Source organism: Micromonospora maris AB-18-032 (genome assembly GCF_000204155.1).
Lineage (GTDB): Bacteria > Actinomycetota > Actinomycetes > Mycobacteriales > Micromonosporaceae > Micromonospora > Micromonospora gifhornensis.
The window spans coordinates 169,427-1,087,504 of record NC_015434.1 but is presented as its reverse complement, the minus strand read 5'-3'; the positions used below and the strand labels follow the sequence as shown (position 1 = coordinate 1,087,504).

The following is a 918,078-nucleotide window of genomic DNA, read 5'->3' as shown; positions in this document are numbered from 1 at the left end:
AGGTGGCGATCCGTTGTGCCGCGAAGGTGAGGTCCTCGTCGGCGGACCAGTCTTCGCAGATCAGGGCCGCCGCGTTGCCGCCGAGTTCCAGCGTCACGTGCTTGTCCGGTACGGATCGGCGGATGCTCGCGCCGACCGGCCCGGAGCCGGTGAACGAGACGACCGGCAGGCGGGGGTCGGTGACGAGTTCGGCGGCGCGGTCGTTGGGCAGCGGCAGCACCGAGAACATCCCCGCGGGCAACTCGGTCTCGGCCAGGATCTCGCCGAGCAGCAGCGCCGAGAGCGGGGTGGCCGGGGCCGGCTTCACGATGATGGGTGCGCCGACCGCCAGCGCCGGGGCGACCTTGTGGGCCACCAGGTTGAGCGGGAAGTTGAACGGGGTGATGCCCAGCACCGGCCCCTTCGGCACCCGCCGAACCAGCGCGATGCGGCCGGTGGCCGCCGGGTCGGTGTCGAGTCGTTGCAGCTCGCCGGAGTAGCGCCGGGCCTCCTCGGCCGCCCACCGGAAGGTCGACACCGCTCGGCCCACCTCGGCCCGGGCCCACTTGACCGGCTTGCCGTTCTCGGCGGTGATCAGGGCGGCGATCTCCTCGGCCCGTTCGGCGAGCCGGCGCGAGACGTGGTCCAGCGCCGCCGCGCGGGCGTGCGCGGGCAGTGCGGCAGCGCTCGCCGCCACCTCGGCCGCCGCCGCCACGGCCGCCTCGACCTGGTCGGCGGTGGCGAGGCTGGTACGCCCCACCGGCCGCCCGTCGTACGGATGGTGGACGGTCACCTCGTCGGTGCCGTGGCTGGGTCGACCGGCGACGAAGAACGGTGTGAGCTCCACGTTCCGCAGCCTAATCCAGAGCCGCGCCGACGGATACGGTCGCCCAGGCCCTTGTCTGCCGCGAATTCAGTAGCGAAGATGGCACGAAGGTTGCGATAACCGCCGCAGCGCGCCCCCGGACCCTTCGGAGTGATCCTGTCATGAGTGACCAGCAGAAGCTGCGCAACTTCGTCAACGGCGAGTACGTCGAGCCGGTCGACGGTGGCTACGCCGACCTGATCGACCCCTGCACCGGGGAGGTCTTCGCCCAGGCCCCGGTCTCCGGGGCCGCCGATGTCGACGCGGCGATGCGGGCCGCCGCCACCGCCTTCGAGAGCTGGCGGGACAGTACCCCGGCGGAGCGGCAGAAGGCTCTGCTCAAGCTCGCCGACGCGGTCGAGGCCCGGGCCGCCGACCTGGTCGACGCCGAGGTCCGCAACACCGGCAAGCCCCGCCAGCTCACCGCCGACGAGGAGTTGCCCCCCGCGGTGGACGAGTTCCGCTTCTTCGCCGGTGCCGCCCGGCTGCTGGAGGGCCGTTCGGCGGGCGAGTACATGGCCGGGCACACCTCGTACGTGCGGCGCGAGCCGATCGGCGTCTGCGCCCAGGTCACCCCGTGGAACTACCCGCTGATGATGGCGGTCTGGAAGATCGCGCCCGCGCTGGCGGCCGGCAACACGGTGGTGCTCAAGCCGTCGGACACCACGCCGGTGTCGACGCTGCTGCTGGCCGAGATCGCCGCCGAGGTCCTGCCGCCGGGCGTGTTCAACGTCGTCTGCGGTGACCGGGACACCGGTCGTGCCCTGGTCGCGCACCCCACCCCGCAACTGGTGTCGATCACCGGCTCCACCCGGGCCGGCATGGAGGTCGCCGCCGCCGCTGCGCCCGACCTCAAGCGCACCCACCTGGAACTGGGTGGCAAGGCCCCGGTGGTGATCTTCGACGACGCCGACATCGCGGCGGCGGCCGAGGCCATCGCGATGGGCGGCTACTTCAACGCCGGCCAGGACTGCACCGCCGCCACCCGGGTGCTGACCGCGCCCGGCGTCCACGAGGACTTCGTCGCCGCCCTCACCGAGCAGGCCCGCAACACCAGGACCGGCGCGCCGGACGACGCCGACGTGCTCTACGGCCCGCTGAACAACGCCAACCAACTGGCCCGGGTACGCGGCTTCGTGGACCGGCTGCCCGACCACGCGAACCTGCAGACCGGCGGTGCGCAGGTGGGCGAGCGCGGCTACTTCTACGCCCCGACCGTCGTCTCCGGTCTGCAGCAGGCCGACGAGATCATCCAGCAGGAGGTCTTCGGCCCGGTCATCACCGTGCAGCGCTTCTCCGACGAGGACGAGGCGGTGCGCTGGGCAAACGGCGTCGACTACGGCCTGTCCGCCTCGGTCTGGACCCGCGACCACGGCCGCGCCATGCGGATGACCCGCCGGCTCGACTTCGGCTGTGTCTGGGTGAACACCCACATCCCGTTCATCTCCGAGATGCCGCACGGCGGCTTCAAGCACTCCGGGCACGGCAAGGACCTCTCGATCTACAGCCTGGAGGACTACACCCGGATCAAGCACGTCATGCACAACATCGAGGGCTGACCAGTCTCATGACCTCTTCAGCGGAGCTGCACAAGCGGCGGGGTTCGGCCGTCGCCCGGGGTGTCGGCAGCGTCATTTCCTCCTATGTCGACACCGCCTCGGGCGGTACCCTCACTGACGTCGAGGGCCGCCAGTGGATCGACTTCGCCGCCGGCATCGCCGTCACCAACGTGGGCAACTCTGCCCCGAAGGTGGTCGAGGCGGTACGCGCCCAGGTCGAACGCTTCACCCACACCTGCTTCATGGTCGCCCCGTACGAGTCGTACGTGGCGGTCTGCGAGCAGCTCAACGAGCTGACTCCGGGCGGCTTCGAGAAGCGCTCTGCGTTGTTCAACTCCGGTGCCGAGGCGGTGGAGAACGCGGTAAAGATCGCCCGACACGCCACCGGTCGACCGGCCGTGGTGGTCTTCGACCACGCGTACCACGGCCGGACCAACCTGACCATGGCGCTGACCGCGAAGAACATGCCGTACAAGCACCGGTTCGGGCCGTTCGCCGGGGAGATCTACCGGGTGCCGATGTCGTACCCGCTGCGCGACGGTGGCCTGGACGGCGCCACCGCCGCGGCTCGGGCGATCGAGCTGGTGGAGAAGCAGGTCGGTGCGGAGAACGTGGCGGCGCTGCTGATCGAACCGATCCAGGGCGAGGGCGGTTTCGTCGTACCGGCGGCGGGTTTTCTGCCGGCGCTGCGCGAGTGGGCGACGGCGGCCGGGGTGGTCTTCATCGCCGACGAGATCCAGACCGGCTTCTGCCGCACCGGCGACTGGTTCGCCTGCCAGCACGAGGGCGTCGAACCTGATCTGATCACCCTGGCCAAGGGCATCGCCGGTGGGTTGCCGCTGGCCGCGGTGACCGGCCGGGCGGAGCTGATGGACGCGGTGCACGTCGGCGGGCTCGGTGGCACCTACGGGGGCAACCCGATCGCCTGCGCCGCCGCACTCGCCTCGATCGACACCATGCACGAGCTGGACCTTGCCGGTGCGGCCCGGCGGATCGAGGCCGTACTGGGTGCCCGGCTGCGGGCGATCGCCGAACGGGATCCGGCGATCGCCGAGGTACGCGGTCGCGGCGCGATGCTGGCCGTGGAGATCGTGCAGCCGGGCACCCTCACTCCCGACCCGGCCGCCACGGCGGCGATCTCGGCGGCCTGCCACGCCGCCGGCCTGCTCACCCTCACCTGCGGCACGTACGGCAATGTGCTGCGTTTCCTGCCCCCACTGGTCATCGCCGACGACGAGCTGTCCCGTGCGATGGAGATCCTCGACGCCGCCTTCGGGTGACCCTGGACGGCCGGGTGACTGCCGCGTCCGCACCGCGCGACAGCCACCCGGCCCGGTCTCAGCGCAGCAGTTCGACTGTGTTGTTGCGGACCAGGTTCTTGCCGGGTTCCCGGATCTGTTCCATCGCTGCGGAGTTGAGCAGCACGCAACTGCCCGACGGACCGGTCACCGTCACCGTTGTCGACCGGTTGTTGTCCAGGTTCGTCACCCGCAGCCGGGTGCCGACCGGGAACCGGTCGCTGGTGGCGGCCGGGGCGGCGGCTTCCTCGAAGAAGGTGATCGCGCCCTGACAGGCCGACCCGTCGACCGGGCGGACCGCGGGCGGTGACGCGACGCCGGGCCGGTCGGCGACCTGGCCCGGCTGCCTGGGCGGTACGGCGACACCGCCCAGCCGCTCGACCACGTTACGTCGGATGACGTTCTTCCCCGGTTCGCGGACCAGGTCCATCGCGGCGGAGTTGAGCAGTACGCAACTGCCCGACGGCCCGACCACTGTCACCTCCGCCGTCCTGGCGTTGTCCAGGTTTGTCACCCGCAGTCGGGTCCCGACCGGGAACTGGTTGCTGGTGGCGGCCGGGGCACCCCCTTCGGCCGAGAAGGTGATCGAGCCGGGGCAGACGCTCTGGGCGGTCGGCGTGCTGTCGGCGAAGCCGAGCCCGGTGCTCACCGCCAAGGCCCCGGCGGCCATCACCGCCACCCCCGCCGCCAGCATGTGCTTGCGCTGCACCTTCACCTGTCGCCTCCCGTACCTCGGCATCTGCTTCGGATGCTGGTACGGCCTGGGAGCGCTGTCGGGTTCAGGTGGATCGGAAACAAACTTCACATCGACTCTCCGACACCGTGCCCGCACAGGATGACGCCGCCCCTCACTCTCACAGCGGGCCGTAGCGGGTGTGCGGTGCCCCGGTCATCAGTGCCCAGTACCGGTCGCCGTAAGACCAGTGCCACCACTCGGTGGGGTAGTTGACAAGTCCCGCGCAGGCCAGCGCGGCACCCATGATCCGCCGGTGCCGGCGGGCCGGCGCGCCGATCGACGTGGCGGCCGTGAAGCAGGCGTTTCCGCTCGCCTCGGGGGTGGCGTCCACCGCGGTGCCCATGTCCACCTCGATCCCATCGGCGGTGCACAGGGTCAGGTCCACCGCCCCGCCGGTGCTGTGCGGCGCCACCTCCACCGGGGAGACGAACTTGGTGGTCTCCTCGTACACCCGCTGCGGCGACCAGTCCGGATGGTTGCGGCGCAACTCGTCGCGGTAGGCGGTGAAGATGTTCAGCTGCGCCTCGTACGGCCGGTATCCCTCGATGACCAGCAGGCGCAGGCCGTCGGGCAGGGTGCGCTGCGCGGCCAGCAGACGCTCCACCACACCTTGACGCAACCGGGCGTACGCCCCGGCCGGATCGGCGGCCCGACCGTCGAGCCGCAGTTCGGGTACGTCCCGCAGGTCGACCAGGGGGTCACCGTCGTCCACGCCGGGCACCGCCGCCACCCGGGGATCGCAGAGCAGGATCACGCCTGACCCTCCTGGCTGGTGGGACGGCTCGCCCGCCGTTCGACGGCGAGCGCGACCAGCCGGTCGACGATCTGCTGGTAGCCGACCCCGGCAGCCGCCCACACCTTCGGGTACATCGAGTGCGCGGTGAAGCCGGGCATCGTGTTCAACTCGTTGACGTACAACTCGCCGGCCGACTCGTCGTAGAGGAAGTCGACGCGGGCCAGCCCCCAGCCGCCGATCGCGGCGAACGCCCGCAGCGACAGGTCCCGGATCCGTTCGGTCACCTCGTCGGGCAGCACCGCCGGCACCACCATCGGATCGGCGTCGCCGAAGTACTTCTGCTGGTAGTCGAACCAGCCTCCGGTGACCCGTACCTCGCCCACGGTGGATGCCTCGGGACGGGTCCCGCCGAGCACCCCGCACTCCAACTCGCGGCCGGTGACACCCTGCTCCACCACCACCAGGTTGTCGTGCCGCAGCGCCTCTTCCACCGCCGCGGCCAGGTCGTCGTCCTCGGTCACCCGGGAGATGCCGATCGACGAACCCATCCGCGCCGGCTTGACGAACAGCGGCCGGCGCAGCCCCACCACCAGCTTCTCCACGTCCTCGGTGGTGCGGTAGGTGTGCTCGTCGAACCAGACGTGCGGGGTGATCGGCACTCCCTCGGCCCGCAGCGCCCGCTTCATCGCCACCTTGTCCATCCCGACGGCGGAGGCGAGGATCCCGCATCCCACGTACGGCACGCCCAGCGATTCGAGCAGCCCCTGCACCACACCGTCCTCGCCGTACGGGCCGTGCAGGACCGGGAAGACCACGTCGAGTACGGCGTGCACCTCGCCGGGCGATTCCGCCCCGGTGACCAGTGCGGTGCCGGGCCGCTCGCCGGCCCGCAACTCCACGGCCGACCCGGTCACCGACAGCCGGTCGTCGATGGCCCGCGCCGCCGCCGTACCGTCGATGTGGGCGGCCAGTGTCTCCTCGGGGACGAGCCGCAGCCGGCCTTGACGGGTGACGCCGAGCGCCACGACCTGGTACCCGCCGCCGACAAGCGCCCGCGCCACCCCGAGCGCCGAGGCGCAGGAGACCTCGTGCTCCGCGGACGGCCCACCGAACAGCACCCCGATCACCTGCGGCCTGCCGCCGCCGTCCCGTCGCGCTCCCCCGCTGTGACGCTCGCTCATGCTGCCGCCCCTTCCTCGATCCGATGCGGGGTCGCCAGTCGGGCGACCAGGTCCGCTTCCACATTTCCGCCGGTCAGCACCACACCGACCGTGTGCAGCCGCCGCGTACCACTCCCGCCGACGCCATCTACCCCGGCCTGACGCTCCGCGTCCCGGCCGCCGGGCTGCTCGGCGTTGCTGCCGGACAGCCGTCCGCCGGGCTGCTCGGCATTGCTGCCGGACAGCCGGAGTACGCCGGCCAGGCCGGCCGCGCCCGACGGCTCGGCCAGCACCTTCAGTTCCAGCAGGAGCAGCCGGAACGCCTCGGCTATCTGCTCGTCGTCCACCCGGATCACCCCGCGCAGGCGGTCCCGGACGATGGCGAACGGCAGCGCACCCACGCAGGACGGCCGAAGACCGTCGGCGATCGTCGGTGCGGGCGTGACCGGGACCGGTCGACCGGCGTCCAGGCTGCGGGCCAGCGAATCGCAGCCGTACGGCTCCACGCCGTACACCTCGATCGGCCGCCCGGCGGCGGCCAGGCACGCCCCGGCCACGCCGCCGCCCCCACCGACGGGCAGCACCAGCGCGTCCAGCGGAGCGCCGGACCGCTCGGCCTCCTCGATCAGTTCGAGGCTTGCGGTGCCCTGCCCGGCCACCACGTCCGGATGGTCGTACGCGTCGACGATCGGATGGCCGGTCTCGTCGCTGAGCTGCCGGACCACCGCCAGCCGCTGCGCGACGTCGGTACCGGCGAGCACCACCCGCGCACCCGCCGCCCGGGCCCGCTCGACCTTCGTCGCGGGCGCGTCGACCGGAAGCACCACCGTGGCGGCCACCCCGTGTCGCCGCGCCGCCAGCGCCACCGCGACGGCGTGGTTACCGGTGCTCTGCGCGACCACCCCGCGGTGCCCGGCCGCCACCAGCCGACCGACCGCGAACAGTCCGCCCCGCATCTTGTACGAGCCGCCACGCTGCAGGTTCTCCGCCTTCATCAGCACCCGCACGCCGGCCAGCCGGTCGATCGCCGGGGACCGCAACAACGGAGTACGCAGCACCCGGCCGTCGAGCCAGCGGGCGGCCTCCGCCACGTCGACCCGGGCTGGGTCGACCTCCGGGGAAGCTGAGCGGGACATGTCGTCTCCTTCTGGTTCAGCCGGCGAAACGCCGGTCAGGTGGGTGGCAGGCCAGGTGGTGATCACGTCGACGCGGCCTTCCGCCGAGCGGGCAGGTCGAACAGCCACCACGCGCGGGCCGCGAGCAGGGTGCGGTGCACGCCCAGGCTCAGCGCCAGCACGGCGACGGTGAGCGAGAACGGAAAGCCGAAGGCCAGCGCCAGCCGGGCGGGCTCGTCCAGGTCGGCGACCCGGTCGGCGATCAGCAGGTGCAGCAGGGCGAGCACCGGCATGTGGATCACGTAGATCGGCAGTGTGTGCCGGCCGAGGGCCGCCAACGGTTCGGCGACCACCGGCCACCGGCTGAGGCGTACCGCCCCGGCGATGCCGAACAGCACCGCGACGGTGGACACCAGCACCGCCACGCCGGGCAGCCGGCCGACGTCGGTGGCGAGCAGGACCGCAGACCCGATGCCGTACGCCGCCGCCGCGAGCAGCAGCCGTCGGCCGGTCACCGCCTGCGCCCACCTCAGCACGTACGGCCGCAGGTGCAGACCGGCGAGGAAGAACACCAGATTCTGGTAGAGCCCGCCCCGGTTGCCCGGGGTGTCCAGCAACCCGGTAGCCGCGACGGCGGCAAGCGTGCCCGCTGCGCCCAGCAGCACCGCCGGGTGGACCCGACGCAACGCCTTGGCCAGCACGAAGTAGAGCGCCAGCGCGTACAGGTACCAGAGGTTGGACGGGGTGATGGTGAGCTGGGCCAGCAGTTGGCCCACGCTGCTCGCCCGGTCGGTGGGGAAGTCCGGGGCGAAGGCCAGCACGGCGGTGTGGATCAGCAGCCAGAGGGCGTACAGGTAGAGGAACTTGGCGACCCGGGAGCGGGCCACCGCCCGCCACGGCCGGTGCACGGCGGCGGCCGCGAACATGCCGGAGATGGTGAAGAACAGTGGCATCCGCATCGGCAGCAACAGCTCACCGAAGGTGCCCCAGGCACCCGGCACCGGCACCGTGAGCCGCCAGTCGATCTGCAGGTAATCCTTCATGATCACGTGCCAGAGCAGGACCAGGACGATGCAGCCACCCTTGGCGACGTCCGCCCAGGCCAGCCGCCCACCGGCCGCCCCGCCGTGCCGGTCGTACGCCGGCCCGGAAAGCCCGCCGTGCGCCGACCCGGACTCCCCGACCGGCACCGACCCGTACTTCCCGCCGTGGGCTGACCCGGACTGCTCGTCGTGGGCCGACCCGGTCGGAGCCGGGGCAGCGCTGGTGGGCGGTGCCGGATGCTCTCGGGTGGTCACGATGTTGCTCCTCTCTGCCGGGCAGCGCCCGATTCCGGGCACGCCGAAGGCCGAGTTGCCGCGCTCGGCGGTCGATGTGGGGTGCGGTGCTGTCGGGGCGGGTGCGGTGCGTGGTCGGCTGGACCGGGTCAGGGCACCTTGGGTAGCTGGACGTCGACCCGTAGACCGCCGTACTCAGCCGGTCGGGCGGCGATCAGGCCGTCGTGCGCCTGGGTGATCGAGCGGGCGATGGCCAGGCCGAGGCCCGCCCCGCCGCTGTGGTTCGTCCGGTCCCGGGCAAGTCGGCGGAACGGCTCGAAGAGCCCGGCCACCGCCTCGGCCGGCACCACCTGACCGCTGTTGACCACGGTCAGCGCCGGTTCCCGGCCGACCGTCACGGTAAGCGTCCCGCCCGGCCGGTTGTACTTGATCGCGTTCTCCACCAGGTTGCTGACCAGGCGTTCCAGCAGCACCCGTTCGCCCATGACCACCCGGGGTGACAGGTGGCTCTGCACGGTCACCCCGGCCTCCTCGGCCCGTTCCTGGTATCCGGCGAGGACCGTGCCGACGATCTCGTCCAGCCGCTGCGGAAGCCGTGCCCGCAGTCCCTGGTCGCTCTCGCTGAGCGCCAGCAGACCCTCGATCAACCGCTCGTTGCGCTCGTTGGTCTCCAACAGTTGGCTGGTCAACAGTTCGAGTTGCTCGCCGGTGAGCGAACGGGCCATCCCGACCTCGATCAGCGTCCGCTGCACCGCCAACGGCGTACGCAGTTCGTGCGAGGCGTTCGCGGCGAACCTGCGCTGGCCCTCGTAGCCGGCCGCGATGCGTTCCATCATGTCGTCGATGGCACGGGCCAGCCGGGCCATCTCGTCGTTGCCGCGCGGCCGGATCCGGTGGCCGAGATTCTGCGGCCCGACGTGCGCGATCGGCCCGGCGAGATCACTCACCGGACGCAGACACCACGCCCCGGCGACCCAGATCCCGACCAGCGCGATCACCAGGACCACGAGGCCGGTCAACATGCTGAGCTGACCGACGACGCTCCCGGCCGCCCCGCACGCCGTGCGCACCCCGGGCAGCCCAGCGTCGCAGAGCCGCTGGCCGAAGACCCACACCAGGTTCAGCACCCTCTTGACCACGAGGGGCATGGCGATCCCGACGATCAGGGCGGCCGCGCCGACCACCAGGATCCGCCGACGCGGCGTCATGCTTTCGCACCGCCGATCCGGTACCCGGCCCGCGGCACGGTGTGGATGATCTGCGGGGTGCCGAGCTTCTTACGCAACGTCATCACGGTGACCCGGACGGCGTTGGTGAACGGGTCGGCGAACTCGTCCCAGGCCTGTTCCAGCAGTTCCTCCGCGCTGACCACCCGCCCCTCCGCGCGCATCAGCACGTGCAACACGGCGAACTCCTTCGGACTCAGGTTGACCTCGCGGTCGTCCCGGGTCACCGTGTGCCGGGCCACGTCCAGCGCCACACCGTGCTGGCGCAACACCGGCGGCACCGCCGGTGCCGAACGCCGCCCGAGCGCCTGCACCCGCGCCACCAACTCGGCGAAGGCGAACGGCTTGGTCAGGTAGTCGTCCGCACCGAGACCGAGCCCCTCCACCCGGTCCCGGATGCCGGCGGCGGCGGTGAGCAGCAGCACCCGCGTGGTGGCCCCGGATTCGGCGAGGCTGCGGCACACCTCGTCACCTGTGTGTACCGGCATGTCCCGGTCCAGCACGGCAACGTCGTAACGGTTCACCCCGATCCGCTCCAGGGCACCGCCGCCGTCGTAACAGACGTCGACCGCCATCGAAAACTGGCGCAACCCCTCGGCGACCGTGTCCGCCAGCAAACGCTCGTCGTCCGCCACCAACACCCGCACGTGCACTCCCCCGTGATCCGCAACTGTCCGGCACACGTTCGCAGGCCGGAGTTAAGGGTTCTGTAAGCGCCTGCCGCCGCAATCCTCCACGCCCCCGCCCCGACCACAAGTCCAGGCCCTCCAACCCCCTCCAGCAACCCCAACCACCCCCCAAACACCCCCTCCCCACCCCCTCAAAGTGACCCACCTCACGCCCCCACCCCACCCACCCCACCCCGACCTCGCCCACCCCACCCCGACCTCGCCCAGCCCACCCCGACCTCGCCCAGCCCACCCCGACCTCGCCCAGCCCACCCCGACCTCGCCCAGCCCCGCGATCTTGCACTTGCGGTCGCACATTTGACTAGTTACATCCCTTTTGTGACGACAAAAAGTGCAAGATCGCGGGGCCGGAGCGGGCGGGAGGGGCGGGAGGGGGCGGGAGGGGGCGGGAGGGGCGGGAGGGGCGGGAGGGGATGACGCGGTGGGAGGCGGGGTCGGTCAGGAGAGGGCGGCTCGGATGGTGGCGACGATGTGGGCGGGGCGGCGGTAGAGGTCGCGGTCCGTGAAGTAGCGCATCCGCCAGCCCTGCGCGTCGAGCCAGTTGACGCGCTCCCGGTCGTACCGCAGGGCATCGCGATCCAGGTGGGTGAGGCCGTCGTACTCGATGCCGACCCTGCGCTCCCGGTAGCCGAGGTCAAGGCGGTAACGCAGCGCGCCGTAGCGGTCCGGAACCCACAGTTGCGGCTCGGGTGGAGGCAGCCGGCCGTCCAGCAGCACCAGCCGCAGTTGGCTCTCCTGACGGCATTCCGCCCGGCCGTCCGCGAGCGGCACCAGTTCGCGCGCCTGCCGCACCCCGCGTAGCCCGCGATGTGCGGACACCTCGGCCAGCAGATCGTCCGGCGTCACCGCCTCGGCGCGCAGCGCGGAATCCAGGACGGGAAGGGCATCGAACCGCGACACGGTACGCGCGAGGTCGATCGCACAGCGCGCCGCCGGTACGCATGGCAGCCCCTGCACGAGGACCGGCTGCACCGGCAGCACGCAGTGATGCACCACCAGCCCGGGCAGCCGGGGCTTCGGCACGCTGGGCGGCACCTGGACGTGCACGAGATCGTCGCGCAGTACGCCGAATCCGTGCCGCCGGGCCGCCGTCTGCCGGGCCAGCATGGTCCCCGCCGGCAGGCACAGCAGGAGCGCCCGTAATTCATCCTCGTCGTCAACGGGCTGATCGGAGTAGACACCTCGCCGCACCCGGCGCAGTTCCTCCCGGCTGAGCCGGGTACGAAGCCGACGGGCGGTCAGTGTGCGCATCAGGGTTTCCACCCGCCACAGTTGAGCAGTCATCCCGGCACCCTGCCCCGCACTCCGCCCACCCCTCCACCCCGCACCCGCCCCCTGTGGACAACCACCCGCCCTGTGGATAACCCCCACCCACCCCCTCCCTCGTGCTAAACACCCCCACCCCCACCCCACCCCCACCCCCACCCCACCTCGTCGATCTTGCACTTACCGTCGCCGATTCACGTCTTATGTCCCGTATTCCCCGACCAAAAGTGCAAGATCGACGGGGCTGGAGCGCGGGGCGCGGGCGCGGGCGTGAGAGGGCGCGGGCGTGAGGGTGGGGAGGGCGGGGCGGGGAGGTGGGGTCAGCGGGAGTCGAGGAGGGGTTGGGTGGGGGTCCAGGGTGGGGTGCCGGTGGCGTCGTGGCGGCGGCGGGCGATGGCGGAGAGGGCTTCCAGGACGATGCGGTTGCCCAGGTAGGCGGTGATGTCGGCGTGGTCGTACGGTGGGGCGACCTCGACCACGTCGACTCCGACGATCGGGAGTTCGTAGCAGGCCCGGCGGACCGCGTCGAGCAGTTGGCGGGAGGTGAAGCCACCGGGCTCGGGGGTGCCGGTGCCGGGTGCCATGCCCGGGTCGACCACGTCCACGTCGACGGAGAGGAAGACTCCCTCGCACTCGTCGGTGGCGATGTCGAACGCCTCGGACAGGCAGTCGTCCAGGCCCCGGGCCACGATCTCGGTCATCTCGTACGAGCGCATCCGCTGCTCGGCCATCCACCGCAGCGTCTCCGGGCCCGGCCAGTAGCCGCGCAGTCCGATCTGGAGGAAGCGGTCGCCGCGTACCGCGCCGGACTCGATGAGTCGACGCATCGGTTGGCCGTGCCCGTGCAGGGAGCCGAACTCGATGTCCCCGGTGTCGGCGTGGGCGTCGAAGTGCAGCAGCGACACCCGGCCGAGCCCGTGGTGGCGGGCCACTCCGGTGGCGTCGGGCAGGGCGATGGAGTGGTCGCCGCCGAGGATCACCGGGATCGCGCCGGCCGACGTCACCGCGTACACGGCGGTTTCCAGGGCGGCCAGGGAGCGGTCGATGTCGCCGGAGAACATCTCCACGTCACCGGCGTCGTACACGCACAGGTCCTTGAGGGCGTCGACGCGCAGGGCCAGGGAGGGGCGGGAGCCGTCGTGCGGCAGGTAGCAGGCCTGGCGGATGGCCGACGGGCCGAACCGGGTGCCGGGGCGGTGTGAGGTGCCGCCGTCGAAGGGCGCGCCGATGATGACCACGTCGGCGTCGGCGTACGTCACCGGTTCCTCGATGGTGCAGGGTGGCACGCCGAGGAATGTGACGTCGGGGCCGAACATCGGGCCGTAGCGGGTCATCGTTCCTCCATGCCCCAGGGTGAGCCGTAGTCGGTGAGCAGGTCGAGGAAGGGTTTCGGGGGCAACGCCTCGGGGCCGAGCACTCCGACACCCGACCAGGCGCCACCGGCCAGCAGTTCCAGGGCGACGACCGGGTTGATGGCGGTCTGCCAGACCACCGCCTGGTGGCCGTACTCGCGCATCGACCACTCGTTGTCGACCACGTGGTAGAGGTAGACCTCGCGGGGTCGGCCGTCGACACCGGTGCCGCGTACCCAGGTGCCGGCGCAGGTCCTGCCGCGCATCCGGTCGCCGAGGGTGGCCGGGTCGGGCAGGCAGGCGGCCACCACGTCGCGCGGCGACACCGACACCCCGCCCACCTGTACCGGCGACGTCGCGGAAAGGCCGAGCTTGTGCAGCGTCTTGAGCACCTCGATGAACTCGTCGCCGAGGCCGTACTTGAAGGTGACCCGCTTCGCCGGCACCCAACGCGGGATCAGCAGCACCTCCTCGTGTTCCACGTTGACGCACTCGACCGGCCCGATGCCTGCGGGGAAGTGGAACACCTCCGGTTCGCTGAACGGCTCGGTGGTGAACCAGCCGCGCCCGTCCTCCCAGATCACCGGCGGGTTGAGGCATTCCTCGATGGTGGTCCAGATGGAGAACGACGGCGCGAAGTCGTAGCCGTCGACTGTCAGGTTCGCCCCGTCGCGTACCCCGATCTCGTCGATGTCGGCGAAGAGTTCGTCGGCGGCGTAGCGGGCGAAGACGTCGGACAGGCCCGGTTCCACGCCGATGCCGCACAGCGCCAGCCGACCCGCGTCGGCCCAGCGCTGCGCCACCGCGAACTGCTCGTCGCCGAGCTTGACGCCGGTCTCCCGGTAGGGCCGGTCCGGGTGCGGCTTCGACAGCGACATCGCCATGTCCAGGTAGTCGGCGCCGGCCGCGTACGCCCCCTCGAAGATCGGCATGACGAACCGCGGGTCGACCGCGTTGAGCACGTGGGTGATCCGATGCTCGCGGCAGGCCGCGGCGACCGCCTCGGCGGAGCCGGCGTCAAGCGTCGCGGCGACGAAGCGGGCGTCGCGGCCGTCGACCGCCCGCGCCGCGCGGGCGGGGTCGTAGTCGGCGACCACCATGGCCTCGAAGAAGGCGCGCCGCGCCGCGATGGCGACCACGGCGGCACCGACCCCACCAGCGCCGACAAGCAGAACACGCATCAGGAATCAAACCCCAAACCAACCCGATCGAGCGTACGGAGCCAGAGGTTGCGCCGCCCTTCATGCGCATCGGCGCGGGCCAGGGACCAGCGGGTGAACCCGATGCCGACCGCGCGGGCCGGTTCGGGCGGGAACGGCAGCGGCTTGTCGCGCACCAGGGCGAGCCGGGTCAGCGGGGTGTCCGCCCCGGCGACCAGGTCGAGCAGGACGCGGGCACCGAACCGGGTCGCCCCGACCCCCAGCCCGGTGTAGCCGCCCGCGTACGCCAGTCGCCCGTCGTACGCGGTGCCGAAGAACGCGCAGAACCGGGTGCAGGTGTCGATCACCCCGCCCCACCGGTGGCTGAACCGCAGGTCGGCCAGTTGCGGAAAGGTGGTGAAGAAGTGCGTGGCCAGGGCCGTGAAGGTGGCGTCGCGCTGTTCCAGGGCGGGGGCCATCCGGTTGCCGTAGTGGTAGACCGCGTCGTAGCCGCCGAACAGGATCCGACCGTCGCCGGTGATCCGGTAGTAGTGGAACTGGTTGCCGGTGTCCGCCAATCCCTGCCGGTTGCGCCAGCCGATGGCGTCGCGCTGCGCGGGCGTCAACGGTTCGGTCATCAGCGCGTAGTCGTACACCGGCACCACCCAGGCGCGCAGCCGGCGCAGCAGCGGCGGGAACGCGTTGGTGGCCAGCACCACCCGGTCGGCGCGTACCGCCCCGGGCACGCCGTCGGCGCCTGTGGTCTCGGCGAGCAGCGCCGCACCGGCCCGGCGCAGCCCGGTCACCCGGGTGTGCTCGTGGATGCGTACGCCGAGGTCGAGGCAGGCCCGACGCAGCCCCCAGACCAGTCGCGCCGGGTCGAGCATCGCCACCCGGTCGCGGTCCCACAACCCGCCGAGGTACGTCGGTGAGTCCACCTCGGCCCGCACCTCGTCGGCGTCGAGCAGGCTGACGTCGTGGCCGTACCGGCGGGCCAACGCGACGTCCTCGGCCAACCCGTCGAGCTGGTACGGCTCGACCGCCACCGCCAACTCGCCGGTGCGTTCGAAGTCGCAGTCGATGCCGTACGCGGCCACGGTCGCCGCGATGGCGTCCAGGTTCTCCCGGCCGAGCCGCTCCAACTCGTCGATCTCGTCGGGGAAGCGTTGCACCCCGTTGGCCAGCCCGTGGGTCAGCGAGGCGGCGCAGAACCCGCCGTTGCGTCCGGACGCCGCCCAGCCGCAGCTGCCCGCCTCCACCAGCAGCACGTCCCGTCCCGGGTCGGCCTGCTTGGCCAGCAGGGCGGCCCACAACCCGCCGTACCCGCCACCGATCACCAGCAGGTCGGCGCTTGTCGGCCCGGCCAGCGGCGGCACCGGGTCGGGGCGCTCCGGCCGGTCGAGCCAGTACGGTGCGCGTACCGCGTCGGTGAGGGCCCGGCCGGGCGGCGGGAGGTTCATGACCGGCTGGCCGCCCGGGGCGCCGGAACGGCCGCCGTGATCGCCGACCGGCGGACCCGCCGCCCCCGCAGCATGGTGGCCAGCACCAGCAGCAACGCGATCGCGAACATGGCCGTGCCGATGACGTTTACCTGCGGCGGGATGCCCCGCTGGGCGGCACCCCAGACGTACATCGGGAACGTGACGGTCGTGCCGGAGTTGAAGTTCGTGATGATGAAGTCGTCGAAGCTCAGCGAGAAGGCCAGCAGGGCGGCGGCGACGATGCCGGGCAGCACCAGCGGCAGGGTGATCCGGCGGAACGTCTGCCATTCGCTGGCGTACAGGTCCATCGCGGCCTCCTCCAGCCGCCGGTCCATCCCGGCCAGCCGCGCCTTGACCGTCACCACCACGAACGACAGGCAGAACATCACGTGCGCGATGACGATGGTCCAGAAGCCCAGCGGCACCCCACCGGCGACGAAGAGGGCGAGCAGCGAGGTGCCCATCACCAGTTCCGGGGTGGCCATCGGCAGGAAGATCAGCACGTTGAGCCCGGAACGGCCCCGGAACCGGTGCCGGACCAGCGCGAACGCCATAAGCGTGCCGAGCGCGGTGGCGGCCACGGTGGCGAGGAAGCCGATCTGCGCACTGCGCAGCACCGCGTCGCACATGTCGGAGGTGGCGCACGGGTTGCGCCAGTTGTCGAGGGTGAACTCGTTGAAGTCGTACGACAGTCGGCTCGACGGGCGGTTGAACGACAGCGCGGCGACCACGGCGATCGGCAGGAACAGGTAGCCGAGCACCAGCAGCGCGACCCCCATCACCCAGTGCTGGGCGAACCAGCGAGAGACCCGGCTCATAGGACTTCCTCCGTACCGGCCCGGCGCAGGTAGACGAAGACCACCGCGAGGATCGCCGACATCAGCAGGAACGACAGGGCCGCGCCCTGCGGGTAGTCCAGCCGGACCAGGAAGGCCGAGTCGATGACGTTGCCGATCATGTACTGGTTCGGGGTGCCCAGCAGTTCGGCGTTGATGTAGTCACCTGTCGCCGGGATGAAGAAGAGCAGGGTGCCGGCGATCAGACCGGGCATCGACAGCGGCAGGGTGACCCGACGGAAGGTCTTCAGCGGACTGGCGTACAGGTCGCTGGAGGCCTCCAGCAGCCGGTAGTCGAGCCGCTCCAGGCTCGCGTACAGCGGCAGCACCAGGAACGGCAGGAAGTTGTACGTCAGGCCGAGCACCACGGCGATCGGGGTGGCCAGCAGCCGCCCGTCCGGCCCGAGCAGGTGCACGTCGCGCAGCAGCCCGACCAGCCAACCGTTGTCCGACAGAATGGTCTTCCAGGCCAGGGTGCGCACCAGGAAGCTGGTGAACATGGGCGCCACCACGCAGACCAGCAGCAGGTTCTTCCAGCGGCCGGCCTTCTGCGCGATCGCGTACGCCAGCGGGTAGCCCATCAGCAGCGCCAGCACCAGCGCCATGCCGGCGTACAGGAACGACCGGCTGAACTGCGGCCAGTACTGCTGCAGCGCCGTCGGATAGTTACCGAAGGCCCAGGTCAGCGCGTACCCGGTGGAGAGTGAGCCCTCCGGGTCGTAGAGGCTGGCCGAGGCGAGCTGCACCAGCGGCACGGCGAAGAACAGCAGCAGCCAGGCCGCGCCGGGCAACAACAGCAGGTACGGCAGGAACCGGTACCGCGCCGATCGGGCAGCTTGCGGCGGCGACGCCGGCTGCCCGGATCCGGTGGGTACGTGCGCCAGGATGCTCATGAGGAAGCGCCCACCGGCTGGTCGAGCACCGGTGTGGTGCGGTCGTCCTCGTCGGCGCGGCGGCCGAGCAGGAAGGCGTGCCGGGGGTCCCAGTACGCCACGGCCCGCTCCCCGACGGCGAAGCGCTGCTGGGTCCCGCTGTTGGCGACGAACACGCTCAGCTCCGTGCCCCAACTGGTGCGCAGCAGATACTGGGTGCTCACCCCGACGTACGAGGCGTCGGAGATGGTCCCTTCGAGATGCTGACTGCCGGCGGGCACCTGCACGGCGGCCCCGGCCAGGTGCAGCTTCTCCGGGCGTACGCCCAGGTAGACCGGGCCCTGGTCGGTGCGGGCCCGGGCCGACGGCACGGAGAACCGCGCCCCTCGCGCGGTGACCAGGGTGTCGTCGCCGTTGCTGCCGGAGACCTCACCGGCGATCAGGTTGGACTGGCCGAGGAAGTTGGCCACGAACGCGGTGGCCGGGAACTCGTAGATGTCGGCAGGTGCGCCGAGTTGCTCGATCCGCCCGGCGTTCATCACCGCGACCGTGTCGGCCATCGTCATAGCCTCCTCCTGGTCGTGGGTGACGTGCACGAAGGTGATGCCGACCTCGGTCTGGATCCGCTTGAGTTCGATCTGCATCTGACGACGCAGTTTGAGGTCCAGCGCGCCCAGCGGCTCGTCGAGCAGCAGCACCTGCGGGTGGTTGATCAGCGCCCGGGCCAGCGCGACCCGCTGCTGCTGCCCGCCGGAGAGCTGGGTCGGGCGACGTCGCTCGTACCCGTCGAGTTGCACCAGCGACAGCATCTCGCGCACCTGGCTGTCCACCGACCGGATGCCGCGTCGACGCAGCCCGAATGCCACGTTCTCGAAGATGTCCAGGTGCGGAAAGAGGGCGTAGCTCTGGAACACCGTGTTGACCGGCCGCTTGTACGGGCGCAGCCCGGCGATGTCCCGGTCACCGAGCAGCACCTGCCCGCTGGTCGGCTCCTCCAGCCCGGCGATCATCCGCAACGTGGTCGTCTTGCCGCAGCCGGAGGCACCGAGCAGGGCGAAGAACGAGCCCTGGCCGATCGTCAGGCTGAGATCGTCGACGGCGGTGAACGCGCCGAACGTCTTGGTGAGGTTGGCCAGGCGCAGGTCGCCCGCCGGTGTCTCCCGCGCCATCGTCACGCTCCGATAACCTGCTGGAACTTGGTCTCGTACTCGCGCTCCTGCTTCTCGTCCAACGCCATGAAGACCCGCGCCTTGGAGAGGATGGCCTCGTCGGGGAAGATCAACGGGTTGGCGGCCAGCTCCGGGTCGATCTTCTCCATCTCCGCCTGCGCGCCCTGCACCGGGCAGATGTAGTTGACGTAGGCGGCGAGTTGGGCGGCGACCGCAGGGTCGTAGTAGTAGTTGATCAGCGCTTCGGCGTTGGCCTTGTGGGTCGCCTTGTTCGGCACCAGCATGTTGTCCGACCAGAGCATCACCCCGGAATCGGGCACCACGAACTTGATCTGCTCGTCGTCGAAGCCGAGTTGGATGATGTCACCGGACCAGCCGATGCACGCCGCGATGTCCCCCTTGGCCAGGTCGGGCGCGTAGTCGTTACCGGTGAACCGGCGGATCTGCCCGGAGTCGACGGCCCGCTTGAGCTTGTTGAGCGCGTCGTCGAACTGGTTGCTGGTGAAGTCGGACGGGTTGTGCCCGTTGGACATCAACATCAGCCCCATGGTGTCACGCATTTCGGTCAACGCGGTCACCTTGCCCTTGAGATCCGGGCGGGTGAGCAGTTCGTCGAGCGTACGCAGCTCACCGGTGACCCGGCCGTTGTAGGCCAGCCCGGCCAGACCGGACTGCCACGGTACGGCGAGATGGTTGTCCACGTCGAAGGGGCGGTTGCGCAGCGACGGCAGCAGGTTCGCCTCGACGTTCGGCAGGTTCGCCTTGTCCAGCTTCTGGATCCAGCCCAGCCGGATCATCCGGGCGGCCATCCAGTCGGTGAGCACCATGATGTCCCGCCCGGTGCCCTGGCACGCGGCAAGCTGGTTCTGCACCTTGCCGAAGAACTCGTTGTTGTCGTTGACATCCTCGGTGTAGGCCACCTGAATGCCGGTCTTGCTGACGAATCCGTCCAACGAGGGTCGCTTGGCGTTGTCGTCATCGTCGACGTCCATGTACTGCGGCCAGTTGGAGAAGGCGAGCTTCTTCTCCGTACCGGAAAGGTCCTCGCTGACGCAGCCGGCCTCGGTCTGTTGGGCGGCCGGGGTGCCACAGCCGGCGAGGGAGCCACCCGCAGCGAGCAGCGCAGCCGAACCGAGGGTGCCGGTGAGCAGACCACGCCGGGTGAGGGGCCGGAAGGCACTACGCATGTGACGACTCCTATTGATCGGTCGGCGGCGGGACGGGGGTGGCGCGCCGACGGGAGGATCAATGGCGATGGACGACTGATCCTGACATGAGGAACCCTCTCGTACAAGGGATTCCGTTGCCGCATTAGCTTCCGACGACGAATTACGCCAAACTCACCGATGGCATTAGGCTCAGCCCGGTGACGGACATGGGGAGCGGTCGATGACGAACCGGCAGCACGACAACGGCAACGGCAACGGGGGCCGCCGGGTCAGTGTGCGCGAGGGCGCGAGCCACGCCCTGCTCGACGACGTGGCCAAGCAGATCATCGAGCAGTTGCAGCAGGACGGACGCCGACCGTACGCCACCATCGGCAAGGCGGTCGGGCTCTCCGAAGCAGCCGTACGCCAACGGGTGCAGCGCCTGCTCGACGCCGGGGTGATGCAGATCGTCGCGGTGACCGACCCGCTCCAACTCGGCTTCCCCCGACAGGCCATGATCGGCCTGCGTACCGATGGTGACCTGGAGTCGGTCGCCGACCGGATCGCCGAGTTCGACGAGGTCGACTACGTGGTGATCACCGCCGGCTCGTTCGACCTGCTGGCCGAGGTGGTCTGCCGCAACGACGAGCACCTGCTGGAGATCCTGCAACGCCTGCGCGCTGTCACCGGCGTCGTCTCCACCGAGGCGTTCGTCTACCTCAAACTCCGCAAGCAGACCTACACCTGGGGCACCGCCTGACCCACCCTGCTTGATCGGCTCCGTTTCGCCGTATCGGCGGTATCAGGGCGGCGTCGACCCCGCCGTTACGGCGAAACGGAGTCGATCAGCCAGCCCGGCGCGGCGAACCGCGACAGTCAGCGGCCGGGTCGGCGCCCGGTGGCGGCGACGAAGGCGCGCCAGACGTCGGGGGTGAAGGTCAGGACGCCACCGGCCCGGTCCTTGCTGTCGCGCACCAGGATCCGGCCGGGCAGGTTGTCGGCCACCTCGACACAGTTGCCGCCGTTGTTGCTGCTGCGGGTGGCGGTGCGCCAACGGGCGCCGGTCATCTCCATGTCGTCGCCACTTCCCTGATCAGCTCGATGGATTGGCGACGGGGCAGCGCCTCACCGGTGACGCTCTCCCATCTCGCGCTCAGGCTAGCAAGGTCGGCACGCTCGGTCACCACCTGACCGCGCAGCTGATTGTCCAGATAGGCCGCCTCGCCGCTGTCCGGCGTGCGGGCCAGCACGAACGGCCCGGCCAGCCCGGTGTGCCAAGGGTTCTCCGCCGGAATCACCCGCACCTGCACGTGCTCCCGCTCGCTCAACTCCGCCAGGTGGCCGAGTTGCCCGACCATCACCGCCCGATCGCCGCCCACCTGCCGACGCAGCACCACCTCGTCGATCACCGCCACCAGCTGGAGCGGACTCTCCCGCTCCAACACCCGCTGCCGCGCCATCCGCCCCGCGACGATCTCCTCGACCTCCGTCGGCGACAACAGGCCGCCGGTGGCCAGCACCCCCCGGGCGTACGCCTCGGTCTGCAGCAACCCCGGCACCAACAGCGGCTCATATGATCGGAGTGAGCTGGCCTTCTGCTCCAGATCCGCCCACTCCCGGAACCACGGCAGATCGCGGCGGCGAAACGGCTCGGGCCACAGCTCCTCGGCCTGCCGCCCGAGCACCGTGGCCACCGCGACCCTGGTCCGAGGATGCGGAACCCGCCCGTCCGCGATCCACCGACCCGCCGTCTTCGGGTCGACGCCAACCTTCCCGGCCAACGACTCAGCCGTCTCCCCCTTGTTCGCCATCGCCAGCCGCAGCACCTCGTTCATCTCCCGACCTCCACCCCAACCCGTGACGTTGCGCAGCACGCTAGCCACCCTGGGTGGCCCTGTCCGCCCGGTCCCGGCGTGTCGCGTAAGGACTGTTTCGCGCACTTCAAACGTCCCCGAAACGCCCCCCAATCGCCCTCGACATGCCCCCACCCACCCGGCCCGGCCCCACCAGCGACCCCGGAGCCGACATGCGTCACACTCCGGTACGGATTCCGTTGCCCGCAAGGCCCGGACTTGCTAAATCCGTCGCCAATGGCCGCCTGGTCAACCGATTGCACTTGCCATTCGTCGCTTGACTGTGGGATAACCGTGGGCAGAGCGGCCGGTGACCCCTGACCGGCCCGAGACCGATGGGGCTGACATGGCCAACGCCACCGACCACCTCTGGATGCACTTCACCCGGATGGCGAGCTACTCCGCAGGCGAGGTGCCGACCATCGTGCGCGGCGAAGGAGCGTACGTCTGGGACGCGCAGGGTCGCCGCTACCTGGACGGGCTCGCCGGGCTCTTCGTCGTCAACGCCGGCCACGGGCGCACCGAGTTGGCGGAGGCCGCCGCCAAGCAGGCCGGCGAGCTGGCCTACTTCCCGCTCTGGTCGTACGCCCACCCGACCGCCGTCGAGCTGGCCGAACGGATCTCCAGCCTCACCCCCGGCGACCTGAACCGGGTCTTCTTCACCACCGGCGGCTCCGAGGCGGTGGAGGCGGCCTGGAAGCTGGCCCGGGCGTACTTCAAGCGGGTCGGCAAGCCGACCAAGCACAAGGTGGTCAGCCGGTACATCGCCTACCACGGCACCTCGATGGGTGCCCTGTCGATCACCGGCCTGCCCGGCATCAAGACCGACTTCGAGCCGCTGGTCCCGGGCGGCATCAAGGTGCCGAACACCAACTTCTACCGGGCGCCGGAGCACGGCGACGACCCGGTGGCGTTCGGCCGGTGGGCCGCCGACGAGATCGGCCGCGCCATCGAGCGGGAGGGGCCGGACACCGTCGCGGCGGTCTTCCTGGAGCCGGTGCAGAACTCCGGCGGCTGCTTCCCGCCGCCGCCCGGCTACTTCGAGCGGGTCCGTGAAATCTGCGACGCGTACGACGTGTTGCTGGTCAGCGACGAGGTGATCTGCTCGTGGGGGCGGCTCGGCGAGTACTTCGGCGCGGTCCGCTACGGCTACCAGCCCGACATCATCACCACCGCCAAGGGCATCACCTCGGGGTACGCCCCACTCGGCGCGATGATCGCCAGCGACCGGCTGATGGAGCCGTTCCTGACCGAGACCGGCATGTTCGCCCACGGGGTGACCTTCGGTGGTCACCCGGTCTCCTGCGCGGTGGCCCTGGCCAACCTGGAGGTCTTCGCCCGGGAGGACCTCGTCGGGCACGTACGGGCCAACGAGGGCGCGTTCCGGTCGACCCTGGAGAAGCTGCACGACCTGCCGATCGTCGGCGACGTGCGGGGCGACGGCTACTTCTACGGCATCGAACTGGTCAAGGACAAGACCACCCGGGAGACCTTCGACGAGGCCGAGTCGGAGCGGCTGCTGCGCGGCTTCCTCTCCACCGCACTCTTCGACGCCGGGCTCTACTGCCGGGCCGACGACCGGGGTGACCCGGTGGTGCAGCTCGCTCCGCCGCTGATCGCCGGGCAGCAGCAGTTCGACGAGATCGAGCAGATCCTGCGCACCGTACTCACCGAGGCCTGGTCCCGCCTCTGACACAAGCCGGGCCGCGCCAGCGTCCATCCTGGTCGGGCCGGGCTGTCAGGTCCGGTCCGACCAGCAGCGTCGGGAGTCGCCGTGTCCTACCACGACCTGTCGTACTGGCTGTCCACCGTCGACGAGCCGCTGACTCCGCGTCCGACGCTGGGCGGTGACGCCGACGCCGACGTGGTGATCGTCGGTGCCGGCTACACCGGCCTCTGGACGGCGTACTACCTGGCGCAGGCCGACCCGACGTTGCGCATCGTGGTGCTGGAGCGCCAGGTGGCCGGGTTCGGCGCGTCCGGGCGCAACGGCGGCTGGTGTTCCGCGCTGCTGCCCACCTCGCTGACCGGGCTGGCCCGTCGGCACGGTCGGGACGCCGCGATCGCCATGCAGCGCACCATGCACGACACGGTGCGCGAGGTCGGCCGGGTGGTCGCGGCCGAGGGCATCGACTGCCATTGGGCGTACGCCGGCACTGTCGTGCTCGCCCGCAGCGCACCGCAACTGCAGCGGGCCCGCGCGAGCGTCCTGGAGGCGCGGGAGTTCGGTTTCGGCGCCGAGGATCTCGCCCTGCTCGGTCCCGACGAGGCCGAGGCCCGGTGCGCCGCCGAGGGGGTACGGGGTGGCACGTACACCCCGCACTGCGCGACCGTGCATCCGGCCCGGCTGGTCCGCGGGCTGGCCCGGGCGGTCGAGCGACGAGGGGTGACCCTCCACGAACGGACCCCGGTCACCCAGATCCGTCGAGGCGCGGCGGTGACCCCGCACGGGACGGTACGCGCGCCGGTGGTGGTGCGGGCGACCGAGGGGTACACCCCGGGGCTGCCCGGGCAGCGGCGGGCCATCGCTCCGGTCTACTCGCTGATGCTCGCCACCGAGCCGCTCCCACCGGCCACCTGGGCCCACATCGGCCTGGTCGAGCGGGAGACGTTCACGGATCTTCGGCACGTCATCATCTACGGCCAACGCACCGCCGATGGTCGGCTCGCCTTCGGCGGGCGGGGTGCGCCGTACCATTTCGGCTCGCGGGTGCGGGCCGCGTACGACCGGGAGCCGCGGGTCTTCGCGGCGCTGCGTCGCACGCTCACCGAACTCTTCCCGGTGCTGGGCGCCGACGTGCCCGTGTCACACACCTGGGGTGGGCCGCTCGGGGTGACCCGGGACTGGACCGCCTCGGTCGGCTACCACCCGAGCGAGGGGCTGGCCTGGGCCGGCGGGTACGTGGGTGACGGTGTCGGCACCAGCAACCTGGCCGGACGCACCCTGGCCGACCTGATCCGGGGTGAGCGGACCGAACTGACCGCACTGCCCTGGGTCAACCACCGGTCTCCGCGCTGGGAGCCGGAGCCGCTGCGCTGGCTGGCCGTCAACGCCGGCCTACGGGTCATGTACTCCGCCGACGACGCCGAAAGTCGCACCGGCCGCCCTTCCCGCCGAGCCGAGACCTTCTCCCGCCTGCTCGACAGCTGAGCCCTTCCGTCCGCACCTCTGGAATCGGGCGGGACGCCCGCGCGGGTCAGTGGGACGGGGGGATCACGCGGAGGTGGCCGCGGCGGGAGGTCGCGGAGCTGGGGGGTGTGCTCGCCTGGGCGTTGGGGTTCTGGTCGTCCTGGGGCGGACGGGGGGCGGGGCGGGCGGCCTCACGTACCGCCTCGGCGAGGGCGACCAGGTCGTCGGTGGTGGGCGGCGGGGGCTCGAACTCGCCCTCGTGCCGGACCACCTCCCAACCCCGAGGGGCGGTGAGGCTGCGGGCGTGCGGCTCGCAGAGGTCGTACGTGTGCGGTTCGGCGAAGGCGGCCAGTGGGCCGACCACGGCTGTCGACTCGTTGTAGACATAGGTCAGCGTGGCGACTGCTTGCCGGGGGCAGCCGTTGCGGGAGCAGCGCCGTGGTGACCTCACGGGCGCAGGGTATCTCCATTACCGGGTCCGGCGCACCGCTTCGCGTTACGACACGCCCGTCTTGGTGATCACATTTCCCACACGACGGTCCGACGCGCCACGTGCCGACGCAGCTGTGACCTGCCCCGGGCGGCGGCTACCCTTTGGCTCATGACGAGCCCGGAGAGCCGCCGCCCCGGCGGCAGCCGGCGCGGCCACCGCGACCGGCATGGCCGTGGCCTGCGCGGACGGCTCGTGCCGGCCACCGTGCCGCTGGCGCGCACCAAGGCCGAGATCTTCGACGACCTCGTGCTGGACACCGTCGAGACGCTGGAGCGCCGGTTCGCCAAGGAGCTGGCCGGCGTGGAGTTCGCGGTGGAGGACGTCCCGCCGGAACTCAACGTCTACGACTCCGACGTGCTGGAGGACGGCGAGGTCCCGCTGGCCCGGTTGCTGCCGGGTCGGCCCGGCCGCCAGGAGGTGCCGCCCCGGATCGTGCTGTACCGCCGCCCGCTGGAGTTCCGGGCGATGGACCGGGAGGACCTGGCCGACCTGGTGCACGACGTGATCATCGAGCAGGTGGCGAACCTGCTCGGCGTCGACCCGGACGAGCTGGCCTGACCCTCGGGTCCGAACGACTGTCGCGGCCCCCACCGCGACACGCCGTCCCAGTCTGGGCGGGGCGGTCCCCCACCGCCCCCACCCGACGACGGATCAGGCGGCGCGCCGCTTGAGCTTGCGACGCTCCCGCTCGGAGAGCCCGCCCCAGATCCCGAACCGCTCGTCGTGTCCGAGAGCGTATTCGAGGCACTCCGTCTTGACCTCACACCGCGAGCAGATCCGCTTCGCCTCGCGGGTCGAGCCGCCCTTCTCGGGGAAGAACGCCTCCGGGTCGGTCTGCGAGCACAACGCCCGCTCCTGCCACTCCGGCGCGTTTCCGAGCAGGTCGGCCGCCTCGAGTTGGCCGTCCATCAGTTGCCTCCTTGTCGCGCACCGGCGTCATCGCCGCTGCAACCCCCCACGCGAAAGGCGTGTTTGTCCGTCCGGCCCCGTTTTGTTGCGTTCCGTGCGAACAACCCCATTCAAATTACACGCGTGTAATGCGTGCGCCGTCAAGCCAAACTTGATAATGGAGTCGCCCTCCCGACACGCCCCCGGACGGCCGTCCGGACCACCCGGCCTCGCCCTGCCCTATCGATTCAGACCCCGGCCGAGTAACGCCCCTCCCGGCGAGTTGCGCGAGTTTTCTCCCGTGGCGCTCGCTCCTCGGCCGGCCCCGTCGGGCCGCGCGCAAGCGCTTCCGGCAGACTCCCCGGCAAACCTTTGATCTTGATCCGCAAGGTTATCCCGACTTCGCCGGCGCCGCCCGTCGGCGACAAAAGCGACGGCCGCACCTCGTCCACAATGTGGACTGGGCGCGGCCGTCGGCAGAGCGAGCAGAGTCAGTCGGTGGGTGGAGAATCGCTGGTGGGCCAGACGAACTCGGCCACACCGCCACCGGTCACGGCGACCGTCCCGGCCGGCCGCTTTTCGTCCCACCAGATGGTATACGATCCAGCGGGGAGATCCGGATACACGGCACTGTGGAACGTCCCGTCCTGGACCGGGCGTTCCCGCACAGCAGCATGGGTACGCGGTCGACCGTCCTCGCCCAGCGGGCTGATCTCAATTTCCCGGCCGAGCAGTTGACGCCCGGTGTAAATGATCAGAGCACCGGTGTCGCCACCCAGGTTGAGCAGGACGGTTCCGCTGCCCGTCGGCCCGTACGCGTGCACGTGATCGGTCATCCGACACCCCGGCTCAGGTCTGCACCGACGGGTTGTTGAACCCGTCGTACGGCGTACCGAGGAATGGGAAATTGCGCAGGAACGGCGCGGTCACGTCGGCCTCGGTCAGGCCCGGCGTCACCGCGGCGGCGGCATCGTCCGGAGTGAACTTCCGGTCCACCAGCGGCACGGTGAGCCCGGCGATCGCCCGCAGCGCGATTGTCACCACGTCGTCGGTGACCCGCCGGCCGTTGGGGTAACCCGCCAGGTCACCGCCGAGCACACCGAGCCGGTTCGGTCGGCGGGCCGGCGCGATCGCGGTGTTCAGGCGCAGCATGTCGGCCTGGGTGTCCCCGGTGGTGTTGGTGAAGCCCCTGATCAGCCCCTCCGGGATGCCGGTGAGCAGGATGGCGACGAGGTCCGCCCGCGCCTTCTTCGACTTGTTCAGGTTCTCCAGGTTGGGGAAGACGCCCGGGTAGAGCACCGGCAGCAGCGCGGCCAACTCCGGTTGCTCGACGAACTGCGCGAACCGCTTGTCCTCCGACGGCGGCAGGGTGTTCCACAGATCCTTCTGCGCCATCGGCACGATTACCTCATTGAACAACGGGTTACCCAGCCGGGAAACCTGGGTGAACGGGCCGGTGCTGGTGTCGGCGGCGACCTTGTCACCAAGCACCCGCACCTGACGCCGGGAGGCCGACGTCCACACCCCGATCACCGACGCCGGCTCCTGCCAGTGGTACCGGTCGGCACGCCGGCGCAGCTTACCGACGGGCACCTGGAGGGCGATGCTGTGCACGTTCATCCGGTCGAGCGCGTTGACCGGCTCACCGGCGGCCTTGAAGATTTTCTTGCCCGCCACGTGCAGCTGCTGGAACGGACGCAACGTGCCGAGGTCGAAGATCGCCCCCAGGTCGACGTAGAAGCCGTCCGCCCGCTGGCCGGCGAAGACCTTCTCACCCGTGGAGAGGTTGAAGGTGGCCTGGCGCACCAGGTCGCCGTACTTCGGAGTGGACAGTGGGCCCACGTTGCTCGGCGGGCAGGGCAGCTTGCGGGCCAGCACCTGTTCCTTGCCACCGGCGATCCGGGTCAACCGGTAGAACTGCCGCCGGTTCCAGTTCTTGCTGTCGAGCGCCTCGATCGGGCCGGTGTTGTAAAGGAAGCTGTTCGGGTTCGTGATCTCGGTGCTGAACTCGAAACGGTAGGTGACGTCCGGCCGACCGTCCCCATTGTTGTCAATATGGATGTCGTACCGCACATCGTCGCCGAACTCGAAGAAGTTCGGGCCGCCAGAGGGCAGTTGCAGCGGCACGTAGTTGGCGATCAGCGTCACGGTGTCCGGGCGGTCCGGGGTGACGAACGCGTACAGGTCGGAGGAATCGGCGACCGGATCCTTGGCGATCTCCGGTGCCTCACGGTGGGAAGACATGGCGCAGCCACCTCACTGAGCGAGAAGAAAGGGGATTTCGACGACCGGTGGGGATCAGCGCCGAGCGGCGCGCCGCAACCGATCGGCCAGGCCACGGTCCCGCACCTCGATGCGGGACTCACCGACGAACACGTCCATCGCGTCGGAGCGACCGTCCCGCAGGTGCACCACGATCGTCTCGTCGACACCGGCGGCAGCGCCCTTGTCGTCACCGGCGGACGACAGACCCGGCACGGCGAGAGCAGCCGCGCCGAGGGTGGCGCTGGCCGCCGCTGTCAACGTCTGCCGGCGGGTCAAGCGCGGCCAACGCCGCTTGCGCGTCTCAGTTCTCATGGCAACCTTTCCGGCAGCGGCGCACACGGCCCGCGATGGCGGACGGACCGACACGACGACGCGCGCCGGCTCCGTGAGGGAGTTGCCGGCGGCGATCCTCGCCGCTACCGCCGCCGGCATCGACAGGTACGGCCGACGGCTGACGAAGGTTCGACGTCAGGCTTGAACGTGACCGTACGCAGTCGTACGCCTACGGGCCGGTCGGCCCGCTGCCGCCGCGATCGCCCGCAACTGCTCCTCGGTACGCGCCGACCCGTTGCCCGAGCCCGCCATCCGGGAGATGGTCTCCTCCATCAACGTGCCGCCCAGGTCGTTGCAGCCACTGCGCAGCAACTCCGCGCTGCCCTCGTCGCCGAGCTTCACCCAGGAGCACTGGATGCTGTCGATGCGGCCGTGCAGCAGCACCCGCGCCATCGCGTGCACCGCCCGGTTGTCCCGCCAGGTCGGCCCCGGCCGGGCGATGCCGGCGAGGTAGATCGGCGCGTTGGTGTGCACGAACGGCAGCGCCACGAACTCGGTGAACCCACCCGTACGATCCTGGATCCCGGCCAGCACCCGGAAGTGGGTCAGCCACTGGCCCGGATGATCCACGTGTCCGTACATCATCGTGGAGCTGGACCGGATGCCCAGCTCGTGGGCGGTGCTGACCACCTCGACCCAGGCGGCGGTCGGCAGTTTGCCCTTGGTCAGCACCCAGCGCACCTCGTCGTCGAGGATCTCCGCGGCGGTGCCCGGGATGGTGTCCAGCCCCGCTTCGCGCAGCCCGCTGAGCCACTCACGCACGGACACGCCGGCCTTGGCGGCGGCGGTGGCGATCTCCATCGGCGAGAAGGCGTGCACGTGCAGCTGCGGCACCCGCGCCTTGATCGCCCGGATCAGGTCGGCGTAGCCGGTCACCGGCAGCTTCGGATCGATGCCGCCCTGGAGGCAGACCTCGCTGGCACCGGCCTGCCACGCCTCCTCGGCCCGGTCGGCGACCTGCTCCACCGACAGCCGGTACGCGTCGGCGTCGCGCTCACGCTGGGCGAACGCGCAGAAGCGGCAGCCCACGTAGCAGACGTTCGTGAAGTTGATGTTGCGGTTGACGACGTAGGTGACGTCGTCCCCCACCGCGTCGCGGCGCAGGTCGTCGGCGGTACGGCAGAGTTCGTCGAGCGCTTCGCCGTCGGCGGCGAACAACGCCAGCGCCGCGTCGGCGTGCCGGGGCTCCAGCAGGGCCGCCGGATCCTGCGCGGCCAACCGCAGCCCGGCGCGCAGGTCGGCGTCGCCGACGCCCACGGTGGCCGACCGGCCGGCCGCCCCCGCCGGGCCGTCCTCCGCCGCCCGGGTCGAAGGTACGACGGCCTTGGCGGCCACCTCCGACCAGTCGCCGTAGACGTGGTCGAAGTCGCCTCGCCGGTCGCCCGTACGTCCCGTGGTGTCGATGGTGACGTGCAGGTCGGTACGCCCGCCGTACGCCTCGTCGGGCTCCTGCCACGGCCGACCCACCGGCCGGGCCGACTCCACGGCCAGCCCGGTCGCCGGATCGGCCAACGCACCGACGTGCGGCAGCAGCCGCGGATCCAGCCACGGGTCGCCGGCCCGCACGTACTCCGGGTAGATGGTCAGCCTTTCCCGCAGCGTGAACCCGGCCCCGGCAGTACGCGCCGCCAACTCGTCGAGCTGCGGCCAGGGGCGCTCCGGGTTGACGTGGTCCGGGGTCACCGGGGAGACCCCGCCCCAGTCGTCGATGCCGGCCCGCAGCAGCAGGTCGTACTCGCCGGCGATCAGGTTGGGCGGGGCCTGGATGCGCGCCTTCGGCCCGAGCAGCACCCGGGCCACCGCCACGGTCGCGGCGAGGTCGTGCAGCTCCGCGTCGGGCATCGACCGCATGGCGGTGTCCGGCTTGGCGCGGAAGTTCTGCACGATCACCTCCTGGAGGTGGCCGTACTCCCGGTGCGCCCGGCGGATCGCAAAGATCGCCTCCACCCGCTCGGCGAGGGTTTCGCCGATGCCGATCAGGATGCCTGTGGTGAACGGGACGCCGACCCGGCCGGCGTCGTCGAGCACCCGCAGCCGTACCGCCGGTTCCTTGTCCGGTGAGCCGTAGTGCGGGCCACCCGGCTCCGACCAGAGCCGGGGCGCGGTGGTCTCCAGCATCATGCCCATGCTCGGCGCGACCGGCTTGAGCCGCTGCAACTCCGACCAGGAGAGCACGCCCGGATTCAGGTGCGGCAGCAGGCCGGTCTCCTCCAGCACCGCCACCGCGCAGGCCCGCAGGTAGTCCAGGGTCGACTCGTAGCCCCGCTCGTCCAGCCACTGCCGGGCCGCCGGCCAGCGCTCCTCCGGCCGGTCGCCCAGCGTGAACAGCGCCTCCTTGCACCCCTGCGCGGCACCCGCCCGGGCGATCGCCAACACCTCGTCGCGATCGAGGAACGCGGCCGGCAACCGGTGCGGCACGGTGGCGAAGGTGCAGTAGTGGCAGCGGTCCCGGCACAGCCGGGTCAGCGGGATGAAGACCTTCTTGGAGTACGTCACCACACCCGGCCGACCGGCGTCACGCAGACCGGCGTCGCGGATCGCCCCGGCGATGTCGAGCAACTCGTCAAGCGCCGCGCCGCGCGCGGTCAGCAGTGTCGACGCCTCCTCGACGTCGAGCGCCCGCCCGGCCGCAGCCCGGCGCACCGCCCGGCGCACGCCGGCCTCGCTCGACACGGGCCCGCTCCCGTCAACCATCCGCTCAGCCTATTCGCTGCGGCCCGTCCCTTTGCGCCGGCGTGGGCAACCACACCGTTGCGTCACACGTCAGGTCGATTGCCCGCCCAGATCGATGCGCCGGGTACGGTCATCGTCACCGTCCGGCCGGGGCAGCGCCTGGGTCGGTTCGGCGCTGGACGTCGCCTCGCTCGGACGAGCGATGGCTTCGGTCGGCTCGGCGCTGGACCTGGCTTCGGTCGGGCGCGCGATGGCCTCGGTCGGGTCGGCGCTCTGGCGCGCGATGGTCTGGGTGGCGTCGGCCGACGCGGGCTGACCGAACGGCGGCGCGGAGGGCTGCGGCGCGGACGGTGGCGACTGCGGGGGGACGGCCGGCTGACCGTGCGGCGGCCAGGTGTGCGGGGACGCGGACGACTCCGACGACGGCGCCTGCCCGGCCATCGGCCACCCGGCGGAGGCACCGGTCTGCTGACCCGCACCGGCGCTGCTCGGCTGGTCACCAGCAGACCACCCGCCGCTCGACCACCCCTCGGCCGGATAACCGGACTGCCCGCCCGCACCGGAACCAGGCTGACCCGGATAGCCGGACTGGCCGGCCCCGCCGGGACCGGGCTGGCCCGGGTACCAGGGCTGCCCCGCGCCGCCGCCGGGCTGGCCCGGGTTGCCCGGCCAGCCGGGCTGCGGAGTGCCGTACACGCCGGGCTCGGCCTTTGGCCGGGGCACGTGGTAGAGCCGCCGCCAGATGCTCCACACCACGTACGCGGCCAGCCCGAACAGCGCCACCCAGGCGGTCCGGGCGAGCATGCCGGTGAGGGCGTCGAAGATCTGCGCCTCGGCCAGCCGACCGACCATCCAGATCAACAGGGTCAGCCCGCCGAGCACGGCGCTGACCGCGTACTCCACGAGCGCGACCTGTGTGATCAGCTTCGCCTTCGGGACCGCCGGGGCGATGTGCGTGGCCAGCAGCACGGCCAACAGCGGCAGCACGACCGCCTCCAGCCCGATGAAGGCGAAGAAGGCACTGCCCGCACGGCCGGTCACCGTGCTGTAGGCGCCCTGGGGGGTCACCAGCCGGATCAGACCGACGAAGAGGAATACGGCGTTCGCGGCCAGGAGCACGAGGGCGGCGAGTTCCCGCAGCGGCCGGGTCACCTGACCGGCCGGCGGCGGGGTGTGGGGCGAGGGCTCGGCGGGGCTGGTCACGAACTCTCCCTGGGGGCGAAAGCGGACAGATGCCGACGTGAGCCTAGTCTCCCCGGGCGACTCTCCGCCGCAGGCGTCAGGTAGGCGAGGATGGTCGGATGCGCATCGTGGTTCTGACCGGGGGAATCGGCGGAGCCCGCTTCCTGCTCGGGGTGCGGGCCTACGCCCGGGAGGTGGGCGCGGAGGTTACCGCAGTGGTCAACGTCGGCGACGACCTTCGCCTGCACGGGCTACGCGTCTGCCCGGATCTGGACAGCGTCATGTACACCCTCGGCGGGGGTGCCGACCCGGAGCGGGGCTGGGGCCGGACCGGGGAAAGCTGGACGGTCAAGGACGAGTTGGCCGCGTACGGTGCCGAGCCGAGCTGGTTCGGGCTGGGCGACAAGGACCTCGCCACCCACCTGGTTCGCACCCAGATGCTGGACGCGGGCTATCCCCTGCACGAGGTGACCGAGGCGTTGGCGACCCGCTGGCAGCCGGGCATCCGTCTGCTCCCGGCCACCAACGACCGCCTCGAAACCCACGCCATCGTGAGTGCGAGGAGTGAGCTTGCGAGCCCCGCAGTCACGAACGACGCCCATGGTGTCGAGTTCGGCGGTACCCAGCGGGCGATTCACTTCCAGGAGTGGTGGGTGCGGCATCGGGCGCAGTTGCCGACGCACCGGTTCGTGTTCGTCGGGGCGGACGCGGCGAAGCCGGCTCCCGGCGTGACCGAGGCGATCGCCGAGGCGGACGTGGTGCTGATCGCGCCGAGCAATCCGGTGGTCAGCATCACGCCGATTCTGGCCGTGGCGGGCCTGCGGGACGCGGTGGCGAACGGGCCGGCGCCGGTGGTGGGCGTGTCGCCGATCATCGGTGGCGCGCCGGTGCGGGGGATGGCGGACCGGTGCCTGGCGGTGGTCGGGGTGGAGTGCAGCGCGGCCGGTGTCGGCCAGTTGTACGGCGCACGGTCGGCCGGTGGCCTGCTCGACGGCTGGCTGGTGGCGGAGGAGGATGCGCAGACGCTGGTGCCGCAGGTGTCTGTGCGGGCGGCACCGCTGCGGATGAGCGACGAGGCGGCGACGGTGGCGATGGTCCGCGCCGCGGTGGGGATGGCATGAAACTGGAGATCCTGCCGGTGCCCGGCATCGGCCACGTGACTGAGGGCGACGACCTGGCCGCACTGATCGCGACGGCTGCGCCCTGGCTGCGCGACGGCGACGTGCTCGTGGTGACCAGCAAGATCGTGTCCAAGGCGGAGGGCCGGTTGGTGGACGTCCCGGCCGACGGCCCGGAACGGCAGGCCGCTCGGGACGAGATTCTCGCGGCCGAGACCGCCCGGGTGGTGGCCACCCGGGGCGCGACCCGGATCGTGCAGACCCGGCACGGCTTCGTGATGGCCTCGGCCGGCATCGACGCCTCCAACGTCGACAAGACGCGGCTGGTCCTGCTCCCCGAGGACCCGGACGCCTCGGCCCGCGCGCTCCGTGCCGACCTGCGCGACCGGTACGGCGTGGAGGTGGCCGTCATCATCAGCGACACCATGGGGCGGCCCTGGCGTAACGGGCTGACCGATGTGGCCCTCGGCGTGGCCGGGATGAGCGCCATCCGCGATCACCGGGGCGAGGTCGATCCGTACGGCAACGAGTTGGTGCTGACGCAGATGGCGGTGGCCGACGAGTTGGCCGGGGCGGGCGAACTGATCAAGGGTAAGTGCGACCAGATGCCGGTGGCGGTGATCCGTGGCTACCTGAGCGCGACCCCGCCCGACGACGGCGAGGGAGCCCGGGCCCTGGTCCGGGACGCCTCGATGGACCTGTTCGCGCTCGGTACCGCCGAGGCGACGGCTACCGGGCTGGCCGCTGCCGCCACCATCGCCGACCGCCCCGGTGACACCGCCCCCGATCCGGTGGCTGTCGATCGGGCGATCGCCGCGGTGGCGGACGTGGTCACTCCCGGCACGGTCTTCACCCAGGTCACCGACAGCGACGTACGCAATGGTCTGGTCGCCACCGTGGCCGGTTGGCCGGCCGAGGCGACCGCTCTGGTGCTCTGCTCCCCACCCACCCCGGTCGGCCCGGTGCAGCTGGTGCGTTTCGGTGCCGACGTGCAGCGCCTGCGCACCGCCCTCGCGGCGCACGGCGTCCCCTCTCAACTCCTCCCACCGCCCGCCCACACCACCGCCGTCGCCGCCCTGGCCCTCTGATCCGCAAGGTCGACGACACGTGGCCGATCTGCACGAAGTGGTCAGGTGTTCAGGATGGCGCGGCCCAGGGGGGTGAGGGTGTGCAGGACGGTGTTGCGGTCGCGGTGACTGGCCAGCAGACCGGCATTGCGCAGGACGGTGGTGTGCTGGCTGACGGCGGCCGGTGAGATGTACAGCCGGCGAGCCAGTTCACCGGTGCTGCAGCCGTCGTCACTGGCGGCGAGCACCGCCGCGCGGGTCCGTCCGAGCAGTGCGGCCAACGCTGTGGTGGATTTCTCCGGTTTGTCCGACGCCAGGCCACCCAGCCGGTCCACCGGGTAGACCAGCACCGGCGGCAGTTCCGGATCGAGCAACGCGACAGGCATGTCCGCGCAGAAGAACGACGGCACCAGCAGCAGGCCGCGTCCTTCCAGGTGCAACTCGCGGCTGTTCGGATAACCGGGGATCTCCAGGATGCCCGAGTCCCACCGCACCCCCGGCCGCAGACCGGTCAGCAGCCCTTTGACGCCACCGTCGAGCAGGGTCCGCGCCCGCCGAGCCCGGTCGGCCTCCACCGCCGCCTGGACGTGCGTCCAGTACGGCCCGAGGGCCAGCTCACGGTAGCGGCCCATCGCGGTCGTCAGTTGCTCCAGGGCATCCGGCTCGCCCCGCGCCAGCGCGCCGGCGTCGGCGGGCAGGCTTCGGGTATTGGCCACCAGGGTGAGGTCGCGGTGCAGCAGCGACACCGGGGTACGCCGGACGGCCTCCATCCCCGCCTCGAACCCGTCCATGCTCTCGTACGGAGTGAGGAAGTCCGGGAAATATCCACGTGGCGGATTCAGCGCCAGCAACAGCCGCAGGCCGTCGATGTTCTCCTCGCGGTACAGATCACGCAGGACGTCGCGACGCCACCCGGACAGCAGCGGATCCCCGGTACGTTTCGGCAGCAGGTGCAGACTCAGCACCGCTTCCCAGACCGGATTCGCCGCCGGAGCCACCCGGGTCCGGAGGATGTCCTCGCCGGAGAAGTGGATCTTCAGCATGGAACGTCTCCCCGTCGCCTGGTTAGGGACGCCTGGCGACCTTCCGCACTTTACCTGGAGCGTGTCCGACAAGGGATGTTAAGCCTGGGCTAAAAGACCTCGACGGGCTCCGATCGAGTACGCCATAGTTCCCCATGTCGCACGGGTGCGACGCTCCTCGGACGTGCCGCAGGCACGACCGAGGTCGGGGGAAGGGTTGAACGGGCGGCGCCGTACGAGGGTCTGCGGCGGATATATTCCGCAGGGGTGCCGCCCGTTCGCCAACCCCGTGAAGGAAGGGCTCGATGTCAACGCCTCCAGTACTGACCGGGCCCTCGCTACAGCACGACGACGGCTGGGCGGCGCTGCACGCCGACGCCCTGGCGGTGCTCACCGACTGGCAGCCGACCTCCGCGGAGGCCGCGACGGCCCGCGACCGTACGCTCGACCTGCTGGCCGCCGGCACGACCGCGATGAGCCGTACGCACCGGGCCGGCCACGTCACCGCGAGCGCCCTGGTCTTCGACGCGACCGGCACCGAGGTGCTGCTCTGCCTGCACGGCAAGATGGGCATGTGGGTGCAGCTCGGCGGGCACTGCGAGCCGGGCGACCGGACCCTGGCCGGGGTCGCGTTGCGCGAGGCCACCGAGGAGTCCGGCATCACCGGGCTGTGGATGGACCCGGTGCCGATCGACGTGGACGTGCACTCGGTCGCCTGCCAGGGCGGATCACTGCACTACGACGTACGCTTCGCTGTTTTCGCCCCGCCGGCGGCGGTGGCGCAGGTCAGCGCGGAGTCCGAGGAGCTCGGCTGGTTCCCGCCGGACCAGCTGCCACATCCGCTGGCCGGCGGGACGGCCCGGCTGGTCGCACCGGGCCGGGCCGCGTTCAGACGAGCTTGTCCTCGCCCCGCTCCTTGAGTTCGTCCACGATCGCCTTGACGTCCTGAGCGCGGTCACGCGGGCAGACCAGCAGCGCGTCGGAGGTGTCGACCACGATCAGGTCGCGCACCCCGACGGTGGCCACCAGCCGGCCGGACTGCGGCACCACCACCATGCCGCTGCTGTCGCGCAGCAGCACCTCGGCCTTGTCGTCCATCCCGAGCACCACGTTGCCGTCGGCGTCGGCCGGCAGCACCTCACCGAGGGTGTGGAAGTCACCCACGTCGTTCCACCGGAAGTCACCCGGTACGGTCGCCACCCGGCCCGCGCTGGCCGCCCCCTCCATCACCGCGTAGTCGACGGAGATCTTCGGCAACGTCGGCCAGACCGCGCCGAGGACGTCGTCCTGCTCGTCGCTGCCCCAGGCCGCCGCGATGCTTGTCACCCCGGCGTGCAGGGCGGGCTGCTGTCGGGCCAGTTCGGCGAGGAACGCCGACACCCGCCAGACGAACATGCCGGCGTTCCACAGGTAACGGCCCGAACGGACGTACGCCTCGGCCACCTCGGCGTTCGGCTTCTCCTTGAACTCGGTGACCGGTCGCATCGGACCGTCACCGACCGGGTCGCCGGTCTGCAGGTAGCCGTAACCGGTCTCCGGCCGGGTCGGCGTGATCCCGACGGTCATCAACAGCCCCTGCTCGGCGCCCCGGATCGCCGCCTGCACGGTCTCCACCCAGCTCTGCGGGTCACCGATCAGGTGGTCGGCGGCGAACGAGCCCATGACCGCGTCCGGATCCCGTACGGCGATCACCGCCGCGGCCAGCGCGATGGCCGCGCAGGAATCCCGGGGCGAGGGCTCGACCAGGATGTTCTCCTCCGGTAGGCCGGTCAGTTGGCGGGCCACGGCCGCGGCGTGGGCCGCGCCGGTGACCACCATGGTCCGCTCCGGTGTGGTCAGCGGCGCCGCCCGCTGCACCGTCGCCTGGAGCAGCGAAGCGGACGTGCCGGTGAACGGATGGAGAAACTTGGGATGGCCGGCCCGGGACAGCGGCCACAACCTTGTGCCGCTGCCACCCGCCGGAATGACGACATAGATCACCAGGACATCATGCCCGAACCGCCCGGAGTGAGCGCCCGGGTTGCCCCGGGTTGCCGGCGTCAGGGCCGGGCCCGGGACCAGGCGGCGATGTGCACCTCGGCACTGGACTCCCAGGTGAACTCCTTCGCCCGATCGAAGCCGGCCTTGGCCAGCGACAGACGACGAGGCTCGTCGTCGAGCAGGGCCGCCAGGTCCGTGGCGATCTGGTCCGGGTCCTCGCTGGTGTACGCCACCGCATCGCCCCCGACCTCGGGCAACGACAGCCGGGGCGTGGTGAGCACCGGAGCGGCGCACGCCATCGCCTCCAGGATCGGCAACCCGAAACCCTCGCCGTACGACGGGTAGGCGGCCACCAGGGCACCGCCGAGGAAGCCGGGCAGGTCGGCGTAGCGCAGATAGCCGGGACGCAGCAGCCGCAGATGCGAGGGCACCTCCGCCACCGCGCGGTCGATGTCGTCGTCGTGCCCCTGACCCCCGGCTACCACCAGAGCCGGCGGGTCCTGCCGGTCGGCCACCGCACGGGCCCAGCCCCGGATCAGATTCGGTACGTTCTTGCGCGGCTCCTTGGCACCGAGGAACGCGACGTAACTGCTGCTGCCGAGGCCGAGTCGAGCCCGTACCCGGGCCTTCTCCTCGTCGCCCGGGGCGTGGAAGGCGGAGGGATCGACGCCGTGGTACGCGACGTCGATACGGGTCGGGTCGGCGTCCAGCAGCCGGATCAGCTCGTCGCGAGTGGCCTTGCTGGGCACGATCACCCGGTCGGCGCGGCGCAGCGAGGTCTTGATCGCACTCCGGAAGAACGTCCGGCGGGACTTGTCGTAGTGCTCCGGCTCGGTGAAGAAGGTCGCGTCGTGCACGGTGACGGTGACCGGACAACCGGCCCGCAACGGACAGGTGTAGAAGGGCGCGTGCAGCACCTCCGCGCCGACCTGCTGGGCCAGCAGCGGCAGGCCGGTCTGCTCCCAGGCCAGCCGGGCGGGGCGGTGCGCGACGGCGGCCGGCGCAGGGACGATCTCTGCGCCCGGCAGCATCCTGCGATAGCGCTCCAGGTCGGTGCGGAGACTGACGACGACCAGGTCCACCGCCGACCCGCACACCTTGCCGAGGGCGCCGAGCAGGCCATCGACGTATCTGCCGACGCCGCCACGGTCGGCGGGGACACTCGTGGCGTCGATGAGCACGCGGGGCGGGCGGCCGGCGGTCACGGGGCGACTCCTTGCGAAGGCGGGACTGTGGGGAACAACACTTCCGGCAAGCCTACGCCGGAGCCGGGTACGGACGCTGACTGCGACCCGACCGTACGCCGACTTGTCGTTGCCATCGAGTACGGCTGTCGGCCGCGTATCGTTCGCGTCGATGGCCGACAACATTGCCCGGGTGTTCGCCGACGCGATCGCGACCGACCCGAACCGACCCCTGCTGACCTGGTACGACGACGCCACCGGAGAACGCACCGAGCTTTCCGGCGCGACGCTGGCGAACTGGGTGGCCAAGACGGCCAACCTGCTCACCGACGAGTTGGCGCTGGGACCGGGTGGCACCGCCGCCGTACTGCTTCCGCCGCACTGGCAGACCGCCGCCGTCCTACTGGGCTGCTGGGCAGCCGGGCTGACCGTGGCCGAGCAGCCGGGTGACGTGGACGTGCTCTTCGCCGCCGCGGACCGGGTCGCCGAGGCGGATGCCTGGTCGGCCGACGAGCGGTACGCCCTCGCGCTGCACCCCTTCGCGCTGCCGCTGCGGGAGGTCCCGGCCGGCTTCGCCGACTACGTCACCGAGGTACGGGTGCACGGCGACCACTTCGGCGCGTACCCGCCGGGCGGCCCGGCGCACACCGCGCTGATCGAGCGGGCGAGAGCACGCGCCGCCGAGTTGGGCATCTCCCCGGCCGACCGGGTCCTGATCGACGTGGACCGCCACCCGGACCCCCTCGACTGGCTACTGGCCCCCCTGACCGCCAACGCCACAGTGGTCCTCTGCGCCCACCCCGACCCCACCCTCCTCCCCACCCGCCAATCCACCGAACACACCACCCACACCCTCCCCTAACCCCAACCCCCTCCACGCCCCCGCGCCACGCCCCCGCGCCGCGCCGCGCCCCGCGCCGCGCCGCGCCCCGCGCCGCGCCGCGCCCCCGCGCCGCGCCGCGCCGCGCCCCCGCGATCTTGCAGTTTCGGTCGCCGATATGCCCTTTGCGCGACTTATGCCGCGACCAAAAGTGCAAGATCGCGGGGGCGTGGGCGGGCGAGGGGCGGGAGGGAGGGGCGTGGGGCGGGGTGAGGGTGAGGGCAGGGGGGTGGGTTAGGGGGTGCGGTGGTGGGCGAGGGTGGCGAAGGCGGTCAGGGACTCGGGGTTGGCCAGGGCGCCCTTGGCGGCGGCCTGGTCCACCGGGGTGCCGGTGAGGATCTTCTTGACCGGGACTTCGAGCTTCTTCGCCGACAGGGTGCGGGGGACGGCGCGTACCTGGTGAATCTCGTCGGGCACGTGCCGGGGTGACAGGGCGGTACGCAGTTCCCGGCAGATTTTCTTGCGCAGCTCGTCGTCGAGGGTCAGGTCGTCGGCGAGCACCACGAACAGCAGCAGCTCACCCGCGCCGCCCTCGTCGTCCTCCAGGTGCACCACCACCGAGTCGACGACCTCGTCCAGCGCCTCCACCACCGAGTAGAACTCGGCGGTGCCCAGCCGTACGCCGCCGCGGTTGAGAGTGGCGTCGGAGCGGCCGGTGATCACACACCCGCCACGCGAGTTGACGGTGATCCAGTCGCCGTGCCGCCACACGCCCGGGTACACGTCGAAGTACGCCTCCCGGTAGCGGATCCCGTCCGGGTCGTTCCAGAAGCCCACCGGCATGCTCGGCATCGGCTCGGTGATCACCAGCTCGCCGAGTTCACCGAGGACCGGGGTGCCGTCGGCGGAGCGGGCCTCGACCTTGGCGCCCAACGCGCGGCAGGTGATCTCGCCGGCGTACACCGGCAGCAGCGGCACCCCGCCGACGAAGCCGGTGCACACGTCGGTGCCGCCGGACAGTGACTGGAGTTGCAGGTCGCGGCCGACGGTGTCGTACACCCAGGTGAAGCCCTCGGCGGGCAGCGGCGCACCGGTGGAACCGACCCCGCGCAGCGCGGACAGGTCGGCGATCTCGCGCGGCACCAGGCCGGCCTTGCGGCAGGCCAGCAGGAACGGCGCGGAGGTGCCGAAGTAGGTGGTGCCGGACTCCTGCGCGAGCCGCCACAGCGCGCCCAGGTCGGGGTGGCCCGGGTTGCCGTCGAACAGCACGATCGCCGCGCCCACCGCCGGGGTTGAGACCAGGAAGTTCCACATCATCCAGCCGGTGGTGGTGAACCAGAAGAACCGGTCGGTCGGGCCCAGGTCGTGGTGCAGGGCGAGCATCTTCAGGTGTTCCAGCAGGATGCCGCCGTGGCCGTGCACGATCGGCTTGGGCAGGCCGGTGGTGCCGGAGGAGTAGAGCACGTAGAGCGGATGGTCGAAGGGCACCGGCGTGAACGTCAACGGCTCGTCGTTCGCCGCCGCGAGGTCGGCCCAGGACAACGCGCCATCCGGTGCGGGTGCCGCCGGGTCGAGGTAGGAGATGCCGACGGTGTGCCGCAGCGACGGCAGCGCGGCCCGGATCGCGGTCACCTCCGCCGAGCGGTCCACCGGCTTGTCGCCGTAGCGGTAGCCGTCCACCGCCACCAGCACCTTCGGCTCGATCTGCTGCCAGCGGTCGGTGACGCTGCGGGTGCCGAACTCCGGCGCGCAGGAGGAGAAGATCGCGCCGAGGCTCGCGGTGGCAAGCATCAGCACGTACGTCTCGGGGATGTTCGGCGCGTACGCGGCCACCCGGTCGCCGGTGGTGACGCCGAGCCGGCGCAGCCCGGCGGCCACCCGGCGGACCTGGTCGCGTAGCTGCGCGACGGTCAGCACCTCGGGCTCGCGGGTCTGCCCGTACGCGAGCACCACCGGGTCGTCGTCGGCCCGACCGGGCATCCGCAGCACGTTCTGCGCGTAGTTGAGGGTGGCGCCGGGAAACCATCGCGTCTCCGGCATGTCCCGCCCGGACAGGGTGGCGGTCGGCGGGGTGTGCGCGATCACCTCGAAGTGGTCCCAGATGGAACGCCAGAAGGCGTCCAGATCGGTGACCGACCACTGCCACAGCGCGTCGTAGTCGGCGAACTCCAACCCCCGGTGCTCGGCCAGCCAGCGCAGGTAAGCCCCGATCCGCGACCGCTGGAGCACGTCCGCCGGCGGCGTCCACAGCACGTCAGTCACTGCTCACTCCTCCCCTGGCCCGGCACGACGCTGTGCGGTGGGCCGTGGCGCCATCTTGCCCTACCCCGAAGCGCCATTCTCCGCAGCCGAACCCTGCGGGCGCATGTGCCCGGCCCACACGAGCGGGCCCGGTGCGGTGGGTGCGGGCGAGGGATCAGCCTGCCCGGTGGGCCTGGATGGCACGGCGGCGGGCCAGTCGGTGCTCGCGACGGATCTCCGCCTCCCGCCAGCGTCGTTCGTCCTCAGCGGTTTCCGGCAGCACCGGTCGCACCGGCCGTGGCGCGCCGCCGACCTCGACGCCGACGAAGACGAGGTACGCGGTGGCCACCCGTACCGGCTCCTGCTCGGCCGAGTCCCAGCGCTCGGCCATCACCCGTACGCCGATCTCCATCGAGGTCTGCCCGGTCCAGTTCACCTGGGCGTACGCGTGCACCAGGTCACCCACCCGGACCGCCTCGGAGAAGACGATCTCGTCGATGGCGGCGGTGACCGCCGTACCGCCGCTGTGCCGGGCCGCCGCCGCGCCGGCCACGTCGTCGACGAACTTCATCAGCACGCCGCCGTGCACGGTTCCGTAGAGGTTCACGTCGATCGCGGTCATGATCCGACTGAGCGTGACGCGGGAGTACGACGTGGGTTTACCTGGCATGGCGGAGAGGTGCTCGGTCATGTCGAAAACGGTACGGTGCGCGGATGCGACATCTGTGGAGCTTCCTCGCCGGTTTGGTGGTGGCGCCGGTCACCTGGGTGCTGGTCACTCTCGGGCAGGACGGGTCGGCCAGCACGGTGAACCGGTGGGTGGAGATCGGCACCTCGAACACGGCCAATCTCATCGAGCCGGCCGTCTACCTCGCGGTCGGCGGCATCGTGCTGGGCCTGCTCGGCACACTGCGCATCTCACCGCTCGGCCCGCTGGTGGCCGGGCTACTGCTGGTCACCCCGTACATCGGGATGTTCGTCACACCGTTCGGGGTGCGCGACCGCATCCCGGCGGACTGGGGGTTCCTCGGTGATCCGCTGCCGCTACGCCTGCCAATGGAGAACGGCACCCTGTTCCTGATCGGCATGATGCTGCTGGTGGCGACGTTCAGCGGTCAACGCTGGCGCCGCTGGCCACAGCCGGTGGCCGCACCGATGCCGGCCTCGGCCGCGGCGCCGACCCCGGCCGCAGCCACGGAGCAGACCCTGACGGACTGGCCGCCGGTCGAGTCGAACGAGCAGGACACCGCGCCGCTCAGCCTCGGTTATCCGGACCCGACCCCGACCGAGCCGCTGCCCCGCCGGACCGGCCACACCTCACCCTGGTCGGCCCCACCCGGCAACCTCCCGCGCCACGACGACACCCCCCACTGACCCAGCTCATGAGGTTGGCGGCGATCCGGAGATCCATCCGCCGCCAACCTCATGATCAGCAGGGGGCCGACGTGGGCCTGGGGTCAGTCCTTGAGGAGCTGGCGGGCCATGACGATGCGCTGGACCTGGTTGGTGCCCTCGTAGATTTGGGTGATCTTGGCGTCGCGCATCATCCGCTCCACCGGGTAGTCCCGGGTGTAGCCGTAGCCGCCGAGCAGTTGCACCGCGTCGGTGGTGATCTCCATGGCGGCGTCCGAGGCGAAACACTTGGCCGCCGCACCGAAGTAGGTCAGGTCGGCGTCGCCACGCTCGGAGCGGCCGGCAGCGGCGTACGTGAGCTGCCGGGCGGCCTCCAGCTTCATGCCCATGTCGGCGAGCATGAACTGCACACCCTGGAACTCGGCGACCGCCTTGCCGAACTGCTTGCGCTCGGCGACGTACCCCTTGGCGTAGTCGAGCGCGCCCTGGGCGATGCCGACGGCCTGGGCGGCGATGGTGACCCGGGTGTGGTCCAGGGTCTGCATCGCGGTGGCGAAACCGGTGCCCTCGGCACCGATCATCCGGTCCGCCGGAATCCGCACGTTGTCCAGGTAGACCTCGCGGGTCGGGGAACCCTTGATGCCGAGCTTCTTCTCGGGTGCGCCGAAGCTCACCCCGGGATCGGACTTCTCGACCACGAAGGCGGAGATGCCGCGCGACCGGGCAGCGGGGTCGGTGACCGCGAAGACGGTGTAGAACTCGGAGACACCGGCGTTGGTGATCCACCGCTTCACGCCGTTGAGCACCCAGTGATCACCATCACGTACCGCGCGGGTGGTCATCGAGGCCGCGTCGCTGCCGGCCTCCGGCTCGGACAGGCAGTACGAGAACATCGCCTCGCCGGACGCGACCGGGGGCAGGTAGCGGCGCTTCAACTCCTCCGAACCGGCCAGCAGCAGCGGCATGGTGCCCAGCTTGTTCACCGCCGGGATGAGCGAGGACGAGGCGCAGGCCCGCGCCACCTCCTCGATCACGATGGCGGTGGCCAGCGCGTCCGCCCCGGCGCCGCCGTACTCGACGGGGATGTGCGGGGCGTGGAAGTCCGCGGCGCGCAGCGCGTCGTACGACGCCTTGGGGAACTCTCCGGTCTCGTCCGCCTCAGCGGCGTGCGGCGCAACTTTCGCCGCACAGACTTCACGAACCGCCTCTCGGATTGCTTCATGTTCCTCGGGCAACCGATATGCGTCGAACGACTGTTCTGCGGCCATGTCGGCCCCTCCCCTTCACGGCTATCATGCGCAGTCTGTAGCGTCACGTGGACGCCCCCCGCGCAGACTGAAGGATAGCGACCACAGTTCAGCCGATGTTACCGGCGCGTAGGCTTGGCCATCACGGTGTACGCCGCCGCTCGGCGATGATGGATGACAGAACCACCAAAAATGACCCCTCCGGCGCCGGCCCGGCGCCGCTGCGGAACGCGACGCGATTGCGCGCCGCCAGTGCGAGCGGAGAGACAGGCGTGACCATCCCGTACCCGAACACCCAGCCGATGCCCGTCATCGCCGCGGTGACACCCCCCTCGGGTGCCTCCCGCCCTCGGGTGACCTTCCTCGGCACCGGTTATCTCGGCGCGACGTACGCCATCTGCTACGCCGAACTCGGCTACGAGGTGCTCGGGTACGACGTCGACCCGGACAAGATCGCCAAGCTGAACGCCGGCGAGGTGCCGATCCACGAGCCCGGCCTCGACGAACTGCTACGGCGCAACCTCGCCGCCGGCCGGCTGCGGTTCAGCACCGACATCGCCGAGACCGCCGACTTCGGTGACGTGCACTTCATCTGCGTGGGCACCCCCCAGCGCGCCGACGGCATGGGCGCCGACCTGTCGTACGTCGAGGCGTCAGTGACCAGCCTGGCCCAGCACCTGACCCGCAAAGCGTTGATCGTCGGCAAGTCCACCGTCCCGGTCGGCACCGCCGACTGGGTCGAGCAGCTGGTCAGCAAGCACTCCCCCGCCGATCTCGGGGTCGAGGTGGCCTGGAGCCCCGAGTTCCTCCAGGAGGGCTTCGCCGTCGACGACGTGCTGCGACCGAACCGGATCGTGGTCGGCGTCAAGAGCGAGTGGGCCAACGGCATGCTCTACGCGGCGCACAAAGGCGTGTTCGACCTGGCCGCCACCGAGGACCGCGAGGTGCCCCTGGTGGTCACCGACTTCGCCACCGCCGAACTGGTAAAGGTCGCCGCGAACGCCTTCCTCGCCACCAAGATCTCCTTCATCAACGCGATGGCCGAGGTCTGCGAGGTCGCCGGCGGCGACGTCACCCAACTGGCCCGGGCCATCGGGTACGACCCCCGCATCGGCAACCGGTTCCTCCAGGCCGGTCTCGGCTTCGGCGGCGCCTGCCTGCCCAAGGACATCCGCGCCTTCCAGGCCCGCGCCCAGGAACTCGGCGCCGGTGAGGCGCTGCGCTTCCTGCACGAGGTCGACCTGATCAACCTGCGTCGCCGCACCCGCGTCCTCCACCTCGCCGCCGAACTGCTCAACCGCCGCTACGGGCCCGCGGGCCCCGACCTGTCCGGCACCCGCATCGCCGTGCTGGGCGCGACCTTCAAACCCAACACCGACGACGTACGCGACGCCCCCGCCCTCGCCGTCGCCGCACTCCTGCGCAAAGCCGGCGCGGACGTGCACGTCTACGACCCGCAGGGCATCGACAACGCCCGCCGGGCGGTACCGGAGCTGACCTACGAGCCGGGCATGGCCGAGGCGGTGACCGACGCCGACCTGGTCTGCGTACTCACCGAATGGGCCGACTTCCGCAACGCCGACCCGACCGTCCTCGGCGAACTCGTCGCCGGACGGCGGGTGGTCGACGCCCGCAACTGCCTCGACTCGACGCTGTGGACGCAGGCGGGGTGGGAATACCGGGGGTTGGGTCGTCCCTGACCTTCTGGTTTGGCGGGGTGGGTTCTCGGGGTGGGTTTTCCGGGGGAGCCCACCCGTGGGGGTGACCCGCCGACAAGTGTCGAATTCCGGGGCCGCATTGGGCATGCTGCGACAGTGGGAATCCACAGTGTGGGTGGAGGGGTGTCGTGGCGACCTTTCAGTGCTCCTCGTGCGAGCAGGAGATCAAGCCGGCGGTCCGTTGCCCGCGCTGCGGCGCGCACCAGCCACAGTGGGCCGAGCACCTGGCGGAGATCGAGCGGTCCATCGCGGAGATGAAGGCGCGCGAGGCCGCGATCGCCAGCGAACAACGGCAGCTCGCGTCCAAGATGCAGGCCGCCATCTTCCAGCGGGACACCCTGGCACACGCCGGTAACGTCGGTGACGGTCGGACCCGGCAGGCCGGTCGGCCCCGCCGGGTGCTGCGCCGCCGACCGGCCTACAAGTCGCCGGGTGCCGGCACCGTCCCACCGACCCGGCACAAGCCGAGCGACGGTGCTCCACCGCCACCACGGGTGCCCCGGCAGGGCGCCTCCGACGGTGCCGAGGAACTGCCGCCGACCACGCCGATCTGGCTGGACGCCGACAACCCGGAGCATCCGCCGGAGGCCTCCTCGCGGGAGGTCCAGAACATCCCCCTCGGCCTCGGCGCGCTGCTGCTCGGCGTGGCCGCCGTGGTCTTCGCCGTCCTCGCGACCAGCTCGATGGATGCGCTGACCCGCCTCGGCATCCTGTTGCTCGCCACCGTGCTCATGCTGCTCGCCCCGCCGGTGCTCACCAAACGCGGGCTGACCTCGACCGCCGAGACCATCGCCGCGGTGGGACTGCTGCTGGTGCCGCTCGCCGGGTACGCGCTGTGGGCGGTGGACCGGATCGGCGGCGGCTCCGGAGCCCTCTTCGCCGGTGTCATCTTCGCGGTGACCGCCGCCGTCTCCGTCGGGTACGCCGGGCTGACCCGGCTCCGCGCTCCCCGCTTCGCCGCCGTGCTGGCCGCCCAGCCGGTGGTGCCACTGCTGGCGTACGAGCGGATCAGCGGTCCCGCCGGTTGGGCGCTGGTGTTGACAGTGGTGGCTGTGCTCGACCTCTGGCTGGCACGCTCTCCGGTCACCGTGCAACGACCGGCCGTCGACGGGTCGACCGATGCCGCACCGGCTCGGGCGGCCACCCCGCGCCAGCGCACCGCCGACGGGCGGCCCGAGGGCGCGCCGGAGGAGGCCGGTGAGCTGATCGACCCCGTCGTCGGCACCCCGGCCGTTGCACCCGCGCAGCCGGTGCCGGGGCTCCGGGAGCTGACCTGGGCGCTGCACGGCGTCGCCGTCGTACTCGCCCTCGGCCACGCGGTGACCGCCCTGCTGCGCACCGACACCGTGTCGGGCGCGATCGGCGCCGGGCTGGTGCTGCTGCTCGCCGCCACCGTCTGCCTGGCCGGCACGCTGCTGCTGCGCCGCCCGCCGCTGCCCGACATCGGCGCGGGGGTGCTCACCCTCGCCGTCATCGGCGCCCTCGGCCGGGTCGCCTCGGTGGCGTTGCCCGGTCGCTCGCTGCTGCTGATCGCGGCCGTCATCGCGGTGACCGGTCTGGTGGTGCGGGCGGTGCCCGAGTCCGCCCGGCGCGGCCCACAACTGGCCTCCGCGATAGCGCTCACGGTCAGCGGAGTGGTGGTGGCCGGCAGTGCCCTGCGCGCCGGGATCGCACCCGTCGAGGCCGCGCTGCCGGCCTGGGCCGCCAACCTCGACCGGTACCCGGCCGAACTGGCCGCCGCCGCGGGGCCCGCCGGCTGGCAGCTCGCCGCCAGCGCCTTTCTGCTGACCGTGGCGGCGGTGGTGGCGCTGCCCGCCGAGATCCGCCGCGAATTCGCGGTGACCGGTGCCGCGTTGACCGCCCTCGCCGTACCCGCCTCGTTCGGGTTGAGCTGGTCGGTCGCGCCGTGGCCGATGGTGCTGACCGCGATCGGCATCGGTGCGATCGGGTTGTCCGCCCGTACGACCCGGGCCGCCCGGGCGCACGCGGTGGCGGCTGCCGTCGTCGGTCTGGCCGGTGCCGGAGCGGCGTTGGCCCGGCCCGCGCTGACCGCCGCCGTGCTGCTCACCTTCGTCGTGGCCGGCGTGCTGATCGCCGTCGCCCCCCGGATCCGGCTCGCGCCGGCCGCCGCCGACGAGATCTCCGCCTGGGCGGCCGGCGGTGCGGCCTTCGCCCTGCCCGGGGCGGTGGCCGCGTTCGTCGCCGCCCTCCGGTACGGCGAACCGACGTTGACTCCGGCGAGCCTGCGCGAGGCGACCGTGCCGGTGCTGGCCGCCAGCTTCCTCGCCGTCTGCGTGACGCTCGGCTACGCCGCGATCGTCCAGGTGTCCCAACGGCACATTCCGATGCCACTGTCAGTGGGGGCCGGCCTCGGTGCGCTGGTGGTCGCGGCTGCCGGATTCGGGGCACCCGGTGCCACCGTGGCTGACGCCTGGGTCAGCGCGTTGCTGCTGGTCGCCGCCGTACTCCTCTTCCTGGCCCCGTCGATCGACGCCGGACGTCGCTCCGATCTGACGATGGACGGCTCCGACCTGGCCGCCGCGGCGGTGACCGCGGCCCTGGTCGCCACGCTGCTGAGGATCGGCACGGTGCTCGCCCCCGGCGGACAACTCGCCGTCGCCGCGGCGCTGGTCCTGGTGGTCGCCGTCGCCGCGCGGGCGATGCCGGAACAGTGGCGACGCGGTCCGGTGCTCGGCCTCGCGGTCGGCGGCGTGCTGATCGGTCTGCTGGCCGGCTGGATGGCGCTGCGCGGTGGCGTCGGCGTCCTGGCCACCTCCGGTCCGATCTGGAACGGTGACCTCAGCGGGTGGCCGGCCGCACCGACCGGTGGCACCACCTGGCAGGCCCCCATCGCGTTGGCCCTGCTGGCGCTCTCCGCCGCCATCCTGCTGCCGCCACCGTGGCGCTACGACGTGGCCGGCGTGGCGGTGGTCCTGGCCACCATCGGTGCCCCGGCTGCGTTCGACCTGGCCTGGTGGTCGCCGGTCGTGATCGGCGGCATGGTCGCCGCCGTGGTCGCGATGACGGCCGTCGCCTCCGTCGACCCCCGCGCCGCCCTGTCCAGAATCACCGTCGCCGGGGTGATCGCCCTGCACGCCGCCGGTGCCGGCCTGGTCCGCCCGTGGACCACCGCGCTGGCGCTGACCAGCGTCGTGGTGATCGGTACGGTGGTGGCGGCGCTGGCCCGTTCGATGTCGGCTTCCCTCGTCGAGGACATCCAGGCCGAGGGGATGCCGCCGCACCTGGCGCAGATCGGCGGAGCGGCCGTGGGAGCCGCGTTGCTGGCGTTGCCGGGTGCCACGGCCGCGCTGGCCGCCGAGTTCGGCCACCCCCCGCAGGCCATCCTCACCGCCGGTCTGGCCGCCACCAGCCTCGGCCTGGCCGTGGTCGCCGGGGTCCGCGGGCAGATCCCGCAGTACCTGCCCTGGGCGAGCGCCGGTGTGGTCGGCGGCGCGGTGGTGACCGCGCTGGCCGCCGTACCGCTGGGTCTGCAGGTCGGGGTGTACGCGGCCGCGGCCGCCCTGCTCGGGGTGCTCGCCGAACTGGTCCGCGAGGCGACCGAGCCTCCCGCCGATCCGATCCAGCCGCCGCGCCGCTGGACGGTGCTGCTGGACGGGGCGATCCGGCGGACGCCCGACGATGGTCTGCGTCCCCGTTGGCGGGTGAGCCCGGCCGCGGGTGCGCTGGGCGCCGCCGCCCTGCCGACCCTGCTGGCGGTGATCTCCATCGCGCCGGCGTTGTCGGCCGCCCTGGTCGACCCGATCCGTACGCTCCGCCGGGTCTGGCAGGGGCCCCCACCGGAGTTGCTCGACCCACCGGCGGCGGCAGTCAACCCGACGCACGTGCTGGCCGCGTTGCTGCTGACCGCGACGGCGGCGCTGGCGGCCACCGGATTCAGCGCCGGTCGACGCTCCCGGGCGGTGCCGGTGGTGCTGCCGGGCGCCGCGATCACCCTGTTGATCGCCCCGATCGCGTTGGGCAGCGGCTGGCCGATGAGCACCCGGGCGGCCCTCGTGGTGTTCACCATCTCGATGCTGGGGCTGGCGCTGACGCCACCACCGTCCCTCGTGGAGCGGGCGCGTTCGCTGCGGCTGGCCCGGGTACTCGTCTTCCTGATCGGCCTGGCGGCCGGCGGGGCGGGCCTGGCCGGCAGCCTCGCCACCCGGGAGCTGACCCTGCTCAGCCTCGGCGGCGCGGTCGGGGTCGGCGTGGTGGCGGCGTTGTTCGGCACCACTTCGCGGGCCCGCATTCTCGGCTGGCTGTTCGCCTCGCTGATGGCGCAGCTGTTCGTGCTCACGGTGGGACTGGTGGCCGGGCTCGCTGCGGTGTGGTCCGCCTTCGGGGTGCTCGCGGTCGGTGCCGCGTTGCAGGTCTTCGCCGCCCGGCTGCCTCGGCTGCGTCGCCCCGAGGCACGGGTGGAGGCCGCCACCGTGGAATGGAGCGGCCACGCCGCCGCCCTGATCGCGCTGGCCCTGGCCTTCGACTCGCCGCGGCACATCGCCGCGCTGCTGGCCGGCTGGGGTGCGGTGCTCGGCGTGGCGGCGATGCGGCCGGGGCGTCGACCGGTGGAGCGGCGGATCCTGTTCTGGGCGGTGGTGATCTGCGAGATCACCGCCTGGTGGATCCTGATGTGGGTGGCCGACGTGGCGCTGCCCGAGGCGTACACGCTGCCGTTCGCCGCGTTGGCCCTGCTGGTCGGCGTCCTGGAACTGCGGCAGCGGGCCGACATGAGCAGTTGGGTGGCGTACGGTCCGGCCCTGGTGGCCGCCTTCGTACCGACCCTGGCGATCGTGCTGGCCACGGATTCGAGCACGCTGCGTCAGGTGCTGCTGCTGCTCGGTGCGGTGGCCGTGCTGGTCTTCGGGTCGATGAGCCAGCAGCAGGCGCCGGTCATCGTGGGTGCGGTGGTGACCGCCATCGCGGCGGTGCACGCCCTGTTCAGCCTCGGCCCCTGGCTGGCGTTGATCCCGGTCGGCTTCCTGCTGCTGATTCTCGGCGCGAGCAACGAGCGTCGCCGACGCGCCCAGGAACGCCTCCAGACCGCGCTGCGGGGCATGCGCTGATGCCGTTACCGCGCCGCGCGTAGTCGGAGGAGGTGCGCGGCGGTGTGCGCGACGACCGGATCGGCGTCCGCCGACAGGTCGGCGAGGGCCTGCGCGGCGGTGTTGCCCGGGATGTCCGCCAGCGCCCCCACCAGCCGTCGACGGGTGGCCGCGTCGCCGGCGGCATCGAGGCGTCCGACCAGGCGGACGGCGATCTGCTCCGCCAGGGCGGCCTCCCCGGCGAGCACGCTCAGCGCGTCGGCCGCGTCGACGTCGCCGGCCTCCTCGACGACCATGTCGACGAGGGTGGGAACCGCGTCGGCGACGCCACGGGCCCCGAGCGCCAGGGCCGCGTACCGGCCGACCGCGAGGTCCGCGTTGGCGAGGGCGTCCCGCAACAGTACGGTCGCAGCGTCGCTCGGGATCTCGGCGATGGCTTCGACGGCCCGTCTGCGTACCTCGGCCGTCGGTGCGTCGAGGCCCTCCGCCAGCAGCGCCAGCCCACCGTCGCCCGACTGCGCCAACGCCCAGCGCAGGGCGCCGGCGACGTTCGGGTCCTCTTCGCTCAGCACCGCCTCGACCAGCGCCTCCACCGGCATCACGGCCGCTCGCGGCAACGCCAGGGCCGCGCGTTGGCGTTCACCGGCGCGGTCCGACCGCAAGCCCTGCAGGAGCGCCACGATCTGGAGCACCTCCGACCAGTCGGCGGGTTCCGCGGCACCGACGCGGCGGAGTCGGGTGAGCAGGTCCGTCTCGGCCGCGATGCGGTCCCGGGTCTGTCGGATGAGGTCGTCCACGAGCGCCGCGGGCGTGAAACCGGGGTCGTCGAGGGCCCGCCGGACCTCCCGCAGCGACAGCCCCAACGATCGCAGGCTCTCGATGTGGAAGATCCGCCGGATGTCCTCGTTCGCGTACTCCCGATAGCCGGACCCGGTCCGACCCGTCGGCCGCACCAGCCCGAGCGCCTCGTAGTGCCGCAGCATCCGGGCACTGACCCCGGACCTGCGGGCCACCTCACCGATCAACACCGCCCGTCCCCCATCCCGCCCGTCGCCCTTCCTGGCCGTGACCCTTCCCGGCCGTCAGCCTCCTGGGCCGAGGGCGACGATCCGTTTCGCCTCCTCGACGGCGAAGTCGAAGCCGGTGTCCGGGTCGCGCCAGAGTTGCTCGGTGGCGATCGCGTGCTGGCGTACCCGCGGGTCGGGGTGGGTCGTCGCGGCGCGCAGCACCGGCATGATCACCTCGCCGAGCCCGACCAGCGCTCGGCTGAGGCTCAACTGCGTCTCCCGCTCGCCGCGCCCGAGCTGCGTCGCCAACACCGCGACCAACCCGGATTCCGCACCTTCCGGCACGAGTACGACCGCAGCCCGCCAGGCGCTGCGCGCCACCTCGTCGTCGGCGTCGGTCAGCAGCTCATGCGTGATCGCCGGCCAGGCCCGCCGGTCCCCGATCTTGGACAGCGTGTGCAACGCCTGGCTGCGCGCCTGCCCGGACGCCGAACGCAGTTCCTCGATCAGCCTGGGAACCGTCACCGATGCCGGCTGTCGGGTGAGCGCCCAGGTGAGCATCTCGCGCACGAAGAACTCCGGCTCGACCGCACACCGCTCGACAAGCACGTCCACCACCTGCGGATCCGGGGTCGTCCCGGCCGCCAACGCCATCCGCAACCGCACCGACGAACTACCGTGCGCCAACCCCACCCGCACCCGCTCCGCCTGCGTGCCCTGTGCGGCCTGCGTACCCCGCTCCGACTCGGCCACCGCAATCACCCCCGCGCCCAGTCCACCCCTTCTCACGATGTCAAGGTCAACCCCACACGGGTCATCACCGCCGCACCATTACGCCGAAACAGCGGGATACACAACAGCAGAAAACCGCCATTACGGCGAAACGGCGACGGGGGGGGGACGGTCGCCCCCCAGCCCCCACCGCAACCAGCGGAAAACCTAAGCCAGAGAAGCCCGCAGAGCCGCATCCTTCTCCGCGACCAACTGCTCCAGATCAGCCTGGTACGCCGACATCCGATCGAGCAGCGCCGGGTCGGACGCACCCAGGATGCGGACCGCGAGCAGCCCGGCGTTGCGGGCGTTGCCGATCGACACGGTGGCCACCGGCACACCGGCCGGCATCTGCACGATGGACAGCAGCGAGTCCATGCCGTCGAGGTGCTTCAGCGGCACCGGTACCCCGATCACCGGCAGCGGCGTGACCGAGGCGATCATCCCGGGCAGGTGGGCCGCCCCACCCGCGCCCGCGATGACGACCTTGAGGCCCCGTCCGGCGGCGGCCCGTCCGTAGTCGATCATCTTGACCGGGGTGCGGTGCGCGGAGACGACCTCGACCTCGTACGGCACCTCGAACTCGGCGAGCACCTCGGCGGCGGCCTTCATGGTCGGCCAGTCCGAGTCGCTGCCCATGATCAAACCAACGGTGCTCACGCCGTTCCCTCCGTGCCGTCGCGCAGCCAGCGCATCGCCCGTGCGGCGCGGGCGCGTACCTCGTCCAGGTTGTCGCCGAGCACGGTGACGTGCCCGATCTTGCGGCCGGGGCGGACCTGCTTGCCGTAGAGGTGCACCCGGGCGGTCGGTTCGGCGGCGAAGAGGTGGTGCAGCCGTTCGTCGATCGGCATGCCGCCGGGCTCACCACCGAGCACATTCGCCATCACCACCACCGGGGCGGCCAGCGAGGTGTCGCCCATCGGGTAGTCCAGCACCGCCCGCAGGTGCTGCTCGAACTGCGAGGTGCGGGCGCCTTCGATGGTCCAGTGCCCGGAGTTGTGCGGGCGCATCGCCAGTTCGTTGACCAGCAGTCGGCTGCCGCTGGGCGTCGAGGGGTCGGCGACCTCGAACAGCTCCACCGCCAGCAACCCCACCACGCCGAGCGCGGTGGCCAGGTCGATGCCGAGCTGCTGAGCGGCCACCGCCAGCTCCTCGGGCAGGTCCGGCGCGGGCGCGAGCACCTCGACGCAGATCCCGTCGCGCTGCACCGTCTCCACCACGGGATAGACGGCGACCTGCCCGAACGGGGACCGGGCCACCTGCACGGCCAGTTCGCGGCGCAGCGCCACCCGTTCCTCGACGATCAGCTTGGTGCCGCCGGCGAGCAGCGTCTCGGCCAGCTCGGTGGCCTGCGCGGCGTCGCCGACCGGCCAGACTCCCCGCCCGTCGTATCCACCCCGGGCGGCCTTGACCATCACCGGCCAGCCCACCTCGTCGCCGAAGGCCACCAGGTCGGCCGTCGACTCGACGGGCCGCCAGGCCGGGTTCGGCGCGGCCATCGCGTCGAGCCGTTCCCGCATCACCCGCTTGTCCTGTGCGTGCACCAGAGCGTCCGCCGGCGGGTAGAGCTTCACCCCCTCGCCGGCCAGGGCGCGGATGTGCTCGGTCGGGACGTGCTCGTGGTCGAAGGTGACCACGTCACACGCCTTGGCGAAGGTGCGCAGCGCGGCCAGGTCGGTGTGGTCGCCGTACTGGACGTCGGCGGCGACCAGGGCCGCCCCGTCGTCCGGCGTGAGCGCGAGAACGCGCAGCGACTGGCCGAGGGCGATCGCGGCCTGGTGGGTCATCCGGGCCAGCTGGCCACCACCCACCATGCCGACAACAGGCAGACCGGTACGGGAATCCATAGCCGCGCCAGCCTATCGGGGCCGGTCGGGACGCTGCCCGGCGGATCCGGCTCAGGTCAGCTGCGCCACCAGGTCCTCGACCGTGTCGACCGGCCGCTGGCAGACGAAACCCCGGCAGACGTACGCGGCGGACTCGCCGTCGAGCAACGGCCGGTCGGCCAGCAGCGGTACGCCTGCCTGGTCCGGCTGCCCGGCCACGATCACCGCGCCGGGCGGGGCGTGCCGGTGCGCCGCCGCGACCAGCGGGTCACCGGCGGGGTCGGCGGTGACCACCGCGATCTCGTACGGCCCGGAGAGCAGTGCCTCGCCCACCGTCGCCGCGTAGCCGGTGAACCGGGCGTGCCGCCCGACGATCGGCGCGACGGTGGACAGGGCCGCCTCGGCGACCTCCCGGTAGTGGGTCTGCCCGGTCAACGCCGAGTACGCCACAAGCGCGGCGGCGATCGCGGAGCGCCCCGAGGGGGTGGCGTTGTCGGTCGGATCGGCGGGGCGGGCCACCAGTTGCTCGGCGTCGTCGGCGGTGTCGTAGAACGCCCCACCAGGGGCGGCGAAGTGCGCCAGCGCGGTGTCCAGCAGCTGCCCGGCCCACTCCAGCCAACGTCCCTCACCGGTGACCTGATGCATGGCGCAGAACGCCTCGGCCACGCAGCCGTAGTCCTCCAGCACACCGGCCGGCTCGCCGACCCGGCCGTCGCGCGAGGCGCGCCGCAGCCGCCCGTCCACCATGTGCACCCGGGCGAGGTACTCGGCGGTGTCGCGCATCGCACCGTCGGCGACGATGGTGACCCCCTCCAGCAGGTTGGCCTCCCCCTCGGTGCCGATCCGACCGGAGGTCTCGACCAGCCGGACGAACTCGGCGAGCGCGGTGACGGCCAGACCGTTCCAGGCGGCCACCACCTTGTCGTCGCGGGCCGGCTGCGGGCGGGTGTCCCGGGCGGCGAGCAGCCGGCGTACGACATCCTGCCAGCGCTCCCGTACGGCCGGGTCGGCGTCGTCGACGTCGCGGGCCAGCTTCAGCACGCTGGTGCCGTGCTCGAAGGTGCCGCTCTCGGTGACGGCGAACAGGTCGGCGGCCCACCGGCCGTCCTCGTCACCCAGCACCTCGACGAGTTGGGCCGGCGTCCAGACGTAGGTGAGCCCTTCGACGCCTTCGGTGTCGGCGTCCAGCGCGGAGGCGAACCCCTGGCCGGGCCGGTGCAGCTCGTCGGCGAGGAACCGGGCGATGTCCCGGGCCACCCGCAGCGCCAGCGCGTCGCCGGTGAGCCGCCACAGCTGCGTGTAGACCCGCAGCAGCAGGGCGTTGTCGTAGAGCATCTTCTCGAAGTGCGGCACGGTCCAGTGCCCGTCCACGGAGTACCGGGCGAAGCCGCCGGCGAGCTGGTCGTGGATGCCGCCCCGGGCCATCGCCTCGCAGGTGTGCCGGACCATCTCCAGGCTCTGCGGCGAGCCGGTGCGCTGGTGGTGGCGGAGCAGGAAGAGCAGGTTCAGGTGCGGCGGGAACTTCGGTGCGCCGCCGAATCCGCCGTTGGTCTCGTCGTACTCACCGGCCAGTTGGGTGGCGGCGGCGTCGAGCAGGTCGGCGGTGAGCGGGGCGGTGGGGCCGCCGACGGCCTGGGCCCCACCAACCGCCTCGACCACCGCGGCGCCCTGCCGCAGTACGGCGTCGCGCTGCTCGCGCCACGCGGTGCCGACCGACTCCAGCAGCCGGACGAAGTTCTGCCGGGGGAAGTACGTTCCGCAGTAGAACGGGGTGCCGTCCGGGGTCGCGAAGACCGTCATCGGCCAGCCGCCCTGGCCGGTCATCGCCTGGGTGGCGGTCATGTACACGGCGTCGACGTCGGGCCGCTCCTCCCGATCCACCTTGATCGACACGAACCCCTCGTTGAGCAGCCGACCGACGCCCTCGTTCTCGAACGACTCGTGCGCCATGACGTGACACCAGTGGCACGCGGAGTAACCGACCGAGATCAACACTGGCACGTCGCGCCGCTTGGCCTCGGCGAACGCCTCGTCGCACCAGGGCCACCAGTCCACCGGATTGTCCGCGTGCTGGAGCAGGTAGGGGCTTGTGGCGTGGGCGAGTCGATTCACCCCCCGACCCTACCCATCCGCCACCCGCAGGTTGCGTTGATCATGAGGTTGGCGGCACACGGTGAAACGCAGGAGTCAGGAGGCACCATCTGCGCGCAGGGGGAGAACGTTGGTGGGGGTCTGGCGGGCCAGGGAGTTGAGCACGGCCGCGATCTTGTCGGCGGGCATCGGCTTGAAGAAGTGGTAGCCCTGGGCGGCGGTGCAGCCCAGCTCGGTCAGGGCCGAACGTTGGGCGGCGGTCTCCACGCCCTCGGCCACCACGCGCAGCCCCAGCTCGTGTGCCATCCCGACGGTGTAGCGCACGATCGCGGCGGCCTGCGGCGAATCCCCCATCCGCAGGACGAACGAACGGTCGACCTTGAGCTCGTCCACGGCGACCCGGGCGAGGAAGCTGAGCGAGGAGAAGCCGGTGCCGAAGTCGTCGACCGCCAGTTGGACGCCCATCGCCCGCAGGGCGGAAAGCACCTGGTCGATGACCTCCAGCTCGCTCATCACCACCGTCTCGGTGATCTCCAGAACCAGCCGGTCCGCCGGCACCTGATGCCGGCACAACGCCTCGGCGATCTCGCTGGGCAACCGTGGGTCCAGCAGGCTACGGGCGGAGAGGTTGACGGAGATGGGGATGTCCAGACCCTCGCCGGCCCAACCGGCGGCCACCGTCAACGCCTTGTCCAGTACGTACCGGGTGAAGCTGCCCAGCTGGTCGCTGTTCTCCACCGCCCGGATGAAGTCAGCAGGGCTGAGCAGGCCCCGGCGTGGATGTCGCCAGCGGATCAACGCTTCCACGCCGGTCGGCGCCCCGGTGGCCAGGTCGACTGCCGGCTGCAACACCAGGACCAGCTGGTCGTCGGTCTGCAACGCCTCACGCAGCTCGGCGAGCAGGGCCAGCTGATCGGTGCTTGCCGCATCCCGCGTGCTGTCGTACGTGGCCACGCTGTCGCCACCCGACTTGGCCTGGTACATCGCGATGTCGGCCCGGCGCAGCAGCTCGGTCAGGTCGGCGGTGCCGGCGGCGGCCACCACCACCCCGACGGACACCTCGACGGACATCCGCACCCCGGCCACCTCGGCCGGCGCGGCCAGCCGCTCGGCGACCTCCCGCGCCTGACGCAGGGCGTACGCCAGCGCAGCGGTGTGGTCCCCCAGCACCGGCACCGACGTCAGCAGCAGCGCGAACTCGTCTCCGCCGAGCCGGGCCAGCAGGTCACCGGGGCGGGTCAGGGCGGTGAGCCGGTTGGCGGTCAGCCGCAACAACTGGTCGCCGGCCGCGTGCCCGAGCGTGTCGTTGACCTCTTTGAACTGGTCGACGTCCAGCAGCAGCAGCGCGACCGGATGATCGTGGGCGAGCTGCCGCAGCGCCTGATCACCCTGGCTGAGCAGGGCGGCCCGGTTGACCAGCCCGGTCAACGGATCGTGCACCGCCTCGTACGACGAACGCGCGGTGACCAGTCGCAGCTCCCGGTGCGTCGCCGCATCGTGCAGCGCGGCGGCCAGCGCGTCGGCGTAGGCGGCGAGGGCGTCGCGTTCCCGCCCAGTGGACGGGGCGGTACGCGGCAGCCGCACCCGCAGCCGTCCCACCCGGGTGTCGCCCACCGACAGGTCACGGACCAGTTCTTCCGATTCGGTCACGTCCCTGGGCGGCGGTATCTCGCGGTCGACCAGGCGCCCACCGGGGTCGCCCCGGTAGCGCCACCAGCGCCCGTCGGCCCGGGCCACCTCCACGTCGACGATCTCCGCCTCGAACAGCGCCAGCGCGCCGGTGACCCCCGCCACCGCCACCCCGCGCTCGTCGAGTTGGTTGAGCGCTGCCGTGGCCTCGGCGAACGACCGCCACGTGCGTCGCTCGCGGTCGTCGCGCAGCCGCTGCCGGTACGTCTGCTGCAGCAGCCAGAGCAGGACGGGCAGCAGCAACAACCACCGCAGGTCGATCTCGATGAGCACCACGACGAGTACGCCGACCACCAGGTTGCCGACGAACATCAGCAGCTTGCCGCGCAGTGCGGCGAGCAGCGGGCGGCCGATCGACATGCCGTGGCGCACCGACAGCATGAACCCGCCCAGCGCCGCGCCCGCCAGCAGATAGGTGACCGCCCCGGCGGTGACCGCGAGCGCGAGTGCCGGCGTCAGGGGGGCCAGCAGCGGCTGACCGATGGCGGTGGTGACTGCCACCGCCAGCGCGACGGCGGCCGTCTGGGCCCCGGCGATGCGGGCGACCTCCCAGGTGGTCCGGCCTTCGTCCACGATGGTCATGGCCGTCCAGGCCAGGGCGACACCGAGCATGGCCGCGGCGGGCAGCCAACCGGGCGGCACCAGGTAGAGGCAGACGATCAGCGCCGCCTCGGCCCAGGTGACGCTGACGACGCCGGCGGCGGCCCGGAACCGCAACCGGGCCAGCTGTGACAGGGCGAAGGCGGCCACCGCGATGCCGAACCGGGCCGGCCCACCGAGCGGATCGTCGACCGGTAGCCGCGCGGGGAGGCTCAGCCCGACGACGGCGGCGACGAGTGCGGTGCACAGGACTGCGGCGGTGAGCAGATGCAACCCGAGGGGGGTGCCACGGCCCTCGGGCCGATCGATCGAGTGACCGGCCCTGCCGGAGGTCACCGACCTCCTCCTGCCGGCCGACGGAAGGACACGTGAGCGGCGGACACGATCGCGATGCTCATCGACGCCCCCTCCCGCGCAGCTTGAGGACTTCCGGTCCCCCGGCGGAAGGCTAAGCCAAACGCGGTGGTCGCAACAGGGGGCGACCATCCGGTTCGACGTGAATCATGCCCCGCTCAACCGTCCCGGTGCTGCTGGTGCCGGTTGGCGGCGTCCGCGGATGAATCCGCCGTGACGGTCCCATCTGTCGGATCACTGACCATCCGGCCCGCGGCGTCCCGGCGGGCTTCGGGCTGCTGGGCGGGGAACTCGTCGGGCAGCCGGCGCAGGCGGGCGTTCATGTTACGGATCAACAGCACGGTCGCGGCGCCCAGCACCAGGATGAGGAACAGGCCCATCGGACCGGCCAGACCACCCGTCCGGGTGTCCCCGAAGTTGTTCTGCGCGAGCACCTGGACAGCGGTCAGCATGGAATTCCTCCGAAATGCGGTATCCGACCAGGATAACCGGCCGACAGATCAGCGCGCATGGGCCGTCTGCCGTACGCCCGCGAACAGGTCGGACTCGGGCAGCGGGCTGTCGACCAGCGACCGGGCCAGCTGGAAGTCCTCCGTCGGCCAGGCCTGCTGCTGAAGCTCCATCGGCACCTGGAACCAGAAGCCGTCCGGGTCGACCTGGGTGGCGTGGGCCCGCAGCGCGTCGTCGCGGACCGGGAAGTATTCGGCGCACTCCACCCGGGTGGTGATCCGGGGACCCTTGTCGATGCGGTCCTCCCAGCGGATCAGCCACTCCTCGTACGGGGACTCGGCCCCGGTGGCCAGGATGGCCTCGTGCAACGCCAGGATCTTGCCCTTGGAGAACCCGATGTCGTAGTAGAGCTTCAGCGGCTGCCACGGCTCGCCCAGCTCGGGGTAGCGCTCCGCGTCACCGGCCGCCTCGAAGGCCGCCACGCTGATCTTGTGGCACATGATGTGGTCGGGGTGCGGGTAGCCGCCCTCCTCGTCGTACGTGGTGACGACGTGCGGACGGAACTCACGCATCAGGCGCACCAGCGGACCGGCGGCCACCTCGACATCCTGCAGGGCGAAACAGCCCTCGGGCAGCGGCGGCAGCGGATCGCCCTCGGGCAGGCCCGAGTCGACGAAGCCCAGCCAGGCCTGCTCGACGCCGAGGATGGCGCGAGCCGCGTCCATCTCGGCCCGGCGGATGTCGCCGATGTTGGCCCACACCTCCGGCCGATCGAGCTTCGGGTTGAGCACACTGCCGCGCTCGCCGCCGGTACACGTCACGACCAGCACGTCCACACCCTCGGCGACGTACTTCGCCGTGGTCGCGGCGCCCTTGCTCGACTCGTCGTCGGGATGTGCGTGGACGGCCATGAGTCGAAGTTGCTCTGCCAACGTCGGCGCTCCTCGTCTCTGCCCAGTGATCGCCCATCCGTCGGGCCACCGTGGCCTGCCGGATTCCTGCCCGTCGCGGTGCCGGCCCGCGCCAGCCTGTCATATTTGACGTCAGCCATCATTGGCACCAGGCACTCTTGACGCCACGGACCGAAGAAGAACCGGGCAGCCACGAGAAACCGAGCAGCCATGAAAGACCGAGCCGGGCAGAAGGACGAACCTTCGCCATTCTTGCCCATACCGCCGACAACAACGCCAGGAGATACCCGCCGGTGACCGAGACGCACGCCACAATCCCACCGGGCGCGCCCGTGTTCCCGCCCGGCCGGTACGGACGCCGCCGGCAGCCCGGCCGCCGCCGGCCCCTGCTGACCGTCCTCCTGGTGGTCGTCTCGGTGGCCGCGCTCACCGCCGTCTCCGTCCGGCTCTACCGGCAGTACGGTGACCCGGCGTACGACGCCCAGGTGATCACCTACACCGACATCACGGACAACCAGGTGGTTGTCGACTTCCGGGTGAACCTGCCGGAGGGTGGGTCGGCGGTGTGTCTGCTGCGCGCCCGCGACAACGCCGGCGCGGAGGTCGCCCGCGAGGAGGTCCCGGTGACTGCGGCCGAAGGACAACGCCAGGTCACCGTCCGGCACCGGCTGACCACCACCGCACGCCCCTTCATCGGCGAAGTGGTCCGCTGCCGCCCGCCGGCCTGAGGCCACCGGGTCCGTCCGGCCGACCCCGTAGGTCCGTCCGGTGGCCAGGCCGGGCGACGTGATCACCGACACTCCTTGTCGTACGACACTGGTAACTTAAAGGTTCACCTGTCAGCCAGCACGCACAACCGAGGAGGACCGCCTGTGTCCAATGGCAACGAGGCGCCCGCCACCTGGCTGTCCCAGGACGCGTACGACCGCCTGAAGGCCGAGCTCGACGAGTTGATCGCCAACCGGCCGATCATCGCCGCCGAGATCAACGCCCGGCGCGAGGAAGGCGACCTGCGCGAGAACGGCGGCTACCACGCCGCCCGTGAGGAGCAGGGCAAGGCCGAGGGACGCATTCTCTACCTGAAGGAGCTGCTCCGTACGGCCCAGGTCGGCGAGGCGCCGACCGCCGACGCGGTGGCCCCCGGGATGGTCGTGACGATCTACTTCGACGACGACGCCGACGACACGGAGACATTCCTGCTCGGCTCCCGCGAGATCGCCTCGACCACCGACCTCACGGTCTACAGCCCCGAGTCGGCGCTCGGCAAGGCGATCCTGGGCGGCAAGGCCGGCCAGACCTGCACCTACACCGCGCCCAGCGGCGCGGACATCAAGGTGACAGTGGTCAGCTTCGAGCCGTTCTCCGGCTGAGTCCCACCCGGCGTCGCGACCGCCGGCACCCGCATTACGGAGGCGTGACACCCCACGGTGTCACGCCTCCGGTGCGATGGTCACCTGATAGCCGCTGGCCCGCAGGGCACCGATCAGCTTCCCGGAGTGCTCCGCCCCCCGGGTTTCCACCGACAGGGCCACCTCGACCTCGCCGAGGCTCAGGCGCGGGTTGGCCCGCTGGTGCACGACGTCAACCACGTTGGCCCGGTGCTCGGCGATCTCACTCAGCAGCGAGGCCAACTGCCCCGGCCGGTCCGAGCAGCGCACCGTGACCCGCAGATAACGCCCGGCCGCCGCCAGACCGTGCTCGATGACCCGCAGCATCAGCAGCGGATCGATGTTGCCGCCGGAGAGCACGGCCACCACCGGGGCCTGCACCTCGACCACACCGGCCAGCAGGGCGGCCACCCCCACCGCACCGGCCGGCTCCACCACCTGCTTGCCGCGCTCCAGCAGCATCAGCAGCGCCCGGGAGATGTCCTCCTCGGTCACCGTGACGACCTCGTCAACGAGCTTGCGGACGTGGGCGAAGGTGATCTCGCCGGGGCAGCCCACCGCGATGCCGTCGGCGATCGTCGCGAAGGCGGGCAGGCGTAGCGGCTCGCCGGCCTCCAGTGACGGCGGGAAGGCGGCGGCCCCGGCCGCCTGCACCCCGATCACCCGCACGTCCGGGCGCAGCGCCTTGACCGCCACCGCCATCCCGGAGATCAGTCCACCGCCGCCGACGCCGGTGACGATCGTCTTCACCTCCGGGCACTGCTCCAGGATCTCCAACGCCACCGTGCCCTGCCCGGCGATGACGTCCGGGTGGTCGAACGGATGGATCAGCACCGCCCCGGTCCGCTCGGCGTACGCCTGGGCGGCGATCAGGGACTCGTCGACGTTGGCGCCGACCAGTTCGATCTGGGCGCCGTACCCCTTGGTGGCGGCGACCTTCGGCAGTGGCGCGTTCACCGGCATGAAGACCGTGGCCCGGGTGCCGACCAGCCCGGCGGCCAGGGCCACACCCTGGGCGTGGTTGCCGGCGCTCGCGGCGACCACCCCTCGCTCCCGTTCCGCCGTCGACAGCCGCGAGATCCGCACGTACGCGCCTCGCACCTTGTACGATCCCGCCCGCTGGAGGTTCTCGCACTTGAGCCAGGCCGGTCCGCCAAGCGCGGCGCTCAGCGGACGCGACGGCTCCAGCGGGGTGGTACGGGTGACGCCGGCGATCAGTTCCCGCGCTGCTCGCACGTCGTCCAGGCTGACCAGTTCCGTCATGCCCCGATCGTGCCACCCGGTGGGTGGACTGCCGGCAGCGCCCGGGGCCGGACGGGGTTGATCGACTCCGTTACGCCGTACCGGCGGTTTCCCGCCCCCGCGCATCCCTCCGTTACGGCGAAACGGCGCCCGGCAACCCCGTGCCGACCCGGGGGTAGCCGGGGGCGTGCCGGGACCAGGGGGCTTCCATCTCGAACTGGCCGGCGACGCCGAGCAGGAGCAGCTCCGAGCCGGGTGGCCCGACCAGTTGCACGGCCAGCGGCAGCCCGTCCGGGCGGCGGCCCACCGGCACCACCAGGGCGGGCAGCCCGGCCACGTTCCAGGGCGCGGCGTACGGGGCGTACCGGATGCTGGCCAGCATGTTCGCCTGCCAGGACCGGGCCGACCAGCTGGCGGCCGGCGGCGGTGCGGCGGCCAGCGCCGGGGTGAGCAGCAGGTCCACCGAGTGGTCGGTGAAGAAGCCGACGGAACGCTCACGCCAGGCGAGCCGGTCGGCCTCCCGGACGTACCCCCGTCGCAGGGCCCATTCGCCGAGTGCGACGTGCCGCCGGCTGCGCGGTTGCAGGCTGCGTCGCTCGATTCCGGCGGCCCGTACGTCCGCAGCGGCGGCGGCGAACCAGGTGGCGATGCCCTGAAGGCCTAGCGCGGTCGGATAGACCGGGTCGGCGGGCACGGTGTCGTGCCCGGCCGCGGCGAGCAGCCGGCCGGCGGCGGCCACCGCGTCCCGGTTCGGAGCGTCGGCCGAGACGCCCCGCACCGGCGAGCGCAGCGAGACACCGACGCGCAGCCGCTGCGGCGGGACCAGCTTCTGCTGGGCGCGTCCGGCGAGCACCTGGAAGCCGACCGCCGCGTCGGCGACTGTGGTGCTGAGCATGCCGTGCTCGGTCAGCCCGAACCAGTCCTCCGCGCCGAGTTGACAGGGCACCACGCCACGGCCGGGCTTCAGGCCGACCAGACCACAGCAGGCCGCCGGGATCCGGATCGAACCGAGCCCGTCGTTGCCGTGCGCGATCGGCACCAGCCCGGCCGCCACGGCCGCCGCCGCGCCACCGGACGAGCCGCCGGGGGTACGCGTCAGGTCCCACGGGTTGCGGGTGACCGCCGTGTCGTCGTCGGTCACCGCCCACAGGCCCAGTTCGGGCATCCGGGTCACCCCGAGGATCACCGCGCCGGCACCACGCAGTCGGCGGACCACCTCGTGGTCGGCCTCGGCCACGGTGGTACGCACCGTCGCGGAGCCGTTCCAGGTGGGCACACCGGCGACCGGAGTGTTCTCCTTGACCGCCACCGGCACCCCGGCCAGCGGCAGGTTCGCCAGGTCCTCCTGCTCGTCGACCTTTTCCGCCTCGGTGACCGCCTCCCCGCCACGCACCGTACGGAACGCGGCGAGGTCGGCGTCGGCCTTCGCGATGTGGTCGAGGTGGTCGGCCAGCACCTGGGTGGCCGAGACATCTCCTCGGCGTACCCCTCGGGCGATCTGTTTGGCGGTCGCCCCCACCCAGGTCGGCATGATGTCCTGCACGGCCACCCTCCCAGCCAGCGGTCAGCCCAGCGCCTGCTCCAGATCGGCGAGCAGGTCTTCGACCGTCTCGATGCCGACAGACAGTCGCACGAGATCGCCGGGAACTTCAAGCGGCGAGCCGGCAGCACTCGCGTGTGTCATCCGGCCCGGGTGCTCGATCAGGGATTCCACCCCGCCGAGCGACTCGGCGAGCACGAAAAGCTTGGCCCGGTTGCATATCTCGACGGCGTGCTCCTCGCCGCCGGCGGCCCGGAACGAGATCATCCCGCCGAACCGGCGCATCTGCTTGGCCGCGACCTCGTGTCCAGGGTGGCTGGGCAGCCCCGGGTAGAGCACCTGGGCCACCTTGGCGTGCCCGTCCAGGTACCCGGCGATCCGCTCGGCGTTGTCGCAGTGCCGGTCCATCCGTACGCCGAGGGTCTTGATCCCGCGCAGGGTCAGCCAGGCGTCGAACGGGCCGTTGACCGCGCCCATCGCGTTCTGGTGGTAGCGCAGTTCCTCGCCGAGCGCGGCGTCGGCCGCCACCAGGGCACCGCCGACCACATCGGAGTGTCCGCCGATGTACTTGGTGGTGGAGTGGACCACCACGTCGGCACCGAGGGCGATCGGCTGCTGCAGGTACGGCGAGGCGAAGGTGTTGTCGACCACCAGCAGCGCGCCCGCGTCGTGCGCCACCGAGGCGAGGGTGGCGATGTCGGCGATGCCGAGCAGCGGGTTGGTCGGCGTCTCCAACCAGACGATCTTGGTGCTGCCGGGCCGGATCGCGGCCCGCACGGCGTCCGGGTCGGAGACCTTCGCCGGGGTGTACGACAGGCCCCACCGCTCGGCCACCTTGGCGAAGAGCCGGTAGGTGCCGCCGTACGCGTCGTCGGGGATGACCACGTGGTCACCGGGGACGCAGACGGTACGCAGCAGGGCGTCCTCGGCGGCCAGGCCACTGGCGAAGGCCAGCCCGACCGGCCCGCCCTCCAGCGCGGCCAGGCACTCCTGGAGCGCGTCGCGGGTCGGGTTGCCGGAACGGCTGTATTCGTAGCCCTGCCGGGGCGCACCGACGGCGTCCTGGGCGTACGTGCTGGTCTGGTAAATAGGTGGGATCACCGCGCCGGTGCGGGCCTCCGGGTCCTGGCCGGCGTGGATGGCGAGCGTGTCGAAGCCGTGACTCATGCCCGGAACGTTAGTCGTCCGGTCCGTCCCAACGGACGGAACCCGCCACCCTGGCGGTCATATCGATCATGGTGTGGCTTTGCCACCATGCGGGGAGACGCCGCCCGGATCTTGGCCCGGCCGGCGGCCGTACCCCGAGGAGAACCCATGGCTCGTGTCCCGCGCCGCCGTTTCCTGGCGGCGGCGGCCGTCTGCCTCCTGGCCGCAACCGGTGGGCTGCTGGCACCGCCGGCACCCGCGTTCGCGGCCGAGAAGTTCGCCCCGGCACCCGGTGCCGCAGTCGCCGACAGTTGGATCGTGGTGCTGCGCGGCGACGCCACCCGCGACGTCGACGGCAGCGCCCGCTCGCTGCTACGCCGCCACCCCGGCGCGCTGGCCGCCAGCTACCGGTCCGCGCTGCCGGGCTTCGCGGTACGGATGTCCACCGCGGACGCCCGCCGACTCAGCCAGGAGCCGCAGGTGGCGTACGTGGCCCAGAACTCGTTGCTGCTCCCGCAGGCCACCCAGACCAACCCGCCGTGGCACCTCGACGCCCTCGATCAGCACGGCGGCGCGTTCGACGGCTCGTACGCCTACGACACCACCGGCCAGGGCGTGCACGTCTACGTCATGGACAGCGGGATGCGGCACACCCACACCGACTTCGGCGGCCGGGCAACCGGGGACGTGAACTTCGTGCCGCAGGGCATCGACCAGTGGGGCACCGGCGACTGCTCCGGGCACGGCACGCAGGTGGCCGGCCTGATCGGCGGCACGGTGCACGGGGTGGCCAAGGGCGTACGCCTGCACACCGTCCGGGTGGGTGGCTGCACCCCCGGCCAGGTCGTCTGGGCCATCTCCGCGCTCGACTGGATCGTCGCCAACGCGGCCCGGCCGGCGGTGGTGAACATGAGCCTGGCGACGACCGCGAACCAGGCCCTCGACGACGCTGTCAACGCGGTGCTCACCGCCGGCATCCCGGTGGTCGCCTCCGCCGGTAACCACGGACAGAACGCCTGCGGCTACTCCCCCGCCCGGGTGCCCGACGTGATCACCGTGGGTATGGTGCACGCCCTGCGGGACCGGCTGCCCAACTCGAACTTCGGCCCGTGCGTCGACCTGTTCTCCTTCGGTGAACAGGTCCCCACCGTCACCGCTACCAGCGACACCTCCACCACCACCGGTTTCGGCGGCACCTCGGCGGCGGCGCCCATCGTCACCGGCGCGGTGGCCCGCTACCTGCAACGCTTCCCCACCGCCTCGCCCCGGACCGTCGCCACGCGGCTGGCCGACGAGGCCACCCGGGACCGGATCACCAACCCGGCCGGCTCGCCCAACCTGGTGCTGCACGTCGACCCGGGTGGGCCGGGCAACGACGGCTTCTCGGGGCGGTACGCCGATGTCAACGGCGACGGCCGCGACGACATCGTCAGCTTCACCCGGGGCGCTCAGCCCGAGGTGTACGTGGCGCTGTCCAACGGGGCCAGCTTCGGCGCGGTCACCCGCTGGCACACGTACTTCGCCGCCGGGCAGGAGTTCCCGATGCTCGCCGACGTCAACGGCGACGGCCGCGACGACCTGATCACCTTCACCCGGGGCACCACGGCGGACGTCTACGTCGCGCTCTCCACCGGCACCTCCTTCGCGCCCTCCCAGCTCTGGCACACCTGGTTCGCCGCCTTCAAGGAGACCCCGGTGGTCGGCGACTTCAACGGTGACGGGCGGGCCGACATCGCGACCTTCGTCCGGGAGAACGTCCGGGACGTCTACGTCGCCCTCTCCAACGGCACCCAGTTCGTCGGCACCAGCGTGCGCTGGCACGACAACTTCGTCGGCGACGACGACGTCCCGCTGGTCGGGGACGTCAACGGGGACGGCCGGGACGACATCATCGCGGTCGACCGGTTCACCGGTACGGCGGCGAGCGTCGGCCTCTCCACCGGCAGCGGTTTCGTGCTGGCGTACCAGTGGCTCGACTACTTCCTCAACCTGGGCAGCAGCGAGGTGCCGCTGGTCGGCGACTTCGACGGCGACGGGCGCGACGATCTCGCCGCGGTCAACCTCAACGGGCAGTACGCCGACGTGGCCCTCTCCGCCGGCAACCACTTCCTGCCGCGTACCCGCTGGGCCTGGACCATCCCCGGCGGCGGCGCGATCCCGGGTGCCGGCGACTTCACCGGCGACGGGCGGGCCGACCTGGTCGCCTTCAGCCGGGGGACGGTGGCCCACGTGCACGTCGTACGCTCGACCGGGTCGCACTTCACCGACCTGCGCCGCTGGCACGACAACTTCGCCGGTGGCACCGCCATCCCGATGCCCGCCAGCCTGTGGTGAGCCACCGGATCGGAAGTTGCCCTAGCCTGGGGCGATGGCGGGCTGCGTGTTCTGCGGGATCGTAGCGGGCGAGGTGCCCGCGTTCCGGGTCGTGGACGAGCCGGCCGGGGTGGCGTTCCTCGACACCCGGCCGGTGTTCAAGGGACACGTGCTGGTGGTGCCCCACACCCACCTGGTCGCCCTGGCTGACCTGCCGCCCGAGTCGTTGGCCGACTACTTCGGGCTGGTCCGGCGGCTGGCCGTCGCGATCGAGGCCGGGTTGGGCGCGGGCGGCACCTTCGTGGCGATGAACAACAAGGTGTCCCAGTCCGTCCCGCACCTGCACACCCACGTGGTGCCCCGCACCAAGGGGGACGGCCTGCGCGGCTTCTTCTGGCCACGGACCCGCTACGCCGACGACGCCGAAGCCACCTCGTACGCCGACCGGATCCGCACCGCCCTGCCCACCGACCCGGCCTGACGCCCACACCCGAAATTGTTCGTTCAGGTTATTTCGCCGCTGCCGAACAAATTCGGTTCGAGAGGTACGCGCAGACACGTTGGCGGCGGGAGCGGGTCTGACCGGCGGCGGGGCGGGTAAGGAAGTACGGTCCGCCGGTGTTGCACGCGGGGAAGGGTACGAAAGGAGTCCCATCGTGTTCCTCCGCCGCATGAAGGCCGAGATGATCTCCCCTGACCGGGCGCTGCCCGGCCGTCCGATAGCCATGCCGGTCGCCGACCGGCACGAGGTGCTCGGCACCCCGCTGAAGGGCCCGTTCCCCGAGGGGTCGCAGGTCGCGGTCTTCGGTATGGGGTGTTTCTGGGGCGCCGAGCGGTTGTTCTGGACCCTGCCGGGCGTGTTCACCACGTCGGCCGGTTACGCGGGTGGCTACACCCCGAACCCGACCTACGAGGAGGTCTGCTCCGGGATGACCGGGCACGCCGAGGTGGTCCAGGTCGTCTACGACTCGGCTCGGATCAGCTACGAGGACCTGCTCAAGGTCTTCTGGGAGAACCACGACCCGACCCAGGGCATGCGCCAGGGCAACGACGTGGGCACCCAGTACCGGTCGACGATCTACGCCACCACCGACGACCAGTTGGCGACGGCCGAGGCGTCCCGCGACGCGTTCGCGCCGATCGTGGCGCGCGCCGGCAAGGGCGAGATCACCACGGAGATCGGCCGGCTCGGTGACTACTACCTGGCCGAGGACTATCACCAGCAGTACCTTGCCCCGACCAAGAACCCGAACGGCTACTGCAACCACGGCCCGAACGGGATGAGCTGCCCGGTGGGCGTGGCCCGCACCGCCGGCTGAGCACGACAAGCAAGCGAAAAGAGGCCCGGTCTTACCGACCGGGCCTCTCGCTACGCGCCGGGTATTAGGGCGTACGTCACAGGGCGGAGCGCCGGCCGACTCGGGCATCCGGGCACGATGCGGCAGCCGACGCCCGAGGTCACGAACGAGGGCGCAGGCAGGTTACGCGGGGCGCGGATTCTAGCAAGTCTGTTACATGACTGTCATTGTCTCAACAGGCAGACTGCAACATCCTCTGGCAGCATGTTCTGACATGTGCGGACTGGCTGGAGAATTCCGAACGGACGCGACGCGCGCAGATGTCATCGCGGTGGAACGGATGGCCGCCACGATGTGCGACCGCGGGCCCGACGGCAGCGGAGTGTGGTCGAACGGTCCGGTCGCGCTCGGTCACCGACGCCTGAAGATCATCGACCTTTCGGCGGCCAGCGGTCAGCCCATCGTGGATTCGACGACCGGGCTGTCGGCCGTCTTCAACGGCTGCATCTACAACTACCGTGAGCTGCGCGCCGAACTGTCGGCCAAGGGCCACACGTTCTTCTCGACCGGCGACAGCGAGGTCGTGGTCAAGGCGTACGCCGAGTGGGGGCTCGACTTCGTCGACCACCTGATCGGGATGTTCGCCGTGGCGATCAGCGAGCGGGACAGCGGTCGCCTGGTGCTGGCCCGGGACCGGCTCGGCATCAAGCCGCTCTACCTCGCCGAATCAGCAGGTGTGCTGCGGTTCGCCAGCACCCTTCCCGCCCTGCTGGCCGGCGGCGGCGTGGACACCACGATCGACCCGGTCGCGCTGGCGCACTTTCTGAGCTTCCACAGCATCGTGCCGCCGCCGCGCACCATCCTGCGCGGCGTCAGCAAGCTGCCACCGGCCACCGTCCGGGTCTACGAGCCCGACGGCCGCAGCCACGAGCGGATCTACTGGAACCCGCCGTTCCTGCGCCGCGACGAGCACGCCGACTGGTCCGAGAAGGACTGGCAGGACGCCCTGCTCGAATCCCTGACCACCGCCGTACGCCGACGGATGGTGGCCGACGTGCCGGTCGGCGTGCTGCTCTCCGGTGGCCTGGACTCCAGCCTGGTGGTCGCGCTGCTGGCCGGCGAGGGACAGCGGGGACTGTCCACCTTCTCCATCGGCTTCGACGCGGTCGGCGGCCGGGAGGGTGACGAGTTCCGTTACTCCGATGTGGTCGCCAAGACCTTCGACACCGACCACCACCAGATCCGGGTCGCCGCCCAGGATCTCGTGCCGCCGCTGGAGGCCGCCGTCGCGGCCATGAGCGAGCCGATGGTCAGCCACGACTGCGTGGCGTTCTACCTGCTCAGTCAGGAGGTGTCCCGGCACGTCAAGGTGGTGCAGTCCGGCCAGGGTGCCGACGAGATCCTCGGCGGGTACCACTGGTATCCGCCGCTGCACCGGATCGACCGCGAGCAGGCCCTCGACACGTACGCCCGGGCGTTCTTCGACCGGGACGCGGCCGGGCTGGCCCAGGTGCTCAACCCGGACTGGCTGGCCGAGGGGGACCCGGCGCGGGAGTTCGTCGCCGCCCACCTGGCCGCCCCCGGCGCGCAGACCGCCGTCGACGCCGGCCTGCGTATCGACACCCAGATCATGCTGACCGACGACCCGGTCAAGCGGGTCGACAACATGACCATGGCGCACGGGCTGGAGGCCCGGGTGCCTTTCCTGGATCACGAGTTCGTGGAACTGGCCGCCGCCTGCCCGCCCGAGCTGAAGCTCGCCCAGGGCGGCAAGGGCGTCCTCAAGGAGATCGGCCGCCGGGTGCTGCCGCACGAGGTGATCGACCGGCCGAAGGGTTACTTCCCGGTGCCGGGCCTCACCCACCTGGAGGGCAAGCTCCTCGACCGGGTACGGGACGCGCTGTACGCGCCCGAGGCCCGTCGCCGCGACCTTTTCCGCCCCGATTACGTCAACGCCCTGCTCGACGCACCCAACGCCGAACTGACCCCGTTGAACGGAAACAAACTGTGGCAACTCGGACTCCTGGAAATGTGGCTCCAGAGCCACGGAATCGACTGACCGTGACCGACACCCTGGCCACCGGGGTAGCTCGGACCGACCGGGGCCGCGGACGGCGGTACGAGCGGGTCGGCCCGGGCGGTGATCCGATCGCCGCAGGCGGCAGCGCCGACCCCGGCGAGGACGCCGAACGCCCGCGCGACGACGCAGGTGTCGTGCTCGACTGCGGCTGGGGGCGGCTGGTCTTCGGCCAGACCTTCCACGACCAGGCTGCGGTCGCCGACATCCTGCGCTCCGAGGCGGCCGGCGCCCGCGACATCTGCATCTACCTGCGGGACCCGCACGTGCTGGTGTCCCGCCTGCCCGACGAGTTGTTCATCGACCCGTCGCTGACCTACCGGCTGCCGCTGTACGGCCCCCGGGCCGACACCGGCACCGGCGAGCAGACCGGCAGCGCCGGCACCCCGGCGCTCACCGGCGGCCCGCCGGAGCTGCCCGGGGTGCGCATCCGTCGGCTGCGCGACGCCGCCGACGCGGACGCGGTCAACCGGATCTACGCGTCCAACGGCATGGTCACCGCACCGGTCGAGGTGCTCGTGGACAACGCCGCCACCGACCGCTTCCTGCACCTGGTGGCGGAGGTGACGACCGGCGAGATCGTCGGCACCATCACCGGCATCGACCACGTCGCGGTCTTCGACGACCCGGACAACGGCGCCAGCCTCTGGTGTCTGACCGTCGACTTCAACCAGGCACCGCCGGGCACCGGCCAGGCGCTGATCACCGAGCTGGCCGCCCGGCTGGTCGCCCGGGGTCGGGCGTACGTCGACCTGTCGGTGCTCGCCGAGAACGTCGGCGCGATCCGGCTCTACGAGCGGCTCGGCTTCTACCGCACCGCGACGCTCTGCGTGAAACGCAAGAACCCGATCAACGAACGACTGTTCCTGCCCGCCATGCCCGAGGGGTACGACCAGCTCAACCCGTACGCAAAGATCGTCGCCGACGAGGCGATGCGGCGCGGCATCCGGGTGGAGGTGACCGACCCGCAGTGGGGTGAGCTGCGGCTGTCCACCGGTGGCCGGACGATCCTCACCCGCGAGTCGCTGTCCGAGCTGACCTCGGCGGTGGCGATGAGCCGCTGCGACGACAAGCGGGTCACCCGCCGGATCCTGGCCGATGCCGGGCTGTCCGTGCCGCGCGGACGCACCGCCACCGGGGACGCCGCCGACGCCGAGTTCCTGGCCGAGGTGGGCGAGTTGGTCGTCAAGCCGGCCCGCGGCGAGCAGGGCAACGGCATCACCGTCGGGGTCAGGACGCCCGAGGCGCTGGCCACCGCGGTCGAGCTGGCCGCACGGTACTGCCATGAGGTGCTGCTGGAGGAGTTGTGCGCCGGCGAGGACCTGCGGGTGGTCATGATCGATCACGAGGTGGTGGCCGCCGCGGTCCGCCGTCCCGCGTCCGTCACCGGTGACGGGGTGCACGACATCGCCGAGCTGATCGAGCGGCAGAGCCGTCGTCGGGCCGCCGCCACCGGTGGCGAGTCCCGCATCCCGCTTGACGACATGACCCGTGACGTGGTCGCCGAGGCCGGGTACGCACTGCACGACGTCCTGCCCGAGGGGCAGGTGCTGGCCGTACGGCGCACCGCGAACCTGCACACCGGCGGCACCATCCACGACGTCACCGGCGAGCTGCATCCGGTGATCGCCGAGGCGTGCGTGGCCGCCAGCCGGGCCCTGGACATCCCGGTCACCGGTCTTGACCTGCTGGTACCGGCACCGGACCAGCCCGAGCACGTCTTCATCGAGGCCAACGAACGGCCCGGGTTGGCCAACCATGAGCCGCAACCCACCGCGGAACGGTTCGTGGATCTCCTCTTTCCCGGGACGCGGGCACCGCAACGGCTCTGGACCCCGGCGGGTGCGGCACCATCTGGGGCATGACCGTACGCAAGACCATTCCGCTGCCGCTCGACCTGGAGTACCTGCGCCAGGTGCTTATCGAACTGCTGGACATTCCCAGCCCGTCCGGGCGTACCGACCACGTGCAGCAGTACGTCGGCGAGCGGTTGTCCGCGCTCGGCATCCCGTCGACGTTGACCCGCCGGGGGGCGCTGAGCGCCTGCCTGCCCGGCCCTCGGGAGCACGGGGCGGACCGGGCAATCGTGGTGCACACCGACACCATCGGCGGAATGGTCAAACGGCTCAAGGAGAACGGCCGGCTCGAACTCAAGCCGATCGGTACGCACAGCGCCCGGTTCGCCGAAGGAGCCCACGTCCGGATCTTCACCGACGACCTGGAGCGGGTGATCACCGGCCAGGTGCTGCCGCTCAAGGCCAGCGGCCACCGCTACAACGAGGCGGTCGACTTGCAGGGCATCGGCTGGGAGCAGGTCGAGGTACGCGTCGACGAGCCGGTGGAGGACATCGACGGCCTGCGGGCGCTCGGCATCGACGCGGGCGACTTCGTGGCGTTCCTGCCCAACCCGACGGTCACGCCCAGCGGGTACGTCAAGTCCCGCCACCTGGACGACAAGGCCGGGGTGGCCGCGGTGCTCACCGCGATCAAGGCGATGGTCGACGCGGGGGTGCAGCCGGCCGTCACCGCGCACCTGCTGATCACCGTGACCGAGGAGATCGGCCACGGTGCCTCGCACGGTCTCGACCCGGACGTCGCGGAGATCGTCTCGGTCGACGCCGCGGTGGTCGCCCCCGGTCAGCAGTCCCGGGAGGACGCCGCCACCCTGGCCATGGGCGACGGGGTGGGCCCGTTCGACTACCACCTCACCCGCAACCTGGCCGCCATCGCCCGGGAGCACGGCGTGGATCTGGTCCGCGACGTCTTCGACTACTACCGCTCGGACGTGGCGGCGGCGGTGGAGGCCGGCGCGCACGCCCGGGTGGCGCTGCTCGGTTTCGGCGTCGACGCCACCCACGGCCACGAACGCACCCACCTGGAGGGGCTGCGGCAGCTGGCCCAACTGCTCTGCCTCTACCTGCAGAGCGATCTGGTCTTCCCGGAGTGGGACGCCGAGCCCGAGGGTGACCTGGCGAACTTCCCGTCCCTGTCGGTGCAGCCGGCCAGCGAGGACGGCCCCCGCGAGGGTCCGATCGGTATCGCCCCCGGCTCGTGACCCGCCGGCCCCGGCATTCCCGGGGCGGCTGTGATCGAAATCCGTTGCCGCCGGCTTCGGCGCTGGATAGCGTGGCGGTACACGGGAAAGGAGGTGGTCCAGACTTGTATAGCAATCGGACTCGTGAGGTGGCTGTCCGCTAGCCGCTGTCCTCGACAGTGACCGTCTGATCCCAGGCGGGCAGTAAGAAGTCGTCGAGACCGTGTGGCAGCGGTGCGGCGAAACCACGACAAGCCACCCGACCCCCGGGGTGCCGACCCAGTCCAGTCGGCCCGCGTTCGCGCGGAAGCCCCGGGGGTCGCTTCATTCCACGGGAGGCCGCCGTGTCGATGCGTGAGCTGGTGGTGCTCGGTACGGCCAGCCAGGCCCCGACCCGGGCCCGCAACCACAACGGGTACGTGCTGCGCTGGGACGACGAGGTGATCCTCTTCGACCCGGGTGAGGGCAGCCAGCGGCAACTGCTGCACACCACGGTCACCGCCACCGACCTGACCCGGATCTGCATCACCCACTTCCACGGCGACCACTGCCTCGGCCTGCCCGGCACCATCCAGCGGCTCTCCCTGGACCGGGTCTCCCGCCCGGTGGCGGTGCACTTCCCGGCCGAGGGCGCCGAGTACTTCGCCCGACTGCGGCACGCCAGCTCCTTCTACGAGACCGCCGAGCTGGCGGTGACGCCGATCGAGGCGGACGGGCAGCGCATCGCGTTGCGCTGCGGCACGCTGGAGGCCCGTCGACTGCGGCACCCGATCGACACGTACGGCTATCGGCTGGTGGAGCCGGACGGCTGCCGGATGCTGCCGGAGCGGCTGGCCGCGTACGGCATCGAGGGGCCGGCGGTCGGTGAGCTGCAGCGCGTCGGCCACCTCGACCTCGACGGGCATCGCGTCACCCGCGACGAGGTGAGCGTGCCGCGACCCGGGCAGCGGTTCGCCTTCGTGATGGACACCGGCCTCTGCGACGGGGTGTACGCGCTGGCCGAGCAGGCCGACCTGCTGGTGATCGAGTCGACCTTCCTGGAGTCGGAGGCGGCGCTCGCCGCCGAGGTCGGCCACCTGACCGCCGGCCAGGCCGCGCGGGTGGCGGCCGAATCGGGGGTACGCCGTCTCGTGCTCACCCACTTCTCCCAGCGGTACGCCGACCCGCGCCGCTTCGCCGACGAGGCCCGCGCCCACTTCGACGGTGACCTGGTGATCGCCGAGGACCTCACCACCGTGCAGGTCCCACCCCGGCGGGTACCCTCGGCTGGGTGACTGTCACGCTGCGTGCCGCGACCGCTGACGATATCGCGGCGGTGGGCCGGCTCCACCAGCGTTCGCGGGTCGCCGCGTACTCGTCGATCCTGCCGCCCGAGGCACTGGCCGACCCGACACCGGAGGCGATGGCCGAGTACTGGACGCTCCGGTGGAGCTATGAGCAGGCCGACCACCGGATGACCGTGGCCGAGCGGGACGGCACCCTGGTCGGCTTCAGCTACCTGGGGCCGGACGACGAGGACGACCCGGACACCGGCCTGCTCAACGCCATCCACCTGGAGCCGGCCGAGCGTGGTCGCGGCGTCGGTCGGGCCTTGATGATCGACGCGCTGGCCGCGATGGGGCGGCGCGGCTGGCGCCGCGCGGTGCTCTGGGTGCTGCGCGACAACGCACACGCCCGCCGCTTCTACGAGCGCGGCGGCTGGCGACGGACCGGGCTGGAACGCGACGAGACGGTCGGCCCGTTCCCCGTCCGCCAACTCCGCTACACCCGCGACCTGATGCAAGGAAGGGCACCCTGTTAACGCCTGCAGTAGAGGAAGGGCCCCCTGTTAACACTCGATCCCGCAACGGGCGGCCGGGTGTTAACAAGGGGCCCTTGCTATGCATGGGGCGTTAAAAGGGGGCCCTTCCTTACACCTCAGCGAGCGCCGAGGTGGGCGAGCAGGTCCTGGCGGGTGAGAACGCCCTTGGGCTTGCCGTCGATCAACACCAGGGCGGCGTCGGACTTCTCCAGCAGGTTGACCGCCTCGCTGACCGGCTGGCCACCACCGACCATCGGCAGCGGCGGTGCCATGTGTCGCTCGATGGTGTCGTGCAGCTGGGCCTGACCGGTGAACAGCGCGTCGAGCAGGTCCCGCTCGGCGATCGAGCCGGCCACCTCGCCGGTCACCACCGGCGGCTCGGCCTTGAGCACCGGCAGCTGCGAGACGCCGTACTCGCGCATGTAGTCGACCGCGTCCCGGACCGTCTCGGTCGGGTGGACGTGCACCAGTTCGGGCAGGCCACCCGGCTTACCGGCCAGCGCCTCGGCCACGGTCGGCTCGGAGCCGGAGTTGTCGAGGAAGCCGTACCGGGCCATCCAGGTGTCGTTGAAGATCTTGGAGAGGTAGCCCCGGCCGCCGTCCGGCAGCAGCACCACGACCACGTCGTCCGGGCCGGCGGAACGGGCCACCTCCAGCGCGGCCACCGCCGCCATCCCGCAGGAGCCGCCGACCAGCAGCCCCTCCTCGCGGGCCAGGCGCCGGGTCATCTCGAAGGACTGCTTGTCCGAGACCTCGATGATCTCGTCGGCCACGCTGCGGTCGTACGTCTCCGGCCAGAAGTCCTCGCCGACCCCCTCGACCAGGTACGGCCGACCGGTGCCGCCGGAGTAGACCGAGCCCTCCGGGTCCGCGCCGATGACCTTCACCGTCCCGCCGGACGCCTCCTTGAGGTACCTGCCGATGCCGGAGATGGTGCCGCCGGTACCGACGCCGGCCACGAAGTGGGTGATCCGCCCCTCGGTCTGCTTCCACAGCTCCGGGCCGGTCACCTCGTAGTGCGAACGCGGGTTGGCCGGGTTGGCGTACTGGTTGGGTTTCCAGGCGCCGGGGATCTCCCGGGCCAGCCGGTCGGAGACGTTGTAGTACGAGCGGGGGTCCTCCGGCGCGACGGCGGTCGGGCAGACCACCACCTCGGCGCCGTACGCCCGCAGCACATCCTGCTTGTCCTGGCTGACCTTGTCCGGGCAGACGAAGACGCACTTGTAGCCCTTGAGCTGGGCCACCAGGGCCAGCCCGACACCGGTGTTGCCGCTGGTCGGTTCGACGATCGTGCCACCGGGCTTGAGGATGCCCGCGGCCTCGGCGTCCTCCACCATGCGCAGCGCGATCCGGTCCTTCACCGACCCGCCGGGGTTGAGGTACTCCACCTTCGCCAACACGGTGGCCTGGATGCCCTCGGCCACGTTGCGCAGCCGCACCAGCGGGGTGTTGCCGATCAACTCGACGACGTTGTCGTAGTACTGCACCTCGGTGTGCCCTTTCCTTCGACGCCGGCGCCGCAGGCCTGGCGGGGGTGTCTGGCGTGAAATTCCCGCGCCAAGGGTACGTCGATCAGGGCACGACGTGGCCAGGGACCACGGTGCTGGTGCGGGCCTCCCACTCCAGGAACCGCTCGGTCTCGGCAAGGACGGCCCCGGCCAGCCAGGTGACCATCACCGCGTCGTCGATCAACCCGAACACCGTCAGGAACAACTCCGGGACCGCGTCGACCGGGGAGACGATGTACGCCGTCGCCGCCGTCATCATGGCCAGTCGAAGGCCCCCGTCGTACCGGCCGCGGGCCGTGGCGGCGATCATCCTGGGCAGCGCGCCGATCCGCGCGCCGAGCGACGGTCCGCCCCGCGCACCGGCAGTCAATGCCCTGCCCAGAGCCACGAAGGCGGCACCCCGCTTCAACGTCCTAGCCATCGTCTTGCTCCTCTCCACGTGCAGCGTGACGACCCGACGCAACACCCTGCAATCAAATACCCAGAGCTGTCAGTTTCCAGGCCCACCGGTGCAGTTGGCGAGCACCGCGGAACGTCGTACCGGCGCGCTAATGTCGCCCTATGGGGGCCGTTGGTTCTGTCGTACCGGACCGTCCGCGTTTGCAGCGCGCCTGGCGGGTGGCCCGACTGGCCGCGTTCGGCACCGGCGCCACCGCGGCGGCTGCGGCCGCCGCCACCGGCATTCTGCTCGGTCAGGCCCGTCAGGCCCGCCGCACCATTCCGATGGCCGAGGCACCGCCACCGCGCTGCGACGGGGTCTACGGGGCCAAGTTCCCCGGCCCGGCGCTCAACCTGGTCGTGCTCGGCGACTCCTCCGCCGCAGGCTACGGCGTGCACCGCCGCCGGGAGACACCCGGTTCCCTGCTGGCCACCGGGCTGTCCCGGCGGCTTCAACGCCCGGTGCGGCTGCGCTGCTTCGCGGTGGTCGGTGCCATCTCCGCCGGCCTCAAGTTCCAGGTCGAGGCGGCCCTGGAGGGCGACCCGGACGTCGCGGTCATCCTGATCGGCGGCAACGACGTGACGAACCGTGCCCCCCTCGGTCTGGCCGTGCGACACCTCGTCGAAGGGGTCCGGGCGCTGCGTGCGGCCGGGGCCGAGGTGGTCGTCGGCACCTGCCCTGACCTGGGCACGATCCGCCCCATCCAGCCACCGCTGCGCTGGCTGGCCCGCCGGTGGAGCCGCCAGCTCGCCGCCGCCCAGACCGTGGCCGTGGTCTCGGCCGGCGGCTGGACGGTCTCCCTCGGTGACCTGCTGGGGCCACGTTTCACCGCCGAGCCGGGGCGAATGTTCGCCTGGGACCGGTTCCATCCCTCCGCTGAGGGGTACGCGGTGGCAGCCGCCGCCATTCTGCCCACCGCGCTCGCCGCACTCGGCCACGGAGCGGAACGCAGGCCTTCGCCAACCCGCGTCGAAGGCGTACGGTCGTTGCCGAAGGCCGCTCACGAAGCGGCGAGGCATCCGGGGACGGAGGTCAGCGGCACGCAGGTCCGTGGCAGCGAGAGCGGTCCGGGCGGCCGCTGGGCGCAACTGCGTCGCCGAGGGCTGTTCGGTGTCGGTGCGGTGTCACAACCGGCCGGTGCCGACTCACCCGCAGTGGAGGAACTCAGATGACCGAGCGGACGATGCTCCCGTTCACCCGCGCTACCCGGGCCGGGGCAGCACGATGAACAGCACCGGCGGCCGGCTCGCCGGCTGGCTGGCCCGTACGGCCGCAGCCTCCCTGCTCGCCGGCACGATCGGCGGTGCGGCGGTGCTCGCCGGGCAGGCCGTGGTGGCCCGCAGCCGCCGCTACGCCCAGCCCGAGCTGGGTCTGGCGCTGCGCGCCACGGTCGGCCGCACCGGGGCCCCGCAGCTACGTCTGGTGCTGCTCGGTGATTCGTCCGCCCTCGGGGTCGGCGTCGACCGGCTCGGCGACACCATCGGCGGGCAGTTGGCCGAGCTTCTCGCGGAGGGCCCGGCCGGGCGTCAGGTGCGGCTGTCAAGCGTCGGTGTCTCCGGGTCACGCTCCACCGACCTGGCGACCCAGGTGGCCCGGGCGCTGCTCGGCGAACAGCCGGACGTGGCGGTCATCCTGATCGGGGCGAACGACGCCACCACCCTGCGCCGCCCGGCCGACGCCGCCGCCTATCTCGGCGCGGCCGTGCACCGGCTCCGCCAGGCCGGCGTCGAGGTCGTCGTCGGCACCTGCCCGGACCTCGGCGCGGTACGCGCCATCGCCCCACCGCTGCGGCAGGTCGTCGGCTGGGTCGGCCGTCAGGTCGGCCGCGCCCAGACCAAGGCGGTTCTCGACGCCGGCGGGACGGTGGTCGATCTGGCCGCCGAGACCGGCCAGGTGTTCCGGGCCGACCCCGGCACGTTCTGCCACGACGGCTACCACCCCTCCGCGGACGGCTACCGCGTCTGGGCGCACGCGCTCCTGCCGGCGGTGGCCGCCGCAGCGGCCGTCTCTCCTCGCCGCTGACCGCTTCCCTCACAAGTTACTGGCGCGTTAACGTTGGGTCATGCCGATTGAGTCGCCACGCGATGCCGTGATCGTCGCCACCGCCCGCTCGCCCATCGGTCGGGCACACAAGGGCTCCCTCCGTGACCTCCGCCCCGACGACCTCGCCGCCACCATCGTGCAGGCCGCCCTGGACAAGGTCCCCCAGCTCGACCGGCAGGAGATCGACGACCTCTACCTGGGATGCGGTCTGCCCGGCGGCGAGCAGGGCTTCAACATGGCCCGTGTGGTCACCATCCTGATGGGCCTGGACCAGGTGCCCGGCGCGACCCTCACCCGCTACTGCGCCTCGTCGCTGCAGACCACCCGGATGGCGATGCACGCGATCCGGGCCGGCGAGGGCGACGTGTTCATCTCCGCCGGGGTCGAGGCCGTCTCCCGGTACGCCCGGGGCAGCTCCGACGGCCTGCCACCGGAGGCGCAGGCCCTCGTGGGCCGCTGGGAGAACCCGCGCTTCGCCGAGGCGCGCAAGCGCTCCAAGGCCCGCTCCGAGGGCGAGGCACCGGTCTGGACCGACCCGCGCGACGAGGGCGCGCTCCCCGACGTCTACCTCGCCATGGGGCAGACCGCGGAAAACCTGGCCCAGGTGTACGACATCTCCCGCGCGGACATGGACGAGTTCGGCGTACGCAGCCAGAACCTGGCCGAGAAGGCGATCGCGGACGGCTTCTGGGCCCGCGAGATCACCCCGGTGACCACCCCGGACGGCACGGTGGTCAGCACCGACGACGGCCCGCGTGCCGGAGTGACCCTGGAGGCCGTCTCCGCCCTCAAGCCGGTCTTCCGGCCGGACGGCCGGATCACCGCCGGCAACTGCTGCCCGCTCAACGACGGGGCCGCCGCCGTGGTCATCATGAGCGCCCAGCGGGCGCAGGAGTTGGGCGTCACCCCGCTGGCCCGGATCATCTCCACCGGCGTCACCGCGCTGTCCCCGGAGATCATGGGACTCGGCCCGGTCGAGGCGAGCCGGCAGGCCCTCCAGCGGGCCGGCATGACCATCGACGACGTCGACCTCGTCGAGATCAACGAGGCGTTCGCCGCCCAGGTCATCCCGTCGTACCGTCAGCTCGGCATCCCCGAGGAGAAGCTGAACGTGATGGGCGGGGCGATCGCCGTCGGCCACCCGTTCGGGATGACCGGCGCGCGGATCACCGGAACCCTGCTCAACGCCCTGCAGTGGCACGACAAGACCATCGGTCTGGAGACCATGTGCGTCGGCGGCGGTCAGGGCATGGCCATGGTGCTGGAACGCCTCAGCTGAGCAGTACGCGGCTCGCCCGCCTGCTCGGCGGCGTTCCGTCAGAGCGCGGCTCGGGTCGCGGCCACCTCGGCCGTGGCCCGGGCCAGAACGTCGTCGGCGGGACCGGCGGCGAGCAGATCGGCCGCGACCACCCGGAGCTGGTCGGCCAGAGCCAGGTCGTTGTCGAGCCGAGGGACGACCCGCCGTGGTTGCCCCTCCGCATCGGCCGACAGATCAGCGATGTCCTGAATCAGCCGATACACCAGATCGGCCCGTGGCAATTCGCTGGCCGAGGCGACACCAGACCACCGCCCCTGCTGCCAGTGTCCCACCTGCCGCACCAGCAACTCCACGCCCCGCTCCAACTCCACATCCCCCACCCCCAAAACCCTACCCACCCCCACCCTCCCCTCCCCACCCTCCGGAACCCGTCGATCTTGCACTTCCGGTCGCCGAATAGCCCCTTGTGCACCTTTTGCCGGGACAGAAAGTGCATGATCGCCGGCAGCGAGGGCGGGTGGGGCGGGGCGGGTGGGGACGGGTGGGGACGGGGGCGGGGTGGGGTGGGATGACGACGGCGCCCGTTCCCTGGCGGGAGCGGGCGCCGGTCGGTCGTGGGGCGGTGAGGTCAGTCGTCGCCCTGGAAGTAGCTCAGCAGTCGCAGGATCTCGATGTAGAGCCAGATCAGGCTGACCAGGATGCCGAACGCGGCGACCCAGGAGTAGCGCTGCGGCAGGCCCATCCGGACGCCGTCCTCGACCTCCTTGAAGCTGAGCACGAAGCTCAGCGAGGCCACCACGATGCAGACCAGGCTGAAGCCGATGGCGAGCGCACCACCGTCGCGCAGACCGGTGTTGACACCGAACAGCGACAGCACCAGGTTGATCAGCATGACCGCGAAGAGGCCGGCCATCACCGCGATCAGACCCTTGGTGAACTTCGGCGTGGCCCGGATGACCCGCGCCTTGTAGAGCATGGTCATCACGAAGAAGACACCGAAGGTGGCGACGACCGCCTGGATGACGATGCCCGGGTAACGCGCCTCGAAGAACTTGCTGATCGCGCCGACCAGGACACCCTCGACGACGGCGTACGCGACGACCAGCGCCGGGTTCGCCATCTTCGAGAACGAGATGACCAGGCCGAGCACCAGGCCGACGATGGCCGCACCGATCCAGGCGACACCGAGCAGTGCGTCCGGTACCAGGATCCAGGCCGCTGCGGCGGAGACGCCGACGATGGCCAGGAGCATGACCGTCTTGACCACCACGTCGTCGATCGACATGGGGGTGACCGCCTGCGGCGCCGCCGGGAAGCCCGGCGCGCCGGGGTAGCCCGCCTGCGGCGGGTACTGCTGGGGGTAACCGGGCTGCTGGGGGTAACCGGCCTGCGGGTACTGCTGGGGGTAACCGGGCTGTCCGTACGGCCCGGTGGGGGCGTACCCGGCGGCACGCTCCCGCTCGGCCGCCTGGCCGAGCCGAGCGAGTACCGGGTTCGAAGTCTTCACTGTCTGGCCTCCCTAAGGGGGTCGTGGCACGTCAACGCGCCCTATAAGAGTAAACGGCCGGAACAGGGGGTTGGACGTCGGAAGGCTGAGGGAACGCTGAGAGTGCCCGGGGCGGGGGTCGAACCCGCACGCCTTGCGGCAGCCGCTTTTAAGGCGGCCGTGTCTGCCGTTCCACCACCCGGGCGGGTGACCCCGACGCGCCGACACGCGGCGGTGCAGTGCCACGGTAGCGGTTTCCCGGCCGATACGACGTCCCGTGCGCCGACCACTCCAGCGCCAATCCGAAACGACACACGTCAACGCACCCCGGCCCCAATCGGACGACAACCGGGCGGACGCAGCTAGATGCGGCATAGGCGCAGGTGTTAAAAGGGGGCCCCTGCTCTACGCGAGGCGTTAAGAAGGGGCCCTTCCTTACTTGCGTCCCCTACTTGCGGGAGGCTTCGGCAAACTCCTCGCGGGGGTCGTGCAGCTGGCCGAGGGCGACCACCTCACGCTTGAGGAAGAACGCCAGCGTCCAGTCGACCACCACTCGGATCTTCCGGTTGAACGACGGAATCCGGCTCATGTGGTACGTGCGGTGCATGAACCAGGCCGGCCAGCCGGTCATCTTGATGCCGTACACCTGGGCCACGCCCTTGTGCAGGCCGAGGCTTGCCACGCTGCCGGCGTGCTTGTGCTTGTAGGCGACCGGCTCGCGGCCCCGGATCACCGCGACGATGTTGTCGGCCATCCGCTGGGCCTGGCGCACCGCGTGCTGTGCGCTCGGCGAGCAGAAGTTGCCCGGCGCCTTGGTCAGGTCCGGTACGGCGGCACAGTCGCCGGCGCTCCACGCGCCCTCGACCACCCGGTCGCCGTCGACCACCTGAAGCGTCGGCAGGCAGGTGACCCGCCGCCGGTCGTCACGGGGGAAGTCCGTCGCGTCCAGCATCGGCGAGGGCTTCACCCCGGCGGTCCAGACGATGGTGTCGGAGGCGAAGCTGTCGCCGTCGGAGAGTTTGACCACCCCGTCGACGCAGGACTCCAGGCGGGTGTCCAGCCGGATGTCCATGTCCCGCTTCAGCAACTGCTGCACCGTGTAGGCGCCCATGTCCCGGTCGACCTCGGGCAGTACCCGCTGGGTGGCTTCGACAAGCACCCACCGCATGTCCGACGCCTTCAGCTCCGGGTAGTACCGCAGCGCGTCGCGGGCCATGTCCTCCATCTCGGCGAGCGCCTCGATGCCGGCGTACCCGCCACCGACGAAGACGAAGGTCAGCGCCCGGCGGCGCACCTGCGGGTCGGTGGTCGCGGCGGCCACGTCCAACTGCTCCAACACGTGGTTGCGCAGATAGATGGCCTCACCGATGGTCTTGAAGCCGATGCCGTGCTCGTGCAGACCGGGGATCGGCAGCGTACGGGAGACCGAACCGGGCGCGACCACCACATGGTCGTACGCGATCTCCCGGGGCGGGCCGACGATCGGCTGCACGGTGGCGGTCTTGCGGTGGTGATCGATGCGGGTCACCGCACCGGACACGACGGTGCACCGGCGCAACTCCCGCCGCAGCGGCACCACGGAGTGCCGCGGGGAGATGTTGCCGCCGGACGCCTCCGGCAGGAACGGTTGGTACGTCATGTGCGGCTGGGGGTCGACGACGATGACCTCAGCCTCACGGGAACTCAGCTTCTTCGACAGGCGCAGCGCCGCGTAGAGACCGACGTGCCCGGCACCCACCACAAGGATCCGCTTCGGATTCACGCCTACCATCTTTCCCCCAGCGACGGCGCTAATCCCGTTCCCGGCCCCCTTCTGTGACCGAGCACAACCTCTGTGTGACCTGGACTACTCAGGCCACTCGCGGCACTTCGGGCACCCGGGCAGGACCGCCCCAAACGTCGCTCGTCCCCGCCGTCAGCGGCGTTTCAGCAGCCAGGCCAGCGTCGCAGTCACCGCCAGCGCGACGAGGAGACCGGCGATCGTGACGAACTGCCAGCCGGCCGTGCCCGCCCCCAGGCGGCCCAGTTCCAGCAGCAGCACCCCGAGCACGGCAGTGGCGAGCAACACCCCGCCGGTACGCGTGAGCCAACGCACGATCAGATCCGGGTCCACCACCGCGTCGTACGGCAGCACCGCCACCAGGGCGCAGAGGGTGTGGGTGAGGTAGAGCAGCACCGCCACGGCCGTCAACCGCCACAGGGCGACCGGCCGGTCGTACCCGTCGGTGGCCATCAGCCAGCCGCCGACGGTGACCAGCGCGGCGAAGGTCGGCCAGAACCGGCGCGGCGCCAGCGCGGGCAGCGCCGCGACCCCGAGCAACGCCGGCAGGGCCTGCCCCGCGACGACCTCGGCCGGGTACGCGAGCAGCAGGCCCGCCAGCGAGCTGACGAAGATCCCGAGGCGGATCAGCACCGGGGCCAGCGCGACCCGGCTCGCCACCGTCTGCAACCCCCTGACCCGGCCGGTGAGGTTTCCGATCACTGAGCTGGCTCTCCGTTCGCGACTGCGGGACTCCGCTGCGCTGCGTTCCTCGCGCTCACCGGGCCCACCTTACGTTCGCGACTGCGGGACTCCGCTGCGCTGCGTTCCTCGCGCTCACCGGGCCCACCTTACGTTCGCGACTGCGGGACTCCGCTGCGCTGCGTTCCTCGCGCTCACCGGCCACCGACCCGGGGGGCGGTGGCGAGGCGGGCCACGTCGCGCAGGACCTGGTCGAGGCTGCCGGCGCCGGCCCACGGTACGACCGGCACGCCGTGCTCGCGCAGTTGCGCGATCATCGTGTCCCGGTCCAGCCGCCACAGCCGGTACGCCACCTCGGCCCAGCCCCGGTCCTTGGGGGGCGACAGGTCGGCCGGCAGGGTGTCCACGGCGACCACGAACCGTCCCGAGCGGGCCAGCCGGGCCAGCATCTGCGCCGACCGCTCCTCCAGCAGCGGGGTGAGCACCACCACCAGCGCGTCCGCGGAGAGCAGCTGCGAGCCGAAGACCTGGTCGTACGGCTCGTGCGGGGAATGCTGCGCCTTGACGTCCAACAGCCATTCCAGGACGGTCAGGTACTGCCGCCGGCCGGTCGCCGGGCGCAGTCGCCGGGCGTTCGGGCCGTACTCCAGCAGGGCCACCCGGTCGCCCCGGTGCAGGTAGTGCTCGGCGATGGCGGCGGCAGCCCGGACGGTGGTGTCCAGCACCGTGGCCGCGCCCGCGATGCCGCCGGAGCGGCCCGCCTCGGCCAGCACGTCCAGCAGGACGACCACCTCGGCGTCCCGGTCGGAGAGGGTGGCGGCCACGTGCAGTTGCCGGGCCCGCAGCGACACCCGCCAGTCGATGCGGCGGAGCCGGTCGCCGGGGGCGAAGACCCGTACCCCGGCCAGTTCTCCCCCTTCTCCGGCCCGCCGCGAATGGTGGGCGCCGACCAGCCCGGCCGCCCGCGGCATCGCGTTGACCGCCTCGAAAGGCTCGGTTTTCGGGTACACCCGATTGACGACCGGTTCGGCGATCACCGCGCGGGAGACCAGCAGGCCCTGCGCGGCGGCGACCCGGGCCCCGGCCGGTCCGAACGGGTGCCGCCCCCAGCGCAGGGCGGTGCCGGTCAGTTCCAGATCCACCGCGGTGTCCGGGTCCACCGAGGTGACGAACGGCCGGTCGGTCACCGAACGGCGGTCGCCACTGCGCCCGCTGACCGCGCCACCGGCCAGGGTGGCCTGCTCGATGCGCAACCAGGGCGAGACCCGGGTACGCAGCACGGCCACGTCGTACGGGGTCGCGTCCGGGTTGCCGACGCTGACCCGGCCGACCAGTTCACCGCCCTCCACCAGGTGCCCCTCGTCGACACTGACCCACACCCGGGGCAGCTCGGTGGGGCGATTGCGCAGCGCGTACGCCGTGCCGAGGGCGAAGGGGGCGGCCAGCACGATCAGGTCCACCCGGCCCAGCAGCACCGCCGCGACCAGCAGCAGCCCGGTGAGCAGCACCGCCCGACCGAGCGCCGAGGTGGGCGCCCAGTTGGCCGGTGCCGATCGATCCGCGAGCCTCACGTCGGGTCAGATCCCCTGCCGCCCGGCGGCGTAGCTGGGCAGTGCCCCGCTGGCCGGTGCCGGGGTCTGGTCGAGGACCTCACCGACCACGAAGGACGGATCGACCCGACGCAGCCACATCTCCGGTCGCAGGGTGATCCGGTGGGCCAGGGCCGGCACCGCCACCTCCTTGACGTCCTCCGGTACCACGAAGTCCCGCCCGGAGAGCACCGCCCGTACCCGGGCCAGCAGCAGCAACGCCAACGAGCCACGCGGCGAGGCGCCGACCAGCACCGAGGGATGTTCGCGGGTGGCCGCGGTCAAGGCCACCATGTAGCGGCCCACCGAATCCTCCACCGTGACGTCCTCCAACGCGGCCTGCATGGCCCGCAGGGTCGCCGCATCGACCACCGGCTTGATGTCGGCCTCCTCGCGGCGGCGGGCCATCCGGCGGCGCAACACCTCCCACTCCTCGTCCTGCGGCGGATAGCCGAAGGACACCCGCAGCAGGAACCGGTCCAGCTGCGCCTCCGGAAGCGGATAGGTGCCCTCGTACTCGATGGGGTTCGCGGTGGCCAGCACGTGGAAGGGCTCGTCGAGCCGGTAGGTCACGCCTTCCACCGAGACCTGCTTCTCCTGCATCGCCTCCAGCAGGGCCGACTGGGTCTTCGGCGGCGTCCGGTTGATCTCGTCGGCCAGCAGCAGGTTGGTGAAGACCGGCCCGGCCCGGAAGGTGAAGTCCCCGCTGCGCTGGTCGTACAGGAAGGAGCCGGTGACATCGGCCGGCAACAGATCCGGGGTGAACTGCAGGCGCCGGAAGTCCAACCCGAGCGCCTGGGCGAAGCACCGGGCGGTGAGGGTCTTGCCCAGGCCGGGCAGGTCCTCCAGCAGCACGTGGCCACCGGCGAGGATGCCGGCGAGCACCAGTTCCAGGGCGTCCCGCTTGCCGACCACGACCTGGCCCACCGCGTCCAGTACCGCCCGGGCGAGGTGACCGACCTCGGTGGGGGGCATGGTCCGGGCGGTGTCGTTCATCAGATCTTCTCCAGTTCGGCGACGATCACCGCGAGGTCGCGCGGTGAGGGGGTACGACGAGGCGGGGTTTCCAGGAACATCCACAGGCGGTCACCCAGCAGAACACGAGCCCGGGTCGGGTCCGACTCACGGGTCACGCCGTGCTTGAGGCGGAGCCGCTCGTCGGCCAGTTCCGCCAGCCGAGGCAGGACCACCTCGCCGAACCGCTCCGGGCGGGACTTCGACCACTCCAGCGGCACTTCCCAACGCTTGACCGCGGTACGCAACGCGTCCCGGGCATCCCAGTTGTACATGCCGTCCTCCTCGCCACCGGCACCTGAGGTGGACCGCGTGGGCCTCGACGGCGGGGCCAGCAGGACGACGATGCGACGCACCAGCAGCAGGGTGACCACCGCAGCCACCAGCACCAGCAACGACACCCGCAGGCCGACAGCGCGGAGCCCGGCGACGAGCACCACAGTGCTGGCGGCGGCGACACCGAGGAAGGTGGCGACCGACCGTAACCACCCGGCCGGGCGCTGCTCGGGCTGGACCGGCCGGTCCTCGGAGAAGCTGAGCAGGTCGTCGATGCTGGTGCTGCTCACGTCGTCACCTGCTCGACCGTGGCGGCGAGTTCACCGCGCAACCGGCGCAGGGCGGCCCGCGCCTGGTCGCGGGTGTGTTCGTCGACCGGCCGGGTGGCGTAGCGGGCCTCCCGGTAGACGTTCGCGAACTCGGCAAGCACATCGGCGCTGACGATGGCCGGCACACCGGCGGAGGGGTCGCCGCGCAGCAGCCGGGTGACCAGGTCGGTCGGGGTGTCGCCGGTCAGCCGGGGCACCCCGGCCGCGGCGGCGGCCTCTTCGAGGCGTACCCAGCAGGCGATCACCGCGGTCCGGGGGTCGGTGGAGCGGTCGTCCAGTTCGACCAGACCGGCGTCGACCGCGGCGACGACCTCCCGGGCGGTGCCTTCGGCGTTGCGTCGGGTGACGCCGACCGGCAGCCGCCGGGTGACCCGCCGGGCCACCGACCGCATCACGCTCCACCCCAGATAGCTGAGGGCGGCCAGCAGCGCCATCCCGAGCAGCACCACGGCCACCGTGCCGAGCCAGGCGGGGAGAGCCGTGCTGGCCTGCTCGGCGGCTTGCCGCGGCTCGGCCGGGATGGAGGGTCTGGGGTCGCCGGTCGGGTATTCCAGCACGAAGGGAGCGTCCTGCACGGCGGGCGGGATCCGGCTGGCCCCGATGGAGGAATGGGTGGCGGCCAACGCCACGGCAGCCAGCAACGCGGCCACCACCGCGACCGACCACCACCTGCGGACGAAGTCCATTCGGTCTGCCTCCGGGGCACCGGGGCGTACGCCGGGCAGGTCAGGGGTCCTGTCCGTCATCGCCACCACCCCGCAGCCTCAGTCCACCCCGGCCAACCGTTTCGCCTCGGTGAACACGTCGTCCAGCATCCCTGGTGTCAGTCGTCCCGTGAAGGTGTTCTGCTGGCTGACGTGGTAACAGCCGAGCAGTTCCGGTACGGCCGTGCCGGACCAGTGTGCCCCATGGCCGAACGACGGTCGCGGGCTGGGCGCGGCGACGCCATAGACGTCCCGCGACACCGGCCACCACGCGGCCCAGGCGAAGGCACCCAGGGCGACCACCACCCGCAGCGTCGGTCGGATCAGAGCGACCTCTCGATGCAGCCAGGGCGCGCAGGTGTCCCGCTCGACGGGGGTGGGCTTGTTGTCCGGTGGGGCGCAGCGGACGGCGGCGAAGATCCGGGTGTGCCGCAGGGTCAGCCCGTCGTCGGCGGCCACGCTTGTCGGCTGGTTGGCCAGCCCGGCGCGGTGCAGGGCGGCGAAGAGGACGTCGCCGGAACGGTCACCGGTGAAGATCCGCCCGGTGCGGTTGCCGCCGTGCGCCGCCGGGGCCAGCCCGAGAATGCCGATCCGCGCCGCCGGGTCGCCGAAGCCGGGCACCGGCCGGCCCCAGTACTCCTGGTCCCGGAAGGCGGCCCGCTTGGTGCGCGCCACCTCCTCCCGCCACTGGACCAACCTCGGGCAGGCGAAACAGTCGCTCACCGCTGCGTCGAGGTCGGCCAGGTCGGTCGCCCGCGCGGCGCGGGCGACCACCTCGGCGGGGGTACGCGACTCAGCCAAGCTTCGCCCGGAAGAGTTCGAGGCTGCGGGCCCAGGCGCTGGTGGCGGCGCGCTGGTCGAAGTGCTCCGGCCGGTCCTCGTTGAAGAAGGCGTGCGCGGTGCCCGGGTAGTCGTGCAGGTGGCAGGTGCCACCGGCGTTCTCGATGGCCCGGCGTACGGTCTGCACGCCCGGGTCGGCCGAGGTGCCGTCCGCCTCGGAGCAGTGCACGAGGGCGTCCTTCCCGGCGTACTCCGTCCACTCCGACCGCATGCCCTCCCAGGGCAGGCGGGGGTAGAACGCGGTGGTGGCGACGATCCGCTCGGAGAAGTTCCCGGCCCACAGGGCCAGGCTGGCCCCGGCGCAGAACCCGGCACAGCCGATCTTGCCGGTGACCTCGTGTCGGCCGGCGAGGTACTCGGCGGCCGCGGCGATCTCCCGCGCCGCCTCGTCCATCTGCGGCCCGTTCAACATCTGCTGCGGCTCGCTCGGTTTGCCGGCCGGCTCACCGTGCCGGAAGTCCGGGGCGAGGGCGACGAAGCCCGCCTCGGCGAACCGGTCCACCACCGACCGGATGTGCGGCGCGAGCCCCCACCAGTCCTGGATGACGATCACCGCGGGACTTGCCGTACCGGTGGCCGGTATCGCGAGGTATCCCTCACCCGTACCGCCACCGCCACGGTAGGTCACCATTTCGCCCATCGGCCCGTCCTCCTAGCGGTCAGTCATCGTTGGCTGGTCGCCCAGTGGTCCTACGTGCCGGTAGCCTGCCACGCGGTGACCTCCCGCCGGAAGATGCCGAAACAGTGGCATTCACCTCCTGTTCGCATCCGTGCTGGCCGCTGCGGAAGACGTCTCAATCGGCGAGATTCCAGGAAATACCGTCCGGCATCTGCGACAGCGTTTCTGTCGAAGGCTCAGACATAGAGCTTGCGGAGCTCGCGGGCGATGTCCGAAACCTCGGTCAGGGTGCCGCTGGCCACCGACATCACGAGAGCCTCGGCCTGATCAACGTCGACATCCTGGATCGGCACCTCGTTGAGGGCCAGAAACACCCGCGCCGCCGCCCAGGCGAGACGCTTGTTCCCGTCTATCAGCGCGTGGTTCATGCAGACCGAGTGCAGCAGCGCGGCGGTCTTGGCCCAGAGGTCGGGATAAGCCTCCTGGCCGAACGCCACGGTGGCCGGGCGGACCACCGCCGAAGAGAGCAGACCGAAATCACGGACCTGCGGCGTCTCACCCAACACGATCGAGGCGATCTCCACGAGGTCGTCGACCTCGAGATAGTTGATCACTCCGCCAACCGCCGCAGCAGCTCGGCGTCACGCTCGGCAACCTCCCGCGCAAGATCCCGCACGCGGGCACGATGATTGCGCGCCGAGACGTACTCCTCGACGGCCACAACGATGGTGGCGTTCATCGACCGGTGCTCCTGCTCGGCAAGCTGCTTGAGCCGTTCGTGCAGTCCGTCAGGGAGATTGACCGTGGTGACCATATGGAAATCATACCGGCCACACGCAGGGGAAGCACCTATCTCGAGGTCGCCGCCAGGCTCCAGGCGATGCCGTCGAGGATGTCGTGCTCGGAGGCGACCACCGAATCCATGCCGGCCCGCTCCATGATCACGCGGAGGACGAGGGCCCCGGCACCGATCACGTCGGCCCGACCGGGGTGCATCACCGGGATGGCCAGCCGCTGCTCACGGGTCAGGGTCAGCAGCCGCGCGGTCACCTCGGCCACCCGGTCGTACGACACGCGGGCGTGGTGGATGCGGGTCGGGTCGTACTCGGTGAGTTCCTGGGCGATCGCGACCACGGTGGTGACCGAACCGGCGAGCCCGACCAGGGTGGCCGCCTCGCGTCCCGGCACGGCGGTCAGCGCCCGGTCCACCGCGACCGCGACGTCCGCCTGCGCGGCGGCGACCTCGTCGAGGCTGGGCGGGTCGCCGTGCAGGTGCCGCTCGGTCATCCGGACGCAGCCAATGTCCATCGAGATCGCGGCGTGCACGCCCGCGTCGCGGCTGCCGACGACGAACTCCGTCGAACCGCCACCGATGTCCACCACCAGGTACGGCGACTGCGCGTCGGCGGGCAGCCCCCGCACCGCGCCGGTGAAGGAGAGCCGGGCCTCCTCGTCGCCGCTTACCACCTCGGGCGGTACGCCGAGGGTCTGCTCCACCATGGCCCGGAAGTCGGCGGCGTTCTCCGCGTCCCGGGTGGCCGAGGTGGCGCACATCCGCACCCGCTCGGCGCCCAGCTTCGCGATGTCGGCGGCGTAGTCGGTCAACGCGACCCGGGTCCGCTCGATCGCCTCCGGCGCCAGCCGGCCGGTCGCGTCGACCCCCTGACCGAGCCGCACGATCTCCATTCGCCGGGTCAGGTCGACCAGGGGTGCGGTCGAGCCCGCCGACGGGTCGGGCAGGTCGGCGACCAGCAACCGGATGGAATTGGTTCCGCAGTCGATGGCGGCCACACGCGTCGTCACGTCGGTCACCCTATATAGCCCCGCAGCGCCGCGAACGCCTACTCGCCGTCGCCGTCCTGCCGGGCGTTCCGCCCCCGTCCCGCCCAACCGACGAACCGGTCGAACAACGCCGTCGGCTCGGGTCCGTCATGTGGGTTGAGGTGGTAGAGATCGCGCATGGCCTCGTACATCAGGCCGGCGAGGTAGATCGTCAGGCCGACGGCGTTGCGGTCGAACTCGGCGCGGAGCAGGAGCCGCGCCTCGGCGCAGGGCCAGGGCTGCCCGTCGACCCGACAGCACCACATCGGCCGCAGCGGGGTGTGTGGGGCGTTCACCCCGCTGGCGTACGGGCGCACAGGGTGCGGACCCCGGCCCGGCACGAGTTGAGTGGTGATCATCGTTGCCCGCCGTCCGCCCGCCACTGCTGGCCGGGGGTGAGCCAGCCGGGGCGGCCGGGGCGTTGCAGCGGCAGCGGCTGGGTGGGCTCGCGCAGCCATTCGGGCAGGTGGGTGCCGCGTCGGCGACGTGGCAGGACGGCGAGGGCCACCGTCGGGCAAAGAAACGGTCGGGTACGCACATCGGCCTCCGGCACATCGGTGATCGGGATAGGGGCCACCCCCGGTACGGGGGAAGTCCAGGGGCGGCCCCGACACGAAATCCACCCCGTCCCTTCTTGGATAGGAGCGAATCCGTATGTGTGGGAGTCTGCATAGGACCGCAGGGACATCGATAGGTGCTCGCGGCATCTGCGCAGGTGGAAGCGGCTACAGAGCCGGTTTGACGAGACGTCGAGCGGAATTGGGCAGAGGTGAGGAATCGATGGGCAACGCGATCGACTACGTACGTGAGGAACTGCGGCTGCTCCGGGCTCACCTCGGGTTGAGTCAGGACGATTTCGGCCGTGCCATCGGCTATTCCGGCTCGCACGTCAGCTCGGTCGAGACCGGCGGCCGACCGCCCACGAAGGACTACATGCTGGCCGTCGACCGCGCCCACGACCCGACCTTCGACGCGGAGGCGGCGGAAGGGCGGTTCGGTCGAATGCTGCGGGAGTTGTCGAAGCTGGAGCAGACCCCGTCGTGGCTGCGGGAGTGGATCGAGCTGGAACGCGAGGCGGCGCTGCTGCGGTGGTACGAGCCGGCGTACCTGCCCGGCGTCTTCCAGACCGAGGCATATGCCCGCGCGACCATGAGCGACGGCCTGCTCCTACCCGACCAGGTCGACCAGCGGGTCGCGTCCCGGCTGGACCGCCAGGCGATCCTCACCCGGGACGTGCCGGTGCCGGTGGTGGCGGTACTCGACGCGATGGTGCTCCGACGGGGCATCAACGGGCGTACCGACATCATGCGGGAGCAGCTCGAACAGTTGGTCAAGATCACCGAGCTGCCGCACGTGCAGATCCTCGTGGTGCCGGAGGAGACCGGGCTCTACTCTGGGTTGCAGGGAGGGTTCATCCTCGCCACGCTGAGCGACGGCTCAGAGGTGGCCCACCTCGACCACCAGGTCCGGGCGCAGATCGTCAACCACACCGACGACCTGGCCGCCCTGCAACGGACCTGGGAGGCGGTCCGGGGTGAGGCGCTCCCCCGCAGGCAGTCCCTCCAGCTAATCAAGGAAGCGGCGCAGACATGGACATGACAGATGCCAGGTGGCGCAAGTCGAGCTACTCCGGCAGCAACGGCGGGTCGTGCGTGGAGGTGGCCGACAACCTGACCGGGGTCGTGCTCGTCCGCGACACGAAGGACCGAGACGGCGGCACCCTCGCCTTCACCCCCACCGCCTGGGCGAGCTTCGTCACCCTGGCGAAGACGGTCAGCCCAACCGCCTGACCGCCGCCTGACGCCGAAGCCCCCACCGGGGCTTCGGCGTATGCCGGCTGGCCCAGCAGTCAGAGCCGCAGCAGCATCCGGGTGTTGCCCAGGGTGTTCGGCTTGACCCGCTCCAGGTCGAGGAACTCGGCGACACCCTCGTCGTAGGAGCGCAGCAGCTGCTCGTAGACCGCGTGCGGGACCGGCGCACCGTCGATCTCGGTGAAGCCGAACGAGGCGAAGAAGCTGGTCTCGAAGGTCAGTACGAAGATCCGGGCCACGCCCAGCTCGCGGGCCGCGTCGATCAGCTCGGCGACGATCCGGTGCCCGATCCGCCGTCCCCGGCAGGACGGGTCGACGGCGACGGTACGGATCTCGGCCAGGTCCTCCCACATCACGTGCAGCGCGCCGCAGCCCACCACCCGGCCGTCGCCGACCCGGGTGGCCACCCGGAACTCCTGCACGTCCTCGTAGAGGGTCACGGTGGCCTTGCTGAGCAGCCGTCGGTCGTCGGTGTAGGTGTCCACCAGCCGCCGGATGGCCCGCACGTCGGCGGTGCGGGCCCGCCGGATCACGATGTCGTCGGGCACCGCCTGCGTCGCCTCGGCGGTCACTCGCTCTCCGGCACGTCGACGCAGCGCCCGGCCGTCCACCAGGGCTCGACCAGGTCGAGGGTCTCGTCACCGAACGGGTTGACTCCGGGCCCGGCGCCGAGCGCGTGACCGAGGTGCACGTGCAGGCACTTCACCCGGCCCGGCATGCCGCCGGCCGAGATGCCGGCGATCTCCGGCACCTCGGCGATGGCGTCCCGGCGGGCCAGGTAGTCCTCGTGCGCGGCGCGGTAGCGGGCGGCCAGTTCCGGGTCGGTGGCCAGCCGGTCCGCCATCTCCCGCATCAGCCCGGCCGACTCCAGTCGGCTGCACGCGGCGGTCGCCCGAGGGCAGGTCAGGTAGTACAGCGTCGGGAACGGGGTGCCGTCGGCCAGCCGGGGGGTCGTCTCCACCACGTCGGGCAGGCCGCAGGGGCAGCGGTGGGCCACCGCACGGGTCCCCCGGGGCGGGCGGCCGAGCTGCGCGGCCACCGCGGCCAGGTCGGCGTCGGTGGCCGGCTCACGCTCGGGCGGGGGTACGGAAGCCGCCGCCGGCTCCGGCGGTGGTACGACAGTCACGGTGCCATCTCTCGTTCGGTGCTCATTCGTCCAGCTGCGGGGCGGTCTCGGCGTCGGTCTGCGCGGCGTCCGCGGCCCGCACACTCGACCAGAGGGTCTCGTACCAGGCGTCCGGTTCGACCGGTGCCGTCGGTTGCCCGCTCTCGCCCGCGTCCCGGGCCGCCCCGGCCGGATCCTCCAGCAGGATCACCATCTTCTCGCCGGGCCGACGCATGAAGAACCGCTCCCGGGCCTTCGTCTCGATGTACGCATCGTCCTGCCACTTCTCGGCCTGGCTGGTCAGCTCGGCGATCAACTCGCGCTGGGCCGCCTGCGCGGCCTCCATCCGTTCGATGTCGGCCTGCTGATCCAGGTAGACCCGGACCGGATAGGTGTAGGCCAACGCCAACGCGATCAACACCGCGATGAGGACGGTGGCGCGTCCGGTGAGACCTCGGGGTCGGGGGGCGGCCATCCGGGTCACCCCGCCGGCCGCCGCCCGCCTGGCGGCAGGCCGTTTGGCGGAGCGTACGCCCTCGGCACCGCGAGCGGCCGACGGCGCGCGACCGGCGGCCCGCGACTGCGCGCGCACCCCGCCGTCGCGAACCGTGCCCCGGCCGGTGCCGGGGCGAGCCGGCCGGCGGGCCGGTCGCTGACCACCCGGCGTGCGGCGCTGGTGCATCACACCCCTCCCCCGAGGTCTCGCATCGGCTCAGGCGGAACGGTAGCGCGGGAAAGCGCCCGCGCCGGCGTACCGCGCCGCGTCGGCCAGCTCCTCCTCGATCCGCAGCAGCTGGTTGTACTTCGCCACCCGGTCCGAGCGGGCCGGGGCACCGGTCTTGATCTGGCCGCAGCCGGTGGCCACCGCGAGGTCGGCGATGGTGGTGTCCTCGGTCTCGCCGGAACGATGGCTCATCATGCACTTGAAGCCGGCCCGGTGGGCCAGGTCGACCGCGTCCAGCGTCTCGGTCAGCGAGCCAATCTGGTTGACCTTCACCAGGACGGCGTTCGCGGCCTTCTCGGCGATGCCCCGGGCGATGCGCTGCGGGTTGGTGACGAACAGGTCGTCGCCGACGATCTGGATCCGGTCGCCGACCGCGGCGGTAAGCGTCTGCCAGCCGGTCCAGTCGTCCTCGGCCAGCGGGTCCTCGATCGACACGATCGGGTACGCGTCGGCGAGCTTGGTGTAGTACTCGCTCATCTCCTCGGCGGTCTTGGCGACACCCTCGAAGGTGTACGTCCCGTCGGAGAAGAACTCGGTGGCCGCCACGTCGAGGGCGAAGACGATGTCGGTGCCGAGCCGGTAGCCGGCCTTCTCCACCGCCTCGGCGATCAGGTCCAGCGCGGCGGCGTTGGTGGGCAGGTTCGGGGCGAAGCCGCCCTCGTCACCGAGCCCGGTCGACAGGTCCTTCTTCTTCAGCACCGACTTCAGCGCGTGGTAGACCTCGGCACCGGAACGCAGCGCCTCCCGGAAGCTCGGCGCGCCGATCGGCGCGATCATGAACTCCTGGATGTCGACGTTGCTGTCGGCGTGCGCCCCACCGTTGAGGATGTTCATCATCGGCACCGGCAGCAGGTGCGCGTTCGGCCCACCGAGGTAGCGGAACAGGCTCAGCTCGGCGCTGCCGGCCGCGGCCTTGGCCACCGCCAGCGAGACCCCGAGGATGGCGTTGGCGCCCAGCTCGGCCTTGTTGTCGGTGCCGTCGATGTCGAGCATCTTCTGGTCGATGACCCGCTGCTCGCTGGCCTCGTAGCCGATCAGCTGGTCGACGATCCGGTCCTCGATGTTGGCGACCGCCTTCTCCACTCCCTTGCCCAGGTAGCGGCCCTTGTCACCGTCGCGCAGCTCGATCGCCTCGAAGGCGCCGGTCGAGGCGCCGGAAGGCACGGCCGCCCGGGAGATCGTCCCGTCGTCGAGCCCGACCTCGACCTCGACGGTCGGGTTACCCCGCGAGTCCAGGATCTCCCGAGCCTCGATTACCTCGATGGTTGCCACTGAGTCGCTCCTCTTGTGTGGTCTCGTCCGGTATCGGCCGCGACGGTGCGGCTGAGGCAGGTGTTGAACGCAGCGTATCGGTCCCCGCCTGCCCACACCGCGACCGGGCCGCACTGGTCCGTAGGGACGGGTCGGACATTCCCGGATTCTCGTGCGTCAACCGACAACGGGTTTGCACGAGCGGGATCCGATCGATCAGGCTGGTCACCATGCCCGCCCCCTCGGCCACCCTTCGTGCGCTGACCGCGTCAGCCGTCATGTTGCTCACCGTCACCGGCTGTCAGGCCCTGGACGACGCCGGGCGGGCCATGGGGCGGACCGACATCGTCAACGATCTGGCCGCCCGGATGGATCGGGCGCTGGAACTGACCTACTCGGCGGAGTACCAGCTCGGCGGAGGACAGACCGCCCTCATCGCCCAGGACCCGGCCCGGTCGGCGTACGAGTGGCCGGGTGGGAAGTTGACGGTCACCGCCGAGGCGACCGCCCGCTGCGACACCGAGGGCAAACGTACGGTCTGCACCCTGCACGCCCCGCCCGCCGCGGACAGCAACCCCTCGACGGTCGTCTACGCCGCCGCCGAGCGGGAAGGTCTGGTCACCCCGCCGATGGTGATGGGGCTGCTGACCGCCGCCGGCCTCGACCCGGGCGCGGTGATCACCCAGAGCGGCACCACCGTCGCCGGTCTCCTCGCCACCTGCGTCGAGGTGCAGCAGGCCGTCGAGAACTTCTCCGCCTGCGTGACCGGTGAGGGGGCGCTGGGCAGCTTCACCGGTCGGGTCGACGGCGAGCCGGTGGAGCTGGCGCTGAGCCGATTCCAGGAGCAGGTCGACGGGGCGACCTTCGAGCTGCCGCAGGGCGCCGGGATCGTGGACCGCCGTCGGGCCGGTTCCTGATCCTCACCACCCCAGCAGGGTGCGCAGGTGGCGCGGCGGTGGGCAGTTGTGCGCCAACATCGCGTCGTGCCAGTCGCGGATCGACACCTCGGCCGGGCGGTCTGCGGCGATCTCCGCCACCTCGCTGTAGCCGACGAAGTAGGTGGACAGCTGGGTGGAGGTGAGCAGGGCACGTCGCCACTTGCCCGCCGCCTCGCCCTCCTCCTGGAATCCGCGTCCGGTCAGCAGCGCCATCGCCTCGGCCTCGGGCAGCTCCTCGGCGTGCACCAACTGATCGAGCAGCGCGTTGAGGGTCATCCGCAGCTGCATCTTGAGCTGCTGCAGACGCACCGGCAGGCCACCGAAGCCGTGCTCGGCCATCACCTGCTCGGCGTAGACCGCCCAGCCCTCCACGAACGGACCGGAACGGGTGAGCGCCCGGACCCGGGTGGAGCCGACGTGACGGCGGGCGTGGGCGAGCTGGAGGAAGTGTCCCGGCATCGCCTCGTGCACGGTCAGGTTGCGGATCATGTGGTCGTTGTACTCGCGGTAGAACGAGTCCACCCGGTGCGCCGGCCAGTCCGCCGGGGTGGGCGCGATGCAGTAGAACGTGGGCACCTCGGCCGTCTCCAGCGCACCGGGCGCGTCGCAGTAGGCCACCGCCACGCCCCGGGCGAACTCCGGCATCACCTGGATCACACACCTGTCGTCCGGCACCGTCACCAGGTCGTGGGCGCGGACGAAGTCACTCGCCTCGTCCATGGTGATCGAGGCCAGGTCGACGATGGTGTGGTCGTCCGGGTGCTCGGCGGCGAGCAGGTCCAGGGCTCGGCGTACCGTCTCGTCGTCGGCCGGGCCGCCGACCAGCTCGACCGCCGCCGCGCGGATCTCCTCGCCGACCCGGTCCAGGTTCGCCCAGGCCCGGCGCTGGATCTCGGCGGCGCTCAGCTCGGTGTCGAGGGCGTACCACAGCCGCGCCTCCCACCGGCGTCGGCCCAGTCGCGGGTCACGGCCGGGCCCCGTGTCGGCGGCCAGGCCGGCGCGCAGCCAGGCGACGAACTCCTCCAGCGCGGCGATCGCGCCGGTGGCCGCCGGTTCGACCTGGTCCAGCAACGCCGGTGCCTGTTCGAGCAGCGCCGGCACCTCGTCGCGGATCAGCGCGGCCGTGCCGGTGAACTGCCCAACTGCCGTCTCGGCGTGCACGCGGGGCATGTCACGCAGCGTCGCGCGCGCGGTGGCCAGCGCATCCGGTACGGCGGTCAGCCGGCCGACCAGTGCGGCCAGCCGTTGCTCGGCCGGCGCGTACGGCCTGACGAACAGCCCGTTCAGCAGTGGCCCGGGGTTGTGCACGAGCGGATTCCACTCGTGTTCGCGGATCTCGGTCAGCTCGAACAGTTGCCGGTCGACGAGCGTGGACAGCAGCGCATGATCCACCCGCTCCTCGACATCGAGGGAATCCGCATCGATCTCACACAACACGCTCGCCGCGTCAACGAGCATCGCCCGATCCCCCGCGACAGCGTCAGCACTCAGATCCGGCAACCGATCATCAAACCGATGATCCCCCGCCACCGCGGCCAACCCCGGCCGACTGACCAGCAGCGCCTCGACGATCCGCTCCGCCACCACCTCGAACCGCTCCATCCCCCGACCCTACCCACCAGGGCCGACGCCCCACCGCCAGCTTGTTGATCAACTCGACGGGGTGGGGGTGGGGAGGGTTTTTGCGTAGGTGAGGGTGGTGTGGCGGAGGGCGGATTCGGGGTTCAGGCCGGCCTGGTGGGCTTCGGCCACTGTGGAGAGGAGGGTGGCGCCCAGGGTCTGTTCGGGGGTTGGTTGGGATTCGGGGGTGGGGAGGGGGGCGGTGAGGTTGGCGCGGGTGGCGCGGTCCAGGATCTGCGTGGCCAGGGCGAGGGCGGGTTGGCTCAGGGCGATGCCGTCCAGCACCGATTTACGAGCCTTTTCGGCCTGCTTGATCCGCTCCCAGTTGGCGGTGATCTCCTCCAGGCTGCCTGCCTCGGCACCGGCGAAGACGTGCGGGTTACGGCGGATCATCTTGTCGACCAGGCCGCCGGCCACGTCGTCGATGGTCCACCGCTCGCCCTCGGGCAGTTCCTCGGCCAGCCGGGCGTGCAGCACCACCTGGAGCAGCACGTCGCCCAACTCCTCGCGGAGCGAGTCGGTGTCCGAGGCCACGATCGCGTCGTACGCCTCGTAGCACTCCTCCAGCAGGAAGCCGGCCAGGCTCTGGTGGGTCTGCGCCCGCTTCCAGGGGTCGCCGCCGGGCGAGAGCAGCCGGTCCAGCACCGCCACCGCGTCGAGCAGCCGGGCACCGGGTGGATCCCAGGAGCCGTACATCAGCTCCATCTCGGCCAGGCCCGGCTCCCGGGCCAGCCGCAGGCCGAGTTCCCGGGCCAGCGCCTCGTCACCGGCCGGGCCGGCCAACCAGACCACCGTGTCGTGGGCCACCGCGGCGTCCAGCAGCGCCGGCACCGCCGGGCCGTCCGGCACCCGCACCTGCCCGCCCGCCGACCGGATCGCCGTGGCCAGCTCGCTCTCCGCCCCGGCCAACACCACAGCCGTGCGTACGACATCCCAGGCGGCTGCCGTCAGCAGACCGGCCGGCAACCGGGGCGAGGTCACCAGCAGGACGATCCGGGGCATGCTCAGCCGTGCCCGTGACCCGCGTGGTCCCCTTCGTCCGCCTGGTCCGCCGGCTGCGGCTTCGGGGTGGAGACGTCGGTGACCGCCGTGGAGGCCGGCTCACCGAGCGGCACACCCACCGCGACGATCGGAGTCGCGCCCGAGAAGCTCAACACCGGGAACACCAGCGGACGGTAGCGGGGGTTGACCGTCACGTCGTACGCCTCGACCGCCTCGGCAAGCGAGTTGCGGTTGGCCAGCGCGTAGCGCAACTGCTCACCGTCGAGCTGGCTGGCGGCCTCCTCCACGGTCACCTCGGCCGGCACCGCGCCGGCCCGCTTGCCGGCGTTCACCAGCTCGGTCAGCTCCTGCTGGGTCGGGGCCACCGGCTCGCCGACCGGGATGCCGGACAGGCAGCTGTAGAGCTCGGCGGTGCGCCGCACGTACTCGGTCTCGGGGTTCATGCCGACGCCCTGGGCGATCTGCGCCGGGTCGACGACGTTCTGGGGCCGGTAGTTCTCGGCGGCGGAGACCCGCTCGCACACCTCGCTGAGCACCAGAACGCTCACCACCTCGCTGCGCCCGGGCAGCCGAGGCTGCTGCCCCGGCATGGCCGCGTCCTCCTCGGTCGGCGCCGGGTTCTTCGCCCGCGCGTCGTCGATGAGCGCGGTGACCGCGTCCTCGGTGACCGAGTGATCACCGATGTAGGCGGCGACACCGGGTTCGGAACGACAGCCGGAGAGGGCAACCAGGCCGACCGCCACGCTGGCGACGGCGACAAGACGGCGAGCACGCATTCCGTCACTCTCTCATGACCGGTTCCCGCCCTGGCTGGGAGGGTTCCGCCGAGCCGACTGGTGGGTCAGCGGGCTCCGGCGGTGGCGGGCTGGGCGGCGGTGGGGGCACCGAGGACGTCGGAGAGCAACTGGGCACACCAGTCCAGCAGGGCCTGGTCGCGCAGCGGCTCGCCGCCGATCCGGCGGGTCGTCGGACGCGGGACGCTCACCTGGTCCAACGCGGTCTTGTAGACCGAGTCGGGGTGGTAACGCTTGAGCCGCATCTGCTTCGAGTCGGGCAGCGGCAGCGGGCTGAAGCGCAGGTGTTTGCCCTGCACGCTGACGTCGGTCAGGCCGTAACGGCGGGCCAGCAGCCGGAACCGCGCCACCGCGATCAGGTTCTGCACCGGGGCGGGCGGTTCGCCGTACCGGTCGGTCATCTCGACGGCCACCTCGCGCAGCCGCTCCTCGTCGCGCGCCTCGGCGAGTTTGCGGTACATCTCCAGGCGGAGCCGTTCCACACCCACGTAGTCGTGCGGCAGGTGGGCGTCCACCGGCAGGTCGATCTTGACGTCGGTCTCCTCCTCGGGCTGCTCGCCCTTGAACGCCGACACCGCCTCGCCGACCATCCGGACGTACAGGTCGAAGCCGACGCCCTCGATGTGCCCGGACTGCTCACCGCCGAGCAGGTTGCCGGCGCCCCGGATCTCCAGGTCCTTCATCGCCACGTACATGCCGGCGCCCAGCTCGGTGTGCTGGGCGATGGTGGCCAGCCGCTCGTGCGCGTGCTCGGTGAGCGGCTTGTCCGGCGGGTAGAGGAAGTACGCGTACGCCCGCTCCCGACCCCGGCCCACCCGGCCCCGGATCTGGTGCAGCTGGGCCAGGCCGAGCAGGTCGGCCCGCTCCACGATCAGGGTGTTGGCGTTCGGGATGTCGATGCCGGACTCGACGATCGTGGTGCAGACCAGGACGTCGAACTCCTTCTCCCAGAAGCCGACCATGACCTTCTCCAGGGCTTCCTCGCCCATCTGGCCGTGGGCCACCGCGACCCGGGCCTCGGGCACCAGTTCCCGCAGCTTGCGGGCGGTCCGCTCGATCGACTCGACCCGGTTGTGCAGGTAGAAGACCTGGCCGTCGCGGAGCAGCTCACGGTGGATCGCGGCGGCCACCTGCCGGTCGTCGTACGCCCCGACAGCGGTGAGCACCGGATGCCGCTCCTCCGGCGGAGTGGCGATTGTCGACATCTCCCGGATGCCGGTGATCGCCATCTCCAGGGTTCGCGGGATCGGGGTGGCCGACATGCTCAACACGTCGACCGCGGCCCGCATCGACTTGAGGTGTTCCTTGTGTTCGACCCCGAAGCGCTGCTCCTCGTCGACGATGACCAGCCCCAACGACTTGAATCGGGTGGACGCCGCCAGCAGCCGGTGGGTGCCGATGACGATGTCGGCGCTGCCGTTGGCCACCATCTCCAGCGTCTGCTCGGCCTCCTTCGGCGTCTGGAACCGGGACAGCTGCCGGATGGTCACCGGGAACTGGCTCATCCGCTCGGCGAAGGTGTTGTAGTGCTGCTGCACCAGCAGGGTGGTCGGCACCAGCACTGCCACCTGCTTGCCGTCCTGCACCGCCTTGAACGCCGCGCGCACCGCGATCTCGGTCTTGCCGTAGCCGACGTCGCCGCAGATCAGCCGGTCCATCGGGACGCTCTGCTCCATGTCCCGCTTGACCTCGTCGATGGCGGCGAGCTGGTCGGGTGTCTCCTGCCAGGGGAAGGCGTCCTCCAACTCCCGCTGCCACGGCGTGTCCGGCCCGAAGTTGTGGCCCTTGGACGCCTTACGAGCGGCGTAGAGCTGGATCAGCTGGGCGGCGATCTCCTTGACCGCCTTGCGGGCCCGGGCCTTGGACTTCTGCCAGTCCGAGCCACCCATCTTGTGCAGGGTGGGCTGCTCGCCGCCGACGTACCGGCTGAGCTGGTCGAGCTGGTCGGTGGGGACGAAGAGGCGGTCGCCCGGCTGGCCGCGCTTGCTCGGGGCGTACTCGATGACCAGGTATTCGCGGGACGCGCCGTTGACCGTGCGCTGCACCAGTTCCACGTACCGGCCGATGCCGTGCTGCTCGTGCACCACGTGGTCACCCGCGCGCAGTTCCAGCGGGTCGATGGTGTTGCGCCGCCGGCTCGGCATCTTGCGCATGTCCCGGGTCGATGCGCCCCGACCACCGGTGACGTCGTTGCCGGTGAGCAGCACGAACCGGGCCGCCTCGTCGACGAAGCCACCGGTCAGGCTGCCGCAGGTGACCAGCAGCTCGCCGGCGGCGGGGGCCGCCGGCACCTGCTCGGTCAGCCGGGCACCCAGGCCGCCGTCGCGCAGCACCTCCACGGCCCGCTGGGCGGGACCGTGCCCCTCGAAGACCAGCGCGATCGACAAGCCTTCGCCGGCCCACCGCTTCAGGTCGTCGACCACCCGGGCGGTCTCACCGTGGTAGAGCGGTGCCGGCTGGGCGGCAAGCGTCACCGCGATCGCGTCGTCGGGGGTGATGTCGACCGTGTCCGGTTCGTCCTCCCACGGTTGCCGGGCAGCCGCGACACCCGGCTCGGCCAGCCCGAACGGGGACAGCGTCCACCAGGGCTGGCGCAGGGTCGCGGCGTGTGCGCGTACGTCGGCCAGGGTCCGGAAGGCGGCGGCGCCGAGGTCGATCGGGGCCTGGCCGCCGACTGCGGCCGCAGCCCAGCTGGCCGCCAGGAACTCGTCCGAGGTACGCACCAGGTCGTGCGCGCGGGTGCGGATCCGCTCCGGATCGCAGAGCAGGACGTGGGTGCCGGCGGGCATGCAGTCCAGCAGCAACTCCATCGAGTCCGCGCCGATCAGCGCCGGGGCCAGGGACTCCATCCCCTCCACCGGTACGCCGCCCGCCAGCTTGTCCAGGATCTCGGCCAGCTCCGGGTGCTGCTGCGCCAGCGCGGCGGCCCGCTCGCGGACCGCCGGGGTGAGCAGCAGTTCCCGGCAGGGCGGTGCCCAGAGCTGAGGAACCTGCTCGATGGTGCGTTGGTCGGCGACGGCGAAGGTGCGGATCTCCTCCACCTCGTCGCCCCAGAACTCGACCCGGGACGGGTGCTCGTCGGTGGGCGGGAAGACGTCCAGGATGCCGCCGCGCACGGCGAACTCGCCCCGCTTGGTGACCAGGTCGACCCGCGCGTACGCCATGTCGGTCAACCGGCGGGCGACCTGCTCCAGGTCGGCCTCGTCCCCGGCGGACAGCCGCACCGGCTCCAGGTCACCGAGCCCCTTGAGCTGCGGTTGCAGCAGCGACCGCACCGGCGCTACGACCACCCGCAACGGCCCGGTGCGCCCGTGCGCGTCGGTGGCGTCCGGATGCGCGAGCCGGCGCAGCACCGCCAGCCGCCGGCCCACGGTGTCCGAGCGCGGCGAGAGCCGCTCGTGCGGCAGCGTCTCCCAGCTCGGGAAGATCGCCACCTGCTCGGCCGGCAGCAGCGAGCCCAACGCGGCGACCAGATCCTCGGCCTCGCGACTGGTCGCCGTCACCGCCAGCACCGGCCGCCCCGCACCGCCGCCCTGCTTGCCACCGCCCTGCTTGTCGCCGCCCTGCTTGTCGGTTCTGGTGGTGGGGTCGGCCGCGACGGCGGCTACCGCGAACGGGCGCAGGGCCGGCGGGGCGGTCAGGTCGAGCCCGTCGACCTGGGCCGCACCGGAGCGCGCCAGGTCACGGACCCGCGCCAGACCCGGGTCGGCAAGGGCGGCGGCGAACAGTCCGGTGAGCGCAGTCATGATCACTTCCGAGACGCGAGGACACGACGAGCACCCCGCGTCCGACCGGACGGGGGGTCATACCGGTCGACACTATCTCTCCGGGCCGACGATCCCGCGCCGTCCACGGCTGTTGCCGTGCTCCGGCTCACCCACGCGCACCGGTGAACATTGACGCTGCCGCCTGCCTGTGATCGGCTTCCCACGCTGGATGTCCGTATCCGTCTGACACCGGAGTACCGTGACCAACCCGCCACCCGGCTATCCACCGCAACCGCCGTACGGCGGCCAGCCGCCAGCCGCACCCCGAGCGCCGTACCACAGGGGCTCTCTTGATCGACTCCGTTACGCCGAAACGGCGGCTCCCCACCGCTGCGTACCCCGCCGTTTCGGCGAAACGGCGGGCCTCCCGGCCTTTTCAGTAGCGGACGGAGATGCGGCGGGCGAGGGGGTCGACGCGGGCCAGGCCGCCGTAGGGGATGATCAACTGGGGGTCGGTGTGGCCGAAGTCCACGTCGAAGACCAGCACCGCGTCCGGGGCGTACTCGGCGAAGGCCCGGCTGACCGCGGCCCGCTGCTGCTGGGCGTACGCCGCCTTCTCGGGCGGGGTGAGCCGGCGGCCGAACTCCCACGCCTTGGCGCGGCCGATCAGCGCAGCGGGGAAGCCGGCGAGCAGGCCACGCTCGCCGAGGTTGCGCAGCATCCGGTAGACCTCGACGGCCGGCGGCAACTCCTCGGAGGTCTCGATCAGCAGGACCGAGCCGTGCAGCGACTCCGCCGGGGCGACCCGGTCGGCGGCGAGCAGCCAGTGCAGCACCTCCAGGTTGCCGCCCCAGGTGCGTCCCTCGACCACCCTCGCCGGGCCCTGCCAGTGCCAACCGGTGCCGGGGAACATCACCGGCTCGTCCGCCAGGCAGTCGGGGTCGTTCCAGTCGTTCGGCTCGTCGCCCCACTGCGGAGCCGGTGACAGGTCGTACCAGTCGGAGCCGAACAGGGCCGCGCGCAGCGAGTCGGCGGTGAGCGGGTGCAGGGTGCCGGGCCGCCCGAGGTGCACCAGCACCGAGCCGCCGTGGTAGCTCACCATCCCCAGCCGGTGCAGGTGGTTGAGCACGTTCGTGTTGTCCGAGTACCCGAAGTAGGGCTTCGGGTTGGCCTGCAGCACCTCGTCGTCCAGGTACGGGGTGACGGTGATCAGGTCGTCGCCACCGACAGTGGCCAGGACGGCGGTGATGCTCGGGTCGGCGAAGGCGGCGGTCAGGTCGCGGGCGCGCTCACGCGGGTCGGCGCCCATGATCCGGGTGGTCGGGTACTCCACCGGTTGCAGGCCGAACTCCTCGCGCAGCCGACGCAACCCCAACTCGTACACGTGGGGGAAGATGGCCGGCAGACCGGCCGAGGGTGAGACGACCGCGACGCGGTCGCCGGGCCGGGGTTTGGGCGGGTAGATCAACGCTGCCACGCCCCGACGGTACCGACGTGGGATTGATCACCGCAGCTCGGTTTCGGCGGCCCGCACACCGGCACCCGCTCGGGGCGGCCCTACCCGCCCCGACCAGCACTGATATCCGCCGATCGACAGCCCGTGACGTTAAGAAGGGGCCCTTCCTATACAGAAAGCGATAACAAGGGTCCCCTCCTTTCCGCCGGGCTGACGCGGATACGATCGGGGGAAGTCGGACAGCGCTGTCCTTCGCACTACCGTGAGGAGCGCATGGTGACCGACCAGCACGATCACGACGGCCCCGACGCCGCCCTGCGCGCCGACATCCGCAGGCTGGGCACCCTGCTCGGGCAGACCCTGGCGCGCCAGGAGGGTCGGCCGCTGCTCGACCTCGTGGAGGAGATCCGCGCCCAGGTCCGTACCGACGCCCCGGCCGCCGCGCGCCGCCTCGGCGGGTTGGACGTGACCACCGGCACGAAGCTGGCTCGCGCCTTCTCCACCTACTTCCACCTGGCCAACATCACCGAGCAGGTGCATCGGGCCCGCGACCTGCGTCGACGTCGGGCCGTGCAGGGTGGCTGGCTGGACCAGGCGGCCAAGATGATCTCCGAGCGGGGAGTGCCGGCGGAAGAGATCGCCGCGGTGGCCCGCCGGTTGGCGATCCGGCCGGTCTTCACCGCGCACCCGACCGAGGCGGCCCGCCGGTCGATCCTGTCGAAGCTGCGCGCCATCGCCGACGAGCTCGACACCGAGACCGCGAACGCGATCCTCTACGGTGCCAGTGACGAGGGCCCGGCGAACCGTCGGCTGGCCGAGCTGCTCGACCTGATGTGGCAGACCGACGAGCTGCGGCTGGATCGGCCCGACCCGACCGACGAGGCCCGCAACGCCATCTACTACCTGCGCGACCTGTACGCCGAGGCCGCCCCGCAGGTGCTCGACGACCTCGCCGAGACGCTGCGCACGCTCGGCGTGGAGACCTCACCGACGGCCCGACCGTTGACCTTCGGCACCTGGATCGGCGGCGACCGCGACGGCAACCCGTTCGTCACCCCGACGGTCACCCGCGAGGTGCTGGCCATCCAGCACGAGCACGGGCTGACCGCCACCGAGGCGGCGATGGAAGAACTGATCAACGAGGTGTCGGTGTCCCGCCGGCTGCGCGGGGTGTCGCTGGACCTGTCCGCCAGCCTCGCCGCCGACCTGGACGCGCTGCCCGAGGTGGCCCCCCGGTTCCGCCGGGTCAACGCCGAGGAGCCGTACCGGCTCAAGGCCCGGTGCGTACGCGCCAAGCTGGCCAACACCCGCGCCCGGCTGCGCCAGGGCACCCCGCACGTGCCGGGACGGGACTACCGGGGCTCGGCCGAGCTGATCGCCGACCTGGAGCTGCTGCGCGCCTCGCTGGCCCGCAACTCCGGTCAGCTGACCGCCGTCGGGCGGCTCGCCTCGACCATCCGTACGGTCTCCGCGTTCGGCCTGCACCTGGCGACCATGGACGTGCGGGAGCACGCCGAGAAGCACCACGAGGTGCTGGCCCAGCTGTACGCGGCGGTCGGCGAGGTCGACGACTACCCGTCGTTGAGCCGGCTGGAGCGCACCAAGCTGCTCGCCGACGAGCTGACCGGCCGCCGACCGCTGTCGGCTGCGGACACTCCGCTGTCCGAGTCCGCCCGCAAGACGTTCGACGTGTTCAGCACCATTCGCGAGGCGCAGGACCGGTTCGGCAGCGAGGTCATCGAGTCGTACATCATCTCGATGACCCTCGGGGTCGATGACGTGCTCGCCGCCGTGGTGCTGGCCCGCGAGGCGGGCCTTGTCGACGTGCACAGCGGGCGGGCACGCATCGGCATCGTGCCGCTGCTGGAGACCCCCGCCGAGCTGAACGCCGGTGGTGAGCTGCTCGACGAGTTGCTGTCGCTGCCCGCGTACCGGGCGCTGGTGGCGGCCCGGGGCGACGTGCAGGAGGTGATGCTGGGTTACTCCGACTCCAACAAGGAGGCCGGCATCACCACCAGCCAGTGGTCCATCCACCGGGCGCAGCGGGCGCTGCGGGACGTGGCCGCCCGGCACGGTGTGCACCTGCGGCTGTTCCACGGCCGGGGCGGCACGGTGGGTCGTGGCGGTGGCCCCACCCACGACGCGATCCTGGCCCAGCCGTACGGCACCCTCGACGGCGCGATCAAGGTGACCGAGCAGGGCGAGGTGATCTCCGACAAGTACACCCTGCCGGCACTGGCCCGGGAGAACCTGGAGCTGACCGTGGCCGCCGTGCTCCAGGCCACCCTGCTGCACACCGCGCCCCGGCAGCCCGCCGAGATGCTGGAGCGCTGGGACGCCACGATGGATGTGGTCTCCGAGTCGGCATACCGGTCGTACCGCTCGCTCGTGGAGGATCCGGATCTGCCGGCGTACTTCTGGGCGTCCACGCCCACCGAGTTGCTCGGCGCGTTGAACATCGGCTCCCGGCCGGCGAAGCGCCCGAACACCGGGGCCGGGCTGTCCGGTCTGCGGGCCATCCCGTGGGTGTTCGGCTGGACCCAGACCCGGCAGATCGTGCCCGGCTGGTACGGCGTGGGCTCCGGCCTGGCCGCCGCACGCGAGGCCGGGCTGGCCGACGTGCTGGCCGAGATGCACCGCAACTGGCACTTCTTCCGCACGTTCCTGTCGAACGTGGAGATGATGCTGACCAAGACCGACCTCGGCATCGCCCGGCGGTACGTGGAGACCCTGGTCCCGAAGAAGCTGCACCCGATCTTCGACAAGATCGAGGCGGAGTACGAGCTGACCCGGCGCGAGGTGCTGGCCGTCACCGACTCACCGGACCTGCTGGAGAACTCCCCCGTGCTGCAACGCACCCTCGCGGTGCGCGACACCTACCTGGAGCCGCTGCACCACCTCCAGGTCGCGCTGCTGCGGCAGTACCGCGACTCCGGTGCGGCCGGTCGGGCGGTGGTCACCGCACCGGGCGGCCGGCGGGCCCCCAACGACGGTACGGCGCTGGAACGCGCCCTGCTCACCACCGTCAACGGCATCGCCGCCGGCATGCGCAACACCGGCTGACGCCGACGTCATCGAGCGAAACAGCGAACCGGCCCGAGCAACAGCTTGGGCCGGTTCGCCGTTCACGAGCTCTCAGACGGCCGCCGGTAGCGCCTCCATGGCCATGGCGAGCGAGCCGAGCAGGGCGGCGTCCTGCGCGAACGCCGACAGGACGATCTCCGGCCGGTACGGCAGCGCGTGGGTGAGCCGCTCGATGAGCAACTCCCGGACCACCTCGTTGCCGGCGACGCTGCCGACCAGCACGATCCGGTGCGGGTCGAGCAGCAGACAGCAGGTGACGAGGTGGCGGGCCAGCTCGTCGACGCGCAGCCGCAGCTCGTCCCGGAACCGGCCAGGTTGGGCCGCGGCGGCGCAGAGCGCGGCGGCCTGCCCGGTCAGTCCGAGGCGCTGTGCCAACTCGTCCAGGGCCCGACCGGAGAAGGTCGCCTCCAGCATCGGCTCCAGACCGGCGGGCCAGCTGTGGTCGGTCAGACCGTAGGCGATCTCGCCGGCCGCACCGTGGTGTCCGGCGATCACCTCGCCGCCGATCGTCACCGCTGCGGCCACGCCGGTGCCGAGCCCGATCACCAGGCCCGGATCGACGCCCCGCAACGCGCCGAGGCGCAGCTCGGCGTACGCGGCCGCGTTGAGATCGTTCGCCACCCGTACGGAGGCCACTCCGAGGTGGGCGCGGACCTCCTCGGCGAGGCGCAACTGCTCCCATCCGGGGACGTTCGGGGCCAGTTCGATGGAGTGGTCGTGGACCACCCCGGGAGAAGCGATGCCGGCGGCCACGATCGTGCCGCCCGTACTGTCGGCGAGTTCCCGCGCCCGGTCGAGCGCCCGGGTCAGAGCCTGCTGCGCGCCCTGCTCGGCGTTTGTCGGCAGGCGCTCGGAGACGAGCAGCCGACCATCGACGTCACCCACGCCGATCGCCATCTTCGTGCCGCCGAAGTCGATCCCGAGCAGTCGCGGGTTTGCCGGTTGTTCCATGGTGATGTCAAATCGCCCTTCGGGCCGTCGGTCCGGGTGGTTCTGTGGTCGCGGTGACACAACTGCCGCTGTCACACGATGCTGGGTCTGCTGCCCGGTCACGGGCTCACCCTCGCCGCGACCGCCTCGGCCAGAGCCGCGTCGGCACGGTGCAGCCGTTCCCGCAGGGCATCCGCCCGCGCTGCCACATCGTCCATTATCGACCGCAGCTGCGCCACCTGCTCCCGAACTGCGATCTCGCCCGGGCCGTCGGCCTGGGCACGGCGGAGCACGAATTCGGGGCGGACGGCGGCGGCCAGCAGGTCACTGATCGCGACCTCGTCGAGCTGGTCGGCGATGCCGAGGTCGACCGCCGCGGTACGGACGTCCTCGACGGTCCAGGTGGCGGGCGCGCCGGCCCGTACCAGCCGGCCGAGCAGCGAGTGGGCGCCCCGGAACGGTACGCCGTGGCGGGCCAGCGCGTCGGCGGCGGCGGTCGTGGTGGCACCGGAGGCGACGATCTCCTCGCTGGTCGGCGGACGCAGCGGATCCAGCTCCGCGATCAGCCCGCCGAGCAGGGAGAAGAACCGGTACGCCCGGTCGTCGCTGTCCCAGAGCCGGGCCTGCACGTCGGTGGTGGCGTTGTTGGAGTCCTCCCACCAGGCGGCACCGACGTTGTTGAGCACGCTGGCGGCGTCGCCCGCGGCAGCGCCGGCCATCGACACCAGGTGTTCCAGGACGACCGGGTTGCGCTTCTGCGGCATGATGCTGCTGCCCTGGGTGAACGAGCCGGGGGTGACCACCCAGCCCCAGGTCAGCCAGTCCATCAGGGTACGGGCCAGCCGGGCCCCGGTGGCCAGTGACTGCGCGTTGAGGGTGGCGACCCGCACCAGGTGATCGGCACCGGCCACCGCCTCGTAGGAGTTGACGATGAGCCGCTCGAAGCCGAGCAGGTCCGCCAACCTGCGGGGCGAGATGTCCAGGTCGGTGCCGGCGAACGCGCAGGAGCCCAGGGGCGAACGGTTCATCTCGTCGAGCAGGTCGGCGTAGGCGACGCCCTCACCGGCCAGCGCCTCGGCGTAGCCGGCGAAGACGTGCCCGATGCTTGTCGGCTGGGCCGGACGTCGGTGGGTGTAGCCGGTGACCACCACGTCGGCGTGCCGATCGGCCCGGTCCAGCACGGTCCGACCGGTCGCCAGGACCGCGTCGAGCACTGCGAGCAGTTGGTCGCGCAGCACCATCCGGAAGACCCCGGCGTCGAGGTCGTTCCGGCTGCGGGCGAGTTGCACGCTGAGCTGGGAGGGCTCGACCCCGCAGGCGGCGGCGAGACGCTTCTCCAGTGTGTAGTAGACGTCCTCGACGCTGCCGTCGTAGTCGAGGTCCTCAGGTCGGTCCTGGGCAAGGACGAGCAGGCCACGCAGCATCATTGCGGCGGATTCGGCGGGGATCAGCCCCTGCTCGGCGAGCATGACGACGTGGGCCTGGCTGGCCTTGACCATGGCCGGGTACAGGTTTGCGGCGTGATGCTCGAACACGACGCGCAGATGGTGCTGTTGGTACGTGGTCAGTGACGGGGTCATCGTGGCCTCCCAATGTGGTCCGTTGTCCTGCGCAGCCGACGAGTGGGTCACCCGACCGCCTGGTCCGACCTACCGCTCCCGTCAGGTCGGTCGGACCAGGTCGGCCGGCCGGACCAGCCGGGCTGGTCCGTCCCTGGCGGGCTGGGTAACGGTGCTGCCAGCCACGCCTCGATCACCTCCCGCAGCCGCGCGCCGGCCAGGTGGCGGATCTGTTGCCCGGCCGCCTCGCTGGCCAGCGAGACATGACCCGACCAGCCCTGCCAGGGGTCGGGCCGCGACTCGATGAGCACGTACGGGTACGGGGTGGGCAGCTTCGGTTTCGGCGGCAGGTCCGGGGTGGCGGACAGGTGCACCGCCTCGGGGTCGAAGGCGAGCACTGCCGAACTCTCGTACGCCCCGCCGTGTCCCCGGGCCGGCAGGGCGCCGAAGATCTCGCCCGTCTCGTCCGGGCCGACCAGCTGGAACCAGTTGACAAGCAGCAGGCTCGCCAGGTGCCGGCCGGACACCCATTCCATCGCGGCACGGACCGTGGAGAGGTTGGCGTCGTGCCCGTTGACCACGAGCAGCCGGGGGAAGCCCGCCTCGACGATGCCGGTGAGCACGTCACTGAGGTAGCCCACGGCGATCTCGGGTCGCAGCGCCACCGTCCCCGGCCAGGGCCGGGTCTGACCGGGGCAGGCGGCGTACGGTGCGGCCGGAAAGAGCACGGCGCGGGCCGTGCCGGTGGCCAGTTCCCCGGCGAACCCCTCGGCGAGCAGCAGGTCGGTGCCGAGCGGCAGGTGTGGACCGTGCCACTCGACGGCACCGACCGGCAGCACCGCCAGGTCGGCCGACTCGGCCACGGCGGCCAGTGCGTGGCCGGGCACCCGGGTGATCGGGAGCAGTCCTCCCTCGGCCTTCCAGCGTTCGATCAGTTCGTCCACTGCTCGGCCCTCCGGGTCGCGGTGCGGCTGCTCTCCAGTCGGCCCGAGAACCACATCACCACGAAGATCAGCGCCACCTGGAGCATGCCGTAGGCCGCGGCGGTGCCGAGTTCGAACGAGTACATCCGGTTGTTGATCGCCACCGAGATCGGCACCGTCGAGGAGGTGTAGATCAGCACCGAGGCGACGAACTCGCCGACACCGTGCACGAAGGCCAGCAACGCGCCGGCCAGCACGCCGGGCAGCATCAGCCGTACGGTGATGGTGTAGAAGGCCCGCAGCCAGGAGGCGCCGAGGTTACGGGCGGCCTCCTCCAGCGACGGGTCGATCAGCGCCAGCGCCGCGGAGCTGGACCGGAAGACGATCGGCAGGAACCGCACGAAGTAGGCAAGCGGCAGGATCCAGAAGGTGCCGATCAGCACCTGGCCGAAGCTGAACGCGTTGCCGGTGCTGAAGGCCGAGATCAGGTTGATCGCGACGACAGTGCCCGGCAGCGCCCAGGCGATCATGACTGCCACGTCGAGCAGCCCCCGGCCGATGAACTTCAAACGCCGCACCGCGTACGCGACGAGCACACCGATCACCACACAACCGACGGCCGCGAGCAGGCTCATCTGCAGCGAGTTGAGGATCGGCTCGAACGCCTTCGGGTCGGAGAAGATGGTGACGAAGTTGTCCAGGGTGTACGTCTCCGGCAGCACCTGGGTCGTCCAGGTCCGGTTCTCGGAGAAGGCGACGAGCGCGATCGTGGCGACCGGGGCGAGCAGCACCATGGTGGCCAGCACCGAGGCGACCGGGGCCAGCCACCTGCCGATCGGGTTGGTCAGCTCCCGACGGTTCGCCGAGATGCCCTTCGACTGCGACTGGTAGCTGCGCCGACCCTCGTACCACCGCATCGCCAGCAGGAAGATGATGGAGACGATGCCCAGCACGGAGGCGTACGCCGAGGCCATCGGCAGGTCGCCGTTGGTGCGGTTGATGTAGATCTGCATCGTCATGGTCTGGCTGACGTTGAACAGCAGTGGCGCGGTGTACGACGCCAGCGAGGTCATGAAGACCAGCAGCGACGCCGAGACCATCGCCGGGGTGAGCATCGGCAGCAGGACGGTGCGCCAGACCCGTACCCGGCCGGCGCCGAGGTTGTACGCCGCCTCCTCGACCGACGGGTCCATCCCGGCGAGCGCCGCGGCGGCGGCCAGGTAGAAGAAGGGGTACATGGTGAACGTGTGCACCACCAGGACCCCGGCGATCCCGTCGAAGGCCATGATCGGCCGTTCGGTGCCGAAGAGTGCCTGCAACCCTCGGGGCACGATGCCGATGTTGCTGTAGAGCAACTGGAACGACACGGCGCCGATCAGCGGCGGCAGGGCGGCCGGCACCAGGATGATCGCCTCGATGAGCCGACGGCCCCGGAAGCTGAACCGCTTGAGCAGGAACGCCATCGTCACGCCGACGATGCCGCAGAGCAGCACGCTCGCCGCGGAGATGAACAGCGAGGTGAACAGTGACTCGCGGGCGACCCCGGAGGAGGTGAAGAACTGCAGGTAGTTGCGGGTGCCGTTCTCGCTGACGCTCTCCGAGAAGGTGGCGAACATCGGGTGCACGACGTAGCCGTAGAGCACCAGGACCAGCGGCAGCACGAGCAGGTACGGGAACCACTGTGAGTTGGTGCCGCCGGCCAGACGTCGGCGCAGCGCGGCCATCCGGGGTGGGGCGGTTTCGGGCAGAGCGGTCACGGCTTGACCACCCAGAGACGTTCGCGTACGAGCCGCAGGCCCACCAGGTCGCCGACGTTGATGGTCGCCGGTGCGTCGATGACGGCGGCCATCACCTCGGTACCGTCGCAGTCGACGGTGAGGTTTGTCGCCATTCCGGTGAACTCGACGTGGGTGACCCGGCCGCGCAGGGCGGACTCCTCGTCGCCACCGGCGAGGGTGATGTGCTCGGGACGGGCCGACACCAGCGCGGTGTCGCCCTCGGTGAGACCGTGTCCGGTGGCAGCGCCGACCTCGATTGTCGCGCCGCTGGACAGGCGCACCTCGACCCGGTTCTCGCCCGCGCCGACCACCGGCAGGCTGAGGACATTACTGCGCCCGATGAAGCGGGCCACGAACGCGTTGGTGGGCCGGTAGTAGATCTCCTGCGGGGAGCCGACCTGCTGAACCTTGCCGGACTGCATGACGGCGATCCGGTCCGACATGGCCATCGCCTCGGCCTGGTCGTGCGTCACGTAGATGGCGGTGTTGCCGCTCTCCCGCTGGATGCGCCGGATCTCGGTGCGGGTCTCCTCGCGCAGCTTGGCGTCCAGGTTGGACAGCGGCTCGTCGAGCAGCAGGGTGCGGGGCCGGATGACCAGGGCTCGGGCCAGGGCCACCCGCTGCTGCTGACCACCGGAGAGGGCGTCGATGCGTCGGGCCCCGTACCCGGAGAGGTGGACCTGGGCGAGCGCCTCGGAGACCCGGCGGTCCCGCTCGGTGCGGGAGACCCGGCGGACCCGGAGGCCGTACGCGACATTCTGCGCCACCGTCATGTGCGGAAAGAGCGCGTAGTTCTGGAACACCATGCCGGTGTCCCGCTTGTTCGGCGACCAGTGCGTCACATCGTCGTCGCCGAAGTGGATCTGCCCGGAGGTCGGGAAGTAGAAGCCTGCCACCATCCGAAGGGTCGTCGTCTTGCCGCAACCACTGGGTCCGAGCAGAGTGAAGAACTCGCCGGCGCCGATGGTGACGGTGACCTCGTCGACCGCCGCGGCATCGCTCGACTTGTCGAAGCGCTTACTGACGGCAGTCAGCCGGACATCGATCATTTCTGGGTCCTTCCAGGACGGAGCCGGGTCGTGCCGAGGCACGACCCGGACCCCAGTCAACTCAGCCCTTGTCCTTGATCTCGGCGTTCCAGTGGGTGATCCACGCCGTCTCGTTCTTGCCGATCACGTCCCAGTCGACGTCCATCGGCTTGAGGTTGAGGTTGGCCAGCCACTCCGGCTTCTCGCCGATCTCCACCGCGGGGATCTGGAAGTAGTCCTTGGCGAGCGTGGCGCGCAGCGAGTCGTCGAAGAGGAACTCCAGGAACTTCTGCGCGGCGGCGGTGTTGCCACCCTTGACCGCCGCGACACCGTCGACGAGCACCGGAGCGCCGGAGGCCGGCATGATGTAGTCGAACGGCATGCCCTCGTTGGCCTGCAGCAGCACGTCCTGCAGGTTCCAGGCGCTCACCACGCCCTGCTCACGCGACATCTTCAGGTAGAGGTCGGCCGGGTTGGCGGCGTACTCGACGGTGTTGGCGTCGAGCTTGAGCAGCCACTCGTAGCCCGGCTGCGGGTTGGAGCCGTCCGGCGAGAGCCGCTGGATCATCGACGAGTAGATCGAGCGCATGGTGCCGGAGGCAGCCACGTCCCGGATGATGATCTTGTCTTTCCACTTCGGGTCGATCAGGTCGTCCCAGTCCTGCGGCGCGGTCTGCGGGGTCAGCGCCTTGTTGTTGTACATGATGATCTCGGGCAGCAGGATCTCGCCGAACCAACGGCCCTGCTCGTCCTTGTAGCGCGCGTCCATCTTGGCCGCGAACGAGGGCTGCCACGACTCCAGCAGGTCCTCCGAGGCGCCGGCGGCAAGACCCTGCTGGGTGCCGCCCCACCAGACGGACGCCTGCGGGTTGGCCTTCTCGGCCCGGACCCGCTCCAGGACCTCCTGGGCGCCCATGTTGAGCACCTCGACCTTGCCCTTGTACTCGGGGTTCTTGGTCGTGAACTGCTCGACGACGTAGTCGGTGACCGACTTGTCACGGGCGCTGTAGATGACGAACTTCTCGGCCGTCGGTGTGCCGGACGAGCCGGTGTCCGCGTCGTCACTGCCGCCGCAGCCTGCGGTGACAGCCAGCATTGCGCCGATCGCGATGGCAATGGCCAAAGGACGACGTCTCATTGGTACCTCCACTTGACGGGGGGATCTATTGGAGATTTCCGATAGATAGCTGCAAATCGGACTCCGGGGCATGCCGGAGTGTGTGGGCCGCCGGTTGCGGCACGGATCAAAGATCGAGGCCGACGGAGCGGGCCACGTCGTGGCCGGCCGCGCCGACGCGTACGGGGTCGCGAGGGTGCGGCGGAGGTGGCCGTGGGATCGGGGTGTGCGGGGGTGGCGGTTCTTCGGGGGCAGGGGACAGGTGGTGGTGGTTGCAGGGGTGCGGGGTCGGGTTACGCGGCTGTGGTCAGGGCAGTGAGGGCAGCGGGACCGCGGCCGAGAGCGCGTAGCTGATCGCTCCGTGCAGTACGGCCTGGTCCCCGAGGGTGGCTCGACGCACCTCGGTGGGTGCGGGGGTCTTGGCGGCGAGAAGGCTCTGGATCTGTTCGAGCGCGGCGTCGTCGAGTTCGGCGGCGGCACCGCTGAGCAGCACCATCCCCGGGTCGATCACGCAGACACAGGAGAGGATGAGCCGTGCCCAGGCGTCGAGGACCTCGTCGAGATACTCGCGGGCCGGCTTCGACGTGGCGGCGAGTTGAATCAGCTCGCGTACCGGCGACTCGGGTCGGCGGCCCGGGTGCAGCGCGACCAGCCGCTCCGTGATCGCGTTCACCGACCAGCGGGCCTCGAACTCGCCGACACCGCTGTAGCTGCGCGCCGGCGCGGCGTCCAGCGGCATGAAGCCCACCTCGCCCGCCGCTCCGCTGGCTCCGCGCCGGACCTTGCCGTCGAGCACGAGCCCGGCGCCGATGCCGTCGGCGACGTGGATCAGCAGCAGGTTGGCGACGTCGGCACCGGCACCGGCCACGCACTCGCCGGCGGCCATCAGGTTGACGTCGTTGTCGACGACGACCGGTACGCCGAGTCGCTGCTGAACCGACTCGCCGATCGGCCACGCCTCGACCAGCCCGACCGACGGCGCGAGGCGTACCGCGCCGTTGGTGGAGACGCCCGGCACCGCGATCGCCACGCCGCGCAGTGACGGCAGGTTGTCGCCGACCAGGTCCAGGACGAACGTGCAGACGGTCTCCACCACGTCGCCGCCGAACCGGGCGGTGCGGTGCGCGATGATCGCGCCCTCGCTGTCGGCGATCTCGCAGCTGATCCGGGGCGGTTCGAGCGAGACTGCCGCGACGAGCTCGGCACGCGGGTTGAACTTGAGCATCTCGCGCGGTCGCCCGGTGGTGGGTGCGCCCGGCCCGCGCTCGATGAGGTAGCCCTCGGCGATGAGTTCCCGCACGAGTGCGGTCACCGTGGCCGCCGGAAGGCCTGTCATCTCGGCCAGATCCACTCGGGACAACAGCCGCGCCTGCCGGGCGGCCAGGATCACCGAGAGACGCTTGATCTCGCGGGACCGCTCACGGCTGACCGGGCTGGTCGATGCTCTGTCAGACACAGTTTCTTCCTACTGAGAAAAAAGTGGGCCGTCAAGTAACGAGATGATCTCAGCTCCGACCTGCGCAAACGATGCATCGACAGAAAATCATCGGCCAGCGACCGCGCCTTAGCGCACAGATCGGGCGGCAGCGGAGAAGTTGATCGCCTTAAATCACCACAAACGGGGCTAGTGGTGTCCGATGTGGTGGCCACCCACCGGCCCTGAACAGGACGATCGTTTTTTCGAAGAAGTAAGAAAGTCGCTTGGGCCTATTGACTACGCGAGTCCAAGATTCCTAGCGTTACGGCCCGAAGGCCTTCACGGTGGACCTACCCCCACCACCGTCCGCACCGCTCACGCCGTGACGGTGCGCGTGCACGAACGAACCGTCTAGCAACCATCACTCGTGGAGACCGCCCTGGTCTCCAGTGGACAGCTGTCCGTCGTCAGGGCCGGCACGAGCCAGGTGTCAGGGGGCCTCGGCCGGGCCTGCATCCGTCCCAGACGCAGCAAGCGCTCCCATACGAAGAGGTATGCCCATGAGATGGCGCACCCCGGCGACAATCGCCATGTGCGGTCTGCTCTCGCTGGGCCTGGCCGCACCGGTTCAGGCTCACGGCAAGGGCTCGTCGCCCAAGCACCCGTCACCCCCCAAGGCCCAGCCGAAGGGTCCGGACAAGAAGTCCGACAAGCCGATCGACCTGGACATCATGTTCATCGGCGCGCACCCCGACGACGAGGCCGGTCAGCTCGGCATGCTGGGATACTGGAACGAGTATCACGGCATGAAGGCCGGCGTCATCACCACCACTCGTGGCGAGGGTGGCGGCAACGCCACCGGCTTCGAGGAGGGCCCGGAGCTCGGCATCCTCCGGGAGGCCGAGGAGCGCAGGGCGGTCGGCTACGCCGGCATCGAACACATCTACAACCTCGACGCCCTCGACTTCTGGTACACCGCCAGCGCTCCCCTGACCGCCGAGGTCTGGGGTTACGACGAGACGCTGTCCCGCATCGTGCGGGTGCTGCGGACCACCAAGCCCGAGGTCATCCTCACGATGAACCCCTCGGCCACCCAGGGCAACCACGGTAACCACCAGGAAGCCGCGATGCTGGCCGTCGACGCCTTCTACGCCGCGGCCGACCCGAAGAAGTTCCCGGAGCAGATCACCAAGGAGGGCCTCGAGCCCTGGCGGGTCTCCCGGATCTTCCAGACCGGTGGCAGCGGTTCCGGCAACATGGGTCCCTCCTGCGAGACCAGCTTCACCCCGGCTGAGGCCAGCAACGTCATCTTCGGCACCTGGCAGGGTTACGAGTCGGCGCGTCACGACGGCAACCGGTGGAACACGGTCACGACCTGGGCCCGCCGGGAGTACGTGTCGCAGGGCTGGGGCAACAGCGCCTTCCCGACGACCAACCCCGACAACATCGGCTGCAACCGGCTGACCCTGATCGACACCCGCACTCCGTACCCGGACCCGAACGTGGGGGCCGGCACCGGTGCGCTCCAGGGCGCCACGCTCCGTGCTCCGGGCGGTCTGCCGCTCGGCACCGAGATCCACGTGCGTCCGCAGAAGTGGGAGGTGCTCGCCGGCAAGTCCATCAAGGTCGACACCGTCCTCTACGCCACCCAGGACATCAAGGGTGCCAACGTCTCGCTCCAGGTTCCGGCCGGCTGGCGGGTCAGCGGCAACGGCAACGTCGGCACGCTCAAGAAGGGCAAGGCGGTCGTGAAGAGCTTCACGGTCACCCCGCCCGCGCAGCTTCCGGTGGGCACCCGCTTCAAGATCGAAGCCACGATGACCAGCAGCAAGGACGGCAGCGGCACCAGCAGTGCGCGGGTGCAGGCGACCGCTCCGGTTCGGGGCACCCTCGAGCCGCTGGAGGAGATCGCGGACTTCCGGGCGTGGACCGAGCAGAAGAAGGTCAAGCAGCTCGATGCCCTCATCGAGTCGCTGCTCAACATCCCGAGCGGTAAGAGCCGTAGCGTCCGAGTGGACCTGACCAACCACAGCGACACCGTCCAGTCCGGCACCGTCCGGCTGAACCTGCCGGCCGGGTTCTCGGCGAACCCGCAGCAGCTGCCGTACAGCGGGCTCCAGCCCGGTGCCCGCAGCTCGGTGACCTTCACGGTGACCAACACCGACGCCACGCTGCCGACCGCCAACCGGGCGCCGGACAACGGTGCGTACCGGCTGGAGATCGAGACCAGCTACAACGGTGGCAGCGCCACCGAGCCGGGTGCCTTCAACCTGGTGCCGACCACGGTGATCCCGAAGGCCACCACCGCGCCGGCCGTCGACGGCCACGGCCACTCCCACGAGTACACCGGCGAGGTGATCGACATCTCGACGCGCTGGGAGGGTACCGCCACCACGGCGGCGGACATCTCCGGCACCGCCCAGCTCACCCACACCGACGACGCCCTGTACGCCATCTTCAACATCACCGATGACGTGCTCGGCCGGTTCCTCCTGCCGGAGGACTGCAAGCGTCCGCGTCGTGCCGACGCCGTCGAGTTCGGAATCGACCCGCGGGGCAACTCGGCGAACACCTCCACGGTGTTCAACGTGGCGCTCTTCCCGGCCACCGATGACCCGGCCAACGGCAACCCGCCGTGCTTCGCCCGGGAGCGGGACAACCACCAGGGTGGCCCGGAGACCGCACCGGGTCTCGAGGTCGCGTCGGTTCTCACCGGCACCGGGTACCAGATCGAGGTCAAGGTTCCGTTCAGCGTGCTGCCGGACACCATCGACCCGACCAACATGGGCATGAACATCCTGGTCAACGACTCGGACACGCAGGACCTGTCCACGCAGACCCGGATCGGCTGGTCGACCTGGAGCGGCGTACGGGCCGACCCGTGGCGCTGGGGTGTCGCCACCCTGCCGGGCCTGCCGGCGCGGCCGGCGGCGCCGAAGGCTCCGATCATGCCCGACACCGCGGCGCAGAGCGTCAAGTCTCCGCAGACCATCCTCCAGTCCGCCTCGGACGGGGTGGCACCGGGTGGCTACGCGGCTCTTGACGAGAAGATCCTCAAGATCAAGAAGGTCACCAAGTCCTCCTCGAAGGTCTCGGTGGAGTTGAAGGTGAAGAAGTCCGGCGTCGCCCGGGTCTTCATCTGGGACGGCGAGCGGGTCGTGGCGCAGACCGAGGTCTCGCTGAACAAGGACCGCACCCTGGTCCTGCCGCTCAACGGCGCCCTGCCGGCCGGCTCCTCGCTGCTCGTCTCGTACGAGCGCGACGGTGCCACCCTCGGTCTCGCTCACACGCTGAAGTGACCGAACCCGGTCACCGCGTCGACCTGATGCGGTGACCGGCGATGGGCCGGGCCTTGTGCCCGGCCCATCGGCATTTCCGGCCCCAACGCGGCACCGCCCGCTCATCTTTGGCAAGCTCCGGGGATGGAGCTTGCGACCCTGGCGGTGGTGGTCGTCTGCCTCGGCGCGGGCGGCGCGGTGGGCTGGTTCGCGGCCCGGACTCGCGCGGCCACCGAGATCGCCCGGCTGGACGCCACCCTGCGCGCCACCCGGGAGGGCGAAGGGCGGCTGGAACAGTCGATGCGGGCGCTGAGCTACGAGGCGACCGCCCAGTCCCAGGAGGCGGTCGCCCGGGCTGTGGCCCCGCTGCACGACACGCTGCGCCGATACGAGCAGCGGGTGGCCGAACTGGAACGTGACCGCATCGACGCGTACGCCGAACTGCGCGAGCAGGTCAGGGCGATGAGCAGCGTCTCCGGCGAGCTACGCACCGAGACCAAACAGCTGGTCGCGGCGCTGCGGGCACCGCAGGTACGCGGCCGGTGGGGCGAGCACCAGTTGCGCCGCATCGTCGAGGCGGCCGGCATGCTGGAACACTGCGACTTCTCCGAGCAGGTCACCGCCGCCACCGACCAGCAGACCGTACGCCCCGACCTGGTGGTCCGCCTGCACGGCGGCCGTACGGTCGTGGTGGACGCCAAGGCGCCGTTCGACGCGTACCTGACCGCGATGGAGGCCCGGGACGAGCGCAGCCGCGACACCCAGCTGGACAACCACGCCAAGCACCTGCGGGCCCATGTGGACGCGCTGGCGGCGAAGTCGTACTGGACGGCATTCGAGTCGACGCCGGAGTTCGTGGTGCTGTTCGTGCCGGCCGATCCGTTCCTCGACGTGGCTTTGCAGCGTGATCCCACACTTCTGGAGCACGCATTCGCCCGCAACGTGGTGCTGGCCACCCCGGCCACTTTGATCGCAATGCTGCGCACCGTGGCCTGGTCGTGGCGGCAGGAGCAGCTGGCCCGCAACGCCGTGGCGGTGCATTCCCTGGCCCGTGAACTGTACGGTCGTCTTTCCACGCTCGGCGATCATGTCGGCAAGCTCGGTGCCTCGCTCGGCGGCGCGGTGACCGCGTACAACCGGGCGGTGGGGTCGCTGGAGGCGCGGGTGTTGGTAAGCGCCCGCAAGCTGGCTGAGCTGGGCGTGTCTGATCAGGAGCTGGCGACGCCGGCGCAGGTGGAGCTGGCCCCCCGCCAGCCCCAGGCACCTGAGTTGCTGGTCGAGGAATCCATCTCGGATGGTCGAAGTCGGTCAACCTAATCGGGCCTTTACCACCTTCGATGTGACATTGCGCGTCTCACTTATCACGAGATGGTCACAACGTACCTGTCGGTAGTGACATTGACGGTCGACACCGCGAAGGATTTCGCTCACGCGTGCCCTGCATCTGAGGGCGCCTGAGTTCTCTGGAGGAAAGAGAACGTGAGTAGACCCCGAAACCTGAGCCGGCGTACCTCCGCCGCGCTCTTCGCCTCGGTCATGGCGGCTGGTGCCGTGTCCGTGGTGGGCGGTACCGCCACCGCGAGCGCCGCTCCTGCCGGAACCGACCCGGCCCAGGTCACCCCCGCCGAGGCCCTGGGCGAGCACGACGCCAAGTTGCTCGCCGAGGCGGAGGCCAAGAAGGCCCCGACCGTCACGATGATCGTCGCCACCGACAAGGGCAAGGCGAAGGACGTCGCCGACGACCTCAAGGATCTGGGCGCTGCGGTCACCGAGCGCTACGACACCATCGGTTACGTGCTGGCCAAGGTGCCGACCAGCAAGGCCGTCAAGGCCGCCACCCTGCCCGGCGTCGCCGCCGTCGACCTGGACGAGAAGATCCAGCTGCCCGACCCCAAGCCGGAGGTCGTCCAGGGCGGCAAGAAGGGCGACAAGCAGGGCAGCACCCTCAGCGGCCCGGGTGCCAACACCCCCGCCGACAACCCCTACATGCCGACCGGCGAGACCGGCGCGGTCAAGTTCGTCAAGTCCAACAAGAAGTGGGACGGCCGGGGCGTCACCATCGGCATCATGGACTCCGGTGTGGACCTGGAGCACCCCGCGCTCCAGCAGACCACCACCGGCGAGCGGAAGATCGTCGACTGGGTCACCGCCACCGACCCGCTCGAGGACGCCAGCTGGCGTCCGATGCTCAACCAGGTGACCGGCCCGTCGTTCACTCTCGCCGGACGCACCTGGACCGCACCGGCGGGCACCTACCGGTTCAACCTGTTCAGTGAGTCGATCACGAACAACAGCGAGCCGGCCGGTGACGTCAACCGCGACGGCGACCGCACCGACCAGTGGGGCGTCCTGTACGACCCGGTGACCAACAACATCTGGGTCGACACCGACCAGGACGGCGACTTCACCGACGAGGCCCTGATGCGGCCGTACAAGGAGAAGTTCGACGTCGGCTACTTCGGCACCGACGACCCGGCGACTCCGGTCAAGGAGCGCATGTCGTTCGTGGTCGAGTACCGCAAGAACGTCGACACCACGCCGGCCGGTGGCCCGGGCCTGGTCGACTACGTCAACATCGGCATCATCGAGAGCGCGCACGGCACCCACGTGGCCGGCATCACCGCCGCCAACAGCATGATGGGCAACAGCGCGTTCAACGGTGCCGCCCCCGGTGCCAAGATCGTTTCCTCCCGTGCCTGCTCCTGGGGCGGCGGCTGCACCTACGCCGCACTCACCACCGGCATGGCCGATCTGGTGATCAACCGTGGGGTCGACGTCATCAACATGTCGATCGGTGGTCTGCCGGCGCTCAACGACGGCAACAACGCCCGCGCCACCCTCTACAACAACCTGATCACCACGTACGGGGTGCAGATGTTCATCTCGGCCGGCAACTCCGGCCCGGGCGTGAACACCATCGGCGACCCGTCGGCGTCGAGCAACGTGGTGAGCGTGGCCGCGAGCGTCAGCAAGGACACCTGGCTGGCCAACTACGGCTCGGTGGTCAAGAAGAAGAACGCGCTGTTCAACTTCTCCTCGCGCGGCCCGCGTGAGGACGGCGGCGCCAAGCCGAACATCGCCGCGCCGGGTTCGGCCATCTCCACCACCCCGGTCTGGCAGGCCGGCGGCCCGGTCGCCGAGGCCGGCTACGCGCTGCCGCCGGGCTACAGCATGTTCAACGGTACGTCGATGGCCTCCCCGCAGGCCGCCGGCGCCGCCGCGCTGCTGCTCTCGGCCGCCAAGGCGAACCACCTGGGTGTCACGCCCGAGGCGCTGCGTCGGGCGATCTACACCTCGGCCAAGCCGATCGCCGACACCCCCACCTACGGTCAGGGCTACGGCATGTTCGACGTGCCGGGTGCCTGGAAGCTGCTCCGCAAGGGCGTCCAGACCCGCTCGTACACCGCTGACGCGCCGGTCTGCACCCCGCTGTCCGGCCAGCTGGCCACCCCGAACCAGGGCACCGGCATCTACAACCGCTGCGACTCCGCCAACGGTGGTCACAAGATCAACCAGTCGAAGTCGTACCAGGTGAAGCTGACCCGGACCAGCGGTCCGGCCGGCAACATCAAGCACTCCATCGGCCTGCGTGGCAACAACGGCACCTTCTCCGCGCCGAAGGACGTCACCCTGCCGCTGAACCAGACCGTCACCATCACGGTCACCGCCAAGCCGAAGACGGCCGGTGCGCACAGCACCATCGTCACCGTGGACGACAAGGCCACCAACACGATCGACTTCGAGTTCTCCGCCGTCGTGGTGGCCTCGAACGACGTCGCGAAGCCCAACTTCGCCTACTCGGCGCAGGGCTCGGTGGACCGCAACCACACCACGTCGTACTTCGTGACGGTGCCGCCGGGTGCCGGTGCGTTGCAGGTGAACCTCTCCGGCATCGCCACCGCGTCGCAGACCCGCTTCATCGCGATCAACCCGTACGGCGTTCCGGTGGAGAGCACCTCCAGTCTGGCGTGCTTCACCAACCACGTCAGCACGGTCGTCTGCAACCCGTTCGAGCGTGACTACGCCAACCCGATGCCCGGCATCTGGGAGATCGAGGTGGAGTCCCGTCGTACCTCGCCGTCGCTGAACAACCCGTTCCAGATCCAGGCGCGGGTGCAGGGCGTCGCGGTCGAGCCGGCCGTGGTCGAACTGCCGTCGGTCACCACCGGTACCCCGACCCCGGTGACCTGGTCGCTGAAGAACACCTTCGGCCCGGTCACGGTCACCGGTCAGGGCGGTTCGCTGTCCAGCACGCACACCGAGCGCCCGACCATCGTGGAGCTCGCCGTGCAGGAGTTCACTGTCGAGGTTCCGGCGGGCGCCACCAGCTTCACCGCCCGCATCGGCAACGTCTCCAACGCCAGCGCCGACCTCGACCTGTTCGTCTACCGGGGCGGCGCCCTGGTGGCGTACAACGCCGACGGCGACTCGGAGGAGTTCGTCACCCTCAACAACCCGGCGGCCGGCACCTACACGGTCGTCGTCGAGGCGTACTCGGTCGACGGCGCGGGCGGCAGCACCGCGTACGACTACCGGGACTCGTACTCCTCCCCGGCGCTCGGCACCCTGACGGCGTCGAGCAGCAGCCTCACCCTGGCGCACGGCGCCACCGGCACCCTCACGGGTACGGTTACCGCCCAGTCCGCCCCGCCCGCGGGCCGGACGCTCTCCGGTGAGCTGGCCGTGGTGACCAGCGAAGGCGCGGTCGTCGGCCGCGGCGCGGTCAACATCGGCGCGGTGAACTGACGCACCACCACCGCACCAGGGAGCCCGCCTCCGGATCCACCGGAGGCGGGCTCCCTGCCCGTTCACCCCCGGGCATGGCGCGTTCCCCGGCTCCGGGACGACGGCAGCGTTGTGTACGGGGCGAGAGCCGCGTCGATCTGGCGCAGCGCGGCCACCACCAGCCGCCCGATCACGACAGGGGGGGCCGCCGGCCACCACGGGCTCCGGCAGTCGCCGGGCGGCTACCTCAGGCGGGCTTGGCGGACGCCACCTGGAACGGGGTGCCCTGCTGGCAGGTGGTCATCAGGCCGGGTGCGGGTCGACCGGTGACCGTCACCGACGCGCCGGCGGTGAGCACCTCGCGCGGGCCGCCCAGCAGCAGATAGCCGTCGAGCAGCAGGCAACCTGGCTCGACGCCGGACTCGACCCGTCCGGTCAGGGTCATCTCGCTTGTGGACGTCGGCTGCGGCGGGCCGCCCGGCCGCGTGCCGGGCTTGGTGAGTGGGGCGGTCGGGTCCACCGGGTCGACCGGCGGGGGCACCGCGCCGGTCGGGTCCGGGGTGGGCAGATCGGTCACGGATGGCGCTCCCGTCGGGGCGGCGGAGCCGTCCCCGGCGTCCTGACCGGCGCAGGCGACGAGCGCGGTGCAGACGATCAGCGCCGCGGCGGCGATCCGAAGGGTCCTCATGCCTGACTCTGACGCGGCAGCAGGGTGATTCGTTCCATCATCTCGGGTCGGTCCGCTCAGCTGCGGGCCGCCGCGGCGGCGGCCTTCATGTCGCGCTTGAGTTCCTGTGGCAGCGAGAAGGTGAGTCGCTCGTTGGCGGTCACCACCTCCTCCACGTCGGTGTAGCCGCGCTCGGCGAGATGGGTCAGCACCTCCTGGACCAACTCGTCGGGCACGCTGGCTCCCGAGGTCAGACCCACCGTCTGCGCACCGACCAGCCAGGCGTCGTCGATCTCGTGGGCGAAGTCGACCAGGTGCCCGGCGCGGGCGCCCGCGTCGAGGGCCACCTCGACCAGGCGTACGGAGTTCGACGAGTTGCGCGAGCCGACCACGATCACCACGTCACACTCGGCGGCGATCTCCTTGACCACGTGCTGGCGGTTGCTTGTCGCGTAGCAGATGTCGTCGCTGGGCGGCGACTGGAGCATCGGCAGCCGCTTCTTGAGCCGGGCCACGGTCTCCATCGTCTCGTCCACCGACAGGGTGGTCTGCGACAGCCAGACGACCTTGTTCGGGTCGCGCACAGTGATCCGGTCGGCATCCTCCGGACCGTCCACCAGTTGGATGTGCTCCGGGGCCTCGCCGGCGGTGCCGATGACCTCTTCGTGGCCCTCGTGACCGATGAGCAGGATGTCGTAGTCCTCGGCGGCGAACCGCTTCGCCTCCTGGTGCACCTTGGTCACCAGCGGGCAGGTCGCGTCGATGGCCTTGAGCGACCGCTCCTTCGCCTGCTCGTAGACCTCGGGTGCCACGCCGTGGGCCGAGAAGATCACGGTGGCGCCCTCGGGCACCTCCTCGTTCTCCTCCACGAAGATCGCGCCCTTGGCCTCCAGCGTCCGCACCACGTGCTTGTTGTGCACGATCTGCTTACGCACGTAGATCGGCGCACCGTAGAGCTTGAGTGCCTCCTCGACGGTCTGCACCGCCCGGTCGACGCCCGCGCAGTAACCGCGGGGCTTGGCCAAAAGCACGCGCTTACCGGTCCCAGCCTCAGTCACCCACCCATCCTACGCGTCCCTGCTCTCCCCCGCCCCCGACCTGTTGATCATGAGTTTGGCGGTGGTTGTCGATCTTCGAACCGCCACCGACCTCACGATCGAACGAGACGGGTGGGGCGGGAGTGAGGGGTGGGGAACTAGGGTGAGGGGGTGGGGGACGGTGGGGTGGCGGTGAGCAGTTCGGAAGAGCCGTGGCCGGTGCGGGTGGTGAGCCAGAAGATCGCCGCCTGGGTCGCCCGGCTGGGTTGGGTGTGGGTCGACGGGCAGGTGGCGCAGATCAGCCGGCGGCCCGGTGCCAGCACGGTCTTCCTGACTCTGCGTGACCCGTCGGCCGAGTTGAGCCTCACCGTCACGACCGACCGCGACGTGCTCGACTCCGGCGCACCCGAGCTGCGGGAGGGCGCCCGGATCGTGGTGCACGCCAAGCCGGAGTTCTACGCCGCCCGAGGCACCCTGAGCCTGCGGGCCGACGAGATCCGGCAGGTGGGCCTGGGCGAGCTGCTGGCCCGGCTGGAGAAGCTCAAGAAGCTGCTCGCCGCCGAGGGGTTGTTCGACCGGGCCCGCAAGCGTCGCCCCCCGTTCCTGCCGCAGCGCGTCGGGCTGATCACCGGCCGGGCCAGCGCCGCCGAGCGGGACGTGCTCACCAACGCCCGCCGCCGCTGGCCGGCGGTGGAGTTCCGCACCGTGAACGTTGCCGTGCAGGGCCCCGGCGCCGTACCGCAGATCATCGACGCGCTCAAGGTGCTGGACAGCGACCCGAGCGTCGACGTGATCATCCTGGCTCGGGGCGGCGGCGGCATCGAGGACCTGCTGCCCTTCTCCGACGAAGCGTTGTGCCGGGCCGTGTTCGCCTGCCGTACGCCGGTGGTCAGCGCGATCGGCCACGAGACGGACGCGCCGCTTGTCGACTACGTGGCAGACATACGCGCCTCGACGCCCACCGACGCCGCCAAGCGGGTGGTGCCCGACCTGGCCGAGGAGATCCGGCTGATCAATCAGGCCCGCCACCGGCTGCACCGAGCGGTACACAACCTCGTCGACCGGGAGACCCACCGCATCGACGCGCTCCGGTCCCGGCCGGTGCTGGCCCGCCCACAGGTGATGGTCGAGCAGCGGGCCGCCGATCTGGCCGCCCTGCGTCAGCGCGCCGAACGCAACCTGCGCCACCGACTCGCCGCCGCCGACGACGACCTGCGGCACACCCTGGCCCGGCTGCGGGCGCTCTCCCCCGCCGCCACCCTCGACCGCGGGTACGCCATCGTGCAGCGCGCCGACGGTCACGTCGTACGCGCGGCCGACGAGGTGGCGAAGGGCGACGCCCTGCGCGTACGCCTCGCCGACGGTGACCTCGCCGTGACGGTGACCGGCTCCTGACCGCGGCCCGCGACGCCGGCTGCGCAGCCCGACCTCGGGTCCCGACGCGAACGGCCCATGACCGAGCACACCGCGCGAGGTAGTTAAGCTTCGTCCCCATGACCAACCAGCCGTACGACACCACGGAGGCGGAGGCAGCGGATACCTCGACGGGGCACGGTGCGCAACCTCGCCGCCCGGGTCGACGGATCACCCTCACCCGCAGTCGTGCGGTCGCGGCATGGGCGGTCCTGCTGGTGGCCGCCTGTCTCGCGTTCGGCCTGCCGACCGATCCGGGGTACGCCTTCCTCTGGTTGTGGGCGCTCGCGGTGGCCTGGCGCATCGACCAGCCCGTACGGTCGCACCTGGCCTTCGCGCGGGACTGGCTGCCGGTGATCGCCCTGCTCACCGTCTACAACCTCTCCCGTGGTTTCGCGGACAACATCCGGGAGCCGCACGTCACCGAGCTCATCAACGCTGACCTGCGGATGTTCGGGTGGCTGACCGACGGCAAGGTCCCGACGGTCTGGCTGCAGCAGGAGCTGTACGACCCGAGTCGGGTCCAGTGGTGGGAGGTGCTCGTCTCGTACGTGTACTTCTCGCACTTCGTGGTCGCGCTCGGTGTCGCCATCGCGCTCTGGCTCACCGCACGGCCTCGGTGGGCGGCGTTCATGCGGCGGTGGTTCGTGCTCAGCCTGGCCGGCTTGATCACGTACTTCCTGTATCCGGCCGCGCCCCCGTGGTGGGCGGCGGTCCACGGATACCTGGAGCCGGTGGAGCGCCTCAGCCTGCGCGGCGGGGCCGAGTTCGGCATGCACGGCGCGTTCAGTCTGATCCGGCTGGGCCAGCTCGCCTCGAACCCGGTGGCGGCCATCCCTTCGCTGCACACCGCGTTCGCCCTGTTCGTGGTGCTCTTCTTCGTCGGGCGCATCCGGAAGCGCTACGTCGCCATCCTGCTGCTCTATCCCCTGGCGATGACGTTCACCCTCGTCTACTCGGGCGAGCACTACGTCATCGACGTGCTGATCGGCTGGGCGTACGTGCTGGGCACCTTCGCGATCGTCAGCTTCGGCGAGCGGTGGTGGCGACGGCGACGGCTGCGGCAACGCGCCGCGACCCCCACACCCACGCCGGACGACGGTGACGCCGCCGCCGACCAGAGAGAGCACAGCGAGCCGAAACAGTCCGCCGCCTCCTGACCCGCCCCGCGCCCAGGCCCCACCCTCCGAAGGGAGTTGCTGTGCTCGACAGGATGGCCAAGCTCTCCGGCGGGCCGGCCACGGGCTTCGGTCGAATTCTCGTGCCGCTGATGTGGGTGGCGGTCTTCGTCGCGGCGGCCGCACAGGCGTGGGCGGGCCTGAGCCGGCCCTGGGCGGACCGGCTCAGCGACCTGCAGGTCTACATCGGCGGTGTCAGGACCTGGCTGGCGGGCGACAGCCTCTACGATTTCGCCGCAGCCGGCACCGGTGCCCCCTTCACCTACCCGCCGCTTGCCGGGCTCCTCTTCCTGCCGCTCGGCCACCTGAACACCACGGCGGTGATGGTCGGGTGGACGATCCTCACGGTTGCCGCGGTGGTGGCCATCGCAAAGATCACAGCAGGCGCCGCCGCCCGCACCTGGGGGCTCCGCAAGAACGTGGCCGTGCCGGCTGTCGCCCTGCTCCTCTTCCTCTCCGCGCCCGTCAGCAGCAACCTGCGATTCGGGCAGATCAGCATCTTCCTGGTCCTGTTCGTGCTGGTCGACGCGTTGAAGGTGGTTCCCGAGCGGTACCGGGGGGTGGCCACCGGGCTCGCCGCCGCGCTGAAGCTGACACCACTGATCTTCATCCCGTACCTCTGGCTGGCCGGACAACGGGCGGCCGCCGTGAAGGCGCTCGGCACGTTCGTGGTCGCCACCCTGCTCGGCTGGCTGGCTCTGTTCGACGAGTCGGTGCGCTACTGGACGAAGGAACTGCTGGACATCGAGCGGGTCGGCAACATCGCCACCGGCGGGAACCAGTCACTCAACGGAGCGCTGCTCCGGCTGGACCTGCCCGACTCGATCCGCTCCGGCACCGTCCTCCTGCTCGGCGGCGTCATCGTCGTGATCGCCCTGGTGCGGGCCACCCGACTGTCCCGGCGGGAGAACCTGCTGGCCGCGACGCTGATCGTCGGCGCCGCAGGTCTGGTCTTCTCTCCGGTCTCCTGGACCCATCACCAGGTCTGGCTGGTGCTGGCCGCCGTCCTGCCGATCAGTGTCGCGGTCTGGAAGCGTCGGGCGTGGGCCGTGCTGGTGGCGATCGTGATGATCGCTCCGGTGACCTCGATCGGCGCCGGGCTGCCGGGCGGCGTGGTGTGGGGTAACGCCCGGCTTGTCCTGGCCGTGACGATCGCGTGCCTCGTGCCGTTCATCGGGCGCGAGCGCGGCGACGACGCGCAGCCCGGCGGGGAAACGAATCCGACGGACGAGTCGGGCGCCGTTCCCGGTCAGCGCCCCGTAGGCTCCCAGACGCTCTCTCGGTGATCACCGACAGAGGCACCGCGGGTCAGGAAGCCGACGGTGTCGGCCACGGTCAAGGAGATGCTCCGATGAGCGAGCAGACGAAGGACGTACCGCTCAACTACGAACAGGCCCGCGCCGAACTCGCGTCGGTGGTGGAACGGCTGGAGGCCGGCGGCACCTCGCTGGAGGAGTCGCTGGCGCTCTGGGAGCGGGGTGAGGAACTCGCGGTTATCTGCCAGCGTTGGCTCGACGGGGCCCGCGCCCGCATCGACGCCACCCGGCAGGACCCCACCGGCTGAACGCCGCACACGCACGACGCGGCGGGGGCACCTGACCCCCGCCGCGCGATCTGGCTCAGCTGAACAGGTTGTACAGCTCCGGCGGGGCCTCGACGACCTGGTCGGCCGGAGGCTTCTGCGCGGCGGTCGCGTTGCCGTAGTCGCTGTACGTCACCCGGATCTCCTGGGCCGCCGTTTCACCCGTGCCGGGAACCTGGAGGATCAACTCGGTGAGCCGGCCCTGCGCGTCGGTGGTGGCGGTGAACGGCACCGAGTTCGCCTGCGCGCCGAGTGCCGTGATCATGCTCTGGTCGAGCGATCCGGCCTCGGCGGCCTTCGACAGGTCGATGGTGCCGGCGTACGCCCCGTCGCCGGTACGGCGTACCTCGGTGACGGCCTGGGTGAGCACCGCGCTGCCGGCCGGGTCGACCTTCTCGAAGTCGAAGCCGAGGTTGCGGTTGCCCTGGATGCGGGTCTGGTCGAGGTGCTGGTACTTGCCGAGGCTGAGCTTGTCCCGCCCCGGGACGCTGGACGCGGCCGCGCCCTGAAGATCCAGCTTGACCCAGCTGTCCGGCTTGGCGTGAATGAGGTCGAGGGTCATCGCGAGGTCGTCGGTCGGTTCGCCGATGTTCACCCGCATCTGGGCGCTCTGGCTCGGCTGGTGCACCTGCCCCTCGGCGGTGGAGCCGACACCGGACATCCGGAACCGGAAGTTGCCGTTGCTGATCTCCCGGGTCGAGTCCAGCAACGCCTGCTTGGCTTCGGCGTCACCTGCCGCACCGCTCGCGGTGGCGCTGGCGGTGGCGGACGGCGTACCGGTGGGCCCGGCCGTGCTGTCGCCGGTGCAGGCGGCGACTCCGGGCGTAAGCAACGCGGCGGCCATCAGGCCGGCGCTCAGTCGTCGTACGGTCATCGGTGTCTCCCAGCAGGGTCACCCGACGCATCTCGCGCGCCGGAGGCTGTCTTCCTCTGTTCCCTGCCGGCCCGTCGGGCAATCACCTCGGCTGCCGCCACCCGCCGGTGGGCGGAGAACGCCGAACGGGGGCGGAACGAATCCGCCCCCGTTCGGGTGATGACCGGTCAGACCTACTTGAACATCTCGTACGTCTGCTCGTTGGCCTCGACGACCTGGTCCGCCGGCGGCTTCTGGGCGGCCTTGGCCGCGCCGTAGTCGGCGTACTTGATCGTGACGTCCTGCGCCTTGGTGTCACCGGCGGCGGGGACGGAGATGACCAGCTCGATCAGCCGCCCCTGATCGTCGAGCTTCGCGGTGAACGGGATCTGCTTGGCCTGGTCGCCCAGCGCCTTGATCACGTCCTCGTCGGCGGCGACCGAGTCCGTCGCCGCGGTCATGTCGACCTTGCCGCTGTACGTGCCCGGCCCGGTCTCCTGCACATCCGACAGCCCCTTGAACATCTCGGCGGCGTTGGCCGGGTCGCTGCCGTCCTTGAGCATGTCGAGGTTCTTGGCGTCGCCGGCCTTGGCGGCGTCGATGTACTGGTACTTGTCCTTCATCTCCGCCATGCCCGGCAGCCCGGCGAGCAGCTCGCCCAGGTCCATCTTCACCCAGGTCTCGGAGTCGATCTGGATGACGTCGAACTCCATGGTGAAGGTCTCGTCACCGGCCTTCATGGCCATCTGAGCGCTGTTGCTCGGCTTGTGGATGCTGCCACTGCCGTTGATCGACTCGGAGGCGACGGTGAAGGAGAAGTTGCCCTCGGCCAGCCCCTTGGTGGAGGCGACAAGCGCCTCCTTCGGGTCCTTCGGGACGGCAGCAGCGGAGGAGCCCGACGCGGTGGACGAGTCGGTGGCGCCGGAGTTGCAGGCGGCCACGCCGGGAACGAGCAGCGCGGCAGCGACAACGCCCACGCTCCAGCGTCGAATGTTCACAGACAATCTCTTCTCAAACTCGGAAAACCGGACGGGTCAGATCCGTCCGACAAACGAACGACCGGGAGCGTAACGGATCGGAGGGACATTTCGGGGACCATAAATTCAGTCCACCGCGCTGGCCATCTCCCGCAGCTCGTTGTCCCGGGCGTCGCCGATCACGATCACGGTGCGTTCCGGCTGGAGCAGCACCAGTGCCTGCTCGTTGCCCCGCGCGGTGTACCGCTGCCAGGTGCCGCCGCCGAGATCGGCCTGCCCCTGCGGCTGTCCCCGTTCGGTCAGCTCGGTGGGGAGCAACTGCTCCGGCGGCACGTTGCTCTGCACCAACTGCAGGCCGCGCCCTTCCGGAGTGACATATCCCACCCGTAGGGTGGCCCCGCCCTCGACCGCGCGGTACGAGGCCCGCACGGTCCGCCAGCCCTCGCCCAGCCCGGACGGCTCGCTCACCGGGAACTCCGCAGCCGCCCGCGCCTGTTCGAAAGCGGGTGTCGGGTCGACGGAGGTCGGCTGGTCACCACCGAGGAAACCCCGGTAGAAGGCGAGCAGCAGGGCGATCGGGACCAGCAGCACCAGCAGCGAAATCGCCATGTCACGCGGCGAGCGGGTGGAGGCCGGCTTCGCGGCACCAGCCGACGGGCCCGGCAAGGGCTGCCCGATGCCCGGGCCACCGCTGCGATCGGCGGTCGGCCGGTCATCACCCGGTGTCTGGTCTGCGGGTTCGCGGTCGGCATGCTGTGCGGGTTCCACCCCGCCATTCTGGCAGTTGCCCGACCGGCGGTATCCGGCCCATCACCGCCCCGCCCCGGCTCCGCGTCCGCCATCGTGTGAGGATCAGGAACGAAGCCGGCAGCTGCCCACCGTCGGCCCGGTCAACCCCGCACCGCCGCGAGGAGGAGCCGTTCAGATGACGACCACCAGGACCCGTACCCCACAAGACCTCGACCGCAACCTCGCTCTCGACCTCGTCCGGGTCACCGAGGCCGCAGCGATGGCTGCCGGCCGGTGGGTCGGTCGGGGCGACAAGGAGGGCGGCGACGGCGCCGCCGTCGACGCGATGCGCAAGCTGATCAACTCGATCCCGATGCGCGGGATCGTGGTGATCGGCGAAGGCGAGAAGGACAACGCGCCGATGCTCTTCAACGGGGAAGAGGTCGGTGACGGCACCGGACCCGAGGTGGACGTCGCAGTCGACCCGATCGACGGCACCACGCTGATGAGCAAGGGGATGCCGAACGCCCTGGCGGTGCTCGCGGTCGCCGAGCGGGGTGCGATGTTCGACCCGAGTGCGGTCTTCTACATGGAGAAACTCGCCGTCGGGCCGGCCTACGCCGACGTCGTCGACATCAACGCCGGTGTCGCCGAGAACCTGCGCCGGATCGCCAAGGTCAAGGGCACCAGCGTCTCCGAGGTGACGGTCTGTGTCCTCGACCGGTCCCGCCACGACGGCCTGGTCGACGACATCCGCCGGGCGGGTGCCGGCATTCGCTTCATCTCCGACGGCGACATCGCCGGCGCCATCGCCGCCGCCCGTGGGGAGTCCGACGTCGACGTCCTGATGGGCATCGGCGGCACCCCCGAGGGGATCACCGCCGCCTGCGCGCTGAAGTGCATGGGCGGGATGATGCAGGCCAAGCTCTGGCCCCAGGACGAGGCCGAACGGGAGAAGGCGCTGGCTGCCGGGCACGACCTGGACCGGGTGCTCACCACCGACGACCTGGTCACCGGCGACAACTGCTTCTTCGTGGCCACCGGCGTCACCTCCGGCGACCTGCTGCGCGGGGTGCGCTACCGGGCCGGCGGGGCGTACACCCAGTCGATCGTCATGCGCTCGAAGAGCGGCACGATCCGGGTGATCGACTCGTACCACCGGTTGGAGAAGTTGGCGCTCTACTCGGCTGTCGACTTCGACGGCCGGCCGCTGGCCGAGCAGGCGTGAGCGGGTACGGCGAGCGGACCTTCAGGCACGGTGGCCGGCCGCCTCGTACCGCTGTCGGGCGGAGCGAGGCGGCGGCGTGAGCATGGCCGGTACGGCGCCCCGGACGGCGAGGTCGGCGGGACGCCGGGTCGGCGCGGTGGCACTGGCGGCCGTCGCCGGCATGGCGGTGGCCGTCCAGTCGCGCATCAACGGCGAGTTGGGCGTACGCCTCGACGACGGCCTCGCCGCGGCGACCATCTCCTTCGGGGTGGGCCTGCTGCTGCTGTTGGTGCTGGTGCCCGCCACCCGTAGCGGGCGGCAGGGGCTCAACGCGCTGCGCACCGCCCTGAGCACGGGCACCATCCGCCCGTGGCAGTGCATCGGCGGGGCGTGTGGCGCGCTGCTGGTGTTCACGCAGGGAGCCACCGTCGGCACCCTCGGCGTGGCCGTGTTCACGGTGGCGGTGGTCGCCGGCCAGTCGGCGAGCAGTCTCGTGGTCGACCGGGCGGGCGTCGGCCCGGGCGGTCGCCAGCCGGTGACCGGTGCCCGCCTTGCGGGCGCGCTGCTGACCGTGGCGGCGGTGCTGCTGGCCGTCGGTGGCCGGGGACTGGAGCCGGCTGCCCTCGGACTGACCCTGCTGCCGCTGGTCGCCGGGGTCGCGGTCGCCTGGCAGCAGGCGGTGAACGGTTGGGTCCGGGTGGTCTCCGGCAGCACGTTGACCGCGACGGGGGTGAACTTCGCCGCCGGAACGAGTGTCCTGCTTGTCGCGTTCGCCGTCAGCGTCGTGGTGCGCGGGGCACCCTCCGGTGCCCTGCCGACGGAACCGTGGCTCTACCTGGGCGGGCTGGTCGGCGTGATGTTCATCGCGATCGCCGCGTCGGTGGTCCGCCTCATCGGCGTACTCGTGCTCGGGCTGGCGACCATCGCCGGTCAGGTCATCGGTGCGGTACTGCTCGACGTGCTGCTTCCGACGGCCGCGTCGCAGCCGGGCCTGAGAACCGTCCTCGGCGCGCTGCTCACCCTGGTCGCCGTCGCCGTGGCCACGCTGGGCAGCCGACTCCGCGTGCCGCCCAGCCGCCGACGGCCGTCCTGAGGCGTACGACTCAGGGCATGGTCATCGGCGACGTCGAGCCGTACGGATCGTCCAACTCGGGCCGGCGGCGACGGAAGATGATCGCCGCCACGATGCCGCCCAGCAGGCCGAACAGATGGCCCTGCCAGGAGATCCGTTCGTCGGTCGGCAGGACGAGCGCCAGTTGGCCGCCGTAGAGGAGGCCGACCAGCAGGAAGACGGCGAAGTTCCACCAGCTCCGCTCGAAGATGCCCCGGGTCAGCAGGATGCCGAGATAACCGAAGATGACCCCGCTCGCCCCGACGACGATCGTGTTGGGCGACCCGGTGAACCAGACGCCCAGGCCACTGGCCAGCACGATCACCAGCGTGGACCAGAGGAACCGTCGGGCACCGGCGGCCAGCACGAAGGTGCCGAGGAGGATCAGCGGGATGCTGTTGCTGTAGAGATGCTCGAAGCCGTGATGCAGGAACGGTGAGAAGAAGACACCGTCCAGCCCCTCGATGCGCTGCGGGATGATGCCGGCCGCGGCGTCGAAGCCGGCGCCGAGCCACTGGTCGAGGCCCTCGATCAGGAAGAGCACCGGCACCACGGCGCACATGGCGACGAAGGCACGGCCGATGGACGAGTAGAAGGCCTCGGTGCCGAACCGGTGCGGGTCGCCGTTGACAGGGTGCAGGCTCACCCGTCAACAGCTATCAGCAAACGCCGGCAGCCGCCACTTCCGGTCGCCCCGGATCCACGCCGGCAGCGCGTCCACCTGGTCGGTGACGCTGCCTGAGACGGTGAGGAAGTGCGCCACGGGTAGCCGGCCGCAGCGGCTACCCGCGCTCTCACCGGGGCTGGACCTGGTGGTACGGGTGCGTGGTCATGGTGAGCTGGCCGCCGATGACGGCCGGATCGGTCGCGGTCAGATCGGCCGCCTTGCCTGGCGGCAGGGCGAGGACCAGGGCACCGACGAGATCACCGGTCAGTCGCTCGTCATGCCGCCAGATCGGACCGGCGACCACGGCCGTGCCGGCGTCGACCTGGCGCCTGATCCAGGCGAAGTGGCCTGCCGCATTGCGCTGGGCTGCCAACGGCTGGGAGTGGTCCCAGCCCGGACCGGGGTGCACCAGGACGAGACTGGTGGTGGGAAGTTGATCCATCAGGTCAGGATGACAGCACCGGCAGGCGGCCACCCACAGCGTACGGCGCTCGTCGGTCCGACGCGGCCCGGACAGATCCGCATCGGGCCCAACTCCCGGGGGTACGCCCCATCCCCCTGGCTCGATCAACGCACATCGGCGGGAACCAGGAGTCCGTCATCGTTCCCGCCGATGCGTTGACCGGTCAGTACCAGCCGGTGTTCTGCGAGTGGTTCCAGGCGCTGCACGGGGTGCCGTAGCGACCCTTGATGTAGCCCAGTCCCCACTTGATCTGCGTGACGGGGTTGGTCTCCCAGTCCGAGCCGACCGTGGCCATCTTGTTGCCCGGGCGCGCCTGCGGGATGCCGTGTGCCCCGGAGGAGTTGTTGTGCGCCCGGGGGTTCCAGCCGCTCTCCTTGGTCCAGAGCTTGTCCAGACAGGGGAACTGATCGATCTTGAAGCCAGCGTCGATCATGAGGGCGCAGCCGGTCTTCCGGTTCCCGCTGTACTCCGCGCAGGACGCCGGGATCGGCCCGTCGTACGGCTTGAGGGCCCGGGCCCGAGCGGCGGCCTCCTTGGCGGCCTTTTCCTCGGCGGCCTTCTTGCGTGCCGCCTCTTCGGCCTTGCGGGCCTTCTCGGCGGCGGCGCGGGCCCGCTTCCGGGTCTCGACGGCCTGCTGGCGAGCGGCCCGCACCTGGCGGGAGACCTGCTGCTCCTGCCGGTAGTCGACGTCGATCTGGGTGACACTGCCGGCCACCTGCGCGCCCGGATCCGGGCGCGGCGTCTGGCGGTCATCGCTGAGGTAGAAGCCGCCGGCAACGCCCCCGGAGAGCAGCACGACAGCAACGCCACGGGCGGCGAACCGGCTCCACAGCCGACTCACGTGGTGATCCCTTCGTCGGGGTCAGGGACGCGGAGCGACCGACCCACTGGGCCGAAGCACACCGCGAGCGCCCGCGACCGGCTCTGCCGGTCGCCGTAGCCACACCGCGTCGTGTCTGGTGACTGTCCGCTCCCTGGTGGGAGTGGCGGACCGCCACCATTGATACCCGCGGTGCGTGGGCGCCCGTTGGACACCATCGCGCACAGTGAGGCCGATGGGAAACGACCAGCCTCAATTGTGACGTGCGTCACTCAAAAAATGGGTGGGAACACGCCCTAAAGGCTCATCATTGCGGGATGTCCTCCAGCAGATCGGTCACCATCGCCGCGATCGGAGATCGCTCCGAACGGCTGAGCGTGACATGCGCGAAGAGCTGATGACCCTTCAGCGCCTCGATCACAGCGGTGACGCCGTCGTGCCGACCGACCCGCAGGTTGTCCCGCTGCGCGACGTCGTGGGTGAGCACCACCCGGGATCCCTGACCGATCCGGGAGAGCACCGTCAGCAGGACGCCACGCTCCAGTGACTGCGCCTCGTCGACGATGACGAAGGCGTCGTGCAGGCTCCGCCCGCGGATGTGGGTCAGCGGCAGCACCTCCAGTAGACCCCGCGAGGTGACCTCCTCCAGCACGTTCTCGTGCACCACCGCGCCGAGCGTGTCGAAGACCGCCTGTGCCCAGGGCGACATCTTCTCCGACTCGGAGCCCGGCAGGTAGCCGAGTTCCTGGCCGCCGACGGCGTACAGCGGGCGGAAGACGATCACCTTCTTGTGCCGGCGGCGTTCCATCACCGCCTCCAGCCCGGCGCAGAGCGCCAGGGCCGACTTGCCGGTGCCGGCCCGGCCACCGAGCGAGACGATGCCGATCGACTCGTCGAGCAGCAGATCGAGTGCGATCCGCTGCTCGGCGGAGCGGCCGTGCACGCCGAACGCCTCCCGGTCACCACGGACCAGTCGGACGGTCTTGTCCGGCAGCACCCGACCGAGGGCCGACCCCCGGGTGGAGTGCAACACCAGCCCGGTGTGACACGGCAGGCCGGCAGCGGCGTCCACGTCGATGCTCTCCCCGCCGTAGAGCCGGCCGATGTCCTCCTCGGCCAGATCCAGTTCGGCCATCCCCGTCCAGGTCGGATCGCTCGCCTGGCCGTGCCGGTACTCGTCGGCCCGTAGCCCGACCGAGGCGGCCTTGACCCGCAGCGGCATGTCCTTGCTGACAAGCGTCACCTGCCGCCCTTCGGCGGCGAGATTCAGCGCGACGGAGAGGATCCGGGCATCGTTTGACTCGTTGCGGAAGCCCGGTGGCAGCACGCCGTCGTCGGTGTGGTTGAGCTCCACCCGCAGCGTGCCACCGTCGTCGTTGGCGGGCACCGGACGGTCCAGCCGCCCGTGACGTACGCGCAGCTCGTCCAACATGCGCAGCGATTTCCGGGCGAACCAGCCCAGCTCGGGATGGTGTCGCTTGCCCTCCAATTCGGAGATCACCACCAGCGGCAGAACCACCTCGTGCTCGGCGAAGCGGTGGAACGCCGCCGGGTCGCTGAGCAGGACGGAGGTGTCCAGGACGAAGGATTGCCCCGCTGGTCGGGGCTCCCTGGTGTCGGCCGACGCGGTAGCCGCGGTGCGGCGGCTCCGGGTGGTGCGGCGGGTCGTGGCAGTCGCGGCCGGGCTCTGGTCGGCCCCGGCGGTCGTACGGCGAGTGGTCACAGGCCTGCTCCGGCGGATGGGCACCCGGCCACCCGCGGTCCGCCTCCTCCGGTGCCCGACGGACACGGGGTCGGATGCGGGCCCCGTGCGCGAGGTCGCAGGCCGGGCGGGCCGGCTGGCTCGGGACAATCCCGCGCCATGCCTAGACGCTAGCTCCCCGCACCCGTCCCGGCTAGAGCATGATTCAGAACGTCCACCGGCGACGAGCCTGCGCCGGGCGGGGTGAACCGGCCGGGATGCATGCCCCCTGCGCGCACCCCGGCCGGTGGGACCACCGCCACCGGTCTGGCCGTGATCCCGCGCGGCACCCGCCCGATCGAGCGGTACGCCGCGTTTCTGGACGGGCCCGCGAGCCCGTCGACCGGTCTCAGCCGGTTCGTCGCACGAGGGTGCCGGTCGGGTGCCGCCCGGTTACCGAGGCGGTCGGCGTCGTGAACGACGATCCGGTGTACGTGGTGCCGGGCTGAGCCACGGCGGCCGGCACCCGGGCGTTGGCCGGCCCGGTGACCGCCAGGGCGGTGGCGATCGCGGCCTGGGCGTCGCGCCGCCGGCGGTTCCAGGCGCCACGATCACCGTCGAAGTAGCCCTGCCGATAGCCGAAGCGGTAGCCGATGCGGTAGCTGAGCTGCCCGTGCAGCCGTCCGGCCGCGTAGCTCGTCGCCGCGAGCACGAGCACCAGGAAGATCGCGAGGAAGGGACTCATCCGGCCGCTCCGGTGCCTCGCACGTTGCTCATCGTTCCTCCGGCTCGACGGTGGTCGGGTCGGTCATCAGCAGGCGGTCGAGGTCGTCGGTGCCGACCTCCTCGACCAGCTCGACGCTGATCCGGCAGCCGTCCAGGACCACTTCGGCCACCGACGACCGGCGGATCTCGCCACCGGCGTCGTAGACCCGGACGCTCAGTTCCGGGCAGCCGAGGTGGGTCCGCCAGGCGTTCCACTCGGTCCGGTCGCCGACACTGAGCGAGAGGTAGCGACAGCCCCGGGCCAGGTAAAGACGCCAGGGCGCGCTGAGCCCTGCGGCGACACCCTCCGCGATCAGGCCGAAGGCCTGCGCACGGGTTGCGAGTTCGGTCACCGCACCTCCCGCGCATCGGGCGCGTGACGCAGGTGAGCACTTATCGTCTCATGCACGTGACACACCGTAGGTTGTCCCATGGGCGTGACAGTATCAGCTTTTCGTGCGTTTGCCCCCGCACCTACGTACATCTATCCTGCCCAGGTGACACCCCTCAGGAAGAATGTCGGCACCCTGATTGACCAGTCAGCATCGGCGTCACGTAAGCGTGACAAAGGCGTGCCGAGGACGCCTACTCAGGTCCAACGGTCGTACGGTCACGAGGTGACCGAGACCGCCAATGCACGGAAGATCGCTTTCGCCACCTTCGTCCGACGGGCCCTCGACGAGGCCCGTGCCACCCGGGCATGGAGCGGCACCGAGGTCTCCCGGCGTACCGGCGTCTCACGGCAGACGATCAACCGCTGGGTACGCGGCGACTGGGCCAGCGACCCCGAGGCCGAGCGGGTGGTGGCGTTCTGCGAAGGCCTCGGCCTCGACCCGACGCCGGCCTTCGCGGCACTCGGCTGGGATCGGACCTCCGCCCGACACCGGTCCACCTCGACGCCCCCGCCGATGGACCCCGACGTCGAGGCGCTGCTCCGCCGACTGGTCGACCCCGACGTCTCGGACGCGGAGAAGTTCCACATCAGAGAAACCATCCGCTACCTCGCATACCGGCCGACCCTGCCGACAGGTGTCCGAAAGCGAGGGGAAGCTGCCAGCTAGTTCTCAGATGGCGAAAGAACAGCAGGTCAGCCTCATTCGTTTCGCTTCGGGGCGGGATCGGGCACGCTAGCGTCCGTATCTGTACTGCTTGGGCTCGTCGTCGGCGGGGGGACGGGACAAGGCCGAACCCAGCCCTGCGGGACAGAAGGAGGGTCTTTCATGACCCTGAAATGGTCGGCAGTCGTGGTCGCGACAGTCTCGGTGACACTCTGCGTCACCGGCAACGCGGTGACCCTGGCCCTCGACGGCGGGCAGCTTCCGCTGCTCGTCAACCTCGTCGCGCTCGTCGCCGCGAGCACCGCGATCGTCCTGGCTGTGATCGCTGAGCTGCACGAGCGGCTCAACGACCGGGTCACCGCGCTCACCGAGTTCCTGGTCGAGCGGCTCCGGGAGATCGAGGCGCACACCGGCGACCGCAACGCCGGATTCGTGGAGGGTTACCTGCTCAGTCACGGTCAGGAGGCGGCCGTATTGCCGTTCGGTCGCCGAGGACGGGGAGCCGCCGAACGCTGAGCGCAAGGGCCGAACGAGCCGACTCGGGCCAGGATTGATCGCCAGAAGCCGGGGTACGCTGTGGCGCGTGCCACCGTTGAATCTGGGCGACCAACAGCCGAAGATCCCGTTGAATGCCGACCAGGCCTGGCGAATCACCGCCGACCGGGCCGGCGAGACCGTGCTCTTCTTCGACTTCGACGGCACACTCGCGCCGGTCGCCGACGACCCGACAAAAGTGCAGCCCGCGCCGAAGGTGCTGGCCGCTATCGAGGCGCTGGCCCCGGTGGTACGGCGGATCGCGATCGTCTCCGCCCGGCCCGTCGAGTTCCTGCGGGAGCACTTCGACGGGCTGAGCGGCGTGGACCTCTACGGCCTGTACGGCCTGGAGCACAGCCACTCCGGCGGCGAGACGGTCACCGAGCCGGCCGCCCTGCCCTTCGTGCCCACCATGAGCGAGCTGGCCGACCTGGCCCGGGCCGAGCTACCCGCACAGGCCCTGGTGGAGTACAAGCGGCTGTCGGTGGCCCTGCACTGGCGTACCGCGCCGCAGCTGGCGGACACGGTCGAACAGTGGGGTCGGGCCCAGGCCGAACGCCTCGGGCTGCGGGTGCAGATCGGCCGGATGGTGCTGGAGGTCAAGCCGCCGGTCGACCGGGACAAGGGCATGGTCATCGACGAACTGGTGCAGGACGCGGGTGGTGCCTGGTACTTCGGCGACGACGTCTCCGACATCAAGGCGTTCGCCGCGCTGCGGGCCCGTGCCGCCGCCGATGCCGACTTCATGGGAGTCTGCGTCGCCGTCGCCAACCCGGAGACCGGTGCCGAGGTCGCCGAGGCCGCCGACCTGACCATCGACTCGCCGGCCGCCCTGGGTGACTTCCTCACCGAGGCCACCCACCACCTGACCTGACGGCCCGCGAAGGGCCGACCCGCTCAGGCCCCGAAGCGGCGCTGACGGGTGGCGTACGAGCGCAGTGCGCGGAGGAAGTCGACCCGGCGGAAGTCCGGCCAGTTGAGTTCGCAGAAGTAGAACTCCGAGTGTGCCGACTGCCAGAGCATGAAGCCGGACAGCCGCTGCTCCCCGCTGGTCCGGATGATCAGATCCGGGTCCGGCAGGCCTCGGGTGTAGAGGTGCTCCGAAATGTCGTCGACGTCGAGGGAACCGGCCAGTTCCTCAAGCGTGCCGCCGTTGGCCGCGTGCTCCAGCAGCAGCGAGCGGACCGCATCGGCGATCTCCCGGCGGCCCCCGTACCCGACGGCGATGTTGACCTGAGCGCCGCCGCTGCGGTCCCGGGTCCGCTCCTCGGCGGCCTTGAGCGCGGCGGCGTGGTGCGCCGGCAGCACGTCGAGCGCGCCCACCATCCGCAGCCGCCAGGGGTTGCCCGCCTCGGCCAGCTCGGTGGTCAGATCTTCGATGATCTGGAGCAGCGGGTCCAGTTCCGCCGCGGGGCGGGAGAGATTGTCGGTGGAGAGCAGCCAGAGCGTCACGTGGCCCACCCCGGCGGCGTCACACCACCGCAGCAGCTCCTTGATCCGCTCGGCACCCATCCGATGCCCGTCGTTCGGGTCGACGAACCCCATCTCCCGGGCCCACCTGCGGTTACCGTCGCACATCACGCCCACGTGGCGGGGCACCGGACGGCCCGCGAGCTTGGCCGTCAGCCGCCGCTCGTAGACGGAGTAGAGAAGTTTCCGCAGAGTCATCACTTGCAGAGTAGCGAGCCCGCGCGCAGGAGAGCGTGCCGGTGGCAGATACCGCACCGAGCGGCCGAGACCCGGTCGAATCGCCCCAGCTCAGGACGCGGGCGCGGCGGTGGAGGCACGGCGTACGCCGTAGAGGGCGAGGATCGCCGCAGCGACAAGCGGCGTGCCGTCGCGGATCAGGCCATCCACTCCGAGTAACCACCAGCACAGCGGAAGGTCCACCGCGAGCACGATCACGGTGATCACCACGAGCAGGATGCCCGCCCAGCGCTTGCCGCGCATCAGGAACGCGGTGCAGAACAGCACCAGGTAGCTGGTCGCGATCCCCGCCGCCAACCAGAACAGCACCGCAGGCAGGGCGAACGGCCGGCCGTCGAGGATCTCCGCGACGGCCACCAGCGCCGGTACGAGCATCAGCGGGCTGTAGGTGAACGCGGCGACCCGGCTGGTCAGCAGCCAGGCGTTGGCCTCCGGTCGACGTGGTGGCGTTTCCCGCCAGAAGATGCCGGAGCGCTCGATGACCAGGCGGGGCCGGTGCCGCACCAGATGGCCGGCGATGGCCGGGGAGCGGTACAGCAGCCAGACCACGGCGACGCACAGCGCGGTGAGCAGGGCGAACCCGAGCAGACCGGGCAGCGGTGGCACGCCGTGCCGGGGCACGATCAGCCGCCCGACCGCGATGACGGTCGTGACGGCGAGGATCAGGCCGAGCGGTCGGGCCACCGTACGCCCTCGTCGTACGTGACCGATCAGCAGCAGGAAGCCGATCGACCGCAGCATCGCCCAGCCGGTGCGTACCGCCAGCCCGAATCCCTGCTCCGGGGCGTACCACCAGTTGAGCACCTCGACCACGACGGTGGCCGCAGCGGTCACGGCGAGCAGCACGGTCATGGCCCGGACGGCGGACGGCCGCCGGACCTCGGTCTCGGCGGCCGTCCTCATGGGATCCGATGATGCCTCGGATCCGGCGTCGATCACACCCCGCGCGGCGACTGTTCCGCGTCGAGTCGGGCCCGCAGGGCGTCCAGCTCGGCCCAGAGCACACCGGGCAGCTTGTCACCGAACTTCTCGAACCACTCGGTGACCATCGGCAGCTCGTTGCGCCACTCGTCCGGGTCGACCTTGAGGGCGATCCGGACGTCCTCCGGAGTCATGTCCAGGCCCTCGACGTCGAGGGAGTCCAGCGTCGGGACCATGCCGATCGGCGTCTCGACGGCCTCCGCCCGACCCTCGATCCGCTCGATGACCCACTTGAGCACCCGGGAGTTCTCGCCGAATCCGGGCCACAGGAAGTTGCCGTCGGGGTCCTTGCGGAACCAGTTGACGTAGTAGACCTTGGGCAGCTTCGACTCGTCGCCGTTGGCGCCCTTGCCCATCTCGATCCAGTGCCGGAAGTAGTCGCCACCGTGGTAGCCGATGAACGGCAGCATCGCCATCGGGTCACGACGGACCACACCGACCGCGCCGGAGGCGGCGGCGGTGGTCTCCGAAGAGAGGGTGGCGCCCATGTAGACACCGTGCACCCAGTCCCGGGCCTCGGTCACCAGCGGTACGGTGTCCCGCCGCCGGCCACCGAACAGGATCGCGTCGATCGGTACGCCGTTGGGGTCGTAGTAGTCCTCGGCGAGAATCGGGCACTGGGCGATCGGGGTGCAGAACCGGCTGTTCGCGTGCGAGGAGAGGCCCTCGCTCTCCGGCGTCCAGTCGTTGCCCTTCCAGTCGATCAGGTGCGCCGGCGGCTCGCCCATGCCCTCCCACCAGATGTCACCGTCGTCGGTCAGCGCGACGTTGGTGAAGATGGAGTTGCCCTTGTCCAGGGTCCGCATGGCGTTGGCGTTGGTCTTCCAGTCGGTGCCGGGTGCCACGCCGAACAGGCCGAACTCCGGGTTGACCGCGTAGAGGCGACCGTCCGGGCCGAACCGCATCCAGGCGATGTCGTCACCGATGGTCTCGACCTTCCAGCCCGGGATGGTCGGCTCCAGCATGGCCAGGTTGGTCTTGCCGCAGGCCGACGGGAAGGCACCGGCGATGTGGTAGACCTTGCCCTCCGGCGAGGTGATCTTGAGGATCAGCATGTGCTCGGCCAGCCAGCCCTCGTCGCGCCCCATCACGCTGGCGATCCGCAGCGAGTAGCACTTCTTGCCGAGCAGCGAGTTGCCGCCGTAGCCGGAGCCGTAGGACCAGATCTCCCGGGTCTCCGGGAAGTGCGAGATGTACTTGGTCTCGTTGCACGGCCAGGCCACGTCCTGCTGACCGGGGGCCAGCGGGGCGCCGATGGAGTGCAGAGCGCGGACGAAGTCCGCGTCGTCACCCATCGCCTCCAGGATCTTGGCACCCATCCGGGTCATGATCCGCATGGAGGCGACCACGTACGGGCTGTCGGTGATCTCGACACCGAACATGGGCTTCTCGGCCTCGACCGGACCCATCACGAACGGAATGACGTACATCGTGCGACCGCGCATCGAACCGCGGTACAGATCGGTCATCGTCCGCTTCATCTCGGCCGGCGCCATCCAGTTGTTGGTCGGGCCGGCGTCCGCTTCGTCCACGGAGCAGATGAACGTCCGCTCCTCGACCCGGGCGACGTCCGTCGGGTCGGTCCGGGCATAGAACGAGTTCGGTTTCTTCTCGGGATTGAGCCGGATGAGGGTGCCGGCCTCGACCAGTTCATCGGTGAGGCGACGCCATTCCTGATCGGACCCGTCAACCCAGACCACCTGGTCAGGGGTGGTCAGTTCAGCGACCTCACGGACCCAGGCGAGCAGTTTGGGGTGGGACGTCGGGGCCTGATCGATACCCCGAACGGTGGCCGGAGCAACCATGACACTTCTCCTTGTGGTCGACGCTGACCGGTCTATTGGAGTGCACGAGTCTTGGCGCGCGATGTGCGTCGCCTTCGTGGAAACCTGGGATTGGGCTCAGCGTAAACCGACGGACCTCCACAGTCAGTGGGACTGGTTGTGAAGAACTGCACAAGGTACGGGCACGCTGCCGCTTCACGGCCCTTTACCCGCTTTCGCGCGCAGTTTCACGCAAATCTTGCGGTGAACCTCTATCAGGGCCACCCGGCGTAGCCGCTTTGGCACCTGCTGGGAGGTAGCGGGAATCAACTCCGGATTGAACTGGTCCGGTTACGCTCCGTTCGTGCCCGTCCGCACCGCCGCGCCACTGGACACCGCAAGCCGCCGCTGCCCGCCTGCGGGGCCGCCAACCGGTACGCTCGCACGGTGGCCGCCACGATGACCGGAGAGCCAGGCTCCCGGCAGACCCGACGGGGTCTGATCCACTCCCTGCGGGACCGTTTCGGTCACCTCGTGCGCGAGATGAGCAAGTTCGCCACCGTGGGCGGAGTGGCCTTTCTCATCGACTTCGCCCTGTTCAACTACCTGATCGGCCCCGCCCGGGTGGAACAGATCACGGCGAAGACGATCGCCACGGTGATCGCGGCCACGTTCGCGTTCCTGGGCAACCGGTTCTGGACGTGGCGGCACCGCAAGCGCTCCCACCCGGCCCGCGAGTACGCGCTGTTCTTCTTCTTCAACGCGGTGGGCCTGGGCATCGCGGTGGCCTGCCTGGCCATCAGCCGCTACGGCCTGGGCGGCATCTGGCCGGAGGTCTTCCAGACCCGACTGGCCGACAACATCGCCAGCTTCGTGGTGGGCACCGGCCTCGGGACGCTGTTCCGATTCTGGTCGTACCGACGGTTCGTCTTCGTGGATACGGGAACTCCTGTCGCCGCGGAAGTTGACCGGGACCGCGGGGCGTGACCTCCCGCCCACCCGTACGGCCGGAGCCTGCCGGCCCGAGCCCACTGCCCTAAGGTGTTACGCATGCCTCTTGTCCGTCTGCTGCCTGAGCGCTGGCAGAAGTTCATCCATGAGGCGCTCAAATTCGGCCTGGTCGGTGGCATCAACACCGTCATCAATTATGCGGTGTTCAACGCCCTCGCCCTGACGATTTTTGTCGATGGTCAGCTGAAAGCGACGGTGATCGCCACGGTGGTGGCGACAATCACGTCATATCTGATGAATCGGCACTGGACGTACCGAGATCGCCCTAAATCGGCCATGCAGCGGGAATACGCCCTTTTCTTCCTGTTCAACGGGGCGGGCCTGCTGATCGAACTCGGTGTCCTCGCCGCCGCGAAGTACGGCCTGGGCATGACCAGCCTGTTGGCGCTGAATGTGGCCAAGACCGGTGGTGTGGTGTTGGCGACGCTGTTCCGCTTCTGGTCGTACCGCACCTTCGTCTTCCAACCTGCCGCGCCCGCCGAGGCCAAGCCGGCCTGGCAGGGTCTGCCCCGCGACGAGTGGGACACGATGGCCGGAATGGACCCGGTGGCCGAACTCGCCGAGTCCGTCACCGAGTTGGAGGAAGAGGAACCACCCGCCACCCGGCCGCCGAGCCTGACGCCTCGGCCGCTCCAACCCCGCGCCGCGGCCCTGAGCAACGAGGCCGAGCTCACCGCCGCGCTGGACAAGGAGCTGGAGGCCGAGCTGGCGGCAGAACTCCAGCCCGCCCCGGCGCACCGCCGCTTCCGGCGCCGCTGATCCTCTTGTACGCCCGAGAGCGCCCGCCAGGCATGGCGGGCGCTCTCGCTGCGTCAGCTCAGAGGCCGGACTTGTTGTCGCGTTCGGCGAGGATCTCGCGCAGTTCCCCGTCGCCCAACGAGTGCTTGTCGTGGAACGCCTCGACCAGCTCGTAGAGCTTGGTCTGGACTCGGTCGACCTTCGGCACGTCGGGCAGCACCGACTGGCCCCGCTCGCCTGCCGACTCGATGGTGAGCGTGCCGTAGCCCAGCAGCCGCCCGACGAACTGCTGGTTCATCGAATGGTCGTTGACCCGGCTGAGCGGGATGTCCCGCCTCTCCCGGGAGAAGACCCCGTGCTGGAGCACCACCCGCTCGTTGGTGAACAGATAGTGCGTGGTGCGCCAGACGATGTACGGCCACACACCCAGCACCAGTACGGCCAGCACCGCCAGCCCGCCGATCACGGCGAGGGTGATGGAGCCACCTCCACCGGAGGGTAGGAACACCAGACCGACCACCACCGCGGCGATGGCGAGCACCAGCACCGCCACCGGCCGGATCAGAGCCTTCCAGTGCGGACGCAGGTGCAGCACGACGTGCTCGTCCTCGGTGAGCACGTCTTCGGGGAACGCCACGGATACCTCCTCGCAGAACCGGACGCGCAGACGTTAACCCCCCACCCCCACTCCGCCACATCCACCACGCGGCCACCCTCCCCACCCCGTCCACCCACACCTCGCCGATCTCGCACTTCCGGTCACCCTTACACCCCGCTATGCACCTTTCGCCCCGACCAGAACCGCAAGATCGCCGGGCCGAGAGAGGGGCGCGCGAGGGGCGGGGGTTAGCGGAGGTGGAGGAGGTCGGCGGCGGGGAGGGAGTGGGTGGTGGGGGTGGGGTGGGGGGTGGTGAGGAGGAGGTGGCCTTCGCCGGTGATGGTGGTGGCGGTGCCGGTGAGTTCGGTGCCGTCGGGGAGGAGGGCGCGGACCTCGCGGCCGACCGTGGCGCAGACCTTCAGGTACGCCTCGCGCAGGCCACTGGCGGTCGCGTCGCCGCCGGCAGCCCGCCAGCGGGCGTACCAGTCGGCGAGTGAGCGGAGCAGGGCGCGCAGGAGTGGGTCCCGGTCGGTGGCCGTCGCGCCGGCCAGTTGCAGCGAGGTGGCCCGCAGGCCGGTCGGGTTCTCCGGCAGCTCGTCGGCGCGCAGTGTGACGTTCAGTCCGATGCCCAGCACGACGGCGGGCGGGTCACCGAACTCGGGGCCGGGCACTGCCTCGGCGAGGATGCCGGCGCACTTCGCCCCGTCGATCAGCAGGTCGTTCGGCCACTTCAGGCTGGCGTCCAGCTCGGCCAGCCGACCGACCGCCTCCACCAGCGCCACTCCGGCCAGCAACGGCAGCCAGCCGTACCCCGACGGTGGTGCGGGTTGCCAGTCGCGGTCCGGCACCGCCTCCCCGGGCCGCAGCAGCACGCTCGTCGCGATGCCGGCGCGCGGCGGCGACTGCCAGGTCCGGCCGCGCCGCCCCCGGCCGGCGGTCTGCCGCTCGGCCACCACGACCAGGCCCTCCGGCTCGCCGTCGCGGGCCGCCTCGGCGACATCGGCGTTGGTCGAGCCCGTTTCGGCGCGCAACTCCAACCGCGCCCACGGACCGTACGGCGCGACCAACGCCCGGCGCAGCCGCGCCGCCGACAGCGGCGGACGGTCCAGATCGGTGTACGGCGAGCCCGGCATCCCGTCAGCCTACGGTTTACCCCTCCTGCCGAGCGCCGCTGACCTGAACCATCGTTATATTCCCTGGGTGACTACCGAGACCGGCAGCAACCTGCACAGCACCGCCGGCAAGCTGGCGGACCTGGCGCGACGGGTCGACGAGGCGGTGCACGCCGGGTCGACCCGAGCCGTGGAGAAGCAGCACGCCAGGGGCAAGAAGACCGCCCGTGAGCGGATCGACCTCCTGCTCGACGAGGGTTCCTTCGTCGAGTTGGACGAGTTCGCCCGGCACCGCTCCACCAACTTCGGCCTCGACCGCACCCGCCCGTACGGCGACGGTGTGATCACCGGCTACGGCACCATCGACGGCCGGCAGGTCTGCGTCTTCGCGCAGGACTTCACGGTCTTCGGTGGCTCCCTGGGCGAGGTCTTCGGCGAGAAGATCGTCAAGGTGATGGACCTCGCCATGAAGATCGGCTGCCCGGTCATCGGCATCAACGACTCCGGTGGCGCCCGCATCCAGGAGGGCGTCGTCTCCCTCGGCCTCTACGGCGAGATCTTCTTCCGCAACGTACGCGCCAGCGGCGTCATCCCGCAGATCTCGCTGATCATGGGTCCGTGCGCGGGCGGCGCGGTCTACTCCCCCGCGGTCACCGACTTCACCGTGATGGTCGACCAGACCTCGCACATGTTCATCACCGGCCCCGACGTCATCAAGACGGTCACCGGTGAGGACGTCGGCATGGAGGAGCTGGGCGGGGCCCGCACCCACAACAGCCGCAGCGGCAACGCGCACTACCTCGCCACCGACGAGGACGACGCCATCGACTACGTCAAGGCGCTGCTGTCCCACCTGCCGTCCAACAACCTGGACGAGCCGCCGGTCTTCCCCGTCGACGCGGACCTGGCCGTCACCGACGCCGACCGGGAACTGGACACCCTGATCCCGGACTCGGCCAACCAGCCGTACGACATGCACCGGGTGCTCGAACACGTGCTCGACGACGGGGAGTTCCTGGAGGTCCAGCCGCTCTACGCACAGAACATGGTGGTCGGCTTCGGTCGGGTCGAGGGTCGGCCGGTCGGTGTGGTGGCCAACCAGCCGATGCACTTCGCCGGCACGCTGGACATCGCGGCCAGCGAGAAGGCGGCCCGGTTCGTGCGTACCTGCGACGCCTTCAACATCCCCGTGCTGACCTTCGTGGACGTGCCCGGCTTCCTGCCCGGCACCGGCCAGGAGTGGGACGGCATCATCCGCCGGGGCGCCAAGCTCATCTACGCGTACGCCGAGGCCACCGTGCCGAAGGTCACCGTGATCACCCGCAAGGCGTACGGCGGGGCGTACGACGTGATGGGCTCCAAGCACCTGGGGGCCGACCTCAACTTCGCCTGGCCGACCGCGCAGATCGCGGTGATGGGCGCCCAGGGCGCGGTGAACATCCTCTACCGGCAGGAGTTGGCCGCCGCCGAGGACCCGGCCGCCGTCCGCGCCGAGAAGATCGCCGAGTACGAGGACACTCTCGCCAACCCGTACGTGGCCGCCGAACGCGGGTACGTCGACGCGGTCATCCCGCCGCACGAGACCCGTACCCAGATCGTCCGGGCCCTGCGCGTACTCCGCACCAAGCGAGAGACCCTCCCCCCGAAAAAGCACGGCAACATCCCCCTCTGACAGCCCTCCCCCTCCCCCCGCCCCCGCCCACGCCCGCGCCCGCGCCCACGCCCACGCCCACGCCCACGCCCGCGATCTTGCAGTTTGGGTCGCCGTTCTGCGGCTTCTGCCCCTTATGCGGCGACCAAAAGTGCAAGATCGCGGGCCGAGTGGGGTGGGGGGTGGGGTGGGGGGGTCAGCAGGTGGGGTTGGAGGCTAGGCAGAGGCGTTGGGCGGCGATGGTGGCGACGCGGCGTAGTTCCGGGTCGGGGGCGTCGCGGTTGAGGGTCAGCACCGTGATGAGGTCGCCGACGCGCAGGACGGCGGTGGTGTCGGGGGGTGCGGGTTCCCGGGTCGCGCCGGTGTCCAGGTTGCGGGTTGCCGTGATGGTGTGCCGAATCAGCATCGCCTCGTCGCCGGCGAAGTCACGGTCGGTCACCTCCCATCGGTGGTCCGCCTCGGCTCGCGCCATGCGGTCCCCCCACAGGACATCGCCGGCCGATCGCCAGTTCGCGCATGGTGCGAGCATCTCGTCGAGTCGGCTGAAGAAGCCGGCGACCCGCTCCGGTGCGATCCGGTAGACGTCCTGACTGAGCAGCACGTCGGCCGGCTGCCGGGCACCGTCCGCGCTCGCCCGCAGCAGGGTCTGCGAACGCGAGTACCGCGACGGCTCCCAGTAAGCCGCCCGCCCCTGCTCCTCCAGGCAGACCGGCAGCAACTTGTCGATCTGCACCAGCTCGCCGACGCCCGCCTGACCGAGCGGCGGATCGGCCATCGCGGTCAGATCCGTCGGCTGCACCAGTACCTCGTGGGGAATCTCCACGTGTGCCGACTGCGAGCTCTGCGGCGGCGCGACGGCCGGCGGCCCCCCGAGACGCAGCCCCGCGATCACCGGCCCAGCGGCCAGGACCAGCACTGCGGTCGCCGTACCGACCATGGCCCGGCGTCGCCGTCGGCGGGCCCGCTCACGCAGCACCGCAGGTTCCGGCCAGCGTACGTCCCGCAGGTCGTTCTGGAGTCGCTCGACGAACGTCATCTCGTCACGCACCGGGTGCCTCCTCCAGGTCAGAGACGGCGAGCAGTCCGGCGAGCGCGGTACGCCCCCGGGAAAGGCGGGCCTTGACCGTGCCGACCGGGGCCGAGGTCTGCCGCGCCACCTCGGCGACAGGCAGGCCGACCAGGTAGTACAGCGCGATCGCGACCCGCTGCTCCTCGGGCAGACGACGCAGGGCGGCGACCACCTCGACGGTTTCCGTGCCCGGCGCGGGGACGCTCTCCACCGCGCCGTGCCGCAGGTACGCCCGAGCCCGGCTACGCAGACTGCGCCACCGGCTCACCGCGAGCCGGCTCGCCACCACCCGTACCCACGCCTCCGGGTCGTCGTAGTGCCGCACCGTGGACCACCGTTGCCAGGCTCGGACGTACGCCTCCTGAACGGCGTCCTGGGCTTCGGCGAGGTCACCGGTGAGCACGTAGACGAAGCCGAGCAACCGTTGTCGGCTGCCCCGGTAGAAATCGTCGAACCCGTCGACGTCCGGCACCTGCCACCTCCCTGCGGGTCGTAGAGGACACGCACCAGGGGGTGGGTGCGGTTGCCGCCGGACCCGAACCGGTCGGGCCGGAGGTCGGGTCACCAGGTGATGCCGGCCTCCGCGAGCAACGGGCCGGCCAGCATCAGACCGCCGACGACCAGCACCGCCAGGTTGACCAGACCGAAGAGGACGACCCAGAAGAACGCCGGAAGCCCGGTGATCCCGGCCAACTGGTCGGCGTCGGAGGCGGGCATCCCCCGCCGGGTACGCAGCCGTTGCAGCTCGATCACCGGTCGTACGCCGCCGAGCAGCAGGAACCACACACTCGTCCAGGCGAAGGCGGCCTGCACCTGCGGGCTGGCGTACCACGAGACGGCGAGCACCACTCCGCCGGTGACCAGCAGCGACAGCACCCCGAACAGGTTGCGGATCATGACCAGCATGGCGAGCAGGAGGATCACCGCGAGCCAGAGCAGCAGCGTGATCCGGTTACCGGCCAACAGCCACGCCCCACCCAGGCCGACCAGCGGTGGCGCGATATAGCCGGCGAGCAGGGTGAGCACCATTCCCGGACCGGTGGGCCGCCCCGCGGACAGCGTCAGTCCCGAGGTGTCCGAGTGCAGCCGGATGCCGCGCAGCTTACGGCCGGTGAGCAGCGCGGCCAGGGCATGGCCGCCCTCGTGCGCGATGGTGATCGCGTTGCGGGCGACCCGCCACGGCAGCCGGGTGCTGACCACCAGCAGCGCGACCACGCCGGTGAGCAGCACCAGCAGCGGGGGCGGGTCGGGCTGCGCGCCGACCAGGCGGTCCCAGAACTCCGTCATGCCCTCGATCGACACCATGGGGCGCGAGCCTACCGCCCGTGTTCCGGTGTCATTGCCGGGCCAACCGCCCGTAAGGTGTGAGACTGACCGGGTGGCGATCGGATCGGGAGGTGTACGCCGGTGAGCGCAGCCCCTCTGGAACCCCACGTCGGCCTCTGGACGGAGGACGACTACTTCGCCATGGGCGAGACCCATCACCGGATCGAGTTGCTCGACGGGAGCCTGATCGTGAGCCCTGCTCCGAGCCGACGGCATCAGCGAGTCGCCAGGCGACTGGCGAACAGCATCGAGGCTACGGCGGAGGTCAACGACCTCTCGGTCTACGACGCGATCAACGTCCGGCTCGGCGTCGATCGCGTGGTGATTCCGGATCTCGTGGTCACCGACGCCGATGACGAGGGGACGGTGCTGGACGCGTCAGAGGTGGTACTCGTGGGCGAGATCGTCTCGCCGGGCAACGCGGCCGCCGATCGGGTGCTCAAGATGCAGCTCTACGCGATCGCCCAAATCCCCTGGTACCTGCTGGTCGAGCAGGACGGTGACACCCACTCGCTGCGGCTGTACCGGCTCGACGGAGGGCACTACGTCGAGGATCAGGTGGCCAAGGCCGGGGAGACGTTGACCCTCGCCGAGCCGTTCCGCTGGCAGATCGATCCGGCCACCCTGCGCTGATCACCAGGTGGGCTCGCACCACAAGCCTGACATCGAAAATTATCTCTACCTCTATTGCCTGGCCGAGCAGGCTCACCCAAAGATGACTGTCAATTGACTGTCGTCTCAGGAGGACGCCATGAGTCAGGTCAGGTCTTCGCTGCGTCGGCTGACCGCCGCCGCACTCACCGTGCTCGCCACCGCCGCCGCCGGGCTCGTCGCCACCGCGACCCCCGCCGCGGCGGCCACCGTGCCCGGCATCGACGTCTCGCGCTACCAGGGCACCATCAACTGGACCAGCGTGCGCAACGCCGGCATTCAGTTCGCCTTCATCAAGGCCACCGAGGGTACGAGCTACAAGGACCCGAACTTCAACACCAACTACGTCAACGCGTACAACGCCGGGGTGATCCGGGGGGCGTACCACTTCGCCCGGCCCAACATCTCCTCCGGCGCGGTCCAGGCCAACTACCTGGCCTCCAACGGCGGCGCCTGGTCGGCCGACAGCCGTACCCTGCCCGCCGCTCTGGATCTGGAGGCGAACCCGTACAGCGGCGGCTACTGCTACGGCCTGAGCACCACCGCGATGCGCAACTGGGTGCAGGACTTCCTCAACACCTACCGCTCCCGCACCGGCCGCTACGCGGTCATCTACACCACCACCAGCTTCTGGAACCAGTGCACCGGCAGCTGGAGCGGCCCGTGGAACAACCACCCGCTCTGGATCGCCCGCTGGTCGTCCTCCGTGGGTGCCCTGCCGGCCGGCGCGCCCTTCTGGAGCTTCTGGCAGTACACCGACTCCGGCAGCGTCCCCGGCATCAGCGGCGCGGTGGACCGCAACTACTGGAACGGCGACCGCAGCCGGCTGATCGCGCTGGCCAACAACACCTGACGTACGCCACGACGACCGGCCGGCGTCCCGTGACATCCCGGACGTCGGCCGATCGTCGGCGTAGGTGTCGTCGCGCGGCGCTCAGGCCGGGCGTCGCTGTCGGTGCGTAAGGGGTCAGGCGCGGCGTCGCGAGGCGAGCGCGACCGGCACGCTCATGCCACCCCGGCGGGTGACGCTGCCTCGGCGGGTGAGGTGCCAGCCGGCGAGCGCGGCACCGGCCAGCGTCACCAGGCTCAACAGGGTCGCCAGCACCGCGACTCCGGCGGCGGCGACCAGCAGTACGACGTTGCCGAGCACCACGAGCGTCCACAGTGCCAGCCGCGGTCGGGCATCCCTTCCTCGGTAACCCATCTCGGGCCTCCCTTCCGTCGTCGGAGATCAGATACCCGAACGACGGAGGGTCATGCCTGTCGATCAGTCCTGGCGGTCGGGCACGAACTCCCGGAAGGCCGTCTCGAAGTTCGGCAGCTGCGCTTCCCACTCACTGTTCGGCACTTCCCAGCGCAGCGCGAAACCGCGGTTGCTGGCGGTGACGAAGCCCCGGTTGCGGACTCGGATCTCCACCCCGTTACGGGTCTGCTTCCAGTCCCAGTCGCCGCAGGTCCGCCACTTGCAGTCGAACGACCAGATGTCGATCAGCCGGTAGTTCTGCACGCCACGGACGTTCTTGCGGCCCGGCTCCAGCTGCCGCCAGGTGGCGGCAGCGTCCCGTCCCGGGCTGTCCGTGCGGTCGATGGTCAACTCGCTGACGCCGTTCGGGTCCCGGTACTTCACCCAGGTCCCGCCGGCGCTGCGCCGCCAGCCCTCCGGCACGGCCACCTTGAAGCCGACCGGATCGTTTCGCAGCGTCCAGCCCTCCGGCAGCGCACCGTTGGTCGGCGGTGCCGTGCTGGGCGTTGCCGACGGGCTGGGCGGGGCCGCGCTGGTCGGCGGGGCTGCGCTGGTGGGCGGCGGTGCGGCCGGTTCGCTTGTCGCTGCCGTGGGTGTCCCGGAACTGCTGGCCGCACCCGGCGACGTGCCGTCGTCACCGCCGTCGTCACCGGTCAGCAGCGGCACCGCCACCACCAGACCAACAAGCAGCAGCGCGACCAGGGCACCGACGAGCAGACCGCGGCGGTTGCGCTCCGAACGCAGGAAGCCCGAGGTGAAGACGGAGCCGCGAGCCGGGGTCGGATCATCCGGCACCGACGGCATCAGCGAGGTCCGCTGCGGTACGACCCGGGTGTGTTCCCCGGCCGGCGCGGGATCCACCCGGCGGGTCGCATCCGTGTCCGGGTGAGCGGTCGCCCGGTCCATCGTGGACGTCGAGCGGTCGACCTTCGCCGTCGGCTCCGCACCGGTGTCCGCCGCTGCGCCACCGGGAACAGCCGCGCCCGACTGGTCCGTCTCCCCCGCTCCGGCGGTAGCACCCGAGTCGGCATCGAGACCGGACTCCGCCCCGCCACCAGCGGTCACGGACGCCGCGTCGGCGCTCCGGGACGCGCCGGCATCGTTGTTCGTACCGGCCGCTTCGCCCCCGTCCACCGGGCTGTCCGCACCGGACACCAGGACGGTGGGTGCCGCGTCCGAGCCTGCCGGTTGCGCCGCGTCGGAACCGACCGCAGCATCCGCCCTGCTCGTCGGAGCGGCGTCGGCGGGGACCTTCGCCGTCGGCGCGGCGTCCGAGCTGAGCGAGGACCCGACGGCGCCGGCGGCGGCGAGCGGGCCGGAAACCGGCGGCGTACGCGGGGCAGGCGGGCTGACCGGCGCGGACGGGGTCGTCGGTCGTTCCCCGGACGGCCGCGGCGCCGGCACCAACGGCGGGCGTGGCTCACGCGGCCCGTTGGGCCCCGGTCGGCGTGCGCCGCCCAGCAGTGAGATGCTCCGGGCCCGCCGGCCGCTGGCCTTGCGGAGCATGCGCTCGGCGGACTCGGCGGTGATGCGTTCCTGGGGGTCCTTGCGGAGCAGCCCGGTGAGCACCGACTTGAGTGGGCCGGCGTTACGCGGCGGCGGCACCGGCTCGGTGGCCAGCGCGGCCAGGGTCGCGATCGCCGACGGCCGGGCGAACGGGGACTTGCCCTCCACCGCGGCGTAGAGCGTGGCACCCAGCGACCACAGGTCGGCCTCCGGCCCGGCGGTGCCGTCGCGGGCCCGTTCCGGGGCAATGTACGCCGGTGAGCCGAGCACCATGCCGGTACGCGTGACGTTCGGGTCGCCGGGGATGGTGGCCAGCCCGAAGTCGGTCAACACCACCCGCCCGTCGGTGCCGAGCAGGACGTTGCCGGGCTTGACGTCGCGGTGCATGATGCCGGCCTTGTGCGCGGCCTTCAGGGCGTTCAGCACGCCCAGGCCGATCTCGACCGCCTGGGCCGACGACACCGGCCCGTCCTCCGCGAGCGTGTCCTGCAACGAACGCGACGCAACGTACTCCATCACGATCCACGGGTCACCATCGGTACGGAGCACGTCGAAGATGCGTACCACGTTGACGTTGTTGAGCCGGGCGATGGCCCGCGCCTCGCGCAGCGAGCGTTCCCGCATCTCGCGGCGCTCGTCGTTGGTCAGACCCGGCGGCGGTACGAGTTCCTTGATGGCGACGTCGCGGTGCAGCACCTCGTCGCGCGCCTTCCACACCCGACCCATGCCACCCTGACCGAGCGGCGAGATGAGCCGGTACCGGTCGGCGACGAGTTGGGAGGCGGAAGCGTCTGACATCGCTGAGACGGTACCCGGCAGCGCTGACACCTACACCGTCGGCACGCCATTCTGCGACCAAGATCAAGGTGGCCACGTACCCTGAGCGGCATGTGTGGGGAAGAGCCGCTGTTGCGGATCGTGCGCGGTGTGCCGACCGCGGAGGAACTGGCCGCGCTGGTGGGCGCTGTCGTCACCCGCCCCCGGGCCGCCGGCCCTGCCCCGGCACCGACCTCGACGTGGGCTCGCAGCGGCCGACCGGGAAGCAACGGTCACCTGCCCGGTCCCGGCGCCTGGCGCGCGTCCGCACTGCCCCGCTGACCGGCCCGTCGCTCCTCGCCGAGCCGCTTCTCGGCTGTCGTAGGGACTGTGACGGGGCAGCCGTGGGCGACGTCACCCATTAACCTCACTCTGGGGAACCGGACCGTGACGGTTGGGAGGGGCGATGATCCCTGAAGAGGATCGACAAGCGTCCTGGTTGGGCGGTTACCGCACGATCGAGGCGGACATCCGGCAGATGCGAGAATTCGCTGACCGGCTACGTGCCGAGGTCGAGAGCAACTACACCCCGCACCTGCGCTACATCGCCAGCGACATGCTCACCCAGGTGTCCAACCCTGCCGATGCCTTCATCGAGCTGGTGCAGTTCATGCGCGCACACTGGGAGACCCAGCAGGCCGCCACCAACGCCGTCTGGGGCGTCGGCCACACCACCGGTCACCTCGCGGAAGCCGCCCACCAGGTGGCGCTGCGCTACGGCGACGCCGACGCCTTCTCCGCAGCCCGGGTCGCCGACATCGAACGCGCCCTCGCCCGGCCCGGCATCACCACCGCCCCGCCGGCGCCGTCGCCGTCGTTCGCCGACCCCACCGGCCCCGACCAGCCCGGACCAGTGGTGCTGCCATGAGAGACGTGGGCGTCGGCCGCAGCGGCGGCCTCACCAACTGGTACCTGATGAACGTCGCCGACATGTGGGCCTGCGTGCAGGACCACCAGACCGAACAGCACTGGCGGCACGTCGCCGGCTGGCGCAAGGTCTGTGACCTGGCAGGCCAGCACCTCACCCGCCTCAGGGCGTACCGCGACGGCCTGGCCCGAGCCTGGCCGCCGGAGACCAACGCCGCCGCCAAGGCGTACGTCGCCGAACTCGACGACCTCATCGACCAGGTGCAACGCACGCACGACGCCGCCTCCGCCAACCAGACCGCGCTGTCCGCCGCCACCCAGGCCATCACCAGCACCCGCACCGAGTTGAGCAAGATCTACGAGGAGTACGCCCGCAAACTCCAGCAGAAGCGGACCTGGGAGACGATCGCCGCCGACCCCAAAGCCGCCGCCGGCAGTCGGGCCAGCGAACCCCCGGTAACCGATGCCGAACTCGAACGCCTCAACGTCCGAGCGCGCGGCATCATGTACGGCCTCAGCAGCGAACTCCAACAAGCCCAAGCAATGCTCCGCCAACCCCCTCCCCCGCCTTCCGCGGGCCGCGGCATCAACCAAAATGAACCGAACGTGTACGGCACAATAGTCGAACCCGCCCCGATTCTTCCGCCTATTGTTCCTATTCCAACGCCAAAGGCTCGCGCAGTCTCAGGCGTACAGCTACCGGGCGGGCGAGTTGCTGCACCCAAGGCCCCGGGAATTGGACCAGTTCTTGGTGGAAATCGACCCAGCCCAGTATCACCACCAGCAACGTCAGGCAAGGCGGCCCCGTCGACGTCCTCTCCCCCCACGAGCCCCGGCTTTCATATTGAGCCATCAGTCGGCCCCGGTTATCAGCCAGGGCGCCCCGGAACAGGCCAATCATCTTCCGGTTCCATCGGCCGGCCAACTCCCGCACCCCATTCGTCGACAGCACCTCGACCTGCAGCCAATAACGGCCTAATCGGCGGGGTTCCTGGAATGATAACCGGCCCGTCCTCAGGAAGCGCCGCGCAGCCTCGGCGCGTTAACCCAGTCGGAGGATTAATCGGAGGCGGTGCAGCCGGCACTGCTCCTACGGGTGCGGCCGGTTCGCGACCCCGAGGAGGCCGTGGACTTCCCAATACCAACTCCTCATTCGGCGGCATGCCAGCAGTCGGCTTGCCCAACTCAGGCGGAATGATGAGTTCGCGGAGATCTGGTAACCAAGACGACAAGACAAGGCGATGGGATCCAGATCAACCCTGGCAAGTAGACCGAGGAGTCCTTCCGGTTGTTAAGTCCGACAACGACGACGAGCCGATCGACCCTGGACCCGCAATCGGACTCAGATAGATGGGCCTTATTAGTTATTTAGTCCCCATCAGCAAAATTATCCTAGTAGCCGCCATCCTCACTCCTTCCACAACAGGCACAATCGGAACATCAAGGACAGCCACAGACGGTGCTGATCGAATCCGCAGCGATCAATGGCATCTCACATATCTGAAAACCGCCAAAGCGCACACGATAAGCCAAGGTGAAGGTGTGACGGTCGCGGTGCCAGACACTGGGATCGACCCACACCCCGACCTGGCAGGTAATTTGCTTCCGGGAATCGACATTACACCAGACAAAGGTGGCGATGGCCGACGCGACAATGACGGCCATGGAACAACGGTTGCAGGTCTTATCGCCGCCCATGGACAAGGCACTACCAAAGGCGCTCTCGGCATCGCCCCCAAGGCGAAGATCATCCCGATAAGGGTCAACCTAGACAGTCGACACGCAAACGTAGACGACTTGGCTAGTGGGATTGATTACGCTATTGAGCGAGGCGCGCAGGTCATCAGCGTTTCCATGGCGGCCGAGCCGAGCATTAAGCTACAACAGGCCATTGAGTCGGCGGTACGTGCGAACATTGTTGTGGTTGCCGGGTCCGGCAACCACCCGCAGGAAGCCACGGTGGCGTTCCCTGCCGCGTATCCAGGCGTCATAGCCGTGGGCGGGATCGATCGGTCAGGAAGAATCGCACCCATATCCGTTACAGGCCCTGAAGTCGATGTTGTAGCTCCAGCCGAGGACATATATAGCACAAGCATGGGCGAGAACTACAGCCGCAGTAATGGCACCTCCGACGCTACGGCGATTGTGGCGGGGGCGGCGGCGTTGGTGCGGGCCAAGTATCCGTATCTGCCGGCGGATGAGGTGGCGCACCGGTTGACCGCTACCGCGATCGACAAGGGGCCGCCGGGGCGCGACGACCAGTACGGCTACGGCGTCATCGACCTGGTGGCAGCGCTGACGGCAGACGTACCGCCGAGGGGTTTTGAGTCGGTGCCGGCGACCTCGCCGGATGTGGCTGGCCCGACCACGGCGGCGGCCGATGGGCCGCCGGCCGGTGTTGGGGGTGCGGCGACCGTGCGGGGGCTTGTCACGTTGGGGTTGCTGGTGGCGGGGGGTGTGGCCTGGGCATTGGTGGTGCGGCACCGCCGCAGGTCCGATGATCCGCCACCGCGGGTCAGTCGCTGACTCCGCGGCGACCGGACGGGCGGCTGCGACACGACGACGTGCGTCTGGGCGCAGAGGCGGGGGCGGACGGGCAACCGGTAACGTCGGCGAGGTGCCTGATGTGATGCCTGTTCGGCTGGTGCTTGCTTCCGCGAGCCCGGCCCGCCGTAAGACGCTGCAAGCTGCTGGCATCGAGCCGGATGTGCTGGTCAGTGGGGTCGATGAGTCACTTGTGGTGACCGAGCGGGCGGAGGATCTCTGCCTTGAGTTGGCCCGGCTGAAGGCGCAGGCGGTAGTGGCCCGGCTGCGGCCCGCCGACGATCAGCGCACGCTCGTGTTGGGCTGTGACTCCGTGCTCGCCTTCGAAGGGCAGATCCTCGGCAAGCCGGCGGATCCCGACGATGCCACTGCGCGGTGGGAACGGATGCGGGGACGCAGCGGGGTGCTGCACAGTGGGCATTGTCTGGTCGATGTCGAGGCGGGGCGTCAGGCGGAGGCGGTGGCCTCGACGGTGGTGCATTTTGCCGACATCAGTGACCACGAGATCGCCACGTACGTCGGGACCGGTGAGCCGCTCGCGGTGGCGGGCGCGTTCACCATCGATGGTCTGGGCGGGCCGTTCGTGGAACGGATCGAGGGTGATCCGAGCACGGTGATCGGGTTGTCCCTACCACTGCTGCGGCGGCTGCTGGCCGAGTTGGACCTGCGGATCACTGATCTGTGGACGAAGGTCGCGCCGGGTAACCAGTCGGTCGAGTCACTCGGATAACGTCCCGGCATGACGCTGAAGTCGATTCCGCTCACCGACGAACTGCACGGCTACCTGGTGGCCCACGGTGCCCCGCCCGACGAGGTGATCCGTGACCTGGCCGAGGAGACGCTGGCCCTGCTGCCGGAGCACGCGTCCATGCAGGTGGCACCCGAGCAGGCTGCCTTCCTGACCTTCCTGACCCGGCTGCTCGGTGCCCGGCAGGCCGTGGAGGTGGGCACCTTCACCGGGCTCTCCGCGCTGGCGATCGCCCGTGGGCTTGTCGACGGTGGGCGGTTGACCTGCTTCGACATCTCCGAGGAGTACACGAGTGTCGCCCGCCGGTACTGGGCGCGTGCCGGTGTGGCCGACCTGATCGACCTGCGGATCGGCCCGGCCGGGGACACGCTGCGGCAGTTGCCGAACGAGCGGTACCTGGATTTTGCCTTCATCGACGCCGACAAGACCGGCTACCCGATCTACTGGGCCGAGTTGGTGCCCCGGATGCGGCCCGGCGGGGTGATCGCCGTCGACAACGTGCTGCGGCACGGTCGGGTCATCGCACCGCAGAACGCCGACGACCGGGCCATCGCCGCCTTCAACGACGATGTCCTGGCCGACGTACGGGTGGACGCGGTGATGCTGCCGATCGCTGACGGTCTGACCCTCGCCCGGGTGCACTGAGCCAGGGCGAGAGCCAGGGGCAGGGCCACGGCCAGGGCGAGCGCCAGGAGCGGGCCACCGGGTCGGGCTATACCTGCACTTTGCGTCGTGCTCGGGCCAGGTTGAGGGTCAACTCTTCGCGGTTCTGGTGGGCGTGGCGCAACCAGGCAGGTTGGCCGGGTTCGGTACGCCAGGACTCGCTGAGCGGGCTGTTGTCCACGGTGTCGAAGCCGAACTGGTCGTACAGTCTCGTCACGAGTTCGACGGCGTCGGGGTGGTTGCTCGACACCGACAGCGCCAACCGGTCGGGGGTACCGGCTGGTCGAGCGGAGGTGAGCAGCCGGGGTGCCTGGATGTGGGTGAACGCCTTGGCGACCTTCGACGTCGGAAGCTGCTCCTGGCGGAGCTCGTGGACCGTCTTCTCGCCGGAGTCGACGACCGGGAAGTTGCCGTCGCGCCAGGGCATGTAGTTGTTCGTGTCCAGCACGATCTTGCCGGCAAGTTCGTCGACCGGCATGTCGTTGACGAGCTTGAGGGGCACCGCCACGACGGCGAAGTCGCCGGCCGCGGCGGCGTCGGCGGCGTACGCCGCCCGGGCCGACGGGCCCAGTTCGGCGACCAGGCGGTCCAGCGTCCCGGGTGCCCGGGAGTTGGCGATGACGACGCGATATCCGGTGGCGATTGCCGCACGCGCGATCTGGCTGCCGACTTCGCCGGCACCGATGATTCCGATCGCTGTCATTGACTGTTCCGTTCTGTTGCGAGTCCTGGACGGATCGAGCAGCGGCGTCTGCCGGTGCCGACCGCTGGTTCGGACGCCCGCTCCGGTGGGCGGGCGTCCGGACCAGGGTCGTTGCTCAGGCGGTGAGCTGGCGGAGCAGTTCGGCGGAGTCGTGCAGCGCGGTCATCTGCACGAACCGGCCGTCCCTGACCTCATAGATGGCGTACTCGACGATTCGAAGGAGGTGCCGGACGGTGCGACACCGAGCCACTTCTTCACCGGAGTGCCGGTGTTGATCGCGCGTACGGCGATGCGGTTGCGGTCGAACAGCAGTTCCTTGACCTCCCAGTGGAGGTCCGGAACGGCATCGATGTCCTGTCGCTGGACGGTGAGCACGTCGTCCCGGGTGCCCATCCTGCCGTTGAGCAGGACCTGGTCGTTTATGAACTCGTCCATCCCGTCGAATTCGTGGGCGTTGAGTGCCGCGACGTAGCGCAGGTACCAGTTGCGGAGATCCTCTTGCGTCGTCATGTCGCCCTACCAGCTCAGGGTGCCGTGGTCGTCGGTGAGGGTTCCGGTCGGAGCGTCCACGCCGAGCGTGGCGAGGCGTACGACCGTCTTGGCGCTCTCCTCGACCGGCCGTCCGATCCCGAGGTCGGCGGTCATGTCGGTGGCTGTGGTGCCGGGCTCGAGTGCGTTGAACTTGATGCCCGGGTGCAACTTGGCGTACTGGACGGTGAGCATGGTGGCCGCTGACTTGGACGCCGCATAGAGCGCCATCGGGATGCCGAACTCCGGCCGTTCGGGGTTGTTCACCGCCCAGAACGATCCCATGCTGCTGGAGACGTTGACGACAGTCGGGTTCGACGACTTCCTCAGCAGTGGCAACGCGGCCTCGGTGACCCGGACGATGCCCACCGCGTTGGTGTCGAACACCCGCAGCGCCTTCGGTCCGTCGATGTCTCCGGAGCCGAGGATGCCGGCATTGTTGATCAGGACGTCGAGGCGGCCCTCGGCCGCATCGATCGTCGCGAGGGCGTCGCTCACCGACGCGTCGTCGGTGACGTCGAGTTGGACGAATGGTGCGCCCAGTGCTGCTGCGGCGGCCTTGCCCCGCTCGATGTCGCGGGCGCCGAGGTAGACGGCATGGCCCAGTTCGAGAAGCTGTCGGGCGGTTTCGAAGCCGATGCCTTTGTTGGCGCCGGTAACCAGTGTGACGGTCATGCTTCTCCTTTTGTACCGATCAGTTGCGAGTCAGCGTAACAGGGTTTTGTACCGATCGGTTGGTGGCTTGGGTCACTTCTGTACCGAGCGGTAGACTGCTGTCATGAGCACGATCGGACGTCCCCGCGCCTTCGACGAGGAGGCTGTCCTCGATCGCGCCACCGAGGTCTTCTGGCAGCACGGCTACGAAGGCGCGTCGCTGAGCGCCCTCACCAGCGCGATGGGCATCAACCGGCCGAGCCTGTACGCCACGTTCGGCAGCAAGGAACAGCTGTTCCAACGCGCCTTCGCCCGGTACCACGAGACCCAGGTGGCCGCCGCCCGCGCCGCCCTCGACAAACCCAGCGCGTACGCCGCCATCGAGGCGTTCCTGCGCGCCAGCGCCGACGGCCTCACCGCCGCCGATCACCCCGCCGGCTGCCTCTCCATCCAGGGAGGCCTGGCCTGCTCACCGGAGAACGCCGGGATCTCCGAGATCCTGGCCGCCGGTCGGGCCGCCACCGAGGCGGCTCTTGCGGAACGGCTGACCCGTGCCGTGGACGAGGGCGACCTGTCGGACGACACGGATGTCCCGGCGCTCGCCCGGTTCGTGATGGCGCTGAGCGAGGGCCACGCGGTGCACGCCGCAGCCGGCGCGAGCCGCGAAGAACTCCAGGCCTCCGTCGACATCGCCCTGCGCGCCGTCGGCGCACTCCAGCGGCGCTGAACAGCACGTCGCGCGGGGACCCGTCCGGTCAGACGGAGGCGGGCGTCGGCCGCTCGGCGGGCGTCGGAGTCGGCAGGGCCCGGCCGAGTCGTACCGCGAGCAGCGCGGCCACCGCGATGAAGCCGGGCAGCAGCAGGAACGCCAGGTGGGCACCGACGCCGTCGGCCACCCAGCCGAGCGCGACCGGCGCGATCCCGAAACCCACAGCCATCGAGTACGCCGACCAGCCCGCCGCCTGATCCGTGGCGTCACCGGCGACGGCGAGGGCGAGCGAGATGGCCAGCGGGTAGTGCAGGGCGTTGCCCAGCCCCAGCACCACCAGGCCGACGACCGCCAGCCAGCCGACCGAGGCGACCCAGAAGAGGGCGAATCCCGCCAGCGACACTCCCAGTGCGGCGAGCAGGAGGGGTACCGGGCGGAGCCGGAGGGCCACCCGGCCGCCGAAGATCCGTCCGACGAACATGCCGGCGACGATTGCGGCCACCGCCGCGGAGGCGGCACCGGGCGCCATTCCGGCGTGCACCCGCAGCACGTCGGCGGTCCACAGGGACAGGCAGACCTCGATCGAGCCGGTGACCGCCATCAACACCCAGGCGATCCAGTACGCCTTCGGCAGTCGACGCGTACCAGCGGGAACCGGTGTCCTGTGCGGGTGGACGACGGCGACCCGCGGTCCGCGTACGCGTCGAGTCAGGGTGGCGACGGCGACCAGCGCGATAAGCGCCACCACGATGGACATGCCGGGCCGCCAACCCCAGCCGGCGTTCACGCTGAGCCCGATCACCAGCGGGGCCAGGATGCCCATGCCGGCGCAGGCGGCGTTCGCCTCGGCCAGGGCCGCCGGAGCGGCAGATCCGTGCCGGGTGGTCAGCACCACGTTCACGCCGCTGACGATCAGCGTCCCGGCGGTGGCGATCATCATGACGACGGCGAGGGTGGCGGGCAGCGGGCGCAGCAGGGCCAGCCCGCTCACCCCGGCGGCGACGCCGGCCAGCCCGAACCAGATCGTCGGCGCCCGGCCGAACCGGCGGGCGACCGGGGCGAACAGCGCGCCGCCGGCCAGGGCACCGACCGCGAGGGCGGTGCTGTGCAGCCCGGCGACGGCGGCGCTGGTGCCCTGCTCGTCGCGCAGCAACGGCACCACCGGACCGAAGCCGTAGAGGAAGAAACCCCACAGACCGAGTTGGGCGTAGGCCAACCAGGTGATCCGGTCGCGGAGAAGGCGAGGCACGCGCCCACGCTACAAGCGCATGCCGCTGCCCGACCCGCGCTGAGAGCGAACTCTCCGCACGCTGCGCTTGGATGTTAAGAAGGGGCCCGTGCTCTACCGCAGGCGTTAATAAGGTGCCCTTCCTTTCACCCGGTCAGCGGACGCTGCGGGCGAACTGGCGGGCGGCCCAGTAGACGCCGGCGGCGGCCAGGATCGCGATGATGGTCAGCCCCTGCCAGACCTTGTCGTTGCCGATGTCGCCGCTGAACAGGGCCCGGGTGCCGTCGACCGCCCAGGAGAACGGGTTCCACTTGGCGATGCCCTGCAGCCAGCCGGGTGCGAAGGCGAGCGGCAGCAGGATGCCGGAGAGCAGCAGCACCGGCTGGGCGACCGTGTTCATCAGCGGGGCGAGCGCGTCCTCGCTCTTGACCTTCAACGCGACGCCGTAGGAGACCGCCGAGGTCATCAGCGCGATCAGGGCGAGCATCAGGTACGCCAGCAGCAGGTCGCCGATGAACACGCGCAGGTCGAACAGGAGCGCCAGCAGGGTGATGATGACCGCCTGGACCAGCAGCGACACCACGTCGCGCAGGGAGCGGCCGAGCAGCAGGGCGAGCCGGCTCACCGGGGTGACCCGGGATCGCTCGATCACCCCGGCGCGCAGCTCGGCGATCAGGCCGAAGCCCTGGAACAGGCCGCCGAAGATGGCAAGCAGCACCAGCAGACCCGGCACGAAGATCTTGTACGCCTCGGCCTGGGTGGGTGCGTTCAACGCCGGCTTGAGCAGCGGGGCGAACAGCAGCAGGTACATCACCGGCTGGAAGACGCCGACGAATACCCACACCGGGTTGCGCAGCAGCAGGTGCAGTTGGCGCTGGAAGATCAGCCAGGTGTCGCGGGCGAGTTTCATGAGTTCTCCTGGTCGGGTCAGGACTCGCGCAGCGAGCGCCCGGTCTTGGTGAGGAAGACGTCGTCGAGGCTCGGGCGGTGCAGCTCGATCGACTTGAGGTCGAGCCCGGCACCGTCGACACGACGCAGGATGCGCGGGATGGCGGTGGCCCCGTCGTCGACGAAGAGCCGCAGCCCGCCTTCGTCGAGCGCCTCCAGTCGGCTGACGTACTCCTCGACGGCGAGCAGCTTCTCCGCCTCGGTGGTGGCGTTGATGCTGAGGCCGAGTTGCACCACGTCACCGGAGATTTCGCGCTTGAGCCCGGCCGGCGTGCCTTCGGCGACCACCTCACCGTGATCCATGATCGCGATGCGGTCGCAGAGGGCATCGGCCTCGTCGAGGTAGTGGGTGGTGATGAAGACGGTCATCCCGTCGGTGCGCAGTCGCCGGATCTCGTCCCACATGTGCGCCCGGCTCTGCGGGTCGAGGCCGGTGGTCGGCTCGTCCAGGAAGACGATCTTCGGCTCGTGGATGATGCCGAGCGCGATCTCGACCCGACGCCGCTGACCCCCGGAGTACGTCTTGCACTTGCGGTCGGCGAACTCGGTGAGCTGGAACGCCTCCAGCGCGCGGACGGCCCGACGCTGCGCCTCGGCCTTCGAGATGCCGTACAGCCGGGCCTGGAGGACCAGCTCCTCCCGGGCGGTGGACTCGTCCCAGGTGCTGCCGCCCTGGGCGACGTAGCCGATGCGGCGGCGCACCTCACCCGGATCGGTGCGCAGGTCGGCACCGGCGATGGTGGCCTGGCCGCCGTCCGGCTCGATCAGCGTCGCCAGCATCCGCAGGGTGGTGGTCTTGCCGGCGCCGTTCGGGCCGAGGAACCCGAAGATCTCGCCCGCCGCCACGTCCAGGTCGACGCCGCGGACCGCGTCGACGGTCTTCGTCTCCCGACCGGCCCGGCTACGGTACGACTTGCGCAGCCCTCTGGTCTCGATCATTGCTTCTCCCCGTTCATGGCCGCTGTCGGCCACCATCGTGATCGATAGCCGATCACATCGGTGTGACACCACGCCGGATCGACGCCGGACCAATCCGTGCGCCATCCCACACTGATCGTTCGTTAGGGCCTGCCTGTCGGTCGCTAAACTCCCGGTCAGTAACCTCGGGGAGGAGCCACCAGGTGCGCAAGGTACTCATCGCCAACCGGGGCGAGATCGCCGTCCGGGTGATCCGCGCCTGCCAGGACTCCGGCCTGGGCAGTGTCGCGGTGTACGCGGACTCCGACCGCGACGCCCTGCACGTCACGCTCGCCGACGAGGCGTACGCCCTGGGTGGTGACACCGCCGCGGAGAGCTACCTGCGTATCGACAAGCTCATCGACTCCGCGGCCCGGTCCGGTGCCGACGCGGTGCATCCCGGCTACGGCTTCCTCTCCGAGAACGCCGACTTCGCGCAGGCGGTCATCGACGCCGGCCTGACCTGGATCGGCCCCACCCCGCAGGCGATCCGCGACCTCGGTGACAAGGTCACCGCCCGGCACATCGCCCAGCGGGCCGGTGCGCCGCTGGTGCCCGGCACCGCAGACCCGGTCGGCAGCGCCGACGAGGTGATGGCCTTCGCTGTCGACCACGGGCTGCCGGTGGCGATCAAGGCCGCCTTCGGTGGTGGCGGGCGTGGCCTGAAGGTGGCCCGCACGATGGAGGAGATTCCGCAGCTGTTCGAGTCGGCCACCCGGGAGGCGGTCGCCGCGTTCGGTCGGGGCGAGTGCTTCGTCGAGCGGTACCTCGACCGGCCGCGCCACGTCGAGGCGCAGGTCCTGGCCGACCAGCACGGCAACGTGATCGTGGTGGGCACCCGGGACTGCTCGTTGCAGCGCCGGCACCAGAAGCTCGTCGAGGAGGCACCTGCGCCGTTCCTGACGGCGGAGCAGCGGGCCCAGATCCACGACAGCGCCAAGGCGATCTGCCGGGAGGCCGGCTACCACGGCGCCGGCACCGTCGAGTACTTGGTCGGCAACGACGGCACCATCTCCTTCCTGGAGGTCAACACCCGGTTGCAGGTGGAACACCCGGTCACCGAGGAGACCGCCGGCATCGACCTGGTCCGCGAGCAGTTCCGCATCGCCGACGGCGAGAAGCTGCGCTTCACCGAGGACCCGACGCCGCGTGGGCACTCCATCGAGTTCCGGATCAACGGTGAGGACCCGGGGCGCAGCTTCCTGCCCGCCCCCGGCACGGTCACCGCGCTGCGGCTGCCCACCGGGCCGGGTGTCCGGGTGGACACCGGTATCTCGGCCGGCGACGTGATCGGTGGGAACTTCGACTCGCTGCTGGCCAAGCTGATCGTCACCGGGGAGACCCGTACCGAGGCGTTGGAGCGGGCCCGCCGGGCGCTCGCCGAGATGGTGATCGAGGGGATGGCCACCGCACTGCCGTTCCACCGCCTGGTGGTCCGCGATCCCGCGTTCACCGCCGAGCCGTTCGCCGTGCACACCCGCTGGATCGAGACCGAGTTCGACAACACCGTGCCGCCGTTCACCGGAGCGGCCGACGCTTCCGCCGGCCCGGCCGAGCGCGAGACGGTCGTGGTCGAGGTGGGTGGCAAGCGGCTGGAGGTGAGCCTGCCGGCGGGCCTGACCGCCGGTTCGGCGTCCGCCGCGCCGGCCGCGCGTAAGCCCGCCCGCCGTGGTGGCGGCGCCACGGTCGGCGCGACGGCCGGCGGCGACGCGTTGACCTCCCCCATGCAGGGCACCATCGTCAAGATCGCGGTGGCCGACGGGGACACCGTCGCCGAGGGCGACCTGGTGGTGGTGCTGGAGGCGATGAAGATGGAGCAGCCGCTGCACGCCCACAAGGCGGGTACGGTCAGCGGCCTGTCGGCCGAGGTCGGCGCGGTGATCACCGCCGGTGCCGCCATCTGCACCATCGCCTGAGGTGTAAGGAAGGGCCCCTTGTTAACGCCTGGGGTAGTAAAGGGGCCCCCTCTTAACACGGCACGCCGCGCACGCGCGGCTCAGCGGCGAGCGGGCGCGCGAGCAAGCGGGCGCGCGAGCCGGTCAGCGCAGGGTTTCGGCGGCGACGGCGCACACGGCTGTGGTGAGCGCGGTCAGCACCGCCGAGTCGAGTCGCCAGTGCTGCCAGTAGAGCGGGATGTCCACCACCCGGCCCGGCGCGAGGTCCACGCAGCGGCCGGAGTCCAGGTCGTCGGCGGCGATCTGCTCCGGCACCATCCCCCACCCCAGGCCCAGTCGGATCGCGGCGCTGAACGCGGGCACCGACGGCACGTAGTGCACCGGCGGGTCGACGGTACGGCCGGTCAGCGTACGCAGGAAGCGGTGCTGGATGCGGTCCCTGCGGTCGAAGAGCACCACCGGTGCGGCGGCGAGGGCCGAACGGGTGAGACCGTCGGCGAACCACCGTCGCAGGGCCGACGGGGCGGCCAGCGCCCGGTACCGCATCGCGCCGAGGGGGCGTACCCGGCAGCCCTGCACCGCCTCCCGCTGGGCGGTCACCGCGGCCATCACCGCTCCGGCGCGCAGCAGTTCGGCGCTGTGGTCCTGGTCGTCCTGCCGGATGTCGAAGGAGAGTTCCGGTGGGGCGGGCAGCCGGGCCAGGGCGGCGGGAAACCAGGTGGCGAGCGAGTCGGCGTTGACCACGACGGCGACCCGGGTCCGGCCGGGGTCACCGCCGAGCGGGCCGCGCGCGTCGGCCAACGCCTCCCGTTCCAGCAGCGCCAACTGCCCGGCGAGGCGGAGCAGCGGGCGCCCGGCCTCGGTGGCATCGCAGGGTCGCTGACGTCGGACGAGCACCTGCCCGACGGCTTCCTCCAGCGCCTTGATCCGCTGGCTGACCGCCGACGGGGTCACGTGCAGCAGCCGGCCCGCCGCCTCGAAGCTGCCCTCACTGACGACGGCGGCGAGCGTACGGAGCTGGGCGGAATCCAGACCGCTCATGAAGCTGTCCTTAACCATCTGAAGAATCTTTAGTTGGACTGATGATCAGGATCGACCCTACCGTCGACCCATGCTCACCTCGGCCGTCGCCGGTTTCTCGTTGTCCATCGCCCTGATCGTCGCCATCGGCGCGCAGAACGCCTTCGTGCTCCGCCAGGGCCTGCGCCGGGAACACCTGGTGCCGGTCGTCCTGACCTGCGCGGTGTCGGACGCGCTGCTGATCGGCGTCGGGATCGCCGGGGTCGGTTCGGTGGTGGCCGCCCGACCGGACCTGCTCACCGCCATCCGTTGGGGCGGTGCCGCCTTCCTGCTCGGGTACGCGGTCCTCGCCGCCCGCCGCGCGCTGCGCCCCGGCGCCCTCACCCCCGCCCAACGGCCACCGGCCCGGCTCGGCGCGACGCTGGCGGCCTGCCTGGCGTTCACCTACCTCAACCCGCACGTGTACCTGGACACCGTGCTGCTGCTCGGTGGCATCGCCCAGCAGCACCAGCACCGCTGGTGGTTCGGTGTCGGGGCCGCGCTGGCCAGTGTGTGCTGGTTCACCGCGCTCGGCGCGGGCGCCTACCGGCTCGCCCCGCTGCTCGCGCGTACCCGCGTCTGGCAGGTGCTCGACGGCCTGATCGCGGTGGTGATGGTCGGGGTGGCGGCGGCGTTGGTGCTGGGCTGAGTGGGGTGGTTTCGCCCACCACGGGCGGCGCGGTGGCGCATCGGCAGCAATGATGGCCGGGTGCGTTTCCTCAACGGCACGACCCCGGCGTACGACCTGACCTACAACGACGTCTTCATGGCCCCGGCCCGCTCCGAGGTGGCGTCGCGGCTCGACGTCGACCTGGCCACCGGCGACGGTACAGGCACCACGATCCCGCTGGTCGTGGCGAACATGACGGCGGTCGCCGGCCGGCGGATGGCCGAAACGGTGGCCCGCCGTGGCGGCATCGTGGTAATCCCGCAGGACATCCCGATCGGCGTGGTGGCCGAGGTGGTCGCCTGGGTCAAGCAGCGGCACCTGGTGCACGAGACCGCCGTCGCGCTCGGCCCGACGGACACCGTCGGCGACGCGATCCACCTGCTGCCGAAGCGGGCGTACGGCGCGGTCATCGTGGTCGACGAGGCGGGCCGGCCGATGGGCGTGGTGACCGAGGCGGACACGGTCGGTGTGGACCGCTTCGCCCAACTGCAGGACGTGATGTCGGCCGACCTGCACACCGTGCCGGCGAGCGCGGACCCGCGTACCGGATTCGACCGGCTCTCCGAGGGGCGGCGGCGGTTGGCCCCGGTGGTCGACGACGACGGGCGGCTGGTCGGGGTGCTCACCCGCCAGGGCGCGCTGCGGGCGACGTTGTACCGGCCGGCCGTGGACGACCAGGGGCGGCTGCGGATCGCGGCGGCGGTGGGGATCAACGGCGACGTGGCGGGCAAGGCGGCGGCGTTGCTGGCGGCCGGGGTGGACACCCTGGTGGTGGACACCGCGCACGGCCACCAGGAGCGGATGATCGCCGCGCTGCGGACCGTGCGCCGGCTCGAACCGGCCGTCCCGGTCGCGGCCGGCAACGTGGTCACCGCCGACGGCGTACGCGACCTGGTCGAGGCGGGCGCGGACATCGTCAAGGTCGGAGTCGGCCCGGGTGCGATGTGCACCACCCGGATGATGACCGGGGTGGGTCGGCCGCAGTTCTCGGCGGTGCTCGACTGCGCGGCCGCCGCTCGCGAGCTGGGTCGGCACGTCTGGGCCGACGGCGGGGTGCGCCATCCCCGGGACGTGGCGTTGGCCCTGGCCGCCGGGGCGTCCAACGTGATGATCGGCTCGTGGTTCGCCGGCACCTACGAGTCCCCCGGTGACCTCTACACAGACGAGGACGGTCGCCGTTACAAGGAGAGCTTCGGGATGGCCTCGGCGCGGGCGGTAAGCGCGCGTACCGGCGAGGACAGCCCGTACGACCGGGCCCGCAAGGCGATCTTCGAGGAGGGCATCTCGTCCGCCCGGATGTACCTGGACCCGGTCCGGCCCGGCGTGGAGGACCTGATCGACGAGATCATCTCCGGGGTACGCAGTGCGTTCACCTATGCCGGTGCCCGTACCCTGCCGGAGTTCCACGAGCGGGCGCTGGTCGGCGTGCAGAGCACGGCCGGCTACACCGAGGGGATGCCACTGCCGACAAGTTGGTGAAACGGCATGTCGAAAAATAGTTTGGCCCCTGACTGTCAGGGTTCTAATCTGCCGATATGAAACTGGTCCAACTCGGGGACGTACCGCTCGGTCGGCTGCTGGTGGTCGCCGGGCACCTCACCGGCCAGCGATGGAACCGCTACCTCGCCGACGAGCACGGCCTCACCCAGGCCGGGATGGTCACCCTGATGGCCCTCGCCGAGCACGGGGAGCTGCCGCACCGCGCGGTGGCCGAGCTGTGTTTCGTCCGCCCGGCCACCCTCACCGGCATCGTTGACACCCTCGAACGCGACGGCCTGGTGCAACGACGCCGCGACGGCGCCGACCGGCGCAGCATCAAACTCACCCTGACCCCGGACGGCCGGGACCGGGTCGACGCGCTCACCGCGATGATCCGGGCTCGGCGCCCCCTCACCTCGGTCGACGCCGACCCGGCGAAGGCGGCCGTGATCCGGCAGTTCCTCCTGGAGGTCATCGGCCAGGACGAGTCGGCCGGCAAGCCCGAGGGAGGCCCGACATGCTGATCCGGTTGCTGCTGGCCAACCTGCGCCCGTACCGGCGGCCGCTGGCCGTGGTCGTGCTGCTGCAGTTCGTCAGCACGATGGCCTCGCTCTCGCTGCCGAGCCTCAACGCCGACATCATCGACCTCGGCGTGGCCCGGGGAGACACCGACTACATCCTGCGTACCGGCGGATGGATGCTCGCCCTCACGGTGGTGCACATCGTCTGCCTGATCGCGGCGGTCTACCTGGGCGCCCGCATCGCCATGGGCTTCGGCCGGGACCTGCGGGCGACGCTGTTCGGACACGTCAACCGTTTCTCCGCCCGGGAGGTCGCCCGCTTCGGTGCGCCGTCGCTGATCACGCGCAACACCAACGACGTGCAGCAGGTGCAGATGCTGGTGCTGATGAGCTGCACCATGCTGGTCTCCGCGCCGATCATGAGCATCGGCGGCGTGGTGATGGCCCTGCGCGAAGACGTCGGGCTCTCCTGGCTGATGCTGGTCTGCGTACCGGTGCTGGCGATCGTGCTGGGCCTGATCATCCGGCGGATGGTGCCGAGCTTCCGGTTGATGCAGACCCGGATCGACACCATCAACCGGGTGCTCCGCGAGCAGATCACCGGCATCCGGGTGGTCCGGGCGTTCGTCCGCGAGCCGTACGAGACGCGACGCTTCGCCACCGCGAACGCCGACCTGACCGCCACCGCCCTGCGTACCGGCCGGCTGATGGCGTTGATCTTCCCCGTGGTGATGCTGGTACTCAACGTCTCCAGCGTGGCGGTGCTCTGGTTCGGTGGTCAGCGGGTCGACGAGGGTGCCATCCAGGTCGGCGCGCTGACCGCATTCCTGCAGTACCTGATGCAGATCCTGATGGCCGTCATGATGGCCACCTTCATGCTGATGATGGTGCCCCGCGCGGCGGTCTGCGCCGAGCGGATCACCGAGGTGCTGGACACCGACTCCTCCGTGGTGCCCGCCCCGGACCCGGTCGTCGAGGTGGCCGGCCGGGCCGAGTTGGAACTGCGCGACGTGCGCTTCCAGTACCCGGGCGCCGCCGAGCCGGTGTTGCGGGACATCTCCTTCCGGGTCACACCGGGCAGCACCACGGCGATCATCGGCAGTACGGGTGCGGGCAAGAGCACCCTGCTCTCCCTCATCCCCCGGCTGGTCGACGTGACCGCCGGTGCCGTACTCGTCGACGGGGTCGACGTGCGGCAACTGGCACCGGAGCAGCTGTGGAACCGGATCGGCCTGGTGCCGCAGCGGCCGTACCTGTTCACCGGCACGGTGGCGAGCAATCTGCGCTACGGCAACCCGGACGCCACCGACGAGGAACTCTGGACGGCACTGGAGATCGCCCAGGCCCGGGACTTCGTCGAGGCGATGCCCGAAGGACTGGCGGCACCGATCGCACAGGGCGGCACCAACGTCTCCGGTGGTCAGCGCCAGCGGCTGGCCATCGCCCGCGCCCTGGTCCGCCGGCCGGAGATCTACCTGTTCGACGACTCGTTCTCCGCGCTCGACCTCGGCACCGACGCACGACTGCGGGCGGCCCTGCGGCCGGTCACCGCCGACGCCGCCGTGGTCATCGTCGCGCAACGGGTGTCGACGATCATCGACGCGGACCAGATCATCGTGCTGGAGGACGGCGGCGTGGTCGGGATGGGCCGCCACGAGGAGCTGCTGACGAGTTGTCCCACGTACGCCGAGATCGTGGCGTCCCAACGCACCACGGAGGTGCCGGCATGAGCGAGCGCGAGCGTGGATCTCAGGCCGCCATTCCGGCGCAGCAGTCGGGCAGCGAGAGCGCGCCGAAACGGCTGCCCGGCGGCCAGCGGGGCGGTCCGCACGGCGGCATGGGCATGGGCATGCCCGCCGAGCGTTCCCTGAACTTCCTGCCCAGCGCGCGACGCCTGATGGGCCGGTTGCGTCCGCACCGGCTGCACCTGACCGCCATCATCGCGCTGGCGGTGGTCAGCGTCGGGCTGACCGTGATCGGGCCGAAGGTGCTCGGGTACGCCACCGACCTGATCTTCACCGGGGTGATCGGCCAGCAACTGCCGGCGGGCACCACCGCCGAGCAGGCGGTTGCCGCCGCCCGGGCGGCCGGCAACCACAACTTCGCCGACATGCTCGCCCGGATGGACGTGGTGCCCGGGGTGGGCATCGACTTCGCCGCGCTGGGCCGGGTGCTGCTGCTCGCGCTGGGCCTGTACGTGGTGGCCAGCCTGCTGCTGTGGTGGCAGGGCTGGCTGCTCAACGGCGTCGTCCAGCGGACCGTGTTCCAGTTGCGGGCCGAGGTCGAGGAGAAGCTGAACCGGTTGCCGCTGCCCTACTTCGACAGGCAGCCGCGCGGGGAACTGCTCAGCCGGGTCACCAACGACATCGACAACATCTCGCAGACCCTCCAGCAGACGTTGAGTCAACTGCTGACCGCGCTGCTCACCGTGGTCGGCGTACTCGGCATGATGTTCTGGATCTCGCCGCTGCTGGCCCTGGTGGCGCTTGTCGCGGTGCCGCTGTCGGTGGTGGTGACCGGACAGATCGCCAAGCGGTCGCAGCGCAAGTTCATCGCGCAGTGGACCCACACGGGCGAGCTGAACGGGCAGATCGAGGAGGCGTTCACCGGGCACGAACTGGTGAAGGTCTTCGGTCGGCAGCGTGAGGTGGAGGCGGCCTTCCGCGCCAAGAACGACGAACTGTTCGCGGCCAGCTTCGGGGCGCAGTTCATCTCCGGCATCATCATGCCGGCGATGTTCTTCATCGGGAACGTCAGCTACGTGGCGATCGCGGTGGTCGGCGGGTTGCAGGTCGCCTCCGGCTCGATGAGCCTCGGCGACGTGCAGGCGTTCATCCAGTACTCCCGCCAGTTCACTCAGCCGCTCACCCAGGTCGCGTCGATGGCGAACCTGCTCCAGTCGGGGGTGGCCTCGGCCGAGCGGGTCTTCGCGGTGCTCGACGCCGAGGAACAGCAGCCGGATCCGGCGGTGCCGGCCCGGGTGAGCGACCCGCACGGCCGGGTCGAGTTCGAACACGTCTCGTTCCGGTACGACCCGGACAAGCCACTGATCACCGACCTGTCCCTGGTCGCCGAGCCGGGGCACACCGTGGCCATTGTCGGGCCCACCGGCGCCGGCAAGACCACCCTGGTCAACCTGATCATGCGCTTCTACGAGTTGGATGCCGGCCGCATCACGCTCGACGGGGTGGACATCACCGCGCTGCGCCGCGATGACCTGCGGGGCCGCATCGGCATGGTCCTGCAGGACACCTGGCTGTTCGGCGGCACCATCCGGGACAACATCGCCTACGGTCGGCCGGACGCGACCGAGGAGGAGATCCTCGCCGCCGCCCAGGCCACCTTCGTGGACCGGTTCGTCCGCAGCCTTCCCGACGGCTACGACACGGTGATCGACGAGGAGGGCAGCAACGTCAGCACGGGCGAGCGGCAGCTGATCACCATCGCCCGGGCCTTCCTCGCCGAACCCTCGCTGTTGATCCTCGACGAGGCGACCAGCTCGGTGGACACCCGTACCGAGGTGCTGCTCCAGCGGGCGATGGCGGCGCTGCGGTCGGAGCGGACCAGCTTCGTCATCGCGCACCGGCTCTCCACCATCCGCGACGCCGACCTGATCCTGATGATGGAGGACGGTCGCATCGTCGAACAGGGCACCCACACCGAACTGCTCGCGGCGGGCGGGGCCTACCACCGGCTCTACCAGTCGCAGTTCCAGCAGCCGGTCAGCGGCGACGACCCGGTCGCCGTGCCTGCCTGAGGGTGGTGGCCGGGCCGCTGACACGGGACCTGTCAGCGGCCCGGCTGCGGGCCCGGGCATCAGGAACGGGGGACCCGACGCACGCGCGGGCCGCGCGCCGACAACGGTACGCCGCCCAGCGACGTTTCGGCGACCCTCACCCCACACCGGTCGATTTCGATATTCGCCGGTCGAAAGCAGTCACATGCCCCACCGCCCGGGCAGTGTCGCTGGTCACGAGAGGGCAGGGCCGTCGTCGGTGATGCCGGACACACCGTCAGGCTCGGTACGTATCCGGATCGGCCGCACTGCGAGGGGACAGGGGTGCCCGAACTACTCACCCAGGTGGCATCACCTGACTGGGCATACCTCCTCCTGTTCGGTCTGCTGGTGCTGGACGCCTTCGTGCCGGTGGTGCCCACGCAGCTGTTGATGATCACCGGCGGTGCGCTCACCGTCTACGGCGGGCTGGACCTGCCGTTGGCCATCGCCGTCGGCGCGCTCGGCGTGTTCACCGGGGACCTGGCCTGTTACCTGCTCGGCCGCAGCACGTCACGGCGTCAGCCACCACGCCCCGAGGTGACCGGTCGGGCCCGACGGCTGACCGGTCGGCTCGCTGCCGGCCTGCGCCGGCCCGGCCCGGCAGGGCTGCTGCTCTGCCGGTTCGTGCCGGGCGGCCGGATGACTGTCTGCTTCGCCTCCGGCCGTGGCCGCTATCCGCTGCGCCTGTTCCTGCCCTACGCCGGTACGGCGGCGGTGGGTTGGGCGTCGTACGGCGGCCTGGTCGGGCACCTCGGCGGCGCGGCGCTCACCGGGTCGGCGTGGCGGATGGTGCTGATCGCGGCGGTGGCCGCCGCCGGCTTCGCGTTGACCGGCTGGGTGCTGGCGTTGATCGCCGCCCGGCTGACCCCGGCCCCCGCCGAACTGCCCGCCGACTGAGGTCAGCCCGTACGGCGCGGGGAAGGCCGACCGGCCGCCCTGGGGGGAACACCTGATGACCCGGTCCGGGTGCACCCCGGGTCGGATTTCGGTGCTCGTCCCGGATCCGTCTGGGGTGGGTTCGGCGACAGGCTGAGGCATGCCTGGAATCCGGAACAACGGTGCACTGGCCCTCGGCGGGATCGCCCTCGCCGCGCTGCTCGGCGTCATCGGTCACCTCGGCGTGCGGGACCTGGACCCGGTGAGCCTCACCGTCAGCGACTACGCCGTCTCCGAATCCGGCGGAGTCATCCACCTGGCGATGCTGACGCTGGGCGTGGCGTCGGCTCTGCTCGTACCGGCGCTGGGTCGCCTCGCCGGGCCGGGGGTCCGCGCCGGTCGGCTGGGCGCGGCCCGACTGCTGCTCGCGATGTGGGCCGGTGGGCTGCTGCTGGCCGGTCTGGTGCCGACCAACCCGCCCGGTACCGAGATGGGCACCGCCGCGTACGTGCACCGGTACGCCTCGGTGGTGGCGTTCCTCGCCCTGCCGGTCGTCGGCTGGCTGCTCGCCGCCCACCTGCCCACCGGGGCCCGTACCCGCCACTGGTTGCGCGTCCTCGCGGTGGCCAGCCTGCTGCTGGCCGCCGCCCAGATCTGGTCCGCCTATCCCGGTGACCGCGCCTTCTACGGCCTGATCGAACGGGTGCTCATCCTCAGCGAGGTCACCCTGCTCGCCCTGCTCGCCGTCGCCCTGCCCGCGCATTCTCACGCGCGGACCGGGCGACGGGAGGTCACTCCAGTTCGTGCAGCATCAGTTGCCGGGCGGCCTCGGTGACCGAGCCGGAGAGGCTGGGGTAGATCGTGATGGTCTGCGCCAGCTCGTTGACGGTCAGGTTGTTCTCCACCGCCATGGTGATCGGCAGGATCAGCTCGCTGGCCTTCGGGGCGACCACCACGCCGCCGATCACCTGGCCGCTGGCCGGGCGGCAGAACAGCTTGACGAAACCGTCGGCCACCTCGTCCATCTTCGCCCGGGCGTTGCCGTCCAGCGTCAGCATCACCTGCCGGGCCGGCACCTTGCCCGCGTCCACCTCGTCCTGCGAGACGCCGACGGTGGCCAACTCGGGGTCGGTGAAGACGTTCGCCGCGACGGTCCGCAGCCGCAGTGGCCGGACCGCCTCGCCGAGCGCGTGCCACATGGCGATCCGGCCCTGCATGGCGGCGACGCTGGCCAACGGCAGCACCCCGGTGCAGTCGCCGGCGGCGTAGATGCCGGGCACGTTGGTACGGGAGACCCGGTCGACTGTCACGTAGCCGCCCCGGGCCAGTTCGACGCCGTACTCGGCCAGGCCCAGCGCCTCGGTGTTGGGGATCGAGCCGACCGCGATCAGCGCGTGTGAGCCGTACACCTTGCGGCCGTCGGAGAGCTCGACCTCGACGCCGTCGTCGGTACGGCGCACCCCCTCGGCGCGGGAGTTGTTCAGGATGCTCATGCCCCGGGCTCGGAACACCCGCTCGATGGCCTGCGCGGCGTCGGCGTCCTCGTGCGGCATCACCCGGTCCCGGCTGGAGACCAGGGTGACCTGCACCCCCATGGCCAGGTACGCGCTGGCGAACTCGGCACCGGTCACCCCGGAACCGACCACGATCAGGTGCTCCGGCAGCTCCGGCAGGTCGTACACCTGTCGCCAGGTCAGGATGCGCTCGCCGTCGGGCACGGCGGTGGGCAGCTGCCGGGGGGTGGCCCCGGTGGCGATCAGCACCGTCGAGGCGCCGATCGCGTACGCGGCCTCCTCGCCGTGCGGGGTGACGATCACCCGGTGGGTGTGACCGAGGGTGTCCTCGCCCAGCCGGGCTCGCCCGGAGACGAAGGTGACCCCGGCCTTGACCAGCTTGGCGTGGATGTCGCTGGACTGCGCCAGCGCGAGCCGCTTGACCCGCTCGTTGACCGCCGTGGCGTCGACGGTGACCGCCTCCAGGCCGTCGGAGTGCACCCCGAAGACCTCGGTGTCGCGGTACCCGGTCACCACCTCGGAGCTGGCGATGAACGTCTTCGACGGCACGCAGTCGGACAGTACGCAGGCACCGCCGGCACCTTCGTCCTCCACGACTGTGACATCGGCGTCCAGTTGGGCCGCCACCAGCGCCGCCTCGTAGCCCGCCGGCCCGCCGCCGATGATCACGATCCGGCTCACCACGACCGCCCCTCGTTCATGCTCACAGTGACTTTCTTCTCCCCGGCGCGTGCGACACGCACCGTCGTATTCTCCCCCGAGCGCCCGTCGGGCTATCGTCATCGCCGTGCGTCATTACGCCGCCTACGGCTCGAACCTGGACCCTGCTCGGATGCGTGCCTACTGCCCGCATTCGCCGATGGTGGGCATCGGCTGGCTGGAGGGCTGGCGGCTCACCTTCGCCGGTGAGGACGTCATCGGCTGGGAGGGTGCGGTCAGCACCGTGGTCGAGTCGCCCGGCGACCGGGTCTTCGTGGCCCTCTACGACATCCACCCGTACGACGCCGCCCAACTCGACGAGATCGAGGGCGTCACCTCCGGCACGTACCGGAAGCTGACCGTCCGGGTGTCGACGCTGGACGGCGATGTGACGGCCTGGGTCTACGTCTTCGACGGCTACGAGGGCGGGTTGCCCACCTCGTGGTACCTGTCCGAGATCGCGAACGCCGCCGAGAAGGCGGGCGCGCCGGACGACTACGTCCTCGAACTGCGGTCCCGCCCCACCGGCACCGCGTCGGCGTAGCGCGTCTCCCACGCCCTCAGTCTGCTACCGGCCGTCAGCGCGGCGGGCGTCGACCCCGGAACCCGGGCGATCTGTCCCGGTCAGCCCGCTTTCGTCCCCCTGGCTCGGCCGAGGGGTCAGCTTTCGGTGTGCGCCCGGGTCGCGGCCAGCAGTTCCACAAGTTCCGCGCCGCCGGTCGGCCCCAGCGCCACGAACGCGGGTGCGACGAGGCGGTTGGTCACCGCTTCGGCCCACAGCCGCCGCCGCACCAGCGGCCCGACCGGCGGGTACGGCGGCGGCCATCCGCACGCGATCGCACCGCTCTCCCCCTCCGGCCCGGCCAGCACCGCTTCCAGCGGTGACATCCCGCTGGCGCGTACCGCCACCAGATGGGCACCGGTGAAGTGCTCCCGCAGCAGGCGCAGCCCGGCGGCCAGTCGCGCGCCCGCGGACGTGGCGGGCGGCGGCATGGCCCGCCACGCCGCGAACAACGGCATCGCGCTGGCGTCGGCCGCCGCCACGACCCGCTCCACCAGGTCGACCAGGCGGTCCAGGTGCGGCAGGTCGGCCAGGCGTTCCTCGCCCCAACGGCAGCACTCGACCAGGCTGGCGGCGGCCACCTCCAGCGGCCGTACCGTGCGGGCGGCGGCGTCCCAGCCGTCGGCCACCGCGTCGGGGGCGATGAAGCCGAGCGCGGCGGCCACCGTCTCGGCCCGTACGTCACCCAGGGCACCGGCCCGCCCGGTGATGTAGAAGGCCCAGCCCGAGATGCCGAGCAGCCGGGCCCGACGCAGTGTGGTGGGACAACGGCTGTACGCGTCACCGAGCGCGAGCACCGCCGGCTTGCTGGCCGCGGCCACCTGTTCCGGAGTCATCCCCGACCACCGGAAGGGGCATGCGACCGGCGACCGGCCGAAGGTCCGTCCGGGTGAATACTGGCCGAAGGTCCGTCCGGGTGAATACTGGCCGAAGGTCCGTCCATGGGAAGTCAGTCTGCCGTGCCGCCGCCAGAGCCGGCATCCTCCTCGGCTTCCAGCGCCTCGACCGCGGCCTCGACCTCGCCGGTGCGCCGCCGGGCGGCACCGGCCGCCCGTTCGGCCGCCCGACGGGCCAGCCGGGCTCGGCTGAGCTCCTGCTCGGCCACGGCCCGTCGGCGTTCCAACTCGGCCAGTTCCGCTTCGAGCCGGTCCAGGGCGGCGGCACCGTCGCGCTCGGCCGCCGCCGCGCCCGCCAGCTCGTCCTCGGCCCGGTCCTGATCGGTACGGGCCCGGGTCAGCTCCTTGTCCAGCGCCCGACGGCGGCGCTCCCGTTCGGCGCGGGCCGCCCGCTGGGCCTGCTCGGCGCGCAATGCACCCCGCTGGGTCGGCTGCTGCCGGGCCGGTGCGGCCGACGGCGGCTCCTCTGCCCCGGTCACCAGGCGCAATTGCGGCCGGGGCACCTCGCCGAACCCGGCGTAGTGGATGGCGCGCAGCAGGCGTCCGGAGCGGACCTGCTCGGCGACCTGCACGTCGGACAGGGCCGCGTTCAGGGTCGCCTCCACCTCGGCCAGCGGCAGCTTCCCGCTCGACGGCGCCCCCTCGACGTCGGCCGCCAACCGGCGTACCTCGGCGACGAGCGCACCCACCACGGCGCGCCGCTGCGCGGACAGTTCGCGTAGGCGTGGGCCACGTAGTTCACGCTGCGCGGTCCGCAGTGCGTCGGCCAACTGCACCAGGTCGGCCACCAGCTCAGGGCGGTCCAACGCGAGCAGGTTGACCAACCAGGCGGCGACGGTCGGCCGACGCAACCGGGCGATCTCCCGGGCGGTACGCGGATCTCCGGCTTGACGCGCCTGCGCGACGGCGGCGTCCCGGGCCGCGACGAACCGGTCCGGCGGCGTGCGGTAGAGCTCCTCGACGAGATCAGGCGCCGGTTCGGGCATCGGCTCAGCCGTCGATCCGGCTGCCCGGCTCCAGCCGTTGGTACTCGCTGCCCGACAGGGCCGTGTACTGCCGGTCGAGCACCGTGAGGCCGTTCGTGTTGAGCAGCGCGTCGTGCAGGGCGAAGACCCGACGCGGCGCGACCGCCCGGATGAAGTCGACCACCTCCGAGAACTTCGACCAGGGCGCGTGGATCGGCGCGAAGAGGGTGTCGACCGGTACGTCCTGCGGCACGAAGAGCGCGTCGCCGGGGTGGTAGACGACGTCGTTGAACAGGTAACCGATGTTGTCCACCACCGGGATGTCGGGGTGGATCACCGCGTGTCGACCGCCGTAGGCGCGTACCGGCACCCCGGCGGCGGTGAACGACTCGCCGGGGCTGACCGGGCGCAGCGCCTCGGCCGCGTCGCCCAGCACCTTGGACACCGACGTCGGGCCGTGGATCACGAACGGCCGTCGCGCCAACTGTCGGTTGATCGCCTCGGCATCGACGTGGTCGGGATGCTCGTGGGTGATCAGCACCGCGTCGGCGCCGTCCAACGCCACCGCCGCTTCGCTGAACATGCCCGGATCGACGACCAGCACCCCACCGTCGTGCTCGATCCGTACGCACGAGTGGGCGTACTTGGTGAGCCGCATCGTGATGCCTCCCATATCGAATCGTGACTTCTCCAGCGCAGTCTGCCGGAACCCGTGAGGTGGCGCGGGGCGTCCGAGTTATCACCACGCAGCGGGGCCGGAAGAGGGGTACGGGGATGAGACTACGAAGAGTCGGTCGGCATCGGACGGCGGCGGTGGGTGCGCTGCTCGCGTTGTTGATGCTCGCGGGTTGTGGCAGTGGCAGTGGCAGTGACGAGGCGACCAGCTCGGACGCGGGTGCCGCCGCGCCGCCGATGGCGGACCGGGGGGCCGGTGAGCCGGCGCAGGGCGGGTCCGGCACGGCGACGGACACCCGGGTCGACCAACGCTCGATCATCTACACCGGATCCCTGGAGATCAAGGTGGACGATGTGGAGGCGAAGGCCCGCGAGGCCGTCTCGGCAGCGACCCGGGCCGGTGGCTTCGTCGGCGGCGACCAGCGGCGCAGCGCTGCGGCGGACGCGGTCGCGGAGTTGCAGTTGCGGGTACCGGCCGACCGGTTCTACCCGGTGGTGGAGGAGCTCGCCCGGCTGGGCAGCCAGCAGCGTCGACAGATCGACACCCAGGACGTCACCGAGGAGACCATCGACCTGGACGCGCGGATCGCCACCCAGCGGGCCCGGGTGGACAGCGCCCGACGGTTGCTGGCCCAGGCCGACTCGATAAGCGATCTGATCAGCCTGGAGAACGAACTGGGCCGCAGGGAGGCCGACCTCGCCTCGCTGGAGGCGAAGAAGCGGCGGCTGGGCGACCTGACCGCACTGTCCACGATCACCGTCACGCTTGTCGGCCCGAACGCGAGCACCACCGAGGACGAGGATCAGCTCGGCTTCCTGGTCGGACTCAGCGGCGGCTGGAAGGTCTTCCTGGCCTCGATGACCGTACTGGTCACCGTGCTCGGCGCGGTCCTGCCGTGGCTGCTGGTGTTCGGCGTACCGCTGGGGTTGCTCTGGTGGTGGCATCGGCGACGCCGGCGCGGCCGGGACACCGGGCCGGCGCTGGTCGCGCCGGTCGGCGCGCCGCCACCGTCGGGGCTGGCGGTGCCGGGTGAGGTCAGCGGTGCGCCGCCAGTGCCTGGAGCGCGGTCTGCACCATGAGTCGCACGCCGGCCGGGATGGCGCGCTCGTCCACGTCGAACGACGGCCGGTGCAGGTCCACGTTGGGCCCGGCGCGGCCGACGCCGAGCCGGGCCAGCGCACCTGGGACGTACTCCAGGTACCAGGAGAAGTCCTCGCCGCCCATGCTCTGCGGGGTCTCCGCGACACCCTGCGGGCCGAGCGCAGCGATGGTCGCCGCGGTCAGCACGCTGATGGCCTGGCTGTCGTTGCTGACCGGCGGACGACCGCGCAGGTATTCGATGTCGACAGTGGCACCGGTCGGGGCGAGGACGTCGCGGACCACCTGGGTGACGATGTCCGGGGCGCTGTGCCAGGTGTCGCGGTCCATGACCCGCAGCGTGCCGGAGGCGGACGCCTCGGACGGGATGACGTTGTACTGGGTGCCGGCGGAGGCGTGACCGAAGACCAGCAGCAGGCCGCTGTTCGCCGGCACCCGGCGGCTGACCAGGGCGGGAACCTCGGTGACGAGCCGCCCGAGGGCGTCGACCAGGTCGACGGTCAGGTGCGGACGGGCGGTGTGGCCACCCGGCCCGGTGAGCCGTACGGTGACGTTGTCGGCGGCGGCGGTGATCGGACCGACCCGCAGCCCGATCCGGCCGACCGGCAGGCTCGGGTCGCAGTGCAGCGCGAAGATCTGCACCACCCCGTCGAGACCGCCGGCCTCGATCACCTCCAGCGAACCGCAGGGCAGGATCTCCTCGGCAGGCTGGAAGATCAGCCGCACCCGGCCCGGCAGCTCGCCCAGGTCGGCGAGCTGGGCCAGCATCATGCCGACACCGAGCATGACTGTGGTGTGCACGTCGTGACCGCAGGCGTGGCAGACCCCGTCCACCGTGGAGCGGTACGGCACGTCCTTGGCGTCGGTCAGCGGCAGCGCGTCGATGTCGGCGCGCAGCGCGATCACCGGGCCGTCCGGGCGGCCGTCGATGTCGCAGATGACCCCGTTGCCCTTGGGCAGCATGCGTGGGCTGAGCCCGGCCAGGGAGAGTTCCCGGGCGATCAGGGCCGCGGTCTCGAACTCCTGTCCGGACAGTTCCGGATGCGAGTGGATGTGACGGCGGGTGGCGATCAGGCCCGGTACCCGCAGGGCGAGCAGGTGGTCCAGCTCGGCCGGCAGGGGTTGGCCGCCCGGCGGCGGCGCTTCGGACCAGGACGCCACCAGCTGCTCGCCGGTGGGCATCGTCAACGCAGTCGTCACGTCGAATTCTCGATCACTAGGAATGGATGGATCATCGGGGACAGCAGACAGGGTAGACCCCTGGTGGTAACTCTGCGCAACCTCGTTCCGGTGATGGTCGGACCGCGCAGCGTCACGTATGCCCTGCTGAGAGCCACCGGAGCGGAGCGAGACAGCAGGTAGATCGCCGTTGAACGTCGTCATCCGCCCCCCACCTCCTACAACGCGTAATCGGGCACCCGGACCGAAAATCCTTCGGAGGACTTTCGGCACCGTTTCCGAATTGTCGCATTAGTCGCTCGATCAACTGACCCTACGACAATTACCCGACCACACCCGGCGACGAGCGCACCGTGGCACGTTCACACGCACGGTCGCCCTCCGGCCGGACACCGTGTGCGTCAGAGATCAGCCGGAAACGGTCCACCGGTGCACTCGAACCGCAATACCCAGGACGGGCGCACCGACACGCAGCGCGACGGCCAGTCAGAACCGGTCGGTCGGACGGTAGAGCCCCCACACCTCGCGCAGCGCCCCGCACACCTCACCGACGGTGGCCCGCAGACGCAGCGCCTCCTTCATCGGGTAGAGCACGTTGGCGCTGCCCGTGGCGGCCTCCCGCAGGTCGGCCAGGGCCCGCTGCACGGCGGCGCCGTCGCGCTCGGCGCGCAGCTTGGCCAGCCGTTCGGCCTGCGCCGCCTCGATCGTCGGGTCCACCCGCAGCGGCTCGTACGGCTCCTCGGCGTCGATGGCGAACCGGTTGAGCCCGACCACCACCCGCTCCGCCGAGTCGATCTCCTGGGCGATCCGGTACGCCGACTGCTCGATCTCCCGCTTCTGGAAGCCCGCCTCGATCGCCTCCACCGCCGAGCCGTGCTCGAAGACCCGGGCCATCAGCGCGTCCGCCGCCGCCTCGATCTCCGAGGTCATCGCCTCCACCACGTACGACCCGGCGAACGGGTCGACGGTGGCGGTGAGGTCCGTCTCGTACGCCAGCACCTGCTGGGTCCGCAGCGCCAGCCGGGCCGCCTTCTCGGTCGGCAGCGCGATCGCCTCGTCGAAGCTGTTGGTGTGCAGCGACTGGGTGCCGCCGAGCACCGCGCCGAGCCCCTGCACGGCGACCCGGACCAGGTTCACCTCAGGCTGCTGGGCGGTCAGCTGCACCCCTGCGGTCTGGGTGTGGAACCGCAGCATCATCGACTTCGGGTTCTTCGCCCCGAACTCGTCGCGCATCAGTCGGGCCCAGATCCGCCGGGCCGCCCGGAACTTGGCGACCTCCTCCAGCAGGGTGGTACGCGCGACGAAGAAGAACGACAGCCGGGGGGCGAAGTCGTCCACGGCCAGCCCGGCGGCGATCGCGGCCCGGACGTACTCGACGCCGTTGGCCAACGTGAAGGCGATCTCCTGCACGGGCGACGCACCGGCCTCGGCCATGTGGTAGCCCGAGATGGAGATCGTGTTCCACTTCGGCACCTCGGCCCGGCAGTAGCCGAACGTGTCGGCGACCAGGCGCAACGAGGGCTTCGGCGGGAAGATGTAGGTCCCCCGGGCGATGTACTCCTTGAGGATGTCGTTCTGGATGGTGCCGTTGAGCGCGGCGCCCGGCACCCCGTTCTCCTCGGCGACGAGTTGGTAGAGCAGCAGCAGCACCGAACCGGGCGCGTTGATCGTCATCGAGGTGGAGACCTGGTCCAGCGGGATGCCGTCGAAGAGCAGCCGCATGTCCTCGATCGAGTCGATGGCCACGCCGACCTTGCCCACCTCGCCGGAGGCGATCGGGTCGTCGGAGTCGTACCCCATCTGGGTCGGCAGGTCGAAGGCGACCGACAGACCCATCGTGCCGGCCCGCAACAGTTGGTGGTACCGCGCGTTGGATTCGGTGGCGGTGCCGAAACCGGCATACTGGCGCATGGTCCACGGGCGCGACGTGTACATCGTGGGATAGACCCCACGGGTGTACGGGTACTCGCCCGGCGAGCCCAGTTGGGCATCCAGGTCACCGGGGACGTCTTCCGCCGTGTAGACGTCCTTGATCGGGAAACCGGACTCGCTCAGCCGCCGCTCGCTCATCACCGGATGGTAGGACGGAGCAACAGGTCAGCCGGTTCGGGGTGGCACGCGAGTGACCTCGACGGCCGCCACGACGAGAGGTGAGGGGGCGCACACGTACCGTTCAGTACGGTAAACGTCCGTCGCGCCGGCTTTCGCATCGGGCGTCTGAACCAGCAAGATAGGGGGGTTGTGTCCCAGCCCCCTCGACTTCCCCGGTGGCTTTTCTGTGACTCAGATCCCGACGTGGAGCGGCGGACCAGTCAGCACTCCCACCAATGGACGCGCAACACCCGGCACCGTCATCGGTGACCGCTACTCGTTGCGCTCGGCGGTGGGCAACGGCGGCATGGGCACGGTCTGGCGAGCCACAGACACGCTGCTGCGCCGCGACGTGGCGGTCAAGGAGGTCATCCTCCCGCCGGGGCTGGCCCCGAGCGACCGCGACGCGATGTACGAACGCACCCTGCGCGAGGCCCGCGCCGCCGCCGCCATCGCCCACCCGGCCGTGGTGCAGGTGTACGACGTGGTCACCGAGGCCGGTCGACCGTGGATCGTGATGGAGCTGCTGGACGCCCGCAGCCTCGCCGACATGGTGATCGAGGACGGGCCGATCGCCCAGCGGGTGGTCGCCAAGATCGGCATCGCGCTGCTCGGCGCCCTGGAGGTGGCCCACGCGATCGGTGTGCTGCACCGCGACGTCAAGCCGGCAAACGTGCTGATCTGCTCCGACGGGCGCTGCGTGCTCACCGACTTCGGGGTGGCTCGGATGCCCACCGACGTGCAGCTCACCACGCCGGGCATGGTGCTCGGCTCACCGCACTTCATCTCGCCCGAGCGGGCCATGGGGCAGGAGTTCGGCCCGCCCAGCGACCTGTTCTCCCTCGGCGTGACGCTCTACACGGCGGTGGAGGGTCGACCCCCGTTCGACCGGGGCGACCCGATCGAGACCATGCACGCCGTGGTCGAGGACCCGCCGGCCCCGCCGCAGCGCAGCGGCCCGCTGACCCGGGTGCTGATGGGCCTGCTGGAGAAGGACCCGGCCCGCCGACTCGACGTGCACACCGCCCGCGCCATGCTGCGCGAACTGCTCGCCGGCCCGCTGAGCAGCAACGCCGCCGCGGTCAACTCGATGACCGACCCGTACTCGGTGATGCAGGTGCCGCAGCCCGCGCCGATCAGCGCGCCAGCCGCCCCGGCCAAGGCCAAGCCGTCCGGCCAGATCGGCGGCTCGGCAATGCTCGCTCCCGGCGAGTCGCTCACCGACCGGCTGGCCGCGCTGCGCCGCGGTGAGCGCCCCGGCCAGGCCACCCCGGTCAGCCCCGCCGCGATGGAGGAGACCAGCGCCGACGCCCTGGCCCGACCGGGTCAGCACGGCGCGATGTCCCCGCCACCGGTCGGCCGCACCTACGGCACCGCCGCGGACGCGACCCAGCACATCGGCGGGGCGGACGCGACGCAACGGTTCGGCGGAGCCGACGCCACCCAGCGGATCGGCGGGGCGGATGCCACCCAGCGGATCGGCGGGGCGGACGCGACCCAGCGGGTCGGGCCGGCGGCGTTCGGCTACGGCGGCGGGCAGCCGGAGGCCACCCAGCACATCGGTGGTGACTACGGCGGTCAGTGGCCGGCAGCGCCCAGCCAGCCGTACGGTGCCCGGCCGACGCCCACCGGCGGCAGCCCGCTGGACAAGGCGAAGGCGGCCGGCAGCCAGCTGGTCGACACCGTCAAGGGCTGGCCGCGCAAGATGCAGCTCGCCGCGGCCGGCGGCCTGGCGCTGATCCTGCTGATCGGCATCGTGGCGCTCTCCGGCGGCGACGACTCGTCACCGACCACCCCGGTCGCCGACCCCTCCTCGTCCGCCGACGCCGGTCCCGGCATCGAGATGCAGGAGTACTCGGGGCGCGGGGTGCAGGTGCTGGTGCCCAAGGGCTGGAAGAAGGCCGCCCCCTCCGGTGCCGTCTACGTCGACTACACCGACCCGGAGGACAGCGGCCGTCGGGTGCGCATCCTGAACGAGCCGTGGCGTGGCGACTCGGCCCGCTGGGCGGAGGTCGCCGCGAACGGTCTGAAGAGCAAGTCGACATCCTGCGCCAAGCCGTACAACCAGATCTCGATGGAGCAGAAGGAACTGGCCGGCAAGCCGTCGGCAGAGTTCGAGTACACCTGCGGTCAGGGCGAGGCCATGCGGCACGGTGTCTGGCACGGGGTGGCCCACGACGGCCGGATGTACTCCTTCTACCTCACCGCCAACGACTCCCGCTTCGAGGAGAGCAAGCCGATCTACGAGGAGATGGTGAAGTCGTTCCAGCTCACCAACGCCGGCTGAGTCGGGGCGAGCGCCCGCGGTGATCCGCCGTCGTGCTATCAAGACCCAATGGCGGCGGACACCGAAGACCTTGACAGCATTCGCGAGCGGGCCGAGCGTTGGCTCGCCGACGATCCGGACCCGGCCGACCGGGCGGAACTGCGGGCGGTGCTCGACGGTCTTCCCGCCACCGCGCCGGAGTTGGCCGACCGGTTCGCCGGGCCGCTGACCTTCGGCACCGCCGGGCTGCGTGGCCCGCTGCGCGCCGGCCCGAACGGCATGAACCTCGCCGTGGTCACCCAGGCCGCCGCCGGGCTGGTCGCCTGGCTCGCGGCCCAGGGCGGCACCGGCCCACTGGTGATCGGGTACGACGCCCGGCGCGGCTCCCGGCAGTTCGCCGAGCGGACCGCCCAGGTGGCCACCGGGGCGGGACGCGCCGCCCTGCTGCTCCCCCGACCGCTGCCCACCCCGGTGCTCGCCTACGCGGTGCGGCAACTCGGGGCGGTGGCCGGGGTGATGGTCACGGCCAGCCACAACCCGCCGCAGGACAACGGCTACAAGGTCTACCTCGGCGCGGAACTGGGCGGTGCCCTGGGTGCCGGGGCACAGATCGTGCCGCCGGCCGACGCCGGCATCGAGGCCGCCATCCGGGCGGTCGGCCCGCTCGCCGAGGTGCCGCTCGGCCCGGCCGGTCAGGTGCTCGGTGACGAGATGGTCGCCGGTTACGTGGCCCGCGCGGTCGAGGTGCTACCGGCGGGTGGTCCGCGCGAGCTGAACGTGGCGTACACCCCGCTGCACGGCGTCGGCGCGGCCGTGCTCACCGCCGCCTTCACCGCCGCCGGGTTCCCGGTGCCCGGGGTGGTGCCCGACCAGGCCGAACCGGACCCGGACTTCCCCACCGTCAGCTTCCCCAACCCGGAGGAGCCGGGTGCGGTGGACCGGCTCGTCGCGCTCGCCGAGTCGACCGGCGCCGACCTGGCCATCGCCAACGACCCCGACGCCGACCGCTGTGCCGTGGCTGTGCGGGGCGAGCAGGGTTGGCGGATGTTGCGCGGCGACGAGGTGGGGGTGCTGCTCGCCGACCACCTGATGCGGCGCGGGGTGACCGGCCTGTACGCCACCACCATCGTCTCGTCGTCGCTGCTGCGGGCCATGTGCACCGCCCGGGGCCTGCCGTACGACGAGACGTTGACCGGGTTCAAATGGATCGTCCGGGCCGGTGGCGGAGCCGAACCGCTGGTGTTCGGCTACGAGGAGGCGCTCGGCTACTGCGTCGCCCCCGAGCACGTCCGGGACAAGGACGGCATCACCGCCGCGCTGACCGTCGCCGAGTTGGCCGCCGGGCTCAAGGCACAGGGTCGTACGCTCACCGACCGGCTGGACGAGTTGGCCGCCGAGTTCGGCGTGCACCACACCGACCAACTCTCCGTACGCGTCGACGACCTGCGGCTGATCGCCGACGCGATGGCCCGGATCCGCGCCGCCACCCCGGCCACCCTGCTCGGCCAGCCGGTCACCGAGGCACAGGATCTGCTCCCCGAAGCTGACGTGGTGATCCTGCGTACCGACGCCGCCCGGGTGGTGATCCGCCCCTCCGGCACCGAACCGAAGCTCAAGGCGTACCTGGAGGTGGTGGAACCGGTCGCGGACGGCGACGTCGCGGCGGCCCGCTCCCGCGCGGCGCTCGCCGTTGCCGCCCTCCGCACCCAAACAGCGCACGCCTTGGGCGTGTAAGGAAGGGCCCCTTGTTAACGCCTGCGGTATAGGAAGGGCCCCCTGTTAACACCAGCAGGAGGGGTCAGTGGCGGGGGCCGAGGGCGGCTTGGACCGCACGGCCGAGGGCGGCCACCACCAGGCCCACCGAGGGGCGGACCACCGACCCCTCGATGCTGACCTCGCCGGTGAAGCCGGCCCCGCTGGCGATCTTCTCCAGCCGGTGATGGGTCTCCTCGGCGGCCTCGCCGCTCAGCCCGAGGGCGGACTCCATGCGGAGCACGGCGACCAGGGTCGCCAGCGCTGCGGTCCGCTCGTCCGGTGGCGCTCCGGTCAGCGCGGCGGTGAGCCGTTGCCGGGTGTCCGCCTCCACCGAGCGGTCCAGCACCGGATAGCGGTGTACGTGGATGAAGCCCAGCTCCGTCTCGTCGACATCGCGGACGACGCCGTGCTCACACAGGTCACCGAGGATCCGGTCGCGCAGGCCGTGGCGCAGCCGTTGCACCCAGGACGACGGGCTGTGCGGGGTGTCGGCGGCGATCCGGGCGAGCACGTCGTCGATGACCGGCTCACCGGTCGGCGTCGGGTCGACCACGGTCAGCGCGCCGTCGTCGTACGCGATCCGTCCGGCCAGGGACAACTCGATCAGTGCCGCCGCAGCCATGCCCAGGTCGAGGCTGATCCGCGGCATGGTCGCCTTGCCGGTCTCGTCGTCGTACGCGAGCAGGAGCAGTTCCTCAGCAAGCGGAACACCCGTCATGCCTCAGAACGCTATCCCTACCCCCGCCCCCGACACCCCGCCTCGCCCTGTTGATCACGAGGTTGGCGGCACGGGTCAGAAGCGGGGCATGCCGCCGAACTGGCGGTCGCCGGCGTCGCCCAGGCCCGGAACGATGAACTTGCTGCCGTTGAGACCCTGGTCGATGGCGGCGGTGACCAGGCGCAGCGGCAGGTTGGAGCGTTTGAGGCGCTCGATGCCTTCGGGAGCCGCGAGCACGCAGAGCACGGTGATGTCGGTGCAGCCGCGCTCGGCGAGCAGCCGGCAGCAGTGCTCCAGCGAGCCCCCGGTGGCCAGCATCGGGTCGAGAACGAGCACCGGCAGGCCGGCCAGGTCCCGGGGCAGCGACTCCATGTAGGCGCGCGGCTCGAACGTCTCCTCGTCACGGGCCAGCCCGACGAAGCCCATGGACGACTCCGGCAGCAGGCCCAGCGCGGCGTCGGCCATGCCGAGGCCGGCCCGCAGCACCGGCACCAGCAGCGGCGGGTTGGCCAGCCGGGTGCCTTCGGTGGCGGTCACCGGCGTCTGCACCGGGTACCGCTCGATCGGGAAGGAGCGCGCGGCCTCGTACACCAGCATGGTGGTGAGTTCGTGCAGTGCTGCCCGAAACGAGGATGAGTCGGTGCGTTCGTCCCGCATGGCGGTCAGCCGGGACTGGGCGAGCGGGTGGTCAATGACGATTACGTCCACGATCGCTCAACCTACCCGCCGCCGACTGTGGCCCGCGGCCCCCGGTCCGACCAGCGACCCTGCTCACCACCGGAGCGCATTGGTCAAGATCACTCGTCGTCGGTCTGCGTAGACTTCGGGACATGACGGCGACAGCGACGTCGGCCCACTCGGAACTCACCGAGCTGGGACGATCCGAGACCGCTCTGCGGACCTTCCTGCACGGCCTACCGGGCGTGGACCAGGTCGGCGCCGAGCAGCGGGCGGCCCAACTCGGCACCCGCTCCATCAAGACCACCGCCAAGGCCCAGGCCATCGACCTCGCAATCCGAATGGTCGACCTGACGACGCTGGAAGGCGCGGACACCCCGGGCAAGGTGCGGGCGCTCGCCGCCAAGGCGCTGCGGCCCGACCCGGCAGACCCGTCCTGCCCGCACGTCGGCGCGGTCTGCGTCTACCCCTCGATGGTCCCGTACGCGGCCGAGGTGCTGCGCGGTTCCGGGCGGCCGTCGGGCGGCGCCGCACCGGCCGGGGTGCACCTGGCCAGCGTGGCGACGGCGTTTCCGTCCGGTCAGGCGCCGCTGGAGGTCAAGCTCGCCGACACCCGCGCCGCCGTCGAGGCCGGTGCCGACGAGATCGACATGGTGATCAACCGGGGGGCCTTCCTGGCCGGCCGCTACCGCGAGGTCTACGACGAGATCGTCGCGATCAAGGAAGCCTGCGGCGGTGATGATGCCGGTCGCCAGGGGCGACCGCGAGCCCACCTCAAGGTGATCCTGGAGACCGGCGAACTGGGCACGTACGACAACGTCCGTCGTGCCTCCTGGCTGGCGATGCTGGCCGGCGGCGACTTCATCAAGACCTCCACCGGCAAGGTTCCGGTCGCCGCCACTCTGCCGGTGACCCTGGTGATGCTGGAGGCGGTCCGGGACTTCCGCGCCGCCACCGGGCGGCAGGTAGGCGTGAAGCCGGCCGGCGGCATCAAGACCACCAAGGACGCCATCAAGTACCTGGTCATGGTCAACGAGACCGTCGGGCCGGACTGGCTGGACCCGGACTGGTTCCGCTTCGGCGCGTCCAGCCTGCTCAACGACCTGCTGATGCAGCGCACCAAGCTGACGACCGGCGTCTACGCCGGCCCCGACTACTTCACCCTGGACTGACCGCGATGTTCGAATACGCTCCCGCCCCCGAGTCCCGCTCGGTGGTGGACATCAAACCGTCCTACGGCCTGTTCATCGACGGCGCGTTCGTCGATCCGGCCGACGGCGGCAGCTTCAAGTCGATCAACCCGGCCTCCGAGGAGGTGCTCAGCGAGGTCGCCGAGGGCGGACCGCAGGACGTGGACCGCGCGGTCCGTGCCGCCCGGAAGGTGTACGAGAAGGTCTGGGGTCCGATGCCGGGCCGGGACCGGGCCAAGTACCTGTACCGGATCGCCCGGATCATCCAGGAACGCTCCCGCGAGCTGGCCGTGCTGGAGTCCCTGGACAACGGCAAGCCGATCAAGGAGTCCCGGGACGTCGACCTGCCGTTGGTCGCCGCGCACTTCTTCTACTACGCCGGTTGGGCCGACAAGCTGAACCACGCCGGCTTCGGTGCCAACCCGCAGCCGCTCGGGGTGGCCGCCCAGGTCATCCCGTGGAACTTCCCGCTGCTGATGCTGGCCTGGAAGATCGCCCCGGCGCTGGCCGCCGGTAACACCGTGGTGCTCAAGCCGGCGGAGACCACCCCGCTTACCGCGCTGCTGTTCGCCGAGATCTGCCAGCAGGCCGACCTGCCGCCCGGCGTGGTCAACATCGTCACCGGTGCCGGCGAGACCGGACGCGCGTTGGTCGAGCACGACGGCGTGGACAAGGTCGCCTTCACCGGCTCCACCGACGTCGGTCGGGCCATCGCCCGCGCGGTCGCCGGCAGCCGCAAGAAGCTCACCCTGGAACTCGGCGGCAAGGCGGCCAACATCGTCTTCGACGACGCCCCGGTCGACCAGGCCGTCGAGGGCATCGTCAACGGCATCTTCTTCAACCAGGGGCACGTCTGCTGCGCCGGTTCCCGGCTGCTGATTCAGGAGTCCGTCGCCGACCAGGTGCTGGAGTCACTCAAGCGTCGGATGGCCCAGCTGCGGGTCGGGGACCCGCTGGACAAGAACACCGACATCGGGGCGATCAACTCGGCCGCCCAGCTGGCCCGGATCCGGGAACTGACCGAGGCCGGGGCCGCCGAGGGCGCGCAGCAGTGGTCGCCGCCGTGCGAGCTGCCCGAACGGGGCTTCTGGTTCGCGCCGACCATCTTCACCGGGGTCACCCAGGCACACCGGATCGCCCGCGAGGAGATCTTCGGTCCGGTGCTGTCCGTGCTGACCTTCCGCACCCCGGCCGAGGCCGTGGAAAAGGCAAACAACACGCCGTACGGGCTGTCGGCCGGGATCTGGACCGAGAAGGGTTCCCGGATCCTGTGGACGGCCGACCGGCTGCGCGCCGGAGTGGTCTGGGCCAACACGTTCAACAAGTTCGACCCGACCTCGCCGTTCGGTGGCTACAAGGAGTCGGGCTACGGCCGCGAGGGCGGTCGGCACGGGCTGGAGGCGTACCTCAATGTCTGAGCGGGTCGCGGTACGCAAGACGTACAAGCTCTTCATCGGCGGGAAGTTCCCGCGTAGCGAGTCGGGACGGTCGTATCTCGTGCAATCCGCGAACGTTTCCCTGGCCTCCCGCAAGGACGCGCGGGACGCCGTGGTCGCCGCCCGCTCCGCCGTGAAGGGCTGGGCCGGGGCGACCGCGTACAACCGGGGTCAGATCCTCTACCGCATCGCCGAGATGCTGGAGGGCCGCCGCGACCAGTTCGTGGCCCTGGGCGTACCGGCCGACGAGGTCGACGCCGCGACGGACCGCTGGGTCTGGTACGCGGGCTGGTCGGACAAACTGCCCCAGGTGTACGGCGGCGCCAACCCGGTCGCCGGGCCCTACTTCAACCTGTCCGCCCCCGAGCCCACCGGCGTGGTGGCGGTGGTGGCCCCGGAGACACCCGCCCTGCTGGGTCTGGTCAGCGTGATCGCCCCGGCGATCGTCACCGGCAACACCGTGGTGGTGGCCGCCTCCCCGGCCGCCCCACTGGCCGCGGTGACCCTGGCCGAGGTGCTGGCCACCTCCGACCTGCCGGGCGGCGTGGTCAACATCCTCACCGGCCGGCTGTCGGAGACCGTGCCGACGCTTGCCGCGCACATGGACGTCAACGCGATCGACCTGACCGGGGTCACCGACGCCGAACTGGCCGCTGAGCTGGAGGTGAAGGCGGCGGAGAACCTCAAGCGGGTACTCCGGCCGGTGCCGGTTGATCACGACTGGTCGGCCGACCCTGGGCTGGGGCGGATGACGACGCTGCTGGAGACGAAGACCGTGTGGCACCCGAAGGGCGTCTGAGGTCTTCGGATTTGCTCCAGCTGTCCCTGGGTGGGGTTTCCGGTCTGCGTGGCCACGCGCGACAACGCCGAAATTGCTGGGTGCGGACCCTGTTGATACCGCAACATCGCCGTACTTGCTGGGCCTGCTCCGGGGCAGCGCCGCAACGGGGCGGGCGGGAGGTCTACTACGGGGGGTAGGATTGGCGGGTGACTCGGCTGGGTGATCTTGAGCGTGCGGTGATGGACGTGTTGTGGGACACGGTGCCCGCCAGGTCGGACGGGGTCACGGTACGCGAGGTGGCCGACGCGCTGGCCGGGCGCGAGTTGGCGTACACGACTGTGATGACGGTGCTCGATCGCCTCGCCGGCAAGGGCATGGTGCAGCGCGAACGGGAGGGCCGGGCCTGGCGTTATCGCGCGGCGGCCAGCCGGGAGGCGCACATCGCCCAGCTCATGCTCGACGCACTCGACCTCGGTGGCAGCCGGGATGCGGCGCTGGTCCGGTTCGCCCGATCGGTCACCGGCACCGAGGCGGACGTGCTGCGCGCTGCCCTGGCAGCGGAGGCCACGTTGACGCCGGGCACGAACGGCGCAGAAGTCACCGGAGTCGCAGAAGGCACGGGAGTCACGAACAGCACCGCAGGCACGGCAGACGCGGGCGCTGAGGGGGTCGGCAGTTTGACCGATCGGATCGAGGTGCCGCCGGCAGACCGGGCAAGCCGCCCGGACCGGGCGGGCGAGACCGCGGAACGGTAGGGGCGACACCGTGGCGTACGCCCTGCATTTCACTGGCGCGATGCTTGCCTGTTGGCTGCTCGCGCAGGTCCTGGCCCGTTCCACCTGGACGTGGCGGAGCCCGGGGGTGGCGATCCTCTGCTGGCAGGCGATCGGTCTGGGGGCCGGCCTGTCCGCGATGGGCATGCCGATCGCGCTCGGGCTGGCACCGTACGAGATGGGTACCGGCAGTGCCCTGCTCGCGCTGGTCAGGGATCTGTGGCACAGCACCTTGCCGGCCGGGCTGGGCGTGGCTCACCTGGGGCTGGTCGGCATCGGCCTGGGCATCGGCGCGGTGCTGCTCACCACGACGGTGCGCAGCATCCACGGCACGGTACGCGCCCAGCGTCGGCACCGGGAGTTGCTGACCCTGGTGGCGCGGCGGGATCCCGCGGTGCCCGGGGCACTGGTGCTCGACCATCCGAGCGCGGCCGCGTACTGCCTGCCCGGCGTACGGCCTCGGGTGGTGGTCAGTGCCGGCGCGCTGGATCTGCTCGACCCGGCCGAGTTGGAGGCGGTGCTCGCCCACGAACGGGCACACGCCCAGGAACGGCACGACCTGGTGCTGCTGCCGTTCACCGCGTTGTGCCGGGCGTTGCCCTGGCTGCGCTGGGTGCGTCAGGCGCACGAACGGGTCGGGCTGCTTGTCGAGATGCGTGCCGACGACAAGGCCCGGGAGCTGCACGCGGACGCGCCGCTGGCCGGTGCGTTGCGCCGGTTCGCCGCCGCCGGTGACCGGATCAGCCCGGCCGGCACGCTCGGTCTCGGGCATCGGGACCTGGACGTACGCATGCAGCGGCTGCTGATTGCGGGGCGACCGCCCCGGTTGATCGGCGCTGCCGCGCTCGCGGTGACCAGCACCGCCGCCTACCTGCCGATCGGCCTCTTCCTGAGCTGACCGCCCGCACCGACCGGGCGCGTCGACCACCAGCAGTCGGGCACCCTGAACTGACCCTGATCCTGCCCGCGCAGGCCTCTCGCGATCGAATGTGTAGCTTCTCTACCTGTAGGCTCCCTGAGGTAAAGCGTCGACCCCAGGAGAGTCATGGATGCCCTGCTCCTCGCCCGGCTCCAGTTCGCCGCGACCGCCTCGGTCCACTTCCTCTTCGTGGCGGTCACCCTCGGCCTGGTCACCCTGCTGGTGGGGTTGCAGACGGCCTGGTTGATCACCGGCAACCCGCGCTTCGAGCGGCTCACCCGGTTCTGGGGCCAGCTGTACGTGATCAACTACGTGCTCGGCATCGCCACCGGCATCGTGATGGAGTTCCAGTTCGGGCTGAACTGGAGCGGGCTGTCGCGGTACGTCGGCAACGTCTTCGGTGCCCCGCTGGCGATCGAGACCCTTGTCGCCTTCTTCCTGGAGTCGACCTTCCTCGGCATGTGGATCTTCGGTTGGCACCGGCTGCGTCGAGGCGTACACCTGGCGTTGCTGTACGGGGTGGCGCTCACCGCGTACGCCTCGGCTTTCTGGATTCTGGTGGCGAACTCCTGGCTGCAGAACCCGGTCGGTTACGAGGTACGCGACGGGGTCGCCCATCTGACCGACTTCTCCGCGCTGCTGACCAACCCGGCGTTGTGGATGGCGTTCGGGCACGTCGTGTCGGCAGCCCTGCTCACCGGCGGGATGCTGATGGCCGCGGTCAGCGCCTGGCACCTGACCCGCGGCACCGGTGACTTCGACCTGTTCCGTACCTCGCTGCGGATCGGCGTGGTCACCGCCACCCTGGCGATCGGCCTCGTCCAGAGCTTCGGCTTCGCCCAGTTCGGCGCGGTCGGCGCGATCCAGCCGACCAAGTTCAACGGCACCGGCCCGGACGCCGAGGCGCTGGTCGCCGACTGGACCGCCCGGTTCGGCCCCGGCGACTACCTGCCGCCCGTGCTGGCCAACGCCGGACTCGGCTTCATGATCCTCATCGGCTTCGGCCTCGGTCTGCTCTGGCTGATCCTCCCGCTGCTCTGGCGGGACTGGATCATCCGGCTCCGCTTCCCGCTCTGGCTGCTCATGATCGCCCTACCGCTGCCGTTCGTGGCCGTGATCCTCGGCTGGATCGCCCGCGAGGTGGGCCGGCAGCCCTGGGTGGCGTACGGCCTGCTGCGGGTGGACCAGGCGGTCTCCCCGATCGACCCGTGGCTGATGGCCACCTCGTTGATCGGTTTCACCCTGCTGCTCGGCGGCCTCGCCGTGACCAACTGGGTGCTGCTGGCCCGGCACGCGGCCGCTGGCGCGGCCGATCCCGCCCTCGGCCGACCGCCGACGCAACCGCCGGCCGACGACAGCCGCACCGAGCCCGCCTTCGTCTGAGGAGAGCCTGATGGAACTCGCCTGGTACGCCCTGCTCGGTCTCTTCTTCGCCGGCTACCTGGTGCTCGGTGGCTACGACTACGGCGTCGGCCTGCTGCTGGCCCGGCGCACCGACCCGGCGCGACGGCGGGCGGCCCTGAACGCCGTCGGACCGTTCTTCCTCGGCAACGAGGTGTGGTTGGTCGCGGCAGTCGGCATCCTGTTCGGCGCCTTCCCCGTCCTGGAGGGGGAACTGCTCGCCGGCAGCTATCCGGCGGTGCTGGGGGCACTGGTCGGGGTGATCCTGGTCACCGTCGGGGTGCAGTTGCGCAGCCGGCCGGCCAGCGGGTGGGCGCGGGCCGGCTGGGACCGGGTGATCGTGGTGGGCAGCCTGCTGGCCGCGCTCGGCTGGGGGGTCGTGCTGGCCGGGCTGCTCCAGGGCGTACCGCGGCATCTCGACGGCCATGTCGTCGGCGTGACGCACCTGTTCACCCCGTTCGCCGCCGCTGCCGCGCTGGCGCTGGTCGCGCTGGTCGCGGCGCACGGGGCCACCTTCCTCACCCTGCGACTGCCGGCCGCCGAGGCCGACCGGCTCCGGCCGCTGGCCCGCCGGCTGGTCCTCACCGCGGCCGGCGCGGTCGGCACGGCCGCCGTCGTGGGCCTGTCCTCCGACCGGGTACGCGTCGCCGCGCAGCGACCGGCGGTCGGCGTACTGCTGGCGGTGGGGCTGGTCGCGGCGCTGCTGGTGGCGCGGACGGCGCTGGGCCGGCGACGGGACGGCGTCGCCTTCACCGCCACCGCCACCGCGCTGGCCCTTCCGGTGCTGCTGGTCGGGGCGACCCTCTGGCCGTATGCGCTGGTCTCGACCGTCGACCCCGCGGCGTCACTGACCGTGACGGAGGCCGCAGCCAGCGCCCCGACCCTGCGCCTGTTGGGCTGGCTCGCAGTACCGTTGCTGCCGGCACTACTAGGCTTTCAGGCGATGTGCTTGTGGATTTTCCGAGGACGAACCGAGGGTAGGGCGCTGGTGTACTGGTGAACCGCCGGCCCTTCGACCCGCGTCTGCTGCGCCGGGTTCCCGCCGCTCGGGGTGACCTCGCCCTGCTGGGCTTGCTCGGGGTACTCGCCGCCGGGTTGGTCGTGGCGCAGGCCACCGCCCTGGCCACCCTGCTGGCCTCCGCGTTCACCGGTGAACTGAACCGCCCCGCCCTGGCCGGCTTCGTCGCCGCAGTGGCGGCCCGCTCGGTGCTGGTCTGGGCGCAGGGCACGGTGTCGGCGCGACTGGCCGCCACGGTCAAGGCGGCGCTGCGGGCCGACCTGCTCGGCGCGGTCGCCCGGCACGGGCCCGGCTGGGTCGCCGGCCAGCGGGCCGGTCAACTGGCCACTCTCGCCGGTCGCGGGCTGGACGCCCTGGACGCCTACTTCACCGGTTATCTCCCCCAGCTGGTGCTCAGCGTCACCGTGCCGGTCGCCGTGCTCGGCCGGATCGTCTTCGCCGACTGGAGTTCGGCGCTGATCATCGCGTTGACCCTGCCGCTCATTCCGATCTTCGGGGCCCTGCTCGGCTGGCAGGCCCAGGCCGCCACCGAACGCCAGTGGCGTCGGCTGTCCCGGCTCGGCGGGCACTTCCTGGACATGGTGGCCGGGCTGCCGACATTGCGCGCGTTCGGTCGGGCAAAGGCCCAGACCGACGCGGTACGCCGGATGGCCGACAGCCACCGGGTCGCCACCATGAAGACCCTGCGGATCGCCTTCCTCTCCGCCCTGGTGCTCGAACTGGTCGCCACCCTGTCCGTGGCGCTTGTCGCGGTGCCGGTGGGCATCCGACTGCTCGGCGGCGGGCTGACCCTCCAGGTCGCGCTGCTGGTGCTGCTGCTCACCCCGGAGGCGTACCTGCCGCTGCGCGCGGCCGGCAGCCGGTTCCACGCGAGCATGGAGGGGCTCACCGCGCTGGACGAGGCCTTCACCCTGACCGGTGCCGCGCCGGCACCGCAGACCCGCGCCGGCGCGCTGCCGGACGGGCGCGGTGAGATCAGGTTCGAGTCGGTCACCGTCGCCTACCAGCGCACCGTGGCGTTGCGGGACGTCTCGCTGACCATCCGGCCGGGCGAGCGGATCGCGATCATCGGGCCCAGCGGTGCCGGCAAGAGCACCCTGCTCGGCCTGCTGCTCGGCTTCGTCACGCCGACCCGCGGCCGGGTCACCGTGGGTGGGGTCGACCTCGCCGAGGCCGACCTCGACGGCTGGCGTCGGCAGGTGGCCTGGGTGCCGCAGCGCGCCCACCTGTTCGCCGCCTCGCTTGCCGACAACATCCGCCTCGGCGTCCCCGAGGCCGCCCCGACCGCTGTCGAGAAGGCGGTTCAGGACGCCGCCCTCGACGACGTGATCGCCGCCCTGCCCGACGGCCTGGACACCATGCTCGGTGAGCGCGGGCACGGCCTGTCCAGCGGGCAGCGGCAGCGGGTCGCGCTGGCCCGGGCGTTCCTGCGGGACGCCCCCGTGGTCCTGCTCGACGAGCCCACCGCCCGCCTCGACACCGCCGCCGAGGCCGCGGTGCTGACGGCCACCCACCGCCTGGTGGCGGGCCGTACCGCCCTGCTGGTCGCGCACCGGCCCGCCCTGCTCGCCGACGCCGACCGCATCCTGCGGGTCGACGACGGCCGGGTGACCGAGTTGACCCCGCAGCCGACCGGGGAGGGCCGATGAGCGAAGAACGATCCGCCCAGGCCGGCCCGGCGACCGGCTCGACCCAGGCTGGTCTCCGAACGGCCGACGGGGCACCGGAACTAGTGGTGCTGCGGCTGGCCCGGCCGTACCTGAATCGGCTGATCGGGGCCGGTCTGCTCGCGGCGGTCACCGAGTTCGCCGCGCTGGCCCTGATGGCCACCGCGACCTGGCTGCTGATGGCGGCTGCCGGCCAGCCTCCGCTGGACCGGCTCACCGTGGCGATCGTCGCGGTACGGGCCCTGGCCGTCAGCCGTGGCGTGTTGCGCTACACCGAACGGCTCGCCGGCCACGACGCGGTGCTGCGTCTGGTCACCGATGTCCGGACCCGGGTCTTCGCCACCCTGGCCGCCCGACGCGGCGCGCCACCACGCACCGGCGACGCGCTGAGCCGGCTGGTCTCCGACGTGGAGGCGGTGCAGGACCTGCTGTTGCGGGTCGTCGTACCGGGCGCGGCGGCCGGTCTGGTGAGCGTGCTGGCGGTCGGGCTGACCGCGCTGGTCTCGCCGTCGGCCGCGCTGGTGCTCGCCGCCGGGCTGCTGGTGGCCGGGGTGGCGCTGCCGGCGCTGGCCACCGCGTTGACCCGGCGGGCCGCTGCCGAGGTGGCACCGCTGCGGGGTGCGCTCGCCGCCGACGCGGTCGACCTGACCCACGGCGCAGCCGACCTCGCCGCCTTCGGTACGACAGGCGTCGCCCTCGACGCGGCGCAGCGCCGCGCCCGCCGGCTGGCCCGGTTGGAACGTCGGCTCGCCGTACGCGGTTTCGCCGTGGACGCCGCCGGGGTGCTGGTGGCCGGGCTGACCGCCGGTGCCGTGGTCTTCGTCGCGCTCCGTGCCGGGGTGGGCGGGGTCCTCGTCGGTGTGCTGGCGGTCGGCACCCTGTCCGCCGTGGAGATCGCCCTGGCCCTGGTCGGTGCCGCCCGGCAGTGGACAGCGCTCCGCGCCGGCCTGGCCCGGGTCGCCCCGCTCATCACCGACAGTGCCACGACCGGGGCGGGCCCGACGGGAGTCGAGCGCACATCGCCCGAACCAGCTCCGGCAGCCCTCACAGCCCTGTCCGGCAACCGGGGCAGTGCTCCTGACCTGCGCTTCGACCAGGTGACGGTGCAGTACCGCAGCGGCGCGCCCGCCGCCCTGGACACCTTCGATCTCGACCTGCCGGCGGGGCGACGGGTGGCGGTGGTCGGTCCGAGTGGCGCGGGCAAGAGCACTCTCGCCGCAGTGCTGACCGGTGCGGTACGCCCGGACGGCGGTCGGGTCACCCTCGACGGGCGTGACCTCGGCACGTACTCGCCCGAGGAGTTGCCGACGGTGGTCGGCGGGCTGCTCGCCGAGGCGTACGTCTTCCACGCCACGGTCCGGGAGAACCTGCTGCTGGGCCGACCCGGCGCCGACGAGCTGGCGCTCTTCGCCGCGGCCGAGGCGGCCGGTCTGGCCGACTGGGTACGGGACCAGCCGGACGGTTGGGACACCGTCGTCGGTGAGGAGGGTGCGCAGCTCTCCGGCGGTCAGCGGCAGCGCCTCGCACTGGCCCGGGCGCTGCTCGCCGCCCCCGCCGTGCTGGTGCTCGACGAGCCGACCGAAGGCCTCGACCCGGTCGCCGCGGACGAGGTGCTCGCCGGTGCCCTGGCCGCCGTTCCCGCCGGACGCTCGGTGTTGCTGATCTCCCATCGGCTCAGCGGTCTCGCCGGGCTGGACGAGATCGTGGTGCTGGACGCGGGACGGATCATCCAGCGCGGTCGGCACGAGGACCTGATCGCGACCCCGGGCTGGTACCGGGACCAGTGGACGTTGCAACAGGCCGCCGAGCACGGCTACCTGGCGGTTTCCGGCTGACCCCTCAGGGATCTCCCGGACGGCGGGACGGCCGTCCGGCTGGCAGCATGGGGGACATGCCGGTCGGTGATGACGTGTTGGTCGAGGAGCACCTGCGGCAGTTGGCCGCCCGGCTGCACGGGCCACGCCGGCTACGCGCGGATCTGCTGACCGAGGCCCGGCACGGCCTGCTGGACACTGTCGAGGCGTACCGGGACGGTGGTCTGACGGGCGACGAGGCGGCCCGACGGGCGGTGGCCGAGTTCGGTACGCCCGAGCAGCTTGCGCCGGCCTACCAGGCCGAACTGGCGGTGGCCGCGCTGCGCCGGCTGGCGCTGTGGATTGTCGCCTTCGCCGGGGTCGCCGCGATCGCCGGTGATCTGACCTGGCACGGGTCGAGTTGGAGCGGGGGTCCGCCGCCGCCGACCGGCTACCTGCTGCTGTCCCGGTCGGTCGACGTGATCTGGACTGCGGCGTTCCTGTTCGGGGCGGCCGGTCTGGTGCTGGTGGCGATGACCGCGCGGTCGTCCCGGCCCGGGTTCACCGTCGCGGCGCACACCACGGGCATCCTGCTGACCGGCACCACCCTGCTGGGCGCGATGGCCGGGGTGGCACTCTTCGGCTGGTCGATCGCACTGTGGGACGCGGCGCTCAGCTGGCCACCGATGATCGTCGGGATGCTGGTCGCGGGTGCGGCGCATCTCTGGCTGGGCCGGACCGCGCACACCTGGCTGCTCGCCGCCCGGCCGTTGGTCACCCGGTAGCGTGCCTCACCCTCGCGCCACGAGGTCACCCGCAGTGATCAGCCCGATGTCGCCGAGGGTGGGTCGGCGTCCAGGACACGCCCGACGGTCGCGGTGAACTCGCGCCACCCCGCCCGCTGCTCGGCCAGCGTGCGTCGGCCGGCGTCGGTCAGCTCGTACGTCCGCCGCTCTCGACCGTTGACGGTGCTCCAGACGCTGGCCACGTGCCCGGCCCGCTCCAGCCGACGCAACGCCGGGTAGACGGTGCCGGTGGGCAGATCGAGCCGCCCGTCGCTGCGGGCGCGCAGTGCCTCGATGATGGCGTAGCCGTGCAGGGCGCCCCGCTCCAGCACGGCGAGCAGCAGGGAGTCGAGGTGGCCGTGCAGCGCCTGGGCGTTCATGCGTAGAAACGCTACTTGTCGAACCACGGCCCCGCCACCGGGGCGGGCACCGGTCACCCAGCGCAGCCAACTAGGGTATGTGCCCAGAGTCACTCGTCGGCACCACGCCGGCGGGTGGGCAGCCCGACGCACACGGAGGTCACCGTGGCCCGCCAGTCGCCTCAACGGCCGGACGCCGACGAGCCCGAGCTCGATGACACGACCGGCCCCACCGAGCCGGACGCCACCGACGAGTCGGAGGCCGTCGCCGACGCGGATCCCGGCGCGTCCCGCGCGCTCTGGGAAGAGTTGCGGATCGACCCGGTGGAGATCGCCCTGCCCGCCGGCACCGGCTACACGCTGCGGGCGTACCGCCCGGCCAGCGAGCTGACCCCGACCGACGTGGCCGAGCGCGACGCCGACGATCCGTTCCTGGCCCGTCGCCAGGTCGTCGAGGCCGAGGACGACGAGGACGGAGACGTCGTCATCCTGGACGAGGAGATCGCCCGGGAGTTCGCCGAGAGCGACGACGAGGAGAAGCGGTCCAAGGACGGCGACACCGACGCCAAGGGCGACAAGGACGACACCGACGAGAAGGCGGCCGAGGAGGCCGGCGACGAGGAGGTGCCGATCTTCCTGAGCCACCGGGGGCGGCTGCTGCTGTTCAAGACCCCCGAGGCGCTTGTGAGTTTCGTCCGCTCCGGCGCACCGAACGATCTGTCTCAGCTGGACAGTTGGAATGAATTGTCCGAACGGGTGGAGCCGGCCGACATCGCGCCCCTCGACGAGGACATCTACGAGCTCGACCTGGTCGTGGAGAACCTGCGCGGCGGGCACGACACCTGGGACCCGACGCTGCTCATCGAGGCCGGTGAGGTCGCCCGGGACCTGTCGTACGCGCTGCGTCTGCCGGCCGTGCTCGACATGCTCTCCGCCGGCTCCAGCCTCGACGACCTGGACGAGGCGCTACGGGCCTCGGTCAACGGCGGCATCGGTGGTTTCCTGGGTCGTCGGCGGTTGAAGAAAATCGGGGCACAAACCGCAAGTCTCGGTTGGCGGACCATTGTCGGAAAGATCTCTGCGGTCGTGGACTGGCGCGACTGACCCACAACAGGGAGCATCAGTCTCTGGCAGAGCTAAGCCCTGTGTCCCGGGAGGAGGACGACGCCGTGGCGCTCGTGCGCGTGTACTGCGGTCTGGCCTCGGCGGATCCGGCCGACCGACCGGCCTCGGCCGGATCGACGCTGACGTCCGCTGTGGTCGACGACGCAGGCCGGCTGCTGCATGTCTGCGAGGTCGACGACGACCCGGCGGGCTACGCCCGGCTGGTCACGTTGCTCGTGGACCGCTCGGGCGGGCCGAGCGGAGCGGCGATCGCGGCCGACACCGACGACCACACCGTCACCTCACTGCTCAGCGCTGCCGGCCGCCCCTTGGCGATCGCGGACGACGACTCGGTCGACGACTTCGCCGAACGGTTCGCCGATGACGACTCGGTCGAGGAGATGCAGTCCCCGCCGGCCGTCCGGCGGGCCGTCGGCCTGGCTCGCGCCCTGCAGGCCGGCGCCCTGTCGGCCGTGACCCTGCCGGCGCCCCGGGATCTCGCCGGTTACAAGCAGATCCTCGCCGCGCACGCGGCGCTGACCAGCGGGCGGCACTCCGCCGCGGTGGCGCTGCGTGAGGTGCTGCGCGAGCTGTACCCGGCCGCCCTGCGCGCCTTCCCCGACCCGGCGGAGTCGATCCCGCTGGCGGTGCTGGATGCGCTGCCCGAGCCGAGCATGCTCACCGACGCCGGCCGTGGCCGGGACGCCGCGGTCACCGCCGACGCCGTCGCCGCGCAACTCACGGCCGACGGGTTGGGCGACCCGGACGCGATCGACGAGGCGGTCACCGCGCTGCGGGTGGCCATCTCCGAGACGCCTCGACGGTCCACGGTCAACCGCGCCCTGACCTCGGCCGCCGCCGAGACCATCCGGCAGACCGTCGCCTCGGTACGCGCCTGCGACGCCGGCTGCGAGGCACTTGTCGGCGCGCTGCAGGCGCGTACGCCCGGCCCGGCCCAGGCCACCGGCCGTCGAGCCGCCGCCCGACGGGGCGAGCCGGTCGGCGAACTGCCCACCGTCAACAGCGCCGCCGGCCTGCGAGCCGTACGCCCGACCGGCCCGGAACCGGCCGCCGGACGCCGTTCCCGTCCCGAGCCGGTGTCGGGCACCACCGCACCGCCGGCACCCCGCCCGACGAATCCGCCGCCGGTGGCACCGGCCCCGGTCGCCCCGCCGCCGGTCGCCCCGGCCCCGATCGCACCGGCTGCGGTCGCCGGCCCGCCCGTGTCGGCGCCGCCGTCACGTCCCGACTCCGCCGGATCGCGGATCGACGGGCCGACGAACCGGCCGATCTCCACGCCACCGCCTCCGCCCGGGATCACCCCGATCGCACCGGCACCGCGTGGCTCGATCCCACCGGCCGAGGCCGGCGAGCCGTTCCGGCCGACGCTGACCACCGCAGCGATCAACAGTGCTCGCGCCGAACGGCAGCGCACCATCATCCCGCCCCGGCCGAAGACCAACGGTGCGCCGCCGACGCCGACGGGTGGCTTCAGCGCCACCGACCTCAGCGTTCCGGTGCCGACGCCCCGCCCCGGGCAGGAACCGGCCGCACCGGGCTCGCGTGCCAACTGGCCGCTGGTGAACAACCCGGAGAATCCCGCCGACAGTTCGGCGCGCAACCCGGTCGCCGGCGCGTACGACGACCACAACCGGGGCGTAGGCCCCGCCACCGGTCCCGAGGTGCCCGCCGAGCTGACCACCGAGCGTCGGGTGACCCCGCCGTGGCTCGCCGACGACCTGCCGCCGGAGCCTCCGGTGCTGCGGCTCGTCGAGCCGCCGCCGCTGGCCGACCGGGCGCTGCGCAACGGGCCGGAGTCGCACCTGGAGAACCCTCCACTGCGTCTGGTGGACCGGGCTCACGACGAGCAGCGTGGGCATGCCGCCGAGCGGCTGGATCCCCCACTGCTGCCGCGTCGACCGGCGCCGCCCGTCGAGCACCGGCCGTCGCCGATCTCCGACGAGGGCGACGGCGACCTGCTGATCTTCGCGCAGGCCAAGTCGGCCTGGTTCGTCGGGCACGGCGAGGACGCCGCCCTGGACTGGTCGAGCACGGCCGACACCGGATGGCAGGCCGCCGAGCAGGCCGCCCGCCCCGCGGTGGGTGCCGAGACGAACGCCGGCCTGCCCAAGCGCGTACCGCAGGCCAATCTCGTGCCCGGTTCGCCGCTGCGCGAGGAGCGTCCACTGCGGATCGTGCGCGACGCGGCCAGCCTGGCCGAAAACACCACCGGTTACTTCCGCGGCTGGCGTCGCGGCCAGGAGATCGGCGGGTTCGCCGTCGGTGGCCGCCCGGGCCGGGAGGCGGCCGGCGGCTGGGACTTCAGCCGGGACACCGGCGACCGTGACGACGACCGGGAGTACGAGTACCGCTCCGCCGGCTACCGTTCCTGAAACCGGCCTGGTCGGCCTGTCGCTTCCGGTGCACCACCCGACGAGGTGACACCGTGTGGACGCCTTGCGGCGTCCACACGGTACGTCCTGACCGGACTCACCGAAGGCGTCAGGCACGCCGCCAGACGGCCGTAGCCGCTCCATCCGGTGTTAATGCCGACTCGGGGTCGCGTAGAGACTCCCCGAGCCGCCACACACGCACTCGGCGACCGGGCGCGGACGCCCGCGCGATCCGCACGCGGACAGCAACCAGCGCCCGGTGTCGACGTCAGATCGTCACCGGGCGCTGCGGCGGCGCTCAGGCCGGGGCGACAGCCCGCGAGCGACGCATGGTGAGCACATACTCGACAAGCGAGATCAGCACGTGCTTCGTCGACTCCCGGTTCCGGGCGTCGCAGGCCACCACCGGCACGTCGTTGGAGATCGCGAGGGCCTCCCGGACGTCCTGCGGGTCGTGGTACTGCATCCCGTCGAAGCAGTTGATGGCCACCAGGTACGGCAGCCGCCGGTGCTCGAAGAAGTCGATCGCCGCGAAGCAGTCGGCCAGCCGGCGGGTGTCCACCAGCACGACCGCGCCGATCGCACCCCGGACCAGTTCATCCCACATGAACCAGAAGCGGGTCTGACCCGGCGTACCGAACAGGTACAGGATCAGGTCGCGGTCGATCGAGATGCGGCCGAAGTCCATGGCGACCGTGGTGGTCGTCTTTCCCGGCACCTGCCGGGTGTCGTCGACGCCCACCCCGGCGGAAGTCATGATGGCCTCGGTGGTCAGCGGCGTGATCTCCGAGACCGAGCCGACGAGCGTCGTCTTGCCGACGCCGAATCCGCCGGCGATCACGATCTTCGCCGACGTCACGCGCCCGCTCGGGGCCGGCGGCCGGTGCGACATGTCAGAGCCTGCGAAGTCCACTCAGCACCCTCTCCAGCAGTTCAGTGCCCACCGCGTCGTCCGAGTCGTCCAGGATGGTCGGCTCGTGGACCGCGACCAGGCCGTCCGTCGCCATGTCGGCGATGAGCACCCGGGCCACGCCGAGCGGAAGCTGCATCCGCGCCGCGATCTCGGCGAGCGACTGCACGCGTCCGTCACACAGCGCGGCGATGTACTGGTGTTCACGGCCTTGACCGCCGTTGCCAGTGGCAACGGCACGACCGCGCACCGTCGTCTCGACCAACGCCTCCAAGGCGATGTCGAGGCGGGGTCGGGTACGACCGCGGGTAACGGCGTATGGACGGACCAACGCACCGGTCGGCTCGTCACGATCCATGTCGCCGCTCACCTCCTTCGTACCCGGCACCGGAACCCACCGGTGCTACCCGTCGTATGCAGTGTTGTCGCCCCGCCCGCCCCACCGGCTGGCGCGACGATCAGCCCATCATCCCCACAGCCGTACGTGGCTGCGGGGTCAGGGCGTCACCCACCCGGTCTACGAGCAGGGCCATTTCGTAGCCCACCTGTCCCACGTCGCAGCTGCGTGCGGCGAGCACCGCGAACGACGAACCGTCGGAGATCGACATCAGGAACAGGAAGCCATTGTCCATCTCGACAACGGTCTGCAACACGGCACCGCCCTCGAAACACCGGGCCGCACCCTGGGTCAGGCTGACCAGGCCGGAGGCGATCGCCGCCAGCTGGTCCGCCCGGTCCCGCGGAAGGTCTCGTGACGACGCCAGGAGCAGACCGTCCGCGGAGACGGCGACCGCGTGCGCGACACCGGGTACCCGATCGGCGAAGTTGGCCAGCAGCCAACCGAGGTCCTGCGTACTAGTCATCCTTCTTGCTCCTTCTGCCTGCTCCCGGCCACCGGGCCTGAGCCAGACTGCGAGGATTGCTGCCCGCCCGGAGTCCCCTCCGGGCCGGTCGGGTTGCCGTCCGACGGGTGGCTGCGCCCCCGCTGGACACCCCGGTGGTAGGCGGAAAGCAGTCCGCGCACCGACTCCGGGTTACGTCGCTGCACCGAGTTGGTGGGCTTCTCCACCGCGCCCGGAACGAGCTGCGCCATCGGCGTGCGCTTGGGCAGCCCGGTCTGGGTGGTGCCGGCGGGCGGCGCCTGACTGGCGGCGGAGGCCGCCCGCCAGCCGTCGTCGGCCGCAGTCTGCCACACACTCTCCGGCGACGGCGGACGGTAGGTGGGCCGGCTCTCAGCACTGCCCGGGCGAGGGCCGCCGTTCGCCGCAGCGCCGTTCCCGCCCGCAGCTGTCGGAGTCTCTGCCATCGGTGCGTTACCTGTCGTTCCGGTCTGGTTCTGCGTACTGGGCCGACCGACCGGGTCGACCGAGGAGAACTGCTGGGTAGGTGCCCCGTTCGCCGCCGGTTGGCGGGCACCTGCGGACTCCTCCGGGCCGGGACGGCGGGTACGGAACCACGCCGACTCGAGCTCCCGGAAGATCGGCAGCTCCATCGTCTCATCCGCGTACCGCTGTCGGTTCTGCGCCTGCGCCGGCGTGGGCACGGTCGGCTGCGCCGGCCTGGTCGGCTGTGCGGCCGGACGTGGCACCCGAGGCAGCTCGGTGGTCATGTCCAGCGCGGCGGCCAGCCGCTCGGGCACCGCCGGAGCCGCCTGCTCTGCGGCGACCGGGGGCCAGGCGGGGGGTGCCGGGGTCGCGGGGCCGGCCGGTCCCGCGGACACCGGCCGCTGCGGCAGCGGGCTGCCCGGCGGCGTCGAGATCGGCGCGGCCGAGACCGGCTGCCCGGAAACCGGGGCGGCGGAGACCGGCGGGGCCGAGTACGGAGTGCCCGAGACCGGCGGCGACGAGACCGGCGGAATCGGTGGTGCCGACACCGCGGGCGGCGCGTACGGCGCGACCTCGGGGCTGCTCGACAGCTGACGGGGAACGGACGGCTGACCACCGGTCTGCTCGTCGGCGACCCGCCGCTGCGGCAGTGGATCGGTCGACTGGCCACCCGTAGGGCGCGGGGTGAAGCTGTTGCCGCCGGTGACGCCGCTCGCCCCGGTCAGGTCCGACCAGGCGGGCAGGTTGCCCGCACCCGCCGGAGTGCCCGAACCGTTGCGGTTGGCCGGCTCGAAGGGCCGACCGCCGAGGGTCACCTGGTTACCCGAGCCGCCGGATCGTTGCGTCGGCACCGAGGGCGCGGCCGGCGCGGCCGGCGCGCTCGGGCCGTTGCCGAGGGCGGGCAGGGCACCGAAGGCCGGGCTCGGCCCGGGCAGCGGTGCGGCCGGGGCGGGCAGGGCGGCGGGATGCGGACCCCGACCGGAGAGCGCCCGGGGCACCAGCACCGTCGGCGGCAGCGTGACATCGGCCACCGTGCCCCGATCGGTGCCGGGGCGCAGCTCGACCTTGACCGCGTGCCGGGACGCCAGCCGGGCGACCACGACCAGCCCCATCATCCGGGACACGGCCACGTCCACCTGCGGCGGCGTGGCCAGCCGCTCGTTCAGGTCGGTCAATTGCTCGGGGCTGATCCCGATGCCGCGGTCCTCCACGTACAGCGAGGCGCGGTCGCCGACCCGGCGGGCCTCGACCAGCACCTGCGAGTCCGGCGGTGAGAATGCGGTGGCGTTGTCGAACAGCTCGGCGACGAGGTGCACGAGGTCGTTGACCGCGTGCGCGGCGACCTCGATGTCCCGGTCGATCACCCCGAACTCGATCCGGGTGTAGTGCTCGACCTCGGACTGCGCGGCGCGCAGCACGTCGATCAGTGCGGCCGGCTCGCGCTGCACCCGGGTCGAGTCGGCACCGGCGAGGACCAGCAGGTTCTCGTCGTTGCGGCGCATCCGGGTGGCGAGGTGGTCCAGCTGGAACAGCTCGGCCAGCCGGTCCGGGTCCTCCTCGCCGCGCTCCAGCCGGTCGAGGTGCCCGATCAGCCGGTCGACCAGGATCTGGGACCGGCGGGCCAGGTTGACGAACATGGTGGCGACCGAGGCCCGCAGGGCGGCCTGTTCGGCGGCGGTACGGACGGCCTCCAGGTGGACCGCGTTGAACGCCTCGGTCACCTGGCCGAACTCGTCGCGGCTGCGTACCGGCAGCGGCTCGGCGATCTGGTTGGCCAGCTGCACCGGGGAGAGCTGCCCGGTGACCTGCGGGTCGCGCAGCCGGGCGACCGCCTGGGGCAGCCCGTACTGGGCGATGGAGAGCGCACCCTGGCGCAGCTCGCGCAGGGAGCGAGCCATCGAGCGGGCCACCAGGTACGCCAGGATGACGGCCAGCAGCAGCATGGTCAGCAGCAGGCCGGTCTCCAGGAACACCTGACGCTGCACGTCGGAGCGGAGTTCGGCGGCCTGGTCCTGCACGTCGGCGTCGAACTTCGCCTCGACCGTACGGATCAGCTTGCCGTTGGCGACCAGCGCCGCGTCCCACTGGTCGGCGTTGAAGGAGACTCCGGAGAGGTCCGCCGAGGTGTCGGCGTTGACCTGGCTGATGTAGATGGTCGCCTGCCGGCGGTCACCACCGCCGATGGTCTGGGCGTGGAACTCCGCCTCCTCCTCGGTGGCGACGGAGGTGAAGCTCTGCTGCGCCTGCTGCTGACCGGTCTCGCTGGCGATGTAGTCAGTGCGCAGCGCGGAGCTCATGCCGCGCTGGAGCGCCCGGTGCACCACCACCCGGCGTACGGAGAGCCACTCCTTCTCGCGGGCCACGGCGGCTGCCGCCCGCATCCGGTCGCTGAGCTCGTTGTCGCCGGCGAGCTGGCTGGCCGAGTCGCGGATGGTGAGCAGCTGGTTGATCAGCTCGTCGTACGACTGGAGCGCATCAGTGATCTTGAACTTGCCGTTGAACACCTGACTGCGGGTGCCCGGCAGGTCGGCCAGCCGCCCGTCGATCTGGTCGAGCAGCCCGGCGAGGCTGACAGGCAGGTCGGTCAGCTCGGAGCGCTGCTGCGAATAGGGGCCCTTGTCGTCGTCGACCCGCTTCGCAACCTCGTTGTAGAGGGCGGAGTACTTCTTCTTCGCCTCCGGCTCGGGCTGCCCCGCCTGCTGCGGCGGCACCCCCAGGAGCAGCACCGCAGCGGTCCGCTCGTCCTGCAGGCCGTCCACCAGCTCGCCGGAGTAGCCGATGAGCTCGGCGAGGTCACCGGCCCGGTTGGCGTCGTTGAGCGAGTCCAGGTGGTCGAACAGGCCGCTGGTGCCCACGACGACCGTGGCGATGGTCGGCACGATCATGATGAGACCGAGCTTTGACCAGATCGGCATGTCGCGGAGCCGACCGACCGGCCGGCGCAGGCGCGACAGGAAGGAGCCTGCCGTCTTCGGCCGTTTGCTCACGTCACCGCCCTCGTGATTGCTGCGTCGGCGTTGCTCCCGGGCAACGCCCAGCGGCCGACCCGGCGGGTCGGACCATCCGAGATTCCATCACGCTCGTCGGCAAAGAGAAAGCCCAGGTTGGCCCCAGCTGGCGGTGTGATGAGATGTTGATGCAATTTGATCGCAGTCCGTCTGTCCGGAGTCACTCAGAGTAATGATCACCCAGCGCCGAGTCATCCTACTTGCTGGCCCTTCTGGCTCCGGAAAGTCGTACATAGCGCGACGAACCGGACTTCCCGTCCTCTGCTTGGACGACTTCTACAAGGACGGCGATGACCCTACGTTACCTCGACGGAACGGGCAGATCGACTGGGAGTCACCCGCTTCCTGGGACGCGGACAACGCTGTCGAGGTCATTGCGCGACTCGTCCGGGACGGCAAGGCAGACGTACCCGTCTATGCCATAAATGAGGATCGTCGGGTGGCCACCCGACGATTTGATCTGGCCGATGCGCCACTTTTCGTAGCCGAAGGGATTTTCGCTGCGGAGATCGTCGAGGAATGCCGCCGACGCGATCTACTCGCCGGGGCGTACGCCCTGCGGCGGCCCCGGAGCGCGACCTTCCTCCGGCGGTTGAGCCGGGATCTCGCCGAGCAGCGCAAGGGCCCCCGGGTGCTGTTGAGTCGCGGCGTGGCGCTGCTCCGCGCCGAGCCGGCGGTGCTGCGCCGGCAGACCGGACTCGGCGCGGAGGCCGCCCGCGGCCGGGAGGTGCTGCGTCGGGTGGCCCACCTGCTCGCCGGTCATCCGCCCGCGCGGTGATCCCCGCCCGGCCCGGCCGTCACGCCAGCAGCTTCGCGTACGCCGGCTTGATCACCTCGTCGATGATCTGCAGCCGCTCGTCGAACGGGATGAAAGCGCTCTTCATCGCGTTGATGGTGAACCACTGCACCTCGCGCCAGCCGTAGCCGAAGGCGTCGCAGAGCAGGGCCATCTCCCGGGAGACCGAGGTGCCGCTCATCAGCCGGTTGTCGGTGTTGACGGTGACCCGGAACCGCAGGTCACGCAGCAGCCCGATGGGGTGCTCGGCGATCGAGGGGGCGGCACCGGTCTGCACGTTGGACGACGGGCACAGCTCCAGCGGGATCCGCTTGTCCCGCACGTACGCGGCCAGCCGACCGAGCACCGGCTCGGGACCCGGCGTGATGTCGTCGACGATGCGTACGCCGTGACCGAGGCGGTCCGCCCCGCACCACTGGATGGCCTGCCAGATCGACGGCAGCCCGAAGGCCTCACCGGCGTGGATGGTGAAGTGGAAGTTCTCCCGCTGGAGGTACTCGAAGGCGTCCAGGTGCCGGGTGGGCGGGAAGCCGGCCTCCGCACCGGCGATGTCGAAACCCACCACACCGTGGTCGCGGTGCCGCACGGCCAACTCGGCGATCTCCTGCGACCGGGCCGCGTGCCGCATCGCGGTGAGCAGTGTGCCGACCCGGATCGGCGTACCGGCCTCGGCGGCCAGGGCGCTGCCCTCGACGAATCCGGCCAGCACCGCCTCGACCACCTCGTCCAGGCTCAGATCCCGTTCCAGGTGCTGCTCCGGGGCGAACCGCACCTCGGCGTAGACCACCCCGTCGGCGGCCAGGTCCAGCGCACACTCCCGGGCGACCCGACGCAGCGACGAGGCGGTCTGCATGACGGCGACGGTGTGCGCGAAGGTCTCCAGGTAGCGCTCCAGCGACCCGGAGTCGGCCGCCGCCACGAACCAGCGCGCCAACTCCTGCGGGTCGGTGGTGGGCAGCGGATGCCCGACCTCGGCGGCCAACTCGATGATCGTCGCAGGTCGCAGGCCGCCGTCCAGGTGGTCGTGCAGCAGCGCCTTCGGTGCCTTGACAATGTCCTCGTAGCGCAGAGTCGTCGCCATGGTCTGACCCTAGTCCCCGCCGCCGTCCGTCCCCACCCGACGCCGGGGACAATGGCCTGGTGACCGCACCTGGACCGGACCCCCGGGTCGTCGACCGTCTGCGTTGCCCGGTCTGCGGCGAAGGGCTGACCACCGCCACCGCCGGCACGGCCGATGCGCTGCGCTGCCCCCGCCGGCACAGCTTCGACATCGCCCGGCAGGGCTACGTCAACCTGCTCACCGGTCGTTCCCCGCACGGCGGCGACACGGCGGAGATGGTCGCCGCCCGGACGCAGTTCCTGGAGGCGGGCCACTACGACACCATCTCCACCGCCCTGGCCGAGGCCGCCGCGCACCACCTGACCACCTCGCACGCCCCTTGCTCTGCTTCAACGGACGCAATGGACAGCGGGCGGAAGCGTTGCGTGGAGGTAAGCAGAGCAAAGGGGGCGGACCACCGTGTCCCGGCCGTCGACGGTACGGCGACTGAGGCGTACCCGCTGGTGGTGGAGGCGGGTGCCGGCACCGGCCGGCACCTTGCGGCGGTGCTGGCGGCGGTGCCTGCGGCGGTCGGCCTGGCGCTGGACATCGCCAAGCCCGCGGTGCGTCGGGCCGCGCGGGTGCACCCGCGCGTGACCGCGGCGCTGGCCGACACCTGGCAGCGGCTGCCGCTGGCGGACGCCTCGGCGGCGCTGCTGCTCAATGTCTTCGCGCCCCGCAACGGAAAGGAGTTCCACCGGGTCCTCGCCCCGTCCGGGCGGCTGCTGGTGGTGACCCCGGCCGCCGACCACCTCACCGAACTGGTCGACGCGCTCGGTCTGCTGCGGGTCGATCCGGCCAAGGCGGACCGGGTGGCGACCAGCCTCGGCGAGCACTTCACCGAGGAGTCGACCACCCTGCACCGGCAGGAGCTGACGTTGTCCGGCCCGGAGGTGACCACCCTGGTCGGCATGGGTCCGAGCGCCTGGCACACCGATCCCGCGGGGTTGGCCGCCCGGATCACCGCCCTCGGCGAACCGGTCCGGGTGACCGTGGCGGTCCGACTCGGGGTGTACCGGCCCCGCTAGGTCCGACTCGGGGTGTACCGGCCTGCTAGGTGGAGAGGTCGACCTCTTCCCAGCCCGGCGGTTCGTCGTGGTACGGCCCGCGCAGGATCACCGCCCACTCCAGGGCCCACCGCCGCTGGCCGATCGCGTTGGCGTCGACCAGGCCGGGCAGCCGTCCGCCGGAGCGATCCACCTCCAGGTACGCCCAGTCCAGGCAGTAGTGCAGGTCGAGCAGGGCCGCCGCGTCCGCCGGGTGCTGCGGGGCAGCCAGGATGCGGGAGCGCCACTGCGGGAAGGTCTCCCCCTCGGCGATGTTCGGCAGCCGTTCCACCAGCCGCTCGTCCACGGCCATGGTGGGGTCGAGCTGTTTGGTCAGGCCGAGCACCCAGGCCAGTGAGAACAGCGCGTCGTGGTGCAGGACGAACGAGCGGTGGTCGCCCTTGGCGCCGGTGACGAATTGGAACTCCGGCGGGGTCACCATCTCCACCAGGTGCGAGGCGAGCAGCCAGCTCATCGCCGCCTGCGGCGGCATGCCGAAGCAGCGGGCCAGGATCAGGTGCAGCACCGCGATCCGCGCCTCGATCTCCGCGGTGGGACGCAGCTCGATCCGGTCGCCCGGCTCCCAGACCAGCGGGAACTGCGGAGGTGGCAGCGGTAGCCGCAACCGGGCCAGCTCCTCCAGGCTCGCCTCACGCACTTCCCGGGGGTCCGGGGCAGGAACGATCACAGCAACATCCCTGTCTGCTCACGGCGTCTCACGCCGATGGTCCCCCCTGGCCTGCGACAATAGCCGCCCGGATGGTCGGGCACCATGGGGCCGACGGACCCGGTTGAGTCACTCGACGCGTTCGATCACCAAAGGCGTCGCCGCCGGTGGCCGCGCCTCGATGGTCACCGCCGACGCCGCCTCCGCCAACGCCGCCGGGATCGTCTCGGCCCGCTCGGCCCGCAGCTCGTACAGAGGCTCGCCGGCCCGCACCGGATCACCGGGACGTTTGTGCAGCACCACACCGGCAGGGACACTCACCGGGTCCTCCTTGCGGGCCCGCCCCGCGCCGAGCCGCCAGGCGGCAACCCCCATGGCGTACGCGTCGACTCCCGCCACGTAGCCGTCGGCGTCCGCCCGGACCACCTCGACCTCGGGCGCCTGCGGCATCGGCGCGTCCGGGTCACCGCCCTGCGCGCGGATCATCGACCGCCACACGTCCATCGCCCGCCCGTCGCGCAGCGCGGCAGCCGGGTCGGCGTCGGTCAGCCCGGCCGCGTCGAGCATCTCCCGGGCCAGGGCCAGGGTCAGCTCCACCACGTCGGCGGGGCCGCCACCGGCGAGCACCTCGACGGACTCGGTCACCTCGACGCCGTTGCCGATGGTCAGGCCGAGCGGGGTGGACATGTCGGTGAGCAGGGCCACGGTCTTCACGCCGTGCGCGCCACCCAGCTCCACCATGGTCCGGGCCAGCTGCCGGGCGTCATCGACGGACTTCATGAACGCGCCGGAGCCGACCTTCACGTCGAGCACCAGCGCGCCGGTCCCCTCAGCGATCTTCTTGCTCATGATCGAACTGGCGATCAGCGGAATCGCCTCGACGGTGCCGGTGACGTCGCGCAGCGCGTACAGCTTGCGGTCGGCCGGGGCCAGTCCGGACCCGGCGGCGCAGATCACCGCGCCGATGTCGCGCAGCTGCGCGATGAACTCCTGGTTGCTCAGCGCGGCCCGCCACCCGGGGATGGACTCCAGCTTGTCCAGCGTGCCGCCGGTGTGCCCGAGCCCGCGCCCGGACAGCTGCGGCACCGCCGCGCCGCACGCCGCCACCAGCGGCGTCAACGGCAGAGTGATCTTGTCGCCGACCCCGCCGGTCGAGTGCTTGTCGACTGTCGGCCGAGCCACCGACGACAGGTCCAGCCGCTCACCGCTGGCGATCATCGCGGCCGTCCACCGGGCGATCTCCGGCGCCGTCATCCCGTTGAGCAGGATCGCCATGGCCAGCGCCGACATCTGCTCGTCGGCCACCGCCCCCCGGGTGTACGCATCCACCACCCAGTCGATCTGCGAGTCGGAGAGCACCCCCCCGTCCCGCTTCACCCGAATAACATCAACCGCCGCAAAACCACTCACCATTGAGTCCAATCCCTATTCACCCCGCCAGCAGTCACACACCATCGGCAGCGAGCACAAGTCGATCATCGGTCCGACACCGACGGACGGCCCGTACCGCGCACGGGTCGGGGGCCTGCCGTGCCCGGCGGAGGGATCAAGCCTGACCGCCCGGAGCCGGGTACGGCAGGCCCCCGACCCCCACCGCAACCATGAACTCAACCCCAGCGAACCGGAATCTCCGCCGGCGGCTCACCCTCACCGGCCCAGAAGATGGTGCCGGACGCGTCCACCACCACGACCCGGGGCGTCCGCGCCAGACCCCAGCTGATCGCCTCAGCCGGATCGTCCCAGCTCGGCCCCTCCTCCAGCACCCCGGTCTCGGCGCCCGCGTCGTCGCCGGACGACCGCTCCCAGTACGCCGTCCAGACCTGCTGCCCGGCGGAGAGGTCCGGGTGCACGAAGACCGATCCCCGGCCACGCCAGGCGGCCAGCCGGGCGGGTACGACCGGCACCGGATCTTCACCGGTCACCGCTTCGAGGTCGGCGACGTCGAAGGCGTGCGGCAGCAACTCGGCCATCCGCAGCGGGCCGCCCTTGGCCTCGATCAGGCATTCCGGGCCGCCCTGCTCCCAGAGCAGCTGCCGGCAACGCCCGCACGGCATCAGCGGCTCACCGGTGGCGTCGACGCAGGACAGCGCGACGATCCGGCCGCCGCCGGTGGCGTGCAGCGAGGAGACCACGCCGCACTCGGCGCAGAGCACGACACCGTACGCGGCGTTCTCGACGTTGCAGCCGACCACCACCCGGCCGTCGTCGACGAGTGCCGCCGCCCCCACCGGGAACTTCGAGTACGGCACGTACGCGTGCCGCATCACCTCGGTGGCCGCGGCCCGTAGCCGCCCCCAGTCGATCTCCATGGTCTGCTCCCCTGGCTCAGCCCTTGATGTACGGCTTACCATCGGCGGCCGGTGCCCGCACCCGGCCGACCAGCCCGGCCACGGCAAGGATCGTCGCCAGGTACGGCAGCATGGCCAGGAACTGGCCGGGGATCACACTGTTGATCGCGCCCAGGTAGGTGGCCAGCTGGTCGGCGAAGCCGAAGAAGAGCGCGGCGAGCAGCGCTCCGGTGGGGCTCCAGCGCCCGAAGATCAGCGCGGCCAGGGCGATGAAGCCCTTACCGCCGATCATGTTCTTGGTGAACGAGAAGAGCGCCAGCGTGTACGACGCACCACCGATACCGGCGATCGCGCCCGCCATGATCACGTTGCGGTAGCGCAGCCCGAGCACCTTCACGCCGAGGGTGTCCGCCGCCGTCGGGTGCTCGCCGACGGACCGGGTCCGCAGCCCCCACCGGGTCCGGAACAGCGCGATGTGGATCACGAGCACCAGCACCAGGGCGAGGTAGAGGAAGATGTTGCCCCGGAACAACGCCGGGCCCAGCACCGGGATGTCCGACAGCAGCGGAATCTCCCAGTTGCTGAACCGGGGGGCGCTGTTGTAGCGGGCCGCGTCGGTCTGCATCAGCCGCTCGTAGAGGAAGCCGGTGATGCCGAGCGCCAGCAGGTTCAGCACGATGCCCATGACCACCTGGTCGACCAGGTACTTGATGGAGAACACGGCCAGCAGCAGCGAGATGAACGAGCCGCCGATCGCGGCGGCGACCAGCCCCACCCAGACGCTGCCGCTGATGCTGCCGAACAGCGCGCCGCTGAACGCGCCCATCAGCAACTGCCCCTCGATGGCCACGTTGACCACGCCGGAGCGTTCGCAGAGCACACCGGCCAGCGACCCGAAGATCAGCGGCAGGGCGAGCAGGAAGGTGCCGCGCACGATGTTGACGAGCGGCATGAAATTCTGCCCGGTCGGTGCGGCGGAGACCTGCCAGCACAGGAACGACAGCACGAACGCGACCAGACCCACCGCGAGCACCGGGATGAACCAGCGCTTCGGCAGCCGGGCCAGCATCGCCGCACCCGCGGCGAGCGTGATCAGCCCGAAGAGAACCGCCCCGACCGTGCCGTTGATCTCCAGCGCGGCCCCGGCGGCGTCCTCGCTGAGCGTGAAGCGGGCCTGCTCGCCGGTGGCGAGCGCGCCGAACAGCACCGTGGCCAGCAGGCCGAGCGCCAGCAGCACCAGGCCCACCTTGCGGGTACGGGTCCAGTAGCCCTCGTCGACCGCGGCGACGGCGACGTCGGGAACAGCCATGGTGGACATGCCTCACCAGCCCTTCGCGAGGCTCGTCTGCAACCGGGCGGCCCGCGCGGCCCGGAGCTGGAAGATCGCCTTCACCAGGGCCGGTGCGGCGATGAAGATGACGATCAGCGCCTGCAGCACGGTGACCAGTTCCAGCGAGATCCCCGAGTACGACTGCATCCGGTTGCCGCCGGCCTGCAACGCGCCGAACAGCAGCGCGGCCAGGGCGACACCCCACGGTTTCACCCGGCCGAGCAGGGCGACCAGGATGCCGTCGAAGCCGATCTGGGCGATCACCAGCGGGGTCAGCGCGGCGGCGGTGGTGCCGAGCACCATCTGCGAGCCGCCGAGCCCGGCCAGCGCCCCGGCGAAGACCATGACCAGGACGTACGTCCGGGTGACGCTGATGCCCGCGGTACGGGCCGCGTCCGGGTTGGCACCCACCGCCCGCAGCTCGAACCCGAGGGTGGAGCGGTTGAGCAGCCAGGCGACCGCCCAGGTGGCCAGTACGGCGAGGAGGATGCCGCCGTGCGCCCGCAGCGGCTCGTCGAACAGGCGCGGCAACTGGGCCGAGGCGTCGACCGGCCGGCTGATCGCGTCGGTACGGTTCGGGTCCTGCACGCCCTTCTGCACGATGAGCCAGGTCAGGAAGTAGACCGCGATGTAGTTGAGCATGATCGTGTTGATCACCTCGTGGGCGCCGGTGCGCGCCTTGAGGATGCCCGGGATGAAGCCCCAGACGGCGCCACCGAGGGCCCCGGCCAGCACCGCGACCAGCAGGTGCACCACGGGGGGCAGCGGCAGCAGGAAGCCGGCCAGCGCCGCCAGGACGACGCCCATGATGGCCTGCCCCTGGGCGCCGATGTTGAACAGACCGCCCCGGAAGGCAAGCGCCACCGACAGGCCGGTGAAGACCAGCGGCGCGGTGTACGTGAGCGTCTCCGAGATCGGGTTCAGCGCGGCGGTGAGGGTGGTCGCGCCCGGGTCGAAGACCGAGCCCTTGAACAGGTTCGCGTACGCCTCACTGACCAGCGTCCAGCTGGCGTTTATCGCGTCCGACGGGCGGGCCGTGATGTAGGCGTAGGTGGCCAGCACGTCCGGATCGGAGATGATCATCAGGACGGCGCCGACGACCATCGCCAGCACCAGCGACAACAGGGTCACCGTGAAGGTGTTGGCGGCCCACAGGTTCTCCAGGAACAGCCGTCCCAGGGTGGGGCGCTGCTCCGGTGCGGTCGGCGTGGTGGCGGCTTCGGCCTGCTCGGTGTTGCCGAGCGTGACCTGGGCGGCCTGCTCCTCGCTCGCCGGCTCCTTGTCCGGGGAGCCCGGCTGAAGGTTGTCGGTCATGCCTTCTCGTCCTTGCTGCCTGGCCCCTCGGGACCTGACGCCACGCCGTCGGTGGTCGCCGGGGCGTCGCCCGTCGAATCGGGGGTGATGCCCGCCATCAGCAGGCCGATCTCCTCGCGGGGGGTGTCCGGGCCGACGATGCCGATGATCTGGCCGCGGTACATCACCGCGATCCGGTCGGCCAGCCCGATCACCTCGTCGAGTTCGCTGGAGACCACCAGCACGGCGGTGCCGACGTCGCGCTCGCGGATGATCCGGCTGTGGATGAACTCGATCGAGCCGACGTCCACACCCCGGGTGGGCTGGGCGGCGATGAAGAGCTTCAGCGGCCGGGACAGCTCCCGGGCCACGATCACCTTCTGCTGGTTACCGCCGGAGAGGGTGCCCACCGGCGCCTGTGCCGAGGAGGTGCGTACGTCGAACTGCTCGATGCGTTCCCGCGCCGACCTGGCGATCGCGTCCGGCTTGATCGACAGGCCCCGGCCGAACGGCGGCCGGTCGTAGATGTCCAGCACCAGGTTCTCCGCCACGGAGAACTCCTTGACCAGCCCGTCCACGCTGCGGTCCTCCGGGACGTAGCCGACGCCGGCCCGGAGGACCTTCTTGGTCGACCAGCCGTCGATGCGCTGCCCGTCGAGGGTCACCGTGCCGGCGAGCAACGGGCGCAGACCCATGATCGCCTCGATCAGCTCGGTCTGGCCGTTGCCCTGTACGCCCGCGATGCCGAGCACCTCGCCCGCGCGTACGGTCAGGTCGACGCCGTCCACCGCGCGGACCTGCCGGTCGTCGTCGACGACCAGCCCCGCGACCTCCAGGACCGGCTCGCCGGGGGTGGCGGGGGTCTTGTCCACGGTGAGCCGGACGGTACGGCCGACCATCAGCGCGGCCAGTTCGTCGCGGCTGGCCTGCGGCGAGGCCGTGCCCACGGTCCTGCCCCGCCGGATCACGGTGATCCGGTCGGCGATCGCCTTGACCTCGCCGAGCTTGTGGGTGATGAAGACGATCGACTTGCCGGCGGCCTTGAGCGACCGCATCACCGCGAGCAGGTCCTCGGTCTCCTGCGGGGTGAGCACCGCCGTCGGCTCGTCCAGGATGAGCAGGTCGACGTCCCGGGTGAGGGCCTTGACGATCTCCACCCGCTGCTGGACGCCGACCGGCAGGTCCTCGATCATCGCGTCCGGGTCGACTCGCAGGTTGTACCGCTGCGACACCTCGGCGACCTCGCGGCGGGCCCGCCGCCGGTCCAAAAACCCGGCGATGCCGCCGCGCACCTGCTCGGCACCGAGCATGATGTTCTCGGTGACGGTGAAGACCGGTACGAGCATGAAGTGCTGGTGCACCATGCCGATGCCGGCCGCGATGGCGTCGGACGGCCCGCGCAACTTCAGCGGCTCGCCGTCGACCAGGATCTCGCCCTCGTCGGGCTGGTAGAGCCCGTAGAGCACGTTCATCAGAGTCGACTTGCCAGCACCGTTCTCGCCGAGCAGGGCGTGAATCTCTCCAGGCTCCACCGTCAGGTCGATGTGGTCGTTGGCGACCAGATCACCGAACCGCTTGGTGATGCCGCGCAGTTCGAGTCTCAGCGCAACCTCCTGGGAGTGCGAAGCGATGGTGCAGCGTAGCCGCTGGCGAACGGGGCACGGCGCCGACCCGGCCGGGGTGCGCCACCGCCCCGCAGCGGGACTCCCCGCTGCGGGGCGGTCGGATCATGATGTGGCGTACCCACCGCCCGCCTACGGTGATCGTCGCACCGCAGGCGGGCGGCGCAGGGCTCAACTCTTCGGCTGGGCGGCCGACTCGACCTTGACGGTGCCGGCGGCGATGTCCGCCTTCAGCTTGTCGACCTCGGCCTTGAGCTCAGCCGGGACCTTGCTGTCGAACTCGTGGTACGGGGCGAGCGAGACGCCGTCGTTGGCCAGGGTGCCGACGAAGCCCTGCTCGGCGCTGAGCTTCTCGCCACCGGCGGCCTTCAGCACGGCCTCCTTGACCGCACCCGGGATGTTCTTCACCACGGTGGTGATGATCGCCGAGCAGTCCGGCGTGCTCTCGCAGCCGTCGACGTCCACCCAGATGGTGTTGTACTTGCCACCGGAGGCCTTGGCCGCACCGGTGGTGCCGAGGCCGGCGCCGCCGGCGACCGGCATGACGATGTCCGCGCCCTGGGCGACCAGCGCGTCGCTGACCTTCTTGCCCTCGTCCTGCTTGACGAAGTCGTTGGTGAAGGAGCCGTTCTGGGTCTCCTTGTTCCAGCCGAGGGCCTGGACCTTGGCGCCCTTGGCCTGGTTGTAGTGGGCCACGCCGTCGACGAAACCGTCCATGAAGATGGTCACCGGCGGGATCTTCATGCCGCCGTAGGTGCCGACCTTGCCGCTCTGGCTCATGCCGGCGGCCACGTAACCGGCGAGGAAGCCGGCCTGCGCGGTGTCGAACTCCATCGGGTAGACGTTGGCCACGCCGGGGTTGGCGTCGACGATGGCGAACTGCTGGTTCGGGTTCGCCTCGGCGATCTTCTTGGTGGCCTCGCCCATCAGGCCGCCGACGGCCAGGATGAAGTCGCAGTCCTGGTTGACGTACGCGGAAAGGTTGGGCTCGTAGTCGGCCTCGGCCCGCGACGCGACGTACTTGATGTCGACGTTGCTGTTCTCGGCCTTGGCAGCCTCAAGGCCCTTCCAGGCCGAGGCGTTGAACGACTTGTCGTCGATGCCGCCGACGTCGGTGACCATACAGGCGCTGTACTTCTCGCCGCCTGAACCGGCGTTGTTGTCCTCATCCGGAGCCTCGCCACAGGCGGCGGCGCTCAGCACGAGCCCACCCGCCGCGATCATCGAGGCAATCCGCATCCCACGCACCGAGCGCAAGACGTCTCCCTTCCCATTGCACACCGCGTGGTTGCGGTGGCTGCCCTTGAACCGGCCTGCGCCTTGCCGCCGGTCTCCCACGTTACGGACGCCGAGCGTACGCCCGCGTCCATCTGACCAACGACAAGCGTGCAGGACTGTTGGAGGCCTGTTACCCGTACGTAATGCTTGTGGTGGGGAAGCTCACGCTCTCGTAACGCTTTGTCTGGTTTGATCACCTACCGGATCGGGCCACCCCGATTACGGATCCGGCATTTTGTCGAATACCGGTCATCGCGCTGACGGTCGCCCCCATACCGCTCATCGTCGACCACATTTTCGATCTTGCATTCCCGCACGCCGGGACCGGCGGAAATGACTTCCCCCGCAGCCCGGGGTCGCGGTCCCGGACAAACCGGATTTCGCAATCAGCTGCGGCGCGGTCAGCGGATACCCACTCCACCCTGCCGAGCAGCACACGAGGTCAGGCGGGGCCTTTCGCGGCCCCGCCTGACCCACCGAACCATGAAATAAACCGGATTCACACAACCATCGCGTGAATTCGCCCGCTCACCGCCAGAAAACCGCCACCGCCGCATTGACAAGCGTCAGCCCGACAATAGCGAGGAAGTGACCCCGGTTGACCTCGTCCCGCTTCCGGGAGAAGAAGACCATCACAAAGATCGCCAGGGCGATCAGGAACTTGACGACGAGCTTCGCCGGATCCGGCTCGTCACCGTCCCGCAGCGGGGCCGCCAGGCCGGTGCCGCTCAACAGCTGGATCACCGCGCCCCAGAGCATGGCCGCGTTGATCCGGAGCTTGCCGCTGATGTATTGCGCGATCGCACCGCCCAGCAACAGCGCGAACCCGATGAGGTGGACGTAGAGGAGGATGAGTCGGAGTGCTTCCATCCACCTATCCTGCCCCATCAACGACGGATCGTAGTAGAGCCACTCGGTCAGCCCTTCGTGCCACCGGCCGTCAGGCCGGACACCAGGTGCTTCTGGGCGAAGAAGAAGACCAGCCCGGCCGGGATCGTCACCAGGACGGCGGCGGCCGTCAGGTACTCCCACTGCGGGTTGAACTGCGGCACGAACTGCTGGAGCCCGTACGCCAGGGTGAACTTGTTGTCGGTCTGGATGAACGCCGAGGCGTACGCCACCTCACCCCAGGCGGTGAGGAAGGTGTAGAAGGCGGTGACCGCCACGGCCGGGCGGGCCAGCGGCAGCACCACCCGCCAGAAGATGGCGAACGGCCCGCAGCCGTCCAGCGCCGCCGCCTCGTCCAGCGAGGTCGGGATGGAGTCGAAGTAGCCCTTCAACATCCAGGCGCAGAACGGCACCGCGATGGTCAGGTACGCGACGATCAGCGCCGGCATGGTGTTGATCAGGCCGAGCCGGGCCAGGATCGTGTAGATCGGCACGATCAGGATGGCCACCGGGAACATCTGGGTGATCAGGAAGACCATCATCAGCGGTCGGCGGCCCGGGAAGTTGAACCGGGACACCGCGTAGCCGGTGGTGGCGGACAGGAAGATGCCGATGGTCATGGTGAAGGCCGCGACGATCACCGAGTTGAGGAACCAGCGCGGGAAGTTCGTCTCGGTGAGCACGTAGCGGTAGTTGGCAAGCGTGGTGTCCCGGAACAGGGTCAGCTCGCTGCTCTGGATCGCGTACCCGGGCTTGAGCGAGGAGAGCAGCACCCAGACGATCGGGCCGATCGCGATCAGCGAGGCCAGGATCAGCGTGCCGTGCAGCAGGACGGACATCGCCGGGCTGCGTCGCCGATGCCCGCGGCGCGTCACCTTGCTCATCACCACACCTCGCCTTGCTTGCGCAGCACCCGCCGGTAGAACACCGAGAAGACCAGCAGGATCGACAGGATCAGTACGCCGTACGTCGACGCCAGCGAGTAGTTGCGGATGCCTTCGAAGGCGGCCCGGTACGCACCGGTCACCAGGATCTCGCTCTGCCCGGCCGGCTGCCCCTCGGTCACCAGGAAGATGATCGGGAACATGTTGAAGGTCCAGATGGTGCCGAGCAGCACCACCGTCATGCTGACCGGACGCAGCCCGGGCAGGGTGATGTTCTTGAACCGCTGCCAGGCCGACGCGCCGTCGATCTCGGCCGCCTCGTACAGCTCACTCGGGATGGTCTGCATGCCGCCGAGCAGGGCCACCATCATGAACGGCACACCCAGCCAGACGTTTGTGACGATGGCGGTGAGCAGGGCCGTCCACCGGTCGGCGAACCACGAGACCGGGTCGATGCCGAGGGCGGTGAGCAGCGCGTTGGCCAGGCCGAAGCGCTCGTTGAAGATGAACTTCCAGGCGAACGCGCTGACGAAGGCCGGCACCGCCCAGGGCAGCACCAGCACCACCCGGTAGAACCCGCGCGCCCGCATCGGGCGGTTGAGCATGTTGGCCAGGCCCAGGCCCAGGCCGAAGTGACAGGCCACGCAGACGAACGTCCAGATCAGCGTGACACCGGTCCACTGCCAGAACTCGCCGACCTCGCCGGTGAGCACCCGCACGTAGTTGTCCAGCCCGACGAACTCCCACTTGTTGGGGTTGTCGGTGCAGACCTCGCCGCCGGTGATCGACCTGGTGCAGATCTCGGCGACCTGGTTGGCCTCGGTGAGGTTGGTGAAGGAGAGCCAGACCCCGCGGAACAGCGGGTAGAAGATCAGAACTGCCAGGACGATGACGACGGGCAGCACCATCGCCCAGGCGTACCAGTGCTTTTCCCAGCTGCGGCGCAGCCGGGAGGGACGAGCAGGTCGGCCGGGCGGCGTCGACGGCGGCGCCGGGTCGGCAGTCACGGTGGTCATCCAGCTGCGCTCCAGAGCAGAGGGTCCGGCCGGGTCGGCGACCGTGACGGTCGCCGACCCGCTGCCGGGTGCCGAAGGTTCACCGGCGTGTCACCGGTGTACGGAGGCGGGCCTACCGCGCCGGCCCGCCGACGGTGGGGCTCAGAGCCCGTAGCCGGGAACGACCTCGGCCTTGTACTTCTTGGCGACGCCGTCCAGCGCGGCCTTGGGGTCCTTGTTCTGGATCAGGACCTCGGTGGCCATCTGGTCGAGCGGGCCGAAGAACTGGCCGGCCTCGGGGATCCACGGGCGGCCCACGGCCGCCTCGTTCACCGCCTGGAAGGCAGCCACCACGGGGTTGTTCTTGACCGCGTCCACCTGGTACGCGGAGGTGCGGGTGGGCAGCAGGCCGAGCTTCTCCGACAGGAACGCCTGCGACTCGGCGGAGGCCATGAACTTCACGAACGCGACGGCGGCGTCGATCTTCTCCTGCGGCATGCCGGACCAGATCACGTAGTTGTGGCCGCCGACCGGGCCACCGGCACGGGCCGAGCCGGCCGGCACTGGGGCGATGCCCAGGTTCTCCAGACCGCCGAAGTCCGGCGCCGAGGAGACGTTGTTGACCTCCCACGGCCCGTTGATGATCATGGCGACCTTCTGCTCCTTGAACAGGGTCATCATGGTGCCGTACGCGTCGTTGGCGGACGGCTTGGCGGCGGCGCCACTGTCGATCAGGTCCTTCGCGATCGCCAGCCCGGCGGCGTTCTGCTCGGAGTTGACGATGATCTTCTTGGCCTCGGGGTCGACCAGGTCACCGCCCTCGCCGTACATGAAGGGCAGCATGAAATAGCCGGCCGGGTTGACGTACACGCCCTCGGCGCCGGTTGAGTCCTTGATGGTCTGCGAGGCGGACTTCAGCTCGGCCCAGGTCTTCGGCGGCGCGCTGATACCGGCCTTGGTCAGCAGTTCCTTGTTGTACATCAGCGCGAGGCTGTCGGTGACCTGCGGGACACCGTAGGTCTTGCCGTCGTACTTGTTGGAGGCGAGCGGGGTCGCCAGGAAGTCGGACGCGTCGCTGAGCAGCTCCGAGCCGTCGAGCGCGTAGAGGTAGCCGAGCGAGGCGAACTCGGGCACCCAGGCCACCTCGGCCCGCAGGATGTCCGGCGCACCGCTCTTGGCCTGGGCGGCGGTCTTGAACTTGTTCTGGGCCTCACCAAACGGGACCGACTGGTAGTTGATCTTCACGTTCGGGTAGGTCTGGTTGAACTTGGCGATCAACTCCTTGAACGCCGGGCCCTCGTTCTGCGGGTCGGAGGTGTCCCACCAGGTCAGTTCCGCGGTGAGGGAGGCGGGGTCGGCCTTCGGCTGCTCCTCGGCCGCCTTGTCCTCGCCGCCGCACGCGGCGACGGTGAGGGCGAGACTGGCGGAGGCGAGTACGGCGATCCCCCTGGCTGTGCGACGCATGTTCGCTCCTAAATTGCCTGCCGGGTAACGGCGGGGACAGTAGCAAGAGTTTTCGTAACTCGAAACCCCTTGCGAACCTCCCTGCAACAACCGTGCCCCATCCGCAACGTCAATCGTCGACAAGTGTCGCCAACTGGGCATTTCCCCGCCCGCCAGGGCGGGCCCACCTCACCCAAGGTGAGCAGGAGTCCACGTACAGCCCACGCTCACGGGGGGATACGCAAGCGTGGCGGGCACCTTTTTCGGCACCCGCTGCTCGATTGTGCAAGTTCTTGCTGGCTACTGCGCAAGAACTTGGCCGTGAGCTACAGTGCCGCCATGCGCGCTCGCTTGTCCGACATCGCCCAGCAGGCCGACGTCAGTGAGGCCACGGTGTCGCGGGTGCTCAACGACCGCCCCGGCGTGGCGCCCGAGACCCGGCAGGCCGTCCTGACCGCCCTCGACGTGCTCGGCTACGAACGCCCCGCCCGGCTGCGCAAACGCAGCGCCGGGCTGGTCGGGCTGGTGGTGCCGGAGCTGGACAACCCGATCTTCCCGGCCTTCGCCCAGATCATCGAGTCGGCCCTGGCGCCCACCGGCTACACCCCGGTGCTGTGCACCCAGACTCCCGGCGGCGTCCGCGAGGACGAGTACGTCGAGATGCTGCTCGACCGGCAGGTCTCCGGCATCGTCTTCGTCTCCGGCCTGCACGCCGACACCGCCGCCGACCACGACCGGTACCGGACCCTGATCGCCCGGCCACTGCCCATCGTCATGATCAACGGGTACGCCCCCGGGCTCGGCGCGCCGTTCGTCTCGTGCGACGACCGGGAGGCGGCGGAGTTGGCGGTCGCGCACCTGGTGGCCCTGGGCCACCGCCGGATCGGCCTGATCACCGGCCCGGACCGGTTCGTGCCGGTGCTGCGCAAGGTCAGCGGATACAAGACGGCCATGCAGCGCCTCACCGACATCCCCGAGGACGAGTTGACCGACCTGACCGAACTGTCGCTGTTCGGTGTGGAGGGCGGCGAGGCGGCAGCCGGACGGCTGATCGAGCGCGGCGTCACCGGCATCGTCTGCGGCTCCGACCTGATGGCGCTCGGCGCGATCCGGGCCGCCCGGCAGCGCGGGCTCTCCGTACCGGGTGACCTCTCCGTGGTCGGATACGACGACTCACCGCTGATGGCCTTCACCGACCCACCGCTGACCACCATGCGGCAGCCGGTGGCCGCGATGGCGGTCGCCGCCGTCCGGGCGCTGGTCGACGAGATCAACGGCCACGGCGCCCCGCACTCGGAGTACCTGTTCCGGCCCGAACTGGTGGTACGCGGCTCGACGGCGGTGGCCCGGACGGACACCCCGCCCGCGCAGGGCGGTTCGCAGCGCCCCACGCCACCGGCGTTCGCGGTTCCGGCGTGACACCTGCCGCGCTCCGGCGGTCGTAGGCATTTCTTGCGCAAGGTCTGCTTGACTCTTGCAGCGCTGGCCCGGCATCCTTCTCAGACACCCGCGTCCCACCGTTGCCACGCCGGGTGCCGCCGTCCCGCGCCACAGAACGGGGAACACCCGATGACCGTCAGCAACCCCTCGCCGCTGACCTCCGACGCCGACTGGTGGCGATCCGCCGTCGTCTACCAGGTCTACGTCCGCAGCTTCGCCGACGCCAACGGTGACGGCATCGGCGACCTGCCGGGCATCCGGGCACGCCTGCCGTACCTGCGCGAACTGGGTGTGGATGCGCTCTGGCTGACCCCCTTCTACACCTCCCCGATGGTCGACGGTGGCTACGACGTCGCCGACTACCGGGACGTCGACCCGATGTTCGGCACGCTCGGCGACTTCGAGGCGATGATCACCGACGCCCACGCCCTCGGCCTGCGGATCATCGTCGACATCGTGCCCAACCACACCTCCGACCGGCACCCCTGGTTCCAGGCGGCGTTGGCGGCCGGCCCCGGCTCACCCGAACGCGAGCGTTACCTGTTCGCCGACGGCAAGGGCACCGACGGCGAGCTGCCGCCAAACGACTGGGAGAGCATCTTCGGTGGCCCGGCCTGGACCCGGGTGCCGGACGGCCAGTGGTACCTGCACCTGTTCGACCCCGCCCAGCCCGACCTGAACTGGCGCAACCGGCAGGTACGCGCCGAGTTCGAGGACATCCTGCGGTTCTGGCTGGACCGTGGGGTCGACGGGTTCCGCATCGACGTGGCCCACGGCATGATCAAGGCCGAAGGGCTGCCGGACGTCGGCTTCAACTCGATGACCACCGGCCGCCGTCAGTCCGAACTGCTCGGCAAGGGCCGGCTGCCCTACTTCGACCAGGACGAGGTGCACGACATCTACCGCGCCTGGCGGCCCATCCTGGACAGCTACCCCGGCGGCCGGATGGCGGTGGCCGAGGCCTGGGCCGAGACCCCGCAACGGCTGGCCCGCTACATCGGACCGGACGAACTGCACCAGGCGTTCAGCTTCGACTTCCTCGACGCCACCTGGTCGGCCGACTCGTTCCGCAAGGTGGTCGACACCGCGCTGGCCGAGTCGACGATCGTCGGCGCCCCGACCACCTGGGTGCTGTCCAACCACGACCGTCAGCGGCACGTCACCCGCTACGGCGACGGTGAGGTCGGCCTGCGCCGGGCTCGCGCCGCCGCGCTGATGATGCTCGCCCTGCCCGGCTGCGCCTACCTCTACCAGGGTGAGGAACTGGGGCTGCCGGAGGTGCTCGACCTGCCCGACGAGCTGCGCCAGGACCCGGCCTTCCTACGTACCGGCGAGAGCCGGGACGGCTGCCGGGTGCCCATCCCGTGGAGCGGCGAGGTGGCCCCGTACGGCTTCGGGCCGGTCGGCAGTGAGCTGAGCTGGCTGCCGGCCCCGGCCACCTGGCGTGCGCTGTCGGTGGCCGCCCAGACCGGCGTGCCCGGTTCGACCCTGGAGCTGTACCGGGCGGCGCTGCGGATCCGCCACACCCACCCCGCCCTCGCCGGCACCGGCGGCATCACCTGGCAGGAGACCGCACCCGGCGTGCTCGCCTTCAGCCGGTCCACCGGCGACACGGTGCTGACCTGCGTGGTCAACACCGGCGACACCCCGGCACGGATCGACGGGTACGGCACTCCGCTGGTGGCCAGCGAGGCACTCATTGAGCAGCACGATGGCCACGTGCTCCCCGTCGACGCGGCCGCCTGGTTCGAACGGCACTGAACGGGTAGTCCATCAGCAACCTGGTCGTCCGGCGTGCTGCGCGCCGCCGGACGACTGGGGCTGACCGCCGACCAACACCCGGCTCGCTGGCGCACCACGTCAACCGCCGGTCAACTGGGCGGCGATCCGGGCAAACCCGGCACGCAGCTCGGCCACGTCCGGCACCGGCAGCGGGCCGGTCGCGTGGTCGTCCTCGGCCGCCAACTCCTCCTCGTCGATGGTGTCCTCGTAGTCGCCGTAGAGGTCGGCCCGCTCCACCTGGACCGTCTCGTCCGCGGCGGCGAGTTGAGCGGCGGCGATCTCGCCCCGGATCTGGTCCACCGAGACCGCAGGTATCAGCGGCTCGACCACCGCCATCAGCTCGTCGTCGGCGACCAGCGCCTCGGCCAGGGCCAGCGCGTGCGGTCGCTCGTACGGACCACAGACCACCGGCTCCCACTCGTCGTCACCGAGCGGGCCGAACGTGATGATCCACGGCAGCTCGCTCAGCGGCGAGTCGCTGGGCAGGTCCAACGTCACGAGTGCCCCCACCGGCCCATCATCGCCGCTGCCCGAACCTCCCGCGGCAGGTTCGGCACATCACCGGATCAACCAGCCCCGCCCGGGGTACCCGGATCGGTGTCCGAGCCGAGATCGGAGCGCCGGCCACCCGCCAGGTCCACCACCCGCCCGCGTCGGCTGGTCGCCGCCAACGCCGCACCGAAGAGCACCAACTGGTTGAGCAGGTACAGGTAGACCAGCAGGCCCACGGCGGTGGCCACCACGGTGTACGCCGGGTTGTGCTCGACCCGCCCCACCCAGAACCGACCGACCGTGTTGAGCAGGGTGATGCCGACCGCGACCAGCAGCACGATCGGCCGCAGCCGCGCCCGACTCATCTGCACCCGAGGCACCACGATCAGCATCAGGGTGGCCAGCACCGCGTTGACAAGCACGCTGAGCACCGCGCTGATCGTGGTCAACCCGACCGATCCGGTGCTGCGCAGCAGGAAGCGCAGCAGCGACTCCAGCGCGTCCACCGCCGCCACCGAGGCGCCGAGGAGCACGAAGACCACGAGCAGCACCCCGAGATCGACGAGCCGGCGGACGACCAGGTTGCCCGGATGCTGGTGGAGACCGTGGATCAGCCGCTGCGAGGAACGGATCGCCTCGACCCAGCCGATCCCGGTCAGGATCAGGATCAGCAGACCCACCACCCCGACCGTGCCACTGCTGTCGGCCACCTGGGCCGGATCGAGGAACGGCAGATTCTCCCCGAGGAACTCCTCCGCCGCCGCGCGTACCTCGTCGTTGTCGTCGAGGACCGCGCCGAACGCCGCGTACGCCACAAGCGCGAGCGCGAAGACCGCGAAGAAGCCGTAGTACGCGATCGCGGCGGCCAGCCGACCACCCTGAAGATCGGTGTAGCGCACCCCGGCCCGCCACAGATGCCCGAAGGCCGGCCAGCGGTGCCGGGCGGCGCTGAGTCGGCGGTCGATGCCCGCCTCGACCCGCCCCAGGAGGTTCACCTCGTCATCCTCGCCGCTTCCTCGTCACCGCGCTCGCTCCTCGGCACGGCCGGAGGATCAACCGCCCAGCCGGAAGTCCCGGCGGGGCTGGAACCGGGCCTCACCACTGTGCGAGAAGAGCGTGAAATGCTCCACCTCGAACATCGCCGAGAAGTCCGCCAGATCCTCGTACGCCCGATCCAGGGCCTCCGGCGCGACATCCTGCGCCACCGTCACGTGCGGGTGGTAGGGGAAGCGCAGTTCCCGCTGCAACTCGGGAGCGGCGTTGATCGCCGCGGCCAGCAGCTCGCACTCGCTGATGCCGGCGGCGACCGCGACGAAAACCACCTGGGTCACCGGCCGGAACGTGCCGGTACCCCGCAGGTGCAGGGTGAACGGCAGGTGAGCGGCGGCGACCTGGACGAGATGCCGCTCCACCGCGGGCAGCGCGGACATCGGAATCTCGGTCGGCCCGAGCAGGGTGACATGTGCCGGCACCGTGTTCGGGTCGCCGGACGCCAACCGACGCCGGGTCAGCGTGCCGCCCCACGGCTCGGGGATGTCCACCGCGATGCCGATCTGGATGGTGTCGCCGGCATCCGGCGACCCGCTCCCGTGATCCACGTTCCGCGCCACTCCTTGCCACCGACCTGTCCGGACCGCCCGCGCTGCCGCGAACGGCTACTCGCCGCGTACCGGCGGGAAGAAGCCCACCCGTTCGTACACCTTGAGCAGCGTCGGCACCGCCAGCCGCCGCGCCTTCTCCGCCCCGGCGGCGAGCAGCTTGTCCAACTGGGCCGGGTCCTCCAGGTACGAGCGGGTCCGCGCCTGGATCGGCGTGACGAACTCCCGGACCACCTCGGCGAGGTCCTTCTTCAGATCGCCGTAGCCCTTGCCGTCGTACGCCGCAACCAGATCGTCGATCTCGCGCCCGCTCAGCGCCGAGTAGATGGTCAGCAGGTTGGAAATGCCCGGCTTGGTCTCCTCGTCGAAGACGATCTCGCGACCGGTGTCGGTGACCGCCGAGCGGATCTTCTTGGCCGAGCGGGCCGGATCCTCCAGCAGGTCGACGATGCCCGCGGGCGACGAGGACGACTTCGACATCTTCGCCGTCGGGTCCTGAAGATCAGTGATCTTCGCGGTGGCCTTGACGATGTGCGGGACGGGCACGGTGAACGTCGGCCCGAAGTGCGTGTTGAACCGCTGCGCCAGGTCGCGGGACAGCTCCAGGTGCTGACGCTGGTCCTCACCCACCGGCACCGCGTTGGCCTGGTAGAGCAGGATGTCGGCGGCCTGCAGGATCGGGTACGTGAACAGGCCCACGCTGGCCCGCTCGTTGCCCTGCTTCTGCGACTTGTCCTTGAACTGCGTCATCCGGCTGGCCTCACCGAACCCGGTGAGGCAACCCAGCACCCAGGCCAGCTGGGCGTGCTCGGGCACCTGCGACTGCACGAACAGCGTGCACCGCTCCGGGTCCAACCCGACGGCGAGCAGCTGCGCGGCGGCCACCCGACTGCGCTGGTGCAGCACCTTCGGGTCGTGCCCGGCGGTGATGGCGTGCAGGTCGACCACGCAGTAGACGGCGTCATGCGACTCCTGCAACGCCACCCAGTGCCGCACCGCACCCAGGTAGTTGCCGAGGTGGAACGAGTCGGCCGTCGGCTGGATGCCGGAGAAGACGCGCGGGCGGGCAGGTACGTCGGACATGCCGGCAATTCTGTCAGCATCACCCCGCGTACGTCATGACGGGCTGGCCGGTCCGGTCCGGCTGGCGGATCGACCCACCGTCCGCCGTTGTTCGGGCAGGCGGCCGGCGGTGACCGCGAGCCGGGCCACCCGACGCCCGTCGAGCGTCAGCACCCGCAGCAGCCAACCCCCGCCGCTCCCGGACGGATCGGGCACCGGAACCTCGTCACCCGGCCTGGGCAGCCGCCCGAGCGCGGCCATCACGAACCCACCCACCGTCTCGTACGGCCCGACGGGCAGCACCACAGCGGTGCGTTCGGCGAAATCGGCGAGATTCAGTCGCCCCTCCACCACGGCCGGCAGCCCGGCCAGCTCCGGTTCCGGCACCTCGGCGTACTCGTCGTGGATCTCACCGACCAGTTCCTCGATCAGATCCTCGCAGGTCACGATGCCCGCCGTTCCGCCGTACTCGTCGATCACCACGGCCAGGTGGTGTCCCTCCCGCCGCATCTCGGTCAACGCGGCGAGCACCCGCTTGCTGGCCGGCAGCCGCTTGACCTCCCGGACCAGCGCACCGACCGTGGTGTCCGGATCGCGGTCCGGATGCCACAGCACGTCGCGCAGGTGCACGAAGCCGACCACGTCGTCGTGGGTGCCGTCGACCACCGGATAGCGGGTGTGCATGCCGGCCCGGACCAGCGGCTCGGCCTCGGCGAGGGTCAACGCCGCCGACAGGAACACCACCTCGGTGCGGGGCATCATCACCTCACGCACCAGACTCGCCCCGGCCACCAGCACCTCGTCGATGATGCGCCGGCCCACCGGATCGAGCACCGTGTTCGCGGCGACCAGATCGCGTAGCTCCGCCTCGCTGATCCGCTCCCGACCGGCGGCCGGGCCCGTGCCCAGCAACGCCGTGACCAGCCGCAACCCACCGTCGACGGCCCGGACCACCACCCGGGCCACCGCCCGGGCGAGCCGCCCAGGCTCGCGGCGGGGCTGGGATGGCCACCGCCGCCGGGATCCGCGCCGACGCGCTGCCCGCATGACAGTGATGGTAGTCAGCACAGCCGCCGTAGGCTGTCCTCACCACATGGCCACACCGAACGGGCCAGGCAGGAGGACCCAGGTGAAACTGCTCGTCACCGGCGGCGCCGGCTTCATCGGCAGCGTGGTGACCCGGATGTTGCTCGACGCGGGTCACCAGGTCGTCGTCCTGGACGATCTACGGACCGGTCACCGGGAAGCCCTCGCCCCCGACGCCACATTCGTCGAGGCGGGCATCCACGACGCGGCGCGGGTGCTCACCCCAGAGGCCGGCTTCGACGGCGTGTTGCACTTCGCCGCGCTGATCGCCGCCGGTGAGTCGATGGTCGCCCCGGAGCGGTACTGGCACAACAACACAGTCGGTTCGCTGGCCCTGCTCGATGCGGTCCGCGCCGCCGGCGTACCCCGGCTGGTCTTCTCCTCCACCGCCGCCGTCTACGGCAACCCGGTCGAGCTGCCCATCGTCGAGACGGCCATCAAGGCCCCCACCAACACGTACGGGGCGACCAAACTCGCCGTCGACATGGCGCTCACCTCCGAGGCGATCGGGCACGGCCTGGCCGCCGTCTCGCTGCGCTACTTCAACGTCGCCGGGGCGTACCTCGACGGTGACACCGCCCTCGGCGAACGCCACGACCCGGAGACCCACCTCATCCCGATCGCGCTGGAGGTGGCCGCCGACCGGCGGGACAAGCTGCAACTGTTCGGCGACGACTACCCCACGATCGACGGCACCTGCGTACGCGACTACATCCACGTCGCCGACCTGGCCCGGGCCCACCTGCTCGCCCTCGACGCGGCCGTGCCCGGGCAGCACCGCATCTACAACCTCGGCAACGGCAACGGCTTCACCAACCGGCAGGTGGTCGAGGTGGTCCGCGAGATCACCGGCCACCCGCTTCCGGTCGAGATGGCGCCCCGCCGCGAAGGTGACCCGGCCGAGTTGGTCGCCTCCGCCGCGCTGGCCCGCGCCGAACTGGGCTGGGAACCGCAGAAGCCGACCTTGCACGACATGATCAGCGACGCCTGGTTCTTCTACCGCACGCACCGACTGGCCCAGCCGTGACCGGCGCCGCCCGCACCGTCGCCGACCGCGCCGCCGCCGGCTTCCACCAGGTGTACGCCGAGCCGCCCGCCGGCCGCTGGGCGGCTCCCGGCCGGGTCAACCTGATCGGCGAGCACACCGACTACAACGACGGCTTCGTGCTGCCCTTCGCTCTCCCCCTGCGTACCGTCGCCGCCGCCGCGCCACAGCCCGGCGAGACCTGGACGGTCTGGTCCGAGCTCACCGGCGAGACGGTCGACTTCGGTGCCGCCGAGGTGACCGCCGCCGGTCGGGTCACCGGTTGGGCCGGCTACGTGGCGGGCATCGTCTGGGCGCTGCGCGAGGCCGGTTACCCGGTGCCCGGTGCCCGGCTGGCGATCGCCTCCGACGTGCCGCTCGGCGCCGGCCTGTCCTCCTCCGCCGCGCTGGAGGCCGCCGTGCTCGCCGCCCTGGCCGACCTCGGTGGCCTCGACCTGCCCGCCGAGGCCCAGCCCCGGCTGGCCCAGCGCGCCGAGAACCGCTACGTCGGCGCACCCACCGGAATCATGGACCAGTCGGCGGCGATCCGCTGCCGCGCCGGGCACGCCCTCTTCCTCGACTGCCGCACCGAGCAGGTGGAACACATCCCGTTCGACCTGGCCGCCGCCGGCCTCGCCATCCTCGTGATCGACAGCAACGCCCCGCACCGCCACGTCGACGGCGAGTACGCGGCCCGCCGCAACAGCTGCGAGAAGGCCGCCGCCCTGCTCGACGTACCCGCGCTGCGCGACGTCCCGACCGACAACCTCGACGACGCGCTGGCCCGGCTCCCCGACGACGAGACCCGCCGCCGGGTCCGACACGTCGTCACCGAGAACCAGCGGGTGTACGACACCGTCGACCTGCTGCGCGCCCGCCAGATCCAGCAGATCGGCCCGCTGCTCGTCGCCTCACACACCTCCATGCGCGACGACTTCGCCATCACCGTTCCCGAGATCGACACCGCCGTCGAGGCCGCTCTCGCCGCCGGGGCACTCGGTGCCCGGATGACCGGTGGCGGCTTCGGTGGCTGCGTACTCGCCCTGGTCGAGGCCAACCACTCCGACACGGTCGCGAACGCCGTCACCGACGCGTACGCCCGACGGGGTTTCACCGCCCCCACCCACACCACCGTCACCCCCGCCGCCGGCGCCACCCGCCTCGACTGACCCGCTCCCCGCCCGCGCTCTCCCCCACACTGCCTCCGCTCAGCGCGCTGCCCACGCCCCCGCCCCGCGCCTTGCACGCTGCCCACGCTCAGCGTGCTGCCCACGCCCCCGCCCCGCGCCTTGCACGCTGCCCACGCTCAGCGCTCTGCCCCGCGCGCCGCGCCTCCGGGCGACATGTCGCCTCGATCTGGGATCGAGTGGCTTCCGAGCACACGGATAGCCACTCGATCCCAGATCAAGCACGATCTTGGTGTGATGGCGGCAAGACGTGGTCGCGGTCGACGTGGTGCGCCTCCGGAACGCCAGGGCAACCGCACTCTGGACGCTCGAACGTGCGCCCACGCACCTTCGCCAACTCCGCTTTGCTCTGCTTCAACCCACGCAACGGAAACCGGCGATACCTGTTGCGTGGGTTGAAGCAGAGCAAAGGGGTCCAGGAAGACATCCGCTCCCCTGGGTACGGCGCGGACCGGAAGCAGGCCAGTGTGTCCGGAAGCAGGTGCTTTGGCCCGGAAGCGGATGCGGCCCGCGCGGCACGGGTGCGGCGCGGGCCGTCACGGCGCGTCGAGTTGACGAGCGAGGTCGGGCAAGAAGCGGGACAACGGGGCCGGCCGGAGGGGCCGGCCGACGCAGCTCAGCCCGCTTCGACGATCATGCCTGCGCCGACCGTACGGTTGGTGCTCTCGTCGATGATGACGAAGCCGCCGGTGGTGCGGTTGCGGCGGTACTCGTCGGCGAGCAGCGGGACGGTGGTCCGCAGGCGGACCCGGCCGATCTCGTTGAGCCGCAGTTCGCTCGCCGACTCGTCCCGGTGCAGCGAGTTGATGTCCAGGCGGTAGTGCAGGCCACGGACGATCGCCCGGGCCGCGCGGGTGGTGTGCTTGATCGCGTACTTGCCGCCGACCTGCAACGGACGGGTCTCGTCCATCCAGCAGACCATCGCCTCGATGTCCTGCGCGACGGCGGGCGCGTTGTTCGGGCGGCAGATCATGTCGCCCCGGGAGATGTCGATCTCGTCTTCCAGCCGTACCGTCACCGACATCGGCGGGAACGCCTCCGTGACCGGGCCGTCGGCGGTCTCCACCGAGGAGATGCGGCTGGTGAAGCCGGACGGCAGCACCATCACCTCGTCGCCCGGCTTGAGCACCCCGGAGGCCACCTGGCCGGCGTAACCCCGGTAGTCGGTGACCGTGGTCGACTGCGGGCGGATGACGTACTGCACCGGGAAACGGACGTCGACCAGGTTCCGGTCGCTGGCGATGTGCACCCGCTCCAGGTGGTGCAGCAGCGCCGGGCCTTCGTACCAGGGCATGCTCTCCGAGCGGGTGACGATGTTGTCACCCTTGAGCGCGGAGATCGGCACCACGGTCAGGTCCGGCACGTCCAGCTTCGCCGCGAACGCGGTGAACTCGTCGGCGATCCGGTCGAAGACCTCCTGCGAGTAGTCGACCAGATCCATCTTGTTGACGCAGAGCACCAGGTGCGGCACCCGCAGCAGAGAGCAGAGGAAGGCGTGCCGGCGGGACTGCTCCACCAGGCCCTTACGGGCGTCCACCAGGATCAACGCCAGGTCGGCGGTCGAGGCGCCGGTGACCATGTTCCGGGTGTACTGAATGTGCCCGGGGGTGTCGGCGATGATGAACTTGCGCCGTGGCGTGGCGAAGTAGCGGTACGCCACGTCGATGGTGATGCCCTGCTCCCGCTCTGCCCGCAGGCCGTCGGTGAGCAAGGCCAGGTTTGTGTACTCGTCGCCCCGGGCCGCGCTGACCGCCTCCACCGCGGCCAACTGGTCGGTGAACAGCGACTTGGTGTCGTACAGCAGCCGACCGATCAGGGTCGACTTGCCGTCGTCCACACTGCCGGCCGTGGCGAACCGCAGCAGATCCATCGGGCGGGCCTCCGCCGCGGCGCGGGTCGGGTCCGCCGCGTCGCCCGGCGCGAGCGTCTCGGTGGTCATCAGAAGTAGCCCTCTCGCTTGCGGTCCTCCATCGCGGCCTCACTGACCCGGTCATCGCCCCGGGTGGCCCCGCGCTCGGTGATCCGGGTCGCGGCGACCTCCTCGATGACCTTCTCGACGGTGTCCGCGTCCGAGCGGACCGCCGCCGTGCAGGAGGCGTCGCCCACCGTCCGGTACCGCACCCGGGCCTTGAACCGGTCCTCGCCGGCACGGGCCGGCAGGAACTCGTTGACCGCGTAGAGCATCCCGTCGCGCTCGACCACCTCACGCTCGTGCGCGTAGTAGATCGACGGAAGCTCGATCCGCTCCCGGGCGATGTAGTGCCACACGTCCAGCTCGGTCCAGTTGGACAGCGGGAACACCCGGATCGACTCGCCCGGGTGGTGCCGCCCGTTGTACAGCGACCACAGCTCCGGTCGCTGGTTCTTCGGGTCCCACTGGCCGAACTCGTCGCGGAAGCTGAACACCCGCTCCTTGGCGCGGGCCTTCTCCTCGTCCCGGCGGGCCCCGCCGAAGAGCGCGTCGAAGCGGTGCTTCTCCACCGCGTCCAGCAGCACCGGCGTCTGGATCCGGTTACGCATCCCGTCCGCCGACTCCCGGACCAGCCCGCTGGCCAGGGCCTCCGGCACGCTGGCCACCACCAGTTGCAGGCTCAACTCGGCGACCCGACGGTCGCGGTAGTCCAGCACCTCGGGGAAGTTGTGTCCGGTGTCCACGTGCATCACCGGGAACGGGATCTGCGCCGGCGCGAACGCCTTCTGCGCCAGCCGGAGCATGACGATCGAGTCCTTGCCGCCGGAGAAGAGCAGCACCGGTCGCTCCATCTCGGCGACCACCTCACGCATCACGAAGATGCTCTCCGCCTCCAGGGCGTCGAGGTGGGTGACCTGGTAGGCCGCGGTCGCGGTCATGACACCGACTCGATTCGCTCGCTCATCCGCTTTCCAGACCTTTCCGGTCGGGGATGTCAGAAAGTAGGGCCAGGCTACCCGCCATGCCGGCGCAGCGCTGCAAGTAACCGGCTGGCGAGATCCTCACGGCACACCAACAGATCAGGCAGACGGGGGTCCGCCTCGTTGTATTTCAGCGCAGAACCGTCGATCCGGGAAGCGTGCAGTCCGGTGGCCGTCGCCACAGCCACCGGCGCCGCCGAGTCCCACTCGTACTGCCCGCCCGCGTGGATGTACGCGTCCACCTCACCGGTCACCACCGCGGCGATCTTCGCCCCGGCCGATCCCATCGGCACCAACTGCGCCCCGACCTCCTCGGCCAGGTCGGTCAGGAACGCCGGCGGTCGGCTCCGACTGGCCGCCAGGCGCAACCGGCCCGCACCACCGACCGACACCGACGGGTACGCGGGCGGCTGGTCGGTCGCCAACACCCGCTGCTGTGCCGGCAACCCGACAGCACCCGCGACCAGACCGTGGGAAGCCGAGGCGTCCCGCGCCCACAACGCCACGTGCACCGCCCAGTCCGTACGCCCCTGCTCGCTGAATTCCCGCGTACCGTCCAACGGGTCGATGATCCACACCCGGTCGGCGGTCAACCGGGACCCGACCCCCGCCTCGCCCTGCGCCGCGGACGCCTGACGGGAACCCTCGTCCTCCTCGGAGAGAACCGCGTCACCCGGACGCCACCTCGCCAACTCGGCCCGGATCAGATCATGCGAGACCTTGTCCCCGGCCGCCTTCAACGCGGCGGGATCGTCGAACCCCAACTCGGCCCGCAGGCCCACCAGCGCCTCACCCGCCCGGGCCGCCAACCAGCGGGCGAACTCCCCGTCGACCATCGGAGGACTGCTGCTCATGCCCCGCGCTCCCGTCGCAATCCGTCTACGCCGAGCAGCCGCCCCGCTCGGCCGCAAACCCGCACCCTATCGACCAGCCGCCCGGCCGGCCGTCCTCAGGTGCCGTGGTACAGATTCTGCGTCGGCTCCACACCCCGGATGATCACCGACTCCACCACATCGGCGGCCCGGTCCACCAGGAAGTCCAACTCCTTGCGCTCCGCCGCGCCGAAATCCGACAGCACGTAATCCGCCGGATCCTGCCGCCCCGGCGGACGACCGATGCCGAACCGCACCCGCACATAGTCCTTTGTGGCAAGCGACTTGGACATCGAGCGCAGCCCGTTGTGCCCGCCCTCACCACCGCCGAACTTCACCCGCACCTGGCCGTACTCGATGTCCAACTCGTCGTGCACCGCGACCACCTGAGCCGCCGGCACCTTGAAGAACTGCGCCAGGCTGGCCACCGGGCCACCCGAAAGGTTCATGTACGTCAACGGCTTGAGCAGCACCAGCTTCGGCCCGCCGAAACCCAGCCGCGCCTCGGCCACATCCGCCATCGCCCGCTTGTACCGGCCGAACTTCACACCCAACCGGTCAGCCAGCAGATCGGCCACCATGAACCCGACATTGTGCCGGTTGCCCGCGTACTCCCGACCCGGATTGCCCAGCCCGACCACCAGCCACGGCCCGGTCTCGTCCGTCACCGCCCGTTCCCTCCGTCATCGTCGCCCGTGGCGAAGCCGCAGGCGAGCCCGGTACGCCGACAGGCGCCCCCGGAGAACCGGGGACGCCTGTCGCACAGCCTACGAACCGATCAGGCCTCGGTCTTGGCCTCGGCGGTCTCCTCGCCACCCGCAGCCGCCGGCTCACCGGCCTCGGCACCCTCGGACGACTCGGCACCCTCCTCGCCGACCCCGGCCTCGACCTCGGCCTCGGCCACCTCGACCTCGGGCAGCGTCGCCTCAAGCTGCTCGGCGGTCGGCGCGGCGGTCACCGTGGCGACCGTCTGCTCCGGGTCACCGGCCAGCTCCACACCCGCCGGCAGGTCGACGTCCGCGGCGGTGACCTGGACGCCCGGCTCGGCACCCTCGATCGAGGCCTCCAGGTGATCCGGCACCTTGGTCGCCTCGGCGGTCACCGACACCGTGTCGTGGTCGTGCACGATCAGCGTGTCCTTCGCGGCCTCACCGGTCAGCTCGACCGGCACCTCGACGGTGACCTTCTCGCCCCGACGCACCAACAGCAGGTCGACGTGCTCGAAGGTGTCCTTGATCGGGTCACGCTGAATCGCCTTCGGCAGCGCCAGCGCCTGGGTGCCGTCGCTCACCTCGATCGCGAACAGCTGGTTCGCGCCGCCCTTGCGGATGGCCGCCGCGAACTCACGCGCCGGCAGCGCGATGTGCTTGGGCTTCTCACCGTGCCCGTACAGCACGGCGGGCACCTTGCCGGCCCGGCGGGTACGACGGGCACCACCCTTGCCGAACTCGGTACGGGGCTCGGCGCTGATCTTTACCTCGGACACGGGAAAACTCCTGATGCTTCGCTGCGGCAGCTTGTCGTCTGGCGGTGCTGGGCGGGGGGCTCGCAGGGGCTCATGCGTCAGCAGACTGCCCGGAGCACCGCGTCGATCACGGTGCCTCCGTGCGGCGCTTTTCAGCGGCCCGCAGGGCACCCTCGCCGTGGCAACCGCACCAGTCTACCCGAGCGGAATCCCGAAGTTCCGGCAGTCCCCGTACCACCGCCACCGACCGGCCCGCAGCCCTTTTCCGCCAGCACCGGCCCGGGACGAATCCGGACGAGTCGACCGACCCGTCCGGATCCTTGTGATCAGATCAGCTCAGACCACCGAACAGGGTGGTCACCGAACCGTCGTCGAACACCTCGCGGATGGCCCGCGCCAGCAGCGGCGCGATGGACAGCACGGTGAGCTTGTCGAGCTGCTTCTCCGGCGGCAACGGCAGCGTGTTGGTCACCACCACCTCGCTGATCGGGCTGTTCTTCAACCGCTCCGTCGCCGGGTCGGAGAGCAACGCGTGGGTGGACGCCACGATCACATCCGCCGCACCGGACTCCTTCAGGATGTCCGCCGCCTTGCAGATCGTGCCACCGGTGTCGATCATGTCGTCGACGATCAGGCAGACCCGACCCTCGACCTCACCGACCACCCGGTTCGCCACCACCTGGTTCGGCTTCAACGGATCCCGGGTCTTGTGGATGAACGCCAGCGGGCAGCCACCCAACCGGTCGGTCCACCGCTCGGCCACCCGTACCCGACCCGAATCCGGGGCGACCACCGTCATCGGCCGACCCGCGTACCTGCGCTCCACGTACTCGGCCAGAATGTCCATCGCGAAGAGGTGATCCACCGGCCCGTCGAAGAAGCCCTGGATCTGCGCGGTGTGCAGATCCACGGTGAGGATCCGGTTGGCCCCCGCCGTCTTCAACAGATCGGCCACCAGCCGCGCCGAGATCGGCTCCCGGCCACGGTGCTTCTTGTCCTGCCGCGAGTACGGATAGAACGGCAGAACCACGGTGATGCGCTTGGCGGAACCCCGCTTCAACGCGTCCACCATGATCAGGGTCTCCATGACCCACGTGTTCACCCCGTGCGTGACGGACTGCACCACGAAGGCGTCCGAACCACGTACCGAGTCCTTGAACCGTACGAAAATCTCGCCATTGGCGAACTCGTACGCGTCGGCCGGCGTCGGCGCGACGCCGAGCACCTCACCGATCTCCTTGGCCAGCTCCGGAAAGCCACGTCCGGAAAAGAGCATCAGGCTCTTGCGGTTTTCGGCGACGATGCTGCCCATGGGCCCGTCTGCTCCCGTTTTTGGTCGGTGGTACCCGGCCTGGAGGTGGTAGCTGGCCGGGGACTAGTCGGTTGCAGTATCTCCCGCCTCGGTCGCCGCGCCCACCGACTCGGCAGTGCCGTGGATTGCCTCACCTTCACTTGCGGCCGGCACCTGGGACGACCCACCCTGCAACGCCCGCTCAGCCGCCTCCGCCGACACCGTCCCCGGCCGCTTACGCGCCACCCATCCCTCGATGTTGCGCTGCGGCGCCCGGGTCACCCCGAGGGCACCCGGCGGCACATCCGTGCTGATCGCGCTGCCCGCCGCCACATAAGCCCCCGCACCCACCTCGACCGGCGCGATCAGATTCGTGTCACAGCCCACGAACGCACCCTCGCCGACCACGGTACGGCTCTTGTTGACCCCGTCGTAGTTCACGAAGATCGTCGCCGCGCCGATGTTCGCCCGCGCCCCGATCGTCGCGTCACCCACGTACGACAGGTGCGGCACCTTGGCACCCGCACCCAACTCGGAGTTCTTCACCTCGACGAACGTGCCGACCTTCGACTTCTCCGCCAACCGGGCGTCCGGCCGCAGATAGGCGTACGGCCCGACGCTGGCCCCCGGGCCGACCTCCGCACCGATCGCGTGGCTACGCAGCACCGTCGCACCGGCGTGCACCACCGTGTCGATCAACGTCACGTCCGGGCCGACCACCGCGCCACTACCCACCACCGAACCGCCGCGCAGCTGGGTGTTCTGGTCCACCACCGCGTCCCGGTCCAGCGCCACCGTCACATCGATCCAGGTCGTGGCCGGGTCGAGCAGGCTCACTCCGGCGCGCATCCAGCGCTCGTTCACCCGGTCCCGCAGCAGTCGCCGCAGCCCCGCCAGCTCCACCCGGTCGTTGCAGCCGAGCGTCTCGGTGTGGTCGGCGGCCAGGTGCACCACCACCGGCTCCCCGGCCGAGCCCAGCAGCCCGAACACGTCGGTCAGGTACTCCTCGCCCTGGTCGTTGTCGGTGGAGAGCTTGCCCAGCACGTCCCGCAGGCGGGCCGCGTCGAACGCGTAGATCCCGGCGTTGATCTCCCGGATCGCCAACTGGTCCGCGGTGGCGTCGCGTTGCTCGACGATCTGCTCCAGCCGGCCCGCCGCGTCACGCACGACCCGGCCCAGCCCGGTCGGATCGGGCACCTCGGCGGCCAGCACGGTTGCCGCCGCCCGTTCGCCCTCGTGCGCCGCCACCAGCGCGGCGACCGTCTCCGGACGCAGCAGCGGCACGTCGCCGTTGAGGACGACCACCGTGCCGGTGGCCTCCGGCGCCGCCTCCAACGCGATCCGCACCGCGTGGCCGGTGCCGAGCTGCTCGGCCTGGTGCACCGCGACGGCCTCCGGCGCGACCTCGGCCAGATGCGCCCGGACCTGGTCCGCGCCGTGCCCCACCACCACCATCGTCCGCTGCGCGGCCAGCGGCTCGGCAGCGCTCAGCACGTGCCCGAGCAGGGTGCGACCCAGCAGCGGGTGCAACACCTTGGGCAGGGAGGACTTCATCCGTTTGCCCTCACCGGCGGCGAGCACGACGACGGTACGGAGGTGGGGCTCGGGCACGACGTGGCTCCCGTCGGACGCGGACAGTCTCGCGGCCATGCTAACCAGACAATCCGTTGCGATTGGCATGGCCACGAGGATCGGCAGCACTTCCGCCCGTGCTGGGGTGCCTGGATTCGAACCAGGAGCTCAAGGCTCCAAAGGCCTGCGGGTTGCCGTTACCCCACACCCCATTGACATGTCAACCCGTAACGCCACGTCAACCAATGCTCAAACGTGCCGCACGGACTGGAACAGCCCGGCGATCATACCTTCAATCCGCCAGTAGAGCTCGCGGCTGCCCGGCACGTTGATCACAAGGCATCCCCGATAAGCATCGCCCACGTTTCGACGGGCCGTGTTGACCTTGTGTTTCTTCAGCGTCGAACGCTGAAACCGGTCACGTGGCAACGCCAACTCCTCCGCCCACCAGTCAGCGGCCGCCTCGGCGTCGGCGGTCTCGTGGATGCTCACCCGGTAGCTCGGCGCGGCGCGGTCAACTCCGCAGACCTCAAGGAATCGAAGGAAAAGCAACAGGAGCCCTGGGTCACTGTTGACGAACTGCACATGGTCGTCGCGACGCCAAGGCTTGGATTTGGTGCCCTCGCACCAGTAGCTGACCGCTCCGAGCAACAACACGTCCCGGTCGTCGAGATCGCCGACAACACGGGCAGCCAGGTCGTGCACCGCTGCCTGGGCTTCATCGCGCTCCCGGCGGTGCGTCGCCCACCGCCCTTCGGTCATGGTCTTCGAGTGGGCTCGGCGGCGTTGCTGTTCCTGCTCCGGGTCTCGCTGCAGCGGCAGGTGGCGCACCCAGAGGTACGCCGTCGACCGGCTGACGCCCAGCCGCTGCGCGATCTCCGGGACGGAGTGCCCGGTCGAGCGCAGTGCGACCGCCTCGGCCCGCAGGCTGTCCTTGGCGTTGGGGCGCCGGGTCCGCTCCGGCGGCGGCACACCGCGCAGCAAGTCGTACACCCGGTTGCGGCCGAGGCCGGTGCGGGCCCGGATCTCGCGGACGGAGAGCTGTTCCACGGTGCGCAGGCGGCGCACCTCGTCGCCGCGCGGGTCGGTCATGCGACTCAGGTTAGGACCGCTGTACGACAACTTTGTCATCGATTCACTTCGCTGTCTGATGCGATCTACCGGACCCGTAAGTTACGGTGACGTAGCCGTAGATTCGCATTACCGCTGTGTGAGGTGCCATGTCCACCGCCCTACTCGATCCCGGCCCGAAACCACTCACTCAGGGCGCCCAGTCGCGCGGAATCCTCGTCGCGTTGTGGGCCTTCGTGGTGATCCCGTTCGCCGCACTTGTCGCCGCCGTGCCGGTGGCCTGGGGTGGCTGGCTCGGCTGGGTCGACGTGGGCGTCGCCGCGTTCTGGTACGTGGTCTCCGGTCTGGGCATCACGGTGGGCTACCACCGCTACTTCACCCACGGCTCGTTCAAGGCGAAGCGAGGGCTGCGGGTGGGCCTGGCCGTCTCCGGTTCACTCGCCGTGCAGGGCGACATCATCCAGTGGGTGGCGGATCATCGTCGGCACCACGCATTCTCCGATCTGGAGGGTGACCCGCACTCCCCGTGGCGGTTCGGTCCCACCCTCTGGGGCCTGACCAAGGGGCTGTTCCACGCGCACGTCGGCTGGCTGTTCGGCCGCGAACTGTCCAACCGGGAGCGTTTCGCCCCGGATCTGCTCAACGATCGGGACATCCGGCGGGTGAGCGGGCTCTTCCCCGTACTGGTGATCGTCTCGGTGCTCGGCCCGGCGTTGATGGGTGGGCTGCTGACCTGGTCGTGGCAGGGTGCGTTGACCGCGTTGTTCTGGGGCGGCCTGGTCCGCATCTCGCTGCTGCACCACGTCACCTGGTCGATCAACTCGGTGTGCCACGTGTACGGCGAGCGGCCGTTCATGATGCGTCACGGTGACCGGGCGTCGAACTTCTGGCCGTTGGCGCTGCTGTCGTTCGGCGAGAGCTGGCACAACCTGCATCACGCCGACCCGACGAGTGCCCGGCACGGGGTTCTGCGGGGTCAGATCGATATTTCGGCCCGGGTGATCTGGCTGTTCGAGAAGGTCGGCGCGGCGTGGGACGTGCGCTGGCCGAAGCCGGAACGGCTCGCGGCGAAGCTGGTCAAGCCGACGGACCAGCCGGCGTAACGAGAAAGCCGACAGTCCACCGGCAAGTTACCTGGCAGTATGTTCGGGATGACCGGGCAAAAGACAGGCAGCATTCCCCAACAGGGCGTCACCGAGCGCCAACGAGGTGACGCGATGGCCGAGGTTGCCAGCGAGGGAAGCGACAAGCGGCGGCGTACCGTGCGCACCGCGTCGGCCAAGCCGACCTCACGGGTACGCATGTCGGCTGCTCAACGTCGCGAACAGCTGATCTCGATCGGTCGGCAGATCTTCGCCGAGCGGGGCTTCGATGCCACCTCCATCGAGGAGGTGGCATCGCGCGCCAAGGTCTCCAAGCCGGTGGTCTACGAGCACTTCGGCGGCAAGGAAGGGCTCTACGCGGTGGTGGTGGACCGGGAGGTCCGGGCCCTGCTGGACCGGATCACCACCGCGTTGACCGCCGGTCATCCGCGCGAGTTGCTGGAGCAGGCGGCGTTGGCGCTGCTCGGCTACATCGAGGAGGAGACGAGCGGGTTCCGGGTGCTGGTGCGCGAGTCGCCGGTGCTCTCCGCGACAGGCAATTTCAGCAGTGTGATGAACGACGTGGCGCACCAGGTGGAGCACATCCTGGGCGCGGAGTTCTCCAGCCGGGGGTACGACCCGAAGCTTGCCGAGTTGTACGCGCAGGCGCTGGTGGGGATGGTCGCGTTGACCGGCCGCTGGTGGTTGGAGGTACGCAAGCCGCGCAAGGAGACGGTGGCGGCGCACCTGGTGAACCTCTCCTGGAACGGCCTGTCGCACCTGGAGGCGAAGCCGGGGCTGATCACCGCCGGCCGCTGATCACCGCACGCCGGTCGATGGTGGCAGGACGGCTGGTCGTGGCGAGGCGGTTGCTCGGCCGGGTCAGCGGCGGCGGTGGATCTCGGCGACGGGGTGGTAGCGGCGCTCCCGCTCAGCCTCGGCGTGCTCTGGCTCGCCCACCTTGCCGTAGAGGCCGGTGCCGAGCAGGATCAGCCCGAACAGCATCGACACGATCACCGTCGACATCGAGAAGTTCAGGAAGTTGGCGCGGGTCTGCAGGAACGACATCATCAGGATGCTGGTGACCAGGAAGACGACTCCGGCGGTCAGGTTCATGTAGTGGCCCAGGTTGCCGCGCCGGGACGCGCCGACGATGAGCACGGCTCCGAAGATCACCGAGGCCAGCGAGAAGGCCAGGTTGGTGCGGAGTCCGAGGGCCCAGCTCCCGTCGCGGGAGAACAGCGGGTCACCCCAGGTCGACACGGTGCCCCAGACGCCGAATGCCAGGATGTAGAGCCCGATCAGGCCGGACAGCACCCGGTAGATCGGCCGCGCCGGATGGTTGATGGGAAAGTGCGGCATCGACCCCTCCACGCCACCGGGAACAATCCGGACAATTGTCCCCCACCATCCCCACCCGCGTCAGCCATTCCCCCAAGGATCGCCCACGCTTCCGGCCGCGCAGCCAGAACTATGCGCAACCACGAAGGGTTTCGCCGGAGCCCGACCCGCGCAGGGATCAAGCCTGACCGCCCGGAGCAGGTCGGGCTCCGGCGAAACCCCACCGCAGCCAGTTCAGAGCACGAGCCGAGCCTTCTGCCAAGCCTCGTGCTCCTCGTCCGTGCCGACCTTGCTGTACATGCCGGACATCAGCAGCGCGAGGCTGAGGAGCATGAGCACGATGACGGTGGCCACGCTGAGGTTGAAGATGTTGGCGTCGGTACGCAGGAAGGCGAGCCCGCCCAGGCTCACCACCATGATCAGGTACGCGCTCCACTGGTTGATCAGCACGTCCAGGTTGCGGCCGATGACCGTGCCGGCCAGCACGACGGCACCGATCACGATGCTCACCAGCGAGAAGCCGAGGTTGGTCCCCTGCCCGAGCACCTGGGTGTCGCCCTGACCGAAGAACGGGTCGCCGGTGCTGGCGAAGAAGCCGAGCAGACCGAAGAGCACCAGGTACAGACCGATCAGCCCGCCGATCGCCCGGTAGATCGGCCGCGCGGGGTGGTTGACGGGGGTGTGGGCCATTTCTGTGTCTCCAACGCCGTTGGGTCAGGGTCTTCCGGGGATTGTCCCGTACCCCACGGTGTGACGCCGCACACGGGGTCCCCGGCAGGTCGGGACGTCGCTGCCGGTCGTCGGCGCGTCACCGAGGACCGGTGACCGACTCAGCCGGCCGGGATCTCGTCGGCCAGGGCGAGCCAGGTCTCCTCGATCTGTTCCCGTTCTGCCCGTACCTGGTTGAGCTGGGCGTCCAGCTCGGCGACCTTGTTGTAGTCGGTGGCATTGGCGGCGAGTTGGTCGAGCAGCGTGGCTTCCTTCTGCTCCAGCTTGCTGACCTGCCGCTCCAACCGGGTCAGTTCCTTGCGGGCCTGTCGGGCCTCGGCGGCGCTCATCCCGCTGGTGGTCGCGGCGGTGGTGGTCGGTGCGGCCGGTTCGCCGGGTGCGGCGTTGAGGCCGGGCCGGTTGGCGGCTCGGCTGAGGTATTCCTCCACGCCGCCGGGCAGGTGCACCAGCCGACCGTCGCCGAACATCCCGTACGCCGTGTCGGCCACCCGCTCGATGAGGTAGCGGTCGTGGCTGGCCACCACGATGGTGCCGGGCCAGGAGTCGAGCAGGTCCTCCAGCGCGGCGAGGGTGTCGGTGTCGAGGTCGTTGGTGGGCTCGTCGAGCAGCAGCACGTTCGGCTCGCCGGCGAGCAGGCGCAGCATCTGCAACCGGCGGCGCTCACCGCCGGAGAGGTCCCCGACGGGGGTCCAGAGCCGCCGGTCGTCGAAGCCGAAGACCTCGGCGAGTTGGGCGGCGGAGATCTCCCGGTCGCCGAGGCGTACCCGCCGGGCGACCTCCTCGACGGCTTCGAGGACGCGCAGTTCGCTGGGGAGTTCGCGCAGTTCCTGGGAGAGGAACGCGGGTCGCACGGTGGAGCCGGTGATCAGCCGACCGCCGTCGGGGTGGGTGATGCCGGCGAGCATCCGCAGCAGCGTGGTCTTGCCTGCGCCGTTGGCGCCGAGGATGGCGACCCGGTCGCCGGGGCCGACCTGCCAGGTGGCGTCTTCGAGGATGGTCTTGGGGCCGGCGTGCAGTCGGACGTGCTCCAGGTCGTACACCTGCTTGCCGAGCCGGGCGGTGGCCAGCCGTTGCAGGGAGGTGGTGTCGCGCGGGGGTGGCACGTCGGCGATGAGCGCGTTGGCCGCGTCGATGCGGAACTTGGGCTTGGAGGTGCGGGCCGGTGCGCCTCGGCGCAGCCAGGCGATCTCCTTGCGGAGCAGGTTCTGTCGGCGGGCCTCGGTGGCGGCGGCGACCCGTTCGCGTTCGACGCGGGCCAGGGTCCAGGCCGCGTAGCCGCCCTCGTAGGCGCGGACGGTCTGGTCGGCCACCTCCCAGGTGGTGGTGCAGACCGCGTCGAGGAACCAGCGGTCGTGGGTGACCACGACGAGGGCGCCCTTGCGGCCGAGCAGGTGGCGGGCCAGCCAGTCGACGCCGCCGACGTCGAGGTGGTTGGTGGGCTCGTCGAGGATGAGCAGGTCGGCTTCGCGGACCAGCAGGGCGGCCAGCGCGACGCGGCGGCGTTCGCCGCCGGACATCGGTCCGACGGGGGTGTCGAGGCCCAGGTAGGGCATGCCGAGCCCGTCGAGGATGGCGCGTACGCCGGCGTCGCCGGCCCATTCGTGCTCGGCGCCCATGCTCTCGGCGAGCCATTCGGTGCCGAGCACGACGTCGCGGACGGTGGCGTCGGGGCTGAGGGTGAGGTTCTGGGGCAGCCAGGCGACCCGCAGGTCACGACGGTGGGTGACGCGGCCGTCGTCGGGTTCCTCGGCGCGGGTGAGCAGCCGCAGCAGCGTCGACTTGCCGGCGCCGTTGAGCCCGACCACGCCGATCCGGTCGGCGTCGTCCAGGCCGAGCGAGACGTCGGTGAGCAGCGGCCCGGCGGCGCCGTAGCCCTTGGACACCCGGTCCAGGTTGACGATGTTGGCCACGAACCCACCTCTCATGATCAAGGCGTCCCGGTGCCGGCGGGCACCTGGGGACGCCTGGCTTTCAGGGTACGCGGAGCGGTGCTCCGCCTGCCGGCAGCGCCCCGTCGCCCGCGCAGCCAGGGAACACTGCCTGCGCAGCCAGGGAACAACAGCCAAGGTCACGCTCGATCTGGGATCAAGTGGCTCAGCGGCCCCGATGAGGCCACTCGATCCCGGATCGAGCGCGATCTTGCCGACAGCGGCGCGGTGGTCGGGGCGGTCTGGGCGGCCAGCGGGCGTGGTGGTCAGGTGATGCGGGCGCCGTGGACCGGGCCGTGGGCGGTGCGGACGTGGCGGCACACCTCGGCGGCGGTCAACTCGGCGGCGACCCGCTCGGCGTCGGCCGCGTCGGCGGCGAGGAAGACGCAGGTGGGGCCGGAGCCGGAGACGATGCCGGCCAGGGCGCCGGCCGCCTCCCCGGCCTTCAGCGTGGCCGCCAGGGAGGGGCGCAGGGACAGGGCGGCGTCCTGCAGGTCGTTGCCGAGGGTCCGGGCCAGCACCCGAGGGTCGCGCTGGCGCAACGCGCCAAGCAGGGCGTCGGTGCTGCCGAGCGCCGGCCCCGCGGCGCCGGCCTCGCGAAGCCGGTCGAGTTCGCGGTACGCCTGGGGGGTGGACAGGCCGCCGTCGGCGATGGCCACCACCCAGTGCCAGGAGGTGGGGCGGGCCAGGACGGGGCTGATCGCCTCGCCCCGGCCGGTGCCGAGGGCGGTACCGCCGTGGATCAGGAACGGCACGTCCGAGCCGAGGTCGGCGGCGATGTCGGCCAGTTCGTCGCGGGACAGGCCGGTGCCCCAGAGCGCGTCGCAGGCCACCAGCGTGGCGGCCGCGTCCGCGCTGCCCCCGGCGAGGCCGCCGGCGAGGGGGATCTGCTTGCGCAGGTGCAGGCGGGCGTGCGGCATCACACCGGCGTAACCGGCGAGCGCGTGGGCGGCCCGGATGACCAGGTTCGAGTCGTCGAGGGCGAGTTCCCCGGTGCCTTCGCCCTCCATGGTGAGGGTGAGGGTGTCGCCCCGCCGCGCGGTCAGCTCGTCGTAGATCGAGATCGCGTGGTAGACGGTGTTCAGCTCGTGGTAGCCGTCCCGCCGCAACGGTCCGACCCCCAGATGCAGGTTGACCTTGGCGGGCACCCGGACCCGGACCGGTCCGGTGGCCCCGCGCCGTTCGTCGTCGTCCCCCGGTCGCCAGGCCTCGGTCACCGGATGCCACCCCGTCCGCACGACGCGATGTCGAACGACTTCTCCACGATCAGCTCCTCGGCGGTGTCAGGCGGCCGGTCCCGCGTCCGCGTCAGCCTACTGCGCTGCGGACGTACCGCCTCGGGCCGACGCGGCCACCGCGGCGAACTGCTCGACGGTGAGTGACTCCCCCCGTGCGCCGGGGTCGACCCCGGCTGCGGTGAGCGCCGCGGCGGCCCGGTCGGCGCCGCCGGCCCAGCCGGCCAGGGCGGCCCGCAGTGTCTTGCGGCGCTGCGCGAATGCCGCGTCCACCACGGCGAAGACCTGTTCCCGGGGTACGTCGGCGCGGGGTGGTTCGCGGCGGGTGAAGGCGACCAGGCCGGAGTCGACGTTGGGCACCGGCCAGAACACGTTAGGTGGCACCTTGCCGGCGGCGCGGGCGTGGGCGTACCAGGCGAGTTTGACCGACGGGATGCCGTACACCTTGGAGCCGGGACCGGCGACGAGCCGGTCGGCGACCTCCTTCTGCACCATGACCAGGCCGTGGCGGAGGCTGGGCAGTACGGCCAGCAGGTGCAGCACCACCGGCACGGCGACGTTGTAGGGCAGGTTCGCCACCAGCGCGGTGGGTGCCGGGTCGGTCAGTTCGGCACCGGTGATCCGCAGCGCGTCGGCGTGGTGCACGGTGAGCCGCGCGGCGTGCGGGCCGGCGTGCCGGGCGGCGGTGTCGGGCAACGCCGCGGCCAGCGTCGGATCGATCTCCACGGCGTGTACGTGGGCGGCGACGGGCAGCAGGGCGAGGGTCAGCGAGCCGAGCCCCGGTCCCACCTCCAGCGCGACGTCGTCTCCGGTGAGCCCGGCGGTGGTGACGATCCGGCGCACGGTGTTCGGGTCGTGCACGAAGTTCTGCCCGAGCCGCTTGGTGGGGGCGACACCGAGCCGGGCGGCGAGGTCCCGGATCTCCGCCGGTCCGAGCAGGTCTGCGGCCATAGCCCGACAGCCTACGGGTAAGGAAGGGCCCCTTATTAACGCCTCGTGTATAGCAAGGGCCCCTTCTTAACGTGCGGGATCAGTACCAGGGGCCGAAGGCCCGCTCGCCGGTGGTGGAGATCGCGGCGCAGAGGTCGTCGAGGTCGGCGCCGGTGGCGTCGGCCAGGGCCCGCACGGTCAGCGGGATGAGGTACGACGCGTTCGGCCGCCCCCGGTACGGCATCGGGGTGAGGTACGGCGCGTCGGTTTCGACGAGGATCTGGTCCAGCGGGGTCAGCGCGGCGGCCTCGCGCAGCGATCCGGCGCTGGCGAAGGTGACCGTCCCGGCGAAGCTGAGCAGGTATCCGCGGCGGACGCACTCGGCGGCGAACTGTGCGTCGCCGGAGAAGCAGTGCATCACCACCGTGTCGGGTGCGCCCTCGTCGTCGAGGATGCGCAGCACGTCGGCGTGGGCGTCGCGGTCGTGGATGACCAGGGTCTTGCCGTACCGCTTGGCGATGGCGATGTGGGCCCGGAAGCTCTCCTCCTGGGCGGCGCGGCCGTCGTCGCCGGTGCGGAAGAAGTCCATGCCGGTCTCGCCGACGCCGCGTACCCGGTCCCGGGCGGCCAGCGACTCGATCTCCCGCAGCGCGGCGTCGAGGTCGGCCAGCCGGGGCGCCTCGTTGGGGTGCAGCGCCACGGTGGCCAGCACGGCGGGATGCCGGTCGGCCACGTCGGCGCCCCAGCGGGAGGATTCCACGTCGACGCCGACCTGGACCAGCCGGTCGACGCCGACGGCGGTGGCCACGTCGATCGCCGCGGTGACCGGGTCGGTGGCGTCACCGGCACCCGGCACCCCGACCTCGCTGACGGTGATGTCCAGGTGGGTGTGGCTGTCGAGCACCGGCCGGGGCAACGGTTCGGGGGCGGGCGGGAACTCACCGGCGCGGCGCGCGGCGCGCTGGCTGCGGGACTCGGTCGGCTGGCTCATCAGCGACAGCATCACACATCGGGTCGCTCCACCCGTCCGCCACCCGGTGTTCACCTCGACTACGCCGGGCGGTCCTACCGTCGCGGGGGTGACCGCAGGAAGCGAGGTGAGGCCGTGAGCATCACCCCTCGCGCCGAGGGCGCGGCGCCGGAGCAGACCGGGCTGCGGGTGGCGTACGGCGGTGCCGTCTATCCCGCCGAGGAGATCGCCCGCGGTGCGGCGTACGAGTTGTTCAGCCCACACGAGGTGCCGGGTTTCCAGTGGGCGCCCCGACCGAACTCGGCGCTGCCGTGGCGGCGGTTCGTGCACGTCACCGAGGTCGGTGCGGTGCACTGCCCGACCGAGCCGGCGGAGGAGCCGGAGGCGCCGTTGCTGGTGCCGCTACACCGCGAGCGGGGTTGGTCGGAGGTGCACCGGCTCAGCCAGCAGCCGAACGCGGCGGATGATCCCCTGGTCCGGGCGGTTCGCGCGTCGGCGATCATCCGCCGGGGCACCCGGATGGTGAAGATCCTTTCCGCCCGGCAACTCGCCGGTCATGTCCGGGGCTGGTTGCCGCACGGGTTCTGTTACCGGGAGCACGATGTGGCGCACCTGCGTACTCCGGCGGCCACCTCGGTGTTGCGTACCGATGGCGGGGGTGGTGGGGACGCGGCGGAGGTGACGTACGCGCTGCGGTGGCGGGCGGCCGATCCGGGTGACTACGACGTGCCGGCCGGTGTGGCGTACCGGGGGTTGACCGCGCTGGGCGCCCGGGACCGGTTGGGGCCGGCGGTGCTCGGTACCGGTTTCGCGCCGAGCAGCAGTCAACTCGTTCCCGAGTTCGTCACCCGGGACTTCGCCGACCTGCCGATGCCGGCCAACGCGACCCTGTTGGCCTATCCGGCCGAGGGCATCGAGGTGGTGCTCTACGTCTACCAGGCCGAGCAGCGCGGCTGGCTGCGGATGGTGGGTCCGCAGTGGCGGCATCTGCTCGCCGCGGTGCCGGGGCTGTCGCCGGATCAGGAGTACGTGCCGACCGGTGCGGCGCCCTGGTCCACGCGGCTGGTCGGCACGTACGCCGGCGGGGAGTACGAGGCGGTGGCGGATCTGCCGGGCGGGTTCCGGGTGTTGGCGCTGACCCGGGCCGCCCGCTACCCGGTCGACGGGGTGTCCCGCCGGCTGCGGCAGGCGACCTGGCGCGGCGTGCCCTGTCTGGTGCTCAGCGAGGAGGCGGACTGGCTGCGGTTGCGGCTGCGGCATCCGAATCCGGACGCGGTGGCCGTGACCGGCGCGCAGTGCCACGAACGGGGTGTCTACGAGACCTGGGCGCCCGGCAGCGAGGTCACCGACGACCGGGTGATCGATCATCCGTACGTCCTCTGACGCACCGGACACCGTCGTGTGCGGCCGAGGCACGCATATCGGCCGGTGGCACGGGAATGCGCGGGCGACCATGTCGTCCGACCGCAGGAGAGTGAGATGCCCTTCATCACCGTCGGTACGGAGAACTCCGCGCCCATCGACCTGTACTACGAGGATCACGGTTCCGGTCAGCCGATCGTGCTGATCCACGGGTTCCCGTTCAACGGGGCGACCTGGGAGAAAATCTCCGGGCCGCTGCTCGCGGCCGGGTACCGGGTGATCACGTACGACCGACGTGGTTTCGGCAATTCGGCGCAGCCGGCCCTCGGGTACGACTACGACACCTTCACCGCCGATCTCGACGTGCTGATGACCGAACTCGACCTGCGTAACGCGATCCTGGTCGGCCATTCGATGGGCACCGGCGAGGTGACCCGCTACCTGGGCGCGTACGGCTCGGACCGGGTGGACCGGGCGGTGCTGCTGGCGCCCCTGGCGCCGTACCTGAAGCAGGCGCCGGACAACCCGGAGGGGGTCGACCCGAGCCTCTTCGAAGGCTTCAAGCAGGCGATCATCGACGACCGGTTCGCCTACCTCACCCAGTTCTGCACCAACTTCTTCAATTACGACGAGAACCGGGGCAAGCTGGTCAGCGAGGAGGCGTACCGGGCGCACTGGGAGATCGGCGCACGGGCCTCGGCGATCGGCACGCACGACTCCGTGGACGCCTGGGGCACCGATTTCCGCGGCGACGTGTCCCGCATCGACGTGCCGGTGCTGATCGTGCAGGGCGACAAGGACATGGTGTTGCCGTACCCGAAGACCGGCCAGCGGTTGCAGCCGATGCTGTCGGACAGCCGGCTGGTCACCCTCAAGGGCGCGCCGCACGGCACCCCGTGGACCAACGCCGACGACGTACTCCAGGCGATCATGGAGTTCATCGGAGCGCCGGCGATGGCCCGAGCCTGACCGCCCACGGACGCGGGCGCGACCCCGGTGCGGGGGTCGCGCCCGTCGCGCCCTTCAGCTCTCGAGCCGGGCCAGTTCCTCGTCCACGATCGAGGGGTCGAGCTTGCGGAAGATCGGCTTGGGCGCCGCGAGCGGTCGCCCCACCTCCAGGGGTACGGACTCCCACCGCGCGCCCTGCGTGTAGTCCCCGGTCAGCACCGGGTACGCCGGCCCGCCGTCGAGGTCCTCGACCTGCTCGATGACCGGCATCGGGGCGTGCACCCCGGTGCCGCCGAGCAGTTCGTGGACCTTCTGCGCAGAGTGCGGCAGGAACGGGGTGAGCAGCGTGTTGGCATCGCTGACCACCTGCAGGGCGACGTGCAGGATGGTGCCCATCCGGGGCTTGTCCGCCTCGTCCTTGAGCTTCCACGGCGCCTGGTCGGAGAGGTACTTGTTGGCCTCGGCGACCACCTTCATCGCCTCGCCGATGGCCTGCTTCTGCCGGTGCCGGGCGATCAGGTCACCGACCGTGGTGAAGCCGGCGCGGGCCACCGCGAGCAGCGCCTCGTCAGCCTCGGTGAGCCCGTTCGGGTCGACCGCCGGGATCTGGCCGAAGTTCTTCGCCGCCATCGAGATCGACCGGTTGACCAGGTTGCCCCACCCGGCGACCAGTTCGTCGTTGTTGCGGCGGAGGAACTCGGCCCAGGTGAAGTCGGTGTCGTTGCTCTCCGGCCCGGCGACGGCGATGAAGTAGCGCAGCGCGTCGGCGTCGTAGCGTTCGAGGAAGTCCCGGACGTAGATGACCACCCGGCGGGAGGAGGAGAACTTGCGCCCCTCCATGGTCAGGAACTCGCTGGAGACCACCTCGGTGGGCAGGTTGAGCCGCCCGAGCTGGCCCGGCTCGCCGTCCCTGCTGCCCTCGCCGGAGTAGCCGGCGAGCAGGGCGGGCCAGATGACCGAGTGGAAGACGATGTTGTCCTTGCCCATGAAGTAGTAGGCCTGGGCGTCCTTCCCGGCCCCGTCGGTGGACCACCACCTGCGCCAGGCTTCCGGGTCGCCGCTGCGGCGGGCCCACTCGATGGAGGCGGAGAGGTAGCCGATCACCGCGTCGAACCAGACGTAGATCCGCTTGTCGGTGCGCTCCCGCCAGTCGTCGAGCGGGATCGGTACGCCCCATTCCAGGTCGCGGGTGATGGCCCGGGGCTGGAGGTCGTCCAGCAGGTTCTTGGAGAACCGCAGCACGTTGGGACGCCAGCCTTCCCGGGTGTCCAGCCACTGCCGGAGCACGTCGGCCAGGGCCGGCAGGTCGAGGAAGAAGTGCTCGGTCTCGACGAACTTGGGCGTCTCGCCGTTGATCTTCGACTTGGGGTCGATCAGGTCGATCGGGTCGAGCTGGTTGCCGCAGTTGTCGCACTGGTCGCCGCGGGCGCTGCCGTAGCCGCAGATCGGGCAGGTGCCCTCGATGTACCGGTCGGGCAGGGTCCGGCCGGTGGACGGCGAGATCGCCCCCATCGTGGTCTTCGGCACGATGTAGCCGTTGCGGTACATCCCCTCGAACAACTCCTGCACCACGGCGTAGTGGTTGCGGGTGGTGGTGCGGGTGAACAGGTCGTAGGAGAGGCCGAGGCCGTGCAGGTCCTCCACGATCACCCGGTTGTACCGGTCGGCCAGTTCCCGCGGGGTCAGCCCCTCGGCGTCGGCCTGCACCTGGATCGGCGTGCCGTGCTCGTCGGTGCCGGAGACCATGAGCACGTCGTGGCCGGCCATCCGCATGTACCGGGAGAAGACGTCGGAGGGAACGCCGAAACCGGAGACGTGGCCGATATGGCGCGGGCCGTTGGCGTACGGCCAGGCCACTGCCGCGAGAACGTGACTCATGACGAGCAAGCCTAGTGACCCGTCGAGGGTGGCCGCGAACCAATAGGGGTGCCGGGTCGATGAAGCGGACCACTTCGACCCGGCCACTCATCCGATTTGTCGCCGACACGCTGCCTGAGCTGCCCTCTGTGACTGTTCTGCCGGTGTCAAATGAACCGCGTGACTGGCAGCAGAGCCGCCCGCGACCACGACGACGGCCTTCCCACGGACGCCCGGCCCGATCCGGGCACGGCCCCGCGTACTCCGTGGTCGGAGGTGGCGGCGGCCGCGCGTACGTCTGCGGTGGCACCGCAACCCCGGACGGTGCCGCCCGACGGCGCGACGTCCACCGACCCCGCGCCGCCCGGGGTGGAGGTGGAACCCACCACCGGGGCACCTGTCGACGCGCTGCCGCGTCGGGTGCCGTTGCGGGCCGCCGGGCGCCGGGGCCGCCGGACCGACGACGGTACGGAGGAGGTGTTCTGGGCGCCGATCGAGCAGGTGCACTGGGACGGCACCCCGGTACGGCAGGACGCGTCGGGTGCCACCCGCGCCTGGTGGCGACCCACCTGGCGGCTGCGGCGTGACCGGAAGCGGTCCAGCCGTCCGCCGGACCCGCTGGCCGGGTTGGCCGCGCTTGTCGGGTTGAGTCTGGCCACGGCCTTCTTCGCCTGGGTCAGCGCCGGCCCGCTCTGGCTCGCGGTCGGGCATGCCACCTCGGGCAGCGTGGTGGTGACCGACTGCACCGGCGGCGGCCTGTCCCAGCGGTGCCGGGGCAACTTCGCCGCTGCCGAGGATCGGTTCCGCAGCTACGGCATCCGGGTCAGCGGGGTGCCCGAGCGGCGGGCCACCGCGGGCGCGGTGCTGCCCGCCCGGGTCACCGGCCCGAACGCCGACATCGCGTACGCCGACCGGGGGATCGGTGCCCACCTGCGCTGGCTGCTCGGCCTGCTGGGGGTGCTGGGCTGCGCCGCCGGCATCGCCCGATGGACCGGTGCCACCCGGTTCTCCGATCCGGGTGACCGACGCTGGGCGGTCGCCGCCGCGTTCGCCGGCCCACTGGTGATCACCCTCGGCTTCCTCGTCGCCGCCTGGTGAAATTTCGCCCCGTTAACAGGGGGCCCTTCCTATACCTGAGGCGTTAACAGGGGGCCCTTCCTTACACCTGGTGCACGACTGTGTAGACGTCGCGCCGGCGCAGGCCGAAGGTGCTCGCCACCTCGGTGATCGCATCGCGGCGGGTCAGGCCGGCGGCTTCCCGGTCGGCCACCGCGGCGCGCAGCGTGTCGTCGTCGGGGCGGGTCGCGGGTGTCGTTGGGGCACCGGCCACCACGAGGGTGATCTCGCCACGCGGGTCGCCGTCGGCCGCCCACCGGGCCAGCTCCCCCAGCGGGCGGCGCACCACCTCCTCGTACGTCTTGGTCAGCTCCCGGCACAGCGCGGCGGGCCGGTCGGCGCCGAACGTGTCGGCCAGGTCGGCGAGGGCGGCGGTGATCCGGTGCGGTGCCTCGAAGATGACAAGGGTCCGTTCCTCGTCGGCCAGGGCACGCAGCCGGGACCGACGACCGCTCGGACTGCGGGGCAGGAACCCTTCGAAGCAGAACCGGTCGGAGGGCAGCCCGGACAGCGCCAGCGCGGTCGTCACCGCGCTCGGTCCGGGTGCGGCGGTGACCGGGATCCCGGCCTCCAGGGCGGCCCGGACCAGCCGGTAACCGGGATCGGAGACGCTCGGCATCCCACCGTCGGTGACCAGGGCGACGACCCTTCCGGCGGTCAGTTCGTCGACCAGTTCGGGGGTACGGCGCTCCTCGTTGCCCTCGAAGTAGGAGATGATCCGCCCGGCGACCGTCACGTCCAGGTCGCGGGCCAGTCGGCCCAGTCGGCGGGTGTCCTCGGCGGCGACCACGTCGGCGGTGGCGAGCACGTCGCGCAGGCGGGCGGAGGCGTCGGCGGGGTTGCCGAGGGGTGCCCCGAGCAGAATCAGGCGCCCCAGGTCGGACATTTCACCCACGTTTACGCGCTCCTTCATCGACGGTCGTACCGGATTCGGGGACGATGTACGCCACCGACCCCGTTGGCAGCCTACGATCGCCGGGTGACGAGTGCGTCGACAGCACACAGTGCGAGCGCCGACCAGCCGCAGCCGGATGCCGGATCCGCCACGACCGGTTCGACCGATCGGACCGACAGCGGCGTACCGGCGATGGTCCGTCGCCGGCTGGCCACCGTCGAGACCCGGTTGGACAGCCGGTCATGGCTGGCCACGGCGGTGGTGGTGGCGATCGCGGCGATCCTCAGGTTCGCCAACCTCAGCCACCCGCCGGGCAAGATCTTCGACGAGATCTACTACGCGCGGGACGCCTGGGCCCTGGTCGACAAGGGCGTGGAGTGGAACTACAAGGACGGCGGACCGTCGTACGTGGTCCACCCACCGCTCGGCAAGTGGTTGATCGGCCTGGGCGAGTGGGCCTTCGGCTACTCCGACGCCGAGCACGGCATCTCGGTGCCCGGCCAGCTGTTCACCACCGCGCCCGAGTTCGGCTGGCGCTTCTCGGCGGCGCTCATCGGCACCCTGTCGGTGCTGCTGCTGATCCGCATCGGCCGCCGCCTGTTCGGCTCCACGGTGCTCGGCTGCGCCGCCGGTCTGCTGCTCGCGGTCGACGGGTACCACCTGGTGTTGTCGCGTACCGCGTTGCTCGACATCTTCCTGCTCTTCTTCGTGCTCGCCGCGTTCGGCGCACTGGTGCTGGACCGGGACGCCACCCGCCGACGGTGGGCCCGGGCGCTGGAGGCCGGGCTCGACCCGACCCTGCGGGGCCGCGCCGGCCGACCGCCGGGTGGCTGGCGGAACTGGCCCTGGTGGCGGCTGGCGACCGGGGTGCTGCTCGGCTGCGCCTTCGCGGTGAAGTGGAGCGCGCTGTTCTTCGTGCCGGTGTTCGCCCTGCTGATGCTGCTCTGGGATGTCGGTGCCCGCCGCTCGGCCGGGGTGCCGCGGCCCTGGCGGGCCACCATGCTCGACGGTTTTCCCTGGATGGTGCTAGCCGGTGTGCTGATGGCGGTCACCTACGTGGTCAGCTGGTCGGGCTGGCTGCTCAGCAATGAGGGCTACTACCGGCTCGCCGAGCGCTATCCGCAGGCCGGGCTCAGCGACACCCCGATCATCGGCCCGCTGTGGAACCTGGTGCAGTACCACCAGGCCGCGCTGGGCTTCCACAGCCAGCTCGACGACCCGCACAAGTACCAGTCCTGGCCGTGGCAGTGGCTGCTGCTGGGCCGGCCGGTGGCGTTCCACTGGGTGCAGCCCCAGGGCGGCTGCGGGGCAGCAGCGGGTTGCGCCGAGGAGATCCTGCTGCTCGGTACGCCGCTGCTGTGGTGGTCGTTCCTACCGGCGCTGGTGGCGCTGATCTGGCTGGGTCTGGCCCGGCGGGACTGGCGGGCCGGGGCGATCCTGCTCCTCGTGGCCGCCGCGCTGCTGCCCTGGTTCTGGTTCGCCCTCGACGGGCGGACGATGTTCTTCTTCTACGCCGCGCCGGCCGTGCCGTTCCTCGTGCTGGCGGTGGTCTACGTGCTGGGTGCGATCGCGTCGCCGGCCGGAATGAGCGGGACTCTGCCTGTCGACGGCGCGGACGCCGAGGCGAGCCGAGATCGCCGGATGATCGGCGCGGTGATCGCCGGGGCCTACGTGGCACTGGTGGTGATCTGCTTCGCGTACTTCTATCCGATCTTCGTGGGCCTGAACATCCCGTACGCCGAGTGGTCGGCGCGAATGTGGCTGGGCGATCGCTGGATCTGACCGCGTGAGCGGAGTCCCGGCCCGTCTCCGGGACTCCCGGCGTGGACCCCGTCCGCCGCCACCGACACGAAAGGCCCTACGCAAAAGGCCTACACGTCTGTCGTGTAGGCCTTTTGCAGTCGTCCGATGCCCTCAGGGCTTGAGGAGGCAGGTTTGCCCTGAGCAGGAAATAGGACGCGCCCCGATCGCCTGCCACGGGGGAAGCGGGCGATTGGGGCGCGCACCAGCAGCTTAACCACCCATGACCAGCGGCACAACGGGGCGGCACGGGTCAGTTTTCCGACGAGACGGCGATGGCGCCCCAAACTCCCCGCGGTGACCGGTGCCTTACTGATCACACCGGCGTGGCGATCAACTCTCAGAACCGTCTGGGGCGGCGGGGCAACCAACCGAGGAACCGGTCCTGCAGGGAGGTCGACCCGGACAGGTGCAGGTCCTCGGCGGCGGCGGCCAGACAGGCACCCAGGTAGACGCTGAGCATCGCGCGATCGGTCAGGTACTCGGAGAGCAGCCGGTCCCGCTTCTGCTCACACGGCCATTGCGCGCCACAGGTGCCGCACGTCCAGTCGGGTGTCAGTGGAGCGTGCTCGTCCGGCACCACCGCAACCGCGCCGGTGTCCGCCTGCGTCACCCCGACATCCGAGCGATCCGCAACACCCGTCATCGCGCTCCCTTCCGCCTCGCCTCGGACAGCAGGCGAACCCGCTGTCGATCATCGACCGCAACCGTGATCCCCACGCAGAACCAACAGCGCCCGGGAACGCTGCGGCGTTACATCGTTGCGGTACGTTCACGAGCCATGGCCGTCACCACCCACCACAACCGCTGCCCGCACCCGATCGACGAATCAGCGCCCGCCGATGCTACCGGGCTCACGGGTCGGACTCTGCGATCGGGAGTCAATGGTGCGTGACCTGTTGCCCCCGACCGTCGCGGTGGCGGTCGCCGAGCCTGCTGACTGGACCGGCGAGCTGTACGCCGTCGAGGCGGCCTGCCTCGGCGAACGGGCGGTGGACAGCCGCCGCCGCGACTTCACCGCCGGCCGGGTCTGTGCCCGTCGGGCCATGGCCATGCTGGGCCTGCCCGCCGTCGCCGTCCCCGCCGGCCCGGACCGGTCGCCGGTCTGGCCGCCGGGCACCGTCGGCACCATCACCCACACCAAGGGCTACTGCGCCGCCGCGGTGGGACGCACCAGTGAGATTCGGGCGGTCGGCATGGACGCCGAGCAGCACCGAGTGCTCGGTGCGGAGGTGAGCCGGCTGATCTGCCTGCCCGAGGAGGAGGAGCAACACGACAGGTTGCCCTCCGGCGTCGCCTGGTCGACTGTGGTGTTCAGCGCCAAGGAGACCGTCTACAAGATCTGGCATCCGATCGTCGGCGACTGGCTCGGCTTTCACGACGCGCTGGTGGAGTTGGACCCGGCCACCGCGACGTTCATCGCCCGAATCGCACCGGCCCGGATCGACGCCGCCGGGTCCGCCGACCCGCCCTCGGTGATCACCGGACGCTTCGCGGTGGACGCGAATCTGGTCCGCACCGCTGCCGTCCTGGCGCCACGGTAGGGCTCCGCCCGGCAACACCGATCGGACGATGACGCTGGCCGATCGGTGTTGCCGGTACGCGGTAGCGTCAGGCGGTTCACGTCCGGTATCAGGTGCCCGAGGAGTACGGTGAGCTACCCCCAGCCCCCAGGTGGACCGCAGGACCCCTACCAACCCCAGCCCAGCGACCCGTGGGCACCACCGCCTGCGGCCGGGTCGACGGACGGCGCGCCGCAGGACGGCACCTGGTCGCCTCCCCCACCGGCCGAGCCGGGCGGCTCGTGGTCGGCTCCGCAGCCGCCGAGCAGCGCCCCGCCGGCCCCGCCGGTGTCCGGCACGCCGCATCCCACGTCGGGCGCCCCGCAGCCCACCTCGGGTACGCCGCATCCCGCCTCCGGCGCCCCGCAGCCCACCTCGGGTACGCCGTACCCGCCGGCCGGCCCGCTCCCGCCCAGCGGTCCCTTCCCGCCGGGCCCCGGCTACCCGGCCGGACCGTACGCGCCGGGCGGCGCCTATCCGCCGGCCGACCCGAAGCAGGCCGGCGGCGGCTACCCGCCGCCCGGTGGTTATCCGCCGCCCGGTGGTTATCCGCCGCCCGGTGGCTATCCGCCCGGTGGCGCCTACCCGGCCGGTGGTTATCCGCCGGGCTCCGCTGCGCCGATGCCCACCAGCGGCGGCAGCGGCAGCAGGACCACGCTGATCGTGGTGATCACGGTGGTGGTCCTCGCGCTGCTCTGCTGCGCCGGCGGCGTCGTCGCACTGATCGCCGGGATGAACCGGACCGCCGATGAGATCGCCGAGGCGATACCGACTCCCCCGGTCACCGCCCCGAGGACTCCGGACGCCCCGCCCCCGGACGGTGGGATCCCACCGGTCTTCTCGGAGGAGGAGGGCGAGACGTTCAACATGCGGCCCGGCGACACGCTGGTCGCGAGCGACAACAGCGGCACGATCGAGATCACCGTGACGCGGTTCCGTACCGTGACCGAAAGTTGCCGTTCCTTCGCGCCCGCCCCGCAGAAGGGACGATTCCTGATCGCCGAGGTGAACGCCAGGGTCACCAAGGGCACCGCGTCGATCAACCCGTTCTACTTCCAGTGGCGGGCCGCCGACGGCAGCACCGTCAACGGGCTGGTGGGCGCGATCTACGGCTGCGGCGATCCGCTCAACGCCGGCAACGGTCTGCCCGCCGGCACCACGCGTTCCGGCCGGGTCGTCTTCGACGTCACCGACACCAATGGCGTCCTGGAGTACCTCCACCAGTTCGAGATCGCCGGCTCCTGGAAGCCGTAGTCGGGAGACCACCGAGGGAAACCGGGCGCACCGGGGCGTTTGTCCTCAATGGACGTCGCTACACTCCGGCCAGTGATCAACAAAAAATGGTCGTCAGTGGTCCTTTTGGGACTGCTGACGACAACCACGCTGGCCGGCGCATTGCCGGCATCCGCCGACGACACGGCAGAACCCGTCACCGAGCCGCCTCGCGTCCAACTCGTGCTGGACGTGAGCGGCTCGATGCGGGCCACCGACATCGACGGGCGCAGCCGCATCTCAGTGGCCCAGCAGGCGTTCGGCGAGGTGGTGGACGCGCTGCCGGACGAGACCCAGCTGGGCATCCGGGTGCTCGGGGCCACCTACCGGGGTGAGGACAAGCAGCAGGGCTGCCTGGACACCCAACAGATCGTGCCGGTCGGGCCGGTGAACCGGGAACGCGCCAAGGCTGCCGTGGCCACGTTGCGTCCGACCGGCTTCACCCCGGTCGGGCTCGCCCTGCGGGAGGCCGCCAAGGACCTGGGCGGAGGCACCACCGCCCGACGCATCGTGCTGATCACCGACGGCGAGGACACCTGCGCCCCGCCGGACCCGTGCCAGGTGGCGCGGGAACTGGCGGCCCAGGGCACCACGTTGGTGGTGGACACGCTCGGGTTGGCACCCGACGAGAAGGTCCGCCGGCAACTGCTCTGCATCGCCGCCGCCACCGGCGGGACCTACACGGCCGCGACCAGCGCCGAGGATCTCACCGGCCGGCTCAAGCAACTGGTGGATCGGGCCCGCGACACGTACGCGACCACGCCGGCGAAGGTGGCCGGGGCGGATGTCTGCCAGGGGGCGCCGCTGTTGGCGCCGGGCGTCTACACCGACCGGGAGACCTTCTCCGAGCACCGGTGGTACCGGGTGCCGGTCCGGCCGGACCAGGAGCTACGCGCCTCGGTCAGCGTGGCGATGGACCGCCCGGTCAACCCGGACTACGGCGTACTGCTGCGGGCCACCGCGTCCGACGGCCGGGAACTGGTCCGTGGCGTGGACGCGGGCAGTGGGCGTACCGACGTGGTGTCGGCCGGACTGCGCTGGTCGGCCGGGGCGGACGACGACGAGCAGTCGCGCGCCGAGGACGCCACCCCGACGCCGACGGCCGCGGCGACTGCCGTCACCACGGTCTGCCTGGTGGTCAGCAACATGTTCTCGCCCAGGGCCGGGACCGAGAAGGAACCCGGCATGCCTGTCGAGTTGACAGTCGACGTGGTGGCCGCCTCTCCCACCCCGGACGGGCCCGATCTGGGCCGGGGTTGGGTGCTGCTGCTCCTGCTGACCCTGGCCGGTCTGCTCACCGGGCTCGTCACCGGTCTGCTCACCCGCTGGTGGGTGGCCACCTGGAGGGAGAAGTGATGCGTACCCGATCGGCGATCCTGACCGCCCTGGTGGCCGGCGGTGTCGCGCTGACACCGGCCACGGTGCTGGCCGCGCCCACCCCGACCCCCTCGCCCGGCTCCACCACCCTGACCAAGGCCGGCACCTCGTTCCTGAGCGCCACGCCGGTCGCGGCCGGTCAGCCGGTCCGGGTCGGTGCCTCCACCGGCGAATACCTCTACTGGTCGTTCACGGCGGGCGCGGGCGAGATCCACGAGATCAACGCCACCGTGTCGCTGGCCGAGGACCGGCGCGGCAGCTCGACCTGGGCGGTGGAGGTCTTCGACGGGCTGCGTCGCCGGCAGGCGTGCACGGCCGGTGCGCAGACGCCGACGGCCGACGCCTCGGTGTCCACCGTGGCCATCGGCTGCACGCTGCGCCGGGTACGGCCGTGGGCGGAGCCGTGGTCCGTCGACCCGCTGCCCGGCACCTACTACGTCCGGTTGACCGTGGTCGACGTCCCCGAACGCGACCTCGGCCTGCCGATCGACGTGGACCTGCTGATCTCCGCCAGCGGGGACGCGGGCAGCGCGCCCGAGGACGGCAGGCTGGAAGCGCCGCTGGTGCCACCGGCCAACGCCGGCAAGCTGCTGGAGGCCGTGCCGACGGCACCCACGCAGGACGAGGAGAGCGACGGCTGGAATCTCGACCTCACCGGCTGGCTGCCGGAGGCCGGCTCCCGGTGGATCTGGACCACGGCCGGCGGGGTGTTGGCCGCCGTCGCCGGGGTGGTCGGCTTCGCGCTGACCCGCCGTCCCGCCACCCGGTGAACCACCTGGCCTCCAGGTGAGCCGCACATCCAGGTGAGCCGCACCTCCGGGTGAGCCGCCGCCGGCAGGTCGCGTCGGGTGCCGAGACGTGACCTGCCGGCGGTTCACGCCGAGTCCGTTCCGGACAGCGGGAAGCGCCGCAGGACGGTGCAGGTGTCCCTGTCGATGATCGACCTCTGTGGAACTGCCAGTGAATGGCCCCGCACGCTGCGCAGCTGGCCGGGAGCCGCGCGCCGGGTCGCCTCTTGTTCAGGCGCATGGACGTCTATTAGTTTGTTTACCATCCAGACGAACTCTCACCCGAGCGAGCCTGCTCGCCCTCAGCCCTTCTCGAAGGGAGACCGATGACCCGGCACAACCCCGGCGTGCCGACCTCGCGCCGTAGCTTTCTCAGTCTGTTCGGCCTCGGCGCGGTCGCCGTCGCCGGTGGTCCCCTGCTCAGCGGTTGTTCCGAGGCACCCGCCGGCAGCGGTGCCGCGCAGAACCTCGGCGCCTTCGGCCACCTGTTGCCCGCGCACAAGGGCCTGACGGGAAGCATCGCTCCCGACATCGCCGGAATCCGGCCGGTCCCCGACGGCTACGTCAAGTACCCGAGCAGCCTGGTCGACCTGATCACCGAGAAGCCGGGCACCAGCGGCAAGGAGATCACCGCGATGACCCCGGCGTGGGGTCCCGCGCCGCCCGGGATCGGCCAGAGCGCCTACCTGCAGGCGGTCAACGACGAGCTGGGCGTACCGGTGAACTTCACCATCCAGGACGGCAACACGTACGCCGACAAGCTCAACGCCATGCTCGGCGCCCGGGACGTGCCGGATCTGCTCTGCGTGCCGAGCTGGGAGGTGGACAAGATCCCGCGGTTCGCCGAGGCGATCAGCGTGCTGTTCGAGGATCTGACCGACCACCTCAAGGGCAACGCCGTCGAGGCGTACCCGATGTTGGCCACCTTCCCGACCGAAGCCTGGCGGCACTCCGTCTGGAACGAGCGGCTGGCCGCCGTGCCGAACCCGACCGACGGGCCGTTCGCCTGGGTCATGTTCACCCGCAAGGACGTGCTGGACGCCCGCGGCCTGGCCATCCCCACCTCGCTGGACGACCTGCTCGCCATCGCCAAGCAGGTCACCGACCCGGCGCGGAAGGTGTGGGCGTTCAACGACGTCTTCCCGATGATCCAGATGTACCACAAGGTGCCGGGCGCCAAGCAGGGCTGGCGGTTGCGCTCCGACGGCACGCCCGAGTTCAAGTACGAGACCCCGGAGTTCCGCCAGGCCCTGGAGGTCATGGCGAAGGTCTACCAGGACGGCCTGGTCCACCCGGACATCGTGGCCAGCCGGGGCGCCGACGCCAAGCAACTGTTCGCCAAGGGCGGCAACATCGTCTTCATGCAGGACGGTTTCGGTTTCTGGCAGGGCGGTCAGGCCGAGCACCAGAAGGCCAACAAGGCGCTGAACATCCAGCCGGTGCCGAACTTCTCCGCCACCGGTGGCGACCCGCTGGTCTGGGGTAGCGACCAGCCGATCTCCTACACCTTCGTCAAGAAGGGCCTCGGCGAGGAGCGCGTCAAGGAACTGCTGCGGGTGATCAACTGGTGCTCCGCGCCGCTGGGCAGCCAGGAGGCCCAGCTGCGTGACTTCGGCGTCGAGGGCAGGCACCACACCCGTACGCCGAACGGGCCGGTCAAGACCGACCTGGCCTTCAAGGAGATCAACAACCAGTACTTCTTCATCAGTGGTCGCAACCCGACCATCGGCCCGTTCGCGGACACCCCGAACTACGTGCGGGACGCGCTGGCCTACTCCAACGCCACGGTCGGATACCTGGAGAAGGACCCGTGGGCCGGCGTGAAACTGGAGATGCCGGCCGCCTTCAAGGCCAACCAGGTGCCGACGGAGGACAAGTTCACCGACGTGCTGCGCGGCCGTCGGCCGCTGTCCGACGTGGACTCCATCCTGCAGGAGTGGAAGGCCGCCGGCGGGGAGGCGGCGCGGCAGCTGCTCGCCGACTCACTGCCCAAGGCTGACTGATGACCGTCCGCGAGGTCACCGCCGAGGCCGGGTCCGACCAGACCCGGCCCGGCGGGGCCGCCCCTCGGCGCAGACGCCTCCCGTTGCGCACCCGCCTGCGCCGGGACTGGCAGCTGCTCGCCATGGTCGCGCCGGGCTTCGTCATCCTGCTGATCTTCAGCTATCTGCCGATCCTCGGTAACGTCATCGCCTTCCAGGACTACAACCCGTACGTCGGCAGCAATCCGCTGGACGCCTTCGTGCAGAGCAACTGGATCGGCTTCGGGCAGTTCCAGCTCCTGTTCGCCGATCCGGCGTTCTGGCACGCGTTCCGCAACACCCTGGCGATCACCGCGTTCCAGCTGGTCTTCTTCTTCCCGCTGCCGATCCTGCTGGCGATCGTGCTGCACAGCCTGCTCTCCAGCCGACTGCGCGGCTTCATCCAGACCGTCGTCTACCTGCCGCACTTCTTCAGCTGGGTGCTGGTGGTCAGCTTCTTCGTCGCCATGTTCGGCGGTGCCGGCCTGCTCGCCCAGACCATGCGCGAGGCCGGGATGGAACCGTGGAACGTGATGACCAACCCGGACACGTTCATCATCCTGGTCACCGCCGAGGCGGTCTGGAAGGACGTCGGCTGGGGCACGATCGTCTTCCTCGCCGCCCTGTCCACCATCGACCAGAACCTGTACGAGGCGGCAGCAGCCGACGGTGCGGGCCGGTGGCGACGGCTGTGGCACATCACCCTGCCCGGCCTACGTCCGGTGATCGTGTTGCTGCTCATCCTGCGCCTCGGTGACGCGCTCTCGGTCGGCTTCGAGCAGTTCCTGCTGCAACGCGACGCCGTCGGCCGGCAGGCCTCCGAGGTGCTGGACACCTTCGTCTACCACTTCTCCATCGCCACCGGGAACTACGGCTACGGCGCAGCCGCTGGTCTGTTCAAGGCCGCTGTCGGGCTCTGCCTGATCCTGGCCGCCAACAAGGTCGCACACATGCTCGGCGAACGAGGGATCTACTCACGGTCATGACCGCCACCTTCCTCCGGAAGTCACCCGGAACCCGCCCCCGACGCCCACCGTGGGAGGAGCCGCCCAGCCCGCTCGGTCAGGGCGCCAAGGCCGTGCTGCTCAGCCTGCTGGTGCTCAGCGTGCTGTTCCCGCTCTGGGTGATCCTGGTGACCAGCCTGTCGTCTCGGGAGACGATCGCCCGGGCCGGTGGCCTCGTGGTCGTGCCCAGGGGAATCGACACCTCCGCCTACGAGACGATCTTCGCGGGCGGCGCGGTCACCCGGGCGTTGTGGATCAGCACCCTGGTCACCGTCATCGGCACCGCCTTGGCGTTGACGGTGACCGTGCTCGCCGCGTACGGGCTGTCCCGGCCCCGCTCGCTCGGCTACCGCTGGCTGCTCGCGTACTTCCTGTTGCCGTTCTTGATCTATCCGCCGCTGGTGCCGAAGTATCTGGTGGTGACCGGGCTTGGGCTCAAGGACACCATCTGGGCGCTGATCCTGCCGCCCGCGATCAGCGTCTTCAACCTGGTCGTCGTCCGGGGCTTCTTCCAGGGCATTCCGTCCGAGCTCGTGGACAGCGCCCGCATCGACGGAGCCAGCGACTTCCGCACCCTGACCCAGATCGTGCTGCCACTGGCCCGGGCGGTCATCGCCGTGGTGGGGCTGTTCTACGCGGTCAGCTACTGGAACGTCTGGTTCGACGCGCTGTTGTTCATCGACCGCAACGACATGTACCCGATCCAGCGGGTGTTGCAGAGCTACCTGCTGGCCGGGCAGGCACCGAACACCTCCGGTGCGGCAGTCGGTGCCACGATGCCACCTACCGAGGCCATCAAGATGGCCGTAGTCGTGCTCACCGTGGCACCGATCGTCGCGGTCTACCCGTTCATCCAGCGGCACTTCGTCAAGGGCGTCCTGATCGGCGCCATCAAGGGCTGACCGCCGGGGTGCCGCGGCCAGTCTGCCGGAGATGGTGCCCGGGCGGGCGAGCGCCCGGGCACCGGTTCACCGTCACAGCCGGGCGAGGATCTTCTTCATGGTGTCGATCTCGGTCTGCTGCGTGATGATGATCTGTTGCGCCAGCGCCTTGGCATCCGGATTGGCACCCTGAGCGATCTCTTCCTCGCTCATGGTGATCGCCCCCTCGTGGTGGGCGATCATCATGGTGAGGAACTGCCGGTCGAACTCCGGGCCCGTGGCAGCCTTCAGCCGGGCCATCTCGGCGTCGGACATCATGCCCGGCATCTCGTGATCCATCTCGGGCATCCCGTGGTCGGTGCCGTGTCCGTCGCCGCTGGCGGTGGGCATCGGTACACCCCACCGGGTGAGCCAGTCCCGCATCTGGGTGATCTCGGGCGCCTGCGCCTCCTTGATCTCGGCGGCCAACTGCTTGACCTCCGGGTCGGCCGCCCGAGTAGCGGCCAGGTCGGACATCTCCACGGCCTGCTCGTGGTGCGGGATCATCATCTGGGCGAACATCCGATCCGCCGCGTTGTTGGCAGCGGCCTCCCCGCGGAATGCGCTGCCCGACGGGGTGACCGTCTTGTCGTGGCCGGCTCCGGGCCGGTGATCCGAGCCGCAGGCCGCGAGGCCGACGGCGACGACGAGACTCACGCCGGACAACAGGGCCCGGCGCAGGTAGGTGCGGTTCATGGTGGACAAAGCCTTTCGGTGCAATGGGCAGGAGTCATCGGCGCGGGTCACCCGTTGCGGGTCACCCGCTGGCCGCTCCTATATCCGCAGCACCGACACCACGGCCGTGGTCAAACCGATCGGGACGAACACCGGTGGGGCCCGACCGCCGGCCGGCGGGGTCGGCGTACGACCCCGTGGTCGTACGCCACGCGTACCCCGCAGGAGGAGAGCGGCGAGCACGACGGTCAGGGCGAAGCCGGCGGTGATGGCCAGGCAGACCGCCCAGCCTCCACCGCCACCGTGCCCCGGCGCCTCGGAGGCCGGGGCGGCCAGTGGGGTGCAGTGCCCGTCGGCGCAGGCGGCTGCGGTCTCGGCGTAGCTGCCGTGCCCAGCCGCCCCGATCATCGGGTCGTGGCCAAGGCTGTGCATGGTGGCCAACCCGAACAGGGTGCAGGCCAGCATCACGAACCGGAGCCATCGCCCGGTAGTCGCCGCTTGGCCCAGCACCCGATCACGGTATCGCCCGGCCGACCACCATCCACGCCGAACCTCGGCATCCGGCCCTTCGCCTTCGGTTAACCACCGGATCCGATCTGCCGGGTGATCGTCGGATCGGTGATCTCTGTGTCCCTGGCCAGCAGCATCGCCTTGCTGAGGATGACGGCGAGCATGCCGTCACCCTCGAAGGGCAGGAACTGCTGCTCGCCGAGCCGACCCGCGGCACGGTCGGGCACAATGCACAGGTAGGTGTCGTTCGGGCTCATCAGGATGTTGCCCGACCCCAGGTGGATCCGGTACGTGCGCAGGTCACCGTCGACCACCAGGAACCGGCCGTCGATCCGAGCCCGCTGCCCCACCGCGAGCCGGGGCAGCAGCCGAGCCAGCAGGTCGCGGCGGGTCTCGGCCGTCGCGGACAACTCCCCGAAGCTGTACGACGACCAGTAGTCCCGGAATCGGCCCTGCGGGCCGCCGTCGGACCAGGTCGGATCGTTGCCGACGCTGGCCACCCCGACGAACAGGTCGACGTCGCGCATGATCTCGCTGAACACCAGCGGCGGGATCTGGTCGAGCGGCAACGGGTCACCGGGCCGGGCGTCCGTCCACTGCGCCGACGAGTAGCCGCCACCGGAGGCGTGTGACCAGTTCTGTGCGGCGGCGATCGGGTAGAAGCGCACCTGATCGGTGACGAGACGCAGGTACGACCCGCTCTCGGTGGTGTCGACGTCGTAGTCGTCGCCGATCCCCTCCACCCAGTACTCGGCGCGCAGGCCCCAGCCGGGCAGTTCCCGGGAGGTCGGCGGGTACGAGTCGTCGACCATCAGCCGGAGCCGGTCGGTCCAGCCCCGGATCGCAGCCAGCGCGTGGAACTGATGCTGTCGCAGGATGTGCCCGGCGAACCGGTTGGAGTAGGTGCCGGTGGCCTCCTCGGCCGGGGTGAGCAGGTAGACCTCCCGGTGTGCCTGCTTGAACGGCTGGACGACCCGATGCCGTTCCAGCCACTCCCGCCAGCCGACCACCTCCGGCACCGGCCGACCGATCGGATGCCAGATCCGCACCTGCGCCTCGTCGGCGGCACTGACCGGGGTGTCGTCCACCGTGCGCAGCGCGCCGTCGGCCCACCCGCACGGCACCCCGTCGACAAGCCAGAGCAACCGGCGAGCCAGCACGCCGACCAGCGGATGATCCAGGTAACGCTGCCGCCACCCGCCGAAGGTCCAGGTGCGTTGGGCCAGGAACAACCCGTCCAGCCGGGCCGTCTGCGCGGCCAGCATCCCGCTGATCTCCTTGGCCAGGCCCTTCAGCTGCGCCAGTTGCGCCGGGTGGTCCCGGCGTACCGTGGCCGGTGGGCTCTTCACCTGCCGGCCGGACGCGTTGAACCAGGCCAGGGTGACGCTGGTGCCGGCGATCAGCAGCTCGGCTCGGCAGCCGCCGAGGGTCACCTCGTGCCGACCCACTCCGGTCAGGCCGTAATCCGGAACGGCCAACTCCTCGATCTCGTCCCGCCCGATGCCCATCGCCGCCGCTCGGGCGTCGAGCGCCTTGTCGATCTCGTTGCGGGTGCCCTTGTAGGTGACCCGGGTCGACAGCCGGGCGAGCTGTGCCAGGGCCGCCTCCCCGTCGAGGCGGCCGAGCACCCCGACCGCCGCGTTTGCCACCTTCGGGCAGGCCGGGCCGATGCCGGGCAGCCGCCGCAGCATCGCCTCGACCAGGCCGCCGACCAGGCGTACCTGCTCGGGGGCCGGGCCGGTGCGCTCGACCAGCCAGAGCAGCCCCCGCAGCAGGTCCGCGTTGATGAAGGCCGGCTGGCGCTGCGGCGTCCGTGCGGCGGCGGTCAGCCACCGGTCGAGAACCTGCCGGGCCTCGGTCGGGTCGACCGCGGTGAGCAGTCGGGTCGCCGCCGTCGACCAGCTGGCAGCGGGTCGGGGCGTCGTCGCGGTGCTGGCATGGGCGACCAGCCGCTGCCAGACCGGGTCGAGGGTCGGCAGCTCGGTGAGGATCTGCTCGGCCCACGGGTCGGCCGGGTCGAGCTGCGGCCCGGCCAGCTCGGCGATCAACTGCCGCAGCCGTTGACTCTCGTCGGACCGGTCGACGAGCACCGCCACCAACTCGCCGGAGAGCGGACCGGTGGCGAGCAGGCTCCGGGCCACCGTCTCCAGCGCGGTCGGCGACAACGAGTACGGCTCCTGCACGGCGTACGCGGCAAGATCCTCTAGCTGCTCGGGTGCCAGGTCGGTGGGGAGCCTGCGGGACAACTGCCCGATCAGGTCCCGCACCGGCCAGGTCCGGACCGGGTCGTGTCTCACCAGGGCGGCCATGGCCTGCACCAGCCGGGCCACGTCTGCGCGGGACAGTAACCGCAGCGCAGCGCGTACCTCCGGGTCGTCCCGGCAGAACCGGGCATGCGTGTAGAGGTGGTCGGCCAGCGCGGTCAGGTCGTTCGCGGCGACCAGGTCACGGGCGCGGGTGGCGAGCCCGACGGTGTCGGTGGTGGTGGTCATCGGCTCAGCCACCGACCAGCGCGACGAGCTTGAGGAAGGTGACCTCGGTGTCGCGGCGCAGGTCGACCTCCTCGTCCAACTCCTCCACCTGACGGTCCCCGACCAGCACCACGAAACCGTTACGCCCGAAGGCCTCCTCGGCCAGGGCAACCTGCCGCGCGGCGTCGACCCGGCGACGCTCCCCCTGCTCCCGGCCGCCGTTGAGCACCCGTTCCGTCGAGGTGGGCTGCACCAGCAGCCGCCGCGGTGCCGGGGTGGCCGCGTTGTACTCGGCCACCTCCTGGTGGATCCGCCGGCGGATGAGCTCGCGCAGCGTCAGCCGCTCCTCGAAGATCTGCAAGGCCCAAGCCGGGGTACGAGCACCAGCCGTGCTCTCATCCACAAAGGTCACCGTCGCCATGCCGCGGGAGTTTAGGCACGGCCCCCGACAACTCCGGTCAGTCCAACGCGAAGGTGGCCGAGGCCCGCCCGGCCGCGTCCGGTACGGCCTCCAGGTAGAGCAGCCCGTCGCGGTGTCGCACGTACTGGCCGGGGAAGTTCACCGATTCCAGCGACACCTTCGCCACATCCGCCAGTCCGGCTCGACGGGTGAAGGTGGCGTCCTGCCGGAACAGGTTGGAGCCGTCGTTGCGCTCCACCCAGAGTTGGTGGTTGCGGTGCCGCAGGTAGTAGCCGGGATAGTTGGTCGACTCCAGCGAGATCGCCCCGGAGTTGGACAGGCCGGTGACGATCCGGAACTGCGAGTCGGCCAGGTTCGTCACGTTCGGCTCCAACCGGACCCGGAACTCCCAGTGCCGCAGGTAGCGGTCCGGCTGGTCGTGGGCGCGCAGCCGGACCGGGGTGGCGCCGTCGGGCACCGGCACCCCGAAGTTCGGCGTACCGTCGGTGTTCCAGTAGACCCGCTGGATCCGGGTACGCCGGTTCGGGTCGCTCAGCGGGTCGTAGCCGTTGCCGAGGTACCGCTCGTAGTTGCGGGAGTGGTAGACGATCACGTCGCTGCCGTCCTCGGCGACGGTGAAGGAGTTGTGGCCGGGCCCCCACTGGCCGGTCCGGGCGTCGCTGGCCAGCACCGGCGTGGCCCGTTTGCTCCAGGACGCCGGGTTGAGCAGGTCGCTGCCGGCCGAGGCGGTGAGCAGTCCGACGGCGTAGCTGGCGTCGGTGGCGCTCGCCGAATAGGTCATGAAGACCCGGCCGTTGCGGATCAGCACCGCCGGTCCCTCGTTCACCCGGTAGCCCCGGGTCTCCCAGGCGTACGTGGGGGTGGCGATCAGGGTCGGGGTGCCTGCGTACGTCCACGGGTTGACCGCGCGGGCCAGGTAGATGTTCGAGTTGCTGCCGGCGTACTCGGCCCAGGCCAGATAGCGCTGTCCGTTGTGGACGAAAGTGGTCGCGTCGAGGGAGAAGCTGCTGCGTGCCGGCTGGAGTTGCCCCCGCTCGACCCACGGCCCGTCAAGCGGATTCGCCGCACTGCTCTCCAGCACGTACGGCCGGATGGCCCAGATGTCGTCGGTCCGCCCGGCGGCGAAGTAGACGTACCACCGGCCGTCGATGTAGTGGATCTCCGGCGCCCAGATGTGCGCGCCCATCTCGCCACTGCCGTGCTTACGCCAGATCACCCGCTCGGGTGCGGTGGCCAGCCCCTGCAACGTGCTGGCCCGACGCAACACGATCCGGTCGTACTCGGGCACCGTCGCGGTGAAGTAGTAGTAACCGTCGGTGTGCCGGTAGATGTGCGGGTCGGCCCGCTGCTCGGCCAGCGGATTGCTGAACACGACGGCGGCAGCCCGCGCCGGCCCCACCACCACCCCCACCACCGCACCAACACCCGCCACCATCACGGCGGCGACCACGGCAGCCACCCTCCCCCCGAGCAACCCCACTCGCATGCCCGCCTCCCCATTACCCGCCCGACACCACTACCGAATTGATAGCGTTCACATCCATCACCGTCAACATACTGCCGCCCGCATCGCCCCGGCGATCAAGGGGTTCTGGTCTCCGACGGCGCGATCGGAGACCAAAACCTCTTGATCAACCAAAGGGTGGGATTACCAGGGGATGGGGCCGGTGTCGTTGAAGAACCTGCCGGTGGGGCCGTTGTCGGGGAGGGTGGCCAGGCGGATGGGGGTTGCTGCGGCCTCCTGGGGCGGTCGGCCGTGGAAGCCGGTGAAGTCGGTCGCGACCAGGCCGGGGCAGGCGGCGTTGATGAGGATTTTCGTACCGGCGAACTGCCGCGCGTAGTGCACGGTGATGGCATTGAGGAACGACTTCGTCGGCGAGTAGGCGGCCATGATCGGGCCGACGTCGATCGTCGGGTCCGACTGCCAGGTCAAGGAGCCGACGCTGCTGGAGATGTTGACGATTCGCGGGGAGGCGGAGCGGCGCAGGAGCGGCAGCATCGCGTTCGTCACCCGGATCACGCCGTAGACGTTCGTGTCCACCACCGCGCGGACGACATCGAGGTCGAGCATCGTCGGGTCCTGCACCCATCCCGGTCCCGTCTCCCCGGAGATGCCGGCGTTGTTGACCAGGACGTCGAGGCGGTCGATCAGTGCCGCCGCCTCGGCAACGCTCCGGTCGCTCGTCACGTCCAGCGGTACGGCGAACGCGTCCACTCCGGCGGCGAGCAACTTCGCCACCGCCGCCTCGCCCCGGGCGCGGTCCCGGGCCCCCACCACCACCCGGTAGCCGCGTGCGCCCAGCCCTGCCGCGATCTCGTATCCGAGTCCCTTGTTCGCGCCGGTGACCAGCGCGGTCTTCGTGTCGCTCATGACGCCGATGGTGGCTCGGCGGTCGGTGGCTCCGTTACACCGAAGCGGTGCGCTGTCATACCCGGCCGGTATCACCGCAGTATCGTCGGATGGTGGATACGCTGGAGACCCGCGAGCTGAGGTACTTCGTCGCGGTCGCCGAGGAACTGCACTTCAGCCGGGCGGCCCAGCGCCTCGGCATCGCTCAGCCGCCCCTGTCCCGGGCGATCGCACAACTCGAACGGCGTCTCGGTGTGACCCTGTTCGAACGCGACCGTCGGGGTGTCACCCTCACCGGCGCGGGTCAGGTGCTGCTCGACGAGGCCCGTGCCATCCTCGACGCGACCACCGCCGCCGCGCGCCGTACCCGACGGGCTGCCTCCGCCCCGGACCGGCTGGCGCTGGCGACGAAGGCCGGCGCGAATCACGAGCTGTTGCGGAAGCTTCTTGACGCCCACGCGGCCCAGCCGGGCGCGGCCGAGGTCGACGTGCTGTTGTGCGGCATGGGCGACCAGGCGCGGATGCTACGTGACGGCCGCGCCGACGCCGCCCTCATGCAGCGCCCCTTCGACGACCTCGCCGGATTCGACACCGAGGACCTGCTCACCGAGCAACAGGTCGCCATCCTGCCCGCCGGGCATCCCCTCGCCGCGCGTACGTCGCTGACCATGGCCGAGATCGGTGACGTACCGGATCTTCCGGTCGCCCGCTGGCCTCGACAGGACGGCAGCTACGAGCCCGGCCCCGGCCCCGAGATCCACGATCAGGCGCAACTGGCCCAGCTGATCGCCCTCGGTCGCACCATGGCCGTCCTCTGCGCGTCGTCCCGGTCGTGGCTGTGGAACGCGCACGCCGCCGTCCCCCTGACCGACTCGCCGCACGTCACCACCGTGCTCGCCTGGCCGTCGCACAGCCGTTCCCGGGCCGTCGCCGGGCTCGTCCGCACGGCAGCCCGACAGGTTCCGCCGGCCGGTTGATCAGATTGCCGGCGCCGGGAGGTTCTTCGCCAGGTGGTCGACCACGGCGCAAGCGTCGTCCTCGATGCCACTGATGAAGGTGGATCGGCGTCGCCGCAGCAGCGGCAGGCCCAGGGCGTACAGGCCGGGGCTGTCGAGCACGCCCCCTTCGTGGCGCAGCCGCCCCTTCTCGTCGACCACCGGCACGTCGAGCCACCGGTAGTCGGGGCGGAACCCGGTCGCCCAGACGATCGTGCCCACCTCACCGCCGCGCAGGTCCAGACGCAGCCGGGTCGAGGCGGCGACCGCCGTCGGCGCGAACTCCTCCGGCGGCCCGACCTCGGCGTCGTGGCCGGTGGTCCGGGCCCACTCGTCGAAGCCGGCCAGCAGGCGTCGCATCTTGAGGTCGGCGAGCGAACAGACGTTGCGCAGCCCGCCGGAGAACAGCGCCGTGCCGTCGCGTACGGCGGCCAGCCGGCCGACAAGTTCGACGCCGAGCGCGGTGAGCGCGTTGAGGTCGAGGGTGCTGCGCTCCGGGGTGCCGACGAGTTGCGGCGACGGCAGGCGGCGGGCCCGAGTGAGGTCGTCGACCTCGTCGTACCGCTGGTCCCACACGCCCGAGGCGTCCATCCACCACAGCACGTCGCGTCCCCGGTACACGCGTGGCAGCCGCACGTGCTCGCCCGTCGCCAGGATCACCTGCCGGCCGGAGCGTTGCAGCTCGGCCGCGAGTTGCACACCGGTCGCCGACCCGCCCACCACCAGTACGCCGCCCTCGGCGACCTGATCCGGGCCCCGGTAGTCGAAGGGTGTCAGCTGCGCGACGGTGGTCGGCACCTGGGCGCTGATCGCGGGCACCGTCGGCACGTTGCAGGCGCCGCTGGCGAGGACCACCGCCTGGCAGCGCAGGTCACCCCGGCTGGTGGCGAGCAGATACCCGTCGCCGTCGCGCCGCAACGACTCGACGTTCGTGCCGGTACGCACCGGCGCGGCCGAGACGGCGGCGTACTGCTCGATGAACTCGACCACCTCGCCCATCGTCAGGTACCCGTCCGGGTCCGGCCCCTGGTAGCGGTGGCCGGGCAGCCGGTTCAGCCAGTTGGGGGTGAGCAGTCTCAGGGAGTCCCACCGCTCGTGCCGCCACGAGTTGGCGATCTCCCCGCGTTCGAGCACGACATGGTCGATCGCCCGGTCGCTGAGGAAGTGGCTCGCCGCCAGGCCGGCGTGCCCGGCCCCGACGACGACCGTGGTGACGTGCTCGATCGCTCGGCCCGCCTCAGGCCACTTCGACCGTGACGTCGGTCGGGTTGGTGAGCGCGTCGAAAACGGCCGATCGCTTCTGCGACTGGGCCACCAGCGCCTGGATATCCTCCTTGGAGGCGTCCGCGTCGATGTTGAAGGTGACCTTGATGTCGTTGAAGCCGTTCCGGACGTCGCCGTCGACGCCGAGGATGCCCCGGATGTCGTGGCTGCCCTCGACCGTCGAGGAGACCGACCGCAGCTGGATGCCCCGGTTCTGGGCGACGGACGCCACGCCGGCGGTCAGGCAGCTGGCCAGGCCGACGAGGAGGTACTCGATCGGGGTGATGCCGTTGTCCTCGGCGGCGAAGACCTCGGGGTGGTCGGCGGAGAACTCCGCCCTGGTCTTGTGGGACTGCTCCTGGCCGAGCCCGAAGAACTTCTCGATCGTGGTGGTGCTGTGCACGCCCTTCTCCCACCTGGACGACGCGCGCCAGGTGAACTGGGCGGCCTCGGGGGCGCCCTTGAGCGCCTCCCGCGCGTCAAGCAGTGCCTGCACGTTCACCCCGTTGTCGACAGTCGACATGCGAAGAATCTCCCGTTCTGCCCGAATTTCCTAGAAGACCTATCGAGATAATCGACAATACACTGGCCCGGCCGGAGTTTGGCTAGCTATCATCGCCCGCATGGCTGCAGCGACCCTGTCGGCCGGCTCGGTCGGCAGCGTCGAGACGCAGCACCTGGACCTGCCGGCCCCACTACCCCTCGATTGTGGACGCGAGCTGTACCCGGTCCGGGTGGCCTACGAGACGTACGGCACCCTCTCGCCGCAGCGCGACAACGTCATCCTCGTCTGCCACGCGCTCAGCGGCGACGCGCACGCGGCCGGCTTCGCCAAGACCCCACCGGCGGCCAGCACGCGCGACGGGTTCGGGGCCGAGGGCCGTGACCGCCCGGCCGACAAAGGCCTCGGCTGGTGGGACGGCATGATCGGCCCCGGCAAGGCCTTCGACACCGACCGCTACTTCGTCGTCGCCACGAATTTGATCGGCGGCTGCCGCGGCACGACCGGCCCCTCCTCGACCGACCCGGCCACCGGCCGCCCGTACGGCTCGGATTTTCCGGTCCTCACCGTGGCCGACATGGTGCGCTGCCAGCGGGCTTTCCTCGACGTGCTCGGCATCGAACGGCTCGCGGCCGTGGCCGGCGGATCGCTCGGCGGCATGCAGGCGCTGGAATGGGCCGTCCGCTACCCCGACCAGGTCGACGCCATCGTGGTGATCGCCTCCACGCACGCCCTGCACCCGCAGGGCGTCGCCTGGAACGCGATCGCCCGGGAATCGATCATGCGCGACCCCGCCTGGCAGGACGGCCACTACTACGGCACCGGCCGGGCACCCGAGGCCGGCATGGGCGTGGCCCGGATGCTCGGGCACATCACCTACCTGTCCGCGCCCGCGCTGACCGACCGGTTCGGCCGGCGGTTGCAGTTCGCCGACAACATCCGCTACACCTTCCGGGACCCGGAATTCGAGGTCGAGAGCTACCTGCAACACCAGGCGGCGTCGTTCGTCCGGCGTTTCGACGCCAACACCTACCTCTACCTGTCCCGCGCGTTGACCTACTTCGACCTCGCTCGGGAACACGGCGCGGGGTCCCTTCGGCGGGCGCTGGCCGGTGTGTCGGCCCGGACGCTGCTGATCGCCTTCAGCTCCGACTGGCTCTACCCACCGGCCGCCTCCGCCGAGATCGAGGAAGCCCTGCACTCCCTCGGTAAGCCGGTCGAGTTCCACCTGATCGAAGCACCCTACGGCCATGACAGCTTCCTGCTCGAGGAAGCCCAGCAGACCCCCATCGTCCGTCGCTTCCTGGCCGAGCAGTGCGCCGGCGAGCGTCGGAGAGCAACGAGGAATCCGTGACAGAACAGCCGAACCGCATCGAGGAAGCCCACGAGTTCGGGTTCGAGACCCGGCAACTGCACGCCGGGCAACGCCCGGACCCGAACACGGGCGCACGGGCGGTGCCGATCTTCCAGACCACCAGCTACGTCTTCGAGGACCCGGAGTCGGCCGCCGCCTACTTCAACCTCCAGGAGTACGGCAACACCTACTCACGGATCATGAATCCGACCGTCGCGGTGTTCGAGGAGCGGATCGCCAACCTCGAAGGCGGTGCTGGTGGGGTGGCCTTCTCCAGCGGGATCGCCGCCCAGGCGGCGGCGTTGTTCACCCTGCTGGAGCCGGGCGACCACGTCGTCGCCTCCGCAGCCCTGTACGGCGGCACGGTCAACCAGCTCAAGCACCTGCTGCGCAAGATGAACGTGGAGCTGAGCTGGGTCGATCCCGACGACCCGGAGGCCTGGCGCAAGGCGGTACGCCCGAACACGAAGGCGTTCTTCGGCGAGACGATCGGCAACCCCGGCGGGAACGTGCTGGACATCGAGACGGTGGCGGGCATCGCCCACGAACACGAACTGCCGATGGTCGTGGACAACACCTTCGCCACGCCGTACCTCTGCCGACCCATCGAGTGGGGCGCCGACATCGTGGTCCACTCGGCGACCAAGTTCATCGGCGGACACGGCACCAGCATCGGTGGCGTGGTCGTGGAAGCGGGCACCTTCAACTGGTCGAACGGCCGGTTCCCGGTCATCGCCGACCCGTCACCGGCCTACCACGGCCTCCAGTTCCACGAGACGTTCGGCACGTACGGCTATCTGATGAAGCTGCGCGCCGAGACGCTGCGTGATCTCGGCGGCGCACTCGCACCGTTCAACGCGTTCCTGTTCCTTCAGGGTCTGGAGACGCTGTCGCTGCGGATGGAACGGCACGTCGCCAACGCTCGGCGCGTGGCGTCCTTCCTCGAATCGCACCCGCTGGCCTCCAACGTCACCTATCCGGGTCTGCCTGGCAGCAGATACCAGCCACTGGTGGCCAAGTACCTACCACGTGGCCCGGGGGCGGTGTTCTCGTTCGACTGTGCCGGTGGGCGCGACGGTGGGCAGAATCTGATCCGGGGCGTGACGCTCTGGTCCCACCTCGCCAACGTCGGCGATGCCAAGAGCCTGATCATCCACCCGGCGAGCACCACCCACCGGCAGTTGAGCGACGACGAGTTGCGGGCGGCCGGAGTCGGGCCGGGGACCGTACGCCTGTCGGTCGGCACCGAATCCGTCGAGGATCTGATCTGGGACCTCGAACAGGCCTTCGAGCACGTCGCCGCGGCCGGAGAGAGGTGACGAGCGCATGTTCGAAATCGGGCGATACCAGGACGTGTCAACCATTCAGCGCGCCCTGCACACCACGCGGACGATCGCGGTCGTCGGCCTGTCCGCCAACCAACTGCGGGCCAGCAACTTCGTCGGCTACTACCTGAAGCGACACGGCTATCGGATGATCCCGGTCAATCCCCGAGAGACCGAGATCCTCGGCGAGCGCAGCTACCCGAGCCTGGCCGACGTACCGGTGCCGGTGGACATCGTGAACGTCTTCCGGGCACCGGGCGCCCTGCCGCAGATCGCCCGCGAGGCGGTCGCGATCAAGGCCAAGACGCTGTGGACCCAGTTCGGCGTGATCAACGAGGAGGGCGCCCGGATCGCCGAGGAGGGCGGCCTCACGGTCATCCTGGATCGGTGTCTCAAGGTCGAGCATGCCCGCTACGTGGGCCGGATGCACTGGCTCGGCTTCAACACCCAGCGTGTCACCTCCGTGCGGGGCGGGCTTCAGTAGCCCACCCCGTCAGGCCGTGGCACCGCCGTCGACGGCGATCGACGCGCCGCTGATGTGCCGCCCGCCGTCGCCGACGAGGTGGCTGACCGTGGCCGCCACGTCGGCCGGGGAGGCGTACCGGCCAAGGGCGATCTGGGCGCGCTGGGCGTCGGCAGCGGCGCTGTCCGCCGGATTCATGTCGGTGTCGGTGGAACCGGGCAGGATCAGGTTGACGGTGATGCCACGCGGGCCGAGTTCCCGGGCCAACGCCCGGGTCAGCCCGTTGACCGCGCTCTTGGTCATCGCGTACGCGCTCACCCCGGGCGCCGCCACCCGGCTGGAAAAGCTGCTGCCGATGTTGACGATCCGCCCACCGGCGCCCATGTGGCGGACCGCCGCCTGGGTGGCCAGGTACACCCCGCGCACGTTCACCGCGACCGCCCGGTCGAGGTCTTCGAAGCTGACCGACTCGATCGGCCCGCCGGCGAACACCCCGGCGTTGTTGACCAGGATGTCCAGCCGCCCGAACTCGGCGACGGTCCGCTCGACCGCACCCACGATCGCCACCGGGTCGGCACTGTCCGCGCTTATCGACAAACCTCGCCGACCGTACGCCTCGATGTCGGCGACCACGGCCTTCGCGCTCGCCTCGGCGGCGCGGTAGGTGAACGCGACGTGGATGCCGTCCTCGGCCAGCCGGCGCGCGACGGCGGCGCCGATGCCCCGGCTTCCGCCCGTGACAAGTGCAACCCTGTGCCCAGATCGAACCGTCATGACTGCAATCCTGACAGTCGACTCAGGACGCGAGTCGACCGGGTCGCTGGTTGACTGACCCCGCGATCAGCCGGCGCTTCAGCGGGACAGGCTGGTGTTGAGGCGTGCCGCCTGGCGGGTCAGGTGATCCCGCTCGGCGAGGTTGGGGGCCTTGCGGGCGGCCTCGGCGTACAGGCGCGCCGCCGTCACCGGGTTGCCGTCGCGCTCGTGCAGGTACGCCGCGACCGCCGTGTGCCGGGGCAGCGACTCGTCCAGCACCGCGAGCGCCGCCAGACCGGCACGCGGACCGTCGGCCTCCCCGACGGCGACCGCCCGGTTGAGTCGTACGACCGGGCTGTCGGTCAGGTGCGCGAGTTCGTCGTACCACTCGACGATCTGCACCCAGTCGGTCTCCTCGGCGGCGCGGGCGTCGGCGTGCAGTGCCGCGATGGCGGCCTGGGCCTGGAACTCGCCCAGTCGGTCCCGCGCGAGCGCCGCCTGGAGGATCGCGATGCCCTCGGCGATCGCGGTGGTGTCCCAGCGACCCCGGTCCTGCTCGGCGAGCGGCACCAGGCTGCCGTCCGGCGCGGTCCGGCTCGCACGGCGGGCATGGTGCAGCAGCATGAGGGCGAGCAGCCCCGCCACCTCGGGATGGTCGATCACCGCTGCGAGTTGCCTGGTCAGCCGGATCGCCTCGGCGGCCAGGTCGACGTCACCCGAGTAGCCCTCGTTGAAGACCAGGTACAGCACCCGCAGCACGGTGGCGACGTCGCCCGGCTGGTCGAACCGCACCACCGAGACGGTGCGCTTGGCCCGGCTGATGCGCTGCGCCATGGTCGCCTCGGGCACCAGGTACGCCTGGGCGATCTGGCGGGTGGTCAGCCCGCCGACCGCGCGCAGCGTGAGCGCGACGGCCGACGACGGCGTCAGCGACGGATGGGCGCAGAGGAAGTACAGCGCCAGCGTGTCGTCCACCGAGGGTGCGGGCCCGGGTGCCGGTTCCTCGTCGAGGAGGTCCTCCCGCCGGCGGCGTGCGGCGTCCGCCCGGGCCACGTCGAGAAACCGACGCCAGGCCACGGTGATCAGCCAGCGTTGCGGATCCCGTGGCGGCTCGGTGGGCCACGTCCGGATCGCCTCGACCAGCGCGTCCTGGACGGCGTCCTCGGCCGCCGCGAAGTCGGCTCCGCGGCGGACGAGGGCCCCGAGCACGCCCGGGATGAGGCTCCGGAGCAGTGCCTCGTCCATCAGGTCACTGCGTGATGGTGGGCGGCGCGGCCAGGAATGGGCGCACCTCCAGCCACTCGTGGATCGGCTTGCCGCCCGCCCCCGGCGCGGCCGACAACTCCCCGGCCAACTCGATGGCCCGCTGGTAGCTGTCGACGTCGATGATCATCCACCCGGCGATGAGATCCTTGGTCTCGGCGAACGGACCGTCCGTGACCGGTGGACGACCCTCCCCGTCGTACCGTACGAAGGTCCCCTCCGGGGCGAGCGCCTGGCCGTCAACGAACTCGCCCGTCGCCTCCAGCCGGGCCGCGAAGTCGCTCATGTACTGCATGTGCGCCGAGATCTCCTCCGGCGTCCACTGGTCCATGGGCACGTCGTTGACCGCAGCCGGCGCACCGCGGTAGTGCTTGAGCAGCAGATACTTCGCCATGGTGGTTCTCCTCGATGCCTGTGCGACCCATTCTGGCCGCTTCCACCCAGGGGACGGAGCCAACCACCGGATCTCGACATCCCCGCTACCAGCGATTGCGCGCTTCCTCGGCCCAACCGACCAGACCGTCCAGGTCGACCCGCTCACCATCATCGGTCGTCGCCCAGCCGGTGAAGTGCCCGAAACACTGGTGTGTCTCGTTGGCGAGCACACCGAGGTTCGTCCGGGCCACCTTCTCGTGGAACGGGTGGAACCGTACGTCCACCCGCTCGCCGTTGATCCGCCACGGCCGCAGCCAGTCGGCGCGGTCGTACTCCCAGCGCAACTCGTCGCCGATCTTGTGCAGGCGGCCGTCGACGAAGAGGCCGTTCTCGGTCGAGCCGGTGCCGTCGGTCCACCGGCCGCCGAGTTGGATGGCCCGGCCCGGGCCGCTGCCGGCGGCCCAGTTCCAGCGGATCGAGTACGGCCACCGCCCGCGCCCATGATCCAGTACGGCGAAGGAGTCGGCGTCGTCGACCACGTGCGGCACCCCGTCGACCCGCAGGGTGCCGTGCACCGGGCGACCGACGTCCTTGACCGTGTACTGGAACCGGCGACTGCTCCAGGGCACCACCACGCCGAGCGACTCGTGCCCCGGCGGCAGCGGCACCACCAGATCGACCTCGATGCCTGCGGCGCTGGCCCGGATCGTGGTCCCCGTCGCCGACTGGTCGATGTCGATCGAGATCCCGCCGCCACGGGCCCGCACCTCACCCGCCCCGCTGACCGGCGGGAAGGCGGTGCCGCGCGCGAACGGCACCACCGCGCCGCGGTCGATCTCGACCTTCGTCGTACGGTCGAGCACGTAGAGGCTGTGCACCCCGGCGTAGTCCAGCGACGAGGCGACCAGGCCGACGATGTGCTGCGGGGTGACGATCCCCCAGTACTCCCACCGCTTGTTGCGGCCCCAGCCACGCAGGTTCGCCCGGTGTACGGGACGACGACTCCACCCCACCGCGTCGGGCCAGAGCCGTCCGTCGGCCAGACACAGGTCAACCGGCTCGGTGATCTCCTTCTCGTGCGTCACGACGCGAGCGTAGCCACTGCTCATCGCCTTGCCGCTGCATGGTTTCGCCTGGGGTGCTGCCCCCAGTCTCGGAGGGCAACTGGTCGTGGATGAGACGCATGACGCGCCGTTGGGCCTGGTTCATGTTCTCGGCCGCGACCGCGCCGACGACATCGGCGTTCGCCCGACCGCTGCCGATGTCCGGGAACGTCTCGTAGTTGGCGGCGATGAATGTCTTGAGCGCGGTGGCCGCGCGACCGGCGAGGGTGACGATCTCGTCCTCCGACGCCTCGGCGGGTAGTTCGAGGATCGCCGTGTTGATGCGTCTCAACTCCTCGGGTACGCCTTCGAGGACCGCGACGAGAGCGGCCATGTCCTCCCGCGGGATCAGGTGGGACAAGATGATCGCGACGTCACGTGATGCGGGGTCGCGTCCCAGTGTCTCCATGGCAACCAGCGCTTCCGGTGACAGGTCGGGCGAGACACCGAGGCGGATCAGCTCGTCGATCTCGGCGCGGATGCGTTCGAGTCTGCCGATCGTGGTGTCGAGTTCCGCACGTAGCCCGTGCAACGACTCCTGGCCGTACTCCTCCGATTTGAGCATGCGCGCCACGTCGTCCAGAGCGAACCCGAGACCGCTGAGCCGGCTGATGCGCAGCGCGAGAATGAGATGCCGCGCGCCGTACTGTTTGTAACCGTTCGTCAGGCGCTCCGGTTCGGGAAGCAGCCCGATGTCATGCCAGTGGCGGATCGACCGCAGGGTGACCCCTGCCAGGTCCGCGAGTTGCCGAGTGCTCCACGCCACGATCAGCCCTCTGCTTCCGCTGCCGGATTCAGCCTGTCCAACGACCGGAAGGCGGGGGCGCAGAGCGCGACGATGACGGTCAGCACGATGACGACCGCGAGCCCGATGCCGGCCATCTCCAGCCCGCGACCCGAAGCGATCGCGGCGATGGGGGCCGCGGTGAGCGCGGGGGCGGCGAGCATGAGCGCATTCTGTACGCCGAGCACCCGTCCGCGCAGCTGGTCAGGGGTCGCCTCGATGGTTGCCACGCCCAACACCGCCGACATGGGACCGTTCGTCAATCCGATGAACACGGCTGCGGCGAGCACCAGCCACGGCGCTGCCAGCAGACCGATCACGGTGAACCCGATGCCGACGCCGACCATCCCGACCACGAACCAGGTACGACGCGACACCTTGCCCACTGTCGCCGCGTAGATGACGGCGCTGACCAGGCTGCCGGCCGCGATCCCCATCGCGGCGAAACCGCTGAACTCGGGCAGATTCTCGCCCGTGAAGTAGGCAGGCATGATCGTGGTCTGCAACGCCACGATCACCGCGATGAGCACCGCCGACAGCATGCTCACCCCCAGCACCAGCCGATGCCCGAGCAGGAACCGCCACCCGGCCACCAGATCAGCGACCACGGTACGCACACCCGCCCGCGCGGCAGCCCCGTCCCGCCGGTTGACTTCTCCCGCCCTCGGCGACATCGCGAACGACAGCAACGCCGCGGCAACACTCATCCCAGCCGTGATGAACAAGGTGGCGGAGTTCACCCCGACCAGCCACACCAGCAACCCGCCCAGACCGGGCCCGACCAGCACCAGCGCACCCGCCAACGCCTCGCGCACACCGACCAGCCGGTCCAACGCGCCCGGCTTACCCCCGTCGAGTTCAACAAGCCGGGGCAGCAACGTCTCCCGCGCCGTCATCCCCGGCATGTCACCGAACGAGCCGAGCACGCCCAGCACAATGAACCACGTCAGGTTCAACCCCCACAGGGCGTCCACGACCGGCAATGCCGCGACCGACACCGCCGACAGCACATCGCTGACAATCGACACGGTCCGCCGGTTGACCAGGTCCACGATCACCCCGGCCAGCACGCCGACGACCGCAGCGACAGCGGCGGTCACCGAGGCAAGAATCCCGGCCGCGAGAATGTCACCCGTCTGCGCAAGCACCAGCAGCGGAAACAGGACCGACGCGACCCCGTTCCCCAGCAGAGACAGGCTGTACGACCCCAGATAAGCCCACGTGCTTCGACCCATGCGCCAAGGACACACCATGCCGCCACGGCACAGTCAAACCCTGACCACCGTCCCGGCCGCCACACAGCCACCAGCAGCGCAGCGCTGGCCACCTCTTTCGAGGCCTCGCCGGAAGGATCAGAAGCGGCACCAGAAGCAAGCCGGCCGCGCTACTGCCTCATTGCCGCACAAGATCGAAAAAGGCCGTCTCCGACGAGCGGAAACGGCCTTTGAACTGGGTGGAGCTGAGGGGATTTGAACCCCTGACCCCCTCGATGCGAACGAGGTGCGCTACCGGTCTGCGCCACAGCCCCTCCGCCGGTAAACCGGCGTCGGTCCCACCCGGCTGTCACCGGGCGGGCCGGTGCCAAGGCTAACAGGTCGACCACCTCCACCGCGAACCGCCCCGCCCAGCCGCCCCGCCTCCGCTTCAGGGTGGTCGCGCAAGTTCGGCGATGTTGCGGTGTCTGCGCCAGTCGTATACCGCAACATCGGCGAAATGAAGTCGATCACGCGCCGCCGCGAGCCGCGAGGGCCGGGATACGACGGCCAGGCGCGGGAGGCCGTCCGCACGGAGGGCCAGGCGCGCCGGCCGACCGGACGCGAGCCGACCGGACGCGAGCCGACCAGGCGTGGGGAGACCCGGCGTGGGGAGACCCGGCGTGGGGAGACCCGGCGTGGGGAGACCCGGCGTGGGGAGACCCGGCGTGGGGAGACCCGGCGTGGGGAGACCGCGCGTGGAGGGCCGTGCGTGGAGGCCGCGCGTGGGGGCGAGGCGGTCAGGCGGAGTGGGAGCCTCGGCCGGCTTCGTAGGGGCGGCCGCGGAGACCGCCGGTGCGGCGGTAGGAGACCGAGCCGCCGTTGGCGGCGGGTGGTAGGTCGGCAGGGCGGTCGAGGCCCATGGCGGCGCGCCGGACGGCTTCCCGCTGGGCGGCCAGGCGACGTTGGGCCTCGCGGCGGGCGGCGGCACGGCGGGCCTGCTCGCGGCGTACCTCGGCTTGGCGGGCGGCGAGCCAGGCGGCTTCGCGGGCGCGGGCGCGGCGGCGACGCTGGTCGGCAAGCGCGCGGGCGCGCAGGTGTACGACGTACACCAGCAGGAGGGTGGCGGTGACCGCGAAGCTGATCCAGAAGCCGGGGCCGACCACCGCGACGCCGACCATCTCGACGGCGTTGAGCAGGAACAACGCGGCGAGCACCCGACGGCGACGGTAGATCGCCGGGGTGTGCGGGCGACGGCGGTCGGGACGGCGACGACCCCGACCTGCTGCGGGCGGCACGGACCGCAGCCGGCTCGGCCGCCCGGACCGACGCGACAGCGCCCCGCCGGACTCCCCGGAGCGGCCAGAACGCGCTCCACCGGACCGACCAGAAGGAGATCCACCGGACCGACCGGACGAAGGGCCACCGGAGCGGCCGGACGGTGAATCCGCCGGCTCGTCGGAGCGGCGGCGCTGAGCGGGTACGCCGGAGACCGGAGGGGCGAGTTCACCCGAGGCGGCATCCTCGCTGAGCGTGACGACGAGGGCGCGGGGCGCGTTGACGGGGCGGCGTCCGGGGACAGTACGGCGTCGTCGGCGGCGCTGGAGCACCCGCGCCGTCGACTGCGCCCGCTCCGCCACCAGCCGCTCGGCGGCGTCGTACCGGCGAACCAACGCCGGAGCGAGGGCGAGCAGACCGGCGGCGGCGAGGACGGCGAGGAGCACCGAGGTCGGCACCCTCACCCCTCCCGTCACCAGATTCGAAGCAACCGCCGACCGGCCGCAGAATCTTTCACCGAACGGCGTCGGCGACGTGAAACATGCGGAGCGGGCAGCGCCTGCCGCAGCTTGCAGTTACTTGAGGTTACGGGTCAGGGTCGCCGGAACCACCGCGCCGCGCCGATCCTGCACGTGGGACGCCTCACGGCGTGATCATGGCGTACGGGCACGTAGCCGGTGCCAGCGGGCCAGCAGCCCACCCTCGGCGGCGACTTCCTCACTGGTCATCGCGTATCCGATGTGGTCGCGCCAGGCGCCGTCGATGTGCATGTAGCGCGGGTGGTACGCCTCCTCGCGGAAGCCCAGCTTCTCCACCACCCGGCGCGACGGCCGGTTCTCCGGCCGGATGTTGACCTCCACCCGGTGCAGCCCACCCGGGCCGAAGGCGTGGTCGACGACGAGGGCCAACGCGGTCGGGATCACGCCCCGGCCGGCGACCCGGCGGTCCACCCAGTAGCCGACGTAGCCGGAGCAGAACGCGCGGCGCACGATGTTGCCCACGTTGATGTGCCCGACCAGACGCTCCTCGCCGTCGGCGTAGAGGCAGACCGCGAACGGCATGCCCTCACCGGTACGTGCCGATCGCCGCTGGTCGCGGTACACCCACCGGAAGGTGGCCGGCGAGTTCAGCTGGTCCCAGTCACCGCCCAGCGACGACTCCCAGGGGGCCAGCCACTCACGGTTGGCGCAGCGCACCTCCGACCAGGCCATCGCGTCGGAGCGCCGGTACGGCCGCAGGGTCACCGGACCGTCGGTGAGTACCGCCGGCCAGCCGGGTGCCTGTCGGAACCGCACCTGTCCTCCACGTTCCAGCGTCAGCGTCGGCGGTCGAGCAGCAGCACGTCCACCGTGGAGCCGGCGGCGGCGGCGGTCACCCGCTCGCCAAGTACGAGAAGTCCATTCGCCTCTGCCAGGCCGGAGAGGGTGAACGGGCCGCCATTGAGCGGTTGGACAGTGTAACCCCCGCCTCGCCGCTCGGCGACGTGCGCGGGCCGGAACTCGCGCAGACCGGCGGGTGAGGAGACGGTCTCCAGCAGGTGTGCCCGCACGCTGGGCCGGAAGACCGGTTCGGCGCCGGCGAGCAGGTTGATCGCCGGACGGGCCAGCACCTCGAAACCGATCATCGCGGCACCCGGGTCGCCGGGCAGGCAGACCACCGGCACCTCCTCGGCGCCGACCGTGCCGAAGCCGAGCGCGGTTCCGGGGTAGAGCGCCACGTCGGTGAAGGTGACCGGGCCGGCCCGGTTGCCCTCGCGGCGGGACAGGATGCGACGGACCATGTCACCCGGTCCGGTGCCGGTGCCGCCGGTGGTGATGATCAGGTCGGCCCGCAGCGTCTGGTCCTCCAGCAGGCCGCGCAGCCCTTCCGGGTCGTCGTCGCAGATGCCCACCCGGTACGCCAGCGCGCCCGCCTCCGCCGCGGCGGCGGTCAACGCGTGCGAGTTGGCGTCCACCACCTGACCGGGCTGGCTGCCCCGGCCCACGTCGACAAGTTCGTCGCCGGTGGCCACGATCACCACCCGCGGGCTGGGGCGGACCACCACGTGCCCGATGCCGGTGGCGGCGAGCACCGCCACCAGCGCCGGCGAGACGTACGTGCCGGAGCGGGCCAGCACCGCACCGGCGGCCACCTCCTCGCCGGTGCGGCGTACCCCGTATCCCCGCTTGGGGACGCGGAAGATCTCCACCGCCGCCATGCCCTGGTCGGTCCACTCCACCGGCACCACCACGTCGGCGGCGATCGGCAGCGGCGCACCGGCGGCGACCGAGAAGCACGAGCCCGGGGTGAGACGCACCGGACGCCAACTGGCCGCGCCCAGGTCACCGACCACATTGAGCCGTACGGTGCGGCCGGCGGCCCCGCCCGACTGGGCCGGGACGTAGATCGCGCCCCGGCCCCCGCCGGCGATGTCCTCCCAGCGCGCGGCGTACCCGTCCACGGCCGCCTGGTCGAAGGCCGGGAACGAGTGCGGCGCGACGACGTCCTCGGCGAGGACGTTGCCGTGCGCCTGGGTGAGGTCGAGGTCGAGTGGAGGCAGCGCGCGTAACCTGCGCAGCACACTGCCCAGGTAGTCGGCGAGCGGCGTCAACCCGTTTTCGGCCGCCTCGGCGTCGGCCGTCGCGGTCATGTATCCCGACCGCCCGACGCGTCGGAGTTGACGAATTCGGCAAGCCACTTGCGGAACTCGCTGCCCAGGTCCTCGCGCTCGGCGGCGATCTGCACCACGGTCTGGAGGTAGCCCAGCGGCATGCCGGTGTCGTAGCGGGTGCCCCGGTAGACGATCGCGTGCACCGGGGTGCCCTCGGTCCGCAGCAGTTCCATCGCGTCGGTCAGCTGGATCTCACCGCCACTGCCCGGCCGGGTGCGACGGATGGCATCGAAGATCTTGCCGGGCAGGACGTAGCGGCCCAGCACGGCGAGGTTGCTCGGCGCCTCTTCCGGCGTCGGCTTCTCGACCATGCCGGTGACCTTCACGACCTCGCCGATGTCGGTCAGCTCGGCCTCCGCCGGCTCGACCGAGGCGATGCCGTACCGCTTGGTCTCGGCCGGGTCGACCTCGAAGAATGCCAGCACCACGCCGCCGGTACGGGCCTGAAGCTCCAGCATGGCCGGCAGCAGCGGCTCGGAGGGCTTGACGAACTCGTCGCCGAGCAGCACCGCGAAGGGCTCGTCACCGACGTGCGACTCGGCGTACCCGACGGCGTGGCCGAGACCCAGCTGCTCGGGCTGCCGGCAGGTGTAGATGGCCGCCAGTTCTTCGGTCCGCTTGACGGCGGCCAGCAGGTCAGGTTTCTCCGCGAGCCGCTCCTCCAGGTCGGGCCGGCGGTCGAAGTGGTCGACCATCGATGTCTTGCCGCGGCCGGTGATCAGCAGAATGTCGCCGATGCCGGCCTGCGCGGCCTCCTCGACGATGTACTGCAACACCGGCCGGTCCACGACCGGCAACAGTTCCTTGGGAACCGCCTTGGTGGCCGGCAGGAACCGGGTCGCCAGGCCCGCAGCCGGGATCACGGCCTTGACGGCACGGGGGCGGCCGGTGGCGGCGGCCGCTGAGGGGTTCGCTGAGTGCTCCGACATGTCGCGAGACTATCGGCCACGGCCGCACCTCGGCGGGTGAGGACCGGAAGACGCGCCGCCCACCCGACCGGTTCAGCCGGTGCGGGGCACAACCGTCTCAGGCGGACTCGTCGCGTTCGGCCAAGGCACCGGTGGCGTCGACAGGACCAGCCCGGGGCAGGCCGTCGATCGGGCTGCTCGTCACGGCCGACACCGACATCTCCCGGGTGGGAGGCGCCGCGTGGGCGGCCCGTACACCGGTGCCGCCGTCGCCCGGGTCGGTGATCCGACTCGTGTCCTGCGCCACCCGCCAGGTGTCCCGGCCGGCCGCCTTGGCGGCGTAGAGCGCCTCGTCCGCCGCTTCCAGCACCCGCAGTCCGGTCTCGGCGTGATCGGGATAGACGGCGATGCCGATGGAGACGGTGAACCCGATGGACTCCTGCACGCCCGCGTGCCCCAACACGGTGACCGGTGTGTTGCGGGTCGCCGCGCCGAGCCGCTCGGCGACGATCGTGGCACCTCGGGCGTCGGTCTCCGGCAGCAGCACCACGAACTCCTCCCCACCCTGGCGGAAGGCGAGGTCCACCTCGCGGATCTCGCCGCGAACCCGGCGGGCGAACTCGGCCAGCACGGTGTCGCCGGCCGCATGCCCGTACGTGTCGTTGATCTTCTTGAACCGGTCGAGGTCGAGGACGAGGACACTGACCATCCGACCGAACCGGTTGGCCCGCTCCACCTCACGACGCAGCGACTCACGCAGGTAGCGGTAGTTCCACAGGCCGGTCAGCGGGTCGGTGAGCGACAGCCGTTGCGCCTCCTCGTGGACGCGTACGTTGTCCACCGCCACCGCCACGTGCCCGGCGAAGGTTTGCAGGGTTGCCAGGTCGTCGTCGTCGAACTCCTCCCCGCCGAGTCGGTCGTAGAGAGCGAGCACCCCCAACGGCCGGGCCGACGCCGCGGCGTGCGCCGGTTCCTCCCCGGCGCGGCTGTCCGCGGTTCTGCCGGCCTCCGGCGCGGCGAACGGCACCGCGATGTACGTCCCGCACCGCGGCTCGCCGGGGGCGGCGGCCTCCATCCGTCCCCGGCAGGGCTGGCCGGTGGCCGCGACCGCACCCACCACGCTGCCGCCCAGCGGCACCTGTGGTGTCCCGGTGCCGGCCCAGTGCTCGTCGAGGCCCTCGGTGCACTGCGCGACGAGCATCCCGCCCGGCTCGGTGAGCAGGACGGCGCCGGCCCGGGCTCCGGTCGCCGCGAGTGCGCTGTGCAGGATCACCCGCAGGATCCGTTGCAGGTCGTGCGTACTGGCCAGGGTGTCGCCGAGCACGGCGAGGTGGCCTCTCAGCTGGTCCCGGCTGCTGGCGAGCGCCGCCAGGTAGCCGCCGGCCTCCCGGGTCATCCGGTTGAACGCCTCGGCCAACCGGCCGATCTCGTCGCCGCTGCGTACCGGCACCCGGGCGGTCAGGTCCCCGGCGGCGACCCGGTCCACCGCGCCGGCCAGTTCCACGAGCGGCCGGGTGGTCACCCGGGCCAACCGCCACGCCACCGCCACGCCCAGCAGGGCCGCCAGCAGCACGACGGCGATCAGCACCGGGTAGAGCCCGGCTGGCTGGTCACTGGGCACCGACAGCACCAGTGGGAGGGGTTGCCCCGGGGTGGGGCCGACCCGCCGCAGGTAGCGCCCGTCGGGGGTGCTGGTCACGCCTTCCTCGTGCAGCGCAGAGGCGGCGGCCAGGACGGCCTCCGCGCCGCCGTCGGACTCGGTGGAGTGGGCCACCGTGAGGGTGGGGGCAGCACCGTCGAGCAGGGTCACCGCGACCCCGGTCACCGCCGCCAGTCGGGCGACGAGCATCGGGTCGACCGGCTGCGCCGCGGTGACCGTACCCAGCACCGCGCCGCCGATGTCGTGCAACTCGACCCGAACCGCGAGCGCGGCGACCGGCCCGGTCGGCCGGGCATGGTCGCCGCAGTCCCGCCAGGGGGCCGGCGGAGCGTTCGGGGTGGCCACGACGATCTGTCCGGTCACGTCGGTGACCTGCACGGCTGCGGCGAGTCCCCGCCCGACCACCTGGGTGGCGGCACCCCGGTGGTCGGCGGTCAGGGCGACAGCGTCCGCAGCGGCCCGTAACTGCTGGCAGAGAGCGTCGATCGAGGTACGCGCGGCAGCGGCGGCCACCGCCAGCCGTTCCGTGGCGCGGCTACGGTCCACCGCCGTCACGGTCGAGGCGACGAAGACGGCCCCGAACAGGATCGGGCCGAACGCCACGGCCAGGAAGGCTGCTGTCAACCGCCCGCGTAGCGTCAACACTTCCCCCCGGAAGTTGCGCGACCGTTGCCTGCGATGCTGACACAGAGCAACCACAGGACGAGCGTTGCGTGAGGAGTGTTGCGTGCCGGAATTTGCGGAAGACGCGGAAGTGACACATGACGCGAAGCGAGCGGTGCGGGTCGAGCTGCTCGCCCGCCGTCGGGCCCTGACCGAAACCGAGCGCCACGCAGCTGCGGCGCGCGTCCAGGACGAGCTGGCTGCCCTGGTACGCCGACTGCGGCCGGCCCGGGTCGCCGCGTACGTGCCGGTCGGCAGCGAACCCGGCGGAGCGCAACTGCCGGCGGTGCTCGCCGCCGCGCTGCCGCCCGGGGCGCAGTTGCTGCTGCCGGTCCTGCGCGACGATCTGGATCTGGACTGGGCCGCCTGGGCCGGGCCGCAGGCGCTCGTGGCCGCCGGCCGGGGCATCCGGGAACCGGCCACGCCCCGGCTGGGGCTGACCGCGATCGCCACCGCCGACCTGGTCGTCGTACCCGCCCTCGCGGTGGACCGCCGAGGCGTACGCCTGGGCCGGGGTGGCGGCTCGTACGACCGGGCGCTGGCCCGGGTACCGGCGAACGTCCTGACGGTGACGCCGTTGTACGACGGGGAACTGCTCGACACCCTCCCCGCCGAACGCCACGACCGGCCGGTACGCGCGGTCGTCACCCCGGCCAGTGGTCTGCTCTCGCTCGACACCCTCTCGGGTGTCGTGACCCACACGTCCGCTGGACGAATCGGGCCCCGATGACGCACCATTGGCACTCGAACACGTCGAGTGCCAACCCGGCCGTATCAGATCCGGAGGAGAACGTGCCCACCTACCAGTACGCCTGCACCGCGTGCGGTCACCAGCTCGAGGCGGTGCAGTCCTTCTCCGACGAGCCGCTGACCGAGTGCCCCGCGTGCGAGGGGCGACTGCGGAAGATGTTCAACTCCGTCGGCATCGTCTTCAAGGGCTCCGGCTTCTACCGCACCGACTCCCGCTCGTCCGGCTCGGAGAGCACGTCGAGCAGCACCACGAGCAAGTCCAGCGGATCCGACTCGTCCTCCTCCGGCACGAGTACGCCGTCGAGCCCGTCGAGCAGCTCGTCGTCCGGTTCGACAGGCGGTTCGTCGAGCGGTTCCTCCGGCGGTGGCAAGGCACCGGCTGCCGCCAGCACCTCCTGAGTCGGCCGGTCGCCGGCGCGTCAGTCCCAGTGCGGCGGGCGTTCGGCCAGCAACCGGTCGTCGTTGTCGCCGGTCCGCTCGCCCCACCCCTGGTCGGTGTCGTCGGCGGTCTGCTCGGGCAGCACCGTGAAGTCGTCGCCCAGGTCGACCACCCGGTCGTCGTCGCCCCGGCTGCGGGGTTCCTGCGTCATCACGAGGCGCAAGGTTAGCCTGCGCCGTGACCGGCGCGCTGATCGAGCTGCGCCCACCGGCACGGCGGGGCGGCCTGACCGTCTCCAGGCGGTGCGGTTGGTAGCGTCGGACGGCGTGACGACCTCCCGACCCGGCCCGACCTCCGACGAGCCGTGGCGTCGACCCGAGACCGACGACGGGGCCGCTTCCGGCGAGCCGACGCCGCCGCGACCGACGCCGGGTGGCGGGCCGGTCGGCTATTCCGGGCCGCCACCGACCGTCGCGCCGCCGACCGGCTGGCGGCCACCGGTGCACCTGCAGGCCAACCCGCCCCGACAGTTGCCGCCGCAGGACATGATCGCCCTCGACGCGCAGGAACAGCGGGCTCAGCGGGTGACCTGGGGGGCGGGCGCGGTCGCCGGCGTGGTCCTCGTGGCGTTGGTCTGCCTGCTCTGCACCCGGGCGCTGTTCTGACGCGAACCCGGATGCCGCACCGGGGCACTGCTACTCGAAGGTGTTGCCCCAGACCATCTCGGCACCGGAGTGCCCGGTGAGCCAGACGTAGACCAGCGCGGCCACCCCGAGCCCCAGCACCAGCACCGACAGCACCGGGGCAGCCCAGTTGGGCAGCTTCGGCAGCCGGTCGTGACGGCCGGTCGCCACCAGCAACAGCACGACCGCCACGGCCAGTCCCAGGGTGATCCAGAACAGCACGTCGCCGTACTCGGCATGCTCGTTGATCTTGTCGAGGATCTCGCCGGAGAAGCCGCGCGCGATCTGCCGCTCCTGCAACGCCTCGCCGGACTGCACGCTGACCCACGCGGTGATCGGGGCCACCACCGCCAGGGCCGCCACCGCCCAGTCCAGGCGGGCCCGGAACCGGGGCAGCGCGACGTACGCGAGGGCGAGCAGCACCAGCAGCGGTACGAAGACCACGACCGCGTGCACCACCAGCACGTGCAGGGGTAGGCCCAGCGCCTTCTCGAACATCGACACCTCCGGCTTGATGATCGTGGCTGTCAGCGTACGGCGCGCCGGATCGCCCGCCCATCGCCCTGCTGGTTCACACGCCGGGCCGATCCGCACGGTTCAACCGTCGGGCTGATCAAACCGCCGGCGCCGGGGCCCGCGTCTGGTTGTCGCCAAGAGTTCGGCGTGTTGTCATTGACGCATGCCAACCGGCGAGGAGCTGCTCCGGTCGAAGGGCCTGCGGGTCACCCGGCCCCGCCTCGCCGTGCTCGACGTCCTGGCCGGCGGTGGCCACCTCGAAGTGGACGAGATCACCCGCCAGGTGCGGGAACGCCTCGACTCGGTCTCCACCCAGGCGATCTACGACGTGCTGGGGGCGCTCTCCCGCGCCGGCCTGTCCCGCCGGATCGAGCCGGCCGGCAGCCCGGCCCGGTACGAGGCCCGGGTCGGCGACAACCACCATCACGTGGTGTGCCGTGGCTGCGGCGAGATCGCCGACATCGACTGTGCGGTCGGCGACGCCCCCTGCCTCGACTCCGGGACCGCCCACGGCTTCCAGGTCGACGAGGCGGAGGTCACCTTCTGGGGTCTCTGCCCGGCCTGCCAGACCCGCCGTGCCATTGATCACTGACCGTGCGCTGAAGCGGTGACCGGGGGCCGTGGCAGGCTTGGATGATGGAGTCTGCCGACGCCGGCCTGTTCGGCCCTGGATCCGTGTCGTGGAAGCTGCACGCCGAGCCGATTCTGTTCGTCGCCGGTCTGCGTTCGCTCTACCTTCAGGCGCTGCACCCTCGGGCGATGGCCGGGGTGGCGCAGAACAGCAACTACCGCCAGGACGCCTGGGGACGCCTGATCCGCACCGCCAACTACGTCGGGACCGCCCTCTACGGCACCACCGCCGAGGCGGAGGAGGCCGGTCGGCGGCTGCGCCGGCTGCACGCCCGGATGACCGCGGTCGACCCGGCCACCGGTGAGCGGTTCCGCATCGACGAGCCGGACCTGCTCCGCTGGGTGCACGTCACCGAGGTGGAGTCGTTCCTCGACACCGGACGCCGTGCCGGTGTGCCGCTGGACGCCGCCGAGGTGGACGCCTACTACACCGAGCAGCGTCGGGTCGCCGCCCTGGTGGGGCTGGACCCGCAGACGGTGCCCGGCACCGCCGCCGAGGTTGCCGAGTACTACCGGCAGGTCCGACCCGAGCTGCGGATGACCCGGGAGGCCGCCGAGACCGCGCTGTTCCTGACCGCTCCGCCGCTGCCGTGGAAGCTCAGTCTGCCCGCCCGGATCGGGCTCAACCTGAGCCCGGCACGGTGGGCGTACCTGGGGATCGCCGGCACCGCGCTGGCCCTGCTGCCCGCCTGGGCCCGGCGGCTCTACGGCGGGCTGGGCCTGCCGACCACCGCGCTCTCGGCCGACGTGACGGTACGCACGCTGCGGCTCGCCCTCACCGCGCTGCCCCGCGACTGGCGGGAAGGCCCGATGCGCCGCGCCGCCGAGGAGCGGTACGCCAACCTGGCCAGCACCGCCCCCACCGCCTGACCCGCCGGCACCGGTTGAGCAGCCTCCGGACGGCTCAGTCCTGCTCGGTGGGGGGTGCGGCGGGGCGGTCGACCGCGGCCCACGGTTCCTTGCCCGGCACCGTCGCGCCCGCGGGGCAGGTGCGGCGGTAGTCGCACCAGGCGCAGCGCGGGCCCGGTGTGGTGGGAAAGGCCTCGTCCGGGTCGCCGCCGTCGGCGACGGTCCGCTCGGCGGCCATGATGTCGCGGGCGGTCTCCTCCGCCCGGGACACCTGCCGGGCCAGCGACTCGACGGTGTGGTCGTGCGCCGCGACGGTGCCGCTGGGCAGATGGTGCAGCTCGACCCGTCGGCACGGCCGGCGGAAGACCCGCTCGGCCGCGTACGCGTAGAGGGCCAACGCCTGCGAGCCTCGCGCGTCGTCGGAGTCCAGCCCGGTGCGGCCGGTCTTGTAGTCGACGATGACCAGTTCGGGACCGTCGCTGCCGGCCCGCCCGTCGATCCGGTCGGCGCGGCCGTTGAAGGCCAGCACCCCGGTCTTGACCGCCACCACCCGCTCCACGCCTACCGGCTCGTCGGCCGGGTCGAGCCCGTCGACGTACGCCTCCAGCCAGCCCAGGGCCCGGCGGTAGACCTCGCGTTCCTGCTCGTCGTCACGGTAGCCGTCGCGCACCCAGGTGCCCTTGAGCAGGGTGGGCAGCACCTCGGGGCGGCGACGGTCGGTGGGCAGCGCGTACCAGTTCTTCAGGGCGGTGTGCACGCTGGCGCCGAGGGAGTTGTGCGCCCACGGCGGGCCCTTCGGCGGGGCGGGCCGGTCGACGTACGTGTAGCGGTAACGACGGGGGCAGTCCGCGTACGCGCCGAGCTTGCTCGGGGTGCAGACGAACAGCCGCTCCGGCATGCCGTCGAAGCCGAGCTGCTCCGGCTGCGCGTCGCGCGGCCGGGGCGTACGCCCACCGGCGGCGGGTCGTCCGGCGGGTCGTCCGGTCGGGGAGGGTCGTCGCACGTCTGCGATCCTGCCATCCACCCCCGACACTGCGCCCGACCGGTCAGCGCGTGGCGGTGAAGTCGGCCACGAACGCGAAGATCGCGTCCGCGATGAGCTGCACGGCGATCGCCGCCAGCAACAGGCCGGCGATGCGGGTGAGCACCTCGATGCCGCCGGGCCGCAGCACCTTGACGATGCCGCCGGAGAAGCGCAGCACGATCCAGACGGTAAGCATCACCGCGACGATGGCGGTGGCGATGGCCACGTAGTCCGCCGCCACGTCGGCCTGCTGGACGAAGAGCATGGTGGCCACGATCGCGCCGGGGCCGGCCAGCAGCGGCGTACCCAGTGGCACCAGGGCGATGTTGGAGGTGGCCTGCTTGGTCGGATCGTCGGTCTTGCCGGTCAGCAGCTCCAGCGCGACCAGCACCAGCAGCAGTCCGCCCGCCGCCTGCAACGCCGGCAGGTCGACGTGCAGGTACGCGAGCAGGGTCTGCCCCGCGACCGCGAAGACCACGATCACGCCGAGGGCGAGCGCGACCGCCTGCCAGGCGGCCCGGTTGCGCTCCCGCGCCGCCAGCGGGCTGGTCAGGGCGAGGAAGATCGGCATCATGCCCGGCGGGTCGACGATGACCAGCAGGGTCACGAAGACCTCGCCGAAGAGCTTGAGATCCACCTGGTCACCGTAGCGGTGCGGCCGGAACCGAGATCAGCCGGACGCGACCTCGACCACACCGGACGACTCGGCGACAATCCGTTCGTACGCCTCGGGGGCGGTGGTGAACGCCCCCAGCTGAACCGTCTTGTGCGTGCCGTGGAAGTCCGACGCGCCCGTCACCAGCAGACCCAGGTCGGCGGCGAGGCCACGCACGTGCGCCCGCTCGGCGGGCGAATGGTCCTCGTGATCGGCTTCCAGGCCGGCCAGACCCGCCGCCGCCAGCTCGGCGATCAGCTCGTCCGGCACGATCCGGCCACGCCGGGTGGCCCTCGGGTGGGCGAAGACCGGCACCCCGCCGGCCGCCCGGATCAGCCGGACGGCCTGAAAGACATCGATGTCCTCCTTGGGCAGCCGGTACCGCTCCCCCAACCAGTCGGGGCCGAACGCCTCGGTGGTGGTGACGACCAGGCCGGCCCGGATCAGCGCCTGCGCGATGTGCGGCCGGCCGACCGTCCCGCCACCCGCCCCGGCCAGGATCTCCGGCCAGCTGACGTCGATGCCGTCGGCCCACAGCAGGGCCACGATGCGCTCCCCTCGCTGCAGCCGGGCCGCACGCACCCGGGCCAGTTCCGCGACCAGTTCCGGCGCGTCCGGATCGAAGAGGTACGCCAACAGGTGCAGCGGCAGCGACGGCTCGACACCGTTCCAGCGGCAGGACAGCTCGGCGCCTCGGACCAAACGCAGCCCGCCCGGCAGAGCCTGCAGCGCCGGCTCCCATCCGGCGGTGGTGTCGTGGTCGGTGATGGCCACGACATCGAGCCCCGCCTCGGCGGCGGCACGAACCAACTGCGGCGGGCTGAGCGTGCCGTCGCTGGCGGTGGAGTGGGTGTGCAGGTCGATCCGGGGCAGCATCGCCCGAGGCTACCGGCTTCAGCCGCCGTGGCTGACCACCACGGGCGGCTGGTCGGGGGGCCAGCCGGTGAGGGCGATCAGGGTCGGGGAGGCACCCTTGGTCGCCCGATCGACGTCCACCCGGGCCAGGCGGTCGACGGTGTCGGCGTGGTAGTAGGCGGTGCTCGGGGTACTCCACGCCACGGCACCGCTGATCGCCGGGCCGGCGACCACGGGCTTGACGGACCGGTCCAGCCGGGCCAGGTCCACCAACAGCGCCTTGTCCCCGTCGTCGGAGCGTCCGTTGGCCAGCAGCCAACGCCCGTCCGGCGACACCGAACCCAGCCCGTCCCCGTCCAGTCTCGGCCCACATTCCGGGCCGGTCGGGGCGAGGCCGCCAGCCGGGTCGAGCAATGTCAGGCAGGTCGCCGTGCCGGTGACGACCTCGCCGACCAGCCGGCCGTCGGGCAGGGCACCGAAGATGCGACTGGTCGACCGGTCGGTGCCCGGTTCGAACACCCCGGGATGCAGGCGCCACAGCGCATGCCCCGGGCGGTCGGGTGCCAGCCGTACCAGCACGGCACCCTCGACGATCCGCAGCGGCATCGCCTCGGCCGGCACCTCGGCGCGGGCGGCGGGGGACAACTCGCCGTTGATGATCCGCGCGCTGGCCAGCACCGAACCCTGCTTCCAGGCGACCTGGTGGCCTTCCGCGTCCACGACGATCTCGTCGGCACCGGCGAGCAGCACCTGCACCGCACCGGTGGGCGACACCGCCCAGAGGAAACGGCCGGCCAGTCCCGGCGCGCTGACGACCAGCCAGCCGCGACCGTCGGCGAGGCGGTGGGCCCGCTCGATCCGGCCGACACCGGCAATACTCACTCGGCGGCCCTGCGCGGTGGCGATCGCCTCGCCCAGCACGAGGTCGACCTCGGCGAGCGGGGTGCCATTGGCCGGGCTGGGTGCCGGGGCGGTCGGCGTCCAGGTCACCTCGGGCGGCTGCTCACGCTCGCCGATCACCACCCTGGTGCCGTTCGGTGGGGGCTCCTGACCGAGCTGCGTCGCGCCGGCACTGACCATGACCATCGCCACTGCGGCGAAGCTCATTCCGGTCACGGCGCGGCGACGCTGGATCCGCTTCGCTCGCCGGATCACGGCGTCCGCCGGATCGGGGACGGTCGCGTGCGGCATCGCGGCCCGCCGGGACAACTCCTCCCGGACGGCCCGTTCCAGCCCGTCCTGCTCCACGTTCATTTGACGATCCGGAGCCCCGCTCGGGTTGTCACGATCTCGGGGAACGGCGTTCACCGCCGTTCCCCCGCCAGGGCACTGTCCGGCTTCGCGACGGCGGCCGGGGCCTGCGCGGACCCTTCGACGGCCGTCCGCTGCGCTGCCATGTCCGGCGCGACCTCGGACCGGTCCTGCCGGTGCGCGGCCATCGCCGGGTCGGGCTGACCGGCCGCTTCCGGGACACCGGTCGGAGTCGCCGGTGCCGGGGTCGCGGGCACCGAGGTGTCGGGACGGGTCTGCCGGGTCGGAAGCGGCTGGCCGGTCCGCGTCGCGGTGCCGGCCCGCCGGGGCGGGTCCACGCTCGACGAGGCCGCGCCGGGCAGCGCGAAGGCTTCGTCCGCGCCGATCCGGCGGCGCAGGGTGGCCAGCGCACGGGAGGTCTGGCTCTTGACCGTGCCCGTCGAGATGTTGAGCAGGGCGGCGGTCTGCGACTCCGACAGGTCCTCGTAGAAGCGCAGCACCAGGACGGCACGCTGGCGGGCGGGCAGCGCCCGCAGGTGCCGCCAGAGCACGTCCCGGTCCAGTTGCTGCTCGATCTCGTCGACGCCGGGCCGTTCAGGCAGCACCTCGGTGGGTCGCTCGCCGTGCCAGCGACGCCGCCACCAACTCGTCGACGTGTTGACCATCACACGCCGGGCGTACGGCTCGATCGCCTCGATGCCGCCGAGGCGCTTCCAGGCCAGGTACGTCTTGGTCAGCGCGGTCTGTAACAGGTCCTCCGCGGTGCCCCAGTCTCCGGTCAGCAGGTACGCGGTCCGCAGCAGGGCGCTGGAACGGGCGGTGACGAAGTCACGGAACTCGTCCTCCAGCGGATCACTGCTGGCCACGCGCCACCTCCCCGTACCGGGCTCTGCGGGCAGCCTGCCACGGCCGGACCAGCAGGTCGAGGGCGGAAGATGCGCATTGGCTCCGATTTTCGGTCAGGAACCGTCAGGCACCATCGTCAGCCTTGGCCTCGTCCTGCTCCTTGCCCAACCGCGCCTCGACCGCCTGCGGCTCGTACATCTCCTCGACCACGCGGAGATAGAGCTCATTGGGGTTGGGCAGGTTCTTGACCTCGCGCAGCGCCTGCTCCTGACCGGCCGACTCCAGCACGAACGTGCCGTAGTTGAGCGCACGACCGGCCGGCGACTGCTCGTACTTCATATCGGTGACGCGGGTCAGCGGCATCATGGCCACCTTGCGGGTGATGATGCCGTTGACCACCATGACCCGTTTGTTGGTCAGGATGAACCGGTCGTACCACCAGTCGGCGACCTTCCAGGCCACCCAACCCATCACCGCGAACCAGAGCAGCACGGCGACCGTGGTGAGCGCCCCGACGTCCTGCCCGGCGAGGAAGCCGGAGAGGTAGCCGAGCACGAAGGTCGCGGCGACACCGACGACGATCGGCGTGGCGAGGTGGACCCAGTGCCGCTTCCATTCGCCCCGGTAGCGCTCGGTGGGGAAGAGGTAGCGGGCGACCAGCGAGCTGGGCTCGTCTTCCAGTGGCAGGACCCGGCGTGGGGTCATGCCACTGGCGTCGGCGCGCAGCCCTGCCAGTTCGTCCTCGGAGATCTGAGGCGGCTGGTAGCCCGCCTCCGGGTCCCTTACCCAGGCCCGCCCCGACCGGTCGTCGTCGACGTAGTCGGGGCCTGGGCCGTAGCCGGCGTCGTCCGAGAAGAACGGACCGTCGGAGGAGTAGGGGTCGGGGCGTGAACCGGGGCCGCGACCCGGACCGTCATCGGGGTCGATCCGGGGAATCGGCTCGGTGTCCTGTTCCCGACGAGCCCGATCGGGATCGTCGGGGTCGAAGGGCGGGCCGGAGGGGCTTCCCATCGGCGGCTAGGCGACCAGGCTGGTGAAGAAGTCGCCGAAGCCCTGTGCGATGTCCATGATGCCGCCACCGAGCGACTTGAACACGTCCGCAGCAGAATTTGGCCGGTAGGCGACAAAGAAGATCAAGAATGCGATTCCGGCCCAGGTGAGGACCTTCTTGACCATGGCGGGCCATCCTCTCGCGCGGCGCCGGGTCCCATTACCGCAGCGGCACCCAGAGTATCAGCGTGGTGTCTTACCGTGAATATCTGCGTCCGTTCTCCGACATTCCGGGGGGCTTGTCAAGCCTTCCCGTGCAGGTAAGGAGACGGTGCGCCGTACACGAGCTCGGTTGGCATCCACTCCACCAGGTCGTGCAACACCACGTCCTCGGCAAGCAGATGTCCCGCGCTCGCGGGCCAGGCTATCGCATACAGCCACAATCCCCGAGCCTCGCCGGCGTACGCGCTTCGATCCGTCAGGGAATTGATCAACCACAGTGGAGTAGGGTGACCGGCCACCTTGATGCCGGCGCGTCCGACATGGCCCGGATGCCCTGGACCGGGCTCGGTCAACGCCTCGGCGAGTTCCGGGCCCGCATCGGGACCCGGCACACCGGCGTAGCGGGCACCCAACCCCACCCCCGGCTCCTCGGCCACGAACACCAGGTCGGCGGGCCCACCGCCGAGCGGTTCCGGCCCGGCGCAGGCGACTGCGGTGGCCCGTACGCCGAGCCGGTCGTCACCGGCCCATGCCACGCCGGTGGTGGTCCAGCCCGGCGGCAACGGCCACGGGCACCAGAGCGGCACCGCCGGTTGCCCTGGCTGCGCGGCCTGGATCCGGTCGACCACGCTCGCCACGATCTCGGCACCGATGTTCTCGGGTACGTGCAGCGGAGCGACCGGGCCGCAGTCGGGGCAACGCGACTCCGCGTGCATCAGGTCCGGCGGCCGCACCGACCCACCGCATCTCGGGCAACTCACCGCAACAGTCACGTCTCCACCGTCACCCGCCTGCCGCCCGCCGTCAAGCGGAGCGGCGCCATTGCCGGTTGCGATGTCGCCACCCGGCGCGGCGCGGCGGTCAGTCCGGTGGCGGGCCGGCGTGGGCTCGGATCCACGCGTGCATGGCGATCCCGCTCGCCACGCCGGCGTTGATGGAGCGGGTGGAGCCGTACTGGGCGATGGAGAAGAGTTGGTCGCAGGCGGCACGGGCCGCGTCCGACAGGCCCGGTCCCTCCTGACCGAACAGCAGGACGCACCGGCGCGGCAACGTGCTGCTCTCCAGCGGACGAGAGCCGGGCAGGTTGTCGATCCCGACCAGCGGCAGGTCGTGCTGCCCCGCCCAGGCGACGAAGTCGTCGATCGACTCGTGATGGCGTACGTGTTGATAGCGATCGGTCACCATGGCGCCTCGCCGGTTCCACCGCCGCCGGCCCACGATGTGCACCTCGGCGGCGAGGAAGGCGTTGGCGTTGCGCACCACCGTGCCGATGTTCATGTCGTGCTGCCAGTTCTCGATCGCCACGTGGAAGTCGTGCCGACGCAGATCGAGATCGGCGACCACCGCCTCGCGCCGCCAGTAGCGGTAGCGGTCGACCACGTTGCGCCGGTCGCCCTCGGCGAGCAGCTGCGGGTCGTAGCGGGGGTCGTCCGGCGGATCCCCCGGCCAGGGACCCACGCCGACCTCGTACTGCTCATCGGTCACGGTCAGGCAGGGTACGCCCCGTGCCGACCGGCACCGACGGGCACACGAGGTCAGCGAAGTGCGAGGGCGCCACCGATCCGGTCCAGGAGTCGACGATCGACCGGAGCCAGCGTGCCGTCCGGCGGTACGGCGGACCCGGCGCGGCACACCCGGGCCGCCACCGACTGCACCCACTGCCGGTAGGCCGCCGAGTCGGCGCGGTCGGCCCGACGGTCGAGGATCCGGACGACCGCCCGGCAGGCCGCGAGCACGTCCACCAGGTCGGCGGGTCGCGGTTGCGGTTGCGGTGCGGTCGCCTCTTCGTGGCGGGTGTAGATCGCGGCCACCACGGCACGGACCAGGTCGCTGTCGAAGGCGCGTCCAGCCGCCACCGCCTCCAGGCCGGCGAGCCCGGCCGCCACGCCCGGGTACGGCCGCCCGGGCCCAGGTTGGGTGGCGACCGCGATCACCCGGCCGGGTAGACCGGTGATCAGATCCCACTCGGTGGCGGAGTAGCCCGTGGCGGCGGGGGACACGTTCGGGTGGTCGGCCTGCGGCGGCCCGCCTGGGGCCGGTCGGCTCATGCCCGTACTCCGCATTGCGTCGTGCCGCCCGGCGGCAGCGCCGCGCTGGACCCACGATCCGCCGGCTCTCCGCCGCGTCTGCCGCCGACCCGAGGCACCCCGGCGCCGCGTCTGCTGATCCGCTCGCTGCGCTCGCTCATGGCGCGACCTCCGGCGTCAGCATATGCGGCGCGTCGCTGGTCAGGGGCGGTCAACCGGGAATCTGCGCGGGTGGCGAAACCGCCCGGTGCCGCTGGACGAGACCAAGCGCGGCAGGTGAATCGGAGGAGAAGGCATCCGGGCCCGGTGGCCGCCAACAGGCTTGCGGCAACTGGTCCGCCGCGGCGAAGAAGGCCATCAACCGGGGCCGGACGCAATGAGCGGCGGGGCCCTCCCCGGCACCCGCCGCCCACGCTCTGATGGCTCAAGATTCTGCCGTACGCCCATCCGACTGCACAGAGACCGAGGTCACATTTATATTTTTGTTACATTACCCTGCGTCACCAAACCTCCCCTTCCAGGCGATCTCTGCAGGTCGCATAGGTGCCCGTCAACGCCCAAGTTACTGTTCCGTAGCACGATTGAAGCCGGTCCTAATTGGAAACGCTCCCATCACCGGCCGTCACGCAAATGCGACATGCATTTGCGCGCCGGTAGCGCCGACGCAAACCGAAGATGATCGATGTGTGCTAAAGCCGCAGCCCTGCCGCCCGCGGCCCGGTTTCGGGGATGCTCCGACGGGAATGCGACAGGGTGGCGCGAAGTTCCACCAGACGTAGCTGTTCCGCGTGATCGGAGAGATTCAGATGGCAACCGTCGAGCTGACCACCGCTAACTTCGACCAGGTAACCGAGAGCGATGGCATCGTCCTGGTCGACTTCTGGGCCGACTGGTGTGGCCCCTGCAAGCGGTTCGCTCCGGTGTTCGAGCGCTCGTCCGAAAAGCACTCCGACATCACCTTCGGCAAGGTCGACACCGAGGCGCAGCAGGAGATCGCGGCCAAGTTCGACATCCGCTCCATCCCCACGATCATGGCGATCCGCGACGGCGTGATCGTCTTCGCCCAGCCGGGCGCGCTGCCCGAGTCGGCGCTGGAGAACCTGATCGATCAGGTCCGGGCGCTGGACATGGACGACGTCCGCAAGAAGCTCGCCGAGCACAACCACTGACCGCGCAGGCCGCATGAGCGGTGGCCGGGGCTCAACAGCCCCGGCCACCGCCATCTCCGGCCGCCGACCGGCGCGCCACTTGCAGCCCGGTCGTACGTGTGTTCGAATGATGGCCATGCGCTGGGAGAACCTCACCGCTCCCCCGGTCGAGGGAGTCCCCGGACGGGCAGCGCCAGCGACTCCACCCCTGCCGCTGGCGCTGCCCGGCGCCGTCGTCCGCACCTTCGACACCCCGGGTTTCGCCGGCATGACCTTCTACGAGGTGCACGCCAGATCGATCCTGAACAAGGTCCCGGGCACCTCCCGCGTTCCGTTCGAGTGGACTGTCAATCCGTACCGGGGTTGCAGCCACGCGTGTTTGTACTGCTTCGCCAGGAAGACCCACACATATCTGGATTTCGACGCGGGAGCGGACTTCGATCGGCAGGTGATCGTCAAGGTCAACGCGGGTGAGCTGCTGCGCCGCGAGTTGGCCGCACCGCGATGGCGTGGCGCGCACGTGGCGATGGGCACCAACGTCGACTGCTACCAGCGGGCCGAGGGGCGATACCGGCTGATGCCGTCGATCATCGAGGCGCTGCGCGACTTCGCCAACCCGTTCTCGATTCTGACCAAGGGCACTCTGATCGTGCGTGACCTGCCGCTGCTCCGGCAGGCGGCGCAGGCGACCCGGGTCGGGGTGTCGTTCTCGGTGGGCTTCGTCGACGAGCGACTGTGGCGCTCGGTCGAGCCGGGCACCCCGAGTCCCCAGCGACGGCTCGACGCCGTACGCCAGTTCACCGACGCCGGCTTCGAGGTCGGGGTGCTGATGGCGCCGATCCTGCCCGGCCTCAGCGACGACGACGAGTCCATCGAGTCCACCGTCGCGGCGATCGCCGCCGCCGGGGCGGCCAGCGTGACGCCGCTGCCGCTGCACCTGCGACCCGGCGCCCGCGAGTGGTACGCGCAGTGGCTCGCTCGGGAACATCCCCACCTGGTCCCCCGCTACCGGGAGCTGTACCGGTCCGGCGCCTACGCGCCGCAGCCCTACCAGCGGGAGTTGACCGCCCGGGTACGCGTCGCCGCCCGGCGACACGGCCTGTACCGGCCCGACCGGAGCGAGCACCGCCAGGTGCCGGCCGCCCCGGCCCCGGCACCCGAACAGCTCAGCCTGCTCTAGCGAGGCGTCCGCCCAGACGTTCGACCAGCCCAGGCACCCCACCGCGCAGACGTCACACCGCGCAGACGTCACACCGCCAGGCGGCCGACCGCATCCGCCGGTGCGACTACAGTCGGCATGTGCGCTCCCCCAGCCAGATCCTCGCCGAATCCGCCGTGATCGCCGTCGTCGGTGCCTCCCGTGACCCGGACAAGACGGCCCACAGCGTGCCGGCGGCGATGCAACGGCAGGGCTGGCGGATCATTCCGGTCAACCCGTTCGCCGACGAACTGTTCGGCGAGCCGGCGTACCGCACGCTCGCCGACATTCCGCACCCGGTCGACCTGGTGAACGTGTTCCGGCCGGCGGAGGACGCCGTGGAGGTGGTCCGGCAGGCGGTGGCGATCAATGCCCCGGCAGTCTGGTTGCAGCTGGACATCGTCTCCCCGCAGGCCCGCCAGATCGCGGAGCAGGCCGGGATCGACTACGTCGAGAACCGCTGCATCGCCGTCGAGCGGGCGGTGGCGGGCCTGACCCGGCTGGGCTGAACCGAACCGCTGTGAAACACCTCCGGTGCAGGTAGCGTCCCGACTGGGAGCGTCATCCGACGGCTACCGGCAGCGAGTGGCGGACGGAGGAGATCAGCGTGAGTCAACCGCCAGAGCCGGATCAGCCGCCATCGCCGTACGAGCCGCCGCCGTCACCGTACGGGCAGCCGCAGCACGGGCCACCCGGCGAGACCGGGCAGCCGCAGCACGGACAGCCCGGCGAGCCGTACCCGGGTCAACCGGCGTACGGGCAGCCGTCGTACGAGCAGCCGGGCCAGCCGCCGCACGGCCAGCAGTGGGGACAGCAACCCCCGTACACCCCGCAGGTGCCGTACGGGCAGTACGGCCCACCGTCGCCGCCGGGGGGCGGTGGGGGCACCAACGTGCTCGCCATCCTGTCGCTGGTCTTCGCGTTCGTCTTCGCGCCCGCCGGCATCGTCCTCGGCCATCTGGCCAAGCGGCAGCTACGCACCAGCGGTGAGCAGGGCGAGCAACTGGCCAACTGGGGACTGATCCTCAGCTACGTCTTCACCGGTCTCTACCTGCTGGCCTGCTGCGGCTGGTTGGCGCTGGCGCTCTGGGCCGGCTCGGACAGTCAGTACACCTGACCCGACTCAGCGGAACTCGGCCTCGCGCACAGAGTTGCCGCCATCCACCACCAGCATCTGCCCGGTGATGTACGACGCCGCCGGCGAGCAGAGGAAGGTGATCGCGGCGGCCACCTCGTCCGGCGTACCGGGTCGTCCCACCGGTGTGCCCAGACCCTGCTTGATCTCGGCCATCGTCGACGCTGCGGTGTGGATGGTGCCCGGTGCCACCGCGTTCACCGTCACCCCGTCGGCGATCATCTCCATCGCCAGCGCCCGGGTAAGCCCCACCACACCCGCCTTGGCGGCCGCGTACGCCGCCTCGGTGGGCAGCGCGTTGACCGGCCCGGCGGTCGCGGCCAGATTCACGATCCGGCCCCAGCCCCGCTCGGCCATCCCGCCGATGAAGGCCCGGCTGCACAGGAAGGCGGTGGTGAGATTGCGGTCGATCTCGCCCTGCCACTCCTCGTAGCTGAGCTGAGAGACCGGGCGCAGCACCTCGGGGGAGGCGCGGCTGGCCAACCCCGCGTTGTTGACCAGGACCTCCACGTCACCGAGCTGCTCTGCCACGGCGTCGGCCAACGCACCGACCTCCGACTCGTCGGTGAGGTCGGCGACGAATCCGGTCACCCCGAGCTCACCGGCCCGGTCGTGGATGCGCCGGGTGGTGGAGACGATGGCCACCCGGGCACCCAGGTCGGTCAGCCGCCGGGCGGTGGCGTACCCGATGCCGTCGGGGCTGCCGGCACCGGTGACCAGGGCCACCTTGCCGTCCAACCGCATGGTCACCGGCTCGGGCAGCACGGCTGGTGCGTCGGTTCCCTCCATGCCGGCCGTCACGGCGGCGCGGGTCCGTCGGACCACACCTGGTCGGCTGTTGTCCCGCCGCGGCCTGCTGCCGGACCGGTCCGCCGCTCGCGCGTCAATCCCCATGCCGAGATCCTGCCCTGCGGCACCGCCTCGGGCAACGCGGCACCCGGGGACACTGTCCGGCGAGTCCTCGCCGGGGGTGGCTACGCTGACTGCCCGATACTGCGATGGAAGTGAGCCGATGACACAGCCCGCGTCCGGCGGCTGGCCCGACCCCTCGGCCGGCCAGCCCTCCAGTCCGCCGGTCGACTCCACTCTGCCGACGAGTCCGCCGCCCGTACCGTCCCAGCCCGCCGGGTACGACCCCTACCAACCCGCCGACCCGTACGGTGGCATGAAATTCGACCTCGGCACGCCGGCGGCGCCCGCGCCGTACCCGCCGGCCGGTTACCCGCCCCAGCCCGGATACGGCTATCCGCAGCCGGGGTACGGCTATCCACCGCCGCAGCCGACGAACTCGTTGGCCATCGTCGCCCTGGTGCTCTCCCTGATCGGCATCGGCTCGTGCATCACCGCGCCGATCGGCGCGATCATGGGGCACGTCGCCATGCGCCAGATCCGTGAGCGGGGCGAGGGCGGCGAGGGCATGGCGAAGGCCGCCATCATCGTCGGCTGGATCCTCACCGCTCTCCTCGTGCTGGCGATCGCCGTCTACGTGGTCCTGATCATCTTCGCGATCTCCAGTTCGTCCACGGTCTAGTAGGCGCGGGCCCGCCGGGCGGCAAGGTCGAGGCGGGCCCCGACCCGCGGGCGTCACGGTAATCTCATCCGGTGACCGGCGTGAATGGATCTCTGCGGGACACCGACCGTCGGCTGGTGGTGGTCACCGGGGCCAGTGCCGGCATCGGGCTGGCCGCCGCCGTCGAGCTGGCGCGCCGCGGCGACCAGGTGGTGCTGGTCGGCCGCGATCCGTCCCGGCTACGCACCGCCGCCGACGAGGTACGCGAGTCCTCCGGCGAACGCCCTGCGGTGTTCCGCGCGGACTTCGCCGTGCTCGACGACGTCCGACAGTTGGCCGAGCAGTTGCGTGCCGCGTACGACCGGATCGACGTGCTGGCCAACAACGCCGGCGCGATCGTGCTCGCTCCGGTCACCACCGTCGACGGCTTCGAACTGTCCGTCCAGGCCAACCATCTGGCCCCGTTCCTGCTCACCAACCTGCTGGCCGACCGGGTCCGCCGGATGGTGGTGACCGCCTCCGGTGCCCATCGCAGTGGCGTACTCGATCCGGACGATCTCAACGCCCCGCTGCGCCGATACCGCCCGCTGACCGCGTACGGCACCAGCAAGCAGGCGAACATCCTGTTCACCGCGGAGGCGGCCCGGCGGTGGCCGCAAATCGGCTCGTACTGCTTCCATCCCGGCGTGGTGCGGACCAGGTTCGGCAACGAGAGCCGGTTGGTCGCCGTGGGCATGCGCCTGCTTCCGCTGCGCAGCCCGGGCAAGGGCGCGCAGACCCTGGTGTGGCTGGCCAACCAGGACCGGTCCCGCCTGCGCGACGGCGGCTACTACTTCGACTGCCGGCCCCGCCGACCGCTGCGCAAGGCGGCCGACCCGCAGCTCGCCGCCCGGCTCTGGACGGCCAGCGCCGCCGCGGTCGGCCTGCCCGCCTGAGCACTGCCGCGCCGGGCGGGGACAGCCGGGTTGCCGCCGACGGGGTCGCGGGAATGGCGGGACGTTGGAATACTCCGCCCGTGGTGACCACGGGGGACGTGAGTATCGAAGTACTCGACAACGACGAGAAGCTGACCGAGCGGCTGGACGCGGAGTTGACCGCGTACAACCGGCGGGCGACCGGTGCCGACGACGAGGCGGGGCTCTCCGTCCGGGTCACCGGGTCCGACGGCGAACTGGTGGCCGGGCTGACCGGGTGGACCTGGGGCGGCTGCGCCGGGATCGACATGGTGTGGGTCCGCGAGGACCGCCGGGGCGAAGGCCTGGGTGCGCAGCTGCTGGCGGCAGCCGAGCAGGAGGCCCGACGGCGCGGTTGCACCCAGCTCTCGGTCGCCTCGTTCTCGTTCCAGGCCCCGGATTTCTACCGACGGCACGGTTACCTCGACACCGGGCGACGGGAGGGCATCCCGGGCGGCCACGTCGACCACCAGTTCTGGAAGTCGCTGGTCACCGAGTCCGCCGACGCCGTACGCCTGGTCGCGCTTGTGGAACTGGCCGGCACAGCGGTCGAGGCCGGGCAACGGTACGAGGATCACGTGCTCGCCCTGCTGAATCGACACGGTGGCCGGGTGGAACGGCGGCTGCGCACCGGCGACGGGCGCACCGAGGTGCACGTGATCCGGTTCGATACCCGGGCCGGTTACACGGCGTTCCTGGCCGACCCGCAGCGGCTCGCGCTGCGGGCCGAGTTGGGCGACGCCGCGCCGCAGACCCGGGTGCTGGAGGTCGACGAGGTCTGAACCGTCAGTCGCGTATCGGTGCCGCGTCCGCCGGCACGGCGGTGCTCACCCGGGTCGCCCGGCGGGCGGTACGGGCGCTGCTCAGCACCACCACCGCGACCCCGACCAGCAGCAGCGCCAGGCCGGGCAGGGTCACCGGGTCGGGCAGCTGCCCCAGCCAGGCCCAGCCGAGCAGGGCCGCGCCGGGCGCCTCCAGCAGGATCAACACGCTGACCGTGGTGGCCGAGACCCGCCGCAGCGCATAACTGAACATCGAGTGGCCGAGCAGTTGGGCGCCGGCCACCAGGGCCAGCACCGCCAGCCAGGTCCCGGTGTCGAAGCCGCCGAGCGGCACCCCGGCGACCAGGCAGATCACCAGCAGGATCAGCGCGCAGACCCCGTAACAGATGGTGGTGTAGGTGGCGGTGCTGACGGTGACCCGGGCCCGCTCCCCCAGCGCCGTGTAGATCGCCGCGAACAGTCCGCCGACCACCGCCAGCAGATCACCGGTGAAGGCCTGCGCAGAGACCGTGAAGTCGGCGCCGGTGGCCAGCACAGCGCCGACGACCGCCACGCCGATCCCGGCCCACACCCCGGCCGGGAGCCGGCGGCCCTGGGCCCGGGCGATCAGCCCCTGCCAGACCGGTTGGGTGGCGACCAGCGCCGTCGCCGCAGCCACCGAGGTGAGTTTCGCGCTCGGCATCCAGGTGGCGAAGTGCGCCGCCAGCGCCACCCCGGACAGCACGCAGAACATGCCCTCGCGCCGCCCCGCGCCGGTGACCAACGAGCGGAACTCGGCCCGCCGCCGCAGCACCGCGAACGGGCTCAGCACGCCCACCGCGATCATGTTGCGCCAGAACGCGACAGCCAGTGCCGGCGCGGCGGCGAAGGCGATCAGCGGGGCGGACGACGACACGGCGACGACGGCGAGCGCCAGCGCGCCGGTGGTGAGCAGCTCACGCGGTGGACGATGCGGTTCGAGGGGCACGAGGGGTAATCCTCACACGCCGACGATCACCACGGACCGTCATCATTCGGTTACGATCATGCGCGTCCCCGTCGGGACCCTCTTCTCGCGCCGGAGGCGCCCCTTCCCATGCCCAGATTCCAGGCAGTGCTATTCGATTTCTTCGGCACGCTGACCGGTCCGATCCGACGCGGCAGCGGCCACCGTGCCACTGCCGAGTTGCTCGGTTGCCCACCGGACGCCTACATCGACGTGCTCGACCGCACCTTCTACGAACGCGCCAGCGGACGCTTCGGCGACGCCGAGGCGACCCTGCGTTGGGTCTGCGACCAGGTCGGCGTACGCCCGTCGCCGGAGGCGCTGCGCGCGGCGGTGGCCTGCCGACGGCAGGCGGTACGCGCCGACACCCGACTGCGGGCGGACGCCGTGCCGACCCTGCGGGCGCTACGCGAACGAGGCATGCGCACCGGGGTGATCAGCGACTGCACCCACGAGCTACCGGCGATCCTGCCCGAGCTGGCCGTCGCACCCCTGCTCGACGTGCGGATCTTCTCCATCCAGGCGAAACGCTGCAAGCCGGACCCGGCGCTCTACCTGGCCGCGTGCACCTGGCTCGGCCTGCCGCCGGCGGACTGCCTCTATGTCGGCGACGGGGGCAGCCAGGAGTTGACCGGCGCGCAGCAGGCCGGACTGAGCGCCGTCCGGCTGGCCGCTCCCGATCTGGTCGACCACCTGGCCTTCAACGTCGACAACGACTGGGGCGGCCCGGCCCTGGGCACGCTCGGTGAGGTGGTCCACCTGGTCGACGGCACACCGGTGGCGGTGCCGTCCTGACCGGGTGAGGTCAACGGCGGCGCACCCGGTGCAACCGGAACGGCTTCCGCGCGGCCCGGACCGCCGATGTCGGCCGGGGTGGCTCGGCGAGCGAGTCGGCCGGCAACTGCCCGCCGTGCACCACGTCGCCGGCGGGCCTCAGCCGCACCAGCGCACAGTCGTCGGCCGCCCAGCGGGCCACCAGGTCGGCCGTCGAGCCGGGCGCGTTGAGTCGCTTCGCCCCCACCAGCGGGGCCAGCGTGTCCCACTCGTCGGTCCCGGGCAGCACCCGGGACACCCGCGCCCGCCAGGTCACGATCCGGCCGCCGTGGTCACCGCGGAGCGTCACCTGCGCCTCGTCGGCCTCGGCCAGCCCCGGTGCGGCCTGCTCGCCGGGACCACTTACCACGCAGAGCGCACCCTCCAGCGGGACGCACCACAACGCGAGGGCCGGGCCGTCGGCCACCGTCACCCAGGCCACCGAGGCCTTCTTCATCGCCTCGTCGACCAGCGGAGTGCTGTTGTGCTCGTCGGTCACCACGGCATCCTCTCGCACCCGGCCCGTCCCGCGCCGCCCGGTCAACCGACGAAGGGCGGAACCAGGATCTCGCCCTTGGCCACCGCCATCACCTGGCCGGAGACGGTCGCGCCCAGCACCGTACCCCCGGCCGCGGTGACCGTGCAGGCCAACGACGACGGCCGTCCCATCTCGACGCCCTGCCGGACGGTGTACGACGACCGTTCGTCAGCCGGCAACAGGCCACTGGCGACCAACCACACCCCGAGCCCGAGCGCCGCCGAGCCGGTCGCCGGATCCTCCGGCACGCCGAGGCCGGGCACGAAGACCCGGGCGTACGCGGTTTGCGTCGCCGCGTCCCAGGAGAAGACGCTGACATGCTCGATTCCGTACCGTCGCGCCGCGAGCGGGTCCACCTGTGCCCGGGCCAACGCCTCGGGGCGTACGGGCAGGAAGGGGAACTCCAGGCCACAGCCGGCCACCCGGGGTGCCGGACCGACGTGGTCGCCGGCCGCCAGGCCCGCCATCTCCAGCAGCGGCTCGGGATCCAGTTCCGGGCCGAGGGTGGGCATGCCACCGGTAAGCGTCGCGCCGCTCTCGGTCACCTCGATCGGCAACACACCGGCACCGCACTCCTGGGTGACCTGGCCCGGCTCGAACAGACCGCGTCGGCTCGCGGTGACCGCCGCGCCCACACTGGGGTGCCCGGCGAACGGCAACTCCTCGACCGGCGTGAAGATCCGGGCCCGGTACGTGACGCCGACCTGCGTGGCGGGCAGCACGAAGACGGTCTCCGAAAGGTTGAACTCCCGGGCCAACGCCTGCATCTGCTCGGTGGCCAGCCCTTCGGCACCGAACACCACCGCGAGCGGGTTTCCCGCGTACGGACGAGCGGTGAACACGTCCACGATCTCGTAAGCCAAGGTCGACATGTTGATAAACCCTAGGCGCTTAGGCTGGTGCCCGTGAGCACGCCGACCCGGGTGTACATCGCCCGCCTCGCCGGAGTCGCCGTCTTCGACCCCAACGGTGACCAGGTGGGACGGGTTCGTGACGCGGTGGCACGGCTGCGGGCGGGCCAGCGCCCACCCGAGGTGGTGGGCCTGGTCGCCGAGATGCCGATGCGGCGGCGCATCTTCCTGTCCATCAACCGGATCACCTCCATCGACGCCGAAGCCGTCGTGCTGGGCAGCGGGACGCTCAACCTGCGCCGGTTCGAGAAGCGCCCCAACGAGCTGCTGGTGCTTCAGGAACTGCTGGATCGCCGGGTGCAGGTCCAGCCGGAGGGCCGGGCGGCGACGGTGGTCGACGTGGCGATGGAGTGCAGCCGAAGCGGCGAATGGTCGCTGGCCCGGGTGGCCGTACGGGAGCAGACCGGCCGCCTCGCCCGCCGGGGCAACCTGCACCAGGTCGAGTGGGACAACGTACGCGGGCTCAGTGGCGTCGCCGACACCCGTGGCACCGCCAACCTGCTGGCCGTGCTGGAGGACATGCGCCCGGCCGATCTGGCCAACGCGTTGCAGGACCTGCCCGACCGCCGGCGCAACGAGGTCGCGGCAGCCCTGGACGACCAACTGCTCGCCGACGTGCTCAGCGAGCTGCCGGAGCACGACCAGGTCGAGATCCTCGCCGCGCTGGACCGCGAACGGGCGGCCGACGTCCTGGAGGAGATGGACCCGGATGACGCCGCCGACCTGCTCGGCGAGCTGTCGCCGCCGGATCAGGACGTGCTGCTGGACCTGATGGAGCCGGACGAGGCCGATTCGGTGCGGCAGCTGTTGAAGTACACGCCGGGCACCGCCGGCAGCGTGATGACCTCCGAACCGGTCATCCTGCCCCCGGACGCCACGGTCGCGGAGGCCCTCGCCCGGATCCGGGAGCCGCAGCTCTCCCCGGCGGTGGCCGCCCAGGTCTTCGTGACCCGCGCGCCGATGACCACGCCGACCGGCCGCTACCTGGGGATGGTGCATTTCCAGCGGTTGCTGCGTGAGCCGCCCGCCGACATCCTCGGCGGGGTGGTGGTCAACGACATCGACCCGTTGCGTCCGACCACGCCCCTGCCGGAGATCACCCGCCGGATGGCCACCTACGATCTGGTGGCCATGCCGGTGATCGATCGGAACAATCGACTGGTGGGCGCGGTCACCGTGGACGACGTGCTGGACCATTCGCTGCCTCGGGACTGGCGGGACCGGGACGCGGTCATGAGCACCAACGGCGACCCGGCGACGGAGGACACGGATGTCTGAACAGCGCCGGGCGGAACGGCTCGACCTGCCCCGGGAGCCCCGTGGGCTGAAGCTGCCCCGGGTCGACCAGGAGACCTTCGGCCGCTGGGCCGAGGGCATCGCCCGCGGCATGGGTACGGCGAACTTCATCGTCTACATGACGCTTGTCATCTGCGCCTGGTTCGCCTGGAACACGCTCGCCCCGGCGGGCCTGCGCTTCGACCCGTACACCTTCACCTTCCTGACCCTGGTGCTGTCCATCCAGGCCTCGTACGCCGCACCGCTGATCCTGCTCGCCCAGAACCGGCAGGCCGACCGCGACCGGGTGGCGTTCGACGAGGACCGCCGCCGGGCCACGTTGCAGAAGGCCGACACGGAGTACCTGGCCCGGGAGATCGCCGCGCTGCGGATCGCGCTGGGTGAGGTGGCGACCCGGGACTTCGTCCGCTCGGAGCTGTCCCGGTTGGCCGAGGAGTTGGACGAGGCCGCGCAGCGCCGGCAACGGTTGGAGCGCCGGCAGCGGGAGGGTACGACCGGACGGGCCGGCGGGGACGGTCTCGACGAGCCGCGTGACGACCTGGACGGTGATCATCCGAAAGACGGCCGGCGGGACACCGATACCCCGCACCGCCCGAAAACCTGATCGAATCGCTCACAACCACCGCCGCTGGCACCGGTGACGCTGAGCCACCGACGTAACATTGCCGCCATGTCAGCTCCCGTCAGCACCGTCAACGACGCTGTTCAGGCCGCTCTGGCCACCGTCAACGACCCGGAGATCCGCCGGCCGATCACCGAACTCGGCATGGTCCGCTCCGCCGAGGTCGACCAGGACGGTGTGGTCCGGGTCGAGCTGCTGCTCACCGTGGCCGGCTGCCCGCTGAAGGACAAGCTGCGCTCGGACATCACCGCCGCGGTGAGCGCGGTGAGCGGGGTCACCGGTGTCGAGATCGAATTCGGCGTGATGAGCCCGGAGCAGCGCCAGGGTCTTCAGGCCAAGCTGCGGGGCGGCAGCGCCGGCGAGGAACCGGTCATCCCCTTCGCCCAGCCCGGCTCCCGCACCCGGGTGTACGCGGTGGCCAGCGGCAAGGGCGGCGTGGGGAAGTCCAGCGTGACGGTGAACCTGGCTGCCGCGCTGGCCGCCCGGGGCCTGTCGGTCGGCGTGGTCGACGCGGACATCTATGGACACTCCGTGCCGCGGATGCTCGGCGCGGACGGCCGTCCCACCCGGGTCGAAGACATGATCATGCCGCCGCAGTCGCACGGCGTGAAGGTCATCTCGATCGGCATGTTCACCTCCGGCAACGCCGCCGTGGTCTGGCGCGGGCCGATGCTGCACCGGGCGTTGCAGCAGTTCCTCGCCGACGTCTACTGGGGCGACCTCGACGTGCTCCTGCTCGACCTGCCGCCGGGCACCGGTGACGTGGCCATCTCCCTGGCCCAGTTGCTGCCCAACGCGGAGATCCTGGTGGTCACCACGCCCCAGGCCGCCGCCGCCGAGGTGGCCGAGCGGGCCGGCGCGATCGCGCTGCAGACCCACCAGCGGGTGGTCGGTGTGATCGAGAACATGTCCTGGCTGGAGCTGCCGGACGGCTCCCGGATGGAGGTCTTCGGCGCCGGTGGCGGCCAGACCGTGGCCGACTCGCTGACCCAGACCATCGGCGCGCAGGTGCCGCTGCTGGGCCAGGTGCCGCTGGACACCCGGGTACGCGAGGCCGGCGACGAGGGAAACCCGATCGTGCTCGCCGCACCGGACTCCCCGGCGGCGCAGGCGTTGAACAAGGTCGCCGACCGGCTCGCGGTGCGCCGCGAGTCGCTGCTCGGCAAGCCGCTCGGCCTCAAGCCGTCCGGTCGCTGACCCGCTCCGCTCGCAGCAAACCACGACCGCCGGCCACCCGAGAGGGTGACCGGCGGTTCGGCGTGGGGAGGCATCCGCAGGCGCGGGCTCAGGTGACCTCGTCGTAGCTGGCGCTGCGCGGTGCCGGCGCGGTCGCGGGTGGCGAGGCGGTCGCGGAGGAGCCGGGGGTACGCGGGTCCGCCGCGGTAGCCACGTCCTTGATGTCCTTCTGCACCTTTGTGACATCCGACCGCAGATCGTCGTACATGCCCTGGAGGGGTTTACGGATCGCCTGCTCGTCTTCCTCGCTGAGCAGGTGCTTGCGGATGAACGCCTTCGGGTGCAGGTCCTCCAACTGGATGTCGGTGCCGAGTTCCTTGCTCAGGTCGGTGGTCGCGTTACGGGCCATGTTGCGCAGGTTCCGCACCATGCGCAGGCCGTCGCCGATCACCGCCGGCAGCCGGTCACCGAAGATCAGCAGCGCCAGCAACAGCAGCGCGCCGACCTCCCACACGTTCAGGTTCTCGAACACCCCTGGGGCCTCCTCACCGGGCTACGCAGCAAGACTACGCACGTCACGGGCCGGTCAGAAGGGGGGACGAGCTCACTTCGCGTCGGCCGCGAGGGTCACCGAGGTGTTTTGCCGGGTGGCGCCTCGGCGGTACTCGACCGTCACCACCGAGCCGGGCGCGTACTTGCGGACCAGGGCGATCAGGTCGGTCGGCTCGGTCATCGGCCGGCCGTTGAGGCGCAGGATCACGTCACCGGCCCGCAGACCCGCACCGGCCGCCGGGCCGGACGGCTCCACGGCCGCCAGGCGTACGCCGGAGCCGTTGGTGTTCGACCCGGGTCCACCCACCTGGGCGCCGATCACCGTACGGCGGGCCTTGCCGGTGCCGATGATCTCCTGGGTGATCCGCTTCGCCTGGTTGATCGGAATGGCGAAGGCGAGCCCGATGTTGCCGGCCTCCTGCCCCTCCGACACCAGCGACTTGATCGTGGAGTTGACGCCGATCACCCGCCCGGCCGCGTCGACCAGCGGCCCGCCCGAGTTGCCGTGGTTGACGGCGGCGTCGGTCTGGATCGCGGCGTAGTAGCGCGTCGGGCCGCCCGGCTCGCCGGCCTGCATCGTCCGGTCCAGGGCGCTGACGATGCCCGCCGTCACCGTGTTGGCCAGGGACAGCGGCGAACCGATGGCCAGCACCGGGTCGCCGACCGCGAGTGCGTCGGAGTCACCGAACTCGACCGGACGCAGCCCGCTACGAGTGACTTTGATCACCGCGATGTCGGACTCCTCGTCCTGCCCCACCACGGTCGCCGGGGCCGTACTGCCGTCGTTGAAGACCACGGACGCCTTGCCGGTGCCACCGGCGACCACGTGATCGTTCGTGATCACGTGCCCGTCGGCGCTGACGATGAACCCGGAGCCCTCGCTGATGCCGGCCACCCCCGCCATCCGGACGGTGACGACGCTGGGCAGGACCCGTTCGGCGACCCCGGCCAGTGAGTCCGGTGGACGCTGGGCGAGCGCGGGCGCCGGACCCGGCGCGGCACCGAGCACCGGCCCGGCGGCACCTCCGCGTACGGCGAACGCGTAGCCGAGCGCACCGCCCAGGGTGCCCGCGAGCAACGCCGTGATCAGGGGAATGAGCAGCATCTGGCGCAGTTTCGGGTGCCGGGGCGCATCCGGATCGGTCACCGGCTCCGGCTCGGTTCCCGGCATCGGTGCGGCCGGTACCACCACCGCCGCCGGGGCGTACGGATCACGCCACGGGTCGGCGAGCGCATCGGACCACCACGGCGAGGCAGCCGACTGCCCGCCGTACGGCGGTGTCGTCGGTGCGCCTCCCGGCGGGTGTCCGGGCCCCGGCGTGCCTGCCGGTGCGCCGCTCGCGCCGGGCTGGCGCCAGTCCCAGCCGTCGGTCACTCGGTGCCTCCCAGTCCGTCCCCGGTATCCGCGATCCGCGATGGATGCCGCCGGACGTGCGGTCGACGGGATACCGCTTCCAGGATTGCACGGATGTGCCGCATGGGGTCAGCGGTTGTCACCGCGGGTGGGTGCCCGGCTGCGCCCGTGGCGGGCCGCCTCTAGAGTCACAGTGCCCACCCGCCCCCCGCTTCACGCTCGCTGCCCGGAGGTGTCCCATCGCCACGGTCGCTGGTTCCGGCAGTTCGGCGAACCCGGCGTTGCACTTCGCCGAGTCGTACGTGCCCGAGGACCTCGTGCTACGGACCGCGCGCAGTCTGGCCAACGAGGTCGGCCTCGACGCGGTCACCCCCGGGGCCGGTGCCGCGTTGCGCCTGCTCGCCGCAGCCGGTAACGCCCGCGCGGTGGTCGAGATCGGCACCGGCACCGGGGTCAGCGGGGTCTGGCTGTTGCGCGGCATGCGCCCCGACGGTGTGCTCACCACCATCGACGTGGAGGTCGAGCACCAGCGCATCGCCCGACGCATCTTCACCGAGGCGGGCTTCGTCGCCGGCCGGACCCGGATCATCACCGGGCGGGCGCTTGACGTCCTGCCCCGGCTCGCGGACGGCGCGTACGACCTGGTCTTCGTCGACGCCGAGGCGACCGGCTTCACCGCCTGCGTGGACGCCGCGCTGCGGCTGCTGCGGCCCGGCGGTGTGCTGGTGCTCAACGGCGCGCTGGCCGGCGGCCGGATCGGTGACCCGGCCGCCCGCGACGCGGAGACGGTGACGGTGCGCGAGGCGGTCAAGGCCATCCGGGAGTCGGAGCACTGGATCCCGGCGCTGCTGCCGGTCGGGCACGGCCTGCTGGCCGCGGTCCGCTGCTGACCTGCCGCGTTCCGCGCTGACCTGGCCGCAGGGCGATCTCAGCGGAGCGTGGCCAGCCACCGCAGCAGGCCGCGTACGCCCCACCCGGTCGCACCCCGGGTCAGCTCCGCGTCGTCCCGCTCGCACCAGGAGGGTGCCGACATGTCGATGTGCAGCCACTTCTCGCGCAGCTCGCCGGTGAACTCGCGCAGGTAGAGCGCGGCCAGCACGGAACCCCCGCCCTGGGTCGGCGCGCTGTGCAGGTCGGCCAGTTCGCTGCCGAGGTGCTCGACGTAGTCGGTCGGCAACGGCATCCGCCAGGCGGCCTCGCCGGCCTCCGCGACCGCGGCCAGCACATCGTCGGCGAGCTGGTCGTTGTCGCTGTAGAGGGCACCGGTACGGGTGCCGAGCGCGATGGCGTTCGCCCCGGTCAGGGTGGCCAGGTCGATCAGCAGGTCGGGCTTGAGCTCCGCGACGGCGTACGCCAGGGCGTCGGCGAGCACCAGCCGCCCCTCCGCGTCGGAGTTCGTCGTCTCGCTGGTCAGCCCGCCGTAGTGCCGGATGATGTCGCCGGGGCGGAACGCCGCGCCGCTGACCATGTTCTCGGCCAGCGGGGCCAGCGCGGTGATGCGCACCGGCAGTTGCAGCGCCGCCGCACCGAGGGTCGCCGCCACGACGGCAGCCGCACCGGCCATGTCCTTGCGCATCAGCTTCATGGCCGGCACCGGCTTGATCGAGATGCCGCCGGTGTCGAAGGTGATGCCCTTACCCACAAGCACCACATGGGTGCTCGCCTCGGCCGGTTGCCAGTCCAGCTCGACCAGCCGGGGACCGCTCGCCGAGCCACCGCCGACGGCGAGGATTCCGCCGAAGCCCTCGGCGGCCAACTCCTCGGGCTCACGCACCCGCAGCCGCAGTCCGGGCAGGTCAGTGGCGGCGGCAGCGACCTGGTCGGCGAACCACTGCGGGTTCTTCACCGAGGAGGGCGTGTTGGTGAGGTCGCGGGCCAGCCGGGTCATCGTGGCGGTGGTGCGGGCCACCTCCAGCGCCTGCTGGTAGGCCTCCGGCTCGGCGACCGCCAGGTCCACGCCGGTCAGCGCGGGCGCCTCGGCGTCGGCACCCAGCCGGTAGCGGTAGGAGGCCAGCAACAGCCCTTCGACCAGACCACGGACCGCCTCGGCCGACACACCGACCGGCAACGCCACTGTGATATGGGTCTCATCTTTGCCCGCTCGGGCCAGTGCCGCCCCTGCGGAGCGCCAACCCGGCTCGTCGCCGTCCCCGATGCCGACCAGCAGCAGTCGAGCCGGAGCAGCGCCCGGGCGAAGCTGCCGATGCGCTTCGCCGGCCCGGCCGGTCAGCCTGATCATCGAAGCCAACGCAGCAGCCTCGTCGGCGACCTCTGCGGGCAGTGCCACGGCGGTGGGAACCGGTGCGGCCGACGCGTCGGCGGCGGCGCCCGGTCGCAGGGGCAGTGCTACGGCGTCGAGCTGGTCCGGCTCGGCGATCAGACGAATGGCGAGCACGCGGAGCCGTACCTCCTGAAGAAGATCGCGGGTCGAATTGCCCACGAAATGGTATGAAGGCCCTGAGCCACCGGTCGAGCCGGTGCCTCAGGGCCTGGGTACGGCTGCGGGAGCCGTACCCGAAACGAACCGTCCGCGGCGGCGAACATCGCCGACCAGACCGACCTTCGTATCAGCCGGCCGCCGCCTTCAGCGCGTCACCGAGCGCGGTCGCCTCGTCGGGAGTCATCTCGACGACGAGCCGGCCACCACCCTCCAGCGGGACCCGCATGACGATGCCCCGGCCCTCCTTGGTGACTTCCAGCGGACCGTCGCCCGTCCGCGGCTTCATCGCCGCCATGTTGTCTCCCCTCAGACCTACACCAGGGTCGGTGGGTTGCCCCACAGCCACTTCGCCATGACCTCCCGCAACTTGCACGGGGGCGTCGACCAACGATTTTCCCTGATGAACACCGCCGGACCCAAACCGAAGCAGCATTGATGTAACAGCATCTAGCTTATCCCGAGATGGCCTGTCACAATGTGCGGTCATGCAGGCACGGTCGGCACTATTCGACCTGTACGGCGACCACCTCCGGCCCCGGGGTGGCCGGGCACCGGTTGCTGCCCTGGTCAAACTCCTGGCTCCGCTCGGGATCGCGCCGCCGGCCGTTCGTACCGCGGTGTCCCGCATGGTGCGACAAGGCTGGTTGGAACCGGTCAAACTGATGTCCGGCCCCGGATATTCGATCACACCCAAGGCGGGCCGCCGACTCGACGACGCCGCCTCCCGGATCTACCGCACCGGCCGGGTCACCTGGGACGGACGGTTCGACCTGCTGGTGCTCGACGCCCCGTCCGCCCGGCGGGACCGGCAACGCCTCGCCGCTAACCTCCGCTACCTCGGCTACGGCACGCTCGACGAGCAGGTCTGGGTGGCCACCCGGCCCGGCGAGGACGTCGACCTGATGCTTGACGAGGCGGGCGTACGCTTCGAGCGGTTCAGCGCCGCGCACGCCGCCGGCACCCCCGGCGCGATGGGCCTGGTCCGCCGGGCCTGGGACCTGGCCGAGATCGGCCGGGCCTACGAACAGTTCGTCGCCGAGCAGCGCGCCCTGCTGAGCGGAATCACCGCGCGCAGCGGCGACGAGGAGGCGTACGCGGCCCGATTCCGGTTGGTGCACGCGTGGCGTACCTTCCTCTTCCGAGACCCGCAGCTGCCCCCGGCGCTGCTGCCCGAGCGCTGGCCCGGCACCGCCGCGGCCAGCTTCTTCGACCGGCACGCGGCCCGGCTCCGGCCGGCGGCGGACCGGTACGTCGAGCAGTGCCTCGACGGTGGTAACCGGATGATCCGACAGAAGGAACGCCAGACGTGACCGAACTGCTCGTCGACCGCACCGATGCCGTCGTCACCCTCACCCTGAACCGCCCGTCGGCGATGAACTCGCTGAACGTGGCGCTCAAGGAGGCCCTGCGGGACACTCTCGCCGAACTGGAAGCCGACCGCAGTTGCCGGGCGGTCGTGCTGGCCGGCGCCGGCGGCTCGTTCTGTGCGGGACAGGATCTGCGCGAGCACGTGGCCACCCTCGAATCGGGTGCCGGGAAGACCCTGGACACGGTCCAGGCGCACTACAACCCGATCGCCGCCCGGCTGTCCAGCCTGCCCAAGCCGGTGGTGGCCGCCGTCCGTGGCATGGCCGCCGGGGCTGGCGCCTCGCTGGCGTTCCTGGCCGACATCCGCGTCGGTGGGCCGTCGACCAAGTTCCTGATGGCGTTCGCCAAGGTCGGTCTCGCCGCCGACACCGGCGCGTCGTGGACGCTGCCCCGGCTGGTCGGCCACGCCAAGGCCATCGAGCTGCTGATGCTCGCCGAGCCGGTGGGCGCCGACGAGGCGTGCCAGCTCGGCCTGCTCAACCGGATGGTGGACGACGACGAGGGCGTGCTGCCGGCCGCTCAGGAACTCGCCGCCCGGCTCGCCGCCGGCCCGACCGTGGCGTACGGCGCGATCAAGCGTCAGCTCTCCGTCGCCGACGCCGGCACGCTTGCCGACGCGCTGGCCGCCGAGGCGCAGGCACAGGCGATCTGCGGCGGCACCAACGACCACCGGGCGGCCACCATGGCCTTCGTCAACAAGCAGCGGACCGTCTTCGAGGGCCGCTGAGAACGTCAGTCGTCCTCTTCCGGATCCTGGTTCGCCTCCGCGCCGAGCACGAACGCCTGCATCGACAACTCGTCGCCGGAGGGTGAGACGAAGGCGGGAAGCTCCTGCGGGCCGAGTTCCTGCACGTACGCCCAGAACAGCCGGACCGCCTCCGCCGGCGAGTCGGCCTCGATCGGCAGATCCAGGCTGACCAGCCAGGACTGTCGCTGCGGCGGGGGTCCGAGCCGCTCCACCAGGTCGCGGAAGGCCCCCGCGTCGAGGGCAGTCACCGGGCCGCCGAGGGCGAGCGTGTCGGCCGGCACCGGTTCGTCGAAGGCCCGCCGGGTGTACGTCACCACAAGCGCCTGCGGCCCACGGTCGGACTGCGGGTCGTCCGGATCCTCCGGAAGCCAGCTGGTCGGCGCGGCCACCCGGCCCACCGCCACCAGCCGCAACGGCTCGTCGGCCAGCACCGCGACCTGGTCACCGACGCGCGGCAGGGCGGCGACGTCCGCCAGGCCGGTCAACTCCAGCGTGTCGTGGTGCACGAGGCGCTCGGCGTCGTACCGGCCGGCGGGCAGGAGCACCGCCCAGGTGCCCGTACCGTCGGCCTGGCTCGCCCCGTCCACCCGGGGTGCGGTGTCGGTCGTCATGCCTCTATCCCATCACGGCCGCACCGGGCGGCACGACGTGACAGCCCGCGACGTGATCGTCGACCATCCCGGTGGCCTGCATCAGCGCGTACGCCGTGGTCGGGCCGACGAACCGGAAGCCACGCCGCTTGAGTGCCTTGGCCATCGCCGTGGAGGCGTCGGTCAGGGCCGGCACCTCGGCGAAGCTGGCCGGCCGGGGCCGATTCGGCGGCGCGAAGGACCAGAGCAGCTCGGACAGGCCCTCGGGCAACTCCAGAGCGGCCCGGGCGTTCGCGATCGCTGCTTCGATCTTGGCGCGGTTGCGGACGATGCCGGTGTCGGCGAGCAGCCTTGCCACGTCGGCCTCGCCGTAGCCGGCGACCGCGCTGATCCGGAAGTCGTCGAAGGCCCGCCGGAACGCCTGCCGCTTGCGCAGAATCGTCAGCCAGGACAACCCGGACTGGAACGCCTCCAACGTCATTCGTTCGTAGAGGGCGTCGTCTCCGCGCACCGGGCGGCCCCACTCCTCGTCGTGGTAGACCACGTAGTCGGCAGTGCCCGCGCCCCAGGGGCAGCGCGGTAGCCCGTCGTCCCCGATCACCAGGTCAGTCACGGCATCCAGGCTAGGACCACCCACCGACAGGCCGGCGGCGCGCCGTGGTGCCGGGCCGAGCGACGGTGGGACGAACTCAGGGCAGGCGACCCTGCTCGACCTGACGGGCGAAGCGTCGTAGCGCCTGGGTCAGACCGAACTTCGAGCCGGGCCAGAGCACCGGCCAGGCCACCCGGCCGGCCGGGCCACCCGGCAGATGGAACCACTCGTGCCAGACCACCTGGCTGCGCCCGCTCGCCAACGGGGTGCAGCGCAGCACCCCCGGCCCACGCAGCAGCGTGCCGCAGTGCACCACGCCGATCTCGTACGGCGCGTCCACCCGTACCACCCGCATCCGGTCCCGCAGCACGGTCGGGCCGAGCGTGGTGACCGCCTCGACCAGGCTGCCCTCGCCGCCGTCCCCCTCGACCACGCGCACCGTGGTGAACGGGATCCACTCGGACTGTCGCTCCCAGGCGAGCAGCGCCGCGAAGACCTGCTCCGCCGGGGCGTTGACGATCACGGTGGCGGTGACCTCACCGGCACCCCGTTGGGCCGCCTCGCGAAGCTCGTCCGCCGCGTCGGGGTCGGTCACGGCGACTCCGCGCGCACCGCCGACGCGCGCGGCTCCTCCTCCGCGACCCCGTCGCCCTCCTCCGCCCTGGTCGCCAGGTCCGTCTTGGCCGCTGCGTCCGCCTTGGTCGCCGGGTCCGCCTTGGTCGCCGGGTCGGTCGGCTTCGTCGTCGTGTCGTCCGGCTCGGCGTCGTGCTTGTCGAGGTCGATGTCGACCGCGCCGTCGCTGTCGCGCGTCGCCTCGGGTGCCGGGCCGCGGGCCAGGCTCGCGGACTGCTCACGGGCGCTGCGCAAGGCGTCGGCCTCGGCCGTCCGTCCCTCCCGCAGCGCGGTCACCTCGGCCTCCAGTACGCCGATCAGCTCGGTCTTGTACCCGATGTCGTACGCCGCCCGACGCATCGCCTGGTCGACCTGGGCCATCCGGTACCCGCGCAACGCGGTGTCGAAGCGCACCTCGCCGACGTCCGACTCGCGCAGTGGCCGGTCGCCGGGCAACGGCACCGCACGGCCGTCCGCCTCGGCCGGCACCAGGCCGGGATCCTGGCCGTTGACCAGGACCGTCACGCCGAACACCACCGCCGCGACGGTGACCGCCACGACCACCAGGAGCAGAAGCTGACCCATGTACTGATCGTGGCATGTCCGGCGGTGCAGAGCGACCCCTCCCGGCGTGCCGTACCGGACGGGCCCCGCCACCTGCGACCGGATAGCGTCACGGTGTCCGGCGGTGGGTCGCCGGGCGGCGTACGGCGTGAAGGAGGCGGGGTGTCCGGGGTGCTGCGGCTCGGTGGACGCACGTTCGACCCCGACGAGCTGGTGGTGATGGCGATCGTCAACCGCACTCCGGACTCGTTCTTCGACCGGGGCGCGACGTTCGCCGCCGACAGCGCTCTGCGGGCCGTGGAACGGGCCGTGGACGAGGGCGCGGAGATCGTCGACATCGGCGGGGTGAAGGCCGGCCCCGGTGCCGAGGTCGACGTGGCCGAGGAGATCCGCCGTACCGTCGACACCATCGCCGCCGTCCGGGCCGCCTTTCCCGACGTGGTGATCTCGATCGACACCTGGCGGGCCGAGGTCGCGGTGGAGGCGGTCGCGGCCGGCGCGGACCTGCTCAACGACACCTGGTCGGGGGCGGATCCGGCGCTGGCCCAGGTCGCCGCCCGCACCGGTGCCGGCCTGGTCTGCTCGCACGCCGGCGGGCTCAGTCCGCGTACCCGCCCGCACCGGGCCGCCTTCGCCGACGTGGTGACCGACGTGGTGACGACGGTGACCGGGCTCGCCGAACGTGCGGTGTCACTCGGCGTACGCCGGGACGGGATCCTCATCGACCCGGCGCACGACTTCGGCAAGAACACCCGGCACTCGCTGGAGATCACCCGGCGGCTCGGCGAACTGACCGCCACCGGTTGGCCGCTGCTGGTCGCCCTGTCGAACAAGGACTTCGTCGGCGAGACGTTGGACCTGCCGGTCGACGAGCGGCTGGAGGGCACGCTGGCCGCCACCGCGGTCTCCGCCTGGCTGGGTGCCCGGGTCTTCCGCGCCCACCAGGTACGCCCGACCCGACGCGTCCTGGACATGGTCGCCAGCATCCGGGGCAACCGTCCACCGGCGGTCAGCCGACGAGGACTCGCCTGAGAGCCAGGGGCTCGTCTGAGCCGACAGGGCTCGTTTGAGCCCGGCGGGTCAGGTCCAGTGCAGGATCCGGCGCCGCCACGCGTAGAGCAGCCCGAGGGCGAGCACGGCCACGAAGATCGCCATCTCCACGACGGTGACCAGGCCGAAGTCCGGACGGTCGAAGATCAGCGCCCACGGGAAGAGGAAGACCGCCTCGACGGCGAAGAGAACGTACAGGTAGGCGTAGACGTAGTAGCGGATCTGCATCTGCGCCCAGTCGCCACCGACCGGGTCGACGCCGCACTCGTAACTTGCCCGTTTTCCGGGTGGATCGGCTGGTCGAGCGGGCCGCAGCACCCGGTTCGCCGAGAACGCAACTACCAAGAAGAGGACGCTGACGAGCAGCAGCAGCCCGAGCGTCGCGTACGAGCCCAGATAGCCGGTCACAGCAGGTCAGCCTACCGTCCGGTGGTCGGGGCCACGACCGGCAGCGCGGCGGTGATCTGGATTACCCGGACGGCACGAAACAGCGCAACACGCCACATAAACCTCCACATTTCGGTCCCAGGGAACGGACCTCCGGCAAAGGTGCGAGGTCGATTCGACGTAGGCTCTCGGGTGAGGACGACGCGCCGCACCGCGGCGCGCAGCGAAGCGAGGTGCGGGCGTGACCAAGCAGATCCGCCAACTGGACCGAGTGGTCATCCGATTCGCCGGTGACTCCGGCGACGGCATGCAGCTCACCGGTGACCGGTTCACCTCGGAGACAGCCCAGTTGGGCAACGACATCTCCACGCTGCCCAACTTCCCCGCCGAGATCCGGGCGCCCGCCGGCACCCTGCCGGGCGTGTCGAGCTTCCAGGTGCACTTCGCCGACTACGACATCCTGACGCCGGGCGACGCACCGAACGTGCTGGTGGCGATGAACCCGGCGGCGCTCAAGGCGAACCTCACCGACCTGCCCCGCGGCGCGGACATCATCGTCAACACCGACGAGTTCACCAAGCGCAACCTGGCCAAGGTCGGGTACGCGAGCAGCCCGCTGGACGACGACACGCTCGACGGATACGCCGTGCACCCGGTGGCGCTGACCTCGATGACCATCGGCGCGCTGGCCGAGCTCGACGTGTCCAAGAAGGACGCCGAACGGGCCAAGAACATGTTCGCCCTCGGTTTGCTCAGCTGGATGTACTCCCGGCCGTACGAATCGACCCTGCGTTTCCTGGAGCGCAAGTTCGCCAAGCGCCCGGAACTGGTCGCGGCGAACGTGGCAGCCTTCAAGGCCGGCTGGAACTTCGGCGAGACCACCGAGGACTTCGCCGTCCGCTACGAGGTCAAGCCCGCGAAGATGCCGGCGGGCACCTACCGCAACATCACCGGCAACGCGGCGCTGTCGCTGGGCATCGTCGCCGCCGGGGTCCGTTCCGGTCTGCCGGTCTTCCTCGGGGCGTACCCGATCACTCCGGCCTCGGACATCCTGCACGAGTTGAGCAAGCACAAGCGCCTCGGCGTGACCACCATGCAGGCCGAGGACGAGATCGCCGCGATCGGTGCCGCGCTGGGAGCGTCGTACGGTGGTGCGCTCGGTGTGACCACGACCAGCGGTCCGGGGGTGGCTCTCAAGAGCGAGACGATCTCGCTGGCGGTGGCCCTGGAGTTGCCGCTGCTCATCGTCGACGTGCAGCGGGCCGGACCGTCCACCGGCATGCCGACCAAGACCGAGCAGGCCGACCTGAACATCGCGCTGTTCGGTCGGCACGGCGAGGCCCCGGTGGCGGTGATCGCCCCGAAGTCGCCCTCCGACTGCTTCTACGCCGCGCTGGAGGCGGCCCGGATCGCGCTGACGTACCGCACTCCGGTGATCCTGCTGTCGGACAACTACGTCGCCAACGGCTCCGAGCCGTGGCTGTTGCCGGACGTGGAGTCGCTGCCCGACCTGCGGGTCGAGTTCGCCACCGCGCCCAACGGCGAGGACGGCACCACCTTCCTGCCGTACCTGCGTGACCCGCAGACCCTGGCCCGGCCGTGGGCCATCCCGGGCACGCCCGGCCTTGAGCACCGCATCGGCGGTCTGGAGAAGGCCGACAAGACCGGCGACATCTCGTACGACCCGGCCAACCACGACTTCATGGTGCGTACCCGGGCCGCCCGGATCGAGACCATCCCGGTGCCGGACGTCGAGGTGGAGGATCCCGACGGCGACGCCCGGGTGCTGGTGCTCGGCTGGGGCTCGACGTACGGCCCGATCGGCGCGGCCTGCCGGGGCCTGCGCCAGCGCGGACTGCCGGTCGCGCAGGCGCACCTGCGACACCTCGCGCCGATGCCGGCGAACCTGGGCGCGGTGCTGCGCTCCTACGACCGGGTGGTCATCCCCGAGATGAACCTCGGCCAGCTCGCCCACGTGATCCGGGCGCGCTACCTGGTCGACGCGATCGGCTACAACCAGGTCCGCGGCCTGCCGTTCACCGCCGCCGAGCTGGAGACGATGCTGGAAGAGGTCCTGAAGAATGTCTGAGCCCGTCGCCCTCAAGCTCACCGCCAAGGACTTCAAGTCCGACCAGGAGGTGCGCTGGTGCCCCGGCTGCGGTGACTACGCGATCCTCGCGGCCGTCCAGCAGTTCATGCCGGAGCTGAACATCCCCCGGGAGAACATCGTCTTCGTCTCGGGCATCGGCTGCTCGTCGCGGTTCCCGTACTACATGAACACGTACGGCATGCACTCGATCCACGGCCGGGCCCCGGCGATCGCCACCGGCCTGTCGGTCTCCCGTCCGGACCTGTCGGTCTGGGTGGTGACCGGTGACGGTGACGCGCTCTCCATCGGCGGCAACCACCTGATCCACGCGCTGCGCCGCAACGTCAACCTCAAGATCCTGCTGTTCAACAACCGGATCTACGGCCTGACCAAGGGGCAGTACAGCCCGACCTCCGAGGTCGGCAAGATCACCAAGTCGACCCCGGTCGGCTCGGCGGACGCGCCGTTCAACCCGATCTCGCTGGCGCTGGGTGCGGAGGCCACCTTCGTCGGCCGGACCATCGACTCCGACCGCAAGCACCTCCAGTCGGTGCTGCGCGCCGCCGCCGAGCACGAGGGCTCGGCGTTCGTGGAGATCTACCAGAACTGCAACATCTTCAACGACGGGGCTTTCGACCAGCTCAAGGACCCGGGCATCCGGGACGATCACCTGATCCGCCTGGAGCACGGCCAGCCGATCACCTTCGGCAAGGACGGGCAGTTCTGCGTCGTACACCCGCCTGGTGGGTTCGGTCTGGAGGTCCGCGAGACCGCGAGCACCCCGGCCGAGGAGATCGTCGTGCACGACGCGGGCGTCGCCGACCCGGCGTACGCGTTCGCGCTGTCCCGGCTGCCCGGCTTCGACCTGCGGAACACCCCGATCGGGGTGTTCCGCTCGGTGGCCCGGCCGTCCTACGACAGTGTGGTGCAGGCGCAGGTCGCCGAGGCGAAGGCGAGCGTCACCGAGACCCCCGAGCAGCAGCTCGCCGGCCTGTTGGGCAGCGGCGACACCTGGACCATCGTCGGCTGACGACCGCAGCGAAGGGCGGGGCGTTCCATCGCGGAACGCCCCGCCCCTGCGTTCGGCCGCCCTGCCGGGGTCAGGGCAGGGTGTTGGCGGTGGGCCGGTCGTCGCGTACATGGACCAGCATGTCGCCGGTCTCGACGACCGCGCCCGCCTGGTCCGCCAGGGTGACCACCTTGCCACGCCGGACCAGTGCGATCACCAACGATTCCAGCTCGCGGGGATTCCGGCCGACCTCGTGCCGCTCGGCCGACCGCATGGCCAACGCCATGCCCTGACCGGGAGTCAGCAGATCCTCCACCACGTCGATCAGCGGTGGCGCGGAGGTGGACAGCCCGAGCAGCCGACCGGCGGTGGCCGAGGAGACGATCACGTGGTGTGCGCCGCTCTGCTTGAGCAGCGGAGCGTTCTCCGCCTCCCGGGCGGCGGCGATGATCCGCACCTGACCGGCGGTGAGCTGGCGTACGGTCAACGCCACAAGCACGGAGGCGTCATCGCTGTCGGTCGCGATGATCACCGCTTTGGCGGTCCGCACATGGGCCTGGTTGAGCACCGAGGACCGGGTCGCCGAGCCTTCGATCGCCACCAACCCGTTCGAGGTGGCCTGCCGCAACGCCGCCCCGCTGCGCTCCACCACGACGATCCGGGACTTGTCGAGCCCGTTCTCCTGGAGCGCCGAGATGGCGCTGCGACCCTTGGTGCCGTAGCCGCAGATGATGACGTGGTCCTTCAATTTCCTCTCCCACCGGTGCAGGCGACGTCCGGTCCGGTACTGCTCGGTCAGCACCTCCAGGGTGGTGCCGACCAGGATGATCAGGAACAGCACCCGGGCCGGGGTGATCAGCAGGACGTTCACCAGCCGAGCGCTCTGGGAGGCCGGCACGATGTCGCCGTAGCCGGTGGTCGACAACGAGACCACCGCGTAGTAGAAGCAGTCCAGCAGGGTCAGGCCGTCGTCGTTGATGTCGCGGTACTGGTCCCGTTCGAGATAGACCGCCGCGACCACGATCAACACCAGCCCGACGGCGGCGGCCAACCGTAGGCTCAACGCGCTCAGCGGGCCACGCCGCTGCGCGGGAAAATGGATCACCGCGGGACCTGCCCCGCCTCCGTCGCCTGCACGAGCACAACATAGCCCTTGGTCGGCAATCCGCACGCCGAGGTGCCCAAGCACCTGCTCTGCGGGTACGCAGTGCAGTTGGGTGGGCGGTGCAGGCGGGCGAGCGGGACGGCGTCGGCGACGCCGGCCGGGCATGATGGGTGGGTCAGCGCAGGACCGGCGAGAGTGAGGCCCGCATGTCGTTACTGCGACGGGTGATCGGCGTAGTGCTGCGCCGGGAACGCCAACGCCAAGGCCTGACGCTACGTGAGGTCGCCCGGGCCGCCGGAGTCTCCGTGCCCTACCTGTCCGAGGTGGAACGGGGGCGCAAGGAGGCGTCGTCCGAGGTGCTCGCGGCCGTCTGCCGCGCGCTCGGCCTCTACCTCTCCGACCTTCTCGAAGCGGTACGCGACGACCTGCGCCGGGTCGAACGCCGGATGCCCTCCACCCCGCTGGGTACGGCACCGCTCGGCAGCCAACCGCCTCCCGGCCGGCACGCCGGCGGCTCGGTGATCTCGTCCACCCGGTCCGCCTCCGGCGGCACCCCGAGCCCGGTCGCCCGACTCGGCGCGGTCGGATCCCATGCATCCTCGGGTTGGCTCAACGCCACCGGTGGGCTGGCGGGCTCCAGCAGTGGGCTTGCCGGCACCAGCGGTGGGCTTGCCGGCACCGTCGGGAACGAACTCGCCGGGTTGCCGTTCGGCGGGTTCGCACCCGTGGGCGGCGTCAGTGGAGGCCTGCGGATCACGGTGTTCACCGACCGACTCGACACCGAGGCGGACCAGCATGGTCGAGTGGTCGCCCGTGGTGCGCTGCGTCGCCCGGCAACGGTCACCAGGCCCAGCGGCAGCGCGCTGCGCCGAGCCCGACGGATGCGGTCCGCCGCGCTGACGGTCCGGTTGCTGGGTACGCCCTTCCGCTCCGACAGCCGCCCCCGGAACACCTCCCGGCGTGGGGGACGACCCGCAGGTCACCTCGTTCCCGGCGTACTCACCCCACTGCTCCGCTCGTCGCGCGACCTCGCCCACCACTAGACGTTCTGCCGAAGGCGGCGCCCCAGGGCCGTTCTGCCGAGGGCGAATCTGCCCCGGGCAGAACCACTGGGAGCCGGGTCCTGGTCCGGTCCAGCCTTGTGAAGGTGCCGGTTCCCGGGCGGTCGTCTCGCCCACCGGCGACGGGAGAGGTGGACGAGATGATCACCATGCTGGACGACGGGCAGCGGACCTTCGGCGACCAGGTGTTCGAGCGGCTGTTGCGGGAACGGATCGTCTTCCTCGGCAGCGAGGTGACCGACGAGGCCGCCAACCGGATCACCGCGCAGATCCTGCTGCTCGCGGCCGAGGACTCGACCCGCGACATCCGCCTCTACATCAACTCCCCCGGCGGCTCGGTCAGTGCCGGCATGGCCGTCTACGACACCATGCGCTTCGTGCCCAACGACGTGTCGACCCTGGCGCTCGGGCTGGCCGGCTCGATGGGCCAGTTCCTGCTCTGCGCGGGTACCGCCGGCAAGCGGTACGCCCTGCCACACACCCGGATCCTGATGCACCAGCCCTCGGGCGGCATGGGTGGCACCGCCTCCGACATCACCATCCAGGCAGAGAACATGCTGCACGTGAAGCGGACCATGCAGGAACTGATCGCCCGCCACAGCGGGCGCGACCTGACCGAGATCCAGCAAGACTGGGACCGCGACCGCTGGTTCACCGCCGAACAGGCCCGCACCTACGGCCTGATCGACCACGTCCTCACCACCACCACCCAAATCCCCACCCCCTAACCCCCTAGCCCCCCTCCCCACCCGCCCTCGCCGCGCCGCGCCGCGCCGCGCCGCGGCCGCGCCGCCCGCCCGACCGCCGCTTCGCTTCGTCGATCTTGCACTTCTGGTCGTCGAAATGCCCGAGTTGACACCACTTGCCGCGACAGTAAGTGCAAGATCGACGAGGTCGGTCAGCGTTGGGGTGGGGTGGGGTGGGGTGGGGTGGGGTCTGGGCGGGGCGGGCAGGGAGGGGCGGGCGGGGCGGGGAGGGCGGTCGGCTAGGGGCGCCGGAGGGCGCGTACCACGACGTCGTTCAGGGTGATCTCCCCGCGCGGGCCGGTGAGGGTGCGCTGACCCTCCTCTGCGGTGAGGATCTCCCATTCCGTCTCGTTCAGACGCGCCGTGATGGCTGCGGTGGTCGCCGACGCCTCGGCGGGGGGACGCTCTCCGACCTGGTGGCCATGCCCGTGCCCCCGGTCATGGCCATGACCTTGCTCATGGCTGTCACCCCGCTCATGACCAGGGTCTACGTGGCCCCGGCCCTGGTCGGGGTCGGGGTCGGGGTCGGGGTCGGCGGAGGGGTGCAGGTGGCCGACGATCAGCAGGGTGCCGGCCGGCGCCACCCATTCCGCGAGTCGGTCGTAGAACTCCAGTTGCGGCATCGCCGGATGGGCGTAGTGGGTGGTGACCAGATCGAAGCGTGTCTGCGGCACCCAGCGACTCAGGTCCGCCTCGATCCACGTCAGGCGTTCGGAAACCCCACTCGCCGCTGCGCGTTCGGCGGCGCGGGTGAGTGCCTCGGAGGAGATGTCAGCGGCGGTCACCTGCCAGCCCTGCGAGGCGAGCCAGATCGCCTCGGCACCGGCCCCGCATCCGGCGTCCAACGCCGCACCCGGTGCCAGGGTGCCGATCTCACGCACCAGATAGGGGTTCGGCGGCTTGCCGCTCATGGAGCCGGGACGGTCGACAGCGCCCTGCCGCCAGCGCTGCTCCCAGTACGCCTTGTCGAAGTCGTGCGCCACAGCCAATCCCCCGCTCCTGTCGTCAGGTTCGACGATGGTGGCAGCCACGGCACCGTTCGCCAAGTTTTCTTGCCAGTTCAGCAAAGACTGACCGAGTCGCGCTGCTCACGGGACACCGACTGCCTAACCTTTTTGTGCTGTTTGTCGGTCGCCTGACGGTGCATTGGCAGAGGATTTTCTCAACTGCTCAGGCTGAAGTGCGGTGCTCCCGGCCACGATGACCCGGCCCGGGTGCGCCTGAGCCGACGTCGGATTGCGAGGTGGCGGTGGGTTCTGAAGAGCCGGCCGAGTCACCGCGCCAGAACGGGCACCACGCCATGTCCTCCCACGAGGTGGTGCTCCTGCTCGAAACGGACCCGCGCCGTGGGTTGAGCACGGACGAGGCCGCGCGACGCCTGGAACGGTACGGGCGCAACCTGCTGCCTGCCGCCGGGGGCGGCGGCTTCCTGCGCCGGGCGCTGCGGCAGTTCCACAATCCGCTCATCTACGTGTTGATGGCGGCTGCGGTGATCACCGCGTTCCTCCACGAGTACGTGGACGCCAGCGTCATCTTCGGCGTCGTGCTGGTCAACGCCGTGGTCGGGTATGTGCAGGAGTCCAAGGCTGAGGCGGCGCTGGACAGCTTGCGGTCGATGGTGCGTACCGAGGCGCGGGTGGTGCGGGCGGGGCAGGAGCGGATGATCGCCTCAGAGGAACTGGTTCCCGGGGATCTGATCGTCCTGGAGGCGGGCGACAAGGTGCCGGCGGATCTGCGCCTGGTCCGCCTGGCCGAACTTCGGGTGGACGAGTCGGCGCTGACCGGCGAGTCGGTTCCGGTCACCAAGGACGAGGCGGAACTGCCCGAGGTGACCGCCGTGTCGGACCGGCGCAACATGGTCTACTCGGGCACGCTGGTCACGGCGGGCGGTGGTGCCGGCATCGCGGTGGCCACCGGCACCGAGACCGAGTTGGGGCAGATCCACCGGCTGGTCGGCGCGGCCGACAACCTGGCGACCCCGCTGACCAGCAAGCTTGCCTGGTTCAGCAAGGTGCTGACGGTGGCCATCCTCGTCCTGGCGGCGATGACCTTCGGTGTCGGTGTGCTGCGCGGCCAGGACGCGACCGAAACCTTCACCGCGGCCATCGCGCTGGCGGTGGGGGCGATTCCGGAAGGACTGCCGGCGGCCGTCACCGTCACGTTGGCCATCGGCGTGACGCGGATGGCGCGGCGGCGGGCGGTGATTCGCCGCCTGCCGGCGATCGAGACGCTGGGAAGCACCACGGTCATCTGTTCCGACAAGACGGGCACTCTGACCGAGAACCAGATGACGGTACGGGGGCTCTGGACGCCGGACGGCGAGTTCACCGTGAGCGGCTCGGGCTACCGCCCCGAGGGAGAGATCTGTGGCCCCTCCGGTGCGGTGGCCGACGAGGCGACGAGCGAGTCCCTGCGCTGGACTCTGCTGGCGGGCGCTGGCTGCAACGACGCCCGGGTACGCGAGGAGAACGGCGAGTGGGTCATCACCGGCGATCCGACCGAGGGGGCGATGCTTGTGGTCGCCGGGAAGGGCGGGATCGACCGCGCCCGGCTCGACAACACCTTGCCGCGTACCGCCACGATCCCGTTCAGCTCTGAGCGGCAGTACATGGCCACCCTGCACCGCGAACCCGACTCCGGGCGCGAGGTCGTGCTGGCCAAAGGCAGCGTGGAGCAGATCGTGTCGATGTGCCGTACGGAGATGAGCGGCGACGGGACGACCCGCCCGCTCGACACCGAGGCGGCCCTGCGCTGCGCAGAAGGGCTGTCCAGCCAGGGGCTCCGGGTGCTCGCGACAGCCGTACGTCGGGACGGGCGGTCCGGCGACTTCAACGAAGATCACCTGCCCGGCACGCTGACCCTGACGGGCCTGCAGGCGATGCTGGATCCGCCCAGGAGTGCCGCCGTGCCCGCGGTGCGCGCCTGTCACGACGCCGGGATCGGCGTGAAGATGATTACCGGGGATCATGCGGCGACGGCCACTGCCATCGCCACGAACCTCGCCATTCTCGGTGACGACCAGCAGGGAAGGGTGCTCACCGGCAGAGACCTGCAGACACTGCCGGCCGAGCGGTTCGCGGAGACGGTGGACCGCGCCACGGTGTTCGCGCGCGTGTCCCCGGAGCAGAAGCTGCGGCTGGTCGAGACGCTCCAGCGGCGCGGGCACGTGGTCGCGGTGACCGGCGACGGGGTGAACGACGCCCCGGCGTTGCGTCAGGCCAACATCGGCATCGCCATGGCGCGTACCGGAACCGAGGTGGCCAAGGATGCCGCCGACATGGTGCTGACCGACGACGACTTCGCCACCATCGAGGCCGCGGTCGAGGAGGGCCGCGGGGTCTTCGACAACCTCATCAAGTTCATCGTCTGGACGCTGCCGACGAACCTCGGTGAAGGGTTGGTCATCTTCGTGGCCATCATTCTGGGCGCGACCCTTCCGCTGCTACCGACCCAGATCCTGTGGATCAACATGACCACCGCCGTTCTGCTCGGCCTGATGCTCGCCTTCGAGCCGAAGGAGAGCGGCATCATGCGACGGCCGCCCCGCGACCCCCGACGACCACTGTTGACCGGCGCTCTCGTGGCCCGGATCGCCCTGGTGGCCGCGCTGCTCGTGGCCGGCGCCTGGCTGCTGTTCGAGTGGGAGCAGCGTCGGGGCGCCGGTGTGGCCGAAGCACGGACGGCAGCGCTCAACCTCTTCGTCGTGGTGGAGATGCTCTACCTGTTCAGCTGCCGTTCGCTCGTGCGTTCCGCCTGGCGCATCGGCTTCTTCACCAACCGCTGGGTCCTCGGCGGCGTACTGCTGCAGGCCCTGGCCCAGCTCGCCATCACCTACCTGCCGGCGATGAACAGCATCTTCGACACCGCGCCGATCGGCGGTGACGTCTGGCTGCGCATCTTCGCGGTCGGGGCCGCCGCCGCAGCCGTGGCCGCGCTCGACAAGCGACTCCGAAGGCACCTCGTCTGAGCCGTGGGATGGCAGTTCCGGTCGCTGTTCGATGTCGGCGCGCTTCCAGCCCTTACGGGCGGTCACGATGGCCCGATGCCGACGTCCCGGGCGAGCAACGCCGCCTGCACGCGGTCGGCGACACCGAGCTTTCCGAGGATCGCCGAGACCTGGTTCCGGATGGTCTTCGTGCTCAGCCCGAACCGGCGGGCGATCTGGGCATTGTCCTCACCAGCGGCCAGGTGCGCCAGGATGTCCCGTTCGCGCGGGGTGAGCCGGTCGAACGGCGGCGGCAGGCTGACCGTTGCCGGCTGTGCCCGACCCAACGCGGCGGCGGTGATCCCCGGCCCCAGCACCACGCCCCCACCGGCCACGGTCCGCAGCGCATCGACCACCAGATCGGGGTCGGTGTCCTTGAGCAGGTAGCCCCGGGCACCGACCCGCAGGGCACGGGCGACCAGTTCGTCCTCGTCGGCCATGGTCAGCATCACGACTGCGGTCTCCGGGCGGTGCCGCAGGATCTGACCGACCGCCTGCACGCCGTCGCCGTCCGGCAGGGCGATGTCCATCGCCACGACGGTGACCTGTTCGTGCGCGACCGCGGCGATCGCCTCGGCGCAGGAGGCCGCTTCCAGCACCTCCGCCACCCAGGACTCGCCCTCCAGCATCGTGCGCAAGCCACGGCGTACCACCGGATGGTCGTCGACGATGAGCACGCGGGCCTGTTCCGACATGCCTACCCCTCTCCCGCGCTTCGGCGGCTATTCGTCCTCGACCCAGGGCAGCCGGACCCGCACCAGGGTCCCACCCTGCGCCCCGGCGGTGATCTCGCAGCTGCCGCCGAGTTCCGCCGCCCGGTGGTGGAACGAGTCCAGACCCACCCCGCCGGGCCGCGGACCGGCCAGTCCGACCCCGTCGTCGGCCACCTCCACCAGCAGGGCGTCGCCGCGACTGACCCGGACCTCGCATCGGCTGGCGTGGGCATGGCGTACCACGTTGGACAGCGCCTCGGCCACTATCCGGTACGCCGCCACCTCCACCGCCGCGGGCAGGGTCCGCAGGTCACCGTCGACCGTGAGGTCTATCCCGAGCTGCGGGCCGTCGAAGCGCCGGCACTCCGCCCGCAGCGCCGACTCCAGACCCTGGTCCAGCGCGGCCGGCCGCAACTGGTCCACCAGCCGACGTACCTCGGCGGTGCAGGTACGCAGGTCGTCGGCGAGCCGGTCGAGGATCAGCTCCAGCCGCGGCGTCCCGGTGGCGAGCTTGCTCGCCGCGCGTACCTGCATCGACATGCCGGCGAAGGTGGGACCGAGCCCGTCGTGCAGGTCCCGACGTAGCCGGCGGCGTTCCTCCTCCCGCGCCAGCACCAGTCCCTCCCGCGCCTGGCGGAGCTGACGGATCAGCCGGGCGGTCGCCACCGCCGCGGTGGCCTGCCGGGCCACGTCGGTGAGGATCCGACGCTCCATCGGGGTGAACCGGTCACCGGTACGGCGGTGGGCCACCACCAGCTGACCGACCCGGTCGCCGTGGATGAGCATGTCGAAACGCTCCACCGAGGTGGTCGGCGTGCCGTGCGCCGCGCCGCCGTCCGGCAGGTCACCTCCGTCGGCGTCGTCCACCTCGACCGACACGTACGGCACCCGCAGTGACCTGGCGATGGTGTCGGCAAGCAGCGCCGGCACCGCGTGCGGCTGTCCGGTCCGTTCCAGCAGGCTGCCGAGCCGGGTCAGCATCGCGTACGGATCGTCGCGGTCGCCGTAGAGCAGCCGGTTGACGCCTCGCTGCACCCGACCGCGCAGCGGCTCGAAGGTGATCGCGATCAGGCCGGTGGCGACCAGGGAGGCGTTCGAGGTGTCCGGGCCGACGACCAGGTCCCGCAGCAGCGCGACGATGGCCACGAAGCCGGCGATCACCAGCAGGCTCATCACCAGCCAGACCAACGTCCGGTTGATCACGCGTTCCAGCTGGTAGAGCCGGTAACGCAGCACGGCGAGGGTCATCGCGCCCGGAATCGCGACCACCATCAGCGCCCAGGCCCCGGCCAGGTTGAGCGCGTCGAGCACGCCGCCCAGCAGGAACAGGGCACCCGCCACCAGCAGGCAGGCCAGCTGCTGACGGGTCTGGCCCGTCGCGCGGTGCCAGCGTCCGGCCAGCGACACCAGGACCGCCACCACCAGCAGCACCTGTACGACGATCGCCAGCAGGGCGACGCGTACCCACAGTTGCGCCCGCCCGGTCGCCGCCAGCTCACCGGTGAGCAGCAGGCCGCGCGGGTCGTCGAGAGCGGCGACGGCGAATGCGCCGGTGGTCAGGCCACCGGCTCCGATGAGGCCGGCCGCCACCACGCGCCAGCGCGGGCCGGGTAGCTTGCCGTCGGGGAAGACCAGCAGGGCCAGGATGACCAGGGTGTACGGCGGCCACCAGAGCCACTGGCCCAGCCAGGCCAGCGGCAGCCACGACGACCAGCTCAGCGCCAGCACCGCGACCGTGGCGACCAGGCCGGCGGCGAGCATCAGCCGGCCCACCGGGTGACCCGGCACCCCGGCGAGCACCAGGGCACCGAGTGCGGTGAACGCGGCGGCGAAGACCGCGGTCAGCGTGCTGGGGCCGAACAGCAGCGGGTCCCGCTGAAGAAGTTGGCCGACCAGGACGAGCAGCGCCACCGCCACCGCCGCACCGGCCAGCAGGCCGCGTCGAGTCGTTGTGGATCCCTCAGCGGGCGTCACGGGTCGGCCTCCTGGTCGACGATGCCGGTCAGTGCGCCCAACCGGCGGCGTGCATGGCGTTGTGCAGGAAGTTGCCGGCAGTTCCCTTCCCCGGCTCGTGCCAGGGCATCTTCTCGATGGCGTCGGCCAGCGTGCCGTCCAGCGCCGGCAGTTCGCGCACCGTCGCAGCACCGTCGACGCGGGAGCCGCCCCCCGACTCCGAGTCGGACTTGAGGAACCGTTCGAGGTGATCGAGCACCGCCTGAAGGCGGCGCTGCACCGCCGCCGGATCGGCGGGTTCACTGCTCGGCTGCAGGTCGGTCAGGCACCACTGCCGGTCGAAACCGGGGACCAGCCGCCGACCGGTGAAGTCGAAGAACTCCACCGCGCCGCGCAGCGGGTCGCCCTCGGCCTGCTCCTCCAGCAGTCGCCGCAGGTCGGGGTAGGTGTGTGCGAAGGTGTCGTCGTTGGCGATCAGCAGGATGCCGCCGTCCGTCTCGCCCGTGACCAGGCTCATCTCACTCTCCTTTGTGTACACCTGGAAGCAAGGAATCAGTCAATACGATGTCGGGGCGGGTCGGGACCTCCCCCCGGTCGCCCCGACCCACCCCGGCGGCCAGTCCTTACGATCGTTGGCCGCGAGATCTTCGTACTTGTGGACACGCCCGCTGGCTGCCGTCGCGCCGTGCGCGGCCGGTGCAACCAGCTCGCCCGACTAGCTGATCTTGAGCATTGTGGCCTGCGGCTGCTTCGCCGGCGCCACGGCGGGTGAGCCGTCCAGGTTGTACTGCTTGAGGTTGACCTGCACGTTCTCGCTGTTGCCGCCGGCGAACATGCCGCCCACGGTGCCAGCGGCGCGTGCGCCGCTGCGGTAGATGAACTCGCCGCTCAGCGAGTACGGCACCCGGATGTTCGCATGGGTGACGGTGACCGTGGCCTCCACGATCGATCGCGCCGGCACCAGCACAGGCTGCCGCCAGGAGACCGTACGGCTACGCGAGGTGGAACCGTTCTGGGTGTAGCTGAAGGACCCCTCGGCCGAGACCGTCACCTTGCCGTCGGCGAAGATCGGGAAGCCGGCCTTGATGGAGGTCGACACCGAGACCTTGACCCCGGCCGTGTCCGACCACCCCTCGGTCTCCGTCACCGTCTTCGAACCGCTGATCTCGGTGGACTGCTGCAACGTCGTGTCGTTGCGGTTCGTCACCTTGTCCAACTGCTGAAGTGACGTCCCGACCAGCTGCGCCCGGGCGATGTCGTAGTTGATGCCGTACGCCATGAACTCGACGATGTCGTCCATCTGACGGCAGACGGACTTGTTCGCTCCCCCGCCGACGCTGATCGCCGTCACACAGACGTTGTGTCCTGCGGCCGACGCGGGCAGCACCACCTCGAAGCCGTGCGCCGCACCATAGTTCGGGTAGGCGGCAGCGACGTCGGGACGGTGCTGGTTGGCGACCATGGATCGGACCTGCGTGCCGTCGATGCTGATGTTCACGTTCAGCGCCGTGGTCGGCGCGTCGTTGTCCGCCGTCCAGCCCCAGACGTGCACCCCGTCGCGGGACACCGTCTGCCGTGCCCCGTCGAAGGCGAGCACCGGGACGAAGCCCGACGGCGGCGGCGGGTCCTCCGGCGGCTCGTAACCACACGCCGGCGGCGGGATCGGGACGTTGCAGTTGGGTGCCGCCGACGCCGGCTGCGCCGCCACCAGGACCATGACCCATCCGGTCACGACGGTACTCAGGACCGCCGCACTCTTTCGTACTCGCATCGAACTCGACTCCTCGTCACGCTTCGGCAGAAGGCCGGTTGTCTGCCGGCAGGGCGGCAGCGGCCGTTTCGCTTGGGAAGTCTGTTGGTCCGACAGACCCGGTCACCAGGGACGCCCGTCCCCGGCTGCCGGGAGGTTGTCCCGACCGTCCAGAGGCGATGCCACGGCTTTAGGACACCGCCATCTCGCGGATGAAAGGCGAGGCCAGCCGGAGGATGTGGTCATGTTGGCGGCAGCCGATAGCCTCTGGCCAACTGATCTGAGAGGGATGGCGATGGATCTTCGTGGCGTGGGGCTTGGGCGGCTGAAGGGCGTCGCCGACGCCGCGGGGCGAATGGTCGTCGACAGCACCAGCGTCGCGAGGCAACGTGTCGCTGATGTCGCAGGCGATGCTCAGGACAAGGTGAAGCAGTCCGCCGAGCAGGTCATGGCGAAGGTTGTAGAGGTGAAGGACGGCCTGTCGGCACGTACCTCCCGCGACCGCGCTGATGTCGGCGACCTGTCCGCGCTCACTGCCGACGGGAAGTTGTTGTATTGCCGGGTGTTGGTGAGCCTGGCGCTCGTCGACGGCCTTCTCGATCCTCGCGAGATCGCGAATCTGTACCTGTTCGCATCGATGATCGGCCTCGACGACGAGGCGCGGTCGCAGTTGCGTAGCGATATCACCGGGGCGCAACGCGACACGGCGAGCCGCGCAGGGATCCCCGATGCCACTGTGGAACTGGCCAGGGAATTGCGCGACCTCCTCGACGAGGACCAACGCGAGCCGGTGTTCACCGTCCTGGTACGCGATCTGGTGCGCATCTCGCGGGCCGACAGGCATGCCGCAGACGCCGAGCGTGAGCGAATCGTGCTCGTCGCCGAACTCGTCTTCACCGAGTCGGCGGGCCAGGTCGTGGAGGCGACCGAACGTTTCGTGGTCACCGAGGAGGACTTCGCCTCCGGCCGGATCACGACGAGCCAATTGGAGGCCGCCACCAAGGACATCGCCGTCAAGGCTGCTGCGTTCGGGGCCCCGATCGCCGCCATCAGTCTTGCCGGCAGTGTCTCCGGCCTCAGCGGAGCGGGAATCACTTCGGGTCTGGCGGCCCTGGGGTTCGGTGGCCTGCTGGGACTGAGTGCGATGGCCACCGGGATCGGCACCGTGGTGATCCTCGGCGTCGTGGTCCATCAGGGAGCCCGTTACGTGCTGGCCACCAACGAGCGGGAGCGGGAGAAGCGGCGCGAGCATCTGATTCAGCAGGTCATCAAGAACCACCAGCAGGCAATGGCCGAGCTCACCGACGACATCGCCGGGCTCGCTCGCCGGATGGATGCCTACCTCACCCAGACCACGCGCAACGAAGAGCGACTCGCCACGCTCAGGGCCGAGTTGGCCGCCTTCCAGTCGGCCCTGGTGAACCTGCAGACCAGCCAGGAACTCTTCGAACAGCGGGAGCCACTGCGTGTCGGGTGATCAGCTCTCGGCTGCCGCCGCGGTCGTGGCGTACCAGGCCGTCACGCTTACCGAACTGCGGAGCTTGTTCGACCAGGTGGACTTTGACCTGAAGGAAGTCCTCGAACGCGAAGGCCGGATCAGCGACACCCTGGACTCGGTCACCTCCGAGTTCGATGCGGTGCGCGCCCGTCTCCAGGCGATGGGCGTCCTCGTACCGGCCCCACCGTCCCAGCCGGTCGCAGCGGCCACGGTGAGCGTCGAGGCATCGCACCATTCCCGCTACGCGGTGCCCATCGTCCCGACCGAGGACGATTTCGATCAGCTCGTCAGGCTTGCCGAAGCCCAGTTGGATCTGCTGGGCATCGATCTGACCCGGGACCCGCTCCAGCAGATTCTTCCCCCTGGTCAGATAGCTGGCAGCCTGCGCAGCTACACCGAGGAACACGGCGACATCAGCTGGGACGAGGCCGACTGGACGGTCGTCCTGGTCGCCGGAGCCCTCGCGACCATCCTGGACATCGTCCTCGTCCGCATCCCCCAGGATTCCACCTTCCTCGGCACGAAGCAGGCGGGTTCACCCCTCACGAACTGGCTCAAGGACAAGGATCGAGCTGACGGCATCCACGCCCGATTCTTCAAGGGTTTCGAGAAGCTCGCCAAAGTGCCATATGACGCCCCCACCACGAAAGCCACCGGAGGCCTGGTCAGCGGGATGCGGCCGGCAACTCACCGGCTCCAGAGCCTCGGCCACGATCCGCTCCTGGGCTTCTTCTACGGCGTGGCGGACCTCATGCGCGGCACCGGCACCTACATCGACAAGGCGGGCCAACTGGTCCAGGTCGCCACCACACACGATTCGGTCGACCTGATCACCGCCCTCATCACGCAGGTACGCCATCTGCTCTCGGACGTATACACCCCTGCCGGCCTGCAGCCGCCGTTCTTCAGCCTGCTCCAACTCGGTCAGATCAATTCGCCGTTCGCACTGACCTCCTCCGGCGTCAAGGTGCCCTGGACCGACGTCGCCCGCTACATGTATACGAACGGCTACGACCTGCGCCATTTCTTCACGATGGGCATCACTCCGGGAATCGTGTCCGCGATCATCCGCGGGTACTGGCTCCTCAAGAGCTACGCCACCGGCGGTACGGCCGCGCAACGGAAGTTGGAGCACGCCAAGCTCACCTCCATGCTGCTGCTCGGGCACACCATCGCGACCTCAGGCACCCTGCTCAAGACTGGTCTGGTGTTCGGCATGAACCCGGCTGCCCTCAACTACAGCCAGATTCTCGCCATGGCGCCCGCCACCATCGCCTGGCTCAAGGAAGCCATCGCCCGCGACCGTCGAATCAATCGAGCCTTGGCGCAGGAATGGGAATTGCTCCTCACCACATCCGAGCGGCACCCGCGATGAGAAGCCGGGTCACCAGGTTGCGGAAGTCACGCCACTACTTGGATTCGACAGAGCCGGAATCGAAGGCGGCGACCGCGCGGTCCCAGGCCGGGTCGGTCGGGTAGAGCTGGGAGCGCAGGTACGCCCAGATCATCGCGCGGAGCACGGCGACTCGGGCCGGGTTCTCGTCGGAAGTCTCCGCCGCGTCGTAGCCGGAGATGCCGCCGAAGAGGTGCTCCGCGTCGTGCAACATCAGCAGAGTCTTCGGGGCTGGGGCCGCGGTGTACGCGTCCCAGCGGTAGCTGAGCCGGTCGGAGAACATCGGGTTGAAGTCCCTGTCCCCAGCCACCACCAGCGCCGGCGTGGTCATCGTGCTGAAATCGGTGTGCCCCATGACCGGGTAGCGTTCGAGCATCGCCTGGTTGACCTGCTCGTCGGCGAGGCCGGGCGCGCCGATGATGACACCTGCCTTGATCCGGGCGTCAGGCAGGCGTACGGGGCTGCCGTCGGCCGGGTCGGTGGTCCCCGTACCGAGCAGCATCGCGGCGGTGTGGCCGCCCAGCGAATGCCCGGCGACCGCGACCCGCTCCCGGTCGAGGCGCCCGGCGAGGCCGGGAACGGTGGCCTCGATCTCGTCGAGGTGGTCGAGGATGAAGCTCATGTCCTGGACCCGGAGTTACTGCGGCCCGCCCGGCTGAGGACCCAGGGGATGCCTTGCGGGAAGACGAACTGCGGAACTTGGTTCGGCGCAGCCCCTGGCTGATCTGGGCGCTGGCATCGATCGCCGCGCCCGAGACCTCGGCGTCGTCCACGATTATCGAGATCGACCGGTCGAGTCAGCCCCGAGACCTCCCGGCAACGACTCGCCCGCCACCGCCCACCCAACGCTGGCCTCGCGTCCGTGTCATCACCTGAGCCACCCACGCCGATATCGCCGCCACGGCCACCACCTCGTCCGCCGGCGAACCTGTTGGCCGGTCGGCGCCTGGTGTTGCGAAGGAAACGCACGTTCGGCCTTCCGGGAATCGGCCGGACAACCGGTCGTCCACTCAGTGTGGTCACCGTAGGCGTCAGTCCGGGGATCCCCGCCCAGCCAGAGGAGAACCAGTCATGCTGAGAAGAAGGTGGGCGGCGGTGGCTCTTGCCGCCGTGGCGTTCGGTGCGGCCGCACCTCCAGCAGGACCGGCGGTTGCCGCGTCGAATCGGGACCGGGTAGCCAGCGGCGACGCCGCGTCGTCCGGTCATCGGGCTGTCAGCATCATGGTGACGCCGAGCGGGGACACCGCCGCCGGAACGACTCCCACCGCCGGAGTCACCGCGATCTTCGGGCCCGACAACCGGGTGCCAGTCCGCACGACCACGACGTATCCGGCCAGCGCCACCGTCCTGCTGACCTTCAACGACGGCCAGTGCACGGGCTTCATGATCAGCGAACGTACCGTCGCGACCGCCGGACATTGCCTGCACACCGGCGGTCGGACCGGTACCTGGCGGACCAATATCGTCGCCTACCCCGGCCACGACGGTGCGACCGCCCCCTTCGGTTCATGCACGGCGGTCCAGCTGACCGTCCCGCAGAACTGGATCATCGGCCCCGTCAACACCCCCGGTCCGCCCGACCCGGCCTACGACTACGGGGCCGTACGACTGAACTGCACGATCGGCACCAGGACCGGCTGGCTTGGCCTCGGATACACCACACAACGCCTGACCGGATCCTGCACCACCACGCATGGCTACCCGGCCGGCCGACCCGGGCAGTGGGCAAGCAAAGACTTCATCCGTGCCGAGGACGCGAACGCACTCTACGTCCAACACGCCATGACCGGTGGGCAAGAGGGCAGCCCGATCTACTACACGCCCAATCCGGACGACTGGTGTCCGACGCTCCCGCCGCTGGTGAATCCGTGTCCGTGCCCGCCGCCGCCGCCAGATCCCTGTATGTGCCCCGACCCCTATGCGACGGCACTGGGGATTCTCACCAACGGCCCGTACGGCAGCGGGCCCGGCGGCACCAACAACATTGCCCTGCGGATCACGCAGCCGGTCATCAACAACTTGATGCAGTGGCGTTGAGCCCTTCGTGCCAGTTCGCTTCCGGGGCAGGCGGTCGACCGCCTGCCCCGGGAGCGACACGTCAGGCCCGGGAGCGAACGGCTACGGTCCGGCCCCCGGGAGGGAGATTCGGTCACACCAATCGGGTCGGCGCGGACTGGGTGGGCTCGGAGCCCAGTCTGGTGCGTACCTCTTCGGCGTCCAGATGGCCGAGTTCCTCCAGGATCTCCAGTGCGCGCTGCCAGACGTCGCGGGCGAGGTCAGGCGCACCGGCGGCGTGCCGGCTGTCGCCGAGATGGGTGAGCGTCGTCGCCTCGTAGTAGCGCTCGGCCGCCTCCCGCCACAGGACCAGCGCATTCTCGTAGCAGCGGATCGCCTCCGCCTGGTGGTCCAGCCGGAAGTGCACATAGCCGAGGCTGTCCCAGGTGTGTGCCTGCCAGTACCGGTTGCCGACCTGCTGTTGCAGGAGCAGCGCCTGCGTACAGCGGTCGAGTGCCTGCTGGAAGTTCCCCAGTTGGCTGTGGTACCAACCGATGTTGTTCAGCGCGTTCGCCGCCCCGCTCGTGTTTCCCGCAGCCGTGAACAGGTCGCGCGCCTGCTCAGCAGAGTAGAGCGCCTGCTGGTACCGACCCTGGCGCTCGGCCAGGATGCCGAGATTGAGGTGCGCCCGCGCGCTGCCGATCGCATCGCCGAGGGTGGTGTAGAGCGCGAGGGACCGGTCCAGGTGGGCATGGGCCTGGTCGTAGTCTTCCAGCCGCAGGCAGGCCACCGCCCGGTTGCGATGGGCGCGCGCCTGGCCGTCCCGGTCACCGGCCCGCGACGCGGCGACCAGCGCGCGCTCCTGGACCACCAGTTGGTCCTGCCACGCCCCGAGCCGATCGAGGTACGTGTTGACGGTCCAGGCCAACTGCCACGCGTGCGTGTCGAACCGGGCATCCACGGCGATGCCCACGGCGGCCAGCAGCACCTGATGCTCCCGGGCGAGCCAACGCCATGCCTGCGCCCGATCGGTGAGCGGGGTGGCCGCTGTGCCCTTACGGACCGGGGTCAGGCTGATCGGGTCCCGTTGGTCGTAGAGGAGCAGATCCGCGGCGTACGCGGTGTGCAGGTAATAGTCGAGAAGCCGGCCGAGCGCCTCCCGGCGTACCGTTTCGGGCTCATGCCCGCTGACCAGCTCGGCCGCGTAGGCGCGCAGCAGATCGTGCAGGACGAACCTCCCCGGAAGCTGCTCCGCCGCCAGGTTCGCACGGACCAACACGGCCAGGGTTCGGCCCGCCTGTGCCTCGGACACGCTGGCGAGACTCGCCAGCGCCGGCACGCAGACGTCCGGCCCCGGGTGGAGTCCGAGCAACCGGAAGGTCCGCGCCGAGGTTGGGTCCAGATTCCGGTACGACCACGAGAAGACCGTCCGGATGTCAGCGCGCGGGTCGACGTGGCTGAAGCTGTCGAGAACCCCCGGCTCGGTCAGCTCGTCGGCGAGCCGGCCGAGACTGAAGTCAGCCTGGATGGCGGCCCGACTCGCCACGATGGCCAGCGCGAGTGGAAGTCCCGCCGCAGCGGCGATGATCCGGTTCGCTGCCTCCGGCTCGTTCTCCACACGAGCCATGCCGAGCCGCTGGGCCAGCAGCTCGTACGCCTCCATCCGAGACAGTGGGTCGAGGATGAGCGGGTGTGCCTCTTCGATGGTGACCAGCCCGGGCAGGTGACCCCGGCTGGTGATCAACGCCAGGCACCCCGGCGAGCTGGGCAGCAGCGGGCGGACCTGGTCGGCATCGCCGGCGCTGTCGAGCAGTACCAGCACCCGTCGCCCCGCCAGCACGCTGCGGAACAGTCCGGATCGGGCGTCCAGGCCCACCGGTACGCGTTGTGCCGGCACCCCGAGGGCCTCGAGGAACTCGCGAAGCACCTCCGCCGGGTTCGCCGCCGGCCCGGTCGCGTCGAACCCGCGAAGGTTTACGTAGAGTTGCCCGTCGGGGAAGCGGTCGGCGACCTGATGGGCGTAGCGGACCGCCAGGGTCGTCTTACCGACCCCAGCCATACCGCTGATCAGCACGATCGGCACGGTAGCCGCACGTCCGCCGGTCGGCAGCAGGGCGGCCAGTCTGGCAAGCGCCGCCCGCCGACCCACGAACGAGGGGACGGCCGCCGGCAGTTGCCGAGGTGTCACCTGATCAAGAAGACCCGCTGGTCCGGTCCGGGTCGCCGGTAAGGTGCCGCTGGCGCGCTGGCCGAGCTGCATATGGGCGGCGGCCCGCAGTCGATCCTCCACACGGGCGGCATCGACGATTCTGAGTAGCCGCAGGTGCTCCGCATCCCACCGGCCCAGATCCGCGAGCTCGGCCGGCAGCCGAATGCCGAGTTGATCGGCGTGGCCCAGGCAGGCGTTGACGAAGGAGGCGACGAAGGACCAGTCAGGCAATGACTTGGCGGTGAGCTTGTCACTCAACGTCGAGCGGGCCAGCGGCTGTCCCAGCGATGCCGAGATGGCCACCAGCGTGTTCAACGACGGGGCTCCGGCGAGTTGCCGGAGGCGTTTGAGTTCACCGACGAACCGGGCCAACGCCTCCTGCGCCTCCCGGCCTGATCCGCTCATGCGTCTGCTTTCCCCTCGCACAGGGCAAGCCGTCCAGTCCATCGATACTATCCGATGCCGAACCTTCAAGATCATCAGTCGGCACTCGCTCTCGCTGGTCGGCCTCGGGGCTGTCCAGGCCGAGTGCCGGCCGGCAAGGCGTACAACAGCCAGGCCTGAGAGGAGCCACCAGCTTCACCGGCCCGTCCCACGATCACGATCACGCGCCTCGCGCGGAGGAACACGTACAGCGGCCGCCGGGGTCCAACTGCCAGCCCCGCGTGGTCAGGTTTCCCGCGAGGGAGCGTCCGCCCGGTCCTGCACCGCACCGGCAGGTCGGCGGCGGCGAAGCTCAGGCGGCGCGGTCAGTGGATGGCCGCAATGGCGCGCACCTTGGTCGCCGGCCTCGCCTGTACGGCGAGCACTTCACGGGGTCCGGCTCGCTGGCGAGATCCGGACCCGGCAAGCCAACCAGGATCATGAACGATGTGTGTGCGGCGTGTGCTCTCCAGCAGGTGTCACCGCGGGTCAACCGGTGCCACACCAGGTCAAAGCAGGCCAACGATCACGACCGCAGACGTGGTTGGTGTGATCGACGTGTGGTCATCCGCCGCCCCGACCAGCCGGGACAACCCAGGTCAACGCAGGCCACTCCCTGCCACCCCGGGTCAACCCGCAGGCCGTTAGACTGGGCCCTCGCGCCCTCGTAGCTCAGGGGATAGAGCATCGGTTTCCTAAGACTGGTCTATGCCCGATTACGCAGGCTGACTACCTGCAGCTTTCAGCGTTTCCCGATGCGTGCCGGTCGCTTCGCGGGCTCGCTGCGATCGCTTGGCGAAGATCAGCTGGAACGTTGTGGGTCCTGCGGGTGCAGGCTTGACGCTGCCGCGAGTCGGGGCCGAGTCATCCTTCCTCGTCGTCGAGCAGTTCGCGGCGCCATTCCGCGAATCGGCTGCAGAGTTGGTCCAGCGCTCGGCCGCTGACGCCGTACTGGGCGAAGTCGTCGGGATCGAGCTGGGCGGCTTGTCCGAGGGCGTCGGCGAAGACGCGTCGGTCGAAACCACGGTCGGCGCGCTGCGCGAGGGTGAGGAGGGCGATTTGCGAGAAGGCACCCTTTCGATGTGCGGCGGCTTCCATGTTCGACACGCGGGCCCGCGGCGTTCAACCTGGGCGAAGTCGTCGGGTCGGGGCGCCTGCCGGCCGCCAGCAACGTCATGATGGGCCGGCGCGGTGACGGAGGTCAGTTTGGCGCTGGTGGGCTGACCGGCGCGCAGGCGGCCAGCGCCTCCTTCGCCTTGGCGTCCGACGGGTCGAGACTGTCCGGACTGACGCCACGCCCGTTGAGGCAGGTGCGGTAGGCACTGTCCCGCCCGTCGCCCTGCCCGGCGTCCGGCGCGTCCGGTGCATTCGACCCGCCGGGCCCACCTCGCCCGCCGGGTCGCCCGGCCGGCATCAGCGAGGAGCACGCCTCCTGCGCCTTCTGCCAGGTGGCCTCATCGACATCTGCCGCGCTCGTGGTCGGTCGGATCCTGGCGTTCGACCTGGGGCACGCCGCGCTGGCGGTCGCGGCTCCGTTCGCCGCGGTGGCGATGCTGGTGATGCTCGGACCGCTGCCTCGCCGGGCCTCCGCGGCCCGGGCCGCCCACCGATCCCCGCCCGGGGCCGCGCCACCAACCGCGCCGGCGCCTCTGCTGCTCGCCCTGGTAGCGGCGGTGACCGCCCTCGCGGGGCTGGTGGGGGCGGTCACCGTGCTACTGGCCTGAACGATCCGGACGCACGGGGAACGGCCACTGCCGGCCGCCCGCAGGTCCAGCCCAGCGGAGACCTGCCCTTGCAGGCTGCCGGCTGTATCGCGGGCCCCCGGGGATGTTCCGGTCAGGTCATCGAATGAGGCTGTGGAACAAGTCCGTGGTGGTCCGAATCCGCTTCCGCCGCCGCGCATGCTTCGACGGCAGGCCAGCGTCGAGTCGCGAAGGCGTGCGGGGTTGTGCCCATGACCCGCCGGAAGTCGGCGCCCATGTGTGACTGGTCGTAGTAGCCCGCCTCGGTGGCCAGCTCAGGCAGCGTCTGATCGATACGGGCGAGCACCGTACGAACACGATCGATGCGTACGAATCGGCTCGGTGTCAGGCCCACACCGTCGACGAAGACAGTTCGGAGGTGCCGTTCGCTGACGTTCAGGTGTCGGGCGACGAGGCCGACGGGCGTGGGTGGCGAGCCGTCTCCGGCGGCCAGCATGGCCATCGCCTCCGCGACGATGCGCCTGCGCAGACCCTCGCGGTCGGGACGCGCCGGCAGGGCGGCCGGCACTGCTCGGGCCAGTGATCGCAGTCGCGCCCGGGGAGACTCCGGGCCCGGCGACGAGTCGCCGTCGGTGATCAGCCGGGCGAAGGTTCGCAACGGCTCGCTGTCCAACTCCGCGACGGCGACAGCACGGTCGGCAAGATCCCGCAGGGGAAGACCGAGGAACTCGGCGGCCCGTCCGGGCCGGAAACGCAGCTGGAGGCAGTCTCGGCCGGGCCGGCCGACGTAGTACCTGGCCCGCGTCCGCGGCCCCATGACCACGACGTCGTACGGATCGGCGGACCCCGTCCGCCAGGCCAGCGTGGTGCCGTGATCGGGCTGTTCCAGTACGGCCGGAGCGTCGGGCAGCACCGGCCGCGCCCCGAGCGTGATTCCCGAGAACCAGGGCCGAAGCGCCCGCGCCACCTCCGGGCTGACCAACTCATCGCGCTCCATGGTCAGACCGTACGTCGCGGCCCGGAGCCGAACCCAGCAGCCCGATCGAGCTGTGCCGAAAGTTCCTAGATCCGGCCACGGTGCCCCTGGAACCGTGACAGCCATGATCCTTGTTACCGGCGCCACCGGCACTGTCGGCCGACACGTCGTGCAGCTCCTCCAACAGGGTGGGCATCGCGCTCGAGCGATGACGCGAGGCCGACCGGGACACCCGCTGCCACCCGACACGGACGTGGTACGAGCTGACTTCGACGACCCCGACTCCCTGCGCCGCGCGCTGACCGGCGTGCACTCCGTGTTCCTGCTCACCGCTCCGGCGGCACCGACGCCGGATCATGATCTGGCGCTGCTGGCGGCAGCCCGGTCGGCGCACGTCACCTCGGTGGTGAAGCTCTCCGCGATCGGCACCGGCGAACGATTCGGCACCGTGACCGTCGGCGCCTGGCACCAGGCGGCTGAGGACGCCGTCCGCGCCAGCGGCATGGCGTGGACGGTCTTGCGGCCGTCGAGCTTCGCCTCCAACTTCCTCCACTGGGCGAGCCTCATCCGCGCCGGTCAACCCGTACCCAACCTGACCGGCGAGGGCAAGCAGGGGATCATCGACCCCCGCGACATCGCGGCGGTCGCGGTCGCCGCGCTCACCGACCCCGCGCACGCCGGCATGACGTACACCCTCACCGGGCCGGAACCACTCCACGTGCCCGACCAGGCGACCCGACTCGCACAGGTCATCGGCCGCCCGGTCGACACCACGGACCTTCCCCCGGCCGTCGCGCGTCAGCAACTGCTCGCCTCGGGGATGCCCTCGGCCGCCGTCGAAGCCACCATCATCGGCTCCGCCTGGGCCCGCGCCGGGCACAACGCTGTCGTCACCGACGACGTGGAGAAGGTGCTCGGACGTGCTCCGGCAACCTTCCTGAGTTGGGCGCAGCGTCATCGAGAAGCCTTCATCGGTACCCGGTGACGACAACGCGGCCGGTTGACGGCGTACGGCTGACCCCCAGCCCGAGGTCACCGCCGCCGGGCAGGCGTTGCGGTGTCCGGTGCGTCGGTCGACGGGTCGACGCCGAACAGGCCCAGTCGCAGTAGGCGTTGGTTGGCGGCGCTGCGGTGGGCCAGCACCTGCGCGTCGAACATGGGCCGGTCCAGGTTGGGTTGCATGACCGGTTCCAGCAGCAGCGGGCCTACGATCAGGCACAGCATCTGGAACGGTGCCCACTCGAGGTCCGCGTCCGTGCGGCCGCCCTCGGCCGCGATCAGCCGCTCCAGCTCGGTACGCGCACCCTCCAGAAGGCGGCCGAACAGCGCCGCGCTGGCCGGGCTGTCCTCCTGTAGCACCCGGCGCAGATAGCCGCGGAGCACCGGGTCAGCGCCGAACATCCGCGCGGACACCTCACCCAGTGCCCCCATCAGATCCCCGCCGCTCGGATCCCGCTCCCGGAGGGCAGCGCCGATCCGGGCCAAGACCTCCTCGTCGACGGCGGCGCGCAGCCCTTCCTTGGAGCCGAAATGGTGCATCACCAGGGCCGGTGACAGGCCAGCCTCGGCAGCAACCGCGCGGGCCGAGGTGGCGGCGAAGCCACGCTGCGCGAACAGGCGCAGGGCCGCCTCGCGCAGCCGCGCCCGCCCGGTCAGGTCCGACGGCGACGCTCGCATGCCAGCACCGTATGCCACCGCACCGGCACCGCCCTCGGGGGACATCCCCCAGGGGTGATTTTCGGGGTTCCACCCGATCCGACGCTAAACATCTGTTCAGTACGTTGAACACATGACCAGTGTCGTTGACAAGCCTCCCGCACCCCGCACCCAACACCTGCATCACCTGGACAACCTGCGGGTCGCGATGATCCTCATGGTGGTGATCCACCACGCCGCTCAGGCCTACGGGCCGGCCGACTGGTGGTACTTCAAAGGCGGTCAGGAGGCCCCCGGCCTGGCCACCCTCTCCGCAGTGGGCGGGGCGTTCCGGATGAGCCTGCTGTTCTTCGTCGCCGCGTTCTTCGTGCCCCGCGCCACCGACCGCAAGGGCAACTGGAGATTCCTGCGCGGCCGGCTCAAGCGCCTCGGCATCCCGTTCCTGGTCGGCTCGGCCACGATCATTCCGGCGCTGATGTACGTCTACTACCGCGAGTACCGCGGCTACCCGCCGATCTCGTTTCCGCGCTACTACCTGGACGTGTTCCTCGGCCTCGGCCCGCAGCCGGCCGACTGGACCGGGCCGATCTGGCCCGACCTGCAGTTTGGGCACCTGTGGTTCATCCAGAACCTGCTCGCCTTCAGCGCCCTCTACGTGCTGTTCCGCTGGCTCGGCGGGCTACTGCGCCGCGTCCGCCCGATCACCCCGTCGACCCGGTTGACCCGGATACCCGACAACCGCAGCCTGGTCATCTTCACCCTCACCCTGGCCGCGGTCGTGTTCCTCGTCCGAATCCGGTACCCGCTCGACCAGTGGGTGCCGCTCTTCGAGTTCATCCAGGCCGAACCAGCCCGCCTCGCCCAGTACTTGGCGTTCTTCACCGCCGGCGTCATCGCCTACCGACGCGACTGGCTCACCCGGCTGCCCCGCTCCATCGGGTACACCTGGCTGGCCATCGGCGCGGCACTCGCCGCCGTACTGTTCTGGACCGGCACCGACACCCCGTTCTTCGCCCCCGGCGGCGCCTCCTGGGCCTCGGCCTGCTGGACCCTGACCGAGACCTTCCTGTGTGTCGGCCTCAGCATCGGCCTGCTCACCCTGTTCCGGGACGTCTTCGCCGGCCACAACCGGCTCACCCGTGCCATGGCCGCCAGCTCCTACACGATCTACATCGTCCACCTGCCGATCGTCGTCGCCCTACAGTTCGCGTTCGCCCGCGCCGCCCTACCCGCCCTGGTCACCTTCGCCGCCGTCGCCACTGTCGGCATGGCCATCAGCGTCGCCGCCGCCGTGGCGATCCGCCGCCTGCCCGGCCTCCGCACGATCCTGTGAATCACTGGCCAGCGCCCTCTGCCTGGTGTTGCGAGACATCCGGCAGAGGCCGCCGAGCCCGTGCTGAAGCAGCCGACGCGCCGCGGAAGGCGCTGACGCAGGCGGATCGAGGCGATCTGCCCGGTGCCGAGACGACTCTGCGCGGGGCTGCTCAGCCGGTGAGGGGCGAGGGAATCCTCGTCGACCGGTAGGAGGACCCGTCCCGGGTCAGGCGCCAGCGACGCCAGTGCTTGGCCGACATACGGACCGCAAGGTGCGCCTGGATGCGTCGTGCCGCCTCCGCCAGGCGCTCGTCCCCGGGCAGGCTGAGCCAGAGCGACAGCGACGACGCGGTCGTGCCGACCGACGCCCGCACCCCCGATGCCCCGAGCAACCGGCCGTAGCCGTCGACGGCGAACCCGCCGCACATCTGCGGAGAGACCCCGTCGTACGGCTGGCCCGTCCGCGCATCGAGGAGGCGGACCTCGGCATCCCAGACCAGCGACGCCAGCGGATGCCCGTGCTCGGTCACCGCTGCGACGCCTGCGTCCTCGATCGCGCCGAGCACGTGGTCGACCGCGTCGGGGCGCACCCGCCACGCGGTGCTCGTCCGGTCCTGCGTGCGCGGGCCACCCAGGGTCGCCGCCGCGAACTGCCGCAGCGGCTCCGACACGTCGGGCGGACCGCCCTTCCAGAGGCGCAGCGCCAGCGCCGGGTCCCCGACCGGGTCGACGCAGGCGTCCACGAACGACTGCACGGCCTGCCAGGCCAGGCGGGGTTTCCTCACACGCAGGCCGTGCGCGCCGCCGGACGCAGCGGGCAGGCCGTCGTAGGTGACCACTTCCACCCTGGGGCGCTGGACGCTCATGCCCACCTCCGGTCCGTCATGTGTCGGCGTCGGGCTGCCATCCGGATGGCACGCTGTCCGGTGTCTGCCCGGCACGCAGGCGGTCGATGTGGTAGATGGCCCATGACGTGACCATTCGTTCCGGTGTCGCGTGGTAGAGCTCCGAAAGAGCGCTCAGAGCCTGCGCTCGCTCGGGATCGAGCTCGATGGTCAGCGTCTGCGGACGTGTTCCGGCGGCCACGGCGCGAGTCTAGCGACGAGGATGCGCCGATGCTCTCCGTGAAGCAGTGAGTTCAACGATGAGGAGGCGGCCTCCTCGCGGGATCGTCAGGCCGGTGGCAGGGTCACCGTGACGGTCAGACCGCCGCCGGAGCGCGGTTCGGCCTCGGCGGTGCCGCCGTGCGCCCGGGCCACCGCCCGCACGATCGACAGCCCCAGCCCGAAGCCCCGCCCGCCGGCCACCCGCTCCCGGCTCAGCCGCCGGAACGGCTGGAACATCGTCTCCACGTCGTAGCCGGGCACCGCCGGGCCGGTGTTGATCACCACCAGTGTCGGGCGCCCGGCCACCACACCAGTCCGTACCTCCACCCAGCCGTCGACCGGCACGTTGTGCCGCAAGGCGTTCTCGACCAGGTTGAACGTCAGGCGCTCCAGCAGCACCGGGTCGCCCACCGTCCGGGCCGGATCCAGCGACCGGCGCACCGGGATGCCGGGCGACGCCGTCCCGGCCTGGTCGAGCACGTACGCGGCGATCTCGGCCAGATCCACCCCGGCGCGTTCGGTCAGCTCGTTCTCCGAGTCGGCGAGCGTGAGCAGGCCGTCGATCAGGCGCTCGTGGCGCTCGTTCACCGACAGCAGCGCCTCGCCGAGGCGGCGTACCTCGGCCGGGGCGTCCGGCCGGCTCACCGCCAGTTCCACCAGCGCCCGGTTCAGCGTCAGCGGGGTCCGCAGCTCGTGAGAGGCGTTCGCCACGAACCGCCGTTGCCCGTCGAAGGAGCGGTCCAGCCGCTCCAGCATCTGGTCGAAGGTGTCGGCGAGTTCGCGTACCTCGTCGCGGGGGCCGGTCAGCGCGATCCGCTCGTGCAGCCCACGCCCGGCGGAGTCCGCGCCGGCGATCCGGCGGGCGGTGCCGGTGATCTGGTGCAGCGGTTGCAGCGCCCGACCGGCGATCAACCAGCCGATCGCGACGGCCGCCGCCGAGACCACCACCAACGCGAGGCCGCCCTGGGTAAGCAGGGACTCCAACGCGTCCCGTTTCGCCTCCCTCTGCACGTTCTGGACCAACAACCGGACCCGCTCGAAGTCCTGCTCGGTGGGCAGGGCGCGGGGGGTGGTCACGGTGCGCAGGTCGGAGAAGTCGGTCTGTAGCGACTGCGACGTCCGCTGTTCCACCAGCACGTACGTGACGCCGAGCAGGACGATGCCGGCGAGCAGGAAGAGGCCGCCGTAGACCAGGGTGAGCCGGGCGCGGAGGGTGAGGCGCTTCACCGGATCTGGTACCCCACTCCCGGCACGGTCTCCACCACCGGCGGGTCGCCGAGCTTCCGCCGCAGCTTCATCACGGTGACCCGCACGACGTTGGTGAACGGGTCGATGTGCTCGTCCCAGGCCCGCTCCAGCAGTTCCTCGGCGGAGACCACCGCGCCGTCCGCGCGCAGCAGCTCGGCCAGCACGGCGAACTCCTTGCGGGTCAGCGGCACGTACCGGCCGTCGCGGTACACCTCGCGGCGCCCCGGATCGAGCACGATCCCGGCCCGGTGCAGCGTCGGCGGCGCGGCCGGGCGGGCCCGCCGGGTCAGCGCGTGCACCCGGGCGGCCAGTTCCACCAACGCGAACGGCTTCACCAGGTAGTCGTCGGCGCCGAGGGCGAGGCCGGCCACCCGCTCGCGTACCGCCGCCGCGGCGGTGAGCATCAGTACCCGGGTCTCGCCGCCGGAGTCGACGATCGCCCGGCACACGTCGTCGCCGTGCACGACCGGCAGGTCCCGGTCGAGCACCACCACCTCGTACGTGTTCACGCCCAGCCGCTCCAGCGCGGCGTCCCCGTCGTACGCGACGTCGACCGCGAACGCCTCCCGGCGCAGCCACTCCGCGATGGCGTCCGCCAGCACGTCCTCGTCCTCCACCACCAGCACTCGCACCCGCCAATAGTGCCGCGAGCGGGGATAACGCCGCCGTAAACGTCTTCGGTTACGCCCGCGATACGCGGCGTCGGTTGGACTGGCTTGGTCGTCCGGCGGCTGTCGTCGGACGCACCGTCCGGCGAGGGTCGCCGGACGCCGGAAAGGACAACGACGATGCGACGCAGGAGTCTTCTACTCCCGGTGCTGCTGGCGCTCACCCTGGCCGGATGCGCCGGCCAGGACGACGGGACCGGGGTGGCCACGGCCGGCGGTGCCGGCGCGGCACCCGCTGCCTCCGCGAGCGACGGGACCGACGGCAGTGACGCCGAGAAGCGACTCGCGTTCGCCCGCTGTATGCGGGAGAACGGTGTGGAGATGCCCGACCCCGTGGAGGGCGGCGGGGCGGTGACGTTCGACGGCAGTGTGGATCGGAGCAAGGTCGAGCCCGCCATGGAGAAGTGCCGCAAGCTGCTGCCCAACGGCGGCGAGGCGCCCCGGCTCAACGCGGAACAGCTCGAACAGATGCGGGCGATGGCCAAGTGCTTGCGGGAGAACGGCGTACCGGAATTCCCGGACCCGGCCCCGGACGGCCGCATTCAGATCGATCGAAGTCAATTCTCTGACCTGGAGACGTTCCAGGCGGCGACGGAGAAGTGCCGGCAGTACGTTCCCCAGCTCGGCGGCGGCCGGTGAGCCGGTCCGCCCGCCGTGGCCGGATCAGCGCCGTCGCCGGTGGGGTGATGCTGCTGGTGGTCGCCGCAGCCGGCGTGGCCGCCTCGGCCGGTGTCGGTGGCGGCGCGGGCGGCGACGTCGCCGAGGCCGATACGGCGCCGGCCGCCAGCGCCACCGTCACCCGGCAGACCCTCGCCGACGCGGAGACCGTCGACGGCGAGCTCGGGTACGGCCCGAACCGGACCGCCGCCAGCCGGCTGGCCGGCACGATCACCGCCCTGCCGGACACCAGCGCCACGGTACGGCGGGGTAAGGCACTCTACGCCGTCGACGGCGACCCGGTGACGCTGCTGTACGGGAAGGTGCCGGCGTACCGGACGCTCCAGCCCGGCGTCGAGGGGCCGGACGTCGAGCAGTTGGAGCGGAACCTGAAGGCGCTCGGCTACACCGGCTTCACCGTCGACGACGAGTACACCTGGGCCACCGCCGACGCGGTCCGCGCCTGGCAGGACGATCTCGGCGTGCCCGAGACGGGCCGCGTCGAGCTGGGGCGCGTCGCGTACGCCGACGGTCCGGTCCGGGTCGAGGGCCACGAGGTCGAGATCGGGGCGGCCGTCCAACCGGGGCAGTCGGTACTCACCTACACCGGCACGGATCGGCTGGTCACCGCCGAGCTCGACGTCGACGACCAGCGCTTGGCCAAGCGGGGCGAGCCGGTCGAGGTCACCCTGCCCGACGGCCGGCAGGTGGCGGGAAAGATCAGCACGGTCAGGACCGTCGTCAAGAGCGGAGCGGCGAACGACACAAGCACCGAGACGAAGATCGAGGTGGTCGTCGCGGTCGCCGACCAGAAGGCGCTTGCCGGCTTCGACCGGGCCTCCGCCGAGGTGACCTTCACCGTCAGCGAACGACCCGACGTGCTGACCGTCCCGGTGGCCGCGCTGCTGGCGCTGGCCGAGGGCGGCTACGGCCTGGAGATCCTCGACGGGGGGTCGAGCCGGATCGTCGCCGTAACCACCGGGCTGTTCGCCAGGGGCCGGGTCGAGGTCAGCGGCGACGGCCTCACCGAGGGCATGACCGTCGGGATGCCGCGATGACCGGGGACGTGATCGTGCTCGACCAGGTCGGCAGGAGGTACGCCGGCGGAGTGGTCGCCCTCGCCGACGTGTCGCTGCGGATCGGTCACGGCGAGCTGGTGGCGATCGTCGGGCCGTCCGGCTCCGGCAAGTCGACCATGCTGAACGTGATCGGCACGCTGGACCGGCCGACCTCGGGCACGGTGCTGATCGACGGACACGACGTTGCTCGGCTCTCCGACCGGCAGCTCTCGGCGCTGCGGGCCACCCGGATCGGCTTCGTGTTCCAGCAGTTCCACCTGGCCCCCGGCGTACCGGTGCTCGACAACGTGGCGGACGGGCTGCTCTATGCCGGCGTACCCCGGCGGGAGCGGCGACGGCGGGCGGAGGCCGCGTTGCACCGCGTCGGCCTCGGGCACCGGCTCGGGCACCGGCCGCACGAGCTTTCCGGCGGCGAGCGGCAGCGGGTCGCGGTGGCCCGCGCGGTCGTCGGCGAGCCGGCGGTGCTGCTGGCCGACGAACCGACCGGCAACCTGGACACCAGTTCCGGGACGGCCGTGCTCGACCTGCTGCACGGGCTGCACCGGGCCGGGACCACGGTCGTGGTGATCACGCACGACCGGGAGATCGCCGCCGGCCTGCCCCGCCAGGTGCAGATGCGTGACGGGCGGCTGCGCGCCGACTCGCGGCCGGTGCCGAGCGGGGTGAGCTGAGATGGCGGTGCTCTCCCCGGAACGGGCGCCCCGACTCGCCCCGGCCCGGATGCCACCGGCCGACGTCGTCCGGGTCGGCGCGGTCGGATTACGGACCCGGCCGCTGCGGGCGTTCCTCTCGGCACTGGGCATCGCCATCGGCATCGCCGCGATGATCGCCGTGGTCGGGATCTCGTCGTCGTCCCGCGCCGAACTGGACCGCACCCTGGCCGCGCTCGGCACCAACCTGCTGACCGTGTCACCGGGGCGGACCCTCTTCGGCGGGGACGCCCAGCTTCCACCCGAGGCGGTGGCGATGATCGGCCGGATCGGGCCGGTGACCCAGGCGACGGCCACCGGTCAGGTCGCCGGCAACGTCTACCGGACCGACCGTATCCCGGCGGCGGAGACCGGCGGCATCGCCGTCCGGGCGGCGCAGCTCGGACTGCTGGAGACCGTCGGGGCCGAGGTGGCGAGCGGCACTTGGCTCAACGAGGCCACCTCCCGGTACCCGGCCGTGGTGCTCGGCGCGGCCGCCGCCGAACGGCTCGGGCTCCCGGCCGCCGGCCCGGATGTGCAGGTGTGGCTGGGTGGACGCTGGTTCACCGTGGTCGGTGTCCTCGCTCCGGTGCCACTCGCGCCGGAACTGGACAGCTCGGCGCTGATCGGCTGGGCGGTCGCGGGCAGCCACCTGGATTTCGACGGTCACCCCACCACCGTCTACACCCGTACCGAGGCCGACCAGGTCGAGGCGGTCCGCGCGGTGCTCGGGGCGACCGCCAACCCGGAGGCGCCCAACGAGGTCGACGTCTCCCGTCCGTCGGACGCCCTGGCCGCCGCCCAGGCCACCGACGAGACCTTCACCGCGCTGCTGCTCGGCCTGGGCGCGGTGGCCCTGCTCGTCGGCGGGGTCGGGGTGGCCAACACGATGGTCATCTCGGTGCTGGAACGCCGCGCCGAGATCGGCCTGCGCCGCTCGCTCGGCGCCACCCGGGGGCAGATCCGCACCCAGTTTCTCGCCGAGTCGCTGCTGCTGTCGGCGCTCGGCGGGACCGGCGGGGTGCTGCTCGGCATCCTGGTCACCTCCGGGTACGCACTCTCCCAGGGCTGGCCGACCGTGGTGCCGGCATGGGCGACGCTCGGCGGCGTCGCCGCCACACTGGTGATCGGCGGCTTCGCCGGCCTCTACCCGGCGATCCGCGCCTCCCGCCTGGCACCCACCGAAGCCCTCGCCGGGGTGTGACAGCGGCCCCCTGGTGCCGGGCTCGGCACCGGGGGGCCGTCGTCGGTCAGGCCGGTGAGAGGCTGGTCGGTGTCGCCGGGTGCCCTGGCTCGTCGCGGTGGAAGATCCCGAGGAGGGCGAACCATGCCAGGATCAGAATGCCGGCCGGGCGTAGGAACTCCTCGGCGAGCACGGTGCCGACGAAGGAGTATCCGGCGAGCCAGAGGCCGGTGAGGACGCCGACCACGCGGACCGGCCAGGAGTGGCTGACCAGGGAACTGGCGACGATCCAGACGCCGGCGAGGACGTGGCCGCCGAGACGGACCGCCCAGGCGGTGTCGTACTCGACCGCGTTGATCATCAGGATGCCGGCCAGTACGTCGAGGGTCACCCAGCCGTAGCCGGCGGCCTTGGCCCACGGTGCCGCCGGCAGGCGTGATACGAGAAACAAGATCGAGAGGTGGAAGAATACGCCCAAGTACTCCCCCCACGCGACGTCCGGGTCCACGAAGAAGGCGATCACCGCTGGCAGGAACAGCACAAGGGGAAGCAGGGCCACCAGGCGCAGACTGGCGTAGTGCCGCCGGGGGTCGAGCATCGCAGAGTCCTCACGGTCGAGCCTTCTGCTCGGGACGAACACTAGAGAGGCAGTGTTGACATGTCAACAGCCGGGGTGGGTGAGGCGACCGAGCTGTGGCTACTGTGGAAGCGCGCCCACGAGACGGTCCGCGCTGCGGTCATCGCCGAAACCACTGCGGCGTCCGGCCTTTCCGAGCCCGAGCTGAGCATCCTGGTCCGGCTGCACGAATCCGGCGGAAGTCAACGGCAGAACGCCCTCGCCGCCGCCCTCGGCTGGGACCGGACGCGGCTGTCGCATCTGCTGACCCGGATGGCAAACCGCGACTACGTGACCCGCGACAAGGTCTCGAATGGAGTGCAGGTCGCGCTGCGACCGGAGGGCAGGCGGATGATCGACGCAACGCTGCCGGCGCTGGATGCGGCCACCCGACGTCACCTCGTCGACCGGCTGGGCCCGGACGGCGCCGAGACGCTCAAGGCCCTCATCGACCGCCTCCTGCTCGGCGAGACGAATAGCTGAGAGCTGAGCCGGCCCAGACGACCAACGGCCACACCAAGCGGAACGGCCGGTGGGAGTACGAGCAGGACTGTGTCGCTCAGGTCAGCACGTCGCGGACGCGGTCGCGTTCCGGCTGGAAGAGGTTCCAGAGGTGGTCCTCGTCGGCGTCCGGCAGGTTCTCGACGCGGCCGTAGTCGAAAGGCGGCTGCGGGTCGTACTCCAGGAATGCCTGGCCCCGGCCGGCGGCCCGCTCGCCCCACAGGCGTGCGGCGACCACGAGGGCGGCGTCCATTCCGGCGCTGACGCCGGCGCTGGTGACGATCCGGCCGTCGACGACCCAGCGTCGCCGCTTGAAGCGTGCGCCGGACAGCGGCAGTTCGTCGGCGAACGCCCAGTAGGTGGTCGCCGCGCGGCCCCGCAGGATGCCGGCGGCGGCCATCAGCAGCACGCCGGTGCAGATCCCGAACGTGATGCGGGTGTGTCGGTGCGCGGTCCGGATGTAGTCCAGGATGGCGGGATCCTGCATGAGGATGCTGGGCTGGCCCGGCCCGGGCACGACGAGTACGTCGGGCCGGGGGAGGGTGTCGTAAGTGGCGGTCGGCACCCACTGCAGGCCCGCGCCGCCGGGGATCGGTGCCAGGTCCGGGCCGACGAAGTGCAGCCGGGCCGGTGGCCCGCCCGCGCGTCCGGTGGCGCCGAGGACGCTCAGCGGGCCGATCAGGTCGAGCGGGACGAGCCCGTCGAAGACCAGGAACGCGATGTCGAGCGGTTCCCCGCCGCCCGCCGACCGTGTGCGGGCGGCGGCTGGGGCGGTGCTGCCGACGGTGAGGCCGGCTGCGGCCAGCGCGGCGCCGATGGTCAGGAGTTGGCGTCGGTTCGGGTGGTCAGGCATGGGGTGCACCTTTCTGGAACTGGTGGCGGTAGGTGGTCGGGGCCATTCCGATGACTCGGTGGAAGGCCTGTCGCATGGTCTCGACGCTGCGGAAGCCGCACTGCTTGGCCACCACCTCGACGGTGTCGTCACCGCCTTCGAGGAGCTGTTGGGCGGCCTCGACACGGATCTGTTGGACGTACTGGCCGGGCGTGGTGCCCAGCACCTCGATGAACAGGCGGGACAGGTGACGAGGGCTCACCGCCGCGCGGGCGGCCATCGCCTCCAGCGAGTGGTCGGCGTGTGGTTGCTCGACGACCGCGTCGAGCACTGCCCGCAGTGCCGGCTGGCATGACGGACGGGCGCGGCCCCGGACCGACCGTTGCGACTGTCCGGCCGGTCGTTGCAGGAAGACCACCAGCCACTGGGCGACCTGTCGGGCCAGCGCGCCGCCGTGGTCGCGTTCGAGCAGGGCCAGTGCGAGGTCGATGCCGGCGGTGACCCCGGCTGCGGTGTAGACGTCGCCGTCGTGCACGTACATGCCGTCGGACTCGACGGTGACCTGCGGGTACCGGTCGGCCAGTTCCCGGCAGAAGGCCCAGTGGGTGGTCGCCCGCCGGCCGTCGAGCAGGCCGGCCTCGGCGAGTACGAACGCGCCGATGCACACCGAGGCGACGACCGTGCACCGGTCGCGTACTCGACGGACCGCCTGCGCCAGCGGCACCAACGTGGTGCCGGTCGGGGCGGGGTCGCAGCCGGCGACCAGCAGGATGTGCACCGGCCCGGTCACCGCGTCCAGGCTGGTGTCGACGCCGAGTCGGACACCCTCGCGGGTGTGGACCGGGTGACCGTCGGGCGAGGCCAGGCGGACCCGGTAGTCTCCGCCGCACTTCGCCGCGAGGGCGAACACCTGCAACGGCCCGGCGACGTCGAGCAGGACGGCGCCGTCCGCCGCCGCGATGACCACGTCCCGAGAGCCGTCAGCGCGCGAAGGCGAAGCTCTCATGCGTCGAGTATTCGAAGTAGACATCGACCACGGCAACGACGGCCGTCCCACGGATCCGGCCATGGTGGTCCGGAACCGCAGCCGCTCTCCGAACGGCCACCGGGCCTTCGTCCGGGTAGGGGGCCGGTCGTCGGGCGGCACCTGGCAGGGCGTCGACCGCGCCGTACTGCGGCCGTGCCGGGTCAGTCGATCGTCTTGACCATCCGCGCCGGCACGCCCGCGACCAGCGTGCGGGCAGGCACGTCACGGGTGACGACAGCGCCGGCAGCGACCACCGAGCCCGCACCGATGGTCACGCCCTGGGTGACCACGGCGGCCGCGCCGATCCAGACGTCGTCCTCGATCACGATCGGGGCGCTGGCGACGTACTCGCGCCGCTGCACCAGGGGCAGCGGGTGCCCGCCGGTGATGAGGCTGACCTTCGGGGCGATCATCACGTTGTCGCCGATGCGGATGCCGCCGTGGTCCATGAACGTGCAGCCCTGGTTGACGAAGACGTTCTTGCCGAACCGCGTGTTCAGGCCGTACTCGGTGAAGAAGGGCGGGTAGATCGTCACCGACTCCGGCAGCGGAGCGCCGAAGACAACCGCCAGTAGTTCCGCACGCGCCTCGGTGTCGCTGAACGGCAGCGCGTTCAACCGCGAAGTCACGTCGGTCACCTGTGCGATCCGCTCCGCATAGCGCGCGAACTCGGGCGTCTGGACGTACATAACCTGGTCTGCGGTGGTGGGCATGCAGTCATCCCAGCACCTCCGGGAAGGCGCGATCAAACAACTCCGACACACCCGGGAACAACCACTGGTTGTGGCCGTAGAGTGGGGCGTGGACGTCGAAGCGCTGCGCACGTTCGTGGCCGTGGCCGAGGCCGGCCAGTTCCAGGCCGCGGCCGACGAGCTCGGAATCAGCCAGCAGGCGGCCTCCAAGCGGATCGCGGTCCTGGAGAAGTCCCTGGGGGTCGCGCTGCTGGTACGCACCTCCCGCGGCTCCCGGCTGAGCCTGGACGGGCAGGTCTTCCTGCCGTACGCCAAGAAGGTCCTGACCGCCGTCGAGCAGGCCGAACAGGCCGTGCGCCCCGGGGTACGCCCGCTGCGCGTGGACGTCCTCAACCGACGCATCGCTCCGGCCCAGGCCGTCTACCGCTTCTACCGGTCCCGTCCGGAGGCCGACCTGGACGCGGTCACCCTGGCCGAGGAGAACGCCGAACAGGCCGCTCGGGCCGTGCTCGAAGGAACCATCGACGCCTCGTTCCGTGCCCTGCCGGCGGACCAGGTCCCGGCCGGGATCAGCGCCGAACGACTCCTGGACTCGCCCCTGGAACTCCTGGTCGGGCCCAGTCATCCGCTGGCCGGCACGGCCTGGGTCAGGCCCACCGATCTGGCCGGACACCGCATCTGGATCCCCGGGATCAGGCCGGGCACCGAGTGGGCCCAGTTCTACCGGTCGCTGTCGCAGGCCTTCGGCCTGAGCATCGACGCGCTCGGCCCCAACTTCGGCGACGAGGCCCTGATGGACGCCCTGGCGGACTCGGCCTCGCTGGCGACCCTGGTCGGCAGCGAGGACCGCTACCTGTGGCCCCAAAGCTACTACCTGCGGCGCATCCCTCTGCGCAAACCGACCCCGCTCTACCCGCACGTGCTGCTCACCCGCACCGGGGACCAGCACCCCGTGCTGACCGCGCTGCGGGACCATCTGCGAGCCGCAAGACCGCGAACCACCGATGACGTGTGGGTCCCGGACTGGGTGGCCCACTGACCGGCCGCCACCCAGGCATGTCGGTTCCGGGACCTCGTCGGTGCCGGATGTCGCTCTACCCTGGATCGATGCGGTCGATCACGGTTCTTGACGCCCCGTCCAATCTCGGGTTGCGTGCCCCAGCCCCTGGTCTCGTCCCCGGGTGTTACAAGCTGGCCGGTGCGCTTCGAGATCAGCGCCTGCTCGACCGGCTCGGAGCGCACGACGGCGGTGTGGTCGTCCCGCCGCGCTACGACATCCGTGGCTGGCGGCCGGGGGACGGTGTACTCAACGCCGACGCCCTCGCGACGTACACGCGCCGACTCGCGGAGCGGGTGAACGTGGTCCTCGACAACGCAGGCTTCCTGATGCTGTTGGGCGGTGACTGTTCGATCCTTTTCGGGGCCGCGCTCGCGCTACGCCGACGTGGCCGCTACGGCATCGCCTACCTTGACGGTTCGATTGACTTCCGTCATACCGGCAACAGCACGTATGTGGGGGCGTCCGCAGGCGAGGGTACCGCCATCGTCACCGGCCGGGGTCAGCCGGACATTGCCGACATCGACGGGCTTGCGCCGTACTGCCGTGAGGACGATCTGGTTGTCCTGGGCGTCCGCGACTACGACGACCATCTCCACGAGGTGCGTGGTCTGGGCATCACGGTGCATACCGCGCCCGAGATCATCGCCGAGGGCCCTGTCCTGGTCGGCGATCGTGTGGCACAGGGACTTGCCCGCTGCGACGGCTACTTCGTACACCTCGACGCCGATGTGCTCGACCCTGCGGTGATGCCGGCCGCCGACGCGCCCGACCCCGGCGGCTTGGACCATCCGCATCTGGTGGAACTGCTCCGTCCGCTGCTCGCGAACCCGGCCTGTGTCGGCCTTGAGGTGACGATCTACGACCCGGACCTCGACCCGGACGGCCGCTACGCCGCCGCGCTCGTCGAAACCCTGGTCGACGCCCTGCGAAGCTGATCGATCACGCGCTAAACACTGTGGACGGCGGTGGTAGGAAGAAGACGTCTGTCTACCTATCAGGAGATCACGTGAACCCTTCCCCTCTCTCCCGCCGGTCCCTGCTCGCGACCGGTGGCGCCGTCGTCGTCGCCGCCACGGCCACCGCCGCTGCCCGGCCCGCCGTCGCCGCCGAGACCAAGCGGCCTCCCGTCACACCGGACGAGGCGCTGCGCCGCCTCCTGCACGGCAACCACCGGTTCGTCACCGGGCACAGCCGGCACCCGCACCAGAGCCTCAACGACCTACGCCGGCTGGCCGCGGGCCAGCACCCGTTCGCCATCCTTCTCGGCTGCGCCGACTCCCGGGTGACGCCGGAACTGCTGTTCGACCAGGGTTTGGGCGACCTGTTCGACAACCGGGTGGCCGGGAACATCGTCGACGACCTGGTCCTCGGCAGCGTGGAGTTCGCGGTGGAGGAGTTCCACAGCCCACTGATCGTCGTCCTCGGACACGAGCGGTGCGGGGCGATCACGGCCACCATCGACGCCATCCGCTCCGGCGGCACCGCACCCGGCCACATCGGCACGATCGTGGACAGCCTGCGCCCCATCGTCCAGCCTGTGCTCGGCCAGCCCGGCGACCCGGTCGACAACTCCGTACGGGCCAACGTCCGGGCGCAGGTCCGGAACATGATCGAACGCAGCCCGATCATCGCCGAGCGGGTACACGAACGGGCGTTGCGGGTGGTCGGGGCCCGGTACGACCTCGACACCGGCCACGTCACGCTGGTGAACTGACCGCCCATCCCACATCGGTGACGTCCGGAGGAGTCCTCGACCACACGAGGTGCGCCTCCGGGCGTCGGGATTCGTGCTGCCGGTCGACTCGCCGGCACGATGAGGATCATCAGCTATCCGGGTATCGCCGACGCCAGCGCACATCGCAGAGGTTGCCGTCCGGTTGGCCGATGAAGAGCAGGTCGCTCGCGGTGGTGAGAAATGCCGTTGCCGTGGGCCAGCGAGTACGGCATTCGCTGCTTCCACGTCACTTTGTTGGTACTCACGTCGACGGCGACCACGCCAGCTGGGCGACGCGAGGCCGGGTGGTCAGCGCACTGTGTCGGAGTAGACCTCTACGTCGTAAAGCAGCTGTACGTTACGACGACCGTTGGTGATGCCGACGAAGATCGGGTCACCGGCCGGGGTGCGACCCTGACGCCACACCTGCTCCCGGGCCGCTTCCCGCGACTCGTGATGGATCTTGCCCTCCTGATGCAGATGCATGACGCGACGAGCGGTGATCCGGTCGCTGTCGAGGTGGACTCGCAGCAGAGGCATGACGAGACCTCCTTGCCCGCCTGTCCTGGCCTACCTTCGCATGTTCACTTAGCTTACCGCTGTTAAGTTACCTGTCCACGGTACTAGAGTGGATCCATGACCACCGCAGAGCCGGGTGAGCCGAGGATGCCTTCGACCGGGCGGCGGGATAACCGGGCCTCGTCGCCGGTATGGCTGCGTGCGGAGCCGTCGCGCGTACGACGGAAACCGCCGCTGACGCTCGAACGCATAGTCGACGCAGGGGTGACGCTGCTGGACGAGCACGGCATCGAGGGCCTGACGATGCGCTGCCTCGCCCAGCAGCTCGACGTGACGGCTACCGCGTTGTACTGGCACGTGAAGACGAAGGATGACGTCCTGGACCTGGCCGCCGACCACATCTTCGGCGACGTACCGATTCCGGACGTGAGCGACGACTGGCTGGAGGACATCCGCGTCCTCGCCCGGGCCTGGCGCAGCGCCATGCTGCGCCACCCCTGGGCACCAAGGTTGATCGGACGTCCGATGCTCGGACCCAACGTCCTAGCCCGTACCGAGTTCCTGCAATCGGCGCTCGTGCGCGGCGGCTGTCGCGGACTTCAACTCGCGGTGGCCACGCGAATGCTGGCCAACTACGTCATCGGCGCCTCGCTGACCGAGGCCACCTGGCACCAGACCGCAGACCCTCGGACGAGGACCGCAGCCCGCGACCACATCGCCGCGAACGCCGATGCCTATCCGACCCTCAACGCCTCTGGCCACCTCGACGACAGCCGGTGGAACGACGACCTGCTGTTCGAGGAGGGCCTTGACGGCATTCTCCTGGCAGCAGCACGGGCAGGAACGCCGCAATGACCGCGTGCACCCGTCGGCGGCGCGGGTCATGAATCCCGCGTAGTCACGGAAGGACTGGCCTCGGTCTATACCCGCCCAATCTCGACGGTGACCATGGCCATCGACCGTCTGTTCGGCACTACTGTTGGCGGTAGATCTCTGGGATGGATTCCGTGATCCAGCGCACCGTCTCGACGATACTGAGATTGGTCGTGTCGACGCCGATGTATCGGTAGTCGGTGTTGGCGGCCTCCCGGATGGTTCGGTCTTCCGGAATCAGGTCGACCCTGTCGCGCCACCGCTGTGTCGTCTGCTTCGCTCTGCTGAGCCGTCGGTCGTCACGCACGTCGCTGTCGACCAGTAGCTCCACCAGGAACACCGCTGTCGGCTTCGGCAGCAACTGCCGGAACGCGAGGTAGTCGCGGTAGTCGCGGAGAAAGCTCCCGGCGATCACGTTGACATAGCCGGCGGAACAGAACCTCTCCACGAGGCCCGCGACGTTGCCTCGGAGCAGGTCGAAGAACTCGTCGTCCATCGGGCATGGGTTGGTCTGGCCGATGTCTTCCGCGTCGATGCGGGCGCTGTAGGGCGTACAGGGCAGCAGCGCACGGATAATGGTCGACTTGCCGGCGCCCTCCTGCCCGCACACGAGGACGAGGCGACCCTCCGGGACCGGGGACACCACTCGCTCCACTGTAGACCTCCGTCAGGATGCCAACCGCCGCGCGCCGGGCCGAACGCCTGGTCAGGTCAGCGCGGCGACGGCCGCGTGCAGCCAGGTGGACGCCGGGGCCCGCACGACGGGTTGCGGTGTGCCGTTGATGGTGGCGGTCAGCGAGTGGTACCTGCCGAGCAGCGCCACATGCCGGGCCACCTGGGGCTCCGGGTCGGCGGCGACGACCTGCCGCCGTACCTCGGTCAGATCCCGCTCACCGCAGCGACTGCCGGCCAGCGCCACCCACCGCGTCGCAAGCTGCCGGGCCTCGCGGGAGTCGACCGGTACGCCGGCCTCGGACGCGGCCCTGGCCTGCGCGAGGATCTCGACCTGTTCCGCGACCTCTGCCTCCGTCGACGGGTCGTCCCGGCCGTGGTCCGCCGCGTCGGCGAAGGTCTCGCCGAAGTACTGGCGGACCGCCCGCCGGAACCCGGCGTCGCGCACCATGTCGGCCAGCTCGATCCACGCGTCGAGCTGCTCGCCGGTGGGGTCCTCCGGCAGCCGGGGCCGCCACGGGCGCAGGTAGTCGACGAACTCCCGCACGTCGAGGCCGTCGGTGACCTCGGTCCAGAACTCCTCCACGAGTTGCTCACGGTCGTCGTCGGACATCGACGCCAGCCGGTGCACGAGACTCACCTGCCCGGCCTCGCTGTCCTGCCGCACCACCGCCCGCAGCACGGCGCGCCGGGTACGCAGCTGCCCCATCTGCCGCTCGACGAGCGCCAGATGAGCGGCCGCGAGATCCCGCACCGTGATCTCGTCGGCCAGCAACCGGCGGATCTCCTCCAGCCCCGCGCCCAGGTCCCGCAGCGTACGCACCAGTTCGAGGGCCGCCACACCGCGCGCGTCGTAGCACCGGTACCCGGCCCCGGTGTACCCGGCCGGCGCGACGATGCCCTCGTCGGCATAGAACCGGATGGCGCTGACACTCAGACCCGTACGCCGGGCCACATCCCCGATCGACAACCACTCGTCCATGGCCACCACCCTGACGTCTCAAGCCGCTGGAGAGTCAACAGCGAAGCCGGACAGCCGGTGGCGTCGACGACGGCGGCGATCCGCTCGGGCACGAGCCACCGAATTCGGCGGCCCGGACGGTCACATCGAGAAGCGGTTCACCCGCTCGGGACGCAGCACGATGCGCACCACTCCCCCGCTGCGCCACTCGTCGACCAGGATCTGACGCTTCGGGTCGCTCATGTCGTAGTACCGCTCGGCGAGCCGGGTCGCCAACTCCACGCCGCCGTCGTCGTGCAGCGTGACCGGGCCCTCCACCGACACCCAGTGCTCGGGCTCACCGGTCGGCGCGGCCACGACCACGGAGGCCCGTGGCCGCTCACGGAGACGCTCCAGCTTCGGCGCGTCCGGCAGCGAGAACATCTGGAGGTCACCGTCGTCGGTGACCTCGAACCACACCGGGCGCGGCGCCGGCCAGCGGTCCCCCCGGGGCGCCACGGTGAGGAAGGCGTACAGCGGCCGGGCGAGCAGGGCGAGATCCTCGTCGCGGAACATGACATCCAGCTTAAGACGTGGGTTGGCGTCGGTCGCGTCGATGTAGCCTGGCGGTGATGAGCGGTGCCGGAGATCCCGGGAACGGTTTGCGTCGGGTGCGCGAGTCTGCCGTGTCGCAGTTGTTGGTGGCGGCGCGGGCGGGTGACGGTGACTCCTTCGGCCGTTTGGTGGGGCCGCTGCGGGACGAGTTGCGCGCGTACTGCTACCGGATGCTGGGGTCGGTCCATGACGCGGAGGACGTGGTTCAGGACACCCTGGACCGGGCGTGGCGCAGCCTGGACCGGTTCGAGGATCACGGATCGATCCGGCCGTGGCTGTACAAGATCGCGACGAACCGGGTACTGACGGTCATTGAACGTCGGGGACGGCGGCGGGAGTTGCCCACCGACATGAGCCCGGAAGGTGTGCCGCCGGCCGAGGCGGCGTGGCTGGAGCCGTACCCGGACCGGCTGATGGGTTGGACGGAGCGACTGAGCCCGGAAGCCCGCGTCGTCGCGCGGGAGAGCGTGGAGTTGGCGTTCGTGGCCGCCTTGCAGCATCTGTCGGCGTCGCAGCGAGCGGTGCTGTTGCTACGCGACGTGCTCGGCTATTCGGCCAGCGAGGTCGCCGACGTGTTGGACACCACGGTGGCCGCGGTCAACAGCGCTCTCCAGCGGGCCCGCAGGGTCGTCGTCGAACGGCGTGCGGAACCCAGCCAGCAGCAGACCCTCAGGATGCTCGGCGACGCGGCACAACGGGAGGTGGCTCAGCGGTACATGACCGCCTGGGAGGCCGGTGATGTCGACGCCATCGTGGCGATGCTCACGGAGGACGCACGGTACTCGATGCCGCCGCTGGCGACCTGGTACGTCGGCCGGGTCGGCATCCGCGGGTTCCTGGTCGACACGGTACTGCGGCATCGCTGGCGGTTCCTGCCGGTGCGGGCGAATGGGCAGCTCGCGTTCGGCACGTACCTGTGGAGCGACGAGCGGGGCGGGTACGTCCCGGCGGGTCTGGATCTGCTGGCGCTGCGCGGCCGGCAGGTGGCCGAGGTGGTCTCGTTCCTCGATGCCGACTTCCCGACCTTCGGGTTGCCAGACCAACTGGCTGGAAGTGACACGCGGGCGCGCGATGAGTTTGCCGACCGGCCGGGGTTGTACTCCTGACGGACGTATCAACCCGGAAGGACCCGAGCCCGCCATGGCTACCAACGAGGAGCAGATCCGCACCCTGATCGAGCGCTGGGCCGACGCGGTCCATCACGGCGATCTCACCGGCGTCCTCGCCGACCACACCGACGACATCGTCATGTTCGACGTGCCGCCACCGCATCAGGGAGTGCGTGGCCTCGACGCCTACCGCGAGACGTGGCCACCATTCTTCCAGTGGCAGGCCCAAGGCGCCTCGTTCGAGATCGAGTCCTTGGAGATCACCGCCGGCGACGACGTCGCCTTCGCGTACGCCCTGCTGCGCTGAGGCACCGAGCACGACTTCGCCGACGATCCGCACAACCGTCTACGGCTGACGATCGGTCTGCGCAAGCAGGCCGGGCGGTGGGTCGTCGCCCACGAGCACCACTCCTTCCCGCTCACCGACGCGCCCACCGCGGCGGACCCGATCCCCGAGCGGGACCACGCCGCCGAACGGGAGCTGCGCCGGCTGCACCAGCGCTGGTTCGGCAGCACAGCCAGCAAGGACCTCGACGGCCTGATGGCGCCCATCGCCGACGACGTCGTCTCGTACGAACACGACCAGCCGCTGCAACATGTCGGAGTCGAAGCCGTCCGCGCGGTATGCAAGGCCGGACTCGACGCGGCCGGCGACAGCACCGTCACATGGAACGTTCCCGACCTGAGAATCGTGGTCGACGGCGACCTCGCCGTCGCCTGGGGCCTCAACCATGTGCAGGTGACACCCGCGGACGGCCAGGCCGTAGACAGCTGGTCCCGCGGGACCCGCATCTTCCAGCGCAGGAACGGCGCCTGGCTGATGACCCACCAGCACCTCTCCTACCCCTACGATCCAGCCACCGGCACCGCCAGGACCGACCTACGCCCGCAACTGGACCAGTGCGACCAGCACGGTGCGACGGACCTCAGTCGACCCTGACCACGTACTTGCCTCGCACTCCGCCCGCCTCCAGCGCCCGGTGTGCCGCCGCTGTCTCCTCCAACGAGAAGTACCTGTCCACCACCGGGCGCAGTCCACCCTCTGCCACCTGGCGGGCGAGGTCGTCGAAGAGTGCCCGCGTGGGGTTGCCGCTGAAGAAGCGCACCCGGCCGCCTCCGTGTACGGCGCTGGCGGCGATGTAGCTGAGTGAGGCGGCGGGCCGTGCCAGGTCGAAGGCGATAGTGACCATGCGTCCGCCGGGTGTCAGCAGGCGCCGGAAGGCCCGCAGGTCGGTGCCCGCGGTGTCGAGGACCACGTCGAACAGGCCCAGTTCCCTCGGCGGGACGGTCCGGTGGTCGATGGCGTGGTGGGCGCCGAGCGTGCGGACGAAGTCGAGGTTGGCGGCGCGGGCCAGGGCCGTCACCTCGGCGCCATATGCCCGTCCGAGCTGCACGGCGGCGTTGCCGACGCCGCCGGCAGCGCCGCATACGAGCAGTCGTTCGCCGGGGCGCAGCCGGGCCTTGTCACGCAGCGCCGTGATGGCCGTGGTTGCCACCGGCAGTGCGGCGGCTGCCGCCAGATCCAGTCCGTCCGGGACCCGGCCGAGCCGCTCGGCGCGGACTGTCACGTACTCGGCGGCGCTGCCGAATCCGGTACGGCCCACGATGCCCCACACACGGTCGCCGACCGCGAAGTCCGTCACGCCGGCGCCGAGTGCGGCGACCTCGCCGGTGAGGTCCAACCCGACCCGCTGCGGGAACTTCCGGCCGGTGAAGAGACGGAGGCTGCCGGAACGGGCCGCCAGTTCGCCGCCGTTGATGCTGAACGCGCGCACCCGCACGAGTACCTCGCCGGGCGCCGGTTCGGGGCGTGGTATCCGGCCCACGTACAGCACCTCGGGGCCGCCGAAGCGGTCGAAAAGCACTGCTCTCATCATGCGGTCGTCCATCGTTCTCACCTTCGCCACCAGTGGCCCTGCGGGGAGCCCGGCGCCGAGCGCAGGCTAATAAGTGGACGACATCGTCCGGTTGGCCGGAGGTGAGAAACAGTGGTGGAGGAATCCTCTCGGATCGCGGGTCCGGCCAGCCTGCGGGCCGACGCCCGGCGCAACCAGGAGCGCATCCTCGTCTCCGCCCGCGCGGTCTTCGCCGAGCACGGGATCGACGCGCCCATGGCGACCGTGGCCCGCCGGGCCGGGGTCGGCGTAGCGACGCTGTACCGGCGTTTTCCGACCCGGGATGCCCTGGTGCGGGCCGCGTTCGCGCAGCAGATGGAGACCTGTGCCCGAGCGCTCACCGAGGCGCTGGCCGACCCCGACCCCTGGCGGGGCTTCCAGCGCCTGGTCGAGACCGCCTGCGAGCTTCAGCGGGAGGAGCAGGGGTTTTCGGCCGCGTTCGTCGCGGCGTTCCCGGACAGCAGGGTGGAACACGCGCAGGCCCGAGAACAGGCCGAGCGGGACCTCCTGACCCTGGTCCGCAGAGCCCAGGCAGCGGGCGCGTTACGGGCCGACTTCCACCCTTCTGACCTCGCCGTGGCCCTGTTGGCCCACTGCGGTCTGGTCACCGCGCTGCCGCGTGACAGCGCCGCCTCCCGCCGCCTGGTGGCGTACCTGCTCCAGTCGTTCCGCGCTGAGGCGGCTCACGGGGCCCTACCTCCACCGAGCACTCTGTCGCTGCGCAGTCTCCCGCTCGCGGCGGACAACGCCCCGAGACAGCGGCCCTTCAGAACCTGACGCAAAGCGGCGCCCGCCGCACGGCACGCCCTTCGGACGGCGACAGTCCACCACCGACACTGATACCCACGCCGTCAACATCCGTGCGCAGAATGTGGCGAGGCAGCATCGCCGTGACTCGCTGCCTGGGCACTCCAGGACCGATCGGTCCTGGTGATGCCGGTCTGTCGGCAGGCTCAATGATCTCTCAATTTCTGTCGCGGGGTCCTATCCCCACACCGGAGTCGGCCTAGGTTCGGCTCACTTCGCCGGAAAGCGGTGACCCGCCTGCCCGAGAGGAGCACCATGGCCCCCACTCCGCCAACCGATGCTGAACTGAACGTCCTGATCCGGGCACGGCTGGCCGCCCTCGGCATAGATCTCGACCAGCTCTCGCCTGGCACCACCCCCGATCCCGAGACCGGCTCCCCCGGCCGGGACTCGGTACTCGCCTCGCTCCGCTCGTTCATGCGGGGCACCGTCGCCGGGCTCGCCGCCTACCAGTTGCCCGCCGCCGGCAACACCGATCCCCGGCTCGCGGCGGCGTTGTCACAGCAACGTGTGCCGATCCTGTACCCGGCGACCAGCACGGAATGGCGGAAGTGATGACTGTCGAACCCCTCGACCGTTCGGTCGATCGTCGGGCCTTCCTGGCCCGCGCTGCCGCGCTGGCTGTCGTCTCCACCGCTGGCGCGACTGTCGCCGTCCCCTCGGTGGCGGTGGCCAGCGGGCCGTCGGCCACCCGGCGTCCGGTGAAGAACGGAGCGCTGGACCAGCCCAACGCCTATGTCCAGCCTCGCCCGGAGGCGATCGCTGATCCGACCGAGCTGACCATCGCCGAGGCGGCCTGGCTCATCCGGGCCAACAAGCTCACTCCCGAGCGTCTGGTCGAGGCGTACCTGGCGCGCATCTCCGCGTACGACGGCGTCTATCGGGCCTTCAACCTGGTCCTCGCCGACGCGGCCATCGCGGCGGCACGCGCCGCGGCCCGTGGGCCTCGACGCGGGGCGCTGCACGGGATTCCCCTCGCGATCAAGGACAACTTCTACACCGAGGGGGTCCGCACCACCGCGAACTCCTTCCTGTTCCAGGACTTCGTGCCGCCGTACGACGCGACCGCCCTGGCCCGGCTCAAGGCGGGCGGCGCGATCGTCCTCGGCAAGACACAGATGGGACCGCTGGCGACCACCCGGGCCACCACGCCGGCGGGGGTGGTCACCACGGTGAACGCCTGGACGCCGACCAACCGCAACACTGACCCGGGCGGGTCGTCCACCGGCACCGCGACCGCGGTGGCGGGCCGCATGGCGACCTCCGGCATCGGCACCCAGACCGGTGGCTCCATCACCTCGCCGTCGAACGCTCAGGCCCTGACCGGGCTCAAGCCGACCATGGGCCGCGTCTCGGCGGCCGGCGTCATCCCGCTCTCCTACACCCGGGACCATCCGGGGCCGCTGGCCCGCGACGCCAAGGATGCCGCCATCATGCTGACCGCGATGGCGGGCGAGGACCCGGCCGACCCGCGTAGTCAGGGGCTGCCCGAGGTGCCCAACCTGATCGACGCGGCTACCCCGGTGTACCGGCGCAACCGGGTCAGGCTGCGCTGGAACACCAGGATCGGGGTGTTGCCCGGCTTCGCCAACGGCACCTCGGCCACCGCGCTGGCCCGCCAGGCGTATCTGGCCCAGCTCGCCGAGATCCCCGGCGCGGCGCTGGTGGACGTGCCGTTGCCGGAGGGCTGGAGCCAACTCACCGCCAGCATGTTCAACAACATCCGGTTGCCGGAGCGCAGCGAGCCGTTCATGCCCTACCTGCGTGACAACCTGCGCGGCTTCGGCGTGTCAGTGACGAGCTGGCTGCAGGGCGCGTTGCTGGGCGGCAACGAGTTCCTCACCGGTCAGCGGGCCAAGCTGTTGCTGCTGGAGCGGGTGCTCGACGAGCTGTTCGACGCCTGTGACGTCGTGGTGCAGACCGACCCGGTGCCCTTCGACATCCTCGGTCTGCCGGAGATCGCCTTCCCGATCGGGTTCACCAGCGCCGGAGTGCCGATCGGCACCATCCTCGGTGGACTGCCGTACGCCGAGGACCGGCTGCTGTCCGTGGTGGCCGCGTACCAGGCGACGACGGACTGGCATCGTCGCCGGCCCACCGACCCACCCGCCGCCGCCCGGGCAGGGACCGATTCCGCGCCCGAGGAGCTGCGTCTGACGGCCGAGCAAGTCGCCGAACTCACCCAGTGACCACGGCGGAGGGCGGGAGGTTCCCGTCCTCCGCCGCTTCGCCGACGCACATGGCCGCCCGGTGACCTGATCCAACCCCGGGCGTGCCCAACCAGAGTTGGTGAGCAGAACAGCGTCGCACCCTATCGTGCGGAGAGACCAGGTCCATCCGCTGGGCCGCTTGCCGCCGTGTGACCTGGCGCGGCTCGCGATGACACACGCATGTCCCGCCCGAACAGCACGAGGTCGCGCCCGTCACCGCGCCGCTCGCCGTCCGGGACGAGGTGGCTGAAGGTCTCCCGTCCACGAGCATGCAGATCCTCCATGCCATGGCCTCCCTTCGCGCGCCGGTGACCCGAGTCAGCCTTGCATCGACAGGGATGATTCTCCGGCGGTAGCCCTCGGCGGCGGGCTCCACCACGATTCCGTCGACGGGTCGACCGAACCCCGGCTACGGCTTCGGCGTGGGTCCGACCCCGAACCTGTCGCTTGACGAGCACACCGAATGCCGGGTGAGCGTTGCAGCACCCGGAGCATCAGGCTTCGTCAGCGCCGTACGAGGTATGAGCGCACCGATCATGGTGTCCCGCTGGGGGTGCGGCGGGCGGCGGTCCCGCGCGTTTGGGAGGGGTGCTTGTTGCCGAGCGCTGAGCGGGTCGCGTGCAACGATGCCAGCAGTTGCAGCCGGTCCGCGTCGGCGCTGCCCGGTTCGGCGGTGAAGACGAGCATGACGGAGCCGGGATTGCCCGGCAGGGGGTACGTGTCCCAGTCCAGGGCGATGTCGCCTACCTCAGGAACCCGGAAGGTCTTGGTGCCGCTGACCGAGTCGCGTACGTCGTGCTGAGCCCACAGCCGCCGGAACTGGTCGCTGCGGATGCTCAACTCGCCAACGATCGCGGTGGCGCGTGGGTGGGTGGGGTCGGTAGCGACGGCGGCGCGCATCATGCCGATGTAGTCCAGGGCCTGCTGCTCCCAGTCCGGGCAGCTCCGCTCGCCGGTCAGCGTGTCGTCGAACAGCAGCAGGAGCATGTTGAGCCGGTCGGTCGGGTAGGCGTCCGGGTCGCCGAGCAGCGCCTGCGCCATCGGGTTCCAGTCGAGTAGGTCGAGATGCCGGCTGAGGATGACCGCCGGGGTGTCCATGACCCGCAACAGGCGCCGGGTGCTGTCCGGGACCCGCTCCGGATCGCGGTTCACCGGGGCGGGTGCCGACCGGCGGGCGGCATGGGCCAGGGTGAACAGGTGCCGGCGTTCCTTGTCATCGAGGCTGAGCGCGCCGGCCAGCGCGTCCAGGACGTCGTCGGACGGGCGTACCTCCCGGCCCTGCTCGATCCGCTGGTAGTAGTCGGTGCTCAGCCCGGCCAGCAGGGCCAGCTCCTCGCGCCGCAGCCCGGTGACCTTGCGCCGGCCGCCCGGCTCCAGGCCGACGTCGCGGGGACGCAGCCGGCCACGCCGGGCGCGTAGGAAGTCGCCGAGTTCCCGAGCGTACGGATGAACGCTGCTCATGCCGCAACTGTGCAGCGGCCCGGACCACCGAAGGTAGGTCCGGCAGACCTAGGCAACCGAGCACGACCGAACCCGCCCGAACCGCTCCTAACGTCGGTGGGCCAACGTACCGACACCTCCAGGAGCAGCAGATGACCGGATGGACCGCCGATCTCATCCCCGACCAGCGTGGCCGGGTAGCCGTCGTGACCGGCGCGAACTCGGGCCTCGGCCTGGTCACCGCCACCGAACTGGCCCGCCACGGCGCCCACGTCGTGCTCGCCGTTCGCAACACCACCGCCAGCGAGGAGGCCGCCCGCCGGATCGGCGGCGACGTGGAGGTGCGCGAGCTGGACCTGGCCTCCCTCTCCTCCGTGCGGGCCTTCGCGGCGAAGCTGGCCGGCGACCACCCGGCGATCGATTTGCTGGTCAACAACGCCGGCATGGTGCTGCTTGGCCCACGCCGCACCTCCCCCGACGGATTCGAGCTGCATCTCGCCACCAACATGCTGGGCCACTTCGCGCTGACCGGCCTGCTGCTCGGAAACCTGGCCGCGGCGGGGGAAGCCCGCGTGGTCAGTCTCAGCTCGATCACCCACAAGAACGCGCACCTGGACTTCGAAGACCTGATGTTCGAACGCAACTACCGGGCAGCCTCCGCCTACGGCCGGTCCAAGCTCGCCACCACGATCTTCGGCATCGAACTGGACCGCCGCCTGCGCGCCGCCGGAGCGCCGATCGTCAGCGCACTGGCCCACCCCGGTCTCACCCGCACCAACCTGACTCCGCGTGCCTGGGAGCACCGTGGCCGGTTCGGGCGGCTGATCGCGTGGGCCGGGCTGCCGATAACCCAGCCGGTGGAGCAGGGCGCGCTGCCGCAGCTGCGGGCCGCGACCGAGCCCGGTGTGCGGGGCGGCCAGTTCTTCGGCCCGTCCAGGCTCTGGGAGACGCGGGGCAGGGTCACCGAGGCCCGACTCAGCCGGGAGGCCGCCAACCCGGCTGCCGGCAGGCGGCTGTGGGCGGCAGCCGCGGAACTGACCGGCGTCAGCTACCTCTGACCTCCGACGGTCACCGGTCGGCGGCATTCCGCAGCGTCGCGAGCAGCACCGCACCTGCTCGGATGGCTGCCGGCCACGATCGCGCGTCCGCCCGTAGCAGAAGGCACGATGAGAGACCCGGGCCCGGATCACGTCCGCCACAACCTGTCGCTCGGCACACCGGCGGCGAAAACCCCGACCACGAAGAGTCCGAATCGCCACCAAACGTACGCGGGCCTGCGGGGTGGCCACCGCCGGGACCAAGTGCTGGGCGGTCTGGCACATGATGCCGTAGTTGCTGTGGAGGACGTCGATCGAGGTGGACAGGATGACGGACAAAGCGTGGCATCGCTCCACGGAAACCGCTCGTGGTCTGCTCGCGTGGTTCGCTGGTGGAGTTAGCCGCTGTGCTACCGGCGTCCGGCAGATTCGTGGTCGCCCGCCTTGACGGCACGAGGATGGTGGATGCCGACCAGGTTTCCTACGACTTCTCGGACGCCTTGCTCTTTCCCAGCTACTTCGGCTGGAACTGGAACGCACTGTCCGACTGCCTCAGAGATCTGCACTGGCTGCCGGCGGACGGCTACCTGGTGATCATCGACAACGCGCCCCAGCTGCTGCCGGACAGCTCCCACGACCGGCACACACTCTTCCGTATCCTCGCCAAGGCAGTTCACCACTGGGCCAGCCCCCTCGGGCAACCGGAGGGAAAGGTCGTCCCGTTCAAGGTCCTACTGCTGTGTGACCGGGACGAAGAAGGGCGCCGGGAGCGGCCATAACCGTCGGGCTCTGCGGTCACTGGGACCATCAACCGCCATGCCCGCTGGCGGCACACCACACCCAGACCGAGCGGGTCGGCGACCTGGTCCACCTCCGGACACTGTTCGCCGCCGAGCCGGACGCCGAGGACCTGGTACGCCAGCGCATCAACGACACCCTGTCCCGCGGAGAGTTGCTAGGCCCGGACGAGACGGTCACCCGTTGGCGGCTTCGGTCCAGCGGGCCCAGCGAGGTGACCCCCGAAGAGGCAGACCACGCCGAACGCCTGACACACACCTGACCGATATCCGTCTGGCCTGAGACACCTCAAGGCCAGCCCAATCCGATCGGGCAGCAGCAGGTTAGAAGCCGCCCGCGCCAGGCGCTGGGCTGGTGCGGTACCGGCGACCGGCTATCCGGCAAGACCGTGTTTCGAGCTTCACTTGACGAGCGTCACGCAGGGTGATGCCCGGTCGGGGCACGGCCGATCAGTTCGGATGCCTAGGGGGTGGCGGACCTAAGCATCGATCTCGTAGCGGTACCAACGCCGGCGATCGCCGGCGACCTGAAGCCACAGCATCTCGTCACGGCCGACCTTTCCACGCGCCCAACCTGACGGTCGCCGGCCGTCTGGCAGCAGCAGCTGCTCGCGTTCCTTTTCGACCACGACCCTGCTGTCTCGGCGGGCTCGACGAATGTCCCAGCGGTACCGTCCACCCTCCCGGTGCTGGTCGAGGAAGGCGACATCGGCGCCGGAGACGGCCAGGCCGGAGCAGCTTCTGGGCTTGACCAGTTTCGACGGACAGGGTCGATAAGTTGATCTTTAGGCTACCTTGAGAGCAGGTAGCAGGCTGATGGTGGTGCCGCCTTCATAAGCGGCGGGGCTGAGGTAGCCGAGGCTGGAGTGCCGGCGACGGGTGTTGTACCAGCCTTCGATGTACTCGAATGTTGCCTGCTGGGCGGCTTTGTGGGTGGGCCATGCCTGCCGGTGGATCAGTTCCGTTTTCAGGGTTGAGAAGAACGATTCGGCGACGGCGTTGTCCCAGCACTGCCCGCGCCGGCCCACGCTCAGGCGTACGCCGTGCCGCTTGGCGAGGCGGGCGTGCTGGGCGCTGGTGTATTGACAGCCGCGGTCGGAGTGAAAGACGAGACCGTCGGCGGGTCGGCGCCGTTGCAGGGCGTCGGACAGAGCGGCGTCGACCAGGTCGGTCTTGAGGTGGTCGGCCACCGCCCAGCCCACGACGCGGCGGGAGGCCAGGTCGATGACGGTGGCCAGGTAGAGCCAGCCCTCCCATGTGTTGATGTAGGTGATGTCGCCGCACCAGCGGGTGTCTACCGCGGTCGCATCGACGGTGAAGTCCCGCTCTACGAGATCCGGCCGCTGCCAGGCGTTCGGATCGGCGATGGTGGTGGTCTTCCAGCGGCGTGGGCTCCTGCCGCGTACGCCGGCCTCACGCATCCGGCGGGCGATGCGTTTGCGGCCGTGCCGCCGTCCGACGGCGGCCAGTTCGGCGTGGATGCGGGGAGCGCCGTAGGTGCCGTTCGAGGCCGCGTGCACGGCAATGATCTGCTCGGTGAGCTGCGCGTCGACGCGGGCGCGGGTGGACTGCTCGCCGGGCGTGCTGGTAGTAGGCGGACCGGGAGACCTTCAACAGCTCACACGCGCGCTTGACGTTGTGCTTGCCGGCCTGCTCCGCCTCGATGAACGGATACACGTTCACCGGGTCTCCCTCGCGAAGAAAGCCGTGGCCCGCTTGAGGATGTCGACGTCCTGCTGCAGCCGCTGGTTCTCCGCTCGTAGCCGGGCCAACTCGGTCCGCTCATCCGACGTCAGCCCGTCGGATCGGGTCCCGGCGTCGAGTTCGGCCTGCTTGACCCACGCCCGTACCGCGGTCTCGGTCAGATCGAAATCCCTGGCCACCTGCCCGACCGTGCGGTCACCACGCTGACACAACTCCACGATTTCAGCCTTAAAGTCCGGCGTGAACGCCCGCCGCGGCCTCGATCGCTTCTTTCCCACGTTCTCCATGATGCTGGACATCCTCCCGGAGACCCCAGGTCCCCTGATCTCGGATGTCCGTCAAAACGGGGCAGGCCCACGCGACATCTCGTTCAGGACGACATCGCACGCCACGCGCACAGCAGCCGCAGCACCGTCGCCATGGTCGAGCGCGGGCGGCAGGTCGTGGACCGGATCTGCTGGCTGCAGTGCGAGTCGCTCCTCGACTGTCAACGGTCTTTGGGGTCTCCCCGTAGGCGGCCTGCGGATGTCCCCGCTGGTGGTCATGGAGTTCACTGGCCGCCGACAGGGCACTGCCGCGCGATGACCGACAACGAGGCTGACGACCAGATAGCCTGTTCCGCCCCGGGTTTGATGGAGACATCAAAAGGCGGGAATACCTGGCTGTTCTCGGGCGCGGTCCCCGGCCAGCCGTTCAGCGCCGAGCAACTCACCCACAGACTCAACGCCCTCGGCATCCGGATCCGGGCGGCTCGCAACACCACCCTGATCGACCTTGCCAGCGAGGTACCAGCCGTCGTACTCAGCCAACTGCTCGGCCTCCACGTCCGCACCACCACCGACTGGGCACGGTAGGTCGGCGCACCGGGAGTCGAGTACGCCGCCGATGTCTCCGAGCGGAAGACGCCCGGCTACTGATACCCGGACCGCCCCGATGACGGCCGAGCCGATGTCGACCGCTCCCGGCCAAGTTCTTTGTCTTCCAGCTATGCGATGACCACCAGTGACCCGAGAAGACAGAAACCCGACGCTTGCCGCCCGTTATCCCGGACAGCGGGTCAGGACGGCGATCGGTAGGGTCGCGCCGTGGCGTACTACCTTGAGGTGCCTCTGACTGACGGCGGGACGATCCTCTTCGATATCACGAGCCGGGTAGAAGGTGTCGTGCCCGCAGGGAAGCAAGAGGTGGTCGAGCGCATGGGGGAATCCCTCGAACGCGTTCTCGACAGGCTGCAGCCCGTTACCGAGGCCCTGGTAGGCAGACTCACCCGTTTGCGTGACTCGCCGGACCGAGTCGCCGTTGAGTTCGGGGTCTCGCTCTCCGGCAAGACCGGCGTAGTGATCGCCGAGGCATCGACCCAAGCCCACTTCACGGTTACCGTCGAGTGGAACCGTGGTAGGGGCCAGCAGCCTACCGCAGGCGAGTGAACGCCTCGATGAGTAGCTAATCGGGGTGGACGGCGACCATATGACGACGATCGGAGATGTTCCTTCGGCGGGCGCAACGATGACACCCGCGCTGGTGCGGCTCTTGGAGGGCGACGGCACCGCATGCGGGCTCGGCCTCTTGGTGACAGGGCGGCAGGTCGTGACCTGCGCGCACGTCGTTAACCTCGCGCTTGGGTTACCTCACGAGGCAACCGACCAGCCGGGAACCCCGGTGCAACTGGATTTTCCGTTCATCGCACCTGGTCAGCGTTACACAGCTGAGGTGGTGGCTTGGCAGCCCTCGTATCCAGATGGATCTGGAGACATCGCGGGACTCCGACTTCACGTCGATCCTCCGGAAGGGGTTAAGCCCTGCCCACCAGCGAACGTGGATAATCTACAGGGTCATGGTTACCAGGTCTTCGGTTTCACGCCCGCGCACCCTACTGGGGTATGGGTCAAAGGCGAGATCCGCGGACCCGACGTGTCCGGGTACGTCCAGCTGGGCGGAGACCCAACTGGTGGCCCACGGTTAGCACCAGGTTTCAGCGGCGCTCCCGTGTGGGATGAGGAACTGCAGGCTGTGGTGGGTATTGCCGGCCGCGCGACCATTGGACGAACGCCGTCGGGCGGCTACTGCCTGCCGACAAGGCTGCTGGTCAGGGCGTGGCCAGAGCTTGAGGAACAGATCCGTCCGCCGAACCCGTACCGTGGTCTACTTCCCATGCGTGAGAATGACGCTAGGAACTTTTTCGGCCGTGCGCAGGCATCGCGGCGGCTGGCTTCTCAGCTCCCGCACGGACGGCTGAGCCTGGTCATGGGCCCAAGCGGCTCTGGGAAGTCCTCTGTGATCCGTGCTGGCGTGTTGCCTCTGCTGCGGGTTCGGGACGATCTGCTGATCGCCCTATGTCGACCAGGCATGGCTCCCGTCCCATCGTTGACTCGGACATTGGCCGAGGCTGCAGGCGTCGGGCTACCGCAAGAGCCGGGATCGGGGCAGGAGGTGGTGAGCCGTGCGGCTGACGGCTCCGCCTCGAGACAGGCTGACGCCGGTGGGGCGCACTGGGCAGGGGAGCTCGAAGGTGCGCTGAAGCGGACCGGCCGAGAGCGCCTGTTCTTGATCATCGATCAGTTTGAAGAGCTGTTCTCACACCCGAGACAGACCAGATCTGATTTCGCCCGCCTGATCGGAGTCCTGGCTGGCGCGACTCGGCCGGACGGGAGACCGTTGTGCTGTCTAGTCTTGGTCGCCCGCAGTGATTTCGCCGACGAGATAACCGAGACAGGCTCTCTGGCTGATGCGCTGGCGCTCGGCCGTGACGACCCAACCACAGGCGTACATTACCTCCTGCCTATGACGGACGTTGAGTTGCGGGAGGCGATTGAGGGACCGCTCGAGCAACTGCGGGTGACCCGGTATGAGCATGGTCTCGTCGACCGGCTGATGCGTGACGTACGGCGCCTGGACAATCCATTAGCGCCGCTGGCGTTCACCCTTACCAGATTGTGGGAGCTGCAGCAGGGTGGCCGCGTCTCGCTAGCTGCATACGAGGCCCTAGGCGGGGTTGCTGGAGCGATGCGGGAGCATTTCGACCGTGTCATGGACGAAGAGCTAGATTCAGCCGACCGGGAGACGGCACGACTGTTGCTGCTCAGGCTAACGGCACCCGACGGTCGCGGTGGTCACATCCGTAGGTCGGTTGCCCGTGACGAGCTCGATCAACGAGATTGGACGATCGCCCGGCGGCTCGCCGGTCGCCGGATCATCACGATCATGAACAGCCCTGGCGGTGGCGAGGCGGTCGAACTGGCCCATGAGGCGCTCCTCGCTGAATGGCCTCGACTACGTGCTTGGCTCGATGAGGAAAAGGACTATCTGGGCTGGCGCAACACGCTGAGTGGTGCGATGGAGATGTGGGTGACATCGGGCTGCCGCTCCAACAAGCTGCTTGACCGTGCCGACCTCACGGTCTCATTGGCCGCCATTGAGCGGTGGGAGGAGCGGCTGACCTCCTCCGAGCGTGCCTTCATCAAACGCAGTCAGCTCCACCAACGGCGGACCCGGTTACTACTGATCGCTGGCTCCACCGTCGCAACGATGGTCGTCGCCGCCTTGGTGTTCGTCGTCGGCTCCTTCCGCGGGATCGTGGACTCAGTCGACACTGATGTGGCCAGCCGTGCCTCTCGCAGCATGGTCAGTTGGAATACAAATATCGTCCAGGCTCTACCTTCCAATCTGGCCGCGTACCGGAGGTATCCGACGCTAGAGGCTCGACAGGCACTCGCCCGCTGGGATGAGCGGGCAGCGCTGGTGGAGAAGATCAGGCCGGGAGAGGTGGCAGCGCCCTACCACAATGCGATTTTGAGCCCAGACAAGCGGCATGTGTTGGGACGTTGGGCCCCCGGCTGGCGTGAGATGCTCTGGGATATAGAACGGCCGGGGCCACCGGACATCACCATCGGCGAGCCGGACGAGCCGGCAAGCGGCCATACCTTCACAAGTGATGGCGCGCAGGTGATCTATGCCAGCGACGACCAGATTGTCTTCTGGGAGGTACAGCGTCGCAGCGCAGCGCGTAGCGTCCCGATTCGGGCCCCACGTGACGGAGCGATCTTGGGAATCGCGATCTCGGCTGACGGCAGGACGATCGCCTACTACGACGGGAGTTCCGCCTACGTCGCCGACGCCAGAACTGGCCGGCTCCTCTCCGGCCCCTTCCGCGCACGTCCTAACGCACACTCGAAGGTCACGCCCACCCTGTCATTCGACAAGGAGGACCGTCACCTATCGTACTCCAGTGACCAGGACGATTGGACGATCGATTGGCGTTCCGGAAAAGAAGTCAACGACGCCAATTCAGCCATGGCGGTCGACGATACCAAGGGTGTTGACGAACCATACTGTGTCGATGGGCGCGACAGCGTGAAGAGCCACATCGTCATGGGCGGCAGTCAGATTGTGGAATTACCCCGCGAATGCCGCGGCTACAATATCAAGGTCGATCGAGCCACCGGCGATCTGTTGCTGTTCTACAACGCGGCCGATCCATCTCTGCGATCAGCCCCGGCCGACGAGGTGCTGGAAATTTACGACCTTGGCAACGGTGCGCGGCGCGGCAAGTTCCGCATTCCAGACGGCGCGGTGGTGGCCGTGGAGCCGTCACCGGAGGGCGCACGGGTAATCCTGGCCCCAGGAGACGGCTACGTTCTGCTACGTATCCCGCCTCCGGATACGTTAGCGCGCGAGTTGAGTGTTGCGACTTCGGCCGCCCTCACCCCTGACGGTCGGCACGTCGCGACTCTCAGCGTAGAGGGGACACTGGGGCTCTGGGACGTAGACACCGGCCAGCGACTGCAGGCGGTGAACGATCCTCGACTGCGCGCCGCGACCCCGCGTAGGGCATCCGTGGTGATATCCCCGGATGGGGGTCGTGTTGCCGCGATCGGCGATGGCCATGTCCGGACAATCGGCGTGACGGCCCCAAACACGGTAGCCGCTTGGAACATCAGTGAGCAAGACGGCTGGAAGCCTCAAGAGACTGATAATGAAAGCTACCGGAGATTGACTGCCAGCTTCACCGACGCCGGGAACCTGCTGATCAGATCCGGCGATCTGATCAGCAGGTGGGACGCGATAGCCGGCCTTCGGATCGGCGAACCCCTGACCCTTCCGATCCAAACTTACGCCCAAGGCTGGTCCGCGCGACCGGCAACCACTCAGTTCGCGATCACCCAGCACAAGACGAACGTGATCGAGCTGTGGGATATCGAGCGCCACGCATTGGTGACCAGCTACCATCTCCCGGCAGACGGAAGCCCTCATCACCAGCCCACAGTTGTCTTCGACGATGCGGGTCGGCTAGCGGCTATACACCGGGCGCCCCGCAACCCGATCGTCATTGACGCCGACAGCGGGGACGAGGTGGCACGCTTGCCGCTCTTTGGTAAAGGCATCGGACTAAGCGCCGAACCCCAATGGGAGTCCGGGTTTTCCTCACCACTCTCCTTCGCTGGAGACCGGACTCTCATCCTGAGCTATCGGAACGTCCTACACGCTTGGACCTGGCCGCGCTGGTACGACCCCTTCACGGCTGATGAAGTCGCAACCTGGCCCTCGGTTGAGTGGCCCGGTACGGGCATCGACCGTCATGCCCGCACCGTACTGCTCCCCAACCCCACTGGAGGGTGGTGGATACGGTCTACAGACCCGGAACAATGGCGAGCAGTATTGTGCGAGTTATTCATCGAAGGCAACCTGATCGATCACGAATACACCAAGGCAAATGTAACAGAGGCCACAAGACTAGCCGGCCGGTCACTCTGCGGCAAAGAGTGACCGAAGGATGCAAGAACTGTGCTCGGGAAGCCGGACCCGAAACCCCCTACGGCCTTCGGGTCCGGTTGCTCGACATCGCCGGCCCAGCCGCCCTATCTAGCAGCGGCTGGATGTCAGCAAACGGTTTCCAACCGCAATCATACGCCCGGCTTCAGCTCAAGCTCTCGTGCAGGCCGTCGCGCTTGTTGACTGGCCATGCAGTTCGCGATGCCCCTGCCCCCTGACGTTTGGGCGAGATGAACCATGCCTCGAGACGGTGGCGCGGCCGAGACCGAGCAAGTCGCCGACGTCGGCTGGCAGTTCGCCGGACGAAGAGGAGTGCGCCGCCGAACGGTGCACTCAGTTGGCCTCCAAACTGGACAGTCGCAACATTACAGACTACGCGTAGCTCTTGCGACCGATCCCCAAGCGCGCCGATGAGGCTTCCCCAGGGGTCATTCCGCAAGTTCGGATTGAGCTTCCCCCGGTTTTACGGACACCTGAGGTGAGTTGGTCGACGGCTTCCAGGCGTCCAAGGCCAGCACAGCGTGCGCCAGGGGCGGGTCGCTGAAGAGTGCTTCGTTGATCTGACGAACTCGCACGTCGAGCGACTCAACCTTGGTCTCACCGTAGTACGTATTCAGTTCGTCGAGTAGCGTTGCGACCGCATCGACATGGACGGGACTGGCTCAGCCGACACTACGTCTATCAAGACGCCTGCACCGTGCCATGTCGGGCCGAGGCGATCCGTTCACTGTGGTGGGCGCCGGACCCGTGCTCGCCGCTTTGGTCGTTCGTCAGAGCGCGTGAAGCCTGCGCCACAGCCGTCTGTCGGTGCGTTTCCACAGGGCTTTGGGTGTGATGGTCGTACCCGTCGCCGAGCCCGAGGGTAAGAGCTCCTAACGAAATGGTGTTGGGCGTGTCCTCGGGACGCGAGGATCGTTCTGTCTGGATGTGAGGAGGGGCGAGCAGCCGCCGTGGATCGTCTCGGACGATCTGTGGGCCGAGATCGCGCCGCTGCTGCCGCCTCGTCCGCCTCGGCGGCATCGGTTCCCGGGCCGTAAGCCTCTCGATGACCGCAAGGTGTTGTGCGGGATCTTGTTCGTTCTCTACACCGCGATCCCGTGGGAGTACCTGCCCCAGGAACTCGGCTTCGGCTCAGGCATGACCTGCTGGCGCAGGTTGCGGGACTGGAACGACGCCGGCGTGTGGCAACGACTACATGAGGTGCTGCTGGGCAGACTCCGGGCCGCCGGGCAGTTGGACATGTCGCGGGCGGTGATCGACGGCTCCCACGTCCGGGCGCTCAAGGGCGGCCCAAAACCGGTCCGAGCCCGGTCGACCGCCGCAAGCCAAGCTCGAAACACCACGTCATCACCGACGCGGGCGGTATCCCCCTCGCCACGGCGCTGACCGGCGGCAACCGCCACGACGTCACCCAACTGCTGCCCCTGGTCGACAAGATCCCACCCATCAAGGGCATCCGAGGCCGGCCCCGGCACAGGCCCGACCGGATCTACGCCGACCGTGGCTACGACTTCGACAAGTACCGACGCCAGCTACGCGCCAAGGGCATCACCCCGGTCATCGCCCGACGCGGTGTCCCACACGGCTCCGGACTGGGCACCCGACGCTGGGTCGTCGAGCAGACCATCGCCCTGCTGCACTGGTTCCGCCGCCTACGGATCCGCTGGGAGATCCGAGACGACATCCACGAAGCATTCCTGACCCTCGCCTGCGCCATCATCTGCTGGCGCAGGCTTCAACACTCAAAGAGTTAGGACCTCTTAGATAGTATCCGGTTCACGGCGATCCAGCGGGGACCAACGAACGTCAGTGAGTCGGACGGCTACGGCGGCCGAGGAGATTGGCAACGATGGTGGAGGCAGATTGGCGCAAGGTCGTGACTGCGCTTCATCGCCAGGCCACGCGTCCGACCGAAGACCAACGGTCGATTGCCGCGGCGCTTGGTCTTCGCTTGAGCAGCCGTACGCCGGAACCCGTCGCAGCAGCTTTGCTGAAGCGTCGATTGCAGCCTGCATTGCGCCTTGCCGCGCCGCGACACTTCAGCGAGGCCGAGTACGAGTATCTCGCGGGCCTGGCCGACAGTGTCGGACTGTCCGTACCGAACCCTGACGGCTTGGCTGATAGGGATGAACTCGACGCGTGGATCTGGGTGGCACGGGCCAGGCAGTCGATCACCCACCTGAGGCGCCTGAAACCTCGAGCGGACGACGTCGTGGTCGCCGTCGACCGACGCACCGGCGGTGACCGGCATGGCGTGGTCACCTCGCTCGGTGCGACAGGAAGGTTGAACTTCAAAGGTGGCCGCGGCGGTCACACGTGGCCCCAGTTCGTAACCGAAATCCTCCGACCTGGTGAGACCGAGTATGCGGAGAAGTGCCGGCTGGCCCGTGAGGAGGTGGCCGCCCGCATCACGCGACCTCACCTCGTCTCCCAAGGCGATCTGAAACGGCTTGCCCCGTGGAAGGTGGAAGCACCACCCGGATTGGCCGCGCTTGAGGCGCTCACTGATGCACTTAACGCGGCCACGGAGGAGCGACCAATGCAGGTAGTCGTGGAGAAGCACCCTGCCTTGCTGGCCAACATGACGTCCGGCCATCACGGCACTTGGGTGATCCCGCAGGTACGGTTCAGTGACCATTACGTGGCCGATTTTCTCGTCGCCAGCGACACATCGGCGGGCTTGAGGGGGGTCTGCTGCACCGATAGGTGACAGTCGTAGTCACGCGGCCTGACTGGCCGGTGGGGTCATGATGGTCTCGTACTCGATAGGGGTCAACCGGGACAGGGATCGTTGGCGTCGACGGCGGTGGTAAGTCCGTTCGACCCAGGTCACGATCGCGGTCCTCAACTGCTGCCGGGTCGTCCAGGTTCGGCGGTCGAGGACGTTGTTCTGCAGCAGGCCGAAGAACGACTCCATGGCAGCGTTGTCACCGGCGGCGCCGACCCTGCCCATCGACCCGATCATGTGGTGCTGGTGGAGGGCACGGACGAATTTCCGGCTTCGAAATTGCGACCCGCGGTCGGTGTGCAGCACGCAGCCGGCCACGTCACCACGGCGGGCTACGGCGTTGTGCAGGGCGTTGACGGCCAGCCTCGACTTCATCCGTGAGTCGATGGAGTAGCCGACGATCCGGTGGGACCACACGTCCTTGATCGCGCACAGGTAGAGCTTGCCCTCACCGGTTCGGTGTTCGGTGATGTCGGCCAGCCACAACCGGTTCGGGCCGTCGGCGGTGAAGTCCCGCTGGACCAGGTCATCGTGCACTGGCGGACCGACCTTGCCGCCCTTGCCCCGACGCTTGCGCTTGCTGAACGCGCTCCACCAGCCCATGCCCGAGCAGATCCTCCAGGCGGTGCGCTCGACCATCGGCTGGCCGGCATCGCGGGCCTCATCGGCCAGGAACCGGTATCCGAACTCCGGGTCGTCGCGATGCGCGTCGAACAACGCGTCCGCCCGGTACGCCTGCGCCAGTTCAGCGTCGGTGACACGGCGGGCAAGCCACCGGTAGTAGGGCTGACGAGCGATGTTCAACACCCGGCACGTCACCGCCACGGGGATCCCGTCGGCGGCCAGCTCGCTCACGAGCGGGTAGAGCCTTTTCCCGGCAGATGCGCCTGCGACAAATACGCAGCGGCCCGACGCAGGACCTCGTTCTCCTGCTCCAACAACCTGATCCGCTTACGCGCCTCCCGCAGCTCGGCCGACTCGCTGCTGGACGTCCCAGGGGTGGCACCGGCGTCGATGTCGGCCTGGCGCAACCACTTGAACAAGGTCATCGGGTGCACCCCGAAGTCCTTGGCGATCTGCTCAACCGTCACGCCTGGATCACGGTCACGAGCGACACGCACGACATCATCACGGAACTCTCGGGGATAGGGCTTGGGCACAGCGACATCCTTCCAGCCTGCCCACAAGGCAAGCCATCTCAGATGTCACCTATCGGTGCAGCAGACCCGATCTCGTCCCATGCCCAGGGCGGGTTACGGTGAGTCCGGGTGACGAAGCCAAGTCGTCGAAGGTGGTGGACGACGCTCGCTTCTCCGCCGGTGAAGTCACCGGAGCGTAGGAACTCGCCCTGGCTGACCCCATGGGCGTAGCCCATGATCGCCTTTGAGTCGTACTGACGGCCGTTCACCTCCAGAAAGTACGTCCGGGCGGTCCCGAAACCGTACTTGTCCAGAAACGCGTCCCGGCCAAGCTTGTCGAACTCCTTGACCGCGGCGAGGACATCGGACCGTGTCACGTCAGCAAGGCGCACAGACGAGATCGTAAGCGACAAGTACAGTACCCCGAAGCCCCGCTGACCGCAGATCCCCAGGTTAGAACGGGCGCGTCTCGGCTGCATCAGTCGACCGGGCTCGGACCAATTTGGTCCGACTTCGAGCGCCCGAAGTGGGAGCCGTCGTTCACAACCCGGGACATGTCCAACTGCCCAGCACCGCTTGTGCCGTTCTCACCCGCAGGTCGCTCCTCGTAAGATGCTCAAGTTGCTGGCAGGGTGGGGGTGCATCATGGACTCAGACCAGGCGACCGCCAAGCCGATTGCGGACGACCTGATCGCTTCGCTCGAGCACTGGCGGGAGACCAAGCGCGGCAAGAAGGGCACCATAAGCGCCAACGTGTTCTGCGCTGGCCTGTACGTAACGGAGTATCTCGGGGGCAAATACCCTTTGCAGCGGTCCGACTACCTGGCCGACTCGCAGGTAAGGGGGGCCAGCGGAGCGACCGCGAAGAACATCCTGAGCCGCCATGGCGAGGATCGCGACTTCCTGAAGGAGGGCGGGCGTACGTCCCGCATGACCAAGGAAGTCGCCGTCGAGATTGTCGATCTGCTCGACAAACACCCTCGTTCGGATGACCTCCGTCGGCTGCCTCTCGATGAGCTAGCCGCCGTCGCGCGAACGCTGCAGGCTTGGTTCGTCGACCAGATCAAGGTCGAGTACTTCGGCAAGCAGCGGATCAAGGCGGAGTTCTCGCCGACGACTCCCATGAAGTTGGTCGTCTCCGCGCTGCTCAAGTCAGCACAGGAGCGGGGCGGCAACACCGCGGGCGCGGTGGCGCAGCATCTCGTGGGCGCAAAACTCGCACTTCGGTTCCCTAAGCTGGAGATCAGCAACGACAGCTACACCACCGCTGACGTCCAGACGTCCCGCCCCGGCGACTTCCTGGTGGGCGACACGGCGTTTCACGTGACGATGAGTCCGAGTCAGCCCTTGTTCGAGGGCCGGTGCAAGTCGAACCGGAAAGCCGGATTTCGGTCCCGAGTGCTCGTGCCCGAGAGCAGACTCGCCGCCGCCGCGCAGCTGGCGGATCTGGCGCGACTCGGCGACTACGTGGCCGTGCAGTCCGTGGAGGACTTCGTGGGCACCAACGTCGAGGAGATGGCCGGCTTCCGCGAGCAGGAGATTCGGTCGCACCTGCGACTGCTGCTGGATACCTACAACCACCGAGTTGCAGGGGTGGAGAGCGATCCATCGCTCTTGATCGAGCTGCCCGAGAACTTGTAGCCGCCGCCGGGCGGGGCATGGCCGACATCCCCTGATCTTCCCCGGTGCCAGATGGTTCGGTGCTGAGGGCCGTGGACGATGCGGCGCGACCCGCCGCAGCCCGCCGGCCGGTGGATCAAGCTTAGGTTTGTAATGTTAGGCCCGTGACCCAGCTAGCGTTGATCCGTTCCGATGCCGGCACTGCCAAGCCCACCGCTGCCGAGTTCTTCGCTGGCATAGGCCTCGTCCGACTGGGTCTGGAGGACGCCGGCTTCAAGGTCATCTGGTCGAACGACATCGAACCGGACAAGAAGGAGATGTACGTCCGCCACTTCAACGACCCCGAAGGCACACACACCTACAAGCGCGGTGACATCGCAGACGTCAGAGGCCCGCAAATGGTCGACGAATTGAGCCTGGCCTGGGCGTCGTTTCCCTGCACCGACCTGTCCCTGGCTGGGGCGCGACGCGGCCTCGCCGGCAGCGAATCGGGCACTTTCTGGCATTTCGTGCGAGTGCTGAGGGAGATGGGCGACCGCAAGCCGCCCGTCGTGGCTTTGGAGAATGTCGTGGGCTTGGCCACCAGCCACGGCGGAGAGGACTTGGCCGCCGCGATCCGCGCCCTCAACGATCTCGACTACTCGGTGGACGTCCTTACGCTCGACGCCCGCCGCTTCGTGCCGCAGTCACGCCCACGGCTGTTCCTCGTCGGCGCGCTCGAGCCCCCAGCCGACGAGCCCGTGCCCAACAGCGAGCTGCGGCCGGACTGGCTACAGGCGCCGTTCGGCGATCCAGGCTTGCGCACCCACCGCGCCTTGCTGCCGGCGCCCCCACCGCCGAAGACCACCGGCTTGACCGAGCTCGCGGACAAGCTCCCGCCCGACAGCGAGCTCTGGTGGGACGACCAGCGCCAAGCGGCCTTCGTCAGCTCTCTGTCGCCGATCCAGGCCGAGCGGCTGGAGACCCTGCGCAAGGGCCGCAAGATCTCCCGCCGGACTGCGTACCGGCGCACCCGCGCCGGGAAGCCGACCTGGGAGATCCGCCCCGATGACATCTCCGGCTGCCTGCGCACCGCTCGAGGCGGGTCCTCGAAGCAAGCAGTGGTCGAGGCCGGACAGGGCAAGGTCCGGGTGAGGTGGATGACCCCACGGGAGTACGCGAAGCTGATGGGCGCCGCCGATTACCGCCTCGACGGACTGCGCACGAATCAGGCCCTCTTCGGTTTCGGCGACGCGGTGTGCGTGCCGGTGGTGGCGTGGCTCGGCCGCGAGTACCTGATGCCGCTCGTGCGCGGCGAGCTGCGCTCCGCCGAGTCGCCGCGCCTGGCGGTGGTGGGTGCCTAGCATTCCTCGGCCGGCCCGCAACTCGCTGCCAGCTCCAGCGGTCCGCGACTTCCGGGGAATGCTGGACGCGGCGCTCAACGCACGGGACGAGCACGGCCGGCAGTGGTCAGATGCCCGCTGGGGCTGCTACGCGTTCTACGACTACGACGGTGAGCCGATCTATGTTGGGCAGACCAACGAACGGCTGCGCGCGCGGGTGCGACGGCACCTGACCAACCAGCGCACCGACGCGGTGGCCATGCGCATCCTCGACGTCTTCGAAGTCGCCGAGATGGAACTGTGGCCGCTGTGGGAGTTTGAAGACGTCGCGGGTAAACGACACCCGGACTACGCGGCAGCCCAGCAGAGACTCAACGCGGTCGAGTACACCGCGTACCTCAAAGCGATCCGGGAGAGCCGCTTCAAAGCCATCCTCAACGAGAAGATCCCACCAGTCTCCCCGACCATCGACCTGCCCACCTCCGGCCGGTTTTCCCTCATCAGCGACGCCACCCGCCGCGAGAGGGGACATCCGGACATCCGCATCGCCCGCCGCGCCGAGACGATCTCCCGGCTCGCCGCGGTCGCCCATGAGCGGGGCGAGGTCTCCGACGGCCTGCGACGGGTGCTGGTCATCCAAGGCGTCCGGCTGGCCTACATCGCCGCTGTCCGCCTCGCCTACGCCGAAGGACGACCGCCCCCCGACCCCTCCGCCATCGACGTCACCGGTCTCGTCGGCAGCGTGCTGTTCGAGCACGAAGACAACCCCGGCCTCTTCGACGCGAACGGGTAGCGGGCCGGGCGCGACGAGCACCAGACGGCAGGACCGTCTTGATAGAGGTGAACGACATGCCAGAACAGTCGTGGGCCTCCAGCCCCGCGACTCGGCGCGCCATGCAGGGCAACCGCAGCCGCGACACTACCCCCGAAGTGGCGCTGCGCCGGGCGCTGCACGCTAGAGGTTTGCGCTACCGCGTCTGCGCCCAACCGCTTCCGAACCTGCGACGCAAGATCGACGTCGTCTTCCGCACAGCCCGCGTCGCGGTCGAAGTCTACGGCTGCTTCTGGCATGGCTGCCCCCAGCACCACCGACAGCCAACAGCGAACAACGAGTACTGGCGCGAAAAGATCACCAGAAATATGGACCGCGATCGACGAACCTGCCAGGCACTCGAGGACGCTGGCTGGCTGCTTATCGTCGTGTGGGAGCACGAGGACGTGAACCTAGCGGCACAACGCATCGTAGAGGCGGTGCGAACCCGCCGATGATTCACTCCGCTTGAAGGATGAGCGTCGATGGGCACGGCACCGTTTCGAGCACCAGCTTGGCCCCCATTTGTGACTGGATCCGGTTGACCCGGTCGTAGACGGGGATGAGCTGGGGATGCTTGTGGACCATGACCTTGCCGGCGATCACGAAGTCGATGCCTGTCTGCGAGTCCAGCAGGCGCAGGCCCGGTCGGCAGCGTGCCCGTCGGCTACCCGGTCCGCCGCGCGATCGGCCCAGTTCGACGTCGGTGGGGATCTGGGCGAGCAGGCCGATGGCGGTCTCGGCCGGCACGGTCACCGACAACAGCTGCACCGCGACGAGGTCGTCGTCGGTAATACCGCCACCGGCGAGGGCCTTCGAACCTGGGACCGCTATACGGGTGGGGCCGGCATAGTTCTGAACCTGCCCTGGCTCGCCAATCGGCTCACTGAACTGTGGCAGCAGTAGACGTCCAGCTCTGGCACCGCCGTCGTGGCCACAGCCACGCCGCTGGCCGTCGAAGGTCTAGCTGGAGTCGCCGCCGCAGCTGCTGAAGGCGGCGGGACCGGCTATGGACCATCCGGGGCTCCCAGAAATGGCTGGATACCCGCCACAGGATGGCCCAGGCCAGTCGGCAGGGACATAAGCCGCAACCTCCGCGCCGGCACCTGCACGGTCAAGCATTCGTAATCGGGGAACGCTTTCGACTCACCGGCGCAGGCGTCGCGGCGCAGTACGGACTATCCGTCACCGCAGGCCACAGAGGTTGAAAGGCTGACGTCCGTCGGCGTGTCTGCGTGAGCTGGGTCGATCGGTTCGGTAAGCCGGAGGTATGAGGTATCCGGCTGGTGGTGGCATGAACGCGGCAGCCCCCGTCCGGCGTGAGAAGGTCCGGATCCAGGCCGCAACGATGTTCGAGAAGCCCGCACCGACCGCGCATATCGCCGCTGAGCTGCGGGTCTCTGGGAAAGTCGGTGCGTCTGTGGCGGCGGCAGTGGACTGCTGGCGAAACGGAGGCGCTGGCGTCAGCCGGGCCGGGTGGCTCGGACTGCAAACTCTCCGCTGAGCAGCTCCGCCATCCGGATTACCTGCAAGAAAGAAAGACGAAGCGCTAGTCAAGTACCTCCACCTGCTGCAAGAAAAGACGGCGACGCGTAACAGACGAGGTCTCGTCATCCACATGCGAGCGCATGTCGTCTACAAAGCTGCGCGTTCGGCTCACCAGGGAGCCGCTCTTGTCCCGAAGAAGCGTCAGTTCTCGGACCACCCCCACAGTCTTCGGATGCTTTGGTCCTAGAGTTTCTTCAAGGACTCGAACCAAGCGCTCAAAGAGCTCTGTCGCATGTCGCGGGTCGCCGGAACGACGCGTTATCGAGGCAAGATTGTACAACGCCTCTATGGTAGATGGATGGTCTACACCAACGGCATCTCTTCTGCGGCCGTAAGCTCGCTCAGCAAACACGAAAGATGCGGGCAATTCATCGTTGTCATCGCTAAGTGCGGCCAGCAGGTCGAGGGCGCTCAGCGTCAAAGGATGGTACTCTCCTAATACTCGCTCTGCGCAGTTAAACGCATTCTCGGCCAGCGCCAGGGCCCCTTGGAAATCACCTCTTTTCCGTAGAATTTGCGCCAGCCCAAGAAGACTAACCACTGTTTCCGGATGCGCTGAGCCGTACTCGATGATCTTGTCGTTGAGGACCTCTCGATAGCCTGACTCTGCGGCCGCCACGTCCCCTAGCTCGCCACGAACGCTAGCCCAATTGTGCCGCGCAGCGACCAAGGCCGAGAACAACTCGAGCTCCATTGACGGCGCAACTTTAATGCTATTCGAGTGCAGCCAGCGGTAGATCTCATCGGCATCGATGAGGCGACCTGAGTCGGCTAAAGCCGCAGCGACGTTGCTGGCGAAAGCTACGAGCGGTCCGTCTACAGCAGCTTCAGGCACACGAGCCAATCTCCGCTGAAAAATTTCGACGCCAACCTCAACAGCTCGCGCCCAATCGCCTTCATCTGCCCATACGACAGCAAGATCATTCAGAATTACATCGCTAACATCAGCCGGCGATGTCGCAGAGCGCAGAATGGCGGACGCTGCTCGTTGTAAGTACAGCAAGGACGAGCGACTGTCACCACGAGAGTATAAGTACTTCCCGAGGCGATGCAGCAATAGCTGCGCCGACAGTTCTTCGTACCTTGCCGTGTTGTCCAGCACTGAGGCAACGTGTGGCGCTAAGGCACCGCAGATTCGCCACGATCTTCTGTCATCCGCTTGCTCGGGGAAAGCAACTTCCAGCCACTGAATTAGACGCTGCCTAACGACATTTTGCCTAACAGCATCCATCCGAGAGCGCATAATCTGCTGGACTGATGGATGAATGACCGCACTCTCGTCGGCCGCGAACTCGATCAACGCGTAGCGAGACAGCGTCCGCAGCGGACGCACCGATATCTTTAGTGACGGCTCCAGCTCTCGCAATAGCCTAAGTTCGATTGGGCTGCTGTCCAGAAATGACAAGTACTCGAGGATACTTCTTGACCAGGGCTCGGCTTCTGTGACCGTGTCCATAGAGAGCATGCAGGAGGCTTCGAGGACATCCATGACACGGTCCTCAGCCGAGGGCTTGCGCAGACGACCAAGCCGGAAGTTGTTGCCCTTTGACCGTCGACGGTATCTACCTATTCGACGAAGGTATTCTCCAAATCCTACGCCAGTTGCCGCGATATACGCCGATGCTTGCTCCAGTGCGAGCGCCAGGCCCCCGAGCTCACGGGCTACTTTCTCGGCGCCGTCATCGTCGGTTGCCCCGGTCCTGGTAAGCAGGAAATGTACTGCTGATTCAACCGGGAGCACATCGACGGAGACAGGGCGAACGTTAGCTGGAACCTTCGAGGGATTCCGTGCGGTTATAAGGACATGCCCGCGCCCTTTTGAGGGAAGCGCGCGCTGAAGGGCTTCCGGTTCCTCGACATCGTCAAAAACCAAAAGCCACTTACTGTCCGTCGCTTCTAACCACTCTCGAACCTTGGCGCCAGCTTCTCTCCACCTACTACTCGATGGAGCCCAAACTCCAAGCTCTTCACCTAACCGCGCGAGATCCTCATTCATTGCCGACTGCGCTGATGAGCGAACCCACCAGATCAAATCGTAATCCTTGCGATGCCGATGGGCGTACTCTGCAGCTAGACGACTCTTACCAACACCACCCTGACCGGTCAAGCCATGCGTCAGGATAGCTCGCCCACTACTTGTTGCCTCCTGGTAAAGAAGATTGAGTAAGTCGTTTCGGCCGGTGAAATAGGCCCTGGAATCAATGGGAACATGCCAAACAGGGGCGGCGGTTCCTCTATCGCTACCTTGAGAACCATCGGAGGAATCTACGTTTTGCTCCGAGATCAAGACATCGATTCTCCCTGCCGCTCGTGGTTCCGGCAGGGGGAGGCGCTTGATCACATGATTGATCAGCGACGGCGATAGCATTTCCGGCAGAAGGACTTCGAAAGGCCCGAGGTAAAATGTAGTGTCAACACTATCCAACACAATCGGCACAATCGGTACAGACCTGCCAATAGTGCAAGTTATCCAGTCGTTTCGATTAAACCCAGCCGTATCCACGTAACGTCGGCTTAGCAGGACAACCACGGCGTCGGAGGTTGAGGATGCATGGTCGAAAATCTCTACAAAGTCGTGGCCGGGCCGAACGTGCAACGCATCAAGCCACACGTCACATCCCGCAGCTTGGAGCCTCTGTCTGACTTCAGCTGCACCTTTGGCATCTTCAGAGGCATAGCTCACGAAGACCTTGGTGGGTCCGCCGCCCTCGTTGCGAGTCATACACCACCCTCGATCCGCTGCCTGTCCGCTAGCGTAACTTGCGCTAGGCGTGAGCGCGATAGCGTTGTCGGCTTCTGGCTTATCAGACGTTCGGCTGGAAACCTCGGCGCCGGCAGTCTGGGGCGCTCGGTCGCAACCAGGCCCGCTATCAGAGCCTCCCGAACCTCGTCCTCCGTCTTGTATCCTCGAAGATCGATCGGCTCGATATCATATAGAAAGTTGGGCATCTTCGCGGAACCGACGCGCACAGGAAGGACTATTCCCGGAATCTCACCGCCTTTCATCCAATCCATCTCCATCATGTGCGAAGGGGAATCGCATTTGAGAGTGGAGCTTGAGAGGACTAAGAGAGTATCCGGGTACTTCTCATGCGCAGCCCTGAGTAGCGGCACGTAATTCATTCCAGGGAGAATGTATTCGCCGCGAACACGCGCGCCGATACGCTCACCTCGTAGAACCCCACCCACCCATCGCGCAATCTCCAAATCGACATTACTATGGCTGATACAGTATCCATCACGGGGTTCGCCTCCGGCAGCTATCGTCAGCTGGCTTTCGCTGAGCGACTGGAGGTGATTGGAACGCATCAGTATCGCAGAAATGGGAGTGGCGTAGACGGTGCCGCCAGCAGCGAGATCAGGAGCGTCTGGCCTCTGCGGATTCCACCGGATTACTCCTGCGGCAGCCTGTCGACCATCGCCCACGAGGACTGGCGCGCCGCTGTATCCATGAAGGGATAAGGTCGCAGCCTCAACACAATATAACTGCAGCGCAGGAGCATTGTTGAATATTTTGCTATTAGTGTCTACAATGTGACCCGAGATTGCCCTCCAATGCTCCCCGAAGTCCCGGCTTCGCGGCCAACCGATGCTTGTAAATTTAGCTTGAACAGATACCTCAGATATCAACTGAAGTGGCTCTAAGTCTTCCGGAAGCCCTTTTTCTAACTCCAGTACCGCAACGTCGATATCGGGCATTGAATCGACAACACAAGCACCGACAAAGCGTCCGCGAAACCAGATACTAACCCGCTCATGTCGGACCGCTCCGATTTCTCGGTCCCCGACACAGTGGAATGCTGTCAGGGCAGTTGTAGAGGAAACCGCAAACGCGCTTCCCACCAGATCATCTGCTGAAGGATTTTCTACGTCCAGGCAAATTCCACCTATTGCCGGGTGCGCTTCGGCCATCAGCTACTCGCGGCTCCAGCTCAGTGAGACCTCAAAGCTCGCACCAGCCGTAGTTCGGGAAACGATTACACCCGCCTCAGCCTCTAGATCGAGAGAGAACGAGATTTGGGCCTCGGTGAGGCGCCAAGTGTCCTCCGGGCTTCCCGCTCCGGCCGCCGCGAGCCTCTCTTGCAGGCGCCCGGATACCTCGATGATCGAATCACCTAGATCATTGATGCGATCTTTGAGATTCTCAATCAGCCTTCCCCCAGCAAGATCACCGCGCGCTCCGCCTTTCGGCACTACTTGCACATGAAGCTCAGTCATGTTCGCTCGGACCCCCAGCGCCTCAGCCGCAGCAACGGAGTTTACCAATGGCTTTCATGCGCGCAAGATACTAGTCCTGAGGCTTGAGCCCTGCTTGGCCCCAGCCAGAAAGGCTACTGGTGCGGTTTGATCCGATTTGGCATACTCGGTCGCCCTCGGGACATAACTCGAAGCTGATCAGTCGTTAATCCGACAGTCGATGTGACTATTTGACAATGACACCCCGGGTCACGTCCGTAAGAGACGGCCATCACGGGATCCGGTCTGATGTTATGCGGCGATCGGGGCTGGGTCGGTGTGGTCGGCGTCGTGTTGGCTGGTGTCGATCGTGATCAGGCGGGCTTTGGTGAGGCAGACCCATGTAGCGGCGGCCTTCGGTCAATTCGTCGGTCTGCTCGGCGAGGACCGCGCCTACGAGATGGATGATCGCCGGGCGGTTGGGGAAGATCCCGACGACGTCGGTGTGGCGTCGGATCTCTTTGTTCAGGCGTTCCGATCGAAAATCGCACCTGGACCCTTCACATCCCGCTACCTGATAGCGCGCGGATTCATCCAAGCGCGCCCCACAACCGACACATCGATATGCGGTCGGTGGTACAGCCAAAGCAGCAAGCGACCACTGCCTCCCCAGCCGAGTGTCAGTGATCACGCTTCCGCCACGCTCGGCGATCAGCCGGACCAGCCTGCGGAACTGGGTGGCTGCAGCCCGTGCACGGGAAGATCCACTCCGGGTGGGCCGCCGAGATCACCTACACGTCGACATCCTCCACCACGGACATCCGACCGAGTTGCGAGACGTCCCTTAGCTAGATTCCCGCGTAGTACGCCCTGGTTTCGGATTTCCGCCAGTGCAGCTGGAGCCGCACTTGGTCTGGCGAATAGACATGCGATGACCTGGTCGTAGACGGGGGCGAGTACGACACTCTCCGGGTGATCGGGCGTGCATTCACCGGGGTAGCCATGGTTTGCGACCCCCGTTCGAGCATTGGCCTTACAACTCAGCGCGACCTTGTCAGTGTCAAGGGCACCTGAGAACTGGCACGTCGATCCGAGCGGACGATGGCCGGGGCGGATGCCGACGGGCAATATCTTTGTATGGCGGCGGTGGAGTCCTGGTTCATCGGGGGACCGGTAGACGGACGAATGATGCCGGTGGAGACGACCGCAGCGGGCGTCCTCCCGGCGGTGGTGAGGATGCCGCAGGCTGGCATGTACGTCGGTGCATCTGAGTCCGCAGCGCCAGTGCTGGAGCATCTGTACGCCCAGAGCGACCGCTGGGATGACGTCCAGGTGTACTCGTACCAGGGAATCGCCGAGGCGTAGACGATGGGATCCGACGAACTCCTCGACGCGGAGCAAGTAGCCCTTATGTGGCTGAGGCACGCTCTCGGCGACTTGTACGTGCACGACTGGGCCCTGCTTCGTCACCGAGTCGGCGAGCGAGCGCTGACCGCTCGCCTCGCCCATCACCTTGTGTCGCACGTGGATCCCTCGTGGCACGTGGACGCCGAGTACGACCGACAAGGCACCGATGGAGCCATGAAGGTTCGGGACAAGGCCAGGAGGACGCGAATGCAGCCGGACCTTGTCGTCCACCGACGAGGTCTGCGGGGTAGCGAGAACAACCGGCTGTTCGTTGAGGTCAAGCGCCGGTGGCAGCAGCCGGGTGGGGATGCCGATGACATCGACAAGGTGCGTCAGGCCGTGACCGAACATCGGTATCAGGTAGCGGCAGCTGTCGGTATAGGCACGACGGGAAGAGGGTTTTCGCCGGTCTGGACCGTGTACATCCCCTCGCGGAGGCCGCAAAGCGGTACCCGCAGGAAGGCTACATTGGTGACGTGGACGGAGGCGGTATTCGATGAGGCGGAGCTCGTAGCTCTCGAGGTAGCTGCCCGACAAGCCGGAGCGTATTAGGGGATCTGCGAGATGGGATCAAAGGGTACCCCTTGCCCGGGTCGCTCCGCGCATGGCAGCAATGCACATACTCGGCACACTCGCCCGCGCCGATTACCTCGCCCGCGCACTTGTGTCGATCGCGCTCACTCCGCGAGCCGCCGGTCGAACCGCAGCCGGCCTGCCGCGTCACGGTCCGCTCGCTGCCGACCTGGTGTCGGCGGTGAGGCCGGACAATGACCGACGGACCGTACGACAAAGTGCCCAGTCAGCTCGGCTGCTGACGCCTGGAGGGTCTGGAGGGTGAGGTTAGGCCCTCCGGCGGCTGGGGCGTGGGAAAGCGCTAGGCAGTGTCTCGAAGTGCGTGTAGCCACTCGTTGATCACGGTGACGTGGATGGTGGCTTCGTAGCGGACGGCCAGCTTTTCGTATCGGGTGGCCAGCCCGCGGTGGCGCTTGAGGCGGTTGATGCCGCACTCGACGGCGTGCCGCTGCCGGTAGACCTCGGGGTCGAAGGCAGGTGGCCGGCCGCCGGCGGAGCCCTTGGCCCGCCGGTGGGCGTCCTGGTCGACCTTGCTCGGGATGCAGGCCCTGATCCCTCGGCGGCGCAGGTAGGTCCGGTTGGCGCGAAAGGTGTAGGCCCGGTCGGCGATGACCCGGTCAGGTCGCACGCGAGGACGGCCGACACCGGGTCGGGGCACGCGGATGCCGGCCAGCACGGCGGTGAACTGGGGACTGTCACCGCGATGCCCGGCGGTCAGCAGCATCGACAGCGGTTTGCCGCCCTGCTCGCAGGCCAGGTGCAGCTTGGTGGTCCAGCCGCCACGGGAACGGCCGAGAGCATGGTCGCCTGGTTCGGTGCCGACTCCGCCGGGCGGCTCGATCTGCTGGTGCGGGCGACGACGTGCGCCCGCGGCGTGCTGATGGGCCCGAGCGATGGTGGAATCGACGCTGACGTCCCACGTGATCAACCCGGCCGCGTCGGCGCGAGCCTGCAACTCGGTGACGATGTGCTGCCAGACCCCGGCCCGCTGCCAGCGTCGGAACAGCGCGTAGATCGCTTGCCAGGATCCGTAGCATGCCGGCACGTCCCGCCACGGCGCACCGACGCGCACCCGCCACCGGATGCCGTCGATGAGTTGCCGCTTGCTCCACTGCGACGGTCGGCCTGGCCGCTTACCCGCAGGCAGCAGCGACTCCAACACCCTCCACTGGGCGTCGGTCAGGTCGTGCCGCCTCGTCACCGCTATGGTGGCCACGAGGTTTCCGGTATTCAGGTTCTTCTTGGTCGATGAACCCTCTACCGGAGACCTCGCTATCTATCGATCACCGACACGCCGCACCCGACTTCGAGACACTGCCTAGAGGTCGAGGATCGTGCGCATCTTCGTCGTGAAGTCGGGGTCGGTGCTGGCCTTCCACGTCTTCGTGGCCTGCCACGACACGCCACGTTCGTGCAGGATCCGCCGCAGGGTCTCGACGCTGACCGTCGTGACGTAGCCGGTCTCGACCAGGTAATCGCGCAGCTTGGCAAGCGACCAGCAGGAGAAGGGCTTACCGAGGAAGCGGGGGTCGCACCGGGCGATGACGCAGATCCAGTCGCCGATCTGCTCATCGATCCGTCTCGGTGCGCCCCCGCTCCATTTTGGGTCCAACGCGTCGAACCCCCGCTCGTTGAACGCGTGGATCACGTCCCGCACATAGTCCTCGGTCGCCTTCAACAGGTGGGCGATATCCGGGGCCGGCTGCCCTTGGGCGGACATCAGCACCACGATCGCCCGCCGCAGCTTCACCGGGTCCTTCGCCGTCCTGGTGATCCGCTGCAACCGCTGACCCTCGGCCATCGACACCTGCCGGACGAACACCTCCGGCCGTCTACCCACCCGGCACCACCTCCCACAGCCTCAGGCACTGGGAGACAGCCTGCCCGACACGTCCTCAGAACCGACGGATTACACGATCAACGTTCAAAGACGCGGCACTAGGCCGCCATTTGTCGCCCCTTATCGCTTCTTCTTCCGGAATTCACGAACACCCCCAATTGTGGTTGCCACTCCTGCCAGGATCTGCAAAGAACCGGCGAGTAACGAGTACCAGCCATCTTCATAAGCCAGAATCCAGGCCGCGCCTGCGAACCAAAGAAGCGCGACGGCCAATAGGGCCCAACCGATCGCTCTTCGCCGAATTCGCATCAGCAATTCCCCTTATCGGCATCTAAAGTGCACCTATGGATCTAACTCTGTGCACGCAGGTCGTTTACGTATATGTCCACATTCGTGGTGACCTTGTCTAGGACATGCGGCGCGGAGGATGCGACATCACGGAGCGTGGAGTTGGCCCTTCTAGCCGGGCCTCCAGCCTGCAACATCCGACGCTTCCAGGTCCAGCCTGACGCGAAGTAGCGTTGCAGGATGACCCACCGGCCGTGCTCCCACGCGATGTCGGCGCTCACCTCTACCACCATCACCGGCTCCACCGCGATGTAATCGACGGCCTGCGGCCGGTCGAACCGTCCGAGCCAACCGGCCGGTAAGGGTCGGGGCCACGGATGCCCCCGGCTAGGGCCATGCCAGGCGACGACCGGCAGCAGGGTGCCGAGTTCGTGGCGCTGTGCCGTGGACAGCGGGACGGTGTGGCCGACGTAGCGCAGCCTGTCGTGTTGGTCGAGCCTGCCGAGCAGGAGCGCGATCGGGTCGGTCAGGCGACCGATGACACCTCCGACGATCGCCTCGACACTCACCCGTTTCTTAATCTTGAGCCAATCGGCTCGCCCCGGCCGGTAGGTTCCTGTCAGTGCCTTGATGACGAGCCCTTCGATGCCGGCGTCCGCACCATGGGCGTACCAGGTCAGGGCCACGTTCGTGTCGATGGTCTGCGGGCAGAGGGGCAACTCCGCGGGGCCGTCGGTGAGCAGCCGCGGCAGACGCGCCCGCCGCGCCGCCAGCGGTAGACGAAGCACTTCGACGCCGGCTTCCTGCAGCACGTCGAAGATCACCAGGTGAGCGGGGTGCCGGCGGATCTCCTCGATGAGGTGGCGGCCGGCCGTGCCGTTGCAGCAGGCCGAACTCGTGGCCTCGGTCGCTCTCCCAGGCCACGAGTTCCCCGTCGACGACCGTGCCGGGCGGCAGGGTCATGGCCAGGTGCCTGCAGACATCCGGGAAATAGGGGTGAAGCGGCCGTCCCGCGCGAGATTGCAGAAAGACGTCCGTCGTGTCGACGAACGCGGTTCCCCGCCACCCATCCCACTTCGGCTCCGCAGCAGCCCCAGGCCGACCCAAATCTGGCAGACGAGTGGTCGGCCTCGCTCGCATCGGCTCGATCGGCGGCCTGAGCAATGTTCCCCCAAAGCGCTATCGCACCAGGGGTGGCTTCACACCATAGGCGAACCCTGTCAGCGCCAGCGGTTGAACGCCGACCGACCGCACCAATAGTGGCAGCGCGGGCCTGCCGATTCCGCGGTGAACGGACATGTTGGCCGTAGGCGCCACCTGCAGCGAGCCGTCGAGTCATCTGTGGCTCGATGCCAAGCGACGCCGCGAGGCGCCTCACGTCCCGTGGTAGAACCTGAACCGGGCCCTGCCCGGTCGGATCGGCTGCTGGTGCCTGGAGCTGGGTTCGGTAGGAGCCGATAAGGTCTCGCTCGGGCGGTCGCGGGGTGTGTTTGAGGCGTGACGTGAATGTGATCCTCATGTTTGACTGTCGGTATGCGTGCGGGTCAGGCACGACTGGCGATCGATTGCGGAAGCGCCACGACGACCGCGGTGCTGGCGTGGCCGGACGGTTCGTGGTCGCCGCTGTTGTTCGATGGCGAGCCGGGTCTGCCGAGTGCGGTGTTCGTCGCCGACGGCGGGACCGTGTTGACGGGGCAGCGGGCGTGGCAGGCCGCTCCGGCTGACCCGGGTCGGTTCGTTCCTCTTCCCCGGCGTCCTGCTGATGATCGGCTGGTGGTGGCCGGTGGTGAGGTGGCGCCGGCGGATCTGGTGGCGGCGACGTTGCGGCGGGTCGTCGACGAGGCCCGGTCGGTGGCGGGTGGCCCGGTGGAGGATGTGCGGTTGGTGGTGCCGGCCGGGTGGGGGCCGCGGCGGCGGACGTGGTTGCGGCATGCCGCGCACCGCGCGGGTCTACCCCAGCCGCGGCTTGTGGAGGCTCCGGTGGCGGTGGCCTCCCACCTGCTCGCCGTAGGGGTGCAGGTGCCGGTGGGTTCCGTTGTCGTGGTGTGTGATCTCGGTGGCGGCGCTGAGGTGAGTGTGGTGCGGCGCGGTCCGGTCGGTTTCGAGGTCCTGGCCACGCTCGCTGACGTCGACGCGGGTGGTGACGCCATCGACCGCGCTTTGACCGCCGTGCTGCCGGAGCCGGAGTCGCCGTCGGACGGGTGGGTGTTGGCGGCGAGTGTGCGGGCGGCGAAACATGCCCTGACCGAGCATGCGGCGGTGACGGTGCCTGTGCCGGCGGGACCGGCGGTGGTGCTCAACAGTGTCGTGTTGGAACAGGCGGCGCGTCCGGTGCTGTCCCGGGCCGCGGGTCTGGTCCGTGATGTGGTGGCCGCGGCGGAGGTCGATCCGGCCAGCATTTCCGGGTTGTGGTGTGCGGGTGGTGCGGCGAGGATGCCGCTGGTCGCCAAGGTGATGTCCACGGAGACGGGGTTCACGCCGCTGCTGGTGCAGGATCCTCTGCTGGCCGCCGCTGCGGGGGCGGCGGATGCGGGTGGGCGCAGTCTGGAGCAGGTGTCGGAGGTTGTGTCGGAGCCGGTGCCGCCGATCCGGCGGGCGGTGGAGATCGCGGTGCCGGGGTTCGCGTCGTTGGCGCTGGTGACGCACATGCTGCTGACCCCGATCTGGAACAGCGGCCATCTGCGGCCGTGGGCGATGCTGAACTGGGGTGAGTTGGCGATGGCGGCGGTGTTCGCCGTGCTCGCCTGTCTGGGTGCGGGTACGGTGCTCGGCTCGTCGCTCGCCTCCCGTACCGACACGGGGGTGCCGTTGTCGCCGCGTGCGCAGGTCGCCACTGGCATTGTGACCGCGGCGTGGCTGGGTGTGGCCGTGGCCGGCATGTACGCGGTGGTGGGTAGTCAGTACATCGGTACGCAGTTGGGCCCGTTCCTGCGTTGGGCGTTGCTGCCCACCGTTCCGTTGTTGGTGGTGGCGGCCGTGTTGGCGTTGATCGCCGCTCGGCAGTGGCGTAGTCCGCGTGGCGGCTGGTCGGAGTTCCTGGCTTTTCCCGTGTCGTCGGTGGTCGCGGCCACCGCCGGGATGCTGGTGATCCAGTGGTCGGTGACCGCGCCTCGGATGCAGGACATGATCGTGTGGCTGGATCTGGCTGGTCGTGTCGGTGGTCTGCTGATGGGTGTCGGTGTGATCACCGCGCTGGTGTCCCGTCTGGCACTGCGTCTGGTTCTGGGTGCTCCGTTCGCGATCCTCCTGGCCGCGCTGGTCAGTCACCGCACCACGGGGATCCTCGCGGTCATCTACACCATCGCGGTGACGATGTGGTGGTTGCGCCGGTTGTGGTCGCGCATCATCCATCCCGGCCCCACGACCGGCCAACCTGCGGCGTTCCCGCCGGGACCGCCCGCGGTCGGGCCGGGTCGGGTGGGGTGAGCTGATGCGGTGGCCGCGACGGCTCGCGTCGGCGCTGATGGTCGTTGTCCTGCTGGTCGGTCCGCCGCTGCTGCTCGTACGGCTGGTCGGCTGGCCGGCGATTGGTGGTCCTCGTGTGGCGATCTGGGGGTGGGTTCGTGATCCGCTGACCGAGCAGAACCTGGTTCTGATGGTGGTGGTGCTGGCCTGGGCGTTGTGGGCCTTCGTCGCCTACACCGTCACCGTCCGGACGGCGGTGCGGCTGTGGGCCGGTGTCCGGTGGCTGCGCCGCCTGCCTTTGCCTACACCGTGGCAGGCCACCGCGACGGGTGTGGCCGGTGCGGCCGCCCTGACCATCGCAACCCCCAGCACCCTCACCAGCGGCCCCGACCATCCCGCGACGGAGGTGGGTGCCGGCTACATTCACGACCGGGACGGCGTCGATCAGGCCGCGAGTAGCGATGGGGTGGTCGTGGTGGGCGGGTGGCTGCCCCGTGCGGTCGCCGACCAGGTGGGCGTGGCGGTGGGGTTGCTGTGGCTGCGTCGCCGTCTGGCCTACCGCCCCCGCCGGGCGAGCGAGGACGCGGATGATTTGGCGCCGCTACCGGCCACCGTGGCTGCCATCCAGGCCGCCACCACCGTCCGGCCCGACTCACCCCCACCACAGCCGTCGGCGGTGGTGGGAGTTCTGCCGCCGGGGTTCCCGGCGGCCGGTGTGGGGTTGAGCGGGCCGGGAGCGTTGGCCGCCGCCCGCGGGCTGCTGGTCACGGTTCTCCTGGCCGCGTTACGCCAGGACTCCGCCCGGTTGGTGATCACCCGCCGCGCGGCGCAGGTGTTGCTCGGGCCGGAGGCAGCCTTCCTTCGTCCCGGGTCGGGGCTGTGGATCGCCGACACCGTCACGCACGCCACCACCATGGTGACCGCCGCATCACAGGCGGCGCCTTCCTCGCCGGGCGGGCGGTCGGTGCTGATCCTCGACGGGCCGCCCCCGGACACGCTCGTCACCGAGGTGGCGACCGTGGTCGTGTTGGCCGACTGGCCGCAAGCGACGACCTGGCATGTGGCGGCCGACGGTTACACCCAGGCCCTCGACGCGATGGCGTCTGGCCCGCGGGTGTGCGTGCTGGACCCGGTCGCCGCGGCGGATCTGCTCACCGTCACCGGCCACCTCAATCCAATCGTCCGCGATGCCCGACCGCAGCCCGTCCCGCAGGCACGGATACCGCGCCAACCAGGTCCGCGCCACGATGGTGGCGAGGTGGGTCGGCGGTTGCGGGCGCGGGTGTTGGGTGAACCGGTGCTGCTCTGCGACGGCACGCCTCTGCTGCTGCGGCGCACCGCGGCCCGGCAGGCCCTAGTCTTCCTCGCCGTGCACGTCGACGGCGTCGACAGTCACGTCATGGCCGAAGCCCTCTGGCCAGGGCTGCCCGCGCATCGGCTCACCGGCCGCCTCTACACCACCCTCAGCGAGCTCCGCACCGCCGTACGCGCCGCCACCGACCTACCCCTGATCGACCGGACCGGTGACCGCTACCGCCTGCACCCCGACCACGTCGACGTCGACCTGTGGCACCTGCGCGCCGCCGCCGCTCACGCGGCGTCCACCCTCACCGATCCCGCGACGGCGTGGCGGGCGGTCATCGACGCCTACACCGGGGACCTCGCCGCCGGGCACAGCTGGCCCTGGCTCGACGCGTACCGGGAAACCGCCCGCCGCCTGGTCCTTGACGCCTACACCGCCCTGGCCGACACCGAACCCGACCCCCGACGCGCCCTCGCACACCTCCAGGACGGCATCCGCGTCGACCCGTACAACGCCGACCTGCACCAGCGAGCCGTGAACATCCTCGCCGGGCTGGGTGAGCACACGGCCGCCGCCGACCTGGCAGAGCGGTACAAGCGGGGTCTCATCGCCGCCGGCCTCAATCCCGACCACGTCCTCCAGGTCGCGCTCCTACACGGCCGCACCACCTGAGCGGACTCCGCCGCTGCGGCAGGAATCTCGAGAAGGACGAGGATGGTCGGCGAGCGGGCGGGTCGTCGGTAGCGGGTACCCGGCGACCGACAGCCACCGTGGATGGCAGGGCGGCCTGTTGGCACCCCGAACGTGACGGGCACCTCGAGCCGCGCCCGCGCGGGGTGTGCTGTCTGACCTGCGGTTGTGAGGTTGTGTTAGACGGTGTGAGGTTCTGTTAGCCGCTGAACCGGGTCGATCCCGTCGCGTCGCTCCTACGGTCTGTGTCACCGCATGGCCGGCACATGCCGGTAGGTGGTGCCGGCGAAGGGAGGCAGGCGTGAGAGCACCGATGTCGACAGCGACCGTGGCCGCGGTCGTACTCGCGGCGGCGCCGCTGGGGCTGCTGTACCTGGCGGGGCCGGACCTGATTCCGGGGCCGCCCTCCGACGAGCAGCTGCGTGCTTGGGTGCACCAGCCCCTGACCACTGGGTTCCTTACCGCGCTGCTGCAGGCCGCTGCCTGGCTGCTCTGGGCACTGTTCGCCACCGCCGTGGCCCACCGCGTCCGTCAGCGTGTCGGGGCGCGGGTGCGGTGGCGGTTCGCGTTGCGCCTGCCCGGGCCGCTGCAGGGGCTCGCGGCGGCGCTGCTGGGCGCCACCGCCGTGACCTCCGCCGCCCTACCCGCGGCCGCGCACACCACCTCCACCGCCGACACCTCTCCCCTCGACCTTCCGCCACCTGCGGACACCCCCAGTCCCACCCTGGACCGGAACCTTCAGCGGCCCGCACCGCTGCCCACCGTCGCGGCCTCGGCATCGCCGACGGACACCCGCCACGCACCCCCGAACAGCCAACGAGCAGCGGACGTCACCGATGACACCCGCACGGCCGCCCCTCACCGCACCACCCACACCGGCGGTCAGCCATCGTCGGCGGCACGGACGACCGGCAAGCCGGCACAGGCTGACACGTGCGTGGTGCGTCCCGGTGACACCCTCTCCGCGATCGCCGAGCAGCGGCTCGGTGACCCCGACCGCTGGCCCGAGATCTGGAAGCTCAACCGTGGTACACGCTTCGACACCGTCGGCGGCACGTTCACCAACCCCCACCTCATCCACCCCGGCTGGACCCTGCGACTACCGAAAGAAGCGCTCCCACCCACGACGGCCACACCCCTCCCGGCCGCGCCCCCACCCGAGGCCGATACACCCGAACCACGACCGACCACACCCGGCAAGTCCGCCACCACACCAGTTCCTTCCGCCAGCGCCGACGTGCCCCCGGGCCCGACCGCTTCTACGCCGGTCGACGACGCCGGCCCCGCTACGCCGCCCGTCCCGTCCGCCGAAGGCCGTCCGGGCCGCTCTACCGCCAGTGGGCCGTCACCGTCCAGCAGCCCGGAGGCACAGACGAGTCGCGGTATCACGGTAGGGAGCGGCAGTTGGCTGGATGTCGGTCTCGCCGCCGCGATCGCCGCAGCCGCCGTCCTGGTCTGGGCTCTGCGTCGGCGCCACTACCAACCACGATCCCCCAGCTCGGCTCGGCGCGGCGACGCCGACCTCACGCCGCTGCCCGCCGTCGTCACCCGCATCCGCCGAAGCCTGCGCCAGCAGCACAACGACAACGACATCGGTGTGGACATCCTCGACACCACGAACCCCCTCGACGCCACAGCCGAGCCTGTAGCCGCGGGCGACGACGTCGAGGACAACACGCCGGCCGGCAGCGAACCGAGTTCCCGCGAGAGGTCCGCCGCCGACGCGGCGGCGCCGGTGGTGCCCGCTCTGGACAACTGCGCGGCAGTGTGGCCGGCCGCCGGCCTCGGTCTGACCGGTCCCGGCGCGCACGCGGCCGGGCGTGGCTTCCTCACCGCCGCTCTCGCCGCCGGCGACGCGCACGATCCGCACACGCGCGGCTCGGTGGTCATCCCCTCCCCCACCGCCGCCAGCCTTCTGGACGCAGCCGCATTGCCCGTGAGCCCTCGCCTGACCGTAACCCGCAGCCTGGCCGACGCCCTGGACCTCCTCGAAACACTGGCGCTGCACCGGACCCGGCTGGTCTACCGGCACGAGGTCGACACCATCGCCGACCTCCGCCACCGCCAACCCCACACGCAGCCGCAGCCACCCGTCCTGCTCATCGCCGACACGGCCGCCCGCCACGAACGCGTCCGTATCGCCGCGCTGCTGGCCCAGGGACAACGCCTCGACATCCACGGCATCCTCCTCGGCCCCTGGCCCGAGGGCGACACCGTCGTCGTCGACACCGACGGCACCACCTCCCCCGCCGACGAGACAACCCGCCACACCGGGCACCCCGCCGACCTCGGCCGGCTCACCGTCCTCACCCCCGCCGACACCATCGACCTGATCACCACGCTCACCGAAGCCCACACCGGTACCCGGCACACACCACCCACCCCGCCAACAGACCTCGCCACCACATCGGAACCGACACGCCACGCAGGGGCCGACGGCAACGACCACGCCGAACCCGGTCCCTCCCAAGCCGCCGCAGTCGACACCGGGCCGGAGACAGGGGCGGTCGACGGGCGCACCCGCGCTGGGGCGCCGGCAGCGGTCGACGGCCGGCCAGAGCCGACCGCGCGGCCTGACGGGCGCGTCGCGGTGGGGACGCTCGGTACCGCCCGCATCGTCGACATGGACACCAGCGTCCCGCTGCGGGCCAAAGCCCTCGAACTGCTCGTCTACCTCGTGGTCCACGACGGCGACGCCACCCAGGACGCCATCCTCGACGACCTGCTACCCGACGCCCCACGATCGAAGGCACCACACCGCCTGCACACCTACGTGTCCGCGCTCCGCAAGACCCTCACCCGCACCGGCGGCGCAACCGGCAACTACCTCACCCACCCCGGCCGCCGCTACGCCCTCAACCGCGAGCTGATCGACGCGGACCTGTGGCGGATGCGTGACGCGCTACGCGACGCGCAACGAGCCGACGACCCCGACGAACGGCTCACCGCACTGCGCACCGCGGTCGCCGCCTACCAGGGCGCTCTCGCCGACGGCTTCGACTACGAATGGATCGAGGCACCCCGCGAAGCCATCCGCCGCCAAGCCCTCGACGCCCACCTCGCCCTCGCCGCCGCCACCCCCGACCCGGCCGAGGCCATCACCGTGCTGAACACCGCGATCCACCACGACCCCTACGCCGAATCCGTCTACCAACACGCGATGCGCGCCCACGCCGCACTCGGACACCTCGACGAAATCGTGGCCCTCCGCCGCACCCTCACCCACCGGCTCCACGACATCGACACCACCCCCAGCCGGGACACCCTCACCCTCGCCGACCAACTCATCACCGAGCTACAAGCCAGTCCCCGAGATCGGTCGCGCCCCGACGCCCGCGGACAGCGCCCATGACGGCCCACCGATCGGGGGCACCCGACACCGCCGCGAACACCAGCGACCCTCTCGCCCTCAACCCCGGCAACAGCACGCACGCCGTCGCCGACGGCAGCGGTCGCAGCACCAGCCACGCGCGCCCTGCTCCAGCGACATCGGGTGGGTCGGCCTCCACCGCAGGCCCGGGCGCGTCGGAAGCTGACCCGCACACGACGCCATCACGGCGCGGCACCACCGCCGTGACGACCCGCGACGCCGTCGACGCCGACCTGGCCGCCGCCGTGCGTCGCACCGCCCTGATGCGGCAGACCTTCTACGTCCTGGTCCTGCTGGTCGCCCTCGTCGGACAGGTCACCGGCAGCGTCCACACCCTCGACATCCCCCCACTGATCGCGATCCCCGCCGTCGCCGCACTCGAACTCGGCGGCGTGGTCGTCATGGCCAACGCCGATGTACGACGCCGCCTCGGCGAACACGCCCTAGCATCCCGAATCCTCTCCGCGGCAATAGCCGCAGCGGCCGTCACCTTCAACTGGATCGCCCACCCCGATCACCTCGTCGGCGGCTTCTACGCCGCCATGTCCGCCCTCGGCTACCTCGTCTGGCTCATGCACACCGGCAATCAACGCCGTGACCGACTCCGCGCCACCGGCAGCCTGCCACCCACTCCACCCGCCTACGAACTGTTCGGTCACTGGATCCGCCACCCCGCCATCACCATCCGGGCACGATCCATCGCCAAAGCCGACGGCCTCGGCCTCTACGACTCCCTCAAAGCCGCCCGCACCGCAATCACGCGGGAACACCGCCACCAGGCGATCGCCACAGTGCTACGACGCAAGATCCGCAAAGCGGTCGACCCCGCCACCGCCGACATCGCCATACACCTCTACGACCTCGACGAGATCGCCAAACGCCTCACGGCCAGCGCCGACTACGCCGGGCTGACCACACTCCTCGCCGCCGATCTGGCCCCCGAAACGATCACCACAACAAGACACGCCAATCGCCGCCATTGGCGCTGGTGCAGATGCGAAAAGGCCGTCGTCACGCCGACGGCACCTGCGCCGGCCCTGACCCAGCCGCCGGTCCTGGCTCCTTTCACGCCAGCTACGCCGGACGCCGCCGATCACGAGCCGAACCCGAGTCCGGATCCGCAGGCGCTCCCTTCATCGAACGATGCCGCGTCACCGCCTACCGCAGCGTCTTTCAAGAGGCCGACCGGCGCAGGCAAGGCCGACCCATACGAGCCCGAAGAGTCCGGAGGAGCCAGCAGAGGCGACGGCAAGACGGCGGCGCCCATGAATACCGCAGAGGCGGTGGCCTTCTGGCTACGCAAAGAGCCAGATCTCGCTCCGGAGATCCTCGCGGAGAGAGTCGGTAAGTCACTGCGATCCGTCTATCGATACCTGCCAGCTGATTACCCTCGGCGACCGGGCATTGCGAGGGGCCGAACACGACGAACAGGTTCCGGGCACACCGGCCAACTCAGCTGACAGTCCGGCCAGGTAGTGACTGTTCTGTAGGACGGGCTACATGAGCACCTGCGCTGTGGTGACGAACAGTCGGTCCGGTCGGCGGATGGCTCGGCGTGGGCATGGATTCGTTGCTTCTCCGCATCGGAAGCAGAGGTTGAACGACGGCCGAGTGCTGCGACTACTTCACCGTCCATCGCGGCGCGACAAGCACACCTTCCGGTGCGTACTCCACGGCGACCGGCCGCCGTTTACCTGGCACCTGAAACGTGATCCACCCCCGCACACACCGTCCGGGGGCAAGGAGCTTGTCGCCCCACGGATACTCCGGCTTAGGGAACTGCTGGTAGCCGATCGATGATGGCTCGAACTGGGTGTCGTCGGCGTACACGAGTGTCCACGGCAGGTTCGACACGCTGATGCCGTCCGGGACGCCTGTGCCAGCGCACACCTTCACATCGGCGGCTCCCCAGACGAAGCCAGGCTGCTCGTCTGGGCGAGGTGCTGTTCTGGCGACGTTGTGGCGGTAGGAGTAAACAGTGGCAATGGCGGTCCCGTCAGCGACGGTCGTCGACTTGCCCATGGCGAGCGGTGCATACGGGTCGTCTGTAGGACTGGTGCTTGCGTCCGGGGTTGGGCTGGCGCTGGTGGGAGTGGCGACTGGCGCTGCCGATGTGGTGGCGGGAGTCGCGGCGGCAGGAGTCGGGCTATCGGCCTGTCCGCCGCCGCAGCCGGCAAGTGCGAGGGCGAGAGCTGCCACGATCGCGCCACTACGGGGCGAAACGTCGGTGAGCACGGCGGTTCAGTCCTGGTTCAAGTTCAGAATCACGCCCTGATCCGCGCACGCCGTCTGCAACCCGGTCATGTGCGTGCCCAGCGGTCCCATGAAAGCCAGGGCCCCGAGAGCCTCATCGTCGTTCATCTGGTCGACCTGCCACACGATGTCCATCAGCGCCGTCCCGTGTTCGCGGATCTTTTCGTGCCGCGAGTCCTCGAACACCTTGCGCGCTTCCCGGTACTGGGCCTCGGTCAGCTTCGCGTCCTCACCGGCGTCTTCGCTGCCGTCGGGCTGCCGGCCTTCCGACATCGCCTTGCAGGCGGCGACACCGGAGTCCTCGCGAACATACCTGTCCCAAACGGCGTAGCCGACGACTCCGATAAGGAGCACCGAAAGGACGGCGGCACCGGCGGCGATGAGCCGAACACGGCTGTCCTTGGTGCCACCGGTGGGAGCGGGACCGGTTGGTGGTGCCATTGAGGGCTGCCCGTCTGCACCGGCCCACGGCTGCGGCTGACTGGGTGGTGTGTTGCTGAATGCATTGCCGGAGTGCGGCTGCTGCGGCATGGTCACGGTTGCTCCTCATATGTTCGGGCTAGCCGGTCGATGGTGGTCCTGATGGTGCGAGCACTCACGCGTCCTGTCGGCAAGGCGACTGCCGATGTAGCCGGTCAGTGGCAGGCCGACGACGGTTTGCCGTCCACGGATAGCCGGAAACCGATCTACTTTGAGCTGTTTGGACCGATGCAGATGGTGCTGTCAGGCGCACGAGCCGGTTGACTACCTCGGCCAGGCCGCTGAACGGCGGTCTGACTCCACGACCGCCTTTGCCACACCAAACCACCCTTCGGTACGCCGACGGCTAGGTTGCCCAGCTACAGGTGGGCGATCATGGGTTGTATATGTGGGTCGAAGTTGTAGCCGCTGTCCCAGGGGAATCGGCCCTGCTGATCGGGCCACACGATTTGCTGCAGGCGGATCCGAAGGCGGCCGTAGCGTGCGATCGCCGCCCCCGGCAGCAGGTCGTCGGTCGGTCGCCCGTCGATGATGACCGCGTCGTAGCCAGCGATGAGGTCGCTGATGCGCTGACCGTGGCTGAATCGTTCGGCCTTGTCGTAGACCTGTCGGGCCAGGTCGTTGAGCAGGGTGTGAGCGACCAGGGGCGGCAGTCCGGCGATGATCAGTTCGGGGTGGTCGTGGGCGGTGAGCCCGACGGTGTAGGCGAACGGGGCGGTGGTGTCGGGGTCGTCGTCGGTGGGCAGGACGTGTGTGACGGCCCAGCCCCTGGTTGTGATGATGCGTTCCTGGTTTCTGAGGAAGTCGTCGATGTCAGGCATGTGTTTGTCTCCCGTCACTCAGGCGCTTCGGCGGTGTTCGGGGTGGGTGGTTCGACTTCGACGAAGCCCCAGAGTCGTTGCATGACCTGTAGTTGCCAGGTGCGGTAGCGGTCGGCGAAGCCGCGGCAGACTGCGGGTGGGACCGGGCTGCCGGCGTACGGCAGGGTTGAGTGGCAGATGATGTAGCCCGCGTCGCCGCGGGCTGTGGTCACCATCTGCTTGAGCCGGCCGGGTGCGAGGTGCATCGGGTTTCCGGGTTTGAAGATGCAGGTGGCGCATTCGCGGGCGAGTAGGCGGGTTTTGCGGAGGTCCGGGTCGCCGACGTTGAGTCGGACTGGGCTGTCGGGGTCCGGTTCGTTGCCGGGGTGGGGCGTGCTGTTCATCGTCGTCTCCTTGTCCTTGCGGTGTGGGGCCCGCATCCGGTGGATGCGGGCCCCACACCGGCGTGCTGCGCGGTCAAGTTGGTGCCGGTACGGGCTGGTGGAGAGCCGGATCAGCCAGCTGGCGGCGCCGTGTCGGTCACGGCTGGGGCCTCGTGGAGGGTGATGGGGTGTAGGGGCACGATGAGGCGGTCGGCCGTGCGGCCGGGTCCGTCGTCGGGTTGCCAGGCGTCGGCGGCGGCGTGGGTGGGGAACGGGCCGACGGCGGCGAGCCGGCCACCAGTGCGGTCGAGCAGCACGAGGGCGGCGGTACGGGCGTCGTGGAGGGCGGGCCGTAGGGTCGCGGCGAGGTCGGCGGGTAGGTCGACCCAGCAGGTGGCGGGCAGGGTCGTGGCGGCGGGGTTGTGCAGCGGGGCGGGTCTGGTCGCGGCGAGGGTGGCGTTGTCGAGGGCGAGCGTCGCCGCGTGGGAGTGGGCTGCGGTGGCGCCGCTGGTGGGGCCGTGGGCGTCGAGTTCGCCGCTGGTGTGGACGGCGAGCAGCACGTGCGGGTCGCGGATCTCCAGGGAGTCGAGGACGGCGAGGGTGATGGTGTCCCCGGTCGGCATGTCGCGCAGGGTGAGCAGGATCGGCCGCTCGTCCGGGTCGCGGGTCCAGGTGATCGCGTCGAAGTGTTCGCTGGTGACGTCGCCGAGGCGTCGCCAGGCGCGGTTGTCGGTGTCGAAGGGGTATTCGTTGTCGCCGTCGTAGCGCATGGATGGGCTCCTCGTGATGGGCGGAGTTGCCTGTCGGCTGGGCCGGGCCGCCAAGGGCCGGTCGGGGACGCGATGCATGCACGCTTCGATAGCGCGCGATGGTCAAGTCGCGGCTCGGCGAAGCAGGTCGTCGGCTGCCGACCCTTGTAGGGCGCGGACGAGTGGCCGGGCGGCAAGCCCGGGGTTTGCGTACGTCGTGGTCGCCGTCTGCGTGGCGCTGCCGGCCCGCTCGCCTGCGGTGCGGGGCGGGGCTAGTCGAGTGCCGGCGGGGTCTGGTGCGGTCGGGTCTAGGCCTGTTCGAGGGCGGTGACGGCGGCGTCGGCGATCGCGGTGACGGCGTGGACCGGGTCGGTGACGGTGAGGGTGGTGGTGTGGGTGAAGGTGTGTCCCCACCTCTGGTCGGGTTCGGTGGGTTGGCCTGGGGTGGGTGGGTCGGCGGGGTGTAGCCAGAGCACGGCGCAGCCGGCGCGGTGCAGGGTGGTGACGAGGCGTTGTCCGGCGGGGATGTCGTCGAGGTAGCCGTCGGAGACGACGGCGAGCATCCGCAGGGTGCGGCCGTGGCGCAGGTCGAGGAGTTGGTCGGCGACCTTGACCGCTTCGGGGAAGGTGGCGGTGGCGACGTCGGTGCGCATGTGTAGGACCTGTGTCGGGGAGGTGCGTGGGGGTACGAGGATGGTGGTGCGGTCGCCGAATCCGATGGTGGTGGTCACCGCGTGGGCGCGGCGGGCGGCGTGGGCGAAGATCCATGCCGCGGAGGACATCGGTTCGGTGTAGCGGCCCATGGATCCGGACAGGTCGACCAGGATCGCCAGGTGTAGGCGGGGTTTCTCGGGTGGCAGGTGGGTGCGTTGTTGCCAGGGGGCGGCGGTGGGCAGTTGCCCGGCGGCGGTTTGTGCGTCGGCGGTGATGGCGTGGCGGGTGCGTAACCGTCCGGGTGGGATCGTCGACGGTCGCCGGCCGGGTTCGGGGTGGCGGGTGCGGGCCTGTTGTAGCCGGTTGGCGAGGTCGCGGGCGGCGTGACGTTCCTGTTCGGTCGGGTCCCGGCGCGCCCACTCTGATGGTGGGCTGTGCCGGTGGGCCAGCTGTGATGCGGTGTACTCGGTCGGGGTGAGGCCGGAGGCGGCGGCGAGGTAGTCGACGAGGGCGGCGGCGAGGCGGCCGGGGAACTGTCCGGCGTCGGGTACGGGGGTGGCGTGCTGGTGGTCGGGGTCGATGCCGAGGATGTGGCACCACCGCCGGGCGAGGGTGATCATGGTGTCGGCGTCGGTGTCGTCACAGGTGTGGGCCTCGCGCCAGATGTCGCGCAGGTGCCGCAGTCGTTTGCGTCCGAGGAGGCCGGTGACCGCGGCGCGGACCGGGCGGACGTCTTTGCTGGTGACGATGCGGGCGTCGACGCGGGCCAGCAGCAGGGCGGCGAGTTGTCCGGCGTGCCAGGGGTCGTCGACGGCCGCGTCGTCGGGGTCGAGGAGGGTTTTCACGACGTGGCGTAGCCAGCGGCGGTCGCCGCGGCGGCGGGTGCGTTGGCGGCCTTCGGCCCGGGATTCCTCGAGCATGGCGGCGACGTCGGCGAGGATGGGCGGGGTGCCGGGTGGGGTGGTCCAGCGGCTGTGTGCGGCGTGGGCGGCGCCGTGCACGAGCAGCCCGTAGCCGGTGGGTACGAGGCGCTTGTGGCGGGCTTTGGTCGGGTCGGTGATGTCGGGGCGGTCGGCGATGTAGGTGGCGTCGACTTCGATGCGGTGGAGGTCGGGGTAGAAGCATTCGGGTGCGTCCCCGGCGGCGCCGGGGGCGACGAGGACGGTGAGGTCGGTGCGGCCGGTCAGCAGCGGCACATGTTGGGTCCATGCCTGTGACCAGGCCTGCCAGTCGTTGACGCCGGACCGTGTCGGTGGGGTGCCGGGGCGCAGATGGGTCTGTGACATGCGGTTGCTCCTTCCAGGTGGGGTCAGCGTTTGCCGAGGGCGAGTGCGGTGATGGGGGTGCCGGTGTGTCGGGACAGGGCGGCGGTGACGTCGTCGCGGGCGTCTTCGGGGGCGATGCCGGCGAGGTTGGCCAGGGCGGCGGCCACACCCAGCTGGTCGCGGACGGTGACGAAGCCGAGGAGTTCGCGTAGCTGTGGTGCCCACATGGTTTTGCCGGCGGTCAGGTCGGCGTTGAGGTCGATCGCCGCGTCGACGACCGGTTTGGGGACGCCAAGGGCGCGGGCGAGGTCCCAGTCGGTGGTGACGTGCAGGTGGACGGTGAACCGGGAGGCCAGGGCTTCGGTGAGGACCGCGCCGTGTACGCCGGGGTTGTGGCCGGCGACGATGTAGAACCCGTCGACGGCCTGCACGGTTTCGTTGCCGTTGGCGGGGATGGTGATGACGCCGCGGCCGTCCATGGCCGGGTACAGCACGGCCAGGACGCGGGGCGGGATGAGGGTGGCGTCGTCGACCAGCAGTACCCGGCCTTCGCGCATGGCGGTGACGAGGGGTCCGTGGATGAACTCGTAGCCGCCGCCGGGGATCGGGTTGTAGGAGCCGAGGAAGTCGTCGACGACGGTGTCGCCAGTGCCGGCGACGGTGAGCAGGTCGGGGAACGCGGCTTCGACCATGGCGGTCTTGCCGGTGCCCGGTGGCCCGTACAGCAGCACGGGCACCCGCTGGGTACGCAGTCGCTGTAGTTCCTCGACGTCCCAGCCTTTGCCGAGCCGCCGCGGGTGGTACAGGGTGCCGTTCGGTCGGGGTACGGGTGCGGGCCGGGACCGGCGGCCACCACCGCTGCCGGTGGAACGGGTGCGGGGTGCGGTGGGTGGCAGGGTGCCGGCGGCGTCGATGCCGGCCTGGGTGATCTGGAAGCGGTGGTGCGGGTCGCGGTGGTGGGTGGCGTGCCCGGCGGCGGCCATCTTCTTCAGCGCCTGGAACACGGCGCCGGTGGACGGTGCGCCGATCGCCCGGGTGATCTCGCCGACCTTGAGGATGTCGTCGGGATGGTCGGCCAGGTGTAGGGCGACCTTGCGGTACAGGTAGCCGGACCGTCCGGAGGTGGCCTCAGTGGTGGGTGTGCTGCCGGTGCCGGCTGCGGCCGGGTCGGTGCGGGGTGGGCCGGTCGGTGGGGTCGGCGGGTGTGGTGTGGTCATGTGGTTGCCTCGATCTCGTCGGGCCCGCACACCCGTCTCCGGGTGCGCGGCGGTCGGTTACCGCGCTGCGGAGACGGATGCGGTCAGCACCTGCCGGCCGGTTCGGGCCGGCAGGTGGGCGACCACACCGCGTTGGTGCTGAAGGGGTACGGCGACGCGGAGGTACGCCGCCGGTGCGTGCTGCCCGGGGGCGGCCTTGCGCGGGTGTGTCGGCGCCGACGATGCAACGCCCCCGGGCCTGATCGATCAAGTCGAATGGATGTGCGGGTTGTGGGATTGCTGGGGTGCCGGCTGACCATGTGGGCGCATCGAGGGCCGGGAGTGGTGCCGGGTGGCCCGGTTGCGGTCAGTCGGCGCAGCCTCGTTGGCAGCCCTGCGGGTCGCACTGTTGCCCGTCGGCCATCCGGGCCAGGGCCCGCTGGTCGTCGCTGTCGAGGTCGTCGAGGAACGGCCAGCCGAAGCCGTCGGCGAACGCCTTGACCGTGGGTGCTCCGTACATCGGGTAGCTGGTGTGGTCCATCGCCCGCACGATGTCGTCGCGGCCGAGCAGCCAGGCGAGTTCGCCGAGCTTGTCCACCGACCGGCTCGCCGAGTTGCCCCGGTGGTCGATGATCTTTCCGATGGCGAATCGCAGGTAGTCCCGGGCGTAGGTCTCATGGTCGACCCGTGGGGTCCACCCGCCCGGGGTGCCGGGGCCGAGGAGCTGGCGGGCGTGGTCGAGATCGAGTGCCTCCACGAGCACCTCCTCCCGGAAGCCGAAGATGTCGCGGCGGTGGGCGCGCAGCGCCCGGATCCGGGTGACGATCTCCTCTTGGGTGCGTGCAGTCATATCTAGTTCCTTCCTTGTCGGTGTCGCCTGTCTGCCGTGGTTCTGCCGGTCCGGCCTGGGTCGGTTCTGCGCTCTACGCCTGGTCGGGTAGGTCGCCGAAGATCCGGTCGCAGGCGTAGGGGTCGACGGCCTCCCAGCACCAGCTGCGGCCCATCACCACGTACCGGCCGTCGCCGTCCGGGGTGATGTGGTCGATGGCTTCCGGGTCGTCGGAGGTGGCGCGCTGGTCGGCGACGATGACGTCGCCGTCGAAGGACAGGTCGGCCAGCGCGGCGTCGACCCGCCGGTCCAGGTCGTCCTCCGGCACGCCTTCGTCGCGCAGGCGGTGGCGGTACTGGTCGCGGTGACGCTGGTGGTCGGCGACGATCGCCTCGGCCACTTCGCGGGTGCAGGAGAACACCGCCCACCCGTTCCAGCGGTCGATCAGGGTGCCGACGAACCCGACCGTGATCCGGTCGTCGCCGTCGGGTCCGGTGGTGCGTGCCCAGTCGCCGGAGAACACACCGACGTCGCCGATACGGATCCGGTCGGGGTGCAGGTGGGACACGTCGCGGCCGGTGGGGCTGGCCGCGAGGTGACACAGTTCGGTGACGCGGTCGACGGCGGCGGTGTCGAAGGCGTCGCGGTAGACGGTCATCGCCTCGTCGCGCTGCGGGATGCGCAGCCCGAACCAGCCGGAGACATCGCCGGTGGCGTCGGCGAACAGCTGCCATCCGCTGGTGTCGACCGCATCCCCGGCCGCCGTCGGTTGGGGCAGGGTGTCGAGGACGGCGGGGTCACCGGCGTCGATGCCGGTGAGGATCCTGCGCGCGGCCAGGCGGGTGTCGCCGCTCGCGCGGGCGCCGATGGTGTTCTGCGCCCACCAGTCGGCGGCGGTTCGGCCGGCCTCGGTGCCAGCGGCGCGGATCCGCCGCAGCGTGGCGGCCCATCCGGCGGCGTCGTCGACCGGGTCCCCCGTCGACGCTGTGGTGGTGAGGGGTTCGATGCGGTCGCCGTCGTCGAGGCACATCGACAGGGTGGAGCCGCTGTCCCAGGTGACGTCGACGGTGTGGTGCTGCTGGTCGTGGCGGCGGACGGTGCCGGTGTCACCGGGCCGCAGCAGGGTGTACGGGTCGCTGGTGTGGACCAGGGCGACGCGCTGGCCTGGCTCGTAGATCAAGCGAGTTCTCCGATCGGTGGATGGGCAGGCCGCAGCCGGTCGACGGCGGCCACGTCCGGGGATGGGCGGTCTCATCGGGTGCCGTCCGTCGTGGTGCTGGGCGGCGGCCAGGGCTTGCGGGTGACGTGGTCGCCGAACATCGGGTCGGTGGCGACCGAGGAGCCGCAGCGGGTGCAGCTGGTGACCGTGTCGTGGCCGTAGCCGGCCATGGACGGCACCTCGATGTGGTCGATCTCGTCGACCGCGCCGCAGGCGGTGCACACCGTCATCTCCGGGCCGCCCTCGTCGAGGGCGGGGGCGGTGACGAACAGGTCCTCGACCGGGTCGAGGTGATGGGCGCTGTGCCGCAGCCAGTGGCCGTGGATGCTCGCCTCGTACACCACCAGCCGCCGCTGGTCGAGGTGCAGCAGGTACAGCCATTCCAGGGCCCCGTCGATGTCCTCCCGCAGGAGGCCCTGCCGGATCGTGCCGGTGTCGGCCGGGTAGCCCAGTCCCGCTACGGGCGGCTGCCGGTCCCAGCGGCGGGGCTTCGGGTTGATGGCGAGGGTCCACCAGTTGTGGGCCAGCAGCGCGGCGGCCATGGCGTTGGTGTCGCGGCCGAACGTGTCGGTCCAGATCCGGCGCAGCAGCGGCACCAGTTTCTCCGGCTCCTCGCCGAACTGCAGGTAGCGGGCGCTGTACCTGCCGCGCGACGCGGCTACGCCGATCAGCGTGGGTGTACTCACGTGCCTTTCCCTTCTCTCAGGATCAGTGGGATGGGGGGTCGCGGTGGTCGTTCCCGGGCGGGGACGACCTGCCGGGCTGGGTGTGGGTGGCGTGGCAGCCGCCGGTGTCGGTGCTCGGGCTACCGGTTCAGGGGTGCGCCGACGGAGGCCATGAACGTGACCGGGTCGACCGCCGTGCGGGATGTGTGGTGACCGAGGTGCACTTCGAAGTGCAGGTGCGGGCCGGATGAGTGGCCTGAGCTGCCGGCCACGCCGATGACGTGGCCCGCCGTCACCCGCTGGCCCTCCACGACGGAGGGGCGCGTGAGCAGGTGGCAGTAGCGGGTGGCCACCCCGTCGGGGTGGGTGATGTCGACGTACCAGCCGCAGCCGCGGGTCAGCTCGGGGTGGCCGTCGCGGTCGCAGCCCCAGTCCCGGCCGGTGCGCACGTCGACGGCGTTGCAGCGCACGACGGTGACGGTGCCGGCGGACGCGGCGTGGATCGGGGTGCCCTTCGCCACGATCAGGTCGACACCGTCGTGGCCGGGTCGGCTCGCGGTGCGGAAACCGGAGCCGACGTCCGCGTGCACCGGCTGCGTCCAGCCGTGGATGCTGACGGTCAGCTGGCAGGCGGTCAGGTCGGCGCGGACCCTGGTCAGGGCGGCGACGATGCGGGTGGCGTCGGGTTCCCATCTGGCGTAGGCGTCCGGATAGGCCGACCGCTGCACCCGTTGGGCGGCCTCGGTCAGCGGCATAGCCTGCCACCCGTCGACGGAGCGCAGGCTTTGGTAGAACGCTGTCGCCGCGTACCGCGGGTCGAGGAGTTGCTCACGGGTGCCCCAGCCCTGGGAGGGGCGCTGTTGGAACAGGCCGACCGAGTCGCGGTCCCCGCCCGGCGTGTTGAGCAGGGAGGACTCCTGCATCGCGGTGGCCACGGCGATGACCCAGCCGCGAGGCGGGACGCCGAGACGGATGCCGACGGCGGTGATGGTGGCGGCGTTGCCCACCTGTTCGGCGTTCCAGTCACCGATCGGCCCGACACTGGTCGGGGCGGTGCTGCGGGCGGTCGGCGAGGCGGTGAGCGCGGCACCGGTGGTCGGGCCGCAGGCGGCGGCCCGGTCAGCGACCATCAGGGTGGGGACCAGCCCGGAGCACAGCAGCAGGACACCGGCGACCGCGACGGCGATCCCGGACAGCACGCGGATGGACATGAGTCGCTCCTCGAAGGCAGGCGGGCAGGGCCGGGAACCGGTGAAGGCCACGCGGGGCCTGGCGGCGTCACGCGTGGCCTTCGGACGGTGGGTGGAATCAGCGGGCGAGGACGGCGACCTTCTCGCCGTGCAGTAGGGGCGCCCCGTCGGGGCCCTTGATGTGGGCGTTGATCCAGATCCGGTACGGGTTGCCGGCACGGTCGATCAGCCGCCGCCAGTGACCGCGTACGACGAACCGCACCCGGTAGTGCCACTTGGGTTCCCCGTCGGCGGGTTCGGCGAGTGGGCTGGTGCGGCGCAGCATGACCACGCGGGTGTCGTGGCGGATGCTGGCGCGCACGGCGCGGCGGCGGGCGGCCCGGTCCAGTGGGGCGGCGGCGACGGTGGCCAGGGGTTGGGCCTGGATGCGCCAGAAGGCGTAGGCGACGGCGGCGCAGGCGCGCATCGCGGTGGTGGTCTCGTCGATGCAGAACCGGCCGTCGGGTGCCGGTTCCCAGTCGCGGTCGTCGCCGTCGAGGACCGGCAGGTCGGGGCGGGGGTCGACGGGCTGGCCGATCGGGATCTCGGTGAAGTCAGTCAGCACGTAGGGGCCGAACTGCCGGGCGAGGTCAGGTCGGGCGGCGAGTTGCTCGCGGCGGCGGATGGCGGAGGGGTCGTGCGGGTCGTGGTGGTCGGCCCAGCCGCCGATGGCCCAGGCCGACCGGCCGCTGCCGGTGCTGGTGGTGCGGGCCCAGGTGATCGCCCCGAGCGAGGACACCTCACCGCTGTGGCTGCGGTGGTAGATCGGTTCGGGTAGGAACAGCACCCCGCCGTCGGTGGGGGCGACGTCGGCGGGTAGTACCTCGCCGGTCAGGTCGAGGGCCGCCGCGGCGGCGGCGATGATCGCCGTCATCGCGGGGGCGATGACGTACGGTTCGCCGGATCGCCACGGGTTGGCGGTGATGGCCCGGGCCGCGTCGAGGACCTTCGCCATGCCCGCCGGGCTGGGGCTGGGATGGTCGGCGAGCCGGCCGCCGAAGAACGCCTGCAGGTACTGGGCCGCGAGCGGGCCGCGATGGTAGTCGACCATGCGGGTCCGCAGGTCGACGGCGGTGCGGGCGTAGCCGGCGAGTGTGTCGTTCGGTAGGAAGTTCACTGTCTGCCTCCAGGGTTCGCGGGTTCAGGCGGCCATCGCCGCCACGGGTGGACGCCGGTGCCCCCGGGACTCCGGTGGCACCGCGTCGGCTATGGGCGTGAGTCGTGTCAGGGGTGCGGGCGGGTGGGTGGGGGTGAACCAGCCGGTGAAGCGGCCGGACGGGGCGGGCACGGAGGGCGCGGGTACGGGGGCGCGTCCGCGTACGGCCCCGACCGCGGGCGACCGGGATTCGCCGAAGGTGGCGGGGGTGCGGCGGGCGTGTCGGTGGGCGCGGTGGGCGGTGCGCAGCGCCCAGCAGGGGCCGTGCTGCCCTCGGCACTGCAGGTTCGTGCAGAGGCCGTCGGGTCCGGGCTGGTGGGCGGCGGCGACATCGACCGCGAGGGCCCACAGGAGCCGGTCGGTGACGTCGTCCGGCACGGGAGTGCGGTCGCTGGGCCGCCGGCTGCGGCTGCCGGGATATGGGTTGGGTGCCACGGGTTGGCCCTTCGGTCGGCGGATCGCGGGCATGCGCGGTCGCCGTCCGACCCACGTTGGGCCAGGGATGCTGGTGCCCCTGGCAGCCCGGCGGACGACGACCAGCAGTGATCGACGCTCATCTCTCGGCCAAGGTCAAGTCGTGCGGGGCGGGCGGGGTTCGACGACCGCCGAGGATGTGGACAGACGAGGTCGGGTAGGCGGGGTGGGGCACGGTGAGGACCTCGCGCCGGACGATCGGCGCGAGGTCCTCCGTGACGCCCCGTGCGGGTGCCGGATCAGCGGTGGCGGCGCAGGTCCCGCAGGCGGGTACCCGGCGGCACCCCGGTGTGGGCGGTGGTCGTCGTGGTTCCGTAGACGCCCGCTCCGGACTGTTTGGCCTGGTACATGGCCATGTCGGCGTGGTGGAGCAGGGTGCGGGGGCTGACGCCGAGGGCGGCGGTGGTGTGCCCGACGCTGGCCCGCACGGCCACGGTGTGCGCGCCGAGGTCGACCGGGTGGCGACCGACCGTCCGCCAGGCGGCGCGGGCGGCGGCGGCGACCTCGTCGGGGCCGCCGTCGACCAGGAGGGCGAACTCGTCGCCGGACAGCCGTGCGGCCAGCCACACCGGCCCGGGCAGGGCGGCGAGTCGTCGGCCGATGTCGGTAAGCACGTCGTTGCCGGCCTCGTGGCCGAAGGTGTCGTTGATGGCTTTGAAGCCGTCGAGGTCGATCAGGACGAGCCCGAACGGCGTCCCGCGCTGGGCGGCGCGGTCGGCGGCGGCGAGCAGGGCCCGCCGGTTGGGTAGGCCGGTGGTGTCGTCGTGGTCGGCGGCGTGGCGGGCGCGGGTCAGGGCCTGCTGCTGGTGCCACAGCAGCCCTGCGGCGAGGGCGAGACCCGCGAGGACCCCGCCGACGGCGGTGACGATCGAGGACAGGATGGGAGACACTTCGGGTAGCTCCTTGTGTGTGAAGGAGCACCGGGGGCGGGCGTGGTACCGGCAAAGTTCGACGCCCGCCCTCCGGGCTACCGGCTGGGGCGAGGGTCGTTTCAGGTGGTGGGGTCGGTGAGGGCGAACGTGGCGGGTTTCTCGGCGGCCATGACCGCACGTCCGGTCCCGACGAGTTTCACCGCGGCGTTGTGGACCGCACCGGCGCTGGCCTTCTTCGCGTCGGTTCCCTCGTTGGCCCGGTCGATCAGCTTGCACAGTTCGCTGACCTTGTACTGCTTGCCGGGGTTGGCCTCGAGGATGTCGAGGATCGCGCCGCGCAGCGTTCCCGACGCCCGACGGGTGCCAGGCGGCCCGCCCGCCACCTGACCAGCGGAGGCGGAGGATGTTCCCTCAGCTGTGGGATCGCCCGTTGTGTCATCGGTGAGGCCGTCGGCAGGCGTGTCGGCGGGTTCGTCCGCTGTGGGCGCCCCGGCGGGCGGGTCGGTGTGGTCAGCCGCAGCCGGCACCTCGGGTTCGGCGCGTGGGCGGCTGTCGTCGGTGGTCTCGGGCAGGGTGGCCTCGTCGGGTGCCGTCTCGACATCACCGGCAGCCGGTGATTCCGACTCCGAGGCGGTGACCGGCGGATCGGTGGGGTCCGCTACGGCTTGTCGCTGGTCGTGGTCCTGCCCGGTGTTCTGCGTGTCGTCGCCGTGCGTCCCTTGTGGTGCGTCTGCGGCGGCATTGGGCGCGTCTTGTCCTTCGGGCTGGCTGTGGTCGTCGGCTTCTTCTACCTGGGCGCGGCCGGTGTCGGTTAGTCGCCACAGGCTGCGGCCGGTGTCGCTGCGGGTGGGCTCGGCCAGCCCGGCGGTCTCCAGGCTGCGGAGTTTCGGGGTGGTGGTCGAGTAGCCGAGGCCGGCTTCTGTGGCGATGGCGGCGGCGGTGGCCTCGCCGAGCCGGTGCAGCGCGGCGAGGACCTTCGCGACGCTGGGTGCCGGCTGTGGTGGTGTGGCCGTACCGGTGGTCTTGTCGGTTGGTGTGCTGGCCATGGGCGGGTAGCCCCCCTTTCTCCTTGCCGCTGGGCAGGGGTCGGTGAGTGAGGCGCGTGCGCTGATGCACGCTTCGAATCGGGGTGGTGGTCAAGTCGTCCGCCCGAGGTGGGACTGTGGCGCGCACCGGCGGGCGCATTCGCGGCGGGGATGGTTGTCAGTGGGCGGCGTGGTAGGCGTCGCGTACCGCGGCGGGGATGATGCCGCCGGTTCGTGGTTGGGGCAGGTTGCGCTCCTGCCAGTTCGTGGTCCACCACCAGGTACGGATCTCCTGCGTGTGGGTACGCCCGGCGGCGCTGCCCGACTGGCGTCGCCGGGCGGTCTTGGGCTGTTTGGGCAGGCGGCGTCCGGCCGTGATGAACGGGCCGAAGGCCGCCGCCATACGGTCGAAGTTGCCGGCGGACAGGTCGATTTCGTAGGTGACGCCGTTGAAGGCGAACTGGTAGGTGCCGACGTCGTCGGTGGAGCCGTCGAGGTCGTCGACGAGGACTGCGGTCGTCCTGGTAGCCACGCGAGGTCTCCCTTCCTGGTTGTGGGGTGGGTTATCGGATGCCGAGGCCGAGGCGGTGGCCGATTTCGGGCCCTCGGTGCACGGCGGCGACGGCGGCGGGCAGGTGACGGCGTTGCCACCCGTGTAGGGCTGCGGTGAGGTCCGCCCGGTACTTGCGGTGCTGGGTGAGGGCGGCGACGAGGCCGGCGGCCTGTTCGATGCCGTTGTTGGCGCCGCGGGCGGTGTGTGGGCGGACGGGGGCGAGGGCGTCGCCGAGCAGGACGGCGTGGCCGGTGCCGACCGGCCACACCATGCGCTCCGGTGGGGTGATGTCGAGGACCGGCACGGCCATCCGGGTGGTGGTGGCGTGGACGATCGCGGCGTGTTCGGCCGGCAGGAGCAGGTCGGCGTGGGTGTCGACGTGGGTGCGGGCGGCGGTGCTGACGTGGCGGGGCAGGGCGAAGACCCGGCGGGTGGGGTCGGCGCCGAACCGCTGCGCGTACTCGGCGCTGGTGCAGCCGAGGTAGAAGGTCCAGTCACAGCCGTCGGGTACCGGGGCGAGGTTGAACTGCACGCCGGGGCAGGGCTGCAGCCGCAGGAAGTCCCGCAGACCCGACGGTGGGGTGACCTCGGCGATGCCGCGGTGGGCGACGTAGCCGGCGTACCGCAGGGTTCGGTCGGGGTCGAGGAGCCGGCGGCCGGTGGAGGACCGGCCGTCGGCGAACACGACCAGGTCGGCGAGTTCGGTGTGGCGGTCACTGAACCGCAGCACCGGCTGACCGGCCTGCCCGGTCAGGGCGGTGACCCTCATGCCGGTGTGCAGGACACCGGCCGGTAGGCGGCGGGCCAGCGCGTGGTGCAGCAGCGACCAGGTGGTGTTGCGGCCCGGGTAGGTCCGTCGAATGACCTCGGCCGGGTGGCGGTCACGGATGGTCATCTGGACGACGGCCTCGGAGTCGTGGGCGACGAACTCGTGCTGGGCGATGCCGAGGCGGTCGAGCACGTCGAGGGCGCAGTGTTCCAGACCGATGAGACCGCCGCCCCGGGGCGCGGACTCCGGTGCCGCCTCAAAGACGGTGACCTCGTCGAATCCGGCGTGCAGCAACAGCAACGCGGTGACCGGGCCGGTGATACTGCCGCCGACGACGGCGATACGCAGCTGACGGCCGGAGACCGGCCTGGCGGTGGATGTCATGAGGGTTCCCTCCTGAATGGCAGGAACCCGGGCACGGCCGTGCCCGGGTGTGCGCGAGTGCGCGGATGGCCGGGCATCGGCCAGGTCGTGCCAGTGAAAAGCGGCTCAGAGGCTTAGCAGCGCGACGTAGACGCGCCGAGCAGCCGCCGGCCGCGGGTGCGGCGGATGGGATCGCAGGTTTCGGATGAGCGGGGGTGACGACCTCGGCGACCGCGTGTTCCGCTCGGCGTAGCTGTCGCCGTAGAGCCGGATCCGCAGGACGGCCCCGCTGAGGTGGTGCACCCGGTCAGCTCGTGGCTGCCGCGACCGCCTAACCGAACAGCCCGTCGACGATCACTGGGCGCCGTTTTCTGGGCTAGTGACGCGGGGCGGTCGTCTCGGCCGGGACCAGGACCCAGGGCCACTGGTAGGCACCGATGGCGTAGCAGCCGTTGGCGTCGGGTACGACCCGGTCGTGCTCGACCCACCGGCCGCCCAGACCGTCGTCGTGCTCCCACTCGATGACGACCTCGTCGCCGTCGAACCGCAGACGGGGATGTTCGCCGGGCATGCCGCCGGGATGCAGACTGTCGAGGTGGGCGGCCATGCGCTGCACCGCGAACAGCGGAAACCGGCACAGCACGCCGGTCCGGCCGAGTGTCGTGTAGCCAGGGGCGACCATGGCCCGGTAGGCGCCGCCGCCAACGACGTCGCAGGTGACCGCCGCCGGGGTCCAGGTGGCCAACGGCGGGCTGATGTCGCCGCGATCGCGGGAGATCCGGTAACGGCTGTCGGTGTCGTCGCTGGTCGGGTCCGGGTGCAGACCGAACCAGTGCATCCGGTGACGGCGCGCGAAGCGGAGCAAGTCGAGCAGGTCACGCCGGCCGTCGAGGAACGTGGTGTGCAGGGGCAGGAACCCGTGCCCGTCGTCGACGGGCGCGGGTTACCGGTGGCGCCGGTGGCGGTGTGCGTCCACGTCTCGGCGAGGGCCCGGTGTTCGGTGCCGTCGGCGTCGTACCAGCGAGGGACGCCGTTGGAGGTCAGCCAGTCGCCGTCGGCGTCGCGGTACCAGATGAGTGCGGCCCGGTCCAGTAGACCGGCCCGGAACTGCTGCCGGCTCGTGAAGTGGGCCGCGGTGGCGGCGGCATGTTCGGCGAGCGGAAGGACGTCATCGACGCGGAACCACAGTCGGTAGGACATGGTGGAACCTCCGAAAGGGTGGGAAGAGGGAAAGGTCGGCCGATCGTCCGGCCGGTCGGGCGTCCGGTGCCCCTGCGCGGGGCGGCCGGCAGGTTCAGTCGACGGGCGGCGGGCCGGGCGGCGTGGGCACGGTGGCGGTCGACAGGCCGGCCGTGCCGTCGACGACGGTGATGACCAGGGTCGAGTGGCCGTGGCTGGCGGCGGCACGGAGTTCCTCGACGAGCCGAGCGTCAGGCCGGCGCAGTGGAAGGGCGATCAGCAGGTCGTTCCCGGTGTGGCCTTGGCGGATTGTGGCCAGCGTGCTCGACGCACACGCTTGGACAGGGCAGGTCGCCGCCTGTTCCGGGCCCGACGGTGCTGCGGGCAGGCCGTTGCAGGCGAGGTACGCGGCGTCAGCGGCGACGAGCAGCAGCGCGGGGCCGCCGGGTTCAGCGGCGGCGGTGTGCGCGGCGGCGGCGTGTTCGGCCAGTTCCGAACGTCGGTGAGTCGGAACCGGTAGACCGAGATCATGTGGGTGGGATCCCTCCTGCTCGGGGATGCTCAAGGGTGGATGCAGGAGCCGACCGGGCTGCAGCGCGCATCCCTCGGGTACAGGGATGGCGGCTGTCAGCCCGATCGCCTCGGTGAGGTGTCCCTGCGGAACGTGAAAGCCCACTGCCGCGGGCTCGTCTCCTTCGGGCCCCGGCCAGGGTCAGAGCGCGACTGCGAGCAGTCGCTGGTCGGGGTCGATGGCGGCGAACAGACGGTTGGCCTGTTCGAGGTAGGTCACCCGGTCGGCCATGGCGGCGCTGGCCGGGGCCAGCGTCGCCCCGCCAGTGGTGATCAGTGCGTCGCCCGCGACCGCGGTCAGCGCGCTGTAGTGCTGGTAGGCCATGTATCCGGCCTGGTACATCTCCACCTCGGCGAGGGCGATCTGCCCGGCGCCGTACGTGGCGGCGTTGTGCATCCGGATCGCGTTGACCCGGGGCTGGTTGTTGAAGTCCGCCACGGCCTTGTCCCACGGGTACGTGTCCGGGGCTGCCAGGTGGCGGGCCTCGTAGACGTGCCACGGGACGGCGTTGCGGGTGCCGTGCACAACCCGGCTGAACAGTTGGTGGCGGATGCCCGCCCCCATGGCCGCGGCTTGGAGCATGCCGTCCAGGTCGAGCAGTTTCGCCGGTCCGCCGGCGCAGGAGGCCGGGCGGCCCTTACGCAGGCTGATCATCTGCCGGTGCTGCCACCGGTGCAGAGCCGTGCTGGCCCAGAAACGGGGCGACAGGGTGCCCCGGACACCGAAGTTGCGGTCGAGCTGGTGCGCGGTCAGCGCCTCGCGGGGCAGCTCTGCCGGAATGCACAGGATCATGGCGCGGATCATGGCCTTCGGCTTGACAGCCGCAGCGGGGGTGACCTTGCGGGGCGTCTTACCCATGGGGGTCCTCCTTCGAGGTGGGCGCGTCAGGGCGCGCGGAGATGACCGGCCCACTGGGTGCGTGGGTCGGTCGCGGGGATGGGTGTGGTGCGACAGGTGGTTGGGTGCGACCTGGGGGTCGCCGCGCGGCGCGGTGCCGACCGGCCCGGGTGGGGCGGGTGGGCGTGGGCGCACCGGTGGGTGCGGCGGTGGTTCCGAGGTGGGACCGAACCGGGGGTGGAGATATATGAGGTGCTGTTAGTGCCGTGAACGGTAGCGGCCTGTTCTGTCAGGCCGATCCGGCGAACCGATCTCCGAATAGTGGGGCTGACCTGCACTCTGAGACATTCCGGGCCGCTGTGGTTAGGGGCGGAGAGAACGCTGTGAGACTCACCGAATCTCACAGGTGATCCTCTCGGTGAGGCAGCGTTCGCGACTCAGAGGCAGGAAGCTGCAGCAAGGTGGCCCTCTGCTCGCGGTACAGCATCGTGAGGTGGTGGACCGTGAGAGCGCTGCCGTCCGCGCTTGTAATGGGACTGGTTGCCGCGCCGGACCCTCGCGACGATCGACGGATCGTATGGTGACCGGTGGACTGATGTGATCGGCGGCGGGCTCAGAGGCTTCATCGCCTGGTCGACGACGTGGTAATCGTCCGCGTCATCACGGCACCTTTTCCGATCATCAGCTACCACTGGACCAGATCGACACCGACGAGTAGCCGACCGAAGGGTCACGCTTTTGCGTGAGGTCGATACTCTCTGTTCGTCTGTCATGCCGCTGGGCACTCTGAAGCACGTCGCGTGAAGGGTGAACGCTTGTGGTGATCGAGGCCGGACTGATCGCGGGATACGTGATCGCGTGGGCGGTACGTAAGGCCCGCCGGGCTGCCGGCCGCCTCGATGCCGAGGTGGACACGGCGATCGACGCGGGCTTGGACAAGCTGCACGACGCGGTGGCGGCGAAACTCGGCGCGCATCCCGCGTTGGACGACCTGGCCGAAGAGGCCGCCACCGAAGAGGGACAGGTCAGCGAGCTGACGCGCCAGCAGGTAGAACTGGCGCTCACGGCCGCAGCCCGTAAGGACGACAATTTCGGACAGTCGGTCACCGAACTGCTAGCCAAGCTGCAGGCGGCCGAACAGGCCAGCGGCGTGTCAGTAATCGGGCCGGGGGCACGGGTGTTCACCGGGAACGCGCACGCGCATGCCAGCGGCCACGGAATCGCGGTAGGGCAAGTCGCCGGCGATGTGAACACCGGCGCAACTGATCGGCCACAGCGGGACCCTTCGGAGCCGGGACGGTCCCGCCACTGACCGTACCCGGCACACCCGGCGGTGCCATGGTGTCGCCTGTGTGGCAGGAAGCCGTGCACCGTGCTGCAGGACAGCAGCAGGGCACAGGCCGGCACGGCGGAGTGGGCATCGGTTCCGTCGCCGGGGATGTCGTCATCGTTCAACGATCGATGCGGCCGGTGCGATCGGCATATTTGGAGCAGGTCAAACGCATCGCCCCGCCCGAGTTGCTAGGGCGAGACACCGAGTTGGCCGAGCTGGCCGCGTTCTGCCTCGATCCCGACCGCAGCCCTTACGTGTGCTGGCGGGCCGAACCATGGGCGGGCAAGTCCGCCCTTATGTCCACCTTCGTACTACGCCCGCCGCCGCAGCTGACCGGTCGAGTGCGGATCGTGTCGTTCTTCGTCACCGCCCGGCTGGCCGCCCAGGACACCCGGGTGGCATTCACCACCGTCCTGATACGGCAGTTGTGCGAGCTCACCGGACAGGACTGGCCCGCCATGGTCGACGAGGCCAGCCGGGAAGAACTCATGCTGGATCTGCTCCGTCAGGCCGCAGCTGCCTGCCAAGTCGACGGCGGACGACTGGTCCTAGTCGTCGACGGGCTGGATGAGGACCGGGGCGTCACCTCCGGACCCGACGCGCACAGCATCGCCGCGCTGCTACCAGCCGCGCCGCCACACGGCATGCGCGTCATCGTGGCAGGCCGACCCAACCCCCCGATCCCCGATGACGTGCCGGACTGGCACCCCCTGCGCGATCCAGGCATCATCCGCCTACTAGCCCCCTCCGAGCACGCCCATGACCTGCAGCGACTGGGCCAATCGGAACTCAAACGCCTCCTCAAGGGCAACCAGATCGAGCAAGACCTGCTGGGCTTGCTCACCGCCGCGCGTGGTGGCCTGTCCGGCACCGACCTGTCCGAGCTGGCCGATGCCGATCTGGTGCATATCGAAGATGTTCTACACACTGTGGCGGGTCGGACTTTCGCTCGACGCGTCAACCAATGGGCCGGCGCTCCCGAAGCTGAGGTGTATCTGCTGGGGCACGAGGAACTTCAACGAGCCGCCACACGTTACCTCGGCTCTACGCGTCTCGCTGACTATCGGGACCGGCTGCACGCCTGGGCAGAACGGTACCGGCAGTCTGGGTGGCCGCCACATACACCGGAGTACCTGCTGCGAGGATACGCTTCCCTGCTGCAAGCCACGGGTGAGGTCGAGCGGCTGGTCACCCTGGCCACCGATGCAAGGCGGCAAGACCGAATGCTAGTCCTCAGCGGTGGTGATGCCGCTGCTTTCGACGAAATCAGGGCCGCGCAAAAACTCGTCATGGCGCAGCCCACATCCGATCTACTCGCTATGGCGCGGCTATCGTTCGGCCGCGATAACCTCGCCTCCCGTAACGCCAACCTCCCCGCCGGCCTGTGCGCTGTGTGGGCTGCTCTTGGAGACCTGGCCCGAGCTGAATCACTCGCCCGCACCATCCCAAACCTGCGTCAACAGACGCGAGCGCTGGCCGTCCTCGCCGAGGTGGCAGCGGAAGCCGGTAATGCCGACCGGGCCGGGCGCTTGGCATCCGACGCCGAAACAATCGCCCGCACCATCACCAACCCGCTCGAACAGGCGCAAGCGCTGGCCGTCCTCGCCGAGGTGGCAGCGGAAGCCGGTAATGCCGACCGGGCCGGGCGCTTGGCATCCGACGCCGAAACAATCGCCCGCACCATCACCAACCCGCTCGAACAGGCGTTTGCTCTGGCGAAGCTTGTCGAGGCGGTCGTCTTGATCGGAGACGCTGATCGGGCCGAGGCGATCGTCCGCGAAGTCGCCGAACAGCTCGGGCAGGCGTCAGTGCTAAAGGAGCTTGTCTGGGTGACGGCCTTAGCTGGCAGCGCTGATCGGGCCGAGGCAATCGTTCGCGGCATCAAGGACCCGTCCGATCGAGCGCGAGCGCTGGCTGCCCTCGCTCGGGGGGTGGCCGAGTCTGGTGACGCTACTCGGGCCGAGGCGATCGCCCGCACCATGCCTGACCCGACCTATCAGGCGTCAGTGCTGGTGAAGCTTGTCCGGATGGCGACGGAGACCGGTGATGCTGACCGGGCCGGGCGCTTGGCATCCGACGCCGAAACAATCGCCCGCACCATCACTAACCCGACCTATCAGGCGTCAGTGCTGGTGAAGCTTGTCCGGATGGCGACGGAGACCGGTGATGCTGACCGGGCCGGGCGCTTGGCATCCGACGCCGAAACAATCGCCCGCACCATCACTAGCCCGCATGAACAGACGCAAGTGCTGGCCGCCCTCGCCGAGGTGACGGCGGAAGCCGGTGACGATGCTCGGGCCGGACGGTTAGCCGCCGACGCCGAAACAATCGCCCGCACCATCGCTAGGCCGCATGAACAGACGCGAGCGCTGGCCGCCCTTGCTGAGGCGACGGCGGAAGCTGGCGACGCTGCTCGGGCCGAGGTCATCGCCCGCACCATCCCTGACCCGACCCATCAGGCGTCAGTGCTGGTGAAGCTTGTCCGGATGGCGACGGAGACCGGTGATGCTGACCGAGCCGGGCGGTTAGCCGCCGACGCCGAAACAAACACCCGAAGTATCACCGACCCGTTTGCGCAGGCGATAACGCTGGTGGAGCTTGTCCAGGTGGTGGCCGAAGCCGGTGACCCTGGTCGAGCCGAGACGATCGCCCGCAGCATCACCAGACCGTATGCGCAGGCGTGGGCGTTGGCCGCCCTCGCTCGATTCGTAGCGGGGGCCGGTGATGCTGACCGGGCCAGGCGGTTAGCCGCCGACGCCGAAACAATCGCCCACCACATCACCCATCCGTCTGATCGGGCGGATACGCTGGCCGCCGTCGCTCGATTCGTAGCGGGGGCCGGTGATGCTGACCGGGCCAGGCGGTTAGCCGCCGACGCCGAAACAATCGCCCGAAGTATGAGCGACCCGCTCCCTCAGGCGCGAACGCTGGTAAAGCTTGTCAAGGTGGTGGCCGAAGCCGGTGACCCTAGTCGAGCCGAGACGATCGCCCGCAGCATCCTTAGACCGTATGCGCAGGCGCAGGCGCATGCCGCCCTCGCGTTGGGGGTGGCCGAGGCCGGTGATGCTGCTCGGGCGGAGGCGATCGCCCGCAGCATCAGCGAGCCGTTCGTGCAGGCGTCAGTGTTGGTGAGGCTTGTCCAGGTGGCGGCGAGGGCCGGTAATACTGATCGGGCCAGGCGGTTAGCCGCCGACGCCGAAGCGAGATCCAGAAGGATCACCGACCCGTCAGGCCAGGCGCGAGCGCTGACCGCTCTCGCTCGGGTGGTGGCCGAGACTGGTGCTGCTGATCGGGCTGGGCGGTTGGCCACCGACGCCGAAACGATTTCCCGCAGCATCACCATATCTGAACAGGAGTCAGTGCTGATGGAGCTGGTCGAGGTGGTGGCCGGAGCCGGTGACGCTGCTCGGGCCGAGGCGATCGCCCGCAGCATCAAGGTTCCGTCTACGCGGGCGCGGGCACTGGTAGCGGTCGCTGGTGTTGCTGGCACGCCTCGAGCCCGCCGTTTACTGGGAGAGGCCTTCGCGATCGGGCACTGGCTGATTCCACTGCCCGTGCTGGCCAAACATTGGCCACATCTCGTCATCCAGGTCGCTGATGAGCATATGCGAATGATGAAGAGCTTGTAAGGCGCTTAGCCTGGCGGGTGAGATGCACCTCTTCAGCACACCCGCCTAATATTCTTAGAAGTGATGGATCATCCGAGCTAAAGGACGTCTCGTAACTCGGTGGGGCGTTGGCTTATAACGGTGTCGGTGTCCTCCAGCGAGAGTGATGTTGTGGAGCTTGGCGATGCCGGAAGCGGGTCGGCCAATGTGTGGGCGGCGCGGCGGTAGTGTCGTTGCGGTTGGCGGGCTGAGTGTCGCCGAGGGCTACGACCAAGCGGGTGTGAGCGTCGATGGCGACCTGCATGTTCGTGCTGTAGCGGTAGTTCTTGCTCGGTGCGGCCGCCGGTGGTCGCAGGTCGGGATCAGGGTGCCGTCGACGATCGTGATCTGGTCGACCCGACGCCGGCGGACCGGGGCCAGCGCGAGCAGTGGGCCGACGGTGTCGATGACCCGGTGCGCGGCGGAGTGCGACACCCCGAACAGCGGGCCGATCTGCCGCATTGTCAGGTTCGTGCGCCAGTACGCCGCGACCAGCAGTACCCGGTCGGCAAGGTCGAGTGACCACTGCTGCCGGCCCGGCCGACCATCCGCGATCGCATCACCCTTCGCTCGGCGAACAGCCGGACCAGCCGGCGGAACTGGGCGGGTTGCAACCCGGTGAACGGAAGATCCACTCCTGGCGGGCTGCCCGAGATCACCTGCACCAACATGATCCACGATGGACCGAACTTTGAGTTACGAGACGTTGTCGGCGTACGACTCCGGGTGCCCAGATAGGTACGGCTGAACGTACCCAACCACTGACCCTGCCTGGGGCCGGTGTCGGTGACGTTGCGTAGCCTTCCAGGCGGAGAGGGCCGTTCTCGATGGAAGGGTGAGCGTGGCGCGTACCTGGCTGTCCATACGGGTTGAGCTGGTCTCGGGTCGTGGCATCGACCTGTGGCCTCGACCTGGCAGGGTCTTCGCCGCGAGCCGGTCACACACCTTCGCCCAATTGGCTGACGCGATCGACCTGGCGTTTGCCCGTTGGGACCTGGCCCACATGCACATGTTCACGCTGGCCGACCAGACCCCGGTCACGCCGCTTGAACTGTGGGATGGCGAGGCGCCCGAGGGCAGCACGGACAGCGGCCGGACCAAGCTGAGTCGGCTGGGCGGCGGCGACCAGTTCGCGTACCTGTTCGACTTCGGTGACGACTGGGCGCATCTGTGCACAGTCGCCGAGTCCCGCATCGACCCGCTCGAGGCGCTAGGCGGTATGCCTGCCGAGCCGATGCCGTACTTCGGCTGGGGTGACTTGCCCGACCAATACGGCCGGCGCTGGGACGGCGACGACGGCGAGTCGCAGCCGCCGAAACCTCCCCGCCGACCGCTTGCCGACCTTCCGCCGCTACTGCCGTGGTGGGGACCCCGCCAACGCGGACAGTAACGGCCCGGAGGATCTCGGACGATCACCACCTGGGCACGTTCACGCGTACCTACCTGAGCATCCGAACCCGTACGCCGACAGACGTCCCTTAGGTTCAGCAAACAATGCTAGTTGCGAAGCTGTAGTGTTGTGTCTCCGCAGTGACCAGCTACCCTCTGACGACAAATTCGGCTGCCGAGTGCGGCATCGAGGGTTGCCTTCTATGGATGCACCAGTTATCGCGGTATCAGAAGTTGACGTGATCCTTACGGGTTTTCAAAGCGCTGCGGGTTGGTGACGGTGTCGGGGCCGTGGTCGCAAGGCAGTTCGTGCAGGTAGCGCCGATGGGTGGGATCCGATACGAGGGTCCAGACTCTGCCAGCGGGGTCGGGCCCGTGTATGGCGGTGGCGATCGGGCTGGTGGTGCGGAGTCCGGCGAGCACGCCGAGGAGGCTGGCCTCGCGGCGTCGGCTGGGTACCCAGAACAGGACGGGGTAGCGGGGGCCGAAGGTGGTGAGGCGTTCGTATCCGCGCAGTTTGGCCACGACGCGGGCGAGGTTCTCGGTGTCGTTGTCGTGTTCGAGGAAGAAGCCGGTCGAGGTGTCGCCGATGGTCCATACGCCGTGCCCGTCGGGTCGGATGCCGGCTTGGGCGTAGACGGTGGTGGCGTGCTGTTCGGACCACCAGCGGGACAGGCGGGCGTCGGTGCTGCGGCGGGCGGTGGCGATGAGGTCGGTGAAGAACTGGTTGACGCCGAGGAGGTGGTTGACCTGGCCGCTGGCGGCGATCCGCTTGGCGCGTTCCAGGGAGCTGCGCGGCGGCTTGCCGCCGGTGCCGTTCGGGTCGTGGTAGGTGGTGGGGTGTAGTTGCAGTCCGACGGGGCCGAGGGTGTAGAGCAGGGATCCGTAGCGGCCGTTGTGGTTGCTGCGGCCGAAGCGGTGCAGTACGTCGAGGCGGTGCAGGATCGTGAGTCGGCGTTGGGCGGTGCGGCGGCTGTCGAAGAAGGCGTTGGTGATCTGGTCGGTGGACAGCAGGTAGTGCTCGGCGAGTAGCGCGAGGAGGGCGTGGTCGCGGGGGACGATGCGTCCGAAGACCGCGAGGGCGTCGGGTTTGCTGGAGGCGCGGGGAACGCGGGAGTACACGATGTTTGCTCCTGGGCAGGATGGGGTTCCTTCCCGATCGGGAGGGTGTCTGGCAGCGGGGAGGTCGGTGCGGAGGGTCTGTCAGGGGGCGTGTGCGGCACTGACAGCCCAGGTCAGCACTGTGGGAGCAGTGTTCGGCGGTCACCGGTCGCGATCCCGGTGACGATCCGGTGCGCGACCCGGGCGACGCCACCGGACCGGCAATGACGGTCAGGCCCGGTCGCTCTTCGGACGGGACCGTCGTTGGTCGGGCTTGCGGCTGAGTCGTTCGACGAGTTCGTCGACGGCGCTGGTGTCCTGGGCCGGTACCGCCGCGGCGGCGGCCTGCCGGATGGCGGTCGCCTCACCGACGACCGGCCTCGGTGGTCGGGTCTTCATCGTGAACGCTGGCGTTTGGCGGCCGTTGACCACGAGGCGTGCGGCGGCGGTGTAGGCGTCGAGGTGGGCGAGGTCGTGCTCACCGAGTTCGGGGAGGGTGTGTCGGGACAGGACTTTGGCGTCCTCGGGTGCGCAGGTGAAGTAGACCTTGTTGCGGGCGTTGGCGGAGGCGGCGGCGAGCAGGTCGCGGGGGAACTGGGCGAGGTCCTGGTGGGCGAGTACGAGGGAGAGCCGGTACTTGCGGGCTTCGGCGAGCATCGTGTCCAGCGAGTTGGCGAGGGTGAGGAAGTTCTGTGCCTCGTCGATGATCAAACTCGCGTCGCGGCGCTTCTCGGGTGCGGTGGCGGCGCGGGCGGTGGTGGCCTGCCACACCTGGGCGAGGATGAGGGAGCCGAGCAGGCGGCTGGTGTCCTCTCCGAGGACGCCTTTGGGGATGCGGACGAGCAGGACTCCGCCGTCGAGGACGCGGCCCATGTCGAAGCTGGATTTCGGGTAGCGCATCGTCCGTTTGACGAAGTCGCGGAGTAGGAACGCGCGGAGGCGGGCGAGGACGGGGCCGATGACCTGGGAGCGGAGGCTGTCGTTGAGGCTGTCGTACCACTGCCAGAAGCCGCTGAGCCCTGCCGGGTCGTCGAGGTCCACGGTCATCGCGGAGCGGAACTGGGGGCTGTTGAGCAGTGGGGGGATGTGCTGCAGGGTGACGTTGTTGTGGCGTAGCAGGGTGAGGCAGGCGACCCGCATGACGTCGTCCATCCGTGGCCCCCACGCTTTGGCGAAGATGGTGCCGAAGATCGATACGAGGTTGTCGACGACGAGGTCGGGGTCGTCGCCTTCGAGCGGGTTGAGCGTGGGTGGGTTGTCCTGGTCGGGGTCGAAGAGGACGACGCGGTCGGCGACGGTGGCGGGGAGCCGGTCGAGGATGTCCAGGACGAGGTCGCCGTGGGGGTCGATGACGACGGTGCCGCGGCCGGCTTTGATGTCGTCGAGGGCCATGTTGACCAGCAGGGTGGTCTTGCCGGAGCCGGTCGAGCCGATGACGTGCAGGTGATACCTGGCGTCGGGTACCGCGAGTCCGACGGCGTGGCCGCCGATCTCGGCGTCGCCGAGCATCTTCACCCCACGTCCGCCGCCGGGGACGGCGACCGGTGCCGGCATGGACGCGGCCCGCGCCCGGTCGAGGCCGGGTACGGCCAGGTCGCGCGGCAGGGCGGCCAGCGCCGCGAGTTCCGGGGCGGAGGTCAGGAACCCCGGGCCGAGCCGTCGGGCGGCGAGGACTGCCACCGGTGCGGGCATCCGGGCCCGGTGGGTGAGCCGGTTGCGGCCGGTGTGGATGGCGAACGCTGAGGCGAGGGTGTCGGCGATGCCCCGCAGCCGACCCCGCGGGTCGGCGCCGGGGCGTCGGCTGGTGGTGGCGACCGCGTACCGGATACCGGTCTGCCACAGCGGGTGCGCTGTCTTGTCCAAGATCGCGCGGACGTCCCGCTCGACGGTGGGATCCCGACGGGCCACCGGCGTGGGGCGGCCGGTGTTGCCGCTGCCGGGCAGGAACGCCTCCAGCAGCCACAGCACCGGCGCTGCCGGGTTGAGCGCCGGCACGGCGGTCTTGCCGGCCCGAAGCCGTCCGGCCGCCCGACGGGCGCGTGCCGCTCGCCGGGGTGTGGCCGGGCGGGCGAGGACCTGCACGCAGGCGTACTCGCCGGGTTTGAGCTGTGCGCCGGCGGACATCAGGGGGCGCAGCGGGTCGGTGTCGTGGTCGCTGGTCAGCGGTAGCCACTCCGCGTATACGGGCAGCAGGTGCCCACCGGCGGCGGGATGCGCGTCGAGCGGAATCGGGGGCGGCGGGTTGTCGTCGGTGGTGGTGGCCGAGCCGGGCCACGCCGCCCGTACTGCCGCCTCGACCGCCCCGGGTGGGACGGTGCCGGGTACCCAGATCGAGATGAGCAACTGCCGGCCGGACCAGGTGTACTGCCAGACGACGTGCGGGGTGCCGTGGAGCAGGCGTCGGCGTCGCGACGGGGTGAGTACGCCGGCAAGGTTCGCCCACAACGCGGCGGCGCTGTGCGGGTCGACCTCGGGCGGCGGGGCGATCGTGACCAGCCGCGCGTCGTGGGCGTGGTGGTGGTGCCGCCAGATCTCGACGAGGTTGCGGGCCGCGATCCATGCGGCGAGCAGTCCGGCGGCGACGGCCGCCAGCCAGGGTCGCTGGGCCGCCCACACGGCGGCGTCGACCAGGGCAGCCCCGGGTGCGGTAGGAGGGGGAATGGGACCGGCGCCCGGCCCGATGGTGGGGCTGGGCGCCGGTGGCGGTGACATGAGCGCTGATCCGAGGACTTCGGTCGGTGGTGTCACAGGTCGTCCTCTTCCTCGTCGACATGGGCCAGTTCGGTCGGGTCGGTGGTGCACAGGGTGTGCTCGGTGTCCGAGGAAATCGACTCGAAGCTGGTCCTGTTCACGCCGGAGATCAGCAGTCCTTGGCCACGACGGGCCGAGAGCAGTAGCCGTCGCTCGCCGTCGGTGAGCCCGAAGGCCTCGCCGACGGCGTCGATGGCCTGGGGTGCCTGTCGCAGCAGCACCTGGGTGGCGGCGTTGGACACCACGGCCTGGCCGAGGTCGGTGCCGAGCAGGTCGGCGGCGTCCTGGGTGATGACGGTCAGTCCGGCGTTGCGTTTGCGTGCCGCCTTGCTCATGCGGAACAGGAAGCGGGCGCCTTCGCCGTCGCGCATCAGCAGCCACGCCTCGTCGACCACGACGAGGCGTCGCCGCGACGGGCGTTGCGGGGTGTCGACGGTGCGCCAGATCGCGTCCAGCGCGAGGAGGGTGCCGACGGTGCGTAGTTCGTCGGGCAGGTGTCGCAGTGACCACACGACGAGGTGTCCGACGGGGGCCTGGGTGGTCGGTGCGTCGAACAGGTCGGCGAAGCTGCCCTGCACCCACGGCGCGAGCCGGGCAGCCAACGTCGCGGCGGCCGGGTCGTCGTCGGCGCGCAGCGTGGCGGCCAGGTCGCGCAGCAGTGGTGCGGGCCGGTGGTGGGTGGCCGGGTCGGCGGTGATGCCGGCGGCCCGGTAGACGGCGAGGATCGCCCGGTCCAGCGCGGCCCGTTCCGCCGGTGGCGGCTGGTGGCCGAGCAGCACGCTGATGAGGGTGTGGAGGAACAGGCCGCGGCGGGTCAGCGTGTCGGGACGCCGGTCGTCGAGCGGCAGGTCGAGGGGGTTGATCTTCACGCCGGGCATGCCCAGCCGGACGATGCTGCCGCCGACGGCGTCGGCCAGGCGCAGGTACTCGTCTTCGGGGTCGACCACCGCGACCTGCACACCCTGGTAGAGGTTGCGCAGGATCTCCAGTTTGACGAAGTACGACTTCCCGGCGCCGGAGCGGGCCAGGACGATCGAGTTGTGGTTCTCCTGGGTCCAGCGGTCCCACCAGACGATCCCCGCGCTGGCGGGGTTGATGCCGTAGAGGACACCGCCGGTGGTCGGTGGGTCGCCGGGCAGCGGGGCGGGCAGGTCCGGGCTGGACAGCGGGAAGGCGGCGGCCAGGGCGGCGGTGTCCATGGTGCGGAGCATCCGCAGCCCGTCCGTCGCGAGGGGCAGGGTGGTGGTCCAGCCGGCCAGTTGCCGCCAGGTCGCCGGTTGCACCGCCAGGAGGGTGGACGCGGCGGCGGCCCGGACCTGCGCGCACGCCTGCAGTAGTTCGTCTTCGGTGCGGGCGTGCACGGTCAGGTACAGGCCGACGCGGAACAGCTTCGCCGCGCCTCGGGCCAGTCGTTCGGCCAGGTCACCGGCGTCGTGGGCGGCGGCGTCGACATAGGGGTCGGCGAGTTTGCCGCGCTCGGCGTCGGCCCGCCGCGACGACTCCAGGCGCGCGCGTTGTGTGCGTAGCCGGGACGCGGCGACAGGTGCGGGCAGCGGCGCGATGTGCAGGGCGAGGTCGAGGCGGCCCGGCCAGGACAGCAGCGGCTCCAGCCACGCCGGGCCGACCTCGGCCGGATAGCCGGTCACCACCAGGGTGGCGGCGTAGCCGTCGCCCACGCGCAGCCACCGAGGGGTGACCTCGACAGTGGCCGGCGCGACCGCCGACGCCACCGAACCGGTCCGGGACCGCTCGGCGGAACGACCTCTGATGCGACGCCTCATCATGATCACGGCCTTGTTCTCCTGTCGTTGTGGGTGGCTGGGGTTGCGGTGATGACCGCGTCGGGTGCGGCCAGGCCACCTGGGCGCGGCGGCCGGTACGGGTCGGCGGCGCAGGTGAGGGCGGCGGTGACCGCCGGTCCGTCCAGGACGCGTGGGATGACGCCGAGACCGGACAGCGCGCGGACGGTGTCGTCGGCGCGGCGCTGCGCGGCGTGCGGGCCGCGTTCGCCGGCACCGGTGGCGGTGGTGATGAGGACCTGCCGGCGCAGCGGGTCGCGGCGTGCGGCGAGGTCGGCGAGGAACGCGGCGTGGTCGGCGCAGGCCGCGCGTAGCCGTGGATGTGGCTGGGTGTCCGCGGCGGCGGCGAGTGCCCGGCTGTGGGAGGCCAGGTCGACCGGTTGCGCGGACACGACGATCTGGACCGGGGCCGAGAGGCTGTTGAGCCACCGGCCCCAGCCGTCGATCAACGCCGCCTGCTCGTCGGGGGTGCGCAGCGCCAGGTTCACGGTGGTGGTGCCGACGATCGCCGCCCGCGCGTCGCCGAGGCTGATCTGTCCGTCGTCGTCGATGGCGTCGGCGGGCAGCCGCAGCGGCGCCGGCAACGGCTGCCGGCCGGTCTTGGGAGTCTCGACCCAGTCCGGCACACCGCCGCCGTCGGCGGCGGCGCTGGGCGCGGTGGTCAGGGCCCGGGGGGTGCGGGTGTGGCGGATCGCGTGGAGCAGCCACACGTCCAGGGACAGGCCGTCGCGGCGGCCGAGTGCCAGGCCGATGACCAGCCCGCCGAGTACGACACCGGCACCGGTGAGCAGCGGTGTCGCGACGACGCCGTGCAGCGCCCGCCACAGGCCGTAGAAGACGAGCGCGCCGGCGGCGACGATCGCCAGCTGGTGGAACGTCAGCCCGTAGGCGACCTTGTCGGGGGCGTCGACGTCGGCGGGAACCCGTGCCCTATACAGCCCGTCAGTTGCGTCGGGTTTCGGACTCATTGGTGATCACTCATCCTTTCCATCCGTTGAGGGGGCAGAGCCTGGTTGTGCTGTTTACGCAGCGCAGGCGGCATGGTCTGTTCTTCGTGTGTGAGGTCGAGGGGAGGCGGCGCATCACGGTGGCGCAGGACTGGACCGACCGTGGTGTGCCGGCGTCGTCGGATCGGCTGGCGGTGGAGGGTTTGTCGGCGGCGCGGGCGCTGATCGACAAGATCGATCCAGCGTCGGTGGTGACGGATTCCCATGAACAGGCTCCTGACAGTGATGGGTGTGATGGCAGACCAAGTGGGCCGGGAAGGGGGACAGTTGAGCGGGTGGGACGTTCGCCAGGCCGTGATGGTCGTGGCGAACATGGTCGAGTCGCTGCTGCACGGAGCCGGCGATGAACCCGACCTCGAAGATCACGGCGAGTCACCTGTCCCGGCTGGCGATCGTCTATGTGCGGCAGTCGACGTCGGCGCAGGTGCGGCAGAACACCGAGTCGACGCAGCGCCAGTACGCGCTGGCGTCGACCGCCGCCGAGCTCGGGTGGCTGGCCGAGCAGATCGTCATCGTCGACGCCGACCTGGGCGTGTCCGGGCGGTTCGGGTCCGAGCGGGAGGGCTACCGGGAGATCGTGGCCCGGTTGTGCATGGGGGAGGTCGGCGCGGTGTTCGGCCTGGAGGTGTCCCGGCTGGGCCGCTCGAACGCCGACCTGACGAGGTTGATGGAGCTGGCGCGGCTGACCGACACGCTGCTGATCGACACCGACGGCGTGTACGACCTGGCCAACGTCAACGACTGGATTCTGCTGGGCCTCAAGGGCCAGATGTCGGAGATCGAGCTGCACTTCCTGCTCGGTCGGTTGCACGGGGCGAAGGTGGCCGCGGCGCACCGTGGAGAGCTGCGCCATCCGTTGCCGGTCGGGTACGTCTACGACGAGGACGGCCAGATCGTCAAAGACCCCGACGAGCAGGTCCGCCGCGCCGTGGAGGACCTGTTCGCGGAGTTCCAGCGGACGGGCTCGGCGTTGAAGACTGTCCGCGCGTTCCACGAAACGGGGCGGTTGTTCCCGCAGCGGGCCTGGGCCGGGGCGTGGGCGGGGACGATCAAGTGGGGCAAGCTCACCCACGCTCGGGTAGCGCAGGCGCTGAAGAACCCGACCTATGCCGGTGTCTACACCTTCGGCAAGACCCGCGAAGTACGGCGGGTGCTGCCCGACGGCACGGTGCGCTCCACCCGCCGACGCCGGGCACGAGAAGACTGGGCGGTCCTGATTCAGGATCACCACGAGGGGTATGTGACCTGGGCGGAGTTCCTGGCCACGGAGGCCAAGCTCGCGGCGAACAACACCGGGCGCGGGGCCCGGCCGGTGCGGGAAGGCACCGCCCTGTGTCAGGGCATCATCCTGTGTGGTACCTGCGGAGGGCGGGTCGGGACCCGCTGCAGCCGCAAGGACAGCAAGGTGACCTACCTGTGTGCCGAGCCCACCGCCGGCTGCCGGACCGTCATCGCCGACACCGTCGACGACGCGGTCGCCGCGTTGCTGCTGAAACCGTGACCCCGCAACAGATCCAGGTCGCGTTAGCCGCCGCGGATGAGGTCGCCGACCGGCAGGTGCGCACCCACAGGGCCGCTGAACTGGCCGTGGAACGGGCCCGCTACGAGGCCGACCGCGCCGAACGCGCCTTCGGCCAGGTCGAGCCGGAAAACCGTTTGGTGGCAAAGACATTGGAGTCGCGGTGGGAGGCCAAACTCGCCGCTCTCGCCGAGGCGGAGGCCGCGCTGGCGACCGCCCGCGCGGTCAAACCGCCGGTGCCGGACCACGACGCACTGCGCGCCCTGGCCGCCGATCTGCCCCGGCTGTGGGATGCGCCGACCACCAGTCCACGTGACCGCAAGCGCCTGCTACGCACGCTGATCGCCGACGTCACGCTCCTGCTAGAGCAGGATTCCGACATCGTTCGGATCGGCGTGCGCTGGCACACCGGCGCCACCGACGAGCTCGTCGTGCAACGGCGCGGGCCCGGCCGCACTCCGCCCGAGGCACTGGAGATCATCCGCAAGCATGGTGCCACCCACAGCAACGTGCAGATCGCCAAGATGCTCAACGACGCCGGCCTGCGGACCGGCAAGAACCTGCGCTTCACCCCTCGCCACGTCGCGGGGGTGCGCGGCATCTACAAGATCTTCACGTCGCGGACGATGGCCGTGCGGGACGGGGAGATCAGCGTCAAACAGGCCGCCCAGCTGCTGGGCATCCCCGCCGACGCGATCTACAACTGGCTGCGCCACGGGCAGGTCCCCGCCCACAGCCGCGCGAGACGCTGGTGCATCCCCTGGGACTCCGCGACGCAGGAGGTCTACCGGAAGAAGGTCGCGGGCTCGTTCCGGCTCAAGCCGAACCCGCCCGTGGCCGCCACCGGCGATGCCGGCAGCTAGCTCGTGCGCGGGGCCGGGTGTGTCACGCCCAGGCTCGTCGCGGCCTGGAACATCTCGACCCAATGGCCGACGCTATCGCCGTACGGCTGCTCACGCAGGCCCCTGCGGCTCGACCCTGGCCTACGAGATCGCGTTCCTCGTACGTACTCTGCCGTTCTGCTCACCATCGGGCAGCCGTCGACGACCCGCATCGGACGCCACTAGATGATTGAGTCCGAAGTCTGTACGGCAGCGTGGGCTTGACTCGGACGCGGCGAAGGGTATCGCGTACGACCATTGACCAGCCCGAACTTCGGACTCAATCATCTAAAGTCTGGCCGAGCTGGTCTACCTGGGACTGGAGTTCCAGAGATCCTTCGCGCCTCGAACACCCCCGCGGGGGTCGGATGCGACGCCGCGCACGTCAGCACATCCCGTCGGCGCGACCTGCTCGGCCGGCCGGTGGAGCAGGTCGCGCAGGCACCGGACCGGACCACCCTCCACCATCCGGCGGACTGGACGCACCGTCCGGCCCACTCGCAGATCGACGGATCACCGATACCCGGTACGGCCTTCGTCGACAACGCTGGGCGTGATGGCCGCGCCGACTGCGCCTCCCGAAGGCTCCTCTACCGAGATTGCCCACGCTGGCGCCTACTGTCCTGGACAGCCGGTATGGGTATACCGCAATGCATGGCAGCCCGGAGTAGTTCTTGACGCATCTCCGCGCGCGGTGCTGGTCCGCTACCGCTACTACGGACGGGCACTCGGCGTCGACACTGTTCTGCCCTATCAGGTGGCTCCACGCGACGAAGCGGACCCACTCATCGATGGCACCACCCCTTGAACCGCCGGATGTCACGTTGCGCACGGGTCGGCCGACGCGGATAGCACCGCCTTTTCCATGTTCGCTGGCGGGCGAACACGCGGGGCAGGTTGGCATGCCGTTCAAGGTGCGCTTGACGCATCCGTCGGCGTCACGGTCGGTCGTGGACGGTTCACGTGGTGGTGGCGAGGAGTTGTTCGCTGAGGGTTTGGTTGAGTTTTCTCAGCTGTTGTGAGGTTTCCGTCTTTTCGATGAGGTTCTTGAGGAGGCACTGGGTGCAGGTCACGGCGGCGATGGTGGTGGCCCAGTCGGTGAGGTGTTCGTAGCCGGCGATGGCGAGCTTGGTGATGCGTTGAGCGGCGTTGAGAGCGTACAGGTCACGGACGGCGTCGTTGTGGGGGGTGCGGAGGAAGACTTGGAAATCGTCCTGGACTCCGCGGATGGGCGCGGATCGGGTCTGCAGGGGTGCGGTGCCGAGGTGGCGCAGGCAGGCGTCGATCCGATCGGAGTGGCGCTCGCTGGCGTGGGCCATGTCCTCGATGATGCGTTTGAGCGTGCTGTCCTGGATGCGGGTGCCGATCAGGAGACCGAGAATGGAACGCGCCTGGTGTTCCAGGTCCTGCATGGCCGCGAGCTCGTAGAAGAAGATCTCGTTGGCGGTCTTCACCGCTTCACCCTCCTTTGGCCGGTGCCGGCCCTTTCATCAGCTGCGGGAGGCGCTGTCTCGTTCGTTGTGGTTGGTGTCCGGTCGTCGGCGGCCGAGGGCGTCGACGACTCCCCACCGGCCGGGGATGTCCAGCAGTTCGATGCGGTTGATGCTGTCGGGGAGCGCCGGGTCGACGACGAGATGGTCACCGTGGGGTTGCAGGCCGAGTAGCACCCGTATGAGCAGCAGCGGCGTTCCGGCGGACCATGCCTGCGGGCTGCAGGCGGTGGGGTACTGCACGGGGTACTTCGTTCGTTTCCGATCGTATCCGGCGAACGCCTCCGGAAGGCGGCCTTGGAAGTATCGGGCGGCGTCGAGCATCGCCTGGCAGACGAGGGCGGCTTCCTCCCGGAACCCGTAGCGCCACAGGCCCCAGGCGATGATCGAGTTGTCGAACGGCCACACCGTCCCGACGTGGTATCCGAGGTGGTTGTAGCGGCCGTTGCCGGTGGCGAGGGTACGGATTCCCCAGCCGGAGAACAGCCGCGGCCCGAGTAGGTGGCCGACGATGTCGGCGGCCCGCTGCTGGTCGACGATGCCGCTCCAGAGCAGATGCCCGATGTTGGAGGACAGGGCATCGACCTGCCCGCCCTCGGCGTCCAGGGCCAGGGCGTAGTACCGTCCGTCGCCGACCCAGAAGTCGCGGTTGAACCGGTCCTTGAGCTCGGCCGCCTCGTGTTCCAGCCGCTGCGCGTAGGCGGGGTCGTCCCACAGCAGCCGGGCGAGCCGGGCGCCGCGCATCTTCGCGTCGTAGGCGTACCCCTGCAACTCGCAGGTGGCTCTCGGGAAGCCGGGCAGCCGGCCGTCGGCGTAGGAGATCGAGTCCCAGGAGTCCTTCCAGCACTGATTCTGCAATCCTGTCTCGGGGTTGCGCGTCTGGTACCACACGTATCCGGTGCCGAGCAGGTCGCCGTAGGTGTCGATCCAGTCGAGTGCCGCGCGGGCCTCCATCTCGAAACGTTTCGCAAGCGTGTCGTCGCCGGTCCACCGGTGGTACTCGTCGAGAAGGATCACGAACAGCATCGTCGAGTCGGCGGAGCCGAAGTAGGGCGAGTGCGGTTGTTCTTCGAAGCCCGCTGACTCTCCGTAGCGCAGTTCGTGCAGGATCTTGCCGGGCTCCTCGTCGCGGAAGTCATCGAAACGGGACCCTTGGGCCAGTGCCAGCGCGGTGATGGTCGGCGGCGTGAGACGCGGCAGGAAGGGCAGGGACTGCAGGCAGGTGAACATGCTGTCGCGGCCGAACAGGGTCATGAACCACGGCAGGCCAGCGGCGACCAGGTGAGTGGCGGTGCTGACCGAGGTGTACCGCAACGCGGCGAGGTCCGTGAGGCTTCGACGGTAGGTGGACGTGAGCGTCTCGCTGTCGCTAACCAGCCGCGGTGTGGCATCCAGCCATCTGGTCAGCGCCTCGGCGATCTGCGCCGCGGACCGGGGACGGTGCAGACGCAGGCTGTCCCGGAAGTCCCGCCCCTGCGCGCCCAGGATGTTCGTCGCCACATGGAAACGGGTGCGCCACTCCGCGTGCGCGGGAACCTGAATCCGGAAAGTCATGCCGTGCTCATCGACATCGCCGGCCACGCTGCTAGACACCACCGTCTGGCGTTCGAAGCTGCCCCGACGGTAGGTGAAACACAGCAGGCCGTCGCGGACGGTGACGGTGACCGGCGCGACCTTGCGGGTCGGGTTCTTGATCTCGAACAAGTCCGCGAAATCCGCGCCCATCTCGACCCTGACCACCAGTTCCGCCGGCTCGTTGCCCTCGTTGAGCACCGCGAGATCCTCATCGAAGCTCCCGCCGATCGTGCGGTGACGGATCACGGAGATGTCGGTGTCCACGTAGTGGGTCGGCTCACCGGGCACCAGGAAGAACCGGCTCTCGTAGTACTGCAGGTCATCCACTGACAACGCGGTGAGCCGGCCACCGTCGATGGTCAACTGCCAGGTGGACAAGAAGCGGGTGTCGTAGGAGAACAAGCCCGTGGGAAAGGCCGGCGAGGGATCGACATCCCCCTGCCGGTCGCTGACCAGAAACGTGTTGCCGTCAAGAATGTTGACCAACGGCTTCATGCCCGCTCCGCTGGTGTGCTGCGGGCGACGGTCTCGTCCATCCGCTCCCGCCAACGACTGCCACCGACCACGTCCCTCGGGTCACCCGACCCTGGCGCGGAGGGAAAGAACCGCCTGAACACCAACAACAGCGCGACTTCCCCCACCACCGTCGCCTCGTTACGCAGCAACGCGGCGATCAACTGATCAGCGCCCGTGATCAAGTCGTGGAACAGGTCAGCCGACAGCACCACCGTGGCATCGGCCGGCTCGCTGCCCCTGTCCACGACGACACCCCGGTCACGCATCGCCACCCGCCAGAACTCCCCGCTGTCACCCTCCTCCACCTTGATCAACACCACGCCGGCGACCCAGCAGGGAAGCACCCGCCCCGCCCGCGACGACAGAGACCGGAAAAACGTCTCCCGCTCCCGTGTGAGCTCCCGTCTCGAGGGCGACATGCTCCCATCGTAGGCGCGACACGAGCCACCACCCGGACGAACGCCGAACCCGCACGACACGAGGCGTCAGCCTCAGCCCCGTCAACAACACCCGTGCGTATGCCCGGGGCTGTCTCGCTAACGGTCCCGTCCCCGCAACTGTGGTGATTCACTCGTTAGCGCGCCGACCCGATGTGCGTCCACCCCTACGAGTACGGGTGGTTCACAGTGAAGCCGACACGCGAACTTTTGGGCGCCACAGTGATCCGGCACCTGGCCACCAAGGGCCTGTCTCGCTAACGGCTCTGTCTTTGGCAGCGACGCGCCCCACCCCGGTTACACAGTCAAGATCACCAACAGCATCCGGACTTCGTGCCAGAGCCAGATTCAACTGACCGTTGACAGGCCGCCGCTTGACGAACCCATAGGGACACCCCCCGGTTCAACGGGAATGTCCGGCGGAAGCGAAGCGGCGTATGCGGGCTCTCGTCGGCGCAGAATCCGGACCTCTATAACGGAGGGTACGGGTTCTCGTCCCCGAAACTGTGGTGATTCGCTCGTTAGCGCGACGTCCCGATGTACCTCCACCCGCACGAGTGCGGGTGGTTCACAGTGAAGCCGACGACGCGAACTTTGGAACGAGCGCGATGACCACCACGACGATGGCTCGGACGGATGAGCAGTTGCAGCGGGATGTGCTGGCCGAGATGCATTGGGACGCCCGCGTCCACCCGAACGAGATCGGCGTGTCTGCCAAGGACGGTGTGGTGACCCTGACCGGATGGGTGGACTCGTACGTGAAGAAGTGGGCGGCCGAGGAGGCGGCGCACCGGGTGCGGGGCGTGAAGGCGGTCGCCAACGACCTCGAAGTGCGGCTACCGACCGCGGCGGAACGCACCGACGCGGACCTGGCGGCCGCAGCGACCCGGGCCCTGGAATGGGACGCGCTGGTGCCGAGCCAGAACATCCACGTCACCGTCACCAAGGGCTGGGTGACCCTCAGTGGCGAGGTCGAGTGGGAATTCCAGCGGCGCTCCGCGAAGCGGGCGGTACGGCGTCTGTCGGGAGTACGGGGAGTCACGAATCAGATCTCACTGCGACCCCGGGTCAAGGTGGACGTGGCGGCGGCGCGAGACAGGATCGAAGAGGCTCTCATTCGCGCCGTGGACACGCCCGGCGAACGGCTGAGCGTGACCATCGAGGGCGACAAGGTCGTCCTGACCGGCGTGGTCCGGTCCTGGCGCGAACGCGAAGAAGCCGCACGGGTCGCCTGGTCAACGCCCGGCGTGATGTCGGTGGAGAACCGGATCGTTGTCATGCCCGACGCCTGACGACGACGGCGCCCTGCAGTTCGGCCCGGTGGTGGTGAGTGACGCCGAGGGTGCTGGGTGTGGACGACTTCGCCCGACGGCGTGGACACCAACCGGTACGCCATCGTGCTGATCGACATGCACACCCGCCGCCCGTCGATGTCCTGCCCGACACCCTCGCCGCCTGGCTGCGCGAGCACCCCCCGGCGTCGAGATCATCTGCCGGGATCGAGGCGGCAGTTTCGCCGAGAGCGCCCGCAAGGGGCACCGGACGCGATTCAGGCCGCCGACCGGTGGCACCACCTGCTGAAGAACCTCAGCGACACCGTCGAGAAGATCGTCTGCGGGCACCGACAGTGTCTGCGCACACACACCGATACTATACCCGCCCTGGCCACGCCGGCGGCGGTTGAACCGGTCCGGGCGGGACGACGGGCCCACCCAGAAAACGATCACTCATCGCGTACGACCATTGACCACTACTCACTCACCCTCACCACCAGTACCGGCACCCTGGAGTTGGCCGCCGAGCAGCTGCTGGTCGCCACCGGCCGCCGCCCCCTCACCGGCGGCCTGAACCTCGACCAGGTGGGGGTCACGGTCGGCCGGCGGGGCGAGATCATCGTCGACGAGCACCTACGCACCAGCAACCGGCGCATCTGGGCCGCCGGCGACGTCACGGGGCATCCGCAGTTCGTGTACGTGGCGGGCGCACACGGCACCCTGATCGTGGACAACGCCTTCGACGACGCCGACCGCAGCATGGACTACACCCACCTGCCGCGGGTCACCTTCACCACCCCGGCCATCACCTCAGTCGGGCTCACCGACGCCCAAGCCGCCGAGCAGGGACTGGACTGCGAATGCCGCGTCCTGCCCCTGGACTACGTGCCACGAGCGATCGTCAACCGCGACACCCGCGGCCTCATCAAGATCGTCGCCGAGCGTGGCAACGGCCGCATCCGGGGCGTCCACGCGCTGGCCGACAACGCCGGCGACGTGATCGCCGCCGCCGTCTACGCGGTGCAAGCCGGCATGACCGTGGCGCAGATGGCCGACACCTGGTGCCCCTACCTCACCATGGCCGAAGGCCTGAAACTCGCCGCCCAAACCTTCACCCGCGACGTGGCAAAGCTGTCCTGCTGCGCCTCCTGACCGCCCGCCTAGGACAGCGGCACTGCCGAATTCGGCGCCCTCCTGCACGCCCACGACATCCCCGGGTAGTCACCGGCGAGGCCGGATACCAGCGGCACCGCGCCCACCACCGAAGGAGACCGCACGATGAGGCTCACCGAGACGATCAAGGACCTGGCCGTCGCACCGGCAGCCGGCTACGCGGCGACCAAAGTGATGGACCCGATCAGCATGAAGCTGTACCAGCTCGAATCCGACGCCGACCGCAAGCGGGAAGACACCGCCCGCCCCGGCCTGCCCTACGAGATCGCCGCCGCCAAGACCCTGCGCCTGCTCGGCGTCGACCTACCCGGCACGGCACGGCAGCGGGCGGGGATGGTTCTCCACTACGGCCTGGCGATCAGCTGGGCGCCGGTCTACTCGGTGCTACGCCGCACCATCGGCCTCAACCCGGTGCTGGCCGGTCTGGCCTCCGGCGCGGCCATGTCCCTCATCGTCGACGAGGGCCTCACCCCAGCACTACGGTTCTCCGCCCCCAACCGGGCCTACCCCCTGGCCACCCACCTGCGCGGGTTCGTCGCCCACCTCGCCTACGGCCTGACCGTAGCTGCCGTGACCGAAACCGCGTGGAAACTGACCCGCCGACGCCCCTGACCACCAACCACGCAGATCAACCATGCGGCCTCGGCAACCCAGCAGCAGATTGCCCTTCCCGTACACCCGCTGAACCTGACCCGTCTGCCTGGCCACCCGCCGCTCCCCGCGATGGCGTACCCGCCGACGGGCAGGACGGTCTCCTCGCCGAGGATGCCCGCCGTGCGGGGCGTGAACACTCCCGCCCACGCCCCGCACACCACCCTGACAGCGCAGACAGCCCCGCCAACGCGACGACCCCCGAACATCACCAGGCGCGGTCAACCCCACTCATTCGTTGGACACTTGCCGACATCGCCGACGCGACGGTCAGCCACGCGAACCCCAACACCATCCGCAGGAGAGGCAGTATGAAGCGCCCGTCGGCATCCGTGCCCTGGTCGGCGTTTCGGGCTCAGGTGCGGTCATCTGATGGTCCTCCGAAGGGTGTTCAGGCCGGGGACGGTGCGGGAGAGCTGCTGCACCACGACGACGCGGACGACCGCGCCGAGCATGGTGCTCGTGCCGCGTCCGGTCTGGCCCGCCCAGCGGGCCATCAGCCCGGGGATCTTGACGGTGGTCCACAGCAGCACCACCACGACCAGGAGGTTCAGCGTGCCGCCCGGATCAGGGGGCAGGCCGAAGACGGGCAGCATGGTCGCCGGGTCCAGCAGTGTCTGCTCACCGGCGGTGAGGAAGAACGCCTGCGCCACGGGTATCGCCAGGCATCCGGCGTAGGCGCGCCACCACAGTCGGGCGAGGCCGTCGGTGGCGGGTAGCGCGTGGCAGGCCAGCGCCAGCGGCGCGATGGCCGTCATCACCAGCAGCGCCACGAACCGGCCGATCAGCTGGAACGCGGCCGTCACGACCAGCACGGTGATGATTAGGGCTAGGACCAGGAACAACAGCGGGACAGTGCGGTCGTGTGCCGCCGCGAGGTGGGTGCGGATCGCGGTGAACGCGCCGTCGCCGTCGTAGCCGCCGTCGCTGATCGCCGCGGTCAGGGCGTTGGCGAGATCGATGAGCTGGTCGCAGGCCAACTGGGAGAAGTGCGCGGCGGTGAACCCGACGACCAGCCGCGGTAGGAGGTCCTTGACCGTGTACCGGGACTGCTCGCCGCCGCCGGCGACCATGACGAGCACGCCGGCGGCGACGAACGCGAGGACGAAGACGGTGTCCACGATCCAGACCGACCGGCCGGTGAGGGCCTGCACCTGCGGCAGTCCGGTGACCTTCGGTGTGGTGAGCAGGACGCTGGTGATGAGGTCGAAGATCGCGCCGAGGCAGGCCAGGATCGCGTCGGTCAGCCAGTCCAACGTCTGGTCGAGGAACCATCCCATCGGGTTCAGCCCCCGACGATGCCTTGGACGACCTGCAGCAGGATCGGTGCGAGCACCGCCAGGCCGTAGCCGATCAACGCGTTACGCAGGGCGAGTTTGGCTTTCTCGACCTGCGACGGGTCACCACCGGCGGTGGCCCAGTACACGCCCGCCAGGACGAGGAACAGAGTGGCGAGAGCGGCGAGGATCCCCATGATCCAGGCCCGCAGGTTGGCGATCACCACCGGCAACGAGTTCGCCGCCAAATACACGGCGTCACCCGGGTCGGCGTACGCGGCGGCCGGCACGGCGAGCGACAGGCCGACACCTGCCAGCGGTACGGCGACACGAAGAGCGAGACGAACAACTCGCGGAGTTCGGAGAGCGTGTTGTGGGATGCGGGACATGGGGCGTTCACCTCCCGCCGCTCCCCGGCCACGAACGGACGTGGCCGGGGGCGGCGATTACTCGAAGCAGATGGGGACTGCCGCCGGGCGCGGGCGAGAAGCGCGGATCCGCGTGAGCCCCGGGAGGAGCTCGTCCTCCCTCATGGGTGGGTTGCGGTCATCAATGTGGTGTCAGCGCATCAACTGGCGCGGCACCCGAGGCACGCGGATCGCGGCTGCTCGCATCGCCCGGCGGCGGGCGGAACCGGCGAGGGGTACAGCTCGAAGGTCCCGCACCCCCAAACCGGGGGTTGTGAGTCCTGGCGAACACTTGCCGCGCTCACACCGTCCTGTGAGGGCTCACAGCGCCAGGTCAGGCCCCCCGGCGCGGAGAAACGGCTGTGGCCCGACGCGCAACGTCGGGCCACAGCCGTTTCCGGTGGTTGGTCAGGCGGCTGCCGCAGCGTGCTGACCTGCGTTTTCGCGGCGGGTGGTGGCGGCGCGTCCGGCGCGGCGCCGACGGCGCTGCTCGGCCCGCTGCCGCAGTCGTGCCGTGGTCTCCGGCGACACGAGCCCGGTCAGAAGCCCGTCGGCGAGGGCGGCGGCGATGCGGCTGTCGATGCGGGACAGCCGCATGCGCAGGGCGTCGACGCTGACGCCGTGCGCGGCGGCGATGGGTTCGATCGCCCGGTACCCGAGCCGCACGTCGATGTAGGGCTGTTCGTCCTCGGGGTCGAGGATGCCGAGGGTCACCGCGCGGCGGACCAGGAGGTCCGGATGCCCGTACGGCATCCTGGGGGTGCGGGAGCCGGGGGTGACGTGCTCGATGTCCTCCACCGGCACATGTTCCTGCCGTTGTAGGCGCAGGTTCCGCCCGGCTCGCCATGCCGCCTTGCACAGGCTCGCGTACGGTGCGGGTTTGGTCAGGTCCGCCCGGTCGCGCAGCGCGGTCAGGAACCCGGTGAGGATCTCGGCGTCGATGTCCGCCGGGTCGCCGTCGTAGCCCTCGCACAGCGCGGCCGCGTACCGCTGCAGCGCCGGCATCGCCATGCCGACCGCGGCGACGACCCAGTGCGGCCCGTCGAGGCGGGCACGTCGGATCAGCTCCCGCCACACCTCGTCACGCGCCGTGTAGGCGCGGGGATGGCGCAGCAGCCAGTCCCGCAGCGCGGGCAGCGGCATCACCGGCTGCCGCAGACCCGCGTCGCAGGCCAGCACCGTGCAGTCGAAGACCAGCGGCGCGGGCTCGCAGGTCAGCGCGGCGAAGGCGGTCTGCGCCGCGTCGAGGGCGGACGTCGGCCAGTTCGTAGCGTCGGACACGCTCATGGCGAAACTCCTGTGACAGCGAAGGGATGGCGGGATGCCGTCGCCGGTGTTGTCACGGCGACCGGTGCCATCGATTGCGCCACAAGCGACTCACAAGGACCTGACAGAGCTGTCCCGGGCGCTGTTCGCCACCGGGGTCGGACCTCTGCCAGTGGCCCAGCCCGCACGATCTGCCATCGCCTCTATCGCGGCGGGAATTCTGACAGAGGCCGGTTGACCTGCCCTGTGACACCCTGACAGACCCTGTGACCGGGCGGCCCGGGTGGCGGTGGCGCAGGCTTCACGCCGTGACCGCGAGACGGCGTACACGACCTCACCGGGGACACGGGCGGCCCGCTGTGACGACCAAGCGACTCGCCGCGTCACTGTCACCGCCGGCCGGGGACGGCCGGCAGGGGGCTCTCGCCATACCGGCGGCAGTGGCGGGCGGTTGTCACCGCCGGCCATCCCGCGTCCTGTGACAGACGACGCCGCGTCGATGGCATCGGCCCGGCAGACGGTGCTCGACGACGTCTCACAGTGCTGGTCGACGGCGGTGTCCACGTCGGCGCCCGAGGCGCCCTCCGCACCGGTATGAGCATCCGTCAGCGTTCCTGTCAGTGACGTCACTGACCGACGGCGAGCAGGAATAGGGCCGGTTCCGGCGCGGTAGGCGACCGAGGGTGGTTCTAACGTCGTGGGCAGCAGACGAGGCGACAGAAGCAGGACATGCCGGTGCGCGGGTCGCGTGGTGTGAGGGCCTGTGGGTTGGGCAAGTGTTCGCCAGGGCTCACAAAGCCCGGTTCGGGGGTGTCAGCGCTTCACGGCGCGGCGCGGAGCCGACATCCATATGAGCGAGCACCCGCCGCACCCGCACCACCAGGCCGACCACACCGGGCCGGCCGAGGCCACTCTCATCGACCTGATCGCCGGTGACCCGCCGGTACCGATCACGGTCTGGCGCACGGCCCGTACCGACGCCGACCGACCCACCAGCCTGCCCACCCGTTTGGCCTACCGACTCGTCGCCGCCTACAGCCGGCCCGGGGAGGCGGTGGTCGACCTCACCACCGACCACACACTGACCGAGATCTGCGCCCAGGGCGGACGCCGGCACCACCGTGCCTGGTTCACCGACAGCTCCAGCCTGATCATCGGACCCGCCACCGCCGGCCAGCCGGCGGCCACGACCACAACCAGCCCACTCACCGCCCCGGTCGAGCCGCGGGCCGGTGACACGCAGGAACCGCCCGAGCTGGTCGACTGGTTCGGCGACGACCTCACCGACCCCGACCTATACGGCGCCGACACCGCGGTCGTCCGTCCGCCCGACGACGGTCCGCTGGACGAGGCCACCAGCCTGGTGGTCGCCTCCTGGCCGCTACACGAGGCCGACATCACCGCCCGCGTCCGCCTCGCCTGGCTCCTCACCGCCTGCGCGCGGCTACTGCGCCCCGGCGGCTGCCTCGTCCTCGTCGCCGGCGTTCCCACCGGCACACAGCCCACTCCCGAGGACTTCGGGCCACTCGTGGCCGCCGCGTCGGAGGCCGGACTCGGCTACCTACAGCACATCGTCGCGGTCGAGGCAGACACCGACGGCGACCAGTTCGTCTACCACGTCACCGACGAGGAACTGCTCTCCCTCGCCCACGCCGACGGCGAACAGTGGCAGGTCGCCCATCTACGGGTCCACGCCGACCTGCTGGTCTTCACCATCCCGCAATCCCCCGCCGTGCCCGGGCCGCGGCGGCGCCGGGACCGCGAGGGCGGTGAGCGCCGTGCCTGAACACCGCGACCCAGGACACCCCGACCCGAACACGCCCACCGCCAGCCCCGGCAACGACTACCAGGGCCGGCACCACGACTACGACGACCGCCACCGGGCCGACCCCGACGGCCTGTCCGTCTGGACCACCGCGCAGACGACCGGCCCCGTGCAGCGACGGGGCCGGTACGTGCCGGAGTCGGTCAAGCACCCGGCCCGGATGCTGCCGGCGATCGCCGCCCACGCCATCGACGCCTACACCCAGCCCGGTGACCTGGTCCTGGACCCGATGTGTGGCATCGGCACCACCCTGGTCGAGGCCGTTCACGCCGGCCGCGACGCCTTCGGCATCGAGTACGAGCCGCAGTGGTCGAACATCGCCGACGCCAACATCCGCCACGCCCACGACCAAGGCGCGACCGGACGGGCGTCGGTGATCCGCGGCGACGCCACCCGACTGATCTCACTGGTTCCGAAGGCCCTCACCGGGCAGGTGGCGCTCGTGGTCACCTCCCCGCCGTACGGGCCGACGGTGCACGGGCTGGTCCGGCCCGGCGCGGACGGGGTCGTCAAATACGACGACCGCTACAACGACGGCGAGGACCGGGGCAACCTCGCCTACCGCGACCTGACCGGCCTCGCCGACGGGTTCACCCAGATCCTGGCCGGCTGCGCCACCCTGCTGCGTCCCGGCGGCGTCGTCGTGGTCACCGCCCGCCCGTGGCGCAAACGCGGCGAACTGGTCGACCTGCCCAGCGCCGTCATCGCCGCCGGCATTCGTGCCGGTCTCGTCCCCATCGAACGGTGCGTCGCGCTCCTCGCGGCCGTCCGCGACGGGCATCTCGTCGCCCGGCCGTCGTTCTTCCAACTCCAGCAGGTCCGCAAGGCCAGGGCCGGCGGGGTGCCGATGCACCTCATCGCCCACGAGGACGTCCTGATCTTGGCGAAGCAGCCGACCCCGAGGGCTACGCCCGACTCCGGCGGCGGGGTGGTCGGATGACCACACAGCCACATACCTGAGTCTCGGCGCCGGGGTGCAGAGTTCCCTCCTAATGCTCGCCGTCCAAGGCCGGACCTCAACTGGCCCACCAGCCGGACTCCTCCTGCGATTGGTTCTGTTGCCGCCATGCAAGAGCGAGCACGCGGATCGCGGCATCAGCGGCAGCAAGAGCAAGGCCAGCCTGGCCAGTCGACCAGCGGAGTGGTCGCCGGGCTGGTCCAGGGCGTTGATGCGCCTTCCCCGCGTGGTGCCTAGCCGTCGGTTGACACCCACGCTCATGACATCGCGCCACCGTATAGAGGGCTGCATCGGTCGTAGGCAAGCCAGCGAGTCAGCTGGTCGGACGGCGTGGCTCCGGGGTCACGGCGGTCACGATGCCCGACATCGGCTCCCCGACCCGCATAGTCGTGACGCGCCGGCCGATTCCGCCCGGCGTAGCCGCCTGGAGGTCGTTGACCGGTGTCCAGGAGACGAACAGCCGCCCGGCGAGGAGCACGCCCTCCAGCGGGCCGTCTGGTCTGTGGAAGATGCCCGTAACGACTGGGTGCGGGGTGATCGGCTCCGGTCCGAAGCCGCGCAGGACGTGGAGGCGCTGGCCGATCTCGCTGGCAGGCACGTCCGCCCGGCTGGGCGCGTCACGGGCCGCCAGCAGGTCGGCGCGGACTTGGTCGGCCCATTCACCTTTGATAACGCCAAACTTGATGCAGAGGGCGAGATAGGCGCACTTGAGCAGAGCGAGTGACCACCGCTTGTGCTCCGGGGTGTCGTACTCCATTTCGACATCGCCGGCGGCCAGGATCTCGGCATAAATCTCGTCAGACTTGCCGGCCGGTAGGAGCACATATTCGCCGTTCTCTGTCCAGCGCAACAGCAGTCGGCCGGTCTTGCGCTTGCCGCGCACGGTTTCCGACGCGAACCACGTCGTCAGCGCGCCCTCGTACCAGTCGAGCAGATCAGCTTCGACCCTGCTGCCGAAGTCGTTGTTGCACCGACTGCACGTCCAGGTCATCACCTTGCCCCCGAGACTACCGGGAGGCACGTGCTCCTTTTCCGTCGCTGCTGGGTCGCCGCAGATTGGGCACGCGTCGAAGCGCCGCGGGCGCAGCACCTCGACCAGCTCCAGCTCCCCCCGCTCGGCCGGCCCCGGCGTCTCGTTTGTCGCGTCGAGGCTTCGGCCGTCAGAGAGTTGGATGGAGACCGAGTCGGGTACACGCTTCGCCATTCGAAGAGGCTACCGGCTCGGACCAGGCTTGTATCCAGCGTTCCATGACCGAGTTCATCCAGGGCATCCGGACGTCGCTGAGCACAACGGCTATCCCCGCGTCGGCCAGGATCGTAAGGGGTACTACCTCAAGGGGAACAGCCAGGCAAGCGTAGCGATGATGAAGCTGCCGATGCCGAAGAATGCCGCTGTCACTGTAGCTATCAGCATCTTCTGTTGGGCTAGTTCATCATGCTTATAGAGCGACGCGACCCACCGTAGACCTGCCGCGACGGTCTCCAGGAACCGTCGGGGCATGGAGGCGAAGTCGATCTCTGGCTTAAGTGCCGACGGGTCGAAGCGGGGTCGGAGCGTCACACTGCTCGCCGTGATGCGGCTGAAGATCCCCATACCCAACGGCAGCAAGATGAGCAGGGCGAGGGCGGAGGCCACGACAGCAAGGGCTGGCTTGTCCTTGGCATCTGCGGGTGGATCGGTGAAAAAGCCGAGACCCGGCCATAGCAGGGTGAAGATCAGCATGGGGATGTACAGCGCCATCGTGGGTCCGATGAAGGCACCAAGGTAGTGCAACTTCGTCCCGCGCTTCTCGGCAGGCTCCAGCATCGTGGCGATCTTGTGGAATACCCCGGGAACGTCCGAGCCGCTCGCTTCGCCGTGCAGCATGAGGCGGCGATCCTTCTTATGCGGACCACCCACCTTGAGGTGGACATTTCCCTCCGAGCTTGTAGCCTCAATCTCAAAGTGGAAGATCCGCCCCTTGGGTGAGACGTCGATTAGCTCGTCTAACGTGTCGGTCTCGAACGTCCAGGTCTTCCAGTAGGAAGCCCTGGAGGACTCCTCGGGCACAGCAACTAGATCAGTCCTGGTGAACCGCCAGCGTACGTCCGTTCCGGCTAGGACCGTCTCGATCTCACGTAGTTCCGACACCCGTAGCCGGGTGCTCTTAAAGGTGCCTGAGCCCGAAGTCCTCTTGGGCTTGCTGCTTCTATCCGCGATCTCGGCTGGCTCAGGGGATTGGTCTACGGTCGCCACGCAGGCACCTTAGCGTGCTGCTCCGGATACCGTGCGGTGCGCACATCATCTATAGGGATGATCGGTCGATATTTATTGGTGCTCACCTATGGCAGTCGCGCCTCTAGCTCGGCTCTGCCCTAGCCCGTTAGGTTGCACTGCTCGACGACCTCGCTCACATCGACGCCATCGCCCCCGGAGCGGAGGCATCGGCGCACACCAGTAGGCGACACCCCTCGCTCAGCTCGGCCGCCGTCACTTCCTAACAGCCCACCCGACCAGACCACCACCCACGAGCGGCGGCGGCCGGCGGGGCACGGCCGCTCGCCCCTCGACCACAACCACAGATCTCGGCCACCCAGCCCCGCGCACCTCGACCAAGTGCTCCGCGCTTCGTGAGGTGGCTCATGGGCCTGGCCCGCGCTGGGTCATCGACCCCTCCCTCGCGCTGCCGCACACCGCCGCGCTGCGGGTACTCGGCAACGGCGTCGTACCCGAACAAGCCGCCGCGGCGCTGCGGCTGCTGCTGCACCCCCACCTGTAGGCGACACCCACGTATGGCCCGTCCACCTGGATCCCTACGGACGGATAGCTCGACGACTCGATCCGCCGCATTCACGTCAATCTTGGGAGGAGATGACCATGCGATCTGGACGCACCCGACGAGCACGAGTCGCGCCCGCCGGAGCGCCGCAGGCATGGACCGTCGAACAGATCCGGGCGCTGGGAACCAGTACCGACCTCGCGACCGCGGCCTCGGTGCTGGGCATGTCCCGCTCTGCGGCCTACAAGCTGATCCGCCGCGACGCGTTCCCCGTTCCGCACTTCCGCGTCGGCGCCCGCTACCGGATACCCACCGCACCCCTGCTGGCCGCCCTGCACCTGCCCGGCACACCCACAGCGCAGAACAGTGAACCCGGTCCCTAGAACGAGGCCGGCAGTCATCGGAACCAGGACCGTCACCAGCCCATAGGACGCGCGGCATTACACCGAAGCCGAAGAGCTCGCCGAGCCCGGCGAGCTCCAGGGCAGTCCACCCGACCTACGACATCGAGTAAGCGAACCGATCAGGGGCCCGCCATCTGGCGGGCCCCTGCCGTCCCACGGACCCGTACGACCGACTCGGCCGGAGCCGCGCACAGGGCCGGTTTGGAGGACTTGATCGTGTGCGGATGTCACGGGTTCATGTCGGTCGACAAACCGACGCACGTCTCCCCCCACTTGAGGAGCAGCGATCCCGCCATGCCTGACGGAAGCATCTTCAAACGCTGCGGCTGCCGTCACCCCGACACCGGCAAGCCCTTCGGTAACGACTGCCCGAAACTGCGCCGTACGAACCGTGCCTGGAGCTTCGACCACGGCCACTGGGCCTACCAACTGGAACTCCCACCCACCGCCGACGGCCGACGTCGGCTGCTTCGTCGGTCGGGGCTGCCCAGCCGGCGCGTCGCCGCCGACGAACTCGACCACGCCCGCGAACTGCTGTCCCTCGTCCCCCGCGGCGACCGGCGACGGCGTACCGAGATCGCCGACCTGCTGCAGACCGCCGTACGCGCCCGCCGGCCCCTGCCCGAAACCGACCGCATCCGTCAACTGCTCCACGGCGACGGCCCTCTCACCGACATCCCCACGGTCGCCGACTACCTGACCGGTTGGCTCACCCACCTGACCATCGACGACAACACCATCCGCGGCTACGAATCACTCGTCCGCGTCCACCTGATCCCCCACCTCGGCGACATCCCGCTGGACAAGCTCCGCGCCAGCCACATCCGCGAGATGTTCACCGCCATCGAACGCCGCAACGACGCGATCATCGCCGCGAGAACCAGCCCCGACCCGGCCGTGCGCCAATCCGTCACCGGTGTGCGCACCACCGGCCCCGGTACCCGTCAGCGCATCCGCGCCTGCCTGCGCAAAGCCATCAACGACGCCCTCGCCGACGAACTGATCGTCGGCACCAACCCGGCCACTCTCGTCAAGGTCCCCGGCGACCGGCCCGTACCGATCATCTGGGAAGACGAACGTGTCCAACACTGGAAGGCCACCGGCGAGGTCCCCGGGCCGATCATGGTGTGGACCGACGTCCAGGTCGCCGAGTTCCTCGACTACGCCGCCATCCACGCCCCCGACCTGCACCCCCTGTGGCACTTCATGGCCTACCGCGGACCCCGCCGCGGCGAGGCCTGCGGCCTACGCGACAGCGAAGTACGCCTCCACCGCCGCGAAACCACCATCAACAACCAGATCGCCACCCACGGCTACACCCCCGTCCAGAAGGCCCCGAAGAGCAGAGCCGGTAACCGGGACGTCGTCCTCGACGCCGACACCGTCAAAGTTCTCACCGCCTACAAAGCCCGCCGCGCCGCCTGGCGCCTCGCCGCCGGTGCCGCATGGCCCGACACCGGACTGTTCTTCGTCCGCCCTGACGGCCGTCCCTGGCATCCCATCGGCGTCTCGCAACGGTTCCGCCGGCTCATCCGCAAGGCCGGTCTACCACCCATCCGCCTGCACGACCTACGTCACAGCGCGGCCACCCTCGCCCTCGACGCCGGAGTCGATATCAAGGTCGTCTCCGAACAACTCGGCCACTCCACCACCACCCTCACCCGCGACACCTACCAGAGCGTCAGCAAACAACTCCACCACGACGCCGCCGACGCCGTCGCCAACAAGATCAAAAACGGGCGGCGTCAAACCGGGTAAGCAACCCAGGATCCAGCAGGAAAGCCGGACGAAACCACCCAGGCGATTCTCAAGTGGCTCGACCAGCGGCGCTTGCTTCGGAGCCACTCCGGGGCGTTGCCGACATAGCCGCCGCACTTTGTGCTGCAGTCGGGGGCGAATCCAAATGCTCGGTTGCTGCAGCCCGGTAGGCGCTTCGATACGGAAGCCCGACGGTAGCCGCGGCCTGGCTGAGCCCGGCTACAGCCGCCTGCAGCACGCGTGCGCGACAGCGATCCGTGGCCGCCGTTGTTGGGCGCCTCGCCAAACCTGGGCCGGACGGTGGCCTGCTGCACCCACGGTCCGTGGCCCTGGTCGGGACCGGATGTCTACCGTGAGGGGCATGAGGGTGCTGCTGCGCGGCGGGCCCGGCGACGGACAGGTCGTCACCGGCGGCGGGGAAGCCGTCGTCTGGCGGGCCTGCCTCTACGAGATCACCACCGAGTTCACCCACCGGCACGGACATGATCTGCGGGTCTACCGACACCGCACCGACTGCTGCGAACCACACGCCAGGGGCGCCGAGGACCGCTGCGAATGACCTTCTGCCTCGCTGGCCACTCGTACCATGGGTGCGTCGGGTTCGAGCCGGCCAAGGCGGCCACGGGGGAAGCCGCCCTGGCCGGCGATGTCTTTACCGTACGCATCCTCGTCGCCACCGGCAATCCCGTCGGATCGATCGCAAGCACTCTGTGTCCCGGCAAGAATTCGCCAGCCTGGAGGGTGCCCAGCCCCTGTCAGCGCCCAGGGCACGCGCCCCTCGTTCGCCCTCGTCCCGTAGCAAGGAGGCGGGTCTGAGCGCATGACTCAGGTGCCACAGCATCGGGTGACGTGGGTTCAGGTTGTGGAGGTTCCGGTAGGCGATGAACGGGGGATTGTCCGCGTGTCGCGGACGGCGGAGCGGCGCGACGGACGTAAATTTGCACATGTCTGATCGCCCTGGGCTACCTGGGAGTTGCGGACGGCATGTGCATACCGCATCTTGCCTACCCCTTAGAGACAGAGGAGGAGCGCACCCATGGTGCGTTCGCACAAGATGGCGAAGAACCGACCGGCCGGGACGAGCCCGACTCCTGGCACACCGGTGGTGTCCGTGGTGTCGATGGACGGCGCAGGATCACGAAGGTGGATCGGATTCCCGGCCGGGAATGGTGGCAGGTGCGGACTGCTGGGGATGGCCGTGACCGTGGCGGTGTTCGCCGGCCAGCAGGGCGGCGGCGTGGAGCAGGCCGGCCTGCTGGGGCTTCTGGTCGTCGTCATCGGCAGGCTGGTGACAGCGGATCCCGTCCTCGTCACGGAGATCCGTACGCCGGCCGCGCCGACCCTTGATCTGACGCACCAGGGCCGACCGTGTGCTCATGCCGTACCGGTGGATGTGGCTGTGCCCCGTCCGCGCCGCTCCCGGAAGAGCTAGGCGGATGTCTGCTCCCGGAGGGATCCGCGGATCTCTTCGAGCAGGCGCTGGGCGTCGTCGCCCTTCGCCGCCTGGCGGTACAGGTCCTCGAAGGAGGCCTTGTAGCCAGCGACCGCCGCCTCGTCCTCGACGAGAGCGACGTCGTCCGGCAGGGCGTCGAGATAGACCACGTCCGGGTCCACGTCCCACTCGAACTCGTGCAGGGAGAAGGGCCCGACGAGAGCGGAATTGGCCGCGGTGTCCCGCTCGAGCACCACGACGTGCAGATGATCCGGAAGCCGGAACAGGATGTGTTCGACCTGCTCCAGCATGAGTTGGGTGTTCTCCACGGACTTGAGGGCGCGTTCGTCCAGAACGATGCGCACCTCGCGTTGCGGTTGCGCGAAGACACGAGCCTGGCGGGCTAGGCGCAACTGCACACGCGCGTCCGCGGCGGCTTCGTCGCCGCGATACCGCGGTCCTATGGTCACCACCAACTGGGCGTACCGCTCGGTCTGCAGCAGCCCAGGTATGAGGAAGGGGTGGTACTGGCTGATACGCCACGAATCGTCCTCGTAGCCGAGGAAGTCCATGTACGACGCCGAGACGTACTCGCGGTACTCCGCCGCCCAGTGCCGCCGCCGCGCCAACCTCGCCAAGCCGAGCAGGTCACGTACCTGGCCGGCGTCACGCACCTGATAGAAGTCCAGCAGCGCGCGGAGGTCGTTGACGGAGATGCTGACCGACCCGTTCTCGATCCGCGTCACCTTCGACAGCGACCAGTCCATCTCCTGGCGCACGTCCTCCAGGGAAAGCCCCCGGTCGAGTCGCAACTGGCGCAACACGAGACGTAGCCGCCTGCGATTCGTGGTCGGTCCCTGCCCGCCCGTCGTCACGTCCACGCCCCCCACCCAGCAACTGCAAAAGGCAAATTGAACAAGGAATCCGGCCTAGAGCAGTTCTCCTTGGGCCGCCGGCCCTTGGCTGAGGGAAATAAGCTATCAGACAGGCCCAATGAACCCTGCATCGGGTGAAAGAGGCCGACATTCATGGCCGAAGTGGGCACCATCCTGCTACCGTGCTCACATAGCGCGACGCCCACGGAGACAGCACGTGAAGATCGCCGCTGACCTGGCGATCGTCCCGGCATTGATTCCCCGATGGTGTTCACGAAAAGGCTCACCATCACCGCGTCGCCATTCATAAAATCCCCTATACAGATCGTCGACCCTTGGGAGGAACCGACATGGAGAACGCCCGGAACATCCGCCCTATCTGGACCCGCCGCAGTTCCCGCTGCCAAAACGACCACTGCGTCGACGTGTCCCGCTACCCCACAAGCGTCCAGGTGTGCAATTCCGTCACCCCCGACGTGACCCTGTCGTTCACGGACGGCTCCTGGCGCACGTTCCTCCAAGCTCTCGGAAACAACACACTCCAACTCCCGAACACGTAACCGCCACAGCCCCCGGATCGGCCCGGCCGCGGCAACGTCCGAGCCTCGGCGTCACTGTCGCCTTGCCGACACCTGTGGCGCCGAGCCCGGCCACACCGCCACGTGCCTTTCCCCGCCTGGTCACCCTTGACCTACACGCGCACGGCCGGCCCCACGCACACCGTCATGCACAACGGACAACGCCCAGCCACACCCCGCCCTGCGGACGAGACTCTACGAAAAAGCCAAGCCACGGGTATAGGCGACACGGCGACGCCTGCCGCCCGACCGGGCTCAACCCGCCTCCGGGCCTCTAACCGTCCTCTCCCACCAGCAGTGGCCCCAGGCAAGGCCAGACATCGATGTCGAAGGCGCACGATCGGCGACACCCGATTCCATTCCTCCGCCGACGTGGCCGGCCAGAAGTAGCACGGTGGCACGACCGATGCAATTACGTCCAAGACGCCGCGATAGGACGACAAGCAGCAGTGGCAGCACCCCGACACGCTTCTCGTCTCACCGCCGCGGAATAGATCAAGTAATCGCGACGGCCAGCTGGCTCGCCCGGAGTGATGACCTGCAGCAACCGCGGGCGCTCGGACAGACCCACTAGCTTCCAGCATCCGCGAACCGGAAAGTACATCGATCGAAGCGACGAGACAATGCAGGCGCTCACAGAAGGGCTGCTGGACCTGCGCGATACCGGCGACGACGAGATCGGCCGTTCTCCAAGTGGGTGGCGGTTTAACCAAGGCATTATTCCTTGAGAATCGCGGAACAGACAAAGAAGAAGGCACGTGAGTACCGCCCCATCGGGCTGCACTCGACCTGCGACCAGTACGCCGAGCTGTACACGAAGGCCGCGCAGGCGGCCAAGCACCTCTTCGACGTGGTCAGTGGTTTGATCACCAAGCTGATCGACGTCCTGATCGTCATCAACCTGGCCTCCGCGGTCGGGACGGCGACGATCGAGACCGGGGTAGGTCCGGTCGTCGGTTACAGCGTGGCCGCCTACTACGCCTGGCAGGCGTACGACCTCTACGGCGAGATCTCGACGTTCTTCGGCAACGCCGAGGCCACGTTCAAGGGCATCGCCGGCACCCTTGGCATGATTCAGGCGGGCGCGGCCGTCGCCGCGCTTCCCGACCTCGAGCCCTACCGGCACCCCGGACAGCAGGGATAGGCATGACCGACGAGATCCACCGCCAGCCCCTGGCCCGCGCGGTCCTGGCGGCCCTCGCCAGAACCCGCGGCGGCGACGATCCGCTGGGTTCGCTGGCCCGCACCGTCCTGCACGGCGAGGCCGACCTGCGAACCGCGGCGGCCCACTCCTGGCACGGTCGGGCACTCGGTGACGCCTTCACCGCGTCACTCACCGAACGCGCCACCATCCCGGCGGACCAGCGCGCCGAATGGGAGCGGCAGGCGCAGCGGCTTCGCGACGCGGGTACGGCGTTGACCGTCGAACTCACGCCTCCGGACGGGGCTGCCGGCGACGGCCGGGAGGAACGGCGGTGAATGCCCGCACGCGGTGGCAGCTCGCCGTCCCGCTGATCGGCCTGAGCCTGCTGATGATCGTCCCGGCCGTCGGCGGCACCTGGGTGTTCTGGTCGGAGTTCGGCCCCACCTACCGGGCGCTGAGCGTGGTCATCTGCCTGGTTCTGCTGGCACAGCTGGGATTGGCGGTGTCGATCGGCGTACGACCGACCCGGGACGTGCCCTGGCTACGGATCGGACTGATCGCGGTCACCTTCCTGGTGGCCTGTTGTGTCGCCGCGGTGCGCAGGTCGGTCTGACCGTTCGCACCGCAGCGGACTGGTGTTTGTCACCGGATCCCAATCCGCGGCTGCCGTGACCGCCGGGGGCGGTTCGGCTGTTGCTCGGCGCCCATGGGTCATTCGGGTTTCCGCGCGAGACTGGAGGTGAACTGGTAGCCGCGCAGCGACACGGTCGGGTCGGTCATCAGCTCGCCGAACCGGGTCAGGTCGGCCTCGTCCAGGTCGGCGACGGGCAGGAGCCGGTCGTGCAGTTGGTGGGCGTTGTCGGCCAGCAGCAGGCATCCGGGGCCGCCGCCGGTCCAGGTGTCGGCGCGGGTGTGGCTGTGCACGTGTGTCATGCCCGCGTCGAGCAGGTGGGCGTGGATGTGGTTGCCCCAGTCCAGGTCGGTGCCGCCGTCGGAGAGGATGTCGAGGATGGCGTGGATGACCCGGTGGATCAGGTCACGGTCGTCGGCGGCGGGTGCCCGGTGGATCACGGTCGGGCTGTAGACGATCTCGCCGACCGCCAGCCACCCACCTGGTCGCAGGAGCGCGATCATCTGCCTCAGCAGGTCGGTGCGGTTGGCGAGGTGCTCCAGCACGCAGCGGGCGTGGATGAGGTCCAGGCTGTCGGGTGTGATCGGCAGGTCGAGCCCGTCGCGTAGGTCTCGGCGGTGCACGTCGATGACGCTGGTGGGGTCGAGCAGGCCGGTGTCGAGGTCGACGGCGATGACCCCGCCGGTGGGGCCGACGGTGTCGGCGAGGTGTCGGGTGATCGAGCCCGCGCCTGCGCCGACGTCCAGGGCCTGCCAGCCGGGTCGGATGGGGATCTTGGCGAGGTCGTGGCGGGTGATGGGGTCGAGGACCTGTTGCAGGGGGCCGAGCTGGGCCGGGGCGTTGCGGAACTGGTAGGCCGTGGTGGTCACCGGGCGTCTCCTTCGGGCGTGGGTGGGCAGGGTGTGGCGGGCGGATGCGGTGCGATTCGTGTGACGAACGGCAGCTGCGGGTTGAGGGTGGAGTGGGCCGGGTTGGTCATTGGTGGGGCGTCGCGGTCTCGTCGCCGGGGTCAGTGAGGGTGAGGTGTCGGCGCAGCAGGTGGCTGGCCGCGGTGCTGGTGTGGGTGTGGCCGAGGAGCTTCCCGGCGGCGAGGACGTGGATGGTGTCGGCGATCGTCGCCGCGACATCGGTGTGGGGAAGCGCGGCGAGGACGGTCACGCCTCGTGCGGGCAGGCCCTGCAGGACGGTGGTGATCTGGTCGGCGACGGTAGGGGCGAGGCCTTCGGTGGGTTCGTCGGCCAGCAGCAGTCGGGGTGCGGTGCGCAGGGCTCGGGCGATGGTGAGCATCTGTTGTTCGCCGCCGGAGAGCTGGTGGGCGCGGTGTCCCATGCGGGCGGCCAGCGGCGGGAACATCGTCAGGAGTTCCTCGACGGTCCAGGCTTCGTCGCGTCCTGCGGTGGGCTGTGTGGCGGCGAAGTGCTCGGCGACGGTCAGTGAGGGCCACAGCCGGCGGCCCTGGGGGGCGAGTGCGACTGCGGCGCGGGCGGCGGTGGTGGGGTGCCAGCCGGTCACGTCTTCGCCGTCGAGATGGATGGTGCCGGCGCGGGGGTGCAGGTGGCCGGCGAGGGTGTGCAGCAGGGTGGTTTTGCCTGCTCCGTTGGGTCCTACCAGTGCGTGCACGCCGGGGTGGCGCAGGTCGAGGGTGAGGTCGTGGAGTACGGGGGCGCCGTGGGGGTAGGCGACGGTCAGGTCACGGATGTGCAGCATGGCCACCTCCGGTGCCGAGGTAGAGAGCGGCGACGCCCGGGTCGGCGCGCACGGTGTCGGCGGGGCCGTCGGTGTGCCGGCGGCCCTGGTGCAGCACGGTGATCCAGTCGGCGACCGCGGCGACGACGTCCATGTGGTGTTCGACGAGCACCACGGCGATCCAGCTGGGCATCCGGTGGATGGTGTCGATCAGGTGGCCGGTTTCGGTGTCGGTGAGTCCGGCTGCGGGTTCGTCGAGCAGCAGGATCCGGGGTTGGCCGGCGATCGCGACGGCCAGGTCGAGCATCCGCCGGTGCCCGTGCGACAGAGAACCGGCGCGTTGGTGGGCGTGGTCGGCCAGACCGACCAGGTGCAGCACCTCCATGGGGGTGCGGTCGGGGTTGCGGCGATGGTGCCAGCCGCCGATCCGCACGCAGTCGAGGCAGGTGAGGTCCGGCCAGAGGGTGGGGTGTTGGAAGGTGCGGCCGATGCCGGCACGTGCCCGCCATTCGGCGCCGTGTCGGGTGACGGTGTGGCCGTTGTAGGTGAGCTGGCCGGTCTGGGCGCGGATGGTGCCGGCGAGCACGCCCAGGAGAGTGGACTTGCCGGCGCCGTTGGGTCCGATGACGGCGTGCCGGTCGCCGGGGGCGATGGTGAACGTGTCGAGGTCCAGCACCGTGAGCGGCCCGTAGGCGTGGCGCAGACCGGAGGCGACCATCCCGTTGCCGTGGGCGTGATCGGGATCGCGGCCGCTGCGCGGCGAGGGTGGCTGGTCCGGTTCGACGCGGTGGACGATTCTCACGACGTCCTCCTGACGCTCGCGTTGGCGGGTGCGGGCGGCGCGCTGTGGGGGCCTTCGGACAGTCGGCGGCGGAGGCGGGTGGTTAGGGCGGTCAGGCCGCCGGGCAGCAGGTACACGCCGATCACGAACAACGTGCCGAGCAGCAGCGGCGCGTGGCCGGGGACCTCGACGGCGACGATGTCGCGGACGATGAGCACGATCACCGCCCCGACGGCCGCGCCGATGAGGGATCGGGCGCCGCCGATGACGACGGCGAGCAGGGCCAGGGCGGCGACACCGAAGCCGACATCGGCGGGGGTGATCCACCGGTGGGTGTGGATCAGCAGGGCGCCGGCGATTCCGGCCAGTCCTCCGGCGGCGGTGTGGACCATCCACAGGTATGTGTAGACGAGATGGCCGCTGGCGCGGGCCCGGTCCTCGTTGGTCCGGGCGGCGGTGAGCAGCATCCGCCGGTCTCCGCGCAGCAGCCACACGGCCACGAAGGTGGCCGCCGCCGTGATCGTCGCGGCGTAGAGCAGGACCATACGGTCGCCGTGCAGCGGTGGTAGGCCGGGTAGGAGGCGGGGTGCGGGGATACCGGCGAGGCCGTCGGTGCCGCCGCTGACCGCCCGCCACTGCCCGGCGGTGATCGCGGTCAGCTCGGCGACCGCGAGGCTCAACATGAGGAAGACCGTGCCCCGGTACCGGACCAGGACCGTCCCGATCAGGCCCGCGACGACCGCACCGCCGACAGCCGCGCAGAGCAGGTGCACGGCGGCGGTGTCGATTCCGGTCAGGGCGAGGCGGGCGGTGAGGTAGGCGCCGACGGCGTAGGGGGCGACCTGGCCCAGGGTGGGCAGGCCTGCGTGCCCGGTGACCACCGCGACGCTGACCGCCAGCAGCGCGAGGGGCAGCATCCGGGCGACGGTGGTGTGCAGGTATGAGGCCGGTGACATCGCCACCGCCGTAACCGCCCCAGCGGCGAGCGCGATCGTGGCACCCCACTTCAGCAGCGGTGGCGTCCGGTCGGCGGCGAACGCCTGGGTGAACGCGCTCATGAGGCTGCCCCGTTCGGGACAGTGGGGCGGCGTGCCACGAGGGTCACGGTCATCGCGGCGATGAGCAGATACGGTGCTGCCGTCGGGACGGTGACCACGCCGACGGTCTGCACCACCCCGACCCCGATCGCGGCGGTGACAGCGCCGGGTACCGAACCGAAGCCACCGCAGACCACGATGATCAGCGACAGCAGCAGCGTCGTGTCGGCGGTACCGGGACCGACGCCGAGGATCGGGGTGGCAAGGGCACCGGCAAGCCCGGCCAAGGCTCCGGACGTCACCAGGACGGCGGCGTCCACGGTACGGGGGTTGACGCCGATCCCGGCGACCATCGCCCGGTCGTCGACCGTGGCCCGGATCAGCCGACCCGCGCGGCTGCGGTGCAGCACCACATACCCGACGGCGGCGACCAGCACGGCGACGGCGAGCACGGCGAGCCGGTCGATCGGATACCGGTACCCGACCACCATGACGGTGCCTTCCAGCGCGGCGGGCATGCGGGGCCGCAGCACGTCCGAGCCGAAGATCGTGGTCAGCAGGTTCCCGCCGATCATGGCGATGCCGAAGGTCAGCAGCGCCTGATCCAGGTGCCCGCGTCCGCGGAGTCCGGCGGTGGCGGCGGCGAGGACTGCGCCGCCGGCCGCGCCTGCGACGGTGGCGAGGACGGTGGCGGCGGCGAGGCTGGCCCATGTGCCTGCGGTGGTGGTCGCGGCGATGTAGCCGCCGGCGGCGATGAGGACGCCGTGCGCGAGGTTCAGCACCCCACCGGCACCGAAGGCCACGGTCAGTCCGGCGGCGGCGATGGCCAGGAGCAGCCCGTAGGCGACCCCGTCAACGGCGGTGATCACGAGCGTGTCCACGTGCACGGCACCTCCCTTCGTGAACCCTGGTGGCTCAGGTGGTGGGCAGGGTGGTGAGGTCCTGCAGCAGCACGTTGGACAGGACCGGTCCGTCGGGTCTGACCTCGCGCAGGTACCAGCGCTGCACCGGACGGTGCTCGGTGGGGTGGAACTGCCAGTCCCCGCGTGGGCTGTCGATCCGCCCCACCTGCCCGATCGCGGTGTTGAGCGTTTCGCCGGTGACGGGGCCGTCGACGGCGGCTAGGGCGCGGTCGAGGACGGCGGCGGCGTCGTAGGAGGCCATCGCGAACGTGGTCGGTTGTCCGGGGTAGCCGGCGGCGGACCAGGCGGCGACGAACTGCTGGTTCGCCGCGTGCGGCAGGGTCGGTGAGTAGTTGAGGACGTTGCGGATGCCGGTGGCGGCCGTGCCCTGGGCGTCGAGCACGGATCCTTCGGTGAGGAATCCGGCCGCGTACAGCGGTACGTCTTTGAGGGCGGACTGCCGGTACTGCTTGACGAACGCGACAGCCGGACCACCGGCGTAGAAGGTGTACACGGCGGCCGGTCGGGTTTCGGCGGCCTTGTTCAGGTACGGCAGGAAGTTCTCCGTGGCCGGGAACGGTGTGAACACGGTCTTCCCGTCCGGGTTGGCGAGTTTCCCACCGAGGGTGGTGAACGTGTCGGTGAAGCCTCGCAGCTCGTCCCAGCCGCCCTGGTAGTCCGGGCCGATCGCGTACACCGTGCCGTCGCCCACCTCGGTTTTGATGTGGGCGGCGATCGCGATCCCCGGCTCGTCGGAGTTGTAGGAGGTGTGCCAGGTGTAGGACAGGTCGCGGGGTTTGCCGGCGACGGGGGCGAATTCGGGGCGGGCGTTCGCGCCGAGCAGGGGGATGCGTCGTTCGTGGGTGAGGGTTTGGACCTTGTCGACGGTGGCGCCGCCGACAAGGCCGGTCAACGCCACCACCCGGTCGCGTTCGAGGAGTTTCTGGGCGGCGGGGACGGCGGTGGCGGGGCCGTCACCCTCGTCGGCGACGACCAGGTCGATGTCACGGCCGCCGAGCCGACCGTCGTGGGTGTCGAGGTACAGCTGGAAGCCGCGCCGCATGTCCTCCCCGACGCTGGTGTAGATGCCCGACAGCGACACCAGCAGTCCGATCCGCACCCGGTCGGGATCGCCGGCGCCGCTGCCGCACGCCACACCGGCGGCGAGCAGGCTGGTGGCGGTGACGGCGGCCAACGCGTGTCGCAGCTGTGCACGGGCACGTTGCATGAAGTGCTCCTTCTTTTTTGTTGAGAGGTGAAGCGGGCCGGGTGGTCAGGAGGCGACGCCGGCCGGGGCCTGTGTGGTGGCGATGACGTGCTCGACCAGGGCGATGAGCAGGTGGCGGACGCTGTCGCGGTCCCGGGCGTCGACCTCGACGATCGGCACATCACCGGCGAGCGTGAGCGCGTCACGGATCTCGCCCGGCGAGTAGACGTGCGTGTCGGGGAACTGGTTGACCGCCACCACGAACGGCAGCCGCCGGTTCTCGATGTAGTCCAGGTGCCGGAACGAGTCCGCGAGCCGGCGGGTGTCGACCAGCACGACCGCGCCGACGGCGCCACGCACGATCGCGTCCCACATGAACCAGAACCGTGCCTGCCCCGGCGTGCCGAACACGTACACCGTGACGTCGTTGATCGCGAGGCGACCGAAGTCCATCGCCACCGTCGTGGTCACCTTGCCCGGACGGTGCGACACATCGTCGCCACCGGCCGACATGCGGGCCTCGGTGGTCAGGGGGGCGATGTCCGACACCGCCCCGACCAGGGTGGTCTTACCCACCCCGAGTGGCCCGGTCAGCACGATCTTCAACCCCTGTGGCGCGTTCGTGGACGGACGGACCGGCCTGGCGGGCATGGTCATCGTGTGCCGGCCGCCGCGGCAGCGAACGACGGGTTCAGGTAGGAGTCACCCACCTGCTCGGCGAAGCGCTCCAGTTCCCCGGTGACGAACGCGAGGTCCGCATCCCGGCGAGCCAGGACGAGCAGCGACGCACCCCGGCTCAGGCTGGTCAGGATCAGGTAGCCCCGGTCGGTGTCGGTGATGTTGCCCCGCACCGCGCCCGCGTCGAAGTCGCGGGCGGCGCCGTTGAGCAGGCTGTTCAGCCCGGCCGCGACCGCGGCGAGGCGTTCGGCGGCATCCCGGTTGAGCCCCTCGGTCCAGGCCAGCAGCAGCCCGTCAACCGACACCGCGACGGCGTGACTGACCCCGGCGACCACGCGCACGTTGTTGTTCAGCAGGAAACTCAGGTTGTTGTCGCTCATCGTTGTTCTTCTCTCGGCTGGTGGGAACGGCGGCCGAGGCCGCGCTGGTAGGCATCTGCGGTCTGCGCCAGGCCCGCCGTCGGACGGCAGCGCGCCGCGACAGGAGCAGACCGGACGGCGGGCGTGAACGCGGTGGTCGGCTGCCGCTTGGGCAGTCCGTTCGAAGTGGTCGCACCGCCACCGAACGGCACGGTCTCGGCGGACACGTGCACGGTGCCGCCTTCCTCGAACCACGCGGATGGGCTATGCCGTTCACCGGCATGCCGGTAGATAGGTGGTTCCTGCCCGCCCGGGCCGAGCCGCTGTACGGGGATCTGCGGCAGGGCCTGGGTCGGCGCGTCCACGGGCGCCGGCCGGTGGTGCCGGCGGGAAGGTCCACCGGGGTGAGGTGCGGAGGTGGCGGGCAAAGCGATGTGGGAGGCGGGGGTGCCGCCGGGGGCGCGTCTGCCGGCGATCGGTCCGGTCGGCAGCGCCACGCGTTCAGGGATCCGGACGAGAAGCTTGTCGGCGGGGATCTCGACCTCGGCGACCGTGCCGTGCGGTGACGCGGGAAGCAGCCGCACCCGCAACCCGTGCGCGGCGGCCAGCAGCGCCACCGTGGCTATGCCCTGCCGGCGGATGTGCTCCACCCCGATCGTCGGTGACGGTGCCGCCAACTCCTGGTTGAGCTGGTCGAGAAGATCGCGTGCGATGCCGTTGCCCGTGTCGGTGACCTGCAGGATCGCCCTGTTACCCATCAGGTGGCCGGAGACGAACACGTCGTCGGGGCTGTAGCGGGCGGCGTTGTCCAGCAGTGACGCCAACAGGTGAACCAGGTCGTCGATCAGTGCCGGCGGCACGAGCACACGGTCGTCGACCAGCCCGAAGATGATGCGCCGGTAGTCCTGGATCCGGCTCTGCGCCGCCTGCACCACCGTCACCAACTCGGCCGGCTCCTCGTACGCCATCCCGAGCGTCCGACCCGACAGGACCAGCAGGCTCTGCGTGCCGTGTAGCAGCTGCGCCGCCAGGTTGTCCACCGCGAACAGGGTCTCCAGCGTCGCGGAGTCCTTCTCGTCGCGCTCCGCGCGGTCCAGCTCACCCAGCAGCCGGTTGGTGATCGCCTGACACCGCCGCCCGACCGCTTCCACCGCGCCGACCGCCACCTGGCGATGCCGGGCAAGGTCCGTCGAGATCCGGTACGTGGTTCCCGCGAGGGTGTCGAAGGCGGCCGTGACCTCGTCCACCTCGTCGCGGACCGTCGCCGGCGCCAGGGCGCGCGGTGGCGCCGGTACCGAGCCCGGATCGGTGGGGTCAGCCGACTCCACCCGGCGCACCAGTGCGGGCAGCTCATCCCGGGCCATCCGGGTGACGGCGTCACGCACTCCACGCAGCCGCCGCGCCAACACCCGGCCCTGCCGCCACGCGAACACCGCCGCCGCCGCGAGCAGCACCGCCGCCACCCCGGACAGCACGCCGCTGGTCACCCACTGCCGCGTCCGCTGCCGCCCGACCTCGGCCAGGATGTCGTCATCGATACGAGACTGCACCTGGTGCAACCGGTCCCGACGTTCACCGCTGGCGGCCGCCCAGCGGCCAGGCGCGACCCGCAGCCGCTGACCGACCTGCGTCCGCGCGATCCCGTCATCGATACGCTGCGCGGTGAGCACCTGCTCGCCGGTCAACGCCTGATCCAGCCATGCCCGCCACCGCGTCGGCGAACGCCGCGACACCACCAGCAGCGCCTCGTCGAACCCGGCCCGCGTCGCCGCCAGGTCCCGTTGCACCGCCTGCGACACCACCCGGCCACTACCCACCGCCACCGCCGCCTGCTGGATACCCGCGTACTCCGATGCCTGCGACAACGCCGCGGCCACCCGCAAATGATCGGCGAGCACACCGTCCGCGCCGCCCACCTGACCCACGGCCTCCCGCACCGCCAGGCCACGCGCGATCACCGCCCGGTACCGCACCAGTACCGCCGTCAACGACGTCGACCGTGCCTTGACCTGTTCCCGCAACGCCGGCAGCAGCCGCAACTGCTCATCCAACGGGCCGACCAGCCGCGCGACCGCAGGCTGCGACATGTCCAGCCCTGCGCGGCGCTGCCGGTAGACGTCGATCGCACGGTCGGACACCGCGCTCTGCTCCAGCACCGCGTTCAACCCGCCACCGGCATCCGAGACCACCGACACCGCGACCTGGCGCTCCCGGTCAAGCTGGTACAGCACCTCACCGACAGCGGACGACACCGCCACCAGCACCTGAAGGCGATCAGCACTCACCGCCTGCCGCGCTGTCGACGTCACACCCCAAGCCGCAAACAGCACAGTCGCGGACAGCGGGATGGCCAGCAACAGCGCCAGCCTCCGGGCAACACGCACACCAGAACCCTTCAGATCGCACGGTCAACGACCCCATGACGCGATGGAGTGAGAACGCCGCGGTACACCGTCTCGATGGGCGGCCTGCCGGCACGATCGCGTGCCAACGAGACGACTTAAGGCGAGGTCGATCAATGTCGGCCAGATCCGTCGCCGGGTTCCGACATTTCGATGACAGTCGTGGTCCGAGAAATAGCGGCGGACGAATGTCAGCAGATTGTCGGAGGTCAAGGCCGCCGCTTATCGACATCGACGGCGGCAGGCTCTGATGGCTTTGTCACCACCCGCATTTGTTCAGGTGGTGAGGGACCCCAGCCGCAGTGTGGCGTGTGGTCTCCCGTGTCCACTGCCCTTTGGGAGGGATGCACCATGACCAGTCCATCGATGCCGGAGGTCCGGAAGGTCGGTCGTCGGGCCGCTGAGATCCTCGACCGGATGCGCGCCCACCCGGCCTACCACCGGTTGCACAGCTCGTCGATGAGGTACTCCAGCTGCTGGGCCACGTTCACCGGATACCCGGCGATCAGTCGCTGGTCGCTGGAGCGTGACGCCGGGCCGCTGCTGGAAGAGGCGCTGCGGGTGCTGGCGCTGAAGGCGGCGGTGTTCGAGCTGTCCGACGGCGACGAGCGGGCCGCCGAGCTGCTGGTGCCGGCGCCGGTCGACGAGATGATCCACGCGGTGCTGGCGCAGTTCACGCTGATGACCCGGATGCAGTCCGACCTGGCAGTGGTCTTCCCCCACGCCACGGAGCTGGAGGAGTTCACCTACACCCGAGGGTGCGTCACCGACGCCTACTACGCCGCAGCGGGGTGGGGTGAGCAGCCGCTGCGGTACTGGCTGGACTCGGCCGAGGTGACCCGACGCCTGGACCTGCTCAACGCCCACTACCAGGCGGCTGGTCTCGGCCGTGACGGGCGCAGCCACGACTTCGACTTCGACCAGCCCGAGCCGGTCGCCGTCGGGGTCAGCGGTTAGCCAGCTCCACCGACAGCACCCGCCGCAGAGCCGCCACCGTCTGCTTCGCGCCGAACCGCTGCGCGGCCAGCCGCTCGGCGCGGGCGACCGCGGTGAAGATCTGCTCGGAGGGTGCGTCCCGCAGCATGGCGACGAGCCAGCCTTCCAGATCCACCACGTCGGCGGGCAGTTCCAGGGCCGCCGGTGTCGGCGCCGGCCGGGGTGCCTGGTCGGGGACCGGTTCCCCGGCCGAGGCGTACCGGCCGGCGGGAAGACCCACCCGGAACGGGTGCACGCACACGGCAACGCCGTCGGCGGTGGCACGCCACCCAAGGTTCTGACGGTAGGCGAACTCGGGTCCGGGCCGCTCGACCACGTCGAACTGGCCCGGCCCCAGCTGCTGAGCGGGACACACGACGCAGGTCTGCTCACACCAGTGCGGAAGCGGCCCGGACATGGCGCCGATCGTACGGTAATCAGGAGGTACCGGGAATGACGGTCTTATCCCCTCCCCGTCCTGCCGTCATCGACCGCGCCCTGCGCGACGCCAAGGCGTGGTGCGCGGGACACACCATCGATGACCGGCCGGCTCTGGTCCACGCGGTCCGGGTCGCGGTGACCGTCGGCAACCACGTGCCCGCGTCACCACCGGAGGTGATCGCGGCGGCACTGCTGCACGACGCACCCGATCTCGCGCCGGCCACACTGGACGTGTACCAGGTCCTCACCGCCGCATACGGGCCCGAGGTACCGCGGATCATCGCCGCGCTCCAGACCGAACACCGGTCCCTCGACGAACCAGACCCGCCCATCTGTGTCGATGACCCGCCGGTGCTGCTCGCCTCCACCGCCGACAAGATCGTCGCGCTGACATCGCTGCTGCGGCGGGCACGGGCCAGCGGAGACATGACCGGGTTCTTCACCCAGCGGCTGATGCTGTGCGGGCTGCTTCCGCACTTCCGCGCCTTCCAGCAGGCAGCCCACCCGCGGGTGCCGGCCGGCATGTCGGCGCACCTCGCCGCCGTCCTCACCCGGCTCGAACAGGTCACCGCCGGAATCCCCGCAGCGAGGCTGCGGTGAACGCGCCCAGGCTCGACGAGCGCCTCGTCGCGCAGCTGCGATGTGACCTACTCACCGCGGCGCGGCGGGTGCCGGCCGGTCGGCAGGCCATCCAGGAGTGGGAGCTGTCCGCCGTCGAGCGGCTGTTCTTCGCTGACGGCAGCAGCGTGATCTGCAAAGTCGCCGCCAGACCGTTCACCGGCGAGGCCACCGTGCTGCGGGCGCTCAACGAGCAGGGAGCCTCAGTTCCGGTGCTCCACGGCTACGCGATGCGCCCCCAGACGCTAGGCATGCTGATGGATGATCTCGGCGAACCGGTCAGGGCAGCGACCGTGGCGGAAGCCGCCGCCGCTGCCCGCCGGATCCACGCCGCCACAGGCATCACCGGCCTGCCCACATTCGACCAAGCGGGCCTGGCACGCCTGCCCGGACAGGCACTCGACGCGCTGACCGCGCTACGCCGTCGGGAACGCTTCCCCGACTCCGGCCCGATCGAGGAGTTGCTGCAGCGGCTGACCGCCGTCGCACAACGCAGGGCCGACGGTGCCGAACGGCCACCCTTCGGGCTGTGCCACGGCGAGTTCCACCGCAGCTCACTGCACGTCACCCGGACCGGATGCCGCCTCGTCGACTGGGCGAAAGCGTTCACCGGACCGGGCCTGCTCGACCTGGCGACCTGGTTCGGCACCCGCACACCACCCCAACCCCGTCTACTCACCCGACTCATCCGCGCCTACATCGCCGCCGGCGGACACCCAGACGCGGAAGCCGACCGGGGCGGCCTCCCCGCCGCCCGGTGGGCGCTGGGATGGCACCGGGTCTGGGCGGCCTGGTGGCTCCTGACCACCGCCGCCGGCCACCACCGCCCCGACACCGACCGGCATCACGTCCAGGTCGTGCTCCGACAGCTCCACGGGGCCGCACAACTGCTCGGAGCAACACAGCCCACCAGCACCGCCCGTCCATCACTGGAAGCGGGAAGCCCATCGTGAAACGACTCATCATCGACACCCACGCCTCCTCCTGCTACTTCCGCACCTCCGTGGGCGGGAACGGCCGCAAGGCGCTCGTGCAGATCACCGAGCGGTGCAACGCACTGCGCCCACTGCTTCGGTGGCGAGCCGATGTCACCCGGCCAGGGGCACGGTTGCGATTGTTTTCCATCGGTAGGCGCGGTTCTCTCGTCGAAGTGCGATCAGCGGCATCTGCCTGATCGTCACCGATGCCGGGGGGTGTTCACGGAGTTCGGCGAGCCGGGCGCGTATCGGTTCGGTCGGTACTGGTGCGCCGCTGTAGGCGATGGTGACGTGCGGCCGGAATCCCTGCGCGGGTTCGGGGACGATAGGCCATACAGCGCCGATGGCGTCCCGGATGACAGCACGGAGATGCTCCACGCGGTGCCAGGGTCGGACGAGCAGGCCGATTCCTTCGGCGTCGGGGTCGACCGGGCCGAGTGACAGTTCCAGCGGCGGCAGGCCGGCGCACCGCTGTTGGGCTTCGGCAACGATCGCCTCGATGTCGGTGTCGGGCACATCGTCGGTGAAGCCGAGGCCCTGCATCGTCAGGTGCAGACCGTCGATCGGCACGAGGTCCAGGCCGGGTAGCGCCAGATCGTGTTGGAGTTCGGTGACGAGCTGATGGAGTTTTGGTTGATTGTTAAAGGTGAGGTGCCAGGTGTAGAAGTGGCGGTCGGCTCGCCAGCCCGGGCGCCAGTACCAGTGGTTGGTGAGTTCGGGCAGGTTCTGGTAAGCGGTCCAGCGCTCGTGGAGGCTGGCCAGTTCCCGACTGCTCATGGCGGCGATGGTAGAGCGGACGGTGCCGTGGCGCCGACCTGTGTCCGGTCGGCGAGCAGGTCTGCGACGTGCCGCAGCTGTGGGTGGTGGGCGAACGGCTGGGCGGCGGTGAGGAACTGGCGGGCGCGCTGGTGGACTGATTCGAAACGCTGTTCCGCCGTCAGGGTGAGCGCTTCCACCGCGAGGGTCGCTGCCCGTTCGGGATCCGGGTTGTCGGCGTGCAGATGCGCGGTGGCCAGGTCGAGGCGGCTCAGTGCCCGGGGACCAGCGAGCCCCGCCGCGTCGAAGGCGGTGATGGCGGTGGTGAGGTGGTCGGTGACGCCCGAAGTGCGGCCGAGGGCCAGGTAGGCGGTTGCCGCGTTGGCCGCAGTTCTGGCCTGGCAGTACGGGCCGAGGGTAAGGCTCGCGCTGACTGTTGAGTCGACCGGATAGTCGGACAGCATCGTGAAGGCACCGTCGACAGTACGATCGACGCCGTAGCGATCACCGAGATGAGCTAGGGCCCGAGCCTGGCCGTTGACGGCGAGACGGATGCGGTGTGGGCTGGTGCCAGCGCGGCGCAGGCCGTCCTGGGCGTAGGCCAGGGCGTCGTGGTAGTCGCCGGAATAGAACGCGACGAGGCTCTGCGTCGCCCGCGCCCATGCTTGCACGTCAGGCTGCTGCGCCGCGTCGGCCAGGTCGAACGCCTCGGCGGCGTAGGCGTGCGCCATACGGTATGCGCGCAGGTCCAGAGCGAGGGCGCCCAGAAGGCCCGATAGATGGGCGGCGGCGGTGTAGAGACGGGCCCGTTGCGGTGGGTGCTGCCGGCCCCACATGAGCTGATCGACATATGCGCGCAGTGGTCGTAGCCGAGCCGTGAGGATCGTCGGGGTGAGGCGTTCGTTGTCGGTGATCGCCTGCCGAATTTCATCTTCCAGGTACGCCAGTCGGGCGTCGTCGTCGGTGCCGGACTTCAGCGCTAGCCGTCGAGCGTCGATGCTGTTCTCGTGTTCCCACAAGACATCGCAGTTACCCGATTCGGTTGTGCTGGTACCAGTGCGGATGGGCGTCGCCTGTCGAAGCATGCGCCCGGGTTCCTGCATCGCCGTCACGCGATGCCGCCGACGGCCCATCCCGGCGATGCGGTCGTACTCGGCGGCGAGCGCTCCTCCGGTCTGTAGCACCGCATCACAGCGTGCCCAGAAACCCCGGTCGGGGTACTGGTGGCCGGTCTCGGTGTTCGCCACGGAGCTGCGCCCGTATTGCACGAGCTGGGCGAATCCATGCTGGGTGTAAGCGGCAGCTTTACGCAACTGGGCGAGCCGACGGCCGAGCGCGCGGCGTGCGTTCCTGATCTCGTCGCTGGTTGCCATCGCTGCCACCCCCGGGCTGCCTGCGGTTGCTGCGGTCACGACGCGCGCACACCATAGCTGCCGCTTGCCCGGTGCGCCGACGCCGTTCAGCACCATTATGAAGATCGACAGGCGCCTGCAGGCGGGTCGCGATGTCGCAGTCTTGTCGGAATTGGTGTCGGAGCAGCTGACAATGTCAGCGCATACCGCCGCGGGTGCTCCGGCCCTATTAGGTCCTACCGCACGTGCATGGTCTCCGAGCCCGCGATGCCATCGTCGGGCCGCCCGGCATTCCAATCGGGTTTGAAGATGACGGACGGCCGTTCCCGGACGGCGATTTGCTCGGCTGAAGTGGCACCACGATAGTGAGCGACATACGGCGGGGGGTCGTTTAAGGTCAGAATTTTGTCAGTGTCGCTGGTGGATGGTGCAGTCCATGATGGCGGGTATGGCGCGTGGTGGGATCAGATGGCTGGGCTCGCTGGTTGTGGGTGTGCTGGCTGTGGTTGCCGGGGTGTGGGTCTTGGTGACCCAGTTGACGGCGGATCAGTTGAGTCAGGCTGATCAGGTGGCCAGTGTGGTGGCTGCGGTGGTGGCGGTGGGTGGTGTGCCGCTCGCGGCATACGGGGTGATACTGGCCCGCCGTGCGCTGCTATCGCCGCCTGCGTCGGGGGCCTCTGGTGGTGGCCGAGTGGTGCAGAAGGTCCGTGCTGACGGTGACGCGACGGTGGCCGGCGGGAACCTGACAGTCGGCCGTGGCCGTGGCCGGCGCGATGGCGGGCAGTCGGGTGGAGGTTGGGTTGAGCAGGATGTGCAGGCCGGTCGGGATGCGAGTGTCGCTGGTGGGGATCTGCATGTCGAGGAAGGTCGGGATCTTCGGTGACCGTGTCGGGTGGACCGTCGGGCGATGATGTGGTTAGTGGGCTTCGTCTGAGTGTGTCTGCCGGCCGGGACGCGTTCGTGGCCGGCGGGGATCTGACTATCAATGAGTCGGGTGTGCCACCGTTCTCGGTGGATGAGTTCGTGGATCCGCCGGCAGCTGGGTTGCAGGAGTTGATTCGGTCGCGGCGGCAGCCGAGCGTGTTGCTGACCGCGCGTCGGCAGGCGATCGGCTTCACTGGTCGTGTCGATGAGTTGGCCGCGCTGCGGGAATGGCAGGACGATCCGATCGTTCACGGGGTGTGGGCGTGGCATGCCCCGGGTGGGCAGGGTAAGACCCGTCTCGCACAGCGGTTGGGCCGGCTCAGCGTTGTTGCGGGATGGCGGGTTGCGGTGGCGGCACACCGCGATGCCGCTCCGGCGGACGTCGATGCGAGCCCGCTGGGATCGCCGTGGCGGTGGCTGCCAGCCGCGCGTCGTCCGTTGCTGGTGATCGTCGATTACGCGGAGCGGTGGCCGCTGCACGACCTGCGGCGGCTGTTGGCTGACTGTCGTGCCCGGGCGCCGAAGGTGCGGGTGCTGTTGCTGGCACGCTCGGTCGACTGGTGGCCCACGCTCAGTGCCGAACTGCCCCGGCTCGGATACACCGGCGGCGGTGACGGCGGGCCACGGCCATTGCTGGCGCTGGCGGACGACGGGCCGGGACGGCGTGATCTGTTTGAGGCGGCCTGCCGGCGGTTCGCTGAGATCTACCAGCCGGACATGCCTGAGCGTGGTTGGCCCGGCCGATGGCAGCCGCCCAGCATTCTGAGCGACGACCGGGTGTATGGGACCACCCTCGGTATCCACATGACAGCGTTGGCCACCGTTGACGCTTACACCCGGCAAGCCGTCCCGCCGGGCTCAGCCGGTGACGTGACCCGATACCTACTGAACCGCGAACGCGCCTACTGGGCACGGCTGCACGGCGATGCCCCGGACACCGTGACTGCGGCAGCGCGCACGGTGCTGCTGGCCTGTCTGGTAGGGCCTCAGTCCCGCGATGACGGGCTTCGGCTACTTACACGCACCGGGCTGGCCGACGACATGGTGGGCCAGAGGCTGCTCGACGCCCACGACCGCTGCTACCCGCCGCCCAATACCGCTACGGTGCTGGAACCGATGTACCCGGATCGGCTCGCCGAGGACTTCATCGCGTTGAGCCTGCCGGCTAGCCCGACCGGGGAACCGGTCACCGCCAGCGGGCACACCGACTCCTGGGCGGCAACCACGCTGCTCACCGCCCGCCGCCCGCCGGAGGGCACCCTGACCTACACATCCGGCCCGCTGACCGCCTACACCGCTGAGCAGAAACCCCCAGCCCACACCGCCCGGATCCTGATCTTCCTGGCCGCCGCAGCCGGTCGGCACCCGCACGTGCACGGCTGGCTGCACACCCTACTGGCCACCGACCCGGCCCTACCTATCCATGCCGGCGGGATCGCTCTGTCCGCTGTCGCCAGGTACACCAACGCCGCCCTCGCCGAGGCGATCTACGCCCTCCTGCCAGAACGCTCCCTTGACCTCGACCCCGCCGCCGCCGTCCTAGCCCAGCACCTGCTCGACCACACCGACGGCAGCGACGAACAACACGCCCGGCACACCGGCAACCTCTCGATCCGACTCTCGAACACCGGCCGACACCAGCAGGCCCTGGCACCCGCCGAGGAAGCCGTCACCATCTACCGTCGGTTGGCAAAGGCGAACCCCGACGCCTACCTGCCCGACCTCGCCACGTCGTTGAACAACCTCGGCGCCTTCCTGTCCGGGCTGGGGCGGCGGGAGCAGGCCCTGGCACCCGCCGAGGAAGCCGTCACCATCCGGCGTCGGTTGGCAAAGGCGAAACCCGACGCCTACCTGCCCGACCTCGCCGCATCGTTGAACAACCTCGGCAACCGCCTGTCCGAGCTGGGGCGGCGGGAGCAGGCCCTGGCACCCGCCGAGGAAGCCGTCACCATCCGGCGTCGGTTGGCAAAGGCGAACCCCGACGCCTACCTACCCGACCTCGCCATGTCGTTGAACAACCTCGGCATGATTCTGTCCGGGCTGGGGCGGCGGGAGCAGGCCCTGGCACCCGCCGAGGAAGCCGTCACCATCTACCGTCGGTTGGCAAAGGCGAACCCCGACGCCTACCTACCCGACCTCGCCGCATCGTTGAACAACCTCGGCATGATTCTGTCCGGGCTGGGGCGGCGGGAGCAGGCCCTGGCACCCGCCGAGGAAGCCGTCACCATCTACCGTCGGTTGGCAAAGGCGAACCCCGACGCCTACCTACCCGACCTCGCCGCATCGTTGAACAACCTCGGCAACCGCCTGTCCGGGCTGGGGCGGCGGGAGCAGGCCCTGGCACCCGCCGAGGAAGCCGTCACCATCTACCGTCGGTTGGCAGAGGCGAACCCCGACGCCTACCTGCCCGACCTCGCCACGTCGTTGAACAACCTCGGCGCCTTCCTGTCCGGGCTGGGGCGGCGGGAGCAGGCCCTGGCACCCGCCGAGGAAGCCGTCACCATCCGGCGTCGGTTGGCAAAGGCGAACCCCGACGCCTACCTACCCGACCTCGCCATGTCGTTGAACAACCTCGGCATGATTCTGTCCGGGCTGGGGCGGCGGGAGCAGGCCCTGGCACCCGCCGAGGAAGCCGTCACCATCCGGCGTCGGTTGGCAAAGGCGAACCCCGACGCCTACCTACCCGACCTCGCCGCATCGTTGAACAACCTCGGCGCCTTCCTGTCCGGGCTGGGGCGGCGGGAGCAGGCCCTGGCACCCGCCGAGGAAGCCGTCACCATCCGGCGTCGGTTGGCAAAGGCGAACCCCGACGCCTACCTACCCGACCTCGCCGCATCGTTGAACAACCTCGGCAACCGCCTGTCCGAGCTGGGGCGGCGGGAGCAGGCCCTGGCACCCGCCGAGGAAGCCGTCACCATCCGGCGTCGGTTGGCAAAGGCGAACCCCGACGCCTACCTACCCGACCTCGCCACGTCGTTGTGGGCGTATGGGTGGGTGTGTGTGAACGTCAAAGCCAACTACGCCGAGGCACTGGAATCGGTCACCGAGGCAATCAGCCTTTATGAGCCGCTCACGCGCCAACTGCCGCAGATGTTCGCCGGACAGCTGTTCTCGGCGTATCGGACCCTGGCGGACGTGCTTGACGGTCTAGGCCGTACCGAGGAGGCCGCCGAAATGCGCCGACAGCTCGACGAGTTGGCAAACAGGGGCCGGGCACCAAGTAAGCGGGCAGCCAGGGATGCCCCCACGACCCAGACAAACAGCCGCCGCCACGGCCCCTCCGACCGCAGCCCGTACGATCAACAATGATCTTGGATGTTGTGTGCGTCGTGTGCTCTCCAGCAGGTGCCACCGTGGGCCAACCGGCGCCACCCCGGGTCAAAACAGGCCAACGATCACGACCGCAGACGCGGGCCGTGTGATCGACGTGTGGTCCCCGGCTGCCCTGACCGGCCGGGACAACCCAGGTCAACGCAGGCCACTCCCTGCCACCCCGGGTCAACCCGCAGGCCGTTAGACTAGGCCCTCGCGCCCTCGTAGCTCAGGGGATAGAGCATCGGTTTCCTAAACCGTGTGTCGCAGGTTCGAATCCTGCCGGGGGCACCGCTTTGACCCCATCCACCGGCTTGTCGCTCCACTGGGCAAGGACCGTCTGCGAAGTTCACGGCCTCCGAGATCCCCGATGCCGCTCAGGGCCGGTCATGTGCCGGGCACAATCGGGCGCGGCGATGTTCGAGGTATCCGCGTTCGGCGGGGTCGTGGGTGAGGGCGATGGCGCTGTCGTACGCGGCGGCGGCCTCGGTGTGGCGGCCGAGCCGTTCGAGCAGGTGGGCACGGGCGGCCTTGGCCGGCTGGAACCGACGGGCACGGTCGTTCGGCAGTTCGTCGAGTCGGGTCAGTCCGGCTGCCGGACCCTCGACTTCGGCGGTGGCGACCGCGAGGGCGACGGCGCCGCCGAGGGACGGTGCGAGCGTGTGCAGTGCGCGGTGCAGGTCCAGCAGGGCGGGCCAGTCGGTGGTGCCGGTGTGTCTTCGGGCGCAGTGCACCGCCTGGACGGCGGCTTCGAGTTGGAAGCGTCCGAGGTGTCGGCGGGCGTGGGCGGTGCGTAGGTGCTGGTGTGCCCGGTGGATCAGGAGCTCGTTCCAGCGGGTCGGGTCCTGCTCGGCCAGCGGCACGAATCGTCCATGTTCGTCGAGGCGGGCGGGTAGGCGTGCGGCCGAGAGCTGGACGAGGGCGGCCAGCCCGTGTGCCTCGGGGTCGTCGGGGACCAGCGTGGTGAGCACCTCGGCGAGGTGCAGCGCCTCGGTGGGCACCGGGCGGGCCTGCGGGCCGGTTGTCGCCCAGTCGATGACGTACGCCCCGTAGATGGCCTCAAGGACGGCGGCCATCCGGTCCGGCAGGTCGCTGCGGTCGGGGATGCGGAACGGGATGCCGGTGGCCTTGATGCGTCGCTTCGCGCGTACCAGGCGGGTCGCCATCGTCGAGGTGGGTGTGGAGAAGGCTCGACCGACCTGCTCGGCGGTGAAGCCGAGCACGGTGTTGAGCATCAGTGGGGTGCGTGCGGCGCGCTCGATCGCCGGGTGTGCGCAGACGAGCATCAGTTCCAGCCGCCGGTCGGGGATGGCGTCGGGGTCGAGTGTGTCGAGGTGTACGGGAGTGTCCCGTTCGACGTCGAGCGGGACGCTGCGCTGCCACTGTGCCGACTTCCAGTGGTCCCGGAGCCGGTTGCGCGCGACGGTCAGCAGCCATCCGGTGGGGTTGTTCGGCACCCCCTGCTCGGGCCAGCTGCGCAGGGCCCGCTCGAACGCGTCGGCCAGGGCGTCCTCGGCCCAGACGATGTCGCTGGTCGTGGTGGACAGCAGGGCGAGCAGCCGGCCGTAACTGTCGCGCGCCGCGACAGCTGCGGCCGCCCGTCCCTCGGTGCCGGCCGCGACAGCGGTGGCTGCCCGCCCCTCGCTGGTGGTCAACTCGTCCAGGCTCCGTCGACGAACGCCGTCGCGGTGGGGCGTACCTCGATCACGCCCCACTGCGCGGCCGGGCACTTCTCCGCCCAGCCGATGGCGGCGTCGAGGTCGGGTACGTCGAGGAGGAACACCCCGGCCAGGGCCTCCCTGGTCTCGGCGAAGGGGCCGTCCTGCACCCGCAGGTTGCCGTCTCTGCGGGTGACGGTGGTCGTGGCGGCGGCGGGCTGGAGGACGTCGGCCGCCAGGAGGACCCCGGCGGCGCTCAGCGCCCGGCCGTACGCGTCGAAGGCAGCTCTTGCCTCCGCGATGACCTCGTCGGAGAGTTCGCCCTCGCCCGGCTCGGGGTAGTGGATCATCAGTGCGTAGCGCATCGGCTTCTCCCTGGCTCTCGGTGCGGTGCCGCGTCGGCACCGGCACGGAGATGACGATCGGCGCGGGCCGGAATCGTCAGCAGTCGGCCTGCGGCTCAATCATCCGCCGGAGACCCGCACGCAGCTGTCGATTCTGCGCTGATCACCGTTCGCGGGTCGTGACCCGGTGGGCTCGCCGGGCCTGTCCGATCAGGCCGAGGTGGGTGTGTTCGAAACCCTCGGTGGTCTTGAGGCCGTAGCCGAGGGCGCGGTCGAGGGCGATGTGGAACACCCAGGCGACAGCGAGGATGCCGAGCCAGTCGATCGGTTCGCCGGCCGCCGCGGCGGCCACCGCCACCGCGCCGAGCAGGGCCGGCAGGGTGTACGAGTGCACCAGGTTGTAGCAGGCGGCACCGAGATGCGGGCCGCGCAGGTAGCCGAGCATGGAGAGGTCGAAGAGGAGGAACAGGGCGAGCAGCCACCACCAGGCGTACCCGGCGGCGATGGTGACGACGACGGCGAGGACGGCGACGGCAGCGGACTCGATGCGCTGTGTCGTGACCGGCTTCATGTCCGGCACCCCTCTCGTCGTCTGCCGGGTCGGGCGGCAGTCTGAATCTACGCCGACCTGGCATTCAGCCGGCGTGGTTCCCCGCCCGCGGGTGGGCCGGCGACCTGCCGTCGCCGGCCCACTCACGTGAGGTGGTTACCGCACTCGCAACTGCTGATGCACTGCGGCGGTGGGGGTGTAGGTCGGGTCACCGGAGTAGGCGACGTGGACCGGGTATCCCCCGGCCGAAAGGCCGCTGGTCGGCAGCTCGACCACGGCCGAGCCGTCGGTCAACGCCACCAGCTGGGTGGTCCCGCCGAAGGTCACGGCGATCTCACCGGTCACCGTCGGCGCCGTCTTGTGCTGGTTCTGTGCCCGCAGGTCGACGGTGAGCGTGAAGGTGCCGCCTCGGACGATGGACGCGGGCGCGGCCTTCGCCTTGACCACGACACGGTTCGTGCCCGGCGCGGTCAGGCTGACCGTGGCCGAACCGGACTTGGTCGCATCCACCACGGAGGTCGCCACGACGGTGAGCGTCGAGGCGGTCTCGTCGGCGGCCACCGAGAGCAGACCGTCGGCGGAGATGGTGGTTGCCGCCGAGGTGGCACCCTCCACCGACCAGGTCACTGCCGGGCTGACGCCCTCGTTGGTGTGCACGTCGGCGGTGAACTGCTTGCGCCAGTTCCAGCCCTTCGTCAGCTCCTCGGTCGCGGGCGACACGGACACCGAGTCGACGCCGGTCCAGAGGTGGTCGCGGGCGAAGATGGTGAACAGCTGACTCGCCGTCATGCCGTCGTGCGCGCCGGGGACCTGGGTCGTCGCGGCGCGGTAGCCCCGGGCCCGGAAGTTGTTCGCGATGGTGTTCTGGGCGTTGAGGTTGCCTTCGAAGACACCGTTGCCGAGGAACACGAACAGGTCGTCGTCGCCGACGGCGGCGGCGACGTTGTCGTAGTCCTGGGCGGTCAGCGACGGGTTGCCGGAGAAGTGCCCGTAGAACGCGAAGGTGGTCGGGTAGCCCCGGATGACGTGCGCGCCCGTCATCCCGCCGTACGAGAATCCGGCGTACGCGCGGCCTTCGCGCTCGGTCGAGACGTGGTAGCGCTCCTCGATGAACGGGAGGATCGTCTGGACCAGGTTGTTGGCGGCGTTTGTCTGGTTGTACGAGGCGAAGCCGAGGCTGGTGCCGGTGAAGTGGTTGCCCATGGTGACCACTACCGTCGGCTCGATCTCACCCTTGGCCGTCATGTTGTCCAGGATGTGGGGGACGTTCGCGGGGACCATGAAGTCGGTCTCGTCGCCGAAGATGCCGTGCGCGAGGTAGGCGACCTTGTACGGCTCGGGGCGGTTGGCGTCGTAGCCGGCCGGCAGGTAGACGCCGAGGTAGTGGCCGCTGTCGCCGAGGATCGTGGTGTACGGGACGTACTGGACGGTGCCCCGGTGCGCGGGGTCGGCCGCGGGCAGTTCGTACTCGGCGCGTTCCTTGAGCACCGGGTCGTTCTGCTTGTCGGCGTACGGCACGTAGACGGCGTCGAGCACGTCGTTGTTCCTGACCCGGAACGAGGACTGGCCCGGGGGTCGTGGGTTCGTCGAGGCGGGGTCCCAGATGCGCTTGTTCTCCCAGCCCTGGGTGGGGTCCCAGACGCGGTACCAGTAGCTGAGGCTGCCGGCGTGCAGGGGCACCGAGACCGACCAGTTTCCGTCGGCGTCCCTGGTCATGTCCCGGAGGAACTCGGTGCCGCCGGCGTGGTACCGGCCGGTCTGCCACGCTTCCGGCTGGTAGCGCGTGTTGCCGGTGGTGACGTCGAGCAACGTCAGGTCTCCGGCGAGGCGGACCTGGGTGGCGTGCGGATTGCGGTAGACGAAGTCAACGGTGTATCCGGTCGGGGATCCGTTGTCGGCCCGTACGGTGGCACCCTCCGCTGTGGCGGGTGCGGCGGCGGCGGCAGCCGGCGCGGAGACGACCGCGCCGACACCGAGTGACATCAACGCGAGCATGGTGATCGCCCGTCTGGTCGGGCCCTTTCCGATCGCTCTCTTCATCCGAGCACGCTCCTTTTGCAGTGTCGTTCGCGGCTTGGCGGTGTGGTGTCCGGTCAGGGCGATGAGCCCGGCTGCTTCCTGCGGGGAACCCGCCCTGCGCTAAATCGAATTAGCAGGCCACAGTGTGACGGCGCACACGTTTCGATGTCAAGGGTTCCGGGCTCTGCCGTGCACCGATCGCTCCTGCTCACGGCCTCCACGGGACCGCACGGTGGGCAGCCACGATCAGCTCCACAGTGGAGCCGATCGGCGGGAACGGTCAGGCGATCGCGTTGGCGGACAACGCGTGCAGGTCGCAGCCGGCGAGCGCATCCGGCTGGGGCACGTGGGCGAGGTCGGGTTCGGCGAGCCCGAGTCGCCCGTACGCGGTGTGCAACGCCGCCACCACGGCGCCCAACGCACCGGACAGGTCCCCGAGTTCGGCGCTCTGCACGGCCGCCGCGGTGACCGGCACGATCTCCCGCAGCCGACCCCCCAGCCAGCCGAGGTCGGGCTTGAGCGCGTGGGAGATGCCGCCGCCGAGGACGATCACCTCGGGCTCGTAGGCCACCACCGCGGCGGTGAGGATGATCAGCAGCGCCTGCTCGACGTACTGCTTGACCGGCACCAGGCGGGAGTCGGTGGAGCGGAACACGTCGGCCGGATTGTCGAACGGCAGGCCGAGGTCACGGGCGCGGGCGAGGATGCCGGGCCCGCTGATGATCTGTTCGAGCGAGGTGCCCAGCGGACCGGCCGGCAGGTGTCCGAACTCGCCGACCATGCCGCTGCGGCCACGGAACAGCCGCCGGTCGATGGCGACGCCGGCACCGAGCCCGGCGCCGATGGTGAACATCACCGCGGTCTGCGCGTTGCGGGCGGCACCGAAGCGCAGCTCGCCGAGGAGCGCGTAGTTGGAGTCGTTGTCCACCTCGACCCCGGTGGCCAGCCGTTTCTCCAGCAACCGCAGGAACTCCGGGTCCTCCACCTGGGGAAGGTTCGGGGCGTTGGACACCGCGCGGTCGTGTTCGCGGACCGCACCGGGCAGCCCCACCGCGACGCAGTCGAGCCGGTCCAGGTGGTCGCCGACGGTCTGCCGGATCAGGTCGGCGAGCCACTGGGCCAGCCGGGGGGCGTCGTACTGGGCCGGCGTGGGGACGGTCCGGCTCACCAGCGGCGTGGCGGCCAGATCGGCTACCACCATCCGGACGTTGGACCCGCCGACGTCGACTCCGCAGACCACGCCGCGTCCGGCGGCGATCGCCACCCGCGTCGCGCGCCGGCCCCGGGTCGCGGTCGGGGTGCCGTCTGTCTCGACAAGCAGTCCCTCGTCGAGCAGCTGCTCGACGATGCGCGAGACGGTGGCCGGGGAAAGGTCGGTCTCCTGACCGATGGCCGTGCGGGTGACCGGCCCGCGCGTCAGGACGTGGGCGAGCACGGTCGACCGGTTGGCGCGCCGCGGTGCTCGGGCTTCCACGTCCACCTCCACCTATTTTTTTTCCACCCGAATGCTAAGGGCCGCGCCGGTGGTAGGCAACAACCAGTTCCCGGGCCGCCTGGCGCACCGACACCACCGAGAGTGAGCGTTCCTGAGTACTGGGCGCTCTCGACCGGCCCGCGTGAGGCGGTGCGAGGTAGCCGAAATGCGGACCGTCCGGGTCGAAGCAAGTGCGCGGGATCTCCGACCAGGGCTCTTGACGGAGTGTGACGATCGCGATAATACTTTCAGTCTGAACGGAAATAGAGGTCGCCGGCCCCCATCGGTACCCCCGGGGCTACGGCGCGTGCCCCCGTCACGTGCCGCGCCGGTCGCTCGGAACCCCGTGTCAGTCCGGCACCACCCGGTCCCGGACCCCCGTTGCTGGAGGTAAGAGCAATGAAACTCAGCCGTAGACGTGGGGCCGCCCTGGGCGCGCTCTGCGCCCTGGCGCTCATGGTCGGCGCCTGCTCGAACGAGACGTCCGGCGGCAACGGCGGCGCGTCGAGCGGCCCCCGTACCGAACCGAGCCTGTCGTTCGTGGGCCCCGGCGGGGAGACCCCGACCGCCGCCGACCAGCTCTCGCTCACCCCCGAGGAGCGGCAGAAGGTCAAGGACGGCAACTACTCGGCCGCCTTCGTCTGGCACGAGGGCTCCGCGCTGACCCAGGCGGTGGAGTCCGGGGTTCGCAAGGAGTTCGACGAGCTCGGCATCAAGGTGCTGGCCAGCACCAGCGCCGAGTTCGACCCGGCCCGGCAGGCCAACAACGTGCAGACCGTCCTGGCCCTCAAGCCGGACCTGATCGTCACCATCGCGGTCGACCCGACCGCCGCGGCGGCGGCCTTCAAGCCCGCCGTGGACGCCGGCGTCAAGCTGGTCGTGATGACCACCCCGCCGAAGGACTTCAAGGCCGGGGAGCAGATCGTCGGGATCGTCACCGTCGACCTGACCGCGTTCGGTAAGGCCAACGCGGAGCTGCTCGGCAAGGCCCTCGGCGGCAAGGGCAAGGTCGGCTACGTCTACCACGACGCCGACTTCTGGTTCACCAACCAGCGGGACAAGGCGTTCAAGGACTGGCTCGGCTACCTCTACCCGGACATTGAGATCGTCGAGGAGACCGGCTTCTCCGACCCGGCGCGCACCGAGGACATCGCCACCGCGATGCTGACCCGCCACGCCGACCTCAACGGCGTCTACGTCGCCTGGGCCACCGCTGCGGAGGGCGTGCTCGCCGCGACCCGGCAGCAGGGCCGTACCGACGTCAAGATCGTCACCAACGACCTGGAGGCGAACCTCGCCGCCGACCTGGTCAAGGGCGGCAACGTCGTCGGCGTCATCGGCAACGGCTCCACCCGACTCGGCCAGAACCTGGGCATCGTCGCCGCCTACGGGCTGCTCGGCAAGCAGGCGCCGGAGCTGGTCGTCAGCGCGCCGATGGCGGCCACCAAGGAGAACATCGCCGAGGCCTGGCGCGACGACTACGGCCAGGAGCCGCCGGCCGAGGTGCTCGGCAACTGACCGCAGATGACGTGAGGTCCGGGGCCTTTTCTGGCGGACGGCCCCGGACCTCACCCCGGCCGCGCGACACGGCAGCCCTCGACCGTGACGCCGGTGCGTCGATCGGCAAGGAGAAGATCAGATGGGGTACGTCCAGACAGTCCTCGGGCCGGTGCCACCCGAGTCGCTCGGCCGGGTGCTGAGTCACGAGCACCTCGGCGCGCTGGTGCCCGGGCCGTGGCTGGCCGGCGGCGCCGGTGACGACCGCGCGGACCTCGCCGTCGACGCCGTACGCGGCCTGCCGGAGCTGGGCTTCGGCACGGTGGTGGACCTGTCCCCGTACGAGGTGGTGGGTCATGACGTGACCCTGCTCCGCGAGGTGGCGCAGCGTACCGGCCTGCACATCGTGGCCGGATCGGCGATCTACCTGGAGCCGTACTCGCCGAGCTGGGCGTTGACCGCCGGCGTGGACGAGATGCGGGAGCGGTTCATCGCCGACGCCACCATCGGCGTGGGAGACACCGGCATCAAGGTCGGCATCTTCGGGGAGCAGGCCACCGGGCTCAACGAGATCACCCCGCACGAGGAGAAGTGCCTGCGGGCCGCCGCCCGCGCCCACGTGGCCACCGGGCTGGCGGTGAACACCCACACCACCCACGGCACCATGGCGTTGGAGCAGGTCGAGATCCTCCGCGAGGAGAAGGCCGACCTCTCCCGGATCGTCATCGGCCACCTGGACATCAACCCCGACCCCGACTACCTGCGGGCGGTCCTGGCGACCGGCGTCAACATCGCCTTCGACACGATCGGCAAGCAGTTCTGGGACTTCGTCCTGGCGCCGCTGCCGGAGAACCCGCCGGAGGGCGAGTTCGCCAAGCGGGCGTACCACCGGCCGGACCGGGCCCGACTGGAGATGCTCGCCGGACTGGTCCGGGACGGGTACGCCGACCGGATCCTGCTCTCGATGGACCTGACCGGGGCCGAGGCGTACCTCAACCCGCGCACCCACGGCCGCCTCGGTTACTCGTACCTCGGTCAGGAGATCGTGCCGGGTCTCGCCCGGCTCGGTGTGCCGCCGGAGGCGATCGACCAGATGCTGGTGACCAACCCGGCTCGACTGCTGACGGTCGGCTGATGGCCCGGCACCCGCACACATCGTCCGCTCCGGCCGGGTACGTCACCGGGGTCGACCTCGGCGGCACGAAGGTCCTGGCCGCGCTCGCCGATCTCACCGGCCACATCGTGGCCGAGGACGTGCTGGCCACCGACCCCCGTGGCGGGACCGCGGTCGCCGCCCAGATCGACACCCTGCTGCGCGGGTTGGCCAGGCGAGGCGGCGTCGACTGGTCGCAGGTACGGGCCACGGCTGTCGGTCTGCCCGGCGCACCGGACCCGGAGACCGGCACCGTCGGCCTGTCCCCGAACGTCTCCGAACTCGGCGCCTTCGACGTGCGCACCGAACTGACCCGCCGACTGGGACACCCGGTGGTGCTGGACAACGACGTCAACATGGCAGCCGCCGGGGAACGGTGGCTCGGCAGCGGACGTACCCATCGGCACTTCGTGTTCGTGGCGGTCGGCACCGGCATCGGCATGGGCATCGTGCTGGACGGCGAGTTGGTCCGGGGCGCCCGTGGCGCGGCGGGGGAAATCTCCTACCTGCCGCTGGGCACCGATCCGTTCGACCCGGCGAACCAGATCCGGGGCGCGCTGGAGGAGGCGGTGGCCGGTTCCGCGCTCGCCGCCCGGTACCGGACGGCCACCGGCGAGCAGGTCGGCGTGCCGGTGATCTTCGACCGCGCGGCGGCCGGCGATCAGGCCGCCCGGGCCGCCATCGACGAGGAGGCCCGGCTCATCGCCCTGGCCGCCGTCGCGGTCACCGCCGTACTCGACCCGGAGGCGGTCGTACTCGGCGGCGGCATCGGCGCCCGGGTCGAGCTGGTCGAGCCGGTCCGGCGGTGGGTCGCCGCGCTGAGCGCGGACGTGCCGCTGATCAAGACCAGCCAACTCGGCGACCGGGCCGGCCTGCTCGGCGCGATCGCCGTCGCCCGGCAGCAGGCCGGTGCCCATCCAGGCCTGCCGGCCCACCCCGATCCAGCGGCGTCGCCCGTCACGGCCGAGCTTCGCCGGAACACCTCTTTCGAGTCAGCGGAGGGACGATAGATGACCCAGACCGAGACGGCGGTCAAGGCCAGCAGCAGACCGGCCTGGCGCAGGGTCAACTGGCGCGACTACGTGGTCTACATCGGCTTCGTCGTCGTGTTCCTGTTCTTCGCCATCACCCAGGGCAGCAACGGCTTCCTGACCACAAGCAACCTCACAAACATCATCATCCAGACCGCGCCGATCACCGTGATGGCGATCGGGTTGGTCTTCGTCCTGGCAGCCGGTGAGATCGACCTGTCGATCGGTTCGGTCGTCGCGCTCTCCGCGCTGGTCGGCGCGGTGACGTTGCGGGAAACCGACAACATGCTGCTCGGCGCGGCTGCCGGGCTGGCCGCCGGCGCGGCGGTCGGCCTGGTGAACGGGCTCTTCGTCACCCTCGTGCGGCTGCCTTCCTTCCTGGTCACCCTCGCCACCATGGGGGCGGTGGCCGGCCTGGCCCGCGAGGTCACCGGCCTGCAGTCGGTGCCGGTCAGCAACGAGGCGTTCCTGTCCCTGTTCGGCCAGGGCGAGGTGTTCGGCATCCCCAACCTGGTGCTCTGGTCGGTGGCCGCGACAGTCATCGGTTACCTCGTGCTGCGCCAGACCCGGTACGGGGCACACACCCTCGCCATCGGCGACAACGTGGCCGCGGCCCGGGTCAGCGGCATCAAGGTGATCCGCGTCAAGATCATGGTGCTGATGGGCAGCGCGATGTGCGCCGCCATCGCCGGCCTGCTGTACGCGGGCCGCCTTCAGGGCGCCCGGTACACCCTCGGCGAGGCCGACCTGATGTCCGTGATCGCCGCGGTGATCGTCGGCGGTACCAGCCTGTTCGGCGGCAAGGGCTCCATCGTCGGCGCCCTGCTGGGCAGCCTGCTGATGGGCATGCTCAACAACGGCCTGATCCTGGCCGGGCTCTCCGTCTCCCAGCAGATGATGGCGCGCGGCGCGATCATCCTCGTCGCCGTCTCCCTGTCGCTGCGCGAGCGGCGCAGCTGACCAGGAAGGAAGCAAACGCATGTTTCTCGATCTGCTTCGACGCCGCAACCCGGCCTTCCTGGCCGCCGCCGCGGACCTGCACCGCAACGGCGACCTGCCGGCCAACTGCTACGCGTTGGACCTGGACACCGTCGCCGCCAACGCCACGGCCATCCGGCGCGAGGCCGACCGCCACGGCCTGTCCGTCTACGCCATGACCAAGCAGGTCGGCCGCAATCCCGACTTCTGCCGGACGATCCGCGCCGCCGGGATCACCGAGGCGGTCGGCGTCGACCTGCAGTGCGCGCTGGCCGACTGGCACGGTGGGCTCGGCATCGGCCACGTCGGCCACCTGGTGCAGATCCCCCGGCACGAGGCGGCCACCGCCGCCGCACTCGCCCCGGCCCACTGGACCGTCTTCAACGACACCAAGGCCGCCGAGGCGGCGGCCGCGAGTGCCGCGGCCGGTCGGGAGCAGGCGCTGCTCGCCCGGATCATGGCCCCGGGCGACCGCTTCTACCGCGGGCACGAGGGCGGCTTTGCGGCCGAGGAGATCGTCGCGGTCGCCGACCGGCTCGACGCCCTGCCCGGTGCCCGGTTCGCGGGTGTCACCAGCTTCCCGACCCAACTGTTCGATTCGGCCGCCGGCCGCGTCGTGCCGACACCCAACCTCGACACCCTGCGCACGGCCGCCGCCGCGCTTCGTGCGGCCGGACGTGGGCAGATCGAGATCAACGCCCCCGGTACGACCTCCGTCGCGGTGCTGGGCATGCTCGCCGAGGCCGGCGCGACGCAGGTCGAGCCCGGTCACGGGCTGACCGGCACCACGCCCTGGCACGCCGTCACCGACCTGGTCGAGGAACCGGCCGTGCTCTACGTCAGCGAGGTCTCGCACCTGTGGGGCGGTCGCGCCTACGTCTTCGGCGGTGGGCTCTACGTCGACCCGGTGCTCGGTCTGGGCGACACCCGCGCCCTGATCGTGCCCGCCGGCGGCGGACTCGACGACGCGTACCTGGTCGACGTGGAGATGCCCGCACCGGAGGCGATCGACTACTACGCGATGGCCGATGTCAGTAACGCACCGGCGGTCGCGCCCGGCGACACCGTCCTGTTCGGGTTCCGGCCGCAGGCGTTCGTCACCCGGGCCCTGACCGCGGGCGTGACAGGCGTCCGGTCCGGTGCCCCGGCCGTCCCCGGCGTCTGGGCCGCCGACGGTTCGACGCCGCTCCGGTTGGACGACATCGACACCCGCACCCACGCCGTTGGCAGCACCGGGAGGCAATCATGAGCGCGGCAACCCAGAACGCCGGCACGAGCGGCGGCGCGACCGGTACGAACGCTCCGCCGCTGCAACTGCGCGGGATCCGCAAGCAGTTCGGCGGGGTCGTCGCGATCGAACGCTTCGACCTGGAACTGGCCGCCGGGGAGATCACCGCCCTGGTCGGCGACAACGGCGCGGGCAAGTCCACCCTCGTGAAGATCATCTCCGGGGTGTACCAACCGACCGAGGGTGAGCTGCGGATGCACGGCCGCCCGGTCTCCTTCCGGGACGCCTCCGATGCCCGACGGCAGGGCGTCGAGGTGGTCTACCAGGACCTGGCGCTTGCCGACTCGCAGCCGGTCTACATGAACATGTTCCTCGGCCGGGAACTGACCCGTGGCCCGCTGCGGCTGCTCGACCGACGCCGGATGGCCCGGGAGACCCAGGCCCTGGTGGACGCCCTGGACGTCCGTATTCCCAGCGCCAAGGCGATCATCCGAGACCTGTCCGGCGGGCAGCGGCAGGCGGTGGCGATCTGCCGCGCCACCCATTGGGCCAGCGGGCTGGTGCTGATGGACGAGCCGACCGCCGCGCTGGGCGTGGCGGAGACCGCCAAGGTGGAGGAGTTGATCCTCAAGCTGCGGGAGCGTGGTGCCGCCGTCCTGGTGGTCAGCCACAACCTCGATCAGGTGTTCCGGATCGCCGACCGGGTCGCGGTGCTGCGCCGTGGCCGCCAGGTCGGGGTCCGATCCATCGAGGACACCAGCCGCAACGAGATCGTCTCAATGATCACCGGCGCGTCGGCACCGGACGAGTCGTCCTCGTCCTAGGCCCGAACGCTCGTCCTGGGCGCTCGTCCCAGGGCACGAACGCCGAAACGCCGGGCCCCCACGCGGGGGCCCGGCGTCCGTCGGGACGTTCAGCCGGCAGCTGCGGCCTGCCGGGCGAGCGTCCGAGCATCCTCCACCCGCCGACGGCGCCAGCCGCGCCACAGGTTGCGGCCCCACATCGCCAGTCCGCCGCCGTTGAGCAGCGCGGCCAGCACCGCGACCGTGGCGAAGTCGGCCGACGAGAACCGGGTCGGCTCACCCAGTGCCAGCAGCACGAACTGCTCCAGGTAGACCCACAGCATGGGCAGGATGGTGAAGATCAGGGCGACCAGCCCGAAGACCCGACCGAACACCCACACCGCCGCGTACGCCCGGATCTTACGCATCTCGCGGCGCGGGATGCCGGCCTGCGAGATCACCTTGTGCCGACGGAAGGTCAGCCGCTTGATCCCGTTGGACAGGAACCGCTCGGTGTCCGACATCAGGTTGCGACAGTTCAGCGCGGTCGCGATCACGTAGTAGACGTCGGTGCGCAGGTAGAAGAAGAACTGGAAGCCGATGCGCACCAGGAAGGTGAGCAGCGCCGCGCTGGCGAGCAGACTCGCCCAGTTCGGCACGTCGATGAGGTTGCGTCGGGTGGCGAAAAGGAATGCGACGAGCAGGGAACCGAAGAACGCGTCGACGAAGAACCCGGCGAGGAATGCCTTGTACCGCGCGCGCTTGGACGCCATCCAGATGCCGCTGATATCCGTCTGCGCGACCAGGACGTACATGAGGTTGCTGATGCCGAGAGTCGCCGACACGCCCACCGAGCGGGCCGCCAGTGCGTGCGCGAGTTCGTGCAGCGACAGCCCGATCATCGCCAGCGTCACGCTGACCACGGTGAGGATCGCGAAGTTCCCGCCTTCGAACAGCAGCACCCGCGGGCCCGGAATCAGGCCTGGATCGGTGATCACCAGCGCGACGGCGGTGAGGATGACCGCGAGGCCGGGCAGGATCACGGCGGGACCGGTGAGCCGGCGCGCGGTGGCCGGCGGGATCCAGTCGAAGCTCCACCGCTTGACCGTGCGGTGCGCGTGCTGGTGGGCCGGTTCGGTGGCGGCCTCCGGCTCGCCGCCTCGGGTGACGAAACCCTCGTCGGCCAGTACGGCGACGAAGTCCTCGACGTCCACCGGCTCGCCGTGCTTGCGCTCGTAGATGCGGGCGGTCTCGGCGATGGTCCGCCCCTCGGCGAGCGCGTTCAGGATGTCCAGCCCCTCGGCCGGAATGGCGAGATAGACCTTGCGGTCGGTGTCGCCGATGATGACGTCCGAGCCGTCGACGGTCGAGACGAACGGGCGGACGGTGACGACGGACTCAGCCGTGTTGACGGCCATGGGGCGATTCCTTCCACTTCCGCGTGCGAACGGCGCTCGGCGGGGACCGGAGCGATCACTCACACCGATCCCCGCCGATCATGAACCCTTGTGTCAGGCGATCGCGGGCACGCAGTCCGCGTTGGCGCTGGTCTTGATCGGCTCCAGCTTGCGAACGACAAGCTTCTTCATACTGACCTCCCTCAGAAGTGGGGTTCCTTGAGAGGCATCCTCTACTGTTGCCGGCTCGGCGGTCTGCTCACTAATGAGCAGTCAATGCGTATGTCTGGAAACCCACGAGGAAAGGCGCTCCTCGTGCACGGTCAGATGCGATCGAGGGGTGAACTCGACCAATTCCAGTTCACGGAACCGCTTGAGGAACTGACCGATCCGGGTTCGCGTGGTGCCGACCATCTCGGACAGATCCTCCTGGGTGAAGGCGATGTCCACCCGAGTGCCGGCCGGACCGCGCAGACCGAAGCGCTCGGCCAGGTCCAGCAGGCGGTACGCCAGACGCAGCTCGCTCGGCAACGTCACCATCTCCGCCACCACCTGCTGCTGGTGGCGCAGCCGGTTGCCGAGGTGACGGGCGAGCAGGTCGCCTGAGCCTTCGGCGGCCAGCACGGCGGCGGCCCGTACTGCCGGGATCCGCAGCAGCACCGTCCGGGTCAGCGCGATCGCCGACTCCAGCCGCCCCTGTCCGAGCAGGGCGATCTCGCCGAACATGTCACCCATCACGTGCACCGAGAGCAGGCAGCGTTTGCCGCTCGCGGCCACCATCTGCGTTTTGACCTGGCCACGCTCCACCACGTAGACGTGGTCGTCACGTGTTCCGCACCGATAGACGTGGCTGTTGCGGGAGACCTCGATCAGCGAGGTCCCGGGCACCCGTCCCGCCAGCGCCCGGAAATCAGGGATGTCGAGCCTCGACAGGGATTTGGCTTGCGTCACGTCGGCCTACCTTCCGCGCGGCAGAGCACTCGTTGAGGAAACCACATCCTCGCCAGAGACACTAGGGAAGGCTCATAAATACCCGTAAAGACGAGGATGCAGTCGGCCAGGTGTCGTACCCCCTCGGCCGCCTGACACCTGGGCTGCTCCCGGCCCGGTAAGGGCGCTTGCGTCTTGTGGTGGACCGGCGGGATGACGTAAGAAGACTTGCACATACGATCACATACGATCACTGGAGCGTCGCCGATGCGGCTGGGCATGCCCCTCAACTATCGCGCCGGCATCGTCGACATCGCCGACGAGCTGGTCGACTTCGAACAGGCCGGACTGGACCTGGTGCTGGTGGCCGAGCTGTACACGTTCGACGCCGTCAGCCAGTTGGGCTTCATCGCCGGGCGGACCCGGCGGTTGGGCATCGCCTCCGGGGTGATGCAGCTGTACACGCGTACCCCGACTCTGATCGCCACCACTGCCGCCGGGCTCGACCACGTCTCGTCGGGGCGGTTCACACTAGGCCTCGGCACCTCCGGCCCACAGGTCATCGAGGGGTTCCACGGCGTACCGTTCGACGCGCCCCTGGCCCGCACCCGTGAGGTGATCGAGGTCTGCCGACGGGTCTGGCGCCGGGAGAAGCTGGTCCACCAGGGCACCCACTACCGCATTCCGCTGCCCGAGGGGCAGGGCACCGGCCTGGGTCGCCCACTCAAGCTGATCAACAAACCGGTCCGGGAACGGATCCCGATCACCCTCGCCGCCATCGGGCCCCGCAACGTCGAACTGGCCGCGGAGTTGGCGGAGGGCTGGCAGCCGGCCTTCTTCCATCCCGAACGGTCCGCCGCGGTGTGGGGCGAGAGCCTGGCCCGTGGCGCCCAGCGGCGGGACCCCTCGCTCGGGCCGCTTGACGTGAGCGTCAACGCCCTGCTGGCGATCGGCGACGACGTCACCGGGCTGCGCCGGCTGGCCCGGCAGGAGTTGGCGCTCTACCTCGGTGGCATGGGCGCGGTGGGTGCCAACTTCTACAACACCCTCGCCCAGCGGTACGGGTTCGGCGAGGCCGCCCGCACCGTACAGGAGTTGTACCTGGCCGGGCGTCGGGACGCGGCGGCCGAGGCGGTGCCCGAGGAACTGGTGGCAGGCACCTGCCTGATCGGGCCCGCGTCCTGGGTGGCCGAGCGGCTGGCCGCGTACCGGGAGGCGGGAGTGACCACCCTCAACGTGACCCCGCTGGCCCGCGCGCACCGGGACCGGTTGCGCCTCGTCGAGCGGCTGCGCGACCTGCTCGACTGAGCGGCCGCGGTGGGTCCGGCCGGTGTCCCGGCCGGACCGGGAGCGTCAGGCGACGCGGTCGGCGGCGACCGCGGGGAATATCTCGTCCACCACCGGTGCCACCGGCTCCACGTCGCGGCCCGAGCCGGCAGCTGCCTCGGCGGCGGTCCGCGCTCCGGTGGCCCGACGGGCGGACGCGCTGTTGCCCCGGCGGTTGACCGGCACACACTCACCGGCCGCGGCGAGGCCCGTCGCCTCCGGCATGTGGTTGTAGACGGCCTCGTACTCGCCGTTGCGGACCACGTAGGACTCGTGCCAGATGCCGACGACGTTGTTGTCCTTCATCCGCCGGAAGTAGTCCTGAAGTGCCTTGGAGTGCGCCAGCTCGCGGTTGTTGGCGAACCGTTCGAGGTGCTCGATGCTGCGGAAATAGGCGATCATGACCGCGCCCCGGTTGCCCCAGTAGGCGTGCGCGTGCAGAGCGCCGGTCGCCTCCTGATCGGCGAACATGGCCTTCAACACGCCACCCATCGACCAGAAGGTCGGCAGCCAGCGGTTGACCTTGAAAAAGTTGTTGATCCGCATGCCCGTCATGAAGACGGCGAAATCGCCTTCGATCTCGGCCGTCATCCGTGGGCCTACGACTGGTTTCCTACCCATGCCCGGACATCCTTTTCAGCGACGGGTCGAATACTTCGGAACACTAGCAACGACACTCGCCACCCAACAAGACACTTCAACATACGCGTAAAGTGTCACTACGCCGTCCGCGTGCGGACGGTCAGGCGTCCGGTCCGAAGTACCGCTGCCGCAGGGTTTCGCCCTTGCGGTAGGCGGTGCGGAACATGCCACGGCGTTGCAGTTCGGGGATGAGCAGATCGCAGATGTCGCCGAGGCCGTCCGAAGGGCTGCACGGGATCAGGTTGAAGCCGTCCACGTCGGCGACCTCCAGCCACTGCTCCATCCGGTCGGCGATCTCCTCGGCCGTGCCGAACAGCGTCATCGGCGCGTCCCGACGGGCCCGACGCGGGCGGGAGACCAGGTACCGCACGTCGCCGATGGTCCACGACCGCTCCGGGCTCAGCCCGCGCAGGAAGCCCAGGAACGATTGGCTGCCCTGGTTCTTCACCTCGTCGACCGGAGTGTCGTCCGGGTACGCGGCCAGATCGATGTCCATCCAGCCGCACCACTTCGCCAGCTGCCCCTCCGGGCTCCACAGCTCGTGGTACTGCGCGGCCTTGCGTTTCGCATCGGCGCGGTCGGCGCCGACCATCACCATGGTGCCCTGGAGTGCGCGCACACTCCGCGGGTCACGCCCCGCGTCGGCCACCCGCCGGCGCAGCCGCCCGACCGTCTCCGCGCCGCTCTGCGGGTCGGCCATGGTCAGGAAGATCACCTCGGCGTGCCGGGCGGCGAAGGCCATGCCCCGCCCCGACGCGCCCGCCTGGTACAACACCGGCGTGCGCTGCGGCGACGGCTCGCACTGATGCGGGCCGCGTACGGTGAACCACTCACCCTGGTGGTCGATGGCGCGTACCCGGGACGGGTCGGTGAAGACGTCCCCGTCGACGTCGCGGACCACCGCGCCGTCGTCCCAACTGCGCTCCCAGAGTGCGCGGACCACCTCCATGTACTCGTCGGCCCGGTCGTAACGCAGGTCGTGGTCCAGATATTCACCGAGCCCGTTGTCGGTGGCCGAGCGTAGGTACGAGGTGACGATGTTCCAGCCGATCCGCCCCCGGGTGAGGTGGTCGAGCGTGGAGAACAGCCGGGCGCACTCGTACGGCTGGTGGTAGGTGGTGGAGTAGGTGACCGCGAAGCCGAGGTCGGTGGTGGCCATCGCCGCCGCGGCGACGACCGGCACCGGGTCGATCGAGGGAATCTGCACCGCGTGCCGGACCGCGGTCGCCCACGACCCCTGGTACACGTCGTAGGTGCCGTGGATGTCGGCGAAGAACAGCGCGTCGACGCAGGCCGCCTCAAGCCGTCGGGCGATCGCGGCCCAGTAGTCCAACGACCGGTAGCCGGTGCCGGTGGCGTCGCCGGGAGCTCGCCACATGCCGACGAACTGCGGCGACGGCGAGCATTCGGTGAACACGTTCAGATGCATGTTTCCCCCTCCACACCCGGTCGCGTCGCCACCCGGCGACGGGTGGCGACGCGACCGGTGCCGTTGGTCAGGACCGGGCGGCGTTCTGCGGGCTCAGCCGTTCGATGGCCGCGATCAGGTCGGCCGGCTCCGTCCGCTCCCAGTGCCGGGCGTACGCCGAGGCGAAGCGCAGCACGCCGTCGGTGTCGGCGAGGAACACCCCGGGCATGGTCATGCGGTTGCTGTCGTCGCCGTTGATCTGCGAGAAGTCCATGCCGAAGCTGCCCCACACGTCGAGCAGGGCCTGGTTCATCGTGTAGGTCAGGTTGAATCGCGCGGCGTAGGTGTTACCCCGGTCGCTGAGGATCCGGTACGAGATCTTGTTGCGCCGGATGGCGGCCCGCAGGTTGGGCATGGTGACCGGCGAGACCGCCACCAGTTCCGCGCCGAGCTCCCGGATCTGCGGGTAGACCTCCTCCAACGCCTCCAGCTCGAAGTTGCAGTAGTCGCACCAGATGCCCCGGTAGAAGACGACCGCGAGCGGCCCCCGGGACAGCAGGTCGGCGGAGGAGACGACGTCGCCGTTCTCGTCGGGCAGCTCGAAGGACGGGAACGGATCTCCCACCTTCAGCACCCGGTCCTCGGCACCCGAGGCGGCCAGAGCCTCCGCCTCCCGGTAGATCACCTCAAGGTGGGCCGACGTGATGGGTGGTACCTCACCCGCCTCCTGGCGGGCCTTGTACTCGCGCAGCCGTTCGTTGAGGGACATCGCTTTCTCCTTTCCGGCGGCCTGGCCCTGGGTCTCAGGTCCAGCCCACAGGCATCGACTTGATGCCATTGACAAAGTTGGACTCCAGTCGGACGACCGGGCCCGTGGCGGCAAGTCGGGGAAGGTGCGGGGCGATGGCGTCGAGCAACGCGGCCATCTCCATCCGCGCGAGGTGGGCGCCCAGGCAGAAGTGCGGGCCCACCCCGAAGCTGAGATGCGGGTTGGGGGCCCGCTCCAGGTCCACCCGGTGGGGGTCGGCGAAGACCGCGGCGTCCCGGTTGGCGGAGACGTAGAACATGACGACCTTGTCGCCCTCGGCGATCCTCGTGCCGGCGAGGGTCGTGTCCTGGGTGGCGGTCCGGCGGAACTGCATGATCGGGGTGACCACCCGGAGGAACTCGTCGACGGCGGTGGCGGTGGGCAGCGGGCTGCCCAGCCAGCGGCCGCGCAGCTGCTCGTCGTGCAGCAGCAGGTGCAGGGAGTTGGAGATCAGATGGCGGGTGGTCTCGTTGCCGGCGACCACCAGCAGCAGCCAGAACTGGCAGAACTCCCGGTCGGTCAGCCGCCGCCCGTCGACCTCCGCGGTGGCGAGCAGGCTGATCAGGTCGTCGCGCGGAGCGGCCCGGCGCCGTACGGCCACGGCCAGGGCGTACTGGAACGCCTCCGCGAACGTCTGCCGGTAGACCTCGACGTCACCGCCGCCGTACTCCGGGTCGTCGAAGCCGACCAGGTTGTTGCTCCAGCGGTACAGCAGGTGCCGGTCGCCGTGCGGCAGGCCCAGCAGGTCGGCGAGCACCAGCAGGGGCAGTTCCGCTGCCAGGTCGGTGACCGCGTCGAAGTTGTCCCGCTGACGTACCGCCTCGACGAGGTCCTGGGCGTGCCGGGTGACGGTGTCGGCGAGCGCGCGTACGGCGCGCGGGGTGAACACCGAGCTGACGATGCGCCGGATCCGTACGTGCTGCGGGGCGTCCATGTTCACCAGCAGCTGGCGCATGAAGTCCAGGTCGGCAGGGGTACGCGGGTCGTGCAGGAACGCCCCGCGCAGCGCGGAGGAGAACACCTGGGGTTGCCGGGACACCTCCATGACCGCGTCGTGGGTCGTCACCGCCCAGAATCCGGGGCCCTGCTGCTGCATCCGGCCGGCCGAGCTGTGCCGCCACAGCGCCGGCTCCGGCACCCATCCGACCGGCTCCTCGCGGCGACGCCGCTCGAACTCGGCGTGCGGCACGCCGAGGGCGTATGTCGCCGGGTGGGCGATGTCCGCGGTGGGGGTCGTACGCGTCACGGGCATCTGGCTCATCGCTCCCATCGGTCGTCTCCGCAGAGCGTGCGCAACTGGTCGAGGCGGAGCTTGCCGGTCGGCTCGCGGGGGATGGCGTCGACCGACCGCCAGCAGCGCGGCACCTTGAAACCGGCCAGGTGTTGTCGACAGTGGGCGTCAAGCGCCGACCAGGGCAGCTGCCGGCCGCCCGGTTCCCACTCCACGACCGCGGCCACCCGCTCGCCGTACTCCTCGTCGGGCACGCCGAGCACGACGGCGTCGCGTACGTCCGGGTGTTGCAGCAGCACCTGCTCGATCTCGGCCGGGTAGACGTTCACGCCCCCCGAAACGATCATGTTCTGGGCGCGGCCGGTGAGGTACAGGTAGCCGTCGTCGTCGAGGTGACCCATCTCGCCGTAGGTGAAGACGCCGGGCGCGAGATGCGCGGCGCGGGTCTTCTCCGCGGCGTTGTGGTAGCGGAAACCCCGGCCGGGTCGGCGGATGAAGATCCGGCCCGGCTGGTACGGGCCGAGCTCACGGCCGTCGTCGTCGACGACGAGGATCCGGTTCGGCGGCACCGCCCGGCCCACGCTGCCCGGGTGGGTGAGCCAGTCGGCCGAGTCGATGAGGGTGACCACTCCCCCCTCGGTGGCCGCGTAGTACTCGACAAGCACCGGGCCCCACCACTCGATCATGCGGCGTTTGACGTCCGGCGGGCACGGACCACCGCCGTGCCAGATTCGGCGCAGGCTGGCCCCGGAGAACCCGGCTCGGACGGCCGGGTCGAGGCGGAGCAGGCGGACGAACTGGGTCGGCACGAGATGGCACTCGGTGATCCGTTCGGCGTCCATCGTGGACAGCATCCCGGCGGGGTCGAAACGCTCCCGGACGACCAGGGTCGCGCCGTTGAGCAGGGGCAGCAGCGCGAAGAACAGTTGCGCGGAGTGGTACCACGGCCCGACCAGCAGCACCCGCCCGTCGGTGGGTACGCCGAGCGTCCCGGTGGCGTACTCCAGCAGGCGGGTGGCCCGGGCCCACGGTGCCCCGGTGACGAACAGACCGTTGAGCACGCCCTTGGGTCGACCGGTCGTGCCCGACGTGTAGATCATCAGCTGCCCGCACTCCTGCTCGGCGGGGGCGGCGGACGGGTCGATCGCGGCGAGCAGCGGCTCGACCGCCGCCAGGCCGTACGCGACCTCGTCGCCGGTGACAAGCGCGGTGACCGTGCCCGCGTCGGCCGCCGCCTTGGCACCCACCTCGGCGCGCGGCGGGTCGACGACGAGCAGTCGGGTGTCGGCGTCGGTCAACAGGTAGGCGACCTCCGGCGCGGTGAGGTGCCAGTTCACCGGCACCACGGTGATCCCGGCGTGCAGGCAGGCCAACAGCGCTTCCAGCGCCTCCCGGCGGTTGCCGAGCATCAGCGCCACCGCGTCACCGGAGCTGACGCCGGTGCTGGCGAGCAGCGCCCGCCACCGGTTCACTCGCTCCCCCAGGTGCGCCCAGGTGAGCACCCCGCCCTCGTCGGCCAGCGCCGGTGCGTCCGGGGTGGCGGTGATCCGGGCGGCGAGCAGCGCGGGCGGGTCGTGAGGAGACGGCATCGTCAGTCCAGCAGATCCGGGTGGCGGCGCAGGACACCCTCGTAGAGCGGCTTGAAGTTGTACCGGCCGATGCCGGGTGAGCCGATCACCTCACGAGTGCGCTCGGCGTCCTCGTGGTCGATGAGGATCGGCTTGCCGGCCGCCTCGGCGGCGAGCTGCACCTGGCAGGACCGTTCCATGGCGACGAACCACCAGGCCGCCTCCGCCACCGACCCGCCGACGGTCAACAGGCCGTGGTTCTGCAGGATGGCGGCCTTGCCGGCGCCCAGCGCGGTGGCGATCCGCTTGCCCTCCTCGGAGTCGAGCACCACGCCTGTGTAGTCGTCGAAGAGGGCGTGGTCGCCGTAGAAGGCGCAGGCGTCCTGGGTGATCGGGTCGAGCAGCCGACCCAGGGTGGAGAACGCCCGCCCGTACACCGAGTGGGTGTGCACCGCGCAGATGACGTCGGGGCGGGCGGCGTGCACCGCCGAGTGGATGACGAAGCCGGCCGGGTTGATCCGGCCCTTGCCGCCCAGCACCTTGCCGTCGGCGTCGACAAGCAGCAGGTCGCTGACCCGGACGTGACCGAAGTACATGCCGAACGGGTTGATCCAGAAGCAGTCGGGCCGCTCGGGGTCGCGGGCGGTGATGTGTCCGCCCGCCCCCTCGTCGTAGCCGAGTTCCGCGAACAGCCGCAGCGTGGCGGCCAACTGCTCCATCCGCTGTCGCCGCAGAGCCGCTGTGTCAGGAGGGAACATCATCCGCATCCACCCGTCGTGTCGGTGTCGTATCCGCCGGCGGCCACGATCGCCTCCGCCCGGTCGGGAAGCCCCACCGTGGCCGGCGCCGGCGCCGCGACGGTGGCCGGGACGGTGGCGGCGGCGTCCGGCCGCCACAGCTCCAGGAAGCCGTCCAGCCGGTCCAGCCCCCAGAACCGGTGCCGGCCCCATTTCAGGTACGGAATTCCGAAGACGTCGTCGAGGTAGGCACGTTCGAGACAGTCCACCCCCTCGGCCCGTAGCTGCGGATCGTCGACCGCGCCGAGGATCACGGCCGGGTCCAGGCCGGCCCGCTCGGCGCAGCCGGCCACCACCTCGGGGTCGCAGATGTTCTCGCCCCGTTCCCAGCGGGCGGCGACCACCTCGTCGTAGAACAGCTCCGCCCGACCGGCGCGGCGGGCCGCCAGCCAGCCCAGGTGCGGCACCTCCCAGTGCGGGTCGACGTCGATCGGCCACGCCATCGGCACACCCTCGTGCTGCACCAGTCGTTTGGTGTCCATCAGCAGGTAGAGGTGCTTGGCCCGACTCATCTGCACGTAGTGGAACTCCGCGCCGCGCGCGGCGAGCGCCTCGCCGGTCCGCGGATCCGGATCCCAGTAGGGGAACCAGTCCAGCTCCGCGAACGCCGTCGGCACCGCGGCGCGCAACCGCCGGATCGTCAACCAGCTGTACGGGCTGCGGAAGGAGAAGAACAGCCGGGGGCGGGCGGGCGCGCGGGTCACGACGGGCTCCCGGTGAGGATCGCGCAGACCTCCGGGTCGAGCCGGGCGAGCTGACCGGCGTCCGGTCCCCGGCTGATCGCGTAGCCGTGCAGGATGGTCGCCGACGCCACCTGGATCAGCCGGTCGTCCCGCTGGACCCAGCAGTCCATCCGGCCGCTGAACATCATCTCCCGCAGCACGTCGTCGACCTGGAAGACGGTGTGCACCGTCTCCTCCATGTGGGCCGGTTCGGCCAGGCGTACCCGGGCCCGGGAGACCACCGGGATCCACGCGCGTTCGCGCAGCATGCGCCCCACCGAGATGCCCCGGTCGGCGAGGAACCGGTCGACGACCTCCTCCAGGGCGCGCACGTAGCCGGAATGCTGCACCCGGTCGGAGAAGTGGCAGTAGAAGTACGGTGCCCGCCAGGACCACAGGAAGGCTCCCGAGCCGGCCGGTGCCAACGTGGACGCGAGGTCGGCACCGGCCGGCAGCGTGCGCTCCGAGCGCAGTCCGGTCGCCTCCCCGAGTTCGGCGGCCTCCCAGGCGGCGAGGGTGTCCGGGGCGGTCCGGTGCGTCGGTGCGTCGGTCTCGGGGATCAGCGCGACCGTGACGTGTCCGCGCAGCACCACGACGTCCTGGCCGTCGCGGTGGACCGACATCTGCACCCGCAGCCGCTTCCCGGTGCCGGCGACCACCTCTGCGCGTACCTCGTCGTCGACCTCCAGCACGGCGGGCAGCTGCACCGAGCAGTCGACGATCTCGGTGCCGAGGCCGTACTGGTGGAACAGCTCACGGGCACCGTGGCCCTGGTCGCGCAGCCACTGCAGGACCGCCTCCTCCACCAGGTACATGAAGTGTTTGAAGCCGATCCAGGTGCGGATGTTGGCGCCTTCGTAGCGCGGTCGGCCGACCAGGACGCTCGGGACGGGCGTGGGCGGGACGAGGGTGGTCACGTGGCTACTCCTTCGGGATGACCGCTGACGACGGATGCCACGTCGACGAAGGCCCGCAGGCGGGACGCGACATCCTCCGGCTGGCGGGCGTAGCAGAAGTGGTCGTAGCTGTCGCCGACCGACAGCACCGCGTGCGGCATGCCGTCGGCGAGGATCCGCGCGGCGGCCGGGGACAGGGTCGGATCGGAGCCGCCGGCGAGCACCAGCACCCGGGCCGTCACCTGGTCCAGCCGCAGGGACGCGCTGGCGCAGAACTGGTCGAACACGGCCAGGAATCCGGAGGGGCCGACCCGGTCGACCGCCTTGGCGATCATCCGCTCCACCACCTCGGCGTCCATGTTCCGCAACCGCGGACCGAGGCGGCTGCGCAGCGAGTCGTGGATGTGCTGCTCGAAGGAGCGCCGTGCCCGTTCGAAGACCCGCCAGGTCACGGCGACGTCCGGCGGCCGGTACAGCGGACAGATCAGGATGACGGTCTCCGGCACCCGCCGGTCACCGGCGCAGAGCAGTTCGAGCAGGGCGTTCGCGCCGAAGGAGTGGGCCACGACGAGGTCGGGACGCCGACCCAGCAGGTCGAGACCGTCGGCGAGCCAGGCGGGCGAGGGGCGACGACGCCACAGGTAGTCGTTACCGGGCCGCCACGGCAGGTCGAGGGCGACCGGGGTCCACTCGGGCAGCACGTTGCACAGCGGCAGCCAACTCTCCCAGGAGTCCTCCAGCCCGTGCACGAAGGCCACGAGCGGGCCGCCCGGCGTGGGTGGGCGCAGCTGACGTACGGCCGGTGTGGTCACGGCCGGTGTGGTCACGGCCGCCTCCCGGGGGTCAGCAGGGCGGTACGCCACCCGTCGTCGTCACCGCCGCAGAGCACCGCGACGCCGTCCGCGCCCTCGGCGACGAGCTGCGCGGCGAGCGCGGTCTGCAGCACTCCCTGGGCGCCGTAGCAGTCACCCCAGGCCGCAGCGGGGTCCAGGTGGCCGGGACCGACCACGATCCGGGTCGGCGGGGGTACGCGTCGGCTCAGCGTCGGCCCGACCGTCACGGTGGCCAGCGGGGCGGCGGCCCGGGTGACGGGTTCCAGCACCACGCAGGCGGCACCGGCACGCAGCGGCGGCGTGGTGGAGTCGGCGGCGGGGCCACGGCGTACCGCGACGGCGGTCTCGTCGTCGGGTTCCGCGCCGACGACCAGCACCCGGTCGGCCCGGCCGGCCCGCAGCAGGAGGGCACCCAGAGCCAGCGCGTCCAGCCCGGCGGTCTCGCCGGAGCAGACCATCAGGTTCGGGCCGCCGAAGCGGAACCACAACGCGATGCTGCTGGCGATGACGTTGCTGGAGGCGTTCGGTGCCGCCATCGGGCTGACCCCCCGGCTGCCCTCCTTGGCGACGGCGCGGGTCACGTCCACCACCGTGGCGACGTTGCCGAGGTTGCTCGCGGCCACCACCGCGGTACGGGGATCGAGCGCGTTGGCGGGGCGTACGCCGTCGGGCAGGCCCAGGGCGCGGTGCACGGCACACAGGGCGAGTCGGGTGGCGGGTTCCTTGTACAGCAGCCCTTTGCGGCCGAGCAGGGTGTGCGCGCGGTCGGCCGGGCAGCCGGGCTCCACCGGCGGCAGGTCCGCGACGGCCGTGTCGAAGCGGTCGTCGGCGGGCAGGTGGACGCTGTACGAGGTGACGGCCACGGCGGTGACCGGTGGGGCCGGCATGCTGGTCACGGCGCTTCCACCAGTGTCACCGCGTTCACGCCGCCGAAGCCGAAGGCGTTGACCTGGGCCAGGGTGACGTCCCGCTGGGTGCGGGCGTCCCGGACGAAGGTGAGCCCGTCCCCCTCCGGCAGGGGGTTCGCCAGCCCGACCACCGGCGGGACCGTGCCGCTGGCCAGGCAGCGCAGCGCCACGTCGAGGTTGGCCAGCGCGGCGGCACCCGACAGGTGGCCGATGGCCCCCTTGACGGCGGTGACCAGCGGCGCTGCGGGTCGAGGCAGGCAGCGCTGCAACGCGACGCATTCTGTGGGGTCGTTCAGGGCCGTGCCGGTGCCGTGGGCCACCACCAGGTTCACCTCGTCCGGGTCGCGTTCGGCCCGCGACCAGGCGTCGTGCATCGCCCGGCCGATGCCGTCCACATCGGGGGCGGTCTCGTGCACGGCGTCGCAGGACAGTCCGGTGGCGAGCAGTCGGCCCACTGCCGGTCCGGTCCAGTCCTCGCCGACCAGGACGAGCGCGGCGGCGCCCTCGCCGAGCAGCACCCCGGTGCGGTCGCGGTCGAAGGGGCGGACCTGGGTGGTCGGTTCCGGGGTGACCTTGCCGATCATCGCGAGCATCGAGGCGGTCATCGTGTCGGCCGCGCCGACGACGACCGCGTCGGCTTCACCGGTCTCGATCAGATCCTGGGCGAGCGCGAGGGCGTGCCCGCCCGCGCTGCACGCGTTGGCGATGGTCACCACCTCGGCCAGGCCCGGTGCAGCGTCCCGGACGGCCGGACCGAAGTGCAGGCGGGACGGGTTGGTGGCGGTTCCGCTGAACGCCAACTCCTCCACCGCGGCGAGTTCCCGCAACCCGGTGCCGACGAGCGCCACCACCCGGCTCCGCGCCGGGTCGACGGCGGACCGGGTCAGCGCCTCGTCGACACACTCGCGCAGCCAGGTGCCGGCCCGCAGCGCGACGTCCGGGGCGGGTTCGTCGATCTGGTAGCCGGCCGTCACGTTGAGCTGCCCGGTCAATGGGTGCCGCAGCGGGCCCACCCCGCTGCGTCCGTCCAGCAACGCGGCGAAGGTGCCCGCGCCGTCGCCGAGACACGTACGCAGGCTGCTCGCCGCGATCAGCGTGGCCATCGGCTACCGCCGGACCAGGGCGGCACCAACGCCGCCGTCGGTGCCGTGGGCGGTGAGCAGGATCAGGCCGGACCGGTCGCCGTCGGCGGGCAGGCGCAGCACGGCCGCCAGGGCGAGAGCCGGGGTGGCGGCCCCACAGTCCCCCGCCACCCGGCTGAGGACGAACTCGGCCGGTACGTGCCCGTCGAGCGCCCGCAGGGCGGCGGCGCGCTGCGGGCGGGTGCCCGCGGTGCGGGTTTCGCTGGTGGCCAGCAGCGTGACGTCGGTCGGCGCGGCACCGGCCACGTGCAGGGCCCGCGCGACACAGTCGGTGAGGGCCTGCTCCGCCGTACCGTCGGGGCCGTAACCGGTGGTCACGGCGCAGATCGTGGTGCGCCCGACCGAGTCGGCCCCGCCGCCGATCACGAACACCGCGGCACCCTCGCCGGCCGGGACCTCGCCACCGGTCGGGCCGGACGCGGACGCCCAGGCCCGGTGTGCCGAGAACTCCTCCACCGCGCCGACCAGCATGGTGTCGACGTAGCCGCGACGGATGGCGTTGCCGGCGTACCGCAGCGCGTTGAAGAAGGCCAGCGGCCCGCCGGTGACCGTGGCGTTGATGCCCTTGAGCCCGTGTCGGATGGCCGCCTGCCCGGCCGCGCAGTTCATCACCGTGTTGGGAAACAGCATCGGGTTGACCAGATACGGCTTCTCCTGCACCAGGGTTTCGCGGGTGTAGTCGCTCGTGGACTTCAGGCTGCCCACGGTGGTGCCCAGCACCACGCCGACCCGGGCCCGGTTGGTGTCGTCCACCGTCAGCCCGCTGTCGGTGAGGGCGTCGCCGCAGGCCACCACGGCCAGGGCGGTGGCCCGGTCGTAGAAGCTGGTGCCGCGCCGGCCGAGCCGGGCCCGTACGTCGAAGTCGAGCAGGGCGTGGCCCTCGGGGCGGGGCAACTCCTCGGTGACGATCCCGCCGACGGGTACCCCCGGGTGGATGTCCCCGGCGAGGGCGGTGGCCCGTTCCGCGAGCGCCTCCGGCCGGTCACCGGCGGCGCTCAGCGCCGCGAGGCCGTTGATTGTCAGTGCGGTCATCGGGCAGCTCCCAGCAGCACGATCGCGTTGTTCCCGCCGAAGGCGAACCCGTTGTTCTGCACCAGCCGGACGGTGGCCGGCCGGGCCTCGTTCGGCACCGGGTCGATGCCGGTCAACTGCGGGTCCGGGTGCGACCAGTTGATGGTGGGTGGCAGGAAGCCCTGTTCGATGGCGAGCGCGGAGGCGATCGCACCGAACCCGCTGGCCGCCCCCATGGTGTGCCCGATCATCGACTTGATCGAGCTGATCGGCGGCGGGTTCGCGCCGAACACCTCCAGCACGGCCTGCGCCTCGACCAGGTCGTTGGCCGGGGTGCCGGTGCCGTGGGCGCAGATGTAGTCGACCTGCTCCGGGGTGACTCCGGCGTTGCGGTGGGCGATGCGGATGCACTCGGCGATGCTGTCCCGGTCCGGGGCCACCGGATGGTTGGCGTCGCAGTTCAGGCCGTAGCCGAGCACCTCCGCGTAGACGTGCGCGCCACGCGCCTCGGCGTGCTCCCACGTCTCCAGCGCCAGCACCGCGCCGCCCTCGCCGGTGATGATGCCGGAGCGGTCCCGGTCGAACGGCGCGCAGGCGTGCTCGGTGAGCGCGCCCAGCCGGTAGAACCCGGCGTGCGCCCACCGGCAGACGGAGTCGGCCCCACCGGCGAACACCACGTCCGACTCGCCGGAGACGAGCAGGTCGTAGGCGTACCCGATGGCGTAGTTGCTGGCGGAGCAGGCGGTGGCGAGGGTCAGCGAGTCGCCGCGCAGGCCCAACTCCTCGCTTACCGCGTGCGCCAACCGCCCGGCGGGCAGTTGCTCGACGAGCTGCGGTGGTACCGCGTCGAAGCCCGCCTCGACCAGGCGTGCCGTGAGCGCCTCCAGGACGACGGACTCGCCGCTGGTGGTGCCGATCACGGCGTGCGCCCGGGTCCGGTCCACCGCGTCGAGGTCCAGTTTGGCGTCCTCCGCGGCGAGCCGTGCGGCGGCGGCCGCGAACTGGCTGGACCGGCCCCACCGATCGGTGGGCAGCCGGTGCAGCCAGGCGGCGGGGTCGAAGTCGCGGACCTCACCGCCGTTGCGGTACGGGAACCCGGACGGGTCGAAGCTGGTGATCTGGGAGATGCCGGAGCGGCCCGCCCGCAGGGCCGCACCGAACGCCGTCACCCCCGTTCCGATGCTCGACACCGGGCCGAGGCCGGTCACGACCACACGCCGCACGGTGTCAGTCCTGCCAGCCGGCGTGCCGGGCGACGGCCTCGTAGGTGGCCTTGAGGTTGCGCAGCTCGGGCAGCTCCGACTGCGGGATCTCCACCTTGAACTCCTTGTCGATGCGGGCCAGGATCTCGATGGCCCGCAGCGAGTCCGCCTGGTACTCCTCGGCGAAGTCCCCGGTGTCGGTCAGCTCGTCGGTCTCGATCTCCAACACCTCGGCGATGATCTCCCGGAGCTGCTCGTACCGCTCGTTTTCACCGGACATGTCGGCCTCCTTGGGCACTGGTGTTAGCGGGGATGGTGCGGTCGACGCCCGCGCCGGTCGGGCCGGCCGCCGGTTCGGCGACTGCGGAGCGAGGGCGGCGGGCGGCCATCAGCGAGCCGACGGTGGCGATGCGCCGCTGGCCGACCCAGCTCTCGCCGGTGGCGAAGGCGGTGTCGGCGACGACCCGTTCCAGGCGTACGACGTGCCGGACGACGTCGCCCGGGTACGCCCGGCCCTCGACTGTGTACTCCCGAGCGCCCACGAACAGCAGCAGGGCGTCATCGGTGAGTCGATCCGACCCGGTGGTGCCGGCCAGCCACAGCAGCGCGGCGCTCTGCCCGAAGGACTCGATGAGCAGCGAGGCCGGATAGGCGTAGTCCTCGGCGGTGGCGTCGTCGCCGAGATGGGCGTAGCACGGCTCGGTGGCGGTGATCGCCTTCACCGTCTCGATGACGTCACCGGGTTGCATGCTGGTCACCCGGTCGACGAGCAGCAGCGGATGACGCTGGGGCAGGACGGCCCGGATCTCGGCGGCGTTCACGCGCCGGCTCCGGCGTCGAAGACGGCGCGGAGCTGGGCGGTGACCGTGCCGTCGAGGCGCCGGGCGGTGCCGCGTACCGCCCAGCCGGCCGGCGGCGTCGGTCGCACGTCGAGGTCGAGCGTCATCTCGTCGCCGCCGAGCAGCGCCGCGAGGAACCGGACCGAGGTGACCGTACGCAGCCGGGGCGCGCCGGGGACGGCCTGCGCCATCGCCTGGCACAGGGTCTCGACCACGAACACCCCCGGATAGATCGGCTGACCGGGGAAGTGACCGGCCAGGTTCGGGGACTCGGAGTCGACCACGACCCGGGCGCTGACCGTCCAGCCGTCGTCGACCGCCGCCACCCGGATCAGGTCGACGGCGGGCAGCGGGGCGGCGAAGCCGACCGGGGCAGCGGGCCGCCAGACCGGCGTTGCCGTCGCCGCGGTCACAGGGTCATCCCCCCGTCCACCTGGAACACCTGGCCGGTGACGTAGTCGGCCTGGTCGGAGAGGAGGAAGTCGACAATCCCCGCGACGTCCTCGGGGCGACCGAAGCGGCGCAGGCCGATCATGCCCAGGGCCCGCTCCCGGGCCTTGGCGTCCAGCGCGTCGGTCATGTCGGTCTCGATGAACCCGGGGGCGACCACGTTGACCCGTACGCCGTAGGGGGCCAACTCCTTGGCCAGCGAACGGCTCAGCCCGATGATGCCCGCCTTGCTGGCCGCGTACGCGGTCTGGCCGACGTTGCCGCGGATGCCGGCGATCGAGGAGAGGTTGACGATGACACCGGCGCGCCGCTTCATGAACCGGAAGGACATGGCCCGGCAGAAGTTCCAGGTGCCACCGAGGTTGATGTCGAGGACCGCCTCCCAGTCGGGGCGGCGGGCCAGCACCAGCGGGCTGTCCCGGGTGATGCCGGCGTTGTTGACCAGCCGGCCGATCGGGCCCAGTCGCCCTTCCGCCTCGGCGATGAACGCGTCCACCGCCGCGTCGTCGGCGACGTCGCAGGGGGCGAAGTAGCTCGGCACCCCGGTCGCGGCGACCGCAGCCTCGGTCTTCTCGGCGGCTTCGCTCGGCCTGCTGTAGCAGCAGGCGACACCGTAGCCCTGCTCGGCGAGCCGGACGGCCACCGCGCGGCCGATGCCTCGTGAGGCGCCGGTCACCAGTGCCAGCGGTCGCTCGCTCACAGACGCCTCCTCTGCCCGTCGCACCCACGCCGGGTACCCCCGATCGGCGACGGGAACTCGTATCTCGTACTCCTATGTTGAAGCATCTTGCGCCTGACATCAATAGAAGCAGCAGGACACACGCAAAACGCACGCAGATACTATGGGACCCTATGCACCGTCGGGCTGCGTAACGGCGTCCCGCAGCACGTCACGGCTGTCCGCGCCGGCCGCCGGCGCACCCCGGCGGATCCGGGTCGGCGTGCGGGAGAACTTCACCGCCGGGCCGGTCAGCGGCGCGACGGTGCCGTTGTGCAGCACCGTGGGCTGAAGCATGTCCCGCGCCGACACCTGCGGGTCGGCCGCGACCTCGCTGAACGTGCGTACCCGCTCGGCCACCAGGTGTGCGGCGCGGAACGCCGCCATGACCTCGTCGACCGTACGGCTGCCGCACCACTGCGCCACCAGGCCGTCGACCTCGACCCGGTTCTGCCGGCGCTGGGCGCCTCGCCCGTAGCCGGGCGCCCGGGCCAGCTCCGGACGGCCCAGCGTCTCCGCCAACGCCCGCCAGTGTTTGTCCAGGGCGACGGACAGATAGACCTCCCCGTCGAGGCAGCGGTAGACGTTCGACGGGACCGCGAAGTCGGTCTGGTTGCCCCACCGGGCCGGCGGCGCGCCGGTCGCGGCAAGCGTCAACAGGCCACAACTGCTGGCCAGCAGGCTGTCGAGCATGGCCACGTCGACGTGCTGACCCTCACCGGTGCGGTCCCGGTGCGTCAGGGCGGCCAGCGCGCCGACGGCCGCGTGCAGTCCGGCCAGTTCGTCGGCGAGGAAGGTGGGCGCGCGGACCGGGCGTCCCGCGGGGTCTCCGTTGAGCGCCATCCAGCCGCTCGCCGCCTGGACCACCGGGTCGTACGCCGGCCGGTCGATGTCCGGGCCGTACTGTCCCCAGCCGGTGATGGAGACGAACACGATGTCCGGCCGGACTCTGCGGCAGTCGGGGTAGCCGACACCCCACTCGTCGAGGGTGCCGGGCTTGTAGTTCTCCACCACCAGGTCCGCGTCGCGGACCAGTTGCAGGAACGCCTCCCGGTCGGCGGGCTGCCGCAGGTCCAGCCCGACACTGCGCTTGTTCCGGTTCACCGTCTCGCGGAACCAGGACAGGCCCGTGCCGGGAATCTCCGGCGGCACCTCGCCGTCGCGTCCGTAGGGCAACTCGACCCGGATCACGTCCGCACCCATGTCGGCCAGCAGACCGGTGGCCAACGGACCGGACCACACCTTCGTCACGTCCAGCACGGTCAGGCCGTGCAGGGGACCGTCGAGGTCGTCGCGGGCCTCCCGGTAGAACTCCTCGCGCCGCACGTCACACCCGGGCCAGGATCGTCGCGGTGCCCAGCGAACCCCCGCAGCACATGGTGACAAGCGCGGTCTGCGCGTCCCGGCGTTCCAACTCGTGCAGCGCGGTGACCAGCAGTCGGGTGCCGCTGGAGCCGAGCGGATGGCCCAGCGCGATCGCCCCGCCGTTGACGTTGACCCGCTCCAGGTCGCTGTCGTACTGCTGGGCCCAGTTGAGCACCACCCCCGCGAACGCCTCGTTGACCTCGACCAGGTCGAGGTCGGCAAGTGTCATGCCGGCCCGCTCCAGCGCCCGGCCGGTCGCCACCACCGGCCCGTCGAGCAGGTAGTAGGGGTCGGCTCCGGTGACCACCTGGGTGAGCATCCGCGCCCGGGGCCGCAGTCCCAGCGCCCGGGCCCGGGCGCGGGACATCCACAGGATCGCCGACGCGCCGTCGGAGACCTGGGAGGTGGTGCCGGCGGTGTGCACCCCGTCGGGCACGTTCGGCGCGAGCTTGGCCAGCCCCTCCAGGGTGGTTTCGCGCAGCCCCTCGTCCCGGTCGACCCGGCGACTGCCGGCGTCCTCGCCGTCGCCCGGCGCGTCGATGCCGACCACCTCACGGTCGAAATGCCCGGCCGCCCAGGCCGCCGCCGCGCGCTGCTGGGAGAGCACCCCGTACGCGTCGACGTCGGCGCGGGTGAGCCCCTGTCGGGCGGCGATCCGCTCGGCACCGCCGAACTGCGCCTTCGGCGGGTCGTCCCACGGGTAGTCGGCGGTCTTGTAGTGACCCGGTCCGTTGTAGAGGTTGACGCCGATCGGCACCCGGCTCATCGACTCCACCCCGCAGGCGATACCCACGTCGATCGCGCCACTGCCGATCAGCGCGGCGACCAGGTGGTTGGCCTGCTGGGCCGAGCCGCAGGAGACGTCCACAGTCGTGCAGCCGACCGCGGGATCCCAGCCGGTGCTCAGCCACGCGTTACGGGTGACGTTCAGACTCTGCTCGCCCGCCTGGGTGACGCAGCCGCCCACCACCTGCTCCACCACGTCGGGCGTGACGCCTGCGGCGTCGATGACCGCGGCCAGCACGTGCCGGAGCAGCTCGACGCCCTTCAGCCCGGCCAGCGCGCCGCCGCGCTTGCCGATGGGGGTACGGACCGCCGCGACGACTACCGGTTCGCGGTCCTGCGCCGTCACTGGTCCTCCAGCGTGATGGCGAGCTTCGGACAGGCGGTGGCGGCCTGCGTCACCTCGTCCCACAGCTCCTGCGGCGGGTTCTCCTGGAGCACGTAGAGGTAGTCGTCGTCGCGTACCTCGAAGACCGTCGGCGCGGCGAGCGCGCAGAGGCCGTTGCTGTCGCAGCTGTCAAAGTCCACACGTACCCGCATCGTGGCCGTCCTCTCTCGGTCCCGCACTCGTGTTCCACGGTAGTGGAGTACTCGTATCTCGGAAATACAAGCATCGTCTTTGCACAGACCCTTGTGTGTCTTCTGGAGCGTCGATACGGTGCGTACGGATACCCATGGCCGGCTCCGCCGGTGATCGGCGTACGGGAGGCCCCGTGGCTGTTCGTGAAGGCTTCACCCCCTGGCCGGCGGAGTTCGCCGCCCGATACCGCGAGGCCGGTTACTGGCGCGGTGAGGTGCTCGGTGACCTGCTGCGCCCCTGGGCCGACTGGGCCGACGAGGCTCGTGACCCGGGGCGTACCGCCGTGGTCACCCGCCACGGCCGGCACACCTACGGCGAACTCGACGCCCGTGCCGACGAGTTGGCCGCGGGCCTGTTCGAGCTGGGCGTACGCCCCGGCGACGGGGTGGTCGTGCAGCTGCCCAACACCGTCGAGTTCCTGGTCACCTGCGTGGCGCTGTTCCGCCTGGGCGCGCTGCCGGTGCTGGCCCTGCCGGCCCACCGTCGGGCCGAGCTGACCTACCTGACCCAGTACGTCGGGGCCGTCGCCCTGGTGACCAGCGACCGGACACCCGGCGTGGACCACCGCACGGTGGCGCAGGAGGTACGCGACGCCTGCCCCACGCTGCAACACGTACTTGTGGTCGGCGATCCCGGGCCGTTCCTGGCCTGGTCGCAGGTGCGCGCCCCGGCCCGGGAACTGCCCCGCCCCGACCCGCAGGACGTGGCGTTCTTCCTGCTCTCCGGTGGGACGACCGGGTTGCCGAAGCTGATCCCCCGGACCCACGACGACTACGCCTTCCAGCTGCGCGCCACCGCCGAGGCGATGTCGTTCGACCACCGGCACGCCTACCTCGCCGCGGTACCTGTCGCACACAACGCCGCCCTCGGCTGCCCCGGCGTGCTCGGCGCGCTGCGCGTCGGCGGCCGGGCGGTGCTGGCCGCCAGCCCCAGCCCGGACGAGGTCTTCCCGCTGATCACCCAGGAGCGGGTCACCCTCACCACGGTCATGCCGGCCGTGCTGTCGCTGTGGGTCGAGACCGCCGACATGTTCGAGGTGAACCTGTCCGATCTGGTCATCGAGGTCGGCGGGGCGGTGCTGCAACCCGACCTGGCCCGCGCGGTCCGTCCGGCCCTGGGTGCCACGCTCACCCACTGGTTCGGCATGGCCGAGGGGATGCTCTGCTTCACCCGTCCTGGCGACGGTGACGAGGCCGCGGCCACCACCCAGGGCACGCCGATGTGTGCCGACGACGAACTGCTCATCGTCGACGAGGCCGGCGAGCCCGTCGCGCCCGGCGAGGTCGGCGAGTTGCTGGCGCGCGGGCCGTGCGTGCTGCGCGGCTACTACGCCGTACCCGAGCACAACCGGACGGTCTTCACCCCCGACGGTTTCCTGCGCACCGGCGACCTGGCCCGGTTCGACGCCGAGGGCCGCCTGGTCATCTCCGGGCGGATCAAGGACGTCATCAACCGGGGTGGCGAGAAGGTGATGGCCGACGAGGTCGAGGGGCACCTGCTGGCCCACGAGCGGGTCCGGGCGGCGGCGGTCGTCCCGTTCCCCGACCGGCGGCTCGGCGAGAAGACCTGCGCGGTCATCGTCGCCGACGACCCGGCGCCCAGCCTGGTGGAGCTACGCAAGCTGCTGCGCGACCGGGGCCTGGCCGACTACAAGCTGCCGGACCGGTTGGAGGTCGTCGAGGCGTTGCCGCTGACGAACGTCGGCAAGGTCGACAAGCGGGCCCTGGCCGCGGCCGTCCTCGGCGACCTGACCACCGCCGCCAGCCGGTAGCGGCAGCACGACATGACGGCCTCCCTCGACGCGCCCGGGCGACCGGCGAGCCTGTGGCTGGACACGCTGCCCGCGTCCCTGCGGACGCGGCGACCGGCGCTGTCCGGCGACACCCGGGCCGACGTGGTGGTGATCGGTGCCGGCTTCACCGGCCTGTGGACCGCCTACTACCTGACCGAACTGGCGCCACAGACCTCCGTGCTGGTCATCGAGGCAGAGCACGTGGCGTACGGGGCAAGTGGCCGCAACGGCGGGTGGTGCACCACGGAGATGCCCGCCCTGCTGGCCAACCTGGTGCAGCGCTACGGCCCGATGGACGCCATGCGTTTCTTCCGGGCGGGCCAACGCACGCTCGACGAGATCGAACGGGTCCTCGCCGCCGAGGACATCGACTGCGGGTGGCGGCGCGACGGGTCGCTCTACGTCGCCCGTACCCCGCCGCAGGTCGCCCGGCTGCGGGCCTGGCAGGACATGCGCCTCAAGCTCGGCATCACCGACATGACGCTGCTGTCGGCCGCCGAGACCAGCGAGCGGGTCGGCATCGCCGGGGCGCTGCTGAGCGGATTCACCCCGCAGTGCGCGGCGGTGCAGCCCGCCGCCATCGCCGCCGGGCTGGCGCAGGCGGTGGAGCGGCGCGGGGTGACAGTGGTCGAGGGCACCCGGGCGATCGAGTTGCGACCCGGCGTGGTGGTCACCGACCGGGGCACGATCCGCGCCCGCAGCGTGCTGTGCACCACCGAGGCGTACACGGCCGGTCTGCCCGGGCACGCCCGCCGGGTGCTGCCGGTGATCTCCCGGGTGCTGGCCACCGAACCGCTGCCGGAACAGCGTTGGCGCGAGGCGGGCTGGCGGGACCGGGTCACCGTCGCCGACTCCCGCCACCAGTTCGCCTATTTCCAGCGCACCGCCGACGATCGGCTGCTGGTGGGCGGTCGCGGTTCGGGTTACCGCACCGGGTCCCGCCCGCAGGCGGCCGACCGCTCCGGCGAACGGGTCTACGCCCGGCTGCGCGAGTCCCTGGCCGAGAGCTTCCCCGCCCTGGCCGACGCGCCGGTGAGTCACCGTTGGAGCGGGGCCTACGGGATGCACCGCGACGGCGAACCGGGTGTGGTGTACGACCGCGACAGCGGCCTGGGTCATGCCGGCGGCTACGGCGGCGAGGGCATCGCGCTGAGCAACCTCGCCGGCCGCACGCTGGCCGCGCTGGTGACCGGGGTGAAGCGGCCGGAGACCCGGCTGTTCTGGACCGGACACCTGTCGCGCCGTTGGGAGCCGGAACCACTGCGGACCATCGGCGTACGCGGAGTCAGCGCGCTGGCCACCGCCGCGGACCGGTACGAGGACCGGTTCCGGCGTACGGCGCCCCTGGCAGGCGCCGTCATGCGAACCGTCCTGTGACCGTCTCTTCGAGAGGAACTCCGTGGCCAACGACTCCGTACCCCCGCTCAACGGTGGCACCCACATCAACCTGACGGTCCGCGATCTCGACCGCAGCACCGACTGGTACTGCCGGGCCCTGGGCTTCACCGTGGTCCGCGACGCCCGGCCGGTCGAGTCGGGGTTCACCTTCCGGACGCTGCTGCACTCCCGGGCCCTGACCTCGATCGTTCTCGGGCAGGCCGACCGGCCGGTGGAGGAGCCGTTCGACGAGCACCGGGTGGGGCTGCACCACCTGGCGTTCCACGTCCCCGAGCGCGACGACCTGCACACCTGGGTCGCCCACCTGGACGCGGTGGGCGTCGAACACGGCGGGGTGCAGGAGTTGTTCCTGGAGGCCGGGCACGGCGTGTGGCTGCGCGATCCGGACAACATCTGGCTGGAGCTGTACTGGCTCAACGCCGACTACTTCATGCAGCGGATGCGGGAGCACCACCGGGCGCGGCGGGCCGAGCGCGTCGGCGGGCAGCAGTGACCCTGCCCGACGCCGTCGCCCGGCCCCGGATCGCCGCCGTCGACCTGGCCTGCTCCGACGACCCCTATCCGGAGTACGAGCGGCTGCGCGCCCAGGGCCCGGTCGTGCGGGGCGAGTTCGGGCAGTGGCTGGTGGTCCACCACGGCGCGGTCAGCGCCCTGCTCCGCGACGGCCGGTTGGCCAGCCACTTCCCCCGGGAGTTCATCCGGTTGACCCTCGGCCACGGTCCCGCCGCCGAGTTCCCCACCCGCATCGTGCTCACCCAGGACCCGCCGGAGCACACCCACGCCCGCCGGTTCCTCGGTCAGGCGTTCGGCACGCCCCGGGTCCGGGCGATGACCCCGGCGGTGGCCGCGCTTGTCGAGGAGCTGCTCGCCCCGGCCCGCGACGCCGGTCGCCTCGACCTGGTCACCGACCTGGCCGTGCCGCTGCCGGTCACGGTGATCTGCCGGCTGATCGGCATTCCCGACGCCGACCGCGACCAGGTGTTGCCCCGGGTGATCGAGCTGGCTCAGGTCTTCGACGCGGCCAACCTCAAACCCGACGAGCGCGACGGCGTGGACGCCGCGGTCGGCTGGCTCCGCGAGTACGTCACCGCCCTGCTGCGCGACGCCACCCCCGGCGACTCCACCCTGGCCGGGATGTTCGCGGCGGCCACGCCCGAGGAGCGTGGGGACGTCGCCACGATCGTCGACAACCTGCTGTTCCTGTTCCATGCCGGGTTCGAGACGACAATGGGGCTGGTCTCCAACGGATGCGTGGCGCTGCTGCGCAACCCCGACCAGTTGGACCGGCTACGCCGGGATCCGACCCTGGTCCGGCCGGCGATCGACGAGTTCCTCCGGTTCGACTCACCGATCCAGAACGCGATCCGGGTGGCCCGGGAGCCGATCGAGATCGGCGGTCACAAGATCAGGACCGGTCGGTCGGTGATGCTGCTGCTCGGCGCGGCCAACCGCGACCCCGCGGTCTTCGACCGGCCGGCGGAGCTGGACCTGTCCCGCACCCCGAACCCGCACCTGGGCTTCGGCGGCGGCCTGCACCACTGCCTGGGCACCGCACTGGCCCGGCTGATGGGCGAGCTGACGTTCACCGCGCTCGCCACCGGTTTCCGGGACATCGCGCCCGACGGCGACGCCCTGCGCCGCCAGCACGGCAGCCTGCGCTCCTTCGAGCGCCTTCCGCTGGCCGTCCGCTCCGCGTGATGCCGCTGCCCACCCCCTGTCGTTAAGGAGAGACCCGCATGGCGCAGTTGTCCACAGAGGTTTACTGGCACTCCACCGAACCCACCGAGGTCGGCCCGCCGCTGGACGGTGACGCCTCCTGCGACGTGTGCATCGTCGGCGCGGGCTACACCGGGCTGTGGGCGGCGCACTTCCTCAAGCAGGCCGAGCCGGGCATGTCGGTGCGGGTGGTGGAGGCGAAGTTCGCCGGCGAGGGCGCCTCGGGCATGAACGCCGGGTTCGTGCAGATGACCGCCGGCAAGGTGCTGCGCCGGATGCTCTGGTACTACGGGGCGGAGAAGGCGGGTGGGGTGTACCGGGCGGTCGCCCGGTCGATCCTGGAGATCGGCCGGTTCTGCCGGCAGAACGGCATCGACGCCCAGTACGAGAACACCGGCATCCTCCAGGTGGCCACCGACACCAAGCAGCTGGCCCGGCTGGAGCTGCAGATCAAGCGGGCGCAGCGGGCCGGGGTCACCTCGTTCCGCCTGCTCGACCGGGAACAGGCGCAGGAGCGGATCGGCTCACCGACGGTCCTCGGCGCGCTGAAGGTCAGCGGCGCACTGCTCAACCCGTACCGGCTGGTGCGCGGGTTGGCGCGGGTGGTGCAGGAGCAGGGTGTGCTGCTGCACGAGCAGACCCCGGCGCAGACCATCGAGAAGGTCGACGGGAAGTGGCGGATCACCACGCCGCACGGCACGATCACTGCCAACGAGGTGATCGTCGCCACCGAGGCCATGCAGGGCGCCTTCCCCGAGCTGTACGCGCGCCAGATGCCGGTCTGGAACTACCTGCTGGTCACCGAACCGCTTACCGACGAGCAGCTGGGCCGGGTGCCCTGGCCGGGGCGGGAAGGGGTGGCGAACTCCTTGTCGTTCTCCACCGCGGCCCGGCTGACCGCCGACAACCGGGTGCTCTGGGCCGGCGGCCTGTGGTACATGTTCGGCAACCGGGACACCGATCCCCGCCACCGTCGCAACGACGACGCGTTCGACAAGCTGGGCGCGTCGTTCCGGGAGTTCTTCCCACAGTGGCGCGACGTACGGTTCAGCCACGGCAACGGCGGGCTGATCAGTTGGAGCCACAGCTTCATCCCGCAGTTCGGCCGTACCGACTCCGGCATGGTCTACGGCCACGGCTACACCGGCAGCGGGATCGCGGCGAGCCACACCGGCGGGAAGATCCTGCGGGACCTGGTCCTGCGGCGTAAGACGGAGTTCACCGAGCTGGCGTTCGTGACGGTCAACCAGCCCAAGTTCCTGCCCGCCCCGTTCGGCGACAAGGGCGGCGAGTTCTTCATCTGGCGGCAGCGGGTGGGCGATCGGCTGCCGCTGCTGCTGCCGTACAAGTCGGCGCTGGCGCCGAACCGGTTCTTCGCCCGCCGGACGGGCTCCCCCGAACGGGCCACCGCGGGCCGCAGCAGCGACTGACCCACGACCGCGACACCGCCCGCTCGGCGGTCGGTGTCGCGGTCCGTCCGCGCCGGTCAGTCGGTGGCCGGCGCGGACGTGTCGGTCAGTCGGTGACCGGCGCGGTGAGGTCGGCGTGCAGGGTGCGGCTCTGGCCCACCGCCAGGTCCCACAGGTCCTCGGCGGCCCGCCCGCTGGCCTGCCACGCCTGCCGGGCCTGCCGCAGCGGCTCCAGCGGCGCCTCGGCGGAGAGCGCGAAGGTCCCCCAGTGCATGGTGGCCATCCGCTGGGCGCCCAGGTCACCGCAGGCGCGTACGGCCTCCGCCGGATTCATGTGCAGCGGCTTCATGAACCAGCGGGGCAGGTACGCGCCGACCGGCATCAGGGCGAGGTCCACCGGACCGCAGCGTTGCCCGATCTCGGTGAAGTACGGCCCGTAGGCGGAGTCCCCGGCGAAGAAGACCCGACGTACCGGGGCGGCGGTGGCAGGGTCGGCGTCGGCCTCCAGCAGCCAACCGCCCCAGAGGCTCTGGCAGCCGTCGAAGAGGGTCCGGCGGCTCCAGTGGTGCACCGGTACGAACTGGAACTGCACCGCGCCCAGACGGACGCTCTCCCACCAGTCCAGTTCCTCCACGGCGGTGAAGCCCAGCCGGCGGAACCACCAGCCCAGCCCGCCCGGCACGAGCATCAGCACGTCGCGTGGCAGCCGGCGGATGGTGGGCGCGTCGAGGTGGTCGAAGTGGTTGTGGCTGATGACCACGGCATCCACCGGTGGCAGTGCCTCCCAGGGCAGGCCGGGTGGGGTGAATCGGGGCCGTACGCCGGGGATGCGCCGTGACCACACCGGATCGGTGAGCACCACGAGCCCACCGATCTGGAGCACGAACGAGGCGTGACCGACCCAGGTGGCCACCACCTCGCCCGCGCCGGCGTGCGGTAGCTCAGCGGCCGGTTGGACGGGGATCTGGTCGACCTCGCTGAGATCGGGCTTCATCCCGCCCTCGGCGATCAGCTTGCGGACCGCCCGGGAGCCGGGCACCGGGTGGGTCAGCCGGTCGGCGAAGCTGGTCGGCCAACTGCGTTTACCGTGCCTTCCGGAAAGCATCCTGTCAAAGACGCGATAAACACTTCGCGGATATCTCATCACGTACCTCGATGCTCTCGCCGGCAGACCCCTGCACCTGCAACATTTGCGCCGTCAGCTAGGCCCAATCGAGGGTATGCCGAGCCTGGTATTTGCGCTAGCGTCTCTCGCATGTCGGCGACCACACACACCGACAGGCTATCTTTGTCCTGTCTGGACGATTTGCCGCGAGGGTTGTTCATCGCAGGCAAGTGGTCTGCTGCGGACGACCATCGCCAATTGGTGTCTTTGCGTCCATCCACGGCAGAGACACTCACGACGGTCGCGCATGCGGGCGTCACCGATGTGGCCAGGTCCGTCGCCGCGGCCGGTGCCGCCGGCCGACCTGGATCCCGCTGGCACCGGATGTCGCCGGCGGCCCGGTCCCGGATGTTGCATCGGATCGGCGACCTGATCCTCGAGAACGCCGACCGGCTGGCCCTGCTCGACTGTCTCGACAACGGCAAGCCGCTGCGGGTGGCCCGGGCCGGCGACGTACCGGCCGCCGCCGCGGTGTTCCACTACATGGCCGGCTGGCCCGGCCGGTTGAACGGCGAGAACGCCTCGATCTACACCGGCAGCCCGGAGCGGCACCTGGCGCTGACCGTACCGGAACCGGTGGGTGTGGTGGCCGCCATCATTCCGTGGAACTTCCCGCTCTACATGGCGGCGGCGAAGGTGGCCCCCGCCCTGGCGGCTGGCTGCACCGTGGTGCTCAAGCCCGCCGAGCAGACGCCGCTGTCCGCCCTGGCCCTCGCGCAACTGGCCCAGGAGGCCGGTCTGCCGCCGGGCGTGCTCAACGTCCTCACCGGCGACGCCGCCACGGGTGCGGCGCTCGCCGCGCATCCGGGCGTCGACAAGGTGACCTTCACCGGGTCGACGGAGGTCGGGCGCAGCATCGTCCGGGGCGCGGCCGTCGACTTCCGCCGGGTGACCCTGGAACTCGGCGGCAAGTCACCGAACATCGTGTTCGGCGACGCCGACCTGCGGCAGGCGATCGACGGGGCGGCCCACGCGATCTTCTACAACCAGGGTGAGACCTGCGTGGCCGGTTCCCGGCTGTACGTGCAACGGCAGGTCTTCGACGAGGTGGTCGCCGGGATCCGGGAGCGGGCCGCGGCGATCAGGATCGGCGACGGTCTGGACCGGGACACCGAGATGGGGCCGCTGATCTCCGCGGAGCACCGCACCCGGGTGCTGTCCTACCTGGACTCCGCCCGGGCCGACGGGGCCCGGGTCACCGGCGGTCAGGTGCCGGACTCGCCGGGCTTCTTCTGCACTCCGGCCGTGGTGACCGACGCCGACCCGCAGGCGCCGGTGGTCCGCGAGGAGGTGTTCGGCCCGGTGCTGGTGGCCCAACCCTTCGACACGGTGCAGGAGGCGGTGGCGCTGGCCAACGACAGCCCGTACGGGCTCGCCGCCGGCGTGTTCACCCGCGACCTGGGTCTGGCGCACCAGGTCGGCCGTCGACTGCGCGCCGGCACCGTGTGGATCAACAGCTGGCACGTGCTCGATCCGGCGCTGCCCTTCGGCGGGATGCGGGGCTCGGGTTGGGGGCGGGAAATGGGCAAGGCGGGCGTCGACGCCTTTCTCGAAACGAAAACACTGATAAATGATCTCGGCAACCGGTCGTGGGGGCCGACACCTGCTTCGAAGTGAGTACCGGTCGCGCTCGGCGACCGGGCACGTCGTGGGGAGGCATCGTGACAAGCGAAGAGCAGATGCTTGACATCTGGAAGAACATTTTCGGCCGCCAGGTAGGACCGGACACCGACTTCTTCGACGACCTCGAAGGCGATTCGATGGCGGCAGCGGCCATCGTGCACTGGGTGAACATCGTCTTCGGCGTACAGCTACCGATGATCGAGGTTTTCGACCGGCCCACTCCGTCGGAACTGACCGGTGCGGTGGACGAACTACGGGCCGCTGCCCGGTAGCCGTCGCCCGGCTCGCACCTCTCCCTCACCGGTCGCCAGCAGTCACCGGTCGACCGCAGCTCAAGAACCCGTCCGGGGCACACCTCCGGCGGGGGCATTCGTACCACTTCGTTGTCAACCGGCCATCCCGAGGGAACGTCATGGACATCGCCAGATCGGAGCACCACCCTTCGTCAGCCAGCGTCCCCCAGGCCCCGCCGCCGGCACCGTCGCGCGCGGACGCTTCGGGGGCACACTCGGCACCGTTGAGCGATCTGCAGTACGCGTACCTGCTCGGCGAGCTGGGCGATTTCCAGCTCGGTGGTCCTGCCCTCTTCTTCGAGGAATACGCCTGCCAGGAGCTGGACATCCGGGCCTTCAGCTCGGCCCTGCACCAGCTCATGCGCCGGCACGAGATGCTCCGCGCGTCGTTCGACGAGACGGGCCTGCTGCACGTCCAGGACGAGCTGCCCGTACCGCTGACCTACCGGTCGCTGCGCGGGCAGCCGGAACACGTCTGTCGGCGGCTGCTCACCCGTAACCGGGAGCGCTGTTACGACGAGGGGCCGCCACGCGGCCGACACGCGCCGTTCGAGGTCTTCGTCTTCGCCCTGGACACCCACATCGTGGTGCAGGTCTGCGCGCGGCTGCTGGCCATCGACGGGTTCTCGGGTGAGATCTTCGCCCAGGAGCTGCGGGCCCTGCTCGACGGCGAGTCGCTGCCCCCGTTGCGGTACACCTTCCGGGAGTACCGCAACGAGGTCGAGCGACGCAAGGACAGCGACGAGCACGAGCGGGCCCGCCGCTACTGGCTCGACCGGCTGGACACCCTGCCCGCGGCACCGGAGCTGCCGCGCCGCCGGATGACCGGCGACCCCAGCCCACGCCTGGTACGCCGGGTCTTCAAGCTCACCGCCGAGCAGTGGACCAGCCTGGCCGCGCGGATCCGGAAGAGTCGACTCACCGGCACGATGGTGCTGGGCGCGGCGTTCTGCGAGGTGCTGCGGCACTGGTCGAAGAACCCCGACTTCACCATCAACATCATGTACGGCGACCGGCTGCCGTTCCACCCGGAGGTCGACAAGATCATCGGCAACTTCAGCAGCACCCTGCTGATGGAGTGCCGCCAGGTCGGCCCGGGCAGCACCTTCCTCGACCGGGCCCGCGCCTGGCGTCGGCAACTGCTCCAGGACATGGAGCACTCCTCCTTCGGCGGAGTCTCCGTGATCCGTCAGCTCAACCAGCGCACGGGCAACGCCCGCAACGCGCTGATGCCGGTGGTCTTCACAAGCATGCTCGGCGTCGGGGATCCGGACACCGGCGTCTTCCTGGAGCATCTCGGCTGGCAGCGGCTGGAGGGCAAGGTCCGTACGCCGCAGGTCGCCTTGGACCACCAGGTCTTCGTGGCCGGCGGCGCCCTGGTCACCACCTGGGACAGCGCGGACGACCTCTACCCCGCGGGCATGATCGACGACATGTTCGCCGCCTACCGGTCCCTGCTGATCCGGCTGGCGACCGAGGACGACGCCTGGGAGATGGAGTCGTTCGATCTCACCCCGGCGGCTCAGCTCAAGATCCGCGAGCAGGTCAACGACACCGCCGCACCGGCCCGGGTGGCCACCATGCACCAGCTCTTCGAGGAGCAGGCCGAGCGGCAGCCGGACCGGCTCGCGGTGATCGCCGACGGCCGGGAGGTCACCTACGCCCAGCTGCGTGACCAGGCCAACGCCGTCGCGGCGGAACTCGTCGAGGCGGGCGTACGGCCGGGCGAGGTGGTCGGCGTCCAGGCGCTGCGCGGGGCACACCAGATCGTCGCGTTACTCGGGGTGCTGCTGGCCGGGGCCGCTTACGTGCCGGTCTCGCCGCAGTGGCCGCGCCGCCGACGCGAGCAGGTCGCCGAGATATGTGGACTGCGGGTGCTGCTGGCCGACCGCAGCATCCAGGACGAGGAGCCGTACGCCGGTGGGCGCAGCATCGACATCGCCAACGCCATCGCCCGGCAGGACGGTGCAGCCCGGCCGGCGGTGGTGACCAGCCCGGAGTCGTTGGCGTACGTCATCTTCACCTCCGGCACCTCCGGCACGCCGAAGGGCGTGATGATCTCGCACGGCAGCGTGGTCAACACGCTCGTCGACATCAACGAGCGGTTCGGGCTCAGCCCCCGCGACCGGGTGCTCGCCGTCTCCGACTACACGTTCGACCTGTCGGTGTGGGACGTGTTCGGGATGCTCGCCGCCGGTGGGACGGTGGTCGTACCGACCGCCGGGCAGGAGCGCGAGGTCACCCACCTCTACGAGTTGTGCCAGGCCACCGGGGTCACGGTGTGGAACAGCGTGCCGGCGTACCTGGCGATGTTCGTGGAGTTCGTCCGCACCAGTGGTCGGCGTCCGCTCACCGAGCTGCGGCTGGCCATGGTCAGCGGCGACTGGGTGCCGATCAACCTCGGCGCGGAGCTGGCGGAGATCGCGCCGCACGCGGCCTGCGTGAGCCTCGGCGGGGCGACGGAGGCGTCGATCTGGTCCAACTACCACCCGGTGCCGGTACGGGTGCCACCACACTGGATCTCGATCCCGTACGGTCATCCGCTGCGCAACCAGCGCTTCCAGGTGCTCGACGCGGGCCTGCGGGACCGCCCGGACTGGGTGCCGGGTGAGCTGTTCATCGGCGGGCGCGGCCTGGCCCTGGGCTACCTGGGCGACGACGAGCTGACCGCCGCCTCGTTCCTGGTGCACCCACGGCAGCAGGAACGGATCTACCGCACCGGCGACTGGGCCCGCTACTGGCCCGACGGCACGCTGGAGTTCCTCGGTCGGGAGGACCCGCAGGTCAAGGTCAACGGCTTCCGGGTGGAGCTCGGCGAGATCGAGGCGGCGCTGCTGGCCCACCCGGCGGTCACCGACGCCGCAGTGGTCACCCGCACCGACGGTCGGGCCGTGTCGCTCGTCGCCTTCGTGGCCTCGCAGACCCCGGCCGAGCAGTTGGTCACCCAGCTGAAGGACCACCTCGCGTCCCGGTTGCCGGAATACATGGTGCCGCGCAGCATCGACGTACGGCAGCGGCTGCCGCTGACCGCCAATGGCAAGGTCGACCGGCGTCAGCTGGCCGAGCGGGCGGCCGGCGTGGGGGCGACCCGGCGCGTCGGGGACGACGCTCCCCGTACCAGCACCGAGCGAGCCCTGGCCGCGCTGTGGCAGGAGCTGTTGGAGGTGCCGGAGGTCGGCCGCTCCGTCGACTTCTTCGCCTACGGCGGCAGTTCACTGCTGGCGGCACGGCTGATGAACCGCATCGAGCAGCAGTTCGGGCGACGACTGCCGCTGGCCACGCTCTACACCTCGGGCACCATCGCGGAGATCGCCGCCCTGCTCGACCCGGCCTGTCACACCGGGCCGGCGGGCAACCTGGTCGTGCTCTCCGACAACGGGCATCGCCCGCTGATCCTGGTGCACCCGGTCGGCGGCGACCTGCTCTGCTACCGCCCACTGCTCGCCGAGTTGGGCGAGCGGCACCGGGTGCTGGGCCTGGCCGCGCCGTCCCCGGCACAGCTGGAGGTCACCATCGAGGAGTTGGCCGCCGGCTACCTGGCCGAACTCGCGCCGACGCTGGCGAACGAGCCGCCGGACCGGCCGATCCGGCTCGCCGGCTGGTCGCTGGGCGGCGTGGTGGCGTACGAGATGGCCCGGCAGTTGCGGCGGGAGGGCCGCGAGTGCGCGGTGCTGCTCATCGACCCGTGGGTCGGCTGCGGTGCCCACCCGACGGTCGACGACACCGCGCTGGTGAAGGCGTTCCTGCACAACCTCGCCGGTGCGCCGGTGGAGGTGCCCGTCGACCCGTGCACCCCGAACGTCGCCCAGGAGACGCTCCGCCGCATCTGGGCGGCCCCGCCGCCGCAGCTCAAAGAACTGAAATCGATGACGTACGCCGAGGTGCAGGCGATGTACGACGTCTTCGAGGCCAACACCCGGGCGCTGCTGCGGTACTCACTCGTCCCCGAAGACGGTCTTGAACTGGACGTGGTGGAGGCGTCGCGGGGGCTCGTCGGCCCGGCGGCCGGCTACCTGTCGCCGCTGCGGCACGCCGCGGCCAAACTCCCGGCCCGCTTCCACATGCTGGAGGCCGATCATTTCACCGTGGTCGACGGCGAGCACGCCGACGCCGTCGCCCGCCTGATCGACGAGATGCGATAACCGGCACGGGGCCCGCGACGAGGTTCTCCACGTCGCGGGCCCCGAATGCTGGTATGGCGACGGAGTGTCAGGCGACGCCCGGGGACGTGGTGAGCGTGGTGTGCAGGGCGTCGCGGATGCCCGGGCGGGAGCCGAAGACCAGCAGGAACGTCGCCTCGCGCACCAGCCGCTGGGCATGCTGGTCGAGCAGCACGGCCCGGCTGCCGGCGGCCACGGCCAGGTTCGCGCTGGCCCGCAGCGCCAATTCCGACGCGGCGGCCCGGGCGGCGGGCATGGTCTCCGGGTCGGCGCTGTCGAGGCGGTCCCGAACGGCGTCGAGCTGCGACCGCAGGCGCGGCTCGTCCGCCAGCTCGATCGCCCGGTCGGCCACGCCGAGCGCGAGCGAACCGTTGAAGCGCAGCGTCGCCGGGTCGCGCTGTCGCCACGCCTCCAGCGGCATCTGGTTGGCGACCCGGTCGGCAGGTACGAAGTGGTTGTCGAAGGTGACCGTCACCGTGCTGCTGGCGTTCACCGCCGACATGCGCAGCGGCTCGACGGTCAGCGTGTCACTCGTCGCGGCGTCGACAAGCGCGAAGACCAGCGTGTCGTCGGAGACCCGGGCCGCCACGTAGATCGTGTCGACCAGGCCCCAGCCGCTCACCCACGGCGCGGCGCCGGAGAACAGGAATCCACCGTCGACCGGCGTGGCCGACAGCGCCGCCGGACCGGGCCGCACCGCCGCGCCGATCGCCAGCCCCGCCCGGCGTTGCCCGGTCGCCAGCGGCTCCAACCAGGCCGCCCGCAGCTCGGCGTTGCCGGTGTTGGCCGCCGCCATCACCGCGTTGTGATGCTGGGCCCAGAGGAACGTGGTGGTGAGACAGCCGCTGGCGAGGGTCTCGATGACCCGGCACACCGCGGGGAAGCTCGGCAGGTCGAGGCGGTTGAACTCCGGGGGCGCGGCCAGCCCGTAGAAGCCGTGCTCGGCGAGCAGGTCCAGGTGGGAGATGGGTACGCGGTCAGCGGCGTCGACCGCCAGCGCGGCGGGGAAGAACACCTCGTCGGCGATCTCGCGCGCCTGTCGCAGGCTCGTGGACTCGTCGATGGAGACAGTCACAGCAGTGCCCTCCGTTAACGGGGCCCCGGGGGGCCGGTGGTGCGGGCCCATGAGCCCGGTGGCCGCGTCGGCTGCCGCGGTGGCTGACCCGCCAACCACCAGAACTCGTCTTTACTAGCATCCTTGTGTGTCTGCAAAAGACGAGTCAATGCCCGTTATGATGCTAGGACATCTTTCCTGACAGATCACGCACCGGAGGGCGCCGTGGCAGGAGAACCTTCGTTCATCGAGTTTGCAGTCCCGGTTCCCGAACGCACCCGGGACTTCTACGAGGCGCTGTTCGGCTGGAAGTTCACGATGCTCACCCACGGGTCGTACATCGAGATGCCGGGCGCACCCGCGGGCCTGGAGGCCGGCTCCCACCCGGACACCGACCCGCCGCACATCATCGTCTACTTCGCGGTCGACGACCTGGCCGCGGCCGTCGAGCGGGTCAAGGAGCTGGGCGGTGAGGTGGGCCCGTTGCGGCCGCCGAGCCCGGACTACGGCGCGTTCGCCGAGTGCCGCGACAACCAGGGCGTCGCCTTCGGCCTGCGGGAACTGCCCAAGGCCAGCTGACCGGACGCGACGGTGGTGGTCGGCGGGCACCGCCGACCACCACCGTTTCGTCTGCGTAGGTATCCGGGCCGCCCACCACCCGGGCCACCCAACTGATCGACTCCGTTACGGCGAAACGGTGGTCACCTACCTACCGGAATACCGCCATCCCGCCGTAACGGCGGCGGCCAGACCGCTGCGGTGGCGACCAGACCGCTGCGGCGGCTCAGGACGGGGAGGCCGGCAGGCGGTGCGGGTCGGCGACCACGGCGGCGGCCAGCTGCACGTAGTCCTTCACCAGTTGTTGCGCCCAGTCCGGGGTGAACCGGTCGCGGTCGCACATCAGGACGGCGGTGAGCGTCTCGTCCTGCGGTACGACGACGAACTCCAGCGCGAAGCGGCTGCGCTCCAGCTGCGCCTCCAGGTCGTCCAGCTCGTCGCCGCTCATGTCGGCGCGCGGTACGAACGAGCCGAGCAGCTGGAACATGACGTCGTCGGTACGGCCCTCGCCGGTGACCGTGCCGGGCGGCAGCAGCTGCGCCGGCAACTCCTGGTGGCGCAGGCCCTCCATCACCACGTTGCGCACCTGCCGCAGCAGGTCGGTGAAGGGCTCGGCGTCCTCCACCCGACCGCGCAGCAGCACCATGGAGACGAAGAAGCCGACGGTGTCGCGGACCTCCGGCCGACTGCGGTTGGCGAACAGCGACGCGACCGTCAGGTCCGACTGGCCGGTGGCCCGGTGCAGCACCAGGTAGAACAGGGAGAGCATCACCGGAAAGAGGGTGGTGCGCTGCCGGCGGGCGAGTTGGTGCAGGCCCTGCACGACGTGCGCGTCGATGGTCAGTTCCACCGACACCCAGGCCGGCTCGTCCGGGCCCCGGGGGACCTCGGCACGCTCGGGCAGGCGTACCAGTCGCGCCCCGTCGAGTTGACCGCGCCAGTGGTCGAACAGCGCCGTCGAGTCCGGCCCAGAGATCCGCTCCCGCTGCCAGTCCGCCCAGGTGGCGTACTGCCAGCCGATCTCCGGCAGTTCCTCGCCCTGGTAGAGCGCCCGGATGTCGCGGGAGAGCAGCGCGTTGGACCAGTCGTCGCTGACGTAGTGGTGCATGGTCAGCACGAAGATGTGGTGCTCGGGACCGACGGTGATCAGGGTGGGTCGGGTGGGCCACACCCCGAAGTCCACGGCGGTGGACAGCTCGGTGGCGATGTGTTCGCGGGCGGCCTGGCGGGGGTTGGCGTGCCCGGAGGTGTCCACCCGGAGCAGCTCGACCGGACGCGGCGGATTGATCACCTGGACGAGTTGGCGTTTCCGGGCGACGAACGTCGTCCGCAGCGACTCGTGTCGCTCGTGCAGCAGGTCGACCGCGCGCTGCAGGGCGACGACGTCGCAGGCCCCACGCAGATGCCACACGACCTGCTCGTTGAGGGAGTGCTGCTGTCCTCGATAGTGGTCCATCAGCCACAGGAGGCGTTGACCCACCGAAGCCGGTAACTCTCGCATGGCCGCGACGCTACCGCAGTACGCGTGTGGTTACGAGGGTTTGGAAGATACTCGAACAGTCTCCGCAGACACTCCTTGACACGAGTTTCGCGGAGCCCGAATAATCGGCGGCGGACGCGGGGCGTGCACGCCGTACCGGTCCGTCGGGAGGCCCCTATGACAGCCGTTCGCGCGCCACGGGTCAGTTTCGACGTCTCGGATCCTCGGCTGCTGGCCGACCCGTTCCCCACGTACGAGCAACTGCGCCGTACCGGTGCCGTGCTGAGCAACGGACCGGGGCAGTGGGTGGTGCCGGGCTACCGCGAGGTGGCCGCGCTGCTGAAGGATCAGCGGCTGACCAAGACCCTGCCGGAGCAGTACTACCGCTTCACCGTCGGTGACCCGGAACTGAGCGGCTTCCTGTCCGGGCAGAACCTCGGCCAGCGCAACCGGCTCGCCAGCCGGGTGCTTGTCAGCTCGTTCAGCCCTGGCCTGGTCCGGCGGCTCGGCGAACGCATGACCTCCCTCGTCGACGATCTGCTCGAACCCGTGCTGGCGACCGGCCGGATGGACCTGGTCGCCGACCTGGCGCTGCCCTTCCCGCTGATGGTGATCTGCGATCTGCTCGGGGTGCCGGCCGCCGACCGGTCCCTGCTGTGGCCGCACGCGGCGCAGCTGGTCCGGGCCTTCAGCGACGTGGCGTTCGGCAACGACCGGGACATCGACGAGGCGGTGCGGTCGCTGCGCTGGCTGCGCGAATACCTCGGCGACCTGGTCGAGAACGGTCCGGCCGGCGACAACCTGCTGACCCGGATGGCGACCACCGAGTCGGACGGGCAGCGGCTGCGCCGCGAGGAGATCGTCGACAACGCCATCACCGTCTTCTACGCCGGCTTCGAGACGTCGATGGGCATGATCACCAACGGCATGGTCGCCCTGCTGGAGCACCCCGACCAGCTTGCCCGGCTGCGGGCGGGGACCGCCGGCACCGCCACCGCGATCGAGGAGATGCTGCGCTACGAGGCGCCGATCCAGGTGACCATGCGCAGCCCCCTGGAACCGGTGGAGGTCGCCGACCGGGTCATCCGGCCCGGCCGCGTCCTGTATCTGCTGGTCGGGTCGGCCAACCGGGATCCGGAGCAGTTCGACGAGCCGGACCTTTTCGACGTCGGCCGGCGACCCAACCAGCACCTCAGCTTCGGTGCCGGCGTGTACCACTGCCTGGGTGCGGCCCTGGCCCGCGCCGAAGGCGTCGCCGTCTTCGGCCGGCTGCTGGGTCGTACCCGCGCCATCGAACTCGACGGCGAGCCGGTGCGCCGGCCGCGCTTCAACTTCCGCACGTACGACCAGGTGCCGCTCGCGGTGCGGCCGGCGTGACGGTGACCAGCATGCGGCGCCCGGACCCGGCCGCCAGGAAGCGAGGACGGCGTTGAACCTGCACGACGACCCGGCCGAGGCCGCGTTCCGCGCCGAGCTGCGCGACTGGCTGCGGTCCCGCCTGCCGGACGACGACCCGTCCCGCACCTGGAGCACCGCCGAGTTGCGCGACTGGAGCCGTGACCTCTCCGCGGCCGGCTACGCGGGCATCACCTGGCCCAAGGAGTACGGCGGTCGCGGGCTCAGCGCCGCCTACCAGGCGATCTTCGTCGAGGAGACGGCTCGCGCGGGCGCACCCGACCACATCAACATCATCGGGATGAACATGGTCGGTCCGACGCTCATCGCGCATGGCACCGACGAGCAGAAGGCGCGCTACCTGCCCGGCATCCTGTCCGGTCGTACCCTGTTCTGCCAGGGGTTCTCCGAGCCGGACGCCGGTTCGGACCTGGCGGCGGTGCGCACCTCGGCGCGGCGGGCGGAGCCGGACGGCTACCTGCTCGACGGCGAGAAGGTCTGGTCCTCCTACGCCCACCTGGCCGATTACTGCCTGCTGCTGGCCCGCACCGGCCCCGCCGAGCCGAAGCACCAGGGGCTGACCTGCTTCCTGCTGGACATGCGGGCACCGGGTGTGAAGGTGTCGCCGCTGCGGCAGCTCAACGGCGACACCGACTTCAACCAGATCATCCTGACCGACGCGCGGGTCGACGACGGGGATGTCGTGGGCGAGGTCGGCAGAGGTTGGTCGGTGGCGTTGTCGACGCTGGCCCACGAGCGGGGCACGTTCGGCATCACCCTCACCGCCCGGTTGGTCGCGCAGTTCGACCGGCTGCTGCGGCTGGTGCACGAGGTCGGTGCCGAGGACGACCCGGCCGTCCGCCGTGAGCTGGCCATGTTGCACGCCCGGTTGCAGGGGCTGCGGTACACCGGCTACCGGTCGCTCGCCGCGCTGCGCCGCTCGGGTGAGCCCGGCGCGGAATCCTCAATCCTCAAGCTCGAATGGTCGCTGCTGCACCAACGGGTCTGCGCGCTCGCGCTGCGCCTGCAGGGTCCGGCGGCGCTGCTCGACGGCGGTGACGCCGCCTGGCACGGGTACTGGCAGCGGCAGCGGTTGCGCAGCCGGGCCAACACGATCGAGGGCGGCACCTCCGAGATCCTCCGCGGGATCGTCGCCGAGCGCGTGCTGGGCCTGCCCCGGTCCCGCCAGTGACCACCGGCCCGCGACGACACGGAGATGACCATGGACTTTGCCCTCACCGATGAGCAGCGGGCGATCCGGCAGGCCGCCCGGGACCACCTGGAGCGGCACTATCCGCCGCTGCGGGTGTGTGCCCTGGCGGAGGGCCCCGGCGGGAGCGAGGCCGGCGCCTGGCCCGAGCTGATCCGGCAGGGCTGGCTCGACGACGACCTGGGCATGGTCGAGCTGACGTTGCTGGCCGAGGAGAGCGGCCGCTGCCTGCACCCCACCCCGTGGTGGACGACTGTCGCACTTGCCGCACCGTACGCCCGGGCCGCCAGGGAGCAACTGACCGTACCGGCCACCTTCGCCGACGGCGGCGGCACGGTGCGGGCCGCCCGCTCGCCGCAGGGGTGGACCCTCACCGGGCAGGTCGCGGCGGTCCCGCAGGCCGGCGCGGTGCGTTGTCTCGTGGTACGCGCCGACACCGACCAGGGGCCGGCCGTGTTCGCCTGCGACACCGGCTCCGCCGGGCTGGTCGTGGCAGAACTGTCGACACTGGACACCCTTCGCCGGATGGCCCGGGTTCGGTGCGACGGCACGCCGGCGCGGCTGCTCGTCGGGCCGGACCGCGCGGCGGAGGCGGCGCGTACCGCCCGGCTGCGCGGCGGGGTGCTGCTGGCCGCCGAGGCGGTCGGGGTCGCGGCGGGTGCGCTGGACATGGCCGTGGCCCACGCCCGCCAGCGGGAGCAGTTCGGGCGGCCGATCGGCAGCTTCCAGGCCGTGGCACACCAGCTGACCGAGGCGTACGTCGACACCGAGTCGGCCCGGTCGCTGGCCTACCGCGCCGCCTGGCTGGTGCAGCACGAGACCGAGGCGTGCGCGCAGGCGGTCGACGAGGCGGTGCTGGTGGCGCGCAGCGCGGCGGTACGCACCTGCGAGACGGCCATCCAGATCACCGGCGGAATGGGAGTGACCTGGGAGTACCCGCTGCACCGGTGGCTGCGCCGGGCGCTGTGGTTGGAGGCCTACCCCGGCTTCGGTGACGACCCGCACGACCGGGTGGCCGAGCGGCTGCTGCGGCGTGCCGACCCGGACGAGATCACCCCGACCGCACCCGACGGACGTTAGCGTGACGCCGTCCGTCGACAACCGAGGAGGCCGTAGTGGTCAGCCCCGAAACCGTCAGCAGCATCGCCCTGTCGCTCCCCGGAGCGCACCAGTCGGCGCACTTCGACGTGACCGACTTCCGGGTCAGCAACAAGATTTTCTGCACCCTGCCCCGGCCCGGAGTGATGGGGTTGCGGATCGACGTCGCCGAGCAGGCGGCGCTCATCAGCCAGGACCCGGCGACCTTCTCGGCGCCGAACAACAAGTACGGGCAGAGCGGTTGGACCTTCGTCGAGCTGGCGACGGTCGACCCGACACAGCTGCGAGAGCTGATCACCGATGCGTGGCGCCGGCTCGCGTCCAGGAAGTTGCAGGCCGAGTTGGACGAGGCCGATTCCTGACACCCCGCCACGCGACCCCGGCGGCCGAGGGCCGCCGGAGCCTCACGCGAAGGGACGGAGACACCCGTGGGCACCAGGCGCACCATCGACGCCGATTCGATCTTCAAGCTTCTTGAGCTCGGCGACTATCTCCTGCCGTACACCATCCGGGCGGTCTGCCTGCTCGGCGTGGCCGACCACCTGGTGGACGGGCCGATGCCGATGTCCCGGCTGGCCCAGGCGACCGGGACCCACGAGCCCACCCTCCGCAAGACCCTGGAGTACCTCGCGACCCGGGAGGTGTTCGAGCTGGTGGAGCCGGACAGCGTGGCGTTGACCCCGCTGTCGGACCTGCTGCGCGAGGAGCACCCCTACTCGGCCCGCGACATCTTCCTCTCCCCGGTGGCCTGCACTCGGGCGATGGAAGGGCTGCCCGAGTCGATCCGCACCGGTGGGCCCGCGTTCGACGTGGTGCACGGCCGGTCCATGTGGGAACACCTGCGTGACCAGCCCGAGGACGGCGAGGCCTTCGACAAGGTGATGAGTGGGGTCACCAGCATGGAGTTGCTGGCGGTGCTGCGCGCCTGTGACTGGCAGCGCTTCGACAGCATCGTCGACGTCGGCGGCGGCAACGGCGGGTTCCTGGCCAGCCTGCTGCGTCGGGTCCGCGGTGCCAGTGGGGTGCTGTTCGACCTGCCGGGCGTGGTGGCGAACGCCCCCGCCGTGCTGGCCGCCGCCGGAGTGGCCGACCGGGTCGAGGTGGTGCCGGGCAGCTTCCTGGAAGGGCCGATCCCGCCCGGCGGCGACGCGTACGTGCTCAAGCGCATCCTCTACAGCTGGAGCGACGACGAGGTGGTGGGCATCCTGGGCCGGGTCCGGGCCGCGATGAAGCCACACAGCCGGCTGTTCATCATGGAGGCCGGGCGGCAGGAGGCCGAGGTGCCGGCGCTGGCACGCCGCATGGACCTGCTCATGCACACCCTGACCGCCGGCGGCGCGCGGACCCTCGACCAGCAGAGCGAGTTGCTGAACCGCGCCGGCCTGGAGTTGGTGCGCAGCATCTCCACCCCGATGTTCCCGATCATCGAGGCGGCACCCGCGTGACCGGCCCGCTCGCCTGGCTGGACCGGCCCGACGAGCGGCGCGGCATCCGGTTCGCCGAACCCGACGGATCGTGGCGATTCTGGTCGTACGCCGAACTGGCCGACCTGGTACGCCGGTACGCGGCGGCGCTGCGCGACACCGGGGTGGGCGCGGGCGACGTGGTGTCGATAGTGGAGACCACCGGCCCACGGTTCGTGGGGCTGCTGTTCGGCAGCATGCTGGCCGGTGCTGCCGCCTCGCCGGTGGCACCGCCACCACCTTTCGGTGACCGGGAACGCTGGACCGAGCACCTGCATGGCGTGCTGCGGGCCAGTACGCCCCGGCTGGTCGTGCACGACCCGGCGCTGCCCCTGGTGGCCGAGGTCTGCGCCGGGGCGGGCGTGCCCGCGTACGACGGTGAGGGGCTGCTCGCCGGCGGCGACAACCGGTGGGCGGCGGCACCGACGTCGGACGGGCTGGCGCTTGTGCAGTTCACCTCGGGCAGCAGCGGTCGGGTGCGCGGGGTCCGGGTGCCCCGTCCGGCGCTGGCCGCCACCGTCGCCGGCATCCAGGGGTGGCTACGGATGACCCCCGACGACCCGACCGCCTCCTGGCTGCCCGTGCACCACGACATGGGCCTGGTGGGTTGCCTGCTGGCGCCGGTGGCCACCGGGTCGGACCTGTGGCTGATGTCGCCGGGCGACTTCGTCCGCCGGCCGCTGCGCTATCTGGAGTGCTTCGGCCGCCACGGTGCCCGGCTGACCGCGATGCCGGCCTTCGGGCTGGACCACATCATCCGGCGGGTGCCCCGCAGAGCCCTCACCGGTATGGACTTCTCGGCGTGGCGGGCGGTGATCGTCGGCGCGGAGCGGATCCAGCCCACCCTGCTGACCGAGTTCGCCCGCTTCGCCGCACCGCACGGGCTGCGCCGTGAGGCGCTGCTGCCCGCGTACGGGCTGGCCGAGGCGACATTGTCGGTGACCGGCGTACCGCTGGACACCGGCTGGCGTACCGCCACCGTCGAGCAGGGTGAGGTGGTGGGTTGCGGGCGTCCACTCGCCGGTGCGCAGGTGACGGTGGTGGACGACGACGGCCGAATTGTCGAGGACGGCACGGTCGGCGAGATCGTGGTGCGTGGCCCGTCCGTGGCGGCGGGTTATCTGCCCGCGAACTCCGACGGCACAGCCAGCGTCACCCGGCTGATCGACGGCGAGGTGCACACCGGCGACGCGGGTTTCCTCGTCGACGGGGAACTGTTCGTGCTGGGCCGCCTCGGTGACGGCGTCAAGGTGCGCGGCCGGATGCTGCTCGCCGAGGACGTCGAGGCCGCGGCGGTCTCGGCCTGCGGCGCGCCGGTCGGGCGGATCACCGCCCTGCTCGGGCAGGTCGGTGACGCACCCCGGGTGGTCCTGCTGCTGGTCCGGCCCGAGCCGGACTGGCTGACGGCGGCCTGTGCGGCGGCCGAGGTCGCCGCGGAGGGGGTGCCGGTGGAGGCGGTGGTCGTACCGGCCGGCGCGGTGGCCCGCACCAGCAGCGGCAAACCCCGCCGTCGCCTGATGTGGCAGGACTACCTGGCCGGCCGCCTCCGCTCCGCCGAGCCGGTACCGGCCGGACCGCCCGCAACACCCTGACCGCGTGCTCCGGCCCGGAGCCGGCCCGACACTGCGGCGGGCCGTCGGCGATCGACGGTCAGTGCGGCTGACCGGCAGGCAGGCCGAGCGCCTCGCGGAGGTGGTCGAGCACCTCGGCCTGCCGGTCGATCAGATAGAAGTGGTGCCCGGGCAGCACCCGGAGCTGGAAGTCCCCGGTGGTGCAGCGCCGCCAGTCGGCGACCTCGGGCACGTGCGCCTCCGGGTCGTCGTCGCCGGTGATCGCGGTGACCGGCACCGACAGCGGCGCGCCGAAGGTGGGCCGGTAGGTCTCGACGAGCCGGTAGTCGGCCCGCAGCGTGGGCATCAACGCGCTGCGCAGCTCCGGATGGGCCAGCGCCTCGTCGGTGGTGCCACCGAGGCGACGCAGCTCGTCCCAGAGTTCCTCGTCGCTGCCGAGGTGCTTGACGCCCGGCCGGTGGTGCTGCGGGGCCGGCCGACCGGAGACGATCAGCCGGCGCGGCGGGGCACCGAGACCGTGTTCGAGCCGGTGCGCCACCTCGTACGCGACGGCGGCACCCATGCTGTGCCCGAACAACGCGAAGTCGGTGTGCAGCAACGGTTGCAGCGCGGCGACGATCCCGTCGACCATGGTGGCCATGTCCCGTACGCACGGCTCGTGGATGCGGTCCAGCCGACCGGGATACTGCACCGCCACGACCTCCACCTCGGCGGGCAGCCGTACCGCCCACTGCCGGTAGAAGGTCGCGTTGCCGCTGGCGTACGGGAAGCAGACCAGGCGCCAGGTCGCGGCCGGACGGGGCCGGTAGCGGCGCAACCAGGATGTGGCCTGCGCGGTCGTCCTCACGGTCGGGCCGCCTCGTCACCGGCGGCGGCGATGGCCTTGAGGTCGTCGTCGGTCAGCGGCTCGGGCGGGGTGGAGGAGAGCAGCTCCGGCGGGCCGAGCCGCAGGGTCAGGTCCTGCCACAGCTTGCACAGCGACAGGTGGTACTGGCCCCGGCGCAACGGATCCTGCCGTTCCTCGACGGCCTGGTGCAGCTCGGTGAGGGCGTGCGCGATGCCGGCCGGCCACAGGCTGCGGAAGATGTGCCGGTACGACGGCACGGTGGCCGGACCGAGCACGACGGCGCTGGGCGCCTGCGCGTCGTCCGGCATGGTCGCGTAGTGGGGGTCGGCGTTCGGGTCGGCGACCTCGCGGGGGAAGTCGGGGCGGGCCGACCAGACGACCGGCCCGTGGGTGTTGACCAGGGTCAGGTTCCCGGCCTCGGTGCCGATGCTGATGCGGTGCATCAGGTGGGCGTAGTTGTCCGGGTCGGCGGGGTCCATCTGGTTCTGGATCCGCAGCGTGGTGGGCACCCCGGCCAGCACCCCGTCGAGGCTGCGGAAGGGGATGTCCAGGCTGGTCGCGGCGGCCACCGTGGGCGTCGTCGCGGACAGGTCGCCGAAGGCGAACGGCCGTACCCCACCGAGGGACTGCCCGAGGATGTCCAGCAGCGAGTACGCCAGCTGGAACCCGGCCGCCGCGTCGATGTAGAGCGGACGCTGCCGCCGCAACAGCTCCTGCGCCGCCGCGACGAAGCGGCGTACCGGGGCGACGTGCGTGTAGAACGGGTTCAGGTGGTAGACGACGCCGTGCCGGCGGGCGGTACGCAGGTTCTCCGCCAGCTCGTCGTGGTGCAGGGGGTGTTCCTGGAGCACGTGGATGCCGCGGGCCATCAGCGCGCGGGCCAGTTCCGAGCCCCGCCCGCCGAGCAGGCCGCCCCGGATCACCACACACGCCATGTCGATGTCGTCGGGCAGCTGCTCCGGGTCGGTGTACAGCGGCGCGTCGTAACGGCGGGCGCAGGCGCGGGAGCGTTCGCTGCCGGCAGCGATCACACCGGCCAACTCGAAGGGCAGCTCCGGATTGCGGAACGCCTCCAGGTAGACCTGACCGAATCGGGCGCCACAGACGACGACCCGGGGACGTTGCCTCACAGTGCCTCCTCCACGTGGCCGCCGACGTGGGCGGCTTCACCGTCGAACACGCTCAGGTCGCTCACGGCGGCAGAGCCGGCGAGCAGGTCCACGGCGAGCTGCGGGTCGAGCGCCTCCCCCGCGAGGTGCAGGCCGACGGCCAGGTTCCCCCCGGTGAGCGCCGCCACGGCGACGGCCGCGAACGCGCCGGTGAGCGCACTGGCGCTGGAACCGCGCAGCACGAGGGTCCGGGCGTCACCGGCGGCGGTGGTCAGCTCCACCACGAACAGCTGGTAGGTCGCCTGCCCGAAGGCGTCCAGCTCGGCGGCGCGGCGCAGCGCCTCGGCGGCGTCCCCGCCGGTCGGGGGCTGCCGCAGCACCTGCGCGACGTGCGGGCCGGCGAAGACCGAATGCCAGGTGGCGTCGGTGACGCCCAGGTCCCGGGTCACCCGTTCCAGTTCGGTGCTCAGGTACGGCACCGCCGTCGCCGGTTCCGGGAAGAACGGCAACTCCACGTCGGTACGGGTGGGCAGCGACTGTCGTACGCCTGCGGTAAGCGCCGCCCCGGCCTGACCGAACCCCTCCCCCACCCGCAGATAGTCGGCTGCGGCGGTGGCGGTGAACCGGTCCCGACCACCGAGGTAGCCCAGCAGGGCGCGCGGCGGCTGCGGCAGGGCGGCGGCGAGATGACGGGGCAGCAGGGCGCTCAGACCGGGCATCATGCCCGCGGAGATCACCGCGGTCCGCTCCGGCGCTCCCGCCAACAAGGCCCGCACCTGCTCCCACAGCACGTCGTCACCGGCGGCGTCGACGTAGTCGGCACCGGCGGTGAGCGCCACCCGCGCCACCCGGTCCTCCACCAGGTAGGCCGGGCCGGCGCAGTTGAGCACGACGTCACAGCCGGCACAGAAGCGGTGTAACGCGTCGGCGTCATCGAGGTCGACCACCTCGACCGTGGCCGCGGATCCGGTGGCGGTGAGCCCGCCGGCCAACGCGTCGAGGGGCGCGCGGCGGCGACCGGCGAGGCGCAGCGTGTGCCGGCCCCGCCGATGCAACTCGGTCACCGCAACGGAACCGACCGCGCCGGCCGCGCCGACGACACCCACCACCGGCGCCGTCCCGGTCACCGGGAGACCTCCGGCGACCCGGCCCGGGCGACGACCGGGGCTCGTCCTGGGCCGGACCAGTGCGGACAGCTCATCACGCCGGGCCCAGCACGGCGGTCAGAGCAGCGGGCTCGGCCGACCAGCGCAGTTGGTCAGCCGACAGGTCCGTGTCGACCACGTCGAGGCTGCCGAGGCAGAGGTCCTCCCAGAACTCGATCTCCGCGTCCTGCGCCGGCTGCACCAGGGTGATGTCCCCGGCGTAGATGGACGGCTCGTGCCGGGCGAGGGCGTCGCGCACCGGATCGTCCCCGGGGGCGGGCCGGTGACCGGCCAGCAGTCGCAGCCCTTCGACGAGGACCCCGCGTTCGGTCAGGTTGCGGGCCACCTCGACGGCGAGGACCGCCATCGCTCCGTGGGCGAGCAGTTCCACCTGGGCCAGGTCGGCGTCGACGACCGCCTGGGCGTACGCGGCGGCGGCGTTGTCCACCGAAGGCAGCAGTGCCAGCCCCGCGCCGGTGAGTGCCCAGGCGGGTGCGGCCGGCCGCAGCGCCGACGCGAGCGAGGCCACCCCGTCGGTCGATCCCGACTCGTCGGGCAGGAAGATCCGGGGTACGCCGGCACCCTCGGCGTGCACGGCGACGAGCAGCTCGGTCGGCCCCTGCCGGCCCGCCTCCGGCAGCTGTTCCCCCGCCTCGGCGGCCGTGGTCAGCCACTGCGCGAGCCGGGCGACGGTGGCCAGTTCGAGCAGGTTGCGCAGCACCTCGTCGAAGAAGAGCGTACGGGCCAGCGGCAGTTCCTCGATGATCCGTCCGGCCAGTTGGGCGGCGACAAGCGAGTCCCCGCCCAGCTCGAAGAGGTTGCCGTCGCGGCCGACGGGCGTGCCCAGGGCCTCGCTCCACATCGCGACGAGATCCCGTTCGAGGTCGGTCTCGGGTGCCGCGCCGGGCAGCCCGGCCTGCGTCCCGCTCTGCCGGCGGCCCAGCCGCCCGGCGAGGGACCGGCGGTCGATCTTGCCGTTGTCGGTGACCGGCAGCTCGTCGAGGATCTCCAGGGTGCCGGGCACCATGTACTCGGGCAGCCGGGCGCGCAGGTGATCGGTGAGCCCCCGGGGGTGTACGGGCGCGCGGTCGGCCTTGAACCGGGCGGCGAGCACACACATGCCCATCCGCCCGACGAAGGTGTCCTCGGCCGGCAGACAGACGTCGAGGTCGGCGCCGGCCCGGTCGAGGATGTCCCGCCACCGGTCGCGGGCCAGGAAGACCGTCCCGGTTCCGGCCCGGTCGTCGGTGAAGTCGCCGGTGGCGTCGTCGAGCCGGACCAGCAGCTCCAGCGACGTCATGATCTGGTAGTGGTCCCGGGTCATCTCCAGGGCCACCAGCCAGCCGCCGGGGGCGAGCAGCCCGCGCAGCTGGTCCAGGACCCGGTCGACGTCGGCGGTGGCGTGCAGCACGTCCCCGGCGACGACCAGGTCGAAGGAGTTGGGCGCGAGGCCCTGCTCGGTCGGGTCGGCGTCCAGGTCGTACAGGCCGAACCGGACACCGGGCACCTCGGCGAAGCGGGCCTGCGACTGCCCCACGAAGTAGGGCGACAGGTCGGTGCACAGGTAGTCGATCTCCTGCCCGGCGAGCGCGTCGAGCACCGCCGCGGTGGTGCCGCCACCACCCGCGCCGACCTCCAGCACGCGCAGCGGGCCGGGGTGCCGGCGACGGCTGCCGAGTTCGGCCACCACGGCGCCGGCGGCCCGGTTGGCCCAGCGGTTGAAGACCGCCTCCTCGTAGAGCTGCTGGGAGACGTCCAGCCGACCCTCGGGGAAGAGCAGCTTGAGCGGGTCCTCGTCGCCGCGCAGCAGCGCGGGCAGGTGGCGGATGCTGCCCCGGAAGTAGTCGAGCAGGCGTTCCTCGCCGGGCAGCGCCGCCGCGTCCACGGCCGCCCACGCCACGTCCAGCGCGTCCGGTGCCACCTCGGCGGTCAGCCGGTAGTGGTCGCCGTCGACGGCCAGCAGGCCCTCGGTGACCAGGGCGGCGAGCCAGCGACGCAGCAGCCGGTGGTGCCGGGGCGCGGCCTCGGTGGCGGCCACGATCTCGGCGGCGGTGTGCCGGTCGTCGAGGGTGGCGAAGAGTCCCGCGCGGCGGAAGGTGTCCACCATGGCCGGCAGGGCCACCTGGTCGAGGCGGTGGGCGTACTCCAGGTAACGGTCCGGGTCGACGCCGTCGAGCGCGGCGTCGCCGGACCGGGCCGCGACCGTGGCCAGCTCGGCCACGTCCTCGGCGGGCGGCGTCGCGGCGGCGGGCTGCGCGAAGGCGACGAGCGTACGCTCCAACGGCTGGTCGCCCGCGACAAGCACGGCCGCCGCGGCGACGTCGGGGTGGCTCTGCAGGGCCGTCTCGATCTCGGCCAGCTCGATCCGGTGACCGCGGATCTTGACCTGGTGGTCCTCCCGGCCGAGGAACTCGATGTCGCCGTCGGGCAGGTACCGGCCCAGGTCGCCGGTGCGGTAGAGCCGCTCGCCGGTGACCGGGTGCACGATGAACCGTTCCGCCGTGCGCTCCGGGTCGTGCAGGTAACCACGCGCCAGCCCGAAGCCGCCGATGTACAGCTCGCCGGTGACCCAGTCGGGGCAGGGGCGCAGCAGCGGGTCGAGAACGTGGAAGGTCTGGTTGGCCAGCGGACGACCGTACGGGACGCTGGCCCAGTCCTCGCCGACCGTGCCGATCGGGTAGTGGATCGACCAGATGGACGCCTCGGTCGCCCCACCGAGGCTCATCACCTGCAGGCCGGGCACCTGGGCGCGGATCTGGTCGGGCAGGGCCACCGGGATCCAGTCGCCGGAGAGCATCGCCAGCCGCAGGGTGGGCAGCGCGGTGCCGGCCACCCCGAGGTAACCGGAGAGCATCTGGAGCTGGGCCGGGACGGAGTTCCACACCGTCACCCCGTGGGCGGCCACCAGGTCGGCCCAGTGCGACGGGTCCGCGCGCCGCTCGGCGTCCGGGATGACCAGGGCACCGCCGACGGAGAGCGGGCCGAAGATGTCGTACACCGACAGGTCGAAGCCGAGCTGGGACAGGCCCAGCACCCGGTCCTGCGCGCCGACGGCGAACCGGGAGTTGATGTCGAGGACGGTGTTCAGCGCCGCCTCGTGAGTGATCATCACGCCCTTCGGCGTACCGGTGGAGCCCGAGGTGTGGATGACGTACGCCAGGTCCTCGGGCCGCGCCCCGCCCGGTTCGGCGGGCGGATCGGCCGGCGGCACCTCGTCCAACGCCACTGCCACCACCTCGGCCGGCCAGGACCCGGCGGCCAGCTCCCGGGAGGTCAGCACGTGCCGGACACCCGCACCGGTGAGGATCGTCTCGCGCCGGGCGGCGGGTTGCACGGTGTCCACCGGCACGTACACCGCGCCTGCCAGCAGCGCGCCGAGGACGGCCACGACCTGCTCCGGGCCGCGTTCCAGGGTCACCCCGACGAGGTCGCCGGGAGCGCAACCCAACTCGACGAGCCGGTTGGCGACACCGGTGGCGCGGGCGGCCAGGTCGGCGTAGCTGAGCGTGGTGGTGCCGTGGATGACGGCCGGGGCGTCCGGGGTACGCCGGGCCTGGGCGAAGACCGCGTCGTGCAGCCGGGCCCGGGTCAGCGGGGCGTCGGTGGCGTTGACCTGCTCGCGGCGTTCGCGCTGCCGCTGCGGCAGCAGGCTCGACGGGGGCCGCTGCCACGCCTGGTCGTCGGTGGCGAGTTCCCGCAACAGCTCCTCGAAGGCGGCGAACATGTCGTCGGCCACCCCGTCGGGCAGTACGCCCTCGCGGACGTCCCAGTTGGTCGACAGTCCACCGTCGCGCTCGGAGTTCTGGCAGTCGATGACGACCTGCGGGGTCTGGCTGATCCCGTAACCGAGCCGCCCGTGGGACACCGACTCGGTGGCACCGGCCTCGCCCAGACCGATCGCGCTGGTGAAGACGACCGGGAACAGCGCCGCGTCGGCACCGCGTCGGCGGGTGATCTCTCGCATCACCTCGATCCCGGAGAACGCCCGGTGGTCCATGTCCTGCCAGAGCTGGGCCTGCACGCCCCGCGCCCAGCGGTCGAAGGTGTCCGCCCCGCCTTGGTCGACGGCGAGCAGCTCCACGCCGGTGAAGTCACCGACCACGGCGGGCACCTGCGGGTGCAGCGGCAACCGGTTGAGCAGCGTGACGTTCAGGGTGAACGTGGGACGGCGGCTCCACGCGGCGATGACGTGCGCGTACGCGGCGAGCACCGCGCCGGACGGGCTGACGTCGTGCTGGCCCGCGTGCTTGCGCAGCCCTTCCCACAGCTCGGGTTCCAGGGTGGTGGCCAGCCGACGGAACCGGCCCTCGGTCTGCCGGGCGCGGCTGGTCAGCGGCAGCTCCGGGCCGGGCGGCAGCTCGTCCACCCGACGCAACCAGTAGTCGCGGTCGGCCTCCCGGCGGCTCGCCGTCCAGTTCCGCTCGGCCAGCAGGTAGTCCCGGAAGCCGATCTCCAGCTCGGGCAGCGGCCCGGCGTCGTGGTAGAGGTGGTGCAGCTCGTTGAGGATGATCTGGATGCTGACGAAGTCGGCGATGAGGAAGTCCACCGAGACGTGCAGCACGGCCTCGTCGTCACCACGGGTCACCCGCGCCTCGAACAGCGGCCAGACGTCGGGCCGGAACACCCGGTGGTCCATCTCGGCGCGTACCTGCGCCACCGCCCGGTCGAACCCGTCGCGGTCCTGCCCGCGCACATCGCGTACCCCGACCTGGTACTCCTCGACCTGCGGCAGCACCCGCTGCGAGCCGTCGATGTCGATCACCGCGCGGAGCATGTCGTGCCGGGCGATGAGCGCCTGCCAGGCTCGGGTCATCCGTTCCGGGTCCAGGTCCGGGTAGTGCAGCTCGCCGTAGCCGTGGCAGGCGACGCCGCCGTAGGCGAAGGTGGAGCCACGACCCAGCAGGTACGCCGACTGCACCTCGGTGACCGGGAACGGGTCGTGGCGGTGTTCGGCGTCCGGCACGACGCGCGGCATCCGGCCGTTGGCCAGGTGGTCGAGGATCTCGTCCCGGCGGGCCCGCAGCAGGGCGCGCCGCTCATCGGTCATGAAGCCGGCGGGCGCACGGAACTTCAGCGCGCCGTCCTCGGCCCACAGCCGCAGTCCGGCCTGTTCGAGGTCGGTGACCAGCCGCTCGACGGGGATGCGGGGGTCGTTGCTCATATGACACCTTCCTCGACGTCGTCGTCGGCCGACGCGCGGAGCTGCTCGTCGACAGCGGCCGCGAGCTGGGCGAGCACGGGTACGGCGAACAGTTGTCGCAATGTCATGTCCACGCCGAACCGTTGGCGCAGCGCCTCCAGCAGGCGGGTGGCCAGCAGGCTGTCCCCGCCCAGGGCGAAGAAGCTGTGCCGGCGGTCGGCCACCGGCTGGTCGAGCAGCTGCGACCAGAGCACGGCGAGGCTCTCCTCGGTGGGCCCCTTGGGCGGCTCGGCCGCGTCGTCCAGCGGATCGGCGCGCAGCAGCGTTCCGAGCCGTTGCCGGTCGACCTTGCCGTTGGCGGTCAACGGCAACTGGTCCACCGTCACGACGTACTCGGGCACCATGTACGCGGGCAGCCGCTCGGCCAGCCAGCCGGCCAGGTCCGGTTCCCCGGTGGCGGGTACGACGGCGAGGCCGATGTGCTGGCTCGGCGCCTGGCCGACGACCATCGCCACCGCCCGCCCGACCTGCGGGTGGGCTTCGGCGGCGGCCTCGATCTCACCCAGCTCGATGCGGTGCCCACGCACCTTGACCTGGAAGTCGACCCGGCCGAGGAACTCCAGCGTCCCGTCCGGCCAGTACCGGCCCAGGTCCCCGGTGCGGTACCAGCGGCAGCCCTCGTCGTCGACGGAGAACTGCCGGGCGGTCAGGTCCGGGGCGTTGCGGTAGCCCAACGCCACCCCCGCGCCACCGATCCGCAGCTCCCCGGGCACCCAGTCCGGGCAGTCCCGACCCCGCGGGTCGGTCACCCGGTAGCGCTGGTTGCGCAGCGGACGGCCGTACGGGATGGAACGCCAGTGCTCCGGCACCGCCTCGACCTCGCAGGCGTTCGACCAGATCGCGGCCTCGGTGGCCCCGCCGAGGGCGACGAACCGGGCGTGCGGCGCGACCTGCGCCAGCCGACCCGGCAGGTCCAGCCCGATCCAGTCACCGGAGAGCAGGGCCAGTCGCAGACCGGCCGGCGGGTGGTCGCCCGCCGCCACCAGCAGCATGTCCAGCAGCGCGGGCACCGAGTTCCAGACCGTCACGCCCCAGCGGTGGGCCAGTTGCGCCCAGCGGCGCGCCTCCCGGCGCTCCTCCTCGGCCAGCACGACTAGCGCCCCACCGGCGGTCAGCAGCCCGAAGATGTCGTAGACGGACAGGTCGAAGTCCAGCGCGGAGACCGCCAGGACCCGGTCGTCCGGCCCGACGTCGTACCGGGAGTTGATGTCGGTCACCGTGTTGACCGCGGCCCGGTGGGTGATCTCCACTCCCTTGGGCTCGCCGGTCGAGCCGGAGGTGAAGATCGTGTACGCCAGCGCATCCGCGGCGACCGTCACCGGCCCCCGCAGCGGCGGAGTGTCCACGTCGGCGGCGACCGTCGGCAGGTGATGCGCGCCGGGCCGGCCGACCACGGCGGTCACCTGCGCCTTGGTGTAGATCCGGTCCCGGCGGGCGGCGGGCTGGTCGACGCTGACCGGCACGTACGACGCGCCGGCGGCCAGCACGCCGAGCACCGCGGCGACCTGGTCCGGGCCGCGTGGCACGGTGACGGCTACCGCGTCACCCGGTTCCACCCCGGAGCGCAGCAACGCACCGGCGATCCGCAGCGCCTGGGTGGCCAGCTCGCCGTAGCTGATCGACGTCTCGCCGTGGGCGACCGCGAGCCGACCGGGGTCGAGGGCGGCCCGGTCGAAGAACGGCCCGTGCAGGGTGTGGTCGGGCGCCGGGGCCTCGGTGGCGTTGACGGCGGCCCGGATCGCGCGCTGCCCCGGCGGCAGCAGGTCCGGCAGCGGCCGGTCCCACTCGCCGTCGGCGAGCCAGCACAACAACCGGTGGTACGCGTCGAACATCGCGTCGAGCAGCCCGTCGGGGAACAGTTCGTCGACGCTGTCCCAGTTGAAGGTCAGCCCGCCGTCGCGTTCCATCACCTGGTTGTCCAGCCACACCTGCGGGGTCTGCGAGATGCCCCAGGTCAGCTCGCCGAACGGGAACCGCATGTTGACCAGGTCGGCGGCCACACCGAGGGCGCTGGTGAACACGATAGGCATGCTGACCGTGCCGCTGTTGCGGCGGCGCGCCAACTCGCGCAGCACCCACAGCGCGGAGACGTCGTTGTGCTCCAGCCCGTCCCACATGTCCTGCTGGAGCAGCTGCGCGGTCTCCCGCCACGGTTGCTGCGCCGCGCCCCGGTAGCCGACAAGCACCAGCGAGGTGAAGTCGCCGAGGATCGCGCCGATGTCCGGGTGCACGTCGTGGCGCTGGAACATGGTCAGGTTCAGCGTCAGCGCGTCCTGCCCGCTGTACGCGCTGAGCACCTCGGCGTACGCGGTGGCGAGCACGGCGGCCGGGGTGAGCCGGTGCTCGCGGGCCCGGTGGGTGATCGCCGTCCACTGCTGCGGGGTGAGGCTGCGCTCGCGGCGGACGAACCTCGGGGCGACAAGCGTTTCCGGGTCGACGGCCAGCGGCAGCGCGGGGGCCGGCGCGATGTCGTTCAGCCGCCCACGCCAGTACGCTCCCGCCCGCTCGATCGCCTCCGGTGGCGGTGTCGCGCCGAGCACGTAGTCGCGGAACGACACCCCGAGCGGGCGCAGCTCGGCGTCGAGGTCACGGTAGAGGGTGGACAGCTCGGAGAAGAAGATGACGATGCTCAGCGCGTCGAGCACGATGTAGTCGAAGCTGAACGCGACGCGGGTGCCGCCGGGGTGCCGGACGGCCTGGATGTCGATCAGCGGCCAGCGGGACGGGTCCGGGATGCGGTGGGACAGCTGCTCGCGCAGCGTCTCCAGATGCTCCGGTCCCTCGTGGACGGTGATGGTGAACGGCGGCACCTCGGGCAGGATCCGCTGGTCGCCGTTGTCGTCGAAGACGGCGCGGAGCATCTCGTGCCGGGCGATGAGCATGTTGACGGCCCGGTTCAACCGGTCGAGGTCGACGTCCCCGCCGTCGAACTCCCAGTACCAGTGGGAGCCGACCCCGCCGAGCGCGAAGTCGTCGGTACGCCCCATCCAGTACGCGCGCTGCACGTCGGTCGGCGGGAACGGATCGTGCCGGTGCACCAGGTCGGCGCTCAACTCACGCCGCTGGGCAGCGGCTCCCCTGCTGCGCAGCCGTACCGCGAATTCGGCCAGGTCGCGGGCGTGGAACAGGTGGCGCAGTTCGGCGCCGGTGATGCCGCTCTCGCGCAGCCGGGCCAGCAACCGGGTGGCGACCAGGCTGTCACCGCCGAGGGCGAAGAAGTTGTCCTCCCGGTGCACCTCGGGCACGCCGAGCAGCTCCGACCAGAGGGCGGCCACGGCGATCTCCACCTCGCCGCGCGGCGGGGTGCCCGCGACGGTGGGCCGGGTGGCGACCAGTTCGGGCAGCCGGGCACGGTCGATCTTGCCGTTCGCCGAGAGCGGGAACGCGTCGAGGACCACCACCACGGCCGGCACCATGTACGGCGGCAGTTGCTCGGCGGCGCGCTGCCGGATCGCCTGCGGGTCGGCGTCGGCCCGGGTGACGGTGACGGCGGCGGCGAGACTGCTCCCGTCGACCACCTGGGCCACCGCACGGGAGACGTCCGGGTCGCGCTCCAGCGCGGCCTCGATCTCGCCCAGCTCGATCCGGTGTCCCCGGATCTTGACCTGGAAGTCGGTACGCCCCAGAAAGTCCACAGTGCCGTCGGGCCAGTACCGGGCCAGGTCGCCGGTGCGGTACCAGCGCTGCCCGTCGTGCTCGACGAACCGGTCGGCGGTGCGCTGCGGGTCACCCGCGTAGCCGGCGGCCACCGACCGGCCACCGATCCACAGCTCGCCGGGCACCCAGTCCGGCCGGTCCCGGCCGTGCTCGTCGACGACCCGCATGAGCTGGTTGCGCAACGGCACGCCGTAGGGCACCGACCGCCAGTGCGGCGGCGGGTCGACCGGGGCGGCCTGCACAGTGGAGTGGATCGCCGTCTCGGTGGTGCCGCCCAGGCCGTACAGCCGGCTGTCCGGGGCCAGCCGGGCCAGCCGACCGGCCAGGTCGAGGCCGACCCGGTCGCCGCCGAGCACGGCCAGTCGCAGCGGCACCGAGCGGTCGCCCGCCGTCTCGGCCTGGGTCAGCAGCAGGTCGAGCAGAGCCGGTACGGACTGCCAGATCGTCACCCGGTGCTCGTGCACCAGACGCAGCCAGGCGGCCGGGTCACGGCGGGTGTCCTCGTCGACGGTGACGACGGCGCCGCCGGTGCCGAGCAGGGCGAACATGTCGAACACCGACAGGTCGAAGTCGAGCGCCGAGACCGCCAGGACCCGGTCGTCCGGGCCGATGTCGAAGCGCTCGACCAGGTCGTCGAGGGTGTTGCGGGCCGCCCGGTGGGGCACCCGCACCCCCTTCGGCGTACCGGTCGAGCCGGAGGTGAACAGCAGGTACGCGTCCTGCTCGCAGTCGACCGTCGGCGCGTCGGCGCGTACCGGCACGGCGATGGTGGGGACGGTATGCGTCGTCGCGTCGGGCGCGGCGTCGGCGGTGGTGACGGTGAAGCGGGCGTCGGCGGTGGCCCGGATCAGGTCGCGCCGGGCCTGGGGCTGGTCGACGCCGATCGGCACGTACACGCCGCCGGCCCGCAGCACGCCGAGCACCGCGACGATCTGGTCGGGGCCCTTGGGCAGGGTGACGGCGACGGCCTCCCCGGGGGCCAGGCCGCGGGTGGTCAGCTCGTCGGCCAGCGCCTGTGCCCGGCCCGCGAGTTCGGCGTACGTGAGCACGCCGGTGGCGGACAGCACCGCCGGGCGGTCCGGCTCGCGGACGGCGCGGGTGAACACGTCGTGGTGCAGCGGCCGATCGTCGACCGGGCCGGCGGTGTCGTTGGCCGCCGCCCGCGCGGCCCGGGTGCGCTCGGGCAGTGCGATCGGGGCGCGCCCGGACCAGTCCGTGGCCGGGTCGAGCAGCCAGTCGACGATCCCCAGGTAGGCGGCGAACATGTCGTCGACGAACCCGTCGGGGAACAGTTCGTCCACGACGTCCCAGTTGAGGTAGAGCCCGTCCTCGCGCTCGGTGATCTGGTAGTCCAGCCACACCTGCGGGGTCTGGGACATGGTCCAGCCGGGTCGGCCGAAGCAGTTGCGGACTTCGGCGTCGAACAGTTCGCCCAGGCTCAACGCGCTGGTGAAGACGACAGGCGCGCCGACGGGTTGGCCGCTGCGGGCGCGGGACAGGTCGCGCAGCACGTCGACCCCGCTGTACGCGGCGTTGGCGGCGTCGCTGCGCAGCCGGTCCTGATGCCGGCGGACCAGGTCGACGAAGCCGGCCGGCCCGGTGGTGTCGAGTTCCAACAGGATCAGGTTGGTGAAGTCGCCGACGACCTCGCCGACCTCGGGATGGACGGGGCGGCGGTCGTACATCGGCAGGTTCAGCACGAATCGGCCGCTGCTGCTCCACGCGGCCAGCACCTCGGCGAACGCGGCGAGGAACACCATCGACAGGGTGACTCCGGCCGCCGCCGAACGCCGTTCCAGCTCCGCCTGCTGCTGCGGGGTCAGCCAGTGGTAGCGGCGGACCACCTGGTGGCCGGCCACGGTGGCCGGGTCCACGGCGGTGGGCAGCTGCGGCGGGCCGGGCAGGGTGTCCAGCCGTTCGCGCCAGTACTCGCGGGCCCGCTCGCGCGCCTCGTCGGGGCGGGCGGCGACGGTGGCCAGGTAAGCCGGGTAGCTGAGGTTCACGGGGGGCAGTTGCCGGTCCGGATCCCGGTAGCAGGCCGCCAGGTCGGACAGGATGAGCCGGAAGCTGTGCGCATCGGCGACAAGCATCTCGACGTGCACGTGCACCCGGGTGGCGCCGCCGGGCAGCAGGGACAGTTGGATGTCGAAGGTCTCCGCCTCCTCCACCCGCAGCCGCCGGTGGGACAGCCGGTGCCGCAGCGCCGCCAACTCCTCCTCGCACCGCTGCGGGGGCAGGTCGCGCAGGTCGTGCACGGTCAGGCCCGGCCACGGGCTCTCCGGCCGGATCTGCTGGGTGCCGTCGGCGTGGAACTCGGCCCGGAGCATGCCGTGGCGGCGCAGCACCGCGCGGACGGCGGCGTCGAGCCGCTGCGGGTCGACGCCGGACCCGTCGAACTCGTTGTAGAAGTGGGCGCCCACACCACCGAGGGGCTGCCCGTCGGCCCGACCGATCCAGTACGCGTGCTGCATCGTGGCCAGGCCGAACGGAGCGGACTCGTCCACTTCCACCGGCGGCAGCGGTGCCGGGCGGGCCTCGGCGTGGCGCTGCTCGATAAGCGCCCACCACTGCGCGAGGGTGCGCCACTCGATGAGCTCACTGAAGGTGACCGGGACGCCCTGACTGTGCCAGCGGCTGGCCAACCGCATGAGTGCGATCGAGTCGAGGCCGAGCATCAGCAGATCGTCGTCGTCCCCCACCAGCGACGGCGGGCAGCCGAGGGCCTCCGCGACGTCCTCCCGCATCCGGTCGAGGGTCAGGGTCGGATCGGTGTCGACGGCAACGTCCAATGTCGCGTCTCCTCAGTAAGCCTTTACCACGTCTCCGGTCGGCTGGCGCTAAGCTATCAGCGACTCACGACTCGGGTCTAGAGATAGTCGGTAATACTCGGAAAGGCTCGCCACGAAGGCGAGCAAAAAGCGCCGGCGGACGAGGGGAGCGGCGTGGGCGAGCGGCTCGGAAGCGGCGAGTGCCTGGTCTGGCGCTGCCCCGCCGGGCCACTTCCCGCGCCGCTGCACGCCCTGCTCGACGACGCCGAACAGGCGCGGGCGCGAAACCTGGGCCACGACGCCGCTCGCACCCGGTTCGTGACCGGCCGCGTGATGGCCCGGCTGTTGGCCGCCCGGTACGCCGACACCACGCCCCGCCAGGTCGTCTTCACCTCCACGTGCCGACACTGCACCGGCCCGCACGGCCGGCTGGAGGTGCACACCGGCGCAGGCGTGCTGCACCTGTCGGTGTCGCACTCGGCCGAGCGGATCCTGGTGGCGATCGCCCGGGACACCGTCTGCGGGGTGGACATCGAACGGGTGGCCCTGCGGGGTGACCGGATTCCCGTCTCGGCACTCTCGCCCGTCGAGCGTCGGGTGCTTGCCGATCTGCCGCAGCCGCGGCGACTCGCCGCGTTCATCCGGTACTGGGCCCGCAAGGAGGCGATCCTCAAGGCCACCGGGGACGGTCTGGTGCTGTCGCCGGCCGACCTCACGGTCAGCGCCCCGGATGCCTCCGCACGCCTGCTGAGCTGGGAAAATCGGCCGCCGCCGCACGTCAGCGTGCATCTGAGCGACCTGGCCGTCGGCGACGACTACCGGGCCGCACTGGCCACTCTCGGTCGCCCACTGTCGATTGTCGAACGAGACGTTGACCCTCTTGCAGAGGCGAGTCACCTATGATGAGCGACACCGCACGGATCTGCCCCATACGCGAGAAGAGGCTTCATGTCGGAACGATCGTTCTCTCCGGTCATCCCCTTCCTCCGCTACCAGGACCCGACGGCTGCCGTCGACTGGCTCGTCAACACCTTCGGTCTGGAGCGTTTCGACGTCACCGAGGTTGACGGCAAGGTGGTGCACGCCGAGCTGAGCTGGGGCAACTCCACGATCCAGCTCGGCGGCGGCGGACCGCACGACACGCTGGGCATGGTCAGCCCGCGTGAACTGCCCGCCACCAGCGGCGGCATCTACATCTGCGTCGGTGACGCGGCGGACGTCGACAAGCACTACGAGCGGACCGTGCAGGCCGGCGCCAAGCTCGTCTACGAGCTGCACGACACCTCGTACGGCTCGCGCGACTACGGGGCGTACGACCTGGAGGGTCACGTCTGGAGCTTCGGCAGCTACCTGCCTCGTGAAGCCTCCGCATAGGGTTTTCCACAAACACGTGTAAACACTTGCCCAGGCGGCGGGTTCGGGCCAACACTGGCAGACATGGATGCCTCCGGTCTGCCGCCCAGGTTCGACGCGCTCGACCCCGCCGTCCTGGAAGATCCCTATCCCACCTACGCCCGGCTGCGTGCGGCCGGACCGCTGTGCCGGTTCGGCCCCGGCAGTTGGGGCGTCACCCGCCACGCCGATGTCGTGGCGTTGCAGCGCGACCCCCGGCTCGGCAGCGAGTTCCCCGAGGCGTACCACCACCTGTCGGTGGGCGCGGGACCGGCCAGCCACTTCTTCCAGCGCATCATGCTCTACCGCGACCCGCCGGACCACGTCCGGCTGCGGCGGCTGATGAGCGGCGCGTTCACCCCGGCCGTGGTGCGACGGATGCGCGGCTACATCGAGCAGACCGTGGACGACCTGCTGGCCCCGGCGCTGGAGAGCGGCAGCTGCGACGTGGTACGCGAGTTGGCGTACCCGTTGCCGGTGCTCGTGGTGTCCACCCTGATGGGCATCCCGCCCGAGGCCCACGACGACGTCCGGCTGCACGCCATGCGACTCGGCCGCGCGTTCAGCGCCATCGTCCCCGCCGACGCCCGAGACGCGGCACACGAGTCGGTCCAGTGGCTGCGCGCGTACATCGGCGGTCTGCTCGACGAGCGTCGCAAGGCCCCCGGGGACGACCTGCTCTCCACCCTGTTGCAGGCCGAGGACGACGGGGACCGACTCAGCCACGACGAGATCGTGGACAACACCGTCTTCTCGTTCTTCGCCGGCTTCGAGACGACCGTGCACCTCATCACCAACGGGTTCGCCGCGCTGCTGCGGGCACCGGACCAGTTCGCCCTCCTGCGCTCCGACCCCGGCCTGGTGCCCGGCGCGGTGGAGGAGTTCCTCCGCTTCGAGGCCCCCATCCAGGGCACCGCCCGGCTGGTACGGGAGCCGGTGACGATCGGCTCGCGCACCGTACGGGCCGGGCGGGTGCTGGTGCTGATGCTCGGCTCGGCCAACCACGACGAGGCGGTCTTCCACGACCCCGGCACGCTCGACGTCACCCGCAACCCGAACCCGCACGTCACCTTCGGCGGCGGCGGTCACCTGTGCCTGGGCGCCTTCCTGGCCCGTACGGAGGCACAGGTCGTCTTCGACTGGGTGCTGCGCCGCACCAGCTCGGTGGAGCAGGCGGGCGACCTGGTCCGGGAGAGCGACACCCCGTTCCGCGCCTTCGCCCACGTGCCACTGGCCATCAAGCCCGCCTGACCCACGCCACGTCCCGCCGGCCGACCCGGCCGGCGGGACCCGGATCAGGCCGGCGGGACCGGGGGCGAACCGGGCGGGACCGGCGGCAGCCGGCGGGGAGTGGGTCAGGCCGGGGTCGCGGTCAGGATGGTCAGGGTGGCCGTGGGTCGGACGGTGTCCAGCCGCAGCCCGGCCCGGTCGAGCAGGGCGGCGGTCTCCTCGGCCGTGCGGTGGGTGCCGCCGGTGAGCACAAGCGTGTGCACGTCGTACAGCTTCGCCACGTCGAAGGTGTCCCCGGGCGGCAGGACGGCCTCCAACAGCAGCAGGCGGCTGTCCGGCCGCATCGCCTCGCGGACCCGGCGCAGCACCGCCACCACCTGGTCGTCACCGAACCCGGGCAGCACCGTCTTGAGCAGGTACGCGTCCGCGCCGGCGGGCAGCGCGTCGAAGAAGCTGCCGGGCACGATCTCGCACCGGTCGCGTACCCCGGCCTCGGTGAGCACCCGGTCCGCCGCCGCGACGACGTGCGGCAGGTCCAGCAGCGTGCCGCGCATCGCGGGATACCGCCCGAGCAGGCCGGCGAGGAATCCGCCATCCCCGCCACCGACGTCGACCACGTGCGACAGCTCCCCCCACGGGTGGCAGGGCAGCACGGTACGCAGGTGCAGTCGGGTGATCGCGTGCATCCAGCGGTCCACCCGCCGACTCTCGTCCGGGTTGGCGGCCAGGTGGCTCCAGTAGTCCGTACCGTGCGCGTGGTCGAAGGCGGCCTCGCCGGTACGCAGGCTGTGCGGCAGCATCGCCCACGCCTGCACGTCGGAGGCGAGCAGGGTGTAGACGGCCCGCATCGACATCGGATGGTCGCTGCGCAGCGGCTGGGCCAGCGGAGTCAGCGCGAACACCTCCGGCTCCGGCTCCGTGAAGATGCCCTTGGCCGCCAGCGCCCGCAGCGCCCGGCACAGCGACCGCTCGTGCGCACCGACCTCGGCGGCGAGTTCGGCCACCGGTCGAGGCCCGTCGACGAGCAGGTCGGCGACGCCCAGGTCGCTCACCGCCCGTACCGTCATCGGCACGATCAGATCGGTCAGCTCCGCCAGCCGCATCACCGACGCCAGGTCCATCTGCGGCCGTTGCCGGACGCCCGTTCGCTCAGCCACCGCGCCTACCCTCCACGAATTGGATCAGGTCCAGCCCGACCAGCCCCTCCCGCACTCGGGGGGTCATCAGTCCGATCTGGTCCAGTGCCCGGCCCACCCGGGAGAAGATGGCCTGCCGGTAGGCGACCATCAGCTCGTTGCGGGCGGCGAAGTCGAGTCCGTCGGCCATCGGGACCTCCATGCGTTCCCAGATGTCGCCCAGCAGGAACCGGCGGCGGATCAGGGCCGCGGACTCCAGCACCAGTTCCTCCCGCTCGGTGCGCTCGCGGGTGGTCATCTGGTCGTACAAGCCGCGCAGGGAGAGCACACCGAACGACACGTGCCGGGCCTCGTCCCGCGCCACGAGGCCGGTGATCTGCTTGATCAGCGGGTCGTGGAAGGTGCTGTGCGCCAGCCGGAACGCGGCCATCGCCAGCGCCTCGACCATGATCTGCATGCCCAGCGAGATGACGTCCCAGCGGTTGTCTTCGAGGATGTCGGTCAGCAGCAGTTCCAGCGGTTCGGAGATCGGGTACGGCTGCTGGATCTTCTCGCCCAGGTAGCGGGAGAAGACCTCCACGTGCCGCGCCTCGTCCACCGCCTGGGTCGTGGCGTACAGCTTGCTGTCCAGCCCCGAGACGATCTCCACCAGGCGGGCCGCGACCACCATGGCCGCCTGTTCGCCGTGCAGGAACTGGCTGACCATCCAGGCCTGGAGTTCCCAGCGGAACTCGTCCCAGGCCGGCCGGCCCCGCGCGGCCAGCGGGGAGGCGGCGAACCCGGCCATGGCGAAAGCGGAGTCGTCGGGCAACGGCGCCCCGAACGGTACGTCGAGGTGCCAGTCGATCTCGTCGACGCTCCACTGCGCCTGCTTGGCGCGCTGGTAGAGCGATTCCGTACGGCTGTCGGAAGACTCGTAGTCCCAGTTGAGTCGAGCGTCCTGCGTCGAACGCACCACCAACTCGCTCATAGCAGCAAAGACTAGTTCGCCAGACACGCAAAGCCAACGACAAAAGCTATCCTGCTGTCTGTGGAAGCACGCGACACACCAGCCTCGGTCTCCCAGCGACTACTGTGGATGATCAAGCACTACCGGTCGGACTTCGGCGCGTTGAACTGCCCGGTCGTCTGCCGCATCGTGGGAGACCTGGACGAGCGGGCGTTGCAGGCGGCGGTCGACCATCTGGTGGTCCGACACGAGGCGCTGCGGACCACCTTCCACGGTCGGGGAGCGCGTCTCGTGCAGCGCGTACACCCTCCGCGATCACTGCCGCTGACCTGGGCCGACGCGCCCACGGGCGAGTCGCCGGAGGCGGCCCTGGCCCGGGAGCTGCAGACGCCGATCGACCCGGAGCAGTGGCCGGCGCGGGCCGGCGTCTGGCGGGTGGGCCCCACCGAGCACCTGTTCTGCCTCAACCTGCACCACCTGGTGACCGACGCGTGGTCCACCGGCATCCTGCTGCGCGACCTGGTCGCCTGCTACGCCGCCGCCTGCGGTGGCCCCGGCGTCGAAGCACCCACCGGCTGGCAGTCGTCCCGCTTCGCGCAGGCACAGCAGGAACTGCTGGCCTCGGACCGACTCGCCCGCTACCAGCGGTACTGGCGACGCCAGCTGGAGGGCAGCCAGATCCCCCGACTCGACGCGCTCTACCCGGCCGCGGACACCGCCGCCGCCACCGACGCGGCGGCGACCGGGGCACCGACCCAAGCGGCCCAGGCGGCGCACGCGAGCGAGGCGGTCCGGTCCGTCGCGGCGGAGCTTCCGGCGGCGACCGTGGCCGGGTTGCGTGAGCTGGCGAGACGGGAGAAGACCACCCTGTTCACGGTGCTGCTGGCCGCCTTTCACGCCCAGCTGTACCGCCTGACCGGGCAACCGGACCTGGCGGTCGCCTCGATGTTCGCCAACCGGTCCCGACCCGAGGTGCGCGACACCGTCGGCCTGCTCGCCGGCATGGTGCTGCTGCGCGCCCAGGTCGCCCGTCAACCCAGCTTCGCCGACCTGGTACGCCACGTGCACGGCGCGGTGATCAGCGCGTTCGCGTACCAGGACCTGCCCTTTCACCTGCTGCCGACGGGCCTGGTCGACACCGGCGGCGGCCGGGCCGACGACGTGATGTTCAACGTGATGTCGCCGATGCGGCATGACCTGACCGGTGGCGGTGCCCGCTTCGAACTTGTGGTTCCCACCGAGATCGGCAGCCGCTTCCCGTTCGAGCTGGCCCTGGCCCCGGTGGGTGAGCACCGGGTGCAGGCGGTGTTGTTCCGGGCCGGCGGTTGGGCCGACCCCGCGCTCGGGCAGGACTTCCTGGCCGGCTACCTCGACGTCGCGGCGACGGCGGCGCACCGTCCGGAGGCGGCGCTGCCGACGCCGGGACAGTGACGGGTCAGGGCAACGGTATTGACAGCGTCACAGGCATCCTGAGAACCTTCCAGCACATACTCGTAAATGCACGTGGATAGCAGGAAAGACGAGTGCGCACGGGGATGGCAGGTCAATCCGGGGCCGGTCGACCGGCCCGAGGCGGAAGGGACCGTTGATGACACTGCGACTGCACTGGTTCCTGCCATTGCACGGCGACGGCCGCGAGGTGGCCAAGAGCGCGGACGGGGTGGCCGAGGCCAGGAACATCCGACGTGAGCCGGAGTTGAACTACCTCGGTCAGGTCGCCCAGGCCGTCGACGGCCTCGGCTTCGCCGGTGCCCTGGTACCTACCGGTCTGTTCTGTGAGGACCCCTGGCTGGTGTCCGCAGCGTTGTCCCAGCAGACCCGCAACATGCACTTCATGATCGCCTGCCGGCCCAGTTCGCTGCCGCCGATGGTGTGCGCCCAGTCGGCCGCCACGTTCCAGCGGCTCTCGGGAAGCCGGCTGATGCTCAACATCGTCACCGGTGGGGACGCCGACGAGCAGCGGCGCTACGGCGACTGGCTCGACCACGACGAGCGGTACGCCCGCACCGAGGAGTTCCTCGACGTCTTCCACCAGGCCTGGCGCGGCGAACCCTTCGACTTCCACGGCAGGCACTACCAGATCAAGGCCGGGTTGCTGAGCCGGCCGCACGACGTGCGGCCGACGATCCTGCTGGGTGGCTCGTCCGCCGCGGCGCAGCGGGTGGCCGCCGCGCACGCCGACGTCTACCTGGCCTGGGGCGAGCGTCCGGACGGGCTGACCAGCCTCACCAGCCGGGTCAGTGAACTCGCCGCCGAGCGGGGCCGCAGCGTCGAGTTCGGCACCCGGTTCCACGTCATCAGCCGGGACACCGCGCAGGAGGCCTGGGCCGTGACCCGCCGGCTGCTCGACGGCATGGACGCCAGCCGGATCGCCGACGCCCAGCGACGGTTCCGCCGCACCGAGTCGGAGGGGCAACGCCGGATGGCCGCCCTGCACGGTGGGCGTACCGACGACCTGGAGGTGTATCCGAACGTGTGGGCGGGTTACGGCCTGGTCCGCCCGGGTGCCGGTGCCGCACTGGTCGGCAGCCACGAGCAGGTGGCCGAGCGGATCGCGGAGTACCACGCGCTGGGCATGAACCATCTCATCCTCTCCGGGCAGCCCCACCTGGAGGAGGCGTACAACTTCGCCGAGGGTGTGCTGCCGCTGCTGCGGCGCCAGGGGCTGCTCGGGCAGGAGGCGTCGTGACGGACCGCAGTTCCCTTGTGGAGACGACACTGTTGCTGGGCAGTCCCCGCGCGGGCTCCCGGACCAGCGGTATCGCCCTGCGGCTGATGGAGGAGTTGGCGCTCGCCCTCGGCACCGAGGGTGTGGAGACCGCCGGACCGGACATCGTCGACCTCGCCGACATCGGTGCCGCACTGCCGCAGCGGGCCAGCCGCAGCGTGCCGTTGGGGCCGGAGATCGAACGGGCGCTGGGCCTGGTCCGCCGTCCCGGCCTGCTGGTGGTCGTCAGCCCCACCTTCAAGGGCACCTACACCGGCCTGCTGAAGCTGTTCCTGGACATGCTTCCGATGGACGGGCTGGCCGACTGCGTCGCCGTCGGCGCGATGACCGCCGGCTGGGCCAAGCACCGCGGCGCCGGGGACCAGTATCTGCGCCCGCTGCTCACCGAACTCGGCGCGACCGCCCCGGTGCCGTGCCTGTCGATCCTCGAAGACGAGTTCGAGGATGTGCCAGAGGTCGTCGCGACGTGGTCGCGCCGCTGGGCGCCCACGCTCGGGGCGGTGGTACGCCATCAGCGCCACTGCTTCTCCGCCCCCCGTGTCCCCCCGCTGACCGGCGCTCGGGCCTCCTGAGCGACCCATCCCACCGTCACGCCAGCAGCACAGAGGAGATCGACCATGACCGAGCAGACCGCTCCCGCCCGCCGTACCGAGGAGGAGATCCGCGCTACCGTGGCGGCGGTCATCTCCGACATGGCGCCGAAGGACGGCGTCGAAGTGACGGCGGAGTCCCACCTCATCAAGGACCTGGGCTACCACTCGCTGGCCCTGATGGAGGTGGCGTTCGCCATCGAGGACGAGTTCGACCTCGACCCCATCGACGAGGACACCGCCCGCAAGATCACCACGGTCGGCGCTGTGCAGGACCTGGTGGTCAAGCGCCTCGCGGAGCGTGACGGCGCCTGAGTACGGATCCGGGTCCGGGGGCAACCCGGACCCGTTTTCGTGCGCCCGCACCGACCCGCGCGGGCCGGTCAGCTCGTGAGCCCGTCAGCCGGTTAGCCGATTAGCCGGTAGAGCCGGTGGAAGCGGTCGTTGACGGCCAGGATCGTCATGCCCGAGAAGCCGGCCTGCACCGCCAGTTCGCGCACCTTTCCGGGACGCAACACCGTGCCGGTGCCCGTCGAGTCCGTCCCGGTGAGGCTCGCCGGCAGGCAGTGCAGCACGCTCGTGCCGTACTGGAACCGCTCGACGTCGTCGCCCGGTGCGGTGAAGGCCGGCGCGACCTTCGCGTCCATCAGCAGCACTGCGCCGTCGGCGGCGCGCAACTGCCGGCACGCCTGGAGCACGGCGACCGGTTGGGAAACCTCGTGCAGCGCGTCGAAGAGGCACACCAGGTCGTACTCGCCCGCCAGCTGCGGGTCGGCGGCGTCGCGACAGGCGAAGCGGACCCGGTCGGCAACGCCCGCCTCGGCGGCGTTCCGCTCGGCCTGGCGCAGGGCCGCCCCGTCGAGGTCCAGGCCGGTCACTTCGGCCTGCGGGTACGCCCGCGCCAACGCGATGCTCGACCAGCCGGTCCCGCAGGCGACGTCGGCGATGCGTCGCCCGGGAGCGTCGAGGCGGGCGTGCACGTCGGGCAGCTGCTGGGCGATCCAGCCGGCGAGCTGATGGGCGAAGAGGGCCCGGTTGGCGCCCGAGTGCCCGTCCCGCCAGTCCACGCCGAACACCTCGTCGGGCACGCCCGCACCGCTGCGGTAGGCCGCCACCAGCTCCGGCAGGGCGGCGGCGATGCCACCGAGCGGGAGTACGGCGAGGGAGGCCAGCGACATCGGGTCGTCCGACACCGTCAGGACGGCGGCGTGCCCGGCGGGGAGCCGGTACGCGCGGCGTTCGGCCGGCAGGCGTACGTCATCGGTCTCGACGATGCCGCAGACGGCCTGGTGCTCAAGCCATTCCCGGGCGTACCGGGGCGCGACGCCGGCGGCCTGGGCCAGCTCGTCGGGGCGCATCGGTCCCGGCGCAGCCGCCAGCGCCTCGTACAACCCGAGCTTGACCCCCAGGTACGCCGACAGCAGCTCCTGCGTGGCGAGAAGAGACTTCCACATCCTCATCGCGAACACGTGTGTCTGCGCGTCAGACGCCGTCATGAGACACCTCCCCGGGGCAGCCCAACTGTGCTTGCAGAGTGTTCACAGACAACACTCACTTGCCTGTTGCACGATACATGTAGACAGTAGAATGGTCATCGGTCGTTTCCGAGCCGCCTGTGGTGTTGCAGCAGGCGCGGCCCGGCACTCGGACCGGCACGCCAGACCGGAGGGCGAGGATCGGCATGACGACTCTGCAACTGGTCCGTGATCTCCTTCCGGAGATCGCCAAGAACGCTGACGAGGTCGAGCGGGGCCGGGGCCTCCCGGACCATCTGCTCGACGGGCTGCGGACCGCAGGCTGCCTGCGCATGCTCGCCCCCGTGGCGTACGGCGGCACCGGCCTGAACGTGCCCGAGACGCTGCGCGTCGTCGAGACGCTGGGTACGGCGGACGCCTCGGTGGCCTGGCTGGTCGGCCAGGTCGCGCTCTCCCAGCTCATCATCGGCTGCGCGCCGAAGGAGACCGTCGCGGAGATATTCGCCGACGGTCCGGACGTCTACGCCGCCGGCGCGGTGGCGCCCAAGGGCCGGGCGACCGAGGTGGACGGGGGATGGCGGATCTCCGGCCAGTGGCCGTTCGTCACCGGCTGCGAACGCGCCGCCTGGGTCTACCTCAACTGCGTCCTGGTACGCGGGCGCACGGTCGCCATGGCCGAGGGCCGGCCCGCCACCCGGATCATGCTGCTGCCCGCTGCCGACGTCGCCGTGGTCGACACCTGGCACACCCTGGGCCTGCGCGGCACGGGCAGCCACGACCTGGCTGTCTCCGGCCGCTACTGCCCCGCCGAGCGGGCCGTGGAACTGGTGCCCGGATCGGCGGAGGCGGCCCGGGCTGCGATGAGCATCGCGCAGTCCAGCCTCATCATCGCGGCGGCGGCGCTGGGCATCGCCGAGGCGGCCCTACGGGACGTCGTCGACCTGGCGGCGGGTGGCAAGCGACCGGCGCTGAGCGCGACCCGGCTGGCCTCCTCCACCGCCTTCCAGGAGCGGCTGGGCGAGGCTCGGATGGTGGTGCAGGCAGGTCGGGCGCTGCTCTACGACCAGGCCGGCGACGAGTGGGGCGGGTTCTCGGGTCCGGATGCGGCGCTGCGGCGAGCGCAGGTCCGCGCCGCGTCCGCGCAGGCGACCGCGTTGGCGGTCCGGGCGACCGACGCAGCTTTCGAACTGGCCGGCGGGACGGCGGTGTACGACTCGTCTCCCCTGTCCCGACGGCTGCGCGACGCCAACACCGCGCGACAGCACTTCGTGGCCAGCCGCAACTCGTACACGGCCTTCGGTGCGCACCTGGTCGGCGAGGGCGGTGACGGCGGCCCACTGTGACCGGCGGGTCCCGATGTCACTTCGCGCTGGGGATGACACCCTTGCGTCGCAGCCGGGTGATCCACCCCTGAGCGGTGTGGGTGGGCACACCGTAGTGTTTGGCGACACCCGTGACCGTGCGGTTCTTGAGGTAGATGTCCTTCAGCTCGCTCGGGTCCGGCATACGCCGGTAGGCACGGTCCGACTTCGCCACCCGGCTCGGCGTCACGGCGCGGTAGGCCCGGGCCGGGTCCGAGCTTTCGGCGGTTGCCGCGGGGGCCGCCGGACGCTTCGCGGCGAATGCCTGCATGAGCAGGTCCAGGTCGACCTGGAGCAGGTCGGCGGCACCGAGTTTGACGTCTTCCGCGACGCGGACGGTCAACTCCTTGATGTAGACCTGGCCGTCCTCGGCGAACACACGCATGGTGGTGCGGGAGGACTCTTCTCCCGCGTCTTTCTCACCGAGCACCGGTGTGATCGTGACGATGTATTGAGCCATTGTCTCTGCCCTTCTTCCTACCGACAGCCGGTGCCCGCGAGACGCTAGGACACAATCTCATACGTTGCGTAGATTTGGTTGGCCCTTCCGGACGCATCGAGCAGACCCTCGATACCCCTGAGTGACGTCAGCATAACGGAAAGCCACTCTGCGGTATACCATCGACGCCCATGGTTGCCGAAAGACCACTTCGCGTATTAAACAAACGCGAGAAGAGCACCTCGAAGCCTCCTGGTGTTAGCAAGATCACCTGTGGGCGGTGGGTGCTCAGACCGGTATCCACACGTTCTTCGGCCGGAGAAACTCGCGCAGCCCGGCAAGGCCGCCGATACGCGCGGAACCACTCTGCTTCACCCCGCCGAACGGTGCCGACGGCATCAGACCCGGTGCGCCGTTGACCCACACGCTGCCGGCGGCGACCGCGCGGCTGATCCGGTGAGCCCGGCGCAGGTCGTTGGTGTGCAGGTACGCCCCGAGGCCGTATCGGGTGGCGTTGGCCAGCTCCACCGCCTCGTCCTCGGTGTCGAAGCTCGACACCGCCAACACCGGGCCGAAGATCTCCTCCTGCACGAGTTCGGTGTCGCGGTCGGCGTCGACGAAGACGGTGGGTTCGACGAAGAAGCCGTCGGCGAGGTCGCCACCGCACCGACCACCGCCCACCAGCAGCTGCGCGCCGGCCGTACGGGCCCGGTCGATCACCCCGATGATCCGGTCGCACGCCTGCCCGGAGACCACCGGACCCATCACGGTGGTCTCGTCGGCCGGGTCGCCCACCCGCACCCGGCGCAGTCGTGCGGTCAACGTCTGGAGCACCTGGTCCCGGACCGCGGAGTGGACCAGCAGGCGGGTGCCGTTCGCGCAGCCCTGCCCCGACAGGGCCACCACTCCGCTCATCGCGTACCGGGCCGCCGACCGCAGGTCGGCGTCGTCGAAGATGAGGTGCGGGGACTTGCCACCCAGTTCCAACGCCACAGGTGTCAGGTTCCGGGCCGCCTCGGCGAGCACCTGCCGACCGGTCGCCCCGCTGCCGGTGAAATGGACCTTGTCGACGCCGGGGTGCCCGGCCAGGGCCGCGCCGGCCGACGGCCCACCGGGCACGACCACCACCACACCCCGCGGCACCCCCGCCTGCACCGCCAGCTCGGCGAAGCGCGGGCCGACGAAGGGCGCCAGCTCCGACGGCTTGACCACGACGGCGTTGCCGGCCGCGAGCGCCGGACCGAGCAGTTGCGCCATCGACATCAGCGAGCCGTTCCACGGGATGATCCCGGCCACCACGCCGAACGGCTCGTCGAGGGTGTAGTCCAGGCTGCGCCCGGGCCAGGTGGGCAGCACCTCGCCGCCGATCTTGTCGCACCACCCGGCGTAGTACCGCAGGTGGTCGGCCGCCAGCGCGGGCAGCCGTCGCGCGAGCTGGATCGGCAGGCCGATCTCCAGGCTCTGCAACGCGGCGAGGGATTCGGCATGCACCAGCAACAGGTCGGCCAGCCGCAGCAACGCGTCGCGCCGGACCTCGGCCGAGCTGTCCCGCCACCGGGGCAGACTCTCCCGCGCCAGCGTCACGGCCCGGTCGATCTCGGCCGGTCCGGCGAGCACGACCTGCGTCGTCGGCTGCCCGGTCGCGGCGTAGACGTGGTCTGTCCGCCCGCCGGAGGAGTCCACCACCCGCTCCTCGCCGATCCACAGCGCAGGCTCGGGCAACAGGTGCGTGGGTGGCTGGCTCATTCCCATCGCGCGCTCCTCACGTCGGGGCGGGTAACCGGTCGTACGCGTCTTTTCAGAATCCCATCAAAGCCTCGTAGGAAACCAGAGGCATCTTTGATAGACACTCTCACACACCGTAGATAGCCTGTCTTGCAGCATCCGAAGCAGCAGCGGTGTCCGCGCTGGTCGTACCGCCTTCCCAGCCGGCAGAGACGCGTAAAAACGATCATGGAAGGTACGCGAATGACACCATCGAGGACGCGACCGTCCCCCAGCCCTGCGGAGACGCCTGCGGATCCACCCGCGCAGCCGGCACCGATCGCCGGCCGGGCGCGCACCATCGCCCTCGTCGCCGTTCTGGTCGGCCTGCTGCTCGACCTGCTCGACATCGTGATCGTCAACGTCGCGCTGCCGACCATCCAGGAGGAGATCGGCGCCTCCAGCTCCGACATGCAGTGGATGGTGGGCGGGTACACCCTCGCCTTCGCCACCATGCTGGTGACCGGTGGCCGGCTCGGCGACATCTACGGGCGCAAGAAGATCTTCATCATCGGCATGGTCGGCTTCGCCGCCGCCTCGCTCGTCGCCGGGATCGCGGCGAACCCGGAACAGCTGATCGTGGCCCGCTTCGTACAGGGCGGCATGGGCGCGCTCATGGTCCCGCAGGTGCTGTCGATCCTCCAGGTCATGTATCCGCCACAGGAACGGGGCCGCGCCTTCTCCGCGCTGAGCGTCGTCTTCGCCGTCGGCACGGTGGCCGGTCCCATCGTGGGCGCCCTGCTCACCGCCGTGGACATCGCAGGCCTCACCTGGCGCACGATCTTCCTGGTGAACCTGCCCATCGCTGCGGTGTGTCTCTTCATCACCGTGAAGCTGGTGCCCGAGTCGAAGGGCGAGTCGGCCCAACGGCTGGACGTCAAGGGCGCCATCCTGGTGGGTCTCGGCATGCTGCTGCTGGTGTTCCCGCTCATCCAGGGACCGGAGCAGGGTTGGCCGGCGTGGACCCTCATCAGCCTGGTCGCCTCGTTGCTGGCCTTCGCCGCACTTGTCGCGGTACAGCGCCGTCAGACGGAGTCGCCACTGATCCCGATCTCGCTGTTCTCCCACCGCTCCTTCCGCGGTGGTCTCGCCGTCTCCCTGCTGTTCATGAGCGGCGTCATGCCGTTCTTCCTGGTCAACACCCTCTACCTGCAGTTCGGGCAGGGCTTCTCGGTGATCAAGGCTGGCCTGATCGGCGTCCTGTGGGGCTTCGCGGTTCCGCTGTTCACCGCCATCTCCGCCCGCCACATCACGCCGAAGCTCGGGCGGCTCGGCCTGCAACTCGGGTTGGTCATGCTGATCGCGGCGATGGTCATCCTGATCACCGTGATCCACCAGTTCGACACGATCACCCCCTGGGCGCTCGCGCCCGGGCTGATCCTCGGTGGCGCGGGCATGGGCATGACCTTCGCCCCGCTGCTCACCTACACGCTCAACGACGTGCCACTGCACAGCGCCGGTGCCGCCTCCGGGGTGTTCAACACCGTGCAGCAGATGGGCGCCGCCATCGGCATCGCGCTGAGCAGCATGGTCTTCTTCATCGCCCTGGCCGTGCAGTCGCCCGCCGTCGGCGACGACCTTCGGAACACGGTCAAGGAGGAACTGAGCGCCCGTGGCGTACCGGTGGCGGCTGTCGATGCCGCTGCCGACAGCGCCCGCGCCTGCTTCGACGAGCGGATCAAGGCCGCCAACCCGGAAGCCGATGTGGCTGCCTGCCGCGCTGTGGCGTCGCAGTCCGGCGCGGACGTCGCGGACCGGCACGACGAGTTGCAGTTCATCGCGAACCGCACCGCCTACCAGCAGACCACCGTACGGGCACTGGTCTACCAGATCGTCGTGTTCACGCTGGCCATCGCCGCCAGCTTCCTGCTCCCCCGCCGCGTCGAGCATCAGGGCTGAGCCGCGCTCGTCCGGTGCCCGAGTCGGGTCCGCCGCCAGCCGGCGGACCCGACGGGCGTCAGGCAACCCTGTGGCAACCCTCAACGAGGGTCGAACCAGAACGCCGTCGTCGGTCGTACGGCCTCACTCCGAGGGCGTACGACCGGCGGCGGCCTTCCCGTCCCCGGCTGTCTGCGCGGCCGTCCGCTCCTTCGCCAGTCGGGCACCCGTGGCACGACGGTCCACGGCGAGATCGCCGCGGCGCTCGACCGGTACGTGGGACGTACCCATCGCCAGGCCGGTGGGCGACGGCATGTAGTCGTAGACGGCCTCGTACTCGCCGGACCGGACCACGAACGTCTCGTGCCAGACCCCGACGTCGCCGTTGTTCTTCATCCGCTTGAAGTACCGCGCCCAGACCTCCGCGTGCGGCTGCTGCGGGTCGTTGGCGAACCGCTCCAGCTGCTCGACGCTACGGAAGTAGCCGATCAGGATCGGCCCCCGGCGAGTCCAGGCGTGGTGGGCGCAGAGTGCACCGTTCTCCGGGTCGCTGAACAGCGCCATCAGGATCTTGCGCATGTCGCGGAAGTTCGGGTACCACTTGTGGATCTTCCAGTACCGGTTGATCCGCATGCCGGTGATGAAGACTGCGAAGTCACCTTCGATCTCAGCGGTCATCCGAGGCCGCTGCTTCGGCTCATTGCCCATACCGGGTCACTCCCTCGTCCGGTGCCAGCGAACAGCACACGTATGTAGGATTCCAAGAGAGCAGTAGAGACTAGGAAATACAAGCATTGACTGTGGAACACGTCAGATAACACGTGTTGCCGAGGGGGTTGCCCATGCTCGCGCCCGCACCGCGTTTCGCCCCACCGGAGGACCGACTCACCTACCACCACAGCGAACGGTGGGTCCGCGGCCGCATCGGTGACACCGTCGTCGTGGACAGCCGCCGACCGCTGCTGGTCTGGGAGCCCGGACTGCCCGTGCCGTTCTACGTCTTCCCGCTGGCCGACCTGGTCGGCGGCACTCTGCGGCCCGCCGAACAGCCACCGGAGCCCGGCAGCCGGGCCGGCAGCAGCTTCCACGACCTGACCGTCGACGGAGTCACCCTGCCCAACGCCGCCTGGACCTACCCCGGCGACGTCTTCGCACAGACCGTGTGTCTCGCCTGGCGGGAGTGGTTCGGCCAGGGCGTCGAGCGATGGTACGAGGAAGACGAGGAAGTATTCGTACACCCACGTGACCCGTTCTCCCGCGTCGACTCGCTGCCCAGCACACGGCACGTGGTGGTGGCCCACGAGGGAGTCGTGCTCGCCGACACCCGACGCCCGGTGCTGCTCTTCGAGACCGGGCTGCCCACCCGCTACTACATCCCCGCCGACGACCTGGTCCAGGAGTTGCTGCTGCCGTCCGAGCACCACACCCGCTGCCCGTACAAGGGGGTCGCCTCGTACTGGTCGCTGAGGCAGGTGCCCGGAGCCGCCGGGCGGAACATCGCCTGGTACTACCCCGACCCGCTGCCCAGCGTCGCCAACATCGCCGGGTTTACCGCGTTCTATCCGGAGCGGGTGACGATCCTGGTGGACGGCGAGTCGGTCAGCCCACCCACACCACACCGGTAGACCGCGCCGCCTCCGCCGACCGCCTCGGCAGAAATTCAGTCGATCGTGTCGAGGACCGATGCCGGCCGTTCGTCACAGGGAGGACGCCGTCTTCCATCATGAGGAGCACCCATGCAGTACGCGATGCTGATCTTCGGTGACGACCGCGAGTGGACCACCCTGTCGCCGGCCGACGAGCAGGAGGTGATGACGCAGATCTCCGAGTGGTTCGAGCGGTGGCAGCCGACCGGCAAGGTCGTCAGCGGCGGGGCCGAGCTGGAGCCCCGCGACACGGCGAGGACCGTTCGCGCCGGCGCGGACGGCCAGCCGGTCGTCACCGACGGCCCGTACCTGGAACTCAAGGAGGTCATCGGCGGCATCGTCCGGCTGGAGTGCGACGACATCGACGAGGCCACCCGGATCGCGGCCACCTGGCCGCTGTCGCCCGGCATGAGCGCGGTGGAGGTCCGCCCGGTGACCGGCAGCTGACCGCGGCGACGCCGAAGGGCCGGCTCACCGGCGCCTCAACTCACCCACCCGACGCGACATCAGCTCCCGCTCGGCCGGATTCGTCGCCAGCTCCAGTGCCCGTTCGGCCGCCGTCAGCGCCTCGGCCGGGCGGTCCAGCGCGGCCAGCAGATCGGCCCGGGCCGCGTGCCACAGGTGGTAGCCGGCGAGCCGGTCCCCGACCGCCTCGACCTCGGCCAACGCCGGTGCGGGGCCCAGCGCGAACCGGGTGGCCACCGCCCGGTTCAGCAGGACCACCGGCGACGGGTCCACCGCGTACAGCCGGTCGTACAAGGCCCGCACGTCGGTCCAGTCGGTGTCCGCGTACGAGGGGGCGAGGGCATGGAGCGCGGCGATGCCGGCCTGCAACTGGTACGGCCCGGTTCGGCCCAGGCGCACCGCCGCGCGTAGCCGCAGCGCAGCCCGTTCGATCGCGGGCCTGTCCCACCGCCGCCGGTCCTGCTGGTCGAGCAGCACGATGCGGCCCCACGAGTCGAACCGCGCGGCGGCGCGGGCCTGGTGCAACTCCAGCAACGCCGCCAGACCGGCCGCCTCCGGCTCGCCGGGCAGCAACCCGGCCAGTTGGCGCGCCAGCTCGACGCCCTCGCGGGCCAACTCGCGCCGTTGTGCTGACCGGCTGCTGGACAGGTACCCCTCGTTGAAGACGAGGTAGATCACCGAGAGTACGGCCGGCAGCCGGTCGGGGTACTCGTGCGGCTGCGGTGCCTCGAACCGGACCCCCCGCTCCCGCAGCTGACGCTTGGCCCGGGTCAGCCGTTGCGCCATCGTCGGCACCGGCACGATGAACGCGGCAGCGATCTCCGCCGTGCTCAGGCCGCTGGCGGCGGACAACGTCAACGCGACCCGGGACGACTCGGTGAGCGCCGGATGGCAACAGCCGAAGATGGTGGCGAGCCGGTCGTCCACGCCCGGTTCCGGCGGTGGCTCGATGGCCAGTCGGGCCAGCTTCTCGCGGCCGACCGCGTCGCGGCGCAGCCGGTCCAGCGCCTTTCGCCAACCCGTGGTGACCAGCCAACCGGCGGGGCGCTCCGGCACCCCCTCGCCCGGCCAGCGAGCGAGGGCCTCAGCCAGCGCGTCGGACAACGCCTCCTCGGCCCGGTCGAAATCGCCGAGCCGACGGCTGAGCACCCCGAGCATGCCGGCCGCGTCCGTCCGCCAGATCCGCTCCACCAGTTCCGCCACGTCACCCACCCGACCAGGGTGCAACACCCGGAGTACGTCGACGTCGGCGTCGCCCGACTCACCATGTGATGCAACCCCGCGAGCCGCAGCTGGCGTGACTAACTCGAATCGGGGATCGGAGGCCTGGATGGGCGATCGCGACACGGCGTTCGCGGAGTACTTCGCGGCGAGGTCCAGCGCGATGCGCGGCACGGCGTACCTGCTCTGCGGCGACTGGCACCGGGCGGAGGACCTGGTCCAGACCGCCTTCACCAAGCTGTACCTGGCCTGGCACCGGGTCTCCCGGCACGAGGTGCTCGACGCCTACCTGCGCCAGATCATCGTCCGCACCTTCCTCGACGAGCGACGGCGCGGCTGGTGGCGGCGGGAGCAGTTGGACGATGCCGACCCTGAGCATCCGGCTCCCACCGACGCACCGGAGAACCGGCTGGTGATGCTCCAGGCCCTGGCCGCCGTACCGCCTCGCCAGCGGGCCGTGCTGGTCCTGCGCTACTGGGAGGACCTGCCGGTCGACGAGGTCGCCCACCTGCTGCGCTGCTCACCGGGGACGGTGAAGAGTCAGGCCGCCCGCGGCCTGGACACGCTGCGCGGCCTCCTGTCACCCACGTACAGCGGCACCGAGAGAGGGTAACGATGGACGGACAGCAGTTGCGCGAGGCATTGCGCGACGAGATGGCGAGCGTCTCCTCGCCACCGCCGCTGGACACGCAGACCATGCTGGGCAGCGCCCGCCGGGCCCGCAACCGGCGTCGTACCGTCCGGGCCTGCGTCGGCTCCGCGGCGGCGGTGGTGGCCGTGGGCTTCTTCGGGACCTTCGCCGTCCCGGGTGCCGGCGGATGGAGCCCCGCGATGATCGGGGCGCCCTCGTCCGAGGACGACACCGCCTCCCCGTGGCCGACCGGGCCGGACGGTCTCCCGCAGCAGGATCGCACCGCCCGGGCCGGCACCAGGTACGACCGGGGCGCCGAACTTCTCGACCAGCTCCGCGCCGTCGTGCCGGCCGGCTACACCGTGCCGGAGTCCCCGGAGGTCCCCTCTCACCAGGCGCAGTACGAACAGTCGATCGACGAGGTCGACGTGTGGAGCTACTCGTCCGAGGTCACCCTCGCCAAGGGTGAATGGACGGGCCGCGTGATGGTCGAGGTCCACACCGCAGGCAATCAACTGTCGACCGAACCGTGCAAGCTGGCCCGCCAGTTCTGGGGCATGCAGGGCGACTGCGAAGTGGTCACCGTCGCAGCCGCACAGGTGGGCGTGGTCGTCAACCCCGGCGACGACGACCGTTTCGACCAGTGGGCCGCCTACCGGCACCCGGACGGCGTGGTGGTCTTTGTCGCGCAGGCCACCAACCACGACAGCACCCTCCAGAGCCGCCCCGAGTTGCCGTTCTCCGTACCGCAACTGGCATCCCTGGCCACCAACAAACGATTCCACCTCCAGTAAGCCGATCCCCGATCCCCTCCGATATACCCCTTGGGGGTATATGGTGAGCGGGGAGGTAGGGATGGGATGACGCGGGACAGCGAGCACGGGGGGCATGCGGGGCAGCACGGCGGGCATGACAAGCATGCGGGGCATGGCGGGCATGACAAGCATGCGGGGCACGATCCGGAGGCGTTCCGGCGCAAGTTCTGGCTGAGCCTGGCGCTGACCGTACCGATCGTGGTCACCAGCCACATGGTGATGGACTGGTTCGGCTACGAACTGGACTTCCCCGGGATCGACCTGGTGGGGCCGGTGCTGGGCACTGTGGTGTTCGCGTACGGCGGCTGGCCCTTTCTCCAAGGGGCGGTGCGCGAGATCCGCGACCGTGCCCCCGGCATGATGCTGCTGATCGCGATGGCGATCTCCGTCGCCTACCTGGCGTCGCTGGCCACCGCGCTCGGCGCGTTCGACCTGGACTTCTGGTGGGAGTTGGCGGCGCTGGTCACCATCATGCTGCTCGGCCACTGGCAGGAGATGAAGGCGATCGGCCAGGCCCAGGGTGCTCTGTCGGCGCTTGCCGCGTTGCTGCCCGACGACGCGGAACGGCTCACCCACGACGGTCGGGCCGAGCGGGTGTCGGTGGCCGACCTGCGGGTGGGCGACACCGTGCTGGTACGGCCCGGTGCACGGGTGCCGGCGGACGGTCAGGTCCTCGATGGCCAGGCCGAGATGGACGAGTCGATGATCACCGGCGAGTCCCGGCCGGTGGCGCGGGCGACCGGTGATCGAGTGGTGGCCGGCACCGTCGCCACCGACGCATCCCTTCGGGTACGCGTCGACGCGGTCGGCGACGACACCGCACTCGCCGGCATCCAGCGGCTGGTGGCGCAGGCGCAGCAGTCCAGTGGTAGGGCGCAGGTGCTGGCCGACCGTTTCGCCGCCTGGTTGTTCTACATCGCCACCGCCACCGCCCTGGTCACCCTGCTGGTGTGGACCGTGCTCGGCAACCTCGGCGAGGCGGTGGTGCGTACGATCACCGTGCTGGTCATCGCCTGCCCGCACGCGCTCGGCCTGGCCATTCCCCTGGTGATCGCCCTGTCCACGGCGGTCGCCGCCAAGGGCGGAATCCTGGTCAAGGACCGGCTGGCGCTGGAGCGGATGCGCACCGTCGACACGGTGCTGTTCGACAAGACCGGAACGCTGACCCGAGGGGCACACACCGTCACCGCCATCGCCGCCACCGCCGACCCATCCACCCAGAACAGCAACGGACAGGAGACGGCCGGGCAGCGGGAGGTGCTGGCGATCGCGGCGGCGGTGGAGGCCGACAGCGAGCATCCGCTGGCCCGGGCGATCGTGGCCGCCGCCGAGGCGCAGGGGCTCCGGCGGACGGCGACAGGCTTCCAGGCGCTGGCCGGTCGGGGCGTACGCGCCGAGGTCGACGGGGTGAGCTACGCCGTGGGCGGGCCGGCGCTGCTGCGGGAGTTCGGCGTCACCGTCCCCGATGCACTGACCCGACGGCAGGAGCAGTGGTCCCGCCGGGGTGCGGCCGTACTGCACCTGCTGCGCCTGTCCGCCAACCAGAAATCCGACGGGCGGGCGGAGGTGCTCGGTGCGCTTGCTTTGGAGGACGAGGTACGGCCGGAAGCGCGGCAGGCCATCGCCGACCTGCGCGGGCAGGGCATCCGGAAGATCGTCATGATCACCGGAGATGCCCGTCCGGTCGCCGAGGCCGTCGCCGCCGACCTGGGGTTCCGGGCCGGTGAGGACGAGGTGTTCGCGGAGGTGCTGCCGGCGGAGAAGGACGACGCGGTGGTCGACCTGCAACGCCGGGGTCTGCGGGTGGCGATGGTGGGGGACGGGGTCAACGACGCCCCGGCGCTGGCCCGCGCGAACGTCGGCATCGCGATCGGGGCCGGCACCGACGTGGCGATCGAGTCCGCCGGGGTGGTGCTCGCCTCCTCCGACCCGCGCGGGGTGACCGGAGTGATCCGGCTGTCGCGGGCCGCGTACCGGAAGATGGTCCAGAATCTGGCCTGGGCGGCGGGCTACAACGTGGTCGCGCTGCCGCTGGCCGCCGGGGTCCTGGCCTGGGCCGGGGTGGCGCTGAGCCCGGCGGTGGCGGCGGTGTTGATGTCCGCCTCGACGATCGTGGTGGCGCTCAACGCCCAGTTGCTGCGCCGGGTCCGGCTACGCCCACCGGACTGACGCCACGTCGCGGAGCCCGTGGTGCCGCCACCGCAGAGGGAAGATTCGTACAAGACCCGGCCCGGATACGGCGATCACACTCGACGCCATGGAAACCGGCACCGAGCCCGTACGCTTCGACACCAAGATCGCGGTGCTGCTCCGCGACGACCTGCCGGTCTGGCAGCGGCTGAACATGACGGCGTTCCTGGTCAGCGGCATCTCCCGGGCAGCGCCCGAGGTGATCGGCGAGCCCTACGCCGACGCCGACGACACGCCCTACCTGCCGATGTTCCGGCAGCCGGTGCTGGTCTTCGCCGGGTCGAAGGAGGTGCTGACCGCCGCCCACCAGCGTGCCGTCGGGCGGAACCTGCCGCTGGCGGTCTTCACCTCGGACCTGTTCGGCACCGGGAACGACCGGGACAACCGGGCGGCGGTACGGGCGGTCGGCCGCGCCGACCTGGACCTGACCGGCCTGGCGGTGTACGGCCCCCGCAACGGAGTGGACAAGGTCATCAAGGGTGCCCGGATGCACCCGTGATCCGGCGCACGGTGGAGTACCGGCCGGGCGGGTAGCCGAGGATCCGTTTGAAGTGTCGACTCAGGTGTGCCTGGTCGTAGAAGCCGGTCGCGACCGCGACCTCGACGGCGGGCCGACCCTCCCGGAGCAACTGTCGGGCCAGGTCCACCCGGCGTGAGATCACGTACTGGTGTGGCCCGAGTCCGTACGCGGTGGAGAAGGCGCGCACCAGATAGGTGGGGTGGGCGTGCAGGGCCTCGGCGGCGTCCCGCAGGGTCAGCCCGGTGACGACGTGTTCGTCGAGCAGTTCGCGCAGGCGACGCGCGATCCGCGTGTCGCGCACCGCCGGTGCCTGCGGGGTACGTCGGGTGAGGTGGGCCCGGAGCCGGTCGCGGACGACGGCGAGTTGCACCTCTGCGGCGAACTCGTCACCGGGTGCCGCCACCAGCGCATGCAGCAGGTCGATCCGCCGCCGCAGCGCCGTGTCGTCGAACGAGGGCTGGTCCACGGCGCGGCCCACCAGCCGGTCGCCGAGCTGCTCGGGGTCGAGGTAGAGGACCCGTTTACGGAATCCGCCCGGGGTGGCCGGGCTGCCGTTGTGGGCGACCCCCGGCGGCAGCAGGGTGACCACCTGCCGGAACGCGCCGTGTTCGTGACGGTCGAGGTCGTAGCGGACGATCCCGTCGTCGACCACCAGCAACGTCCAGCTGCCGTGGGTGTGCATGGGGTACGCGTGCTCGGTGAACCGGGCGTGCAGCACCTCGGTTATCCCGCTGACCGGCGGCGCCCAGACCCGTACCTGCTGCCCGGTGGACATCAGTCGACGGTAACGCCCGCTCCGGTCACGGCGGGGTAGGCGCGGGTCTCGGTGGCCTTGACGGCGGCCCAGACCGGTTGGCCCGGGACCAGTTTGAGGTGGGCGGCGGCGGCCGGAGTGACGTCGGCGGCCACCTCGATCGGACCGGTCAGTTGAATCCGCAGATTGTCGCCGTGCCGCTGGATGCCCGTGATGGTCGCCGGCCAGGTGTTGCGAGGGCTGCCCTCCGGTCGGTGCGGGTACAGCGCCACGGCCGTCGGGGCGAAGGCCACGAAGACCTGCCCCTCGTACCGGTCGCCGATGGTCAGCACGTGCCCGTCGACGAGCCGGACCTGGTGGCCGGTGGCATGTCCCCGGTAGAGGTTCAGCCCCACCAGGCGGGCCACATAGTCGGTACGCGGTTCGGCGGTGATGGTGGCGGCATCGCCTTCCTGGACCACCCGGCCGTCCTCGATGATCACCAGCCGGTCGGCGAGCACCAGGGCGTCCAGCGGATCGTGGGTGACCAGCAGGGTGGCTCCCGGGTGGGCGGCGAGATGCTGGTGCAGTTGGGCTCGGGTGTCGAGTCGGGTACGGGCGTCGAGGGCGGCCAGCGGCTCGTCGAGCAGCAGCAGCGCCGGGTCGACGGCCAGTGCGCGGGCCAGCGCCACCCGTTGGGCCTGCCCACCGGAGAGTTCGCGGGGCTTGCGGCGGGCCTGTTCGGTCAGATTCATCCGGGCCAGCCAAGCGGTCGCCCGCTGCCGGGCCTGCTGCCGGTTCAGGCCGTGCCGACGCGGCCCGAAGGCGACGTTGTCCAGCGCGCTGAGGTGGGGAAAGAGCAGGTAGTCCTGGAAGACCACACCGATCGGCCGCCGCTCGGTGGGTACCCAGGCCCGGTGCCCGGGACGATCCAGGTCGCGGCCGGCGAGGGTGAGGTGCCCGGCGGAGAGCGGGTGCAGACCGGCGAGGGCGCGCAGGGCGGTGGTCTTGCCTGCGCCGTTGGGCCCGAGCAGGGCCACCACCTCCCCGGGGGCGATGGTCAGCGGCAGGTCGAGCCGGAAGCCACCCCGGTCGACCACCAGATGCGCGTCCAGCAGCCAGGTCATGGCGTGCTCACCCACCGGTCCCGCAGGCTGGCCAGGATCACCACGGAGACGGTGAGCAGCACGAGACTCAGCACGATGGCCGCCTCCAGGTCGGTCTCCAGGGCGAGGTAGACGGCCACCGGCATGGTCTGGGTACGGCCGGGATAGTTGCCGGCGAAGGTGATGGTCGCGCCGAACTCACCGAGCGCGCGGGCCCAGCCCAGCACCGCCCCGGCGGCCACCCCGGGCGCGACCATCGGCAGCGTGACGTGGGTGAAGGTGATCCAACGGCCGGCACCCAGGGTGGCGGCGGCCTCCTCGTACCGGGTGTCGGCACCGCGCAGCGCGCCCTCCACCGCGAGGATCAGGAACGGCATGGCGACGAACGTCTGCGCCAGCACGACCGCGGTGGTGCTGAACGGCACGGTGATCCCGAACGTCTCGTCCAGCCAGGAGCCGACCAGGCCACGACGGCCGAAGACCAGCAGCAACGCCACGCCACCGACCACGGGTGGCAGCACCAGCGGGACGGTGACCAGGGCGCGCACCAACCGGCGGCCGGGGAACGGCACCCGGGCCAGCAGCCAGGCCAGGGGCACGCCGAGGACCAGGCAGAGCAGGGTGGCGAGGGTGGCGGTCTGCACCGACAGCCGCAATGCGGTGAGTACGCCCGGCTCGGTGAGCCGCTGCGGCAGCGTGGCCCAGGGCGTACGGGCCAGCAGCCCGACCAGGGGCAGCAGGAGGAACAGCAGGCCGATCGCGGCGGGCAGCAGCAGTGCGACCGGAACCCGGCGGACGCGACCGATACGACGGGCCGGCGCCGTTCCGCTGTCGACTCGACGCACCGGCTACGGCACCTGGAAACCGGCGGAGGTGAGTACCGCGCGACCGGGATCGGCGCGTACGTACTCGACGAAGGCACGGGCAGCGGCCGGGTTGGTGGCCTCGGTCAGCACCACGATCGGATAGTCGTTGATCGCCTCGACCGACTCGGGGAACTCCACACCGTCGATGTCGGCGGCAGCGGCCCGAGCGTCGGTGCGGTAGACCAGCGCGGCGTCGACCTCCCCCAGCCGTACCTTGGCCAGGGCGGCCTTCACGTCCTGCTCCAGGGTGACCGGGGTGAGGGCGACCCCGGCGGCGTCCAGCGCGGCGCGCGCCGCCGCCCCGCAGGGCACCTGCTCGGCGCAGAGCGCCACCTTCCGGTCCGGCCCGGTGAGATCGCGCAGGCTGGTCACCCCGTCCGGATTGCCCTTGGGTACGGCGATGACAAGCTGATTGCGTACGAAGGTGACCGGCTCCTCGGCGGCGTTGCCGGCGTCGACGACGGTGGCCATGGGAGCCGGCGCGGCGGCGGCGAAGACGTCGGCGGGAGCACCCTGGTTGATCTGGGCGGCCAGCGTGGAACTGCCGGCGAAGCTGAACGTCACCCGCACCCCGTTGGCGGCCTGGAAGTCCTGACCGATCCGGGTGAACGACTCGGTCAGCGAGGCAGCAGCGAACACGGTCAACTCGCCGCCGATCCCGTCGCCGGCCACCGGTGGTTCGGCTCGGTCGTCGGCGCAGCCGGTCACGAGCAGCACCGCGAGCACGCCGGCGGCGGCCAGGGTGGTACGCAGTCGGGTGCAGGTCTTTGCGGTGCTGACGACGTTCACGCTACCCGCGAGCCGAAGGGTCGGTCGGCGGGCGAGCCAGTCCACGAGCGCGGTCACCTTGCTATCTTGACGGGCCCGGTCCGAGGGGCTACCCGGCCCACCCGACCTCGGGAGCCATCTCAGGGGCGCTGAGGTCACCAACGCGGAGCGCTGCCCGGCGGTGTGGATAGCACCTTCGTCGGCAGCCGCCGAAAGCGCCTCGCAAACCAAGTACATGGAATCCTGGTCCTCGAATAACCCGTGTCGAGTCCACCCCAATCCTCCGGGTCGACGAACACGGCGTCGACCCGGCACCTCGCACAATAGGCCGCCGCCCCCCCGCACGGAGCTGCTCGATCAGCAGGATCGGGACGGACAAGGGCGCGTCGACTGCTCTCGCTCAGCGCCTCACACCCCCGGCGGTCTTCCTACCAGGCGCTCTGCGTTCTGGGGCTGTCAGTCCTCGTCGGTTGGGGTGGGCCGGTTCTCGGCGATCCAAGCCCGGACGGCCTTGCCGTCCCAGACGCGGCCCATCTTCAACGTGACAACCGGGTCAGGGAATCCCTTGCGGCCCACGATGATCGTGGCGCGCTGCTTGCTGATCCCGCCAAGCAGATCACGGATCTCATCCAGTCCGAGCAGATCCACGACCTGACGCTATGACCCTTGGGGGTTGCCCTTAGGGGAACTGCATCAGGCAACGCCCCTGGGGGTTGCCTTCGTGCAACCCTTCGTGATGCCATGGGTACGTGACGCGATTCGTCTCATACGGGGAGTATCTGGCTGGCGCTGCTCTGACCCTCGGGCGACGGCACCGACCGGCATGGAACCACATCCTCAAACGGATGACCTGCCGATGCGGACGGGATCTCCCCTGCCGATTACAGCACCGGGTGCCGATCAGCGGTGGTCACTGGCCAGGTGAGAACCGATGACCACACACGGCCCTGTGCTGCCGGTCTGGACCTGTGCGGGGTGTGGTGCTCCCTGGCCTTGCCGCACCCGCCGTCAGGAGTTGCAAGCCGAGTACGACGAGGCCCCCGTGTCCCTGGCGCTCTACATGGGCTCGTGCATGGTGGCTGCCTGTCAGGACATGGGATGGGCTCCGGCCGGGTCGCTGCACCGCAGATTCCTCGGCTGGCTGGCGTGACCACACCCCGTGCCGGTGACCTACTCCGGGTCGGGCCTGAGGCCAGTGTGCAGTTCATCCGGCCGATCTTGTTCCGCGTGATCCGTGTGCTGGACTGGGCCACCTACGACGGGTGGATCTGGCTGGAGGGCTACCAGCTCGACTCCCGAGGTGACGCGGTGGCGCGGCGGTCCATCTTCGTGATGCAGGCCGGACTGCGGACCGCCCCGGCACCCGTGGTGGTCGGGCAACCGCACTTTCGGAGTCGCTGGAACTAGTGGGTGATCACGGGCGACCAACTTCACGACGTCGCCCGCCGAGAGGAAACCTATGTTCAGCGCCACCTCGGGTCGGTTCACCCGCCCGGCCGTACTCTTCACCGGGGTTCTTCTCGCCGGCCTGTTCGCCGGCTGCGGCTCCTCCGACGACGACTCGACTGCGGCCCCCACCCCGTCGGCCACCGCCGTCCCCTCCGCCAACCCGGCTGCGGCGGACGGTGTGCTGACCGTCCAGGATCCGTGGGTCAAGGCGGCCGACGCGGGGATGACCGGGGCGTTCGTCACGCTTGTCAACGACACCGACACCGATGTCACCATCACCGGCGCGACCTCCTCCGTCTCGCCGATGGAGGTGCACGAGATGACCATGCGCGACGGGCAGATGGTCATGCAGGCCAAGGAGGGCGGTGTGGTGGTCAAGGCCCGGAGCGAGTACCGGCTGGAACCCGGCGGCGACCACCTGATGCTGATGAACCTCGCCCAACCGGTACGGGCCGGTGACGAGGTCAGCTTCACCCTCACCTTCGCCGACGGCCGCACCCAGACGTTCACCGCCGTGGCGAAGCCGTTCACCGGCGCTCAGGAGAGCTACGCCCCCGGTCACGGTGAGCCCTCGCACGCACCGCACGGTGAGCCGTCGCACGCCCCGTCGGCCAGCCACAGCCCGACACCATGACCTCGGCGAAATCGCCGGTGAGCCGGCGCGGTCTGCTCACCGGCGGTGCGTTGGCCGCCGGTGGCACGCTTGTCGGTGCCGTCGCGGTCGCCGCCGGCCGCAGCGAGGACACCGCCGCAACGCCCGCGCAGGTGCCGGTGGCGACCGTCGGCGAGGCGATTGAGCCGTTCCACGGCGTACGCCAGTCCGGTGTCGCCACCGAACCGCAGGCGCACGCGGCGTTCGTCGCCTTCACCCTGCGTCCCGGCACCGACCGCGCCGCGCTCGGCCGGATGATGCGCCTGCTCTCCGATGACGCCGCCCGCCTCACCCAGGGGCGGCCGGCGCTTGCCGACACCGAACCGGAGCTGGGACTGCTGCCGGCCCGGCTGACCGTCACGTTCGGCTTCGGTCCCGGCCTGTTCGCCGCGGCCGGCCTCGACGAGCGCCGGCCACCGTCGGTGGTCGACCTGCCGTCGTTCTCGATCGACCGGTTGCAGCCGCGCTGGTCCGGTGGGGACCTGCTGGTGCAGATCTGTGCCGACGACCCGATCACGGTCGCCCACGCCCAGCGGGTCCTGGTCAAGGACAGCCGCCCCTTCGCCACCGTGCGGTGGGTGCAGCAGGGCTTCCGGCGAGCCGCCGGGGCCGAGCCGGGCCGGACCCAGCGCAACCTCTTCGGCCAACTCGACGGCACCGCCAATCCGAAGCCTGGTGGGCCGCTGGAGACGGCCGTGTGGATCCCCGACGGGCCGGACTGGCTGCGCGACGGCACCACCCTGGTGCTCCGGCGGATCAGCATGAACCTGGAGACCTGGGACCTGCTCGGCCGTACCGACCGGGAGTTCAGCGTCGGCCGGCGGTTGGACACCGGCGCCCCGCTGACCGGCGCGGCCGAACACGACGAGCCGGACTTCGCCGCCGTCGGCCCCGACGGGCTGACCGTGATTCCGGACTTCTCCCACCTGACCCGGGCCCATGTCAGCGACGACCGGTTCCGGATCCTGCGCCGCCCCTACAACTACGACGGGGTGCCGGCGGCCGACGGCACCGCCGACAGCGGGTTGATCTTCGCCTCGTACCAGGCCGACATCACCCGACAGTTCCTGCCCATCCAGCAGCGGCTCGCCGAGCGGGACCTGCTCAACGAATGGACCACCCCGATCGGCTCCGCCGTCTTCGCCATTCCGCCCGGTTGTCCCGAGGGCGGCTGGGTCGGCCAGCAGCTGCTCGGTTGAGGAGGAGAATCGTCATCATGCGCACCCGACTCCGCCACCTGTCCGCCCTGGGCCTGGCCGCCGCCCTGCTGGCCGCCACCGCTCTGCTGGCCACGCCGGCTTCCCCGGCCTACGCGCACAACGTGCTGCGCAAGGCGACGCCGGCGCAGGACGCCGAGCTGACCAAGGCACCGACCAAGGTCACCCTGGACTTCCTCCAGAAGCTGAACCCGTCGTTCACCACGGTCACGCTCAGCGATGCCGACAAGCAGCCGGTGGCCACCAGCGAGCCGGAGGTGGACGGCACGAAGGCCACCGTGACCATCGAGTCGACTCTGCCCAACGGCGTCTACACGGTGGCGTACCGGGTGGTCTCCAACGACGGGCACCCGGTGCAGGGCTCGTACAAGTTCACCGTGGCCGACCCGAGCGCCACCGCCGAACCGAGCCCCAGCCCGAGCCCCAGCCCGGAGGCGACCGAGCCGGCGGAGAGCCCCAGCCCGACCGCCGAGCAGACCTCGGTCGCGCCCGCCAGCCCCGCCGCGAGCGACTCCTCCGGTGGCGGTGCGGGTACGGCCGCGCTGCTGACCGGCGCCGCCGTACTGGCCGCCCTGGCGATCGGCGCGGTGGTCGTCCTGCTGCGCCGCCGCCGCTCCGGTGACAGCGCGGCGTAGTGCGCACACCGGCGTGACCGTGCGCGCGTCGGTGTGCCCAGTACACCGAGCGTGCCGCGCACCGGTCAGCCGGCCAGTCCGTCGGCGCGGCGTCGGAACAACCCCCGTTCGCCGTCGTTGCGGGTGAGTTCGGCGGCCCGGAGGAACTCGTCACGGGCGGGCCCGGTGTGGCCCAGCCGGGCCAGCAGTTCACCGCGCACCGCGGGCAGTTGCGGGTAGTCACGCAGGGACCGTTCCTGCGCCAGCTCGTCGACGAGTGACAGGCCCCGCTTCGGATCACCCGCCAGACCCACCGCGGCGGCCCGGTTGAGCAGCACCACCGGGGTCGGCTGGAGGTGGGCGAGGACCTCGTACAGGGCCACGATGCGGGGCCAGTCGGTCTGCTCGGCGCGGGTTGCCCGGGCATGGCAGGCCGCGATGGCGGCCTGGAGGGTGTAGCTGCCGATGCCCAGCGCCTCGGCGCGGGCCAGCCCGTCCAGTCCGCGCCGGATCAGCAGCCGGTCCCACGACCGGCGGTCCTGGTCGAGCAGGGGCACCGGCTGCCCGGCGGCGTCGACCCGGGCGCGCAGCCGGGAGGCCTGGAGTTCCATCAGGGCCAGCAGGCCGTGCACCTCGGGCTCGGCGGGAAGCAGCCCGGCGAGCAGTCGCCCCAGTCGCAGCGCTTCATGGCACAGCTCCGGGCGCGCCCAGTCCGGGCCGCTGGTCGCCGCGTACCCCTCGTTGAAGATCAGGTAGATGACCTCCAGCACCGCCGCGAGCCGCTCCGGCAGCTCCGCGCGGGTGGGCAGTTCGAACTGCACGTTCGCCGCAGCTAGGGCCCGTTTCGCCCGGACGATGCGTTGGGCGGCGGTGGATTCGGGGACCAGGAACGCCCGGGCGATCTCCGGGGTGGTCAGGCCGCCGAGCAGCCGCAACGTCAGCGCGACCTTGGCCTCGCCGGAGAGCACCGGATGGGCGGCGGTGAAGACCAGCCGCAGCAGGTCGTCGCCGATGTGGTCGTCCAACTCTGCGTCCCGGTCGGCCTCCGCGTACTCCTGTCGGATCTGTACGTCCCGGGTGAACAGGGCGAGCTTGCGCGCGTACCGTTCCTGGCGGCGCAGCCGGTCGATGGCCCGATGCTTGGCGGTGGCCAGCAGCCAGGGGCCGGGATTCTCCGGCACGCCGGTCTGCGGCCACCGTTCCAGGGCCACGACCAGCGCGTCCTGGGCCAACTCCTCGGCCAGCCCGACGTCGGAGACGAGGCGGGCCAGGCGGGCGATCAGCCGGGCCGACTCGATCCGCCAGACCGCCTCGACCGCCCGGTGGGTGGCCCGCCTCGCGTCGTCGATTGTGGAATCGGTAGCCGTCACGGTACCGATTCCACCATCGAAGTCAGGCTGCCGGCGGGAAGTCCTCCGGCCCGAACACCTTGCGCACCTCGGTCTCACCCGACCAGCCGGGCCACATGTCCCGGTGCAGCTTCATGAACCGCGACGTCCACTCCACTGCCTCCTCCCGATCGCGTACCTCGTAGACCGCGTAGCTGATGATCTCCTTGGCCTCGGTGAACGGCCCGTCGGTGACGGCCAGCTTCCCGCCCGAGACGTCGACCCGCCAGCCGGCTGCGCTCGGCAGCAGCCCGCCCTGGTCGAGGAGGACGCCGGCGCTGGTGGCCTCCTCGCCGAGCTTCATGATCGCTGCCATCAGCTCCGGTGGGGCCGGGGTGTCGGGCTGGATGGCCTTGAGCAGTGCCAGGTACCGCATGTCGATCTCCTCTTTGACGGACTTCAGTGGGTCGTGCTGCTGCGGTGGTGCCACATCGTCGACGACAGCCAGGCCCAGGCCAGCAGCATGGCGGCGGTGAACGCCAGGTTCGCGGCGACGCGCCCGCCGCCGGCGGCCATCGCGACGAACCCGGCCAGGAACAACACCCCTGTGGTACGCGACAGGACCGCCCAACCGCGCCGCCGATCAGCGGCGAAGCGGCGAGCCAGGCCGAGGCACGCGGCGACGAGGCAGCCGAAGCCGATCGCTCCCGCTCCGAAGTGCAGCAGTCCGTGCCAGCTCATGGTGCCGGTGTCAGCCGGGGTGCCGGCGGGGAAGCCGAGGGCCGGATCGGCGCGGAAGATCCCTGCGGCGATCATGCTGAGGCCGTAGCCGGCGAGGAGCCGGGGCGGCCAGGTGCTGCCGATGCCGGGTCGCAGTCTCCGCCGCAGGCCGAGCGCACCCGCGATCACCAGCAGGCCGGTGATGATCAGGTTGGTCATCTGGATCCAGCCCAGGTCACCGTTGGCGAGCAGGCTCCAGGCGTGCCGGGTGAGGTCGAACCCCTCCCGGGTCAGCGCCTGGGTCAGCGACACCACCACGTAGCCGGGGCCGGCGAGCAGGCCGAGCAACAGCAGCAGGCGCGTCCTCGGGTCGGCTCCTCGGGACATCTCCCGGCTCCCTTCGCTGTCCGGGGCGCGCCGTTCGGCCCCGCTACCAGGAAGCTCGAACGGGAAGACCGGGATTCGACACCACGGCCCAACTTTTTCGAGAAATTGCTCGGGCGAGAGTCAGGCGCCGCGCGGGGCGTACATGATGACGGCCACCCCGAGCAGGCAGATCGCCGCTCCGGTCAGGTCCCAGCGGTCCGGCCGGAAACCGTCGAAGACCATCCCCCAGGCCAGCGAACCGGCGACGAAGACCCCGCCGTACGCGGCCAGGATGCGCCCGAAGTTCGGGTCGGGCTGGAAGGTGGCGACGAACCCGTACGCGCCGAGCGCGAGCACCCCGGCAGCCACGAACCACAACCCGCGATGCTCACGCCAGCCCTGCCACACCAGCCACGCCCCACCGATCTCGGCGATGGCGGCCAGCACGAACAGCACGACGGAACGCAGCACGGTCACCCGCGCACCCTACTGCGCGTCGCCCGGGCGGCGATGAGTTGCCGGAGCTATTCTCGTCCCCCGTTGAGGAGGTGGTGACCGTGCCGCCCGAGCAGCCACCCGTCGATCCGGACGTCGACCTCCGCGTCCCCCGCCAGCGTGCCGAGTTGCGCGGCGGCACCGCCAGCCTGCTGGCGGCGATCGCCCTCGGCGGCATGATCGGTGCCGTCCTGCGGCACGGCTTGACGGTGGCGTTTCCACATCCCCCCACCGGGTTTCCGTGGGCCACCTTCGCGGTAAACGTCTCGGGCTGCCTGCTCATCGGCGTACTGATGGTGTTGATCACCGAGGTGTGGGCTGCCCCTCGACTGGTCCGGCCCTTCCTCGGCGTCGGGGTGCTCGGCGGATACACCACCTTCTCCACGTACGCGGTGGAGGTGCAGCAGGCGGTGGCGGTCGGTGCGGCACGCACCGCGCTGCTGTACCTGGCCGGCACCCTGGTCGCCGCGCTCGCCGCCGTCCGGGTCGGCCTCACGCTCACCCGGCTGGCGACCGGCATGCGACGCCTGCGGAGCAGCGGGTGACAGTGCTGCTCGTGGCGCTCGGCGCGGCCGTCGGCGCACCGCTGCGCTACCTGCTCGACCGGGCGGTGCAGGCCCGGCACGGCTCGACGTTCCCGTGGGGCACCCTCACCGTCAACGTGCTGGGCTCGTTGATCCTCGGGGTGCTGATCGGGGGCGCGGGAGCCGGCGCGGTGCCCGGTTCCCTGGCCGCCCTGCTCGGCAGCGGGCTGTGCGGGGCGCTGACCACCTACTCGACCTTCGGCTACGAGACGATCCGCCTCGTCGAGACGGACGCCCGCCGGTACGCCCTGGCCAACGCCGTGATCAGTGTCGCCGCCGCGCTCGGTGCCGCGTTCCTCGGCGTCACCCTGGCCGAGGCGCTCTGGGCCTGACCGCCTGGTTTGTCCGGGCCGGAGGCGGGTAGACGGCGGCCCGCTGAGCTGGGCGAGGAGGCTCCGGTGCGGGGTGAGCTGGCCGTGGACCCGCAGTCGCCGCTGCCCGACCTGCTGCACCGGCTCGACGCGAGCGAACACGGGCTGACCACCGACCAGGCCCGCCAACGGCTCGCCGAGTACGGCCGCAACGAGCTGCGCCGAACCCGCAGACGAAGTTGGTGGCGGGAACTCGGGCGGCAGCTGATCCATCCCCTCGCCCTGCTGTTGTGGGTGGCCGCGATCCTCGCCTGGGTGGCCGGTACCGCCGTGCTGGGCGCGGCGATCCTGGCGGTCATCGCGGTCAACGCGGTGTTCGCCTCGGTGCAGGAACGGCAGGCCGAGCGGGCGGTCGAGGCACTGACCCGGTACCTCCCCCAGCAGGCGCGGGCCTTGCGAGACGGCAACTGGCAGGAGGTTCCCGCCGGGGAACTGGTTCCGGGTGACGTCATCGCCATCGGCGAGGGAGATCGGATCAGCGCCGACGCCCGGCTGCTCGACGGCGGTGTCGAGGTCGACCTGTCCGCCCTGACCGGCGAGTCGCAGCCCGCCTACCGCAGCGCCGACGCGACAGGTCCGGCCGAGAGCCTTACCGAGGCCGGCAACCTGGTGTTCAGTGGTACGTCCTGCCTGTCGGACGAGGCACGCGGGATGATCTACGCGACCGGGATGCGTACCGAGCTGGGCCGGATCGCCGCCCTGTCCCAGCGGGTCGGTCGGGAGGAGAGCCCGCTCGAACGGCAGGTACGTCGGGTGGCCTGGCTGATCGCGGCGGTGGCGATCGGTGCCGGTGTGGTCTTCTTCCCGATCGGGGTGCTGGCCGCCGGTATGCCGATCTCCGACGCGTTCACGTTCGCGATCGGGTTGCTGGTCGCGAACGTGCCTGAGGGACTGCTGCCCACCATCACGTTGGCGCTGGCCGTCGGCGTACGCGGACTCGCCCGGCTGGGTGCGGTGGTCAAGCGGCTCAGTGCCGTGGAGACCCTCGGCTCCACCACCGTCATCTGCACCGACAAGACCGGCACCATCACCGAGAACCGGATGCGGGTGACCGCCGTACGCGCCGCCGACGAGTTGCTGGATCCGCTGCCCAACCCGGTGCCGTCGCCCGGTCCCGCGCTGTCCGCTCTGGCCGCCACGGCGGCCGCCTGCAACAACGCCGAACTGCGTCCGGACGCCGACGTGGGCGACCCGACCGAGACCGCGCTGCTGCACTTCGCCGCGAAGATCCGGCAGCCGGCCGGCAGCCGGCGGCAGAGCCAGTTCCACTTCGATCCGAGACTGCGGCTGATGTCCACCGTCGACGCCGTCGGGGCGGATCTGTGGCTGCACACCAAGGGTGCGCCGGAGGAGGTGCTGCGCCGTTGCACCCGGATCATCGGTGCCGACGGCGACGACCGGCCACTGACCGAGCAGGCGCGGGCCGAGCTGGCCGAAGCGGTGACCGGGCAGGCTCGGCAGGGCCGCCGCGTCCTCGCCCTGGCACGACGCCGGTTGACCGGGCCGCCCGGGGATCGGGACACGACCGAGCGGGAGCTGACCTTCCTCGGCTTCGTCGCCATGGTGGATCCACCCCGGGCAGCGGTGCCGGACGCGGTGGCCAAGTGCCACACCGCGGGCATCCGGATCATCATGGTCACCGGCGACCACGGGTTGACCGCGACCGCCGTGGCCCGGCAGGTCGGGATCACCCGGGGCGATCCGACGGTGCTGACCGGCGCGGATCTCGACCGGATGACTCCCCAGGCGCTGCGGGACCTGCTCGCCGAGCAACGCGAAGTGATCTTCGCCCGGGTGTCGCCCGAGGCCAAGCTGCACATCGCCGAGGCACTGCGCGCCGACGGCCAGATCGTGGCGATGACCGGCGACGGGGTCAACGACGCGCCGGCCCTGCGCCGAGCCGACATCGGGGTGGCGATGGGACGTTCCGGGACGGACGTGACCCGGGAAGCCGCGACGATGGTGCTCACCGACGACAACTTCGCCACCATCGTGGCCGCCGTCGGGGCCGGCCGGCGGGTCTACGCCAACGTCCGCAAGTTCATCCTCTACATCCTCGCCCACACCACGCCCGAGGTCGTCCCGTTCCTGATCTTCGCGCTCTCCGCCGGGGCGGTGCCGCTGCCGTTGACCGTGCTCCAGATCCTCGCCATCGACCTGGGCACGGAGACGCTGCCAGCCCTGGCGCTGGGTCGGGAGCCGGCCGAGCCGGGATTGATGAACCGCCCGCCCCGACGGCGTACCGAACGGGTCATCGACCGGCAGATGCTGCTACGGGCCTGGGCGTTCCTCGGGCTCGTCTCCGCCGTACTGGTGATGGCGGGCTTCTTCGCCGTCCTGCTCGCCGGCGGCTGGACCCCGGGCGCGCCGACCGGGCCGGGCACCGCGCTGCACGAGACCTATCTCCAGGCCACCACGATGACCTTCCTCGGCATCGTGGCCTGCCAGATCGGCACCGCGTTCGCGGCCCGTACCGAACGCGCTCCGCTGCGGGCCGTCGGTGTGTTCTCCAACCGCCTGCTGCTGTGGGGCATCGCCTTCGAACTCGCCGTCGCCGCCGTCATCGTGGCCCTGCCGCCGTTGCCGGAGGTCTTCGGTACGCGGCCACCACCGGCACCGGCCCTGGCGCTGCTACTGGTCTTCCCCGTCGTCGTGTGGGGGGCCGACGAACTGCGGCGCAGGTTGATCCGGGGGCGGACGCACCCGGCGGTGGGCTAGTCGACGGGGTAGGCAATCGTGGTGGCGAGTGCCACCGTGCCGGGCCGGCGGGTGTCCTGCCGCAGGAACTGCGCCACCACCGGCACCGGGGAGCGGAGCACGCAGCCGTACGGGCGGTCGAGGCGGACGGCCTCCGGGTCGATCAGGTCGTTGACCCGTACGTGCCGGATCCGCCGCGCGCCGACGACCAGCCGGTACGGCCCGACCGGCTCGGTGTCCTCGTAGTAGAAGTCCAGCCGCAGGTCCGCCTCGGCGTCGCCCGTGTTGAGCACGCACAACTGGTCGAAGCTGGTGTATTCGGGCTCCGGGCCGGTGCCGCCGAACGGGATGCGACCGCCCGGCACCACCCACACCCGCGCCCCGAGCTGCGTCATCAGGTCTCCTCCAGCAGCCGGGCCAGATCGGGGGTGAGGAACACGCCGTCCGGGTCGAGGCGACGACGTACCGCCTGGAAGTCGTCCCACCGGGGCAGCAGCGGGCGCAGGTCCGGCGCGGTCATCCAGTGCTTCTTGCCCCAGTGTGGCCGACCACCGTAGTGCCGGAAGACCGATTCCATGTCCCGGAAGTAGTCCTCGTACGGCAGGGTGGTGTTCTGCAGGCAGGCGATGGTGGTGGTGGGACGGCCGTACGCATTGCTCAGCCAGATGTCGTCGGCGGCGATCGTACGGACCAGCACCCGCCAACCCACGTAGCGGCGGTGCCGGGCCAGGATGCGCCGCCGCACCTCGGCGAAGCAGGCCGGGAACGCCTCCGAGGGCAGCATGTACTCGATTTCCTCGAAGCGCAGTTCCCGGTTCTGCGGGATGGTCTGGTGGGTCGGCCCCACGTCGACATCCCGAAACTGACCCTCGGGGCCGGCCTCCAACATCTGCCGCGTCGCCCACCGATGATCGTCCGGTGCCTCGTCGGCCCGGTTCATGGTCCGGACCTGGGTCAGGTCGCTGCGCGGATACCAGTAGAAGTCCATGTTGCGGTTGGTGTGCTGCAACTCGGCCAGGTGGTCCAGGGTCCAGTCGACCGGCGCGCACCAGGCCCGTCGATGCAACTCGTAGCGGGACTGCACGTCGAGCGTCAACTGGGTGACCACACCCAGCGCGCCCAGCGACAGCCGGGCGGCGGGCAGCAGGTCGGGGTTGGACTTCGCCGAGATGTCGAGTGTCTCGCCGGTGCCGGTGACCAGCCGGACCTCGGTCACCTGGGTGGACAGGTTGCCGAAGCCGAGACCGGTGCCGTGGGTGCCGGTCGCGGTGGCGCCGGCGATCGACTGGTAGTCGACGTCGCCGAGGTTGTCCATCGCCAGCCCGGCCTCGTAGAGACCCTCGCCGAGCGCCTTGAGCCGGGTGCCGCCCCGGACGGTGGCCCGCTCGTCGGCCTGGTCGACCACCCCCACCATCTCGTCCAGGCTGAGCAGGATGCCGTCGGTACGCACCAGTGGGCTCGACGAGTGTCCGGAACCCACCGGCCGCACGGTGCGGCCCGACTCACGGGCACGCAGGATCACCTCCCGCACCTCGTCCTCGTCGGCCGGTTCGACGCGCTCGGCCGGAGTGAAGGAGAGGCTGCCGGACCAGTTCACGAACGGACGGGACACCGCACCTCTCCCTTCACCTACGCGCAGGCGCTTACCCCGCGCCTCCCGGGGTAGTCGTAGAGGCACCTACGTCCCCACCGGAGCTGCGATGACCTATCCCCCCATCGACTCGTACGCCTTTCTCTCCGACACCCACACCGCCGCGCTGGTCGCCGCCGACGGCGCGGTCGAATGGTTCTGCGTGCCGCACTTCGCCGGTGACGCGGTCTTCGCCCGCCTGCTGGACCGCAACCGCGGCGGTGTCCTCGAACTGACCGTGGCCGGCTGCGCCGAGCCGACCCGGCGGTATCTGCCGGACACCCTCGTGCTGGAAAGTCGCTGGTCGACCCCGCAGGGGTCGGCGGTGGTGCAGGACTTCCTGGCGGTGGCGCCCGGCGAGGGCGCCCAGCCGCTGCGCGCCGACAAGATGCTGGTGCGCCGGGTGACCGTCGAGCACGGCACGATCCAGCTGGCCATGCGGGTGGTGCCCCGGGTCGGGTACGGGGCCCGCGACGTCACCTGGGAGCGGGCGGGCCGCCGCTGGCGGGCCGTCGGCACCGATCTGTGGGTCGGCGGTGACCTGCCCGCCGAGGCGGGCGGCGGGGAACTGCGGATCGAGGCGGAGCTGTCCGCCGGTACGACTGTGGCGTTGCTGGTCGGCTACGACGACGATGCCACCGACTTCGTCGACCCGGACGAGTTGCTGGCGCGTACCTGCCGGACCTGGCAGACGTGGTCGGCGCGCAGCGACTACACCGGCTTCGGCTCCGACGCCGTCCGGCACAGCGCGCTGGTGCTGCGGGGGCTCTCCTTCGACGAGACCGGGGCACTGATCGCCGCGCCCACCACCAGCCTGCCGGAGGAGATCGGCGGGGTCCGCAACTGGGACTACCGGTACGCCTGGCATCGGGACGCGGCGCTGCTGCTGCTCGCCCTGTTCCGGCTCGGGCACGCCGAGGAAGGCCAGCGGTATCTGCACTTCCTGATCTCCGTCTGCACCGGTGACCTGCTCACCCCGCTCGTCGACATCCTCGGCAGCACCGCCGAGGAGCAGGAGCTGCCGCATCTGGAGGGGTACGCGGGCTCCCGGCCGGTACGGATCGGCAACGAGGCCGCCGAACAGGTGCAGTTCGACACGTACGGTCACATACTGGATGCCGCGCTGGTGTACCAGCAGCTCACCGGCGACCTGACCGGCGAGCAGTGGGCGTTGCTGCGCAAGCACGTCGACGTGATGGCCGACCGCTGGCACGAACCGGATCACGGCATCTGGGAGGTACGCGGCCCGCGCCAGCACTACGTCAACGCGAAGGTGATGACCTGGGTCTGCCTGGACCGGGGCATCCGTCTGGCCGAGTTGCTCGACGACCGGACCGCCGACGTGCAGCGGTGGCGCACGGCCCGCGACGCGGTGCACGCCGAGGTCCTGGAACGCGGTTTCAACCCGCAGGTCGGCAGCTTCGTGATGACGTACGGGTCGACCGAGCTGGACGCCTCGTTGCTGCGGATGCCGCTTGTCGGTTTCCTGCCCGGCGACGACCCCCGGATGCTCGCCACCATCGACCGGATGCGGCAGGAGTTGGAGATCGGCCCTGCGCTGCTGCGGCGCTACCGGGCCGACGACGGGCTGCCCGGGGAGGAGGGCGCCTTCCTGCTCTGCTCGTTCGAGCTGGTCTCGGCGCTGGTCCTGGCCGGTCAACGCGACGAGGCTCGCAAGCTCTTCGACCAGCTCAGCGCGTACGCCGGCCCGCTGGGCCTGTACGCCGAGCAGCTCGCCGCCGACGGCACCGCCCTGGGCAACTACCCGCAGGCGTTCACGCATCTCGCCCTGATCGAGGCGGCACTCAACCTCGACGCGGCCGGCGACCGGGACGCGCTGCACGAGTGGGCCGACCGAGGTGGCCGCTGACCAGGCACCGGGCCGCCCCGCCGGGAACCACGCCGACCTGACGAGCGACTATCGGTACATGGGGTGCGAGCAGTGGCGGGAGATTCTGTCGGCACAGTTGGACGGTGAGGCGACGCCGGACGAGGAGCGTGCGGCCGACGGGCACCTGGAGACCTGCACGGCCTGCGAGGGCTGGTACAGCCGGGCCGCCACCGTGACCCGGCGGGCGCGTACCCAGGTGGTGTCCGCGCTGCCGGATCTGACCGAGGCCATCCTCAGCGCTGCACCGCCGCCTCGCCGCCGCGCCCGTACGCCGATCGCCGCCCTGCGGCGTCAGCGCTGGTTCGCCGCGTTCGCCGGACGGATCACCGCGGTCACCGCGTTGCGGGCCGCACTCGGCCTGCTCGGCGCGGTGCAGCTGGTCCTCGGACTGGCCCAGGTCGGCCGGGCCGAGGTGACCCAGCACGTGCACGCCAACGGGCAACACCTGTGGCACGAGTCCGCCGCCTGGAACGTGGCCGTCGGGGCTGGCTTCCTCTTCGTCGCGCTGCGCCGGACCCGCCCCTCCGGTCTGCTGCCGATGCTCAGCGCCTTCGTGGCGACGCTCGTCCTGTTGTCGATCAACGACCTCGTCGCCTCCCAGGTCGCCGTGGAACGCCTGGTCAGCCACGGCTTCCTGGTGGTCGGCTATCTGATCACCGTGCTCCTGGCGCGCAGCGTGCGGCAACCAGGCGACCCGAACGACCGGCAGCGTCCGGAGCGGTCCCGTTGGCGACTGCGCCTCGACGAGACCGACGAGCCCGCCACCCTCCGCCTCCTGCCGCCCTACTCAGCCCAGGCCCACCACCCGACCCAGGCCCAGGCCCACCACGGCCCCCAGCAAGCCTCCCGCCACGCCGCCTGACCGGCCCGGCCCGAGCCGCCCGTTGCGTGGGTTGAAGCAGAGCAAAGGGGGCACGACACATATCTGCTCCCCGGCTGAGGACAACGGGAAGTGTTGCAGCGGTCGGCAGGAGGCGGCTCAGCCGACGGCGTCGGGGTGGGCGCCGCGCCGGCGGGTGGCCGGGCGCATGGCCGCGACCAGGTCTTCCCGGGCCCGCGCCACCCTCGACCGGATGGTGCCGACCGGCACGTCGCACACCTGCGCGGCTTCGGCGTACGACAGTCCGAGCAGTTGAGTGGCGACGAACGCCTCCCTGCGGTCGGAGGTGAGGCCGTCGAGCATTCGGTAGAGGACCACCTCGTCGTCCACCCCGGCCCGGACCCCGGCCGAGGTTGCCTCGGCGGCGGCCTGCCAGTCGGCGAGGTTGGCGGTGCGGGGGCGGGCGGCGGCGGCCCGCACCTGGTCGACGGCGACCCGGCGGGCGATGGCGAGCAGCCAGGTCCGTGCCGTGGACCGGCCGGCGAACGACGGCAGGGCGCGCCAGGCCCGCAGGTACGTCTCCTGGACCAGGTCGTCGACGTCGCGCACACCGGGCAGGTGCGCCAAAAACCGGTGTACGTCGTGCTGCGTGGCGCGGACGAACGCCGCGGCGGCGGCTTGGTCGCCCCGGCCCGCGGCGAACGCGTACCCGGTTGTCTCGTCGGTCGCGGCTGTCATCGCCGTATTGGTCGCTCGACGCGGCGGGTTGGTTCCCGGCCGTCCGACATTGACGCAGTCGATTGGGCGGAGCAGCCGTACACTGCGACGATGAGGCGCGTGACGTGAGTGGGCAGGCCCTACCGTACGGGCATCTGTGCTGGGCCTACGACGATCCCGCCGGCTTCACCACGCGGGCGGAGGACTTCCTGCGCTCCGGCCTCGCTGCGGGCGAGCAGGTCTGGTACGTCGTCGCCGGCTCGCCCGGACCGGTCCGGGACCGATGGCGCGACCTGGACCTGTTCGCCGACGCGTTGTCCTCCGGTGCCGCCGAGGTGCTCACCCTCGACGCGGCCTACTCCGGCGGGCAGGTGATCGACCCGGCCGGCCAGGTGTCGGCGTACCAGATGGCCATCCGGGCGGCGCTCGCCGCCGGGTACAGCGGCCTGCGGGTGGCCGCGGCCTGCACGGAGCTGGTTCGTACGCCCGCTCAGCGGGCGATGTTCGCCCGCTACGAGCAGCAGATCAACCGGATGATGCGCGGCGAGGCGTTCCGGGCCATGTGCGGGTACCACCGGCCGACGTTGGGTGATCGGGCGGTCGCCGAGCTGGCCTGTCTGCACCCGGAGCACAACGTCACCGACCTGCTGTTCCGGTTGTACGCGCCGACGGCCCACCCGGGTCACGCCGTGCTCGTCGGGGAACTCGACCCGGCCAGCCACGATCTGTTCCGCGCCGCGCTGGAACATTCCGAGCTGCGCCCGGTCGACGATGAGTTGATACTGGATGCAAGTGGGCTTCGCTTTCTCGATCACCGTACGCTGGTCCACCTGAGTGAGTACGCCCAGCAACGGGAGGCGAGGCTGGTGTTGCGCGGCTGCTCCGCCGGCACCGTACGGCTCGCCGCCCTGCTGGATCTGCCCGGCCTGAGTATGGAGGTGACCCGGTGAGGACGGGTCCCGCCGCCGCCGAATCCGGATACTTCCACGAGGCCCTGTGCTACGCCTCGGACGACGAGCTGCTCGCGGTCGCGGTGCCGTTCCTGCTCGACGGGGTCACTGCCGGCGAGCCGACCTTCGTGGCGCTCGGCGAGCGCACCGGCGGCCTGGTCCGCTCGGCGTTGCCGGCCGACAGCGGGGTGGAGTTCCTCACCGGTGCCGAGGTGTACGCCCGACCGACCGCCGCCATCCGGATGTACCGCAAACTCCTCGCCGACCTGACGGCCGGCGGCGCGGATCAGATCCGGATCATCGGCGAGGTGCCGCCGCCCTCACTCGGGTCGACCTGGGACTGGTGGGCCCGGTACGAAGCGGCGATCAACCGCGCGTACGACGACTGGCCGCTGTGGAGCATGTGTGCGTACGACACCCGGATCACGCCTCCCGACGTGCTGGCCGATGTCGCCGCCACCCACCCGCACATCGCCACCGCCAGGCAGCGGCATCTGCCCAGCCCGGACTACCTCGCCCCGGAGTCCTTCCTGCGGCAGAACCGGCCGGCGCCGCCCGACCCGATCCAGGCGTACCCGCCGTTGCTCCAACTGACCGACCCGACCGCCGCGCAGGCCCGCTCGGCGGTGCACCAGGCCGGTCCGGGGCAGTTGTCAGCGGAGGATCTCGACGACTTCGTCATCGCGGTCAGCGAAACCGTGACCAACGGGCTTCGGCACGGCTCTCCTCCCGTCCGGCTGCGCCTGTGGACGGCACCGGACCGCATCGTGGCCACCGTCAGCGACACCGGCAAGGGGCCGGACGATCCCTACGCGGGTCTGCTGCCCCCCGCCGACGGCAGGCCGGGTGGGTTGGGCCTGTGGATCACCTACCAGTCGTGCAACCACGTCACCTATCACCGTGACGCCGACGGCTTCACCCTCCGGCTCACCGCTGGTCAGCCACCTGGCCTGACCGCCGTGGCACAGAGCGAACCGCCGGGCGGCGAGCGCCGGCCCGGCGGTTCGGGGGATCAGCAGCTCAGCTCCGGAACGCGTCCTTGATCTTCTCGCCGGCCTGCTTGATGTTGGCGCGGGTCTGATCGGCGCGGCCCTCAGCCTCCAGCTGCTCGTTGTCGGTGGCCCGGCCGACACCCTCCTTGACCTTGCCGGTGGTGTTCTCGGCGCTGTTGTTGAACTTGTCCTCGACACCCATGTCAGCCTCCGTGGCTCGTTCGGTAGCTACATCCATCAAGTACCCAGCCGAGCCCCGGCGAATCACCGAGTCAGGTAACCGGACGAAACCGTCGTAGCCGCAGGCTGTTGGCCACCACGAAAACCGACGAGAAGGCCATCGCCGCCCCGGCGATCATCGGGTTGAGCAGGCCGGCGGCGGCCAGCGGAAGCGCCGCCACGTTGTACGCGAAGGCCCAGAACAGGTTGCCCTTGATGGTGCCCAGGGTGCGACGGGCGAGCCGGATGGCGTCCACGGCGGCCAGCAGGTCGTCCCGGACCAGGGTCAGGTCGGACGCCTCGATCGCCGCGTCGGTGCCGGTGCCCATGGCCAGTCCGAGGTCGGCCTGGGCGAGCGCCGCCGCGTCGTTGACGCCGTCACCGACCATCGCCACCACCCGTCCCTCGGCCTGGAGCCGGGAGACCACGTCGACCTTCTCCGCCGGCAGCACCTCCGCGATCACCTCGTCGATGCCCACCTCGGCGGCCACCGCCGCGGCGACGGTGGCGTTGTCGCCGGTGAGCAGCACCGGGGTCAGGCCGAGATCCCGCAGTCGGCGTACCGCCTCCCGGCTTGTCGGTTTGACCTGGTCGGCCACCGCGAGCACGGCACGGGCCCGGCCCGCCCAACCGACAAGCACCGCCGTACGGCCCGCCGCCTGCGCGTCGGTGGCCGCCCGCGCCAGATCGTCAGGTACGACCAGACCGCGCTCGCGCAACAGCCGGGGCCGACCGAGCAGCACCTCACGACCTTCCACGGTGCCGCTGACGCCCAGCCCGGCGACGTTCGCGAAGCCGGTGACCGGTGGCAACTCGCCGACCTCGGCGGCACCGGCCACCACCGCCCGGGCCACCGGGTGCTCCGAGCCGGCCTCCAACGCGGCGGCCGTCCGGAGGGTCTCGTCGCGCCGCTCGCCCGCGCCCGGGATCACCTCCAGCAGGGTCATCCGGCCGGTGGTGACGGTGCCGGTCTTGTCCAGCACCACGGTGTCCACCCGCCTGGTGGACTCCAGCATCTCCGGTCCCTTGATCAGCACGCCGAGCTGCGCGCCGCGCCCCGTGCCGACCAGCAGCGCGGTCGGCGTGGCCAGGCCCAGGGCGCACGGGCAGGCGATGATCAGCACCGCCACCGCGGCGGTGAACGCGGCGGTCGGCCCGGCGCCGGAGCCCAGCCACCAGCCCAGCGTGCCGGCCGCCAGCAGCAGCACGATCGGTACGAAGATCCCGGAGATGCGGTCGGCGAGCCGCTGGGCGGCGGCCTTACCGGACTGCGCCTGCTCGACCAGTCGGGCCATCTGGGCCAGTTGGGTGTCGGCACCGACCCGGGTGGCGGTGACCACCAGCCGGCCGCCGGCGTTGACGCACCCGCCGACCACTGCGTCACCCACCCCGACCTCCACCGGCACCGACTCACCGGTGACCAGGCTGGCGTCGACCGCCGAGGAACCCTCGTCCACCGTCCCGTCGGTGGCGATCTTCTCGCCGGGCCGCACCACGAACCGGTCCCCCACCGCGAGTTGCTCGACCGGGATGCGGGTCTCCACGCCGTGGCGGAGCACGGAGACGTCCTTGGCACCGAGTTCGAGCAGGGCGCGCAGGGCCGCCCCGGCGGTGCGCTTGGAGCGAGCCTCGAAGTACCGGCCGGCGAGGATGAACGCGGTCACCCCGGCCGCCGCCTCCAGGTAGATGTTGCCGGCACCGTCGGTACGGCCGATGTCGAAGCTGAACGGGTGGGTCATGCCCGGCGTACCGGCGGTGCCGAGGAACAGCGCCCACACCGACCAGCCGAAGGCGGCCAGGGTGCCCACCGAGACCAGGGTGTCCATGGTCGCGGCACCGTGCCGCAGGTTCACCAGGGCGGCCCGGTGGAACGGCAGCCCGCCGTAGACCACGACCGGGGCGGCCAGCACCAGCGACAGCCACTGCCAGTAGGTGAACTGCCAGGCCGGCACCATGGCCAACGCGATCACCGGCACGGTCAGCGCCACGGATACCCACAGTCGGGTACGCAGGCTGCGCAACTCGTCCACCGGCTCGTCGGTGGTCGCCGGTGCGGTGGCCGGCGCGGGCAGGCTGGCCCGGTAGCCGGTCTGCTCCACCGTGGCGATCAGGTCGTCCGGGGTGACCGGCGCGTCGTAGGAGATGGTCGCCTTCTCGGTGGCGTAGTTGACACTGGCCTGCACGCCGTCCAGCCGGTTCAGCTTCTTCTCGATGCGCGCGGCGCAGGAGGCGCAGGTCATCCCGCCGATCGACAGCTCGATCCGGCCGGTCGCGGTGGGCAGCGGTCTGCTGGTGTTCATCGCTGGTCCCGTCAGTTGTGCTCGTGTCCGGGGGTGCCGTGCTCGTCGGCGATGACGCCCTCCGGGCTGGGGATGGCACCCGGGTCACCGACGTGCACGGTGAACTCGGCGGTGCGTACCACCCCGTCGTGTCGGAAGTCGAGATAGAGCCGGTACGCCCCGGCCGAGGGGAACTCGGCGGCGAAGCGCACCTGTGGCCCGGGTGCCGTCGACCCGTCGCCCGGCCCGCCCTCGGGGTGCACGTGCAGGTAGGCCAGGTCCCCCTGGCGTAGTGCGACCAGGTGGCCGTACGCCCCCAGGTACGGTTCGAGATCGCGGACCGGCACCCCGTCACGGCTGACGGTGAAGGTCAGGGTGGTGTTGCCGCCCGGCTGGGGTGTGCCGTGGAAGTCGACGGTGTAGCCGTGGACCGTGCTGCTGCTGGCCGGGGCGGACAGGGGTCGCTCGGTCAACTCGCCGGGCACGGTCACGTCGACCCCGAGGGTCAGCGGCTCGCCGCCGGTCGGGGTGAAGTCGGCGAACGCCCGCCACACCCCGGGTGAGTTCACCGGCGAGGCGACCCGCCAGGTGCCGTCGGCGGCCAACTCCGGGTGCACGTGCTGAAAGCCGGAGAGGTCACGCCGGGCGACGATCAGGTGCATCGGCTTGTCGTGCGTCACCTCGTACCGGGTCACCGGCTTGCCGTCGGGCCCGCTGACCCGGAAGGCGAACTCACCCTCGGGGGCGGCGACCGGAACCAGGGTGTAGCCCCGGTCGGAGACGAGCAGCCCGCCGGGCAGGTGCCCGGCGGCTCCCGATGCGTCGTGCCCGCCCGTCTCCTGCCCGGGTGCGGCGGTGCCGTGCGGGCCCGCGTCATGGCCGTCGGCGACGACCGGGGCGGCGGGGCCGGTCACCTGGCCGACCCCGTACGCCGCACCGAACACCGCCGCGAGGCCGAGCGCGAAGCCGGTGAGCTTCGTCGCTGTGTTCATCGTTGCACCTCGGTTTCCGCCGCCGGTCGTCTCAGGCGCCGAGCAGTTCGTATCCGGCCTCGTCGACGGCCGCGCGTACCGCGTTCTCGTCGAGCGGCTGCTCGCTGGTGACGGTGACCCGGCCGGCGGGCAGGTCGACCGTCACGTCGGTCACGCCGGGCAGCGCACCGACCTGGTTGCTGACCGCGCCGACGCAGTGTCCGCAGGTCATGCCCTGCACCTGGTAGGTCGTGGTGACCATGGGGCTTCTCCTTTTCCGCCTGGCCCGGCCGAGGGGCGACCGGTGCCACGAACATACCCGAGGGGGGTATCTCCAACGCGACCGTAGCATACCCCCTGGGGGTAGGCTATCCTCGTGCTCATGACCACACCGACGCCGATCCGCGGCTACACCGCCAGCAAGGACCAACTGCTCGCCCGGCTGCGCCGCGTCGAGGGCCAGGTGCGCGGCGTCGAGAAGATGGTCGACGAGGATCGCTACTGCATCGACGTGCTCACCCAGATCTCCGCCATCCAGGCCGCACTCGACAAGGTCGCCCTCGGCCTGCTCGACGGGCACGCCCGGCACTGCATGCACGAGGGGGCCGCCGAGGGCCGCGCCGACGAGATGGCCACCGAGATGATGGCCGCCGTCGGCCGTCTGATGAAGCGCGGCTGACCCACTCTCCGGCCCACCCGTCGACCACCGCCCGGGCTCACGAACCGCCGACGAACCCCACGCGTCCTGCGATCCGTTCCTGGGCTGGCTACCATTCGCACACGATGGCCTGCCGACATCCGCGCCTTCCGGCCCACCGCGCCGCCGGACGCGCACCCGCACCGCCGCCGCTGCCCGGCGACGACGACGGCCGCCCCGGCACTCACCGTACGCAGCGGCTCCGCCACGTTCCGGCCGCCTCGGCCGCCCACCGCGAGAGTCGTACGGTCGGGCTGAACCGACTCGCCCGCCGACACGTACTCCGCTGAAGAAATCGTTGGGAGACTATCGAATGGGCGCCGATCACAGCCGTGCCGCTCCGCCCACCCCACCCGGGGTGCGGCGGATCCTCATCGTGACGGTGGTCCCCCTCTTCCTCGCCACGCTGGTCGCCGCGCTGGTGCTCTGGCCCCGCGACGCCCCCCGCCCGGAGGCCGGCGACGACCTGCCCCGGTACCACGGCACGGTCACCCGGGTGGTGACCGAACCCTGCCCGCCCAACCCCGCGGTGCCGGAGGGCACCCCGACGACGGCCGGTGGCCCGTGCGGCACTGTCACGGTACGGGTACAGGACGGCCCGGACGCCGGCCAGCACGTGGACACCCCCATCCCGGCCGGGCCGGGCGCACCCTCGGTCAGCGTCGACGACGATGTCATCCTGGTCTCGTTGATCGACCCGGAGGACCCGGCGATCAGCACCTACAACATCGCCGAGCACCAGCGCGGTACGCCACTGATCTGGCTGGGGGTGCTCTTCGCCGCCGCCATCGTCGCCTTCGGACGACTGCGTGGGCTGGCCGCCCTGGCCGGCCTGGCGGCCAGCTTCGCCATCCTGCTCACCTTCGTGCTGCCCGGCATCAGCGCCGGTCAGCCGCCGCTGGTGGTCGCCATCGTCGGCGCCGCGTTGATCATGTTCGTGGTGCTGTACCTGACGCACGGGGTGTCCGCGCAGACCTCGGTCGCCGTACTCGGCACCCTCGGCGCGCTCGTACTCACCGGGTTGCTCGGCCTGGCCGCCACCAACGCGACCCACCTGACCGGCTTCGGCAGCGAGGACGCCACCACCCTGTCGATGTTCCGGGGCGACGTCGACCTGCACGGCCTGCTGCTGGCCGGCATCATCATCGGGTCACTGGGCGTCCTGGACGACGTCACGGTCACCCAGGCCGCAGCGGTCACCGAGTTGGCGCACGCCAACCCGAACATGTCCCGCCGCGAGTTGTACCGCTCGGCGACCCGGGTGGGCCGGGCGCACATCGCCTCGGTGGTGAACACCATCGTGCTGGCGTACGCCGGCGCGTCGCTGCCGCTGCTGCTCCTGCTCACCGCCGACTCCCGCGCGCTGGGTCAGATCGTGACAAGCGAGTTCCTCGCCCAGGAGATCGTCCGCAGCGTGGTGGCCACGCTCGGGCTGATCGCCGCCGTACCGCTGACCACCGCCCTGGCCACGGTGGTGACCACCGCCGGACGGCGCCGCACCGGGGCGAACGCGGCACCCGGAGCACCCGACGACGTGGCCGTCGCCCAGCCGCGACCGGCGACGGACCGGGCCGAGACGCTCCAGGCCCTCAGCACACCGCGTCCCCGTCACACGCCCCCCGCCACCCGTTCGGAGTGGCCCGAACCGGACAGGAGCACCGACACCCCATGGTGACACTCCTCAACGTGAGCACGCCGACCGAAAGGATCGACAAGCGTGTCACTCGTCACCCAGTGCGATTACGAAATGACACATCTTGCCGGGTTCGGCGCGTAGAGGACCAGACCGACCGTCGGGTAACCTCACTGCCGGTCACCGCCGAAGGCGCGCACCGGCGCCTGCGGTGCCACCGCCCAATCGCCACCAGGCGAGCCGGGAACCCAGGTACGTGGGGTGAATCCGCACCAGCGGTAGGGGCCACTTCCGTCCCGAACCCGTCAGCTAACCCGGTCGGCGGTCGATGGAAGGGAAGACAGTGACGGCACCCCTACGCCGCTGGTTGACGCCCGTGGTGGCCGTGTTCGCCGCGTTCGCCGTCTTCGCCGGCCCGCTGCCGGCGGCGGCTGCGCCGAAGCCCCCCAAACCGGCCGGCCATGACGACGACCCGCCGATGCTCAACGAGCTGATCGAGGCGACGAACCGGGACTACACCAAGGCCAAGTCCAAGCTGGAAAAGTCCAAGAAGAAGCAGCTCAAGCTCGCCGTCGAGGTCCGCCGCGCCGAGGCGGACCTGGACGCCCTCGCCCCACAGGTCGCCGAGATCGCCACCCAGTCGTACCGGACCGGCCGGGTGGGCGCGATCGCCATGCTGTTGCAGAGCAACGCCCCCGACTCGTTCATCCACCGCGCCGCCGCGCTCGACGAGTTGAACCTGGTCAACAGCAAGAAGCTGGGTGAGGTCAACGCGGTCAAGCGCCGCGCCGAGACGGCCAAACTGGCGCTCGACGCCGAGGTACGCGAGCAGCAGAAGCTGACCAACGACATGGCCCGCAAGAAGAGCGACGCGGAGAAGTCGCTCCGCCTGGTCGGTGGCGTCGGTCTCACCGGCGGCCTGGTGGCCGCCACCTCTCCGGTCGCCCGGCCCGGTCCCAACCGGGCAGCCGACGGCGGCTGGAAGCCCGAATCGTGCAACCAGAACGACCCGACCACGTCCGGCTGCATCACGGCGCGCACCCTGCACATGTACAAGGAGGTCAAGCGCGCCGGTTTCAACCGGTTCGTCGGCTGTTACCGACCGGGTGACAAGTGGGAGCACCCCAAGGGCCGAGCATGTGACTGGTCGTTGCAGAACAGCGGTTTCCGGCCCTGGTACAACAACGACACCCGGATCTACGGCAACAACCTGGCCGCGTTCCTGGTCCGTAACGCCGACCGGTTGGGTGTCTACTACGTGATCTGGAACCGGCAGATCTGGTTCCCGGCGACCGGCTGGAGTTCCTACAGCGGCCCGTCGAACCACACAGACCACGTGCACGTCTCGATGTACTAGCGCACGTCCGGCATCACTTCGAGGGCCGTCCCGCCGTCTGGTGGGGCGGCCCTCGGTCCGTCGGCTGACGCCCTCGGCGGCCCGGCGGGTGCCGTCAGGTGCCTCTGTCGGGCCGGCACTCGCCGTCAGGCGGCGGACGCGAGCTCGGCGACCAGCTCCGCCGGTTCCGCAGCCACCGCCCGGACCTCGCCGGCGGCCAGCCGGTACGACATGCCGACCACCGCGCAACGCCCGGCGGAGACCTCGGCGGCCAGCGTCGCCGACGACCCCAGCATCGCCGTCACGGTCTGCGCGATGTGAATGTCGACGATCTCGTTGAGGTCGTTCACCCCGGCGGCCTGCGCCTGGCGCAGGCTGGGCACCACGGCGTCCACCACCGCACCCAGGTGACCCGTGGGGGCCGCGCCAGTGGCCAGTGCCGCCCGGGCCGCCTGCACGGCACCGCAGGAGTCGTGCCCGAGCACCACCACCAGCGGCGTACGCAGCACCGACACCGCGTACTCGACGCTGCCCAGCACCTCCGGGCCGACGGTGTGCCCGGCGGTACGGACCACGAAGAGGTCACCCAGCCCGCGATCGAAGATGATCTCGGCGGCCAGCCGGGAGTCGGAGCAGCCCACGATCACCGCAAACGGATGCTGCTCGCCGGCGACGGCAGCGCGACGTCCGGCGTTCTGATTGGGATGCCACGCCGTATCGGTGACGAACCGCCGATTACCGGCCATCAGTTCGGCAAGCGCCAGCTGCGGCGCGCCCGGGAGATCCGCGGTGAGCAGTTCCCGCTCCGGCCGCAGCTCTGTTCCGATCGGTCCGGGTCGACTCATCCGGCGCCCCCTCGCTACTCATGCGATGCCTGGTCATCCCGGGCCGACGCTGGTCACGGGCTGGTCCAACGGTCACACGCAGCGCAAGCCGCGTCAAGGAATGCGTGATATGGATTTCAGGTATCCCCGGACGCTTGCGCTCCGGGGCCGAGCGGGTGCAGGGCCCGATGGCATAGCCCGAAAAAGCTGAAAGGCCCATACGATGGGCGACATGGCAACGACAGGCGAGCGGGAGAACGCCCGTAACTGGACTTTTCTCACCAACCACGGGCACGTACTGCTCGCCATCGCACGCAACCCCACCGCCCGGCTCCGCGACGTCGCCGACGAGGTGGGCGTGACCGAACGGGCCGCCCAGGCCATCGTCGCCGACCTGGAGGCCGAGGGTTATCTCCAACGCACCCGCGTCGGGCGACGCAACGAGTACACCCTCAACCCGTCCGGTCGATTCCGGCACCCCGCCGAGGCCGATCGCCAGGTTGGCGACCTGCTGGCGCTGTTCACCGAGGAGCCAGTGGCCGGCACCACGTCGTAGCCCGGATCCCTGCCGGACATCCGTCTCGCGCGTGGTGGCCTTCGCCACCCCTGAACGAACGGGCCGCTGCGGTTGTCCCGCAAGGGCGATAGGTTTGACCGCGTGCCGAGTCTCGCGTTCACCCGTCCACTGTGGTCGGTGACGCGCTGCCCGCTGGCGGATCTGGCCCGCCTGGCGCTGACGGCACTCATCCTGGCCGTCGGCCTCGGCGGCATCACGACCACCGGCCTGCCCGACGGCACCGCAGACCTCCCGGCCGCCCCGCCCGCCGCCGCACTGCCCAACCGCCCTGGGAACGCCCCCGCGACCGCCCGAGCCCTCTGGCCCGGCAACGACGAGTCGACGCTGATCTCGCCCTGGAACGCGTCAGCGCTGTTCTCCCGGGACGGGTCGGCGCTCGTCTCGCCCGTGGGTGCCGTGCATGCCGCAGCCGTGGTGCCGCACTCCGAGCGCACCGACGCCGGAGCCGCCCCCGCCAGCACCCGGCCTGCCGCCGTACGCCTCGCCGCCGGCCCCGGTGAACCGACCCGGCGCGGCCCTCCGACCGCCTGACCTCGGCAGGCTCAGCACCCACACGCCACCCGCCCGTGAGGACCCGCCCGACCACGACCACGGGTCGCGGTCGGTGCCTGCCGCGGCGAGAGGCCGCCCAGTCCTGTTCCTCCCGTTCCCAGCACAGTCGACGAACCCCATCCGCCACGAGGTGCTGATGATGCAGATCGCTCTCTCCGCCGTCCTGCCCGACGTGTCCCGGGCCGCCGTGATCTGGCTGAGCCTGTTGGGCATCGTCGTACTCGCCGTCTCCGGCCTGCTGCTGCGTCCCCGACGACTCCGGTTCGACGCGGGTGCCCGGATCCGGGAAGCCGCCCTGCCGATCCCACCGGAGCAGCGGGAAGAAGATCGCTGGGCGGAAGAGGTCATGGTGGCCGCCGACCGCGCCGAGGCAACGGCTCGCCGCCGACGCGACGAATGGCTCGTTGCACAGGACGAGGCCGAGCAGGCGTGGGAGGCGTACCAGACTGCGGAGGCGGACGTACGCCGGTTGGCCGAAGCCGCGAGCATGCCGCTGCCGCACACCCCACGCACCCCCGCCGAGTACGCCGACCGGGAGCGCTGGCTGCACCGGGCGGTGCTGGACGCGTACTGGCGGCGGGAACTGTCGGTGGAGCAGCTCAGCGATGTCTTCGCGCACCGCGGCTGGGATCCCCGCCTGCACCCGGTCCAGCAGGAGTTGGTGCTGCGCCGGGCGATACGTGACCACCTGTTCGCCCGACAGCGGGTGGCCCGGGAACGGGAGCAGGAAGCCTGGCACGCCGCCGAGGTCGCCGCCGCAGCCGCCCGCAACCTGCGAGCCGAAACCACCACCGCCCTCCTGACCGCCGACCAACAAGACTCCCTCCTGCCTCTCCTCCCCCTAACCCCCCTCCCCGACGCCACCCCACCACCCACCACCACCGAACACGCCAACCCCGAACAAACCCGCGAAATCCCACCCACCCCCATAGCCCGCCCCGCAGCCCCCGCCTACTAACCCACCCACCCCCGCCCCTCCCACGCACCCTCCGCACCCACCCCCAGCCCGCGTTGATCAAGAAGTTTGGGTCTGCCTCAGCCCGATTCCCGACCAGAACCTCTTGATCAACGCGAGGGACCGGGGCCGCGGGCCGGGTCCAACCGTCGAACCCGGCTGGCCCCGCTTGCCCGGCTGAAGGACGGCGGGCGGGACCGGGGGCCGGGGACGCCGGGTTGAGGGATCCGGGAGGGTCGGGGAACAGGGCGGAATGGGACGGGGGTGTTGGGGGGAGGGTGGGTGGGTAGGACCTCGCGGACGCGAGGAGGGCGACGTGGTCGCAGCGGGGGGTGCCGGGCGTGAGCCCGATGAGGCGGCGCACCGGGCGGTAGCGGCAGAAGCCGGGCCGCGGCAGACGTGGGCGGCCCTGCCCTGGCTGGTGCGCACCGCTGTGGTGTGGAGCGCCTGCCTGGTGGTGATCGCCGCTGGGCTCTACCTGTTGGCGCGGATCACCCTGCTGGTCACACCGCTGGCCATCGCGCTGGCCGCCACCTTCTTCCTTGCCGCGCTGCTCGACCCGGTGCAGCTCGCGCTCCGCCGGCTGAGACTGCCAGCCTCGCTGGCCGCGCTGCTCACCGTCCTGCTGCTGCTCGGCATCCTGGGTGGCCTCGGGGTGCTGGTGTGGAACCTGACCGCCAACCAGTTCAGCGAGCTGGGTGACGAACTGCAGCAGGGCCTCGGGCGCACCCGGGATTTCATCACCTCCACTCTGCCGGTGACCGATCAACAGCTCGACGGTCTGATCGACCAGCTACGCAAGACGGCCACCGAGCAGGAAGTCGACCCGGTCGCCAGTGCCCGCACCCTGACCGAGGTGTTCGGCTCCGCTCTGCTCGCCCTGGTGCTGCTGTTCTTCCTGATCAAGGACGGCCGGGCGATGTGGCACTGGACGTTGCGCCGGATGACCGGGCCGAACCGGGAGGTCGCCGCCGAGGCGGGGCGGGTCGGTTGGCGCACGCTCGGGTCGTACACCCGAGGCACCATGCTGATCGCGGCCATCGACGCCATCGGCATCGGCCTGGCACTGGTGCTTCTCGGCGTACCGTTGGCCTTTCCACTGGCCTTGATCACGTTCATCGGCGGGTTCGTGCCGATCATCGGGGCGACCGTGGCCGGCGCGGTCGCGGTGCTGGTGGCGCTGGCCGCCAACGGCCCCACCACGGCACTGCTCACCCTGGCTGCGGTCATCGCCGTGCAGCAGATCGAGGGGAACCTGCTGGAACCACTGGTGATGAAGCGACAGGTACGGCTGCACCCGGTAGTGATCCTGTTGGCGGTCACCGCCGGCACCCTCATCGCCGGCATCGCCGGTGCCTTTGTCGCGGTGCCGATCGCCGCCGTCGCCTGGCGGGTCATCGACAGCGTGCTGCGCCAACGACAGGCCGCCGCAGCACCCCGACCGGCACCTCCGGCACCGGAGGAACCTTCGGCCACCGCAGATCCCGCACCCGGCTGAGGTGCAGGCACTCCGGCCCGCCGCGCCGCCGTCAGGTGGGTGGGACCTGATGCCTGTCGACGACGGGCACGGGGGGCGCGCTGTCAGGCCGGGGTGAGCTGGGGGTGCAGGTGGTCGTGGAACCAGTCGGCCGCAGCCTCGGCTACCTGCTCCAGGGTGCCGGGCTCCTCGAAGAGGTGTGTCGCACCGGGGATCACCCGCAGGTCGGCCGGGGCCGTCAGTTGGTCCAGGGCGTGCCGGTTGAGGGAGATCACCGGCTCGTCGAGGCCGCCGACGAGCAGGAGGGTGGGGGCGCGCACCTGGCCGAGGGCGGTGCCGGCCAGGTCGGGGCGACCGCCTCGGGACACCACTGCGTACACCTGCTCGGGCCGTCGGGCTGCCGCGACGAGGGCGGCGGCGGCACCCGTACTGGCGCCGAAGATGCCGATCCGGGCCGTGTCGAAGGGCTGCTCCGAGACCAGCCAGTCCACGATCGCGGCCAGTCGGCGGGACAGCAGGTCGATGTCGAAGCGTAGTTCGGCGGTGACGGCGTCGGCCTCGGCCTCCGCCGGCGTGAGCAGGTCGACCAGTACGGTGCCGAGCCCGCCCGCACTCAGCGACCTGGCCACAGCGAGGTTGCGCGGACTGTGCCGCGAACTGCCGCTACCGTGCGCGAACAGCACCGCTCCCACCGGCTGGGCCGGGATCAGCAGGTCCGCCGGCAGATCGGCCCCACCGGCCGGGATCGTCACCGCGTTGCCCCGAACGTCCATCGTCATCCTCCCGATCACGGCCGACCCGATCCCCCCGGCATACCCCGCCCGCCGGTCACCACGCCGACGCTCGCGAGCGTTTGCCGGGGGTCGGGTCGGGTAGCCGTCGCGGGACCGCAGACGGACCGGTGCCATCGGGTACCGGCGACCAGATCGCGAGGACCGTCATGCCGCATCATCACCGTGAGCCCGTCGACCAGGCCGCCGAACGTGAGCGGCAGAAGCAGGATGCCCCGCGTGGTCGGGACTGGGCGGACGAGGCTGCCCAGGCACGGTCGGCCGACGACCCTCGGGCCCGAACACCCCACGACCCCACCGGACGCCCTTCGCAGGGCGAACCGATCTGACCGGCCGCACCGCCGGCCCTCCGCTCAGGGCACGCGCTCAGGGCACGGGCCCAGAGCAGGGGCTCAAGGCAGGTGCTCGGGCAGGCGGAGCAGCGGGGCCCGGCCGGGGGGCTGCTCCACCGGGGGCAGGTTCTCCGGCGGCGGGGGAATCGGCAGGGTCACCGGCTCCGCGGCGGTGACCTGCACCGATTCGCCGTGGTGGCGTACCTCCATGGTGGCGTCCGGGTCGGTGTGGTGGTGCAGGACGTACGTCGTCTCGTGCGGTCGTACGGTCACCCGCAGCCGGATTCCCTTGCACTGGAGCGAGAACGCCAACCGGCCGATCCGGCTGGGCAGGCGCGGGGCGAACGAGGGTACGCCGTCGTGATCCCGTAGCCCACCGAAGCCGGCGACCAACGCGATCCACGCGCCGGCCAGCGACGCCATGTGCACGCCGTCACGGGTGTTCTCGTTCAGGTCGTGCAGGTCCATCAGCGCTGCCTCGCGCAGATAACTGTGCGCCAACTCCAGGTAGCCGACCTCGGCCGACAGCACCGACTGGGTGCAGGCCGACAGCGACGAATCCCGGACGGTACGGCGCTCGTAGTAAAGGAAGTTGCGCAGCTTCTCCTCGTCGGTGAACGCGTCACCCCGCCAGTGCATGGCCAGCACCAGGTCGGCCTGCTTGACCACCTGCTTGCGGTACAGGTCGAAGTACGGGTAGTGCAGCAGCAACGGGTACTTGTCCTGCGGGGTGTGCGCGAAGTCCCACTCCTGCAACCGGGTGAAACCCTCGACCTGCTGGTGCACGTCGATCTCGTCGTCGTACGGGATGTGCATGGCCGCCGCGGCGTCCCGCCATGCGGCGGCCTCCTCGTCGGTGACCCCGAGGTGGAAGGCCTCGTCGCGGTAGCGCATCGCCACCTCCGCGGCGGCGCGCAGGTTCCGCTGCGCCATCAGGTTGGTGTAGATGTTGTCGTTCTTGACCGCCGTGTACTCGTCGGGGCCGGTCACCCCGTCGATGTGGAACTGGCCGTTGCGGTCGTGGTGCCCGAGGGAACGCCACAACCGGGCGGTCTCCACCAGCAGGGTCAACCCGATCTCACGTTCCAACTGCTGGTCGCCGCTGATCAGCACGTAGCGCCGCAGCGCGTCGGCGATGCCGGCCGCGACGTGGAAGGCAGCCGTGCCGGCCGGCCAGTAGCCCGACGACTCGGGACCTTCGATGGTCCGCCAGGGAAAGGCCGCCCCGGCCAGGTTGAGTGTGCGGGCCCGCTCGTGCGCCTGTTCCAGGGTCGAGAATCGCCAGTACAGCGCGTCGCGTACCGCCGCCGGATGGGTGTACGTCAGCACCGGCAGCACGAACATCTCGGTGTCCCAGAACGCGTGCCCGTCGTACCCCGGGCCGGTGAGACCCTTGGCGGCGATGGGCCGGCGTTCCGCGCGGGCGCCGGCCTGGAGCACGTGGAACAGCCCGAACCGGACGGCCTGCTGCACCTCCGGGTCGCCGTCGATCTCCACGTCGGCGGCGTCCCAGAACTCGTCCAGGTACTCCCGCTGCTCACGGACCAGCCCGCCCCAGCCGTCGAGTTTCGCGGCGGCCAGGGCGGCACCCACCTGGTCGCGCAGGGCGGGCAGCGAGCGCCGACTGGACCAGCCGTAGGTCAGGTACTTCACCACACTCAGCCGCTGGCCCGGCTCCAGTACGCAGCCGACGGTGGTCCGCACCCAGTCCTCGTACCCCTCGGACTCGATGGTGGTGCGCGACGCCGAGTCGACCTCGTGCCCCATCGCCGCAGCGACCCGTAGCCCGGAGACCTTGGTGCGGTGGAGCAGCAGCCCGCCGTCGGAGGTGGTCAGTTCCTCCTCGGCCTGCAGGGGCGACTCCAGCACGGCGGCGACCCGGGGGTCGCGGCTCTGCGGCGGCAGGGCCTCGTTGGCCACCAGCTCCGACTGGATGATCAACCGCAGCGGCCGGTCGTCGGCGACCTCCACCTCGTAGCGGATGGCGGCCACCGAGCGCTGCCGGAAGGAGACCAGTCGGGTGCTGTGCACCCGCACCTCCCGGCCGGCCGGCGAGCGCCAGTGCAGGGTCCGGTGCAGGGTGCCGGCCCGCAGGTCGAGGACCCGTTCGTGGGCGAGCAGTTCGCCGTAGCGCACGTCCAGCGGCTCGTCGTCGACCAGCAGCCGGATCAGCTTGCCGTTTGTCACATTGACGATGGTCTGGCCGGACTCGGGAAAACCGAAACCCGCTTCCGCGTACGGCAGGGGACGCAGCTCGTAGAACGAGTTGAGGTACGTGCCGGGCAGCCCGTGTGGCTCGCCCTCGTCCAGGTTGCCGCGCAGCCCGACGTGCCCGTTGGAGAGCGCGAAGACCGACTCGGACTGGGCGAGCACGTCCACGTCGAGCTGGGTTTCCCGGACGTGCCACGGCTCGACCGGGTACGCCCGCTCCCGGATCACTCGGGCCGTCCGGCTTCGAGCAGTTCGGCCAGGTCGGTGACGACCACGTCGGCGCCGTGGGCGCGCAGCGCGTCGGCCTGCCCGGCCCGGTCGACCCCGATGACGTACCCGAAGCCGCCGGCCCGCCCGGCCTCGACTCCGGCGAGCGCGTCCTCGAAGACCGCCGCCTGCTCCGGCTGGACGCCGAGCAGCTTCGCTCCGGCGAGGAAGGTGTCCGGATGCGGTTTGCCGCGCAACCCCTCGGCCCGTGCGGTCAGCCCGTCCACCCGCTCCTCCAACAGGGGTTCGATCCCGGCGGCGGCGATCACCTCCCGGCCGTTGGCGCTGGCCGTGACGACCGCGCGACGCAGCCCGGCTGCGGCCACCGCCTTCAGGTACGCCACCGAGCCGGGGTAGACGTCGACGCCGACGCTGCGGATCCGCTCCAGCACCTGGGCGTTCTTCTGGTTACCCAGGCCGTGCACGGTCTGCGCGCCCGGCGGATCCTCGGCGGTCCCCTCGGGCAGCGTGATGTCCCTCGATGCGAGAAAGGTGCGGACGCCGTCGAGCCGGGGTCGCCCGTCCACGTAGCGGTGGTAGTCCGCGCCCGGATCGAAGGGCTGGTACGGCGTACCGCCGGCATCCGCGTGTCGGCGGAGGAAGTCGTCGAACGTCTCGGTCCACGCGGCGTTGTGCACCCGGGCGGTCTGCGTGAGCACACCGTCCAGGTCGAAGAGACACGCGGTCACGTGATCCGGCAGGCCGAGCACCGCACCAATCTATCCACGGTCACCGCCCGGCAAACGTACTTCGCCCAACCCGGCGTGCCGGATCGGGGCCTCAGCGCCAGCCGACGTCGATGCGGTCGCCGCGTTCGTCGAAGAAGTGCAGGGCGTCCATGCGTACCTTGATGGCCAGCGGGTGACCGGCGGAGACGGCGGGGTACGGCGCGAGTCGGACCGCCAGTTCGGCGGGTCGGCGGTGATGCCGGCCGGGGTCGGCCAGGACGCTGGCCTGGCTGCCGCTGTTTCGGTTCGCCTGCGGCTCTGCGGCCCGGCCGGTGAACCGCTGCATCACCTGACCGAAGCGGCGCAGGCCGCGCTGGCCGAGTGGGGTGTCGCTGTCCGGTGCCGCACCGACCTCGTCCACCACGATCGCGGTGGCGCCGATGTCGAGGAAGGCCAACGACTCGTGCCCGTGGTGTTCCAGATAGCGGATCCGGCCCTGCAGAACGTCGCCCGGTGCGTCCGGGGCGACCGGGGTGAGCGCCTCGGCCCGCATCCCGACCACGATCCGCTCACCGTGGTAGTGCGCCACCGCACGGCTGCGGATGTCGTCCCACGGCAGGTAGAGCGCCTGCTCGCCGAGGGTGAGGGTGACGTACCGGTCGAGGTGGACGTAGACCGACGCCTCCAGCAGGTTCATCCGCGGGCTGCCCAGGAAGGCGGCGACGTAGAGGGTGGCCGGCCGGCCGTACACCTGCGTCGGGGTGCCCACGTCCTGCAGGACGCCCTTGCGCATGATGGCGACCCGGTCGGCCATGGTCAGCGCCTCGGCCTGGTCGTGCGTCACGTAGATGGTGGTGACCCCCAGCTCGCGGGTCAGGCCGGAGATCTCGGCCCGCAACTCCGCTCGCAGCCCGCTGTCGAGATTGGACAGCGGTTCGTCCATCAGGAACAGCTTCGGACGGCGCACGATGGCCCGACCCATCGCGACCCGCTGCCGCTGCCCGCCGGAGAGTTGGCTCGGGCGTCGTGCCAGCACGTCACCGATGCCGAGGGCGCTGGCCACGTCGGTGACCCGCTCGCCACGCGGGGCCGGCTCGACGCCGGCCAGCTTGAGTGGGAAGGCGATGTTGTCACCGACGCTCATGTGCGGGTAGAGCGCGAAGTCCTGGAAGACCATCGCGATCCCGCGCTCCCGGGGCGGCAGGTCGTTGGCCACTTCCCCGTCGAGCATCACCGCCCCCGAGGTCGGCTCCTCCAACCCGGCGACCATGCGCAGCACCGTCGACTTGCCACAGCCGGACGGCCCGAGCAGCACCATGAACTCGCCGTCGTTGACGTCGAGATTGATGCTGTCCACCGCGACCGTGCCGTCTCGGAAGACCTTCGTGACATCCTTGAGCGCGACGGTGCTCACCGTCTCCCCCCCACCTCGTCTGCCGAACCCGGCAATGACTGTGACCAGGATCATGCCGGTCGCACATCGGGTAAACGTGTCATGTTCCGGTCGTGACAGACGTATTACGTTCCATCGAGTGGCGACTATCGGCTGAATTCTCCGGACTCAGCCGGAGATGTCACCCAGAAAAACCCGACGAACCACCCGCTGCGCGGCCTGCCCGTCCTCCAACGCACAGAATCTCTCCCGAAACCGCGCCCGGGTGTGGTCGGCCGCGACGGAGTCGGACAGCCCTGCGCGCAACACGTCCAGCAACTCCGGGAAGGTGCGTGCCACCGGGCCGGGCGGCTCGGCGAGCAGGTCGAAGTAGACCCCACGGGTCAGCCGGTACGCGTCCCAGTCCGGCGCGTAGATGACGATCGGCCGGTCCAGCACCGCGTAGTCGAACATCGCCGAAGAATAGTCGGTGACCAGCACGTCGGCCGCCAGATAAAGCTCCTCGACCTGGGGGTGGGCGCTGACGTCGATGATGCGGTCCCGGCCCGCCGGCGGCCACGCTCGGCGGTCACGGTCGTGGAAGTAGTGGCTGCGCATCAGCAGCAGTCCGGACGGGCCGATCGCGTCGAGCACCCGTTCCGGGTCGAACGGCGGCCGATAGCCGGGCAGGTGCTCCCGGTGCGTCGGGGCGTACAGCACGACCTGCTCGCCCAGGCCCGCGCCGAGTTCCGCACGCAGCCGCAGCACCTCCTGGGTGGTCGCGGTGACCAACCGGTCGTTGCGCGGGTAACCCACCTCCAATGTGGTGTACGCGGCCGGATAGGCCCGCTCCCACATCTGGGTGGAGAAGCTGTTCGCGGTGATGCTGTAGTCCCAGCGGTCCACCCGGCGCAGCAGGCCGGTGAAGTCCATCCCCTCCGCGCCCAACGGATAGCGCTGCTGGTCCAGGCCCATCACCTTGACCGGCGTGCCGTGGTGCGTCTGTACGTGCACCGAACCTGGCCGTTTGCGCACCGAGTCCGGGAAGTTGACGTTGTTGATCAGCCACTTCGCCCGGGCCAGCACCCGGTGGTACGCGGGTGTGCCGGCCACCACGTACTCGATGCCCTCGGGCAACGTGTGCACCCGGTCCCGCCGGACGATCCACACACCTCGGATCTCCGGCGCCGCCTGTCGGGCCGCCTCGTAGATCGCCGCCGGGTTGCACGCGTAGCCGCGGTACCAGTAGGCCGCATAGACGGCCAGGTTCTCGTCCAACGGGCGACGCAGTTCGGCGCGGTGGTAGCCGTACAGCGCGACGTCCCGAGCGGCCCGTACGGTGGCCTTGGCCGGCGGCACCACCCGGCGCCTGACCCGCCCGGCGGCCCGACGGGCCTTCTCCCCCGTCCGGCTGGTGGCGCGCAACGCCGAGTACGTCCGCCACTGCCCGGCCGCCACCAGCCGGTGCTTGAGCCCCTCCACCCCGGCGGGAATCCGGTGGCCGCCCGGCGGCCGGAAGCGGGCGTGGTCGATCGTCACCCGGGCGAAGAAGGTCGGCCGCAGTTCCGCCGGGATCCGGTCCTCGTTGCCGAGCACCGTCAGGTAGTGCCACATCATCCGCTCGAACAGCGCCGCCCGCAGTTGCCCGGCGTCGAACCGGTCGGCCTCCCGGAACACCCGGTGCCACTGCTCGAAGACCTCGAAATGCCGCTCACCCTGGGTCTTCGTGATCGCCCCTGCCCGCCGCTGCCGGTAGTTCACACAGACCGTGTCGAGCACGCCGACCCGGTCGGCGGCCAGCAGCACCGGATAGCTGAACGAGACGTCCTCGTACCAACCGGGGGCGAAGCGCAGTCCGACCTCGGCCAGGAACTGCCGCCGGACCAGCCGGTTCCAGGCGGTGTGCAGCAGTTCCAGGGTCTCCGGTCGGTCCCGCAGCCGGAAGGTGACCGGCCCGGTCGGCTCCGGGAACACCTCGGCCATCGCGCTGCCGGTGACCGTGTCGTCCCAGTGCGCGCGGACGTGGTCGACAAGCAGCACGTCGGGTCGGGTGGTGTGCAGCCGCTCGGCCACCTCGACCAGGCAGTCGGGCACCAGCCAGTCGTCTCCGTCGACGAACCAGACGTACTCGCCGACGGCCCGGTCCAGCCCGGCGTTGCGGGCCGGGCCGAGCCCGAGGTTGCGGTCCAGCCGGACGGCGCGTACCCGGCCGTCGCGGGCCGCGTACTCGTCGAGGATGTCGCCGCTGGCGTCGGGCGAGCAGTCGTCGACGCCGATCACCTCGATGTCGGTGACCGGCTGAGCGAGGATCGAGTCCAGGCATTCCCGCAGGTAGCCCTGGACGCGGTAGGCCGGGACGACGAAGCTGATGAGCGTCATCGTCCCGGCCTCCGTCAGATTGTCGTGCTCCTCCCGGCACCCGCCGGCACCCGTGCCGGCCGGACGAACCAGGCCAGCACCACACTTGCCACGAAGAGCACCAACAGGTAGATACCGAGTGTAGCCAGACCAATACTCGCAATTCCGGCTATCGCCGCCACCGCCAGCAGCACCGACCGCCCCTCCCAACCGAGGGTCGCCGCGTGCAGCGGCGGTGCCGGTTGCCGCTTCTCCAGCCGGGCCACCAGGTCGTAGTGGTGCAGGGTCAGCACGAAGACGTACCCGAAGATCAGCCAGGCGGGCGCCTGACCGATCACCCCGACAGCGATGGCGAACAGGTACTCCGCGGCCCGCAGCGCCGCCGGCACCAGCCAGTCCAGCGGCCCGTTGTGCGCCGCACCGGCACCGCCGGCCGCGAGCAGCAACCCCACCAACGCGAGCAGCACGGTCCATCTCGGGTACGCCTCGCCGTAGCGCCAGGTGGCCAGCAGCACGAGAATCGTCGGCAACACGGCCAGCAGCGCCAGCACCAACGGTCCCGGCCGGCGGGCCACCGGGAACCGGGCGGCCAACGGGCCGTCATCGCGGTGCAGGGTGGCGTCGAGCGTGTCCAGCACCGGCACCCACATCCACCGGGCCCGCAGCGTACGCAGCGCCCCGGTGTACGCCAACGCCAGCACACCCCAGGCCAGTACGGCCAGCAGCGCGATCCGCTGGTTGAACAGTGCCGCGGCCACCGCGATCAGCGCCCACCGTTCCCCGATCGGGAAGACCACCGTGCGCTTGAGCCAGTACGACAGCGAACCGGTGTCGGCCTGCACCTTCGTGGACGCGGCGTTGAGCCGGTCACCGATGCCACCACCGCCGGTGCCGACCGCCTTCGGCCGGCGCGCCGCCTCGTCGTGCAGTACGCCGTACCACGCGTCGGTCATGTGCCGTACGGTCTGCAAGGTCATCGCGGCGATCGCCAGGGCCCACCCGTACCGGACCCCGGCCGCCGTGGCGCCCCAGCCGAGGCCGGCGTAGACCACGTACTCCTTGGCCCGGTCGGCCATGGTGTCCAGCCAGCCACCCCAGGCGCTGAAGTTGCGGGTGTAGCGGGCCAACTGGCCGTCCACGCAGTCCAGCACGAACCCGAGGTAGAGCAGCACCCCACCGGTGACCAGGGCGAGCCGGCCGCCGCTGGCGAACAACGCCGCCGCGGCCACCGCGAAGGCCACCGACAGCATCGTCACCCCGGTCGGGCTCAACCCCAACCGGGCCGCCGCCTTGGTGACGTACGGGGACCAGGTGCTGACGAAGTACGTGGTGAAGAAGTCGTCCTTCTCCTTGACCGACAGCCGCAACTCGGCCCGGTCCTCGTCCACCTCGGCGACCGCGGCCCGCGCCTCGGACAGCCCGCTCTCGTCGTCGACCCGATGCGCCACCAGCAGGCGTACCCGCTGGGCGAAGACCAGCACACCCTGGGCGGTGAGCCCGGTGAAGAGCTGGTCCACGGCGGGCCCCGGCGGCTCGACGCGCGGACCACCGTCCCCGTGACCGGCGGCCACGTCGGCCAGCCGACCGGTGGCCGCGGCCCGGGCCGCGGCCACCAGCGCCGGCAGGTCGTCCCGACCGACCCGCACCGCGCCACCGAAGATGCCGGTGGCCTCGCCGTCGAGCCGGTGCGCCGGCCCCGCGTCGACCACCTGGCCGCGCTCCTCGCGGACCGTCGTGCGACCACCGGCGGGCGGGTCGGTGAGCACCAACGCCACCGTCGGCCCGACCGGGCTGGTCACCAGATGCCGCAGTACGGCGGTGTGCGCGACCAGGTCGGCACCGCTGACCACCACCGGACCGGTCGACCCGCCGACCAGGTCGGCCAACTCGTCCAGGTCGGCCGCGAACCGCACGTCGGTGACGCCGGCCGCCCGCCACTGCGCGGCCAGCCGATCGACAAGCGCCGTACCATCGCCCGCCGGCAGGCTCGCGGCCGGCGAACCGGCGGCGAGCACGATCGCGAGCGTCACCGGGGAACCGCGTCGTGGTACGCGGCCAGCGCTTCGGCGATCGTGCCGTCCACGCTCAGCCGGCCCGCGTCGAGGAAGAGTCCTCGACGGCAGAACCGGGTCAGGTCCTTTTCGTTGTGTGACACCAGCACCAGAGTGCGCCCCTCCCCGAGCAGACGATCGATTGTCGTGTAGCACTTCGCGCGGAACTCGGCGTCCCCGACCGCCGTCACCTCGTCCATCAGCAGGATCGGGTGCGGCAGGTGGGAGATGATGGCGAAACCCAGCCGGACCTTCATTCCGGACGAGTAGTGCCGCACCGACGTGTCGATGGCCCGTTCCACCTGCTCACCGGCGAACGAGACGATCTCGTCGAAGTGCCGTTTCAGGTAGCCCGACGACAGCCCATGCAGCCCGCCCACCAGGTACAGGTTCTCCCGCCCGGTGAGGTCGTTGGAGAAGCCGGCGGAGAGTTCCAGCAGCGGCGCGACGTCGCCGGAAACCCTGATCCGCCCCTCGTCGGGAATGAGCACCCCGGCGATCAGCCGCAGCAGGGTGCTCTTGCCGGTGCCGTTGCGACCGATCACGCCGACGGTCTCGCCGGGCGCGATCGAGAAGGTCAGGTCGCGCAGCGGCCAGAACTGGCCGTCGCTGGCGCTGCGCCGCCCCCGGTGGATGAGCAGCTCCCGCAGCCGCAGCTGCCGCCGACGGTTGCGGACGAACCGGATGCCGAGACCCTCCGCCTCGATGATCGATTCGCCCATCAGAGTTCCTTGAGCACGGCGGGTTCGAGCCGGCGGAACGACCACCAGCCGGCGACGAGCAGCAGCAGACTGATGCCGACGGTGGTGGCCAGCATCCGGGCCGACGGGAACTCGTCCGGGTACCACACCGAGTGGTGCAGCTGGAAGATGCCGACCAGCGGGTTGAGCTCGTAGCCCAGCTTGAGCCAGCCGGGCAGGCCGGAGCCCTGGACCAGGCTCAGCGGATAGATGATCGGGCTGGCGTAGAACAGCACCCGGATGACCAGCCGCATGAACCGCTCCACGTCGCGCATCAGCACGTTCCACGCGGACAGCAGCAGCGCCACCCCGATCAGCAGGGTGGCCTGCACCAGCACCGCCAGCGGCAGGGCCAGCAGCGACCAGCCTGGATGGATCTTGCCGTCGGCGGCGTACCAGATCGCGATGCCGGCCAGGATCGGCAGGCCGGCGGCGTACTCGGCGAACCGACCGACCACCCGGCCGATCGGAAACACCTGCCGGGGCACGTTCATCGTGGTGATCAGCCGGGACTGGCCGGTCAACGCGTTGGTCGCCTCGCTCAACGCCGAGCTGGTCCACATCCAGGCGAAGATCCCGGTGATCAAGAACAGCGGGTACGACCCGGCCGCCTCGCCCAGGTGTCGGTTGGTGTCCCGGGAGTAGAGCACGCCGAAGACGAACCAGTAGATCGCGCCCATTCCCAAGGGCTCGATCAACGACCAGAAGTAGCCAAGCACCGACTGCTGGTACTTGACCGCGAGATCACGCCGGACCAGGATGCGCAGGGAGTTGCGGTGCGACCACAACGCCCCCACGCCAGAGGTCACCGTCGTTCTCCCGCCTACTGAACGGACGACAGGTTAGCAGTCGGTGAACTTCGTCCGTTCAGCACTCGATCACGTTTACCGCGAGACCGCCGCGCGCCGTCTCCTTGTACTTGACCTTCATGTCGGCGCCGGTCTCCCGCATGGTCTTGATGACCTTGTCGAGCGATACGGCGTGCACCCCGTCACCGCGCAGGGCCAGCCGGGCGGCGGTGATCGCCTTGATGCTAGCCACCGCATTACGTTCGATGCACGGTATCTGCACCAGGCCGCCCACCGGGTCGCAGGTCAACCCGAGATTGTGTTCCATGCCGATCTCCGCGGCGTTCTCCACCTGCGCCGGCGTACCGCCCAACGCCTCGGCCAACCCGGCGGCGGCCATCGAGCAGGCCGAGCCGACCTCGCCCTGGCAGCCCACCTCCGCGCCGGAGATCGAGGCATTCTCCTTGAACAACACCCCGATCGCGCCGGCCGCGAGCAGGAACCGCACCACCCCGTCGGCGCTGGCCCCCGGCACGAACCGCGTGTAGTAGTGCAGCACCGCCGGAATGATCCCCGCCGCGCCGTTGGTCGGCGCGGTCACCACCCGCCCACCAGCCGCGTTCTCCTCGTTGACCGCCAAGGCGAACAGGGTCACCCAGTCCATCACGTGCAGCGGGTCCACCGCCCGCGCTGCCGCCCCCGCCTGCGGGTTGGCGGGACGCTCGGCGACTGGGCGCTCGGTGGCTGGTTGCGCGGCGGATTGGTGCGGGGTGCCCGGGTGCGGGTTCGCTGCGTCCGCGGCGGCTTGGTGCGGGGTGGCTGGGTGCGGGGTGGCGGCGTCTGCTTCCAGGCTGCGGCGTAGTTCGGCGGCGCGGCGGCGGACCTTCAACCCGCCCGGCAGCGTGCCGTCGCGGGTGCAGCCGCGCTCGACGCATTCCTGCATCACCCGCCAGATGTCCAACAGCCCGGCCCGCACATCCGCCTCGGACCGCCAGGACAACTCGTTGGCGAGCATCACCTCGCTGATGGACAGCCCGGTCGAGGCGGTCACGTCGAGCAGTTGCGCTCCGGTGACGAAAGGATGGCGAACCTCGGTGCTGTCCGGCTTGATCCGGTCGGCCCCCGCCGCCGCCTCGTCGACGACGAACCCACCACCAACCGAGTAGTAGGTGCGCGTCCTGACCTCGGCCCCGCTGCCGTCGTACGCCGAAAAGATCATCCCGTTCGGGTGATACGGCAGCGACCGGCGACGATGCAGCAGCAGATCCCGGTCCGGGTCAAAGTCGATCTCGTGCGTGCCGAGCAGCGCCAGCCGCCGCCGCGACCGAATCTCCGTCACCCGAGCATCGACGGTGTCGGTGTCCACCGTCTCGGGCACCTCACCGGCCAGGCCGAGCAGCACCGCACGGTCGCTGCCGTGGCCGTGCCCGGTGGCACCGAGCGACCCGAACAACTCGGCCCGTACCCGACTCACCTCGCTGAGCCGACCATCGCCCTTGAGCCCGTGAACGAACGTACGCGCCGCCCGCATCGGCCCCACCGTGTGCGAGCTGGACGGCCCGATGCCCACACTGAACAGGTCGAACACGCTGATCATGCCCACACCCCTCGCCCTGCGCCGGGATCACCGGTCAACAGACGATGAAGATCGCCACCGCCCCGTCACCAGGGCCGGCCACCAGCGCCCCGATAAGGACGCCCACCCCACCGACCCTAACCCCCACCCCACCCCCACACCCCACGCGCAGCAGGCGGGGCGACCTACGGTGCACCTTTCCCCATCGATCTTGCACTTACGGTCGCCGATTGCACCCGCTACACCCCTTATGCCCCGACCAAAACTCCATGATCGACGAGCAGGGGCGGGCGGGGGCAGGGGCGGGCGGGGAGCGGGGGCGGGGTGGGTAGGGGTGGGGATAGGGAGGAGGGCGCGGGTATGTACCTACGGGTGGGCTGGGGAAGGTTCGTTCTCGGGACGGAGGGCGGGGGCAGGTCCTGGCCCTAGCGTTGACGCCAAGAGCGGCGGATCGCCGCAGAGGGGACTACCACGATGAGTCGCAAGCTTGTACGGCCCCGGCAGGGGCGCATGTTCGCCGGTGTCTGCGCCGGCCTGGCCCAGCGTTTCGGCATGTCGGCCGGGATGGTCCGGCTGCTGTTCCTGCTGTCGCTGCTGCTGCCCGGCACCCAGGTGATCATCTACCTGGCACTGTGGATCATCATGCCCAACGAGGACCGCTACCTCGCAACCGCCCGCTGACCTCCCCCACGCCGGGCTCTCGCCCCCCTGGGCGCCCCCACGCGGGGCACCCCGCACGCGAGGCGCCAGGCAACTTCGGGGAAAGTGCTGCCAAACGGGGGCCGGAGGCAGCAACTTCCCCGAAGTTGCCCCACCGCCGGATGGGTCGGGCGGTGGGGCAGCGGTCAGGGGGCTACGTAGGTGACGGTGACGTGCTCGAAGCCGAGGGAAGCGAGCAGGCCGACCAGCATCTTGCGGGTGTTCTCCTCTGCCCGGGCAATTAACCCGCTGTCCCGTGCCGCAGCGGTGATCCGGTCCTCGGCGAGCTGGTAGACCTGCTGCTGCCGGTTCGGGTCACCGCCGATCAGGTCACCGACCCGGTTGAGCAGGCCCCGCTCCTCCGCGAAGACGTAGCTCTTGTCCAGGTCGAGGTTGGTCTCGGCGAGCTGCGGGGCCGGCAGCTTGATCTCGACGGACTTGCCGTCGGCCGACTGCACGATCGCCCCCTCGGTGAGGGTGCCGAAGTCGACGTACGCCTCGACGCTGCCTGATCCGACGAAGAGCGTGCGCTGGTTGAGCAGCCAGTCCGGCACGTTCCGGCGGTCGTTCTGCAGGTCGACGACGACCTGGAAGTTGCCCTCGGCGGCCACGTAACGGCTGAGATCCTGCATCGACTCCAGCAGCGCCGGCTGACTGCGGTCGGTCTGCTCCTTGCTGAAGGGATTGCGGAACTCGGGCAGGATCCCGGTGGTCTGCACGCCGAGCAGCACCACCACGGCGAGTGCGGCCGCGCCGAGCACCCAGAGCAGGGCCCGTGCGGCACCGCCGCCCGATGGCGGCGGGGGCGGAACATCGGACCGGTCGTCCGGGTGCAGGTCAGTGTCGGGGAACCTGCTGGTGGGCTCGTTGATGTCGCCGTCGCGTGCCATCGCCCTCACCGTCCTTGTCAGACGCGTTGTCTGTGATGACGGTAAGCCCCCTGTACGACAGCCGCTCGCCGAGTCACCCGATCGCGTGTCTGCGCAGGTCAGACCGCATGAACGTCTACTTGCCCGACGCTATGGGACCGACCGGTCACTCCACCGACTCGGCCAGCACGAACACCCGGGCGTGGATCTGGTTGCGCTGCTGCAACGCGGCGCGCAGCGCGCGGTGCAGGCCGTCCTCCAGGTAGAGACCACCGTTCCACTGCACCACGTGCGGGAACAGGTCACCGTAGAAGGTCGAGTCCTCGGCGAGGAGCTTGTCCAGCGCCAACTCGCGCTTGGTGGTGATGAGCTGGTCGAGGCGCAGCGGGCGGGGCGGGATCTCGGCCCATTGCTTGAGTGTCAGGTTGTGTTCCGGGTAGGGCCGCCCGTCCCGGACCGCTCTGAAGATCACGACGGCACGCTCCCCTCCCCCTGCCCGGGTCGTACCACGACGCCGACGCGGGTCGCGGCACGGTGCCGCGCCCCGCGGCACCGATGTCGGTGCCAGCGTAGCGGCCCCCCGCACCTCACGTTCTGCTCCCTGGTGCCAGTTTCGCTACCGGTAGTCCGGTTCTCAACAGGACGAAACCACCCGTTCGGGTCAGCTCCACCGTCCTCGGCGGACCACTTCGTCCACCGGACGACGCCCTCGACGCAGTGAGGGTGACCGATGGTCGGGTGCGCGATAACCGACAGTGACAGCCCCGATCGGGTGGTACTCCTCCGGCACACCGAACGCCTCCCGGTAGGGCTCCAGCCGCTGCGGCGGAATCCCGAAGAAGCAGGAACCCAGTCCCTCGTCGACCGCCGTCAGCATCATCAGCAGAGCGGCGAAACCGGTGTCGATGTACCAGTACGGCACGGGCCAACGGTCCGTCGAGCGGTCCGCCCAGCCCTTGTCCGCTTCGGCGTACCGGTCGAGGTAGACCGAGCGGTTGGCGTGCGGCACCACGATCAGCGGAGCGCGGCGCATCCCGGCCAGCCACCGGCCCGTACCGCCGCCTTCCGGGGTGGTGGCTGCCCAGAACCGCTCCCGGTCCGCCGGTTCCTCCAGCACCAGGAACCCCCAGCCCTGGGAGAACCCGGCGGACGGGGCCCGCACCGCGTGGTCCAGTAACCGTTCCACGACTTCCGGCGGGACCGGGCGGTCCGGGTCGTAGTTACGCACCATCCGGCGTCGCCGGACGACGTCCGCGAACTCCACCTGTCTCTCCTCGATGCTGGGCCGGGGTGGCCGACGCCGGAACGGCCGGCCGACGTCCGTTCAGACTCCGGGCCGGATTCCCCAGGCACCCCGCCAGGTCTCGCCGGGTGCCAGGACGATCAGATCCCGACCGGACCGGAACGCGTCCGGCGGGCAGGTCATCGGCTCCACCGCCACCGACCGCCGGAACCGCTCACCGGTCAGTGTGTCGCCCGTGTAGACCTGCCACCAGCCGAACTGGGCGTCCGCCCAGATGCTCAGCCCGCTGGACCCGTCCGGGCCGCGCAGCGTCACCGCCGAACCGTCGTCGTCGCGGGTCACTTCCCCGAAGGCGAGATCCAGCACCGCATCGCCGATGCGCCGCGGCTCGGTGTAGTCGTACTCGGTGCCGGCCACCGGGGTCACGCCGACCGGCAGCAACCGCCCGTCCACCAGCATCCGGCTCCGCCCGGGCACCTGCAACGCGATCTCCTCCACCGGTACGCCGGGCAGGCGCAGGTACGGATGCACCGAGAAGCCGAACGGCACCGGCTCGACCCCGATGTTGGTCACCTCGTGCTCGCCGCGCAGCCCGTCGGCCCCGACGCTCCAGCGGGTACGCAGACGCAGCGGCCACGGGTATCCCGGCTGCGGCGGCAGGTCGAAGCCGATCGTGACCTCGTCCGGCCGCTGCTCGATCAGGTGCCAGGACGACCAGTTGACCAGGCCGTGGAGGGCGGTGTTCCGCTCCGGCTCGGTGATGTTGAGCTGCAACGACCGCCCGTCGAAGGTGTAGACCCCGTCCCGGATCCGGTTGGGCCAGGGCGCGAGCACCTGACCGGCCGAACCGGGGCAGATCTCGTCGGTGGCGTACCCGTCGACGTACTCGACGCCGTCCTGGCGGTAGGTGCGCAGCCCGCCACCCACCTCGACGATGACCGCCTCGTGACCGGCGGCGGCAATGGTCCACTGTGCCCCGGAGAGGGGACGCGGCTCAGGGCTATCCATGTCGCCAGACCCTAGCTTCCAGGTCGGCTCTGCGCTCACTGCGGTCGGCGGTCACCGGTCTGGATCGCCGCCCGGTAGCGGGTCAGCGCCGGGAACGCCACGGCGAGCAGCACCGCCAACACCGCCGCCGCCAGACCACCGCCCACCCAGGCCACGCCGCTGCCGAAACCGGCCGCCATGGCTCCCGCCCGCAGGTCACCCAGGCGCGGGCCGCCGGCCACCACGACGGTGTTGACCCCTTGCAGCCGTCCACGCATCCGGTCCGGGGCGTACACGATCAGCATCGACTGCCGTACCACCGAACTGACCAGGTCGGCCGCGCCGGCCAGCACCAGCAGCGCGACGACCAGCCAGAGTTGGCGGGCCAGCCCGGCCAACGCCACCGCGACACCCCAGCCGACGACCGCCAGCACCAGCACCAGCCCCTGCCGGCGGACCCGGCCGATCCAGCCGGACAGCAGGCCGGCGAGCAGCGACCCGATGGCGATCGAGCTGTACAGCCAGCCCACCGCCGCGCCGCCACCGAACCGCTCGGTCGCCACCTCGGGAAAGAGCGCCCGGGGAAAGGCGAACACCATCGCGATCAGGTCGATCGCGAAGGAGAGCAGCAGCACCGGTGCGCCGGCCAGGTAACGGACGCCGTCGACGATGCTGCGCAGCCCGGCCTGCCGGGGACCGCCGTCCGGGTCCGGTTCGGGTGGCATCGCGGGCAGTCGCAGCGCCGCCCAGACCAGCGCGACCAGCAGCGTGGCATCCAGGCCGTACGCGACGGGCAGCGCGATCCCGAGCTCGAAGACGGCGAGGATCAGACCCGCGGCCAGCGGGCCGAGCACCGAGGTGGCCATCGCCGTGGTGAAGTTCAGCGTGGTGGCGGCGGGTACCAGCTCGACCGGTACCAGCCGGCCGACCAGCGCGGCGCGGGCCGGACTGGCGATCGCGAACGACACCGAACTCAACGCCACAAGCGCCAGCAGCAGCATCGGACTGCCGACATCCAGCAGGGCCTGCGCCAGCAACCCCAGGACGGACACCCAGAGCAGCACCGAGCCACCCAGCAGCACCCGACGCCGGTCGAGGGCGTCGGCCACCGCGCCGCCCCACAACCCGAAGACCAGCAACGGTACGAAGGCAGCCACGCCGAGCAGCCCGACCCAGAGCGAGTCCTCGGTCAACGCGTACATCTCCACCGGTACGGCGACCGCGGTGAACTGGAACCCGAACATCGCGATGGCGTTGCCGACCCACAGCCGCCGGTACGCCGGCACCCGCAGTGGGCGCAGGTCGATCGCCCAGCGGCGCTGCTCACGCTGCCGGGAGGTGTCTTTCGAGGTCACGGGGCCAGCCGCTCCACGACCCAGTCGCTGTCGGTACGGCGGAACCGCAGCCGGTCGTGCAGCCGGCTGGCCCGCCCCTGCCAGAACTCCACCGAGTCGGGGCGTACCCGCAGGCCACCCCAGTGCTCCGGGGCGGGGATCGGCGCCACCTCGGCGAAGCGCTGCGCCGCCGCCCGGTAGGAGTCGTCGAGCGCGGCCCGGTCCGGCAGCACCGACGACTGGGTGCTGGCCCACGCGCCGAGCTGCGAGCCGCGCGGCCGGCTGGCGAAGTACTCCTCGGTCGTGGCCCGGTCGATCCGCTCCACCGACCCGGTCACGATCACCTGCCGCTGCATCGGAAACCAGGGAAACACCAGGCTGGCGTACGCGTTGACAGCCACCTCGGCGCCCTTGCGGGACCGGTAGTTGGTGAAGAAGACGAAGCCCTGCTGGTCGTACCCCTTCAGCAGCACGGTGCGGGCGCTCGGCCGACCGGTGGCGTCGGCGGTGCCCACCACCATGGCGTTCGGCTCCGGCAGCCCGGCGGCCACCGCCTCGGCGAACCAGCGATCGAACTGGGTGCACCAGTCACCGGCCAGGTCGGCTTCGAGCAGCCCCGATCCGGCGTCGTACTCGTGGCGCATGCCCGATGGCGGTGGTGTGTCCCCCGTCACGTGTCCTCCCCTGTCCGTCCGGCGGATCCGCCCCCGACCAGCCCGTACGGTCAAGTCTCGCCGAACCGACGACGGGCGGCTCATCCGGGGATGTCGTGTGCAGCACATCGACAGTGGGTCGCACACCCGGTTACCAGCAGGCAAGATGTCACGAACACATCCGGAGAGGGTCGCCTAGGGCGCTCACCCGGCCGGGGCCGGGCACCGAGCCTGGGCGGGCGCACCGACCACACACCAGGAGTAGTGAGATGGCCGATTTCAAACCCGGACTCGAAGGCGTCGTAGCGTTCGAAACCCAGATCGCCGAACCTGACCGTGAGGGCGGCGCGCTGCGCTATCGCGGGGTCGACATCGAGGATCTGATCGGCCAGGTCTCCTTCGGCAACGTCTGGGCCCTGCTGGTCGACGGCCGGTTCGGGCCCGGCCTGCCGCCGGCCGAGCCGTTCCCGGTGCCGGTGCACTCCGGCGACATCCGGGTCGACGTGCAGTCCGCCGTGGCGATGCTCGCCCCGTACTGGGGTCTGCAGCAGATGCTCGACATCTCCGACGAGCAGGCCCGCGAGGACCTCGCCCGGGTTTCGGTCACCGCGCTGTCCTTCGTCGCCCAGTCCGCTCGGGGTCTCGGCCTGCCCGCAGTGCCGCAGAAGGAGATCGACAAGGCCTCGACGGTGGTCGAGCGCTTCATGAAGCGGTGGCGTGGCGAGCCCGACCCCCGCCACGTCAAGGCCGTCGACGCGTACTTCATCTCGGCCGCCGAGCACGGCCTGAACGCCTCCACCTTCACCGCCCGGATCGTCGCCTCCACCGGCGCGGACGCCGCCGCCTGCATCTCCTCGGGCATCGGCGCGCTCTCCGGCCCGTTGCACGGCGGCGCGCCGTCGCGGGTGCTCAGCATGCTGGAGGCGGTCGAGCGCAGCGGCGACGCCGAGAGCTACGTCAAGGGCGTCCTCGACCGGGGCGAGCGGCTGATGGGCTTCGGCCACCGGGTGTACCGGGCCGAGGACCCGCGCGCCCGGGTGCTGCGCCGTACCGCCAAGGATCTGGGTGCCCCCCGGTTCGAGGTCGCCGAGGCGCTGGAGAAGGCGGCGCTGACCGAGTTGCAGGCCCGCCGGCCGGACCGGGTACTCGCCACGAACGTCGAGTTCTGGTCCGCGGTCGTCCTCGACTTCGCCGAGGTACCGGCCCACATGTTCACCTCCATGTTCACCTGCGCCCGGATGGGCGGTTGGAGCGCGCACATCCTGGAGCAGAAGAAGCTCCAGCGCCTGGTCCGCCCCTCCGCCCGCTACGTCGGGCCGGGCCCACGCAAGCCGCACGAGGTCGACGGCTGGGACGCCGTCCCCCACGGCGTCTGAGGTGTAAGGAAGGGCCCCTTCTTAACGTTTCCGGTAGAGGAGGGGCCCCCTCTTAACACCCCGTTCCCGGCTTGTGGCGCCGCAGCGGCCGTCCGGGTCGTGGGCGGGCGGATCGTCGGCGTACGCCCGTGGCCGACACCGATGTGGGCCAGGCCACGGGCTGTGGCGGACGACTCACGGTTCGGGGTGAGACGAGCGCCCGGACGGGTACCGGCGGGTGCGAGGATGAAGGCGGCAGTGCCGCCGGAGGGTGTGATCACGCACCCACACGCGCACGCCGATCGGTCCACTCCCACCTGCTCACCCGGGCCCCGACCCATGCGGAAGGATCTTGAAAACCGTGGCTGACGCTCCGACCATCCGGATTCCCGACGAGATCAAGCCCGCCGACGGCCGATTCGGCTGCGGGCCGTCCAAGGTCCGTCCGGCGGCGGTCTCCGCGCTCGCCGAGGTGGCCACCAGCTACCTGGGCACCTCGCACCGGCAGAAGACCGTCCGCGACCAGGTGGCCCGGCTGCGCTCCGGAATCGCCGAGTTCTTCTCCCTGCCCGAGGGCTACGAGGTGATCATCGGCAACGGGGGTACCACCGCGTTCTGGGAGGTGGCGACCTTCGGCCTGATCCGCGACCGGGCACAGTTCGCCAACTTCGGCGAGTTCGGCGCAAAGTTCGCCAAGGCCGTCAAGGACGCCCCGTTCCTCGGTGAGCCCACGATCCGCAAGTCGGACGCGGGCAGCGCACCGACCCTGGTCGCCGAGGCCGGCGTGGACGTCTACGCCACCCCGCACAACGAGACCTCGACCGGTGTCGCGGTGCCGATCAACCGGGTGGCCGGCGCCGACCCGGGCTCGCTGCTGCTGGTCGACGCCACCTCCGGCGCCGGCGGCCTGGAGGTCAACGTCGGCGAGACCGACGTCTACTACTTCGCGCCGCAGAAGTGCTTCGGCTCCGACGGTGGCCTGTGGCTGGCCCTGATGTCGCCGGCCGCACTGGAGCGGGCCGCCGAGGTCAAGGCCTCCGGCCGGTACATCCCCGCGTTCCTGGACCTGGTCACCGCGATCGACAACTCGCGGCTGGAGCAGACCTACAACACGCCGGCGCTGGCCACCATCTTCCTGGCCGCCGAGCAGACCGACTGGATGAACTCCCAGGGTGGGCTGGCCTGGGCGGCCAAGCGCACGGCCGAGAGCGCCGGCATCGTGTACGGCTGGGCCGAGCGCTCCGCCGTCGCCACCCCGTTCGTCGCCGACCCGGCGCTGCGCTCCAACGTGGTCGCCACCATCGACTTCGCCGACGGGGTGGACGCCACCGCGATCGCCAAGGCGCTGCGCGCCAACGGCATCGTGGACACCGAGCCGTACCGCAAGCTGGGCCGCAACCAGCTGCGCATCGCGCTCTTCCCGGCCGTCGAGCCGGCCGACGTGGAGGCGCTGACCGCGTCCATCGACTACGTGGTCGAGCGGCTCTGACCCGACGTTGAGCCGATGGGCCCGGTCGACCCCGTGGGGTCGCCGGGCCCATTACGCTGAGCGGACCGGCCGGGCTGCGGCAGTGCCGTGCACTGTCGTACCGTTGCTGTCGGCGGCCGGCAACTGACCGGCCACACAGCTCTCACCAGCACCGAAGAAGGCTGCTCAGCACGAGTTGCCCGGGCGTGGCGTCTCCCACCTGGACCCGGATGGGCGTACCGTGGTCCTCAACGCCCCGGGTGGCCGGCTCGTGGCGTACGGCCAGCGAAGCGGGACGGAGGCAACGCGATGCGCCCAGTACGCTTCGTCGCCCTCTCCGAGGACGGCCAGGCCCTGGTGCTCGCCGACGAGGTCGGGCGACTGCTCGCCCTGCCCATCGACGAGCGCGTCGCCGGAGTGCTGCACGCCGAGCCGGGTGCACCGACGCTCGCGGTGGCACCGACCACCGCCGACCCGGTGCCGTCGCTGTCCCCTCGGGACATTCAGGCCCGGATCCGTTCCGGCGAGTCCGCTGAGGACGTCGCCCGCATCGCGGGGGTACCGGTCGACCGGGTGCTCCGTTACGCCGGCCCGGTGCTCCAGGAGCGGGCGATGCTCGCCCAGCACGCTCGGCGTACCCGGCTCAAGGGTGCCGAGAAGCCGACCCCGCTGGCCGAGGTGGTCAACGGGCGACTCGCCCAGCACGGCATCGACACCGAGAAGATCTCCTGGGACGCGTGGCGGCGCGACGACGGCACCTGGCGGATCGTCGCCACCTGGCCGTCCGGCAAGGCCACCGCGCAGGCGGTCTGGGATCTGGACAAGACCCGTCAGTCGGTGACGCCGCACGACGACATGGCGCAGTACCTCTGCGCCGAACGCCCCACGCCCATTCTCGGCCAGGAGCCGGCACCGGAGCGGGGCGGCCACGCGCTGCCCGGTCCGTCGCGCGGCGAGCCGAGTCGGGGTGGCCACGGGCTGCCGACGCCGGCCGAGTCGGGCCGTACTGGCCGTGACCCGATCCGGGCCGGCCGGGACGCCCTGCTCGCCTCACTCGATCGGCCGCTCGGCTCCACGTCGGGCCGTGGTCTCGAACCGCGGACCCCGGCCGCACTTGCCGGATCGCCGGATTCGCCCCGGCAGCGGGCGGTCTCCGGCGGCGCTGCGGCGCTGCTCGGCGGTGGTCAGGGCTCGGCCTTCGACGACGACGCGGACGCGCCGAAGGAGGTGCCGGCCGTGCCGTCGCTGGCGGTGCTGCGCCCTCGCCGTACCAACACGCCGGCCGCAGCCGCCGCCGACTCCACCGAGCCCGGCAGCAAGCCCCGCAAGCGACTGCCCAGCTGGGACGACGTCCTCTTCGGCACCGGCCCCGCCGCCCGCGAATCCTCCTAACCCCCGCACCCACCACACCCCGCACCCCCCTGCCCCGCGCGGCCCCGCCCTTTCTGCACGATCTTGCACTTCTCGTCGCGACAAAAGCGGCAATACCCGGCATTTCTGCGACCAAAAGTGCAAGATCGGCCCAGGGTGTGGGGGGTGTGGGGGTGGGGTGGGGGTTTAGAGGGGGTAGGTGGTGAGGGGGTGGTGGGTGGGTGGGGGGCCGGGGTGGGTGTGGACCAGTACCAGTTCGGTGGCGGGCCAGGGTGGGCCGAGGTAGTTGTCGAGTACGGCCAGGTCGGCTTCGACGTCGTGGGGTGGCATCCGGTCGCCGGGGCGGGCGATGGTCAGGTGCGGGCGGAACGGCTTGTCGTCGCTGGGCACCCCGATCGCGGCCAGTCCGCCGCGGACCTCTCCGACCAACGCTGCCAGGCGATCGACGTCGCCGTGCACGTCGACCCAGAGTACGGTGCTGCGGCCCGGCCCGAATCGGCCGCCGCCACCCAGCCGCAGCATGGGCGGCGGACCGCCACCGGCCGTGGCAACGGCGAGCCGTAGGGCCTGCTGCACGGCGGTCAGCCGGGTGGGATCGACCTCGCCGAGAAAGGCGAGCGTGAGGTGGGCCTTACCGGGGTCGACCAGCCGTACGTTCGTTCCGGCGGCTGCCGCCGCGCTGAGCCGCAGCCCGGCGACCTCGCTGAACAGGTGCCCGATCGCTTCGGCAGGCGGATAGACCGCGATGAAGAGTCGCACCGACGCAGGATGTCAGCTAGGACGGGAACGCAACGACCGACCGCAGCGGCGTCGGCGAACATCGGCCGACGCGAGCACACACCCGCACCCGTTCAGGAGTGGCGCTGGTGTTGGCCGGGTCGGCTGGCCGGCAGGCGCAGGCCGGCGGCGTCCAGTTCGCCCTCGATCCGGACCCGTTCGATCTGCTGGTCGATGCCGGTCAACTCGGCCAGGTGTTCGGGGATGCCCAGCGCCCGGCACGCCAACCGGAGTCGGTCGTCGTACGCGTCGAGGACGCTGCTGTGCCACACCACTGCCGCACCACCGACCCGGTCCCGACGCAGGCAGCGCAGGTCCGCCGCGAGTTGCTCCAACGGACGCCGGTCGGGCCGGTCGAGGGCGTCGAGGGCGTCCGGGTCGGCGAGATCCTCGACGGCCACCGCCTGATTCAGCCGGGTGATCAGGCGCCGTTCCCGTCCCCGTTCCCGCCATTCGGCGAAGCGGCAGGTGACGCGGTCGAGGACCTCGTCGGCACAGAGCACGAGGGCGATCAGCGCCGGTACGCAGACCACGGCGGCCAGCGCCAGGGACAGCAGCAGCAAGCGCAGGAACTCCACCCAACGAAGCTATGCCGTTGCGGAGCGTCACGCTGCTGATTTTCGGTTTCTGACCGTCCCGGCGCGGGCCACCTCGGCCGTGGTGACCCGCTCAGGCCTCGGTGACGTAGAAGCGGGGCATCGGCAGGACCCGGAACCGTACCCGGGCACCGTCGCGGCGCAGCTGCCAGGCGAGCGCGAGCAGGGCGGTGGCGAGGGAGACCAGGCCGCCTGCCCAGATGCTGACGCCGGCACCGAAGGTCTCCGCGACCCAACCCACCAGCGGCGCGCCGATCGGGTTGGTGCCCAGGAACACCAGCACCCACAGCGCCATCACCCGGCCGCGGAACGCGGCGTCGGTGCCGAGCTGGACCCGCTGGTTGGCAGCCTGGGCGAAGTAGACCATGAAGAAGCCGGTCGGCGGCAGCAGCGCCACGACCGTCCAGTAGGTCGGCGCGAGCCCGACGAGGGTGCCGAAGACGGCGCAGGCGATCGCGGCGCCGAGCACCAACCAGACGGACGGGCGGCTACGTCGGCCCGTACCGGCCAGCGCACCGGCCAGCGCACCGACCGCGAGGGTGGTGCTGAACAGGCCGAACGAGGCCGCGCCGGTGTTGAACACGGTCTTCGCCAGCGCCGCCAGGGTGAGCTGGAAGTTGAACAGCGCCATCCCGATCACCGACATCACCACCATCGGCAGCAGCAGGTCGGGGCGTCGGCCCACGTACCGCAGCCCGTCCATCACGGTGGCGGCGGCCCGTTCCTCACGCGGGGGCAGCGGAGGGCGGTACAGCTCGGACGACCGCATCTGGATCACTGTGACCAGGGGTGCGATCGAGCTGAGCGCGGTGACCATGAAGACCGGCCCGACGTCGAACGCCGCGATGGCCAGGCCGGCGACGGCCGGTCCGACTATCCGGGCGGAGTTGAAGACGGCCGCGTTGAGCGAGAGCGCGTTGGGCAGCAGCCGGGTGCCGACCAGTTCGGAGACGAACGCCTGCCGGACCGGGGTTTCCACCGCATTGGCCACGCCGAGCAGGGCGGCGAAGACGAAGACGTGCCAGAGCTGCACCAGGCCGGTGACGACAAGCACGCTCATCGCCAGCGACAGCACCGTCCAGAAGGCGTTGGCGACGAAGAGGAGCATCCGCTTGTCGTACCGGTCGGCGAGCCGGCCGGAGATCAGCGTGAGCAGCAGTACGGGGGTGAACTGAAGCGCGACCACCACACCGAGCGCGGTGGCCGAGTCGTCGGAAAGCTCGAGGACCAGCCAGTCCTGGGCGATGAACATCATCCAGACGCCGATCAGTTTGACCAGTTGCCCGGATGCGAAAAGCCGGTAGTTGCGGACCTGTAAGGACTGGAACATCGTGCTCAACCGTGCCTGCACTCTCGGTGCGCCTCCTCGCGGTGGTACGCGTCGTCGACAACGGACGGCGCGGCGCGAAGCACACTCGGGTGTGCGGCGTCAGGCGCGGGAGATCTGCTGGAGAATCTCTGCGGCGTGTTGCAGAGTCTCCCGGTCGGCATCGCTCAGCTCGGTCAGGCGGCGGGCCAGCCATTCATCTCGGACCCGCTCGAACTGGTCGAGCACGGCCTGGCCCCCCGCGGTCACCGCGAGGATCACCTGCCGGCCGTCGGTCGGGTGGGGGGTGCGCTGCACGAGGCCGCGCTCCTCCAGCTTCGCGACGATCTTGGTCATCGTCGGTGGCTGCACCCGTTCGACGTCGGCGAGTTCCCGCGGCGTGAGCGCTCCACCCAGCCGGATGCTGGTGAGCGCGGACAACTGGGTGACCGTCAGGTCACCTACCGGCCGGGCCTGGCGGACCCGCCGGTTGAGCCGGGTGATCGCATCACGCAGCTGATGGGCCAGCTGCGCCGGTGGCATGCTCTGCGCCGTCACCGTCCGCTCCGTCACGATAGTTAGCCTAACTAATGAGCTCGCCGGACCGCAGCGAATATGACCACCCTCACCCGACTCGGGCCAGGTGTGAGCGGATCACACCTGGCCCGGGTGCGGAACGTCAGAACACCAGCGCCTCGATGGGACCGCGCAGGAAGTACACCACGAACAGTGCCGCCACTGCGTACAGCAACGGATGGACCTCACGGGCCTTGCCCTTGGCCAGCTTGATCACCACGTAGGTGATCAGGCCGGCACCGATGCCGTTGGAGATCGAGTAGGTGAACGGCATCAACACGATGGTGAGGAACGCCGGAATGGCGATCTCGTAGTCGGACCAGTCGATGGTCCGTACCGCGGTCATCATCAGGAAGCCGACCACCACCAGCGCGACGGACGCCGCCTCGAACGGCACGACCACCACCAGCGGGGCCAGGAACATGGCCAGCAGGAACAGCGCGCCGGTGACCAGGTTCGCCACGCCGGTACGGGCGCCCTCCGCGACACCGGCGGCACTTTCGATGTACGCGGTGTTGCTGGAGACGCTTGCCGCACCGCCGGCCGCCGCGCCGATCGAGTCGACAAGCAGGATCTCCTTCGCCCGCGGCGGGGTGCCCTGCTCGTCGAGCATGCTGCCTTCCTGCCCGACCGCGACCATCGTGCCCATGGTGTCGAAGAAGTCGGTGACCAGCAGGGTGAAGATGAACATCAGCACGACCAGCCAGCCGGCCCGCTCCCACGAGCCGAGCACGTTGAACTGACCGATCAGCGACAGATCCGGCAGGTCGACGGGGTTGCTGGGCAGGGTCGGGACGTTCAGCGACCAACCCTTCGGGTTCGGCACGCCGTTGACGAAGGACGGGCCGACGTTGCCGAGCGCCTCGACCACCATGGCCAACGCCGTCGAGGCGAAGATGCCGATCAGGATCGCGCCCTTGACCCGGCGTACCACAAGCACCAGGGTCAGCAGCAGACCCAGCACGAAGACAAGCGTCGGCCAGCTGGCCAGCTTGCCGCCGATGCCCAGACCGAGCGGCACGGTGCTGTTCGCCGCGTCCGGGATGCGGCGGACGAAACCGGCGTCGACCAGACCGATAATGGTCAGGAACAGGCCGATGCCGACACCGATGGCCGTCTTCATCTGGGTCGGCACCGAGCGGAACACGGCGGTACGCAGGCCGGTCAGCACCAGCACCGCGATGATCACACCCTCGATCACCACCAGGCCCATGGCGTCGGCCCAGGTCATCTGCGGCGCGATCTCGTACGCCACCAGGGCGTTGACGCCGAGGCCGGCGGCGACGGCCAGCGGGAACCGGCCGACCACGCCCATCAGGATGGTCATCAGGCCGGCGACCAGCGCGGTGGCCGCGGCGATCGCCGGAATCGCGAGGGCCTTGCCGTCACCGTCGACGGCACCACCGAGGATGAGCGGGTTGAGCACCACGATGTACGCCATCGTGAAGAAGGTGGCCAGACCACCCCGTAGCTCGCGGGTCATCGTCGAGCCACGGGCAGTGACCTCGAAGTACCGATCGAAGCGGTTGACCGGCCGACCGGGGTCGGGCGGTGTGTTGTCGAGCGGCGCTACTGACATCAGGAAACCTCACAGCGAATGATCAGGTCGACGCGCGCATCGTCCCAGATGGCAGGCGGTCGGCGGAAGTTCGGTCGCGTACTCTGAGCAGGTGCCGAAGCAGCAGCCGCGACCTGAGCCACTCGATCCGCCGATGGTGCCGTTCGCGCTGGCCGGCATTGTCGCGTGGGCGGTGGCCGGGCTGGTGCTGCTCCTCTTCCGGGACCGGCTGGCCGCGAGCGGGCACGAGGACTGGCTCTGGATCTGCCTTGCCGGGTTTCTGTGGGGCTTCCCCGGCCTGGCCGTGATGATGCGGCACGACGCCCACCGACGCCGCCGCCGGGCCGCCAACTGACCACCACCCCGGCCGGAGGGCCGACCGAGGTTGATCAGGAGTGGCCGTACGGCTCCGCAGGCTCACCCGACTCGACCGACCCCGGTGCCCGGGATACCGACATCGGCTCCACCGCACTGTCGTCGTAGACGGCAGGCACCTCCTCCACCGCCGTCTCGGCCTCGACAAGCGTCTCCGAGTGCGCGCCACAGCCGTGGTCGGTGCTGACCACCCGGCCGTCGTCCGGGGCGTAGAAGTTGCCACAGACGCCGAAGCACTGCCGCAACTGCCCGGCGAGCGGGAGGTAGAAACCGCAGGTGCCGCACCGCGCGGCGGCCGGGGCGGAAGTGGAGATCGGCGCCGACGGGCCGTGGTCGCCGTCGTACCAGCGCTGGGCCGCCTCGGCCCGCCCCTCCCGCGACAGCACCCGGGCCCGGCCCAGGCCCAACTCCCAGGCGGTCTCCTCCACCGCCGGGTCGTCGGAGAGCAGGTAGCCGGGCGCGAGCCGCTCGTCGTCGGCGGGCGTGGGCAGCAGATCACCCGGACCGAGATCACCGGGCTTGAGCCGCTCCTGCCACGGCAGCCAGCCGGGCGCGAGCAGCGCGTCCGGCCCGGGCAGCAGCACGGTCTCGCAGATCGTCACGGTACGGCTGCGCGGCACCCGGGTCACCGTGACCGCCCACCGCCAGCCGCGATAGCCGGCAAGCAGGCATTCGAAGTAGTGGGTGACGAGCCGATCGCCCTCGGCGACAGCCTGGAGGTGCTCACCGACTTCGGTGGCGTCCACCTCGGTGATGCCGGCACGCGCCACCTCGACGGCGGCGGCGCAGACCTGATCGAGACGAGCGGCGCGGGCGGAGACAGGCCTGGTCACCCAACCATTGTTCCCCATGGGTGGGGTCGACCGTGAGGCACTCCCCAGAGGTGTTCTCCGACAGTGGTGCGGCATCCGGCCAGACGATAGGTCAGGATGGGTGCCATGCCGCTGTCCTCCCACTCCGAGCGGTCCCTCCTGGGGCGGACCGTCGGCACCGGCATCCGTGCCATTCGGCTGCTGTTCCGCGGTTCGGTCAACGGTGGCCGCTGGGTGACACGCAGCGCCGCCCGCGCCCGGGCCCGGGGTGCCGGCGGCGAGACCGGCATGGTCCGCATGTTCGATCTGCATGCGGTCTCCTGCGCCGGGGACACCCTGATCGCCATCGGCCTGGCCGGCACGATCTTCTTCAACGTCCCGCTCGGCGAGGCCCGCAGCAAGGTCGCCCTCTACCTGCTGGTGACCATGGTGCCGTTCGCCATGCTCGCCCCGGTGGTCGGGCCGCTGCTCGACCACTTCCGGCACGGCCGGCGGTACGCCCTGGCGACGACCATGCTCGGCCGGGCGTTCCTGGCCTGGATGATCTCCGATTACATCCACGGCTTCGGGCTCTATCCGGCGGCCTTCGGGGTGCTGGCGCTGTCCCGGGCGTACGGGGTGGCCCGCTCCGCGGCGGTCCCCCGGCTCCTGCCCGAAGGGCTCGGCCTGTCCCAGGTCGGCGCCCGAGCCAGCGTGTACGGCACGGTCGCCGGTGCCCTGGTCGCGCCGATCGGTCTGGCCGCGTTCTGGTTCGGGGCGCAGTGGCCGTTACGGGTCGCCTCGGTCATCTTCCTGGTCGGCATGGTGATCGCCCTGCGGCTGCCGCCCAGGGCCGACTCCGAGCCACCCGAGCGGGTGCCCCGACCGTTGCGGGCCCTGCGACGAGCCACCGGCGACCGCCCGCTGGGGCGAGGACGTCCCGCCGGCCGCCTGGTGATCTCGAACCTGGTCGGGGCGGCGACGCTACGCGCGCTCTACGGCTTCCTGCTGCTCTTCCTGGCCTTCACCATCAAGGCCGGTGACCTGACCACTGTGCTGTTCGGCCGCGACCTGGGTGACAAGGGTGCGTTGGGCCTGGTCGGCGGGGCACTGGCCGTCGGCACCTTCCTGGCCACCGCGCTCGGCACCCGACTACGCATCCACCGACCGACCGCGCTCCAGTCCAGCGGCATGATCATCGTGGCCGGGGTGGCCGTCCTCGCCACGTTGTACTTCTCCCTGCTGATGGTCACCCTGCTCTGCGTGGTCGCCGCGATGATGAGCGGCATCGCGAAGCTCGCCGTGGACGCCTCGATCCAGGAACGCATCCCGGAACGGCTCCGGGCCAGTTCCTTCGCCCACTCGGAGACGGTGTTGATGCTGGCCTTCGTGGCCGGCGGCGGGCTGGGACTCGTACCGTTCCATGGTCGGATCGGTATCGCCGTCGCCGCCGGGGTCGGGGTGCTGGCCGCCGCACGGGGGCTGCTGATGGCGCACCGGTTGCGCGCCGAGCGGCTCTGTGGCCGGCCGCTGACCGACGAGGAACTCAAGGCCACGGAGCGGGACGCCGACGCCCGGGCCGCCAAGGATCAGGCCGACCGGGACCGGAAGGCCGCCGAGGACGCCGAGGACATTGCGCCCACCTCCCCCGCTCCGGTCCAGGGCGGTTCGACCCCGCCGGAGCCGGATCTGGCGCCGCCGGGCTTCCACATCTACCGGCCCTCCTCGACGGTCACCGGGTCCGGCAGCGGTGAGGACGAGCCGCGTCGCAGCTCGCCGGGGTCGGTGTCGTGACCGATCTGCTCGTGGTCACCGCGGTACCCGCCGAGGCCGAGGCGGTCCAGGCCGGCCTCGACGGCTCGACCGTCGTGGTGGTCCCGGTCGGTGTGGGACCGGCCGTCGCCGGTGCGGCGACGGCCCGACTGCTCGCCTTCGCCGAGGCCGCCGGCCGGCCGTACCGTGGGGTGGTCAGCGCGGGCGTGGCCGGTGGCTTCGCCGACCGGGTGGCGGTCGGTGACGCGGTGCTCGGCAACCGATCCGTCGCCGCCGATCTGGGCGCGGAGTCACCCGAGGGCTTCATCCCCATCGACGAGCTGGGCATGCCGCCCGAGCTTCTCGGCTGCGGCCCGACCGTGCCCGCCGACGCGGAACTGCTGGCCACCCTGCGTACGGCGTTGCCGTCGGCCACCGTGGGCCCGGTGCTGACCGTCAACACCGTGACCGGCACCGCGGCCAGCACCGAGGCGCTACGCCGACGGCACCCGGACGCGGTGGCCGAGGCCATGGAGGGGTACGGCGTGGCCGTCGCCGCACGTCATGCCGGCGTCCCCTTCGTCGAGCTGCGTACCATCTCGAACCCGATCGGCCCGCGCGACCGCGACGCCTGGCGCCTGGGCGACGCCCTCGCCGCCCTGACCACCGCCGCCGTCGCCCTACGCTGACCGCTCGACCAGTTCGGCCGACTCCGCCACCATGCCGTTCGACCCCCGGATGTCCACCTGTGGACAACCCTGTGGACAAGTGGACAACCAGCGGTGGGATGTGACCGGGCAGGCGCGGCCGCCCGCCGCCCGACGTCGTCCGAGAGGACGGGGATACGGTGGGGACGTGGCGCTCTCGATGGCGATCTCGCCCTGCCCCAACGACACGTTCGTCTTCCATGCGCTGGTGCACGGGCAGGTGCCCGGGGCACCGACGGTCGAGGTGACGTACGCCGACGTGGACGTGACGAACACGGCGGCCGAGCGCGGCGCGTTCGACCTGGTGAAGGTGAGCTACGCGGCGTTGCCGTGGCTGCTGGACGACTACCACCTGCTGCCCTGCGGCGGTGCACTGGGGCGGGGCTGCGGGCCGCTGGTACTGACCCGAGCGGATCGCGACGGCGGGCCGGACCGCACCGACCTGCGCGACGCCACCGTGGCGGTGCCCGGTGACCGGACCACGGCGTACCTGCTGTTCCGGCTCTGGTCGGCCGGAAGAACGCCGCGGCGCATCGAGGTGGTGCCGTTCCACGAGATCATGCCCGGCGTCGCCGCTGGGCGGTACGACGCCGGGCTGGTGATCCACGAGGCCCGCTTCACCTACCCGCGCCACGGGCTGACCGCGCTTGTCGACCTGGGCGAGTGGTGGGAAGGCGACACCGGCCTGCCGATCCCGCTCGGGGCCATCCTGGCCCGGCGCGGCGTGGTCGACCCGCAGCAGGCCGCCGGCTGGATCCGGGAGTCGGTCCGGCAGGCCTGGGCCGACCCGGCGGCCAGTCGGACGTACGTGCTGGAGCACGCCCAGGAGATGGAGCCCGACGTGGTGGACCGGCACATCGGCCTCTACGTCAACGAGTTCACCGCCGACCTGGGAGAGGCCGGGTTCGCTGCCGTCGAGGCGCTGCTCGGCCGGGCCGCCGACGCCGGGCTGGTGCCTCAGACCTCCAGCTCGCGGGCGACCGCGTGGACCAGTTGAGCGATCTTCTGGGCCGTCTTGCGATCCGGGAAGCGCCCCCGGCGCAGGTCCGGCTGGACCTTCGCCTCCAACACCTTGATCATGTCTTCGACCAGGCCGTGCAGCTCCTCGGCCGGACGGCGGCGCAGCTCCGCCACGGACGGCGGGGCCTCCAGCAGCTTGACACCCATCGCCTGCGTGCCGCGCCGGCTGTCGACCACACTGAAGTCGATGCGCTGGCCGCCCTTCAGGTCGGTGACACCCGCCGGTAGCGCGGCCTTTGGCAGGAACACGTCGCCACCCTCGTCACTGGTGACGAACCCGTATCCCTTGGTCGCGTCGTACCACTTCACTCGACCCGTAGGCACCTGAAATCCCCTGCTTCGCTTGAGACGTCTACTGCGTCAAGGCTAGCCGGATCATGCCGTCGAGTGCCGCCGGGAATCCGGTGAGATCGGGCAGCACCGCCGCGGCGCCGGCTGCCCGCAGCTCATCGACGGAACACGGGCCGGTCGCGACCGCGATTCCGGGCACGGCCGCAGCCTTGGCGGCCACCATGTCCGCCACGTGATCGCCGACATAGTATGTCGCACCGTGCTCGCGCAGCGCCGCCGCCTTCTCCTCGGCGAACAGGTCGCCGGCCAGCTCGTCCACGGCCAGCCCGAGATGGTCCAGGTGCAGCCTGGCCAGCCGACCGAGCTTCGAGGTGACCACGACCACCCGTCCGCCGCGCTCGCGTACCGCGTCCAGGGCAGCCCGGGCGCCGGGCAACGGCACCGTCGGCGTGATCGCGTACGCCGGGTAGAGCTCCCGGAAGACGCGGACCGCCTCGTCGACCTGCTCGGGCGGGAACCAGTGGGCGATCTCGGTGCGCAGTGGCGGACCGAGCCGGGACACCGCCGCCTCGGCGTCGACGGGAACACCGGTCTGCGCGGTCAGCGCACGATAGGTCGCGGCGATGCCGGGACGGGAGTCGACCAGGGTCATGTCGAGGTCGAACCCGACTGTCAGAAGGGGCATCCTGGGAAAGCTACCCGGTCGGCCCCCAGGGCAGCCCGGTCGTCCGGTGGGCGCAACCCGGCCCGGCCGGGCTAGCGTGGAACGACGATGAGCACCTCACTCGCCGACCACCTACGGGCGCTGCCCGACGAGTCGCTGGCCGCGCTGCTGCAACTGCGGCCCGACCTCGTCGTGCCGGTCCCCGCCGACGTCGCCGCGCTGGCCATCCGGGCCCAGTCACGGGTTTCGGTGTCGCGCGCCCTGGACGGGCTGGACCAGTTCACCCTCCAGATCATGGATGCCGCCCGGTTGACCCGTGATCCGGTCGACGGCACCACCTCGGTCGACGGGGTCCTCGCCCTGGCCACCACCGGCCCCCACCCACCCGCGCCCACCTCCGTCCGGGCCGCCATCGACCGGCTGCGGGCGCGCTTCCTGGTGTACGGCCCCGACCACCAGTTGCAGCTCGTCGGCGGCATCGACGAGATCTCCCCGTACCCGGCGGGGCTCGGCCGACCGGCGGCGGAGCTGGACGCGCGCACGGCCGCACTCTGCGCGGACCCGGCGAAGCTGCGCCGGACCCTGCTGGCCGCACCGCCGTCGGCGCGGGCGATCCTGGACCGGCTGGCCGCCGGGCCACCGGTCGGCAGCGTGCCGCCCGGCGCGTTGCAGGCCCCGGCGACCGGCAGCGACGACGATCTGCCCCCCGACGAGACCAACGGCGGGGCACCCACCGGTTCCCCGGTCCGCTGGCTGGTCGACCACCGACTGCTGGTGCGGGTCGCCGGCGGCAAGGGCGGCACCAGCGGCATGGTCGAGCTGCCCCGGGAGATCGGGTTGCTGCTGCGCCGCGACACCGGCCCGCTGGGTCCACTGAGCGCCGGCCCGCCACCGGTGGCCAGCACGCCACGCGAGCCGAAGGCCGTCGACTCCGCCGGGGCCGGGCAGACCATGGAGGTGGTACGCCACACCGAGGCGCTGCTGGAGCAGTTGGCCGCCGAACCGGCACCGGTGCTGCGTTCCGGCGGCATCGGCGTCCGTGATCTGCGGCGACTGGCCCGCGTCACCGGGCTGGACGAACCGACGGCGGCGCTGCTGCTGGAGGTGGCGTACGCGGCCGGGCTGGCCGGCGAGATGGAACTGTCCGCAAGCGCCGGCCGGTACGGCGCGGACCAGCAGGTGCTGCCCACCGCCGGGTACGAGTTGTGGCGGGCCGGTTCGCTGGCCCAACGCTGGGAGCAGTTGGCCCGCGCCTGGCTGACCATGACCCGCCAGGTGGGGCTCATCGGCCAGCGCGACGACCGGGACCGGCCGATCACGGTGTTCTCCGCCGAGGCGGAACGGGCCGGTGCGCCGGCCGCCCGACGGGCGGTGCTCGGCGTGCTCGCCGACCTGGAACCGGCCGCCGCACCCACCGTCGACGAGGTGCTGGCGCTGCTCGACTGGCGGGCCCCACGCCGCAGCCGGGGCCGGGAGGCCGCCCACCGGGAGGTGCTCGCCGAGGCGGCCACGCTGGGCGTGACCGGGCTGGGGGCGCTCACCTCGTACGGGCGGCTGCTGATGGCCGAGGCGACGGCGACCGAGGAGCGGGACAGCGACGACCCCCTCGGCCTGCGCACCGAGAGCGAGGACGCCGGTGGCACCGCGGTACGGGTGCTGGACGGCCTGCTGCCCGCCCCGGTGGATCACTTCCTGGTGCAGGCCGACCTGACCGTGGTGGTTCCCGGGCCGGCGGAGCCGGCGCTCGCCGCCGAACTGGACGCGGTCGCCGAACCCGAGTCCGCCGGTGGGGCCAGCGTGTACCGGGTGACCTCGGGCAGTGTGCGTCGCGCCTTGGACGCCGGCTACTCGGCCGAAGACCTGCACGCGCTGTTCCGCCGCCGCTCCCGTACCCCGATCCCGCAGGGGTTGACGTACCTGGTCGACGACGTGGCCCGCCGGCACGGTGGGCTGCGGGTCGGTTCCGCCGGGGCGTACCTGCGCAGCGACGACGAGGCGTTGCTCACCGAGCTGCTGGCCGATCGGCGGGTCGAGGAGTTGACGCTGCGTCGGCTCGCGCCGACGGTGCTTGTCACCCCGTACCAGAGTGGCCGGATGTTGGCGGTGCTGCGGGAGGCCGGCTACGCGCCGGTCGCCGAGGACGCCACCGGCACGGCCGTACTGACCCGGGCCAAGGCCCGACGGGCCGCCGCGCGGGTGTCGGTGGCGACCCGGGCGATCGACCCGCTCACCACCGCGCGCCTGCCGCTGCCCCGCCTGCTCGGGGTGGTCGAGCAGATCCGCCGGGGCGATGCGACGGCCCGGGCGGCCCGGCGGGCTCCTGCCGCGGTACGCGGATCCGCAGCCTCGACCGGCCCGGCCCCCGCACACAGTCACGCCGACGCCCTGGCCGTGCTGCAACAGGCGATCCGCGACAAGGCGCTGGTCTGGGTCGGCTACGTCGACGCGCACGGGGCGACCGCATCCCGGCTGGTCCGCCCGGTCTCCCTCGGTGCCGGCTACCTGCGTGCCGAGGACGAACGGACGGAGATGCTGCACACCTTCGCGCTGCACCGGATCACCGCGGCGGTGCTGGAGAAGTGACCTCCTGGGCGCCGATCAGCGCCGGCTGCGGCGCACCGAACCGACGATCGCCACGATCAGCAGCAGGGCGAAGCCGGTGCCGGCGGCTTCGCCTACCGAATCGATGAAACCCTGCTGGAGCACGAGCCAGCCGAACAGGAACCAGCCGAACAGCAGCGCCCCGACGACCGCGTACGCCACCACGGTCGCGGTGGAGACGGGTTCCGCGGACTCGGCTTTGTCGCGTTCAAGGATCAGTTCCTGGTCAACGGACATCTGCCCTCCCCGTACGGTCCGGCCTGTCATCCCAGAGTGTCATCCCGGGCGGCAACCGGCCAGCACCGCGCCGAGGGGCCTGGGCGGCTTCTACCCATCGACGAGTACGCCAAATCAGGCGTAAGGTCGGCGCGGGCGTGCCGCTCGCCCCCGTTGGCTTGTCCGCGACGGCGGCAAGGGCCCCCGCTTCCTGGCCCGCCTGATCGCGGATCGAACGCGCACGCACCGCGCCGACCTGGAAGACGAGCGACCGACCGGTCACGAGTCGTCTCCCCAGTAGCAAGACGTAGTTCCGATCGGAAAAGGTTGCTGCCCGCGTACGCATTCTTCGTACCGGTTTCTGCGTGTAACACTGGATGGTCGCCCGGTGGCAGGTCAGGCACCTACCGTGCCGACCCGATCGGCCGTACGGAGGAGGAGATTCGGTGTGAGCGGTGGACCCCTGATCGTGCAGTCGGACAAGACGCTGCTGCTGGAGATCGACCACCCCGACGCGCAGGCCTGCCGGATGGCCATCGCGCCCTTCGCCGAGCTGGAACGCTCCCCCGAGCACGTGCACACCTACCGGCTGACCCCGCTCGGGCTGTGGAACGCCCGCGCCGCCGGCCACGACGCCGAGGGCGTGGTGGACGCTCTGATCAAGTACTCCCGCTACCCGGTGCCGCACGCCCTGCTGGTCGACGTGGCCGAGACCATGGACCGGTACGGCCGACTCCAACTCGCCAACGACCCGGTGCACGGGCTGGTGCTGCGCGCCCTGGACCGGGTGGTGCTGATCGAGGTCGCCAAGAGCAAGAAGCTCGCCGGGATGCTCGGCGCCAAACTCGACGACGACACGATCGCCGTACACCCGTCCGAACGCGGCCGACTCAAGCAGGCCCTGCTCAAGCTCGGCTGGCCGGCGGAGGACCTGGCCGGGTACGTCGACGGCGAGGCGCACCCGATCGAGCTGGCCGAGTCCGGCAAGGACGGCGGCAAGCCGTTCACGCTGCGGTCGTACCAGCGGGAGGCGGTGGAGGCGTTCTGGGCCGGCGGCTCGGGCGTGGTGGTGCTGCCCTGCGGGGCCGGCAAGACGCTCGTCGGTGCGGCGGCGATGGCCGAGGCGAAGGCGACCACGCTGATCCTGGTCACCAACACCGTCGCCGGTCGACAGTGGAAGCGCGAACTGATCGCCCGCACCTCGCTGACCGAGGATGAGATCGGCGAGTACTCCGGCGAGCGCAAGGAGATCCGGCCGGTCACCATCGCCACGTACCAGGTGCTGACCTCGCGTCGCGGCGGCGCGTTCACCCACCTGGACCTGTTCGGGGCCCGTGACTGGGGCCTGGTCGTCTACGACGAGGTGCACCTGCTGCCCGCGCCGATCTTCCGCTTCACGGCCGACCTGCAGGCCCGTCGCCGGCTCGGGCTGACCGCGACCCTGGTCCGAGAGGACGGCCGGGAGGGCGACGTGTTCAGCCTGATCGGCCCGAAGCGCTACGACGCGCCCTGGAAGGACATCGAGTCGCAGGGCTGGATCGCCCCGGCCCAGTGCACCGAGGTCAGGGTCACCCTGACCGACGCCGAGCGGATGGCGTACGCGACCGCCGAGGCCGAGGAGCGTTACCGGATGGCGGCCACCGCCCGCACCAAACTGCCGGTGGTGAAGGCACTTGTGGACCGGCATCCGGAGGAGCAGACCCTGGTCATCGGTGCGTACATCGACCAGTTGCACCAGCTGGGCGAATACCTGGACGCACCGATCGTGCAGGGGTCGACGACCAACAAGGAGCGCGAGCGGTTGTTCGACGCGTTCCGTGACGGGTCGCTGCGTACCTTGGTGATCTCGAAGGTGGGGAACTTCTCCATCGACCTGCCCGAGGCGGCGGTGGCGATCCAGGTGTCGGGCACCTTCGGCTCCCGGCAGGAGGAGGCGCAACGGCTGGGCCGGGTGCTGCGGCCGAAGGCCGACGGCCGGCAGGCGCACTTCTACACGGTCGTCTCCCGGGACACCATCGACACCGAGTACGCCGCCCACCGCCAGCGATTCCTCGCCGAGCAGGGGTACGCGTACACCATCGTCGACGCCGACGACGTCCTAGGCCCGACCCTCCCCTCCTTCGACTGACCCCGCTTGATCGACTCCATTCCGCCGATGTTGCGGTATCCAGCAGCTGTTGATACCGCAACATCGGCGGAATGGAGGCAGGGCTCGGCCGGTCAGGCGGCTCGGAGTTTGCGTAGGACGTACTGGTTGAGGCTCAGGCCGTCCTCTGCGGCCTGGATGGCGAGTTCTCGGTGCAGGCTCTCCCCGACACGCAGGTTGAACTTGCCCGAATAACTGCGCTCCGCGAACGGCAGCGGCACCTGCTCACCCTGCTCCTGCATGTCCTGGACAACCTCACGCAGCAGCTCCTCGAGCCCTTGCAGAGCCTCGACCTGCGAGGGAGCCAGCCAGGACAGCGAGGGAAACTCGGCACAGGTGGCAACGAACTCGCGATCCTCGGCGGACCAGGTGACGCGGTAGGTGTAGTGGGTGATCTCGGGGTGGGGATCGGGTTGCATCACATGGCCTCCTTCTTGTCGATCGCCCTGAGTACCTGCCGAACCTGGTACACCTTCGCCTTGCCTTTGTCGTTCTGGATGTTGACGCGTGGGTCTCCCGCCCAGGGCATCTTGAACACCGCATGGGATGTGCCGGCTTGCCGTGGCTTCCCGAAGAAGTGTTCGCACACCCTATAGAGATCGTTGTAGGCGATGTTCTGCTGACTCTTCCGCATCGCTGCAACGAGCTTGTCTATGGACGGCACAGCACTCATGGTACTACCAGCGGTACCATGGATCCAGCGACTCGGCCGGCTCCTCCGGCGGCCTGGGGATGTTCGTCCGCCGTTCATGTGCGCGTCAGTCGGTGCTCGGCCTCGGCTGCCAGCCTCCGTCCCGTGTCTGCACAGACGGAGGACCAGTGACCAGCAAGAAGACGTTGCCCGTGCTGGCGGTCGCCGGCGCGACCGTCGCCGCCCTCGCCATCACCGGCACGGCCCACGCCGGGGCGCAGCCCCATCAGCACGCCGGCCACCACGGCCCGGCCAGGAGCTTCGACCGCGTCGCCACCTATCCGGTGTTCCAGAACCGTCCGGCCGGTGAGGACCCGGCCACCGAGACGGTGGCCGAGATCTCGGCGGTCAGCGCGGACGGCCGTACCCTGATTTACACCGACGCGGCGGCCCGCCGGATCGGCTTCCTCGACATCTCCCGCCCCGGCAAGCCGCGCGGGCTGGGCACCCTCTCCCTCGCTCAGCTCGGCGACGCCGAGGACGAGCCGACCTCGGTGGCCGTGGTCGGCCGGTACGTGCTGGTCGTGGTGAACACCAGCGCCAGCTACACCGACCCGTCGGGGCGGCTCGACATCATCGAGCTGGCCACCCGTAAGCGGGTGCGCAGCCTCGACCTCGGCGGCCAGCCCGACTCGATCGCGATCAGCGCCGACGAGCGGTACGCGGCGATCGCCATCGAGAACGAGCGGGACGAGGAAGCCACCCCGCCCGGCGGCAAGAAGGGCGACCTGCCGCAGGCACCGGCCGGCTTCGTACAGATCATCGACCTGCCCGGCAGCAACCCGCACCGCTGGACGCTGCGGACCGTACCGCTGACCGGCGCCGACGGCCGGGCGCTGCCCGCGCTGGCCGCCGCCGGCATCGTCGAGCCGACCGACCCGGAGCCGGAGTACGTCACGATCAACCGGCGGAACCAGCTCGCGGTGACCCTCCAGGAGAACAACGGCATCGTCCTGGTCGACCTGCCCACCGGCCGGATCACCAGTGTGTTCTCCGCCGGCACCGCCAGCGTCACGCGGATCGACACCGCCAAGGACGGCGTCATCGACCTGACCGGCAGCATCACCGACGTGCCGCGCGAACCGGACGCCGTCGCCTGGCTCGACGACCGCTACCTGGCCACCGCGAACGAGGGCGACTGGCGGGGCGGCACCCGAGGTTGGACGGTCTTCGACAGCCGTACCGGTCGGGTGGCCTGGGACGCCGGCAACAGCTTCGAGTGGCTCGCCGTCCGGCACGGCCTGCACAACGAGGACCGCGCCGGCAAGAAGGGAACCGAGCCGGAAGGGATCGCCGTCGCCGAGTACAACGGAATCCGGTACGCCTTCGTCGGCTCCGAGCGGAGCAACTTCATCGCCGTGTACGACGTGAGCAAGCCGACCGCACCGGTGTTCAAGCAGATGCTGGCCACCACCAACGGCCCGGAAGGTCTGCTGCCCATCCCGTCGCGTGGCCTGCTCGCCGTGTCCAGCGAGACCGACGAGGCCGACGCCAACGTCCGCGCCTCGGTGACGCTGTACCAGCTCGGCAAGGCTGCGCCCGGGTTCCCGAGCATCGTCTCCGGCCCGGACGCCACCGGCGCGCCGATCGGCTGGGGTGCGCTCGGCGCCCTCTCCGCCGCCCCGAAGCAGCCGCACCTGCTCTACAGCGTGACCGATGCGGCGTACGCGAAGACTCAGATCTTCACCATCGACGTCCGCAGGAACCCGGCGGTGATCATCAAGGCGTTGCCGGTCCGCGACGAGCGCGGCGAGCCGGTCGGCTACGACGCCGAAGGCATCTTCGCCCGCCCGCAGGGCGGCTTCTGGCTGGCCGTCGAGGGTGCCACCGGCCCCGGCAACAAGCTGGTCCGGGTCGACGCCGCCGGGGTGACCCGGCAGGTCGTGCCGCTGCCCGCCGACGTCGCCCCCGGCCTGGGCAAGCAGGGCTTCGAGGGGGTCACCGCGACCACCGACAAGCGCGGCCGGGAGATCGTCTGGGCGGTACTGCAGCGGGAGGTCGCCACCGACCCGGCGGGCGTGGTCCGCATCGGCCGGTACGACGTCAGCGCCGGCACGTGGAGCTGGTTCGGGTACCGGCTGGAGCGCACCTCGGTGCCGGGCGACTCGATGGGGCTGTCCGAGGTGACAGTGGTCGGCGACCGGCTGGCCGTGATCGAACGCGACAAGCTCAACGGCCCGGCCGCCGCAGTCAAGCGGATCTACACCGTCGAGCTGCCCACCGGCCCGGCTGCCCTCGGCCCGCTGCGCGTGTTGCCGAAGCGGCTCGCTCTGGACGTCCTCCCCGCACTACGGGCCGACAACGGCTGGACGCAGGAGAAGCTGGAAGGTCTGACCGTGGCCGGCAACGGCCAGGTGTACGCGATCACCGACAACGACGGAGTGCAGGACGCGACCGGCGAGACGGTACTGCTCCGCCTCGGCCCCAGCGCAAAGGTCTTCGGCCGCCGCTGACGACCGGCTGAGGCGCGGTTCGGCAATCCGCTTGATCAACTTCGTTACGGCGTAACGGTGGTTTCGTGCCGGCCCGGATACCGCCGTTACGCCGTAACGGTGGCGGCGATCCGGGCCGGTGAGCGGAGGAGGGGCGGGTTTGGTCGGCCCCTGATTCGGGGCGTGGTGTGCGCGGCGGCGGGTCTAGAGGATGCGGGTGATCTGCTCGGCGGCGGCTACCGCGTGCCGGTCGGCGGGGTCGAGGTTGGCGCAGAGCAGCACCGACGCACCGGCCGACAGGGGCGTGAGCAGCCACTTCAGCGGCAGGTCGTGCTCGGCGACGTCGACCAGCAGGCGGTCACCTACCCGCAGGTCCCAGCTGTCGGCCAGCTCCCGCGCCAGCCCGCCCCACTGGTGGTAGGTGGTGCCGTCCGGGCTGACCGGGTCGGTGGCGTGCAGCAGGGGGCGGTCGGTCGGGGCGGTGCCGTGCCGCAGCACCTCGGTCGACCAGTCGAGCCAGCCGGCCGGCACGTCGGCCAGGGGTTCCGGGGCGGTGCCGACGAGGTAGCGGTGCAGCCCGTCCGGTACGTCCTCCAGCCAGTCGTCGAGCCGTTCCGGGGTGACCAGGACCGCGTCGTACGGTCGGTCGCCGCCGGGTTCGAGCACCGGCAGCCCGGCGGTGGCGCGCGGCCGGAACGACACCTCAAGCCCGACCGCCCAGGCACCCAGCAGAACCGCGGCGGTACGCCAGTGCGGCGGCAGCAGCACCGCCACCCGGCTGCCCGGCGTCAGGCCGCAGCCGTCCCGCAGCAGGCCGGCGGCCCGCGCCGACCACTCGCCCAGCTCGGCGGCGGTCAGCTGTTGACGGTGCCCGGTCCGATGATCGAGGTAGGTGATCAGCGGCTGGTCCCGCTCGGCGAGACCGACGGCGGACAACACGGGCAGCGCAGCAGACATACCGCACTTCCTACTCCTACCGCCCCGACCTGTCCAGCGGCGTTAACAAGGGGCCCTTCCTCTACCGGAGGCGTTAACAAGGTGCCCTTCCTTACCGCTCGGGCAGTGCGGGGCCGAGGTCGAGCAGGGGGGCGAGCAGGTCGCCGTGTTCGTCGACCCGCTTGAGCACCTCGCCGGCGGTGTACGGCCGGGACGACGGGCGCTTGCCGGCCGCACCGGCGGCGACCTCGTCCCAGGTCAGCGGCGCGGAGACGGACGGCACCGGCTGGGCGCGCAGCGAGTACGGCGCGACAGTCGTCTTCGCCGCGTTGTTCTGACTCCAGTCGATGAAGATCTTGCCGGGTCGCAGGTTCTTCGCCATCTTCGACACGATCAGCTTCGGGTGTTCGCGTTCCAACTCCTGCGCGATCCGTCGGGCGTAGCCCGACACGTCGTCGGAGGACTGGGTGCCGGCGATCGGGCAGCTCAGTTGCATGCCCTTCTTGCCGGAGGTCTTCGGGTAGGCGTCCACCCCGTCGGCGGCGAGTCGGTCGCGCAGCAGCAGCGCCACCTGGCAGCACTGCTTGAGGGACGCCGGGGCGCCCGGGTCGAGGTCGACCACCATCAGGTCGGGGTGTTCGCCGACCTTCCACTGCGGGGTGTGCAGTTCCAGCGCGGCGAGGTTGGCCAGCCAGACCAGGGTGGGCAGGTCGTCGGCGACCACGTAGTCGATGGTTTCCCGGCCCTTGCTCGATCCGGGGGCGGGCAGGTTCTCGGTGCGCACCCAGGAGGGGGTTGCGGCGGGGGCGTTCTTCTCGAAGAACGAGTTGCCGTCCACCCCGTTCGGGTAGCGGATCCGGGTCAGCGCCCGGTCGGCCAGGTGCGGCAGCAGCACCGGGGCGATCCGGGTGTAGTAGTCGATCACCTCGCCCTTGGTGAAGCCGGCCTGTGGATAGAGCACCTTGTCCAGGTTGGACAGGTCCAGGGTGCGGCCCTCGACCTCGACCCGGAAGCGCTCAGCTGGCATCGTCGACCTCCTCGGCCGGCTTGTCCGGTCTCAGCCGCAGGATCCGGGGGAACCGCAGTCGCCCGTCCGGGGTGCGCTGGCCGTACTTCACCTCCACCACCACCTGTGGGGTTACCCAGATCGCGCCCCGGGCATCCTCGCGCGGCACGCCGGCGGCGAACGGTGAGGTGGGGGTGCGCAGTGGCTCCAGCTCGCGCAGCAGTTCCCGTTCGATCGCCGCGCCGATGCCGCCGCCGACCCGACCCCGGTAGGTGAGCCGTCCGCCGGCACCGGGCACCCCGACCAGCAGCCCACCGATCCTGCGGGCGCCGGGCCGCCAGCCACCGACCACGAAGTCGCCTGTCACCTCCAGTTTGACCTTCACCCAGTCCGGTGAGCGCACCCCGGGTCGGTAGGTCGAGTCGACCCGCTTGGCCATCACCCCCTCCAGGCCGTGCTCACCGGCGGCGGAGTAGGTGGCCGCGCCGTCGAAGAAGACCGGTGGCACCGCCCACCGCGCCGCACCCAGGCCCAGGTCGTCGAGGGCCTCCCGGCGGCGGGCGTACGGCCAGCCGGTGAGGTCCTCGCCCCGCAACCGGAGCAGGTCGAAGATCATGTACGTGACGGGGACGCTCGCCGCCAGCCGGGCCGCCTTCGCCCGGTCCCGCACGTGCATCCTCTCCGCGAGTGCGGTGAATGACGGGCGTCCCGCCTGGTCGAAGAGGACCACCTCACCGTCGAGCAGTGCGTCGTCGACCTGCTCGGCGAGCGTGATCAGTTCCGGGTAGGCGGCGGTGATCTCCACACCGGAGCGGGCGTACAGGTGCTGCCGACCAGCGGTGATGTCGGCCAGGGCGCGTACGCCGTCCCACTTGAACTCGTACGCCCAGCCGGCACCGACCGGGAGTTGCCCGGTCATCGCGAGCATCGGTCTGAGCGGCGCGCCGGGCACCATCCGACTGTAGTACCAGGCCGAACACCTCGCGTCACGTTCGCTCGGGTGCGAGCATGGTCGATACCGGCGAAGGGAGTACGGGATGCGGGCCATCTGGAAGGGTGCCGTGTCGTTCGGTCTGGTCTCGATCGGGGTGAAGCTGTACTCCGCGACCGAGGAGAAGGACATCCGGTTCCACCAGGTGCACCGGGAAGACGGCGGACGGATCCGGTACAAGCGCACCTGCCAGGTCTGCGGCGAGGAGGTCAGCTACGACGACATCGCCAAGGGCTACGACATCGGCGGCGGGGAGATGGTCATCCTCACCGACGAGGACTTCGCCGACCTGCCGTTGACCACCTCGCACGCGATCGACGTGCTGGAGTTCGTACCGGCCGAGCAGGTCGATCCGATCCTCTACAACAAGGCGTACTTCCTGGAGCCGGAGGGCACCGCGACCAAGCCGTACCTGCTGCTGCGCGACGCCCTGACCGACTCGGAGCGGGTGGCGATCGTCAAGGTGGCGCTGCGCCAGCGGGAGCAGTTGGCCACCCTGCGGGTCCGCGACGGCGTACTCCTGTTGAACACGATGCTCTGGCCGGACGAGATCCGTAAGCCGGACTTCGGCTTCCTCGATGAGGACCTGAAGATCCGCCCGCCGGAGCTGGCGATGGCCACCTCCCTGATCGACTCGATGGCCGGTGACTTCCATCCGGACGAGTTCACCGACGACTACCGGGCGGCGTTGCAGGAGGTCATCGACGCCAAGGTGGAGGGCCGTGAGGTGGTGCAGCCGGAGGAGGCCGAGGAGGCCCCGGCCGCCGCCGTCGACCTGATGGCCGCGCTGAAGGCGTCGGTCGAGCGGGCCCGCGCGGCCCGGGGCGAGGCACCGGCCGGTGGTGGCGCCGGCGAGCCGACCCCGATCACCTCGGCGCGTTCCGCCCAGCAGAAGAAGGCGGCGGCCAAGGCCCCGGCGAAGAAGGCCGCCACCAGGAAGGCCGCTCCGAAGAAGGCCGAGGCCGCCAAGAAGACCGAGGGTACGAAGAAGGCCGCCCCCAAGGCGGCGGAGAAGAAGGCCGCCAAGAAGGCCGCTCCGAAGAAGGCTGCCCGCAAGACCGCGTGACCCGCCTCCGGCCGTGATCTGTGCGGCCCGCAGGCCCCACATGTGTCCCAACGGCCCTCTGCGGTCCCACTGGTCACGATCGACCGTCGGAACTGCGCCGGCCACCAGGTACCGTGTGTCGGCGACGGCGTCCGTGGCCGGACGCATCCACCTCTGCGCAGGGAGTCGAGGACGTGAGCGAGCACGCGGGCGGGCAGGAAAGCAAGGCACGGCGGCGGTTGGCCGAACAGTTGGCCGAGCAGAAGGCAGCCGAGGCCAAACGCCGCAAGCAGGCCTGGGCCGGCGCGTTCGCGGCGGTGGCCGTGGTCGCGGTGCTGATCACCGTGTTCGTGATGATCGGCCAGCGCGGCGGCGACGAGCCCACCGAGCAGGCGGCCGGTGAGCCGTCGGCCACGCCGACGCAGGGTGCCCCCCAGGACGCGCCGCCCGCCCCGCAGTTGCCCGAGGGGGCCGACCCGGCGCTGGGCACCCAGCCGGAGGCCAAGGCCGGCGAGGGCAAGCTCGACAAGCTCGTCGTGACTCCGCTGATCGAGGGCACCGGCCCGAAGGTCGAGGCGGGCCAGTCGATCACCGTCAACTACATCGGGGTGTTCTACGAGAACGGCGAGGAGTTCGACTCCTCGTGGAGCCGGGGTGAGCCGGCCACCTTCCCGATCGGTGTCGGACAGGTCATCGAGGGCTGGGACCGGGGCCTGGTCGGGGTGACCGTGGGCAGCCGGGTGCAGCTGGACATCCCGGCCGAGCAGGCGTACGGCGACGGTGCCGGTGGGCGTCCGGGCGGCCCGCTGCGCTTCGTGGTCGACATCCTCGCCGCCCAGTAGGGGCTAGCGGTGACGGCGTGGGACGACCCGGCACAGGTTGCCCGGTTGATGTGGACCTGTTTCGAGCCGGTGCACGCCGTCACCTACTTTCATCCGCGCGCCCGGGCCGCGTACGAGGCGGTCGGGCTGCGCGGGTACTGGCGTGGTTATTTCGCGGGCCGGGCCGCGCCGCTGGGGCCGGTCGGCCCGGCGCCGGTGGTCGCCGCCTTCTACACCTTCGCCCCGCACATGGTTACCCGGGCCCTGCCGTCGATCTGGCAGTTGGCCGACCCGGATCAGGCGCTACGGGCCCGGCTGACCGGTGCGGTGCAGGCGCTCGCCGAGCTGACGTACGAGCTGCCCGAGCGGCACCTGGCGGAGACTGCGGAGCTGCTCGAAGTCGCCGCCGAGGGGCTCGGTGCGGCCCCCGGTCGGGTGCTCGGTGCGGCCAACGCCGCCCTACCGCGCGGCGACTATCCGCTCGCCCGGCTCTGGCAGGCAGCGACGACGCTGCGTGAGCATCGCGGCGACGGGCACGTGGCCGCGCTGGTCGCCGCCGACCTCGACCCGGTCGAGACGCTGGCCTGGCGGGTGGCGAACGGAATGCCGGCCCAGTCCCTGCAGGGCCGAGGCTGGTCCGACCACGAGTGGGCACAGGCTCAGTCCCGCCTGGCCGCGCGTGGCTGGCTGACCCCCGCTGATCCCTCCACCACCCCCACCACCCTGTCCTCTGCCACCCCCACCGCAGAGGGCCGAGTCGCCTTCCAGGCGGTCGAGACCGCCACCGACACCGCCGCCGCCCGCCCCTGGCACTCCCTCACCCCCGACACCCTCACCCGCCTGCACACCCTCCTCCTCCCCATCGCCCAAGCCGCCCACCTGGTGATCCCCTCCACCAACCCCATCGGCCTCCCCACCCCCCAGCAGGGTTGATCAAGAGGTTTCGGTCGAGATGTGTTGCTCTCTCGCCGACCAGAACTTCTTGATCAACTTGGGTCTGGGGGTGGGTGGGGGAGGATGAGGGGGTGATGGTGGAAGCGGTGGTTTTCGACCTTGACGGCGTGATCGTGGATTCTGAGCCGGTCTGGGAGGAGGTGCGGCGGGCGTACGTCGCGGCGCACGGTGGGACGTGGCAGGCGGACACCCAGCGGCGGTTGATGGGGATGAGCACCGGGGAGTGGGCCCGGTACCTCAGCGGGGAACTGGGCGTACGGCGGAGCGCCGAGCAGGTCGCCGCCGAGGTGGTCGAGGAGATGGCCCAGCGGTACGCGCAGCGCGTACCGGTGATCGACGGGGCCGACCAGGTGGTACGCCGGCTGGCCGCGCGGTGGCCGCTGGGGTTGGCGAGTTCGTCCCCGACCCGGCTGATCGCGGCGGCGCTGGCCGCCACCGACCTGACCGACGAGTTCCAGGCCACGTTGTCGACCGAGCAGACCGAGCGCGGCAAGCCGGCCCCGGACGTCTACCTGGCGGTCGCCCGGCAACTCGGGGTGGACCCGACGCGGTGCGTGGCGGTGGAGGACTCCTCCAACGGGGTGCGGTCGGCCGCCACCGCGGGAATGACCGTGGTGGCGGTGCCACACGGGTCGTACCCGCTGGATCCGGACGCGCAACAGCTGGCGGCGACGGTGCTGAATTCGATCGACGAGTTGACCCCGCAGGTGGTGGACCGGCTGGCCTGAACGGCCACCGCCCGACCTCCGGCCCGCCTACGGTCGGTGACAAGGACGCCCGCCAGCGGGCCGGGCGGGAGGGGACGGCGATGAAGGCCATCGTGTACGAGCGCACCGGCGATCCCTCGGTGTTGCAACTGGTCGACCGGCCGCTGCCGGAGCCCGGTGCGGGCGAGGTGCTGGTGCGGATCGTGTTCTCCGGGGTGAACCCGACGGACTGGAAGGCCCGCCGGCAGTGGCCGCTGCCGGCCGGTTGGCAGACGCCCGGTCAGGACGGCGCCGGGATCATCGAGGCGGTCGGCGCGGGCGTCGCCCAGGATCTGATCGGCGAGCGGGTGTGGATCTGGGAGGCCGCCTGGCAGCGGCCCTGGGGCACCGCCGCCGAGTACACCGTGGTCCCGGTCCGCCAGGTGGTACGCCTCGGCGACGGCTCCTTCGAGCTGGGGGCCAGCCTGGGCATCCCGTTCCTGACCGCACACCGGTGCCTGACCGCCGGGGAGTACCTGCCGGACGGCCTGCGCCCCGGTGCGCTGAGCGACCACGCGGTGCTGGTCCAGGGCGGCGCGGGCGCGGTCGGCAACGCGGCGATCCAGCTGGCGGCCTGGGCGGACGCCTGCGTCATCGCCACGGTGAGCAGCGCCGAGAAGGCGCAGTTGGCGGCGGCGGCCGGCGCCTCCTTCGTGATCAACTATCGGGAGCAGGACGTGGTGGCCGAGGTCCGCAAGGTCGCGCCCGACGGGGTGCACGGGATCGTCGAGGTCGCCGCCGCCCGCAACGCCGCCACCGACGTCCAACTGCTGCATCCGGGCGGGGTGGTCTGTGTTTACGCCGACGACGGCGGCGACGAGGTGACCCTGCCGATCAGGCCGCTGATGACACCGAACGCGCGCTGGCAGTTCGTGCTTGTCTACACGCTGCCGAAGGCGGCGAAGGCGCAGGCGGTGATGGATGTCGCGGCGGCTGCCGCGCAGGGCGGCATCCGGGTGGGCGAGGAGGCGGGGCTGCCGCTGCACCGCTATCCCCTGTCGGCGGCAGCCGCCGCGCATCAGGCGGTGGAGGACGCGGTCGTGGGCAAGGTGTTGATCAGCGCCGCCGACTAGCGCTGGCGTGTTCTGGGCGGATTTCCCCATCAGCAGGACAGAAGCGAACAACTCTCGCAATACTGGCGTTGCGGGTAACCCCCGCAAAAACGGGCGGCCCCGGCGCGGTGCGAACGCCGGGGCCGCCCTCCGGGAGTAGAGGTCTACGCGAGCCCGCTATCCCTAACGGCGATGATGCGCCGATAAGTGTTACGGCGCTGCCAGATCCCGCACATCGCCCCTACGAGTGGGTAACAAGCCGGTCTCCCGGACACCCCCGGCATCCCTGCGTACATTCGGCCGGGTGAGCATTTCCTGGGCTGATTCGTACGTCGGACAGCTGCGCGCTCTCGCCGGCGACCGGACGCTGATGTTCGTGGGCGCCCGTGCCGTGGTTCGCGACAGCTCGGCGCGGGTCCTGCTGATCCGCCGGTCGGACAACGGGCAGTGGGCGCTGCCGGCCGGGGCGATGGAACTGGGCGAGTCGATCGCCGACTGCGCCGTCCGGGAGGTCCGCGAGGAGACCGGCCTGCGCGCCCTGCGGGTCAGCGCCTTCGCCCTCTACACCGGCGCCGACCGCACCCACACCAACATGTACGGCCACACGTACCAGGTCTTCACCACGGCCTTCCGGGTCGAGGAGTGGGACGGCCAGCTCGCCCGGATCACCGACGAGACCACCGACGCGGGCTTCTTCCACCGCAAGGCGATGCCGCATCCGCTCTCCGCCAGCGTCGCGGAGACCCTCGCCGACCTGGACGTCTTCGAGCAGACCAACCGCCTGATCCTCAAGTGACACTCGTCGCCGAGACCGGACGACCGGGACCGGTCAGAGCATCGTCTGGGACTTCGCCTCCATGTCGGCGGCGGCCTCCGATTTGGACCCCTTGTCCAGCGGCTTGCCACCCGGTGCCGGGCCTTCCCCACCGAGCCCGTCCGTCCCGCCGGTGGCGCCCTGCGGGCCGGCACCCCGCAGTTGCTCGTTGGGCAGGGCCAGGGTGACCAGCAGCGCCACGATCGCGATCAGCCCGGTGGTCAGGAACACCAGGTGCAGCGACTCGACGAACGCTGCCTGAACGGCCGCCCGCACCGGGGCGGGTAGCGCCAGGATGGCCGCCGGATCGTTGATCGAGACACCCGCGCCGCCGGTGGCCCCGGCCGCGGCCTGTTCCTCGGGTGTCAACTGAGCGATCGCGCCGGGCAGCCGGTCGGCCAACTCGGCGGTGAGTCGCCAGGAGAGCACCGCGCCGAGGATGGCCACCCCGAAGGAGCCACCGAGCGACCGGAAGAAGGTCGCCGAGGAGGTGCCCGCGCCCAGGTCCCGCATGGAGACGGCGTTCTGCACGGCGAGGACCAGCGACTGCATGCAGAGCCCCAGCCCCACGCCGATCACCACCATGAAGCCGAACGCCACCCAGAGCGAGGTCTCCACCCGCAGCCGGGTGAACAGCAGCATCCCGACCAGCAGCAACGCCGCCCCGGCCACCGGGAACCACTTGTACCGGCCGAGCCGGCTCATCGCCCGGCCGGTGAGCACCGACGTGACGATGACACCCGCCATCATCGGCAGCATCAGCAGACCGCTGCGCGTCGGCGAGGCGCCCTTGACGATCTGGAGGTAGAGCGGGATGAAGATGATCGACCCGAACATCACCAGGCCGATGACGAACCCAGCACCGTTGGCCAGGGCGAAGGTGGCGCTGCGGAACAACCGCAACGGCAGGATCGGCTCGGTGACCCGGGCCTCCTGGAGCACGAAGAGCAACCCCAGCACCGCCCCGGCGACGAACAACCCGATGATCAGTGCGGAACCCCACGGGTAGGTCTCGCCACCCCAGCTCAACGCGAGCAGCAGGCAGCTCACCCCGGCGACCAGCAGCGTCGCGCCGAGCCAGTCGATCGCGTGCTTGCGCCGGGTGAACGGCACCAGCCGCAGCACCCGGGAACAGACCAGAATGGCGAGGATCGCCAGCGGCACGTTGACGTAGAAAATCCAACGCCAGTTCGTCTCCGCGAAATAGCCACCGACCAGCGGACCGGCCACCGAGGAGATGCCGAAGACGGCACCGAAGACGCCCTGGTACCGGCCGCGCTCGCGGGGCGGGACCACGTCCGAGATGATGGTGAAGGCCAGTGTGATCAGGCCACCCGCGCCGATGCCCTGCACCCCGCGGGTGACGATCAACTGGGTCATGTCCTGGGACAACCCGGCCAGCAGCGAGCCGAGCAGGAAGGTCCCGATGGAGAAGAGGAACACCGGACGGCGGCCGTACAGGTCGGCCATCTTGCCGTACAGCGGCGTCGACGCCGTCGAGGCGAGCAGGTACGCGGTGACCACCCACGAGTAGTGGCTGATGCCGCCCAGTTCACCGACGATTGTCGGCAGGGCGGTCCCGACGATTGTCTGATCGAGTGCTGCCAGCAGCATGCCGGTCATCAGGCCGAACATCAGCAGGCGAAGCTGCCCCTTGTTCAGTACCGGCTCGGAACGGCCCTCCGTGGTCATTACGCCTGCTTTCCCCGGTCACCGAAAACATGCCGCACGTCTCGAACACGACGGCGGACCCGGCGCACGCACGCCGAAGCGGTGACAGCCCGGACGGGCCACCACCGCTTCGGCGTCGGCTGTCGGCTCAGTGCCGGCCCTCGGCGAACTCCTCGACGATCTTGGCGCAGAACGCCGGCAGGTCGTCCGGCTTACGGCTGCTGACCAGCCCGTTGTCGGTGACGACCTGCTCGTCGACCCAGTTCGCGCCGGCGTTGACCAGGTCGGTACGCAGGCTCGGCCAACTGGTGATCCGGCGACCCCGCACCACGTCCGCCTCGACAAGCGTCCACGGGCCGTGGCAGATCACCCCCACCGGCTTGCCCGCGTCGAAGAACGACCTGACGAAACGCACCGCGTCCGGGTCGGTCCGCAGGAAGTCCGGGTTGGCCACCCCGCCCGGCAACACCAGGGCGTCGTACCGGTCGGGGTCCGCGTCGGCGGCGCTCACATCGACCTCGTACGTCTGCGACGGGTCCAGGTGCTGGAAGGACGTGATCTTCCCGGGCTTGATCGACACCAGTTCGGCGGTGGCACCGGCCTGCTCGACCGCCTGGCGCGGTTGGACGTACTCGACCTCCTCCACGCCGTCGGTGGCCAGGAACGCGACTCGCTTGCCCTGCAATGTGGCTGCCATGCTGCTACTCCTCTCCGGGGGTTCGAAATCCGGGGGTTCGAAGGCATCCCTTCCCGACCCGGAGGCACCGAAACGCGCGCCTGTGGTGGCGCACGCCGCATCCGCTCCTGGTCCGCGCGGCAGGTTTGACCCCGTCGGGCAGGGGGATCCGCCGGCATGGCACGAGCAGCAGCGGAACAGCTCCGGCTCGCCGAGGTCGTGCAGAGCTGGCTCGGACGCCCCGTCCTGGTACTCGGCGACGCCATGCTCGACGAGTGGCGGTTCGCCGACTCGGACCGGCTGTGCCGGGAAGCCCCGGCACCCGTCCTCACCCTGCGCCGCCGGATCTCCGCAGCGGGTGGGGCGGCCAACACGGCAGTCAACATCGCCGCGCTGGGCGGCCGGTCGGTGCTGGTGGCACCCGTCGGCGCGGACGTGGCCGGCGACGAACTGCACGACTGCCTGGATCGGGCCGGTGTCTGGGACCGTACGGTCAGCCAGCCGGGCCGGCACACCCCGGTCAAGCGCCGGATGCTCGCCGGTGACCAGATCCTGCTGCGGGAGGACTCCGGCGACCCCGACGACCCGCTCAGCGAGGACGGGGTGGACCGGCTGCTCACCGCCCTGGACTGCGCCACCCGGGAGTTGCAGGCCGCTGCCGACGGCGTGGCGCCGACCCTGGTGATCTGCGACTACGGCCTGGGCGCACTGCCGGCTCGGGTACGCGCCTGGCTGGTCGCCCAACGGGACCGGTACGCCACCGTCGCCCTCGACGCGCACGACCTCGCCGACTGGCGCGGCCTCGCCCCGACCGTGGTGACCCCGAGCTTCGCGGAGGCCACCCGCCTGCTCGCCCGCGCCGGGCGCGGCGGCGGTGAACTGCAACTGGAACATCCCGAGGTGGACGCGGGCGACGGCCCGTCCGAGCTGACCGTCGGTGCCGCGCCGGGCGGGGCGGGGCAGCGTACCGGCGGGCCGACCGGGGAGCCGACGCCGGGCGAGGACCGGGTGGCGATGACCCATGACGGGCTCAGCGTCACCGGCACCGGGGTGACCGTGAACGCCGACGCGGGGGCCGGTGTGGACCGGGCGGTACTGGCCGAGTCCCGGCTGGCCGAGCTGCGCGCACACACCGGCGCGGACGTGGTCGCGGTGACGCTGGACACCGACGGGGCGGTGGTCGGCGGCGCGGACGGGCAACCCAGTCGCAGCCACAGCACGCCCGTACCGGCCAGTCACGCGGTCGGTGCCGGGGACGCGTACCTGGCGGCCATGACGCTCGCGCTGGCCGCCGACGCCCCGCTGTCCACCGCGGCCCACCTGGCGCAGCTCGCCGCCACCAGCACCGTCACCGGCACCGGCACCTGCGTGTGCCGCCGCGAGGATCTGCTGACCGCGCTCGGGCAACCGGCCCTGGGCGGAGACGACCGGCAGGTGCTGATCGGCACCGAAGGGCTGGACACCCTCGTCGCCGAGCATCGTCGCGCCGGCCGGTCGGTGGTCTTCACCAACGGCTGCTTCGACGTGCTGCACCGGGGCCATGTGCGCTATCTGGAGCAGGCGCGGGCGCTCGGTGACCTGCTGGTGGTGGCGGTCAACTCCGACGGCAGCGTCCGGCGGCTGAAGGGGCCCGACCGCCCGGTCAACCCGGTCGAGGACCGCACCGCCCTGCTCGCCGCACTGTCCTGCGTGGACCATGTGGTGGTCTTCGAGGAGGACTCGCCGACCGCGCTGATCGAGGCGATCCGGCCGGACGTCTACGTCAAGGGTGGCGACTACCCGCCCGAACTGGTGCCGGAGGCGCCGCTGGTGCAGCGGCTCGGCGGGCAGGTACGCACCCTCGGCTACGTACCGGACCGGTCCACCTCCGCGATCATCGACCGGATCCGGGCGTACGGCCAGGAAGGCTCGCCGGAGGTGGTGGCCGGCGGCCCACCGACGCGGCCCGACCCCGACGTTGATCGGGTCCTCGACGCGGACCGGGCGCTCGGGGTGACGCTGCCCGACCCGGCGGACGAGATGACCGGGTCGGCCGCGCCACCGATGACCGGTAAGGCACCGTGAACCGACCGCTCGACACCGGTACGCACGCCGACTTCCGCGCCGAACGGCTGCTGGACGTGCTGATTCCGACCCGTGACCGGCCCGCCGAACTGGCCGTCACCCTCTCCGGGCTCGCCGCCCAGGAGGGGGTGCCGGGGTTCGGTGTGGTGGTCAGCGACCAGTCCGACCACGAGCCCGGCTACGCCCACCCGGCGGCGGCCACCATGGTCCGGGCGCTGCGCCACCGGGGGCACCCGGTGCTGCTGACCCGCCGGCTGCCCCGCCGTGGCCTGGCCGAACACCGCGCTTCGCTGCTCGCCGCCTCCGCCGCCCGGTACGTGCTCTGCCTCGACGACGACGTCTGGATGGAACCGGGCACGTTGCGTCGGCTGGTGACCGCCATCGAGGAGCTGGGCTGCGGGTTCGTCGGCAACGCGGTGCACGGACTGTCCTATCTGCACGACGTACGGCCGCAGACCCACCGGCACTACCAGGAGTGGAGCGGTCGACCGGTGCCGGAGCGCATCGGGCCGGACACCCCCGAGTGGGACCGGGCGCAGATCCACTCAGCGGCGAACCTGCTGCACGTCACCGAGGCGCTGGCGCTGCCTGAGGGCAGTTGGCGGGCGTACCGGATCTCCTGGATCGGCGGCTGTGTGCTGTACGACCGGGCGAAGCTCGTCGACTCCGGCGGTTTCGACTTCTGGCGTCGGGTGCCGCCGCGCCACCAGGGCGAGGATGTCGCCGCCCAGCTCGCCGTGCTGGCGCGCCACGGTGGCGCCGGCGTCCTGCCCAGCGGGGCCTACCACCTGGAGTCACCGACCACCGTTACCGACCGGGACGTGGAGGCGTGGGAGGTCGTCCTCGCCGACGACCTTGGTTGTTAACAAGGGGCCCCTGCTCTACCGCAGACGTTAAGAAGGTGCCCTTCCTTACGACCGGAACAGCAACTCGCGGGCGGCTTCCAACACCTCGGCCACCGGCACGTCGGTTACGAACGAATCCCGGTGCGGGCACTCGCCGTCGCCCGGACGATGCGGGTAGATGCCCGGAGTGCAGTCCACCCCGCAGACCGGGCAGTGCACCGTCCACGAGGTGATCGGCCGGTGCCGGGCACGCAGTGGGGTGGCCGTGGTGATCAGGTTCCCGACCCAGAAGATGCCGACCGTCGGGGTGCCCACGGCGGCGGCCAGGTGCAGCGGGCCGGTGTCGTTGGAGACCACCAGCTCGCAGTCGGCGTAGCAGCCGGCCAATCCACCGAGGCTCAACGTGCCGACCTGCGGCCGGAGGGGCACCCGGGCCGCCGCGACCACCTGGTCGACCACGTTCTGCTCGGTGGGGGTGCCGGTGACCAGCACCTCGTACCCGTCCGCGTGCAGCGTCCGGGCCACCTCGGCGAACCGCTCGGCGGGCCAGCGTCGGCGGGTGTCGGTGGCCCCCGGATGCAGCACCACCCGGGGCCGTTCCGCCGCGCCGAGCACCGACCGGGCCTCGGCCCGGTCCGCGTCGGTGACCGTCAACGTCGGGGTGATCGTGGTCGCCGGGGCACCGACAAGCGCCACCGCCTCCAGGTAGCGGATCACCTCGGGCTGGTAGTAGACGTAGCGCAGCCAGCGGTCCAGCGGCGGGGCGTCCTCGGCCCGCAGACCGGCGCTGACCCGGGCACCGAGCGCGGCCACCAGCGGGTTGGAGTTGGCGCCGCCACCGTGCAGTTGCAGGGCCAGGTCGAAACGCTCGGTGCGGGCGGCGGCCAGGAAGTCGACCATGCTGGCCTCGGCCTCACCGGGGCCCGCCGCGCGGATGCCCGGCGCGGGCGGCACCACAAGCACCCGATCCACCGGGCCGGGGCGGTCGCGCCACAGCTGCGCGTGCCACGGCGCACCGAGCAACACGATCTCCGCCTGCGGGTACGCCGACCGCAGCGCGTCCAGCGCCGGCAGGACGAAGATGAAGTCGCCGAGCGCGTTGGCGCGCAGCACGGCGATCCGGGCCACGTCCGGTACCAGCCCGGCGGCCGACGTGAGCAGGGCCGGGTCGCTCATCGGCTACCGGTCGGCTTCGCCGAGGGCGACGTCCGGATGGTGCAGTTCCCGGTCGGCGGCCGGGTCGATGCCGCTCGACGCGCCGCTGTACGGCCCGCCCCGGCCGACGGGGATGGTGCGAGGGCTGGGGCGGTTCGGTCGCGGCAGCCGCACCCGGAGCAGGCCGTGATCCATCACCGCGTCGATCGCGTCCGGGTCCACCCGTGCCGGCAACTGCACCCGGTAGTCGAAGCCCCGGGTCTCGAAGCCACCGGAGATCCCGTGATCGGCGTTGACCTCGGCCTCGGTCCGGGCGCGTACGCACAGTTCGCGGTCGTCCAACTCCACCGCGACCTCCTCGGGCGCGACACCGGGCAGCCGGACGATCACCTCCCAGCCGTCGGCGGTCTCCCCCAACTCCACCTCGGGCGGCCCCGGCCGACCACCGACCAACCGCCTCAGCTCGGTACGCAGGGACTGCAACTCGCCCAGCGGGTCCCAGCCCTGCTGGCCTGCGCGCCAACCACGCCCCGGTCCGGTCATCGCTGATCTCCCATTCACTGGCTGCCAGATGTACGCAGGGAACTCGGCGCGTCCAGATGGGCGTCACGGTCGACGCCGACGCCGAGCCGGTCGACCAGTTCCCCGCCGAGCCAGGCACTGACACTGAGAATGCCGAGCGCCACCACCTCGATGGCGATAAGTGCGCCACCGGCGGCCCGTGAGTCGGCGTTGAGGCGTACCACCCAGACCGCGGCGAAGAGCAGGATCACCGCCACGTTGGCGGCGGCGTGGGTGAGCGCCACCCGCTTCGCCCGCGTACCGGCCGGGATGGCCAGCAGGTCGAACAGTCCCGCCGCCGCGGCCAGCAGGCCACCGATCAGCCCGACAGTGATGTTCCAGTACGCCACCTCGCCGAGGAAGTCCGGCCCGCCGGCGGTGTCGATGACGTCGAACAGCACCGCCGTGATGAGCAGGGCTGCCGGGAACATCACCAGCATCGGATGGACGGGGTGACCCAACACCTTGAGTCGACTCTCCATCTCCGGCCTCCACTGCTTCGCTCGTCGGCGATCATCGTCGCATCCGGGGCGATACCCCGGTCATCATGGGACAAACCTGACGGCAGGCACGATGCACCGACCGTGGCAGCGCCGTCGCCTTGGTCAACGCCGCCGGTAGGCGCACAGTGACGGTGGCGGTTAGGTAAGCGTTTCTCCGCTGAGGCTGCCGGCATGGTCCTGGCGATGACCGGCTTCCCGCGGTCGATGGGACACACAGTTTCGGATTCGGGTGTTAGCGTTCGACTGCCATCGAGATGATCGATGGAACACGGGAGGAGAAAAATGGGAACAGCACGTCGAGACCTCGTCCTGACGGCCAAGGCAGGTATCGTCGCGGTGCTGGCCACAGCATCCGTCTTTACTGTCACCGCATCCGCACAGGCTTCCTTCACGGGCAATACCGTTGAGGGCTGCTACGGCATCGGCTGGACTCGCGACTGGAACCAGGAGTGCGTAAGCGGTGGCGCCAAAAAGACGGGCAATTTCAGGACCGACGCGGACTGCAACAACTCCGGAGACAAGACGCTGACGAGGTACCGCCAAAAGGGCGATGGTCAGAGCGTGGACGGCGAGGACTGTTTCACGGGCTCCCTGCGCAACCTGACTACCTGGTTCCGGCCCTGACCTGACGGACATGGCGGGATCCGGTTTCCGGGTCCCGCCACTCGTCGTCAGCCGGGCATCATCTAGTTGAAGGGCTATCGGATGACGCTGGAGTTGATGGGGGTCTCCCAGCGCTACGGCAATGTCGTCGCCTTGCGCGAGGTGTCGGCCAGGTTGAAGCCGGGAGTCACGGGGCTACTCGGGCCGAATGGTGCCGGCAAGACCACCCTGTTGCGCACCATGGCGACAATCATGCCGCCAGACGCGGGCGTCCTCCACATCAATGGCGTCCAGGTCAACGACGAGCGGTCGGCCAGGTCAGCGCGACGCCATGTCGGCTATCTGCCCCAGAGCTTCGGGTACGACCCGCACATGCGGGTGGGCGACTTCGTGCGTTACGCGGCGTGGCTGCGCGGTCTGCCCGCCGCGCAGTGGGATGCTGGGGCAAAGGCCGCGTTGTCCGCCGTTGACCTGCTGGACCGGGCGACGATCAAGCTGAAGAAGCTGTCCGGCGGGATGCGTCAGCGGGCCGGGATCGCCTGGGCCATCGTGGGGCGGCCGGCGGTGATTCTGCTGGACGAACCAACCGCTGGGCTCGATCCACGGCAGAGACTCCAGTTCCGCAAGATCCTGACGGATCTCAGTGACTCTGTCGTAGTGCTGAGCACGCACATCATCAGTGATATCGACTCCACCTGTGACCGGGTCCTGGTCATTTCTGACGGGCAGATCAGATTCGACGGCAGCACAGCGGAGCTCTCCCGATCAGGTCGGGACGATCTGCCCGGACACACCAGCCTGGAGCGCGCCTACCTGCACCTGTTACCAGAACAGGAAACGTCGCGGTGAATGTCCTGTGGCTACACATCCGTACGTCACCGCTGCGCTGGGCCACCCCACTCATGTGTCTGGGCGGTGCCGTGCTGCTGCTCTCCGTGCCCGGCGACTGGACGGGCATCTGGCCGGAGGCGGGCATCGCCGCCCAGACCCCGGCGTTCTTCCTCAGCGTGGTGGCCGCTGGCGCGGCGGCCTGGATATCAGGTAGCTCCCGGCGGCATCGGATGGAGGAACAGATCGCCCCGATGAGGGTCTCCGCCCGCCGTCAGGAGGCGGTGCGGTTCCTGGTGACCCACGTTCTGCTCCTCGTTCCCTACCTATCGACCGCGGCCGTGACGTACGTGATCAGCCTGGTCACCATCTCCGCGCCGGGCCAGCACCTCTGGCTGGGCTACATGTTGATGGGTGTCTTGGTGATGGTCCTCGCCACCACCTGGGGATGGTTGGCGGGACGGCACCTGAGCCCGGTCTTCTCCGCCCTGCTCGCGCTGTTGACCTGGTTCCTTTTCCTCGCCTATGTAAGCGACCGGGCGGAGTTCATCGCCAGCAGCGGGCCCCCGTGGCGTACGCCGGATGCGGCCGTGATGCTGATGCGTGCCGCTGCGGTGGTCCTGCTCCTGGCAGTCGTGGTGGCCACACCGAGAACGTTCGCAGTGTCGCCGTCCAAGCCCCGCGTGCAACTGCTGCCCGGTGTCGCACTTGGGCTGGTGATCATTGCCATCCTCGGGCAGAAAGGCATCGTCGACCGAGCACCGCCACAGCGGGCACTCTGCCTGCCGGATCGGATCGTCGTCTGCCTCTGGCCGGAACATGAGAAGTTCGCACCCATGATCAAGGGCATGGTGGCGCGGGCCGAAGGGCTCCCGAACGGCTTCGTTCTTCCGGCGCGGCTGCACGAGTACGGTATCCAGGTCGTCGACACTCCTTATGGTCGCCAGCAGACCGGCGATATTGACATCTCCGAGGGTCGAGCATCCGCACTAGCGGTCGGTCTGGCATCGGCGATCACGTCGACGACGTTCGACGGGTGTGACTGGGATGCCATGGCCGAAAAGAACGAATACACGCCGGACGCGTTACGGCGGTGGCTGGAGCTCCACCTGACCGAGACGGACTCGCCGGACTACACCACCTTCGGCGCCTCGGGCCAGTTGCACGCGGCATGGGCGCTGGCCGCCCAGGTCTACACGGAGCGATCCTCCCGAGAACAACAGACCTGGGTAACGACCGAAATCACCCGACTGCGGCACGCGTACTGTGGCTGAGCTGCAAGGATTCCGGCCGGCAATCCGGTTTGCCGCCGCCCGGAACGGGCTTGTCGCTCTCCTGCTCTCCGTCGTCCTCGGGCTCACGACCGCCTGGATCGGCGCCAACGCTGTGTACGTTCCGGCATCGACTCCGACCGGTGAGACGCTGATGCCACTGTGGAAGCCGCTGTCGATGTGTGCGGCGGTCATACCAGTGCTCGGACTGCACAGCAGTCTGGAAGACCTGGATGTCGTCGCCACCTCCCGGCTGCGCCGGATGGAGAACCTCTACCTGGCTACGATTTCCGGTGTGGGCGCAATGGTGTTCGTCGGCCTGGCTGCCGTAGCGTTACCCGCCGATCAACTTCTTCCGATGATCCGCTCGCTGCCTACCTGGTTTGGCCTGGCGCTACTCTCGGGCCGAGTGGCCGGATGGCGACTGGCCTGGGTTCTGCCGTTGACCGCTGGGACGATGCTGATCTATCTGGCCTCCGGCGACCGGATCGAGTGGTGGGACATCACCGAGCCGACGGGGTCATGGGGTGCCTACGGGCTCTCCGTCGTATGCCTGCTCGTGGGACTCTGCGCCCACTGGCTGACCGCTTGGCGTCGCAGATCCCTGCTCACGCTCCTGCGCCGCGCTCGTTGACTGCCCTCTGGACGTGCCGCTCCGCTGCCTCAGAAGAAGGACCAGCACCACAGACAGCGGCGTGACCGGCCTGGGGAAACGCACATCGTAAACGGCGAAGCCCAGGTCGTTGACCTGGGCTTCCGTGCCGAGCCGCCTGACGGAATCGAACCGTCGACCTACGCATTACGAGTGCGTCGCTCTAGCCGACTGAGCTAAGGCGGCAACGATGGCCTAGTGTACGGCACTCGCTGACACGCGGCGTCGCGGGATTCCCCGGGAGTCGGTAGACCTGGACAGCGCGGCCCTTGCGGCTCGGCAGGTGCGAATCATCGCCCGCTACGCTGCGATGGATGGCCGACGATCACATCCCCCGCGACGAACCGGTCGACAGCCCGCCGGGCGGTATCCCGCAACCTCCGGCCGACCCGGCCGCCGCCACCGGGCGCGCCGCGCCGCTGGGTCCGTACGCCGAGGAGGCGGCCGGTGGGCGGGCGGCGCGGCGACCGCGTAGCACCGATCCGCTGGAGCTGGGGTTCACGCCGCGCAAGCCGGTGCCGTGGCTCGCGCCGCTGCTGCTGATCAGCACCGGTCTGCGTACGCTGCTGGCGATGTTGTTCGGGGCGTACCTGGACAAACGGGAGTTGCAGAAGGCCCTCGACTCGGAGATCGCCAAGCAGGTCGGCCCGGACGGCGGGCTCTGGCTGGATTATGTCGCCGACCTGGGTGACGGGTTCAATGCCACGTACTCGGTGGCCTACCTGCTCGCCCAGCCGGAGCTGACGGTGGACGGGCATCGGCTGCCGCGGGCGCAGACCCTGGTGATGGGCGGCGACCAGGTGTACCCGTCGGCCGCCTACGAGGCGTACGAGGACCGGTGCAAGGGGCCGTACCAGGCCGCGTTGCCGACCACCCCGCCGGAGCAGCCCAGTGTCTTCGCGGTCCCCGGCAACCATGACTGGTACGACGGACTGACCGCGTTCCTGCGGCTGTTCGTGCGTACTCGGGACCGGCACTTCGGCGGTTGGCGTACCGGGCAGTCCCGCTCGTACTTCGCCGCCGAGCTGCCCGCCGACTGGTGGCTGCTCGGCCTCGACGACCAGTCCGGCTCGTACGTCGACGATCCGCAGTTGACCTACTTCGACACGGTGGCCAGGAAGCTGGGGCCGCAGAGCAAGGTGATCCTGGCGGTGCCGGCACCCGCCTGGGTCAAGGCCGTCGACAGCCCTTCGGCGTACGACTCGATCGACTACTTCATCCGGACCATCATTGCGCCCACCGGGGCCCGGGTCCGGGTGTTGATCTCCGGCGACCTGCACCATTACGCCCGGTACACCGGCCCGGACGACCGGCAGCTGATCACCTGCGGCAGCGGGGGCGCGTACCTCTACCCCACGCACAAGTTGCCCGAGCAGATCGAGGTGCCGCCGCGCGACACCCTGGCCCGACGGTCCAGCCCTTCCCGGTCGTACGCGCTGGCCGCCCGTTACCCCGACGCGGCCCGCTCCCGCCGGTACGGCTGGGGGATCTTCGGTCGGCTGCCTCGCCGCAACCCGGGATTCGCCACCCTGCTCGGCGTCCTGCACACCCTGTTGATGCTCTCCATCGCCGGAGTGGCCGACTTCCGGATCGAGGCGTCCGAGCAGCGTCTGTTCAGCGTTCCGCTGGTGTTGATGGTGCTGGTGACCGTGCTCGCGGCGGCCCTGTTCGCCAAGCCACCCAGCACCACCGGACAACGCAACGTGCGACATTGGGTACTCGGCGTCATACACGGTCTGGCCCACGTCGGGCTGGGCGCGGCCGGCACCTGGGTCTGGTTGGCCCTGCCCTTCCACAACTGGTCCTGGCCGCTGCCGGCAGCTGCCGCAGCGGTGCTCTACCTGCCGGTTATCGGTCTGGTGGCCAGTCAACTGGTGGCCGGGTACCTGCTGATCGCCAGCGCGTTCGGGGTGAACGTCAACGAACTGTTCGCCGGCCAGGGCATCGAGGACGCCAAGGGCTTCGTCCGGATGCGCATCGACCCGGACGGCACCCTCACGATCTATCCCGTCGTCGTCGACCGGGTGGCCCGCCGCTGGCAGGTCAACCCCGATCACACGCCGGAAGCCTCCTGGCTGACCCCCACCACGCCCCTGACTCCCCGGCTGGCCGAACCGCCCGTCTCCCTCACCTGACCACTGCACCCGGGCGACAACGGGCCGGCCCGACAGCTCACCCGGGGCCTGCCGGCCGGCGACTCACTCGCAGACCCGCCAGTTGCCCTCCTCCTTGATCAGCGGGTAGACCCGGTTGGTGGTGCCGCCCTCGCTCGCGGTGTAGCGGACGGTCGCACTGCCGCTGACATGACCGTTCTGGTTGGAGAGGTTCAACCCGACGATCTTGTGTCCGGTCAGGTCCGGCTGGGTTTCCTGCTGCCGCGTGAAGTCCGCCTCGCTGACCCGATCCCGGACCCGGGTGCAGAGTTGCTGATAGGCGGTCGGATAGTCGCGTTCCACAAGCGCGCCCGCGAATGTGTTCACTGTGGAGCGGACCGGTCCGGTGGCGTCCATCGCCACCCGGTAGATCAGGAAGGCGCCGACCGCCCCACCTGAGCAACAGAGTGCGAGCACCACACCCAACACGATGAACAGAACCCGCTTGGACTTCTTCGGCGGCACCATGGCCGGCTGGTATGCCATGCGGGCAGGGTAGGAAGCCCGGACAAGCCCAAGATCGCAGCGGTCCGGTCACTCCCCTTGCGGCGACAGACCCCCCGGCTCTGCGGAGGGGGGCCTTTCGTCGTATGCGATGCGGGGGCGACAGACATCGGCCAGCGAGCAGCGGTTGACCGACCCGTCACTGAGCTGCCGGACGGTGACGGTCTCGCTCGGCGGATGCCGGGACACGACTTTGCCCAGGCCGGAGGGGGTCTCGACGCGCTGCCCGCTCGCGGGGTACGTGCCGCTTGAGGCGTACAGCGGGTGCTCGTACTTGAGGCAGCACATCAGTCGACCGCAGGCACCGGAGATGCGCAGCGGATTGAGGGGCAGATCCTGCTCCTTGGCCATCCGGATGGTCACCGGCTCGAAGTCGTTCAGGAAGGTGGCGCAGCACAGATCGCGCCCGCAGGAGCCGATGCCGCCCTGCACCCGTGCCGAGTCCCGCGCGGAGAGTTGCCGCAACTCCACCCGACAGTGCAGGGTCGCGCCGAGGTCGCGGACGAGTGAGCGGAAGTCGACCCGGTGCGGGGCGGTGAAGTAGATGGTGCTCCGCTCACCGCCGTCGTCGCCCCGGCTGAGCACGTGGTCGACCGCCACCACCTTCATCGGCAGGCCGTGCTCGCGGATCAGCCGCTTCGCCGCGACCTTCGCGGCGGCCTTGCGGCGGCGCAGGTCCTCGTCGCGGCGCAGGTCCTCATCCTGCGCCAGGCCGGCGAGCTTGGGGAACCCGTCGGTGTCCTCGGTGACCCACTGCGCCGCCCACACGCACTCCGCCACCTCGGGTCCGTCGTCGGTGGGCACCAACACCTTGTCGCCCACCTGGGGGCGCAACTCGCCCGGATCGAGGTAGTAGAGGCGCCCGTAGCGCTGGAAGCTGACCGCACAGAGCATCCCCATGTCATCACCCTACGACGCTTCGGCGGGACCGTGCCGGTTCGGCGTCGCGATCGACCACCCGGTACGACCATCCATGGCTGGCCGACCCCGGTGTGTGCGAGCCCCGCCTACCAACTGGCACGGATCGTGCGGGGGCCGTCGTGGAAGCCGGGTCGGGCCTGGGCGGCCGGCGGGCGCAGCACCGACTCGGCCATGCTCGGCCCCCACTGGCGGACCAGGGTCTCCGCCCCGTCGTACGCCACGCAGAGCACCGCCAGCAGGCGGGCGGCGATCTCGGCGGCGGCGACGGCACCCGGCGACGACGGCCCGGAGTGGCTCACCACCCGGGTGACCGAGGTGGCCGTGACGACAGTCACCGCCTCGGCCGAGCCGATCACCTCGGCGAGGGCCCGGGCGACGGCCAACCGGCTGCCCTCCACCCAGTCGGCGAGCGCCTCGGCGTAACCAGCGGTCGCCTCCAGCCTTCCCACCAGACTTTCGGGCCCTTCGTCGAGGTGGCGCAGCAGCACCGCCCGGGTCTCGCCGTACGCCGCCGCGGCCGGCCCGGACCAGAGCTGCGGGTCGGTCAGCGCGGCGCACGCCCGGTCGTACCCGTGGACGTGCCGGCGCACCGCCTGCCCGGCAGCGGCCAGCGGCCCGGAACGCAGGTCGAGGAAGTGCCGCAGCGCCTCGCCCGGCAGCACCTGCATCCGCCGCAGCAGCGGCCAGACCCGGTGCCCCTCGGGTGCGCCCGCGGCGAGCAGGGTGTCGACCCGGCGCAGCAGGTCGAGGCCCGGTTCGGCGAGCCGGTCGAGGGCGTCCATCAGGGCTCTCCGGCCAGCCGGCGGCTCACCGCGACGTCGGTGTCGGCGTACTGGTCCGCAGCTCGGCGTAGGGCGTCCGCGGTGGCCGCCAGGTGACCGGCGGCGGCGTACGCCTCCCGAGCCCGGTCGCCCGTGGCCGTCGTCCACTGCCGCAGCAGTGCCCGGCCGATCTCGCCTGGCCGGCCCGGCGCGTCAGCCCCGAAGGCCCCCTGGGCGGGATCACTGGCGGTGACCGAACGGGAGAGCGCGGTGAGGGTGGCGCTCGCGTCGTCGAGCCGGCTGGCCAGGGTACGCAGATCCATCTCAGGCCCCCGTCAGTGGCCGGTAGGCGGTGAAGGTCTCGTTGTGCAGCTTCTCCCGGGCCCACTGGGCGGCGTCTGCTGCGGCGGTGACCGCAGCCCGCACCGAGCCGGCCACGTCACGCGGCGCGCGGTTGTGCAGCGGGCCGAGGAAGCGTACGTCGGTGATCCGGCCGCTGGCGGTGACGACCACCTCCACCAGGCCGTCCGGCGACCGGACGGTGACCTCGACCGTCGCCACGGCCTGGTCGAACTCGGCCTGGAGCGACTCGATCCGGCGGTAACGCCGGACCGCCTCCTCGATCCATGCCTCGTCGATCTCGCCCCGCGGCATCAGCGGACTCCTCCCCGGCTGCCCTCACTCTGCGTGCCGCCGCCGTCACCACGGCACACCGGACCGTACCGCACGTGAATTGCGCGTGTCGATGCCTGTGGATAACGGTCCGGCCGACAAGACCTGCCGCGGTCAGCCCTTCCAGAGGGCGAGCATCATGGCTTCGACGGCGATCCTGGGCTTGACGTTCGCCTCGATGGCGGTGCGGCAGGCCAGTACGGCTTCCAGTCGCCGCAGCGCCCCTTCCGCCTGCCAGCTGCGCGCGCCGGCGTCAGCCAGTTCGGCGGTGTCGGTGTGCACCGGCGGCACCGGTGCACCCATCGCCATGGTCAGCGCGTCCCGGTAGAAGGCGGCCAGGTCGACAAGCGCTCGGTCCAGCGCGTCCCGCTGGGCCCGGGTGGCTCGGGACTTCTGCCGCCGCTCCAGGTCCTTGAGTTGGCCGGCGGAACCCCGGGCGGCGCTTGCCGCGCCTCGACCGGTACCGCCCGCGCCGAGCGCCGTCTCCAGCGCCGCGCGTTCCGCCGCGTCGATCTCCACGACCGCCGCCTCGGCTTCGGCCTCGGCCGCCTCGATCAGCGCGGAGGCCGCGTCGAAGGCGGCACCCACGCTTGTCAGCCGGCGCGGTACGGCGAGCACCGCCTCCCGCCGGGCCCGGGCCTGGGGGTCGCCGGCCAGCCGCCGGGCCCGTCCGACGTGACCCTGCGTGGCCGCCGCCGCCCACCGGGCCACGTCGGGTGCGATCCCGTCCCGCCGGACCAGCACCTCGGCCACCGCGTCCGCCGCCGGCTGCACCAGGGGTACGACCCGACACCGCGACCGGATCGTCACCGAGATGTCGTCCGGGTGGGTGGAGGGCGTGCAGAGCAGGAAGACCGTTCGGGGTGGCGGCTCCTCGACCGCCTTGAGCAGTGCGTTGCCGGCCGCCTCGGTCAACCGGTCGGCATCCTCGATGATCACGACCTGCCACCGGCCGCCGGACGGTGTGCTGGCCGCCCGCAGCACCAGCGCCCGCATCTCGTTGACCCCGATGGAGAGCCCGTCGGGAACCACCAGCCGTACGTCGGCGTGGGTGCCGGCCAGGGTGGTGTGACAACCGGGGCACTGCCCGCACCCGGTGCCGTGCTCACACTGCAACGCGGCGGCGAAGGCCCGCGCCGCCACCGACCGTCCCGAGCCGGGTGGCCCGGTGAAGATCCAGGCGTGCGTCATCCCGGCACCCGGGTCGGCTCCGCTCACCGCTTCCTGGGGCGTACGCAGCACGGCGGCTGCGGCGGCTGCGGCCCGGCGTAACGTGTCCACCGCCTCGTCCTGCCCGACCAGGTCGGCAAAGGCGTCCGGCATCAAGTCCGCTCCGTCGTCACCAGCTCCGTTGGGGATAACTCAGGCTGCACCGAGGTGTCCGGGCCACTCGCCGGCCCCGGGTGGTCGGCACCGCCGGGGGCGAGCAGTTCCGTCACCCGGTCGGCGACCCGCTCGGCGATCTGCTCGACCGGGTGGCCGGCGTCGAGAACCAGGTAGCGCTTCGGGTCGGCGGCGGCGAGGTCGAGGAAGGCGTACCGGACCCGCTCGTGGAAGGCCAGCGACTCGGCTTCCAGCCGGTCGGCGGCTCGGCTGCGCTCGGCCACCCGGGACAGCCCCGCACGCGGGTCGATGTCCAGCAGCACCACCAGGTCGGGCTTGAGCCCGCCGGTGGCCCAGGAGGAGAGCCAGGAAAGCTCGTCGACCGGCAGGGTGCGCCCGGCGCCCTGGTAGGCCAGGGACGAGTCGACGTACCGGTCACTGATCACGACGGCCCCCCGGGACAGGGCGGGCCGGACCACGGTGGCCACGTGATGCGCCCGGTCGGCGGCGTAGAGCAGGGCCTCGGCGCGTGGTGAGGGCGCCTCGTCGTCGGTGTTGTTGTCCAGCACCAGGGACCGGATGCGGGTGCCGACGCCCGTTGCGCCCGGCTCCCGGGTGACCACCACGTCCCGCCCTTCGGCGCGCAGCCGCTCGGCGAGCTGGGCCAGCTGGGTCGACTTGCCGGCGCCTTCGCCGCCCTCGAAGACCACGAAGAGCCCCGCCGAGACGAACGGCTCCGCCGGCATCAGCGGACGGCCCCGGATCGAACCCCAGAGGTCGGCCAGGACCGGGACGCCCTTCTTGTCGTCCATCTGGCCGAACGCGCTGATCCCGGCGAAGATCCCGGCCGCGCCGGCGACGAGCAGCAGCAGGCGGGTGGCGGAGATCGAGATCCCCAGGTCGGCGATCTCCAGCTTCCGGGAGCCACCGACACCGGCGAGCAGGCTGCCCAGCGCGATCGCCAGGATCAGCACCAGTCGGGTGCCGATCTGCACCACCGCGAAGACCCGGCCGCGTACCTCGTCGGCGACCTCGCCGCCGAGCAGGGTGGTGCCGGAGAGGAAGGCCATCCCGGCGCCGGCGCCGACCAGGACCGCGCCGACCAGCGCCATGGACAGGTGGATGGCGAAGGCCAGGGTCATCACCGAAGCGCTGGCCAGCACGATGCTCATGCCGAACCAGCGACGCCGGGACATGTCCCGCACGATCATCGGGCCGAGCCCGATGCCGATCGCCAGGCCGAAGAAGATCGCCCCGAAGAGCAGGGAGAAGGCGGCGTCACCGGCACCGAGCGAGTTGGCGAAGAACCGGGACGTACCGATCACGATGCCGCCGCCGGCGAAGGCACCGAAGATGCCCAGCACCAGGCCACGGACCAGTGGCGTCTTCCCGATGTACCGCCAGCCCTCGTTGAACTGGCGCAGCATGCTCTGCTCGGACTGTTCCTGCCGCTGGCGCTGCCCCTGGCTGATCTCCTTGATGCCGAAGGCGACGACCAGGGCGGTGGCGAGCCGGGAGAGCGCGTTGAACCAGAGCGCGAGTTGGGCCGGCTCGGCCCAGGACGGCATCTCGCCGCCGGTGGCACCCCGGACGATGCCGTCCAGCGAGGCGAGCACGATCGCGGCGAAGATCGGCGTCAGGCCGTACGTGGTGATCAGGGTGAGCTGGTTGGCGGTTTCCAGCCGGGCGCGCGGGATGAGGTTCGGTACCGCCGCTTCCTTGGCCGGGATCCAGAGCAGCGTGACCGTCTCGATCAGGAAGGTGGCGATGGCCGCCCAGCTGACCACCCGGGCACCGCTGGCACCGGTCAGCGCGTACAGCGGGATGGAGGCGAACAGCACGAACCGCAGCAGGTCGCAGATGACCATGGTCCAGCGTCTGTCGAACCGGTCGGCGAACACGCCGGCGATCGGCCCGAGCAGCAGTGCGGGCAGCAGCCGGATGGCGATCACGCCACCGAAGGCGGCGCCCTTGGCGGTGCTGCCCTCCACCTGGGCGGCGGCGAAGATGCTTGTGGCGAGCAGGCCGAGCCAGTCTCCGAAGGAGGCCGCGCTGAGCACGATCCAGAGCCGGCGGAAGGGGCGGATGCGCAGTACCGAGCGGATGGCGGGGTAACCGGTCAGGTCGGCCTGGCCGGTCGTGCCGCCGGATCGGCCGGCCTGGCCGGTGGGTTGGTTCGTGGACGGCGACACGCCGGACGACTCGCCGTTGAATTGGCTTTCGATGGCCGTACCTCCACGTGCCGGCCCATCGCTGGGCACCCCCGGTGGAACACTCTAGACCTGCGGGGATCTGTCCCCGTCACGCCTCGCCTTGCCCGCCGAGCCTAGGCCGCTGTGGCCAACTCATGGCGCGCAGGCAGGACGCGAGGGTGTTTCGCATTCACCGTTTCACAGTTAGCGTGCACACGTGGCCACCGACAGCGAGAATCTGCGCCACCGGCTGGACCGGGCGACCCGGCACCTCGATCCCCCGTACGCCGTGGTCGACCTGACCGCCTTCGATGCGAACTCCGCCGCGCTCGTCGACCGGGCCGGCGGCAAGCCCCTGCGGGTCGCCAGCAAGTCGCTGCGCTGCCGCGAGTTGATCGCCCGTGCGCTGGCCCGCCCCGGTTGGCACGGGGTGATGGCGTTCACGCTGCCCGAGGCGATCTGGCTGGTGCGCACCGGCGTCACGGACGACGTGCTGGTGGCGTACCCCACCGTCGACCGGGGCGCGATTGCCGAGCTCGGCGCCGATCCGGCTCTGGCCGCCGCCATCACCCTGATGGTCGACGACCCCGATCAGCTGGACTTCCACGACACCGTGCGGTCGCCGGGGAGCCGGGCTGAGCTGCGGATCTGTCTCGACCTGGACGCCTCGTGGCGGCTGTTGGGCGGACGGGTGCACGTCGGCGTCCGCCGCTCACCGGTGCACAGCGCCCAGGCCGCCGGCCGGTTGGCCGCCGCGATCACCGCCCGGCCCGGCTTCCGGCTGGTCGGCCTGATGTCGTACGAGGCACAGATCGCCGGGGTCGGTGACGCGCCGCCCGGGCAGACGGCGCTCGGCGCGGTGATCCGGCTGGCCCAGCGCGGGTCGTACCGCGAACTGCTGGCGCGCCGCGCTGCGGCGGTGGCCGCCGTGCGCGACCACGCCGACCTGGAATTCGTCAACGGCGGCGGCACCGGCAGCGTGGCTACGACCAGCGCCGATCCCGCGGTCACCGAGGTCACCGCGGGATCAGGACTGTACGGGCCGACGCTGTTCGACGCCTATCGCGACTGGCGTCCCACCCCGGCGGCCTTCTTCGCCTGTGCGGTGGTCCGCCGGCCGGCACCCGGGCTCGCCACCGTGCTCGGCGGCGGCTGGATCGCCTCCGGATCGGCCAGCCGCAGCCGGCTGCCCCGACCGTGGCTGCCCGCCGGACTCAAGCTGGTCGGCACCGAGGGGGCCGGCGAGGTGCAGACCCCGCTGGCCGGTCGCACGGCCGCCACGCTGCGCATCGGCGACCGGGTCTGGTTCCGCCACGCGAAGTCGGGCGAGCTGTGCGAACACGTCAACGAACTGCACCTGGTGGACGGCGACGAGGTGGTGGCCACCGTGCCGACCTACCGGGGCGAGGGCCACGCCTTCCTGTGAAACCCGCCGCCAGCCGCTGGGGTACGCACCTGACGGGTTCGGCGGGCGGAGCGGGGTGACCGCAGGGCCGCGCCGGGCGGGAGGGCGGGTGTCAGGCGGGCTGGGCCGCGGGTTCCGCGGAATCGATGATCTGATCGTCGGCCGGCTTCGCGGGCTGCACGACCGGCCGGTGCCCGGCATCGCCCCGAGCGTCCACCTGGCGGTGCAGGTAGTCGCGGATGAGCGCCTTCGCCTCGACCAGCACCCGCTCGTCGCCGTCGGACGTACGCCGGAACGCGAGCTTGATCAGCGCGTCGGCCACCTCCACCGCGATTTCCAGATGGAATTGCAGGTCGGGCACGTCGGCGAGGCCGAAGCGCTCGGTGAGCACGCGCGCCAACTGGTCGGCGATCACCCCGTTGTTGTCGCGCTGCTCATCGAGCAGATGCAGGTCGACCACGTCGCCGAAGTGCAGGGTACGGAATCCGGGAACGGTGCGGTGCATGGTGATGTACTCGTCGATGCCCGCGTCGACCCCGTCCCACCAGTGGGTCAGGTCGTCCGAGGCGAAGCGCTCGTCGAGCCGCTGGAGGTACGCCTCCATCGTGCGCAGCGTCAACGCCTGCACGATCGCCCGCTTGTCCGGAAAGAACTGATAGACCGACCCGATCGCCACCTCTGCCCGCTCGGCGAGCAGGGTGGTGGTCAGCCCTTCGTACCCCACCTCGTCGACGAGTTCGGCGCAAGCGTCCAGCATCCGCTGGACCCGCGCGACACTACGACCCTGCACCGGAACCCGGCGCAGCGGCCCAGTCGTGGCGGCTGAAGTGGACACTCGCCACCCCCTCTCGACGGATGAACATATCTACAAGTCACCGGTTCGTGACTACCGGTACAACGAGCGAATCTCGATTGCGGTGTTTACCAGGAACAACGTTCCTGATATGAACTCGGTTCATATCCCTCTGAAGGAGCGCCGATGCCGGGAAGCAGCGCCAGCGACGCCACCGCCTGGTCGAACTGGGCCGGCAATCAGCACAGCACGGCGACGGTTCTGCGCCCCACCAGCGTCACCGAAGTCGTCGAGCAGGTCCGCTCCGCCGCCGAGACCGGTGCCCGGATCCGCCCGGTCGGCAGCGGCCACTCCTTCACCCCCGTCGCGGTCGGCGACGGTAGCCGGATGGACCTGGCCGGACTCGCCATCGACGTACAGGTGGACGTCGATCGGCGCCTTGTCACCGTACCGGCCGGGATGACCCTGCGGCAGCTCAACGCGCTACTGGCGAGTCACGGGTTGGCGCTGCCCAACCTCGGCGACATCGACGCGCAGACGGTGGCCGGGGCGATCTCCACCGGCACCCACGGCACCGGCGCGGCGTACGGCGGACTGGCCACCTTCGTCGCCGCGCTGACCCTGGTCACCGGCACCGGCGAGGTGCTGCACTGCTCCGCCGACGAGCACCCCGACGTGTTCGACGCGGCCCGGATCTCGCTCGGCGCGCTCGGCGTACTGGTCGAGGTGACGCTGCGCTGCGTGGACGCCTTCGTGCTGCGGGCCCACGAACGCCCGGCCGCCCTGGACGCCGTACTGGCCGACCTGCCCGACCTGATCGGCACCCACGATCACGTCGAGTTCTTCTGGTTCCCGTACAGCAGCCAGGCCCAGCTGAAGGTCAACGACCGGGTGCCCGACGACGATCGCCCGCTGCCGCGCTGGCGCGGCTGGCTCGACGACGACTTCCTGGCCAACACCGTTTTCGCCGGCGCCTGCCGGCTCGGCCGGGCGATGCCGGCCCTGGTCCCGACGATCAGCGCCGTCTCCGCCCGCGCGCTCAGCGAACGCGTCTACACCGGCCGCTCCGACACCGTCTTCTGCACCCCGCGCCGGGTCCGCTTCGTGGAGATGGAGTACGCGCTACCGCGCGACGCCCTGCCCGAGGCGCTGGACGCCCTGCGCCGGATCATCGACCGCCTGCCGTTCCGGGTGCTCTTCCCGGTCGAGGTCCGCTTCACCGCCGCCGACCAGATCTGGCTGTCCCACTCGTACGGGCGCGAATCGGCGTACGTCGCCCTGCACCAGTACGTCGGCATGCCCTACGAGCCGTACTTCCGCGCCTTCGAGCAGGTGGCGACCGAGCTGGGCGGCCGCCCCCACTGGGGCAAACTGCACTGGCGCGACGCTGCCTCCCTGGCCGACGCCTACCCCCGCTGGCACGACTTCCACCGCATCCGCACCCACCTGGACCCCCACCGCACCTTCACCACCCCCCACCTCACCGCACTCCTCGGCTGAGCCGATCTGAATCTTGGTACGAAACCGCCCTTGGAGGGGCACTTTCGTACCAAGATCTCGTGGCTGTCCACAGGGGCAGCGCGACGGGAGGGTGGGTGGGCAGGGTGGGGGTGTGTGGGGACAGGGTGAGCAGCGGGGTGGGAGTGGGGCCGGATGGGCGAGGCGTGGACCCGGGGCGGCAGAGGGCGGGGCGGCAGCAAGCAGGTGGGCGGGAGACAGGTGGGCGGGAGACAGGTGGGCGGGGAGTGGGTTGCCGGGGGATGAGGCGGGTGAGCTGACCTGGTTGTTGTTTCATCAGGAGCAGGTGCTCAGCCTCGACCAGGCTCGGCGGTACCTGTCGCCGAAGGCGATTCGGCACCGGGTCGACGTCGGCCGCTGGCGGCAGGTGCACCGGGCTGTCTATGTCACTCACAACGGGCCGATCGTGCCGGCGCAACTGCCGTGGATCGGCGTTCTCTGCGCCGGACCGGCGGCGGTGCTCGGCGGCCTGAGCGCGGCACGTGCGTGGGGCCTGCGCAGGTACGACGACAAATTCGTGCACATCCTGCTGCCGGCGAACCACCAGACCCGGAGCATGCCGCCCGGTGTCCGCGTACACCGCACCACCCTGCTGCCGGCCGCGGACATCCTCGACGTGGGGCAGCCCCGCCGGACGATGCCGGCCCGGTCGTTGGTGGACGCGGCGCAGTGGGCACCGAGTGATCAGGAAGCTCGGGCGATCATCGCTGCCGGATTCCAGCAGCGCCTCGTCGGTGGTGACGACGTACGCCAGGTGCTGGATCGTCTCCCCCGCGCCCGCCGCCGCGCCCTGATCGCGCAGACCGCCACCGATGCGGTGGGCGGTGCGCACTCCCTGCCCGAACTCGACTTCCTGCGCCTGGTCCGGCGCGCCGGGCTGCCCGAGCCCACCAGACAGGCTGTCCGCCACGACGCCACTGGTCGACGCCGCTACCTGGACGCCTTGTTCGAGGAGTGGCGGGTGCATGTGGAGATAGACGGCAGCCAGCACCTCGACCCGGCCACCGCCTGGGCAGACATGCGCCGACAGAACGATCTGTGGCGCAGCGGCGACCGGGTGCTCCGCTTCCCCGCCTGGGCCATCCGCCACCACCCCGCCGACGTCATCGCCCAACTCCGCGCCGCCCTGCTCGCCGCCGGCTGGAGCCCTTGACGGGAGATCTTGGTACGAAACCGCCCTCCCAGGGGCATTTTCGTACCAAGATCGCCAGTGGTCACTCCGAGCGCGCGGAGGTGGCCTTCTTGGGGGCGGCCTTCTTGGCGGGGGTGGCCTTCGCGGCCTTCGCGGCGGTGGCCTTGGTGGCCTTGGCCGGGGCTTTCTTCGCGGTGGTCTTCTTGGCGGTGGTCTTCTTCGCTGCGGTCTTCTTGGGGGCGGGGCCCTTGGCTCGCTTTTCGGCGAGCATCTCGGAGGCTTCCTCCAGGGTCAGTTCCTCCGGAGTCTGGCCGCGCCGCAGGGAGGCGTTGGTCTCCCCGTCGGTGACGTACGGGCCGAACCGGCCGTCCTTGATGACAAGCGGCTTCTCGGTCAGCGGGTCGGCACCCATCTCCCGCAGCGGTGGGGCGGCGGCCCGACGCTGACGGGTCTTCGGGGCGGCCAGCAGGGCCAGCGCCTCGTCGAGGGTGACGGTGAACATCTTGTCTTCCGAGTCCAGCGAACGGAACTCGTCGCCCCGCTTGACGTACGGGCCGTAGCGGCCGTTGTTGGCGAACACCTCGGCGCCGTCCGGTGCCACGCCGATCAGGCGCGGCAGGCTGAGCAGCTTGAGCGCCTCGTCGAGGGTGAGCGAATCCGGTGACTGCGAGCGCAGCAGGGACGACTTGCGGTCCCCGCTGGCCACGTACGGGCCGAAGCGGCCGGACTTGAGCAGGATCGGCTCGCCGGTCGCCGGGTCGTCGCCGAGCTTGCGCTCGCCCCCACCGCCGAGGAACAGCTCGTGCACCTTCTCCGGGGTCAGCTCGTCCGGCGCGAGGCCCTCGGGGATCGGCGCCCGGTCGCCCGGGGTGCCGCCCTCCTCGCCCTCCGCCTTCGGGGCGGGCTGCTCGCCGGGCAGCGCCCGCTGCAGGTACGGCCCGAACCGGCCGACCCGCACCACCACCTCACGACCTTCGTCGTCGGTGAACAGCGGGATCGAGTTGACGCTGCGCGCGTCGATGTCGCTGAGGTTCTCGGTGACCAGCTTCTTCAGCCCACCGGAGCGGGCGATGTCCTGGTCGCCGGCACCGTTCGTGGTGCCGAAGTAGAACGCGGTGAGGAAGTCGACAGCCGCGTGATCACCACCGGCGATCTCGTCCAGCTCGTTCTCCATGCTGGCCGTGAAGTCGTAGTCGATCAGGCGCGGGTAGTGCCGCTCCATCAGCCCGATCACCGCGAACGCCAGGAACGACGGGATCATCGCCTGGCCGCGCTTGAAGACGTACCCGCGGTCCTGGATGGTCTGCATGATCGAGGCGTACGTGGACGGACGCCCGATGCCCAGCTCCTCCAGGGCCTTGACCAGCGACGCCTCCGTGTAGCGGGCGGGCGGCTGGGTGTGGTGGCCCTGGGCGGCCAGCTCGTCGGCGGTCAGCGGCTGGTCCTTGACCAGGTTGGGCAGTCGACGCTCGGCGTCCTCGGCCTCGGCGTTCTCGTCGTCGCTGGACTCGACGTACGCCCGCAGGAAGCCCGGGTCGGTGATGGTCTTGCCGGTGGCGCCGAAGTCGGCCTCCTCACCGGCGGTGGTGGTCGCCCGGATCCGCACCGACACGCTGGAGCCGACCGCGTCGGTCATCTGCGAGGCGATGGTGCGCCGCCAGATCAGCTCGTAGAGCTTGTACTCCTCGGCGGAGAGCTCCTTGGCCACGTCGCCCGGGGTGCGGAAGTTGTCCCCGGCCGGGCGGATCGCCTCGTGCGCCTCCTGCGCGTTCTTCACCTTGCCGGTGTAGCGGCGCGGCTCCGGCGGCACGCTGCGCTCGCCGTACAGCTCGACGATCTGCCGGCGGGCCGCCGCGATGGCGGTCTCCGACAGGTTCACCGAGTCGGTACGCATGTAGGTGATGTAGCCGTTCTCGTAGAGCCGCTGCGCGGTGCGCATCGTCTGCTGCGACGAGAACCGCAGCTTGCGGGCCGCCTCCTGCTGGAGCGTGGAGGTGATGAACGGCGCGTACGGGCGGCGCCGGTAGGGCTTCTCCTCGACCCGGGTGACGGTGAACGGTCGCCCTTCGAGACGGGCGGCCAGCCCTCGCGCACCGCTGGAGTCGAGGTGGACGACGCCTGCCCCGGCGCGCACCTTGCCGGTGGTCGGCTCGAAGTCCTTGCCGGTGGCGATCCGGTCGCCGTTGAGCGCCACCAGGGTGGCGTTGAAGGTGCGCGGGCCCTCGCCCGCGTTCGCGACCGCCAGGGTGGCCAGGATGTCCCAGTACTCGGCGGTGCGGAAGGCCATCCGCTGCCGCTCACGCTCGACCACGATCCGGGTCGCCACGGACTGCACCCGGCCCGCCGACAGCTTCGGCATGACCTTCTTCCACAGCACCGGGGAGACCTCGTAGCCGTAGAGCCGGTCGAGGATGCGTCGCGCCTCCTGGGCGTCGACCAGGCTGCGGTCGATCTCGCGCGGGTTGGCCACCGCCGCCTGGATGGCCGGCTTGGTGATCTCGTGGAAGACCATCCGCCGGACCGGCACCTTGGGCTTGAGGGTCTCCACCAGGTGCCAGGCGATCGCCTCGCCCTCGCGGTCCTCATCCGTGGCCAGGAAGATCTCGTCGACCTCCTTGGCCAGCTTGGTCAGCTTGCTGATCTGCTGCTTGCGGTCGGCGGAGACGACGTAGAGGGCGTGGAAGCCGTTGTCCACGTCGACGCCGAGCCGGGCCCACGGCTCGCCCTTGTACTTGGCGGGCACATCGGCGGCGTTGCGCGGCAGGTCGCGGACGTGCCCGAAGCTGGCCTCCACGACGTACCCCGGGCCGAGGTAGCCCGAGATCGTCTTGGCCTTCGCCGGCGACTCGACGATGACCAGACGGGTGGTTCCAGCGTTGCTCGGCACTTCGGTTTCGACCTCATTCCCACTCGATGGCCGCGCCTGTCCGGTTCGGGGCACGCTCGACCCCCCGATACCCGGCGGTCCGGATGTCCAACGTAACGCGCCGTCCGTGTTTCGGGTTTCGCGGGCGGCAATCCGCTACGGACGATCCATGCTCACGCCGAACGGCGTCACCGTACACCCTGGGTAGGGTGTAAAGCGTGCCACTGTGACCATGGCAGCCCCTCGGTGGAGGTGGAACCCGGTCGTTTCTCCCGGTGTGCGCCGACGCCCGGCTGTCCCAGATCGGACAGCTGTCGCCCGCCCGGTCCGGACCGGCCGGACTTCGAGCAGCCGGTCAGGCCCGGGAAGTTGGAGCCCGGCCGGGACGCACGGACGGTCAGTCGCGGACCGGCCAGGCTCCGGGCGGCGCGGCGGGTGGCGGTTCGCCGACCAGTTCCGCCAGCCGCAGCACCCGGCGTCGACCGCTGATCCGGTACGCGGGCCCGCCCGCGCCCGGTTCGACAAGTTCGCCGACCAGCCCGGCCGCGGTCAGGGCCGCCCCGACCACCGACCAGCGGCCCGGATCGACACCCCCGAGGTGCAGCAGGATCTCCGGCGGGTCGACCACCCCGGCCGCGGCCAGCCAGAGCCGCAGCCGACGGCCGTCCAACTGGAAGCCGGCCGGTGGCTGCTGCGTCGGGCCGCGCAGCCACGCCGCCGCGAGCGGCACGATCGCCCGGGTGTACGCGGTCTGCACGGCGTAGCGCTGGTCCTCGGTCGGCGTCCAGGTGGCCCGGACCCCGCGCTGGGCCAGTTCGGCGACGAGCACGTGCACCCGCCACCCGGCGTCCACCACCACCGACAACCGGGCGGTACCGCCCATCCGGTGCACCTCGCCGGGCCCGGCGAGCAGGCCGGCGAGGTCGGCGACCGAGGGTTCGGCGGTCTCCGCGCCGAAGAAGACCAGTTGCCGGTCCCCGACCGGCGTCCGTGTCTCCCGGGTCCGCGTCTCCCCGGCCCGTGTTTCCTCGTCCGGTGCCTCCCCGGCGGGTGTCTCCTCGGTCGGATCGGAAGCGACCGCCCGTGCGCGGGGGCGTCGGGCGGTCGGTGGTGCCGCAGCAGGCAGCGGGAAGGACATCGGCAGCGGTTGCGCCGCCGATGTCTCACCGGAGCCGCTCAATGGCATTCGGGCACCTCGTCGAAAGCGCGCTTCAACTCCTCCGAGTTCAGCCGGCTGGTGTCCAGCGCGCTGGCGTCGTAGTCCTGTTGCAGTGTCTCCACCGCCGTCTGCACGCCGTCGTAGAAGACGCGGGGCTCACCGGTGCTCAGCCCGTCGATCGTGGCCCGGGCCCGGCCGTAGGCGTCGCGCATGGACGCGAGGGAGGCCCGGAAGCCCTCGGAGATCTCCGCGCCGTTCTCGACCGTGGGTACCCCGGCCTGCTCCACCTTGCGGCGAGCGTCCTCACTGGCCTGTTCGGCACCGCCGAAGAGCCGGACCAGGTTCTCCTTGGCCTGCGCAGGAGTGGTCTGCGCGGTCATCTGCTGGTCGGTGCTGCTTGTCAGTTTGCTGATCTCGGCCCGCCACGGGGTCAACGCCGAACACACCGAGGCGGCCCACGCCCGGGGACTGGGACCGCTGGACCCACAGCCCGCCAACAGAACCGACGTAGCCAGGACCACCGTCAGCATTCTGGCGGCGTCCGCCCGGCACGTACGCATGCGTTGCAGCGTACGGCCTCCGCTGCCGGTCGGCACCGGTCAGGCGGACCGCCCCGCAGCGACGACCGGTCCCCGGGCGACGGTGTCGCCGCCCGGGGACCGGTGATGCCGACCGCAGGGTCAGGCCTTGATCTCCGCCGGGCGCGGGTCCGCGGTGCCGGATCCGCTGTCGGAGCCCTCGTCGAGCGCGATGCTCTTGCGCTTGCTGAACACCACCGCCGCGACCACGATCAGCGTCGCCACCACCGCGATGGTGATCCGCAGTCCGACGTTGCGGTCCTCGCCGATGCTCCACGCCACCACGGCCGGCGCGATCAGCAGCGAGACCAGGTTCATCACCTTCAACAGCGGGTTGATCGCCGGGCCGGCGGTGTCCTTGAACGGGTCACCGACGGTGTCGCCGATGACCGTGGCGGCGTGCGCGTCGGAGCCCTTGCCGCCGTGCGCGCCGTCCTCGACCATCTTCTTGGCGTTGTCCCAGGCGCCACCGGAGTTGGCCAGGAAGACCGCCATCAGCGTGCCGGCCCCGATCGCCCCGGCCAGGTACGACGCCAGCGCGCCGGGCCCGAGGCCGAAGCCGACCGCGATCGGTGCCAGGATGGCCAGCAGACCGGGGGTCATCAGTTCGCGCTGCGCGTCCCGGGTGCAGATGTCGACGACCTTGCCGTACTCCGGGCGCTGCGTGCCGTCCATGATGCCGGGCAGCTCACGGAACTGGCGGCGGACCTCCATCACCACGGCACCGGCCGAGCGGGAGACCGCGTTGATGGCCAGGCCGGAGAAGAGGAACACCACCGCCGCACCGATGATCAGACCGACCAGGTTCTGCGGGTTGGCTACGTTCAGCGCACCCAGGATCTCGGCACCGACGTCGGTCACCCCGGCGTCGGCGTACGCGATGCGCAGCGTGTCGGTGTACGAGCCGAACAGCGCGGTCGCGGCCAGCACCGCCGTGGCGATCGCGATGCCCTTGGTGATCGCCTTGGTGGTGTTGCCCACCGCGTCCAGCTCGGTGAGGGTACGGGCGCCGTGCTCGTCGATGTCGCCGGACATCTCGGCCACGCCCTGGGCGTTGTCGGAGATCGGGCCGAAGGTGTCCATCGCCACGATCACGCCGACGGTGGTGAGCAGACCGGTACCGGCCAGCGCCACGGCGAACAGCGACAGGGTGATCGAGCCGCCACCGAGCAGGAAGGCACCGAAGACACCGGCGGCGATGAGCAGCGCCGAGTAGACCGCCGACTCCAGGCCGACGCTGATGCCGGCGAGGATGACCGTCGCCGGGCCGGTCTGCGAGCTCTTGCCGATGTCCTGCACCGGACGGCGGTTGGTCTCGGTGAAGTAGCCGGTCAGCGCCTGGATGGCGGCGGCCAGCACGATGCCGATGACGACCGCGCCGATGACCACACCGCGCGGGCCGAACGGCGGGTCGCCGCCGTCCACGCCGAGCGCGGTCCGCCAGTCGTCGCCGAGCTGCGCGGCCCAGGACGGCTGCAGGTAGACGAAGGTGGCCACCCCGACCAGCACCGCCGAGATCAGCGCGGACAGGTAGAAGGCCCGGTTGATGGCGGTCAGACCGTTGCGGTCGGAGGCGCGCAGCTTGGTGATGAAGACGCCGATGATGGCGACCAGCACACCGATGGTGGAGATGATCAGCGGCAGCACCAGGCCGTCGGTGCCGAACGCGGCGCGACCGAGGATCAGCGCGGCGACCAGGGTGACCGCGTACGACTCGAACAGGTCGGCGGCCATGCCGGCGCAGTCACCGACGTTGTCACCGACGTTGTCGGCGATGGTGGCCGCGTTGCGCGGGTCGTCCTCGGGGATGCCCTGCTCGACCTTGCCGACCAGGTCGGCGCCGACGTCGGCGGCCTTGGTGAAGATGCCGCCGCCGACCCGCATGAACATGGCCAGCAGCGCGGCGCCGAAGCCGAAGCCCTCCAGCACCGTCGGCGCGTCACCCCGGAAGATCAGCACCACCAGCGCGGCACCGAAGAGGCCGAGCCCGACGGTGAGGAAGCCGACCACGCCACCGGTCCGGAAGGCGATCTTCATGGCCGCTTCCCGGCCGCCCTCCCGCTCCCGGGCGGCGGCGGCCACCCGCAGGTTGGCCCGGGTGGCCAGCCACATGCCGGCGCCGCCGATGAAGGCGCTGAACAGCGCACCGACCACGAAGAAGAGCGAGCGGCCGATCTTCACCGCGGTCTCGCTGCCGTCGGTCTGGTGCACCGGCAGCAGGAAGAGCAGTACTACGGCGATCACCACGAAGATCGCCAGGGTCCGGAACTGCCGGATCAGGTAGGCCGAAGCGCCCTCCTGCACGGCCCCGGAGATTTCCTGCATTTTCTCGGTGCCCTTGCCGGCGGCCAGCACGGCCTTCGTCAACGCGGCGGCGAAGGCGAGCGCTACCAGCGCGATCACCGCAGCGATGACGACGTACGTGACATTGGCTCCGGTGAGGGAGATCGCGCCGCCGCCCTCGGCGGCCAAGCTGTCGGACATCTGTGTCCTCCTGTGCCGAACAACGCGCCGGCCGGTGGAGACGCACCGACCTGCGCCTGGATGCGAATTTCGCAAGTGCGCGCTGAGCCACCCCCGGTGGACCCGCGCCGCCAGGCCCAGCCGCGCTGGTTGTCCGAGGGATCACTTGCTGACAACCCGCGTACTCTAGCCCTCCGCAGTGTCCGAGGTCACAGCGAGGTGGCGGCGCGCCGCGATGATCTTCGTCGCTGTGTTATGAGGCGGAATCTGATATAGGGCCGGATCCATGACGAAGCCGCCGCATTCCCTGCTCAGGGAAGGCGGCGGCGTCAGCGAATCAGTTCGGCTAGCGGTTCAGCGGCCAGACCATCCGGACTTCGGTGCCGATGCCGTCGTCGACCGGGCGCACCTGGAGGTCCTCGACGAAACCGGCGAGCAGGGCGAAGCCCACCCCGGTGGTGAGGTCGTCCTCGTTGAGCGACTCGTTTGCCAACTGGTCGGCATCGAGCGCGGCCAGGCCGATGCTCGCCTCGATCGGCGCCCGGTCGACCACCCGCACCGCGTACGTCCCGGAGTCGGACATCTCCACAAGCACCGGTTCGGCCACTCCGTACTGGCGGTGCAGGGCGACCGCGCGGGTGCACGCCTCACCGATGGCCAGGCGTACCTCGTCGAGCAGATCCTCGCGGACCCCGGCCCGCCGGGCGACCGCCACCCCGACCAGGCGAGCGGTACGCACGTGCACCGGCGCCGGGGAGAAGGAGAGCCGTACCGTCGCCATCACGCGCCGGCGCCGGTCGCTGCTTCGACCGTGGGATGCAGTGGGAACACCTGGTCCAACGCGGTGATCCGGAAGATCTTGAGCAGCGGCTCCTTGTCGCAGACCAGGGAGAAGGTGCCGTCGGCGGTCCGCAGTCGCTTCAGCGCGCCGACCAGCACGCCCAGCCCGGTGGAGTCGAGAAAGTCGACCCGTCCCAGGTCGACCACCACGTGCCGGGCACCGGAGTCGATCAACTCCAGCAGCCGCTCGCGCAGCCGAGGGGCGGTGTAGACATCCACCTCACCGCCGACCTCGAGCACCGTGTGCTCGCCCACGGTGCGGGTCGCCAGCGACAGCTCCATCGGTCCTCCCTCGACGCGGCCGTAAGCTCATTGGGCATCTAACCACTACCCCCGAGGCCTCCCGACGACTCACCGGGGGCCGGACTCACCGCACCGGTGGGTCAATTTCCCATTTCCGAACACCAGTGCGAGAGTGCAGGACGTGACCTCGGCAGCCAGCGTATCCGCCGGCCGGGACCGTGAGCCGGGCCCCGCCCCGATTCCGGCCGCCGCGCCCGGCGACCTGCTACGCCAGTTGCGGCGACGGCACGCCACCGATCCGGTCACCCATGTCGAACGGGTGCCGTCCCGGGCCGGGACGCCGGCACCGTGGCCGGGCTGGGCTCCGGAGGAGCTGCGCACCGCGTACGCCCGACGCGGGGTGAGCGCGCCCTGGCGGCACCAGGCCGAGGCGGCCGAACTGGCCCACGACCGGCGACACGTCGTCGTCGCCACCGGCACCGCCTCCGGCAAGTCGCTGGCGTACCAACTGCCCGCGCTGGCCACCCTGCTCGCCGATGCCCGCGCCACCGTGCTCTACCTGGCACCGACAAAGGCGCTCGCCGCCGACCAGTTGCGCGCCGTCGCCGAGTTGGAGATCGAGGGCGTACGCCCGGCCTGCTACGACGGTGACACCCCCCGCGCCGAGCGGGAGTGGATCCGACGGCATTCCCGGTTCGTGCTGACCAACCCGGACATGCTGCACCACGGCATCCTGCCCGGCCACGCGCAGTGGTCGGGATTCCTGCGCCGACTGCGGTACGTGGTGATCGACGAGTGTCACGTCTACCGGGGCGTGTTCGGCTCGCACGTCTCCCACGTGCTGCGTCGGCTGCGCCGCCAGTGCGCCCGGTACGGCAACACCGCCGGCCCCACCTTCGTGCTGGCCTCGGCGACCTCGGGCGATCCCGCGGCGACGGCCGGTCGACTGGTCGGCCTGCCGGTGACGGCGGTCACCGAGGACACCTCGCCCCGGGCCGGGGTGACCTTCGCGCTCTGGGAACCGCCGCTGCTGCCCGCCGAGGCGTCCGCGTCGTCACCCACCACCGCCGCGCCCGCGCCGCGCCGTGCTCCGGACGCCCCCCGACCCACCGCGCCGCCCGGTCCCGACGCCGAGCCGGGCGACCTCACCCAGGTCCGTCGGTCGGCGCTGCGGGAGACCGCCGACCTGCTCGCGGACAGCGTCGCTGCCGGCGTGCGGACGCTGGCGTTCGTCCGGTCCCGGCGGGGCGCCGAGGTGGTGGCGACAAGCGCCCGGCGCAGCCTCGACGAGGCGGTGCCCGGGCTCGGCGACCGGGTGGCCGCCTACCGCGGCGGCTACCTGCGCGAGGAACGGCGGGCGCTGGAACGGGCGCTGCTGCACGGCGACCTGCTCGGCCTCGCCTCGACAAATGCCTTGGAGCTGGGCGTCGACCTGGTCGGCTTGGACGCGGTGTTGATCTGCGGGTACCCGGGCACCCGGGCGTCGCTGTGGCAGCAGGCCGGCCGGGCCGGACGCTCCGGGCAGGAAGCCCTCGCGGTGCTTGTCGCGCGGGACGACCCGCTGGACACCTATCTGGTGCACCATCCGGAGGCGCTCTTCGGGACGCCGGTGGAGGCCACCGTCCTCGACCCGGCCAATCCGTACGTGCTCGGGCCGCAGTTGGCCTGCGCGGCGGCCGAGGCCCCGCTGACCGCCGCCGATCTGGAACTCTTCGGCGACAGCGCGAAGGAGACGGTCGAGGCGCTGGTCGAGGCGGGTGCGCTGCGGCAGCGGCCGACCGGCTGGTACTGGCGGCACCGGGAACGGCCCGAGGTGGATCTGCGCGGCGAGGGGGGTGCCCCGGTCTGCGTGGTGGAGGCGGCGACCGGCCGACTGCTCGGCACCGTCGACGGCGGCTCGTCGCACTTCCTGCTGCACCCCGGCGCGGTCTACCTGCACCAGGGCGTGTCCTACGTGGTCGACTCCCTCGACCTGGAGGACGGTTGCGCGCTGGTCCACCCCGAGGAGCCGGACTGGTCCACCCACGCGCGGGACGTCACCTCGCTGTCGGTGGTGTCGGTGCGCTCGTACGTCGACGCCGGGCCGGTCGGGCTGTTCCTCGGCGAGGTGGACGTGACCAGCCAGGTGGTGTCGTACCAGCGGCGACGCATCGCCACCGGCGAGGTGATCGACACCCGGCCGCTGGACCTGCCGACCCGGGAGTTGCGTACCGTCGCGGTCTGGTTCACCCTTTCGCCGGAGTCGCTGGCCGAGGCGGGCGTGGATCCGGCCGACGTGCCGGGGGCGTTGCACGCCGCCGAGCATGCCGCGATCGGGCTGCTGCCGCTGTTGGCCACCTGTGACCGCTGGGACATCGGTGGGCTGTCCACCGCCGTGCACCCGGACACCGAGGCGCCGACGGTCTTCGTCTACGACGGTCACCCGGGCGGGGCGGGTTTCGCGGAGCGGGCGTACGGCACCGCCGCCGCCTGGCTCAAGGCCACCCGTGACGCCATCGACGAATGCGGGTGCGAAGCCGGCTGCCCGTCCTGCGTGCAGTCACCCAAGTGCGGCAACGGCAACAACCCGCTGTCCAAGCCGGGCGCCGTCCGGGTGCTCGACGTGGTGCTGAACAACCTGCCGCACTGACACCAGGCATAAAACCCCGGGCGTACGGGCAAGAACGGTGGGAGCGCTTCCATCGATGCCCGTTGGGCTGCGCTCGCTGTTCACTGTTCGCTGTTCGCTGTTCGCCCGCGTACGTGAGGAGGGGCCGTGGCCGACACCATCGCCGAGACCGTCGACCTGCTCTACACCATCGACCAGGAGAAGCTCAGCGTCGATCAGCAGATCGCCCTGAGCACGGCGCTCGCCACCCTGGCGCAGGCCGAACGGCTGGATCAGATCAACGAACGGCTGCGCAGCATCCAGCAGCTGCTCACCAACGCGACGCACCGGTCGACCGTCGACGGGATTCGCTGAGCCGCCCCTCAGCGCCGTCCGCGTCGTGCCCGCTCAGTGCCGCCGTTGCCGGGCTGTGCGACACTCCGGCGCATCAGAGTTGAGGAGACTTCATGCAGCTCGACAGCCTGCAGTCGCAGCACCAGTTCCACGTCCGCCAACGCATCCGTCTCATGGTCAACCAGTACGAGGTCCACAGCGTGGCCCCGGACGGCACCGAGGGCGGCCTGCTGGCGTTCGCCCAGCAGAAGCGGCTCGCCTTCAAGGAGCAGGTGACGATCTACACCGACGACTCGAAGCAGCATCCGCTGCTCGGGTTCAAGGCCCGACAGCGCCTCGACCTCGCCGCCACGTACGACGTCACCGACCACGCCGGCAACCCGATCGGCCTGTTCCGCAAGGACTTCGCGCAGTCGCTGCTCCGGTCCACCTGGCACGTCGAGCAGGCCGGCCTGCCCGCCGTCACCGGCCAGGAACGCAGCATGCCGGTGGCCCTGCTGCGCCGCTTCGTCGACTCGCTGTCCTGGCTGCCGTACCACTTCGACTTCGTCGCCGGTGGTCAGCCGGTCTTCTCGGTGATCAAGAAGTGGGGTCTGCGCGACCGTTACGTGGTCCAGATCCAGCACCCGCAGATCGACCGTCGCCTGGTGATCGCCATGGCGATCGCGCTGGACGCCCTCCAGAGCCGCTGACCGTACCCGGGGCGACTCCTTCGCCGCGCACAGTCCCGGGCGAATTGCCCGGTCCCGCCTGCGCCCCGAAGGAGTCGCCCCGGCACCCGCCCCGTCGTGCCCCGGGGACGCTGCCGCTTGATTCTCATGTTGGTTGAGACCTGAGGATCGTCGCGTCAGCCAGGTGACGATCAACGGGAGCGATGATGGACCTCGACAATCCGGTGCTCAAGCTGTGCCAGGACGGGATGCGAGCGGAGGCGGAGGGCCGACCGGCCGACGCGCGGGCGTTGTTCGAACAGGCCTGGTCCAGGCGTACCGACAGCTACGACGCCTGCGTCGCGGCGCACTACCTGGCCCGGCAACAGGACGACCCCGAGGAGATCCTGCGCTGGAACCAGGAGGCCCTGCGGCAGGCCGATGCGGTCGGTGACGGCGCAGTCAGCGCCCTGTACCCGTCGCTGCACGTGAGCGTGGCCTTGGCGCACGAACGGTTGGGCGATCCCGGTGCCGCACGCGCCGCCTTCGAGCGAGCGGCCGAACACGTCGCCGCGTTACCGGCAGACGAGTACGGCAACCAACTCCGTACGGCCATCACCGACGGTCTCAGCCGATTGAGCTGACCCCTCCCCCAGCCTGCGATCGTGGCACCCGCAGGCTGTTCGCGGCGCTGGCCGGCCTTGCCTCAGGATGGCCGCCAGCGTGCTGATGATCAGCCGCGCAGCGGCCCGGCTCGGGAGGTCACCGTGGCGACCCGGCGCAGCCCGGGCAGCGGCTCCACGGTCAACTCGGCGGTGACCAGGACGTCCAGCCCGTCGAGGTGACACCGCACCAACCCGGCACCGTTCGCGGCGACGATCTCGGCAGCCCGCGCGCATGCCGTCGGCTCGTCCTGCAGGGCCCGGGCGGCACCGGCCAGGGCGCCGAAGTCGGCGGCGACCCGGGCCTGTTGGCGAGCCATCCGGGCGGCGCCGACGCCGGCACCGAACAGGCCGGCCAGGACGAACACCAGCCCCACCGCCAACAGGCAGATGGTGGCCCCGCCACGATCCCGTTCGGTCCTCACGGTTGTGGCTCCGGTACGCCCGGCTCGGCGACCGCCACCGCACCACCCACCACGGTGATCACCGGGAGGTCACCGCCGAGCACCCGTACCGGGGCGCGGACCGTCGCGCGGACCAGTTCACCCTCCACCACCACGGTGACCGACGCGCCCGGTGGGGCGTACCGGTTGCCGGCGCGTGTGCCGTCCTCGCCCCGGGAGGCGGCCAGCGCCGCCTCCCGGGCCGCATCCAGACAGGCCGACTTGGTGCCGACCGCGTTGACGGCAGTCAGGCCGGTGAGCAGGAACAGCAGCAGCGCCGGCAGACCGGCCGCCATCTCGGCGGTGAACGAGCCTCGGTCACGACCGGCCAGCCGGCGCCCGGTCACTTCAGCGCCCGGTCGATGACAGCAGCCAGCGCCGACTGCACGCTGTCGGACGTCAGTACCTTGAGCAGGATGCCGCCGAAGGCCACCGCCGCGAGCGTCCCGACGGCGTACTCGGCGGTGTTCATGCCGGCGTCCCCGCGCAGGCGGGCGAGCATTTTGCGCACTTGGTCGTCCCTTCTCGATGGATTCACAACACGTCGCCGAGCACGGCGACGATCACCGGCACCAGGCCGGCGAGAATGAAGGCGGGCAGGAAACACAGGCCCAGGGGCAGCACGATCAGCACGCCCGAGCGGCGCGCAGCCGCCTCGATCGTGGTAACCCGGTCGGCACGCAGGTCATCGGCGAGTCGCACCAGGGCCCCGGCCAGGGCGGCCCCACTGCTTGCCGAACGAACGGCGGCGGTGGCGATCCGCTGCCCGCCCGGCACCTCCGCCAGATGCGCCCAGGCCTCCTGCGGCAACCCGCCGAGTTGCAGCGTCCGGCCGACCCGCCGGAGTTGGTCGGCCAACGGGCCCCCGAGCGCGTCGGCCACCGCGATCACCGAACGCTCCACCGGTGCGCCGGCCCGCAGTGCCGCCGCCATCAGATCGGCGGCCAACGGCAGATCCGCGGCGGCCCGCAGCCGCCGGTTCCGGACGGCGGGCAGCTCGATCCGCCGCAGCTGCCGATCCAGCAGCACCGCGGTGACCAGCGCCGCCACCACGCCCGGCCATCCCTCGACCAGTACCGCCACGGCCACCCCGGACAGGGCTGCGGCCAGGCGGATGCGGTCCAGTCGGCGGCTGGTGGGTGTACGGGCGGAGTCGGGTGCCCGGTCGACGGTGGCCGGGTCGTGACCGGTCAACCGGCGTAGTCGTCGCCGGGGACGGCGTCGGCTGACAGCCATCGCGGCGAGCAACGCGGCGCAGGCCAGGCAACCCACTGCCAGGGCGGTACCCGACATCAGCTTCCTCCGTCCGGCACCGTGCCGAGGCGGTCCGCCCAGAGCAGCCCGACCACCTGTAGAGCGATGGCAGTGACCGCGCACGCGCCACCGATCGGGGTGTGCAGCAGGACCTGAAGCGGGTCCGCCCCGATGCCGTAGCCCAGGGCGATGCCGCCCAACGGCAGGGCAGCCAACAGCCAGGCCGTCGCGCGAGCTCCGGCCGCTTGCGCGGCAGCGGCAGCCACTGCCCGGTCGGCCGAGCGTGCGTCGGCTTCGATCCGCTCGATCAGGTCGGCCAGCGGTGCCCCCGTACGATCCGCGAGCCGCACCGCCGCCTGGGCCAACTGCCCGGGACGGTCCGGCGCAGCAAGGCGGCCAGCCGACTCGGAGAGATCACCCGTCGAGGTGCTGTTTCCCGGCACCACCGGGTCAGGCAACACCGGCTTGTCCGGGCGCTGTGCCCTTGCCGTCGGCCCGGTCGCCGATGCCGCCAACTCCCGACGGACTGTCGACACCGAGCGGACGAGCCCCAACGCCTCTGCCGCAACCGGCACCGGCAGCCCGGCCCTCAGGTCCGCCGCGAGGGCGCACAGCTGGTCCAATCGCTCCCGCCGTGCCCGAACCCGGAGCACCGCCCCGCCACGTCGGTGCCACGCCCGCACCCCCAGCGCCCCGTACCCGCCGCAGGCGACCGCCGCCACCGGCCCAGCGAGCAGCCCGGCGACCCCGGAGCCGACCAGCAGAAAAAGGAGCAGATAGCGCGGCTGCAAGGTCGGCCAGCGGGACGCTCCGGTGGTGTCCGCCCGCATCGCCGCCGACCGGCTCGACGGGCTCGACGGGCTCGACACCGGCCGCGTCGACGGATTCGACACCGGCCAGGTCGGCGGGCTCGACCCCGGCCGCAACCCGCGCTCGGAGTCATCGGCCATGGGGCCAGCAGCTCCCAGGCCGGAGCCGTTCGGCACGAAGGGCGTACGGCTTGAGGTCGGCGGACGCCGGCTTCCACGCCATTGCGGCGGCCGGGTCGAAGCCGACGGTCCGGCGGTCGACACGCGGGCATCGACCCGCTCGCGTACGGCGCAATCGCGACCGGCGGGTCGCACCGCGGGTGGCTGTGCGATCGGCGCGTCGTCGGCCTTGCGCAGGGCGACGATCCAGTCCACGAGCGCCTCGTCGCCGTCCACCCGGCGTGAGCGAACCGTTCGAAGCACCAGCTTGCGGACCGGCAGCGCCACGACCGTGATCAGGCCCAGCAGCGCCGGCATCCACCAGGACAGGCCGCTCATCTCGACGCTCCGGGCTGCGTGTCGTCCCGCGGCGTCGCCGCGCCCGGTGCGAGGTGCTCGTCCGGCCCCGCCGATCCGGGCCAGGGCTCGTTCAGGATCGGCGGCACCGGCACGTCCCGGCTGCGAATCAGGGCGGCCAACGCGGGTCCCGCCGGGCCGACACCACGGCCCCGAACCCAGGCCGGCACCGCCCTGACCAGCCGCTCGGGCCCCTCGGGCAGCAGCAGGCAGATCGACTCCAGGGCCCGCCCCTGCGCAGTACGCCGGATCTGGACCACCACCTGCAGGGCCGCGGCCAGCTGGGCGTGTAACGCCGGACGGGGTAACCCGCCGAGCAACCCGAGCGCTTCCAACCGGGCCGGTACGTCCGACGGAGCGTTGGCGTGCAGTGTCCCGGCACCACCGTCGTGACCCGTGTTGAGTGCCGCGAGGAGGTCGACCACCTCGGCACCACGGCACTCACCGACCACCAGTCGGTCCGGCCGCATCCGCAACGCCTGCCGGACCAGCTCGCTGAGGCCGATCGTGCCCTGCCCCTCGACGTTCGCGGTACGGGCCTGCAACCCCACCACGTGCGGATGCAGCGGCCGCAGCTCCGCGGCGTCCTCGACCAGCACGATCCGCTCGGTGCCCGGCACCAGGCCGAGCAGCGTGTTCAGCAGGGTCGTCTTACCGGACCCGGTTCCACCGATCACCAGGTAGGCGAGCCGGGCCGAGACCACGGCGGCGAGCACCGCGGCAGCCGGCCGCGGGACCGCTCCCTGAGCGACAAGTTCATCCAGGTTGAACGGCCGTTGCCGGAAGGTGCGCAGTGACAGGTAAGGGCCGTCGGTGGCCACCGGCGGCAGTACGGCGTGCAGCCGGGTGCCGTCGGCCAGCCGCGCGTCGGCGCAGGGTGAGCCGTCGTCGAGGCGGCGACCGGCGCCGGCGGTGAGGCGCTGGGCGAGCCGACGGACGTCGTCCACGGTGCCCACCGGTACCGGCACCTGGTGCAGCCCCTGCCCCCGGTCGACCCACACCCGGACGCCGTTGACCAGCACGTCGGTGACCTCCGGGTCGGCCAGCAGCGGGGCCAGCGGACCCGCACCCACCAGGTCGTCGCGCACCTGGTCGGCCATCCGCAGCAGCGCGGTGTCGCCGAGGACGGCAGTGTCGGCCTCGGCGCGTACCGCCGAGACGATCGTGGCCGGGGTGACCGGCGTGGCGGCGGCGGCGATTCGCTGCCGGACCCGGGCCGCCAGCGGTTGCCCGGTCATGCCGCACCCGCAACCGTTCGGCCGGTCAGGTCGGCGACGATCCGCTGGCAGAGTTCCGCGAGCGGGCCGCGTCCGCCGGCCGCCGGGGCCTCGCCCCGCTCAAGCCCGCGGCACAGTCCCGGCTCCGGACGGAGCGTCCCGGCCAGTGGCAGGCCGAGGGCCCGAGCCACCTCCGCTGCGCGAAGTCGCCCCGGAGCCGGCCCACGGACGATTACCGACAGGTCCTGACAGTTCGGCGCGGCCACCGCCACCACCCGCGCCGCGGCGGCCGTCGCCCGAAGCTCGGCCGGCACCACCACGAACACCCGGTCGGCTGTCTGCAAGGCGGTGACCGCCGCGTCATCGAACTGTCGGGGCAGGTCGACGACCACGAAGTCCCGGCCACGCCGGGCAGCATCCAGGGTGGACGCCATCGCCTCGGCCGGCACGGCCACCGGGTCACCCCGGTCCCAGGAGAGGACCACCAGGTCACCTCGGCTCGGCAGCGCCCGCACCAGTGCCGGTGGATCGACCCGCCCGTCGGCGCCCGACAGCGCCGGCCACCGCAGCCCTTCCAACTGTTCCCAGCCGAGCACCAGATCGAGGCCGCCGCCGAGTGGATCGGCGTCGAGCAGCAGGGTCCGCAGCCGCCCTCGGGCGGCGGTGACCGCGAGCCCGGCCGCCAGGATGCTTGCTCCACCTCCACCGCGCCCACCCACCACGGCGACGACTCGGGCCGCAGCTGTGCCGTCGGTACCGCATTCGGCGAACCGATCGACAAGCCACGGCTCGGCCGCCGGCAGCACGGCCACATGTTCCGCGCCGAGCAGGTCGGCGACCTGCCAGCCGGGATCAAGGTCCTCGGCCCGACCGACGAGCACCAGCCGGGACCGTCGGGGCAGCCGCGCCCGCAGGCAGGGCTGCGCCTGGTCGGCACCGACCAGCACCAGCGGAGCCGGCTGCCACCGGGTACGGGCAGCAGCCGGATCGGCGGCGACCTCCACCTCGACGTCACCTGCGGCGGCGAGCCGGAGCAGGTCGTCGAGCAGGTCACCGTCGGCGGTGACCACCAGTGGCGGTCGCCGGTGCGGCGGAACGGAGGTACGGGACGGCATCGCGGCCTCCAACGGTCGGCGCGGGTTCGCTGGGCCGAACCTTGCCTCCCGTGGCGCGACGAGCACCGCCCCGAACGCCTGCCCTGTGGACAACCAACGCTTGTGTGGACAACGCCCGCAACGCTCGTTGATCTGCTATGCGTACGCGGATGCTGACACACCGTCCACTTCGGTCATACCCCCATGGCCAAAGTGATGCTCACCACGCATAATCGACGTTCCTCTGCCGTCGGCGAGACGGCAATCCTCGCCGGATCGGGGTCATGACTCAGCCGCAAGATCACGACCACGCACGCAGGCAGCCGCGTCTTCGGATCGGTCCGTGGCTGCCCGATCCCGACTCGGACACCATGCCGCCGACACGCCTCGCCAGCTCGGCGACACCGGCCGGGCCGGCGCTGTCGACGCCCCCGGACCTCTCCGGCCACCAGCCGTCGGCATCCCCATCCGAGCCGATGGTCGTACCGATCGATCCGACACCGCACCCCACCGACCGCCGCTCCCACCGCCTCATCCTGGCGGGTGTGGGTACCGCCGTGCTCGGCCTCCTGCTGACCGCGCTCTGGCCGACCACCCCGCCGCCACCGGTCGCCGAACCACCGACTCCGCCCGGCCGCTTCGGCTGGCCTCATGCTCCCGACCTGCCGTGGCCACCCCCCGGCACCCTGACACCCTCCGCCCCGCAGGCCTCGTCGTCCGTGGGTGGTGTCTCCTCCACCCGCCCGATCGCACCCAGCCAGGTGTCGTCACCCACCCGATCACCATCGTCGGCGGCGGCTACCAGAACCAGCCCGGCCGCCACCCGCACCACCAGCCCCGCCGCGCCCAGCGCGTCACCAAGCCGGACGGTACGACCGACCCCGAGCCCCCGACCAGCCGAACCGCGAGAACTGACACCGTTGCCACCCTGGCGGGAGCGGGATCTGCGCTCGGTGAGCGGTGGCCAGGAAACCAGCATCGAGTTCGTCAACCACAGGTCACGGTCGGTGATCGTGTACTGGCTGGACCACCACGGCCACAGGCGGCAGTACGCGGTACTTGAGCCGTCCGAGTCGTACCAGCAGCACACCTACGTCGGGCATCCGTGGGTGGTGACCGACCGCCGAGGCAGGTCACTGGCCTGCTTCGAGCCCACCGCCAACCCCGCCCGCGCCGTGATCCGCTGACCGGGAAGGCCTTCCCGCTCGGGAAAGCGCGGCATGTCAGGAAGACCATGGAGACAGCCGACCGTCCAGCTGCCCGGTCCTTCACGATCGTCGCGATCGCGACGGCACCAGCATCGACCTGAGCCACCTCGTCGACGCGTAAATCGGCGGTACGGCCGCCTGCCTCGACGGGCGGCTGGGCGCGACCCGTCCGGAGCGGTGGAGGGCGTCCTAGCCGCCTTCGATTCCTCTGCTGCTTCTCTGCTGCCTCTGCTTGGCGAAACGCCGTCAGATGCGGGCGCTGACAATCTCGGAGACGAGCTGTGACCTGCGGTGCAGCGCTTACCTGCCAAAGGGACGACCCCCGTCGGGGGGAGACGGGGGTCGTCGGAGGTTCGGCTCCGGGGGGGTCGAGCCGAACCTGCTCAGCGGTCACGGGGGGTGCAACCGCCGAGAGTCTGCCGGTCGTACGCGATATGAATACTCGCCTTGTGGACAAGTCTGCCTGAGTGAACCTGTGTACGTCGAGTGGTGTAGCCTCCACTCCCTGCGAAATCCTGTTCGCAGAGTGTGACCGCGATCACCGTCTGCAAGCATGGTGGGGGCTGCCCCGCAGGTCCGAGGGGCATTCGGCCCCCGGGCACCCGCCGACCATAGACCATCGGGCTAGACTTTCGCGCCGTGGGCCGAAGTGCCGCTTTCTTCGATCTCGACAAGACCGTCATTGCCAAGTCGAGCGCCTTGGCGTTCGGTCGGCCGTTCTACCGGGATGGCCTGATCACTCGGCGTGATGTCGTCAAGTCGGCGTACGCGCAGCTGATGTTCCGGCTGGGCGGCACCGACGAGCAGACCATGGCCCGTACCCGCGACTACCTTGCCGCGCTCTGTAAGGGCTGGCAGGTGGAGCAGGTCCGTCAGATCGTCGCCGAGACGCTGCACGAGCTGATCAACCCTTATGTGTACGCCGAGGCTGCCGCCCTGATCGAGGAGCACCAGGCAGCCGGTCGGGACGTCGTGCTGGTCTCCGCCTCCGGTGAGGAGATGGTGCGCCCGATCGGGGTGCTGCTCGGGGTCACCGACGTGATCGCCACCCGGATGGCGGTGGTGGACGGGCGGTACAGCGGCGAGGTCGAGTTCTATGCGGCCGGGCCCAGCAAGGTGGAGGCGGTGCGCGAGCTCGCCGCCGAGCGCGGGTACGACCTGGACGACTCGTACGCCTACTCCGACTCGTACAGTGATCGGCCGTTGTTGGAGTGTGTGGGCCACCCGACCGTGGTCAATCCGGATCGGCAGTTGCGCAGGCTGGCCGTCGAGAACGCCTGGCCGGTGCTGGAGTTCCGGCACCCGATTCCGCTGGGTCGCCGGCTGCGGGAGCGGCCGGCGGTGCCGGTGGCCGCGGCCGCGATCGGGGTGGGTGTCGGGGTGGCGATCGGTATCGCCTGGTACGGCCGCCACCGGCGCACCCGCGCCTCGACCACTCCGGCCTGAGCCCGTCGCCGGTCCGCGCCAACAGCCCGGCCCACGCCAACAGCCCGGCTCAGGCCGCCAGTCCGGTCCACGCCGGTATTCAGGCCCACGCCAACGGCCCGCGCCGCCAGTCCGGCCCGCCGCACCGGGCCCGCTACCAAGTTCAGCTCGCGGCCAGGACCTCGTCGCCGATCTCGGTCAACTGGTCGGCGCCCACCTCGACGGCGGCCATGTAGTGCCGCAGCCAGGACCGTAGGCCGTCGGGGGTGCCGGTAGCAAAGGCGCCGGCCGCGCCGACGTACTCCGGTTCGCGCTCGCGGTGGCCGACGTCGATCGCGAGCAGGCCACGCGGATCGAATCCGCTGGAGAGCAGCACCAGGCGGGCGGCACCGCGGGCCACCACGCCGGACGGGCCGGCGAACGGACGCAGGTTGAGCAGTTCCCCGTGTACGACGGCGGCCAGCACCAGCGGTGGGACCTTCGTGCCACCGGCGACGAGCCCTACCAGGGCGTCCAGCCGGGCGGAGACCACCGGATCCTCGACCGGGCGGCCCAGTTCGGCCGCGCCGACCACGTCCCGGCTGGCGAGCACGTGCAGTTTCGCCAGCACCTGCCGGGGTGCTCTGGGCCAGCGGTCGCTGAGCCCGGGAAGTGCCCCGGCGACCCGCAGCGCGCCCTGCAGCACCGGGTCGGTCACCGTGCCGGCCCGGACCGCCTCGCGCTCGTGGACCCGGCCCTCCAGGGCGGCGCTGGCGACCGCGGATCGCAGGCTCACTTCGGCGGCGACCTGACCGCCGTGCCGGCGCAGCGCCCGGTGACCGAGCGCGGTGTCGAAGCGGATCCGGGCCTGCTCGACGGCGTCGGCGACGTCGGCGAGCGCGAGCAGCGGTGCGAGCGGGTCGGTCGTCACCTCGTCACGCTATCGAGCCCGCTGGTCGGCCCGTGCCCCAGTCACCGGCAACGCGACGGGCACCACCCGCGCGCCGTGCCCGGACCGACCGCGCGCCGTGCCCGGACCCACCGCGCGCCGTGCCCGGACCGACACGGCGCGGCGCGCCCCGACCGACACCGCGCGTCGTGGACCGACTCCGGGCGGTTGTCTGCGGCAACCCGCCGCCGGGAGGACCGGCGGCGTTCATCGAGAGCGTTGTGCACCTCGGCGCGCGAGAGGGTCCACTGGGCGACGCAGGCGGGTGGGTTCCGTCGCGATGGTCGGCAGCCCCGGCTAACCTGCCCCGGAGAGGCGCAGGTCACCCCGACGACGAGGAGCACCGCATGAGCGAGCGGCAGCGAGTGGATCATCAATACAGCGCCGGGTTGCCTCATGACGGCACGGAACGAAGCGGAGTGCTGGCATGAGCGAGGCGTTGGCCAATCTGCTGAACGAGACGCGCCAGTTCCCGCCGCCGGCGGAACTCGCCGCCGACGCCAACGTCACCGCTGAGGCGTACGCCGAGGCCGAGGCCGACCGGCTGGCCTTCTGGGAGCGCCAGGCGGGGCGGCTGGCCTGGGCGCGGCAGTGGGACCAGGTGCTGGACTGGTCGAATCCGCCGTTCGCCAAGTGGTTCGTCGGCGGGCAGCTGAACGTGGCGTACAACTGTCTCGACCGGCATGTCGAGGCTGGTCGGGGCGACAAGGTGGCCATCCACTGGGAGGGCGAGCCGGGCGACACCCGCACCATCACCTACGCCGACCTGCACCGGATGACCTGCCAGGCGGCGAACGCGCTCACCGATCTCGGGGTGGTCGCCGGTGACCGGGTGGCGATCTACATGCCGATGGTCCCGGAGGCGGCGGTCGCGATGCTCGCCTGCGCCCGGATCGGTGCCACGCACAGCGTGGTGTTCGGCGGGTTCTCCGCCGAGTCGCTGACCAACCGGATCCAGGACGCCTCCGCCAAGGTCGTCATCACCGCCGACGGCGGCTACCGGCGGGGCAAGCCGTCCGCGCTCAAGCCGACCGTCGACGAGGCGGTGGCGAACTGCCCGTCGGTGGAGCACGTGCTTGTGGTCCGCCGGACCGGCGAGTCGGTCGACTGGTCGCAGCGGGATCACTGGTGGCACGAAACGGTGGAGCAGGCGTCGACCGAGCACACCGCTGAGGCGTTCGACGCCGAGCACCCGCTGTTCATCCTCTACACCAGCGGCACGACGGCCCGCCCGAAGGGCATCCTGCACACCACCGGTGGCTACCTGACCCAGACGTCGTACACCTCGCACGCGGTTTTCGATCTGAAGCCGGAGACCGACGTCTACTGGTGCACCGCGGACATCGGCTGGGTGACCGGCCACTCCTACATCGTGTACGGTCCGCTCTCCAACGGCGCGACCCAGGTGATGTACGAGGGCACCCCGGACACCCCGCACAAGGGCCGGTTCTGGGAGATCGTCGACCGGTACGGGGTGACCATCCTCTACACCGCGCCGACGCTGATCCGCACCATGATGAAGTGGGGCGACGACATCCCCGCCGAGTACAGCCTCTCCACGCTCCGGCTGCTCGGCAGCGTCGGTGAGCCGATCAACCCCGAGGCGTGGATGTGGTACAGGCAGCACGTCGGGCGGGGCGAGCTGCCGATCGTGGACACCTGGTGGCAGACCGAGACCGGCAGCATCATGATCTCGCCGCTGCCGGGGGTGACCGCCGCCAAGCCGGGTTCGGCGATGACCCCGCTGCCCGGCATCAGCGCCGACGTGGTCGACGACCAGGGCCAGTCGGTGCCCAACGGTGGTGGCGGCTACCTGGTGTTGCGGGAGCCGTGGCCGTCGATGCTGCGCACCATCTGGGGTGACGACAACCGGTTCATCGAGACGTACTGGTCGCGGTTCGGTGCGGGTGCGAGCGGCACCGGTGGCGACGAGTGGATCTACTTCGCCGGTGACGGGGCGAAGAAGGACGACGACGGGCACGTCTGGCTGCTCGGTCGGGTGGACGACGTGATGCTCGTGTCGGGGCACAACATCTCCACCACGGAGGTCGAGTCGGCGCTTGTCTCGCACCCGTCGGTGGCCGAGGCGGCGGTGGTGGGTGCCACCGATCCGACCGCCGGTCAGGCGATCGTCGCGTTCGCCATCCCGCGCGGCAGCACCGACATCTCCGGTGAGGCGGGTGAGCAGCTCATCGCGGACCTGCGTAACCACGTGGCGAAGACGCTGGGGCCGATCGCCAAGCCCCGGCAGATCATGCTGGTGCCGGAGTTGCCGAAGACCCGGTCGGGCAAGATCATGCGTCGGCTGCTGCGGGACGTGGCGGAGAACCGGTCGCTTGGTGACGTGACCACGTTGCAGGACTCCTCGGTGATGGAGTTGATCGCCTCCGGCATGGGTGGCGGCAAGTCGGACGAGGACTGACAGGCAGGCGTACCTCTCGACGGGTGGTGGTCCGACGCGGACCGCCACCCGTCGATGTGTCTGGCGGACCTGCGGGATGGCGGGTGGCCGCCGGCACGGGTTGTGACAGTGAAAAGGCCGGTAAGCAATTCACTGCCATAAAATCGATGGCTACCCCTTCCCAGGGGCCCCACTAGTGCCTAAGTTCACCAGTGGCCCCATATCCGTAGGGGCCGATCTCACCGGCTTGCAACCCCCGATGGGCCGGTTCCCTCAATCCGGAGGTACCACGTGCGGAAAGTCGCAGTGGGTCTGCTCGGGCTTTCGATGACGGCGACAGGGCTGACGGTCGGAGCTTCGGCCGCCGCCGCGCCGATCGCGGAGCCGCCGACGGCCGCGCCGTCGATCGCCGAGCCCGCCCACGCCGAACACGACCTGCCGAACCCGCTGGAAGAGAAGCGTCGCGCACTGCGTCAGGAAGGCCTGAGCGAGGTGCTCTCGGGCCGTGTCAAGACGGAGCGGATCAACGGCAGCACGGTGGCCAAGGTCGGCGACCGGGCCGTCCGTGGTGGCAAGGCCGGCCGTAACGCCAAGACCCCCAAGGGCGGCAAGGGCCCGACCGAGAAGCAGTACGTCGAGCTCTCCCGGGAGAAGACCGACCAGATCTTCGTCATCCTGGCCGAGTTCGGTGACGAGCGGCACCCGAACTACCCCGATCAGGACACCGACCCCGACGTTCCGGGTCCGATCCGGTTCGACGGGCCGATGCACAACGAGATCCCGCAGCCGGACCGGCGGGTCGACAACTCGACCGTCTGGCAGCCGAACTACGACGCCGACCACTTCAGGAAGCTCTACTTCGGCACCGCGCCGGGCGACGAATCCGTGAAGCAGTACTACGAGGCGCAGTCCTCGGGTCGCTACAGCGTCGACGGCGTGGTCAGCAACTGGGTCAAGGTCAACTACAACCAGGCCCGGTACGGCCGCTCCAACGGCTACCCGTGCGACTCGATCGTCTGCTCCAACGTCTGGGCCCTGGTGCGCGACGCCGCCAACCAGTGGGTGGCCGACCAGAAGGCCGCCGGCCGCACCGACGCGCAGATCGCCGCCGACGTCCGGGCGATGGACCAGTGGGACCGTTACGACCACGACGGTGACGGCGACTTCAACGAGCCCGACGGCTACATCGACCACTTCCAGATCGTGCACGCCGGTGGCGACATGGCCGACGGTGACCCGATCTACGGCGAGGACGCCATCTGGAGCCACCGCTGGTACGCGTACGCCTCCGACCAGGGACGTACCGGCCCGCCGAACTTCCCGGCCGGCGGCACCCAGATCGGCGACACCGGCATCTGGATCGGCGACTACACGATCCAGCCGGAGAACGGCGGTCGCAGCGTCTTCTACCACGAGTACGCCCACGACCTGGGCCTGCCGGACGACTACAACGTCATCAGCGGCGGCGACAACAACAACGAGCACTGGACGTTGATGGCGCAGAGCCGCCTCGGTGCCAAGAACGACGGTGGCATCGGTGAGCGCGGCGGTGACCTGGGCGCCTGGAACAAGCTCCAGCTCGGCTGGCTCGACTACGAGGTGATCGTCGCCGGCCAGAAGCGCACCCTGGTGCTCGGCCCGCAGGAGTACAACACCAAGGAGGCCCAGGCCGCCGTGGTGGTGCTGCCCGAGCGGGAGTACACCTTCGACAACGGTGCGCCGTTCGAGGGCAGCAAGCAGTTCTTCTCGGGCAACGCGGACGACCTGAACAGCACCATGACCCGGACGTTCGACCTGACCGGCAAGTCGTCGGCGACGTTGTCCATGAAGGGCCGCTACAGCATCGAGGCGGAGTACGACTACCTGTTCTTCGAGACCTCGATCGACGGTGGTCAGACCTGGACGCCGCAGCCCGGCACCGCCGACGGCCAGCCGCTCAAGGAGATCTCCCCCGGCCGCTTCGCGCTGGACGGCAGCTCCGACGACGAGTGGGTGGACGTCACGATCCCGCTGGACGGGGTCGTCGGCAACCAGGTCGGCTTCCGGCTGCGGTACCAGACCGACGGTGCGGTCTCCGAGGGCGGCTTCTTCGGCGACGCGGTCACGCTGACCGCCGACGGGGCGACAGTCTTCACCGACGGTGCCGAGGACGGCGGAGCCGGTTGGACGCTGGCCGGTGGTTTCGAGGTGGTCGAGGAGAGCTACACCCGCAAGTTCGCGAACTACTACATCGCGGGCACGCGGCAGTACATCTCGTACGACAAGTACCTCAAGACCGGCCCGTACTTCTTCGGGTACGCCAACACCAAGCCGGACTACGTGGACCACTACGCGTACCAGGAGGGTCTGCTGATCTCGTACTGGAACACCCGGTGGGCGGACAACGACACGTTCGCGCACCCGGGTGAGGGCCGGAACCTGATCATCGACTCCCGGCCCCGGCCGATCTACAACCTGACCGGCCAGCCGTGGCGGGCCCGGATCCAGGTCTACGACGCGCCGTTCAGCCTGAAGAAGGCGGACTCGTTCACGCTGCACCTCAACAGCCAGCCGCAGTACATCCGCGGTCAGGCGGCGCAGCCGCTGTTCGACGACACCAAGCAGTACTGGTTCCCCGAGTTGCCGAACCACGGTGTGAAGCTCCCGGCCACCGGCACCAAGATCCAGGTGCTGGAGCAGAAGGGCCTCAACACCAAGGTCCGCTTCTCCTGAACCACCGACGCGACACCACGATGCCCCGGGCAGGTGACCTGCCCGGGGCATCGCCGGTGTCCCAGCGCTCCTCGGCCCACCTCACATCGCCGACGCCGCCGGACCGGGCCACCGGCGGCGGGGTCATAGGCTGTCGTCATGACCGAGCAGCGCGGCGATGCCGTTGACGAGTCCTGCGTCCTCACCGAAGGGCCGTGGACGCACCGGTTCGTCGGCGCGAACGGCAGCCGGTTCCACGTCGTCGAGGCGGGCACCGGGCCGATGGTGCTCTTCCTGCACGGCTTCCCCGAGCACTGGTGGGCCTGGCACCGGATGCTCCCCGAGATCGCCGACGCCGGTTTCCGCGCGGTCGCCGTCGACCTGCGCGGCTACGGCGCCAGCGACAAACCACCCCGGGGGTACGACGGATACACCCTCGCCGCCGACGTCGCCGGGATGATCCGGGCGCTTGGTGAACGCTCGGCGACAGTGGTCGGCACCGGTGCCGGCGGCATGGTGGCCTGGACCGTGGCGTCGTTCCATCCCGCACTGGTACGCCGGCTGGTGGTGCTCGGTGCGCCACACCCGCTGCGGTTACGGGCAGCCATCTTCGCCGATCCTCGTGGACAGTTCGCCGCGTCCACCCCCACGCTGAAGTTCCAGCTGCCCCGCTACGAACATGTCCTCACCCGCGACGAGGGCCGGGCGGTGGAGGAGATCCTGCGCCGCTGGGGTGGGCCCCGCTGGGTCGCCGGCCCGGACTTCGCCGACTACGCGCGGCGCTACCGGCAGGCCATGCGGATCCCGCAGGCGGCGTTCTGCGCGCTGGAGGGCTATCGCTGGGCGTTCCGGTCGGTGCTGCGGCTGCACGGCTACCGGTTCGTCAAGCTGATGCAGCGACCGCTTGTCGCACCTACCCTGCACCTGCACGGCGCGCTGGATGTGGCCTCGTTGCCGCGTACCGCCCAGGGTTCGGGCCGTTACGTCAGCGGGCCGTACGAGTGGCGGCTGCTGGACCAGGTCGGCCACTTCCCACACCTGGAGGCCACCGAGCTGGTGCTGGGCGAGATCCTGCGCTGGGCGAAGTCGTGATCAGACCCGCTGCTCACGCAGGTCGGTGACCTCTCCGACGGGCGCCCATCCCTGATAGACGCCGAAGTCGAAGGCCTCCAGCCGCATCGCCTGCGCCACCGGCCAGCGCCCACCCGTGTACTCGACCCGCAACCAACCATCGTGCTCACCGAGCACGATGAACGGCTGCCCCTTCCAGGTGCACGTCGTACGCACGTACGCCAGTTCCTCGACCTCGGTGGCCGGCACCACCCGGACGTACCGGCCGGGCCGCACCTCGACGAAGCTGTCGCCCGGCTCCGCCTGGTACAGCCGCACGTCGCCGCCGTCCGGGCTGGCCTGGTACTCCCGGCCGCGCCAGCGGGCCACGTAACCGTCGCGGGTCACTGCTCACCGACCTCACGCCAGCCGAGCGTGTCGGCGTCGAAGACCGCGACCAGCCGCTCGGTGCCGTCCGCACCGAGACGGAGCAGCTGTGCGCCGTGTGGCAGCCGGACGCTGTCCACCTTGAACTCGGCAAGCACCTCACTGCTCTCCCCCGGCGCGAAGCCGTTGCCCCGGAACGGGGCGCGTTCGATGACCCAGCCTTCCATGGCCCGCATCGCGGCTTCGTTCTGCCCACCGTAGGGAATGCGGTAGAGGCTCGGCCGGTGCGCCGGCCACCGCAACACGTAGATCTCCTCGGCGTCCGGCGCGAACGGCGACTCCGGATGGTTGAGCCCGAGCGCGCGGTAGAGCTGTGCCGGCGTGGTGAGGTGGGCCAGTTCGGTGGCCCGGTGCACGAAGCCGGAGACCCGGTCGTAGCCGCGTTCCAGGTAGTAGCCCAGTTGACTGGGTGCGATCGCCTTCTGCATCACGATCGGGCGGGTCGGGTCGGCCGCGGACGTCGTCTTCTGTGGACTGCTTGTCGACGCGGGCTTGTCGACGCTCGGTTCCGGCTCGTTCTCGTCGCCGAGCCCCAGCTCCGCTGCCCAGTTGGCCAGCCCGACGATCTGCTCGCCGGGCAGCTTCGCGCCGACCGGGGTGCCGGGGTTGACCGCGAACGACCACGACAGGTCGGGCCAGGAGCGAATCAGCTGGACGAAGCGGACCTTGATCGTCTTGGCTGTCGGGTCGGCGTGGTCGGCGAGTCGCTGCGACGAGGTGTAGACCACCACGAACGTCTGATCGTCCAGGTCCACGGTCGGCCAGACGTACCCCGGGTCGCCGGGGCGGCTGCCCGGGGCGGAGTCGGCGGCGACCGGCATGAGCACCCACGCCAGCAGCAGCGTCGACAGGAACGTGTCGGTGTTCGCGGCCCCCGCAGCGGCGAGCAGGTTCTCCTCCACCTCGTTGGCGGGCTCGAACCCGGCCGCCGTCGGTGCGGTCGGCTCCGGGGCGGGATCGACGGGTGACGACGACACGGCCGCATCGGGGGCGGCCATCCGCTGCGTCGTCGCCGCAGCCTCCTCGAAGCCCGGCTCGACGGCGCTCGGGTCGTCGGCGGCCGTACGCGACGGTGACGGGTCGAACAGCGAGGACCCGGTCGCCGGCGCCGGCGCGGGAACCGGGGCGGTCACCTCATCCGCCACCGTCGGTACCGCCGCCGTCTGCTCCGCCTGCGCCGGAAACAGCGTGGTCGTCGGCTCCGTCTGAGCCGGGAACACCGTCGTCGGCTCGGCCTGATCCAGAGACAGCGACACCGTCTGCTCCGCCTGCGCCGGGAACAGCGTCGTCGGCTCCGCCTGATCCGGAGACAGCGACACCGTCTGCTCCGCCTGCGCCGGGAACACCCTCGTCGGCTCGGCCTGCGCAGGGAACAGCGTCGTCGTCGGCTCGGCCTGCGGCGGGAAGATCGGCGCTGTCGACTCGGTGTCGGCGGGAGCAGCTGCGGGCGTACCGGTCGCCGTGGTTCCGGCTGCTGAGGCGTAGGGCGGTGCGTCTCGGTCGACGTCGGGGTCCGGCGGCGTCGTCAGGTCGCGGGCCTCGATGATGGTGCCCTCGATGACGATCGGCGTGAACCCGCGCCGCGGTGCCGGCGGACTGGAGACCGGTTCCGCCACCGACGGGGACGTCCCCTCGTCAAGTTCCGTCGACTGCCGGCGAGGCAGGGCCTGGGTGGCGTCCGCGGCGGTCGGGTCGCCCTGTGTCGGGCCGGTCAGGTCAGCCGGCGGGGTGAACCGCAGACGCTGGGTCGGATCCTGCGACAGGCCGGCGGACGGCCGCAGGGGCTGCGTCGCCTCACCGTTCGACTCGGGCCGGGGCACGCTGCCAGCCTGAGCATCCTGGCTGAAGTCGAAGGCTCGGGTGTTGCCGTCGGTCGCCGGCTCGGGGGCCGCGCCTCGGCGGGGAAACGGCTGCCCGCTCCGGGCGAATCGGGAAGGCGGGGTGGCCCGCTCGGTTCGGGACGCCGCTCGGCTGGACGCCGGCTCGAAGAAGGACCGCCGGGTCGTCTGCTCGGTGCCGGCGTCTGCGGGCTGACCGTTTGTCGAAGCTGCGGGCGGCTCCGCGATGACCGGCCGGCTGTGACCCGGATGGCCGGACGCCTCCCCGCGCGCCGGCATGGGCTGGCGTGGCGGCAGGGTGCCATCCGGCCGCGCGCCGGCGGCGAAATCCGTACGCGTGCCACCGCCGAGACCCGAGCGCTCGGTGCCCAGCGAGCGTGGCCGGTTGCCGGCGTACCCGGGCCGTTGTTCTGCGCCGGGCGGCCCGACGTGGCCGCTGCCCGGATAGCCCGCTGCCTGGCCGCCGGCCGGTTGGCCGGTTGCCCCGGGTCCCGTGCCCGGTGCGGCGACGGGAACCTCCGGGAGTTGGAACGGTGTGGGGACGCCCCGGGAGGGCATCGGTGGGCGCGGCGGGGCCGGGGGTGGCGGTGCGACGGTCGCGGGCGGATTCGCCGCGCCCGGGTCGGATTCGCGGAGGCGGCTCAGCGCCTCGACCCGCTCCAGCCTGGCTCGGGCACCGACGGTACGGCCGGGCAGGCGGACGTCACCACGGGACAGTTGGGTGACGTACCAGGCGGGCAGGTAACCCTCGATGGGCAGCCCGGGATTCACGGCCAGCCACCACTCGTGGTTGGGCCAGCCGGTGGCCAACTCGGCGTAGCCGGTGCGTCGGGCGGACCCGCCGTGCTCGCCCAGACACGCCCGCATCGCCTCGACGGAGGTGAACGCCAGCACGTGGGTACGGCCGCCGGTGGTCCAGGTGCCCCAGCCCACCGGCGTGGACCCGGCGACGGCCGACACGGCAATCGGCAGGAGCAGCTCGATGCTGGACAGGATGCGGAAGTAAAGCTGCTGGTCACTGCTGCGTAGCGCGTCTCGCAGTGCGGCTTCCGCCTCGGTGGCCGGCTCCCAGTCGGTCACGGCCACCCCCTCCTCCCGGGCCCAGGCCATAGGTGTCGGTTACAACCTACAAGGTCACACCAAGATCACAATGACAAGGCTGGCCGGGATCCGGTCCGGTATCGCCCGACGCGCTAACATCCCGTTCCGGTGTCGACACGATACGGAGGCTGTCGATGTCCCGGTACGGTCCGCGTCCCTCTTTTCCGGGTATGGCGGCCGCTCTGCTGGCCGTTTCCATGACCGCCGCACCTGCCATGGTGACGGACCCGACAGCGGTCACCGTGGCGCTCGCGTCGGCGGTCGCGGCGGGCAGGGCGCCGAACTGCGCAACACCGCCCGCGCCGGCCCGCTCGGTGTCCGCGGTTCCCTGGCCACAGCAGCGGTACGCGCCGGAGCGGCTGCACCCGTTGGCGACCGGAGCCGGGGTGACCGTGGCGGTGGTCGACTCGGGGGTGGACCGACGTCACCCGCAGCTCGCCGGCCGCGTACTCGGCGGCACTGACCTGCTCGATCCCGGCGGCGACGGCACGCGGGACTGCGTCGGCCACGGCACCGGGGTGGCGAGCATCATCGCCGCCGTACCCCACGACGGCAGTGGCCTGCGCGGCCTGGCACCCGCTGCCCGGATCCTGCCGGTGCGGGTCAGCGAGCAGCAGGTCGTGGACGGTCAGGGCACCGGTCGCACGGTCGCCCCGGACGACTTCGCCCGCGCCATCCGCTGGGCGGTCGACCACCACGCCGACGTGGTGAACCTCTCCGTCGTCCTGTACGCCGACCACGCGGCGGTACGCGACGCGGTCGACTACGCGCTCGCACGGGACGTGGTCGTGGTCGCCGCCGTGGGCAACCTGCACGGCAACGGTGATCCGCGCCCGTACCCCGCCGCGTACGAGGGGGTGCTCGGCGTCGGCGCGATCGGCGCGGACGGCGTACGGGCCGACTTCTCGCAGGTCGGCTCCTATGTGGATCTGGTGGCACCCGGGTCGGACGTGCTGATGGCCGCTCCCGGGCAGGGCCATCATCGGGCCGAAGGGACCAGCTACGCCACCCCGTTCGTGGCCGCCACGGCGGCCCTGCTGCGCGAGTACCACCCCGAGTTGAGCGCCGAGGAGGTGGCCGGGCGGCTCCTGGCCACCGCCGACCCGGCGCCCGGCAACGGGTACGGCGCGGGTGTGTTGAATCCGTATCGGGCCATCACCGAGACCGCCGGCGGCGCGGTGGCCCGCTCCGCCCCGGTCATCGCCCTGGCCGACGACCGCCCCGACCCGGCGCTGGTCGCCCAGCAGAACCGGCGGGCGGACGCACGGCAGCGGGCCGCCCTGTTGGCCACCGTCGGTGGGCTGGTGGTGGTCTGCATCGTGCTGGTGGCCCTGATCGTGCCCCGAGGTGTCCGCCGTCGCTGGCGTCCCGCCGACCCAAGCTGAGCAGAGACGCCCGCCCGGGCTGAGGGGTCACGCTCGGCCGAGGGACAACGGCACGTGCATAGGCGACGCCGCCCGGAGTCCGGGCGGCGTCGCCTTGCGGTCACCGGAACAGGCCGACGTTCTTCTTCTCGGTGTCGAGGTAGTCGGTCGCGGACTCGTCCACCGCGAGCTTGATGTCACGCAACATCGCCTGGAGGTCCTGCGAGGCGTTGCGCCACCGGGCCTGCCGCTGCTCGTACGCCTGCTGGGCCTCACCGGACCAGCTGGCCACCAGCGGGGCGGCGTCGCGTTCCAGTTGCCCCAGCTGCGAGTCGAGCGTGTTCAACGCCCGCTGGATGTCCGCGCTGGCCTGTTGCAGCGCGGCGAAGTTGACGACCAGCACACCGTGCTCCATCGGATTCCCCCTGAAGGTGGTCTAGAGCGGCAGCTGGATGCCGCCGCGGTTGGTGGCGGACACCCGGCTGGCCGCCTCGGCGTCCGACGCGTCGTAGTGCACGCCGGCGGTGCGGATCGCCCCTGCGGTCTCGCGCAACGCCCGCTGCAGCGCCGCCTGATCCTGCGACCACTGCTGTTTGACCTGCTCGAACGAGCGGCCGCCGGCTCCGCGCCAGGCCTGCTGAAGAACCTCCAGCTGAGTCAGCAGCCCGCTGAGCATCGACTGCAACGACTGGTCCGCCTGCTCGAACTTCGCCGCGGTCTGCTGCATCACCGCGGCCTGTGCCTGGGTCTGGGACACCCCGACGTCTCCTTTGTCTGCTGGCTCGTGGCTGGCCCTGCAAACGCACACCCACGGGCACCGGAGGGGCTGTGTGCCGTGAGATCGGACCATTGAAGTCTCGTCGCTGACGGTAGCGGCACCGTCGCTGTTGTGCTACCCCGTCCCGTTCCCCTGTGGACAACGCGGATCCACCCAGCTCACTACGATGGGCGGCAGTCAGGTCGCGGCGGGTGACCGGCCGAGGAGGGTGCGGTGGCGATGACGGGCGTCCCGGTCGCGCCTGGGCACCCATCGCCCGGCGGATCACCCGCGTCCGAGCAGCGGGTCACGCCCGCGACCGTGTCGACCGGGCCCGGCGACCGCTGGCGAGATCACCGGCCCCGAGCCGGACAGATCGTCGCCACCCAGGTGGCGCTGGCGGCACCCGTCGCGGCCCTGGGCCGGGGTCTGCCCGCGATGCTGGCCGCCGCCGCGCTGGCCGGGGCGTTGCTGTTCCTCGCCTGGTGCCGGGTCCGTCGGCGGTGGCTGTACGAGTGGTTGAGCATCGGTCTGGGCTACGCCACCCGGCGGCGCACGGTCACCCCGGACGGCGGACCGGCGGCGCTGCTCGACCTGGTGGCTCCGGACACCGTCCGCCATCCGGTCGAACTGGCCGGGTCATCGGCCGTGCTGCTGGAGGACCCCGGCGGTGTGGTGGCGCTGCTGGAGCTCGGCGACCGGGCCGACCTGCTCGGTGACGGCGGTCAGCAGCTGCCCTCGCCCGCCTCGCTGCTGCCGGCCGACCCGGGCGATGGTCCGCCGGTACGCGTCCAGCTCGTGCTGTCCGCGACGCCGGTGACGGGGGCCGGTGGCGGCCCGGCGGCCACCTCGTACCGCCAGCTGACCCAGGGCCGGGTGGCGGGCTGGGAACGAGCGGTGCTGGCCGTCCGGGTGACGCGCGCCGAAGGCTGGTCGGAGCAGGCGTTTCGAAGCACCCTCGCCAGCGCCGTACGCCGGATCGTCCGACGCGCCCGGCCGCTGACGGTACGGCCGCTGGGTGAGCCGGCGGCGCTGCGCGTCTTCGCCGAGCTCGCTCACCACGACGGGCAGCCCGTCCGGGAGTCCTGGCAGGCCGTGCGGTCGGGTGGGCTGCTGCAGACCACGTTCCGGCTCCGCCGGTGGCCCGCCCCGGAGGCCGCACGCCACCTGGTGTCGCGGCTGTTGCAGCTGCCGGCGACCGCGGTGACGGTGTCGCTGCACGCCGATGCGACGGCGACCACCGGCCTGACCGTACGGATCGGCGCGTCGACGCCCGCCGAGCTGTCCGCTGCGGCGAGGGCGCTGCGCGCGCTGGTGACGGCGGCCGGTGGGCTGGTGCAGCGACTCGACGGAGCGCACCTGCCGGGCTTCGCCGACACCCTGCCGCTGGCCCCGCCGGTCCCGTCCGCGACCGGCGAGGGCACGGGGCTGGAGCTGCCGTACGGCTCAGCCGGCCTGGTGGTGGGCGCGAACCGGCACGGCAGCCCGGTCACCGTCCGACTGTTCCGGCCGGAGAGCACCCGCGTGATGATCGTCGGCGGGGTGCGGGCCGCCCAACTGGTGACCATGCGGGCGATGGCGCTGGGCTGCCGTGTCGTCGTCCAGACCACCCGTCCACAGCTCTGGCAGCCGTTCGTACGCGGTGTCGGCACTCCGGGCGAGCCGATTCCGCTGCTCCCGCCCGGCCGGCAGGTCGAGACCGGTCCGGGCACGCCGCTGTCTCCGGTGCTTGTGGTTCTGGACGCGCCGCCGCCCACCGGCGGTCCCCGGCCGGGTGCGGCCTGGCAGACCACGCTGCTGGTCCGGGACGAGTTGACGCCCGCCGACGCGGACGCGCTCGGCCGGTCCGACCTGGCGGTGCTCCAGCCGTTGAGTCGTACGGAGGCGGGGATCGCCGGTGCCGCGCTGGGGCTCGGTGACTCCGCCGACTGGCTGACCCGGATCCGGCACGACATGGTGGCCGTGGTGAACCGTCGTGCCCTGCGCTGGGCGGTGCTCGCCGGCACCGCGTTGGAGGCGCAAGTGGTCGGCCGCCCGTCCCGCGACTCGACGCCTGAGCGGGTACCGCCCATCGCCCGGCCGTGACACCATGCCCGCCATGGGTTTTCTGAAAGGTCTACTGATCCGGGTCGGCGCCACGGCGGTGGCCTTCTGGCTCGCCACCCTGGTCATTCCCGGCATCTCTCTGGACACCGCGTCGGCCGGCGAAACGGTGCTGACGCTGGTCCTCGTGGCGGTCATCTTCGGCGTGGTGAACGGGGTCCTCCAGCCGATCATCAAGACCGTGGGCTGCGGCTTCTACCTGCTGACTCTCGGCCTGATCGCGCTGGTGGTCAACGGTCTGCTCTTCCTGCTGACCGGCTGGATCGCCGACCAGGTCGGGCTGCCCTTCGAGGTGGACGGCTTCTGGCCGGCCGCCGTCCTGGGTGCGCTCTTCGTCGGCGTCGTCACCTGGATCCTCGGCGCCGTCCTCGACCGCGACTGACCCCCACCCCGCACCGGCCACCAACGCCGAACCGACCAGCCGGACAGGTGCCGCTCACCGGACGAGCGGTACCTGTCCGGCTGGGCAGACCAGATTGCGGGATCTGGCTACCGGACTGCACCGCGGTACGGACTACCGTCGCAGGGGTGTTCACGCTGACCCGCGACGACGGCTTCACGATCAGCACCGATCCGGACCGGCTGGACCTGGACCGGGTGCACCACTGGCTCAGCACGGACGCCTACTGGGCGATCGGGCGGGACCAGGAGACGGTGACCCGGGCGTTCGCCGGCTCGATCGGGTACGGCGTCTACCGGCCGGTCGACGGCCGCCAGGTCGCCGTGGCCCGGGTGATCACTGATCGGACCACCTTCGGCTACCTGTGCGACGTGTACGTCGACCGGGCCGAGCGAGGTCGCGGCCTCGGCAGCTGGCTGGCGGGCGCGGTCCGCGACCATCTCGCCACCCTGGGCGTACGCCGGATGTTGCTGGCCACCTTCGACGCGCACGGGCTCTATCAGAAGCTCGGCTTCACCACTGTCGACGGCGAGCGCTGGATGGAGTGGGACCGTCGTCACGACTCGGCAGTGAGCCCGCTCACCGGCAAGGATCAGTCGGCCGGTTAGGCCCTTACCGAGCCGTGACGCCGCTCCGCCTCGGATATCTCTACGGGTTCGCCGCCTACCTGATGTGGGGGTTCTTTCCCCTCTACTTCAAGCTGCTGCGTCCGGCCGGCCCGCTGGAGATCCTCGCCCACCGGGTGGTCTGGTCCGTGGCGTTCGTCGCACTGCTGCTCGGCGCGATGCGCAACATCGGATTCCTGCGGGCCCTGCTGCGCCGGCCGCGCGCCCTGGCGGGGATCGCCGCGGCCGCCGTGCTGATCGGGTTGAACTGGTTCACCTACATCTACGGGGTCAACTCCGACCGGGTGGTGGAGACCGCCCTCGGCTACTTCATCAACCCGCTGGTGGTGGTCCTGCTCGGGGTGGCGGTGCTGCGGGAACGGCTGCGTCCGGCCCAGTGGTGCGCGTTGGGCATCGGCGGGCTCGCGGTGGCCGTACTCACCGTCGACTACGGCCAACTGCCCTACATCGCGCTGATCCTGGCGCTCACCTTCGGCGGGTACAGCCTGGTGAAGAAGCAGCTCGGGCTGCCGGCCGCGGAGGGTCTGTTCGTCGAGTCGGCAGTGCTGGCGTTGCCCGCCCTCGGCTACCTCGGCTGGCTCGCGGCCACCGGCGAGATGGCGTTCGGGCAGGTGTCGACGGGACACACCCTGCTGCTGGTCATCGCCGGCGCGCTGACCGCCATCCCGCTGCTGCTCTTCGCCGGGGCCGCCAACCGGCTCCCGCTGAGCTCCCTGGGCATGCTCCAGTACGTTGCCCCGATCCTCCAGCTCGGCTGCGGGGTCCTGATCTTCCACGAGCCGATGCCCCCGGCCCGGCTGGCCGGCTTCGCCCTGGTCTGGCTCGCCCTGATCGTCTTCACTGCGGACGGGCTGCGCCAGGCCCGGCGGACCCGCCGCCAGCCGCCGGTCACCGTGTCTCCGGCCGCTGTCCGCTGATCAGTGCTCAGGGCACGTCGTAGGCCAGCACGACGGTGCCGTCGGCCCGGACCAGTTCCAACCGGACCAGTTCGGCGTTGGTGAACCGGGTCGCGCCACTGATCCGCAGATCGTCGCCGGGCGCGGCCAGCCAGGAGCCGATCTGCTCCTGCGAGCCGTCGGCGGCATGCGCCACCAGCCGGAACGCGTTCGCCTTGCCGTAACCGGACCGCTCGTCGTACCCGCAGGTCATGGTGACCTCGGTGCCCCAGTTCGTGCCGGTGAGCCCGATCTCGGCGTGCAGCGGCACGGAACCCGCCACCGGCCGCATCTGCACCATCCGCACCTGGGCCAGCGGCGCGTTCGGCTCCTGTCCGGGCAGCATGGTGGCTGTACCGAAGCCGACGACCAGGGCGAGCGCGGCAGCCGCCAGCCCGATCACCGCGTACCGCAGCCGGTTGGCCTGCCGTTCGCGGCGGCGACGTTCCCGCGCGGCGCTGAGCAGCTCGGGCACCCGGGGGTTCTCCGGCGGCGGCAGGAACTGCTCCAGGCTGGTCGGATCCAGCCGGCCGAGCAGGCCGGGCAGCACGGCGATCTCGGAGATGGACTGCTGGCAGGCCGGGCAGTCGACCAGATGGCGTTCGTAGGCGGCACGGTCCGCGGGAGACAGGGCACCCAGCACGTACGCGCCATCGTCGTACGCGAAGTCGCAGCGGCTCATCCAGTCACCCCCATCTCGGCAAGGACCAACCGTAGTGACCGCAGCGCGTAATGGGTTCGGGATTTCACCGTCCCCGGCGGGACGCCCAGCCGGGATGCCGCCTCGGAGACCGAGCGCCCCTGGTAGAAGCACTCGACAAGCACGTCGCGGTGCGACGGGCTGAGCCGGTTCAACGCCTCGGCGACCGTCCACGCCTCGACGGCACGTTCCGTCTCGTCGACGACCTCGGGCGGTTCGGGCAGCTCGTCGGTGTAGATCTCACCGACCCGGGTGGAGCGGCGTCGCCAGGCGTCGATGGCCAGGTTCCGCGCGGTGGTGAACAGCCAGGCCCGTACCGAGCCGCGTCGCGGGTCCAGCGACTCCGGATGGCGCCAGGCCCGGAGCAGCGTCTCCTGCACCAGGTCCTCGGCGCGTTGCCGGTCGCCGTTCACCAGGCGCAACGCGTGCGCGTACAGCGCGTCGGCATGTTCGTCATGCAGGGCACGCAGCAGATCCGCGTCGTGGTCGCTGATGGTCCTCTCCTCGCTCTCGCCGCGAGCGGGCTCGGCGTTACGAGGGTTGATACGTGCGGTCACCCCCAACAGTTCAGCCCCAGCTCAAACCTGCCCTCCGGCGCGGATTTCATCGCCGGTTCAGACAGTGGCCGACCCGCGCTCACCGGGCGCCCCTAGCGTCCGGCGGGTACGCGCCGGTGGGTTGCGCCGGTGCGCACCGACCCCAGGAGGCTCCCCCTCATGAGCGACCGTCCCCGGCCGCTGCCGCTACTGGGCACCACCCGCCACGGCAGCCGTGACGCCATGACCTGTCTGTACCGCTGCGCCAACGCCTGCGACCACCCCGTACCCAACACCTCCGACAACCCGTACTTCGGCGATCTCGTGCACGCGGAGGTCTCCCGTCGCGGTGTCGTCCGCGCCGGCGCGGTCGGCGCGATGGTGCTCGGCTTCACCGGTACGCTGCCCGACACCCCCGCCGCTGCCTCGGCGGCAACCAACTCGCCGGCACGGCCCCCGACCACCCCCACCGGCGGCAAGGGCATCGGCACCGGCGCGCTGACCTTCAAGCCGATCCCCCCGAACACCCTGGACACCTTCGTGGTGCCCAACGGCTACGACCACGCGGTGCTGATCCGCTGGGGCGACCCGGTGGTGCCCGGTGCCCCCGCCTTCGACCTGCGCAGGCAGACCGCCGCCGCGCAGGCCAGGCAGTTCGGCTACAACAACGACTTCGTCGGCGTGCTGCCGCTGGACAAGGGCGGCAAGCGGGCGCTGCTCGTGGTCAACCACGAGTACACGAACGAGGAGCTGATGTTCCCCGGCTTCACCAGCCATGAGGCGCTCACCGTCGAGCAGGTCAAGGTGGCGATGGCGGCGCACGGCATGTCGGTGGTGGAGATCGAGCGGGTCGCCGGCACCGGTCAGTGGCGGGTGGCCGGTTCGGGCCGCCGCCCGTACAACCGGCGGGTCGACGCGTTGAGCAGCACCTTGGAGCTGACCGGCCCGGTCGCCGGCTCGTCGCTGGTGAAGACCGCCGCCGACCCGAAGGGCCGCCGGGTGGTCGGCACGCTCAACAACTGCGCCGGTGGGGTGACCCCGTGGGGCACCGTGCTCTCCGGCGAGGAGAACTTCGACCAGTACTTCGTCGGCGGTGACGCCGCGCCGGCGGCCGACAAGCCCCGGCTGGCGCGCTACGGCATCACCACCACCGCCCGCTACCGCAGCGGCAGCCGTCGGTGGGAACGCGTCGCCGACCGCTTCGACCTGGCCAAGCACCCCAACGAGGCCAACCGGCACGGCTGGATCGTGGAGATCGACCCGTACGACCCGGACAGCCGTCCCCGCAAGCACACCGCGCTGGGCCGGTTCAAGCACGAGGGTGCCAACGTCATCGTGGCTCGCAGTGGTCACGTGGTCGTCTACATGGGCGACGACGAGCGCTTCGACTACCTCTACAAGTTCGTCTCCGACAAGAAGTTCATGACGGGTGACTCCTGGGTCGCCCGCAAGCACAACCTGACCCTGCTGGAGTCGGGCACCCTCTACGTCGCCCAACTCGGCCAGACCAGCGCCGCCGAGATCGACGGCTCCGGCACGCTGCCCAGCGACGGCGCGTTCAACGGCGGTGGCCGCTGGATCAAGCTGGTCAGCGGCAACCGGTCGTACGTGGACGGCATGAGCGCCGCCGAGGTGCTCACCTTCACCCGGCTCGCCGGAGACCAGGTCGGTGCGACCAAGATGGACCGTCCGGAGGACGTCGAGCCGAGCCTGCACACCGGCAAGGTGTACGTCGCGCTGACCAACAACACCAACCGTGGTGTCGGCAGCAACCCGAAACCGGACGAGGCCAACCCGCGTACCGCCAACCGGCACGGCCAGATCCTGGAGCTGGTCGAGGACCGGACGGATCACACCGCCGAGACGTTCACCTGGTCACTGCCGATCGTCTGCGGCGATCCGGCGGACCCGTCGACCTACTTCGCCGGGTACGACAAGACCAGGGTCTCCCCGATCTCCTGCCCGGACAACGTGGCCTTCGATGCCACCGGCAACCTCTGGATCTCCACCGACGGCAACGCGCTGGGCAGCAACGACGGCCTCTTCGCCACCGCCACCGAGGGCCCGGAACGCGGCCACCTGAAGCAGTTCCTCACCGTGCCGCGTGGCGCGGAGACCTGCGGGCCGTTCGTCACCGGCGACAACCGCTCCCTCTTCGTGGCCGTGCAGCACCCGGGTGAGATCACCGGTGCCACGGTCGACAACCCGGCCTCCACCTGGCCGGACGGCGACTACGCCAAGCCGGGCGTGGTGGTCACCTGGCGGCTGGACGGCGGACCGGTCGGTAGCTGACCCCGCCCCGGCATCCGCGCCGGCCGCTCCCACGGCCCTCGTCCCACCAGGACGGGGGCCGTCGGGCTGTAGCGGTCAGTTGTCGGTGGCGAGGCTGTCGGCGATCGCGCGGGCGGCGGTGAGCAGCTTCGTCCGGACCACCCGGGCGGAGGTCATCATCTCGCTGGCCGGCAGCGCGCAGGCCAGCACGGTCCGGCGCTCCATGTCCTTGTCCGGGCTGATCAGCACCGCCGCGCACGCCACCCCCTGGCGGAACTGCCCCAGCTCCAGTTGCATGCCACGGCGCTCCCCGGCAGCCAGGTCGGCCTCGAACGCCTCAGGGGTGCTCAGCGTGGTGCTGGTGAACGGCCGCATGCCGTACTCGCGCAGGTAGCGGTGGCGTTGTTCGGCGGTGAGCGTGGCGAGCAGGGCCTTGCCGAGAGCTGTCGCGTGTGCGCCCTCGTCGAACCCCGGCACGAGATCCTCCAGATAGGGCGATCGGTGGCCCTCCGCGACGGCGGTGATGGCCACCTGCCCGCCGACGAACCGGCCGAGGTAGTGACTCCAGCCGGTCTCCAGGGCGACCCGGCGCAGTGTCTCCCCGACCGCCGGCGAACCCCGGAACGCGGCGACCAGCTCGCGATAGCGGTCGGCCACCTCCAGGCCCACGATGTACGTCCCGTCCTCCCGACGGATCACGTAGCCCTCGTACGCGAGGGTCCGCACCAGGTGGTATGTGGTGGCCACGGTCAGCTCGCAGCGTCGGGCGATCTGTTTCACCGTCAGCCCGCGTGGGGCACGACCGACCGACTCGAGCACTCGCAGTGCGCGGGACACGCTCCGGATCAGGTCCGAAGGCTCCGCCAGGGGGTCACGCACAACCACCTCCGCCACCAGGGACTTACACCATATGAAAAAGCGGCCCGAGGCGAAATCCCTGATCGGATGGATGACGCAGGTAATCGGCACACGTGAAGTGATCTCGGTTGCACTTTGTGTCGCCGCGTCGGCGCTCGAATAGGTTGATCTCACCATGCCCGACACTGCTCCTCTTCCCGACACCACGGCCACCACCAGGCCGGTCCGAGCCAGCGCGGTGGCCGTCGTGGTGACCATCGCCTGCGTCCTGCCGGTCTTCCTGGTCGGCGGTCTCGCCGTGCAGATGCGGGAGGACCTGCACTTCTCACCCGCCGGGCTCGGACTGGTCGTCGCGGTCTACTTCGGGGTGGGCGCGCTCGCCTCCGTACCGTCCGGGGCTCTGGTGGAGCGTTGGGGCGGTGCCGTGGTGGCCCGCGCCGGCATCCTCGTCTCCGCCTCCTGCCTGCTCGCGGTGGCGGTGCTGGCCCGGTCGTACCCGGTGCTGCTCGCCCTGCTCGCAGTGTCCGGCACCGCGAACGCGCTCGGCCAACTGTCCAGCAACGTGCTGCTCGCCCGGCACGTACCGGCACGGCGGCAGGGCCTGTCGTTCGGCATCAAGCAGGCCGCCATTCCGGTCTCCACCCTGCTGGCCGGGGCCGCGGTGCCCACCTTCGCCCTCACCGTCGGGTGGCGCTGGGCGTTCGTGGCCGCCGCCGGGGCCGCGCTGGCCACCCTGCCGGCCGTACCGGCGCAGCCGGCGCAACCCGCACGCCGCTCGGTCCGTGGTGCCGGGCGCGGGACGTTTCCGCTGGTGGTGGTCGGCATCGCCGCAACGCTCGCCGCCGGGGCGGCGGGCGCGCTTGGCACCTTCGTGGTGGACGCCGCCGTCGACCGGGGACTCGAACCGGCGCTGGCCGGGCTGACCCTGACCCTCGGCAGCGCGGCCTGCGTCACGGCCCGGGTCGGTCTCGGCTGGCTGGCCGACCGCCGCTCCGGCGGGCACGTCACGATCATCGCCGGCAATCTCGTCGTCGGGGCGATCGGGCTGGCCCTGCTCGCGATGGCCGGCTCCGCCCCGCTGGTGGTCGGCGTACTGCTCGGCTTCGCCCTGGGCTGGTCCTGGCCGGGGCTGATGAACTTCGCCGTGGTCCAGCTGCATCCGCAGGCGCCGGGGGCCGCCACCTCGATCACCCAGACCGGGGTGTACGCCGGCGGTGCCCTCGGTCCGCTGACCCTCGGCCCGCTCGCCGCCGCAGCCGGCTACCCGACGATGTGGCTCACCGCAGCCGTCGCCATGCTCGCCGCCGCCGCGCTGATGCTCACCGCCACCCGTCTGCTGTCCGCCCAGCGCCACCCGGTGGCCACCCGCCCGGCCTGAGAGGTGCCGGAGGATCGACGGCGGGTCAGCTGGTGCGGTCGGCGATGTGGTCGCAGAGCGATTCGAGGGCCCGCCGGGCCGGAATCTGCGGCAGCGGCGCCAGTTGGGCGCGTGCATCCTCGGCGTAGCTGCGGACGGTCTCCCGGGCGCGCTTGAGCGCCGCGGACTCGCGGAGCAGACCGAGCGCCTCGGCGTGCAGCACGTCGTCGGTCAACGCGCCGGTGGCCAGGATCTCCCGCAGCCGCACCGAGGCGGCGTCGGTGTCGTCCGCCGCCAGGGCGTAGAGCACCGGCAACGTCGGCACACCCTCCCGCAGGTCGGTGCCGGGCGTCTTGCCCGACTCCGTGGACTCGCTGGCGATGTCGAGCAGGTCATCCGAGAGCTGGAACGCCACCCCGATGGTCTCGCCGTAGCCGGCCAGCGCCGCCACGTGCTCCGGCGTGGCCCCGGAGAACAGGCCACCAAAGTGCGCGCTGGTGGCGATCAACGAACCGGTCTTCTCCGCGATCACCCGCAGGTAGTGCGTCACCGGGTCGTCGCCGGCCCGAGGCCCGACGGTCTCGGCGATCTGACCGTGCACCAGCCGGGCGAAGGTGCGTGCCTGGAGGCGTACCGCCTCGGGGCCCAGCTCGGCCGCGACGTCCGCGGCCCGCGCGAAGAGGTAGTCGCCGACCAGGATCGCCACCGAGTTGGTCCAGCGGGAATTGGCACTCGGGGCACCCCGGCGCACCGGCGCCTCGTCCATCACGTCGTCGTGGTAGAGCGTCGCGAGGTGGGTGAGCTCCACCACCACGGCGGCCGACACGATCTCCGCCCGGCTCGGGTCGCCGAACTGCGCGCCCAACGCCACCAGCAGCGGTCGGAAACGCTTCCCACCGGCGTCCGCCAGGTGGCGGGCCGCCTCGGTCACGAACGGGTCGGCGCTGGCGACGGTGTCCCGCAGTTCCGCCTCTACCGCCTCCAGCAGACCCAGCACGGACTCCTCCGTGCGAGAGTCGGCGAGATGAAGGCCGAGCGCGCCGAACTGACCTGCGCCAAGCCGGTTCCGGCGGGCACCGGAGCCGGTGACACCTGAACCCTCGCCACCCCTGATCGCCACAGCTCCACCATGCCACACGGCCTCTACCTGCACCGGACCGGGGATACGCGGCGAGGGCCGGCCCACAGTGGGCCGGCCCTCGTCAGCAGGGTCCGCAGCTACCGCACGAACTCGGCGGCGCCGGAGGCCAGATCCAGCAGCGGGCCCGGCGCGACGCCGAGCACCAGGGTGGCGATCACGCCGATCACCAGGGCCGCCGAGGTCAACCCACCGGGCACGGTGACCGTCGGAGTCGACTCACCCGGCTCGGACAGCCACATCATCACCACGACCCGCAGGTACGGGAAGGCCAGCACCATGCTGGTCAGCACACCGGCGATCACCAGCCAGACCTGCCCACCCTCCAGGGCCGGCCCGAACACCGCGAACTTGCTGGTGAAGCCGCTGGTCAGCGGGATGCCGGCAAAGGCCAGCAGGATGAAGGTGAACACCGACGCGTACAGCGGGGAACGCCGGCCCAGCCCTGCCCAGCGGGACAGGTGGGTGGCCTCCCCGTCGGCGTCCCGGACCAGAGTCACCACCGCGAACGCGGCAAGCACCGCGAAACCGTACGCGACCAGGTAGAACATGGTCCCCGACAGCCCGTTCGCGCCCGGCGCCAACACGCCGACCAGCAGGTACCCGGCGTTGGCGATGGACGAGTAGGCCAGCAGCCGCTTGATGTCGGTCTGGGTCACCGCGAACACCGCGCCGACCAGCATGGTGAGCACCGCCACCACGCCGAGCACCGGGGTGAAGTCCCAACGCGCACCCTCGAAGGCGACGTGGAACACCCGCAGCAGGGCACCGAACGCGGCCACCTTCGTGCAGGCCGCCATGAAGCCGGTCACCGGCGTCGGCGCGCCCTGGTACACGTCCGGGGTCCAGACGTGAAACGGTGCCGCAGCGGCCTTGAACAGCAGACCGATCGCCACCAGCGCCATACCGGCGAAGAGCAGCACCGGGCTCTGCGTCGAGTTGGCCACCGCCGCGTGGATGGTGGCGAAGTCGACCCCGGCCGGGCGGTCGCCCAGGCCGGCGGTGAAGCCGTACAGCAGGGCCAGACCGAACAGGAAGAAGGCCGAGGCGTACGCGCCGAGCAGGAAGTACTTCATCGCCGCTTCCTGGCTCAGGATGCGGCGGCGGCGGGCCAGCGCACAGAGCAGGTAGAGCGGCAGCGAGAAGACCTCAAGCGCGATGAACATGGTCAGCAGGTCGTTCGCCGAGACGAAGATCAGCATGCCGCCGATGGCGAAGGTGACAAGCGGGTACACCTCGCCGGCACCGCCGGCGTGCTGCGCCTGCCGCCGGTCGTCCGGCGAGTCGGCGGTGATGGCGGCCTGGGCGACGAACGCGCCACCGCGCTCGATCGCCCGCTCACCGATCATCAGCAGCGCCACCGCCGACAGGACCAGGATCCCGCCCTGGAGGAACAGCGTCGGACCGTCGATGGCGATCACCCCGATGGTGATCAGCCGCTTGTCGGCGTTGAACACCACCATGGTCAGCGCGGCGAGCACCGCCAGCAGCGCCAGCGGCAGCTGGATGGGGTGCCGCAGGCGGCGAGGCACGAACGCCTCGATCAGCACCCCGACCACCGCCGCGCCCATCATGATCAGGATCGGCGCGAGTGCCGCGTAGTCGATCGGCGGCAGTTCAAACTCGTTCACCAGACCAGCCTTTCGTTCGCGACTGCGGGGCTCGCAAGCTCACTCCTCGCGCTCACCGGGCGGCCTCCTGCACGGTCGGAGCCGGGTCGGTCCGGCCGACGTCCTCCATCGTCGCCTGGATGGCGGGGTTGATCACGTCCGTGACCGGCTTGGGGTAGAACCCGAGCAGCACGATCAGCGCGATCAGCGGCGCGACCACGAACTTCTCGCGGAGGTTCAGGTCCCGCTTCATCCCGTCGATCTCGGTCAGCGCCGGGTTGAGTGTGCCCTGCGTGGTGCGCTGCACCATCCAGAGCACGTACGCGGCGGCCAGAATGATGCCGAGCGTGGCGATCACCGCCACCGGCTTGTTCACCGTGAACGTGCCGATCAGCACCAGGAACTCGGAAACGAACGGCGCGGTGCCGGGCAGCGCCAGCGAGGCGAGACCGGCGAAGAAGAGCACCCCGGCCAGCACCGGAACCAGCTTGCCGGCACCACCGAAGTCGCTGATCAGGGCCGAGCCCCGGCGGGCGACCAGCATGCCGACCACCAGGAAGAGCAGGCCGGTGGCGAGCCCGTGGTTGACCATGTAGAGCACCGCACCCGTACCGGCCTGGGTGGTGAAGGCGAAGATGCCGACGCCGATGAAGCCGAAGTGTGCGATCGAGGTGTACGACACCAGTCGCTTCAGGTCGTTCTGTCCGACCGCCAGCAGCGCGGCGTAGATGATGCCGATCACCGCGATGGCCAGCGCCCAGGGCGCGAACCACTGCGCCGCGTCCGGGAACAGCGGCAGGCAGTAGCGCAGGATGCCGAAGGTGCCCACCTTGTCCAGCACGCCGACGAGCAGTGCGGCGGCACCGGCCGGCGCCGCGCCACCGGCGTCCGGCAGCCAGGTGTGGAACGGGAAGAACGGTGCCTTGATCGCGAAGGCGATGAAGAAGCCGAGGAACAGCCAGCGCTCCGCACCGGTGGAGATGTCCACCTCGGACAGCGCCACCCAGTCGAAGGTCTTGCCGCCGACCACCCAGAGGCCGATCACCGCGGCCAGCATGAACAGACCGCCGACCAGGGAGTACAGGAAGAACTTGACCGCCGCGTACTGCCGCTGGTGGCCGCCGTAGCTGCCGATCAGGAAGTACATCGGCACCAGCATGACCTCGAAGAACACGTAGAACAGGAAGACGTCGGCGGCGGCGAAGACACCGAGCATCGTGCATTCGAGGACGAGCAGCAGCGCGAAGTAGGCCGGTACCGACCGCTTCGAGGATTCGGCGTCGTGCCAGGAGGCCAGGATCACCAGCGGCACCAGCACCGCGATCAGCATCAGCATGACAAGCGCGATGCCGTCGGCGGCGAAGGTGAAGTTGACGCCCCAGTTGGGAATCCACGGGTACGACTCGCGGAACTGGAAGCGCTGGCCGTCGACCTGCCAGGTCACCCACATGACGATCGACAGCGCCAGCACCAGCAGGGACCAGCCGAGCGCGACCTGCTTGGCCAGCGTCGGCCGGCTACGCGGCAGGAGGGCGACCACCACTGCGCCGACCAGCGGCGCCACGGTGAGCACCGAGAGGAACGGGAAGTCGGACATTATGCGGCCTTACCTCCGTCGTCGAAGCGCGGTCCGCCGGCGACGGCCGCCTGGGAGAGTGTCGGGAAAGCCGCGCGGTTTCCCGACCCCGGAAGGTGGATCACGCGAACCACCCCGCCTGCACGGCCAGGAAGGCGGCCACCACCAGCAGCGCGCCGGTCAGGATCGAGGTGGCGTACGACCGGACGAAGCCGGTCTGCATCCGCCGCAGGCGACTCGAACCGCCCCCGACGCCGGCAGCCAGACCGTTGACCAGCCCGTCGATCCCCCGGTTGTCCAGGTAGACCAGCGCCCGGGTGAGGAAGATGCCCGGCTTCTCGAAGACCGCCTCGTTGACCGTGTCGGTGTAGAGGTTCTTGCGAGCGGCGGTGACCAGCACCCCGGCCGGCTGCGGCTCGATGGCCGTACCGCCCCGGAACAGGAACCAGCCGAGCAGGGCACCGAGCACGGTGACGCCCAGCGACAGCGCGACGATCGCCCAGTGCGGCAGCACCGCGTCGTGGTGCGCCTCACCCGCGCTCAGCCCGGCGGTGGCGGTCAGCCAGTCCGGAACCGAGGTGGCCAGCAGCCAACCGGCGCCGAGGGAGCCGATGCCGAGCAGGATCAGCGGGATGGTCATCAGCGGCGGGGACTCATGCGGGTGCTCGATGTCCGTGGTCCACCGCTTCGGCCCGTGGAAGGTGAGCACGAACAGCCGGGTCATGTAGAAGGCGGTCAGCGCGGCACCGAGTACCGCGGCCCCACCGAACAGCCAGGCGGTCCAGCCCTCCCGCTCGAACGCGGCGGCGATGATCGGTTCCTTGGAGAAGTACCCGGAGAACGGGAACATGCCGATGATGGCCAGCCAGCCCGCACCGAAGGTCAACCAGGTGATCTTCATGTACTTGGAGAGGCCACCGAAGCGGCGGATGTCCACCTGGTCCTTCATGCCGTGCATGACCGAGCCGGCACCGAGGAACATGTTGGCCTTGAAGAAGCCGTGCGCCAGCAGGTGCACGATGGCCAGCGCGTACGCCGCACCACCCAGGCCGACACCGAGGAACATGTAGCCGATCTGGCTCACCGTCGACCAGGCCAGCACCCGCTTGATGTCGTCCTTGGCGCAGCCGATGATCGCGCCCATCACCAGGGTCAGCGCACCGACGCTCACCACCACCAGTTGCAGGGTGGTGTTGGCCGAGAAGATGATGTTGGACCGGGCGATCAGGTAGACGCCCGCGGTGACCATCGTCGCGGCGTGGATGAGCGCCGACACCGGGGTCGGGCCCTCCATCGCGTCCGGCAACCACGCCTGCAGCGGGAACTGACCGGACTTACCGGCCGCACCGAGCAGCAGGAGCAGGCCCAGCACCAGCACGGTGCCACCGGCCAGCGCGCCGACGCCGTTGAAGACCTCGTCGTACTGGGTGGTGCCGAGCGTGGCGAACATGATGAAGATGGCGATGGCCAGACCGGCGTCACCGACCCGGTTCATCAGGAACGCCTTCTTACCGGCGGTAGCCGCAGCCGGCTTGGTGTACCAGAAGGAGATCAGCAGGTACGACGCCAGACCGACGCCCTCCCAGCCGAAGTACAGCATCACGTAGTTGTTGCCGAGAACCAGCAGCAGCATGGCCGCGACGAACAGGTTGAAGTAGGCGAAGAACCGCCGCCGGCCCGGGTCGTGCGCCATGTACTCGACCGCGTACAGGTGGATCAGGAAACCCACGCCGGTGATCAGCAGGACGAAGACCCCGGCCAGCGGGTCGAAGAGCAGGCCGAAGTCGACGTGCAGGCCGCCGACCGCGATGAAGTCCCAGAGGCTCAGCTCGACCGACTTGTTCTCCAGGCCGCGCAGACCGAGGAAGTAGCTCAACCCGAGCACGAACGCCGCGCCGATGGCGGCGACGCCGAGCCAGTGTCCCCAACGGTCGGCCCGTCGCCCGAGCAGCAGCAGCACCGCCGCGCTGAGCAGCGGGATCGCCACCAGCAGCCAGACGCTGCTCAGCAGGCCGTCGGCCGTCGCGTACGAGACCGTCTCGGCCGGAGCAGCCTGGGCGTACGTCAGAATTTCGTCCACCGGTGGGCCCCTCTAGTACTTCAGCAGGTTGGCGTCGTCGACGCTGGCGGAGCGCCGGGTGCGGAAGATCGCCATGATGATGGCCAACCCGACCACGACCTCGGCCGCCGCCACCACCATCACGAAGAACGCCATGATCTGGCCGTTGAGGTCACCGTTCATCCGGCTGAAGGTGACCAACGCCAGGTTGGCCGCGTTGAGCATCAGCTCGACACACATGAACAGCACGATCGCGTTGCGCCGGACCAGCACCCCGGCCGCGCCGATGGTGAACAGCACCGCGGCGAGGACGAGGTAGTAGTTCGGCTCGACCGAGAAGAAGTCACTCATTTCTCAGTGCCCTTCAGGGTGGTCTCCTCGGCGGTCAGTTCGCGGACCGGCAGGATGTCCGGCGTGCTCCGGTCGCTGAGTCGCCCGTCCGGCAGGCGGGCCGGGGTGGCGACCGACGAGGAGGTCGCGAAGACACCCGGGCCGGGCTTCGGGCCGGGGTAGTTGCCGGGCGCGAAGCGCGCCTTCATGGTGGCCACCTGGTCGCGCCGGTCCTCCTTGCGCCGCTCGACGTGCGCCAGGATCATGCCGCCGATGGTGGCGGTGATCAGCAGCGCCGCGGTGAGCTCGAACGCGAAGATGTAGTCGGTGAAGAGCAGCCGGGCGATGCTCTGCACGTTGCCGCCGGCGTTGGCCTGCTCCAGGCCGACCGCCTCGGTACCCTGAGTGGCCCGGTAGGCGCCGCTGCCGAGCAGGGCGGCGAAGCCGACGCCGAGCCCGATCGCGGCGATCCGCTGACCGCGCAGTACCTCGATCAGCGAGTCGGAGGCGTCCCGGCCGACAAGCATCAGCACGAACAGGAAGAGCATCATGATCGCGCCGGTGTAGACGATGATCTGCACCATGCCGATGAACGGCCCCGCCTGGAGCACGTAGAACACGCCCAGGCTGAGCATGGTCAGCACCAGCCAGAGCGCCGAGTGCACCGCGTTACGCGCCGCGATCATGCCGATCGCGCCGGCCAATGCGAGCGGGGCGAGGATCCAGAAGGTCACCGCCTCCCCGCCGGAGACCGCCCCCGCGGCGGCGAGCACCGTCGACGTGGTCATGCCGTCTCTCCCTTTTCCGCCGCGGCTCGCTGGGCGGCCTGCTCGGCACCGGGGAACGTGACGCCCGGGTGCTCGTCCACCTGGTAGCGGCCCGGTCCCATCGGCGAACGCTCGGCCCCGGCCGAGGTACCCGGGTTGGTCAGGCTGCCGACGTAGTAGTCCTTCTCGCTCTCACCCAGGCGCATCGGGTGCGGCGGCTGCTCCATCCCTTCCAGCAGGGGCGCGAGCAGCTGCTCCTTGGTGAAGATCAGGTCCTGCCGGTTGTCCCGGGCCAGCTCGTACTCGTTGCTCATGGTCAGCGAGCGGGTCGGGCAGGCCTCGATGCACAGTCCGCAGAAGATGCACCGCGCGTAGTTGATCTGGTAGACGCTGGCGTACCGCTCACCCGGCGAGAACCGCTGCTCGTCGGTGTTGTCGCCACCCTCGACGTAGATCGCGTCCGCCGGGCAGGCCCAGGCGCACAGCTCACAGCCGATGCACTTCTCCAGCCCGTCCGGGTGCCGGTTGAGGATGTGCCGCCCGTGGTAGCGGGGGGCCGGCGTCGGCGGGGTGAACGGGTAGTCGGTGGTGACGACCTTCTTGAACATGTGCGAGAAGGTGACCCCGAAGCCCTTGAACGTTCCGGTGATCGCGCCCACGTCACACCTCCTCAGAGTCCTGGCCGGCGGGGGCGTTGGCCGGCTCCCGCTCGGCGACCATGCGCCGGGTGCGCGGGCTCGGTGGTACCTGCAGGTCCATCGGGGGCAGCGGGAAGCTGCCCTGCGGCCGGTTCTCGACCTGCTCGGCGACGGTCGGCTTCTGCTCCGGCTTGCGGTTCGGCCAGAACAGCGCGGCGATCAGTGCGATACCGCCGAGGATGCCGAACACCACAAGCCGGTCGTTGCGCTCCCAGTCCTGCACCTTGAGCCAGGTGGCCAGGAAGACGATCCAGACCAGGCTGACCGGGATGAGTACCTTCCAGCCGAGGCGCATGAGCTGGTCGTAGCGCAGCCGAGGCAGCGTGCCACGCAGCCAGACGAAGACGAAGACCAGCAGGATGACCTTGGCGAAGAACCAGAGCAGCGGCCACCAACCGGAGTTCGCACCCGACCAGATACTGATCGGCCACGGCGCGTACCAGCCGCCGAGGAAGAGCGTCACGGTGAACGCCGACATGGCCACCATCGCGACGTACTCGCTGAGCATGATCAGCGCGAACTTCAGCGAGCTGTACTCGGTCATGAAGCCCGCCACCAGCTCCGACTCCGCCTCGGGCATGTCGAAGGGCGGCCGGTTGGTCTCGCCGACGATGGAGATGAGGAAGACCACGAAGCTCGGGAAGAGCAGCAGTGCGAACCAGCCCGGGCCGGGAAGCTCGGCGCCGAACAGGTTGAGCGTGACGCCCTGCCCCTGTGCGGCCACGATCTCGCTTGTGGACATCGTGCCGGCGAGCATGAAGACCGCCACGATGGACAGGCCCAGCGACACCTCGTACGAGATCAGCTGGGCGGTGGAACGCAGACCACCGAGCAGCGGGTAGGTCGAACCGGAGGCCCAACCGGCGAGCACGATGCCGTACACCGCCATCGAGGACAGAGCCAGCACCACCAGCACCGACACCGACACGTCGGTGACCTGCAACGGCGTCTGGTGGCCGAAGATGCTCACCATCGGGCCGAACGGGATCACCGACAGCATGGTGACCGCGCAGATCATCGAGATGGCCGGGGCGATGAAGTAGATGACCTTGTCGGCGGCCTTCGGGAGGATGTCCTCCTTGAAGGCCATCTTCAGGCCGTCGGCGAGGGTCTGGAGCAGACCGAAGGGGCCCAGCTGGTTCGGGCCGGGCCGCACCGCCATCCGCCCCACGACCCGTCGCTCGAACCAGACACCGAGCAGCGTGCCGAGCAGCGCGACGACGAAGGCAAAGACGACCTTGCCGAGGATCAGCCACCACGGATCGTGGCCGAAGTCGGTAAGCGACGGTGGCTGAGCGAGCGGGTTCATGCGACACCCCCGGAGGAGTTGAGGAGCGGGCCCGGACGGCCGGCCGCGTCGGCGGCGACCGACTCGGCCGTGCCGGGCGCGGAAATCCGCACCACTGCGCCGGAGGTCGCGCCCAGGCTGCGCCGCACGGTCGCACCGGGCGAGTTGGTGGGCAGCCAGACCACCCCGTCCGGCATCTCGGTGATCGCCACCGGGAGGGTCAACGCCCCCCGGTCGGTGCCCACCGTCACCGGGTCGCCGTCGGCGACACCGAGCGCCTCGGCGGTGCCCTTGCCCAGCCGGACCACCGGCGGACGGGCGGTGCCACCCAGGTGCTCGTCACCGTCGGTGAGACTGCCCAGGTCGATCAGCTGGTGCCAGGTCGACAGGACCGCCTCGCCGGCACCCGGCTGCGGCACCGCGGTCGGCGTGACCGACGGGGCGCCGGGCCGGGTCGTCCTGGTCTGCGGCAGTCCACCAAGCTCGCGGCGGACGCTCAGCACGTCCCCGGTGCCCAACCGCACGTCCAGCTGCGCGGCGAGCGCGTCGAGCACCCGACCGTCGGTCATCGCGGCGGTGGTCAGCACCGCGTCGAACGGACGCAGCCGGCCCTCCCAGTCCAGGAAGCTGCCGGCCTTCTCGACCACCGGCGCGACCGGCAGGACGACGTCCGCCCGGCGGGTCACCGCAGTGGCCCGCAGCTCCAGGCTGACCAGGAACGGCACCGCGTCCAGGGCCTGTTCGGCCAGCCGCGGGTCGGCCAGGTCGGCCGGGTCGACGCCGGCCACCACCAGGGCACCGAGCTGACCCGCCGCGGCGGCGGCGAGGATGCCGTCGGTGTCCCGACCGGCCTGGCTCGGGATCACCCCGGCCGGGATGTCCCAGGCCTCACCCAGCTCGGCACGGGCGGCCGGCTCGGTGACCAGACGCCCGCCGGGCAGCAGGTTGGGCAGGCAGCCGGTGTCCACCGCGCCACGGTCACCCGCGCGCCGCGGCACCCAGGCCAGCTTCGCGCCGGTACGCGCGGCCACCTCGGCGGCGGCGGAGAGCCCACCCGGCACGCTGGCGAGTCGCTCGCCGACGATCAGGATCGCGCCCTCGGCGCTGAGCGCCTCGGCGACCGTCGCGTGCTCGGCGAGCACCCCGGCCTCCTCGCCCGGCACCACCCGGGCCAGCTTGGCACCGAGCTTCTCCAGGCCGCGGGTCGCGAACGGGGCGATCGCGTACACCTTGAGCTTGTTCTTCAGGTACGCCTTGCGCAGGCGCAGGAAGAGGATCGGGCACTCCTCCTCCGGCTCCAGGCCGACAAGCACCACGGCCGGGGCCTTCTCGACGTCGGCGTAGGTGACGTCGGTGCTGCCGGCGACCGTGCTGGCCAGGAAGTCGGCCTCCTCGCGGGAGACCGGCCGGGCCCGGAAGTCGATGTCGTTGGTGTGCAGCGCGACCCGGGCGAACTTCGCGTACGCGTAAGCGTCCTCGACGGTCAGCCGGCCGCCGGTGAGCACCGCCGAACCCTGGCCACCGTCACGGGCGGCCCGCAGCCCCTCGGCGGCGACGCGCAGCGCCTCGCTCCAGGAAGCCTCCCGCAGCTCACCGGTGCTCTGGTCGCGGACCAGCGGGGTGGTGAGCCGGTCGGTGGCCCGGGCGTACTGGAAGCCCCAGCGGCCCTTGTCGCAGTTCCACTCCTCGTTGACCTGCGGGTCGTCGCCGGCCAGCCGGCGCAGCACCTTGCCGCGCCGCCAGTCGGTGCGCTGGGCGCAGCCGGCCGAGCAGTGCTCGCAGACGCTGGGGGTGGAGACCAGGTCGAACGGGCGGGCGCGGAAGCGGTACTGGGTGCCGGTCAGCGCACCGACCGGGCAGATCTGCACGGTGTTGCCGGAGAAGTACGAGTTGAACGGGACGTCCCCCTCGTCGCCCTCCTCACCGTACGCCTCGTCCCGGTAGATGTTGATCTCCTCGGCGGAGGAGCGGTTCATCAGGTCGATGAACTTGTCGCCGGCGATCTCCTCGGAGAACCGGGTGCAACGCTGGCAGAGCACGCACCGCTCGCGGTCGAGCAGCACCTGGGTGCTGATCGGCAGCGGCTTCGGGTACTCCCGCTTGTGCTCGTGGAACCGGGAGTCGGTGCGCCCGGTCGACATGGCCTGGTTCTGCAGCGGGCACTCGCCACCCTTGTCGCACATCGGGCAGTCGAGCGGGTGGTTGAGCAGCAGCAGCTCCATGACCCCCTCCTGCGCCTTCTTGGCGACCGGGGAGGTGAGCTGGGTACGAACCACCATGCCCTCGGCCACCGTCTGGGTGCAGGAGGCGACGGGCTTGCGCTGCCCCTCCACCTCCACCAGGCACTGCCGGCAGGCGCCGGCGGGGGCCAGCAGCGGGTGGTCGCAGAACCGGGGGATCTCGGTGCCGATCTGCTCGGCCACCCGGATCAGCAGCGCACCCTTGGGGGCGGTGACCTCGACACCGTCGATGGTGAGGGTGACCGTCTCGGTCGACTTCGCTACGTCCGTCATTAGTGGGCTCCCACCAACTGCTTGTCGGACAACTTCGGCGCAGTCCGGCCCTCGATGTAGTCGAGGTAGTCCTGCTTGAAGTACTTCAGGGACGAGGTCACCGAGCTGGTGGCACCGTCACCCAGGCCACAGAACGAGCGACCGAGGATGTTGTCGCAGGTGTCGAGCAGGGTGTCCAGGTCGTCGTGGGTGCCCTGACCGGCCAGGATGCGGCGGTAGACCCGCACCATCCAGTAGTTGCCCTCCCGGCACGGGGTGCACTTACCGCACGACTCGTGGTGGTAGAACTCCAGCCACCGGTAGGTCGCGTAGACCGGGCAGTCCTGGTCGGAGAAGATCTGGGTGGCGGTGGTGCCGAGGATCGACCCGGCCGCCGCGACACCCTCGAAGTCCAGCGGCACGTCCAGGTGCTCGGCGGTGAGCAGCGGGGTCGACGAGCCACCCGGGGTCCAGAACCGCAGGTTGTGCCCCGGCTGCATCCCGCCGGCCAGCTCGATCAGCTCGCGCAGGGTGATGCCGAGGCCGCACTCGTACTGGCCGGGGTTGGCGATCCGCCCGGAGAGCGAGTAGATCATCGGGCCGGCGGACTTCTCCGTGCCCATGGACTTCCACCAGTCCGCGCCACCGAGCACGATGTACGGCACGCTGGCGATGGTGCCGACGTTGTTGACCACGGTGGGGCTGGCGTACAGGCCGTGGGTGGCCGGGAAAGGCGGACGCAGCCGAGGCTGGCCGCGGAAGCCCTCCAGCGAGTCCAGCAGCGCCGTCTCCTCGCCGCAGATGTACGCCCCGGCGCCGGAGTGCACCACCAGCTCCAGGTCGAAGCCGCTGCCCAGGATGTTCTTCCCCAGGTAGCCCTTGGCCTTCGCCTCTTCGACGGCGTTGCGCAGCCGCCGCGCGGCGTGCACCGCCTCGCCCCGGATGTAGATGTAGGCCCGGTTGGCCCGGATCGCGTACGACGCGATGATCACGCCCTCGACCAGCGAGTGCGGGTCGTGCGTCATCAGCGGCAGGTCCTTGCAGGTCCCCGGCTCGCCCTCGTCGGCGTTCACCACGAGGTAGTGCGGCTTGCCGTCACCCTGCGGGATGAAGCCCCACTTGAGGCCGGTCGGGAAGCCCGCGCCGCCGCGGCCCCGCAGCCCGGAGTCCTTGACCAGCTGGATCAGGTCGTCCGGGTGGGCCTTGAGCGCCTTGCGCAGCGCCGCGTAGCCGTCGAGCTTCTCGTAGGTGCCGATCTGCCAGGCGTCGGGCGACAGCCAGCGCTTGGTCAGCACCGGCGTCAGCTTGGCCAGGGTCTCCGGCCGAGGCGTGGTCACTTCTGACCCCCCTTGTCGTTCGCGGAGCCACGGCCGGTGGACTCCGCTTCACTGAGGTTGCGCTCCTGCGCCTCGGCGTCGTCGCCGGCGGGCTTGGCGTCGCTGGCCGGCTTGTTGGCCGCCACACCGGCCGCCTCCGCCGCCTGGGCGTCCCGCGGCCCGGGTGCCGCACCGTCGGTCGGGACCTTCGTACCGGGAGCGTCCGGCACGGCGGTCTTCGCGTCCGGCTGGCGGGTCTCGGCCGTACGCAGCTGCGGCGACTTGCGGTCGGGAGCCGCCACGTCGGGTGCGGTGGTCCCGGTCGGTGCCGCCTTCGGCGGGGTGGCCGGGGCCGGCTTGTCACCGGCCTTGCTGCTGCGGATCGGGGTGTTCGGGTCGAAGCCCGGCGCCGACACGCCGTGCTGCTGCGCCAGCCGCAGGCCGCGCAGCGAAGGCTCACCCGGCACGCCGTCGGCGACCGCGCCCTCGCGCTCGTCGGCGAACCCGGCGAGCTGGACCGACATCTCCTTGAGGGTGCAGAGGCGGGCGCCCCGGCTCGGCGTGGGCCGGTTGCCGGCCCGAAGCTCGTCGACCAGGCCCACCGCACCCTGCGGGTCGACTCCGTCGAAGAAGTCGTAGTTGACGGTCATCACCGGGCCGTAGTCGCAGGCCGCCAGGCACTCGGCGTGCTCCAGCGTGATCTTGCCGTCCTCGGTGGTCTCGTCGTGCCCGACGCCCAGGTGCTCGGCGAGGGTGTCGTAGACCTCCTGGCCACCGAGCACGTTGCACATCGTGTTCGTGCAGACGCTGACCAGGTAGTCGCCGGTGGGCCGGCGCTTGTACATGGTGTAGAAGCTGGCGACCGCGCCGACCTGGGCCTTGTTCAGGCCGAGGACCTCGGCGCAGAACGCCACGCCGGCCGGGGAGACGTAGCCCTCCTCGGACTGCACCAGGTGCAGCAGGGGCAGCAGGGCCGAACGCGACCGGTCGGCCGGGTAGCGGGCGATGATCTCCCGCGCCCGGGCCCGGGTCTCGTCGGTGAAGACCGTAGTCACCGGTCACAACCTCCCATCACGGGGTCCAGCGAAGCGCCGCCGGCGATCACGTCGGCGATCAGGCCGCCCTCGGCCATCGCCGGCAGGGCCTGGAGGTTGACGAAACTCGGCTCCCGGTAGTGCACCCGGTACGGCCGGGTGCCACCGTCGGAGACCGCGTGCACGCCCAGCTCGCCACGGGGCGACTCGACCGCCACGTAGACCTGCCCCGGCGGCACCCGGAAGCCCTCCGTCACCAGCTTGAAGTGGTGGATCAGGGACTCCATCGACTGCCCCATGATCTTGGCGACATGCTCCAGCGAGTTGCCCATGCCGTCGACGCCGATGGCCAGCTGCGCCGGCCAGGCGATCTTCTTGTCGGCCACCATCACCGGGCCGGGCTTGAGCCGGTCGACCGCCTGCTCAATGAGCTTGAGCGACTCGCGCATCTCGGCCATCCGGACCAGGTAGCGGCCCCAGACGTCACCGTCGGCGTGCGTCGGCACGTCGAACTCGTACGTCTCGTAGCCGCAGTACGGCATCGTCTTGCGCAGGTCCCAGGCCAGGCCCGCGGAACGCAGCACCGGACCGGTGACGCCGAGCGCCACGCAGCCGGTCACGTCGAGCACCGCGACCTCGCGCGTCCGCTCCAGCCAGATCGGCTGACCGGAGAGCAGGTCCTCGTACTCCTTGAGCCGCTTCGGCAGGAGCTTGAGGAAGTCGCGGATCTTGACGATCGCCTCGTCCGGCACGTCCTGGGCGACACCGCCCGGCCGGACGTACGCGTGGTTCATCCGCAGCCCGGTGATCAGCTCGAAGATCTCCAGGATGTACTCGCGCTCCCGGAAGCCGTAGAGCATCATGTTGATCGCGCCGAGCTCCATGGCCGTGGTGGCCACCCAGACCAGGTGCGAGGAGATCCGGTTCAGCTCCATCATGAGCACCCGGATGGTGTTGGCCCGCTCGGTCACCTCGTCGGTGATGCCGAGCAGCTTCTCCACCGCGAGCGCGTACGCCGTCTCGTTGAAGATCGGCGAGAGGTAGTCCATCCGGGTCACGAAGGTCGAACCCTGGACCCAGTTGCGGTACTCGAGGTTCTTCTCGATGCCGGTGTGCAGGTAGCCGACGACCGAGCGGGCCTCCCGGACCGTCTCGCCCTCCAGCTCCAGGACCAGCCGGAGCACGCCGTGCGTGGACGGGTGCTGCGGACCCATGTTGACGACGATGCGACCCTCGTTGATCGGGTCGACCCCCGACACCACGTCGTCCCAGTCCCCGCCGGTGACGTTGAAGACGCGACCCTCGGTGGTCTCGCGTTCGGTGGCGTAGTTGGAAGCGCTCACTGGTACGACCTCCGCTTGTCGGGCGGCGGGATCTCGGCGCCCTTGTACTCCACGGGCACACCGCCGAGGGGGTAGTCCTTACGCTGCGGGTGACCCTCCCAGTCGTCCGGCATGAGGATCCGGGTCAGCGCCGGGTGACCGTCGAAGATGACGCCGAACATGTCGTACGCCTCCCGCTCCTGCCAGTCGGCCGTCGGGTAGACGGCGGTGACGCTCGGCAGGTGCGGCTCCTCGACGGAGACGGCGACCTCCAACCGGACCCGCCGCCGGTAGGTCATCGAGGTCAGCTGGTAGACCACGTGCAGCCGGCGGGCGTCGGCACCGAGGTAGTCCACCCCGGAGACCGAGGAGCAGAGCTCGAAACGCAGCGCCGGGTCGTCCCGCATCACCTGGCAGACCTCGGCGATGCGCTCCGGCCGGATGTGCAGGGTCAGCTCGCCGCGGTCGACCACCACGTGCTCGATCGCCTCGCCGAAGGCCGGGTACGCCTCCTCCAGCGCGTCGCGGACCTCGTCGAAGTAGCCACCGTACGGCCGGGGCGAGTCCTCGATGGTGCGCTGTGGCCGGACCAGGCCACCGAAACCGGAGACGTCACCGCTGCCCTGGTTGCCGAACATGCCCCGGCCGGCCGGCGCCGACGGAGGAAGCTCGGCGGGAGCGCCACTGGTCGCCCCGGCCGGCGTCACCGGAACCGGTACGCCGCCGGTGCTCGGCTTGGAGTCAGTCACTTGATCCCCCGGTACGGCTGGAGGTGGTTCTGGGCCTTCATCCAGTTCTCGATCCGCAGCTGCTCCTCGCGGCCCTCGCGGACGGCCTTCGTCCACTCGGCCCGCCGGGCCTTGTCGCTGCGGTACGACGACGGCATCGAGCCGTACGGCACCACCGGCACGTCACCGCGTGCCTCGCGGGCGGCCAGCATCTTGCGACCGTTCGCCCCGAGCGGCTCGTGGCCGATCTTCTCGCGCAGCTTGAGGATCGCGTCGATGAGCATCTCCGGCCGGGGCGGGCAGCCGGGCAGGTACATGTCGACCGGTACGACGTGGTCGACGCCCTGCACGATGGCGTAGTTGTTGAACATGCCGCCGCTGCTGGCGCAGACGCCCATGGAGAGCACCCAGCGGGGCTCGGCCATCTGGTCGTAGATCTGGCGCAGCACCGGGGCCATCTTCTGGCTGACCCGGCCCGCGACGATCATCAGGTCGGCCTGGCGGGGCGAGGCCCGGAAGACCTCCATGCCCCAGCGGCCCATGTCGTAGTGCGGCCCACCGGCGGCCATCATCTCGATCGCGCAGCAGGCCAGGCCGAACGTGGCGCCCCAGACCGAGGACTTGCGCGACCAGTTGACCAGCTTCTCCACCGAGGTGAGCAGGACACCGGCGGGAAGTTTTTCCTCGATACCCATCTGGGTTCCTCCCTCAGTCCCAGTCCAGGCCGCCGCGACGCCACTCGTAGGCGTACGCGACGAAGACCGCACCGATGAACACGAACATGGCCACGAGCCCGAACACCGGCAGGGCGTCGAAAGAGACGGCCCACGGGTAAAGGAAGATCATTTCCACATCGAAGACGATGAACAGCATCGCCGTCAGATAGAACTTGACCGGAAAGCGGCTGCCACCGATCGGCTGCGGGCTAGGCTCGATTCCACACTCGTAGGCTTCGAGCTTTGCTCGGTTGTAGCGCCGAGGCCCGGTGAACCGGGTGGCGACCGTCGAGAACAGCGCGAAGGCCGCGGCAAGGGCGAACAGCCCGATGATGGGTACGTAAGGCGAGAGCGACATATTCTTCTCCTGCTCGTCCTTCCCTGCCCTCGTTCGTTGGCGAAATTCACACTATTCACATCCCACCCGACGACCTTCGGCGGGGTGGCCTTGCGTCCTAGACCGCTGGCGCGACCCGGGTCATCGCATTGATCACCCGGTCCATCGCGTCACCGCCCCGGGGGTCGGTGAGGTTGGCCAGCAGCTTGAGCACGAAGCGCATCAGCGTCGGGTGCGGCATGCCGTGCTTCGTCGCCACCCGCATGACCTCCGGTCGGCCGATCAGCTTCACGAAGATCCCGCCGAGCCGGTAGTAGCCGCCGAAGCGCGTCTTGAGCTCCTGCGGGTAGGCCATCAGGGCCCGCTCCCGCTCGGCACCGGCGGGTCGGGCCAGCGCCTGCGCCGCGACCTCCGCGGCCAGTTCGCCGGACTCCATCGCGTACGCGATGCCTTCGCCGTTGAAGGGGTTGACCATGCCGCCGGAGTCGCCGACAAGCATGACGCCACGGGTGTAGTGCGGCACCCGGTTGAAGCCCATCGGCAGCGCCGCGCCGAGGGTCGGCCCTTCGGCGTTCGCCTCGTCGGTCATGCCCCACTCCGGCGGGGTGTTGGCCAACCAGTCGGTGAGCAGCCGTCGGTAGTTGGTCTTGCCGAAGGCCGAGGAGGAGTTCAGGATGCCGAGCCCGACGTTGACCCGGCCGTCACCGAGGCCGAAGATCCAGCCGTACCCGGGCAGCAGTTCGCCGGTGCCCTTGGCCCGCAGTTCCAGCCACGACTCCAGGTAGTCGTCGTCGTGCCGGACCTCGGAGCGGTAGTAGCGGCGCACCGCCACGCCGATCGGACGGTCCTCGCGCTTGGCCAGTCCCAGCGCGAGAGGGAACCGACCGGAGACGCCGTCGGCGGCGACCACCAGCGGCGCGTGGAAGGTGGCGGGGGCCTTGTCCGGGCCGGTCTCGGCCTCGACGCCGACCACCCGGCCGTTGCCGTCGAGCACCGGGCCGATGACGTTGACGCTGGTGCGCAGGTCGGCACCGGCGGAGACCGCCCGCTGCGCGAGCAGGTCGTCGAAGTCGAGGCGGGTCCGCACCAGGCCGTAGTTCGGGAAGCTGGCCAGATCCGGCCAGTCGAGTTCCAGCCGGACGCCACCACCGATGACCCGCAGGCCCCGGTTGTGCAGCCAACCGGCCTCGGTCGAGGTGTCCACGCCCATGCGGATCAGTTGGCGCACCGCGCGGGGGGTCAGCCCGTCACCGCAGACCTTCTCCCGAGGAAACTCGGTCTTCTCCAGCAGCAGCACGCGTACGCCGTGCCGAGCCAGGTGGTAAGCGGTCGCCGAGCCACCGGGACCGGCGCCCACGACGATCACGTCGGCGTCGTTCTCCACCGCAGTCATTTGCGCCTCCTCCCCGCGTGCTCGTGAAATGCTTCACAAGCCAGCCGAGACGAGTCTAGGACTGTGGCCGTACGCTCGGTTTGTTAGGGCTACCTAACCTCGCGGAACCGGGCTGGACGCGTCGAGACCAGCCCGGATCGTCTCCGGCAGGTGCTCGCGCAGGGCACCTCCCGCCGCCCGGTCCAGGGCCGCCAGCACCTCGGACACCACCTGCCGCACCTCCGCCGGATCCGCGCCGGCCAGATCCCGCAACTGCTCCACCAACTCGGCGGCGTCGCCGTCGGCGACATCCCTCGGATCCGTCATGCCGGCCAGCGTAAGCCGCAAATCAGGCCGAATGACCGATTTTCTCCTAAATATCGCCAATCATTGCCGAATGCCGCGATGCAGGGCCACCACACCACCGGTCAGGTTGCGCCAGGCCACCCGACCCCAGCCGGCCGCCTGCACCCGGGCGGCCAGGGCCGCCTGATCGGGCCAGGCCCGGATCGACTCGGCGAGGTAGACGTACGCGTCGGGGTTGCTGGAGACGGACCGCGCCACCGCGGGCAGCGACCGCATCAGGTACGACAGGTAGACCGTACGGAAGGCCGGGTTGACCGGCGTACTGAACTCGCAGACCACCAACCGGCCACCCGGACGGGTCACCCGCGCCAGTTCGCGCAGCGCGGCGTCGGTGTCGTTGACGTTGCGCAGGGCGAAGGAGATGGTCACCGCGTCGAAGCTGGCGTCGGCGAACGGCAGCCGCAGCGCGTCCCCGGCCAGCAACGGCACCTGCGGCCGGGTGCGCTTGCCCGCGTACAGCATGCCGAGGGACAGATCGGCGCCGACCGCGTACGCCCCGGAGTGGGCCAGTTCCTCGGTGGAGACACCGGTGCCCGCGCCGACGTCGAGCACCCGGTCACCGGGGCGCAGTTCGAGCGCGGACCGGGTGGCCCGCCGCCAGAACCGGTCCTGGCCGAAGGAGAGGACGGTGTTGGTCAGGTCATAGCGGGCCGCCACGCCGTCGAACATCGCGGCGACCTCGTGCGGCTGCTTGTCCAGGCTGGCGCGCTGGCCCTGCGGGGAACGGCTCACCCCTCCACTCTGCCAGCCCGACCGGTGCCGGATCACCGCCAGGGTCGCCTGATGTCGGCGATCTTCGCCACCCGGCGACGCGCTCCGGACACAGTCAGGGCGAGATGGTCACCCATCTCGCCCTGACTGCCTTGCGTTATGTGAACGGCCCCTGCGGGCCGATAGAGGACGCGCCTCAGGCGTTGGTCTTCTCGTCACCCGGGGTCACCAGGACCACCCGGCGACGGCGGGACAGCAGGAACAGCACGGCACCGGCGACCACCACGGCCGCACCGACGCCACCGATCAGACCGGCCTGCACACCGGTGACCGGCAGGCCGCCGCCACCGCCGCCGCCACCGGCCGGGGCGGGAAGAATCACCGCGAAATCGTCGGTGTTGTCCGACGGGTCGAGGTCGGCGAAGTCCGACTCCTCGACCTTACGCACCTGGGCCCTCGCGAAGGCCGGCTTGGCCGCACCCTTGTGGATGGCCGGCGCGTCGACCGGCAGGGCACCGAACGCGGTGACCGCCAGCGAGCCGCCCTTCAGGGTGGCCGGTGCCTCGAGGTCCTCGTCCACCGTGATCGGCAGCGGGAACTCCAGGTACCTGTCCGGCTCGAGCAGGTAGTTCTTGTCCTCGCAGACCACGGTACGCCCGTCGTCGTCGGCCTCGCAGCCGTCGATCGCGAGGAACGTCGCGCCCTTCGGCAACTGGTAGGTCAGCCTGAGGCCCTTGGCCGTCTGGTTTCCCTGGTTCATGACCAGGCTCCCGACCAGGGTGGTGTCACCGGGCCGCAGCGGACCCTTCTCCTCGAGCGTGTCGAGGTCGAAGCGGGTCTTCACGTCCGGCACGACCACGCCGAGGTCGACGCCGCTCTCCGGGGTCAACTCGACATCGACGTCGATGCTGTTGTTGCTGTCGTCGGTGTCGTCGGCGGACTCGATGCTGATGGTCACCGGCGCGGTGTACGGTCCGGTGACGTCGGCGTCCATCTTGACCAGGAAGACCAGCACCTCGGTCGTCTCACCCGGCCCGGGGATCTCGTCCTTGTCCAGCTCGCAGGTGAACAGTTCGAGCTTGGAATCGCCGGTGATGTCGCACCCACCAAAGGTGACCGGGACCAGCACCATCTTGTTGTCGTCCACCTTGGACACATCGACCTTGACGAGCAACTTGCTCGGGGTGCCCTCGCCCTGGTTCGCGACCTTGATCCAGGCGAACTTGCCTTCGACGCCGTCGGTCATCCGGGTGCCGGCGGCGGTGACCGCCAAATCCGTCTCGGTGCCGGCGGCGTGTGCCGGCGCGCCGAACGCGGCAACGGCGCTCGAGGCGAGCAGCGCGGCTGCGGCGAGGCTCGTGGCGCGGCGGGTACGGAAGATCATGAAATGGTCTCCCCCGTGGGGTTTGGGAAATGTACGGGCGGGGACGTTATCGGTCATCGATCAACCGCGCCACCCCGCAACACCACCACGGAGGAACTGGTCAGCTAATCTTTATTTAAGGATCGGCTGAATCGATGACCGCTGCCACCCGGCCGTATCAGCAGCCAATCCGTAACGGCCTCACGCATTCGGCCGGACAGATGGGCACAGTGGCCCGATCGGCCGATGAACCGGGCCGCGCACCACTCGACCCACGGTCACGACGCCAGCGCCGACCGACAACGCGGAGGGTCAGTTCGCCTCGACCAACGGCAGCGAACGACCCGCACCGCCGCCCGGCAACGCGATCGAGGAGAAGTGGGACACCACCCGCTCGTCGGTCGGATCGTCGGCGGGCGTCCGGTGCACGGCCAACCGGTTGTAGAGGGTGTCCCGCTGGGCCGGAATCCGGTCGGCGGAGCGGATCATCCCGATCAGCTCGTGCAGGTTCGACCGGTGCCGCGCGCCGGCCGAGGAGATGACGTTCTCCTCCAGCATGATCGAGCCGAGGTCGTCGACCCCCATGTGCAGCGCGAGCTGGCCGACATCCTTGCCGGTGGTCAGCCAGGACGCCTGCAGGTGCGGCACGGTCTCGAAGAAGAGCCGGGCCACCGCCACCAGCCGCAGGTACTCCAGGGTGGTGGCCTGGGTACGTCCCTTGAGGTGGTTGTTCTCCGGCTGGTACGTCCACGGGATGAAGGCCCGGAAGCCCCGCGTACGGTCCTGCACGTCGCGGATCATCCGCAGGTGCTCGATCCGCTCGGCGGCGGTCTCGCCGGTGCCCATCATCATCGTCGCGGTCGACTCGACGCCCTGCCGGTGGGCCAGCTCCATGACCTCCAGCCAGCGCTCGCCCGACTCCTTCAGCGGGGCGATCGCCTTTCGGGGTCGCGCGGGCAGCATCTCGGCACCGGCACCGGCGATCGAGTCCAGCCCGGCGGCCTTGATCCGGGCGATGGCCTCGTCCAGGCTCACCCCGGACACCTTTGCCATGTGCAGGATCTCGCTCGGCCCGATCGAGTGGATGGCGAGCTGCGGGTACGCCTTCTTGACCGAGGAGAACAGCTCCTCGTAGTACTCCACGCCGTAGTCCGGGTGGTGGCCGCCCTGGAGCATGACCTGGGTGGCACCCAACTCGACGGCCTCGCCGCAGCGCCGCAGGATCTCCTCGGTCGGGTGGGTCCACCCTTCCTTGTGCTTCGGCGCCCGGTAGAAGGCACAGAACTTGCACGCCGTCACACAGACGTTCGTGTAGTTGATGTTGCGGTCGATCAGGTACGTGACGATGTTGTCCGGGTAGCGCCGCCGGCGCACCGTGTCCGCCGCCTCACCGAGGGCGTGGAAGGGCGCATCGGTGTAGAGCAGCAGGGCCTCCTCGGGCGTGATCCGCCCGCCGTCCGCGCCACGCTGCAGGATGTCGTCGATCTCCCGGCTCTCCGTCACGCTCCCGAGCCTACGCCGCGCCCCCCGGCACGGCCGGGGGGGGCGCACCCCACCTGTGACGCACTCCCCTCGTCGATCCTGCGCGCCACGCTGCGCGCGCCGTTTCGCCGAGACGGCGGCATGCACCCCGGTGGGAGACCACCGTTTCGCCGAAACGGAGTTGGTCACCGCGGCCAGCCGTCCCACCTGCTCGCGCGGGCGGTCCTGCCCGGCTAGGCGTCGTAGTCGACGGTGAGAGTGTCGGTGCGCGGGCTGGACTGGCAGGTCAGCACGTACCCGGCGGCCACCTCGTCGGGCTCCAGGGCGTAGTTGCGGGCCATCTCGACCTCGCCGGAGACCACCTTCGCCCGGCAGGTCGAGCAGACCCCACCCTTGCAGGCGTACGGCAGCTCACCGCGGACCTTGAGCGCGGCATCCAGCACCCGCTCGTCGCGGCGCATCGTGAAGCTCGACGAGCGGCCGTCGAGCACGATCGTCACCTCCGTGCCGCCGGCCGACTCGTCCGGCCGGCGGACCGGCTCGGGTGCGGCGTCGACGTGGAACAGCTCGGTGTGCACCGCCGACTCCGGCACGCCCCGCCCGGCCAGCACCTCACGAGCGTCCACCACCAGGCCGTACGGGCCGCAGAGGAACCACTCCTCGATCACGTCGCCGGGGACGATGGTGTCCAGCAGGCGACCCAGCCGCTCGGCGTCGATGCGCCCGGACAGCAGCGGCGACTCGCCCTGCTCGCGGGAGAGCACATGCACCAGGTGCAGCCGGGTCGGGTAGCGGTCCTTCAGGTCCGCCAACTCCTCGGCGAACATCACGCTGTTGGCCGTGCGGTTGCCGTACACCAGGGTGAAGGTGCTGGCCGGCTCGACGGCCAGGGCCGTGGCGACAAGCGACAGCACCGGGGTGATGCCGGAACCGGCGACCACCGCGCCGTAGCGACGCACCCGGTCCGGCGCGAACGCCGTGGTGAAGTGACCGAGCGGTGGCAGCACCTCGACGGTGTCGCCGCTGCGCAGGGCCCCGCAGGCGTACGACGAGAAGGCCCCGCCGGGGATCTCCCGCACGCCGATGCGCAGCCGCCCGTGCCGGGCCAGCTCCTCGGGCGTGGAGCAGATCGAGTACGAGCGGCGCACGTCCTCGCCATCGGGCAGCGCAGCGGCATCGGCCGGCGGCCGGCGTACCGTCAGGTGCTGGCCGGCCCGGAACGCGAAGGCCGCACGCAGCTCCTCGGGCACCGCGAAGGTGACCGCGACGGCGTCGGCGGTGAGCCGGTCCACGGCGACGACGGGCAGCGGATGGAACACCGGCCGGCGACGGACCGGGCGGGTGATGGTGACAGTCACAGCGCCTTCACATGGTCGAACGGTTCGGAGCAGGCGCGGCAGCGCCAGAGGGCCTTGCAGGCGGTGGAGCCGAAGCGGCTGAGCTGCTCGGTCTCCGGCGACCCGCAACGCGGGCAGCGTACGGCCAGGGTCAACGGGACGACCCCGTCGCGGCGGACGGGGGCCGGTGGGGCGATGCCGGCGGCGGCCAGCTTGGCCCGCCCGGCGTCGGTGATCCAGTCGGTGCTCCAGGCGGGACTGTGCACCGTACGCACCTCGGCGTCGGGGTGACCGGCCACGGCCAGGGCCCGGCGGATGTCGGCGCGGATGACGTCCATCGCCGGACAGCCGGTGTACGTGGGAGTGATCGTCACCACCACCCGACCGGTGGCCGGTTCCACCTCGACCGAGCGCAGGATGCCGAGGTCGGCGATGGTGATCACCCGGATCTCCGGGTCCACCACCGCCGCCACGGCCTCGTGGGCCGCGTTCACCGTCGCTTGGCCGCTACTCACCAGCGGGCACCGGGGTGGGCACGATGCAGCACCTGCATCTCGGCGAGCAGGAACGACAGGTGCTCGGTGTGCAGACCGTCCCGCCCACCGGCCGGGGCCCAGCTGGGCGCGGGCACGGTGAGCGTCGCCTCGGCGAGCACCGCCGAGACCGTCGCGTCGAAGTCGGCCCGCAGGGTGGCCGGGTCGACCGGGGCCTGCGGCTGCGCGGCGAACAGCTCCGGGACGTACGGCCAGACCTGGTCGAGGCCGGCCTGCATCCGCCGGTGCGACTCCTCGGTGCCGTCGCCCAGCCGGCGCACCCAGAGCGAGGCGTGGTCCAGGTGGTACGCGGACTCCTTGCGTGCCTTGCCGCCGATCGCGGCCAGCCGCTCGTCGGCGCAGCCGGCCAGCGCGGTGTAGAGCGGCAGCTGGTAGGCCGACAGGACGAGCAGCTTCGCCATGGTCACCGCGAAGTCGCCGTTGGGCAGCTCGACCAGCAGGCAGTTGCGGAACTCCCGGTCGTCGCGCAGGTACGCCAGCGCGTCCTCGTCGCGGCCCGCGCCCTCCAGCTCGCCCGCGTACGACAGCAGCAGCCGCGCCGCGCCGAGCTGGTCCAGAGCGATGTTGGCCAGCGCGATGTCCTCTTCCATCTCCGGCGCCCGGGTGGTCCACTCGGCCAGCCGCTGCGCCGCGATCAGCGCGTCGTCGCCGAGGGCGAGGGTGAAGTCAAACGGACCGTTCACAGCGACATCTCCGTTCGCGACTGCGGGGCTCGCAGACCCGGCTCACTCCTCGCGCTCACAGGGCCTTCTCCGTTCGCGACTGCGGGGCTCGCAAACCCGGCTCACTCCTCGCGCTCACAGGTGGGCCACTCCGTCCGGTACCTCGTAGAAGGTCGGGTGGCGGTAGATCTTGTCGGCGGCCGGGTCGAAGAAGGCGTCCTTCTCGTCCGGGCTGGACGCGGTGATCGCGCTCGCCGGCACCACCCAGATCGACACGCCCTCCTGGCGACGGGTGTAGAGATCACGGGCGTTGCGCAGAGCCATCTCGGCGTCGGGCGCGTGCAGGCTGCCCACGTGCGTGTGCGCCAGCCCGCGCCGGGCCCGGACGAAGACCTCCCAGAGGGGGGTGGTGTGCTGGCTCATGCCGCGACCTTCTCCTTGCTTACCTGCTTGGCCGCGTACGCCGCGGCAGCCTCGCGTACCCAGGCGCCCTCGGCGTGGGCGCGACGACGGTGCTCCATCCGCTGCCGGTTGCACGGCCCGTCGCCGGTGATGACTCGCATCAGCTCGTCGTAGTCGGGCTGGGTGAAGTCGTACGCCTGACGTTCGTCGTTCCAGCGCAGGTCGGGGTCGGGGATGGTCAGCCCGAGCACCTCGGCCTGGCCGACGCACATGTCCACGAAGCGCTGCCGCAGCTCGTCGTTGGAGAAGCGTTTGATCTTCCAGGCCATCGACTGGGCGGAGTGGGTGGAGTCGCTGTCCGGCGGGCCGAACATCGCCAGCGACGGGTACCACCAGCGGTCCAGCGCGTCCTGGGCCATCGCCTTCTGGGCCGGGGTGCCGTGCGCCAGGGTGTGCAGGATCTCGTAGCCCTGCCGCTGGTGGAACGACTCCTCCTTGCAGACCCGGATCATCGCTCGCGCGTACGGGCCGTAGGAGCAGCGGCAGAGCGGGACCTGGTTGACGATCGCCGCGCCGTCCACCAGCCATCCGATGGCGCCGACGTCGGCCCAGGTGAGGGTGGGGTAGTTGAAGATCGAGCTGTACTTCTGCCGGCCTTCGAGCAGCAGGTCGACCAACTCGTCCCGGCTGATGCCGAGGGTTTCCGCCGCGGCGTAGAGGTACAGACCGTGGCCGGCCTCGTCCTGGACCTTGGCCAGCAGGATCGCCTTGCGCTTGAGCGACGGGGCGCGGCTGATCCAGTTGCCTTCCGGCTGCATCCCGATGATCTCGGAATGCGCGTGCTGGGCGATCTGGCGGATCAACGTCCGCCGGTACGCCTCGGGCATCCAGTCCCGCGGTTCGATCTTCTGGTCGGCGTCGATGACCTCCGCGAAGTACGCGGCCAGGTCGACATCCTGACCCGGGGTGCCCCGGTCTCGTTCCGCGGCAGCACGCAGCGCCGCCTCTGCCGCTTCGACCTCGCCGAGCAGGCCGCCGGGCGCGTCCTCGCCCGAGAAGTCGTTGCCATACATGCCCTAAGTGTTACAGCTGGCAGCTCAAGAAACCAGAGGGTGTCACAGAAATGCGAAGCAGCATCGAGCTACGCAGCGGGCATGAAAAGTGACGCTCAGCAGCTATGACTTGCCTCACAAATTTCCCCATAAATGAGCGCAACTGGCTCACAACCGTTCGTTAACCCGCCTTCATGGCCGGTTGGCCGGTGTCGAAACCTGGCAACCCGGCGATCCGCACGTAGACTTCGCACGTCACACCGATCGGCTAGCAGCGATCGCCGACCAGAAGAGGGCCAGAGTCCCCCGGCCCGCAGGCGACCCAGGCCGGTCAGTCCTGGCAACAAGCCGGCCCCCCGGCCTGACATCTGGAGCTCACCCGCTCATGCGATCCCGCGTGACCATGGTGTTCGCCGTCACAGCACTGGTGCTCGGCGGCGTCATGTTGGTGCCCGCCGCGTACGCCCGGCTCTCCGCCGGGACGAGCGACGGCGCGGTGGCCAGCGTCGCCGCACCCACCCCGCAACCCCCGCCACCACCGACCCTGGCGCCGGCCAAGGTCTCGGTGAACTTCAAGGGGGAGTTCTTCTCCTGGGCACTCATGGATCGCGAGACGGGCAAGGTCTCCGGCTCGAAGAACATGGCCGCGACCAGCTCCACCGAGTCCATGCTCAAGGCCTGGATCGTCGCCGACTACCTACGCCAACTGGGCGACAAGGAGCCGACGGCAGCCCTGAAGAAGGCCGCCAGCCTGGCCATCCGGGACAGCGACGACGATGCGACAAACGCCGTCTACCGTGCCGCCGGCGGCTCCTACGCGGTGCCGGCCGGTGGGCAGCCCGGGCCGGTGGTCAAACGAGCAATCAAGACCTGCGGCCTCACCGACACCAAGCGGGGCAACGTCCCCGGCTACGAGGGCTGGTGGAGCTTCACCCGGATGTCCCCGCGTGACGCGGTGCGGCTCGGCGACTGCATCGCCGACGGCAAGGCCGCCGGCCCCAAGTGGACCAAATGGGTGCTCGCCGAGATGAGCAAGGTGCGCGGCAGCACCGCCGCCAAGGATCAACAGGAGCGCTCTGGCGGCGGCCGGTGGGGCATCATCGACGGCCTGCCCGAGTCGATCCTCAGCCAGGGGCCGGTAAGCATCAAGAACGGCTGGACACCGCTCAGCTATGACGGCAACTGGCACGTCAACTGCCTTGCGGTGACCGAGAAGTGGAGTCTTGCGGTGATGCTTCGCTATCCGTACAGCCAAGGGCTCGACTACGGCTCGGACGTCTGCGCGAGCGTGACGACGCAGCTGGTCACCCCGCAGCCCGGCGGTGCCATCAAGGTGCCCCAGCAGCCGATCGGCAAGCTCTGATGGCCGGCCACATCCGACGCCGTGCGCGTACGGCGTCGCGATTACGTCTCGTCGCCATCGCCTCCGTCCTGGTCGGCCTGGTCCTGGTGTCCTTACGACTGCTGCCCGGCTCGCCGTTCGAATCCACCGCCGCCGCTCAATGGGGACAGGCAGGATCATCAGACAGCCGCGGCAGCGACCTGACCGATCGCAGCACCCGACCCCCGCCGCCCTCCGCCAGCCCCACACCGCCGCCCGAGCCGCTGCCGTTCGAGGCGAAGGAACTCGACCTCGACATCGACGGCTGGTACGCCTGGAGCGTGCTGGACCGCCGGTCGGGCGAGATCATCGGCTCGGACAACATGGCCGAGACCAGCACCACGGCTTCCCTGATCAAGTCCTGGATCGTCGCCGACTTCCTGCGACGCAGTGACGACGCCGGGCAGACCCCGAGCGACGCGAAGCTGGCCGACCTGACGAAAATCATCAGGGACAGCGACAACGAACGCACCCAGACGCTGTACACGCAGATCGGCGAATCCGCCTCGATCAAGCGCCTGCTGTCCACGTGCGACCTGACCGACAGCAAGGTCTCCAGCGACCTCGGGTGGAGCCGCACCGAACTGTCACCCCGGGACGTGGCCCGACTCGGCAACTGCATCGCCGACGGCCGGGCGGCCGGCCCCACCTGGACCAAGTGGCTGCTCAACGAGATGCGACTGGTACGCGGTGCCGGCGACTTCGGCATCCGCAAGGCGTTCCCGGCCGCCGAGGCCAAGAAAATCGCCATCAAGAACGGCTGGGTCGACCGGGAGCAGGAGCAGGAGATTCACGTCAACTGCCTGGCCATCGGCGACACCTGGACGATGGGCGTCATGCTCCGCTACCCCATCAACAAGGGCTACGACTACGGCATGACCACCTGCCAACAAATCACCAGAGCCCTCCAAACCCCCACCCCCTAACCCACCCACCCCCTCGCCCCGTGCGCCGTCGCCCCCTTCGCGCGCGGTCGCCCCTTTCGCCGTCGATCTTGCACTCTTGGTCGCCGAAACGCGGCTTATGCCCGAGAAGTGGCGACCGAAAGTGCAAGATCGCGGAGGTCTTGGGGCGTGAGGGCGTGAGGGCGCGCGGGGGTGGGGTTAGGGGGTTAGGGGGTGAAGAAGGTGGGGCCTTGGGGTGGGAGGGGTGGGGTTTGGCCCAGGGCGGTGGCGTGGCGGGCGAACTCGCGCAGGCCGGCTACCTGGCGGTCGCCGAGGGAGAAGTCCAGCGCCTGGTAGTAGGAGGCCAGGGTGGCCGCGTCGAAGGGCTCCCAACGGGCCGCCGACTCGACGACCTGGTCGAGCTCGGCCAGGCAGAGGTCACGCGAGCGCAGGAATGCGTCGTGCACCCCCTTGACCAGACCGGGGTGGGCGGCGGCGAAGTCGCGACGGGCGGCCCAGACGGCGAAGACCATCGGTAGTCCGGTCCACTCCCGCCAGGCCTGGCCCAGGTCGGTGACCGTCAGGCCACGGCTGGGTGCCTCGTAGAGGGCGCGCAGGGCCACGTCGCCGATCAGCACCGCCGCGTCCGCCTCCAGCAGCATCTGGGTCAGATCGGGCGGGCATCGGAAGTACTCGGGCTGCACCCCGTACCGCTCGCGCAGCAGGAGTTGCGCGAGCAGGACCCCGGTCCGCGAGGTGGAGCCGAGGGCCACCCGGGCCCCGTCCAGCTCGGCCAGCGGGCGGGTGCTGACCAGGTTGACCGACAGCACCGGGCCGTCGCTGCCGACCGCCAGGTCGGGCAGGAGCAGCAGTTCGTCCGCGTGACGCAGGTACTCGACCAGGGAGATCGGCCCGATGTCCAGGTCACCGCCGACGAGTGCGGCGTTGAGCCGGTCCGGCGTGTCCTTGTACAGGTCGACGTCGAGCAGGGCACCGGAGCGCATCAGGCCCCAGTAGATCGGTAGGCAGTTGAGGAACTGGATGTGCCCGACCCGGGGGCGGGCGACGCGCTCGACCATGCCCCGACCGTATCCCCGTCCCCGCTGACCGGCTCAGCGGACCGGCACCTAAGTGGCCAACCCCGCACCAGGCGACCCCGTCCCTGACCCATCGGACCCGACTCGGCCGCAGTGTCTCCTCGCACCGGCCCGGCCCAGGCCTGCGCGGTGCTGCGCGCGGTGTGGCCGAAATTCGGTTGCTGCCGACGCAGTGAAGGGTAGGCTTCCTGTCCCGCCCGACGGCCGCGGTGAGTAGCACCGGAGCGGACGTCCCCCGCGCCGGCCGACAGTCGGAAACGCGAGCGGCAGCCTTCTTCCCGTGTCAAGGAGTACGTGGATGAGCCTGCACGCCCAACAGCTCCCGCAACCCACACCGCACCGCCCGCCGACGCTCGACGACGAACTGGCCGCCGAGCGGGCACACCTGTCCGACTCCCGAGCCGCGCTGGCCCGGATGCGAGAACGCGCCGAGGCGCTCTTCGCCACCGGCGACAAGGTCGCCGGGGACAGGTACACCGCCGAGCAGCTCGGCCGTCACCTTGCCCGCCGGGTCGCGGAACTGGCCGACGACCCCCGCACCCCACTCTTCTTCGGTCGTCTCGACTTCGGTTCCACCGACATCCCAGCCACCAGCAACACCCCAGCCACCAGCAACACCGCCACCAGCGACGTCGCGACCACCACCGATACCGCAGCCACCACCGGCCTCGACCTCACAGCCACCGCCGACACCGGAGCCACCGCCGACACCGCGCCCACGAATACCGCCGGCGCCGCGGCCACCACCGGCATCGAGGACGGCGACTACACGGAGCAGGCCGCCAGCGCCGGGTACGGCGAGCACGCCGGGCGGCGCTATCACGTAGGGCGCCGGCACGTGACCGACGAGCAGGGCGAGCCGCTGGTGCTGGACTGGCGGGCACCGGTGTCCCGGGCGTTCTATCAGGCCAGCGCCCGGGACCCGCAAGGGTTGGCGGTACGGCGTCGGTTCGGGTTCGACAACGGGATGCTGACCAGCTTCGAGGACGAGCACCTGGATCGAGGCGAGGAACTCGGCACCGCCAGCCGGATCCTGACCGCCGAGATCGAGCGGCCTCGGGTGGGGCCGATGCGGGACATCGTCGCCACCATTCAGCCCGAGCAGGACGAGTTGGTCCGCGCCGACCTGGCCCAGTCGATCTGTGTGCAGGGTGCGCCGGGCACCGGGAAGACCGCGGTCGGGCTGCACCGGGCCGCGTACCTGCTCTATCTGCACCGGGAGCGGTTGCGCCGGTCGAAGGTGCTGGTCGTGGGGCCGAACCGGGCCTTCCTGGCGTACATCGCGGCGGTGCTGCCCGCCCTCGGTGAGGTGGAGGTCGAGCAGGCGACCGTCGAGGACCTGGTCGACCGGGTGGTGGTGCGGGCGGTGGACCCGCCGGCCGTGGCGGTGATCAAGCACGACGCCCGGATGGCCGAGGTGCTGCGCCGGGCGGTCGACGCGTACGTCGGTGAGCCGACCGAGCCGATCGTCGTCTCCGACGGCTCGTTCCGTTGGCGGATCGGACTGGAGCCGTTGCACCGGCTGGTCCAGGAGACCCGGGCCGAGCAGTTGCCGTACGCCCTCGGTCGGGAGCGGGTGCGCGCCCGGGTGGTCGCGCTGCTGCAACGGCAGGCGGAGGCCCGGCGGGCGGAGTCGCCGAGCGAGGCGTGGCTGCGCCGGATGGGCCGGTCGAAGCCGGTGACGACCTTCCTGGACACGGTCTGGCCGGCGTTGACCCCGGACGGGTTGGTGCACGCGCTGCTCGCCGATCCCGCCCGGCTCGCCGCAGCGGCCGACGGCCTGCTCACCCCCGCCGAGCAGGCGCTGCTGACCGGCCAGGACACCACCCGGACGACCACCGACGCCCCTTCCGGCACACCAGAGGCCACCGCGCCAGAAGGCAGCGGCACGCCAGCAAGCAGCGGCGGCGCACCAGGGAGCAGTAGACCTCGGTCCGGGACGAAGCTGGGGCGTACGCCGAAGGCCACCCGGTGGAGCGCCGCCGACGCGGTCCTGATCGACGAGGCGGCCGGGCTGATCGAGCGGCCGGGCAGCTACGGGCATGTGGTGGTGGACGAGGCGCAGGACCTTTCGGCCATGCAGTGCCGGGTGATCGCCCGGCGCAGCGAGCACGGTTCGCTGACCCTGCTCGGCGACCTGGCGCAGGCGACCGCGCCGTGGGCGGCCACCGACTGGCGGGTGACCCTGCGCCACCTGGGTAAGCCGGACGCGACTGTGGTGCCGTTGACCGTCGGTTTCCGGGTACCGGCTGACGTGCTCGCCTTCGCCAACCGGTTGCTGCCGTTGCTCGCCGTGGACGTGCCGCCGGCCGAGTCGTTGCGCCGCGACGGGGTGCTCACGGTGCGTACCGTGACGGATCTTGTCGGGGCGGCGGTGGCCGAGGTGGGCGCGGCGCTCGCCCACGAGGGGTCGGTCGCGGTGATCGCCGCCGCCGACGCGGTGGACCGGCTGGTCGCGGCGCTCGCGGCGGCCGGGATCGAGACCGCTACCGCCGCCGACGCGGGCGGCGGCCCGCGCGTCACGGTCGTCCCCGCCACCGAGGTCAAGGGCCTGGAGTACGACCACGTCGTCGTGGTCGAACCGGCCGATATCGTGGCGGCCGAGCCACGCGGGCTGCACCGGCTCTACGTGGTGCTCACCCGGGCGGTTTCCCGGATGTCGGTGCTGCACCGTGCGCCACTGCCCGCACCGTTGGCCTGACCGACGGTATTGCCACCACCTGGTGAACCGAGAATGATCAAGCTCGTGGAAAGAGACATCCTCGCCCGTGCCGAGCGGGTCAGCCGCCGGTACGGCGACGTCCTCGCCCTGGATCAGGTCGACCTTGAGGTACGGGCGGGTGAGCTGGTCGGCCTGCTGGGGCCCAACGGTGCCGGCAAGAGCACGCTGATCAGCCTGCTGGTCGGGCTGCGTAAGCCCACCTCCGGTCGGGTGGAACTCAACGGCGGTGACCCGCGTGACCCGGCGAGTCGGCGGCAGATCGGTGTCACCCCGCAGGAGACCGGGCTGCCCGGCACGCTGCGGGTCGGCGAGGTGGTCGACTTCGTCTCGGCCCACTACCCGGACCCGGTGCCCCGGGGCGACCTGCTCGACCGGTTCGGCCTGGCGGAACTGGTCCGGCGGCAGTGCGGCGGGCTCTCCGGTGGGCAGAAGCGTCGGCTCGCGGTGGCGCTGGCCTTCGTCGGCCGCCCCCGGTTGGTGGTGCTCGACGAGCCCACGACCGGGCTGGACGTGGAGGCCCGCCACACCCTGTGGGAAGCCATCCGGACATTCCACGCCGACGGCGGCACGGTGCTGCTGAGCAGCCACTACCTGGAAGAGGTGGAGGCGCTGGCCCGTCGGGTGGTGGTGATCGGCCAGGGACGGGTGCTCGCCGACGACACCGTGGACGCGGTCCGGGCCGTGGTCGGCGTACGCCGGGTGAGCCTGACCGCTGACACGCTCCCCCCGCTGCCGGGGGTGGTACGCACCGAGCACGTCGACGGCCGTACCCACCTGCTCACCGCCGACGCCGACCAACTGGTGCGGGACCTGGTCACCAGCGGGGTCGAGTTCCGCGACCTGGAGGTGCGCCCGACCTCGCTGGAAGAGGCGTTCCTGGCCATCACCGCCACCGATGCCACGCCAGCCGCCGCCTGAGGGGATCTCGACGTGCAACTCGCCCTGGTACACGCGCGTTACCAACTGCTGGAGACCGTCCGCATCCCGGTCGCGATCTTCGGTAGCGCGTTCTTCCCCGCCGCCGCGATGCTCTTCTTCGTGGTGCCCTTCGCCGGCAAGGACGCGGTCGGTGCCACCTACGCCACCGCCGCGATGGTCACCTTCTCGGTGATGAGCGCCAACATCTTCCAGTACGGCGTGGGTGTCGCCGAGGACCGTGACCAGCCCTGGAACCCGTACACCCGGACGTTGCCGGCCGGGTCGGCCCCGCGTTTCGCCGGCCGGGTCATGGCCGGTCTGGTCCTCACCTACCTCTCGCTGGTCCCCGTGGTGGTGATCGCCGCGACCCTGACCGAGGCCCGGATCGACCCGGCGTCGTTCCTGCTTGCCCTGGTCACCGTCACCGTCATCTCCGTGCCGTTCACCCTGATGGGGCTGACCATCGGCTATTCGCTGCCCAGCAAGGCGGCGATCGTGGTGGCGCAGCTCGTCTTCTTCCCGCTCGCCTTCGGTGGTGGCCTGCTCTCCGCCCCGGATCAGGCACCCGGTTTCATCGAGGCGATCGCGCCGTACCTGCCCACCCGGGGTGCGGTGGAGCTGATGTGGGCGGCGGTCGGCGACTACTCGGTCAACCTGCTCTCCCTGGTCATGCTCGGTGTCTGGGTGGTGGTGCTGGCCGCCCTGGCCGGCTGGGCGTACCGCCGGGACGAGGGTCGCCGGTTCAGCTGACGTTCCCCCGGTTTCCGGCCCGGATCATGCTCCGGCGGTGCCACGATGCCGGTGAGGGTGGTCGGGCGGCGGCCACCGCCGGGTCGAGAGGGGTAGCCGTGGCCAGCGTCCCGTCGGGCACGCCGTGCTGGGCCGACCTGGCCACGCCAGGGCTCGACCGGGCCCGGCGGTTCTACCCGGAACTGTTCGGCTGGACCGGGCGGGTGGACCCCGAACCCGAGGCGGGCGGCTACACGACCTTCCAGCTCGACGGTCGGGCCGTCGCCGGGGTGGGGCCGCCGGCCGTACCGGACCAGGTGCCGATCTGGTCGACGTACGTCGCCACCGATGACGCCGACCTGGTCACCGGGCGGGTGGAGCGAGCCGGTGGGCAGGTGGTCGTACCGCCCTTCGAGGTCTTCGACCGAGGACGGATGGCGGTCTTCAGCGACCCGGCCGGTGCCGCATTCAGCGTCTGGCAGCCGATGGCGTTCTCCGGGGCCGAGGTCTTCGACGTACCCGGCGCGATGTGCTGGACCGAGCTGGTCACCCCCGATACGGACGGCGCACGGATCTTCTACGAGCTGGTCTTCGGGTGGCAACCCGAGGAGGAGCCGATGGGACAGACTTCGTACACCGGTTGGCGGCTCGGCGACCGGATGGTGGCCGGCATGATGCCCCCGCGCGAGGAGGCGTTCGCCGCCGACTCCCCCGCCTACTGGACGCTCTACTTCTCGGTCGCCGACGCCGACGCCACGGCCGCCCGCGCCGCTGAACTCGGCGGCACCATCCTCGTCCCACCCCGCGACATCCCCGCCGGCCGCGTCACCGCCCTCCGCGACCCCGACGGCGCCCTCTTCTCCCTGATCGCCCTAACCCCCTAATGGGAGCTACCGGGTCAGCCGTTGGCAGACTCGGTGCCTGGTAGCCGCGGGCGGGTGAGCACTTTCATCCCCTGGACCGATGTCGAGTCCTAGGGTCAGACCGTGCCCCCGCTCGTGGTCGGGAGACGGATGGCTGATGGGGTGTCGTGCCTGCCGAGAACGTTGGCGTGAGCACTGGTCCATTAGGGCGCTGAGGTCTTCCGCGGGCTGCTGACATGGGAGCCGTGACGCAGCGGAGGCATGTAGTGCTGTTCGTGGGTGACGATTGGGCCGAAGACCACCACGATGTGGAGGTACAGGACGAACATGGCCGGGCGATGCGCACCGCCCGGTTGTCTGAGGGCGTGGACGGGATGGCCCGGTTCCATGAGCTCGTCGCCCGGTTCCTGCCTGAGGACGCGAAACCGTCGGATGTCCTCGTCTGCATCGAGACCGACCGCGGCCCGTGGGTACGGCCCTGATCGCGGCTGGCTACCAGGTCTACGGGGTGAACCCGAAACAGGCAGCCCGGCACCGTGAGCTGCTGTCATTGTCCGGGGCCAAGAGCGACAAGGCCGACGCGCACACCCTGGCCGACATGGTCCGGACCCGTCGCCACCAGCTGCGCCAGGTCGCTGCGGACTCCGACATCGCCGAGGCAGTCAAGGTCGTGGCCCGGGCCCACCAGACGCTGATCTGGGAACGCACCCGGCACATGCTGCGGCTACGGGCGGCACTGCGTGACTACTTCCCGGCCGCGCTGGCCGCCTACCAGGTGTTGACGCTCACGGGCGCCGACGCTCTCGAACTGCTGGCCAAGGCGCCCACGCCCGCCGCGGCGGCGAAGCTGACCATCGGGCAGATCAGCGCCGTGTTGAACAAGGCCCGCCGCCGGGACATTCCGGCCAAGGCCGCCGCGATACAGCGGGCCCTGCGCACCGAACACCTGGGCCAGGCCGACATCGTCGCCGGCGCCTACGCGGCCACCGTCCGCGCCACCGTCGCGGTCCTGCAAACCCTCAACACCGAGATCCGCACCCTCGAAGGGCAGGTCGAGGCCCATTTTGGCCAGCACCCGGACGCTGAGGTCTACCTCAGCCAGCCCGGCATCGGCGTCATCCTCGGCGCCCGGGTGCTCGCAGAGTTCGGCGACGCGGCAGGCCGCTACGCCAGCGCCAAGTCCCGCAAGAACTACGCCGGCACCGCACCGATCACCCGCCAGTCCGGCAAATCCAAGACCGTCCACGCCCGGTTCATCCACAACGATCGCCTCGTCGACGCCTTACACATGCAGGCCAGCGCCGCGGTCCTGCACGACCCCGGCAGCCGCGCCTACTACGACGAACTCCGCGCCCGCGACATCGGCCACAACGCCGCCCTACGCCAGGTCGGCAACCGCCTCGTCGGAATCCTCCACGGCTGCCTCAAAACCACCACCGTCTACGACAAGAACACTGCCTGGTCACACCGTGAGCTAACCGCCGCAGCTTGACACCTCAGCCCCTGGGGTGTCTGACCCACCCCCACCACGCCACGCGATCTGCCCCGCGACGCGCTGCCACCCCCTCGCCGCCGATCGCGCCCCGCCGCCCGCCGCCCGCCGCCCCGCCGATCTTGCACTTTTGGTCGCCCATATACCCTTCATGTCCTTTATGCCCCGACCAAAAGTGCAAGATCGCGGGGCCCGGGGCGGGGCGCGAGGGCGCGGGGCGCGGGGGGGTGGTGGGGTTAGGGGTGGGAGGGGCGGGTGGGGAGGACCAAAGGGCCGTGGGGGCCGGGGATGACGGTGACGTGGGCGCGGTAGTGGTGGGAGAGGAGGTCTTCGGTGAGGACCTGGTCGGGGGTGCCGGTGGCGGCGATGCGGCCGTTCGCGAGCAGCACCATGCGGTCGGCGTACTCGCCGGCGATGGAGAGGTCGTGCATGGTGGCCACTACGGTCAGGCCCTCGGTACGGCGCAACTGGTCGACCAGTTCCAGCACCTCCTGCTGGTGGCCGATGTCCAACGCGCTTGTCGGCTCGTCGAGCAGCAGCAGGGTGGCGCCCTGGGCCAACGCCCGAGCGAGGAAGACCCGCTGGCGTTCCCCGCCGGAGAGGGTGGCCAGTTCGCGGCCGTGGAACCCGCCGAGGTCCAGCCGGTCCAGCAGTTCGTGCACGACGGCCAGGTCGGTGGCGGACTCCCGCCCCAACGGCGGGATGTACGGGTTCCGACCGAGCAGCACGTAGTCGAGCACCGCCATCCCGGGCGGCACGACCGGGGACTGGGCCACCGTGGCCACCACCCGGGCCCGTTCCCGGCGGCGCAGGTCGCGCAGGGGCGTACCGAAGAGGCGGACCGCGTCCGGTGCGGGCAGCAGGCCGCCGACGGCGCGCAGCAGGGTCGACTTGCCGGCGCCGTTCGGACCGATCACGGTGACCCACTCGCCCGAGCGCACGGTCAGGTCGATGCCGGCGAGGATGGGCACCCCGTCGAGCTTGACCTGAAGACCACGCACCTCGACGGCAGGCACCTCGGCGGGGGACACGACGGCGGGCACCTCGGGCCGGGTCATGTCAGCACCCTTCGGGCGGTACGCAGCACGAGGACGAAGAACGGCCCGCCGAGCAGCGCGGTGACCACTCCGATCGGGATCTCCTGCGGCGCGGCGGCGGTCCGGGCCACCACGTCGGTCAGGGCCAGGAAGGCGCCGCCGAACAGCAGTGACAGCGGAAGGATCACCCGGTAGCTCGACCCGGCCAGCATCCGTACGGTGTGCGGCACGATGATGCCGACGAAGCCGATCAGGCCGGAGGCGGAGACCGCGGCGGCGGTGCCCAGCGAGGCGGCGGCGATCAGCAGGTACCGCGACCGCTGCGGGTGCAGGCCGAGGCTGGCCGCCTCGTCGTCACCGACCGAGAGCACGTCCAACTCCCGCCGGTGCAGCAGCACGACCACAGTGGTGATCAGGAAGTACGGCAGGACCAGCCGGACGTCCTGCCAGCCGGCGGTGGCCAGTCGCCCGAGCAGCCAGGAGTAGACGGCCTGGATGCTGTCCGCATTGCGTTGCAGCAGGTACGTCTGCCCGGCGGAGAGGAACGCGGAGACGGCCACCCCGGCCAGGATCAGCGCGGCCGGCGAGCGACTGCGCCCACCGGCCGCGCCGAGCAGGTACGTCATGATCACCGCCCCGAGCGAGCCGACGAAGGCGGCGAGCGGAATGGTGGGCGGCAGGCCGGTCAGCGCACCGCTCGCACCGACGCCACCGATGGTCAGCACGACGGTGACCGCCAGCCCCGCTCCCGCGGCCACCCCGAGCAGGTACGGGTCGGCCAGCGGGTTGCGGAACACGCCCTGGTATGCACCGCCGGCCAGGGCGAGCAGCCCGCCGACCAGCAGTCCGAGCACCACCCGGGGCAACCGCAGCTCGGTGACGATGGCGACTTCCCGCTCGGTCAGTCCACTGTCGACGTGCACCCCGGGCAGCAGGTTGAGCAGTTCGAGCGCGACACTGCCGGGGGGCAGGCTGACCGGGCCGAGTGAGACACCGGCGACGACCGCGACGAGTACGGCGACGACACCGGCGGCGAGCCAACGTTTCCGCAGGCCCGCCGGCCGGGTCGCGGGCGAGACGGACGGTCCCCTTTTCAACGCCTGGCGCATGGGAAGGGTCCCTGTCAACGCCTGCCGTTCGTCACTTCTCGGCCTTGGTGGTGGCGTCCACGATGGCGCGCAGCAGGTCCACCACGCGCGGGCCCCAGCGGGAGGCGACGTCGTCGTCGAGTTCCACGATCTGGCCCTCGCGTACGGCGTTGATGCCCGCCCAGCCGCTGCGCGCCGAGACCGTCGCGGCGCTCTGCTGGCAGCACTTGACGTCGGAGAGGAAGACGAAGTCCGGGTTGGCCGCGACGATCATCTCCTGGGAGAGCTGCGGGTAGCCGCCGCTCTTGCCGTCCGCGTCGGCTGCGTCGGCGATGTTCTCCAGGCCGGCGAGGGAGTAGATCGAGCCGATGAAGGTCTTGCTGGTGACGGTGTACAGCTCCGGGCCGAGCTCGTGGAAGTAGGTGGGTGCCTGAACCCGCTGCGGCACCTCGGCGACGATCTTCGCGATGTCGTCCTTCATCCGCTGCACGACGTCGGCGCCGGCGGTGGCGTTGCCGGTGAGCACACCCAGGTCGGTGATCTGCTGGTACGTGTCGTCGAGCGTCTGCGCCGCGGGGGTCAGGTAGACCGGGATCTTCAGCGCCGCCAGTTGGTCGACGATCTTGTTCCGGTCGTCGCTGAGCACCACCAGGTCAGGGTTCTTGGCGGCGATCGCCTCGGCGTTGGGCTGGTAGCCGGACAGGTCCGTCTTCGGCGCGTCGGCCGGGTGGTTGGACTGGTCGTCGACCGCGACGACCTGCGGGCCGGCGCCGACCGCGAAGAGCATCTCGGTGGCGGTCGGCGCCAGCGAGATGATCTTTTCGGGACGCTGTTCCAGCGTCAGCGATCCGACGGTGACGGGAAAGGCGCCGCCGGCCGGGCTGCCGCTGGCCGTGGGGGTCTCGGTGGTCTTCTCGGCGCAGGCACCGAGCGCCAGCGCGGCCACCGCGAGGGTGGCGGCGAGAATCCGGGGGGTACGTCTGAACATCGGTCCTCCTGTCGGTCGAGGAGTGTGGTGCTTCGCCGACAGGGAGCCACAGGCACCCGTGGGCGAGGCGCCCTTCCTCGAGAGCGCGTGTCGCGACCGCGCCACAGGCGACCTGGCTCGTCCCCCTTTCGGGGGCATCACAGTTGCGGGACAGCGCCGGTTTCACACCGACTTCGCTGTGGCGGGTCGGTAGAACCGTAGCGCACGCCCGGTGGCCGCCCCGCCGAGCCGTGGGGAGCAGCCACGTGGGTCGGCTCGACGTCGAGCCGACCCACGCATCTGGTACCCGAGTCATTTCCTGAAGACGGGGCCCCGCGCGAGGGGGGTGTGGCGGGGCCCCGTCGGTTCAGGAGGCGGTGATGGTGACGTTGTCCACAGCCGCCTCGACCAGGCTGGCCGTCGAGGCGTCCGCAGCCTCCACCAGGATTCGGATCGACTGCCCCGCGTACGGGGTGAGGTTGAGGTTCGAGGTGGTCCAGGCGCCGTTGCGGTTGCTTGCCGCGCCGGCCTGGCTGAGCAGGGTCGTGGTGCCGCCGTTGTGCACCACGCTGACCCGGAAGTAGTCGGCCGACGACGAGTTCGAGCCGTGGGCCAGGTACCAGGCCAGGGAGAGCGTCAACGTGCCGCTCGACGGCAGGGTGATCGCCGGGGAGCGGGCGCTTGTCACGCCGCCGTCGACGTCGTAGTCACCGGCGGCGGAGCCGGCGAGCCGACCGGTGACCAGGTCGTTGCTGCCGGCGTACGGGGTGAGCTGCTTGGCCCCGCTGGAGTTGGTGGCCTGGGCGGCACCCCGCTCCCACTGGCCCGACGTCGCGGTGTCGGTGCCGTTGGGGTTGATCGTCCAGCCGGTGTTGGTCTCGAAGGTGTCCGACCAGACAGTCGTACCGCCGCTGCCACCGCCGCAGTACTGGGCCTGCTTGTTGATCGCCCGGTACGGGCAGTCGGCGTACTCGGCGAGGATGAGCACCGCCTCCCGGTTGCGCGAGGTCTGCTGCGGGATCACCTCGTCGGGCGGGTAGAAACCGCCGCCGGAGGCCGAGCGCGGGTACAGCTCGAAGGTGTACGCCCAGATGCCGTGCACCGCCCACATCCAGTCGATGCTGCTGCCGTCGGTGATGTACAGGTCACTGGACTGCTGCGGGGTGAAGTTGTTTGTCGCGGCCATCTGCCGACCGATGGTGGCGAAGGTGTTGTACTGGTCGGCGTTCATCCCGGTGGCGGTGTCGTTGTACGTGTAGCCGTACGGCCAGAGCACCAGCTCGGAGTAGGTGTGGAAGTCGATGTTGGCCTTGATCTGCTGCACGCCACCGACGACCCGGCTGTTGACGAAGTTGCGCAGCGCCTGGGTCTCCGGCGCGGAGAAGGCCGAGGGACCCCGGTAGGTGTCCGACGAGGTCGAGCTGGAGGAACCGCCGCAGCAGCCCCAGTTGTAGCTCCAGTTGCGGTTGAGGTCCGTGCCGACGTACGACGATCCGCTGTTGGGTTGGCGGTTCTTGCGCCAGGACCGGTAGGAGCCGGTGGCGATGTCGTACTCGCTGCCGTCCGGGTTGACCGACGGCACGATCCAGATCTCCCGGTTGTTGACCAGGTTGGTGATCCGGGAGTCGGTGCCGTAGCTGTCGGTGAAGAGGTTCATCAGGTAGATGGCCATCTCGACCGTCAGGTGCTCACGGGCGTGCTGCTGCGAGTTGAACAGGATCTCCGGCTCGTTCTCGTCCGTGGCGACGTTGTCGGAGATCTTGATCGCGACCAGGTCCCGACCCTCGTACGAGGTACCGATGCTGATCTTGCGGGCGATAGCCGGATGGTCCGCGACGACCTTGTTGACCACGGCGACCATCTCGGCGTAGTCGTGGTAGTTCGCGTCGGCCGGCGGGAAGGCCAGGGCACCGACGTCCCCGTGGTCGTGCCCACGGTCGGTCGGCGGCGCGGCGATCGGCTCCAACGTGAAACCGAGCCGGGTGATCGCGGCAGCCTCGGCACGGGTGGCCGAGATGTGCAGCACCCCGTGCTCGGAGTAGTCGATCGCGGCACCGGTGCGGGCGACCGCGGTGCGGTCGGCCAGCGTACGCGGGCCGAGCACCCGGTAGGGCGCGGCAGCCGGCTGTTCATCCCGGTCCGGTGCGGGTCGGGCGGAGACCGGTGGTGCGGAGAGTGCGAGCAGGCCGAGACCGGCGGCGACGATCATCGCCAGCGTCCGGCGGACAGGGATGGATCGGAAGGCCATGGACAACCTCCTGGAGGCGCGGGGTTTTCCCGCTCGGTAGCGGCCAGCCCACCACCGGTCACATGGTCATATCAACATCGATCGCTGTTTCGCCCATCCCAACCTGATCCTCACGTCGGCAACATGGTTCCGCCGACGGATGCTCGACGAAGCCGAGCGCCTGCTCAGGCCGCCGGACCGCGCCCGGAATCGGAGCTGCCCGGCTGCTCGGTCGAGGAACCGGCGTCGCCGGTGGCCTGGTCGGTCGAGGTGCCGGCGTCACCGGTGGCGGCCTGGTCGTCGCCGGCCAGGGCGGAGCGCAGTTGCTCCTTTTCGGTACGGCGTCGTTCGGCGGCGGCGGCCATCTCCTCGGCCATCTCGTCACGCCAGCCCTTGAGCAGGAAGAACGACAGTGCGGCGGAGAACAGCAGCGCCACGATCAGCTTCAGGAAGATGTCGATGTCGACAGGCCAGAGGGCCGCCACCACGACCGCGAACAACCCGACCCGGCCGAGTGTGTACTTGACCGCCGCACTCACGTTCATCCACTCCGCTCGTTCACGTCGCCATGTGCGTTCCGACCAGCCCACTCCGGGCGGTCCACCCGACCCGGATCAGCTCGTCCGGTTGACCAACCAGCGCACGCCGGGGAACCAGACCAGCGCGTAGACCACGGTGAAGGTCACCGCGGCCAACCCGCCGGACGCCAGCGGCGGCAGCCCGGTCGCGAGCCCGGCCACCAGCAGCCCGGACACCACCGCCACGGCGACGGCCACCAACGCGGCCACCACCCGGGGGGCACCGAACTCCCAGGACCGGAAGTCCTCCCAGAAGAGCCAGGCGGGCAGGATCACCGCCAGCCAGCCGTTGGCCTGGCCGAAATCACCGGCACCGAACCAGGCGAAGGCCCCGTCGAAGAGCACCAGCACCAGCATCCCGATGACCGCACCGGCCAGCGCCACGCCGATCAGGTCACCCAGGTGTTGGATGCGCCCCTCGGCGTCCCGCCGGGGAAAGGTGCTCTGCTGCTCGCTCATCTCGCTGACGAGGGTACGCGAGCCGGGTCGACGCCCTCGCGCTGGCCAGCGCGAGGGCACTGGCCGACGCGTCGAGAGGTCAGGCCCAGACCTGCTGCGGCTCGGCCCGACGCTGCGCCAGGGTCGGCGCGGCATCGTACTCGCGGACCACCTCGTAGCGGGTGTTGCGCTCGACCGGGCGGAAACCGGCGTCCCAGATCATGTGCAGCAGGTCGTCGCGGTGCATGGTGTTCGGCGTGCCGTACGAGTCGGCGTCGTGGGTGATCTTGTATTCCACGACGGAGCCGTCCAGGTCGTCCACGCCGAAGTTGAGCGACAACTGGGCCACCGAGAGCCCGTGCATCACCCAGAAGCACTTGACGTGCGGGACGTTGTCGAACAGCAGCCGGGAGACCGCGAAGGTCTTCAGCGACTCGGCCGGCGAGGCCATCGTGGTGCGGGCCTGGATCCGGTTACGGATCTTGCCGTCCGCCGAGTCCACGAAGTCGTGCTGGTAGCGCAGCGGGATGAAGACCTGGAAACCGCCGGTCTCGTCCTGCAACTCGCGCAGCCGCAGCACGTGGTCGACCCGGTGCCGGGGCTCCTCGATGTGGCCGTAGAGCATCGTGGACGGCGTCTTCATGCCCTTGCTGTGGGCCAGCCGGTGGATCCGCGACCAGTCCTCCCAGTGGCAGGCGTGGTCGACGATGTGCTGCCGGATCTCCCAGTCGAAGATCTCCGCGCCACCGCCGGTCAGCGACTCCAGGCCGGCGTCCATCAGCTCGTCCAGGATCTCGTCGGCGCTCAGCCCGCTGATCTTCTCGAACCACTGCACCTCGGTCGCGGTGAACGCCTTGAGGTTGACCTTCGGCAGCGCGGCCTTCAGCTCACGCAGCACCTTGGGGTAGTAGCGCCAGGGCAGGGTCGGGTGCAGGCCGTTGACGATGTGCAGCTCGGTGAGCTGCTCGTCCTCCATCTCCTTGGCCTTGCGGACCGCCTCGTCGATGCGCATCGTGTACGCGTCCTTCTCGCCCGGCTTGCGCTGGAACGAGCAGTACGCGCAGCTCGCGCTGCACACGTTTGTCAGGTTGAGGTGCCGGTTGACGTTGAACATGACCCGGTCACCGTTGAGCTCGGTGCGCTTGTGGTGGGCCAGTCGCCCCAGCCAGGTCAGATCGTCACTGGCGTAGAGGGCGATGCCGTCCTCCCGGGTCAGTCGCTCTCCCGCGTACACCTTCGCTTCGAGCTCACGCTTGAGTCCGGCGTCCATCGAAAGCCCCGTCCCCTCCCAGTGCGGTCACGACCGGACCCCGGCCGCAATTCAGAGCCTACGTCGGGCACCCGGGCAGCTCACAGCGCCCTCTGCCGGACAGCACGCCGCTGATCGGACTCTCAGGCTTCTGTGACCCGCTCAGACATCGACACCGTCGTACCGGTGAGGTAAGACAGGGTGGGGGACGACACACCCTGGTACCGTCCCCGATCCGCCGCGTCCTCACCACGACGCGGTTGCAGCACCACCGGACGAGGAGCGCAATGGTCGACAGCGGGCATGGACGACGGCAGCGGCGACGACCTCCGGTGATCTCACCGGTGCTCCGGCCGATGCTCTGGTCTGCGCTGCTCAGCGCCGTTGCCACCACCGTCCTCGCCGCACCGGCGTACGCCGAGCCCGGCGTGCCCGTCACGGTGCCCGATACCGGTTCCCGCCCGGTGGTCACCGGCCCGCTGCAACTGCCCGGCGGCACCCCGGCGACCGTCACCCCCGGTGTGATTCCCACGACCTCGTCGCCCGGCGCCAGCGCCCTTGAGCAGCAGATCAACGCCGCCGAGGCGCGGATCGGTGAGCTGGGCACCCAACTGCTCGACCTCAAGCAGCAGCTCACCGAGGCCGAGACCCAGCAGGCGACCGCCGCGCGTGACCTGGAGTTCGCCCAGGCCGCGCTGCAGCAGGCACAGCAGTTGGCCGACCAGGCCGCCGCCCAGGCGATCAAGGTCGACGCCGCCCTGCCCACCGCCGGCTTCGCTGCCGACCTGCTCGAACTGGACCTGCTCCGGCGGGTCAACCGCGGCGAACGGGCCGAGCACGACACCGCACCGGCCGCCGGTGAGCTGGCCCGCGCGCAGACCGACGCACAGGTGGCCACGCAGGCGTACACGGCGGCCGAGTCCCGGCTGCGCGGCGTCCAGGAGCAGCACACCGCGACTGAGAAGGCGCTGCGCGACGAAGAGGCCAAGCTGGTCAAGCTGCGCGAGCAGAACGCCACCCAGCTGGTCGAGCTGGCCCGCCAGCAGGAACGCGCCGAGCAGCAACTGGGCGCCGACTACCCCACCCAGTCGGCGGACGGGCTGATCGCGCACCCCACCGCGCTGGCCGCCCTCGCGTACGCGCGCCGGCAACTGGGCGACCCGTACGTCTGGGGGGCCACCGGGCCCAACTCGTTCGACTGCTCGGGTCTGGTCTGGTCGGCGTACCGGTCGGCGGGCTACTACAAGCTGCCCCGGGTCGCCCGCGACCAGTACTACGCGACCAGGTCGCGCACCGTGTCGCGGGCCGCGCTGCTCCCCGGCGACCTGCTCTTCTTCGCCAGCGGCAGCAGCTGGCGGACCATCCACCACATGGGGATGTACGTCGGCAACGGCAAGATGATCCATGCGCCGACCAGCGGTGACGTGGTGAAGATCTCGACGGTCCGCTGGTCCCGGCTCTACGCCGCGACGCGGGTGGTCGGTGCGGTGCCGGCTCCGTCGGTCACCCCCACGCCGACGCCCAAGCCCACGCCGAAGCCCACTCCGACCACGCCCAAGCCGACGCCCACCACGCCGAAGCCGACGCCGACCACGCCACGGCCCACACCGACGACGCCATCGCCGACGCCGAACCCCACACCCACCCCGTCGGACACCCCGCCGCCCTCCGCCACGCCACCGGGCACCACCACACCGACGCCGACGTCGACGGGCACGCCCGGCGACAACGGCGACAGCGACGGCGGCGACGACACCAGCCCGACCACGGCGGCGACCAGCCTCGCTCCGCAGGAGAGCGTCTCGGCCACCCCGTCGGCGGTGGGCGGGCGCTGACGCGGCTGAGTCCCGACCCACCGATCGACAGCTGGCCGGCGCCGTACGGCCCCACTCGGAAGACTGTGGGCACTCCGGCTGTGCCATCCCGCCGGAATGTGGCACGGTGTCACTCAGGCACTCCCGGTCGCGTTGAGGATCCGGGTGCGAGCGTGGCGCGGAGGCACGGATGAGCGAGCACGAGGTTCCGGCGACAGCCGACTCTGGATCGACTCCCCCCGCCTCCGCCACACCGGCATCCGATGCCGTTGGCGCATCGGCTCCCGCCGCCTCCGCCAGCGAGCCGGCCCCGGGCGTCACGCCCAGCACCGCAGCCGGGCCGCCGGCCTCGGCCAATCAGCCTGCGGTGGGACGGGCGGGTGTCCCGCGACCGGCCGACCGGGAACCCGCCCTGACCGCCCCAGCCGCGGGAACCGCGCCCACCTCGCCGGCCGGCCCCACCGGACCCGCGCTACCGGCCGCCGCGATCAGCCCCGCATCGCCTCCCGGCGCAGCCGGGCTCACGTCACCTGCTGGCCCCGGCGGGGTGGGTGGACCGGTGCGGGCCAGCGTCCGAGTGCCGGGAATGAGCCGGGTGAGCGTCGACGAGGCGCAGGCCGCCGGTGCCGGCGGCAGGGCCTCCGGGGTGTACCGGTCAATGCCGGTCAGCCCCGAGCCACCAGAGCCCGCCCAACCGCCGGAACCAGCCCAACCGCCAACCCCGCCGACGCCCGAGCCGGAACCCGCGCCACGTCCACCAGCACCGGTTCCACCGGTACCGGGGCCACCCGCGCCGCCGTCCCCGGCACCACCGATACCTGGTCCGCCCGCGCCGCCGGCACCGGGTCCGCCTGTGCCGTATCCGCCGGGACCGGTGCCTGCGCCGCCTCCCACACCCCGGCCCTCGCCGCCACTGCCGGGGCCACCGACGCCACCGCCGGCTCCGCCGATGCCGGCACCACCGCCTCCGCCGGGCCCGATGCCCGCGCCACCGTTCCCGCCTCCACCTGCATCCAGCGCGAGCGTGTCGTCGGGATCGGCTTCGCTACCAGCCGGGCGGATCACCGGAACGGCTCCGGGGGCGTCGAACCGGGGCGGCGGCACCACCGGCCAGGAATCCGCTGGCGCGGCACCGGTCGTACCGGCCCCTGCGCTGCCGGTCTGGCCACCACCGGTCACTCCCACCGGACGCCGGGACGAGCCTGCCCCGAGTTCACCGGGAGCAGCACCCCGGCAGTCGACCCGCCCGGGTCTGCTGCCGGCCGCTGCCCCCGCCGTGGAGCCGGCAGCCGGAACTGGTCCACGCCCGTCAACGCCCCCGTCCGCAGCCGGACCGCACGGGGCGCCGAGTTCCTGGCGAGCAGCCGCGAGTGCCGGCGGCTCCGTCGCGAGCCCCCCGGCTGCGGGCGGATCCGCCGGGGGGCCCTCGGTAGCGGGCGGACCGCCCGCTGCGCCGCGGGCCGGCGACGCCGACCTGAGCTCCTACTACGCCGGTGGCTCGGGCTCCGCGACCGTGGCCTTCCCGGCCGGGGAGCCCGACAATTCGGGCTCGTTGACCGGGCAAATTCTGGCTCAGGGCTGGGCGGACCACGGCACCGAACGCTCCAGCAGCACCACTCGGGTGGTGATCGTGATGGCCGTCGCCCTGGTACTGCTCGTGGCGATCAGTGTGCTGGTCGTACTGGTCGCGAACAATGCGCTCAGCGGTCTGCTGGAGTAACGGCGATCGGTGAATCGACGGGTGAAACCGCCCACTACCCCCCGCCGACGCGGGTGGCGGCTCGCCGTTCGCCGTACACTTGGGGCTGATCACTGACCCGGCGCGCTACCGTGCGCGCCTCTGGGCGTTCTTGCTGAAGATCCGGCGGCGTCGTGCCGCGGCGGGACATCGCAAATGTGCGCCCCGCTCGAAAGGCTTTTGTTGACCACCTCCGCTGTCTCCAGCACCCCGCTGTCCGCCCCAGACATCGACATCGACCCGACCTCGCCGTCGGCCGACGCTGCCGTCTCCGACGACTCGATCACCTTCGAGGCGCTGGGCCTGCCCGAGCCGCTCGCTCGGGCACTCGCCCGGCAGGGCATCACCACCCCGTTCGAGATCCAGCGCGCCACCGTGCCCGACGCCCTCGCCGGACGGGACGTGCTCGGCCGGGGGCAGACCGGTTCCGGCAAGACCCTCGCCTTCGGGCTGCCGCTGCTCGCCCGGATCGCCGACGGTGACCGGGCCCGGCCGTCCCGCCCGCGAGCCCTCATCCTGGTGCCCACCCGAGAGTTGGCCATGCAGGTCAACGACGCCCTGGCCCCGCTGGGTCGCACGATCGGCGTGTTCCTCAAGACCGCCGTGGGTGGGGTGCCCTACGACCGCCAGATCGATGCCCTGCGGCGCGGCGTCGAGGTCATGGTGGCCACGCCCGGCCGGCTCGCCGACCTGATCGAACGCGGCATCTGCAAGCTCGACGACGTGGAGATCACCGTCCTCGACGAGGCGGACCAGATGGCCGACATGGGCTTCCTGCCCGAGGTCACCGACTTGCTGGCGAAGACTCCGGCGCACGCGCAGCGGCTGCTCTTCTCGGCCACACTGGACGCCGATGTAGACGCGCTGGTGCAGCGCTTCATGACCGACCCGGTCACCCACTCCACCGCCCCGGCGACCGCAGCGGTGTCCACCATGGATCATCACCTGCTGCTGATTCCGCCGAGCGACAAGTTCCCGGTCACCGCGTCGATCGCGGCGCGCGCCGGCCGGACCATCGTGTTCGCCCGTACCCAACTCGGGGTGGACCGGCTGGTCAGCCAACTCGCGGCGGTCGGTGTGCGGGCCGGTGGGCTGCACGGCGGCAAGACCCAGCGGATGCGTACCCGCACCCTGGCCGAGTTCCGCGAGGGGCGGACCAACGTCCTGGTCGCCACCGACGTGGCGGCCCGGGGCATCCACGTCGACGGGGTCACCCTGGTGCTGCACGTCGACCCGCCGAAGGACCCGAAGGACTACCTGCACCGCGCGGGCCGTACCGCCCGCGCCGGGGAGACCGGCGCGGTGGCCACGCTGGTCCTGCCCAAGCAGCGACGCACCACGCTGGCAATGCTGGAGAAGGCCGGGGTGCAGCCGGCGGAGACGCGGGTACGCGCCGGCGACCCTGCGCTGACCGAGTTGACCGGGGCACGGGAGCCGAGCGGGGTGCCCGTACGCGACGAGCCGGAGGCTCCCCGCCGGAGCAGTCGGCCCGGCGGTCCCCGCCGCTTCGACGGCCCGACCACCGAGCGCCGCTACCGTGACCGCCCGGTCAGCGACCGCCGTTACGGCGATCAGCCCCGTGACGACCGCCGCTACCGTGACGACTCCCGAGGTACGGGTCGCTACGGGGACGACTCGCGGGGCACGGGTCGCTATGGCGACGAGTCCCGAGGTGCGGGTCGCTACGGTGCGGACAGCCGGGGCGAGCGCAGCTATGGCGATTCGAGCCGCAGTGAGCACAGCTACGGCGGTCACGCGCGGGGCGAGCGCCGGTTCGGTGAGCCGGTCCGTGGCGAGCGTCGGTACGGCGACCGGCCGCGCTCGGATGGCCGGGGCCCGCAGGACCGGCCGCGGGAGGACTGGCGCGGGCCGAGTGGGCGCTCCCGTGCGCGTACCTACTGACCGACGCAGCATCTAGGCAGCAAGATCACGCTCGAACTGGGATCGAGTGGTCTCACGGTCAACCCGAGGCCACTCGATCCCAGATCGAGCACGATCAAGCAGCCCCCACCGCCCGGATCAGGCAGGGGTGGCGCGGGGGGACTGGTGTTCGGTGCAAAGGCGGTGCCGTGCCTGGGGCCGGTGGCGTAACGTCCGATTCATGCCGACCATGTCGAAGTCGCTGCTGTGGACCCGGATCGACACCGCCGGTGCCGAACATGCCCTCGCTGATGACAGTCACGGCCTGGCGGCACACGGCACGCAGGTGGCCGCCGACCCGATTCCCTACACCTGCCGCTACCAGCTGCTGACCGACCCTCAGTGGGCGAGCGTCCGGGTCGAGGTCGAGGTCGAGGGAGCGGGCTGGCGGCGCAGCGTACGCCTGGAACGGGCCGTTGATCGATGGCGGGTGACCGCCGCCGAGCAGGGTGACCTGGACGCGGCCCTCGCCGCCGCCGGGCATGCGCCGGCCGGGCTGCCCGGCGTCGAGGATCCGGACCGGTTGGCCGACGCCCTCGACGTGGATCTGGGCGGCTCGCCGCTGTTCAACACGCTGCCGGTACGCCGGCTCCGGCTGGCCGACCAGGCCGCCGACACGAGCTATCCGCTCACTGTGGTGTGGGTGCTGGTGCCGAGCCTGACGGTGCTGCCGGCCGAGCAGGTCTACACCGGGCTGGGCCCGACCCGCTTCCGGTACGCCAGTGGCGGCTTCAGCGCCGACATCGAGATGGACGCCGACGGCTTCGTCCGGCACTATCCAGGCCTGGCGCAGCTCTCCACGACCCGCTGACAACCCGCCGCCACTCGACCGTTGCGCAGCCGGAGCGAAAGCTCGACCCGCGCCGGGCCGAGCAGACGCAAGCCCGAGCCGAAGCTAGGACGGCCAGCTGCCGTCGGTCAGGAAACGGTCGATCGTGGCCAGGTGGGGGGCCAGGTCGAGACCCTGCGCGCTCACCCACTCGTCGGAGTAGTACGTGTCGGCGTACCTGTCGCCCGCGTCGCAGATCAGGGTGACCACCGAGCCGGTCCGGCCGGCGGCCAGCAGCTCGGCGATCAGTCCGAAGGCGCCCCACAGGTTGGTGCCGGTCGAGCCACCCACCTGTCGGCCCAGCACCGCCGAAGCGGAGCGCATCGCGGCCAGCGAGGCCGCGTCGGGTACCCGCATCATCCGGTCCACCACCGAGGGCAGGAACGACGGCTCCACGGTGGGCCGGCCGATACCTTCGATCCGGGAGCCCTGCCCGGTGCGAACCGACCAGTCGGCTGCCTGCCAGGCGGGATAAAACGCCGAGTTCTCCGGGTCGACCACGCAGAGTTTGGTGGGCAGTCGCCGGTAGCGGGCGTACCTTCCGATTGTCGCGCTGGTGCCGCCGGTGCCGGCACCGACCACGATCCAGGCCGGTACGGGATGGCGCTCCAGCGACAGCTGCGCGTAGATCGACTCGGCGATGTTGTTGTTGCCCCGCCAGTCGGTGGCGCGCTCGGCGTAGGTGAACTGGTCCATGTAGTGCCCACCGGAATCCTCGGCGAGCCAGCGCGCCTCGATGACCACCTTCGCCGGATCGTCGACCAGGTGGCACCGACCGCCCTGGAACTCGATCTGCGCGATCTTCTCCGGCGAGGTGGAGGCGGGCATCACCGCGATGAAGGGCAGGTCCAGCATCCGGGCGAAGTACGCCTCGGAGACGGCAGTGGAGCCGGACGACGCCTCCACGATTGTGGTGTCCGGCCCGATCCAGCCGTTGCAGAGCCCGTAGAGGAACAGCGAGCGCGCCAGCCGATGCTTCAGCGATCCGGTCGGGTGGACCGACTCGTCCTTGAGGTAGAGGTCGATGCCCCAGCGCCGGGGCAGCGGGAACGGCAGCAGGTGGGTGTCGGCGGACCGGTTCGCGTCGGCCTCGACGGCGGCGATCGCCTCGGTCACCCACCGCCGGCTCGCCTCGTCACACCGGTCGAGTTGAGTCACCGTCGGAACCTAGCAAGCGAGCCTGGGAGCTGGGAATTCAGGAGGAGGACGGGCCGACCGGCTGCGGACGGTTCTCCCACTTGGTCGACAGGGCGATGCTGGTACGGGTCGAGGCCACCCCGGGCGTACGGTTCAGCCGTACGATCAACTGCTCCAGTTCGGCGATGGTGCTCACCCGGGCCTTGAGCAGGAACGACTCGACGCCGGCCATGAAGTAGCAGGACTCGATCTCCGGCATGGCGCGGATCGCCTCCAGCACGTCGTCGGTGTCCGCGCCGGAATCCTCGACCACGCTGATCAGGGCGGTCACGGCCAGGCCGATGGTCTCCGGCTCGACTTCGGCCCGGTAGGCCCGGATCACCCCGCCGGCTTCCAGCTTGCCGACGCGTTCGTGCACTGCGGGAGCGGAGAGGCCGACCTGGCGGGCGAGTTCGGCGTACGAGAGGCGGGCGTTGCCGCGGAGCAGGTCCACGAGGGCGAGGTCGATGGCGTCCACGGACTGTAGACCCTAGTCGGCACCGCGTGACAGCAGGACGCCGGCACCCGTTGCACATTACCGAGCGCGACAGTTCCCATACCGAGGGTCCGAAGGGCGGGACGCCGGTACCATTACTAACTTCCCACTCAGTGCATTTTTCGCGTTTGGCGGACACGCCTGGTCGCTGGTGCTGTAATTGCCATACGTCCCTCATGACGGCTCTGGGCTCGCACCGGCCGGGGGCAGTGTGTTCAGCCGGGGGCTTCGTCGACGCGAGGAGGGGGCTGTGGACACTGGAGATCGCCTGCTGACACCGGGTGAGGTCGCCGCGCTGTTTCGGGTTGACCCGAAAACCGTGACGCGCTGGGCGGCAGCGGGCCGGATCGGCAGCATCCGGACTCCAGGAGGGCACCGCCGGTTTCGGGAATCCGAGGTGCGGGCCCTGCTTGAAGGGGAGGGCATGCTGGAAGAGGCGGACGAGATGGGCAGAGCGCGCAATGTGGGCCCAGCCGCCACGACCGGGCCAGGCCCGGCCAACGCCGGCATGTACTGAAGTGGTGCGGATCGAACGCGGGCCGGCTCGTCAGGTCCGGTCCGCGTTCAACGTTCCGGTCCAGCGGTGGAACAGGGTGTGTGGCACGCCGAGAGCGTCGAGCACCTTGCCCGCCACGAAATCCACAAGCTGCGCCGCGGAAGCGGCGGCGCCCGCACCGTAGAAGCCGGGACTTGCCGGCAGCACCACCGCGCCGGCATCGTGCAACGCGATCAGGTGTTCCAGGTGGCTGCGGGTCACCGGCGTCTCGCGCGGCACGACGACCACCTGCCGGCGTTCCTTGAGGTTGACCTCGGCGGCCCGCTGCAACAGGTCTTTCGACAGCCCGATCGCGATGCCGGCGCAGGCCGCCGTGCTCGCGGGCACCACGGCCATGCCGCGCACCGGGTACGAGCCGCTGCTGGGTCCGGCCGCCAGGTCGCCGGCGGGCCAGTGCCGCACATCCGCGCCATCCAGATCACGGCCGAGCCAGGCGGACAGATCCTCGGCCCAGTGTGCGTCGCGGAACGGACGTCCAGTCTCGTCGAGGATTGTCAACCGGGCGGCTCGGGAGACGATCAGGTCCACCGGCTGCCCGGCGTCGAGTAGTCCGCGTACCACCGCAGCCGCGTACGGCGTCCCCGACGCCCCGGACACCCCGACCACCCATGGTTCACGCATGCCTCCAGCCTGCCTGGTCGCTGCCGGCCGCCGGGCAGCCACCCCGGGGAACGGGCTGGTATCGACCCCGATGTCCGACCGGGCACCGACGGCCGGCCACCACCTGGCATGCTGCCCGAGGCCGAACGCGTGGGCTCGGGCAGGCGTGGCTCGTGGGAGAGGATCCGGGATGGCTGATCACACCCTGCCGACGCGACACGCTGACGAGAACCGCCCCGTACGGATCGTCACGGACATCCTGCCGGCGTTACGCGATGCCTGTCCGGTTCCGTCCCGACAGTCCCCGTACGCCGATGAAGTGCAGCGCTGGCTGATGGGCTGGCTGCCGCAGACCGGGCTGCCGCTCGACGAGCCGGCGCGGCAACGGCTGGCCGGCGCCCGCTTCGCCCACTACGCCGGGCGGCTCTATCCGGACGCCACCGAGGCCGACCTGCGCGTCCTGTCCGCGCTGTTCACCTGGTTCTTCCTGGTCGACGACGCCTGCGACGGGCCGGGCCGGCTCGAACTGGCCGAGATCCGCGGGTTGCGGGACGGCGCCGTACTGCTGCTGCAAGGCCGTTCCCGGCCGCGACATCCCGGGCTGCGCGGCCCTCTGCGCCGGCTGCTGGTCAACGCCTGGCGGGAACCGCACCGTCGGATGCCGACCCGTTGGCGGTTGCGCTTCGCCGACGCGGTGGCCCGGCACCTCGACGGCGCCTGGCAGGAGGCGACGAACAAGTCCCGCGGTCACGCGCCCGGCGTCACCGAGTACGTCGCGCTGCGCCGGGCCACCTCGGCGGCGGACGTCTCCTATCCGCTCGCCGAATTCGTGACCGGCCGACCGCTGCCCGATGCCGTCTACCATCATCCGCTGCTACGCGAGTTGCGCGACCTCGGCAACGACCTGCTCTCCTGGTACAACGACCTCGCCTCGCTGGCCTCCGACGCAGCCACCTCCGGCGGGCACAACCTCGTCCTGGCGACGGCCACCGAGCGTCAGGTGCGGGTGGATGACGCGGTCGAGGTGGTGACGCGACGCTGGCACGAGTCGATGCGACGGTTCGTCGACCGACGCGCGGCGGTGCCGTCGTTCGGACCGGCGCTGGACGCGGCCGTCACCACCCATCTCGACGGGGTCTCCCGCGCCGTCCGCGGCACCATCGACTGGACCCTCGAAAGCACCCGCTACGTGGGTAAGGAAGGGCACCTTATTAACGCCTCCGGTAGTAAAGGGGCCCCTTCTTAACGTCCCCCGCCGCCGGTTGCGTCAGGGGCGCAGGTCCAGGCGGGTCACCAGGTCGAGCAGGGCGAAGACGAACAGGGCGATGCTGACGAACCCGTTGGCGGTGAAGAACGCCCGGTTGACCTTGCTCAGGTCGTCCGGCTTGACCACCAGGTGCTGGTACCCGAAGGCGAGCGCGGTCAGCGCCAGCCCGATCCACCAGAGCCAGCCGAGACCGACCAGCGCACCGAACCAGAGCAGCAGCGCGAACGTCACCACGTGCGCGACGGTGGAGGCGTGCAGCGCGAACCGCAGCCCGTACCGGGCGGGCACGCTGTGCACCCCGATCTTCCGGTCCACCTCGGCGTCCTGGCAGGCGTAGATCAGGTCGAAGCCACCGATCCACAGGCCGACAGCGGCACCGAGCACCCAGGCCGGGCCGGAGCCGGCGAACGTGCCGGTCACCGCGAGCCAGGCCCCGATCGGGCCGACCATCTGGGCGATGCCGAGGATCGCGTGCGGCCAGTTGGTGAACCGCTTGCCGTACGGGTAGACGATCAGCGGCACCACCGCCAGTGGCGCCAGCACCAGGCAGAGCGGGTTGAGCAGGGCGGCGGCGGCCAAGAAGAAGGCAAGCGCCACGCCCGCCCCGGTCCAGGCCGTCCGCAGGCTCACCGCCCCCGTCACCAGTTCCCGATTGACGGTACGCGGATTCCGCGCATCGATCCGCCGATCCAAGATCCGGTTCGCCGCCATGGCGAAGGTCCGCGCCCCCACCATCGCCACAGTGATCAGCGCCAGATCCCCCCACCGCACCCGCCCCCCGTCAACCGCCATAGCCGTCAACGCCGACAAGTAAGCAAACGGCAACGCGAACACCGAGTGCTCAATCGCCACGAGCCGCAAGAACGCCTTCACCCGCCCCCGCGATCTTGCACTTTCCGTCGGGGCAGAGCTGGATGAAGCGGACGAATCGGCGACCGAAACCGCAAGATCGCGGGGAGAGGAGGGGTCGCGGGGGGAGGGGGTGGTGGGGGTGGGCATTAGATGCCGTATTCCTTCCAGCGCTTGTCTACCAGGGAGATGACTTCGGGGGTCATGGTCATTTCCTCGGGCCAGCCTCGGGTGTAGCCCTCGCTGGGGAGCTTGCGGGTGGCGTCGATGCCGGCCTTACCACCCCAGAACTGCTGGTACGAGGAGTGGTCCAGGTGGTCCACCGGGCCCTCCGTGAGCAGCAGGTCGCGGGCGTAGTCGACGTTGCCGAAGGCGCGGAACGCGACCTCGTTGTAGTCGTGCACGTCGCAGTCCTCGTCCACGATCACGATCAGCTTGGTCAGCGACATCATGTGCGCGCCCCAGATCGCGTTCATCACCTTCTGCGCGTGCTTCGGGTAGCGCTTGCGGATCGACACGATCGCGCAGTTGTGGAAGACCCCGGCGGCCGGCAGGTCGTAGTCGACGATGTCCGGGATGAGGAAACGCAGCAGCGGCGCGAAGATCCGCTCGGTGGCCTTGCCCAGGCCGTGGTCCTCCTGCGGCGGCTTCGAGGTGACGATCGTGTGGTACACCGGGTCGCGCTGCATGGTCATCGCCTCGACGTGCAGCACCGGGAACGGCTCCACCGGGGTGTAGAAGCCGGTGTGGTCGCCGAAGGGGCCTTCCGGCAGCCGCTCGCCCGGCTCCAGGTAGCCCTCCAGCACCACCTGGGCGTGCGCCGGCACCTGCAACGGCACGGTCAGGCAGTCGACCATCTCCACCCGCTCACCGCGCAGGAACCCGGCGAACAGGTACTCGTCGATGTCGGCGGGCAGCGGTGCGCTCGACGCGTAGCTGACCACCGGGTCGCAGCCGATCGCGATGGCGACCGGCAGCCGCTGGCCGAGCCGCTCGGCGACGGCGTGGTGCGCGGTGGAGTTCTTGTGGATCTGCCAGTGCATGCCGAGGGTGTTGTGGCTGTGCTGCTGGAGCCGGTACAACCCGAGGTTGCGCTTGCCGGTCTCCGGGTGCTTGGTGTGGGTCAGCCCGAAGTTGTGGAAGATCCCGCCGTCGCCCGGCCACACCTGAAGTCCCGGCAGCCGGTTCAGGTCGACGTCGTCGCCCCGGTAGATCACCTGCTGGCAGGGAGCGGTCTTGACCTTCTTGGGCGGCATCGACTTGAGCTGCATCACCTTGCCCAGGCCGCCCATCATGCCGGAGAAACCCACAGGCAGTTCCGGCTTGAGCAGCTCGCCGATCCGGTTGCCGATCTCGTCCAGCGACTCGACGCCGAGCGCCATCGCGGTCCGCTTCTCGGTGCCGAACAGGTTGATCGCCACCGGCATCTCGCCCCGGGTCGGCCGCTCGAACAGCAACGCCGGCCCGTCGGCCCGCACCGTACGGGTCACCACCTCACTGATCTCCAGTGTCGGGTCGACCGGCACGCCGACCCGGCGCAGTTCGCCGGCGCGCTCCAGCGCGGCCAGGAAATCCTTCAGATCGGTGTAGGGAAACCCGCGAGCAGCCATGTCAGCAAGTCTCCCCCACCGTGCTGCCGATCCGGCCGCCCGGGTCAGGTGGTGTGGGCGGCATGGTGTGCGTTCCACCACAGCCTGCGCCAGAACCGGGCGACAGCGACGGAACCCCCGGTCACCTCGTTGAACGGCGTGTCCCGGGTGACGAACTGGTTCCGTACCGCCGGAGGCCGGCTGCGTGACAGTTGGCTGCTCGTGGTCGAGGTGACGCTGGCCACCACCGCCTCCTGGTTCGTCGCCAGTCGGCTGCTCGGCGGCCCACACGGCAGCGGTGACCCCTCGGCGTTCTACGCCCCGGCCGCCGCGCTGATCGTCCTGTCGCAGGCGCGGGGCGTACGGCTGCGCCGGGCCCTGCGGGTCCTGGCCGGTATCGCGGTCGGGGTGGTCCTCGGTGAGGCCGTGGTCGGGGTCTTCGGTGCCCGCTCCACCGCCGCCGTCTTCGTGGTCATCCTCGCCGCGGCCGGGATAACGGTCGCCACAGGTGCTCCCGGCGTCGTGCGCAACCAGCTGACCACGTCCGCGCTCTTCCTGGTCGCCGTGGTGCCGCCGGGCCAGGAACTCGACTCGCGTACCGCCGCGCTGCGCCGGGCGGTGTCGGTCGTCGACGAGAACCTGCGCCTCGCGGTCTGGGAGCGGGGCAGCCGGTCCCGCGTCGATGCCGCCCGGTCCGCCGCCGACCACGTCGACTACGCCGTCCGCAACACCCGTACGCTGGCCCGCTCGACCGTGGTGCTGGCCCGGCTACCGCAACCGCCGCCTCCGCAGTTCGCCACCGCGCTGGCCGGGCTGAGCCGACTGGCCGGCTGCGCCGCCGCGGTGCTCACCGCCGTCGTCGCCGGCGACGGCGACACGGCCGACCGGCACGTCGACCGGGCGGGTGCGGTGGCGCTCGACGCGGTCCGGGCGATGACGCCGCTGGTCCGGCACGAGCAGCCGTTGCCGGTCAGCACGATCGTCGGCCACATCCGGATGGTGACCGTCGACCTGCTGCGCAGCGCCGGAGCCGACAAACCGGACGTGCTCGACGCGATCGACGCCGCTCTCGCCCTGCCCGGCGCGCATCGAACCGGCGACAGCTGAGCCGTCGACGCGGATCAGACGTCGGCGTACGAGTGCAGGCCGGTGAAGAAGATGTTCACGCCGAAGAGGTTCATCAGCATCGTCGCGAAGCCCAGGATGGCCAGCCAGGCGACCAGGTTGCGCTTCACGCTCGGCGTCGCCCGCGCGTGCAGGTAGCCGGCGTAGATCACCCAGGAGATGAAGGACCAGGTCTCCTTCGGGTCCCAACCCCAGGGCCGGCCCCACGCCGCCTCGGCCCAGACGGCCCCGGCGATCACCGCGAAGGTGAAGATCGGAAACGCGAAGGCGTGCAGGACGAAGGTGAGCCGCTCCATGCTGGCCGCCGCCGGCAGCCGCTTGGCCAGGGTGTACGGGAAGCTGCGCTTGCCACGCTCGTAGCCCGCCCGCATCAGGTACGCCACCGCCGGCACCGCGCCGAGCAGGAACAGCCCTGAGGCGAACACGATTGTCGACACGTGCACGATGAACCAGTACGAGTTGAGCGCCGGCACCAGCGGCACGATCGGCGTGTAGAGCACCAGCTCGGCGGTGGCCACCAGCAGCACCATGACCAGGGTCAGGAACAGCCCGAGCCGGCGCAGCGACGGCACCTTCACCAGCACCACCAGCCAGGCGACGACGCCGATGAACGAGACCGTGAGCACGAACTCGTACATGTTGCCCCAGGGCATCCGCTCGGCGGCGATACCGCGGGTGACCAGCCCGGCCAGGTGCAACGCCGCGCCCAGCGCGGTCAGCCCGACCCCGATCCGACCGGCCAGTTCGGCGCGCCGCGCCGTGCGCTGGGCCGGACCGGCGGGATCGGCGACCGGCGTACCCCGCTCGGTCACCACGCCGCCACCGGCACCGACCGCCGCACCGACCAGCTCGCGGGCGGGCGCGGTCACGGCCACGGTACGGGAGTTGCCCAGGGCGTACTCGACCGCGTGACCGATCATCGCCAGCAAATACACCATCGTGGTGATCGACACCAGCTGGTCGGAGAGTGCGGACATCACTTGGCCCCTTCTCGCGCGTCCGGTACGCCGTCGACCTCGTCGGCCGGCCGTTCGCCGCGCATCGCCGCCACCAGTTGGGCGAACTCGTCGGCGAACCCGGGATGCTCGGTACGCGGCAGGCCGCCCACCTCGATCAAACTACTACCGCGCGTCGGAGATCCGTCGGCGGGGTCGGCCGCATCAGCCGAAAGGAGCCGTACGAAGACCCGTCGACGCCTGACGAACAGCGACCCCATCAGCCCCAGCACCAGGCCGACCGAGCTGATCAGCAGCAGTGTCGTACCGGGGTCGTACCGCACGGACAGCACGATGTACGGCTCGGAACCCAGGAACTCGACGGTCGTGCCGTCGTCAAGGGTCCAGCTCTCCCCGAGCCGCAGTTCCTTCGCGCCGATCTCGGTGAGCCGGCCGTTGCGCACCTGACGCTGGTCGAGCTGGTACACCGAGCCGGGGATACCGCCGTCCAGACCCAGGTTGCCCCGATAGGCCACCAGGCCGAGCAGCGGATTCTCCTCGGTCGGGTGCTCGGAGCGGGTGAACGGGGGCTCCTGGGGAGCGGTCGGCAGGTACAACCCGTCGAAGGCCATCTGCAGGTCCGGCTTGCGCTCGCCGGTCGCCGGATCGACGTTGGCGTCCGGGAACGCGGCCAGCCCTTCGCTGGTCAGCCCGAGATCACCGTTGCTGAGGAACGGCACCGCGCTGGTCTGGCTGCGCCCGAACCGGTCGGTGTAGCGGATCACCGGGGCGTACCCGTGCCCGAGCAGGTAGACGTTCGCGCCGTCGAGGCGCAGCGGCGAGTTGACCGAGAACTCCGCCGTGCGGGGCGGGTCGCCGTCCTCGTCCACGGTCACCTTCGCGTTGTAGAACGACGGCTGACCGGTCGGCAGGAAACGCGCGTCGAACTCGTCCAGTTGCAGGCAGAACCGGGGCAGGTCGTCGCCGACCCGCGGGCCGAGCTTCACCTCGGCGTACTGCTGGCGGGTGTTGCAGAAGACGTGGTCGGCACCGGCGACGAGCAGCCGGTTGCCCTGCCAGCCGTACCAGGAGCCGAGGGCGACACCGAGCAGCACCAGCACCATCGAGGTGTGGAAGATCAGGTTGCCGGTCTCCTTGAGGTAGCCCTTCTCGGCGGAGACCTCGTCGCCGCGGACCACCACCCGCCATCGGCGACGCCGCAGCGCCTCGGCAACCGCCGCCACGCCACCGTCGGGCGCGGGCACCACCGTGTGTTGCGGCAGCCGACCGAGCCGCTTCGGTACGGCCGGCGGCCGGGCCCGCAGCGCCCGGACGTGGTCGACCAGCCGAGGCGTGATGCACCCGATCAGCGAGGTGAACAGCAACAGGTAGATCGCGGAGAACCAGACCGAGCTGAACGCCTCGAACGCGCCGATCCGATCCAGCCACGGGGCCAGGTCGGGGTGCTCGGTGAAGAAGTCGCGTACGTCCTCCGGGTTGACGCCGCGCTGCGGCAGCACCGAACCGGGGATCGCGGCGACCGCGAGCAGGAAGAGCAACACCAGCGCGGTACGCATGCTGGTCAGTTGCCGCCACGAGTTGCGCGCCAGGGCGAGCAGCGGGTTGGTACGGCGGCGGGGCGCCTCCGCCGGTGCGCCCGGCCGGTCGTCCACAGCGGTCATCAGATGCTCACCTGGAAATCGCCCACTCCGATGGTGGTCTGCAACCAGATCACGACGTTTGTCCAGCCGCCGGTGACCAGCGCCAACCCGATCATGATCAGGAGTACGCCACCGACCCGGGTGACCCAGCGGCTGTTGCGCCGGATCGCCTGGAACACCCCGAGCAGCCGATTGAAACCCAGCCCGAAGACGACGAACGGAATCCCCAACCCCAGGCAGTACGCCACCGCCAGCACCACCGCCCGGTCGGTCTGCCCGCTGGTGGCGGCCATGCCGAGCACCGCGGCCAGGGTCGGCCCGGTGCACGGCACCCAGGTCAACGCGAACACCGCACCGAGTACGGGTGCGCCGAGCAGACCGGCGCTGGGCAGCCGGTTGATCCGCAGTTCCCGCTGGAGGCCGGGCAGCACCCCGAGGTAGCCCAGCCCGAGCAGCACCACGAGACCGCCGATGACGATCTCCAGTGGCCGCTTGTAGTCGAAGAAGACCCGGCCGATCGTGCTGAACAGGATCGCGGTGCAGACGAAGACGACGGTGAAACCGACGACGAACAGCAGCGTCCCGGCGAGCACCCGACCCTTCACCCCGGCCCGGACCCGTTCTGCGCGTACCACCGTGCCGACGCCACCGCCGCGCTCGGCTGCTGCGGCGGAGGTGGCGGTGTTAACAGGGGTCCCTTCCTCTACCGCAGGCGTTAACAAGGTGCCCTTCCTTGCACCTCTGCCTTCCAGGTCGGCGCCGGCCAGCCCGGTGACGTACGACAGGTAGCCGGGCATCAACGGGAGCACGCAAGGCGACAGGAAGCTGACCAGCCCGGCCAGCGCCGCCGCGCCCACCGCGAGCAGCAACGGGCCGGAGACGGCGAGTTGCCCGAAGGTCTCGCCCATCAGCGTTGGCCGGACGGCGCGGGGGACTCCGCGGCGATCCGCTCGACGATGGGTTGCAGGCCCTCCTGCCGTACGGCCGCCCGGATCACCACCGCGATCCGACCCTCCCGGTCGAGCACGACGGTGGCCGGGATGGTGTTCGGCGGGATGTCCATGTCCAGGGCCAGCCGGCTGCCCGGGTCGAAGATGCTCGGGTAGCTGACCCGGCCCTCCTCGAAGGCGATCGCCTTGTCCCGGCTGTCCTGCACGTTGATGCCGAGGAAGGTGACCCCGGAGTCCTTGGTCGCCTGGTAGGTGCCTTCCAGGTCGTCGGCCTCCGCCCGACAGGGCGCGCACCAGGAACCCCAGAAGTTGACCACGACCACCTGACCACGCTGGTCGGCCACGTCGTAGGAGCCACCGGTGAGCAGCTCACCGGTGATCTTGGGGGCGTCCGAGCGTTGCTCCGGACCGCACTCGACGATGCCGTTCGCGCTGTCACAGGTCGACTCACGCCCGCCGCCGGTGCAGCCGGTCAGCACCGCCGCCAAGGCGACGGAGAGCAGCCCGACGACCAGCCTGGGGGCAGCCATCTCAGGCGCCCTTTGCCGTCCGGGCACCCGGCGACATCGCGACCAGGTGCGCGGCGGGTTCCGAGTAGCCGATGCCGACGACCTTCGCGCCGTCGAAGTGGAAGGTGGTCAGCGAGGCCAGCCCGCACTGGCGGCGGCGCGGGTCGTGCCAGAGCCGCTTGCGTTCGACATAGCGGCGCAGCGTCCAGATCGGCAGCTGATGGGAGACCAGCACGGCCTCGCGGCCCTCCGCGGCGACCCGGGCGGCGTGCAGCGCGGCGAACATCCGCTCGGCGATCGCCCGGTACGCCTCGCCCCACGACGGGGTGACCGGGTCGCGCAGCACCCACCAGTTACGCGGGTCGCGGAACGATCCGTCGCCGGGCGAGACCCGCTTGCCCTCGAACCAGTTGGCGCTCTCGATCAGCCGCTCGTCCACCCCGACGGGCAGCCCGAACTGCGCGGCGATCGGTTCGGCGGTCTGCTGGGCGCGTTCCAGCGGGCTGGCCACCACGTGCACGACCTCGCGGTCGGCGAGCCCCTGCGCGGCGGCCTTGGCCATCTGGACACCCAGTTCGCTGAGGCGGAACCCGGGCAGTCGGCCGTAGAGAATGCCGTCCGGGTTGTGCACCTCGCCATGCCGAAGCACGTGGACCACCGTCTTACTCACCGCTGTGCCCCCTTGGCTCGCGACTGCGGGGCTCGCAAAACCGGCTCACTCCTCGCGCTCACCGCTGCCCCCTTGGCTCGCGACTGCGGGGCTCGCAAAACCGGCTCACTCCTCGCGCTCACCGCTGCCCCCTTGGCTCGCGACTGCGGGGCTCGCAAAACCGGCTCACTCCTCGCGCTCACCGTGCCTACCCCCCTGTACCTGCCGCCGCTGCCGCGTTGGCCGCCACCGGCAGGGCGGCGGCGATCTGTTCCAGGGCGGCGTCGTCGATCGCCGCCGAGACGAACCAGGATTCGAACGCGCTCGGCGGGAGGTACACCCCGGCGGCGAGCATCGCGTGGAAGAACGCCTTGAACGCGGGCACCTGCTGGGTGCGGGCGCTGTCGTAGTCGACCACGTCGGCGTCGGTGAAGAAGATCGAGAACATGCTGCCCGCGTACGACAATCGGTGCGGGACACCGGCGGCGGCCAGCGCGTCGCCGGCGAGCTTGCCCACGACGGCGGCGGTGTCGTCCAGCTTGCGGTAGAGCGCGTCGTCGGCCAGCCGCAGGGTGGTCAGACCGGCGGCGCAGGCCAGCGGGTTACCGGAGAGCGTGCCGGCCTGGTAGACCGGGCCGGCCGGGGCCAGCCGCGACATGATCTCCGCGCGCCCGCCGAACGCCGCGGCGGGCAGCCCACCACCCATGACCTTGCCGTACGTCCACAGGTCCGCCTCGACCGGGTCGAGGCCGTGCCACCCGGAGCGGGAAACCCGGAACCCGGTCATCACCTCGTCGATGATGAGCAGCGCGCCGTTGGCGTGCGCGATCCGCGCCAACTGCTCGTTGAAGCCGTCCCGGGGAGCGATCACGCCCATGTTGCCCGGTGCCGCCTCGGTGATCACGGCAGCGATGTGCTGACCCTCGGCGGCGAACGCCTCCTCGACGGCAGCAATGTCGTTGTACGGCAGCACGATCGTCTCGCTGGCCGCCGCACCGGTGACGCCGGGCGAATCGGGCAGGCCGAGGGTCGCCACGCCGGAGCCGGCAGCGGCGAGCAGCGCGTCCACGTGCCCGTGGTAGCAGCCGGCAAACTTGATGATCTTCGAGCGACCGGTGTAGCCACGAGCCAGCCGGATCGCCGACATGGTCGCCTCGGTGCCCGAGTTGACCAAGCGGACCTGCTCGACCGGGGTACGCGCGACGATCTCGGCGGCCAACTCCACCTCGCCGGGCGTCGGTGTACCGAAGCTGGTGCCGTTGGCGGCGGCAGCCTGCACCGCCGCGACCACCTCGGGGTGGGCGTGGCCGAGAATCAGCGGCCCCCACGAGCACACCAGGTCGACGTAGCGCCGGTCGTCGGCGTCGTACAGCCAGGGGCCCTCACCGCGAACCATGAAGCGGGGCGTCCCACCGACGGCGCGGAAGGCGCGCACGGGAGAGTTCACCCCGCCCGGCACGATGGCGCGAGCGCGGTCGAACAGGGCCGCTGAGGCCGGCGCGTCGACCGGGTAGCGGTCGGATCCGGCGGAAGTCACCTCGGTCACGATGCCGCCATTGTGTCAGCGTCAAGCTGGGGACCGGCAGGCACCCCGGAACGGGGTTACCAGGCTCACCTGCGAAAGGCCACCCCGGGCCGGTTCGCCTCGACAGGCCGGACGTGCGAGATCGCGATAGGCTGATCCGGTGGATCGTGCCGAACTGTCCATCACCGTACACCGAACGGGCGACGAAGCAGTCCTACGCCTTGCCGGTGAGATCGACATGCTCACGGCCGCCCAGCTGTCGACCGTCGTCAACGAGGTCCTCGCCGAGCCGCCACCCCGGATCGTGCTCGACCTGGGCGGAGTCACCTTCTGCGACTCGCAGGGCCTCGGCACCCTCGTCGTGCTCAGCCGCAAGGCCAGCCACGCCCAGAGCCTGCTCATCCTGACCAACGTCGGCGAGTTCCTGCTCCGCGTCCTGGACATCACCGGCCTCCGCAGCGCCCTGATGATCCGCAACGACGCCCCCACCCCCTAACCACGCCCCGCGTCCGCCCCGCCCCCGCCCCGCGATCTTGCACTTATGGTCGCCCTTATGCCGCTCTTGCCCCGCTATGCCCCGACGAAAAGTGCAAGATCGCGGCAGGGAAGGCAGTGACACAACCACGTCCACAGCCCTCCACGTCGCACCCCCGCGATCTTGCACTTGCAGTCGCCCATATATCGCCTTTGCCCTGCTATACCCCGACAGGAAGTGCAAGATCGCGGGAGGAAGGGCAGTGACGCGCCCCCGCCCCAGTCCACGCTCGTGATCCCGCCACGATCTTGCACTTATGGTCGCCCTTATGTCGCCCTTGCCCCGTTACGCCCCGACGAAAAGTGCAAGATCGCGGGGGCGGGTGGGGGTGGGGGTGGGCCGCGCGGGGTGGCGCGGGGGTGGGGAGGGGTGGGGTTAGTCGGGGGTGGGGCCCCAGCGGGCTTGTTCGAGGGTGGTGAGGACTTGGGCGATGGCGTCGGGGTTGTCGTCGGCGGAGCGTAGGAGGGTGGTGGCCTCGTCGACGGCGTCGGTGAGCAGGCGCCACTGGGCGTCGCGCTCGCGAACCATCTCCGACTGGGCGGCCAGCTGGCGGGTCTTGGTCCAGAGTTCCACGAAGACGGAGACCTTGGCTCGCAGCACCCACGGGTCGAAGGGCTTGGTCAGGTAGTCCACCGCGCCGACCGCGTAGCCACGCAGCGCCAGTTGCGCGTCCCGGTCGGCGGCGGTCAGGAAGATGATCGGTACGTGTCGGGTGCGTTCCCGCCGCTTGATGTGGCTGGCCGTCTCGAAGCCGTCCATGTCCGGCATCTGGGCGTCGAGCAGGATGACCGCGAAGTCGTCGACCAGCAGTTGCTTGAGCGCCGCCTCCCCGCTCTCCACCGCCACCGACTGCACCGGCAGCCCCTGGAGGATCGCCTCCAGGGCCATCAGGTTCTCCCGGCGGTCATCGACCAGTAGCGCCTTTGCCACCTGCGTCACGAGCCCTCCTCGGTACGGCTGCCGCTGATCCAGGAGCCCATCAACTCGATCAGCTCGTCCAGGTCGACCGGTTTGGTGATGTAGTCACTCGCCCCCGCCGCGATCGCCGACTCCCGATCGCCGGGCATCGCCTTGGCCGTGAGGAAGACGATCGGCAGATCGGCGAACCGGTGGTTGCGCCGGATCTGTCTGGTGGTCTCGTACCCGTCCTGGTCAGGCATCATGGCATCCATCAGCACGATGTCGACCTCCGGGTGCTCGGCGAGCAGGCGTACGCCGTCGTTGCCGTTGTCGGCGTAGAGCACCGTCATGCCGTGTAGTTCCAGCGCGCTGGTCAGGGCGAACACGTTGCGCACATCGTCGTCGACGATCAGCACCGTGGCGCCGTCCAGTTGGCGGGTCTTCGGTGCCTCGGGCTGCTGCGGCAGCAACTCCACCGGCGGCATCAGCAGCGACGACGGTAGGCCGGCCCGCTGCGGGGAGGGTGGCGCCGGGGCCACCACGGCGTCCGGCGCCAGCACGTCGGGCAGGTAGAGGGTGAACGTCGAGCCCTGGTTGGGCGCCGAGCTGACGGTGATCGTGCCGCCGATCAGCCGGGCCAGGTCGCGACTGATGGACAGGCCCAGGCCGGTACCGCCGTAGCGGCGGCTGGTGGTGCCGTCCGCCTGCTGGAACGCCTCGAAGATCAGGGACAGCTTGTCGTCGGAGATGCCGATGCCGGTGTCGATCACCGTGAACGCGATCACCTGACGGGCGTTGATCAGCGCCGGTACGTCGAAGACCGCGTGCTCCGGTGCCCGGGAGATGCGCAGCGTCACCGCGCCGTTGTCGGTGAACTTCACCGCGTTGGAGAGCAGGTTGCGCAGGATCTGCTGGAGTCGCTGGGCGTCGGTGACCACCGCGGGCGGCAGGTCCTTGGCCACCCGTACCTGGAAGTCCAGGCCCTTCTCCTCGGCCTGCGGGGCGAACGCCTGCTCGACGTAGCTGCGGATCTCCTCGAACCGGACCTCGGTCGGCTCCACGTCCATCCGCCCCGCCTCGATCTTGGACAGGTCGAGGATGTCGTCGATCAGGCGCAGCAGATCCGACCCGGAGCCGTGGATCGTCCGGGCGAACTCGATCTGCTTCGGGGTCAGGTTGCGCTCCGAGTTCTCGGCCAGCAGCCGCGCCAGCAGGAGCAGCGAGTTCAGCGGCGTACGCAGTTCGTGGCTCATGTTCGCCAGGAACTCCGACTTGTACGCCGAGGCGCGGGTCAGCTGCTGCGCCTTCTCCTCCAGACCGAGCCGGGCCATTTCGATCTCCCGGTTCTTGGTCTCGATGTTGCCCTTCTGCTCCGACAGCAGGGTCGCCTTCTCCTCCAGTTCGGCGTTGGTGCGCTGCAACTCCGCCGACTGTTCCTGCAACTCGTGGGCCAGCCGCTGCGACTGGGCGAGCAGCTCCTCCGTACGCCGGTTGGCCTGAATGGTGTTGACCGCGATGCCGATGGTGGCGACCAACCGCTCCAGGAAGGACAGGTGCAACTCGGAGAAGGGCGTCACGCTGGCGAACTCGATCACCCCGAGCAGTTCGCCCTCGAAGAGCACGGGCAGCACGACCAGGTCGGCCGGTGGAGTGTCGGCCAGCCCGGAGCGCAGCGTGATCCGCCCGTCCGGTACGGCGCCGACCCGGATCGTCCGGCGGGAGAGGGCGGTCTGCCCGACCAGCCCTTCGCCGGGACCGAAGGTGACCTCGTGACCTCGGGACACGTAGCCGTACGAGGCGGTCAGCCGCAGCCGCATCACGCCCTCGGAGTTGTCCGCCAGGAAGAACGCGCCGAGTTGCGCGTCGACAAGCGGTGTCACCTCCATCATGATCATCCGGCAGACCTCGCCGAGGTCGCGCTGGCCCTGCAACAGACCACCGATGCGGGCCAGGTTGGAGTCGAGCCAGCCCTGCTCGGCGTTCTTGTGGGTGGTCTCCCGCAGGGTGACGATCATCTGGTTGATGTTGTCCTTGAGCTCGGCGACCTCGCCCTGCGCCTTCACCGCGATCCGCTGGGTCAGATCGCCGCGGGTCACCGAGGTCGACACCTGGGCGATCGCCCGCAGCTGGGTGGTCAGGGTGGAGGCGAGCTGGTTGACGTTCTCGGTCAGGTCCCGCCAGGTGCCGGAGACGCCCTTCACCTGGGCCTGACCGCCCAGCTTGCCTTCGATGCCGACCTCGCGGGCCACCCGGGTCACCTCGTCGGCGAACGACGACAGCTGATCCACCATCGTGTTGACGGTGTTCTTCAGCTCCAGGATCTCGCCCTGCGCGTCGACCGTGATCTTCTGCGACAGGTCGCCGTTGGCGACAGCGGTGGTGACCGAGGCGATGTTCCGTACCTGGCTGGTCAGGTTCGACGCCATCGAGTTCACGTTGTCGGTCAGGTCCCGCCAGGTGCCCGAGACGCCCTTGACCTGGGCCTGGCCGCCGAGCTTGCCTTCGGTGCCCACTTCACGGGCCACCCGGGTGACCTCGTCGGCGAACGAGGACAACTGATCCACCATCGTGTTGACGGTGTTCTTCAGCTCCAGGATCTCGCCCTGCGCGTCCACGGTGATCTTCTGCGACAGGTCACCCTTGGCCACCGCGGTCGAGACCTGGGCGATGTTCCGCACCTGGCTGGTCAGGTTCGACGCCATCGAGTTCACGTTGTCCGTCAGGTCCCGCCAGGTGCCGGCCACTCCCCGCACCTGGGCCTGACCGCCGAGCTTGCCTTCGGTGCCCACCTCACGGGCCACCCGCGTCACCTCGTCGGCGAACGACGACAACTGATCCACCATCGTGTTGACGGTGTTCTTCAACTCCAGGATCTCGCCCCGGGCGTCCACGGTGATCTTCTGCGACAGGTCACCCTTGGCGACGGCCGTGGTGACGGAGGCGATGTTCCGTACCTGACTGGTGAGGTTCGACGCCATCGAGTTCACGTTGTCGGTCAAATCCCGCCAGGTGCCCGAGACCCCCTTCACCTGGGCCTGACCGCCCAGCTTGCCCTCGGTGCCCACCTCACGGGCCACCCGGGTCACCTCGTCGGCGAACGACGACAACTGATCCACCATCGTGTTGACGGTGTCCTTGAGCTCCAGGATCTCGCCCCGGGCGTCGACCGTGATCTTCTGCGACAGGTCACCCTTGGCCACCGCCGTGGACACCTGGGAGATGTTGCGGACCTGGCTGGTCAGGTTGCCGGCCAGCTGGTTGACGTTCTCGGTCAGGTCCCGCCAGGTGCCGGAGACCCCGCGTACCTGGGCCTGGCCGCCGAGCTTGCCCTCGGTGCCCACCTCACGGGCCACCCGCGTCACCTCGTCGGCGAACGACGACAACTGATCCACCATCGTGTTGACGGTGTCCTTGAGTTCGAGGATCTCGCCCTGCGCCGCCACGGTGATCTTCTGCGACAGGTCGCCGCGGGCCACCGCCGTGGACACCTGGGCGATGTTGCGCACCTGGGCGGTCAGGTTCGACGCCATCGAGTTGACGCTGTCGGTCAGGTCCTTCCAGGTGCCGGCCACGTTGGGCACCTCGGCCTGGCCGCCGAGCTTGCCCTCGGTACCCACCTCGCGGGCCACCCGGGTCACCTGCTCGGCAAAGAGCCGCAGGGTGTCGGTCAGCGAGTTCATCGTGTCGGCCAGCTCGGCGACCTCGCCCCGGGCGCTCACCGTGATCTTCTGGCTCAAATCGCCCTTCGCCACCGCCGTGGCCACCTGGGAGATCGACCGCACCTGCCCGGTGAGGTTCGACGCCATGGTGTTCACCGAGTCGGTGAGGTCCTTCCAGGTGCCGGCGACGCCGCGTACGTCGGCCTGACCGCCGAGCTTGCCCTCGGTGCCCACCTCGCGGGCCACCCGGGTCACCTCGTTGGAGAAGGACGAAAGCTGGTCGACCATGGTGTTGACGGTGCGGCCGATGCGCAGGTACTCACCGCGCAGCGGACGGCCGTCGATCTCCAGCGCCATGTGCTGGGAGAGGTCACCGTCGGCGACGGCGACGATGACCCGCGCGATCTCGGTGGTGGGTCGGCCCAGATCGTCGATCAACGAGTTGACGGCCCGCTGACCTTCCGCCCACGAGCCGTCCAATCCCTCTTCGTCCAGCCGCTCGGTCAGCCGGCCGTCCCGACCGACGATCCGGCTGATCCGCCGTAGATCCAGATGCTGCCGCTCCTGGAGCGACACCACGTCGTTGAAGGCGTCCGCCACCTCCCCGGCCGCGCCGGAACGCCGCGGAAGCCTGACCTTGAGGTCACCGCCGCGCACCCGGCGCAGCGCCTCCGCCAGCTCGGTGAGGACCGCCTCGTGGTCGGCGACGCTGATCTCCGCGGTCGCCGACTGTTTCGCCGTGGTCATCATTCCTCGCTCACCTCGGGGTCCACCGGCTCGCGCCGGGTCACCCCATCATTGTCCCCGTGACCTCGAAACCGCCACGACGCATCGCCGCCCGGGTTACGGACGCGAACCCCGATCGGTTTGGCACACCAGGGGTGGCGGTGGAGGATACGAGGGTGGCAGCGGAGGCGGGGCCCGCGGCGACCGGAGGCCCACACGAGCATGTACGACGTGTCCGGCTGCCGGCGGATCGTCGTACGCCGGCGGCGGCGCGGGCCGTCGTGCGGTCCGTACTCGCCGAGGCTGACCTGGACGAACTGCTCAACGAGGCACTTCTGCTCACCACCGAGCTGTCCACCAACGCCGTCGAGCACGCCCGCACCGAACTGGACGTCGAGGTGAGCGCCGACGCGGCCGGGTTGACCGTGACCGTGTCCGACTTCGCCGCCGGCCCGGTCGACGAACTCACCGTCGGGGTACGCAACGCGGCCACAGAGATCACCGAGGTCGCCGAACGCGGCCGGGGACTGCTGCTCGTCGATCACTTCGCCAGCCGCTGGGGCACCACCTACCTGCCCAGCGGCAAGGGCGTGTGGTTCCGGCTGGACCGGCGCAGCCCATCGGGAGGCGGCCGGACGACGTCGGCCGGTGAGACGGACGGCACCGCAGCGACCACCGCACCCAGCGCCGGGGCGATGAGCACGCTGATGCAGACCCTGCCCGATCCGTACGCCGAGGATCCGCTGCCCGACTTCGCCACGAACCTGCTCACCCGGGTGGCGGAGATGATCGGTGCCGCCGGAGGTGTGGTGCGACTGGATCGCGGCGACGGGCAGGGCACCCAGGTGCTCGCCCGGTACGGTCGGCAGCCCCGGCCCGGTCACGACCTGCTCCGGGTGCCGCTGGCGGTGCATCGCCCGTACGTTGGGGAACTGGAACTGGACGCCGCGCCCACCGCGTACGCCCGCCCGCTGGCGGTGCTGACCGCCGAGCGACTCTCGCTGCACCTGGAGAACGACCGGCTGCGTCGCGCCGACGTACGCCGACAGGCCTGGCTCACCTTCCTCGCCGAGGCCAGCGAACTGCTCGCCCAGTCGTTGGACGTGGAACTGACCATGGCGCTCGTCCCGCAACTGGTGGTGCCCCGACTCGGTCAGTGGTGCGCGGTGCACACCACCGACGAGTGGGGTCGGCTGCGCCTGGCCGCCGCCACGCACGCCGACGAGGCGATGCTGCCGCAGTTGCACGCCACGCTGCGCGAATCGGGTCCCGACTCGATCCAGGCCCGGCTGCGGGAGGCCAGCCGCAACGGCACCCAGACGCCGCTGGGCGCGCCGATGGAGGGCTTCGCCGTACCGTTGATCGCCCGGGGTCAGCGCCTCGGCACCCTGGCGGTCGGGCGACACCAGCGACACCGGCACGACCCGGACGAGATCGCAGTGCTGGAGGACGTGGCCCGCCGGGCGGCCCTGGCGATCGAGAACGCCCGGATCCACGCGGAACGCCGACGCATCGCCCAGGCTCTGCAACAGTCGCTGCTGCCGCCGGTGCTGCCGGTGGTCGACGGCATCGGTTTCGCCGCCGAGTACGTCCCGACCGGCGGCGACGCCGACGTCGGTGGTGACTTCTACGACGTGGTGCCGCTGCCGGATGGACGCTGGCTGGTGGTGATCGGCGACGTCTCCGGCAAGGGAGTGCAGGCCGCAGCGGTCACCGGGCTGGTCCGGGACGTGATCCGGGTGCTGGCCGGCGACGGCAAGCCGCTGCCCGAGTTGCTGCCCCGGCTCAACGAGACGCTTGTCGAGCGGGGTGCCGGACGGTACTGCACGTTGGCGCTGGCCGTGGTCGCGCCGAGCGAGGGTGACCGGCTCGACGTCGAGTTGCACCTGGCCGGGCATGATCGACCGTTGCTGCTGCGTTCCGGTGGCGGCCCGGCCAGCTTCGTCGGCAGCGGTGGCACCGCGCTCGGCCTGCTCGAAACGATCAGCTCACCGTCCTCGGAGATCACCCTCGGCCCTGGTGACTGCCTGGTCTTCTACACCGACGGCGTGACCGAGCGCCGCCGAGGCCGGGAGCTGTTCGGCATCGGTCGGCTGCGCGACGCCGTCACTCCGCTCGCCGGTTACCCCGCCGACGTGGTGGCGGCCCGGCTGCGCGCCACCGCGATCAACTTCTCGGTGGAGGAGCCGCGCGACGACATCGCCATCCTCGTCCTCCGCAACGACGCCGCTGGCTGACCCCCTCGCCCGCTGTTGTCAGACGCCGCCGCCTCACACAGCCTGTCCGGCCGCCAGACGCCGCGGCCGACCCGGGCCGTCCGCCGTCAGAGGCCGCCGGGGAGTCGGCCGGGAGCGAGTCGGTGGCCCGGGTCGAGGTGCTGCTTGACCGCGCGGAGGCGGGCCAGGCCGACCAGCTCGCCCCAGAGGTCGACGGCCCGCCGGACGGCCGGTGGCGCGGAGAGCACCACGCATCGGCCCTGCCGGGCCAGCAGCACGCTGCGGACGGCGGCCAGGATCGCCGCTACCCGGTCCGGCGCGAGCGAGCCGGGCAGGGCGGCATGCACCACACCCCGGCCAGCTGAGCCACGCACCGGAACCGGCGACCCGGCCGCGTCGCGCAGCGCGTACACCGCCGCGTGCAGGTCGGTGATCGGCACCTCCAGCCTCAGCGCGGTGTCGCCGGGGGCGAACGGGTAACTGCGCCACCAGGGCGGCGCCGATCTGGCCACCGTCGCGCGGGCACCGAGCAGCGACACCAGCCGGTCGCTGCGCTCCGCCACGTCGGAAGGGCCGCCCTCCAACAACACCACGAGCGAACCGGCACCGGCCGGGCTGGCCGGTGACCGCCCGGTCATGGACGGATGACGGGCCATCGCGGCGGCCCGCGCATCCCACGGCATTCGGTCCTTCCCGCCGACCGGCAGGTCCAGCTCGATCGCGGCCGGGTCGAGGCGGGCGGCGAGCACCGCGCGGATCAGGTCGTGCACCTCAAGCGGCGTCCACACCGGTCGGGTCACCCAGACCCGGCAGGCCGGCATGGCCTGCACGCGCAGGGTGGCGCTGACCAGCACACCGAGCGCCCCCTCCGAGCCGCACAACAGCCGGGCCTGGGCCAGCCCGGCGGCCCCGCCGTCGGCCTCGGTCAGCTCCCCGTCGGCGGCCAGATAACGCAGGCTGACGAGCTGATCGCAGGCGGTGCCGTGTCGGTGCCGCAGCGGACCCGCCTCGTCGGCGGCGAGCACGCCACCGATTGTGGCACCGGGCGAGGGTGCGTCCACCGCGAGCCGCTGGCTGGTGCGTTCCAGGGTGGCCTGCACCGCCCGCAGCGGCGTGCCGGCGCCGACCTCGGCGGCACCCTGACCGGGCGGCCGATGCCCGATGCCGGCCAGTCGCCCGGTGTCGAGCATGATGTCGACCCGCTCGGGCGGGGCACCCCAGTCGATTTTCGTGCCGGCCCCGCGCGGAACCACGCTCAGGTCGTGTCGTGCGGCCAACCGGAGCACCCGGGCCGCCGCGTCGGCACCGCCGGGAACCGCCACCCAGCGGGCCGGCCGCCCGGCCACCTCGTCGGCGGGGCCGGCGAACCGGGCGAAGCGCGGGCCACAGATCTCGATCAGTCGGCGGGTGATGTCGAGGGCACCGGACGTGCCGGTGGAACGTGCTGGCACCATGCCGCGATCGTACATGTGTTCGAACGATTCGGTAGGTATTTGCTACCGACGGGAGCCGAGCAGGGCCGGTAACGTGACGCCGTGACCACCGAGACCCCCGCACCCGTGGCGAAGCGGGTACCCACCGAACGCGTCCACCACGACGACATCGTCGTCGACGAGTACGCCTGGCTGGCCGCGAAGGACGATCCGGAGACCATCGCCTACCTCGACGCCGAGAACGCCTGGACCGAGCAGCGCACAGCCCACCTGTCCGGGCTGCGGACCGAGTTGTTCGAGGAGATCCGTCGACGCACCCAGGAATCCGACCTGTCGGTACCGACCCGCAAGGGCGGGTACTGGTACTACACCCGTACGGTCGAGGGCCGGCAGTACGGCGTGCACTGTCGGCGGGCCGTACGCGACGGCGAGACCACGCCCCCGATCAGTGCCGACGGCGCTCCCCTGGACGGCGAGGAGATCCTGCTCGACGGCAACCTGCTCGCCGAAGGGCACGACTTCTTCGCCCTGGGCGCCTTCGACGTCAGCCCCGACGGGCGTTTTCTCGCCTACTCCACGGACTTCTCCGGCGACGAACGGTTCACCCTGCGGATCAAGGATCTCGTCAGCGGCGAACTGCTGCCCGACGAGATCCCGGGCACCTTCTACGGCACGGCCTGGTCGACCGACGCCTCCGTGCTGTTCTACGTCACGGTGGACGAGGCGTGGCGTCCGCACCGGGTCTGGCGGCACGTGATCGGCACCGCCGCCGGCGACGACGTGGTGGTGCACGCCGAGGACGACGAACGCTTCTGGGTCGGGGTCGAGTTGACCCGATCGGAGCGGTTCATCCTGATCGACATCGCCAGCAAGCTCACCAGCGAGGTACGGGTCATCCCCGCCGACAACCCGACCGGCGAACCCGCAGTGATCGCACCACGCCGACAGGGCGTCGAGTACTCGGTGGAGCACCACGGGCACCGGTTCCTGATCCTGCACAACGACGGCGCCGAGGACTTCGCCCTCGCGTACGCCTCGGCGGACACGCCGGGCGACTGGGTGCCGATGATCGACCACTCCCCCGGCACCCGACTGGAGGCGGTGGACGCCTTCGCCGACCACCTGGTCGTCACGCTGCGCAGCAACGGCCTGACCGGCCTGCGGGTGCTGCCGCTCGACGGCGGGGACGCCCACGACATCGAGTTCCCGGAGCCGCTGCACACCGTCGGCCTGGACGGCAATCCCGAGTACCGCACCGACCGGCTCCGGCTGCGCTACACCTCGTTGATCATCCCCGACTCGGTGTACGACTACGACCTGGCGACCCAGGAACTGACGCTGCTGCGCCGCCGGCCCGTGCTGCCCGGCCCGGACGGACAGCCGTACCAGCCGGAAGACTACGAGCAGCAGCGCGACTGGGCCCTGGCCGACGACGGCACCCGGGTGCCGATCTCGCTGGTCTACCGCCGGGGTACGCCCCGCGACGGCTCGGCCCCCTGCGTCATCTACGGCTACGGGTCGTACGAGGCCAGCATGGACCCGTGGTTCTCGGTCGGCCGGCTGTCCCTGCTGGACCGTGGGGTGATCTTCGCGGTGGCCCACATCCGGGGCGGCGGTGAACTGGGCCGCCGCTGGTACGACCACGGCAAGATGCTCGCCAAGAAGAACACCTTCACCGACTTCGTCGCCTGCGCCCGCCACCTGGCCAAGACCGGCTGGACGGCCCCCGACCGACTGGTCGCGCGCGGCGGCTCGGCCGGCGGCCTGCTGATGGGCGCGGTCGCCAACCTCGCCCCCGACGCCTTCACCGGCATCGTCGCGCAGGTGCCGTTCGTGGACGCGCTCAACACCATCCTCGACCCGTCCCTGCCGCTGACGGTGACCGAGTGGGAGGAGTGGGGCAACCCCCTCGCGGACCCCGAGGTGTACGCCTACATGAAGTCGTACACCCCGTACGAGAACGTCGCGCCGCTTGACTATCCGGCGATCCTCGCGATGACCAGCCTCAACGACACGCGGGTGTTCTACCACGAGCCGGCCAAGTGGATCGCCCGGCTGCGCGCCGTCGCGCCGCAGGGCGACTACCTGCTCAAGACCGAGATGGAGGCCGGTCACGGCGGCCCCAGTGGACGGTACGACTCCTGGCGCGAGGAAGCCTTCATCAACGCCTGGATCCTGGACCGCTTCGGCCGCGCCTGACCGGCCCCTGTCGTCCCCTCTTCCGCGGCGCCGGCTGCTCACCCCCGCTGCCGGCGCCGCACCGCCCCCCTCCCAGGCCTGCTCATCACCCTCCCGGGCCCGCTCCACCACCCACCCAGGGCTGCACCGCCTCCTGTTCCTGCTCAGCGGCCCATGATCACGCTCGATCCCGGATCGAGTTGCCTCGCTCGCGCGCTCAACCACTCGATCTGGGATCGAGCGTGACCTTGGCGGGTCGGCGGAGGTCACCTGCGACCTCTGCCCTGACCTGCCGTGCGGTCCGGCCGGGAGGAGTCGGGAGCCTCCGGTCGCGGGGGCGGGCTTCCCGCTGGCCGCTTCGGGCTGTGCAAGCTGGTGAGGCTAGCGGCGCGGGGATTACCGGGCGGCACCCGCTCTGGCCGCGCGTCTCGCGCCGCCACGTGCTGTCCCGCAGCGGACGGCCGAGCAGGCGTCCCCGGTACGCTCACCGCCGGGCGCTGCTGCTCGACATACCTCCCGATGGGCGAACCCGGCGCACTCACCACCGGCGACCCCGGCGGGCTCACGATCGGATGAGCGTCGGCGTGCATCCCGGCCGGCGACCCTGGCGGGTTCACCACCGGCGTCCCCGGCGGACCCCCCATCGGATGGTCGGCGTCCATGCGGGCAGGTGTCCCGGGCGGACTCACCACCGGTGTTCCCGGTGGAGTCACCACCGGTGTCCCCGGCGGGCTCACCGCATGGTCGTCGGCGCGCAACCAGGCTGGCATCCCCAACACGCTCGCCGCTGGGCGCTGTTGCTCGATGTACCCTCCGGAAGGCCTCCTCGGCGCGCTCACCGCCAGACCGTCCTCGGCATACGTCAACGCAGGCGTCCCCGGCGGGCTCACGGCCAGGTTGTCGTCGGCATACGTCAGCGCAGGCATTGTCGGCGCTCTCACCAAGGGTTGGTCGTCGCCGTACGTATGGACGGGTGCTGTTCGTGCGCTCGCGGACGCGCCGCGGGTGGCCTTGTGTCTCTCGTCGGCGCGCGGGCCCTTGTCGTACCGGTCGGCGACCCAGTCGGCCAGCGCGACCATGTTCGCGACTTGTTGCATCTGCTGCGGGTCCTCGTAGAGTTTCTGCAGGTCAGGGTCGCTGGAGATGAGATACGCGACGGCGATGGCCCGTTCCAGGCGCTCCTTCTCGTGCTTGAGCAGGTGCTCCCCTTCCTCGTTGAGGGTCGCTTTCCAGCTTTCGACCTGCGCGTCGGTGATAGGTTTCCGGGGCTCCGGTGCTGACTCACTCGGCGCAGGCGGCGACTCGTCGTCACCGGATGGCTGGGAGCTTTGCGTTTCCTCGCCTGGCTGGTCTGCCTCGGCTTGCTGGGATTCGCGCGTCGGCTCGCTGGAACCGGACCCCGGCGCACGGTCACCCGACGCCTGCCGGTCCTGCTCTCCGGCATCCGCTTGCTCCCCAGCACCAGCCTGCTCTCCGGCGGCGGCCGGTCGGGGTTTCGGCGCAGACTCGTTGATCTCGAAGTAGCGCAGCAGGCGCAGAAACCGGTGTACGGCTACGCGCAGCCAGCCTAACGGGCCGTCCTTCAGGTGACCGTTGACCAGGCTCGCAGCGACGTCACGGGCGTCCTTGATCTGTGTCTCGCTCAGCCGCGGCGTGTTGTCGGCCGGGCCACGATCTTGCCCGTTGTTCGCGCGGGCGTCTTCCAGCGCGAGCCGGAGATCCCTGTCCAGGGCGCGTTGCGCGGCGCGCAATCCGGGGGACGCTTCTGGGGGCAGCTCCGGCATCCGTGTCCACATGCCGTCACCAACGGTCCGACATGCCGAGTGGTTCAGGCCTTCGGACTCCCGGCGGGGCAGGCAGGTTCCGGGGTAGGCAGGGCATACCCCGGAAGGTGGGTTCAGTCGGCTGTCGAGTTGCGCGGCGAGCAGCCGGGCCTGGCCGTGGTCGTGCTCAGCCAGCACGTGCAGCCCGAGTACGCCTCCGCGCTGCTGGACAGCGCCGACGGCCGCCGGGTCGGCTACCTGCTCAAGGATCGGGTCGCCGAGGTCACCGACTTCGTCGACAACCTGCGTACCGTCCTCGCGGGCGGCGCCGTGATCGACCCGGACGTGGTCCGCCGGCTGCCGCACCGGCCCCGCGACCCGCTGGCTGCCCTCACCGCACGGGAACGGGAGGTGCTGGTGCTGACCCGGCCACCGCCGAGGCGATGAAGCTGATGGAGATCAGCGAGGGGGTACGAGATCGACGGTCAGGCGAAGGCGACGAGGTCGCGGCCGGCAGGTCGGCCGGCACCACGGATCTGGACGGTGCCGAAGTGGCTGTCGAGCAGGTGCCCGCTACCGCTGAGCGCGATGACCCGCGCCGGCCCGCCCTGGGCGGCGGTGACGGTCATCCGCTGTCCGCGCACCATGGCCGTCTGCCTGATCCTCAACAGGACGGCCAGTGCGGCGCAGTCGAGGAACCGCAGACCCTTCAGATTGAGCGTCAGGTGCGTGACCCATCGGGGTGCCAGCAGGCGTCCGAGGTCATGCTGAAGGTGCGTGATCGTGGACAGGTCGGCCTCACCTGTCATGGTCACGTACCGGGTGCCGGGCCGTACGTCGTAATGCTCGAAGCGCAACAGATCGTCCATGGGAAGACTCGGTCCCTGCCCTGGCGAAGGGCGTTCTGAGGGCCGGAGAGGTTGCCACCGTCAATCCGGGGCCGGGGAGGACAGAGCTGAAGCACGACAGTGCCGACCTCGACGTGGTGTTTAGGACACCAGCCGCAACGCTACCCGCGCCTGGCCGTCGCGGCCAGTTCCAGCCGCTCAGTGCCGACGTAGGGCCACCACGGCGACGTCGTCCTGGATCTCGTCGGGGGCGAGTTCGTCGAGCAGCCGCTGACAGAACCGGTCGAGGTCGGCATCCACCCGCACCGCGCTCGCCGCCAGCGACTTCAGTCCCTCGTCGATGTTGACGTCACGCCGCTCGATGAGACCGTCGGTGTAGAAGACGATCGTCGCCCCGGGGGGCAGCACGAACTCCAGGTCGGCGGGGCGCGGTGCCCGTACCCCGAGCAGTGGTGCGGAGTGGTGCACGTACTCGGTCTTGCCGTCCATGCTGATCAACGGGGGCAGGTGGCCGGCGCTGGCCAGCCGGACCTGCCCGGTGGCCGGGTCGAGCAGCAGTACGCAGATGGTGGCCAGTTCGGTGGGCAGCAGCGTACGCATCAGCTCGTTGACCCGGTGCAGGATCTCTCCCGGCTGGTGGCCCTCCACCGCGTACGCCCGCAGTGCGTGACGCAGCTCGGCCATCACCGTCGCGGCGTGCAGTGAGTGGCCCGCCACGTCGCCGATCGCCAGCAGCAGGTGACCGTCGAGCATCACCAGCTCGTAGAAGTCGCCACCGATCTCGGTACGGGCGCTGGCCGGCTCGTAGCGGACGGCCAGATCGAGCCCGGCGATCTGCGGGATGCGTTGCGGGAGCAGGCTGCGTTGCAGGGTCACCGCGATGCGATGCTCCTCGTCGAAGGAGCGTTGCACCTCGACCGCGGACGCCACCGCCTGCGCCAACTGGCGCAGCACCGGCGTCTGGGCAGTCTGCGTCGCGGTGGGCACCACCACGTAGAGCGGCGCCCGGTCGTCCCGCAGCCGGCCCGCGGCCACCGTCACCGTGTCGTCCGGTGGCCACTGCACCAACGCCCAGTCGGCGGGTTCCTCCACCCGGACGGTGGCGCCGACCGGGGTGTCGCTGTCGTCGACGACCCACGGCACGACGCGGCTCTCGGCACCCGGGCCGGCGCAGACCCCGGCCAGGCATTCCCCGTCGAAGGTTTCGGCGATCACCGCGGCGGGACTCTTGAATATCTCCGCGGTCCCGGCCGCCGCCAGCTCCAGCAGCCGGTCGAAGTTCGGCGCGGCGTGCACCGCGACTGTGGTGTCCGCCAACCCGGCGAGGCGTTCGGCGAGCAGCTCGGCGCGTTGCCGCGCCTGGTAGTAGCGGAGCACCGCGTGGGCGGTGGCGATCAGCTCCTCCGGATCGATCGGCTCCGCCAGGTACGCGTCCGCGCCCCTGGTCAGGCCCTGGGCGCGGTCGGTCGTGTCGATGGCGTGTGCCGACACGTGGATCACCGGCAGCGCGGGATGGGTCGACTTGATCCGCTCACAGACCTCGAAACCACTCAGATCCGGCAGCCGTACGTCGAGCACGACCAGGTCGACGGGGTCCACCTCGACCTGACGCAGGGCCTCGCTGCCGCTCTCGGCCTCGATCACCGTGAACCCGGCCCGCGTCAGCCAGTTCACCAGCAGGTAGCGCTTGGTCCGGCTGTCGTCGACCACCAGAACGGTCGGCGGGATTTCCACGTCACGTACCGTTCGCCGGCAGCGAGACGGTGAAGCTGCTGCCCCGACCCGGCTCACTTGACAGTTCGAGCGTGCCACCGAGCAGAGTGGCCAGCCGTCGGGCGTACGGCAGACCGAGGCCGGTGCCACCGGCCCGGGACGGCCCCGGCACCTGGTAGAACTCCTCGAAGACCCGCTCGTGGAACTCGGCCGGGATGCCGGCGCCGGTGTCGGTCACGACGAGCTTCCAGCTGTCGCCGGACCGCTCGGCGCGCAGCCGTACCTCGCCCCGGGTGGTGAACTTCAGACCGTTGTGCAGCAGGTTGCGCAACACCTGGGCGAGCAGCATCTCGTCGGTGCGAATGGTGGCGGGCGAGGGTGGTTCCTCCACCACCAGCCGCACGTCGGGGACGGTGTGCAGGGCCCGCAGGGTGCCGCGCAGCTGACCGAAGAGGGCACGCAGGTCCACTTCGGCCCAGTCCGGTTCGAGTCGGCCCGACTCCGCCTTGGCCAGGTCCAGCAACTCGTTGACCAGGGAGAGCAGATCCGATGCCGAGGATCGGATCAGGCCCACCTGGCGTTCCTGCTCAAGGGTGAGCGGGTCGGACGCGGCGTCGGTGAGCAACCGGGCCAACCCGATGATCGCGGTCACCGGTGCCCGCAACTCGTGGCTGACGTTGGCCAGGAAGCGGCTCTTCGACTCGCTCGCCGAGCGCAGCTGCACCGACTTCTCGTCCAACTCGGCGTACAGCGCCACCACACCCCGGTTGGTCTCCTCCAACTCGTCGGTGAGCTGATGATAGAGCGCCAGCACGCCTCGGTTGGTCTGCTCCAGCTCCTCGTTGAGCCGCGCCAGTTCGTCGCGTTGGCTGCGTACCTCGTCGAGAGCGGCGATCAGTTGCGAGTTCTGGGTGGCGAGTTCCTCCTCCGCGGTGCCCGGCACGCTCTGCCCGAGCTGGGCACGCAGTTGCTCGACACGCTGTGGCGTCAGCGCCTGCGCGGTGACCGGGATACGTCGCGACATCCTCACGACCGTATCCCCCGCTGCGGCCACCACGCTCAACGTGTCCACCAGGCGTGCCACCGCACCCGACTGCGGCTCGTACCGCCGGTCGGGCAGCGGGCTGACCGGAACGAGGTCGACTCGCAGGTGTTGCCGGCCGTCCGGAGCGGCGGTGATGGCGAACAGCACGTCGGCGCCGCCGACGCCGCGCAGCAGATCCCGGGCCACCTCGCTCAGGGCGGTGGCGATCCGGACCTGGTCCTGACGTTCCAGGCCGACCGCGGCGGCAACCTCCCGGCCCCGCTGGCGGACCACGAAGATGTCCTGCTCCACCCGCAACGCCATCCGCAACAGCGGTTCGTGCCTTATCACCAGGGCCTCGCCACCAGTACGCCGGCGTCGTCGCGGCGGATGCCCGCGTCCCGTAGCAGCGTGGCGGCCACCACCAGCGGCGACCGTCCGGTCAGGCCGGGATAGTCGGCGAGCCGCCAGCGATCGACCACCCCGTCACTGTGCATGATCAGCAGGCTGTCGGCGTCGAACGGGTAGTCGTACTGCCGGATCGTCGGGCGTTGGTGCCCGGCGATACCGGGCAGTGAGACCAGCCCTCGCCGCCGGCCGTCCCCGGTGGCCACCACGCCGCTGATGTTGCCCAGTCCGGCGTACCGCAGCAATCCCGCCGCCGGGTCCGGCTCGGCCACGGCGAGCGCCGCGCCCCGGGTGTGCGACAACGCCCGGTGCAGGTGGCTGACCACCTCGGCGGGGGCGGCCGCCGGGGCGGCCCGGAAGGCGGCGAGCGCGGCATCGGTGGCGGCGGCGGCCAGCGGCCCGTGCCCCAGGCCATCGGTGACCAGCACCTGACGGCGCTCGCCGATGGTCCGCCAGGCGTACCCGTCACCGCTGATCGTCTCTCCGGTCAGCGGCCGGATGACTCCGCCCACCCAGGGTCGTTCGGCTGCTGCGTCGGCGAACACCTGAACGGCGATGACCGTTCCTCGACCCGGCTGCGAGTACGCGTCGAACCAGCTGGCCTGCCGGACGATCGCCCCCAGACCGATGCCGAGCGTGCCGGTGGTCGAGTGGCCGTCGCGGGCGGAGTCGACGAGATCGATCATGCCCGGCCCGGAGTCGATCGCGACCAGTTCCACACCGGCGTCCAACTCGCGGCGCACGGGTCGAAGCAGCAGCACCCCGTCCTCGGCGTGCTTGATCAGGTTGCTGGTCAGCTCCGCCGCGACGATGGCCAGGTCGGCGACCCGGCCGTCGGGTAGCCCCAGCTGCTCGCCCAACCGTTCGGCGGCCCGCCGCAGGGCACTGCCGGGGCTGCCGGTCTCCACCCGGAACCAGATGCCCCGGTCGGTGACCGGCTCCGCCGTCAACGGGACCACTTGGTGATGGTGATCCGGGTGCCCTGACCGGGAGCGGTCTGGATGTCGAACTCGTCGACCAGCCGTCGGGCACCGCTGAGGCCGAGGCCGAGGCCACCGCCGGTGGTGTACCCGTCGGTCAGCGCCAGCTCCAGGTCGCCGATGCCGGGCCCGGAGTCGGCGAAGACGATGGTGATGCCGGGGCGGCGGCCATTGTCCACTGCGGTCACCTCGACGGTGCCACCGCCGCCGTAGACCAGGGTGTTGCGGGCCAGCTCGCTGGCCGCGGTGACCACCTTGGTCTGGTCGACCAGGGACAGCTTGACCGCCACCGCCACCGTACGCACCAGTTGGCGCACACGTACCACGTCTTCGTCGCTGCCGACCGTCTGCGCCTGCGGTCGGCTCAGGTCGACTCCGCTGGTCACGGCGACGCCGTCGGCTCAGCGTCCGAGCTGTCGTCGAACTCGTCGTAATCCTGGTCGCGGTCGGCGGCGATGAGTTCCATCCCCCGCTCGACGTTCAGCGCGGTACGGATGCCGTTGAGCGACAACCCCAGCTCGACCAGGGTGATGGCGACCGCGGGACGCATCCCGACCACCACCGTCTCCGCGTCGAGCACCCGGGAGATCGAGGCGATGGTGGACAGCATCCGCCCGACGAAGGAGTCGACGATGTCCAGGGCGGTGATGTCGATGATCACACCGTGGCAGCCGGTGGCGACGATCCGCTCGGCCAGGTCCTCCTGGAGCGCGACGGCCGTCTGGTCGGACATGTCGACCTGGATGGAGACCAGCAGAATGTCGCCGATCTTGAGAATCGGCACCCGCTCCATCAGGCCTCCCGGCGCGGCTGGCGGCGACCGGTCTCGACGCCGGTGAGCCGTAGCACGTGTCGCAGCGCGTCGGCGAGGCTGGCCTTGGTGGCGATGTCACCGAACTCGATGCCGAGCGCGACGATGGTCTGGGCGATCTGCGGCCGGATGCCGGAGATGATGCAGTCGGCACCCATCAGCCGGGCCGCCACCACGGTCTTCAGGATGTGCTGGGCGACCTGGGTGTCCACCGCCGGCACGCCGGTGATGTCGATGATCGCGTACGGCGAGCCGGTGTCGACAAGGGTCTGCAGCAACCGCTCCATGACCACCTGGGCGCGGGCCGAGTCGAGGGTGCCGACCAGCGGCACCGCCACCACGCCCTCCCAGAGCTTGACCACCGGGGTGGACAGCTCCAGCAGCTGCTCGGCCTGGTCGGCGATCAGGCTCTCCCGGGTGCGCACGTAGCTCTCGAAGGTGAACAGGCCCATCTGGTCGACAAGCGTGCCGAAGGCGACGTAGTCGCGCAGCGTCCCGGCGCTCTGGTCGGCCTCCATCACGCTCAGCAGGGCGTCCTTGAGGGCGAACACACCGGTGGCGGTCTCGGCGGCGGAGAAGCCCTGGCGGGCCTGCCCCCGGGACATCTCCGCGAGGACTGCGCGCAACTCGGTCGCCTCCTCGGCGGCCAGGTCGGTGAGCCCCTTGCCGAGCGCGTCGACCAGGGCCCGGTGCAGCTCCTGCACCTGCTGGCGCAGCTCGGCCTGGCTGAGCCGGCCACGCAACTGTCCGGCGACGACCTCGGTCCACCGTTGCGTGACCTGATCGACATGACTGGTCAGCAGACCGGCCAGCCGACTGCTCTCGTCAGCGCTCAGCGCCATGACATAACCCCCTCGACCTGGACCGGCCGGACTCTATCACCGAGCACCCGAAGTTACTTGCCCCACGGCAAGCGAATGGCGGCAGCCACTCGATCTCATGCCCGTTCTGCGTACCGGGGCTCCGGTGGGATAACGTTCCACCGATAAACAGGAGGTCTGGCGAATGTCCTTGACGGTGCACACGGAACAGCGCGGTGACGTGGTCGTAGTGGCGGTCGCGGGCGAACTGGACATGGCCACCGCGCCCCAGTTGCAGGACCAGATCACCGACCTGCTCGACAAGGGGCGCAGCCGGCTCGTCTTCGACCTGTCGGAGGTTTCGTTCTGCGACTCCACCGGCCTGTCGGTGTTCGTCCGCGCCAAGAACAGCTGCGACGAGGCCGGCGGCGTGGTGCGCCTGGCCGCACCGCAACGCGGGGTGCTGCGCATCCTGGAAGTGAGCGGTCTGGTGGAGGTGCTGCACACCTATCCCACCGTCGACCAGGCGGTGGCGGGCGACCCCACCCCGGCCTCCTCCTGATTCCCACCCCTCAGCGCTCGTCCTCGATGTAGCGAGGGCGGGCGATCACCATGCCCGCACCCGTCTGCACCGCGAGGGCGAGCAGCAGGAAACCGATCGGCGCCGTCCAGCCTCCGGTGCCCTCGTAGAGGATTCCGACCAGCAGCGGCCCCAGCGCCGCGATCACATATCCCGCGCTCTGCGCGAAGGCCGACAACGCGACCGTCCCGTCGGCGGTGCGGGCCCGCAGGCCGATGGTGGTCAGGATCAGGGGGAAGGCTCCCTGGCCGAGGGCCAACAGCAGCACCCACAGCACCGCCGCGTCCCGGGGCGCGAGGGCCAGGCCCAGGTAGGCCAGCGTCGAAGCGGCGGTCAGCGCGAACACCAGCATCCGCAGGTTCTTCAGCCGGCCGGCCAGCGTCGGCATCAGCAGCGCGATCGGCACCCCGAGCGCGGTCACCGCGGCGAGCAGCAGGCCGGCGTCCTGCGGACGGAAACCCGCGTCCCGGAAGAGTTGGGCCAGCCAGCCCATGATCGCGTACCCGCTGAGCGACTGCGCGCCGAAGTAGACAGCCATCGCCCAGCCGAGCCGGGTACGACCGGGCCGGATGATCACGCGGGCCACACCGTCGCGGGTCGCCCGACGCGCATCGGTGCCGCGGCTGCGCAACGCCGCCGGCAACCACGGGAGTACGGCGACAAGCGCGAGCCCCGCCCAGACGCCCAACCCCGCCCGCCAGGAGCCGAAGGCGTGCGCCACCGGCACCGCAGCCGCCGCAGCCACCGTCGTGCCCGCGACCAACGCCATCGTGTACGCCCCGGTGACCAACCCGGTGCGATGCGGGAAGTACTGCTTGACCAGCATCGGCATCATGATGTTCGCCACCGCGATCCCGGCCAGCGCGAGCGCGCTGGTCAGCAGGAACACCACGGCGGACCCGGTGACCGCCCGCAGCACCTGACCGACGGCGAGTGCCAGCATCCCCAGCACCAGCAGACGGGCCGTGGACAGCCGGCGCACCAGCCACGGCGTGGCCGCCCCGAGACCGGCGAACGCGATGGTGGGCAGGGTGGTGACGAAGCCGGCCATCGTGCCGGAGAGCGCCAGGCCGACGCGTACCTCGTCGAGCAGAGCGCCGAGGCTGGTGACGGCGGCCCGCAGGTTGAGCGCCACCAGCAGCATCCCGACCAGCACCAGCAGGCCACCGTGGGCGCGGGACGCGGTCGGTCCGCCGGTCGCGGGTACGACCTGGGTGCCCTGGGCGGTCGACCCGTCGGCGGTGGACGTCGGAACAGCGGGGGTGCCAGCAGGCGACGAGGGCATGACCTCGAACCTACAATCATGGGATGAATTCGGGCGAGAGGTTGTAACCAGTGCCACCGGCAGTTGATTCCGCCCCGGCACCGCAGTTGGCGAAGCTGGGCATCCCCGCCGCACCGCCCCGCGGGCGGCGGATCCAGGAGACGATCACGCAGCTGCGCCAGCGCATCCTGGCCGGCGAGTGGCCGGTGGGCAGCCGGATCCCGACCGAACCACAACTGGTCGAGGCGCTCGGCGTCGGGCGCAACACGGTGCGCGAGGCGGTCCGGGCCCTCGCGCACGCCGGGGTGCTGGAATGCCGGCAGGGCTCCGGGACGTACGTCATCTCCACCGACGAACTCGCGCCGGTGGTGGCCCGTCGGCTGACCGACGACCGGATGGCCGAGGTGATCGAGGTACGCCGCGCTTTCGAGGTGGAGGCGGCACGGTTGGCCGCTCGTCGGCGTACCCCTGCGGACCTGGCCGCCCTCGACGACGCGCTCGCCGCCCGCGAGGCGGCCTGGCGCGGCGGTCGGGTCGCCGAGTTCGTCGAGGCCGACGCGGCGCTGCACACGGCGGTGGTCGCGGCGGCGCACAACGGCATGCTCGCCGAGCTGTACGCCTCCATCGGTGCCGCCATGCGCCGCACCGTCACCCAGGCGATGGGCGGCGCCCTGACCCCGGACCGCCACGTCGACCACGCCCGACTGGTGGCCGCGATCCGGGCCGGTGACCCGGATCTCGCCGCTCGGGAGGCCGCCGCCTTTCTGGAGCCCGACCCCGGGGCATAGGTTGGCCCCTGACGAACACGGGACCTCTCGGGAGTACGGATGCTCAAGGGCTTCAAAGACTTCATCATGCGCGGCAACGTCGTCGACCTCGCGGTCGGTGTCGTCATCGGCGCCGCGTTCACGGGTGTGGTCACCCAGCTCACCAAGTCGTTCCTGGATCCACTGATCCGGGTCTTCGTGGTTTTGGTCACCGGCAGCAACAAGGGGCTGGAAGGCACCGCACCGACGATCCAGGGCATCCCGTTCGACTGGGTCGCCTTCGTCAATGCGTTGATCACGTTCCTGCTCACCGCGGCGGCGCTGTACTTCCTGGTCGTCTTCCCGATGAACAAGCTCGCCGAGCGCCGCAAGCGGGGTGAGGAGCCGCCGCCGGCCGCGCCGAGCGAGGAGGTCAAGCTGCTCACCGAGATCCGCGACGCCCTGGTCGCCGCCGGCCGCACCACGCCGACCCAGCAGCGCAGCGCCCTGGACGACGTCCTCGGTTCGCGGGAGGAACCGCCCAGCGGGCGCTGAACCCGGCACGCTCCGTCAGCCCCTGGGGGGATTCCTGCCAGGGGCCACTCCGAGTCGAACACATGTTCGATAGAGTCCGCGCCATGGAGCAGCGAAAGCACTGGTGGAACGGGAAGTGGGGGCGGCTGGCCCGACGAGACGTCTTCCTCCGCACGGATGCCGACCGGTGGTACGTCGAACAACGAGCCGGCGGCGCCGAGGGAGTCTCCCGCTTCTACGAGTACGACACCCTCGACGACGCCGAGGAAACCATCCGCGCCCTGCTCCACCCCACCGATCCCTGGCGCGAACTCTCCCCCCGCCCACCCTCCCCCTGGACCACCACCCCCACCCCGCCCAGCGACCGTTGATCAAGAAGTTTGGGTCGTGGATCGACCGATCGCCGACGCAAACTTCTTGATCAACGCGCTCTACCGGGGTGGGTTTAGGGGATGGGGGGAGGGGGAAGGGGGTGGGGATGGAGCAGCAGGGGATCGATCAGCGGGGAATTGTCTCGCGGGTGACCACGGGGATGCGGGTGGTGGATGTCGCGGGGCGGGACGTGGGGACCGTCGATCTTGTGCAGCGTGGTGATCCGAACGCGGTGACGGTGCAGACGCCGACCGCCGATCCGGGCGGCAGTCTGGACGAGTTGATCGAGTCCGCCACGCCCGAGGAGCCGGACGTCCCCGCCGACCTGGCCGCCCGGCTGCTGCGTACCGGTTATCTCAAGGTATCCACCGATCTGGTACCGACCGGCGCCGTCTACGTGCTCGCCGACCAGATCGCCAGCGTCACCGACCACGAGGTTCTCCTCGACGCCCTGACCGCCGACCTCCCCGCCGAGGAGTGACCCCCACCCGCCACGTCAGCGCTCATCCAGGCCTGCATCGAAGTCCTCGGTCGAGCCGAGGCGGAGTCCAGGCGACGGTCCGACAAGGCGGCCAGGGGCTTCGACGAAGGCCCTAGCGGTCGATCGCGTGATCAACGCTTTCCTGGCGCGGGGCGGGAGGCGCGGACAGCGTGGGTGGCGTGGGCGCGGACGGCGTGGGAGTGGGCGGGGTGGTGGAGCGACGGCGGAAGATCAGGAGCATCAGGCAGCCGGCGATCAGTCCCCAGAATGCGCCGCCGATGCCGGCCAGGGATACGCCGGCGGCGGTGACCACCAGGGTGACGACGGCCGCCTCCCGGGCGTCGGGGTCGGCCAGTGCCGAGGTCAGTGCGGTGGCCAGCGCACCGAGCAGGGCCAGCCCGGCGACCGCCTCGATCAGCACCGGCGGGGCCCAGCCGACCAGGGTGGTGACCGCGCCGGCTCCCAGCCCGAGCAGGGCCAGCCCGACACCGTTGGTCACCGAGGCGATCCACCGGCGATTCGGGTCGGGGTGGGCGTCCGGCCCGGCGGCGAGGGCTGCGGTGATCGCGGCCAGGTTCACCGCATGTCCGCCGGCCGGCGCGGCGACGAGGCTGGCCAACCCGGTGGCCCGCAGCGCCGAGCCGAGTGGCGGCCGATAGCCGTAGCCGACAAGTACGGCCGTGCCGGGCACGTTCTGCGCGGCCATGGTCACCAGGAACAGCGGCAGCGCCAATCCGATCATGGCTGGCAGGCTCCACTGCGGCACGGTGACCTCGATCACCGGGCGCAGTCCTCCACCACCGCCACCCGACGTGGTGAGTGCGATCGCGCCGGCCGCCACCACCAGCGCCCCCGGCACCGCCCAGGGGCGGGCGAAGCGGTGCAGCACCAGCCAGCACACCAGCACCGGGGCGGCCAGCAGGGGCACCTCGACGAGCCCACGGACCGGCGCGGTGCACAGTGGCAGCAGTACTCCGGCGAGCATCGCCCCGGCGATCGGTTTGGGAATCGCCGCGACGGCCCGGCCCAACACCGGGAAGAGGCCGGCGGCCACGATCAGCAGCCCCGAGACGAGGAACGCGCCGACCGCCGCCGGCCAGCCGCCGGGCATCGGCCCGGTGGCCACCAGCAGCGCCGCGCCCGGCGTGGACCAGGCCACGCTCATCGGCAGCCGGTGGCGCAGGCCCAGCCAGGCGGCGCAGAGGCCGGAAGCCAGACAGAGTACGAGCAGCCCCGAGGCAGCCTGACTCTCGGTGGCCCCGACGGCCCGCAGACCGGCCAGGACCACGGCGAACGAACTGGCGAACCCGACCAGCGCGGCCACCCCGCCCGCCAGCACCGGTTGCATGCGACCTGCCATACCCCACCCCCGATCGTTCCGTTTACGGAACAGCATTGTGTAGCACGATAGCGGGGTGCCGTACTCACCAGCACCAGGCCCCCTGACGGCGAACGTCCCTGGTCACCCCGCCACGGCGGACGACGATCCCGCGGCGATCGGTCGCCGGGTCCGCGCCCTGCGCGAGGCCCGCGGGATCTCACTGTCCGCGCTGGCCCGGCAGGCCGGGGTGGGAAAGGCGACCCTCTCCGGACTGGAGAACGGCACCCGCAACCCCACCCTGGAGACGCTGTACGCGATCACCGCTCAGCTCGGCGTACCGCTGACCGCCGTGCTCTCCGCACCGGCGAGCGGGGCGACCGTGCGCGGGGCGGCGGTCAGCGCCACCCTGTTGGAGGTGTTCGAGGACTCCGACGTCACCTACGAGCTGTACCGCATGCAGGTCGCCCCCGGCCCGGGTCAGCTCTCCCCCGCACACCAGGCCGGAGTCACCGAACATGTCACGGTCTTCACCGGCGTGCTCCGCGCCGGCCCGGTGGACGCCCCGCTGACCGCCGCCGCCGGCGGGCACCTCCGCTGGGCATCCGACGTCCCACACGTGTACGCCGCCGTCGGCGACGAGGAAGTGACGGCCAGCCTCCTCCTGCGCTACCCCCGGACGTAGCAGCCACAGTCCGGCCGCCAGGTTCGCGGGTTCGTCGCACCGCGCACCGTATCGCCGAAACGGCGGGGTACGGAGCGGCGGGATACCGCCGTATCGGCGAAACGGAGTCGATCAGCGCCTCAGCCGTCGACGACGGCAGTCGGTGCGGCGAGTCCGGCGGGTGGTGGGGTGGCGGTGAGTCGCTGGCGCACGGCCCAGAGCGCCGCCTCGGTACGGGAGGCCGCACCGGTCTTGCGCAGCAGGTTCGACACGTGCACCGTGACCGTCCGGACCGAGATGCCGAGGGCGCGGGCCACCTGCTTGTTGGACATCCCGGCGACCAGGCAGTCGAGCACCTCGACCTCCCGACCGGTCAACTCGGCCACCGCAGCGACCCGAGGACCAGGAACGGCAGTGGCCGAAACACCATCGGCGGGAACAGCACCGACCGGGACAACAGCCGTCGAACCAGGAACGGCCGGACCAACAGCGGCCGAACCGAGAGCCTCCGGACCAGCAGCGGCGGAAACGGCAGCGGAGAGGGCGGCCAGGGTGATGAGCGTGTCGCGGTCGGCGTGGGCGGCGAGCAGTTCGGTGAGGGCGTACGGGTTGCCGGCGGTGTGCTGCCAGACCCGGTGCACCAGCCGGGTGTCGGCGGCCGAGCCGGCGTACACCTGGTTCAGTACCTCGGCGACCTCGGCGGGGCGCAGCGGGCCGAGATGCTGGCGCACGACGCCGCGTACTCCGCAGAGGCGGGCCAGGGTGCGACCGGTGAGGGCGGGTGCGACCGCGTGTGCCGCGGGCCTGGTCGCGACCATCAGCAGGGCCGGCAGCCCGTCGGCGGTGGCGAGTTCGCCGACCAGGTTGAGGCTCGCCGGGTCCAACGCGTGCAGGTCCTCGACCACGAGCACCGCCGGGCCGGTGCCGACCAGCGTCCGGACGGTCCGGACGGCCAGCCGGAGCAGGGTGCCGGGGGCGTAGCGCTCACGCGGCGCGGTGGGCTGCTGAGCGAGCCAGGCCAACGCGTCGGCCGGAAGATCGAGTCGGCTGGTGTCGCGTCCGCTCAGTACGGCGGCCAACCAGTCGTACGGGGCGGGACTGTGCACCCGGGCGGCGCCGCTGAGCACCACGTCGGGCCGGGGCGTGAAGCCGTCCAGGGCGGCGGCGACCAGCAGGCTCTTGCCTACGCCCGCGCCTCCGGTGACGACCGCGACAGCCGGTGACCGGCGGTGACCGTCCACCACGGTGGACCACGCCCGGCCCAGCTCAGCGAGCTCACCGACGCGCCCGACCATGGACACCGGCAACATTCCTCAACCCTACGCAGTAGTGCGTAGAGACGCGGGACCTGTCTTCTTGGCAAGCTTGACCCCATGACGCTGATCCTCCGCTCGGCCATCCTCAACGACATCGGCCTGGTTCGGACCAACAACGAGGACTCCGCGCTCGCCGGCGAGCGCCTCGTGGCGGTGGCCGACGGCATGGGTGGACTTCCTGCCGGTGAGGTGGCCAGCGAGATCGTCATCCGGATCCTGGACGAGCTGATCCCGCCCACCGCCCCGGACGCCGCCGCCGACGCGTTGCGCGCGGTGGTGAGCACGGCCAACCAACGCATCCATGCCGCGATCGTCGCCGACCCGGCCCGCGACGGCATGGGTACGACCCTGACCGCGGCCCTGCTCGCCGGGAACACGCTGGTGTTGGCTCAGGTCGGCGACTCCCGCTGCTACCTGCTCCGCGACGGTCGGCTGACCCAGCTGACCCGCGACGACACGTTCGTGCAGGCGCTTGTCGACCAGGGGGCGCTGACGCGGGACCAGGCCCGGCACCACCCGCAGCGGTCCCTGGTGACCCGAGCGGTGCAGGGCGCGGACGCGCCGCCGACGATGGGAATGTTGACGATCGCTGCGGGCGATCGGCTGCTGCTGTGCAGCGACGGGCTCTCCGACTATGTGACCGACGACGCGATCGCGGCCACTCTGGGGCTGCACGCCGACCGCCACCAGTGCGGCGAGCAACTGGTCAAGCTCGCCCACCAGGCCGGCGCGCCCGACAACGTCACAGTCGTGATCTCCGACGTGGTCGACGACTGAGGCCGACCGCAGCCGCCGGCCGGGTTCTGCGGCCCGGCCGGCGGGCGCGGTTCTGCGGCCCGGCCGGCGGGCTCAACTAGGTAGTTGTGCCATCTAGGTAGCGCCACTAGGGTTCGGCGGGTGGATTCCGACCGTCGCGGGCAGTGGCTGCGGGGAGTGCTCGACCTCTGCGTGCTCGCCCTGCTGCGCGACGGTGAGTCCTATGGTTACGAACTCGCCCAGGCGCTCGACGCCGCGGGCGTCGGGCCGATCCAGGGCGGCACGCTCTACCCGGTGCTGCTCCGGCTGCAGCGCACCGGCCTGGTCACCGCGCAGTGGCGGGCGGGCGAATCGGGCCCGGCGCGCAAGTACTACCAGCTCACCGACGACGGGCTGGCCGCGCTGCGCCACGGCGGCAACGCCTGGCTGGCGTTCGTGGCACCGGTGAACGGTATCGTCGCGAAGGGGGTCGACGGGTGAATGCCGACGAGTGGCTGCGGGTCTTCGCGGCCGAGTTGCACCAGCGTCGGGTGGCGGACGACGCCGCCCGGCACGTGGTCGCCGAGGCCGCCACGCACCTGCGCGAGGGCGGCGGCGACCCGTGGCTGGTCTTCGGCCCGCCGCAGGCGTACGCGGCCACGATCGTGGAGAGCATCGGCACCGCGCCCCGCCCGCGCCCCGGCCCGGTACGACTCGACGCCCGGGGCATCACCAAGCGGTACGGCCGGCACACCGTGCTGCGGGACGTGGCGCTTACCGTACGGGCCGGTCAGATCGCCGCCGTGGTCGGTGCCAACGGCTGCGGCAAGAGCACCTTCCTGCGGATCTGTGCCGGGCTGGTCTCGCCGGACGCCGGTGCGGTGACCGTCTCCGGCCGGCTCGGCTTCTGCCCCCAGCAGGGCGGCACCGCCGACTTCCTGCTCCCCGACGAACATTTCGTGCTGGTCGGCGCCGGTCAGGGGGTGGCCCGGGGACCGGCCCGACGTGCCGGCCGGGCGGCGGCCCGACAGCTCGGCTGGGAGGCCCAGGACGACGTGCTCGCCCGGCACCTCTCCGGCGGTACGCGCCAGAAGCTGAACCTGACCATGTCCACCCTCGCCGCCCCGGACGTGCTGCTGCTCGACGAGCCGTACCAGGGCTTCGACCAGGGCAGTTACGTCAACCTCTGGGATCAGTTGATCCGGTTGCGCGACGAGGGACGGGCCATCGTGGTGGTCACCCACCTGCTCAACCAACTCGACCGGGTCGACGTCGTGCTCGATCTGACCACCGGCAACCCGGGAGACCACCGATGAAGCCGATGCTCACCGTGGCCGAGATGACGTTGCGGGAACTGGCCCGGCGTCGGGGCGTACTGCTGCTCCTGCTGTTGATGCCGTTCGTCTTCTGGCTGATCCGGCGGGACTCCTACGTCGGGCAGTCGATCCGTGCGCTGCTGCTGGGCATCAGCTGGGCGGTGAGCACGGCGGCACTCTTCGCCACCAGCGCCGCCCGCGAGCTGGAGCCCCGGCTGCGGCTGGCCGGCTACCGCCCGCACCACCTCTACGTCGGTCGGATGCTCGGCCTGTGGCTGCTCGGGTTGGCCGTCTCGGTGCCGTTCTTCCTGCTCACCGTCGTCGACGCGAACAACCTGCGGTACGCCGGCATTGCGATGGCGATGCTCTGCTGCGTGGCCGTGGCGGCACCCTTCGGCATGCTGATCGGTGCCCTGCTCCCCCGCGAGCTGGAAGGCACCCTGCTGCTGCTCACCGTCGTGGCCATGCAGATGCTGCTCGACCCGGCCAGTCCCGGATCGAAGCTGACCCCGTTCTGGTCCAGCCGGGAGATCGCCACCTGGGCGGTGGACCACGCCGACGGCGGTTACCTGACCCGGGGTCTGCTGCACGCCGTGCTGGTCACCGCGCTGCTGATCGTAACGGTGGCGGGTGTGTTCGGCGTCCGGCTGCGGCGTCGCCGGCATCTGCATCACGTACCACTCACCTGAGCGACGTCCGGGGGCAGATTTGTCGCCATTCACCGCCTAACATCACCAAAGTGCGTCTGAGATCCCCCGCCGTGGTCGTACTCGGCGTCACAGTCACCGTCCTGTCCGCCTGTGGGCCGTCCGTGCCCAGCGCCGATCCGCGCAGCGGCCAACCACCGGCGGTCGACGCGGCACCCGACGCATCGAGCGCGGCCGCCGCCGAGCAGGGCGGGCAGGACGTGCCGCAGACAGCCAGCGCCAGCCCCTCCCGCAGCGCCAGCGCGGTGCCCTCGGTGGCACCCACCGGCGGTGGCCGCAAACCGTCCGGCGGTGCGGTGGCCGTGCCGGCGGCGGGACGGGCGGTGGACACCTCGCGGCCGACCCGTACGGTCGGCACCGGCACCCCGGCCAGCTGCACCTCGGCGGCGGTGGTCCGGGCGGTGGCGGCCGGCGGCATCATCACCTTCGACTGCGGCCCCGACCCGGTGACCATCAAGATGACGGCGACGGCCAAGGTGCGCAACGCCAACGGCCCGCAGGTGGTCCTCGACGGCGGCGGCAAGGTCACCCTCAGCGGTCAGGGCCAACGCCGCATCCTCTACATGAACACCTGCGACGCGTTGCAGGGCTGGACCACCTCGCACTGCCAGAACCAGGACCATCCCCGGCTGACCGTGCAGAACCTGACCTTCGCCGACGGCGACGCCACCGGCCAGCGCACCGACGGCGGCGGCGGTGGGGCGATCTTCGTCCGGGGCGGCCGGGTCAAGGTGGTCAACTCGCGCTTCGTCGACAACCGCTGCGACCGGACTGGCCCGGACGTGGGTGGCGCCGCCATCCGGGTCCTCGACCAGCACGACGACCAGCCGGTGTACGTGGTCGACAGCACCTTCGTCGGTGGCTCCTGCGCCAACGGCGGCGCGTTGAGCAGCATCGGTGTCTCCTGGGTGGTGCTCAACAGCACGTTGCGCGACAACGCGGCGGTCGGCGAGGGAGCCAACCCGGCCCGCTCCGGCACCCCGGGCGGCGGCAGCGGCGGCGCGATCTACTGCGACGGCAACGAGTTCTCGGTACGCATCGCCGGCACCACCATCGAGGACAACGACGCGAAGGAGGGCGGCGGCGCGATCTTCTTCGTCAGCAACAACCGCACCGGCACGCTCCGCATCGAGGACTCGACCCTGCGCCGCAACCCCAGCCACGGCTTCGAGACCTACCCGGGCATCTTCTACCTGGGCTCCGGCAAACCCACATTCACCCGCTCCACCCTGCGCTGACCCCGTCAGTAAGGGTTACTGTGACCGGCCGGGCGGGCCCGGACGAGCCCCGCCGGGCGACCGGGCAGGGTGGGTGTGGCGGACAGCGGCGGGCTGTCGGTATGGGCACGTTCGGCCATGCCGGCGACGAGTTCCTTGAGGGCGTCGACCGCGTTGACCCGGGGCCGCCAGCCCAACTCGGTCTCGGCCCGGTGGCTGGACATCAGGGGTACGTTCAACGCCAGCTCCACCCAGCCGGCGTCGATCGGTTGCAGCCGGGCCCGCCAGGTCAGCGCCGCGGCGGCACGCAGCACCGGGGCGGCCACCGGCACCGTCCAGCCGTGGAAGTGCCGGGCCACCAGCTCCGGGGTCAGCACCGGGTCCGCGGCGACGTTGAAGGCACCGCGCACATCACCCAGGATCGCCCGGGCGTACGCGTCAGCCACGTCGTCGGCGTGCACCGCCTGCATCCGCAGCCGCCGGTTGGCCGGCACCAGCGGCAGCCGCCCGTACCGCAGCAGCCGCACCGGCACCAGCGGCCCGAGGAAGTACCTGGCGATCTCGGTGCCCGCCTCCCGCTGAAAGATCAGCCCGGGCCGCAGCCGCACCACCCGCAACCCCGGATGGGTCCGCTCGATCCCGTCGAGCATCTCCTCCACCGCCGCCTTGTCCCGGCTGTACGACGATTCGACCACCCCGGTCGCCGGCCAGCGCTCGCTCACCGGCGCGCTCTTCGGCCCCGGCGCGTACGTGCCGACCGACGAGGCGTACACCAGAGCCGGCACCCGAGCCCGCAACACCGCGTCGACCACCGCCCGGCTGCCGTCCACGTTGGTCCGGCGTAACACGTGCTGGTCGTGGCTGGGCTGGATCTGCCAGGCCAGGTGCACCACCGCATCGGCCCCGGCGAAGACCCCGGTCAACTCGTCCGCTGCACCCGGCAGACCGATGTCACACGAGTGCCACCGCACCCCGTCGTACGGCTCACCGGCCCCCGCATGGGGCAGCCGCCGCGCCACCCCGACCACCTGGACGTCACGCTCGCGCCGCAACCGGCGCAGCAGCGCCGTACCCATGTTCCCGCTCGCCCCCACCACCACGATGCGCATGCCCGGTCCGTACCCGTTAAGTGGCTTTCCAACCACGCGCCGTGCCGGCGTCTTCCGGAGACCTCACCGGGCAAGCAGGGCACCGATCACGCAGGCGAAGGCGGCGCCCGAACTGACCGCCCGGACCAGGTTCCACCGCACCCAGGGCCCCTCGAACCGACGTCGGATCGCCGCCAGGTCGGTGGTCCCGTCGACCGACCTGGCGGCGTCCAACTGATCGTTGAGCGGCACGTTCGACCGCATCGTTACAGCGAAGGTGATCGAATGGCAGATCAGTGCCACAACCAACCAACCCAACACCGCGCCGTCGACACCGAGGTGACCGAGCACAGCCACCATCACCAACAGCGGCCCACCGAGGAACACCGACAGGAACCAACCGTTGAGGATCTTGCGGTTGATCGATTGCATGGCACCGATCAAGGTCCGATCGTCGGTCGCCCCCAGACCCGGCATCACCGAGCAGGCGTACGCGAAGAACAGCCCGGCCACCAGCCCGGTACTGAACGTCGCCCCAGCCAGTACGACGATGCGGATCGACTCCGGCATGCTCACCCTCCCCGTGTCGCAGTGCCGACGGCCCGATCCTGCCAGCCGAATGCGAATCGCCGATGGCGTCGCCGTCCTGGGGTGGCTTCCGCCCGGCCTGGTCCGGCTGTCGGGTGCGTGCCTTGGAGGGCCTGAGCATCGCGCGCCGGGCCACGGGGGTCAGGTAGCCTGTGGGCCGCGGGCCGCTAGCTCAATGGCAGAGCTGTGGACTTTTAATCCATAGGTTCAGGGTTCGAGTCCCTGGCGGCCCACTCTCCCGCAGGTCAGCGGCCCATCCTGGGGTTGTTTGGGTCGTGTTTTCGGCCCGTACAGCAGCGAAGTACAGCAGTAGGCCCCCTTCACCGGTCGAGCGCGCTGCCGAGCCGCTTGAGGGCGTCGCGGGTGGCCGTCGAGGACACCACCGTGTAGATCTCCATGGTGATGGCGAACTGCGCGTGCCGGAGGATCTGCATCGCTACCCGGGGGTGCACGTCCAGGTCCGCCAGGAGTGAGGCGCAAGTACGCCGAGCGTCCCGCACGGTGATCCGCCGGACTCCCGCCGCGTCACAGCGCCGGTCCCAGAAGCGGTTGAAGTTGCGCGGCTCGACCGGCCGCCCGTAGCGGGTGGTGAAGATCAGATCCGAGGGTTGCCAGGCCGGACCAGCGGCGTCCCGGGCGGAGATCTGTGCAGCACGGCGGCCCAGCGCCACGGTGCAGATGTCCGGCAGCGGCAGGGTGGCGTCCGAGGCGGCCGTCTTCGTCTCCCGGTGCAGCAGTTCGGCACCGACCCGCTGGAGTTGCCGATCGATGGTCAACTCCCCCGCGTCCAGGTCGACGTCCGCCCAGGTGAGCCCCAACATCTCGCCCTTACGCAGCCCGAGCACCAGGACCAAGACGTACGCGGCGTAGAGCGGGTCATCGTCGGCGCGGGCCGACTCCAGGAAGCGCCGTGCCTCGTCGCTCGTCCACGCCTTCCGCTTGCGCTTGCGTACCGGGGGCAGCTTCACCAGGGAGACGACATTGCGGGTGATCAGCCCTTCGGTGATCGCCTGGGACAGCAGCGTCCGGAGCACGGTCCGCAGATGTGTGACGCTCGTCGGCGAGGGCAGATCCCGGCAGCAGCGGCCGAGGGCACAGCAGCGACGCTGGACGGGCTTCCGCCGCTCGTCCTTGCCCTGGGCGCAGCACTGGCAGGTCCGCCCCACCTCGTTGATCCAGGTCTGCACGTCGCTGACCCGCAGCTTGTCGAGACGCTTGCGACCCAGCCCCGGCACGAGGTACAGCCGCACCACTACCTCGTAGGTGACGTAGCTGCCGGGCGCCAGGTTCGGCTTGACGATCTCGCGCAGCCAGTAGCCGGCGTACTCCCCCACTGTCGGGGAGCGCGTCGCCACCGGACCGGCCTTGGCCTGCCCGTGCAGCTTGATCCACTTGTCGTGGACCTCTTCGCGGGTCTTGCCGTAGACCCACTTCCGGCCCCGCTTGCCGTCCGGCTTCTCGACCCAGACGTACGCGGCAAAGCCGTTCCGGTACGGGAAGATCGACCCTTCCCCGTTGGCACGAGCGCGTCCCGGCATCAGGCTGCCTCCTGCCGCTCGACCTGATCACGGATGTAGTCGTCGACCCATTCGGGGAGGATGCGGCGGTACTTGCCGTCCTTGATGGAACGCAGCTCGCCGGTGGCGATCTTCATCTTGACCTTGGAGATGCCGAAGCCGAGCAGGACGGCGACCTCGGCGGGCGAGTACCAGCGGGGGCGCAGGTCGTGGTTCATGCGGCGGCTCCGGCAAGCCAGGCGTCGTGGGCGAGTTCTTCTCGTCCGATGCGTCTGCTCTCGCGTCGCTGTCGGGCGGCGGTGTTGGCGAGCAGGGCGTCTCCGTCGGTGCGCCAGCCGGCCCCGAGGTAGGTGAGCGTGCCGACGGTGAGGGTGTCGGCGGTTTCGTTGTCTTCGGTGCGGCGGTAGGTGGCGCGGGTATCGCGGAGTAGGCCGAAGGTGATGGAGTAGCGGCGGGCTTTGGTGAGGAAGTGGCCGCCGAAGCCGAGCATGTGTGCCCAGCGACGCAGTCCGGCGTAAGGGTTGGTGTCAAGGTGGCCTTGACGGTCGCCGGGCTGGGCGTTGCTTCCGGTGGTGCGGGTGGCCGTCGGGCGGCCGAGTCGCCAGCAGGCGTCGATGAGGCGGGCGAGGTGGTCGCCGTCGGGGTTGGCGTAGGCGTCGATGGTGTCGGGGGTGAGCCGAGTCGAGGCGTGGCCGGTGACCTCTGTGGCTTTGGTGGCGTACTTGGCGAGGTAGGCGGCCACCTTGGCGTCGGTGACGTCACCGTCTCCGCTACCGATGCGGCGCACGTCGACCTGCTCACCCCAGGTGATCGGCCAGCCGTTCGGTTGGTCGGCGTGTGGTGGGGTGGTGACGGTGATCTGCCGAGCGGCGGCGTGCACGGCGTCGTCCAGGTCGTCGGCGGTGATGCCGGCCGGCGGCGGCACCAGAGCGTCCTTGTCGCCGGGATCGACGCCGTCGAGGCGTAGTAGGACGTGGAAGTGCACGGCTCCCCGGCGCTGCATCTCGGCGACCTTGCCGTGTGACACCCGGACCGGCGGCATCCGACGCACCCGGCCGGAGTCGGTGACGACCTGGACGTGACTGATGCCGCGTTGGCGGCAGAGAGCGGCGAGGTGGCGTTCGATGGCCTGTTTGGTGCGCCGCCACAGTTCGCCGGAGAACCCGTTCCACACGACCTGGTGATCGTGGTCGTAGCAGTTCAGACAGAGTGGCCGCCCGAGCTGCGGATCGTCGGCATCATGGCGGGCGAAGCAGGCCGCGGGCTGCCCATGCTCGCAGGTGCCGGCGTCACGGCGGGCGCGGCAGGGCGAAGGCCGACAGTCGCACCGCTGGCGGGTGGCGCAGGTGTGGCGGGAGACGTGCCGGTGATGGACCGCGCCGAAGGAGGGTGCGGTGAAGGTGGCGAACACGACCGGATGCCGTGCAACGGTGGCGGGGACAGTCTTGCCGCCGGTCAGGCCGGTGCGGACGACCTGGAAGGCGTCGCCCGCGTAGACCCAGGCGCAGTCGGGGCACTGCGACGCACGGCGGTTGCCGCACGCCTTGTAGATCGCTCGGTCAGGCAGCTCGTCGGTGTGCAGTTCCCGGATGACGCGGCCGGTGTCGGCCTCCACGCTGGCGAGGGTGCCGGTCAGGCGGATCGGGCGGCTACAACCGCCAGCGGAGGCGGTGTGTTCCAGCCAGCCGAAGTAGTCCGGCGTGACGGCGCGGTGCAGGGCATGGGCGATCCGGCCAGCGGCGAGGCCGGGCCGGGACAGGGTGAGTGGGGCAGACATCGGTTTCTCCTCACGGGGTAGCAGGGACGGAAGACGAAGCACCACCAGCCGTGGACCGTGGTCCGCTGGTGGTGTCCGTCGTGTCTCCTGGCACCGCCGGAAGGGCGGCTGACGCCGGAGGGCGGAATCGTGGTGGTGCCACACTCCGCCGATGGGTGATGTCCTCTCGCACTCGTGGACGTCATGGGCTGGCACGGGTGGGGAGCCTGAGATACCGGCATCCGGCGGGATTGCCGCAGGCTGCCCCACCCGTGAAAGTGGGCGAATCCGGGCCATCGTGGACGGCGAAAGGCCGTGCTGGGCTGCTCGGCGAATTCAGAGAGCCGACGCTGTGGCCGGGGCGATGGAGAGGCGGCGGGATGTGGCCCGCATCAGCGGCAGGAAGGCCGCTCGGCGTCTCAGTGGTCGAGTCCAGCGATCCGGCGGAAAGGCCGCGCTGGCGTGCTCAACGAGGGCCAGAGTAGCACCGCGTACCGACACGTCAACCCGTCGTGACCGCGTAGGCCCGAGGCGGGATGGCCGGCTGCCAGCCGGTGTGGGAGGACTTTCTGTACGTCTATCAAGGCGGCCCTGAACGGGCCGCACGCGCCGCCGCCTGGGCGCGTGTCCGTCGCTCCGCTGGCGCTCCGACTCCGGCCACGCAACACGCCCGGCGGCTGGCGCGGAGGGCGGGTAGCCCGGTGGGCCGCCGCAGCACGACAGCAGCGTTGACCGGGTGGGTGGGCCGGCAGCCGGCCGGGCCGCGCGGCCACGAGCCCGCGCGGCGTAGGGAAGCGGACGCCGGCCGCGTCGGCGAGCTGGCGGCGGTCACAAGGTTGCGGCTACTGCGCCTCCGGCGGGGGCGCTCCGGCTCCAGGATGGCCGGGGCTGCGTCGGCGGGTCGGGGTCCGTGGGTGGTTGCGGTGGGAGCCATCCCGTCTGCCATCGACCCGGGCGAGCCGAGCAGACCGCCGCCCGACCCGCCAGCGTCCGTACGGGTGTCAAGGTCCGCTTGACGTGGCGGGCCGGGCGGCGGCCCGCTCCCCTAGGAGGGCGGGTCGATGGCAGACGGGATGATGTCGTGGCTCAGCCATTACGACAGTTTCCGGCGGGATGATTGCCGCCATTGCCATAAAACGGTCAGACATGGCCGGCGATGGACATCACGTCCCCTAGCATCCAGTGATGCCCAAGAGCACGCGATCAAGGCTGCCCAGATTGCCCGCATTGGCCGAGCAGAAGCTCACAAAGACGGGCTACACCCGAGGTGCTACCCAAAGGGAGATTTATCAGAACAGGGTTACGCGCAATAACCCAGTCCTGATTGCACGGGAGTTGTGGCCCCTTTGTAGGAAGCCCGATGATGGTAGCGAGGCATACGAAAACGGTTTCATAGTGTTGGTGGAACCGTCCTGGTACTTCGTAGTTGAAGAGCCAGACAAGCTACTGGCGGCCGAAGGGCTTGAGCTGGGAGTAAACGCATTGTTGCTATATCAGCGGCGGGTCGACTGGGCCAATTATGCTCCCGCAAATGGGCTCCTGCCTAATGGGAAGCCGTTTAGGCCGGGAGTGTCGCGAAGGAATCCTCTTGGTGGTGTCTTCCTCGCTCGAATACACGCTACTGTGTCGAGCGATGGTATGCAGGTCGTGGAGGGCTACAAGAGCACAGCACAGCGGGGGGCGGGAATCAGGGTCTACGAGTACGCAAGCTCGGACACCATCCAGAAAGCCAGGCTCCAGTTGGAGGCGCTCATGTGGCTCTGTAGGGATAGTGCCGAGCAGCTAGTGGCTGCAGGCATGCCACTAGCTGATGTCCGCAAACGCAAGAGCGAGCAGTTGGCAAGGGCGCAGGAGCAAAAACTCTTAGACCTTGCTCGGCTTCGCGCTCTTCGGATAATCAATGACGATGACTGTGCTACCTGTCCGCTGTGTCTCGCGGAGATCTCTGCGGGAGACTTTTTCAAGCGCTCGCAGCAAGCGGAGGGCCGGTCTACCTATGACCTGACGACCACCGAAGTCAGCTTGTTCCATATTCAGGAACTGCGTGTGGGTAAGTTACAGCACAAAACGTACAACCTTGGTTGGGGTCACCATCACTGCAATACAGTCGCCAAGGATGCGGGGATCATGCCGACCCTTCAATGGATGAAGTCGGTGATGGATAGACAGCCAAACGTTGCACTTGCAGATGAAGCGCGACTAGTCGAAGAGGCTGTCGAACACGACAGGTGACTTTTTCATGTGATGCTCTCGCGTCGTGGTGAGGTCGACGCCCTTCTCTGCTGCCGCGAGTTCTTTCCCGGCGCGCGAGCACCACTGCTCTTCGATTTCCATACACACTGCCCGTCGTCCGGCTCGTAGGGCCGCAACGCCTGTCGAGCCTGAGCCCGCGAAGCAGTCAAGCACGATGTCGCCCGGGTAGGACGAGGCGGAGATCATGTGAGAGAGGAGATCAAGCGGCTTCTCCGCAGGGTGCTTGCCCTTAAATGGCCGCACACTCATGAAGTCCCAAACGTCCGTAAACTCCATGCCCGACCTCACGGCCATGGGCCGCACGATGTCGTCGTAGTCCAGCATCTTGTCGACCTTGCCGGTTGACTCCAATGCTTCCACAATTTTGGCATACTGCTCACGGCTGGGAATGTTCCGTCCTGCTTCCCAGTTCGCGACTGCCCCGCCGTGGTTGACCTTTCCGTAAGCGCCCGTCAGCTCCGTTAGCTTGTGGCCCGACATGCCGGCCTTTTTGCGGCATTCGAGCAGATACTCGCCCAGTGGAGACCGTCGGTAGGCCTCCCAACTGCCATATGCGCCATGCTCAAGAAAGAGAATCCGCTCCGAGTGAGGGTACCAGCGTCGAAGGTTCTCTTTCTTCATCTTGCCCTTCCAGCCGTCATATCCTGGCTCGTTGGGCTTCGTCCACACAACGTGGTTGAGGGGTCGGAAATGCCGTGCCAGCATTACCTCAAGACGGGCAGACATTTCCGACGAGCAGAAGACGTAAATGCTGCCATTCGTTTTGAGAACCCGTTTCCACTCCACGGCATATTTCTCCATCCATTCGAGGAAATGCTCATCCTCGTCGAATGCGCGGTCGCCGTAGATGTTTCCCTTTTTGGTGGTGTGATATGGCGGGTCGGTTAGGATGAGGGAGACCGAGCCAGTCGGCACGTGAGCCAGAAGCCCGAGTGAGTCCCCAGTCAACACTAAAGAATCATCGGTTTCGGCCGAAACGGCAAAGTCAAGGGCCTTGCGGATGGCAGCAAAGTCTTGTGCTCTATCAGTCATCGCTCGGTGACTCTCAGTGACGGATGGCCAGGACGTGTGCAGCTTACCAGCAGGTGCCGAGCAAAGCCCCGTGCCGCGCCGGTTTGCACGAATAGTTGACGTGTGTGCTGCTCGTGACAAATCCAATTCCCTTCTGCAGCTGAATGACCTTGTTGCGGTGTGTGAGCGGGATGCATTTTCCTACTCGCTGCTCGTATGGCGACGCGTCAAGGAACATGGAGGCAGCACATGGGCCAAGCAACCTGTGGCTGGATGGGTCCGCTATCCAAGAGATATCCAGCAGTGAGGCAGCAAAAAAGCAGCGTGAGCCGTGATGCGGGCCAGGCAGAGACGTCAGCCGGCGAGGCCCGGCAGCTGCTCATCGACACGGCTTGGCACCAGGCGGCAGCAAGCAACAACTTGAGTCCGCATCCCCCCAGCGGGGGTCGGCGACCGACACGCGAGGAACGGGCTAGCGACCCACGCGTACGCGGTCGGCGGCGTACAGCTCGCGGGAGCCGTCGGCGCGGAAGATCACGAGCACCGGGACGCCTTCGCCGATCTCCAACTCACGGCGCTCGGCAGGCGTCGGCATCCGGGCGGAGGCGGTGTCGCCCTTGAGTAGTTTCACCGTCTCGGTGGGCTCGATGGCTCGGACGAAGGTGCCGCGCGGTGGTTCTACGATCACGAGTCCTTCCGACCGGAGTATCGCTATCGCCTGCCGCACACTCGTACGGCTCAGCCCGTGCTCCTGAGCCAGCCGCAGTTCACTTGGCAGTGACGCACCGGGCGCGATGTCGCCAGACGTGATCCGGTCCCGCAGGAGGTCTGCGAGCTGCCGGAACACGGCCCGATCCGCGCTGGGGTCGATCACGAATGTGACGCTACGTGTCCAACAGTTCTACATCTTATTGTATCTACAGTCCTACGTCGGTACGGTGAACGAGCAGGTGCGGCGGTCGGATGACCAGCTCAGGCCCGGCCGCCGCGCCGTCGACCCGCACCCGAGGGGAGATCTGGTGCCGCGCGTTTCGTACGAGGAGTACCTGATAGCCACCGCCCTCACCTTTGCCCGGCGGCACCGGCCGGTCTGGTCCTGGCAGAAGTGGCGGCGGATCTGCCGATGCGGAGCCGACCTGCCCTGCCACGCCCGACACCGCATCCCCATCAACCGTGGCCACTGGCCGGGAGAGGAGGCACAGTGAAGAACGACCAGGAGCACGCGATCCTCGCCGTACACGGCCGAGGGCTCGACGGCATGTGCGCCGGCTGCCGCGCCTGGTGGTCACGGCTGGCCCCGTACCCGTGCTGGCAGGTGGAATGGGCGACCAGCCGGCAGGCCCGCACGAGCGTCGCCCGCTTCCTCGGCGGTGTGCGGTGACCACCCACGGCCCCGTCATGCCGATCTGGAACTGCGGCGGCTGCAACCTGCCCTGGCCCTGCCCCACCCGGAGGCGAGAGCTACGCGCGGAGTACGCCGACGCGCCCGTATCGCTGGCCCTCTACCTCGGTGCCTACCTCGTCCAGGCCGCCGAAGACATGCCCTGGGCACCAGCCGGCGCACTCCACCGACGCTTCATCGGCTGGACCAGACAACCGCCAGCAGTACAGCAGCGAAGTACAGCAACCGTGCCCGCCGAACCCGGCCGAGAAGTGCGTCAGCAGCCCGGATGACCTCGAACCACACCGCAGGAGGCCGGTTCGCCGGCAATCCATAGGTTCAGGGTTCGAGTCCCTGGCGGCCCACGTACTTCTCTGACCTGCGGTTTTTGGTACGTGCCGCAGTCGTCATGCGAACCGGTTGGTCGAGGTTCGAGTCTTTCTGGCCAGCAAGTGAGACTGCATGCATAATGAATGCATGGTTGCGCTCCAGATTCGAGACGTGCCGGAAGAGGTGCGAGACGCCCTGGCGGCCCAGGCCAAGGCGCGTGGGCAGTCACTCCAGGCGTACCTGCTGGAGTTGGTGGAGACCCAGGCTCGACGGCTGCGCAACACGGCGGCCCTTGATCGCTTCGCCGGTCGATCGGACGGTGCTCGCTCCCTGCCGGGGGAGAGTGCCGCCGAGTTGGATGACCAGCGGGAGCAGCGCGGACCGTGGGGAAGCGCCGCGTGATCGTGGTGGATGCGTCGGTTCTGGCCGATGCCCTGGTCGACGACGGGCCGGTCGGCGACGCGGCACGGGCGGAACTGACCGGAGATCCGCACTGGGCCGCGCCGAGCCATCTTCTGATCGAGGTCATGTCGGTGATCAGAGGCAAGGTCCTCGGTGGGAAGCTGGGCCTTGCTCGGGCACAGGAGGCGATCGACACCCTGCCTTCGTTGGTCATCGACGAGGTTGGTGTCGCGACACTGCTTGATCGGATGTGGCAGTTGCGGGGCAATGTTACGGCGTACGACGCGGCGTATATCGCGGCGGCCGAGTTGCTGGCCTGTCCACTCGTGACCGGTGATGGTCGGCTCGCCAAGGCCAACGGCGTCCGCTGCGAAATCCGGCTGCTCGCGACGTCTTGACGGTAGCCGCCCGAGGACTATCGGCCTGAGGTCCTTGGGACAGCGGCCAACCTGAGTGGTAGCGGGTCACCGGCGATCGTGGCGGTGTGGTTCGCATGGTGGTACCTCCGGCCCACCGACTTATCAGCCCGACTCGCGGGGCGACTGCCGGAACCTGCAGTGCGTCGGGCAGCGAGGCGTGTGCGCCGCCGCCCGCAACGCCCACCGCGCGATGAGCCTCGCTCGCGAGAGCCGACCGAAGCCTTTCGACCGCCGCCAGCGGTGGACGTAGTGGTACGGGTAGGAGCCGCCGTCGGGTCGGTGGGGTCGGAACCGGTCCACCGCCCCGAGACTGGTGAGGCGCAGGAGCCGGCGTTGGGCGAAGTCCAGGGACGGGAACAGGGCAGCGGCGACCTAGTCGGTGGTCAAGGCGCCGTGGTCGTAGAGCCAGCCGAGGAGGCGGTCGTCGCGGGCGGTGATGCTGGCCTGCAACCGCAGCAGCGGATCCTGTGCCGGTAGGTGTTTACGCATACGCGTCCCCAGGGGGGAGAACCCCAGGATGAGGGTCTGTCTGGAGTCGTACCGCAGCCCTGAAGCGGGGCTGACCTGGGCTGTGAGTCGGGGTGGGGGGTCGGTGTCAAGACCGACGGGCACACGGTGATCGACACCGGCATCCACACGGCCACCCATACCGGACCCGTGGTGGTGTGAGAAGACACGCGACGCCGACTGGTGATCGTGCCGCTGGCACAGGTAGAGAGCGTTGAGCGAGGTGAACACGTTCTACTCCTTGATCGAAAAGTGAATGGCTGGTGCATGCACCGCCGTCGCTCCTGCTTGACCGACGACGGATGCATCCTTGCCAGGTCGGGTCAGGTGCTGTCAGCCCCTGTCGCCCGACAGAAGCCTGGGCTGGTTCTGTCACGCGGCACCTGCTGAAGCTGATCAGCCGGGGTGGTCTCGGCACGCAGGACGCGTACGAGCGCCGAGGTGGTGGCGTTGGACAGTTGATGCCCGTCGGCGCGCAGCTGCCGCGCGAGGGCCTGACGGGACAACGGTGTCCCCTGGGCCGCGAGGGCACCGGCGGCGGTCCGGGCGACCGGGACCAACGCCGCGATCTCCGGCCCACCGTCCCGGACCCCCGCGTGACTGTTGCGACTGTCCGGGACCGTCGACCGCCCAGCGGTGGCAGTGGCAGCGGGGGCGATGTCCCGGACCGCAGTCGGTCCGGCGTGGACCGCCGCAGCCGGTCCGCGGACCGTCCCGGCGGAGTCCGGGACCCTGGCGCCGGTGCCGGAAACCGGCCTGGACCCGACCCGCCCGGACCGGCTGCTCGGGGCGGACGGGACTGTCCGGTGAAGCGGGGCAGGATCAGCACGACCGAGGGCGATCTTCACCATCGCCAGGAAGCCGAGCGCCGGCAACGCCGCAGCGACCCAGCCGATCACCGACGACTCCGCCCCGACCACCTGAGCCGCCAGAGACAGGAACACCGCCACCGTCAACAACTGTGGCGGTGTCCGCTGAGTGCCCGGAGGTCGTCACGCACGGAACCTAGTCGGCGGAGTGCCGTGCGGCAGCGGTTCCAAGCCGTTGGTCGGATACTTGCCGGATGGTGGAGGGACAGGACGTCGGGTCGACGCGGTGGACGATTCATGGTGAGCGGGTGGTGGACGGTAGTCGGCGGGCGCGGTTGAGCATCGCCGATGTGGAGTTGCCGGATGGGGTGCGGTTTGAGCAGTACGTGATTCGGGCGCCTCGGTCGGCGATGGTGGCGGTGCTTGACGGTCAGGGGCGGCTGTTGCTGATGCGGCGGCACCGGTTCGTGTTCGACAGGTGGGTGTGGGAGTTGCCGGGCGGTTACGTCGATGAGGGCGAAGATCCGACGGTGTGTGCGGTCCGGGAGGTTGAGGAGGAGACCGGGTGGCGTCCGGGTGCGGTGGAGCCGTTGTTGGCGTTTCAGCCGTGGGTGGCGACCGCGGACGCGGAGAACCTGCTGTTCCTTGCCAGGAGCGCTGAGCACATCGGTGCTCCGGTGGATGTCAACGAGGCCGAGCAGGTCGCCTGGATTCCGTTGGAGGAGGCACGGCAGCTCGTCTCCCAGGGCGAGATCGTGGGTGCCGGTACGGTGATCGCCGTGTTGGAGCTGGTCGCGCGTGAGGCCCGGGGCGAGTTGTAGTCAGCGACGTTGGCCGAGGGTGGCGTCGATGCGGGTGATGAAGTGTCGTACGGCTGGTCGGCGGCGGTGTGGCATGAGGTCCGTTTGTAGGTCACGTATGTAGCGGACGGCGCGGGCGGACTTCAGTTGCGTGGTCAGGGTGAGGGCTTGGCCGCCGATGATGCTGGCGCGGTCGGGTTCGCCGTGGCGAGCTTGAATGGTGGCCAGGAGTGCGAGGTTGAAGGCTTTGCCGCGTACGTAGCGTTCGTCCATGTGCAGGGAGCGGGCGGCGAAGCGTTCGGCTTGGGAGTGTTGGCCGAGGGCGTTGAAGCAGTGGCCGAACTTGGCGGACAGGTATGCCTCGTCGAAGTAGCCGAGCCACTGCGGGTCGCCGGTGCGGTCGGCTCGGTCGAGGGCTTGTTCTGCCTGGTGTAGTGCGGTGGCGCAGGCATGTTCGTCGCGGGCGGCGGCGTGGGCGTGGGCTTCCATGACCAGCGCTTCGGCGGTCAGCACGGTGATTCCGGCGCAGTGTGCGGTCTGTCGGGCGGCGCGGGCAAGGTCGACGGCGGTGGCGGTGTGGCCGAGGTAGGTGGCTTGGTGGCTCATCGCGGCGAGGATCTCGGCACCCAGGCCGGCGTCGTCGGCGTTTCGGGCCAGGTCGAGGGCATGAGTGAGGTAGCGCTGGGCGAGGCCGTGTTCGGCCATGTCGTACGCCTGCCAGCCGGCGAGTTGCGTCAGCTCGGCGACGGCGGCGAGCAGCTTGCGGCCGGTTGCCGGATCGTATCGGCCTTCGGTCACCAGGGGTGTGACCTCGTGGTGGAGATAGCGGGTGACGTTGGCGCGGGCGTGGCCGCCGCCGTGCTGGTTGTCGAGTCGCCGGTAGGTGGCGGTCATCTCGCGGATGGTGTCGATGTCGGGCTGACCGACCGTTCGGCGACCGTCTTGTGTGACGGGTTGGGTGCTGGTTGCGGTGAACCAACGCAGGGCGGGCAGGGTGTACGCGGCGGAGCTGAATACGGTTTGGCGGAGCAGTTCTCGACGGTTCACGTCGCCTTCCCATAACTGCGCGGCAGCGCGGACGTCCTCGTGCCAGGAGCGGTTGGCCGGTAGATCACTGTGGCGGATGTTCCGGTGGTCGGCCATGTCCGCGCGATATGACCGCTCGCGAGGCGCGAGGCCGAGCGTCATCCGTGCCTCGTCGGACATGGCGCAGCCGTCGGCGATGCGCTCCAGCACGTCGATGGAGGTCACCTTCCGGCCGGCGATGATCCGACTGACGTAGCCCTGCTCCAAGCCGACGGCGGCCCCGATGCGGGTCTGACTCGCGCCAGTGTGCCGAGTAAACAGCCGGAACAGGGCACCGATATCACGGGCAGCAAGAGCCGCGCGTATGTCCTGGTGCGACCAGAGGTCTTCGGGAATCCGTAGATGATCGAGCGACACAGCGGCTCCAAGCGTCGTCGGACGACTACTCATGGTGCTCGATCTGGAGCCTAGGGATGTTGCCCGGGCAGGTCGAGGCCACCCATGTCACCGTGACATGACCAGCCGACATGGCCGCCACGCCTGGTCCGGCGGAATCGTCTCGGACATGTTCTTCGATGCCGACAACGCGCTGGTGCTGGCGTGGGCAGGCACTCGCCGCGACTCAGCAACCTCCGTCGGGTCCGCCCTGCCGACACAGGGCGAGGAGGCGGGATCGTGACGCTCCGACCGAACCTGTACCTGCTGATCCGGCGGCTACTGCGACAGCCCGAGCTACCACCGCCGCCGGGGACCGGACAGCGGTACCAAGACGTCGAACAGGCGGCGGCCCAGCGACGGCTGCTCGACCAGGCCGCGCGCCTGCGCTCCCACGGCAACCCCAGGCCGACGTGGGACATGCCGACCGATCGACACCACAGGCCTGGGTCGGGGGAACTCCCGTGAGCCGAAACGTGGCCGATTCAACCGGCCGGTCGGCTCCCAGAGGCCAACGCGTCTCGTACGACGAGTACCTCTCCGCCACAGCGTTGACGTTCGCGCGGCGGCATCGGCCGATCTGGTCCTGGCAGAAGTGGCGGCGGATCTGCCGGTGCGGAGCGGATCTGCCCTGCCACGCCCGGCACCGCATCCCCATAAACCGTGGCCACTGGCCGGGAGAGGAGGCGCAGTGAAAGACGACCAGGAGCACACGATCCTCGCCGTACACGTCCGCGGGCTCGACGGCATGTGTGCCGGTTGCCGGGCGTGGTGGGCGAGGCTGGCCCCGTACCCGTGCTGGCAGGTGGACTGGGCGACCAGCCGGCAGGCCCGCGCGAGCGTCGCCCGCTTCCTGGGCGGTGTGCGGTGACCACCCACGGCCCGGTCATGCCGATCTGGAGCTGCGGCGGCTGCGACCTGCCCTGGCCCTGCCCGACTCGGAGGCGAGAGCTACGCGCGGAGTACGCGGGCGCTCCGGTATCACTGGCCCTGTACCTCGGCGTCTGTCTCGTACAGGCCGCCGAGGACATGCCTTGGGCACCAGCCGGCGCGCTGCACCGACGGTTCATCGGCTGGGCCAGACAGCCTGCGGAAGTACGGCAGCGAAGTACCGCTACCGCGCCAGCCCAACCAGGCCGAGAAGCACGCCAGCAGCCCAGGTGAACTCGGACCGAGCCGCAGAAGGCTGTTCGCCAGCGGAGTCAACGTAGATCACGAGCGTTCCTCGTTCCGCATGGCGGCGAGCGAGGCGGCCACGTCCACGTTCTCGTCGCCGAGCTTCGGCGGAAGTGGCACAGGGCCGCCACCGGTGGGGGCGACGACTCGCCCTGCTTCTACCAACTCGGCCAGCATCGACCTGTCATCGCTTACCGGCACAAGTCGAGCGATCGGGTGTCCGCGATCGGTGATCTCGATGGTTCCGCCATTCCTGACCCCAGCCAGCACCTGACTCGTGGTCTGGGGCGAGTCCCAGTCGCTTGGGATGTCCAGTTGCCCGGCGAGGGAGCCGATTGCCGTGCGGTTGGCCCCTCGCCCAAGCGGCACCACCTTCGCCACCGGAGTGCCCGCCCGGTCGATGATGATCTCTTCGCCCCGTTCCACCCGTTCGATGATGCGCGACAGGTGAATCTTGGCGTCGTGCACGTCGTAGTGCACGGCTTCAGTCGACATCATCCAACCCCTCATTCAGCAGATTTTCCCGGACTGTCGATCTTGCGCCCGTCGGGCGAACATGTCCGGTAGGCGACGGCCGTCAGTGTGGTGAGCGTGGGGAGTTGGTCGATGGGCGGCAATGAGGTCGAGCGTATTGCGATCGAGTACGTGATGCAGCTCGAAATCCGCAACGGTCGCGTACCCGAAGACGTCCATCTCACGAAGGCTCCCTACGACGTCAGCAGCCCGCCGCGCAAGATCGAGGTGAAAGCCTTCGGTGGGTCGGCTCGAAGCGCCGCAGTTCCGCTCGAGGACAGACAGTTTCAGGCCGCCCGCCAGGATCCCGAGAACTACTACCTCTACGTCGTGGACAACGTCGCGCGAGCTGATGAGGGATTGATGCGGGTACGGGTCATCCACGGCGACGCTCTGACCAAACTGCTGGACGGCGCGAAGCCGCATATCACCTACTGGCCAACATTCCGTGCGCAGGCGTACGACGACGCCGAACATCTCGGGCCGATCTGACAACGGCTCACTCGTCGCACATGAGCGAGGCCCACGAGCCGGGTCAGCGGCGTACGGTGACCTTTGCGCTGGTGGCCTGGCCGTTGGCGTGGCCGGCCTTGCGGGCGATCACCGTGACGGTGAGCTTCTTGCCGCGCATCTTCGAGGTCAGCTTCAGCGTCTTGCCGGTCGCTCCCTTGATCAGCTTTCCGTTGAGCCGCCACTCGTACTTGTAGGAGTCCGCCTTCGGCGACCAGGTGCCGACCAGGGCCTTGACCTTCCGGCCGACCTTGGGCGTACCGCTGATCTTGGGCTTTTTCGTTGCCTTGGGGGCCTTGCCCTTGGCGACCGCGGCGGTGGCCTTCGAGGTGGCCTTGCCGTTCGGGTGACCGGTCCGGATGGCGGTCACGGTGACCGTGAGCTTCTTGCCGAGCAGCGCGGCCGTGATCTTGAGTGATGCGCTGGTGGCACCCTTGATCGCGGTGCCGTTCGCCGCCCACTGGTACTTGTACGACGTGGCGCTGGGCGTCCAGGTCCCGGTGCTGGCCTTCACGGTGCTGCCGACGGCGACCGTGCCGGTGATCGCCGGCAGCTTGGTGGCCTTGGGCGCGGGCGGTGCGACGATCTGGAACCTGCCGGCCCACGTCACCGAGCTACCGAGTTCGTCGTGCGGGGTCAGCCGTACCGTCGCCGGACCGGTCGCCACGCCGGTCAGGTCGGCGTGGACCAGCATCATCGCGCCGCCGCCGGTCAGGTGGTGGACCTGCGCGGGTACCGGCTTGCCGTCGGAGGGGATGACCTCGATGAGGTCCTGCTTGTGCATGCCGTAGCCGGTCAGCTCCAGCAGGTGCACCTCGCCGGTGGTCACCGAACCCGGGGTGACGTGGTCGAGGGCGATCAGGCGGCGTTTGAGCTGGAAGCGGTGTTCGGTGACGTCGGAGGTGCTGCCGGTGGCCGTCACACTCCAGAGGAGCACCTCGTGGGCGCCGTCCGTCGGCGGCGTCCAGGACACGGTCGCCGTTCCGTCCGGGCCGGCGGGAACGGCGATCGACGGTGCGCCGTTGATCCGGTACCGGAACTCCGTCGTGCCGGGCATGCCGGCGGTGAAGGTGAAGGTGCCGGGCCATACCCGGCCGACACCGTTCGACGGGAAGTCGGTCGAGGTGACCACCGGACGGTTGGAGACCGACCAGAGGATGATGGCGCTGTTCGTCTGCACCCCGGCGGCGTCGCGGGCGAAGATGTTGATGTAGTGGGTGCCCCTGACGGAGGGCATGAGTTGGAAGGTGGCGCTGCCGTCGGCCGCCGGCGTCAGGATCTGTCGGCTGTTCTCGTCGGAGTTGACGGTGACCACGTACTCGACGGGGTTCGCCATGCGGGTACGGGCGGTGAAGGTGGTCGGTTCCACCCAGCCCACGCCGGGGATGCGCGACACGGTAGGCGCCGCACCGTCGACGGAATAGGAGACGTACCGGCTGGCGGAGACGGTGCCGTCGGCGCTGACACTGTGCACCAGGAGGTTGTCGATCTCGTGGTGGGTGGCTGTCCAGGTGAGGTCCGCGGTCCCGTCCGGGCGCGCGGCCACCGTGCCGGTGTTGTACGTCTTGTGCACCCGGTCGCGCAGGCTGTAGGTGTAGGAGACGACGTCCGGTCGACCCGGCCGCAGGCGTACCGTCCGCGACTCGCCGACCACCATCGTCGCGCCGTCCTCGCCGCGATCAACCAGCCGTGGGCCGTCGTCCACCTTGAACGCGTAGGCCGTCTCGGTCAACTGCGCGCCGTCGGCGGTCATGTCCCGGACGTACAGCGTCTGCAACCCGGCACGAACCGGGGTGATGGACGCGTATCCCAGGCGGTCGACGGCCGGGACGGTGCCGGAGGGGCCGTCGTCGCCGAGCCGCCAGGCGAAGGCCACCGTGTCGGTGCCGTACGTCAGGAAGCGGAAGGTGCCCGCCATCCCGATGGTGTAGTCGAGGTTGGGCGAGTTGGGATACATCGGATACTCGTCCGACGACACCGCCGGTGGGCGTACGGTCTGCGCGGATTGCAGTGTGGTCCCGGCCGCCGAGACGGGTGCGACCACCGCTACGGCACCTCCGGAGCTGCCGAGTGCCGTCACCGTCAGCAGTGCCACGATTCGTCGAGCTGAGCGCGAGCCGATGCGCATCTGTCCCCCATGTACCGACCGGGCGATGATCACCCGGGCAGATGATATTGACAGACGCCAGACGGTACGGACAAGGCGGATGTGTGCCCGCTCCGGTGGCGCATCCCGGTGGAGCCGGTGCGAGCGGTCAAACCCTGAGCGTCATCGCGCCGTGGTCACTGAGCGACGGTGGGGAATCCGTCGGTGAGTGCCGCGATGGCGCGGTGTAGACGTCCGGCGGCCAGCGGGCCGGTGCCGTCGGTCAACGCCAGGTGGTGCAGCACTCCGGTCACGACCAGGGCCAGCGCCTCCGGGTCGGCGCTCGCGGGCACCCGGCCCAACTGCTGCTCGGCGGTGAGGTAGCGGAAGATCGCCCGTTCGACCGGTTGCAGGCCGGCGCTGCCGTCGCCCAGCACTGCTTCGACGCCGGCGGTGATGCCGGGTCGGTACGCCATCAGCCGGGTCATCGTCACAAGCGTGTCCAGCGGGAGCGCCTGGCCGATCTCGCTGAGGTTCTCGGTGACCGTCGCGCTGCCGGCGCGGGCCGGGAGCCCGGCCACTGCGCTTGCGAGTTGGAAGCTGCGGTCGACCGCGTAGCCGACGAGGAACTCGTCGAAGTTCGTGAAGTGGCTGAACAGCAGCCCGGTGGCGACGCCGGCCTCGCGGGTCACGGCCCGGCTGGTGAGCCGGCTCGGCCCTTCGCCGACGATGACGCGCTCCACGGCGGCGAAGAGGTGCTGCCGAGGTTCGGGGGTGGCGACTCCGCGCGGCATGCCTCTGATCTTAGGCGCAGGCCGGGAGGCTTCGGTTGCCTCGTATGAGCAAGTGCTCATACTATTTGAGCGTACGCTCATTCTTGGGAAGGGATACCGCATGAGGCGAGCGGTGATCGTCGGCGCGGGGATCGCCGGTCTGGCTGCGGCTGCGCGGCTCGGCCGCGACGGCTGGCGCACGACGGTGGTGGAGCGGGCCCCGGGCCGGCGCAGCAGCGGCTACCTGGTGAACCTGCTCGGGTCGGGGTACGACGCCGCGCAGCGACTCGGCCTGCTGCCCGCACTCTCCGACCGCGCGCTGGGCTCCTTCTCCACCGTGCTGGTCCGCGCGGACGGTCGGCCCAAGTTCACCGTGCCGGCGGCCCTCGCCGAGGCCACCCTCGGCCCGCACGCCATGACGGTGTTCCGGGGCGACCTGGAAGCCGCGCTGTACGCCGCGGCCCGCGAACACACCGAGTTCCGCTTCGGCACCACCGTCACCGCGATCGAGCAGGATGCCGACCGGGTACGGGTCACGCTCAGCGACGGCAGCACCGAGGAGGCCGACCTGCTCGTCGGTGCCGACGGGGTGCACTCCGCCACCCGGACGTCCGTGTTCGGCGCGCAGTACCGGGTCGACCTGCCGTACGTGGTGGCGGCGGTCCCCCTCGCCGAGCCGGTGGCGGAGGTGCCCGAGTCGTCCGCGACAACCTTCATCGGACCCGGCCGTACGGCCGCAGTCATCAGCCTCGGGCCCGGCAGATCCTCGGCGTTCTTCACCTACCGCTGCGAGGACCCGGGGTGGGAGGTGGCGCGGGGTGCCCTCGACGCCCTGAGGGCGGCCTTCGCCGACCTCGGCGGGGGCATACCCGAGGCGCTGCGGCAGCTGGCCACCGATCCCGCCAGCGCCTACTTCGACCAGGTCAGCCAGGTGGTCATGCCCAGGTGGAGCGATGGCCGGGTGCTATTGCTCGGCGACGCGGCCTGGTGCGTCACCCTCTTCGCCGGGCACGGCGCCGCCCTCGCCCTGGCCGGCGCGGACCGGCTCGGCACCGCCCTGAACCGGCCCGACCAGGACATCCCGACCGCCCTCGCCGGTTGGGGGGCCGCGCTACGACCGGAGGTCGTCAAGCGGCAGGCACTCGCCCGTCGCGGCATGCACCAGTACGCCCCACCGAGCCGCGTCCACGTGTGGCTGAACGACGTCACGATGCGCGCGATCACCCTGCCCGGCGTACGTGGTGTGCTGCGGCGTGCGGTCGAACGGCAGAACGGCTGACGCGTCCGGTTGTCGCGGGCGGGCAGGATTGCAGTGTGGGTTGGCGGGATCGGCGGAAGCCGCGCAGGCTGCGCAGCCGCTGGCTGCCCGGCTACTGGCTGCGCCACCCGCTGACCGGAATCGTGCTGCTTGTCGCCTTGCTGGCGGTGATCGTGCCGCTTGAGGTTCGGTCGTTCCACCGGACCCATCGGCTCGACAACTACGGCGTGCAGACCGAGGCGACCGTACGCGAGGTGCATGCGCAGGGCCGGAACTCGTACGTGCTTGTCGCCTTCACCACCGCCGAGGGCCGCCAGGTCGTCGCGGAGGTCACCGACTACAGGTGGAACCCGGAACCGCAGGTCGGGGACGTCGCCACCGTGCGGTACGACCCCGAAGATCCACGACGCAACGTCCGCGACGTACGGATCGGTGCCGGCTACCTGGAGCCCGTGGTCGCCATCGCCGTGACGGTGATGTTCGGGGTCGGCGGCGGCGTGCTGCTCTGGCGTACCCGGTCGGTGTGGCGGCAGAACGCCGAGGACTGGCGTTCCGGACACCACTTCGCCTGACCCGGACTCAGTCGCGGGCCTTCTCCAGGCCGTCGAAGAGCAGGTCGAGAGTGAACTCGAACTCGACCTGGCTGTCGCACCAGCCGAGCGTCGGATCGTCGGCGGCGTGCGCCTCGGCCGCCACCATCGCGGTCAGGTGGGGCAGGTGGGCCGCCATCGCGGCCAACTCCTCCTCGGCGGCCTCGACGTCGGTCTCACCGCCCGCCGACGCGGGCCGGAAGACCTCCTGGGCGAAGCCGAGCGCCAGGCTGCCGAACGCGTGTAGTGCCCGGTGGGCGATCCGGTAGGAGAAGCCGCCGTCGCGCAACGTGGCGATGATGCCGTCGTAGTAGCCGTACAGGCCGACGGGGATGGTGGGGCGGGAGCCGAGCAGCGCGGGCGCCCAGGGATGACGCAGCATCACCGTACGGGCGGCCAGGAACCGTTGCCGCAGGCGGGCACGCCAGTGCCCGTCGTCAAGTGTGGTGTCGACGGCTGCCTGGATCTCGGCGACGACCGCCTCGGCGAGCCCGTCGAGCAGACCTTCCTTGCCGGGCAGGTGATGGTAGAGGGACATCGCCTCGACACCGACTTCGGCAGCCAGTCGACGCATGGTCAACGCGGCCAGCCCTTCGGCGTCCACCAGGGCGATCGCGGCGGCCAGAGCCCGCTCTCGACTCAGCGGCTCTCGAATTTTCCTCGCACCCAACCCGGCTCCCCTCTTCCCTTGACCTTACATCGTATGGTTGCCTTACGCCGTAAGGCTCGGATGTCTCGCCGCGCGACCCCGCCACCGCACACTGAAGGAGCGGCCATGCCTCCGCTGATCCGCACCGCCCGTACGACCGGGTTGCTCTACCTCGGCCTGGCCATCGCCGGCGCACTGGGCTTCCTGACCATCCGGCCCCGGATCTTCGCCGCCGGTGACCCCGAGGCGACCCTCGCCCACCTGGTGCAGAACGAGTCCCTGGCCCGCGTCGCCATCGCGCTCGAACTGCTTGTGGTGCTCACCCAGACCGGCACCGCCGTCTGGTTCTACCGGCTGTTCCGCACCGTCGACGGCGTCGCTGCCGGCTGCATCGCGGCCTTCGGCATGGTCAACGCCATCGCGATCCTCGGCAGCGCCGCGCTCCTCGCGACCGCCACCGAGGTGGCGGCCCAACCGTTCGGCGACGCCGCCGACAGCGTCCAACTGCTGTACCTGGTCAGCGGGAACCTGTGGACCGTGGGTGGACTCTTCTTCGGCCTCTGGCTCGTACCGATGGGCCTGTGCGTACTGCGGTCCGGGTGGCTGCCTCGCGCCCTCGGCTGGGTCCTCGTCGCCGGGGGTGTCGGCTACCTGCTCCACACGTTCGTCGCGTACCTCGCCCCCGGCACCGGGATGCTCGCGGACCTGCTGGTGGTCCCGGCGACCGTCGGCGAGTTCTGGATCCTCGGGTACCTGATCATCCTGGGCGTCCGCAGGTCGGCGCTGCCGACGCCGGCCGAGGCGCCGTGTCGTTGATCCGGTTGTGCCCGTTGCCCGCCGGTGCCCACGGTGGGAGCGTCGACCAACCGGAAGGTACGCCGTGACAAGCGAACGCGAGACCGTCGAGGTCGAACCCGCCCTGTTCCAGGCCGTCTACGACTCACCCGCCTCGCTGCCGGGCCGACACCGCTGGACCACCCCCGAGACGGACGTACGCCGCATCGAGAAGCTCCTCGGCATGCCACCGCGCACCATCGGCGCTCCGCTGTGGGTCAGCGGCGACCAACCGGACTGCCCGAAGTGCGATCGCCGGATCACCTGGTACGACATCGTCTCCTCGGCGCTCAAGGGCGTGCACGACCCGACGATGATCGCGACGGTGATTCTCGGCGAGCGCCGCTACGTCAACACCGGGCTCCCCGACGCCATCGCCGGTGTCCGCTGCGCCGACTGCCGCACCCCGATCGAGGGCCTGCGCAGCTTCAAGTGCCACAACTGGGCGTACGCCTTCGAGGAGCTGACCGCCGTACGGGAACGGATGGCGGGCGGTTCACTCCTCGGCGAGCAGCGGCGGATGCCCGTCGACTGACGGTTTGTTAATAAGGTGCCCTTCCTCTACCGGAGGCGTTAATAAGGTGCCCTTCCTTACCGCCCCTTGGGGCGGCGGCCGTCCGGGGAGGGCGGTTCGGGGCCGAAGTCGGGCACCGGCGGCATCGGCCGCGTCACCGGTTCGCCGGCGCTCACCCGCAGCCGCTCGCCGTGGTGCCACAGCTCGACGGTGGTGCCGGTGGGAGCGTCGGGCAGTTCGTAGCGGGCCTGGTCGGCGGTGAGGGTGACCAGCAGCCGCTGGCCGTGCCAGCACAGGCTGAACGCCAGCCGCTCGATCCGGTCGGGCAGCCGGGGGTCGAAGGTGAGCAGTTCGCGGTCGTCGCGCATCCCGCCGAAGCCCTGCACCAGGGCCAGCCAGGCGCCGCCCAGCGACGCCAGGTGCAGGCCGTCGCCGGTCTTGTCGCCGAGATCCTCCAGATCCTGCAACACCGACTCGGTGAACAGGTCGTACGCCAGATCGAGGTGGCCCAGTTCGGCGGCGAGCACGCCCTGCGGGCTGGCCGACAGTGACGAGTCGCGGACGGTCCGGGCCTGGTAGTAGGCGAAGTTGGCGGCCTTCTCCTCGGCGCTGAACTCGCCGGGAAACCGTTGCATGGCCAGCACCAGGTCGGCCTGTTTGACCACCTGGTGTCGGTACAGCTCCAGGTAGGGGAAGTGCAGCAGGAGCGGGTAGTCGTCCTCGCTGGTGCCGGCGAAGTCCCACTCGGGCTGTTCGGTGAAGCCGGCGGACTGCTGGTGCACCCCGCGTTTGGCGTCGTACGGCACGGTCATCGCGTCGGCCGCGGCCCGCCAGGCGGTCACCTCCGCCGGGTCGACGCCCAACCGGGTCGCCGCCTCCGGGTGGCGCTGTACCGCGTCGGCGGCACCGCGCAGGTTCCGCCGGGCCATAAGGTTGGTGAACAGGTTGTCGTCGACAAGCGCCGAATACTCGTCCGGGCCGGTGACCCCGACGATGTGGCAGCGGCCGTCGTCGGTGTAGTGCCCGAAGCCGGCCCACAGCCGGGCGGTGGCCACCAGCAGTTCCAGTCCGGGGCCGGCGAGGAAGTCGTCGTCGCCGGTGGCCGCGACGTAGCGCAGCACCGCGTCGGCGATGTCGGCGTTGACGTGCAACCCGGCCGTACCGGCGGGCCAGTAGCCGGAACACTCCTGTCCCCCGATGGTGCGCCACGGGAAGGTCGCCCCGGTCAGCCGCAGTTCCGCCGCGCGTTCGAGGGCCTGCGGCAGGTGCGCGTGCCGCCAGCGCAACGCCGATCGGGCCACCTCCGGCGCGACGTAGGTGAGCACCGGCAGGACGTAGCCTTCGGTGTCCCAGAGCACGTGTCCGTCGTAGCCGTTGCCGGTAAGCCCCTTGGCGGGGATGGTCCGGTCGCCGTCGGGGCGTCCCGCCTGGATCAGGTGGAACATCGCGAAGCGGATCGCCAGCTGCAACTTGTCGTCACCGTCGAGGAGCACGTCGGCCGTACGCCAGGCGGCGTCCAGGGCCGCGCGTTGTTCGGCGCGCAGCGCGGCGAAGCCGTCGGCCCGGGCGGCAAGCGCGTCGGTCATCACCTGGTCGGCGAGGTCGTCCGGCGACGCACCGTCGACCGGCTGCCACTCGTACGCCGCGAACTTGGCAAGCGTGACCCGCTCACCGGGCTGCAGGACACCGGCGAGGCTGAACCGGATCCGGTCCTCGGTCGCGTCCGCGCTGCTGGTGACGTGGTCCGGTGCCGTCGGGTGGTGTGCGACGGCGGCGGCGACCCGCTGGTCGCTGTGCCCGGTGCGGTGCACCAGCGCCCCGGCGCTGCCGTCGAGCTGCTGCACCTCGCCGACAAGCGGATCGTCGATGACGGCGGCGGCTCGTGGGTCGTCGGCGCGGTCCTCCACCCGCTCGTTGGCCAGCAGGTCTGCGCAGATCCTCAGCTCGACCGGCCCGTGCAGGGCTTCCACCGTCCACTCGACGGCACCGACGCGGCGGCGCGGCAGCGACACCAGTCGGGTGCTGCGTATCCGCACCGTGTGCCCGCCGGGCGAGGTCCACTCGGTGAGCCGTTCCAGCGCCCCTGCGCGCAGGTCGAGGACCTGCTCGTGGTGGTGCAGCGTCCCGGTGCGTACGTCAAGTGGTTCGCCGTCGACCCAGAGCCGGACGAGGGTGGCGTTCGGTGCGCTGATCACCGTGTCGGACAGCTGTGGGAAGCCGTGACCGTCCTCGGGGTAGTTCAGCTTGCGCCGCTCGTGAAGGCCGTTGAGGTAGCTGCCCGGCATGTCGCACGGCCGGCCCTCGTCGAGGGTGCCGCGCCAGCCCAGCCAGCCGTTGCTCAACGCGAACACCGACTCGGTCTCGCCGAGCCGGTCCAGGTCGTCGTGGGTACGCCGGATCCGCCAGCGCTCGTCGGGTGCGGACGAGCGTTCGGCTGTGCGCTGCAACTACGCCTCCTGACGCGGTGCGAACGGGGAGCATCAACAGTTCCCCGCCGGCCCGCTCACCACACCAGCAGCAGCGCCCCCAGGGTGCCGAGCACCAGGTACGGCCCGAACGGCAGGTGGGACGACCAGCGGGCCCGTCGGGTGACCAGCAGCCCGAGGGCCACCAGGCCGGACAGCATCACCGCGAGCAGCAGCCCCAGCACCGGGGTCGCCCAGCCGTACCAGCCGAGCAGCGCACCCGCGCCCAGGGCGAGTTTGGCGTCGCCGATGCCGAAGCCTCGGGCGCCGAACAGCAGCGTGGTGGTGGCGAAGAAGCCGGCCAGGCCGAGCGCGGCGGCGGTGGCGCGCAGCCAGGGTGCCGGCCCGGCGTCGACGAGGGCGGTCAGTCCGAGCAGCAGCCAGGTGCCGGCGGCGGCCGGGAGGGTGAGCCGGTCGGGCAGCCGGTGCACGGCGAGGTCGACGAAGACCAGCGGTACCGCGAAGATCAGCCACCAGGCGGCGGCGACCAGTTCACCTGCGGGCGGGCCGGCCAGCAGCAGCATGGCGAGGGCTACGACGGTGACCAGTTCGACGGTGAACGGCGGCGCGCCGATCCGGGCCCGGCAGGTGCCGCATCGGGCGGTGGGGCCGAGCGCCGGCCAGGGCCGGTCGAGGCCGATCGGGGTGCCGCAGGCGTCGCATCCGCTGCGGCGGTCGGTCCCCGTGGGCACGGCGTGCCGGGCGACGGCGTACCGCAGCAGCGGGGTGAGCGCCAGCACGGCCATCGGCCGGCGGCGGGCGGGGGTGGGTGGGATGTCGTCGGGCCGCGCCGACTCGGTGGTTGCCGGCTGGCTCACGCCGACCTCCCCGGCAAGGTGAATACGGTACGTAATCTGCCTGCTCGGATCCGCTGGTGATCCGATCGTTGCGAAACGGAACCCTGGTGGTCGGCGGAGACTCGGCCGAAATACGCGGCGCACGTAGATGGAATTCCCATGGAACGCAATTGGCGAACTCCTTGGGCAGCGAAAGCAGGGGACGGATCGGGCCACAAGCCATTTCCCACCCCACCGGCACCCGCCTCGGTGCCACCCACCCGACGGTGGATCCCATCAGGGCGCGGACCCCACCGATCCGGCGTCGACACGACCTCGGCAGGCCTCGGCAACCCTCCGGTAACCATCGAGCACCACCACCGTTCATGACTCAGAGTAGTCACATGAATTGCCTCTGTTGCATCGGCCGGCGTCAGCTTATGCTCGCCCCTTGGATGTGACGCAACCCACGTCCGACGGCCATAACCACCCAGGACAGTGCATTTGTAGAAGATCCGTTAGGGCAAATGCGACTGCGTATTGGACCGGCCCGCAGAGGACCATCCGGTCGCGCTGCCGCACGCCCGAAAACGGCGGCGACGCCGGTCGCCGGGTCGGTACCGAGGAGGGCACGAGGGTGCGAGCACGGCAGCTGAGTCGCTGGACGGCCGGTCTGGTCGCAGTGGCCACGGTCGGCACGACCACCGCCTGCGGCAACCCGCCGACGACAGCCGGCACCACCGCGACGGACCGGAGTCGGCCGGTCGGCAACGAACGGATCGCCGAGGAGAAGGCCGCCGAGCAGGCGGCCCTGAAGGCGTACGCCGGATATCTGACCGCCTCCCGGTCGGCGAGCCGGCGCAGCGACCCGCAGCACCCGGAGCTGACCCGGTTTCTCGCCGACCCGCTGCTCACCCGGGTCCGGGTGGGCCTGATAAAGGCCCGCGCCAACGGGGCGGTCAGCACCGGCACGCTGCGCTCCGACCCCACGGTGATCTCCGTCGACCTGGACGGCAAGCCACCCACCGTGGAGATACAGGACTGCCTCGACGCCACCGGCTACCGGCTGGTCTACGTCGCCGACAAGAAGGTGGTGCCCGGCACCCGCGGCACGCGGCACCTCGCCACCGCCGTCGCCACCCGCTACCCCGACGGTCGCTGGCTGATCAGCGGCGGCTCCGCCCACCAGGACCAGCCGTGCTGACCCGGGCGGCGAACCACCTCGACCGGGCCTCGGTCGATCCGCGCCTGCTGCGCCGGACGGCCGTCCGCCGTCTGCTGCTCGGCACAGCGCTGGCGCTGCTGCTGGTCACCGGTCCGGCGGTGCCGGCCGGTGCCGCCGACCCCGGTGCCGAGTGCCCGCCGGCCCAGCCCAACTGCAACGTCTGGGACGACGACCCGGGCACCCCCGGTGGTGGGGGCAACGGCGGTGACAACGGCGGCGACAACGGCGGTGGCGGTGGCGGCAGCAGCGTCTGCCGGTGGAAGGGGCAGACCGTCCCCTGCTACCGCGAGGGCATGGGCTGGTTCAACAGCCAGGACGGCTGCTACTACCGACTTTCCGAGCCACAACTGGAGGCACCCCCGGGGTGGCAGTGGTACACGCTCACCTGTGACGCCGTGTCCCTGGGCAGCGTGCGTAACGAGCTGCTGGAAGGGCCGCCGCCGGGCTTCGGTGCTCCGCCGGATCCGGAGGAACTGGCCCGCCGGGCGTTCGCCTCGATCACCCTGCTGGCCCCCCGAGCGGCGGTCGCACCCCGCAAGGACATCGGCCCCGGTCTGGTCGGGCTGCCGGTCTGGATGTGGGCCAGCCGAGGCGCCACCTACTTCGGCCCGCAGAGCGCCTCCGCCTCCGACCGGGGCCTGACCGTCACCATCCAGGCCGAGGTCGACGAGATCGTTTGGGACATGGGCAACGGCCACCGGGTCGTCTGCGACGGCCCCGGCACCGCGTACGACCGGCGGGGTCAACACGCCGGGAAGCGCTCCCCCGACTGCGGCTACCACAACGGCTACAGCAAGGCCGGCACGTACCGGGTGCAGGCGACGACGCACTGGAGCGTCACCTGGACCAGCAGCAGCGGCGCGACCGGGAGCATCGGTGGCGTCACCCGCACCACCGGCCCGGTGCAAATCCAGATCAACGAGCTTCAGGTGGTGACCCGATGAGCGTGGCGACCCGCAACGGCCCTTCTCCGGTGGACGCGCCGGTCGCCCCACCCAAGGTGGTCCGGCAACGCCGGGTCCGCCCCGGGCTGCTCGGGCTGGCCGTACTGCTGATCGCCCTCGGTGGGCTGGGCTCGGCGTTCGCGGTCACCTCGGTGCGGGCGACCGGCAGTTACCTGGCGGTCGCCCGGACGGTCGAGGTGGGCAGCGTGGTCAGCGCCAGCGACCTGGTCTCGGTGCAGGTGGCCGGCGGGCAGGGCCTCGACCCGGTGCCGGCCGGACGGCTCGCCGACGTGGTAGGCATGCGCGCCGCCGTCTCGCTCGCTCCCGGGACGTTGCTGACCATGGCGCAGCTCACCGACCAACCCCTGCTCGGCCCGGGGCAGCAACAGATCGCCCTGGGATTGCGTACGGCCCAGGTGCCGGCCCCCAAGCTTCGCCCGGGCGACCAGGTTCTGCTGGTCAGCACCCCTCGCGACGACAGCAGCAGCGGCTCGTCCTCCGGCGTGACCCGGTTCACCGCGACCGTCACCGACGCGGTCAGCACCGACGGCCGCGACGAGGTCGTGGTCTACCTGGCCCTGGCCGTACGGGACGTGCCGGCCGTGGTGGCGATGGCGGCGCAGGACCGGATCGCGGTCGTGCTCACCAAGGCGGCCTGATGGCGATCATCGCGCTGGTCTCGGCCAAGGGCTCGCCGGGGGTGACCACCACCGCGCTGGCCTGCGCGCTGAGCTGGCACCGTCGGGTGGTCCTCGCCGAATGCGATCCGGCCGGCGGTTCGATCCTCGCCGGCTACCTGGGCGGCGCGCTGGACGGCCCACGGGGCCTGGGGGAACTGGCCGTCGGGGAACTGCGCGACGGCAACCTGGACACCGCGTTCTGGTCGCAGCTGGTCGACCTGGACGCGCCGCGCCGGGAACGCCTGCTGCTGCCCGGCGTCGTCGACCCGGCCCAGGCCGGCAGTGTCATCCCGCTGTGGCAGCGGTTCGCGGACTTCTTCACCGGGCTGGAACGCGGCGACCCGCCGTACGACGTGATCGTCGATTGTGGACGGCTGCACGTGGTCGGCACGCCGTGGCCGCTGTTGCGGGCCGCGTCGGTGGTGCTGGTGGTGACCCGGGCGCAACTGCCCGACCTGTCCGGCACCCGCGCCATGCTCAAGACGCTCGAACGGGACTTCGCCGAGCATCGGGTGGAGCCCGGCACGCTGCGCCTGCTGCTGGTCGGCGACGGCCACGGCAAGGGCGAGATCAGCAAGGCCCTTCAGCTGCCGGTGATCGCCCGGCTGCCGCACGATCCGCGTACCGCCGGGGTGTTGAGCCTGGGCGGCACGGTGCGCGCCGGACGGCCGCTGCTGCGCGCGGCCCGCGAACTGGAGGTGCCGGTCGGCGCCCTGCTGGACCGGCGGCGAGCCCGCCTGGCCTGGCCGGTCTCGCAGGGGGTGCCCGATGCGCTTTGAGCCGGTCTCCTCGGATCCCCGGCGGCAGCCGCCCGGCGCCACCTCCACCGCGCCGCCGCTGCCCGTGGCCAACGGTCGGCACTACGCGTCCATGCCGGTGCCGGTGTCGGCCGCGCCGACGGCAGCCGAACCGCCACCCCGGCCACGGGTGGACTTCCAGGTGGTACGGGAACTGCGCCGCCAGTTGAGCGAGCAACTCACCCGGTGGCAGCGGGGTCGGGAGTTCAGCGTCGACGAGGAGGACACCGAGCGGGCCCGGCTCGCGGTGCTTCTGGTCGCCGAGTACGCCGACTCGGTACGCCGGGCCGGCACCCCGATGGCCGCCGGTGAGGAACGGCTGCTGCTCGACCAGGTCACCGCCGAACTGGCCGGCCTCGGTCGACTGCAGACCCTGCTCGTCGACGACACCATCGAGGAGGTCCACATCCTCGGCTGCGACCAGGTGCGGATCACCCGGCACGGCGGTGGCGTCGACTGGGTCGAGCCGATCGCCGACAGCGACGACGAGTTGGTGGAGATCCTCCAGGCGGCGGCGCGCCGGGCCGGTGCCACCGAACGATCGCTGTCCACCTCGAAGCCGACCCTGGATCTGCAACTGCCCGACGGCAGCCGGTTGGCGGCGGTGTTCCTGGTCAGCCACCGCCCGTACGCGGTGATCCGCAAGCACAACACCCTCGACGTGACCCTCGACGACCTCGCCGGCACCCGCGGCGACCTGGACGAGATGATCGACCCGCTGCTGCGCGACTTCCTCCGCGCGTCGATGCGCGCCGGGCTGAACATCATGGTCGCCGGGCTGGCCGGTGCCGGTAAGACCACAGTCATCCGGGCGTTGATGAGCGAGATTCCGCCCGACGAGCCGTACGTGCTGCTGGAGGAGAGCCGGGAGTTGCTGCCGGCCCGCCGGACCGACCGGCATCGGGCGGTGATGAGCTTCGAGGCCCGCGAAGGACATGGCGAACGCGGGCCCGACGGTCGACCGGCCGGTGAGATCAGCATCGCCGACCTGATCCCGGTGTCGCTGCGGATGGGCGTCCTGCGGATCATCGTCGGTGAGGTGCGATCCCGTGAGATCGTGCCGATGCTCCAGGCGATGACCACCAGCCGGGGCTCGATGTGCACAATCCACGCCCGTACCCCGGGCGGGGTCAGCGAACGGATCATCGAGTTGGCGTTGGCCCACGGCCGGGAGATGACAGTCGACCAGGCCCGCCGGATGGCCGGCAACGCGCTCGACCTGATCGTCTACGTCACCGTCGAGGACGAGACCGGCATCGGCGGGCGCAAGCACCGGTTCGTCTCGCACGTCGAGGAGGTGATCGGTGTCGGTGACAGCAACCGGATCACCACCACCAAGGTGTTCGCGCCCGGCCCGGACGGCCGCGCGGTGCCCCGACACCTACCCGAACGGGTCCGGGACCAGTTGCTGCGGGTGGGCTACGACGCGCGACTGCTGAGCCGCTGGATCGAGGCCGGGCAGGGTGCCTGGCGCCGCCCCAAGCAGACCCGACTCGGTCGGCGGTGAGTGGTGCTCGACAACATCGAACTTCTCGCCGTGGTCTCCGGGGCGGCCTGCGTGGCCGGGCTGGTGTTGACGGTCGTCGCACTGGTAGGCACCCGCCGCCCGCCCGGCCCGGCACCGGGCGCCGGCCCCGGAATCAGCCGGCTGTGGCGCGGCTCCGGCACCACCGTCCGTGAACAGCAGGCCCACCAGGCGCTGCTGATCGGCGCGGTGGTCGCGGGCGCGTTGGCCTTCCTGCTGACCGGGCTGCCGGTGGTCGGCCTGCTGGTCGCGGTCGCGGTACCGGGCACCCCGTGGCTGTTCTCGGTCGGCCGAGCCGAACAGCGGGCCATCGCCCGGATCGAGGCCGTCGGCGAGTGGACCCGCCGACTCAAGGACGTCTCCGCCACCGGGCAGGGGCTCCAGCAGGCGATCATCGGCACCGTCGGCACCGCGCCCGAGGAGATCCAGGACGAGGTACGGCTGCTCGCCGCCCGACTCCAGGCCGGTTGGCTGGCCCGATCCGCCCTGCTGGCCTTCGCCGACGAGATCGGCGACCCGGTCTGCGACCAGGTGGTGGCGGCGCTCATCCTGCACCTGACCGACCGGGGTGAGCGGCTCGGCGACGTGCTCGGCTCGATCGCCTCGGCGGCGGCGGCCGAGGTCACCACCCGGCGGGAGATCGAGGCCAAACGCACCCAGCCCCGGTTCGCGGTCCGGTTCCTCACCGGCATGACCCTGGCCACCATCGCGTACGGGCTGTTCAACGCCGAGTACGTGCAGCCGTACGGCACGCCGTTCGGTCAGCTGGTGATGGCGCTGCTCGGTGCCGCCTTCGTCGGCCTGCTGGCCTGGGTGCGCTCGATGAGCCAACCACCGCGACCGGCCCGCTTCCTGCCCGCCCCCGACCCCGAGGAGGCGGTGGCGTGAACCTGCACCTCTTCATCGCCGTGGTCGCCGGGGCAGCGGTCGGGCTGGGCGTGTTCCTGGTGGTACGCGAACTGGTGCCGGCCACCCCCGCGCTCGGCCCGGCGTTGCGCCGGCTGCATCCGCCGGCCGGAGTCGCCCGGCCGAGTCCCGCCGACCGTCAACTGGAGTGGCTCACCGGTCTGGCCCGCTGGCTGCGCCCACCGCACCGACAGCTCGCCCTGCTCGACCGCACCCCCGAGCAGTACACGCTCTCCCTGCTGCTCTCGGCGCTGATCGGCCTCGCCGCGCCGGCCCTGCTCAGCTTCGCGCTGTTCGCCGTCGGCATCTCGCTGCCGCTTGTCGTACCGGTGCTGGGCAGCCTCGGTCTGGCGGCGCTCTGTGCCCTGGTGGCGCATCGGGCGGTGGTGACCCGCGCCGAGGCCGCCCGGGAGGAATTCCGCCAGGCGGTCTGCACCTACCTGGACCTGGTGGCGTTGCAGCTCTCCGCCGCGCACGGGCCGGTGCAGTCGCTGGAGCGGGCGGCGGCGATCTGCGATGGCTGGGTCTTCGAGCGGATCTCCGAGGCGCTGCGGATGGCCCAGATGCAGATGCACTCCCCCTGGGACGAGTTGCGTGACCTCGCCGATCGGATCGGCATCCCCGAGCTGGGCGATGTCGGCGCGATCATGCAGTCCTCCGGCAGCGAGGGCGCCCAGGTGCACGAGACACTGCGCAGCCGCGCCGACTCGCTACGCGACCAGATCCGCACCGACAACCTGGCTCGGGCCGAGGGGGTGACCAGTCGGCTCGACATCCCCGGCGCGCTGCTGGTCTTCGTCCTGCTCGGCTTCGCCATCTATCCGTTCCTGGCCCGCCTCTAGGCCAACCCCCGTCAGCAAAGGAGCAGTTCGATGTCCGTCCTCACCTACCTGCACGCCGCGCTACGCGCGCGGCTGGCCGAACTGGCCGGCGATCGCGGCGACAGCCCGGTGCCCACCGCCGTGATCATCTTTGGTCTGGTGACGGTGGCCCTCGCGGTTACCGCCGCCGCCCTTCTCGCCGCCGAGAACTGGATGGACGCCATCCCCGGCCCGCCGGCCAACTGACGATGCGCCGTTTTCGGTTCGAGAGGTGGTGCCGGTGGGCCGTGGCGCACCGGCACCACCGGCTACCCGGCGACGGTGAACGGGGTGGCAACCCGGTCGAGTTGGCCGTGACGCTGCCGGCGATCCTGCTGTTGCTCTTCGCCTCGATCCAGGTCGCCGCGGTCTTCGTGGCCCGCTCGACCGCGCTCAACGCCGCGCAGAGCGGCGTCAACGCCCAACGGCTGCACGAGGCCGCACCGAACGCCGGCGCCGAGCGGGCGACGAAGTTCCTCAACCAGGCGGGCGACTGGCTGGTCGGCTGGAAGAACCCGGGGCCCGACTGCGTCACCACGGCCACCGACGTGACCTGCACGGTGACCGGTCGCGCCCTGTCGGTCGTACCGGGCGTCACCTTCTCCGTCCGGCAGACCGCGCACGGAACGGTGGAACGATGGACCGCACCATGAGCCGGGGCTCGGTCTCGATCGAGGTGGCCGTGCTGGCACCGGCCTTCGTGGCGCTGATGGTGCTGGCCGGGGTCGCCGGTCGTACCGCGGTGGCCAATGAGGCGCTGGAGGCCGCCGCCCACGACGCCGCCCGCGCGGCCTCGATCTCCCGGGACGCCACCACCGCCCGCCGGGAGGCCCGGGAAGCGGCCCGGCAGCAGCTCGACTGGCGCGGCGTGGCCTGCACCCGCGCCCCACAGATCACCTTCCGGGGTACGGTCGACGGCCGCTCCACCACCTTCAACGCGGCGTTCCGCAGCCGCGTCGGGCAGGACGCCTCAGTCACCGTGGAACTCGCCTGCACGGTGTCCTACCAGGACATCAGGCTTCCCGTGTTGAAGAACATGCCGGCGGGCAGCCGGATCACCGCCTCGTTCACCTCGCCGCTGGACCGCTACCGGAGTCGAGGATGACCGCCGGCCGGGGTGACGCCGGGCGGGTGAGCATCTTCCTCGCCATCGCCCTCGTCGGGGTGCTCGCCATCATCGGCATGGCGTTCGACGGTGCAGGGCAACTGCGTACCCTCCAGCGGGCCGAGAACCTGGCCGCCGAGGCGGCACGGGCGGGCGGGCAGGCCATCGATCTGGCCACCGCCATCGAGGGCGGGCCCAAACAGATCAACCGGCGGCAGGCGCGTCGCGCCGTCGCGGACTACCTCGCCGCCGCCGGGGCCAGCGGCCACACCGTCAGCTTCCCGGTGGTCGACGGCGAGACCCAGATCCGGGTACGCGTCTCGGTCACCTACCGCCGGGCCATGCTCGGCCTCTTCGGCTTCTCCAACACCGTCACCGTCTCCGGTGAGGCGACCGCGCGGCCGCTGACCGGGCTCCCCTGAGAGAAGGAAGGTCGTCATGGCCGCATCGGGTGGTACCGCCGTACGGCGGCTCGGTCGCATCCTGACCGGCTTCGGTGCGCTCGTCGTGCTGCTCGGCCTGCTGGTGGGCGGGCCGATCGCACTGCTGGCCTTCGCCGGCAACCCGCTGCCCGACCACGTACCGACACTGGCGGAGATCGGCACCACCCTCACCAGCCGCGACGACGGCCAGTTGTTCCTGCGGGCGCTGGCCCTGGTCGGCTGGTTCGGGTGGGCGACCTTCGCCATCTCGGTGCTCGTGGAGTTGGGCGCACAGGCGCTGCGCCGACCGGCACCCCGGCTGCCCGGGATGGGCCGGCAGCAGCGGGCCGCCGCCGCCCTGGTCGGCTCGGTCGCGCTGATCCTCGTCGCCAGCCCGGCCGCCGCCGCCACCGCCGCGTACACCTCCGGGCCGTACACCGCGCCCACCACAACCGTCGCGTACACGTCGCCGGCCGGCTCGACCACCATGGGTTCGCAGGCGACAGTACGGACGGACCTCGATGCTCCGGTCTACCAGGTCGCCAAGGGCGACTACCTCGGCAAGGTCGCCGACCGGTACCTGGACGATTTCGACGACTACCGCACACTGGCTGCCCTCAACGGACTCCGCAACCCCGACCAGATCCGCCCCGGCCAACTGATCACACTCCCGACCGAGGCCAAGGACCAGGGCGTACGGGCACACGCCACCGGCCGGCTGGTGACACCGAACCGACCCTCGCCCGCACCGGCCGCCCCGGACAGCGGCGCAGGAACGCCCACCCCGACGAAGCCGGACGGATCAGGACCGGGTGGATCGGGGCCGGGCGGGACGGGGCCGGGTGGGGCCACGCAGGACGGGGCGACGCGGGGTGGCGCCTCCGGTCAGCCGGGTGGGAGCACCTCGCAGCCGGGATCGGCGACACCCGCGCCCGCCGCGCCCGAGGATCGACAGCCGACCGCGCCACGCGACAAGGTTTCCGACGACCGCCCGCCGGTGGTGACGGTGGGCGCGGCCCGCGCCGGCGATCCCGACCGGGTGAACCGTCCGTTGGCCATCTCCGCCGTACTGGCCGTGGCCAGCATCGTCGGCGCACAGATCGGTGCCGTCCTGGGGTTGCGCCGACGACCCGTGACCACCTCGGCCAGCACCTGGCAGCACCGGCGCAGCAGCGCACCCCGCGAACTTCCGACCGGCCGACACCGCAAGGACTGACGACGCCTGCCGCCGTACCAGGCGGTCAGGGCAGGCGTGCCTCAAGCTTGCCGTTCACCACGCGGGTGGGCAGGATCTGCTGGTCGTTCGAGGACGGACCGTGCACCACCTCGCCGCCGTTGAGGCGGAAGGTGCTGCCGTGCCAGGGGCAGACCACGCAGGCGTGGCCGTCGATCTCGCGTACCTCGCCCTCGCCGAGCGGCCCACTCTGGTGGGGGCAGCGCTCCAGCATCACGGTCACGTCGTCGCCGTGCCGGTAGAGGATCACCGACACCTCGTCGACCTTGCGGGTGACCAGTTCCCGCTGGGGCAGGCTGTCCATCTCGGCGATCGCATGCCACCCGTCGCTGATCAGGTGCAGGTCGGAGACGCTCACGTTCACCTGGGCACCCTGCTTGTACGCCAGATGCCCACCGATGTACGCCCCCGCACTCGCCGCACTGAGGCCGAGGAAGCCGAGCGTACGGCCGAGGCCGTGGCGACCCGACAGCCGCGCGGCCAGCGAGCCCCCGTACAACACCAGGGCCACGCTGTTCGACGCGGCGTGCACCAGGCCGACCCGGCGCTGGTCACGGGCCAGGGCCGCCCAGTCGTTGAGCCCCGCCACCGCGGACGGCACGGCGCTGGCGGTGCCCACCGCGATCAGCGCGGTGGCCGCCCGCCGCTGACCCGGCAGCAGATCCAGTACCGCCGCACTCATCCAGGAACCGACCGTGACCTGCACCATCGCAGGGTGCAGCGGATGCCCCAGCCAGACCCCGTGCAGCAGATCCCGGACCCGCTGCCCCCGCAGGGTGCCCTGCACCGCGCGCTGCAACCGATCACCGAACCGGTCAAGCCGGGAATTCTGCTCAATCTTCGTCAATAGCTCTCGCACAACTACCGACTTCCCACCCCACGCCCCCCCAAACCGCCCCCCGCCCCCCAATCTCCCCGTCGATCTTGCACTTCCGGTCGCCTATATGACGCCTCCAACCCGATTTGTCCAGGCAGAGGGTGCAAGATCGGCGAGGAGGGTGGGGGTGGGTTAGCCTGCTTCGGGTGGGGAAGCGGGCGGGGGGCGTGAGGGCTAGGCGACGGGCGGTGCTGGCTGCTGCTACGGGGGTCGGGCTGTTCGGCGGGGGGTGTGGTCCTGGCCCCTCATCAGCCGCCATCGAGTTGGATGTGGCGGGGCTTGTTGATGAGTTGACCGGGGCGTTGTCGGCTGTGGGGCCGTACCGTGATCCGGATTCGGCGGAACGCCGTACGGCTGCGCGGGCGGCTCGGGCGCTGGTGGCGGGGGGCGACGAGACGGAGGATGCCGATCGGCTCTTCGCTGAACTGGGGTTTCAGGCTCGGCACGGGATCGATTCGGCTACCGGTCGGGAGTGCAGCAGCTACCTGGCCACCGGTTCCGACAGGCGGACCTGGGGCGCGGTGCTCGTCGACCGGTCCGCCACCGCGCGCACGGTGATCGAGGTGCCGCACCCCGGGTTCGACATCAACACCGAGAAGATCGGGCTGGCGTTGCACCGCCGGCTTCCCGGCAGTGTGCTCCTTGTCGCCGGGGCGCACCGGCAGGCCGCCGCCGGCGCCGCCGACGTGGCGCACAACAACCGTTCGCTGTTCCACAGTCTGGCCGTGGCGTTCGCCGAGGCCGGCCTCGACGAGATCCAGCTGCACGGCTTCGCCGACCGCAACCTGCCGTCCTCGGACGTCGTCGTGTCGACCGGTGCGGCACCGACGAACCGGCTGGCCCGCCGGATCGCCGACAGTCTCTCCGAGCTTGGTCTGCGCACCTGCCGGTCCTGGGTACGCCGCTGCGGCCAACTGGAAGGACGCACCAACCAGCAGGGACGCGCCGCCGCCGAGGCCGGGACCGTCTTCGTGCACCTGGAGTTGAACTGGTCGATCCGCAGCGACTCGACCATCGGCGACCGGGTGGTGGCGGCCCTGGCGGAGCGGCTCGCCGAGGGCTGACCCCGACGAGCCGCCGCGAAGCTCACACTCGGCGGGCGGTCCGGAACCGCAGCGCCCAGTAGCCGGTGCCGTCGAGGATCGACTCGCCGCCCAGGTCACCCATCGTGGGCCCGTTGGCGGTGGTACGGCTGGAGATGAAGCGGTGGTGACCACGGTCATCGACACCGAGGTAGATGCCCATGTGCTCGATGTTCGCGCCCTGGATCGGGCCGGCGTTGAAGAAGAGCATGTCGCCCGGGAGCAGGCGGTCCAGCTCGCGGGCCCGCTTGCCGGTGTTCGGCATGAGCTGGGTGCCCGGTCCGACCGAGGCCATCGCGGTGGCCCGGCGGGGCAGCCCCGGACCGGCGTTGTTGGTGCCGAGCAGCGGATAGCCGGCCCGGTAGCCGTACACCATCCGGACGAAGCCCGAGCAGTCCAGGCTGAGGAAGTGCGACGGGCTGGGCTTCTCCTCCTTGTCCGGGAAGCTCCACGAGATGCCCAGGTAGTCGTAGAAGTCGGAGTTCTCCGCCCGGCCGTCCGGGTCGATGTCCGACAGGGGGCCGAAGGCGGCATCCCCGGAGTACTGCCGGCCCTGCCGGTCCCGCTTGGGCTGGCCCAGGTAGGTGTACTCCATCGCCAGGGCGAGGATGTCCGCCGACCGGTCCTTACGCGCCTTGGCGAACCAGTCGATGAACCACTTCTCCTCCTCCGCCCCGGCCCGCCACTGTCGGGGGGCCAGCCGTACCCAGAACTCGGAGTGCAGCTTGGCCTTGGTGAACCGAGGCTCGGCGAAGGTCCGCTTCTTGCCGATCAGATGGACCGTACGGGAACCGTCGGTCATGATCGCGATGGTCTTGCCCTTGTCGTCGAGCACCTGCGTGCGGTCCGGGGCGGTGAGCCGGATGTAGCGCAGGCCGCTGGCCGCCGCCGGGGTGGCGGCCTGTGCGGCCTGCGGACCGAGACTCAGTTCGAGCGGAGCCGGTACGGAGTGCCGGACGGCGACATAGGTGAAGGTGCCGCCACCGACCAGCAGGGTGAAGGCGGCGATCACCATCAGTGCCGCCTGGCTGCGGGAGTAGGTCCGGTAATTCATGTCCCGTCACCTCTTCGATGGATGATCAGGTGACCGGCACGAAGCCGGCCACGATGCCGCTCACCGCGACACCGTAGGTGATGGCGGTGACCATGATGGTGGCCAGCACGGTGGCCTTCGGCGGCTGCCGGACGAGTTGGTAGGCGATCAGTCCCGGCGCGACGAAGCCCAGGGTCTGGTGGGCGAAGAGCAACGGCAGGTCGCGTTGGACGATGATGAACAGCGTCATCTGAAGGAAGACGCTGAGCAGCACGATCGCGGCGAACAGTCGCTTGCCGTAGAGGATCACCATGCGCTGCATCAGGCGGGTCAGGCCGTAGGTGACCACGGTCATCACCACGATCACCCCGGCCTGGAGCGGGTCCTCGATCAGCGCCAACGCGATCCAGCCGGGCGTGATCATCCCGCCCGGGGACAGGTTGGTGGTCAGGTAACACAGCAACGCGAAGACCAGGCCGATGCCCAGGCAGGCGGTCGCGAGCTGAGCACTCAGCTCTCCCCCGAAAATCATCGCCGGATCCCTCCCAGGAAAACGGTCTCGGCGTCCACGTCGAACCCGGGCGTGCTCGGCGTACGCAACATCGATTCGGCGCGGTCACGGCCGCGCGGCTCCCAGCTCGGCAGGGCGGCCAGTTCGTGCAGCAGCACCTCACCCTGGCCGTGGATGTTGCCGACCGCGATCACCGAGCCGTCCGGGGCGGTGGCGGCCATCACCTCGGCGACCAGCCGTTCGGGGGGCAGCTTGCCGCCCAGGTCGACCACCCGGCTCTGCAGGTCCGCCGGAACGTTGACCCGGGCGCTGCGGGTCATCTCGCCGATCAGCACGATCTGCTGGGGCTGTACGCGGCCGGCCAGCGTACCCATCTGCCCGTTGCGTTCCACCCGGTCCGGACGGCAGTTGATCACCATGGTCAACGGTCGGTTGATCAACTGCTGCTGCTCCAACTGCTGGATGTTCATGAAGGTCGACTCGGGGTCGTTGGCAGCGAAGATGTTGGCGAAGCGCACCCGCTTCTCCTGGTACAGCACCCGGGCCACGGAGAGCACCCCGGGATCGGGCGGTGCCGCCCACATCCCGGCCAACGCGCTCCGCCGGTCGACCCCCAGTTCCGCAGCGACGGCGAGCGCGATCGCCACATTCTCCTTGAAGGTGATCCAGCCGAAGCCCGCCATCTCCTGATCGGTCACCGACTCCGGGTCGACCGAGATCAGCCGGCAGTTCCGCTTGGCCGCCTCCTGTTCCAGGATGGCCAACCGGTCCTTCTCGGCGGTGATACAGATGCCACCCTCAGGCATGGAACGGCTCAGTGACCGGGCCACGTCGTCGAGGGTGGGCCCCATCTCGGCCAGATGGTCCTCGCGGACGTTGCACAGCACCCCGATGTTCGACCGGATCAACTTGCTCTGGTTGATCTCCTGAAGCGCAGGCATGACCGCCATGCACTCGATGACCAGGGCATCCGGGTGGTATACCGCCGCTCGCCGGACGATCCCGATCTGCTCCACCACGTTGGCGATGCCGAACTTGCGGTGCACCGGCTCCTCGCTGGCGTCGGGGAAGATGAACCGGGCGGCGGTGCCGGTGGTCTTGGCCACCACGACCTTGTTCCCACCGCGCAGGGCACCAGCGCACAGCCGGGTGATGGAACTCTTGCCCCGGATGCCGTTGACCAGCACCCGGTGCGGGATGGTGTTCAGGTTGCGGTAGTGGTTCCGCTGCTCGATCACGCCCGCCACGACCAGGGCGAGACAGCACAGGCTGTAGACGGTGTACAGGTAGAACATGTCAGCCCTTCGTCCCCCGACCGGTGCCCGCCGCCGAACGCACCCGCGGCAGGACGGTGGTGCGGTCGGCACCGGCACCCCGCAACCGCAAGGCCCCGCCGAATCGCGCCGAGCCGGTGTGCCGGACCTGACGGCAGATCTCCAGACACATCGCGATCGCACCGATGTCGTCGTGCCGTTGCGGCGGCACCGGAAGCTCGACGTTGCCCTCGCTCATCCGGTCGGCGACATTCGCCAACCGACGCAGGGGCCGGACGAAGATGTAGAGCTGCCACACGTGGGTCAGCAGGACGACCCCGACGGCCGCGCCGGCCATCAGCAGGGTCCAGCGCTGCTCGATCAGCTCCGGCAGCCGCAGCCCGGAGGTGTCCTGCTCGATCACGACCGCCCACTCCAGGTGGGCCACCGTCCCGGGTGCGGACAGACCGGCGGCGGCGACCAGCGCGGGCTTGCCGTCGGCGGTACGTGACCGGCCGACCGTCCCACCCGGCAGCGCCTCCACCGCGGCCTCCCGGACCAGGTCACCCTGCAAGGGTTGGAACGCCTGGAAGCCCTCGGAATCCAGCACGGTGCGTAGCTCGGCGTCGACCACGTAGGTACGCCCGCTGACCCGGCGCACCAGGCCCAGCAGGCGGTCCGGGTCGAACTCGCCGACGATCGAGTAGCCGTCGGCCATCTGGTTGTAGGCGTACACGACAGGTAGGCGCTGCACCGTCCGGTCCAGGTGAATGCCGATCTCGCCGGGCAGCGGCTCGACGGTACGCAGCGGACGTCGGCCCGCACCGGCCAGCACCTTGCCGTCCCGATCCACCAGGTAGAGCGCCCGCAACCGGTCGTCGGTGTCGAGTTCGCGGTCGAGTCGCCTGCCGGCCTGCTCCAGATCCTGCACGTTGAAGCCGTAGGAGGTCCGCGAGACCGTGACCAGTCCACCGTCGAGGAGGTTGCCGAGCGCGCTGCTGGCCTCCTCGGCACGGTTCTCCTCGTCGCGCATCAGCTGCACCGGAACGGTCGGGGCCGGAGCCCGCAGTCCGAGCACGACGACCGCCGCCGGCCAGAGCAGGGCGATGACGAGCGCGACGCTGAGCCCCTGCAGCACCGTCGGGCGCCAGCGCCGGTCGGTGGGGAACTGCTCACCGGAGGTGAGGGCCAGCGCGCGGGCGATCCGGTGCGCCTCCCGGATGCGCAGCTTCGGCCGCCGGGCGGTGATGGCGCCACAGGCATCGGCCTTGGCCTGGCTGAGCAGCACACGTACGGGCAGGAACAACGACCTGCGCATGATCCAGAAGCTGAGCAGGCCGACGGCCAGCAGGCTGAGTCCCAGCAGCAGGCCCTTGCGCAGCGACGTTCCGGTGCTCACCTCGGTGGTGAGCAGGGAGACGATCACCAGGCCGGAGCTGCCCACCGGGGCGGAGGAGACCAGCAGTCGCCGGTCCGACCATTCCTTGACGACGACCTGCCGGCTCTGCCGGGAGCCGGCATCGACCAGTCCTTCGAAGATCGCCGGCAGGTGGGCCGCCTCGACCGCGTTGGCCCCCTGCATCAGGCTGATCGTGCCGTCGGGGGTCAGGGCGTGGATGCCGTGTCCGGCGTCCGGGTTGAGTCGCAGGTTCCGCATGGTGAGCGGCTGCGTGGCCAGGACGACCCGGGTCTCGTCCAGCGCGATCCCGTACACCATGAGGGGCCCGTCGGCGTTGGTCACCGCCAGGGTGGAGCCGATCGGCAGCTCCGCGGGAAGCAGGTCCAGTGGCAGCTCCGCGCCCTTGGCGGCGATCACCTGCCGGGTTCCGGCGTCCATGATCAATACGCCGCTGATGTTGCGTCCCCCGCTGATCAGGCGGTTCAGCAGTTCGGCGTCGGAGGTCTCACCGCGGGTCTGCACCATCCGGGTCAGTTCCTCGCGTCGGGCGGCGGCGTCCAGCCGGATGCTGGAGGCGAGCTTGGCGACGATGTCCCGCTGTGAGTCGACCACGGCCGGCAGCGCGCCGTGCTGGGCGTTCACCGCGAAGCCGAGGACGGCCGCGACGACGACGAACATCGTCGCCAGGAGGTAGACCAGCGACGGGGCGTTGGTCCCCGCCGGGAAGGCCGCCGCCGGCAACTGCTGTTCCAGAGCACGGCGTCGCCATGCCACCAGTTGCGCCTGGTCGTTGACCGAACCGTCTATCGGCTGCTGTGGCGCACCTTGGGCCGAACCGCTTCGCACCTGAGGACAACCTTCCGGGGGTGGCCAGGCTGCCGTGAAGACCTGTCCGCCCAGCTCATCGCCAGGCAGGGACGCCAGGCCGGGCAGATGCTAGCAAGGCTCACGTTCATCCAAGGTCCTGCGGCTACGGTCGGGAGCCTGGTCGAGCCCCCCGGACGATCAACCCCTCCGTGTCGGCACCCCTGGTCAACAAGCTGCCCTCGATCCGGTCGACCGCCGCCTCGTAGATCATGCGCCGGCCCGGGGGCAGGGCAACATCGGCCAGTTTCCGCTCAAGATCAACCAAACGGATATCCGGATTCAGATCAACGAAGGTGGGGACGGCCTCCATGGCCACCACCTTCCACCGGTTCGTATCGCCCGCCGGGCCGAACACCGCCCGGACCATCACCCCGTCCCGGTTGGTGTTCACGGGCTGGGCGTGCCGGGCGATGTGGTTGCCCATGCCGTAGACGATCCAGGTGTCCCCGATCCGCTCGACCGGCTGCACCACGTGCGCGTGGTGACCGAAGACCAGGTCCACATCGTCGATCTCGGCCACCTCGCGCGCCCACGTCTGCTGGTCGACGTCGGGCTCGTGCTCGTACTCGGTGCCCCAGTGCAGGCTGACCAGGACGATCTCCGCGCCGGACTGTCGGGCAGCAGCGGCCTCGCGCCGGATGGCCTGCGGGTCGATGAGATTCGACACCCACTCCTTGCCGGCGGGCGGACGCAGACCGTTGTAGCTCTTGGTGTAGCTGAGGTGCCCGACCTTGACACCCTTGACCTCGTAGATCTTGGCGGCACCGGCTCCCCGCTTGGTGCGGTAGCTGCCGGTATGACCGAGGCCGGCCTCGTCGAGGGCGTCCAGCGTGCGTTTGACCCCCTCCATCCCCTGGTCGATGGTGTGGTTCGAGGCGGTCGAGCAGCCGTCGTACCCGGCGGCCTTGATGCCCTGCACGATCTCCCGGGGCACGCTGAACTTGGGGAAGCCGATGTACGGCCCGCCCGGCGGCGCCACGGGGGTCTCCAGGTGGCACAGGGCCAGGTCGGCCGCAGAGACGGTCTCGCGTACGTGCTCCAGCATCGGCCCGAAGTCCAGGTTGCCGGCGCCGTCCCGGCGGGCCTGGTCCCACAGTTCCGGGTGCACGAGGATGTCGCCGGAGCCGATCACCGAGATCGTCCGACCGGAGACCTTCGCCGCGGCGGCGACCGGACGGGGCGTGCCGATCGGCGCAGGTTCCTCGGAGGACCAGGGTCCGAACACGTAGATGGCACCCGCGGCGACCGTCAGCGCCGTCACCGAACCCAGGATCGCCCGAAGCGGTCCGGACAACCCGCCGCTGGACTGAGAGCTTCTCGACACTGCGACAGGCTAAACCTCCGGCCCGGCCCACTGATCCCACCCGGGCACCGGTGCCGGTCGACCCACACCTGGATCAGCGAGGCGGAGGACCAGGTAGGGCTACCGGAGCGCCGGTCGGGGCGAGCAGGGCACGGGCCGCCACGGTCATCCGGCGTCGCTGCGGCACGGTGGCCCGCTTGGCGAACACGTCGTAGTCCTGCGCGGCCACCTCGTCGAGGATGCCGCCGTAGAGCAGGTACGCGGTACGGATGCAGGACTGTGAGCCGGCGTCCAGCAGGACCACGCCGGGCGCGGCGGCAGCGTAGTGCGCCTGAGCTCGGGTGACCTCGTACCGGATCAACTCCCGGACCGGCTCGGTGGCCCGGCCGGCGGCCCGGCAGGCCAGCAGATCGTCCCGGGTCACGCCGAACTCGGCCAGATCCTCGTCCGGCAGGTACGTCCGGCCCCGGTCGAGGTCCTCGGCCACGTCCCGGATGAAGTTGGTGAGCTGGAACGCGAAGCCGAGCTGGCGGGCGGGCTCCCGGGCGGCCAGCAGGTTCGAGCTGCCCAGGATCGGCAGCATCATGGTGCCGATGACGGCCGCCGACCCCTCCATGTAGTCCAGCAGGTGCTCGTAGGTGCGGTAGGACGTGACGGTCAGGTCCATCGCCATGCTCTTGAGGAACGAGGCGAAGTCCTCCCGGTCGAGGTCGAAGACGGCGATGGTGTGCAGCACCGCCGGCAGCAGTGGGTCGTCGACCGGCTCGCCGTGCAGCCCGGCCACGAACCGTCCACCCCAGTCGTCGAGCAGCGCGGCCCGTTCGGCCGACGGCAGCGCCTCGGTGCGGTCCACGATCTCGTCGGCGTAGCGGGTGAATCCATACAGGGCATGGACGTGTCGGCGTTTCCATGCGGGCAGCAGGCGGGTAGCGAGATAGTAGGTGCGTCCGTGCTGTCTGTGCAGGTCACGACACCGTTCGTAAGCGGCGGCGAGATCCGGATCCATTCGCCCTCCTCATAATCGACGCACCAATCGACGCAACATGAACCCTAGGGTACGCTCAGCGGCATGGCCAACGACCGACTAACGGGTAACCTCCTTCGCGTGTTGCCTGAACAGCCGGTCGGTGGAGATGAACCGATTCCGGCCGTCCTCGCGGCGTACACCCGGGATCTCGTCACCGCGGTCGAGCAGACCCTCGCCGAATTCCTCGACGCCGAAGTCGACGCACTGGCCACGATCGATCCAGCCATGGGCGGATTCGCCGCCACGGCCCGCGACTGCGTCCTCGCCGGCGGCAAACGGGTCCGCCCGACCTTCGGCTACTGGGGTTGGCGCGGCGCGGCCAGCGGCGACGAGCCGCTGCACCGGGTGCTGCCCGCACTGGCCACCTTGGAACTGCTGCACACCTTCGCTCTGGTCCACGACGACGTGATGGACCACTCGGCGACCCGCCGGGGTCGGCCGACCGCCCACGTGGCCATGGCCGCTCAACATGCCGCCGCGGGGCGCTGCGGCGACTCCGGCCGGTTCGGCGAGGCGGTCGCGGTGCTGATCGGGGACCTCTGCCTGGTCTGGGCCGACCAGTTGCTGGCCCGGGCCGCGCTGCCGGCGAGCCGCCTGCTCGACGTACGCCGTGGCTACGACCGGATGCGGGTGGAGACGATCGCCGGGCAGTACCTCGACATCCTCGGCGAGGCCGACCCGGAGAACTGGTCGGTCGACCGGGCGCTGCGGGTCGCCCGTTACAAGACCGCCAGCTACACCGTCCAGCGCCCGTTGCTGTTCGGGGCGAGCCTGGCCGGTGTGGACGGCGGTACGCCGCTGACCGACGCGTACACCCGCTACGGCCTCGCCGTCGGCGAAGCCTTCCAGCTCCGCGACGACCTGCTCGGGGTGTACGGCGATCCGACCGCCACCGGCAAGCCGGCCGGCGACGACCTGCGCACCGGCAAGCCGACTGCGCTGCTCATGCTGGCCCGCGAGCTGGCCTCGCCGGCCCAGCGGCAGGCGTTGGACGGCACCGGCTCGCTGCCAGGCGAGCCGGAGGTGGCTCGCCTGGCCGAGATCGTGTTCGACACCGGCGCGGTCGACCGGATCGAGCGGATGATCGACGAACGGGTCCAGCAGGCACTGGACGCGCTCGCCACCGTCAGGATCGACGAGACCGCCCGCACCGCACTGTTCGGCCTCGCCAGCGCGGCCACCGACCGGAGGTCATGATGGGCGCACGATCGTCAACGGCGCGAACGGTCGCCGGGCGTACGGACCGGGTGGTGGTCGTCGGGGCGGGCCTCGGCGGTCTGGCCTGTGCCCTGCACCTGGCCGGCAGCGGACGGCAGGTGACCCTGCTGGAACGCGAGCCGGTGCCGGGTGGGCGGGCCGGGCGGCTCAGCGTCGACGGCTACGAGTTCGACACCGGCCCGACCGTGCTCACCATGCCCGACCTGATCGCCGAAGCGCTCGGCGCGGTCGGCGAGGAGCTGACCGACTGGCTCGACCTGGTTCCCCTCGATCCGGCTTACCGGGCCTACTACCCGGACGGGTCGACGCTTGACGTGATCACCGACACCGCCCGGATGGCGGCAGAGATCTCCCGGGTCTGCGGCCCCCGGGAGGCCGACGGCTACCTGCGGTTCGTCGACTTCGCGCGCAACCTGTGGCGGCTGGAGCGGGCCGACTTCATCGAACGCAACTTCGACGCGCCCACCGATCTGCTCACCGGCAACCTGCTCAAGCTGATGGCCACCGGCGCCTTCCGCCGACTGCAGACCAAGATCGACCAGTTCTTCCGCGACCCCCGTACCCGGCGGATCTTCTCCTTCCAGGCGATGTACGCCGGTCTGGCGCCGCACGACGCGTTGGCCATCTACGCCGTGATCGCGTACCTCGACTCGGTGGCCGGGGTCTTCTTCCCGCGCGGCGGCATCCACGCGGTCTCCCGCGCGCTGGCCGGGGCCGCGGAGAAGCACGGCGTACGCATCCGGTACGGCACCACGGTGACCCGGGTGGAGACCGCGAACGGCCGCGCCACCGGGGTGGTGACCGCCGACGGCGAGTTCGTTCCGGCGGATGCGGTGGTGCTCAACCCCGATCTGCCGGTGGCCTACCAAGACCTGCTCCCACCGGCCCGCCAGCGCCGGCTGGCCTACTCGCCGTCCTGCGTCGTGCTGCACGTCGGCTCGACCCAGGGGTACGGGCGGATCGCTCACCACAACATCCATTTCGGCCGTGCCTGGAAGGGCACCTTCGACGAGGTCATCCGGCGCGGCGAGCTGATGACCGACCCGTCCCTGCTGGTCACCAACCCGAGTCGGACGGACCCGGCGGTGGCGCCCGCCGGACGGCACACCTACTACGTGCTCGCGCCCGTGCCCAACCTCGACCGGGCCCCGTTCGACTGGCGCGGCGACCTCACCGCCCACTACACCGACGAGCTGATCCTCACCCTTGAGCAACGCGGCTACGTCGGCTTCGGCGCGGGCGTCGAGGTGCTCCAGGCGATCACTCCGGCGGACTGGGCGGAACAGGGCATGGCGGCGGGCACGCCGTTCGCCGCCGCGCACAGCCTGTTCCAGACCGGCCCGTTCCGGCCGGCGAACCTGCACCGGTCGCTGTCCAACGTGGTGTTCGTCGGCTCGGGTACGCAGCCCGGCGTCGGAGTGCCTATGGTGCTCATCTCCGGCAAGCTCGCGGCGAGCCGGATCACCGGAGCGAGCCGGTGACGCCACGCGGCGCAACGCAGCCGAGCCTGAACAGAGGAATGCACTGATGTCCCCGTCCCGGGAGAGTCATCTGGTCGAGCTGGTGGACGAGACGGGTCAGCCCGTCGGCTCGACCACCGTGGCCACGGCCCACCAGCCACCAGGCCGGCTGCACCGCGCCTTCTCCGTGCTGTTGGTGGCACCGGACGGTCGGGTACTGCTCCAGCGCCGCGCCGCGATCAAGACCCGGTTTCCGCTGCGCTGGGCCAACTCCTGCTGCGGCCATCCGCAGCCGGGCGAGCCCCTGTCCGTGGCGGCCAACCGTCGACTCGACGAGGAACTGGGTGTCGGGCCGGTTCCGCTGACCGAGGTCGGCGTGCACATCTACCGGGCCGAGGACCCGGCCACCGGGCGCATCGAGGTCGAGTACGACCACGTCCTGCGCGGCGAGTTCCGGTCGGACGAGCCGCTGCACCCGGAACCGTCGGAGGTCGCCGAGCTGCGCTGGACGGACCCGGTGACCCTGGCCACCCAACTGATCGAGGATCCCGATTCGTACGCCCCGTGGCTCGGCGGGGTGCTGGACCGGCTGTTGCACCCGTCGAGCCCGGCCCAGCTGCCCCCCAGCGACCCGTCGGAGCGGTCGGGTGGCCGATGAGGCGCTGAGCGCCGGGGCGGTCGCCCGACGGCTCGGTGTCGCGGTCACCACGCTGCGCACCTGGCACCAGCGGTACGGCCTCGGGCCGAGCCAGCACGTCCCCGGCCACCACCGGCGCTACACCCCGGCCGATCTGGCTCGGCTGGAGATCATGCGGCGGCTCACCGCCGAGGGAGTCAACCCGGCGGAGGCGGCCCGCTGGGCCCGGCAGGCACCGGACCCGGTGTCCGCCCGCACCCCACGCCCGGTCCGGTCCACCCCGGCGCGGGCCGGCGGTGGCGCGACCATCCCGGTACGCCGAGCCGGCCCGGTGGCTCGCGGCCTGGCCCGAGCCGCGATGCGGCTGGACGCCGAGGTGATCAGCGAGACCATCGCCCGGTCGATCGCCACCGACGGGGTGGTCGACACCTGGGACCGACTGCTCCGCCCGGTGCTGGTCGGCATCGGTGAGCGGCATGCCGCCACCGCCGCCCTGATCGAGGTGGAGCACCTGGTCTCCCGGTGCGTGTCGGCGGCGTTCGCGGCGGTCGTGGCAGGTTGTCCCGCCCCCGCCGGGCAGCCACCCCGCATCCTGCTCTCCTGCGCCGACGAGGAGCAGCACAGCCTGCCGCTGGAGGCGCTCGCCGCAGCGCTCGCCGAGGTGGGCGTCAACCATCGGATGCTCGGTGCGCGGGTGCCGGTGAACGCCCTGCTGGACGCGATCGACCGGACCGGGCCGGCCGCCGTGGTGATCTGGTCACACACCCGGGTCACCGGCGACCCGGCCCAACTGAGCGCGTTGCTCGGCGCCCCACGCCGACCGCTGCTGGTCATTGCCGCAGGGCCGGGGTGGCCGGCCGACAGTCTGCCCGCCGGTGTGGTCCACCCCGGTGGACTGGCCGAGGCGGTCTCGCTCGCCGTCGCCGTACGCGACTCACTGGACCGGTCCGCCGCGTCCTGATCCCTCGTCCCGGGAAGATGCCGCGCGCTACGACGCCCCTACCCGCTGCTATCCGCCGAAAAGGGGTGAACTAGCGTCGGGGTTTGCGTACCCGAACCCCTCTCGGGAGCGACCCATGCGTCCTCGTCTGCTGCTCGCCTGCCTCACCGGGCTGACTCTCCTGCTGTCCGGCTGCGGCGCGGGCTCCGCCGAGCCCAACCCGACACCCGCCGACGCACCCCCGTCGGCCGCCCTGCCGGACCCGCCCGCCCCACCGAGCCCAACCGCCTCGCCGAAGCCCAAGCTGCGGCCGCTACCGGCCAAGCTGCCGGCCGGCCTGGTACGCACCACCGGGGGCAAGAAGGTGGCGCTCACCTTCGACGACGGTCCGGACCCGGCCTGGACACCGAAGGTGCTGGACCTGCTGAAGGCAGCCAAGGTCAAGGCCACCTTCTGCGTGGTGGGTACGCAGGTCCGCAAGCATCCCGAGCTGGTCCGCCGGATCGCCCGGGAGGGCCACCAGCTCTGCAACCACAGCTGGAACCACGACCTCAACCTGGCTCGGCGACCGGTTGCCGAGATCCGCGCCGACCTGACCCGGACGAACCGGGAGATCCGACGTGCCGTTGAGGACGCGAAGGTGCCGTACTACCGGCAGCCGGGCGGCCGGTGGACCGCCGAGGTGGTCAAGGTGGCCAAGCAGTTGGAGATGCGCTCGCTGCACTGGACGGTCGACCCGCAGGACTGGGCCCGGCCGACCGCCGCCACGATCCAGAAGCGGGTGCAGCGGGCCGCCCGGCCCGGCTCGGTGGTCCTGCTGCACGACGGGGGCGGCAACCGGGCGGCCACCCTCGCCGCCTGCCCGAAGGTGATCGCCGCCCTCAAGCGCGACCACGGCATCACCCGGCTCCGCTAACCCCCTCCTGACCTGCGGCTTCATGAGCGCCTGCGGCTGGTGGCATACCGGTTTGGTCGTCCGGTCAGCCATCACGTATGCTTTCCAAGCCTCCGGCGGGGCCGGATGGGAGCAAGTCCGCACAGAGTTGCGAATGTGCAATGATGGCGGGGCCGCCCTCATCGTCTAGCGGCCCAGGACGCCGCCCTTTCAAGGCGGTAGCACGGGTTCGAATCCCGTTGGGGGCACGGTCCGGCTTCGGCCGGAGGCAACACCAGCAAGGTCCTGTGGAGCAGTTGGAGTGCTCGCCGCCCTGTCAAGGCGGAGGTCGCGGGTTCAAGTCCCGTCAGGACCGCAAGCGCTGACCGCCGCGCGCACCACGCGCGGCGTTCTGCGTATCGGGACAGGTGACCCAGTCGGCGGCGATCCCGCCGGGTAACATGGCCCGAGCAGCACGGCCAGGTAGCTCAGTTGGTACGAGCGTCCGACTGAAAATCGGAAGGTCGGCGGTTCGACCCCGCCCCTGGCCACATAGCCTTTCGCCGGGCTACAGAGGTCCCCACCAGCGGAAACGTAGGTGGGGATCTTGCTGTATGCCCTCACTTCGCAGCCCTCGGGCACCTGTCGGTGCTCGCCGTCGGCGCTGCGACCCGGGCCCTGAGCAAGCTGCGCAGTCGGACAGCAGCCGGTATGGTCCGGGCGTATGGGAGACCGGCCGCCCGACATCCGACAGGAGCACGAGCGGTTCGCGCTGCGGACCACGGCGCTGGTCCCCGCGCCCGTGGAAGCCGCGTACGAGACTTTCACCACCAGGCTCACCGACTGGTGGGTGACGGAGTACACCTGGTCCGGCCCGGACGTGCTCGCCGAGTTGGGCATGGAGCCTCGGGCCGGCGGGATGCTCTATGAGATCGGCCCCTACGGCTTCCGCAACGACTGGGGTCGGGTGCTGATCTGGGATCCGCCGCGTCGGCTGGTTTTCACCTGGCAGATCGGCCCGGATCGGGCACCGGTGCCGGACCCGGCGCGGGCCAGCGAGGTCGAGGTGATTTTCACACCTGCGGCCGTCGGCACCCTGGTCGAGGTCTCACACCGGCATTTCGACAGGCACGGCGAGGCAGCCGAAGGCTATCGGCAGGCGCTCACCGCCGGGTGGCACGAGCTGCTCTCCCGGTTCGCCGCGACCGCGGTCGCCGAGCCGGCGTGAGGCCGGGCCAGCCCGGCCGTGGGAGCGTTCAGGTGGAGCGGTGCCGCAGAGTGGCGATGGTCGAGCCGGCGAGGGTGAGCAGGCATTCGGGCAGCAGGCCGTCGGCCGCCGCCGCACCGAACAGCGCCCGGGCCGTCTCCAGGTCGGAGTTGGCGTACGCGCTGACGAAGCGCGCCACCCAGCGGGCGTCGTACTCGGCCTGGTCGATGCCGGGGAAGTCGAGCGCGCAGGCGCCCGGGGGCACCGGATCACCGACCATGGTCGCGGCCAGGCACCACGCCACGTCGTACGCACCGGTGAGGCCGTCCCGGTCGACGACCGCGTCGAAGGTCCCCACCACGGCGTCGGAGTCTCCGTCGAGCGCCGAGCTGAGGATCGCGGTGGCGTCGGCAAACGTCTGCTGTGGCGAGTCGGTCACGCACCGCACAGTAGGCGTGCCGGTCAAGGAGACCGCGATCGTCACTCTCCGTACATAAGCTAGGCGACCTGCGGATAGACGACCCTCCACGGTCCCGTCGTCCGGGTCGGCACGTTAGTCTGCGCAGCGGACCTTCGCGGAGGAAGGACGACAATGCACATGTCACGCGGTACGCGGGGCGCCGTCATGGCGGTCTGCGCCACGCTCCTGCTCGCCACCAGCGCTTGCGGGGATGACCAGCCCGAAGAGGCGACCGCCCACCAGGTGCGCCTCTACGGCACCGACGGCAACATGTCCAACTCGTACGCGGAGGAGCTGGGCGATCGAGCCAACCTGGTCGATGGCATGAAGGGCACCACCCCGCTCACACCGCTGCCCGAGGACTTCAAGAAGCGGCTACTGTCCGTCGATCCGAAGTTGGACGGCTTCCTCTACGCCGCCGAGTCATACGACGCGGTGGTGATCAGCGCGTTGGCCGCTGAGGTCGCGGGCACCACCGATCCGACGGCCATCGCCAAGCAGATCGTCGGGGTCACCAACACCGGCACCCGCTGCGGGACGGTGGCCCAGTGCCTGCGCCTGATCCGCGAGGGCAAGGACATCGAGTACCGCAGCGTCTCGATCACCCGGGCCGGGTTCACCGATGTCGGTGAGCCGGCGACCGCCAGCTACGCCACCCTGCACTTCGACGGGCAGCAGCTCAACGACGCCAAGACCGAGTTCGTCGGCGCCGGTGACGAGTCCGCGGCCAGCAACAAGCGACCGCCGCGCGGTAACGCCTCCTCGTCCCCCGACGGGCCGCTCGTCATCGGCGGACTGTTGCCCAAGACCGGTGACCTCGCGATCGCCTACCCGCCGCTGGCCGCCGGCGCGGCGCTGGCCATCAAGGAGATCAACGCGGCCGGTGGGGTGCTCGGCGAGGAGGTGGTCTGGGTCGACGGTGACGACGGCACCAACCCGGCGATCGCCAAGGCGACCGTCGCCCGGCACGTCGACGGCGGCGTCCACGTGATCATCGGTGCCGGTGGCTCCGGGATCTCCGCCGCCGTGCTGGAGGACGTGGTGAAGGCGGGACGGATCCTGTTCTCGCCGTCGAACACCGCGGCGAACCTGACCGAGGTCGACGACCGCGGCCTCTACTTCCGCACCGCACCGCCGGACGGGCTCCAGGGTCGGGCGCTGGCCGACGTGATCCTCCGGGACGGCCCGCAGAAGATCGCGATCGTGGCCCGTAAGGACTCCTACGGTGAGGGTCTGCAGGGCATCGTCCGGGCTGAGCTGGAACGGGCCGGGTTCGGCGGCGACAAGGTGAAGCTGCTCGGCTACCAGCCCGGCGAGGACGCCAACGCCGCGCCGATCGACTTCAGCGCCGGCGCCAAGGAGATCAAGGACTTCGGTGCCGACGCCGTCCTGATCATCGGGTTCGGTGAGTCCGCCGCCGTGGTCCGGGCCCTGGCGGACGCCGACGTACCGCTGGCGGCGCTGGCCAACAGCTGAGCGCACCCGCGACGGCCGCACCGACACCCGTCGGTGCGGCCGTTTCCGGTTGTCTCAGCGTCGCCGGTCGAGGAATTCGGTCATCCGGCGTCGCTTCTCCTCGTCCTCGAAGAGCACCGCCTGGCTGACCAGGTCCAGCTGCGGGTGTGCGGCGGCCGGTGCGTCGACGGCGAGTTTGGTCAGCCGCAGCGCCAGCGCCGAGCCCTTGGCCATCTCGTCGATGAGCGCGTGCGCCGCCGGCAGCAGTTCGTCCGGGGTCGCCACCACCCGGTTGACCAGGCCGATGCGCAGCGCCTCCGCAGCGTCCACCCGCCGCCCGGTGAACAGCAGTTCCTTGGCCCGGGTCTCACCGACAAGCGCCGGCAGGCGGTAGGTCGCGCCGGCACCGGCCAGAATGCCCAACCGCACCTCCGGCTGGCCGAACACCGCCCGCTCGGTGCACACCCGAAGATCGCAGCCGTACGCCAGCTCGGCGCCACCGCCGAGCGCCGGGCCGTCGACGGCGGCGACGGTCGGCATCGGTAGCGCCCGGATCCGGGCGAAGGCCGCCGAGTTGATCGCGGCGAGAGCGTCCAGCCGGCCGCGCTCGCGCAGTTGGGCGATGTCCGCGCCGCCCGCGAAGATCCCGTCGGTGCCGCCGGTCAGCAGCAGCATCCGGGGACGGGCCTCCAGTTCGGCGCAGACCTCGTGCAGCGCCGCGATGAGGTCGGCGTCGATGGCGTTGCGCTTCTCCGGCCGGTCGAGGGTGACCACCAGCCGGTCGGGAAGCTCCTCGACCCGTAGCCCGGCGCTCACCGTGTCGCTCCCGGCGCGGCGTCGGAGGCCGGATCGGTGGTCGGGGCGGCCGACTCGGTGCCGCCCGAGCGGACCCCGTCGACCCACTGGTAGAAGCCCTGGCCCGACTTCTTCCCCAGGCGGCCCGCCGCGACCATCTCCACCAGCAGCGGCGGCGGCGCGAACCGGTCGCCGTACGCGGCCTGGAGGGTACGGGCGATGTCGAGGCGCACGTCCAGGCCCACCAGGTCGGTCAGTTCCAGCGGGCCGATCGGGTGCCGGTAGCCGAGCGCCATCGCCTTGTCGATGTCGGCCGGGCTGGCCACCCCGTCGGCGACCATCCGGATGGCTTCCAGCCCGAGGGTGACCCCGAGTCGGGAGGTGGCGAAACCCGGCATGTCGCGTACGACGACGGGGTCCTTGCCCAGCCGGTCGGCGAGCGCGCGGGCCGCCTCGGTGGTCTCCGCGGCGGTGGCCGGGCCGACCACGATCTCCAGCAGCGCCATCGCCCAGACCGGGTTGAAGAAGTGCAGCCCGCAGAAGCGCTCGGGCCGGGCCAGTTCCCCGGCCAGCTCGGCGATGGCGATGCTTGAGGTGTTGCTGCCCAGCAGGGCGGGCTCCAGTCGCTCCGCCTCGGCCAGCACGGCCCGCTTCAGCTCCAGCCGCTCCGGTACCGCCTCGACGATCACCGCCGGTTCCGGGGCGACCTCGCCGAGCCCGGCCCGCAGGGTGACCGAGGCGCGGTTGGCGGCGGCCTGCTCAGCGGTCAGCTTGCCGCGCTGCACCGCCCGTTCCCAGAGTTGGGCGAGCCGTTCGACGGCCGCCTCACCGCGGGCCCGGTCGAGCTCGACCAACTCCACCGCATAACCCGCGCCGGCTGCCACGTACGCGATGCCCAGGCCCATCGTGCCGGCACCGACCACGACGAATCGCTGTGTCATCGATCCACCACCGCTCCGTGACGGCCCTCGGCTCCCGCGTGGCCGATGGCGCGCGGGATCGCCGCCACGCCGGAGCCGGTCCGTACCCTCCGCTCAGTCATGGTGCGACCCTATGCAGCACGATCATCGTCGCGTGCGTGGGGGCGGGCGAGATCGGGTAGGAACCGCTGACAACCAAGGGAAGGGACGAACTGATGAGCCAGGCACCGGAGACCGGTACGGAGGCCCAGGAGACGGTCGAGACGCGCGGCGACGAGCGTGTCGAGTTGCTGCGCGCCGACACCAACAACGACGGCCGTACGGACGTCTGGGTGGTCGACACCGACGGCGACGGCAAGGCCGACCTGTTCCAGTTCGACACCGACGGCGACGGCAAGGTGGACGTCACGATGGTCGACATCGACGAGGACGGTCAGCCCGACGAGGTCGTCGACGGCGACGGTGGCCTCCCCCCGGAGCAACTTCCCCCCACCGTCCAGGTCTGAGTTGTAAGGAAGGGCCCCCTGTTAACGCCTCCGGTATAGCAAGGGGCCCCTCTTAACGTTCTCGCCCGGTCAGCCGGGCAGCCGCAACGTAGCGAGATAGTACGGAGCGTCGCGATCGTCGATGTCGGCCAGTCGCCAGGCGGTGCCCCGGACCAGGTCGGCCAGCTCGTCCGGGGAGCAGACCAGGTAGTCGAACCAGGTGGTGGCCAACTCGCGGTACCGCAACCGCAGCCGTAGCTGCCCGCCGAGTCGGCCTCGACGCCGGTTCTGTTCGTGGTAGCCGGTGTGCACCCGGTCGCGGGTGCCGTACGGATCGGTGCCATGGGCGATGACCTGCGCACCGGGGTTGGCCATCGCGGCCAGCGCGGCGAGGAAGGCGGGTGCCCGTTCTCGCCCCTCCAACAGCCCCAGGTTGTTGCCGAGCAGCAGAAACGTGTCGTAGCGCCGCCCGCTCGCCGCGTGCTCGTCCACGGTGCCGTGCACCAGTTCCCGTACGCCCCGACGGCGGCACACCGCGAGCGCGCCCGGTGAGATGTCCAGCCCGGTGACCGGCACGCCGCGCTCCTGCAGCAGCAGCGCGATCCGCCCGGCGCCGACGCCGATGTCCAGGGTGGCGCCGCGTACCCGGTCCACGGCGCGGTGGTCGTGCGGTTGCCACTCCTGCGGCCCGTCGAGGTACTGCGCGGCCGGTGCCCCGTTGATCAGCCCGTCGTCGCGTTCGATGATCTCGATGACCGGGCGGGGTACGCGCCCGCCGGCCAGCGGTCGGGGACCGATCCCGGTGGCCACCGCCAGCGTGTCGCGCAGCAGTTCCCCGAAGACGTCACCGATTCGTGGTTCTCCCGTCACACCTGCCACGCTATCGGCCTGCTCATTGCCCGTCCGCGCCCGTACGCTGAGGGGGTGACCACGTTGGACCGCCTCGCGGCGGAGAAGTACATCCTCCTCACGACCTTCCGCAAGGACGGCCGAGCGGTGCCCACCCCGGTCTGGGCGGTTCGCGACGGCGACGCCCTGGCGGTGTGGACCGCGTCGGACGCCGGCAAGGTGAAGCGGATCCGGCGCAGCGGAGAGGTCACGGTGGCGCCGTGCGACGTCCGTGGCCGGCCGCACGGCGCGGCGGTACCGGCCCGGGCGACCCTCTACGACCCGGGCGCGACCGAGCACATCCGCGGCCTGATCAAGCAGAAGTACCGGATGATCGGCCGGCTGACCCTGCTCGGCAGCCGGCTGCGTCGTGGGCAGGGCGGGACGGTCGGCATCCGGCTCGAACTGACCGACCCGAACTGACCGGACCGGACCGGGCAGCGTGTCCCGACATGCGCAAGGGCGGCGGATCTGACGATCCGCCGCCCTTGCGCTCAGCTCTGTTATCTGTCGTGCAGTCAGTCCCCCTGGCGCTGCTGCGGGATCTGACCCTGCAGCAATGCCCTGACCTCCGACTCCCGGTAGCGACGGTGGCCGCCCAGGGTCCGGATGGCGCTCAACTTGCCAGCCTTCGCCCAACGGGTCACCGTCTTCGGGTCGACACGGAACATCGACGCCACCTCGGCCGGTGTAAGTAGCGGCTCTGGTTCGTGCGTTCGCGATGCCATCGGTCACTCCTCCACATGTATAGACATCGGCCGGGGTCCCGCCGGCCGACGCGTCTCCCATGGTCCGGCTAGTCCCCGATGTCCGACATGGGCCGAACGGCCGAACGTCCCTAGACGGACGGATGAACCATGCCCGATATATAGGACTTTTACACGCCAGAAGCTACCTTATTCGGACTCATGATCACGGTTCGTGATGCATCAACTACGAAGGAGCCTCGTGTTGTGGCCCGACATTGATGGACAATGCCCCACTAATTGCCCCGGCACGCCGGGCTAGTTGCACCGCTCCAAAAGTTGCACGGCACGCCACCGGGCGACCAGCTTGTCGTACGCTGCGGACGCCTCCTCCGCCTCGCCCTGGGACAGCCCGGCCAGCCCCGCCGCGACCAGCTCCGGCGAGTCGTCGTCCGCCAGTGTCTCGTCCGAGAGCAACTCGACCAGGCCGCCGTAGTCCAACTCGACCACGGAACCCGGGTGGAACTCCTCCAACCACCGGGCCGCCTCCTCGACCGCCTCGGTGATCGGGGCGTCCCCGATCGACTTGCGCAGCACCGACAGGGCCCGCGAGGAACGACGCCGCGCCTTGGATATCTCCGTCCGGAACCGCAGCGCCCGACGCCCCGGCGCGGTCACGTGCTGCCGCTCCTCCGCCTCGAACAGCACGAACCAGCGCAGCGGCACCCCCCAGGTGGCGACCTGCTCGTGCACCCGGGGCACGCCGCGCTCCAGCACCCGAGCGCCGCTGCGCCAGTCCTCCACCACCGCCTTGGCCTGCCCGGCCAGCACCGGCGGGACGAAGGCGTCGGCCAGCACCGGTGGGACGCCGTCGCGCGCGCTCAACGCCGCCTCGGCCACCCGGATCCGCAGGTTCCACGGGCACACCAGCAGCGTCTCGTCCGTCTCCAGGACGTACGCCTCCTCGGGCAGGTCGGGCAGCCGGGTCCAGCCGGCACCGAGCGCCTCGATCACCGAGGTCCGCTGCCGGCCCGGCCCTTCCACCGGCGCCACTGCCCGCCCCTGTTCGACGTAGCGCCGCCAGTACGCCTGGCGGTCCCGGTCGAAGGCGGTCAACGGCTCGTACACGCGCAGGTATGAAGCGAAGAGCGACGGCACGGCGCGATCCTCCCACGAATCGCAGGCCGAGCGTTGCTCGGCGTCATCGTGGCCGTGAATGGGTGCCCGCTGGACGGGACGAGGTGCTCGCGCAAGCAGGCCGAGGTCAGCCGATACTAGGCTCGCTACACCGGCAGCATCCCCGCCGGCAGTAGAACCAGGTCCGCGTCCCACAAGGGCGCCCACCGACACAGGAGCCAGTCATGGGCGTATTCGCCAGCACCGACGACCCGGAATCCACCGGCCACGAGCAGGTCGTGTTCTGCGAGGACAAGCAGACCGGCCTGAAGGCGATCATCGGCATCTACTCCACCGCGCTGGGCCCCGCGCTCGGTGGCACCCGCTTCTACCCGTACGCCAGCGAGGAGGAGGCCCTCGCGGACGTCCTCGACCTGTCTCGCGGCATGGCGTACAAGAACGCCCTCGCAGGTCTGGACCTGGGCGGCGGCAAGGCGGTCATCTGGGGCGATCCGGCGCAGATCAAGACCGAGGCGCTGCTGCGCGCGTACGGCCGCTTCGTGGAGTCGCTGGGCGGGCGCTACTACACCGCCTGCGACGTGGGCACCTACGTACCGGACATGGACGTGATCGCCCGCGAGACCCGGTACGTCACCGGCCGCAGCGTCGAGCACGGCGGTGCGGGCGACTCCTCCATTCTCACCGCCTGGGGCGTCTTCCAGGGCATGCGGGCCGCGGCCGAGCACGTCTGGGGAGTGCCGACGCTGCACGGCCGACGGGTCGGCGTCGCGGGCCTGGGCAAGGTCGGCAAGTATCTGGTCGGCCACCTGGTGGAGGACGGCGCCGAGGTGGTCGCGACAGACGTCAGCCCGCAGGCACTGGAGTGGGCCCGGACGACCCACCCGCAGGTCTCGCTCCTCGACGACGTCTCCGCGCTGGTCGCCGCCGACATCGACGTGTACGCCCCGTGCGCGCTCGGCGGCGCGTTGAACGACGACACGGTGGCGGCGTTGCGCGCGAAGGTGATCGCCGGCGCGGCCAACAACCAGCTCGCCCACCCGGGCGTCGAGAAGCTGCTGGCCGACCGGGGCATCCTCTACGCACCGGACTACGTGGTGAACGCCGGCGGTGTGATCCAGGTCGCCGACGAGATCGAGGGCTTCGACTTCGAGCGGGCCAAGTTGCGCGCCACCCGGATCTACGACACCACCCGGGAGATCCTCCGGCTCGCCGACGCCGACGGCGTCCCGCCGGCGGTGGCGGCCGACCGGCTGGCCGAGCGGCGGATGGCCGAGATCGGCCGACTGCGCGCGATTCACCTGCGCTGACGACTCACCGGCGAGGGCGGGGCCGTTGGTCCCGCCCTCGACCGTCGTTCCCGGCTAAGCTGAGGATACGACGCATTCGTGAGGTTTCACCCCGTGTCACGACCGTTCCCGGCATCGCTCCTTACCGGGTACAATGGGTGACGACCGCACGACCGCAACGCGCGGTGGCGGTCGACGGTAACCCGAGGTGCCGAACGGTGGCATCCCCATGTACCGTAAGAGCCACGAGAGATGCCTGACGTCATCGGGGCCCGCCTTCGGGCTGCCCCGCATTCTGTGCGAGGGGGTCGAGCCATGGGGCGCGGCCGTGCTAAGGCCAAGCAGACAAAGGTGGCGCGGGAGTTGAAGTACCACTCCCCGAACACCGACCTCGCCGCCTTGCAGCGAGAACTCGGCGGCGGCGGTAAGTCGGACCGCAACTTCGACGACGACTACCAAGAGTACGTCGACGATGACGAGGACCATGCCGAGGACGACCCGGACAAGTGGGTACGTCCGACCCGCTGACCCCCGGTCACATCTGAGCACGCGGTAACTCCCCGCGTGCTCACGTATGTGCCCGCTAGGCGGCGTAACACCCGACGATCCAAGGGCCTGCCACGCCCGGACACTCTCCGGCAGTGTGGCGGGCCCTTGGTTCAGCCCGGTCAGCGTGGCCGGTTGTTCCAGTTGTAGAACGTCGGGATGTTCTCGAAGTGGTTCCAGGCGCAGACCGCGCTGGCGCCGTCGCCACCCGCCACCTCTGCCCGTGACTGTCGCGCGACTTCGGCCTCGTGCAGCAGCGCAGCGAGCCCGGTGGCGGCCTCCCGCACCCGGGAGGCGACCTGGTCGGGTCCCTCGTCCGTCGCTCGCTCAGGCTCCCGGTGACTGGTGGTTTCGGGCATGCTCCAACACTCCCTCCAGTAGGCGGATCTTGCTGTTGCGGCAGTGCTCGGTCTCCGTACCGTCGAAACGCCCCAGCTCGAAGTAACGGTTCGCAGCGTGGCCTCCGCCACAGAAGCCGAAGTAGGGGCACGACGAGCGGCACGCCTCCACCCCGGTCAGGAACTCACCCACCCAGGCGGTGCGCTCCGCCGCGTCGGCGAGGATCGCGTGCAGCGGGGTGGCAAGCACGTTTCCGCTGCTGAAATCGCCGTAGCGAGGGTCGGTGAAGCCGGCCAGCTCGGGCGAGAGCACCACGACCGAGCCGTCGTACGCGATGGTCGGGATCGGGTCGAGGCGGCGCGGCAGAAGATCATCGGCGGTGCCGTCCAGCACGGCCGCGGCGTACCGCAGCGACCACTCGACCTCACGCAGATGGATCCGCGGCTGCCGACGCCAGGCGGCCACGAGTTCGGCCCAGAACCCGGTCACCACGGCCGGGTCGTGGGCGTTGGTCCGGGTGTTGACGCCCTCGGTCTCCTCGATGTTCACCCCGAGCACCTCGCAGCCCAGGTCGAGGCAGTAGTCGTACAGCTCCGCCGCCCGGCCGGGTGCCGGATCGTTGACCACCGCGAGCGCCGAGAAGGGCAGGTCGTGCCGGCGCAACGCCGCCACCCCACGAACGATCCGGTCGTACGCGGGCCGGCCCGACCGGGTGACCCGGTCGCCGTTGCGCTCCCGGGGGCCGTCCACGCTCACGCTCACCCGCATGCGATGCGCCACGAAGAACTCGCACCAGGCGTCGTCGATCAACGTGGCGTTGGTCTGGACGTGGTGCTCCACCTCCGGGCCGAACGGCGCCATCAGCTCCGCCAACTGCTCCCGGCCGGCGGCGAGCGGCTCACCGCCGTGCCAGACCACGGAGAAGCGCGCCGACGCCGCCCAGGGGTTCACCGAGGCGGCCACCGCCTCCGCCACGGCGACCGACATCCGTCGGTCGGCCGCCCGAAACGGCAGATAGCAGTAGGCGCAATCGAGGTTGCAGAGCGTGGTGGGCTGCATCACGACGTACGACGGGACGGCAGCCATGCCGCGCATCCCATGCAGTGACCGTCCCGGTGCAGCCATCGCCCTCCTCGTAGCAGTTGAAGGCTGCCGGGCAACCCCGGCAGGGCATGCCCGCAGCGTTGAGGGTGCCCTTCAGGCTAGGCCGCGATGGCCACTCGGGTGAAGCCCGGATCAGGTGGCCGTGAGCTCAGCTCACATCACCCGCGGGTGTGCTGACCGACCATCTGCACCTCGCCGGTGCCCTCGATGATCTCGCCCACCTGCCAGGCGTCGACGCCCCGGCCGGTCAACGTGGCCAGCGCCCGGTCGGCGTCCTCGGCCGAGACGATGGCGAACATGCCCACGCCCATGTTGAAGGTCGCGTCCATCTCCGGGTCCTCGATCCGCCCCTTGGACTGGATCAGGTCGAAGATCGGCTGCGGCCGCCAGGTGGAGCGGTTGACCACCGCGTCCACGTTCTCGGGCAGGATCCGCACCAGGTTGCCGGGGATGCCGCCGCCGGTGACGTGGGCCAGCGCCCGCACCTCGGCCTCGGCGATCAGCTTGAGGCAGTCCTTGGCGTAGATCTTGGTCGGCGTGAGCAACTCCTCGCCGAGCGTGCGCTGCCGGCCGAAGTCGTCGATGACCACGTCCAGCCGCATCCGCCCCGCGCCGAGCAGCACGTGCCGCACCAGGGAGTACCCGTTCGAGTGCAGACCGGACGAGCGCATGGCGATCACCACGTCGCCCACCTCGACCCGCTCGGAGCTGAGGATCTCGCTCTCCTCCACCACACCGACACCGGTGGCGGAGATGTCGTACTCGTCGGGACGCAACACGCCCGGGTGCTCGGCCGTCTCGCCGCCGAGCAGCGCGCAGCCGGCGTAGCGGCAGCCGTCGGCGATGCCGGCACCGATCTCGGCGACCTTGTCCGGCACCACCTCGCCGGTGGCGATGTAGTCGAGCAGGAACAGCGGCTCGGCGCCGCAGGCCACGAGGTCGTCGACGACCATCGCGACCAGGTCGATGCCGACCGTGTCGTGGATGTCCATCTGCTGGGCGATCACCAGCTTCGTGCCGACACCGTCGGTGGACGACGCCAGGATCGGGTTCTTGTACTTCGTGGTGTCCAGCCGGAACAGGCCCGCGAAGCCGCCGAGGTCGCCCATCACCTCCGGCCGGCGGGTCTCCTTCACCTTCGACTTCAGCAACTCGACCGCGCGGTCACCCGCCTCGATCGACACGCCGGCGTCCGCGTACGAGACGGAACGTTTGCGAGCCTGGCGGCCGCTGCCGGCAGTCCAGGGCTGGCGGTCGTTGCCAGCGCCGCTCGGGCTGCTTCCTGCGCCGCTGCGCTCGGACACGTGCGTCACGGTTCTCCCCTTTGTGGTTCTCGGCGGCGGTCGACGGTGACCGACCGCAGCCGGGCGATGCTACGGGCGGTTTGTGGTCGCCGAGATCTTCAGGTCGGAGCGCGACGCGCGACGCGACCGGTTGAGATCGTCGTCAGCTCCCGCAGCGGCGACGAGCGGAGGGACGGGCTGCTCGGCGGAATCACTGTCGTCCGAGTTGTGGGCGACCCGACGGCCGATTCCTTCGAGGACGTGCTTGCCGATCAGGTTGCCGACGGGAAGGTCGATCGGATACTCCCCGTCGAAACACGCCCGGCACAGGCGGGTCTTCGGTTGCTCGGTCGCGGCGATCAGGCCGGGAAGCGAGACGTAACCGAGGGTGTCCGCACCGATGGAGCGCCGGATGCCCTCGTTGTCGAGACCGTTGGCGAGCAGTTCGGCGCGGGTGGCGAAGTCGATGCCGTAGAAGCACGGCCAGGACACCGGCGGAGAGGAGATGCGGACGTGCACCTCCAGCGCGCCGGCCTCGCGGAGCATCCGGACGATCGCGCGCTGGGTGTTGCCGCGGACGATGGAGTCGTCCACCACGACCAGGCGCTTGCCGCGTACGTTCTGCCGCAGCGGGTTGAGCTTGAGTCGGATGCCCAGCTGACGCAGGGTCTGCGACGGTTGGATGAAGGTGCGCCCGACGTACGGGTTCTTCATCAGGCCGGCGCCGTAGGTGATGCCGGACTCCTCGGCGTAGCCGATCGCCGCCGGGGTGCCCGACTCCGGCACCGGGATGACCAGATCGGCCTCGACCGGGTGTTCCTTGGCCAGCTGCCGGCCGATCTGCACCCGGGCCGCGTGCACGTTACGACCGGCGATGGTGGCGTCCGGGCGGGCGATGTAGACGTACTCGAAGAGGCAGCCCTTGGGCTCCGGGGCGGCGAACCGGCTGGACCGCAGCCCTTCGGCGTCGATCGCGATCAGCTCGCCGGGCTCGACCTCACGGACCACGCTGGCACCCACGATGTCCAGCGCCGCCGTCTCGCTGGCCACCACCCAGCCCCGCTCCAGCCGGCCGAGCACCAGCGGGCGTACGCCGTGCGGGTCCCGCGCGGCGTAGAGGGTGGTCTCGTCCATGAACACGAAGCTGAACGCGCCGCGCAACTGCGGCAGCACCTCCAGCGCGGCCGCCTCGACGGAGAGATCCGGTCGACTCGCCAGCAGCGCGGTCACCAGCGAGGTGTCGTTCGTCGAACCGTCCGCGGTCAGGCCGCGGTCGGTCACCTCGCGCTGCAACTCGGCGGTGTTGACCAGGTTGCCGTTGTGCGCCAGGGCGATGGTCGTGCCGGAGCTGGTGGCACGGATGGTCGGCTGGGCGTTCTCCCAGGTCGACCCGCCGGTCGTCGAGTAACGGGTGTGGCCGATGGCGACATGGCCGCGCAGACTGGCCAGCGTCGGCTCGTCGAAGACCTGGGCCACCAGACCGAGATCCTTGTAAACCACCACGCCGGAGCCGTCACTTACCGCTATGCCGGCCGCCTCCTGCCCCCGGTGCTGCAACGCGTACAGCCCGAAATAGGTCAGGTTGGCAACCTCTTCCTCCGGCGCCCAGACACCGAAGACGCCACAAGCGTCCTGCGGGCCGGGTCGTTGGGGATCAAGGTCGTGGCTCAGCCGGCCGTCGCCTCGGGGCACCTGCCGCTCCCTCTTGCTGGTCTGGACTGGCCTCGCGGAAGCCGAAGGGCCTGCTCCGCGCTGATCGGCCGGGACCACACTGTCGCCTGACAGTGTACGCGAATCCGAGTCGGCACATACAGTCACGTTGTCACCGCTTTAGGTCAGCTGAAACACGCGTCACTCCAGTTCGAGGGGCAGGTACGGGGAGAGGTCGGCCCGCGTCCCGCTCGCCCGTACGCAACCCTCCGTGACCGCCTGGGTCCATTCGAGTCGCCCGGTCGCCAATGCGAGCCAGGTTTGCGGATCCATCTCGACAGTGTTCGGTGGCGTACCGCGGGTGTGTCGCGGCCCCGGAACACACTGAACTGCACCGTAAGGTGGGACACGCACCTCCACCGATCGGCCGGGGGTGCGGTCCGCGAGGGTGGTCAACAGGGCCCTGACCGCCACCCGCAGGACCGACCGTTCGGGCGCGCGGCCCTCATCGAGCGCCGCCATCGCCGCCGCCACTGCGGCGGACTTATCGTACGGAGAGGACACGACGGGACGATACGGCCTCTCCTCGCCGCGCGCGACGCTGGCCCTGGGTCGCGCCGATCCGCCCCGACAAGGCATAGTTGCCGACGGCGTATTCGTACCGTGATGTTCCCCCGGCCCGGCACCCCGCCCGGCCACGGAAAGTCAGTCCGGAAGGCGGTGGACGTGTCAACACACCGACGAGCCTGGCAAAAGCGGGCCGGTGTGGTCGTGGCGCTGGTTGTGGGTGCCCTGCTCGCCGTCCCCGCCACACCCGCCCTCGCCGCGGAGCCGCAGGTACAGATCACCGGCCTATCGTCCGGCACTCTCAGTCCAGGCCAGCGAGCGACTCTCTCATTCCGCGTAACGAATGCAAACCCAATAGAAATCCCACCCGAGGGCGACGCGGTCAACATCAGGGTCAGCACGTCTTTTGGTGAACTCACGTGTGACGGTCGATGCGACTTCACCGAGGAGATCGGCCGCGGTCGGTCACAGAGCTACAGCGTGACCCTCGTGGCGGGCAACGTCGCTGCCGGTGACACGAAGTCCGGCAATGTACAGATCAGTGCCACCATCGGCGGCGAATCCGGCGGCGCCCAGCGCGAAGTCACGGTGCGTGGGCCCAACCCGCCGCCGACCACGCAGGCGCCGCAGACGGTGCGGTCGATTTCCGGCAAGGTGGTCAACCAGGCCGGTGACGGGGTGCCGAACGCGTACGTCCTGCTCAAGGACAGCGCGGGCAAGCAGTACGAGACCAACGCGAACTCCGACGGCAACTTCCGCTTCACCGGCACCAGCGAGCGGCCCATCGCTCCGGGCCGGATCGACCTCGGCGCGAGCGCGAACAGCGTCCGCGAGGTCGTGAGCTTCACGGCGAACGCGGGTCAGAGCGTCACCGGGCAGCGGATCACGCTCGCGATCCAGGCCTCGAACAGCCCGACTCCGACCCCCACCGCCAGCGAATCGGCGGTGCCGACGGAGGACCCGTTCGACGACGAGCTCGCCGACGAGGTGGACGAGGCACCGGCCGAGTCTGCGGCGCCTCCGGCCCAGGCCAGCAACGAGGACTCCGGCGGCTTCGGCAACTGGCTGCTGGTCCTGCTCGGTGGCCTCTTCGTGGCCGTTGGTGTCGGCACGATCGTGCTGCTCTGGATGAAGCGCAAGGAGAACGACGACGCCGAGGTCGACGGGGATGCGCCGGCCGGTGCCCCCGCTGGCGCGGTTCCGGCGGCACGAGGCTCCTTCGCCGGCGCGGACGACCAGACCCGCGTGGTCAGCCGGGTCGGCAACACTCCCGACCCGACCATGGTCGCCGGTGCCGGGATCAGCAACGCGCCGACGATGATGCACCAGCCGATCGTCGACGACGTTCCTCCGGACCCGTACGGCGCGCCGCCCGCACCGCCCTACGGCGCTGCGCCCGGTGCCGCGCAGGCCTGGTCGGGCGGTGGTTACGGCGACGAGCCCGGCGGCTACGGCGCATCCGGTTACGGCAACGCGCCGTCGTCCGGCAGCGGCTACGGCACCAGCCCCTCGTCGGGGGCGGGCTACGGCGGCCGTGACTACGGCGCAGGCAGCGCCGGGGCCGACTACCCGCCGGCCGGTGGCGCAGCCGGCTACGGCGAGCGGTACGACGAGCCGACCGGCCGCTACACCGGCGACGAGACCCGCTACCCGGCGCCCGCCGACCCGTACGCGACCGGGTTGTACGAGCCCGAGGCGGGCAAGGGCTACGGCAGTTCCGAGCCGGCCGGCTACGGCCGGGGCGAACCCACCGGTGGCTACGGCCAGAGCGAACCCACCGGTGGCTACGGCCAGGGTGCGCCCGCTGGTGGGTACGGCCAGGCCGAGCAGCCTGGCGGCTACGGCCAGGGCGGGTCGACCGGTGGTTACGGTTCGGCTGATCGGGACTACAACCGGGGCGAGCCGACCGGCAGCTACGGCAACGGCAGCGGGTACGGGCAGAGTGAGCCCGCCACCGGCTACGGGCAGGGCGCGCCGACCGGCGGATACTCCCCGAGCACGCCCGCCGGCGGTTACGGCCAGGGCGAGACGACCGGCAGCTACGGTCGGACCGATCCCGTAGGCGGTTACGGCCAGAGCGAGCCGACCGGCGGTTACGGCCAGAGTGAGCCGGCCGGCGGTTACGGGCAGGCGGCCGAGCCGACGGGTGGCTACCCGCCGCAGACCGGTGGGTACGGACAATCCGCGGCCGGCTACGGCCAGACCGGCGGGTACGACGATCCCGGCCGCTACGGCCAGGCCGGCTACGGCGGCGGCTACGGCGGGCAGGAGCCCCCGCAGCAGCGCAGCGGCTACGACGGTGGCTACGACCAGAACACCGGCGGGTACGGCCAGGAGCCGCCACGCCAGCGCGGAGGCTACGACAACGGCTACGAGCAGGGCGGTGCGTACGGCAGCGACCCGGCACAGGCCGGCCGTGGCCGACCGGACGGCAGCCCCACGGAGCGCGGACGCCGGCTCGACTGGCTGGACGACTGAACCAGCCCCCGGGGCAGGCGTAGAGAACAACGTGTGACGGGCGACCTACCGCGAGGGGGTCGCCCGTTCCGTGTGTATGCCGTCGGGCGGGCCTGGCCCGTCAGGCGGCGGGTGTGAAGACGCCCTGCCGCAGCAGGGGCACCACTGCCGAACTGTCGACCCGTACGGCGATCTCGACGTCCTCGGCGAAGCCGCCCCCGATCAGTTCACGGCCCGACACGGAGCCCCGGATCGCCGCAGGTACGTCCGGGATGCTGGCCAGCGCCGCAAGTGCCACGGCCGCTTCGACGGAGAGGCCGCCGGGAACCCCGGACAGCGCGTCCAGCACGCTCGCCGCACCGAGCTGATCCTCCACCGACGGGCGCAGCGAGCCGTCCGGCCATTGTTCACCGGCGGCGATCACACCGATCGGTTCGTCTGTCGAGCCGTACCCCTGGGTCAGCAGCCAGCGCCCGACGGCGCGCGCGTTACGCAGGTTGCCCACGACCACCGGTACGCCGGTGGCGCTGGCGGCCGCACTGATCGCCGAACCGTTCGGGGAGGGGAGCACCAGGTCGGAGACGACAGGTGCCCGGCTCAGCGCGGCCGGCGACAGCGACCACGGATGTTCCGGCGTGACCTGCCGACGCCCGGCGGCGGGCACGGCACCGACCCGGCGCGCGTACTCGGCGGCCTGTTCTCCCCAGGGGAACGGGTGGACGCGCATTCCGCGCCCGACCGCCACCTCGACGGTGGTGGTGAACGACAGCACGTCCACCACCACCAGCACCGCGCAGACGCGGCCGAGTTCCGCCGCCCCCGCGAGGCCCCAGTCGAACCGGGCCCCGGAACCGGATTGGGCGTGAACGGACTCGGCCAACGCCTCAGCGCTCGTCGGCGGAGGGCTGCTCCTGTGGTGCGTCGGTTGCGGTGTCCTGCTCGATCGGCTGCTGGCGGACCGGCGGTGCCGCCCGCTCGACCGGCCGGTCGTCCTCGGGCGACTCGACGCCGTCGGACACCGGCACAGCAACCTCCGCGTGCGGGTCGGCGTCCTCGACCGAGGGAACCGGGTCGGCGTCCTCGACCGACGGAACCGGGTCAGCCTCGACCGGCGCCTCGACCGCGTCCACCGGCGCGGCCTCGACCACGCTGTCCTGCGCCGTCAACTCGACCGGCTGCACGCCACCGAACAGCGCCGGCAGCGTGGCGCTGTGCGCCTCCCGCAGCTCGTCCAGGCCGATGCGGAACTGGCCGTGCACCTCCAGCGCGCCGCCCGTGGAATCGGTGACGCCGATGAGCTCCCACGGCACGCCGTGCTCGGCGCAGAGCGCGGTGAACGCCTTCTCGTGGCCGCGAGGCACCGAGACCAGCACCCGACCGGCGGACTCGCTGAACAGGAAGACGAAGGGCATCGAGTTGCCCTCGAAGCGCTCCGGCACCGCGATCCGCGCCCCGACACCGTAGCGCAGGCAGGACTCCACCAGGCTCTGCGCGAGGCCACCATCGGAGAGGTCGTGCGCCGAGCTGACGTGGCCGACCCGCGCGGCGGCGGCCAGCAGCTCGCCGAGCTGCTTCTCCCGGGCCAGGTCGACGTGCGGGGGTACGCCACCGAGGTGCTGGTGGGCCACCCAGGCCCATTCCGAGCCGGAGAGCTCCACGTGCGTCTCACCGAGCAGGAAGAGCTGGTCGTGGTCGCCGCCGGGCCGCGGGACGAAGCCCATCGCCACCCGCTCGGCGACGTTCTCCAGAACGCCGAGCACACCGACCACCGGCGTCGGGTGGATCGCCGCCGCCCCGGTCTGGTTGTAGAAGCTGACGTTTCCACCGGTGACGGGGATGCCCAGCTCCGCGCAGCCGTCGGCGAGACCGCGGACCGCCTCGGCGAACTGCCACATCACGCCCGGGTCCTCGGGGGAGCCGAAGTTCAGGCAGTCGGTGACCGCGATCGGCGTCGCCCCGGCGACCACCACGTTGCGGTACGCCTCGGCCAGCGCCAACTTGGCACCGTGGTACGGGTCGAGCCGGGCGTACCGGCCGTTACCGTCGACCGAGAGCGCCACGCCCAGGCCGGTCCGCTCGTCGATCCGGATCACGCCGGAGTCCTCCGGCTGGGCGAGCACGGTGTTGCCCAGCACGTAGCGGTCGTACTGCTCGGTGACCCAGGTCTTGTCGCACAGGTTCGGTGAGGCGATCATGCGCAGCACGGTCTCGCGCAGCGCGTCCGGGTCGCTCGGCCGGGGCAGCGTCTCGGCCCGGTCGGCCTGGAGCAGGATCAGGTCGGCCGGCTCCCGCATCGGGCGGGCGTAGACCGGACCGTCGTCCACCAGCGAACCCGGCGGCACGTCGACCACCAGCTGGTCCCGCCAGGTGATCAGCAGTCGACCCGGCTGGCCGTCCGGCTCCGGAGCGGTGACCTCGCCGATCGCGGTGGCGAGCACGCCCCACTTCTCGCAGGTCTTGAGGACGGTCTCGAGCTTGGCCGGCTCGACGACCAGCAGCATCCGCTCCTGGGACTCGCTGGCCAGGATCTCGTGCGGGTCCATCGACGGCTCGCGCAGCGGCACCCGCTCCAGCCAGACCCGCATGCCCGTGCCGGCCGCCGCGGCGGTCTCGGTGAGCGCGCAGGTGAGCCCGGCACCGCCGAGGTCCTGGATGCCGGCGACGAGTTCGGCGTCGTACAGCTCCAGGCAGGCCTCGATCAGCAGCTTCTCGGTGAACGGGTCACCGACCTGCACGGAGGGGCGGCGCTGCTCGCTGCCCTCGGTGAAGGTCGCGCTGGCCAGCACCGACACACCGCCGATGCCGTCGCGGCCGGTCTTGGCACCCATCAGCACCACGACGTTGCCGGGGCCGACGGCGGCCTTGTTCTGCAGGCGGCTCACCGGCAGTACGCCGAGGCAGAGCGCGTTGACCAGGGGGTTGCCCTGGTAGCAGGGGTCGAAGACCACCTCGCCGCCGATGTTGGGCAGGCCCAGGCAGTTGCCGTACCCGCCGACACCGGCGACCACGCCGGGCAGTACCCGGGCGGTGTCGGGGTGGTCGGCCGCGCCGAAGCGCAGCGGGTCCATCACCGCGACCGGGCGGGCGCCCATGGCGAGGATGTCCCGGACGATGCCGCCGACGCCTGTCGCCGCGCCCTGGTACGGCTCGACGAAGCTCGGGTGGTTGTGCGACTCGACCTTGAAGGTCACCGCCAACTCGTCGGAGACCCGCACCACACCGGCGTTCTCCCCGATGCCGGCGAGCAGCCGGTCACTCGGCGGGGCCTTCTCGCCGAACTGGCGCAGGTGCACCTTGCTCGACTTGTAGGAGCAGTGCTCGCTCCACATGATCGAGTACATCGCCAGCTCGGACTGGGTGGGCCGACGGCCCAGGATGTGCCGGATGCGGTCGTACTCGTCGTCCCGGAGCCCCAGTTCGGCGTACGGCTGAAGTTCCTCCGGGGTGCCCTCGGCGCGCGGCACGGTGTCCACCCGGTCCGCCCAGTCGGCCTGCCCGGAGGCGTGCCGGGCCGGTGCGGCGGCCGGATATGGCTGGACCGGCTGTGCCGGCGTGGCCGGGACTGCCTCCGGGGTCTCCCGTACCGGGTCCGGATGCGTAGTCATGACCTCTCCTCGTTGCGCTCGCCGCCGTACGGGCGGGTGAGCCGACCGATGATCCCGACGCGGACGGTCACGCCGGCGCCCCCACCAGGTGCTTGAGCACCGAGGTGAAGAAGCCGAGGCCGTCGAGGGAGGGGCCGGTGAGCGCCTCCACCGCGTGCTCGGGATGCGGCATGATGCCGACCACGTTGCCGGCCGGGTTGGTGATGGCCGCGATGTCCCGCTGAGAACCGTTCGGGTTGACGCCGACATAGCGGGCGACGACCCGACCCTCGGCTTCGAGGGCGTCAAGCGTCGCGGGGTCGGCGACGTAGCAACCTTCGCCGTTCTTGACCGGGATCAGCACCTCCTGGCCGGGCTGGAAGGCGTTCGTCCAGGCGGTGCCCGCCGACTCGATGCGCAGGATCTGGTCGCGGTTGCGGAAGTGCAGGTGCTGGTTGCGGGTGAGCGCGCCGGGCAGCAGGTGGGCCTCGCAGAGGATCTGGAAGCCGTTGCAGATGCCGAGCACGGGCAGGCCGCCGGCGGCGGCGTCGACGATGGTCTCCATCACCGGGGCGAACCGGGCGATGGCCCCGCAGCGCAGGTAGTCACCGTAGGAGAAGCCGCCGGGCAGGACGACCGCGTCCACCCCGTGCAGCTCCGGGTCACCGTGCCAGAGGCGTACGGGCTGGGCGCCCGCGATCCGGACAGCCCGAGCGGCGTCCCCGTCGTCGAGCGAGCCGGGGAAGGTCACCACTCCGACCCGCGCGGTCACGACCGGGCTTCCGCGGGCTCGTCGGCCTCGACCAGGTGGACGGTGAAGTCCTCGATGACCGGGTTGGCGAGCAGCTTGTCGGCGATCTCCCGGGCCCGGTCCAGGTCCGGTTCACCGGTGAAATCGATCTCGATGCGCCGACCGATCCGCACCGAGGCGACATCGTTGACACCGAGCCGGGGCAGCGCGTTTGCGACGGCCTGGCCCTGCGGATCGAGGATCTCGGGCTTGAGCATGACGTCGACGACGACGCGAGGCACTGGGCACTCCTGACTGTGTACGCAGTTGGGTGCCGACCCACAACGGGCGAGCGCAGCCAGCCTACCTGGCAGATGTCGCACCGGACGCACCGGTGGGAGGGCGTCGAGGCGCGGCTCGCGGCCACCCGCCTGGCCCTGTCGAGAACGATACGGGTTCGTTGCTGTCCCGATACGGCATTGTTGCCCGATCTCCCGGCGGGTCGCGTAACGCGCGGGTCGGCAGGTCTAGGCCGAAGGTGGACACCGAGCACGGCTGGGCCCGACATCGGACTGTTACATCGACTTGTTTGAATTAGACTCTTGTGAAACACCTCACCCAGCCCTACGGTACATCGTCAGACGTCGATTTATCGGTGTCGCGGTGACGGACCACCCCCCGCCCGTCGCCGCAGGTCGACCCGGCCACCCGGGTCCCGCGATCCCCGAAGGAGCCCTACCGATGCGCATCCGATCCCTGCTCGCGGTCCTCGCCACAGCCCTGGCCGGCGTGCTCGGCGCCAGCTCCGGCGCTGTCGCCGCGCCCGTCGGCCCGTACATCATCGGCGGCGGAACCGTCTCCTCCGCGCCGTGGGCCGCGGCGGTGTTCAGCAACGGCTCGTTCACCTGCTCCGGCACGATCATCGCCCCGCAGTGGGTGTTGACCGCCCGGCACTGCCTCGGCGGCACGATGTCCGTGCGGGTCGGCAGCGTCTACTACGGCTCCGGCGGCGTCACCCGCACCGTCAGCGCCACCTACGGCCGCTACGACCTGGCCCTGATGCGCCTGTCCAGCTCGGTGAGCACCAGCTACGTCACGCTGGCCAACAGCAACCCGCCGGTCAACTCGACCAACACGATCTACGGCTGGGGCATGACCTGCTACAGCGGCTGCGGGGCTTCTCCCCAGCTGAAGACCGCCTCGGTCCGGGTGACCAGCACCAACGTCACCGACGCGTACGGCGGGCAGGCGATCCGCAGCACCCGGATCAACGGCAACGCCTGGCGGGGCGACTCGGGCGGCCCGCAGTTCTACAACGGCGCCCAGGTCGGCGTCGCCTCCACCGCCGACGGCCAGAGCATCCAGAACTACGGCAGTGTCGCCTTCAACCGGGCCTGGATCACCTCGGTGGCCGGTGTCTGACCGAAAGCGTCCGATGCGGCGCGGAAGGTGGGCAACGCGCCCGCCGTCCGCGCCGCGCTGTTTTTCAGCATCCGAGCAGGTGAACGCGGCTCACGTTGCCGGGCGTCGGCGGCTGCCAGCATCGAAAACGTGCTGGTCGTGACGACGGATCAACTTCCCGGCTACGAGATCCGCCAGATCCTCGGCGAGGTGGTCTCCTCGATGGCCAGGACCCGCAACCCGTACCGCGAGGGCGTGAAGAACCTGCGCGGTGGCGCGTACGACCCGATGGCGCCGGACAACCTCACCCGGTGGCGTACCGACTCGGTGGCCCGGCTCGGCGAAGAGGCCCGCCGGCTCGGCGCGAACGCCGTGGTGGGGATGCGGTTCGACAGCCGCGACTGCGGCGAGATGTGGATGGAGATCTGCGCCTACGGCACCGCCGTGATCGTGGCACCCAAGGTCCCCGACGTCATGCCCCCCGACCAGCCACTCATCGCCGCCGAAACCGCCAACGACCCGTCCTTCGCCAGCACTCCCGGCGGCATCGCCGAACCCGCAAGCGCCCCCAACCTCCGCACCGCCGCCGAAACCCCCACCCGCGACAGCTAACCCACGCCCCTACGCCCCCCGCCCACGCCCACGCCCACGCCCACGCCCACGCCCACGCCCACGCCGACGCCGACGCCGACGCCCACGCCGACGCCCACGCCGATCTTGCACTTTCGGTCGCCGTTTTGCGGCTTTCACTCGCTTATGCCCTGACAGAAGGTGCAAGATCAGCGCTCGGGGAGGGCGTGCGCACAGGGAATGCGCGTGCGCAGGCAGTGCCGTCGCTCGCCTTGTTCGCAGCCCTGCCTGCGATGGCGCCCTCACCCCTGCCCACACGATGCAGCCCGCGCCGATCTTGCACTTTGGGTCGCCGCTATGTGGCTTTCATCCGTTGATGTCGCGACAGAAAGTGCAAGATCGGCGCGCGGGGCGGGCGCCGCGGGGCGGGCGCCGCGGGGCGGGCGCCGCGGGGCGGGCGCCGCGGGGGCGGGGGTGGGAGGGGCGGGGCGCGCGGGGCGGGCGTGGGAGGGGAGGGGGTTCAGAGGATGGGGGGTGGGGTGTAGGTGGCGGCTTGGGGGTGGGACTGGACGATCTTGGAGATGCGGGTGGTTACCGCCTGGATCTGGGCGGGGGCGGCACCGACGAAGGCGGCGCGGTCGGCTACCAGGGCGTCGATCTCGGGGCGGGACAGGCCCAGGCGAGGGTCGGCGGCCAGGCGGTCGAAGAGGTCGTTGTCGGGGCTGCCCTGCTCGCGCATGGCCAAGGCCACGGCGACCGCGTGTTCCTTGATCGCCTCGTGGGCGGTTTCCCGGCCGACGCCTCGGCGGACGGCAGCCACCAGGATCTTGGTGGTGGCCAGGAAGGGCAGGAAGCGCTCCAACTCCCGGTTGATCACCGCCGGGTACGCACCGAACTCGTCAAGCACGGTGAGGAAGGTCTGGAACAGCCCGTCGGCGGCGAAGAAGGCGTCGGGCAGGGCCACTCGGCGCACCACCGAGCAGGAGACGTCGCCCTCGTTCCACTGGTCGCCGGCCAGCTCACCGACCATCGACAGGTACCCACGGATGATCACCGCGAAGCCGTTGACCCGCTCCGACGAACGGGTGTTCATCTTGTGCGGCATCGCGCTGGAGCCGACCTGGCCGGGCTTGAAGCCCTCGGTGGCCAACTCCTGACCGACCATCAGCCGGATCGTGGTGGCCAGCGATGAGGGGGCCGACGCCACCTGCGCCAGCGCGGAGATCACCGCCAGGTCGATCGAACGCGGGTAGACCTGCCCGACGCTGTCCAGCACCCGGCTGAAGCCGAGGTGCTCGGCGACCCGCCGCTCCAACTCGGCCACCTTCTCGGCGTCGCCGTCGAGCAGATCCAGCTGGTCGGCCGCGGTACCCACCGGGCCCTTGATGCCCCGCAGCGGGTACCACGAGATCAGATCCGTCAGCCGCTCGTACGCGATGATCAGTTCCTCGGCGGCCGACGCGAAGCGCTTGCCCAGCGTGGTGGCCTGCGCCGCGACGTTGTGCGACCGGCCGGCCATCACCACGTCGGCGTACTCGTGGGCGTGCCAGGCCAGCCGGGCCAGCGTCGCCACCACCCGGTCCCGGATCAGCTCCAGCGAGCGGCGTACCTGAAGCTGCTCGACGTTCTCGGTGAGGTCCCGCGAGGTCATGCCCTTGTGCACGTGCTCGTGCCCGGCGAGGGCGTTGAACTCCTCGATCCGCGCCTTGACGTCGTGGCGGGTCACCCGCTCCCGCGCCGCGATCGAATCCAGGTCGACGTCGTCCAACACCCGCTCGTACGCCTCGACCACCCCGTCGGGCACCGAGACGCCGAGGTCCCGCTGGGCCTGGAGCACGGCGAGCCAGAGCCGCCGCTCCAGCCGGATCTTCTCCTCCGGAGACCAGAGGGCGACCAGTTCGGGCGAGGCGTACCGGTTGGCGAGCACGTTCGGGATCGTCGTCACCCGCCCATTCTCCGGCACCCACCAGCAAGCCCTCGACCGCCCCTCACCGGCAGTGACGAGCCCCGCTCAGGGGTGAGAACGCACGGCGGGGCAGGTGCTTGTCGAACTACTGGCGCGGACGAAGCACGCCACCGCCGGCCCGGGGGTCAGACCTCCGGCACGTCATTCACGGTCGCGGTCACCGCCAGGGTCTTCGTCTGCTTGCCGTGAGAGTTGCGGACGGTCAGCTGGTAGGTGTGCCGTTGCGTGTCTCCCCCGGCTCCCTCGCAGGGGAAGGTCAGCGTTTCGCTGCCGGTGGGCGGGTAGTTGTCGGCGTAAATCCCTCCGCCGTCGACGGAGAGGGCGACGGAGTCGACGTTGGCGACCTTCCACTCCAGGACGACCGGCGTGCCGGGGATCGGGTTGACGTTCGTACCGGCCGGGCAGGAGGGCTTCTGGGCAACCCGGAAGTAGGTGATGGTCGGCCCGTTACCCGCCTTGGTCCCGGACTGTCCCCCGCCGGTCGAGCCACCCCCGGTCGAGCCACCGCCGGTGGAGCCACCGCCGGTGGAGCCGCCTCCGGTCGCACCACCGTCGGTGGAACCGCCCTTGCTGGCATCGACTGCGGCGGGCGTGGCAGCGGGGGTCGGCTCGGCGTCGGGGGTCGGCTCGGCAGGTGCGGGTGCGCCGGGGGCCGCGTTGGAGGCGGACTCCGGGCCGGTGTCAGCGGACGTGCAGCCACTGGCCACGAGCGCAGCGGTCAGGGCGACGATGGAGGTGCGGAGCAGGGCGGCTTGACCAGTCATGACCACTCCTTGGTAGCGCGCCGCCGGTGGCTCCGGGGCGCAGGCTGTGGTCCACAGTAGAGATGTCTGCCAATAGCTCCGACCAGGTCGGAGTCGGAGGTCAACAACCCTGGCGGGCAGCGATCGATCAGCGTTCCAGGATGGCGGTCACGCCCTGGCCGCCGGCGGCGCAGATCGAGATGAGTCCGCGACCGCTGCCCTTCTGGGCCAGCAGTTTGGCCAGGGTGGCGACGATCCGTCCGCCGGTGGCGGCGAACGGGTGCCCGGCCGCCAGCGAGGAGCCGTTGACGTTGAGCTTGTCGGTGTCGATCGCGCCCAGCGGCTCGTCCAGGCCCAGCCGCTCGGCGCAGAACTCCTTCGACTCCCAGGCGGCGAGGGTGGCCAGCACCTGTGCGGCGAACGCCTCGTGGATCTCGTAGTAGTCGAAGTCCTGCAAGGTCAGGCCGGCTCGGGCGAGCAGCCGGGGCACCGCGTAGGTGGGGGCCATCAGCAGGCCCTCGTCACCGTGGACGAAGTCCACCGCGGCCGTCTCCGACCAGGAGAACCAGGCCAGCACCGGCAGGTTGTGCTCGGCGGCCCACTGCTCGCTGGCCAGCAGCACGGTGGAGGCGCCGTCGGTTAGCGGGGAGGAGTTGCCGGCGGTCAGGGTGGCCCGCTCGGCGTCCGGGCCCTTCGCGCCGAAGACCGGCTTGAGCGTGGCGAGCTTCTCCAGCGTGGTGTCGGCGCGGAGGTTCTGGTCGCGGGTGAGCCCCAGGTAGGGGGTCATCAGGTCGTCGAAGAACCCCCGGTCGTACGCGGCGGCGAGGCGCTGGTGCGACCGTAGCGCCAACTCGTCCTGCGCCTGCCGGTCGACGTTCCAGCGCAGCGCCGTCTGGGCGGCGTGCTCGCCCATGGACAGTCCGGTACGCGGCTCGGCGTTGCGCGGGATCTCCGGCTTGAACGGCTGGGCCGGGCGCAGCTTCGCGGCGATCTTCAGACGCTCGCCGAGGGTCCGGGCGGAGTTGAGCTTGAGCAGGGTGCGACGCAGGTCCTCGTTGATAGCGAGCGGGGCGTCGGAGGTGGTGTCGACGCCACCGGCGATGCCCACCTCGATCTGCCCGAGGGCGATCTTGTTGGCGACCAGGA

The 918,078-nt window shown here is 70.7% G+C and carries 843 protein-coding genes, 9 tRNA genes, 17 pseudogenes and 2 riboswitches (2 of these 871 only partly in view); of the genes and pseudogenes, 361 read left to right on the top strand and 508 right to left on the bottom strand.

What is annotated here, in order from left to right:
* Positions 1–826 carry the 5' portion of an aldehyde dehydrogenase family protein gene (locus VAB18032_RS05075; protein ID WP_013731713.1) on the bottom strand. 614 nt of this gene lie to the left of the window's left edge, so only the first 826 of its 1,440 coding nucleotides appear in the window; the start codon lies at positions 824–826; its stop codon lies off the left edge, out of view.
* Between the two features lie 140 nt (positions 827–966).
* On the opposite strand from VAB18032_RS05075, the gene VAB18032_RS05070 reads away from it, so the two are divergent.
* A complete protein-coding gene (locus VAB18032_RS05070; protein ID WP_013731712.1) occupies positions 967–2,403 on the top strand; it encodes a gamma-aminobutyraldehyde dehydrogenase in 1,437 nt (478 codons plus the stop codon).
* Positions 2,404–2,411: 8 nt separating this feature from the next.
* Complete coding sequence (gene gabT, locus VAB18032_RS05065) at positions 2,412–3,683, top strand: 4-aminobutyrate--2-oxoglutarate transaminase (RefSeq protein ID WP_013731711.1); 1,272 nt, start codon at positions 2,412–2,414, stop codon at positions 3,681–3,683.
* A gap of 58 nt (positions 3,684–3,741) precedes the next feature.
* Here gabT and VAB18032_RS05060 read toward each other — a convergent pair whose 3' ends face one another.
* The 15 genes from VAB18032_RS05060 to VAB18032_RS04990 form a co-directional block, all read right to left on the bottom strand.
* Positions 3,742–4,416 carry an RlpA-like double-psi beta-barrel domain-containing protein gene (locus VAB18032_RS05060; RefSeq protein ID WP_013731710.1) on the bottom strand — a complete coding sequence of 225 codons (675 nt, stop codon included), beginning with the start codon at positions 4,414–4,416 and terminating at the stop codon, positions 3,742–3,744.
* Between the two features lie 139 nt (positions 4,417–4,555).
* Complete coding sequence (locus tag VAB18032_RS05055) at positions 4,556–5,191, bottom strand: M15 family metallopeptidase (RefSeq protein ID WP_013731709.1); 636 nt, start codon at positions 5,189–5,191, stop codon at positions 4,556–4,558.
* Positions 5,188–6,354 carry a D-alanine--D-alanine ligase family protein gene (locus VAB18032_RS05050; protein ID WP_013731708.1) on the bottom strand — a complete coding sequence of 389 codons (1,167 nt, stop codon included), beginning with the start codon at positions 6,352–6,354 and terminating at the stop codon, positions 5,188–5,190. The genes VAB18032_RS05055 and VAB18032_RS05050 overlap by 4 nt, the downstream gene beginning before the upstream one ends.
* Positions 6,351–7,469, bottom strand: a complete 1,119-nt coding sequence (locus VAB18032_RS32735) for a threonine ammonia-lyase (RefSeq protein WP_013731707.1) — start codon at positions 7,467–7,469, stop codon at positions 6,351–6,353. Before VAB18032_RS32735 ends, VAB18032_RS05050 begins: the two co-directional genes overlap by 4 nt.
* A gap of 62 nt (positions 7,470–7,531) precedes the next feature.
* Positions 7,532–8,746: an acyltransferase family protein gene (locus VAB18032_RS32730; protein ID WP_013731706.1), complete on the bottom strand. Its 1,215-nt coding sequence runs from the start codon at positions 8,744–8,746 to the stop codon at positions 7,532–7,534.
* Between the two features lie 128 nt (positions 8,747–8,874).
* A complete protein-coding gene (locus VAB18032_RS05035; protein ID WP_013731705.1) occupies positions 8,875–9,933 on the bottom strand; it encodes a sensor histidine kinase in 1,059 nt (352 codons plus the stop codon).
* Complete coding sequence (locus VAB18032_RS05030) at positions 9,930–10,598, bottom strand: response regulator transcription factor (RefSeq protein WP_043722995.1); 669 nt, start codon at positions 10,596–10,598, stop codon at positions 9,930–9,932. The genes VAB18032_RS05035 and VAB18032_RS05030 overlap by 4 nt, the downstream gene beginning before the upstream one ends.
* A 480-nt stretch (positions 10,599–11,078) precedes the next feature.
* Positions 11,079–11,924: a DUF559 domain-containing protein gene (locus VAB18032_RS05025; protein WP_050814542.1), complete on the bottom strand. Its 846-nt coding sequence runs from the start codon at positions 11,922–11,924 to the stop codon at positions 11,079–11,081.
* A gap of 302 nt (positions 11,925–12,226) precedes the next feature.
* Positions 12,227–13,240 carry an agmatinase gene (gene speB / locus VAB18032_RS05020; RefSeq protein ID WP_013731702.1) on the bottom strand — a complete coding sequence of 338 codons (1,014 nt, stop codon included), beginning with the start codon at positions 13,238–13,240 and terminating at the stop codon, positions 12,227–12,229.
* Positions 13,237–14,439: a saccharopine dehydrogenase family protein gene (locus tag VAB18032_RS05015; protein WP_013731701.1), complete on the bottom strand. Its 1,203-nt coding sequence runs from the start codon at positions 14,437–14,439 to the stop codon at positions 13,237–13,239. The genes speB and VAB18032_RS05015 overlap by 4 nt, the downstream gene beginning before the upstream one ends.
* The gene (locus VAB18032_RS05010) at positions 14,439–15,857 is read right to left on the bottom strand and encodes an NAD(P)/FAD-dependent oxidoreductase (RefSeq protein WP_013731700.1); all 1,419 of its coding nucleotides are present in this window, start codon (positions 15,855–15,857) and stop codon (positions 14,439–14,441) included. Before VAB18032_RS05010 ends, VAB18032_RS05015 begins: the two co-directional genes overlap by 1 nt.
* Positions 15,854–16,696, bottom strand: a complete 843-nt coding sequence (locus VAB18032_RS05005; protein WP_013731699.1) for an ABC transporter permease — start codon at positions 16,694–16,696, stop codon at positions 15,854–15,856. Before VAB18032_RS05005 ends, VAB18032_RS05010 begins: the two co-directional genes overlap by 4 nt.
* Entirely contained in the window at positions 16,693–17,607 is a 915-nt protein-coding gene (locus VAB18032_RS05000) for an ABC transporter permease (RefSeq protein WP_013731698.1), read from the bottom strand. Before VAB18032_RS05000 ends, VAB18032_RS05005 begins: the two co-directional genes overlap by 4 nt.
* A complete protein-coding gene (locus VAB18032_RS04995; protein WP_043719755.1) occupies positions 17,604–18,755 on the bottom strand; it encodes an ABC transporter ATP-binding protein in 1,152 nt (383 codons plus the stop codon). Before VAB18032_RS04995 ends, VAB18032_RS05000 begins: the two co-directional genes overlap by 4 nt.
* A gap of 2 nt (positions 18,756–18,757) precedes the next feature.
* Positions 18,758–19,942: a polyamine ABC transporter substrate-binding protein gene (locus VAB18032_RS04990; RefSeq protein ID WP_013731696.1), complete on the bottom strand. Its 1,185-nt coding sequence runs from the start codon at positions 19,940–19,942 to the stop codon at positions 18,758–18,760.
* A gap of 202 nt (positions 19,943–20,144) precedes the next feature.
* Here VAB18032_RS04990 and VAB18032_RS04985 point away from each other — a divergent pair, with 202 nt between their 5' ends.
* Entirely contained in the window at positions 20,145–20,663 is a 519-nt protein-coding gene (locus VAB18032_RS04985) for an Lrp/AsnC family transcriptional regulator (RefSeq protein ID WP_013731695.1), read from the top strand.
* A 116-nt stretch (positions 20,664–20,779) separates the two neighbouring features.
* On the opposite strand, the gene VAB18032_RS04980 is transcribed toward VAB18032_RS04985, so the two are convergent.
* Positions 20,780–20,977, bottom strand: a complete 198-nt coding sequence (locus tag VAB18032_RS04980; RefSeq protein WP_043719752.1) for a DUF397 domain-containing protein — start codon at positions 20,975–20,977, stop codon at positions 20,780–20,782.
* Complete coding sequence (locus VAB18032_RS04975) at positions 20,968–21,738, bottom strand: helix-turn-helix domain-containing protein (protein ID WP_013731693.1); 771 nt, start codon at positions 21,736–21,738, stop codon at positions 20,968–20,970. Before VAB18032_RS04975 ends, VAB18032_RS04980 begins: the two co-directional genes overlap by 10 nt.
* Before the next feature lie 364 nt (positions 21,739–22,102).
* Here VAB18032_RS04975 and VAB18032_RS04970 point away from each other — a divergent pair, with 364 nt between their 5' ends.
* The gene (locus VAB18032_RS04970; protein WP_013731692.1) at positions 22,103–23,449 is read left to right on the top strand and encodes an aspartate aminotransferase family protein; all 1,347 of its coding nucleotides are present in this window, start codon (positions 22,103–22,105) and stop codon (positions 23,447–23,449) included.
* 81 nt (positions 23,450–23,530) lie between these two features.
* On the top strand, positions 23,531–24,907 hold the full coding sequence (locus VAB18032_RS04965; protein WP_013731691.1) for an NAD(P)/FAD-dependent oxidoreductase: 1,377 nt from the start codon (positions 23,531–23,533) through the stop codon (positions 24,905–24,907).
* Positions 24,908–24,953: 46 nt separating this feature from the next.
* Here VAB18032_RS04965 and VAB18032_RS04960 read toward each other — a convergent pair whose 3' ends face one another.
* A complete protein-coding gene (locus VAB18032_RS04960) occupies positions 24,954–25,337 on the bottom strand; it encodes a DUF3499 domain-containing protein (RefSeq protein ID WP_050814541.1) in 384 nt (127 codons plus the stop codon).
* A 150-nt stretch (positions 25,338–25,487) separates the two neighbouring features.
* Between VAB18032_RS04960 and VAB18032_RS04955 the strand changes: the two genes are divergently transcribed.
* Positions 25,488–25,937: a metallopeptidase family protein gene (locus VAB18032_RS04955; protein WP_043719749.1), complete on the top strand. Its 450-nt coding sequence runs from the start codon at positions 25,488–25,490 to the stop codon at positions 25,935–25,937.
* 93 nt (positions 25,938–26,030) lie between these two features.
* Here the strand turns inward: VAB18032_RS04955 and VAB18032_RS04950 are convergent, their stop codons facing one another.
* The 6 genes from VAB18032_RS04950 to VAB18032_RS04925 form a co-directional block, all read right to left on the bottom strand.
* On the bottom strand, positions 26,031–26,288 hold the full coding sequence (locus VAB18032_RS04950; RefSeq protein WP_013731688.1) for a WhiB family transcriptional regulator: 258 nt from the start codon (positions 26,286–26,288) through the stop codon (positions 26,031–26,033).
* Positions 26,289–26,758: 470 nt separating this feature from the next.
* The gene (locus tag VAB18032_RS04945; protein WP_043719747.1) at positions 26,759–27,103 is read right to left on the bottom strand and encodes a hypothetical protein; all 345 of its coding nucleotides are present in this window, start codon (positions 27,101–27,103) and stop codon (positions 26,759–26,761) included.
* Between the two features lie 13 nt (positions 27,104–27,116).
* Entirely contained in the window at positions 27,117–28,511 is a 1,395-nt protein-coding gene (locus tag VAB18032_RS04940) for a DUF4331 domain-containing protein (protein ID WP_013731686.1), read from the bottom strand.
* Positions 28,512–28,565: 54 nt separating this feature from the next.
* A complete protein-coding gene (locus tag VAB18032_RS04935) occupies positions 28,566–28,844 on the bottom strand; it encodes a hypothetical protein (protein WP_043719744.1) in 279 nt (92 codons plus the stop codon).
* A gap of 156 nt (positions 28,845–29,000) precedes the next feature.
* Entirely contained in the window at positions 29,001–31,559 is a 2,559-nt protein-coding gene (locus VAB18032_RS04930) for a bifunctional FO biosynthesis protein CofGH (protein WP_043719742.1), read from the bottom strand.
* Positions 31,560–31,628: 69 nt separating this feature from the next.
* Positions 31,629–32,741: a hypothetical protein gene (locus VAB18032_RS04925; RefSeq protein WP_013731683.1), complete on the bottom strand. Its 1,113-nt coding sequence runs from the start codon at positions 32,739–32,741 to the stop codon at positions 31,629–31,631.
* A 98-nt stretch (positions 32,742–32,839) separates the two neighbouring features.
* Here VAB18032_RS04925 and cofD point away from each other — a divergent pair, with 98 nt between their 5' ends.
* The gene (cofD, locus tag VAB18032_RS04920) at positions 32,840–33,841 is read left to right on the top strand and encodes a 2-phospho-L-lactate transferase (RefSeq protein ID WP_013731682.1); all 1,002 of its coding nucleotides are present in this window, start codon (positions 32,840–32,842) and stop codon (positions 33,839–33,841) included.
* Entirely contained in the window at positions 33,838–34,926 is a 1,089-nt protein-coding gene (locus tag VAB18032_RS04915) for a coenzyme F420-0:L-glutamate ligase (protein WP_013731681.1), read from the top strand. The genes cofD and VAB18032_RS04915 overlap by 4 nt, the downstream gene beginning before the upstream one ends.
* A 41-nt stretch (positions 34,927–34,967) precedes the next feature.
* On the opposite strand, the gene VAB18032_RS04910 is transcribed toward VAB18032_RS04915, so the two are convergent.
* Positions 34,968–35,948 carry an ArsR/SmtB family transcription factor gene (locus VAB18032_RS04910; protein WP_013731680.1) on the bottom strand — a complete coding sequence of 327 codons (981 nt, stop codon included), beginning with the start codon at positions 35,946–35,948 and terminating at the stop codon, positions 34,968–34,970.
* Between the two features lie 284 nt (positions 35,949–36,232).
* On the opposite strand from VAB18032_RS04910, the gene VAB18032_RS04905 reads away from it, so the two are divergent.
* Positions 36,233–36,847, top strand: coding sequence for an NUDIX hydrolase (locus tag VAB18032_RS04905; RefSeq protein WP_013731679.1), 615 nt, complete (start codon positions 36,233–36,235; stop codon positions 36,845–36,847).
* On the opposite strand, the gene VAB18032_RS04900 is transcribed toward VAB18032_RS04905, so the two are convergent.
* Positions 36,816–37,907 carry a mannose-1-phosphate guanylyltransferase gene (locus VAB18032_RS04900; RefSeq protein ID WP_013731678.1) on the bottom strand — a complete coding sequence of 364 codons (1,092 nt, stop codon included), beginning with the start codon at positions 37,905–37,907 and terminating at the stop codon, positions 36,816–36,818. The two genes, VAB18032_RS04905 and VAB18032_RS04900, sit on opposite strands and share 32 nt — an antisense overlap.
* Positions 37,908–37,966: 59 nt before the next feature.
* On the bottom strand, positions 37,967–39,112 hold the full coding sequence (locus tag VAB18032_RS04895) for a glycosyltransferase family 4 protein (RefSeq protein ID WP_013731677.1): 1,146 nt from the start codon (positions 39,110–39,112) through the stop codon (positions 37,967–37,969).
* A gap of 151 nt (positions 39,113–39,263) precedes the next feature.
* Between VAB18032_RS04895 and VAB18032_RS04890 the strand changes: the two genes are divergently transcribed.
* The gene (locus tag VAB18032_RS04890) at positions 39,264–39,953 is read left to right on the top strand and encodes a TIGR03089 family protein (protein ID WP_013731676.1); all 690 of its coding nucleotides are present in this window, start codon (positions 39,264–39,266) and stop codon (positions 39,951–39,953) included.
* A 252-nt stretch (positions 39,954–40,205) separates the two neighbouring features.
* Here the strand turns inward: VAB18032_RS04890 and VAB18032_RS04885 are convergent, their stop codons facing one another.
* Positions 40,206–42,173: an acetoacetate--CoA ligase gene (locus VAB18032_RS04885; RefSeq protein WP_013731675.1), complete on the bottom strand. Its 1,968-nt coding sequence runs from the start codon at positions 42,171–42,173 to the stop codon at positions 40,206–40,208.
* A gap of 154 nt (positions 42,174–42,327) precedes the next feature.
* On the bottom strand, positions 42,328–42,843 hold the full coding sequence (locus tag VAB18032_RS04880; RefSeq protein WP_013731674.1) for an acyl-CoA thioesterase: 516 nt from the start codon (positions 42,841–42,843) through the stop codon (positions 42,328–42,330).
* Between the two features lie 23 nt (positions 42,844–42,866).
* Here VAB18032_RS04880 and VAB18032_RS04875 point away from each other — a divergent pair, with 23 nt between their 5' ends.
* Positions 42,867–43,526 carry a hypothetical protein gene (locus VAB18032_RS04875; RefSeq protein ID WP_013731673.1) on the top strand — a complete coding sequence of 220 codons (660 nt, stop codon included), beginning with the start codon at positions 42,867–42,869 and terminating at the stop codon, positions 43,524–43,526.
* Positions 43,527–43,609: 83 nt separating this feature from the next.
* Here the strand turns inward: VAB18032_RS04875 and VAB18032_RS04870 are convergent, their stop codons facing one another.
* Positions 43,610–44,773, bottom strand: coding sequence for an acyl-CoA dehydrogenase family protein (locus VAB18032_RS04870; RefSeq protein WP_013731672.1), 1,164 nt, complete (start codon positions 44,771–44,773; stop codon positions 43,610–43,612).
* Between the two features lie 251 nt (positions 44,774–45,024).
* Here VAB18032_RS04870 and VAB18032_RS04865 point away from each other — a divergent pair, with 251 nt between their 5' ends.
* Entirely contained in the window at positions 45,025–46,452 is a 1,428-nt protein-coding gene (locus VAB18032_RS04865; RefSeq protein ID WP_013731671.1) for a UDP-glucose dehydrogenase family protein, read from the top strand.
* 146 nt (positions 46,453–46,598) lie between these two features.
* On the top strand, positions 46,599–51,533 hold the full coding sequence (locus tag VAB18032_RS04860) for an SCO7613 C-terminal domain-containing membrane protein (RefSeq protein ID WP_013731670.1): 4,935 nt from the start codon (positions 46,599–46,601) through the stop codon (positions 51,531–51,533).
* A 5-nt stretch (positions 51,534–51,538) separates the two neighbouring features.
* On the opposite strand, the gene VAB18032_RS04855 is transcribed toward VAB18032_RS04860, so the two are convergent.
* The 8 genes from VAB18032_RS04855 to mca all read right to left on the bottom strand — a co-directional run bounded on the left by VAB18032_RS04855 (position 51,539) and on the right by mca (position 61,232).
* Entirely contained in the window at positions 51,539–52,540 is a 1,002-nt protein-coding gene (locus VAB18032_RS04855; protein ID WP_013731669.1) for a MerR family transcriptional regulator, read from the bottom strand.
* 54 nt (positions 52,541–52,594) lie between these two features.
* On the bottom strand, positions 52,595–53,281 hold the full coding sequence (locus VAB18032_RS04850; protein ID WP_013731668.1) for a HEAT repeat domain-containing protein: 687 nt from the start codon (positions 53,279–53,281) through the stop codon (positions 52,595–52,597).
* 177 nt (positions 53,282–53,458) lie between these two features.
* Entirely contained in the window at positions 53,459–53,950 is a 492-nt protein-coding gene (gene purE, locus VAB18032_RS04845) for a 5-(carboxyamino)imidazole ribonucleotide mutase (protein WP_013731667.1), read from the bottom strand.
* A complete protein-coding gene (locus VAB18032_RS04840) occupies positions 53,947–55,137 on the bottom strand; it encodes a 5-(carboxyamino)imidazole ribonucleotide synthase (RefSeq protein WP_043719737.1) in 1,191 nt (396 codons plus the stop codon). Before VAB18032_RS04840 ends, purE begins: the two co-directional genes overlap by 4 nt.
* 51 nt (positions 55,138–55,188) lie before the next feature.
* The gene (locus VAB18032_RS04835; RefSeq protein WP_013731665.1) at positions 55,189–57,228 is read right to left on the bottom strand and encodes a thioredoxin domain-containing protein; all 2,040 of its coding nucleotides are present in this window, start codon (positions 57,226–57,228) and stop codon (positions 55,189–55,191) included.
* A gap of 75 nt (positions 57,229–57,303) precedes the next feature.
* A complete protein-coding gene (locus VAB18032_RS04830) occupies positions 57,304–59,832 on the bottom strand; it encodes a putative bifunctional diguanylate cyclase/phosphodiesterase (protein WP_013731664.1) in 2,529 nt (842 codons plus the stop codon).
* 176 nt (positions 59,833–60,008) lie between these two features.
* On the bottom strand, positions 60,009–60,302 hold the full coding sequence (locus tag VAB18032_RS04825) for a hypothetical protein (RefSeq protein WP_013731663.1): 294 nt from the start codon (positions 60,300–60,302) through the stop codon (positions 60,009–60,011).
* A gap of 48 nt (positions 60,303–60,350) precedes the next feature.
* Complete coding sequence (mca, locus tag VAB18032_RS04820) at positions 60,351–61,232, bottom strand: mycothiol conjugate amidase Mca (protein ID WP_081476022.1); 882 nt, start codon at positions 61,230–61,232, stop codon at positions 60,351–60,353.
* A 272-nt stretch (positions 61,233–61,504) separates the two neighbouring features.
* Between mca and VAB18032_RS04815 the strand changes: the two genes are divergently transcribed.
* On the top strand, positions 61,505–61,939 hold the full coding sequence (locus VAB18032_RS04815; RefSeq protein WP_013731661.1) for a DUF4307 domain-containing protein: 435 nt from the start codon (positions 61,505–61,507) through the stop codon (positions 61,937–61,939).
* A gap of 144 nt (positions 61,940–62,083) precedes the next feature.
* On the top strand, positions 62,084–62,581 hold the full coding sequence (gene greA, locus VAB18032_RS04810) for a transcription elongation factor GreA (RefSeq protein WP_013731660.1): 498 nt from the start codon (positions 62,084–62,086) through the stop codon (positions 62,579–62,581).
* A 60-nt stretch (positions 62,582–62,641) separates the two neighbouring features.
* Here greA and ilvA read toward each other — a convergent pair whose 3' ends face one another.
* The 3 genes from ilvA to VAB18032_RS04795 all read right to left on the bottom strand — a co-directional run bounded on the left by ilvA (position 62,642) and on the right by VAB18032_RS04795 (position 66,548).
* Positions 62,642–63,862 (bottom strand): threonine ammonia-lyase, encoded by a 1,221-nt coding sequence (gene ilvA, locus VAB18032_RS04805; RefSeq protein WP_013731659.1) that lies wholly within the window; start codon positions 63,860–63,862, stop codon positions 62,642–62,644.
* A gap of 112 nt (positions 63,863–63,974) precedes the next feature.
* A complete protein-coding gene (locus VAB18032_RS04800) occupies positions 63,975–65,390 on the bottom strand; it encodes an amidase (protein WP_043719734.1) in 1,416 nt (471 codons plus the stop codon).
* 15 nt (positions 65,391–65,405) lie between these two features.
* The gene (locus tag VAB18032_RS04795; protein WP_013731657.1) at positions 65,406–66,548 is read right to left on the bottom strand and encodes a cystathionine gamma-synthase; all 1,143 of its coding nucleotides are present in this window, start codon (positions 66,546–66,548) and stop codon (positions 65,406–65,408) included.
* 147 nt (positions 66,549–66,695) lie between these two features.
* On the opposite strand from VAB18032_RS04795, the gene VAB18032_RS29915 reads away from it, so the two are divergent.
* From VAB18032_RS29915 to VAB18032_RS04755, 8 genes are all read left to right on the top strand, one after another.
* Positions 66,696–68,861, top strand: coding sequence for a S8 family serine peptidase (locus VAB18032_RS29915; RefSeq protein WP_013731656.1), 2,166 nt, complete (start codon positions 66,696–66,698; stop codon positions 68,859–68,861).
* Between the two features lie 34 nt (positions 68,862–68,895).
* Positions 68,896–69,321 (top strand): HIT family protein, encoded by a 426-nt coding sequence (locus VAB18032_RS04785; protein ID WP_013731655.1) that lies wholly within the window; start codon positions 68,896–68,898, stop codon positions 69,319–69,321.
* 175 nt (positions 69,322–69,496) lie between these two features.
* Positions 69,497–70,159 carry a peptide-methionine (S)-S-oxide reductase MsrA gene (msrA, locus tag VAB18032_RS04780; RefSeq protein ID WP_013731654.1) on the top strand — a complete coding sequence of 221 codons (663 nt, stop codon included), beginning with the start codon at positions 69,497–69,499 and terminating at the stop codon, positions 70,157–70,159.
* A 253-nt stretch (positions 70,160–70,412) separates the two neighbouring features.
* Positions 70,413–72,197 carry an N-acetylglutaminylglutamine amidotransferase gene (locus VAB18032_RS04775; protein ID WP_013731653.1) on the top strand — a complete coding sequence of 595 codons (1,785 nt, stop codon included), beginning with the start codon at positions 70,413–70,415 and terminating at the stop codon, positions 72,195–72,197.
* A gap of 2 nt (positions 72,198–72,199) precedes the next feature.
* Positions 72,200–74,080, top strand: a complete 1,881-nt coding sequence (ngg, locus tag VAB18032_RS04770; protein WP_013731652.1) for an N-acetylglutaminylglutamine synthetase — start codon at positions 72,200–72,202, stop codon at positions 74,078–74,080.
* Entirely contained in the window at positions 74,077–75,270 is a 1,194-nt protein-coding gene (locus VAB18032_RS04765) for an osmoprotectant NAGGN system M42 family peptidase (RefSeq protein WP_013731651.1), read from the top strand. The genes ngg and VAB18032_RS04765 overlap by 4 nt, the downstream gene beginning before the upstream one ends.
* Before the next feature lie 323 nt (positions 75,271–75,593).
* Complete coding sequence (locus VAB18032_RS04760) at positions 75,594–76,523, top strand: ribonuclease Z (protein ID WP_043719730.1); 930 nt, start codon at positions 75,594–75,596, stop codon at positions 76,521–76,523.
* Positions 76,520–77,050, top strand: coding sequence for a GNAT family N-acetyltransferase (locus VAB18032_RS04755; RefSeq protein WP_043719727.1), 531 nt, complete (start codon positions 76,520–76,522; stop codon positions 77,048–77,050). Before VAB18032_RS04760 ends, VAB18032_RS04755 begins: the two co-directional genes overlap by 4 nt.
* Before the next feature lie 116 nt (positions 77,051–77,166).
* Here VAB18032_RS04755 and VAB18032_RS04750 read toward each other — a convergent pair whose 3' ends face one another.
* On the bottom strand, positions 77,167–78,537 hold the full coding sequence (locus VAB18032_RS04750) for a cystathionine beta-synthase (protein WP_013731648.1): 1,371 nt from the start codon (positions 78,535–78,537) through the stop codon (positions 77,167–77,169).
* An 85-nt stretch (positions 78,538–78,622) separates the two neighbouring features.
* A complete protein-coding gene (locus tag VAB18032_RS04745) occupies positions 78,623–78,979 on the bottom strand; it encodes a YkvA family protein (RefSeq protein ID WP_013731647.1) in 357 nt (118 codons plus the stop codon).
* A gap of 140 nt (positions 78,980–79,119) precedes the next feature.
* Here VAB18032_RS04745 and VAB18032_RS04740 point away from each other — a divergent pair, with 140 nt between their 5' ends.
* From VAB18032_RS04740 to VAB18032_RS04730, 3 genes are read left to right on the top strand one after another with little or no spacing between them, the layout of a single operon-like run.
* Positions 79,120–80,169 (top strand): SGNH/GDSL hydrolase family protein, encoded by a 1,050-nt coding sequence (locus VAB18032_RS04740; RefSeq protein WP_013731646.1) that lies wholly within the window; start codon positions 79,120–79,122, stop codon positions 80,167–80,169.
* Positions 80,170–80,221: 52 nt separating this feature from the next.
* On the top strand, positions 80,222–81,019 hold the full coding sequence (locus tag VAB18032_RS04735) for an SGNH/GDSL hydrolase family protein (protein WP_013731645.1): 798 nt from the start codon (positions 80,222–80,224) through the stop codon (positions 81,017–81,019).
* Positions 81,020–81,059: 40 nt separating this feature from the next.
* A complete protein-coding gene (locus VAB18032_RS04730) occupies positions 81,060–82,319 on the top strand; it encodes an acetyl-CoA C-acetyltransferase (RefSeq protein WP_013731644.1) in 1,260 nt (419 codons plus the stop codon).
* A 38-nt stretch (positions 82,320–82,357) separates the two neighbouring features.
* On the opposite strand, the gene VAB18032_RS04725 is transcribed toward VAB18032_RS04730, so the two are convergent.
* From VAB18032_RS04725 to VAB18032_RS31495, 16 genes are all read right to left on the bottom strand, one after another.
* Entirely contained in the window at positions 82,358–82,678 is a 321-nt protein-coding gene (locus VAB18032_RS04725) for a hypothetical protein (RefSeq protein ID WP_086011270.1), read from the bottom strand.
* A gap of 248 nt (positions 82,679–82,926) precedes the next feature.
* Positions 82,927–83,805, bottom strand: coding sequence for a Bax inhibitor-1/YccA family protein (locus VAB18032_RS04720; protein WP_013731642.1), 879 nt, complete (start codon positions 83,803–83,805; stop codon positions 82,927–82,929).
* Positions 83,806–83,908: 103 nt separating this feature from the next.
* Positions 83,909–83,989, bottom strand: a tRNA-Leu gene (locus VAB18032_RS04715).
* A gap of 243 nt (positions 83,990–84,232) precedes the next feature.
* A complete protein-coding gene (locus VAB18032_RS04710) occupies positions 84,233–85,546 on the bottom strand; it encodes an NAD(P)/FAD-dependent oxidoreductase (protein ID WP_013731641.1) in 1,314 nt (437 codons plus the stop codon).
* A 153-nt stretch (positions 85,547–85,699) separates the two neighbouring features.
* Complete coding sequence (locus tag VAB18032_RS04705) at positions 85,700–86,263, bottom strand: hypothetical protein (RefSeq protein WP_050814694.1); 564 nt, start codon at positions 86,261–86,263, stop codon at positions 85,700–85,702.
* A 176-nt stretch (positions 86,264–86,439) separates the two neighbouring features.
* A complete protein-coding gene (locus tag VAB18032_RS04700) occupies positions 86,440–87,816 on the bottom strand; it encodes a DUF58 domain-containing protein (RefSeq protein WP_013731639.1) in 1,377 nt (458 codons plus the stop codon).
* Positions 87,817–87,822: 6 nt separating this feature from the next.
* Positions 87,823–88,830, bottom strand: coding sequence for an AAA family ATPase (locus tag VAB18032_RS04695; RefSeq protein ID WP_013731638.1), 1,008 nt, complete (start codon positions 88,828–88,830; stop codon positions 87,823–87,825).
* On the bottom strand, positions 88,830–89,414 hold the full coding sequence (locus VAB18032_RS04690) for a hypothetical protein (RefSeq protein ID WP_013731637.1): 585 nt from the start codon (positions 89,412–89,414) through the stop codon (positions 88,830–88,832). Before VAB18032_RS04690 ends, VAB18032_RS04695 begins: the two co-directional genes overlap by 1 nt.
* The gene (locus VAB18032_RS04685) at positions 89,411–90,199 is read right to left on the bottom strand and encodes a DUF4129 domain-containing protein (RefSeq protein ID WP_043722985.1); all 789 of its coding nucleotides are present in this window, start codon (positions 90,197–90,199) and stop codon (positions 89,411–89,413) included. Before VAB18032_RS04685 ends, VAB18032_RS04690 begins: the two co-directional genes overlap by 4 nt.
* A gap of 18 nt (positions 90,200–90,217) precedes the next feature.
* Entirely contained in the window at positions 90,218–90,958 is a 741-nt protein-coding gene (locus tag VAB18032_RS04680) for a uracil-DNA glycosylase (RefSeq protein ID WP_415877988.1), read from the bottom strand.
* Complete coding sequence (locus tag VAB18032_RS04675) at positions 90,951–91,637, bottom strand: dienelactone hydrolase family protein (RefSeq protein ID WP_013731634.1); 687 nt, start codon at positions 91,635–91,637, stop codon at positions 90,951–90,953. Before VAB18032_RS04675 ends, VAB18032_RS04680 begins: the two co-directional genes overlap by 8 nt.
* A 215-nt stretch (positions 91,638–91,852) precedes the next feature.
* Positions 91,853–92,230: a type II toxin-antitoxin system death-on-curing family toxin gene (locus VAB18032_RS04670; protein WP_013731633.1), complete on the bottom strand. Its 378-nt coding sequence runs from the start codon at positions 92,228–92,230 to the stop codon at positions 91,853–91,855.
* A complete protein-coding gene (locus tag VAB18032_RS04665) occupies positions 92,227–92,430 on the bottom strand; it encodes a ribbon-helix-helix domain-containing protein (RefSeq protein WP_013731632.1) in 204 nt (67 codons plus the stop codon). Before VAB18032_RS04665 ends, VAB18032_RS04670 begins: the two co-directional genes overlap by 4 nt.
* Positions 92,431–92,465: 35 nt before the next feature.
* Complete coding sequence (locus tag VAB18032_RS04660) at positions 92,466–93,407, bottom strand: Ppx/GppA phosphatase family protein (RefSeq protein WP_013731631.1); 942 nt, start codon at positions 93,405–93,407, stop codon at positions 92,466–92,468.
* Between the two features lie 50 nt (positions 93,408–93,457).
* On the bottom strand, positions 93,458–93,796 hold the full coding sequence (locus VAB18032_RS04655) for a hypothetical protein (protein ID WP_013731630.1): 339 nt from the start codon (positions 93,794–93,796) through the stop codon (positions 93,458–93,460).
* The gene (locus tag VAB18032_RS31495; RefSeq protein ID WP_043719721.1) at positions 93,793–94,014 is read right to left on the bottom strand and encodes a hypothetical protein; all 222 of its coding nucleotides are present in this window, start codon (positions 94,012–94,014) and stop codon (positions 93,793–93,795) included. Before VAB18032_RS31495 ends, VAB18032_RS04655 begins: the two co-directional genes overlap by 4 nt.
* 203 nt (positions 94,015–94,217) lie before the next feature.
* Here VAB18032_RS31495 and VAB18032_RS04645 point away from each other — a divergent pair, with 203 nt between their 5' ends.
* Entirely contained in the window at positions 94,218–95,036 is an 819-nt protein-coding gene (locus VAB18032_RS04645; protein ID WP_013731629.1) for a helix-turn-helix domain-containing protein, read from the top strand.
* The gene (locus VAB18032_RS04640) at positions 95,027–95,227 is read left to right on the top strand and encodes a DUF397 domain-containing protein (RefSeq protein ID WP_013731628.1); all 201 of its coding nucleotides are present in this window, start codon (positions 95,027–95,029) and stop codon (positions 95,225–95,227) included. Before VAB18032_RS04645 ends, VAB18032_RS04640 begins: the two co-directional genes overlap by 10 nt.
* Before the next feature lie 59 nt (positions 95,228–95,286).
* Here VAB18032_RS04640 and VAB18032_RS04635 read toward each other — a convergent pair whose 3' ends face one another.
* From VAB18032_RS04635 to eno, 4 genes are read right to left on the bottom strand one after another with little or no spacing between them, the layout of a single operon-like run.
* Positions 95,287–95,820: an amino-acid N-acetyltransferase gene (locus VAB18032_RS04635; RefSeq protein WP_013731627.1), complete on the bottom strand. Its 534-nt coding sequence runs from the start codon at positions 95,818–95,820 to the stop codon at positions 95,287–95,289.
* Complete coding sequence (locus VAB18032_RS04630; RefSeq protein ID WP_013731626.1) at positions 95,817–96,374, bottom strand: DUF501 domain-containing protein; 558 nt, start codon at positions 96,372–96,374, stop codon at positions 95,817–95,819. Before VAB18032_RS04630 ends, VAB18032_RS04635 begins: the two co-directional genes overlap by 4 nt.
* 22 nt (positions 96,375–96,396) lie before the next feature.
* The gene (locus VAB18032_RS04625; RefSeq protein WP_013731625.1) at positions 96,397–97,035 is read right to left on the bottom strand and encodes an FtsB family cell division protein; all 639 of its coding nucleotides are present in this window, start codon (positions 97,033–97,035) and stop codon (positions 96,397–96,399) included.
* 30 nt (positions 97,036–97,065) lie between these two features.
* Positions 97,066–98,349 (bottom strand): phosphopyruvate hydratase, encoded by a 1,284-nt coding sequence (gene eno, locus VAB18032_RS04620; RefSeq protein WP_013731624.1) that lies wholly within the window; start codon positions 98,347–98,349, stop codon positions 97,066–97,068.
* Between the two features lie 209 nt (positions 98,350–98,558).
* Between eno and VAB18032_RS04615 the strand changes: the two genes are divergently transcribed.
* Complete coding sequence (locus tag VAB18032_RS04615; RefSeq protein WP_013731623.1) at positions 98,559–99,245, top strand: hypothetical protein; 687 nt, start codon at positions 98,559–98,561, stop codon at positions 99,243–99,245.
* A gap of 3 nt (positions 99,246–99,248) precedes the next feature.
* Here the strand turns inward: VAB18032_RS04615 and VAB18032_RS04610 are convergent, their stop codons facing one another.
* The 5 genes from VAB18032_RS04610 to VAB18032_RS04590 all read right to left on the bottom strand — a co-directional run bounded on the left by VAB18032_RS04610 (position 99,249) and on the right by VAB18032_RS04590 (position 107,866).
* Complete coding sequence (locus VAB18032_RS04610) at positions 99,249–100,868, bottom strand: DUF885 domain-containing protein (RefSeq protein WP_013731622.1); 1,620 nt, start codon at positions 100,866–100,868, stop codon at positions 99,249–99,251.
* 48 nt (positions 100,869–100,916) lie between these two features.
* Entirely contained in the window at positions 100,917–101,888 is a 972-nt protein-coding gene (locus VAB18032_RS04605) for a nucleoside triphosphate pyrophosphohydrolase (RefSeq protein ID WP_013731621.1), read from the bottom strand.
* A gap of 2 nt (positions 101,889–101,890) precedes the next feature.
* Positions 101,891–102,664 carry a hypothetical protein gene (locus VAB18032_RS04600; protein WP_013731620.1) on the bottom strand — a complete coding sequence of 258 codons (774 nt, stop codon included), beginning with the start codon at positions 102,662–102,664 and terminating at the stop codon, positions 101,891–101,893.
* Positions 102,665–102,729: 65 nt separating this feature from the next.
* Positions 102,730–106,428: a transcription-repair coupling factor gene (gene mfd, locus VAB18032_RS04595; RefSeq protein WP_013731619.1), complete on the bottom strand. Its 3,699-nt coding sequence runs from the start codon at positions 106,426–106,428 to the stop codon at positions 102,730–102,732.
* Positions 106,429–106,825: 397 nt separating this feature from the next.
* On the bottom strand, positions 106,826–107,866 hold the full coding sequence (locus VAB18032_RS04590; RefSeq protein ID WP_013731618.1) for a S66 family peptidase: 1,041 nt from the start codon (positions 107,864–107,866) through the stop codon (positions 106,826–106,828).
* 255 nt (positions 107,867–108,121) lie between these two features.
* Here VAB18032_RS04590 and ppc point away from each other — a divergent pair, with 255 nt between their 5' ends.
* Complete coding sequence (gene ppc / locus VAB18032_RS04585; RefSeq protein WP_043722974.1) at positions 108,122–110,908, top strand: phosphoenolpyruvate carboxylase; 2,787 nt, start codon at positions 108,122–108,124, stop codon at positions 110,906–110,908.
* Between the two features lie 72 nt (positions 110,909–110,980).
* Here ppc and VAB18032_RS04580 read toward each other — a convergent pair whose 3' ends face one another.
* From VAB18032_RS04580 to VAB18032_RS04550, 7 genes are all read right to left on the bottom strand, one after another.
* A complete protein-coding gene (locus VAB18032_RS04580) occupies positions 110,981–111,880 on the bottom strand; it encodes an ROK family protein (protein ID WP_013731616.1) in 900 nt (299 codons plus the stop codon).
* 98 nt (positions 111,881–111,978) lie between these two features.
* Positions 111,979–113,439 (bottom strand): argininosuccinate lyase, encoded by a 1,461-nt coding sequence (locus VAB18032_RS04575; protein ID WP_013731615.1) that lies wholly within the window; start codon positions 113,437–113,439, stop codon positions 111,979–111,981.
* Positions 113,440–113,486: 47 nt separating this feature from the next.
* Positions 113,487–114,362: a creatininase family protein gene (locus VAB18032_RS04570; RefSeq protein ID WP_013731614.1), complete on the bottom strand. Its 876-nt coding sequence runs from the start codon at positions 114,360–114,362 to the stop codon at positions 113,487–113,489.
* Positions 114,350–116,098, bottom strand: a complete 1,749-nt coding sequence (locus VAB18032_RS04565; RefSeq protein WP_013731613.1) for an ABC transporter permease — start codon at positions 116,096–116,098, stop codon at positions 114,350–114,352. Before VAB18032_RS04565 ends, VAB18032_RS04570 begins: the two co-directional genes overlap by 13 nt.
* Complete coding sequence (locus VAB18032_RS04560; protein WP_013731612.1) at positions 116,095–117,168, bottom strand: ABC transporter ATP-binding protein; 1,074 nt, start codon at positions 117,166–117,168, stop codon at positions 116,095–116,097. Before VAB18032_RS04560 ends, VAB18032_RS04565 begins: the two co-directional genes overlap by 4 nt.
* Positions 117,169–117,229: 61 nt before the next feature.
* Positions 117,230–118,285, bottom strand: a complete 1,056-nt coding sequence (locus tag VAB18032_RS04555; RefSeq protein WP_043719717.1) for an extracellular solute-binding protein — start codon at positions 118,283–118,285, stop codon at positions 117,230–117,232.
* A gap of 286 nt (positions 118,286–118,571) precedes the next feature.
* Positions 118,572–119,720, bottom strand: coding sequence for an ROK family transcriptional regulator (locus VAB18032_RS04550; RefSeq protein ID WP_013731610.1), 1,149 nt, complete (start codon positions 119,718–119,720; stop codon positions 118,572–118,574).
* 521 nt (positions 119,721–120,241) lie between these two features.
* Here VAB18032_RS04550 and VAB18032_RS04545 point away from each other — a divergent pair.
* From VAB18032_RS04545 to VAB18032_RS04535, 3 genes are all read left to right on the top strand, one after another.
* Positions 120,242–122,980: a sugar-binding protein gene (locus VAB18032_RS04545; RefSeq protein WP_043719704.1), complete on the top strand. Its 2,739-nt coding sequence runs from the start codon at positions 120,242–120,244 to the stop codon at positions 122,978–122,980.
* A gap of 123 nt (positions 122,981–123,103) precedes the next feature.
* Complete coding sequence (locus VAB18032_RS04540) at positions 123,104–124,276, top strand: DNA recombination protein RmuC (RefSeq protein ID WP_013731608.1); 1,173 nt, start codon at positions 123,104–123,106, stop codon at positions 124,274–124,276.
* Positions 124,277–124,438: 162 nt separating this feature from the next.
* Positions 124,439–127,705: a S8 family serine peptidase gene (locus tag VAB18032_RS04535; RefSeq protein ID WP_013731607.1), complete on the top strand. Its 3,267-nt coding sequence runs from the start codon at positions 124,439–124,441 to the stop codon at positions 127,703–127,705.
* A gap of 226 nt (positions 127,706–127,931) precedes the next feature.
* Here the strand turns inward: VAB18032_RS04535 and VAB18032_RS04530 are convergent, their stop codons facing one another.
* Together VAB18032_RS04530 and VAB18032_RS04525 are read right to left on the bottom strand one after the other, a co-directional pair.
* Entirely contained in the window at positions 127,932–128,372 is a 441-nt protein-coding gene (locus VAB18032_RS04530) for a hypothetical protein (RefSeq protein WP_013731605.1), read from the bottom strand.
* 56 nt (positions 128,373–128,428) lie between these two features.
* Positions 128,429–129,409: a 4-hydroxy-3-methylbut-2-enyl diphosphate reductase gene (locus tag VAB18032_RS04525; RefSeq protein WP_043719700.1), complete on the bottom strand. Its 981-nt coding sequence runs from the start codon at positions 129,407–129,409 to the stop codon at positions 128,429–128,431.
* A 150-nt stretch (positions 129,410–129,559) separates the two neighbouring features.
* Between VAB18032_RS04525 and xseA the strand changes: the two genes are divergently transcribed.
* From xseA to VAB18032_RS04505, 4 genes are all read left to right on the top strand, one after another.
* Positions 129,560–130,783 carry an exodeoxyribonuclease VII large subunit gene (gene xseA, locus VAB18032_RS04520; RefSeq protein ID WP_013731603.1) on the top strand — a complete coding sequence of 408 codons (1,224 nt, stop codon included), beginning with the start codon at positions 129,560–129,562 and terminating at the stop codon, positions 130,781–130,783.
* Positions 130,784–130,881: 98 nt separating this feature from the next.
* Positions 130,882–131,961 (top strand): phosphatase PAP2 family protein, encoded by a 1,080-nt coding sequence (locus tag VAB18032_RS04515; RefSeq protein ID WP_013731602.1) that lies wholly within the window; start codon positions 130,882–130,884, stop codon positions 131,959–131,961.
* Between the two features lie 41 nt (positions 131,962–132,002).
* Positions 132,003–133,265, top strand: a complete 1,263-nt coding sequence (locus VAB18032_RS04510; RefSeq protein ID WP_148272200.1) for a glycosyltransferase 87 family protein — start codon at positions 132,003–132,005, stop codon at positions 133,263–133,265.
* Positions 133,266–133,330: 65 nt separating this feature from the next.
* A complete protein-coding gene (locus VAB18032_RS04505) occupies positions 133,331–133,543 on the top strand; it encodes an exodeoxyribonuclease VII small subunit (RefSeq protein WP_013731600.1) in 213 nt (70 codons plus the stop codon).
* Positions 133,544–133,598: 55 nt separating this feature from the next.
* Here the strand turns inward: VAB18032_RS04505 and VAB18032_RS04500 are convergent, their stop codons facing one another.
* From VAB18032_RS04500 to VAB18032_RS04490, 3 genes are all read right to left on the bottom strand, one after another.
* A complete protein-coding gene (locus VAB18032_RS04500; RefSeq protein WP_013731599.1) occupies positions 133,599–134,435 on the bottom strand; it encodes a hypothetical protein in 837 nt (278 codons plus the stop codon).
* 173 nt (positions 134,436–134,608) lie between these two features.
* Positions 134,609–135,391, bottom strand: a complete 783-nt coding sequence (locus VAB18032_RS04495) for a hypothetical protein (RefSeq protein WP_013731598.1) — start codon at positions 135,389–135,391, stop codon at positions 134,609–134,611.
* A 126-nt stretch (positions 135,392–135,517) separates the two neighbouring features.
* Positions 135,518–136,159 (bottom strand): DUF4245 domain-containing protein, encoded by a 642-nt coding sequence (locus tag VAB18032_RS04490; RefSeq protein ID WP_013731597.1) that lies wholly within the window; start codon positions 136,157–136,159, stop codon positions 135,518–135,520.
* Between the two features lie 157 nt (positions 136,160–136,316).
* Between VAB18032_RS04490 and glpX the strand changes: the two genes are divergently transcribed.
* Together glpX and VAB18032_RS04480 are read left to right on the top strand one after the other, a co-directional pair.
* Positions 136,317–137,348 carry a class II fructose-bisphosphatase gene (gene glpX / locus VAB18032_RS04485; RefSeq protein ID WP_013731596.1) on the top strand — a complete coding sequence of 344 codons (1,032 nt, stop codon included), beginning with the start codon at positions 136,317–136,319 and terminating at the stop codon, positions 137,346–137,348.
* Positions 137,349–137,430: 82 nt separating this feature from the next.
* Entirely contained in the window at positions 137,431–138,420 is a 990-nt protein-coding gene (locus VAB18032_RS04480; protein ID WP_050814539.1) for a DMT family transporter, read from the top strand.
* 10 nt (positions 138,421–138,430) lie between these two features.
* Here the strand turns inward: VAB18032_RS04480 and VAB18032_RS04475 are convergent, their stop codons facing one another.
* The 6 genes from VAB18032_RS04475 to VAB18032_RS04450 form a co-directional block, all read right to left on the bottom strand.
* Positions 138,431–139,084 (bottom strand): rhomboid family intramembrane serine protease, encoded by a 654-nt coding sequence (locus VAB18032_RS04475; protein WP_013731593.1) that lies wholly within the window; start codon positions 139,082–139,084, stop codon positions 138,431–138,433.
* Between the two features lie 148 nt (positions 139,085–139,232).
* The gene (locus VAB18032_RS04470) at positions 139,233–139,547 is read right to left on the bottom strand and encodes a YciI family protein (protein WP_013731592.1); all 315 of its coding nucleotides are present in this window, start codon (positions 139,545–139,547) and stop codon (positions 139,233–139,235) included.
* Between the two features lie 184 nt (positions 139,548–139,731).
* A complete protein-coding gene (locus VAB18032_RS04465) occupies positions 139,732–140,409 on the bottom strand; it encodes an aggregation-promoting factor C-terminal-like domain-containing protein (RefSeq protein ID WP_013731591.1) in 678 nt (225 codons plus the stop codon).
* Between the two features lie 286 nt (positions 140,410–140,695).
* Positions 140,696–142,111, bottom strand: coding sequence for an RNA 5'-3' helicase PhoH2 (gene phoH2 / locus VAB18032_RS04460; RefSeq protein ID WP_013731590.1), 1,416 nt, complete (start codon positions 142,109–142,111; stop codon positions 140,696–140,698).
* Positions 142,112–142,478: 367 nt separating this feature from the next.
* The gene (locus tag VAB18032_RS04455) at positions 142,479–142,814 is read right to left on the bottom strand and encodes a hypothetical protein (protein ID WP_013731589.1); all 336 of its coding nucleotides are present in this window, start codon (positions 142,812–142,814) and stop codon (positions 142,479–142,481) included.
* Between the two features lie 28 nt (positions 142,815–142,842).
* Positions 142,843–143,187: a hypothetical protein gene (locus VAB18032_RS04450; protein ID WP_013731588.1), complete on the bottom strand. Its 345-nt coding sequence runs from the start codon at positions 143,185–143,187 to the stop codon at positions 142,843–142,845.
* A gap of 264 nt (positions 143,188–143,451) precedes the next feature.
* Here VAB18032_RS04450 and VAB18032_RS04445 point away from each other — a divergent pair, with 264 nt between their 5' ends.
* The 3 genes from VAB18032_RS04445 (at position 143,452) to otsB (ending at position 145,300) form a co-directional block, all read left to right on the top strand.
* Positions 143,452–143,895, top strand: coding sequence for a helix-turn-helix domain-containing protein (locus tag VAB18032_RS04445; RefSeq protein ID WP_013731587.1), 444 nt, complete (start codon positions 143,452–143,454; stop codon positions 143,893–143,895).
* Between the two features lie 159 nt (positions 143,896–144,054).
* Positions 144,055–144,408, top strand: a complete 354-nt coding sequence (locus VAB18032_RS04440) for a hypothetical protein (RefSeq protein ID WP_013731586.1) — start codon at positions 144,055–144,057, stop codon at positions 144,406–144,408.
* A gap of 67 nt (positions 144,409–144,475) precedes the next feature.
* Positions 144,476–145,300: a trehalose-phosphatase gene (otsB, locus tag VAB18032_RS04435; RefSeq protein WP_013731585.1), complete on the top strand. Its 825-nt coding sequence runs from the start codon at positions 144,476–144,478 to the stop codon at positions 145,298–145,300.
* A gap of 23 nt (positions 145,301–145,323) precedes the next feature.
* On the opposite strand, the gene VAB18032_RS04430 is transcribed toward otsB, so the two are convergent.
* From VAB18032_RS04430 to VAB18032_RS04420, 3 genes are all read right to left on the bottom strand, one after another.
* Positions 145,324–146,094 (bottom strand): isoprenyl transferase, encoded by a 771-nt coding sequence (locus tag VAB18032_RS04430; protein WP_013731584.1) that lies wholly within the window; start codon positions 146,092–146,094, stop codon positions 145,324–145,326.
* A 90-nt stretch (positions 146,095–146,184) separates the two neighbouring features.
* Positions 146,185–147,036, bottom strand: a complete 852-nt coding sequence (locus tag VAB18032_RS04425; protein WP_013731583.1) for a hypothetical protein — start codon at positions 147,034–147,036, stop codon at positions 146,185–146,187.
* A gap of 32 nt (positions 147,037–147,068) precedes the next feature.
* Positions 147,069–148,919 (bottom strand): phosphoenolpyruvate carboxykinase (GTP), encoded by a 1,851-nt coding sequence (locus tag VAB18032_RS04420; RefSeq protein WP_013731582.1) that lies wholly within the window; start codon positions 148,917–148,919, stop codon positions 147,069–147,071.
* Between the two features lie 417 nt (positions 148,920–149,336).
* Between VAB18032_RS04420 and VAB18032_RS04415 the strand changes: the two genes are divergently transcribed.
* On the top strand, positions 149,337–149,864 hold the full coding sequence (locus VAB18032_RS04415) for a GtrA family protein (RefSeq protein WP_013731581.1): 528 nt from the start codon (positions 149,337–149,339) through the stop codon (positions 149,862–149,864).
* A 63-nt stretch (positions 149,865–149,927) separates the two neighbouring features.
* The gene (locus VAB18032_RS04410) at positions 149,928–150,647 is read left to right on the top strand and encodes a GtrA family protein (RefSeq protein WP_013731580.1); all 720 of its coding nucleotides are present in this window, start codon (positions 149,928–149,930) and stop codon (positions 150,645–150,647) included.
* A gap of 58 nt (positions 150,648–150,705) precedes the next feature.
* Here VAB18032_RS04410 and VAB18032_RS04405 read toward each other — a convergent pair whose 3' ends face one another.
* The gene (locus VAB18032_RS04405) at positions 150,706–151,263 is read right to left on the bottom strand and encodes a PH domain-containing protein (RefSeq protein WP_013731579.1); all 558 of its coding nucleotides are present in this window, start codon (positions 151,261–151,263) and stop codon (positions 150,706–150,708) included.
* Positions 151,264–151,472: 209 nt separating this feature from the next.
* Positions 151,473–152,357 (bottom strand): biotin--[acetyl-CoA-carboxylase] ligase, encoded by an 885-nt coding sequence (locus tag VAB18032_RS04400; protein WP_013731578.1) that lies wholly within the window; start codon positions 152,355–152,357, stop codon positions 151,473–151,475.
* 67 nt (positions 152,358–152,424) lie between these two features.
* On the opposite strand from VAB18032_RS04400, the gene VAB18032_RS04395 reads away from it, so the two are divergent.
* Entirely contained in the window at positions 152,425–154,008 is a 1,584-nt protein-coding gene (locus VAB18032_RS04395; protein WP_013731577.1) for an acyl-CoA carboxylase subunit beta, read from the top strand.
* Positions 154,009–154,183: 175 nt separating this feature from the next.
* Here VAB18032_RS04395 and VAB18032_RS04390 read toward each other — a convergent pair whose 3' ends face one another.
* The 3 genes from VAB18032_RS04390 to VAB18032_RS04380 form a co-directional block, all read right to left on the bottom strand.
* Positions 154,184–155,035, bottom strand: coding sequence for a hypothetical protein (locus VAB18032_RS04390; protein WP_013731576.1), 852 nt, complete (start codon positions 155,033–155,035; stop codon positions 154,184–154,186).
* Entirely contained in the window at positions 155,028–155,528 is a 501-nt protein-coding gene (locus tag VAB18032_RS04385) for a SigE family RNA polymerase sigma factor (protein ID WP_013731575.1), read from the bottom strand. The genes VAB18032_RS04390 and VAB18032_RS04385 overlap by 8 nt, the downstream gene beginning before the upstream one ends.
* A gap of 89 nt (positions 155,529–155,617) precedes the next feature.
* Complete coding sequence (locus VAB18032_RS04380; protein WP_013731574.1) at positions 155,618–156,361, bottom strand: M50 family metallopeptidase; 744 nt, start codon at positions 156,359–156,361, stop codon at positions 155,618–155,620.
* A 102-nt stretch (positions 156,362–156,463) separates the two neighbouring features.
* Here VAB18032_RS04380 and VAB18032_RS04375 point away from each other — a divergent pair, with 102 nt between their 5' ends.
* Both VAB18032_RS04375 and VAB18032_RS04370 read left to right on the top strand, forming a co-directional pair.
* Positions 156,464–157,015: a Uma2 family endonuclease gene (locus VAB18032_RS04375; protein ID WP_013731573.1), complete on the top strand. Its 552-nt coding sequence runs from the start codon at positions 156,464–156,466 to the stop codon at positions 157,013–157,015.
* A 118-nt stretch (positions 157,016–157,133) separates the two neighbouring features.
* A complete protein-coding gene (locus VAB18032_RS04370; RefSeq protein ID WP_013731572.1) occupies positions 157,134–157,886 on the top strand; it encodes a GH25 family lysozyme in 753 nt (250 codons plus the stop codon).
* Positions 157,887–158,000: 114 nt separating this feature from the next.
* Here VAB18032_RS04370 and VAB18032_RS04365 read toward each other — a convergent pair whose 3' ends face one another.
* A complete protein-coding gene (locus tag VAB18032_RS04365; protein WP_043719689.1) occupies positions 158,001–158,237 on the bottom strand; it encodes a hypothetical protein in 237 nt (78 codons plus the stop codon).
* A gap of 63 nt (positions 158,238–158,300) precedes the next feature.
* Positions 158,301–160,580, bottom strand: coding sequence for a serine/threonine-protein kinase (locus tag VAB18032_RS33305; protein WP_013731570.1), 2,280 nt, complete (start codon positions 160,578–160,580; stop codon positions 158,301–158,303).
* 90 nt (positions 160,581–160,670) lie between these two features.
* On the opposite strand from VAB18032_RS33305, the gene VAB18032_RS04355 reads away from it, so the two are divergent.
* The 5 genes from VAB18032_RS04355 (at position 160,671) to VAB18032_RS04330 (ending at position 165,402) form a co-directional block, all read left to right on the top strand.
* Positions 160,671–160,880 carry an acyl-CoA carboxylase subunit epsilon gene (locus tag VAB18032_RS04355; RefSeq protein WP_013731569.1) on the top strand — a complete coding sequence of 70 codons (210 nt, stop codon included), beginning with the start codon at positions 160,671–160,673 and terminating at the stop codon, positions 160,878–160,880.
* 124 nt (positions 160,881–161,004) lie between these two features.
* Positions 161,005–161,466, top strand: coding sequence for a hypothetical protein (locus VAB18032_RS04350; protein ID WP_043719686.1), 462 nt, complete (start codon positions 161,005–161,007; stop codon positions 161,464–161,466).
* 1,349 nt (positions 161,467–162,815) lie between these two features.
* Entirely contained in the window at positions 162,816–163,991 is a 1,176-nt protein-coding gene (mycP, locus tag VAB18032_RS04340) for a type VII secretion-associated serine protease mycosin (RefSeq protein ID WP_081476019.1), read from the top strand.
* Between the two features lie 103 nt (positions 163,992–164,094).
* Positions 164,095–164,739: a Maf family protein gene (locus VAB18032_RS04335; RefSeq protein WP_043719683.1), complete on the top strand. Its 645-nt coding sequence runs from the start codon at positions 164,095–164,097 to the stop codon at positions 164,737–164,739.
* Between the two features lie 9 nt (positions 164,740–164,748).
* On the top strand, positions 164,749–165,402 hold the full coding sequence (locus VAB18032_RS04330; protein ID WP_013731565.1) for an O-methyltransferase: 654 nt from the start codon (positions 164,749–164,751) through the stop codon (positions 165,400–165,402).
* Positions 165,403–165,469: 67 nt separating this feature from the next.
* On the opposite strand, the gene VAB18032_RS04325 is transcribed toward VAB18032_RS04330, so the two are convergent.
* From VAB18032_RS04325 to VAB18032_RS04315, 3 genes are all read right to left on the bottom strand, one after another.
* Positions 165,470–166,123: an NADPH-dependent F420 reductase gene (locus VAB18032_RS04325; RefSeq protein WP_013731564.1), complete on the bottom strand. Its 654-nt coding sequence runs from the start codon at positions 166,121–166,123 to the stop codon at positions 165,470–165,472.
* Positions 166,124–166,285: 162 nt separating this feature from the next.
* Positions 166,286–166,633, bottom strand: coding sequence for an ester cyclase (locus tag VAB18032_RS04320; RefSeq protein ID WP_013731563.1), 348 nt, complete (start codon positions 166,631–166,633; stop codon positions 166,286–166,288).
* Positions 166,634–166,639: 6 nt separating this feature from the next.
* Positions 166,640–167,326 carry an SDR family NAD(P)-dependent oxidoreductase gene (locus VAB18032_RS04315; RefSeq protein ID WP_013731562.1) on the bottom strand — a complete coding sequence of 229 codons (687 nt, stop codon included), beginning with the start codon at positions 167,324–167,326 and terminating at the stop codon, positions 166,640–166,642.
* A 103-nt stretch (positions 167,327–167,429) separates the two neighbouring features.
* Here VAB18032_RS04315 and VAB18032_RS04310 point away from each other — a divergent pair, with 103 nt between their 5' ends.
* The gene (locus tag VAB18032_RS04310) at positions 167,430–168,032 is read left to right on the top strand and encodes a TetR/AcrR family transcriptional regulator (protein WP_013731561.1); all 603 of its coding nucleotides are present in this window, start codon (positions 167,430–167,432) and stop codon (positions 168,030–168,032) included.
* 28 nt (positions 168,033–168,060) lie between these two features.
* Here VAB18032_RS04310 and VAB18032_RS04305 read toward each other — a convergent pair whose 3' ends face one another.
* From VAB18032_RS04305 to VAB18032_RS04295, 3 genes are all read right to left on the bottom strand, one after another.
* Positions 168,061–169,263, bottom strand: a complete 1,203-nt coding sequence (locus VAB18032_RS04305; RefSeq protein ID WP_013731560.1) for an MFS transporter — start codon at positions 169,261–169,263, stop codon at positions 168,061–168,063.
* 133 nt (positions 169,264–169,396) lie between these two features.
* Entirely contained in the window at positions 169,397–170,152 is a 756-nt protein-coding gene (locus VAB18032_RS04300) for an ABC transporter permease (protein ID WP_013731559.1), read from the bottom strand.
* Between the two features lie 17 nt (positions 170,153–170,169).
* On the bottom strand, positions 170,170–171,129 hold the full coding sequence (locus tag VAB18032_RS04295; protein WP_013731558.1) for a daunorubicin resistance protein DrrA family ABC transporter ATP-binding protein: 960 nt from the start codon (positions 171,127–171,129) through the stop codon (positions 170,170–170,172).
* A gap of 182 nt (positions 171,130–171,311) precedes the next feature.
* Here VAB18032_RS04295 and VAB18032_RS04290 point away from each other — a divergent pair, with 182 nt between their 5' ends.
* Positions 171,312–173,063 carry an acetyl/propionyl/methylcrotonyl-CoA carboxylase subunit alpha gene (locus tag VAB18032_RS04290; RefSeq protein WP_013731557.1) on the top strand — a complete coding sequence of 584 codons (1,752 nt, stop codon included), beginning with the start codon at positions 171,312–171,314 and terminating at the stop codon, positions 173,061–173,063.
* Positions 173,064–173,186: 123 nt separating this feature from the next.
* Here VAB18032_RS04290 and VAB18032_RS04285 read toward each other — a convergent pair whose 3' ends face one another.
* Positions 173,187–174,083 (bottom strand): LysR family transcriptional regulator ArgP, encoded by an 897-nt coding sequence (locus VAB18032_RS04285; RefSeq protein WP_013731556.1) that lies wholly within the window; start codon positions 174,081–174,083, stop codon positions 173,187–173,189.
* 70 nt (positions 174,084–174,153) lie between these two features.
* On the opposite strand from VAB18032_RS04285, the gene VAB18032_RS04280 reads away from it, so the two are divergent.
* From VAB18032_RS04280 to VAB18032_RS04250, 7 genes are all read left to right on the top strand, one after another.
* Positions 174,154–174,750 carry a LysE/ArgO family amino acid transporter gene (locus VAB18032_RS04280; RefSeq protein ID WP_013731555.1) on the top strand — a complete coding sequence of 199 codons (597 nt, stop codon included), beginning with the start codon at positions 174,154–174,156 and terminating at the stop codon, positions 174,748–174,750.
* Between the two features lie 60 nt (positions 174,751–174,810).
* A complete protein-coding gene (locus VAB18032_RS04275) occupies positions 174,811–176,250 on the top strand; it encodes a GuaB1 family IMP dehydrogenase-related protein (RefSeq protein WP_013731554.1) in 1,440 nt (479 codons plus the stop codon).
* 56 nt (positions 176,251–176,306) lie between these two features.
* The gene (locus tag VAB18032_RS04270) at positions 176,307–176,774 is read left to right on the top strand and encodes a MarR family winged helix-turn-helix transcriptional regulator (protein ID WP_013731553.1); all 468 of its coding nucleotides are present in this window, start codon (positions 176,307–176,309) and stop codon (positions 176,772–176,774) included.
* Positions 176,768–178,501 (top strand): ABC transporter ATP-binding protein, encoded by a 1,734-nt coding sequence (locus VAB18032_RS04265; protein ID WP_013731552.1) that lies wholly within the window; start codon positions 176,768–176,770, stop codon positions 178,499–178,501. Before VAB18032_RS04270 ends, VAB18032_RS04265 begins: the two co-directional genes overlap by 7 nt.
* A gap of 119 nt (positions 178,502–178,620) precedes the next feature.
* Positions 178,621–180,528: an ABC transporter ATP-binding protein gene (locus VAB18032_RS04260; RefSeq protein WP_233579489.1), complete on the top strand. Its 1,908-nt coding sequence runs from the start codon at positions 178,621–178,623 to the stop codon at positions 180,526–180,528.
* 303 nt (positions 180,529–180,831) lie between these two features.
* A complete protein-coding gene (locus tag VAB18032_RS04255) occupies positions 180,832–181,446 on the top strand; it encodes a DedA family protein (protein WP_013731550.1) in 615 nt (204 codons plus the stop codon).
* A gap of 139 nt (positions 181,447–181,585) precedes the next feature.
* Positions 181,586–182,260: a DUF998 domain-containing protein gene (locus VAB18032_RS04250; RefSeq protein WP_013731549.1), complete on the top strand. Its 675-nt coding sequence runs from the start codon at positions 181,586–181,588 to the stop codon at positions 182,258–182,260.
* On the opposite strand, the gene VAB18032_RS04245 is transcribed toward VAB18032_RS04250, so the two are convergent.
* Positions 182,217–183,620 (bottom strand): NAD(P)H-quinone dehydrogenase, encoded by a 1,404-nt coding sequence (locus VAB18032_RS04245; protein ID WP_013731548.1) that lies wholly within the window; start codon positions 183,618–183,620, stop codon positions 182,217–182,219. The two genes, VAB18032_RS04250 and VAB18032_RS04245, sit on opposite strands and share 44 nt — an antisense overlap.
* A gap of 106 nt (positions 183,621–183,726) precedes the next feature.
* Between VAB18032_RS04245 and VAB18032_RS04240 the strand changes: the two genes are divergently transcribed.
* Entirely contained in the window at positions 183,727–184,182 is a 456-nt protein-coding gene (locus tag VAB18032_RS04240) for a gamma-glutamylcyclotransferase (protein WP_043719680.1), read from the top strand.
* 116 nt (positions 184,183–184,298) lie between these two features.
* Here VAB18032_RS04240 and VAB18032_RS04235 read toward each other — a convergent pair whose 3' ends face one another.
* From VAB18032_RS04235 to VAB18032_RS04225, 3 genes are all read right to left on the bottom strand, one after another.
* A complete protein-coding gene (locus VAB18032_RS04235) occupies positions 184,299–185,036 on the bottom strand; it encodes an SCO6745 family protein (protein WP_013731546.1) in 738 nt (245 codons plus the stop codon).
* A 113-nt stretch (positions 185,037–185,149) separates the two neighbouring features.
* Entirely contained in the window at positions 185,150–186,082 is a 933-nt protein-coding gene (locus tag VAB18032_RS04230) for a hypothetical protein (protein WP_013731545.1), read from the bottom strand.
* A gap of 4 nt (positions 186,083–186,086) precedes the next feature.
* Positions 186,087–186,719, bottom strand: a complete 633-nt coding sequence (locus tag VAB18032_RS04225) for an MBL fold metallo-hydrolase (protein WP_043722954.1) — start codon at positions 186,717–186,719, stop codon at positions 186,087–186,089.
* A gap of 116 nt (positions 186,720–186,835) precedes the next feature.
* Between VAB18032_RS04225 and VAB18032_RS04220 the strand changes: the two genes are divergently transcribed.
* Positions 186,836–187,816 (top strand): DUF4349 domain-containing protein, encoded by a 981-nt coding sequence (locus tag VAB18032_RS04220; RefSeq protein ID WP_043719678.1) that lies wholly within the window; start codon positions 186,836–186,838, stop codon positions 187,814–187,816.
* Here the strand turns inward: VAB18032_RS04220 and VAB18032_RS04215 are convergent.
* Both VAB18032_RS04215 and VAB18032_RS04210 read right to left on the bottom strand, forming a co-directional pair.
* A complete protein-coding gene (locus VAB18032_RS04215; RefSeq protein ID WP_043719675.1) occupies positions 187,773–189,035 on the bottom strand; it encodes an amidohydrolase in 1,263 nt (420 codons plus the stop codon). The two genes, VAB18032_RS04220 and VAB18032_RS04215, sit on opposite strands and share 44 nt — an antisense overlap.
* A 465-nt stretch (positions 189,036–189,500) precedes the next feature.
* A complete protein-coding gene (locus tag VAB18032_RS04210; protein ID WP_013731541.1) occupies positions 189,501–191,084 on the bottom strand; it encodes an acyl-CoA mutase large subunit family protein in 1,584 nt (527 codons plus the stop codon).
* Between the two features lie 208 nt (positions 191,085–191,292).
* Here VAB18032_RS04210 and VAB18032_RS04205 point away from each other — a divergent pair, with 208 nt between their 5' ends.
* A complete protein-coding gene (locus VAB18032_RS04205; RefSeq protein WP_081476018.1) occupies positions 191,293–193,392 on the top strand; it encodes a serine/threonine-protein kinase in 2,100 nt (699 codons plus the stop codon).
* Positions 193,393–193,440: 48 nt separating this feature from the next.
* The gene (locus VAB18032_RS04200) at positions 193,441–195,105 is read left to right on the top strand and encodes a phospho-sugar mutase (protein ID WP_013731539.1); all 1,665 of its coding nucleotides are present in this window, start codon (positions 193,441–193,443) and stop codon (positions 195,103–195,105) included.
* Between the two features lie 64 nt (positions 195,106–195,169).
* Here VAB18032_RS04200 and VAB18032_RS04195 read toward each other — a convergent pair whose 3' ends face one another.
* Complete coding sequence (locus VAB18032_RS04195; RefSeq protein ID WP_013731538.1) at positions 195,170–195,844, bottom strand: GOLPH3/VPS74 family protein; 675 nt, start codon at positions 195,842–195,844, stop codon at positions 195,170–195,172.
* 75 nt (positions 195,845–195,919) lie between these two features.
* On the bottom strand, positions 195,920–196,552 hold the full coding sequence (upp, locus tag VAB18032_RS04190; protein ID WP_013731537.1) for a uracil phosphoribosyltransferase: 633 nt from the start codon (positions 196,550–196,552) through the stop codon (positions 195,920–195,922).
* A 122-nt stretch (positions 196,553–196,674) separates the two neighbouring features.
* Here upp and deoC point away from each other — a divergent pair, with 122 nt between their 5' ends.
* From deoC to VAB18032_RS04140, 10 genes are all read left to right on the top strand, one after another.
* Positions 196,675–197,694: a deoxyribose-phosphate aldolase gene (deoC, locus tag VAB18032_RS04185; RefSeq protein WP_013731536.1), complete on the top strand. Its 1,020-nt coding sequence runs from the start codon at positions 196,675–196,677 to the stop codon at positions 197,692–197,694.
* 5 nt (positions 197,695–197,699) lie between these two features.
* Positions 197,700–199,130 (top strand): aldehyde dehydrogenase family protein, encoded by a 1,431-nt coding sequence (locus VAB18032_RS04180; RefSeq protein ID WP_013731535.1) that lies wholly within the window; start codon positions 197,700–197,702, stop codon positions 199,128–199,130.
* Positions 199,123–199,947: an aldehyde dehydrogenase family protein gene (locus VAB18032_RS04175; RefSeq protein WP_013731534.1), complete on the top strand. Its 825-nt coding sequence runs from the start codon at positions 199,123–199,125 to the stop codon at positions 199,945–199,947. The genes VAB18032_RS04180 and VAB18032_RS04175 overlap by 8 nt, the downstream gene beginning before the upstream one ends.
* Positions 199,948–200,135: 188 nt before the next feature.
* The gene (locus VAB18032_RS33300; RefSeq protein WP_013731533.1) at positions 200,136–200,684 is read left to right on the top strand and encodes a BlaI/MecI/CopY family transcriptional regulator; all 549 of its coding nucleotides are present in this window, start codon (positions 200,136–200,138) and stop codon (positions 200,682–200,684) included.
* 10 nt (positions 200,685–200,694) lie between these two features.
* Positions 200,695–201,600, top strand: coding sequence for a M56 family metallopeptidase (locus tag VAB18032_RS04165; RefSeq protein ID WP_013731532.1), 906 nt, complete (start codon positions 200,695–200,697; stop codon positions 201,598–201,600).
* Between the two features lie 147 nt (positions 201,601–201,747).
* On the top strand, positions 201,748–203,004 hold the full coding sequence (locus tag VAB18032_RS04160; RefSeq protein WP_013731531.1) for a cytochrome ubiquinol oxidase subunit I: 1,257 nt from the start codon (positions 201,748–201,750) through the stop codon (positions 203,002–203,004).
* 10 nt (positions 203,005–203,014) lie between these two features.
* Positions 203,015–204,022 (top strand): cytochrome d ubiquinol oxidase subunit II, encoded by a 1,008-nt coding sequence (locus tag VAB18032_RS04155; protein ID WP_013731530.1) that lies wholly within the window; start codon positions 203,015–203,017, stop codon positions 204,020–204,022.
* On the top strand, positions 204,019–205,689 hold the full coding sequence (gene cydD / locus VAB18032_RS04150) for a thiol reductant ABC exporter subunit CydD (RefSeq protein WP_013731529.1): 1,671 nt from the start codon (positions 204,019–204,021) through the stop codon (positions 205,687–205,689). Before VAB18032_RS04155 ends, cydD begins: the two co-directional genes overlap by 4 nt.
* A complete protein-coding gene (cydC, locus tag VAB18032_RS04145) occupies positions 205,686–207,542 on the top strand; it encodes a thiol reductant ABC exporter subunit CydC (RefSeq protein WP_013731528.1) in 1,857 nt (618 codons plus the stop codon). The genes cydD and cydC overlap by 4 nt, the downstream gene beginning before the upstream one ends.
* A gap of 56 nt (positions 207,543–207,598) precedes the next feature.
* Entirely contained in the window at positions 207,599–208,285 is a 687-nt protein-coding gene (locus tag VAB18032_RS04140; protein ID WP_013731527.1) for a permease prefix domain 1-containing protein, read from the top strand.
* Between the two features lie 38 nt (positions 208,286–208,323).
* Here the strand turns inward: VAB18032_RS04140 and VAB18032_RS04135 are convergent, their stop codons facing one another.
* On the bottom strand, positions 208,324–208,665 hold the full coding sequence (locus tag VAB18032_RS04135) for a PadR family transcriptional regulator (protein WP_013731526.1): 342 nt from the start codon (positions 208,663–208,665) through the stop codon (positions 208,324–208,326).
* A 267-nt stretch (positions 208,666–208,932) separates the two neighbouring features.
* Between VAB18032_RS04135 and VAB18032_RS04130 the strand changes: the two are divergent.
* Both VAB18032_RS04130 and VAB18032_RS04125 read left to right on the top strand, forming a co-directional pair.
* Positions 208,933–209,748: pseudogene (locus VAB18032_RS04130) on the top strand (DNA primase); the annotation flags it as partial.
* 41 nt (positions 209,749–209,789) lie between these two features.
* Positions 209,790–211,607, top strand: a pseudogene (locus VAB18032_RS04125) (transposase); the annotation flags it as partial.
* 832 nt (positions 211,608–212,439) lie between these two features.
* On the opposite strand, the gene VAB18032_RS04120 reads toward VAB18032_RS04125, so the two are convergent.
* The 4 genes from VAB18032_RS04120 to VAB18032_RS04105 all read right to left on the bottom strand — a co-directional run bounded on the left by VAB18032_RS04120 (position 212,440) and on the right by VAB18032_RS04105 (position 217,363).
* Positions 212,440–213,033 (bottom strand): GTP-binding protein, encoded by a 594-nt coding sequence (locus tag VAB18032_RS04120; RefSeq protein ID WP_013731523.1) that lies wholly within the window; start codon positions 213,031–213,033, stop codon positions 212,440–212,442.
* 1 nt (position 213,034) lies between these two features.
* Positions 213,035–213,409, bottom strand: coding sequence for a DUF742 domain-containing protein (locus tag VAB18032_RS04115; protein ID WP_013731522.1), 375 nt, complete (start codon positions 213,407–213,409; stop codon positions 213,035–213,037).
* 100 nt (positions 213,410–213,509) lie between these two features.
* Entirely contained in the window at positions 213,510–213,914 is a 405-nt protein-coding gene (locus VAB18032_RS04110) for a roadblock/LC7 domain-containing protein (RefSeq protein ID WP_013731521.1), read from the bottom strand.
* Entirely contained in the window at positions 213,911–217,363 is a 3,453-nt protein-coding gene (locus VAB18032_RS04105) for a sensor histidine kinase (protein WP_013731520.1), read from the bottom strand. The genes VAB18032_RS04110 and VAB18032_RS04105 overlap by 4 nt, the downstream gene beginning before the upstream one ends.
* 193 nt (positions 217,364–217,556) lie before the next feature.
* Here VAB18032_RS04105 and VAB18032_RS04100 point away from each other — a divergent pair, with 193 nt between their 5' ends.
* Positions 217,557–218,162, top strand: a complete 606-nt coding sequence (locus VAB18032_RS04100; protein ID WP_043719664.1) for a uridine kinase family protein — start codon at positions 217,557–217,559, stop codon at positions 218,160–218,162.
* A gap of 19 nt (positions 218,163–218,181) precedes the next feature.
* Here VAB18032_RS04100 and VAB18032_RS04095 read toward each other — a convergent pair whose 3' ends face one another.
* Positions 218,182–219,261, bottom strand: a complete 1,080-nt coding sequence (locus tag VAB18032_RS04095; RefSeq protein ID WP_013731518.1) for an adenosine deaminase — start codon at positions 219,259–219,261, stop codon at positions 218,182–218,184.
* A gap of 59 nt (positions 219,262–219,320) precedes the next feature.
* Here VAB18032_RS04095 and VAB18032_RS04090 point away from each other — a divergent pair, with 59 nt between their 5' ends.
* Positions 219,321–220,307: a putative RNA methyltransferase gene (locus VAB18032_RS04090; RefSeq protein ID WP_013731517.1), complete on the top strand. Its 987-nt coding sequence runs from the start codon at positions 219,321–219,323 to the stop codon at positions 220,305–220,307.
* Between the two features lie 25 nt (positions 220,308–220,332).
* On the opposite strand, the gene VAB18032_RS04085 is transcribed toward VAB18032_RS04090, so the two are convergent.
* The 11 genes from VAB18032_RS04085 to VAB18032_RS04035 all read right to left on the bottom strand — a co-directional run bounded on the left by VAB18032_RS04085 (position 220,333) and on the right by VAB18032_RS04035 (position 233,034).
* On the bottom strand, positions 220,333–221,013 hold the full coding sequence (locus VAB18032_RS04085; protein ID WP_013731516.1) for a DUF4272 domain-containing protein: 681 nt from the start codon (positions 221,011–221,013) through the stop codon (positions 220,333–220,335).
* A 108-nt stretch (positions 221,014–221,121) separates the two neighbouring features.
* Positions 221,122–222,402, bottom strand: coding sequence for a thymidine phosphorylase (locus VAB18032_RS04080; protein ID WP_043722944.1), 1,281 nt, complete (start codon positions 222,400–222,402; stop codon positions 221,122–221,124).
* A gap of 197 nt (positions 222,403–222,599) precedes the next feature.
* Positions 222,600–223,301 (bottom strand): cytidine deaminase, encoded by a 702-nt coding sequence (locus VAB18032_RS04075; RefSeq protein ID WP_013731514.1) that lies wholly within the window; start codon positions 223,299–223,301, stop codon positions 222,600–222,602.
* A 16-nt stretch (positions 223,302–223,317) separates the two neighbouring features.
* Positions 223,318–224,598 carry an ABC transporter permease gene (locus tag VAB18032_RS04070; RefSeq protein WP_013731513.1) on the bottom strand — a complete coding sequence of 427 codons (1,281 nt, stop codon included), beginning with the start codon at positions 224,596–224,598 and terminating at the stop codon, positions 223,318–223,320.
* 3 nt (positions 224,599–224,601) lie between these two features.
* Positions 224,602–225,924 carry an ABC transporter permease gene (locus VAB18032_RS04065; protein WP_013731512.1) on the bottom strand — a complete coding sequence of 441 codons (1,323 nt, stop codon included), beginning with the start codon at positions 225,922–225,924 and terminating at the stop codon, positions 224,602–224,604.
* Positions 225,921–227,447 carry an ABC transporter ATP-binding protein gene (locus VAB18032_RS04060; protein WP_332416470.1) on the bottom strand — a complete coding sequence of 509 codons (1,527 nt, stop codon included), beginning with the start codon at positions 227,445–227,447 and terminating at the stop codon, positions 225,921–225,923. The genes VAB18032_RS04065 and VAB18032_RS04060 overlap by 4 nt, the downstream gene beginning before the upstream one ends.
* 249 nt (positions 227,448–227,696) lie before the next feature.
* Complete coding sequence (locus tag VAB18032_RS04055) at positions 227,697–228,764, bottom strand: BMP family lipoprotein (RefSeq protein ID WP_043719658.1); 1,068 nt, start codon at positions 228,762–228,764, stop codon at positions 227,697–227,699.
* A gap of 567 nt (positions 228,765–229,331) precedes the next feature.
* Positions 229,332–229,673 carry a hypothetical protein gene (locus VAB18032_RS04050; RefSeq protein ID WP_013731509.1) on the bottom strand — a complete coding sequence of 114 codons (342 nt, stop codon included), beginning with the start codon at positions 229,671–229,673 and terminating at the stop codon, positions 229,332–229,334.
* A 47-nt stretch (positions 229,674–229,720) separates the two neighbouring features.
* A complete protein-coding gene (locus VAB18032_RS04045) occupies positions 229,721–230,575 on the bottom strand; it encodes a sugar ABC transporter permease (RefSeq protein ID WP_013731508.1) in 855 nt (284 codons plus the stop codon).
* On the bottom strand, positions 230,575–231,591 hold the full coding sequence (locus tag VAB18032_RS04040) for a carbohydrate ABC transporter permease (RefSeq protein ID WP_043719655.1): 1,017 nt from the start codon (positions 231,589–231,591) through the stop codon (positions 230,575–230,577). Before VAB18032_RS04040 ends, VAB18032_RS04045 begins: the two co-directional genes overlap by 1 nt.
* A 141-nt stretch (positions 231,592–231,732) precedes the next feature.
* Positions 231,733–233,034, bottom strand: a complete 1,302-nt coding sequence (locus VAB18032_RS04035; protein ID WP_013731506.1) for an extracellular solute-binding protein — start codon at positions 233,032–233,034, stop codon at positions 231,733–231,735.
* Between the two features lie 318 nt (positions 233,035–233,352).
* On the opposite strand from VAB18032_RS04035, the gene VAB18032_RS04030 reads away from it, so the two are divergent.
* Both VAB18032_RS04030 and VAB18032_RS04025 read left to right on the top strand, forming a co-directional pair.
* The gene (locus VAB18032_RS04030; RefSeq protein WP_086011316.1) at positions 233,353–234,432 is read left to right on the top strand and encodes a LacI family DNA-binding transcriptional regulator; all 1,080 of its coding nucleotides are present in this window, start codon (positions 233,353–233,355) and stop codon (positions 234,430–234,432) included.
* Between the two features lie 150 nt (positions 234,433–234,582).
* The gene (locus VAB18032_RS04025) at positions 234,583–236,214 is read left to right on the top strand and encodes a glycoside hydrolase family 13 protein (protein ID WP_013731504.1); all 1,632 of its coding nucleotides are present in this window, start codon (positions 234,583–234,585) and stop codon (positions 236,212–236,214) included.
* Between the two features lie 99 nt (positions 236,215–236,313).
* On the opposite strand, the gene VAB18032_RS04020 is transcribed toward VAB18032_RS04025, so the two are convergent.
* The 5 genes from VAB18032_RS04020 to VAB18032_RS04000 are packed head-to-tail and all read right to left on the bottom strand — an operon-like array spanning position 236,314 to position 240,434.
* Positions 236,314–236,745 (bottom strand): hypothetical protein, encoded by a 432-nt coding sequence (locus VAB18032_RS04020; protein ID WP_013731503.1) that lies wholly within the window; start codon positions 236,743–236,745, stop codon positions 236,314–236,316.
* Positions 236,746–236,801: 56 nt separating this feature from the next.
* Positions 236,802–237,722: a YihY/virulence factor BrkB family protein gene (locus VAB18032_RS04015; protein WP_013731502.1), complete on the bottom strand. Its 921-nt coding sequence runs from the start codon at positions 237,720–237,722 to the stop codon at positions 236,802–236,804.
* A gap of 57 nt (positions 237,723–237,779) precedes the next feature.
* On the bottom strand, positions 237,780–238,325 hold the full coding sequence (locus tag VAB18032_RS04010) for a 2'-5' RNA ligase family protein (protein WP_013731501.1): 546 nt from the start codon (positions 238,323–238,325) through the stop codon (positions 237,780–237,782).
* A gap of 57 nt (positions 238,326–238,382) precedes the next feature.
* Positions 238,383–239,408: a tryptophan--tRNA ligase gene (trpS, locus tag VAB18032_RS04005; protein ID WP_013731500.1), complete on the bottom strand. Its 1,026-nt coding sequence runs from the start codon at positions 239,406–239,408 to the stop codon at positions 238,383–238,385.
* A 33-nt stretch (positions 239,409–239,441) separates the two neighbouring features.
* A complete protein-coding gene (locus VAB18032_RS04000) occupies positions 239,442–240,434 on the bottom strand; it encodes a hemolysin family protein (RefSeq protein WP_081476244.1) in 993 nt (330 codons plus the stop codon).
* Positions 240,435–240,480: 46 nt separating this feature from the next.
* Between VAB18032_RS04000 and galE the strand changes: the two genes are divergently transcribed.
* The gene (gene galE, locus VAB18032_RS03995; protein WP_193386290.1) at positions 240,481–241,500 is read left to right on the top strand and encodes a UDP-glucose 4-epimerase GalE; all 1,020 of its coding nucleotides are present in this window, start codon (positions 240,481–240,483) and stop codon (positions 241,498–241,500) included.
* Positions 241,497–242,666, top strand: coding sequence for a galactokinase (gene galK, locus VAB18032_RS03990; RefSeq protein ID WP_013731497.1), 1,170 nt, complete (start codon positions 241,497–241,499; stop codon positions 242,664–242,666). The genes galE and galK overlap by 4 nt, the downstream gene beginning before the upstream one ends.
* Before the next feature lie 634 nt (positions 242,667–243,300).
* Here the strand turns inward: galK and cysN are convergent.
* The 9 genes from cysN to VAB18032_RS03945 all read right to left on the bottom strand — a co-directional run bounded on the left by cysN (position 243,301) and on the right by VAB18032_RS03945 (position 251,868).
* Positions 243,301–244,623, bottom strand: coding sequence for a sulfate adenylyltransferase subunit CysN (gene cysN, locus VAB18032_RS03985; protein WP_043719643.1), 1,323 nt, complete (start codon positions 244,621–244,623; stop codon positions 243,301–243,303).
* On the bottom strand, positions 244,623–245,534 hold the full coding sequence (gene cysD / locus VAB18032_RS03980; protein ID WP_013731495.1) for a sulfate adenylyltransferase subunit CysD: 912 nt from the start codon (positions 245,532–245,534) through the stop codon (positions 244,623–244,625). The genes cysN and cysD overlap by 1 nt, the downstream gene beginning before the upstream one ends.
* A gap of 74 nt (positions 245,535–245,608) precedes the next feature.
* Positions 245,609–246,412 (bottom strand): inositol monophosphatase family protein, encoded by an 804-nt coding sequence (locus VAB18032_RS03975; protein WP_013731494.1) that lies wholly within the window; start codon positions 246,410–246,412, stop codon positions 245,609–245,611.
* Positions 246,413–246,525: 113 nt separating this feature from the next.
* On the bottom strand, positions 246,526–247,116 hold the full coding sequence (gene pth, locus VAB18032_RS03970; RefSeq protein ID WP_013731493.1) for an aminoacyl-tRNA hydrolase: 591 nt from the start codon (positions 247,114–247,116) through the stop codon (positions 246,526–246,528).
* A gap of 110 nt (positions 247,117–247,226) precedes the next feature.
* On the bottom strand, positions 247,227–247,934 hold the full coding sequence (locus VAB18032_RS03965; RefSeq protein ID WP_013731492.1) for a 50S ribosomal protein L25/general stress protein Ctc: 708 nt from the start codon (positions 247,932–247,934) through the stop codon (positions 247,227–247,229).
* Positions 247,935–248,244: 310 nt separating this feature from the next.
* Positions 248,245–249,225 carry a ribose-phosphate diphosphokinase gene (locus VAB18032_RS03960; RefSeq protein ID WP_013731491.1) on the bottom strand — a complete coding sequence of 327 codons (981 nt, stop codon included), beginning with the start codon at positions 249,223–249,225 and terminating at the stop codon, positions 248,245–248,247.
* A gap of 63 nt (positions 249,226–249,288) precedes the next feature.
* Positions 249,289–250,815 carry a bifunctional UDP-N-acetylglucosamine diphosphorylase/glucosamine-1-phosphate N-acetyltransferase GlmU gene (gene glmU / locus VAB18032_RS03955; protein WP_043719638.1) on the bottom strand — a complete coding sequence of 509 codons (1,527 nt, stop codon included), beginning with the start codon at positions 250,813–250,815 and terminating at the stop codon, positions 249,289–249,291.
* Positions 250,816–250,916: 101 nt separating this feature from the next.
* Positions 250,917–250,988 (bottom strand) — tRNA-Gln (locus tag VAB18032_RS03950).
* 37 nt (positions 250,989–251,025) lie between these two features.
* The gene (locus tag VAB18032_RS03945) at positions 251,026–251,868 is read right to left on the bottom strand and encodes a helix-turn-helix domain-containing protein (RefSeq protein WP_013731489.1); all 843 of its coding nucleotides are present in this window, start codon (positions 251,866–251,868) and stop codon (positions 251,026–251,028) included.
* Positions 251,869–251,996: 128 nt separating this feature from the next.
* On the opposite strand from VAB18032_RS03945, the gene VAB18032_RS03940 reads away from it, so the two are divergent.
* A complete protein-coding gene (locus VAB18032_RS03940) occupies positions 251,997–252,950 on the top strand; it encodes an acyl-CoA desaturase (protein WP_013731488.1) in 954 nt (317 codons plus the stop codon).
* 114 nt (positions 252,951–253,064) lie between these two features.
* Complete coding sequence (locus VAB18032_RS03935; protein WP_013731487.1) at positions 253,065–253,748, top strand: TetR/AcrR family transcriptional regulator; 684 nt, start codon at positions 253,065–253,067, stop codon at positions 253,746–253,748.
* 63 nt (positions 253,749–253,811) lie between these two features.
* Here the strand turns inward: VAB18032_RS03935 and VAB18032_RS03930 are convergent, their stop codons facing one another.
* The 6 genes from VAB18032_RS03930 to VAB18032_RS03905 form a co-directional block, all read right to left on the bottom strand.
* Positions 253,812–254,291: a DUF4383 domain-containing protein gene (locus tag VAB18032_RS03930; RefSeq protein WP_013731486.1), complete on the bottom strand. Its 480-nt coding sequence runs from the start codon at positions 254,289–254,291 to the stop codon at positions 253,812–253,814.
* Between the two features lie 213 nt (positions 254,292–254,504).
* A complete protein-coding gene (locus VAB18032_RS03925) occupies positions 254,505–254,960 on the bottom strand; it encodes a DUF4383 domain-containing protein (RefSeq protein WP_013731485.1) in 456 nt (151 codons plus the stop codon).
* A 140-nt stretch (positions 254,961–255,100) separates the two neighbouring features.
* Complete coding sequence (locus VAB18032_RS03920) at positions 255,101–256,909, bottom strand: ABC-F family ATP-binding cassette domain-containing protein (protein WP_013731484.1); 1,809 nt, start codon at positions 256,907–256,909, stop codon at positions 255,101–255,103.
* 284 nt (positions 256,910–257,193) lie between these two features.
* A complete protein-coding gene (locus VAB18032_RS03915) occupies positions 257,194–258,144 on the bottom strand; it encodes a 4-(cytidine 5'-diphospho)-2-C-methyl-D-erythritol kinase (protein WP_043722938.1) in 951 nt (316 codons plus the stop codon).
* 96 nt (positions 258,145–258,240) lie between these two features.
* Positions 258,241–259,113 carry a 16S rRNA (adenine(1518)-N(6)/adenine(1519)-N(6))-dimethyltransferase RsmA gene (gene rsmA / locus VAB18032_RS03910; protein WP_013731482.1) on the bottom strand — a complete coding sequence of 291 codons (873 nt, stop codon included), beginning with the start codon at positions 259,111–259,113 and terminating at the stop codon, positions 258,241–258,243.
* A gap of 79 nt (positions 259,114–259,192) precedes the next feature.
* Positions 259,193–260,095 (bottom strand): TatD family hydrolase, encoded by a 903-nt coding sequence (locus tag VAB18032_RS03905; RefSeq protein WP_013731481.1) that lies wholly within the window; start codon positions 260,093–260,095, stop codon positions 259,193–259,195.
* A 102-nt stretch (positions 260,096–260,197) separates the two neighbouring features.
* On the opposite strand from VAB18032_RS03905, the gene VAB18032_RS03900 reads away from it, so the two are divergent.
* Positions 260,198–261,445 (top strand): hypothetical protein, encoded by a 1,248-nt coding sequence (locus VAB18032_RS03900; protein WP_013731480.1) that lies wholly within the window; start codon positions 260,198–260,200, stop codon positions 261,443–261,445.
* Between the two features lie 96 nt (positions 261,446–261,541).
* Complete coding sequence (locus tag VAB18032_RS03895; RefSeq protein WP_013731479.1) at positions 261,542–262,393, top strand: alpha/beta fold hydrolase; 852 nt, start codon at positions 261,542–261,544, stop codon at positions 262,391–262,393.
* 54 nt (positions 262,394–262,447) lie between these two features.
* On the opposite strand, the gene metG is transcribed toward VAB18032_RS03895, so the two are convergent.
* Positions 262,448–264,250, bottom strand: a complete 1,803-nt coding sequence (gene metG, locus VAB18032_RS03890) for a methionine--tRNA ligase (protein ID WP_013731478.1) — start codon at positions 264,248–264,250, stop codon at positions 262,448–262,450.
* 150 nt (positions 264,251–264,400) lie between these two features.
* Between metG and VAB18032_RS03885 the strand changes: the two genes are divergently transcribed.
* A complete protein-coding gene (locus VAB18032_RS03885; RefSeq protein ID WP_013731477.1) occupies positions 264,401–265,327 on the top strand; it encodes a hypothetical protein in 927 nt (308 codons plus the stop codon).
* Between the two features lie 61 nt (positions 265,328–265,388).
* Here VAB18032_RS03885 and rsmI read toward each other — a convergent pair whose 3' ends face one another.
* A complete protein-coding gene (rsmI, locus tag VAB18032_RS03880; protein WP_043719634.1) occupies positions 265,389–266,258 on the bottom strand; it encodes a 16S rRNA (cytidine(1402)-2'-O)-methyltransferase in 870 nt (289 codons plus the stop codon).
* 66 nt (positions 266,259–266,324) lie between these two features.
* Between rsmI and VAB18032_RS03875 the strand changes: the two genes are divergently transcribed.
* Entirely contained in the window at positions 266,325–268,022 is a 1,698-nt protein-coding gene (locus tag VAB18032_RS03875) for a dolichyl-phosphate-mannose--protein mannosyltransferase (protein WP_043722930.1), read from the top strand.
* Between the two features lie 358 nt (positions 268,023–268,380).
* On the opposite strand, the gene VAB18032_RS03870 is transcribed toward VAB18032_RS03875, so the two are convergent.
* Positions 268,381–268,653, bottom strand: a complete 273-nt coding sequence (locus tag VAB18032_RS03870) for a hypothetical protein (RefSeq protein WP_013731474.1) — start codon at positions 268,651–268,653, stop codon at positions 268,381–268,383.
* A 274-nt stretch (positions 268,654–268,927) separates the two neighbouring features.
* On the opposite strand from VAB18032_RS03870, the gene VAB18032_RS03865 reads away from it, so the two are divergent.
* The 7 genes from VAB18032_RS03865 (at position 268,928) to VAB18032_RS03835 (ending at position 276,966) form a co-directional block, all read left to right on the top strand.
* Positions 268,928–269,584, top strand: coding sequence for a 4'-phosphopantetheinyl transferase family protein (locus tag VAB18032_RS03865; RefSeq protein WP_043722921.1), 657 nt, complete (start codon positions 268,928–268,930; stop codon positions 269,582–269,584).
* A 108-nt stretch (positions 269,585–269,692) separates the two neighbouring features.
* Positions 269,693–270,856, top strand: a complete 1,164-nt coding sequence (locus tag VAB18032_RS03860) for a hypothetical protein (protein ID WP_232510665.1) — start codon at positions 269,693–269,695, stop codon at positions 270,854–270,856.
* Between the two features lie 48 nt (positions 270,857–270,904).
* Entirely contained in the window at positions 270,905–272,230 is a 1,326-nt protein-coding gene (locus VAB18032_RS03855) for a VWA domain-containing protein (protein WP_086011267.1), read from the top strand.
* Complete coding sequence (locus VAB18032_RS03850; protein WP_013731469.1) at positions 272,230–273,021, top strand: peptidase; 792 nt, start codon at positions 272,230–272,232, stop codon at positions 273,019–273,021. Before VAB18032_RS03855 ends, VAB18032_RS03850 begins: the two co-directional genes overlap by 1 nt.
* Before the next feature lie 344 nt (positions 273,022–273,365).
* Complete coding sequence (locus tag VAB18032_RS03845) at positions 273,366–275,042, top strand: extracellular solute-binding protein (RefSeq protein ID WP_013731468.1); 1,677 nt, start codon at positions 273,366–273,368, stop codon at positions 275,040–275,042.
* A complete protein-coding gene (locus VAB18032_RS03840; RefSeq protein WP_013731467.1) occupies positions 275,042–276,046 on the top strand; it encodes an ABC transporter permease in 1,005 nt (334 codons plus the stop codon). The genes VAB18032_RS03845 and VAB18032_RS03840 overlap by 1 nt, the downstream gene beginning before the upstream one ends.
* A complete protein-coding gene (locus VAB18032_RS03835; RefSeq protein WP_013731466.1) occupies positions 276,043–276,966 on the top strand; it encodes a carbohydrate ABC transporter permease in 924 nt (307 codons plus the stop codon). The genes VAB18032_RS03840 and VAB18032_RS03835 overlap by 4 nt, the downstream gene beginning before the upstream one ends.
* A 72-nt stretch (positions 276,967–277,038) precedes the next feature.
* Here VAB18032_RS03835 and VAB18032_RS03830 read toward each other — a convergent pair whose 3' ends face one another.
* From VAB18032_RS03830 to VAB18032_RS03805, 6 genes are all read right to left on the bottom strand, one after another.
* On the bottom strand, positions 277,039–277,680 hold the full coding sequence (locus VAB18032_RS03830; RefSeq protein WP_013731465.1) for a DUF305 domain-containing protein: 642 nt from the start codon (positions 277,678–277,680) through the stop codon (positions 277,039–277,041).
* A gap of 78 nt (positions 277,681–277,758) precedes the next feature.
* Positions 277,759–278,169, bottom strand: a complete 411-nt coding sequence (locus VAB18032_RS03825) for a DUF6153 family protein (protein WP_043719628.1) — start codon at positions 278,167–278,169, stop codon at positions 277,759–277,761.
* 68 nt (positions 278,170–278,237) lie between these two features.
* Positions 278,238–280,661, bottom strand: a complete 2,424-nt coding sequence (locus VAB18032_RS03820) for a DUF4132 domain-containing protein (protein ID WP_013731463.1) — start codon at positions 280,659–280,661, stop codon at positions 278,238–278,240.
* A gap of 4 nt (positions 280,662–280,665) precedes the next feature.
* Entirely contained in the window at positions 280,666–281,043 is a 378-nt protein-coding gene (locus VAB18032_RS03815; protein ID WP_198408923.1) for a hypothetical protein, read from the bottom strand.
* Positions 281,044–281,098: 55 nt separating this feature from the next.
* Positions 281,099–282,547, bottom strand: coding sequence for a family 43 glycosylhydrolase (locus VAB18032_RS03810; RefSeq protein WP_050814535.1), 1,449 nt, complete (start codon positions 282,545–282,547; stop codon positions 281,099–281,101).
* Between the two features lie 162 nt (positions 282,548–282,709).
* Entirely contained in the window at positions 282,710–283,432 is a 723-nt protein-coding gene (locus VAB18032_RS03805; protein WP_043722914.1) for an SDR family oxidoreductase, read from the bottom strand.
* A 101-nt stretch (positions 283,433–283,533) separates the two neighbouring features.
* Between VAB18032_RS03805 and VAB18032_RS03800 the strand changes: the two genes are divergently transcribed.
* Positions 283,534–284,388, top strand: coding sequence for a LysR family transcriptional regulator (locus tag VAB18032_RS03800; protein WP_198408948.1), 855 nt, complete (start codon positions 283,534–283,536; stop codon positions 284,386–284,388).
* Here VAB18032_RS03800 and VAB18032_RS03795 read toward each other — a convergent pair whose 3' ends face one another.
* Both VAB18032_RS03795 and VAB18032_RS03790 read right to left on the bottom strand, forming a co-directional pair.
* Positions 284,389–285,630: an NAD(P)-binding domain-containing protein gene (locus tag VAB18032_RS03795; RefSeq protein WP_043719621.1), complete on the bottom strand. Its 1,242-nt coding sequence runs from the start codon at positions 285,628–285,630 to the stop codon at positions 284,389–284,391.
* Positions 285,631–285,643: 13 nt separating this feature from the next.
* Positions 285,644–286,192: an OsmC family protein gene (locus tag VAB18032_RS03790; protein WP_013731457.1), complete on the bottom strand. Its 549-nt coding sequence runs from the start codon at positions 286,190–286,192 to the stop codon at positions 285,644–285,646.
* A gap of 100 nt (positions 286,193–286,292) precedes the next feature.
* Between VAB18032_RS03790 and metX the strand changes: the two genes are divergently transcribed.
* The 3 genes from metX to VAB18032_RS03775 are packed head-to-tail and all read left to right on the top strand — an operon-like array spanning position 286,293 to position 289,334.
* Positions 286,293–287,525, top strand: a complete 1,233-nt coding sequence (gene metX, locus VAB18032_RS03785; protein WP_013731456.1) for a homoserine O-acetyltransferase MetX — start codon at positions 286,293–286,295, stop codon at positions 287,523–287,525.
* The gene (locus tag VAB18032_RS03780; RefSeq protein WP_013731455.1) at positions 287,522–288,844 is read left to right on the top strand and encodes an O-acetylhomoserine aminocarboxypropyltransferase/cysteine synthase family protein; all 1,323 of its coding nucleotides are present in this window, start codon (positions 287,522–287,524) and stop codon (positions 288,842–288,844) included. The genes metX and VAB18032_RS03780 overlap by 4 nt, the downstream gene beginning before the upstream one ends.
* 7 nt (positions 288,845–288,851) lie before the next feature.
* A complete protein-coding gene (locus tag VAB18032_RS03775) occupies positions 288,852–289,334 on the top strand; it encodes a CoA-binding protein (RefSeq protein WP_013731454.1) in 483 nt (160 codons plus the stop codon).
* 9 nt (positions 289,335–289,343) lie between these two features.
* Here VAB18032_RS03775 and VAB18032_RS03770 read toward each other — a convergent pair whose 3' ends face one another.
* The 12 genes and pseudogenes from VAB18032_RS03770 to VAB18032_RS03715 all read right to left on the bottom strand — a co-directional run bounded on the left by VAB18032_RS03770 (position 289,344) and on the right by VAB18032_RS03715 (position 301,922).
* Positions 289,344–290,087, bottom strand: a complete 744-nt coding sequence (locus tag VAB18032_RS03770; protein ID WP_013731453.1) for an SDR family oxidoreductase — start codon at positions 290,085–290,087, stop codon at positions 289,344–289,346.
* A gap of 78 nt (positions 290,088–290,165) precedes the next feature.
* The gene (locus VAB18032_RS03765; RefSeq protein WP_013731452.1) at positions 290,166–291,311 is read right to left on the bottom strand and encodes an RNA polymerase sigma factor; all 1,146 of its coding nucleotides are present in this window, start codon (positions 291,309–291,311) and stop codon (positions 290,166–290,168) included.
* 4 nt (positions 291,312–291,315) lie between these two features.
* Positions 291,316–291,723: a YciI family protein gene (locus VAB18032_RS03760; protein ID WP_013731451.1), complete on the bottom strand. Its 408-nt coding sequence runs from the start codon at positions 291,721–291,723 to the stop codon at positions 291,316–291,318.
* Between the two features lie 85 nt (positions 291,724–291,808).
* Positions 291,809–292,789 (bottom strand): DUF2804 domain-containing protein, encoded by a 981-nt coding sequence (locus tag VAB18032_RS03755; RefSeq protein WP_013731450.1) that lies wholly within the window; start codon positions 292,787–292,789, stop codon positions 291,809–291,811.
* A complete protein-coding gene (locus VAB18032_RS29905) occupies positions 292,755–293,573 on the bottom strand; it encodes a MerR family transcriptional regulator (protein ID WP_013731449.1) in 819 nt (272 codons plus the stop codon). Before VAB18032_RS29905 ends, VAB18032_RS03755 begins: the two co-directional genes overlap by 35 nt.
* A gap of 2 nt (positions 293,574–293,575) precedes the next feature.
* The gene (locus tag VAB18032_RS03745; protein ID WP_013731448.1) at positions 293,576–294,826 is read right to left on the bottom strand and encodes an MFS transporter; all 1,251 of its coding nucleotides are present in this window, start codon (positions 294,824–294,826) and stop codon (positions 293,576–293,578) included.
* Between the two features lie 219 nt (positions 294,827–295,045).
* Positions 295,046–295,119, bottom strand: a tRNA-Ala gene (locus VAB18032_RS03740).
* 465 nt (positions 295,120–295,584) lie between these two features.
* Positions 295,585–296,526 (bottom strand): hypothetical protein, encoded by a 942-nt coding sequence (locus VAB18032_RS31115; protein WP_193386289.1) that lies wholly within the window; start codon positions 296,524–296,526, stop codon positions 295,585–295,587.
* A 189-nt stretch (positions 296,527–296,715) separates the two neighbouring features.
* Positions 296,716–297,357, bottom strand: coding sequence for a GNAT family N-acetyltransferase (locus tag VAB18032_RS03730; RefSeq protein WP_013731446.1), 642 nt, complete (start codon positions 297,355–297,357; stop codon positions 296,716–296,718).
* A 20-nt stretch (positions 297,358–297,377) separates the two neighbouring features.
* Positions 297,378–298,691: a molybdopterin molybdotransferase MoeA gene (locus VAB18032_RS03725; RefSeq protein ID WP_013731445.1), complete on the bottom strand. Its 1,314-nt coding sequence runs from the start codon at positions 298,689–298,691 to the stop codon at positions 297,378–297,380.
* A complete protein-coding gene (locus VAB18032_RS03720; protein WP_013731444.1) occupies positions 298,688–299,641 on the bottom strand; it encodes a UTP--glucose-1-phosphate uridylyltransferase in 954 nt (317 codons plus the stop codon). Before VAB18032_RS03720 ends, VAB18032_RS03725 begins: the two co-directional genes overlap by 4 nt.
* 9 nt (positions 299,642–299,650) lie before the next feature.
* Positions 299,651–301,922, bottom strand: a pseudogene (locus tag VAB18032_RS03715) (GGDEF domain-containing protein).
* Positions 301,923–302,034: 112 nt separating this feature from the next.
* Between VAB18032_RS03715 and VAB18032_RS03710 the strand changes: the two are divergent.
* On the top strand, positions 302,035–302,673 hold the full coding sequence (locus VAB18032_RS03710; protein WP_415877993.1) for a 5-formyltetrahydrofolate cyclo-ligase: 639 nt from the start codon (positions 302,035–302,037) through the stop codon (positions 302,671–302,673).
* Positions 302,670–302,828: pseudogene (locus tag VAB18032_RS32710) on the top strand (FmdB family zinc ribbon protein); the annotation flags it as partial. The gene VAB18032_RS03710 and the pseudogene VAB18032_RS32710, both read left to right, overlap by 4 nt.
* Positions 302,829–302,890: 62 nt before the next feature.
* Here the strand turns inward: VAB18032_RS32710 and VAB18032_RS32705 are convergent.
* Positions 302,891–303,085, bottom strand: coding sequence for a hypothetical protein (locus tag VAB18032_RS32705; protein WP_050814533.1), 195 nt, complete (start codon positions 303,083–303,085; stop codon positions 302,891–302,893).
* Between the two features lie 27 nt (positions 303,086–303,112).
* Entirely contained in the window at positions 303,113–303,286 is a 174-nt protein-coding gene (locus VAB18032_RS32230) for a hypothetical protein (RefSeq protein ID WP_169804606.1), read from the bottom strand.
* A gap of 112 nt (positions 303,287–303,398) precedes the next feature.
* On the opposite strand from VAB18032_RS32230, the gene VAB18032_RS03700 reads away from it, so the two are divergent.
* Positions 303,399–303,737, top strand: a complete 339-nt coding sequence (locus tag VAB18032_RS03700; RefSeq protein WP_013731439.1) for a hypothetical protein — start codon at positions 303,399–303,401, stop codon at positions 303,735–303,737.
* Positions 303,738–303,767: 30 nt separating this feature from the next.
* On the opposite strand, the gene VAB18032_RS03695 is transcribed toward VAB18032_RS03700, so the two are convergent.
* The gene (locus tag VAB18032_RS03695; RefSeq protein WP_013731438.1) at positions 303,768–304,253 is read right to left on the bottom strand and encodes a DUF2231 domain-containing protein; all 486 of its coding nucleotides are present in this window, start codon (positions 304,251–304,253) and stop codon (positions 303,768–303,770) included.
* A 181-nt stretch (positions 304,254–304,434) separates the two neighbouring features.
* Here VAB18032_RS03695 and VAB18032_RS03690 point away from each other — a divergent pair, with 181 nt between their 5' ends.
* Complete coding sequence (locus VAB18032_RS03690) at positions 304,435–304,863, top strand: Fur family transcriptional regulator (protein WP_013731437.1); 429 nt, start codon at positions 304,435–304,437, stop codon at positions 304,861–304,863.
* Between the two features lie 44 nt (positions 304,864–304,907).
* Positions 304,908–305,771: an oxygenase MpaB family protein gene (locus VAB18032_RS03685; protein WP_013731436.1), complete on the top strand. Its 864-nt coding sequence runs from the start codon at positions 304,908–304,910 to the stop codon at positions 305,769–305,771.
* A gap of 34 nt (positions 305,772–305,805) precedes the next feature.
* Here VAB18032_RS03685 and VAB18032_RS03680 read toward each other — a convergent pair whose 3' ends face one another.
* The 10 genes from VAB18032_RS03680 to VAB18032_RS03640 form a co-directional block, all read right to left on the bottom strand.
* Complete coding sequence (locus VAB18032_RS03680; RefSeq protein ID WP_086011314.1) at positions 305,806–306,648, bottom strand: RecB family exonuclease; 843 nt, start codon at positions 306,646–306,648, stop codon at positions 305,806–305,808.
* A gap of 148 nt (positions 306,649–306,796) precedes the next feature.
* Complete coding sequence (locus VAB18032_RS03675) at positions 306,797–307,411, bottom strand: MarC family protein (protein ID WP_013731434.1); 615 nt, start codon at positions 307,409–307,411, stop codon at positions 306,797–306,799.
* 33 nt (positions 307,412–307,444) lie between these two features.
* On the bottom strand, positions 307,445–308,305 hold the full coding sequence (locus tag VAB18032_RS03670; protein ID WP_013731433.1) for a PHP domain-containing protein: 861 nt from the start codon (positions 308,303–308,305) through the stop codon (positions 307,445–307,447).
* A gap of 18 nt (positions 308,306–308,323) precedes the next feature.
* Positions 308,324–309,538: a hypothetical protein gene (locus tag VAB18032_RS03665; protein WP_013731432.1), complete on the bottom strand. Its 1,215-nt coding sequence runs from the start codon at positions 309,536–309,538 to the stop codon at positions 308,324–308,326.
* A gap of 50 nt (positions 309,539–309,588) precedes the next feature.
* Positions 309,589–310,401: a SigE family RNA polymerase sigma factor gene (locus VAB18032_RS32700; RefSeq protein WP_013731431.1), complete on the bottom strand. Its 813-nt coding sequence runs from the start codon at positions 310,399–310,401 to the stop codon at positions 309,589–309,591.
* A 103-nt stretch (positions 310,402–310,504) separates the two neighbouring features.
* Positions 310,505–311,392, bottom strand: coding sequence for a PH domain-containing protein (locus VAB18032_RS03655; protein WP_013731430.1), 888 nt, complete (start codon positions 311,390–311,392; stop codon positions 310,505–310,507).
* Between the two features lie 6 nt (positions 311,393–311,398).
* Positions 311,399–311,557 (bottom strand): hypothetical protein, encoded by a 159-nt coding sequence (locus tag VAB18032_RS32295; RefSeq protein ID WP_007455302.1) that lies wholly within the window; start codon positions 311,555–311,557, stop codon positions 311,399–311,401.
* 116 nt (positions 311,558–311,673) lie between these two features.
* The gene (locus VAB18032_RS03650; RefSeq protein ID WP_332416467.1) at positions 311,674–312,354 is read right to left on the bottom strand and encodes a TFIIB-type zinc ribbon-containing protein; all 681 of its coding nucleotides are present in this window, start codon (positions 312,352–312,354) and stop codon (positions 311,674–311,676) included.
* A gap of 100 nt (positions 312,355–312,454) precedes the next feature.
* The gene (locus tag VAB18032_RS03645; RefSeq protein WP_013731428.1) at positions 312,455–313,078 is read right to left on the bottom strand and encodes a TrmH family RNA methyltransferase; all 624 of its coding nucleotides are present in this window, start codon (positions 313,076–313,078) and stop codon (positions 312,455–312,457) included.
* 50 nt (positions 313,079–313,128) lie between these two features.
* The gene (locus tag VAB18032_RS03640) at positions 313,129–313,641 is read right to left on the bottom strand and encodes a hypothetical protein (protein WP_013731427.1); all 513 of its coding nucleotides are present in this window, start codon (positions 313,639–313,641) and stop codon (positions 313,129–313,131) included.
* A gap of 785 nt (positions 313,642–314,426) precedes the next feature.
* On the opposite strand from VAB18032_RS03640, the gene trxA reads away from it, so the two are divergent.
* The 4 genes from trxA (at position 314,427) to VAB18032_RS30470 (ending at position 317,083) form a co-directional block, all read left to right on the top strand.
* Positions 314,427–314,789, top strand: coding sequence for a thioredoxin (gene trxA / locus VAB18032_RS03635; protein ID WP_013731426.1), 363 nt, complete (start codon positions 314,427–314,429; stop codon positions 314,787–314,789).
* A 115-nt stretch (positions 314,790–314,904) separates the two neighbouring features.
* A complete protein-coding gene (locus tag VAB18032_RS03630; RefSeq protein ID WP_013731425.1) occupies positions 314,905–315,948 on the top strand; it encodes an Rv2578c family radical SAM protein in 1,044 nt (347 codons plus the stop codon).
* 119 nt (positions 315,949–316,067) lie between these two features.
* Entirely contained in the window at positions 316,068–316,475 is a 408-nt protein-coding gene (locus VAB18032_RS03625) for a CoA-binding protein (RefSeq protein WP_013731424.1), read from the top strand.
* A gap of 98 nt (positions 316,476–316,573) precedes the next feature.
* Positions 316,574–317,083 (top strand): DUF4190 domain-containing protein, encoded by a 510-nt coding sequence (locus VAB18032_RS30470; protein WP_081476015.1) that lies wholly within the window; start codon positions 316,574–316,576, stop codon positions 317,081–317,083.
* Positions 317,084–317,089: 6 nt separating this feature from the next.
* On the opposite strand, the gene VAB18032_RS03615 is transcribed toward VAB18032_RS30470, so the two are convergent.
* A complete protein-coding gene (locus tag VAB18032_RS03615) occupies positions 317,090–317,995 on the bottom strand; it encodes an SDR family NAD(P)-dependent oxidoreductase (RefSeq protein WP_043719603.1) in 906 nt (301 codons plus the stop codon).
* A 118-nt stretch (positions 317,996–318,113) separates the two neighbouring features.
* Between VAB18032_RS03615 and VAB18032_RS03610 the strand changes: the two genes are divergently transcribed.
* The 3 genes from VAB18032_RS03610 to VAB18032_RS32695 all read left to right on the top strand — a co-directional run bounded on the left by VAB18032_RS03610 (position 318,114) and on the right by VAB18032_RS32695 (position 320,346).
* Positions 318,114–318,632, top strand: a complete 519-nt coding sequence (locus VAB18032_RS03610) for a DUF4190 domain-containing protein (RefSeq protein WP_013731421.1) — start codon at positions 318,114–318,116, stop codon at positions 318,630–318,632.
* A gap of 71 nt (positions 318,633–318,703) precedes the next feature.
* Positions 318,704–319,546 (top strand): SDR family NAD(P)-dependent oxidoreductase, encoded by an 843-nt coding sequence (locus VAB18032_RS03605; RefSeq protein ID WP_013731420.1) that lies wholly within the window; start codon positions 318,704–318,706, stop codon positions 319,544–319,546.
* Between the two features lie 98 nt (positions 319,547–319,644).
* Positions 319,645–320,346 carry a GNAT family N-acetyltransferase gene (locus tag VAB18032_RS32695; protein WP_232510664.1) on the top strand — a complete coding sequence of 234 codons (702 nt, stop codon included), beginning with the start codon at positions 319,645–319,647 and terminating at the stop codon, positions 320,344–320,346.
* A gap of 4 nt (positions 320,347–320,350) precedes the next feature.
* Here the strand turns inward: VAB18032_RS32695 and VAB18032_RS03595 are convergent, their stop codons facing one another.
* Positions 320,351–321,313 carry a DMT family transporter gene (locus VAB18032_RS03595; protein WP_013731418.1) on the bottom strand — a complete coding sequence of 321 codons (963 nt, stop codon included), beginning with the start codon at positions 321,311–321,313 and terminating at the stop codon, positions 320,351–320,353.
* A gap of 108 nt (positions 321,314–321,421) precedes the next feature.
* On the opposite strand from VAB18032_RS03595, the gene VAB18032_RS03590 reads away from it, so the two are divergent.
* Positions 321,422–322,126, top strand: a complete 705-nt coding sequence (locus VAB18032_RS03590) for an HAD family hydrolase (protein WP_043719599.1) — start codon at positions 321,422–321,424, stop codon at positions 322,124–322,126.
* Positions 322,127–322,136: 10 nt separating this feature from the next.
* Here VAB18032_RS03590 and VAB18032_RS03585 read toward each other — a convergent pair whose 3' ends face one another.
* Together VAB18032_RS03585 and VAB18032_RS03580 are read right to left on the bottom strand one after the other, a co-directional pair.
* Positions 322,137–322,601: a hypothetical protein gene (locus VAB18032_RS03585; RefSeq protein WP_050814691.1), complete on the bottom strand. Its 465-nt coding sequence runs from the start codon at positions 322,599–322,601 to the stop codon at positions 322,137–322,139.
* 83 nt (positions 322,602–322,684) lie between these two features.
* The gene (locus tag VAB18032_RS03580; RefSeq protein ID WP_013731415.1) at positions 322,685–323,554 is read right to left on the bottom strand and encodes a PhzF family phenazine biosynthesis protein; all 870 of its coding nucleotides are present in this window, start codon (positions 323,552–323,554) and stop codon (positions 322,685–322,687) included.
* 33 nt (positions 323,555–323,587) lie between these two features.
* Between VAB18032_RS03580 and VAB18032_RS03575 the strand changes: the two genes are divergently transcribed.
* From VAB18032_RS03575 to VAB18032_RS03565, 3 genes are all read left to right on the top strand, one after another.
* The gene (locus VAB18032_RS03575) at positions 323,588–324,871 is read left to right on the top strand and encodes a magnesium transporter MgtE N-terminal domain-containing protein (RefSeq protein WP_043722887.1); all 1,284 of its coding nucleotides are present in this window, start codon (positions 323,588–323,590) and stop codon (positions 324,869–324,871) included.
* Positions 324,864–325,493 (top strand): DUF1003 domain-containing protein, encoded by a 630-nt coding sequence (locus tag VAB18032_RS03570; RefSeq protein ID WP_013731413.1) that lies wholly within the window; start codon positions 324,864–324,866, stop codon positions 325,491–325,493. The genes VAB18032_RS03575 and VAB18032_RS03570 overlap by 8 nt, the downstream gene beginning before the upstream one ends.
* 66 nt (positions 325,494–325,559) lie before the next feature.
* Complete coding sequence (locus VAB18032_RS03565) at positions 325,560–326,708, top strand: Mrp/NBP35 family ATP-binding protein (RefSeq protein ID WP_013731412.1); 1,149 nt, start codon at positions 325,560–325,562, stop codon at positions 326,706–326,708.
* An 88-nt stretch (positions 326,709–326,796) separates the two neighbouring features.
* Here the strand turns inward: VAB18032_RS03565 and VAB18032_RS03560 are convergent, their stop codons facing one another.
* Entirely contained in the window at positions 326,797–327,219 is a 423-nt protein-coding gene (locus VAB18032_RS03560) for a twin-arginine translocase TatA/TatE family subunit (RefSeq protein WP_013731411.1), read from the bottom strand.
* 72 nt (positions 327,220–327,291) lie between these two features.
* On the bottom strand, positions 327,292–328,614 hold the full coding sequence (locus VAB18032_RS03555) for a S1C family serine protease (protein WP_013731410.1): 1,323 nt from the start codon (positions 328,612–328,614) through the stop codon (positions 327,292–327,294).
* A 281-nt stretch (positions 328,615–328,895) separates the two neighbouring features.
* On the opposite strand from VAB18032_RS03555, the gene VAB18032_RS03550 reads away from it, so the two are divergent.
* Positions 328,896–329,483 carry an O-methyltransferase gene (locus VAB18032_RS03550; RefSeq protein ID WP_043722884.1) on the top strand — a complete coding sequence of 196 codons (588 nt, stop codon included), beginning with the start codon at positions 328,896–328,898 and terminating at the stop codon, positions 329,481–329,483.
* A 38-nt stretch (positions 329,484–329,521) separates the two neighbouring features.
* Here the strand turns inward: VAB18032_RS03550 and VAB18032_RS03545 are convergent, their stop codons facing one another.
* Both VAB18032_RS03545 and VAB18032_RS30465 read right to left on the bottom strand, forming a co-directional pair.
* Positions 329,522–330,988, bottom strand: a complete 1,467-nt coding sequence (locus VAB18032_RS03545) for a leucyl aminopeptidase family protein (RefSeq protein WP_013731408.1) — start codon at positions 330,986–330,988, stop codon at positions 329,522–329,524.
* Positions 330,989–331,160: 172 nt separating this feature from the next.
* Positions 331,161–331,328: a DUF3117 domain-containing protein gene (locus tag VAB18032_RS30465; protein WP_013283866.1), complete on the bottom strand. Its 168-nt coding sequence runs from the start codon at positions 331,326–331,328 to the stop codon at positions 331,161–331,163.
* A gap of 190 nt (positions 331,329–331,518) precedes the next feature.
* On the opposite strand from VAB18032_RS30465, the gene VAB18032_RS03540 reads away from it, so the two are divergent.
* Both VAB18032_RS03540 and VAB18032_RS03535 read left to right on the top strand, forming a co-directional pair.
* Positions 331,519–332,343 carry a PaaX family transcriptional regulator gene (locus VAB18032_RS03540; RefSeq protein ID WP_013731407.1) on the top strand — a complete coding sequence of 275 codons (825 nt, stop codon included), beginning with the start codon at positions 331,519–331,521 and terminating at the stop codon, positions 332,341–332,343.
* On the top strand, positions 332,340–333,128 hold the full coding sequence (locus tag VAB18032_RS03535) for an enoyl-CoA hydratase-related protein (RefSeq protein WP_013731406.1): 789 nt from the start codon (positions 332,340–332,342) through the stop codon (positions 333,126–333,128). The genes VAB18032_RS03540 and VAB18032_RS03535 overlap by 4 nt, the downstream gene beginning before the upstream one ends.
* Before the next feature lie 5 nt (positions 333,129–333,133).
* Here VAB18032_RS03535 and VAB18032_RS03530 read toward each other — a convergent pair whose 3' ends face one another.
* The 4 genes from VAB18032_RS03530 to VAB18032_RS03515 form a co-directional block, all read right to left on the bottom strand.
* A complete protein-coding gene (locus VAB18032_RS03530; RefSeq protein ID WP_013731405.1) occupies positions 333,134–333,760 on the bottom strand; it encodes a hypothetical protein in 627 nt (208 codons plus the stop codon).
* 4 nt (positions 333,761–333,764) lie between these two features.
* The gene (locus VAB18032_RS03525; RefSeq protein ID WP_013731404.1) at positions 333,765–334,352 is read right to left on the bottom strand and encodes a DNA-3-methyladenine glycosylase I; all 588 of its coding nucleotides are present in this window, start codon (positions 334,350–334,352) and stop codon (positions 333,765–333,767) included.
* 76 nt (positions 334,353–334,428) lie between these two features.
* A complete protein-coding gene (locus tag VAB18032_RS03520) occupies positions 334,429–334,926 on the bottom strand; it encodes an SRPBCC family protein (protein ID WP_013731403.1) in 498 nt (165 codons plus the stop codon).
* A complete protein-coding gene (locus VAB18032_RS03515; RefSeq protein WP_013731402.1) occupies positions 334,923–335,528 on the bottom strand; it encodes a DivIVA domain-containing protein in 606 nt (201 codons plus the stop codon). The genes VAB18032_RS03520 and VAB18032_RS03515 overlap by 4 nt, the downstream gene beginning before the upstream one ends.
* Positions 335,529–335,669: 141 nt before the next feature.
* Here VAB18032_RS03515 and folP point away from each other — a divergent pair, with 141 nt between their 5' ends.
* Positions 335,670–336,539, top strand: a complete 870-nt coding sequence (gene folP, locus VAB18032_RS03510) for a dihydropteroate synthase (RefSeq protein WP_013731401.1) — start codon at positions 335,670–335,672, stop codon at positions 336,537–336,539.
* Between the two features lie 48 nt (positions 336,540–336,587).
* Here the strand turns inward: folP and ndhC are convergent, their stop codons facing one another.
* The gene (gene ndhC, locus VAB18032_RS03505) at positions 336,588–336,965 is read right to left on the bottom strand and encodes an NADH-quinone oxidoreductase subunit A (protein ID WP_013731400.1); all 378 of its coding nucleotides are present in this window, start codon (positions 336,963–336,965) and stop codon (positions 336,588–336,590) included.
* Positions 336,966–337,185: 220 nt separating this feature from the next.
* On the opposite strand from ndhC, the gene VAB18032_RS03500 reads away from it, so the two are divergent.
* Positions 337,186–339,033 carry a 2-oxoacid:acceptor oxidoreductase subunit alpha gene (locus VAB18032_RS03500; protein WP_013731399.1) on the top strand — a complete coding sequence of 616 codons (1,848 nt, stop codon included), beginning with the start codon at positions 337,186–337,188 and terminating at the stop codon, positions 339,031–339,033.
* The gene (locus VAB18032_RS03495) at positions 339,026–340,063 is read left to right on the top strand and encodes a 2-oxoacid:ferredoxin oxidoreductase subunit beta (RefSeq protein ID WP_013731398.1); all 1,038 of its coding nucleotides are present in this window, start codon (positions 339,026–339,028) and stop codon (positions 340,061–340,063) included. The genes VAB18032_RS03500 and VAB18032_RS03495 overlap by 8 nt, the downstream gene beginning before the upstream one ends.
* Positions 340,064–340,133: 70 nt before the next feature.
* Here the strand turns inward: VAB18032_RS03495 and VAB18032_RS03490 are convergent, their stop codons facing one another.
* A complete protein-coding gene (locus tag VAB18032_RS03490; RefSeq protein ID WP_013731397.1) occupies positions 340,134–341,147 on the bottom strand; it encodes a potassium channel family protein in 1,014 nt (337 codons plus the stop codon).
* A 206-nt stretch (positions 341,148–341,353) separates the two neighbouring features.
* On the opposite strand from VAB18032_RS03490, the gene VAB18032_RS33445 reads away from it, so the two are divergent.
* Together VAB18032_RS33445 and VAB18032_RS03480 are read left to right on the top strand one after the other, a co-directional pair.
* Positions 341,354–342,190: a helix-turn-helix domain-containing protein gene (locus tag VAB18032_RS33445; RefSeq protein WP_013731396.1), complete on the top strand. Its 837-nt coding sequence runs from the start codon at positions 341,354–341,356 to the stop codon at positions 342,188–342,190.
* 158 nt (positions 342,191–342,348) lie between these two features.
* Complete coding sequence (locus tag VAB18032_RS03480) at positions 342,349–342,936, top strand: ClpP family protease (RefSeq protein ID WP_013731395.1); 588 nt, start codon at positions 342,349–342,351, stop codon at positions 342,934–342,936.
* Positions 342,937–343,193: 257 nt separating this feature from the next.
* On the opposite strand, the gene VAB18032_RS03475 is transcribed toward VAB18032_RS03480, so the two are convergent.
* Positions 343,194–343,937, bottom strand: a complete 744-nt coding sequence (locus VAB18032_RS03475; RefSeq protein ID WP_013731394.1) for a class I SAM-dependent methyltransferase — start codon at positions 343,935–343,937, stop codon at positions 343,194–343,196.
* A gap of 317 nt (positions 343,938–344,254) precedes the next feature.
* On the opposite strand from VAB18032_RS03475, the gene VAB18032_RS03470 reads away from it, so the two are divergent.
* Complete coding sequence (locus VAB18032_RS03470; RefSeq protein ID WP_013731393.1) at positions 344,255–346,921, top strand: HAD-IC family P-type ATPase; 2,667 nt, start codon at positions 344,255–344,257, stop codon at positions 346,919–346,921.
* A gap of 62 nt (positions 346,922–346,983) precedes the next feature.
* Here the strand turns inward: VAB18032_RS03470 and VAB18032_RS03465 are convergent, their stop codons facing one another.
* The 4 genes from VAB18032_RS03465 to VAB18032_RS03450 form a co-directional block, all read right to left on the bottom strand.
* Entirely contained in the window at positions 346,984–347,634 is a 651-nt protein-coding gene (locus VAB18032_RS03465) for a response regulator (RefSeq protein WP_013731392.1), read from the bottom strand.
* Between the two features lie 27 nt (positions 347,635–347,661).
* Positions 347,662–349,626, bottom strand: coding sequence for a sensor histidine kinase (locus VAB18032_RS03460; RefSeq protein ID WP_126711796.1), 1,965 nt, complete (start codon positions 349,624–349,626; stop codon positions 347,662–347,664).
* A 28-nt stretch (positions 349,627–349,654) separates the two neighbouring features.
* Complete coding sequence (locus VAB18032_RS03455) at positions 349,655–350,122, bottom strand: hypothetical protein (protein ID WP_013731390.1); 468 nt, start codon at positions 350,120–350,122, stop codon at positions 349,655–349,657.
* Between the two features lie 198 nt (positions 350,123–350,320).
* Positions 350,321–351,376: an ETX/MTX2 family pore-forming toxin gene (locus tag VAB18032_RS03450; RefSeq protein WP_013731389.1), complete on the bottom strand. Its 1,056-nt coding sequence runs from the start codon at positions 351,374–351,376 to the stop codon at positions 350,321–350,323.
* Positions 351,377–351,599: 223 nt separating this feature from the next.
* On the opposite strand from VAB18032_RS03450, the gene VAB18032_RS03445 reads away from it, so the two are divergent.
* Together VAB18032_RS03445 and VAB18032_RS03440 are read left to right on the top strand one after the other, a co-directional pair.
* Positions 351,600–352,832, top strand: a complete 1,233-nt coding sequence (locus VAB18032_RS03445) for a tellurite resistance TerB family protein (protein ID WP_013731388.1) — start codon at positions 351,600–351,602, stop codon at positions 352,830–352,832.
* The gene (locus tag VAB18032_RS03440; protein WP_013731387.1) at positions 352,822–354,228 is read left to right on the top strand and encodes a hypothetical protein; all 1,407 of its coding nucleotides are present in this window, start codon (positions 352,822–352,824) and stop codon (positions 354,226–354,228) included. The genes VAB18032_RS03445 and VAB18032_RS03440 overlap by 11 nt, the downstream gene beginning before the upstream one ends.
* Positions 354,229–354,262: 34 nt before the next feature.
* On the opposite strand, the gene VAB18032_RS03435 is transcribed toward VAB18032_RS03440, so the two are convergent.
* Entirely contained in the window at positions 354,263–354,868 is a 606-nt protein-coding gene (locus VAB18032_RS03435) for an alpha/beta hydrolase family protein (protein WP_013731386.1), read from the bottom strand.
* A 473-nt stretch (positions 354,869–355,341) separates the two neighbouring features.
* On the opposite strand from VAB18032_RS03435, the gene VAB18032_RS03430 reads away from it, so the two are divergent.
* A complete protein-coding gene (locus VAB18032_RS03430) occupies positions 355,342–356,283 on the top strand; it encodes a trypsin-like serine peptidase (protein ID WP_013731385.1) in 942 nt (313 codons plus the stop codon).
* A gap of 112 nt (positions 356,284–356,395) precedes the next feature.
* Here the strand turns inward: VAB18032_RS03430 and VAB18032_RS03425 are convergent, their stop codons facing one another.
* From VAB18032_RS03425 to VAB18032_RS31480, 3 genes and pseudogenes are all read right to left on the bottom strand, one after another.
* Positions 356,396–358,855, bottom strand: coding sequence for a tetratricopeptide repeat protein (locus VAB18032_RS03425; protein WP_013731384.1), 2,460 nt, complete (start codon positions 358,853–358,855; stop codon positions 356,396–356,398).
* 882 nt (positions 358,856–359,737) lie between these two features.
* Positions 359,738–359,926: pseudogene (locus tag VAB18032_RS03420) on the bottom strand (nucleotidyl transferase AbiEii/AbiGii toxin family protein); the annotation flags it as partial.
* Positions 359,927–360,074: 148 nt separating this feature from the next.
* A complete protein-coding gene (locus VAB18032_RS31480) occupies positions 360,075–360,287 on the bottom strand; it encodes a hypothetical protein (RefSeq protein WP_148272195.1) in 213 nt (70 codons plus the stop codon).
* 34 nt (positions 360,288–360,321) lie between these two features.
* Here VAB18032_RS31480 and VAB18032_RS03415 point away from each other — a divergent pair, with 34 nt between their 5' ends.
* Positions 360,322–360,597 carry a hypothetical protein gene (locus tag VAB18032_RS03415; protein ID WP_148272194.1) on the top strand — a complete coding sequence of 92 codons (276 nt, stop codon included), beginning with the start codon at positions 360,322–360,324 and terminating at the stop codon, positions 360,595–360,597.
* Positions 360,598–360,709: 112 nt separating this feature from the next.
* On the opposite strand, the gene VAB18032_RS03410 is transcribed toward VAB18032_RS03415, so the two are convergent.
* Entirely contained in the window at positions 360,710–361,573 is an 864-nt protein-coding gene (locus tag VAB18032_RS03410) for an AraC family transcriptional regulator (protein WP_013731381.1), read from the bottom strand.
* Between VAB18032_RS03410 and VAB18032_RS03405 the strand changes: the two genes are divergently transcribed.
* A complete protein-coding gene (locus tag VAB18032_RS03405; RefSeq protein WP_332416210.1) occupies positions 361,572–362,537 on the top strand; it encodes an NAD(P)H-binding protein in 966 nt (321 codons plus the stop codon). The two genes, VAB18032_RS03410 and VAB18032_RS03405, sit on opposite strands and share 2 nt — an antisense overlap.
* A 47-nt stretch (positions 362,538–362,584) precedes the next feature.
* Here VAB18032_RS03405 and VAB18032_RS03400 read toward each other — a convergent pair whose 3' ends face one another.
* A complete protein-coding gene (locus VAB18032_RS03400) occupies positions 362,585–363,229 on the bottom strand; it encodes a TetR/AcrR family transcriptional regulator (RefSeq protein WP_013731379.1) in 645 nt (214 codons plus the stop codon).
* Positions 363,230–363,341: 112 nt separating this feature from the next.
* Between VAB18032_RS03400 and VAB18032_RS03395 the strand changes: the two genes are divergently transcribed.
* The gene (locus VAB18032_RS03395) at positions 363,342–364,541 is read left to right on the top strand and encodes an acyltransferase family protein (protein WP_013731378.1); all 1,200 of its coding nucleotides are present in this window, start codon (positions 363,342–363,344) and stop codon (positions 364,539–364,541) included.
* 151 nt (positions 364,542–364,692) lie between these two features.
* Here VAB18032_RS03395 and VAB18032_RS03390 read toward each other — a convergent pair whose 3' ends face one another.
* The 4 genes from VAB18032_RS03390 to VAB18032_RS03375 form a co-directional block, all read right to left on the bottom strand.
* Entirely contained in the window at positions 364,693–365,388 is a 696-nt protein-coding gene (locus VAB18032_RS03390) for a hypothetical protein (RefSeq protein WP_013731377.1), read from the bottom strand.
* A 16-nt stretch (positions 365,389–365,404) separates the two neighbouring features.
* Positions 365,405–365,608 (bottom strand): hypothetical protein, encoded by a 204-nt coding sequence (locus VAB18032_RS03385; protein WP_043719584.1) that lies wholly within the window; start codon positions 365,606–365,608, stop codon positions 365,405–365,407.
* Between the two features lie 86 nt (positions 365,609–365,694).
* Positions 365,695–366,855, bottom strand: coding sequence for a sensor histidine kinase (locus VAB18032_RS03380; RefSeq protein WP_013731376.1), 1,161 nt, complete (start codon positions 366,853–366,855; stop codon positions 365,695–365,697).
* Positions 366,852–367,508 carry a response regulator transcription factor gene (locus VAB18032_RS03375; protein ID WP_193386288.1) on the bottom strand — a complete coding sequence of 219 codons (657 nt, stop codon included), beginning with the start codon at positions 367,506–367,508 and terminating at the stop codon, positions 366,852–366,854. The genes VAB18032_RS03380 and VAB18032_RS03375 overlap by 4 nt, the downstream gene beginning before the upstream one ends.
* Positions 367,509–367,664: 156 nt before the next feature.
* Here VAB18032_RS03375 and VAB18032_RS03370 point away from each other — a divergent pair, with 156 nt between their 5' ends.
* The 4 genes from VAB18032_RS03370 to VAB18032_RS03355 are packed head-to-tail and all read left to right on the top strand — an operon-like array spanning position 367,665 to position 371,173.
* A complete protein-coding gene (locus VAB18032_RS03370) occupies positions 367,665–368,183 on the top strand; it encodes a hypothetical protein (RefSeq protein WP_043719581.1) in 519 nt (172 codons plus the stop codon).
* Entirely contained in the window at positions 368,180–369,259 is a 1,080-nt protein-coding gene (locus VAB18032_RS03365; RefSeq protein ID WP_013731373.1) for an efflux RND transporter periplasmic adaptor subunit, read from the top strand. The genes VAB18032_RS03370 and VAB18032_RS03365 overlap by 4 nt, the downstream gene beginning before the upstream one ends.
* On the top strand, positions 369,256–369,951 hold the full coding sequence (locus VAB18032_RS03360; protein ID WP_013731372.1) for an ABC transporter ATP-binding protein: 696 nt from the start codon (positions 369,256–369,258) through the stop codon (positions 369,949–369,951). The genes VAB18032_RS03365 and VAB18032_RS03360 overlap by 4 nt, the downstream gene beginning before the upstream one ends.
* 1 nt (position 369,952) lies before the next feature.
* The gene (locus VAB18032_RS03355; protein WP_013731371.1) at positions 369,953–371,173 is read left to right on the top strand and encodes an ABC transporter permease; all 1,221 of its coding nucleotides are present in this window, start codon (positions 369,953–369,955) and stop codon (positions 371,171–371,173) included.
* A 46-nt stretch (positions 371,174–371,219) separates the two neighbouring features.
* On the opposite strand, the gene VAB18032_RS03350 is transcribed toward VAB18032_RS03355, so the two are convergent.
* Positions 371,220–371,750 (bottom strand): hypothetical protein, encoded by a 531-nt coding sequence (locus tag VAB18032_RS03350; protein WP_013731370.1) that lies wholly within the window; start codon positions 371,748–371,750, stop codon positions 371,220–371,222.
* 60 nt (positions 371,751–371,810) lie between these two features.
* On the opposite strand from VAB18032_RS03350, the gene VAB18032_RS03345 reads away from it, so the two are divergent.
* The gene (locus tag VAB18032_RS03345) at positions 371,811–372,251 is read left to right on the top strand and encodes a MarR family winged helix-turn-helix transcriptional regulator (RefSeq protein WP_043719576.1); all 441 of its coding nucleotides are present in this window, start codon (positions 371,811–371,813) and stop codon (positions 372,249–372,251) included.
* A gap of 76 nt (positions 372,252–372,327) precedes the next feature.
* Here the strand turns inward: VAB18032_RS03345 and VAB18032_RS03340 are convergent, their stop codons facing one another.
* The 3 genes from VAB18032_RS03340 to VAB18032_RS03330 form a co-directional block, all read right to left on the bottom strand.
* On the bottom strand, positions 372,328–373,122 hold the full coding sequence (locus VAB18032_RS03340) for a DJ-1/PfpI family protein (protein WP_013731368.1): 795 nt from the start codon (positions 373,120–373,122) through the stop codon (positions 372,328–372,330).
* Positions 373,115–374,107 carry a GlxA family transcriptional regulator gene (locus VAB18032_RS03335; protein ID WP_050814531.1) on the bottom strand — a complete coding sequence of 331 codons (993 nt, stop codon included), beginning with the start codon at positions 374,105–374,107 and terminating at the stop codon, positions 373,115–373,117. Before VAB18032_RS03335 ends, VAB18032_RS03340 begins: the two co-directional genes overlap by 8 nt.
* Before the next feature lie 182 nt (positions 374,108–374,289).
* Positions 374,290–374,841: a sugar O-acetyltransferase gene (locus VAB18032_RS03330; protein ID WP_081476014.1), complete on the bottom strand. Its 552-nt coding sequence runs from the start codon at positions 374,839–374,841 to the stop codon at positions 374,290–374,292.
* On the opposite strand from VAB18032_RS03330, the gene VAB18032_RS03325 reads away from it, so the two are divergent.
* The 3 genes from VAB18032_RS03325 (at position 374,840) to VAB18032_RS03315 (ending at position 377,594) form a co-directional block, all read left to right on the top strand.
* Positions 374,840–375,859, top strand: a complete 1,020-nt coding sequence (locus VAB18032_RS03325; protein ID WP_198408922.1) for a LysR family transcriptional regulator — start codon at positions 374,840–374,842, stop codon at positions 375,857–375,859. The two genes, VAB18032_RS03330 and VAB18032_RS03325, sit on opposite strands and share 2 nt — an antisense overlap.
* A gap of 68 nt (positions 375,860–375,927) precedes the next feature.
* Positions 375,928–376,815, top strand: a complete 888-nt coding sequence (locus tag VAB18032_RS03320; protein ID WP_013731363.1) for an arginase family protein — start codon at positions 375,928–375,930, stop codon at positions 376,813–376,815.
* A gap of 71 nt (positions 376,816–376,886) precedes the next feature.
* Positions 376,887–377,594, top strand: coding sequence for a carbonic anhydrase (locus VAB18032_RS03315; protein ID WP_013731362.1), 708 nt, complete (start codon positions 376,887–376,889; stop codon positions 377,592–377,594).
* Positions 377,595–377,903: 309 nt separating this feature from the next.
* Here VAB18032_RS03315 and VAB18032_RS03310 read toward each other — a convergent pair whose 3' ends face one another.
* Positions 377,904–378,134: a hypothetical protein gene (locus tag VAB18032_RS03310; protein WP_013731361.1), complete on the bottom strand. Its 231-nt coding sequence runs from the start codon at positions 378,132–378,134 to the stop codon at positions 377,904–377,906.
* 96 nt (positions 378,135–378,230) lie between these two features.
* On the opposite strand from VAB18032_RS03310, the gene VAB18032_RS03305 reads away from it, so the two are divergent.
* On the top strand, positions 378,231–378,968 hold the full coding sequence (locus tag VAB18032_RS03305) for a TetR/AcrR family transcriptional regulator (RefSeq protein WP_232510661.1): 738 nt from the start codon (positions 378,231–378,233) through the stop codon (positions 378,966–378,968).
* 118 nt (positions 378,969–379,086) lie between these two features.
* Here the strand turns inward: VAB18032_RS03305 and VAB18032_RS03300 are convergent, their stop codons facing one another.
* The 3 genes from VAB18032_RS03300 to VAB18032_RS03290 all read right to left on the bottom strand — a co-directional run bounded on the left by VAB18032_RS03300 (position 379,087) and on the right by VAB18032_RS03290 (position 381,174).
* Positions 379,087–379,641: a hypothetical protein gene (locus VAB18032_RS03300; RefSeq protein ID WP_148272193.1), complete on the bottom strand. Its 555-nt coding sequence runs from the start codon at positions 379,639–379,641 to the stop codon at positions 379,087–379,089.
* 51 nt (positions 379,642–379,692) lie between these two features.
* Positions 379,693–380,640, bottom strand: a complete 948-nt coding sequence (locus VAB18032_RS03295) for a helix-turn-helix domain-containing protein (protein ID WP_013731358.1) — start codon at positions 380,638–380,640, stop codon at positions 379,693–379,695.
* A 120-nt stretch (positions 380,641–380,760) separates the two neighbouring features.
* Positions 380,761–381,174: a pyridoxamine 5'-phosphate oxidase family protein gene (locus VAB18032_RS03290; protein WP_013731357.1), complete on the bottom strand. Its 414-nt coding sequence runs from the start codon at positions 381,172–381,174 to the stop codon at positions 380,761–380,763.
* 56 nt (positions 381,175–381,230) lie between these two features.
* Here VAB18032_RS03290 and VAB18032_RS03285 point away from each other — a divergent pair, with 56 nt between their 5' ends.
* Positions 381,231–382,319, top strand: coding sequence for a sigma-70 family RNA polymerase sigma factor (locus VAB18032_RS03285; protein WP_050814530.1), 1,089 nt, complete (start codon positions 381,231–381,233; stop codon positions 382,317–382,319).
* 34 nt (positions 382,320–382,353) lie between these two features.
* Positions 382,354–383,262: pseudogene (locus tag VAB18032_RS03280) on the top strand (YybH family protein).
* On the opposite strand, the gene VAB18032_RS03275 reads toward VAB18032_RS03280, so the two are convergent.
* Positions 383,249–384,211 (bottom strand): NAD(P)-dependent alcohol dehydrogenase, encoded by a 963-nt coding sequence (locus VAB18032_RS03275; RefSeq protein WP_013731354.1) that lies wholly within the window; start codon positions 384,209–384,211, stop codon positions 383,249–383,251. The pseudogene VAB18032_RS03280 and the gene VAB18032_RS03275 overlap by 14 nt on opposite strands.
* A 102-nt stretch (positions 384,212–384,313) precedes the next feature.
* Here VAB18032_RS03275 and VAB18032_RS03270 point away from each other — a divergent pair, with 102 nt between their 5' ends.
* The 3 genes from VAB18032_RS03270 to VAB18032_RS03260 all read left to right on the top strand — a co-directional run bounded on the left by VAB18032_RS03270 (position 384,314) and on the right by VAB18032_RS03260 (position 387,213).
* Positions 384,314–384,994 carry a TetR/AcrR family transcriptional regulator gene (locus VAB18032_RS03270; protein WP_043722857.1) on the top strand — a complete coding sequence of 227 codons (681 nt, stop codon included), beginning with the start codon at positions 384,314–384,316 and terminating at the stop codon, positions 384,992–384,994.
* A 285-nt stretch (positions 384,995–385,279) separates the two neighbouring features.
* Entirely contained in the window at positions 385,280–385,579 is a 300-nt protein-coding gene (locus VAB18032_RS03265) for a hypothetical protein (protein WP_013731352.1), read from the top strand.
* Entirely contained in the window at positions 385,579–387,213 is a 1,635-nt protein-coding gene (locus VAB18032_RS03260; protein ID WP_013731351.1) for an amidase, read from the top strand. Before VAB18032_RS03265 ends, VAB18032_RS03260 begins: the two co-directional genes overlap by 1 nt.
* Before the next feature lie 555 nt (positions 387,214–387,768).
* Here the strand turns inward: VAB18032_RS03260 and VAB18032_RS03255 are convergent.
* Positions 387,769–388,695: a helix-turn-helix transcriptional regulator gene (locus tag VAB18032_RS03255; RefSeq protein WP_013731350.1), complete on the bottom strand. Its 927-nt coding sequence runs from the start codon at positions 388,693–388,695 to the stop codon at positions 387,769–387,771.
* Between the two features lie 131 nt (positions 388,696–388,826).
* Here VAB18032_RS03255 and VAB18032_RS03250 point away from each other — a divergent pair, with 131 nt between their 5' ends.
* A complete protein-coding gene (locus VAB18032_RS03250; protein ID WP_013731349.1) occupies positions 388,827–389,732 on the top strand; it encodes an oxidoreductase in 906 nt (301 codons plus the stop codon).
* A gap of 347 nt (positions 389,733–390,079) precedes the next feature.
* Entirely contained in the window at positions 390,080–390,490 is a 411-nt protein-coding gene (locus VAB18032_RS03245; RefSeq protein ID WP_043719563.1) for a barstar family protein, read from the top strand.
* Positions 390,491–391,293: 803 nt separating this feature from the next.
* On the opposite strand, the pseudogene VAB18032_RS31475 reads toward VAB18032_RS03245, so the two are convergent.
* Together VAB18032_RS31475 and VAB18032_RS03235 are read right to left on the bottom strand one after the other, a co-directional pair.
* Positions 391,294–392,067 (bottom strand): annotated as a pseudogene (locus VAB18032_RS31475) (IS3 family transposase); the annotation flags it as partial.
* Positions 392,068–392,187: 120 nt separating this feature from the next.
* Positions 392,188–392,499 (bottom strand): transposase, encoded by a 312-nt coding sequence (locus tag VAB18032_RS03235; RefSeq protein ID WP_013731345.1) that lies wholly within the window; start codon positions 392,497–392,499, stop codon positions 392,188–392,190.
* Between the two features lie 294 nt (positions 392,500–392,793).
* On the opposite strand from VAB18032_RS03235, the gene VAB18032_RS31470 reads away from it, so the two are divergent.
* From VAB18032_RS31470 to VAB18032_RS03210, 5 genes are all read left to right on the top strand, one after another.
* Complete coding sequence (locus VAB18032_RS31470) at positions 392,794–393,066, top strand: hypothetical protein (RefSeq protein WP_013731344.1); 273 nt, start codon at positions 392,794–392,796, stop codon at positions 393,064–393,066.
* Positions 393,067–393,297: 231 nt separating this feature from the next.
* Complete coding sequence (locus tag VAB18032_RS03225; RefSeq protein WP_013731343.1) at positions 393,298–393,639, top strand: CU044_2847 family protein; 342 nt, start codon at positions 393,298–393,300, stop codon at positions 393,637–393,639.
* A gap of 25 nt (positions 393,640–393,664) precedes the next feature.
* Positions 393,665–397,975: an nSTAND1 domain-containing NTPase gene (locus VAB18032_RS03220; RefSeq protein ID WP_081476011.1), complete on the top strand. Its 4,311-nt coding sequence runs from the start codon at positions 393,665–393,667 to the stop codon at positions 397,973–397,975.
* A 960-nt stretch (positions 397,976–398,935) separates the two neighbouring features.
* Positions 398,936–399,735, top strand: a protein-coding gene (locus VAB18032_RS30440; protein ID WP_162097627.1) for an IS5 family transposase whose coding sequence is annotated in 2 segments (ribosomal slippage) — positions 398,936–399,272 and positions 399,272–399,735 — 801 coding nt in all. Because the reading frame shifts where the segments join, the coding sequence is not laid out codon by codon here.
* Between the two features lie 95 nt (positions 399,736–399,830).
* Positions 399,831–400,691: a hypothetical protein gene (locus VAB18032_RS03210; protein ID WP_148272191.1), complete on the top strand. Its 861-nt coding sequence runs from the start codon at positions 399,831–399,833 to the stop codon at positions 400,689–400,691.
* A gap of 9 nt (positions 400,692–400,700) precedes the next feature.
* On the opposite strand, the gene VAB18032_RS03205 is transcribed toward VAB18032_RS03210, so the two are convergent.
* A protein-coding gene (locus VAB18032_RS03205; protein ID WP_086011265.1) for an IS3 family transposase occupies positions 400,701–401,869 on the bottom strand; the annotation gives its coding sequence in 2 pieces (ribosomal slippage) (positions 400,701–401,582 and positions 401,585–401,869; 1,167 coding nt in all).
* A 38-nt stretch (positions 401,870–401,907) separates the two neighbouring features.
* Positions 401,908–402,240 carry a ScoMcrA-related endonuclease gene (locus tag VAB18032_RS30435; protein WP_148272190.1) on the bottom strand — a complete coding sequence of 111 codons (333 nt, stop codon included), beginning with the start codon at positions 402,238–402,240 and terminating at the stop codon, positions 401,908–401,910.
* A 253-nt stretch (positions 402,241–402,493) separates the two neighbouring features.
* Here VAB18032_RS30435 and VAB18032_RS29890 point away from each other — a divergent pair, with 253 nt between their 5' ends.
* The 4 genes from VAB18032_RS29890 (at position 402,494) to VAB18032_RS30430 (ending at position 406,059) form a co-directional block, all read left to right on the top strand.
* Complete coding sequence (locus VAB18032_RS29890; RefSeq protein ID WP_158309489.1) at positions 402,494–403,489, top strand: DUF4928 family protein; 996 nt, start codon at positions 402,494–402,496, stop codon at positions 403,487–403,489.
* A gap of 143 nt (positions 403,490–403,632) precedes the next feature.
* Positions 403,633–404,811, top strand: coding sequence for a DNA cytosine methyltransferase (locus VAB18032_RS03185; protein ID WP_013731335.1), 1,179 nt, complete (start codon positions 403,633–403,635; stop codon positions 404,809–404,811).
* Positions 404,804–405,583, top strand: coding sequence for a GIY-YIG nuclease family protein (locus VAB18032_RS03180; protein ID WP_198408921.1), 780 nt, complete (start codon positions 404,804–404,806; stop codon positions 405,581–405,583). Before VAB18032_RS03185 ends, VAB18032_RS03180 begins: the two co-directional genes overlap by 8 nt.
* 56 nt (positions 405,584–405,639) lie before the next feature.
* Positions 405,640–406,059, top strand: a complete 420-nt coding sequence (locus VAB18032_RS30430; RefSeq protein ID WP_081476240.1) for a very short patch repair endonuclease — start codon at positions 405,640–405,642, stop codon at positions 406,057–406,059.
* A 1-nt stretch (position 406,060) separates the two neighbouring features.
* On the opposite strand, the gene VAB18032_RS03175 is transcribed toward VAB18032_RS30430, so the two are convergent.
* The 6 genes and pseudogenes from VAB18032_RS03175 to VAB18032_RS32690 all read right to left on the bottom strand — a co-directional run.
* Positions 406,061–406,435 (bottom strand): DUF6308 family protein, encoded by a 375-nt coding sequence (locus VAB18032_RS03175; protein WP_269764249.1) that lies wholly within the window; start codon positions 406,433–406,435, stop codon positions 406,061–406,063.
* A gap of 715 nt (positions 406,436–407,150) precedes the next feature.
* Complete coding sequence (gene fxsT, locus VAB18032_RS31465; RefSeq protein ID WP_148272188.1) at positions 407,151–409,871, bottom strand: FxSxx-COOH system tetratricopeptide repeat protein; 2,721 nt, start codon at positions 409,869–409,871, stop codon at positions 407,151–407,153.
* Positions 409,868–411,061 (bottom strand): trypsin-like peptidase domain-containing protein, encoded by a 1,194-nt coding sequence (locus VAB18032_RS33440; RefSeq protein ID WP_081476010.1) that lies wholly within the window; start codon positions 411,059–411,061, stop codon positions 409,868–409,870. Before VAB18032_RS33440 ends, fxsT begins: the two co-directional genes overlap by 4 nt.
* 3 nt (positions 411,062–411,064) lie before the next feature.
* Positions 411,065–411,367: a CU044_2847 family protein gene (locus VAB18032_RS33435; RefSeq protein ID WP_223165728.1), complete on the bottom strand. Its 303-nt coding sequence runs from the start codon at positions 411,365–411,367 to the stop codon at positions 411,065–411,067.
* A gap of 250 nt (positions 411,368–411,617) precedes the next feature.
* Positions 411,618–411,863: pseudogene (locus VAB18032_RS30405) on the bottom strand (transposase); the annotation flags it as partial.
* Positions 411,864–411,977: 114 nt separating this feature from the next.
* Positions 411,978–412,116, bottom strand: a pseudogene (locus tag VAB18032_RS32690) (IS5/IS1182 family transposase); the annotation flags it as partial.
* A gap of 397 nt (positions 412,117–412,513) precedes the next feature.
* On the opposite strand from VAB18032_RS32690, the gene VAB18032_RS32035 reads away from it, so the two are divergent.
* Together VAB18032_RS32035 and VAB18032_RS29885 are read left to right on the top strand one after the other, a co-directional pair.
* Positions 412,514–412,690 carry a hypothetical protein gene (locus VAB18032_RS32035; protein WP_223165727.1) on the top strand — a complete coding sequence of 59 codons (177 nt, stop codon included), beginning with the start codon at positions 412,514–412,516 and terminating at the stop codon, positions 412,688–412,690.
* A 3-nt stretch (positions 412,691–412,693) separates the two neighbouring features.
* Positions 412,694–413,284, top strand: coding sequence for a hypothetical protein (locus tag VAB18032_RS29885; protein WP_013731329.1), 591 nt, complete (start codon positions 412,694–412,696; stop codon positions 413,282–413,284).
* A 322-nt stretch (positions 413,285–413,606) separates the two neighbouring features.
* On the opposite strand, the gene VAB18032_RS03160 is transcribed toward VAB18032_RS29885, so the two are convergent.
* From VAB18032_RS03160 to VAB18032_RS33430, 4 genes and pseudogenes are all read right to left on the bottom strand, one after another.
* The gene (locus VAB18032_RS03160) at positions 413,607–414,521 is read right to left on the bottom strand and encodes an IS5 family transposase (protein WP_013731328.1); all 915 of its coding nucleotides are present in this window, start codon (positions 414,519–414,521) and stop codon (positions 413,607–413,609) included.
* Between the two features lie 102 nt (positions 414,522–414,623).
* Positions 414,624–415,145 (bottom strand): helix-turn-helix domain-containing protein, encoded by a 522-nt coding sequence (locus VAB18032_RS03155; RefSeq protein ID WP_013731327.1) that lies wholly within the window; start codon positions 415,143–415,145, stop codon positions 414,624–414,626.
* A 350-nt stretch (positions 415,146–415,495) separates the two neighbouring features.
* Entirely contained in the window at positions 415,496–416,281 is a 786-nt protein-coding gene (locus VAB18032_RS29880; RefSeq protein WP_269764248.1) for an ATP-dependent DNA ligase, read from the bottom strand.
* 40 nt (positions 416,282–416,321) lie between these two features.
* Positions 416,322–416,573 (bottom strand): annotated as a pseudogene (locus tag VAB18032_RS33430) (ATP-dependent DNA ligase); the annotation flags it as partial.
* Between the two features lie 450 nt (positions 416,574–417,023).
* Here VAB18032_RS33430 and VAB18032_RS29875 point away from each other — a divergent pair.
* The 4 genes from VAB18032_RS29875 (at position 417,024) to VAB18032_RS32290 (ending at position 425,661) form a co-directional block, all read left to right on the top strand.
* Positions 417,024–418,859: an Hsp70 family protein gene (locus VAB18032_RS29875; RefSeq protein WP_232510658.1), complete on the top strand. Its 1,836-nt coding sequence runs from the start codon at positions 417,024–417,026 to the stop codon at positions 418,857–418,859.
* Positions 418,860–418,863: 4 nt separating this feature from the next.
* Positions 418,864–420,813 carry an AfsR/SARP family transcriptional regulator gene (locus VAB18032_RS03140; protein ID WP_013731324.1) on the top strand — a complete coding sequence of 650 codons (1,950 nt, stop codon included), beginning with the start codon at positions 418,864–418,866 and terminating at the stop codon, positions 420,811–420,813.
* Positions 420,814–421,132: 319 nt separating this feature from the next.
* Positions 421,133–424,183 carry an AfsR/SARP family transcriptional regulator gene (locus VAB18032_RS03135; RefSeq protein ID WP_269764239.1) on the top strand — a complete coding sequence of 1,017 codons (3,051 nt, stop codon included), beginning with the start codon at positions 421,133–421,135 and terminating at the stop codon, positions 424,181–424,183.
* A 221-nt stretch (positions 424,184–424,404) separates the two neighbouring features.
* Complete coding sequence (locus VAB18032_RS32290) at positions 424,405–425,661, top strand: hypothetical protein (RefSeq protein WP_193386287.1); 1,257 nt, start codon at positions 424,405–424,407, stop codon at positions 425,659–425,661.
* Positions 425,662–425,821: 160 nt separating this feature from the next.
* Here the strand turns inward: VAB18032_RS32290 and VAB18032_RS03125 are convergent, their stop codons facing one another.
* The 20 genes from VAB18032_RS03125 to VAB18032_RS03030 all read right to left on the bottom strand — a co-directional run bounded on the left by VAB18032_RS03125 (position 425,822) and on the right by VAB18032_RS03030 (position 443,743).
* Positions 425,822–426,223 (bottom strand): DUF4352 domain-containing protein, encoded by a 402-nt coding sequence (locus tag VAB18032_RS03125; protein WP_148272184.1) that lies wholly within the window; start codon positions 426,221–426,223, stop codon positions 425,822–425,824.
* 219 nt (positions 426,224–426,442) lie between these two features.
* Entirely contained in the window at positions 426,443–426,991 is a 549-nt protein-coding gene (locus VAB18032_RS03120; protein ID WP_148272183.1) for a hypothetical protein, read from the bottom strand.
* 302 nt (positions 426,992–427,293) lie between these two features.
* Complete coding sequence (locus tag VAB18032_RS03115) at positions 427,294–427,755, bottom strand: DUF4262 domain-containing protein (protein ID WP_013731319.1); 462 nt, start codon at positions 427,753–427,755, stop codon at positions 427,294–427,296.
* A 14-nt stretch (positions 427,756–427,769) separates the two neighbouring features.
* Positions 427,770–428,138: a hypothetical protein gene (locus VAB18032_RS03110; protein WP_013731318.1), complete on the bottom strand. Its 369-nt coding sequence runs from the start codon at positions 428,136–428,138 to the stop codon at positions 427,770–427,772.
* A 110-nt stretch (positions 428,139–428,248) separates the two neighbouring features.
* Complete coding sequence (locus VAB18032_RS03105) at positions 428,249–428,887, bottom strand: hypothetical protein (protein WP_013731317.1); 639 nt, start codon at positions 428,885–428,887, stop codon at positions 428,249–428,251.
* A 287-nt stretch (positions 428,888–429,174) separates the two neighbouring features.
* Entirely contained in the window at positions 429,175–430,806 is a 1,632-nt protein-coding gene (locus tag VAB18032_RS03100; protein WP_013731316.1) for a VWA domain-containing protein, read from the bottom strand.
* 23 nt (positions 430,807–430,829) lie between these two features.
* Positions 430,830–432,002, bottom strand: coding sequence for an AAA family ATPase (locus VAB18032_RS03095; RefSeq protein WP_013731315.1), 1,173 nt, complete (start codon positions 432,000–432,002; stop codon positions 430,830–430,832).
* A gap of 346 nt (positions 432,003–432,348) precedes the next feature.
* Positions 432,349–432,831: a hypothetical protein gene (locus tag VAB18032_RS03090; RefSeq protein ID WP_013731314.1), complete on the bottom strand. Its 483-nt coding sequence runs from the start codon at positions 432,829–432,831 to the stop codon at positions 432,349–432,351.
* Positions 432,832–432,904: 73 nt separating this feature from the next.
* On the bottom strand, positions 432,905–433,990 hold the full coding sequence (locus VAB18032_RS03085) for a DUF4314 domain-containing protein (RefSeq protein WP_013731313.1): 1,086 nt from the start codon (positions 433,988–433,990) through the stop codon (positions 432,905–432,907).
* Between the two features lie 71 nt (positions 433,991–434,061).
* Positions 434,062–434,715, bottom strand: a complete 654-nt coding sequence (locus VAB18032_RS03080; RefSeq protein ID WP_013731312.1) for a hypothetical protein — start codon at positions 434,713–434,715, stop codon at positions 434,062–434,064.
* Positions 434,716–434,834: 119 nt separating this feature from the next.
* The gene (locus VAB18032_RS03075; RefSeq protein WP_013731311.1) at positions 434,835–435,905 is read right to left on the bottom strand and encodes a M23 family metallopeptidase; all 1,071 of its coding nucleotides are present in this window, start codon (positions 435,903–435,905) and stop codon (positions 434,835–434,837) included.
* A gap of 97 nt (positions 435,906–436,002) precedes the next feature.
* Positions 436,003–437,040, bottom strand: coding sequence for a hypothetical protein (locus VAB18032_RS03070; protein ID WP_013731310.1), 1,038 nt, complete (start codon positions 437,038–437,040; stop codon positions 436,003–436,005).
* 24 nt (positions 437,041–437,064) lie between these two features.
* Positions 437,065–437,514, bottom strand: coding sequence for a hypothetical protein (locus VAB18032_RS32285; RefSeq protein WP_193386286.1), 450 nt, complete (start codon positions 437,512–437,514; stop codon positions 437,065–437,067).
* A gap of 278 nt (positions 437,515–437,792) precedes the next feature.
* Positions 437,793–438,443, bottom strand: coding sequence for a GGDEF domain-containing protein (locus VAB18032_RS03060; protein WP_013731308.1), 651 nt, complete (start codon positions 438,441–438,443; stop codon positions 437,793–437,795).
* 101 nt (positions 438,444–438,544) lie between these two features.
* Positions 438,545–439,471: a MarR family winged helix-turn-helix transcriptional regulator gene (locus VAB18032_RS03055; RefSeq protein ID WP_013731307.1), complete on the bottom strand. Its 927-nt coding sequence runs from the start codon at positions 439,469–439,471 to the stop codon at positions 438,545–438,547.
* A gap of 157 nt (positions 439,472–439,628) precedes the next feature.
* Positions 439,629–439,982 (bottom strand): histone-like nucleoid-structuring protein Lsr2, encoded by a 354-nt coding sequence (locus VAB18032_RS03050; protein WP_013731306.1) that lies wholly within the window; start codon positions 439,980–439,982, stop codon positions 439,629–439,631.
* Positions 439,983–440,013: 31 nt separating this feature from the next.
* Entirely contained in the window at positions 440,014–441,156 is a 1,143-nt protein-coding gene (locus tag VAB18032_RS03045) for an FAD-dependent monooxygenase (protein ID WP_013731305.1), read from the bottom strand.
* 355 nt (positions 441,157–441,511) lie between these two features.
* Positions 441,512–441,973, bottom strand: a complete 462-nt coding sequence (locus tag VAB18032_RS29865) for a hypothetical protein (RefSeq protein ID WP_013731304.1) — start codon at positions 441,971–441,973, stop codon at positions 441,512–441,514.
* A 456-nt stretch (positions 441,974–442,429) separates the two neighbouring features.
* Complete coding sequence (locus tag VAB18032_RS03035) at positions 442,430–442,879, bottom strand: hypothetical protein (protein ID WP_193386285.1); 450 nt, start codon at positions 442,877–442,879, stop codon at positions 442,430–442,432.
* 147 nt (positions 442,880–443,026) lie between these two features.
* Positions 443,027–443,743, bottom strand: coding sequence for a hypothetical protein (locus VAB18032_RS03030; RefSeq protein ID WP_013731302.1), 717 nt, complete (start codon positions 443,741–443,743; stop codon positions 443,027–443,029).
* A gap of 796 nt (positions 443,744–444,539) precedes the next feature.
* Here VAB18032_RS03030 and VAB18032_RS03025 point away from each other — a divergent pair.
* Positions 444,540–445,034 carry a hypothetical protein gene (locus VAB18032_RS03025; RefSeq protein ID WP_013731301.1) on the top strand — a complete coding sequence of 165 codons (495 nt, stop codon included), beginning with the start codon at positions 444,540–444,542 and terminating at the stop codon, positions 445,032–445,034.
* Positions 445,035–445,072: 38 nt separating this feature from the next.
* A complete protein-coding gene (locus tag VAB18032_RS03020; protein WP_148272181.1) occupies positions 445,073–448,684 on the top strand; it encodes a P-loop domain-containing protein in 3,612 nt (1,203 codons plus the stop codon).
* Between the two features lie 199 nt (positions 448,685–448,883).
* Here the strand turns inward: VAB18032_RS03020 and VAB18032_RS30395 are convergent.
* Positions 448,884–449,373, bottom strand: a pseudogene (locus tag VAB18032_RS30395) (transposase family protein); the annotation flags it as partial.
* A 164-nt stretch (positions 449,374–449,537) separates the two neighbouring features.
* On the opposite strand from VAB18032_RS30395, the gene VAB18032_RS03010 reads away from it, so the two are divergent.
* Positions 449,538–450,092, top strand: coding sequence for a plasmid pRiA4b ORF-3 family protein (locus VAB18032_RS03010; protein ID WP_232510657.1), 555 nt, complete (start codon positions 449,538–449,540; stop codon positions 450,090–450,092).
* Positions 450,093–450,337: 245 nt separating this feature from the next.
* On the opposite strand, the gene VAB18032_RS03005 is transcribed toward VAB18032_RS03010, so the two are convergent.
* From VAB18032_RS03005 to VAB18032_RS02990, 4 genes are all read right to left on the bottom strand, one after another.
* A complete protein-coding gene (locus tag VAB18032_RS03005; protein WP_013731297.1) occupies positions 450,338–451,213 on the bottom strand; it encodes a replication-relaxation family protein in 876 nt (291 codons plus the stop codon).
* A gap of 210 nt (positions 451,214–451,423) precedes the next feature.
* Positions 451,424–453,904: a helicase HerA domain-containing protein gene (locus tag VAB18032_RS03000; RefSeq protein WP_043719553.1), complete on the bottom strand. Its 2,481-nt coding sequence runs from the start codon at positions 453,902–453,904 to the stop codon at positions 451,424–451,426.
* A gap of 32 nt (positions 453,905–453,936) precedes the next feature.
* The gene (locus VAB18032_RS02995) at positions 453,937–455,724 is read right to left on the bottom strand and encodes a VirB4 family type IV secretion system protein (RefSeq protein WP_043722818.1); all 1,788 of its coding nucleotides are present in this window, start codon (positions 455,722–455,724) and stop codon (positions 453,937–453,939) included.
* Positions 455,725–455,729: 5 nt separating this feature from the next.
* Positions 455,730–456,710: a PrgI family protein gene (locus VAB18032_RS02990; RefSeq protein ID WP_013731294.1), complete on the bottom strand. Its 981-nt coding sequence runs from the start codon at positions 456,708–456,710 to the stop codon at positions 455,730–455,732.
* On the opposite strand from VAB18032_RS02990, the gene VAB18032_RS33425 reads away from it, so the two are divergent.
* From VAB18032_RS33425 to VAB18032_RS32020, 3 genes are read left to right on the top strand one after another with little or no spacing between them, the layout of a single operon-like run.
* Entirely contained in the window at positions 456,668–457,096 is a 429-nt protein-coding gene (locus VAB18032_RS33425) for a DUF5372 family protein (protein WP_363664000.1), read from the top strand. The genes VAB18032_RS02990 and VAB18032_RS33425 overlap by 43 nt on opposite strands.
* Positions 457,093–458,250, top strand: a complete 1,158-nt coding sequence (locus VAB18032_RS32025) for a recombinase family protein (protein WP_050814526.1) — start codon at positions 457,093–457,095, stop codon at positions 458,248–458,250. Before VAB18032_RS33425 ends, VAB18032_RS32025 begins: the two co-directional genes overlap by 4 nt.
* A complete protein-coding gene (locus tag VAB18032_RS32020) occupies positions 458,247–459,131 on the top strand; it encodes a helix-turn-helix domain-containing protein (RefSeq protein WP_050814525.1) in 885 nt (294 codons plus the stop codon). The genes VAB18032_RS32025 and VAB18032_RS32020 overlap by 4 nt, the downstream gene beginning before the upstream one ends.
* Positions 459,132–460,108: 977 nt before the next feature.
* Here the strand turns inward: VAB18032_RS32020 and VAB18032_RS02980 are convergent.
* From VAB18032_RS02980 to VAB18032_RS02970, 3 genes are read right to left on the bottom strand one after another with little or no spacing between them, the layout of a single operon-like run.
* Positions 460,109–460,603 (bottom strand): YciE/YciF ferroxidase family protein, encoded by a 495-nt coding sequence (locus VAB18032_RS02980; RefSeq protein WP_013731293.1) that lies wholly within the window; start codon positions 460,601–460,603, stop codon positions 460,109–460,111.
* 36 nt (positions 460,604–460,639) lie between these two features.
* On the bottom strand, positions 460,640–462,709 hold the full coding sequence (locus VAB18032_RS02975) for an amylo-alpha-1,6-glucosidase (RefSeq protein WP_013731292.1): 2,070 nt from the start codon (positions 462,707–462,709) through the stop codon (positions 460,640–460,642).
* A complete protein-coding gene (locus VAB18032_RS02970; RefSeq protein WP_013731291.1) occupies positions 462,706–463,149 on the bottom strand; it encodes an SCP2 sterol-binding domain-containing protein in 444 nt (147 codons plus the stop codon). Before VAB18032_RS02970 ends, VAB18032_RS02975 begins: the two co-directional genes overlap by 4 nt.
* A 626-nt stretch (positions 463,150–463,775) precedes the next feature.
* Between VAB18032_RS02970 and VAB18032_RS02965 the strand changes: the two genes are divergently transcribed.
* From VAB18032_RS02965 to VAB18032_RS02955, 3 genes are all read left to right on the top strand, one after another.
* Positions 463,776–464,459: a BON domain-containing protein gene (locus VAB18032_RS02965; protein WP_013731290.1), complete on the top strand. Its 684-nt coding sequence runs from the start codon at positions 463,776–463,778 to the stop codon at positions 464,457–464,459.
* Positions 464,460–464,516: 57 nt separating this feature from the next.
* Positions 464,517–465,593: an FAD-dependent oxidoreductase gene (locus tag VAB18032_RS32280; RefSeq protein WP_232510656.1), complete on the top strand. Its 1,077-nt coding sequence runs from the start codon at positions 464,517–464,519 to the stop codon at positions 465,591–465,593.
* Between the two features lie 126 nt (positions 465,594–465,719).
* Positions 465,720–466,226 carry a hypothetical protein gene (locus VAB18032_RS02955; protein ID WP_013731288.1) on the top strand — a complete coding sequence of 169 codons (507 nt, stop codon included), beginning with the start codon at positions 465,720–465,722 and terminating at the stop codon, positions 466,224–466,226.
* Positions 466,227–466,630: 404 nt separating this feature from the next.
* On the opposite strand, the gene VAB18032_RS02950 is transcribed toward VAB18032_RS02955, so the two are convergent.
* From VAB18032_RS02950 to VAB18032_RS02940, 3 genes are all read right to left on the bottom strand, one after another.
* Positions 466,631–467,545, bottom strand: coding sequence for a TrbL/VirB6 family protein (locus tag VAB18032_RS02950; protein ID WP_013731287.1), 915 nt, complete (start codon positions 467,543–467,545; stop codon positions 466,631–466,633).
* Positions 467,546–467,550: 5 nt separating this feature from the next.
* Positions 467,551–467,931, bottom strand: coding sequence for a pilin (locus VAB18032_RS02945; protein ID WP_043719550.1), 381 nt, complete (start codon positions 467,929–467,931; stop codon positions 467,551–467,553).
* 426 nt (positions 467,932–468,357) lie between these two features.
* Complete coding sequence (locus VAB18032_RS02940; protein ID WP_013731285.1) at positions 468,358–469,236, bottom strand: RNA polymerase sigma factor; 879 nt, start codon at positions 469,234–469,236, stop codon at positions 468,358–468,360.
* Positions 469,237–470,065: 829 nt separating this feature from the next.
* Here VAB18032_RS02940 and VAB18032_RS02935 point away from each other — a divergent pair.
* Positions 470,066–471,001 carry a hypothetical protein gene (locus VAB18032_RS02935; RefSeq protein ID WP_013731284.1) on the top strand — a complete coding sequence of 312 codons (936 nt, stop codon included), beginning with the start codon at positions 470,066–470,068 and terminating at the stop codon, positions 470,999–471,001.
* Positions 470,985–471,980, top strand: a complete 996-nt coding sequence (locus VAB18032_RS02930) for a TRM11 family SAM-dependent methyltransferase (RefSeq protein ID WP_013731283.1) — start codon at positions 470,985–470,987, stop codon at positions 471,978–471,980. The genes VAB18032_RS02935 and VAB18032_RS02930 overlap by 17 nt, the downstream gene beginning before the upstream one ends.
* A gap of 331 nt (positions 471,981–472,311) precedes the next feature.
* Here VAB18032_RS02930 and VAB18032_RS02925 read toward each other — a convergent pair whose 3' ends face one another.
* The gene (locus VAB18032_RS02925; RefSeq protein ID WP_013731282.1) at positions 472,312–473,202 is read right to left on the bottom strand and encodes an HNH endonuclease; all 891 of its coding nucleotides are present in this window, start codon (positions 473,200–473,202) and stop codon (positions 472,312–472,314) included.
* A 123-nt stretch (positions 473,203–473,325) separates the two neighbouring features.
* A complete protein-coding gene (locus VAB18032_RS02920; RefSeq protein WP_148272180.1) occupies positions 473,326–474,234 on the bottom strand; it encodes a hypothetical protein in 909 nt (302 codons plus the stop codon).
* Between the two features lie 379 nt (positions 474,235–474,613).
* On the opposite strand from VAB18032_RS02920, the gene VAB18032_RS32225 reads away from it, so the two are divergent.
* The 4 genes from VAB18032_RS32225 (at position 474,614) to VAB18032_RS02905 (ending at position 477,478) form a co-directional block, all read left to right on the top strand.
* Positions 474,614–474,757, top strand: a complete 144-nt coding sequence (locus tag VAB18032_RS32225; RefSeq protein WP_013731280.1) for a hypothetical protein — start codon at positions 474,614–474,616, stop codon at positions 474,755–474,757.
* Positions 474,758–474,855: 98 nt separating this feature from the next.
* Positions 474,856–475,140 carry a helix-turn-helix domain-containing protein gene (locus VAB18032_RS02915; protein ID WP_013731279.1) on the top strand — a complete coding sequence of 95 codons (285 nt, stop codon included), beginning with the start codon at positions 474,856–474,858 and terminating at the stop codon, positions 475,138–475,140.
* Positions 475,141–475,455: 315 nt separating this feature from the next.
* Positions 475,456–476,919, top strand: a complete 1,464-nt coding sequence (locus tag VAB18032_RS02910; protein WP_013731278.1) for a tyrosine-type recombinase/integrase — start codon at positions 475,456–475,458, stop codon at positions 476,917–476,919.
* 361 nt (positions 476,920–477,280) lie between these two features.
* Positions 477,281–477,478 carry a hypothetical protein gene (locus VAB18032_RS02905; RefSeq protein ID WP_043719547.1) on the top strand — a complete coding sequence of 66 codons (198 nt, stop codon included), beginning with the start codon at positions 477,281–477,283 and terminating at the stop codon, positions 477,476–477,478.
* Positions 477,479–478,054: 576 nt separating this feature from the next.
* Here the strand turns inward: VAB18032_RS02905 and VAB18032_RS31435 are convergent.
* Together VAB18032_RS31435 and VAB18032_RS02895 are read right to left on the bottom strand one after the other, a co-directional pair.
* A complete protein-coding gene (locus VAB18032_RS31435) occupies positions 478,055–478,297 on the bottom strand; it encodes a hypothetical protein (protein ID WP_148272179.1) in 243 nt (80 codons plus the stop codon).
* A gap of 50 nt (positions 478,298–478,347) precedes the next feature.
* A complete protein-coding gene (locus VAB18032_RS02895) occupies positions 478,348–479,232 on the bottom strand; it encodes a helix-turn-helix domain-containing protein (protein WP_232510652.1) in 885 nt (294 codons plus the stop codon).
* A gap of 344 nt (positions 479,233–479,576) precedes the next feature.
* Here VAB18032_RS02895 and VAB18032_RS33420 point away from each other — a divergent pair, with 344 nt between their 5' ends.
* From VAB18032_RS33420 to VAB18032_RS02875, 4 genes are all read left to right on the top strand, one after another.
* Positions 479,577–479,786: a DUF397 domain-containing protein gene (locus VAB18032_RS33420; protein ID WP_013731274.1), complete on the top strand. Its 210-nt coding sequence runs from the start codon at positions 479,577–479,579 to the stop codon at positions 479,784–479,786.
* Positions 479,787–480,528: 742 nt separating this feature from the next.
* On the top strand, positions 480,529–480,948 hold the full coding sequence (locus VAB18032_RS02885) for a hypothetical protein (protein ID WP_013731273.1): 420 nt from the start codon (positions 480,529–480,531) through the stop codon (positions 480,946–480,948).
* 2 nt (positions 480,949–480,950) lie between these two features.
* Positions 480,951–481,283 (top strand): hypothetical protein, encoded by a 333-nt coding sequence (locus VAB18032_RS02880; RefSeq protein WP_013731272.1) that lies wholly within the window; start codon positions 480,951–480,953, stop codon positions 481,281–481,283.
* A complete protein-coding gene (locus VAB18032_RS02875; protein WP_013731271.1) occupies positions 481,280–481,561 on the top strand; it encodes a hypothetical protein in 282 nt (93 codons plus the stop codon). Before VAB18032_RS02880 ends, VAB18032_RS02875 begins: the two co-directional genes overlap by 4 nt.
* A 98-nt stretch (positions 481,562–481,659) precedes the next feature.
* Here VAB18032_RS02875 and VAB18032_RS29850 read toward each other — a convergent pair whose 3' ends face one another.
* The 9 genes from VAB18032_RS29850 to VAB18032_RS02830 form a co-directional block, all read right to left on the bottom strand.
* Complete coding sequence (locus VAB18032_RS29850) at positions 481,660–482,448, bottom strand: methyltransferase (protein ID WP_013731270.1); 789 nt, start codon at positions 482,446–482,448, stop codon at positions 481,660–481,662.
* 106 nt (positions 482,449–482,554) lie between these two features.
* Positions 482,555–483,286: an ABC transporter ATP-binding protein gene (locus VAB18032_RS02865; RefSeq protein WP_013731269.1), complete on the bottom strand. Its 732-nt coding sequence runs from the start codon at positions 483,284–483,286 to the stop codon at positions 482,555–482,557.
* The gene (locus tag VAB18032_RS02860; protein ID WP_013731268.1) at positions 483,270–484,067 is read right to left on the bottom strand and encodes an ABC transporter ATP-binding protein; all 798 of its coding nucleotides are present in this window, start codon (positions 484,065–484,067) and stop codon (positions 483,270–483,272) included. Before VAB18032_RS02860 ends, VAB18032_RS02865 begins: the two co-directional genes overlap by 17 nt.
* Positions 484,064–485,104 carry a branched-chain amino acid ABC transporter permease gene (locus VAB18032_RS02855; RefSeq protein ID WP_043719543.1) on the bottom strand — a complete coding sequence of 347 codons (1,041 nt, stop codon included), beginning with the start codon at positions 485,102–485,104 and terminating at the stop codon, positions 484,064–484,066. The genes VAB18032_RS02860 and VAB18032_RS02855 overlap by 4 nt, the downstream gene beginning before the upstream one ends.
* Complete coding sequence (locus tag VAB18032_RS02850; RefSeq protein ID WP_043722802.1) at positions 485,101–485,964, bottom strand: ABC transporter permease subunit; 864 nt, start codon at positions 485,962–485,964, stop codon at positions 485,101–485,103. Before VAB18032_RS02850 ends, VAB18032_RS02855 begins: the two co-directional genes overlap by 4 nt.
* Before the next feature lie 34 nt (positions 485,965–485,998).
* The gene (locus tag VAB18032_RS02845) at positions 485,999–487,213 is read right to left on the bottom strand and encodes an ABC transporter substrate-binding protein (RefSeq protein WP_013731267.1); all 1,215 of its coding nucleotides are present in this window, start codon (positions 487,211–487,213) and stop codon (positions 485,999–486,001) included.
* Positions 487,214–487,258: 45 nt separating this feature from the next.
* Positions 487,259–487,843: a GTP-binding protein gene (locus VAB18032_RS02840; protein ID WP_043719538.1), complete on the bottom strand. Its 585-nt coding sequence runs from the start codon at positions 487,841–487,843 to the stop codon at positions 487,259–487,261.
* Between the two features lie 2 nt (positions 487,844–487,845).
* Positions 487,846–488,250, bottom strand: a complete 405-nt coding sequence (locus VAB18032_RS02835; RefSeq protein WP_013731265.1) for a roadblock/LC7 domain-containing protein — start codon at positions 488,248–488,250, stop codon at positions 487,846–487,848.
* The gene (locus VAB18032_RS02830; RefSeq protein ID WP_043719534.1) at positions 488,247–490,514 is read right to left on the bottom strand and encodes a sensor histidine kinase; all 2,268 of its coding nucleotides are present in this window, start codon (positions 490,512–490,514) and stop codon (positions 488,247–488,249) included. The genes VAB18032_RS02835 and VAB18032_RS02830 overlap by 4 nt, the downstream gene beginning before the upstream one ends.
* 468 nt (positions 490,515–490,982) lie before the next feature.
* Here VAB18032_RS02830 and VAB18032_RS02825 point away from each other — a divergent pair, with 468 nt between their 5' ends.
* Positions 490,983–491,588 (top strand): hypothetical protein, encoded by a 606-nt coding sequence (locus tag VAB18032_RS02825; RefSeq protein WP_013731263.1) that lies wholly within the window; start codon positions 490,983–490,985, stop codon positions 491,586–491,588.
* Here VAB18032_RS02825 and VAB18032_RS02820 read toward each other — a convergent pair.
* Entirely contained in the window at positions 491,578–492,024 is a 447-nt protein-coding gene (locus VAB18032_RS02820) for a hypothetical protein (RefSeq protein ID WP_013731262.1), read from the bottom strand. The genes VAB18032_RS02825 and VAB18032_RS02820 overlap by 11 nt on opposite strands.
* Positions 492,025–492,059: 35 nt before the next feature.
* Between VAB18032_RS02820 and VAB18032_RS02815 the strand changes: the two genes are divergently transcribed.
* Both VAB18032_RS02815 and VAB18032_RS02810 read left to right on the top strand, forming a co-directional pair.
* Positions 492,060–492,647: an HD domain-containing protein gene (locus VAB18032_RS02815; RefSeq protein WP_013731261.1), complete on the top strand. Its 588-nt coding sequence runs from the start codon at positions 492,060–492,062 to the stop codon at positions 492,645–492,647.
* Positions 492,644–493,618, top strand: coding sequence for a phosphotransferase family protein (locus tag VAB18032_RS02810; protein WP_013731260.1), 975 nt, complete (start codon positions 492,644–492,646; stop codon positions 493,616–493,618). Before VAB18032_RS02815 ends, VAB18032_RS02810 begins: the two co-directional genes overlap by 4 nt.
* A gap of 135 nt (positions 493,619–493,753) precedes the next feature.
* On the opposite strand, the gene VAB18032_RS02805 is transcribed toward VAB18032_RS02810, so the two are convergent.
* Together VAB18032_RS02805 and VAB18032_RS33415 are read right to left on the bottom strand one after the other, a co-directional pair.
* The gene (locus VAB18032_RS02805; RefSeq protein ID WP_013731259.1) at positions 493,754–494,419 is read right to left on the bottom strand and encodes a 2'-5' RNA ligase family protein; all 666 of its coding nucleotides are present in this window, start codon (positions 494,417–494,419) and stop codon (positions 493,754–493,756) included.
* The gene (locus VAB18032_RS33415; RefSeq protein WP_013731258.1) at positions 494,416–495,771 is read right to left on the bottom strand and encodes a helix-turn-helix domain-containing protein; all 1,356 of its coding nucleotides are present in this window, start codon (positions 495,769–495,771) and stop codon (positions 494,416–494,418) included. Before VAB18032_RS33415 ends, VAB18032_RS02805 begins: the two co-directional genes overlap by 4 nt.
* 403 nt (positions 495,772–496,174) lie before the next feature.
* Here VAB18032_RS33415 and VAB18032_RS31430 point away from each other — a divergent pair, with 403 nt between their 5' ends.
* The 3 genes from VAB18032_RS31430 to VAB18032_RS02785 all read left to right on the top strand — a co-directional run bounded on the left by VAB18032_RS31430 (position 496,175) and on the right by VAB18032_RS02785 (position 500,277).
* Positions 496,175–496,633: a hypothetical protein gene (locus VAB18032_RS31430; protein ID WP_148272177.1), complete on the top strand. Its 459-nt coding sequence runs from the start codon at positions 496,175–496,177 to the stop codon at positions 496,631–496,633.
* Positions 496,634–496,746: 113 nt separating this feature from the next.
* Complete coding sequence (locus tag VAB18032_RS30380) at positions 496,747–499,983, top strand: tetratricopeptide repeat protein (protein ID WP_013731256.1); 3,237 nt, start codon at positions 496,747–496,749, stop codon at positions 499,981–499,983.
* Positions 499,984–500,204: 221 nt separating this feature from the next.
* Positions 500,205–500,277 (top strand) — tRNA-Arg (locus tag VAB18032_RS02785).
* Between the two features lie 86 nt (positions 500,278–500,363).
* Here VAB18032_RS02785 and VAB18032_RS02780 read toward each other — a convergent pair.
* The 5 genes from VAB18032_RS02780 to VAB18032_RS02760 form a co-directional block, all read right to left on the bottom strand.
* The gene (locus VAB18032_RS02780) at positions 500,364–501,641 is read right to left on the bottom strand and encodes an RNA polymerase sigma factor (RefSeq protein WP_013731255.1); all 1,278 of its coding nucleotides are present in this window, start codon (positions 501,639–501,641) and stop codon (positions 500,364–500,366) included.
* The gene (locus VAB18032_RS02775) at positions 501,638–502,009 is read right to left on the bottom strand and encodes a YciI family protein (protein ID WP_013731254.1); all 372 of its coding nucleotides are present in this window, start codon (positions 502,007–502,009) and stop codon (positions 501,638–501,640) included. The genes VAB18032_RS02780 and VAB18032_RS02775 overlap by 4 nt, the downstream gene beginning before the upstream one ends.
* A 142-nt stretch (positions 502,010–502,151) precedes the next feature.
* On the bottom strand, positions 502,152–502,559 hold the full coding sequence (locus VAB18032_RS02770; RefSeq protein WP_193386284.1) for a DUF4260 family protein: 408 nt from the start codon (positions 502,557–502,559) through the stop codon (positions 502,152–502,154).
* A gap of 135 nt (positions 502,560–502,694) precedes the next feature.
* Entirely contained in the window at positions 502,695–504,578 is a 1,884-nt protein-coding gene (locus VAB18032_RS29840; RefSeq protein WP_013731252.1) for an alpha/beta hydrolase-fold protein, read from the bottom strand.
* Between the two features lie 259 nt (positions 504,579–504,837).
* Complete coding sequence (locus VAB18032_RS02760) at positions 504,838–506,031, bottom strand: ROK family transcriptional regulator (protein ID WP_043722795.1); 1,194 nt, start codon at positions 506,029–506,031, stop codon at positions 504,838–504,840.
* A 399-nt stretch (positions 506,032–506,430) separates the two neighbouring features.
* Between VAB18032_RS02760 and VAB18032_RS02755 the strand changes: the two genes are divergently transcribed.
* The 6 genes from VAB18032_RS02755 to VAB18032_RS02730 all read left to right on the top strand — a co-directional run bounded on the left by VAB18032_RS02755 (position 506,431) and on the right by VAB18032_RS02730 (position 512,742).
* On the top strand, positions 506,431–507,549 hold the full coding sequence (locus tag VAB18032_RS02755) for a substrate-binding domain-containing protein (RefSeq protein WP_013731250.1): 1,119 nt from the start codon (positions 506,431–506,433) through the stop codon (positions 507,547–507,549).
* Positions 507,550–507,670: 121 nt separating this feature from the next.
* Positions 507,671–508,663 carry a phosphotriesterase family protein gene (locus VAB18032_RS02750; protein ID WP_013731249.1) on the top strand — a complete coding sequence of 331 codons (993 nt, stop codon included), beginning with the start codon at positions 507,671–507,673 and terminating at the stop codon, positions 508,661–508,663.
* Positions 508,663–509,691: an ROK family protein gene (locus VAB18032_RS02745; protein ID WP_013731248.1), complete on the top strand. Its 1,029-nt coding sequence runs from the start codon at positions 508,663–508,665 to the stop codon at positions 509,689–509,691. Before VAB18032_RS02750 ends, VAB18032_RS02745 begins: the two co-directional genes overlap by 1 nt.
* On the top strand, positions 509,692–510,672 hold the full coding sequence (locus tag VAB18032_RS02740) for an ABC transporter permease (protein WP_013731247.1): 981 nt from the start codon (positions 509,692–509,694) through the stop codon (positions 510,670–510,672).
* 19 nt (positions 510,673–510,691) lie between these two features.
* Positions 510,692–511,939, top strand: coding sequence for an alanine racemase (locus VAB18032_RS02735; protein ID WP_013731246.1), 1,248 nt, complete (start codon positions 510,692–510,694; stop codon positions 511,937–511,939).
* Positions 511,936–512,742 (top strand): ATP-binding cassette domain-containing protein, encoded by an 807-nt coding sequence (locus VAB18032_RS02730; RefSeq protein WP_013731245.1) that lies wholly within the window; start codon positions 511,936–511,938, stop codon positions 512,740–512,742. Before VAB18032_RS02735 ends, VAB18032_RS02730 begins: the two co-directional genes overlap by 4 nt.
* Before the next feature lie 89 nt (positions 512,743–512,831).
* Here VAB18032_RS02730 and VAB18032_RS02725 read toward each other — a convergent pair whose 3' ends face one another.
* Both VAB18032_RS02725 and VAB18032_RS02720 read right to left on the bottom strand, forming a co-directional pair.
* On the bottom strand, positions 512,832–514,118 hold the full coding sequence (locus VAB18032_RS02725; RefSeq protein ID WP_013731244.1) for a hypothetical protein: 1,287 nt from the start codon (positions 514,116–514,118) through the stop codon (positions 512,832–512,834).
* A gap of 252 nt (positions 514,119–514,370) precedes the next feature.
* On the bottom strand, positions 514,371–515,048 hold the full coding sequence (locus VAB18032_RS02720; RefSeq protein WP_013731243.1) for a Crp/Fnr family transcriptional regulator: 678 nt from the start codon (positions 515,046–515,048) through the stop codon (positions 514,371–514,373).
* A gap of 246 nt (positions 515,049–515,294) precedes the next feature.
* On the opposite strand from VAB18032_RS02720, the gene VAB18032_RS02715 reads away from it, so the two are divergent.
* On the top strand, positions 515,295–516,335 hold the full coding sequence (locus VAB18032_RS02715) for an LLM class F420-dependent oxidoreductase (RefSeq protein ID WP_013731242.1): 1,041 nt from the start codon (positions 515,295–515,297) through the stop codon (positions 516,333–516,335).
* A 45-nt stretch (positions 516,336–516,380) separates the two neighbouring features.
* Here VAB18032_RS02715 and VAB18032_RS02710 read toward each other — a convergent pair whose 3' ends face one another.
* The 20 genes from VAB18032_RS02710 to VAB18032_RS02615 form a co-directional block, all read right to left on the bottom strand.
* Complete coding sequence (locus VAB18032_RS02710; RefSeq protein ID WP_126711781.1) at positions 516,381–516,974, bottom strand: monooxygenase family protein; 594 nt, start codon at positions 516,972–516,974, stop codon at positions 516,381–516,383.
* A gap of 121 nt (positions 516,975–517,095) precedes the next feature.
* Positions 517,096–518,424, bottom strand: coding sequence for an LLM class flavin-dependent oxidoreductase (locus VAB18032_RS02705; protein WP_013731240.1), 1,329 nt, complete (start codon positions 518,422–518,424; stop codon positions 517,096–517,098).
* A 67-nt stretch (positions 518,425–518,491) separates the two neighbouring features.
* Complete coding sequence (locus tag VAB18032_RS02700; RefSeq protein ID WP_013731239.1) at positions 518,492–519,172, bottom strand: peroxiredoxin-like family protein; 681 nt, start codon at positions 519,170–519,172, stop codon at positions 518,492–518,494.
* A gap of 34 nt (positions 519,173–519,206) precedes the next feature.
* Positions 519,207–520,472, bottom strand: a complete 1,266-nt coding sequence (locus VAB18032_RS02695) for a cytochrome P450 (protein WP_013731238.1) — start codon at positions 520,470–520,472, stop codon at positions 519,207–519,209.
* Positions 520,469–522,031, bottom strand: coding sequence for an AMP-binding protein (locus VAB18032_RS02690; RefSeq protein WP_013731237.1), 1,563 nt, complete (start codon positions 522,029–522,031; stop codon positions 520,469–520,471). The genes VAB18032_RS02695 and VAB18032_RS02690 overlap by 4 nt, the downstream gene beginning before the upstream one ends.
* Before the next feature lie 2 nt (positions 522,032–522,033).
* The gene (locus tag VAB18032_RS02685) at positions 522,034–522,771 is read right to left on the bottom strand and encodes a class II aldolase/adducin family protein (RefSeq protein ID WP_043719525.1); all 738 of its coding nucleotides are present in this window, start codon (positions 522,769–522,771) and stop codon (positions 522,034–522,036) included.
* Positions 522,768–523,511: a 2-hydroxychromene-2-carboxylate isomerase gene (locus tag VAB18032_RS02680; RefSeq protein WP_013731235.1), complete on the bottom strand. Its 744-nt coding sequence runs from the start codon at positions 523,509–523,511 to the stop codon at positions 522,768–522,770. The genes VAB18032_RS02685 and VAB18032_RS02680 overlap by 4 nt, the downstream gene beginning before the upstream one ends.
* Positions 523,508–524,446, bottom strand: coding sequence for a thioesterase family protein (locus VAB18032_RS02675; RefSeq protein WP_013731234.1), 939 nt, complete (start codon positions 524,444–524,446; stop codon positions 523,508–523,510). Before VAB18032_RS02675 ends, VAB18032_RS02680 begins: the two co-directional genes overlap by 4 nt.
* Entirely contained in the window at positions 524,443–525,252 is an 810-nt protein-coding gene (locus tag VAB18032_RS02670) for an alpha/beta fold hydrolase (RefSeq protein ID WP_013731233.1), read from the bottom strand. Before VAB18032_RS02670 ends, VAB18032_RS02675 begins: the two co-directional genes overlap by 4 nt.
* Positions 525,249–526,145: a beta-ketoacyl synthase N-terminal-like domain-containing protein gene (locus VAB18032_RS02665; RefSeq protein ID WP_043722764.1), complete on the bottom strand. Its 897-nt coding sequence runs from the start codon at positions 526,143–526,145 to the stop codon at positions 525,249–525,251. The genes VAB18032_RS02670 and VAB18032_RS02665 overlap by 4 nt, the downstream gene beginning before the upstream one ends.
* A gap of 5 nt (positions 526,146–526,150) precedes the next feature.
* Entirely contained in the window at positions 526,151–527,269 is a 1,119-nt protein-coding gene (locus tag VAB18032_RS02660) for a beta-ketoacyl synthase N-terminal-like domain-containing protein (protein ID WP_013731231.1), read from the bottom strand.
* 3 nt (positions 527,270–527,272) lie between these two features.
* Positions 527,273–528,340 carry a beta-ketoacyl synthase N-terminal-like domain-containing protein gene (locus VAB18032_RS02655; RefSeq protein WP_013731230.1) on the bottom strand — a complete coding sequence of 356 codons (1,068 nt, stop codon included), beginning with the start codon at positions 528,338–528,340 and terminating at the stop codon, positions 527,273–527,275.
* Positions 528,337–529,542, bottom strand: a complete 1,206-nt coding sequence (locus VAB18032_RS02650; protein WP_013731229.1) for a beta-ketoacyl-[acyl-carrier-protein] synthase family protein — start codon at positions 529,540–529,542, stop codon at positions 528,337–528,339. Before VAB18032_RS02650 ends, VAB18032_RS02655 begins: the two co-directional genes overlap by 4 nt.
* 4 nt (positions 529,543–529,546) lie before the next feature.
* Positions 529,547–529,801 carry an acyl carrier protein gene (locus tag VAB18032_RS02645; protein WP_013731228.1) on the bottom strand — a complete coding sequence of 85 codons (255 nt, stop codon included), beginning with the start codon at positions 529,799–529,801 and terminating at the stop codon, positions 529,547–529,549.
* Positions 529,791–530,342 carry a 3-hydroxyacyl-ACP dehydratase FabZ family protein gene (locus tag VAB18032_RS02640; RefSeq protein WP_013731227.1) on the bottom strand — a complete coding sequence of 184 codons (552 nt, stop codon included), beginning with the start codon at positions 530,340–530,342 and terminating at the stop codon, positions 529,791–529,793. The genes VAB18032_RS02645 and VAB18032_RS02640 overlap by 11 nt, the downstream gene beginning before the upstream one ends.
* Positions 530,339–530,773 (bottom strand): ApeI family dehydratase, encoded by a 435-nt coding sequence (locus tag VAB18032_RS02635; protein WP_013731226.1) that lies wholly within the window; start codon positions 530,771–530,773, stop codon positions 530,339–530,341. The genes VAB18032_RS02640 and VAB18032_RS02635 overlap by 4 nt, the downstream gene beginning before the upstream one ends.
* Complete coding sequence (fabG, locus tag VAB18032_RS02630; protein WP_013731225.1) at positions 530,770–531,510, bottom strand: 3-oxoacyl-ACP reductase FabG; 741 nt, start codon at positions 531,508–531,510, stop codon at positions 530,770–530,772. Before fabG ends, VAB18032_RS02635 begins: the two co-directional genes overlap by 4 nt.
* Positions 531,511–531,660: 150 nt before the next feature.
* Entirely contained in the window at positions 531,661–532,854 is a 1,194-nt protein-coding gene (locus tag VAB18032_RS02625; RefSeq protein ID WP_013731224.1) for a CaiB/BaiF CoA transferase family protein, read from the bottom strand.
* A gap of 1 nt (position 532,855) precedes the next feature.
* Complete coding sequence (locus tag VAB18032_RS02620; RefSeq protein WP_013731223.1) at positions 532,856–534,025, bottom strand: steroid 3-ketoacyl-CoA thiolase; 1,170 nt, start codon at positions 534,023–534,025, stop codon at positions 532,856–532,858.
* Complete coding sequence (locus tag VAB18032_RS02615) at positions 534,022–534,216, bottom strand: ferredoxin (protein WP_013731222.1); 195 nt, start codon at positions 534,214–534,216, stop codon at positions 534,022–534,024. The genes VAB18032_RS02620 and VAB18032_RS02615 overlap by 4 nt, the downstream gene beginning before the upstream one ends.
* A gap of 134 nt (positions 534,217–534,350) precedes the next feature.
* On the opposite strand from VAB18032_RS02615, the gene VAB18032_RS02610 reads away from it, so the two are divergent.
* The 5 genes from VAB18032_RS02610 to VAB18032_RS02590 are packed head-to-tail and all read left to right on the top strand — an operon-like array spanning position 534,351 to position 540,592.
* Entirely contained in the window at positions 534,351–536,027 is a 1,677-nt protein-coding gene (locus VAB18032_RS02610; RefSeq protein ID WP_013731221.1) for a (2,3-dihydroxybenzoyl)adenylate synthase, read from the top strand.
* Between the two features lie 12 nt (positions 536,028–536,039).
* Entirely contained in the window at positions 536,040–537,425 is a 1,386-nt protein-coding gene (locus VAB18032_RS02605; RefSeq protein ID WP_013731220.1) for an NAD(P)/FAD-dependent oxidoreductase, read from the top strand.
* A gap of 22 nt (positions 537,426–537,447) precedes the next feature.
* The gene (locus VAB18032_RS02600) at positions 537,448–537,939 is read left to right on the top strand and encodes a VOC family protein (protein WP_013731219.1); all 492 of its coding nucleotides are present in this window, start codon (positions 537,448–537,450) and stop codon (positions 537,937–537,939) included.
* Complete coding sequence (locus VAB18032_RS02595) at positions 537,936–539,144, top strand: cytochrome P450 (RefSeq protein ID WP_013731218.1); 1,209 nt, start codon at positions 537,936–537,938, stop codon at positions 539,142–539,144. Before VAB18032_RS02600 ends, VAB18032_RS02595 begins: the two co-directional genes overlap by 4 nt.
* Positions 539,145–539,182: 38 nt before the next feature.
* Complete coding sequence (locus VAB18032_RS02590; RefSeq protein WP_013731217.1) at positions 539,183–540,592, top strand: NAD(P)/FAD-dependent oxidoreductase; 1,410 nt, start codon at positions 539,183–539,185, stop codon at positions 540,590–540,592.
* Between the two features lie 85 nt (positions 540,593–540,677).
* Here the strand turns inward: VAB18032_RS02590 and VAB18032_RS02585 are convergent, their stop codons facing one another.
* Positions 540,678–541,676, bottom strand: coding sequence for an MBL fold metallo-hydrolase (locus tag VAB18032_RS02585; RefSeq protein ID WP_232510651.1), 999 nt, complete (start codon positions 541,674–541,676; stop codon positions 540,678–540,680).
* A gap of 150 nt (positions 541,677–541,826) precedes the next feature.
* Between VAB18032_RS02585 and VAB18032_RS02580 the strand changes: the two genes are divergently transcribed.
* The 3 genes from VAB18032_RS02580 (at position 541,827) to VAB18032_RS02570 (ending at position 547,794) form a co-directional block, all read left to right on the top strand.
* Positions 541,827–543,353, top strand: a complete 1,527-nt coding sequence (locus VAB18032_RS02580; RefSeq protein WP_050814522.1) for an aldehyde dehydrogenase family protein — start codon at positions 541,827–541,829, stop codon at positions 543,351–543,353.
* A gap of 44 nt (positions 543,354–543,397) precedes the next feature.
* A complete protein-coding gene (locus tag VAB18032_RS02575; protein ID WP_126711769.1) occupies positions 543,398–543,631 on the top strand; it encodes an acyl carrier protein in 234 nt (77 codons plus the stop codon).
* Positions 543,632–543,876: 245 nt separating this feature from the next.
* A complete protein-coding gene (locus VAB18032_RS02570; protein WP_013731213.1) occupies positions 543,877–547,794 on the top strand; it encodes a non-ribosomal peptide synthetase in 3,918 nt (1,305 codons plus the stop codon).
* Positions 547,795–547,861: 67 nt separating this feature from the next.
* Here the strand turns inward: VAB18032_RS02570 and VAB18032_RS02565 are convergent, their stop codons facing one another.
* Entirely contained in the window at positions 547,862–548,887 is a 1,026-nt protein-coding gene (locus VAB18032_RS02565) for an acyl-CoA dehydrogenase family protein (RefSeq protein ID WP_013731212.1), read from the bottom strand.
* Between the two features lie 204 nt (positions 548,888–549,091).
* Between VAB18032_RS02565 and VAB18032_RS02560 the strand changes: the two genes are divergently transcribed.
* Complete coding sequence (locus tag VAB18032_RS02560; RefSeq protein ID WP_013731211.1) at positions 549,092–549,445, top strand: VOC family protein; 354 nt, start codon at positions 549,092–549,094, stop codon at positions 549,443–549,445.
* Positions 549,446–549,650: 205 nt separating this feature from the next.
* On the opposite strand, the gene VAB18032_RS02555 is transcribed toward VAB18032_RS02560, so the two are convergent.
* Positions 549,651–550,925 (bottom strand): condensation domain-containing protein, encoded by a 1,275-nt coding sequence (locus tag VAB18032_RS02555; protein ID WP_081476005.1) that lies wholly within the window; start codon positions 550,923–550,925, stop codon positions 549,651–549,653.
* Between the two features lie 156 nt (positions 550,926–551,081).
* On the opposite strand from VAB18032_RS02555, the gene VAB18032_RS02550 reads away from it, so the two are divergent.
* The 6 genes from VAB18032_RS02550 (at position 551,082) to VAB18032_RS02525 (ending at position 557,662) form a co-directional block, all read left to right on the top strand.
* Complete coding sequence (locus VAB18032_RS02550; protein ID WP_013731209.1) at positions 551,082–552,281, top strand: cytochrome P450; 1,200 nt, start codon at positions 551,082–551,084, stop codon at positions 552,279–552,281.
* Between the two features lie 52 nt (positions 552,282–552,333).
* Complete coding sequence (locus tag VAB18032_RS02545; protein ID WP_013731208.1) at positions 552,334–553,491, top strand: acyl-CoA dehydrogenase family protein; 1,158 nt, start codon at positions 552,334–552,336, stop codon at positions 553,489–553,491.
* Between the two features lie 30 nt (positions 553,492–553,521).
* On the top strand, positions 553,522–554,589 hold the full coding sequence (locus tag VAB18032_RS02540; RefSeq protein WP_081476236.1) for an acyl-CoA dehydrogenase family protein: 1,068 nt from the start codon (positions 553,522–553,524) through the stop codon (positions 554,587–554,589).
* Between the two features lie 35 nt (positions 554,590–554,624).
* The gene (locus VAB18032_RS02535) at positions 554,625–554,969 is read left to right on the top strand and encodes an MmcQ/YjbR family DNA-binding protein (protein ID WP_013731206.1); all 345 of its coding nucleotides are present in this window, start codon (positions 554,625–554,627) and stop codon (positions 554,967–554,969) included.
* A gap of 66 nt (positions 554,970–555,035) precedes the next feature.
* Positions 555,036–556,052, top strand: a complete 1,017-nt coding sequence (locus VAB18032_RS02530) for a methyltransferase (protein WP_013731205.1) — start codon at positions 555,036–555,038, stop codon at positions 556,050–556,052.
* Entirely contained in the window at positions 556,049–557,662 is a 1,614-nt protein-coding gene (locus VAB18032_RS02525; protein WP_013731204.1) for an AMP-binding protein, read from the top strand. Before VAB18032_RS02530 ends, VAB18032_RS02525 begins: the two co-directional genes overlap by 4 nt.
* 58 nt (positions 557,663–557,720) lie before the next feature.
* Here VAB18032_RS02525 and VAB18032_RS02520 read toward each other — a convergent pair whose 3' ends face one another.
* The 5 genes from VAB18032_RS02520 to VAB18032_RS02500 form a co-directional block, all read right to left on the bottom strand.
* Complete coding sequence (locus VAB18032_RS02520; RefSeq protein WP_013731203.1) at positions 557,721–558,488, bottom strand: thioesterase II family protein; 768 nt, start codon at positions 558,486–558,488, stop codon at positions 557,721–557,723.
* Positions 558,485–559,618, bottom strand: a complete 1,134-nt coding sequence (locus tag VAB18032_RS02515; RefSeq protein ID WP_013731202.1) for a Gfo/Idh/MocA family oxidoreductase — start codon at positions 559,616–559,618, stop codon at positions 558,485–558,487. Before VAB18032_RS02515 ends, VAB18032_RS02520 begins: the two co-directional genes overlap by 4 nt.
* Positions 559,615–560,724 carry a saccharopine dehydrogenase NADP-binding domain-containing protein gene (locus tag VAB18032_RS02510; RefSeq protein WP_013731201.1) on the bottom strand — a complete coding sequence of 370 codons (1,110 nt, stop codon included), beginning with the start codon at positions 560,722–560,724 and terminating at the stop codon, positions 559,615–559,617. Before VAB18032_RS02510 ends, VAB18032_RS02515 begins: the two co-directional genes overlap by 4 nt.
* A 73-nt stretch (positions 560,725–560,797) precedes the next feature.
* Entirely contained in the window at positions 560,798–565,903 is a 5,106-nt protein-coding gene (locus VAB18032_RS02505; RefSeq protein ID WP_013731200.1) for a non-ribosomal peptide synthetase, read from the bottom strand.
* Entirely contained in the window at positions 565,900–572,388 is a 6,489-nt protein-coding gene (locus tag VAB18032_RS02500; RefSeq protein WP_013731199.1) for a non-ribosomal peptide synthetase, read from the bottom strand. The genes VAB18032_RS02505 and VAB18032_RS02500 overlap by 4 nt, the downstream gene beginning before the upstream one ends.
* Positions 572,389–572,541: 153 nt before the next feature.
* On the opposite strand from VAB18032_RS02500, the gene VAB18032_RS02495 reads away from it, so the two are divergent.
* From VAB18032_RS02495 to VAB18032_RS02485, 3 genes are all read left to right on the top strand, one after another.
* The gene (locus VAB18032_RS02495) at positions 572,542–573,270 is read left to right on the top strand and encodes a 4'-phosphopantetheinyl transferase family protein (RefSeq protein ID WP_013731198.1); all 729 of its coding nucleotides are present in this window, start codon (positions 572,542–572,544) and stop codon (positions 573,268–573,270) included.
* A 45-nt stretch (positions 573,271–573,315) separates the two neighbouring features.
* A complete protein-coding gene (locus tag VAB18032_RS02490; RefSeq protein WP_013731197.1) occupies positions 573,316–573,741 on the top strand; it encodes a VOC family protein in 426 nt (141 codons plus the stop codon).
* A gap of 63 nt (positions 573,742–573,804) precedes the next feature.
* Positions 573,805–575,010 carry a cytochrome P450 gene (locus tag VAB18032_RS02485; protein WP_013731196.1) on the top strand — a complete coding sequence of 402 codons (1,206 nt, stop codon included), beginning with the start codon at positions 573,805–573,807 and terminating at the stop codon, positions 575,008–575,010.
* A gap of 104 nt (positions 575,011–575,114) precedes the next feature.
* Here VAB18032_RS02485 and VAB18032_RS02480 read toward each other — a convergent pair whose 3' ends face one another.
* Both VAB18032_RS02480 and VAB18032_RS02475 read right to left on the bottom strand, forming a co-directional pair.
* The gene (locus VAB18032_RS02480) at positions 575,115–576,110 is read right to left on the bottom strand and encodes a methyltransferase (RefSeq protein WP_043719503.1); all 996 of its coding nucleotides are present in this window, start codon (positions 576,108–576,110) and stop codon (positions 575,115–575,117) included.
* A gap of 28 nt (positions 576,111–576,138) precedes the next feature.
* A complete protein-coding gene (locus VAB18032_RS02475; protein ID WP_013731194.1) occupies positions 576,139–577,095 on the bottom strand; it encodes a ferritin-like domain-containing protein in 957 nt (318 codons plus the stop codon).
* Positions 577,096–577,155: 60 nt separating this feature from the next.
* Here VAB18032_RS02475 and VAB18032_RS02470 point away from each other — a divergent pair, with 60 nt between their 5' ends.
* From VAB18032_RS02470 to VAB18032_RS02455, 4 genes are all read left to right on the top strand, one after another.
* A complete protein-coding gene (locus VAB18032_RS02470; protein WP_232510650.1) occupies positions 577,156–578,505 on the top strand; it encodes a condensation domain-containing protein in 1,350 nt (449 codons plus the stop codon).
* A gap of 157 nt (positions 578,506–578,662) precedes the next feature.
* Positions 578,663–579,763 (top strand): LLM class flavin-dependent oxidoreductase, encoded by a 1,101-nt coding sequence (locus VAB18032_RS02465; protein WP_013731192.1) that lies wholly within the window; start codon positions 578,663–578,665, stop codon positions 579,761–579,763.
* Positions 579,760–580,374, top strand: coding sequence for an NADPH-dependent FMN reductase (locus VAB18032_RS02460; protein WP_013731191.1), 615 nt, complete (start codon positions 579,760–579,762; stop codon positions 580,372–580,374). Before VAB18032_RS02465 ends, VAB18032_RS02460 begins: the two co-directional genes overlap by 4 nt.
* A gap of 45 nt (positions 580,375–580,419) precedes the next feature.
* Entirely contained in the window at positions 580,420–580,707 is a 288-nt protein-coding gene (locus tag VAB18032_RS02455; RefSeq protein WP_013731190.1) for a phosphopantetheine-binding protein, read from the top strand.
* A 92-nt stretch (positions 580,708–580,799) separates the two neighbouring features.
* Here VAB18032_RS02455 and VAB18032_RS02450 read toward each other — a convergent pair whose 3' ends face one another.
* Positions 580,800–581,888 carry a class I SAM-dependent methyltransferase gene (locus tag VAB18032_RS02450; protein WP_013731189.1) on the bottom strand — a complete coding sequence of 363 codons (1,089 nt, stop codon included), beginning with the start codon at positions 581,886–581,888 and terminating at the stop codon, positions 580,800–580,802.
* A gap of 185 nt (positions 581,889–582,073) precedes the next feature.
* On the opposite strand from VAB18032_RS02450, the gene VAB18032_RS02445 reads away from it, so the two are divergent.
* Positions 582,074–583,210, top strand: a complete 1,137-nt coding sequence (locus VAB18032_RS02445) for an acyl-CoA dehydrogenase family protein (RefSeq protein WP_013731188.1) — start codon at positions 582,074–582,076, stop codon at positions 583,208–583,210.
* 16 nt (positions 583,211–583,226) lie between these two features.
* Here VAB18032_RS02445 and VAB18032_RS02440 read toward each other — a convergent pair whose 3' ends face one another.
* Together VAB18032_RS02440 and VAB18032_RS02435 are read right to left on the bottom strand one after the other, a co-directional pair.
* Positions 583,227–583,658 carry a hypothetical protein gene (locus VAB18032_RS02440; RefSeq protein WP_232510648.1) on the bottom strand — a complete coding sequence of 144 codons (432 nt, stop codon included), beginning with the start codon at positions 583,656–583,658 and terminating at the stop codon, positions 583,227–583,229.
* A 297-nt stretch (positions 583,659–583,955) separates the two neighbouring features.
* On the bottom strand, positions 583,956–585,419 hold the full coding sequence (locus VAB18032_RS02435; protein ID WP_081476004.1) for an aldehyde dehydrogenase family protein: 1,464 nt from the start codon (positions 585,417–585,419) through the stop codon (positions 583,956–583,958).
* 216 nt (positions 585,420–585,635) lie between these two features.
* On the opposite strand from VAB18032_RS02435, the gene VAB18032_RS02430 reads away from it, so the two are divergent.
* Positions 585,636–587,330, top strand: a complete 1,695-nt coding sequence (locus tag VAB18032_RS02430) for an MFS transporter (protein WP_013731185.1) — start codon at positions 585,636–585,638, stop codon at positions 587,328–587,330.
* Between the two features lie 123 nt (positions 587,331–587,453).
* On the opposite strand, the gene VAB18032_RS02425 is transcribed toward VAB18032_RS02430, so the two are convergent.
* A complete protein-coding gene (locus tag VAB18032_RS02425; protein ID WP_013731184.1) occupies positions 587,454–587,987 on the bottom strand; it encodes a DUF4188 domain-containing protein in 534 nt (177 codons plus the stop codon).
* Between the two features lie 164 nt (positions 587,988–588,151).
* Here VAB18032_RS02425 and VAB18032_RS02420 point away from each other — a divergent pair, with 164 nt between their 5' ends.
* Positions 588,152–588,934, top strand: a complete 783-nt coding sequence (locus tag VAB18032_RS02420) for a DUF427 domain-containing protein (RefSeq protein WP_013731183.1) — start codon at positions 588,152–588,154, stop codon at positions 588,932–588,934.
* Positions 588,935–589,045: 111 nt separating this feature from the next.
* On the top strand, positions 589,046–589,402 hold the full coding sequence (locus tag VAB18032_RS02415) for a YciI family protein (protein ID WP_013731182.1): 357 nt from the start codon (positions 589,046–589,048) through the stop codon (positions 589,400–589,402).
* A gap of 24 nt (positions 589,403–589,426) precedes the next feature.
* On the opposite strand, the gene VAB18032_RS02410 is transcribed toward VAB18032_RS02415, so the two are convergent.
* Positions 589,427–590,632, bottom strand: a complete 1,206-nt coding sequence (locus VAB18032_RS02410; protein ID WP_043719494.1) for an RNA polymerase sigma factor — start codon at positions 590,630–590,632, stop codon at positions 589,427–589,429.
* A gap of 118 nt (positions 590,633–590,750) precedes the next feature.
* Here VAB18032_RS02410 and VAB18032_RS02405 point away from each other — a divergent pair, with 118 nt between their 5' ends.
* From VAB18032_RS02405 to VAB18032_RS02390, 4 genes are all read left to right on the top strand, one after another.
* A complete protein-coding gene (locus tag VAB18032_RS02405; RefSeq protein WP_013731180.1) occupies positions 590,751–591,254 on the top strand; it encodes a SigE family RNA polymerase sigma factor in 504 nt (167 codons plus the stop codon).
* 2 nt (positions 591,255–591,256) lie between these two features.
* Positions 591,257–592,066 (top strand): hypothetical protein, encoded by an 810-nt coding sequence (locus tag VAB18032_RS02400; RefSeq protein WP_013731179.1) that lies wholly within the window; start codon positions 591,257–591,259, stop codon positions 592,064–592,066.
* 66 nt (positions 592,067–592,132) lie between these two features.
* Positions 592,133–594,256, top strand: a complete 2,124-nt coding sequence (locus VAB18032_RS02395) for a heavy metal translocating P-type ATPase (protein WP_013731178.1) — start codon at positions 592,133–592,135, stop codon at positions 594,254–594,256.
* Positions 594,257–594,344: 88 nt separating this feature from the next.
* Complete coding sequence (locus VAB18032_RS02390; protein ID WP_013731177.1) at positions 594,345–594,776, top strand: DUF2000 domain-containing protein; 432 nt, start codon at positions 594,345–594,347, stop codon at positions 594,774–594,776.
* Here the strand turns inward: VAB18032_RS02390 and VAB18032_RS02385 are convergent.
* From VAB18032_RS02385 to VAB18032_RS02365, 5 genes are all read right to left on the bottom strand, one after another.
* Complete coding sequence (locus tag VAB18032_RS02385) at positions 594,751–595,572, bottom strand: helix-turn-helix transcriptional regulator (RefSeq protein ID WP_013731176.1); 822 nt, start codon at positions 595,570–595,572, stop codon at positions 594,751–594,753. The genes VAB18032_RS02390 and VAB18032_RS02385 overlap by 26 nt on opposite strands.
* Positions 595,572–596,657 carry an ABC transporter ATP-binding protein gene (locus tag VAB18032_RS02380; protein WP_013731175.1) on the bottom strand — a complete coding sequence of 362 codons (1,086 nt, stop codon included), beginning with the start codon at positions 596,655–596,657 and terminating at the stop codon, positions 595,572–595,574. Before VAB18032_RS02380 ends, VAB18032_RS02385 begins: the two co-directional genes overlap by 1 nt.
* Positions 596,654–597,481, bottom strand: coding sequence for an ABC transporter permease (locus VAB18032_RS02375; RefSeq protein ID WP_013731174.1), 828 nt, complete (start codon positions 597,479–597,481; stop codon positions 596,654–596,656). The genes VAB18032_RS02380 and VAB18032_RS02375 overlap by 4 nt, the downstream gene beginning before the upstream one ends.
* 3 nt (positions 597,482–597,484) lie before the next feature.
* Entirely contained in the window at positions 597,485–598,291 is an 807-nt protein-coding gene (gene modA, locus VAB18032_RS02370) for a molybdate ABC transporter substrate-binding protein (protein WP_415877992.1), read from the bottom strand.
* Positions 598,292–598,726: 435 nt separating this feature from the next.
* Entirely contained in the window at positions 598,727–598,918 is a 192-nt protein-coding gene (locus VAB18032_RS02365) for a hypothetical protein (RefSeq protein ID WP_013731172.1), read from the bottom strand.
* 498 nt (positions 598,919–599,416) lie between these two features.
* Here VAB18032_RS02365 and VAB18032_RS02355 point away from each other — a divergent pair, with 498 nt between their 5' ends.
* From VAB18032_RS02355 to VAB18032_RS02340, 4 genes are read left to right on the top strand one after another with little or no spacing between them, the layout of a single operon-like run.
* The gene (locus VAB18032_RS02355) at positions 599,417–599,677 is read left to right on the top strand and encodes a hypothetical protein (RefSeq protein WP_013731170.1); all 261 of its coding nucleotides are present in this window, start codon (positions 599,417–599,419) and stop codon (positions 599,675–599,677) included.
* Between the two features lie 52 nt (positions 599,678–599,729).
* Positions 599,730–600,353: a copper chaperone PCu(A)C gene (locus VAB18032_RS02350; protein WP_013731169.1), complete on the top strand. Its 624-nt coding sequence runs from the start codon at positions 599,730–599,732 to the stop codon at positions 600,351–600,353.
* Positions 600,350–601,570: a Dyp-type peroxidase gene (locus tag VAB18032_RS02345; RefSeq protein WP_043719482.1), complete on the top strand. Its 1,221-nt coding sequence runs from the start codon at positions 600,350–600,352 to the stop codon at positions 601,568–601,570. The genes VAB18032_RS02350 and VAB18032_RS02345 overlap by 4 nt, the downstream gene beginning before the upstream one ends.
* A gap of 17 nt (positions 601,571–601,587) precedes the next feature.
* Positions 601,588–602,223, top strand: coding sequence for a copper resistance CopC family protein (locus VAB18032_RS02340; RefSeq protein ID WP_013731167.1), 636 nt, complete (start codon positions 601,588–601,590; stop codon positions 602,221–602,223).
* Between the two features lie 65 nt (positions 602,224–602,288).
* Here VAB18032_RS02340 and VAB18032_RS02335 read toward each other — a convergent pair whose 3' ends face one another.
* The 4 genes from VAB18032_RS02335 to VAB18032_RS02320 form a co-directional block, all read right to left on the bottom strand.
* Positions 602,289–603,572 (bottom strand): RNA polymerase sigma factor, encoded by a 1,284-nt coding sequence (locus VAB18032_RS02335; RefSeq protein WP_013731166.1) that lies wholly within the window; start codon positions 603,570–603,572, stop codon positions 602,289–602,291.
* 22 nt (positions 603,573–603,594) lie between these two features.
* Positions 603,595–603,966, bottom strand: coding sequence for a YciI family protein (locus VAB18032_RS02330; RefSeq protein ID WP_043722716.1), 372 nt, complete (start codon positions 603,964–603,966; stop codon positions 603,595–603,597).
* Positions 603,967–603,989: 23 nt separating this feature from the next.
* Positions 603,990–604,637, bottom strand: coding sequence for a DUF998 domain-containing protein (locus VAB18032_RS02325; RefSeq protein WP_013731164.1), 648 nt, complete (start codon positions 604,635–604,637; stop codon positions 603,990–603,992).
* 120 nt (positions 604,638–604,757) lie between these two features.
* Positions 604,758–605,093: a YnfA family protein gene (locus tag VAB18032_RS02320; protein WP_013731163.1), complete on the bottom strand. Its 336-nt coding sequence runs from the start codon at positions 605,091–605,093 to the stop codon at positions 604,758–604,760.
* 74 nt (positions 605,094–605,167) lie between these two features.
* On the opposite strand from VAB18032_RS02320, the gene crcB (VAB18032_RS02315) reads away from it, so the two are divergent.
* The 3 genes from crcB (VAB18032_RS02315) to VAB18032_RS02305 all read left to right on the top strand — a co-directional run bounded on the left by crcB (VAB18032_RS02315) (position 605,168) and on the right by VAB18032_RS02305 (position 608,784).
* The gene (gene crcB / locus VAB18032_RS02315) at positions 605,168–605,656 is read left to right on the top strand and encodes a fluoride efflux transporter CrcB (RefSeq protein WP_013731162.1); all 489 of its coding nucleotides are present in this window, start codon (positions 605,168–605,170) and stop codon (positions 605,654–605,656) included.
* Positions 605,653–606,027, top strand: a complete 375-nt coding sequence (gene crcB, locus VAB18032_RS02310; protein WP_013731161.1) for a fluoride efflux transporter CrcB — start codon at positions 605,653–605,655, stop codon at positions 606,025–606,027. The genes crcB (VAB18032_RS02315) and crcB (VAB18032_RS02310) overlap by 4 nt, the downstream gene beginning before the upstream one ends.
* A gap of 66 nt (positions 606,028–606,093) precedes the next feature.
* A complete protein-coding gene (locus tag VAB18032_RS02305; protein WP_013731160.1) occupies positions 606,094–608,784 on the top strand; it encodes a cation-translocating P-type ATPase in 2,691 nt (896 codons plus the stop codon).
* On the opposite strand, the gene VAB18032_RS02300 is transcribed toward VAB18032_RS02305, so the two are convergent.
* Positions 608,781–609,158: a sensory rhodopsin transducer gene (locus tag VAB18032_RS02300; protein ID WP_013731159.1), complete on the bottom strand. Its 378-nt coding sequence runs from the start codon at positions 609,156–609,158 to the stop codon at positions 608,781–608,783. The two genes, VAB18032_RS02305 and VAB18032_RS02300, sit on opposite strands and share 4 nt — an antisense overlap.
* The gene (locus VAB18032_RS02295) at positions 609,158–610,375 is read right to left on the bottom strand and encodes a D-arabinono-1,4-lactone oxidase (RefSeq protein WP_013731158.1); all 1,218 of its coding nucleotides are present in this window, start codon (positions 610,373–610,375) and stop codon (positions 609,158–609,160) included. Before VAB18032_RS02295 ends, VAB18032_RS02300 begins: the two co-directional genes overlap by 1 nt.
* Before the next feature lie 88 nt (positions 610,376–610,463).
* Between VAB18032_RS02295 and VAB18032_RS02290 the strand changes: the two genes are divergently transcribed.
* Both VAB18032_RS02290 and VAB18032_RS02285 read left to right on the top strand, forming a co-directional pair.
* The gene (locus tag VAB18032_RS02290; RefSeq protein WP_013731157.1) at positions 610,464–612,263 is read left to right on the top strand and encodes a glycoside hydrolase family 15 protein; all 1,800 of its coding nucleotides are present in this window, start codon (positions 610,464–610,466) and stop codon (positions 612,261–612,263) included.
* Positions 612,264–612,321: 58 nt separating this feature from the next.
* Entirely contained in the window at positions 612,322–613,146 is an 825-nt protein-coding gene (locus VAB18032_RS02285) for a zf-HC2 domain-containing protein (protein ID WP_081476235.1), read from the top strand.
* A 117-nt stretch (positions 613,147–613,263) separates the two neighbouring features.
* Here VAB18032_RS02285 and VAB18032_RS02280 read toward each other — a convergent pair whose 3' ends face one another.
* Positions 613,264–613,842: a sigma-70 family RNA polymerase sigma factor gene (locus VAB18032_RS02280; protein ID WP_013731155.1), complete on the bottom strand. Its 579-nt coding sequence runs from the start codon at positions 613,840–613,842 to the stop codon at positions 613,264–613,266.
* Between VAB18032_RS02280 and VAB18032_RS33635 the strand changes: the two genes are divergently transcribed.
* From VAB18032_RS33635 to VAB18032_RS02270, 3 genes are read left to right on the top strand one after another with little or no spacing between them, the layout of a single operon-like run.
* Complete coding sequence (locus VAB18032_RS33635; protein WP_483308177.1) at positions 613,754–613,936, top strand: hypothetical protein; 183 nt, start codon at positions 613,754–613,756, stop codon at positions 613,934–613,936. The genes VAB18032_RS02280 and VAB18032_RS33635 overlap by 89 nt on opposite strands.
* 10 nt (positions 613,937–613,946) lie before the next feature.
* Positions 613,947–614,771, top strand: coding sequence for an MEDS domain-containing protein (locus tag VAB18032_RS02275; RefSeq protein ID WP_013731154.1), 825 nt, complete (start codon positions 613,947–613,949; stop codon positions 614,769–614,771).
* Positions 614,768–615,814, top strand: a complete 1,047-nt coding sequence (locus VAB18032_RS02270) for a sensor histidine kinase (RefSeq protein ID WP_013731153.1) — start codon at positions 614,768–614,770, stop codon at positions 615,812–615,814. Before VAB18032_RS02275 ends, VAB18032_RS02270 begins: the two co-directional genes overlap by 4 nt.
* Here the strand turns inward: VAB18032_RS02270 and VAB18032_RS02265 are convergent.
* From VAB18032_RS02265 to VAB18032_RS02250, 4 genes are all read right to left on the bottom strand, one after another.
* Positions 615,792–615,965 carry a CsbD family protein gene (locus VAB18032_RS02265; RefSeq protein WP_013731152.1) on the bottom strand — a complete coding sequence of 58 codons (174 nt, stop codon included), beginning with the start codon at positions 615,963–615,965 and terminating at the stop codon, positions 615,792–615,794. The genes VAB18032_RS02270 and VAB18032_RS02265 overlap by 23 nt on opposite strands.
* 70 nt (positions 615,966–616,035) lie before the next feature.
* Positions 616,036–618,282 (bottom strand): heavy metal translocating P-type ATPase, encoded by a 2,247-nt coding sequence (locus tag VAB18032_RS02260; protein WP_013731151.1) that lies wholly within the window; start codon positions 618,280–618,282, stop codon positions 616,036–616,038.
* Between the two features lie 11 nt (positions 618,283–618,293).
* On the bottom strand, positions 618,294–619,253 hold the full coding sequence (locus tag VAB18032_RS02255) for a hypothetical protein (protein WP_013731150.1): 960 nt from the start codon (positions 619,251–619,253) through the stop codon (positions 618,294–618,296).
* Positions 619,254–619,284: 31 nt separating this feature from the next.
* Positions 619,285–619,494: a heavy-metal-associated domain-containing protein gene (locus VAB18032_RS02250; RefSeq protein WP_013731149.1), complete on the bottom strand. Its 210-nt coding sequence runs from the start codon at positions 619,492–619,494 to the stop codon at positions 619,285–619,287.
* Positions 619,495–619,614: 120 nt separating this feature from the next.
* Between VAB18032_RS02250 and VAB18032_RS02245 the strand changes: the two genes are divergently transcribed.
* From VAB18032_RS02245 to VAB18032_RS02235, 4 genes are all read left to right on the top strand, one after another.
* Complete coding sequence (locus VAB18032_RS02245) at positions 619,615–619,911, top strand: metal-sensitive transcriptional regulator (protein WP_043719477.1); 297 nt, start codon at positions 619,615–619,617, stop codon at positions 619,909–619,911.
* A 104-nt stretch (positions 619,912–620,015) separates the two neighbouring features.
* Complete coding sequence (locus VAB18032_RS31425; RefSeq protein WP_126711737.1) at positions 620,016–620,219, top strand: hypothetical protein; 204 nt, start codon at positions 620,016–620,018, stop codon at positions 620,217–620,219.
* 23 nt (positions 620,220–620,242) lie between these two features.
* Positions 620,243–621,604: a YibE/F family protein gene (locus VAB18032_RS02240; RefSeq protein WP_013731147.1), complete on the top strand. Its 1,362-nt coding sequence runs from the start codon at positions 620,243–620,245 to the stop codon at positions 621,602–621,604.
* Between the two features lie 166 nt (positions 621,605–621,770).
* Positions 621,771–621,901: riboswitch (cyclic di-AMP (ydaO/yuaA leader) on the top strand.
* Positions 621,902–621,905: 4 nt separating this feature from the next.
* The gene (locus tag VAB18032_RS02235; RefSeq protein WP_043719474.1) at positions 621,906–622,919 is read left to right on the top strand and encodes a coiled-coil domain-containing protein; all 1,014 of its coding nucleotides are present in this window, start codon (positions 621,906–621,908) and stop codon (positions 622,917–622,919) included.
* A 125-nt stretch (positions 622,920–623,044) separates the two neighbouring features.
* On the opposite strand, the gene VAB18032_RS02230 is transcribed toward VAB18032_RS02235, so the two are convergent.
* Positions 623,045–623,743: a carbonic anhydrase gene (locus VAB18032_RS02230; RefSeq protein ID WP_013731145.1), complete on the bottom strand. Its 699-nt coding sequence runs from the start codon at positions 623,741–623,743 to the stop codon at positions 623,045–623,047.
* Between the two features lie 202 nt (positions 623,744–623,945).
* On the opposite strand from VAB18032_RS02230, the gene VAB18032_RS02225 reads away from it, so the two are divergent.
* From VAB18032_RS02225 to VAB18032_RS02210, 4 genes are all read left to right on the top strand, one after another.
* Positions 623,946–624,278: a helix-turn-helix transcriptional regulator gene (locus tag VAB18032_RS02225; protein WP_013731144.1), complete on the top strand. Its 333-nt coding sequence runs from the start codon at positions 623,946–623,948 to the stop codon at positions 624,276–624,278.
* A gap of 102 nt (positions 624,279–624,380) precedes the next feature.
* Complete coding sequence (locus VAB18032_RS02220) at positions 624,381–624,830, top strand: hypothetical protein (RefSeq protein ID WP_013731143.1); 450 nt, start codon at positions 624,381–624,383, stop codon at positions 624,828–624,830.
* A 160-nt stretch (positions 624,831–624,990) separates the two neighbouring features.
* On the top strand, positions 624,991–625,809 hold the full coding sequence (locus VAB18032_RS02215; protein ID WP_050814684.1) for a hypothetical protein: 819 nt from the start codon (positions 624,991–624,993) through the stop codon (positions 625,807–625,809).
* Positions 625,810–626,122: 313 nt separating this feature from the next.
* The gene (locus tag VAB18032_RS02210) at positions 626,123–627,304 is read left to right on the top strand and encodes an AI-2E family transporter (RefSeq protein ID WP_013731141.1); all 1,182 of its coding nucleotides are present in this window, start codon (positions 626,123–626,125) and stop codon (positions 627,302–627,304) included.
* An 83-nt stretch (positions 627,305–627,387) separates the two neighbouring features.
* Here VAB18032_RS02210 and VAB18032_RS02205 read toward each other — a convergent pair whose 3' ends face one another.
* A complete protein-coding gene (locus VAB18032_RS02205; RefSeq protein WP_013731140.1) occupies positions 627,388–628,056 on the bottom strand; it encodes a dienelactone hydrolase family protein in 669 nt (222 codons plus the stop codon).
* A 167-nt stretch (positions 628,057–628,223) separates the two neighbouring features.
* Here VAB18032_RS02205 and VAB18032_RS32685 point away from each other — a divergent pair, with 167 nt between their 5' ends.
* On the top strand, positions 628,224–628,403 hold the full coding sequence (locus tag VAB18032_RS32685; RefSeq protein WP_013731139.1) for a hypothetical protein: 180 nt from the start codon (positions 628,224–628,226) through the stop codon (positions 628,401–628,403).
* A 63-nt stretch (positions 628,404–628,466) separates the two neighbouring features.
* Here the strand turns inward: VAB18032_RS32685 and VAB18032_RS02195 are convergent, their stop codons facing one another.
* From VAB18032_RS02195 to VAB18032_RS02160, 8 genes are all read right to left on the bottom strand, one after another.
* Positions 628,467–630,845 carry a glycoside hydrolase family 65 protein gene (locus VAB18032_RS02195; RefSeq protein WP_013731138.1) on the bottom strand — a complete coding sequence of 793 codons (2,379 nt, stop codon included), beginning with the start codon at positions 630,843–630,845 and terminating at the stop codon, positions 628,467–628,469.
* Positions 630,842–631,594, bottom strand: a complete 753-nt coding sequence (locus tag VAB18032_RS02190) for an HAD family hydrolase (RefSeq protein ID WP_013731137.1) — start codon at positions 631,592–631,594, stop codon at positions 630,842–630,844. Before VAB18032_RS02190 ends, VAB18032_RS02195 begins: the two co-directional genes overlap by 4 nt.
* A gap of 70 nt (positions 631,595–631,664) precedes the next feature.
* Positions 631,665–632,966 (bottom strand): ABC transporter ATP-binding protein, encoded by a 1,302-nt coding sequence (locus VAB18032_RS02185; protein ID WP_013731136.1) that lies wholly within the window; start codon positions 632,964–632,966, stop codon positions 631,665–631,667.
* 147 nt (positions 632,967–633,113) lie between these two features.
* Positions 633,114–635,303, bottom strand: a complete 2,190-nt coding sequence (locus VAB18032_RS02180; RefSeq protein ID WP_013731135.1) for a bifunctional glycosyltransferase/CDP-glycerol:glycerophosphate glycerophosphotransferase — start codon at positions 635,301–635,303, stop codon at positions 633,114–633,116.
* Positions 635,304–635,317: 14 nt separating this feature from the next.
* A complete protein-coding gene (locus tag VAB18032_RS02175; RefSeq protein WP_013731134.1) occupies positions 635,318–637,312 on the bottom strand; it encodes a DUF5941 domain-containing protein in 1,995 nt (664 codons plus the stop codon).
* Positions 637,309–638,055, bottom strand: coding sequence for an ABC transporter ATP-binding protein (locus VAB18032_RS02170; RefSeq protein ID WP_013731133.1), 747 nt, complete (start codon positions 638,053–638,055; stop codon positions 637,309–637,311). The genes VAB18032_RS02175 and VAB18032_RS02170 overlap by 4 nt, the downstream gene beginning before the upstream one ends.
* Positions 638,055–638,882, bottom strand: a complete 828-nt coding sequence (locus VAB18032_RS02165) for an ABC transporter permease (protein ID WP_043719464.1) — start codon at positions 638,880–638,882, stop codon at positions 638,055–638,057. Before VAB18032_RS02165 ends, VAB18032_RS02170 begins: the two co-directional genes overlap by 1 nt.
* A 58-nt stretch (positions 638,883–638,940) precedes the next feature.
* A complete protein-coding gene (locus VAB18032_RS02160; RefSeq protein WP_013731131.1) occupies positions 638,941–640,458 on the bottom strand; it encodes an L-serine ammonia-lyase in 1,518 nt (505 codons plus the stop codon).
* A 453-nt stretch (positions 640,459–640,911) separates the two neighbouring features.
* Here VAB18032_RS02160 and VAB18032_RS02155 point away from each other — a divergent pair, with 453 nt between their 5' ends.
* The gene (locus VAB18032_RS02155; RefSeq protein WP_043719459.1) at positions 640,912–641,118 is read left to right on the top strand and encodes a PspC domain-containing protein; all 207 of its coding nucleotides are present in this window, start codon (positions 640,912–640,914) and stop codon (positions 641,116–641,118) included.
* A gap of 164 nt (positions 641,119–641,282) precedes the next feature.
* On the opposite strand, the gene VAB18032_RS02150 is transcribed toward VAB18032_RS02155, so the two are convergent.
* The 6 genes from VAB18032_RS02150 to pdxH all read right to left on the bottom strand — a co-directional run bounded on the left by VAB18032_RS02150 (position 641,283) and on the right by pdxH (position 646,213).
* Positions 641,283–642,026 (bottom strand): DUF4230 domain-containing protein, encoded by a 744-nt coding sequence (locus VAB18032_RS02150; RefSeq protein ID WP_013731129.1) that lies wholly within the window; start codon positions 642,024–642,026, stop codon positions 641,283–641,285.
* 145 nt (positions 642,027–642,171) lie between these two features.
* Positions 642,172–642,477 (bottom strand): type II toxin-antitoxin system VapB family antitoxin, encoded by a 306-nt coding sequence (locus VAB18032_RS02145; protein ID WP_013731128.1) that lies wholly within the window; start codon positions 642,475–642,477, stop codon positions 642,172–642,174.
* Positions 642,478–642,666: 189 nt separating this feature from the next.
* On the bottom strand, positions 642,667–643,269 hold the full coding sequence (locus VAB18032_RS02140; protein WP_013731127.1) for a nitroreductase family protein: 603 nt from the start codon (positions 643,267–643,269) through the stop codon (positions 642,667–642,669).
* 60 nt (positions 643,270–643,329) lie between these two features.
* Complete coding sequence (locus VAB18032_RS02135) at positions 643,330–644,256, bottom strand: aldose 1-epimerase family protein (RefSeq protein ID WP_013731126.1); 927 nt, start codon at positions 644,254–644,256, stop codon at positions 643,330–643,332.
* Positions 644,257–644,291: 35 nt separating this feature from the next.
* The gene (locus VAB18032_RS02130) at positions 644,292–645,590 is read right to left on the bottom strand and encodes an MFS transporter (RefSeq protein WP_013731125.1); all 1,299 of its coding nucleotides are present in this window, start codon (positions 645,588–645,590) and stop codon (positions 644,292–644,294) included.
* A complete protein-coding gene (gene pdxH, locus VAB18032_RS02125; protein WP_013731124.1) occupies positions 645,587–646,213 on the bottom strand; it encodes a pyridoxamine 5'-phosphate oxidase in 627 nt (208 codons plus the stop codon). The genes VAB18032_RS02130 and pdxH overlap by 4 nt, the downstream gene beginning before the upstream one ends.
* Positions 646,214–646,491: 278 nt before the next feature.
* Here pdxH and VAB18032_RS02120 point away from each other — a divergent pair, with 278 nt between their 5' ends.
* From VAB18032_RS02120 to sepH, 3 genes are all read left to right on the top strand, one after another.
* Positions 646,492–647,598 carry a citrate synthase 2 gene (locus VAB18032_RS02120; RefSeq protein ID WP_013731123.1) on the top strand — a complete coding sequence of 369 codons (1,107 nt, stop codon included), beginning with the start codon at positions 646,492–646,494 and terminating at the stop codon, positions 647,596–647,598.
* A gap of 340 nt (positions 647,599–647,938) precedes the next feature.
* The gene (gene serC, locus VAB18032_RS02115) at positions 647,939–649,066 is read left to right on the top strand and encodes a phosphoserine transaminase (RefSeq protein WP_013731122.1); all 1,128 of its coding nucleotides are present in this window, start codon (positions 647,939–647,941) and stop codon (positions 649,064–649,066) included.
* 288 nt (positions 649,067–649,354) lie between these two features.
* Positions 649,355–650,437 carry a septation protein SepH gene (gene sepH, locus VAB18032_RS02110; RefSeq protein WP_013731121.1) on the top strand — a complete coding sequence of 361 codons (1,083 nt, stop codon included), beginning with the start codon at positions 649,355–649,357 and terminating at the stop codon, positions 650,435–650,437.
* Between the two features lie 165 nt (positions 650,438–650,602).
* Here sepH and thpR read toward each other — a convergent pair whose 3' ends face one another.
* From thpR to VAB18032_RS02085, 5 genes are all read right to left on the bottom strand, one after another.
* Complete coding sequence (gene thpR / locus VAB18032_RS02105; protein WP_013731120.1) at positions 650,603–651,175, bottom strand: RNA 2',3'-cyclic phosphodiesterase; 573 nt, start codon at positions 651,173–651,175, stop codon at positions 650,603–650,605.
* Positions 651,176–651,267: 92 nt separating this feature from the next.
* Entirely contained in the window at positions 651,268–651,771 is a 504-nt protein-coding gene (locus VAB18032_RS02100; protein WP_013731119.1) for a hypothetical protein, read from the bottom strand.
* 91 nt (positions 651,772–651,862) lie between these two features.
* On the bottom strand, positions 651,863–653,140 hold the full coding sequence (locus tag VAB18032_RS02095; RefSeq protein WP_013731118.1) for an MFS transporter: 1,278 nt from the start codon (positions 653,138–653,140) through the stop codon (positions 651,863–651,865).
* 78 nt (positions 653,141–653,218) lie between these two features.
* Positions 653,219–653,668 carry a MarR family winged helix-turn-helix transcriptional regulator gene (locus tag VAB18032_RS02090; RefSeq protein WP_043719449.1) on the bottom strand — a complete coding sequence of 150 codons (450 nt, stop codon included), beginning with the start codon at positions 653,666–653,668 and terminating at the stop codon, positions 653,219–653,221.
* Positions 653,669–653,774: 106 nt separating this feature from the next.
* On the bottom strand, positions 653,775–655,250 hold the full coding sequence (locus VAB18032_RS02085) for an NCS2 family permease (protein WP_013731116.1): 1,476 nt from the start codon (positions 655,248–655,250) through the stop codon (positions 653,775–653,777).
* 91 nt (positions 655,251–655,341) lie between these two features.
* On the opposite strand from VAB18032_RS02085, the gene VAB18032_RS02080 reads away from it, so the two are divergent.
* Positions 655,342–655,584 carry a DUF2530 domain-containing protein gene (locus VAB18032_RS02080; RefSeq protein ID WP_013731115.1) on the top strand — a complete coding sequence of 81 codons (243 nt, stop codon included), beginning with the start codon at positions 655,342–655,344 and terminating at the stop codon, positions 655,582–655,584.
* Between the two features lie 34 nt (positions 655,585–655,618).
* Here VAB18032_RS02080 and VAB18032_RS02075 read toward each other — a convergent pair whose 3' ends face one another.
* Entirely contained in the window at positions 655,619–656,455 is an 837-nt protein-coding gene (locus VAB18032_RS02075; protein ID WP_043719444.1) for a DUF3027 domain-containing protein, read from the bottom strand.
* 87 nt (positions 656,456–656,542) lie between these two features.
* On the opposite strand from VAB18032_RS02075, the gene VAB18032_RS02070 reads away from it, so the two are divergent.
* The 3 genes from VAB18032_RS02070 (at position 656,543) to VAB18032_RS02060 (ending at position 659,851) form a co-directional block, all read left to right on the top strand.
* Entirely contained in the window at positions 656,543–658,189 is a 1,647-nt protein-coding gene (locus tag VAB18032_RS02070) for an MFS transporter (protein WP_043722704.1), read from the top strand.
* On the top strand, positions 658,186–658,836 hold the full coding sequence (locus tag VAB18032_RS02065) for a futalosine hydrolase (protein WP_013731112.1): 651 nt from the start codon (positions 658,186–658,188) through the stop codon (positions 658,834–658,836). The genes VAB18032_RS02070 and VAB18032_RS02065 overlap by 4 nt, the downstream gene beginning before the upstream one ends.
* Before the next feature lie 166 nt (positions 658,837–659,002).
* Positions 659,003–659,851: a 1,4-dihydroxy-6-naphtoate synthase gene (locus VAB18032_RS02060; RefSeq protein ID WP_013731111.1), complete on the top strand. Its 849-nt coding sequence runs from the start codon at positions 659,003–659,005 to the stop codon at positions 659,849–659,851.
* On the opposite strand, the gene VAB18032_RS02055 is transcribed toward VAB18032_RS02060, so the two are convergent.
* Together VAB18032_RS02055 and VAB18032_RS02050 are read right to left on the bottom strand one after the other, a co-directional pair.
* Positions 659,812–660,198: a cold-shock protein gene (locus tag VAB18032_RS02055; protein WP_013731110.1), complete on the bottom strand. Its 387-nt coding sequence runs from the start codon at positions 660,196–660,198 to the stop codon at positions 659,812–659,814. The genes VAB18032_RS02060 and VAB18032_RS02055 overlap by 40 nt on opposite strands.
* A gap of 28 nt (positions 660,199–660,226) precedes the next feature.
* The gene (locus VAB18032_RS02050; RefSeq protein ID WP_013731109.1) at positions 660,227–660,850 is read right to left on the bottom strand and encodes an HAD family hydrolase; all 624 of its coding nucleotides are present in this window, start codon (positions 660,848–660,850) and stop codon (positions 660,227–660,229) included.
* Positions 660,851–660,937: 87 nt separating this feature from the next.
* Here VAB18032_RS02050 and VAB18032_RS02045 point away from each other — a divergent pair, with 87 nt between their 5' ends.
* On the top strand, positions 660,938–663,412 hold the full coding sequence (locus VAB18032_RS02045; RefSeq protein ID WP_013731108.1) for a helicase-associated domain-containing protein: 2,475 nt from the start codon (positions 660,938–660,940) through the stop codon (positions 663,410–663,412).
* A 15-nt stretch (positions 663,413–663,427) separates the two neighbouring features.
* Here VAB18032_RS02045 and VAB18032_RS02040 read toward each other — a convergent pair whose 3' ends face one another.
* Positions 663,428–663,667 carry a hypothetical protein gene (locus VAB18032_RS02040; RefSeq protein WP_013731107.1) on the bottom strand — a complete coding sequence of 80 codons (240 nt, stop codon included), beginning with the start codon at positions 663,665–663,667 and terminating at the stop codon, positions 663,428–663,430.
* A gap of 427 nt (positions 663,668–664,094) precedes the next feature.
* Between VAB18032_RS02040 and VAB18032_RS02035 the strand changes: the two genes are divergently transcribed.
* Positions 664,095–665,774 carry a DNA repair helicase XPB gene (locus VAB18032_RS02035; protein WP_013731106.1) on the top strand — a complete coding sequence of 560 codons (1,680 nt, stop codon included), beginning with the start codon at positions 664,095–664,097 and terminating at the stop codon, positions 665,772–665,774.
* 92 nt (positions 665,775–665,866) lie between these two features.
* Here VAB18032_RS02035 and VAB18032_RS02030 read toward each other — a convergent pair whose 3' ends face one another.
* Both VAB18032_RS02030 and VAB18032_RS02025 read right to left on the bottom strand, forming a co-directional pair.
* A complete protein-coding gene (locus VAB18032_RS02030; protein WP_013731105.1) occupies positions 665,867–666,211 on the bottom strand; it encodes a type II toxin-antitoxin system HicB family antitoxin in 345 nt (114 codons plus the stop codon).
* Positions 666,211–666,465 carry a toxin HicA gene (locus VAB18032_RS02025; RefSeq protein WP_415877987.1) on the bottom strand — a complete coding sequence of 85 codons (255 nt, stop codon included), beginning with the start codon at positions 666,463–666,465 and terminating at the stop codon, positions 666,211–666,213. The genes VAB18032_RS02030 and VAB18032_RS02025 overlap by 1 nt, the downstream gene beginning before the upstream one ends.
* Positions 666,466–666,611: 146 nt before the next feature.
* Here VAB18032_RS02025 and VAB18032_RS02020 point away from each other — a divergent pair, with 146 nt between their 5' ends.
* Positions 666,612–668,936: an esterase-like activity of phytase family protein gene (locus VAB18032_RS02020; RefSeq protein ID WP_013731103.1), complete on the top strand. Its 2,325-nt coding sequence runs from the start codon at positions 666,612–666,614 to the stop codon at positions 668,934–668,936.
* 183 nt (positions 668,937–669,119) lie between these two features.
* Here VAB18032_RS02020 and VAB18032_RS02015 read toward each other — a convergent pair whose 3' ends face one another.
* From VAB18032_RS02015 to ligD (VAB18032_RS02005), 3 genes are all read right to left on the bottom strand, one after another.
* Positions 669,120–669,872, bottom strand: a complete 753-nt coding sequence (locus VAB18032_RS02015) for a TIGR03089 family protein (RefSeq protein ID WP_013731102.1) — start codon at positions 669,870–669,872, stop codon at positions 669,120–669,122.
* 91 nt (positions 669,873–669,963) lie between these two features.
* Entirely contained in the window at positions 669,964–670,878 is a 915-nt protein-coding gene (ligD, locus tag VAB18032_RS02010; protein ID WP_013731101.1) for a non-homologous end-joining DNA ligase, read from the bottom strand.
* A complete protein-coding gene (gene ligD, locus VAB18032_RS02005) occupies positions 670,868–671,809 on the bottom strand; it encodes a non-homologous end-joining DNA ligase (protein WP_043722697.1) in 942 nt (313 codons plus the stop codon). The genes ligD (VAB18032_RS02010) and ligD (VAB18032_RS02005) overlap by 11 nt, the downstream gene beginning before the upstream one ends.
* Before the next feature lie 85 nt (positions 671,810–671,894).
* On the opposite strand from ligD (VAB18032_RS02005), the gene ku reads away from it, so the two are divergent.
* From ku to VAB18032_RS01975, 6 genes are all read left to right on the top strand, one after another.
* Complete coding sequence (ku, locus tag VAB18032_RS02000; RefSeq protein ID WP_013731099.1) at positions 671,895–672,914, top strand: non-homologous end joining protein Ku; 1,020 nt, start codon at positions 671,895–671,897, stop codon at positions 672,912–672,914.
* A 173-nt stretch (positions 672,915–673,087) separates the two neighbouring features.
* On the top strand, positions 673,088–673,735 hold the full coding sequence (locus VAB18032_RS01995) for an FKBP-type peptidyl-prolyl cis-trans isomerase (protein ID WP_013731098.1): 648 nt from the start codon (positions 673,088–673,090) through the stop codon (positions 673,733–673,735).
* A gap of 48 nt (positions 673,736–673,783) precedes the next feature.
* A complete protein-coding gene (locus VAB18032_RS01990; protein ID WP_013731097.1) occupies positions 673,784–674,647 on the top strand; it encodes an SCO6745 family protein in 864 nt (287 codons plus the stop codon).
* 95 nt (positions 674,648–674,742) lie between these two features.
* Positions 674,743–675,396 carry an HAD family hydrolase gene (locus tag VAB18032_RS01985; RefSeq protein WP_043719427.1) on the top strand — a complete coding sequence of 218 codons (654 nt, stop codon included), beginning with the start codon at positions 674,743–674,745 and terminating at the stop codon, positions 675,394–675,396.
* A gap of 80 nt (positions 675,397–675,476) precedes the next feature.
* On the top strand, positions 675,477–676,487 hold the full coding sequence (locus VAB18032_RS01980; protein WP_013731095.1) for an NADPH:quinone reductase: 1,011 nt from the start codon (positions 675,477–675,479) through the stop codon (positions 676,485–676,487).
* Between the two features lie 283 nt (positions 676,488–676,770).
* Positions 676,771–677,262 (top strand): NUDIX domain-containing protein, encoded by a 492-nt coding sequence (locus VAB18032_RS01975; protein ID WP_013731094.1) that lies wholly within the window; start codon positions 676,771–676,773, stop codon positions 677,260–677,262.
* A 33-nt stretch (positions 677,263–677,295) separates the two neighbouring features.
* On the opposite strand, the gene VAB18032_RS01970 is transcribed toward VAB18032_RS01975, so the two are convergent.
* Both VAB18032_RS01970 and VAB18032_RS01965 read right to left on the bottom strand, forming a co-directional pair.
* Positions 677,296–678,972, bottom strand: a complete 1,677-nt coding sequence (locus tag VAB18032_RS01970) for an MDR family MFS transporter (protein ID WP_013731093.1) — start codon at positions 678,970–678,972, stop codon at positions 677,296–677,298.
* 127 nt (positions 678,973–679,099) lie between these two features.
* Entirely contained in the window at positions 679,100–679,648 is a 549-nt protein-coding gene (locus VAB18032_RS01965; RefSeq protein WP_013731092.1) for a type 1 glutamine amidotransferase domain-containing protein, read from the bottom strand.
* Between the two features lie 156 nt (positions 679,649–679,804).
* On the opposite strand from VAB18032_RS01965, the gene rfaE2 reads away from it, so the two are divergent.
* Together rfaE2 and VAB18032_RS01955 are read left to right on the top strand one after the other, a co-directional pair.
* Positions 679,805–681,691: a D-glycero-beta-D-manno-heptose 1-phosphate adenylyltransferase gene (gene rfaE2 / locus VAB18032_RS01960; protein WP_013731091.1), complete on the top strand. Its 1,887-nt coding sequence runs from the start codon at positions 679,805–679,807 to the stop codon at positions 681,689–681,691.
* The gene (locus VAB18032_RS01955; RefSeq protein WP_013731090.1) at positions 681,688–682,557 is read left to right on the top strand and encodes a glycosyltransferase family 2 protein; all 870 of its coding nucleotides are present in this window, start codon (positions 681,688–681,690) and stop codon (positions 682,555–682,557) included. Before rfaE2 ends, VAB18032_RS01955 begins: the two co-directional genes overlap by 4 nt.
* Before the next feature lie 45 nt (positions 682,558–682,602).
* On the opposite strand, the gene VAB18032_RS01950 is transcribed toward VAB18032_RS01955, so the two are convergent.
* Genes VAB18032_RS01950 through VAB18032_RS01940 form a run of 3 tightly spaced genes read right to left on the bottom strand, consistent with a single transcriptional unit; the run spans position 682,603 to position 684,734 of the window.
* Entirely contained in the window at positions 682,603–683,712 is a 1,110-nt protein-coding gene (locus tag VAB18032_RS01950; RefSeq protein WP_013731089.1) for a glycosyltransferase family 9 protein, read from the bottom strand.
* A 3-nt stretch (positions 683,713–683,715) separates the two neighbouring features.
* Positions 683,716–684,234: an Hsp20/alpha crystallin family protein gene (locus tag VAB18032_RS01945; protein WP_013731088.1), complete on the bottom strand. Its 519-nt coding sequence runs from the start codon at positions 684,232–684,234 to the stop codon at positions 683,716–683,718.
* A 14-nt stretch (positions 684,235–684,248) separates the two neighbouring features.
* Entirely contained in the window at positions 684,249–684,734 is a 486-nt protein-coding gene (locus VAB18032_RS01940; RefSeq protein WP_013731087.1) for a DUF2231 domain-containing protein, read from the bottom strand.
* 303 nt (positions 684,735–685,037) lie between these two features.
* On the opposite strand from VAB18032_RS01940, the gene VAB18032_RS31420 reads away from it, so the two are divergent.
* The 4 genes from VAB18032_RS31420 (at position 685,038) to VAB18032_RS01925 (ending at position 688,091) form a co-directional block, all read left to right on the top strand.
* Positions 685,038–685,379, top strand: a complete 342-nt coding sequence (locus tag VAB18032_RS31420; protein WP_013731086.1) for a hypothetical protein — start codon at positions 685,038–685,040, stop codon at positions 685,377–685,379.
* A gap of 81 nt (positions 685,380–685,460) precedes the next feature.
* Positions 685,461–686,207, top strand: coding sequence for an ATP-binding cassette domain-containing protein (locus tag VAB18032_RS01935; RefSeq protein ID WP_013731085.1), 747 nt, complete (start codon positions 685,461–685,463; stop codon positions 686,205–686,207).
* 86 nt (positions 686,208–686,293) lie between these two features.
* A complete protein-coding gene (locus VAB18032_RS01930) occupies positions 686,294–687,460 on the top strand; it encodes a hypothetical protein (protein ID WP_148272173.1) in 1,167 nt (388 codons plus the stop codon).
* The gene (locus VAB18032_RS01925; RefSeq protein ID WP_013731083.1) at positions 687,453–688,091 is read left to right on the top strand and encodes a hypothetical protein; all 639 of its coding nucleotides are present in this window, start codon (positions 687,453–687,455) and stop codon (positions 688,089–688,091) included. The genes VAB18032_RS01930 and VAB18032_RS01925 overlap by 8 nt, the downstream gene beginning before the upstream one ends.
* A gap of 130 nt (positions 688,092–688,221) precedes the next feature.
* On the opposite strand, the gene VAB18032_RS01920 is transcribed toward VAB18032_RS01925, so the two are convergent.
* A tRNA-Thr gene (locus tag VAB18032_RS01920) sits at positions 688,222–688,295 on the bottom strand.
* Positions 688,296–688,423: 128 nt separating this feature from the next.
* Between VAB18032_RS01920 and VAB18032_RS01915 the strand changes: the two genes are divergently transcribed.
* The gene (locus VAB18032_RS01915) at positions 688,424–690,244 is read left to right on the top strand and encodes a metallophosphoesterase family protein (RefSeq protein ID WP_013731082.1); all 1,821 of its coding nucleotides are present in this window, start codon (positions 688,424–688,426) and stop codon (positions 690,242–690,244) included.
* A 63-nt stretch (positions 690,245–690,307) separates the two neighbouring features.
* On the opposite strand, the gene VAB18032_RS01910 is transcribed toward VAB18032_RS01915, so the two are convergent.
* From VAB18032_RS01910 to tmk, 7 genes are all read right to left on the bottom strand, one after another.
* Positions 690,308–690,748: an Rv0361 family membrane protein gene (locus VAB18032_RS01910; protein ID WP_043719416.1), complete on the bottom strand. Its 441-nt coding sequence runs from the start codon at positions 690,746–690,748 to the stop codon at positions 690,308–690,310.
* 48 nt (positions 690,749–690,796) lie between these two features.
* Positions 690,797–691,666: a PSP1 domain-containing protein gene (locus tag VAB18032_RS01905; protein WP_050814520.1), complete on the bottom strand. Its 870-nt coding sequence runs from the start codon at positions 691,664–691,666 to the stop codon at positions 690,797–690,799.
* Between the two features lie 107 nt (positions 691,667–691,773).
* Positions 691,774–692,469 (bottom strand): hypothetical protein, encoded by a 696-nt coding sequence (locus VAB18032_RS01900; protein WP_013731079.1) that lies wholly within the window; start codon positions 692,467–692,469, stop codon positions 691,774–691,776.
* The gene (locus tag VAB18032_RS01895; protein ID WP_013731078.1) at positions 692,469–692,771 is read right to left on the bottom strand and encodes a hypothetical protein; all 303 of its coding nucleotides are present in this window, start codon (positions 692,769–692,771) and stop codon (positions 692,469–692,471) included. The genes VAB18032_RS01900 and VAB18032_RS01895 overlap by 1 nt, the downstream gene beginning before the upstream one ends.
* Position 692,772: 1 nt before the next feature.
* On the bottom strand, positions 692,773–693,102 hold the full coding sequence (locus tag VAB18032_RS01890) for a YbaB/EbfC family nucleoid-associated protein (protein WP_013731077.1): 330 nt from the start codon (positions 693,100–693,102) through the stop codon (positions 692,773–692,775).
* A gap of 132 nt (positions 693,103–693,234) precedes the next feature.
* Positions 693,235–694,443, bottom strand: coding sequence for a DNA polymerase III subunit delta' (locus VAB18032_RS01885; protein ID WP_013731076.1), 1,209 nt, complete (start codon positions 694,441–694,443; stop codon positions 693,235–693,237).
* Positions 694,443–696,536, bottom strand: coding sequence for a dTMP kinase (gene tmk / locus VAB18032_RS01880; protein WP_081476234.1), 2,094 nt, complete (start codon positions 696,534–696,536; stop codon positions 694,443–694,445). The genes VAB18032_RS01885 and tmk overlap by 1 nt, the downstream gene beginning before the upstream one ends.
* Positions 696,537–696,852: 316 nt before the next feature.
* Between tmk and VAB18032_RS01875 the strand changes: the two genes are divergently transcribed.
* Complete coding sequence (locus VAB18032_RS01875; protein WP_013731074.1) at positions 696,853–698,061, top strand: amino acid deaminase/aldolase; 1,209 nt, start codon at positions 696,853–696,855, stop codon at positions 698,059–698,061.
* 91 nt (positions 698,062–698,152) lie between these two features.
* On the opposite strand, the gene VAB18032_RS01870 is transcribed toward VAB18032_RS01875, so the two are convergent.
* Entirely contained in the window at positions 698,153–698,797 is a 645-nt protein-coding gene (locus VAB18032_RS01870) for a TetR/AcrR family transcriptional regulator (RefSeq protein WP_013731073.1), read from the bottom strand.
* Between the two features lie 222 nt (positions 698,798–699,019).
* Here VAB18032_RS01870 and VAB18032_RS01865 point away from each other — a divergent pair, with 222 nt between their 5' ends.
* Entirely contained in the window at positions 699,020–700,333 is a 1,314-nt protein-coding gene (locus VAB18032_RS01865; protein WP_013731072.1) for a D-arabinono-1,4-lactone oxidase, read from the top strand.
* A gap of 250 nt (positions 700,334–700,583) precedes the next feature.
* Positions 700,584–701,504 (top strand): DUF559 domain-containing protein, encoded by a 921-nt coding sequence (locus VAB18032_RS01860; RefSeq protein WP_043719404.1) that lies wholly within the window; start codon positions 700,584–700,586, stop codon positions 701,502–701,504.
* 61 nt (positions 701,505–701,565) lie between these two features.
* On the opposite strand, the gene topA is transcribed toward VAB18032_RS01860, so the two are convergent.
* The 6 genes from topA to VAB18032_RS01830 form a co-directional block, all read right to left on the bottom strand.
* A complete protein-coding gene (topA, locus tag VAB18032_RS01855) occupies positions 701,566–704,370 on the bottom strand; it encodes a type I DNA topoisomerase (protein ID WP_013731070.1) in 2,805 nt (934 codons plus the stop codon).
* Positions 704,371–704,746: 376 nt separating this feature from the next.
* Positions 704,747–705,535, bottom strand: coding sequence for a hypothetical protein (locus tag VAB18032_RS01850; RefSeq protein WP_043719399.1), 789 nt, complete (start codon positions 705,533–705,535; stop codon positions 704,747–704,749).
* Positions 705,526–706,068 carry a hypothetical protein gene (locus VAB18032_RS01845; RefSeq protein ID WP_043722676.1) on the bottom strand — a complete coding sequence of 181 codons (543 nt, stop codon included), beginning with the start codon at positions 706,066–706,068 and terminating at the stop codon, positions 705,526–705,528. The genes VAB18032_RS01850 and VAB18032_RS01845 overlap by 10 nt, the downstream gene beginning before the upstream one ends.
* A gap of 120 nt (positions 706,069–706,188) precedes the next feature.
* A complete protein-coding gene (locus tag VAB18032_RS01840; protein ID WP_013731066.1) occupies positions 706,189–708,570 on the bottom strand; it encodes a sodium-translocating pyrophosphatase in 2,382 nt (793 codons plus the stop codon).
* A 325-nt stretch (positions 708,571–708,895) separates the two neighbouring features.
* Positions 708,896–709,330, bottom strand: coding sequence for an ATP-binding protein (locus VAB18032_RS01835; protein ID WP_013731065.1), 435 nt, complete (start codon positions 709,328–709,330; stop codon positions 708,896–708,898).
* Positions 709,330–709,671 carry an STAS domain-containing protein gene (locus VAB18032_RS01830; RefSeq protein WP_013731064.1) on the bottom strand — a complete coding sequence of 114 codons (342 nt, stop codon included), beginning with the start codon at positions 709,669–709,671 and terminating at the stop codon, positions 709,330–709,332. Before VAB18032_RS01830 ends, VAB18032_RS01835 begins: the two co-directional genes overlap by 1 nt.
* Before the next feature lie 133 nt (positions 709,672–709,804).
* Between VAB18032_RS01830 and VAB18032_RS01825 the strand changes: the two genes are divergently transcribed.
* From VAB18032_RS01825 to VAB18032_RS01810, 4 genes are all read left to right on the top strand, one after another.
* Complete coding sequence (locus tag VAB18032_RS01825; protein WP_081475999.1) at positions 709,805–712,261, top strand: DEAD/DEAH box helicase; 2,457 nt, start codon at positions 709,805–709,807, stop codon at positions 712,259–712,261.
* A 126-nt stretch (positions 712,262–712,387) separates the two neighbouring features.
* Entirely contained in the window at positions 712,388–712,594 is a 207-nt protein-coding gene (locus tag VAB18032_RS01820) for a hypothetical protein (protein WP_013731062.1), read from the top strand.
* Between the two features lie 92 nt (positions 712,595–712,686).
* Positions 712,687–713,265, top strand: coding sequence for an LURP-one-related family protein (locus VAB18032_RS01815; protein WP_013731061.1), 579 nt, complete (start codon positions 712,687–712,689; stop codon positions 713,263–713,265).
* A 185-nt stretch (positions 713,266–713,450) separates the two neighbouring features.
* Positions 713,451–713,867: a hypothetical protein gene (locus VAB18032_RS01810; protein ID WP_198408919.1), complete on the top strand. Its 417-nt coding sequence runs from the start codon at positions 713,451–713,453 to the stop codon at positions 713,865–713,867.
* An 89-nt stretch (positions 713,868–713,956) separates the two neighbouring features.
* Here VAB18032_RS01810 and VAB18032_RS01805 read toward each other — a convergent pair whose 3' ends face one another.
* From VAB18032_RS01805 to ssd, 7 genes are read right to left on the bottom strand one after another with little or no spacing between them, the layout of a single operon-like run.
* Positions 713,957–714,310, bottom strand: coding sequence for an Rv3654c family TadE-like protein (locus VAB18032_RS01805; RefSeq protein WP_013731059.1), 354 nt, complete (start codon positions 714,308–714,310; stop codon positions 713,957–713,959).
* On the bottom strand, positions 714,307–714,624 hold the full coding sequence (locus VAB18032_RS01800; RefSeq protein WP_050814681.1) for a TadE family type IV pilus minor pilin: 318 nt from the start codon (positions 714,622–714,624) through the stop codon (positions 714,307–714,309). Before VAB18032_RS01800 ends, VAB18032_RS01805 begins: the two co-directional genes overlap by 4 nt.
* Positions 714,625–714,671: 47 nt before the next feature.
* A complete protein-coding gene (locus VAB18032_RS30370) occupies positions 714,672–714,830 on the bottom strand; it encodes a DUF4244 domain-containing protein (RefSeq protein WP_013731057.1) in 159 nt (52 codons plus the stop codon).
* A 32-nt stretch (positions 714,831–714,862) separates the two neighbouring features.
* Entirely contained in the window at positions 714,863–715,621 is a 759-nt protein-coding gene (locus tag VAB18032_RS01795; RefSeq protein ID WP_013731056.1) for a type II secretion system F family protein, read from the bottom strand.
* Entirely contained in the window at positions 715,621–716,889 is a 1,269-nt protein-coding gene (locus VAB18032_RS32680; protein WP_013731055.1) for a type II secretion system F family protein, read from the bottom strand. Before VAB18032_RS32680 ends, VAB18032_RS01795 begins: the two co-directional genes overlap by 1 nt.
* Entirely contained in the window at positions 716,886–718,145 is a 1,260-nt protein-coding gene (locus VAB18032_RS01785; RefSeq protein WP_013731054.1) for a TadA family conjugal transfer-associated ATPase, read from the bottom strand. The genes VAB18032_RS32680 and VAB18032_RS01785 overlap by 4 nt, the downstream gene beginning before the upstream one ends.
* A complete protein-coding gene (gene ssd, locus VAB18032_RS01780) occupies positions 718,142–719,239 on the bottom strand; it encodes a septum site-determining protein Ssd (RefSeq protein ID WP_013731053.1) in 1,098 nt (365 codons plus the stop codon). Before ssd ends, VAB18032_RS01785 begins: the two co-directional genes overlap by 4 nt.
* Before the next feature lie 455 nt (positions 719,240–719,694).
* Between ssd and VAB18032_RS32675 the strand changes: the two genes are divergently transcribed.
* Together VAB18032_RS32675 and VAB18032_RS01770 are read left to right on the top strand one after the other, a co-directional pair.
* Entirely contained in the window at positions 719,695–720,405 is a 711-nt protein-coding gene (locus VAB18032_RS32675) for a VHL beta domain-containing protein (RefSeq protein ID WP_232510646.1), read from the top strand.
* Between the two features lie 660 nt (positions 720,406–721,065).
* On the top strand, positions 721,066–721,872 hold the full coding sequence (locus VAB18032_RS01770; RefSeq protein ID WP_013731051.1) for an HAD family hydrolase: 807 nt from the start codon (positions 721,066–721,068) through the stop codon (positions 721,870–721,872).
* 142 nt (positions 721,873–722,014) lie between these two features.
* Here the strand turns inward: VAB18032_RS01770 and VAB18032_RS01765 are convergent, their stop codons facing one another.
* A complete protein-coding gene (locus VAB18032_RS01765; RefSeq protein WP_013731050.1) occupies positions 722,015–722,761 on the bottom strand; it encodes a Fic family protein in 747 nt (248 codons plus the stop codon).
* 445 nt (positions 722,762–723,206) lie between these two features.
* On the opposite strand from VAB18032_RS01765, the gene acs reads away from it, so the two are divergent.
* The 3 genes from acs (at position 723,207) to VAB18032_RS01750 (ending at position 728,963) form a co-directional block, all read left to right on the top strand.
* Positions 723,207–725,201, top strand: a complete 1,995-nt coding sequence (gene acs, locus VAB18032_RS01760; RefSeq protein WP_013731049.1) for an acetate--CoA ligase — start codon at positions 723,207–723,209, stop codon at positions 725,199–725,201.
* 285 nt (positions 725,202–725,486) lie between these two features.
* The gene (locus VAB18032_RS01755; protein ID WP_013731048.1) at positions 725,487–727,892 is read left to right on the top strand and encodes an immune inhibitor A domain-containing protein; all 2,406 of its coding nucleotides are present in this window, start codon (positions 725,487–725,489) and stop codon (positions 727,890–727,892) included.
* Positions 727,893–728,030: 138 nt separating this feature from the next.
* Positions 728,031–728,963 (top strand): alpha/beta fold hydrolase, encoded by a 933-nt coding sequence (locus VAB18032_RS01750; RefSeq protein WP_013731047.1) that lies wholly within the window; start codon positions 728,031–728,033, stop codon positions 728,961–728,963.
* Here VAB18032_RS01750 and VAB18032_RS01745 read toward each other — a convergent pair whose 3' ends face one another.
* Positions 728,964–729,329 carry a hypothetical protein gene (locus VAB18032_RS01745; protein ID WP_013731046.1) on the bottom strand — a complete coding sequence of 122 codons (366 nt, stop codon included), beginning with the start codon at positions 729,327–729,329 and terminating at the stop codon, positions 728,964–728,966.
* On the bottom strand, positions 729,326–732,286 hold the full coding sequence (locus VAB18032_RS30350) for an SseB family protein (RefSeq protein WP_086011309.1): 2,961 nt from the start codon (positions 732,284–732,286) through the stop codon (positions 729,326–729,328). The genes VAB18032_RS01745 and VAB18032_RS30350 overlap by 4 nt, the downstream gene beginning before the upstream one ends.
* A gap of 218 nt (positions 732,287–732,504) precedes the next feature.
* Here VAB18032_RS30350 and mycP (VAB18032_RS01735) point away from each other — a divergent pair, with 218 nt between their 5' ends.
* A complete protein-coding gene (mycP, locus tag VAB18032_RS01735) occupies positions 732,505–733,692 on the top strand; it encodes a type VII secretion-associated serine protease mycosin (protein ID WP_232510733.1) in 1,188 nt (395 codons plus the stop codon).
* 100 nt (positions 733,693–733,792) lie between these two features.
* Here the strand turns inward: mycP (VAB18032_RS01735) and VAB18032_RS01730 are convergent, their stop codons facing one another.
* Both VAB18032_RS01730 and VAB18032_RS01725 read right to left on the bottom strand, forming a co-directional pair.
* Entirely contained in the window at positions 733,793–734,086 is a 294-nt protein-coding gene (locus VAB18032_RS01730) for a WXG100 family type VII secretion target (RefSeq protein WP_013731043.1), read from the bottom strand.
* Positions 734,087–734,107: 21 nt separating this feature from the next.
* A complete protein-coding gene (locus VAB18032_RS01725; protein WP_013731042.1) occupies positions 734,108–734,428 on the bottom strand; it encodes a WXG100 family type VII secretion target in 321 nt (106 codons plus the stop codon).
* A gap of 321 nt (positions 734,429–734,749) precedes the next feature.
* Here VAB18032_RS01725 and eccE point away from each other — a divergent pair, with 321 nt between their 5' ends.
* The 4 genes from eccE (at position 734,750) to rarD (ending at position 738,474) form a co-directional block, all read left to right on the top strand.
* Positions 734,750–736,513: a type VII secretion protein EccE gene (gene eccE / locus VAB18032_RS01720; RefSeq protein WP_013731041.1), complete on the top strand. Its 1,764-nt coding sequence runs from the start codon at positions 734,750–734,752 to the stop codon at positions 736,511–736,513.
* A 13-nt stretch (positions 736,514–736,526) separates the two neighbouring features.
* Entirely contained in the window at positions 736,527–736,913 is a 387-nt protein-coding gene (locus VAB18032_RS01715; RefSeq protein WP_043719382.1) for a phage holin family protein, read from the top strand.
* 146 nt (positions 736,914–737,059) lie between these two features.
* The gene (locus VAB18032_RS01710) at positions 737,060–737,539 is read left to right on the top strand and encodes a GNAT family N-acetyltransferase (protein ID WP_013731039.1); all 480 of its coding nucleotides are present in this window, start codon (positions 737,060–737,062) and stop codon (positions 737,537–737,539) included.
* A gap of 14 nt (positions 737,540–737,553) precedes the next feature.
* On the top strand, positions 737,554–738,474 hold the full coding sequence (gene rarD / locus VAB18032_RS01705) for an EamA family transporter RarD (RefSeq protein WP_013731038.1): 921 nt from the start codon (positions 737,554–737,556) through the stop codon (positions 738,472–738,474).
* 7 nt (positions 738,475–738,481) lie between these two features.
* Here the strand turns inward: rarD and VAB18032_RS01700 are convergent, their stop codons facing one another.
* Positions 738,482–739,174, bottom strand: a complete 693-nt coding sequence (locus VAB18032_RS01700) for an anti-sigma factor family protein (protein ID WP_013731037.1) — start codon at positions 739,172–739,174, stop codon at positions 738,482–738,484.
* Entirely contained in the window at positions 739,171–739,665 is a 495-nt protein-coding gene (locus VAB18032_RS01695; RefSeq protein ID WP_232510732.1) for a sigma-70 family RNA polymerase sigma factor, read from the bottom strand. The genes VAB18032_RS01700 and VAB18032_RS01695 overlap by 4 nt, the downstream gene beginning before the upstream one ends.
* A 243-nt stretch (positions 739,666–739,908) precedes the next feature.
* Between VAB18032_RS01695 and VAB18032_RS01690 the strand changes: the two genes are divergently transcribed.
* Positions 739,909–742,020: a PhoX family protein gene (locus VAB18032_RS01690; RefSeq protein WP_013731035.1), complete on the top strand. Its 2,112-nt coding sequence runs from the start codon at positions 739,909–739,911 to the stop codon at positions 742,018–742,020.
* A gap of 75 nt (positions 742,021–742,095) precedes the next feature.
* Here the strand turns inward: VAB18032_RS01690 and VAB18032_RS01685 are convergent, their stop codons facing one another.
* Complete coding sequence (locus tag VAB18032_RS01685; RefSeq protein ID WP_013731034.1) at positions 742,096–742,878, bottom strand: IclR family transcriptional regulator; 783 nt, start codon at positions 742,876–742,878, stop codon at positions 742,096–742,098.
* Between the two features lie 154 nt (positions 742,879–743,032).
* Here VAB18032_RS01685 and VAB18032_RS01680 point away from each other — a divergent pair, with 154 nt between their 5' ends.
* Complete coding sequence (locus tag VAB18032_RS01680; protein WP_013731033.1) at positions 743,033–744,235, top strand: MFS transporter; 1,203 nt, start codon at positions 743,033–743,035, stop codon at positions 744,233–744,235.
* A gap of 25 nt (positions 744,236–744,260) precedes the next feature.
* On the opposite strand, the gene VAB18032_RS01675 is transcribed toward VAB18032_RS01680, so the two are convergent.
* The 25 genes from VAB18032_RS01675 to paaA form a co-directional block, all read right to left on the bottom strand.
* A complete protein-coding gene (locus tag VAB18032_RS01675; protein ID WP_050814680.1) occupies positions 744,261–745,328 on the bottom strand; it encodes a polyprenyl synthetase family protein in 1,068 nt (355 codons plus the stop codon).
* Positions 745,329–745,432: 104 nt separating this feature from the next.
* Complete coding sequence (gene nuoN, locus VAB18032_RS01670) at positions 745,433–746,983, bottom strand: NADH-quinone oxidoreductase subunit NuoN (RefSeq protein ID WP_013731031.1); 1,551 nt, start codon at positions 746,981–746,983, stop codon at positions 745,433–745,435.
* 52 nt (positions 746,984–747,035) lie between these two features.
* Complete coding sequence (locus VAB18032_RS01665; RefSeq protein ID WP_013731030.1) at positions 747,036–748,559, bottom strand: NADH-quinone oxidoreductase subunit M; 1,524 nt, start codon at positions 748,557–748,559, stop codon at positions 747,036–747,038.
* Between the two features lie 100 nt (positions 748,560–748,659).
* Entirely contained in the window at positions 748,660–750,618 is a 1,959-nt protein-coding gene (nuoL, locus tag VAB18032_RS01660; protein ID WP_013731029.1) for an NADH-quinone oxidoreductase subunit L, read from the bottom strand.
* A gap of 12 nt (positions 750,619–750,630) precedes the next feature.
* Positions 750,631–750,948, bottom strand: a complete 318-nt coding sequence (gene nuoK / locus VAB18032_RS01655; RefSeq protein ID WP_013731028.1) for an NADH-quinone oxidoreductase subunit NuoK — start codon at positions 750,946–750,948, stop codon at positions 750,631–750,633.
* Positions 750,945–751,715, bottom strand: coding sequence for an NADH-quinone oxidoreductase subunit J (locus VAB18032_RS01650; protein ID WP_013731027.1), 771 nt, complete (start codon positions 751,713–751,715; stop codon positions 750,945–750,947). The genes nuoK and VAB18032_RS01650 overlap by 4 nt, the downstream gene beginning before the upstream one ends.
* On the bottom strand, positions 751,712–752,353 hold the full coding sequence (nuoI, locus tag VAB18032_RS01645; RefSeq protein ID WP_013731026.1) for an NADH-quinone oxidoreductase subunit NuoI: 642 nt from the start codon (positions 752,351–752,353) through the stop codon (positions 751,712–751,714). The genes VAB18032_RS01650 and nuoI overlap by 4 nt, the downstream gene beginning before the upstream one ends.
* Position 752,354: 1 nt before the next feature.
* A complete protein-coding gene (nuoH, locus tag VAB18032_RS01640; RefSeq protein WP_013731025.1) occupies positions 752,355–753,701 on the bottom strand; it encodes an NADH-quinone oxidoreductase subunit NuoH in 1,347 nt (448 codons plus the stop codon).
* Positions 753,698–756,193, bottom strand: a complete 2,496-nt coding sequence (locus VAB18032_RS01635) for an NADH-quinone oxidoreductase subunit G (protein WP_013731024.1) — start codon at positions 756,191–756,193, stop codon at positions 753,698–753,700. The genes nuoH and VAB18032_RS01635 overlap by 4 nt, the downstream gene beginning before the upstream one ends.
* Entirely contained in the window at positions 756,193–757,509 is a 1,317-nt protein-coding gene (gene nuoF / locus VAB18032_RS01630; RefSeq protein WP_013731023.1) for an NADH-quinone oxidoreductase subunit NuoF, read from the bottom strand. The genes VAB18032_RS01635 and nuoF overlap by 1 nt, the downstream gene beginning before the upstream one ends.
* Positions 757,506–758,543, bottom strand: a complete 1,038-nt coding sequence (gene nuoE / locus VAB18032_RS01625; protein ID WP_013731022.1) for an NADH-quinone oxidoreductase subunit NuoE — start codon at positions 758,541–758,543, stop codon at positions 757,506–757,508. Before nuoE ends, nuoF begins: the two co-directional genes overlap by 4 nt.
* Positions 758,540–759,865 (bottom strand): NADH-quinone oxidoreductase subunit D, encoded by a 1,326-nt coding sequence (locus VAB18032_RS01620; RefSeq protein ID WP_013731021.1) that lies wholly within the window; start codon positions 759,863–759,865, stop codon positions 758,540–758,542. The genes nuoE and VAB18032_RS01620 overlap by 4 nt, the downstream gene beginning before the upstream one ends.
* Positions 759,862–760,593 carry an NADH-quinone oxidoreductase subunit C gene (locus VAB18032_RS01615; protein ID WP_013731020.1) on the bottom strand — a complete coding sequence of 244 codons (732 nt, stop codon included), beginning with the start codon at positions 760,591–760,593 and terminating at the stop codon, positions 759,862–759,864. The genes VAB18032_RS01620 and VAB18032_RS01615 overlap by 4 nt, the downstream gene beginning before the upstream one ends.
* Positions 760,590–761,267, bottom strand: coding sequence for a NuoB/complex I 20 kDa subunit family protein (locus VAB18032_RS01610; protein WP_013731019.1), 678 nt, complete (start codon positions 761,265–761,267; stop codon positions 760,590–760,592). The genes VAB18032_RS01615 and VAB18032_RS01610 overlap by 4 nt, the downstream gene beginning before the upstream one ends.
* A gap of 13 nt (positions 761,268–761,280) precedes the next feature.
* Positions 761,281–761,646, bottom strand: a complete 366-nt coding sequence (locus VAB18032_RS01605) for an NADH-quinone oxidoreductase subunit A (protein WP_013731018.1) — start codon at positions 761,644–761,646, stop codon at positions 761,281–761,283.
* A gap of 97 nt (positions 761,647–761,743) precedes the next feature.
* Positions 761,744–763,018, bottom strand: coding sequence for a geranylgeranyl reductase family protein (locus tag VAB18032_RS01600; RefSeq protein ID WP_013731017.1), 1,275 nt, complete (start codon positions 763,016–763,018; stop codon positions 761,744–761,746).
* A 93-nt stretch (positions 763,019–763,111) separates the two neighbouring features.
* Positions 763,112–763,324 carry a hypothetical protein gene (locus VAB18032_RS01595; RefSeq protein ID WP_043719359.1) on the bottom strand — a complete coding sequence of 71 codons (213 nt, stop codon included), beginning with the start codon at positions 763,322–763,324 and terminating at the stop codon, positions 763,112–763,114.
* Between the two features lie 60 nt (positions 763,325–763,384).
* Entirely contained in the window at positions 763,385–764,095 is a 711-nt protein-coding gene (locus VAB18032_RS01590) for a demethylmenaquinone methyltransferase (RefSeq protein ID WP_013731015.1), read from the bottom strand.
* 175 nt (positions 764,096–764,270) lie between these two features.
* Positions 764,271–765,458, bottom strand: a complete 1,188-nt coding sequence (locus VAB18032_RS01585; RefSeq protein ID WP_013731014.1) for a COG1361 family protein — start codon at positions 765,456–765,458, stop codon at positions 764,271–764,273.
* A 291-nt stretch (positions 765,459–765,749) separates the two neighbouring features.
* A complete protein-coding gene (mqnC, locus tag VAB18032_RS01580) occupies positions 765,750–766,940 on the bottom strand; it encodes a cyclic dehypoxanthinyl futalosine synthase (RefSeq protein ID WP_013731013.1) in 1,191 nt (396 codons plus the stop codon).
* A gap of 212 nt (positions 766,941–767,152) precedes the next feature.
* The gene (gene paaE, locus VAB18032_RS01575; protein ID WP_013731012.1) at positions 767,153–768,277 is read right to left on the bottom strand and encodes a 1,2-phenylacetyl-CoA epoxidase subunit PaaE; all 1,125 of its coding nucleotides are present in this window, start codon (positions 768,275–768,277) and stop codon (positions 767,153–767,155) included.
* Positions 768,274–768,750, bottom strand: a complete 477-nt coding sequence (paaD, locus tag VAB18032_RS01570; RefSeq protein ID WP_013731011.1) for a 1,2-phenylacetyl-CoA epoxidase subunit PaaD — start codon at positions 768,748–768,750, stop codon at positions 768,274–768,276. The genes paaE and paaD overlap by 4 nt, the downstream gene beginning before the upstream one ends.
* 17 nt (positions 768,751–768,767) lie before the next feature.
* Positions 768,768–769,493: a 1,2-phenylacetyl-CoA epoxidase subunit PaaC gene (paaC, locus tag VAB18032_RS01565; protein WP_013731010.1), complete on the bottom strand. Its 726-nt coding sequence runs from the start codon at positions 769,491–769,493 to the stop codon at positions 768,768–768,770.
* Between the two features lie 114 nt (positions 769,494–769,607).
* Complete coding sequence (gene paaB, locus VAB18032_RS01560; protein ID WP_013731009.1) at positions 769,608–769,895, bottom strand: 1,2-phenylacetyl-CoA epoxidase subunit PaaB; 288 nt, start codon at positions 769,893–769,895, stop codon at positions 769,608–769,610.
* Positions 769,892–770,947, bottom strand: coding sequence for a 1,2-phenylacetyl-CoA epoxidase subunit PaaA (gene paaA, locus VAB18032_RS01555; protein ID WP_013731008.1), 1,056 nt, complete (start codon positions 770,945–770,947; stop codon positions 769,892–769,894). Before paaA ends, paaB begins: the two co-directional genes overlap by 4 nt.
* Before the next feature lie 364 nt (positions 770,948–771,311).
* Between paaA and VAB18032_RS01550 the strand changes: the two genes are divergently transcribed.
* Positions 771,312–772,289: a serine hydrolase gene (locus VAB18032_RS01550; protein WP_013731007.1), complete on the top strand. Its 978-nt coding sequence runs from the start codon at positions 771,312–771,314 to the stop codon at positions 772,287–772,289.
* Positions 772,289–773,233, top strand: a complete 945-nt coding sequence (locus VAB18032_RS01545) for a hypothetical protein (protein ID WP_013731006.1) — start codon at positions 772,289–772,291, stop codon at positions 773,231–773,233. The genes VAB18032_RS01550 and VAB18032_RS01545 overlap by 1 nt, the downstream gene beginning before the upstream one ends.
* Before the next feature lie 185 nt (positions 773,234–773,418).
* Here the strand turns inward: VAB18032_RS01545 and VAB18032_RS01540 are convergent, their stop codons facing one another.
* Positions 773,419–774,270: a menaquinone biosynthetic enzyme MqnA/MqnD family protein gene (locus VAB18032_RS01540; RefSeq protein WP_013731005.1), complete on the bottom strand. Its 852-nt coding sequence runs from the start codon at positions 774,268–774,270 to the stop codon at positions 773,419–773,421.
* A gap of 316 nt (positions 774,271–774,586) precedes the next feature.
* On the opposite strand from VAB18032_RS01540, the gene VAB18032_RS29830 reads away from it, so the two are divergent.
* From VAB18032_RS29830 to VAB18032_RS01515, 5 genes and pseudogenes are all read left to right on the top strand, one after another.
* The gene (locus tag VAB18032_RS29830) at positions 774,587–776,989 is read left to right on the top strand and encodes a HelD family protein (RefSeq protein WP_013731004.1); all 2,403 of its coding nucleotides are present in this window, start codon (positions 774,587–774,589) and stop codon (positions 776,987–776,989) included.
* Between the two features lie 33 nt (positions 776,990–777,022).
* Positions 777,023–777,928: an ABC transporter ATP-binding protein gene (locus VAB18032_RS01530; RefSeq protein WP_013731003.1), complete on the top strand. Its 906-nt coding sequence runs from the start codon at positions 777,023–777,025 to the stop codon at positions 777,926–777,928.
* A 12-nt stretch (positions 777,929–777,940) separates the two neighbouring features.
* The gene (locus VAB18032_RS01525; RefSeq protein ID WP_013731002.1) at positions 777,941–778,678 is read left to right on the top strand and encodes an ABC transporter permease; all 738 of its coding nucleotides are present in this window, start codon (positions 777,941–777,943) and stop codon (positions 778,676–778,678) included.
* 98 nt (positions 778,679–778,776) lie between these two features.
* A complete protein-coding gene (locus VAB18032_RS01520) occupies positions 778,777–779,541 on the top strand; it encodes a VOC family protein (RefSeq protein ID WP_013731001.1) in 765 nt (254 codons plus the stop codon).
* Between the two features lie 245 nt (positions 779,542–779,786).
* Positions 779,787–781,012: pseudogene (locus VAB18032_RS01515) on the top strand (IS110 family RNA-guided transposase).
* A 236-nt stretch (positions 781,013–781,248) separates the two neighbouring features.
* Here the strand turns inward: VAB18032_RS01515 and VAB18032_RS01510 are convergent.
* The 7 genes from VAB18032_RS01510 to mqnE all read right to left on the bottom strand — a co-directional run bounded on the left by VAB18032_RS01510 (position 781,249) and on the right by mqnE (position 788,617).
* Entirely contained in the window at positions 781,249–782,070 is an 822-nt protein-coding gene (locus VAB18032_RS01510; RefSeq protein ID WP_013730999.1) for an ABC transporter ATP-binding protein, read from the bottom strand.
* The gene (locus VAB18032_RS01505; protein WP_013730998.1) at positions 782,067–783,158 is read right to left on the bottom strand and encodes a FecCD family ABC transporter permease; all 1,092 of its coding nucleotides are present in this window, start codon (positions 783,156–783,158) and stop codon (positions 782,067–782,069) included. Before VAB18032_RS01505 ends, VAB18032_RS01510 begins: the two co-directional genes overlap by 4 nt.
* Before the next feature lie 31 nt (positions 783,159–783,189).
* The gene (locus VAB18032_RS01500) at positions 783,190–784,125 is read right to left on the bottom strand and encodes an ABC transporter substrate-binding protein (RefSeq protein WP_013730997.1); all 936 of its coding nucleotides are present in this window, start codon (positions 784,123–784,125) and stop codon (positions 783,190–783,192) included.
* A gap of 85 nt (positions 784,126–784,210) precedes the next feature.
* Positions 784,211–784,343: riboswitch (cobalamin riboswitch) on the bottom strand.
* A 128-nt stretch (positions 784,344–784,471) separates the two neighbouring features.
* Positions 784,472–786,352 carry a M14 family metallopeptidase gene (locus VAB18032_RS01495; RefSeq protein ID WP_013730996.1) on the bottom strand — a complete coding sequence of 627 codons (1,881 nt, stop codon included), beginning with the start codon at positions 786,350–786,352 and terminating at the stop codon, positions 784,472–784,474.
* 164 nt (positions 786,353–786,516) lie between these two features.
* Positions 786,517–786,870 carry a DUF4229 domain-containing protein gene (locus VAB18032_RS01490; protein ID WP_043722643.1) on the bottom strand — a complete coding sequence of 118 codons (354 nt, stop codon included), beginning with the start codon at positions 786,868–786,870 and terminating at the stop codon, positions 786,517–786,519.
* 75 nt (positions 786,871–786,945) lie between these two features.
* The gene (locus tag VAB18032_RS01485; protein WP_013730994.1) at positions 786,946–787,368 is read right to left on the bottom strand and encodes a hypothetical protein; all 423 of its coding nucleotides are present in this window, start codon (positions 787,366–787,368) and stop codon (positions 786,946–786,948) included.
* Between the two features lie 79 nt (positions 787,369–787,447).
* Positions 787,448–788,617, bottom strand: coding sequence for an aminofutalosine synthase MqnE (gene mqnE, locus VAB18032_RS01480; RefSeq protein ID WP_013730993.1), 1,170 nt, complete (start codon positions 788,615–788,617; stop codon positions 787,448–787,450).
* Positions 788,618–788,883: 266 nt separating this feature from the next.
* Here mqnE and VAB18032_RS01475 point away from each other — a divergent pair, with 266 nt between their 5' ends.
* Positions 788,884–790,431, top strand: coding sequence for a C40 family peptidase (locus VAB18032_RS01475; protein ID WP_013730992.1), 1,548 nt, complete (start codon positions 788,884–788,886; stop codon positions 790,429–790,431).
* Positions 790,432–791,075: 644 nt separating this feature from the next.
* Here VAB18032_RS01475 and VAB18032_RS32015 read toward each other — a convergent pair.
* On the bottom strand, positions 791,076–791,423 hold the full coding sequence (locus VAB18032_RS32015; RefSeq protein ID WP_013730991.1) for a hypothetical protein: 348 nt from the start codon (positions 791,421–791,423) through the stop codon (positions 791,076–791,078).
* 539 nt (positions 791,424–791,962) lie between these two features.
* Between VAB18032_RS32015 and VAB18032_RS32010 the strand changes: the two genes are divergently transcribed.
* From VAB18032_RS32010 to VAB18032_RS01455, 3 genes and pseudogenes are all read left to right on the top strand, one after another.
* On the top strand, positions 791,963–792,130 hold the full coding sequence (locus VAB18032_RS32010; protein WP_157626863.1) for a hypothetical protein: 168 nt from the start codon (positions 791,963–791,965) through the stop codon (positions 792,128–792,130).
* 201 nt (positions 792,131–792,331) lie between these two features.
* A pseudogene (locus VAB18032_RS01460) lies at positions 792,332–793,771 on the top strand (DEAD/DEAH box helicase); the annotation flags it as partial.
* Between the two features lie 478 nt (positions 793,772–794,249).
* Entirely contained in the window at positions 794,250–794,879 is a 630-nt protein-coding gene (locus tag VAB18032_RS01455) for a putative glycolipid-binding domain-containing protein (protein ID WP_013730988.1), read from the top strand.
* A gap of 84 nt (positions 794,880–794,963) precedes the next feature.
* On the opposite strand, the gene cds1 is transcribed toward VAB18032_RS01455, so the two are convergent.
* Both cds1 and VAB18032_RS01445 read right to left on the bottom strand, forming a co-directional pair.
* Entirely contained in the window at positions 794,964–796,055 is a 1,092-nt protein-coding gene (gene cds1, locus VAB18032_RS01450) for an L-cysteine desulfhydrase Cds1 (RefSeq protein WP_013730987.1), read from the bottom strand.
* Between the two features lie 37 nt (positions 796,056–796,092).
* Positions 796,093–796,551 carry an Lrp/AsnC family transcriptional regulator gene (locus VAB18032_RS01445; RefSeq protein ID WP_013730986.1) on the bottom strand — a complete coding sequence of 153 codons (459 nt, stop codon included), beginning with the start codon at positions 796,549–796,551 and terminating at the stop codon, positions 796,093–796,095.
* Between the two features lie 268 nt (positions 796,552–796,819).
* Here VAB18032_RS01445 and VAB18032_RS30345 point away from each other — a divergent pair, with 268 nt between their 5' ends.
* Positions 796,820–797,086 (top strand): BldC family transcriptional regulator, encoded by a 267-nt coding sequence (locus tag VAB18032_RS30345; RefSeq protein WP_013730985.1) that lies wholly within the window; start codon positions 796,820–796,822, stop codon positions 797,084–797,086.
* A gap of 30 nt (positions 797,087–797,116) precedes the next feature.
* Here the strand turns inward: VAB18032_RS30345 and VAB18032_RS01435 are convergent, their stop codons facing one another.
* On the bottom strand, positions 797,117–797,746 hold the full coding sequence (locus VAB18032_RS01435; RefSeq protein WP_013730984.1) for a UbiX family flavin prenyltransferase: 630 nt from the start codon (positions 797,744–797,746) through the stop codon (positions 797,117–797,119).
* 169 nt (positions 797,747–797,915) lie between these two features.
* On the opposite strand from VAB18032_RS01435, the gene VAB18032_RS01430 reads away from it, so the two are divergent.
* On the top strand, positions 797,916–798,971 hold the full coding sequence (locus VAB18032_RS01430; protein ID WP_013730983.1) for a terpene synthase family protein: 1,056 nt from the start codon (positions 797,916–797,918) through the stop codon (positions 798,969–798,971).
* Positions 798,972–798,992: 21 nt separating this feature from the next.
* Here the strand turns inward: VAB18032_RS01430 and mqnP are convergent, their stop codons facing one another.
* Both mqnP and VAB18032_RS01420 read right to left on the bottom strand, forming a co-directional pair.
* Positions 798,993–799,991 carry a menaquinone biosynthesis prenyltransferase MqnP gene (gene mqnP / locus VAB18032_RS01425; protein ID WP_050814519.1) on the bottom strand — a complete coding sequence of 333 codons (999 nt, stop codon included), beginning with the start codon at positions 799,989–799,991 and terminating at the stop codon, positions 798,993–798,995.
* The gene (locus VAB18032_RS01420; protein ID WP_013730981.1) at positions 799,991–801,451 is read right to left on the bottom strand and encodes a menaquinone biosynthesis decarboxylase; all 1,461 of its coding nucleotides are present in this window, start codon (positions 801,449–801,451) and stop codon (positions 799,991–799,993) included. Before VAB18032_RS01420 ends, mqnP begins: the two co-directional genes overlap by 1 nt.
* Positions 801,452–801,598: 147 nt before the next feature.
* On the opposite strand from VAB18032_RS01420, the gene VAB18032_RS01415 reads away from it, so the two are divergent.
* Positions 801,599–802,537, top strand: a complete 939-nt coding sequence (locus VAB18032_RS01415; protein ID WP_158309486.1) for an FUSC family protein — start codon at positions 801,599–801,601, stop codon at positions 802,535–802,537.
* A 14-nt stretch (positions 802,538–802,551) separates the two neighbouring features.
* On the opposite strand, the gene ccsB is transcribed toward VAB18032_RS01415, so the two are convergent.
* The 6 genes from ccsB to hemL all read right to left on the bottom strand — a co-directional run bounded on the left by ccsB (position 802,552) and on the right by hemL (position 808,805).
* A complete protein-coding gene (ccsB, locus tag VAB18032_RS01410) occupies positions 802,552–803,532 on the bottom strand; it encodes a c-type cytochrome biogenesis protein CcsB (protein ID WP_013730979.1) in 981 nt (326 codons plus the stop codon).
* Positions 803,532–805,172, bottom strand: coding sequence for a cytochrome c biogenesis protein ResB (locus VAB18032_RS01405; protein ID WP_013730978.1), 1,641 nt, complete (start codon positions 805,170–805,172; stop codon positions 803,532–803,534). Before VAB18032_RS01405 ends, ccsB begins: the two co-directional genes overlap by 1 nt.
* Positions 805,172–806,059: a cytochrome c biogenesis CcdA family protein gene (locus VAB18032_RS01400; protein WP_013730977.1), complete on the bottom strand. Its 888-nt coding sequence runs from the start codon at positions 806,057–806,059 to the stop codon at positions 805,172–805,174. The genes VAB18032_RS01405 and VAB18032_RS01400 overlap by 1 nt, the downstream gene beginning before the upstream one ends.
* Positions 806,059–806,631 carry a TlpA family protein disulfide reductase gene (locus tag VAB18032_RS01395; protein WP_013730976.1) on the bottom strand — a complete coding sequence of 191 codons (573 nt, stop codon included), beginning with the start codon at positions 806,629–806,631 and terminating at the stop codon, positions 806,059–806,061. The genes VAB18032_RS01400 and VAB18032_RS01395 overlap by 1 nt, the downstream gene beginning before the upstream one ends.
* A gap of 1 nt (position 806,632) precedes the next feature.
* Positions 806,633–807,280, bottom strand: coding sequence for a histidine phosphatase family protein (locus VAB18032_RS01390; protein ID WP_013730975.1), 648 nt, complete (start codon positions 807,278–807,280; stop codon positions 806,633–806,635).
* Positions 807,281–807,467: 187 nt separating this feature from the next.
* Positions 807,468–808,805, bottom strand: coding sequence for a glutamate-1-semialdehyde 2,1-aminomutase (gene hemL, locus VAB18032_RS01385; protein ID WP_013730974.1), 1,338 nt, complete (start codon positions 808,803–808,805; stop codon positions 807,468–807,470).
* Positions 808,806–808,944: 139 nt separating this feature from the next.
* Here hemL and VAB18032_RS01380 point away from each other — a divergent pair, with 139 nt between their 5' ends.
* Entirely contained in the window at positions 808,945–809,280 is a 336-nt protein-coding gene (locus tag VAB18032_RS01380; RefSeq protein ID WP_013730973.1) for an STAS domain-containing protein, read from the top strand.
* Between the two features lie 414 nt (positions 809,281–809,694).
* On the opposite strand, the gene VAB18032_RS01375 is transcribed toward VAB18032_RS01380, so the two are convergent.
* Together VAB18032_RS01375 and VAB18032_RS01370 are read right to left on the bottom strand one after the other, a co-directional pair.
* The gene (locus tag VAB18032_RS01375) at positions 809,695–810,258 is read right to left on the bottom strand and encodes a response regulator (RefSeq protein ID WP_013730972.1); all 564 of its coding nucleotides are present in this window, start codon (positions 810,256–810,258) and stop codon (positions 809,695–809,697) included.
* Positions 810,255–814,625: a hybrid sensor histidine kinase/response regulator gene (locus VAB18032_RS01370; protein WP_043722626.1), complete on the bottom strand. Its 4,371-nt coding sequence runs from the start codon at positions 814,623–814,625 to the stop codon at positions 810,255–810,257. Before VAB18032_RS01370 ends, VAB18032_RS01375 begins: the two co-directional genes overlap by 4 nt.
* A gap of 155 nt (positions 814,626–814,780) precedes the next feature.
* On the opposite strand from VAB18032_RS01370, the gene VAB18032_RS01365 reads away from it, so the two are divergent.
* On the top strand, positions 814,781–816,841 hold the full coding sequence (locus VAB18032_RS01365; protein ID WP_013730970.1) for a SpoIIE family protein phosphatase: 2,061 nt from the start codon (positions 814,781–814,783) through the stop codon (positions 816,839–816,841).
* Between the two features lie 86 nt (positions 816,842–816,927).
* On the opposite strand, the gene VAB18032_RS01360 is transcribed toward VAB18032_RS01365, so the two are convergent.
* Complete coding sequence (locus tag VAB18032_RS01360) at positions 816,928–818,274, bottom strand: FAD-binding oxidoreductase (RefSeq protein WP_126712669.1); 1,347 nt, start codon at positions 818,272–818,274, stop codon at positions 816,928–816,930.
* Between the two features lie 81 nt (positions 818,275–818,355).
* On the opposite strand from VAB18032_RS01360, the gene VAB18032_RS01355 reads away from it, so the two are divergent.
* The gene (locus VAB18032_RS01355) at positions 818,356–820,452 is read left to right on the top strand and encodes a S9 family peptidase (protein WP_013730968.1); all 2,097 of its coding nucleotides are present in this window, start codon (positions 818,356–818,358) and stop codon (positions 820,450–820,452) included.
* A 245-nt stretch (positions 820,453–820,697) separates the two neighbouring features.
* On the opposite strand, the gene VAB18032_RS31400 is transcribed toward VAB18032_RS01355, so the two are convergent.
* Positions 820,698–822,215: a hypothetical protein gene (locus tag VAB18032_RS31400; RefSeq protein ID WP_148272170.1), complete on the bottom strand. Its 1,518-nt coding sequence runs from the start codon at positions 822,213–822,215 to the stop codon at positions 820,698–820,700.
* Between the two features lie 111 nt (positions 822,216–822,326).
* On the opposite strand from VAB18032_RS31400, the pseudogene VAB18032_RS01340 reads away from it, so the two are divergent.
* Positions 822,327–822,617: pseudogene (locus VAB18032_RS01340) on the top strand (DNA-binding response regulator); the annotation flags it as partial.
* A gap of 62 nt (positions 822,618–822,679) precedes the next feature.
* Here VAB18032_RS01340 and VAB18032_RS01335 read toward each other — a convergent pair.
* The 7 genes from VAB18032_RS01335 to VAB18032_RS01305 all read right to left on the bottom strand — a co-directional run bounded on the left by VAB18032_RS01335 (position 822,680) and on the right by VAB18032_RS01305 (position 828,820).
* Entirely contained in the window at positions 822,680–823,063 is a 384-nt protein-coding gene (locus VAB18032_RS01335; protein WP_013730964.1) for an STAS domain-containing protein, read from the bottom strand.
* Between the two features lie 177 nt (positions 823,064–823,240).
* Positions 823,241–824,776 (bottom strand): SpoIIE family protein phosphatase, encoded by a 1,536-nt coding sequence (locus VAB18032_RS01330; protein WP_013730963.1) that lies wholly within the window; start codon positions 824,774–824,776, stop codon positions 823,241–823,243.
* A 1-nt stretch (position 824,777) separates the two neighbouring features.
* Complete coding sequence (locus tag VAB18032_RS01325; protein ID WP_013730962.1) at positions 824,778–826,103, bottom strand: sensor histidine kinase; 1,326 nt, start codon at positions 826,101–826,103, stop codon at positions 824,778–824,780.
* Positions 826,104–826,126: 23 nt separating this feature from the next.
* The gene (locus VAB18032_RS01320) at positions 826,127–827,146 is read right to left on the bottom strand and encodes a SpoIIE family protein phosphatase (RefSeq protein WP_013730961.1); all 1,020 of its coding nucleotides are present in this window, start codon (positions 827,144–827,146) and stop codon (positions 826,127–826,129) included.
* A complete protein-coding gene (locus VAB18032_RS01315; protein WP_013730960.1) occupies positions 827,134–827,553 on the bottom strand; it encodes an ATP-binding protein in 420 nt (139 codons plus the stop codon). Before VAB18032_RS01315 ends, VAB18032_RS01320 begins: the two co-directional genes overlap by 13 nt.
* Positions 827,550–827,960 (bottom strand): STAS domain-containing protein, encoded by a 411-nt coding sequence (locus VAB18032_RS01310; protein ID WP_013730959.1) that lies wholly within the window; start codon positions 827,958–827,960, stop codon positions 827,550–827,552. The genes VAB18032_RS01315 and VAB18032_RS01310 overlap by 4 nt, the downstream gene beginning before the upstream one ends.
* A complete protein-coding gene (locus VAB18032_RS01305) occupies positions 827,960–828,820 on the bottom strand; it encodes an STAS domain-containing protein (protein ID WP_013730958.1) in 861 nt (286 codons plus the stop codon). Before VAB18032_RS01305 ends, VAB18032_RS01310 begins: the two co-directional genes overlap by 1 nt.
* Positions 828,821–828,983: 163 nt before the next feature.
* Here VAB18032_RS01305 and VAB18032_RS01300 point away from each other — a divergent pair, with 163 nt between their 5' ends.
* A complete protein-coding gene (locus VAB18032_RS01300) occupies positions 828,984–829,340 on the top strand; it encodes an STAS domain-containing protein (RefSeq protein WP_013730957.1) in 357 nt (118 codons plus the stop codon).
* Between the two features lie 10 nt (positions 829,341–829,350).
* Here VAB18032_RS01300 and VAB18032_RS01295 read toward each other — a convergent pair whose 3' ends face one another.
* Positions 829,351–830,643, bottom strand: a complete 1,293-nt coding sequence (locus VAB18032_RS01295; protein WP_013730956.1) for an MFS transporter — start codon at positions 830,641–830,643, stop codon at positions 829,351–829,353.
* 50 nt (positions 830,644–830,693) lie between these two features.
* On the opposite strand from VAB18032_RS01295, the gene VAB18032_RS01290 reads away from it, so the two are divergent.
* The 4 genes from VAB18032_RS01290 to VAB18032_RS01275 all read left to right on the top strand — a co-directional run bounded on the left by VAB18032_RS01290 (position 830,694) and on the right by VAB18032_RS01275 (position 832,755).
* Positions 830,694–831,410 carry a FadR/GntR family transcriptional regulator gene (locus VAB18032_RS01290; protein WP_013730955.1) on the top strand — a complete coding sequence of 239 codons (717 nt, stop codon included), beginning with the start codon at positions 830,694–830,696 and terminating at the stop codon, positions 831,408–831,410.
* Positions 831,411–831,449: 39 nt separating this feature from the next.
* Positions 831,450–831,923 (top strand): large conductance mechanosensitive channel protein MscL, encoded by a 474-nt coding sequence (mscL, locus tag VAB18032_RS01285; RefSeq protein WP_013730954.1) that lies wholly within the window; start codon positions 831,450–831,452, stop codon positions 831,921–831,923.
* A gap of 83 nt (positions 831,924–832,006) precedes the next feature.
* Entirely contained in the window at positions 832,007–832,273 is a 267-nt protein-coding gene (locus tag VAB18032_RS01280; protein ID WP_013730953.1) for a hypothetical protein, read from the top strand.
* 107 nt (positions 832,274–832,380) lie between these two features.
* Positions 832,381–832,755, top strand: coding sequence for a hypothetical protein (locus VAB18032_RS01275; protein WP_013730952.1), 375 nt, complete (start codon positions 832,381–832,383; stop codon positions 832,753–832,755).
* 112 nt (positions 832,756–832,867) lie between these two features.
* Here VAB18032_RS01275 and VAB18032_RS01270 read toward each other — a convergent pair whose 3' ends face one another.
* Positions 832,868–834,115: a benzoate/H(+) symporter BenE family transporter gene (locus VAB18032_RS01270; protein WP_050814518.1), complete on the bottom strand. Its 1,248-nt coding sequence runs from the start codon at positions 834,113–834,115 to the stop codon at positions 832,868–832,870.
* A gap of 55 nt (positions 834,116–834,170) precedes the next feature.
* Here VAB18032_RS01270 and VAB18032_RS01265 point away from each other — a divergent pair, with 55 nt between their 5' ends.
* Positions 834,171–834,758 carry an XRE family transcriptional regulator gene (locus VAB18032_RS01265; protein ID WP_013730950.1) on the top strand — a complete coding sequence of 196 codons (588 nt, stop codon included), beginning with the start codon at positions 834,171–834,173 and terminating at the stop codon, positions 834,756–834,758.
* Between the two features lie 119 nt (positions 834,759–834,877).
* Here VAB18032_RS01265 and VAB18032_RS01260 read toward each other — a convergent pair whose 3' ends face one another.
* Positions 834,878–836,047, bottom strand: a complete 1,170-nt coding sequence (locus VAB18032_RS01260; protein WP_043719321.1) for a helix-turn-helix domain-containing protein — start codon at positions 836,045–836,047, stop codon at positions 834,878–834,880.
* 63 nt (positions 836,048–836,110) lie between these two features.
* Between VAB18032_RS01260 and VAB18032_RS01255 the strand changes: the two genes are divergently transcribed.
* The 5 genes from VAB18032_RS01255 (at position 836,111) to VAB18032_RS01235 (ending at position 840,049) form a co-directional block, all read left to right on the top strand.
* Positions 836,111–836,830: a PP2C family protein-serine/threonine phosphatase gene (locus VAB18032_RS01255; protein WP_013730948.1), complete on the top strand. Its 720-nt coding sequence runs from the start codon at positions 836,111–836,113 to the stop codon at positions 836,828–836,830.
* A 120-nt stretch (positions 836,831–836,950) separates the two neighbouring features.
* Positions 836,951–837,289, top strand: coding sequence for a PadR family transcriptional regulator (locus tag VAB18032_RS01250; protein WP_013730947.1), 339 nt, complete (start codon positions 836,951–836,953; stop codon positions 837,287–837,289).
* Positions 837,286–838,104, top strand: coding sequence for an ATP-binding cassette domain-containing protein (locus VAB18032_RS01245; RefSeq protein WP_013730946.1), 819 nt, complete (start codon positions 837,286–837,288; stop codon positions 838,102–838,104). The genes VAB18032_RS01250 and VAB18032_RS01245 overlap by 4 nt, the downstream gene beginning before the upstream one ends.
* A complete protein-coding gene (locus VAB18032_RS01240; protein WP_043719317.1) occupies positions 838,101–838,793 on the top strand; it encodes a hypothetical protein in 693 nt (230 codons plus the stop codon). The genes VAB18032_RS01245 and VAB18032_RS01240 overlap by 4 nt, the downstream gene beginning before the upstream one ends.
* A 50-nt stretch (positions 838,794–838,843) precedes the next feature.
* Positions 838,844–840,049 carry a hypothetical protein gene (locus VAB18032_RS01235; protein ID WP_043719313.1) on the top strand — a complete coding sequence of 402 codons (1,206 nt, stop codon included), beginning with the start codon at positions 838,844–838,846 and terminating at the stop codon, positions 840,047–840,049.
* Between the two features lie 5 nt (positions 840,050–840,054).
* Here VAB18032_RS01235 and VAB18032_RS01230 read toward each other — a convergent pair whose 3' ends face one another.
* Both VAB18032_RS01230 and VAB18032_RS01225 read right to left on the bottom strand, forming a co-directional pair.
* Positions 840,055–841,137, bottom strand: a complete 1,083-nt coding sequence (locus VAB18032_RS01230) for an NAD-dependent epimerase/dehydratase family protein (RefSeq protein WP_013730943.1) — start codon at positions 841,135–841,137, stop codon at positions 840,055–840,057.
* Positions 841,138–841,200: 63 nt separating this feature from the next.
* Entirely contained in the window at positions 841,201–841,686 is a 486-nt protein-coding gene (locus VAB18032_RS01225; protein WP_013730942.1) for an anthrone oxygenase family protein, read from the bottom strand.
* Between the two features lie 179 nt (positions 841,687–841,865).
* On the opposite strand from VAB18032_RS01225, the gene VAB18032_RS01220 reads away from it, so the two are divergent.
* Positions 841,866–841,937 (top strand) — tRNA-Lys (locus tag VAB18032_RS01220).
* 87 nt (positions 841,938–842,024) lie between these two features.
* Here VAB18032_RS01220 and VAB18032_RS01215 read toward each other — a convergent pair.
* Genes VAB18032_RS01215 through VAB18032_RS01205 form a run of 3 tightly spaced genes read right to left on the bottom strand, consistent with a single transcriptional unit; the run spans position 842,025 to position 844,998 of the window.
* Positions 842,025–843,242: a tyrosine-type recombinase/integrase gene (locus VAB18032_RS01215; protein WP_013730941.1), complete on the bottom strand. Its 1,218-nt coding sequence runs from the start codon at positions 843,240–843,242 to the stop codon at positions 842,025–842,027.
* Entirely contained in the window at positions 843,242–843,439 is a 198-nt protein-coding gene (locus VAB18032_RS01210; protein ID WP_013730940.1) for an excisionase family DNA-binding protein, read from the bottom strand. Before VAB18032_RS01210 ends, VAB18032_RS01215 begins: the two co-directional genes overlap by 1 nt.
* Positions 843,436–844,998 (bottom strand): replication initiator, encoded by a 1,563-nt coding sequence (locus tag VAB18032_RS01205; protein ID WP_013730939.1) that lies wholly within the window; start codon positions 844,996–844,998, stop codon positions 843,436–843,438. The genes VAB18032_RS01210 and VAB18032_RS01205 overlap by 4 nt, the downstream gene beginning before the upstream one ends.
* 1,164 nt (positions 844,999–846,162) lie before the next feature.
* On the opposite strand from VAB18032_RS01205, the gene VAB18032_RS30340 reads away from it, so the two are divergent.
* Positions 846,163–847,209, top strand: a complete 1,047-nt coding sequence (locus VAB18032_RS30340; RefSeq protein ID WP_013730938.1) for a BstXI family restriction endonuclease — start codon at positions 846,163–846,165, stop codon at positions 847,207–847,209.
* On the opposite strand, the gene VAB18032_RS01200 is transcribed toward VAB18032_RS30340, so the two are convergent.
* Both VAB18032_RS01200 and VAB18032_RS33130 read right to left on the bottom strand, forming a co-directional pair.
* A complete protein-coding gene (locus tag VAB18032_RS01200) occupies positions 847,177–848,262 on the bottom strand; it encodes a DNA-methyltransferase (RefSeq protein ID WP_081475995.1) in 1,086 nt (361 codons plus the stop codon). The genes VAB18032_RS30340 and VAB18032_RS01200 overlap by 33 nt on opposite strands.
* Positions 848,263–848,713: 451 nt before the next feature.
* Entirely contained in the window at positions 848,714–849,088 is a 375-nt protein-coding gene (locus tag VAB18032_RS33130) for a GntR family transcriptional regulator (RefSeq protein ID WP_269764247.1), read from the bottom strand.
* Positions 849,089–849,316: 228 nt separating this feature from the next.
* On the opposite strand from VAB18032_RS33130, the pseudogene VAB18032_RS33290 reads away from it, so the two are divergent.
* The 3 genes and pseudogenes from VAB18032_RS33290 to VAB18032_RS01175 form a co-directional block, all read left to right on the top strand.
* Positions 849,317–849,622: pseudogene (locus tag VAB18032_RS33290) on the top strand (hypothetical protein); the annotation flags it as partial.
* A gap of 477 nt (positions 849,623–850,099) precedes the next feature.
* Positions 850,100–850,354, top strand: coding sequence for a FitA-like ribbon-helix-helix domain-containing protein (locus tag VAB18032_RS01180; RefSeq protein WP_013730933.1), 255 nt, complete (start codon positions 850,100–850,102; stop codon positions 850,352–850,354).
* Positions 850,336–850,752, top strand: a complete 417-nt coding sequence (locus VAB18032_RS01175) for a type II toxin-antitoxin system VapC family toxin (protein ID WP_013730932.1) — start codon at positions 850,336–850,338, stop codon at positions 850,750–850,752. Before VAB18032_RS01180 ends, VAB18032_RS01175 begins: the two co-directional genes overlap by 19 nt.
* A 264-nt stretch (positions 850,753–851,016) precedes the next feature.
* On the opposite strand, the pseudogene VAB18032_RS32645 reads toward VAB18032_RS01175, so the two are convergent.
* Positions 851,017–851,262, bottom strand: a pseudogene (locus VAB18032_RS32645) (replication-relaxation family protein); the annotation flags it as partial.
* A 341-nt stretch (positions 851,263–851,603) separates the two neighbouring features.
* A pseudogene (locus VAB18032_RS01170) lies at positions 851,604–852,248 on the bottom strand (hypothetical protein); the annotation flags it as partial.
* Positions 852,249–852,343: 95 nt separating this feature from the next.
* Here VAB18032_RS01170 and VAB18032_RS01165 point away from each other — a divergent pair.
* Entirely contained in the window at positions 852,344–852,910 is a 567-nt protein-coding gene (locus VAB18032_RS01165; RefSeq protein WP_013730929.1) for an NUDIX hydrolase, read from the top strand.
* On the opposite strand, the gene VAB18032_RS01160 is transcribed toward VAB18032_RS01165, so the two are convergent.
* Complete coding sequence (locus VAB18032_RS01160) at positions 852,911–854,332, bottom strand: helix-turn-helix domain-containing protein (RefSeq protein WP_043719304.1); 1,422 nt, start codon at positions 854,330–854,332, stop codon at positions 852,911–852,913.
* A 97-nt stretch (positions 854,333–854,429) separates the two neighbouring features.
* Here VAB18032_RS01160 and VAB18032_RS32005 point away from each other — a divergent pair, with 97 nt between their 5' ends.
* From VAB18032_RS32005 to VAB18032_RS33280, 3 genes are all read left to right on the top strand, one after another.
* On the top strand, positions 854,430–854,594 hold the full coding sequence (locus VAB18032_RS32005) for a hypothetical protein (protein ID WP_013730927.1): 165 nt from the start codon (positions 854,430–854,432) through the stop codon (positions 854,592–854,594).
* 186 nt (positions 854,595–854,780) lie between these two features.
* On the top strand, positions 854,781–855,221 hold the full coding sequence (locus VAB18032_RS33285) for a hypothetical protein (protein ID WP_081475991.1): 441 nt from the start codon (positions 854,781–854,783) through the stop codon (positions 855,219–855,221).
* Positions 855,218–855,514, top strand: coding sequence for a hypothetical protein (locus VAB18032_RS33280; protein ID WP_081475990.1), 297 nt, complete (start codon positions 855,218–855,220; stop codon positions 855,512–855,514). The genes VAB18032_RS33285 and VAB18032_RS33280 overlap by 4 nt, the downstream gene beginning before the upstream one ends.
* Before the next feature lie 48 nt (positions 855,515–855,562).
* On the opposite strand, the gene VAB18032_RS33125 is transcribed toward VAB18032_RS33280, so the two are convergent.
* On the bottom strand, positions 855,563–856,021 hold the full coding sequence (locus tag VAB18032_RS33125) for a type II toxin-antitoxin system Phd/YefM family antitoxin (RefSeq protein ID WP_081476231.1): 459 nt from the start codon (positions 856,019–856,021) through the stop codon (positions 855,563–855,565).
* Positions 856,022–856,132: 111 nt separating this feature from the next.
* Between VAB18032_RS33125 and VAB18032_RS01140 the strand changes: the two genes are divergently transcribed.
* Positions 856,133–856,531, top strand: coding sequence for a protein NO VEIN domain-containing protein (locus VAB18032_RS01140; protein ID WP_013730923.1), 399 nt, complete (start codon positions 856,133–856,135; stop codon positions 856,529–856,531).
* Positions 856,532–856,574: 43 nt separating this feature from the next.
* Here VAB18032_RS01140 and VAB18032_RS01135 read toward each other — a convergent pair whose 3' ends face one another.
* Together VAB18032_RS01135 and VAB18032_RS01130 are read right to left on the bottom strand one after the other, a co-directional pair.
* Entirely contained in the window at positions 856,575–858,593 is a 2,019-nt protein-coding gene (locus VAB18032_RS01135; protein WP_013730922.1) for a hypothetical protein, read from the bottom strand.
* 239 nt (positions 858,594–858,832) lie between these two features.
* Positions 858,833–859,429 carry a TetR/AcrR family transcriptional regulator gene (locus VAB18032_RS01130; RefSeq protein WP_013730921.1) on the bottom strand — a complete coding sequence of 199 codons (597 nt, stop codon included), beginning with the start codon at positions 859,427–859,429 and terminating at the stop codon, positions 858,833–858,835.
* A gap of 100 nt (positions 859,430–859,529) precedes the next feature.
* On the opposite strand from VAB18032_RS01130, the gene VAB18032_RS01125 reads away from it, so the two are divergent.
* Together VAB18032_RS01125 and VAB18032_RS01120 are read left to right on the top strand one after the other, a co-directional pair.
* Positions 859,530–860,687 carry an FAD-dependent oxidoreductase gene (locus VAB18032_RS01125; RefSeq protein ID WP_043719294.1) on the top strand — a complete coding sequence of 386 codons (1,158 nt, stop codon included), beginning with the start codon at positions 859,530–859,532 and terminating at the stop codon, positions 860,685–860,687.
* A gap of 35 nt (positions 860,688–860,722) precedes the next feature.
* Positions 860,723–861,238: a DUF3592 domain-containing protein gene (locus VAB18032_RS01120; protein ID WP_013730919.1), complete on the top strand. Its 516-nt coding sequence runs from the start codon at positions 860,723–860,725 to the stop codon at positions 861,236–861,238.
* A gap of 7 nt (positions 861,239–861,245) precedes the next feature.
* Here VAB18032_RS01120 and VAB18032_RS01115 read toward each other — a convergent pair whose 3' ends face one another.
* The gene (locus VAB18032_RS01115; RefSeq protein ID WP_043719289.1) at positions 861,246–861,926 is read right to left on the bottom strand and encodes a TetR/AcrR family transcriptional regulator; all 681 of its coding nucleotides are present in this window, start codon (positions 861,924–861,926) and stop codon (positions 861,246–861,248) included.
* 105 nt (positions 861,927–862,031) lie between these two features.
* Here VAB18032_RS01115 and VAB18032_RS01110 point away from each other — a divergent pair, with 105 nt between their 5' ends.
* Both VAB18032_RS01110 and VAB18032_RS01105 read left to right on the top strand, forming a co-directional pair.
* Entirely contained in the window at positions 862,032–862,721 is a 690-nt protein-coding gene (locus VAB18032_RS01110) for a DUF4386 domain-containing protein (RefSeq protein WP_013730917.1), read from the top strand.
* 64 nt (positions 862,722–862,785) lie between these two features.
* A complete protein-coding gene (locus VAB18032_RS01105; RefSeq protein WP_013730916.1) occupies positions 862,786–863,274 on the top strand; it encodes a hypothetical protein in 489 nt (162 codons plus the stop codon).
* Positions 863,275–863,330: 56 nt separating this feature from the next.
* Here VAB18032_RS01105 and VAB18032_RS01100 read toward each other — a convergent pair whose 3' ends face one another.
* Together VAB18032_RS01100 and VAB18032_RS01095 are read right to left on the bottom strand one after the other, a co-directional pair.
* Positions 863,331–865,700 (bottom strand): glycoside hydrolase family 65 protein, encoded by a 2,370-nt coding sequence (locus VAB18032_RS01100; RefSeq protein ID WP_013730915.1) that lies wholly within the window; start codon positions 865,698–865,700, stop codon positions 863,331–863,333.
* Positions 865,701–865,756: 56 nt separating this feature from the next.
* A complete protein-coding gene (locus VAB18032_RS01095) occupies positions 865,757–866,464 on the bottom strand; it encodes a prepilin peptidase (RefSeq protein WP_050814676.1) in 708 nt (235 codons plus the stop codon).
* A 667-nt stretch (positions 866,465–867,131) separates the two neighbouring features.
* Here VAB18032_RS01095 and VAB18032_RS01090 point away from each other — a divergent pair.
* From VAB18032_RS01090 to VAB18032_RS01035, 12 genes are read left to right on the top strand one after another with little or no spacing between them, the layout of a single operon-like run.
* Complete coding sequence (locus VAB18032_RS01090; protein ID WP_013730913.1) at positions 867,132–867,698, top strand: hypothetical protein; 567 nt, start codon at positions 867,132–867,134, stop codon at positions 867,696–867,698.
* A gap of 44 nt (positions 867,699–867,742) precedes the next feature.
* Positions 867,743–868,663 carry a hypothetical protein gene (locus tag VAB18032_RS01085; protein ID WP_043722583.1) on the top strand — a complete coding sequence of 307 codons (921 nt, stop codon included), beginning with the start codon at positions 867,743–867,745 and terminating at the stop codon, positions 868,661–868,663.
* Positions 868,660–869,322 carry an SAF domain-containing protein gene (locus tag VAB18032_RS01080; RefSeq protein ID WP_013730911.1) on the top strand — a complete coding sequence of 221 codons (663 nt, stop codon included), beginning with the start codon at positions 868,660–868,662 and terminating at the stop codon, positions 869,320–869,322. Before VAB18032_RS01085 ends, VAB18032_RS01080 begins: the two co-directional genes overlap by 4 nt.
* Positions 869,322–870,122: a CpaE/TadZ family protein gene (locus VAB18032_RS01075; RefSeq protein ID WP_013730910.1), complete on the top strand. Its 801-nt coding sequence runs from the start codon at positions 869,322–869,324 to the stop codon at positions 870,120–870,122. Before VAB18032_RS01080 ends, VAB18032_RS01075 begins: the two co-directional genes overlap by 1 nt.
* Positions 870,112–871,647, top strand: coding sequence for a TadA family conjugal transfer-associated ATPase (locus VAB18032_RS01070; protein ID WP_013730909.1), 1,536 nt, complete (start codon positions 870,112–870,114; stop codon positions 871,645–871,647). The genes VAB18032_RS01075 and VAB18032_RS01070 overlap by 11 nt, the downstream gene beginning before the upstream one ends.
* The gene (locus VAB18032_RS01065) at positions 871,648–872,553 is read left to right on the top strand and encodes a type II secretion system F family protein (RefSeq protein ID WP_013730908.1); all 906 of its coding nucleotides are present in this window, start codon (positions 871,648–871,650) and stop codon (positions 872,551–872,553) included.
* Positions 872,550–873,413 carry a type II secretion system F family protein gene (locus VAB18032_RS01060; RefSeq protein WP_013730907.1) on the top strand — a complete coding sequence of 288 codons (864 nt, stop codon included), beginning with the start codon at positions 872,550–872,552 and terminating at the stop codon, positions 873,411–873,413. The genes VAB18032_RS01065 and VAB18032_RS01060 overlap by 4 nt, the downstream gene beginning before the upstream one ends.
* Positions 873,414–873,443: 30 nt before the next feature.
* The gene (locus tag VAB18032_RS01055) at positions 873,444–873,638 is read left to right on the top strand and encodes a hypothetical protein (protein WP_013730906.1); all 195 of its coding nucleotides are present in this window, start codon (positions 873,444–873,446) and stop codon (positions 873,636–873,638) included.
* 2 nt (positions 873,639–873,640) lie between these two features.
* On the top strand, positions 873,641–874,084 hold the full coding sequence (locus tag VAB18032_RS01050; RefSeq protein ID WP_050814516.1) for a TadE/TadG family type IV pilus assembly protein: 444 nt from the start codon (positions 873,641–873,643) through the stop codon (positions 874,082–874,084).
* On the top strand, positions 874,069–874,536 hold the full coding sequence (locus VAB18032_RS01045; protein ID WP_013730904.1) for a TadE/TadG family type IV pilus assembly protein: 468 nt from the start codon (positions 874,069–874,071) through the stop codon (positions 874,534–874,536). Before VAB18032_RS01050 ends, VAB18032_RS01045 begins: the two co-directional genes overlap by 16 nt.
* Complete coding sequence (locus VAB18032_RS01040) at positions 874,533–874,958, top strand: pilus assembly protein TadG-related protein (protein WP_013730903.1); 426 nt, start codon at positions 874,533–874,535, stop codon at positions 874,956–874,958. Before VAB18032_RS01045 ends, VAB18032_RS01040 begins: the two co-directional genes overlap by 4 nt.
* Before the next feature lie 16 nt (positions 874,959–874,974).
* Positions 874,975–876,174, top strand: coding sequence for a LysM peptidoglycan-binding domain-containing protein (locus VAB18032_RS01035; RefSeq protein WP_013730902.1), 1,200 nt, complete (start codon positions 874,975–874,977; stop codon positions 876,172–876,174).
* A 25-nt stretch (positions 876,175–876,199) separates the two neighbouring features.
* Here VAB18032_RS01035 and VAB18032_RS01030 read toward each other — a convergent pair whose 3' ends face one another.
* A complete protein-coding gene (locus VAB18032_RS01030) occupies positions 876,200–877,051 on the bottom strand; it encodes a Rieske (2Fe-2S) protein (protein WP_043719279.1) in 852 nt (283 codons plus the stop codon).
* Positions 877,052–877,338: 287 nt separating this feature from the next.
* Between VAB18032_RS01030 and VAB18032_RS01025 the strand changes: the two genes are divergently transcribed.
* Positions 877,339–878,133 carry a hypothetical protein gene (locus VAB18032_RS01025; RefSeq protein ID WP_043719276.1) on the top strand — a complete coding sequence of 265 codons (795 nt, stop codon included), beginning with the start codon at positions 877,339–877,341 and terminating at the stop codon, positions 878,131–878,133.
* A gap of 22 nt (positions 878,134–878,155) precedes the next feature.
* Here VAB18032_RS01025 and VAB18032_RS01020 read toward each other — a convergent pair whose 3' ends face one another.
* From VAB18032_RS01020 to VAB18032_RS00995, 6 genes are all read right to left on the bottom strand, one after another.
* On the bottom strand, positions 878,156–879,205 hold the full coding sequence (locus VAB18032_RS01020) for a C40 family peptidase (RefSeq protein WP_013730899.1): 1,050 nt from the start codon (positions 879,203–879,205) through the stop codon (positions 878,156–878,158).
* Between the two features lie 25 nt (positions 879,206–879,230).
* The gene (locus tag VAB18032_RS01015; protein WP_013730898.1) at positions 879,231–879,716 is read right to left on the bottom strand and encodes a poly-gamma-glutamate biosynthesis protein PgsC/CapC; all 486 of its coding nucleotides are present in this window, start codon (positions 879,714–879,716) and stop codon (positions 879,231–879,233) included.
* Entirely contained in the window at positions 879,713–880,990 is a 1,278-nt protein-coding gene (gene pgsB / locus VAB18032_RS01010; RefSeq protein WP_013730897.1) for a poly-gamma-glutamate synthase PgsB, read from the bottom strand. The genes VAB18032_RS01015 and pgsB overlap by 4 nt, the downstream gene beginning before the upstream one ends.
* A 1-nt stretch (position 880,991) precedes the next feature.
* A complete protein-coding gene (locus tag VAB18032_RS01005) occupies positions 880,992–883,193 on the bottom strand; it encodes a HAMP domain-containing protein (protein ID WP_013730896.1) in 2,202 nt (733 codons plus the stop codon).
* Positions 883,194–883,317: 124 nt separating this feature from the next.
* The gene (locus VAB18032_RS01000; protein WP_232510642.1) at positions 883,318–884,538 is read right to left on the bottom strand and encodes a CapA family protein; all 1,221 of its coding nucleotides are present in this window, start codon (positions 884,536–884,538) and stop codon (positions 883,318–883,320) included.
* Positions 884,539–884,611: 73 nt separating this feature from the next.
* Complete coding sequence (locus tag VAB18032_RS00995; protein WP_013730894.1) at positions 884,612–885,523, bottom strand: phytoene/squalene synthase family protein; 912 nt, start codon at positions 885,521–885,523, stop codon at positions 884,612–884,614.
* Between the two features lie 63 nt (positions 885,524–885,586).
* On the opposite strand from VAB18032_RS00995, the gene VAB18032_RS00990 reads away from it, so the two are divergent.
* From VAB18032_RS00990 to VAB18032_RS00950, 9 genes are all read left to right on the top strand, one after another.
* Positions 885,587–886,741 carry a polyprenyl synthetase family protein gene (locus VAB18032_RS00990; protein ID WP_043719270.1) on the top strand — a complete coding sequence of 385 codons (1,155 nt, stop codon included), beginning with the start codon at positions 885,587–885,589 and terminating at the stop codon, positions 886,739–886,741.
* Entirely contained in the window at positions 886,741–888,243 is a 1,503-nt protein-coding gene (crtI, locus tag VAB18032_RS00985; RefSeq protein ID WP_013730892.1) for a phytoene desaturase family protein, read from the top strand. The genes VAB18032_RS00990 and crtI overlap by 1 nt, the downstream gene beginning before the upstream one ends.
* A 46-nt stretch (positions 888,244–888,289) precedes the next feature.
* Positions 888,290–888,880 (top strand): isopentenyl-diphosphate Delta-isomerase, encoded by a 591-nt coding sequence (gene idi / locus VAB18032_RS00980; RefSeq protein ID WP_013730891.1) that lies wholly within the window; start codon positions 888,290–888,292, stop codon positions 888,878–888,880.
* On the top strand, positions 888,870–889,820 hold the full coding sequence (locus VAB18032_RS00975) for a MerR family transcriptional regulator (protein ID WP_013730890.1): 951 nt from the start codon (positions 888,870–888,872) through the stop codon (positions 889,818–889,820). The genes idi and VAB18032_RS00975 overlap by 11 nt, the downstream gene beginning before the upstream one ends.
* 115 nt (positions 889,821–889,935) lie before the next feature.
* Entirely contained in the window at positions 889,936–890,715 is a 780-nt protein-coding gene (locus VAB18032_RS00970) for a polysaccharide deacetylase family protein (protein ID WP_013730889.1), read from the top strand.
* Between the two features lie 154 nt (positions 890,716–890,869).
* A tRNA-Glu gene (locus VAB18032_RS00965) sits at positions 890,870–890,942 on the top strand.
* A gap of 33 nt (positions 890,943–890,975) precedes the next feature.
* Positions 890,976–891,049, top strand: a tRNA-Asp gene (locus VAB18032_RS00960).
* A 101-nt stretch (positions 891,050–891,150) separates the two neighbouring features.
* Positions 891,151–891,224: transfer RNA gene (locus tag VAB18032_RS00955), tRNA-Phe, on the top strand.
* Between the two features lie 173 nt (positions 891,225–891,397).
* On the top strand, positions 891,398–891,901 hold the full coding sequence (locus VAB18032_RS00950) for an SRPBCC family protein (RefSeq protein WP_013730888.1): 504 nt from the start codon (positions 891,398–891,400) through the stop codon (positions 891,899–891,901).
* A gap of 28 nt (positions 891,902–891,929) precedes the next feature.
* On the opposite strand, the gene VAB18032_RS00945 is transcribed toward VAB18032_RS00950, so the two are convergent.
* Positions 891,930–892,319, bottom strand: coding sequence for a hypothetical protein (locus VAB18032_RS00945; protein WP_013730887.1), 390 nt, complete (start codon positions 892,317–892,319; stop codon positions 891,930–891,932).
* Positions 892,320–892,472: 153 nt separating this feature from the next.
* On the opposite strand from VAB18032_RS00945, the gene VAB18032_RS00940 reads away from it, so the two are divergent.
* Positions 892,473–893,816, top strand: a complete 1,344-nt coding sequence (locus tag VAB18032_RS00940; RefSeq protein ID WP_013730886.1) for an ABC transporter substrate-binding protein — start codon at positions 892,473–892,475, stop codon at positions 893,814–893,816.
* A 54-nt stretch (positions 893,817–893,870) separates the two neighbouring features.
* Here the strand turns inward: VAB18032_RS00940 and VAB18032_RS00935 are convergent, their stop codons facing one another.
* Both VAB18032_RS00935 and VAB18032_RS00930 read right to left on the bottom strand, forming a co-directional pair.
* Positions 893,871–894,611 (bottom strand): enoyl-CoA hydratase/isomerase family protein, encoded by a 741-nt coding sequence (locus VAB18032_RS00935; protein ID WP_043722567.1) that lies wholly within the window; start codon positions 894,609–894,611, stop codon positions 893,871–893,873.
* Positions 894,608–895,531: a 3-hydroxyacyl-CoA dehydrogenase family protein gene (locus VAB18032_RS00930; protein WP_013730884.1), complete on the bottom strand. Its 924-nt coding sequence runs from the start codon at positions 895,529–895,531 to the stop codon at positions 894,608–894,610. The genes VAB18032_RS00935 and VAB18032_RS00930 overlap by 4 nt, the downstream gene beginning before the upstream one ends.
* Positions 895,532–895,725: 194 nt before the next feature.
* Between VAB18032_RS00930 and VAB18032_RS00925 the strand changes: the two genes are divergently transcribed.
* The gene (locus tag VAB18032_RS00925; protein WP_013730883.1) at positions 895,726–896,016 is read left to right on the top strand and encodes a hypothetical protein; all 291 of its coding nucleotides are present in this window, start codon (positions 895,726–895,728) and stop codon (positions 896,014–896,016) included.
* Positions 896,017–896,085: 69 nt separating this feature from the next.
* Here VAB18032_RS00925 and VAB18032_RS00920 read toward each other — a convergent pair whose 3' ends face one another.
* Positions 896,086–896,865: a class I SAM-dependent methyltransferase gene (locus VAB18032_RS00920; protein ID WP_013730882.1), complete on the bottom strand. Its 780-nt coding sequence runs from the start codon at positions 896,863–896,865 to the stop codon at positions 896,086–896,088.
* Between the two features lie 54 nt (positions 896,866–896,919).
* Between VAB18032_RS00920 and VAB18032_RS00915 the strand changes: the two genes are divergently transcribed.
* Positions 896,920–897,306 (top strand): PPOX class F420-dependent oxidoreductase, encoded by a 387-nt coding sequence (locus VAB18032_RS00915; RefSeq protein WP_013730881.1) that lies wholly within the window; start codon positions 896,920–896,922, stop codon positions 897,304–897,306.
* A 95-nt stretch (positions 897,307–897,401) separates the two neighbouring features.
* Here the strand turns inward: VAB18032_RS00915 and VAB18032_RS00910 are convergent, their stop codons facing one another.
* Positions 897,402–897,611: a BldC family transcriptional regulator gene (locus VAB18032_RS00910; protein WP_007073996.1), complete on the bottom strand. Its 210-nt coding sequence runs from the start codon at positions 897,609–897,611 to the stop codon at positions 897,402–897,404.
* A 276-nt stretch (positions 897,612–897,887) separates the two neighbouring features.
* Positions 897,888–898,727 carry a DUF8083 family protein gene (locus VAB18032_RS00905; RefSeq protein WP_013730880.1) on the bottom strand — a complete coding sequence of 280 codons (840 nt, stop codon included), beginning with the start codon at positions 898,725–898,727 and terminating at the stop codon, positions 897,888–897,890.
* A 203-nt stretch (positions 898,728–898,930) separates the two neighbouring features.
* On the opposite strand from VAB18032_RS00905, the gene VAB18032_RS00900 reads away from it, so the two are divergent.
* Both VAB18032_RS00900 and VAB18032_RS00895 read left to right on the top strand, forming a co-directional pair.
* Positions 898,931–900,013: a Glu/Leu/Phe/Val family dehydrogenase gene (locus VAB18032_RS00900; RefSeq protein WP_013730879.1), complete on the top strand. Its 1,083-nt coding sequence runs from the start codon at positions 898,931–898,933 to the stop codon at positions 900,011–900,013.
* Between the two features lie 294 nt (positions 900,014–900,307).
* Positions 900,308–900,520 (top strand): DUF3073 domain-containing protein, encoded by a 213-nt coding sequence (locus VAB18032_RS00895; protein WP_043719245.1) that lies wholly within the window; start codon positions 900,308–900,310, stop codon positions 900,518–900,520.
* 140 nt (positions 900,521–900,660) lie between these two features.
* Here the strand turns inward: VAB18032_RS00895 and amcA are convergent, their stop codons facing one another.
* The 5 genes from amcA to VAB18032_RS00870 all read right to left on the bottom strand — a co-directional run bounded on the left by amcA (position 900,661) and on the right by VAB18032_RS00870 (position 905,436).
* The gene (gene amcA, locus VAB18032_RS00890) at positions 900,661–900,897 is read right to left on the bottom strand and encodes a multiple cyclophane-containing RiPP AmcA (RefSeq protein WP_013730877.1); all 237 of its coding nucleotides are present in this window, start codon (positions 900,895–900,897) and stop codon (positions 900,661–900,663) included.
* On the bottom strand, positions 900,866–901,972 hold the full coding sequence (amcB, locus tag VAB18032_RS00885) for a cyclophane-forming radical SAM peptide maturase AmcB (protein WP_013730876.1): 1,107 nt from the start codon (positions 901,970–901,972) through the stop codon (positions 900,866–900,868). Before amcB ends, amcA begins: the two co-directional genes overlap by 32 nt.
* Positions 901,973–902,139: 167 nt before the next feature.
* Positions 902,140–903,294, bottom strand: a complete 1,155-nt coding sequence (purM, locus tag VAB18032_RS00880) for a phosphoribosylformylglycinamidine cyclo-ligase (protein ID WP_043719238.1) — start codon at positions 903,292–903,294, stop codon at positions 902,140–902,142.
* Positions 903,295–903,354: 60 nt separating this feature from the next.
* Complete coding sequence (gene purF / locus VAB18032_RS00875; RefSeq protein WP_013730874.1) at positions 903,355–904,956, bottom strand: amidophosphoribosyltransferase; 1,602 nt, start codon at positions 904,954–904,956, stop codon at positions 903,355–903,357.
* A 159-nt stretch (positions 904,957–905,115) separates the two neighbouring features.
* Entirely contained in the window at positions 905,116–905,436 is a 321-nt protein-coding gene (locus tag VAB18032_RS00870; RefSeq protein WP_050814674.1) for a sterol carrier family protein, read from the bottom strand.
* Between the two features lie 525 nt (positions 905,437–905,961).
* Here VAB18032_RS00870 and VAB18032_RS00865 point away from each other — a divergent pair.
* Complete coding sequence (locus VAB18032_RS00865; protein ID WP_013730872.1) at positions 905,962–907,959, top strand: carboxypeptidase-like regulatory domain-containing protein; 1,998 nt, start codon at positions 905,962–905,964, stop codon at positions 907,957–907,959.
* A gap of 100 nt (positions 907,960–908,059) precedes the next feature.
* On the opposite strand, the gene VAB18032_RS00860 is transcribed toward VAB18032_RS00865, so the two are convergent.
* The 4 genes from VAB18032_RS00860 to purS all read right to left on the bottom strand — a co-directional run bounded on the left by VAB18032_RS00860 (position 908,060) and on the right by purS (position 912,554).
* Positions 908,060–908,818 carry a 2-phosphosulfolactate phosphatase gene (locus tag VAB18032_RS00860; protein WP_013730871.1) on the bottom strand — a complete coding sequence of 253 codons (759 nt, stop codon included), beginning with the start codon at positions 908,816–908,818 and terminating at the stop codon, positions 908,060–908,062.
* A 4-nt stretch (positions 908,819–908,822) separates the two neighbouring features.
* Positions 908,823–911,543 (bottom strand): phosphoribosylformylglycinamidine synthase subunit PurL, encoded by a 2,721-nt coding sequence (gene purL / locus VAB18032_RS00855; RefSeq protein ID WP_013730870.1) that lies wholly within the window; start codon positions 911,541–911,543, stop codon positions 908,823–908,825.
* A gap of 67 nt (positions 911,544–911,610) precedes the next feature.
* On the bottom strand, positions 911,611–912,294 hold the full coding sequence (gene purQ / locus VAB18032_RS00850) for a phosphoribosylformylglycinamidine synthase subunit PurQ (protein WP_013730869.1): 684 nt from the start codon (positions 912,292–912,294) through the stop codon (positions 911,611–911,613).
* A complete protein-coding gene (gene purS, locus VAB18032_RS00845) occupies positions 912,291–912,554 on the bottom strand; it encodes a phosphoribosylformylglycinamidine synthase subunit PurS (protein WP_013730868.1) in 264 nt (87 codons plus the stop codon). The genes purQ and purS overlap by 4 nt, the downstream gene beginning before the upstream one ends.
* Positions 912,555–912,993: 439 nt before the next feature.
* Here purS and VAB18032_RS00840 point away from each other — a divergent pair, with 439 nt between their 5' ends.
* Both VAB18032_RS00840 and VAB18032_RS00835 read left to right on the top strand, forming a co-directional pair.
* The gene (locus VAB18032_RS00840) at positions 912,994–913,674 is read left to right on the top strand and encodes a S1 family peptidase (RefSeq protein WP_013730867.1); all 681 of its coding nucleotides are present in this window, start codon (positions 912,994–912,996) and stop codon (positions 913,672–913,674) included.
* A gap of 27 nt (positions 913,675–913,701) precedes the next feature.
* Positions 913,702–914,265 (top strand): YbjQ family protein, encoded by a 564-nt coding sequence (locus VAB18032_RS00835; protein ID WP_013730866.1) that lies wholly within the window; start codon positions 913,702–913,704, stop codon positions 914,263–914,265.
* Positions 914,266–914,743: 478 nt separating this feature from the next.
* Here VAB18032_RS00835 and purB read toward each other — a convergent pair whose 3' ends face one another.
* From purB to VAB18032_RS00820, 3 genes are all read right to left on the bottom strand, one after another.
* Positions 914,744–916,168, bottom strand: a complete 1,425-nt coding sequence (gene purB, locus VAB18032_RS00830; RefSeq protein WP_013730865.1) for an adenylosuccinate lyase — start codon at positions 916,166–916,168, stop codon at positions 914,744–914,746.
* Between the two features lie 146 nt (positions 916,169–916,314).
* Positions 916,315–916,953, bottom strand: a complete 639-nt coding sequence (locus tag VAB18032_RS32000) for a hypothetical protein (protein WP_013730864.1) — start codon at positions 916,951–916,953, stop codon at positions 916,315–916,317.
* 127 nt (positions 916,954–917,080) lie between these two features.
* A protein-coding gene (locus VAB18032_RS00820; RefSeq protein ID WP_013730863.1) for an acetyl-CoA C-acetyltransferase crosses the window boundary here: on the bottom strand, positions 917,081–918,078 show its 3' portion. It continues 295 nt past the right edge of the window; 998 of the gene's 1,293 nt are visible here — the last part of the coding sequence; the start codon falls outside the window, past its right edge — the gene reads right to left on this strand; it ends in the stop codon at positions 917,081–917,083.

Excerpts from the sequence above, each read along its gene's own strand:
- VAB18032_RS01910 (WP_043719416.1), bottom strand. The coding sequence starts at position 690,748 with ATGGCATACCAGCCGGCCATGGTGCCGCCGAAGAAGTCCAAGCGGGTT.
- VAB18032_RS05050 (WP_013731708.1), bottom strand. The coding sequence starts at position 6,354 with ATGAGCGAGCGTCACAGCGGGGGAGCGCGACGGGACGGCGGCGGCAGG.
- VAB18032_RS01650 (WP_013731027.1), bottom strand. The coding sequence starts at position 751,715 with ATGACCACGTCGACGGTGCTCGCCGCCGCGGGGGCGGTCTCCGGCGGG.
- VAB18032_RS04545 (WP_043719704.1), top strand. The coding sequence starts at position 120,242 with ATGAGATGGCGCACCCCGGCGACAATCGCCATGTGCGGTCTGCTCTCG.
- VAB18032_RS03390 (WP_013731377.1), bottom strand. The coding sequence starts at position 365,388 with ATGAGCGTCCAGCGCCCCAGGGTGGAAGTGGTCACCTACGACGGCCTG.
- VAB18032_RS04945 (WP_043719747.1), bottom strand. The coding sequence starts at position 27,103 with ATGACCGATCACGTGCACGCGTACGGGCCGACGGGCAGCGGAACCGTC.
- VAB18032_RS00995 (WP_013730894.1), bottom strand. The coding sequence starts at position 885,523 with ATGGATCCGGATCTCGCCGCCGCTTACGAACGGTGTCGTGACCTGCAC.
- VAB18032_RS30340 (WP_013730938.1), top strand. The coding sequence starts at position 846,163 with ATGCCCAAGAGCACGCGATCAAGGCTGCCCAGATTGCCCGCATTGGCC.
- VAB18032_RS04610 (WP_013731622.1), bottom strand. The coding sequence starts at position 100,868 with ATGGAGCGGTTCGAGGTGGTGGCGGAGCGGATCGTCGAGGCGCTGCTG.
- VAB18032_RS03045 (WP_013731305.1), bottom strand. The coding sequence starts at position 441,156 with ATGACATCCACCGCCAGGCCGGTCTCCGGCCGTCAGCTGCGTATCGCC.
- fxsT (WP_148272188.1), bottom strand. The coding sequence starts at position 409,871 with ATGACTCGCAACGAGGGCGGCGGACCCACCAAGGTCTTCGTGAGCTAT.
- VAB18032_RS02580 (WP_050814522.1), top strand. The coding sequence starts at position 541,827 with ATGTCGGCGACCACACACACCGACAGGCTATCTTTGTCCTGTCTGGAC.
- VAB18032_RS04295 (WP_013731558.1), bottom strand. The coding sequence starts at position 171,129 with ATGATCGAGACCAGAGGGCTGCGCAAGTCGTACCGTAGCCGGGCCGGT.
- VAB18032_RS04135 (WP_013731526.1), bottom strand. The coding sequence starts at position 208,665 with ATGAACGCCCAGGCGCTGCACGGCCACCTCGACTCCCTGCTGCTCGCC.
- VAB18032_RS02995 (WP_043722818.1), bottom strand. The coding sequence starts at position 455,724 with ATGAGGCGTCGCATCAGAGGTCGTTCCGCCGAGCGGTCCCGGACCGGT.
- sepH (WP_013731121.1), top strand. The coding sequence starts at position 649,355 with ATGCGCCCAGTACGCTTCGTCGCCCTCTCCGAGGACGGCCAGGCCCTG.
- VAB18032_RS03235 (WP_013731345.1), bottom strand. The coding sequence starts at position 392,499 with ATGGAGAACGTGGGAAAGAAGCGATCGAGGCCGCGGCGGGCGTTCACG.
- VAB18032_RS02070 (WP_043722704.1), top strand. The coding sequence starts at position 656,543 with ATGCCGCTGTCCTCCCACTCCGAGCGGTCCCTCCTGGGGCGGACCGTC.
- VAB18032_RS01990 (WP_013731097.1), top strand. The coding sequence starts at position 673,784 with ATGTGGACCTGTTTCGAGCCGGTGCACGCCGTCACCTACTTTCATCCG.
- VAB18032_RS01715 (WP_043719382.1), top strand. The coding sequence starts at position 736,527 with ATGGGTTTTCTGAAAGGTCTACTGATCCGGGTCGGCGCCACGGCGGTG.
- VAB18032_RS02075 (WP_043719444.1), bottom strand. The coding sequence starts at position 656,455 with ATGGGGAACAATGGTTGGGTGACCAGGCCTGTCTCCGCCCGCGCCGCT.
- VAB18032_RS01110 (WP_013730917.1), top strand. The coding sequence starts at position 862,032 with ATGCCTCCGCTGATCCGCACCGCCCGTACGACCGGGTTGCTCTACCTC.
- VAB18032_RS31435 (WP_148272179.1), bottom strand. The coding sequence starts at position 478,297 with ATGAGCACACGGTCGGCCCTGGTGCGTCAGATCAAGGGTCGGCGCGGC.
- VAB18032_RS03465 (WP_013731392.1), bottom strand. The coding sequence starts at position 347,634 with ATGTCGGAACAGGCCCGCGTGCTCATCGTCGACGACCATCCGGTGGTA.
- VAB18032_RS01260 (WP_043719321.1), bottom strand. The coding sequence starts at position 836,047 with ATGTTGCCGGTGTCCATGGTCGGGCGCGTCGGTGAGCTCGCTGAGCTG.
- VAB18032_RS02820 (WP_013731262.1), bottom strand. The coding sequence starts at position 492,024 with ATGTCCGGGCCGCTTCCGCACTGGTGTGAGCAGACCTGCGTCGTGTGT.
- VAB18032_RS03930 (WP_013731486.1), bottom strand. The coding sequence starts at position 254,291 with ATGCCGCACTTTCCCATCAACCATCCGGCGCGGCCGATCTACCGGGTG.
- VAB18032_RS02380 (WP_013731175.1), bottom strand. The coding sequence starts at position 596,657 with ATGACCTGGCTGCTGGACGCGCATCTGGTGGTCGACCGGGGTGGCTTC.
- VAB18032_RS32680 (WP_013731055.1), bottom strand. The coding sequence starts at position 716,889 with ATGAGCGGCCTGTCCTGGTGGATGCCGGCGCTGCTGGGCCTGATCACG.
- cysN (WP_043719643.1), bottom strand. The coding sequence starts at position 244,623 with ATGACCACCGAGACGCTCGCGCCGGGCGACGCGGCGGACCCGACCCGC.
- VAB18032_RS04075 (WP_013731514.1), bottom strand. The coding sequence starts at position 223,301 with ATGGAGATCGACTGGGGGCGGCTACGGGCCGCGGCCACCGAGGTGATG.
- VAB18032_RS00930 (WP_013730884.1), bottom strand. The coding sequence starts at position 895,531 with ATGACACAGCGATTCGTCGTGGTCGGTGCCGGCACGATGGGCCTGGGC.
- VAB18032_RS02845 (WP_013731267.1), bottom strand. The coding sequence starts at position 487,213 with ATGCAACGTGCCCGTGCACAGCTGCGACACGCGTTGGCCGCCGTCACC.
- VAB18032_RS01600 (WP_013731017.1), bottom strand. The coding sequence starts at position 763,018 with ATGACTGCGGTGGAGAACGACGCCGACGTGATCGTCGTGGGCGCCGGT.
- VAB18032_RS02750 (WP_013731249.1), top strand. The coding sequence starts at position 507,671 with ATGGGGTACGTCCAGACAGTCCTCGGGCCGGTGCCACCCGAGTCGCTC.
- VAB18032_RS02150 (WP_013731129.1), bottom strand. The coding sequence starts at position 642,026 with ATGGCACGCGACGGCGACATCAACGAGCCCACCAGCAGGTTCCCCGAC.
- VAB18032_RS04355 (WP_013731569.1), top strand. The coding sequence starts at position 160,671 with ATGTGTGGGGAAGAGCCGCTGTTGCGGATCGTGCGCGGTGTGCCGACC.
- VAB18032_RS02230 (WP_013731145.1), bottom strand. The coding sequence starts at position 623,743 with ATGAGTCGACCCGGACCGATCGGAACAGAGCTGCGGCCGGAGCGGGAA.
- VAB18032_RS01225 (WP_013730942.1), bottom strand. The coding sequence starts at position 841,686 with ATGCCGGAGTCGATCCGCATCGTCGTACTGGCTGGGGCGACGTTCAGT.
- VAB18032_RS02325 (WP_013731164.1), bottom strand. The coding sequence starts at position 604,637 with ATGTCCCGAGGAGCCGACCCGAGGACGCGCCTGCTGCTGTTGCTCGGC.
- VAB18032_RS03030 (WP_013731302.1), bottom strand. The coding sequence starts at position 443,743 with ATGGGTAAGACGCCCCGCAAGGTCACCCCCGCTGCGGCTGTCAAGCCG.
- VAB18032_RS02910 (WP_013731278.1), top strand. The coding sequence starts at position 475,456 with ATGCCTGACGGAAGCATCTTCAAACGCTGCGGCTGCCGTCACCCCGAC.
- VAB18032_RS04220 (WP_043719678.1), top strand. The coding sequence starts at position 186,836 with ATGAGACTACGAAGAGTCGGTCGGCATCGGACGGCGGCGGTGGGTGCG.
- VAB18032_RS01395 (WP_013730976.1), bottom strand. The coding sequence starts at position 806,631 with ATGGCTGCCCCCAGGCTGGTCGTCGGGCTGCTCTCCGTCGCCTTGGCG.
- VAB18032_RS02990 (WP_013731294.1), bottom strand. The coding sequence starts at position 456,710 with ATGAGTCCGAAACCCGACGCAACTGACGGGCTGTATAGGGCACGGGTT.
- VAB18032_RS04600 (WP_013731620.1), bottom strand. The coding sequence starts at position 102,664 with ATGCGTGCTCGCCGTCTTGTCGCCGTCGCCAGCGTGGCGGTCGGCCTG.
- VAB18032_RS33435 (WP_223165728.1), bottom strand. The coding sequence starts at position 411,367 with ATGACTGAGCTTCATGTGCAAGTAGTGCCGAAAGGCGGAGCGCGCGGT.
- VAB18032_RS02975 (WP_013731292.1), bottom strand. The coding sequence starts at position 462,709 with ATGAAGCCGTTGGTCAACATTCTTGACGGCAACACGTTTCTGGTCAGC.
- mfd (WP_013731619.1), bottom strand. The coding sequence starts at position 106,428 with ATGACTGCGCTCACCGGACTGTTCGCCGCCGCCCTTGCCGACCCGGGT.
- VAB18032_RS02540 (WP_081476236.1), top strand. The coding sequence starts at position 553,522 with ATGGACTTTGCCCTCACCGATGAGCAGCGGGCGATCCGGCAGGCCGCC.
- VAB18032_RS01335 (WP_013730964.1), bottom strand. The coding sequence starts at position 823,063 with ATGGACGATCTGTTGCGCTTCGAGCATTACGACGTACGGCCCGGCACC.
- galE (WP_193386290.1), top strand. The coding sequence starts at position 240,481 with ATGGCCACACCGAACGGGCCAGGCAGGAGGACCCAGGTGAAACTGCTC.
- VAB18032_RS04540 (WP_013731608.1), top strand. The coding sequence starts at position 123,104 with ATGGAGCTTGCGACCCTGGCGGTGGTGGTCGTCTGCCTCGGCGCGGGC.
- VAB18032_RS01400 (WP_013730977.1), bottom strand. The coding sequence starts at position 806,059 with ATGGGCGAGACCTTCGGGCAACTCGCCGTCTCCGGCCCGTTGCTGCTC.
- VAB18032_RS02240 (WP_013731147.1), top strand. The coding sequence starts at position 620,243 with ATGGGCGCCGATCACAGCCGTGCCGCTCCGCCCACCCCACCCGGGGTG.
- VAB18032_RS02615 (WP_013731222.1), bottom strand. The coding sequence starts at position 534,216 with ATGCGGGTACGTGTGGACTTTGACAGCTGCGACAGCAACGGCCTCTGC.
- VAB18032_RS02170 (WP_013731133.1), bottom strand. The coding sequence starts at position 638,055 with ATGGGCGAATCGATCATCGAGGCGGAGGGTCTCGGCATCCGGTTCGTC.
- VAB18032_RS02015 (WP_013731102.1), bottom strand. The coding sequence starts at position 669,872 with ATGTCTGCTGCGCTGCCCGTGTTGTCCGCCGTCGGTCTCGCCGAGCGG.
- VAB18032_RS01215 (WP_013730941.1), bottom strand. The coding sequence starts at position 843,242 with ATGCCGGGACGCGCTCGTGCCAACGGGGAAGGGTCGATCTTCCCGTAC.
- VAB18032_RS33440 (WP_081476010.1), bottom strand. The coding sequence starts at position 411,061 with ATGGCCGAAGCGCACCCGGCAATAGGTGGAATTTGCCTGGACGTAGAA.
- nuoK (WP_013731028.1), bottom strand. The coding sequence starts at position 750,948 with ATGAGTGACTTCTTCTCGGTCGAGCCGAACTACTACCTCGTCCTCGCC.
- VAB18032_RS30465 (WP_013283866.1), bottom strand. The coding sequence starts at position 331,328 with ATGGCGGCGATGAAGCCGCGGACGGGCGACGGTCCGCTGGAAGTCACC.
- VAB18032_RS04000 (WP_081476244.1), bottom strand. The coding sequence starts at position 240,434 with ATGCGGGCAGCGCGTCGGCGCGGATCCCGGCGGCGGTGGCCATCCCAG.
- VAB18032_RS32035 (WP_223165727.1), top strand. The coding sequence starts at position 412,514 with ATGCCGGTGGAGACGACCGCAGCGGGCGTCCTCCCGGCGGTGGTGAGG.
- crtI (WP_013730892.1), top strand. The coding sequence starts at position 886,741 with ATGGGCGCACGATCGTCAACGGCGCGAACGGTCGCCGGGCGTACGGAC.
- VAB18032_RS30430 (WP_081476240.1), top strand. The coding sequence starts at position 405,640 with ATGCCAGAACAGTCGTGGGCCTCCAGCCCCGCGACTCGGCGCGCCATG.
- VAB18032_RS01140 (WP_013730923.1), top strand. The coding sequence starts at position 856,133 with ATGGGCGGCAATGAGGTCGAGCGTATTGCGATCGAGTACGTGATGCAG.
- VAB18032_RS04035 (WP_013731506.1), bottom strand. The coding sequence starts at position 233,034 with ATGCGTCGCACAGCCAGGGGGATCGCCGTACTCGCCTCCGCCAGTCTC.
- VAB18032_RS01680 (WP_013731033.1), top strand. The coding sequence starts at position 743,033 with ATGCCCGACACTGCTCCTCTTCCCGACACCACGGCCACCACCAGGCCG.
- VAB18032_RS33305 (WP_013731570.1), bottom strand. The coding sequence starts at position 160,580 with ATGTCAGACGCTTCCGCCTCCCAACTCGTCGCCGACCGGTACCGGCTC.
- VAB18032_RS02940 (WP_013731285.1), bottom strand. The coding sequence starts at position 469,236 with ATGAGCGTGTCCGACGCTACGAACTGGCCGACGTCCGCCCTCGACGCG.
- VAB18032_RS03250 (WP_013731349.1), top strand. The coding sequence starts at position 388,827 with ATGACCGGATGGACCGCCGATCTCATCCCCGACCAGCGTGGCCGGGTA.
- VAB18032_RS01730 (WP_013731043.1), bottom strand. The coding sequence starts at position 734,086 with ATGGAGCACGGTGTGCTGGTCGTCAACTTCGCCGCGCTGCAACAGGCC.
- VAB18032_RS03090 (WP_013731314.1), bottom strand. The coding sequence starts at position 432,831 with ATGACTGCACGCACCCAAGAGGAGATCGTCACCCGGATCCGGGCGCTG.
- VAB18032_RS01050 (WP_050814516.1), top strand. The coding sequence starts at position 873,641 with ATGCGCCGTTTTCGGTTCGAGAGGTGGTGCCGGTGGGCCGTGGCGCAC.
- VAB18032_RS29840 (WP_013731252.1), bottom strand. The coding sequence starts at position 504,578 with ATGAAGAGAGCGATCGGAAAGGGCCCGACCAGACGGGCGATCACCATG.
- VAB18032_RS02880 (WP_013731272.1), top strand. The coding sequence starts at position 480,951 with ATGACCGACGAGATCCACCGCCAGCCCCTGGCCCGCGCGGTCCTGGCG.
- VAB18032_RS02280 (WP_013731155.1), bottom strand. The coding sequence starts at position 613,842 with ATGACAGCCGCGACCGACGAGACAACCGGGTACGCGTTCGCCGCGGGC.
- VAB18032_RS01510 (WP_013730999.1), bottom strand. The coding sequence starts at position 782,070 with ATGACCCGGCCCGAGGTGCCCGCCGTCGTGTCCCCCGCCGAGGTGCCT.
- VAB18032_RS02815 (WP_013731261.1), top strand. The coding sequence starts at position 492,060 with ATGACGGTCTTATCCCCTCCCCGTCCTGCCGTCATCGACCGCGCCCTG.
- VAB18032_RS04310 (WP_013731561.1), top strand. The coding sequence starts at position 167,430 with ATGAGCACGATCGGACGTCCCCGCGCCTTCGACGAGGAGGCTGTCCTC.
- VAB18032_RS03840 (WP_013731467.1), top strand. The coding sequence starts at position 275,042 with ATGACCGTCCGCGAGGTCACCGCCGAGGCCGGGTCCGACCAGACCCGG.
- VAB18032_RS04940 (WP_013731686.1), bottom strand. The coding sequence starts at position 28,511 with ATGTCTTCCCACCGTGAGGCACCGGAGATCGCCAAGGATCCGGTCGCC.
- VAB18032_RS04880 (WP_013731674.1), bottom strand. The coding sequence starts at position 42,843 with ATGACCGAGCACCTCTCCGCCATGCCAGGTAAACCCACGTCGTACTCC.
- VAB18032_RS02205 (WP_013731140.1), bottom strand. The coding sequence starts at position 628,056 with ATGGACGTTCGGGGCAACGCGGTGACGATCCCGGCCGGTGGGGCCGAT.
- VAB18032_RS03770 (WP_013731453.1), bottom strand. The coding sequence starts at position 290,087 with ATGACGGTTCGATCTGGGCACAGGGTTGCACTTGTCACGGGCGGAAGC.
- VAB18032_RS04250 (WP_013731549.1), top strand. The coding sequence starts at position 181,586 with ATGCCTGGAATCCGGAACAACGGTGCACTGGCCCTCGGCGGGATCGCC.
- VAB18032_RS02610 (WP_013731221.1), top strand. The coding sequence starts at position 534,351 with ATGGCCGGCTCCGCCGGTGATCGGCGTACGGGAGGCCCCGTGGCTGTT.
- VAB18032_RS03260 (WP_013731351.1), top strand. The coding sequence starts at position 385,579 with ATGACTGTCGAACCCCTCGACCGTTCGGTCGATCGTCGGGCCTTCCTG.
- VAB18032_RS02455 (WP_013731190.1), top strand. The coding sequence starts at position 580,420 with ATGACCGAGCAGACCGCTCCCGCCCGCCGTACCGAGGAGGAGATCCGC.
- VAB18032_RS01045 (WP_013730904.1), top strand. The coding sequence starts at position 874,069 with ATGGACCGCACCATGAGCCGGGGCTCGGTCTCGATCGAGGTGGCCGTG.
- VAB18032_RS02415 (WP_013731182.1), top strand. The coding sequence starts at position 589,046 with ATGCAGTACGCGATGCTGATCTTCGGTGACGACCGCGAGTGGACCACC.
- VAB18032_RS02555 (WP_081476005.1), bottom strand. The coding sequence starts at position 550,925 with ATGCGAGAGTTACCGGCTTCGGTGGGTCAACGCCTCCTGTGGCTGATG.
- VAB18032_RS02970 (WP_013731291.1), bottom strand. The coding sequence starts at position 463,149 with ATGTCGCCCTCGAGACGGGAGCTCACACGGGAGCGGGAGACGTTTTTC.
- VAB18032_RS01055 (WP_013730906.1), top strand. The coding sequence starts at position 873,444 with ATGTCCGTCCTCACCTACCTGCACGCCGCGCTACGCGCGCGGCTGGCC.
- VAB18032_RS03105 (WP_013731317.1), bottom strand. The coding sequence starts at position 428,887 with ATGCGCTACGACGGCGACAACGAATACCCCTTCGACACCGACAACCGC.
- VAB18032_RS04425 (WP_013731583.1), bottom strand. The coding sequence starts at position 147,036 with ATGAGGACGGCCGCCGAGACCGAGGTCCGGCGGCCGTCCGCCGTCCGG.
- VAB18032_RS04280 (WP_013731555.1), top strand. The coding sequence starts at position 174,154 with ATGCTCACCTCGGCCGTCGCCGGTTTCTCGTTGTCCATCGCCCTGATC.
- VAB18032_RS01255 (WP_013730948.1), top strand. The coding sequence starts at position 836,111 with ATGACGCTGATCCTCCGCTCGGCCATCCTCAACGACATCGGCCTGGTT.
- VAB18032_RS01935 (WP_013731085.1), top strand. The coding sequence starts at position 685,461 with ATGACGCTGGAGTTGATGGGGGTCTCCCAGCGCTACGGCAATGTCGTC.
- VAB18032_RS01980 (WP_013731095.1), top strand. The coding sequence starts at position 675,477 with ATGAAGGCCATCGTGTACGAGCGCACCGGCGATCCCTCGGTGTTGCAA.
- VAB18032_RS02395 (WP_013731178.1), top strand. The coding sequence starts at position 592,133 with ATGACGCGGGACAGCGAGCACGGGGGGCATGCGGGGCAGCACGGCGGG.
- VAB18032_RS03140 (WP_013731324.1), top strand. The coding sequence starts at position 418,864 with ATGCGGTGGCCGCGACGGCTCGCGTCGGCGCTGATGGTCGTTGTCCTG.
- VAB18032_RS01595 (WP_043719359.1), bottom strand. The coding sequence starts at position 763,324 with ATGACGGATCCGAGGGATGTCGCCGACGGCGACGCCGCCGAGTTGGTG.
- VAB18032_RS04825 (WP_013731663.1), bottom strand. The coding sequence starts at position 60,302 with ATGCTGACCGCTGTCCAGGTGCTCGCGCAGAACAACTTCGGGGACACC.
- VAB18032_RS03350 (WP_013731370.1), bottom strand. The coding sequence starts at position 371,750 with ATGCTCGACCCCCGGCGGCACTACGCCAGTCTGCGCCTGGTGGCCCTG.
- VAB18032_RS04070 (WP_013731513.1), bottom strand. The coding sequence starts at position 224,598 with ATGTCCACCATGGCTGTTCCCGACGTCGCCGTCGCCGCGGTCGACGAG.
- VAB18032_RS04065 (WP_013731512.1), bottom strand. The coding sequence starts at position 225,924 with ATGACCGACAACCTTCAGCCGGGCTCCCCGGACAAGGAGCCGGCGAGC.
- cysD (WP_013731495.1), bottom strand. The coding sequence starts at position 245,534 with ATGACCGCGACCGCGGCCTACCAGGTCACCCACCTCGACGCCCTGGAG.
- VAB18032_RS01800 (WP_050814681.1), bottom strand. The coding sequence starts at position 714,624 with ATGGCGGCCGGTCTGCCGGCGCTGCTGCTGTTCCTGCTCACCGGCCTG.
- VAB18032_RS01635 (WP_013731024.1), bottom strand. The coding sequence starts at position 756,193 with ATGACGGACGTAGCGAAGTCGACCGAGACGGTCACCCTCACCATCGAC.
- VAB18032_RS02715 (WP_013731242.1), top strand. The coding sequence starts at position 515,295 with ATGCGGCTGGGCATGCCCCTCAACTATCGCGCCGGCATCGTCGACATC.
- VAB18032_RS29890 (WP_158309489.1), top strand. The coding sequence starts at position 402,494 with ATGGACTCAGACCAGGCGACCGCCAAGCCGATTGCGGACGACCTGATC.
- VAB18032_RS04985 (WP_013731695.1), top strand. The coding sequence starts at position 20,145 with ATGACGAACCGGCAGCACGACAACGGCAACGGCAACGGGGGCCGCCGG.
- VAB18032_RS04975 (WP_013731693.1), bottom strand. The coding sequence starts at position 21,738 with ATGAACGAGGTGCTGCGGCTGGCGATGGCGAACAAGGGGGAGACGGCT.
- VAB18032_RS04605 (WP_013731621.1), bottom strand. The coding sequence starts at position 101,888 with ATGCCCCGGATCGTCCTGCTGGTGACCTCGCCCCGGTTGCCGGCCGGT.
- VAB18032_RS03790 (WP_013731457.1), bottom strand. The coding sequence starts at position 286,192 with ATGTCGACTGTCGACAACGGGGTGAACGTGCAGGCACTGCTTGACGCG.
- VAB18032_RS04640 (WP_013731628.1), top strand. The coding sequence starts at position 95,027 with ATGGACATGACAGATGCCAGGTGGCGCAAGTCGAGCTACTCCGGCAGC.
- VAB18032_RS02340 (WP_013731167.1), top strand. The coding sequence starts at position 601,588 with ATGCGCACCCGACTCCGCCACCTGTCCGCCCTGGGCCTGGCCGCCGCC.
- VAB18032_RS00840 (WP_013730867.1), top strand. The coding sequence starts at position 912,994 with ATGCGCATCCGATCCCTGCTCGCGGTCCTCGCCACAGCCCTGGCCGGC.
- VAB18032_RS03615 (WP_043719603.1), bottom strand. The coding sequence starts at position 317,995 with ATGGGGATTGACGCGCGAGCGGCGGACCGGTCCGGCAGCAGGCCGCGG.
- VAB18032_RS02925 (WP_013731282.1), bottom strand. The coding sequence starts at position 473,202 with ATGGCGAAGCGTGTACCCGACTCGGTCTCCATCCAACTCTCTGACGGC.
- VAB18032_RS02490 (WP_013731197.1), top strand. The coding sequence starts at position 573,316 with ATGTCGGAACGATCGTTCTCTCCGGTCATCCCCTTCCTCCGCTACCAG.
- VAB18032_RS04480 (WP_050814539.1), top strand. The coding sequence starts at position 137,431 with ATGGCCGGTACGGCGCCCCGGACGGCGAGGTCGGCGGGACGCCGGGTC.
- pgsB (WP_013730897.1), bottom strand. The coding sequence starts at position 880,990 with ATGTTCTACCTGTACACCGTCTACAGCCTGTGCTGTCTCGCCCTGGTC.
- VAB18032_RS04335 (WP_043719683.1), top strand. The coding sequence starts at position 164,095 with ATGCCTGTTCGGCTGGTGCTTGCTTCCGCGAGCCCGGCCCGCCGTAAG.
- VAB18032_RS32025 (WP_050814526.1), top strand. The coding sequence starts at position 457,093 with ATGAACCCGACCTCGAAGATCACGGCGAGTCACCTGTCCCGGCTGGCG.
- VAB18032_RS04685 (WP_043722985.1), bottom strand. The coding sequence starts at position 90,199 with ATGACGGACAGGACCCCTGACCTGCCCGGCGTACGCCCCGGTGCCCCG.
- VAB18032_RS04330 (WP_013731565.1), top strand. The coding sequence starts at position 164,749 with ATGACGCTGAAGTCGATTCCGCTCACCGACGAACTGCACGGCTACCTG.
- VAB18032_RS00895 (WP_043719245.1), top strand. The coding sequence starts at position 900,308 with ATGGGGCGCGGCCGTGCTAAGGCCAAGCAGACAAAGGTGGCGCGGGAG.
- VAB18032_RS04735 (WP_013731645.1), top strand. The coding sequence starts at position 80,222 with ATGAACAGCACCGGCGGCCGGCTCGCCGGCTGGCTGGCCCGTACGGCC.
- VAB18032_RS03115 (WP_013731319.1), bottom strand. The coding sequence starts at position 427,755 with ATGCCTGACATCGACGACTTCCTCAGAAACCAGGAACGCATCATCACA.
- VAB18032_RS03335 (WP_050814531.1), bottom strand. The coding sequence starts at position 374,107 with ATGAGAGCTTCGCCTTCGCGCGCTGACGGCTCTCGGGACGTGGTCATC.
- VAB18032_RS01540 (WP_013731005.1), bottom strand. The coding sequence starts at position 774,270 with ATGGTCGAGCGCGTCGCCCGCCCCCGGGTCGGGCACATCCAGTTCCTC.
- VAB18032_RS02770 (WP_193386284.1), bottom strand. The coding sequence starts at position 502,559 with ATGAAGCCGGTCACGACACAGCGCATCGAGTCCGCTGCCGTCGCCGTC.
- VAB18032_RS02450 (WP_013731189.1), bottom strand. The coding sequence starts at position 581,888 with ATGACGGCGTCTGACGCGCAGACACACGTGTTCGCGATGAGGATGTGG.
- VAB18032_RS04930 (WP_043719742.1), bottom strand. The coding sequence starts at position 31,559 with ATGGTTGACGGGAGCGGGCCCGTGTCGAGCGAGGCCGGCGTGCGCCGG.
- VAB18032_RS04905 (WP_013731679.1), top strand. The coding sequence starts at position 36,233 with ATGTCAACGCCTCCAGTACTGACCGGGCCCTCGCTACAGCACGACGAC.
- VAB18032_RS01495 (WP_013730996.1), bottom strand. The coding sequence starts at position 786,352 with ATGGCCTTCCGATCCATCCCTGTCCGCCGGACGCTGGCGATGATCGTC.
- VAB18032_RS03095 (WP_013731315.1), bottom strand. The coding sequence starts at position 432,002 with ATGACCACACCACACCCGCCGACCCCACCGACCGGCCCACCCCGCACC.
- VAB18032_RS02805 (WP_013731259.1), bottom strand. The coding sequence starts at position 494,419 with ATGAGCAGTCGGGAACTGGCCAGCCTCCACGAGCGCTGGACCGCTTAC.
- VAB18032_RS01945 (WP_013731088.1), bottom strand. The coding sequence starts at position 684,234 with ATGACCGGACCGGGGCGTGGTTGGCGCGCAGGCCAGCAGGGCTGGGAC.
- VAB18032_RS01075 (WP_013730910.1), top strand. The coding sequence starts at position 869,322 with ATGGCGATCATCGCGCTGGTCTCGGCCAAGGGCTCGCCGGGGGTGACC.
- metG (WP_013731478.1), bottom strand. The coding sequence starts at position 264,250 with ATGAGTCACGTTCTCGCGGCAGTGGCCTGGCCGTACGCCAACGGCCCG.
- VAB18032_RS02655 (WP_013731230.1), bottom strand. The coding sequence starts at position 528,340 with ATGACCGCACTGACAATCAACGGCCTCGCGGCGCTGAGCGCCGCCGGT.
- VAB18032_RS04100 (WP_043719664.1), top strand. The coding sequence starts at position 217,557 with ATGATCACCCAGCGCCGAGTCATCCTACTTGCTGGCCCTTCTGGCTCC.
- VAB18032_RS31420 (WP_013731086.1), top strand. The coding sequence starts at position 685,038 with ATGGGAACAGCACGTCGAGACCTCGTCCTGACGGCCAAGGCAGGTATC.
- VAB18032_RS01280 (WP_013730953.1), top strand. The coding sequence starts at position 832,007 with ATGGAGCAGCGAAAGCACTGGTGGAACGGGAAGTGGGGGCGGCTGGCC.
- VAB18032_RS03075 (WP_013731311.1), bottom strand. The coding sequence starts at position 435,905 with ATGTCCATCCGCGTGCTGTCCGGGATCGCCGTCGCGGTCGCCGGTGTC.
- rsmI (WP_043719634.1), bottom strand. The coding sequence starts at position 266,258 with ATGAAGGAGCGCGTAAACGTGGGTGAAATGTCCGACCTGGGGCGCCTG.
- VAB18032_RS02700 (WP_013731239.1), bottom strand. The coding sequence starts at position 519,172 with ATGTCCCTCAACGAACGGCTGCGCGAGTACAAGGCCCGCCAGGAGGCG.
- VAB18032_RS01815 (WP_013731061.1), top strand. The coding sequence starts at position 712,687 with ATGCAGCTCGACAGCCTGCAGTCGCAGCACCAGTTCCACGTCCGCCAA.
- VAB18032_RS02120 (WP_013731123.1), top strand. The coding sequence starts at position 646,492 with ATGGCCGATTTCAAACCCGGACTCGAAGGCGTCGTAGCGTTCGAAACC.
- VAB18032_RS02865 (WP_013731269.1), bottom strand. The coding sequence starts at position 483,286 with ATGCTGCACATCCGTGACCTGACCGTCGCCTACCCCCACGGCGCCCCC.
- VAB18032_RS29865 (WP_013731304.1), bottom strand. The coding sequence starts at position 441,973 with ATGCACTGGTTCGGTCTGCACCCGGACCCGACCAGCGACGACACCGAC.
- VAB18032_RS01305 (WP_013730958.1), bottom strand. The coding sequence starts at position 828,820 with ATGGCGCTGAGCGCTGACGAGAGCAGTCGGCTGGCCGGTCTGCTGACC.
- VAB18032_RS04950 (WP_013731688.1), bottom strand. The coding sequence starts at position 26,288 with ATGGACGGCCAACTCGAGGCGGCCGACCTGCTCGGAAACGCGCCGGAG.
- VAB18032_RS01870 (WP_013731073.1), bottom strand. The coding sequence starts at position 698,797 with ATGCTGGACGCTTGCGCCGAACTCGTCGACGAGGTGGGGTACGAAGGG.
- paaA (WP_013731008.1), bottom strand. The coding sequence starts at position 770,947 with ATGTATGGCAACGACTTCTCGGGCGAGGACGCGCCCGGCGGCCTGCTC.
- VAB18032_RS02665 (WP_043722764.1), bottom strand. The coding sequence starts at position 526,145 with ATGCCGGCCCCACCGGTCACCGCCGTGGCCGTCACCTCGTACAGCGTC.
- VAB18032_RS02685 (WP_043719525.1), bottom strand. The coding sequence starts at position 522,771 with ATGATGTTCCCTCCTGACACAGCGGCTCTGCGGCGACAGCGGATGGAG.
- VAB18032_RS03655 (WP_013731430.1), bottom strand. The coding sequence starts at position 311,392 with ATGGGAAGCCCCTCCGGCCCGCCCTTCGACCCCGACGATCCCGATCGG.
- VAB18032_RS31470 (WP_013731344.1), top strand. The coding sequence starts at position 392,794 with ATGACCGACAACGAGGCTGACGACCAGATAGCCTGTTCCGCCCCGGGT.
- VAB18032_RS01750 (WP_013731047.1), top strand. The coding sequence starts at position 728,031 with ATGACCGAGCAGCGCGGCGATGCCGTTGACGAGTCCTGCGTCCTCACC.
- VAB18032_RS00990 (WP_043719270.1), top strand. The coding sequence starts at position 885,587 with ATGGCCAACGACCGACTAACGGGTAACCTCCTTCGCGTGTTGCCTGAA.
- VAB18032_RS01485 (WP_013730994.1), bottom strand. The coding sequence starts at position 787,368 with ATGAGCGAGCAGCAGAGCACCTTTCCCCGGCGGGACGCCGAGGGGCGC.
- VAB18032_RS04695 (WP_013731638.1), bottom strand. The coding sequence starts at position 88,830 with ATGAACGACACCGCCCGGACCATGCCCCCCACCGAGGTCGGTCACCTC.
- VAB18032_RS01370 (WP_043722626.1), bottom strand. The coding sequence starts at position 814,625 with ATGACCACGGCGAAACAGTCGGCGACCGCGGAGATCAGCGTCGCCGAC.
- VAB18032_RS02400 (WP_013731179.1), top strand. The coding sequence starts at position 591,257 with ATGGACGGACAGCAGTTGCGCGAGGCATTGCGCGACGAGATGGCGAGC.
- VAB18032_RS03400 (WP_013731379.1), bottom strand. The coding sequence starts at position 363,229 with ATGCGAGCGTCGCCGTCGGACCTGACCGGGCGGGCGCGGCTGCGCGAG.
- VAB18032_RS02480 (WP_043719503.1), bottom strand. The coding sequence starts at position 576,110 with ATGGACCTGGCGTCGGTGATGCGGCTGGCGGAGCTGACCGATCTGATC.
- VAB18032_RS03850 (WP_013731469.1), top strand. The coding sequence starts at position 272,230 with ATGCGTACCCGATCGGCGATCCTGACCGCCCTGGTGGCCGGCGGTGTC.
- VAB18032_RS02945 (WP_043719550.1), bottom strand. The coding sequence starts at position 467,931 with ATGTCCCGCATCCCACAACACGCTCTCCGAACTCCGCGAGTTGTTCGT.
- VAB18032_RS03925 (WP_013731485.1), bottom strand. The coding sequence starts at position 254,960 with ATGGCCCACACCCCCGTCAACCACCCCGCGCGGCCGATCTACCGGGCG.
- VAB18032_RS04285 (WP_013731556.1), bottom strand. The coding sequence starts at position 174,083 with ATGAGCGGTCTGGATTCCGCCCAGCTCCGTACGCTCGCCGCCGTCGTC.
- VAB18032_RS04470 (WP_013731592.1), bottom strand. The coding sequence starts at position 139,547 with ATGGATCAACTTCCCACCACCAGTCTCGTCCTGGTGCACCCCGGTCCG.
- pdxH (WP_013731124.1), bottom strand. The coding sequence starts at position 646,213 with ATGCGCCACGAGTACGACGCCGGATCGGGGCTGCTCGAAGCCGACCTG.
- VAB18032_RS02430 (WP_013731185.1), top strand. The coding sequence starts at position 585,636 with ATGACACCATCGAGGACGCGACCGTCCCCCAGCCCTGCGGAGACGCCT.
- VAB18032_RS05010 (WP_013731700.1), bottom strand. The coding sequence starts at position 15,857 with ATGAACCTCCCGCCGCCCGGCCGGGCCCTCACCGACGCGGTACGCGCA.
- VAB18032_RS03370 (WP_043719581.1), top strand. The coding sequence starts at position 367,665 with ATGCGACGCAGGAGTCTTCTACTCCCGGTGCTGCTGGCGCTCACCCTG.
- VAB18032_RS03820 (WP_013731463.1), bottom strand. The coding sequence starts at position 280,661 with ATGACCACCACCACCGACACCGTCGGGCTCGCCACCCGCGCCCGTGAC.
- VAB18032_RS04915 (WP_013731681.1), top strand. The coding sequence starts at position 33,838 with ATGAAACTGGAGATCCTGCCGGTGCCCGGCATCGGCCACGTGACTGAG.
- VAB18032_RS04500 (WP_013731599.1), bottom strand. The coding sequence starts at position 134,435 with ATGACCGTACGACGACTGAGCGCCGGCCTGATGGCCGCCGCGTTGCTT.
- VAB18032_RS01905 (WP_050814520.1), bottom strand. The coding sequence starts at position 691,666 with ATGGGGATGCTCTGTGCGGTCAGCTTCCAGCGCTACGGGCGCCTCTAC.
- VAB18032_RS00950 (WP_013730888.1), top strand. The coding sequence starts at position 891,398 with ATGGGAGACCGGCCGCCCGACATCCGACAGGAGCACGAGCGGTTCGCG.
- VAB18032_RS02710 (WP_126711781.1), bottom strand. The coding sequence starts at position 516,974 with ATGGGTAGGAAACCAGTCGTAGGCCCACGGATGACGGCCGAGATCGAA.
- VAB18032_RS02330 (WP_043722716.1), bottom strand. The coding sequence starts at position 603,966 with ATGCGGTACCTGGCACTGCTCAAGGCCATCCAGCCCGACACCCCGGCC.
- deoC (WP_013731536.1), top strand. The coding sequence starts at position 196,675 with ATGACGGCGACAGCGACGTCGGCCCACTCGGAACTCACCGAGCTGGGA.
- VAB18032_RS04260 (WP_233579489.1), top strand. The coding sequence starts at position 178,621 with ATGCCCGCCGAGCGTTCCCTGAACTTCCTGCCCAGCGCGCGACGCCTG.
- VAB18032_RS02445 (WP_013731188.1), top strand. The coding sequence starts at position 582,074 with ATGACGACTCTGCAACTGGTCCGTGATCTCCTTCCGGAGATCGCCAAG.
- VAB18032_RS00940 (WP_013730886.1), top strand. The coding sequence starts at position 892,473 with ATGCACATGTCACGCGGTACGCGGGGCGCCGTCATGGCGGTCTGCGCC.
- VAB18032_RS03680 (WP_086011314.1), bottom strand. The coding sequence starts at position 306,648 with ATGCCGGAGCGGCTGTTCGTCTGCACCCCGAGCAAGCTCGGCGCGTAC.
- VAB18032_RS03125 (WP_148272184.1), bottom strand. The coding sequence starts at position 426,223 with ATGGGCAAGTCGACGACCGTCGCTGACGGGACCGCCATTGCCACTGTT.
- VAB18032_RS01690 (WP_013731035.1), top strand. The coding sequence starts at position 739,909 with ATGAGCGACCGTCCCCGGCCGCTGCCGCTACTGGGCACCACCCGCCAC.
- VAB18032_RS02085 (WP_013731116.1), bottom strand. The coding sequence starts at position 655,250 with ATGTCAGTAGCGCCGCTCGACAACACACCGCCCGACCCCGGTCGGCCG.
- VAB18032_RS01240 (WP_043719317.1), top strand. The coding sequence starts at position 838,101 with ATGAAGCCGATGCTCACCGTGGCCGAGATGACGTTGCGGGAACTGGCC.
- VAB18032_RS02215 (WP_050814684.1), top strand. The coding sequence starts at position 624,991 with ATGCAGATCGCTCTCTCCGCCGTCCTGCCCGACGTGTCCCGGGCCGCC.
- VAB18032_RS01200 (WP_081475995.1), bottom strand. The coding sequence starts at position 848,262 with ATGACTGATAGAGCACAAGACTTTGCTGCCATCCGCAAGGCCCTTGAC.
- VAB18032_RS01015 (WP_013730898.1), bottom strand. The coding sequence starts at position 879,716 with ATGATTTTCGGGGGAGAGCTGAGTGCTCAGCTCGCGACCGCCTGCCTG.
- VAB18032_RS02250 (WP_013731149.1), bottom strand. The coding sequence starts at position 619,494 with ATGGTCACCACGACCTACCAGGTGCAGGGCATGACCTGCGGACACTGC.
- VAB18032_RS03210 (WP_148272191.1), top strand. The coding sequence starts at position 399,831 with ATGGTGGAGGCAGATTGGCGCAAGGTCGTGACTGCGCTTCATCGCCAG.
- VAB18032_RS01405 (WP_013730978.1), bottom strand. The coding sequence starts at position 805,172 with ATGACCGCTGTGGACGACCGGCCGGGCGCACCGGCGGAGGCGCCCCGC.
- VAB18032_RS04910 (WP_013731680.1), bottom strand. The coding sequence starts at position 35,948 with ATGCTGAAGATCCACTTCTCCGGCGAGGACATCCTCCGGACCCGGGTG.
- VAB18032_RS03515 (WP_013731402.1), bottom strand. The coding sequence starts at position 335,528 with ATGGGTCAGCTTCTGCTCCTGGTGGTCGTGGCGGTCACCGTCGCGGCG.
- VAB18032_RS33420 (WP_013731274.1), top strand. The coding sequence starts at position 479,577 with ATGGAGAACGCCCGGAACATCCGCCCTATCTGGACCCGCCGCAGTTCC.
- VAB18032_RS04980 (WP_043719752.1), bottom strand. The coding sequence starts at position 20,977 with ATGGAGATGACCGGCGCCCGTTGGCGCACCGCCACCCGCAGCAGCAAC.
- amcA (WP_013730877.1), bottom strand. The coding sequence starts at position 900,897 with ATGCCCGAAACCACCAGTCACCGGGAGCCTGAGCGAGCGACGGACGAG.
- VAB18032_RS04455 (WP_013731589.1), bottom strand. The coding sequence starts at position 142,814 with ATGAGTCCCTTCCTCGCGATCTTCCTGGTGCTCGTGCTCGCGGCGACG.
- VAB18032_RS01040 (WP_013730903.1), top strand. The coding sequence starts at position 874,533 with ATGACCGCCGGCCGGGGTGACGCCGGGCGGGTGAGCATCTTCCTCGCC.
- VAB18032_RS04380 (WP_013731574.1), bottom strand. The coding sequence starts at position 156,361 with ATGGTGTCGATCGAGGGCATGACGGAGTTCTGGGACCGCCTGGTCGGC.
- VAB18032_RS03630 (WP_013731425.1), top strand. The coding sequence starts at position 314,905 with ATGCGCTGGGAGAACCTCACCGCTCCCCCGGTCGAGGGAGTCCCCGGA.
- VAB18032_RS01205 (WP_013730939.1), bottom strand. The coding sequence starts at position 844,998 with ATGTCTGCCCCACTCACCCTGTCCCGGCCCGGCCTCGCCGCTGGCCGG.
- VAB18032_RS01605 (WP_013731018.1), bottom strand. The coding sequence starts at position 761,646 with ATGTCGCTCTCGCCTTACGTACCCATCATCGGGCTGTTCGCCCTTGCC.
- purL (WP_013730870.1), bottom strand. The coding sequence starts at position 911,543 with ATGACTACGCATCCGGACCCGGTACGGGAGACCCCGGAGGCAGTCCCG.
- VAB18032_RS01985 (WP_043719427.1), top strand. The coding sequence starts at position 674,743 with ATGGTGGAAGCGGTGGTTTTCGACCTTGACGGCGTGATCGTGGATTCT.
- VAB18032_RS03450 (WP_013731389.1), bottom strand. The coding sequence starts at position 351,376 with ATGCGAGTACGAAAGAGTGCGGCGGTCCTGAGTACCGTCGTGACCGGA.
- VAB18032_RS03945 (WP_013731489.1), bottom strand. The coding sequence starts at position 251,868 with ATGACCGACCCGCGCGGCGACGAGGTGCGCCGCCTGCGCACCGTGGAA.
- VAB18032_RS03340 (WP_013731368.1), bottom strand. The coding sequence starts at position 373,122 with ATGCCTGACCACCCGAACCGACGCCAACTCCTGACCATCGGCGCCGCG.
- VAB18032_RS01180 (WP_013730933.1), top strand. The coding sequence starts at position 850,100 with ATGGTTGCGCTCCAGATTCGAGACGTGCCGGAAGAGGTGCGAGACGCC.
- VAB18032_RS01270 (WP_050814518.1), bottom strand. The coding sequence starts at position 834,115 with ATGGCAGGTCGCATGCAACCGGTGCTGGCGGGCGGGGTGGCCGCGCTG.
- VAB18032_RS32000 (WP_013730864.1), bottom strand. The coding sequence starts at position 916,953 with ATGACTGGTCAAGCCGCCCTGCTCCGCACCTCCATCGTCGCCCTGACC.
- VAB18032_RS01310 (WP_013730959.1), bottom strand. The coding sequence starts at position 827,960 with ATGGAGCGGGTGCCGATTCTCAAGATCGGCGACATTCTGCTGGTCTCC.
- VAB18032_RS04505 (WP_013731600.1), top strand. The coding sequence starts at position 133,331 with ATGAGCGAGCAGACGAAGGACGTACCGCTCAACTACGAACAGGCCCGC.
- VAB18032_RS04580 (WP_013731616.1), bottom strand. The coding sequence starts at position 111,880 with ATGGAACAACCGGCAAACCCGCGACTGCTCGGGATCGACTTCGGCGGC.
- VAB18032_RS02740 (WP_013731247.1), top strand. The coding sequence starts at position 509,692 with ATGACCCAGACCGAGACGGCGGTCAAGGCCAGCAGCAGACCGGCCTGG.
- VAB18032_RS04040 (WP_043719655.1), bottom strand. The coding sequence starts at position 231,591 with ATGACCACCGTGACTGCCGACCCGGCGCCGCCGTCGACGCCGCCCGGC.
- VAB18032_RS02485 (WP_013731196.1), top strand. The coding sequence starts at position 573,805 with ATGGATGCCTCCGGTCTGCCGCCCAGGTTCGACGCGCTCGACCCCGCC.
- VAB18032_RS03960 (WP_013731491.1), bottom strand. The coding sequence starts at position 249,225 with ATGGGCAGCATCGTCGCCGAAAACCGCAAGAGCCTGATGCTCTTTTCC.
- VAB18032_RS01970 (WP_013731093.1), bottom strand. The coding sequence starts at position 678,972 with ATGACCACGGAGGGCCGTTCCGAGCCGGTACTGAACAAGGGGCAGCTT.
- VAB18032_RS01830 (WP_013731064.1), bottom strand. The coding sequence starts at position 709,671 with ATGGAGCTGTCGCTGGCGACCCGCACCGTGGGCGAGCACACGGTGCTC.
- VAB18032_RS02180 (WP_013731135.1), bottom strand. The coding sequence starts at position 635,303 with ATGACGCTCATCAGCTTCGTCGTCCCGGCCTACCGCGTCCAGGGCTAC.
- VAB18032_RS02465 (WP_013731192.1), top strand. The coding sequence starts at position 578,663 with ATGACACTGCGACTGCACTGGTTCCTGCCATTGCACGGCGACGGCCGC.
- VAB18032_RS29830 (WP_013731004.1), top strand. The coding sequence starts at position 774,587 with ATGAGCCTGCACGCCCAACAGCTCCCGCAACCCACACCGCACCGCCCG.
- VAB18032_RS02290 (WP_013731157.1), top strand. The coding sequence starts at position 610,464 with ATGACCTATCCCCCCATCGACTCGTACGCCTTTCTCTCCGACACCCAC.
- VAB18032_RS03845 (WP_013731468.1), top strand. The coding sequence starts at position 273,366 with ATGACCCGGCACAACCCCGGCGTGCCGACCTCGCGCCGTAGCTTTCTC.
- VAB18032_RS29885 (WP_013731329.1), top strand. The coding sequence starts at position 412,694 with ATGGGATCCGACGAACTCCTCGACGCGGAGCAAGTAGCCCTTATGTGG.
- VAB18032_RS03265 (WP_013731352.1), top strand. The coding sequence starts at position 385,280 with ATGGCCCCCACTCCGCCAACCGATGCTGAACTGAACGTCCTGATCCGG.
- ku (WP_013731099.1), top strand. The coding sequence starts at position 671,895 with ATGCGGGCCATCTGGAAGGGTGCCGTGTCGTTCGGTCTGGTCTCGATC.
- VAB18032_RS02030 (WP_013731105.1), bottom strand. The coding sequence starts at position 666,211 with ATGCAACCCGATCCCCACCCCGAGATCACCCACTACACCTACCGCGTC.
- VAB18032_RS04955 (WP_043719749.1), top strand. The coding sequence starts at position 25,488 with ATGACGAGCCCGGAGAGCCGCCGCCCCGGCGGCAGCCGGCGCGGCCAC.
- VAB18032_RS03320 (WP_013731363.1), top strand. The coding sequence starts at position 375,928 with ATGCGGTCGATCACGGTTCTTGACGCCCCGTCCAATCTCGGGTTGCGT.
- VAB18032_RS04890 (WP_013731676.1), top strand. The coding sequence starts at position 39,264 with ATGGCCGACAACATTGCCCGGGTGTTCGCCGACGCGATCGCGACCGAC.
- VAB18032_RS00900 (WP_013730879.1), top strand. The coding sequence starts at position 898,931 with ATGGGCGTATTCGCCAGCACCGACGACCCGGAATCCACCGGCCACGAG.
- VAB18032_RS03830 (WP_013731465.1), bottom strand. The coding sequence starts at position 277,680 with ATGAACCGCACCTACCTGCGCCGGGCCCTGTTGTCCGGCGTGAGTCTC.
- VAB18032_RS04050 (WP_013731509.1), bottom strand. The coding sequence starts at position 229,673 with ATGGAAGCACTCCGACTCATCCTCCTCTACGTCCACCTCATCGGGTTC.
- VAB18032_RS03275 (WP_013731354.1), bottom strand. The coding sequence starts at position 384,211 with ATGGACGACCGCATGATGAGAGCAGTGCTTTTCGACCGCTTCGGCGGC.
- VAB18032_RS02475 (WP_013731194.1), bottom strand. The coding sequence starts at position 577,095 with ATGAGCGAGTTGGTGGTGCGTTCGACGCAGGACGCTCGACTCAACTGG.
- VAB18032_RS02965 (WP_013731290.1), top strand. The coding sequence starts at position 463,776 with ATGACCACCACGACGATGGCTCGGACGGATGAGCAGTTGCAGCGGGAT.
- VAB18032_RS04840 (WP_043719737.1), bottom strand. The coding sequence starts at position 55,137 with ATGGATTCCCGTACCGGTCTGCCTGTTGTCGGCATGGTGGGTGGTGGC.
- VAB18032_RS01845 (WP_043722676.1), bottom strand. The coding sequence starts at position 706,068 with ATGCGTACGTGCCGGGCGGACGCCGCCAGAATGCTGACGGTGGTCCTG.
- VAB18032_RS02605 (WP_013731220.1), top strand. The coding sequence starts at position 536,040 with ATGACGGCCTCCCTCGACGCGCCCGGGCGACCGGCGAGCCTGTGGCTG.
- VAB18032_RS31430 (WP_148272177.1), top strand. The coding sequence starts at position 496,175 with ATGGTGCAGTCCATGATGGCGGGTATGGCGCGTGGTGGGATCAGATGG.
- VAB18032_RS03495 (WP_013731398.1), top strand. The coding sequence starts at position 339,026 with ATGTCTGAGCCCGTCGCCCTCAAGCTCACCGCCAAGGACTTCAAGTCC.
- VAB18032_RS03670 (WP_013731433.1), bottom strand. The coding sequence starts at position 308,305 with ATGCTGCCCCGGATCGACCTGCACACCCACTCCACCGCCAGCGACGGC.
- VAB18032_RS32685 (WP_013731139.1), top strand. The coding sequence starts at position 628,224 with ATGCCGCATCATCACCGTGAGCCCGTCGACCAGGCCGCCGAACGTGAG.
- speB (WP_013731702.1), bottom strand. The coding sequence starts at position 13,240 with ATGACCCGCTACGGCCCGATGTTCGGCCCCGACGTCACATTCCTCGGC.
- VAB18032_RS02825 (WP_013731263.1), top strand. The coding sequence starts at position 490,983 with ATGACCAGTCCATCGATGCCGGAGGTCCGGAAGGTCGGTCGTCGGGCC.
- VAB18032_RS04775 (WP_013731653.1), top strand. The coding sequence starts at position 70,413 with ATGTGCGGACTGGCTGGAGAATTCCGAACGGACGCGACGCGCGCAGAT.
- VAB18032_RS03395 (WP_013731378.1), top strand. The coding sequence starts at position 363,342 with ATGACCAGTGTCGTTGACAAGCCTCCCGCACCCCGCACCCAACACCTG.
- VAB18032_RS03100 (WP_013731316.1), bottom strand. The coding sequence starts at position 430,806 with ATGTCACAGACCCATCTGCGCCCCGGCACCCCACCGACACGGTCCGGC.
- VAB18032_RS03360 (WP_013731372.1), top strand. The coding sequence starts at position 369,256 with ATGACCGGGGACGTGATCGTGCTCGACCAGGTCGGCAGGAGGTACGCC.
- VAB18032_RS01950 (WP_013731089.1), bottom strand. The coding sequence starts at position 683,712 with ATGAGCGACCCGGCCCTGCTCACGTCGGCCGCCGGGCTGGTACCGGAC.
- VAB18032_RS04115 (WP_013731522.1), bottom strand. The coding sequence starts at position 213,409 with ATGGATCGTGACGAGCCGACCGGTGCGTTGGTCCGTCCATACGCCGTT.
- VAB18032_RS02050 (WP_013731109.1), bottom strand. The coding sequence starts at position 660,850 with ATGCCCCTTCTGACAGTCGGGTTCGACCTCGACATGACCCTGGTCGAC.
- VAB18032_RS04970 (WP_013731692.1), top strand. The coding sequence starts at position 22,103 with ATGGCCAACGCCACCGACCACCTCTGGATGCACTTCACCCGGATGGCG.
- VAB18032_RS02645 (WP_013731228.1), bottom strand. The coding sequence starts at position 529,801 with ATGTCCGGTGAAAACGAGCGGTACGAGCAGCTCCGGGAGATCATCGCC.
- VAB18032_RS04615 (WP_013731623.1), top strand. The coding sequence starts at position 98,559 with ATGCCCGCCCCCTCGGCCACCCTTCGTGCGCTGACCGCGTCAGCCGTC.
- VAB18032_RS02695 (WP_013731238.1), bottom strand. The coding sequence starts at position 520,472 with ATGAGCCAGATGCCCGTGACGCGTACGACCCCCACCGCGGACATCGCC.
- VAB18032_RS04675 (WP_013731634.1), bottom strand. The coding sequence starts at position 91,637 with ATGGGCGAAATGGTGACCTACCGTGGCGGTGGCGGTACGGGTGAGGGA.
- VAB18032_RS01505 (WP_013730998.1), bottom strand. The coding sequence starts at position 783,158 with ATGCGCCAGGCGTTGAAAAGGGGACCGTCCGTCTCGCCCGCGACCCGG.
- rfaE2 (WP_013731091.1), top strand. The coding sequence starts at position 679,805 with ATGGCACGAGCAGCAGCGGAACAGCTCCGGCTCGCCGAGGTCGTGCAG.
- VAB18032_RS02590 (WP_013731217.1), top strand. The coding sequence starts at position 539,183 with ATGGCGCAGTTGTCCACAGAGGTTTACTGGCACTCCACCGAACCCACC.
- VAB18032_RS01475 (WP_013730992.1), top strand. The coding sequence starts at position 788,884 with ATGGTCGACAGCGGGCATGGACGACGGCAGCGGCGACGACCTCCGGTG.
- VAB18032_RS04315 (WP_013731562.1), bottom strand. The coding sequence starts at position 167,326 with ATGACCGTCACACTGGTTACCGGCGCCAACAAAGGCATCGGCTTCGAA.
- VAB18032_RS01915 (WP_013731082.1), top strand. The coding sequence starts at position 688,424 with ATGGCCGACGATCACATCCCCCGCGACGAACCGGTCGACAGCCCGCCG.
- VAB18032_RS03935 (WP_013731487.1), top strand. The coding sequence starts at position 253,065 with ATGGCCGAGGTTGCCAGCGAGGGAAGCGACAAGCGGCGGCGTACCGTG.
- VAB18032_RS01020 (WP_013730899.1), bottom strand. The coding sequence starts at position 879,205 with ATGAATTACCGGACCTACTCCCGCAGCCAGGCGGCACTGATGGTGATC.
- VAB18032_RS01885 (WP_013731076.1), bottom strand. The coding sequence starts at position 694,443 with ATGCCGGACGCCTTTGCCGACCTGGTCGGGCAGGACGAGGCGGTGGAC.
- VAB18032_RS04195 (WP_013731538.1), bottom strand. The coding sequence starts at position 195,844 with ATGACGGGTGTTCCGCTTGCTGAGGAACTGCTCCTGCTCGCGTACGAC.
- VAB18032_RS01965 (WP_013731092.1), bottom strand. The coding sequence starts at position 679,648 with ATGGCAGCCACATTGCAGGGCAAGCGAGTCGCGTTCCTGGCCACCGAC.
- VAB18032_RS30370 (WP_013731057.1), bottom strand. The coding sequence starts at position 714,830 with ATGCTCGCCCGCCTGCGCGGGGACGCCGGCATGAACACCGCCGAGTAC.
- VAB18032_RS05005 (WP_013731699.1), bottom strand. The coding sequence starts at position 16,696 with ATGAGCCGGGTCTCTCGCTGGTTCGCCCAGCACTGGGTGATGGGGGTC.
- VAB18032_RS02345 (WP_043719482.1), top strand. The coding sequence starts at position 600,350 with ATGACCTCGGCGAAATCGCCGGTGAGCCGGCGCGGTCTGCTCACCGGC.
- VAB18032_RS04175 (WP_013731534.1), top strand. The coding sequence starts at position 199,123 with ATGTCTGAGCGGGTCGCGGTACGCAAGACGTACAAGCTCTTCATCGGC.
- VAB18032_RS01665 (WP_013731030.1), bottom strand. The coding sequence starts at position 748,559 with ATGTCCGACTTCCCGTTCCTCTCGGTGCTCACCGTGGCGCCGCTGGTC.
- VAB18032_RS03565 (WP_013731412.1), top strand. The coding sequence starts at position 325,560 with ATGTCAGCTCCCGTCAGCACCGTCAACGACGCTGTTCAGGCCGCTCTG.
- VAB18032_RS00910 (WP_007073996.1), bottom strand. The coding sequence starts at position 897,611 with ATGGCATCGCGAACGCACGAACCAGAGCCGCTACTTACACCGGCCGAG.
- VAB18032_RS03855 (WP_086011267.1), top strand. The coding sequence starts at position 270,905 with ATGGACGTCGCTACACTCCGGCCAGTGATCAACAAAAAATGGTCGTCA.
- VAB18032_RS04400 (WP_013731578.1), bottom strand. The coding sequence starts at position 152,357 with ATGCCGGGCTCGCCGTACACCGATCTGGACCGTCCGCCGCTGTCGGCG.
- VAB18032_RS03805 (WP_043722914.1), bottom strand. The coding sequence starts at position 283,432 with ATGAGCGACACGAAGACCGCGCTGGTCACCGGCGCGAACAAGGGACTC.
- VAB18032_RS03725 (WP_013731445.1), bottom strand. The coding sequence starts at position 298,691 with ATGACCGCGACGGCCGACGCCGAGGCGGCCGAAAACGGGTTGACGCCG.
- VAB18032_RS03810 (WP_050814535.1), bottom strand. The coding sequence starts at position 282,547 with ATGCGAGTGGGGTTGCTCGGGGGGAGGGTGGCTGCCGTGGTCGCCGCC.
- VAB18032_RS01070 (WP_013730909.1), top strand. The coding sequence starts at position 870,112 with ATGCGCTTTGAGCCGGTCTCCTCGGATCCCCGGCGGCAGCCGCCCGGC.
- VAB18032_RS03255 (WP_013731350.1), bottom strand. The coding sequence starts at position 388,695 with ATGAGCAGCGTTCATCCGTACGCTCGGGAACTCGGCGACTTCCTACGC.
- VAB18032_RS03975 (WP_013731494.1), bottom strand. The coding sequence starts at position 246,412 with ATGGTCGACGGGGAGTTCGCCCGCTGGTTGGCGGCCCGGGCGGGTGAG.
- mycP (WP_232510733.1), top strand. The coding sequence starts at position 732,505 with ATGACCGCCGCACCTGCCATGGTGACGGACCCGACAGCGGTCACCGTG.
- VAB18032_RS03305 (WP_232510661.1), top strand. The coding sequence starts at position 378,231 with ATGACCACCGCAGAGCCGGGTGAGCCGAGGATGCCTTCGACCGGGCGG.
- VAB18032_RS02045 (WP_013731108.1), top strand. The coding sequence starts at position 660,938 with ATGAGCACCTCACTCGCCGACCACCTACGGGCGCTGCCCGACGAGTCG.
- VAB18032_RS04235 (WP_013731546.1), bottom strand. The coding sequence starts at position 185,036 with ATGACTCCGGAACAGGTGGCCGCGGCCAGCAAGCCGGCGGTGCTCGCG.
- VAB18032_RS02730 (WP_013731245.1), top strand. The coding sequence starts at position 511,936 with ATGAGCGCGGCAACCCAGAACGCCGGCACGAGCGGCGGCGCGACCGGT.
- VAB18032_RS04350 (WP_043719686.1), top strand. The coding sequence starts at position 161,005 with ATGATCCCTGAAGAGGATCGACAAGCGTCCTGGTTGGGCGGTTACCGC.
- VAB18032_RS03405 (WP_332416210.1), top strand. The coding sequence starts at position 361,572 with ATGGTCAGACCGTACGTCGCGGCCCGGAGCCGAACCCAGCAGCCCGAT.
- VAB18032_RS02160 (WP_013731131.1), bottom strand. The coding sequence starts at position 640,458 with ATGATCAGCGTGTTCGACCTGTTCAGTGTGGGCATCGGGCCGTCCAGC.
- VAB18032_RS01455 (WP_013730988.1), top strand. The coding sequence starts at position 794,250 with ATGCCGACCATGTCGAAGTCGCTGCTGTGGACCCGGATCGACACCGCC.
- VAB18032_RS04560 (WP_013731612.1), bottom strand. The coding sequence starts at position 117,168 with ATGATCGATGTCCGGCTGACTGCCGTCAGTAAGCGCTTCGACAAGTCG.
- VAB18032_RS03435 (WP_013731386.1), bottom strand. The coding sequence starts at position 354,868 with ATGAGCTTCATCCTCGACCACCTCGACGAGATCGAGGCCACCGTTCCC.
- VAB18032_RS05070 (WP_013731712.1), top strand. The coding sequence starts at position 967 with ATGAGTGACCAGCAGAAGCTGCGCAACTTCGTCAACGGCGAGTACGTC.
- VAB18032_RS02725 (WP_013731244.1), bottom strand. The coding sequence starts at position 514,118 with ATGGCCGTCAACACGGCTGAGTCCGTCGTCACCGTCCGCCCGTTCGTC.
- VAB18032_RS05015 (WP_013731701.1), bottom strand. The coding sequence starts at position 14,439 with ATGCGTGTTCTGCTTGTCGGCGCTGGTGGGGTCGGTGCCGCCGTGGTC.
- VAB18032_RS03580 (WP_013731415.1), bottom strand. The coding sequence starts at position 323,554 with ATGTCGACCTTGGCTTACGAGATCGTGGACGTGTTCACCGCTCGTCCG.
- VAB18032_RS03540 (WP_013731407.1), top strand. The coding sequence starts at position 331,519 with ATGCAGGCACGGTCGGCACTATTCGACCTGTACGGCGACCACCTCCGG.
- VAB18032_RS03585 (WP_050814691.1), bottom strand. The coding sequence starts at position 322,601 with ATGAAGAAGGCCTCGGTGGCCTGGGTGACGGTGGCCGACGGCCCGGCC.
- VAB18032_RS04025 (WP_013731504.1), top strand. The coding sequence starts at position 234,583 with ATGACCGTCAGCAACCCCTCGCCGCTGACCTCCGACGCCGACTGGTGG.
- VAB18032_RS03885 (WP_013731477.1), top strand. The coding sequence starts at position 264,401 with ATGAACCGCGTGACTGGCAGCAGAGCCGCCCGCGACCACGACGACGGC.
- VAB18032_RS01095 (WP_050814676.1), bottom strand. The coding sequence starts at position 866,464 with ATGGCCGTGCTGGCGCTCACCCCGCTGCTGCGGTACGCCGTCGCCCGG.
- VAB18032_RS33415 (WP_013731258.1), bottom strand. The coding sequence starts at position 495,771 with ATGGCAACCAGCGACGAGATCAGGAACGCACGCCGCGCGCTCGGCCGT.
- VAB18032_RS01230 (WP_013730943.1), bottom strand. The coding sequence starts at position 841,137 with ATGCGCATCGTGGTGGTGGGGGCGAGCGGGAACATGGGTACGGCGCTG.
- VAB18032_RS01210 (WP_013730940.1), bottom strand. The coding sequence starts at position 843,439 with ATGAACCACGACCTGCGCCCCCGCTGGTACTCGCCCGCCGAGGTCGCC.
- VAB18032_RS01295 (WP_013730956.1), bottom strand. The coding sequence starts at position 830,643 with ATGCCCTCGTCGCCTGCTGGCACCCCCGCTGTTCCGACGTCCACCGCC.
- VAB18032_RS04990 (WP_013731696.1), bottom strand. The coding sequence starts at position 19,942 with ATGCGTAGTGCCTTCCGGCCCCTCACCCGGCGTGGTCTGCTCACCGGC.
- VAB18032_RS04110 (WP_013731521.1), bottom strand. The coding sequence starts at position 213,914 with ATGACTAGTACGCAGGACCTCGGTTGGCTGCTGGCCAACTTCGCCGAT.
- VAB18032_RS03640 (WP_013731427.1), bottom strand. The coding sequence starts at position 313,641 with ATGAGCCGACCGGCCCCAGGCGGGCCGCCGCAGGCCGACCACCCGAAC.
- VAB18032_RS03285 (WP_050814530.1), top strand. The coding sequence starts at position 381,231 with ATGAGCGGTGCCGGAGATCCCGGGAACGGTTTGCGTCGGGTGCGCGAG.
- VAB18032_RS01360 (WP_126712669.1), bottom strand. The coding sequence starts at position 818,274 with ATGGTGCCAGCACGTTCCACCGGCACGTCCGGTGCCCTCGACATCACC.
- VAB18032_RS02745 (WP_013731248.1), top strand. The coding sequence starts at position 508,663 with ATGGCCCGGCACCCGCACACATCGTCCGCTCCGGCCGGGTACGTCACC.
- VAB18032_RS01130 (WP_013730921.1), bottom strand. The coding sequence starts at position 859,429 with ATGCCGCGCGGAGTCGCCACCCCCGAACCTCGGCAGCACCTCTTCGCC.
- VAB18032_RS01035 (WP_013730902.1), top strand. The coding sequence starts at position 874,975 with ATGGCCGCATCGGGTGGTACCGCCGTACGGCGGCTCGGTCGCATCCTG.
- VAB18032_RS01785 (WP_013731054.1), bottom strand. The coding sequence starts at position 718,145 with ATGACCGGGCAACCGCTGGCGGCCCGGGTCCGGCAGCGAATCGCCGCC.
- VAB18032_RS04515 (WP_013731602.1), top strand. The coding sequence starts at position 130,882 with ATGACCAACCAGCCGTACGACACCACGGAGGCGGAGGCAGCGGATACC.
- metX (WP_013731456.1), top strand. The coding sequence starts at position 286,293 with ATGGCTGCAGCGACCCTGTCGGCCGGCTCGGTCGGCAGCGTCGAGACG.
- VAB18032_RS01585 (WP_013731014.1), bottom strand. The coding sequence starts at position 765,458 with ATGATCTTCCGTACCCGCCGCGCCACGAGCCTCGCCGCAGCCGCGCTG.
- VAB18032_RS01700 (WP_013731037.1), bottom strand. The coding sequence starts at position 739,174 with ATGAGCCGCTGCGACTTCGCGTACGACGATGGCGCGTACGTGCTGGGT.
- VAB18032_RS01835 (WP_013731065.1), bottom strand. The coding sequence starts at position 709,330 with ATGGCGACGGTACGGCTCTCCTTCTCCCCGGCGCCGGTGCACGTGCGT.
- VAB18032_RS04745 (WP_013731647.1), bottom strand. The coding sequence starts at position 78,979 with ATGGCTAGGACGTTGAAGCGGGGTGCCGCCTTCGTGGCTCTGGGCAGG.
- VAB18032_RS03745 (WP_013731448.1), bottom strand. The coding sequence starts at position 294,826 with ATGGGTCGAAGCACGTGGGCTTATCTGGGGTCGTACAGCCTGTCTCTG.
- VAB18032_RS03345 (WP_043719576.1), top strand. The coding sequence starts at position 371,811 with ATGTCAACAGCCGGGGTGGGTGAGGCGACCGAGCTGTGGCTACTGTGG.
- VAB18032_RS01300 (WP_013730957.1), top strand. The coding sequence starts at position 828,984 with ATGTCCTTGACGGTGCACACGGAACAGCGCGGTGACGTGGTCGTAGTG.
- VAB18032_RS04155 (WP_013731530.1), top strand. The coding sequence starts at position 203,015 with ATGGAACTCGCCTGGTACGCCCTGCTCGGTCTCTTCTTCGCCGGCTAC.
- mqnP (WP_050814519.1), bottom strand. The coding sequence starts at position 799,991 with ATGCCCACCCCCACCACCCCCTCCCCCCGCGACCCCTCCTCTCCCCGC.
- VAB18032_RS03775 (WP_013731454.1), top strand. The coding sequence starts at position 288,852 with ATGTTCGAAATCGGGCGATACCAGGACGTGTCAACCATTCAGCGCGCC.
- VAB18032_RS05035 (WP_013731705.1), bottom strand. The coding sequence starts at position 9,933 with ATGACGCCGCGTCGGCGGATCCTGGTGGTCGGCGCGGCCGCCCTGATC.
- VAB18032_RS04370 (WP_013731572.1), top strand. The coding sequence starts at position 157,134 with ATGAGTCAGGTCAGGTCTTCGCTGCGTCGGCTGACCGCCGCCGCACTC.
- VAB18032_RS03570 (WP_013731413.1), top strand. The coding sequence starts at position 324,864 with ATGTCTGAACAGCGCCGGGCGGAACGGCTCGACCTGCCCCGGGAGCCC.
- cydC (WP_013731528.1), top strand. The coding sequence starts at position 205,686 with ATGAGCGAAGAACGATCCGCCCAGGCCGGCCCGGCGACCGGCTCGACC.
- VAB18032_RS03410 (WP_013731381.1), bottom strand. The coding sequence starts at position 361,573 with ATGGAGCGCGATGAGTTGGTCAGCCCGGAGGTGGCGCGGGCGCTTCGG.
- VAB18032_RS01080 (WP_013730911.1), top strand. The coding sequence starts at position 868,660 with ATGAGCGTGGCGACCCGCAACGGCCCTTCTCCGGTGGACGCGCCGGTC.
- VAB18032_RS03610 (WP_013731421.1), top strand. The coding sequence starts at position 318,114 with ATGACACAGCCCGCGTCCGGCGGCTGGCCCGACCCCTCGGCCGGCCAG.
- VAB18032_RS00870 (WP_050814674.1), bottom strand. The coding sequence starts at position 905,436 with ATGGCGGCGCTCGATGAGGGCCGCGCGCCCGAACGGTCGGTCCTGCGG.
- VAB18032_RS04230 (WP_013731545.1), bottom strand. The coding sequence starts at position 186,082 with ATGCCCGAACCGGCGCCTGATCTCGTCGAGGAGCTCTACCGCACGCCG.
- VAB18032_RS02390 (WP_013731177.1), top strand. The coding sequence starts at position 594,345 with ATGGAAACCGGCACCGAGCCCGTACGCTTCGACACCAAGATCGCGGTG.
- VAB18032_RS02260 (WP_013731151.1), bottom strand. The coding sequence starts at position 618,282 with ATGAACACCAGCAGACCGCTGCCCACCGCGACCGGCCGGATCGAGCTG.
- mqnE (WP_013730993.1), bottom strand. The coding sequence starts at position 788,617 with ATGGACGCCGGACTCAAGCGTGAGCTCGAAGCGAAGGTGTACGCGGGA.
- VAB18032_RS03905 (WP_013731481.1), bottom strand. The coding sequence starts at position 260,095 with ATGCTGTCGCTGATGAGCCAGCCGACCGAGTCCCGCAGCCAGCGCGCC.
- VAB18032_RS32005 (WP_013730927.1), top strand. The coding sequence starts at position 854,430 with ATGACCAGCCGACATGGCCGCCACGCCTGGTCCGGCGGAATCGTCTCG.
- VAB18032_RS01325 (WP_013730962.1), bottom strand. The coding sequence starts at position 826,103 with ATGGCGTTGCGGGTGGAGCAGGACATCTTCGTGGTCCGCCAGCGGGGC.
- trxA (WP_013731426.1), top strand. The coding sequence starts at position 314,427 with ATGGCAACCGTCGAGCTGACCACCGCTAACTTCGACCAGGTAACCGAG.
- VAB18032_RS04300 (WP_013731559.1), bottom strand. The coding sequence starts at position 170,152 with ATGAAACTCGCCCGCGACACCTGGCTGATCTTCCAGCGCCAACTGCAC.
- VAB18032_RS01500 (WP_013730997.1), bottom strand. The coding sequence starts at position 784,125 with ATGTTCAGACGTACCCCCCGGATTCTCGCCGCCACCCTCGCGGTGGCC.
- VAB18032_RS04415 (WP_013731581.1), top strand. The coding sequence starts at position 149,337 with ATGACCGGAGAGCCAGGCTCCCGGCAGACCCGACGGGGTCTGATCCAC.
- VAB18032_RS02265 (WP_013731152.1), bottom strand. The coding sequence starts at position 615,965 with ATGGGTGTCGAGGACAAGTTCAACAACAGCGCCGAGAACACCACCGGC.
- VAB18032_RS02300 (WP_013731159.1), bottom strand. The coding sequence starts at position 609,158 with ATGACGCAGCTCGGGGCGCGGGTGTGGGTGGTGCCGGGCGGTCGCATC.
- VAB18032_RS02225 (WP_013731144.1), top strand. The coding sequence starts at position 623,946 with ATGGGCGACATGGCAACGACAGGCGAGCGGGAGAACGCCCGTAACTGG.
- VAB18032_RS01430 (WP_013730983.1), top strand. The coding sequence starts at position 797,916 with ATGGCTGATCACACCCTGCCGACGCGACACGCTGACGAGAACCGCCCC.
- VAB18032_RS01550 (WP_013731007.1), top strand. The coding sequence starts at position 771,312 with ATGCGATCCCGCGTGACCATGGTGTTCGCCGTCACAGCACTGGTGCTC.
- VAB18032_RS32735 (WP_013731707.1), bottom strand. The coding sequence starts at position 7,469 with ATGTCCCGCTCAGCTTCCCCGGAGGTCGACCCAGCCCGGGTCGACGTG.
- glpX (WP_013731596.1), top strand. The coding sequence starts at position 136,317 with ATGACGACCACCAGGACCCGTACCCCACAAGACCTCGACCGCAACCTC.
- VAB18032_RS04795 (WP_013731657.1), bottom strand. The coding sequence starts at position 66,548 with ATGAGTCACGGCTTCGACACGCTCGCCATCCACGCCGGCCAGGACCCG.
- VAB18032_RS03690 (WP_013731437.1), top strand. The coding sequence starts at position 304,435 with ATGCCAACCGGCGAGGAGCTGCTCCGGTCGAAGGGCCTGCGGGTCACC.
- VAB18032_RS31425 (WP_126711737.1), top strand. The coding sequence starts at position 620,016 with ATGGCCTGCCGACATCCGCGCCTTCCGGCCCACCGCGCCGCCGGACGC.
- ilvA (WP_013731659.1), bottom strand. The coding sequence starts at position 63,862 with ATGACGGAACTGGTCAGCCTGGACGACGTGCGAGCAGCGCGGGAACTG.
- VAB18032_RS04365 (WP_043719689.1), bottom strand. The coding sequence starts at position 158,237 with ATGGGTTACCGAGGAAGGGATGCCCGACCGCGGCTGGCACTGTGGACG.
- VAB18032_RS03455 (WP_013731390.1), bottom strand. The coding sequence starts at position 350,122 with ATGAGCCTGGTCACGGGCGAGACGGACGGCGGCATCCTGCTGATCGCC.
- VAB18032_RS04935 (WP_043719744.1), bottom strand. The coding sequence starts at position 28,844 with ATGAGAACTGAGACGCGCAAGCGGCGTTGGCCGCGCTTGACCCGCCGG.
- VAB18032_RS03765 (WP_013731452.1), bottom strand. The coding sequence starts at position 291,311 with ATGGACGAGGCACTGCTCCGGAGCCTCATCCCGGGCGTGCTCGGGGCC.
- VAB18032_RS03760 (WP_013731451.1), bottom strand. The coding sequence starts at position 291,723 with ATGGCGAAGTATCTGCTGCTCAAGCACTACCGCGGTGCGCCGGCTGCG.
- VAB18032_RS02245 (WP_043719477.1), top strand. The coding sequence starts at position 619,615 with ATGACCACACCGACGCCGATCCGCGGCTACACCGCCAGCAAGGACCAA.
- VAB18032_RS33445 (WP_013731396.1), top strand. The coding sequence starts at position 341,354 with ATGTCGTTACTGCGACGGGTGATCGGCGTAGTGCTGCGCCGGGAACGC.
- VAB18032_RS02735 (WP_013731246.1), top strand. The coding sequence starts at position 510,692 with ATGTTTCTCGATCTGCTTCGACGCCGCAACCCGGCCTTCCTGGCCGCC.
- VAB18032_RS01420 (WP_013730981.1), bottom strand. The coding sequence starts at position 801,451 with ATGGCTGCTCGCGGGTTTCCCTACACCGATCTGAAGGATTTCCTGGCC.
- ligD (WP_013731101.1), bottom strand. The coding sequence starts at position 670,878 with ATGCCAGCTGAGCGCTTCCGGGTCGAGGTCGAGGGCCGCACCCTGGAC.
- mycP (WP_081476019.1), top strand. The coding sequence starts at position 162,816 with ATGGGCCTTATTAGTTATTTAGTCCCCATCAGCAAAATTATCCTAGTA.
- VAB18032_RS03720 (WP_013731444.1), bottom strand. The coding sequence starts at position 299,641 with ATGTCGGAGCACTCAGCGAACCCCTCAGCGGCCGCCGCCACCGGCCGC.
- VAB18032_RS04995 (WP_043719755.1), bottom strand. The coding sequence starts at position 18,755 with ATGGCGCGGGAGACACCGGCGGGCGACCTGCGCCTGGCCAACCTCACC.
- VAB18032_RS02705 (WP_013731240.1), bottom strand. The coding sequence starts at position 518,424 with ATGCATCTGAACGTGTTCACCGAATGCTCGCCGTCGCCGCAGTTCGTC.
- VAB18032_RS03530 (WP_013731405.1), bottom strand. The coding sequence starts at position 333,760 with ATGACGACCGACACCGCACCCCGGGTGGACGGGGCGAGCCAGGCCGAC.
- VAB18032_RS02025 (WP_415877987.1), bottom strand. The coding sequence starts at position 666,465 with ATGAGTGCTGTGCCGTCCATAGACAAGCTCGTTGCAGCGATGCGGAAG.
- VAB18032_RS03685 (WP_013731436.1), top strand. The coding sequence starts at position 304,908 with ATGGAGTCTGCCGACGCCGGCCTGTTCGGCCCTGGATCCGTGTCGTGG.
- VAB18032_RS01795 (WP_013731056.1), bottom strand. The coding sequence starts at position 715,621 with ATGTCGGGTACCGCCCTGGCAGTGGGTTGCCTGGCCTGCGCCGCGTTG.
- VAB18032_RS29915 (WP_013731656.1), top strand. The coding sequence starts at position 66,696 with ATGGCTCGTGTCCCGCGCCGCCGTTTCCTGGCGGCGGCGGCCGTCTGC.
- VAB18032_RS02955 (WP_013731288.1), top strand. The coding sequence starts at position 465,720 with ATGAGGCTCACCGAGACGATCAAGGACCTGGCCGTCGCACCGGCAGCC.
- VAB18032_RS01850 (WP_043719399.1), bottom strand. The coding sequence starts at position 705,535 with ATGCCATTGAGCGGCTCCGGTGAGACATCGGCGGCGCAACCGCTGCCG.
- VAB18032_RS03355 (WP_013731371.1), top strand. The coding sequence starts at position 369,953 with ATGGCGGTGCTCTCCCCGGAACGGGCGCCCCGACTCGCCCCGGCCCGG.
- VAB18032_RS03290 (WP_013731357.1), bottom strand. The coding sequence starts at position 381,174 with ATGTTCCGCGACGAGGATCTCGCCCTGCTCGCCCGGCCGCTGTACGCC.
- VAB18032_RS04430 (WP_013731584.1), bottom strand. The coding sequence starts at position 146,094 with ATGACTCTGCGGAAACTTCTCTACTCCGTCTACGAGCGGCGGCTGACG.
- VAB18032_RS02935 (WP_013731284.1), top strand. The coding sequence starts at position 470,066 with ATGAGCGAGCACCCGCCGCACCCGCACCACCAGGCCGACCACACCGGG.
- VAB18032_RS04265 (WP_013731552.1), top strand. The coding sequence starts at position 176,768 with ATGCTGATCCGGTTGCTGCTGGCCAACCTGCGCCCGTACCGGCGGCCG.
- VAB18032_RS03470 (WP_013731393.1), top strand. The coding sequence starts at position 344,255 with ATGTCCTCCCACGAGGTGGTGCTCCTGCTCGAAACGGACCCGCGCCGT.
- VAB18032_RS04625 (WP_013731625.1), bottom strand. The coding sequence starts at position 97,035 with ATGCACCAGCGCCGCACGCCGGGTGGTCAGCGACCGGCCCGCCGGCCG.
- VAB18032_RS04655 (WP_013731630.1), bottom strand. The coding sequence starts at position 93,796 with ATGATCACCACTCAACTCGTGCCGGGCCGGGGTCCGCACCCTGTGCGC.
- VAB18032_RS03425 (WP_013731384.1), bottom strand. The coding sequence starts at position 358,855 with ATGAGCGGATCAGGCCGGGAGGCGCAGGAGGCGTTGGCCCGGTTCGTC.
- VAB18032_RS02350 (WP_013731169.1), top strand. The coding sequence starts at position 599,730 with ATGTTCAGCGCCACCTCGGGTCGGTTCACCCGCCCGGCCGTACTCTTC.
- VAB18032_RS02855 (WP_043719543.1), bottom strand. The coding sequence starts at position 485,104 with ATGAGCGCGTTCACCCAGGCGTTCGCCGCCGACCGGACGCCACCGCTG.
- VAB18032_RS04140 (WP_013731527.1), top strand. The coding sequence starts at position 207,599 with ATGCCGGTCGGTGATGACGTGTTGGTCGAGGAGCACCTGCGGCAGTTG.
- VAB18032_RS03895 (WP_013731479.1), top strand. The coding sequence starts at position 261,542 with ATGCCCTTCATCACCGTCGGTACGGAGAACTCCGCGCCCATCGACCTG.
- VAB18032_RS02285 (WP_081476235.1), top strand. The coding sequence starts at position 612,322 with ATGGGGTGCGAGCAGTGGCGGGAGATTCTGTCGGCACAGTTGGACGGT.
- VAB18032_RS03000 (WP_043719553.1), bottom strand. The coding sequence starts at position 453,904 with ATGTCACCGCCACCGGCGCCCAGCCCCACCATCGGGCCGGGCGCCGGT.
- VAB18032_RS04440 (WP_013731586.1), top strand. The coding sequence starts at position 144,055 with ATGACCCTGAAATGGTCGGCAGTCGTGGTCGCGACAGTCTCGGTGACA.
- VAB18032_RS32295 (WP_007455302.1), bottom strand. The coding sequence starts at position 311,557 with ATGGTCAAGAAGGTCCTCACCTGGGCCGGAATCGCATTCTTGATCTTC.
- amcB (WP_013730876.1), bottom strand. The coding sequence starts at position 901,972 with ATGCGCGGCATGGCTGCCGTCCCGTCGTACGTCGTGATGCAGCCCACC.
- acs (WP_013731049.1), top strand. The coding sequence starts at position 723,207 with ATGAGCGAGGCGTTGGCCAATCTGCTGAACGAGACGCGCCAGTTCCCG.
- VAB18032_RS03055 (WP_013731307.1), bottom strand. The coding sequence starts at position 439,471 with ATGGCCAGCACACCAACCGACAAGACCACCGGTACGGCCACACCACCA.
- VAB18032_RS02405 (WP_013731180.1), top strand. The coding sequence starts at position 590,751 with ATGGGCGATCGCGACACGGCGTTCGCGGAGTACTTCGCGGCGAGGTCC.
- VAB18032_RS04730 (WP_013731644.1), top strand. The coding sequence starts at position 81,060 with ATGCCGATTGAGTCGCCACGCGATGCCGTGATCGTCGCCACCGCCCGC.
- VAB18032_RS01125 (WP_043719294.1), top strand. The coding sequence starts at position 859,530 with ATGAGGCGAGCGGTGATCGTCGGCGCGGGGATCGCCGGTCTGGCTGCG.
- cofD (WP_013731682.1), top strand. The coding sequence starts at position 32,840 with ATGCGCATCGTGGTTCTGACCGGGGGAATCGGCGGAGCCCGCTTCCTG.
- VAB18032_RS05000 (WP_013731698.1), bottom strand. The coding sequence starts at position 17,607 with ATGAGCATCCTGGCGCACGTACCCACCGGATCCGGGCAGCCGGCGTCG.
- VAB18032_RS02775 (WP_013731254.1), bottom strand. The coding sequence starts at position 502,009 with ATGCGCTACGCACTGATGATCCACTACCCCGAGCCGGGCGAGGGCGAA.
- VAB18032_RS03940 (WP_013731488.1), top strand. The coding sequence starts at position 251,997 with ATGTCCACCGCCCTACTCGATCCCGGCCCGAAACCACTCACTCAGGGC.
- VAB18032_RS01530 (WP_013731003.1), top strand. The coding sequence starts at position 777,023 with ATGATCAAGCTCGTGGAAAGAGACATCCTCGCCCGTGCCGAGCGGGTC.
- VAB18032_RS02840 (WP_043719538.1), bottom strand. The coding sequence starts at position 487,843 with ATGCCCGCCAGGCCGGTCCGTCCGTCCACGAACGCGCCACAGGGGTTG.
- ssd (WP_013731053.1), bottom strand. The coding sequence starts at position 719,239 with ATGCCGTCCCGTACCTCCGTTCCGCCGCACCGGCGACCGCCACTGGTG.
- VAB18032_RS01545 (WP_013731006.1), top strand. The coding sequence starts at position 772,289 with ATGGCCGGCCACATCCGACGCCGTGCGCGTACGGCGTCGCGATTACGT.
- VAB18032_RS04030 (WP_086011316.1), top strand. The coding sequence starts at position 233,353 with ATGCGCGCTCGCTTGTCCGACATCGCCCAGCAGGCCGACGTCAGTGAG.
- VAB18032_RS01940 (WP_013731087.1), bottom strand. The coding sequence starts at position 684,734 with ATGGAGAGTCGACTCAAGGTGTTGGGTCACCCCGTCCATCCGATGCTG.
- VAB18032_RS02425 (WP_013731184.1), bottom strand. The coding sequence starts at position 587,987 with ATGACCGCTGAGATCGAAGGTGACTTCGCAGTCTTCATCACCGGCATG.
- VAB18032_RS04665 (WP_013731632.1), bottom strand. The coding sequence starts at position 92,430 with ATGGTCACCACGGTCAATCTCCCTGACGGACTGCACGAACGGCTCAAG.
- gabT (WP_013731711.1), top strand. The coding sequence starts at position 2,412 with ATGACCTCTTCAGCGGAGCTGCACAAGCGGCGGGGTTCGGCCGTCGCC.
- VAB18032_RS04320 (WP_013731563.1), bottom strand. The coding sequence starts at position 166,633 with ATGACGACGCAAGAGGATCTCCGCAACTGGTACCTGCGCTACGTCGCG.
- VAB18032_RS02755 (WP_013731250.1), top strand. The coding sequence starts at position 506,431 with ATGAAACTCAGCCGTAGACGTGGGGCCGCCCTGGGCGCGCTCTGCGCC.
- VAB18032_RS01900 (WP_013731079.1), bottom strand. The coding sequence starts at position 692,469 with ATGGACGCCCTCGACCGGCTCGCCGAACCGGGCCTCGACCTGCTGCGC.
- trpS (WP_013731500.1), bottom strand. The coding sequence starts at position 239,408 with ATGTCCGACGTACCTGCCCGCCCGCGCGTCTTCTCCGGCATCCAGCCG.
- VAB18032_RS03110 (WP_013731318.1), bottom strand. The coding sequence starts at position 428,138 with ATGAACAGCACGCCCCACCCCGGCAACGAACCGGACCCCGACAGCCCA.
- VAB18032_RS02255 (WP_013731150.1), bottom strand. The coding sequence starts at position 619,253 with ATGAACACAGCGACGAAGCTCACCGGCTTCGCGCTCGGCCTCGCGGCG.
- VAB18032_RS03480 (WP_013731395.1), top strand. The coding sequence starts at position 342,349 with ATGATCACCATGCTGGACGACGGGCAGCGGACCTTCGGCGACCAGGTG.
- VAB18032_RS04225 (WP_043722954.1), bottom strand. The coding sequence starts at position 186,719 with ATGCGGCTCACCAAGTACGCCCACTCGTGCGTACGGATCGAGCACGAC.
- VAB18032_RS02435 (WP_081476004.1), bottom strand. The coding sequence starts at position 585,419 with ATGGGAATGAGCCAGCCACCCACGCACCTGTTGCCCGAGCCTGCGCTG.
- VAB18032_RS01895 (WP_013731078.1), bottom strand. The coding sequence starts at position 692,771 with ATGGATCTGCGTACCCTGGCCAGCCGGCTCGACGACGCGAGCGCCACC.
- ccsB (WP_013730979.1), bottom strand. The coding sequence starts at position 803,532 with ATGTCCGCACTCTCCGACCAGCTGGTGTCGATCACCACGATGGTGTAT.
- VAB18032_RS03590 (WP_043719599.1), top strand. The coding sequence starts at position 321,422 with ATGCCCAGATTCCAGGCAGTGCTATTCGATTTCTTCGGCACGCTGACC.
- VAB18032_RS01275 (WP_013730952.1), top strand. The coding sequence starts at position 832,381 with ATGGAGCAGCAGGGGATCGATCAGCGGGGAATTGTCTCGCGGGTGACC.
- VAB18032_RS01890 (WP_013731077.1), bottom strand. The coding sequence starts at position 693,102 with ATGCCGCGGGGCGAGATCGACGAGGCATGGATCGAGGAGGCGGTCCGG.
- VAB18032_RS02550 (WP_013731209.1), top strand. The coding sequence starts at position 551,082 with ATGACAGCCGTTCGCGCGCCACGGGTCAGTTTCGACGTCTCGGATCCT.
- VAB18032_RS03330 (WP_081476014.1), bottom strand. The coding sequence starts at position 374,841 with ATGCCCACCACCGCAGACCAGGTTATGTACGTCCAGACGCCCGAGTTC.
- VAB18032_RS04785 (WP_013731655.1), top strand. The coding sequence starts at position 68,896 with ATGGCGGGCTGCGTGTTCTGCGGGATCGTAGCGGGCGAGGTGCCCGCG.
- VAB18032_RS04270 (WP_013731553.1), top strand. The coding sequence starts at position 176,307 with ATGAAACTGGTCCAACTCGGGGACGTACCGCTCGGTCGGCTGCTGGTG.
- VAB18032_RS04870 (WP_013731672.1), bottom strand. The coding sequence starts at position 44,773 with ATGGCCGCAGAACAGTCGTTCGACGCATATCGGTTGCCCGAGGAACAT.
- VAB18032_RS04325 (WP_013731564.1), bottom strand. The coding sequence starts at position 166,123 with ATGACAGCGATCGGAATCATCGGTGCCGGCGAAGTCGGCAGCCAGATC.
- VAB18032_RS04765 (WP_013731651.1), top strand. The coding sequence starts at position 74,077 with ATGACCGTACGCAAGACCATTCCGCTGCCGCTCGACCTGGAGTACCTG.
- VAB18032_RS04095 (WP_013731518.1), bottom strand. The coding sequence starts at position 219,261 with ATGGCGACGACTCTGCGCTACGAGGACATTGTCAAGGCACCGAAGGCG.
- VAB18032_RS04420 (WP_013731582.1), bottom strand. The coding sequence starts at position 148,919 with ATGGTTGCTCCGGCCACCGTTCGGGGTATCGATCAGGCCCCGACGTCC.
- VAB18032_RS02040 (WP_013731107.1), bottom strand. The coding sequence starts at position 663,667 with ATGTCCGTTGACCAGGAACTGATCCTTGAACGCGACAAAGCCGAGTCC.
- VAB18032_RS31480 (WP_148272195.1), bottom strand. The coding sequence starts at position 360,287 with ATGCCGGCCGGGCGACCCGGCGGGCGAGGTGGGCCCGGCGGGTCGAAT.
- VAB18032_RS00970 (WP_013730889.1), top strand. The coding sequence starts at position 889,936 with ATGCGTCCTCGTCTGCTGCTCGCCTGCCTCACCGGGCTGACTCTCCTG.
- VAB18032_RS02690 (WP_013731237.1), bottom strand. The coding sequence starts at position 522,031 with ATGCCGTCTCCTCACGACCCGCCCGCGCTGCTCGCCGCCCGGATCACC.
- VAB18032_RS04160 (WP_013731531.1), top strand. The coding sequence starts at position 201,748 with ATGGATGCCCTGCTCCTCGCCCGGCTCCAGTTCGCCGCGACCGCCTCG.
- VAB18032_RS01840 (WP_013731066.1), bottom strand. The coding sequence starts at position 708,570 with ATGTCCGACAGCTTGGCCGCCGAGGGCGGCGGCGCGATCTCCCTCACC.
- VAB18032_RS04740 (WP_013731646.1), top strand. The coding sequence starts at position 79,120 with ATGGGGGCCGTTGGTTCTGTCGTACCGGACCGTCCGCGTTTGCAGCGC.
- VAB18032_RS03665 (WP_013731432.1), bottom strand. The coding sequence starts at position 309,538 with ATGAACGTGGAGCAGGACGGGCTGGAACGGGCCGTCCGGGAGGAGTTG.
- VAB18032_RS03445 (WP_013731388.1), top strand. The coding sequence starts at position 351,600 with ATGTTGGCGGCAGCCGATAGCCTCTGGCCAACTGATCTGAGAGGGATG.
- VAB18032_RS04210 (WP_013731541.1), bottom strand. The coding sequence starts at position 191,084 with ATGAGCGAGCGGCGGCTGAGCGAGTCCGGTTTCCCGATCAAGGACGTC.
- VAB18032_RS04875 (WP_013731673.1), top strand. The coding sequence starts at position 42,867 with ATGCGACATCTGTGGAGCTTCCTCGCCGGTTTGGTGGTGGCGCCGGTC.
- idi (WP_013730891.1), top strand. The coding sequence starts at position 888,290 with ATGTCCCCGTCCCGGGAGAGTCATCTGGTCGAGCTGGTGGACGAGACG.
- VAB18032_RS01610 (WP_013731019.1), bottom strand. The coding sequence starts at position 761,267 with ATGGGTATCGAGGAAAAACTTCCCGCCGGTGTCCTGCTCACCTCGGTG.
- VAB18032_RS03295 (WP_013731358.1), bottom strand. The coding sequence starts at position 380,640 with ATGGACGAGTGGTTGTCGATCGGGGATGTGGCCCGGCGTACGGGTCTG.
- VAB18032_RS04530 (WP_013731605.1), bottom strand. The coding sequence starts at position 128,372 with ATGAGGACCCTTCGGATCGCCGCCGCGGCGCTGATCGTCTGCACCGCG.
- VAB18032_RS02135 (WP_013731126.1), bottom strand. The coding sequence starts at position 644,256 with ATGGATAGCCCTGAGCCGCGTCCCCTCTCCGGGGCACAGTGGACCATT.
- VAB18032_RS04410 (WP_013731580.1), top strand. The coding sequence starts at position 149,928 with ATGCCTCTTGTCCGTCTGCTGCCTGAGCGCTGGCAGAAGTTCATCCAT.
- VAB18032_RS02385 (WP_013731176.1), bottom strand. The coding sequence starts at position 595,572 with ATGTCCACCGGGCAGCAGGTACGGGTCTGGGCGCCGCCGGTCAGCGGG.
- VAB18032_RS04555 (WP_043719717.1), bottom strand. The coding sequence starts at position 118,285 with ATGAGACGTCGTCCTTTGGCCATTGCCATCGCGATCGGCGCAATGCTG.
- VAB18032_RS04575 (WP_013731615.1), bottom strand. The coding sequence starts at position 113,439 with ATGACCCCGTCACTGACCACGTACCAACAGCACCATCTGCGCGTCGTG.
- VAB18032_RS03325 (WP_198408922.1), top strand. The coding sequence starts at position 374,840 with ATGCAGTCATCCCAGCACCTCCGGGAAGGCGCGATCAAACAACTCCGA.
- VAB18032_RS04055 (WP_043719658.1), bottom strand. The coding sequence starts at position 228,764 with ATGCGGATTGCCTCGATGATCGCGGCGGGTGGGCTCGTGCTGAGCGCC.
- nuoH (WP_013731025.1), bottom strand. The coding sequence starts at position 753,701 with ATGAACCCGCTCGCTCAGCCACCGTCGCTTACCGACTTCGGCCACGAT.
- VAB18032_RS02585 (WP_232510651.1), bottom strand. The coding sequence starts at position 541,676 with ATGCTTTCCGGAAGGCACGGTAAACGCAGTTGGCCGACCAGCTTCGCC.
- VAB18032_RS04180 (WP_013731535.1), top strand. The coding sequence starts at position 197,700 with ATGTTCGAATACGCTCCCGCCCCCGAGTCCCGCTCGGTGGTGGACATC.
- VAB18032_RS03310 (WP_013731361.1), bottom strand. The coding sequence starts at position 378,134 with ATGCCTCTGCTGCGAGTCCACCTCGACAGCGACCGGATCACCGCTCGT.
- VAB18032_RS03695 (WP_013731438.1), bottom strand. The coding sequence starts at position 304,253 with ATGTTCGAGAAGGCGCTGGGCCTACCCCTGCACGTGCTGGTGGTGCAC.
- VAB18032_RS01435 (WP_013730984.1), bottom strand. The coding sequence starts at position 797,746 with ATGCGTGAACCATGGGTGGTCGGGGTGTCCGGGGCGTCGGGGACGCCG.
- VAB18032_RS04120 (WP_013731523.1), bottom strand. The coding sequence starts at position 213,033 with ATGTCGCACCGGCCGCCGGCCCCGAGCGGGCGCGTGACGTCGGCGAAG.
- VAB18032_RS33125 (WP_081476231.1), bottom strand. The coding sequence starts at position 856,021 with ATGTCGACTGAAGCCGTGCACTACGACGTGCACGACGCCAAGATTCAC.
- VAB18032_RS02950 (WP_013731287.1), bottom strand. The coding sequence starts at position 467,545 with ATGGGATGGTTCCTCGACCAGACGTTGGACTGGCTGACCGACGCGATC.
- VAB18032_RS32675 (WP_232510646.1), top strand. The coding sequence starts at position 719,695 with ATGGTCGTACCGATCGATCCGACACCGCACCCCACCGACCGCCGCTCC.
- VAB18032_RS02905 (WP_043719547.1), top strand. The coding sequence starts at position 477,281 with ATGAGGGTGCTGCTGCGCGGCGGGCCCGGCGACGGACAGGTCGTCACC.
- VAB18032_RS02420 (WP_013731183.1), top strand. The coding sequence starts at position 588,152 with ATGCTCGCGCCCGCACCGCGTTTCGCCCCACCGGAGGACCGACTCACC.
- VAB18032_RS02660 (WP_013731231.1), bottom strand. The coding sequence starts at position 527,269 with ATGGCCACGCTGATCGCGGCGAGCAGCCTGCGTACGTGTCTCGGCGAC.
- VAB18032_RS00925 (WP_013730883.1), top strand. The coding sequence starts at position 895,726 with ATGAGCCAGGCACCGGAGACCGGTACGGAGGCCCAGGAGACGGTCGAG.
- VAB18032_RS02155 (WP_043719459.1), top strand. The coding sequence starts at position 640,912 with ATGAGTCGCAAGCTTGTACGGCCCCGGCAGGGGCGCATGTTCGCCGGT.
- rsmA (WP_013731482.1), bottom strand. The coding sequence starts at position 259,113 with ATGGCCGCAGACCTGCTCGGACCGGCGGAGATCCGGGACCTCGCCGCC.
- VAB18032_RS03835 (WP_013731466.1), top strand. The coding sequence starts at position 276,043 with ATGACCGCCACCTTCCTCCGGAAGTCACCCGGAACCCGCCCCCGACGC.
- VAB18032_RS04645 (WP_013731629.1), top strand. The coding sequence starts at position 94,218 with ATGGGCAACGCGATCGACTACGTACGTGAGGAACTGCGGCTGCTCCGG.
- VAB18032_RS02505 (WP_013731200.1), bottom strand. The coding sequence starts at position 565,903 with ATGAGCAACGACCCCCGCATCCCCGTCGAGCGGCTGGTCACCGACCTC.
- VAB18032_RS31400 (WP_148272170.1), bottom strand. The coding sequence starts at position 822,215 with ATGCCGGAGCTGCCCCCAGAAGCGTCCCCCGGATTGCGCGCCGCGCAA.
- paaB (WP_013731009.1), bottom strand. The coding sequence starts at position 769,895 with ATGAGCCAGCACACCACCCCCCTCTGGGAGGTCTTCGTCCGGGCCCGG.
- VAB18032_RS32015 (WP_013730991.1), bottom strand. The coding sequence starts at position 791,423 with ATGCAGGTGGAGGCGGGAACGGTGGCGCGGGCATCGGGCCCGGCGGAG.
- VAB18032_RS04045 (WP_013731508.1), bottom strand. The coding sequence starts at position 230,575 with ATGAGCAAGGTGACGCGCCGCGGGCATCGGCGACGCAGCCCGGCGATG.
- VAB18032_RS02835 (WP_013731265.1), bottom strand. The coding sequence starts at position 488,250 with ATGAGCGACAACAACCTGAGTTTCCTGCTGAACAACAACGTGCGCGTG.
- VAB18032_RS01810 (WP_198408919.1), top strand. The coding sequence starts at position 713,451 with ATGGACCTCGACAATCCGGTGCTCAAGCTGTGCCAGGACGGGATGCGA.
- VAB18032_RS04200 (WP_013731539.1), top strand. The coding sequence starts at position 193,441 with ATGGCGGCGGACACCGAAGACCTTGACAGCATTCGCGAGCGGGCCGAG.
- VAB18032_RS05025 (WP_050814542.1), bottom strand. The coding sequence starts at position 11,924 with ATGACTGCTCAACTGTGGCGGGTGGAAACCCTGATGCGCACACTGACC.
- VAB18032_RS02915 (WP_013731279.1), top strand. The coding sequence starts at position 474,856 with ATGCGATCTGGACGCACCCGACGAGCACGAGTCGCGCCCGCCGGAGCG.
- mscL (WP_013730954.1), top strand. The coding sequence starts at position 831,450 with ATGCTCAAGGGCTTCAAAGACTTCATCATGCGCGGCAACGTCGTCGAC.
- VAB18032_RS01865 (WP_013731072.1), top strand. The coding sequence starts at position 699,020 with ATGCCGGGAAGCAGCGCCAGCGACGCCACCGCCTGGTCGAACTGGGCC.
- VAB18032_RS01165 (WP_013730929.1), top strand. The coding sequence starts at position 852,344 with ATGGTGGAGGGACAGGACGTCGGGTCGACGCGGTGGACGATTCATGGT.